The following is a 903752-nucleotide window of genomic DNA, read 5'->3' as shown; positions in this document are numbered from 1 at the left end:
TCATTATGTGCTGTTCGTGACCTATTTTCCGCATCTCATCGCGGGACCGGTATTGCATCACAAACAGATGATGCCCCAGTTCGCCTCGGCTTCCATCTACCGGCCGCAATATTCGAGCATGGGGATAGGGCTGACCCTGTTCACGATCGGTCTGGCCAAGAAAGTTTTGCTGGCCGATTCCTTCGGGGAGTACGCGGATCCCGTGTTCGCCGCGGCAAAGGACGGCTTCGAGCCGAAGTTCATCATGGCCTGGACCGGGGCTTTGGCCTACACGTTCCAACTGTATTTCGATTTTTCAGGATATTCCGACATGGCGGTCGGTCTGTCGCGGATGTTCGGCGTCCAGCTCCCGGTGAACTTCAATTCGCCCTACAAAGCCTGGAATGTCATCGAATTCTGGCGGCGCTGGCACATGACCTTGTCGGCCTTTCTGCGGGATTATTTGTATATTCCGCTGGGGGGTAACCGCCTGGGACCGGCGAGACGCCACGTCAACCTGATGATCACGATGCTGCTGGGCGGACTGTGGCACGGCGCCAATTGGACTTTCGTCGCCTGGGGCGGATTACATGGCTTGTTCCTGGTCGTGAATCATGCCTGGCACGCGTTGCGCCGAAGGTTCGGATTTCCGCCGGGCGAGCCGGCCGGGGCGGCGAGGACGGCAGGGGTTTTGGTCACGTTTTTCTGTGTGGTCATCGCATGGGTAATGTTCCGCGCGGATTCCCTGGCTTCCGGTCTTCTCATAGCCAAGGGCTGCGTGGGTTTATCCGGACTGGCACTGTCGCAAAAACTGGAGGGTGTCGGGGAGATATTGCGGAGCCATGGTGTGAATACCGCAAACGCGCTCGTATTCACGGGGTGGTTCGAAGGCAATGCGGCGCTGAATCTGCTGGGGGGCGTGAAAATCACTTTCCTGGCGCTTACAGGCTTTCTGCTGATATGGGGGTTTCCCAATAGCCAGACTCTGGTACTGCCCGAGTGCAGAAAAGACCATCGTGTTCTATCCCATCCGCGTTTCATGTTCTGGCTCGCGCTCACTTCCGGTTGCATGGCGGCCGTGGCGTTGTCCAGCATCAGCAAAATCAGCGCCTTCTTGTATTACCAATTCTGATCGTCAATGTCATACGATAAACGCTATTTGCTGTGCTTTTTCGGCGCAACGGCGGCGGGGCTGCTCCTCATCTTCGGTGCCGGATTCTATGCCGAGCCACTGAGCGGCGACCTGACGCGCGTCGGCGGATGGACGGAGCGTGAATTCGGCTGGAGGGAGCCTCTGCCGGAAATGCCCATCGATGGCAACTTTCCGGACATTAAAGCTGCCGGAATCCTGGTGCTGGGCGATTCGTTCTCGTTAGCCAACATCTGGCAGACCTTGGTCGGGCGGGAGCGGGGTTTGAACGTCGCATCGCACAACTATGAGCAATTCGTCTGCATCGAGCAGTGGCTGGAAATGCTCGAGTCGAACGGCGTTCTGGATGGCAAAACGGTTATCGTGGAAAGCCTGGAACGCTTTTTCCCCAGCCGCTTCGGGAATATCGGAGCCTGCCGCAAATCGAAGTCTCGAGACAAATCGGTGGTGAAGCCGTTCGAGGCTTTTACTCATGGCGAGATTCCAACCTCCAGGCGAACGGGAGGAGAAATCCCCACCGATGTCGTGTACCTGCTCAAAGTGCTGAAGAACGCCGTTTTGGAAACGATACGAGGTAGTGATGCCACGTTCCCTGGCGTGGCAATCAACGCACCGCTGTCTTCGACCCGGCTTTTTTCCAATCGTCGTTCGGACCGCATTCTTTATTATCACGAAGACGATGCGGAAAGCAGTTGGAGCGATGAACAGATCGGCAAAGCCGTCTTCTCCATATTAGCCATCCAACGCCGTATCGAGGCGGCGGGAGGGCGGTTTCTGTTCGTGATGGTGCCGAACAAGTCGAGTGTTTACTCCCGCTTCATCGTTGGGAGACCGGATGCGGACCGGTATACTCCCATCATCCGGAGGCTGCGTGATGCGGGAGTGGCCGCCGTCGATGTATTGGCGCCGTTCCGCGAGAACGCGGAAAAAGAAGTCGATTTCTATCTGCCGGATGATACTCATGTCAGTACGAAAGGGTATCGGGTCCTGGGCGAAGTCATCTCGGGAGAGATGAAAAAGATGGCAGGCCAGTGAGTGTATCCGATGCTACTTTGCCGCCAGCAATATCCGGTTCCTGAGATATTCGAACAGCGTCGGATGATGCCACAGGCGTGAAGGTAAAACGCCAGGCACGGTCCGTAAGTCGTGTGTACGCACGTCTTCCAGCGCCGATTTCATCAGGGGGATGGCCTTGGCGATCTGGTGTATGGGATAGGTGTTGAAATCGTCCCGCTCGTCGACTGCTATGGCGTCTTGATAGAGGACGCCGCCGGTGTCGATACCGGCATCCACCAGGTGCACCGTCACGCCGCAGTTTTCGCGGTCGTCGTTCGCAATCGCCCAATAGCCGCCGTGCACGCCCCGGTAACGCGGGGTGATGCCCATGTGCGTGTTGAGGAAGGGCGTCTCGATCGCGTCGAGAACCTCCCTCGAAATGATTCGCGTGCCGTTGACGACGACGGCGTCGGGGGCCAATTCGCGGAGCAATACGATCGTCCGGGGCGAGTTGACGGTATCGACCAGGATCGTCAGGTTTTCGGGCAGCGGCGCGTCGTCGAGGCCGTAAGCCGAGACGAGCTCGCGGATTCTCTTGGCGGAAAACCTCGCCAGAAGCTTATTGCAGACGATGAAAAGCAACTGGCCCAATGTCGCCGTCAGCCCCAGTTTTTCCATTCTCCGCCGTACGAGGCGGGTCAATGAAACGGGCTTTTCGACGATGATGGCGGCAACGTCTGCATGGGTCGCCAGGCCGTGATACATGATGCGGGAGTAGCGGCTGTCGGTGCACAGAAATACGATTCTCGTTTTCGCTTCAGGCATTGGCGGATTCCGCTAGCGTGCACAGCTCTCCCATGTTCAGCGAGCGCATTCCATGATGCTCGCGCAGACGGCCGTAATGGCGGGCGATGCGTTCGAGGAACGCCAGGTTCTGCGCCGTGTTCGTCCCGAAATTGTGCGGATGCCACCAGAGGTGGAATATGCGCTTGTGGACCGCGGCATCGTCCATCGCTTTGGTGATGCGTTTGAGGCGCAGTCCGTCCAGGCATGAGAGCATTTTGGAAAAAGGACGCAGGAACCGGCTCGCTGGGAAATTATAGGGCCGAGTGGCGACGGCCGCTTCCATCGCATAGGTGTGGTGTCCGGAAACGTTGAAATAGGCGTCGAGGAGTCTGAGCCCCCGCCTCAGCCGGTTTTGGCCGCAATCGCCGGTGGCCCGGTGAATCCAGCCCGATTCATTGCCGCGATAGGATTTGATCCCCAATTCGTTCAGGGTGGCAAGATAGTCCGGATTCCACTGGTTTCTGGGAAACACCAGGCTCTCGACGGACATCCCTTTGCTCTGCGCTACGGCCTTCGCCCATGCGATATCGGCCTTGAAGTCGCTCACCGATTGGCCGTCCTCCAGACAATAATAGTGCGAGAAGGTATGGGTGGCGATTTCCTGGCCATCGTGGGCGGCGATACGCGCTATCAGTTCCGGGGCGAAGTGATAGCGGGGGTCCAGCATGTCGGCGCCTTCCAGATATCGGTAAGGGCATAGCTCCTTCCGGTGATATTTCGGGAGGGGGGCGGGCAGATTCCGCTTGAGCTGGCCGAGGTTTTCGAAGAACAAAAAGCCCACCGTTGCCCAAGTGGCATGAATCCCATGGGCTGCGAATACCTTGAGCATTTCCCGGACGGCGGTTTCGACGCCGGCCAGATTGTCCCGGTACTGGTCGATACGGAATTTGTCCCTGACTCCCCAGTACAGCTCGAAGTCGAGGGAGACGGTGAATACGCCGTGGTCCAGGTTCATGAACGGTTCCCTCTGCGTCAGCGGCTCGGGGGCGGGCAGGCGGATGCCAGTATCTCCCGCAGCCTGGGGAACTGGCTCTGCAGGGAATAGGCACGCACGATCTTTTCGCGGGCGGCCCTGCCCATGCGCTCGCGCAACGCGGCATCGTTGACCAGTATCGTGATGGCCTCCGTCCATTCGCCGTCGCTGGAGGCGAGAAATCCGTTGACACCGTGTTCGACGATCTCGGCGTTCACTCCCACGGGCGAGGCGATGACGGGCTTGCCGCAGGCCATGTATTGGATCAGCTTGTAGCCGCACTTTCCGCGCTCCCAGGGGAGATCGGCCAGGGGCATGATGCCGACGTCCAGCGTCTCCAGCAATTCGTATTCTCGCTCCTCGGACCAGGCGAGGCGCTCGGCCCCGGACACCCCGGTATCCGTATCGCCCGCGCCGATGAGGACCAGGCGCAGATCCTGCGCGTCGACCACCCGCTGCAACGGGGTCCGCACGGGGCGGAGAAACGGCGCCGTCGAGGGTGTGCCGATCCAGCCGATCCGGACCGGTTCGGACGTGGACCGGGGCCGGCTGAATTTCGGCTCGGGATAGCGGTTGAGATCGATGACGCTGGGAACGATTTCCACCCGTGTCGCGCCCGCCTGCCGCGCCCGCTCCGCGAGATAGGGGTTGCCGGCGACCACGATCCCGGCATTGCGCATCACCTCGTCGATCTTGCGGCCCAGCAGGGCCCGGAACAGCGGGTTCCGGTGCCGGTCGTAGTTGTGGAAAACGGCGTCGTCGTAATCGGCCACGTACGGGACGCCCAGCCGTTTCAGGAAGGTTTCCGCCAGCGCCGGCAGCCAGGGGAACAGTTCCTTTTCGATCCACAGCAGGTCGAAGCGCCGGGCCTTGCAGAGCGCCGACAGGCGCCGGAAATAGGCCGCGGCGATGTGGCTAAGGAGGCGTCCGCGATGTTCGTACAAGGCCACCAGGTAGGCGTTGGACAGGAAGGGGGAAGTTTCGACCTCGATTCCGCCTTCGGCCAGATAGGGCAGGTACTGATAGAAACGCACGCGGCTGCTGGCGCCCAGCGTATCGTAGCGGGTGAGGGCGAGAATCCTCATCGGCGGTTTCCCCCAAGCCGGCAGAGCGAGGCATAAAGCCAGCCGAACGCCTTCCAGGTGTCGGCAAACTCGCCCAGCCTGCCTCGCCCCAAGGCGTAGGCCGAGCGCGCCAGCGGTTCCAGCAGCAAGATGGCGCCGGAGGCCAGAAAGGCTTCGATCCCGGCAAAGTGCTTCCGGACGTACAGCAGTTTGCTGTTCGTGAGGTAGTAGAGGCGGCGCGCGCTGATCTGGCGGGACACGCCGCCGCCCCGGTGGAATATCCTGGCCCCCGCCAGATAGCGGCTGCCCCATCCGGCGCGGCGGGCGCGCAAGGCGAAGTCCAGGTCTTCGTAATAGACGAAGAAGCGTTCGTCGAAACCGCCGAGTTGCTCGAACACGGCGCGCCGCACGAAAAAGAAAGCGCCGATCACCTGGTCGACGTCACGGTCGGTGTCGTGGGGCCACTCGCCGAGGAAATGCGGACGTATCCAGCCCGGAAACAGGCGGTCCAGCCCGAGCGCCTGGCCGATGAGCCGCCAGGCGGTGGGAAAGCGGGCGCAGCAGCGGGCGATGCGGCCGGTCTCGTCCAGGCACTGGACGCCGCAAATGCCCACATTCTTTCCCGCTTCCGACTCCATGAACCCCAGAGGGAGGCTCAGGGCACCGGGATGGAGGCGTGTGTCCGGGTTCAGGAACAGCAGATAGCCGGCGCTTCCTTCGCGCGCACCGAGATTGCTGGCCCGGCCGAAGCCGAGGTTGGCCGGGTTGCGGATCACGCGCAAGGCATAGGACGGCGATGGCAAGCCGTCCGCCGAGCCGTCGGAGGATGCGTTGTCGACGACGGTGACCGTGACAGGGGCGGCTTCGTTCCCGAGATTCTCGATCGACCGCAGGCATTCGCGGAGCTGGGTTCCGGAATTCCAGTTGACGATGACGATGTCGATGCCTTTCATGCTTGTGGCTTCGCACATGGCAGCGGGATTTTTAGAGTCTGTCTTGAAAAAGAAAATGGAGGATCGTAGGGCGGATAAGCGGCAGCGCATCCGCCAAATTCGGCTCCGCCGCTCTTCGAGTCAGCTCCGCCGCTCTTCGAGTCAGCTCCGCCGCTCTTCGAGTCAGCTCCGCCGCTCTTCGAGTCAGCTCCGCCGCTCTTCGAGTCAGCTTCGCTGCTCTTCGAGTCGGCGCGGAGGTGGATGCGCTACGCTTATCCACCCTACCTGAGCGGAGAATTTTCCTGACTTCAACGGATCGACTTTGCTTGAATAGATTTTTCAAGACAGGTTCTTAGAATTTCGGCCGTTCCCAGCTCAGCGAGAAGTCGTAGTTGTCCCAGGCCAGGTTGGGACTGTAGGCCGGGTCGTTGCGCAGAAAGTCGCCCCAGCGCTCGCGCATGTAGGCGCATTCCCGCCGGAACCGTTCGATCTTGTCCGGCGCGGTGTCGTTGCCGCGGCTCAAGGATTCGTGATGGTATAGTTCCGCGGCGGGCGTCCAGACGTTCCGGTAGCCGGCCGCTTTCAGGCGCAGGCAGAGGTCCACGTCGTTGAATGCCACGGCCAGGTCCGGGTCGAAGCCGCCGACGTCCACGAAGCTCGCCTTGCGGATCACCATGCAGGCCGCGGTGACGGCGGAGAACTCCTGCAGCAGCACCGCCCGGTCACAGTAGCCGGGCAATCCGCGCGGCAGGAATTTGTGGGCATGTCCGGCCACCCCGCCGACCAGGATCACGCCGGCATGCTGCAAGCGGTCGTTCGGGTACCACAGGCGCGCGCCCACGGCGCCGATACCGGGCCGGGCCGCGAGGCCGAGCATCTCGCCCAGCCATTCGGGAGTGATCACCTCGATGTCGTTGTTCAGGAAGGCCAGATATTGGCCCCGGGCATGCTCGGCCGCCCGGTTGTTGATGGCCGAAAAATTGAACGGGCTGGGGTCCGGAATCACCCGCACCCCGCGGGACCCGACTTCGCGGAAATAGTCCAGCGTCTGCGCTTCGTCGCTGCCGTTGTCGATGACCAGGATCTCGTAGTGGTCGTATGCCGTGCGCGCTTCGATGCTTTCGATGCAATTGCGCAGAAGGTCGGCCCGATTCCGGGTCGGGATGATGATGGAGACCAGCGGACGGTCCGGAGCCGGCGGGAAGTGGACCGAGAGGCCGCGGGTCGCTTCCCGGCTGCGTTCGATCCTCGCCAGCTCCCCCCGCCGGGCCAGATGGGCCGCGACCGCCTTGCCGTAGATTTCGAGTTCGCCGCCGCAATCCTCTCGGCGGGAATACGGGCGATGGCAGAGGATCGCGGGAATGTGGGCGATGCTTTCGCTGCCGTGGTTTTCGTAGATCGTGAATACGACTTCGGGGAGAGAGCAGGGCTCGGAAAGCGCCGAGAACCCCAGCTTTTCCAAACTGGTGGCACTGAAGAAAACCGGCGTCTGGAGATAAAACCGGGCCAGCGAAAGCTCGTAGTTCCAGTCCGGCTTGAACTCGGCGAAACAGCGATGTTTCCCCTTGATCAGATAGTCGTGGTCGCTATAGATCAGCTTGAATTTCGGATAGCCGTCGATGCACGCCGCGACCCGGCTGATCGCATCGGGGGTCAGCCTGTCTCCCGCCTGCAGGAAACACACGAATTCCGAACCTTCCGGCACGACCTCGTTCGGCTGGAAGGCGAGCGGCGGCAAGGCAGGGTCCATGACGGCGACATGGCTGACGAGCCCTTGGAAATCCTGGGTGCGGATCGACTCCAGCGTCACCTCGACGTCTTCCGGAGACGCCGAACCGGTGGACCCGACGATGAACGCGATGTCGAGCGTGCGCAGGTTGGAGGTCTCCACCTTGGACCGTATCTTCGCCTCTCCCCAGGGATGGCGGACCCAAAGGGCGTAATACACCGTGTAGTTCAAGGTGCCCAGCAACAGCATGGCCGGCTTCTTGATCTCGCCGGCCAGCAGCATGCCAAGCGCGCGCTTCAACGCCCGTCCAAGGGGTTGCCGGTAGATCGGAATGAACGGAAGGCCGAATACCGACAGAGCGGTGTAGCGTAAGGTTTTCACCACGCGCGAGCGCTTCAAGAATCCTGGCAGCAGGGAATGGCGAGGGATCGTCGGGCTGATCCGGAAACGGACGGTACGCATCGAGGGGTTCGAACGAGGGAAATCGGGCTACTTCGTGATAGCCGGGATGGGCTCCCGCATCAGGCAGCGAAAAAACAGCTTGAGTATATAGCTTTTGGGCCCCTTCCAGGCCATGGCCGAGTTCAGATAGGACAACAGCACCTTGAGTCCGTGGTGAGCGGAGCGTCCGCAGGCCGAGTACCACAAGAGAGCGAAATCGCGATGGAGCCGCCCCACCGGGATGCCGCATCTGCCGGACACCGCGCGTGCCAGCGTTTCCAGCCAGCGGCGGGCTTCGGCCAGTTGGTCCGGGGAACCCTGGAAGGCGAGGGAAAAAAGGTCGATGTGGAGCGTCTTTTGGGCAGCGGCAGGCGTCAATCCGAACGACTCCAGATGCTCGAGCCTGACCCTGTCCCTGGTCGCTATCTGTTCCCCCTTGTTGGTGTTGCTGACGTTCTCGGGATGGGACCGGTAACGCACCAGGACCTGGGGCAGGTTGCCGATATGGGTATGCCGGGCGAGCCTTGCCCAGAGCTCGTAGTCTTCCGCATGCCGATAGCCCTCGCTGTAGCGGAGGCCGTGCCGATTTAACACTTCCATGCGCACGATCACCGAACTGTGAAGAAACACGTTGTCGTCGAGCAGCCCGTAAACGATCTCCTCGTGCCGGCACGGCGGCCTGATCGTTTGCCGGACCGATTCGTGAAACAGCTCATAGGCGGTGCCGCACATACCGATGTCCGGATTCTCGTCCAGGAAAGCGATCTGCTTTTCGAGGCGCTCTGGAAGTGCGATGTCGTCGCAATCCATCCGGGCCACGAACTCGGTCTGAACCAGGTCGAGTCCCCGGTTCAGCGTCTTCACCAGCCCCATATTCGCGGGATTCCGCTCCACCTTCACGCGGGGATCGCCGAAGGACTGGGCGATGGCGAGGCTGGAATCGCTCGAGCCGTCGTCGATGACCAGCAGGATGAAGTCTCGAAATGTTTGGCCGAGGATGCTCTCCATAGCGGCGGCGAGGTATTTCTCGCCGTTATAGACCGGCATGAGGATGGTCACGCGCGGGGCGTGGCCGGGAGGGCTGGAAAGATGTGTCATGTCGCGGCGATTGACATGGTAGGTCCACTATGCACTGTGAAACCAGCAGTCAAACAATGTCGTTGGTGTTGGGTGAAGCTAAGGATAACAATTCGGCAGCCCCGTGTCTCACGCGATCTTGACACGTTTCCAGCACCGGTAGGCCAGCTTGAAGGTGTATGCCGGGTTTCCAAAGAGTCCAAAGGGCTGCCGCAGGAACTGAAGAAATACCCTCAAACCGTGATCGGCAAGCCTGCCGCAGGCTGAATACCACAGTCTGTTGAATTCAAGAAAGGTCTTCACGGGATTCTGACGGCAACGCCGGACGCCAATACGATAGAGTTTCGCAAGCCAGACGCCTGCCGCCTTCAGCTCCGGTAAATCGCCCTCGAAACGCATGTCGAACAACTGGCGATGCAATGCGGCATCGCCGGGCTGGGGCTCGAGTCCGAGATTGGTCCGGTGGATATGCCTTATCTTCGCCGCGGCGACCTGCTGCTCCTGCCTGAAGCGGGAACTGGTATTGGCCGGATGAAAGCGGTACCGGACCAGCACGCGTGGCAGGTTGGCGAGACGGCTGTAGCGCGCGAAACGGACCCATAATTCATAATCCTCGGCATAGGCGAATGCCGGATCGTATCTAAGCCGGTGCCGTTCCAAGACGCTGCGCCTGAACATGACGGTATTGTGAGCCATCACGTTGTCGAAAATCAGCGCGTAACTGATGTCTTCATGAGTGGTTGGCGGACACACTACGATGCTTTCGGTATCCGTAAAGCGCTCGTAATACCCACCACATAAACCGACGTCCGGGTGGGCATCCATGAATGCCAATTGCTCCTCCAGTCGATAAGGTGTCGCGATATCGTCGGCGTCCATGCGGGCGATGTATTCGGATTGAACGAGCTCCAGTCCTTCATTCAACGTATTGATCAGCCCTCTGTTCGTAGGGTTGATCTTCACGGAAAGCCGAGGGTCCTTGACGGATCGAAGGATCTCCAAACTGGAATCCGTCGAACCATCATCGATGGCGAGCAGTGAGAAATCACGATAGGTCTGCGTCAGAAGACTCTCCAGCGCTTCGCGTAAATACTGTTCACCGTTATAGACGGGAAATAAAACGGTGACACGTGGTGTGGATGCTGGGGTTGTCACAATTTCAGGGCTGCTAGTCGAGAGCGAACGCTTCAACGAGATGGTATGTTCCGGGGCGCGCTAATCGGGAAGTTCATAGGGGTAACCGAAGTTCAGGAAATCATCCCGATATCTTGCGTAAACTGTCTTCTGGCTCTTCTCGTCGTAGAAGTCATTGAGCTTGCTACGTCCCGCTTCCGTCTTGTTGAGATGCCGAAGCTGTGGGATATCGGTGTCTGGAATGCCCAACTTTTCGAACGTTGCCTTGTAGTCGAGCGCATAGTTTTCAAATCGGCCGATGTGGGTGTATGGAATCATGCCAAATTGGATATTGATGGTCTGGCTCCGCCAGTGCGGATCCATGTCGTGGTCGGTCTGGTCGACTACTGCCTCGATGAATTCAGAAAAACTGGAAGGAACTGCACCATCGGGCATTCGTCGAGCCTGGGGGTTGTCCGTTGTCGCGTTGCTGTCGAATTTATTCAGGTAGCAGGAAAGCAAGCGCTGATAAGGATTTCTCACGAAAGTAACGAATCGATATCCTTTCGCTGCGAGGTTGCTTATGGTTGGATTTGGAAAGATGGGTACGAAAGACTTGAGTGGAGATGAATCATAATGAATGACCTCCGGATTCAATGGGTCGAGATTGCTCTCACTTCCCCGAAGCTCCAATTCGGCCATGGCGGATTTCAGTGAGGTGCAGCCAGTCTTTGGATTGTCTATATATATGTAGCGATAGCGGCGTGAAACATAAATTCCGAAGAGGAAATCCGTGAGCGGGATCACGCGTAAGGCATTGCGGGTTATTGGGCAGGTGAGTCTCGTGATCGTAAGCCTAGCACGTTCAACGCGGGTCAAACTGTTATGGAAAGCCATGCTGTTTTCTGGGCTCGGTGGGAATGGAGGCGGATGCGGAATTCAATTGAATCCGCGGAAAAATTTCTTGTATGTCTTATGGGCGATTTGCCGCATATTCTCTCTCTTTGGTGTGGAGTATTTGGCATCAATATCAAGACGGATTCCATGCTCGCCGAGAGTGCGTACGAAAATATCCAGCCGTTGTTGATAGGTGTCTCGGAACTCCGTGAATGCTTTCTTGGTGAGTAAACGGTCGACCAGATCGTGCGCTCTGGCATCGCCGAGGTCGGCGACAGAAATGTTCGGGAGTGCAAAAAAGTCGGTCAGTTCGCGAGCGCGTTGATCGTTCCAGATAAAGAGGCTTGGTATGCCGGCTTGCATAGCGACAATCCCGCCGTGGAAGCGATCCCCCAGATAGAAATCCGCCTGGGCGCAGAAAACCCGCCACGCGTCGAGATTCTGAAAATACCAGAAATTTTCGAATGGAACCCTGCTGCCCAGAATACGTTCGAATATCGGCCTGCAAAGCTCCGTCCGGACTCTACCAGTTGCATCGTTGTATAACATTTCGTTACCCTTGCAGGCTCGGGCAACAGCGAGGAATTCATCCTGCATTATGTAGTGGCTTTTTGTGTCACGGAACAGAGATATGAGTTTCTGGCTCCTTAGCGAAGGGTTGGTGAGATGTCCAGAAGCGATTGCCGTGGCATTGCTTCCTCCTGAGGGAGGGGAGACAGCGAGCAGGTTCTGTGGATATACATAAAGGCTGGGGCATCCAAGTGCCTTTGCACGGTTCAATCCGACCCTGTGAAGCCAGTTTTCCGTTTCTTTTCCTCGTACACCGAAGATGAGCGCCTTTTTGTCAAACATGTGTAACAATCGCTGCGAACCTTCGGGTAAGGTCGAGAGGGTAGGGGCTAGAGAATCCTGCATGCCGATACCGAAAACCATGAAGTCGGTTTCGAGTGCGCTGACGGCATCGGCAAGGTTGCCCAGGTCGAAATCCGTCCTGATGGCATTTGCCATCAGGAATACAACTAGATCGAAGTGTTTGTGGATTTCATCCCGTATGCGTTCGGCACTCCATCCTAGCGTCAATAGCCGGGTGAGATTCAGATGGCAGGAACGGGGTCGGTCGAGTTCCAGGATTCGACCTAATGACTCGCCGATAAGCATGTTACCGGTATTTTCGGTGAGCGAAACATTTGTTTCTATGTTACGTAAGGATGTTCGGGCCGGGCGTGGCATGCTGTCCGAAAAAGGCAGTTGGCCCTCGAATGGATAGCGAGTGTCTGTCGGAAGGCGTGTAAAAAGAACACGGGGCAATCGCATGGCTATTCGTTAATCTTGTTGATGGCTTTCTGATGCGGGGAGAATTTGAAGTGCAATGGGGGCGTAGCATCCAAGTTTGTCTCCTCTGCGCCTGCTGATATTTTGAATCAGGCGATCGTCCGTGCTGGCCGCAAATAGATCGATGGTACAAATGTTTTCTTGCTCGAAAAGGTGCTCCTCGGAGCCCCATAAGTCTAGTCGGACAAAATAGGTGCCGGGCGTCAGACGGTGGTCACTAATACGGAGTCCAAACCGATGTAATCCATGTTCGAGATCATCCAGTTGAGCTTTAGATGTCAGTACCCGTGCCCCGATAGTGTTTATGAAGCTGATGGTGAATACAAGCCGAAAGGTGCGCTTCGTCGTGGTAAATCCTAGCGCGAAATTCAGCGGCTTATTGAAGCCCGCATCTGTTTCTTCTCGCAGCCATCGGAAGTTTAACCCACTGAGCCAATCAACTTTGGCTTTCAAAGGCAAGGCACCGTCTTCGGCGGCCTCGGCACTTAAATACTTGGTAATGGTTTGGCTGGTATCGGAATCGCAAACTATTCTTCCACGATCGAGCAGCAACGCTCGCTGCGTCAATTGCATGATGGAATTCATATTGTGGCTGACGAACAATAAGGTGCGTCCTTCCTCTCCGATTTCGTGCATTTTTTCTAGGCATTTTTTCTGGAATCGGGCGTCGCCAACAGCGAGGACTTCATCGACGATCAAAATCTCGGGATCGATATGGGCCGCGACGGCAAAACCAAGGCGGACATACATGCCGGACGAGTAATGCTTGACCGGGGCATCGAGGAACTGCTCGACCTCGGCGAACTCGACGATTTCGTCGAACTTTCTGCTGATTTCGGCCTTCGACATGCCCAACACGGCGCCATTGAAGTAGATGTTTTCCCGCCCTGTCAATTCGGGGTGGAAACCGGTGCCAACTTCGAGCAGGCTGGCGATGCGTCCCCGGATTCTGATCCTTCCAGTGGACGGTTCCAGCGTGCGAGAGAGAATTTTGAGGAGGGTCGATTTGCCTGCGCCGTTCCGGCCCAACAGGCCGATCCTTTCACCTGGGCGAATTTGAAATGACACGTCTTTCAAAGCCCAGAACTCTTCGGTGTCGTCGGTTCTAGGTTGCCACGAGCGGTGGATGCGGCGGCCGAGGGCAGATAACGAACTGGCGAGCGCATCCCGCAAACTATCGCTGGGCCGGTTGCTCAAGTGGTGGAGAGTGAATGATTTGCCGACAGATTCGGCGAGGATTGCATAAGGCATGGGCTCAGAGAAGTTCGGCGAAGCGTTTTTCGATACTACGGAAATAGGCGATTCCACTGACAACCGCTACGGCGGCGAATCCAAAGGAGATCGCGAGCTCATGGATGGGCGGTGTGGGGGCGTTGGCAAAGACGGACCAGCGCAATCCCTCAATAATACCCAGGAACGGATTGAGCGCGTACCAGGAGCGCCAAGCTTCGGGTACGATGGCGGCGCTGTATGCGATGGGCGAGATGTAGAGCCCCATCTGCAGGATGAATGGTACGATTTGGCGGAAGTCGCGGAACCGCACGCTCAGTGCCGACACCCAGACGGCGCAGCCAAACGTCAGCAACAGCGTCAGCAGCAGAATGAGGGGGAAAAAAAGAAGATTGGACGTGACCGGGATACGCTGCCATGCGAGCAAAGCCGCCAGCATGGCGAGTCCTATGGCGAGTTCAGCCAAATTGACGATGACACCGCTGATGGGGATGATGATGCGCGGAAAATAGACCTTGGTGATGATGTTTTCCTTGTTGGCGAGACTGAGGCTCGCTTCGTTGACAGCGCTAGCGAAAAACTGCCAGGGAATCATGCCGACCAATACCAGTGTTGAATAGGGTGCGCCGTCCGAAGGAAGCCGAGCCAACCGGCCGAAGATCAGGGTGAATACAATGATTGTGAACAGTGGCCGGACGAGCGCCCAGGCCAAGCCGATCGCCGTTTGTTTGTATCTGATCAGGATGTCGCGCCAAGCCAGGAAATAAAGCAGCTCACGGTAACGCCAGACATCTCGCCAGTAATGGCGTTCGCTTTTTCCGGCCGCAATAAGAATTTCTGGTTGATGTGACACGCTCGGTACTTGATTAAGTAATGAAGTCTGCATTGGTGATTGATGATATGCCTTGCTGAATCATGTTCTGTTGATGGTTTGTGCTAATTCGGGCTGGATGAAGTGGTCAAGTATATTTCCCGCTGTTTTTTCTGAAGCAGAGGTGGCTGTTAATGGGGCAGATGAGCTTGAGCTTCAATGTGTTAGACGCAATGGTTGTGTGCAAACAAATATGATCAGTTTAAATATAAATTAGACACATCTTCGTGTCTCCGGTTCTAGCTAGCTGCGACAGTATTGCTCGACAGTTTCTTATGTTGAGTCAACTACCAAGTTACAACCACTTGGACAAGTTCGGCTTTCTTGGTGGGAATTTCTTCGGCGGGATAAAATATGGATGATCCTATGCCATAGATCCCGGGAAGATGGCAGGTTACATAAAGAGTATCAGAGACTGCGTCATTAACAGTAACTGAGACCTCTCCTGGGGTGATAGTAAGATAGCGCAAGCCGTCTCCCATTGTGCTGGCTTTTGTTCCAGATTCAGGCGTATAGCTATGTTTGCTTGGGGTCACCTTGCTGGCCCAGCACTGTACACTAGCAGTCGGCGAGGCATTGGGCTTAACTAAAATGCGAGGTCGAACTGTCACTGTGCCGGTAAACTCATTCCTGAGTTGAATAGGGCAAACAACATAAATTGGTGTGGTCTTGGGATTGGTAATAGTCGCTGTTTCACCTCTTCGATAAGAGGGGTCGGGTCCGGCAACTGATAAGTCACTGGTGCCGAAACATGATGCGCCTGCTATCGAAATCTGATCCGCGAACGTATTGCTGCCAGAAAAAGCTGCGACGATGATAAAGGCCACTCTAAATTTGCTAAACCGCATCTTTATATCTCCTTATTTCTCTAAATGAAGAGCGAGAGAGCGAGTTGGGTGAATTAGAGTTGTTTCCGATGATAACCGCATGATTACAAAGAAATTTTTAGATTCCAAAGGCCAGCACCAAGCCCGAAAAAGCTATCTATGAATATACTGAGTCGGTTTCTAATGCGATGCATCAAGCAATGAAAGGTCTTCATTCCTCCAATGGAGTGTTCGACGGAGATGCGAGTTCGCGCTTGCTTTTTGTTCTCGCGCCTTTGTTGATCTGCCAACGCGGGATGAGGATTGTTCTTGGAGGCTCTGGGTTTCTTATGAGGCAGGTGAATTCTGGCTTTATTCCCATAATCGGAAGCGGCCCCCAAGAACCCCAAATCCAACCAGACATCGGCACCGTCAAACCATGATAAGGCAGGATCGAACCATCGCTTCATCAGCGCATAATCATGAACACTGCCGGCCACGATATTTCCAACGAACAAAATTTGCCGTGCAAGGGTCGAAATGATTAGGGTTTTAACCGTATGGCGTTTTTTTTACCGCTATAGTGGGCTTTCTGCTGATCGTCATCCTGCGGCCTGACGCAACTGCATTCCACCCCGTCAATGATGATATCTCCATATTTTTCAATCAGCTTCATCATCTCTCCCGGGGTCGTCAGCTCCCGCTCGGGCAGCAGATCAAGTTTCGCCAGGCTGCGCCGTAACACGGGCAGAAGTTGCGCCACATGGCGATGCGCGTGTCCCGAGCTGAAGCCAAAATGAAAGCCCAGGACATCGAAGGTACAGTAGGTCTTGAGGTAATGTAAAATGAAGAACAGCTTCTTATCTATCCGATCGAGATAGCCCACATGACCACCTTTGGGTACCCGTTTTATTTCGCCTTGCTGAACGCGTTCTTGCTGAATCTCCGCATAGGCCTCCTCAAAGATAGGGCAAATCTTGGCGAATTGAGCCTTACTCATTCCGATCAGGGCTCTGACAGTACGCTCACTGGTTTCTTCCATGAACTTTTCAAAAATCATTGGCTGACATCATTCGATTGTTGTTAATCATTTTATATCACAGCAAATCCATTTAGTTCAACGGAAGCAACTCTATTATAAAACCATTGGAGCACCATATTGCTGTGGCGAACCATATGATTTGGATGCGTCTAGTGTTTTTAGTGTAACCATTCCAATTTTTGCTTCTTCACGCCATTAACCAAGTGATCTTGTTGGCGCGATTGGGTGACGTTGGTCTGGCGTCAGATGGGTGTTAATTCTAACAGAAAGAGTCGGCGGTCGTCCAAGAGTTGAATCTATAATTATTAGATAATCTTTTTCTAATAGAAGAGGTGGTGCCAATGGCATCGCTTCAAAGTGAGATAATTGAGTTTATTCTTATTATCGGCACACCATGGTGAGCGACTATTGATGTCGGTTTACTATGGATCAAGAAACTAATCTCACATCCGTCTCCCTTTGGGGATGGGGGGGTTGTTACAAGGCGTTACGTTATTAATTATTAGTAGAAATCGTGATAACTGCTGGGTGAATTATGGGTGTTATGGATTTGGCGGCGAAGTTGATGGTGGCCAAAGGATATCTTCCGGGTCGGATTTATTCTGCGTTACCCATTCGGGGAGTGGAGCGTCCTGTGTTTATTATTGGATGTGGTAGGTCGGGAACTACTATTTTTGGCGAGTCATTGTCGAAACATAGTAAAATTACTTACCTGAATGAATATCGCCATCTATGGAGTTCCTGCTATCCGGAGACGGATATATGGACGTGCATGGCTAATTTGCATAATGGTAAATTATATTTCACTGCTGCGGATGCGGAACATAGGAAAAGCAAGAAGCTGAGCCGACTTTTCCGTTTCGAGACCGTCAAAAGTGGGAGGCCTATTTTGGTCGAGAAGTTGCCTATCAACAACTTTCGTTTGGAGTTTATTCAGCACATCTTTCCAGATGCGCGCTTTATTCATATTTATAGGAGCGGGCTGGAAGTGGCGAGGTCAATTGGCGTGTTGACCGAACAAAATCGTTGGTTTAATGCGAATCCGTATAAATGGGAAAAGCTGGTAGAATATGCATTGAGCAAGGATGATACTAAAGACCTGCCTGATCTTTGTGCGAATCCTTTTGATAAAGGATTGCTCGAATGGAGATTGAGCACTGAGGCTGCTGTGGAATTTTTGAAGCCTCTTGCTAGTGATGTATACCTTGAGATCAAGTATGATGAGTTGGTTGACTGGCCGGTGGAGACGTTGTCAAGGGTTATTCGATTTATCGGTTTGGGCGATGATCCTGAAGTATTTAAATTCGTCTCGAGGAGCGTTCGGCGAAAAACGAGCAATATGGGACGGCGTTTTCTTTCAGATAAAGAAGTCGTTCTGGGGGGGAGGCTATTGCCATTGTCTATGGACGAAGAGATTGGGTTGGCCAAGCGGTAATTTCGTTCTCGGCTCCACCCCCCCCCTTTTTTTTTAACGCGACGCAGTCCACCAAGGCGTCCAGAATGACTCGACGTCGTGTCTGTTCCGTTATGTTTTGTATTCAACCGCGATAGAGCCGCAGACTCCGATAAAACATCAGGGCCGACGGCTTCACGGGGGGCAATCTATGACGATTAGGTCATTGTGGCGAGAGTACGCGAGATTCTCAAATAGGATTTGGCGTCCGGCCATAGCGTCATCCTATGGATGGAAGCTGAGGGACAGCTCGGCGCCAGATATGCATAACAAAAGCGATGGTCTCGCGAATCGGTGCGCCGGTGGTCTCTTTGAAGAACAGCCGCAGCTTTGAAGCATCGGTGGCCGCTAGGCGAAAGCTGCGTCATCTCGGCGGTGGCAGGTGCTGTGCGACCAACTGCAACGAGTAGCGACTGAGCCGCGCGAATACGGTTGCCCAAAAAGCCTTGCCGGGCCTTGGCGAAGACTGGAGCGTTGACGACGCACCAACGTTCAGTGCGGTTATCCAGATGGACCGCGCAAAGACCTTCAACTCGTTATACACGCCGGCGATGGTGCCAGACAGCATGAGCGTGATGAACTTGGCAAACGGCAGCTTGCGTTGATGGTGAAAGGCTGGCCTTTGAGCCCAATCCCAACGACAATTTTCGGATGGAGTTCGAATAAAGCCGCGTCGTTTGCGGATGCCTATCCGTACTCTCAGTTCGTAAACCAGGCCCACCGGCTTTTAGTCGGCGGTTGTTTAGTCAGGACTTCCATAGCTGAGGGGAAACCCTTCGCGAGCGATGATTATTTCCGCGCTGAATTCGTTTGGTGCATATTCGGTTGTGGAAATATCCATGGCTCCCTGCCAAGGAAGTGTATCTGGGAGAACTGTATTTAGCTGTTCTAACGCCCTGCTGCTCGCTGTATAAATGACTAATTTACACATTGTCGTGCGACAGTCCGTGTGAACATTTGCTGGTTCTGAGTGAAAAATGGAATTTGCAAGTTTGGTAATTTCGCTTTCAGCTGAACCGCTCCATTCGTAGTCGCGCTCTTCCACTTCAAACGCGTGGCTCAATCGGGCTTTGCGCTCCATCGTTGCTATCCGCGCTTCCTCGTGTAACTGGGCATAATTGAGTTCTAATATTGGCGGTGAAGTTTCTGTCGTGTTCGGCGTTGCTTTTGATGAGATGGTTTTTTTATCTGTCTTGATCTGAGATATAGAACTAAGAAGAAATTGGTAATCGGATTGGAGTTGCTCTACGACTGTGGTCAAGTCGTCGAGCTTTTTGTTTAGAATTGCTAGTTTGTTGATTAATTCTTCTGTGGGTGCTGTATTATTTGAAGGGACGCGCCCAGCAGTCATGCTGGGCGCTTTCGAGAATACCAAATAACAAAATATTGAAATAAATATTATGGTGGCAAAACGCCTTATATGACTATTGATCATTAACGTTATGGTCGTTTAATGATCACCAGTTAAGAATTACCCTGCTTATGAGAAATCTAGAGCCATTAATGGTGGGGGGAAGGTTGCAACGCACGGCTACCGCACTCGAAGAAAGGTTGTTAGCAGGGACGTCGATGCGCGGCATTGATACGGTCACAGGGCCCTCAACTACTTTTGCGTATTGATTCGATCCCGGACGATACGAAGTACTTCCTGCATCATATGCGAATGTATTGCAACCGGCTACTTTACTTGATGTTACGCCTTTTGGCTGGATTAGCTCCACGGTGGCAGCTACCCACGTTGTTGTTTCGAAGCTGAGGCTAAATGGGCAATATACTAGGAGATAGTTGGTAGAGCTTTTGTTGCCAAAATAGCCGCTGCCTTCTGCTATGGCTCCGTCACTTGAATTGCCAATTGGTTGGCATGCTACGCCGGGAATTGTCATTTGTCCGGCTGATACGCTTAGCGGAATAACCAAAGAAGCCAGTGTCAAAGCATTTGTGATTTTCATTTTCATGAGGCTTGTTCCTAAATAAACAGGGTTTGTATGGTACATGAATGTAGCTGTTGCTGCTCGTCCGTAAGGTAATGACATATAGGGTGATTGTTTAAGTCATTGATATCATCGCCAAATCTTTACCAAAGAAGCGACATCTCTTAGCGGAGAGCAACAAGGTGCCGTCGTTCCGGATGACGACAACTGTAAGAACAATATATAAACACTAACATGTTGTCAATTGTGCTGTGCATTTTTAGGAAGCCAGCTGGCCGTCGATGCGGATAGCACGATTCTGAGTGACGCTCGGGCAACGGATTTGAAGCAATCCGTCAGCCTGCCGGAGGCGAAACTCATGCCAACATAATTCTCGAAAAATGATTGCTTTGGTGGGTGCATGGAATATACGGTGAATCAACGGGTTGGCGAGGTAAATAACAGACGTGGACTGGACGAATTTCTGCTGCTCACTGCGCCGTATGCCGCAGTGGGTAGGGCAAATGCCTGAATTACTGGACGGATCGTCGGCCGGTTGACCGGGCGGAGGGTGATCAAATACTGTACATAAGAACACTATTTGTATGCCGTTCACATCCTTCTCATCTGTGGCTCTGGCGGCTTCATTTCAAAAACAGGATATTGCCCTGATGCTTTACCACCCTGTACCAAAACGAATCGTCCGACGTCCGCAGCCTGCCGGCGCCGGCAATGGGAGCGGCTCCGCCGTGTGTATCGCGGCGGAGCCGCTCCCACAGGCTAAGCCGCCGGACGCTTCGCCCCTGCTCGCCCGCCTCTACGAAAGCCGTTCGATTTTCACGCCGGAAGACTTGGGGCGCTCGCTGAACGAACTCCCGGCGCCCTCGTTGCTGAAACGCATGGATGCCATGACCGCGGAGCTCGAGGCGGCGATCCGTGGGCAGAAGTCGATCATGGTCGTGGCCGATTTCGATGCGGACGGTGCGACGAGTTGCGCGGTGGCGATGCGGGGCTTGCGGGCGCTGGGGGCCGAGCGGGTGTCCTTCATCGTGCCCAATCGGTTCACTTGCGGTTATGGCCTCACGCCGGAGCTGGTCGAACTGATATATCGTGGCAGGGCCACTCCCACAGATGTGCTTCTCACCGTGGATACCGGCATTGCCTGTCATGCCGGCGTGGCGGCGGCCAAGGCGAGGGGCATGAAGGTGCTGGTCACCGATCATCATTTGCCGGGGGAGTCGTTGCCCGCGGCGGATGCCATCGTCAACCCCAATCTGCCCGGCGACGAATTTCCCGGGAAGGCGCTGGCAGGCGTCGGCGTCATTTTCTATGTGCTTTCGGGACTGCGCAGCCGCCTGCGCGAGAGCGGCTGGTTCGATGGCGGCCGGCAGGCGCCGAACTTGGCGGAACTGCTGGATCTGGTGGCCTTGGGGACGGTAGCGGACGTGGTTCCCCTGGACCGGATCAACCGCATTCTGGTGCATCAGGGATTGCAGCGCATTCGCGCAGGCCGCGCCTGCCCCGGCATCCGGGCGCTGCTGGAGGTGGCCGACAGGAATCGCGGCGGAGCCGCTCCAACAGCAGGCGCGCTTGGATTCACGCTGGGGCCGCGGCTGAACGCGGCCGGCAGGCTGGACGACATGAGCTTAGGTATAGCCTGCCTGCTGGCGGACGACATGAGCGCCGCGAAGGAGCTTGCGGAGCTGCTGGATGAGATGAACCGCGAGAGGAAGGCGATCGAGGCCCAGATGCAGGCCGAGGCCTGGGCGATGCTGGAGATCGCGGCGGAGCCGCTCCCACAGCAATCCGATCGTGGGAGCGGCTCCGCCGCGATCATGTTCGATCCCGCTTGGCATCAGGGGGTGATCGGCATTCTGGCCTCGCGGATCAAGGACCGGCTGCATCGGCCGGTGATCGCGTTCGCACGGGGGGAGGACGGCCTGCTCAAGGGTTCGGCGCGGTCGATCGCCGGGGTGCACGTGCGTGACGTCCTGTGCGCCGTCTCGGCCCGCCATCCCGGCCTGATCGTCCGCTTCGGCGGCCACGCGATGGCGGCCGGCCTCACCCTGGAGGAGAGCCGTCTGGCGGCGTTCACGGAGGCGTTCGAGGCGGAAGTGGCGGGTCTGCTCGAAGGGGTGGACCTGGAACATACGGTGGTGACGGATGGGGAGCTGCCGTCTGACCATTTCCATCTCGATACGGCGCGCTGCCTGCGCGATGCCGGCCCCTGGGGCCAGGGGTTCCCGGAGCCCTTGTTCGACGGGGAGTTCGACGTGCTGGGCATGCGGATCGTCGGTGAGAAGCATCTTAGGCTGACGTTCAAGGTGCCGGGTGCGGCGCGTCAGGTGGAAGGGATTGCATTCTTCGTCGCCGATCCGCCGGAATGGCTGGGGTGCCGGAGGCTGCGAGCGGCCTACCGGCTGGACGTCAACGAGTTCCGGGGCGTTTCCAGCCTTCAGCTCGGCATCGAGTACATGGAGCCGGTGTCTTAGCCGTCATGGGGCGTGTTGCCAGTCGAATGTCATTGTTTGGTCACCCTCACCCTGCCCAGGAACCTATCGGGATCGGGCGGATGCCGAAGGCGATCCGCCAACCAATCCCCAAGCCACACGATTTGTGGGCCCGGCTGGCATGCGTGCTGTTTCGGGATGGCGGAACCCGGAAGAGCCGGTTCCGCCCTACGTCGTCCCTGTAGGTTCCGGGGAACGATCAGGTGCGAATATCGCACTTACTTACCCGTTAACACCGCCTGAACGGACTGCGATCTGGCAGATGCTGCCCGCCGCCGGGATTCCAGCCCGCCCGGAGGCTCTGCCAGGTGAACCGCTGGGCCCGCTCGACGGCGGATTCCATCGCGTATCCCAGGGCCAGGTGTCCGGCCACGGAGGCGGCGAGGGTGCACCCGGAGCCGTGATAGCTGTGCGGCAGCCTGGGCCAGCGGTAGTCCTGCCTTCCTTGGGGGGAATAGAGGCGGTTCAAGACGTCGTCCGTGGGGGCATGCGTCCCGGTGATGAGGACGTTGGGGCAGCCCAGGAGGCGGAGGCGTTCCGCGTTTTCCGTTTCGGTCGCGCCACCGCCGAGGCGGGCGGCTTCCGGCACGTTGGGCGTCACGAGGACTGCGCGCGGCAGGAGTTCGGTGCGCACCGCTTCGATCAGCTCTTCCGAGGCCAGATCGGTGCCTCCGCCGGCGGCGAGGACGGGATCGAGCACCACCGGCACCTGGGTGCCGACTCGAAGAGCAGCGGAGCTGAGTTCATCCAGCAGGGCCGCTACGCAGCGGGCGATTCCCGCGCTGCCCAGCAGGCCGATTTTCACCGCGGCGACCGGCAGGTCGCGGATCAGGGCCCGCCCTTGCGCCAGGAAGGCTTCGGGGGCCTGGGGCTGCACGGCGTATACGTTGGAAGTGTCCTGTACGGTCAGCGCGGTGATCACCGTGCACGCCAGGCAACCGGTGGCGCCGATCGCTTCGATGTCGGCCTGGATGCCGGCGCCCCCCGTAGGGTCGTGCCCCGACAGGCTGAGGACGATGGGCGGGAGGGGTTCGCGAGTTGTCATCAAGGTCCGAATGGGATGAGTGTCGCTCCGGTGCGACAGGCGGGGCGGGAGTCTCGGTCTGTCTGTCGGTGTTTGGCGACGTGTTACGCGTCCATGGTCTACCTTTCCCGGAATTGCTGTCTACTCTTAACCGTAACGAGGCGCATCCGATAGCGATTTCGGAATGCAGGGCGATCGATCGGCTCATCGGCACAGGAGTGACAGCTCGAATGAAATGGTGTGCAACTAGCAGCGTGGCTTCTCCGACCTCAGCTCCGGCACAGTTCGCGAAAATCGCCGAGAAGTTCTGCCGGCTGGTGGATGGGTTCGCCCGTTACGAGCCGCTGGACTGGCTCGCGCTCATCGCCCGCGAGCTGGGTCCGCTGGAAACGGCCGTGAAGGGGTTGACGGGCCGGCGGGGCGTCGGCGAATACTCGATGCTGGCGGACATAGAGCAGCGGCATCGCATGTACGTGGAGCTCAAGACGTTTCTCGGCAACATGGACGACTACTGGACCGAGGCCGATCTCGAAGTCGGCGACGGTGTGATGACGGGCAGCCTGTCGGACAACGTCACCGAAATCTATTTCGCATTGAGGCGGGGTCTGGCCCATTGGAACAAAGGACCGGGCGAAGCCGGTGCCGCGGTCGGCGAATGGCTCTCCGGTTTCGAGGTCAACTGGGGCTACCATTTGGCCAACCTGCGGTCCCAGCTTAAGCACAAGGCCACCCTGCACTGATTCCTCATAAGGGCGCCGGGTTCGGCCCGCTTCGCCTTCTTGCGGTAAAATCCTCCGATATCGTAACTGGCGGACATATTGGAGGGGCGTGGGGTGCTGGATATCATCAAGGGCGGCGGGCTGCTGATCTGGCCGATTCTGATCTGCTCCGTCGTCGCTCTCGCCATCATCATCGAGCGCCTGTGGGCTCTGCGCACCAGCCGCATCCTGCCGGCCGAGCTGGCATCGACGGTCTGGACGCTGTGGCGGAACAATCAGCTCGATGCCGCCAGCATCCGCCAGATCGCGCTGAATTCGCCGCTGGGTGCCGTCCTGGCGGCGGGGCTGGCCAACCACAAGCACGGCCGCGAGGTCATGCAGAGCTGCATCGAGCAGGCCGGCCGCCAGGTCGTCCACGCCATGGAGCGCTACCTCAATACCCTGGGCACCATCGCCTCGATTTCTCCTTACCTCGGTCTCCTCGGCAGCGTGCTGGGCATGATCAAGGTGTTCGCCGGCTTTTCCGCGGCGCACGGTGCCGGAAATCCGGCCGTGCTGGCCGGCGGCCTGTCCGAAATCCTCATCGCGACCGCCGCGGGGCTGGCCGTGGCCATTCCCAGCCTGATGTTCTACCGCTATTTCCAGGGCAGGGTGAACGAGCTGTCCATGCGCCTGGAAGAGGAGGCCGTCCGCCTGATCGCCGTCCTGCACGGTGAGCGCGAAGAGTGAGTTCGCCATGAATTTCCGCCCGCAGAACCGGGACGAGCCGGAATTGAATCTGATTCCGATGATCGACGTGCTGATCGTCCTGATGATCTTCTTGGTACTCACCACCACCTTCAGCCGGGAAACCGGGCTCGAACTGCAGTTGCCCAAGGCGCAAAGCTCGATTTCCGAAGAGACCCCCAAGGGAGTGGACGTCGCCGTCGACGCCGCGGGGCGGTTTTCGGTGAACGGCACGCCTCTGTCGCCCGACAGCAATGTCGAAGCCTTGAAGGAGGCGATGAGGGCGGCGGCCGGCGGACAGCAGGACCCGCTGGTGATCGTCCGCGCCGACAGGACGACGCAGCACCAGCACGTCATCACCGTCCTGGACGCCGCCGGCCAACTGGGCTTCGGCCATATCGGCTTCGCCGCCGAGGTCGCACCCGAGAGCAGGCCTTGAGCCGGTCCAAACGGGCGATCGCCGCCTGGCTGCAGCGGCAGTGGTATGCCGACGCGCAGCCGCCGTGGGGTTTGTGCGCGCTGAGCCGCGGGTTCGGCGCCGCCGTCGCGCTCCGCCGGGGGTATTACCGTTCGAACGCGCAAGCCGCTCTCGGCGCGCCCGTCATCGTCGTCGGCAATCTCAGTGTGGGCGGCACCGGCAAGACGCCGCTGGTGATCGCCCTGGTGGAACTGCTGCGGGAGCACGGATGGTCGCCCGGAGTGATCAGCCGCGGCTACGGCAGTTCCGCCCGGATGCCGCGTGAAGTGCGCTGCGACAGCGACCCTGCGGAGGTCGGCGACGAGCCTTTGTTGATCCGGCAGCGCGCCGGCTGTCCGGTCTTCGTTTCGCCGAAACGCCCGGAAGCCGCCCGAGCCGCGATCGAAGCCGGCGCGGACGTCGTCGTTTCCGACGACGGCCTCCAGCATTACGCCCTGCCGCGGGACGTCGAGATCGCCGTGGTCGACGGCATGCGCCGGTTCGGCAACGGCAGGCTGCTGCCGGCGGGGCCGTTGCGGGAGCCGGTCGAGCGGCTGGCAAGCGTGGATTTCGTGATCTGCAACGGCGGCGAGCCGGCGCCCGGTGAATTATCCATGACGCTGGAGGGCGGGATGGCGGTGCGTCTCGCCGACGGCGAGCGGCGCCCCTTGGCCGCCTTCGCGGGACGGAAGAGCGTCGCCATGGCGGGCATAGGCAATCCGGAGCGTTTTTTTTCGCATCTGGCCGCCGCGGGTCTGAACTTCGAGCCCGTGGCATTGCCTGACCATCATGCTTATTCCCCGGACGATTTCCGGTCCGTTCCGGAAGACATGCCGGTGCTGATCACCGAGAAGGACGCCGTGAAATGCCGCCGGCTGGAGGACCCGCGAATCTGGTACATTCCCGTCTCCGCCCGGCTCGACCCGGCCGTCGCTCCCCGATTACTGAACATCCTCGAGAGGATTCGACATGGACAAACAACTGCTTGAGATCCTGGTCTGCCCGGTATGCAAGGGCGAGCTGATCTACCTGCGCGAGCAGCAGGAACTGGTCTGCCTGGCGGACAAGCTGGCCTACCCCATCCGCGACGACATTCCAGTGATGCTGGAGAGCGAGGCGAGGAGGCTCAGCCTCGACGAATACGACGCGCTCCACAAGCGGCGGACGGCGCCGGCGGCCTGATGCCGGCGGAATTCACCATCGTCATTCCGGCGCGCTACGGTTCGACCCGGCTGCCCGGCAAGCCCCTGCTCGAAATCGGCGGCAAGCCGATGATCGCGCATGTCTGCGAGCGGGCGCTCGAAGCCGGCGCGGCGGAGGTCGTGGTCGCGACCGACGACGCGCGCATCGCCCAAGCGGTCGACGCCCTGCCGGTCACCGCGATGCTGACCCGCCCCGAGCATGCCAGCGGCACCGAGCGGCTGGCCGAAGTGGCCGAGCGCCGGGCCTGGGGCGACGAAACCATCGTGGTCAACCTGCAGGGCGACGAGCCCTTCATGGACGCCGCCCTGCTGCGCGCCCTGGCGGAGGCGCTGGAGCGGCGCGAGGACTGCCCGGTGGCGACCCTGGCTGCGCCGATCCACCGGCCCGAGGAAATCTTCGATCCCAATGTGGTCAAGGTGGTCACCGACGGGGAGAGCCGGGCGCTGTATTTCAGCCGGGCCGCCGTGCCGTGGGACCGCGAATCCTTCGCCGAAGGGATGGCGGCGCCGAAGCCGGGGCAGGGTATGCCTTATCGCCGCCATATCGGGGTCTACGCCTACACCGCCGCCTATTTGCGCCGCTACGTCGATCTGGCGCCGTCGCCGCTGGAGCAGATCGAGCGCCTGGAGCAGCTGCGCATCCTCTGGCACGGCGACCGCATCCTGGTGGTGCCGGTGGCGGGCGCGCCTGCGGCAGGGATAGACACCGCCGCCGACCTCGAGCGGGCCGAGCGCCATCTGGCCGGCCGGACGCAGTGACCGCGATGGACGCGTCGGCGGGTTTCTGGGGCTTGTTCGCCAGCGCCTTCGTCTCGGCCACCGTCGCGCCAGGGGGATCGGAGGCGGTGCTGGCCTACCTGGTACATACGGGTTATGCGCTGCCGACCGAACTCGTGGCGGTGGCCAGCGTGGGCAATACGCTGGGAGCGATGACGACCTGGGGGATGGGCTGGCTGTGGGCGCGCCGCCGCCCGCTGGAGGTCGAGGCGATCGAGAATCCGCGCCAGCGCCGCGCGGTCGCATCGCTCAAGCGCTGGGGCAGCGGCCTGCTGCTGATTTCCTGGATACCGGTGCTCGGCGACGGTTTCTGCTTCGCCGCCGGCTGGCTGCGGTTGTCGCTGGTCCTGTCCGTGATCTACATCGCCATCGGCAAGGCCCTGCGCTACGCCGTGGTGGCGTGGCTGGCGAGCTGAACTACCGCCGGTACGGCGGCGAGTACGGTCGGCTGTTCGAGACCTTGAGCGGCCGCGACAGCGACAGGATCTCGTCGGCGATCGTCGCATAGAGTTCCCGCGTCCATTCCGGCTGTCCGGCGGCGGTCTGCTCCAGCGGCCAGGCCCTGGGATCGTGCGGCGCGATCACCACCTTCATGTTTTCCTTGCCGACGTGCGCCGCCAGCACGAACAGCTCCTCGATGGCCTCGTCGCCCATGGCCAGGCATCCCGCCGACACCGCCCGGCCATGGATGAAGATGTCCGACCCCGGATTGGTGCGGCCTTCGAGCTCGGCGTAATACAGGTCGAAGTCGTTCGGGTAGTTCAGCTTCATCGACAAGTGATAGTTGCTGTTCGGATTCAGCCCCACGATCCGGTAGACGCCCTCCGGCACCTGCTTGTCGCCCTGGCGCAGCTTCGGCCCCGCCGAGCCGCTGGCGGCCCGGATGTCGTAGTGGCGGATCAACCGGTATTCGCGGTCGTCGCGCGCCCACAGTTCCAGCTTCTTCTCCTGCTTCAGGCCGACCAGCACCACTTCGCGCGGCGGGTAGGCCACGCCGGCCCGTTCGAAATAGGGTTTCAGCTTCTGGACCGAATAAGGGCCGAAATCGTGCAGCACGTCCGACACCGTGCGCTGGTCGGAGCCGCTGAAGAGAGGCGGCATGTAGGCGGGACGGCGGAATGCGGGTTTCGGAAGATAGGTGCGTTCGGGCGCCGCGGCCGCGAGGCTCTGCTTGCCGGCTTGTTTGTTCGAGCCGGCGCAGGCCGTCAGCAGCAGGGCGACAACGGGAAGGAGCGAGAGAGCAGCTTTCGATGCCATGATCGTTACCTCGGCACGACAGTTTCCGGCAGCGCACATTATGGCGGCGCCGGAAGCATCCCGCCAGTTGCCATGCTGCACATCGGTGGCCTCGTCCCTACCGAGGCCGCCGAAGCTCAGGGGCTCCCTCGAGTCGGAGCTGCCGGAGCCTTTTCCGGGCATACGTCTTGCCTGGATCAGGCGTAAACTTTCGTCGCATACCTTATTCAGGGATCTATCCGCCATGACCAGTTTTTCCCCGAGACGTTCTTTGAATCGCTTCCTGTTTCTGGCGGCGTTGCTTGCCACCTCCCTTGTCCGGGCAGACGACCGCGACAAGGCCAACGACCTCCTGCGCGACGCTACCATCACCTTCAACGAATTCGTGGCCGATCCCAACATGGGCTGGTTCCGCGACAACGTGAAGGATGCCAGGGCCGTGGTGATCGCGCCTCAGGTGCTGAAACTGGGTTTCATTTTCGGCGGTTCCGGCGGCAACGCCGTGGTGCTGGTCAAGGACAAGCAGACCGGCGAATGGGGATACCCTGCGTTCTACACGACCGGGGCCGTGACCGCGGGCCTGCAGATCGGCGGCGAGCTGACCGACGTCATCATGATGGTGATGACGGAAGGCGGCATGAACGCGCTGCTCAGTTCCAAGTTCCAGCTCGGGGCGGATGCCAGCATCGCCGCCGGTCCCGTCGGCACCGGCAGCCAGGTGGCGACCGTGGACATCCTCCAGTTTAGCCGGGCCAAGGGGATTTACGGCGGGCTGACGCTGGAAGGGGCGGTGATCACCCCCCGGCAAGACCTCAATTCCGCCTTTTACGGCCGGATCGTGGACCCGGTGGACATCCTCATCCGCCACACGGTGACTAACCCCCTGGCGGACCGGCTGAGAGCGGCGGTCGCCAAGGCGACTCTTTCCAAACCCGTCCTCCATTGATCCAGCCAGGAGCCTTACGTCATGACGAATCCCTTGTTCCAGCCGTTCCGGCTCGGCCCGCACACCTTGAAAAACCGCATGGTGATGGCACCGCTCACCCGCTCGCGTGCCGGGCAGCCGGGCAACGTGCCCACGGTGCTGAACGCCGAATACTACCGGCAACGCGCCGGCGCCGGGCTGATCATCTCCGAAGCCACCCAGGTTTCCCGCCAGGGCCAGGGTTATGCCTGGACGCCGGGTATCCATTCCGCCGAACAGGTGGAAGGCTGGCGGCTCGTCGCCGATGCCGTCCATGGCGCCGGCGGTCTGATGTTCATGCAGCTCTGGCATGTCGGCCGGGTCTCCCATCCGGCGTTGCAGCCGGGTGGCGCGCTGCCGGTGGCGCCGTCCGCGATCGCGCCGACCGGCATGGCCTTCATCGCCAACGCCGAAGGCCAGGGTGAGCTCGTGCCCTTCGTCGCCCCGCGCGCCTTGGAACTCGACGAGATGCCAGGCATCGTCGGGCAATACCGCGACGGCGCCCGCAATGCCCTGGCCGCCGGCATGGACGGCGTCGAAGTCCACGCCGCCAACGGCTATCTGCTCGATCAATTCCTGAATTCCAGCTCCAACCGGCGGGAGGACGCCTATGGCGGCTCCCCGGAAAACCGAGCGCGTCTCCTGATGGAGGTTCTGGAATCGGTATGTGGGGTCTGGGGCTCGGAGCGGGTGGGCGTGCGGCTGTCGCCGCTGGGCACTTTCAACGACATGGGCGATGCCGACCCGGAAGCGACGTTCGCCTACGTGGCCGAACGCCTGAACGATTTCGGACTCGCCTATCTGCACGTGGTGGAGCCTTCCATGGCCGGAAACGTACCCGCCGCAACGCCGGACCCGCGAGGCGAGGCCATCATGGCGACGATCCGGAAGACCTTCCGCGGGCCGCTGATCGTCTGCGGCGGCTACGACCAGGCCAAGGCCATCGCCTGCCTCGAGGCCGGCCGGGCCGACCTCGTCGCCTTCGGGCGACTGTTCATCGCCAACCCCGACCTGCCCGAGCGCTTCAGGCGGGGCGCTCCTCTGAACGGCTGGAACGAAGCCACCTTCTACGGCGGCGGCGCGGAAGGCTACACCGATTACCCGGCGTTGACGGAAGCCTGACGGCTGCCGCCGGGATCGATCAAATGTCCGAGCCGGCGTGTTCCTGCCTTTTTCCCGGTTCCCTCCGCACCGGTGTGGGCAACGGGGGGCTGGGACACGATGCGCGCCGGCTGCGAACGGTTCATTCCCACAGGGGGCCAAGGAGTAGGAGCGGCTCCGCCGCGAAAGCGACGTCGGTTCATCCCCACGGGCCGGGGAGCGGGCGGGAAGTATTCTCGCCGCCCTCTATGCATCCTTTCCCCTGCCGCGCGATCTGCCGTGCGGCGAATTCGGCATCACCGGCAACCACGACGCCGACGACAAGCCCGATGCCGACACCGCATTCTTCCTGGCCACGGTGCGCTGGCTCGCGGATTCCGGCTACCTGCGCCACACCCGCGAAAACTGCGTCGTGTTCTTCGACGCCGTGCTGACCGCGAAGGGGCTGGAAGCCCTGGTCGCCATGCCGGAATCGCTCACGCCGCGCCGGCCGCTGGGCGAGACGCTGACGGCGGCGGTCGCCGACGGCGGCAAGGCCGCCCTGGCCGACGCGATCAAGGCCGTGCTTGCCGCCGGGCCGCTGGATGTTTTGACCGCCCCGTGTCGCGGCACAGCCGCTCCCACAACCGGGCGGTAGGAGCGGCTGCGCCGCGATGCGACGTGCGGGTCGTTCCTTGTGCTATGCTTTTTGCGGCAAGGAACCCAGGCATTCACGCGGAGTCCGGTCCTCAAGTCGATAGTAGAGCCGGGTGCGCCACCGAGACCGGATGGTGGTGCTCAACGTAAGCCTCGGCCGAGCCAAAGCCGACGCTCCCACAACCGGACGGTAGGAGCGGCTGTGCCGCGATGCGACGTGCGGGTCATTCCTTGTGCTATGCTTTTTGCCATCCGGAAACGGACGCTCATCGCGTGACCACGGAGCTCGCTCCTCAAATCCATAGGCGCGCGGGGCGCTGACGACCGACGGGGAGCGTCGGCATCCTCATCTCCATCGGCGGAGCAGCGTCCGGTCGCGCCTTGACTCCTACCGCCGGGGCATTCGTGGCGGGCCGGCGTCACGGATTCTTTCTCCGATAGACCAGAAAGCCGCCCTGACGGGGCTCGATATATTTCCGAGTCACCGCCGGCGTGCCCTGATCGAGGGAGGACACCGTTCCCCCGGCCCAGTCTCCGTCCCCGCCTCGAAGACCGCCAACCCAGGCTTGGCGTCGTTTTCGGTTCATTCCCACATGCGTGCGGAACGGGCCGATTTTGCCGGTACGGTCCGGCATCGTGACTTGCAGATCGGTCGTGGCGTCATCGAGCCGCGCATAAGCCGAAACCGGCTTCATGACTTCCGCCAAGACACTGTCGCCGAACAGCTTGGCACCGGTCCCGAGCGCCACCAGCCGGGTGGAAACGCGGTCGATGGTCTGACCCAACCGAACGAAACCCGATTGCGCGCGCCCCGTCTCCCGCTCGGATGTAGTGCCGAACTGGCGCAGGGCGCCGCTTGCCAAATCTTTGGCGGAGAGTAGGATGCCGATCTTGAGCATCTTATCCACGGAGCCGCTCCATGTTCAGGGTTGTGCGGTTCACGGTCTTGTCCGCTGGCCTTTGCGCCTGGCTCTTGCTGCTGGTGAAAACCCTGCCCGAAGCCCGGTCACTGGGCGATGCTCTGTTGATTGGCGGCATAGACACGGCGTTGATCGCATTCCTGACCGGAGGCATGGCCTGGGCCGTGGATCTGGCATCGATCGCCGCCGGCATTCATGACCGGGCCGTCCGCCGTCATTCAAACGGCTAGGCGCCGTTGCCGCATGGGTGACTCTTTGCTTCATGAAACCGCCGAACCTGTTTGCCGCGCTCGCCGAGCGGGTCGAGAGCCTCAATCCGGAAACTACCTGGATTCCGTATCTCGCTCTCTTCGGAGCGGTTGCCGTATTCTGGCGCTATACCGGCTCCGCCGGCGCCGCGGTACTGCTGACGCTGTTACTTTCCTGGCTGCTCGGCTATGTGCTCGCCGGAGCCCTGCTCGTCTTGTGGATCATCCTGCGGCTGGCCGACGGCATCACCCGCCTGCTGACCCTGCTTCTTGCCCGACCCGTCCGGCCGTAGGGAACCGGTTTTTTTGCCGCGGTGGGTGACGGCAATCGGTTCATCCCCACCGGCGTGGGGAACGGAAACGGGTGGGAGCGGCTGCGCCGCGAAGCTGCGGTTCATCCCCACAGGCGTGGGGAACGGTCCTCCGCGCGCAGTTCGCGGAGGATATCCTCCGGTTCATCCCCACAGGCGTGGGGAACGGGGCCGCCTTGGCTTCGAGGTCCCGAAGTTCGGCGGTTCATCCCCACAGGCGTGGGGAACGGTGTGCGCCTTCGCCGCTGCCGTGGAACGTCGCCGGTTCATCCCCACAGGCGTGGGGAACGGATCGAGACCCAAAGCTCAAGACGACGCTCGCCCGGTTCATCCCCACAGGCGTGGGGAACGGGGGTGATGCCGTGGATCTCGGCGCGGATCCAGTGGGTTCATCCCCACAGGCGTGGGGAACGGATCGAGACCCAAAGCTCAAGACGACGCTCGCCCGGTTCATCCCCACAGGCGTGGGGAACGGGATCTGGGCGGTGCGCACAATGCGCCAGAGGGCGGTTCATCCCCACAGGCGTGGGGAACGGACGGACGTCCGTGACGGTATCCTTGAATTCGCCGGTTCATCCCCACAGGCGTGGGGAACGGCGGCGCCTCGACGCGGCCCAGATTGATGGCTTCGGTTCATCCCCACAGGCGTGGGGAACGGTTGAGCCAGCACCGCCCATTCGACTTTCTCACCGGTTCATCCCCACAGGCGTGGGGAACGGCTCCTGGCCGTTTTGCAGCCGCACGGTGCTGGCGGTTCATCCCCACAGGCGTGGGGAACGGCGGGGCGTGTGGCACAGGAGAAAGACACATGCCGGTTCATCCCCACAGGCGTGGGGAACGGTTGACCCCGCTCGACAAGGCCCCGGACGGTGTCGGTTCATCCCCACAGGCGTGGGGAACGGGTAATCATGCCGCGTCCTCGCGGATGGTCTGGCGGTTCATCCCCACAGGCGTGGGGAACGGACCGTTGCGTTCGGCGTAGTCGGCCGCCTTGGCGGTTCATCCCCACAGGCGTGGGGAACGGCTTGCCGGGTGATGAGGCGGTCGGCAATCAGGCGGTTCATCCCCACAGGCGTGGGGAACGGACGGCGGCCGAGCACCCGGCGGGCAGCGCCACCGGTTCATCCCCACAGGCGTGGGGAACGGGCCGGCCCCGAATTCGCCGGCGCAGGAGCCGCCGGTTCATCCCCACAGGCGTGGGGAACGGGCCTCCGCCCTGGTCGCTCGGTCCCGCGCCTCCGGTTCATCCCCACAGGCGTGGGGAACGGGAGCTGGCGGAGGCGGCGGGGTAGTGACCGACTGGTTCATCCCCACAGGCGTGGGGAACGGCTCGGTTACCTCCATGCTGGAAATAAAATCGGCGGTTCATCCCCACAGGCGTGGGGAACGGCCCGTTGACTCAAACCACAATCGTGCGGCGGGCGGTTCATCCCCACAGGCGTGGGGAACGGTGAAGGTCAAGCAACACGATAAGCTCAAGGCACGGTTCATCCCCACAGGCGTGGGGAACGGGACTCTGCCCCCAGGCTGCCGCGCGCAATCGCCGGTTCATCCCCACAGGCGTGGGGAACGGGGACCAAACTCGTACCGCCCTGTCAGCGGATTCGGTTCATCCCCACAGGCGTGGGGAACGGGAGCCCACGAAAGGTCTCCGAATAGATGTAAGCGGTTCATCCCCACAGGCGTGGGGAACGGGCAACGATGGGGGCTATTGACCCGGCTCAGTTCGGTTCATCCCCACAGGCGTGGGGAACGGCGTCATCAGCGCCCCCATCCTCGGCGCCAACCGGGTTCATCCCCACAGGCGTGGGGAACGGTTCTCTACCGTCGCCAAAAGATACCCGCTCACCGGTTCATCCCCACAGGCGTGGGGAACGGGGCGTTCGCACCCGTGATCCGAATCTGCTGAACGGTTCATCCCCACAGGCGTGGGGAACGGGGTAGCAAGCAGCGTAGTGCGACTGCCGTTGCTGGTTCATCCCCACAGGCGTGGGGAACGGGGACCAGGTTCTTCCGGTAAACTTCGCTAGCTTGGTTCATCCCCACAGGCGTGGGGAACGGTTCGGGGCTACCCCTGCTGCTGGTAATCCTATCGGTTCATCCCCACAGGCGTGGGGAACGGACCTCATGTGTATGCGAACGTGCGCCGCACGTCCGGTTCATCCCCACAGGCGTGGGGAACGGAGATTTCCGCGCTCCGGGCACGGGAGGCCTTCGGGTTCATCCCCACAGGCGTGGGGAACGGGATCAAGTTCAAGTTGTGGGCCGTGAATTTCGCGGTTCATCCCCACAGGCGTGGGGAACGGTACATAGGTGGCGTCGAGGGTGGGTCTCATGACGGTTCATCCCCACAGGCGTGGGGAACGGGCGTCCAACTTGATGGCAGACGAATTTTCCACCCGGTTCATCCCCACAGGCGTGGGGAACGGTCGCTGTATTCGCAGGCGTAGAGCGGGCCGGACGGTTCATCCCCACAGGCGTGGGGAACGGCTCTTCAACCTGACGATCAAGACGCTCTACAACGGTTCATCCCCACAGGCGTGGGGAACGGCTCCTGTCCACGGCAAACGCACCGGCATCATGCGGTTCATCCCCACAGGCGTGGGGAACGGGCTACAGTGGTCAAACAGGCCGCTGGACAGAACGGTTCATCCCCACAGGCGTGGGGAACGGCGCCTGCTGCACATCCGCGACCGGTTCCAGTTCGGTTCATCCCCACAGGCGTGGGGAACGGCCCGCCAGTCCATTGCCCAGCAAATCGCCGAGCGGTTCATCCCCACAGGCGTGGGGAACGGGGACGGCTTTGACCGCCAGCACCGCCGTGATGACGGTTCATCCCCACAGGCGTGGGGAACGGGCAGCCCGCAATCAGCTGTCATGGCCTGATCCCGGTTCATCCCCACAGGCGTGGGGAACGGTCGGTGGAAAACAAATCGGCCATGGCGCGCTCCGGTTCATCCCCACAGGCGTGGGGAACGGGGCGTGTGGATCATTCGACGCCCGCCTTACGGCGGTTCATCCCCACAGGCGTGGGGAACGGCCCGTCCAGGTCGTTCAGTTCGTCGATGACGCCGGTTCATCCCCACAGGCGTGGGGAACGGCCTGGTCAAGCCATCGCTCGCTGCCGAAAACCCGGTTCATCCCCACAGGCGTGGGGAACGGGCGGTGTAGTCCTGGGAGTTGATACGGATGGCCGGTTCATCCCCACAGGCGTGGGGAACGGGTACTGACCCATCTCATCCTGGAGCGTGCTGACGGTTCATCCCCACAGGCGTGGGGAACGGTACCTTTTGAGTCTCGGCAGACCGGGCCAGGTCGGTTCATCCCCACAGGCGTGGGGAACGGAGAGCGTGTTCATGCGCAAGGGCAAGAAGCGCCGGTTCATCCCCACAGGCGTGGGGAACGGAGGTCGGCGACCGACATCATGATCGAGCGGTACGGTTCATCCCCACAGGCGTGGGGAACGGGAGGTAGGTCATGTCGGCGAGGTCGGGTGACATGGTTCATCCCCACAGGCGTGGGGAACGGCCCCCCGATGGCGACCAGCCAACACCGCCGGTCGGTTCATCCCCACAGGCGTGGGGAACGGTTGCCACGGCAGCCGAGCAGCTTGTGCCGGACCGGTTCATCCCCACAGGCGTGGGGAACGGGTCGTTCACGGTCGCTGACGGGTCCTGCGCGACGGTTCATCCCCACAGGCGTGGGGAACGGTCCCCCATGCGCACCGTGATCGAAACGCCGACCGGTTCATCCCCACAGGCGTGGGGAACGGGGCTATCTCCCCGTTTGGTTCCGCCTGTGTGGCGGTTCATCCCCACAGGCGTGGGGAACGGGGACAGGTCGGTCCGGTAGCGGATTTCGCTGACCGGTTCATCCCCACAGGCGTGGGGAACGGTCCTGCCAAAACATTCCCCAATCGAGCGGGACCGGTTCATCCCCACAGGCGTGGGGAACGGCCTACCTTCCCATTAGAAACGGCCAAGTCGATCGGTTCATCCCCACAGGCGTGGGGAACGGGGCCGGCCGCTCAATCCCGGTTCCCGCATCGACGGTTCATCCCCACAGGCGTGGGGAACGGGCCCTTCGGCGTGGTCAGAATGATGCGGATGGCGGTTCATCCCCACAGGCGTGGGGAACGGCCCTGCCCCTCGCCCCTGGCGGCATCGACGGTCGGTTCATCCCCACAGGCGTGGGGAACGGGTCCATCGTCGGCGCCAGATTGGCGGTTTTGTCCGGTTCATCCCCACAGGCGTGGGGAACGGCATCGCTTCAACGATGGCAGCGTCTATCTCGTGCGGTTCATCCCCACAGGCGTGGGGAACGGGCCAGCGGGTACGGCGACGTGACCGGCTCGGCCGGTTCATCCCCACAGGCGTGGGGAACGGCCTGATGATCAACTCCCCGGATAGCGCTCTATCGGTTCATCCCCACAGGCGTGGGGAACGGCAAGCCAGTCCCATCCGCGTACAAATTCAATGCGGTTCATCCCCACAGGCGTGGGGAACGGTTCGTGGCCTGGGCGGCGGCGTCCTGAATGGCCGGTTCATCCCCACAGGCGTGGGGAACGGGCTTCCTCGGAAAGCGCGGCAAGGAGCCGGAAAGGTTCATCCCCACAGGCGTGGGGAACGGTTGGTGCCGGCCGCCGCCTCCTCCTGGATTTTCGGTTCATCCCCACAGGCGTGGGGAACGGGATGTCGAATCGGACGGAGTTGCCGTTCGAATCGGTTCATCCCCACAGGCGTGGGGAACGGTCATCCGGCCACAGCCTGGCGACCTTGTAGGTCGGTTCATCCCCACAGGCGTGGGGAACGGGAGAGGATATTCCTGGCGCGACGGAGCCATTGCGGTTCATCCCCACAGGCGTGGGGAACGGCAGGGCGATCGCGTCTTCACGCAGAGTCTTGGCGGTTCATCCCCACAGGCGTGGGGAACGGGGCTGGGGGGTTGGCGCATAATCCATCCATCGCGGTTCATCCCCACAGGCGTGGGGAACGGCCGATACGGCGCGGAACGGCGGGCGCTCCAGCCGGTTCATCCCCACAGGCGTGGGGAACGGGGCTCGTTCCGTCCGAGATGTCGCGCAGGAACGGTTCATCCCCACAGGCGTGGGGAACGGGGCACCGCCGCTGAGCTCGCTGAATTCGATGGCGGTTCATCCCCACAGGCGTGGGGAACGGCGGTACCCAGCTCGGCGCGCTTTTCCCTCAAGACGGTTCATCCCCACAGGCGTGGGGAACGGGGCTTCGAGCCAGCGGACCTTGGACTGGATGTCCGGTTCATCCCCACAGGCGTGGGGAACGGGGTATTCCAGCGGAAACCGCCAGCCCTCCCGGCGGTTCATCCCCACAGGCGTGGGGAACGGATCCCCGGCTCGGCAGCTACGGCTGGAAGGCGCGGTTCATCCCCACAGGCGTGGGGAACGGGTGTAGCCCGGCGCCGGGATGAAGCCCAGCAGCGGTTCATCCCCACAGGCGTGGGGAACGGGCCATTCCGGCCTGAGGTCACGCTGGTGATCGAGGTTCATCCCCACAGGCGTGGGGAACGGGGCCTATGTGCCCCGGTTATTGGCCGTGTCGAAGGTTCATCCCCACAGGCGTGGGGAACGGGCCAATCGTTCCGCCAGCCTGGCCGTAGTTGTACGGTTCATCCCCACAGGCGTGGGGAACGGCTGAATTCGCGACATGGCGGCCAGCAAGGATTCGGTTCATCCCCACAGGCGTGGGGAACGGTACCGCCAAGGGGAAATTGGCCGACTACTACGCGGTTCATCCCCACAGGCGTGGGGAACGGTTGCTGCTTCGCCGCCTTTTTATCGGCCTGCGCGGTTCATCCCCACAGGCGTGGGGAACGGCAATTTGGCCGCAGGCAGCGAAAAACTGCTGTCCGGTTCATCCCCACAGGCGTGGGGAACGGGTTTCGGCAGTTCGCGCAGGGGTATCGGGTGGCGGTTCATCCCCACAGGCGTGGGGAACGGTCTTGTGGCGCGGCATCTTCGCTGGTAGCGGGCGGTTCATCCCCACAGGCGTGGGGAACGGTTATGCCTGGCTGATGAATCCGCGGACGGCGCCGGTTCATCCCCACAGGCGTGGGGAACGGTCGAGCATGTGCAGCGCGCCCGCCCGCTCGAACGGTTCATCCCCACAGGCGTGGGGAACGGGTTCGGCAGTCGAATGCGCAGCGTGTCGCCGATCGGTTCATCCCCACAGGCGTGGGGAACGGATTCCCTTCCTCAATCCACACCCGGTTAGCACCGGTTCATCCCCACAGGCGTGGGGAACGGCGGGATGCCCGAGTACGCGACATGGAGGCGGTCGGTTCATCCCCACAGGCGTGGGGAACGGCTCAAGCGACCGTTGAACCCCCGCGTAAGCATCGGTTCATCCCCACAGGCGTGGGGAACGGTTTAGCGTGGAGTACCATATCGGCGTCTGCGGCGGTTCATCCCCACAGGCGTGGGGAACGGTCGCCGCAGCCAGCCTGAGCAAGCCAAGGCAGCGGTTCATCCCCACAGGCGTGGGGAACGGACCATTTCTAACGCGTTGTTAGCAATGGCAAATTTGCGCCCGACAAATTCTACCGAACTGAACGGCTCTCGGGGAGACTGAATTTTCCGAGTTGTCAAAGAGCATTTCCGCCCGCCTGGGTTGCGCCGTTTTCCGGCTCGGGCGGGTGGAACGACACCAGCTTGAGGCCGTCCAGTTCCACCGGCATGCGGCGGTTCTTGCCCAGGGTGAGGAAATCGAAGCCGGACTCGGTGTTGGTGGACCACACCATGACGGCATTGCCTTCTTCGATGCCCTCCGTTACCTGCGTCCAGATCATTTCGCGCACCCGCTTGGACAGGTCGCCCACATAGACTCCGGCGCGCACTTCCACCAGCCATACGGCGAGGCGTCCGCGCAGTCTCGGCGGGGCGTTTTCAAGCACGATGACCAGCATCGCCTAGACTCTCGGGGTTGGGGATCGCGGGGCCGACCGCGTCCTCCGGCGCGGCGGGCGGCTCCACGCCGCCTGCCGCGAGGACGTCTTCGATCAGAGGGATGAGTTTCTTGAGCAAATGGGTTTCGCGGAACACGTCGCGGCAGGCCAGACGCACCTCGCGCTCGGCGTTGCCGGGTTCGCGGGCGGCGATCTTGAAGGCGACCGGTACGACGGTATCGAATTTGACCAAATCGGCGACGTCGTAGACGAAGGACAGGGGCTTGCCGGTATGGATGAAGCCGACCGCCGGCGCATAGCCGGCCGCCAGCACCGCCGCTTCGGTGATGCCGTACAGACAGGCGGTGGCGGAACTGAGGCAGCGATTGGGCAGGTCACCGGCGTCCCATTCCGCGACGTCGTAGTTGCGCTGTTTCCATTTGATGCCGTAACGCTTGGCCAGGAGTTCATACAACTTGCGCACCCTGGCGCCCTCGATCCCGCGCAATTGTTCGACGCTGCGCCGCTCGGGCGGCTTTTCGCCGAAGCGCAGTTCGTACATCTTGCGCACGACCTTGAGGCGGAGATCCGGGTCCAGCGCCAGCTTGGCCTGGTACAGCAGCCGGTCCGAGCGCGCGCCGCCGGGCTGGCCCGAGGCGTACAGCCGCACCCCGGCTTCGCCCACCCACACCAGCAAGGTGCCGACTCGCGCCGCCAGCGCCGCCGCGCGATGCGACACACGGGTGCCCGGTTCCAGCATCATGCAGGCAATGGAGCCGACCGGGATGTGGGTGCGAACGCCGTTCTTGTCGACCACCACGAAGGCGCCGTCGAGCACGTCGATCTCGCCCCGCTCGATGAAGATGAGGGACACGCGTTCTTTCATGGCGATGGGTTTGAGGGGAGGAAGCATAAGTGCGCTACTTCAGCCGGACCATGTCGAGCAGTTCCCCATCCTCCGCATGGAGCAGATATTCGCCCCTCCCCAGATCGACCGCAAAACGGGCCGGATTGCGGAAGCGACGGCCATGCTCGCGGATACATTCCGGTACCTGGGGATCGTCGATATCCAACAATGCTTGCTCTTTGTCGGTATCCATGAGATTGCCCTGGATGTGAGGCTCTGTGACACACCGGCCAGACAGATCATATCCATCATATGCGCCGTACCAGCATCAACCCGCAGCCGAAGGCTTTGGCCGGGCCGATGCCTTTGCATAGCGTCTCAGCAAAGACATCCGGCTCCGTCACCTGCAGCAGACCGGTGAAGTCCAGGGTGCTGAAGCGGATGTTGCGCCTGCGGGTGTCCAGCCGCGCTTGCCGGTAGTTGTCGGCGCGCACCGACAGCAGGCGGAAACCGTTCCGCTCGCCCTGCCGCACCAGCCACTGCTCGCCAGCTTCCTGCGCCAGCTCGGCCAGGGCGGGTACGGCATCCGCGTTGGACTGCCGGTATTGCCATTTGAGATGCATCACCACGTCGTCGCGCTTGCGCTTCTTCTGGTTGGCATCGTCGGTTTTGCGGGTATGAACTGGATTGGCCCGCAGGCTGAACGTCAGGGTTTCGCCGGAGCGAAGTTGCGGCCGGTAGGGTTTGCTCGCCACGCGCAGCAATTCGTCGCTGCCGTCCGGTTCGCGCTGCGAAACCAGATAGAAGACCGGCCAACGCTGGTCTTCGTCGTGGCGAAACAGGAAATCGCGGCTGGTTTCGGGATCGTCGGGAAACAATTTCCAAAGCATTTGATGCAGGGCGTAATCGTTGGCCTTGAGCACCTCCATGACCTTGGCCGGGTCGGTGGGGTTCACACTGATGCGACTGAAGTACATGGCTTACGCTCCTTCGCCCAGAAATACGTGCTCCTCGCGGCTGGCGAATTGCCAGCGGGTGCGGCTCAACGGATCGTCGTAACAGGGTGCGCGCAGGGTCTCGCGCATGCCGCTGTGATCGCAGCTTTCCCAGGCATAACTTGCGAGTTCCGCGCCGCGCACAAGCTTCAGCTCCTTCTTTTCGGCCAGCAGTGGAACCGGATATTCCGCAAAGGCGTCTTTGAGCGTCTCCGCCCGCACCACGCGGGGACTCAGCGGCAAAGCCAGAGGGCAAGACTTGCGGCCCAAGTACAGAGTGAACGCCGGTCGCGCCAAGTGGCCGGCCAAATCGTCCAGCGTATAAGCCGGCTTTTCCCCATCGCTCCAGGCCGCCGCCAGCCACAAGCCGTCCTGGCGGTATTCGCGGCTGGAGAGGATGGTGCCCAGCCGTGTTTTTTCCACCCGCAGTTCGTCGCGGCGCGTATGCCAGTGCTTGGCCTTCTTGTCCTGGGGCGGTACCTGGGTGGTGTGGTAGTCCTTGACCACCGATCCCATAGCGAGGGTTTTCACGCCGAATTTGAGGCTTTCCGCTAAGTGGCACTGGCCAGCTTCGTCGTCACGCCGCAGGCCCAGCGCCGCCGCCATAAGCCCCAGCAGGGCCGAACGGCTCGGCCGGGTGGCGCTGTGGCGCGCCTCGCCCACAGCCTGCTCGCCCCAGGCTGCCAGCGGGCCGTAAAGCTGAAAGATCAGGTAGCCGCGCATGGCTGCTACTCCGTGACGAAGGCGGTGATGTCTTTGAGGCAGCCTGCGCCGGTCGCAGCGTTCATGGCTTGGCTGGCATCGGCACAGGCACCATAGACCTTGTTGAAATTGTCCCTCTGGGTTTCCAGCGCCAGGACGGCGGCAGCCAATTGATCCACTCCCACGACTGGCTTGAGGAAGGCCACGGACAGGGAGCGGGGCTGCTGGCCGCCTTTTTCCGCCAGGATGTAGGAGGTATAAGCACGGGAAGCGAAGCTGTTTTGCTTGCCCGTGGGCGAAACCTTGGCGACGGCTTCGAGCAGGGCCGCCAGGGCCTGATTGGCCAGTGCACGATCGCCTTGCAGGTTGTCCACCAGCAAGTCGCGGTCGACGCACAAATACAGGTAAAACACGCCGGCACCGAAACCGGTTTCGCCGATGTGCGCCGCGCCACCGTCTTCCTGGTATTGGTTCAAGTCGTCCACGGCCGTGAAATAGTCGTCGTCCACCGTGGCCGCGTGCACGGTGAGCGCATGGGCCACCTGGGCGGCGGCCTCCACGTTGAAGGTCGGGTTGGATGCCAGCATGCGGCCGAACAAGGCGATGTCCACCGCCTTGGGCCGGTCCCGCAAAATGGCCAACTCATCCGTTTCCGGCGCGCGTTTTTCGGTTGCCAGGGTAGCGGCCAGCCGGCGGATGCGCTCCCATTCTTCCGGCGCGACGTGGGCCAGCTGCTCGATTTCCAGGGAGTCTTTTTTCAGCTTGCCGAATTGTTCTGCGATGGCGGCGGCCCATGGCTTGGCATCTTGTTCATGCACGCCCCGTTCGGTCAACATCCCCAATGCCTCGAGTCCGACCCGCTTGGTGCGCGTACCTTTCCACTGTCCCAGGGCGCTCTCGAACACTTCCGACGTGCGCCAAGCACGCTTCAGGCTTTGCGACGACACCCGCAGCCGGTTGACGCCGCCCATGACGGCGGTCTTCGGCCGGCCCAGGTCGTCCCGGTTCAGGTTGGACGGCGGATAGGACGTGAGGCAATGCAGTTGGATGAATCGGGACATGGCTTACTCTCCTTGTGCGAGTTTGAGGGTGGGTTGGAAGTAGTCTCTGGCCCAGGTGTAGCGGAAGCGCTGGCTGGGTTGCGCCGCCGTGGCGTCGGCGCGGTCTCTGGCCCAATGCAGGATGCCGTCGGCCAAGCAGTGGATGTCCGCTTTGCGGTCGGCCTGTTGCACGGCGCGGCGCAGGCGCTGGAAAAATTCGCCGTGGTCGTGGGCGGCGAGCAGCTGCTGGAAGCGCAGCTCGCTGAACAACGCCTTGTCGCCGTCTTCCCTGGGAGTGCCCAGCTGACGTGCGAACGAGCCGCCGCCGGCATTTTCCACGTGGGCCAGCACGCCGGCTACGACGGCCAGGGCCAGCAGGTCTTGCTGCTCCCATTGCGGCAAGATGCGGCACAAGCGGTGGAAAGCCTTGGCCGGCAAAACCTCTTCCGGGGTGGCGCAACGCCGCAGTTCGGCCCGTTCGCCCCGGTTGTCCTCCAGGGATTTCCACCAGCCGAACAAGCGCCGATGTTCGGTTTCGTCGTTCAGTACGGCATAGTGCGGCTCTTTGCCGGACGCTGTCGTTTCATCAGCCATATTTGTTCTCCGTCTCAGGCCGCCAATTTTTTCATTTGCTTGCCGCCCTTCAGCCCGCCCAACAAGCGGCCGCGCGCCAGGACCAGGCGTTTCATGTCCCCATCTTCGTTGCTTTCCGACAAGGCCCAGTGATCGAAGATGCCCAAGGCGTGGCGAACCAGGCATCGGCGCCAGGCTTCGCGCAGCCCTTTGTCGGCACCGGTTTGGTCTTCGGCGATTTCTGCCAGCGCACGGTAGAAATCCGCCTCCGTGCTTTGCCAGAACTCCCGGTCCACGAAAGAAAAATCGCCTTTGGCGTCCTTGGGCCGGGAAAACCAGGCTTCCTTGAGACAAGAGCGCATTGTGCCCAAGGCTTCGGCGGCGGCATCCAGCAGGATTTGCACGGCACCTTGAATGGATTCGCGTTTTTCCCAGTCGAAGGGAAAAACCGGCATAGTGGCTTCATACCAGCAGCGGGCCTTCATATTGTCCATGTCGTAACCGAAAGCCCACAGGCGCGGCTGATAGTCGCCTGTCATCAATCCCTGGCGGCTTTTCAAATAAGTATTTACCACCTGCGCCGGATGGCGTTGGCTGTTTTCGCCGCCGTCCAGCACCAGTCCCAGCCAATGGCGGTAGCATACGCCGCCCGGCTGGCCTTTGATGGACAAGGGACCAGTCTTGGGATCGATGGAATAGGGCGTCAAAGGATGCTGCCAGGGGCCGGTGTAGTTGACGCCGTAGTTCTTCGTGACGTAGCCACCGATAAGCCGTTCGGAGTACTTTCCGCTCAGGTCGCAATAGCCCGGCTCGGCATTGGCGAAATCCAGGCGGATACGGCGCGGCATGGCCCAATACATTTGCAGGGGATGGCCGTCGTGCGGCTGGGTTTCAGCGCCCGTTTTCGCCTCGCTGGTGCGGCTGGGCGCCAACCAGGGAAAGATGGCGGCCAATTCGGAGAGTTTTGCATTGCCGGTCTGCAGCGCCAGTTCTTCCTGTGTCAGCACGTTGAGCCACAGCGTGTGCCACAGGCTGGCGGGGCCATCGGTTTCGTCGGGCAGAACCAGTGTGGTCAACGGGCCACCACCGCGCAGGCCGACCCGATGGCCGACGCCGCCGGACGGCGCGTTGATCTGCAAGGTGAACAGAGCCATCACCGCCCACTCGGGTGCCATGCGCTGAACAGTCCCGCCTTTGACGAAATGGTCCAGGTTTTCCCGCAGGGTTTTGCCACCGGGAGCTTCGATGAGCAGGGCGGCTATTTCCTTGGGCTCGCCTTCGGACAAATCGAAATCCTGCATGAAGGCCGGCCCGCTGCCGCCCAGCTCGAAGGCCGGGAGATACGGCTCGAAGGCGGCTTTGAGGATTTCCGGCGCGGGCGGCTTTTCCCACAAGGCGCGCCATGCAATTTCGTCCTCCGGCGCGAATGCGGTCTGCAACAGGCCGATCAAGAACTGGTAGAGCGCGCCTTTGAAGTCGGCCCGCGGCGCGAGCACGTCCAGAATGGGCCGGTTGCCTATTCCCTGGGTGATCTGCCAAGGCTCGACGGCTTCCCGCTCATTCGTCCCGCGCGTGACGGGAAGCCAGTTCCAGTCGCTTAGCAAATTCATCGCCTGCCTCCTTTCGATTGCCGGGCCCAGGGCTCATGCCGCGTGCAACTCTTCGCGCAGCACCTGCCGCAACGTCTCTACAGTCACTGGCGCTGCGCTCGGGTCGATGGCCGCGCGCAGTGCGGCGTTGATGAGGGTTTGGTATCCCTTGCCTTCCGCTTCCGCGCGGGCGCGGAAAGCGGCCAGGATGTCGTCGTCCAGGTAGATGCTGATGCGGGTCTTGCCTTTCGGCTCCACCACCGCACCACGCTTGGCTTCGGAAAAGTCGTATTCAGCTTTCATAGGCTTTCCTTTCATTGCGGGTTGCTTCGCGCACCGAGATTAGGCGGATGGCATCGCCCCTTTGCGTCCATACCACCACGAGCAATCTGCCCAGGGCGCCCAGACCCAGGGTCACAAAGCGCCGTTCGCCGCGGGCATCCTCATCTTCCCGCGTCAACGCCAGTGGATCGTTGAATACCGGCTCGGCTTCGGCAAACGACACGCCGTGTTTCAAACGATTGCGGACGGCTTTATCGGGGTCGAACTCCATGTTCATCATGCATGCCTTGTATGTATTTAGCAAATTCCTTCAACCAACCGCCGGTCTGGCGCCGCCTGCCGCCTCATCGCCCAGCAGCAGCCCCATGCAGGGATCGTAAACCGCCGCGATTTCGCCCTCGGCGACCCAGCAGCGTTCCTGCGGCAGCATCACCAGCACGACCCCGTCTTTAAGCCGTCGCTGCTCCTTCTGCAACGCCTGAATTTCTTCGCTGGGTCTCCAATCCGGTAGCCTTTTGGCCGGCACGTGCAGGCTGCTCAAATCCCAGGGATAACCGCCGTCGGGATGGAAAGGCCGGAGTGCGCCATCTTCCCGCGTGGCCAAGTACACGGTGGAGGAATCGTCGGACAGGCGGGTGGGAATCTTGGCCTCGTTGTCCCAGGCATTGGCGTCCTGGCTGTAGCCGGCTTCCAATTTCAGCGAGTTGAAATCTGCCAGGCAGCCTTGGCTGCGGCGCTCGCCTTCCGCTTCCCGGCTGGCATGCTCCAGCGCCTCGGGGATGTCTTCGCCTTTCTCGCCGTAGACTTGCTCGATCAGAAGCCGGGCGTCTTCCGGCATATTCCAACCCTGGATTTTGGCCAGCACCCGTGCCGTGCGCCACAACCGGCCTGTATCGGCATAGACGGCATTGGCTTTGGGAAACAGGCTTTTGAACCAGTCCCGGGCCGGCTGTTCCACGGCCTCCGGGGTGAAAAGCAGCAGCTCGGGCGCCGGGCGCAAATCCACGGCGCCTGCATCGCGCAAGCGCGTGCCGTCGACGCCGCGCACGTGGCGCTGCAAGCGGCCGGCACGCTGGATGAGCAGGTCGATGGGCGCCAGGTCGCTGACCATCACGTCGAAATCCAAATCCAGCGATTGCTCCACCACCTGGGTGGCGATCAGGATGCGCCCTTTGCGCTGTTCCGGCCCGGAAGTTTCGCCGTAGCGCCGTACGATCTCGCCTTCGATGCGTAGCCGGTCTTGCAGGGTATAGCGGCTATGGAACAGGTCGAGCTTGTCCGCATCCACCCAGCCGAAAGCCGCCAGCTCGGCATAGGCGGTACGGGCATCGTGCACCGTGTTCCTCACCCAGCACACGCAACGCCCCGTTTCCACGGCGCGGCGTATCTCCGCATAAACGGCATCCAGCCCATGCACCTGATGCACGGCCACCCGGCGCCGCACTTCGGTGCGGGTGGCGATGGCCATCTCGGCACAACCGGCGCGGCTGCTGCGGGTGAGCAGGGGATAGTCGAGCGCCGCCAACTGCGGACAAGCCGTTTGCAGGCCGTCGTGGAAGGCTGCCACAAGTTCCCGCCGCATACCGAGCGGCAAGGTCGCGGAGAGCAAAATGGCGCTGCCGCCCAGAGCGGCGTGGAACTTGAGCAGCGCGCACAACAATCGGTGCATATAGGCGTCGCAGGCGTGCACTTCGTCCACCACCAGCACCTTGTTGCGCAAGCCCAAGAGCCGCAGCGACTGGTGGCGCGCCGGCAGGATGCCCAGCAGAGCCTGGTCCACCGTGCCGATGCCGACGTCCGCCAGCAATGCCTTCTTGCGGTGATCGGCCAGCCAGGCGGCGCACTGTACGGAGGCGGTCTCCTCGCTGCCGTCATAGGGAGCATCCTCAGCGATGCCCTCTAGCACGGAGCGGCTGAAGGTTTCAGACAAATGCCGGGCACTGTGGGCCAACACCAGGGACGGATTTTCGCTTTCGGCGAACAGGCGGCGATAGACCTTCGCCATGCGCTCATACATGGCATTGGCCGTGGCCATGGTCGGCAACGCGATGAAAAGGCCTTGCGCCGTATCCTGAACCATGAGGCGGTGAGCCAGCAGCCCGGCTGCTTCCGTCTTGCCGGCACCGGTCACGTCTTCCAGGATGAACAACTGCGGTCCAGGCAAAATGGGCAATTCGCCGGCTAAGCGCTGCAACGGCGTTGCTGTTTCGATCTTGCCGGAAAACAATTGCTGCAGGCTCTGGGGCTGTGCCTTCGCTGCAGGTAATACGCCTGACTTTCGCAGCGCCCGGTCGGCCTGGGGCAAGGCGCAGTTTTCCCAATATTCGCCCAGGGGCATGGGTTCCGTGCGATAGGGGAACATCTCCCTGTCCGAGCCCAGCCAATCGCACAACACGGCCAATCCGGCCAGGGTCCAGGCGCTTTCCCTGAGGGACGTTTTCCATACCTTGCTCCCGAAGCGGGCGATAAGAGCGGATGCGTCCGGTTGGAATAAGCCCAGGGTTTCGCTACAGAACTGCCGAGCGGCGTCCTGGTCGTCGGACTGGAAATGCTCTCGCGCACTGGTTCCGCCGCTTGGCAAGCGGGGCGGCGTGCCGTGGTGGCCGGTGACGGCGGGTAGCCAGAATTGCAGGAAATGGAGATAGAAGTCTTCGTCGCCGAACCATGCTTCGCACTCCAGACGCAACCCGCGGCGAGCGTCGTGCCACAACAGGAAACCCAGCGAATCGTGGCGAGGGTCGTAGTAGTTCATGGCGATCTCGCCCCACCATTGACGGCGAAGCTCAGGCTTGAGCTGCTGAAAACGTTCGGCGAATTTTCCCAGATCATGCCAGGCCAGCAGCGTGTTGATCCAAGTCTGCACAACGGCTTCCGGCAGCGACAGGGCCCCCGCCAGTTTGGTGCGCAAGAAGCCATGCCGTTCCAGCAGCACCGCGCCGACAGCCGCCACGTCCAGACAATGGTAAGGCAGCAAATGATAGGGAGCGCCCGGCTCGCCCTCTTTGCGCGCCTTGCCCCAGTAACGGAAGTAAGCGTGTTCGTTCCGGTCCGCCATGGTTTGCTCCTCGGGCTGTTTCTTGAATATGCCGAACGGTCCCTGTTCAGGGTTATCGACCCACCGGCTCCAGTGGCACGTGTGGCCAATGATACGCACGCCGCTGCCTCACCAGATGAGCCTGTGGTTTCAGGAATCGCGGAATTTTCGTCGCGGCAACTACCGCGACCCGATTGGCGGTGAGGCGGCTTTCGATGCGGTCGGGTTGTCGCCGCAGGGAAGACCGGTCGTGAACGATCTCGGCGACCGGGTGGTGAATGCGCCGTTACCGGATGCCGGCTCGGTGGCGGGAGGCCGGGCGGATCGTCCAGCCTTGAATGCGTCACGAACCCCGCTGCCGCGGGGAGCGGCGTCAAGATCGCAGGCTCAACACGATGCCGGCGATGGGGAGTCCCTTGATCGCGGCCGAAACTTGCCAAGGGGCGCCATAGAAAGCCGCAACCAGAGCGCCGCCGATGGCAAAAATGGAGACGGCGATCCCTGCCATCTGGCCGAATTGGCCCATCCGGTAATATTCGGTCAGTTTTCTCTGTTCCAGGTCCTGGGCAGCCTGGCGGAGGGCGATTTCCGCCTCACGGCTCTTGTGCTCCAGTTCCCGCCGGTGCCTGAGATCCTCTTCCGCCATGCGGACGATGCGTTCGGCCGGGACGCGACACGCCGGCGTCAGCGATCGACCAGGTAGCCGGAGATCGTGGCGTCGACGGAAACCGTCCCGCCATCATCGAGTCCGCGGCTCACCGAAAACCGGATCGGAAGCTCGTCGGGGTCCGCATAGGCCCGTATCGGCTGGCTTGCCGCGTAAACGTCGATGCCGGCTCCGGCGTATTGCTGAGACAAGACCAGGTAGTGCCAGGCCGTCTCGTTACGCTGGAGGGTCGTCCGCAGCGACGCGAAATACTTTTGCCCGGAGGGGCCTTGCACCAGGGCCGAAACGTGCTCGATGACCATGCGCTGCCTGCCGGCGACCGGAATTTCCGCGTATCCCTCTTTTTCCTCGTTGCCGATCGTGAACCGGATCGTCCTTTGAATAGGCTGATGCTCGTCGCGCCGGCCCATCGCTGCCGACGGGGGGAAGGGGCGGTCGGGAAAGGATGGGAATGCCGTTGCGGGCGAAGACGGTAGCGGCGTGGGGTCTGCCAGGGCGGCGGGAACTGCGGACAGCAAGGTTCCGTAGAGGAGGGGCTTCGAAAGACGGTTGAGCATCATGAGCTGGTTCACACTCGGGGACAGTACTGGCTTTCCGGTCGGAGCTTCAGGGCGGCCAAGGTCGTGATTCGGGAGTAGTGGCTCATCCCGGATTGCGATAGAACAGGTTGTAGGCTTCGAACGGGATCATCCGGCCGTCCGGCTGGACGATGTGTACGCAGGACTTCTTGAGAGCCCGCAGGTCCAGGTTGGCCGCATCCATGAATTGTACGACGAGTACGCGGAAGACGTTGCGGTAGTCCAGCGCCGCCGGCCTTTCGACGCGCGGCAGGCAGCACAGCAGGTCGGATAGGCAGCGGGCGCGCTGTTCCGGGCCGTGGGCTGTGGAGAACAGTTGCACCAGGGTGTCCCTGAGCCGCGGATCGCGCTCGAAGGCGATGGTGTTGGACGCGCCGCCGACCAGGAGTTCCCGGTCCAGGTAGCGGGTGAGCGGCAGGGTTTGGCCGTCCAGCTTGAGGGCGTAAGCCATCGCCAAAGTGTCCGGATTGCAGGGGACGGGGACCACGTCTTCCAACGCGAACAGCCCCGATTGTTCGGCGACGGCGCGGCGGATTTCGCTCACCGTGAGCCGGTGGCGGGCGGCATCGAAGCCCTCGTTGCGTCCGGCGTCCTCGATCGGCTGGAAGGTGATGCCGCGTACACAGGGCTGGTTCAAGGCATGGCGGATCAGTGCGCCGATCTCGCCATCGTTCAGTCCTTTGCGCAAGGTGGCGACCAGGCTGGTGGAGACGCCGGCGGTATTCAGCCGCTCCAACGCCCGTTCGTGTATCCGCGCCAGATCGGCGCCGCGCAACCGGCGCAGCACCGCATCATCCAGCGAATCGAACTGGAGATAGACCTCCAGTCCCGGGCCGAACTCGGCCAGCCGCCGGGCGAAATCCGGATCGCGCGCCAGGGCGATGCCGTTGGTGTTGATCATCAGGTGCCGGATCGGGCGTCGGCGCGCCGCCGCGAGAATGTCGAAGAACTGCGGGTGCAGGGTCGGCTCGCCGCCGGAAATCTGCACTACGTCCGGTTCGCCCTCGGCCTCGACGATGGCATCGAGCATCCGGCCGATTTCGTCCAGGCTGCGGTAATTCGGGGTGTTCGGTCCCGAGCCGGCATAGCAGACCGGGCAGCGCAGGTTGCAGTGGCCGGTGACCTCCAGCACGGTGACGCAGGAATGCTGCATGTGATCCGGGCACAAGCCGCAGTCCCAGGGGCAGCCGCGCGCCATGGGCGTGGCAAAACGGCGCGGCAGCTCCGGCGGCTTGATCCATTGCTCGCGGCACTGGCGGTAATAGTCGGCGTCGTCCGCCATCAGCGTGCGCTCGAAGCCGTGCTCCGGGCACCATTTCTCCATGAACACCCGCTCGCCCTTGATGAGGATTTTGGCCTCCACCCGCTGGAGGCAGGCCGAGCAGACCGAGGCGGTGGTGTCGTAGAACAAATAGGGGCGGGTCCTGCGGCTCATGCCAGGCGCCTCCATTGGCGCAGCGTCAGCGGTGCGTAGACCGCGAGCGCCAGGAGGCAGACCCACTGGATGCCCGACAGCCCCAGCGGATAGGCGTAGTGGACGGGCTTCAAGCCGTCGATGCCCAGTCGCCAGAGGAGGTAAGCGCTCAGCATCAGCTTGAACAGCAGGCCCGGCTCGGCGGCGCAGCGGCTTTGCTGCCCGCGCAACGCGGCCCAGAGCAGGGCGGCGAACAGGATTTCGTAGAGCTGGGTCGGATGGCGGGCGATCCCGTCGCCGAAGTCGACGCCCCAGGGGAGCGGGGTAGGGAGGCCGTAGGTGTCATCGTAAAGGCCCGCCAAGAAGCAGCCGAGCCGGCCGATCATGAGTCCCAGCAGGATCGGGAACACGAACAGATCGCCGGTGGACTGCCGCATGCCTGCCAGCGTCTTGACGATCTCCACCCCGATCAGCCCGCCCAGCAGGCCGCCGACCATGGACTGACCACCGTAAAAAAAGCCGGCAATGCCGCCGTGCGCCGCCCAAAGCTGCGGCATGTCCAGCCAGAACACCGCCTTGTTGCCGTTCGCCGCCCCCAGCAGGCAGCCCATGAGCACGGCGTAACCGGGGTTGGACAGGGCGGAGGCCAGGCCGGATTTCCGACGGAGGAAAAAGTAATAGCGTGCGCCGAGCGCCATTCCCAGCGCCTCCAGGGTGGCGTGGACGCCGTGCGCCAGGGCGGCTTCCCGGATCATGGGGTCCTGTCGGGGGACGGACTCAAGGAGCGTTTGAGCTTCCAGGCGAACCAGCCGAACAGCGCCATCAGCGCGAAGCCCGCCAAGGCCAGCGGAAGAATTTCCCAGGACAGGCCTTCGCTGCCGGGATTGCCGACCGCCGCCAGCCCCAGAACGCCGCAGGCGCCCCAGCCGAATGCGATCGCGGCGCAGAACAGCAGGAGCAGGATTTTGACCAACTTGACGAGGAGATTCATGACGAGGGGCGCGGAACGGTTTCGGGTGGATGTCTTTGGATCTTCTGAACAGGACTGGCGCGAGGGATGGGCCATCCGGCCGTGCCGACTCTCGGATAATCCTCAAAAAAACATCCCGGAGATCGGCAGACGCTCATTGACGCCGCCCATCAGCGCCGGGCCGGAGCAATGATAAGCCGCGGCTTGCCCTGGCCGCACCTTATTCTTTGCGAGCAGGAGGCACCGTGCCAGTCGGAGGAAATGGGATTTTTCCTGGGAGTGCACGATGGTCGTCATGAACAGTTGCGGTGCATTGTCTTACTGCCAGGTGCGAAGGATCATAAGACTTGGTGTGTCGGCGGAAGCACGAAACAGTACCGGAGTTGATGGAAACTTGACGTATATCAAGGCGGGATGGGGGGGGATCCCGTACAATGTGTCCCAAGGTTGTCACGGAAGTGGCGAACTGAAGTTACAGCCGATGTTTTCCTCAAGTTTTATCCTCTGGGATGGTGTTTCCGGGCTCGTCTTCGGGCCCGGCTTTTTTTGTCTCCCACTCCTCCCCGCCTTGAAAGCGATGCCCCATTTCGTCGCTTCTGGTGCACAAAAGCGGCGCGGCGGCTTCAATTGTTGCCTCGTTGGTTTTGTGATCTAATACGAAAATCGCTTTGTTTTTCGTGGGTTCAGGGTTCTCCTAAGGATGCGTTGCTGCGCCCGGCCGGGCGGTTCGCGGGGGATGTTTTTCCGCGCGTGAAGGCGTAATCCCTCCATAACAAACACCCTGCACAGTTTCCACGGCTTTCCCCCCGGTGTCTCCACGGATCGTCGACAGGCATGCGAGGGGTTGGCGCGGCCGATTTTTGTCTGGAAAGTGGGCTTCACTATGGTAATCAAACTGAAGAAAGGCTTAGACCTGCCCATAACGGGAGCGCCCGAACAGGTGATCCATGCCGACGGCGGAGCCGTGAAATCCGTGGCCCTGATCGGGCCGGATTTCATCGGTCTCAAGCCGACGATGCAGGTCTCCGAGGGTGATCGCGTCAAACTGGGGAGCGTGCTCTTCACCGACAAGCAGAATCCGGGGGTGAACTTCACGTCTCCCGGTGCCGGCGTGGTGAAGGCGATCAACCGCGGCGAGCGGCGCGTGCTGCAGTCGGTGGTGATCGAACTGGACGGCAGGGACGAGGTGACTTTCGCCTCTTATCAGGCCGCCGAGCTGGCCGGTTTGAGCGATGCTCAGGTGCGGGAGAATCTGCTGGCCTCGGGCCTTTGGACCTTCCTGCGGACCCGTCCGTACAGCAAGGTGCCGAATCCGGAAACCCAGCCGCATTCGATCTTCGTGACGGCGATCGACACCAATCCGCTGGCCGCGCGGCCGGATGTGGTGATCCAGGACCGGGTCGAGGATTTCAAGAATGGCCTCATCGTCGTTTCCAAGCTGACCGAAGGCAAGGTTTATCTCTGCAAGGCGCCGTCGCAGGCCGTGCCGGCCGTCGATGGCGGCAAAGTCGAGGTCGCGGAATTCGACGGTCCGCATCCCGCCGGTCTGGCAGGGACCCACATCCATCATCTGGATCCGGTCGGTCCGTCCAAGTGCGTCTGGCACCTGGACTACCAGTCCGTGATCGCGATCGGCGCGCTGTTCACCACCGGCCGCATCAACGTCGAGCGTATCGTGTCCCTGGCCGGTCCCGGCGTGGCCCGGCCGCGTCTGCTGCGCACCCGGCTCGGCGCCTGCCTGTGCGACCTCACCGCGGGCCAGACGGCGGCGGAGAAGGAGGTGCGGGTGATTTCCGGCTCCGTCCTGTATGGCCGCGAGGCGAGCGACTGGGGCTGCTACCTGGGACGCTACCACAATCAGGTCAGTGTGGTGGAGGAAGGCCGGGCCCGTGAGCTCATGGGCTGGATCCTGCCCAGCGCATCGAAATATTCCTTCCTCAACGTGACGCTGGCGAGCCTGCCGAAGGAGCGCGGCCGCAAGTTCCCTTTCACGACCTCCACCAACGGCAGCCCGCGCGCGATCGTGCCCGTCGGCGTGTACGAGGACGTGATGCCGATGGACATCCTGCCGACCCAGTTGGTGCGCTCCCTCCTGGTGGGCGACACCGACATGGCCCAGGCGCTTGGCTGCCTGGAGCTGGACGAAGAGGACCTGGCGCTGTGCACCTTCGTCGATCCGGGCAAGCACGATTTCGGTCCGGTTCTTCGCTCGAACCTCACCCAGATTGAGAAGGAAGGCTAAGTCTCATGTCAGCAAGGCAATTTCTCGACAAGCTGCACCCGCTCTTCGCCAAGGGCGGGCGTTTGGAAAAACTGTATCCCGTCTACGAGATGGTGGATACCTTCCTGTACACCCCGTCCGATGTGACCCACGGCGCCACCCACGTGCGCGACTCGGTCGACCTCAAGCGGGTGATGACCTACGTCTGGATCGCGGCGCTGCCGTGCATGCTGATGGCGCTGTTCAACACCGGCTACCAGGCCAATCTGGCGATGACGTCCCTCGGGATGGAATCGGCTCCAGGCTGGCGCGGCGCGATCATCAACCTGTTCGGCCACAATCCGTGGAATCCGCTGTCGGACCTGGTCCACGGCGCGCTGTATTTCATCCCGATCTACGTCGTGACCATCGTCGCCGGCGGTCTGTGGGAAGTGCTGTTCGCGGTGGTGCGCAAGCATGACGTCAACGAAGGTTTCTTCGTGTCGTCGATCCTGTTCGCCCTGACCATGCCGCCCAATACCCCGCTGTGGCAGGTGGCCATCGGCATTTCCTTCGGCGTGGTCATGGGCAAGGAAGTGTTCGGCGGGACCGGCAAGAACTTCCTCAATCCGGCGCTGACCGGCCGCGCGTTCCTGTACTTCGCCTATCCGGCTTCGATGTCGGGCGACATGGTGTGGACCGCGGTGGACGGTTTCAGCGGGGCGACGGCACTGGGCCTGGCGGCGCTGGGCGGGGTCGATGCAATCCGCGAGGGTGGCATAGGCTGGTTCCAGAGCTTCTTCGGCTTCGAGCGCGGCTCCATGGGGGAGACGTCGACCCTGGCCTGCCTCATCGGCGCGGCGTTCCTGATCTACACCCGCATCGCGTCGTGGCGGATCATCGCCGGAGTGATGGTGGGCATGATCGCGACCTCGACCCTGTTCAACATCATCGGCAGCGACTCCAACGCCATGTTCGCGATGCCCTGGTATTGGCATCTGACGCTGGGCGGCTTCGCCTTCGGCATGAGCTTCATGGCGACCGATCCGGTCAGCGCGGCGCATACCAACACCGGCCGCTGGATCTTCGGCGCGCTGATCGGCTTCATGACGGTGCTGATCCGCGTGGTCAATCCCGCCTTCCCCGAAGGCATCATGCTGGCCATCCTCTTCTCCAACATCTTCGCTCCGCTCATCGATTACGCGGTCATCAAGGCGAACATCGCAAGAAGGATTAAACGTCATGCCTAACGCAGCAAATTCGACGAATGTGCAGGGCGGTGACAAGTTCGCCGCACTGAAGGAAAAGGCCAGAGTTTACGCCGAGCGCGTGCTGGCGCTGCCGAACGACAGCTTCGAGAAGACCGTCGCCGTCGCGGTGGGGCTGTGCCTGGTAGGGGCCGTGCTGGTGTCCGGTTCCGCCGTGGCTCTCAAGCCGCTGCAGGAGTCCAACAAATCCAGGGACGAGAAGGTCAACATCCTCGAGGTGGCTGGCCTGCTCCAGGACGGCACCAACATCGACGAGGCGTTCAAGAACATCGAACCCAGGATCGTCGAGCTGTCCACGGGAGACTACAGCGACGCGGTGGATCCCAAGACCTACGACCAGCGCAAGGCGGCCAAGGATCCTGCCTTGAGCGAAGCGATTCCTCCGGAGGAGGACATCGCCAGCATCAAACGCAAGCCCAGGTACGCCAAAGTGTATCTGGTGAAGGAGAACGGCCAGCTCAAGTCCGTGATCCTGCCGGTGAGCGGCTACGGCCTGTGGTCGACCATGTACGGTTTCATGGCGCTGGAAGCGGACGGTGAAACCGTGATCGGCCTCAATCTCTACGACCAGGCGGAAACGCCCGGACTCGGCGGCGAAGTGGTGAACCCGAAATGGAAAGCCTTGTGGAAGGGCAAGAAGGTTTACAACTACTCCAAGACCACGGTGCACGAAAGCAACCTGTCCGAGAAGGGTCAGAGCGTCGAAGTCGGCGAAGTGGCGTTGGGCCTGGTCAAAGGGGGCGTAGATCCCAGCAAGCCGGGCGCCGAATACCAGGTGGACGCCCTGGCCGGTGCGACTCTGACCAGCCGCGGCGTCAGCAACCTGATCCGCTATTGGATGGGCAAGGACGGCTTCGGACCGTATTTGGCGAAAGTTAGAGCTGGAAGAGGTTAATTCCCATGAACGAAGAATCGAAGAAAGTTCTCGTCGAACCGCTGGTCGACAACAACCCCATCACCCTCCAGGTGCTGGGCATCTGCTCCGCCCTGGCCGTCACCTCGCAGCTGTCGACGGCGCTGATCATGAGTCTGGCGCTGACCTCGGTCACTGCCTGCTCCAGCGCGGGCATCGCCCTGATCCGTAACCACATCCCGAGCAGCGTGCGCATCATCGCCCAGATGGTGATCATCGCCTCGCTGGTGATCGTGGTCGACCAACTGCTCAAGGCCTTCGCCTACGAGATCAGCAAGCAGCTCTCGGTGTTCGTCGGCCTCATCATCACCAACTGCATCGTGATGGGCCGCGCCGAAGCCTACGCCATGAAGAACCCGCCCTGGGAAAGCTTCCTGGACGGCATCGGCAACGGCTTGGGTTACAGCCTGATCCTCGTCACCGTCGCCACCATCCGAGAGCTGCTGGGTTCGGGCAAGCTGCTGGGGGTCGATGTGCTGCCCCTGGTCAAGGACGGCGGCTGGTACGTGCCGAACGGCCTGCTGCTGTTGCCGCCGAGCGCGTTCTTCCTGATCGGTCTCCTGATCTGGGCGGTCCGCTCCTGGAAGACCCAGCAGGTGGAAAAGGCCGATTTCGTGATCGCCACCGCACACGGGGAGGCACACTGATGGAAGCCTACATCAATCTGTTCATCAAGTCGGTCTTCATCGAGAACATGGCCCTGTCGTTCTTCCTGGGCATGTGTACCTTCATTGCGGTATCGAAGAAGATCGAAACGGCCGTGGGCCTCGGCATCGCCGTGGTCATCGTGCAGACCCTGACGGTGCCGGCCAACAACCTGATCTACAGCTACCTGCTCAAGGAGGGCGCCCTGTCCTGGGCCGGCCTGCGCGACGTCGATCTCAGCTTCATCGCCCTGATGGCCTGCATCGGCGTGATCGCCGCCATGGTGCAGATTCTGGAGATGGTGCTCGACAAGTTCTTCCCGGCGCTCTACAACGCCTTGGGCATCTTCCTGCCGCTCATCACGGTGAACTGCGCCATCCTGGCCGGTTCGCTGTTCATGATCGAACGCGACTACAACTTCTCGGAGAGCGTGGTCTACGGCGTGGGCAGCGGCTTCGGCTGGGCGCTCGCCATCACCGCGATGGCCGGCGTGCGCGAGAAGCTCAAGTACAGTGACGTACCGGCGGGCTTGCGCGGCCTGGGCATCACCTTCATCTCCGCGGGTCTGATGGCGCTGGGTTTCATGGCCTTCTCCGGCATACAGTTATAAGGATGTAGGTGATCCCATGTTGGAAATTATCTTAGGCGTATTTTTCTTCACGGCCATCGTGGTTGCCCTGGTCTTCGTGATCCTGGGCGCCAAGTCGAAGCTGGTGGCCGAGGGCAACGTGGAGGTACTGATCAACGGCGAAAAGACCATCCAGGTCCCGATCGGCTCCAAGCTGCTGACCGCACTGGCCGACAACAACCTGTTCGTCTCTTCGGCCTGCGGTGGCGGCGGTACCTGCGCCCAGTGCCGGGTGCAGGTGCTGGAAGGCGGCGGCGAGATCCTGCCGACCGAACTCTCGCACATCACCAAACGCGAGGCGGCCCAGGGCGACCGGCTGTCCTGCCAGGTGACGGTCAAGCAGAACATGAAGATCCATGTCCATGAGGAGGTGTTCGGCGTCAAGAAATGGGAGTGCACCGTGCGCTCCAACCGCAACGTCGCGACCTTCATCAAGGAGCTGGTGCTGGAATTGCCGGCGGGTGAGAACGTCGACTTCCGCGCCGGCGGCTATATCCAGATCGAATGTCCGCCCTACGACTGCAAGTTCTCGGACTTCGACATCGAGCCGGAATACCGCGAAGATTGGGACAAGTACAACCTCTGGAAGATCGAGTCGCACGTCAAGGCGCCGGCTATCCGCGCCTACTCGATGGCGAACTATCCGGAAGAGAAGGGCCTCATCATGCTCAACGTCCGTATCGCCACGCCGCCTTGGGGCAAGGAAGACCAGTTGCCGCCGGGTGTCATGTCGTCCTACATCTTCAATCTGAAGCCGGGTGACAAGGTCACCATTTCCGGTCCGTTCGGCGAATTCTTCGCCCGCGACACCGACAAGGAGATGGTATTCATCGGCGGCGGTGCCGGCATGGCGCCGATGCGTTCGCACATCTTCGACCAGTTGCGCCGTCTGAAGAGCAAGCGCAAGATGAGCTTCTGGTACGGCGCCCGCAGCCTGCGCGAAGCCTTCTACGTGGAGGAGTTCGACAAGCTGCAGGCGGAGAACCCGAACTTCAAGTGGTTCCTCGGCCTGTCCGACCCGAAGCCGGAAGACAACTGGACCGGCTACACGGGCTTCATCCACAACATCCTGTACGAACAGTACCTCAAGAACCATCCGGCGCCGGAGGACTGCGAATACTACATGTGCGGACCGCCGATGATGAACTCCGCGGTCATCCAGATGCTTCTGGATATAGGGGTCGACCGCGAGAACATCATGCTGGACGATTTTGGCGGCTGATTCGGCGCCGGATCCGTAGGGAACGGGGAGCCTCGCGCTCCTCGTTCTTTTTGGGGCCATGCCGGACAAGGAGCCGCTTGCAGCCGGCTCCACCGGCGTTCTGTTGGAGAAATCGTATATGACTCTATTCCTGATCACTTTCGCCATCATCGGTTTCGTAATCCTGATGATGTCCGTCGGCGTCATTTTCGGGCGGCCGGCGATCAAGGGTACCTGCGGGGGGCTAAACGGGGGCGACTGCATCTGCGCCCAGAAATGCGAGAAGCGCCTCAAGCTGGAAGCCGAGGGCAAGGCCTAAAGCTTAGCCGGAATGGCCGCCACGCCTTCGTTCTACTGGTACGACCTGGAGACTTTCGGGACCGACCCGGCCCGGGACCGCATCGCCCAGTTCGCCGGTCTCCGGACCGATCCGGAATTCAATCCGATCGGACCGCCCGACGTCTTGTACTGCCGGCCGTCGGACGACGTGGTTCCGCATCCCGAGGCCTGTCTCGTCACCGGCATCACCCCGCAGCGCGCCGCCGAACTCGGCGTGCCGGAGAACGCGTTCATCTCCGCCATCCATCGTATCTTCATGCAGCCGGGCACCTGCGTGCTCGGCTACAACACCCTGCGTTTCGACGATGAAATGCTGCGGCATGCTTTCTACCGCAATCTCTACGATCCTTATGCGCGGGAATGGAAAGCGGGCAATTCGCGCTGGGACGTCATCGATCTGGCCCGGCTGGCCCAGGCCCTGCGGCCGGATGGCATCGAATGGCCGCGGGATCCCGAAGGCTTTCCCGTATTCAAGCTGGAACGCCTGGCGGCGGCCAACGGCATCCAACACGAATCGGCGCATGACGCCTTGTCCGACGTGCGGGCGACCGTGGGTTTCGCCAAATTGATCGCCGAACGTCAGCCGCGGCTGTTCAAGTTCGCGCTGGAAAATCGGGCTAGACAGGCGGCCGAACGGCTGCTGGCACTGGGGACCTGGCAGCCCGTATTGCACGTCTCCGAGAAGTTTCCCGCCTCCCGTCAATGCATCGCCTGCGTGCTGCCGCTGTGCCGGCATCCCCGCATCGCGACGCGCGTCATCGTGTTCGATCTCGCCCGCGATCCGGCGCAATTGCTCGATCTGTCGGTGGACGAGATTCGCCAGCGGCTTTTCACGCCGTCTGCGGAGCTGCCGGAAGGTGCCGAGCGGATTCCGCTGAAGGGGGTGCATACCAATCGCTGCCCGGTGGTCGTCCCGACGTCGGCGTTGCGATCGGCTGACGCGGAGCGGCTTGGCATCGACGCCGCCCTCTGCCGGGAACGGGCCCGGTGGGTGCAGGACCACGCGGACGATATCGTCCCCAAGGTTTCAGCGGCGTTCGAGGCGGACTTGCCGTCTGAATCTGGCCTTGATCCGGAGCTGATGCTCTACCGGGGGGGCTTCATTCCGGATGCCGACAGGCGTGCTCTCGATCGGGTGCATCGTTTGGCCCCGGACCAGTTGGCCCGTTACCGCCCCCAATTCGTCGATGGCCGTTTCGGCGAGCTTTTGTTCCGGTTCCGGGCGCGGAATTTTCCGGAGACACTGAATGCCGAGGAACGCGAGCGCTGGGCCGCGTTCCGGCGGGGCCGCCTGGACGGCGAGGGCGGCGGGCTGAGTCTGGCGGAGTTCTTTTCCCGCATCGACCGGCTCCGGAGCCAGGAGTCCGATGCCGGCAGGCGGGCGATCCTGGACGCGCTGGAAGCGTACGGCAGGAACTTATCCGGTTAACCGCGATGAGGTTTGCCCTTATACTTATCGGCTACCTTTCCATCTATCCCTGTTCGGAGGAGTAATGAAGAAGATTCTGCTTGTCGCCACCGGCTTGCTGGTGGCCTGGACCGGTTCGACGTTCGCTCACGGTCCCACCCGTCAGAAGGTCACCGAGACCATCGAGATCAGCGCCGCTCCGGCGGTAGTTTGGGGCATCATCAAGGATTTCGACAAAGGCGAGTGGATGCCTCAGGTGGCCAGCACCACCGGCACGGGCGGCAACGAGAAGGGCGCGACGCGTGAGTTGAAGCTGAAGTCCGGCGGTGTCATCAAGGAAGAGCTCAAGAGCTACGATGCCGAAAAGATGAGCTATTCGTACAAGATCACCGAGGTCGATCCGAAAGACCTGCCGGTCGCCAATTATTCCTCCACCATCAGCGTGACGGCTGCCGGTGCCGGGGCGGTCGTGGAATGGAACGGTGCATTCTACCGCTCCTTCATGAACAACAATCCGCCGCCGGAAGAGAACGACGAGGCTGCGCTGAAGGCGGTTACTTCGATCTACCAAGAGGGCTTGGCCAACCTGAAGGCTCTGGCCGAGAAGAAATGATCGCCTCATGGCTGCGAAGCGATCTGTCTTCTTGAGGGCCAGGGAGGCGGCGGCATTGGCCGCCGCCTTTTTTGCATCCGCCGCCTCGGCGGCACCGTTCGCGTACGTCACCAATCAGAAAGACGACAGCGTCAGCGTCATCGATACCGCCAGCGGAGAGGTCCGAACCACGCTGAAGGTGGGGAAGGAACCGGCCGGCGTCGCCGTCAGCCGGAACGGCAACCGCGTCGTGGTGACCAATGCCGGCGGCAGCAGCCTCACGCTGATCGACGGGCGGAACCAGCAAGTGGTGGGGGAGATTGCCGCCGCCGAGGGCCAGGTCGGCGTGGCGGTCGATGCCGAAGGGCGGTTCGCCTATGTGGCGGACTGGTACGGCGGGACGGTCTCGGTGGTCGATCTGGAGAATCGGGTCGCCGTCCGCCGATTGCCGGCGGGGAACGTCCCGGCGGGACTGGTACTGGCGCCCGGCGGTTCGCGCCTCTACGTCGCCAATCGCGATGACGACGCCATTGCCGAAATGGATCCGGCGAGCGGGGAAACCTTGCGTACGGTCAAGGTGGGGAAGCATCCCTTCGGGATCGCCCTCGATCCCTCGGGTGAGCTCTTGTTTTCGGCCAACGTCGAGAGCGACGACGTTTCCATCGTCGACGTACGGACGCTGTCGGTGATCGCGACGGTGAAAGTCGGTGAGCGTCCCTATGCCGTGGCTTATGTGGCGCCGTACAAACGGCTGTTCGTCACCAACCAGTACGACAACACCGTCTCGGTCATCGACGTCGAGAGACGGACGGTCGTGGATACCATTGCGGTGGGGGAATACCCGGAAGGCATCGCCCTGCACCCCGACGGCATCCACCTCTACGTTGCCAATTGGTTCGACAACACCGTGTCGGTCATCAACGGCTTGTCATTGAAGGTCGAACGGACGATTTCCACCGGCAACGGCAGCCGGGCCTTCGGTGAATTCATCGGCGGCGTCTGAGAAGACATCAGGGCGGCGTGGGGGCCGGCAGTTCCGGTACCGCGCTGTCGGGGCCGCAGGCCACGGTGAACGGTACCTCGTCCTCACCCAGCGGGAGCCGGGATTGCAGTTGCTTTTCCAGGACGCCGAGGTCCGCGTCCGAGGGGTCGGCCCCCGCTCTTTGGCGGGCCAGGATGCGTTGGCGCAGGACCGCTTCCGGCGCCTCCATGGCGACGATGGTGAAAGCCGCGCCGCTTCTGTCGGCGAGCTGTCTGGCATCGTCCCGATATCGTCGTTCGAGGAACGTCGCGTCGAGTACGACGGAGAGCCTTGCGCGCAATGAGGGTGTTGCGAGTTCCAGCAGCTTGTCGTAGGTGGCGCGGGTGAATGCGGGGAGGTACATCTGGGCCGGATCGGCGTGGAGGTGCGACGCCAGCCGTTTGCGTTCGACGTCCGAACGGATCATGATCGCCCCCTCCCGCTCGGCAATCTGCGCCGCCACATGGGTTTTCCCGCTGCCGGAAACGCCGTGCATGACGATGAGCCGGGGCCGCCGGCTGGGCGAAACCGAAAGGGCGTAGTCGACGTAGCGGCGGAAGCTGGCCAGATGCTCTGTTCTCGCGGCTTCCTGCGCGGCGCTCTGCCAGCTCAGTACGGCGATCTTGGCCCGGACTATGGCCCGGTAACGCAGGTAGTAGTGCCAAAGTGCCATGCCGCCGTAATCGCCGGTGACGGCCAAGTACCCGTTCACCAGCCTGGCCGCGAGCCGGCGCAGGCCGCGCGCTTCGAGGTCCATGGCGAGGAATGCGAGCTCGCTGATGACGTCTATCCAGCGCAGTGCCGGATTGAATTCGATGGCGTCGAAGGGAACCGGCTTGCCGCCGATCAAAGCGATGTTGGCGAGATGGAGATCGCCATGGCATTCCCTGACGTAGCCTTCGTGTTTCCGGGAAAGGAATACGCCTTCCAGCGTTTCGTGGTCCCTCTCGGCGGTCTCCTTCAGCACGGCGATACCGGTGTCCATCTGGTTCGGCGGCAACACGGCCTCGATATGGGCGAAATTATCCATCGTCGCGCCGCGGATACGGGACAAGCTGCCGTAGTCGTCCGCGCTGCCCGAGCGTGGAATCGAACCGTGGAATTCGGCGATCAGGCGAGCCAGCGCATCGATGTGGTCCGGTATCAATGTGTTCGCCGCCGCCATGTCCGTGAGCAGCGAACCTTCGGCGAACTGGCGCATCTTCACCGCGTATTCGAACGGCGGGCCGTCGCCGTCGACCCGTGGCGTATGCGGCGAACCGGTGATCGGGCAGACGGCGAGATAGATTTCGGGTGCGAGCCTGCGGTTCAGCCTGATCTCCTCTTCGCAGCATCGCCGCCGCCGATCGAGAGTCGAAAAGTCGAGGAATCCGAAATCAACGGGTTTCTTGATCTTATAGGCGTAGGTTCCCGTCAGGAATACCCAGGAAATATGGGTTTCGATCAGGCGGATGCCGGAAACCGGATGCGGATATGCGTCGGCGGACGTCAGTCCGGCCGGGAATGCGCGCGGCACGCCGACTTCAGTCACGGCCGTTCAGCGTGAGTTCACCGCCCCTCATGCGCAGGATTGCTTTCTCCTCCAGGAAGGCCCGTATGTCGTTTCCCGCCAGGGCGCGCCGCCATCCCTGCAAGACTTTGGCGCTGTCGGGCGACTCCAGCGCCTCCTCGAGGTCCCTGCGGCTGGCGACGACGGCTGGGTTGATGGTGTGCTCGATGCAGCGCAGGCGGACCAGGGCCGACATCGCGTCGAGGACGGCCTCGGTCTGGGCGCTGCGGCGCTGAACGCGGCGAGGTTGCGGCGGCGCGGCCCGGCCGTCGTCGGGAGTCTGGACGAGGGCGATCACCGCATCGCCGTATCGCTGCACCGCGCGCGAGTCGATTCCTCTTAGCGCTTGCAGAGCATCCCGGGTACGGGGTTTTCTCAGTGCGATTTCCAGCAGTGCCTCGTCGCGAAGGATCCAGTTGCGCGGCAGGTCATTCTGCTGGGCGGTGTTTTCCCGCCAGGCCGCGAGGCGCACCGCCAGTGCGAACTGGTCGGGTTTCAGGCGCTCCAGTCCGCCGATGCGCTCCCAGGCGTCCTCGGGCCGGTTCACATAGAGGCCGGGATTCTCCAGGGCGGCGAAATCGTCCGCCAACCAAGAGCAGCGTCCCAGCCGGTCCAACTGCTCCCGAATCTTCGGATACAGGGCCGCGAGATGGATCACGTCGTTGGCCGCGTACTCCTTCTGCGCAGCCGAGAGGGGGGCGCTGAGTCCAGTCGGTGCGGGTGTGCTCCTTGTCCACGGTCACACCCAGAGTGGCCGACACGAGGCTGGCATAGCCGATCTGCTCGGGATGCCCGACCAAGGGAGCGGCCAGCTGCGTGTCGAATATCGGGGCTGGAACGGCTTGGAAGCGGTGGAAGAAGATCTCCAGATCCTGCCTCGCTGCGTGGAACACCTTGGTGATCGCCCGATTGAACAGCAGCGCTTCGACCTCGCGCAGATCCTCGATGGTTAGCGGATCGATGCAGGCCGCCCGGCTGCCGTTGGCGATCTGCAGGAGGCAGAACTTCGGATAGTAGGTCTTGTCGCGCACGAATTCGGTATCGACCGCGATCCAGGGCGAACTGCCGATGGACCGGCAGAATGCCGCGAGCTCGTCGGGCGAATCGATGTAAGTGATGGCCGGGGGCATGGTTGCAGGCATGTGAGGATATGGGGTGACGATTGTAACCCTCCTCCGCTTCGGGGTGAGCCGGAAGCGGCCATTCTTTCGGGATCGTCACGATGCTTGTTGACATGGTGTGTGACTTTCATAATAATACGCCTTCCACAGCGCGCCTGTAGCTCAGTTGGATAGAGTACCTGGCTACGAACTAGGTGGTCGGGAGTTCGAATCTCTCCAGGCGCGCCATTTTGAGACGCGGTGGATTTTCGTGTTACTCATTCCCCTGTAGCTCAGTCGGTAGAGCAGCTGGCTGTTAACCAGCGGGTCGGCGGTTCGAGCCCGTCCGGGGGAGCCAAATTCCAAAAGGCTTGCAGCGATGTAAGCCTTTTTATTTTTTTGTTCTGGCGCTGATGCGCTTGACATGGCGGCTGCCAGTAATTACTCTGAGCGGCTTTAGTCTTTCCCATATCAGTCGCGCAGTTCTGTGCGTGATGCGGGTTGGAATAGTTTCGGAGCTCGGTAATGACCACAATCAACCAACTGGTTAGAAAGCCGCGAGTAAGCAAGAAGGAAAAAAGCAACGTCCCGGCGCTCGAGGGCTGTCCCCAGCGGCGCGGGGTGTGTACCCGTGTTTATACGACGACGCCCAAGAAGCCGAACTCGGCGCTGCGTAAGGTGGCGCGCGTTCGTTTGACGAATGGTGCGGAGGTGACCTCCTACATCGGGGGTGAGGGCCATAACCTGCAGGAACACTCGGTGATCCTGATTCGCGGCGGCCGTGTGAAGGACTTGCCCGGTGTCCGCTATCACGTCGTGCGCGGCAGCCTGGATACGGCGGGCGTTCAGAAGCGTCGCCAAGCCCGTTCGAAGTACGGCGCCAAGCGGCCGAAGAGCTAATTTTAGAGGCTAGGTGATATGTCCAGAAGAAGAAGGAGTGAGCGGCGCGAGGTGATCGCCGATCCGCGTTTCGGGAGCGAGACGCTTGCCCGGTTCGTGAATATGCTCATGGTGAGCGGCAAGAAATCGATCGCGGAAAAGATCGTGTATGGCGCGCTCGATCATATCGAGGCGAAGACGTCGCAGGATTCTCTGGAGGTCCTGACCAAGGCGCTGGAGAACGTGCAGCCCGTCGTCGAGGTGAAGTCCCGGCGCGTGGGTGGCGCGACCTACCAGGTGCCGATCGAGGTGCGTCCCGCCCGGCGCATGGCGCTGGGGATGCGCTGGCTGATCGATGCCGCCCGCAAGCGCGGCGAGAAAGGCATGGTGATGAAGCTGGCCGCGGAGGTTCTGGAGGCGAAGGAAAATCGCGGCTCGGCGGTGAAGAAGCGCGAAGATACTCATCGAATGGCAGAGGCGAACAAGGCGTTTTCGCATTACCGCTGGTAATTCCAGCTAACCCGCTCTTTAAGATAATCAGGTTATTTGGCTGTGGCACGCACGACTCCTATCGAGCGCTATCGGAATATTGGGATCATGGCGCACATCGACGCCGGGAAGACCACTACGACCGAGCGCATCCTGTTCTATACGGGAGTTTCCCACAAGATTGGGGAGGTTCATGACGGTGCTGCCACCATGGACTGGATGGAGCAGGAGCAGGAACGAGGGATCACCATCACGTCCGCGGCCACGACCTGTTTCTGGCGGGGCATGGATGGCTCCTTCCCCGAGCATCGCATCAACATCATCGACACCCCCGGGCATGTCGATTTCACCATCGAAGTCGAGCGCTCGTTGCGGGTTCTCGATGGTGCCTGCGCCGTATTCTGTGCCGTTGGGGGCGTCGAGCCTCAGTCGGAGACCGTTTGGCGCCAAGCCGATAAATACGGTGTTCCCCGCCTGGCGTTCGTAAACAAGATGGATCGCGCCGGCGCCGATTTCCTGCGCGTCGTCGAGCAGATCCGGCGTCGTCTGGGCGCCAATCCGGTGCCGGTCCAATTGCCGATCGGGGCGGAGGACGAATTCAAAGGGGTCGTCGATCTGCTGCGCATGAAGGCGATCTGGTGGGATGACTCTACCCAGGGGACTCGCTTCGAGCTTGGTGAGATCCCGCCCGACATGGTCTCCGCCTGCGCCTCGTGGCGCGAGAAGATGGTCGAGGCTGCCGCGGAATCGTCCGAAGAACTCATGGAGAAGTACCTCGAGGAAGGCGAGCTGTCCGTCGAGGAAATCAAGCAAGGGTTGCGCGCGCGTACGCTGGCCAACGAAATCGTTCCCGTCTTGTGCGGGTCGGCGTTCAAGAACAAGGGCGTCCAGGCCATGCTGGATGCGGTGGTGGAATTTCTGCCTTCGCCAGTCGACACGCCGCCGGTTGTGGGAATTGTCGAAGAAGGGCTCGAAAGTAGCCGCGAGTCGTGCGATAATGCTCCTTTTTCGGCGCTTGCCTTTAAGATCGCGACCGACCCCTACGTCGGGGTGCTGACCTTCATCCGCGTCTATTCCGGTGTGCTCTCTTCAGGAGATACGGTCTACAACCCAGTAAAAGGCCGGCGGGAGCGTATCGGCCGGCTGGTTCAGATGCACGCGAACAACCGGGAAGAAATCAAGGAGGTTCGGGCCGGCGATATCGCGGCGGCGATCGGTCTCAAAGATGTCACGACCGGCGACACGCTGTGTGATCCCAAGGAAATCATCACCCTGGAGCGGATGGAGTTTCCGGAGCCGGTGATTTCGGTCGCCGTGGAGCCGAAAACCAAGGCGGACCAGGAAAAAATGGGCGTCGCGCTGAACAAGCTGGCGCAGGAGGATCCCTCGTTCCGGGTCAGGACCGATGAGGAAACCGGGCAGACGATCATTTCCGGCATGGGCGAGCTTCATCTGGAGATCATCGTCGATCGGATGAAGCGGGAGTTCGGGGTGGACGCCAATGTCGGCGCGCCGCAGGTGGCGTACCGGGAAACCATCCGGAAGGCCGTGGAGCAGGAAGGGAAATATGTCCGGCAGACCGGCGGGCGCGGGCAATACGGCCATGTTTGGCTGAAGCTCGAGCCGATGGAACCAGGGACGGGATACGAATTTGTGAATGCCATCGTCGGTGGCGTGGTTCCCAAGGAATACATTCCGGCGGTGGATAAGGGTATCCAGGAACAGTTACAGAATGGTGTCCTGGCAGGGTTTCCGGTCGTCGACGTGAAGGTGACCCTGTTTGATGGCTCTTATCATGATGTCGATTCGAGCGAAATGGCTTTCAAGATCGCCGGCTCGATGGGGTTCAAGGAGGGTGCCCGAAAAGCCTCGCCGGTGCTCCTGGAGCCGATCATGAAGGTCGAGGTCGTCACGCCGGAGGAATACATGGGGGATGTGGTGGGCGACATCAACCGCCGCAGAGGGATCATCCAGGGCATGGATGATACGCCGGCGGGCAAGATTGTTCGCTGTGAAGTGCCGCTCTCCGAAATGTTCGGATACGCCACCGATCTGCGGTCGGCGACCCAGGGCCGGGCAACCTACAGCATGCATTTCGAGAAATATGTTGAAGCGCCGACGCACGTGGCGGATGCCGTCATCAAGAAATCGGTGTCGTAGTCGTTACACGGGACAGAGCTGAGTTTTGAGAGGAAAAGACAGTGTCCAAAGAGAAATTTACGCGCACGAAACCGCATGTGAATGTGGGAACGATAGGTCACGTGGATCATGGGAAGACGACGCTGACGGCGGCCCTGACCAAGTGCATGGCGGCGAAGTTCGGAGGCGAATTCAAGGCCTACGACCAGATTGACGCGGCGCCGGAAGAGCGTGCGCGCGGCATCACCATCGCCACCGCCCATGTGGAATACGAATCGAACGCGCGTCACTACGCCCACGTCGACTGCCCCGGTCACGCCGACTACGTCAAGAACATGATCACCGGTGCGGCCCAGATGGACGGTGCCATCCTGGTGTGCTCCGCCGCCGACGGCCCGATGCCGCAGACCCGCGAACACATCCTCCTGGCGCGTCAGGTCGGCGTCCCCTACATCGTCGTGTTCCTGAACAAGGCCGACATGGTCGACGATCCCGAGCTGGTGGAGCTGGTCGAAATGGAGCTGCGCGAACTGCTCTCCAAGTACGACTTTCCCGGCGACGACATCCCCATCATCAAGGGCTCCGCCCTGAAGGCGCTGGAAGGCGACACCAGCGAAATCGGCGTGCCGGCGGTCGAAGCCCTGGTGCAGGCGCTGGACGACTATATTCCCGAGCCCGAGCGCGCCATCGACCGGCCGTTCCTCATGCCGATCGAAGACGTCTTCTCGATCTCCGGGCGCGGCACCGTGGTGACCGGGCGCGTCGAGCGCGGCATCATCAAGGTGGGCGAAGAAATCGAAATCGTCGGCATCAAAGCCACGACCAAGACCACCTGCACCGGCGTCGAAATGTTCCGGAAGCTGCTCGACCAGGGCCAGGCCGGCGACAACATCGGCGTCCTGCTGCGCGGCACCAAGCGAGAAGACGTCGAGCGCGGCCAGGTGCTGGCCAAGCCCGGCAGCATCACCCCGCACACGCACTTCGAAGCGGAGATCTACGTTCTGTCCAAGGAAGAAGGCGGTCGACACACCCCGTTCTTCAACGGCTACCGGCCGCAGTTCTACTTCCGGACCACCGACGTCACCGGCGCGGTCACGTTGCCGGAAGGGATCGAAATGGTCATGCCGGGCGACAACGTCAAGATCGAAGTGAAGCTGATCGCGCCGATCGCCATGGACGAAGGCTTGCGGTTTGCAGTACGCGAAGGCGGCCGTACCGTCGGCGCAGGCGTTGTCTCCAAGATCATCGAGTGAGCTCATGGCTAAGCAGAGAATTCGTATCCGTTTGAAGGCGTTTGATCATCGGCTCATCGACCAGTCGGCGTCGGAAATCGTCGAGACCGCAAAACGCACCGGCGCACAGGTGCTGGGCCCGATTCCGCTGCCGACGAAGAAGGAACGGTTCACGGTGTTGGTATCGCCGCACGTGAACAAGGATGCCCGTGATCAATACGAGCTTCGCACCCACAAGCGGCTGATGGACATCATCGAGCCCACGGACAAGACGGTGGACGCACTCATGCGTCTGGATCTGGCTGCGGGCGTCGACGTTCAGATCAAGCTTAACTGATAGAAAGGTATTAGAGCACACGACTCGGGGAAGAGAGATGGCCATAGGTTTAGTCGGCCGCAAGTGCGGAATGACCCATATTTTCACGGACGCCGGTGCAGCCGTTCCGGTAACGGTGATCCACGTCGAGCCCAACCGGGTAGTTCAAGTTAAGACCCTGGAGTCGGACGGCTATCGCGCCATTCAGGTGACCACGGGCGGCAAGAAGCGCTCGCGCCTTACCAAGTCGGGCGCCGGGCACTATGCGAAAGCCGGCGTCGAAGCGGGGCGGGGACTGTGGGAGTTCCGGCTGGAGGATTCCGACCAGGACTACGCGGTCGGCACCGAACTCGGTGTCGATCTGTTCGCGGAAGGCCAGTTCGTCGACGCCCGCTCGCGGAGCATCGGCAAGGGTTTCGCCGGCGTCGTGAAGCGGCATAACTTCCGTACTCAGGACGCGACCCATGGCAATTCGTTGTCCCACCGGGCGCCGGGCTCGATCGGCCAGAATCAGACGCCCGGCCGTGTGTTCAAGGGTAAGAGAATGGCCGGCCACATGGGGGACAAGAACGTCACGGTCCCCAACTTGCGGATCGTCGGCGTCGACGCCGAGCGGTGTCTGCTCCTCGTGAAGGGGGCGGTGCCCGGTGCCAAGGGTGCGGACGTGGTTGTCCGCCCTGCTGCGAAGAAATAGGTAGTTGGTCATGAGCCTCAGTATTCCAAAAATCGAAAACGGATCCGCGGGAAACCTGGAAGTTTCCGATAAGGTATTCGGTCAGGGATTCAACGAATCCCTGGTGCATCAGCTCGTCGTCGGTTATCTCGCCGCTGCGCGTTCGGGAACGAAAGCACAGAAGAGCCGGTCGGATGTATCGGGCGGCGGCAAGAAGCCCTGGAAACAGAAAGGATCCGGGCACGCGCGGGCAGGAACGACGCGTGGCCCCCTGTGGCGTACCGGTGGCGTGACGTTTGCCGCATCCAACCGGAACTACAGGCAGAAGTTGAACAAGAAGATGTACCGGGCGGCTGTCCGGTCCATATTTTCCGAGCTGCTGCGGCAGGGGCGTCTCGTCGTTTCCGACAGTATCGTTCCGGAGTCCGCCAAGACGCGGGAGCTCGCGGCGAAGCTGAAGAGCTTTGGCGAGGGGTATACCGTAATTCTGGCCGAGCAGCTCGATCTGAATCTGGCTCTGTCGTCGCGCAATCTGCCCAACGTCAGCGTCAATACCGCCGACACATTGAGCCCGGTCGACCTGGTGCACGCCGAGCGTGTAATCGCCACCAGCTCGGCGATTCGCAAGCTGGAGGTAAGGCTGTCATGAACCAAATCGAGTTGATGCGTACCCTGCTCGCCCCTGTGGTATCTGAAAAATCTACGGCGGGCGCGGAAAAGGACCGCCAGTTTGTGTTTCGGGTCAAACCGGCTGCAAGCAAGCTTCAGATCAAAAGTGCCGTTGAGCTCATGTTCAGCGTGAAAGTCGAGTCCGTGCGTGTGCTCAACGTCAAGGGTAAATCCAAGCGTTTCGGGCGGTTTATGGGCCAGCGTTCAGACTGGAAGAAAGCTTACGTTAAGCTGAAGCCGGGCTTTGATATTGAGCTGGCGGTAAATTAATTCGATATTCGATTGCTTGAGTAAAGATAAGACCATGGCTCTGATTAAACAAAAACCCACTTCCGCTGGCGCGCGCTTTGTGACGCGGGTGCGCAGCGAGGAACTGCACAAGGGCGAACCGTATGCGAAGCTGCTCGAGAAGCAGACGCGCTCTTCGGGCCGCAATAATCAGGGCCGTGTGACCACCCGGCACAAGGGCGGTGGGCACAAGCAGTTCTACCGTATCGTGGATTTCAAACGGGATAAGCTCGACGTGCCGGCTCGCGTCGAGCGTATCGAATACGACCCGAACCGCACCGCTTACATCGCGCTCGTGCTGTATCGTGACGGAGAGCGTCGCTATATTGTCGCGCCGGCGGGTCTGAGTGCCGGCAATGAGATCGTCGCCGGAGAGTTTGCCCCGATCAAGGTCGGCAACAGCCTGCCGCTGCGCAACATTCCCGTCGGCACCGTCGTGCATTGCGTCGAAGGCAAGCCGGGGAAAGGCGCGCAGTACGCGCGCAGTGCCGGCACCTCGATCCAGTTGGTCGCAAAGGAGGGCGAGTACGCCACCATACGCATGCGTTCCGGCGAGATGCGCAAGGTGCTGGCCGATTGCAAAGCTACGATCGGTGAGGTCTCCAATACCGAACACAACCTGGTTTCGTTGGGGAAGGCTGGTGCGTCGCGCTGGCGGGGCGTTCGCCCAACGGTGCGGGGTGTCGCCATGAATCCCGTGGATCATCCCCATGGCGGCGGCGAAGGTCGGACTTCCGGGGGCAGACATCCCGTTTCGCCCTGGGGCATCCCCACCAAGGGCTACAAGACCCGGAACAACAAGCGAACCGATGGTCTGATCATCCGCAGACGCAAGACGCGATAACGAGTAAGAGGAATAGACCGTGCCACGTTCTATCAAGAAAGGTCCGTTCGTCGACCATCATCTGATGAAGAAGGTCGATGAGGCGAATTCGACCGGCGCCAAGAAGCCTATCAAGACCTGGTCGCGCCGATCCATGGTGTTGCCTGAAATGATCGGGAAGACCATCGCAGTGCATAACGGGAAGCAGCATGTGCCCGTTTTGGTCAGCGACAACATGGTCGGCCATAAGCTGGGCGAGTTCGCACCGACGCGGACTTACAAAGGGCATCAGGCCGACAAGAAGAGCAAGTGAGGCGTGTAGTCGATGGAAGCATTATCGAGACATAAAACGGCGCGCATTTCTCCTCAAAAGTGCCGGCTGGTTGCCGATCAGATTCGCGGGCTCAACGTCGCGGCGGCGCTGGATCTTTTGACATTCAGCAACAAGAAAGCTGCCGGTCTGGTGAAAAAGGTGCTGCAGGCAGCCATCGCCAATGCCGAACACAACGAAGGTGCCGATGTGGACGAGCTGCGCGTAAAGACCGTATTCGTCGACGAGGGCCCTGTTCTCAAGCGGATGAGCGCCCGGGCGAAGGGGCGCGCAAATCGGATACTCAAGCGCACCTCGCACATCACCGTGCTGGTGTCGGATAACTAGACATTAGTAAAGGCATTTCCGTTATGGGGCAGAAAGTCAATCCAACTGGAATTCGTCTGGGATATATCAAGGACTGGACGTCGCGCTGGTTCGCGGACAGCAAGTCGTATCCCGTATTTCTCAACAACGACCTCAAGGTCCGCGAGTTTCTGAAGCGGAAGCTGAAACACGCATCGGTCAGCCGGATCCAGATCAATCGGTTGGCGAACAATGCCCAGATCACGATCCACACCGCGCGGCCGGGAATTGTGATCGGCAAACGCGGTGAGGACATCGACGCGCTCCGGCGCGACGTGTCCCGCTTCATGGGCGTCCCCGTTCAGGTCAGCGTCGAAGAGATCCGCAAGCCCGAACTGGATGCTCAGCTCGTGGCGGAAGGCGTCGCTCAGCAGTTGGAGAAACGCATCATGTTCCGGCGTGCCATGAAGCGCGCGGTACAGAACACGCTGCGCGTCGGTGCCGAAGGCATCAAGATCAGCGTGGCCGGCAGACTCAACGGCGCCGAGATCGCCCGGACGGAATGGTATCGCGAGGGTCGTGTGCCGCTCCACACCTTCCGCGCGGATATCGACTACGGTTTTGCCGAGGCGGTGACCACATATGGGGTTATCGGCGTAAAGGTGTGGATTTTCAAAGGCGAGGTTTTCGAGCCTGTGCATGCGGAGTCGAAGACCCGCAGTGCGGTCGAAGCTTGATGAGGTCGTGCCATGTTGCAGCCAAAAAGAACGAAGTACAGAAAACAGCATAAGGGGCGCAATACCGGCTTGGCCATCGCCGGCAGCAAGGTATCCTTCGGTGAGTATGGCCTTAAGGCCACGACTCGAGGTAGAATAACCGCCCGCCAAATCGAGGCAGCCCGTCGGACCATTTCCCGCCACGTAAAGCGCGGCGGAAAAATCTGGATCCGCGTATTCCCGGATAAGCCTATCAGCAAGAAGCCGTTGGAAGTCCGCATGGGTAGCGGCAAGGGCAGCGTGGAGTACTGGGTGGCCGAGATCAAACCCGGCACCATGTTGTACGAACTCGAGGGCGTCAGCGAAGAACTGGCCCGTGAGGCGTTTCGGCTGGCAGCGGCGAAGCTGCCGGTCCAGACCACCTTTTCCCTGCGTACGGTGATGTGATGAAAGCCAGCGAATTGAGAGCGAAACAGGCTGACGAACTCAAGTCGACGTTGATGGATCTGCATCGGGAGGCGTTCAGCCTGAGGATGCAGCAGGCGACGGGACAGTTGAGCAAGTCCCATCAGATCAGGGCAGTGCGGCGTGATATCGCGCGAGTGAATATGGTTCTGGCAGAAAAAGGCGGTAAGGTATGACGGTGAGCGAAGGTCGCGTGCGGAGCGTAACCGGGCGCGTGGTGTCGAACAAGATGGATCGAACCATCGTAGTCGCCATCGAGCGGCAGGTGTCCCATCCGTTGTATGGCAAGTACATCCGCCGCACGACGAAGGTGCTGGCGCATGATGAAAACAACGAGTGCGGCATCGGCGATCTGGTGACCCTGCATGCGTCCCGGCCGGTTTCGAAGAAAAAAGCCTGGACTCTCGGCGCAGTCGTAGAGCGGGCGGTATGAAGTCGTCCACCAGGGCCTTGAGCAAATATTTGGAGATTTGAACGATGATACAGATGCAGACCTGTCTGGATGTCGCGGACAACAGCGGCGCGCGGCAAGTCATGTGTATTAAGGTCCTTGGTGGGTCCAAGCGGCGGTACGCGAATGTCGGCGACGTCATCAAGGTCAGCGTGAAGGATGCGATCCCCCGGGGGCGCGTCAAGAAGGGCGAGGTCTACAACGCAGTGGTTGTTCGTACCCGTAAGGGCGTGAGGCGTGCCGACGGTTCGCTGATTCGGTTCGATAACAATGCCGCAGTCATCCTGAACAACCAGCATCAGCCCATCGGTACGCGTATTTTCGGGCCGGTCACACGTGAACTTCGCTCTGAGAAGTTCATGAAGATTATCTCCCTGGCGCCGGAAGTGCTTTGACGTAAGAAGGTGTTGCCCCATGCGTAGGATCAAGAAAGGCGATCAAGTCATCGTGATCGCCGGAAAAGACAAAGGAAAAAGAGGCTTGGTGCTGTCGGTGCTGAGCGAGGACAAATTGCTGGTCGAAGGCGTCAACCTCGTCCGGAAGCACCAGCGCCAGAATCCCATGAGAGGCGTGCCCGGCGGTATCGTCGAGAAGGCCATGCCGATCCACAGTTCCAACGTGGCGCTGTTCAACGCCGCCACCAACAAGGGTGATCGCGTCGGATTCCGGCTGCTGGCCGACGGCAGAAAAGTCCGTTTCTACCGGTCCACCAACGAACTGATTGACGCTTGAGTAGCGGATGTGTCATGCCTAGGTTAGAAGACCTTTACAAAGAGAAAGTCGTACCGGAATTGATGGCGCGGTTCGGTTATCAGTCCGTCATGGAGGTTCCGCGCCTGGTGAAGATCACCCTCAATATGGGGGTGGGTGAAGCGGTCGCGGACAAGAAAATCTTGCAGAATGCGGTCGAGCACATGCAGGCGATCGGAGGCCAGAAGCCCATCGTCACGCATGCCCGCAAGTCTATCGCCGGTTTCAAGATCCGCGAGGGGATGCCCGTAGGTTGCAAAGTGACGCTGCGGCGTACGCGCATGTACGAATTTCTGGACCGTCTCATCAGCGTCGCGATTCCCCGTATCCGTGACTTCCGTGGGCTGAACCCGAAGGCGTTCGATGGTCGGGGCAACTACTCCATGGGTGTGAGGGAGCAGATCATTTTCCCGGAAATCGATTATGACAAGATCGATGCCATCCGGGGGATGGATATCACCATCACATCGACAGCGAAATCAGACGCCGAAGCCAAAGCATTGCTCGAGGCGTTCAAATTTCCTTTCCGGACGTAACGAGGGGCGAGTCATGGCAAAGAAATCAATGATCGCACGCGAAGTGAAGCGCCAGAAGCTGAATAATCGCTACGAGAAGAAGAGAGCGGAGCTGAAGGCCATCATTTGCGGCGCGGAAACCCCTGATGAACAGCGGGAGGCGGCGATCATCGCGCTGCAAAAGCTGCCACGCGACAGCGCCGCCACGCGCCAGCGCAACAGGTGCCAACTGACGGGGCGGCCGCACGGCTTCTATCGAAAGTTCGGATTGGGGCGAAACAAATTGCGTGAATGCGTTATGCGCGGCGAAGTGCCGGGCGTGGTCAAGGCGAGCTGGTAAGGCGGACCGCGAAAGTATCGGAGTATATAGTCATGAGTATGTCAGATCCCTTGAGCGATCTCCTTACGCGGATACGCAACGGTCAGGCCGCCGGCAAGGCGGAGATCGTCGTTCCGGCGTCGAAACTCAAGCGCGCCGTGTGCCAGGTTTTGAAGGAGGAAGGCTATATCGCAGGTTTCTCCGACACGTCAGAAGAGGGGAAGCCTAACATCCGCGTAGAGCTTAAGTATTACAACGGCGCGCCGGTCATCGATAAGATCCAGCGGGTTAGCAAGCCGGGTTGCCGGCGCTATCGAGGGCGGGACGAAATGCCGAAAGTCATGGGCGGTTTCGGCATCGCCATAGTCTCCACCTCAAAGGGTGTTATGTCCGACCGGAAAGCCAGAGCGCTGGGTGAGGGCGGCGAAGTTCTCTGTGTCGTTGAATGATGTTTGTACAGGCTGGCCGATATGTCTCGTGTAGCGAATAATCCAATCTCCATTCCCAAGGGTGTGGAAGTAAGCATTGCCGAAGGTGTAGTAACCGCGAAAGGCAAGAACGGAGTTTTGGCGCGTGCAGTCCCTGCGGTTCTCAGCGTTAGCATCGACGGTGGTGCCGTGTCCGTAGACTACGACAAGAACGATCAGAGACAGAATGCTCTAGCCGGGACCACGCGGGCCAACTTGGCCAACATGATCGTTGGCGTCAGCAGCGGGTTCGAACGAAAGCTATCCCTGGTCGGCGTGGGTTATCGCGCGCAGGCCAAGGGCGATGTGCTGAGCCTCAGCCTCGGATATTCCCATCCGGTGGAATTCAAAGTTCCCGCGGGAATTGTGGTCGAGACTCCGTCCCAGACCGACATCGTCGTGAAAGGAGCGGACCGGCAGGTTGTCGGCCAAGTGGCGGCCAACATCCGCGCGTTCCGTTCACCGGAACCTTATAAGGGCAAGGGCGTCCGCTATGCGGACGAGGTCATCATCCGCAAGGAAGCGAAGAAGAAGTAAGGCAAGAGCAATGGATAAAAAACAGGCCCGCCTCAAAAGGGCAGCAAAAACACGGCATGTCATTCGCGCAATGGGAGCGAATCGGCTGACCGTTCATCGTACCCCCAGGCATATTTACGCGCAGGTCATCGGTCCAGACGGTGGGACGGTTCTCGCTTCCGCGTCGACCCTAGAGCCCGCTATTCGCGAAAGGTTGTCGGTTACCGGAAATAGGGATGCCGCCACCGAAGTCGGTCGCCGCATCGCTGAAAAGGCGCTTGCCGCGGGCGTCTCCAGCGTCGCTTTCGACCGGTCGGGATTCAAGTACCACGGGCGGATCAAGGCCCTGGCCGATGCGGCTAGAGAGGCCGGGCTTCAGTTCTAGCGAGGATTATCAATGGCAAACGTGAGTACTCAGGCAAGCGCCGGCGAGGGGCTGCAGGAAAAGCTGGTCGCCGTTCGGCGCGTCTCGAAGGTGGTCAAAGGCGGACGCCAGTTCGGGTTCACCGCGCTGACCGTCGTCGGAGACGGCAATGGCCGTGTCGGCTTCGGCCTCAGCAAGGCGCGAGAGGTGCCGGTCGCGATCCAGAAGTCGATGGAACAGGCGCGCAAGAATATGCGCAAGGTTGCGCTGAACGGCCAGACTTTGCACCATCCGGTAACGGCTGCGGCCGGGGCCGCCAAGGTACACATGCAGCCCGCTTCGGAGGGTACCGGCATTATCGCCGGCGGCGCCATGCGAGCTGTCTTTGAGGTCGTCGGCGTTCATAACGTCCTCGCGAAGTGTATCGGCACCAACAATCCGATCAACGTCGTTCGCGCGACCATCAAAGGGTTGACGGAATTGCGGGATCCCAAATCCGTTGCCGCGAAACGCGGAATGACCGTCGAAGAGCTGCTGGGGTGATGGCGATGACGAATAAGACTTTGCGCGTCACGCAGGTGCGCAGCTCCAACGGACGGCTCGAGTCCCACAAGGCCTGCCTGCGCGGGCTCGGATTGCGCAAACCCCATCACAGTGTTGAAGTTCGGGGCACGCCGGAGATTTTGGGCATGATCTTCAAAGTCTCCTACCTGCTCAAGGTTGAGGAAATCTGACATGTTTTTGAACACTATCGGTGCGCGGGACGGTAGCCGTCCGGCAAAAAAGCGGCTGGGGCGGGGCATCGGTTCGACACTGGGCAAGACCAGCGGTCGAGGGCACAAGGGGCAAAAGGCTCGTGCCGGCGGCTTCCATAAGGTGGGTTTCGAAGGTGGTCAGATGCCGCTGCAGCGTCGCTTGCCGAAAGTGGGCTTCCGGAGCGCGAAGAAGCGCTTTGTCGCCGAGGTGACGCTGACGCAGCTCTCGAAAGTTGCCGGGGGCGTGATCGGGCTGGCGGAGCTGAAGGAGGCGGGGCTCGTTCCGGCCGAGGCGAAGACGGTCAAGATCATCGCAACCGGGGCAGTGTCCGGAGCCGTGAGCATACGCGGTGTGGGCGTGACGCAGGGTGCCCGCGCTGCGATCGAAGCCGCGGGCGGCAAAGTGGAAAGCTGATGAACGCCATCAACCCCCTGATGGCGGACCGCGGCGGCAGGTTTACCGAGCTTCGCCAGCGTTTGCTGTTCGTCGTCGGAGCGCTCATCGTGTTCCGGATCGGCGCGCATATTCCGATACCCGGCGTCGACCCGAAGGCTCTGGCAGCAATGTTCAATCAGCAGGGCAGCTCGATCCTGGACATGGTGAACATGTTTTCGGGTGGCGCCCTGAAGCGGCTGAGTATTTTTGCGCTCGGGATCATGCCCTATATTTCGGCATCGATCATTTTGCAGCTGATGACGATCGTCGTGCCCAAGCTGGAGCAGCTGAAGAAGGAAGGCGAATCCGGGCGGAAAAAGATCAACCAGTACACCCGCTACGCGACGGTCGTGCTCGCCTCGTTCCAGGCCACGGGCGTGGCGATGGCGCTGCAGAATCAGAGCGCAGGGGGCGCGCCGATCGTGATTTCTCCGGGATTTCAGTTCGTCGCCCTCACCGCCATTTCGCTCATGACCGGAACCCTGTTTCTGATGTGGCTCGGTGAGCAGGTGACCGAGCGGGGGCTGGGGAACGGCATATCGATCATCATCTTCGCCGGTATCGTGGCCGGGCTGCCTTCGGCCGTGGGCGGAACGCTCGAGCTCGCGCGCACGGGCGAGTTGAGTGCGTTCAGCGTCGTCGGCATCGCCGCGATCGCGGTGGCGGTGACATGGCTCGTGGTATTCGTCGAGAAAGGACAGCGCCGGATTACGATCAACTATGCCAAGCGTCAGGAAGGGCGCCGCATGTATGCCGCGCAGAAGAGCTTCCTGCCTTTGAAGCTGAACATGTCCGGGGTCATCCCGCCGATTTTCGCTTCCTCGATCATCCTGTTTCCGGCGACCCTGGCGGGTTGGTTCGGCAATTCGGAGAAGCTGATCTGGTTGCAGGATATAGCGAGCACTCTGTCTCCCGGTCAGCCGCTCTATGTTCTCTGCTATGCGGCGGCGATCATGTTTTTCTGCTTTTTTTATGCTGCATTGGTCTTTAATTCCAACGAGACCGCGGAGAACTTGAAGAAGTCCGGTGCCTTCATCCCGGGGATCCGGCCCGGTCAGCAGACGGCGCGGTACGTAGACACCGTCATGACGCGGCTTACCCTAGTGGGCGGCATCTACATCACCGCCGTGTGCCTGTTGCCGGAGTTCTTGATCGTGTATTGGAACGTGCCATTCTATTTCGGCGGTACCTCGTTATTGATTATCGTCGTCGTGGTTATGGATTTCATGGCACAGATACAGACCTACGTGATCTCTCAGCAATACGAAGGGTTGTTGAAGAAAACCAATATCAATATCAGGTGATTTTGTTTGGGATCGCCGAGGAAATAATATGAAAGTTAGAGCATCTGTTAAGCGCATCTGCCGGAACTGCAAGGTCCTGAAGAGGAACGGCATCGTCCGAATCATTTGTAAGGATGCCCGCCACAAGCAGCGGCAGGGTTGATGGTTTTCGTCGTTGTGAGATCGGCAGCGGCCGTGTATAATGGCCGGCTATCGCCCAGCGGCTTAGAGTTGGAGTTTGTTTAAATGGCGCGTATTGCTGGAGTCAACATCCCAGACCACAAGCATGTAGTTATCTCACTGACCGCGATCTACGGCATCGGGCGTACGCGTGCAGCTCTGATTTGCGAAGGCGCGGGGATCGAGACTGACAAGAAAGTCAGAGAGCTGAGCGACGAGCAGGTCGAGCGGCTGCGTGGCGAAGTCGCGAAGTTCGTCGTGGAAGGCGATCTTCGGCGAGAGGTGGCCATGAACATCAAGCGGCTCATGGATCTCGGATCCTATCGCGGCATGAGGCACCGGCGCGGTTTGCCGACGCGCGGACAGCGCACCCGCACCAATGCCCGCACCCGAAAGGGACCGCGTCGCCCGATCAAGAAATAAAGGTACGGTAGAAAAATGGCTACGACAGGTCGCCCCGCTAAAAGAATCAAGAGAGATATCTCGGACGGCATCGCGCACGTCAGCGCGTCCTTCAATAACACCATAATCACCATTACCGACAGAAAGGGTAATGCGCTTTCGTGGGCCAGCGCCGGAGCATCGGGTTTTCGGGGTTCGCGCAAGAGCACACCGTTTGCCGCTCAGGTTGCGGCCGAAAAGGCGGGTTCGGTGGCGAAGGAATATGGAATCAAGAATTTGGACGTTCATGTCACCGGTCCCGGTCCGGGAAGAGAGTCCGCCGTGCGTTCTCTGAACGCTTTGGGTTTTAAGATTGTTAATGTCGTGGACACGACCCCGCTGCCTCATAACGGGTGTCGTCCTCCGAAGAAGCGGCGCGTTTGACTGGAGGTTTATTATGGCTAGATATCTTGGGCCGAAATGTAAGTTGAGCCGCCGCGAGGGGACCGATCTGTTCCTGAAGTCGAGGGGCAAGTCTCTGGAGTCCAAATGCAAGCTGGATCAGCCGCCCGGTCAGCATGGGCAGAAGCGGCCCCGGCTGAGCGACTACGCGGCTCAGCTCAGGGAGAAGCAGAAGCTGCGGCGGATATACGGCGTCATGGAGCGGCAGTTTCGCAATTACTACGCCGAGGCGTCCCGGTTGAAGGGTTCCACGGGCGAAAACCTGCTCGCTCTGCTCGAGTGTCGTCTCGATAACGTCGTTTACCGGATGGGATTCGCGTCCACACGGGCCGAAGCGCGGCAGCTGGTATCCCATAAGGCGATCAATCTGAACGGGCGTACGCTGAACATCCCGTCCTATCAGGTGCGGAGCGGGGATGTCGTCCAGATTCGCGAGAAGGCGAAATCCCAGGGACGCGTCAAGGATGCGCTCCAGGTGACGGAGCAGTACGGTTTTCCGTCCTGGGTCGATGTAGACGTTAAATCGATGAAAGGCACGTTTAAGTCTGCGCCGGAACGGAGCGAGCTGGGCTCGGATATCAACGAGCAGCTGGTCGTCGAGTTGTATTCGAAGTAGCGTGTGACGGGGTATACCTAATATGCACAACTCGCTTGCCGAGCTGATCAAGCCGCGTACGGTAGAAGTGGTTCCTCATGGAACCAATTCCGCACGCGTGGTCATTGAACCGCTGGAGAGAGGGTTCGGCCACACCTTGGGCAACGCCTTGAGGCGTGTGCTTCTTTCCGCCATCCCCGGCGCTGCGGTCACGGACGTCGTAATCGACGGCGTGCTGCACGAATATTCGACCATCGAAGGGGTTCAGGAGGACGTGATCGACGTGCTTTTGAATCTCAAGAATCTTGCCATTCGCCTGAACGGGCCGCACGATGTTTACCTCAACATCGACAAGCAGGGACCCGGGCCGGTTTTGGCGGGCGACATGGAGGTTCCCCATGACGTCGAGGTCTTGAATCCGGATCTGCTGATCGCGCACCTCACCGGGGGCGGTCGCTTGCGTATGACGCTCCATGTGCAGAAAGGGAGGGGCTACCAGCCCGTCGCCAACCGGGCTGTCGAAGGCGATTCGGCTATCGGCACCTTGCATGTGGACGCGAGCTTCAGCCCCATCAAGAAGGTGTCCTACGTCGTCGAGAGCGCCCGCGTCGAGCAGCGTACGGACCTGGATCGGCTGGTGATCGAGCTTCAGACAAACGGAACGGTTCAGCCGGAGGAGGCGGTCAAGCACGCGGCGAACATTCTTAATCAGCACCTCGGTATCCTGGTCGACCTCAAGGGTGAGGACTTGCCGCTTTTCGGTGAAGATGGACCCCAGTTCGATCCGTTGCTGCTGCACCCGGTGGACGACCTCGAGCTTACGGTTCGTTCAGCGAACTGCCTGAAAGCGGAGAACATCTTTTACATCGGAGATCTCATCCAGCGTAGTGAGGCGGATTTGCTCAAGACCCCGAATCTGGGAAAAAAGTCTCTTACGGAGATCAAGGACGTTTTGGCGACGAAGGGTTTGTCGCTGGGCATGCGCCTGGAGAACTGGCCGCCGGAAGGTCTCAAGAAGCTGAATCAATAGCCTTTTAGGGTGTAGAGAAACATGCGTCATCGTAAAGCAGGAAGGAAGTTCAACCTGACCAGCAGTCACCGGGCTGCCTTGTATCGGAATTTGGCGGCCGCGCTCGTGGAGCACGAGATCATTAAGACGACGCTGCCGAAGGCCAAAGAGATCAGGCGTTATGTGGAGCCTCTGATCACGTTGTCGAAAGAGGACAACGTGGCCAGCCGGCGGCTGGCGTTCGCGAGGCTGCGTAACCGGGATGCGGTGACGAAGCTGTTCAACGATCTGGGTCCCCGGTTCAAGACGCGCCCAGGCGGTTACACGCGGATTCTCAAGTGCGGTTTTCGGGCAGGCGACGCAAGTCCCATGGCTTTCGTGGAGCTCGTGGATCGAGCCTGAGCGCACAGTGCCGGGGGTGTGCTAGCGCTTCCCGGCTCCGTCTTTTCGGGGTGTTCCAGCGCCCCGTCACGTCAGCCGGCAGGACATCGTGCCGGAGTTCCCGCCCGGCCTAGTCTTTCCACCGAAGACGTCTGTGGCCTTTCCCAGTAAAACCCAGTTTCCGGATTCCGCGCTCCACGAGTGCGAGCGGATGTTCGAAGAGCGCGGGCAACTGTTCGAAGGTTGTTCAGAGTCCTTTCGCCAGGCCTTGCGCTTCGTCTGCGCATGCAGCCCATTCTTCCTGGGGGTCTTGAAGCGGGACCCTCATCTCATTCCCATGCTCCGCGCTTTGGCCGAGGACCGCCTTTCGGCCAGCGATCCTGAAGCCGATCTGCGGAAACTCGTAGCCGACGCGGCCGATCGTGCGTGCCTGATGCGTGTATTACGTCAGTGGCGCAATCGGGAAATGGCGATCATTGCCTGGCAAGACATTTCCGGCCGGCTCGATGTCGACGAGGTCCTGGCAAGGATATCGGAGACGGCGGAGTCCGCCATCCGAGCGGCTCTGGACTGGCTTTTCGAGGACGCCTGCCGGCGGTGGGGTGTTCCGAGGCGTAAAGACGGATCGGCGCAGAATCTGGTTGTATTAGGCATGGGAAAGCTCGGGGGGGGAGAGCTCAACTTCTCGTCCGATGTCGATCTGGTTTTCGCCTATATCGAGGAAGGTGAACTGCCCGGGCGCCATGGCACGACCTATGCTGAGTTTTACACGCGACTTGCACAGTCGTTCGTTCACGTTCTCGACGCCGTGACGGAAGATGGTTTCGTTTTTCGTGTGGACGTGCGGCTGAGGCCTTTCGGCGAGAGCGGTCCGCTGGTGGTCAGCTTTGATTCATGCGAGCGCTATTACCAGGCCCAGGCGCGCGATTGGGAGCGCTACGCGATGGTGAAGGTCCGCCCCGTGGGCGGGGATCCCGAAGACGGCGCGGAGTTCGAGCGGTTCTTCCACCCTTTCGTATATCGTCGGTACCTCGACTACCGGGTATTCGGTGAACTGAGGTCGCTTAAAGCCAAGATCGTGGCGGAGCTCCGGCGGAAGGACAGGGGCGACAACATCAAGTTGGGTCCCGGCGGCATCCGGGAGATCGAGTTCATCGGACAGGCATTCCAGTTGATCCGCGGCGGCCGAAATGTCGAACTGCAGGATCGGAGCATCCTGACAGTCCTGGAGCGGGCGGGGCAGTTGCGCCTGCTTGAGCACGACACCGCCTCGTTTCTCTGCGGGGCGTATCGGTTCTTGCGCAAAGTCGAGAACCGCCTCCAGCAGTACGAGGACAAGCAGACGCACGATCTCCCGGCATCCGACGAACGGCGCGAGTTGCTGGCGTACTCCATGGGTTTCGATGCCTGGGAGGAGTTTAAGCGGGAGCTCGACGGCGTTCGGAGCAAGGTCCACGGAATTTTCACCGAGGTGATTGCCGAGCCTTCGCAGAGGGCGTCCGCCGAGCTGCTGCTGGATGGCGGCGAGGCGGAACTTTCCCTCGCGCTGACAGGATTCGAAGGCGCCACGGACGCCATGGCCAGCGCTTTGGTCAAGTTCCGTGCCTCGGCGGCCATTCGGCGGCTCGGTGCCGGTGCCATGGCCGAGCTTCAGAGAGTCATCGGAAAGCTGCTGGCGGAACTCGCGGCTTCCCGCGCTTCCGACCCGGCGAGCACATTGGCCAGAGTCCTCAAGTTGCTCGAATCGATCGCTGGCAGGGGGGTTTATTTTTCGCTGCTTGCGGAGAACCCCGGCGCGTTGTCGCAGTTGGTCAGGCTGGCTGCGGCGAGCCCGTGGATCGTACGGCTCATTGCCGGCGCTCCGATTCTGCTCGACGAGTTGCTGGACCCCCGAACCCTGTACAGCCCGCTGACTCGGGAGGCCTTGGGCCGGGAAGCGGACATTCTGGCCGGCAGCCTGGCTCCGGACGACGACGAGCAGTTGATGTTGCGGCTCCGGCAGTTCAAGGCCGCGCATCAGCTGCGAATCGCGGCGGCCGACATAATGAACGTCATTCCGGTCATGGTTGTCAGCGATTACCTGACGGACTTGGCCGAGGTAGTGATCGAGCGCGCGCTGCGGCTGGCCTGGAAGTCCACGGCTGCGCGTCACGGTGCTCCGCCGGTGGAGGCGGGAGCATCCCGGGACTTTCCCGGATTCGGCGTCATCGCCTATGGAAAGCTCGGCGGCATAGAGCTGGGCTACGGGTCCGACCTCGATCTGGTCTTTCTCTACGATGGGGTCGCCAGCGATGCCCTGACCGATGGGCCACGTCCGGTCAGCGCCGCCGAGTTTTATGCCCGTGTGGTTCAGCGGATGGTCGGCCTGCTGACGACCGAGATGCTCGGCGGGGCGCTGTATGAAGTCGATCTCCGCTTGCGGCCCAGCGGGAGTTCCGGTCTCCTCGTCAGCAAAGTCGATGCCTACGAAAATTACCAGCTCCATCAGGCCTGGACCTGGGAGCGCCAGGCGCTGGTGAGAGCACGGTTCGTGGGCGGCGACCCGCGGGTGGGTGCGCGCTTCGATGCGATCCGGCGGACCGTGCTTTGCGCGGGCCGGGATAGTGGGCAGGTGAGACTCGATGTTCAGACAATGCGCGAAAAGATGCGGGAAAGCTTGGCGGACAGGCGGCCCGGCGTGTTCGACTTGAAGCAGGGCTTCGGCGGTATTGCCGATATCGAGTTTATTGTACAATTCGGGGTTCTTGTCAGCGCCGCGAAGCATTGCGAGATCACGCGCTGGACCGATACGGTCCGCCTACTGGAAAGCCTTCGCACCATAAACTTCCTGGAGCCCGAGCAGGCGGATCGGCTTCGATGCGCCTATTGCGATTATCGCGGCAAGGCGCATCGTCTTGCTTTGCAAGAGATGCCGGCGTTGGCATCGTCTTCGGAATTTTCCGAACACCGCGCGGCCGTGCAGGCGGTCTGGAAGCAGATCATCGAGGCGCCGGCGCTTTGAGCCGACTGCGGCCGATGGCAATTTCCCTCTGATTGCAGGAGATCAATTCATGGCAATGGACGATCGGGACGGGCAGATCTGGCTCGATGGAACGTGGCTTCCCTGGCGCGAAGCCAAGGTTCACGTTTTGACCCACACGCTGCACTACGGCTGCGGCGTGTTCGAAGGCCTGCGCGCCTACCGTACGGAACGTGGCCCTTCGGTCTTCAGGCTCCGTGATCACACGGACCGCCTGTTCCGCTCGGCCCATATCATGAAGATGTCGATTCCGTTCGACAAGGACACCCTGGACCAAGCCCAGTTGGAGGCGGTGGCGCGGAACAATCTTGAAAGCGCCTATATCAGGCCGATGTGTTTTCTCGGCGCCGAAGGCATGGGTTTGCATGCTCACGGACTGGCGGTCCATGTGATGGTCGCCGCTTGGCAGTGGGGCAGCTATCTGGGGGCTGAAAACATGGCTCGCGGCATCCGTGTGAGAACCTCCTCGTATGCCAGGAATCATGTCAACAGCGTCATGTGCAAGGCCAAGGCGAATGGAAACTATCTCAATTCGATCCTGGCCGTGCAGGAAGCGATCGAAGCCGGCTGTGACGAGGCGCTATTGCTGGACCACGAAGGCTATGTTGCCGAAGGAAGCGGTGAAAATATCTTCATCGTCCGCAAGGGCAGGCTCTATACGCCGGATCTGACTTCGGCGCTGGAGGGTATCACGCGGGACACCGTGATGATCCTGGCTCAGGAACACGGCTTGCAAGTCGTGGAAAAACGCATCACCCGCGACGAGGTATACGTAGCCGACGAGGCGTTTTTCACCGGGACCGCGGCCGAAGTCACGCCGATCCGCGAGGTGGATGGGCGCGTGATCGGCGAAGGCGGGCGCGGACCGGTGACGGAAAAGCTGCAGGCGCTTTACTTCGACTATGTGCATGGACGCCGTACCGACCATGCCGAATGGCTGAGCTTCGTCTGAAGGCTCTCTTAGCGCAGTCGCACGGCAGGTGGCTGTGTTCCGCCGCTTGCCGCGCAGTCCGTTCGTCCGCGCTCTACTTTAGCATCAGGAAGAAGGAGCCACTGCCCCGCTGAACGCTGAGGAGGAGCTCGGAGCGGCCCTTGGTGGCGCGCTTCAGGTCGTCGAGCGTTTCGATTTCCTCGCGGTTCGCCATCACGATGATGTCCCCGGGGCGCAGGCCGGCCTGAAATGCGTACGATCCCGTGTGGATTTTGTCCACCTGTACGCCGCCATCCTCGTTGTTCTTGAGTATGACTCCGGAAAGTCTGGGATGGATCTTGCCGCCCTCTTCCTGAACCAGTTTGGGAGCGCGGATCGCTACTTCGCGTATCAATCTTTCCCCCTTGTGCATCACCTCGACCCGGACTTCTTCGCCTATGGGCAGGAGGCCGATGGCATTGCGGACGTCCGCGCTGTTCTTGACCGCCCGGTCATTGATGCTGAGAACGACGTCGCCGGCTTCCAGCCCGGCGGAAGCGGCGGGAGAACCCTTTTGGATGCCGGTGATCACGGCACCCTGACTCTGGCTGAGGCCAAAGGCCTGGGCGAGATCCGGCGTCAGGTCCTGGATGGTGATCCCGATCTGCCCGCGGCGGATTTCGCCCTTTTCGACCAGTTGGGTCATGATACTGGAGGCCATGTTGGACGGAATGGCGAAACCGATGCCGACGTTTCCTCCGGTCGGGGCGATGATGGCCGTATTCACGCCGACCAGTTCGCCGCGGAGATTGATCAAGGCGCCTCCCGAATTGCCGGGATTGATCGAAGCGTCGGTCTGGATGAAATCCTCGTAGCCTTCGATGCCGAGCCCGGAACGCCCCAAGGCGCTGACGATGCCGGAGGTTACGGTCTGTCCCAGGCCAAACGGATTGCCGATGGCTACGACGAAATCGCCGACCTCGAGCTGACTCGAGTCGCCGATGGGCAGTTCCGTCAGATTCTTGGGCTCGACCTTGATGACGGCCAGATCGGACTCCGGATCGGCCCCGACCAGCTTGGCGCTCAGTTGACGTCCGTCTCTCAGCGTCACGCTTATCTCGTCCGCCTTGTCGATCACGTGGTTGTTGGTGAGGATATAGCCCCGCCGGGCGTCGACGATGACGCCGGAGCCGAGGCTGGAGCTCTCGCGGCGCCGTGGCTGATTCGGAATCCCGAAGAAATGCCGGAAGAAGGGATCCTGCATCAAGGGGTGTTCGGCGATTTCGATCTGAGTCTTCGTAGAAATGTTCACCACCGCGGGCATGGCCTTTTTCAGCACAGGAGCGAGGCTGGGCAGCGGCTGGCCATTGACGCTGGTGGGCAAAACCGCCCAGGCGGGGGAGCAGATGGACAGGCCGCTTGCGGTGAGTAGCAACAGGGCGCCGATGGATTTCATGCGCATGGAATTACCTCCATCAATTGTTTTTCTGCACGGCGTGGCGTGAGGGTCCGAAGTCTAGCAAAAAGCCCGTTCGAGCTGCGGCGAACGGGACACCGAGAATATGGGATGCCCACGGTGCGATGACAATGTCGAAAAGATGGCCCACTAACGGGGCAGTACCGGTTTGTCCGGGCGCCTTGCGCCGGGATTCGAGGGAAATCAGGCTTTGAGCGCGCTCTGGCCGACGCCGGGAGCGGTGCCGCCCCGCTGCGTTTCGAGCCAGGTCAGCGACTGGCGCGCTGCGGCTGTCCCGTCCTGGAGGCCTTTGGCGATCAGCTGCCGTCCCGGTATGAGCTTGCCCAGCACCAGGGCGCTGAGGACCACGCCGAAGGAAAGGCAGTAGACCGACCCGTAGACCGCCTTGGCGATCAGGCCGGAATTGGCGGGTCCGCGGAAGGCGTCTGCCGGGGCCGCTGGGGGGTCGGAGGGGTACGCGGCCTTTTCTTCTGTCGCCGATACCAAGCTCAGGATGGGTCCGCGCGGCTTGGACGTAATGGGTACGACTTTCTTGGCCATGGGCTTATTCCTCAACTAGTTCACGAACGAGCGCTTTGATTTCCCTGGCTGCCGGGCCCTTGTTGTCGAATTCGAGTACGGAAAGGCCGGAGGCGGCGCTTTCGGCGTAGGCAACCCTTTGATTGACTGCGGTTTCCGCAACCGGGAAAGGGTAGTCCCTGAGCGCCTCGGCCACGTCGCGGCCGATGGCGGTATTCACGATTTTCCGGTTGACGATGAATCTCCCTTTCAGATGTTCCTTGTATATCATAACCTCTTGTATCAACTTGACAATCTCGTCGGCAGCCCAGACGTCGTAAGGGGAGGGCTGGACCGGGATGAGGACGAGGTCGGAGGCCATGATGGCCGACCGGGCGAGTTCGTTGACCCGGGGAGGTCCGTCGATGATGACGTGGTCATAGCTGGAAGCGAGTTCCGGAACGTCCTTGTGCAAAGTCGGTTTGGCCATGCCGACAACGGGAAACAGGGTGTCGCCCTGCCGGGTCGATTGCCAGTCGAGGGCGCTGCCCTGCGGATCGGCATCGATGAGGAGGGTTCGCTTGCCCGACAAGGCCAGGGCGGCAGCTATGTTGACCGACAAGGTGGTCTTGCCGACGCCGCCTTTCTGGTTGAGAACGCCGATGATCATATGGGAGTGCCGTCCCGCGGGAAGTACGGTATGGCTATGTATGCTAGTCGATTCCGGCTGCGCTTGCATCGCCGGCGGTGCCGAACCGTCCGGATGCGCTGGCGGCCTGAAAGGAGGGAGAAGTGCGCGCAGGCCTGGGCTGCGCGCGCATCGATGATGCCGGAGACCGTTATTTGATCTTGGCTTCTTTGTACATGACGTGCTTGCGCACGACCGGATCGAATTTCTTGATCTCCATCTTTTCCGGCATGGTGCGCTTGTTCTTGGTGGTCGTGTAGAAGTGACCGGTGCCGGCGCTGGACACCAACTTGATCTTGTCACGCATGGCTCATGCTCCTGCGGTTAAACCCGTTCGCCGCGCTTGCGGATGTCAGCCAGGATGGCATCGATTCCGCACTTGTCGATGACCCGGAGGCCGTGGCTCGACACTTTGAGGCGGACCCAGCGATTCTCGCTCTCGACCCAGAAACGGCGTTCGTGCAGGTTGGGGTTGAACAGTCTTTTCGTCTTGTTGTTAGCGTGGGAAACGTTATGGCCTACAATACGTCGCTTCCCCGTAACCTGACATACCTTGGACATGGTTTACCTCAATGTCGGCTTGCAGGGTGGAAAAACGTGCTTTATAAGGGTTTGACGGCGTTTAGTCAACAGCGAGAACGGTTCGGGGAAGGCAATGACTTTGAGGCTCGGGATAGTGATGGATCCGATCGGCAAGATCAAGATCGGCAAGGACAGCAGCTTCGCGATGCTGTTGGAGGCTCAGGCGCGGGGCTGGGAGCTGTTCTACATGGAGCTGAACGATCTTTATCTGCGCGACGGGCGTGCCCATGCCCGGGTCAGGCATCTTCAGGTCGAGCGCGATTACGTCCGCTGGTTCGAGTTTCTGGACGAGCGGGACATCGCCTTGGACACGCTCGACGTCATCCTCATGCGGAAGGATCCGCCCTTCGACCAGGAATACATCTATGCGACCTATCTGCTCGAATGCGCCGAGAACCGGGGCGTATACGTCGTCAACCGGCCGCGTTCGCTAAGGGATGCCAACGAGAAGCTGTTCACCGCCTGGTTCCCCCAATGCTGCGCACCGACGCTGGTCGCCCGCGAGGCCGGCCGCATCCGTGAATTCCTCCGCGAACATGGCGAGATCGTGTTGAAGCCGCTCGACGGCATGGGTGGCGCCTCGATTTTCCGGGTCGCCGAAGGCGATCACAACCTGAGCGTCATTCTCGAAACCATGACCCAGCACAACCGGCGTTTCGTCATGGCGCAGCGCTATCTTCCGGAAATCCGGGATGGCGACAAGCGGATACTCGTCGTCGACGGCGAAGCCGTGCCCTACGCCTTGGCGCGCATCCCCGCCCACGGCGAAAGCCGGGGCAATCTGGCGGCGGGCGGGCGGGCGGAAGGGAGGGAACTGACCGAGCGGGACCGCTGGATCGTGTCGCAGGTCGGGCCTACCCTGCGCGAGCGCGGTCTGGTATTCACCGGTCTCGACGTCATCGGTGATTACCTCACCGAGGTCAACGTCACCAGCCCGACCTGCATTCAGGAGCTGGACACGCTGTTCGGGCTGAATATCAGTGCCATGCTCATGGATCACATCGAGTCCGTCGTGTCCGGGGCGGACCGGGCCCGCGATGTCGCTTGAGTCGCACGACCAAAGCCGCCTGCTGCTCGCGCTGCTGATCGCGTTCGCGGTGCATGCGGCGGTGATTCTCGGCCTGAATGCCAAGCCCGCCGCGACAGCGAAAGATACGCCCAGGGCTTTCGACGTGACGCTGCTGCGGCTTCCCGCACCCGAGGCGCCGAAACGGGCGGAACATCTGGCCGCGGAAAACCAGCGTGGCGACGACAAGCCTGAGCGTGTCGAGCCGTTGCCGCGCAGCGGCGTGGAAAAAATGGCGGAACCGGCGCGGGGCAAAGCGTCGCGCCCGGTGGCGGAGCGTCCGCCGAAGCCGGTGCTGAAAAGCCCCCGGGCCGAACGGTCCGTCAAGGCCGAGCCCGAACCCGAAGCCGCTCCGCCCGCTCATATTTCCGCCGAATCCTTGAGCCGGCAGATCGCCGAATTCGGTGCGGCTTACGTGCGGCAGCAGCAGGAGGCGCCGCACCCCCGGATGGTGTACATCAACTCCGTCAATGCCCACAAATACAAGGCGGCGGCCTACGAGCGGGCCTGGCAGGACAAGATCGAGCGCATCGGCAACCTGAATTACCCGGAGGAGGCGCGCCGCAAGAACCTGACGGGCAGCCTGCTGCTGAGCGTAGTCCTGCGGCCCGACGGCAGCGTATACAAGGTGCAGGTGCGGCGCTCCTCCGGGGAGCGGGCGCTGGACGATGCGGCGGTGAGGATCGTCCATCTGGCGGCGCCGTTTGCACCGTTTCCGGTGGAACTGCGAGAGGAAGCCGACATGCTGGTGATCACCCGCACCTGGAAGTTCTTGAACGGCACGCGTCTGGAGACCGCGCCGTAGTTTACCGCTTGCGGCGCCTCTCAAGGAGCGCCGATACTACTGACGATGAACCAGGAAACAGAATCTCTTGCCAACCATTTTCTGATCGCCATGCCTGGCCTGGCCGATCCGCATTTCGCGAAGACCGTGACCCTGCTTTGCCAGCACAATGCGGACGGCGCCCTGGGCATCATCATAAACCGGCCGTCCGAGCTGAGGCTGGGCGACGTCATGCGGCAGATGGAGATTGAAATGAAAGTCGCCGAGGTGGGCGAGCTGCCGGTGTTTTTCGGCGGACCCGTGCATCCGGAGCGCGGCTTCATTCTGCACGAACCGGCAACGGTGTGGGCTTCCACCCTGGTGGTTTCCGACCGCCTGGCATTGACGACCTCCAGGGACATTCTGGAAGCGGTCGGGCGCGGGGAAGGGCCGAGCCGCATGCTGTTGGCCTTGGGATATGCCGGGTGGGGGCAGGGTCAGCTCGAGCGTGAGATCATCGACAATTCATGGCTCAACGCGCCCTCGGACAACGCCGTGATTTTCGAGCACCCGCCCGGGCGGCGCTGGAAAGCCGCGGCCGATCTGGTAGGCGTCGACATTTCGCTCCTGACCAGCCAGGCCGGGCATGGCTGAGGCGCCGTCCGCCGCGCGCGGCGCCACTTATCTCGGTTTCGATTTCGGCGAGAGGAACATCGGAGTTGCGGTGGGGCAATCGGTCACCGGCACCGCGGCGCCGCTTCGAACCCTGCGGGCGCAGCCGTCCGCGCAGTTGTGGGCCGCCATTTCCGAACTCGTCGCGCAGTGGCGGCCCGCGGGTTTGGTCGTAGGCCTTTCCCATCAGCAGGATGGCAGCGAAAATCCGATCACGGCGCCGACCTTGCGCTTCTGCCGGCAACTGGAAGGCCGTTACCGGCTTCCGGTGTACACGGTGGACGAGACGCTCACCACGGCCGAATCGCGCACCCACTTCTACCAGCGCCGCCGCCGCAAATCGGTCGAGTTCGAGCAGGTGAAGGACGAAATGGCGGCGCAACTGATCCTGCAAACCTGGTTTTCGATTGACAAGGCATCACCGAGGTAATACATGAGTCAAGCGGATTTCGAGGTCGAAACGCTGCTGGCGCGTCTGGAAGTGTCGCTGCGCGAGGAACTCGCCAGGCGCCGGCTCGACGACCCGGCCATGATCGGTGTCCATACCGGCGGGGCCTGGATCGCCGAAGTCCTGCATCGGCGTTTGGGGTTCTCCGAGCCGCTGGGCTACCTGGATATTTCGTTCTATCGGGACGATTACCCCCAGTCGGGCATGAATCCGGACGTGCGGGCGAGCAAGCTGCCGTTCCGGGTCGACGGCCGCAACATCGTGCTGATCGACGACGTGCTGTATACCGGACGCACCGTGCGCGCCGCCTTGAACGAGATCTTCGATTACGGCCGGCCCGCGGAAATCGTGCTCGGCGTGCTGATCGACCGCAACGGCAGGCAGATTCCGATCCAGGCCGACTGCATCGGCGGACGGGTGGAGCTGGAGACGGGGCAGCGCATCAAGCTCACCGGACCCGAGCCCCTGCAACTGGCGATTCGCACGGGGGGACGATGAGCGCGACGGCCGCCGCCGACATCCAGCTCGACGCTTCCGGGCGTCTGCGCCATTTTCTGACGGTCGAAGGTCTGAGCCGGGAACTGCTGGTCCGGATCATGGACACCGCCGAGTCCTTCGCCGGCGTGACGGCTCAGAACGTCAAGAAGGTGCCCCTGCTGCGCGGCAAGACCGTGGTGAATCTGTTTTTCGAGAACAGCACCCGTACCCGGACAACCTTCGAGCTCGCCGCCAAGCGTTTGTCCGCCGACGTGCTCAACATCAACATCGCGACTTCCGCGACCTCCAAGGGCGAAAGCCTGCTCGACACCGTCCGCAACCTGGAGGCGATGCACGTCGACATGTTCGTGGTGCGCCATGCCCAGAGCGGGGCCGCCCATTTCATCGCCCGCCACGTCGCGCCGCACATCAGCGTGCTCAACGCGGGCGACGGTCGTCATGCCCACCCGACCCAGGCCATGCTGGACGTGTTCACCATCCGCCGGGCCAAGGGCGGGTTCGCCGGCCTCAAGGTGGCCATCGTCGGCGACATCCTGCATTCCCGCGTGGCGCGTTCCGAAATCTGGGCGCTCAACACCCTGGGGGTGGACGAGGTGCGGGTGGTGGCGCCCAAGACCCTCTTGCCGGCTCATGTCGAAGCCTTGGGCGTGGCGCCCTACCACGATCTGAACGAGGGGCTGCGCGACGTCGACGTGGTCATCATGCTGCGCTTGCAGCTCGAGCGCATGGGGAGCGCGTTCATTCCATCCGAACACGAATATTTCCAACGCTTCGGCCTGACGGAGAAGCGCCTGGAGAAAGCCAGGCCGGACGTCATCGTCATGCATCCGGGGCCGATCAACCGCGGGATCGAGATCGATTCGGCCATCGCCGACGGTCCCCGCTCCGTGATCCTGCAGCAGGTGACCCACGGCATCGCGGTACGCATGGCGGTGATGTCCATGGCCATGCACGCCGGTCCGGACATGGAGGTGTCGGCATGAGCGGCCAACGCATCCTCATCGAGGGCGGGCGCATCGTCGATCCGGCCAGCGGTTTCGACGGGGTGGGTGTCGTGTGCGTCGCGGACGGCGTCATCGTCGGCGTCGGTGCCCGTCCGGACGGGTTCGAGGCGGATCGCCGCATCGATGCCGGCGGCCGGATCGTATGTCCCGGTTTCATCGACCTGTGCGCCCGTCTCCGCGAGCCTGGACAGGAACCCAAGGGCACCATCGCGTCCGAAGGCGCGGCGGCGGCGGCCGGCGGCATCACCACCCTGTGCTGTCCCCCCGATACGGTCCCTGTCATCGATACGCCCGCCGTGGTCAAGCTGGTCACAGAGCGGGCCGAGGAGGCGGGCAAGGTACGGGTGCTGCCGATCGGTGCCTTGACCCGCGGCCTGAACGGAAAGGACCTCAGCGAAATGCACGCGCTGAAGCGCGCCGGCTGCCTGGCTCTGGGCAATGCCGACCGTCCGCTCGCCAATCTGCTGGTGTTGCGGCGGGCGCTGGAATACGCGGCGAGTTTCGAGCTCGTCGTGGTGTTCCGCCCCGAGGACCCGTGGCTGTGCGGCCAGGGGTGTGTGCACGAGGGGGCCGTGAGCAGCCGTCTCGGTCTGCCGGGCATTCCTGAGACGGCGGAGACGGTTGCGGTCGCCCAGGCGCTCCCACTGATCGAGCAGACGGGGGGGCGCGCGCATTTCGGCCAGCTCAGCAGCGGCCGCGCGGTGGAAATGGTCGCCGAGGCCAGGGCGCGGGGTGTGCGCGTCAGCGCGGACGTCGCGGTGCATCATCTGCATCTCACCGAGTCGAGCGTCGATGGTTTCGACGCGCTTTGCCACAGCCGCCCGCCGTTCCGCACGACGTCCGACCGCGACGCGCTGCTCGCTGCCGTGGCGGACGGCCGGATTTCAGCGGTATGCTCGGATCACCAGCCCCACGAGCCGGATGCCAAGCTCGACGTCTTCCCCGAAACCGAGCCCGGCTTGTCTTCATTGCAGACCCTGCTGCCGCTGATGTGTGCACTGGTGGCGGAGGGGAGGCTGTCGCTGTCCGATGCCATCGCCCGCCTGACGGTGGGGCCCGCGGCGATCCTTGGGCTGGAGTCCGGCCGGCTGGCGCCGGGCGCGCCGGCGGATATCTGCGTGTTCGATCCGGCGGCGGAGTGGGTGCCGGCCGAGGGCGGCTGGCTCAGCGCGGGCCGCAACACGCCGTTTTGGGAGCGGACGCTGATGGGACGGGTGACGGCGACCCTGGCGGGGGGGCGGCTGGTTTACGCGCTCTGAAGTCTGCGGTTCATTTCGGTTCCGGCAGGTCGGTTTCCAGCATCCAGCGCTCTTTGTCGTCGTCATAGCGCCACATCTCTTCCTCGACCATGCTGCGTTCGGTGAGTTCGTCCGGGCGCAGGTAGCGGATTTCGACCGTCTGGAACAGCAGGGCGGAGGGTTCTTCGCTGTGCCTGTAGCGCACCTGGTAACCCGTGACCTTGTAGCCGTTCAGGCGGTCGAGGCGCTGCTCGGGACGGGGCCGTCTGACCTGGTAACTCGCGGCTTTTTCCCACAGGCCCCAGCGAATCGCCGATTCGTATCCCGTCAGGGTTTCGTCCTGCCGCATCAGACCGATGTCGTGGCTGCAGCCGGCGAGCGATGCCATTACAAGCGCAAGGGCGCGGAAATTCTTGGGCATGGGGGCGTTTTACGTGTGATTCGGGCGGGTCCGAAATTATATAATGCGACGGTAGGTTTGCTGGGATGGCGGGATTCGTGCCAGCGTCGAGCATCCGGTTCCCCCGTGGGGGAACGAACCATGGAGAAATCATATGAGCCAGTCTGTAGAGCAGAAAGACAGCGGGTTGTCGAGCAAGGCCATGCGCGTTCTCGCCGTCGTGATGGTGGTGCTCGCGGTCATCTATTTCCTCCCGGCATTCATGTCGAGAACCACGGAAATCAATGGGGTGTCCAAGGCGGCAGCGTATAAGTCGGCGATGAAGGTCAAGCGTTACCTGTCGACCAACGATCGCGTGATCTTCGATACGGCCTTCGGCCTCCTGGACAAGATCAAGTCCCAGGAGGGGCCGGATGCCTTCGCCAAGGCGGTGGACGGCATGACGCCCGAAGAGGTCATCGAACTGGCACGGACCGAGGTCAACGCCAGGATCGCGGCGGGCGATCCGGAGTTCAGGCAGTACGCCTCCTGGGACGACATGATCGCTAAGCTGGTGGATACCAGCCTCGGTTCCTCGCGTTCACGCCAGGGCGCAGGCCAGCAGCCGGCGCCGTTGCGCCAGTCGGAGCGTCCCGGCCGTCCGCAGTGAGTTTCGGAGGGACCTTGACCGCGGACGTGGCCGCGCCCGCGCCGGCCGGCGGCCACGACCATCAGGGGTGCATAGACCGTGCCCTGAGCCGCGCCGAAAAACTCTGCAGCGAGCGCGGGGTGCGCTTCACGCCGCTGCGGCGCCAGGTGCTCGCGCTGATCTGGGAAAATCACGAGGCGGTCAAGGCTTACGACCTGCTCGAACTGCTCAAGCCGTTCGATCCGTCCGCCAAGCCCGCAACCGTATACCGGGCGCTGGATTTCCTGCTGGAGCAGGGTTTCATCCACCGCGTCGAGAGCCTCAACGCCTTCATCGGCTGCAGCGACGTCGGACGCCGGCACGAACTCCTGCTGCTGATCTGCGACCGCTGCCACACGGTCGAAGAGCGTGCCGCCTCATCCGTCATGGCCGCCGTGGCCGCGGAAGTCGCCTCGGCCAGTTTTCGCGTTCGCTACAAGGCGCTGGAAATACACGGCATTTGCCCGGCTTGCGCCGCGCAAGAAGAGTCCGTTTGAGTTCTTCCGGAATTCCTCACTGACCGCTGTTACGGTCTGCCGCATCGTCTCGGCCCGTTCCCTCGGGCCGGCTTGCTTTTGTTACTTTATAACATATATAATCTCGCCCGCCGCCAGAGCAGCTCTTCGGGTTGGCTGCGAGTGTTTGCCGGAAGATAGCGGATCGGCTGGCGCGAGACGAGTGACGATATAACATCGGTACGGATCCAAGAGGTTCCGGAAGCATCATGTTCAAACGATTTTCCCTGTCCTTGTGCTCCATTGCGCTGGCTGCGCCGCTCCATGCCGCCGAGCTTCCCGAGCCGGAGGGTAAGCCGGTCCATAACGAAAAGAGCCCGCCGGCATCCGGTGCGGAGCCGGCTCCCGTGGAGCTAGAACCGGTCGTTGTCAGCAGTCCGCTGGAAGAAAAGGTCTCCGAAATGGCGCGTCCCGTGACCGTGCTGGCCGACAAGGAGTTGCGGACGAAGATCGGCACCACCATCGGCGAAACCCTCAAGCAGGAAGCCGGGGTCACCAGCGAATCCTTCGGACCCGGCGTCGGCATTCCGGTGATCCGCGGCCAGACCGGTCCCCGCGTCCAGGTCATGACCAACAGCATCGGCACCGGCGACGTCTCGCAGATCAGCCCGGACCACGCCAACGCCGTGGAGCCGGTGCTGGCCGACCGGGTCGAGGTCCTGCGCGGTCCGGCCACACTGCTGTATGGCAGCGGGGCGATCGGCGGCATCGTCAACGTCCTCGACAACCGTATTCCTTCGCTGGTGCCGGACAAGCTGATGACGGCGACCGGGGAACAGAGGTTCAACTCGGTTTCGGGCCAGACCACGACCAATTTCAAGGTCGAGGGCGGCCAGGACCTGGTGTCCTATCACCTGGACGGTTTCTACCGCGATGGCAACAATCTGCACATCGGCGGCCCGGCGATCGCCGAGACCCAGGCGCGCCAGACCGACCTCGCGCTGCAAGGCAGCCCGATCCAGAATTCCTACGGCGTCATCCCCAACACCGAAAACCGGGCCAAGGGCGGTTCCGCCGGGTTCTCCCTGGTGGGCGAGCCGGGCTTCGCCGGAGTGTCGATCAATTACTTAGGCAACAACTACGGCATTCCACCCGACGGTTCGCCCGGCGCGGGCGACACCCGGATCAACCTCAAGGAGTCGCGCTACGATTTCAAGAGCGAGCTGAACGCCCCGGTGGATTTCGTCGAGACCGTGCGCATGCGCTTCGGCCACATCAATTACACCCACACCGAGCTGGACGACGGCGTGGCGGCCGCCCGTTTCAACAAGACGACCAACGAAGGGCGCCTGGAAGTGGTGCACCAGCCGATCGGCATCGTGAAGGGCGTCGTCGGGGTGCAGATGAGTTCGGCCGATTTCGAGGCGATCGAGATCGGTTCGCCGGACGCGCTGGTACCCAAATCGCAACTCGGCAGCTACGGCGTGTTCGCCGTCGAATCCTTCGAGCTGGGCGCGGGTTTCTACGAGCTTGGGCTGCGCGGGGAATCAGACTCCATCGATCCCCAGGGCGGCCCCAACCGCAGCTACGCGCCGATCAGCGCCTCCGGCTCCGGGCAATGGAAACTCGACGACGAAAATACCGTCAGCTTCGCCGCGACCCGCTCGCAACGGGCGCCCCAAGTGCAGGAGCTGTTCACCGACGGCGTGCACGACGCCACGCACAGCTATGAGCTGGGCGATCCCAATCTCACCGAGGAAACCTCCTACAACTTCGACTGGGGCTACCGCTACAGGGGGCGGGGAATCAGCGCCGAGCTCAACGTGTTCCAGAACTTCGTGAACGATTACATCTACCAGCAGATCACGGATGAGGTGTTCAACGAAGACTCCGAGCAGTTCGAGAAAGTCTGCACCAGTCCGGGCGCCTGTTTCCCGGTGGTGCAGACCACCCAGGCCGGCGCCTACTTCCTGGGCTACGAAGGCAACGTCAAATTTTCGCTGATGGAAAACCGCTACGGGGTGCTGGATCTGACCCTGTTCAGCGATTTCACCCGCGGCCAGTTCGTCAACGGCGGCAACGTGCCGCGCATGCCGCCGCTGCGCTATGGCTTCCAGCTCGACTATGCCTACGACGAGCACTGGAGCAGCAATCTGCGGCTGACTCGCGGCGAGAAGCAGATCTATGCCGGCCAGAACGATGCCATGACCAACGGCTACGTGCTGCTCAACCTGGGCGTGCAGTACGAGGTCAAGGCGTTCAAGGACGCCGACGTGCTGGTCTTCGCCCAGGGCAACAACCTGCTCAACGACAACATACGCAACTCCACCTCCTACCTGCGCTATTTCGCGCCGGAGGCGGGGCGCGGGGCGGAGTTGGGTATACGGATCACCTATTGACCTGTCCAAAGAACATATGCTTGCTCACCGATACGCCATGAACGCCGCCGCCCGCCCGCGTCAAACTCCCGCGGTCCGGACCGCCATCATCTCCGACGTTTTCGCCGATCTGGCGCGCATCTACCAGCCGGATGTCAATCTCTGCCTGATCCGGCGCGCGCCCGAGCCGGCGATCGGGCGCTTCGTGGGCGAACTGCTGAAGCGCGGGGACGCAATCGAATCGTCGCAGGCGTTGTCCTTCGAGCATTTCGATTTTTCCTCGCTGCTGCCCGGGTACCGGGAGCTGGAGGGCCATGATTCGTGGTGGCGGGACATCGCCCGGCTCACCGCCGCCTTCTGCGATCTGTTCGAAACCGGCTCGGTCGGGCTGCGTCTGCGCACGCTGAACCAGGCCATGTGCCCGCGCTTCCATGTCGATTTCGTACCCTGCCGCCTGGTGTGCACCTACGGCGGGCTGGGGACCGAGTGGCTGGCGGACGACGAGGTCGACCGCAGCAAGCTGGGGCTGGCCGGTTCGAAAGGCCTGCCCGACGAGGATTCCGGGCTGATTCTCGGCGACGTGCGCACCATGCCCGCCCATGCCGTCGCCCTGATGAAGGGCGCCACCTGGGAGGGGAGGGACTATCCCGGCGCCGTGCATCGCTCCCCCAGGCCAACGCCAGAACAGCCGCGCCGCTTGCTGTTGACCCTGGACTTGCTCTAATAGCGGAAGGGGTGGAGCGTGCTGACCAGGCTTTCCGGCGCGTCCGTCTACGACCCGGTACAGGGGTGGGCGGGTGAGATCCGCGATCTGTACCTCCGGGATGGGCGCGTCGCCGCCGACCCGGGGCCCGATGCCTCCGTCGACGAGGTGCACGACCTTTCGGGCCATATCCTCATGGCCGGAGCGATCGACATCCACAGCCACATCGCCGGCGGCAACGTGAACACGGCGAGGGTGCTCCTGCCGGAGCAGCATCGGAACTTCATGGCGCGGCGGCTGAACCATCCGCTGCTCACCCCATCCATGGGATTCGCCCCTTCGGGGCCCGCTTTGCGGTCCCAGTTCGCTCCCGGCGAACTTGTCAGCACGGCCAAATGGTCGAGCGCCGACATCGGCTACCGTTATGCCCGGATGGGGTATACCACGGTGGTCGAGCCGGCGGTGCTGCCGGCCAACGCCCTGGATGCCCATTTGCAAATGGCCGACATCCCCATCATCGACACGGCGGGCCTGGCCATTCTGGGCAGCGACGATTTTCTGCTGGGACTGCTGCGCGACCGGGCCAGCCAGGCGCAGGTCAACGACTACGTGGCCTGGACGCTGCATGCCACCCGCTGTCTGGGACTCAAGGTGATCAATGCCGGCGGGGCCGCGGCCTTCAAATGGAACATGCGCCAATTCGATCTGGACGACGTCGTGCCCTACTATGGGGTCAGCTCCCGCCGGATCCTGCAAACGCTGCAGCGGGCCGTGTGCGAGCTGGGCATCCCGCATCCCGTGCACGTCCACTGCAACAACCTCGGCGTCCCCGGCAACGTGGAAACCGCCATCGCCACCATGGAGGCCGCACAGGGTCTGCCCATGCATCTGGCGCACATCCAGTTCTACGGTTACGGGCAGGAAGGCGCCAAGGGCTTTTCCTCGGGCGCGGCGCGCCTAATGGAAGCTTTCCACCGCCACCCCAACATCACCATGGATGTGGGTCAGGTGCTGTTCGGGCAGACGGTCACCGTTTCCGGCGACGTGATCGCGCAGTACAGCCGCCGCGGCGACGCCAGCCCCGGCAAATGGGTGGTGTGGGAGGCCGAGTGCGACGGCGCCGGCGGGGTGGTGCCTTATCGGTACCGGGAGCGGAGTTTCGTCAACACCCTGCAGTGGGCCATCGGTCTCGAGATTTTCCTGCTGGCGGAAGAGCCATGGCGGTTGTTCTTCACCACCGACCATCCCAACGGCGCGCCTTTCACCGCCTATCCGGAACTGATCCGTCTGCTGATGGACGCCGACTACCGTGCATCGGTCATGGCCCGGCTCGATCAGGAAGCGCTGGCCTTGACGCTTTTGCCTCACCTGCGCCGGGAGTTTTCCCTCCACGACATTGCGGTCATGACACGGGCAGCCGCGGCGCGTCTTTTGGGTTTGGAAGACCGCGGCCACCTGTGTCCCGGCGCCATCGCCGATGTCGCGGCCTACCGGCCGCAGGCGGATAAGCGGGCGATGTTCACCGACGCGGCATGGGTATGGAAAGGCGGAAGGCTGGTAGTTCACGAGGGGGCCGTGGTCGATCGGCCGGCGGGTTCGGCGCTGACCATCGAGCCTTGCTACGACAGGCGCATCGAGCGCGACGTCAAAGCCTATTTCGATCGCTTCTACAGCCTGTCGCTGGACCATTTCACCGTGGGCGGCGTGGCCTTCGAGCGGGGCGATGCCGAGCGCTTCCATTCGATTCGGGCGGCATGAGGACCAGACAATGCTTGAGCACGACGTCGAATTAGCCGACGGTAGCCCTATCAGTGCGGAGGAGTTATTGGCGATGCCGGCGGGCGCTTACATGAACGCGAGTCAGACCGCCTTCTTCCGTCACTACTTGGGAGCCCTTCGAGCCGAATTATTGGAACGCGCTTTTTCGGCACGGACCGCATTGGAAGCAGGGGATGTTCTTTCCGATCCCAACGACCGGGCGACGTTGGAAGAAGAACATCTCATCGAACTGCGCCGGCTGGACCGCGAGCGCAAGTACCTGAAGAAGATCGATGCCGCCCTGGCGCGCATCGCCGAGGGAACCTATGGCTATTGCGAAGAAACGGGCGAACCGATCGGCTTGCGGCGTCTGCTTGCCCGGCCCACTACTACGCTTTGCCTGGAAGCCCAGAACCGCCACGAGCGCGCCGAACGGCAGGGAAATCCGTCATGACCTTCCGGGTCCCACAGACCTACAGCGCGTGGCGCCACTGCATCGAGGTGGAATGCGGCATTCCATTGACGGCGGCTTTCCTCCATGCACGGCTTGCCGCCTTGAGGGACGGAGAGGCCGAGGAAGCCGGGCGTTTTCGCCGTCTTTACGGCGACGCCCATTGGCTGCGCGTGTTGGGCTGGTTTGAGCACGCGGCGCAGGAGACTCAGCCGTGATCGACTTGGCCGAAGCCTTGCCGGAAGGTGCCCGCCTGCCATGGCGGGCCGTCATGGATAGCTTGCCTTTCGACGACCGCGGCCTGATTCCCGCCATTGCCCAGCAATATGACACCGGTCAGGTGCTCATGCTCGCGTGGATGAACCGCGCGGCGCTCGTCGAGACGCTGGCCACCGGGCGTGTCTGCTACTGGTCGCGTTCGCGCCAGGCGCTTTGGCGCAAGGGTGAGACTTCGGGGCACCGGCAGTGGCTGAAGGAGCTGCGCCTGGATTGTGACGGCGACACGGTGCTGCTTCTGGTCGATCAACAGGGTCCGGCCTGTCACACCGGACGTTCGAGTTGTTTTTACAACCGCGTCGACGGCGAAGACCTGGTCGTCGATTCGAGGAGTCTGTCTCGTGAGTGAACCCATTCCAGTAACGATTCTCACCGGCTTTTTGGGTGCAGGTAAAACCACGCTCTTGAACCGTATCCTCGGCGAAGCGCATGGTCAGCGTATCGCCGTGATCGAAAACGAGTTCGGTGAGATCGGGGTGGACAACGAGTTGCTGCAGCAGGGCGACGAGCAGATCGTCGAGATGAACAACGGCTGCATTTGCTGCACGGTGCGTGGCGACCTGGTGCGCATCCTGGGCGATCTGGCGGAGCGCCGCCGGCGGGGCGCGGTGAATTTCTGCCGGGTTCTCATCGAAACCACGGGGCTGGCCGATCCGGCGCCGGTGGCGCAGACCTTTTTCGTCGACGAAGGCGTTGCCCGGGATTACCGCCTGGACGCCATCATCACGGTGGTGGACGCCAAACACGCTCCGCGGCAGCTCGACGAGTGCCACGAGGCGCAGGAGCAGGTCGGTTTCGCCGACCGCATTCTGTTGTCCAAGACCGATCTGGTCAGCGAGGAAGCGGTGAACGCTTTGATGGCGCGCCTGCGTGCCATGAATCCGCGGGCGCCCCTGCTGCGAGTCCACTTCGGTCAGGTGGACCTGCGCGAAGTCCTCGACATCCGGGGGTTCGATCTGAGGGAAATCCTTGCCCTGGAGCCGGACTTTCTGGAGGACGTCAGCCACGAACATGATGACGCCGTCGGTTCGTTCGTGTATCGCTCCGACAAACCTTTCGACTTCGCGCGTCTGCTTTGCTTCATGGAAATCATGGTCGGCCGGTTCGGTCAGGAGTTGTTGCGCTACAAAGGCATACTCAACGTAGCCGGCTGCGACCGCCGCATCGTTTTTCAGGGCGTACACATGTTGTTCGGCGACACGGCGGGGCTGCCTTGGGGAGAGGGGGAGGCGCGCGAGTCCCAATTGGTCTTCATCGGGCGCAACCTGCCGCATGAGGAAATCCGGGCTGCGCTGGCTTCCTGCCACACCGATGGTTGAGCTTCCCGGATTGCTCGTCGCCGTCTCCGTCGCGCAAGTATCGGTCCGTTTTCATCGAGGGCGTAGCGGCAATGTCTTCGCAGGGTCCACATTGCAGCCTGTTTCCGTTGGCGGATTCGAATCTTCGCGGCCGCTATACGCTCAGGGTTCAGGTTCAATTTTCGTCTGCGCATTCGCTGCGGGACTACCCCGGCGATTGCCGGCGCTTGCATGGCCATAACTGGAAGGTCGACATCGAGGTGTCTTCCAGGGTCCTCGATGCCCTGGGCATTGCGCTGGATTTCAGGAAGATCAAGGCCGAAGCGCGGGCCATCGCCGACCGCCTCGATCACCGCTATCTCAATGAGATCGAGCCGTTCGACAGGATCAATCCGACCGCGGAAAATCTGGCCGGCTGGTTTTACCGCCGGCTTTCCTCAAAGCTGGATCGGGAGTTCGCCAAGGTGAGTGCGGTGACCGTCTGGGAGACGGATACGTCGTCGGTCCGCTACACCGAGGACGAAGCATGAAAGACGCAGGGCTGGCTATCGACGACGTGCAGGGCCGAGCGGACCTGCGCCGCATAGACATCGACAGGGTCGGGATCAAGGGCATTCGCCACCCGGTGAGGGTCCGGGATCGAAGTCTGGGCGAACAGCGCACCGTCGCCCGTTTCGACATGGCGGTGAGTCTGCCGCATCATTTCAAGGGGACCCACATGTCGCGCTTCGTGGAGATCATCAACGGCCACGACCGCGAGATCAGCATCGCCTCCTTCGAGGCGATGCTGGTGGAAATGGTGGAGCGCCTGGACGCCGAGGCCGGTCACATCGAGATGCGTTTTCCCTACTTCCTGGAGAAACGAGCGCCGGTGACGGGCGTCAGGAGTCTCATGGATTACGAGGTCGCCCTGATCGGTGAAATCGCCGGAGCCGCAACGACGACACGGCTTAGAGTGACCGTGCCGGTCACCAGCCTGTGTCCCTGTTCCAAGGCGATTTCCGAACGCGGCGCCCACAACCAGCGCTCTCATGTCACGGTCGCCGTGTGCATCCGGGATTTCGTGTGGATCGAAGAGTTGATCGAGTGGGTGGAGGCCGAGGCTTCTTCACCGCTTTACGGTCTCCTCAAACGTCCCGACGAAAAATACGTCACCGAATACGCCTATGACCATCCCCGCTTCGTCGAGGACCTGGTGCGAGGCGTGGCCGCCCGTTTGGACGCCGAACCGCGTATCGCCGCCTACGTTGTCGAGGTGGAGAATTTCGAGTCCATCCACAACCATTCGGCCTACGCGCTGATCGAGCGCGACAAGCGGACGGCGGCCGCTTGAGGACCCCGCCTTCTGCCGCTGGCTGCCACGAATTCCCTGGTACGGGAAGCGACGCGATCGAATAGAATGGCGGGCCAAAAATCGCCCGGACCGTTCCATGAACCGATTGCATGCTGCGCTCGCCCAGGATCGCCCCCTGATCATGGGTATCCTCAACGTCACCCCCGACAGTTTTTTCGACGGCGGCCTGTACGACGACGTCGAGCAGGCCGTCCGCCGCGGCGTGTTCATGGCGGGGGAGGGCGCCGACGTGATCGACGTGGGCGGGGAGTCGACCCGGCCGGGGGCGGAACCGGTCGAGGCCGCGGTCCAGCTCGCCCGCGTGGTTCCGGTCATCGAGCGCCTGCGGGTGCTGCTGCCCGAGCGGGTGGGGATCAGCGTCGACACGACGCGGGCGGAAGTGGCCCGTGCGGCCCTGCGGGCCGGCGCCGATCTGATCAACGACGTGTCCGCGGGGCGGGACGATCCCGCCCTGCTGCCGCTGGCGGCGGCCGAGCGCGTGCCGGTCGTGCTGATGCACATGCAGGGTACGCCTGCGACCATGCAGGAGCGGCCGCATTACGAAGACGTGGTCGCCGAAGTGCTGGCGTTCCTGCTGGAGCGGGCGGAGGCGGCCGGGCGCGCCGGGGTCCCGCGCGAATCCATCCTGCTCGATCCCGGCATCGGCTTCGGCAAGCGCCGGGACGACAATCTCAAGCTGATGGCCCATCTGGACCGCTTCGTCGCAACGGGTCACCCGGTGCTGCTGGGCACCAGCCGGAAGCGCTTCATGGGAGCGGTCTGCGGCGAAACCGAGCCGGCGGCCCTGGTGCCGGCGACGGTGGCGACCACCGCGCTGGGCGTGTCAGCCGGGGTGCGGCTGTTTCGTGTTCACGACGTGAAGGAAAACCGGCAGGCGGCGGATGTCGCGGATGCGATCCGCCGCGCGCGTTAGGGCTTCAGGCCGCCTGCACCGGGATGGCGTGGCTGGTCCGGGTGATTTCGTTGTTTTCGTTGACGTAGACGAGGTTCGGCCGGTAGGCGGCCAGTTCGGCCTGGTTCAAGCCGACATAGGCGCAGATGATGACGATGTCGCCCACGGCGGCGAGGCGGGCGGCGGCGCCGTTGACCGAGACGGTGCCGGAGCCGTCGGTGGCGCGGATGGCGTAGGTGGTGAAGCGTTCGCCGTTGTTGACGTTGTAGATCTGGATTTGCTCGTACTCGCGAATGCCGGCACAGTCGAGCAGGGCGCCGTCGATGGCGCAGGAGCCTTCGTATTCGAGCTCCGAATGGGTCACACGCGCTCGGTGCAACTTGGCTTTCAACATCGTGGTTTGCATTGAGCGTACCTGTCAGGTCTGATCAGGGCGTGGGATTATGCCGGATGGACAGGAGCGTAGCAATCCGGCGACTGTGGAGAATCGGAAACAATCCATTTCATCAATGGGTTGGGTCCAGGGAAATCAGGATGTTGTCGATCAGTCTTGCCCTGCCCAGATGCGCTGCCGCCAGGATCACGAGCGCATCGTCCTCTGCCGAAGGCGCAGCGAGGTCCCGCTGTCGCCGGATGCTGACATAATCGACCGAGAAGCCGCCGGCTTCGAGCGCCTCGGCGGCTTCCTGCTCGATGCGCGGGTAATCCCGCTCACCCTCGCGCACGGCTTCGGCGGCACGGTTCAGCGTGCGGAAGATGAGGGAAGCGCGTTCCTTTTCCTCCGGGCTGAGATAACCGTTGCGGGAACTCATGGCCAGGCCGCTGGGCTCGCGCACCGTCGGGACGCCCACGATCGTCACGGGCATGTCGAGGTCGCGCACCATCTTGCGGATGACGGCCAGTTGCTGAAAGTCCTTTTCGCCGAACAGGGCAAGGTCCGGCCGTACCCGGTTCAACAGCTTGCAGACCACGGTGGCGACGCCGCGGAAATGGCCGGGCCGGAATTTTCCGCAGAGCTGCTCCGACAGGCCGGGCACTTCGACGAAGGTCGTCGGCTGGCCATCGTCGGGGTAGACGTCGGCAGCGTCGGGCAGATACAGCAGGTCGGCCTGATGGTCGCGGAGCCGTTCGATGTCCTGCCCGGGCGTGCGGGGATAGGCGGCGAGGTCCTCACCGGGCCCGAACTGGGTCGGGTTGACGAAGATGCTGACGACCACCCGCGCGGCTCGTGTCTTCGCTGTGTCGACCAGGTGGAGGTGGCCGGCGTGCAGGTTGCCCATGGTGGGCACGAAGGCGATGCTGTCACCCGCCGCCCGCCAGGGTGCCAGGGCGGCTTCCAGTTCCGTTTTCGTGCGGACGATTCTCATGGGCCGTCGCGGCCGAAGCTGTGTTCGTCGCCCGGGAAGGTGCCGGCCTTGACCTCTCGCACATAAGCCGAGATCGCCCCTCGAATGTCCGCATGGCCGGCGAGGAAGTCCTTGGAGAAGCGCAGGTGCTGCGCGCTCATGCCCAGCATGTCCTGCCAGACCAAGACCTGGCCGTCGCAATGACGGCCGGCGCCGATGCCGATGGTGGGAATTTCGACGGCGGCGGTGATTTCCTGGGCCAGCTCCCAGGGGATGCATTCGAGCACCAGGAGCATTGCGCCGGCTTCGGCCAGCAGGCAGGCGTCTTCGATCATGCGGCTTGCCGATTCGGCGTCGCGGCCCTGCACCGCGTAACGGCCCAATCGGTGGATGGCTTGCGGCTGCAGGCCCAGATGGCCGCATACCGGAACGTTCTGCTCCGTCAGGAACCTGACGATGCCGAGCCGCTCCCGCCCGCCTTCCAGCTTGACCGCCTGCGCGCCGCCTTCGCGGATCAGCCGGGCGGCGCTATGGGCCGCCTGTTCGGGGGTGCAATAGCTCAGGAAGGGGAGGTCGGTCAGCACCAGGGCGCGCCGCGCCGCCCGCTGCACGCAGGCGGTGTGGTACACCATGTGGTCGAGCGTGACGCTCAGGGTGGTGGGCTGGCCCTGGATGACGTTGCCGAGCGAGTCGCCGACCAGGATGACCTCGATGCCGGCCTCGTCCTGCAGGGACGCGGCGGATGCGTCGTAGGCGGTGAGGGAGGCGATCTTTTCTCCCCGCCGCTTCATGGCGAGCAGGCTGGGCAGAGTCACCGGATCAGTCATGGGCGATGACCGTAAGGCCCCTGCGCGGGCAGTTCCGGACCAGCTCCCGCAAGGGACCCCGGCTGGGAACGTGGAGGTCGGGCGCGATTTCCGCCAGCGGATACAGCACGAACTCCCGTTCGGCGATGCCGGGATGCGGTATCGTCAGGGTTTCCGTGTCGAACACGAGGTCGTCGTAGAGCAGCAGGTCGAGGTCGAGCGTCCTGGGTCCCCAGCGTTCGCCGGTGCGGACGCGGCCGTGGGTCTGCTCGATCCGCTGCAGGGCTTGCAGCAGTTCCGGCGGCGCGAGCGTCGTGGCGACGGCCATGACGGCGTTGACGTAGTCCGGCTGGCCGCTCGGTCCCATCGGAGCACTGCGGTAAAGGCTGGAAAAAGCGAGTTCCCGCACGCCGGGCGCGGTGCCGATCGCCCGCCGGGCCGTCCGCACGGTTTCGGCCGCGTCGCCGAGATTGCCGCCGAGACCGATGTAAGCCTTGCGTTCGCCGCTCATTCCCGGAAAGGGTCAGGCCGCCGCTACCGGCGCGCGCCTGCGCCGTTTCCGGGGCCTGGATTTTCCGCCGGGCCTGCGGCCGGTGCGGGTCATGGCCTTCTGCTCGGCCTCGTCGGCGGACTGGAAGCGGGTCCACCATTCCGCCAGCTCCGGTTCGGCTTCGCCGGTCTCGGCGCGCAGCACCAGGAAGTCGTAGGCGGCACGGAAACGCGGATGGCTGAGGAGGCGGAAAGGACGCCCCCCTTGGGTCTTGTCGAAGCGGGACTGGAGCAGCCAGATTTCCCGCATCGGGATCCCGATCGTCTTGGGGAAAGCCGTGTGGCGGGTCTGGCGGGAGATGACTTCGGACGCCGCCTCCTGATAGGCCACGATGGCGTTTTCGCCCTCGGCGATCCGGGCTTCGGCCCGGCTGCGCACCGGCTCCCACAGCAAGGCGGAGAACAGGAAATAGGGCGCGACCGCCTTGTCTTCCTGGACGCGCTGATCGGTGCGTTCCAGAGCCTTGGCCACGAAGGTAAGCGGGAATCCCCCGCTTTCGCGGGCCAGGCAGCTTTCCGTTTCCGGGAACAGCGAGCCGAACAGCCGGAAATGGCGAAGCTGCTCGAAAGTCTGCACCGCGTAGCCGGCCAGGAACAGCTTCACGATCTCGTCGTAGAGCCGGGCCGCCGGAATGTCGCGCAGCAGGTCCGCCAGACGGTGAATCGGCTCGGCGCAGCTCGGATGCAAGGTGAAGCCGAGCTTCACCGCGAAACGGATCGCCCGCAGCATCCGCACCGGATCCTCGCGGTAGCGCTGTTCGGGGTCGCCGATCAGCCGCAGCGACGCGTTGCGGTGGTCGTCCATGCCCCCGACGTAATCGATCACCGAGAAGTCGCCGATGTTGTAATACAGCGCATTGACCGTGAAATCGCGCCGGAAGGCGTCTTCCTCGATGGTGCCGTAGACGTTGTCGCGCAGAATGCGTCCGTCTTCGGTAACATGCTCGTCGTGCGGCTCGCGGGTCAGGGCGCGGAAGGTGGCGACTTCGATGATCTCCTCGCCGAAATGCACATGGGCAAGGCGGAAGCGGCGCCCGATCAGCCGGCAGTTCCGGAAAACGGCCTTGATTTCCTCGGGGTGGGCATCGGTGACCACGTCGAAATCCTTCGGCTCCCGCCCCAGCAGCAGGTCGCGCACGCAGCCGCCGACCAGGTAGGCCTGATAGCCCGCTTTACGCAGGCGATAGAGCACCTTCAGCGCGTTGTCGCTGATCAGCGTGCGCGAGATCGAATGTTCGGAGCGGGAATAAATCCGCGGGCCGGTGGCAACGGGATCCGGTGCTGCCGCGGCGGCGGGGCGCAACGCACCGGTCAACCGTTTGATGAAGGCGAAGATTTCCAGAGGATTTGTTGGTTGTTTGGTTATAGGAAGTTGTATATGAATCATAACCCAGGTGAAAGACCGGCTCAATCGAGCGACCCATGCGGCTTTTACGCCGTTCGATGAAATCCGTAACTCAATGTCTAAAGACGAAATTTACAGGCAGTCGCAGTCGTTTCTCGACGACTTCGGCTTCGGGGAGAGCGTCGCGACCGTGTTCGACGACATGTTGGAGCGCTCGGTGCCCTTCTATGCCGAACTGCAGCGCATGATCGCCGAAATGGCCGGCGACTTCGCCGCGCCGGACACCCGCATCTACGATTTCGGCTGCTCCACGGGTACCACCTTGATCGGCCTGGACCGGGCGATCGGGCCGCGCGGGCTTATTCTCGTGGGGGTCGACAACTCCGAAGAGATGCTGGCGAAATGCCGCGCCAAGATGGCCGGGCACGTTTTCGCCAACGCCGTCGAGCTGGTCCGTGCCGATCTGAACCAGGGGATCGCCATGGAGAAAGCGTCGATTGCCCTGATGATACTGACCCTGCAGTTCGTCCGCCCGCTCTACCGCGACCGGCTGGTCAAGGCCATACATGATGGGCTGGAAGAAAACGGCGCGCTGGTTCTGGTGGAGAAAGTACTGGGCGAGAGCTCCCTCTTCAATCGTTCCTTCATCAAGTACTACTACGAATTCAAGAAGCGCAACGGCTATACCGAACTGGAGATCGCCCAGAAGCGCGAGGCCCTGGAAAACGTCCTGGTGCCGTACAAGCTGGCGGAGAATCTCGAGATGCTCAAGTTGGCCGGCTTCCGCTACGTCGACGTGTTCTTCAAATGGTACAACTTCGTCGGCATCGTGGCCGTCAAGTGAGGGCATATGGAGATGCATGCGGTTTTGTAGTATTCTTCGCCCTCCTCAAGACGGTTGCGCGGCGTCCGGATGCCTCCGGGGCTGCCAACTCTCCAAATTTGTCCCCATCGTCTAGAGGCCCAGGACACCGCCCTCTCACGGCGGCGACGGGGGTTCGAATCCCCCTGGGGACGCCATGAAATCAACAAGCCGAAAATTGAGGCAGCAACCGTATGCCCGATGACGGATGAGCCCTCGGCTTTTTGGCCGATACCCCATTCTATTTTTCCACCTTCGTGATGTCCTGGTGACCGGCGTCGGCCCAGGGTTGCCGTTCGGTTTCTACCCTGCTCGAAACAGGAACAAAAAACGAGTTCTCGAATGGGCGAAAGTCCCCCCGGTCCAAGACGTTGGATGTCCTGGCACCTGGCGGTCGACGCACCCGGAGCTGCACTCAGCCGCGCCACCTGTTGATAGAATCCATGCCGGCCGATCGCCAACGGTGAAAGGTCCATTTCCTATGCCCATCCACAGACCCAGGTGGAATCATGAATTACAAATATTCAAGCGCGATTTTGGGCTTGGCTGGCGTGCTGTTCGGCACTGTGGTTCAAGCTCGCGGTTTCGGGGGTGCAGTGCAGCAGTCCTCGCAGCAGGCGCAACAGGAACGCCAGCAGAGCGCGGAGCAGATGCAGCAGTCTCGACAGGAAAACCTCCAAAGCATGCAGGAGTCGGCGCAACAGAACCAGAATGCGAACCAGCAAAGCCGTCAACAATATTCGGCGGAAAAGACTTATCAGCGTCAGTTGACGGGGTCGCAGGTCCATAGTCAACGGGCCCAGGCTTACGATAACGCCCAGGAAAATATCCAGCAGACGGAGAAGCGACGGGGAGCTGCGATGTTGTTGGGCGGAGCATTACGCGCAAAGCAAATGCAACAGCAGCAGCCCCAGCAGTAGGACATAGAGAACCGGTAAAAAAGAAGCCCGCAGTCGCGCGAAGCGACTGCGGGACTTTGGAAATCTCCCGCCCATCCCGGCAAGAATGCCACGCCGGCGTGAGCCAGGGGGGTGTCACGCCGTAGCCCGTTTTTGGTCTGGTCCGAACGTGGCGGGCTTCAGTCTGGCGGGGAAGATTTACGGGATGATGTCGCCCGTATGGCGATCACGAGAAGGTCCGGCCGATCAAGCCAAAGTGCCGTCCCGGTAATCTGCCAGTGCCTGCTCGATCTCTTCCCGGGTGTTCATCACGAAGGGGCCGTGCTGGGCGATGGGTTCCCTCAGGGGTCTCCCGGCGAGCAGGAGAAAGCGGGCACCTTGCGGTCCGGCTTCGACGCGGACCGTTTCCCCCTTCGTGAGAAGCCCGGCATCGCGAGGCGGCAGTGCCTGGCGGTCGCCGCCGACGGTCGCCGTGCCGTCGTAAAGGTAGAGGAGTCCATTGTGGCCTGCGGGGACGGGAGCCGTGAAGACGGCGGCGGCCGGAATATGCACGTCGAAATACAGCGGTTCGGTGCTCAAGCCCTGGATCGGACCGGAGACGCGATGCTCGTCCGCAATCAGCGTGCCCGCGATCACACGGACCTCGCCTCCGTTTTCCAGCGCCACGGTCGGTATCTCGCGCGCCGGTATGTCGCGGTAGGCGGCCGGCTTCATTTTTTCCCGGGCCGGGAGGTTGATCCAGAGCTGGAAGCCGCGCATCCGGCCCTCGGTCTGCTGCGGCATCTCGGAATGGATGATCCCGCGCCCGGCGGTCATCCACTGCACGTCGCCGGGACCGAGATCGCCGCGGTGACCGATACTGTCCTCGTGGCGCATATGGCCGTCGAGCATGTAGGTGACGGTCTCGAAGCCTCGGTGCGGATGCGCGGGGAATCCGCGGATGTAATCGTCCGGATCGTCCGAAAAGAATTCGTCCAGCAGCAGGAAGGGATCATGGCGCAGCGCCTGCGAGCTGCCGAGGCTGCGCCGCAGCTTCACCCCGGCACCGTCGGAGGCGGCGACGGAAGGGATGACGCAGTCGAGAGTCCGGGTGGTCATGGGAAGTCCTCCGTCATTTGCTCGGGGTTGCCGGTGCGAGGGCCGCCGTACGCCGGGCGTCCAGGCTCCAGGGACCGGCGCCGTGGACGAACAGCAGCAGGAACCCGCCGCCGATCGCGACGTTCTTCAGAAACAGGATCCTCTGGATTTGATCCTGGAAGTCGGTGTGGAAGATCACGGCCGCCAGAAGACTGAAGCCCGCCAGCGCCAGCGCGGCGGGCCGCGTCCGCCAACCGATGACGACGGCGAGAGCGCCGGCCGTTTCCAGCACGATCACGGCGGGCAGCAGCTCTCCCGGCACGCCGGCGGAAGCCATGTAGCTTAGCGTCCCGGCGTAATGGCCGAGCTTGCCCAAGCCGGAAATCAGGAAGATCGCTGCCAGAAAGCTGCGGCCGAAGAATTCAGCGAATGTATTCAAGGGGTTCATAGAGGCACTCCGCGTAGATGACTCGACAGTCAATCAGGTGACCAAGCGGTCAATCTGAGCATGGGCTTCCGCCAGGGTGGCATGTTGTCGCTCCTGGCCGAGATTCAGTCCCTCCGCGTAGATGAACCGGACGTCGCCGACACCTACGAAGTTGAAAAAGTCTTCGACGTAGACGGTCTGCGTGTCCTTTGCCGCACCGCGGTAAACTCCGCCGCGCGTGGCCAGCACGAAGACCCTCTTGTCGCCCAGGAGGCCAACCGGCCCGTTCCCGGTATAGCGGAAGGTAACACCGGCCCGCGCTACGTGGTCGAAATAGGCCTTGAGCGCCGATGGTACGCCGAAGTTGTACATCGGCAGTCCCAGCACGATGACGTCCGCTTGTTGCAGCTCGTCGATCAATGCATCCGAATAAGCGGCGAGGGCCCGCTGTTCGCCGGTGCGTGCGTCGAGCGGCGTGGCGAAAGCCCGAACCCGCTCCGCCGTGAGGTGGGGCGGAGGGTCTTTCGCCAAGTCGCGCACGATTACGCGGTCTTCCGGGTGCCGCGACCGCCAGGCCCGTACCAACCTGTGCGCCAGGCGCGACGAGTGCCCCTCTTCCGAAAACAGACTGGTGTTGATCTGCAATAGGGTGTTCATAGCGTACCTCCTTTGGGATATCAGGTGACCCTATTGAACAATTGATTGGATCGATAAAAAAGCAGATTATCTCTGTTATATAGATCGATTATATCGATAATTATGACGGCTTTTCCGAAGATTACGCTGGACCAATGGCGGACGCTCATCGCGGTGGTGGAGGCGGGCGGTTACGCGCGCGCCGCGGATCAACTGCACAAGAGCCAGTCGACACTGACCTACGCCGTGCAGAAGCTCGAGCGTCTCCTGGGCGTCAAAGTGTTCGAAATGCAGGGGCGCAAGGCTGTCCTCACCGCCGGCGGGCAGGTACTGTATCGGCGCGGCAAGATGCTGATGGAGGAGGCGTTGCGACTGGAGCGCGTGGCCGCCGGCCTCTCGGCGGGATGGGAGCCGGAACTGCGGCTCGCGGTGGACACGATTTTTCCCACTTGGCTGTTGCTGGAGTGCATCGCGCGCTTTGCGGAAGAGCAGCCGGAAACCCGCGTCGAACTGATCGAATCGGTGCTGAGCGGTACCGATGAGGCCTTGCTGGAGGGCCGCGCCGACCTGGCCATCGGGTCGTCGATGCCGCCCGGATTCGTCGGCGATCCGGTGATGCGGGTGCGCTTCATCGCCGCGGCACACCCGGATCATCCCCTGCACCGGCTCGGCCGGCCGCTGACCCTGGAGGACTTGAGCCAACACCGCCATCTGGTGGTGCGCGATTCCGGCCGCGAACGGAGCCGTACCCCCGGCTGGCTTAACGAACGGCGCTGGACGGTGACCCATAAGGAGACCTCCATACGCGCCGCCTGCATGGGGCTCGGCTACGCATGGTATGCCGAGGATATCATCCGGAAGGAGCTCGAGGCCGGCGAGCTGAAACCGCTGCCGCTTCGTGAGGGCGCGGAGCGTTGGGCGACTCTCTACCTGATCTTCGCCGACCGCGACGCCGCGGGTCCCGGCGCACTGCGGATCGCGGAACTCGTCCGCGCCGGTATTGCGCGGCACTGTCCCAAGAGGAGCGCTTACCAAGTGTGATGTTTCAGCCGAAGGTTTCGAGGGATGACCGGGCCGGTTCGACGGATAGGCAGACAGTATCGCTGTCCAGAGGGGCGATGCGGCGTTCCATGCGCGGCATCGTAGCGCAACCGCGGAACTCGGTGGGCCATGGCCGCCGACAAACCGTCTGCAGGGCTTGGGGATTCGAGGCTTGCGATCGGGCGGTGAACCGGCGGCCGGACGGTTCCGGTCACGGGCGCTTTTGAAGCGCCTGCTCCCAATCGGAAATGTTCATTTCCAGGAGTTTTTCGGGGCCTCCCGGCGGCACGGCGTTCTTCGCGAGAACGATATAAGGAGCGGTGGCCATGGCGTGACCGACCGAACCTTCGGGGACGAATTCGTGTTTGATCCCCACGAATATTTCACGGTACCTCACGCCTTGATTCGCTCCGACGCGTATCACGCTCTTTGCGAGATTCTCGCGTACCAGGCGAAAGTAGCGCTTCCCCGTCGGGTTTCGGCCGGATCGGCCTACACGCTTGCCGCACAGCTCCATGATCGCGTTTGCGTCGGTATCGCGATGCTCGGCGATGGCTATGGCGACGCCGCACCAGACCGTTGCCGGGCCCGGCGCCGTGATCTCCTTGTGGGCGGCGATGACCTGAGCGCCGGGGAGCAAGGGAAATCGCGGGGCATCGCGGGTTCCCAGGAGACGCGATGCCGCGTCCAGGAGCGGATCGGCGGGGTAGACAGGGATGCCGCCCGTCTTCGGTTCCCTTACCTCGAACAGCTTGCGTTCGCCGATCTCCGCTGCCTTGGCAACGTCATACCCCCAGATGGCGCCATTGATTCCGATGAAGGACGAGGCCACGATGAGGTTGATTTGTCCCAGGTAGGCCCCGCTCGCTTCCGCGCGATCGAAAGCCAAGGTTCCGTCCAGGCCTTCTCCGGTCTGTCCGGCTATGGCCAGCGCTCTTCGCGCCTGTCCGGTGTGCAAGGTGATCAAGGCGATGTACCCCAGGCCGCTGGCACCGGGATTGCCGTATCCGTTGGAATGGGAGGGGAAGGGACCGACCGCGCCCTTGACGACCTCCGGCAGCGACAAAGCCGGCGGCGCTCGAGGAATCGCCGCCGCTCCCTGGGTATCGCTTCGGGCCAGAACGCCAGAGGAGAACGGCGTCAGCACATCCAGGACGGCCAGGATCGTTGCGAGGGCCGTCCTCGCGTAAGGGACGGTTCGCGCCGGATTTGCAAGGCTTGTTTCCACTTTGTGTCCCCCTCTGACCCGGCCGCGGTGCGATCGCCCGCGAAGTTGCAGTGAGTTTACCGAAACGAGCCCCTTTTTGCGGTTAACGCCCGCAGGTCTTGGCTTCACGCTGGCGACATTGGCAATACCCTTACCGGCATGGCTTCCGAAAATACCTTCTTGCCTTGATCGCCGGCGTCTCCCCCCGTGCGTCCGGCACCTGGCCGATCAGTGCACCTTTGTGCGCATCTCCCGCAGGATATCCTTGGGCACCGGAGCCAGCCGGCCGTCGGGCTGGACAAAGAGCCGCCCGGTTTCGATCTCGTCGAGTTTCTGTATGCCCGCCCGGCTCAAGCGGCAGATGTCGCCGTTTTGGACGACGCAGGCGTGCGGAACGTGGCAGGCGGCCGCTAGTTCCGCATTGGCGGCGAGATGCCTCGGCGTCCCGTGCACCGGAATCACCGCCGGCGGCTGGACCCACTCATAGAGCCGGCGCAGGTCTTCTTGGGCGGGATGGCCGGATACATGCACCATCGCCTCGGCGTCGGTCACCAGGTGGACACCGGTTTCACGCAGGCGCTGATGAATCCGTGCAACCGCGCGCTCGTTGCCGGGTATCACCCGTGACGAGAAGACGACGGTATCGCCGGCGTCCAGCAACAGGTCGCGATGCAGGTCCTGGGCGAGCCGTGCCAATGCCGACCGGGGTTCGCCCTGGCTGCCGGTGCAGGCAGCGAAGACCTCGCCGCGGGGCAGATGCCCGATGTGGCGGGCTTCCACGAGTTCGGGCAGATCGTCCGGCCAGTGGCCGGTAGCGCGGGCGACGGCCACCATATGTTCCATCGCAGGGCCTACCACGCCGAAGCGCCGTCCCAAGGTCCGGGCGACCCGCGCCAGGGTGACGAGGCGCGCGATGTTGCTGGCGAAGGCCGTCACGACCATGCGTCCCGCCGCCTCCGCTCCCAATGCCAGCAGCGGTTCGTACAAGTCGCCCTCGAAGCCGGTGCGGCCGGGGACCATGGCGTTGGTGGAATCGCAGACCATTGCCAACAACGGTTCGCGCCGAAGGGCGAAAAGCCGGGAGTGGTCGTAGCCGCGTCCCACCACGGGACGGTCGTCCAGTTTCCAGTCGCCGGTATGCAGGACGGCGCCGACGGGTGTGCCGATCAGCAGCGTATTGGGTTCCGGGATGGAATGCGTCATGACGATGTATTCGACCGCGAACGGTCCGATCTGGAACCGTTCTCCAGGGGAGATTTCGACGAGCGGCGCGTCGTCGATTCCGGCGCGCGCGAGCTTGGTTCGCGCCAACGCCGCAGTGAAGGGAGTCGCATAGACCGGACAGCGCAGCCGTTTCCAGAGGTAGGGCAGGGCACCCACGTGGTCTTCATGGCCGTGGGTCAGGACGATGCCTGCGAGACGTTCGCGGCGGGCCGCGATGAACGCCGGGTCGGGCATCATCACGGCATGTTCCGGGAAATCGTCGCCGCCGAAGGTGATGCCCATATCCACCGCGATCCATGCGCCGTCGTGGCCGTACAGCGTCAGGTTCATGCCGATTTCGCCGGTTCCGCCCAGGGGCAGGAAGAGGCACTCGCCGCGGGCGGGGATCATGAGGTACTCAAAGCCGCTCTTATTTGGAGAATCCGCCGGAGCGCGGACCGCTTGAACACGATACAGCTGGGGTGGCCGCCGGCAGCTCCATTCCGCCGCCCGCCGCTCGGAAAGCCCGGCCCGTCAACTGAACAGGCTCACGGGAACATACCGGATTATTCTAGCGCGCCGCAACCGGCGCCGCAGCATGTGACGAGGGCGAGCCGGGAAGATTCGCTTCCTAAATCCCAACCGCCGAAAGCCCAGGATATGAGCTTCGGAGATGTCGTGACTTCGGACCTCAAAAAAAGAATCGGTGGCGTTCACCCGAGGTGAAACCCGCCACCGAGAGTCGAGGAGGAGTGCCGCAAACTAATCGAACCGGTAGACCACCTGGGCCGATACCGAATTCTCGGCCAGCCGGTTGGTGACACTGGTGCCCGGAATCGGCTGGTTCATCGCCGGATAGCCGGGTCCGCCGCTGCTGATGAAAGATCCGGAGACGTCATTCTGGAAGGCGTGGTAATAGGCGAGGTTCAACTCCAGGGCGGGCGTGAAATTGAAGCCCCCACCCAGCGTCAGGTGATGTTGAACGATGGCCGGCGCGAAGACGTTGAAGAACTGCTGGTCCGAAGGAATGGGATTGTCGCTGTAGTTGTACCCTGCCCGCAGGGTGAACCGGGGCGTGATCCTGTATTGCGCCCCGAGCGCGACCGTCCAGATGTTCTCCCAGCCGAAGTCCTGGACGTAGGGGCCGGACGCCGAAGCCGCAAAATTCTTCTTCTCGAAGCCGTTGGTCCCGCTGTAATTGATCCACTTCAAGTCGGCGGCGAGGATCAGGTCCTCGACCGGTTTGTAGCTCAAGCCGCCACCGACGATCATCGGGTAATCGAGCTGGAACTGGAATTTGGCCGGCGTGCCGTTCGGATACTGGGAATTCCAGCCGAAATCGCTGAACCACTGCGGGCTCTTGAAACTCAAGCCCAGTGCCAGATTCGACAGCGCCTGGTAGGTTGCGCCGACGGTGAATCCCTGACCCCAGCTCGTCGCTGCGTGCGAGCCGCTGGGATAGCCCGAGGCATTGGGCGGCGTGGCCGGCCAGGGGTCCACGGCGAGCGAAGCCCAGTCCAGATTGAAACCGACACCTACAGAAAAATCCCGGTTGAGCCGGTAGGCGATCGAAGGCGTGATCTGCATCAGCTGGTAGTTGGAATAGATCGAACCGAACCCGCCGAATTGCTGCGGCACCGCAAGCGGGTTGAAGTTGCCGCTGGCATTGGGCAGGTTCGCCGGGTAATCCACCCCGAAGCCGCCAATCCCCAGCGCGGTGAAGCCGAAGGTCCAGTCCTGGTCGATCTTGTAGGCCAAGCCGACGCTGGGGATCACCGCTTCCCGCGTGCTGCTGTCGACCCTGCCCGATGCGAACGGCGTCGAAGCCGAAAAGCTGCGGTCGGGAATGAACAATTCCGCGCCGAATTCGACCGAATCCTTCTCCAGGAACGAAATCGAAGAGACGTTGTTGTAGTTCGAGCCGATAGCGTCGATGGAGGTCGCGATGCCGGCGCCGCCCATGGCCTGGTTGACCGAACCCACCCCGTGCAGCACGTGGCCGTCCGTCGCCAGGACCGGTACCGACGCCAGCAGGCCCGCCGCGAACCCGATCAATCGCCACGCCGAAGATGATATGCGCTCTCGCATGCTTGTTTTTCCTTTGCAGATAAGGGCTAGACCCGGAAAAAGCCGACAAAAAAGCCAGCGGTTCGCTAGAACGCGCTGGCTTCCGGCGGACCGGTCGGCTCGGCTGTTGGGAGGGCAATGTATCCGAATTCTTAAATTCCTTAAAAGACTAAAAACGAATATTTTTATTCACAAATAACAGTGTCCCAAATACGGCGGTGCGACGCCAACTTCCGTTTCAGCCGGGCTCTCGAAGTCCCGGCGACATCTGCCGCCACAGCGGCAACCCGAACGCACCGTTGCCGTTGCAGCGGCAGCCACGTCCATCAAAGAACCACACGGGTTAATATTTATCAATGAGTTAGACAGTGGCACGAACGCTGCGATATCCCCTGCAAGCGATCTGTGCGCCGGCCGTTTCCGCGAATCGGCGGGAAAGCCGGCGCATCCGAATCAGGACTACTCAAGCAAGGGGAAAACAGCATGCACACGACAAAACGGCTCACAGGGGCGCCCGGAATCTATCTGCTGGCGGCCAACGCGCTGGTTTCGACCTCGGCCTACGCGCTGAATACCGGCACCGACCTCAACCTGAGCATGAAGCCGATCGCCGGCGGCATGGCGGGCGCGGCCTATACCAACCCGCAGGAAGTCTCGGCGGCCCTGTTCGGCAACCCCGCCACCCTGACCCGGTTCAAGAGCGTCCATTTCGAGATCGGTGCCGGCTTGCTGGAACCGAACGTCGACAATACCCAGACAAATAACGGTTACAGCCATACCTCGACCAGCGCCGCCCGCAACTACGTGATACCGGACGTGGCGGTGAGCGGCGAGGTGCTGCCGGGATTCGTGCTGGCGGGCGGCATCGGCGTGGATTCCGGTCTGGGCGCGGACTACCGGACCAGTCCGGTCAATGCCGGCGCAGGGCTGGGATTGGGCGGCGCCGGTGCCGGCGGGGCGGCCACGCTGCCTCTGGTGGTGGAGTTGCTGTCCTTCAGCGGCAATCTCGGCGCGGCCTGGGAAGTCACTCCGGATCTGTCCCTCGGCGCGGCGCTGACCCTGGGCTTCGGCTTGGGCCAGCTCGGCACTACCGGCAGCACCACCGGCCTGCAGGGGCTCTCCGGCAATTTCGGCGGCACCACCTCCAGCGTGCACAACATCTCGCTGCGCGGCGCGCTCGGGGCCACCTACAAGGTCGCGCCGGAATGGACCCTAAGCGCCTCGATCAAGAGCCCGTTGCAATACGACTACCACAGCATCCTGTCGACCACCGTCAACGGCTACGACCAGTATCAGTCGGTGAAGGTGGCGCAGCCGCTCGAAGTCACCTGGGGCGTCGCCACCGACATCGTTCCGAACCTCCTGCTCGAAGTCGACGTGGCCTGGAAGAACTGGTCCAACGCCGCGCTTTACCAGGACATCTATCAGGACCAGTTCCTGACCATGCTGGGCGGACAGTACACGCTGGACGCCTGGCAGTTCCGGGCGGGCTACAGCTATGCCTCCTCGCTGCTCTTGAACAGTCCCAACGGCTCGCTGGGCGGCCTGGACGGCGTCGGCACCCTGCCGCTGAACACCGCCGTACCCGGCGTCCTGGCGCAGAACGACCTGACCAAGGTCGTGCAGACCACGCTGGCGCCGGTCATCTGGCAGAACACCCTGACCGTGGGACTGGGCTATGCCTTCACCCCGCATTTCCGGCTCGACGGTTTCGGTGCCTATGCCTTCAGCGAAAACACCAGCCGCTCCACGCTGGCGCTGGGCAACTATCAGGTCACCGCCAGCGAGTGGGCCATTGGCGCCGGCGCCAATTTCAGCTTCTGACATCTACCGTTCCATCACCCGACAGGTATTTCATGAGTACGTTAAAAACCGTGGTCGTATCCGGCAATCTGGGCTCGCCTTCCAAGACCCTGGCGCTGGCCGGACAGATCGTGGAGGCGATCCGCCGCCATGCCGCGACCGAGGCCGAGATACTGCAACTGGCGGAACTCGCCCCGGTGGTGGGCCCCGCCCGCAATCCCAACGAACTGGGTAGCGTCGGCAAGGCGGCGCTGAACTCCATTGCGGCAGCCGACATCCTCATCGCCGTCACCCCCGTCTACAAGGGGGCCTACACCGGGCTGTTCAAGCATCTGTTCGATCTGCTCGACCCCAAGGCCCTGAACGAAAAGCCGGTCATCCTCGGCGCCACCGGCGGCGGCGACAAGCACGCACTGATCGTCGAACACCAGCTGCGGCCGCTGTTCGGCTTCTTCGGTGCATTCACCGTGCCGTCCGGCGTCTATGCCGCCGAGCAATTGTTCGACGGACAGCGCTTCGCCGACCCGGTGCTCCTGGAGCGCATCGAAGCCGCCGCCCGCCAGGCCGTCGGCATCGCCCTCAATCAAACCCTTCCTGCCACCCAAGCCGCCTGAGAGAAAACCATGTCAGCACACGACTACGACAAAATCCGCAGCGAAATCCGCAGCCTGGTCGACGAGGTCATCCGGCCCAACGCCGAGAAGATCGACCGCGACGGCATTTTCCCCCGCGAAAACCTCAACGCCCTGGGCAAAGCCGGCTGGAACGGCGTCCTGATCCCCAAGGAATACGGCGGCCTGGGGCTGGACCACGTGGCTTTCTCCATCGTCGCCGAAGAAATCGGCCGGGCTTGCGCCTCCACCGGCCTGGTCTACGTCATGCACACCGGCGCGGTGCAGACCATCAACCTGTTCGGAAACCACGACCAGAAGGAACGTTGGCTGAAACCGGCACGGGACGGCCTGCTCGGCACCTACTCGACCAGCGAGAAAGCCTCCGGCGGCCACTGGTGGTTCAACTTCAGCGAAGCCGCGCGGGACGGCGCCGAGTATTACCGCCTCAACGCCGAAAAATCCTTCACCACCAGCGCGGGCCAGGCGGATTACTACCTGTTCCAGACCCGCTCCCCCGGCGCCAAGGGGCCGACCGACATCAGCTTTTTCATCGTCGACTCCAAGCTGGATGGCATTTCCCACGGCGGCTGGGAAGCGCTGGGCGTGCGCGGCAACCACAGCGGCCCGATCAGCTACCGCGACGTCAAAATCCACGCACGCGACCGCCTGGGCGAGGAAGGCCAGGGCAAGGACATCGTCTACCACGGCGTTTCGCCGGTCTATCTGATCGGACTCGGCTCGGTCTGGCACGGCGTGGCACGGGCCGCCCTGGAGAAAGCCTCCGAACATCTCACCGGCACCCATCACCGCGATTTCGACAAGAAGCTGTCGGATTACCAGGTGCTGCGCCAGCAACTGGGCGAGTCGAAGGTGCTGGTGGAGAGCCTCCGGCCCTGGCAGACCGAACTGGCAAGGCGCCTCGACGACTTGCAGGCCGCCGGCCAGCCGCAGGGGCAGATTCTCATCCCGCTCACCGAATTCAAGGTGCACGCGGCCGAGGTCGCCAACATCTCGGCGCGCAACGCCCTCGACGTCAGCGGCGGCTACGGCTACAAGCGCGGCCCGCTGGAGCGCATCTTCCGCGACGCCCGCGCCGGCATCGGCATGGGACCGTCCAACAACATCGCCCGCGAATGGATCGGCAAGACCCTGGTCGGGCTGCCGCTCGAACTGTTCGAGGCGGGCGGCGAATAACCCGGAGGCCGAAATGTCACAGGAAACCCTGAAAGCGGCATTGGGAAACGCCATCGCCGGCTTGCAAAAAAATCCGGCCAGTGCGCGCCTGGTGTTCAGGGCGAAGACGCGATGGCTCGACGGGGTGCGCTGCTCCGCCGAAGTACGCGATTTTCCGCCGCTGATCGTCGATGAGCCGGCCGAACTGGGTGGCGGCGACACCGCCGCCAACCCCGTCGAACTGCTGCTGGCGGCGCTCGGCACCTGCCAGGAGATCGTCTATGCCGCCTACGCCGCGGTCATGGGCATCCCGCTGGAGGCCGTCGAAGTCTCGGCGAAGGGCTACCTCGATCTGCAAGGGCTTTTCGGCCTGAGCGATTCGGTGCCGGCGGGCTACCAGAAGATCGTTTTCGAAACCGTCATCGAGAGCTCCGCAGACCCCGAAACGATCCGGAAGCTGGTGGCGGTCGTGGAAGGGCACTGCCCGGTGCTCGACACCCTGACCCGGCCGGTCGAGGTGGAGGGCGCGGTCACGCTCAATGGCGCGCCATTGAATGTTTCCATCAGCAACGCCGCATGAGGACAACCGATATGAGCCATTCCGTTCAACCCGTCAAATTCGCCTACTGGGTCCCCAACGTCAGCGGTGGCCTGGTCATCAGCAAGATCGAGCAGCGCACGAGCTGGGACATCGATTACAACCGCAAGCTGGCGCAACTGGCCGAGCGCAACGGCTTCGAATACGCCCTCAGCCAGATCCGCTTCACCGCCGGCTACGGCGCCGAGTACCAGCACGAGTCGGTGTCCTTCACCCACGCGTTGCTGGCCGCGACCGAACGCCTGCGGGTGATCGCCGCCGTCCTGCCGGGACCCTGGCATCCAGCCCTGCTCGCCAAACAGGTCGCCACCATCGACCACCTGACCGGCGGCCGCATCGCCGTCAACGTCGTCAGCGGCTGGTTCAGGACCGAATTCACCGCCATCGGCGAGCCCTGGCTGGAACACGACGAACGCTACCGGCGCTCGGAGGAGTTCATCCGGGCGCTCAAGGGCATCTGGACCCAGGACCGGTTCACCTTCCTCGGCGATTTCTACCGCTTCCACGACTATTCGCTGAAGCCCAAACCCCTGCACCAGCCGCACCCGGAAATCTTCCAGGGCGGCAGTTCGCGGGCGGCGCGAGACATGGCGGCGCGGGTGTCGGACTGGTACTTCACCAACGGCAATACCGTCGAAGGCATCAAGGCGCAGGTCGACGACATCCGGGCCAAGGCGGCCCAAGAGGGACGCACGGTGAAGATCGGCGTCAACGCCTTCGTGATCGCCCGCGACACGGAGGCCGAAGCCAAGGCGGTGCTGGCCGAGATCATCGACAAGGCCGACCCGGAGGCGGTCCGGGCCTTCGGCCACGAGGTACGCGAGGCCGGCAAGGCCTCCCCCGAAGGCGAGGGCAACTGGGCCAAGTCCAGCCTCGACGACCTGGTGCAGTACAACGACGGCTTCAAGACCAACCTCATCGGCACTCCGGAACAGATCGCCGCACGCATCCTGGAACTCAAGGCTGTCGGCGTCGACCTGGTGCTGAGCGGTTTCCTCCATTACCACGAGGAGATCGAATATTTCGGCCAAAAAGTCCTGCCTCGGGTGCGCGCGCTGGAAGCCGGAAGCGCCGGCAAGGCCGCGGCCTGAGGTGGGGGCGCCCATGCAGGACAGGGAAACGGTGCGGCGGCTGTTCGACACGGCGGAGGCGCTGGCGGCGGAGTTCGCCGGCACTGCCGTCGAACGCGACAAGGCCGGCGGCACGGCCAAGGCCCAGCGCGACCGGCTGCGGGAAAGCGGCCTGCTCAACCTCATCGTTCCACGCGCCTACGGCGGCCACGGGCTGAACTGGCACGACACCCTGCGCATCGTCCGCCTCGTGTCGCGGGCCGACAGCGCCCTGGGCCATCTGTTCGGTTTCCAGCATTTGCTGCTGGCCACGCTCCGCTTGTTCGGCGACCAGTGGGAACACTATTACGCCGAGACGGTGCGGGGCCGCTGGTTCTGGGGCAATGCGCTGAATCCTCTGGACACCCGCGCCCGCATCGCCGCCGACGGAACAGGAGGCTGGCTCCTGCGGGGGACGAAGAGCTTCTGCTCCGGCGCCATGGACGCCGATCATCTGATCGTGTCGGCACTGGCGGAAGATTCGGGGCCGCTGCTGATCGCGGCGATTCCGGGCGACCGGGCCGGCATCCGCATCAACGCCGACTGGGACAACATGGGCCAGCGCCAGACCGACAGCGGCAGCGTCGAATTCCACGAGGTCCGGGTCCATGAGCACGAGATCCTGCGCAACCCCGGCCCGCTCGGCAACGTCTACGCCACCCTGCGCTCGGTGATCGCGCAACTGGTGCTGACCAACATCTATCTCGGCATCGGCGAAGGCGCTCTGGCGGAAGCCCGCGCCTATACCCTGGGCCAGTCCCGCGCCTGGTTCCTGTCCGGCGTGGACAGCCCCCGGAAAGACCCCTACGTGCTGCAGAAGTACGGCGAGTTCACGGTCGAACTCCAGACCGCCGCCCTGGCCACGGATCATGCGGCACTGCTGCTGGACGCGGCCTGGGCCAAGGAAAACGCGCTGACACCGGAAGAGCGTGCCCATGCCGCGCTGGCAGCGGCCGTCGCCAAGGTCCATACCTCGCGGGCGGCGCTCGATGTCACCCACCGGCTGTTCGAAGTCACCGGCGCGCGGGCGACCGTCGCGAAAGCCGGCTTCGACCGCCACTGGCGCAACCTCCGCACCCACACTTTGCACGACCCGGCGGACTACAAACTGCGCGATCTGGGGGAATGGACCCTCAACGGCACGCCGCCGACCCCGAGCTTCTATTCCTGATACGGGAGTATCCCCATGACCTACGACACGATAGAAACGGCCCTGACCGCGATCCGCAACGGCGGTTTCGTGGTGGTGGCGGACGATGCCTCGCGCGAGAACGAGGGCGATCTGATCCTGGCGGCGGAGAAGATGACGCCCGAGCGCATGGCCTTCCTGGTCCGCCATACCAGCGGCCTGGTCTGCGTGGGGCTGGCGCCGGAGCGGGTGGAGGCCCTGCAGCTGCCGCCGATGGTGGGGAACAACTCCGATCCGTTCCGCACGGCCTTCACGGTGTCGGTGGACCTGGCCCAGGGCACCAGCACCGGGATCTCGGCCGCCGACCGCAGCGCGACCATCCGGGCCCTGGCCGATCCCGAGGCGGGACCGGCGGCGTTCGCCCGGCCGGGCCATGTGTTCCCGCTCAAGGCGAAACCGAACGGGGTGCTGGAGCGGCCGGGCCATACCGAGGCGGCGGTGGACCTGGCCCGCTTGGCGGGGCTGGCGCCGGCGGGGGCCTTGTGCGAGATCGTGAACGACGACGGCCGCATGGTGCGGGGGCCGGAGTTGGTGGCCTTCGCCCGCCGCCACTGGCTGCCGGTGATCCGCATCGCCGATCTGATCGCTTACCGGCGCCGCACCGAGCGGCTGGTGGAGCACGTGGCGGAGGCGAGATTGCCGACGCCGTACGGAACCTTCACCGCCCACGTCTACCGCTCGGTGGTGGACGGCTCCGAACATCTGGCCCTGGTCAAGGGCTGGGTGTACGGGCGGGAGAACGTGCTGGTGCGGGTGCATTCGGAATGCCTGACCGGGGACATCCTGGGTTCGTTGCGCTGCGACTGCGGCAACCAGCTGAAGATGGCGCTGGAGGCGATCGAGCAGGCGGGCAACGGGGTCCTGGTGTATCTGCGCGGCCATGAGGGCCGGGGCATCGGGCTGGCCCACAAGCTGAAGGCCTACCAGCTGCAGGACCGCGGCCGGGACACGGTGGAGGCCAATCTGGACTTAGGCCTGCCGGTGGACGCCCGCAGCTACGACGTGGGGGCGCAGATTCTCACCGACCTGGGCGTGACCACCCTGCGGCTGATGAGCAACAACCCGGCGAAGTTCACCGAGCTGGCCGGCTACCGCCTGAAGATCGTCGAGCGGGTGCCGCTGGAGCCGGCGCCGCACCCGGAGAACCTCGTTTATCTCCGCACCAAGTCGCAGAAGCTCGGCCATCTCCTCAACCTCGACGCCCTGGCCGGGGCCGGCGACGAGTGGATTCATCCGTCGGTCGGGGGATAAGACCATGAAGAAATTGGATTTCGTAAAATGGGCTGAGGTACGAAGCCCATCGGTCGCGACCGATGCGCCTCCTCACGTCGGCACATCCTACGCCCCGGATCGGGGGATAAGACTATGAATAAAGCCCATGCCAGCCTCGCCAGCCTGTTCGCCCTGGCGTTCGTCCTCTATGCCGCTTACAGCTTGCCCGCCAAGAGCGGCGAGACCGGGAACGCCGCGCCGGCCTCGATCCGGATCGGCTACCAGAAATACGGCACGCTGATCCTGGTGAAGGCCCGTGGCGAACTGGACCGCAAGCTCAAAGCAGCCGGCGTGACGGTCGATTGGGCCGAGTTCGCCTTCGGTCCGCCCATGCTGGAAGCCCTGAATGCCGCCCACCTGGACTTCGCTGCCTCGGGGGAGACGCCGCCGGTGTTCGCCCTGGCCGCCAAAGGCTCTGACCTGGTCTATCTGGGCTACGAATCGGCCTCGCCCGAAGGCGAAGCCATCCTGGTCGCCAAGGATTCCGGCATCGCCGGAGTCGCCAGCCTCAAGGGCCGCAAGGTCGCAGTCGCGCGGGGTTCCAACGCGCACTACTTGCTGATCAGGGCGCTGGCTTCCGCCGGCCTGGGCTGGAAGGACATCCAGCCGGTCTACCTCGCCCCCGCCGACGCCCGCGCCGCCTTCGCCAACGGTGCGGTGGACGCCTGGGCGATCTGGGACTTCCATCTGGCCGTGGCTCAGGAGACGGCCGGCGCGCGGATACTCGCCGACGGGCAAAAGCTGGTGCAGAACCACGAAATCTACACCTCGCGCAAGGATTTCATCCGCCAGCATCCGGAACTGGCGAAAACCGTGCTGGAGGAAATCGCCCGGACCGACGAATGGGCGAGGACCCATACCGCGGAAGCGGCGGAACTGCTGGACCGCCAGCTCGGCATCGGCGTCCCGGTCCTGAAGAAAGCCCTCGAGCGCCGGGCCTACGGCCTGCATCCGGTCGACGCCGAACTCGCAAGCTCGCAACAGAACATCGCCGATACGCTGCACGCGCTGGGACTCCTGCCCAAGCCCGTCCAGGTATCGCTCGCATTATCGGCAACGGAGATTCAGCCATGAACGTTTTCTGGTTCCTACCCACCCACGGCGAAGGCCGCTACCTCGGCACGGCGCAGGGCGCGCGCGAAGTCGACTACCCCTATCTGCGCCAGGTCGCCCAGGCGGCGGACAGCCTGGGCTACGGCGGCGTGCTGATTCCCACCGGCCTCACCTGCGAAGACCCGTGGATCGTGGCCTCCTCCCTGATTCCGGTCACCGAGCGGCTGCGCTTCCTGGTCGCGCTCCGGCCCGGCCTGACCGCGCCCACCGTCGCCGCGCGCATGGCTGCCAGCCTGGACCGGCTGTCGAACGGGCGTTTGCTGGTCAACGTGGTGGCCGGCGGCGATCCGGTGGAGCTGGCCGGCGACGGGCTGTTCCTGTCCCATGACGAGCGCTACGACTTGGCCCGGGAATTCCTGAGCGTGTGGAAGGGCCTCATGGCGGGAGAGACGGTCACCTACACGGGCAAACATATCCGGGTCGAAAACGCGAAGCTCGCCTTCCCGCCCGCCCAGACCCCGCACCCGCCGCTGTATTTCGGCGGCTCGTCCCCGGCCGCGCACGGCCTTGCCGCCGAACACGTCGACCTGTACCTGAGCTGGGGCGAGCCGCCGGCGGATGTCGCCCGCAAGATCGCCGACGTGCGGGAACGCGCCGCCGCGCTGGGGCGCACGGTCCGCTTCGGCCTGCGGGTACACGTCATCGTGCGGGAAACCGAAGCCGAGGCCTGGCAGGCCGCCGATACGCTGATCCGCCATCTCGACGATGCGACTATCGCCGCCGCCCAGCGCGCCTTCGCCCGTTCCGATTCCGAAGGGCAGCGGCGCATGGCTCAGCTGCACGGCGGCTCGCGCCAGCATCTGGAAGTCAGCCCCAATCTCTGGGCCGGGGTGGGCCTGGTGCGCGGCGGAGCCGGCACCGCCCTGGTCGGCGATCCCGCCACGGTCGCCGAGCGCTTGCAGGAATATGCCGAGCTAGGTGTCGAGACCTTCGTGCTGTCCGGCTACCCGCATCTGGAGGAAGCCTACCGGGTCGCGGAACTGCTGTTCCCCCTGCTGCCGGTGGAAAAGGTGGAGACGAGAGTCCAGGCCCGCCCGGTTTTCCACCTGAGTCCGGTCGGCGACACGGGCACGCTGGCGGTGGAGGCGCATTGACCGTAGCCGGCCTGCGCCGGATCGCCGCAAACCTCGAGCCCTGGCTGTTGCCCCTGGCGCTGCTGGCCGCTTGGGAGATCGCCTCGCGTTCGGGGCGGCTGGACGGCAAGCTTTTCCCCTCGCCGGAGGAAGTGGTGCTGGCGGCGGTTTCCCTCGTCCGCTCCGGCGAGCTGTTCCAGCACGTCGCCGCCAGTTCGGCCCGCGCCTTCACCGGCTTCGCCATCGGCGGCAGCCTCGGCTTCCTGCTGGGACTCGCCACCGGCTGGAGCCGCCGGGCCGAGCGGCTGCTGGACACTTCGGTGCAGATGCTGCGCAACATCCCTCATCTGGCCCTGGTGCCGCTCTTGATTCTGTGGTTCGGCATCGGCGAGGAAACCAAGGTCCTGCTGGTGGTGCTGGGGGTGTTCTTTCCGGTCTACGTCAACACCCTGCTGGGCCTGCGTAGCGTCGATCCCCGGCTGCTCGAGATCGGACGGGTCTACGGCTTAGGGGGGTTCGACACGTTCCGCCGTATCCTGTTCCCGAGCGCCCTGCCGGCCATTCTGGTCGGCCTACGCTATGCGCTGGGCATCATGTGGATGACCTTGATCGTGGCGGAGACCATCGCGGCCAACGCCGGCATCGGCTATCTGGCGATGAACGCCCGCGAGTTCATGCAGACCGACGTGGTGATCCTGTCGATCCTGCTCTACGCGCTGCTCGGTAAGGCCGCGGACTGGGCTGCTCGCGTCCTGGAACGGCGGCTGCTCGGCTGGCACCCGGGCTATCGGGAGGGGTCTGCATAAATGGAAATATAAAAATAAGTTTTTAATATTTGAAGGCATTAGTCGGCTTGCTTTATGGTGCCCTGTAACCTTGGAGCAAGCCCCGATCATGCCCTTACTTTCCCATCCCAATCCCAACGAACTGGCGCTCTCCATCCGGGCCTCGGCGCTGGTGTTCGAAGACCCGCAATCCCGCGAACTGCTGGCCCGGATCGACTTGGTCGCGCCGACCGACATGACCGTGCTGGTCATCGGCGAAACCGGCACCGGCAAGGAACTGGTCGCCCGCCACATCCACGAGCTGAGTGTCAGGAAGCACCGGCCTTTTTTCGCGGTCAACTGCGGCGCCCTGTCGGAAAACCTGATCGAAAGCGAGCTGTTCGGCCACGAGAAAGGCGCGTTCACCGGCGCCTCCTCCACCAAGCAGGGCTGGTTCGAAGCCGCGAGCGGCGGCACCCTGTTCCTCGACGAGATCGGCGATTTGTCCATGCCGATGCAGGTCAAGCTGCTGCGGGTATTGCAGCAAAAGGAGGTGGTCCGGGTGGGGTCGCACCGGCCCATCCCGATCGACGTCCGTCTGATCGCGGCGACCAACGTCAAGCTGGAAGAAGCCATCCTGGCCGGGCGTTTCCGCGAGGACCTCTACTACCGTCTGAACGTCGCGCCGCTGCGGCTGCTGCCCCTGCGCCAGCGCCCCGGCGACATCCTGCCGCTGGCCGAGCATTTCCTGGCGTTCTACAGCAAGCGGCTGGGCAATCCCGAGACCCGCATTTCGCCGGCGGCGGCGGAAGCGCTGCTCCGCCATTCCTGGCCGGGCAACATACGCGAGTTGGAAAACGTCATCCACCACGCCCTGTTGGTGGCGCGCAACCAGACGATAGCCCCATCGGACCTCAACCTCTCGCCCCTGCCGACGCCGGGCGCGGCTTCCAGGGGCGACGATTTCGAGGCGCTGACCGAGATATTGGAGCGGCTTCTGGAAAGCAACCTGCCCGATATCCATGCCCGGATCGAGGCCGCCGTCGTGAAAGCCGCGCACCGCCTTGCCGGTGGCAACCAGTTGCAGACGGCGCGCCTGCTCGGTCTGAGCCGCCACGTGATCCGCGCCAAGCTGATTCGGTACGGCGTTCTGAAGTCGGCCGCCAAGACGCCGGAAAATTGGACGGATGCTTCCGGAGTCCGCGCCTTCGAAGGCATCCCCCTGCCCGGCTTCCCGCACGGTATGCCGGCCCGGCCGGACGCCCGGCAGTGCGGCTTGGGCGATGCGTCCGAGGAGTGGTGGGGGTATTAGCGGCTTCATCCGAGCGCTGCTCAAGGCGTATCATCCGGGCAGCGCCGTGTCTTGAGGTGAAGGCGGCGATTTTGGATTGAGACCATGAGGCCGCCATGTCCGTACCGAAACTCGCGTTCGTAACCCTGCCGTCGGTGGCCGCCTATCTCGGCCTCGCGGTCCTGGGCCGGGGCGGACCGGCCGCCTTCTTCTCCCATCCGCCCCTGATTGCCGTGGCCATCGTGCTCGTCGCACTGTCCGCCGCCGCGGTCTTCAGCGGCGGAAACCTGAGCCCCGGCGCGCGGGAGGACCGCGCCAACCGCTGGGTGATCGCGGTCCTGATTCCGATCGGCTTCCTGTCCGCCTATCTGCCGGCATACACGGACCGGATCGGGTTCTGGACGTTCGACGGCGATGCCGTCCGCTGGCTGGGCGTAGCGCTCTTCACCGGCGGCGGTTGCTTGAGGCTCTGGCCGGTCTTCGTGCTCGGCCGGCGCTTCAGCGGGCTGGTCGCCATCCAGCCGGGGCATGCCTTGGTCACGACGGGCGTGTATGGCGTCATCCGCCACCCCAGCTATTTGGGCCTGCTCGTAAGTTCGCTGGGATGGGCGCTGGCCTTTCGCGCGGGCGTCGGCCTGCTGCTCGCGGTGCTTATGATTCCGCCGCTGCTCGCGCGCATCCGTGCCGAAGAGAGGCTGCTACGCGAGCATTTCGGCGCCGAATACGAGGCGTATTGCGCCAGAACTTCGCGGCTGATCCCAGACCTTTACTGAGACCAGCCGGCGACGGTGCGGCGGTTCACCGCCCGCGCACCGGCGAATCCGCCTCTTCCAGCGCCGCCAGTTCGGCGTCGGAAAACGCCCGCGACCGCGTCAGGAAACGAAGGCCTTCCGGCCCTTCCAGCGAAAACATGCCGCCCCGGCCCGGCACGACGTCGATCAGCAGCTGCGTGTGCTTCCAGTAGTCGAACTGGGCCGCGGACATGTAGAACGGACATCCTCCGATATCTCCCAGCCGCACGTCCGAGTCGCCCACCAGGAGTTCCCCGAGCGGATAGCACATGGGGGCGCTGCCGTCGCAGCAGCCGCCGGATTGGTGGAACATCAGCGGGCCGTGCCTTGCGGCCAGCCGTTCGATCAAGGCCAGGGCGGCGGGGCTTGCCACTACCCGCGCCGGTGCGTTGGGAGCTTTCAGAACAGGCCCACCGCCTTCGGACTGTAGCTGACCAGCAGGTTCTTCGTCTGCTGGTAATGGGCGAGCATCATCTTGTGGTTCTCGCGGCCGATGCCGGACTGCTTGTAGCCGCCGAACGCGGCGTGCGCCGGATAGAGGTGGTAGCAGTTAACCCAGACGCGCCCCGCATGAATGCCCCGTCCCATCCGGTAGGCCCGGTTGAGGTCGCGGGTCCAGATGCCGGCGCCGAGTCCGTACAGCGTGTCGTTGGCGATCGCCAGCGCCTCTTCGTCATCCTTGAAGGTCGTCACCGACAGCACCGGGCCGAAGATTTCTTCCTGAAACACGCGCATCCGGTTGTGGCCCCGGAATACCGTGGGTTTCACGTAGTAGCCGCCGCGGAGGTCGCCGTCCAACAGGTTGCGTTCGCCGCCGATCAGGCATTCGGCGCCTTCCTGCTTTCCGATCTCGAAGTAGGAGAGGATCTTCTCGACCTGCTCTTCGGACGCCTGGGCGCCGACCATCGTCTCCGCGTCGAGCGGGTTGCCCTGTTTCATGGCCGCGATCCGTTTCAAGGCGTGTTCCATGAAGCGGTCGTAGATGGATTCGTGGATCAGGGCGCGGGAAGGGCAGGTGCAGACTTCACCCTGATTGAGCGCGAACATCGCGAGCCCTTCCACCGCCTTGTCGAAAAAGTCGTCCTCCTCCGCGCAGACGTCGGCAAAGAAGATGTTCGGCGACTTGCCGCCGAGTTCGAGCGTCACCGGGATGATGTTCTGGGAGGCGTATTGCATGATCAGCCGGCCGGTCGTCGTCTCCCCGGTGAAGGCGATCTTGGCGATGCGCCGCGAGGAAGCCAGCGGCTTCCCCGCCTCCAGGCCGAAACCGTTGACGACGTTCAGCACGCCGGGCGGCAACAGGTCGCCGATCAGTTCCAGCAGCACCATGATTCCCAGCGGAGTCTGTTCGGCCGGCTTCAGTACCACGCAGTTGCCGGCGGCCAGGGCGGGGGCGAGCTTCCAGGCCGCCATCAGGATCGGGAAGTTCCAGGGAATGATCTGTCCCACCACTCCGAGCGGCTCGTGGAAGTGGTAGGCGACGGTGTCGGCGTCGAGTTCGCCGATGGAGCCCTCCTGCGCGCGGATGCAGCCGGCGAAGTAGCGGAAATGATCGATCGCCAGCGGGATGTCCGCCGCCCGGGTCTCGCGGATCGGCTTTCCGTTGTCCCAGGTTTCCGCCAGCGCCAGGGTTTCCAGGTGGGCTTCCATGCGGTCGGCGATGCGGTTCAGGAGGTTGGCCCGGACGGTCGCGGAGGTTCGGCCCCAGGCGGTGGCAGCGGCATGGGCGGCATCCAGGGCCAGCTCGACGTCCTCCGCGGTGGAACGGGCGACCTTGCCGAGCGGCCTGCCGGTGACCGGCGTCAGGTTCTCGAAGTATTCCCCCTGGACCGGCGGGACCCAGCGGCCGCCGATGAAATTGTCGTAACAGGGCTTGAACGGCGATTCGGTGTTCATGGCGTGGGTGGATTCCCTCCGGCCTGCGTTTATCTGCCGGCGCGATTCGGACTTGGCGTTGCACATCGGATTGGGCCGGGCGCCGCTCAAACCGGGAAAGAATCGAGCGCCTTGCGCGCTGGGGCCGCGGGCAGGATGCGCGTCGGCCTATTCATTGTCAACAAGGGATTTACAGCCTCTTGCATCGGACGAAATCACGGCGGGTTCGTCGCAGGCCCGTCAGCGGAGCCGGTCCGTCAGCAGGCCGATGATCGTTTCCATGTCCAGCTCGGCTTCGACGGCGTCGGCAACGCGGTCGATGCCGCGTTCGCGTTCCGAACCGACGTCGAACACCCGTGGCTGCGGCATGCCGGCCCAGCGGAGGAGGGCGGTCTGGGCTTCGGGTTCGTCGAACAAGCCATGCACGTAGCTGCCGAGGATCCGCCCGTCATCCGACAGAGCCCCGTCGGGTCCTTGTTCCAGCCAACAGACGGGCCGCTCCAGGGCCGGGCCCAGGCTGACGCCGGCATGGATTTCATAGCCCCTGACCTTCGCGCTTTCCAGAACCAGGGTCCCGGAGACGTTCCTCAACTGCTTGTCCGCTTCGAGCGTCGTTTCGAAATCCAGGAGTCCCAAGCCGGGGCTGGAGCCTGGCGGGCCTTCGAGACCCGACGGATCGTGGATCGCCCGACCGAGCATCTGGAAACCTCCGCAAAGGCCGAGCAGTTTCCCGCCATAGCGCAGATGCCGCAGGATGGCCCCTTCCCACCCCGTCCCGCGCAGCCAGGCGAGATCCGCACGGACGTTCTTGCTTCCGGGGAGGATTACCAAATCGGCGGGCGGAGGAGGCTCCCCCGTACCGGCGAAGCGGAAATCGACCTGCGGATGCATGCGCAAGGCGTCGAAATCGGTGTGGTTGCTGACGCGGGGCAGCCGTGGGGCGATCACCCGCAGCCGAGCGTGGCCGCCGTCCGTGGCGGGCCTTGGCTTCGCCACGGCATCTTCCGCATCCAGGTAGAGGCCGTCCAGGTAGGGCAGCACCCCCAGCACCGGCTTGCCGGTGCGGCGCTCCAGCCACTCGAGGCCCGGCCGCAGCAGGGCGATATCTCCGCGGAACCGGTTGATGACGAAGCCCCGGATGCGCTCGCGTTCGCTGGCCGAAAGCAGTTCGAGCGTGCCGACGAGGTGGGCGAACACACCTCCGCGATCGATGTCGGCGACGAGAAGTACTGGGCAGTCCACGGCCTCGGCGAATCCCATGTTGGCGATGTCTCCCGTCCTCAGGTTGATTTCCGCCGGACTGCCCGCGCCCTCGACGATGACCGCCTGATATTGCCGGGCGAGCCGGGTGTGGGAGGCCAGCACCGCGGCCAGGGCCCTGGGCTTGAACTCATGGTAGCGGCGGGCGTCCATGTTGCCCGCGGCACGGCCATGGACGATGACCTGCGAACCGAGATCGGCATAGGGTTTGAGCAGGACCGGATTCATGTCGGTATGCGGCGGGAGACCGCAGGCCTGCGCCTGGACCGCCTGGGCTCGGCCGATCTCGCCCCCCTCCGGCGTGACGGCGCTGTTGAGGGCCATGTTCTGCGGCTTGAAAGGCGCGACGCGGAAACCCCGGCGATGCAGGGCACGGCACAAGCCGGTCACCAGCGTGCTCTTGCCGGCATCGGACGTCGTGCCCTGAACCATCAGCGTTGCGCCAAGGGGGAGGGAGGGGCGGCGGGACATGTCAGTGGCTGGCGGTTGTGGCGATGCCCTCGGCATCCGGGGCGAAAGCGCGCGCGGAGGCCGGCGAATGGGGGGGCATCGACGTCCCATCCCCGCCTCGCCAACTGCCTTCTCGCCGCACGGATCGCTTCCCGATTTCCCTGCCGGAACAACAGGCCCATGACCGTGCCGCTGTGGGCCACCTGAATGCCGAGTGCGCCATGATGTCTGCCCAGTGCTTCGAGCTCGTCGAGGCGCGGTTTTCGGACGAACCGCTGGTTGAGACGCGCGCTGGCCGTCGCGACGGAACCGATCACGCCGGCATCTCCCTGCGCAACGCCATCCCGCAACTCCCCGAGCAGGGCTTCGCATAGGCTCATTTCCCCGCGGTCGTAACGGCGCGGCGTGCCGCTCAGCGTATCGATTCCGCTGCCGTTGGCCGGGTCCCGGACGCTCAGCAGTTCCATGGGAGGCAGCGGCTTGTCGAATCGTTCCACGACGATCCCTTCGCGCTGCGCGAAAACCAGGGCGGCGCCGTCGAACATCAGCGGATCCGACGCGGCCTCGGCCTGGACGGCCAGGCGTGCGATCCGCTCCGGCGCCAAAGTCCGGCCGCAGGCATGGGCGACAGCCCGAATCGCAGCCGTGACATCGGCGGTGGAGGAACCGAGTCCCTGGCCGCGCGGGATGTTGCCGTTCAGGAACAGCAGGCCGCCGATGCCGGAAAACCCAAGACAGGACAGCGTCAGCAATGCCGCCCGCGCCGCTTTGGGGCGGGGGCCGGGAAGCGTCTGCAAGCGGTTTCCGGCCGCGGGGAAAAAGTGGGCGACGACCCGGTAGCGAAGGCAGGGCAGCGTGACCAGGATGGGTCTCGGAATTCCGCGCGCCGAGGGCACCGCGCCTTGCAGGATTTCTCCGTGGTGCCCGTAGGATTCTCCCCGGCCCATGGGAAGCATGTGAGTCATTTGTCGAATTCGTCCGCCGTTGCGAGGTGAAGCGGAAGGCCGCTCCAAACCGGAACGCAAGATTCTCGCCGTTCGCTCGGGTCTTGCATAGCGGTGGCAGCACCCCGTACGGCCGTGGTCCGGTCAGCACGAATTTTGACGCGATGGGCCAAATCTCTTAGAGTGCGCCCTATCTGCTTTCGGGTGCTCGGCCGGCATTCTGTCCGCGTCCGGGTTAAACGGGAAGCCGGTGCGTTCCCCTCCCTCCCCCGGAAACAGGGGGAGGGGAACAAGGCCGGCACTGCCCCCGCAACGGTAAGCGAGTCAAATCCCATCACGGCGCCACTGCAAGGGCTTGCTCTTGCGGGAAGGCGATGGGTCGATGCCTCCGGTGTCGCTCGCAAGTCCGGAGACCGGCCCGTGGCAGTGGTGCTGACCCGCGGCGGGCGGGCGTGGCCCACTGGCATCGCACTTTTCGGCGACGCCAACGGCGCGTTCACGTCCAGCGGTTTTTTATCCGGATCGCCTTTTGACGGAAAGTTCCCCATGAACGCACGAACGCTGTCCCATTCTTCGCTGATCCATGTCGGTGCCAGAACCGCCGCAATCGCCGCGATGGCGCTCGGTGGTTTTCTGGTGCTCATGGTCGGCTTTTCGCCGACGCCGGCCGTGCACAACGCGGCTCACGACACCCGGCATTCCGCTGCTTTCCCTTGTCACTGACCAATGTTCCGGGCTTTGGGCTTTTCCGCCTTTCTGGCGGGGCTGTCGGCTGCATCCCTGCTGACTCTGACGCAAGCCTTGTGGGTGACTCCGCTGATTCTCCAGGCGGAGGTTTACGAGGAGGTGGCCGCCTCCGGTGCGCCGGAGCCGACGGAAAACCGTGATGGGGGGACGGATGCCTGGCGGCCGGAAACCGGCTGGCCGCGTCTGCTCGCCACGGCGGTCGGGAACGGCATCCTGGGTATAGGCTACGGACTGATGTTGACCGGTTTGTACGCGTGGCGCCGGCCTAAGGGCATGGCGCAAGGCTTGGCATGGGGGCTCGCGGGCTTTGCGGTATTCTTCGCCGCGCCCGGGCTGGGGCTGCCGCCGGAGTTGCCGGGCGATTTTGCCGCCGAGCTCGGCGCTCGGCAGGCCTGGTGGCTGGCTACCGCCCTTTGTACAGCAGGGGGGCTGGGGTTGGTTTGTCTCCAGGAGCATCGCCCGCTGCGGATACTGGGCGGCATGCTGCTGGCCTTGCCGCATCTGATCGGCGCTCCCCACCCCCCTCTGAGCGGCGGGCTGGCGCCGGAAACTCTCCGCGTCCAGTTCAGGCTGGCGACGCTGTTGAGCAATGCCCTGTTCTGGGGGGTGCTGGGGGGAGTCTCCGCCGCGGCTTTCCGGCGCTTCTGTCCCGCAGAATGATGCTCGGCTTTCCATGAGCACGGAAACCTTTGCAGGCGGCAAGGTCTGGTTCGTCGGCGCCGGCCCCGGCGATCCGGAGCTGATCACGGTCAAGGGAAGGAGGCTCGTCGAATCCGCCGACGCCATTCTCTACGCCGGCTCCCTGGTTTCGGAAGCCGCCCTGCGCTGGGCCAAAGCCGGTTGCACGATCGCGGACTCCAAGGACATGACTCTGGAACAGATCGGCGAGTGGCTGATCCGGGAGGCGCGCCGCAACCCTATCGTCGTGCGCCTGCAAACCGGCGATCCTTCCCTGTACGGCGCACTGATCGAGATGGTGCGGCCGCTGGACGAAGCCGGCATCGAGGTGGGCGTGGTGCCCGGCGTCTCCTCGGCCATGGCCTCGGCCGCGGCGGCGGTGGAAAGCCTGACGCTGCCGGAGGTCACCCAGACGGTGATCCTGACCCGCGTCGAGGGACGTACCCCCATGCCCGAGGGCGAATCCCTGCGGGAGCTGGCCCGCCATCGCTGCACTCTGTGCCTGTTCCTCTCGATCACCCTGCTGCGCGAGGTGCGGCAGACCCTGCTCGACGCCGGCTGGTCCGACGAGGCGCCGGTGCTGGTGGTGCACAAGGCGAGCTGGCCGGGCGAGGAAAAAATCGTGCGCGGCACGCTGGCGGACATCCGCGAGCGCTGCAAGGCCGAGCGCATCACCAGCCAGGCCATGATCATCGTGAGTCCGGCCCTGGGCGCGCGCCAGTGGCCGGCCATCCGGCGCTCCAAGCTCTACGACGCCGGTTTTTCCCATCGTTTCCGCCACGCGGACAAGACTGCATGAATCCACAGGACACCGTTTTATTGGTCGGCCACGGTTCCCGGGAAAGCGCCGGCAACCGGGAAATCGAGCAATTCGCCGCAAACTGGCGGGAGCGCCGCCCCGAGTGGCGCATCGAGGTCTGCTTCATCGAATTCGCCGACGTGCTGCTGGACGAGGGGCTGGACCGTGCCGCGCGCCAGGGCGGACGGGTGCTCGTGGCCCCGCTGATCCTCAACGCCGCGGGCCATGTGAAAATGGAGATTCCCGAGGCCATCGAGCACGCCCGCCTGCGCCACCCCCAGGTCGAGTTCGTCTATGCCCGCCATCTCGGTGCCTGCGAGGGAATCCTCGCCATACTCGAGCGCAATCTGCGCAAGGCGATGGGCCGCCTGGACATGCCGGACCCGCGCAACACCGGCATCGTGCTCCTGGGCCGCGGTTCATCCGACCGGGTGGCGAACGGCGACGTGGCGCGCATGGCGCGCTGGCTGTTCGAAGCGGGGGAACACCCGCTGGTGGACATCGCCTTCACCGGCATCACCCATCCCCGGCTGGAATCGGTCGTGCAGCGGCAGGTCCGGCTGGACATGGGGCAGATCGTGATTCTGCCCTATTATCTGTTCACCGGTACCCTCATCGAGCGCATCAAGCGCCAGGTGGCGCGGTTGCAGCAGCAGTATCCGCGCGTCCATTTCGCACTGGGCGATTATTTCGGTTTCGAGGCGGAAATCTACGCCCTTCTGGAGCAGCGCCTCGCCGAAGCCGCCGGCCCGGGCCAGGCCATGATGGAGTGCGACGGCTGCAAGTACCGCGAATTCGCCGCCGAGCATGGCGCCGGCCATCATCATCACGATCATCGCGCAGCATGAGCAACAACATCGTCACCGAACAGCTCACCGAGGCGGGCCGCCGCATCGAGCACGATTCCTTCGCCATCGTCGACGCCGAGGCCGGCGTCCACGCCTACAGCCCCGAGCAATGGCAGGTGGTGCGGCGTATGATCCACGCCACCGCCGATTTCGAATTCAACGGCCTGACCCGCTTCCATCCGGAAGCCATCGCGGCGGGTATCCGGGCGATCCGCGCCGGCGCCCCCCTCGTCGCCGACGTCGAAATGATTTGCGTGGGGCTGTCAAAACCGCGCCTGGACCATTTCGGCATGGCCGCCCACCAGTTCATCGCCGATCCGGACGTGATCGCCGACGCCAAGGCGGAGAACACCACGCGGGCCGTGCAGGCCATGCGCAAGGCCCGGTCGGCGGGGCTGCTGGACAACGGCGTCGTCGCCGTGGGCAACGCGCCCACCGCCCTGCTGGAAGTGGTGCGCATGATCCGCGAGGACGGACTGAAGCCGGCGCTGATCGTCGGCATGCCGGTGGGCTTCGTGGCGGCGGCGGAATCCAAGGCCGAAACGGCCGCGCTGGAAACCGTTCCCTGGATCGTCACCATGGGCCGCAAGGGCGGTTCCACCCTGGTGGTCGCGGCATTGCATGCCTTGCTGGCCCTGGCCGAAGGAGGCCAGTAGCCGGGCGGATGGAAAAGAAACCCAAGGGCACCCGCACCGGCTTTACCACCGGCGCCTGCTCCGCCGCCGCGGCGCGGGCGGCAACCCTGGGGCTGGTGCGGGGCACGGTGCCGGAACGGGTGGACTGCGAACTGCCCAACGGCCAGCGCGTCGTGTTCGCCGTCACCGACGGCCGCTGCGACGGCAAAACGGCCCACGCCGTGGTGATCAAGGACGCCGGGGACGATCCGGACGTGACGGACAAGGCGCGCCTCACCGCCGACGTGACCCTGCTTCCGGAGATGCCCGGCGTCGTGAGCCTGAAGGGCGGCGCCGGCGTGGGCACCGTCACCATGCAGGGCCTGGGGCTCGAGGTCGGCGGACCCGCCATCAATCCGGTGCCGCGCCGCAACATCGAAGCCAACGTGCGCGAGGCGGCGGGGGGCTTGCTGGAGCGGGCCGGGCTGGAAGTCGTCATCTCCGTGCCCGGCGGCGAGGAGATCGCGAAGCGCACGCTGAACTACCGCCTCGGCATCATCGGCGGCCTTTCCATCCTCGGCACCACCGGCATCGTCCACCCTTATTCGACCGCCGCCTTCCGCGCCAGCGTCGTCCAGGCCATCGAGGTCGCCGCCCGCCAGGGTCAGGACACCGTGGTGCTCACCACGGGCGGCCGCACCGAGCGCTTCGTGATGAACGAACTGCCGCGGTTGCCGCCGGCCTGCTTCGTGCAGATGGGCGATTTCCTCAAGTATGCCCTGGACACCGTCGTGCGATACGGTATCCGCCATGTGGTGATCGGCGGCATGGTTGGCAAGCTGACCAAGATCGCCCAAGGCGAAACCATCACCCACGCCAATCGCAACGCGGTGGATACCGACCTCCTGGCGGACATCGCCGCCGACGTGGGCGCGCCCGCCGAAGTCTGCGCGGACATCCGGAGCTCCGCCATGGCCCGCTACGCCAGCGAGCGCATGGAAGAACTGGGCCTGATCACGGCCTTTTACGAAGCACTGGGGCGGCGGGCGATCCGGACCCTGCGCGGGCGCTATCCCGATCAATTTACTTTGCGGATCTTGATGTGCGATTTCGAAGCCAACAAGCTGGCGGAGGTCTCGGAGGAATGGCGGCATGACTGAGCCCTGCCGCATCGTCGGCGTACTGGACAACGGCGCCGAGGGTCTGACGCCAGATGCGCTGGCGAGCCTTCGCGCCGCCGATCTGGTGATCGGCGCCGGGCGCACCCTGTCTTTGTTTGCAGGGCATTTGGCCGAAGGCGCCGAACGGCGCGATCTGGGCGGACGTCTTCCGCAAGTGCCGGACTGGATCGCCGAGGCGCGCCGGAACGGAAAGCGGGTCGCTGTGCTGGCCACCGGCGATCCGCTGTGCCACGGCATCGCCGCCTATCTGGGCGGCAAGCTCGGCCGGGAGGCCTTGGAGATCCTCCCCAACGTCTCCACGATCCAGCTCGCCTGCGCCCGGCTGGGACTGCCCTGGCAGGACATGGCCATCGGCTCGGTGCATAGCCGCGATGCCGGCGAGTGGACGCCGGGCGCCGGGCCCGAACACGGTTTGTACGGGCTGCTGCAAAAGCTGCGGCAGGCCGATCTCATGGGCGTGTTCACCAGCCCGGAAAACGGCCCGGACCGCATCGCCCGGATGTTGCAGGCCGAAGGGCTGGGCGAGGAATTCGAGATGGCCGTCGCTGAGAAGCTTTTGCAGACGGACGAGCGGATCACCGGCTGGCAGGGCATCGCCGAGGCCGCCGGACGGCGCTACGCCGATCCCAACGTGGTGCTGCTGCGCCGCCGGCCATGCGAGCGGGAAGCGCTGTTCGGGCTCCCCGACACCCGTTTCCGGCGGCGCGCCCCGGACAAGGGCCTCATCACCAAGCGCGAGGTGCGCGCCGTGTCCCTGGCCCGGCTGGCGCTGCGCCCGGACAGCCTCGTCTGGGACATCGGCGCGGGTTCCGGCGCGGTCGGCCTGGAAGCGGCGCGCCTGTGCCCCCAGGGCCACGTCTACGCCATCGAGAAGAACGCGGAGGACTTCGCCATCGCCCTGAGCAACCGCGAGAGCCTCCGCGTCACCAACTACACGCTGGTCCAGGCCAAGGCTCCGCAGGAACTGGACGGCTGGCCCGACCCCCACGGCATCTTCATCGGCGGCTCCGGCGGCGAACTGCGCGAGCTGATCCGGCTCTGCCTGCAACGTCTGCGGACGGGGGGCTGGCTGGTGATGAACTTCGCCACCCTGGAAAACCTGGCGGCGGCGGTGGATGCTCTGAAGGCGTCCGGGGCAAGCTGGGATGTCACCCAGCTCCAGGCGGCGCGCAGCCGTCCCATCCTGGACATGCACCGCCTGCAGGCGGAAAACCCGATCTGGATCGTTTGCGCCCAGCGAGGAACCGATGAGTGAAATCAACAAGGGGCGCCTTTACGGCGTGTCGCTCGGCCCCGGCGATCCCGGACTGATCACCCGCCGCGCCTTCGAACTGCTGCAACGGACCGACGCCCATTGGAGCTACCCGGTCCGGAAAAAGGGCGCCGACGGCTTCGCACTGCAAATCGCCCTGGACGCGGGGCTGGCGTTGCCGGCGGAACACACGCCGCTGGTCTTTCCCATGACCCACGACGCGGAAATCCTGGCGGGCTATTGGCTGCGTGCGGCCGAATCCGTGCTGACGCGATTGCGGGAAGACAAGGACGTGCTGTTCCTGGCCGAAGGGGACGTTTCCACTTATTCCACCTTCATCCATCTGGCCCGGACGGTCAGGGCACTCGAGCCCGGCATCGTCGTCGAGGCCGTCGCCGGGGTGCCGTCCTTCAACGCCGCCGCCGCCCGGCTGGAAATGCCGCTGGCCGACACGGACGAGACCGTGGCGATCATTCCCGCCGGCTACGGCATCGGGCTGATCGAGCGGCTGCTGGACGACTTCGACACCCTGGTGCTGCTGAAGGTGAAGCCGCTGCTCGACGACGTCCTGGACCTGCTGGAACGGCGCGGCCTGCTGCCGTACGCCGCTTTCGTCGAGAAGGCCGGCACGCCCGCCGAACGGGCCGAGCACGACGTAGCCCGCCTGCGCGGCGAGAAGGTGAATTACCTGTCGCTGCTGCTGGTGAAAAATCCGGAGCGGCTACGCGGCGAGATGCGGCGCGGCTGCCGCAAAATGAAGTGGTGAGTGGCGAGTGATGAATGGTAAGAAAAAAACCTCGATGCCGAAGAACGCGGGCACACGCTTTCACTCACCACTCACCACTGAAATGACGACACCCCGAATCGCCCTGGTAGGCATCACCAAGCACGGCGTCCAAAAGCTTCTGCAACTGGCCGATAAACTGCCGGAAGCCGAGGTGGTGGTCACGGAGAAATTCGCCGATCTGCCGCCCCTGGCCAACCCCGTCCGGGTTCTGGCCGGCGCCCTGAGCGCCCACATCGGCGAACTGTTCGCCGGCTACGACCAACTGGTGTTCTTCGTGTCCCTGGGTGCGGTGGTGCGCCTGATCGCGCCGCACCTCGTGTCCAAGGACGAAGACCCCGGCGTGCTGGTGGTGGACGACAGCGCCCGGTTCGTGATCCCGGTGCTGTCCGGCCATGTGGGCGGCGCCAACGCCTATGCCGAGCACCTGGCCGCGCTGCTCGGCGCCACGGCCGTGCTGACCACGGCCTCCGATGTCGGCAAGACCATCCCGGTGGACATTCTGGGGCGGGAGCTGGGCTGGCGGGTGGAAGCGCCGAAGCTCAACATCACGAGGGTATCCGCCCATGTGGTGAACGAGGAGCCCATCGCCTTCGTGCAGGAGGCGGGATCGCGGAGCTGGTGGACAAGGTCTACGCCGCTGCCCGCCAACATCCACTGCTTCGAGCGCTTCGAGGACGTCGACCTGGACCGCTATCGCGCCGTGCTCTGGGTGACGCACCGCGAGATCGCGCCCGAACTGTGGGCGAAGCTGGAAGAGCGGCTGGTGGTCTACCGCCCGCCGGAAGAAGCATCATGACGTGGATCATCTTCAATGCTGTTGAAATATGGAACCCTCTCCCTCTGGGAGAGGGCGGGGTGAGGGCAACAGCGCTGAATGTTTCAACTACTTCGTCGCAAGCATTGGGCGCCGAGGCCCTCACCCCAACCGGCTCCGCCCCCCTCGCTGCGCTCTCCCCACAGGGAGAGGGGCTAAATTCAACAACATTGCGGGTCATTCTGGGCCTGGGCTGCGACCGCGGCACGGCGCCGGAGACCCTGCAAACCGCAGTGGAAGAGGCCTTGGCGCTGGCCGGGCTGAGCAGTGGCGCAGTCGTGGGGCTGGCCACCATCGACAAGAAGAACGACGAGGACGCGATCCTGCGACTGGCGGCCCGTCACGGCTGGCCCCTGCGCTTTTACACGGCGGAGGAACTGGCGCGCGTGCCGGTGCCCAACCCCTCGGAAACGGTGCGCCGCTACATGGGCACGCCGGCGGTGGCCGAAGCCGCGGCCCTGCTCGCCGCCCGGGGCGGGATCGACGACTTGCTGCTGGAAAAATACAAATACCGGGGCGCGGATGGCAAGAACGCCACGGTTTCAATCGCAAGGCTGAATGATGAATAAAGGCAAAATCCTGCTGGTGGGCTTCGGCCCCGGCGCCCCCGAGCACATGACCTACCGGGCGCGGGAGGCCATCGCCGAGGCAGACGTGGTGATCGGCTATGCCACCTACATCAAGCTGGTGCAGGAACTCCTGGACGGCAAGGAGGTGGTCCGCAAGGGCATGACCGAGGAAATCGACCGCTGCGTGGAAGCCTACGAGCAGGCGCTCCAGGGCAAGACCGTGGCCCTGATCTCGTCGGGCGACATCGGCATCTACGGCATGGCCGGCCCCACCTTCGAGGTGCTGCTGCAGGCCGGCTGGACTCCCGCGAGCGGCATCGCGGTGGAAGTGATTCCCGGCGCCACGGCGCTGAACGCCTGCGCGGCGCTGGTCGGCGCGCCGCTCACCCACGACTTCTGCTCCATCTCGCTGTCCGATCTGCTCACGCCCTGGCCCGTGATCGCGCGGCGGCTGGAGGCGGCGGCGCGGGGCGATTTCGTGGTGGCCTTGTACAACCCGAAGAGCGGCCGCCGTACCCGCCAGATCGTCGAGGCGCAGCGCATCCTGCTGCGCCACCGCCGGCCGGATACGCCGGTGGCCATCGTCAAGTCCGCCTACCGCCGCCGGCAGAACATCCAGACGACCACGCTGGACACCATGGCCGACTGCGACATCGGCATGCTGTGCACGGTACTGATCGGCAACGGCGGCACAGTCATGCGCGAAGGACTGATGATCACGCCGCGGGGCTATGCCAACAAATACGACGGGCTCACCGGCGCCGCCAAGGACGGCGAGCGGGCCGGACATTCCCTCGGCATGGGCCTGGCCGGCTGGCACGGCTGCGCGCGCCGCTGGCTGCGTGAAGATCCGGACCGCTCCTTTCGCGAGGCGGCCTGCCATTTCGACGCGCCCCTGGGCGAAATCCTCGCCGCCGTGGCGGCGGCCCGGCCGGACGAAGAGGCCGGAACCCATACGGCGACGGCCGTGGCGCGCCGGGACCTCGACGCCCTGCTGGACAGCGCGCGCCAGTGGGGCCGGCTGCGCGCCGTGATACGCAACGAAGGCGGCGCGGTGACCGAACTGCTGTGCGAGGCCCAGGATTTCAGCCGCCGCGGCGATTGGCTCAACCTGGTCAACCCGCACTTCCATCTGCACGCGGACCTGTCCCGGGTCAGGGGCCTCTGGTTCTACAGCCGGGAACACCGCCAGCATGGGGTCTATTTCCTGGACGAAGCCGGGGACGCGGTCTTCTCCTTGCTGCTGATCCAAGCGGACGGGAACTTCGACGCCGCCGCCCTGAGCCGTTTCCACCAGTCCCGTGAACGCTACGGGCAGCCTTTCGTCCCAGCGGACGAAGCACCCGAGCCGGAGACCGAAACCGATGAGTGATATTCAAGACCCGAACAAGCCCAAAATGGGCGCCTACAGGCGCCACCTCCTGGTCTGCACCGGCCCGCGCTGCACCACGAACGGCGAGTCGCAGGCCCTGTTCGACGCCCTGGGCGAGAAGTTCGAGGCCGCCGGCATCGATCGGGGCGAGCTGCGCGTGAAGCGCACCCGCGTCTCCTGTTTCGCCACCTGCAAATCCGGCCCCCTCGTCTGCGTCCAGCCGGACGGCGTCTGGTACTACAACGTCACCGAGGCCAATCTGGACCGCATCATCCGCGAGCATCTGGTCGGCGGCGAACCGGTGGCGGAGCTGATTTACCACCAAGGACCGGGCTGTGGCGCCCTCTGAGGAACGCCACCGCGCCCGCATGGCGCGCAAGCGGGAGGTCGTCGGAGCGAAGGTCGCCCGCGCCACCCGGGACAAGGGTCTCTTGCTGGTGCTCACCGGCATCGGCAAGGGCAAGAGCAGCTCGGCTTTCGGCATGATCGCGCGGGCCTTGGGCCACGGCATGAAAGTGGGAGTCGTGCAGTTCATCAAGGGCGCGTCTTCCACCGGCGAGGAGGCGTTCTTCCGCCGCTTCCCCGCGGAGGTCGATTACCGGGTCATGGGCGAAGGCTTCACCTGGGTCACCCAGGACCGGCAGCGGGACATGCAGGCCGCCGAAGCCGCCTGGGAAACCGCCCGCGCCATGCTGCAGAACCCGGAACTGGCACTGGTCGTGCTGGATGAGCTGAATATCGTGCTCAAGCACGGCTATCTGCCGCTGGAGCGGGTATTGGCCGATCTGAGCCGGCGCGTCGCGGGTCAGCACGTGGTCGTCACCGGTCGGGGCGCCAGGCCCGAGTTGATCGAGGTGGCCGATACCGTCAGCGAAGTCACCAACGTCAAGCATGCCTTCGCCCAGGGCATCCGGGCGCAGAAGGGGATCGAATTTTGAGCGCCGCCTGTCCCGCCCTCCTGATCGCCGGACCCGCATCGGGCCAGGGCAAGACCACGCTGACCGCGGCGCTGGCGCGTTACCACGTCCGCCAGGGGCGGCGGGTGCGGGTGTTCAAGGTCGGCCCCGATTTTCTGGACCCGATGTTGCTGCGGGCGGCCAGCGGCCAGCCGGTCTATCAGCTCGACCTCTGGCTGGTCGGGGAAGCCCAATGCCGAAGCCTTTTGTTCGAGGCCGCCCGATCCGCCGACCTGATCCTCATCGAAGGCGTCATGGGCCTGTTCGACGGCGCGCCGTCCGCCGCCGATCTTGCGCAGACCTTCGGAGTGCCGGTGCTGGCGGTGATCGACGCCTCGGGCATGGCGGAAACCTTCGGCGCGGTCGCGCACGGGCTGGCGACATACCGGCCGGACCTTTCCTTCGCCGGCGTCGTTGCCAACCGGGTCGCTTCGTCCGGCCACGCCGACATGCTGCGCGCCAGCGTGCCCGAGGCCATCCCGTTCCGGGGCGCGTTCTTCCGCCAGCCCGACGCCGGCTTTCCCGACCGGCATCTGGGGCTGGTCCAGGCCCTCGAAGTCGGCGATCTGGACCGGCGGCTGGACACGCTGGCCGATGCCATCGCCGGGACCGGCCTCGCGAATCTGCCGGACAGCGTCCCGTTCGCACCCGAGCCCGCCGCGATCCCGCCGCGCCTGCTGGAAGGCGTCCGCATCGGCATCGCAAGGGACGAAGCCTTTTCCTTCCTCTATCCGGCCAACCTCGACCTGCTCCGGGCCATGGGGGCGAATCTGGTTTTCTTCTCGCCGCTCTGGGATCGAAGCCTGCCGCAGGTGGACAGCGTCTATCTGCCCGGCGGCTATCCCGAACTGCACCTGGATACCCTGTCCGGAAACACCGGGATGAAGGCGTCGCTACGGGAGCATGCCGCCGCCGGCAAGCCGATGCTCGCCGAATGCGGCGGCCTGCTGTACCTCTTGAAGGAACTGGCGGACCACGACGGACAGGCCGGCGCGATGTGCGGCATCCTGCCCGGCCGGGCGCAGATGCAGACGCGGCTGGCGGGGCTGGGCTTGCAGTCGGCCGCCTTCCGGTCCGGAGAATTGCGCGCCCACACCTTCCACTATTCGCGCCTGGAAACGCCGCTGCCGCCGCTGCTCGTGGCGGAGCGGCGCAGGAGCGGCGCCGGCGAAGCGGTCTACCGGCAAGGCCGGCTGACCGCCTCCTATCTGCACTGGTATCTACCGTCCTGTCCGGCAGTCGCGGCGGAGCTGCTGCGGCCATGACGGATCAGGCTTTTTCGCCGGAGGAGACCGCCGCGGTCTACCGCGCCATCTACGAGCGGCGCGACATGCGCCATTTCAGGCCCGATCCGGTCGACCCCACGATGCTGCGGCGCCTGCTGACGGCCGCCCATCAGGCGCCCAGCGTGGGCTTCATGCAGCCCTGGCGCTTCATCCGCATCACCGACCGGAGCTTGCGCGAACGCATCCACGCGCTGGTGGAGACCGAACGCCGGCGCACCGCCGAAGCCTTGGGCGACAGGGTGGACGAGTTCTGGAAGCTCAAAATCGAGGGTATTCTCGAATGCGGCGAGCTCCTGGTGGCGGTGCTGGTCGACGGCCGCGACCGGCACGTCTTCGGGCGCCGTACCCTCCCCGAGATGGACTTGGCCTCGCTCGCCTGCGCCATCCAGAACCTCTGGCTGGCGGCCCGCGCGGAGGGCTTGGGGATGGGCTGGGTGTCGTTCTTCGATCCGGTGGAATTGGCCGGGATGCTGGAGATTCCGCCGGGCGGCAAACCGGTGGCGCTGCTTTGCCTGGGGCATGTCGAGTCCTTCTACCCCCGCCCCATGCTGGAATCGGCGGGCTGGGAACAGCGCCATGACCTCGAGGATATGGTCTTCGAAAACCGCTGGAACCGGCGGGCGTTCGGGACCGGGGAATAGCGCCTGCCGCTAGGCGCCGGGCCATGCCGACAGCGCACGGTCAAGCCGTTCCCAGCCGCTTTCCGTCGCCGGCAGGCCGAAGCGCAGGCTGGGAGGATGCTCGAACCGGCGCGGCAGAATGAGGTGGTGCCTGAGGTGCTCGTCGAGCCGCCCGGCGTCATCGGTCCGCAGCCATTGGAACAGCGGAGTGCCCCCGTCCGGCGTCAGGCCGTGCCGGGTCAGGAGCGCCGCCAGCCTCTGGCCGTCCCGGAGGAGCTTGCGGCGGGCCTCGGCCCGCCAGGCGGAATCGGCCAAGGCCCGTTGCCCGAGCCAGCGCGCCGGTCCCGATACGGCCCACGGGCCGGCGATGTCACGCAAAGCTTCGAGCAATGCGGGCCGGGCGGCGACGAAGCCGAGCCGGGCGCCGGGACAGCCGAAAAACTTGCCGAAGGAACGCAGCACGATCAGCCCCGCCTCCTTCGTCTCGGCGGCCATGCTTCCGTCCGGTGTCGGGTCCATGAAGGCTTCATCCACCACCAGCCAGCCGCTTCGCTCCTGCAGGGCGGCATGCCATCCTTTCAGACGCTCGATGGCGCGGTACTCCCCGGTCGGGTTGTTGGGGTTGACCACCACTACCACGTCGAACCGCTCGATCTGCGCTTCCACGGTGCCGAGCCCCACTTCGTGGACCTCGTGTCCGTACTGCCGCCAGCCATGCGCGTGCTCGGCATAGGCCGGACTCAGCACGGCCACGCGGCCCGGCGGCCGAAGGCGGGGCAGGAGCTGGATGGCGGCTTGCGTGCCGGCCACCGGCAGCAGGTCCGGGGCGCCATAACAGGCCGCAGCCGTTTCAGCCAGGCCATCCTCGTCTTCCGGCAGCCGGGTCCAGCAGTCCGGCGGGATTTCGAGAAGCGGCCAGGGATGGGGGCTGATGCCGGTGGACAAGTCCAGCCAGTCTTCCGGGCGGGTGCCCGTGGCGCGGGCCGCTTTCCGCAAACGTCCGCCGTGCTCAAGCAAGGGCGATTCCTCCGATGACGGCGACCACGAGCCAAAGCGCCAAGGAGCGCCGGACGAGGGAGATGGCGCGCCCGATGTCGCACGTTTCGGCGGGCCGCCCGTAACCCAGCGCGGGCCGGTGTGTCAGGCTGCCGTGGTAGCTGGCCGGGCCTCCGAGCGCGATGCCCAGCGCCCCGCCCCCGGCCGCCATGACCGGGCCGGCGTTGGGGCTTTTCCAGTACCGGCCCTGATGCCGCCAGGCTCGCAAGGCCGTGGGCAGGTGGCCGCACAGCGCATAGCTCACGGCCGTGAGCCGGGCCGGAAAGTAGTTGAGTACGTCATCCAGCCTGGCCGCTGCCCAGCCGAAATCCCGATAGCGTTCGTTGCGGTATCCCCACATGGCGTCCAGGGTGTTGGCCAGGCGGTAGACGACCACCCCCGGCAGCCCGCCGGCCGCATACCAGAACAGTGCACCGAACACCGCATCGCAACCGTTCTCGAGCACCGATTCGACGGTGGCGGCGGCTACCCGTCTTTCGTCCATGGCCAGGACGTCGCGGCTGACGATACGGCCAACCGCCCGCCGCGCGCTTCCCAGATCGTTGCTCAGCAGAGCGTCCCGGACGGCCTCGGCATGCTCGAAAAGGCTCCGGGCGCCCAACGCCAGGTAAAGGCCGGCGACGGCGACGGTGGCTCCGATTGCGCCATCGCCCGCCATCGGGAGGGACACCAGCCAGGCCGGTAACAGCAGACCGGCCACGGCTGCGATTCCCCGCATCCGCCGCGCGTTGGCCGAACAGCGGGGCGGGCCATAGGTGATCGTTTCCATCCGGTTGGCCAGGCGGCCAAATCCCACGAGGGGATGACAATTGCGCGGCTCGCCCAGGAAGTGGTCGATGACGATGGCCACGGGTATGAGGAACAACTCAGCAGCTTTTTCCGGGCTGGATTCCATGGTTCATCGTTCAGGTGGAGCGGTCGGGTTGGAATTCTGAAGAGAAGGTGTTTCCCTATCCGTCCTCCCTCGGGAAGAGGACTGGGGCCAGGGAAATGCCGGGCAGTTTGATTTACCGGCGTCTTCCACGCCTTCCGGGCCGCCAGGATATGCCTTCCCTTACCGGCATCCCGCTGTGTCAGCCGGTCGAAGGCCCGATTTTTTCATTAGCGAGAGCTTTTTCCGTAATTTCCTTGTACAGATGTAGAGCGCTGGCATAGATATCCTGGTACTCCGGGTGCCGGTCGACCATCGGCTTGATTTGTTCCGCGGTTTCGAACACTTCGTGGAGGAACGCCAAATCGCCTTCATCCAGCCGTTCACCCCGGTCGACCTTTTCCTTCAGCGCGAAAGCCCTCGGAAGCCTCTGCGTCCTCAGCCGCTCCAACAGCACCATCGCGATGCCGGTGTCTTTGGATACTTCGGTCATGTCCTCCCTCCTGAATTAGAGAATGGATGCCTGGATCGCCGCGGGCCCATCGGGCGGCAGGCTTCAGGCGCTTCGGTGCGCTCGGATTTTCCGGCGGGCGCGCGCCCGAGGCAAGGCGAATCTCCGACCCGCCGAATCCTGTTTCACGGAGAACGTGGAAACCGGCTTCATCCCAGGTAGCGCGAGAGTTCTTTCACCACGTCGGGGCGGTCGGGGATTTCCCCTTTGGGGATGCGTCCGGGCAGGATGATTCTCCGCGCGCCGGTCGCGGAGAACAGCTCCGTGAGTTGGAGTTCGCCGGCCGCCGGTGGACCCGAATCCGCGAGCTTGATCCCGCGGTAATCCAACCGCAGGGCGACCGGCCGGGTATCGAGCCATTCCTTCGGTCGGCCCAGAACGCCGGCGATGCAGTCGAGGCTTTGGTCGAGGCCGAGGGAGTTCGTCCCGAATTGCCCCAGTTCGGCGTCGATCGACTCGATCTCGGCTTCCAGCACGTCGACGTCCGCTCCGTTGTGTCCGTTGTCGGCCAGGGCGGACCCGAGGCCCCAGTTGCCCGCCCGCAGAGCATCGAGCTTTCGCCGGAGCAGGCAGCGCTGGTGTTCCAATTCCACTCTTTTCCGGGTTTCCTGGGCAAGCCGTTCCAGGGCCCGTTCGATCAGGAAGTCGAAGGCGCGCTTTTTCAGTTCCCACCGGGTCCCCTTTTCGGAGGAGGTCGGGGCGATGTAGCGGTGATGGGAGAAGCTGACCGCCACCTGGACCACGTCCTTGCGGACGGCGTCTCCCTCCAGTTCCATGCCCAGCACCGTGCGCTCCTCCTTCTGCATCACCAGCAGTCCGAAGATTTCGTCGGCCGGTATTTCCGCGCAATGCCGTCGGTACTCCCGGACGTCCTTGAGCTTGCCGAGCACGCCGTGGAGGTGGTCGACCGAGCTGAAGAACGCCCGGATGCGTGGATCGGCGCCGAAGCTCTGCGCGCTGATCTCCGCCGGCGCCGGCATGGCGTCGACCAGGGCGATGACATGATCGACCGCGCGCTCGACGGGCTCGCGCAGCCGCCGCCGGTAGTCGCCCAGGGCACGCAGGCGGCGGTCGGTGCCGTCGACCGCCCGTTCGATGGCAGCATCGATCAAGTCCCGGTCGGGGCTTTCGTCTTCCGCAGCCGTTGGGGTGAACAGGGAACTCAGGAATCGCAGCACGAAAACAGCCTCCTGTAGAATCGGCGATGGCGGTCCGGGTTTTACGCCTGTGGAATCCGAACCCGTTTTCCGCGTATCACCATAATGTAAGCCATGATCATCTATCTGCACGGTTTTTGTTCGTCGCCTCGATCGGAGAAGGCGCGTCTCCTCGGACAGCGCATGGCCGAGCGCGCCATGTCGGACCGGTTCTGGTGCGAACAGCTTCCGGCCGGTCCGCGCCAGGCCATCGAGTTCGTCGAGGGAGTCCTGGCGAAGTGCCCGACGCCTCCCGCTCTCGTGGGAAGTTCGCTGGGCGGCTACTACGCCGCCTATCTGGCCGAGAAGCACGACCTGCGCGCGGTGCTGATCAATCCCGCCGCTTTCGCCTATCAAAGCCTGGCTCCGGCGGTGGGGCCGCAGCGGAATCTCTACACCGGCGAGCCTTTCGAGTTCACCGAATGGCACCTGGCCGAGCTGGCGGAGCTCGAGGTGCCGCGGCTCAGCCGGCCCGAGCGGTTCTGGCTGATGGTGGAAACCGGCGACGAAGTGCTCGATTACCGCGAAGCCGTCGAGAAATACGCGGGTGCCCGCCAGACCGTCATCGAGGGTGGGGACCACAGCTTCCGCCATTTTGCCGACTATCTGGACGCGATCATCGACTTCTCGCTCACGCCTTGAACTCCGCCTTGCCGGGCACCCGGTCGCGCCGACGGCGCCTACCTGGCCTGGGAACCCGCTTGCCCCTCCGCGGGTTCGCCCCGCAGCAGCGATTCGGCGGCGCGGGCTTGCCGATGCGCCTCGTCCCGGCTCCTTGCGAGCGACATGAAATGCACGCCGCTCCCGGTCTCCAGCCCGCCCGGCGTGAGGATGACGATACCCTCGTCGCCTCTGTCGCGGAAAGCGAGCGGCCCTAAGCGATCGAGCGCCGCCGGCAGGTCGCAAGGGGCGTTCCTCAAGTCGGTGCGTTGGATGATCAACAGTGCCCGCCGCTTCCAGTCGCCGAGCAGGCGGTTGGCCAGCGTCATCGGGATCGACGTTCCGCCCCAGCGTCCGTTGCATTCGATCCAGTGCGGCCGGGCCGTGGCCACGGTGTTGCCGGCTACCACGGCGTCGAAGCTGCAGCGCCCGAAGTAGCCCATCTGCTGGAACAGGCACGCGAGCTGCAGCGCCTCGCCGGCCAGGCGGAAGCGCAGGGCATCGGGCAGCTCGCACGGCATGGCGCCGACGAAAGTTCCTTCCTCGTCGCCTATGGCCTGGTCGAATACCCCTTCGACCACGGGGAGCGAATCGTCGCGGGAGGGAATCCATATCTGGACGGAAGGGCTGGCGAGGACCTTGCAATCCCAGGCCCCGACCAGCAGCGGAAAGCCGCCGCTCCAGCCGCGCCGGGCCAGCAGGCGCAACACCCGGCGGCTCAGCGCTTCAGGCGGCAGCCGCCGGATCAGCTCCGAAGGAAAAATCAGATTGCCGGCGCCGCCGGCGCTGTCCGGTATCTTGATCACGATCCGCTCGAAGCGCCGCGCGAGCGCCGCCAAGCGCCCGGAAAGACTGGCCGGCCCGAACGTGCAGTAGCTCGGCGGCAGCGCCTCGGGACCGAGCAGTTCCTTGACGCATTGGGCGAACCAGAGCTTGTCGTTCACCCGGTGCGTGAGAAGCGGCGGCGGCGCGGCAACCCGGACGCGGGCTCCCGTACGCTCCGCGATCAGGCCCGCGAACCGCCATGCCTGGCGGGTGCCGATGTAAGGGATCAGGTTCAACCGGCAGTGCTTCCGCGCCGTGTCGATGATGGGTTCCAGCGCGGCCGGAGTGGCGGCGCAACGTTCGGGGAGGGTGGCAAGGCCTAGGAGTCTGTCGGACTTTCCGGTTCTGGTTCGAACCGGATTGGAGGGGCGGAAGTCCGCTGTTTCCGTTAACATAGCGGCCTATTCCGGATAGATCGCGACAAGGTGAGACCCGATGAGCCGCTTCATCCCCGTCAATCGCCACCAGCAGTATCTGCTACCGCCCTCGGTTGACGAATGGCTGCCAGCCAACCACCTGGCACGGTTCCTCGTCGAGGTCATCGATCAGCTGGATTTAAGTCGACTGACGAGCCGCTACTCGGGGCGCGGGTCGGCGGCGCACCATCCGTCGGTACTACTGGCCCTGCTGGTTTATGGTTATGCCACCGGGGTGTTCTCCAGCCGCAAGATTGAGCGGGCCACCTACGATTCGGTGGCCTTCCGCTTTCTGTCGGCGGAAACCCATCCCGATCATGACACCCTGGCCCACTTTCGCAAGACCTTTCTGGGGGAGCTGGAGGACCTGTTCGTTCAGGTCTTGAGCCTGGCGCAGGCGATGAAGCTGGTGAGGCTCGGGCAGATTTCCCTGGACGGGACCAAGATTAAGGCCAACGCCTCCAAGCACAAGGCCTTGTCTCATGGCCACATCGAGAAGTTGGAAGCGCAGTTGCGGGAGGAGGTGCAGGCCTTGTTGCAGAAGGCGGCGGAGGCCGACGGGGCGGAGGAGCCGGACGGCATCGACCTGCCAGAGGAGTTGGCGCGGCGGCAGGATCGGCTGAAGGCCCTGGCGGAGGCGAAGGCCAAGATCGTGGAGCGGGTCGCGGAGCGCGATGCCCGGGCGCAGCAGGACTATGAAGCCAAGGTAGCCCGTCGCGAAGGCCAGCGGCAGGCGGGCAAGAAGCCACGTGGGCAGGAGCCGAAGCCGCCGGAAACCGGGCCGAAGGCCAGCGACCAGATCAATCTGACCGACGAGGAATCCCGCATCATGCCGAGCCACGCGGGTTTCCTCCAGGGCTATAACAGCCAGGCTGCGGTGGATGTGGAGACGATGTTGATCGTCGCCACCACCGTCAGTCAGCAGACCAACGACAAGCAGCAGGTCGAACCGATGCTGGCCGAGATCGAGAAGCTGCCGGAAGCCTGGGGGAAGCCCGAAGCCCTGCTGGCCGACACGGGCTACTTCAGCGCCGGCAACGTGCACGCCTGCTGCGAACAGCAGATCGAACCGCTGATCGCGATGGGACGGGACAGCCATCACGTGCCGCTGGCGGAACGCCTGGCTCCGGATGCCCCGGAACCGGAAACCACCGATCCCGTGGAGAAGATGGCCTGGAAACTCAAAACGAAGGCAGGGAAGGCCCGCTACGCCAAGCGCAAATCCACGGTGGAGCCGGTGTTCGGCATCATCAAACAGGTCTTGGGATTCCGCCAGTTCTCTCTGCGCGGCTTGGAGGCAGTGGCCGGAGAATGGAAGCTGGTGGCGATGGCGTTCAATCTGAGGCGGATGCACGTGTTGGCGGCAGCGTGACAGGCTTCACGTAAAAACCAAGCGTTACACACCAATAGCGCCGCCATGGGGGAGGCGGGGCACATCTTGGTCTAGTTATCGACGCGAAACGCTGGTGACTACCCCGCCAATGCCCCCGAAAAATTCTCGATTCCAAGAATCCCGACCCGAGTAAATCCATAGTCCGACAGACTCCTAGGGCCGATGACGAGGGAACGCCGAGCACGGTGACGCCGCCGAGTCCCAGCGTGTGGCGGCAATACGCCTCGAAGTCCTCGCTGCGCGGCCCGCTGATGAGGACCATGTCCCCGTCCCCCGCCAGCATCAGTATGCGGTATTGCAGTGCGAGATCTCCTCCTGGCTGGGAGTAGAGGGCGATCTCGGCGTGGTCTTCGAAAAACAGCGCGGGAGCGTCGTCGACGCCGGTGGAGACCTTGTCGCCGAACATCTGGGTCGAGGCCAGCATCGGCTCGTTGGCGAGCATGCGCTTGGCAATGGCTGCAATGCGCTTGCCCTGGGCGGCATCGAGGCCGACGCCGGGGAACTCGACGATCGGCAAGGACGGCCGCGTCGAAGCGGGGCAGGGGCACCTCGTCGTCGCGGCCATCGGGGCAAAGGCTCGGCTTCAGCCGGACGTAGGCAGGCCGGTCCAGCGCGGATGCTTTTCGCGCCAAACCGTCAACTGCCGGTACAGCGCGGCCTGCTTCGCCTCGGAAAGCCGCCCCATCGCCTGGAACATCTCCCCGCACTCGGCGATATGGGCTTCCATGGCCTGGGACAGCCCCATCAGCCTGCGGCGCTCGTCTTCCGGAAGCGGCGCCCCCGGATCGCGCTCCAGCAAGGCCCGGACGGCCGCGAGCCCCTTGCCGTGCTCCGAGTACATGCGGCGCACTTCCGGCGCGCCGAGCATCCGCGCCAAGGCGGGATAGAAGTGTTTTTCCTCGAACGCGATGTGAGCACCGGCAGCCGTGTCGATCCGCTCGGCGGCTTCGCGCGCGCCGGCGGCATCGTTGCCACGGAGGCACTGCGAAAGCTCGTGAAAGCCCCGTCCGAGCACGGCGTGGTCCTCGCGGAACGCGTCGAATAAGTTATGCTCTGGAGGCGACGGACGGTTTTCCATAGGATTTAGAACCTGTCTTGAAAAATCTATTCAAGCGAAGTTAATCGGTTGAAATCAGGAAAATTCTCCGCTCAGGTAGGGTGGATAAGCGAAGCGCATCCACCGCAACGCCGACTCGAAGAGCGGCGGAGCCGAATTTGGCGGATGCGCTTCGCTTATCCGCCCTACTATCCTCCATTTTCTTTTTCAAGGCAGACTCTTAGTCTACGTATCCGTTTCCAAGCAGGCAAACCGCAATATGTGCAGGCTGTACGGCTTCCGTGCCACCGAACCGACCAAGGTCGAATGCGCCCTGGTGCATGCCCAGAACGCGCTGATGGTCCAGAGCCGGCGTGACCGGGAGGGGCTGCGCCACGGCCACGGCTGGGGCGTGGCGACCTACCAGGACCGCCTCCCGCACGTGGAGCGGCAAGCCTGGGCGGCCTACCACAGCGAGCAGTTCCGACGCGCCGCGGCGAGCGTCCGCGCCTCCACCGTCATCGCCCATGTGCGCCACGCCACCGTCGGCCGGCCGCTGCTCGAGAACACCCATCCTTTCACGCACGGCTGCTGGACCTTCGCGCACAACGGGACCATCCCCCGGTTTTCCGAGATCAGAAACCCCATGCTCGAGGCGATGACGGCGGAGCACCGGGCGGCGATCGGCGGCTCCACCGACAGCGAGCACATCTTCCATCTCCTCCTCAGCATGTACGAGGCGGCACCGGCCCGCCCGCTGCTCGAGATCGTGCGCGACGGCGCTCGGCGGATCATGGCCTGGTGCGAGGAGTTCCCCTCCCACCGCGGGCTCGGACTCAACGTCCTGCTCACCGACGGACAACGGCTGGTCGGCACGCGCCTGGGCCGGACGCTCTACTACGTCGAACGCGAAGGCCTGCTCGACTGCGAAATCTGCGGTTTTCCCCACATCGACCACACGCCGGGAAATCCCTACTTCGCCGTGGTCGTCGCTTCCGAGCCGCTTTCGCACGAAGCCTGGAGGGAGATTCCAGAGGGTTCCGTGTATGAGATTACTCCCGATATGCGGGTGCATGTTGAGGATATTGTTGCCTTGGATTAATATGAAGAGAAATCCCAGCGTGGGGTAATGCCAATATTTCAGCTATTGGCAGATACGATCGAGAAGAACCAATATAGTAGGGTCTTGGCGGCGTTTGCTACTGCTGGTTTGCTGATTCGGGGTTGCAATCAGCTCGTGTATCCGTAGCCCCCGTGTTACTTGAATGGGACGCTTACTATTCTTCTGAGCGGGAAGATAAGCAGATCTATTCAATCACTTGTTAAGCCCATTGAATTTCCTATTCTTCGGAGAAGGATCGCATCATGAAACGTAGAATCCTTATGGCGCTCGTTATCGCCGCGGCCTCGAGCGCTGTGCTTACCGCATGTCCAGGCACGGGCACATCGAGTGTTCCAGGCCAGAAGTTGCTAGACCTGATCAACGACAAACGCGTCGCTCACGGCTGTGGGAAGGTGTCCGGCAACGATCAGCTCCGCGTGGCGGCGGACCGGCATGCAGTCGACATCCGTGACCACCCGCAACATTTCGGTCCACCAGGAACCAACCCGCCGTTGGCCGACATCCACACAGGCACCGACGGATCCAACGGCGGGTTGCGCATCGCCGCCGCAGGGTACGCCCCGGTCTCGCGCTGGGGTGAAATCATCTACTGGGCTCCCGGCCCGCCCGGCAACACTGAGCAGGCCACGATCGACTGGTGGATGAACAGCCAGGGTCACCGGGAACAGATCGAAAACTGCGACTACAAGGAAGCCGGTATCGGCCTACTCTATCCCGGCGGTACCCAGTGGATCGCAGTGGTGGATTTCGCCGTCCATTAGGGCCGTGGGTTGGGGTGAGGTACGAACCCCAACATTCTCGGACCGGGGGCATTATGTTTGGGGCCCTTCGTCACCCCAGCCTACGATTTTGTAACCTCAGCCAACAAACTGGCCTAACGAACCGTTCCAGCGCACCCGCGCCACGAAGCAACTTGGTGTTTTCTGGTTTTGCAGGGTGGCGCTGAACGTTGGCGTTGGGCACCAGAATGAACTCGCCGCTTGACCTTGATCCGCAGCTTCATTCAGCGCTCAAGTCAATCTATGAGGAAGTAATGTGGCTTTCGGCGCGCCCCAATGTCACGCCTGGGCGCGCTCGTGCTTGGTATACCCACATCATGGCCGAAGCAGTGAAACGCAAACTGCGGCGATTTTCTGGAAAAGTCTCCGAGAGTGCGGCCAAAGGAAGCGATAGTCCGCTAATGCTTGAGCATTTCAAACGCATTCAAACCACGCTTACCGCGCTTGTTGAGCATCACCGAGCTGAGCAACTGAACGACCCCGGTGCATTTATCAAAACACTCGTCGAGTTCGAGCATGTTCACATAGTCACTCGCGCCGAAAACTACGCCGCCATGCGCGGGAAAGGAAATTATCGTCAAGCCGGGATCGTTCTTCTTCCATGGAAAAAACTTCCTGAGAAGCGCCGCACCGAGTTGTGGCAGCAAATGCTTCGTGGAAAGGTTGCAAACGCCGATGCTTTCAAACCATAGAGCCCTCTGGTGCCCAACTCATCATTCCACCGGAACTGCGCGAAAAGCCGCGCAGGCCGGTGAATTCAAACGTCCTCTCGGAGAAATGTCTATGCGGTCCTGCATCACAGCTTTCATGTTCTTGGCGCTTTCAGCACCGACAAATGCTGCGTTGTTGTCATCCGATCCATCCCAGGTTTGCAATCACCTCAGCAGTATCGGCTTAGCTACGCGGGGATGGAAAAACCAATACGACAACGAGTTCGGCTGCTCCTCGCCCTACAAGGAGCTTGGCGCTGGCGCACGTTTAGCAAACAACCTTGCCTATTACGTCGAGGGTGGTCCTACCACGGTCAATAGAGCGAAGCTCGTCATAAATATCAACAATAAGAGCTCAGCGGCCTTCGCGCACAAAGAACTGTTGAAGGTGGCTGAAACATTGAGTTTCAAGATCACGGGCGTTGAACTTCCGAAAGAAATTGCCACCGCAATCTCAAACGGCACAAAGGCATCAAAAGTTGCCGGGCCCGCAACCATTGAAGTGATCCGCGTAGATTGGCCCACTGGCAAAGGTTATGAGATCAAGGTGCTCTTCAAGTAACGATGGCTACCGTCGCTTCCAACCAACGTCCCTGCCTCTGGGGCTGCGGTCCCCTACAGCAGGGCCACGTCTGAAGCGTGGTGTTAGGCTGTACTGTTGCTACCGATGAGCAAGTCGGAAACGCCCATGACTCGCTGGTACTGGCAACAAGTCGGGGGCACGCTCATTGAAGAATTTTGCGCCGTATCCGGTTCACGATCTTGGGGTACCCGTCTCCTCGACGGTGTTCTCATTAAGGGAGGCGAGCTTCGGATCGCCCGTCAGGCCGAGGTGGAGATCAAGGGTCAGGACATCGTCGTTACTCAGACCAAGATGGGTCGATGGGGAATGTACTTGATGGGGCAAGCGTTCTTCTCGGTCCAGCTCATGCAGCGATTCGAGCCGCGGTCTGTGAAGTCAGTGGCGCTCGTCGGGCGGGACGATGAGGTACTGCGTCCCCTGTTGGAGCAATATCCCGGTATGCACGTGGGTCGTGTGCCCTGCCGAGTTGATGAGGCCCACAAGCCGTTAGAGCGGACACGGGTTACGGAGCGGATTGGGAGACGCGAACCGCCGCGTTTCGGCCCGCGCGGCGGAACAGCAACGTTACGCCAGTTCTAGTGTCTAATTGCATTATTAAGCGACTGTAATATCATGTCTCCGTTACCCACAGGAACGGAGGGAAGGATGGCGCGAGTTGCCATATCGGTGAGTTGTACGGACCAAGACCGGCGTGAGTTGGAGCGTTTGAGCAATAGCCGCACCGAGGAGGCTCGTCTGGTCGAACGCACCAAGATTGTCATGGGCTGTCTGGCGGGCAAGCGCAATGACGAAATTGCTGCTGAACTCGGTATCCGGCCCGGCACGGTCGGTGTCTGGCGCAGGCGCTTTGCGGCTGAAGGATTGAAAGGGCTGGGTGATCGAAAAAGACCGGGCAAGCCTCCGCGGTACCCGCCGTCCGAGTTGCGCAATCGATTGCTTGCGCAGATTGAACAGCCGCCGCCGGCCGGACAGGCGACGTGGGATGGCGGGTCGTTGTCGAAAGCCTTGGGGGTTTCCGATGATGCCGTCTGGCGTCTGTTGCGCAAAGAAGGCATCCAACTCCAGCGGCATCGCTCGTGGTGCGTCAGCACGGACCCTCAGTTTGCCATCAAGTCGGCCGACATTATCGGGCTGTACCTGAATCCGCCGCAAAATGCGTTGGTCATTTCCGTTGATGAAAAGCCTTCCATTCAGGCGCTGGAAAGGGCCAGCGGTTTCGTCTTTACCAGCAGCGGCAAGCTGGTTCGTGGATTGAAAAGCACCTATAAGCGCCATGGCACGATCAATCTTTTTGCGGCCTTGAATGTGGCGACCGGTACCATTCAGTCCAAAACCACCACGACCAAGAAGCGTCCTGACTTTCAGGCCTTTCTCGATGAGGTGGTCGCCGATGTTCCGGCTGATCGGGAAATTCATGTGATTCTCGACAACTATTGCACTCACAAGAAGAACGATGACTGGTTGGCCGCCCATCCCAACGTGCACTTTCACTTCACGCCCACTTCAGCCAGTTGGTTGAACCAAGTGGAAATCTGGTTTGGCATCATGACCCGCAAGGCCTTACGTGGGGCCAGTTTCAACAGCATCGACCAACTGGCGCAGGCGATCAACGACTTCATCGCCGCCTACAACGACAAGGCCGCCCCATTCGTCTGGCGCAAGCGGGAAGTCAAAGGCTCCCAGCTGCGCAATACTATCGCTAATTTACGCAATTAAACACTAGTAACTCAATCCATTGCCCAGTTTCATCGCCGTCGGCACGGCAAAGGGGGTAAGACGGTCTTGGATGGTCCGATGCGGAGGAGACGAAGGTAGTTCGCTGAGCTACCCCGCAACAACCCCCTCTTCCCGCATCAAGTAATTGTTGAGCCAGAACCCGGCGAGTATGAGCGGTGCCATCAGCAGGCTGCCGATCATGACGAATAAGGTGCTGGCCGCGGCGATGACGGCCAGGGCAAAAGGTGCGACTTGCCGCCCCAGATTGCGCAAGAATCCGGACATGATGTCTTCCTCCACATAGTGCGTTGATAAATTCAACATTCCGAGCGCTCGTCCGGGACGCAGCGACGAGGTTGCTCGCTTACCGAATCTTTACACACGCCAGCGATCTTCCCAAGCTTTTCCGGCCTAGACTGGCCCCGTACATGCCGACGCATGTCCGCATTTCTTTTCAATTCACGAGGTCCGTCATGAAAACCGCGATCAAGATCCTTGCATTGGCCATCGCTCTAGCCGCCCAGCCCGCCTTCGCCGAGCGCGATCCCGGTGAACGCCTGGAACACATGAAAAAGGAGCTCAAGCTCAATCCCGAGCAGACCGAGCAGGTGCGCAAGATTCTGGAGGAATTCGAGCCGCAGCGGAAGGCGCTGCACGAGCAGAAGCGGGCGCTGCACGAACAGGTGCGCAGCCGCTTGAAGGCGGTCTTGAGCAAGGAGCAGGGGGAGAAATTGGATAAGATGGCGGAGGAACGCCGGGCGCGCCATCACCGGGGTTGGGAGACGGAGCCGGCCAAGTCTTCGTCTCCCTGATTTCTGTCAGGGCGGCGGTGTAGGATTGGCGCTCGATGTTGTGCTGACCGTCGTCTTCCCTCACCCCGGCCCTCTCCCACAGGGAGAGGGAGCTGCCCTTTCTCCCTATGGGACAAATCTGTCCGGAGCAGATTTGCATTTACCCGAAGGGTGCCGGGCAGGATAGCCCGGTATGACTAGGGTAGGGGATGAGGGTTTGCGGCCTTTCCCCTTCTCAATGGCGCCAGCTTCAAGATAGCCCTACTTCGAACCGGCTCTATGACCCGATTGCTGCTTATCGACGACGACACCGCGCTGTGCGAGCTGCTCAGCGAGTACCTCGCCCTGGAAGGCTATGCGGTGGAATCTGTGCACGACGGCGAGGCTGGTCTGGCGGCGGCGCTCAGCGGCCGGTACCGGCTGGCTCTGCTGGACGTGACTCTGCCGCGCCTCAACGGCTTCGAGGTGCTGAAGCGCATCCGGCAGGAATCGTCCCTGCCGGTGCTGATGCTCACCGCCCGCGGGGACGATTTCGACCGGGTCGTGGGCCTGGAAATCGGCGCGGACGATTACCTTCCCAAGCCGTTCAATCACCGTGAGCTGGTCGCGCGGATCAAGGCGATCCTGCGGCGTACCGATCCGGATTCGCGGCCGGCTTCGGGAACGAGAATTCTCGAAATCGACGACTTGTCGATCAATCCGGCGAACCGGGAAGTCCGGCGCGGCGGCGTGCCGGTGGAATTGACCGCCGCGGAGTTCCTGCTGCTCAAGACGCTGGCGGAGAATCCGGGCACGCTGGTCGGGCGCGACGAGCTGACGCGGATCGTGCTGCACCGGCGCCTGGCGCCTTTCGACCGCGCCATCGACATGCACGTGAGCAATCTGCGCCGCAAGCTGGGCGAGAAGCCGGACGGCAGCCCGCGGATCCGCACGGTGCGCGGCTCCGGCTATTTCTACATCGACACGCCATCGGGCCGTAACGATGTTCCGGCATAACCGGCTGTTCTGGAAAATCTTCTTCTGGTTCTGGCTGAGCATGGTCAGCGTCATGATGTCGCTGACGTTTGCGCTCTCCGTGCTGGTCGATCCGGCCGATATCCTGCCGGAACGCCAGGCGCTGTTCGGCGAGTTGGAGACGGTGGGGCGGGTGCTGGAGCGGTTGCCGGGGGACCGGTTCGAGGCGCTGGACACGCTGACCTCCTGGCATGCGTCCCGCGGTTTTCGCAATACCCTCCACGTTTTCGACGAGGCCGGCCGGGCGCTTGGGGTGCGCGAGCCTCCGGGGAGTCTGCGGGATTTCTTTCGGGAAACCCGCGACGCCACGGAATACCGCATCGCGGTCCGGGACGGGCAGGTCTTGCTGGGGCCGTACCGGCTCGAGCGCGAGGGTGCGGAATACCTGGCCTATCTGGTCAAGTCCAAGCCCACGCACATGCTGCACAAGCTGTGGCGGCTGATTTCACATGAGCCTTCGGTGTTTCTGGTGCTGCTGGCGGTGAGCGGCGCGCTGTGTTTCATCCTGACCGCTTATCTGGTGGCTCCGATCCGGGAGCTGCGGGCCGCGGTCCGGCGTATCAATGAAGGCCAACTGGACACGGCGGTTTCCGCCGTCGTGGTCTCCCGGCGGGACGAGATCGGCCAGTTGGGGCAGGATTTCAACCGGATGGCCGAGCGGCTGAACCGTCTGGTCAGTGCCCAGCAGCGGCTGCTGCGCGATGTGTCCCACGAGCTGCGCTCGCCTTTGACGCGGATGTCCATCGCCCTCGGGCTGGCGCGCCGGAAAGGGGCCGGCGGTGCGGAGGGCGAGCACGAGCGGATCGAACAGGAAATCTCGCGGCTCGATGGGCTGATCGGCCAGATTCTCCAGTGGTCGCGACTGAACGATGGCGCGGCAGGAGCGGGCGCCGGGCCGCTGGAATTGTCGGGGCTGCTCGCGCAGTTGGTGGACGATGCGGATTTCGAGGCGCGCGCCGCTGGTAAGCGGGTGCATCTGGCGCACAGTGAAACCTGCTGGATCGATGCCGCCGAGCCGGTGCTGGCCAGCGCGCTGGAAAACATCGTCCGCAACGGCATACGCCATGCGCCGGCAGCCGGGGAAGTGGAAGTGCGGCAGTGCGTGGCCGGAAGCCGCGCGGTGATCGAGGTGCGCGACCGCGGCCCCGGTGTCCCCGAGGAGCACCTGGCATCGATATTCGAGCCGTTCTTCCGGATTCCGGAAGCTTTGGAATCGGGACGGGCGCCGAACGGAAGCGGGCTGGGGCTGGCCATCGCCAGGCGGGCGGTCGAGATGTGCGGCGGTAGGGTCCGGGCGGAAAACTGCTCTCCGGGTTTGCGGGTCGTCGTGGAGCTGCCTTTGTCGGCTAAAGCATCCGCGCCATGACCAGTCCCGTAGGGCGGATGCCGGCAGGCGATCCGCCGCATCTGGCGGAACCCGAAAAGACGGTTCCGCCCTACCCGCTGGTCGGGCACCCTCGCTCCTCTCCTTCACCCCGGGCTCAGAGGGAGCGGCTAAAGCATCCGCGCCATGACCAGGGCGTCCTCGCGGCCGTTGCGCGCCGGGTAGTAACCCTTGCGGGTGCCGACTTCGTTGAAGTCGAGGCTGCGGTAGAGCTTGATGGCGTTGTGGTTGGTGGGGCGCACTTCCAGGAAGACGACTTCGGCGGCGCGCCTCCTGGCTTCCTCGATCAGGTGTTCGAGCATGACGCGGCCGTAGCCCTTGCCCTGGATGTGCGGGGCGACGCACAGGTTGAGGATGTGCGACTCGCCGGCGCCGGCCGAGACGATGCCGTAGCTGACGATCCGCCCGGCCTTTTCGCCGACGAAGCAGCCGTAGTTCACGTTGAGGCAGTCGCGGAAGGTCGGCGGCTCCCAGGGAAACTCGTAGGCGCTCTTCTCGATGGCGATGACGGTCCCGAGGTCGATCTTCTTCATCGGCCGCAGCAGATATTCCGCCTGTTCTGCCAGGCTGGGGTTGTGCTTGTAGTAGAACTCGGTTTCGGCGTCGTAGCTCATCCACTTCTTGATCTGGTCGAACAGGCTGGCCATGGTTCAGCTCGATAATGGGACTTGTCACTTGTTCAGGGTTTCGAGGGCCAGCAGCAGATCCTGCCAGGCCTTGCGTTTCTCCAGGGGGGCGCGCAGCAGGTAAGCGGGGTGGTAGGTGATGACCAGCGGGATGCCTTCGTACTGGTGCACCCGTCCCCGCAGCTTGCCGATCGCTTCGGTGGTTTTCAGCAGATTCTGCGCGGCGATGCGGCCCGCGGCAAGGATGATGCGGGGCCTGATCAGCGCGATCTGGCGCTTGAGATAGCTTTCGCAGGCAGCGGCCTCTTCCGGCTTGGGGTCACGGTTGCGCGGCGGGCGGCATTTGAGGATGTTGGCGATGTAGACGTCTTCGCGCTTCAAGCCGATGGCCCGCAGCATCTCGTTGAGCAGTTGGCCGGCGCGGCCGACGAAGGGTTCGCCCTGCAGGTCTTCCTGTTCGCCGGGGGCTTCGCCGATCACCATCCAGGTGGCCTGGCGGTTGCCGACGCCGAACACGGTCTGGGTGCGGGTGCAATGCAGTTCGCAACGGGTGCAGGCGGAGACTTCCGCCGCGAGGCTGTCCCAATCGTCCGTTGCCGGAGTTTTGGAAACGGGCGATTCCCGGACCGGCATTTCCCGTTCGCATTCGGTCGCCGCCAGCGGGGGAGCCGACTCCGCGCTCTGCTCGGCCGGCGGGCGCCGCAGCTTCCAGACCGGGATGCCCATGGCGTCCAGGTACTGGAGGCGGAGCCGCTCTTTCAGGTCAGGTTCCTCAGACATCCCCGACTTGCGGGTGGGTGCGCTGGATGGGCGCCAGCAGCTTGTTCACCGCGTTGATATAGGCCTTGGCCGAGGCGATCACGATGTCGGTGTCGGCGCCCTGGCCGTTGACGATGCGCCCGCCTTTCTCGAGTCGCACGGTGACCTCGCCCTGGGCGTCGGTGCCGCTGGTGATGTTGTTGACCGAGTACAGCGTCAGCGCGGTGTTGGTGTGCAGCAGCGATTCGATGGCCTTGAGGCTGGCGTCCACAGCCCCGCCGCCGCTCGATGCGCCGGTGCGCTCCTCGTTGTCGACCTTGATGGTCACCTGGGCGTGGGGAATCTCGCCGGTTTCCGAGCAGACCCGCAACGCGACCAGCTTGACCCGTTCGTCCTCGGCTTCGGTGCCCGCTTCGGTGATGAGGGCCTGGAGGTCCTCGTCGAAGATCTCGTGCTTCTTGTCGGCCAGCACCTTGAAGCGCTGGAACACCGAATTCAGCTCCTCTTCCGAGGCGAATTCGATGCCGAGTTCCTGCATCCGGGTGCGGAACGCGTTGCGGCCGGAGTGCTTGCCCAGCACCATGCGGTTGGCGCTCCAGCCCACGTCCTCGGCGCTCATGATCTCGTAGGTTTCCCGGCTCTTGAGCACGCCGTCCTGGTGGATGCCGGACTCGTGGGCGAAGGCGTTGGCGCCGACGATGGCCTTGTTGGGCTGGATCGGGAAGCCGGTGATGCTGGACACCAGCTTGGAACAGGCGACGATTTCCCGGGTGTCGATGTCGCTGTGGCAGGGGAAGATGTCCTTGCGGGTGCGCACCGCCATGACGATCTCTTCCAGCGCGGCGTTGCCGGCCCGCTCGCCCAGGCCGTTGATGGTGCATTCCACCTGGCGCGCGCCGTGCAGCACGGCGGCCAGCGAATTGGCGACCGCGAGCCCCAGATCGTTGTGGCAATGGACCGAGAACACGGCCTTGTCGGCGTTCGGAATCCGCTCGATCAAGTGGCCGATCATGCGGCCGAACTGCTCGGGGAAAGCATAGCCCACGGTGTCGGGGATGTTCAGCGTGGTCGCGCCGGCTTCGATCACGGCTTCCAGGATACGGCAGAGGAAATCCTCCTCGGAGCGTCCCGCGTCCTCGGGCGAGAATTCCACGTCGTCGGTGTACTGGCGGGCGCGCTTGACGGCCTTCACTGCGTATTCCACCACCTGGTCGGGCGACATCTGCAGCTTGTGCCGCATGTGGATGGGGGAGGTAGCGATGAAGGTGTGGATGCGGGCGCGCTGGGCGTCCTTCAGGGCTTCGCCGGCGCGGTCGATGTCGCGGTCGAGGGCGCGGGCCAGGCCGCACACGCGGCTGTCCTTGATGGTCCGGGCGACGGCCTGGACGGCCTCGAAATCGCCGGGGCTGGCGGCGGGAAAGCCCGCCTCGATGACGTCGACCTTCAGGCGCTCCAGCGCCCGGGCGATGCGGACCTTCTCATCGCGGGTCATGGACGCGCCGGGGCTCTGCTCCCCGTCGCGCAAGGTGGTGTCGAAAATGATCAGTTTGTCGTGCATGGCGAAACTCCGCTCAGGGCCGCCGGTTCGATGCGGACGGCCGGTTTTGTGCGTCCGGAAATATTTGGGGGTATATCGAAAAGGTTCGCGTGTTCTGCCCCTCAGGGCAGGAGCAGGCGGAGAAGACCGAAAGACGACAGGACGGGTGCCTTGGCACCGGCAGCCGGTGCGGCATCGAAGCGGAAGGAGGGCAGGTTCGACATGATGCGTTTCATTGGCTTGGAATATACACAGCCCCGGCCGGCTTGCCAATGGACGCCTTCAGGCGCGCCGCTCGCCGCGCCGCCGTTTCAGCAGGGCCAGCGTCAAGGCGGGGCCCGACAGGGCATAGGCGCCGAAGAACAGGAACAGCACCAGCGGCGGGTTGGAAAACAGCACCGCGAAGATCAGCATCACGAAGATGGCGTTGACGAACGGCACGCGCCCGCGCAGGTCGACGTCCTTGAAACTGTAGTAGCGGAAGTTGCTGACCATCGCCAGCCCCGTGGCGATGGATAGCCCTAAGGCGATGTAGCGCATGGTCTCGCCGCTCAAGCCCTGGTCCACCGAGAACCAGACGAAGCCGGCCAGGATGGCGGCGGCGGAGGGGCTGGGGAGGCCCTGGAAATAGCGCTTGTCGGCGGTGGCGATCTGGGTGTTGAAGCGGGCCAGGCGCAGCGCGCCGCCGGCGGTATGGACGAACGCGGCGACCCAGCCGAGCTTGCCCAGGGTGGACAGCGACCAGATGTAGACCACCAGGGCGGGCGCGGCCCCGAATGAGATCATGTCGGCCATGCTGTCGTATTCCGCCCCGAACGCGCTCTGGGTGTTGGTCATCCGGGCGACCCGGCCGTCCATGCCGTCCAGGATCATGGCGACGAAGATCGAAATCGCGGCCAGCTCGAAGCGCTGGTTGAGCGCCGCAGTGATGGCGTAGAAGCCGGCGAAGAGCGCGGCCGTGGTGAAGAGGTTGGGCAGCAAATAGATGCCGCGCCGACGTTTGGGATTGGGTGAGGAATTGTCTTCCATGGTGGAAAATTGTCGTGCCGGCACGGAAATCCGCGCCGGCACAAAGTATCAGTTCTTGCTCGTGTCCACAATGCGGTTGGCCTTGATCCACGGCATCATGTCGCGCAGCTTGGCGCCGGTGCTTTCGATGAGGTGCTCGCGGCCGAGGCGGCGCTTCGCCTTCAGGGTGGCGGCGCCGGCCTGGTTTTCCAGGATGAATTCGCGCGCGAACTCGCCGGTCTGGATCTCGCGCAGGATCTTCTTCATTTCCTGCTTGGTCTGCTCGGTGACGACGCGCGGACCGCGGGTCAGGTCGCCGTATTCGGCGGTGTTGGAGATCGAATAGCGCATGTTGGCGATGCCGCCTTCGTACATGAGGTCGACGATCAGCTTGAGTTCGTGCAGACACTCGAAATAGGCCATCTCCGGCGCGTAACCGGCTTCGACCAGTGTCTCGAAACCGGCCTGCACCAGCGCGGTGGCACCTCCGCACAGGACCGCCTGTTCGCCGAACAGATCGGTTTCGGTCTCCTCACGGAAGCTGGTCTCGATGATGCCGGCCCGGCCGCCGCCGTTGGCCGAGGCATAGGACAGCGCCAGTTCCTTGGCGCGGCCGCTGGCGTCCTGGTACACCGCGATCAGCGAGGGCACGCCGCCGCCCTGGGTGTAGGTCGAACGCACCAGATGGCCGGGGCCCTTGGGCGCGATCATGATCACGTCGAGGTCGGCGCGCGGGGTGATCTGCTCGAAGTGGATGTTGAAGCCGTGGGCGAAGGCGAGGGCGGCGCCCTGCTTGATGTTCGGTGCGATCTGTTCGTTGTAGAGGCGGGCCTGGTGCTCGTCCGGCGCCAGGATCATGATGACGTCCGCCTGTTTGACCGCATCCTCGACCGACGCGACCGCGAGACCGGCGTTCTCGGCCTTCTTGGCGGAAGCCGAACCCGGACGCAGACCCACCACGACCTGCACCCCGGAATCCTTGAGGTTGTTGGCGTGGGCGTGGCCCTGCGAGCCGTAGCCGATGATGGCGACCTTCTTCCCCTGGATGATGGAAAGGTCGGCGTCTTTGTCGTAGTAAATCTGCATGGAACTTCCTCTCGTTGCGCTTTCTTTAAGGGCAGGTTGCTAGGGGGAAAACCCTGGGGCGGGATCAGACGTGGAGTCCGCGTTCTCCGCGCAGGATGCCGGTGGTGCCGGAACGCACCACCTCGATGATGTCTTCGTCCCGCAGGGCTTGCAGGAAGGCATCCAGCTTGGATTTTTCGCCGGTGACTTCGATCACGTAGCTGGCCGGCGCGACGTCGATGATGTTGCCGCGGAAGATGTCGGCCAGGCGCTTGACCTCTTCGCGGCCGCCGTTGGTCGCGCGTACCTTGACCAGCATCAGCTCGCGCTCGATATGGGCCGATTCCGACAGGTCGATCAGCTTGACCACGTCGATCAGCTTGTTCAGCTGCTTGGTGATCTGTTCGATGATGTCGTCGCTGCCGGAGGTCACGATGGTCATGCGCGACAGCGTCGGGTCCTGGGTCGGCGCCACGGTGAGCGACTCGATGTTGTAGCCGCGGGCGGAGAACAGGCCGGCAACCCGCGACAGCGCGCCCGATTCGTTTTCGAGCAATACGGAAATGATGTGTCGCATGATCAGGCGAGCTCCCTGTCGACCGCGGTGCCGGGCGCCAGGCGCATCTCGTGCTGGGCTTTGCCGGATTCGATCATGGGGTAGACGTTTTCGGTGGGATCGGTCAGGAAATCCATGAACACGGTGCGGTCCTTGAGTTTCAGGGCTTCTTCCAGGGCCGGGCGCACGTCGGCCGGCTTATCGATGCGCATGCCGACGTGGCCGTAGGCTTCGGCCAGTTTGACGAAGTCCGGCAGGGTCTCCAGGTAGGAATGCGAGTAGCGGCTTTCGTAGATGAACTCCTGCCATTGCCGCACCATGCCCATGTAGCCGTTGTTCAGGTTGACGATCTTGACCGGGGTACGGTACTGCAGGGCGGTGGCCAGTTCCTGGATGCACATCTGGATGCTGGCTTCGCCGGTGACGCAGACGACTTCCTCCTCCGGATGCGCCAGCTTGATGCCGATGGCGGCCGGCAGGCCGAAGCCCATCGTGCCGAGGCCGCCGGAATTGACCCAGCGGCGCGGCTTGTCGAACTTGTAGTACTGCGCCGCCCACATCTGGTGCTGGCCGACGTCGGAGGCCACGAAGGCGTCTCCGCGCGTCAGATCCCAAAGCTGTTCGACCACATATTGCGGCTTGATCCTGTCGCTGGTGCGGTCGTAGCGCAGGCAGTCGAGGCTGCGCCACTGGTCGATCCTCGCCCACCAGGCCTTCAGCGCCTCGGCGTCCGGCGCGCGGCCGCTGGCCTTGATCAATTCGATCATGTCGGCCAGCACCGGCGCGACTTCGCCGACGATGGGAACGTCCACCTTGACGGTCTTGGATATCGAGGCCGGGTCGACGTCGATGTGGACGATCTCGGCATCCGGGCAGAATTCGGCGATCTTGCCGGTGACGCGGTCGTCGAAGCGGGCGCCCACGGCGAGCAGCACGTCGCAGTCGTGCATCGCCATGTTGGCTTCGTAGGTGCCGTGCATGCCGAGCATGCCGACGAACTGGCGGTCGGTGGCCGGGTAGCCGCCCAGGCCCATCAGGGTGTTGGTGATGGGGAAATTCAACAGCCGCGTCAGTGCGGTCAGTTCGTCCGCGGCGTTGCCGAGGATGACGCCGCCGCCGCTGTAGATCATCGGACGCCGGGCCGACAGCAGCAGCTCCACCGCCTTTCTGATCTGGACCGGATGGCCTTTCACCGAGGGGTTGTAGGACCTCAGCGAGACGCTGCGCGGATAGTCGTAGGGAATCTTGACGTTTGGATCGGTGACGTCCTTGGGGATGTCGATCACGACGGGGCCCGGGCGGCCCGTGGTCGCGATGTAAAAAGCTTTCTTGAAGGTCTCGGCCAGCTTGTGGATGTCCTTGACCAGGAAGTTGTGCTTCACGCAGGGACGCGTGATGCCGACGATGTCGGCCTCCTGGAAGGCGTCGCTGCCGATGACGGGCAGGGGCACCTGGCCGGTGATGACGACCAGAGGGATCGAGTCCATGTGGGCGGTGGCGATGCCGGTGACGGCATTGGTCGCGCCGGGGCCCGAGGTCACCAGGACCACGCCGGGTTTTCCGGTGGAGCGCGCATAGCCGTCGGCGGCATGGGTCGCGCCCTGTTCGTGGCGTACCAGGATGTGCTTGACATCGTCCTGCTTGAACAGCGCGTCGTAAATATGCAGCACTGCACCGCCCGGATAGCCGAAGATGAATTCCACACCTTCGTCTTTCAGGCACTGGACGACGATTTCCGCACCGCTGAGTTCCACGCTTCGGCCCCTCTTTACTGATCAGGCGCTTGCGAGCGCCCGTTGCAAACCGCTCCGGTGGGGAGCGCGCAAGTGAAAAGTGGAGAACCGTACCCGGAACTACGTGTTACGTCAAGACAGACGGGTTTCGAAACCCCGGGTCACTTCCCTGCGATGCGGCCGCGGGGCCGTCGTCAATGCCTCAGCGCCGCCGGACCCGCGGCAAGCTTTTCCTGCCGCTGAAACCGGGCCAGCGCCGCGTTCAGCGTGCTGCAAAGCCGCAGGAACGCTTCGGGGTGGATGTGCAGGCTCGCATAGCCCACTTTCAGGTGGAAGCAGGCGCAGTCCGGGCAATAATCGACGCGGCAGAGGCCGTCGCCCGCCAGCTTTCTGACGCGACAAGGGGTGTTCTTCATGGCGGTGGTTCCTCGAAGGCTCGTGATGGTGTCACGCCCGTCTATCCCAGCGACTCGACGAGGCGCCAGTAGGTCCGCATGTACAGATAGGTACAGCGCTCCTGCGGCGGTTCATCGAATTGCGGGTGGGAGAGCAGCCGGTCGAGGCAGTTGGCGATGTTGCCGGCGATCGAGGGGGAAGGGGTCCTGGCGTATTGCATCAACAGCGAGCGCAGTATGCCTACCAGGACGTCGGTGGAAATTTGCGGCTCCGCAAGTGTCGAAGGATGGGGATTCATGGGGAGGCTCCTCAAGCTGGGTTGGGACGCATGTTCTCTTCGGGCTCCGCGCCTGAGCGGCGCCCTTGACGTTAATGATAACAATTCTCATTTAAGTGTCAACCGTGGCCGAGCACCGGTTTTCGAATCCGTGATCCCGGGTTCGCAGTCGCCGGGGCTGAGGCATCTTCAGGGAGACGGCGGAGGTTTGCCCTGTTCGTATAGTTCGATTATTATTGAAACATCGAAATCACGGGCGCATTGCCGAACTTAGGACGCCGGTGTACGGAGCCGGGGTGCTCGCACGCGAGCGCTTTCCGGCAGTTGTGACAGTCTTGGATGAACGATCAGGAGAGCCGTATGAAACGTTTGCATGTCCACATTTCGGTTGCCGATATCGAATCGAATATCGGTTTCTACAGCGCCGTGTTCGGCTCCGAGCCGACGGTGCGGAAGCCCGATTACGCCAAGTGGATGCTGGACGACCCGAAGGTCAACTTCGCCATCTCCAGCCGCAGCGGCAAGACCGGGCTGGACCATCTCGGCATCCAGGCCGAAGACGACGCCGAGCTGGCCGAGCTGAAACAGCGTCTCGACCGCGCCGATACGCCGATCGCCGAACAGAAGGGCACCGGTTGCTGCTACGCGGTATCGGACAAATACTGGGTGCTCGATCCGCAGGGCATTCCCTGGGAATCCTTCCATTCGCTGGGCGAGATTCCGGTATTCGGCGAGGCGCCCAAGGCCGAAACGGGCTCCCAGTCGGCTTGCTGCGCTCCGGAGGTGAGTGCAAGCCCGTCCAAGTGTTGCGGGTGACAACATCGAACAATGTTCTGCCCCGAGGTCCGGCAAGCTCTAAGACGCGAAACGGGAACTGACGGAATCCGCGCGCTTGCCGGGCGCGGCTATCCGACGCGTTGTTGAAAGACCTGATCGAACATTTTTCCCGCCTACCGCTGGGCAATCGTAACGTCTGCGCGCCAAGATGGTCGAGCAGGATTGGGTCGAGGCCGTGATCGGCCTCGGACCGAACCTGTTCTACAACTCGCCGATGGAGTCCTGCATCGTCGTCTGCAGACGGCGCAAGCCTGCCGCACGCAAGGGCAAGGTGCTGTTCATCGACGCGGTGAATGAAGTCACCCGCGAGCGCGCGCAGAGCTTCCTCAAGCCTGAACACCAGCAACGCATCCTTCAGGCTTTCCGAGCCTATGTCGCCGAGGAAGGGTTCTCGTCCGTGGCGACGCTCGACCAGATCGCCGGCAATGGCTCCAATCTGTCGATTCCGCTCTATGTCAGACGACTCTCTTCTTCCGCAGGGAGGGCCTGGGATGAGAGAGAAGCCGTCAGCCTGCGATCGGCATGGGAAAAGTGGCAGACCGACAGCCGCGCATTCTGGCAGCAGATGGATGCACTGGTGGAAACGCTCGACGGACTGACTCCGCAGGCGCCGCTGCACCTCGGTGATGTTTCCGTCAGTGCCATCATTCTTGAGGAGCGCGAAACCGGCTATTGACGCCGAAGTCGGCGCGCTTGCGGGTCTTTGACGACCGGCGGATAATTGGACTTACTTTTTGTCTTACTATTCGAGCTTCCTATGTCGATTGCCACCACCACCCTATCCAGCAAGGGGCAAGTCGTCATCCCAAAGGAAATTCGCGACGAGCTGCATTGGGAAGCGGGCACTGAGCTGACACTGATTTCCAGCGCTTCTGGCGTTACGCTCAAGGCCGTGCCGAAAAAAACCGGCCGCAATCTGGCGGATCTGATCGGTATGCTCAAGCACGACGGCCCGCCGCTATCCACCGAAGAGTTATGCAAGCCCGTAGAACTCACCGACGAGGAATGCCAGGAATACAAAAAATGATCGCCTTTGACACCAATCTGTTGGTGCGGGCGCTGGTCGTCGACAATCCCGATCAGGTCGCCGTCATTCGGCAACTGATCGCCAGCGACACCATTTTCATCTCGCGCACGGTGCTGCTGGAAACCGAATGGGTTTTGCGCTCTCGCTACAAGAAAACCCGTCGCCAACTCACGGCGTTTTTCACGGCGCTTCTGGAAATCGATGGTACGGTCGTCGAGGATGCCGAAGCCATCAGCCATGCGCTGGATTGGTATGCCAAGGGCGCCGATTTCGCCGACGCCTTGCATCTGGCAGTCTGCGGTAACGCGGTCCTGCACACCTTTGACCGGGACTTTTGCAAAGCCGCGCGGGAAGCCGGTATCGCGCCGGAGGTGCGGGTTTGGGAGGTTTGAAGCCGGGCTGGAAGGACTGGCGCTTCGAGCAGATCGCAATGGGGCCAATCTGTCCATTCCGCTGTACGTGAAGCGGGCGACGAACGGCAACGGAACCCATGAAGCCGTCAGCCTGCGCGCGGCCTGGGAGCCATGCCAAAGCGACGGACGCGTCTTCTGGCAGCAGATGGATGCCCTGGTGGAAACTCTCGATGGCTTGGGAGAGGGCAGTTATAATTTACCAATTTGGTAAATAGTGATAGGATAGGGGTCGATTTGGATATCCAGTTTCGGAACAAGAAAATCCGCGAGCTGTGTGAGAAACAGGCCGTCGCCGAGAAGAAGCTCGGGGCGGCCTGTGCGCGTAAGCTGCTGTTGCGCCTTCAGCAGATGGAAGCCGCCGCGCGGGTAACTGAGCTGGTCGCCGGCAATCCTCACCCGCTCAAAGGTGACCGTGATGGCCAGTTCGCGCTTGAACTTGCCGGGGGCTGGCGGCTGGTATTTGCCCCGGCAAACGATCCCTGCCCAATCCGGCCAGACGGCGGTGTCGACTGGACCCAGGTCACCATCGTGAGTATTGAATACATTGGGGACTACCATGACTGAACTGAGTGCTCCTTTCGCGCCAGACCGGGTCTTGCCCCCTGGTGAAACCATTCTGGATGTCGCTGAAGAGCGTGGTTGGACGCAAGCCGAACTCGCCCAGCGCCTGGGCTACAGCGAAAAACACATCAGCCAGCTGATCAACGGCAAGGTGCCGGTCACCCTGGATGCCGCGCAACGCCTGGAGCGGGTGCTGGGCAGCACCCTGGACTTCTGGCTGGCACTGGAGGCCAACTACCAGAAGCACCTGGCTCGGCTGGAGGCTGAGCAGCGCCACGCCGACTGGGTGCCCTGGCTGGAGGAGCTGCCGCTGAAGGATCTGATGGCCAACGGCGCCATCGAGAAACAGCGACTGGTGGCCAGGAACAAGCCCGGGCTGGTTCAAGCCTGCCTGCGCTTCTTTGGCGTAGCCTCACCCGACGACTGGCGTGCCCACTACGGCGGCATGGAAATGGCCTTCCGCCGCAGCCGCGAGGAACAGTGCGACGTGGGCGCTATATCCGCCTGGTTGCGTCTGGGCGAACAGCAGGCCGAGCAGCTGGATGGGCCGAAATACCCCAAATACAACAGGGCCCGATTCCAGCAGGCGCTGCAAAGTATTCGCGGCCTCACCTGCTTGCCCCCGCAAGAGTTCGAGCCGCAAATGCGCAAGCTGCTGCATGACGTCGGTGTGCTTCTGGTTTTGGTGCCGGCGATCCCTCGCGCCCATGTCAGTGGCGTGGCGCGCTGGTTGGGTGCTTCCCGCCCGTTGATCCAGCTTTCCCTGTACGGCAAGACCAACGACAAATTCTGGTTCACCTTCTTCCATGAGGCGGCGCATATTCTTCTGCACGCGAACAGCAAGGAAGAGAAAAAATCCATCTTCCTCGATGACCCCAATGCCGCGCATACCGAAGACCCGCGAGAGCATGAGGCGAGTCAGTGGGCAGGGAGTCTTCTGATCCCGGAAGAGTATGCCGAGAGGCTACCGACTCTGACTTCCGAGGCGGCGATTCTCGCATTCGCCAAAGAAATCGACATTCACCCTGGCATTGTCGTGGGTCGCTTGCAGCATGATGGGATCCTGCCGTTTGCCACGGTATTGAACCGACTGAAACAGAGCTTCCAGTTAAGGACGGCTGAGAATGGCTGAAATGGCGTCGCTCAAGCCCGGCTGGAAGGACTGGCGCTTCGAGCAGATCGCAACCAACGTCAATGTCCGTATCGACAATCCATCCGAATCCGGCATGGAGCATTACGTCGGCCTGGAACATCTCGATCCCGATTCGTTGCGCATTCGTCGTTGGGGCGGCCCGGACGATGTGGAAGCCACCAAGCTGGTGTTCAAGAAGGGCGATATCATTTTCGGCCGGCGCCGGGCTTACCAGCGCAAGCTGGGCGTAGCCGAGTTCGACGGCATCTGCTCGGCCCACGCGATGGTGCGTCGCGCCAAGCCCGAAGCCGTGCTGCCGGAGTTCCTGCCCTTCTTCATGCAGAGCGATCTGTTCATGGATCGGGCGGTGGAGATTTCTGTCGGCTCTCTTTCGCCGACGATCAACTGGAAGACGCTCGCGATTCAGGAGGTTGCGCTGCCGCCGCTGGAGGAGCAGGTGCGAATCGTCGATCTGGCTAGCGCCCATCATGCGTGTGTCGAAAGCTGTCGGCAGTTGGTCACTTCGTGGAGTCGCTACTGCTATCGCGCACTCAAGAAATCTTTTCCGGTAACCCGCAAGGCCACGTAGACATCAAGCGCGTCGGAGATATTGCTGACGTTCAGTACGGCCTGGGATGAACAGTTGGCCGTCTGCTATCACCAGAACCACTTGATTCGTGTTCGTTGCCGTGAAAACGCTGTTGCTCGATATGTCCTACATCCGGCAGTATTACCGACCGCATTTCCAATCTTCGGCGTCCAGCGAACGCAGCTTGCACCAGGCGTAGACCGCCGGGATGACCACCAGGGTCAGGACGGTGGAGGAGACCATCCCGCCGACCATGGGCGCAGCGATGCGGCGCATGACTTCGGAGCCGGTGCCGGTGCTCCAGAGGATGGGCAGGAGGCCGGCCATGATCGCCGTCACGGTCATCATCTTCGGCCGCACCCGCTCCACCGCGCCGGCCATGACGGCGCGATAGAGATCCTCCGTCCCGGCCGTGCGGCCTGCCCGGCGGGCTTCCTCGCGCAGTTCCTTCCAGGCGTGGTCGAGATAGATCAGCATGACCACGCCTGTTTCCGCGGCGACGCCGGCCAGGGCGATGAAGCCGATGCCCACGGCGATGCTCAGGTTGTAGTCCAGCAGCCACAGCAGCCACACGCCGCCGACCAGGGCGAACGGCACCGAGGCCATCACGATCAGGGTTTCGGTCAGCCGTCCGAAGTTGAGGTACAGCAGGACGAAGATCACGGCGAGGGTGAGCGGCACCACCAGCAGCAGGCGCTGTTCGGCCCGCTGCAGGTATTCGAACTGCCCGCTCCAGGTGATGAAATAGCCGGGCGGGAGTTTCACCGCCGCCTGCACCGCCCGCCGCGCCTCCTCGACGTATCCGCCGATGTCGCGTCCGCGCAGGTCGACGAACACGTAGGCCGATAGCAGAGCGTTCTCGGTGCGGATGCCGGGGGCGCCCAGCGTGAGCGAGATGTGGGCGAGCTGGCCGAGCGGGACGTTGGCGCCGGAGTCAGCTCCGCTGCTCTTCGAGTCAGTGGGAATCAGGATGTGGCTGCCCAGCCCCACGGGGTCGTCCCGCAATTCGCGCGGATAGCGCACGATCACGCCGAAGCGCTCGCGTCCTTCCACCGTGGTGGTGACGGTTTCGCCGCCCAGCGCGGTGGCGATCACCTCCTGCAGGTCGCCGACGGTCAGGCCGTAGCGCGCCAGCTGGGTGTAATCCGGTTCGATGTTGAGGTAATGGCCGCCGGTGACGCGCTCGGCGTACACGCTGGTCGTGCCCGGCACGGACTTGATGGCCTGTTCGATCTGGCGGGCGATGCGGTCCAGGGTTTCCAGGTCCCGGCCGAACACCTTGACGCCGATGGGGGTGCGGATACCGGTGGAGAGCATGTCGATCCGGTTCTTGATCGGCATGGTCCAGGCGTTGGTGACGCCGGGAATCTGCAGCGCCTGGTCCATCTCGGCGACCAGCTTGTCGATCGTCATGCCCGGCCGCCAGTCCTTTTCCGGTTTCAGGTTGACCAGGGTCTCGGCCATTTCCAGCGGCGCCGGGTCGGTGGCGGTCTGGGCGCGGCCGGCCTTGCCGAACACCGAGGCGACCTCTGGGAAGCGCTTCAGGATGCGGTCCTGGGTCTGCAGCAGTTCCGACGCCTTGGTGATGGAGATGCCGGGGAGGGTGGTCGGCATGAACAGCAGGGTGCCTTCGTTCAGCGTGGGCATGAATTCGCTGCCGAGGCGCGAGGCGGGATAGAGCGTCGCCGCCAGGACGGCGAGGGCGCCGGCGAGGGTCAGGGCCTTGTGGCGCAGCACGCCCCGGATCACGGGGCGGTACATCCCGATGAACAGCCGGTTCACCGGGTTGCGCCGCTCCGGCAGAATGTGGCCGCGCACGAACAGCAGCATCATGACCGGCACCACCGTGACCGACAGCAGAGCGGCGCCGGCCATGGCGAAGGTCTTGGTGTAGGCCAGGGGGTGGAACAGCCGGCCTTCCTGGGCTTCCAGCGCGAATACGGGGAGGAACGACACGGTGATGATCAGCAGGCTGAAGAACAGGGCCGGCCCCACTTCCCGGCAGGCGGCGCGGATCAGCTCGATCCGGGGCCGGCCGGGATCGCGCTCCAGATGCTTGTGGGCGTTCTCGATCATGACGATGGCGGCGTCGACCATGGCTCCGATCGCGATGGCGATGCCGCCCAGGCTCATCAGGTTCGAATTCAGGTCCATGGCGCGCATCACGATGAAGGCGATCAGGATGCCGACCGGCAGCATCAGGATGGCGACCAGGGCGCTGCGCAGATGGAAAAGGAACAGCGCGCAGACCGCGGCGACCACCGCACTTTCCTCCAGCAGGGTTTCGCGCAAGGTGGCGATGGCGCGCAGGATCAGTTCCGAGCGGTCGTACACCGGCACGATGTCGACGCCTTCGGGCAGGCCGGGGGCGATTTCCAGCAGCCTGGCCTTGACGCTGCCGATCACGTCCAGCGCGTTCTGGCCGTAGCGGGCCAGGGCGATGCCGGACACCACCTCGCCTTCGCCGTTCAGTTCGGCGATGCCGCGGCGTTCGTCCGGCACCAGCTCCACCCGTGCCACGTCGCGGATCAGCACCGGGATGCCGCCTGCGGCCTTCACCACCAGTTGCTCCAGGTCGGGAATGCCGTGCAGGTAACCGCGCCCGCGCACCATGTATTCGGTTTCCGCCAGCTCGACCACGCGCCCGCCGACGTCGGTGTTGCTGGCGCGGATCACCTCGATGATCTTCCTCAAGGGCACGCCGTAGGCCTGCAGCTTGTGCGGATCGACGGTGACCTGGTACTGCTGGACGAAGCCGCCGATGCTGGCGACCTCGGCCACGCCCTGCGCCTTGCTGAGCTGATAGCGCAGAAACCAGTCCTGCAGCGTGCGCAGCTCGGCCAGGGTGTGGCCGGCGCCGGTGAGCGCGTACTGGTAAACCCAGCCGACCCCGGTCGCGTCCGGGCCGATGCGCGGGGTGACGTTCTTGGGCAATTTCGCGGCAGCGGCGTTGAGGTATTCCAGCACCCGCGAGCGTGCCCAGTAGATGTCGGTGCCGTCGTCGAAGATGACGTAGACGTAGGAGGCCCCGAAGAACGAGAAGCCCCGCACGACCTTGGAGCGGGGCACGTTCAGCATCGATGTGGTCAAAGGATAGGTGACTTGGTCCTCCACGACCTGTGGCGCCTGGCCCGGGAACTCGGTGTAGACGATGACCTGGGCGTCGGACAGGTCGGGGAGGGCATCCAGCGGGGTGCGAACGACGGCATAGATGCCGGCGGCGACCACGGCGACCGTCGCCAGCAGCACCAGAAATACATTGCGCAGGGACCAGTCGATGACGTGCGCGAGCATCTCAATGGCCTCCGTGCATCGAATGGTCGGGAGCGGCGGTCGGAGCGGGCGAGGGCTGGCCGGTCGAAAAACTGCCGATCGCCGCACGCAGGTTGCTCTCCGAATCGATCAGGAAATTGGCGCGGGTCACCACCTCTTCGCCTTCGCTCAGTCCCCGGCGGATTTCGGTGTACCCCTCCACCCGCTGGCCGGTTTCCACCGGCCGGGGTTCGAAGCTGCCTTCGCCCAGGCGGACCAGCACCAGTTGCCGGGTGCCGCTGTCGAGCACGGCGGAGTCGGGCACCGCCAACACCGGCGCGGTATCCGCAGCGGCTTGCAGTTCGACGTCGCCGTACATCGCCGGCTTGAGCACCTGCTTCGGATTGGCCAGTTCGAAGCGCACGCGCGCCGTGCGCACGGCGTCGGTTACCGTGGGATAGACATAGCTCACCCGGCCATCGAAGCTTCGGTCCGGATAGGCGTTGAAGCCGATGCGGGCGGTCTGCCCAACCCGGACGTGGCCGAGGTCCTGCTCGAAGATCGAGGCGATGACCCAGACCGTCGACAGATCGGCGATGCGGAACAAGGTGTCGCCGGGCAGGAAGCGCATGCCCTGCAGCGCATTCTTCTCCAGCACGATGCCGTTCACCGGCGAAGCGAACGGGACCCGGTGCTGGATTTCGCCGCTGGCCTCGAACCGGCGCAGCCAGGGTTCCGGAACGCTCCAGTTGCGCAGCCGCTGGATCGCGCCTTCGCGCAAGGCCCGGCTGGCCTCGCCGGAGCCGGCGATGCGATATTCCTCCTGGGCCGAGACGAGTTCCGGGCTGTAGGCTTCCAGCAGCACTTCGCCCTGCCGCACCGGCTGGCCGGTGGTGTTGACGCCCAGGCGTTCGATCCAGCCCTCGAAGCGCGGCGCAATCGCGTGGACCCGCCGCTCGTCGATCTCTACCACGCCCAGCGCCCGGATGACGTGGGTCAGGACCCGGCGCTGAGCCGGCTCGGACCGTACCCCCAGCTTCTGGACCTTCTCCGGGCCGAGGCTGACCACCGCTTCGCTGGGGCCGCCTGTCGGCGCCAGGTCTTCGGCGTAGACCGGCACGTAGTCCATGCCCATGTCGTCCTTCGTCGGTACCGGCGAAGTGACCTGCGGGTTCATCGGGTTGCGGTAGAACAAGGGATGCCTCTCGGTCACGGTTTCCGGGGCGAGTGAAGGCGGTGGCGCGGTTTTACGTCCCAGCCAGTAGCCGCCGACGCCGGTGCCGGCCAACGCCAGGAGGAGCAAGATCAGACGTACAGACGGTTTCATAGCGTTTCCTTGCCGAGGGCGGCGGCCAGGCGGGCGAGCGCCTGCTGGGAGGTGGTGAGGGCGTTCCAGTACTGCACCTGGTAATCGAACACTGAGAGCTGGGCGCGCAGCACGTCGGCGAAGGCGATCTTGCCCACCCGGTAGCTGGCGGTCAGGGAATCCAACGTGCCGCGCGCCTGGGGGAGGAGCTCCTTCTCGAACAGGCTCAGGCGCTCGTGGGCATGGTGGTAGGCGGCCAGCGCGGTGGTCACGTCGGCCTGGACGCTGCGTTCGGCATCATGCAGCGCGTAGCGTTCCCGCATCAGTTCGCTCTGCCTCTGGTCGACCTGCTTGGACTGCTTGGTGGCGGCGTACAGCGGCAGGTTCATGCTCAGCCGGAAGTTGGCAAAGTCGCTGCGGAATTCGCCGTTCGGCGCGTTCTGGCGGAAGGCGTAGCCGAAGCCGAGGTTGAGGTCGGGCAGGTACTCCTTTTTCGCCAGATCGAGGCGGTTCTGGGCGGCTTCGATGGCCGCCTGTTTCTGGGCCAGCAGCGGCCGCTGGGCCTGGGCCTGGTCGAGCAGCGCCGGCTCGGCCGACAGTTCGGGAAAACTGAATGCGGCTTCGCTGGGCAGTTCCAGCGCGCTGTCGCTGGAGCGGTCGAGCAGCACGTTGAGACGGGCCGCCTCACCGTGGCGCATGTTGATCAGCTCCAGGGTCTTGTCGCGCAGCTTGGTGAGTTCCAGCCGGGCCAGCAGGCTGTCCGACTGTTCCGCCTGGCCGAGCCGGTAGCGCTGGTCGGCGATGTCCGCCAGCTTGGCCATCCAGTCCCGGCTTTCGGCGAGGATGCCGAGGGTGCGGTCGTAATAGAAAAGCGCCCACCAGCTCAGGCGGATGTCCCGGGCCAGCCGGAGCCGCGCTTCATCGGCATCCTTGGCCGCGCCGATGGCTTCCTGCTGCGCCGCCCGTTCGGCCAGGCCGAGCTTGCCCGGAAAGGGAAGCTGCTGGCTGACGGCGACCTCCATCATGGTCATCTGGTCCTGGTTCAGGCTGAAATCGTTGGTCGGGACGTTCAGCGCGCCGAAGCTCAGGAAAGGATCGGGCAGGCTGCCGGCCTGGGGCGGAACGCTGGCCAGGGCGTCGGCGCGGGCCTTGATTTCGGCCAGCCCCGGATTGCCGGCCAGCGCCTGGTTCAGCGCCTGTTCCAGGGAAAGCGGACCGGCCTGGGCGGGCACGGCCAGGCAGACGATCAGCAGAAGAGCGAAGTCCGATCGTCTGTACGATGGGTGTAGCGAAAACATGGAATGCTCCTTTTTCGGACGCAATCGAGCGGCGATTCCCTCCCGGTCCGGCGCGGACGCGGCAGGCCAATCGCGTTGCGGTCAGCGATGGAAAAGGAGCGCTAATTCAGCAGGACGCAGAAGCGTAGAGCGACGGGAACCTTGGGAAGCGGGGGAGACCGCCGCAGGTAGTGGTGATCCGGCAGCCGCAGGATCGCGGTCCACAGGCCGGCGACAACCAGCAGGCAAAGCGTGAGGAGTTTCACCCCAAGACCGGTGCCCGCCTTGTCGATGGCGATGTCGTCTTCGTCCACGGCCTGCAGGCCGAAACAGGAGGCCTGTTTGGCGCAGCCGTCCGGTGGTGTCGGGGAGGATTCATCGTGCTCCGGCATTCCGGCGCAATGTTCCGCGGCCTGCTCGGCCTGCGGCATGCCTCCCATCAGGCAGACCGTGCCGGCCGAGGACAAAAGCCAGACGCACAGGCTCAGCACCGCGCAGAGGCGGCAGGCGAGCGAGCGGCGGATTTGCGCGGGCGAAGGCATCGACATGGCGACGAATAAAACCATTTTGGTGGCCATCGCGCAACCGCGAATGCGTTTTGGCCTCCCACTTGCCGGTCCAGCGGATACAACTGTGGGAGCGGGCTTTAGCCCGCGATCGGCCTCAGGCATAGTCGCGGGCTAAAGCCCGCTCCCACGGATATTTCACAGCGACTCTTCGGTGAGGGGCATGAGCCCCCGCAGATTGCGGAAACTGCTGGAGCGCACGATGTCCAGGAAATCCCCCATGTAGGCCGACTGCGCCATGTCTTCCGTGGTGGCGGCATACAGCGCGCTCCACAGGCCGGTTTCGCCGATCGGCTTGGCCAGCACGTATTCCCGTTCGAGGTAGCCTTGCACGGTCCAGTTGGGCAGGGCGGCGATGCCGCGGCGGCTGGCGACGAGCTGCAGGATGGCGACGGTGAGTTCGGCGGTGCGCCGCTTGGGCTCGATGCCGCGGGGCTTGAGCACCTTGCGGACGATGTCCAGCATGTCCTCCGGCACCGGATAGCTGAGCAGGGTTTCCTCGGCGAAATCCTCCGGCGCCAGGAAGGCTTTGGGCGCGAGCGGGTGCTGGCGCGACACCAGCCCCACGATCTCGAACCGGAACAGCGGATGGAAGGCGATGCCCTCGCGCGCCTGGGGTTCGGACACCACCACCAGCTCGGCGCGGTCCTCACGCAGCAACCCTAAGGGATCGGCGTGGAAGCCGGAGACCAGGTCCAGCTCGACCTCCGGCCAGTGTTCGCGGAACTGGTCCATCGCCGGCATCAGCCAGTCGAAGCAGGTGTGGCACTCCACTGCGATCCGGAGCTGGCCGCTGTTGCCCTGGGCGATGCGGGCGACGTCGCGTTCGGCTTCCCGCACCGCCTTCATCACCGTCTCGGCCAGGCTGTGCAGGCGCTGGCCCGCGGGCGACAGGCGCAAGGGCTGGGTCTTGCGCTCGAACAGCACCACGCAGTAATGGTCTTCCAACTGCTTGATCTGGTGCGAGATGGCCGACTGGGTGAGGAAGACCCGCGTCGCCGCCTTCGACAGCGTGCCGGTTTCCACCAGGGCCAACAGGGTTTGCAGGTGGCGGAGTTCCAATAGAGATGGCTTCATGAATGAAATCGATAACTACGATGAAAATATTGAGTTTGAATAATAATCACCCTGTCCCGATCATGCCAGCTCTCAATTCGATGAGCACGAGGAGGCAGATATGGCAGTCACACATTCCCTGGGATTTCCCCGCATCGGCGCAGGCCGCGAGCTGAAGCAGGCCGTCGAAGCCTATTGGGCCGGCCGGACCGGCTCGGCGGAACTGGCGCAGACCGGCCGGGAGTTGCGCGAGCGGCATTGGATGATCCAGAGCGGTTCCGGCATCGACCTCGTGCCGGTCGGCGATTTCGCCTGGTACGACCAGATGCTGAACATGACGGCACTGCTTGGTGCGGCCCCCGACCGGTTCGGCTTCCAGGCGGATGTTCTGACGCTGGACCAGTATTTCCAGCTCGCTCGGGGCAATGCCGAACAGCCGGCGATGGAAATGACCAAGTGGTTCGATACCAACTACCACTACATCGTCCCCGAGTTCGACCGGGAAGCCAGCTTCGGTCCGGGTGCCGAATGGCTGTTCGACGAAGTGGAGGAGGCCAAGGCCCTGCGGCTCAACCCCAAGCCAGTGCTGATCGGACCGCTGACCTATCTCTACCTGGGCAAGGAAAAGCAGGCCGGCTTCAGCCGCCTGGAACTCCTGCCGCGGCTGCTGCCGGCCTATGCCTCGATCCTGCGGCGCCTGCATGCCTCCGGCGTGCACTGGGTGCAGATGGACGAGCCGATCCTGGGCCTGGACCTGCCGCCGGAATGGATCGAAGCCTACGCGCCGGCCTACGCCGCCCTGGCGGAAGCCGGCCCCAAGCTGCTGCTGGCGACGTATTTCGCTTCGGTGGCGGAGCACGCGGTATGGCTCAAGTCCTCGGCTGTCGCCGGTCTGCATATCGACGCAGTGCGGGCGCCGGAACAGATCGCGGATTTCATGAAGGATTTCCCGGCGGACAAGGTGCTTTCCCTGGGGCTGATCGACGGCCGCAACGTCTGGCGCACCGACCTCCGTCGCGCGCTGGACCTGGCGGAAAACGCCTGTTCGGTCTTGAGCGATAGACTGTGGCTCGCGCCCAGTTGCTCCCTGCTGCACGTGCCGCAGGACCTGGACCTGGAAACCTCGCTGAATCCCGAGATCAAGGCCTGGCTCGCCTTCGCCGTGCAGAAGCTGGAGGAGCTGGCCGTGATCGACAAAGGTTTGCGGCTGGGGCGGCAGGCCGTCGCCACGGAACTCGCGGAACAGGAGCGCTTGCTGCAGGCTCGGGCGCAATCGCCGCTGACCCATGATCCCGACGTCAAGCGGCGGCTGGAGGGTTTGAGCGATGCCGATTTCCGCCGCTACTCGCCGTTCGCCGAGCGCTCTCCGCTGCAGCGCGAGCGGCTGCGCCTGCCGCCGTTTCCGACCACCACCATCGGCTCCTTTCCCCAGACGCCGGCGATCCGCAAGACGCGGGCTGCCCACCGCAGCGGCGAGCTGAACGAGGGGGCCTATCGGGATGCGATGCGGGCCGCCATCCGCGAAGCCGTCAGCAAGCAGGAAGCCCTGGGGCTGGACCTGCTGGTGCACGGCGAGGCAGAGCGCAACGACATGGTGGAGTATTTCGGCGAGCAACTGGCCGGTTACGCCTTCACCCGGCACGGCTGGGTGCAGAGCTACGGCTCCCGCTGCGTCAAGCCGCCCATCATCTACGGCGACGTGGCGAGACCCGAGCCGATGACGGTGGAATGGATCGGCTACGCCCAGAGCCTGACGAAGAAACCCGTGAAGGGCATGCTGACGGGGCCGGTGACAATGCTGCAATGGTCCTTCGTGCGGGACGACCAGCCGCGCGCGGTGACGGCCCTGCAGATCGCGCTGGCGATCCGGGACGAGGTGGCCGACCTGGAAGCCGCCGGCGTGGCTGCGATCCAGATCGACGAGCCGGCATTCCGCGAGGGGCTGCCGCTCAAGGCCGCCGACCGGGTCGATTATCTGGATTGGGCGGTCAAGGCGTTCCGGCTCGCCTCCTGCGCCGTCGCCGACGATACCCAGATCCACACCCACATGTGTTATTCCGAGTTCGGCGACATCCTGCCGGCCATCGCCGCGCTGGATGCCGACGTCATCACCATCGAAACCTGCCGCTCGGCCATGGACCTGCTGGAAGCCTTCGGCGCCTTCGGCTATCCCAACGACATCGGCCCCGGCGTCTACGACATCCATTCGCCGCGGGTTCCGGCCGGCGCCGAGATGCGGGCGCTGCTGGAAAAGGCGGCCGCGGCGGTCGATCCGGAGCGGCTGTGGGTCAACCCGGACTGCGGCCTGAAAACCCGCCAGTGGCCGGAAGCGGAGCAGGCGCTGGCGAACATGGTCGAGGCGGCCAGGGCCATGCGTGAGGAGAAGTCGCCGGCCAGATCGGCGGCGTAAATGGGGGCTTCGAACCGGACATGAATCTAAACTCTTTTGTTGAGCTCTCCCTGGAAACCGTTCGTCGTGAGCCTTTCGGCACGCTCAGGGAGAACGGAATTTTTGCGAGTTCATATAGAGGAATTTAGGCATTGGAACAAAATAAATCTGCCATATGAATGCTACGGCAGGATCGTATAATTCCATTCGCCATGGAAGGCATGGCGCTGTATTTTGAGGCCGTCCATTTCCGCGTCGGTGACCTTGATCCCTTTGGGATATTCGCTATCGTCCAGTTCGCAATAGACCCGCAAGCCTTTGCGATTGGTCGTCGAGGCAATCAAATTCACCACGACCTCGTGACTGATGAGCGGACGACCGCGCCAATTCATCGTGATAAAGGAAAATAGGCGATGCTCAATCTGGTTCCATTTGCTGGTTCCCGGCGGGAAGTGACACACCGTGATGGCCAGTCCTAACTCGGTGGCTAATGCCTGAAGCTCCCGCTTCCATAAGCGCACACGCGAGCCATTGCTCCCACCGCCATCGGCCGTAATCAACAAGTGCCGTGCCTTCGGATAACACGGTGCGCCCATGGAGTGCCACCAGCGGCGAATACTTTCCACCGCGAATTGCGCGGTGTCGTGATCCGTCCCGACATTGACCCAGCCGATATTCAACGTCGGATCGTAAATGCCATACGGTGCCACCTTCCCCAGTTCGGGGTCTTGAAAATCATACACCCGAACGGCTTCCGGCTGCCCTTCGGGGCGCCATTCCAGGCCCTGTTGCTTGAAATTCCCGACCAGTTCCTTCTTCTTGGTGTCCACCGAGATGACCGGATCGCCCCGCCCTTGGAACTGCTTCACCTGGGTGTAGATATGCTCGAACTGGGCATTGCGATCCGGATGCGAACCGCCCTCCAAGGTTTTTCGATTACCTTGCAGGCTATAGCCCAGCGCGCGGAGCAGTTCGCCCACCATCCGATGGCTGGTTCGGTGCCCCATCTCAGTGAGGGCTTCGGCCAATTGCCGAGTGCTCTTACACGTCCAACGCAACGGGGATTCCGGATCCCCGCGCGTCACCGGATCAATCAATCGCTCCAAATCGGCCTTCAGGGTGGAGTCCTGGTCAACCGTCCGTTTCCGGCCTGCCCCCTTCCGGCGAATACGGCCCTGAGGCAAGGCATTCTGTTGTTCCAACTCTTGGCAGCCTTGACGAATCGCCTCTCGACATAAACCGGTTTCCCGTGACACAGCCGAGATTCCGCCTCGGCCAATCGCCAGCGCCTCCGCCCCGGCAACCAAGCGCCGCAGACGCTCGTCCAGGTACCGATCGAGTTTCTCAAAGCGCTTCTTGATTGCGGCATGTTCCATACCGCAACTTTAAAACAAACCCCTCAGTATTTGGAAGAGTTATTTTGTTCCAATGCCTTAGGATGAATGAAAACGGCGGGTAGGGCGGAACCGTCTTCTCGGGTTCCGCCATTCCGAAACGGCTTTCACACCGGCGAGTTCAGGATTCGGGCGGTTTCGCGAGGTGGTTGGATATCGCGGCGATGTCCGCAGATCATTTCGATCTTGGCGGATCGCCTTCGGCATCCGCCTTACGTGACTTCCATCTTCATGGGGGGCTGGTTGCCACGATCCTCAGGATGAATGAAAACGGCGGAACCGGTTGCCCGGTTCCGCCGTTTTTCCCAGTGTCCTTCCACCTCGAGGCGCCGATACGGGATTGGGCCGAAGCCGCTACCGTTCAGCGTCCCCGCGGTGGAAAGCCGTCCCTGGCGGTTTGGACTGCGTCCTCAATGCCCCGGCGAGCCGATGAAGCTGGTCTCCAGGCTGTGGCAGGTGTCGCAGCCGATCGGCGTGCCGGCGGCCACTTTCACCACCTTGGACTTGAACCCGGCCTTTTTCAGCTTCTTGCCGTCATAGCCCCGGAAGTCGAACACCCGGTCCACCGGCGTCTTGGAAAGACGGGTGCCCTTGTGGTCGCTGCCGTGGCAGGCCGCGCACTGGTCTTCGCCCTTGGCGCCGGACGACTTGGCGTATTGGTTGTGCCAGCCGCCGTAGGTCGTGCCGTCGCTGTTGGCGCTGTCTCCGTTCGCCTGCTTCCACCAGTAGGGGTCGCTGACCGGATGCATGTTGTGCGGCCCGCCCAGGATGCCGGCCTTGGCGTCGCCGCTGTACTGGCCGCCGTCCAGATCCTCCTTCCTGGCGAACGAGTCCGCGGTGTGGCATACGTTGCACTCGTGGATCGTGCCGGTATGGCCCTGGAGCTGCAGCGCGGTCACGTTGTCGTTCGCGTTCGGATCGCGGTTCGGCCAGACGGCATGGGCCGCGCCATGGCAGGCCGCGCAGGCGACGTCGCCGTGGCTGTCCTTGCCGTGCCGGTATACGGGGGCGTCGATCTTCGTGTCGACCATCTTGGTCTGGAACACCATCGAGGTCGGATCGACGGTGTAATAGAACAGCGTCGGGAAAGTCGCCTTGTAGTTCTCCTTGGGCGCGACTGCGAAGCGGACCGAATCCGGATTGGTGCGATCGACAGGGCGGGTCGTCGCCGACAGGTCGGCATCGTCGAAAGCCCGTTTCATGACACCGGCGCTGAAGAAGCCGCCCGAGCCGTCCTTGCCGAGGTTGCCGTCGCCGACGTGGCAGGAGCCGCAGTCGGTTTCGTCGAACCAGGGCACGCGGTAGTCGTCGCGTTCGAGCGAACCCAGCTTGTCCTTGTTGGCGAGATAGTTCTTGGGGAAGGCTTCGCCCACCGCCAGCATGTCCCCGTGGCAGTCGTAGCAGGTGACGCCGGCGGTGTACATGCGGTCCCGGTACAGCTGTTCGCGGTGGCCGGAATGGCACTTCAGGCAGTTTTCCTCCATCGGCAGTTGATTGCCGCCGGCGTCGAGCGTCGGAAACAGCGTCCTGGTGTTGCGGCCCTTGGTTTTCCAGTCCCAGCGCACGTACATGCCCTTGTCGTCGCGGACGATGCCGGTCTTGGCGTCGTTCCACTGCAGCTCGCCGTGGAAGCGGTGCATGGCGATCGAGTAGTTCGGCTCGTAGACCGGATCGTTCACCTTGAAGCCGTCGACGTCCCACCATTCCTGCTTGAAGGGGACGAACAGCATCGCCGTGGCATGGCAGCCGTAGCAGGGGGATGGCCGGTCGGCGATGACCTTGCCGGACTTGTGGTCCTTTACGCCGTGCAGCATCTGATCCAGGAAATAGAGGCCGTCGTAAAATTCATGGATGCTGGAATAGTTGAGGGCGGCGGCGTACTCCTGGTCGAAGATGCTGTTGGGATCGCCGCCGAAGTCCGATACCGAATAATAGGCGGGCTTTTCCTCGCACGGCGGATAAGCCGCCCTGCCCATGCGCTTGCGGCGCTCGTCGGAAATCGCGCCGAAGGGGCTGGAACGGCACGCGGCCTTGGTCTGCGGCGGGTTCTCGGGCGCGGCGATACCGCCCTTGGCATGGCATTCCCGGCAGTGGTGGTCCCTGGAATTGCTGAGCACGGCGTCGGTGGCGGCGAGCGTCCGGCCGTTCCGTTTCGCCTCCACCCGCAGGAGCGGGAAGGGGTTGACCCGGCCCTGGTCGTCGACATCCGTCATCGGGATCGTGGTGGCCGCGAACCGCTGCTCGCCATCCAGGAATTTGGAAAACGCCTGCGGGTCGTTGGCTTGGTACGGCTGGGCGATGCCGGGCATGTAGCGGCCGTGGTCGCTGTTGTTCGGGTCGTTGTCCGGTACGGAACCGTAAACCTTGCCGCCGTCGCTGATGGTCACGGCCTTGTACTTGAAATACCCTTCGTCCGGCTGCGGCTGGCCGCCTTTCTTCCAGGGGTCCATGATCCACGAGCCGTTGATGTATTTGCTCTGGTCGACGTCCGCGAAATCGGTTCGGGTGAAGGTTTCCCACAGGTCGGTCTTTTGCACGGCCGCCTCCATCAAAGACGCCCCAACCGGCCAGTTTTGGCTGGTGGAGTTGATCGAGTTGGCGCCCACCGGATCGCTCGGGTTGGAGGCGGCCGAATAGTCGACTTCCACGGCATCGCCGGCGAGCGGGACCGGCAGCCTCGCCTTCTTGTATACGTAGGCGTTCATCGTGTTGATCAGCGGATTGAACGACACGTAGTCGTTGGGCATCGTCTTGGCGTCGGTGGTGTGCTGCATGGTCCAGTCCTCGAAGGGCAGCACCGCGAGGTCGTCCGGCGTGCCGTCCAGCTCGCCCCCGAGCTTCGGTGCCGCTTGTTCCGGGACCTTGGCGGGCAAGCCGGCCGGCGGCGTGCCCACGACGACTTCGACCGCATCCTCGCAGCGCCGGCCCTTGGCGTCGGTGGCGCTGAAGCGCACCCGGTAACGGCTGTTGTCGCGGATGAAGGTGGGCATGGCCATGAGTTCGGTCGGATGCCCCATCGCCCCGCCGGCAAAATCCCATTCATATTTGAGCGGCTGCGCCGTCGGATCGCTGCTGTTGGCCGTGGCCTCAAAATGCGATTGCACGCCGATCTGGAGCGACGCACCCTCGGCCGGGTTCGTGATCCTGCAGGTGGGAACGCCGGTGCAGGCTTTGGGGGCTCCCTTCACCAGCTTGACCGCCTCGGTGCCGCCCGCCTCGATCCGCACGGCGCAAGGCACGTTGCCGAGGTCCTGACGGCCCAGGGTGAGCGCGAAGCTGGCGTCCTGGCCGCCGCCCAGCCGGCGGCCGTTGATGTCGTAGACGTCGACCGGGCCGCTGTTGCCCTTGGCGCTGCCCTTGACCGTCAGCGTGCCGGCCTTGTCCGACCAGACGGCCTTGGCGATCTTGAGCTTGGCGGCGGCCACGGCGGCCTCGGGGGCCAGCGCGGCGGCCAGCGTCAGCAGGAGGCCGGCGAAAAGCGAGCCGCCACGATGCGATGATGGTGGTGCATGGCTCGTGCTATTCACGGTTCCTCCGTCGTATTTCTTGATTGTTGTTCCGCGGACTGCGAGCCGGGGCTCGCCGATGTGCCGACGCAGTAATCGAGCCAGGGGAAAACTCTATGAGAATCAATGTCAATCGCGCATCAGCGACAAACTATATTGTGTGATATCGCTTTGGTCTGAGCGAAACCACGCATCGCGGCGTCCGGGCGCCGGTCTTTGGATGCGGACGAGGGTTTGGAGCCGCTGCCGGCTCAGTGGGCGCCGGTGTCGCCGGCGTCGTGCCGGACTTTTCTGACCAGCGGCATCAGGAGGAGAGAGGCGAAGAACAGCAGGCCGAGGACGTGGAACAAATCGTTGACGGTCATGATCTGCGCTTCCCGCAGGGCCAGGCCATAGAGCTGCTTGAGCGCGGCGTCGGAGGGATCGGGGAGGTGGAGCAGGGCGGCGTGGCTTTCCAGCCGGGCGAGGAGCGCGTCGGCTTGCGAGGAACCCGAAGTGACCGATTCGCGCAGGGCCGCGTAATGTTCCTTGTTCCAACGGATCATCAGGGTGTTGGCGACGGCGATACCGATGGCGCCGCCCAGATTCCGAGTGAGGTTGTAAAGTCCGCTGGCGTTCTTGACCTGGTTCTCGGGCAGAGTGCCCAGGGCCAGTGAGTTGATCGGCAGGAAAGCGAACATCAGGGCGAAACCTCGCAGGGCCTGGGGCCCGAAAAATTCCCAGTAGCCGGAGTCGTAGCTCAGGCTTCCGTTCAGCCATGAGCCCAGTCCGAAGAGGAAGAGGCCCAGCGCCAGCATCAGGCGCGAGTCCATCCGCTTGGCCAGGGGGCCCGCCACGAATGCCGAAATGAATTGGAACAGGCCGGTGATCATAAGGTATTCGCCGATTTGCAGGCTGTTGAGCCGCTTGACCGATGAAAGATAGACCGGCGTCAGCGCGATCATGGTGTAGAGGCCGATGCCGATGATGAAACTGAACAGGCAGCCGACCGCGAAATTGGCGTTGCGGAACGCCCAGAGATCGACGATGGGCGCATCGATGCGGAGTTCGCGGTAGAACATTGCGCTGCCGGTGATCAGCGTCATGACGCTGAAAAACACGATTTCGCGGCTCTCGAACCAGTTGTTGCGTATGCCTTCCTCGAGCACGAATTGCAGACTGCCGAGAAAAAGTGCGATGTAAAGGATGCCGGCGAAATCGACGCGCCTGAGCAGCGCCCATTCAGGCTGGTCCACCTCCACCGCGAGCCAGGTCGAAAGGCAGACCAGTAGACCCGGCAGCAGATTGACCAGGAACAGGGCCTTCCATGACAGGATCTCGGTCAAATAACCGCCGAGTACGGGGCCGGCCGTGGGCGCCACCGTCACCACCATGCCGACCACGATCACCATCGCGGCTTGCTGGCGGGGTGGGAACAGGGTGTAGATCACGGCGAACAAGGTCGGGATCATGGCGCCGCCGAAGAAGCCCTGCAGGGCGCGGAACGCGATCATGGAGGGTAGGTTCCAGGCCAGCGCGCAGCACAGGCTGGTCAGGGTGAAGCCGCCGCAGGACAGCGTGAACAGGATGCGGGTGGAAAGTGCCCGATTGAGCCAGCCGGACAGCGGAATGACGATGGCTTCGGCGATGAGATAGGCGGTTTGCACCCAGGTGATTTCGTCGTGGGTGGCAGCCAGCCCTGCCTGGATTTGTTCCAGCGAGCTGGCGACGATTTGGATGTCGAGGACCGCCATGAAGACCCCGAACACCATTCCGAAAAAGCCTATCCAGGCGCGGGCGGGGACGCTTTCGTCCGCTGTCATGGCGGTCAACGGACTTTGATTCGCACCTGAACCGACAGGCCGGGTTTGAGCAGGCTGAGATCGGCCCCGGCGGCGAACGAAAGCTTGGCTGATACGCGCCGGACGATCTTGGTGAAGTTTCCGGTGGCGTTTTCCGGCGGGAGAATGCTGAATTCCGATCCGCTGGCGGGCGCCAGGCTGTCGATTACCGCCTCGAGCGGCGCCGCGGGATAGGCGTCCACGACGATGCTCGCCGCCTGCCCTACCCGCATGTGTTCGATCTGGGTTTCCTTGAAATTGGCTTCGACGAACACTCCGTCCGCCGGGATGAGGTAGGCAAGTACGCTACCGGGCTGGAGCAGTTGCCCGATCTGGACGCTGCGATTTCCTACCGTGCCGTCGATGGGAGCGAGGATGCGGGTGTTTTCCAGGTCGATCTGGGCCAGTTCCAGACGGGCCTCGGCCTGTTGGAGCTGGGCCCGTTTTTCAGCGATCGTCGCGTCCAGGGCGATCAGGCGGATTTCGGCCTGATCCCGCGCCGAGTGGTTCTTGTCCAGCAGCGCCTTGGCCTGCTTGCAGTAGGTTTCTGCGGTGTCCAGCGACTGGGCCGAGGCCGCGCCGGCTTCGGCCAGGCGGTCGAGCCGTTTCAGGTCGCGTAGCGACCGTTCATGGTCGGCTGAAGCGGACGCGATATTGGCGTCCTCTTCGCGGACCCTGGCAGCCTGGGTCCGCTTCTCGGACTCCAGGGCCGTGATGCGCGCTGCCGTCGCAGCCACCTCGGCGCTGGCTTCGGCGACGCGCGCCTTGAATTCATGATCGTCTATCACCGCCAGGACGTCCCCTTTCTTCACCCGCTGATTGTCCTGGAGCAACACCTCTTTCACGTAGCCCGTTTCCTTGGAACTGAGCAGGATGAGGTGTGCCTTGAGGTAAGCGTTGTCAGTGGTTTCGTAGGGGCGTACGGCCTCGAGCCAGTACGCTGCGCCGCCCGTACTCAAGGATGCCAGGCCGACGAGGAGGAGCAGATGTCGCGGGGAGGTGGGCAGTCGCATCTCGTGCGTCTACTATTAAACAGGCGGAATAAGAAAAATGAACTGATACGTTCAGTTTAGAATAATCACGAACCGATCCGGCCGCAAGCCGGCGCGATCTTTATGAGAACCGATGAACACCGTCCGATTTTCCAAACGCGAAAGCATCCTGCTGGCTGCCAAGCGAATTTTTCTCCTGCACGGCTACGCCGGCGCCAGCATGGAGGCCATCGCCGAAGCAGCGCCGGTGTCCAAGGCCACCCTGTACAGCCATTTCGAGGGTAAGCAGGATCTGTTCGCCGCGGTGATTTCGCTGCAGTGCGAGGCCCTGCTGAACACCTTGGCCAAGGCGCAGACCGAGGTGCGTGATCCCGTCGCTGCGCTTACCGCCATTGCACGCGCCTTCGTGGATCTGGTTTATTCCGAAGAAGCCGTGACGCTTTACCGGGTGATCATCGGCGAGCAGCAACTCTTCCCCGAACTGGGTGCCCGCGTGTACCGGACCGGGCCCGAGCCGGTGCTCCGGAAGCTGTCGGCCTATCTCGAGGATCTGTCGGCCCAGAAAGTCCTGGCGATTCCGGACGTTGGCGTCTCGGCCCGGCTGTTTCTGGGAATGCTGAAAGGCGACGAGCACTTCCGCTGCCTGCTCGGCCAGAAGGAAGGCCTCAGCGAAGACGAAAAAACTTCACTGGTCGGCGCGGCCGTCGATCTGTTTCTGAGGGGACACGGCTATGCGGATTCGCCTGCGCGCGTGTGAGCCGGCTCTTAACGTGAAAGCGGTAGCAACCTTGCTCACCCTCTCCCTCTGGGAGAGGGCCGGGGTGAGGGGAACGATCATGGCGGGCAGTCGCTTTCATCATCCAGGGCGGCTGGTCGCCATGATCGTAGGCCCAGAGGGGAGGTGAACGGATGGACTGGAAACAAAGCCTGGACCTGCATTTCCGCAAGCTGGCGCTGGAGGCCCAGGGTGCCCGGGCCGCCGAAGCGGAATATGGCAGGGAGTGCGACGCCTATTTTCGCGATGTCGTGGGGCCCGCCCTGGAAACCTTCGCCGGCGCCTTGAGCGAATACGGGCGCATGGGCGCGGTCGACATGCGGCAGCGGTCCGCCGAACTGGCGGTCATCCACGACGGCGCGCCGGAATTCGCGTGGGCGATCGAGTCCCGTGTCGGCGCCGCCGGCTGGATGGTCTATCCGGTGGAGGTCTCCTGTACCAGCGGAAAGGCGCGCCGCAAACCGGGCCGGTTCCGGAATCGGTACCCGGATGCCTCGTTCCTCCTGAACGAGATCACGTCGTCCTATCTCGCCTGCCTCAGCCGCCGGTCGAGTTAGCGTCCGCTTGAGATTCAGGCGTTCGCGCGGTCCCGGAATGAATCGACCAGCAGCATGCCGATGCCGACGGTGATGGCCGAGTCGGCCACGTTGAACGCCGGCCAGTGCCAGTCGCCGTAGAACACGTCGAGAAAGTCGATGACGTAGCCATAGACGACCCGGTCCAGCAGGTTGCCGACCGCGCCGCCCAGCACCAGAGCCCACGCGGCCGCTTCCCAGGTTTTCCGCCGGTCCATGGATTTGAGCCAGTACGTGATCAGCACCGTAGCGCCGACCGACAGCGCGATGAAGAACCAGCGCTGCCAGCCGCCGGCCTGGCTCAGGAAGCTGAACGCCGCGCCCTGGTTGCGCAGGTAGGTGAGCTGGAACACCGGCAGCAGCGGAATCGTCTCGTACAGCCGCATCGAGGCGTCGACGATCTGCTTGCTGAGCTGGTCGAGGGCGAAAACCAGCACCGACAGCCAAAGCCATTTCAACATGGACGACCTCAGCCGAACGAGCGGGATTCGCCGGCGCCAGCGACGTTCTCCACGCAGCGGCCGCACAGTTCCGGGTGGTCCGGGTCTGTGCCGACGTCGTGGCGGTGATGCCAGCAGCGCACGCACTTGGGCTTGTCGGAGGCGGTGAGCTTCAATTCCAGGCCGGGCACTTCGGTCGGCAGGGTGCCGGCGCCGGCTTCCGCCGCCGGTTTGACCGTGGCATAGGAGGTCAGCAGCACGAAGCGCAGGTCCTCGCCCACGCCGTTCAGGCGCTCGAACAAGGCGGCGTCGCAGAACAGCTCGACCTCGGCATCCAGCGAGGAGCCGATTTCGCCGCGGACCCGCAGGATTTCCAACTCCTTGCTGACGGCCTCGCGGATCTTCAAGAGCTGCTCCCAGAACGGCCGATCGAAGCGGCTGTCCGTATCCAGCGCGAACAGGCCGTCGTACCAGGCCGACAGAAACACCGACTCCTCGCGTTGGCCGGGCAGGTACTGCCAGATTTCCTCGGCGGTGAAGCTCAGGATGGGGCTGAGCCAGCGCACCATGGCTTCGGCGATGTGGTACATCGCGGTCTGGCCGGAGCGGCGCGGCAGGCTGTCGGTCTTGCAGGTGTATTGCCGATCCTTGAGTACGTCCAGGTAGAAGCTGCCCAGGTCCACCGAGCAGAAATGGTGGGCCTTCTGGAAGATGGTGTTGAACTGGTAGGTCTCGTAGGCTTCGATCACGTCCCGCTGGATTGCCAGGGCGCGGTCCACCGCCCAGCGGTCCAGCGCCAGCATGTCTTTCGGCTCGACGAGGTGCCGGGCGGGGTCGAAGCCGTCGAGATTGGCCAGCAGGTAGCGGGCGGTGTTGCGCAGGCGCCGGTAGACGTCCGAGATGCGCTTGAGGATCTCGTCGGATACCGTCATCTCGCCGCGGTAGTCGGTCGCCGCCACCCACAGCCGCAGCACGTCGGCGCCCAGGGTCTGCATGACCTTCTGCGGTGCCACCACGTTGCCGCGCGACTTCGACATCTTCTTGCCTTCGGCATCCACCGTGAAGCCGTGGGTCAGCACCGCCTTGTAGGGCGCCTCGCCGCTCATCGCGACCGAGGTCATGAGCGAGGACTGGAACCAGCCGCGATGCTGGTCCGAGCCTTCCAGGTAAAGATCGGCGGGGACAGCCAGGCCGGCGTCTTGTTCTAGCACCGCGTGATGGGTAACGCCGGAATCGAACCAGACGTCCAGGGTGTCGCCGATCTTGCCGTACCGGTCCGCTTCCGCGCCCAGCAGTTCGGCCGGGTCCAGATCGAACCAGGCGTCGATGCCACGGGTCTCGATCTTCTTTGCGACTTCTTCGATCAGCCGGTCGGTGTCGGGATGCAGCGCGCCGGTTTCCTTGTGGACGAACAGCGGGATCGGCACGCCCCAGTTGCGCTGGCGCGAGATGCACCAGTCCGGGCGGTTGCCGACCATGGCCTCGATGCGGGCCTGCCCCCAGTCCGGCACCCATTGCACCTGGCCGATGGCCTCCAGGGCCTGGCGGCGCAGCTCGCCCTTGTCCATGGCAATGAACCACTGCGGCGTGGCGCGGAAGATGACCGGCGTCTTGTGGCGCCAGCAATGCGGATAGCTGTGCTCGATGCGCGCCTCGTGCAGCAGGGCGCCCCGCTCCTTGAGCACCTCGATCACGTGGCCGTTGGCGCTCAGCACGTGTTCGCCGGCGAACAGCTCGGTGTTCGGGAGGAAGCGGCCGTCGTCGCCGACCGGATTGTCCACGGCCAGACCGTAGCGCTGGCCGACGGCGTAGTCCTCCTGGCCATGGCCGGGGGCGGTGTGCACCGCGCCGGTGCCGGCGTCCAGGGTCACGTGGTCGCCCAGGATCACCGGGACGATGCGGTCGTAGAACGGATGCCGGAGTTGCACGCCTTCCAGCTCCGCGCCCTTGCAGTAGCCGATGACGCGGTAATCCTCCACACCGCAGCGCAGCATCACGTCCTTCATCAGCGCATCCGCCAGCACCAGCCGCTCCTTCGTGTCCGTGCGCTGGGCCACCACGTAGTCCAGCTCGGGGTTGAGCGCCACTGCTTGGTTGGCGGGCAGGGTCCAGGGCGTGGTGGTCCAGATCACGAGCGACAGGGGGCCTTCGCCGAGTGCGCCGTCGGCGGTATGGAACCGCGCCATCAGGCCGAATTCGTCGACCACGGCGAAACGCACGTCGATCGCCGGCGAATGCTTGTTCTCGTATTCCACCTCGGCTTCGGCCAGGGCCGAGCCGCAGTCGATGCACCAGTGCACCGGCTTGGCACCCTTGACCAGATGGCCGCGCGAGGAGATCCGGCCGAGCGCCCGGACGATGTTCGCCTCGAAGCGGAAATCCATGGTCAGGTACGGATTTTCCCAGTCGCCCAGCACGCCGAGCCGGACGAATTCGCGGCGCTGGATGTCGACCTGGGCGGCGGCGTATTCCCGGCAGGCTTTGCGGAACTCGGCGGGGCTGACCTTGTGGCCGGCCTTGCCGATCTTCTTCTCGACCATCAGCTCGATGGGCAGGCCGTGGCAGTCCCAGCCCGGCACGTACGGGGCGTCGAAGCCGCTCAGGGTTCTGCTCTTGACGATGAAATCCTTGAGGATCTTGTTGACCGCGTGGCCGATGTGGATTTCGCCGTTGGCGTAGGGCGGGCCGTCGTGCAGGACGAACTTGTCCCGGCCGGCGCGCTGGGACCGCACCTTCTTATAAAGGTCCAGCGTGCGCCAGCGTTCAAGCTGCTCGGGTTCCCGCTGCGCCAGATTGGCTTTCATGGGGAACGGCGTCTGGGGAAGGTTGAGAGTGGTCTTGTAATCCATGGTCGAAAGTCGGCAGTCGTGTATCGGGTCAGCCTGCCGCGAAATAGCCGCGCGCGGCGGCGGCATCGCGGGCAATCTGTTCCTTCAGGTCTTCGAGGCCGGCAAACCGCATCTCGTCGCGAAGCTTGTGGTGCAGATGCACTTCGACCCGGCGCCCATACAGATCGCCGGCAAAATCGAACAAGTGGGTTTCCAGCATGGCCTTGCGGTTGCCGGTCACGGTCGGCCTGATGCCGATGTTGGCCACGCCGGGCCAAGCTTCGGCAGAAATGCCCGACATTGTAACGGCAAATACGCCTTGCACCGGAATGTTTTCGCGGCGCAGTTCGATGTTGGCGGTGGGAAAGCCCAGCCGGCGGCCGAGCTGGTCGCCGTGGACCACGCGTCCGCGCAAGGCATAGGGCCTGCCCAGCAGTCTGGCCGCGCCGGCCATGTCGCCCCGCCAGAGCGCCTCCCGTACCCGGGTGCTGCTGACGCGGCAGCAGTCGACCGTCACCGATTCGGTATCGCTTACCGTGAAGCCTTGGAGCCGGCCCAGGCGGCATAGCAGTTCGTGGTCGCCGCTGCGGCCGCGGCCGAAACGAAAGTCGTCGCCGACGATGAGGTGGTGGACATGCAGCCGCTCGGCCAGTATCCGGCGGACGAAGTCCTCCGGTGCCAGATTGGCGAGTTTCTCATCGAAGCGCAGCAGCAGCACCCAGTCGACCGGCAGATCGGCGAGCCTGGAGAGCTTTTCCGACAGGCGCATCAGGCGGGGAGGGGACTGGCCCGGATCGAAGAATTCGCGCGGCTGCGGTTCGAACAGGACGATCGCGACCGGCAGGCCGAGACGGCGCCCTTCTTCCGCCAGCCGCCGGACCAGCGTCTGGTGTCCCAGGTGGACGCCGTCGAAGTTGCCGATGCTGGCGACGCAGGCGGAAGGGCCTGTCGTGCCGGAGATGCCGTGAATGATGCGCATGACCGGCCTCATGCCCGTTCGGGCAGGAGCAGGTGGCGGGGCCGCAGGCCCGTCAGCAGCAGGCACAGCAGATAGATGGCGATGCCGGCGCCGAGCCACAGAGCGAGATGGACGATGCGATCGGGTGTGGACCAGTCGGCCCAAGGGGAGTCCAGGGCCTGGACCAGCAGCGCGCCCATCGCTGCGTTCGCCACCACCAGGCGGGCCGCGAAGCTGCGCCACGAAGCGCCTGGCCGATAGGCCCGTTCGGCCAGCAGCTTGCCGAGCAGCAGCCATGCGTTGAGAGAGGCCGCCGCCGCGGTCGCCAAGGCCAGGCCCGCATGTCCCCAGCCGTGGGGTGCCAGGAGAAACGCCAGGGCGGGAGCCAGCGCGCAATTGGCGCCGATGGCGTGGAGGCTGTACCGCAGTGGGGTGCGGACATCCTGGCGGGCGCTGAATCCGGAGGCCAGCGCCTTGACGGCGATCGCGCCCGGCAGGCCCGCTGCATAGGTGACGAGGCTGCGGCTCGCCATCTCCACATCGTAAGATGAAAATTCGTTGTGCTCGAACAGGGTGGATACCAGAGGTTTGGCAAGAATCATCAATCCCAGCGTCGCGGGCAGGCCGAGCAAAGCGACCCAGCGCAAGGCCCAGTCCAGCGCACGGGAAAAACCGTCGCGGTCACGGCCGAGATGGTTGGCGGACAGATGGGGCAGGATGGCCGTTCCGATCGCCACGCCCAGAAGCCCCTGCGGCAGCTCCACCAGCCGGTCCGAGTAATATAACCAGGATACGCTGCCGGAGACCAGGAACGAGGCCACCAGCGTGTCGAGCAGCAGGTTGATCTGGGTCGCGGAGACGCCGAGGATAGCCGGCCCCATCAGCTTGAACATGCGCAGGACCTCCCGGTCTCGCCAAGCCGGGCGCGGCAGGGCGATCTGGCGAATGCCCCAGAGCGAGGGAAGCTGAAATACCAGTTGCAGGATGCCGGCTGCGAAAACGCCCCAGGCCAGGGCTTCGACCGGCCGCTCTATCAGCGGCGCCAGCCATAGGGCGGCGGCGATCATCGCCAGGTTGAGCAGGGCAGGGGTCAGGGCTGGTACCGCGAATTGCCCCCAGGTATGCAGGACTCCGCCGGCGAAGGCCGTCAGCGTGACGAAGAAAAGGTAAGGGAAGGTGATGCGCAGCATCTCCACCGCCATTCCGTACTGGATGGGGTGGTCATGAAAGCCCGGCGCGAACAGGAGGGTCAGGATCGGCGCAGCCGCCATGCCCAGCGCGGTGAGCAGAGCGGCGGCGAGCGCCAGCGTTCCGGCCATCCGGCCGAGGGCGCGCCGGGTCGCCGCATCGTCCGTGCTGGCGCGCAGTTCCGACAGGATCGGCACCAGCCCCTGCGAGAAAGCACCTTCGGCGAAAAGCCGGCGCAGGAAATTGGGGATTCTGAAGGCGACGAAGAATGCGTCCGTTGCCGCATCGGCGCCGAAGGTCCGCGCGATGAGCAGGTCGCGGACGAAGCCCAGCAGACGTGAAATCAGTGTCATGGAACCCACCACGGCGGTGGATTTCAGCAAGCGTCGGCTCAGAGTTCGGCTCCGTCGGGAAAAAGGCCCAGTATAATCAATCGGTGGCCGTGATGCCCCGCCGCGTGTGATTTCCAGGTTGACAGTGGTGGTAAAGACAAGGACAATCCTCGCCTTTTCTTACAGTCGCAATCCAGAAGAGGTCGACCTTGGCTAATATCGCTTCCGCGAAAAAGCGCGCTCGGCAGGCGGAAAATAACCGTGCACACAATGCCGCCCTGCGTAGCCGTCTCCGCACGTACATCAAGAAAGTCATCCTGGCGGTAGATTCCGGCGATCTGACGAAGGCGCAGGAAGCGTTCCGGCAGGCCGTGCCCATCATCGACTCTTCGGTGAACAAGGGGCTGATTCATCGCAACAAGGCTGCGCGCAGCAAGAGCCGCCTGAACGCCCGCGTCAAGGCGCTGGCACTGCAGGCTGCTTCCTGAATCTGAATGAGGGGCGGGCCAGGTCGATCCGGCTCGCCGCTTCAAGGTGAAAGTCGCGGCAACCTTGCTCACCCTCTCCCTCTGGGACAAATCTGCCGGGAGCAGATTTGCATTTACCCGAAGGGTGCCGGGCAGGAGAGCCCGGCATGATTGGGCCGGGGTGAGGGGAACGATCATGGCGGACAGCCGCGCTCATGCGATACATCCATGTATCGCACCCTTCGGGCGCAAAGCGTGCACAAATTTGCAGGGAGCAAATTTGAACATGCGGAGCATGGCCCGGAGGGCAGGTCCCAAGGACGGGACCTGTCAATCGGCTTTCCTGCCGATTTGTCATCGTCCAGGGTGGCTGGTCGCCATGATCGTTAGCTCAGTACCAGATTGTCACGGTGGATGAGTTCCGCCTCATCCACGTATCCCAGAATCTCCTCGATGCGCGTACTCGGCTGGCGCATGATGAGGCGGGATTCTTCGGAGCTGTAGTTGGTCAGCCCGCGCGCGATTTCCCGTCCCGCCTGATTCAGGCAGGCCACCAGGTCTCCGCGCCGGAAGTCGCCCTCCACGGCGGTCACGCCGATCGGCAACAGGCTTTTCCCGGCGTCCTGCAGCACCCGTTCGGCGCCTTCGTCGACCACGAAACTCCCTTTCAATTTGAGCTGCCCGGCCATCCAGCGCTTGCGGGCGATCAGGGGGGAGACGTCCGGGATCAGCAGCGTGCCCAGCTTCTCTCCCTCGAGGATGCGCGGCAGCACGCCGCTCTCCCTGCCGCTGGCGATCACCGTGGCCGTTCCCGACCGGGCGGCCAGGCGGGCCGCACGCAGCTTGGTGATCATGCCTCCCCGGCCCAGCCCGCTCAGGCTGTCGCCGACCATGTCATTGAGGCGGGGATCGTTGATGCCGGCTTGTGAGACCAGCGGAGCGGTGGGGTCGAGGGAGGGGTTGCGCTCGAACAGGCCGGCCTGGTCGGTCAGGATGACGAGCAGATCGGCCTCGACCGCGTTTGCCACCAGGGCGCCCAGCGTGTCGTTGTCACCGAAGCGGATTTCTTCCGTGGTGACGGTGTCGTTTTCGTTGATGACCGGGATGACCCCGAGTTCGAGCAGCGTGAGTATGGTGCTGCGCGAGTTGAGGTAGCGCTCCCGGTTCGACAGGTCGTCATGGGTCAGGAGGATCTGCGCGGTCTGCAGGCCGTGCCGCTTGAACAGGCTTTCGTAGGTCTGCACCAGGCCCATCTGGCCGACCGAGGCCGCGGCCTGGAGTTCGTTCAGCCGGTGCGGCCGGGTTTTCCAGCCCAGCCGCGACATGCCTTCGGCGACCGAGCCCGAGGACACCAATACCACCTGGATTCCGCGCCGGCGCAGCTCGGCGATCTGTTGCACCCAGTGGCCGATTGCGGGCTGGTCCAAGCCCTTGCCGCCGGCGGTCAGGAGGGCGCTGCCGATCTTGACGATGACGCGCCGGCTGCCGGGAAGCTCACTCCTCCTCTGCATCCGGCCTCCGCTGCTGTTGCTCGAGGAACTGCATGACGTCGTGGGTCAGACGGTCGAGCCCTTCACCCTTGATGGCGGAGATCCGGTAGACCGGATCGGTCCAGTGCAGGCCGTCGACGATTTCCTGGCAGCGGCTTTCCAAGGTTTCCGGCGCCAGGCGGTCGATCTTGTTCAGCACCAGCCAGCGCGGCTTCTCCTCCAGTCCGTGGCCCCATTTGCACAGCTCGGCGATGACCTTGCGCGCCGCGGTGACGGGATCGAGGCCCGTTTCGTAGGGCTCGACGTCGACCAGGTGCAGCAGCAGATGGGTACGGGCCAGGTGCTTGAGAAACTGTACGCCGAGGCCGGCGCCTTCGGCGGCGCCTTCGATCAGGCCGGGAATGTCGGCCATGACGAAACTGCGCTGATCCCCGACTCGCACTACGCCCAAGTTGGGGTGGAGAGTGGTGAAGGGGTAGTCGGCGACCTTGGGGCGGGCGGCGGAAACCGCGCGGATCAGGCTCGATTTGCCGGCATTGGGCATGCCGAGCAGGCCGACGTCGGCGATCAGCTTGAGTTCGAGGTGCAGGGTGCGACGCTCGCCCGGCGTACCGGGGGTGGCTCGCCGTGGCGCCCGGTTGGTGCTGCTCTTGAAGCGGGTGTTGCCGATGCCGTGGAAGCCGCCTTGGGCGACCAGCAGGCGCTGGCCGGGCCGGGTCAGGTCTCCCAGATGTTCCCCGGTTTCCGCGTCCGTCACGATCGTACCGGTGGGAACCTGGACGACGCAGTCCTCGCCGCCTCTTCCCGTGCAATTGTTGCCGGAGCCGTTCTCGCCGCGCTGGGCGCGGAAATGGGAGTGGAAGCGGAAGTCGGCGAGCGTGTTGAGGTTGTTCGAAGCGACCAGGTAAACGCTGCCGCCGTCGCCGCCGTCGCCGCCGTCGGGGCCGCCGAACGGAATGTACTTTTCGCGCCGGAAACTGATGCAGCCGTTGCCGCCGTCGCCGGCGTCGACCCGAATTTCGGCTTCGTCAACGAATTTCATGGGTATCAACTAAAAGGCCCAGACGAGCTGGGCCTAAGCGGTGTTGCGCGCCGGTGTCGCTCAGGCGGGAACCACCGAGACGTACTTGCGGCCCGCCGGGCCCTTCACCTTGAACTCCACACGGCCTTCGGTCAGCGCGAACAGCGTGTAGTCGCGGCCGCAGCCGACGTTGTCGCCGGGGTGGAAGTGGGTGCCGCGCTGGCGGACGATGATGTTGCCGGCCTGGACGATCTGGCCGCCGAAGCGCTTCACGCCCAGTCGCTTGGATTCGGAGTCGCGGCCGTTGCGGGAGCTGCCGCCTGCTTTCTTATGTGCCATGGATGTCTCTCCGTATGGGGTGATTACGCCGAGATCTCGTTGATCTGGACTTCGGTGTAGTTCTGGCGATGGCCGGCCTGCTTCATGTGATGCTTGCGGCGGCGGAACTTGACGATCCGGATTTTCGGATGGCGTCCGTTGGCGACGACGGTGCCGGTCACCTTGCCGCCCGAGACGAACGGCTGTCCGACCTTGATCCCGTCTTCGGACTGGATCAGCAGGACTTTTTCGAAAGCAACTTCTTGGCCGGCTTCAGCGTCGAGGGACTCGACCTTTACCTTGTCGCCGGGTTGGACGCGGTATTGCTTGCCGCCAGTCTGGATAACAGCGTACATGTTCAGGTGCTCCTGAGAGGGATTCGCGTAAACGCGCCATTCTATAGAGACTGGGCCTCTTTAGTCAATTGGAGCGGCGGCATCGTACAGTCCGCCCAGTGGCCTTCGAGGTGCGTTTCCGGGGCTTGCGTTTTTCGAAAATGTGCTTTATAAAATCAGCCGTGCTAACGGCACCAACAATAAAAGCACAACTCTAACCCTTTGTTAATTGAGGAGGATCTATGAAGAAAGTACTGTGCGCCTTGGGCGTTGTCATGATGTCTCTGGTTGTTGTCGGCTGCGGCAGCTCGCCGGACGGTGACAAGCAGAAGATCTCCAGCACCATCGCTTCCCCGTCTCTGTAAAGTTCGTTAGCCCGATCCCGCTCCAATACCCATAATACGGGTCGGACGCGTACAGAGCGATTTGTCTTTCAAAACCCGGGTGCCGACACCCGGGTTTTTTGTGTCCGTAAGCCGGTCTGCTCCCCCATCGAGTCGTTTTTCTTGACAGGAGATGAAGGCAAGGTAACATTACGGGCCGGTAGCATTCAGACCCAATCTGATATCTATTTCTTTCAAATCATTACACTACAAGGTAGGTACATACATGGGAGCTATACTTGATCTGGTTGAAAAGATGAGATCGCCGACGGGAATCGTCGTCACCATCGCCATCGTCGCGATCGCGTTCTTTTTCGTTCGTTGGGTCTTCAAGGACGAAGATAGCAGCAATCAATAAGAGGTCTCCCCGTGGTGTGGCAAGCTTGGGGCGCGAGCCGGTGTTCCTTTCTTGCCACGCACATAGTCAAGCGTTTTCTGTTTCTCACGTGGTGTGGCGGCGGTCGGGCCATAGCGCGTGATTCTTCCCCGGGGCGCAGCTAGAGTCCCCAAAAATAGGCCGGCGAGGCGTCCATGAGCTCGGGCCTTGCATTTTCGGCAAATGTCCTCCGGCAGGAGGGAGCGTCGATCCAGTGATCGGTTGTGCCGCCATGAGTCCGGCCTGCGAGGGTACGGGACGCGGAGGGCGATGATGCGAATCCTTGTGACAGGCGGTACCGGTTTCATTGGCAGCCAGTTGTGCTAGGAGCTCGGCGGTGGCGGCGCCAGGCTGGTTGTTCTCAGCCGGCGGCCGGACTGCGTTCGAGACCGTTGCGGTTTGGGCGTCGCTGCAATCACCGCATTTTCAGAACTTTCCCCTTCATTGGCGTTCGACGCCGTCATCAACCTCGCGGGCGAACCAGTCGTCGGGCCGCGATGGACGGATGCGCGCAAGAAGCTTCTGTGGGACAGCCGGGTCGAGCTGACCCGGTCCCTGGTCGATTACATCGGCCGTGCCGAGGTCAAACCGAAAGTGCTGATCAGCGGCTCGGCGGTCGGTTTCTATGGCGATCAGGGGGATCGCATTCTGGATGAAACCTCGGCCCACGCCGACGGTTTCGGGCATCGGCTGTGCGAGGCCTGGGAGTCGGCTGCCCTGCGTGCGGCCGATTTCGGCGTTCGTGTCTGCATCGTGCGCGCCGGCGTGGTACTGGGGGCATCGGGCGGTCTTCTTGCGCCTTTGCTGCCGGTGTTCCGCCTTGGGCTCGGGGCCCGCATCGGCAGCGGCGAGCAATGGATGTCCTGGATCCATTTGCGTGACTATATCGCTATCGTCCGGTGGTTGATCGCTGCGCCGGAACTTTCGGGAATTTTCAATGCCACGGCGCCGAATCCGGTGACCAACCGCCAATTTACCGAAATCCTCTCGGGCCTGCTCCGCCGTCCCGCATTCCTCGCCGTTCCGGCCGGCGTCCTTCGTTTGCTGATGGGAAGGGAAATGAGCGGTTTGCTGCTGGGTGGCCAGCGGGTTTTGCCTGCCCGTCTGCTGGAGTCCGGTTTTCGGTTCAGATATCCCGAGCTGGAGATGGCCTTGCGGGATACGCTAACCCGGATGTCGGGTGTCCTGCGCGTGTCGCCGTAGCTGTTCCAGTTCTTCGAGCAGGTCCAGCGCCAAAGCCGCGCCGGCCGCGTTGACCCCAAGGTCGCGCTGGAGACGAAGCGCAAGCTGCAGACGCCTGAGCGCCCTCGCGCTGAACCGCCAGTCTTCCCGGGAAGAGCCTTCCGGTTCGGCAATGCCCTCTTCGATCATCTCGATAATCTCGTTGCGGCCAATGCGGCAGCAGTCGCAAACCTCCAGCAGCGAATATCTCAACTGTTCGTCCAGCAGCAGTTCCTGCGCGATGACAACGGTGCTGTCCGGCATGTCAGATCCCCATGGAGGCCCGCGGGTTGAAGGGTATTGCTTGTGCCAGTTGTTCGTACAGCACTCTGGCCCGTTCGCTCTTGGCGGGCGGTGCAACCACTCGGAGCCTAGCGTACAGGTCGCCGGGAGGATCGCCGCCCAGCCCTTTGCCCTTGAGTCTCAGTTTTTGCCCCGTCTGTGATCCGGGCGGAATGCGCAGCTCCAGTCGTGCGTCGTCCGGTGTTTTGATCGTCACGACCGCCCCGAGAGCGGCTTCCCAAGGCGTGACGGGCAGATCGAGATAGATGTCGTGTCCCTCGGCGCGGAACCAGGGATGGGGCTTGAAGCGGATCTCCAGATAGAGGTCACCGGCAGGCCCTCCGTGCAGGCCGGGCAGTCCGAGCCCGGGCAGGCGTATGTGCTGTCCCTCCCGGACTCCGCGGGGAATCTTGATGTTAAGGGTGCGGTCTTTGTGCGCGATCCGCCCCTGGCCGTCGATTTCCGGCGTGGAAAGCGTGACGGCCTGCATTCCGCCGCGGTAGGCCAGTTCCAGATCGATCTGCAGCCGCAGGTGCCGGTCCTGCCCGGCCATGGGGCGGTCCCACACCGAACGATGCCGGCCGGCGCGTTCCCGCATCGCATCGCCGAACAGCGTTTCGAAAAAATCGCTGAAGACGCCGTGCGCCGCTGCTTCGGGGATGTCGCCGTGGAACTCGAAGTGCCAGTCCGGCGGCGGCTGGAAAGGTTCGCCGGCGCTGCGGCCCGATGCCAGCCGGTCGTAGGCGGCGCGCCGCTCCTTGTCCTGAAGGACTTCGTAGGCCTCGTTGATTTCCTTGAAGCGTTCCTCGGCATCGGGTTCCTTGCTGACGTCGGGGTGGAACTTGCGGGCAAGTTTGCGGTAGGTGCGCTTGATTTCCTCCTGCGAAGCATCCCGGGAGATGCCCATGATCTGGTAGTAGTCCTTGAACTGCATGGTTTGCTGCGCCGGGAACCCGCGATCAGGCCGGGATCATAACAAGCCTGTCACGGGCGCTTCAAACGGATGGGCAAAAAAGAACCCGTCCGGGGACGGGTTTGCACAAGACTTGGCCTCAAGAGGTTGAGACGACTTAGCTCGGGACGGAAGATAGCGGCCTGAAATGACAGAACAATGACAATCTCGTTTCCATCCGGTGAACGGCCGTTCTTCATGATGATCCAGGATTCCGAATCCTGAAACTGTCATCAAATCATGACGGCTCTGTAATACCTGGTAGTTAACTTGTGACCGTTTATCGATCCGGCTGAATGAGGTGGCCTTAATGAGTCTGGATTATAGAACGGTATGGATTTCCGATGTCCATCTGGGCACCCGCGGTTGCAAAGCGGAGTATCTGGCGGATTTTCTCAAAAATGTCCGGTGCGACACGCTCTACCTGGTCGGCGACATCCTCGACCTGTGGAAACTGAAGTCGGGATGGCACTGGCCGCCGATCCACTCCGAAATTCTGCGCACGGTCATGGATCGGGCCAAACGCGGCGTCAGGGTCGTATATGTGCCCGGCAACCACGATGAAATGCTGCGCGATTACACGGACAGCCTGTTCGGGGGTGTGGAGGTCGTCGATCGCGCCGTGCATGAAACGAAAGACGGACGCCGCCTGCTGGTATTGCACGGCGACGAGTTCGATGGTGTAGTCTGCAGCACGAAATGGCTGGCCGTGCTCGGCAGCGAGGCCTATGAAGTGCTGCTGGCATGCAACCGCTGGTTCAATTGGGGCCGCCGTCGGCTAGGTTTTCCGTATTGGTCGCTTTCCGCTTTCATCAAGCACAAGGTCAAGAATGCCGTGAACGTCATCTACCGCTTCGAGGAGGTGCTGATGCACGAAGCGGCGAGCCGGGGGCTGGATGGCGTGGTGTGCGGGCACATCCACCATGCCGCTCTGCGCGAGATAGACGGTCTGACTTATGCCAATTGCGGCGACTGGGTGGAAAGCTGCACGGCACTGGTGGAAACGGCGGTCGGCGAGCTGAAGGTTGTGCGTTGGGTCGAGGAAAGCGCCTTCCTGCTCGAGGATACCAAGAGTGAAACTGGCACTGATAAGCGACGCCTGGCGACCGCAGGTTAACGGCGTCGTCACGACGCTGAGCCGGATCTGCGAGGGGGCCCGGCAGCGAGGTTTCCAGGTCGAGACGTTCACTCCGGACCGCTATCGGAACTGGCCGTGCCCGGGGTATCCGGAGATTCGGCTGGCATTGGGCTGCGGCTCCAAGCTGCCGGCGCAGCTCGACGCCTTCGCACCGGATGCCATCCACATCGCGACCGAAGGTCCGCTGGGAATGGCGGCGCGCCGCTATTGCCTGCGGCGCAGGCTGCCGTTCACGACTTCGTTTCACACCCGTTTCGCCGAATACGTGAATCTGCGGACCAGGCTCCCCTTGAGTTGGGGGTATGCGGCGTTGCGTTGGTTCCACCGTCCCAGCGTGCGGGTGATGGCCCCGACGCCGACTCAGGTCAGCGATCTCGGCGGCAAGGGTTTCCGCAATCTGGTGCTATGGTCTCGGGGCGTCGATACGGAACTTTTCGCGCCGCGCGGCAAGGGGCGGATCGACGACATCCGCCCCGTGTTCATGTACGTGGGACGCCTCGCCGTGGAGAAAGGCCTGGACGACTTCCTCGGGCTCGACCTTCCCGGCGTGAAGTATGTGGTGGGCGACGGCCCCTCCCGGACCGAGCTCCAGAAGCGCTATCCGGAAGTGCGCTTCCTGGGCTATCGCTGCGGTTTGGATTTGGCCCAAACGATCTCGGCGGCGGACGTTTTCGTATTTCCCAGCCGGACCGACACCTTCGGGTTGGTGATGCTGGAAGCCCTGGCCGCAGGCGTCCCGGTCGCCGCCTACCCGGTGCCGGGGCCACAGGATGTCATCACCGATCCCTCCGTGGGGTGTCTCGACCACGATCTGCGCACTGCCGCGTTGCGGGCGCTGGAACTGCGGGGCGAAGACTGCCGGAAGTTCGCGCAGGGCTTCACCTGGGACCGTTGTATCGAACAGTTCCTGGGCTATCTGGCACCGATTTCACGCTGATCCCTTCCGGTCGTCGCTCGTACCCGTTTCCGTTCGTTGCTGGTGTCGAGCCGTTTGTCCGGGCGTCGGCTCTCAAGGATGCGGCAGGCCCGGCAACGGGGGCGGTGCCGGTAGCGCCAGACGCGGGAGTGAAGGGGGTGCCGGAAGCGTGATCGTCGGGACAGGAATCAGCGGGACATGGATTACCGGCACTTCATGCTCGATGTAATGATGGTGATGGTGCCGGTGGAGACCATAGGCATGGCCGTGGCCATGGTGATGGCCGTGATGGTGCTCGTGGCCATGACCATGGTGATGTCCCCCAGCCAAAGCGCCATGGTTTCCGATGAGGGAAACCAGAAGAACGAAGGTCGAGACGACTGCCTTTTTCATGGTGGTACATCCGAGAGTCAAGGGACGTTCTTCTCCACCCATTTTTCGTGCCACGGTTACCGAGAACGGAAACCTTCCCGGATTTTTCCGCCTGAAGCGTGTAAGTATGGGCCAGGCCAGGGGCGATACCGTGGTTTCGTGCTCCTGCGCTTCCGTAAGAGTGTCGCATAGGCGCGACGCCGCGATTCCCCTGTGTCACGGATCGGGCGCTCGTGCCATGTTCGAAGCCGCGATTGGCTTGCCCGGCCGGTGAGTCGTGACCATCGTATCGATCCGGCGACATCCGTTGCCGCTCCGCCGCCGGCTACACTCTTTCGTCCGCGGTCAATCCGGGCTGCTCCCGCCCGGTCACCTTGGCGCCAATCCGATCCTTCCTTCCGGAAGCAAGGCCGTCTCTGAAACGGCGCCGGCTGATATATAGAGGGGCGGTCTTGCACTTGCGCTTTGCGCGGACGTATTCTTGCGAGAACTGTAACACCAGCGGTTTTGTCTTTGCCCTGCTACAGGACCCCGTCTCGCAAATTCGGAATGACCTCCATGAGTCGACCTGTATCCATCCGCATGGGCCTCGTCTTTCTGGCCTGCATTTTGGCCAGCGTTTCCGCGGCCGAAGCGAAAGCGCGCCCCCAGCCCAGGCTTCCGAGCATCGTCTTCATCCTGACCGACGATCTCGACATGCAGGCGTTCCAGGACCAGGGCGTCATCGATTCTCTCCTGGCCAAGGAGGGGACCGTATTTCTCAATCATTTCGTCAACATGTCCGTCTGCTGTCCTTCCCGGGTGACGACTTTGCGGGGGCAGTACGCCCACAACACCAAGATCTACGGCAACAATCTTCCGCTGGGCGGGTTCGACAAGGTATACGCCAGGGGAATGGAAAGCGCGACCATCGCCACCTGGCTGCAGGCGGCCGGGTATCGTACGGCGCTGTTTGGAAAATACCTCAACGGTTATCCGGCAGTCGGCGCCCCCGGCTATGTTCCGCCGGGCTGGTCGTATTGGCTCAGCCCCAACGGCGGCGATCCTTACCAGGAATACGACTATTCGCTGAACGAGAACGGCAAGAGCCGAAAATACGGAAACGCACCTCAGGATTATCTGGTTGACGTCCTGTCGGAAAAGGTCAAGGCGTTCATCAAGGACACGGTCAAGTACTTTCCGCGCCAGCCGTTCTTCATCTATCTCGCTCCCTATATTCCGCACGGGCCGGCTACCCCTCCGGTCCGGTACGAAGAATCCTTCCCCGACGCCCGGATTCCGCGCACAGCGTCCTTCAACGAAAAGGACGTGAGCGACAAGCCGGACTGGGTCGAGAGAAGACCCAAGCTCACCGCGGAACAGATCGCCGACATGGATGCGGCATACCGCAGGCGCTTGCAGTCCATGCAGGCGGTGGAGGACATGGTGAAGAGCCTGATCGATACCCTGCAGGCGCAGGGGCGGTTGGACAACACCTATATCTTCTTTACCTCCGACAACGGTTTTCACATGGGCCAGCACCGGTTGCCGATGGGCAAGAACACCGCATTCGAAGAGGACATCCATGTGCCGCTGGTCGTGCGGGGGCCGGGGGTTCCGGCGGGGCGGACAGTCAAGGCGATGACGGGCAATGTGGATTTTGCGCCGACGTTCGCGGCGATTGCCCGGCTGCCGGCGCCGCCCTACGTGGACGGGCGCTCGCTGATGCCTTTCTTGAACGGTACGCCCCCCAAGCGCTGGCGCCGGGTCTTCCTCCTCCAGCGCAAGCAGGAGAATACGGTCACCGCGGCGGCCCGGAAGGTGCTTGAACCGCCGGACCCTCAAGAAATTCACGCACAGGCGGCGTCCGGGGAAGTTGCGCCCAACTTCGAGGGGCTGCGCACGGCGGAGGGTTTGACCTACGTGGAGTACGAAACCGGGGAGCGCGAACTCTACGACTTGAGGACCGATCCGGAACAGCTCACCAACGCTCATGCCGGTGCGGATCCCGCGTTGACAGCCCGGCTGGCGGTCTGGCTCGAGTCCTTGCGCAAGGCAAAGACGAAGGCGCTGCGCAAGGCGGAAGCCGCGCCGCCGCAATAACGGGCACGTTTCAGCCGCCGCCGGCGCTTTCGTGGCGCAGGGTGATCCGGTCGTGAAGCTGGGCCGGGCGCAGCGATACCACGTAAGTCGTCGGGCTGTCCTGCTGCAGCTCGTAATGCGAGGAGAGCTGTATCTCCCGTGCCGTCTCGACGGCGATCACGTCCAGCCGCTGGGTCGGGCGGAATTCGATGCAGTCCGGTGTCACGGCGGCGATTTCCGCGGTCGCGTATTCGATCTTCACTTCGCCGAAGCGTATGGCCAGCGGCAGCATCACGCCGTCGCGGGCCTGCAGCTCGATTTCGCGTCCGCCGAACAGCGGCTGGCCGTGCTCGTAAAGGCGGAAGCGCTTGTCGAAGCCGTCCAGGTTCAGCAGGTGGATGAAGCGCTCGCCTGCGGCGTTGGCGGTCGAAGTCATGAAGATGCCGTGGTCTTCGCAGTCGTGCCGCAAGGCGGCGGTCGCACCGAGCCGTTCCAGGGCCATGCGGAACAGGGCGATGTCGCAAGGGTAGGCGGTGGTAATGACGATGGCGCGGCCGTTTCCCACCGCCGTTTCGAAGCCGCAGATCTCGCCGGTGTCGCAGACCCGCAGCAGCGCTTCGGCGGAGGGGGCGGCGAAAGTCTGGGCGAAATGGGTGCGCACTTCCGGCCGCGGCGCGGCCCAGCCGTCCGCGGCGAGCGAGAGGAAATAGCGTTCGCTGGCTTGGCGAACACCTGAAATTTCGGCGCCCAAAGCCTCGGCCAGCGCCGTGCAGGGCTCGCCTTCCATCCCGTATCGCGGGACCTCCCCGTACAGCAGCAGCCCCCCGCCGGCGGACAGCCAAGCGGCCAGCTTGCGCTGGACGGCGGCGTCCATGTAGCGGGCCGAGCCCAGCGCCAGCACCGGCGTGGTTTCCGCGTCGAGCACCCGGTTCTGGATGTCGACCGCGCCGAAACGGTAGCCGCCGAGCAGCATCGCCCGCGCCATGGTTTCCCAAGCGCCGGGCCCGCGGTTCGCTTCCAGGTTGCGGACGATCTCGGCCATCGCGGCGCTGGCGGGATGGCGGTATTCGGTCATGAAATAGTCGGGGATGAAGCCGAAGGCCAGCTTGTCGCGCTCCTCCCGCATGGCGGCCAGCTTGTCGGCGACGGCGGCCACGGTGCGGGTCAGGTTCGCCAGGCGCGGATAGCTGTAATTCAACCGGCCTTCGGGATCGACCGGCGCGGCGAAGCCGTGGCGTTCGCCGGTGAAGGCGATGCGATCGTCGCCGTCCCGCGGCGGCGGGTCGAGCTTGTAGTTGCAGCCGCCGGTGAAGAGGTAGTAGTTGATGAGCCGTGTGCCCTGGGCCAGGCACATGCGCGCCTTGAAGTCGGCGGCGGAAGGGTCCAGCCGGTTGCCGTAGGTGTTGCCGTAGTTGCCGTCGCCGCATTCGAACTCCATCGAGGCCAGCGGCTGCTCGGGCCGGTGCACGGCTTCCATGAAGGCGTTGCAGAGATACAGGTCCTGGAAATTGTCGAACGTCAGGTTGCCGAAATAGATGTCCGAGCCCGACAGGTAGCCGGTGTCCTGGGTGTAGGACGGATAGAGCTGGCTGATGCCGATCGGGAAGCCGAAGCCGCGGCCGCCGCCGGTGCCGTGGATGTTGACCACGAACGGAATGCCGCGGATCCCGGCGGTTTCCGCCCAGGCGCGCAGGGTCGCGACGTAGCGGGCGAAACGGTCGCGCATGTAGTGGCCGAGGTCGCGCATGAGTGCCGGGGCGTAGCTCTCGGCGGGCGAGCGGATGCCGTCGCGGCGGGCCTCCGGCGCGTCGGGGTCGAACGGATAGCGCTGGCGCAAGGCCTCAAGGCCGTGACGGGCTTTCAGCCAGGCCGCGAAATCCGCCAACACGTTCTCCGTGAGGTCTGGGCAGTTGCTGACCCAGGACAGCATGCCGATCTCGTTGTCGAGCTGCAGCGCGATCACGTTGCCGCCGCCCGGCTGCAGGCGCGGCGCGATCACGGCCATCACCGCGTCGTACCAGCGCCGCGCCGCCTCCAGGAAGCCTGGTGCCAGGTAGTCGACGGCATGGGTGGTCGCCGGTTTGCCGTCCCACCCGGCCGGCACGATCTCGGGATGCTTTTCGTAGAGCCAGTAGGGCAATCCTTCGTTCTTCATCTCGGCCATCACGAAGGGGCCGGGACGGGCGATGAACCACAGACCGTTGGCCCGGCACAGGTCGATGAAGGCGCCGAGGTCCAGCTCCGGGCGGGTGCGGCCGTCGAGGTCGATCCGGCCCTCGACGGTTTCATGGCAGAGCCAGGGGATGTAGGAGGCGACGGTGTTGCAGCCGGCGGCCTTGAGCTTGTCCAGCCGGTCCTGCCAGTCCTCGCGCCGGAGCCGGAAGTAATGCACCTCGCCGCTCAGCACGAGGCGGGGCCGGCCGTCGATCAGGATGGTTTTGTCACGGAGCTCGATCATGGCGCTTAGGACTCCTCAACACATTCTCAGCACGAGACCTTCATTGGCGAGCAGGCGGAGCCGCCGCAGATCGACCCGGCCGGCGCGCCGCATGCCGGCGCTCAGCAGAATCTCCGCGCCATCGGCGAGTTCGCCCAGGTCCAGTAGATGTTCGCAGCCGGCGAAATCGAGCACGATCAGCAGGCGCTCGGCGCCGGCCGTCCGAGTATAGGCGAAGACGCCGTCGGCTGCCGTTTCCACGCCCTCGTAGTCGCCTTGGTTCAAGGCCGGGTTGCGTTGGCGCAGCGCGGTCAGCGTCCTGAAGAACGTCAGCATGGAGCAGGGATCGTCCGATTGGCGGGCGACATTTCTCGCCGGCCAGTCCTCGCCCAGCGGCAGCCAGGGTTCCGCGCCTTCGGGCGCGAAGCCGGCGTTGGGCGAGGCGTCCCAAGGCAGGGGTGTCCGCGCCGAGTCGCGGTTGAATACGCCCGAAATCGCGGGCTGGTTCAGCGCCTGGGGGTCGCGTACGCGCTCCCTCGGAATCACCGCATTCTCCATCCCCAGCTCGTCGCCGTAATAGCAGGTCGGCGTCCCGCGCAGGGTCAGCAACAGCATCGCGGCGACGCGGGCCTGCTCGGGACCCGCGCGGCTGGCGATGCGGGGCTGGTCATGGTTGCCGAGCACCCAGGCGGGCCAGGCGCCTTGCGGGAGGATCGCTTCGCAGGTTTCGACCAGCCGCCGGATTTCCCGGGCGTTCCAGCGGGCATAGATCAGCCGGAAATTGAAAGGGAGGTGGAATTCGTCCCGCGCCGCGCCGTAGTACTCGACGAGTTCTTCATCCGGCACGTTGGTTTCCCCGATCAAGACCCGCCCGCCGGGATAGCCGTCGACGACCGCGCGCATGGCCCGGACGATGGCGTGCAGCTCGGGCTGGTGCGCCGTGTGGACGTGGAGCAGCCGGCCGTGCGGATCGCTACCGTCCCAGTTCGGGTTTTCCGGCTCGTCGCGGAACTCGGCGTCCTTGATCAGCAGCCAGGGCACGTCGACCCGGAAGCCGTCCACCCCGCGGTCCAGCCAGAACCGCATCGCATCCAGCAGAGCCTCCAGCACGGCCGGGTGGCGCAGGTTCAGCTCCGGCTGCTCCGGAGTGAACTGGTGCAGATAGTACTGTCCGGTGGTCTCGTCGAAGGTCCAGGCGGGGCCGCCGAAAAAGCTGAGCCAGTTGTTGGGCGGCCCGCCCCCCGGTGCCGGATCGCGCCAGAGGTACCAGTCGCGCCTGGGGTTGTCGCGCGAACCCCGGCTTTCCAGGAACCAGGGATGCTGGTCGGACGTATGGTTCGGCACCAGGTCCAGGATCAGCTTCATGTCCCGGCCGTGCAATCCGGCCAGCAGCCGGTCGAAGTCGCTCAGTGTCCCGAACCAAGGGTGGATGGCCGTATAGCCCGCCACGTCGTAGCCGAAATCCCGCATCGGCGAGGGAAAGACGGGCGAGAGCCAGATGGCGGCGACGTTCAGGCCGGCCAGATAGTCGAGCCGGCGGAGAATGCCGGGAAGGTCGCCGATGCCGTCGCCGTCGCTGTCCTGAAAGGAAAGGGGATAGATCTGGTAGATGATGCCGGTCTGCCACCAGGCCAGCGGGCCGTTCCCGTCCGTCATGCCCGTGCCGCCAGCCGCAGCAGGTCGATGAGGTCGAACAATCGGGCAAGGTAATGGTCGTGCACATGGTAACCGTCGTCCTCCCGGCCGGCCAGGACGGGCTCCAGGGCCTCGACGAAGCGTTCCAGCCGCTTCTGGTGAAAGCCGGTCCTGGCCAGCAGCGGATCGACCACGACCGCCGACAGCGCGCCGAGAATGCCCAGGGCGGCCATCGCCGCCCCCGTGCTCGCCGCGATCAGGCCGAACGACGCGCTGGCCGGAAACACCGTGTAATACCACGCGCCCAGGGTGGGGCCGAGCCAGAAATTGGCGATCGCGATCTGCTGGGCGATGGCCGCCGCCGCGGCGCTGCCGGCGGAAACCGCCCCCGGCGTCATCTGGCCGAACGCCGCGTAGCCGCCGGCCAGGGTGGCGATGCTGGCCGCCAGTTCGGTCGCCGCCTGGCGGGTCTTGCCGTACTCCTGCAGCCTGGCCGCCAGCAATATGCGAAATTCCTCGGATCCGGCGTGGGACTGTATCGCTCCGAGATATTCCGCGAGCCGGGCCGACAGTTCGGGATCGCTCAGGATGGCTTCCAGAAGGGCGTCTTTGGTGGATTGGCGGGAGCCGTCGGAATAGGGCAGCTCCAGCAGTTCGACGTGGATCAACCAGTTCAGCTCTTTCTGGAACGCCGTGGGCAGGCCGGAAGGGACTTTGCCGAGCCGGCGGGCGATGGCGGGCGCCCCCAGTTTCCCGGAAACGGCGGCGGCGGAATGGGCCAGAAACGCCGGGAGACTCCACAGCAGATTGATAGGGATACGGTAATAATCGCGGCCCAGAGTTTTCTTGTGCATCTCCCAGGCCCCGCGGAAGGAAAAATAGCGCTCCACGAAGCCCGGGATTTTCGCTTTCCGGCTTTCGATATAGTTGGCGACGCCGCGTGCGGCCGCCCTTTCCAGTAGCTGGTGGATCGCGGCCGCCGAGTCGGGTTTCAATCTGTCCATGTTCATGCCGGTGTCGCACCTCGTCTGGTCCGGGAAGAGCCGGACAGAGTATATAGTCATGCGCGAGGTTCCCGGGAGATGCGGCAACGCCCCCGGAATCCCGTCCCATGCAGACATCGAGGAGGTCCCGTCATGCAGTGTGTCCGGCAACAGCCGTCCGACAGTTCGTCCAGAGCCCCGGAACGCGGAGCGGTCATCAGGCTGCTGCCATTGCTTGCCATGCTGGCCGGTTGTCTGAGCGATGCCGAGTTGCTGGCGGAGAATTCCCGCATCGCATTGCGGACCGCCGAAGCGCGGGCGGCGGGAAAGCTGAATTGCCCGCGGGTCAAGGCCGGGATCCTGACGAAAGAAGAGGTGCCGGGCCAGCCGCTGGGCGAGCTTTACAGCGAATACGGCATCCGGGTGGACGGTTGCGGCCGGACCGTTTTCTACGACGTCGAGTGCCGCGACGGGAAGATCTGTGCGGTGCGGGAAAAACCGATGCCGGAATGAGCGCTGGCGTTCGGGGCATGCCGGGTCCAACCGCGGACTGGTCTTGGCAACCCTTTGGCGCAGGCACCGGAAAGCCGAGGCTTCGAAGAGGACGAGAGTCATGAGCAAGTTTGGGACAGGCTGTTCGCTGGCGGCGATCGCATTGGCTTTATCTTCCGGTGCGGGTGCGGATATGGTGACCAACGATTGGGGCAGTTGGGGGCAGGTCGTGGCGGAAGGCAGTCTGAGTTTCATCGCCCCCGGCCTCGAGAAAGGGCGGTTATGGCTGGAAGGGCAGATGCGCTGGGACGGCGACTGGCGGCACTGGTATCAGGGCGTGGCCCGCGCCGCGCTGGGGTATTCGCTGAGCGACCGCGCCACGGTCTGGATCGGCTATTCCTTCGTGCCCACCCAGAACGTGGGCAAGCCTTACCTAGCCCAGCAGGACGTCTGGCCGGCCTTTCGGTACGTGCTTCCCACGGAGTTCGGGACCATCACGTTCAGGACGATGATGGAGGCCAACTTCATCCGTGGCGATCAGGTCCGCTATCAGCCCCGGCAGCTGTTCCGCTATCTGCGTCCCTTCGATTTCGAACCACGCCTGAGTCTGATCGCCTGGGACGAAATTCTCATGCGTCTGAACAGCACCGCCTGGGGCGGGCCGGCGGGCTTCGGCCAGAACCGGGCATTTCTGGGGGCCGGCTGGAGCTTCGATCCGGCTTTGAGGGTGGAGCTGGGTTACATGAACCAGTACATCGACAGCAGACCGAATCAGACCATGCACAACCTCATCATGGGATCCTTGTTCATCAACTTTTGAAGGCCCCGCTCCGGAAAACTCCGCCAGGATTCTTTGCCATCGCCCCCCCTTCCTGACGGCGTAAGCCGGGGCTTCCATCCCTGAGCGCCGGGGCCCCCAGGCCATGGCTGGCCCGGATTCGCCGGCCGTCACCGGTACCCCGCACCGTCCGGTCCGAAACGCTGTTCTCTCCGCTTACATCGTTTTGTAACAATAATGTCATATTTCTTCATTATCGTTGCGCTGCCGAAGTGCCCCTGTCTGTTGCATTGGGCAGGAAAGAAACGACATCACGAAATGAGTAACGACATGAAATCCAATCTGTTGCGTGTGAGCGTGACGGCTCTGATGGGCGGAGTGCTGGCGCTGCCGGCCCACGCCGCGATCGAGCTGTACATGGACAAGAAGACCAAGCAGATCTACGCGGAGCCCGGTCCGGGCCGGGTAAGAATGGGGACCTTCGAGCAGGTGGACGAGAACAAGGCTTCGTCCCTCGAGCAGAAGCTCGACGAGAAAAAGGTGGAGCTCGAAGCGCTGGAAAAGCGCCTGGACAAGAAGGCTGCCGCCATCAAGGAATCCGAAAAGAAAGTCGCTAAGGCTCCCGCGCCTTCGGGCGAGAAGAAGTGGTTCGACAAGATCAGCATCAAAGGCTATATGCAGACCCGCTATACGCAGCTGCTGAACGGCGATGAAAACTCGCGCAACAACTTGGCGATGCCGAACGACAACTCCATCGGCCAGAACAAGGACTTCCTGCTGCGGCGTGTCCGTCTGGCCCTGACGGCGGACGTCTCCGACCATCTGTTGCTCTATCTCCAGCCGGAATTCGCCGCGAATCTGCCGGCCGTGGATCAGAACAACGCAGGCAACAGCTATCAGTTCGCGCAGATTCGCGATGCTTATTCCGACGTCTTCATCGATTCCGAACGCGAATACCGCTTCCGCGTGGGTCAGTCGAAAGTGCCGTTCGGCTGGGAAAACCTGCAGTCTTCCCAGAACCGTATCGCTTTCGAACGCAACCTGGCGACCGATGCCAACGCCTTGCGCGACGAGCGTGATCTCGGTGTCTTCGCCTACTGGTCGCCGGACGTCGCCCAGGAACGTTTCAAATATCTCCAGAAAAGCGGCCTGCGCGGTTCCGGCGACTACGGCGTGGTGGCTTTCGGCGTCTACAACGGCCAGGGCGCCAACCGCTTCGAGCTGAACGACAACATCCACATCGACGGACGCGTGACCTATCCGTTCGAACTGCCGGGCGACCAGATCCTCGAAGTCGGCGCCTCCGGCTACAACGGCAAGTACGTCGTTCAGATGGCCAACTTCAACGGGCCGGCCGACCCGGTCACCGGCGAAGTGACCCAATACGTCATCGGGAAGAACTTTTTCAACACCGCCGCCGGCGGCCGGAACATGACCCAGGACGGGACGATCACCGGCACCAGCGTCTCCGGGAAAAACGACGGCCAGGGCCAGCAGGACCTGCGCGGCGCGATTCATGCCATCCTGTATCCGAAGCCCTTCGGCCTGCAGACGGAATGGACCTGGGGTATCGCTCCGACGCTGCAGATCGATCCCGCCAAACAGCTCGCATGGATCGAATCCAAGAACGTGTGGGGCGGCTACGTCCAGGCGCACTACAAGATCGACCACTTCTACGGCGGCTGGATGCCCTATGCGCGCTTCGAAACCTATAATGGCGGCAGCAAGTTCGACAACAACTCGCCGAACATCTCCGAACGCCTGTGGGAATTCGGCGTGGAATACCAGCCCTGGCCGGAAGTCGAAGTCACCGCGGCGTACGATCTGATCAATACGACCAACTTCCGTACCACCACGGCGGGAAGCACGGCCGGCTGGAACTCCAAGGAACTGGCCGCGGGTTATGGTCAGGCCGACGGCAACGTGCTGCGCCTGCAGCTTCAGGCCAATTACTAAGCCGGTCCGGCCGAACCGTATTGTCGATCTCATTCAAGGAACGCGGATATGAAAATCAAACTGTCGATACTGGCTGCGCTGCCCCTGCTGACGGCAGGGTGCGCGCTGCACACTCCGATCGATGCGAACACGCCTGAATTGGCGAACGCCCGTTTCGATTATCAGAACGGACGCAACGCCTACGCGACCTATTGTTCGGCCTGCCACGACAACGGTACCAATGGGGCGCTGACCCCTTCGGCCACCGTCATCTGGGGCGAACCCTCCGCGTTGTGGCGGAAGGTCCTGAACAAGCACGTCGATCTCAAATATCTCGAAAACCCGAAGATCATCGTCGGTCCCGGATATTCCGAGAAGAACGTCGCCGATGCGATTTACTACATGGTGACGCAGCCCGGCAATCGCGGCGGCGCCTGGTAGGAAATGGCGGCGCCGGTTCGCGGGAGTTCCCGGGGATGCGGCGCCGCTCTGGTACTAGACAATGCGAAAAACCCTCAACAGTGGAGAAACTCACGTGAAAAAGATCGTCAGCATGGGCTTGGCCGTGTCGGCCACCGTATTCGGCGCCAGCGCATGGGCCGCTGGTGGGCGTGACACCATCAGCATCGTGGGTTCCTCCACGGTGTACCCGTTCGCCACCGTGGTGGCGGAATACTTCGGCAAGGGCGGGAAGTTCAAGACGCCGAAAGTGGAATCCACCGGCACCGGCGGCGGCATCAAGCTGTTTTGCGCCGGTGAAGGCGTTCAGCATCCCGATATCGCCAATGCTTCGCGCCGCATGAAGGACACCGAGTTCCAGCAGTGCAAGAAGAACGGCGTCAAGGAAATCGTCGAAGTCAAGATCGGGTTCGACGGCATCGTGCTGGCGCAGTCCAAGAAGTCCAAGCCGATGGAACTGACCCGCAAGGAAGTCTATCTGGCGCTGGCCAAGCGGATTCCGGACCCGGACTGCGGGGGGTGCGACAACCTGATCGACAATCCCTACAAGACCTGGAGCGAGGTCAATCCCGCACTGCCGGCCACCAAGATCGAAGTGCTGGGCCCGCCGCCGACTTCGGGCACCCGTGACGCCTTCGCGGAACTGGCAATGGAGGGCGGCTGCAAGGAGTTCAAGTGGATCGCCGCCCTGAAAAAGGACAACGAGCCGGAATTCAAGAAGCTCTGCCACACCATCCGCGAAGACGGCGCTTATGTGGAGGCCGGCGAAAACGACAACCTGATCGTGCAGAAACTGGTCGCCAACCCGAATGCCGTGGGGATCTTCGGCTACAGCTTCCTGGAGGAAAACGTCGACAAGGTCGCGGCGGCGAAGATCGAAGGCGTGGATCCCTCGTTCGAATCGATCGCCGACGGCAGCTATTCGATTTCCCGCCCGCTGTACATCTACGTCAAGAAATCCCATATCGGCATGATTCCGGGTATCGCGGAGTACCTCGCGGAATTCACCAGCGAGAAGGCATGGGGTGAGGACGGTTATCTGTCCGAACGCGGACTGGTACCGCTGCCGACCGACGAGCGGAAGGAAATGGCCGAGAACGCCAAGAAACTGAAGCCGCTGTCCTTGTAAAGACCGGTAGCGCTTCACATCGCTCTGCCAAGGCCCGGAGATCTTCGGTCTCCGGGCCTTTTTTCGCGAAAAAGAGTTTGCGCGTCTTCCTGCTTGGCGCGGAGCGAACCGGTTAAAATGGCGCCGGCACGACGCGCTCCCCAAACTCCCTCACTCCGCGGCTTTTTGGATGACTGAACCCTCCCGTTCGTTTCTTGCGCAGATGACGTTTCGCGCGGCCGCCACCGGTCCGCTGGCCGATCTGTCCTTCGCCGTCAAGGATTTGATCGACATCGCGGGCCACGTGACCGGCTGCGCCAATCCCGACTGGGCACAGAGCCATCCGCCCGCGGCCGCTCACGCCGTGTGCGTGGAGCAGTGTCTGCAGGCCGGCGCGGTCTGCGTGGGCAAGACCCATGCGGACGAGCTGGCTTTCGGCCTCAGCGGGGAGAATGCGTTCTACGGCACCCCGCTGAATCCGGCCGCGCCAGACCGGGTGCCGGGCGGTTCATCCAGCGGCTCGGCGACGGCGGTGGCGGCGGGCGAGGCGGACTTTTCCCTGGGCACGGACACGGGCGGCTCCGTCCGGCTGCCCGCCAGCAATTGCGGTATCTGGGGGATGCGGCCCAGCCACGGCAGGATTTCCGTGGCCGGCGTCAATCCACTGGCGCCCGGTTTCGACACCGTCGGAGCCTTCGCCCGCGACGGCGAGGTGTTGCAGCGGGTGATGAGCCTGTTGCTGAACGTCGATCCCCTCCTGGCCGTCTCCGGCAGGTTGTGGCTGCTGCGGGAGGGGTTCGACGAGGCGGAACCGGCGGTCCGCAAGGCTTTCGAACCGGTCCTGAAGCGGCTGGCCGGCAGTTTTCCCAGCCGCGGGATTTCCTTGCGGAGCATCGACGGGGAGACCGGAATTTCCGGCATGGACAATTGGCTCCAGGTCTTTCAGCCCATTCAGTGGGCCGAAATCTGGAGCGCCTTGGGTTCATGGGTCGAGGCGGCCCGGCCGGCCCTGGGCGAGCGCACCCGCCGCAACTTCGAGCTGGCCAAGGGTCTGGACCGCCGCCTGCTGCCGCCTGCCCTGGCGGGCAGGGAGCGCTATCGCGCCGCGCTTGCAGGATTCCTGGGGCCGGAAGACCTGCTCTGCTTTCCTACGGCACACGCGCCGGCGCCTTTGAAGGGCAGCCTCGGGTTGGACCGTACCCAGGGCGATTATTTTCCGCGCGTGCTGGGCCGCATGGCGATCGCGGGGATCGGCCGGCTGCCGCAGATTTCGCTCCCGGCAGTCGAAGTGGAAGGGGCGCCGGTCGGCCTTTCCCTGCTGGCCGCCGAAGGGAACGACGCGTTCCTTCTGTCCGCCGCCCAGGGGGTGGCGGCCGCACTCGATGGCTAACCGCCGAGCCGTCATCCCGGTGAATCCGCCGGTTCCGGCGTAGCCTGATGGAGGAGGGCAGGGATGCGATCCGGTAGCCGGCGTTCAAAGCGAGTGCCCCGGGGGCGGGAGGCCGCCCTCGCGGGACTGCTTCTGTCGGAAGGGATGATCGCCTTGCTGGCCGCCATGCCGGCACGGGGTGTCGAGGCGCGTGCGGCGTCGTCCTCGTCCGGGTCGGCAGCCAGGCATTTCGGCGAGCACACCGCGACCTACCGCGAACACGTCCACAGTACCGAGCCGGACCGGCCGCCGTCGCCGAGCCCCACGGCTTCACCCTCACCCGAGGTGAGCGTTCCGGAGGCGTCGGCGGTGACGATCAGGGAACCCGGTCCCGATCTCGCCAATCTCCCCAACTCGTCCTACACCTTGCCGGAAGGCGGCATTTACTTGGAAATGAGCCCTTTCACGATGCAGGGGGCGAGTTCGGATTCGGTGAAACAGTACAACTGGGAGTTCCTGTTACGTTATGGCCTGACCGACGACGTGGAGCTGCGCCTGTTCACCCAGGGCCTGACGGTGCAGGGACCGCCGCAATCGGCCACCGGCTTTTCGCCGATCACCTTCGACACCAAGGTCCATCTGTACAAGGACGATTTCGAGTATTTCAACTACTCGGTGGGGCTGGAGGCCTACGTGCAGACCACCTGGGGGAGTCCCGTCTTCAACAACGGCACCCAGGGCTCCCTCATGCTCAACGCGGATCATGTTTTGCCATGGGACATTGCCTTCAACTGGAACTTCGGTTTCGCCAGCCTGCAGGATTTCAGGGGCGCCGAGGTCATCCTGCCATCGTTCCAGTGGGCCTTGCAGCGCGACGTCGTCGAGGACTTCGCGCTGTTCGTTCAGGGGTACGTCAATGCCGCCGCCCTGCCGCGCACCCTGCATGCGGGATCGGTAGGCCCGGTCGAAAACCTGCAGGAGCACGCGCTCGGCGTCGGTTTCCAGTGGACCGTGAACGACCGCATCGCGGTGTTCGGCAGCTACAGCGGGGCCCTGGGCGACTATGTGCCGAGTTATCTGGGCACGATGGGCCTGGCCGTCGCGTTCTGACTCAGCCGAACAGTTCCTTGATCCAGGCGCTGCGGCGTTCGCGCTCCAGCAGCTCGGTGCGGGCTCGGACCAGTACGAGAGTGAAGTAGTAGCACTGGAAGGCCAGGGCCATCAGCAGCAGCGGCAGCAGCATGCTGGGGTGGATCGAGGGCTTGTCCAGTTTGGTGACGGTGGGGCCCTGGTGCAGGGTGTTCCACCATTCCACCGAGTAATGGATGATGGGGATGTTGACCACCCCGACCAGGATCAGGAGGCCGCCGGCGCGGGCGGCGGTGCGCTTGTCCTCGATCGCCGAGACCAGGGCGATGTAGCCCAGGTACAGGAACAGCAGGATCAGCTCCGAAGTCAGCCGCGCGTCCCACACCCACCACGTCCCCCACATCGGCTTGCCCCAGAGCGAACCGGTCACCAGCGCCAGGAAGGTGAACGAGGCGCCCATGGCCGCGGAGCTGGAGGCCATCACGTCGGCCAGCTTGATGTTCCAGATCAGATGGATGGCATACAGCACCGCCATGAAGGTGTAGATGAACATGGACATCCAGGCCGCCGGCACGTGGACGAACATGATCCGGTAGCTCTCGCCCTGCTGGTAGTCCGGCGGTGCCTTGAACAGGCCGAAGTAGAGGCCGCAAACGAACAGTACGGCGGTGATCGCCCCCAGCCAGGGGATCAGCTTGCCGCTGATGCGGTAGAAATGCTTGGGGGAGGCGAGCTTATGGAAGAAGGTCCACATGGCGTCAACTCATGCTAATGCGCAGGGCGGCGGCGATGGCGACCGGAGCGAGCGTCAGCGCCAACGCCAGCAGCGCCGCCAGGAAGTACAACTGACCTTCGATCGGCATGCCGGCGCCGGCGGCGGCGACGGCGTTCGTGGCGAAGATCAGCACCGGGATGTAGAGGGGAAGAATCAGCAGGGTGAGCAGGATGCCGCCGCGCTTGAGGCCCACGGTCAGCGCCACCCCGATCGCGCCGATCAGGCTCAGCAGCGGCGTGCCGATGGCGAGCGTCGTTTCCAGCGCCCAGGCCGCCTTGGACGGCATGTCCAGCAGCAGCGCCAGGAGCGGGGCCAAGAGCAGCATGGGCAGGCCGCTGACCAGCCAGTGCGCCAGCACCTTCGCTACCACCAATACCGACAGCGGCTGGGGGCTGAGCAGCATCTGTTCCAGCGAGCCGTCGTCGAAATCGCCGCGGAACAGGTTTTCCAGCGAGAACAGGGCGGCCAAGAGGGCCGCGATCCAGATCACGCCGGGTGCGATCTTCCTCAGCAGTTCGGGGTCCGGACTGACCCCCAGGGGGTAGAGCGTGACGATGATGAGGAAGAACAGCAGCGGATTGGCCAGTTCGCCGCGGTGGCGGAAAGCCAGCATCAGGTCGCGCCGCAGGATGGCGAAGAAGGCGGAGGCGAGTCCGTTCACGTCAGGTTCAGGCTCCGGCAGTCGCCCCGGACTTCCAGGGCGTGGTGCGAAGTCATCAGCGCCATGCCGCCGTTCGCCAGATGGGCTTCCAGCAGTTCGCGCACCAGGGCGATGCCTCGCACGTCCAGGGCGGTGAAAGGTTCGTCGAGAATCCACAGGGGTACCGGGTTAAGGAGCAGGCGGCAAAGCGCCGTGCGCTGCTTCTGGCCCGCGGAAAGCCCCCGCGCCGGAACGTCCTCGAAGCCGCGCAGACCGACCCGGGCCAGCGCCTCTTCGATGCGCGCATCATCGGCCGCTTCATCGCGCAAGGCGGTGGAGATTCTGAGATTTTCCAGCGGTGACAGCTCCGCTTTGAGGCCGGGGGCGTGGCCCATGTAAACCATTTCGGCGAAATAGGACGCGCGGTTGTGCTGGATGTCCAGGCCGCGCCAGCGCACTTCGCCGTCGGCGGGGCGGCTCAGGCCCGCCAATACACGGAGCAGGCTGGTCTTGCCGGCGCCGTTGGCGCCCTCGACCTGCAGCAACTGGCTGGGCGAAAGGTTCAGGTTGAGGCCGGAAAACAGCAGCCGGTCGCCCCGGATGCATTCGAGGCCCGCGGCGCGAAGAGGGGCGTCTGACAAAGGCGTGGATGTCGTAAGGATTGGAGACACGCGCGGGTTGCCGCGCGGGTCACATCTTACCTTCGCCGAAGTTCAGTGCATAGATGGTGATATAGGAACCCCAGCCGGACTGGTAGACCGTCTGCGCCCGCGGCAGTGGCCTGGCCAGGGAGGTGGTGAAGGGCAGCAGCCGCGCCAGGAGCGTTTCGCGGCCTTGCGGCGTGGTGATGCGCCAGGCCCGCACGCCGGCTCCGGGGATCTGCTGGACCAGATAGCTGGCCTGGTCGACGTCCTGCCGTGCCCATTGCTGTACCGACGCGATCTGGCCGTGCATGTCGCCGCCCGGAAAACGGGCGGCCTCGAACGGCAGACGGATGCCGGCAAGTGCCTCCATTTCGCCGAGCCGGGCCAGATCGTCCAGGCACACGAGCATGTAGACCGGACGGTCCGCCGGAAGCTGGGCCTTCATCTCCGTCAGGGCGGTATCGGCGTCCATGCTCAGCCAGCGCGCCAGGCGCCGCGACGATTCCGGGACCGCCGTGAATCCGCCCGCGACTTTTTCCCATACGCTACGCTCGGCGCCGTTCGGGAAGGCGGCGGCGGCCGGCTGGTCGAGCCAGGTGTCGCGGCCGCCGAGGAAACGGATGCGCTGGGCGTCGTCCCACCACGCCAGGAACAGGGCGTTATCGTCCGTATGGCGGACGATGGCCTCCCCCGCGGCCCGCCATGAATCGTGCCGCAGTCGGCCCGCGGGATCGCCGGGGGCCGCGGGAAACAGGGTCGCCCGATAGCTTTGGTTCCGGCCGTCTCGGTAATCGGCCACGGTCAGCGGAACCGAGGCTTCGCCCTGGCGCAGGGTGTAGCGAGTCAGCGCGGTGACAGGGAAAGCGCCGCCGGGTTCCAGGGCGGCCCACTCCGCGGCGGGAACCGTCGCTTCCTCATAACTGAACGCCGGGCTGAACCGGTCGTACAGCAGAATCGCTCCCCCCGAGACCAATAGAACGAGGCCGGCGAAGGTGGCCGGCCGAAACCGCTTCGGCCGGCCGGTCGTATCCGCCATCAGTGCTTGCGCCGGTAGAGCAGCACGGCGATGCCCGCCAGGAGCGCCAGTCCGCCCAGGATATTGCGGAGGTTCGAGCCTTCTTTCTTGGCGGGCGGGTTTGCCGCGGCGCCACCGGCGTTGCCGGCCTTCTCGCGCAGCCGGGTGTTCTCATCCATGATGACGGCATAGTCCCGCATCAGCTCGGACCAGCCTTCGGTGTAGGTGAAGCCGCCGGGGTTGCCGTGGACCAGGCCCTTGTAGAGCTTGATCAGGTCATGTTCCCACATATCGGCATGGACCCGTTCCACATGGCTGGGATTGTTGCCCTTGGCCCAGAACAGTTGGAAGAATCCGCCGGGGGCGTCCTTCTCCGGCGCCGGGGGAGCGGGGCGGTTGGTTTTCTGGCCCGGCAGCAGGCCGTCCTTGAACAGGCCTTCGACGACCCGTTTGGCTTCCTGCTCCACCTTGAGCCCCGCGATGGTGCCTTTGTCGGCGGCTTCCAGATAGCTCTTGGCGAAGCTGGGGCTGTGGCAGTTGGCGCAGGTGGCGTTCCAGCTTTCCTTGCGCCCTTCGAACCAGGGATGCTTCAGGTTGTCGGCGATGGCCGGGGTCGGGTTGAAGCCCCAGCGGACCTTGCGCACGAGATTGTGCGAGAACTCGCCGTTGAACTCGAAATGGCAGTACTGGCAGGTCGGCGCGGTGTAGCCGCCCTTGGTCAGGGCGTCCTTGAGCGGGGCCTCGAAGTTCCAGGTCGACTTGTGGGTCTGGTAGACCGTGCCGTGCTTGGACAGCGTGAAGTTCTCCCACTCGTTGTGATCGACGCCGTTGTGGCAGGTCGCGCAGGCTTCGGGCTGACGGGCCTCGGCGGCCGAGAAAGTGTGGCGGGTGTGGCAGCCGTCGCACTTGTTCTGCTGGTAATGACACATGTCGCAGCCCTGGGCGATTTCGCGCTCGGCCATGCCGGCCCAGATGGCGGTTTCGACATTGGCTTCCCAGTCGACGGCATGGGAGGGATGGCCCTTCCCCCACTGGCCCTGCGGCCACTGCTGCTCCTTCTCGGATTCGGCCTCGGCGAACTCCTGCACGTGGCAGCTGCCGCATTGCGCCCGGTCCGGCATGACTAGGTCCTTGTCGTGGCGGATGGACTGGGCGCCGACCTTGCCGTGGCAGTCGATGCAGCCGACTTCCTTGAGCGGCTCGCCTTCCTTCAGCAGGCCTTGTTTGACCAGGTTTCTTTCGACCTCGGCCAGCTTCTCCTTCTTGTAGAAACGCGCATCCTGGCCGTTGCTGAGGTTGCGGATCGCGTCGAGCCTGGCATGGGCACTGTTTTCCCAGGCGTGGAACGCGCCGGGCGTCAGGCTCTGGTGGCAGGCTACGCACTGGTCACGGCCCACTTCGCCGGAGACCGCCGTCGGCGGCTGGTAAAAATTCCTGGGATTCCAGTATTTCTGGATCGGGATCGGCTCCCAGTACTGCGAGAACTTGCCCTTGCCGGGATGGTCCTTCTCGTACTTGTCCGTGATCTGGGAAAAATCCGTATCGCCCGCCGCGGCGGATGCCGTCAACTGAACGAGCATCAGCAAAGCGGCCAGCAGCCATGTCGTCGTTGTTCTGATCATTGGGGTGTGCTCCTTCGGCAATCCGTCCCGGTTTGTTATCGGCAAAAAGTATCGTGGCAAAACTAAATAGCGTCAATAAGAAGCGTTGTTCGACGCACCGGGGTTTGCCGGAATGCCGGCCCGGCTGATGTCACTCCGAGGTGCTCGGACTCCAGAACGCCTGGCCGACGACGGGATGTTCCTTGAGCTGCTTGAGGATACGCTCCAGGTGGGTTCCGTCGACCGAGGCGGCGGCGAGCGTGGCTTCGATCTCGATTTCCTCGTCGCCGAAGGCATGCACCGCCAGATCGCCGAGCGGATAGCCCGCCTGCTGCAGCACTTGTTCGACCAGCGCCAGCGCATCCTTCCGCCACTGGCGCGGGGCGATGACGTAGACGGTATGGGTGACTTCCACCGCCGGCGTGTCGATCGGCTGGCGGTTGATGCGGTCCACCACGGGGCGCAGCAGGGTATTGGCGGCCAGCACGAAAACGGTGGCGACCAGGGCTTCGAGGATCAGGTCCGCGCCGGCGCAGGCGCCCACCGCCGCCGATCCCCAGAGGGTGGCGGCGGTGTTCAAGCCGCGGACGTTGCCTTGTTCGCGCATGATGACGCCGGCACCCAGGAAGCCGACGCCGGACACGACATAGGCGATGACGTGCACGGCGCCGTCGTGGCCGTGCAGGCGGTTCGCCATGTCGACGAAGATGGCGGCGCCCAGCGCGACGAGGACGTTGGTGCGCAGGCCCGCGGTACGCTGGCGGAATTGCCGTTCGAGCCCGATCGCGGTGCCCAGCACGAAGGCCGCGGTGAGGCTGACGAGCGTGTCCAGCAACGAGGCGACGTTGATGTTCTGGATCGCTTCCATTTCAGGACTCCGGCGTGGCGGCGGCCAGGTCCTCGGCGATACTGGCCAGGGTTGGAGTGGCGATGCCGGCAGCCCTGGCATGGTCCAGAGCCCGCCGCAGCCGTACCGGCGCGGTGCGCCCCGTGCAGATGTGGTTGGGGTCGCCCGCGAAGCCTTCCAGCATGCCCGCCATCAGCCGTTCACGCGGCAGGCGGGTCTGGGTGAGCCATTCCTGGATGTCGAGGATTTCACCTGCCGTCTTCTCCGCCAGTTCTCGGTGCCGTTCCCACAGCTCGCTCACCGTGCCGCCGGTGCGGAGGCCGGCGAGGTTGATGGTGAGGATGTAGAGGTTTTTCCGGACCAGTTCGTACAGCAGTTCCTCGTCGGGAATGGCATGGCAGGGCACCTCGATCGCCTCCAGGGACTGGACGATCAGGCCGGCGCGGGGACCGGCGACCGGCGTGGGCAGCACCGGGACGAAGGGCCGACCTTTCTTCTTGTCGAACCACACCACGATCACGGTGGGATCGGCGATGTCGTGGCGTTGCCAGTCGCGCGGCAGCAGTTCGTTCTGCAAGAGGCCCAGCCGTTCGCGCCATGCCGGCGGCAGCGAGTCCAGCACCGGATGCAGCTCCGTTTCCCCGACCGCGACGAGCACCAGCTCGGGTTCGGGAATCGCCTCCGCCACGCTTTCCGGACGGGTCCCCCGCAGGATGGGGTAGACGGGGTGGCCGCATTTCAAGAAACCCCTGGCGAACAACTCGCCCATTTCGCCCATCCCGATGATGACGACAGGTTTTTTCATGGCACGCATTTCAGCCGGCACACAAGAGGTGCGGCAATTGTGCCATCGACCCGAACACGATGGCACCGGCCTCGGCGAGCGTATCCGGCTCCTCGTCGGCGGCGTAGCCGTACACCGTCATGCCGGCCGCCCGCGCCGCCAGCACGCCGCTGCGCGAGTCTTCGACGACCGCGCAGTGCTCGGGACTGGCGCCCATCTGCCGGGCCGCGTGCAGGAAGAGGTCGGGTGCCGGTTTGGGCCGCGCGACCTGGGCGGCGGAATAGGCGTGCTCGCCGAAATAGGCGCCGAGCCCGGTCACCGTGAGGGACAGCGTCAGGCGGGCCGGCGGCGACTGGGAGGCGACGCACAGCTTGCCACCGCGTGCCGTCAGCAGATCGAGCACCGGGCGTATGCCTTCCACCGGCCGCAAATCGCGCTGGAATCCCTGGGCCGTGGCGATGCCGAGTTCATAGAACCAGTCGGCGTTCAAGGGCGGCCGGGCCGCGGTTTCGGCCCAGCGGGCCACGTCCGCCATGGTCTTGCCCTTGAACATGGCGCGCAGGGCATCGGCCTGGATCGGCAGCCCTCGTTCGCTGAAGAACGCGGCGGTGATGCGGTTCACCAGCCGCTCGCTGTCCACCAGCACGCCGTCGCAGTCGAAGATGATGAGTTCGTACTTCATACGGCCGGGCCGATGAGTTCCACGGCGTTGCCGTCCGGGTCACGGCAGAAGACGGCGCGCCGTCCGGAGCGGCTGGTGGTGTAGGGTATGCCGGCCTGTTCCAGGCGGGCGAGCAGAGTCTCCCAGTCCGCCACCGCCAGCGCCACGTGGCGGTCCCGCCCGCCGTGCTCGGGCCGATCCGCGCCAAGGTCGGGATTGGGCAGCACCATGAGATGGATTTGCTGAGCGCCGAGGTCGTACCAGATGCCTTCGAAATCGAAAGCGGGCCGGGCGTCGCTGGGCGCCAGTTCCAGCACGCCTTCGTAGAAGCGGCGGCTGGCCTCCAGATCGGATACCAGGAGGGAGACGTGGTGCAGATGGCTGATGATGGGCATGTGGGGGTGTCGTACTCCAATCGGGCTATGGCCACGGGGCTCGGATTGTGCCAGAAGCGCGGAGTGGCGAGTAACCGGCGTGATGGTTTGCCTTCCTGATGCCGAGCATCGGCCGTTGGCGGAAACGGCAGGTTGGGTTGATGAGTTGGTTTCTTGGTCTCGGCCATCGTGGCTATGCTTCGTTCTCGGGCGTGTTGACCACCGTGTCCGCAGGCAGTTCGGTTGCACCCATCCAGTAGCACAGCAAGGGCGCCGGGATGCGCATGATCTGGGTTGCAGCATGTGTGGACGTCGGTAGCCCCTGCATCATCCCGAAGTCGTCCAGCGACTTGGTGACCACGTAGCCGCGCGCGATGTGCTTGGCCTGGCAAAGCTCGATCAGGCCCTTGAGCTCGCGCGCACCGGTGTGCTGGGCGCGGTACTTCACCTCGAAGGGGATCAGTTCGCCGCCGACTTCGGCGACGAGGTCGACCCCGTGGTCGCGCTTGCCGCGCCAGTACGAAAAGCGCACGTTCTGCGCGTAGTAGCGGGCGAACAGGTGCTTGAACACCGCCGTCTCTGTGGCCACGCCCAAGGCGGAGGCGTCTTCCAGGATGGCCTTGCCCTTGAGCATCACCGCCGGGGCGATGGCGGCATCGGCGAGATAAATCTTGAAGCGCGCGCGCAGTACGTCCTTGCCGTAGCCGTGGGGCGGAAGGCGGTAAATCAGGTGGGTGGCTTCCAACAGTTCGATGAAGTGCTGTGCCGTGGGGCGTCTGACCTCCAGGTTGGCGCACAGGTCCACCATATCGAGCAGGCCGCCGTCGTGCATGCACAGGTACAGGAAGGTGTGCTCCAGGTCCAGCACGCGGCGCACGCCGAACAGGGCCGTCATGTCGCGCTTCAAGACCTTATCGATGATGTCCTCGCGCAAGAGGCGCTGCGCCTGGGTAATGCTGTCCATCTGCGCGGTTTGGGGGAAGCCGCCGCGCACGAGGTATTCGTGGAAGTGGCCGACGTAGGCAGCGGCGACGTCGGTCGCGCGATAGAAGTCCGCCGGCGCCCAGTCGAGTAGGTCGCGCAGGCTGCGCAGCTTGGGGAGCTCTGGCAGTTGCAGGCGCTTGATCTGCAGGTATTCGTAGAACGACAGCGTGGTCAGCCGTATCGTGTGCCAGCGTCCGACGCCGGACTCCTGATCGGCTTCCACCAGGGGCATGGCCGATCCGGTGAAGATGATGCGCCGGTCTTTGCGGAAATCGACCTGGTGTTTGACCCAGGTTCCCCAGTCCCGGATGAACTGGGCTTCGTCCAGAAGCAGGTATTCAGGCCCGTCGGCGCGGGGTTCGCGCTCGCGCCAGGCGTCGATCACGGCGTCGATGCCGGCCAGTTTCAGGATCGGATGATCAAAGGTCGCGTAGAGCAAGTTGGCGGCGGGCACGCCGGCGCGCAGCAGCGCGTCCGCGGCCTGCAGCAGCAGCGTGGTCTTGCCAATCTGGCGGGCGCCGGACAGCAGCACAGCCCTTGGGGCGGGCGGCGCTGTCATCCAGGTGTACAGCTCACGGAAGGCGGCCCGCCGGAACGACGGCAGGTCGGCGATGGCCTCTCTCCGCCACCAGGGGTTGAACTGGGCGAGGACGGCGACGAGCTCTCTCTTCGAGACCTTCATGGGCGAAATTCTATCTGGGTACGCTGGTTAATTAAATCACACTTTTATTATTTTTGTATATTAGAGATAAAATCGCGGCAACAGGTGGCTTGGCTTCCACCTCGAACGCTCCTGATTCGAGCACCTGCATCATCTACGCCTAAATCTGCATCGGCGGTCGTTTTAGGCTCCAGCCATTGATTGGCAGGAAGACGTCGGTCGCGGCGAACGGCATATGCTTGTTGTCATCGGCGATACGAAGGTTGCCGGTCAGGCGTTGCACGTTACCCAGTCACCGGTAGGCGCCAGGGCGTACCGGGAAATAACGACACCGGTCCAGTGTCAAAGGATTCGCCCGCGGCCGTGATAAGTTATCGAGCCTAAGGCTCAACTCTTCCCGCACCGCCATGAACGACGACACGACGGCTGAATTCTCGACCAACGCCCAGCAGCTTCTCGACTTCATCGACCAGAGTCCCAGCCCCTGGCATGCCGGGAATTCGATCGCGGCCCGGCTGCTGGCGGCTGGCTTCCGGCGCCTGGAGGAGGGCGAGGTCTGGAGTCTGGAGCCCGGCGATCGCGCTTTCGTGGTGCGGGGCGACTCCTCGGTGGTCGCCTTCGCCGTGGGCGAGGGGGCGCTGGCCGAAACCGGCTTCCGTGTCGTCGGCGCGCATACCGACTCGCCGGGCTTGCGGGTCAAGCCGCGGGGAGCGCATGCGGAAAGTTCCATGCTGCGGCTGGGGGTGGAGGTCTATGGCGGGCCGATCCTCGCTACCTTCGCCGACCGGGATCTGAGCCTGGCGGGGCGGGTGGGCGTGCGGACGGAGGCGGGCGTCGATGTCCGCCTGGTCGACTTTCCGGATTCGCTGGTGCGCCTGCCGAACCTGGCCATCCACATGAACCGCGAAGTCAACAAGGACGGGCTGAAGTTCAACAAGCAGACCGAGCTGCCGCTGTTGCTGGCGATGGCGGACGACACACCAGCGGAGGACCGGCTGCGCGCCTTGTTGGCGGAGCGGGCCGGCTGCGAGCCGAAGGATGTCTTGAGCTGGGAGCTGAGCGTGTTCGACACTCAGCCGGGGGCTTTCTGGGGTCCGCAGCGGGAGTTCATTGCCGACAGCCAGTTGGACAATCTCGCCTCCTGCCATGCCGGCCTGAGCGCCTTGCTGCAGGCGTCCGCCTCGGAGGCGGTGGCGGTGGCGGCGTTCTTCGATCACGAGGAAATCGGCAGCGAAAGCCACAAGGGCGCGGACGGGACGCTATTGCCGGATGTGCTGGAACGCATCGCGCTGGCTTTGGGTCTGGACCGCGTCCGGTACAAGCAGGCGCTGGCGCGCAGTTTCCTCGTCAGCGCCGACATGGCGCATGCCTATCAGCCCAATTTTCCGCAGTTTTACGAACCGCAGCACAAGGTCTTCGTCAACGCGGGGCCGGTCGTGAAGACCAATGCCTGCGGCCGTTACGCGACCGATGCGGCGGCGGCGGCGCGGATCATTCGCCTCTGCGAGGAGGCGGGGGTACCGTACCAGCAGTATGTGCACCGCACCGATCTGGGCTGCGGCAGCACCATCGGCCCGATGACCGCCGCCCGCTTGGGCATCCCCGCGGCCGATATCGGCAACCCGATGTGGGCGATGCACAGCGTCCGCGAAAGCGCCGGGGTGCGGGATCACACCCACATGATCCGCTTGCTGCGGAGCTTTTTCTCAGGGGGCGCCTGAGTTCCCGCCGTTCAGCCTGTAGATCAACACATGTTCGCGCGGGCTGGGAGAAAACATTTTGAGAGGTTCGCGGTTCAGCGCGTTTTCCGCCTTCTTGAGGTCGCGCGGCGAGGTCAGGCGCAGCGCCAAGTAGTCGGGCAGGCCGGGCTGGGCCAGCCAGTCCGCGAGCCGATCGACCGGCATGAGCTGGCGGATCTGTTCCTGATTCATGGGGCGGCCGGCGTAGTAGTCGAGCCTCGGATCGTTGGTCGCCAGGCTCGCGCCGGCGGGGAGGTTTTCCCGCATCCAGCGGCCGACGTCGCGCAGGTAGAGCCGGTAGTCGGGAGTCACGACGGCGCTCTCGACGCACAGCGCCGCGACCAGTCCTAGCGCAAGCCGCCTGGCCCACCGTTCGACTCCGCTCACGGCAAGGGGCGATCCCGTTCCGGCGGCGATGCGCTCCAGGTAACCCCCCCCGGCGAGCAGCAGCAGCGCGGACGGCAGCAGCGCATAGCGTTTGTCCGGGACGAGCTGGACGGCCAGGAATATCAGGAGGGTGCCGCTGGCCATGCCGGCCGCCCAGAGCATCAGCCCGAACCGGGGCGGGAGCCGCCCGCCGAACCGGTATACGGCGTAACCGAAAATCCCCAGCAGCACGGGTCCGAGATTGGCGCCGATCAGCCAAAACAGGGTGGCGACGAGTCCCGTTCCCAGGATCAGTTTCGCGTACTCCGCGCTGTAGTCGTTGGGCAGGACCGCGGCCAGCCGATCGGCATGCAGGGAGAAGAACTTCCAGATCAGCGCCGGGTCGTGGTAGCCATAGGCGGTGATTTCCCACAGCTTGCCGGGGGCGAGCCTCCCGGTGGCGAGGAGAGCTGCGCCCAGGATCAGCACCGGCACGATGCCGCTGATCGGCAAAAGGAAATTGCGCGCCCTGGCGCGCCAGGGCAACGGCTCGAAGAGGAAGTAGACGGGGACGGCGAGGATCAGCACCAGGGCCTCGATCCGGAACACGAACGCCGCCGCGATGCCGGCTTGCCAGAGCACGGCATGGCCAAACTTGCCCTGAGGCTCGAAGCGGAATTTGACCAGATGCAGCAGTCCCCAAAGGCTCGCCGCCAGGAAGCCCCAGTCCCGGACGATGTTCAGCCGGTCGCCCAGCGCCGGGAAAGCCAGGATGAGCAGCACCGGCGCCCAGCCGGAAGGCGACTCGCTCTCGCCGCGCAGTGCGAAATGCAGCCGGACGAAGCTGTCGGCGATGGCCAGGAAACAGATGGCATCGAGCAGATGGGCGGAAGTCTCCAGTGGCCAGCCGGTCAGGCGGGACGCCGCAGCGATCAGCACGGAATAGCCGGGCCATCCGTAGACCGCCGCCGCCGCCTTCACCCCCTGGTCGAGGAATGCCGCCGCGGCATCCAGGTACAGCACGCCGTCCTTGTTGATGACGTCGCCTACGGCCACCGAGATGACGAAGAACCAGGTCATGAGGGTGGCCGCGGCGAGACGCGCGCCGGATTCGCCCCGAGGAATGGAGTGACGGAGAGGAGGCATGGCCGGCATCAGGGCGCGTGGGCGAAGGTTCGGACGCCGTCGGGGCGGGCGAAGAGCCGCTCCGCCACCAGTACGGCACCCTTCACCGTGAGATGGTTGCCGTCGAACTGGTAGATCAGGTCGTCTTTGTGATAGGCGTAGCAGTACTGCGCGTCGCACAAGACCGCCGCCGGGTCGAACACCCGGACACTGTCCGGAAAGCGGGCCGCGGCTTCTTCGATCAGACCGCGTGCGAGGGCCTGGTCACGTTCATGGCCGGCCCGCGGCATCTGGCAGCCGGTGTCCGGGCTCCTGGGAAGCAGCGGGCGCAGCAGCGAATAGCAGGCGGTCATGACGGTCCGGTCCATGTCCGGGTTGTCCAGGCTGAGGACGACCTGCTTGTTCGCCCGCACCAGGCGCTCCAGGGTGTCCGAGAGGCCGGTACGGAACAGCTCTGCGGCGGATTTGGTACTGCCGGCTTGCGTGCTTCGCAGCGTCACGCCGCCTTCCAGGTACTGCTTGTAGAACGCCGCGATGACCACCGTGGCGATGTCCGGCGTCTGTGTGATGAAGTCGACCACGTTGCCGACGAAAGGCTGGCAGCCGGCGCTCCTGCCATTTTTCTTGACCGTGTCCAGTCCGACGAAGGGCAGGCAGCTCCCGCGTCCGAGGTTGACGATGGTTTCCGGCCGCGCCGCCGCGGTCGCCAGTCCCTGGTACAGCATGTTGCCGTGGGAGTCGCCGATCACGGCGGTCAGCGGCTGGTCCTTGGGCAAGTCGCCGAGCTGGAAGAAGTCGTCACCCGGCTTGAACTCGCCCTGGAAAAGCGCCTTGGCGATGCCGTTGCCGCGGTAGCCCTCTGCGGCCAGGCGGGGCAGGTCGCGGTCGATCTTCAGGCGGACGCCGGCGAGTGCGGCGCGTTCCGGCAGGCCGTCGAGCCGGAAAACGGCAAAGCCCAGCAGGCCGGCGCAGGCAAGCAGGCTCCACAGCGAGGCCAGCTTGAGCCTCTGCAGCCCGAAAGCGCCGAAACGCAGCGGGCGTTCGACGTAGCGAAAGGTCAGCCAGGCCAGCAGGAAGGCGGCGGCGATGAGGAGCGCGGCACGGTGATGCAGCGGTTCGCCCGAGCGCAGGATCAGCCCGAACGACAGCAGCAGCCAGTGCCAGAGATAGAGGGGGTAGCTGATCACCCCGATGAAGACCATCGGACGGCTGGCGAGCAGCCGGCGGTTGATCCAGGTGCCCTGGCCGGCGCCGATCAGCAGCAGGGCGCCCAGTGTGGGCAGCAGCGCCCAGGCGCCGGGGAAGTCCTTGTCCTTGTCCAGAACGAGGATCGCCGCGGCGATCAGCAGTATTCCGGCAGCGGCTTGCAACTCGTGGCGCAAGCTCGTCGAAGGTTTGGCCGTGGCTCGCCGGAAATGGACGTACGCTAGGGTGCTTCCGCCCAACAGTTCCCAGAAGCGGGTGAAGGGCAGGAAGAAGGCGGAAACCGTGTCGCTATGGACCAGGTAAAGGTTGCCGCCGAAGGAGAGGGCGGCGAGCGCGAGCAGGGCGTGCGCCGGATTGGCCCGGAGGCGCCATATCAGCGCCATGAGCACGGGATAGAGCAGGTAGAACTGTTCTTCGATGCCCAGAGACCACAGGTGCAGCAGGGGCTTGAATTCGGCCGCCGTGTCGAAATAGCCCGATTCGCGCCACAGTACCAGGTTGGAAACGAACCCGGCGCCGGCGGCGACGTGTTTTCCCAGGGCCCGGTATTCGTCGGCCAGCAGCGCGAACCATCCGAACGCGAGGCCGCCCAGCAGCACGGTGATCAGTGCGGGGAATATGCGCTTGGCGCGGCGCGCATAGAAATCGGCCAGGCTGAAACTGCCGGCGTCGAGGTTTCTGAAGATGATGCCGCCGATCAGGTAGCCGGAAATCACGAAGAACACGTCGACGCCGGCGAAACCGCCCGGCAGCGAACGCGGATAGGCGTGAAACACGATGACGGCCAGGATGGCGACGGCGCGCAGACCGTCGATGTCGGGGCGATAGGCGAGATGTCTGTGGGTGCGCATGTCCGGTTCAGCAGGCGCCGGTGAGCGCATCCGGCATGAGCCAGACGCGGGGAATGCCGGCGGCAGGGCGAAAACTGCGGTTTTCCAGGGGCGGGAACGGCGGTCGAAACGACGTATGTGCTTGTCGGCGTTGTAACTGCACCGTGGGTTGGGCATCATTGTAACGATGGCCGCCAGGCATTTCGAGATTTCCCCACCTTATTTCGCATGAAACATTCAGCTACGGAGTCCAAGCCGCTGTCGAGCGGACTGGCCATCTACCGCCGCCTGCTCCGCTATGGATTTCCGTACTGGAAGTCATTCTTCGTCGCCGTGCTGGCGATGATCGCCTATGCCGCCATCACGCCATTTTTCGCCAAGCTGATCCAGCCACTGATCGACGGCAGCTTCATCGACAACGATCCGACGGTGCTGCGCCATGTGTCCCTGATGCTGATCGGCCTTTCGGTCCTGCGCGGCATTGCCGGTTTCCTGAGCGAATACTGCTCCGGCTCGGTCGGGCGGCGCGTGATCGCCGATCTGCGCCGGGACATCTTCGACCAGTTGTTGAATCTGCCCTGTACCTTCTACGACAACGCCTCGGCCGGCCAGCTCCTGTCCAAGCTGCTCTACAACACCGAGCAGGTCTCGGCCTCGCTCCAGCAGGGCATCATCACCTGCATCCGCGAAGGCTTCACCATCATCGGCCTGATGGCGCTGATGGTCTACCAGAACCTGGTGCTGTCCCTGGTCTTCCTGGTGATGGGGCCGGTGCTGGGGCTGAGCGTCCGCTTCGTCAGCAAGCGGTTCCGCCGCCTGAGCATGCGCATCCAGGAATCCATGGGCAAGGTGAGCCACGTGACCCAGGAGGTCATCGATGCCCAGCGCATCGTCAAGGTATTCAACGGCAAGGCCTACGAGGCCGCCAAATTCGCCAGGGAGAACGACCGCAACCAGAAGCGGCAGATGAAGCTGATCGCCACCGATGCCCTGGGAGGAGGGGTGATCCATCTCATCAGCGTCGCCGGCGTGGCGGGAATCCTCTACGTGGTTTCGCTCGATTCCGTGCGGCAGACCATCACGCCGGGCAGCCTCATGGCGTTCATCGCCGCGATGGCGATGATGCTGAGCCCGATCCGCCGGCTCAGCCAAGTGGTCTCGGTCATGCAGCGTGGCATCGCCGCCGGGGACAGCATCTTCGCCATGCTCGACATGCCGAGGGAGCGCGACACCGGACGGATCAGGCTGAAGCGCGCCCGTGGTTCGATCGAGTACCGGCACGTCAGCCTGGTGTACGACGACCGCCACGGCGCCGCGGTCGACGACGTCTCGCTCGTCATCCCGGCCGGCAAAACCGTGGCCCTGGTGGGCCAGTCGGGCAGCGGGAAGACGTCGCTGGTGCGCCTCCTGCCGCGCCTTTACGAAGCGACCGCCGGAGAAATCCTGATCGACGGGCATGACGTCCGCGAACTGACGCTGGAGAGCCTGCGCCGGCAGATCGCCTATGTCGGCCAGGAAGTGACGCTGTTCAACGATACCGTGGCCAGCAACATCGCCTACGGCTGCCTGGACAGTGTGGGCCTCGATGCCGTGCGCGAGGCCGCGCGGGCGGCGAATGCGCTGGATTTCATCGCGGCATTGCCGCAGGGATTCGATACCTTCGTGGGCCAGCAGGGCATCGTTCTGTCGGGCGGTCAGCGCCAGCGTATTGCCATTGCGCGGGCCTTGCTTAAAAATGCCCCTATTCTGATCCTGGACGAGGCGACCTCGGCACTGGACGCCGAATCCGAGCGCTACGTGCAACAGGCGCTGGAAGCCCTGATGCGGAACCGGACGACGCTGGTGATCGCGCACCGGCTTTCCACCATCCAGAATGCGGACCAGATTTGCGTGATGCGCGGTGGGCGTATCATCGAGTGCGGCACCCATGCCCAGCTCATGGCGGCACGGGGCGGTTATGCCGATCTCTACGCGATGCAATTCGGCTATTCGAGCGTGCCGGAAGCGGTGGCGGTGCAAGCTGTCAGCCGATAACAGGGCCGGGCTGACCGGCGTGTGACAAGAACGGGGATTGACCCCGCCAAGCATATCGAGGAGTGGCGTGATGACCGAGCTTCTGTTTGTCTTCACCGTGGTTTTTGTCGGTTATGTGCTTTACGAGGTCTTCAAGACCGTATCCCGGCCGGTGTCGACCGGCGAAACACACTTGGCCTGCGCACCGGAGGTGACCGCGGCGAAGCCTGCGGAAACGCCGGCCGAGGCGGTGGTCGAGCCGGCAGCCGAAGAACCCGCCGTAGCTGCCGCAGTCGGGGAGAAGGCGCCGGCCACGGAGGAGGCAGCGGCCGAAGGTGAAGAAAAGGCGGTGGCGCTGCGCGATCCGGCCACGGGTGAAATCGCCGCGGTTCCCACCAATTACCGCTTCGCCAAGAAATGGATCAAGGAAGCGCTGGTGGCGGAAGGCCTGCTGGACCGCGTCTACAAGAACGCCGAGCTGGAGGGCGATACGGTGCAGAAGGTCAAGGAGGCGCTCGAACGCTTCAAGGGACTGGCCAAGTATCAGGGTTAGATCGGAGGCTCCGCCGGCCGGAGCCCTTCCGTTTCTCGCAGCCGGCGGCGCAGACACGCCACCGGGCTTTTCTCGCGGGGCCGGCGCTTGCGTCGTGATCCCGCTCGTGTGTTTTTTTTAGGTCGATACATGAATCTCCACGAGTACCAATCGAAGCGGCTGCTTGCCGACTACGGCGCGCCCGTGCCGCGCGGCGGCGTCGCTTTTTCTCCCGAGGAGGCCCGCTCCTGTGCTCTCGAGATCGGCGGCGAGCGCTGGGCCGTGAAGGCCCAGGTGCATTCGGGCGGGCGTGGCAAGGCCGGCGGCGTGAAGCTGTGCGGCAGCGAAGATGACGTGGCCGCCGCCGCGCATCAGCTGCTGGGCTCCGAACTGGTCACCTACCAGACCGGCGGCAAGGGGCTGCCCGTGCATGCCGTGCTGGTCGAGGAAGTGCGCGGCATCGCCCGCGAGATCTATCTGAGCGTCCTGGTCGACCGCTCCAGCGCGAGGATCATGTTCCTGGCTTCCGGCGAGGGCGGCATGGACATCGAAACCGTGGCGGCCGAGGCGCCGGAGAAGATACTTTCCTGCCGGGTGCATCCGGCCGCCGGTTTCCAGCCTCATCAGGGACGGGGCATCGGCTATGCCCTGGGGTTGGATACGGCCCAGGTCGGCACGCTGACCCGGCTGATGGCGGCCATGTACCGTCTGTTCGTGGAGAAGGATCTGAGCCAGATCGAGATCAATCCCCTGATCGTCACGGCGGACGGCGAACTGCTGGCGCTGGATGCCAAGATCGGTGTCGACGACAACGCGCTGTTCGCCCATCCCGATCTGGCCGGCCTGCGCGATGCGACCCAGGAGGATGCGCGGGAGCATGCCGCGCGTGAACACGGCCTGAGCTACGTCACCCTGGGCGGCAACATCGGCTGCATGGTCAACGGCGCCGGCCTGGCGATGGCGACCATGGACATGGTCAAGCTGCACGGCGGCGAGCCGGCCAATTTCCTCGACGTCGGCGGCGGCGCCACCGCGGAGAAGGTGGCCGAAGCCTTCAAGCTGATCCTTTCGGATTCGGGGGTGCGTGCCGTGCTGGTCAACATCTTCGGCGGCATCGTCCGCTGCGACCTGATCGCGGAAGGGCTGATCGCCGCGGTGCGCGAGGTGCGGGTCGGTGTGCCGGTGGTGGTCCGGCTGGAAGGCACCAATGCCGGCGAGGGCCGGGCCCTGCTGGATCGCTCGGGTCTTGCCATCATCGCCGCCAACGAACTGGACGAGGCGGCCCGCAAAGCGGTGGAGGCCGCGGCATGAGCATCCTGATCGGCAAGGACACCCGTGTCATCTGCCAGGGCTTCACCGGCAAACAGGCGACCTTCCATTCCCGCCAGTGCCTGGACTACGGCACGCAACTGGTGGGCGGCGTCACCCCCGGCAAGGGGGGCAGCCTGCATCTGGACCTGCCGGTGTTCAACACGGTGCGCGAAGCGGTCGATGCCACCGGCGCGAACGCCAGCATGATCTACGTCCCGCCGCCGTTCGCGGCCGATGCCATCCTCGAAGCCGCCGAGGCCGGGATTTCGGTGATCGTGTGCATCACCGAAGGCATTCCCGTGCTGCACATGCTCAAGGTCAAGGCGGCCCTGGCTTCCTACGGCGCGGTGCTGATCGGCCCGAACTGTCCGGGCGTCATCACCCCCGACGAGTGCAAGATCGGCATCATGCCCGGTTTCATCCACCGCAAGGGCAGCATCGGCATCGTCTCGCGCTCCGGCACCCTGACCTACGAGGCGGTCTACCAGACCACCCGGGCCGGCCTGGGCCAGAGCACCTGCGTCGGCATCGGCGGCGATCCGATCAAGGGGCTGGATTTCATCGAGGTGCTCGGCATGTTCGAGGAGGACCCGTACACCGCCGGCATCATCATGGTGGGCGAGATCGGCGGCAGCGCCGAGGAAGAGGCGGCCGAGTTCATCCACGCCCGCGTCAGCAAGCCGGTGGTCGGCTACATCGCCGGGCTGACCGCTCCACCCGGAAAACGCATGGGCCATGCCGGCGCCATCATCACCGGCGGCATGGGGACCGGAGCCGGCAAGGTGGAGGCGATGCGCCGGGCGGGCGTCGAAATGGTCGATTCGCTGTCCGACATGGGACGGCGCATGCTGGACATCCTGAAAACGGAACGTTGACACGTGGCGAGCGACAACTTGGGCACAGTGGGCGTGGAAGACGCCGAGCAATTTGAGTTCGTGATCGGTCTGGCCGTACGCAACGCTATCGCGACGGATGATCCCGACGGCTTCCAGGACTGGTTCGCGCGGTTTTTGGCGCTGGGCGATTTCTTTCCGAAATTCTCGGAGCGGATGGGAGCGGTCGAGGCGACGCGGTCGATGGCGGCGATGCTGGGCCGTATCATCTGGAACCGCACGCCCCGGCCGGACAACCATTTCCGGCCGTGCCCCCTGCCCAAGCCCGAGCGTAACCAGCCCTGCATTTGCGGCTCGGGCCGCAAGTACAAGCAGTGTTGCGGACCGATTGCTCCGGCCCTGGAGGCGCAATTCGAACACCTCAGTTTGCTGCGCTACGTTCTGGATACGCTCCCGGAGAAGGCGTTCCCGAATCTGCCGTTTGACTACATGTCCAAGGAAGAGCTGGCCTTCGTCGCGCAGGACTGGATCGAAGAGGGGCGCCACAAGCGGGCCGTGCGGCTCCTGGAGCCGCTGTTCGACAAGGTCGAGGCGCTGGATGAACGTGCGGAGAGGGCATTCGATCTGCTCAACGACTGCTACCTCGAATTGGGCAATCCCCGCAAGAAGGAACGGCTGATCGACAAAGTGCTCACTTCGTCGAACCGCACTTTGCGCAGCGCGGCCCTCCACCGGCGCATCCTCGGTCTGTTCGACCGGGGGGATCAGGCCGGCGCCTGGCATCTGTTCCGGGAGGCCCAGCGCTTCGATCCCGACAATCCGGCGCTGGCGCAGCTCGAGATCACGCTGCTGATGTTCAGCGGCGATCTGGAACAGGCCAGGGAGCGTGCGCGTTTCTGGCTGGCCCGAATGGAGCGTGATCGCAGTCGGGACCACAGCGGTTTGACCGGCTGGCTGCGCGGCGTGGTCGGCGATGTCGAGAGCGCCACCCAGGAGGCGTTCGCGGCGGGCGCGCCGTGGCTGGGGACTATGTTCAAACTGGTGGCGGAGCTGCCTCCGCTCGAATGCCATTACCAACTGGAGCCGGAGGGTGACTCGGCCGGCCCGCTGGTCGAAGACGCCGGGCTGCGGAAAATCGGACAGCAGTGGGGACGGCTTTTCCCTGCCGCGAAACCGATGTCGGCTCTGGCAGAGCCGGACGTCTCCGAGGTATGGGAGGATCTGTCCTGGCTCGCTTGGCTGGAACGTAACCCTCTGGCCTGGCAAGACTTCGACGTGCTCGATGATCTGGTCATGGCCCTGGGCGAACTGGAGTACCTACACGAGGAGATGCACACCCGCCTGCGGGAGCGCTTGCTGAATCGTGCCGTCGAGTTATTGCGCCTGGTACTGGCGACGAACCGGGCGGAAGGTTTCAAGCTGGAGTGGGGATTTCCGGAAAACCGTCCGGCGCTCCGCCTGCTGGCGACCCGCATCCTCGACCATCTGGCCGAAGGCCGGCGCGAAGAAGCCGTGGCGTTGATGGAGTGGATGGTCGGCACGCTCAATCCGCATGACAACCACGGTTTCCGTGAGAACCTGGGGCGCGCCTACCTCGAACTGGGAATGCCCGAGAAAGCCGTGGCGCTTTCGGACCGCTACCCCAACGACTTTCCTGCCCTGGGGCTGAATCGTATTCTCGCCTTGTATCAAAGCGGGCGGATCGACGATGCGGAGGCGGAGCTCAGGTCGCTGCATGCGTCCTATCCGGAAATGCTGAGAATGCTGGTGGCGGAAAAACCACGCAAACCCAAGCTCCACGAAGACTATGTGAGCTTGGGCGGTAAAGACGCCGCCTGGTATTACCGCGAGGACTGCCGGCGGCTGTGGGAGCAATCCGGAGCTTTGGGCTGGGCTACAGGTCTCGGCCTGGTTTCTCCACGCAAGGCCCAATAATGGGGTTTGGGTTCGACTCGTGCGGATCGGCGGGACAGCCGTGAGTTTGCGTATCGCCATCGCCCAGCTCGATTTCCTCGTCGGCGACGTCGAGGGGAATGCCGACCGGGTGCTCGCCGCTTCGGTTCGTGCGCGTGACGAGCTGGGAGCCCACGCCGTGGTGTTTCCCGAGCTCGCGCTGGCGGGTTACCCCCCCGACGATCTGATCCTGCGCCCCGACTTCCTGGCCGCCGTGGAAACGGCGCTGACGGCGCTGGCCGATCAGGTGCACGGGATCGACGTGATCGTCGGCTTTCCGGAGCGCCACGACGGTTTGCCCTTCAACAGCGCGGCGGTGCTGCGCGACGGCGGCATCCACAAGGTTTATCGCAAGCAGACCCTGCCCAACTACGGCGTATTCGACGAGAAACGGCATTTTCTGCCGGGCAGCGCGCCTTGCGTGTTCGATCTCCGCGGGGTGCCGGTGGGCCTGACCATCTGCGAGGACGTCTGGTTTCCCGGCCCGGTCGAACAGGTCGCGGCGGCGGGGGCCAGGCTGGTGCTGAACCTGAACGCTTCGCCTTTCCACGCCGGCAAGACGGCGGAGCGCGAGCATGTGGTGCGCGAGCGCGTCGCCGCGGCCGGGGTGCCGCTGGTGTACGGCAATCTGGTGGGCGGGCAGGACGAGCTGGTGTTCGACGGCGCATCGTTCGTGATGGATGCCGCGGGTGAGGTGGCCTACCGGGCGCCGCAGTTCGGCGAAATGGTGGAGGCAGTCGAGTTCGCCGTCGACGAAGGCGCGGTGCGTCCGTTGCCGGCCAGGCTCGCCGAGCCGATGGGGGAGGTCGAGAGCGTTTACGCGGCGCTGGTGACGGGTATCCGCGACTATGTCGGGAAGAACGGATTCCATGGCGCCGTGCTGGGCCTTTCCGGCGGCATCGATTCGGCCCTGACCCTGGCCCTGGCGGTGGATGCGCTGGGCGCCGATCAGGTCGAAGCTGTCCTGATGCCCTCGCGCTATACCGCGGACATGAGCGTCGAAGACGCGCGCCGGGAGGCCGAGGCCTTGGGCGTGGCCTGGCATCTGATCCCGATCGAGCCGGTGTTCCGGAGCTTTCTGGAACTGCTGGCCGGGCCCTTCGCCGGAGCGGCGGCGGACGTCACGGAAGAAAACATCCAGGCGCGCTGCCGCGGCGTCATCCTGATGGCCCTGTCCAACAAGCAGGGCCGGATCCTGCTGACCACCGGCAACAAGAGCGAGATGAGCGTCGGCTATGCCACGCTGTACGGCGACATGGCGGGCGGATTCGCGCCGCTCAAGGACGTGTCCAAACTGCTGGTGTATCGGCTGGCCGGGTACCGCAACGGCATTTCGCCGGTCATTCCGCCCAGGGTGATCGAGCGGCCCCCCTCCGCCGAATTGCGGCCGGACCAGAAGGACGAGGATTCGCTGCCGCCTTACGCCGTGCTCGATCCGATCCTGGCCCTCTACGTCGAGCAGGACCGTTCGATCGCCGAGATCGTGGCCGCGGGCTATCCCGAAGACGTGGTGCGGCGCGTGGTCCGGCTGGTGGACCGCAACGAGTACAAGCGGCGGCAGGCGCCGCCCGGCATCAAGATCACCCGCCGCGCCTTCGGCCGCGAACGGCGTTATCCCATCACCTGCGGTTTCGAGCCTTAGCCGGCGAGTACCTGCTCCACTTCGGCACGGGACGGAATGCCCGGCCGTGCTCCCAGCCTCGTACAGCACAGCGCCCCGGCGGCGCTGGCGTAGCGGAGTAGTTCCGGCCAGTCCATGCCGGTGGCGAGTCCCGCGGCATAGGCGCCGTGGAAGACGTCCCCGGCGCCGGTGGTGTCCACCGCTTCGACCGGAAAAGCCGGCAGTCGGCCGGATTCCGCGCCGCGGCGCCAGATCAGGCCGTGTTCGCCAAGCGTGATGACGACGCAGGGCGAACGCTCCGCCAGCGCGGTCAGCGCCTGTTCCGGATCGTCTTCCCCCAGCCATTGCGCGGCGAATTTTTCCGAGGCGACGAGGTGGCCGACCCGGAACATGAGCCATTCGGTGCCGGCGTGCAGGGAGCCCGCGTCCAGGACGGTGGCGGCTCCGTGCGTCTGTCCCCAGGCCAGGGCCGGTTTCGACAGCTCTGGCTCATGGCCGTCGAACAATATGCATCGGGCTGATGTCGCCGGAGCGAGAAAGGCTTGCGGCGGGAGTGGCCGGGTGTCGCCCTTATAGTTGACCAGGGCGCGCCTGCCGTCCGGTTTGACCAGGACGGCGGAGAGCGGAGTGGGGGAGGTGCCGCGGACGACGGATCGGGTATCGATGCCCGCCTCGGCCAGTTCCTCCAGATGGCGCTCGCCGTAGAGGTCCGTGCCCAGGTACCCGGCGAAGCCGGCTTTCAGCCCCAGGCGCGCCACGGTGACTGCGGCGTTGGCGGCAGGGCCGCCGCCGCAGGCCAGGAGAGCGTCGGCGAAGATCTTCTCGTCCGCGGCCGGATGGTGCGGGACGGTGAAGACGAGATCGAAGGACGCATGGCCGACGCAGAGAACGTCGAGCGGCATCATCGCTATTTGTCGAAGCCGATGAAATCCCAGACCTCTTCCATGACCGTGCGTTCGTAATCCTCGTCCTTGCTGAGGCGGCCTTCGGCGTAGTTCAGGGCATATACGCGGGCGATGTCGTCCGCCATCTGCGGCATGTCGAGCTGGCGGTAGGCGTCCTCCATGATCTTGAGCGCGTGGGGGATGGCCTGGGTGCGCTCGTACTTCTGGACCACTTCCGCGGAACGCCGGATCGCCGCCACATAGGCCCGGCGCCGCATGTAGTAGTCGGCCACGTGGATGTCGTACATCGCCAGGTTGTTGCGCAGGGCAATCGCACGCTGCTTGGCGTCTTCCCGGTAGACGCTGTTCGGAAACTTGTTGAGCAGCGTTTCGAAATCGTTGTAGGCGTCGCGCGCGGAACCGGGATCGCGCTGCGAGGAATCGGTCGGCAGCCAGCGGTCGATGAAGCCGATGCCGCGGTTGTAATTGATGAGGCCCCGGAGGTAATAGGCGTAATCGACATGGGGTTCGGTCGGATTGAGCTTGATGAAGCGGTCGACCGACGCGATCGCCGATTCCGGCTCGTTGTTCTTGTAGTAGCAGAAGGCCACGTCGATCTGAGCCTGGGTGGCGTATTCGCCGAACGGATACCGGGCTTCCAGTTTCTCGTATAATTTGATGGCTTTCTCGTAGGAGCCGTCCATCATCGCGTGTTTGGCTTCGGCGTAGAACTGGGCCGGACCCCAATCGGCATACTCATCCTTGATGTCTGCGTCTTCTTCCTTGCCGGCCGACCAGAACGGGAAGCTGGAACAGGCGGTGAGTCCGGACACCGCGCTTCCCAGCAGGGCGGCGATCAGTACGATGCGGCGGGGGAAACCCATGAGCGGGAAACTACCTCGTGTGTGCGTTTGACGGGCGCGTCAGCCATGCGTAAGGCCCCGCAGTATAACCGTATTCACAGACCTTTTCCTCTTTCCCTACCGTGACCCGAAGCCGAACCCTGACGACCGAAATACCGCACGAACTGGCCGGCCTGAGGCTGGATCAGGCGATGGCGATGCTGTTTCCGGACTTTTCCCGCGCCCGCCTGCAAACCTGGATCAAGGACGGCCATGCGCTGCTGGACGGCGTTCAAGCGGTCCCCCGCCAGAAGCTGCTCGGCGGCGAGCGCATCGAGCTGCATGCGGAGGCCGAAGAAGTGGTCGAGTACGCCGCCGAGGCGATTCCTCTGGTCGTGGTGCATGCCGACGCGTCGATTTTCGTCATAGACAAGCCCGCCGGCCTGGTGGTGCATCCCGCGGCGGGGCATCCCGATGGAACGCTGCAGAACGCCCTTCTGCACCTCGACCCGGCGCTTGCGGCGATCCCGAGAGGCGGCATCGTGCACCGGCTGGACAAGGACACCAGCGGCCTGCTGGTGGTCGCCCGTACGCTCGAAGCGCACAAGTCCCTGGTGGGCCAGCTCAAGGACCGCAGCGTGAGCCGCGAATACCTGGCCCTGGTCCAGGGCACGGTCACGGCCGGAGCGACGGTGGACGAGCCGATCGGGCGGCACCCTTCGGACCGCAAACGTTTCGCGGTGCGCCCGGACGGCAAGGAATCCGTGACTCACTACCGGGTGGAGGAGCGCTTCCCGCACCATACCCTGCTCCGGGTCCGGCTGGAAACCGGGCGTACCCACCAGATCCGGGTCCACATGGCGCATCTGCATCATCCGCTGATCGGCGATCCGGTCTATGGCGGCCGCGCGCGCATTCCCGCCGGCGCCGGTCCGGCGCTGATCGAGGCCTTGCGCGGGTTTCGCCGGCAGGCCCTGCATGCGGCGCGGCTGGGGCTGATCCATCCGAAGACGGGCGGGGAGATGGCTTGGGAATCGCCGCTGCCACCGGATTTCGACGCCTTGCTGCGTCTCCTGCGGGGCCTGACGTGACGCTCTGGCTCGAGCCCGACTGGCCGGCGCCGCCGGCGGTTCGGGCGGCATCGACCCTGCGCCTGGGTGGGGCGAGCGCGGGAGTCTATGCCGGCTTGAATCTCGGAACCCATGTCGGCGACGACCCGGACGCCGTCGCGGCGAACCGCGCATTCCTGCGCCGCAGCCTGGACCTGCCGGCGGAGCCCGCCTGGCTGCGCCAGGTGCACGGGAATGACGCGGTGGAGGCCGGCGCGGAAGCCGAACCCAGGGCGGATGCCAGTTACACCCGGAACGTCGGCGTGGTCTGCGCGGTGATGACGGCCGACTGCCTGCCGGTATTGCTGTGCACCCGCGACGGCGAGGGCGTGGCCGCCGTGCATGCCGGCTGGCGGGGGCTGGCGGGCGGCGTGATCGAGCGCGCGGTCGAGGCCTTGGGCTCGTCCGACCTGCTGGCCTGGCTCGGTCCGGCGATCGGTCCGGAGGCGTTCGAAGTCGGCGACGAAGTGCGCACCGCCTTCCTGACGCAGGACGGGGAAAGTGACGCGGCATTCCGGCCCGGCGATAATGGCCGCTGGCTGGCCGACATTTATCTGCTCGCCCGGCTGCGCCTCCGGCGCCTCGGCATCGGGGACGTCCATGGCGGACGCTGGTGCACCTATAGCGATGAAAGCCGCTTTTTCTCCTACCGGCGCGACGGAGTGACGGGCCGGATGGCCACGCTCGTCTGGCGCGACCGCTAAACACCTTCGAACGTTTCCGCCGATGAGCGTATTACTCTGGATTCTGCTGTTTTCCCTGCTGGGCGGTGTGCTCAGCGTCGTCGCCGCTTCGCTGTTCCTCCTCATTCCGGAAGACCATCATCCGCACCTCCTGCCGCATGGCATCAGTTTCGCCCTGGGCTCCCTGCTCAGCGTGGCGTTCCTGCACCTCATCCCGGAGGCCGCCCACGGCGCCGGCGTCGGCAACGTCGAGATGCTGTTCGCCACGGTGCTGGCAGGCATCCTGGGGTTCTTCATCCTGGAGAAGCTGCTGCTATGGCGCCACTGCCATGCCGGCGACTGTGAGACGCACGGCGAGGGCCATTTTCACCAGCCGGCCGGCACGCTCATCGTCATCGGCGACGCGATCCACAACCTGGTCGACGGCGTGCTGATCGCGGCGGCTTTCCTGACCGACATCCGTCTCGGCATCGTCACCGCCCTGGCCGTCGCGGCCCACGAGATTCCCCAGGAAGTGGGGGACTTCGCCATTCTGCTGCAAAGCGGCTATGGCAGGAGCCGTGCGCTTTGGTACAACCTGATGTCCAGCCTGGGGACGGTGGTGGGCGGCGTGGCCGCCTATTTCGCACTGGAGCGGATGAACGGCATGCTGCCTTACGTGCTGGCGCTGGCCGCGTCCAGCTTCATCTATGTCGCCGTCGCCGACCTGATTCCCTCCCTACACCGCAGGACGCACCTGGCCGCCGCCATCCAGCAGCTCGTCATGATCGCCGCGGGCATCGCGCTGATCGTGACGGTCAATCATTGGGCCGAGGGCATGCATCCGGACCCGCCCAAAAGGGTTCCCCTCATATCGCGATGACGGTGCCGAGTTCCACCACCCGATCCACCGGCAGCTTGAAGTAGCCGGTCGGATTGTAGGCGTTGCGGAACATGGAGATGAACAGCACCTCCTCCCAGCGGTTCAGGCTCCGCTCGGCGGAACGGATCAGCGTTTCCCGGCCCAGGAAGAACGTCGTCTGGTCCAGATCGATGTGCAGCCCGGCGTGGCGGCACAGGTTCAGCATGCGCTGCACGTTGGGCCGCTCCATGAAGCCGAAGCGGGTCGTGATGCGGAAAAAATTGTGCTCCAGGGCCTCGATGGTGATCTTTTCCTTTTCCGCCGCGTAGGGCTTGTCGAGCGTGCTCATGGTGAGCAGGATCACCCGCTGGTGGATCACCTGGTTGTGCTCATAGTTGCGGAGCAGGGCGAAGGGTAGGCTGAGATTGCGCGCCGTCAGGAAAATCGCGGTGCCGGCCGGCCGGAACGGCGGCGGCGCGTCGGTCAGCCGCTGCAGGAACCGGCTCAGGGACTCGGATTCCTGCTGCAGGCGGGCGAAAAGGACGTCGCGGCCTTTTTTCCAGGTGGACATGACGGTGGCCAGGATCAGACCCAGGCTCAGGGGAATCCAGCCGCCGTCGCCGAGCTTGGCCAGATTGGCCGTCAGGAAGGACAGGTCGACGGACAGCAGCACGGCTCCGGTGAGGATCAGCGCCAGGCCCGGCCAGCGCCAAGTGTCGTGGGCGACGACCAGGGCCAGGAGGGTGGTGACCACCATGGTGCCGACCACGGACAGTCCATACGCCGAGGCCAAGCTGGAAGACGAACCGAACACCAGCACCAGGGCCAGTACCGAGATCAGCAGCAGGCGGTTGACAGCCGGCGCATAGATCTGGCCCCGTTCGGATTCCGAGGTGTGGACCATGCGCTGGCGCGGCAGATAATCGAGCTGGATGGCCTGATGGGTCAGGGAGAATGCGCCGGAGATGACGGCCTGCGAGGCGATCACGGTGGCGACCGTGGCCAGCCCGATCATCGGGTAGAGCGCCCATTCCGGGACGAGGAGATAGAACGGATTCTGCACCGCCTCGGGATTGCGGATCAGCAGGGCGCCCTGGCCGAGGTAGTTCAGGATCAGGCCTGGAAACACCACGGCGAACCAGGTGGCGCGGATGGGGGTCTTTCCGAAATGGCCCATGTCGGCATACAGCGCTTCGGCACCGGTGACCGCCAGGACAACCGCTCCCAGCGCGGCGAAGCCCATGCCTTGGTGGGCGATGAGGAATCGGAATCCGTGCAAAGGATTGAGTGCGGCCATGACTTCGGGGGTCTGGCGCAGGCTGTCCAGCCCCAAGGTGCCGATGGCCAGAAACCATGCCAGCATGATGGGGCCGAACAGCCGGCCGACGCGCTCCGTCCCCCGGCGCTGGATCAGGAACAGCGCCAGCAGGATCAGGATCGAACCCGGAACCACGTAGTGCGACAGCGCCGCGGCGGCTACTCCCAAACCCTCCATCGCGCCGAGCACCGAAATGGCGGGTGTGATCATCCCGTCGCCATAGAAAAGCGCCGTGCCGAAAAGTCCCAGGACGATGATCCAGGCCCGCTGCTTGCGCCGGTGCCGCTGCCGGAGGGCGAGGGCGGTCAGGGCCATGATGCCGCCTTCGCCGTGGTTGTCGGCATGCATCACGAACACCACGTATTTCACCGCCACGACCAGCAGCAAGGCCCAGAAGATCAGGGAAAGCGCGCCGAGAATGTTCTCCGGCGTCAGCGGGACGGCATAAGCGCCACCGAAGATTTCCCGCACGGTGTACAGCGGACTGGTGCCGATGTCGCCGTAGACCACGCCCAGGCAGCCGGCGGACAGGGTCAGGAATCCGGAAGGTTTCGATTTGGTTCGGTCCATGGACGTAACGTAGCTCCGGGTCGGAAGGAAACGGCGGCTGCATGTCGCCTCCGCGCGAAGCTTACCCCAGCCGGCTCAGCTTTCCCACTGGCCGGTGCTGATGCGGGCGCTGTTCGGGAACGGCTTCCGTCTCCCGGAGGCGATGGATCTCGGGGGAGTCCGCCGGAAGCCGGAGGGTGTCCTGCGGGTCGGCGCCACGAGCGCCAGCGCGCAGTCCGCAAGGGTACTTTTGGACCGATACCGCTATACTTAGCGGAGTCGGAGCGATCGGCGACAGAGTTCAATCTCCGGGCAAGGCGTCCGGCTTCAGTGTTCTCGACTGTTTTGGAGGTGCATGTCATGACCAAGAAAGAAGAGCATGAGAAAGAATCGACGGGAAAGGAAGTGGAGGCTGCGGAGCCCGTGGCGACCAGAGCCTACCCTAGGAGTCTGTCGGACTATGGATTTACTCGGGTCGGGATTCTTGGAATCGAGAATTTTTCGGGGGCATTGGCGGGGTAGTCACCAGCGTTTCGCGTCGATAACTAGACCAAGATGTGCCCCGCCTCCCCCATGGCGGCGCTATTGGTGTGTAACGCTTGGTTTTTACGTGAAGCCTGTCACGCTGCCGCCAACACGTGCATCCGCCTCAGATTGAACGCCATCGCCACCAGCTTCCATTCTCCGGCCACTGCCTCCAAGCCGCGCAGAGAGAACTGGCGGAATCCCAAGACCTGTTTGATGATGCCGAACACCGGCTCCACCGTGGATTTGCGCTTGGCGTAGCGGGCCTTCCCTGCCTTCGTTTTGAGTTTCCAGGCCATCTTCTCCACGGGATCGGTGGTTTCCGGTTCCGGGGCATCCGGAGCCAGGCGTTCCGCCAGCGGCACGTGATGGCTGTCCCGTCCCATCGCGATCAGCGGTTCGATCTGCTGTTCGCAGCAGGCGTGCACGTTGCCGGCGCTGAAGTAGCCCGTGTCGGCCAGCAGGGCTTCGGGCTTCCCCAGGCTTCCGGCAGCTTCTCGATCTCGGCCAGCATCGGTTCGACCTGCTGCTTGTCGTTGGTCTGCTGACTGACGGTGGTGGCGACGATCAACATCGTCTCCACATCCACCGCAGCCTGGCTGTTATAGCCCTGGAGGAAACCCGCGTGGCTCGGCATGATGCGGGATTCCTCGTCGGTCAGATTGATCTGGTCGCTGGCCTTCGGCCCGGTTTCCGGCGGCTTCGGCTCCTGCCCACGTGGCTTCTTGCCCGCCTGCCGCTGGCCTTCGCGACGGGCTACCTTGGCTTCATAGTCCTGCTGCGCCCGGGCATCGCGCTCCGCGACCCGCTCCACGATCTTGGCCTTCGCCTCCGCCAGGGCCTTCAGCCGATCCTGCCGCCGCGCCAACTCCTCTGGCAGGTCGATGCCGTCCGGCTCCTCCGCCCCGTCGGCCTCCGCCGCCTTCTGCAACAAGGCCTGCACCTCCTCCCGCAACTGCGCTTCCAACTTCTCGATGTGGCCATGAGACAAGGCCTTGTGCTTGGAGGCGTTGGCCTTAATCTTGGTCCCGTCCAGGGAAATCTGCCCGAGCCTCACCAGCTTCATCGCCTGCGCCAGGCTCAAGACCTGAACGAACAGGTCCTCCAGCTCCCCCAGAAAGGTCTTGCGAAAGTGGGCCAGGGTGTCATGATCGGGATGGGTTTCCGCCGACAGAAAGCGGAAGGCCACCGAATCGTAGGTGGCCCGCTCAATCTTGCGGCTGGAGAACACCCCGGTGGCATAACCATAAACCAGCAGGGCCAGTAGTACCGACGGATGGTGCGCCGCCGACCCGCGCCCCGAGTAGCGGCTCGTCAGTCGACTTAAATCCAGCTGATCGATGACCTCGACGAGGAACCGTGCCAGGTGGTTGGCTGGCAGCCATTCGTCAACCGAGGGCGGTAGCAGATACTGCTGGTGGCGATTGACGGGGATGAAGCGGCTCATCGGGTCTCACCTTGTCGCGATCTATCCGGAATAGGCCGCTATGTTAACGGAAACAGCGGACTTCCGCCCCTCCAATCCGGTTCGAACCAGAACCGGAAAGTCCGACAGACTCCTAGCCCCTGGGATGAGATGGAGCGGTGGATGGAGCAGGTGTTCCCGGCGGGATGGCTGGAGCACGAACCCTGGACGATGATGCGGCGGCCGTGGCCGTCCTTGTTCCGGGCCGGCTTGCCCAGCGTCCGCGTGCCGAAAGTCGACGTGATCGACCGCGCGGACGAAGTGGTGGTCAAGGCAGAACTGCCGGGTGTCACCAAGGACAACCTGGAGGTTACCCTGGGCGAGGACATGTTCACGCTGCGGGCTTCCTCGCAGTCCGAAACCAAGGAGGAGAAGGGCCAGTATTTTTACCGCGAAATGAGCCGCGGCGAATTCAGCCGGAGTCTGCGTCTCCCTTGCGCCGTGGATGCGGACAAGGCCAAGGCCTCCTTCAAGGACGGGATACTGGAGGTGGTGATTCCCAAGGCGGCGGGCAGCAAGCGCCAGAGCATCAGGATCGATTGATCGAAGGCGGCGAGGCCGGACCGGAGAACTCCACGTTCGGCCGGTCCGGCCCTTGTTTATCCAAACAGGCAATGACGAGAACGGCGTCCGCCATGCGATTTCCACGATGAGGCCAGGCCCTCCCATGCGCAGTCCTTTTTCCCCCCTGTATTTTCTGTTTTTTGCCGGCTTGCTGCTGTGGCTCATCTTCAGCATCAATTTCCAGATCATTGCGCTGACTTTCGAAAAGCTCGGCCTCGATCCATCGTCCGCCCTCAGTCTGCTCCTGACTTCCCTGCTGGGCAGCGCCATCAACCTGCCGGTGGCCAGCATCGAGGCGGACCGGCCGCCGGCCAGTCCGCCGCACCCCTTCCGCGGACTGTTGCGCCTGCCGGAAGTTCCGTTCACCGGGCGGACGAAAATCGTAGTCAACGTGGGTGGCGGCCTGGTCCCGGTGGCGTTTTCGTTTTACCTGCTCGCCAATAACGGCATTCCGCTGCCGCAACTGGTGCTGGCGACGGCTATCGTCGCGGCGGTGGCGTACGGTTTCAGCCGGCCCATTCCCGGCTTCGGCATCGGCATGCCGATTCTGGTCGCTCCCCTGGCGGCAGCGCTGGTTGCCTTGGTGCTGGGAGGGGAGCACCGGGCGCCGGTCGCCTATATCGCCGGAACGATGGGGGTGCTGATCGGGGCCGATCTGCTGCGTATCCCCGACATCCGCCATCTCGGCGCGCCGGTGGCTTCCATCGGCGGCGCGGGAACCTTCGACGGCATCTTCATGACCGGCCTGGTCGCTGTCCTTCTGACCTGATGAGCGGACCGGCGGACATGGCGACGATCGACGGGCCGCAGAAGGGGGAGGCGGAGCGGGTCTCCGGCCTCCCCCTTCCGGCGGAAGGTCCGCCGGTCGGCATGTGCATTCTGGATCAGCATCCGGACGGCCATGTCGCGATCGTTCATGCCAGCCCCGGGATGGAAGACATCCTCGGATCGGAGCTTGCCCGCCTGCTGGACGCCGCCGGCGTCGACGCGTTGATGAGGCGGGAGGATCTGGCACCGGCAAGACTTCGGCAGGAGACCGCCAGGCGCCATCTGACGCCGCTCAAGACGGAGTTCCGGATCGACCATCCCGCCCGAGGGCCGCGCTGGCTGGAGGCATTCGCCGTGCCCGAGCGGCTGTCGAGTGGTGCGACCCGGTGGCGCGGTTTCCTGACGGACGTTACCGAACGCAAGCGGGCCGAGGTCCAGGCCGGGCTGGCCGGCAAGGCCCTCGATCATCTTGCCGAAATGGTCTCGATCTGCAACGCCGAGGGGTGGTTCGTCTACGCGAACGAGGCTTGGCGAAAGGCTTTGGGCTACGGCAGGGAGGAGTTTCTGAACCTGTCGGTTGCCGACGTCGTCCCCGACCTGGCATCACAGTCCTGGGCCGGCCATTTCCGCCAAGTCAGAGAAAAGGTTTCCATCCGGTGGGAAACCGTCCATCGCACGAGGGACGGACATCGGGTGCCGGTCGTGGTCGACGCCCACTATGTCGAGCACGAAGGCTGCGGCTACCTCCTGTCCTTGGTGCGCGACACCAGCCTCCTCAAGCGGACGGACACGGCATTGCTCCGGCGCGAACGCGAATTCCGCTCGCTCGCCGAGAACTCGCCCGACAGCATCATGCGGTACGACCGGGATTGCCGCATCGTCTATCTCAATCCCAGCCTGGAAAACACGCTGCTGTTTTCCGCCAGCGACATGGTCGGCAGGACGCCCACCGAGCTGCATCCCGGCGACGATCGCTTCGAGGCTTACGAGGACAAGCTCAGAGCGGTCATCGCCACCGGCAAGGCCGACGAAATAGAGCTCCTCCTGCGGGGCACGCACAAAGGCCCCCGCCTGTTGCACATCCGCCTGGTGGCCGAGCGCGATCCGGATGGCGAATGCACCGGCGTGCTGGCCGTCGGTCGGGATATCACCGAGGTCGACGAATACCGGCGGCGCATCCAGCGCCTGGCGTTTTTCGATCCGCTCACCGATCTGCCCAACCGGGCGCTGCTCAACGACCGGATCCGCCAGTGTCTCGCCGATGCCGCCAGCCGGGGCAGCCAGTTCGGTCTGATGCTGCTCGACCTGGACCGCTTCAAGGAAGTGAACGACACGCTCGGGCACAGCGCCGGCGACAGGCTGCTGTGCGAGGCGGCCCAGCGTCTGAATGCCTGCGTCCGCGGCTACGATACCGTGGCGCGGCTGGGCGGAGACGAATTCTCGATCCTGTTGCCGGTGGTGCGCGACCGGGGCGATCTCCGCACCGTCGCCGGCAGGATACTCGAGGCCTTCGGCGAACCCTTCACCATCGAAGGCAAGGAGCTGTTCGTGTCGGTCAGCATCGGCATCGTCCTGCATACGGAGGGCCGTTGTGACGCGGACAAACTGTTCAAGCAGGCGGACTTGGCCATGTACCACGCCAAGAAGCAGGGCCGGAACAACTTCCAGTTCTACGCGGAGGAACTGGCCGTCCGGGTTTCGGACCGCATGGCCATGGAAGGGGCGCTGCGCAGGGCGCTCGGGAATGGCGAACTGGATCTGTACTATCAGCCGCAGGTGGCCTTGCCGGCCGGCCGCATCGTCGGCGCGGAGGCCTTGCTGCGGTGGCGGCATCCGCAGGAAGGAATCGTGACGCCCGACCGCTTCATCCCCATCGCGGAAGAGACGGGGTTCATCCGCGATCTGGGTCACTGGGTGCTGGCGACGGCCTGCCGCCGGGCCGTCCACTGGCACCGAGCCATCGACTCGCCCTTCAAAGTCGCGGTGAACCTCTCCACCCGGCAATTCACCCGCAACGACCTGCCCGGTGAACTGCAACGCATCGTCCAGGACACCGGCTGCCGTCCGGAATGGCTGGAGCTCGAAATCACCGAAAGCCTGCTGCTCGGGAACGATTCCGAAGTCGGCGCGGCATTGGAGGAGCTGCACGACATGGGCTTCGCCATTTCCATAGACGACTTCGGCACCGGCTATTCGGCGCTGAGCTATCTCAACCGTTTTCCGCTGGACCAGATCAAGATCGATCGTTCTTTCATCCACGGCTTCCCCGCGGACAAGGAAAAGGCGGAACTGGTCAAGGCCATCATCTCGATCGCGGGCGCCTTGCAGCTCGAAGTGATCGCGGAAGGCGTGGAAACGCCCCGTCAGGCGGAATATCTTCACGCCCAGGGCTGTCGGCTGGCGCAAGGGCACTTGTTCGGCAGGCCGGTCCCGCAGGACCGGTTCGAGCGGCTTCTGGCCGGCAGCGCCTGATCCCGCCTGTTCCCTGGTCATTCGCGCCGTAAGGCATTGGAACAAAATAAATCTGCCATATGAATGCTACGGCAGGATCGTATAATTCCATTCGCCATGGAAGGCATGGCGCTGTATTTTGAGGCCGTCCATTTCCGCGTCGGTGACCTTGATCCCTTTGGGATATTCGCTATCGTCCAGTTCGCAATAGACCCGCAAGCCTTTGCGATTGGTCGTCGAGGCAATCAAATTCACCACGACCTCGTGACTGATGAGCGGACGACCGCGCCAATTCATCGTGATAAAGGAAAATAGGCGATGCTCAATCTGGTTCCATTTGCTGGTTCCCGGCGGGAAGTGACACACCGTGATGGCCAGTCCTAACTCGGTGGCTAATGCCTGAAGCTCCCGCTTCCATAAGCGCACACGCGAGCCATTGCTCCCACCGCCATCGGCCGTAATCAACAAGTGCCGTGCCTTCGGATAACACGGTGCGCCCATGGAGTGCCACCAGCGGCGAATACTTTCCACCGCGAATTGCGCGGTGTCGTGATCCGTCCCGACATTGACCCAGCCGATATTCAACGTCGGATCGTAAATGCCATACGGTGCCACCTTCCCCAGTTCGGGGTCTTGAAAATCATACACCCGAACGGCTTCCGGCTGCCCTTCGGGGCGCCATTCCAGGCCCTGTTGCTTGAAATTCCCGACCAGTTCCTTCTTCTTGGTGTCCACCGAGATGACCGGATCGCCCCGCCCTTGGAACTGCTTCACCTGGGTGTAGATATGCTCGAACTGGGCATTGCGATCCGGATGCGAACCGCCCTCCAAGGTTTTTCGATTACCTTGCAGGCTATAGCCCAGCGCGCGGAGCAGTTCGCCCACCATCCGATGGCTGGTTCGGTGCCCCATCTCAGTGAGGGCTTCGGCCAATTGCCGCGTGCTCTTACACGTCCAACGCAACGGGGATTCCGGATCCCCGCGCGTCACCGGATCAATCAATCGCGCCAAATCGGCCTTCAGGGTGGAGTCCTGGTCAACCGTCCGTTTCCGGCCTGCCCCCTTCCGGCGAATACGGCCCTGAGGCAAGGCATTCTGTTGTTCCAACTCTTGGCAGCCTTGACGAATCGCCTCTCGACATAAACCGGTTTCCCGTGACACGGCCGAGATTCCGCCTCGGCCAATCGCCAGCGCCTCCGCCCCGGCAACCAAGCGCCGCAGACGCTCGTCCAGGTACCGATCGAGTTTCTCAAAGCGCTTCTTGATTGCGGCATGTTCCATACCGCAACTTTAAAACAAACCCCTCAGTATTTGGAAGGGTTATTTTGTTCCAATGCCTAAGCGTAAAACGGAGGCTGAGTTGAAACGTAGGGGCGCCGTGGCATGGGACAACGTCATGTTCCGGGCGATGATCGAGTGCCTTCAGGATCAGGTGGTGACGGTTCACGACATCGAAGACCGCGCACGCATCATCTACGCGAACGAAGCGGCCTGCCGCCATTTCGGCGCCGATCTCGAAACCTTGCTGACCTGGTGCCCGCTGGATTTCGATCCCACACACGACGAAGAATCCCTGCGCCTCGCCCTCGAACGGCACCGGCAAACGGGGGGAATGACGTTCGAGACGCTCCACAGAGTGGCGGGTGGGACGGAGATTCCCGTCGAAGTGACGGCGAACCTGTTCGAGCAGGACGGAAAGACTCTGGCGGTCTGCATCAGCCGCGACCTGCGTCCCCGCCGCGAAGCCGAGGCGCGCATGAAGGAACTCGAGAGGCTGCAGGCCGAGCGGGAAGGCCTGGACCGTCTTGCCCGCTTTGCCCAGTGCGCGCCGGGGTTCATGTATACCGTGGAGGCGCGCGCCGACGGAAGCCTTGCCATGACTTACGCCAGTTCCGGCGTGGAGGACATTCTCGGGCTGAGCGTGGAAGCGGTCCTGGAAGACATCGGCAATATTTACTCGCGCATCGTTCCGGAAGACCGGGACCGGATTCTGCGGTGTAAGGAGGTTTCGGCCCGCGAACTGCTGCCGTTCGAGGAGGAATACCGCATCCTTCACCCGGTCAAGGGTGAGCGGTGGCTGGAGGCCCGGTCCGTGCCGGAGCGGCAGAAAGACGGCGTCACCCTGTGGCACGGGTTTCTGGTCGACATCACCGAGCGGAAGCGGATGGAGGAAACGTTCCGGTTCATTGCCCAGCGCAGTTGGGCTACGGACGGCGAGGCATTCTTTTCCGCCATTGCACATTACCTCGGCAAGACCCTCGGGGTCGATTACGTCGTCATCGACCGGCTGACCAGGGATTCCGAACTCGCCGAGACCATCGCGTTGTACGCACGGGGCGAGGACCTGCCCAATATCTGCTACAGGCTCGCCGGAACGCCCTGCGAGAACGTCATGGGCCGCAGTCTGTGCTGTTTTCCCCGCCGGGTCCGCACGCTGTTTCCCGAGGACGTCATGCTGCAGGAGATGGGGGTGGAAAGCTATGCCGGCGTGCCCTTGTGGGATTCGGCGGGAACCGCGATCGGCCTGATCGCGGTGATGGATGGCAAGCCCATGGCGGAGGCGGAATCCGTGACCGCCCTCTTGCAGCTCGTGGCGACACGGGTCGCGGCGGCTCTGGAACGGGATCGCTCGGAGCGGCAGCTCAAGGCGCGCGAACAGGAGTTCCGTTCCCTGGTCGAGCACTCGCCCGACACCGTTGCCCGCTATGACCGGGACTGCCGCCGCGTTTACGCCAACCCCCGGTTGGAGGAGGAAGCGGGTGTGCCCCTTTCCGAACTGCTGGGGAAAACGCCGGCCGAGTTCCCCGGCGGCGAGAGCGCCCGTGCTTATCAGGCGAAGATTCGGCAGGTTTTCGAAACCGGTGTGCCGGAAGAGTTCGAACTGAGCTGGAAAACGGCTCAGGGACGCGATTTGGTCTCCCATATCCGGCTGACACCGGAATTCGGTTTTGACGGCGAAGTCATACACACGCTGGCGGTCGGGCGGGACATCACCGAAATCGACGCTTATCGCCGGCGCATTCATCACATGGCTTTTTTCGATACCCTGACGGGATTGCCGAACCGGGAAATGCTCAACAAGCGGATTCGGCAGGCCATGGACGGTACTCCCGGCCCCGGCCGGCAGTTTGCCCTGATGATGCTGGACCTCGACCGCTTCAAGGAAATCAACGACACCCTGGGCCACGGGGTCGGCGACCTGCTGCTGGAAAAAGCCGCCTACCGCCTGCTGGGCGCCGTGCGCAGCGGCGACACCGTGGCGCGGCTGGGCGGCGACGAGTTCGCTGTCCTGGTGCCCGCCCCCGCCGACTGCCAGGAACTCGCGACGCTGGCCGGCAGGATGCTCGGCGCCTTTGCCGAACCCTTCCTGATCGAAGGCCGGGAGCTGTTCGTTTCCGCCAGCCTCGGCATCGCGCTTTACCCCAGGGATTGCGCCGGAATCGATACCTTGTTCCGCTACGCCGATTCCGCGATGTATCACGCCAAGCGGCAAGGGAGGAACAACTTTCAGTTCTATTCGGCCGACCTCACGGCGCGCGCGTCGGAACGCATGCGGATCGAATCCGCCCTGCGCCGGGCACTGGGGCGCAACGAACTGGAGCTGTACTTCCAGCCGCAGATCGACATGGCTTCCGGGACCATCGTCGGCGCCGAGGCGCTGCTGCGATGGAACAGGCTGGGACACGGCATCGTGCTGCCGCGCAAGTTCATCCCGGTAGCCGAGGAAAGCGGCCTGATCGTCGGCATCGGCGAATGGGTGCTGGCCCAGGCCTGCGAGGCCGCCGCCGCCTGGAACGGCCGGCGCGAGCGTCCTCTGTCCGTCGCCGTAAACCTTTCCACCCGGCAGTTCATCCTGAACGATCTCGCCGGCACCGTCCGGCGCATCCTCGACGAGACCGGCTGCCGGCCGGAATGGCTGGAACTTGAAATCACCGAAAGCCTGTTGCTGGAAGACAGCAGGGAAATCCGGTCGACACTCGAAGCCTTCGACCGCATGGGGCTGTCGATCGCCATCGACGACTTCGGCACCGGCTATTCCGCCTTGAGCTATCTGCATCGCTTTCCGGTGAAAAGGATCAAGATAGACCGCTCTTTCGTCCACGGCGTTCCGTCCGACCGCCGCAAATCGGAACTGGTCAAGGCCATGATCTCGATCTCTCAGGCGCTGAGCCTCGAGGTGCTGGCGGAAGGCGTGGAAACCCCGCAACAGGCGGTTTATCTCCAGGCCCACGGCTGCCGCTTGGCGCAGGGTTATTTGTTCGGCGTACCGCAGCCGCTCCCCGGCTTCGAGGCATTGATCGGAGAGGACTGGAGCGCCGTTTCCTGAGACCCCGCCGTTGCGGGCGGGAGAGACCGAAGGCTGCGACACCGGGCTGTCATCTTTCCGTGCTATTCAGGGAAGGATCACTACGAAAAGGAGGGAACGCCAAGATGAACATGCTGCGTCTGTTGTGCTGGGCCGACGCCCTGACCATCGCCAATCTGAGTTGCGGGGTGTCGGCGATATTCGCAGCGATCCAGGGGCATCCGGAAATCGGTGCGGGGCTGATCGCGCTGGCGGTGGTGTGGGACTCGCTGGACGGCAAGGTGGCGGCCTGGACCCACCATAGCGGACGCGAGTTCGGCAAGCAGCTCGACTCCCTCGCCGACCTGGTCTCCTTCGGCGTATCCCCGGCCTGCCTGTTCTTCACCATGAGCGAGCCATCCTGGCTCGCTGTTCCGCCGCTCCTGTTCTTCGTCGCCTGCGGCATGCTCAGGCTGGCGCGGTACAACATCTCCACGGGCAAAGGCTTCGAGGGGGTGCCGATCACGGTCAACGGCGTCCTGTTTCCGCTGCTCTACCTGCTGTCCGTGGCTTTCCCCCCAGCCTCAACGCCTGGCCCGCCGTGTTTCTGGCGATGGGCCTGCTGATGGCTTCCGGCCTCAAGGTGCGCCGGCTGTTCTAACCCGAAGTTCCCCCCCCCCATTACAGCGGCGAGGGACAGCGGAACTTCTGGTCGGCGACGGTCCGCCCTGGCGTCGTCGGGAGACGGAGAAGAGAATGAAGGGAAGCACATGGGCAAGAGGGGCGGAAGCGTGAGCCACCATTAACCCACCGCAGGGGGAGGTAACATAAACGCTCAAATCAGAGGACTATGCGTCGCCAGCGCGGTTTTTGCCCTCATGGCCCTCGCTCAGCTCATGCGGTTGGCTATCCGCCCCGAAATCCTCGTCGCCGGCCATCAAATGCCAATCTGGCCTAGGAGTCTGTCGGACTATGGATTTACTCGGGTCGGGATTCTTGGAATCGAGAATTTTTCGGGGGCATTGGCGGGGTAGTCACCAGCGTTTCGCGTCGATAACTAGACCAAGATGTGCCCCGCCTCCCCCATGGCGGCGCTATTGGTGTGTAACGCTTGGTTTTTACGTGAAGCCTGTCACGCTGCCGCCAACACGTGCATCCGCCTCAGATTGAACGCCATCGCCACCAGCTTCCATTCTCCGGCCACTGCCTCCAAGCCGCGCAGAGAGAACTGGCGGAATCCCAAGACCTGTTTGATGATGCCGAACACCGGCTCCACCGTGGATTTGCGCTTGGCGTAGCGGGCCTTCCCTGCCTTCGTTTTGAGTTTCCAGGCCATCTTCTCCACGGGATCGGTGGTTTCCGGTTCCGGGGCATCCGGAGCCAGGCGTTCCGCCAGCGGCACGTGATGGCTGTCCCGTCCCATCGCGATCAGCGGTTCGATCTGCTGTTCGCAGCAGGCGTGCACGTTGCCGGCGCTGAAGTAGCCCGTGTCGGCCAGCAGGGCTTCGGGCTTCCCCCAGGCTTCCGGCAGCTTCTCGATCTCGGCCAGCATCGGTTCGACCTGCTGCTTGTCGTTGGTCTGCTGACTGACGGTGGTGGCGACGATCAACATCGTCTCCACATCCACCGCAGCCTGGCTGTTATAGCCCTGGAGGAAACCCGCGTGGCTCGGCATGATGCGGGATTCCTCGTCGGTCAGATTGATCTGGTCGCTGGCCTTCGGCCCGGTTTCCGGCGGCTTCGGCTCCTGCCCACGTGGCTTCTTGCCCGCCTGCCGCTGGCCTTCGCGACGGGCTACCTTGGCTTCATAGTCCTGCTGCGCCCGGGCATCGCGCTCCGCGACCCGCTCCACGATCTTGGCCTTCGCCTCCGCCAGGGCCTTCAGCCGATCCTGCCGCCGCGCCAACTCCTCTGGCAGGTCGATGCCGTCCGGCTCCTCCGCCCCGTCGGCCTCCGCCGCCTTCTGCAACAAGGCCTGCACCTCCTCCCGCAACTGCGCTTCCAACTTCTCGATGTGGCCATGAGACAAGGCCTTGTGCTTGGAGGCGTTGGCCTTAATCTTGGTCCCGTCCAGGGAAATCTGCCCGAGCCTCACCAGCTTCATCGCCTGCGCCAGGCTCAAGACCTGAACGAACAGGTCCTCCAGCTCCCCCAGAAAGGTCTTGCGAAAGTGGGCCAGGGTGTCATGATCGGGATGGGTTTCCGCCGACAGAAAGCGGAAGGCCACCGAATCGTAGGTGGCCCGCTCAATCTTGCGGCTGGAGAACACCCCGGTGGCATAACCATAAACCAGCAGGGCCAGTAGTACCGACGGATGGTGCGCCGCCGACCCGCGCCCCGAGTAGCGGCTCGTCAGTCGACTTAAATCCAGCTGATCGATGACCTCGACGAGGAACCGTGCCAGGTGGTTGGCTGGCAGCCATTCGTCAACCGAGGGCGGTAGCAGATACTGCTGGTGGCGATTGACGGGGATGAAGCGGCTCATCGGGTCTCACCTTGTCGCGATCTATCCGGAATAGGCCGCTATGTTAACGGAAACAGCGGACTTCCGCCCCTCCAATCCGGTTCGAACCAGAACCGGAAAGTCCGACAGACTCCTAGCGTTCTGGCCACAGTCATCCTGGGACTGAGCTTCTGGCTCTGGGACCTTTCCCGTACTCCACCCCCGTCAGAAACGCCAATCCCCGCGCGTGAAAAATCCGCTGGGCCATGATCGTTTCACGGGTAAGGTGGAGCTTTTCAAGCTACCGCAGCTTCTTCATCGTTGGAGTTGGCAACGCCCGGCTTTTCAAAAAGATGGGGATGGCTGGCGTGAAGCTGATCCTTCAATGTCGGTTCCAAGTCGATGATGCCGTGGAGCGTCTTCACCGTGCGAAGTTGGCTAATGGTTAGGTTGTTTGCTCCTCGTAAACAGGCGCCTTCGAGTTGGGCTCCGTCGAGGTAGGCCCCGTCGAAGTTGGCGCTCACAGCGGAGGCGTGCGAGAGGTGGGTATGCGTCAGATCGGCTTCCCTCAGGTTGGCTCGCTCCAGGTGGGCTCCTGTGAGATGGGCATTGCTCAGATCGGCTTCCCGCAGATTGGCCCCCTGGAGGTTGGCTCCCGTGAGGTGGGCGTGCGTGAGATCGGCTTCTCTGAGATAGGCATGGGCCAAATCGGCTTTTCGGAGATGGGCTTCACTGAGGTTGGCTTCCCTTAGCTGTGTTTCCGCGAGATGGGCTTCTCGGAGGTGTGCCCCTTCGAGATTGGCGCCTTCCAGGTCCGCGTGGGTAAGGTCGGCTCTCCGAAGGTGGGCGTCCGCCAGGTTTGCTTCGGTGAGGTGGGCTTTTACGAGATGCGCTTCTTTGAGGTTGGCTCCGCAAAGATTGGCTCCTTCGAGGTGAGCACCTTCGAGGTTGGTATCGTGCATTCCCGGATCATAGAAGGTGGCGTTCTTGAGGTTGGCATCTTCAAGGTGTGCGCCCGCTAGGTTGGCTCCTTGAAGCTTGGCGCCCTGGAGATTGGCGCCTTCGAGATAGGCTCTTGCGAGGTTGGCGCCTTGGAGCTGTACTCCGCGGAGGTTGGCTCTTTCGAAGTGGGCTTCCGTAAGGTCGATGTCTACGAAATCTTGGGGGTTGCTTTCTCTCGCTTTATTCCAGGTGTCTGGCCCCTGTTTCAGCAAATCAACAAAGTGTGGATTAGCCATGACTTGTTCCCTCTGTATTCTGTGCTCTCTAAAATATCACTGTCAAAAAGGGTGGCATCAACTGTAAAAATTATATGATTACATGCGAGACCTATCCCTTATTGGCCGAGCATCTTGCTATATGCTCACTTCGTTCCCAACGTGATCCATTACTGCCGAGAATTTCCCTCATGTTCTGGGACTCGGCTTCTTTTATATCATGATCTGCACGGAAGGGGCGGAAATACCTTGCTCGGAATAGGGACAAGGTTCAATCGCCAATTTCGGCATAAGCGCTCATGAGGTTTATAAAATCAAGAACCTACTGGCAGGATAAGGCAATCCGATGCGCTACGGCATCGATCGGAAACAGGAAGCAAGACGGCCGATGGGTGGCTGAGGTTCTTGATTTGGCGGGAGTCGTGGCCCACATCGAGATCGAGGAGGAGTTCATCCGCATCATTTCAGCCCGACGAGCGACCCGAGAGGAGCGCGAACGCTATGATTCCTGAACGCTTAAAGAAACGCCCGGCCAAAGACCGGCCGATGACTTCGATCACGTTGCGGATTCCGGTGGACGTGGTGGAGTCGTTGAAGGAGATCGTGCCACGGAAGGGTTTTTCCGGTTATCAACCATTGCTGAAGCGCTGCATCACCGAGGGTCTGCCGAAAGATGATGCGGAATATCTGTTCGGACACACGGCGCGGCTGATCGAGGCGATGAGGAAACGGGATTTGCCGGAGGGGGTTATCACGGACGCCGAGAAGGAGGTTTTCATTCCATCGGCAGAATCCGCTTGGCAAATGAGGGGGAGTCGCTAACGTGGTACCGGACATGGGCACTCATTCGATTCCAGGTTTTGCTGAACCGGTTAGCTCTTTGACCCATTTGCTGGGAGCCGGCGTGGTTGCTGTGTATGGGTATTTCCTACTCCGAAGGGGGCGGGGAAACACCTCTCGCTTGGTCACGCTGGGCGTATTCGTGTTCTCCTGTATATTCCTCTTGTCCATGAGCGGTGTTTACCATTTGCTTGCGGCTGGGGGAACTGGCCATGCCGTCTTACAACGGCTGGATCATGCCGCGATTTTTTCTCTGATCGCCGGCAGCTTTACCCCGATTCATTGGATTCTATTCACGGGTTGGGGCCGCTGGGCGGTGTTGCTCTTGATCTGGACCTTGGCCATTACCGGCATCACGCTCAAGGCCATTTTCTTCGAGCAAATTCCGGAATGGCTGGGTTTAACGCTCTTCATGGGGCTCGGCTGGATCGGGCTTGCTTCCGGGATAACCCTTGGCCGCCGCTACGGGTTGCATTTCGTCATGCCCTTGGTTTATAGCGGTCTGTTTTACACTGCCGGCGGATTGCTGGAATTTCTCGGCATGCCCGTTCTGATTCCCGGCGTGATCGGTCCGCATGAGTTGCTGCATTTTGGTGTGTTGGCGGGCATCGCCTTCCACTTCCGGTTTCTGGCCGGTGTACTGGACCAGGCGGCGCCAAGGAGGCCGATTCAGGACAACTGAAACGGCCTTTCCAACCTCCTCAGTGTCGTGCGGTTACTCCAGCGGGCAAGCTCAGTAGGGGCGTCGGCCACCAAAGCCACCACGGCCCCCGCCACCGAAACCTCCTCCGCTGTTTCCACCACGACCGCCCCTGCCACCGCCAAAGCCGCCGCTGCCACCAAAGTTGTCGGATCGTTGTTCGCGCGGACGGGCTTCGTTGACGATCAAGGCGCGGCCGTCGAAGTCCTTACCGTGTAAGGCAGCGATGGCAGCCTGCGCCTCCTTGTCATTGCCCATCTCGACGAAACCGAAGCCTTTGGACCGGCCGCTGTCTCGATCTGTAACGAGAGTCGCCGAGGTTACTGCACCATGCGCCGCGAACATCGCTTGAAGATCACGGTCGGTAATGGTGTAACTCAGGTTGCCGACAAACAATTTCTTAGCCATGAAAAAAATCCTCGAAGGGAAACGATACAGAAATGGCTGCGGAGTCGGCCCGATCAGCCGTCGACACTGCCAATTACCTCTGAAGCCGGGACTCGGGTCAGGGAAGTGTTGTGGCGGAGTGCAGTTGAATGTATGAAATCAGGACGTCGTGGAGCGGTGTTCCATCGAGGATGCAACACGGCATGGAAAAAGGCCAATAAAAAGAGCACCATGTCTTCGCATTCAAGCCCGACGTGCCTTGAGAGGTACTCAGCGCCGAACTGAGCCGAGCATCGAAGAAAACAACGGCTGGGCCCGGCGGGCCATACAAGGTGCGGTTGCTGGAGGAGGCGAAATTGGTCTTCAACGGCGACGACCTTCGCTTAGCATACGCCCCTTTTCCTAAAAAACCCAATTTTATTTTTTCACCGATGTAATGGACATTTAAGGGGCGAGAGCGCATTGTGCCTAAATGCAGGACAAGGTGCGGCCAAACGGCTTGGGGGTCTTTCTTTCGGAGGTGCTTGATTCCAGGCTTTTTTGAACCAGGAATCAGCAGCTTCATAAGCCCGCAGGTCTCAGTCAACGACGGCGTCTTTTTGCAGGAGAGCGGTACGAGACTTCCGTGAAAGGCGTTGCCATGATTCGGAAAAGCGGGGTGCGCATGGGCCAGGACAGGCTCGGTGCACTGCCAATGTCGAGGTAACTCGGCCATGTCCGATCACTTCCTTTTTCCGAGGCCTAAAACTCATGCAAGATCCTATCCCTGGCTACTGTTTAACAACGAGCGCCTTTCAGCAAACTTGTGGATATTGTGGTTGTGTCTTCCGTGTGGAGATCACGTGGTCGATCGTGTATGCCCAAAAGGCCTACCAGGGCGCGCAGGCTTATTCCTGCCCAGAGTGCCGCCAGAATTCCCGCATCAGAACGTCGACCGCGCCGCGGCTGACCGTGATCTCAAAGCGCACCGACGGTCGCTTGGGCCTCTGTCCGGGGGCTTAACTGGCCTTCCGGCGGCAACGGGACGGCCTTTGTTTTTAGGCGGCAGTTCCCCCTATCGATGCAGAGCAGGTAAGCAATTGAAATTTTATGACCTGAGCCGGAGCATGTGCGAATGGGATCGTCTGGACGAGTGGCGTACCAAGATGCGCGACGTCATCACCAGGAAAGAAGCAGGGAAGATTCCGCCATTTCATTTGCTGTCAATGCCAGGGATGGAAGCAAGCGAGCAACGATCATGCGCCGATCTGTGGATGCAGGATCGTATCGAGTCGTCGAGGATGCAGAGATCGCATCTGGACTTCGCGTTCTTTCCGACAGCCAAGGCAAAAATACGCCTCGGATATCTATCCTGTGACTTCCACGACCATGCAACGTCGCTGCTATTGGTGGAGTTGTTCGAATTCCACGACCGGGGCCGCTTCGAGGTGTTTGCGTATTCTTATGGTCCGGATGACGGGAAAAACATGCGGGGGCGCCTCAAAAAATGCTTCGACCGCTTCACTGATATTCAGGAATTATCGGACGCCGAAGCTGCGCAGACGATCCACGAGGATCGGATTGACATTCTGGTCGATCTGAAAGGTTATACGAGCAATACTCGCACGATGATTCTCACATTCCGTCCGGCGCCGATTCAGGTGAATTATCTGGGTTATCCCGGCACCTTGGGCGGCGATTTCTGCGACTACATCATCACCGATCCGTTCCTTACACCGCCAGGGAGCGCGGCCGATTACAGCGAGGAGTTCGCGTATCTGCCAGATACGTATCAACCTCATGGCCGCCGCTGCCCAATTGGTGCTCGTCCCACACGATCCGATGCCGGCCTGGCGGAGAAGGGATTTGTGTTCTGCTGCTTCAACCAGGCTTACAAGATTACTCCGGAGGTTTTCGATGTTTGGTGCAAACTGCTCTTCAACATTCCTGGCAGCGTGCTTTGGTTGCTGAAGAGCAGCAGGGCGGAAGGCAATCTCAGGAATGAGGCTTGTAAACGGGGCATCGCTCCCGACCGCCTCGTTTTTGCTGAGGAGAAACCGCAAAGTGAGCACCTGGGGCGGCTGGCATTGGCGGACTTGGTGCTGGATACGTTTCCCTACAACGCTCACACAACGGCCAGCGACGCATTATGGGCTGGTGTTCCCGTCGTGACGCGCGCCGGAGCGACGTTTCCTTCGCGGGTCGCTGGAAGTCTTTTGCAGGCGGTCGGCTTGCCGGAGCTCATTGCCACTGACATCGAAGGTTATTACGACCTGGCTTTTGATCTGGCCTTCTCTCCGGAGCGGTTGTCACAGATCAAAGCAAAGCTTGACACCAACCGGCTGACTACTGCTTTATTCGACATCGGTACTTATACCAAGAATATCGAAAAGTTGTATGAAACCATGTGGCAACGGCATCTCAATGGCCTGCCGCCTTCCATCATACAGACGTGACGCCTGCGAGAATGTGAGGCACGCGTTTCGGCTGGTGGGAAGATTCAGGCCGACAGCCGGGAGCGGCTTTCGCAGTCGCGGGTGGAGCAGTGCGTGGGCGTCTGGAATGCCAGCGGTTGGCGATCTCGAAGAAGACCGATGTGGCTCATCTCACTGACGAGTCGCCCGGAGTCGTGAAGATCGCCGGGCCTTTTTGGTCCGAAAGACGATTTCGAATCGGAGCGAAGACTGCGCTGAATGCAGCCGCGGTGCCCGCAAAAAGGTGGCGACCGGCATTGAGGGGACACGATGCCGGCCGCCGGAGAATGGGAGATGATGAACCATGAATAGTCACCAGCACCTGGGCGTGGCGGCTGATCCACGGTGAATAGTTCAACATGCAGTTGTATCCTGAATGTGTGCGGAATGTCAGTTTTATGTAATCGCCTGCTTACCCGACACCTGGCCGAGCACCGCTACGGCCCGCCGAGCCGGAAGGACTGGAGTCTCCCCGATGCGCCCGTTTCAGGCAGCCTGTGGCGAGAGGCCGATCACCTCGGGTGAGGTCGCATTCCGTCCAGTGCCTTTGACTTCGCCCTTGGCGGTCGTGTAGATTCCGCCCACTTTTTTGCCAACGTCAAAGGTATCGTATGAGCAATTTCCCGCCGTGCCCGCAATGCAATTCTGAATTCACCTATGAGGACGGCGAAATGTTCGTCTGTCCAGAATGCGGGTACGAATGGGCAACGGCCGCGGCTCCCGAGAGCGCGGAAGCCGGCAAAGTGGTGAAAGACGCTTACGGCAACGTTCTGAAAGACGGGGACAGTGTGACGGTGATCAAGGATTTGAAAATCAAAGGCTCATCATCGGTGGTTAAAGTGGGCACCAAAGTCAAGAACATTCGTCTGGTCGACGGCGACCACGACATCGATTGCAAGATCGACGGTATTGGCGCGATGGGCCTGAAATCGGAGTTTGTCAAGAAAGCCTGAATAGGCTTGCGGTGACAAGGATGGTTCTATTCTTCCACCAAACCCATAGGTGCAGATATGAGAGAGAGTCATGTGCGCGATTCATCGATTGTACACAGCCGTCGCGGCTTTCTTATTGCATCCGCGGGAGCTGTTGCCTGGTTGGCAATAGGCGGATTTCCCAGGGCTTCGAAGGCTGCGTCTCCCCATTCCTTGCCGCCGTTGCCTTACGCCGAGAATGCTTTGGCGCCGGTGATTTCAGCCAAGACGGTGGGGTTCCACTATGGGAAACATCACAAGGGTTATGTGGATAATCTGAACAAGCTTGTTGCGGGAACGGAGTATGCCGATGCTCCCTTGGAGAAAATTATTGCCGATACTGCGGGGAAGGCGGACAAGGTTCTGGTTTTCAATAACGCCGCTCAGGTCTGGAACCATACGTTCTATTGGAAAAGCCTGCGGGCTAAAGGCGGCGGCGAGCCGCCGGCGGCACTTAAGCGGAAAATCGAAGCTTCATTCGGGAGCGTCGATGTTTGCAAGAAGGAAATTGCGAATGCGGCGGTTTCACAGTTCGGAAGTGGTTGGGCTTGGCTCGTTCTCAATGGCGACAAGCTAGAGATTATCAAGACGGCCAATGCCGATACTCCATTGGCGTCCGGAACAAAGCCTTTGCTGGCAATCGACGTGTGGGAGCACGCCTATTATCTGGACTATCAGAACCGCCGCGCCGATTATGTGAATGCGGTTCTCGACAAGCTGCTCAATTGGGAGTTTGCTTTGCAAAACGCCGGCTAGAAAGGCGGCGGCGGGAGTCGCCGCAGTGGTACGCTCGATGCAGGGAGCGGCCAGCTTAGGGCGGCTGGCCGCCGGGTCACCGGCTCCGTGGTCAACTGTCGACGTGGGCCAGGGAATGCTTTTCGACCCACGGAGGCAAGTTAATCACGGCGTTGTATCGGGAGTATTTCCCAAATGTTGCGGAGCGGACAGAGTCGCGTCGGGGCGGTTCGACAGCCTGCCGGTTTCGTTCGTTTGGGCTGGTGGCTGGGTACCGTTTTTGCCGGACATCACGGCGGGCGGTAGGCGCCGCGGCCGCATCTATGGCATGATGCCAGGTTTCTTACACCAAAGCGTCGGAGTCATTCATGCGCATCATGCTGCTGGGAAGCCCTGGGTCCGGTAAGGGTACGCAAGCCAAGTACATCACGGAGCGTTTCGGCATCCCTCAGATTTCCACCGGCGACATGCTGCGTGCCGCGGTGCGCGAGGGCACGCCGCTCGGGATGGAGGCGAAGAAGATCATGGATGCCGGGCAACTGGTGTCGGATTCGATCATCCTCGGCCTGATCAAGGAGCGCATCGCCGCGCCGGATTGCGCGAACGGGTTCCTCCTGGATGGCTTCCCCCGCACGATCGCCCAGGCCGACGGCTTGGCCGAGATGGGCGTGGCGCTCGACCATGTGGTGGAGATCGCGGTGGACGACGAGGAGATCGTCAAGCGCATGAGTGGCCGGCGGGTGCATCCGGCTTCCGGCCGTACCTATCATGTGGTGTTCAATCCGCCGAAGGTGGAAGGCAAGGACGACGAGACCGGCGAGCCGCTGATCCAGCGCGAGGACGACAAGGAGGAGACCGTCCGCAAGCGCCTGGAGGTCTACCATGCCCAGACCAAGCCGCTGGTCGATTACTACCGGGACAAAGCGGGGCAGGGCGGGGCTGCATTCCACACGGTGCCGGGCGTAGGCAGCGTCGAGGCCATCCGCGACGCGGTGCTGGCCGTCTTGGCCTGAGGGGCCGCCGGATCCATCTTTCCATCTTGAAGCCATGAGCGGAAAAACCCTTTACGACAAACTGTGGGACGATCACGTCGTGCATGCCGATGCGGACGGATCGTGCCTGATCTATATCGACCGCCATCTGATTCACGAGGTGACCTCGCCCCAGGCTTTCGAGGGGCTGCGGATGGCGGGGCGCGAACCCTGGCGGGTGGATGCCAACCTTGCGGTGGCCGACCACAACGTGCCGACCGCCGATCGCGACCGGGGCATCGCCGATCCGGTATCGCGTCTGCAGGTGGAAACCCTGGACAAGAACTGCGCCGATTTCGGCATCATCGAATTCGCGATGGACGACGTGCGCCAGGGCATCGTGCACGTGATCGGTCCCGAGCAGGGCGCGACCCTGCCGGGCATGACCATCGTTTGCGGCGACTCGCATACGTCGACTCACGGCGCTTTCGGGGCGCTCGCCTTCGGGATCGGCACTTCCGAGGTCGAGCACGTGCTGGCCACACAATGCCTGGTGCAGCGCAAGGCGAAGAACATGCTTGTGCGCGTCGACGGCAAGCTGGCGCCGGGCGTGACGGCGAAAGACCTGGTGCTGGCGGTCATCGGGCGTATCGGAACCGCCGGCGGCACCGGCTATACCATCGAATTCGCCGGCGAGGCCATCCGCGGCTTGTCGATGGAAGGCCGGATGACGGTCTGCAACATGGCGATCGAGGCGGGCGCACGCGCCGGCCTGGTGGCGGTGGACGAGGTGACGTTCGACTACCTCGAGGGCCGGCCGTTCGCTCCGGCGGGCGCGCTGTGGGAGCGCGCGGTCGAGGCTTGGAAGGACCTCCACAGCGATCCCGATGCCGTGTTCGACAAGACCGTCGAGATCGATGCCGCCAGCATCAAGCCGCAGGTGACCTGGGGAACCTCGCCGGAGCAGGTCGTGCCGGTGGATGCCAAGGTGCCCGACCCGGCGGCGGAAACGGATCCGGTGCGGCGCGAAAGCATGGAGCGGGCGCTGCAGTACATGGATCTCCAACCGGGCACGCCGATCGAGGCGATCCGGGTCGACCGGGTGTTCATCGGCTCCTGCACCAATGCGCGGATCGAGGACCTGCGCGCGGCGGCGGAAGTCGCCCGTGGCCATAAGGTCACCGTCAAGCAGGCGCTGGTGGTGCCCGGCTCCGGCCTGGTCAAGCGGCAGGCGGAGCAGGAGGGGCTGGACAAGGTTTTCATCGATGCCGGTTTCGAGTGGCGCGATCCAGGCTGTTCCATGTGCCTGGCGATGAACGCCGACCGGCTGGAACCCGGCGAGCGCTGCGCCTCGACCTCCAACCGGAATTTCGAGGGACGCCAGGGCTACGGCGGGCGCACCCATCTGGTGAGTCCGGCCATGGCGGCCGCGGCGGCCATTCACGGGCATTTCGTCGACATTACCGAAGGAGGGCGTGCATGAAGCCTTTCAAGAAGATCACCTCGAAGGTCGTGCCGCTGGATCGCGCGAACGTCGACACCGACGCCATCATTCCCAAGCAGTTTCTGAAATCCATCCGCCGCAGCGGGTTCGGCCCCTATCTGTTCGACGAATGGCGCTACCTGGACCGTGGCGAGCCGGACATGGATTGCAGCAACCGCCCGCTCAACCCGGAATTCGTGCTCAATCTGCCGTGCTATGTCGGCGCCAGGATATTGCTGGCCCGCAAGAACTTCGGCTGTGGCTCCTCGCGCGAGCACGCGCCCTGGGCGCTGGAGGATTACGGCTTTCGCGCCATCATCGCGCCGAGTTTCGCCGACATCTTCTACAACAACTGCTTCAAGAACGGCATCCTGCCCATCGTGCTCGACGAGACCAAGGTGGACCGCTTGTTCGCGGAAGCCGGTCCCGGTTTCGAGCTGACCGTCGACCTGGAGGCGCAGACCGTGGCGACGCCGTTCGGCGAAACCTTCCATTTCGACGTGGACGCCTCCCGCAAGCATCGCTTGCTCAACGGCCTGGACGACATCGGCCTGACCCTGCAGCATGCCGAGGCCATCCGCGCCTACGAAGCCGCCCGGCGCGAGTCCGCGCCGTGGCTGTTCGCCGTACCCTGACATCGCGTTATTGGGAATACGCTGCAATGACTATCAAAATCGCTGTTTTACCCGGTGACGGCATCGGACCGGAAATCGTCACCGAGGCCTTGAAGGTCTTGGACTGCCTGCGCACCGATTTCGGCCTGGCGGTCGAAACCGAGCACGCGCTGATCGGCGGCGCGGCCTACGATGCGCACGGCACGCCGTTCCCCAAGGAAACCCTGGACCTGTGCCGGGCTGCCGATTCGATCCTGCTCGGCGCGGTCGGCGGACCCAAGTGGGAGCCGCTGGACTATTCGCTGCGGCCGGAGCGGGGCCTCTTGGGTCTGCGTTCCGAACTGGAACTGTTTTCCAATCTGCGCCCGGCGGTGCTCTATCCGCAGCTGGTCTCGGCCTCGACCCTCAAGCCCGAGGTGGTCTCCGGCCTCGACATCATGATCGTGCGCGAGCTGACCGGCGGCATCTATTTCGGCAAGCCGCGCGGCCGCCGCATCAACGAGCAGGGCGAGCGCGAAGGCTACAACACCCTGGTGTACAGCGAATCGGAGATCCGCCGCATCGCCCACAGCGCATTCCGGATCGCCCAGAAACGCAACCAGCGCCTGTGCAGCATCGACAAGGCCAACGTGCTGGAGTGCACCGAGCTGTGGCGCGAGGTGGTGACCGAGGTCGGCAAGGAGTATCCGGACGTCGCCTTGAGCCACATGTACGTCGACAACGCATCCATGCAACTGGTGCGCGCACCTAAGCAGTTCGACGTGATGCTGACCGACAACATGTTCGGCGACATCCTGTCCGACTGCGCCGCCATGCTGACCGGCTCGATCGGCATGCTGCCCTCGGCCTCTCTGGACAAGGACGGCAAGGGCATGTACGAGCCCATCCACGGCTCCGCGCCGGACATCGCCGGCCGCGGCATCGCCAATCCGATCGCCACCATCCTGTCGCTGGCCATGATGCTGCGCTACAGCTTCGACGACGCGGCTTCTGCGGAACGGATAGAGAAGGCGGTGCGGACGGCGCTGGACCAGGGCTGCCGCACCGCCGACATCGCCTCGGCAGGCACCGCCAAGGTCGGCACCGCCGCGATGGGCGATGCGATCGTCGCTGCGTTGCGCGCCGCCTGAATGTTTTCCCTCACCCCATCCCTCTCCCAAAGGGAGAGGGTGAGCCGGATTCGCTACGCGAGTTTCTACTGCATCGAGTTAGAGCCATGAGCAAGACCTTCAATGTCGCCGTGCTGGGGGCCACCGGGGCCGTCGGCGAAACCATGCTGTCCATCCTGGAGCAGCGTAATTTCCCGGTGGGCGAGGTGTACGCCCTGGCCAGCAGCCGTTCCGCCGGCAAGCGCGTGGAGTTCAAGGGCAGCCAGCTCAAGGTGCTGGACGTCGAGGAATTCGACTGGTCCGGGGTCGAAATCGGGCTGTTTTCGCCCGGCGCCTCGGTGTCGGACATCCATGCCCCCAAGGCCGCCGCGGCCGGCTGCGTGGTGATCGACAACACCTCCCGCTTCCGCTACGAGGACGACATCCCGCTGGTGGTGCCGGAGGTCAATCCGGAGAAAATCGCCGATTACCGGAACCGCGGTATCATCGCCAACCCGAACTGTTCCACCATCCAGATGCTGGTGGCGCTGAAGCCGATCTACGATGCGGTCGGCATCGAGCGCATCAACGTCTGCACTTACCAAGCGGTGTCCGGCACCGGCAAGAAAGCCATCGAGGAACTGGCCGGTCAGACCGCGCAGCTGCTCAACGGCCGCTCCTGCGAGGCTTCGGTTTACCCCAAGCAGATCGCCTTCAACGTGCTGCCGCAGATCGATGTCTTCATGGACAACGGCTACACCAAGGAAGAGATGAAGATGGTTTGGGAAACCCGCAAGATCATGGGCGACGACGCCATCCTGGTGAATCCGACCACCGTGCGGGTGCCGGTGTTCTACGGTCATTCGGAGGCGGTGCACATAGAGACCCGCGACAAGATCACGGCGGAGCGGGCGCGGGCGCTGTTGCAGAAGGCGCCGGGCGTGGTGGTGATCGACGAGCATCAGCCCGGCGGCTACCCTACCGCCGTCACCGAGGCGGCCGGGCATGACCCGGTCTACGTCGGCCGCATCCGCGAGGACATTTCGCATCCGCGTGGCCTGAACCTGTGGGTCGTCGCCGACAACATCCGCAAGGGCGCGGCGCTCAACAGCGTGCAGATTGCGGAGGCGCTGATCGGCAACTATCTTTGACTCCGTATTTTTTATTTCCGGCTGAAGACTCGCGGTGTACAGAGCGGAAAGGATCAGATTCGCGCGTCGGACCCTGGCGCTCATCGGCATCTTCATGTCGCCCGGCTCCCACGCCCTGGGGGTCGGGGAGCTCAGGCTGCAGTCCGCCCTCAACCAGACGCTCAAGGCGGAGGTGCCCCTCGTCGTTTCGGACGAGAAACTCGACGACATCAAGGTAATGCTGGCTCCGCCGGAGGTTTTTGCCCAGGCCGGCATCGAGCGTCAGCAGTTCCTGTCGAGCCTGCGGTTTCAGCCGGAGCGGCGCGCGGACGGGAACTGCGTGATCCGGATCAGTTCCCGCGAACCCGTCCGCGATCCGTTCCTGAGTTTTCTCATGGAAGTGAATTGGCCGGATGGGCGGGTCGTCAAGGAATTCACCGTGCTGGTCGATCCGCCGGCCCAGGTCCTTCCCGGCCTGAGTCCTGCCGGCCAGGCGGAGCCCTCTTCCCAATACCGGCGCGCCCCCGCGCCGCGTTCGCCTTATTTCGCGGACAGTCCGCCCTCCCCCGATGCGCGCCGTCCGAAGCCTGCCGAGGACGTCTCGGAATATGGCCCCATAAGGCGCCGCGACACGCTGTCTTCCATTGCCAGGGCCGTCAACGCCGACGGCGACCTCACGCCGGAACAAGTCAAGGTCGGCATCTACCGCGCCAATCCGGATGCATTCATCGGGGGCAACGTCAACGCCCTCAGGCGCGGAGTCACGTTGAACATCCCTCCGCGCGGGGTGCTGGCGGAACGGCAGCCGGCCGAAGCCGCCAGGGAGTGGCGGGAGCTGCGGGCGGCGGCGCGCCGGGGAAGTCCGGAGGAGGCGGCCGGGGTGGCGTCCGAGCGTCCCCCGGCGGCTTCCGCTCCCGTCCCGCTGCCGGAAGGGGGGGAGGCAGCGGCCCGAGGCTCCCGGCTCAAACTTCTCGCTCCCGGCAGCAAGGGGCAGGCCGGCAGAACCGGCGGCAAGGAAGACCTCGCCCTGGAGGTCGCCGAAAGCCTTCGCCAGGAAAATGAAGAAATTCGCGTCCGATTGGGCGCGCTCGAACAGCAGCTTTCGACCCTTCAGAAACTCCTCGAACTGAGGGAGCAGCAGATCGCGGCGATGCAGCCCGTAGCCCCGGCTGCCGGAACGGCCGCCGGCGTTTTACCGGCCGCGGCTTCTCCCGCCGCAAGCGCCATGCCGTCGCCGGAGCCGTCTCCTGTCGCGGAAACCGCTGCCGGCGCGCCGGTGGTGACCGTGGCGATTCAGCCTCCGGCAGAGGCAACCGCGCAGCCGGAGGAAGAGCCTGCGAACGGCGCCTGGCTTTGGGGAGTCGGTTTCGGCGCCATCACGCTCGCGGCGGCGCTGGCCTGGTGGGCGAACCGGAAGCGGCGGCTGTTCACCTTTGGCCTGGGGCTGCCTTCGAGTCTCGATATGCTGATGGCCGGCAAAAAGGAACCGGCCGGGGGGCGGACCGTTCCTTCCGCGGGTGTCCGCAGCCTGGAGTCGTACCGCAACGCGGCCAAAGCCGTGGATTCCGGGGAGCCGGTCGACCCGATCGCCGAGACCGATGCCTTTCTGGCCAACGGAAAACATGCCCAGGCCGAGCAACTGATGCGGGCAGCCGTCGCGGCACATCCCGAACGCGAGGACTTTCACCTGAAACTGCTCGAGATCCTGTACCTGGGCGGGAAATACCAGGCGTTCGAGGAACTGGCGGAAGATGTGTCGGGCTGGCGTGAGACGCGGCCGGAGCTGTGGGGAGAGGTTTCCCGCATGAGTCTGAAGTTGCGGCTGAAATCTCCCGCCCAGGCGGATGCTCCGGACACTCTTCCGGAGGCGGCATCTGCCGCGCCGCCCCCGCTCCAGCAGGTTGTCGGTGAGCCGGCTCCAGAGCTACCGCTGCCGCCTCCGTCCGCTGAGGAGGCCCTCCCGGATTCTCGCGAGGCGGACTCCCTCGGCGGCACCGCACGCCCCGAGATGGCGGAAGTTGCAGCCGAGGAGGTAGCGCCCCTCGAGTTCGAGCTCAGCGGACTGGATACGGCGGCACCGGGCGGGAAGGCGAAGGACGAGCCCGAGGTCGTCCATGACGCCGGCAATCTCATCGCTTACGAACCGGAACCGTATGCCGGTACGGCGGTTCAGTCGGGGGAGTCTCTCGAGTCGCTGCTGGCGGAACTCGAAGGCCTTGGCGACAGTGCCGGGAAACCTCGGGTCGAGGAGAGGTCGGGCCTCGTGTCGGAATCGCCGATCACCATCGAGATCGAAGCGGTCCCAGCCGCGCGGCACGCGGGAACCGCCGGCGAGCCCGGTTTCGGTACACCAGGCCTGATACGGGAAGATACGGATCCGTACGCAGACATCACCGACATGGATCCGCTCGAGACCAAGCTCGACCTGAGCAAGGCATACGTCGACATGGGCGATGCCGATTCGGCACGCGAGCTGCTCGAGGATATCCTCGCCGCGGGGAGCGACCGCCAGAAGGCCGAAGCCCGCGTACTCATGGATCGGGTGACCGGGACGCAGGACCCCGCTGGAACGGTGTCTTGAATTTCGTCCCGGTTCCGGCGCGCCGCCCTGAGTGGCGACGCGGCCGGAGTTTCCAATTCATCTGGCGCAACGCCGATAAATCGGCAGCGGTTCATCTATCGCGGCCTGGTAAGTCACGCTGAATTCGCTGAGCAGGGGCAGTGCGGTTTCCAGGTTCGCATCGTGTGTGAATTCAAAGGCGTTGAATCCCACGCGCCGGAGATAGAACACCTGGTCCGGCATGATGGCCCCGCGCGCCCTGAGTTCGCCCCGGTAGCCGTAGCGCTCCCTTAGCAGCCTGGCGATGGAAAAGCCACGGCCGTCGACCATGCTGGGGAACTCCACCACGACCAGCGGGAACTGGTCGAGTTGCCCGGCGAAATCTTCCACGCGGTCGTCTCCCCCGACCCGCAGCCCCAAGGCGCCGCCATGGGCAGCCAGTTCGTTTTTCTCCCGGTTCCAGCGTGCGAGCGAGACGGTGCAGGGGGCCGCACTCACCGGCTCGTCGTCGGCCAGGTGGTGCCAGGTATCGGTGACGATGGATCCGTCCTTAATGATGGGCATAGACGCGCTCCTGAAACGGGTTGATGCCGAGACGCCGCACGGTGTCGAGGAAGGATTCCCCGTCCTGGCGGAGTTCGATGTAGGCTTGCAGGATGGTTTCCACGGCTTGGGCCACGTTGGCCTTGTCGATGGCGGGGCCGAGGCGCTCGCCGAGGGAGGCGTCGTTGCTGGAACTGCCGCCGAGGGTGAGCTGGTACCACTCTTCGCCTTTCTTGTCGACGCCCAGGATGCCGATGTGGCCGACGCTCTGATGGGCGCAGCCGTTCATGCAGCCGGAGATGTTGATGCGCAGGTCGCCGAGGTCATGCAGATAGTCGATGTCGTCGATGCGCGAATAGATGTCTTCCGCCACCGGGATCGAACTGGCGTTGGCGAGCGAGCAGTAATCCAGGCCGGGGCAGCAGATCATGTCGGTGGCCTTGCCGATGTTGGGCGTGGCCAGCCCAATGGCGTCGAGGCGCTGCCAGAGTTCGTGCAGGTCGTCCTGATTCACGTCCGCGAACACCAGGTTCTGGGTGTGGGTGGCGCGGACCTCGCCGAAGCTGTAGCGGTCGGCGAGGTCGGCCACGGCGTCCAACTGGGCGTCGGTGACATCGCCCGGCGGCACGGCGCGGGCTTTCAGTGAAAGGAACACCGAGCGGTAGCCGGCGACCTTGTGCGGCGCGGTGTTGTTCCTCAGCCAGGCGGCGAAGCGGGGATCGGCGGCGGCTTGAGTGTCCAGTGTTCCGGCACTTGCCGGCCGGTAATCCGGCGCGGCGAAATGCCGTTTGACCCGCTCGACCTCGGCCGTGTCCAGAACCAATTGCCCGCGGATTTGTGCCCACTCGGCTTCGACCTGCCGGGTGAAATCCTCGATGCCGGTTTCCTTGAGCAGAATCTTGATGCGCGCCTTGTATTTGTTGTCGCGCCTGCCGAAACGGTTGTACACGCGCAGGATGGCTTCCAGGTAGGAGAGGAGGTCCGACTTGGCGAGGAAGGGGCGGACGGTCTGGCCGATGATCGGCGTGCGTCCGAGGCCGCCTCCGACCAGGACCTCGAAGCCGGTTTCGCCTGCCTCGTTCCTGACCATCTGCAGGCCGATGTCGTGCACCTGGGTCGCGGCGCGGTCTTTCGCCGCCCCGCTGACGGCGATCTTGAACTTGCGCGGGAGGTAGCTGAACTCCGGATGCAGGGTCGACCACTGCCGGATGATTTCGCAGTACGGGCGCGGGTCCTCGATCTCGTCGGGGCAGACGCCGGCCAGCGGGTCGGAGGTGACGTTGCGGATGCAGGCGCCGCTGGTCTGGATGGCGTGCATCTGGACCGTCGCCAGTTCCGCCAGGATGTCCGGCACGTCTTCCAGGCGCGGCCAGTTGAACTGGATGTTCTGGCGGGTCGTGAAATGGGCGACGGATTTGTCGTAGCGGCGGGCGATCTCGGCCAGCTTGCGCAGTTGCCGGGAGGAGAGCAGGCCGTAAGGGATGGCGACGCGCAGCATCGGGGCGTGGCGCTGGAGGTACAGCCCGTTCATCAGGCGCAGGGGCCGGAACTGGTCTTCGGTCAGCTCGCCCTGGAGGAATCTGCGGGTCTGGTTGCGGAACTGGGCAACCCGTTCGTCGACCAGCCGCTGGTCATATTGGTCGTATTGATACATGGCGTTTTCGCTGTCGGGTGTTCGCTTCGGCGATATCCTGAGTTTTTTACTATGAAATCGACGATAACACCATGGCATGTCGGCGTCGACGCCTGCAGCCGGTGCGTGGTGGTGGGGCTGGGACAGCGTGCGCGCCGCCGGTGCGCATGGCGCCGGGGCCCGGTGGATTCGTCAGTCCGGAGGTTCTTCTTATATAATCGCGGGTCAGATTTGGGAACAGGCGGGCCGCTCATGTAGCGGCCACGTTTTTATTCAATTCATAACAATTCGAGAGGACCTGGCCTTGTTACGCGCATTCGCATTACTGTCGCTCTTCCTCGGGCTGCCCGAACTTGCCCTGGCGGAGGAAACCCGGAATCTTGATCTGACCGCGGCCCACCGCGGATTATACTGTGTTCTGATCTTCATCGTGGCCTATGCTTTCGTGATGACCGAAGAATTCACTCATCTTCGGAAGTCCAAGCCGGTCATCCTCGCCGCCGGCATCATCTGGGCGCAGGTCGCTTACATGGCCAGCACCGCCGGCGTCGCCGCCGAAGAGGTGCACCGGGCGTTCGAGCACGATCTCAAGGAATACGCGGAGTTGATGCTGTTCCTGCTGGTCGCGATGACCTACATCAACGCCATGGCCGAGCGCAACGTGTTCGAGGCGCTGCGTTCCTGGCTGGTGACCCGCAAATTCGGTTACCGCAAGCTGTTCTGGATCACCGGCGTCATCACCTTCTTCCTGTCCTCCGTGGCCGACAACCTGACCTCGGCCCTGCTGGTCGGTGCGGTGGTGATGGCGGTCGGCGCCAAGAGCCCCAAGTTCGTGAGCCTGGGCTTCATCAACCTGGTGATCGCGGCCAATGCGGGCGGCGCCTTCAGTCCGTTCGGCGACATCACGACCCTGATGGTGTGGCAGGCCGGAAAGGCCGAGTTTTTCGACTTCTTCGAGCTGTTCATTCCTTCGGTGGTGAACTTCGTCGTCCCGGCCGCCTTCATGCACTTCGTGATCCCGAACGAGCTGCCGGATTTTCCCGAGGAAGAGGTCGTCACCATGAAGCCCGGCGCTCTGCTGATCTGCGGCCTGTTCGTGCTTACGATCTCGATCGCCGTCAGCTTCAAGCAGTTCCTCCATCTGCCGCCGTTCCTGGGCATGATGGTGGGCCTCTCCATCCTGATGTTCTACGGTTACCGCCTCAAGCTGTACTTCCCCGGCACCAATGGCGACAGGTTCGACGTGTTCGCCAACGTCCGCGACGCCGAATGGGACACGCTGCTGTTTTTCTTCGGCGTGGTGTTCGCGGTCGGCGGCCTGGGCTACATCGGCTATCTGGAGCTGGCTTCGGCCGCCATGTACGACGGTCTCGGCGCGACCACGGCCAACATCATCGTGGGTATCCTGTCGGCCGTGGTCGACAACATCCCGGTGATGTTCGCGGTACTGAACATGAACCCGGAGATGGACATCTACCAGTGGATGCTGGTCACTCTGACCGCGGGCGTGGGCGGCTCCATGCTGTCGGTGGGATCGGCGGCCGGTGTGGCGCTGATGGGTACCTCCCGCGGCATGTACACCTTCTTCAGCCATCTGAAGTGGGCGCCCGCGGTGGCTGCAGGCTATGTCGCCAGCATCGTGACGCACTATTTCATCAACGGCTGACCCAGACCGTTCGGGCCGTCCGAAGAGGCGGTCCGGATGCCGGACAAAAAGCCCGCGGTTTCGTCCGCGGGCTTTTTTTGTGGCCGGCGTCCGCTACGCGCCGCAACAGGCGCGCTGGACCTGTTGCGACGACAGCTTGTCTACGTCGAAGTAGCAGCCGGACAAGGCATCGTGGATTTCGCCCAGCTTGATCTGCAGGTCGTCGATGAAACGGTGCAGCTCGGCGTGCCGGCGGGATTCCTCATCCTGCAACAGGCCGATGGCTTCGGTAAGTTTGTCGCGGACGCAGCCGCCTTGCGGTAGATGGTCGAGTGCATCCTCCATGTCGCGGAGGCAGTAATGGCAGGAACGGGGAAACAGGGTGTCTTCCATGAGGAACTTCACCACCGAGCCGCGTCCGACCGCGGTCTGGCAGTGGCGCCGGTACATGTGGTAGGCCGTCATCGACTTCAGCACGCTCATCCACAGCAGGTTTTCAAAGGGCCTCAGGCTTTCCTTGGCATCGGGCGAGAGATCGCCCCAGCGGACGTCGAGAATACGGGTGGTCATGTCGGTGCGCTCCAGGTCGCAGCCGAGCCGGACGAATTCATAGGCCTCGTCGTGGCTCATGGTGCCGGCAATCAACCCGGCGATACCTTGTACGCTGAGGATGATGTCGTCGAGATAGGCGAAGCGGCATTTCGGCGATTCGCTATCCGGTACGCGTGCCGTGGCCTTGAGATAGAGTTCGTTGATCTGCTCCCAGCCTTCACGCTGGAGGATGTCCCGGATGCTGCGGGCATTCTCGCGGGCGGCGCGCAGTGAGCTGATGATCGAGCCGGGGTTGCGGGCGTCCGAAATCAGGAAACGGGTGATCTGGCTTTCGGCCGGAACCGGATAGAGCGCCTTGAACAAGGTTTCGCTGTCGGTGATGGTAAGCAGCGAATTCCAGCTCGGCCGGATGTCCTTCGGGAGATCCAGCATCATGTTGGCGTTGGCGTTGATCATGCGGGCGGTGTTTTCCGCCCGCTCCAGATAGCGCGACATCCAGTAGAGGCTTTCCGCGACTCGTGACAGCATCGCCATATCAGGCTCCTTTTCCGTCGATGATCCAGGTGTCCTTGCTGCCGCCGCCCTGGGAGGAGTTCACCACGGTCGAGCCTTTCTTGAGGGCGACCCGCGTCAGCCCGCCGTTGGTCACGTAGGTATCCCGGCCGCTCAGGATGAAGGGGCGCAGGTCGAGATGGCGCGGTTCGGCCCGATGGTCGACCAGGGTAGGGGCGGTGGAGAGGGTGAGCATGGGCTGCGCCATGTAGTTGCGGGGATCGCGGCGGATGCGTTCGGCGAACTCCGTGCGCTCCTCCGGGCTGGCCTTGGGGCCGATCAGCATGCCATAGCCGCCCGATTCGTTGGCCGGCTTGACCACCAGACGGTCGAGGTGCTCCAGCACGTAGCGGCATTCCTCCGGATCGACGCAGCGGTACGAGGGCACATTGGGCAGGATGGGCTCCTCGTTCAGGTAATAACGGATGATGTCGGGAACATAGGTGTAGACCACCTTGTCGTCCGCCACACCCGCGCCCGGTGCGTTGGCCAGCGCGACATTGCCTTGCTTCCAGGCCCGCATCAGGCCCGGCACGCCGAGCACCGATTCCGGGTTGAAAGCTTCAGGGTCCAGGAACAGGTCATCGATACGTCTATACACCACGTCGACCCGGTGCAGGCCTTCGATGGTGCGCATATAGACGCAGTCGTCGTCGCCGACCACGAGGTCGCGTCCTTCCACCAGTTCGGCGCCCATCTGCTGGGCAAGATAGGCGTGCTCGAAATAGGCCGAGTTGTAGACGCCCGGCGTCAGCACCACGATCTGCGGATTGGCGACGGGTGCCAGCGATGCCAGGCACTGGCGGAGCTGTGACGGGTAGTCGTCGACCGGGGCAATGGCATAGGATTCGAACAGCTCGGGCAGCACCCGCTTCATCACCAGGCGGTTCTCCAGCATGTAGGAGACGCCGGAGGGCACCCGCAGATTGTCTTCCAGCACATAGAACCGACCATCCCTGTCCTTGACCAGGTCGGTGCCGCAGATATGGGCCCAGACGCCGAGCGGCGGGTCGATGCCCACGCACTCGGGGCGGAAATTCCTGGAATCGGCCAGCAATTCGAGGGGGAACACGCCGTCCCGCACGACGTTCTGGCCATGGTAGACGTCGTCGATGAACAGGTTGAGCGCGCGGGTGCGCTGTTTCAGTCCCCGTTCGACGGTTCGCCATTCGGCGGCGCGGATGAGCCGGGGAATAATGTCGAACGGCCAGGCGCGGTCGATGGAGCCTTCGTTCTCGCAGTACACCGTGAAGGTGATGCCCATGCTCAGGATTTCGGCCTCGGCTGCGGCCTTGCGTTCCTGGATGTCCGTTTCGGAGAAACTGTCGAGATGGTCGAACAGCGCGCGGGCATGGGGCCGGGCGGCGCCGTCATCGTCGATCAACTCATCGAAACATTCCGGGTTGGGGTAGTCTTGCAGGGCTAAGCTCATGATCGTGCTTCGATCCTTGGAGGCGAAAGTATTATGAACGCGGATTGTCCGTCGCGATGCCGGAGGCTCGTGTCCTTCAAAAGGATGCTAGCGATTTCCGGGCCATCCGAAGTACCGTGCCGTCTTTTCCGTGTTTTCCGGAGCCGGACTTTCGGCGGCGTGGGTTCTGGAGCTGGTTTGGGGCAGGCCGGGAACGCAACGCGCCCATTCGGTGCAGGCGCGGAAGCCGGTCGGCTCTTGCGGGACGGCTGCGGCTTGAGATCGAAGGCCGTTTCGAGCTAGAGTCCTGCGGCCCAACCGCGCAGATCACACGTAAGGAAACCCGATGACTTACTGCCTTGCCATCAAGGTCGACGAAGGGCTGGTATTCGCCTCCGATTCCCGTACCCACGCCGGCGTCGATTACGCCAGCGTCTACAGCAAGATGTACCGCTTCGACTTGCACAGCGACCGCATGATGGTCATCCTGGCCGCCGGCAATCTGGCGACGACGCAGGCGCTGATCAATCTCATACGACGCGATCTGGAAAATCCGGGAGCGCTCTACAATCTGAATACGGCGGCCTATTTATACGACGCCGCGTCCTACATAGGCGGAACCAGCGTGCGGGTTCAGGAGCAACACGCCAGCGCGATGCAACGCTGCGGCATTTCCGGCGAGGCCAGTTTCATCCTGGGTGGCCAGATCCAGGGGCAGGCGCCGGAAATCTATCTCATCTATCCTCAGGGCAACTACATCACGGCCTCGCCCGACAATCCCTATCTGCAGGTCGGCGAGACCAAGTACGGCAAGCCGATTCTCGACCGGATGATTGCCCCGGCCACGACGCTCGAAGACGCGGCGCGCTGCGCCCTGGTCTCCATCGATTCGACCATGCGCAGCAACATCTCGGTCGGTCCGCCGGTGGAGGTTGCCATCTACCGGCGGGATTCCTTCGCCATTGGCCATTATCTCCACTTGGATTATTCCAGCCCCCTCTACGCTTCGATCCAGAAACAATGGGCGGAAGGCATACGCAACGCGTTCACCCTGCTGCCGCGGTTCGAGTGGGAATAAATCGGGTTTGCCGGCTCAGAACAGGAGCAGGAGCGCCAGCAGGCCGATAACCGAGCCGATCAGGATGATTTTCAGCCTATTGCGAAGATACCAGGCTTTGGCTTGGTCGACCGTTTCGTACCAGTAATCCTCGATCCGCCGAATGCGCTCCTCCCACCCTCGGGCGATCTTGCCGGCCGCCACGCTTCCCAGCCAGACGAGGGCGCCGACCGCGAGCCAGGCCGTCAGGACCTGGGCGCCGCGCGGCGTGAGGCCGAGCACGGCTTCGAACACGGTGTCCAGCAGCATCTCCAGGGCTTCGAGAAGCAGCTCGGCAGTATGCGAAAGGATTTCCACGACGAGTTCACCTTCTATGGCGATGACGAGCAGAACCACGAAAGTGACGAAGAGATAAAATTTGCCCGCGCGCATGAGTCCGAACTTATGCCGTCTGGTTGGTGGATGGGTGAAAAGTCGGCCGACCGCTCCGTGCCGAAACGAGCAGATCTACAACGCCCGGATTTTAACCGTAAAATGGAATTTTTTCCGTCCAGGTTTACGGGGGGTTCGATGAACCGGCGACCGCATGAGGCTGGTCAGGCAACAAGGGGGGCGGGACATGGCGGCTGTCTTGCCGACGCCATCCGGCCGTTCCACGTCATGGAGATCCTGGCGCGCGCCAGGCAGTTGGAGGCGTCCGGGCGTTCCATCGTCCACCTCGAGATCGGCGAGCCGGATTTCCCGACGCCCGAGGCGGTGAACGCGGCGGCGGTCCGCTTCCTGGCCGGCGGACAGGTACGCTATACCCCCGCCGCCGGATTGCCCGAACTTCGGGAACGCATTGCGGGATACTACGCCGAACGCTACGGTGTGGCGGTCGCGCCGCAGCGGATATTCCTCACCCCCGGCGCGTCGGGCGCGTTTTCCCTGGCGCTGGCCGTTGCCTTGTCACCCGGCCGGCGGGTCATGCTGGCCGATCCCGGCTATCCCTGTTATTCCAATTTCGTGCGGCTGTATTCGGGGGATCCGCACGCCGTGCCGGTGGGGCCGGAGCAGGAGTTCCACCTGAATGCCGCCTCGTGTCGGGCGCATCGCGGTGGAGACGTACCGGTGGCGATCAGCGCCTCACCCTCCAACCCGACCGGTACGGTCATGCGTGCCGCGGTATTGCGGGAACTGGTGGAATGGTTCGAAGCCGAGCAGGGCATCCTGATTTCGGACGAGATTTACCACGGGCTGGAATACGGTGGACGCTCGGCCAGCGCGCTGGAGTTCGGCGAGCATGCGTTCATCGTCAACAGCTTTTCGAAATATTTCGGCATGACCGGCTGGCGCCTGGGTTGGGTCGTCGTGCCGGAGGCTTACGCGGCTGCCGTGGAGCGGGTGGCCCAAAACATCTTCATTTCGGCGCCCACGATATCGCAGTACGCGGCGCTGGCGGCATTCTCGGAAGAGTGCCTCGCCGAATTGGAACGCCGCCGGCGGGCTTTCGAAGCGCGCCGTGATTTCCTTTGGGGGGAGCTGGTGAAGCTGGGGTTCGGGGTGCCCGTTCAGCCGTCCGGCGCATTCTACATCTATGCCGACTGCTCGCCGTTTACCGAGGACAGCGCGGAGTTCGCCTCGTCCCTCCTGGAGCGGGCCGGCGTTGCGGTGACGCCGGGCAAGGACTTCGGCGCCCAGGCACCGGAGCGTTATCTGCGTTTCGCCTACACGGCCGACGTTCCCGTGCTGCGGGAGGCTGTCGAGCGGATTCGCCGTTTCGTCGCCGGCTGAAAGGCCGGTATCAGTGTGCCCGGCTGATCTCCTGCATCTGAGCTTCGATCCAGCGCTCGGCTCGGGCGGTGATTTCCGCCGCGTCGAACTTGGCGGCGTCGATCGGCGGTCCGATGCGTACCTGGATGGTGCCGGGGTACTTCAGGAAGGCGCGGCGGCTCCAGTATTCGCCGGCGTTGTGCGCCACCGGCACCACCGGGCAGCCGGCGCGGTGGGCCAGCATGGCGCCGCTGGCGCCGTAGTGCCCCTTCTTGCCGGGGGCGACGCGGGTGCCTTCCGGGAACACGACCACCCACAGCCCCTCCTTCAGCCGCTTCACCCCGTCGTTCAGCACCTGCTTGAGCGCCGCCGTTTTGTGCGCGCGGTTGATGGCGATGGGCTCGAGCGTCGCCATCGCCCAGCCCCAGATCGGCAGCCTCAGCAGCTCCTGTTTGAGGATGAAGACCAGGGGCGGGAAGATCACCTGCAGGGCGATGGTCTCCCAGGCCGACTGGTGCTTGCAGAGGATGACGCCGGGCTGGACCGGTATGTTTTCCCGTCCCTGGACCTGGAAGTCCAGCCGGCACACGGTCTTCAGCATCCAGAGATTGAACCGGACCCAGCGGTTGGCCAGGGCCCAGCGCACGCCGAACGAGAAGGGACGGGCGGCGATCATGCACGGGCTGATCACGAAGGTGGACAAGGTCATGCCGGCGAAGAACACCGCCGAACGCAGGATGATCTCAAGCTTGGCTGAAAACGATGTGTTGTGCGGCTGCATACAGGTCGGGGAAGGTGGGGACGTCGAGTTCGGGATTCCGCTCCAGCGTGCGCGTGCCCTTGCCGGTTTCGACCAGCATCGGTGTCGCGCCCGCCGCCGCCGCCGCTTCGATGTCGCGCAGCGAGTCGCCGACGGCCGGCACGCCGGCGAGTTCCACGCCGTATTTTTCGGCGAAGGCGCGGAACAGACCGGGCCTGGGTTTGCGGCAGGCGCACATGTCTTCGGGACCGTGCGGGCACAGGAATACGTCGAAGATTTCGCCGCCGGCTTCCCGGACCGCCGTCCGCATCTTGTCGTGGATCGCTTCCAGCATGGCGGGGCTGAACAATCGGCGGGCGATGCCGGACTGATTGGTCAGCACCACCACCCGGAAGCCATGGCGGGTCAAGAGGGCGATGGCGTCGAGGCTGCCGGGAATCGGGCGCCATTCCTCCGGCGACTTGATGTAGTCGTCGGCGTCTTCGTTGATGACGCCGTCCCGGTCCAGGATCACATAGCGCATGTCACTGGGCCGGTTGCAGCGCGGAGATGTCGGCGATGTTCAGGAACAGCCCTTCGACCAGGGCGAGCAGGCCGAGCCGGTTGAGGCGCAGGGATTCGTCCTCGGTCATCACCATCACCTTGTCGAAGAAGGTGTCGACGCTGTCGCGCAGCTGCGCCAGCCGGCACAGCGCCGTGGTGTAGTCGCGGGCGTGCAGCAGCGGCAGGATGTCGGCATGGGCCTGCCGGGCCGCTGCCAGCAGCGCTTTCTCCGAGGGTTCGACCAGGATTTGCTCGTCGGCATTGGCGGCGACGGTTTCGCCGGACTTGCGCAGGATGTTGCGGATGCGCTTGTTGGCCGCCGCGAGGCTCTCGGCGGCGGTGAGACCGCGGAATTCGCGTACCGCGGCGAGCCGGCCCAGGAAATCCACCAGACTGGTCGGCCGTATCGCCAGGACGGCCTCGAACTCGTCGTGGCGGTAGCCCTGCTCGAGGCAGTAGCCGCGCAGGCGCTCGTAGAGGAAGTCCAGCAGCGCCGAGCCGGTCGCTTCCGGATCGAAGCCGTGGGGGAGCAGTTTCAAGGCCTTTTCCAGCAGGACTTCGATATCCAGGTCGAGACGTTTCTCGATCAGGATGCGGATGACGCCCAGCGCGGCACGGCGCAGGGCGTAAGGATCGCGGTCGCCGCTGGGGACCAGGCCGATGCTGAAGATGCCGGCCAGGGCGTCGATCTTTTCCGCCAGCGCCAGGATCTCGCCGGTGCGCGAAGCGGGCAGAGGTCCCCCGGAAACTTTAGGCAGGTACTGTTCCTCGATGGCGAGCGCGACTTCCTCGGGCTCGCCCTCGGCCAGGGCGTAATAGCGGCCCATCAAGCCCTGCAGTTCGGTGAACTCGCCGACCATGTGGGTCAGGAGGTCGGCCTTCGCCAGCAGGGCGGCGCGTTCGGCGAAGCTGGGGTCCACGTTCAGGGATTCGGCGATGAACGCCGCCAGTTGCCGGACCCGCCGGGTCTTGTCGAGTACGGAGCCGAGCTTGTTCTGGAAGGTGACCTGGCCCAGTTCTTCCACTCGCTCTTCCAGGGTGCGCTTGCGGTCCTGGTTCCAGAAGAATTCGGCATCCGCCAGCCGCGGCCGGACCACGCGTTCGTTGCCTTCGCGCACGACTTCGGGCCGGCGGCTGTCGACGTTGCTGAAGGTGATGAAATGGGGCAGCAGCTTGCCGTCCGCATCGACCACCGGGAAGTATTTCTGGTTGTCCTGCATGGTGGTGATCAGGACTTCCGGCGGAAGGGCCAGATAGCGCGCCTCGAAGCCGCCCAGCACCGGCACCGGCCACTCGACCAGGGCGGTGATTTCGTCCAACAGGTCCGGGTCGATCAGCGGCTTGCCGTTCACCGTCGCGGCGGCTTCCACGGCGAGTTGTTCGATGCGGGTGCGGCGTTCGGCGAAGTCCGGCAGCACGTGGCCCTGCGCAGTCAGCAGGCCGGCGTATTCGCCAGGGTTCGTGATCTCGATCGGATCGGGCGCATGGCAGCGGTGGCCGCGGGTGGTCCGGCCGGCGGCGACGCCGAGGATTTCGCACTCGATCACGCCATCGCCGTATATCACCACCACCCAGTGCACCGGGCGGACGAATTCGGCCAAGCCTGCACCCCAGCGCATGCGCTTGGCGATCGGCAGGGCGGTCAGGCTTTGGCGGATGATGTCAGGGATCAGCGCTTCGGTGGGTTTGCCGCGAACCTCCTGTATCAGGCCGACCCATTCGCCCTTGTCGGTCTTCAGCGTGATGAGCTGATCGGTCGTGACGCCGCAGCTCTTGGCGAAGCCCTCGGTGGCCTTGGTCGGTGCGCCATTGGCATCGTAGGCGGCGTTCAGCGCCGGGCCGCGCCGCTCGACGGTCTGGTCAGGTTGGGCGGCGGCGAGGCCTTGGACCAGCAGGGCGAGGCGGCGTGGCGTGGCGTAGGCTTCGATGGAAGCATAGGACAGGCCGGCTTTTTCCAGCCCGGCGTCCATGTTGTCGCGCAACGACTCACTTAGTTTGAGCAGCGACTTCGGCGGCAGCTCCTCGGTGCCCAGCTCGAACAGCAGGTCGCGGGTCTCAGCCATGAGCGTGCTCCTCCTTGGCGTCGAGCATCGGAAACCCCAAGGCTTCCCGGCGCTGGTAATAGGCTTCGGCCACGGCCTTGGCGAGTTCGCGCACCCGCAGGATGAAGCGTTGGCGCTCGGTGACCGAGATGGCTCGGCGGGCGTCGAGCAGGTTGAAGGCGTGCGAGGCCTTCAGCACCATCTCGTAGGCGGGGAGGGGCAGCCCCAGCGCGATGAGCTGGCGGCACTCGCGCTCGTAGGTGTCGAAGGCGCTAAAGAGGAATTCGGTGTTGGCGTGCTCGAAATTGAAGGCGGACATCTCGACTTCGTTTTGGTGGAACACGTCGCCGTAGCGGACGATGCCTTGCGGCCCCCGCGTCCAGACCAGGTCGTAGACGTTCTCCACGCCCTGCACGTACATGGCGATGCGCTCCAGGCCGTAGGTGATCTCGCCGCTGACCGGCCGGCAGTCGAGGCCGCCGACCTGCTGGAAATAGGTGAACTGGGTCACTTCCATGCCGTTCAGCCAGACCTCCCAGCCCAGCCCCCAGGCGCCGAGCGTGGGCGATTCCCAGTTGTCCTCGACGAAGCGGACGTCGTGTTCGAGCAGGTCGAAGCCCAGCAGGCGCAGCGAACCGAGGTAGAGCTCCTGGATGTCGGGCGGCGAAGGTTTCAGCACCACCTGGAACTGATAGTAATGCTGCAGCCGGTTGGGGTTGTCGCCATAGCGGCCGTCGGTGGGGCGGCGAGAAGGCTGAACGTAGGCGGTGTTCCACGGTTCCGGGCCGATGGCGCGGAGGAAGGTCGCGGGATGGAAGGTTCCGGCGCCGACCTCCAGATCCAGCGGCTGGAGGATCACGCAGCCTTGTTCGGCCCAATAGCGTTGAAGGGTCAGGATCAAATCCTGGAAGCTCAAGGTTTCGGCGGCGGGGGAGTTCGATGTAGGCACAAGCGGTCCGGCAGGTTTTCGTGCGGGCGGGAATTATATCTGAAAGTATAGGGTCAGCCCTTGAGGGGCGCGGTCGATTTCAGCCGGAACAGGCCGGAGATGTCGTCCTCGCCGTGGCCCCGGGCCATGAGTTCGGCATAGTCGTCGCGGGTCCGGGCGCTCAGCGGCAGGGAGATTCCCAATCTTTCCGCCATCTCCAGGCAGATGTTCAGGTCCTTGTGGTGCAGGGCCAGCTTGAATCCGGGCTGGAATACGCCGCGGACCATGGTCTTGCCGCGCTTGTCCAGGAACCAGTTGCCGGCGGCGCCGCCGGAGACTACCTCGATGACCTTGTCGAGATCCAGCCCCAGGGCTTGCCCGAAGGCCAGGGCTTCGGTGACGGCCTGATTGACGCCGGCGCACATCACCTGGTTCACCGCCTTGGTCGCCTGCCCGGCGCCGGTGTCGCCCATGTGCATGATGCTATTGCCCATTGCTTCCAGCACCGGCCGGATTTTCTCCACCGTCTCGGTCCTGCCGCCGACCATCAGCGCCAGGGTGCCGCTGCGGGCGCCTTCGACGCCGCCGCTCACCGGGGCGTCGAGGAAATCGCCGCCCGCTTGGCGGACGATCTCGGCGGCGCGGCGGGCGGTGGCTACGCCGACCGTCGAGCAGTCGACGACGACCGCGCCCGGCCGGAGCGCCGGCGCCAACGCCCCCATCACTTCCAGCACGTCGGCGTCGGCCGAGACGCAGGTCACGATCGCGTCGCAGGCCGCGGCCAGGTCGGCGAGGCCGGCGTAGGCAAGGGTGCCGGTCTCGGCGGCGAACGTCCGAGCCTTTTCCGGCGTACGGTTCCAGACGCCGGCCAGCAGGCCCGCCCTGCGCAGGTTGCGGGCCATGCCCAGCCCCATGGCGCCGAGGCCGACGAAGCCGGTCTTCATGCTCATTCCTCCAGGTAGGTGTAGTTGCTGAGCCCGGCGATCAGTTCGCTTTCGTACTGCTTGCGCTGGTGCAAGGGGATATCCGCCTCGATCAGCTTCTTGCGGTAGGAGCGCTCCAGCTCGTCCGGGTCGATGTGGACGTAGCGCAGCAGATCGTCGGCGCCGTCGCCCCGCCGGGTGTGGGTGAAGGTGTAGCCGCCCGAGCCGTCGAGTTCGACGTTCACCGAGTGGGTGTCCCCGAACAGGTTGTGCATGTCGCCCAGGATTTCCTGATAGGCGCCGACCAGGAAGAAGCCGATGAGATAGGGCTCGCCCGGCGCCGGCGCGTGCATCCGCAGGGTGTTCTCGATGCTCTGGCGGTCGATGTAGGCGTTGATCCGGCCGTCGGAATCGCAGGTCATGTCCTGGATCACCGCGCGCCGGGTGGGCTCTTCGCCGAGCCGTTGCAGCGGCATGACCGGAAAGATCTGGTCGATCGCCCAGGCATCGGGAATCGACTGGAAGACCGAGAAATTGCAGAACAGCTTGTCGGCCAGGCGTTCGTTGAGCTCGTCCAGCACGGCCCGGTGGGCCCTCAGGCGGATGTCGAGACGCCGCTGCACTTCGTGGCAGAGCGTGGCATGGAGCCTTTCGGCTTCCGCCAACTGGTCCAGGCCGATCTTGCCCTGGACGTACATGGTCCGGGCTTCGGACAGGTCGAACTCGGCGTCGTGGTAGATGCCCAGCACCGATTCGCTGTCCACCCGGCGGAGCAGGTCTTCCAAGTCTTTCAAGGGCTGGGCCACCGAGGCCGAGACCGGGCTGGCGTCATAGGTGGCCGCTTCGATGTCGACGACGTTGGTTACCAGCACGGCATGGTGCGCGCTCATCGCCCGGCCGGCTTCGGTGATCAGATCGGGCTGGGGCAGTCCCTGTTCGGTACAGAGTTCGGAGAAGGCTCGGACGATGCTGTGAGCGTATTCGTCCACGCTGTAGTTGATCGAGCAGTCGCTGACCGAGTGCGTGCCCTCGTAATCGATGCCGAGGCCGCCGCCGACGTCCACATGGTCCACCGGCGCGCCCAGCCGCCGCAGTTCCGCATAGTAGCGGCCGGCTTCGCGCAGGGCGGTCTTGACGTCGTTGATGTTGGCCACCTGCGACCCCATGTGGAAGTGCATCAGCCGGATCCAGCCGAGTCCGCCGGCATCCTCGAGCCGTTCAAGGAATTTCAGGATTTCGCCCGCATGCAGGCCGAATTTGGACTTCTCGCCGCCGCTGTTCTGCCATTTGCCGGCGCTGATGCTGGAGAGCCGTATGCGGACACCGAGCTGCGGGGCGATGCCGAGCGCTTCGGATTCGCTCAGCACCAGTTCGAGTTCGGAGAGCTTTTCCACCACGATGAAGACGCGCAGCCCCAGGCGGCTGCCGATCAGGGCCAGCCGGATGTAGGCGCGGTCCTTGTAGCCGTTGCAGACGATGGTGCCGGATTCCGCCAGGGCGAGGATGGCGAGCAGCTCCGATTTGCTGCCGGCCTCGAGGCCGACGCCGCCGGCGCGGAGGATGTTCTCGATGACGCTGCGCTGCTGGTTGACCTTGATGGGGTAGACCGGCGTGTAATTCGCCGTGTATTCGTAGGCCGCACGCGCCTTGCCGAAAGCCGACGTCAAGAGGCGTACCCGGTCGTGCAGGATATGGGGAAAGCGCATCAGCACGGGCAGGGACAGTCCCTCGGCACGGACGCCGCGGGCGATGGCCGCGATACTCACGCCTCCCTCGACGTTCCCCCGCAGCGGGCAGACGACGACGTCGCCCTCGGGCGCGATGTTGAAATACCCATCGCTCCAGTGCTCGATAGCGTAAGTGTCGCGCGCTTCGCTCAGCGTCCAGTTCACCGTTGTCATGGGGCCGTCTTTCAAAAACTTCCGATTATGGGGAAAATGCAACATTTTTTCCACGCAGGAGGACTTCCATGCGCGACACACAGGACTGGTTCACCGAATCCTATCCACAGCACGGCAGTGCGCTCTCCCTGAAAATCAAGGCGAAGCTGCACGAGGAGCAGACGCCGTTCCAGCGCATCGAGATCTACGACACCGAATGGTTCGGGAAGCTCATGGTGATCGACGGCTGCACCATGGTGAGCGACCGCGACAACTTCCTCTATCATGAGATGATGACGCATCCCGTGCTGTATACCCACCCCGCGCCGAAGACCGTGTGGATCATCGGCGGCGGAGACTGCGGCAGCCTGCGGGAGGTGTTGAAGCACCCGGAGGTCGAGAAGGCGGTGCAGATCGACATCGACGAGCGGGTGACGCGGCTGGCGGAACGGTATTTCCCCACACTGTGCGAATCCAACGGCGATCCCCGGGCGGAGTTGCTGTTCATCGACGGCATCCAGTGGGTAAAGGATGCGCCGGAGGCATGCGTCGACGTCATCATCGTCGACAGCACCGACCCCGTCGGTCCGGCGGAAGGGCTGTTCAACGAGGCGTTTTTCCGCGAATGCCACCGCTGCCTGCGCGCCGACGGCATTCTGGTGCAGCAGAGCGAATCGCCGCTGTTCCACCTGCCGCTCATCACCTCGATGCACCGGATCATGCGGCAGGCGGGTTTTGCCCAGACGCGCACGCTGTTCTTCCCGCAATTCATCTATCCCTCGGGCTGGTGGAGCGCCACCATGGCGGGCAAAGGGGACTTGAGCCGGTTCCGCGCGGATGCCGCGGCGGCGAAGCTGTTCCCGACGCAGTATTACAACGTGGACATCCACCGGGCCGCGTTCGCCGTGCCGGAATTCTTTCGCGAGGCCTTGCGGGATCTTGGGTGAGCGCATGACAGTCGGCGATTTGTCAAGATACGATCGGTCCGATACTATTTGTCACCATGGAAGCTGATCGCGTATACGACTATCTGGAGCGGATTTCGAACCTGATCCGCATGGATGCGCGCCGGTCCGAAAGCTTCAAAGGGTTGCAGCCGGTGCAGCTCGAAGCCCTCCATTATCTGGCCAGTTGCAACCGTTACAGCAACACGCCGCTGGCAGTTGCCGAATATCTCGGGTTGACCAAGGGGACGGTCTCGCAGACCTTGGCCGTCCTCGAAAACAACGGCTTGATCGTCAAGGAAAGCGATGCCCGCGACCGGCGCGTGGTGCATATGCTGCTGACCGAGGCCGGCAGGCGGCTGCTGGAGGAGTCGATTCCGCCCCGTGTGCTGCGAACCGCGCTGCGCACGATCCCGAAAGACCAGCGTCGGTTGCTGGAATCGGCGCTCGCCAACGTGCTCCAGGCGATGCAGGTCGCCAATCAGCTCAAGACCTTCGGAGCCTGCAAGAGCTGCCGTCATCACATTGTCCTGGAGGACGCCAGCCGCCGATGCGGACTGACCGGCGAACAATTGTTCGAGGAGGATGCCGAGATGATCTGCCGCGAGCATCAGCTGCCCGTCGGGGACTGAGGAGGGGCGGACAGCCGGGGAGGCTGTCCGTGGGCGTCTCGTTTCTGGAGCGGGGGAGCGACTGCGCCGTTACAGCGCCTGGTCGCCGGTCTCCCCGGTGCGGATACGGATCGCCTGGTCGATGGAGGTGATGAAGATCTTGCCGTCACCGATCTTTCCCGTGTTGGCTGCTTTGACGATCGCGTCGACCGCCGTATCCACCAGATTGTCGGCGACCGCGATTTCCAGTTTCACTTTCGGCAAGAAATCCACGACGTATTCGGCTCCACGATAAAGTTCGGTATGGCCTTTTTGCCGCCCAAACCCCTTGACTTCGGTGACCGTCAGTCCACTCACGCCGATATCGGAAAGCGCTTCGCGCACGTCGTCGAGCTTGAAGGGTTTGATGATTGCAGTGATGAGTTTCATGATCGTCTCCGCGGATCGTTGTTCTTTCAGGTGGGTGAATCGTGGCAGCAGCCGCTAGGCCGGTTTGTTCCGGATGATGTCTTCGACGACCGCAGGGTCGGCCAGCGTCGAGGTATCCCCCAGTTGATCCAGGTCGTTGGCGGCGATTTTTCTCAGGATTCGCCGCATGATTTTACCCGATCTCGTCTTCGGCAGGGCCGGTGTCCATTGGATGATGTCAGGGGTCGCGATCGCGCCGATTTCCTGCCTGACCAGTTCGATCAGTTCGCGCTTCAGGTCTTCGCTTGGGGCCGCGTCGGCAACCAGGGTGACATAGGCGTAGATGCCCTGGCCCTTGATGTTGTGCGGGTAGCCGACCACCGCGGCTTCCGCCACGCTGTCGTGCAGCACCAGCGCGCTCTCGATCTCGGCGGTTCCCATCCGGTGCCCCGAGACGTTGATGACGTCGTCCACCCGCCCGGTGATCCAGTAATCGCCGTCCGCGTCCCGGCGCGCGCCGTCGCCGGTGAAGTATTTCCCCGGATAGAGGGCGAAATAAGTCTCGCGGAAACGGTCATGGTTGCGGAAAACGGTGCGCGCCTGCCCCGGCCAGGAAGCGGTGATGGCCAGGACACCCTCGGCCGGGCCGGCCAGCTCGTTGCCTTGGGCGTCCAGGATGGCGGGGACGACACCGAAGAAGGGGCGGGTGGCGGAGCCGGGTTTGAGCGGCGTGGCGCCGGGAAGCGGCGTGATCATGATGCCGCCGGTTTCGGTCTGCCACCAGGTGTCGAGCACAGGGCAGCGCTTTTCGCCGACTTCCCGGTAGTACCACTCCCAGGCTTCCGGATTGATGGGTTCGCCGACCGAGCCCAGTATTCGCAGGCTGTTGCGGTCGGCCTGCTTCACCCAGTCCTCACCCAGCCCCATGAGTGCCCGGATGACGGTGGGCGCCGTGTAGAAGATGCTTACCTTGTATTTGTCGATGACCTGCCAGAGCCGCGCCGGGGTGGGATAGGTCGGAACGCCTTCGAACATCAGGGTGGTCGCACCGTTGCACAAGGGGCCGTAGACCACGTAGCTGTGGCCGGTGATCCAGCCGATGTCCGCGGTGCACCAGTACACTTCGCCGTCGCGGTAGTCGAACACGTATTTGTGCGTGACCGCGGCGTACAGCAGATAGCCGCCGGTCGTGTGGACCACCCCTTTCGGCTTGCCGGTCGAACCGGAGGTGTAGAGGATGAACAACGGGTCTTCCGCGTCCATGTCCTCGGGCGGGCATTCGGGCGATGCGGATTCCACGGCCTCGTGAAACCAGTGGTCGCGCCCTTCGGTCCAGTCCACCGGGCGGGCGGTATGACGCACCACGAGCACGGTTTCGACTTGGGGGCACTCGGTCAGCGCGACGTCGACGTTGTGCTTGAGCGGCACGAATTTGCCGCCCCGCCGGCCCTCGTCGGCGCAGACGACGACGTGGCAGTCGGCGTCCAGGATGCGGTCCTTCAATGCCTCGGAGGAAAATCCGCCGAACACGATCGAGTGTATGGCGCCTATGCGGGCGCAGGCCAGCATGGCCACGGCGGCTTCGGGGATCATCGGCAGATAGATGCAGACCCGGTCGCCTTTGCTTACGCCGCGGGATTTGAGCACATTGGCAAACCGGCATACGCGGTCGTGCAATTCCCTGTAGGTCAGGCTGCGCTGATCGCCGGGTTGGTCGCCTTCCCACAGGATGGCCGTCTGGGCGCCCCGTTCAGCCAGATGGCGGTCCAGGCAGTTGTAAGACACGTTCAGGCGGGCGCCGGAGAACCATTCGATGGCCGGCGTATCGAAGTTCCATCGCGCCACCCGGTTCCAGGGAGCGCTCCAACTGATGAACTCCCGAGCCAACTCGGCCCAGAATCCTTCCGGCTCCTTTATGGACCGGTCGTACATTTCCCGATAGATTCCGTCGGTTATTCTGGCGGATGCCGCGATATCCGCAGGCACGGGGTAGACATGTTCTGTTTTCATTGAATTGTCGCTCGTCCGGTCGGCTCCGAATTGAGAATTCTACTCATGAAACGGCAATCGAATCGGGTGAATTTTAGGACGGCTTCGGCGACAAAGAAACCAGAAGTCCCTGTATCTGACGCATCCCCCCCAGGGGACAAGAGCATAAACACAACCTGCTTGTTTCCGCCGCAAGGATAGGGTTTTTCTGGCCCGGAAAGGTATTCAATTAGGCTCGAGGTTTACGGATGGGGTGTTATTGCGGAAGTTCGCGATAACGGGTGGTGCGAATGCCGCCTCTGGCGGCGTGCCTCTTGAGGATGAAACTGATGTCGTCTGAAGTCGATTTTGAGTTGGACGGGAGCCTACCTGAAGGTTTGGCTTACGTCGATGAGACAGCGGCGATCGAAATAAGCGCCGGTGAGATCGAAGGGGGTGCCATGGGTGGTTGCGGTGCCCGGGTCTGGTGTGATGAAGGCCCTGATGAAGGCGGAGAAGCGGCCGAGCTTGGCTCGGAGCTCGATGCAACACGCATCTACCTGAACCAATTGGGAAAATGGAGGCTCCTGACGGCGGAGGAGGAAAAGCATTTCGGACGTCTCGCCCTCGAAGGCGACGATGATGCCCGCCGTCTCATGATCGAAAGCAATCTGCGCCTTGTCGTCAAGATCGCGCGCCGCTATCTGAACCTGGGTCTGCCTTTGCTCGATCTGATCGAGGAGGGCAATCTCGGTCTGATCCGGGCCGTCGAAAAGTTCGAGCCGGAGCGCGGATTCCGCTTTTCCACCTATGCAACGTGGTGGATAAGGCAGACGATCGAGCGCGCCTTGATGAGCCAGGTCCGGGCCATCCGGCTTCCGGTCCACGTCGCCAAGGAAATGAACGCCGTATTGAAAGCCTATCGGCGCCTTTCCGTCAAAATGCAGGGAACGCCAACGGCCCAGGATGTGGCTCGGCAGCTCGAGAAATCGTCCGAGCGTGTCGAGCAGCTTCTGCGGCTGAGCGAAAAGGATTTGTCGGCCGACGCGCCGATCACCGCCGATTCCTCCAAATCCCTGCTCGACATGGCGCCCGATGAGGGCCAGAGGCCGGTCACGGATACCCTGCTCGCCGAGCGGATGGAGCAGAAAATCGACGAATGGCTGGGCCGGCTGAACCCGCGCCAGCGGGAAGTCCTCCAGCGCCGCTTCGGGCTCGGCGGGCATGAGGTTTCGACGCTCGAGGAGGTGGCCGTGGACATGGGCGTGACACGCGAAAGGGTACGTCAGATTCAACGGGAGGCGCAGCTCAAGCTCCGCTCTATCCTGGAGGCGGAAGGTTACACCGCGGACGCCGTCTTGCTGAATTGAGCCGCCTATCGACGCCCCGTCCGATCCGCGTTAAATTTACCGAAATGCAATGGACTCAAGAGAGAATCATGACGCTTCGTAGACTCGGAATCCTGTGGCTCGTTTCCCAAATGGCGGCGTGCGCTTCGCTGGAGGAGAAGGTTCAGGATACGGAACAGTTGCTGGCGGCCGCCGGATTCAAGATCAACTATGCCCAGACTGCGGAGCAGCAGGCCAATGTCAAGGGGATGACACAGCACAAGCTTGTGGCACATCCCAAAGGCGACAAAGTGATGTACGTCTATGCGGATGCCAGCATCTGTCAGTGCGTTTACGTGGGCGATGCGGATGCCTACGCCCGTTTCCAGAAGCTCGCCGTGGAAAAGGAAATCGCCGACGAGCAGAGGCAGGCAGCGGAGACCAACCTCGACGCCACCATGAACTGGGGCATGTGGGGGCCTGGGTTATGGTGGCCCTGACCGGCTACCCCTTGTAGCGGCCGTTTCCCCGCACTGATTGGTAATACCGAGGCGCCCTTTCCAGGGCGCTTTTGTTTCGGGGCAATTCACTTGCGCCAGAATGCCGGGGTGAAGATGATCAGGGCGGTGAATACCTCGATGCGCCCCAGGAACATGGCTACGGCGCACGTCCAGGTCTGGAAATCGGAAAGGGAGGCGTAATTGCCGGCAGGTCCCACCACGTTGAGACCGGGGCCTGCGTTGTTGATGCAGGCGATGATGGCGGAGAACGCGGACACCATGTCCAGCCCGCTGACCACCAACAGCAATGTCAGGATGACGATACTCATGAAGTAGACGAAGATGAAACCGAGTACCGACAGGATGATGTTCGACGGAATCACCATGTGTCCGATCTTGAGCGGATTGACCGCCGTCGGATGGGTCAGCAGCAGCATCTGCAGTTGACTCTGTTTCATCAGGATCAGGGTGCGCATCATCTTGATCCCGCCGCCGGTCGAACCGGTACACACCAGGACGCTGCTCAGGAACAGCATCCATAGCGGTGCGAACAAAGGCCACTGATTGTAGTCCACCGAGGCGAACCCGCAGTCGGTAGCGATCGACACGAGGTTGAAGCTCGCATGCCGCAGAGCCGTCCAGAAATCCGGGTAACTCTGGTGCGTGACCAGGAACAGGGCGATGGCCACGCAGCTTCCGAGCACCAGAACCAAGTAGGGAATTGCCTCGATGTCGTGCTGATATGCCTTCAGACTCCTGGCGCGGATAGCCAGGAAATGGGTGGCGAAGTTCATTCCAGCGATCAGCATGAAGACCATCAGAATCGCTTCTATCGCCGGCGAGTCGAAATAGCCGACGCTGGCATCATGGGTCGAGAACCCGCCCAGGCTCATGGTGGCGAAAGCATGGCAGACGGCGTCCAGCCAGTTCATACCCGCCATTTTCAAACACAGCGCGCATGCAAGCGTGATATACGCGTAGATCAGCCACAGATTCTTGGCGGTCTCCGTAATCCGCGGTGTCAGCTTGTTTTCCTTCATGGGGCCGGGCGTTTCCGCCATGAACAACTGGCGTCCGCCGATGCCGAGGACGGGAAGAATCGCCACCGCCAATACGATGATTCCCATCCCGCCCAGCCAGTTCAACTCGTGGCGCCAGAGATTGATTGCAGGCGGCAGCTGATCCAGCCCCGCCAGGACCGTGGCTCCTGTTGTCGTCAACCCGGACATGGCTTCGAAATAGGCATCCGTGAACGACAGCCCCTCGACGTACGACATCAGCGGGAACGTAGCGAAGGCCGCCATTCCGGTCCAGGCCAGGACCACGAGGATGAAGCCGTCTTTGGACTTCAGGTCGTAGCGGTACTGCCTGGTCGCGGTCCACAGCAGCGAGCCGGCGCCGACGGTGAACAGCATGTCTTCGATGAACAGGAGCGCGGTGCCGTCGGCCGCGAGGAGGGAAGTCGTGATCGGGAGCAGATAGGTCAGACTGAAGACCACCAGCATCAGTCCGAATACGCGAGCCAGAGACAGTAGGCGCTTCACGGTGCTGCGGGACGCAAACTGGGGCATCGTCAACGGCGGAGGTGGTGGATGCCGGGCATCGAGAGGGACGCTCAAGCTGCCGGCGCGAACCGGTGGCGGCGCCGGATAGCGGGCCGCCATCCGGTATCGGGCCCGCAGCCCCGATTCGCCGACGACGTTGGGATATCCATGGTGTCGCCGCGTTTACCGCGGCAAGTCGGAGCGGCCCATCAGGAACTCGTCGACGGCGCGAGCCGCCTGGCGTCCCTCGCGTATGGCCCAGACGACCAGCGATTGTCCCCGCCTCATGTCTCCGGCCGCGAATATCTTGTCCACCGAAGTCCGGTAGCTCTGGGTATCGGCCTGGACATTGCCGCGCTCGTCCCGCCGGATACCGGCTTCTTGCAGCAGCCCTTCGTGCACCGGGTGTACGAAGCCCATGGCGAGCAGGACCAGGTCCGCCTTGAGCGTGAATTCGCTGCCGGGGATTTCCTCCATGACCCAGCGCCCGCCTTCCTGGTTCCAGCGCACTTCGATGCAATGGATCGCGGTCACCTTGCCGTTTTCACCGCTGAAGCTCTTGGTCGCGACGCTCCAGCGCCGTTCGCAGCCTTCCTCCTGGGACGAGGAGGTGCGCAGCCGGTTGGGCCAGTTCGGCCAGGTGAGGCCCTTGTCTTCCTTGGCCGGAGGCCGGGGCAGGATTTCCAACTGCACCACCGAAGCGGCTCCCTGGCGAATCGAGGTGCCGATGCAATCGGAACCGGTATCGCCACCGCCGATGACGATGACGTGCTTGTCCGTCGCCAGGATGCCTTCCGCTTCGTCGAGCACGTCGCCGGCGACGCGCTTGTTTTGCTGCTTCAGGAATTCCATCGCGAAATGGATGCCGCCCAGTTCGCGCCCGGGGACGGGCAGGTCGCGCGGTTTTTCCGATCCGCCCGCCAGCACGATGGCGTCGAAATCGGCCGTCAGCCGGCTCAGGGGAATATTGGCTCCGATGTGGCAGTTGGGACGGAAGATCACGCCTTCCGCCTGCATCTGTGCGATGCGGCGGTCGATCAGGTGCTTTTCCATCTTGAAGTCGGGAATGCCATAGCGCAGCAGGCCGCCGATGCGGTCGGCCTTCTCATAGACCACCACGCCGTGACCGGCGCGAGCCAGTTGCTGGGCGCAGGCGAGACCGGCCGGCCCGGAGCCGACGACCGCGACCCGCTTGTCAGTGCGCTTGAGCGGAATCTGCGGCCGGATCCGGTTCTCTTCCCAGGCCTTGTCCACGATCGAGCATTCGATGGTCTTGATGGTAACCGGCTCGTCGTTGAGATTCAGCGTGCAGGCCGCCTCGCAAGGAGCCGGGCAGATGCGGCCGGTGAATTCCGGGAAGTTGTTGGTGCTGTGCAACACCTCGATCGCTTCCTCCCAGTTGCCCTGGTACACCAGATCGTTCCAGTCCGGAATGATGTTGTTGATCGGGCAGCCCTGGTGGCAATACGGGATGCCGCAGTCCATGCAGCGGGCGCCCTGGCGGCTGACCTCTTCGTCGCTCAACGGCACGACGAATTCGCGGTAGTGCTGGATCCTGTCGGCGACCAGGGTATAGCGCCGGTCCTGCCGCGCAATCTCCATGAAACCGGTGGGTTTTCCCATCTTTCTCAGTACCTCGTTCTTGTTTTGTGGGCCGGGCTCAATGATGCGCGGCTGCACCGGTTCGGGTTTGCTGCATCTTCTCCAGCGCCTTGCGGTAGTCCACCGGCATGACCTTGACGAACTTGGCCGCGTAAGCGTTCCAGTTGTCCAGGATCAGGCCGGCGCGTCCGCTGCCGGTATAGCGCCGGTGTTTCTCGATCAGGAAACGCAGGCGACGCATGTCGTTGCGGGTCATGTCGTGCATGATGTCGACCATGCCATGTGTCTCGAGATCGCCGCCCTGGTGCTCGAAGTGCTCCAGCGCGTCGTCTTCCGCCGGCACCGGCTCGAGTTCCACCATGGCCAGGTTGCAGCGCTGTTCGAAATCGCCGGATTCGTCCAGCACATAGGCGACGCCGCCTGACATGCCGGCCGCGAAGTTGCGTCCGGTCGCGCCCAGTACCACCACCACGCCGCCCGTCATGTATTCGCAGCCATGATCGCCTACGCCTTCCACCACCGCGATCGCGCCGGAGTTGCGGACCGCGAAGCGCTCTCCGGCCACGCCGCGGAAATAGCATTCGCCGCTGACGGCGCCGTACAGCACGGTGTTGCCGACGATGATGTTCTGCTCCGAGGTGATCGGACAGTCGGCCGGCGGATAGATCGCCAGGCGGCCGCCCGACAGCCCCTTGCCGACGTAGTCGTTGGCCTCCCCTTCCAGTTCCAGCGTCACGCCGGCCGCGAGGAAGGCGCCGAAGCTTTGGCCGGCGGTGCCATGCGCCTTGATGTGGATCGTGTCTTCCGGCAGGCCCGCGTGTCCGTAGCGCTTGGCGACCTCGCCCGAGAGCATGGCGCCCAGGGTCCGGTTGTAGTTGCGGATGTCGACGTCGACGTGGACTGGCTTCCTCTCCTCCAGCGCGGGGCGGGCGAACTCGATCAGCTTGCGGTCCAGCGCCTTGTCCAGGCCGTGGTCCTGCGCTTCGCAATTGAAGATGGCGACGCCGGGGCCGGCTTCGGGCTTGTACAGGATCTTCGAGAGGTCGATGCGGGAGGCTTTCCAGTGGTAGACGGCCTTGCGCATATCCAGCAGATCGGAACGGCCGACCATGTCCTCGTAGCGCCGGAAACCGAGGCGGGCCATGAGCTGGCGCACCTCTTCGGCAACGAAGAAGAAATAGTTCACCACGTGTTCCGGCTGGCCGGTGAAGCGCTTGCGCAGTTCCGGGTCCTGTGTCGCCACCCCGACCGGGCAGGTGTTGAGATGGCATTTACGCATCATGATGCAGCCCTCGACGATCAGCGGGGCGGTGGCGAAGCCGACCTCGTCCGCGCCGAGCAGGGCGGCGATCACGACGTCGCGGCCGGTGCGCATGCCGCCGTCGGCCTGGACGCAGATGCGTCCGCGCAGGCGGTTCAGCACCAGGGTCTGATGGGTTTCGGCCAGGCCGATCTCCCAGGGCAGCCCCGCGTGCTTGATCGAGGTGATGGGGCTGGCGCCGGTGCCGCCGTCGTAGCCGGAAATGGTGACGTGGTCGGCGTGGGCCTTGGCGACGCCCGCCGCCACCGTGCCGACGCCGACTTCCGACACCAGCTTGACGCTGATGCGGGCCGCCGGATTCACGTTCTTGAGGTCGTGGATCAACTGCGCCAGGTCCTCGATCGAGTAGATGTCGTGGTGCGGCGGAGGCGAGATCAGACCGACGCCGGGGGTCGAGTGGCGCACCTTGGCGATGACCGCGTCTACCTTGTGGCCGGGCAACTGGCCGCCTTCGCCCGGCTTGGCGCCTTGCGAGATCTTGATCTGGATGTCGTCGGCATTGACCAGGTATTCGGCGGTGACGCCGAAGCGCCCGGACGCGACCTGCTTGATCGCCGAGCGCAGGGAGTCGCCGTTCGCCAAAGGCACGAAGCGCTCCGGCAGTTCGCCGCCTTCGCCGGTGTTCGACTTGCCACCGATCCGGTTCATGGCGATCGCCAATGTGGTGTGGGCCTCGTACGAGATCGATCCGAACGACATGGCGCCGGTGGCGAAGCGCTTGACGATTGCCTTGGCCGGCTCGACCTCTTCCAGCGGCACGGGAGCGGCCACGAAGCGGAAATCCATCAGCCCGCGCAGGGTGAGGAGGTGCTCGTTTTGCTCGTTGACCAGCCGGGCATACTCGGCGTAGGTCTTGGCGTCATTGGCGCGGGTCGCATGCTGCAGCTTGGAAATGGTTTCCGGCGTCCACATGTGGTCCTCGCCGCGCACCCGGAAGGCGTATTCGCCCCCGACGTCCAGCGCGCTGCGGTACAGCGGCGCGCTGCCGAAAGCCTGGCGGTGGCGGCGCACGGTTTCTTCCGCGACCTCCTGGAGTTCGATGCCGCCCGTGGTGCATTCGGTGCCGTGGAAATAGCGGTCGAGAAAGCTCTCGCCCAGCCCCACGGCGTTGAATATCTGCGCACCGCAATAGGACTGGTAGGTCGAGATGCCCATTTTCGACATGATCTTGAGCAGCGCTTTGCCGATCGCCTTGATATAGCGCTTGTGGGCCTCTTCTTCACTGATCTTTTCCGGCAGTGTGCCGAGCAGGTCGGACAAGGTGTCGAAGGCGAGGTAAGGGTTGACGGCCTCGGCGCCGTAGCCCGCGAGCAGGGCGAAGTGATGCACTTCGCGTGCTTCGCCGGTCTCCACCACCAGTCCCGAATGCGTACGGAGGCCGGCCCGGATCAGGTGGTGATGCACCGCCGAGGTGGCCAAGAGGGCCGGAATGGCGATATGGCCGGCGTCCATGCCCCGGTCCGACAGGATCAGGATGTTGTTGCCTTCCAGCACGGCCTGTTCCGCGCGCTTGCAGACGGCGTCGAGGGCCGGCTCCATGCCCAGTGCGCCGGCGTCGGCCGGGAAGCAGATGCTCAGCGTCTTGGTCTTGAACGCGCCCTGGGTCCGTGCCTCGATGCGGCGGATCTTTTCCAGGTCGCTGTTGCTGAGGATCGGCTGGTGCACCTCGAGCCGCTTGTTGTTGCCGCCATTGTCCAGCGCCAGCAGGTTGGGGCGCGGACCGATGTGCGACACCAGCGACATCACCAACTCCTCGCGGATCGGGTCGATCGCGGGGTTGGTGACCTGGGCGAAGCCCTGCTTGAAGTAGTCGTACAGCATCCGCGGCCGGTTCGACAGTACCGCAAGGGCGGCGTCGGTGCCCATGGAACCCACCGGTTCCTGCCCGCTCAGCGCGATCGGCTTGAAGAAGACCTTGATGTCCTCCTGGGTGTAGCCGAAGGCCTGTTGCCGGTCGAGCAGGGTACCGTGATCCGGCGCCATCGCGGCAACCTCGGGCGGCAGGTTCTCGACGTTGATCTGGGTCTTGTCCAGCCAGTCCTGATAAGGATTGCGGCCGGCCAGTCCGTCCTTGATTTCCTGGTCTTCGATGATCCGTCCCTGTTCGAGATCGATGAGGAACATCTTGCCGGGCTGGAGGCGCCACTTCTTGACGATCTTGTGCTGCGGGACGTTCAGCACACCCATTTCCGAGCCCATGATGACGTAGTCGTCATCGGTGATCAGATAGCGTGCCGGGCGCAGGCCATTACGGTCGAGTGTCGCGCCGATCTGGCGTCCGTCGGTGAAGGCCACGGCGGCGGGGCCGTCCCAGGGCTCCATCAGGGCGGAATAATATTCGTAGAACGCGCGGCGTTTGGTGTCCATCAGCGGGTTGCCGGCCCAGGCTTCCGGGATCAGCAGCATCATGGCGTGAACCAGCGAATAGCCGCCGGCGACCAGCAACTCCAGCGCATTGTCGAAGCAGGCCGAGTCGGACTGGCCCTCGGCGATCAGCGGCCAGATCTTGTCCAGGTCCTCGCCCAATAGTTCGGATTTCATCGACTGGCGGCGTGCCGCCATCCAGTTGATGTTGCCGCGGATGGTGTTGATCTCGCCATTATGGGCGATCATCCGGAACGGGTGGGCCAGATCCCAGGTCGGGAAAGTGTTGGTCGAAAAGCGCTGATGAACCAGTGCCAGGGCGGAAACCAGGCTCTCGTCGCGGAGGTCGAGGTAATAGGAGCCCACCTGGTCGGCCAGCAGCATGCCTTTATACACGATGGTGCGCGAAGACAGCGAAGGCAGGTAGAACATCTCGCCGGCGGCGAGTTTGTCCTCGCGGATGGCGTTTTCGGCCTGCTTGCGGATGATGAACAGCTTGCGCTCGAAGGCATTCTGGTCGGCGCAACCGGCGCCGCGGCCGATGAATACCTGGCGGACGAACGGTTCCACGGCCTTGACCGTCTCGCCGATGCCGGTGTTGTCCACGGGGACGTCGCGCCAGCCGAGTACCGTCTGTCCCTCGGCAGTCACATGGCGGGTCAGGATCTCCTCGCAGCGGCGCCGCTTTTCCGCATCGCGCGGCATGAACAGCATGCCTACCCCATAGTGTCCGGGTTCGGGAAGCGTGATGCCGAGTCCCGCGCACTCTTTGCGCAGGAACGCATCGGGCAGCTGGAGCAGGATGCCGGCGCCGTCGCCCGCCAGAGGATCGGCCCCCACCGCGCCGCGATGCGTGAGGTTTTTCAGTATTTCCAGCCCCTGGAGAACGATGTCGTGGCTTTTCCCGCCCTTGATGTGGGCGATGAAGCCGACGCCGCAGGCGTCGTGTTCGTGACGTGGATCGTACAAACCCTGCTTGTGGGGCAATGTATGGTGGCTCATTGGGGTTACCTCTTGAGGAGCGCGCCGGGTCAACGAGCGAACGCGTCTGGATTGGCGCCCCGCCCGTTCCGATACGTGATTCCGCCCCGTACGGGACGGCCGCGGTCTGCTCGGGCTCGGTGATCGACGGAGGGGGACGAGTTCATCGCACAAGGGCGTCGGTCCGCCCGCAAAAAATGGCTGGACACTATATGGAATCGGACATGCATTTGCAACACGTCCGGCTCGCCATGCGGGAGGGCCGACGGGTCGGGGCGTGCGCCATGTTGTTCGGGGGCGGTGAAAGGGGTATAGTGCACCGTTTTTTGGCGGGGCATCGGCCCCTTCTCCTTGCTTTACCGCGCGGCGGGAAGCTGACTCAAACCGAAAGGAGCATTAGTGTGCGACATTACGAAATAGTGTTCATGGTCCATCCGGACCAGAGCGGACAGGTGCCGGCGATGATCGAACGGTACCGTTCGATCATCGAGGGCGCGGCGGGTAGCATCCATCGCCTCGAGGACTGGGGGCGCCGTCAGCTCGCCTATCCCATCGCCAAGCTGCATAAGGCACATTATGTGTTGATGAACATCGAATGTGATCAGGCGACCCTGGAGGAGCTGGAAAGCGGCTTCCGGTTCAACGACGCGGTCCTGCGCAGCCTGACGATCAAGCGCGACGAGGCGGTGACCGAGCCGTCCGCGCTGGCGAGGTCCGGCGGTGAGGCCGAGACCGAACGCGCGTCGGCGGACGAAGGCGGTGAGGAAGCCGCCGGCGCCGAGCCGAGCAACGAGGCGGAAGCAGGGGCTTGACGCCGCTGCCGGCCAACCAAAAGACATAGTCGCCGATCAGATTTTGGAGTTCATCGATGGTTCGTCAATTCAAACGTAGAAGGTATTGCCGCTTCACCGCGGAAGACGTCAAGGAAATCGATTACAAGGATTTGGACACGCTGCGGGAATACGTCTCGGAGACGGGAAAGATCGTTCCCAGCCGCATCACAGGGACCAGCGCGAAGTATCAGCGCCAGTTGGCCACGGCCATCAAGCGCGCGCGCTTCCTCGCGCTGCTTCCGTTCTGCGACGCGCACGAGCAATAAGCGCAGTCCGGCCGTTCTCGCGGAAGGGCTTAAGGATTCGTGAAGGGGCTCGCGGCTTTCGCCATGAAGGGCCGATGGCAGGCGGTGCTGGTCATCGCCGGCCTCGTTTGCCTTTCGTTCATGATACCGCTGGTCGGTCTGCTGAGCTCCGCCGCTTTGGGGCTCGTCGTGCTGCGGCAGGGTTTGCCGGCCGCATCCACGGTGCTGGTGCCGTCGGCGGTCGTGGTTGCTGTTTTTGGCGGCGTGGTTCTCGGCAGTGTGGCGGCGCCCTTGATATATGCGCTGCTGCTCTGGCTTCCTACGGCCGTCGCGGCGTGGGTGCTGCGGATTTCCCGCCGGATCGACTGGGCGCTGGCCTCCGTCGTCGTGCCCGCGCTGGTGGCGGTGCTGGCGGTTTACGGCCTGGTCGGTGATCCGGCGGAGTTCTGGAGCGAAAAGCTCACGCTGATGGTTCAGCCGCTGCTGGATCAGGCTCCGGCCGGTTTCGACGCGGACGGTGCGCGGTCGGGACTGCGCGTGGTGGCGCATTACGCAACGGGATTCGTGAGCGCGGGTTCCGCCTTGAGCGTTTTCATGACACTGATGTTGGCGCGGTGGTGGCAATCCCTGCTGTACAACCCCGGCGGGTTCCGTGCCGAGTTTCTCGAACTGCGGCCCAGCCCGGCGTTTGCGTATGCAGCGTTGGTCAGCATTGGCGGCGCCATGTCGTTGCCGTGGCCGGCACTGGCCGAATTGATGTGGAACCTCGGGCTCGTGTTTTTCGTGCTGTACCTCATGGTGGGAATTGCCGTGATCCACTCGCTGCTCTCCCGCCGTCCCGCCGGAAAGTTCTGGCTGGCCGGGCTTTATCTGCTGTTGTTCGTGATTCCCCAGGTCGCCATCCCTGTGGTGCTCATGGGGTTTACAGACGTCTGGATGGACTGGCGTCACAGACGTGTGGCGGGTGCCTGAAACACTTGGGCCGGCAATAATTCATTTCTTAAATCAGTTTTTTCGAGGTCTTAGAAGATGGATGTGATTCTTCTTGAGAAGGTGCCGAATCTCGGCAACCTGGGTGACAAGGTTTCGGTGCGTCCGGGGTATGGCCGCAATTTCCTCATTCCGAAAGGGAAGGCGGTTGCCGCGACGGCGGCCAAGCTGGCCGAGTTCGAGCAGCGGCGGGCGGAGCTGGAGAAAAAGGCGTCCGATGAGCTTGCTGCCGCGCAGTCCCGCGCCGAGGCCATTTCGCAACTGAGCGTTTCCATCGCTCAGAAGGCCGGCGAGGAAGGCAAGCTGTACGGCTCGGTCGGCACCAAGGACATCGCCGAAGCGGTGACCGCGGCCGGTGTGGCGGTCGAAAGGCACGAAGTGCGGTTGCCTCACGGCCCGATCCGCCTCGCCGGGGATTATGAAATCACTTTGCACCTGCATAGCGACGTGAACGCGACGCTGAACCTGAAAGTCGTCGCGGAGTAATCAGACCGAGCGCCGGGGGCGGAGCGTGAGGTCCGTTTATACGAGCCTGTTTTACGCGTCCCTCCCTCTGGTGCTGGCGCGCCTCTTGTGGCGCAGCCGGGCAAATCCCGGCTACCGGGAGCGGGTTGCCGAGCGGTTTGCGTTCTATCCCGGCCCGCCAAGACCGGTAGACGTCTGGATTCACGCGGTTTCCGTGGGTGAAGCGGAAGCCGCATTTTCGTTGGTCGCCACCATCCGGCGGCATGCGCCGGCTTCCATTCTCGTCACTACCACCACGCCGACCGGTTCGGCGCGAGTGCGCAAGGTGCTCGGCGACACGGTCGAGCATGTTTTTCTGCCCTACGATCTGCCGGATGGCATCGGCCGTTTTCTGGGCCATTTCTCTCCGCGTATGGCCATCATCATGGAAACGGAGATTTGGCCCAACCTGTTCACCGCCTGCCGGCGGCGGGATATTCCGCTCCTCGTCGCCAACGCCCGCTTGTCGGAGCGCTCGGCCCGCCGGTATGCCCGTGTCCGCGGTACGCTGAGGAACCTCCTGGCCGGCGTCGACATCGCCGCTCAGACGGCGGCCGACGCACAGCGCTTCCTCGCCATCGGCGCGGATCCCTCCGCCATCACCGTCACCGGCAATCTAAAATTCGATACGGAACTGGACACCTCTGTCCGGGCGGGCGGTGAAGCCATCAAGCGGCGCTTGTTTCAGGAGCGACCGGTCTGGCTGGCGGCGAGCACTCATCCGGGAGAGGAAAAGGCGGTGTTGGAGGCTTTCGCCTGCGTCCGGTCGAGGCAGCCCGAATTGTTGCTGGCGATCGCGCCGCGTCATCCCGAGCGTTTCGAAGAGGTCGCGCGCCTGGTGAGAGCGGCCGGCCACCGTCTCGCCCGGCAAACGGAAGCCGGGGAGGCCGCACCCGGGGGATTCGACGTTTTCCTGCTCGACACGCTGGGGGACCTCATGCGTTTCTATGTCGCGAGCGACGTCGCGTTCGTCGGCGGGAGCCTGGTCGACATCGGCGGCCACAACGTAGTGGAGCCCGCTTTGGCGGAGACGGCCATCGTGTTTGGGCCATATACACGGAATTTCAAACAGATATGTGATGATCTCGAGCGTGGGGAGGCTGCTGTTCGGGTCCATGGCATCGAGGAGCTGGCCGCCGCGGTCGATCGGCTGGCGGCGGACGAGGCGATGCGCGGTGACTTGAGGCGGCGGGCCCTTGCCTTCGTGGAACGCAACCGGGGGGCGTCGGAGCTCCATTGGCGACTCCTCGCACCTCACCTTGGGGAATCTTTCCAGTCTCATTGACTTTTTGGAGGCGCGCACCATGGCTAGCGTAACGATCAAGCCGCTCATTCTCTCAGGGGGGGTGGGTTCCCGCCTCTGGCCCCATTCCCGCGAAGCCTATCCCAAGCAGTTTCTTCCTTTGCTGGGCGAGCGCACCTTGTTTCAGGAAACCGCCGACCGCATCGGCGGCATGGCGGAACCGCGCTTCGACATCCGCTCGCCATTGGTCGTATGCAACGAACAGCACCGTTTCCTGGTGGCCGAGCAGCTTCGGCAGGTGGGATATGAAGACGCCGATATCCTCCTCGAGCCGAGCGGCCGCAACACGGCCCCCGCGCTCACGATCGCGGCGCTGCACGTTCGCGAGCGTCTCGGGGAGGAATGCATTCTGGCGGTGATGCCGGCGGATCACCACATCGCCGACGTGGAAGGCTTCCGTGCCGGCTTGGCGCGGGCGCTGGGGGTCGCGGGACGCGGACTGATCGGGACGTTCGGCATCGTGCCGGACAGGCCGGAGACGGGTTACGGCTATATCCGCAAGGGGAGGGCTCTGGAGGACGGCGCGGTTTTCGATCTGGAAGCCTTCGTGGAAAAGCCGGATGCCGAAACCGCCTCGCGTTACCTGAGTTCCGGCGACTACCTCTGGAACAGCGGGCTGTTCGTGCTGCGTGCGAGCGTCTGGCTGGAGCGGATAGGTTTGTATCGGCCCGACATCCTGGAGGCCTGTTCCGCGGCCTACGAAAAATCCTGCAGGGACGGCAATTTCATCCGGGTCGACCGGACCGGTTTCCTGCGTTGCCCGTCCGATTCCATCGACTACGCCGTGATGGAAAAGCTGAATGGCACGGGACAGGCGGCCGTCATACCGCTCGACGTGGGCTGGTGCGACCTGGGTTCCTGGGCATCGCTGTCCGAGGTCAAGCCGCGGGACGATAACGGCAACGTCGTGGAAGGCGACGTCTATGCCCGCGACACGAGCGATTCCCTGCTGTATTCCGACGGCCGGTTCCTCGCGGCCATCGGGGTGCACGACCTGCTGGTGGTGGATACCGCGGATGCGGTGCTGGTCGCCCACAAGTCGAAGGCTCAGGACATCAAGCAGATCGCCGAACATCTCAAAGCGGCGAACCGTACGGAGCACAAGGTCCATCGCCGGGTGCACCGGCCCTGGGGAACCTACGAATCGATCGACACCGGCCAGCGTTACCAGGTCAAACGGATCACGGTGACGCCGGGCTCCGCCCTTTCGCTGCAGATGCACCACCACCGGGCCGAGCACTGGATCGTCGTGCGGGGTACGGCGCGTGTCGTCCGCGGCGAAGAGTCGTTCCTGCTGACCGAGAACCAATCCACTTACATCCCCATCGGGGTTCACCATCGTCTGGAAAATCCAGGAACCATTCCTTTGGAAATCATCGAGGTGCAATCAGGCAGCTACCTCGGCGAGGACGACATCGTCCGCTTCCAGGACCAGTATCACCGTACCGAAGAACGCTAGGAACATTCCCACATGGCATTACACGTCGGCATCGTCGGCTTGCCCAACGTCGGCAAGTCCACGCTTTTCAACGCGCTCACCAAGGCCGCGATCGCGGCCGAGAATTATCCTTTCTGCACCATCGATCCCAACGTGGGCGTGGTCCCCGTTCCCGATCCGCGGCTCGACGTGTTGGCGGGGATCGTGAAACCCGAGCGGGTGGTCCCGACGGCCATCGAATTCGTCGACATCGCGGGGCTGGTGGCCGGTGCGTCGAAAGGAGAGGGACTGGGCAACCAGTTTCTCGCCCACATCCGCGAAACCGACGCGATCGCGCATGTCGTCCGTTGCTTCGAGAACGACGACATCGTGCACGTCGCCGGGAAGGTCGATCCCCTGTCCGACATCGAAGTGATCGGGATGGAGCTCATCCTCGCCGACATGGCGACGGTGGAGAAAGTCCTGCAGCGTGCCCAGAAGGCCGCAAAGTCCGGGAACAAGGAGGAGATCGAGCGGGTTCGCGTGCTGGAACTCGTCATCAAGGGCCTGAATTCGGGGACGCCGGTGCGGGCGATTCCGCTGCCGCCGGAGGACGCGGCCCTGCTGCGGGAGCTGCACCTGCTTACTGCCAAGCCGACGATGTACATCGCCAACGTCCAGGAAGGCGGCTTCGAGAACAACCCGCTATTGGAGCAGGTCGAAGCCTTCGCGCGTGATGAAGGCGCGGTGGTCGTGCCGGTCTGTGCCGCCTTCGAGGCCGAGCTGTCCCAGCTCGAAGACGAAGACAAGGCGGATTTCCTGGCGGAAATCGGCTTCGACGAACCGGGGCTCAACCGGGTGGTGCGGGCGGGATACCGCCTCCTGAACCTCTTCACTTATTTTACCGCCGGCGTCAAGGAAGTCCGGGCCTGGACCATCCCCGCGGGCGCAACCGCTCCCCAGGCGGCCGGCGTCATCCATACCGACTTCGAAAAAGGTTTCATCCGTGCCGAAGTGATCGCTTACGAGGACTTCGTCGCCTGCAACGGCGAGCAAGGTGCGAAAGATGCCGGGAAATGGCGGCTGGAAGGCAAGGATTACGTCATGCGTGACGGAGACGTCGTGCATTTCCGCTTCAACGTCTAAGCGCTTGCCTGCCGGGGATGACCGCTTCGGAAAGGGTTCGTCCGTAAGGCTGCCGTCCGGCCTTATGCATCAAGGCTCGAGCGGTTGCAAGAGGAACGGGGGATGTCGGACCGGAAATTTTTTTAAAGTTTGATCCAGGTCAACTATTGTTTTCCATTATTTTGTAGGGGTAAACTTGCTATCAATGAAGCGGTGCACCACGATCGGTCCCGCTTCAGAGTGCGACAATCAACTATACGATGGGGAGGCGGACAGCCCTGGGGCTCGAAGCGTAATCCCTGCAACATCGGCAACGATAGGAGGATAGAATGGAAAATCAAGAAAAAGACAACTTCTGGTTGTGGATCGGCGCATTGATCGTTGGAACCGTCGTCCTGGTCGTCTTGTTCAAGGCCAGAGAGAACGAAGTGAGCGGCTGGCAGAGCGGTGCCGCTCAAGAGGCAAGTAAGGAAGTCGATGCTCAGATCGCCAAGCAAAAGGGTAAATAATCAGGCGTTTCGTAACTTCCTAAGCTAAAGTCATCGTTACAAAACGGAGCCATTCGCTCCGCGAATGGAAAGCCGAGGCGAATGCCGCCGAAGTGGTGACAGGATAGTCAAGAGCACATGCTCGCTGTTAGTTTTGGTGCGTAGAAAGGATGAGTTCTTGACCTGAAGAACTGAAACCTCATCTTTTCTGCGCATCAAATCCCGCTCGCTAGCAGCTTCCTTCTTCAGGAACGCTGTTCACAAACTCACCTTCCTTGCCTTCTTGGGTATCGTCCCGCCGACGCGGCGTCCCGTGCCCGGTTTCGAGTCTTCAAGCACACGGAAAGCGGTTTCGATTGGGCCGCAGCCACCGATCAGTTCGGGAATCGAGGACCAGGACGATGCGGCTGGAATCAGCCGCTGGCGACGTTTGATCGCTCGAACCGCATAGGCCGCCGCCAAGTGGGCGCGGGAACGGCTTAAGAGGGAACCGCTGTTGGGGAGGCAGCATTCGGGGGTCAGGCTGAAGCCGGCGACAAGGCAGGTGTCCAGGTTGAGGTTTTTCAGCCAGGCAATCAGCCGGGACGGGGTGATGAGGCTGATCTCGGCGCTCTTCAGAAGCATGGGGACACAACGCTGCAGATTCTTCGGATTCCATGGGTTCAGCGCGAGGACGTGAAGCTCTCCTTGCGGCTTGAGAATGCGCTCGCACTCTTTCAATATCCAACACGGTTCCGGCGAAAACTCGAGGACATGGACGAGGCAGACGATGTCGACGCTCTGAGCGCCGAACGGGATTTCGTCCGGTGCGGCAATGAGCGGAACGGGTGCCTGGTTGGCGGTCTTTAGCCCGGTGGTAACCAGGCACGACGTGCCGCGCGGGAAGCTTTCAAGCGGGGGAAGGTCGCCCGGGCAGCCAACTTGTAATGTAATCTGATTGTAAGTAAGCTTTAGCCCACTCGACAAATAATGGAATTCCAATCGCTTGAGTGTCTGCCCCGGCGTCGTGCCTCGATACCATTCAGAGAATATCTCATGAGGGTGTTGAGCAAAGCCTTTATTCGTACTCATAGAGTTGAGCGGCCTGTTGTAGCTAGCCTCAGCCAGCTGCCTAACTGAGGGAGTATTTTATGACGCGATTTCCGCCCCATCCGCGATTGCTTGTCGCCATGTCCCTGGTGGCGCTGCTGCTTCCCGGCTGTGCGAGCAAGCCGAGTAACCTCAAAGCATCGATCCCGGAGCCCCGCCTTGGGGCCGCTTCCGAGAACCCCGGCAAGCCCAAGAAGGGGAAGCAGGCATCGCCGGGTTCCCAGTACGACACGTTGTGGGAGCGGATGTTCTCGCTGTATGCCTTGCCAAAGGTGGAACACCGCTCCGTGGACCGTGAGGTCTCGTGGTTCATCAACCACCCCGATTACCTGAAGCGTGCCCAGAAGCGCGCTGAACCCTTCCTATATACCATCGTTCGGCAGCTCGAGAAACAGAAGATGCCGGGAGAGCTGGCGCTGTTGCCCATCGTCGAGAGCGCATTCCAGCCGCACGCGGTTTCTCCCGCCCGGGCCGCCGGGATATGGCAGTTCATCCCGGAAACGGGGCGCCGGTACGGCTTGAAACGGAGCCGTTCCTACGACGGGCGCCGTGATGTTTACGCCTCGACGCGGGCGGCAATCAAATACTTGAAAAAACTCAACAATGACTTCAATGGCGACTGGCTCCTGGCGATAGCCGCTTACAACTGCGGCGAAGGAGCGGTCGCCAAGGCGATTCAGCGCAACGAGGCACGGAATCTGCCCACTGACTTCTGGTCGCTGGATTTGCCGGAAGAGACGAAGGCCTATGTGCCCCGGTTATTGGCCGTGTCGAAGGTTTTCGCGAATGCCGATAGGTATGCGGTCGACCTGCATTACATTCCGAACGAAGCCATTTTCAAGCCGGTGAAAGTGAGCTCTCAGCTGGACCTCGCGCTGGCGGCGGACGCGGCCGACATGAGCCTGGAACGGATGCTCGAATTGAATCCCGGCTTCAAGCATCAGCGCACCGATATAGAAGGTTCCTACCGTCTTTTCGTGCCTGCGGACAAATCGCGCAAATTCAAGAAGGAGCTGGCCAGGTTGGCCATGGGCGGACAATTCGAGTCACGGCCGGAAGCCTATGGCGAGACAGCAAAACGCGACTTCGGCCGCCAGGATTTGCCCTATGCCGCTACGGAAGATGCGGCCGATCCGGATTCCGGCGGGCTGGGGCGAAAATCGGCGAAACCGGGCCGCGGTTCGGAGTACGCCTATTCGACGAGCTATCCGGGACGCGCTTCGGCGAGCGAGCCGAATTTGGGCGAGCGCCGGCGGGACGTGGAGGAAGGATCGAGCGTGGTTGCTCATCTGCGGGACGGAACCCGTCTTCGGGACTCCTTGGGCAAAGAGCGTGGACATGAAGCCAAGGCAGCAAAGGAGACTCGGGGCCGCGACGAGGAGCGGGGGGGGCTTTCGGCCCGAAAGGGAACGCACGGACGCAAGGATGAGGAACGGACTGGAATGGCGGATTCGTCGTCCCGTTCGCGGGCCGAGGCGGCTCGCGACGGACGGAAGGAAAAGCAGGCCGCAGCAAAAGTGTCCGAGCGGAAGCAAGGGAATGGGATCAAGGCGTCGCAATTCACCCGCCATACCGTGAAACCCGGCGAAACTCTGTTCGCCATTTCCCAGCGGTTCGGCGTCAGCGTCGCGGATCTCCGGAAATGGAACGGCGTGAAGGAAAACAAGCTCGAAGCAGGCAGAAACATCAAGGTTTCGGCCGGGAAAGATTGAGTCAAGAGCGCCAATCTTGGCGGCCGGGGAGTTACGACAGTCTTTGATCTCGCCAACGGTTCTTGCAATTCGGCCCAAGCGGCCTCAAGTCAGGCAACATGGTTGTTCTGATCTTCCGTATTCTCCGGTCCCGAGTGGATCGATCCTGCATTCCCCAATTTTTGCGTTCGCCCGCCCTTCGCACTCGAAGAAAGTTTCTCGGACGACAGGTGTGCGACTTCGTCCAGTCTTAATTCTCAGAAGTTATTTGGAGTTGCCAACTTAGATGCCTATGCATATCGACTCGTTGCTCGAAATCGTCGTGGCCGCGCTGGATGAAGGAAAAGGGCGCGACGTCAAGATCATCGATCTGCGCGGGAAAACGGCGATCGCCGATTTCTTCGTGATCGCGAGCGGAACCTCCGATCGCCATGTCAGGTCACTGGCGGGGAATGTCGAAGCCAGCGCCAAAGCGCATGCGCTTCAGCCCTTCGGGTTGGAGGGCGAAGATTCCGGCGAGTGGGTGGTGGTGGATCTCGGCGACGTAGTCGTGCATGTGATGAAGCCGCCGGTGCGCGAATTTTATCAGCTCGAGAAACTCTGGGCCGAGACATTTCCCGCTGCTGCCTGACGGTTGTGGCGCTGTCCGCCCGCAGAGGTTATTGCGGCTGCGCTTTTTTCTGCTTTTTCTTCGATTGAGTACTGGCCTGGCCCTGCCGATAGCCTTCGGCGTAGGTCTCGGCCTGGTTTTCCTTGTACTTCTGATATAGGTATCCGCCGGCGAGTCCCGCTGCGGCACCGATACCCGCACCCATCGCGGCATTGCCCGCCAGCGCTCCGATGACTGCCCCGCCTCCGGCGCCGATGAGCGTGCCGGATGTCATGCGCTGCTGGGTAGGGGTCATCCCGGCGCATCCGGCCATCCCGAGTGCAACGATCAATGCGCCGAAGATGCGGGTGGCATTGGGCCAAACGGACGATGCGTGAACAGTGGCGTGGCTGGTCATGGCGAACCTCTCCTTTTCTCGTTACCAGGTCATAAGGACGCGTTGCAGTCTACCAAGTTGAGGCACGGGTATCCATGCGTCATGCACCGGCGTAATGAAGTCCTTGGCCCACCCAGCGGTCGATCAACGGGGTAACCAGCTCGGGATGGCGCTCGAGCAAGCGGTCGGCGCTCGCGCCCACCGTTTCGATCAGATCGGCGTCGCGGGCCAGGTCCGCGATCCGGAATCGGGCCGAGCCGGTCTGGCGGATCCCTAGAAACTCGCCCGGTCCCCGCAGTTGGAGGTCTTTCTCCGCGATGACGAAGCCGTCCGAGGATTCCTTCAGGATTTTCAGCCGCTCTCTGCCGATGGCGGAAAGCGGCGGTTGGTAGAGGAGGATGCAATAGGCATCGCCTGGCCCGCGGCCGACCCGTCCCCGAAGCTGATGGAGCTGGGCGAGCCCGAGGCGCTCCGGATTCTCTATGATCATCAGGCCGGCGTTCGGCACGTCGACGCCAACTTCGATTACCGTCGTCGCGACCAGGATGTCGGACTCGCCTGCCTTGAACTCCTGCATGACGGAGTCTTTTTCGGCAGCCGACATGCGTCCATGCAGCAGCCGGACGCGAAGGCCGGGCAGCGCCTGGGCGAGGCTGGAGGCCGTATTCGCGGCTGCTTCGCACTGCAGTGCCTCCGATTCCTCGATCAGTGTGCAGACCCAGTAGGCTTGTCTGCCGCTGCCGATCCAGCCGGCGATCCGGTCGATGATTTCCCCCCGGCGCGTCGAGGGAATCACGCTGGTGACGACGGGTGTTCGTCCCGGCGGAAGCTCGTCGATGATCGAGCAGTCCAGATCGGCGTAGCCGAGAATCGCCAGCGTGCGCGGGATCGGCGTAGCGGTCATCACCAGTTGGTGGGGCAGCGCGGCGTCCGGGTGGGCTTTATCGCGCAAAGCCAGGCGCTGATGGACGCCAAAGCGGTGCTGTTCGTCGATGATGGTCAGGCCCAGCCTGTGAAACTCGACGGTCTCCTGAAATAAGGCGTGGGTGCCGATGACCAGCGCCGTATCGCCACTCGCTATCGCCGCCAAGGCGTCCCTCCGGCCCTGGCCTTTGAGCCTGCCGGTAAGCAGGGTAGTCGTGACGCCGGAGGATTCCAGCCAGCCGCTGAAAGTGTGGAAGTGCTGTTCGGCAAGCAGCTCGGTGGGAGCCATGAGGGCGGCCTGCCAGCCACTGGACGCCGCCGCCAGCGCGGCATGTACGGCGACGACGGTCTTTCCGGAGCCCACATCGCCTTGCAGCAGCCGCATCATGGGGCGGCCGCTGCGCAGGTCCGCTTCGATTTCGCCGATCACCCGCCGCTGGGCCTGAGTCAGGGGGAAAGGCAGTCCGGTCCGGAGAGTCTCCTTGACGGCTTCGTCCGTGCTCAGCATCGGCGCGGACCGCCGGCGGATCTCCTGCCGGAAGCGGGCCAGGCTCAAATGATGCGCGAGCAGCTCCTCGTAGGCCAGGCGGCGGCGGGCACGCTCCAGGGTTTCCGGGCAGGCATCGGTGGGCCGGTGCAGGCTGCGCACGGCGTCCCACCATGACATCGCGTCGAGCTCGGGAGCCAGCCGCGGAGGAAGCCGGACTGCGTCTTCCTGGTCCGGGTTCGCGAGGCGCAGGGCCTGGGCCACGAACCGCCGCAGGCTCTGCTGGCGCAATCCGTCCGTGGTCGGGTAGACCGGCGTCAGGCCCGGTTCCAGGGGAGGGGAGACGGCTCCATTCAGCGCCTCGTATTCCGGGTGGACCATTTCCAGCCCATGCGCGCCGGCGCGTATCTCGCCAAAACAGCGGATCCGCCTAAGGCTGCTCAACGCCCGGAGCTGTTCCGGCCGGAAATGGAAGAAGCGTAGATTGAGGAAGCCGGTTCCGTCACTGATCCGGCAGATCAGCGACCGCCGGGTGGTTCCAGCGACGTCGGCGAGTTCCACGTCGCCTTCCACCAGCGCGGGCTGGCCAAGCTGCAGCGCGCCCAGAGGCGTGAGCCGGGTCCGGTCCTCGTAGCGGATGGGCAGGTGGAGCAGGAGGTCCTGCAGGTTGAAGATGCCGAGTTTGTTGAGGCGGCCTATGGTCTTTTCGCCCGCTCCCTGCAGGTTGTCGAGGGAGACCCGATCCAGCCTCCGCGATTTCGGCATCGCTCTTCGGGGCTATTCCGGCAATATGAGGACCGCGTCCATTTCCACGCCGGCACCGCGGGGGAGGGCGGCGACCCCGACGGCGGCGCGCGCGGGGTAAGGTTCCGGGACGTAGTTCGCCATGATTTCGTTGACCAGCGGAAAGTGGCCGAGATCGGTCAGGAAGACGTTGAGTTTCACGATGTCCGCCAGCGTGCCTCCGGCAGCCTCCGCGACCGCGCTGAGGTTGTCGAAAACCCGCCGGATCTGCACCTCCATGTTGTCGTCGACGAGTGTCATGGTGGCCGGATCGAGCGGGATCTGGCCCGACAGGTAAACGGTGTTCCCGACCCTGATGGCCTGGGAATAGGTGCCGATGGCCTTGGGCGCGTGATCGGTGTGGATGACTTGACGTGTCATGGTTCTTTCTTTCTCAGTTCCGATTTGACTCTGGATATTTTCAAGATGATGCTCAGCTTGCGCAATTCCCGCATCACCCGCGCGAGGTGGACCCGGTCCTTGACTCCGATGGTAATGACGTCGGTGGATATCTGGTCGTCCTGGTTGGTGATCTGGACGTTTTCGATGTCGGCCTCCATCCGCGAAATCGCCGAAGCCACCTGGGCGAGGGTGCCGACACGGTTCATCAGTTCCAGGCGAATCATCGCCGGGAACATCCCGCTCGCCGCGCGATCCCACTCCACATCCAGGCTGTTGATCTGTTTGCGCCGAAGCTCAGCGGCGTTCTTGCAGTCGGTGACGTGTACGACGATGCCCTTGCCCGGGTTGAAGAAGCCGACGATGGGGTCTCCCGGAATCGGCCGGCAGCACTTCGCCAGGTTGACCACGACGCCCTCGGTTCCCTTGATGACGAGCGGCGTTCTGGCGCTTTTTTCGTCGGGCAGAAACGGTGCGCCTTTGTGGATTTCCTGGTCGCCCTGCAGCATTTGCTGCACCACGAGGAAGGGCAGCCGGTTGCCGAGCCCGAGATCCTCCAGCAAAGATTCGAACGAGGACAGCTCCAGCGCGCGGGTAAAGTTTTCCAGGCGGTGATGCGGAATCGCATCCAGATTCAGGCCGTGATTGGCCAGTTCCTTTTCCAGCAGGCGCCGGCCGAGGTTGACCGCCTCCTGCTTCTTGAAATTCCTCAAATGGCTGCGGATCGCGGCCCGGGCCTTGGCCGTCACGACATAATTCAGCCACAGCGGATTCGGCCTGGCCCAGGGCGCGGTGATGATTTCGATGGTCTGGCCGTTTTCGAGCACGCTGTGCAGAGGCGCCAGGATGCGGTTGACGCGGGCCGAGACGCAGGAATTGCCGATGTCGGTATGCACCGCGTAGGCGAAGTCGACGATGGTGGCGCCCCGCGGCAGTTTGATGATGCGGCCCTTGGGCGTGAAGACGTAGCACTCGTGCTGGAACAGGTCGACCTTGAGGTTGTCGAGGAATTCCATGGAGTCGCCAGCACTCTTCTGGATTTCCAGCAGGTCTCGCAGCCATTCCCGGGCCCGCGCCTGGCTGCCGGCGGCGGGGCCGGCTTCCGATTTATACAGCCAATGGGCGGCGATGCCGGATTCCGCCATGTGGTGCATCGCATGGGTGCGTATCTGGATTTCCAGCGGCAGCCCGAAGGGTCCGATCAGGACGGTGTGGAGCGACTGGTAGCCGTTGGCCTTGGGCAGGGCGATGTAGTCCTTGAAGCGGCCGGGGATCGGTTTGTATAGATTGTGCACGGCGCCCAGCGCACGGTAACACTCGTCGGGCGAGTCGACTACGATGCGGAAGGCATAGACGTCATAGACCTGGGCGAAGGGGAGATGCTTGCTGCGCATCTTCTGGTACAGGCTGTACAGATGCTTCTCCCGGCCGATGATCCTGGCGTCCGGCATGCCGCAGTCCTTGAGGCGCGTCTTGATGGTCGATTCGATGGTGACAAGGACTTCCTTGCGGTTGCCTCGCGCTTTCTTGACGCACTGTTCGAGTACCCGGTGCCGCATCGGATACATGGCGGAGAACCCGAGGTTCTCCAGCTCCAGCCTGACTTCGTTCATGCCCAGCCGATGAGCGATGGGGGCGTAGATGTCCAGGGTTTCCTTGGCGATGCGGCAGCGCCGTCCGGGGTTCATCACGTCCAGCGTGCGCATGTTGTGCAGGCGGTCGGCCAGTTTGACCATGATGACGCGCAGGTCTTTGACCATCGCCAGGACCATTTTGCGCACGTTCTCCGCCTGGGCCTCGGCTCGCGATTTGCAGTCGAGCTGGGTCAGCTTGCTGACGCCATCGACCAGTTCCGCCACTTCGGCCCCGAAGCGGGCGCTCAGGTCCTCCTTGGTCAAAGGGGTGTCTTCGATGACATCATGGAGCAGAGCGGCCATGATGCCCTTGGCATCCATCCGCATCTCGGCCAGGATGATGGCGACTGAAAGGGGATGGCAGACGTAGGGCTCGCCGCTGAGGCGTAGCTGCCCGTCATGTGCCTTGGCGGCGACTTCGTAAGCCTGCTGGATTTCCGAGACCTGGGAGGGCTCAAGGTAGCTCGAAGCCAGACTGCCGAGCCGGCGTGCCAGCTTTTCCTGGGGCAGTTCCGCCGGCTCTTGAGGCGGCGGGGCATCGGCGATGGCGTACGGGCTCATTGCGGCTCTTGAGGATTTCTCCGGATGGCCTAGATTTCGTCGTCCAGGTCGGAGAGGTCGTCTCTGGGCGCCGGCATCGGGCGTTCGATCGGGTAACGGTCCGTCTTTACCTTCTCCTTCATGTAGGCCTGGGTAATGTGCCCTTCCGCGATTTCGCGCAGGGCAGCCACCGTCGGTTTGTCGTTGTTCCAGGCCACCTTGGCTTCATCGGGATGGCGGGCAAGCACTCGGGCCCGCTTGCTGGCAAGCAGGACGAGCTGAAAACGGTTTTCGACATTGTCCAGGCAATCTTCGACGGTGATGCGCGCCATTAAAATCCTCAATCGGTAGCTTTGGAAAAACAAATAGTATGTATCGCGATTTGGGCCCGTGTACAGTTCGTTTGACTGCGGAAGCGGCAATTTGTTGCGGGCGAGATACAGTGAGTTTGCGCCGCAGCGGGATTCAGGCCGCGCGGCTCTCCAGCATGGCGACCGCCGGCAGTTGCTTGCCCTCGAGAAATTCCAGGAAGGCTCCGCCGCCGGTGGAGATATAGGAGATGCGGTCGGCGATGCCGTACTTGTCGATGGCTGCCAGCGTGTCGCCGCCGCCGGCGATGGAAAACGCACGGCTCTCGGCGATGGCGAGCCCCAAAGTGCGGGTGCCTTCGCCGAACTGGTCGAATTCGAAGACGCCTACGGGCCCGTTCCAGACCACCGTCCCGGCGCGGCCGACAAACTCGGCGTAGCACTTGGCGGTTGCCGGGCCGATGTCGAAGATCATGTCGTCGTCGGCGACGTCCGCGACGTTCTTGACCACGGCGGGTTCCGCGGCGTCGAAGCGTTTGCCGACTACCACGTCGACCGGCACCGGAATCTCGCCGCCCTTGGCCTTCGCGGCTTCCATCAGACGCCCCGCTTCGGCGACCAGGTCCTCCTCGTACAGCGATTTTCCGATGTTGAACCCGGCGGCCTTGATGAAGGTGTTGGCGATACCGCCGCCGACGATGAGCTGGTCGACCACCTGCGAAAGAGAATCCAGAACCGTCAGCTTGGTCGACACTTTCGAGCCGCCGACGATGGCGACCAGCGGCCGCGCCGGGTCATGGAGCGCTCTGCCCAGCGCATCCAGTTCCGCCGCCAGCAGCAGGCCGGCGCAGGCGACGGGGGCGAATTTGCCCGCGCCGTGCGTGGAGGCCTCGGCGCGATGCGCCGTGCCGAATGCGTCCATCACGTAGACGTCACACAACGCGGCGAGCTTGCGGGCCAAGGCCTCGTCATCCTTCTTCTCGCCCTTGTTGAAACGGACGTTCTCGAACAGCACCACCGAACCGGCCGCCGGATCGGCGCCCCCGAGGTAGTCCTTCACCAGCTCCACCGGACCGCCCAGCAGCTCGGACAGCCGCTCGGCAACGGGCTTCATGGAAAACTCCTCGGCGTACTCCCCTTCGGTGGGGCGGCCGAGATGCGACATCAGCATCACCGCGGCGCCGGCGTCCAGCGCGTGGCGGATGGTCGGGAGGGCGGCGCGGATACGGGCGTCGCTGGCGACCTTGCCGTCCTTGACGGGGACGTTGAAGTCTTCCCGGATCAGGACGCGCTTGCCCGCGAGATCGATGTCGGTCATGCGTTTGAAAGCCATGAGATGCTCCTTAGTTTCTTGGAATTTTGAAATCGCCGTCAGGCATCGCGCCACTTGATCGAACAGCCCATGCTGGGAATCTGCTCGGCTGGGCCCTTGCCGGTCTCGGCCACCTGTATCATGGCCTCGTAGAGGTCGCGGCGGCAGTCGGGCGGGGCGGCTTCCCTGCGGCTGGCATCGAGCCGGCCGCGGTATTGCAGCTCCAGATCGGCGTTGTAGCCGAAGAAATCCGGGGTGCACACAGCGCCGTAGGCCTTGGCGACCGCCTGGGTTTCGTCCAGCAGGTAGGGGAAGGGATAGGCCAGCTCCGCCGCTACCTTCCGCATGTTCTCGAACGAATCCTCTGGATAATCGGTCGGATCGTTGGACATGATCGCCACCACGCCGATGCCCAACGCCTGGAGGTCCTTGGCGTCGCGCACCAGGCGGTCCTGCACCGCCTTGACATAGGGGCAGTGGTTGCAGATGAACATGACCAGGAGGCCTTTCGGGCCACGGCATTCTTCCAGTGTCCAGGTCTTACCGTCGACGCCGGGCAGGGCGAAATCGACGGCCTTTCGACCGAATTCGCACACGGGGGTTTCCGTTCTTACCATGCTTGTACGCTCCAAACGGGGGACTGCCGCATCATAACAGACATCGTGCGGGTGGCTCGCACCGTTTCAGCGCAGGGTCCAGGCATAGGCGAAGAGGCCTACGCCGAGTGCCGCCAGCAGCCAGACCAGCACCGGATGGGCGAAGGCCGTGCTCAGGATGGCGGCGCTCAGGACCAGCGATCCGCCGCCGATGCCGCCCAGGATGCTGCGCTGCCCCCGGCGGACCTCCCGGTTCAGGGCGCGCAGTTCATCCGAGCGGACGCTGAGTTCCAGCCTGCCGTTGACCGCGCGGTCGAGCGCCTGGTAGCCGAGGCCCGGTACTTCCGGCCATTGCTGGGCCCATTCGGGAAGCTTGGCCCCCAGCTTCTTGACCGTCGATTTTGGGCCGCGGTCTTGCCGGAACCAGTTTTCGAGGAAAGGCTTGGCGGTCTGCCAGAGGTCGAGTTCCGGGTAGAGTTCCCGTCCCAAGCCTTCGATGTTGAGCAGGGTCTTCTGCAGCAGCACCAGTTGCGGCTGCACTTCCATGTCGAAGCGCCGCGCCACCTGGAACAGCCGCAGCAGCACCTGGCCGTAGGAGATTTCCTTCAGCGGCTTTTCGAAGATCGGTTCGCTGACGCTGCGGATGGCCGACTCGAACTCCTCGACCCGCGTGGTGCGCGGCACCCAGCCGGATTCCACGTGCATCTCGGCGACCCGGCGGTAGTCCCGGTTGAAGAAGGCCAGGAAATTCTCGGCCACATAATACTGGTCGGCCTTGGAGATGCTGCCGACGATGCCGAAATCGACCGCGATGTAGCGCGCATCCGGGGTGGCAAAGATGTTGCCGGGATGCATGTCGGCGTGGAAGAAGCTGTCGCGGAACACCTGGGTGAAGAAGATTTCCACCCCCCGCTCCGCCAGCAGCTTGAGGTCGACGCCCTCACGCCTGAGCTGGGCGACGTCGCCGATGGGAATGCCGGCGATGCGCTCCATCACCATGACGTCCCGGCGCGTGTAGTCCCAATAGACCTTGGGAATGTAGAGGATCTCGGAAGTTTCGAAACGGCGCCGGATCTCCGCGGCGTTGGCCGCTTCGCGCACCAGGTCCAGTTCGTCGAGAATGGTCTTTTCGAATTCGGCGACCACTTCGGCCGGGCGGAGCCGCCGGGCGTCCGGCCAGAACCGGTGCGCCATGCCGGCCAGCGCGTAGAGCAGTTCGATGTCCGCCTCGATGCGCTTCTGGACGCCGGGCCGCAGCACCTTGACCACGACTTCTTCGCCGCTGTGCAGCCGGGCGGCATGGACCTGGGCGACCGACGCCGAAGCCAGCGGCTCCTCGTCGAAGGAGCGGAACAGCGTCCCGACCGGCTGGCCCAGTGCGGATTCGACCGTCCGGCGGGCCTCGGGGCCGGGAAACGGCGGCACCCGGTCCTGCAGCTTGACCAGTTCCTCGCCGATGTCGTCGGGCAGCAGGTCGCGACGCGTGGAAAGCGTCTGGCCGAACTTGACGAAGATCGGTCCGAGTTCCTCCAGTGCCCGGCGGATGCGGACGGCGCGCGGCGCTTCGACGTCGCGGGCGCGCAGCCCGGCGGGGAACCGGGCGGCGTACCGCAGCGGGCGGTACAGATGGGTGGCTTCGACCAGTTCGTCGAGTCCGTGGCGGACCAGGACCTGCTGGATGTGCAGTAAGCGGCTGACGAGTCGGATCGGGATCACGGCGTTTTCGGCTGAAGGTTGCTGGGAGCGGCGTGCAGCGTTTTCTCGAGACGGCCGAGCCTGGCTTCCAGCCGCGCGATGCCGTCGCGCAGTCGGTCGACCGCCGTGTGCATGGCGTCGGCTTCGGGGCCGGCTGGGACGATCCGGGTTTCTTCCTGCAGCAGTTCGCGGGTGTCCAACCGCAGGGTGGTGCCGACATCGGCGCTCCAGTTGCGGAGCGTCTGGCCGGCGTCGGCGATGTTCCTGGCCGCCGTCGGTCCCAGGTAGCGTCCGAACATCGCTTCCCAGGGGATATCCAGGTCCTTCAGCAGTTCGGAAAACTTCCGCGCGGTTTCCGTGTCGCCTTCCAGCACCAGCGGTCCAGCCGTGCCGGGACCGATCCTGTCCCGGCTCAGCGCCAGCCGCGCCAAGGTGAGCGGGGAGCCCGCGATCACCGCGTCGGGCGTGCCCGTGCTTTCCCGCAATATCTGGACACCGTCGGGGGTAGGGCAGAACAGGATGCCGATGCCGGGCGGCGTCAGCACCAGGGCGATGGTCTTGCCGGCCAGCGCTTCCAGCCGGGCCCGGCTCGAAACGCCCAGAGCGACGTAGCGCGACAGGGCTTGCTCCACGGCGCCGCGCAAGGCGGCCGCCATCAGGAGTTTCAGCATTCCGGCCATGCTCAGAACTTATAGCCCCGGTGCACGGCGACGATGCCCTGCATCAGGTCGAAGTACTCGCAGCGCTCGAAGCCGGCCTCCTGCATCATGGCCTTGAGCTTTTCCTGATTGGGGTGCATGCGGATCGACTCGGCGAGGTAACGGTAGCTCTCGCTGTCGTTGGCGACGAGCTTGCCCAGAAACGGCAGGACCTTGAACGAATAAAGATCATAGGCTTTCTTGAGCAGTTCGTTGTGGACCTCCGAGAACTCCAGCACGATCACCCGGCCGCCCGGCTTGAGGGCCCGGTACATGGACCTCAGCGCTTCGTCTTTGTGGGTGACGTTGCGCAGCCCGAAGCCGATGCTGATGCAGTCGAAGCTGTTGTCCGGGAAAGGCAGCTTTTCCGCATCGATCTGGGCGTAGGCGACCGATTCGGCGATGCCGTCGTCGATGATGCGGTCGCGGCCGCGCTTGAGCATTTCCGCGTTGATGTCGGACAGCACCACGAAGCCTTTGGCGCCGACGCGCTTGCGGAACAGGGCGGTCAGGTCGCCGGTGCCGCCGGCCAGGTCCAGCACCTTCTCGCCGTAGCGGACGTGCGCCAGGTCCACGGCGATCCGCTTCCAGATCCGGTGGACGCCCATCGACATCAGGTCGTTCATGACGTCGTACTTGCCGGCGACGGAATCGAACACGGCGCGGACCATGCTCGCCTTTTCGCCCTCGGGCACGGTGCGGAAGCCGAAGTGGGTGGTGTTTTCGCTCATGGGTGTTCTCGAAAATGGCGGAAGGCGTTAGGTCAGTGGCCGGCTTTGCGGCTGCAGCCCGCCGCCGAAACTTTGCCGAGGTATTCTTGCCAGAGGGCGTCGTAGTGCCGGCCGAGGTCGTACAGCAGCTTCCAGGTGTAGATACCGGTGTCGTGGCCGTCGCTGAAGGTCGGCTTGATGCCGTAGTTGCCGACCGGATCGATGGCCGTGATGGTCACGTCTTCCTTGTCCAGTTGCAGGGTTTCCTGCCCAGGGCCGTGACCGCGCACTTCCGCCGAGGGCGAATACACCCGCAGGTATTCGCAGGGCAGCTCGAAACGGCTGCCGTCGTCGAAGGACACTTCGAGCACGCGGCTTTCCCGGTGCAGGGTGATGGCGACGGGCGTCGGATCGCTCATGGTCACAGGATGTACCGACTGAGGTCTTCGTCCTGGGCCAAAGAACCCAGGTGGGCGTCGACATAGGCTGCGTCGATGGTGATGCTGGTGCCGGAGCGGTCGGCGGCGTCGAATGAGATTTCCTCCAGCAGGCGTTCCAGCACCGTGTGCAGCCGCCGAGCGCCGATGTTCTCGGTGCGTTCGTTCACCTCCCAGCTGATCTGGGCGATGCGCCGGATCGCGCTGTCGGCGAATTCCAGGTTGACACCCTCGGTCGCCAACAGGGCGGCGTACTGTGCGGTCAGCGAGGCGTCCGGTTCGGTGAGGATGCGCACGAAGTCGTCGGCCGAAAGCGGGTTCAGCTCCACCCGGATCGGAAACCGCCCCTGCAGCTCCGGGATCAGGTCGGACGGCTTGGCCAGGTGGAAAGCCCCCGAGGCGATGAACAGGATGTGGTCGGTGCGGATGGTGCCGTATTTGGTGCTGACGGTGCAGCCCTCGACCAGGGGCAAGAGGTCGCGCTGCACGCCTTCGCGGGAAACGTCCGGTCCGCCGTATTCGCCGCGCTTGCAGATCTTGTCCAGCTCGTCGAGGAAGACGATGCCGTTCTGTTCCACCGCCTGGACGGACCGCAGCTTGATCTCCTCCTCGTTGACCATCTTGCCGGCCTCCTCTTCCTTGAGCAGCTTGAGGGCGTCCCCGACCCGCAGCTTGCGGCTCTTGGTCCGTCCCGACTGCATGTTCTGGAACAGGTTCTGCAACTGGCTGCTCATCTCCTCCAGGCCGGGGGGAGCCATGATCTCCACGCCGATCGGGGCGGCGGAGACGTCGATCTCGATCTCCTTGCCGTCCAGCTCGCCGGCCCGCAGCTTTTGCCGGAACTTCTGCCGGGCCGGCGAATCGCCTTCTTCCTCGGAGCTCCAGGTGCTGGCGTGCGGCACCAGCACGTCGAGCACGCGGTCCTCGGCGGCGGCTTCCGCCCGGCTCTGCACCTTGGCCATTTCGGCCTGGCGGGTCAATTTGATCGCCGCGTCGATCAGGTCGCGGATGATCGACTCGACGTCCCGGCCGACATAGCCGACTTCGGTGAACTTGGTCGCCTCGACCTTGATGAACGGCGCGTTGGCCAGCCGGGCCAGGCGGCGGGCGATTTCGGTCTTGCCGACGCCGGTCGGGCCGATCATCAGGATGTTCTTGGGGGTGATCTCGTCGCGCAGCGGAGCGCCGACCTGGGCGCGGCGCCAGCGGTTGCGCAGCGCGATGGCGACGGCGCGCTTGGCGTCGGCCTGACCGACGATGTGTTTGTCCAGCTCGTGGACGATTTCGCGGGGAGTCATCTGGCTCATGCTGGATTACTGGAATTCCGTCCGATCTCGAGTTCTTCGATGGTCAGATTGCGGTTGGTGTAGATGCAGATGTCGGCCGCGATGTTGAGCGAGCGCTCGACGATGTCGCGGGCGCCGAGTTCGGTGTTTTCCAGCAGCGCGCGTGCCGCCGATTGGGCGAAAGGACCGCCGGAACCGATCGCGATCAGGCCGTTCTCCGGCTCGATCACGTCGCCGTTGCCGGAAATGATCAGCGAAGCCTTGTCGTCGGCGATCGCCAGCAGGGCCTCCAGGCGGCGCAGCATGCGGTCGGTGCGCCAGTCCTTGACCAGTTCCACCGCGGCCTTGGTCAGGTTGCCGCGGTGCTTTTCCAACTGGCCCTCGAAGCGCTCGAACAGGGTGAAGGCATCCGCCGTGGCGCCGGCGAAACCGGCCAGCACCCGCCCATTGTAGAGGCGCCGGACCTTGCGGGCATTGCCCTTCATCACCGTGTTGCCGAGCGTGACCTGGCCGTCGCCGCCGATCACCACCCGGTCGCCCCGGCGGACGGAGACGATGGTCGTACCGTGAAAAGTTTCCACAGGATTTCGAAAGTCGTGGCTGAAACGTACGCATTCTATACGAATGCGGGCGGTGCTTACCGGCTTTCCGAACGGCCGCGGAGGAATTCGACAACCCCGTCGATGCCGATCTGCTGGCTGTCGGCGTCCCGGCGGCCCTTGTATTCCAGGGTACCGGCGTCCAGCCCGCGTTCGCTGACGACGATGCGGTGCGGAATGCCGATCAGCTCCATGTCGGCGAACATCACGCCGGGGCGCGCCTTGCGGTCGTCGTACAGCACCTCGAAGCCGGCGGCCGAGAGTTCGGCGTAGAGCCGGTCGGCGGCGGCCTGCACGCGCTCCGAGGTCTGCATGTTGATCGGGCAGAGGGCCACCTGGAACGGCGCCAGGGCTTCCGGCCAGAGGATGCCGCGCTCGTCGTGGTTCTGCTCGATCGCCGCCGCGACCACCCGCGAAACGCCAATGCCGTAGCAGCCCATCACCATGACCTGGCTGCGGCCTTCCTCGTTGAGCACGGTGGCGTTCAGCGCCGCGCTGTACTTGGTGCCGAGTTGGAAGATGTGGCCGACCTCGATGCCGCGGGCGATGCTCAAGAACCCTAAGCCGTCGGGGCTGGGATCGCCTTCCACCACGTTGCGGAGGTCGCGCAGATACTCGTCCTGCGGCAGCGCCAGGTCGCGTTCCCAGTTGACGCCGGTGAAATGGTAGCCGGCCTCGTTGGCGCCGCAGACGAAATCGCTCATCGCGGCGACGGCGCGGTCGGCGTAGACCGGCCCGGCCGCCTCGGCCGGCAGGTTCAGCGGGCCGATGTAGCCGGGACGGCAGCCCATGTGGCGTTCGATCTCATCTTCGCTGGCGAAGCGGAACTTGCCCAGCACCTTGCCCAGCTTGATCTCGTTCAGCTCGTGGTCGCCGCGCAGCAGGACCTTCACGAACACGTCGCGGTCCAGGCCGTCGGCGTCGACGATGGTCTGCATGACCGCGATGGTCTTGAGGATTTTGTCGGCTGGAACACCCAGGAATTCGCTCACCTCGGCGATGGTCTTCTTGCCCGGCGTCTCGACCTTGAGCAGGTCCGCAGTGGCCGCGGAGCGCGCTGCCGTGGGCGCTACCGCCTCGGCCTGCTCGATGTTGGCGGCGTAATCGCTGCCCGTGGAAAAGGCGATGGCGTCCTCGCCGGAATCGGCCAGCACGTGGAACTCGTGCGAATGGCTGCCGCCGATGGCGCCGGTGTCTGCCAGGACCGGGCGGAACTTCAGCCCCAGCCGGCTGAAGATGTTGCTGTAGGCCAGATACATGGCATCGTAGGTCTGGGCCAGCGACTCGTTGTCCAGGTGGAAGGAATAGGCATCCTTCATCAGGAATTCGCGCGCCCGCATCACGCCGAAGCGCGGCCGGATCTCGTCGCGGAACTTGGTCTGGATCTGATAGAAGTTGACCGGGAGCTGCTTGTAGCTCTTCAGTTCGTTGCGGGCCAGGTCGGTGATGATCTCCTCGTGGGTCGGCCCCAGGCAGAAGGCCCGGTCGTGGCGGTCGTTCAAACGCGCCAGCTCCGGTCCGTACTGCTCCCAGCGGCCGGATTCCTGCCACAGCTCGGCCGGCTGTACCACCGGCATCAGTACCTCCAAAGCCCCGGCCCGGTCCATCTCCTCGCGCACCACCCGTTCGACCTTGCGCAGCACCTTCAGGCCCAGCGGCAGCCAAGTGTAGAGGCCCGCCGCCAATTTCCGGATCAGGCCGGCGCGCAGCATCAGCTGATGGCTGACGATCTCGGCGTCGGACGGGGTTTCCTTCAGGGTACTCAGGGGGAACTGGGAGGTGCGCATGGGGAAGTATCTAGCCCGGATATTTCAAGAAAGTGGGCGAATCTCGCTTAACCAATTGATATAATTGGAGTTGCGCCAATAACGCTTCGTACGAAGCCTAAACGAGACCGCCCAATGAGTGATTCTATCCCGACCCAGCTCCGTTTTCCCACCGTCGCCGGCTTCACCGTCCGTGCCGACTTCGAAGGCGGCGCGGTGTCCAGCGACTTCGGCGCCCTCCTCCTGCAGGGCGTGGATCGGCAGACCGGATTGATCGCCCGTCTGGCCTCGGCCATTCAGGATCGCCGGCACCCTTCCTACATCGCCCACAGCTTGGCCGACCTCCTGCGTCAGCGCATCTTCCAGACCGCCTGCGGCTATGCCGACGGCAACGACGCCAACAGCCTGCGCCACGATCCCGTGTTCAAGCTGGCGGCCGAGCGGGCGCCGTTGGATGCCGACAACGCCCTGGCTTCCGGCCCCACCTTCTCGCGCTTGGAGAACGGAGTCTCCCGCAAGGACATCTACCGCCTGGCCCGCGCCTTCGTCGATGCCTTCATCGCCAGCTACACCACCCCGCCCGCGGTCATCGTCTTGGACATGGACCACTCCGAAGACCGCACCCACGGGCAGCAGGAACTGGCCTTCTACAATCACCACTACGGCAGCCACTGCTATCTGCCGCTGTTCTTGTTCGAGGGCCTCTCCGGCAAGTTCATCACCGCCGTGCTGCGGCCCGGCAAACGCCCCACCGGGCGCGAGAACGCCGCCATCCTCCAGCGGGTCGTGCGCCGCCTGCGCCAGGCCTGGCCGGATACCCACCTCGTCCTGCGCGGGGATGGCCATTTCGCCAACCCGGAGTTGATGGCCCTGTGCGAAGCCGATGCACGGATGGATTTCCTCTTCGGCCTGGCCGGCAACCAGGTGCTGACGCCCAAGGCCGAGCCGCTGCTTGCCAAGACGCGCGCCTTGCATGCGCAACGCTGTGATTTCGCTCGCCGCGCCGAACAGCCCGAGCCGGCGGCGACCCGTTTGTATGACGAGGTGGCCTACCAGGCCGGTTCCTGGCCCAAGGCCTATCGGGTGGTGCTCAAGGCCGAGGTCATGGGCCTGGGGGACAACCCGCGCTTCGTCGTGACCTCGCTCGCCGACCCGACGCCGGAGGCGCTGTACCGGGATCTGTACTGCGCACGCGGCCAGGACGAGAACTTCATCAAGGCGGTGAAGAACGATCTGGCCAGTGATCGCACCGCCGACCATGCCTTCCTCGCCAACCACCTGCGCCTGTTCTATGCCTGTGCCGCCTACAGCCTGATCCACAGCCTGCGGGAGCACACCCTGTGCCACACCGAACTGGCCAAGGCGCAGCCCATGACCCTCATCCTGAAGCTGTTCAAGCTGGCGGTGCGGGTGGTGCAGTACAAGGACCGGATCAAGTTGCACTTGCCGAGCGCCTGTCCGGTGAAGGCGCTGTTGCACCGGGTCACCGAGATACTCTATCTCGTCCGACCACCGGCCATGGCCTGAAGCGCGCCGTCACCCTCAACCGAGGAGGATCCGGCAGGACTCGGAGGGTTGATTGCGTCCAGTGTCTGGATTCCGGCCACCACCCCCGCGAAAAGAGGCAGGTCGAGGGGCTGCCCATGCCTCATGGGGGGCGTAGGTCAGTTCGGTGGACTGAAAAAATAGGCAGCTGGCCAAGCTATCGGGCGCAGGGGGCATTTTTATGAAACATCCGGGCTAGGCGGCTGGAAAATTTTTTATTCTATCGATATATGGCGGATCAAGTCAGCAAGATTTTGCCTGGGCGCGCCGGATGCCCAATAGTCGGCAGAGAGTTGGTCCGATATCGCCTCAGAATGGTTTTCGCATTGGTTTCGATGAGAATGCACAGCACGCAAGCCGTAGAGTTCCTGCAATGGGCCTTGCCGCGTCTGGGACTGCGCTGGCCCGGGTTTCGGAAAGTGTGGCGTCAGGTAATCAAGCGTACCATGCGCCGCATCAGGGCGTTGCAGTTGGAGGATATCGACTCCTATCGCAGCTACCTTGAGGCCCAGCAGGAGGAATGGAAACTCCTGGACAGCTTCTGCCGGATAACGATTTCGCGCTTTTATCGGGACCGCCGGATCTTCGATGTCCTTGCAGTGGAAGGATTGCCTGAATTGATAGACCGGTGCCGGACAAGAGGCGACCGTCGGTTGCGTTGTTGGAGCGCCGGCTGCGGCGCGGGCGAGGAGGCTTACACGCTGGTCCTGATCTGGGCGTTGCATCCGGATTTGCGGGCACGGGATATCGCCCTTTCGGTACTCGCCACCGATGCCGACCCGGTTCAGATCGCCAGAGCGCAAACCGGCTGCTATGCCCCGAGCAGCCTGCGGGAACTCCCCGCGCCTTGGCGCGATATTGCCTTTAGGGCAGAAGACGGGCATTACCGGATCGGTCGGGAATATTGCCAGCCGTTGACCTGGGCTGTCATGGATCTGCGCAAAGCGATGCCGGAAGGACTGTTCGATCTGATCCTGTGCCGGAACCTGGCTTTTACCTACTTCTCTACGGATCTGCAAAGTGAAACGCTGCAGCGCCTCGGCGACCGTCTGGCGCCGGGCGGGTTGCTTGTGCTCGGCTCGCATGAAGTTCTGCCCGAGGGCTCCGGCGGGTGGAATCGTTGGCGGCCAGGCTTGCCCATTTACCGCAAGCTGGAATGACCGGACTCACAATGGACGTCGACTGCGCGGGCGGTCCAGCCGCGTCAGGCCCAGACGCCGTGCGATGTCGAGCGCCTCCTGGTATTCGGTTGGCGTGATCGGGCGCGCGAGTTCGGGGTATTCGCCGGCACGGTAGCAGGGGTGATACTGGTCCATCAGGTTGAGATAAGTTTCCGGGGAAATCTCGCGGGCGATGAACGCGAGCACCTTTTCCGTGTTGGCCAAGCCTCCTGGGAGCACCAGATGGCGAACCAACAGCCCGCGATTAGCCAGACCTTCCTGGTCCAACCGGAGGTCGCCCACCTGGCGGTGCATTTCCTGGACCGCTGCACGGTTGACCTCCCAGTAGTCGCGCACATGGGAGTAGCGGTGGGCGGTGGCGGAATCGCCATACTTCATGTCCGGCATGTAGATGTCGATGACGCCGTCCAGCAGGGCCAAAGCCTCGGGGCTGTCGTAGCCGCCGGTGTTGTAGACCAGCGGTAACGTGAGTCCCTGCCGGGCGGCGATCAGGGTGGCCTCGAGAATTTGCGCCACCACGTGGCTGGGGGTCACCAGATTGATGTTGTGGCATCCCTGCGCCTGCAGGTCCAACATCATGGAAGCCAGCTCTTCCGGCGTCGCTTCGCGGCCCTCGCCCTTCTGGCTGATATCCCAGTTCTGGCAGAACACGCAGCGAAGGTTGCACCAGCTGAAGAATACCGTGCCCGAGCCCATCCAGCCGCGCAGGACGTCTTCTTCGCCGTGATGGGCGCCGCAACTGTAGACTATGGCGCGCTCGCCGGTCCGGCATACCGCGCCCTGTGCCGTTTGCAGCCGGTCGACCCGGCAGTAGCGGGCGCACAGGTCGCAGGTTTTAAGATGTTCGCGGCCGAGGGGGACGCGCCGTTCCAATTCACCAGTTTGGAGAAGCGCCAGGTAAGCGGCACGAAAATCCTCTGGCCTGGCAGTCGTCGGTTGCATGGCGGACCTCGTGGGGAAATGCTGCGCCTCGGTTTCCCCGCGGCGCAGAGATCAATGGGTTCGCTGCCAGATCAGTTCGCCGTTGCGGTACACCTCCTTGATGCGATGCAAAGGGATGGTATGCAACTCGCCCAAGTGGTCAACCCATTCAAACGCATTCGGCTGGTCCGGGGGAAACGCCAGTTCCGCAAGCGGTGCCAGCACAACGCGGCGCTCGATACGATCGTAGTAGCCGATGCGGAATTCTGCACGGCCGAACTCCGCATCCCAGCGTATGCGATGGAGCAGATCTTGAATCGGTATCATGGCAGGGAAATTTGTCTTCGACCCGCTCCGAGATCAATGGATCGCCGGTAAGCGAACTTTTTGAGGGGCTGAGGCGTTTTTCGGGGACATGCTCCCAGTCACGCTTCATCTGATCAAGGTACTTTGGCTGTCTCCTCAAGCCTTCGCCATCGCCAGTCGTCCCCTGGAGCCATGTTCGTCAATGAATGTGCATTTCCCGGTTGTTCGATTTGTCGCTTCGTTCCAGCCGATACCGGTCCTGGTCGCCGGGCAGCGGCTTCCCGTCGCTGGCGAGATAGACCAGGGTGCCTTCATCCTTGATGGCCAGCCGGCGCGGCGGGGCATCCTTGTTGGGGGTCAGCAGGACGATGCCGTTCCTGTCGTCCCACTGGTATTTGCCTTTTTCGAAAGACTCCCGGTTTTGCGGCTTCGCGGGCTGGATCACCAGGAGATACCGGTCCTTGTCGTTCAGGGACAAGGTCATCTTCAGTCCGTCGCAATTTTCTTCCTGGCACGGCAGGTAGCCGTAGAAGACGCCGCGGAATTTGCCCGCCGTCTCCTCGGCGGCATGCGCCGAATGGTCCATGCCGCCGTGCTGGCCCAGTTCGCGCGCCTTGAGGGCTTTTTCCTGGAGCTCTTTGTCGCTTTCCGCCCCGGCGGGCGGGATCGCGCCCAGCAGCGCGCCGAAAACGAGGAAGGATGCCTTCTTGATCATTTTTCCGTTCAATGTCTGCATAGGGATTCCTGTGTCGGTTCGATCTGCGGCGGACGCGAAGCCCGCGCAAGGCCAGGCCCCGCACGCCAAGTCCGAATTTTCACACATACTCCTTCCTCTTGGGTAAATGGGCCGGCGCTTGTTCGCATCGCTCTCACTTCCAGCCGGGCAGTTCCAACGCTTGGTGATCTTTCCTGCTCATATCTCCGAAAACGGATTGTGGATGCGCAACCGGCCTTCGATGAGCTGTCCGCCCTGCATGTCCTCGGAATACAAGGTCTCGCATCCGGCGAGGAGTGCCGCCGCCAGGATCATGGCATCGTAAACGCTCAAGCCGTAACGCTCGGCAATCCATCGGCCTCGATCATGGGTGGCGACGGTGATCGGTTCGACCGGGCACAGGGTCCGGATGAGCGTCAGGACCTCGTTGATTTCTTCCCACGGCATGGCCAGCTTCCGGCGCGCCACGCTCGCCATTTCATTCAGCACCTGAACGCTGATCCGTCCTCCGTTCCGGACGATGGCCTCGGCCCGGTCGGCTTTGTCGGTGTCGTCTGACAAAAAATAAAGCAGGACGTTGGTATCGATGAACGCGTTAGTCGCGGGCATTCGCATCATCCCGGTCGAACACGAAGCCGGTCGGCAGCTTGCCTCGAAACCGGCGCAGGCGTTCCAGGAGCGCCTCCTTTCCGGGTTGCTTCGCCAGCGCGAAAACGCGTTCGTCCGCGACCACCACCTGGATGTCGTCACCCTCATGCAGATCGAGGGCTTCGACGACGGATGCCGGGATTCGAATGGCCAGGCTGTTGCCCCATTTTGAGACTTGCATTGGCGGGCTCTCGTGGATATACGTATTGTAAAGTATATCCACGCAGTTTGCCCGAATTCAACTGGCGATGAAGTCTTCGACCGTCATGCGTTCATCCAGATTCTTCATGCGTCCGCAAGCAATGTTTCGACAGGACTCGGCTCGAATGGCTGCACGCATCTTCGGATGCTCTTCCGATCCTGGGCTCGAGTGTTTGAGTCCACAAGGGACTCGATATTGAAAGGAGGGCGCCGACTGTCGATTTGTGCGCCATTTTTCGCATGATTCGCGTCAGGAACCGGTGAGTGTTCCGGGGCATCCAGGGTGTCCATCGGGGTATCCATCTGTTGCCGGAATGCACGGCCGTCGGTTTGCCGGTTCTCCCGGCTGCGCGCAGGCTGAGGGCCTGTTGGGCGTTATTTCCGTTCGCCGCCCATTTAAGGAGGCTCGGAACAAGTCCGATTTTTTGGACGTCGATGCCGCTCAGCCGCGGCTGCGGGCCAAGGCTGAGCGTTTTCCCGCCGGTTTGGAGGCTTGGCTGCCAGTCCCTTGAACAAGCCCCGGTAGCGTACCTGTGCCGGACCAGGTCTTCTTGAGGGTGGCGAGGACGAATAGCTTGGGTTCTTTCTACTGTGTCGGCCCCCATTGAACGATCCGCACGCCTCTCGCCCCCGGGCCACCGTCCCTGCCGCCCAGCGCTGCCCCACCCGCCGCATCCTGGATCTCTATGACCGGTGGGTGGCGCCGCGGCATCTGGGAGTCGGCGTCGGTACAGGCTGCTTTTTCGACCATTGCCGCTTTCCGGCCGCCCGGCCTTTCTCGGCCGGGGAGTGTGCCACAACGCGCTGGGCCGGCGGCTGATGGCGCTTTACAACGGCAAGGGCGTGTTCGGCAGTCGGCACGACAGCGAAGACGATCTGCACCAAGTGCTCGCCGCTCATTTCCCGGCTTATACCCTGGAGGTACAGGGCAGCGTCGTGATGTTCACCGGCCGGGCGTAGTCCCGTTCTGCGGCGGCGTTCGGCGCACCGGGCTCCGGCAGATCGAATGTCGATATCACCGGAAACTTATATACAATGCCGCCAAGGGCATCCCGTCCGCCATGCGTGCGGGAGCCCGTCCACTTCGAGCCTCCCGGCTGGCGGCGCCCGCAGCAGGAGAAGGTTCGCCATAACTAAAGCGACCTCAAGGTCGAAAGGAGGGGGTTATGCCGTCCAGCATCCATGTGTCACGCCGCCGTTTTCTCCGTCAGACCGGTCTGGGTCTGTTCGCTCTCGCCGGGGTGCCGGCCTGGGCGCAGGCCATGACCATGCCGGCCGGTCCGAAGCTCAGCCCGAACAAGGCATCGCCCGCGTTCCAGCCGGACGTGGAAATCGAGCTGGCGGCACGCCAGTCTTCGGTGGCCATCCTGCCCGGCCGGCCGACGCGGGTTCTGCAGTACGCCGCGCGGCTGATGAAAGGCCCGGAAGGCACGTTGACCAGTCTGCCGGGGTCTTATCTGGGCCCGGTCATGCGCCTGCACAAGGGGCAGAAGGTGCGCATCCATTTCCGCAACGAACTGTCCGAGCCGACCATCGCGCACTGGCACGGCATGCACGTCCCGGCGCTGATGGACGGCCACCCGATGTACGCGATGGATCCGGGGGAGACATTCGTCTACGAATTCGAGGTGCTCAACCGGGCGAGTCTGAACATCTATCATCCGCATCCGCACGAGCTGACCGGACCGCAGGTCTATCACGGCCTGGCCGGCGGCATCCTGGTGAACGACGAGGAGGAGGCGGCGCTGAGCTTGCCCGCGGGGGAATACGAGATCCCCGTCGTACTGCAGGACCGGCGCTTCGACGCCGACAACCAGCTCGTCTACGTCCGCCACATGCACGAGCGGATGATGGGGTTCCACGGTGACCGCATCCTGGTCAACGGCCGCCCGGACTTCGCGGTCGAGGTGGCGAGCCGGGCCTACCGGCTGCGGATCATGAACGGCTCGAACGCCCGCATCTACAAGCTGGGCTGGGACGACGGTACGCCCTTGACCGTCATCGGTACCGACGGCGGCCTGCTGGAGGCGCCGGAGGTCAAGTCCTACGTGATGCTCGCGCCGGGTGAGCGCCTGGACGTCTGGGCGGATTTCAGCGGGCGCACCGTCGGTTCGCAGTTGGTCATGCGGAGCCTGCCGTTTTCGGGGGCTCTCCCGAGGATGGCGCGCCGGATGATGGGCGAGATGATGCACAGCTCCTTGCCGCCAGGCAGCGACTACCCGCTGTTCACGGTCCGGGTGACCCGGCGGGTGAGCGAAAGCCCCAGCCTGCCGAGGCGCCTTGCGAAGATTTCCCGCTACACCCTGGCCGATACCGTCAATCCGGACAAACCGGTGCCCCTGGAGATTTCCGAAGGACCGATGTCCATGCTGATCAACCGGCGGCCTTATGCCCATGACGACCTGCAGCCGTTCGAGCGGATTCCGCTGGGAAGTGTTCAACTGCTGGAGATATTCCACGGCCACGGCGGTTCGGGGCATGGCGCAGGAGGAGAGGGCATGGAGCACGGAGGCGGGCCTGGCATGGGCATGCGCGGCGGCATGGGGATGGGCATGATGGGGCATCGCGGCGGCATGGGGATGATGGGAGGACACGGTGGGGGCATGGAGGGCGGCATGGGCATGATGATGTCGATGGCGCACCCCATCCATCTGCACGGCCAGTCCTTCCAGATCGTCAGCCGTACGGTGAGCAATGCAACGATGGACGACTACGCCAGTGTGCGCGAGGGCTTCATCGACAGCGGCTGGAAAGACACCGTGCTGGCCATGCCCGGCGAACGGATCCGCCTGATCAAGCCGTTCCAGGACTTCAAGGGTCTGTTCATGTACCACTGCCACAACCTGGAGCACGAGGACATGGGCATGATGCGCGAGTTTTCCATCGAATGAACGAAGTTCGGACAGGACAAAGGAATGTCCTGTCCGAACTTGCGAGAAGCTTGTTTTTCCTGCGCCCTCACGAGCGCGGGTGAGCGCCAGCCCCCGGTTTTCTCCGTATTGACTCCTCCAGAAGTTCGGTTCGCGCACGCAGGCTCGCAATTGAAAAATCAAATACGAATCGTTATCATTCATATTCGTATAAATTCTGCTCCACCGTTTGGATAGCCGTACTTTTTCCCAATAACAAGACCACGCGAGCCCAACATGAGATTTCACCTCCTTTTTTCACCGTCCTCCTTGAGTTGGTTATGTGCTTTGATTCCGCTATGCCTGGACCCGGCGAATGCGGCGCCGCCGGACCCATTCGACGGTTTTCGCCATCTCTTGGTGGTGAGATTCACCGTCAGAGAGCCTGTCACGGAGACGGAGGACCAATTCCGGGCCGTCCTTCAGCTCATGGACGCCATCGACGCCGAAACGGCGGGCGTGGCCGAGCATCACCCGGCAAAAGACGCGACCTGCGATCAGTGCCACGTCAAGGATTTGATATCCGTGGACCATTACGGCCTGATGATCAATGAAGCGAGTCCGGCCAAGAGCTGCGAAAAAGCCGGCTGCCATAGCCTGACGGTGGCGGGCAAAATGCCGTTCTACGTAAGACCGTTCGCATCGCTGGATGAAACCAAGAGCGCCGGACTGGCGAAGCAGCGCCTCGCGGCGGCGCGGGATCTGCTGCAATACACCGGGTCGCTCAAGAATAGTACGGCGGTGCGGTTGGGCGGATTGCCCAAGATCAGAGATTTTGCGATCGACGTTCGCGCGACGGACAAAAACATCTTCAACCTGACCCGCGATGTGCCGCTGGCGTTCTTCGAACCGAAAAACGCCTTCGAAGTGAAGAAAAACGCGGATCTGCTGCCCCAGTATGCCGCCGCTCTGTCGAACGAGGTGCTGTCCCTGGTGGAGCAGGACATGAGTGTCACTACCCGGCTGGACGGGACGGTGGAAGCCAAGATGGCCAGGGCGGCCGATTTGCACAAGCACCTGTCGCTCGCGGATCGCGAGATGTCCATACGGCATCTGCTGACGAATTCGCAGATCGTGTTGCGTCATCTGGCGACTCTGCCGGCCGATGCCGCCGATTTCGTCTCGTCCCGGCTGGCGGAAGATTTTCCCGCGGCTGTGCTCAAGACTGACGCTACGACTGGCGAGGCCGCGACCGGCCTTCGCCGCACCATCACCTGGGAAATTCCGGCGGCGGCCAACGATGGGGTGAACGCCGCCACGATCGTATTGCAGCGCAACGAGGAAGGCAGCCGGACCCAGCCCTCGACGCAACTGCAGTTCCAGCGGCTGGCCGGCTCCATGCGCGGGACCGCCGTCCGGATGCTCGAACTCTTCCAGGAACAGTATTCCGCGTTCGCCGCCGATCATGCCCGCTTCACGTTGACCTATCAGGCCAGCCAGGAGGCGGACAAGAGTCTGTTGACCACGGCGATCGGGAATTCCAGGGAAGCTGCCGGAGCCGGTGAGATAAGGCGACTCCTGATACATAACGAAAACACGGCCACTGGCACCCTGCCGGCGCCGGGCCAGGTGGGTGCGGCCATCGGCGCCGCCAAAGAGATCGCTGCGGCGAATCCCGCCGCGATCCGCAGGCTCCGCAGCATTATCCGCTTCAAACCCGATCTGACGACCGTGTCCCAAATCTATGGTGAAGCCACTGTCGGCTCGCTTCCGCGCGTCTGGGTGTCGGCTGCCCGGACCGAAATCGCCGAAGGGAGTGGAGACCGAATGGTCTTCACCGTGTCTCGCGAGACGCCGACCGGCAAGCCCTTGACCATTCATCTGACGCTGGGCGGCACCGCTCGGCCGGGCAAGGATTACGTCAAGCCCAAGCTCCGGGTCACCCTTCCAAAGGGCGTCGCCAGCGTGGACGTTTCGGTGAAGCTGCGCAACGACCGCGTCGCCGAAGGGGCGGAAACGGTGAACCTGGCCATTGCGGGAAGGAAGGAATACACCCGCTTGCCGGCCGCGGATGCAACGGTCACCATCGCCGATGATGATTGAGCGCCATCCGGAAAGCCGGAGGCGGTGAAAAAGGGCCGGCGGCTTGGCAATTGGAGGCGGGGGGGCATTAAAATCACCGCCTTCCGGCTTCCTCTCGCCGCCGGTTCCTCCCTACAATCCTTCGGCATTCTCTATATGCGTATCGGAACCCCAAACTCGCACTCCGCCCTCCGGGTGCTGCTCCTGGGCAGCGGTGAACTCGGCAAGGAAGTGGCGATTTCCCTCCAGCGCTACGGCGCCGAGGTGATCGCCGTCGACCGCTATCCCGGTGCACCGGCGCAGCAGGTCGCCCACCGCGCCCATGTCGTCGACATGACGGACGCGGCGGCGATCCGGACGCTCATCGAGCGCGAGCGTCCGCATTTCATCGTGCCGGAGATCGAGGCGATCGCCACGGATGCCTTGGCCGAGATCGAGCGGGCGGGGCTGGCGGAGGTCGTTCCCAACGCCCGCGCCGTGCAACTCACCATGAACCGCGAGGGCATCCGACGGCTGGCGGCGGAAGAACTGGGCCTGCCGACATCGCCCTATGCGTTCGCCGATTCCTGTGAGGCCTTGGCCGAGGCGGCGGGGAAGATCGGCTTTCCCTGTTTCGTCAAGCCCGTCATGTCTTCCTCCGGCAAGGGTCAGTCCATGCTGGAGAGCCCGTCCGGCGTCCAGGCCGCCTGGGAGTACGCGCGGAAGGGCGGCCGGGTCGGGGCAAGCCGCGTCATCGTCGAGGGTCGGATCGACTTCGATTTCGAGATCACCCTGCTGACGGTGCGATCCATCACTCCCACCGGTGACGCCGGGATCGCATTCTGTGAGCCGGTCGGCCACCGGCAGCAGGCCGGGGACTACGTGGAAAGCTGGCAGCCGCAACCTTTGAGTCCCAAAGCCAGGGAACGCGCCGAGGCGATCGCCCGCGCCGTGGTCGAAGCCCTGGGCGGGCGCGGGCTGTTCGGCGTCGAACTGTTCGTCCGCGGGGACGAAGTCTGGTTCAGCGAGGTCAGCCCCCGGCCGCACGATACCGGCATGGTGACCATGGTCAGCCAGGCGCAGAACGAGTTCGAGCTGCATGTCCGCGCGATTCTGGGATTGCCGGTCGATCCCGCCCTGCGGCGCCCCGGTGCCAGCGCCGTGATTTACGGCGGGATGGCCGCGGAAGGCATCGCGTTCGAGGGAGTGGAGCGGGCGCTGTGCGTGCCGGAATCCGAGGTTCGCCTGTTCGGCAAGCCGGAGGCCTATCCCCGGCGGCGCATGGGCGTGGCCCTGGCGGCGGCGGACACGGTGGAAGAGGCGCGAAGCCGGGCGGTTCTGGCTGCATCGGCGGTGCGGCCGGTAAAGATACCGGCTTGAGGCTTGTCCGGCCGAACGGAGCGGTGGTATAAACCCGCTCGTTTTGATTCGAGAAAAAGACGCAAAAACATGTGGATGAAACGACGTCTTTGGATCGCGCTGATGCTGGGGGGGCTGCCGGCGGCGCAGGTCTCGGCGGATGTCTACAAGTTCGTCGACAAGAAAGGCCATGTCTATTACACGGACCGGCCTCAGCACAACGGCTACCGGCTGATCGCCACCACCAAGGTGTCGAGCAGGCTGGGGTCGCCTCCGCCCATGCCCGCGGTGGCGCCGTCCGGCCGGATTTCGGCCCCGATGTCCTTCAAGTCCAGGGCCCTGGAGCGCAACCGCGAAATGCTGGCGCCGCTGATCGCCGAAGCGGCCGAGCGCTACGATCTCGATCCCCTGCTGCTGCATGCCGTGATCCAGGCCGAGTCGGCGTACAACTCGGAAGCGGTTTCGGGCAAGGGAGCGGTAGGGTTGATGCAGCTGATGCCGGACACCGCGGCGCGCTACGGCGTGCGGGACCGGACCGACCCGGTGGAAAACGTCTATGGCGGCGCCCGTTATCTGCGCGATCTGATCGGCATGTTCAACGACGTAAGTTTGGCGGTCGCCGCCTACAATGCCGGCGAGAACAACATCATCAAGTACGGCAACCGGGTTCCGCCTTTTCCCGAAACCCAGGATTACCTGAACCGGGTGATCGAATACTACAATCGCCTGAACTGACGCCGCATCGCGTTGGTGCCGCTCAGACGACGGCCACGCCAAAGCGCTCCAGCAGTTCGGTCAGCAGAATCAGGGGGAGGCCGACCAAGGCGTTCGGATCGTCGCCCTCGATGCGTTCGATCAGGGCTATGCCCAGCCCTTCCGACTTGAAAGCGCCGGCGCAGTCGTAGGGTTCGTCGACGGCGACATAGCGCTCTATCCGGTCCCGGTCGAGGCGCCGGAAATGGACGCGGCACCGGTCCAGGCCGGTATGGCTGGTCCCGCTGGCCGCGTCGTACACGCACAGCCCCGTCAGAAATGTCACGCTACTCCCCGAGGCCCGCAGCAGTTGGGCGACCGCGTTTTCATGGTTGCCGGGTTTGCCCAGTCTCGAATCTCCCAGAACGGCGACCTGATCCGAGCCGATGATCAGATGGTCGGGGTAGGCGGGGGCAAGCGCCCGCGCCTTCTGATACGACAGCCGTAAGGCGAGCTCTTCCGGCGTCTCCCCCGGCAAGGCCGCTTCGTCGATGTCCGGCGACACCGCGGTAAAACCCAAGCCCAGCTTGCGGAGCAATTCGCGGCGGTAGCTCGAACCCGAGGCGAGGAGGAGCGGCCTCGGCTGCGGCAGGGGAGACTGCATGACGGCGTTCCTGGCTTTGACAGAAGTTGGATTTTGCCTGTATTATTGCACGATTATGCCTCCCCACCTGCCTGAATTCGTCGATCCGCTGGATTTCGCGGACAAGCGTCGCCGGGTGGTGGGAGAACTGCCGCTGGCACTGCTCGACCGTATCCAGGAGTTTCTGTTCGAAAGAGCCGGGAACATCAGGGTCGAGCTGGATTTCGGCAAGGACGGCCGATGGTCGGTGGTGACCGGCAGAGTGGAGGCCGATCTCGTACTGCAATGCCAGCTCTGCCTGGACCCGCTGCCGTGGTCGGTGCGCTTGCAAGTCTCGCTGGGCGTCGTGGCGTCGCTGGACGAAGCCGACCGCCTGCCGGAGTCTTACGAGCCGCTGCTGTTCGACGGCGGAGCGCCGATTCGGCTGTCCGACCTGGTTCAGGACGAATTGGTCCTGGCCATCCCGCCGATACCGCAGCATCCGGACTGCAGGGAGGCGGCGCATGCCGGCCCGCGGCCGGCGGTCAGGCAAAGGGAAAACCCGTTTGCCGTGCTGGCGCAATTGAAAAACAACGATAGCAAGTCTTCTTAAGGAGTCATCATGGCTGTTCAACAAAATCGCAAGACCCGTTCGAAGCGCGGCATGCGGCGGTCGCACGACGCATTGAGCGCAAGCGCTCTGTCCATCGAAGCGAACACCGGCGAAACCCATCTGCGCCACCATGTCAGCCCGGACGGTTACTACCGGGGGCGCCGGGTCGTCGAGCCGAAGCGCGGCGACGAGACTGAAGAATAACTCGGACCGCTGAGGTCTTGCAGTTCGGTGTCTTCTATTTGACTCTTGATGGCGGTGCATGCGGCGCGGTGACGGTATGACGACCATCGCTTTGGACGCGATGGGGGGTGACCACGGACCTAAAGTCGTGGTGCCGGCGGCTTTGGACAGTTTGGAGCGAAACCCCTCGCTGCGGCTCGTGCTGGTCGGCGACGAAGCCGTGCTGCGCAGCTACCTCAAGGATGCCCAGATCCGGTTCGGAGAACGCCTGAAGGTGCATCATGCGTCCCAGGTCGTGGAAATGCACGACCAGCCGTCCAAGGCGCTCCGCAACAAGAAGGACTCGTCGATGCGGGTGGCCATCGATCTGGTCAAGCGGGGCGAGGCCGATGCCTGCGTGAGCGCGGGGAATACCGGCGCGCTGATGGCGATCGCCAAGTTCGTTCTCAAGACCATACCCGGCATCGACCGCCCGGCGATCATCGCCGCCGTTCCTTCCATGACGGGACATACCCACGTTCTCGATCTGGGCGCCAACGTCGATTGCACCGCCGAGCATCTTTACCAGTTCGCCGTCATGGGCTATGAGCTGGTCCGGGCAGTGGAGGATCGCGAGCATCCCACGGTCGGTCTCCTCAACATCGGCGAAGAGGAAATCAAGGGGAACGAACAAGTGAAGCGGGCCGCCGAACTGCTCAATGGAGCCCACATCAATTTCGTCGGCTTCGTCGAGGGCAACGACATTTTCAAAGGCGGCGTCGACATCGTCGTCACCGACGGTTTCGTCGGCAACGTCGCGCTGAAAAGCAGCGAAGGGTTGGCAAAAATGATCTCCCATTTCATCAAGCGGGAGTTTTCCAGCAGCTTGCTGACCAAACTGGCCGGCTTGGTGGCCCTGCCTGTACTCAACGCCTTCAAGCGCCGGATCGATCCGCGCCAGTACAACGGCGCCAGCCTCCTCGGCCTGCGTGGCATCGTGATCAAGAGTCACGGCAACGCGGACCGCTTTTCCTTCGCCAACGCCGTTGCGATCGCGGTGAAAGAGGTGGAGAAAGCCGTTCCGCACCGCATTGGCGAGCGGGTGACGGGTGTCTTCGCGGCGAGGAATCTGGCGTGAGCCGCTACTCCCGCATTGCGGGCACCGGCGGCTACCTCCCCCGTGAGGTGGTGACCAACGACGACCTCGCCATGCGGGTCGAGACTTCGGACGAATGGATCGTCGAGCGTACCGGCATCCGCCGCCGGCACATCGCGGCGGCCGACGAAACGGCATCCAGCATGGCCGAAATCGCTTCCCGGCAGGCGCTGGAGGCGGCCGCCATCGATCCGCACGATCTCGATCTGATCATCCTCGCGACGAGTTCGCCGGACCGGGTTTTTCCCAGCACGGCATGCCTGCTTCAGCAGCGTCTAGGCGTGCGCAGTTGCGCGGCGTTCGACGTGCAGGCGGCGTGCTCGGGCTTCATATTCGCATTGAGCATCGCCGATCAGTACATCTCCGCCGGCAATGCCAATCGCGTGCTGGTGGTCGGCACCGAAGTCAATTCCCGATCCGTGGACTGGGACGACCGCTCGACCTGCATTCTGTTCGGCGACGGCGCCGGGGCCGTGGTGCTCGAATCTTCCACCGAGCCCGGTATCATGAGTACCCATATCCATTCCGACGGCCATTACCAGGACTTGCTCTATCTGCCCAATCCCGCCAGCAACGGCGAGGGAAGCGACGAAAGCCGCACCATCCGGATGCAGGGCAGCGAGGTTTTCAAAGTCGCGGTCAACACGCTCGGCCGCATCGTCGATGAAACCCTGGAGCAGAACGGCCTCCAGAAGTCCGACGTGGACTGGCTGGTGCCGCATCAGGCCAACATCCGCATCATCGCGGCGACCGCGAAGAAGCTCCAGTTGCCCATGGAGCGCGTGGTCGTGACGGTGGACGAGCAGGGCAACACTTCTTCCGCCTCGATTCCTCTCGCTTTCGACGAGGCCGTTCGCGACGGCCGCATCAAGCGCGGACAGACCGTGCTGATGGAAGCCTTCGGCGGCGGCTTCGCCTGGGGCTCCGCTCTTCTGCGCTATTAAAGACCTTTGGTAATGCCCAATATCGACAACAGCCTCGCTTTCCTTTTTCCGGGGCAGGGCTCGCAATCCATCGGCATGCTGGCGGACCTTGCCGCGGCGCATCCGGTGGTCGGCGAGACCTTTGCCGAAGCCTCGGAAGTGCTCGGATTCGACCTCTGGCGGCTGGTCCAGGAGGGCCCCGAGGAAGAACTCAACCAGACCATCAACACCCAACCGGCGATGCTGGCGGCGGGAGTCGCGACCTGGCGGATCTGGTGCAAGGCGACCGAGCGGCGCCCCGCCTGGATGGCGGGCCACAGCCTGGGAGAGTATTCGGCGCTGGTCGCCGCCGGTGCGCTCGGCTTCGCCGATGCTGTGAAATTGGTAGCCCTGCGCGGCAGGCTGATGCAGGAGGCGGTCCCTCCCGACGACGGGGCCATGGCCGCGATCCTCGGCCTGGACGATCCGCAGGTCGTCGCGGCTTGCAAGGAGGCGTCCATGCAGGATTCGGTGGTGACGCCGGCCAATTTCAACGCGCCGGGCCAAGTGGTGATCGCCGGCGCGAGCCAGGCGGTCGAACGCGCGATCGCGGCGGCCAAGGCGCTGGGCGCGAAACGGGCGGTACTGCTGCCGGTCAGCGTGCCCTCGCATTGTGCGCTGATGGCGCCGGCCGCCGAAAAATTCGCCGCGGTGCTTTCGGAAACCCCGTTCGATTCGCCCCGTGACCGGATCGGCGTGGTACACAACGTCGACGTCGCCATGCATCCCTCTCCCGAGGTGATCCGGGCGGTGCTGGCTCAGCAGATTTCCCATCCCGTGCGCTGGTCGGAAACCATCCGCTTCCTCAGCGACCAGGGCGTGAGGCGTTTCGTGGAATGCGGGCCGGGCAAGGTTCTGGCCGGCCTCAACAAGCGGATCGTCAGCGGCGAAGCGACGCTCGCCGTGGCGGATCAGGATTCGTTGAATAAAGCCTTGGAGTCGATTCGATGACGGACCAGATAGCCATTGTCACAGGCGCCAGCCGGGGTATCGGCCGGGCCATCGCCCACCGTTTGGCACGGACCGGCCACACGGTCGTCGGCACCGCGACTTCGGAAGGGGGCGCTGCGGCGATTGGGGCCGGCCTGAGCGATGCCGGTCTGAGCGGCTGCGGGTGGGTGCTGGACGTGAGCGATCCCGCGTCGGTCGAGGCGTTCGTGGCCGCCGTCAGCGAGGAATTCGGCGTCCCGACGATCCTGGTCAACAACGCCGGCATCACCCGTGACGGCCTGCTGATGCGCATGAAGGACGAGGACTGGGATGCGATCATCGACACCAATCTGTCGTCCGTCTACCGCATGAGTAAGGCCTGCCTCAAAGGCATGATGAAGGCCCGCACCGGCCGCATCGTCAACATCACCTCCGTCGTCGGGTTGACCGGCAATGCGGGGCAGACCAACTATGCGGCGGCCAAGGCCGGCATCATCGGCTTCACCAAGTCCCTGGCCAAGGAAATCGGCTCGCGCGGCATCACGGTGAATTCGGTCGCGCCGGGCTTCATCGATACCGATATGACCCGCGCCCTGCCGGAGGCCCATAAGACGGCTCTACTGGCGTCGATTCCGCTGGGGCGGCTGGGCCAGTCCGAGGAAATCGCCGCGGCCGTGGCATTCCTTTGCTCGGACGACGCGGCCTACATCACCGGGGAAACCCTCCATGTCAATGGCGGCATGTTCATGCCATGAAATGGTTTTTTATGCCAGAGTGCTTGTGTTCGCGGGAATTCACACTAAAATCTCCGCACCTCTAAACTTGAATAACACTGAGGACAAAAAACGATGAGTGATATAGCAGAACGTGTAAAGAAGATCGTCGCCGAACAGTTGGGCGTGAAGGACGAAATCTCGAACGAGGCTTCCTTCGTGGACGATCTGGGCGCCGATTCTCTGGACACGGTCGAGCTGGTAATGGCGCTCGAAGAAGAATTCGAGTGCGAAATTCCCGACGAGGACGCCGAAAAGATCACCACGGTTCAGCAGGCGATCGATTACATCCAGAGCCACACCTGATCCGCTTTACCGTTCCATCAGCCCCACGGGACGTCGTCATCCGGTGGGGTCTTCTTTCGTTTACCTCCAGGTGTCAGCGTGAGCAAGCGTCGCGTCGTCATCACCGGATTGGGGATGGTCTGTCCGGTGGGCCTCAATGTACCCGAAAGCTGGGATAGCATTCTGAATGGCCGCAGCGGAATCGGCCCGATCGAGCATTTCGATGTGTCCGACTTCGCCACCCGTTTCGGCGGCAGCGTGCGCAACTTCGACGTCACCCGGTATCTGCCCGAAAAAGAAGCCAAGAAGATGGATACCTTCATGCACTACGGCATGGCGGCGGGCAGCCAGGCGTTCGAAGACTCGGGGCTAGAAGTCACCGAGGCCAATGCCGACCGGGTCGGCGTCTGCGTCGGCTCCGGCATCGGCGGGATCACGGGCATCGAGCACGGCTATGGCGTGTTTCTCAAGGGCGGACCCCGCAAGATTTCTCCCTTCTTCGTGCCGGCCAACATCATCAACATGATTTCCGGCAACCTGTCCATCAAGTACGGCTTGAAAGGCCCGAATTACGCGATCGTCACCGCTTGCGCGACGGCGACCCACAGCATCGGCAGCGCGGCCAGGGTCATTCAGTACGGCGATGCCGACGTGATGGTGGCCGGCGGCGCCGAAATGGCGAGTTCACCGACGGCATTGGGCGGGTTCATCTCGGCCCGTGCCCTGTCGCGCCGCAACGACGACCCGGTGCGGGCGAGCCGGCCCTGGGACAAGGACCGCGACGGCTTCGTGCTGGGCGATGGTGCCGGGGTGGTGGTGCTGGAGGAACTGGAGCACGCCAGGAAGCGCGGCGCCCGCATCTATGCGGAGCTGGTCGGCTTCGGCATGTCGGGCGACGCCCACCACATGACCCAGCCGCCGGAGGACGGCGAAGGCGCGGCGCGCTGCATGGCGCATGCGATGCGTGACGCCGGCGTCAATCCGGAAGACATCGATTACATCAATGCCCACGGCACCTCGACGCCTGCCGGCGATCTGGCGGAAACCCGTGCCATGAAAACGGTGCTCGGCCCGCATGCGTACTCGACGGCGATCAGCTCGACCAAGTCCATGACCGGCCATCTGCTCGGCGCGGCGGGCGGAATCGAGGCGATCTTCTCGGTCCTCGCGATCCGGGACCGCGTGGTGCCGCCGACCATCAATCTGGATACGCCCGATCCGGAATGCGATTTGGACTATGTGCCCCACACCGCCAGGGAAAAGGATCTCGAAGTGGTCATGTCCAATTCCTTCGGGTTCGGCGGTACCAACGCGACCCTGATTTTCAAGAAATTCGCTTAGGCGCCGGAAGCCTCCTCGGGCTTCCGCACCTCGCTCCACCTCTGCCGGATTCCGCCGATGAGAGTCCTGGTCAACGGCCGCCCCTCGGAATGTGTCGATGTGCGAGACCGGGGGTTTCAATACGGCGACGGCGTATTCACCACCCTGCGCGTGAGCGGCGGGAAGGCGATGCTGTGGTCCCGGCATCTCGGCCGTCTCGCCGACGCCTGTTCCCGGCTCGGCATCCGCTACCCAGGGGACGAGGCGCTGGCCGCCGACCTGCGGCTGCTTGGATCGGAAGCGGCCGAGGGGGTCATCAAGATTCAGATCACACGAGGCATCGGAGGCCGCGGCTACCGGCCTGTGGCGGACGGCGAGCCGACACGCGTGGTGTCGCTCCATCCCGCTCCCGAGTTTCCGCGGGCATATTACCGGTCCGGGGTGAGCGTGACTCGCTGCCGTACGCCGCTCGGCATCAATACGGCGCTGGCCGGGATCAAGCATACGAACCGCTTGGAGCAGGTGCTCGGGCGGGGGGAGTGGACCGATGAGTTCCAGGAAGGTTTGATGTGCGACACCGAGGGCTTCCTCGTGGAGGGCACCATGAGCAACGTTTTCCTGGTGAAGGCCGGGCGGCTCGAAACTCCCCTGATCGACCGCTGCGGCGTGAATGGCGTGATGCGGCGCCTGGTCCTGGAAATCGCCCGGTCCCAAGGGGTCGAGGTGCGTGAAAGGCGCGTCCGGCTGGAAGAGCTGGCGTCCGCCGATGAGGTCTTTTTGACCAACTGCGTCATCGGCATCTGGCCGGTGGCACGGCTGGCTGACAGGAGTTACGCGGTGGGGGAGGTGACGCGCATGCTGAGTGCGCGGGTGGACGACCGTCAGCGACGTGTGCTGCCCGAATGAAGCGTGCCGCCGCCATGTTGCTGATTCTTGCGGCAGCGGTATTCATCGCTGCGGTGAACGATTTTCTCAAGTCGATCGAACGGCCGGTCGCCAACGCGGAGCCGGTCGTGTTCGAGATCGCGCGGGGGCAGGGCCTGAAGGACGTCGCCCTCGCATTGAAGGAGGCGGGCGTGATCGACGAGCCCTGGTGGTTCGTGCTGCTGGCGTGGGAGGAAGGCTTGGCGCGCAAGCTGAAGTCGGGGGAATACGAGATTCCGCCGGACATGGACCGACGCCGGCTGCTGGCGCTGTTCGCTTCCGGCAAGGTTCGACAGCATGCCGTGACCCTGGTCGAAGGCTGGACCTTCCGGCAGATGCTGGCGGCCCTGCGGGCCCAGCCGGCCCTCGAGCACCTCGTCGCGGCGGAGAGCGACGGCGCCGTGCTGATGCGGATGCTGGGAAGGCCGGGCGAGGAGCCGGAAGGGCGGTTTTTCCCCGATACCTATTTCTTCACCAAGGGCACGCCGGACATCGAGATTTTGAAGCGCGCCTACAGGAGGATGGCGGAGGTCCTCGCCGCGGAATGGGCGCGACGGGCGCCGGAGCTCCCCTACCGGACGCCGGACGATGCACTCATCATGGCCTCGATCATCGAGAAAGAAACCGCCCAGCCCGGCGAAAAAGCCGAAGTGGCCGGCGTGCTGGTCAGGCGGCTGCGTACCGGCATGCCTCTGCAGGTCGATCCGACCGTGATCTACGGCCTGGGCGAACGCTACGACGGCAATCTGCGGCGCGAAGACCTCAAGGCGGACACGCCCTACAACACCTATCTTCACCGCGGCCTGCCGCCGGCGCCGATCGCCGCGCCGGGGCTGGCTTCGCTGCGGGCCGCGCTGAACCCGGCGCCGGGCGAGAGCCTGTACTACGTCGCGCGCGGGGACGGCGGCCACCGCTTCTCGCGGACCTGGGACGAACACCGGCAGGCGGTCGATCTTTACCAAAAGGCCAGGCAGCCATGACACCGGGCAAATTCATCACGCTGGAGGGCTGCGAGGGCGTCGGCAAGACCACCAATCTCGATTTCATCGTGAGCCGGCTGCGCGACCGGGGGCTGGAGGTCGTCGCGACCCGGGAGCCGGGTGGTACCGCTTTCGGCGAAGCGGTACGGGAAATTTTCCTGCATCAGGAAGAAGTGAGGCCGGAAGCCGAGTTGCTGCTGCTGTTCGCGGCTCGCGTCCATCACCTTCGGGAAGTGGTCGAGCCGGCCTTGCGCCGGGGCGCCTGGGTGGTCTGCGACCGGTTCACCGACGCCAGCTATGCCTATCAGGGCGCGGGGCGCGGTATCGACCGGTCGGTCATCGATTTCCTCCGGGACTGGATTCAGGCCGGGCTGAGGCCCGATCTGACCCTGCTGCTGGACGCGCCGGTGGACACCGGCTTGATGCGGGCGCACCGGCGCAGCGGCCCGGACCGGCTGGAAAGGGAAAATATGGCTTTTTTTGCGCGGGTGCGGGAGGGCTATCTGGCGCTGGCGCAGGCCGAGCCCGGTCGGATACGGGTGATCGACGCCGCCCGGCCACTGGCCGTGGTGCAGGCGGCGATCGCTTCGCAATTGGATTCGCTGTTGTCCGGTCATGTCTGATCCGGTCGGTCGCTATCCTTGGCTGGAGCCGGCCCGCCGCCGGCTGGCGGCGTATCTGGCCGCCGGACGGTTGCCGCAGGGCTTGTTGATTTCGGGCGCCGCGGGCGTGGGGAAGGGAGCGCTGGCCGACGATTTCGCCCGCCGTCTGCTGTGCGCCAGCCCGTCGGCCGAAGGGGCGTGCGGTACCTGCCCGGCCTGTCGCCTGGCGGCGGCGGGCAACCATCCGGACTACCTTCGTATCGAACCTGAGGAAGCCGGCAAACGCATCACCGTCGATCTGGTCCGCCGCCTGATCGACAGGCTTTCACTCAAGCCGCAATACGGTGCTTCCCGGGTCGTGGTCATCCGTCCGGCGCATGCCATGAACACGGCGGCCGCGAACAGCCTCCTCAAGACGCTGGAGGAGCCCGACCCGCAGACCCTGTTCATCCTCGTCAGCGAGCGCCCCACGCAACTGCCGGCGACGGTGCTGAGCCGCTGCCAGCGGCTGGATGTGAGGCTGCCGGCGCGGGAAGAGGCGCTGCGCTGGCTGCGCGGACAGGGGCTTGGGGAGGAGGCCGAAGCTCTGCTGGCGATGGCCGGCGGCGCACCGGTCCGCGCGGCCGAACTGCACGGGGGCGATCTGGCCCAGCGCAGAAGGAAGCTCTTCGATGACTGGCTGGCCGTGCTGAGGGACGAGACCGATCCGCTTGCGGTCGCCGAGCAGTGGGCCAAGGAAGACGGCGAGACCGTCACGACATGGTTGCGCGGCTGGATCGCGGACCTCATCCGTATCGGCAGCGGTGAGACCCCGGCAGCGTTGCGCTTGGCCAATGCCGATCTGGAGCAGGGATTGCGGAAAGCGGCGGCGGGCCTGGATCTCCGCACCCTGTTCGCCCGGCTCGACGACGTCGATGCCGCCCGCCGCAATCTGGAAGGCCAGGCCAACCGGCAGCTGATCATGGAAGATATCCTGATAAACTGGAGCCGGCTGAGACCACGGGGAGCACGGCATTGAGCGAAGAGCAGGCGGGCGCCCGCCAGGGTATCCTGGCGTTGACCATCAAGGACAAGAATGCGCTTTACGCCGCGTACATGCCGACCGTCAAGAACGGCGGCCTCTTCATTCCGACGACTCGCGGTTACCACTTGGGTGACGAGGTCTTCATGCTGCTGCAACTGATGGACGAGCCGGAGCGGATCCCGATCTCGGGGCGGGTCGTCTGGATCACCCCGAAGGGTGCCGCCGGTTTCCGTTCCGCCGGCATAGGCGTACAGTTCAACGAAGAGGACGCCGGCGTCACCAAGGCCCTGATCGAGAGTTATCTGTCGGGCCACCTTGAATCGGACCAGCCGACCCATACCATGTAAGCTTTGCGGGCAGAACCCGCCCTGTTGCGCCCAATCCGATGTTCATCGACTCCCATGCCCACCTCGACCGGCTCGACCTGAAACCGTTCGGCGGCGATTTTTCCCGCTTCATGGAGGAGGCCGGTGCCGAAGGCGTCGACCGCATGCTGTGCGTATCGATCAATCTGGAAGACTATCCCGCCATGCGCCGGCTCATCGAGCCCTATCCCAACGTCTCCGTCTCGGTCGGTGTGCACCCCAACGAAACCGATACCGAGGAGCCGAGCGCCGAACGTCTGGCCGAGCTGGCGGATGACGACCGCGTCGTCGCCATCGGCGAAACCGGCCTGGATTATTTCCGCAGCGAGGGGGACCTCGCCTGGCAGCACGAGCGCTTCCGCACCCACATCCGTGCCGCCAGGCTCGCCGGCAAGCCGCTGATCGTCCATACCCGCGATTCCCGCGCCGACACCCTGCGCATCCTCGAGGAAGAAGAGGCGAGCGAGGTGGGCGGCGTGTTCCATTGCTTCACCGAAGACTGGGACACGGCGCGGCGCGCGCTCGATCTGAATTTCTCGATATCCTTTTCGGGAATCGTCACGTTCCGCACCGCCGAAACCATTCAGGACGTCGCCCGTCGAGTGCCGGACGAGCGCTATCTGATCGAGACCGATTCGCCCTATCTGGCACCGGTGCCGCTGCGGGGCAAACCGAACTATCCCCATCACGTCCGCCATGTCGCCGGCACGATCGCCGAACTTCGGGGCGTCCCGCTGGCCGAGGTGGCGGACCGGACGACGCGGAACTATTACGCGCTGTTCGGGAACGGATAGGTTTACGGAACGGATTATTGTCGGCCCGTTGGGCTTCTCCTACACCCGGTTTTCCCATGAATTCGTACGCTAATTCAAGGCGTTTCAATGCGCTGCCCTGCCGATGGGTGGCGGTGGCCCTCTGCCTGGCCGTTTCAGCGGGATGTGCCCAACGGAAGGCGGTCCGGCCGCCTGCTCCGAGCGTTCGTCCGGCCCCCACGGCATCGCCGGCGCCCAGCCCCAAGCCGAAAGCGGCGGTCCAGCCCGCCAAGCCGGCTCCGGGAACCTCCGGAGGGGCGAAGAAGCAGCCGGCACCGACGCCCGCCGTGGCCGCACTGATGTCCGACGCCGACAAGGCGCAGGCTTCCGGTCAGCTCGACAACGCCGCTGCCACCTTGGAGCGCGCCATCCGCATGCAGCCGCGCAATCCCGAGTTGTGGTACCGTCTGGCGACCGTCCGCATGGCGCAGCAGCAGCCGCGCCTCGCGCTCGATCTGGCGCGCAAGTGCAAGGTGCTGGCCAAGGGCAATCCGGATCTGGTCCAGAAAAGCCAGACGCTGATCGAAGAAGCGGGTCGGCTCACGGGCGCCGCGGAAAAATAGGGTGAGCGGCGTCGACGAGGCCTTTGCGGAGGACGGCCCGCTGGCGCGTGCGCTGCCGGGCTTCCGGCCGCGCGAGGCCCAATCCGGCATGGCGCGGGCGGTGGAACAGGCCATCCGCGATGGCCGTTGTCTGATCGCCGAGGCCGGAACCGGCACCGGCAAGACCTTCGCCTATCTGGTGCCGGCCCTGCTGAGCGGCAAGCGGGTGCTGGTGTCCACCGGCACCCGTAACCTGCAGGACCAGCTGTTCCAGAAAGACCTGCCCCTGCTGCGGCAGGCGCTGACGGCGCCGGTGCATACCGCCCTGCTCAAAGGCCGGTCGAATTACCTCTGTCCCTACCGGCTGGAAAACGTCGTCGATTTCGGCTTTCGCGCCGGCTTCAGCGCCGAGGAGGCCGATCAGCTCGAACGCATCCGCCGCTGGGCGAAGACGACCCGCAGCGGCGACGTCGCCGAGGTGAGCGATGTGCCGGAGGCTTCGCCGCTGTGGCGCTCGGTGACCTCGACCGCCGAAAACTGCTTGGGGCAAGACTGTCCGGCCTACGAAGACTGTCATGTGGTGCGGGCCAGAAAGGCCGCCCAGGAGGCGCGGATCACCGTCATCAACCACCATCTGCTGTGGGCCGACTGGGCGGTCAAGACCGACGGTTTCGGCGAACTGTTGCCGGAGGCCGACGTCATCGTCGTCGACGAGGCCCACCAGTTCGCCGAAACCGCCACACAGTTCTTAGGGATCAGCCTGAGCACCCGCCAGCTCGGCGAACTGGCGGACGACACCCTGATCGAGCGGGCCAAGGACGCGCCGGACATGGGCGGGCTGGCCGATGCCGCGACCCTGCTCAAGGCCGAGCTGACGGCCATGCGCGCCGCGCTGGGCGAGGAATTGCGGCGGGACGCCTGGCACGCCGTCGCCGGAAAGGAGGACGTGAGCGCCGGGCTCAAGCGCATGGAGGAGGCCTTGCTGGCACTGGCCGCCCAGCTCAAGCTTGCGGCGGTGCGGGGAAAAGGGCTGGAATCCTGCTGGAAGCGCTGCGACGAGCTCATCCAGCGGCTGGAGGCTTTCCTGGCCGAAGACACCGAAGAATCGGTGCGCTGGTTCGAGACCCACCGGCGCGGTTTTTCCCTGAGCCGGACGCCGCTGGACATCGCCGGCGAGTTCGCGCGCTTCCGCAAGGCGCGGCAGGCGACCTGGATCTTCACGTCGGCGACTTTGAGCGTGTCCGGGCGCTTCGAGCATTTCTCGCGCCAGCTCGGCATTGCCGATGCCGATTGCCGGCGCTGGGAGAGCCCCTTCGATTACCGCCGCCAGAGCCTCATGTACCTGCCGGCGGGCTTGCCCGAGCCGGGGGGCCGCGAATATACCCGGGCCGTGCTGCGGGCGGCCTGGCCGGTGTTGAAAGCGAGCCGGGGCCGGGCCTTCCTGCTGTTCACCAGCCATCAGGCCCTGGCCGAAGCGGCGTCGATCCTGGAAGGCAAGACCGAATTTCCGCTGTTCGTCCAGGGTACCCGGCCCAAGGTCAGGCTGCTGGAGGCCTTCCGCGCCTCGGGCAACGGCCTGTTGCTCGGGACCGCCAGCTTCTGGGAGGGCGTCGACGTCCGCGGCGAGGCGCTGTCCTGCGTGGTGATCGACAAGTTGCCATTCGCATCGCCAGGAGACCCGGTCGTCAGCGCCCGGCTGGAGGCGATCCGTAAGCGCGGTCACAGCCCTTTCGGCGTGTTCCAGCTCCCGGCCGCGGTCATCACCCTCAAGCAGGGCGCCGGGAGGCTGATCCGGGATGTGGACGACCGCGGCGTGCTGGTGCTGGCCGATCCCCGGCTCACGTCCAAGAGTTATGGGAAAGTGTTCCTGGACAGCTTGCCGCCGATGCGCATCACCCGAGACCCCAACGCGGTCCGGGCGTTTTTTGCCGATCCGCCGCAGCGAGTCCCCGCCTGAGTTTTTTCCAGCGGCGTTTCGTCGCGCCCGTCCGCGCGGCGATTTGGCCTACAATAAACAGTTTTCCTTCCGCAAGCCTGTTCCATGTCCGATCTTGAATTCGAAATCGAGCGGCGGCGAACCTTCGCCATCATCTCCCACCCCGACGCCGGCAAGACCACGCTGACCGAAAAGCTGCTGCTGTTCGGCGGCGCGATCCAGTTGGCGGGCTCGGTCAAGGGCCGCAAGGCGGCGCGGCATGCGACTTCGGACTGGATGGAGATGGAGAAGCAGCGCGGCATCTCGGTGACGACCTCGGTGATGCAATTCGAGCACCGCGACCGCATCTTCAACCTGCTCGACACGCCGGGCCACGAGGACTTCTCCGAAGACACCTACCGCACTCTGACGGCGGTGGACTCCGCCCTCATGGTGATCGACAGCGCCAAGGGCGTGGAGGAACGGACCATCAAACTGATGGAGGTGTGCCGGCTGCGCGACACGCCCATCCTGACCTTCATCAACAAGCTGGACCGCGAGGGCCGGGAGCCGGTGGAGCTGCTCGATGAGGTCGAGCGCATCCTGAACATCCAGTGCGCGCCCGTCACCTGGCCGATCGGCATGGGCAAGCGTTTCAAGGGCGTTTACCACTTGTACGAGGACGCGATCCATTTGTTCAGCGCCTCGCACGGCGACCGCATCGTCAAGGGGGAGGTCATCGAGGGCTTGAACAGCCCGAAGCTGGACGAACTCTTGGGCGATATGGCTGACGAACTGCGCATGGAGATCGAACTGGTGCGCGGGGCGAGCCACGAGTTCGACCTGGAGGCCTATCGTGCCGGGCGCCAGACGCCGGTGTTCTTCGGCTCCGCGATCAACAACTTCGGCATCCTCGAACTGCTGGACGCCTTCGCCGAGTATGCGCCGCCGCCGCATGCTCGCCAGGCCCGGGAGCGCCCGGTGGCGCCGGAAGAGGAAAAATTCTCCGGCTTCGTGTTCAAGATCCAGGCGAACATGGACCCGGCCCACCGCGACCGCATCGCCTTCCTGCGCGTGTGTTCCGGCCAGTACACCAAGGGCATGCGGCTGTTCCACGTGCGCTCGGGCAAGGCCATGCAGGTGGCCAACGCCATCACCTTCCAGGCCGACAGCCGCGAGAACGTGGAGGAGGCCTATCCCGGCGACATCATCGGCCTGCACAACCACGGCACCATCCAGGTCGGCGACACTTTCACCCAGGGCGAGAACCTGAAATTCGAGGGCATTCCGTACTTCGCGCCCGAACTGTTCCGCCGCGTGGTGCTGAAGGATCCGCTGCGCTCCAAGGCTTTGCAGCGCGGCCTGCAGCAGTTGAGTGAGGAGGGGGCGACCCAGTTGTTCAAACCGCTGCGCAACAACGATCTGATCCTCGGCGCGGTGGGTGTGCTGCAGTTCGACGTGACGGCGTTCCGGCTCAAGTCCGAATACAACGTGGACTGCGTCTACGACGCGGTGCCGGTGACCACGGCGCGCTGGGTGACGTGCAGCGATTCAAAAAAGCTGGAGGAATTCAAGCGCAAGGTCCACGACAATCTGGCCGAGGACGGCAGCGGCTATCTGGTCTATCTCGCCACCAGCCGGGTGAACCTTGCGCTCACCGAGGAACGCTGGCCGGACATCCGCTTCAGCGCGACCCGGGAGCTGTAGTCACTCGATCAAGGCTTCCTGCGATTCGGTCTTGCCGAGGTTGTCGGTCCAGCTCACCCGGATGCGGTCCCCCGGCCGGCCGCCGCGGAATTGCAGGGAGAAATACGGATCCTTGGACACTGCGGTGCTGAGCCGGCAACGCGCCACCGGTTTGCATTCGTGCTCGAGGGTCAGTTCCTCGATGTAATGGGCCGGCACGACCGCTCCGCTGGCTTCGTCCCGGCGGCGCCCGGTCTCCATCGGATGGGTGATCAGCAAACGGACGGTAGTGATGCCGTCGACGGTCTTGGTGCGGATTTTCATGCGGAGAAGGGGCGGGGCTTGGCTGGGGACTTAAGGTAGCGATAAGCTGCGGCACCGACAAGCTAGGCTCATGCGACATGAACGAATCCGCTTCCCGCCGCCGTTTTCTCCTCGCCCTTCTGCGCGGCGCAGCCGTATTCGGGTTCGTTCGGGCCGTAGCTCGTGCGGAAGACGCGGAATCGGCGTCCTACGATGCCGCCCTGCGCACCATCACCGGCGGCCGAACGCCGGAAGCAAGCGGTGCGCTCGTGCTGGACGTGCCGGACAGCGCGGAAAACGGCGCCATCGTGCCGGTGACGCTGGAGAGCCGCCTCGACCGGACGGCGGCGCTGCACCTCCTGGTGGCGCGCAATCCCCGGCCGCTGGCGGCGTCGTTCGATTTTCTGGATGGCGCGGTGCCCTCGGTCTCGCTCCGCATCAAGATGAACGGGAGCAGCGAAGTGGTGGCGCTGGCCGAGGCCGGCGGCCGGTATTACTGGACCCGCAAACGGGTCAAGGTGGCGGTCGGCGGCTGCGGCTGATCCGGGTCAGGCGGATTCGGCGAAGCGGGTCAGCAGCGCGACGAAGTCGGCCATGCCGCGTGCGAGATGGCGTTCGATCTCGGCCATGGTGATCTCCCCTTCGCTCTTGCCGGCGGCCCAGTTGGCCACGATGGCGCAGGCCGCGTAGGGCAGCTCCAACTCGCGTGCCAGCGCCGCTTCCGGCATGCCGGTCATGCCGACGAGGTCGCAGCCGTCACGTTCCATCCGTGCGATCTCCGCCGCCGTCTCCAGCCGTGGTCCCTGGGTGCAGCCGTAGACGCCGCCGTCGACGACGGAAAGGCTCGCGGCACGGGCCGAGGCGATGAGCTTTTGGCGCAGGTCTTCGCTGTAGGGGGCGGTGAAATCGATGTGGGTGACGTGGTCCAACTCGTCCTCGAAGAAGGTGCCGGCCCGCCCCCAGGTGTAGTCGATGATCTGGTGCGGGATGGCTAGTCGGCCGGGGTCCATGTCGAGCCCGATGCCGCCGACCGCGGCAGCGGCGATGACGGACTCGGCGCCGGCCTGTTCCAGCGCCCAGAGGTTGGCGCGGTAGTTGATCCGGTGCGGCGGGATGGTGTGCGGGTCGCCGTGGCGCGCCAGGAATACGAAATCGCGACCGGCGAGCCGGCCGAAGGTCAGGGCCGAGGAGGGGGTGCCATAGGGTGTGGTCAAGGTCTCACGGCGGAGGATCTCGAGTCGCTCCAGCCGGGTCAGGCCGGTGCCGCCGATGATTGCGGTGAGGCTCATGTCAGGTTCCTTGGGGTTCGGTGGCGGTGCAGGCATAGATGCCGGCGGCGTTGCGCAGATAGCCTTTGTAATCCAGGCCGTAGCCGAACAAATAGCGGTTTTCGGTCACGAGGCCGACGAAATCGGCCCGGCAGGGCTTCTCCCGGCCCAGGTCCTTGTCGACCAGGACGGCGATCAGGACGCGCTCCGCCCCCAGTTCGAGGCAGTGTTTGCGCACCTCGGCCAGAGTGATGCCTTCGTCGAGGATGTCGTCGACCAGCAGCACGGTGCGGCCCTGCAGGGATAGGCCGGGTTCCAGCCGCCAATGGGTCTCGCCGCCTTCGGTCCGGCCGCGGTAGCGGGTGGCGCCGATGGCGTCGAGCTCCAGCGGAAACCGGAGATGGGTGAGCAGTTTGCCGGCGAACACGATGCCGCCGGTGAGGATGGTCATGACGACCGGATTGCTGTCCGCGATGGCTTCGCCGATCTCCGCGGCCAGGCGGACGATGGCGCGTTCGACATCGGCTTCGGAATGCAGCAGTTCGGCGGACGTCTCGACCCGCCGTATTTCTTCGAGTCTGTTCATTGGGCAGGGCCGGTGAGGGACTGGATACGGCTGACGGCGTCGCGCCATTCGGCGCTCGCCAGCAGCTCGCCGCGGTCGATCGGAAAGCGGCCGCGCATGGCGGCAAGACGGCGGGCGCTGCCGGCGGAAGCAGTGCGGTGTTCCAGCGCTTGCAGGATGGCTGCCGTTGCGTCGGGGGTGTTGCAGACCACCAGCATGTCGCAGCCCGCCTCGAGCGCCGCCAGGGCGCGGTTGGCGTAGCCGCCGGCCGGGGCCGCGCCCGCCATGGAGAGGTCGTCCGAGAAGATCGCGCCGTCGAAATTCATCCGTTCGCGCAGGATCGTCTGCAGCCAGAAATTAGAAAAGCACGGTGTCTGGGGGTCGATGCGGGAATACAGCACATGCGCCGGCATGATGCCTTCCAGGTCTTCGTGTATCAGCGCCGAGAAGGGCAGCAGGTCGCGGGCGAGCAGGTCCTCGAGTTCGCGCCGGTCCTCAGGGAGAGTGAGGTGCGAATCGCCGGCCACGCCGCCATGGCCGGGGAAATGCTTGCCCACCGCCGCCATGCCCGCCCGACGCATGCCGGCGGCGAAGGCGCGGGCGGCGGCGGTGACTTCATCCGGCGTGCGGGCGAAGGCGCGGTCGCCGATGATGGCGCTGATACCGGTGTCGACGTCGAGCACCGGCGCGAAGCTGAAGTCCACGCCCACGGCGCGCAGCTCCGCCGCCATCAGCCAGCCAGCCGTCCCGGCCGCCGCCAGCCCGGCTTCGCCGTCCGCCTCCAGGTAGGCGGATGCCGGCGGCAGCCGGGTAAAGCCCGCGCGGAAACGCTGGACCCGGCCGCCCTCGTGATCCACGGCGATGAGAATGTCGGGCCGCAGGCCGCGGACCTCCGACACCAGCGTCATCAGCTGGTCCGGCGACTCGTAGTTGCGGCTGAAGAGGATCAGCCCCCCGGCTGCGGGGTGGCGCAGGAATTCACGCTCGCCGTCGGATATCCTGGTCCCGGCAAGGTCGAACATCACGCAACGCGGGGGCGGAATTGGGTGCATAGGACTCTCTTCGGTTTGGGGCGGGCATTGTAAACCATAGAACCCAGGTCGGACGGCGGCGTTTTCCGTTGAATTGTAAAAGGGGCGCCTCGGGTCGGTGATGAGGCAATCGTGAAGGGAACAGGTCCTGTCGCCGCATGAAAATTTTACGGGAAGGCTTGAATTGCAAACGGTTTGTCTCAAGATTGTGCAGATGGCTATGCCGGTGCAATTCTGTTAATTTGTTCCAAGTCTTGGATGGGAAGGTAATCCAATCCAAAAACAACAAGGAGAAAGAGGATGTCGAAGGGCCAAAATCTGCAAGATCCATTCCTGAATGCACTCCGGAAGGAACACGTTCCGGTTTCGATCTATCTCGTCAACGGAATCAAGCTGCAAGGAAAGGTGGATTCGTTCGACCAGTATGTGATCATGCTGAAGAACACCGTCAGCCAGATGGTGTACAAACACGCGATTTCGACCATCGTGCCCGGCCGCCCGGTGCGCGTGCCGCATGCGGGTGAAGGTGGCGACGAGGATGCCGAGTGAGGCAGCGAAAGACGTGCCTCATAGAGCCGCAGTCTTGAGGGAATCGGTTGTTCGATAGGCCGGGTACCGGATCACGCGCGGTACTGGTGCACATGCCGTTGGCCGGCCCGGATCAGGAAGATCTGGACGAACTGCGGCTCCTGGCTCTGTCCGCAGGGGCAGAGCCCGTGGCCACGGTCACGGGCCGGCTGCGCGCGATCGATCCCCGCTATTACATCGGTCAGGGCAAGCTGGAAGAACTGGCCGAGACGGTCAAGGCGCACGACGCGGAGCTGGTACTCTTCAATCATGCGCTCACGCCGAGCCAAGAGCGCAATCTCGAAAAAGCGTTGAATGTCCGGGTGGTCGACCGCAGCGGCCTCATCCTGGACATTTTCGCCCAACGTGCGCGCTCCTTCGAGGGGCGGCTCCAGGTCGAACTGGCTCAGTTGAAACATCTCTCCACCCGGCTGGTACGGGGCTGGACTCACCTCGAGCGCCAGAAGGGCGGGATCGGCCTGCGCGGTCCCGGCGAAACCCAGCTCGAGACCGACAAGCGTCTGCTCGCCAACCGGATCCGCCAGATCCAGAAGCGGCTTCAGCAGGTGGAAGTGCAGCGCGATCAGGGGCGGCAGGCGCGCCGCCGGGCGGAAGTGCCGGTGGTCGGCCTGGTCGGCTATACCAACGCCGGCAAGTCGACCTTGTTCAATGCCTTGACACAGGCGGAAGTCTATTCGGCGGACCAATTGTTCGCGACTCTCGATCCGACTCTGCGGCGCCTGAGCAGTGGCGGTCTGAACATGGTGCTGGCGGATACCGTGGGTTTCATACGCCATCTGCCGCATGAACTCGTCGCGGCGTTCCGGTCCACCCTGCAGGAATCGGCCGAAGCGGATCTTCTGCTGCACGTCGTCGACGCCAGCGACGAGCGGATGGACGAAACCATCGCCGAGGTGCGGCAGGTGCTGGCGGAGATCGGCGCCGACCGGATTCCGTGCATCGAGGTGTACAACAAGATCGACCGCCTGGAAGGCGTGGTTCCGCACGTCGAGCGCGATGCGTCGGGCCGGCCGGCCCGGGTCTGGATCTCGGCCCGGAGCGGTGGCGGCCTGGAGTTGCTCAAGGGGCTTCTGGAGGAGGTCCTGGGCGGCGGCGTCGAGCGCCGTATCCTGACCCTATCGGCGGGCCAGGGCGAACTCAGGGCGCGTCTCTATCGCGAGGCAAGGGTGATGTCGGACGAGCCTGACGGGGAAGGCGGCTGGCGTCTGTCCGTGGAATTTCCGGCCACGGCCCGCGGTTTGCGCCGTGCCATCGGGGACAGCCCCGCGCGGGCGGAATGCGACGATCCGCTCGGTGTGAGCCACTGACGATTCCACTCGGGATTTTTGTATGTTTGAAGGATTTCCGGGATAATCCGGGCAATGCTGCAACTCGAAAGCAATGGCTATAGATCGTCACAGGAGTGTTCACATGGCTTGGAATGAACCGGGCGGTGGAAAGAAGGACCCGTGGAGCGGGCGCGACCAGCAGGATACCCCTCCGGATCTGGACGAGGTTCTCCGCAATCTGCAGGACCGTATCAACAAGCTGTTCGGGCGCAGGCCCGACGGTGGCGGTGGCGGTGGGAACGCGGCCAGGCTTGCCGGCATGATCGGCGCGGCGGCCGTGGCGGTATGGGGCCTGACCGGCATTTACATCGTCGACGAGGGCAGCCGCGGCGTGGTGACGCGTTTCGGCAAATACGTCGAAACCACCCAGCCCGGCCCGCACTGGCACTGGCCGTCCCCAGTCGAGGCCGTGACGGTGGTCAACGTCGAACAGCAGCGCTTCGTCGAAGTCGGCTACCGTTCGGGCGGTCGCCAGCAGGCGGTCGGCTCGCTGGGCTCGGTGCCGCGCGAAGCCCTGATGCTGACGAAGGACGAAAACATCGTCGACGTCCGTCTGGCCGTGCAATACCAGATCAAGGACGCGAAGGAATATCTGTTCAACGTGCTGGATCCCGAGGGTACTTTGAAGCAGGTCACCGAAAGCGCTGAACGTTCGGTGATCGGCAACAGCACCATGGATTTCGTCCTGACCGAGGGACGCAGCGGTGTTGCCGCCGACATCAAGGCCGAGATCCAGGAAATGCTCGATCAATATCGTGCCGGTATTCGGGTGATCACGGTCAATCTGGTCGATGCCCAGCCGCCGGAAGAGGTGCAGGCTTCTTTCGAGGATGCCATCAAAGCTCGCGAGGACGAGCAGAGACTCAAGAACGAGGCCGAGGCCTACGCGAACGAGGTCGTTCCCAAGGCGCGAGGAGCGGCGTCGCGGCTGATTCAAGAATCGGACGGCTACAAGGAAAAGGTCATCGCCAGGGCGCGGGGCGAAGCGGGCCGATTCGAGCGGCTGCTGGCTGAATACGAGAAGGCTCCGGATGTGATGCGTGAGCGTCTTTACATCGAATCGATGCAGGAAGTGGTGGGGCGTGCCAATACCCTGCTGCTCGACGTCAAGAGCGGGAACAACGTGGTCTACCTCCCGCTGGACAAGATCAGGTCGGGCCGGGGTGCCGCCGATACCGCGGCTTCGGAGACGGAAGCCGGGAGCGTGTCCATTCCGGCGCAGATGGATAGCCAGGACGGCGGAGCCAAGACCGGCGGCGGGCGTGCGTCGAGCCGCGGCAGAGACGGGAGGGGACAATAATGGCACAGGCTAAGGCAATCATCGCGGTGGCCGGCGCGGCGGCCGTTTTGGCCTCGCTGTCGGTATTCACGGTCTCCGAAACCCAGAAGGTGATCAGGTTCCGGCTGGGCGAAATCGTGCAATCGGACTATACGCCAGGGATTTATTTCCAGGTGCCGTTCATCAACAACGTCAAGAAGTTCGACGGGCGGATTCTGACCCTCGAGTCCAAGCCGGAGCGCTTCCTGACCTCCGAGAAGAAGAACGTCATCGTCGATTCCTTCGTCAAGTGGCGGGTCAAGGACGTTGCCAAATATTACACGACGGTGGCGGGCGACGTGGTTCAGGCGAACATCCGCCTGGATCAGATCATCAAGGACGCAATGCGCAGCGAATTCAGCAAGCGCACGATCCGCGAACTGGTATCGTCCGAACGCTCGCAGATCCGCGACGTGCTGAGCGGCGCCGCGAGCCCCGTGGCGGAACAGCTTGGCATCCAGATATTGGACGTCCGCGTCATGCGCATCGATCTTCCGAGCGAGGTCAGTTCCTCGGTATATCGGCGGATGGAGGCCGAGCGGGCCCGGGTGGCTCGCGATTTCCGCTCGCGTGGCGCCGAGGCGGCGGAGCGCATTCGCGCGGATGCCGACCGTCAGCGTGAGGTGATTCTGGCCGACGCCTACCGGGATGCGGAGCTCAAGCGCGGCGAGGGAGAGGCAACCGCGGCGGATATATACGCCCAGGCCTATGGCAAGAACAAGGAGTTCTTCAGCCTCTATCGCAGCCTGTCGGCTTACCGCAGTGCGATCCGCGAAGACGACACCCTGGTGCTCGAGCCTGATTCCGAGTTCTTCAGGTATTTCAAGAAATCCACCGGCAAGTGACGCTGCGGTGTGCCCATCACCGAGGGGCACACCGGACGATTCCTCCGCTATAATTCGATACCAACGTCTTTCGCCCAACGGTGTTCCGGGGAGGGCCGGCTGGTCGCGGCCCAATCCACACGATTCCTTATGTTCCCTTTTTCCTATCCAGCCGATGACCGCTGGCTGCTGCCGGAAGGCATCGAAGAACTCTTGCCCGAGGAAGCCGAGCGGCTGGAACTGCTTCGGCGAAGGGTGCTCGACCGCTTTGCCGCCTGGGGCTACCGGCTGGTGATGCCGCCCCTGATCGAATTCATCGATTCGCTGCTGACAGGGGCCGGCCATGACCTGGACATCCAGACTTTCAAGCTGATCGATCAGGCCAGTGGCCGCCTCCTCGGCATCCGCGCCGACATGACGCCCCAGGTCGCCCGGATCGATGCCCGCACCCATGTCGGCGACATGCCGGGCCGGTTTTGCTATCTGGGCTCCGTGCTGCATACCCAGGCCGATCGCCTGGAAAAATCGCGCAGCCCCATCCAGTTCGGCGCGGAGCTTTATGGTCATGGCGGGGGAGCGAGCGATCTCGAAATCATTCGCCTGATGCTGGAAGTTCTGGCGACGGCCGGCGTCGGGCAGGTCCATCTGGATTTGGGACATGTCGGCATATTCCGCGGTTTGGCGCGCCAGGCCGGTCTGACGGGGGAGCAGGAAGGCGAGCTGTTTACCTTGCTGCAGCAGAAGGCGCGCCCCGAACTCACCGCGGCCGTCGCGGGCATGGGAATGGCTCCGCAAACGGCGCGCATGTTTACGGATCTGGTCGACCTCAACGGCCGGCACGGTGTCATCGAGCGGGCCCGGGAATACCTGTCCGAAGCCGACGCCGCAGTGCATCTAGCCCTGGAGGAGCTGGCCATGCTGGCGGAGCGGCTCGGCAGCTGCTGCTCCGAGGTTCCCGTCAATTTCGATCTGGCCGAGCTGCGGGGGTACCGCTATCAGACCGGTGTGGTTTTTTCCGCTTTCGTGCCGGGCTATGGGAGGGAGATTGCTCGCGGCGGACGGTATGACGACATAGGGAAAGTATTCGGGCGGGCGCGCCCGGCGACGGGATTCAGTGCCGATCTCAAGGTCGTTCTCAGATTGTCCGGGCTCGGCGAGTCTTTTTCCGGCAGCGGAGCGGCCATATTCGCCCCGGCCGCCGCTGAGCCCGCATTGACCGCGGCCATCCGCGAACTGCGCGACTCTGGGCGTACCGTCGTGGAGGCTCTTCCCGGCCAGCAAGGCGATGCCGCGGAGCACGGTTTCCGTAGCGAGCTGCGGTTCGACGGCGAGCGCTGGCGTGTTTGTCCTGTTGCGGCCAAGGACGCGTGACACCAGTTTCCGGCCGTGCCGTCCCGCAGGCGGCAAAGGCTAAACGACACAGCAACGGAATCATCATTCAATGGCAAAAAACATAGTCGTCATCGGAACCCAGTGGGGGGACGAGGGTAAGGGCAAGCTGGTCGATCTCCTGACCGAACACGCTAACGCCGTCGTCCGTTTCCAAGGGGGCCATAATGCGGGGCACACCCTGGTCATCGACGGCCGCAAGACGGTGCTCCACCTCATCCCCTCGGGCATTCTCCGGGACAGCGTCACCTGTCTCATCGGAAACGGCGTCGTACTTTCACCGGAAGCCTTGATGCAGGAGATCGGGGTGCTGGAGAGCGTGGGACTGTCGATCCGCGACCGGCTGATCATCAGCGAGGCCTGCGCTTTGATCCTGCCGGTGCATGTCGCCCTGGATAACGCCCGGGAGGCTGCGCGGGGCGGCAAGGCCATTGGCACGACCGGGCGCGGCATCGGGCCTGCCTACGAAGACAAGGTGGCGCGGCGGGGGCTGCGGGCGGGCGATCTCCGCGATACGGTGGGCTTGCCCGAACGCCTGCGCGAACTGCTCGACTACCACAATTTCATACTGACCCGCTATTACGGTGCGCAGGGCGTGGATTTCCAGGAAACCTTGGACAACCTGCTGGATCTCGGAGCGAAAATCTGCCCCATGCTGGGGGACGTGGCGGGCATCCTGCACCGCTATCGGGCCGCGGGCGAGAACGTTCTGTTCGAGGGCGCCCAAGGCGCGATGCTGGACATCGACCACGGCACCTATCCCTACGTCACCTCGTCCAATACCACGGCGGGCGGCGCTTCCTGCGGCACCGGCGTAGGCCTTCTGAATTTCGACTACGTCCTGGGAATCACCAAGGCCTACGCCACCCGGGTGGGCAACGGGCCGTTTCCGACCGAATTGCTCGATGCCACGGGGGAGATTTTGACCCAGAAGGGCGCCGAATTCGGCGCGACGACCGGGCGCCGCCGGCGCTGTGGCTGGTTCGATGCCGTACTCATGCGCCGATCGGCCAAACTGAACGGCCTGAGCGGCATCTGCCTGACCAAGCTGGACGTACTCGACGGCCTGCCCAAGATCGGAATTTGCATCGGCTATCGCTACGATGGACAGGAAATCGACACCGTACCGATCGGTGCGGACAATTACGCCCGCTGCGAGCCGATCATCGAAGAAATGCCGGGCTGGGAGGAGTCAACCGCGGGTATCCGTACCCTGGACGATCTGTCGGCCAATGCGCGCGCATACATCAAGCGCTTGGAAGAGACCATCGGCGTCAATGTCGACATCATCTCGACAGGACCCGACCGGCAGGACACGATCGTGATACAGAATCCCTTCGCGGCGGGCTAAAAGGTCCGGGGACGCGGGTTTCCTCCGGCGAGGAGGCCCGCATACGGGAAAAATAGCATGATGCGCCAAACCCGGCGCGGCCGCCATCAGAAAAAAATCGGGGTTTTCTTAAACTTGGACGGGGCGCTCGAATCGAGCGTGCGGGAAGCTTTGGTGCCGAGGAGAGGACTTGAACCTCCACGAGTCGCCTCACATGTACCTGAAACATGCGTGTCTACCAATTTCACCACCTCGGCAAGATGATGAGGCCCGAAAGCCTTGCGAGAGCTGGTATGATAGCCAGCTCCACCATCACTGTCAATAACGAAGCACTCGAGAGAACACATTGAGCATCAAGGATCAGGAAAGCGATTTGAACACGTCTTCGGCCGATGCCGTCAGCAGGGAGCGGGAATTCCGCCATAAGGATCCGTACGCGGAAAGGGAGGCGAAGAAGTACGAACGCCCGATCCCCAGCAGGGAACTGATTCTCAAGGTGCTGCAGGACATCGGCGCGCCGGCCAACCTCGAGGAGGTCGCCGATGCGCTCGGCGTGGACGACGCGGACGACCGTGAGTCGCTGCGGCGCCGGCTCAATGCCATGGAGCGCGACGGGCAACTGCTGCGCAACCGCCGCGACCGCTTCTGCGTGGTCAATGCCAAGGATCTGATCGCCGGCCGGGTCATCGGCCATCCTGATGGATTCGGTTTTCTCCATCCCGACGACGGCAGCGCCGACCTGTTCATCTCGCCGAAGGACATGCGCGCCCTCATCCACGACGACCGGGTGGTCGTCAGCGTGCGCGGCATCGACCGCCGGGGGCGGCGGGAAGCCGCGCTGGTCCAGATTCTGGAGCGCAATACCCGCAGCACCGTCGGCCGGCTCTACATCGAGAACGACATCGCCTACGTCGTTCCGGACAACAAACGCATCCCCCTCGAAATCCTGGTGCCGGAAAATGCCCTCGCCGGTGCCGTGCACGGCCAGATCGTCGTGGTCGAGATCGTCGAGCAGCCGACCGCACGGCGCGAACCCATCGGCCGGATCGTGGAGATCCTGGGCGACCACATGGCGCCCGGCATGGAGATCGAGGTTGCGATACGCAATTACGACCTGCCGAACCAGTGGCCGGAAGAGGTCGAAGCCATGATCGCCGGTCTGGCCCCGGAGGTGCCGGAAGAGGCCAAGGCCGGCCGGACCGATCTGCGGGATCTCCCGCTGGTGACCATCGACGGCGAAGACGCGCGCGATTTCGACGACGCCGTGTATTGCCGCCGCACCCCCAAGGGCTGGAAGCTGTACGTCGCGATCGCCGACGTTTCGCATTACGTCAAGCCGGGCACGGTCCTGGACCAGGAGGCCCACACCCGCGGGACCTCGGTGTATTTCCCCGAGCGGGTGATCCCAATGCTGCCGGAGGTGCTGTCCAACGGGCTGTGTTCCCTCAATCCTGAGGAAGACCGCTTGTGCATGGTCTGCGAGATGGTCCTCGACGAGGAAGGCAATGTCGGCCGTGCCAAGTTCTACGAGGCCGTGATGCGATCCCACGCCCGTCTGACCTACACTCAAGTCGCGCGCATGCTGGTCGACGGCGACAAGGCGCTCCGGCGGCACTACCAGCCGCTGGTGCCGCACCTGGAAAACCTCTATTCGGTCTATCGGCTTCTGCGGCGGGCGCGCGACGAGCGCGGCGCCATCGACTTCGAGACCCAGGAGTCCAGGATCGTGTTCGGCGCCGGGCGCAAGATCGATACCATCGTGCCGGTCGTCCGGAACGATGCCCACCGCCTCATCGAGGAGTGCATGATCGCCGCCAACATGGCGACGGCCCGCTTCCTCGCAAAGACCAAGGTGCCGCACCTGCTGCGCATCCATGAGGGCCCCACCGCGGAGCGCCTCACCGATCTGCGCACCTTCCTGGGCGAGGTCGGCCTGAGCCTGGGCGGCGGCGACGAACCGGAGCCCAGACACTACGCCGAGCTGATCGAAGCCATCCATGGCCGGCCGGACGAGCACCTGGTACAGACCGTGCTTCTGCGGTCGCTGGCACAGGCCGTCTACAGCCCTGACAAGAAAGGGCATTTCGGCCTGGCTTCCGATGCCTATACCCATTTCACTTCGCCGATCCGGCGCTACCCCGACCTCCTGATACACCGTGCCATCAAGCACGCATTGAGCAAAGCCAAGCCCAGCGAATTCGACTATTCCCACAACGATCTGGTGCTGGCCGGCGAACATTGCTCAACCTGCGAGCGCCGTGCGGACGAGGCCACCCGCGACGTGGTGAGCTGGCTCAAGTGCGAATTCATGCTGGACAAGCTGGGCGAAGAATTCGACGCCGTCATCTCGGCCGTCACCTCGTTCGGCTTCTTCGCGGAACTGCGCGAAATCTTCGTCGAGGGGCTGGTGCACATCTCCAATCTCGACAAGGATTTCTTCCACTATGATCCCATCGGCCATCGCCTCACCGGCGAGCGCAGCGGCGTGCGCTATCGGCTGGGCGATACCGTGCGGGTAAAAGTCGCGCGGGTCGATCTCGACGAACGCAAGATCGACCTCGATCTGGTCAAGAAGACGGCCGAGGCCCCTGAGCCGCAACAGAAGCGCAGAAAGCGCAGCCGGAAGCGGAGCAAGAAATGAGCGATGCGCGCCGGGTCTGGGGCATTCACGCCGCCGAGGCGGCTCTGGAGTACTCGCCCGACAAGATAATCAAGGCCTGGCTGGACGATCATCGCGTGCAGAACCGCCTCCAGGCCGTGGCCTCGCGGCTGGACGATCTGGGGGTGGAGATCGTCCGTGCGGACCGAAAACAGCTCGACCGCCTGGCCGATCCGCGCAAGCACCAGGGCATTCTGCTGGAGCTGGATTTGCCGCAGGAAAGAGGCGAGGCCGATCTGCTCGATGCACTGGATGCCGCCGACGGGCATCCGCTCTATCTCGTGCTCGACCATGTGCAGGACCCCCACAATCTCGGGGCTTGCCTGCGCACCTGCGACGCCGCGGGTGTGAAGGGGCTGGTGGTCACCAAGGACCAGTCGGTCGGGCTGACGCCCACGGCGGCGAAGGTCGCCTCGGGGGCCGCGGAGACCGTACCGCTCTACCGGGTGACGAACCTCGCCCGCAGCCTGGATCAATTCAAGCAGCGCGGCTACTGGGTGGCCGGGGCGGCGGGCGAGGCGGAAAAGACGCTGTACGAGCTGGATCTCCGCCTCCCGCTGGTGATCGTGATGGGCGCCGAAGGGGCAGGGCTGCGGCGCCTGACCCGCGAGCGCTGCGACTTCCTTTTGCGGATACCGATGCTGGGCGGGGTGGAGAGCCTCAATCTTTCGGTGGCGACCGGCATAGTCCTGTACGAAGTGCTGAGGCAAAGGACACAGGCGGCACCTTGAACCGTCCGTCGGCGTCCATGGCCAATCGTGCCGTCAGCCCGTAAAATCCGCTCTTTGTGCCGCTCGCCGGCAGCCGTAGAACCGCTCCAGGGCTTCCTTACCGTGTCAGGACATTCATTTTCCGCAGTTTCCGCCGTCCAGGCCCTGAAATGGTCGGACCGCGGCCTGGAGGTGCTCGACCAGCGCCTGTTGCCGGCCGATATGGTTTACCAGACTTTCGACACTGCGGAGGGCGTCGCGGAAGCGATCGCCTGCATGCGGGTCCGCGGGGCTCCGGCCATTGGCATCGCCGCGGCGTATGGCGTGGTCCTCGGCGCGCGCGCCGCCTACGCCCGCGATCCTTTGGGCTGGAAACGGGCGATCGGGGACGACTTCACCGCGTTGGCGCGGTCCCGGCCGACCGCCGTGAACCTGTTCTGGGCGCTGGACCGCATGCGCGAGGCGATCGCCGGTATCGAAGGCGATCCAGCACCGGCGCTCCTGGCCGTGGCACGCAGGATTCACGAAGACGATCTCGCCGCCAACCTGGCGATGGGCGAGCTCGGCGCCGATATTCTGGCCGGATGTAAAGGGGTGCTGACGCATTGCAACACCGGCGCGCTGGCGACGGGCGGATACGGCACCGCGCTGGGGGTGATCCGCAGCACTTGGCGCCGTGGCGCGCTGGAAAGGGTCTATGCCACCGAAACCCGGCCCTGGTCCCAGGGCGCGAGGCTCACGGTCTGGGAACTCGATCAGGACCGGATCCCGGCGACCCTGCTGGCCGATTCCGCCGCCGCCTGGCTGATGAAATCGGGCGCCGTGCAATGGGTGGTCGTCGGCGCCGACCGGATCGCCGCCAACGGCGATGTCGCGAACAAGATCGGCACCTATTCGCTGGCGGTGCTGGCCAGACATCACGGGGTGAAGCTGATGATGGTGGCGCCGACCTCGACGGTGGACTGGGCGACGGCCACCGGTCAGGACATCGTGGTGGAGGAGCGCGATCCGCGTGAATTGCTGCATCCGGCCTTTCTCGGCGGCGACAGCGTGATCGACGCCTGGAATCCGGTGTTCGACGTGACGCCGGCGGCGCTGATCGACGCCATCGTCACCGAGGCCGGCGTGGTGGCGAATCCCTCGTCCGATGCCATGGCGGCTCTGCGCGGGAAAGCGCCATGAATCTGTCTCTGGTCGCGATCGCCCTGGGTGGAGCCGCCGGGGCGCTGGCGCGCTTCTGGATTTCCAACGGCCTGTATGGCTGGCTGGGACGGGATTTTCCGCATGGAACCCTGTTCATCAATGTCAGCGGCTCGTTTCTCATGGGATTTCTGGCGGTACTGATGGTCCAGCGTTTCGCCCTGGCGGCGGAATACCGGGCCGCCGTGCTGGTCGGCTTCCTCGGCGCCTACACGACGTTTTCGACGTTCTCCCTCGAAACGCTGGCGCTGTTCGAGGAGGGAAGCCTGCTCAAGGCTGCGCTCAACGTGCTGCTGAGCGTCGTTCTGTGCCTCGCGGCGGTCTGGGTCGGCACGGTGCTGGCACGCCGGCTGGCCGTCGGAGAGATCGCCGCGCTTGCCGGTGGGCCGGGGCTGCGGGTATTCGGGGCGGCTTGCGCGGCGGCCTTCCTGGCCGGTTTCGCCGCGGCCCATGCGTTCGCGCGGGCCGGATTCGGTCCGCAGCTCGAATCGCTGGTGCTGGTGGCCCTGACCGGTCTCGTCGTCATGGGCACGCTGGCCGCCCTGGTCCTGACGGGCACCGAGTTGCGGGGGCCGGTCGAGCTGTGGGGCGCCTTCACTCTGTCGGCGTTCGCCGCCGTGGTATTTCTCAGCCTGGGGCTGGCATTGGCAAGGGGAACGGGATGAGCGGAGAAGTGACTTTCGTCCGGATATATCTTCGGGAGGGCGAGCATGTCATGCGCGAGCTGGTGAAGCACTTGCAGGTCACGCATGAAATAGCCGGCCTCACGGTGTTTCAGGGCACGGCCGGCATCGGTTCCGACGGGAAGCTGCGTACCGCGAGCCTGGTGGACTTGTCGCTGGACCTGCCGCTGGTCGTCGAATTTTTCGATACGCCGGAGCGGGTCGAGGCGGCGCTCGCCGACGTCGTCGAAAAATACCAATTGCGTCATGTGGTGACCTGGCCGGCCAAGGTCCATGGCGCCACGAATCCCAACGAAGGAGAATGAGCGATACATGTTGGACCCACGCTTAGTCCGTACCCAACTGGAGCAGACCGCGCAGCAGCTCGGCCGCCGCGGATTTTCCCTGGACGTCGAGGCTTTCAGCGCCCTCGAAGAGCGCCGCAAGGCCGTGCAGGTGGAAACCCAGAACCTGCAGAACGAACGCAACAGCCGTTCCAAGTCCATCGGCCAGGCCAAGGCGCGGGGCGAGGACATCGAACCGTTGCTGGCGGCCGTGCAGGGGCTGGGGGATCAACTGAAGGAAAAGGAGGCCGAACTGTCGTCGATCCAGGAGCGCATGGAGACATTGCTGCTCGGCGTGCCCAACATCCTGGATGCCGACGTGCCCGAAGGCCGCAGCGAGGCGGACAACGTCGAGATCCGGCGCTGGGGCGAGCCGCCGCAATTCGGCTTCGAACCCCAGGACCACGTCGATCTCGCCATCGGCCTGGGCTGCGCGGATTTCGAAGCGGCCGCCAAACTGACCGGTTCGCGCTTCGTGGTCCTGACCGGACCCCTGGCGCGGCTGCAGCGCGCCCTGACTCAGTTCATGCTCGATACCCATGCCGGCGAGCATGGCTACGTCGAAACCTACGTGCCGTTCCTGGTCAACGCCGACAGCCTGCGCGGCACCGGCCAGCTTCCGAAGTTCGAGGAAGACCTGTTCAAGGTGGAGCACGATCCGGCGTTCTATCTGATTCCGACCGCCGAGGTTCCGGTGACCAATCTGGTGCGTGACGAGATCTTGGAGGCCGAACGCCTGCCGCTGAAATACGTCTGCCATACGCCGTGTTTCCGCAGCGAAGCCGGGTCCTATGGCCGCGATGTGCGGGGGCTGATCCGGCAGCACCAGTTCGAGAAGGTGGAACTGGTCCAGATCGTCCGTCCGGAAGACTCGGGCGAGGCCCACGAGGCGCTGACCCGTCATGCCGAAGTCGTCCTGGAGCGGCTCGGCCTGCCGTACCGGCGCGTTTTGCTGTGCGCGGGAGACACCGGCTTTTCCTCGGCCAAGACCTATGACCTGGAGGTCTGGCTGCCGGGCCAGCAAGCCTACCGGGAAATCTCGTCCTGCAGCAATTTCCGCGACTTCCAGGCGCGCCGGTTGCAGGCGCGCTGGCGCAATCCGGAAACGGGCAAACCGGAGCTGCTCCATACGCTCAACGGTTCGGGACTCGCCGTGGGGCGCACCCTGGTGGCCGTCCTGGAGAACTGCCAGGACGAGGCGGGGCGGATCCGGGTGCCGGAGGTCCTGGTGCCGTACATGGGCGGTGTGAACCTCATCGGGCCCGCCGCATGACCGGCTCGGCGACGGAAAGACTGCTTGCCGCGGCAGGTGCGGTCCTGGGGGAAGAGGAATTCCGTGTGTCCGGTGACCCGGAATCCGTCGAGTCGCCCGGTTCCCGTGCTCTGGCGCGCACCGCCCATCGGGAAGCGAAGCGCCAGCGCAACATCGAGCGCATCCTGGAGCTGGCGCTCGCCGGGCCGACCGAAACCGAATCGGAGCTGCCGCTGCGCCCGGATTGGATGGATCTGTTTTTCCGGCTGGCGCAGGACGTCGGGGAGGCGGAAGCCCAGGCGTTCTGGGCTCGCGTGCTCGCGAAAGAAACGTCCGCGCCCGGATTCTATTCGCGCCGCTCGCTGGTCGCCCTCAGCCAGATGGACGAATGGGAACTGGCCGGCTTTTCGGAATACTGCGCCTTCGTTTTCGCCTTCGAATCCGGCTGGCGGTTCCTGTTCGACGAGTCCCTGACGCGGCAGGAGATGTGGAGCTACGTGCGCGGCAACGACCTGACCCAGCATTTCATCGGCATCGGGCTGCTGGCGCCGGAGCCCGGGGTTTTGAGCGGAAGTTCGCGCGGTCTTCGGGTGAACTATTTCGACCGGGTTTATGAAATCGCCGCCACGGAGGCGGAAAATCCGGGCGCCGTCGGTTACCGCAAGTTTTCGCCCACCGGCCAGCAGCTCGCCGCGGCCGTGCGGGTCAAGCCGTTCAACGGCTATGCCCGCAACCTGATCAAGCGGGTCAGGGAGGAGTGCGGCGTCGCGCTGGAGGCCGTCGAGGTTCAACCCTCCTGATGGGCTTGATTGGAAAAGGTTTTTCGGCGGCGCGGGAGCGGTTCGAGTTGACTGAATCCGCCCCAGTCCCGACAATACACGCCTTTTTTGCGTTCCGAACAGACGATACGACGCGCGTAGCGGCCCAATGACCTTCCAGCCTTCGGACACCCCGGCGCTCGTTTCCATCCGCGGCCTGAGCTTTTCCCGCAGTGGTCGCAAGATCTTCGACAAGATCGATCTCGACATTCCCCGCGGCAAGATCACCGCGATCATGGGACCCAGCGGCACCGGCAAGACCACGCTGCTCAAGCTCATCGGCGGCCAGCTCCGCCCCGACGGCGGCACCGTCCGGGTGGATGGGATCGACGTCCACCGGCTCGGGCTGGATGAGCTTTATGCCCTGCGCAAGCGCATGGGCATGCTGTTCCAGAGCGGGGCGCTGTTGACCGATCTTTCGGTCTACGAGAACGTCGCCTTTCCCTTGCGCGAGCACACCCGTCTGCCGGAGTCCATGATCCGCACCCTGGTGCTGATGAAGCTCGAGGCCGTGGGCTTGCGCGGCGCCCGCGACCTGATGCCGGCCCAACTGTCGGGCGGCATGGCCAGGCGCGTCGCGCTGGCGCGGGCCATCGTGCTCGACCCCATGATGATCATGTACGACGAGCCGTTCACCGGCCAGGACCCCATTTCCATGGGGGTGCTGGTGCAGCTGATCCACGATCTCAACCACGGCCTGGGCCTGACCAGCATCGTGGTGTCGCACGACGTGCAGGAGACCGCCTCCATCGCGGATTACGTTTACCTGATCTCCGGCGGCAAAGTGGTCGGGCGGGGCACGCCGGCGGAAGTGGCACAGTCGGATTCGCCCTGGATCCGGCAGTTCATGGACGGGCTGCCGGACGGCCCGGTCCATTTCCATTATCCTTCCAAGGATTACGCGAGCGATCTGCTGGGTTTCGTGGCGAGCCGATGAATACCGTGTTGAAGCCGTTCCAGCTTCTCGGCCAGTCTGCGCTGGTCAGCGTCCGCAAGCTGGGGCGGGCCCATCTGTTCATCCTGCATGTGCTGACGGGATTGCCAGGGCTGGTCGCGCGGCTGCACCTGCTCATCGTTCAGATGTATTCGGTCGGCGTGCTGAGCATCCTTCTGATCATGATCTCGGGGCTGTTCGTCGGCATGGTGCTCGGCCTGCAGGGCTACTACGTCCTCTCGGATTTCGGCGCGGAAGAGAGCCTGGGCGTGATGGTGGCCGCATCGCTGGTGCGCGAGCTCGGGCCCGTCGTGACGGCGCTCCTGTTCGCGGGTCGGGCCGGCTCCGCCCTGACGGCGGAGATCGGCCTCATGAAGGCGACCGAGCAGCTTTCCGGCATGGAAATGATGGCCGTCGATCCGGTGAAACGGATCATCGCCCCGCGCTATTTCGCCGGCGTGGTGTCGATGCCGCTGCTGGCGGCGCTGTTCAGCATCATCGGCGTGCTCGGCGGCTATTTCGTCGGCGTTGGCCTCTTGGGCGTGGACGAAGGCGCGTTCCGGTCGCAGATGCAGGCCAAGATCGATTTCGACGAGGACATCGTCAATGGCGTCATCAAGAGCCTGGTGTTCGGCGCGGTCGTCACCTGGATCGCGGTATTCGAGGGCTATGATGCCGTGCCGACCTCGGAAGGCGTCAGCCGGGCGACGACGCGGTCGGTGGTCTATTCGGCGTTCGCAGTGCTGGGCTGCGACTTCGTGCTCACAGCCCTGATGTTTGGAAAGGATTGAGGCGTGCATTCGAAAACGATCGAAATCTGGGTGGGGATATTCGTCGCCCTGGGGCTGGCATCGCTGTTCCTGCTCGCCATGAAGGTGAGCAATCTCAGCGAGTTCGAGACTGGCGCGGAAGGCTATAGGATCATCGCGCGGTTCGAGAACGTCGGCAGCCTCCGGCCTCGCGCGGCCGTGTCGATGGGGGGGGTCAGGATCGGACGGGTGACGGCGGTCTCATTCGACAAGGGTTCGTACGAAGCGGTGGTGGAAATGCGCATCGACCGGCAATACGACACCCTCCCCAGCGATACCAGCGCCAGCATCCTGACCGCGGGCCTCCTGGGAGAACAGTACGTCGGCCTCACGCCGGGCGGGAGCGACGACTATCTGGGCGAAGGCGGGCAGATCGAGTTGACCCAGTCGGCTCTCGTCCTGGAGGAGGTCATCAGCCGTTTCCTGTTCAACAAGGCGGAAGGCGAGGGCAAGTCCGAGGACAAATCGGGCAAAGGGAAATAGCCATGCGTCCGCCCGCGGGCCCGAAACGCGTTTTCGCCTTGCAGGAGGAGGCCCAAGGGCGGTACTCGGTGAGCGGCGAACTCACTTATGCGACCGCTCCGGCGGCGCTCAAGCGGACCCTCGGGCTGTTTCGCGGGCAGACGAGCGTGGCGATCGATTTGCGCAAGGTGGCGCGCGCCGACAGTGCCGGCATCGCCCTGCTGATCGAATGGGTGAGGCTGGCGCGGAAGAGCGGAGCGTCGCTGCGCCTGGAAAACATGCCGGCCCAGGTCGAGAATCTGGTTCGCGTGTCCGGAACCGGTGTTTTGCTGGCGCCTTGTTCCGGATCGGCATCTCAAACTATGGATACAGAACTACATGGATAAACTTCTCATCGGAGGCGGGCGGCCGCTTTCCGGCGAACTGCGGATATCGGGCGCCAAGAATGCCGCCCTGCCGGTTCTCGCGGCAACCCTGCTGTCGGATGGCCCCGTGACCGTGGGCAATGTGCCCCATCTCCACGACATCACGACCACCATGGAGCTGCTCGGCCGCATGGGTTTGAACCTTCTGGTCGACGAAAAGCTGAACATCGAGGTCGATCCGAGTACGATCCAGAATTTTTTCGCGCCATACGAACTGGTCCGTACGATGCGGGCTTCGATTCTGGTGCTGGGGCCGCTGCTGGCCCGTTTCGGCCGGGCGGAGGTGTCGCTGCCGGGCGGCTGCGCCATCGGCACCCGGCCGGTCAATCTCCACCTGGAAGGGCTGGCAGCCATGGGGGCCGACATCAGCGTCCGCAACGGCTACATCTACGCCGAGGCCAAACGCTTGAAAGGCTGCCGGCTGGTGCTGGACCAAGTGACAGTGACGGGTACCGAGAACCTGATGATGGCGGCGGCGCTCGCCGACGGCGTGACCATCATCGAGAACGCGGCGAGGGAGCCGGAGGTGGTCGATCTCGCCAATTTCATCAATGCCATGGGCGGCAAGGTGAGCGGGGCAGGGACGGACGTCCTGCAGATCGAGGGGGTCGATTCGCTGAACGGCGAGGGGTTGAACTACCGCATCCTGCCGGACCGCATCGAAACGGGGACCTACCTGGTCGCCACCGCGATGACCGGCGGCCGCGTCAAGCTCAAGGGAACCCGCCCCGACCTGCTGGACGCGGTCCTCGCCAAGCTGGAGGAGGCCGGCGCGGAAATCGCCTTGGGCGAGGACTGGATCGAACTGGACATGAAAGGGCGGAGGCCGCAGGCGGTGTCGCTGCACACAGCGCCCTACCCGGCGTTTCCCACCGACATGCAGGCCCAGTTCACCGCGATGAACAGCGTTGCCGAGGGTGTGGGCGTCATCACCGAGACGGTATTCGAAAACCGCTTCATGCACGTCCAGGAAATGCAGCGCATGGGGGCCGACATCAAGCTGGAGTCCAACACCGCCATCGTCAAGGGCGTGTCCCGCCTGACCGGCGCACCGGTCATGGCGACCGATCTGCGCGCATCGGCCAGCCTGGTGCTGGCGGGCCTGGTGGCCGAAGGGCAGACCAAGGTCGACCGCATCTACCATATCGACCGCGGCTACGAGTGCATCGAGGAAAAGCTGGCCCAGCTCGGCGCCGAGATCCGCCGGGTGCCGAACTAGACGCCATGCTGACCATCGCCGTTTCCAAGGGCCGCATTTACGAAGAAGCCCTGCCGCTCCTGGCCGCGGCCGGCATCGTGCCAACGGTGGACCCGGAGAAGAGCCGCAAGCTGATCCTTCCCACCAGCCGGGACGACGTGCAACTGGTCATCATCCGGGCGGCGGACGTGCCCACCTACGTCGAATACGGCGCGGCCGATCTCGGCATCGCCGGCAAGGACGTGCTGGTGGAATATGAAGGCGAGGGGCTCTACGAGCCGCTGGATTTGGGGATAGCGCGCTGCCGGCTGATGACGGCGGGGCCGCGGGAGATGCCGGCTGCCAGCCGCCGCCTGCGGGTTGCCACCAAGTATGTGAACACCGCCAAGCGCTTTTTCGCCCGGCGGGGCGTGCAGGCCGAGGTCATCAAGCTGTACGGCTCGATGGAGCTGGCGCCGCTGGTGGGACTGGCCGATTGCATCGTCGACCTGGTCGACACCGGCAACACCTTGCGTGCGAACGGCCTGGAGCCGTTGGAACTGATCATGGACATCAGCAGCCGCCTGGTGGTGAACAAGGCGGCCATGAAGATGAAGCACGGAGCCATCACGGAACTCGTAGGCCATCTGGCGCGGATCGTTTCGGAACGGGCCGCTCGGGAGGGGTAAGTTTATGACAGAAGTGAGAATCAAACGGCTGGATACCGCGGATGCGGATTTCGCATCGCAACTGGACCGGCTGCTGGCCTGGAGCGAGAGCGAGGACGCCGAGATCCATCAGCGCGTGATCGAGATCATCGGCCGCATCCGCCGCGAAGGCGATGCGGCCCTGGTGGAGCTTACGGCGCGTTTCGACAATTTCGTCGTGGACGACGCCGGGGCGCTCGAGCTGCCGCGCGATGCGCTGGAAGCGGCCTGGCAGGCGCTGCCCGCCGAACAGGCCAAGGCCCTGCGGGAGGCGGCGGAGCGCATCCGGGCCTATGCCGAGCGGCAAAAGCTCGAGTCCTGGGACTACCGTGAAGCCGACGGCACTCTGCTGGGCCAGCAGATCACGCCGCTCGACCGGGTCGGCCTGTACGTCCCCGGCGGCAAGGCCGCGTATCCTTCCTCGGTGCTGATGAATGCGGTTCCGGCCAAGGTGGCCGGGGTGCCGGAACTCGTCATGGTCGTGCCCGCGCCGCGGGGAGAGTTGAACGCCCTGGTGCTGGCGGCCGCCTACATTTCCGGCGTGGACCGGGTTTTCCGCATCGGCGGTGCGCAGGCGGTCGCCGCCCTGGCCTACGGGACGGAGACGGTGCCCAGGGTCGACAAGATCGTCGGTCCCGGCAACATCTATGTGGCGACCGCCAAGAAGCTGGTGTTCGGCCAGGTGGGAATCGACATGGTCGCGGGCCCTTCGGAGATCCTGGTGATTTCGGACGGACGGACCGATCCGGACTGGATCGCCATGGATCTGTTTTCGCAGGCCGAGCACGACGAGGACGCCCAGGCGATCCTGATCAGCCCGGACGCGGCGCATCTGGAGGCGGTACAAGCGAGCATCGAGCGGCTGCTGCCCGACATGGAGCGGGCCGGGGTCATCCGCACCTCGCTGGAGCGGCGCGGCGGCATGATCCTGGTCGACGATCTGGAGCAGGCGGCGGCGGTCGCCAACCGTATCGCGCCGGAGCATCTGGAGCTTTCGGTGGAGAGCCCGGAAATCCTGGTACGCTCGATCCGCAATGCCGGAGCCATCTTCATGGGGCGTTACACCGCGGAAGCGCTAGGCGATTACTGCGCCGGCCCCAACCACGTCCTGCCGACCTCGGGTACCGCGCGCTTCTCGTCCCCGCTGGGCGTCTACGATTTTCAGAAGCGTTCCAGCCTGATCTACTGTTCGGCGGACGGCGCCGATTCGCTGGGGCGCACCGCTTCGCTGCTGGCGTGGGGCGAGGGGCTGGGAGCGCATGCCCGTTCGGCCGAATATCGGATCAGGCACCGCTGAGCGCGCGGCGCCGTTTTTTTTTTTCCGGTCCGCCGGTGTTTCGGCAACGGACCCCGCACCGACCTGGCCGTGGATCGGCCCCGGAGGCTGGGAGCCCCGTGCGTGTTACAATTAAACAGTCTGGCTTGACCGAATTGTCCACTATGCAACACAATCGGCGGCCAAACAATAAGGAGGGTTTCGAAATGGATTGTTTCCAAAGGGGGGTAAGAACGCTCCCGTCCACCGCTGGAGAATTTTCACCATGACAGAAGGCGTCGATTCAGAGAAGCGCCGGTTCCTGACACAAGCCGCAACCATGATCGGTGCCGTCAGCGCCGGCATGGTCGCCGTCCCGTTCGTGGGCTCCATGCAGCCCAGCGCCAAGGCTCAGGCCGCCGGCGCCCCGGTCGACGTCGATATCGGCAAGCTAGAACCGGGCCAGCTCATCCGTGTGCTCTGGCGCGGCAAGCCGGTGTGGATTCTACGCCGGACGCAGCAGGAACTCGACCGTCTGGCAACGCTTGGCGAAGACGTTCTGCGCGATCCCTTGTCCAAGGAATCGGAACAGCCGAAGGCGGCGGCAAATCCCGTGCGTGCGCTCAAGCCCGAGATTTTCGTGGCTGTCGGCGTCTGCACCCATCTGGGCTGTGCCCCGACGTTCCGTCCGGAAGTGGCTCCGGCCGATCTCGGGCCCGACTGGCCCGGCGGCTTTTTCTGCCCTTGCCACGGTTCCCGCTTCGATCTTGCCGGCCGCGTGTTCAAAGGGGTACCGGCGCCCAAGAATCTGGACATCCCACCCTACAAATATCTGAGCGACACCCGGATCCTGGTCGGGGTCGCCGGCGAGGAGGAGGCCTGATGCCCAACGAGAGAATGAAAGCCGTGATGGACTGGGTGGACCAGCGCCTCCCGGTGAGCGCGTTCGTCCGCGATCACCTGACTCAGTACTATGCGCCGAAGAATTTCAATCTGCTTTATTTCTTCGGCTCGCTCGCCTTGTTCGTGCTGGTCAATCAGATCGTCACCGGTATCTTCCTGGCGATGCACTACAAGCCGGACGCCGGCCTCGCCTTCGATTCGATCGAATACATCATGCGCGACGTCAAATGGGGCTGGCTGCTGCGCTACATGCATTCGACGGGGGCTTCGGCGTTCTTCATCGTGATCTATCTGCACATGTTCCGGGCGCTGTTCTACGGGTCGTTCAAGAAGCCCCGGGAACTGCTCTGGCTGTTCGGCATGGTGATCTTCCTGCTGCTGATGGCCGAAGCCTTCATGGGCTATCTGCTTCCGTGGGGACAGATGTCCTACTGGGGCGCGCAGGTGATCATTTCGCTGTTCGGCGCCATACCGGTGATCGGCGAGGATCTCGCCACCTGGGTGCGGGGGGACTACGTGGTGGCCGACGCCACGCTGACCCGCTTTTTCGCCCTGCACGTCGTGGCGATTCCGCTGGCCATCGTAATGCTGGTGGTGCTGCATCTGGCCGCGCTGCATACTTCGGGATCGGGCAACCCGGACGGCATCGAGATCAAGGAGAAGAAGGATGCCGATGGCGTTCCGCTGGACGGCATTCCGCTCCATCCGTACTACACGGTAAAGGACCTTTATGCCATGGCGGTGTTCGTGGTCCTGTTCGCCCTGGTCGTGTTCTACGCGCCGGAGATGGGAGGCTATTTCTTGGAGCATCCCAACTTCGAGCCGGCCGACCCGATGAAGACGCCGGAGCACATCGCGCCGGTGTGGTACTTCACGCCGTTCTATTCGATCCTGCGGTCGGTGCCGGACAAGCTCGGCGGCGTCATCGCCATGGGGGCATCGATCGTGTTGCTGTTCGGGCTGCCGTGGCTGGACCGTTGCCAGGTCCGCTCGATCCGGTACCGGGGCGCCTATTACAAGACCGCCCTGACCCTGTTCGTCCTGAGTTTCATCGGACTCGGCATCCTGGGCACCAAGCCGGTGACGCCTACCACGACGTTCCTGGCCCGGTTTTTCTCGCTCAACTACTTCGCCTTTTTCCTGCTGATGCCCTGGTACAGCCTGAAGGACAGGACCAAGCCCTTGCCGGAACGCTTGACCGAGGCGGTGATTCCGCTGGAAAAGCGGGAGGGCATCGTTTGGGAAGGGGTGCGGCGGGGCATCGCCGCGGCGGAGAATTCCGAATGGTACAGAAGGGCTGGCGCGCAAATCGCCGCTTGCTTGGAGAAAGCCAGGGCATTTAGCGGAATCAAAAAATGAGACGAATCGCCGGACTTTTTCTGACTTTGGTGGCCGGCAGCGCGTTTGCCGTGGAAAGCGTCATGCCGCTGGAGGACGTCGACGTCGACGTCTTCGACAAGGAGTCGCTCAGGCGAGGGGCCGTGACGTACGCGAACTACTGCCAGGGCTGCCATTCCCTCAAGCATCTGCGCTATTCGCGCATGGCGCACGATCTGAAGCTCGAGGACGGTGTGCTGGAGCGTGATTTCCTGAGGGGCCAGGCGAAGCCGCAGGACAGCATGCTCAGCGCAATGCGTGCCGCTGATGCGGAGGGCTGGTTCGGGGTTGCTCCGCCCGATCTGTCGCTGATCGCCCGCTCCCGTCATCCCGACTGGATCTACAGCTATCTCCGTGGCTTCTACCTGGACCCGTCACGGCCGACTGGCGTGGACAACGCTTTCTTTCGGCAGGTCGCCATGCCGAACGTATTCGCCTCACTGCAGGGCGCCCAGCGGCCGGTGGTCAAGAAAGGCGGCGGGGTGGAAGCCATCGTCGGTTTGAAACATGTCAATCAGGGGGCGTTGCCGTCCGAGGAATTCGACGAGATGGTGGCCGATCTGGTCAATTTCCTGGTTTATGCCGCCGAACCCGCACAGTTGGACCGGCTGCGCATCGGCAAATATGTGGTCGCGGTGCTGATCGTTCTGGCGGTCGTTCTCTACCGGCTCAAGCGGGAATACTGGAAAGACATCGCCTGAAACGATCATGATACAATCCGGATGGGTTGCGGTGCGCCAAGGTCCCGATCCGTCCGGCTCAACGCACGGGTTCGTTGCAACTGGGCGAGCGTCCCAGGGGCCTTCCAGGGTGGGGGCTTCCCCCGAGGGGCGGCTTTCTCGAGAGTTCCGCCGCTTCCCTGGGGATGGGCCCGCCGATTCGCGGCTGGACATGATAAGGAAGGGGATTCCGGGCGTGATCACGACATGAAAGAGGTGTGATACGTGGCAACAGCGGCCAGCCGAAAATCCGTGATGACTCTGTTTTGTTCCCCGACCTGCGCGTACAGTCATCGTACGCGGATCGTGCTGCATGAAAAAGGAATTTCCGCGGACATCGAATATGTCGACATGGGCGATCCCCCCGAGGATCTGGTCGAGCTGAATCCCTATGGCACCATGCCGACGCTCGTCGACCGGGACTTGGTGCTCTACGACTCCCGCATCATCATGGAGTACCTCGACGAGCGTTTTCCCCATCCCCCGCTGCATCCGATGGACCCGGTCTCGCGGGCCAGGGCGCGCTTGCTCGTCCATCGGGTCGAGCGGGACTGGTACAGTCTTCTCGAGGAAATCGAAAATGCGCCCGAGGGCAGAAGCCAGAAGGCCAGGAAGCAGTTGCGGGAAAGCCTGCTCGCAGCGGCGCCCATATTCGCCGCCAAGCCCTATTTCCTGAGTGACGAATTCTGCCTGGTCGACTGTTCGCTGGCACCGTTGCTGTGGCGGCTGCCCATGCTGGGCATCGATCTGCCTCGCCAGGCCGAGCCGATCAAGGCTTATGCGGCCCGGCTGTTCGAACGCCATTCGTTTCAGGCGAGCCTGAGCGAAGAGGAGCGGGAGTTCGCCGCGCCGGCCCACGTGATCCCGGAAGACGCATGATCCCTCTCAAGCCCTATCTCATACGGGCTGTTTACGAGTGGCTGATCGACAACGATTTCACGCCTTATCTGCTCGTCGACGCCGAAGCGCCCTCGGTGGACGTGCCGCGCCAATACGTGCAGGAAGGGCGCATCGTGCTCAATCTCCGCCCGCAAGCCGTGCAGCATCTGGACATGAACAACCACGAAGTGACGTTCAGCGCCCGTTTCAGCGGCGCGCCCACCAGCGTCTACATCCCGGTGTCGGCCGTCATGGCGCTGTATGCCCGCGAAAATGGCCAGGGCATGGTGTTCGACCAGGAAGAGGGGCCCGGCGGCGAACCTCCGCCGCCACCCGAACCGCAGGAGCCGGCGCAGAAAAAGCGGCCGGCACTGCGGGTGGTGAAATAGGGCGTCCCGCTAATAGGTCAGGGTGAGGCCGCCGTAAGCCGCGGCGCCAGTGGCACCGTAACCGTAGACTTCCTCGTACCATTTGTTGAGCGCGTTATCCACCCGGGTCCACAGCGACAGCCGGTCGCTGACTTCGTAGGATCCCGCGAGGTTGAGCACGACATAGCCGGGCACCATGCGGTTGCCGATGCTGAGCCGCTGGCCAACCATCACGATGTTCGCGTGTACGTTGGCGCCGCTGTCGAAACGGTAATTGGCGTCGAATGCTCCTTTGTCCCGGGCTCTCTGGTACAGAGGGTTTCCGGTATCCTTGTCCCGGCTGTCCATGTAGGTATACGTTGCCCGCAGGTCCAGGCCGCTCAGCGGATTCAGTTCGACATAGGTTTCCAGGCCCTCGGCTGTGGCATTGTTGATGTTTTCCATGCGGAACGCGACGGGATCGAACTGGATCAAGTCGTTGAAACGGTTGTTGAAGTACACGATGCCGGCATTGCCTCTCGCTGCTCCCCAGAACGGCTGTTCGATGCCGACGTCCCAGTTGGCGCTGGTTTCCGGCCGGAGGTCAGGGTTCCCCGTGTTGTACAGGGGATCGTAGAGCTGGGCGAGTGCGGGCACCTTGAAGCCGGTCCCGTAGTTGGCCTTCAACCGGGTTTCTATATGCGGAGCGGTCCAGACCTGGCTGACCCGCCAGGTCGTCCTGCCGCCGACGAAGTTGTTGTGGTCATGCCGCACGTTCGCCGTGGTGGACCACCAGTCGAAGGGATTGATCTGGTCTTCGAGAAAATATCCCAGCGTGTTGTAGCTCTTGACGAACTGCGAGGGCTCCATGATGGTCATGGTGTCCTCCTCGTCATCGATGCCGAACGAGATTGTGTTGGTTTCGTGCGGGCGCAGCGTATTGAGCCAGTTGCCCTTGATCTTTTCGCCCAGGTAGGCCGCGCGGAACGGGAAGGGATCGCCCGGGTTGGCGGCGTTGTCGTACTGGCGGTCCACGCGGGTGTAGGCCATCCCGGCCGTCTGCTCCCACAGGTTGTCGAACAGCTTGAGGGTGCCGAAGCCGCGGGTATAGAGCTCGTTGGTGTTGCCGGTGAAGTTGGGGTCGTCGACGGGGCGCCGGAGCAGGAAGTCGTAGTTGTCCAGCTTGGTGAAGGCGTCGTCGTAGCGCAGGCTCCAGCCCAGTTCCAGGTTGTCGGCGGGCTTGCCGCCGACGCGGGCGCTGACGGTGGTATTGCGATAACCGTCGCGCTCGGTGGCACCGAAGTGCTGGTCGGCGGCGGAAAAGCCGCGGACTTCGCGGTGGCTGGCGGTGAGGCTGTAGTTGAGGCCGGGATCGCCGCCGGCGATGTCGCCCATGACCCGCCAGGTGTCGTAGCCGCCGCCGTCGACGCTGACTTTCAGCCTCGGTTTGCCGGTGCCCTTCTTGGTGATGATGTTGATCACCCCGCCGATGGCCTCCGATCCGTATACCGAACTGGCCGCGCCACGCAGGATTTCGATGCGCTCGATGTTGTCGACGGTCAGGTTGGCGAAGTCGAACCCGGCGTTGGCCGAGGAGGGATCGTTCATTTCGGTCCAGTCGATCAGGACGATGGTCTGGCCGGAGTTGGCGCCGCGCAGGAACACCGAGGTCTCCCGTCCGGGACCGCCGCTCTGGGCCACGTCGAGGCCGGGAACGATACGCAGGATCTGGTCGACCGAATAGATGCCTCGCTCTTTGATGTCCTCGGCGGTCAGGACGGTGACGGAGCTGCCGACCTGCCGGCTCGGCGTTTCGGTGCGGGTGGCCGTAACCACCACGGTGTCGAGTTCCTCGGGATCGCTGTCGATGGCCGATGTGTCGAAGGAAAGGGCGGCGCCGAGCGCCGAGAGGGAAAGGCGGAAAAGCCGGGATTTCACGATGGACCTCTGCATGTGATGGCCATGCACACCCGCATGGCGTTAACGGTTCCGCGGAGGTCGAAAGGCCGGCCCGCGCCGCATCGCCCGGGTGAAGGGGCTTGCGGTAAAGCGGGGCGCGACCCTCGCCCTCCGCGGGGTCTTCATGTCATCGCAGGCCGGTCTCCGGGCTGATGAGAGGCGTGTCCGCCGGGCGGTTTTCTGCCTTCCCGCGCATTCGCGCAGTGGCGTCAAGAATCCGCCTCGGAACGTTTGATACGTTCCGGCTCAATCACCGTTGCGGGGGCAGCGCCGGATTGGGATAAGGTATCCGCACCGGCTTCCCGTTTCACCGACCGGCGTTTCCCGCCGGCCGACACCTGTGAAGGGCGCGGATTGTAGCGTATGGAAGCGGGAGCGCCAATGTTTAATAATTGATTTTTTTGAGAGATTTCGACGGGGATACGGGTATGGGCTGGGACTGGAAAAGCTTCAGGAAGCCGACGGAGGAAGAGATCAAAGGCCGGCTGAGCGAGGAACAGTATGCGATCTGCAGGGAAAACGGCACCGAACGGCCGTTCGACAATCCGTACTGGGACAACCACCGGGAAGGCATCTATGTGGACGTCGTGTCGGGTGAACCGCTGTTCAGCTCGCGCGACAAATTCGATTCGGGGACGGGATGGCCGAGCTTCACCCGGCCGCTGGAGCCCGATCACGTCGTCACGTCGACCGACCGGTCCCACTCGATGGTCCGGACCGAAGTGCGCAGCAGGCATGCCGATTCCCATTTGGGGCACGTTTTCGACGACGGCCCGGCGCCGACCGGCAAGCGCTATTGCATCAATTCCGGCGCATTGCGCTTCATTCCCAAGGAGGAACTGGCGGAGGCCGGCTATGAGGAGTATCTGAAACTGTTCGATTGATGGAGACCGTGGAAGGCGAGAGAAAGAAGAAGGAGGGAGGAAGTTTGGTCATCAGCAAAGTCAAGGGCATCAGCAAGTCGACGCGTATCATGCTGGCCGAGCACGGGATTTTTTCGGTCGAGGAGCTCGCCGATGCCGACGTCGGCCGGCTCACCAAGATTCCCGGCCTGAACCGTCAGAAAGCCCAGCGCATGGTCAGAGCGGCCAAGTTCATGGTCGGCGACATGGAAAAAGGGCGCGAGGAAGCGGCAGCCTCCGCCGGTACGGCCGAAGCGGCGGAGGCTGCTTCGGAGGACGTAGGCCTGGACGATTCGCGGTGCTTCCTGAACCGTGAACTCAGCCTGCTGGAGTTCAACCGCCGGGTGTTGGACCAGGCCAAGGATGCCCGGACGCCGCTGCTGGAGCGGCTCAATTTCCTGAGCATCGCCTGTTCCAACATGGACGAGTTCTTCGAAATCAGGGTCGCCGGGCTGCTGCAAAAATCCGAACTCGGCGCGGCGCAGACCGAGCCGGACAGCATGACGCCGCAGGAAGTCCTTTCCGCCATCAGCGAACGCGTCCACGAACTGGTCGCCGAGCAGTACCGCGTGCTCAATCAGGAGCTGCTGCCTGCGCTGGAAGCCGAGGGCATCCGCTTCATCCGCCGTTCCGACTGGACCGATGCCCAGCACAAATGGCTGCGGCGGTATTTCGAGGAAGAACTGGCGCCGATACTCAGCCCGATCGGGCTGGATCCGACCCATCCGTTTCCGCGCCCGCTCAACAAGGCCCTCAACTTCATCATCTCCCTCGCCGGGAGGGATGCCTTCGGCCGCAACATCCATCTCGCCATCCTGCAGGCGCCGCGGGCGCTGCCGCGCATCATCCAGTTGCCGAAGAGCGTTACCGGCGGGAGGCTGCACGACTTCGTGTTCCTCTCGTCCATCATCCACGCCTTCGTCGACGACCTCTTTCACGGCATGAAGGTGAAAGGGTGCTACCAGTTCCGGGTGACCCGCAACAGCGACCTGTTCCTGGACGAGGAGGAAATCGACGATCTGCTGCAGGCGGTCGAAGGCGAACTGGCGAGCCGCAACTACGGCGACGAGGTGCGGTTGGAAGTGGCCGACAACTGCCCGGACGCGGTGATCGAGTTTCTGTTGAGCCAGTTCGGCCTCGGCGAAGACCGCCTATACCGGGTGGACGGTCCGGTCAACCTGAGCCGGACCCGCGAAATCTACGACCTGGTCGACCGGCCGGACCTCAAATATCCGCCCTTCACGCCGGGCTGGCCGGCGCAGCTCACGGGGCACCAGGACTTCTTCGAGGTCCTGCGCCGGCAGGACATTCTGCTGCACCATCCCTACGAGTCTTTCATCCCGGTCATCGACCTGATCCGCCAGGCCGCCGACGATCCGCAGGTGGTCGCCATCAAGCAGACGCTCTACCGCACCGGACCGGATTCGCCCATCGTCGATGCGCTGGCGCGCGCCGCGCGGGCCGGCAAGGAAGTGACCGTCGTGGTGGAGCTCCTGGCACGGTTCGACGAGCGTGCCAACATTTCACTCGCCACCCGCCTGCAGGAAGCCGGGGTGCAGGTGGTCTACGGCATCGTCGGCTACAAGACCCACGCCAAGATCCTGCTGATCCTGCGCCGGGAGGGGCGGACGCTGCGGTACTACACCCACCTGGGCACCGGCAACTACCATCCCCGCACCGCCCGCGTGTACACCGACTACGGCCTGATGACTTCCGACAAGGCGCTGGGCGAGGACGTGCAGCGGGTTTTCGTCCAGCTCACCAGCCTGGGCAAGATGGGCAAGCTGCACAAGCTGCTGCAGTCGCCGTTCACCCTCCACAAGACGCTGATCCGCAAGATCGAGCGGGAAATCGAGCATGCGAAGGAGGGAAGGCCGGCGCGGATCGTCATCAAGATCAATTCCCTGGTCGAGCCCAAGCTGATTCGCGCGCTTTACCGCGCATCGTGCGCCGGGGTGCCGGTCAGGCTGATCGTGCGCGGCATCTGCTGCTTGAGGCCCGGCATTCCCGGCGTCTCGGATAACGTCGAGGTGCGTTCCATCGTCGGACGGTTCCTCGAACACAGCCGTGTCTACTGCTTCGAGAACGGCGGGGAGCCCGAGATTTACGCGGCCAGCGCGGATTTCATGGCGCGCAACATGTTCCGCCGGGTGGAAACCTGCTTCCCGATCGAGAACAAGAAGCTGGCCGAGCGGATACGCAACGATCTCGAGCTTTATCTGAAAGACGATTGCCAGGCCTGGCAACTGCGTTCGGACGGAAGCTACGAGCGGCTGCCCGACGTCCGCCACTGCGATGCCCAGGCGGAATTACTGGAGGCGCTCAAAAAAACCGTCTGACCGGCTGGCGGTTCAGACCTCGAGCATCAGCCGGACCGGATCTTCGAGCAATTCCTTGATGGTGAAAAGGAAAGATACGGCGTCACGGCCGTCGATGAGGCGGTGGTCGTAGGACAGCGCCAGATAGATCATGGGCCGGATCACGATCTGGCCGTCCTCCACCACCGGCCGTTCCTTGATGGCGTGCATGCCGAGGATGGCGCTCTGCGGCGGGTTGAGGATCGGCGTCGACAGCATGGAGCCGAAGATGCCGCCGTTGGTGATGGTGAAGGTACCGCCACTGAGCTCGTCGAGGCTCAGCTTGCCGCTGCGGGCCTTCTGGCCGAATTCGGCGATTGCTTTCTCGATCTCGGCGAAACCGGCCTTGTCGGCATCGCGCAGGATCGGCACGACCAGCCCGCGGTCCGTGGAGACGGCGATGCCGATGTCGTAATAGTCGTGGTAGACGATCTCCTCGCCTTCGAGCGAGGCGTTGGCGATGGGGAATCGGCGCAGCGCCTCCACCGAGGCCTTGACGAAGAACGACATGAAGCCGAGCTTGGTGCCGTGCTGCTGCTCGAATCGGGTCTTGTGCGCGTTGCGGATGTCGAACACCTTCTGCAGATTCACCTCGTTGAAGGTGGTCAGGGTTGCCGTCCGGTGCTGGGCTTCCAGCATGCGCTCGGCGATCCTGGCCCGCAGCCGGCTCATGGGTACCCGGCGTTCGGCCCGGCTCTGGGGGGGAAGGCTTGCCGTCTCCGCGGCGGGTCTGGTTTCCAGGAAGTCCAGCACGTCATGCTTGGTCAGCCGTCCCTCGCGTCCGCTGGCCGGGATCAGCGCCGGATCGAGGGCGTGTTCGGCGACCAGGCGGCGCACCGCCGGGCTCAGCACCGGCGCCGGTTTTTCCGCCGCCACGGCGACTGCTGGCGCGGCGGGCCGAATCGCCGTGTCGATCACGGCGATCGGCTGTCCGCTGACCACGATGTCGCCCTTGCCGCCGCGCAGTTCCGCCACCACCCCGTCCTCGGGCGCCGGAACTTCCAGCACGACCTTGTCGGTTTCGAGGTCGACCAGGTTTTCGCCTTTGCCGACCGCCTCGCCGATCTTCTTGTGCCAGTCCAGCAGCGTCGCGTCGCTGACCGACTCAGGCAGAGGAGGTACGCTGATCTCGATGCGCATGGGCAATTTCCGTAGTGGCGGTGGGATTGACGGGAAGAACGAGGGCACGTTCCACCAGCATTTTCTGCTGTTCGATATGCTGGCGGAAGTGGCCGACCGCCGGCGAGGCGGACATCGGCGGACCGGCATAGCCGATATTGAAGGAACGGCCCGGAATGCCGGGGAAGCGGTGCTTGATCTGGTGCCAGGCGCCCTGGTTTTCCGGTTCTTCCTGGCACCAGATCAGTTCCTGCAGGTTGGGATAGCGCTCCAGCATCGCCAGAAAATCCTCCCGCGGGAACGGATAGAGCTGCTCGATGCGGACCAGGGCGACATGATTCAGCTTATCCCGCCGCCGGGTTTCCAGCAGATCGTAATAGACCTTGCCCGCGCACAGCACCAGGCGGGTGATCCGGGCCGGTTCATGCGGGTCGGTTTCGTCGATCAGGCAGCGAAAGCCTCCTTGGGCGAACTCGGCGAGGCAGGAGGTGGCCAGCTTGTGGCGCAGGAGGCTCTTGGGCGTCAGCACGATCAGCGGCCTGCGGTACGGACGCAGCAACTGGCGCCGCACGAGATGGAAAATCTGAGCCGGCGTGGTCGGCACGCAGACCTGGATGTTGTCGCCGGCGCAGAGCTGGAGATAGCGCTCCAGACGGGCGGACGAATGCTCGGGGCCTTGTCCCTCGTAGCCGTGCGGCAGCAGCAGGGTCAACCCGCTCAGGCGTCCCCACTTGGTTTCGCCGGAGGAGATGAACTGGTCGATCACCACCTGGGCGTTGTTGGCGAAGTCGCCGAACTGGGCTTCCCAGATCACCAGGGTTTCGGGTTCCGAGCTGCTGTAGCCGTATTCAAAGCCCAGCACGCCCTCCTCGGACAGCAGCGAATCGTAGATGTCGAACCTGCCCTGGCCGGCTTTCAGGTGCTGGAGCGGGGCGCAGACCTCTCCGGTCCGCTGGTCGTGGACGATGGCATGGCGATGGAAGAAAGTGCCGCGCCCGACGTCCTGGCCCGTCAGCCGGATGTTGTGGCCGTGCCATAGCAGGGAGGCGTAAGCGAGGGTCTCGGCGAAGCCCCAGTCCGCGGGAAGTTCTCCCGCCGCCATGCGCCGGCGCGCCGTATGGATCGCTTCGACCCTGGCGTGCGCTTCGAAGCCGGCGGGCAGCGCCGTCATCCGTTCCGCCATGGCGGCGAGGTCCGCCATCGGCAGGCCGGTCTCCGCCGGCGTCGTCCAGTCCGCGCCGCGGTAGCGGTCCCACCGGGTCTTGACGTAGCCGGCGGAGTCGCCCAGCAGCGGTCTGGACACCGATTCGCCTCTGGCAAGAGCCTCCTGGTAGTCGTGGTCCATGCGCGCGGGGTCGTTCGGGGAGACGATGCCTTCCGCGATCAGCCGTTCGGCGTACAAGGCTCTGACCGGCGGATGCCGGCGGATGAAGCGGTACATCAACGGCTGGGTGACGGCCGGCTCGTCCGCCTCGTTGTGGCCGTGGCGGCGGTAGCAAAGCAGGTCGATCACCACGTCGCGGCGGAATTTCATGCGGTAGTCGACGGCCAGCCGGGTGATGTACAGCACCGCTTCCGGATCGTCGCCGTTCACGTGGAACACCGGCGCCTGGACCATGTTGGCGACGTCGGTGCAGTACAGGGTGGAGCGTGCGTCGAAGGGATTGCTGGTGGTGAAGCCGATCTGGTTGTTGATGACGATGTGTATCGTGCCGCCGGTGGTATACGCCCGGGTTTCCGCCATGTTGAGGGTTTCCATGACCACGCCCTGGCCGGCGAAGGCGGCGTCGCCATGAATGAGCACGGGAACCACGGCGGCCTCGGCATCGCCCGTAAGCCGATCCTGGCGCGCCCGCACCGACCCCTCGACCACGGGGTCGATGATTTCCAGGTGCGAGGGGTTGAACGCCAGGGTCAGATGGACCGGACCGCCGGGACTCTCCACGTCGGAGGAGAACCCCAGGTGATACTTGACGTCGCCGGACCCGCCGTCCCGGCTCTCGGTGCCCTCGAATTCGCGGAACAGCAGTTCGGGTTTCTTGCCGAGGATGTTGACCAGGACGTTGAGGCGGCCGCGGTGCGCCATGCCGAGCACGACTTCCCGCGTGCCCTTGGCGCCGCAGCGCTGGATCAGTTCGTCGAGCAGGGGAATCAGGCTTTCCGCGCCTTCCAGCGAGAACCGCTTCTGCCCCACGTATTTGCGGTGCAGGTATTTTTCGATGCCCTCGGCGGCGGTGAGCAGGCGCAGCAGCTCCCGCCTTTGATCCGGGCCGAAACGGCCTTGGGCGCGCGACCCTTCGAGTTTCTGCCGGAGCCACTCCCTGATCTCGGAGTCCATGATGTGCATGTACTCGACGCCCACATGCCGGCAGTAGGTCGCCCGCAGGGTGTCCAGGATGTCTCTCAGCGGCAGTTTCTCGTCGCTGTGCAGAACATCCAGGTAGAAGGCGGCTTCCATGTCCCTGGCGTCGAGCCCGTAGCGGGCCGGGTCCAGGTCGCGCGAAGGCGAAGCCGGCTTGAGCGGGTTGTTGTCCGCCGACAGATGGCCGTGCGTGCGGTATTGGTCGATCAGCCGGTCCACTGCCGCCTGTTTGCGCACGGCGCGGTCGGCGTCCCCGGTTCGGAGGGGAACGGCCGGTTCGGCCGTCTTGCCTTCGCGAAAGGCGCGGAATTTCTCGCGCCAGTCCGGCGCCACGGCTTCCGGATCGCGCAGGAACTGTTCGTACAGCGCTTCGACGAAACCGGCGTTGTCTTCGGAAAATGCTGTGGTGTTCGGAAATAGTCCGGGTTTGCTGCTCATCTCACGCGTTCCTTGCCAAAGACACGGACGGCTCGGAGGGATACTCGGGAATTGTGGGGGTCAAGGCGGTGGGCTTTCAAGACCTGAAACATTGGGGAAATCCGTTCGAGGCGGCCCGGCATCACTTCTGGACCGTGAAGACCGCGTCACTGATGTCGCAAATGGCCGGGGTTTTCTTCGTCTTGGGCAGGCAGACCCGGATGAGCGCCCGGGACGTCGCCTGGCCCTTCCTGACCTTCCAGTTCCAACTGCCGGTATTCCGGGCGCCGGACTTCAAGGCGCTCCATTTCGCCCCGCCGTTCTTGGACAAGGCGACGTTCACTTTCGCCTTGGAGCCGTAGCCGGTCAGTCGCCATTGGATCGGCACGGTTTGTCCCGCCGCGAAGGTTTCGCCGCCGGCGGGATGGACGACGGTCATGGAGGCCGAGTCAACGGAGCTCGTGCAAGTCTGATAGCCGAAGCTGCCACTGAGGGTGCCTTCCAGGCACGCGCGGACCTCGGCGACCGATGCGCAGTTCACGGCGCTGTCGATCTGATAGGCGGTGACGCTCTGGCCGTCTTCCAGGGTGCCGCCCCAGGGGAGGGTACAGGCTGCGCCCGGGACGTGGGTGCAAGTTTCGTAAGTGTAACTTCCGCTGAGATTGCCGTCGGTGCAGGTCCGAACTTCGGACACGGAAGCGCACTTGCTGGCGGTTTCTCTCTGGTATGCGGTGACGCTCTGGCCGCCCGGAATGCTGCCTCCCCAGGGCGGTGCGCAGGACGTGAGCCAGGGCTTGATCTGCTCGTAATAGCCGGCGAAATGGCTGTAATCGCTGTCCTGGTAGTCCTCCGCTGAGCCGCCGAAGAGCGAGCCCTTCCAATAGGCGGTGCCGCCGGAGACGGCGAACAGGCCGGAACCGCTGCTGCCGCCTTCGGTGCCGCCGTGGACGTATCGCACTTGGTCCAGCAAATGGGTCCCGCCGCTGGCGGTGATCGTCTCCTTGAGGGCAGTGACCTTCCCCTTGCTGACCATGGTGTGGTCTCCGCGCGGATGATGTACACCCCACACGGCATCGCCGACCTTGATGGCCGTGTTCCACCCGGAAAAATAGACATTGGCCGGCGGGGGATTTCTGAGTCTTAGAAATGATGGCTCGCGATGGAAGTCGGTCCAGAGCAGTTGCGCCCCGCCAAATGTCTGACTGTAGCGCGAATCGGTGTAGTAGGCGTTGCAGTCGGTCGCCTGCCAGAACCATTCGAAGGATGCCGTATCGGCGATGGTCTGGTCCGGCAGGCAGTGGTTGGCCGTGGCGAACCAGGGCGTGTTGGTGCCACCCTTGTCATTCAGCAGGGTGCCGCTGCAGAGGTAAGAAGCGCCCTTTCTTAAGTAATTGATATTGGCGGTGGCGGCTGCCGCGATCTGCAGCGCAGGATACGCCGGATCGTTCGACCAGCAGGCGAGGTCGTATTGCCGATGTTCGGCGTATCCCACACTTTGGGCGGAGAAGCCAGAAGTGGCCGGGTTGCTGGCATCCACCAGGATGAGGTTGATCTTGTCGAGCCTCAAATCGAGCGCCTCCGGCGATGTGGTACCGCCCACGAAGATCTCGAGATCGGCTCTGTTTCCCAGAGTGAGGGGCAGCCAAAGCGCATTGCCGTGAATCGCCGAATTGTCGATCGGCGCCGGCAGGGTCGCGTCCTCGTTGCCCTGGAGGCGCAATTCGAGGGGCGGCAGGGTACTACCGAAAACCAGGTGCAGCCGGAGCCGCACCGCATTGGCGGACGACACCCGGATACGGGCCGCGTAGCCGCCTGGGACCGCTTCCCAGCGCAACACCGACGGCGTGACGGGGATGGGCAGTGAGTACACCGTGCCGGTCTTAAACTCGCCGGGGTTTTCCGGAGTGAGGTCTGCCACCACCGCGGGCAGTTCCAGCTCGAAAGGCTGGTCGCCGCCGAGGAAGCCGCTCGCCGAGACGCTTGCCGCGCTCAGCGGAACAGCGGGCCGATACTGCGCCGGTTCGGCCTGGTCGGCGTGGGCGGAGGAGGAGCTTGCAATGGCAATGGCCAGTGACAGGGAGCGCATCTTCATCGGGGCGTCCATATTGAGAAAGTCGCGACACCCTATAGTAGTCCATGTATCGACGACTTTTTCAGACCGGACGCAGGGTCGAAAGGTTCCCGCCTTTACTCGCCGCGCAAAGCGTTCTAAGGTGATTTTCGAACCTTGTCTTTTGGAGCTTGTCGTGATGAAGAATGGGAATGCCGACGTCGGACTCATCGGCCTGGCCGTGATGGGCCAGAATCTGGCGCTCAACATCGCCGATCATGGTTATACGATCGCGGTTTACAACCGCAACTACGAGCGTACCCGGGAATTCATGGCCCACTGCGAACGCGCCGAGCCGTCCCGGGCACGCATTCTTCCCTGCGCCGGATTGGCGGAGTTCGTGCAGGCCATTCAAAGGCCGCGGCGCATCGTTCTCCTGGTGAAAGCCGGCGCGGGAACCGACGCCGTGATCGGGCAGCTCCTGCCGCTGCTGGATCCGGGCGACCTCGTCGTCGACGGTGGCAACGCCCACTGGCTGGACACGATCCGGCGGGAGCGGGAACTGGACGCCGCCGGGTTCCGCTTCATCGGTTCCGGCGTCTCCGGCGGAGAAATCGGCGCCCGCTTCGGGCCCTCCTTGATGCCGGGCGGAAGCGCGGAAAGCTGGCGTTTGCTGGAGCCGGTATGGCGGGCGATCGCCGCCAAGGTCGATCCGGCCACCGGGCAGCCGCTGGAGGGGGCGGAGCCCGGCCGCCCCGTTGCCGGTGGCGAGCCTTGCACGGCCCTGATCGGCCCGAACGGCGCCGGCCACTACGTCAAGATGGTGCACAACGGCATCGAATACATCGACATGCAGCTGATCTCGGAAAGCTACTGGCTGCTGAAGCATCTGGGCGGCCTGGAAGCCGGCGCCATCGCGTCCATTTTCCGGGATTGGAACCAGGGCGAGCTTTCGAGCTATCTCATCGAAATCACCAGCGACATCCTGCAGCAAAAGGACCCTTCCGGCGACGGTTTCCTGGTCGACAAGGTCCTGGATGCGGCGGGGCAGAAAGGCACCGGGCAATGGACCGCGGCCAGCGCGCTGGAGCAGGGCATACCGGCCAACGCCATCGCCGAGGCGGTGTTCGCCCGGGCGCTTTCCGCCCTCAAGGAGGAGCGGGTGGCCGCAAGCGCGATTCTGCAGGGTCCGGAGGTCCGGCGAGAGGCCGATACCGCGCACCTGGTCGAGGCGGTCCGGGATGCCCTGTACTGCGCCAAGATCTGCGCCTATGCCCAAGGTTTCCAGCTCATGGCCGAAGCCCAGAAGACCTACGGCTGGCAACTGGACTTTGCGACCATCGCCCGCATCTGGCGGGGCGGCTGCATCATCCGCGCCCGTTTCCTGCAAAAGATCACCGACGCGTACACTCTGGATGCCGCGCTGTCGAACCTGATGCTCGACCCCTATTTCCGCAACGCCCTCCATCGGGGCCAGGACCACTGGCGCGAAATCGTGGCGCTCGCCGTCCAAAACGGGCTGCCGGTCCCGGCTTTCGGCTCGGCCTTGGCGTATTTCGACGGTTACCGCAGCGCCAGCCTGCCCGCCAACCTGCTGCAGGCCCAGCGCGACTATTTCGGCGCCCATACCTACGAACGCACCGACCGGCCGCGCGGCCGTTTCTTCCATCTCGACTGGCCGGCGCCGGACCGACCCGAGGCGGAGGCCGGCGGCTGAAAGTGCGTCCGCGGGAACGCGAATCCTCCCTTCGCGGGCATCGGTCCGTTACCGGAGCTTTCACGGCGCGGTCAACGATGGGAAAATACGCGGCATGACAGTCTCGCTCGTTCCCATGGCCAGCACTTCCGCGCCAGTCCCCGGTCTGACCGACCGTTTCGGCCGCCGCGTCAGCTATCTGCGCATCTCCATCACCGACCGCTGCGATCTGCGCTGCGTGTACTGCATGAGCGAGGAGATGGATTTCCTGCCGCGCGCGCAGATTCTCACGCTGGAGGAAATTCACACCATCGCCGCCGCGTTCGTGGGGCTGGGGGTGGAAAAGATTCGCATCACCGGCGGTGAACCGCTGGTGCGCAAGGGCGCCGTGGATCTGCTGCGGGGGCTCGGACGGCTCGAGGGGCTGCGCGAACTGGTGGTGACCACCAATGGCATGCGGCTTGAGGGGACCGCCGCCGAGCTCGAGGCCTGCGGGGTGCGCCGCATCAACATCAGCCTGGATTCGCTCCGGCCCGAGCGGTTCCGGGCGCTGACGCGGGTGGGCGATCTCGCCGCGGTATTGCGCGGGATCGACGCCGCGGTGACGGCCGGTTTCGAGCGGCTCAAGCTCAATGCAGTGATCCTGAAGAACCGCAATCACGACGAGGTGGCCGATCTGGTCGGCTTCGCCGTGGACAAGGGCGTCGACATCAGCTTCATCGAGGAGATGCCGCTGGGATGGGTCGACGGCCACGACCGCCTGGAAGGCTATTATTCGAGCGACGCGATCCGGAACGATCTGGAGGCGCGCTTCAGCCTGCTGCCGACCCCGGAAACCACCGGCGGGCCGTCGCGCTATTTCCGGGTCGCCGGCACCGATACCCGGGTGGGTTTCATCTCCCCCCATTCGCACAATTTCTGCGGCAGTTGCAACCGGGTGCGGCTCACAGCGGAAGGGCGGCTGCTGCTCTGCCTGGGCAACGAGCATTCCGTGGACCTCAAGCGGGTCGTGCGGGCCCATCCCGGCGACACGGAGCGCCTGAAAACGGCGATCGCGGAGGCCATGAGCCGGAAGCCGGAACGCCACGATTTCGATCTGGCCGCCCGGCCGGTAATCCTGCGTCACATGAACGTCACGGGTGGTTGATAGGGAAGATGGCGGCGCGGCGTTTCCGTATTCCGGCGGATCGGTTCGGCTGGTGGCCGGTCATTTCCTTGATTTTGGTGTGCTTTGCGGGCTGTGCCGGCAAACCGCCGGCACAGCCCGCGCCTGGGCCCTCATCCGCAAAGCCGGCTAAGCCGGTCGTGCCGAAACGGCCGGAGCCTCCTCCCAGCGACCGCCGGGAGTTCTCTCCGGTGCCCGGGGTTCCGCTGTGGCGGTGGGAATCCTGGGATCAGCATGGCAAGATACATCTGGTGTCCAAACCGGAAAAATACACCCTGCAACTGCTCGCCAACGGCTGGCTCAGGTTTTCGGCCGAATGCCTCAAAGGCGAGGGCATCTATGAAACCCACGGCGACCGGATCGTGATCGCAGTCACCCGGTCCGATGCCGGGCGCTGCCGGCCGGGGCCGGTAGCCGAGCATTTCATTCAGTCGCTGGAGGCGGCGTCGCATTATCATCAGACCGGCGGCCGCCTCTTCCTGGATCTCGGGCGCAACGGCGGAGGCCTGAGCTTTTCCCGGTCAAAGGACCAGTAGAGCGTTCCATAAAAACGTATGCAAACTGGCGAATCCCGATGTTGAAATACCGCCTCGTCATTCCGCCAGGGATTGGCGGAATCCAGGCGCAGGGATGTGAACCGACGCCACCTTCCTTGGCCCTGGATTCCGGCATCCCTTCCGGAACGGCGCGCTGCTTTTGATAAAGCTGTCGTAATCGATATTCGGGTGCGTGAGAGTCTGGTATGCCGCGTCCGACTGCCAATGGGGGGGGCGGTACCCTAGGGGTTCGGCATATGGGTGAGGTACCATTCCAGCAGCCGGATCAATCCCACCACCGCGCCGACCGAGCCGACCACCCAGAGCGTCTGGCGATGGATGGCTTGTGTCAATCGTACCTCCACCTCGCGGATTTCCAGCCGGGTCTTTTCGATCTCCAGCCGGAGAGTCGCCTCCACCTCCTTGATCTCTTTTTGCAGCCTGGCGTCAATCTCCTTCATATCAAGCCGGATCGACTCGATTTCCGTCCGCAATCTAGCTTCGACCTCCTTGATCTCCTTCTGCAGTCGCAATTCGGTTTCGCGCACCTGTCCCTGGGTCGCCACGTCCTTCAACTGGGGATAGCGGTCCTCCAGATGCTCGAAGGCTTCCGCGATCAGTTTGGCGCGCGTCTTATCCTCGCCCGCCTCGGTCAGTTGTTCGTAAAGTCTCAGCGCTACGCTCATGGTCGTGCCAGGGAAGTCTTCAAGCCGCAGTTTAGCATGGGGCAGGTACACCGCTGAACGGCCGATGCGCCCGGACAGCGCCGGCTCGCCGGTTCCGGTAAAGCGGGATTGGGAGTGAGAGGAAAACAAAACGCCCGTCTGACATCGCGGGCGGGCGTTTCGTCGGGAGAGAGGGTATCAAGCCATCCGTTCTGGAAAATCAGTGATAAACGTCCAGCTTCAGGGCCAGGGCAATTCTGATCCAATCCTTGGGCGGGAACAAATCGATGTTCTCATCGAGCAGATTGAGATAATAGTCGTCGAAATTGGCGTCATATACCCACAGCTTGGTGACCTTCGGGTTAGGGCGCGGTCCGGCCGCGCCGTATTCGGGATTGACGGCAATTGCCTTGCGGGCGATGGCGTTTGCGGTCCGCTCAGTCCCAGCAGACGTTCCTTATCTGAATCATTCCCCCATCCACCCGGACGGGAAAGCAGGTGAGGTCTTCGTAGGCGGGAGGCGAGAGGACCTTGCCGGTCTTGAGGCAGAAGCGGGCGCCATGCCGGGGGCAGACGATTTCGGCGCCGTCCAGCCGGCCGCTGGCGATCTCGGCGCCGTCGTGGGTGCAGGCGTCCTCGATGGCGTAGAACTCGCCGCCCAAGTTGAATACGGCGACGGGAATGCCGTCGAGATCGGCAACGACATGCCCGCCTTCGGGCAGGCAGTCCACCGGCGCCACGTCGGTCCAGTCGTTCATCGGCGGCGAATCCTCACTCCGTGGTGACGGTCGTTTCCTTGTTTTCCAGCGCGGCTTCCAGCGAGTGCCAGGCCAGGGTGGCGCATTTGACCCGTGCCGGATAGGCGCGTACGCCGGCGAGCACGGCCAGCTTGCCCAGTTCTTCCAGATTCACGGTTTCGTCCTTGCCGGTTGCGATGCGGTGGAAGGTTTGGAATAGCGCGTGAGCCTCGCTTTCGTGCATCCCCCGCACGATCTCGGTCATGAGCGAGGCCGAGGCGGTGGAGATGGCGCAGCCCGAGCCCCGGAAACTGACGTCCCGGATGACGCCGTCGCCGTCGATCTTGACGTACAGGGTGATACGGTCGCCGCACAGCGGGTTGAAGCCCTCGACGGTGCGGTTGGCGTCTTCCATGACCCGGAAGTTGCGCGGATTGCGGTTGTGGTCGAACACCACCTCCTGGTAGAGATCCCGAATCTGGTCCAGCATCAGCCGAACACCTCGATGACCTTGTGGATGCCTGCGATCAACGCGTCTACCTCTTCGAAAGTGTTGTAAAGCCCGAACGACGCCCGCGCCGTCGCGGGAACGCCGAAAAAGTCCATCACCGGCATGGCGCAGTGGTGCCCGGCGCGGATGGCGATGCCGAGGTGGTCGAGAATCGTGCCGATGTCGTGCGGGTGGATGCGGTGCAGGGTGAACGACAGGATGGCGCCCTTGTCGGCGGCTTGGCCGAACAGCTCTAAGCCCGGGATTCGCAGCGCCTGTTCGGTGGCGTAGGCCAGCAGCCGGTGTTCGTGCCCGGCGATGGTTTCGATGCCGATGCTGTTCACATAGTCGATCGCCGCGCCCAGGGCGATGGCGTCGACGATGCTTGGCGTGCCGGCTTCGAACTTGTAGGGCAGGGCGTTGTATTCGGTCTTCTCGAAGGTCACGCGGCGGATCATGTCGCCGCCGCCCTGGTAGGGCGGCATCTCGTTGAGCAGCTCCTCTTTGCCGTAGAGGATTCCGATGCCGGCGGGGCCATACAGCTTGTGGCCGGAGAAGGCGTAGAAATCGCAGTCCAGCGCCTGCACGTCCACCGCCATGTGCGGAATCGCCTGGGCGCCGTCGACCAGGACCGGCACGCCGCGGCGATGGGCCTGTTCGATCAGCTTTTCGACCGGGTTGATCGTGCCCAGCGCGTTCGACATGTGCGCCACCGCCAGCAGGCGGGTGCGGTTCGACAGCAGGGCCTCGAACTGGTCCAGCACCAGGGTGCCGGTGCGGTCGATGGGGACGACCTTCAGGACCGCGCCGGTCTGTTCGCACAGCATCTGCCAGGGCACGATGTTGGAATGGTGCTCCATGGCCGTGATGAGGATCTCGTCCCCCGCCTTGAAGCGCGGCCGTCCGTAGGACTGGGCGACCAGGTTGATCGCCTCGGTGGTACCGCGGGTGAAGACGATCTCGTGCGGGTGGCGGGCGTTGAGGTGGCGCTGCACCTTTTCGCGTGCCCCCTCGAACAACTCCGTGGCGCGCTGGCTCAGGGTGTGCACGCCGCGGTGGACGTTGGCGTAGTCCTCCGTGTACACCTTGGCGATGCAGTCCAGCACCGCCTTGGGTTTCTGGGCGGTGGCGGCGTTGTCCAGGTAGACCAGCGGCTTGCCGTGAACCTGCTGTCCGAGAATCGGGAAGTCCTTCCTGATCCGGGCGGCGTCGAAAATCGGGACGGCGGCGGGGGCGGTGCTCATGGCGACTCCTTGGCTCACTTTGCGTTCGGGAAACGGGCCAGCAGCATGCCGCGCAGCAGCTCGTGGAACGGGCCGGGGCGCATCCGTTCGACGATTTCCACCGCGAAGGCGAAGGTCAGCATCTCGCGGGCCGCGGCTGCGTCGATGCCGCGCGATTCCAGGTAGAACACCGAGTCCGGATCGAGCCGGCCGATCGTGACGCCGTGGGCGCATTTCACGTCGTCGGCATGGATCTCGAGCTGCGGCTTGGTGTCGATCTCGGCGTCATCGGACAGCAGCAGGTTGCGGTTGTTCATTTCCGCGTCGGTCTTCTGGGCGTCCGCGTGCACTACGATCCGGCCCTGGAACACGCCGCGCGAGCGGTCCTTGAGGATGCCGCGGTAGGTCACGCGGCTGCTGCCGTGCGGCTCGTCGTGGTCCACCCGGACGTGGTTGTCGACGTGCTGGCGATTCTCGCTCAGGAACAACCCGTTCATCTCGGTCTGGGCCGCGCGGGCGAGGCGGGCATGCGTTTCGTTGCGGACCAGCAGCCCTCCCAGCGACAACAAGTGATGGCCGAACCGCCCGTCGCGGGCGACGCGGGCGTAGCTGCCGCCGAAGTGGTAGGCCCTGCCGCCGTCGAGCTGGAGCTTGTAATGGTTCAGGCCGCCGTTGTCCCCGATCTCGATCTGGTTGACCACGGCGCCAAGATAGCCGGTCTCCGCCGCGCCGACGTGGGTTTCGACGACGCGCGCCTCGGCATGCCTGCCGATCCGGATCAGGTTGCGCAGCGTGGCCCGGCCCTCGCTGCGGGTCGAGACGAAGAACAGATGGACCGGCTTTTCCAGCACGACACCCTCGTCCACGCGCAGCACGGCGCCGTCGGTGAAGAAGGCGGTGTTGAAGTCGAGGAAGCCGTGATTGTCCGGATTGCCGATATGGCCCAGCCAGTCTTCCAGCCCATCGCCATCAGTTTCGAGCAGCGAGGCCAGGCTTTCCAGCGTCACGCCAGCGGGCAGGCCGTTGCGCTCCGACAGTTCGGGCGCGAACAGGCCGTCGACGAACACCAGCGACCACGCATCCGCGATACGGCAGCTTTCGATCAGGGCTGCGGCAGCGGCGACGTCGGCGGGGCCGCTCGCCGCGGCGAACAGCTTGCGTTCGATCGGCGCGACGTTGGTGTAGCGCCATTCCTCGTCGCGCGGGGAGGGAAAGCCGGACGTTTCGAAGCGGGCCAGAGCCTGCTGGCGGAGCCGGCTCAGCCAAGCGGGCTCGTTGGCGGCCGGTTCGCGGTAGGCCTCGACGTAGAGGCGGTGGGACGGCTCGCTCATATCAGGCTCCCGCCGCAGCCGTTTCGATCCAGCCGTAGCCCTTCTGTTCGAGTTCGTGCGCCAGCCCGGCGTCTCCGGACCTGACGATGCGCCCGTGCGCCAGCACGTGGACGTGGTCGGGTTTGACGTAATCGAGCAGGCGCTGGTAATGAGTGACCAGGATGAAGGCCCGCTCCGGGGAGCGCAGCGCGTTGACGCCGTTCGCCACCACTTTGAGCGCGTCGATGTCCAGGCCCGAATCGGTCTCGTCGAGGATGCACAAGGTGGGTTCGAGGATCGCCATCTGCAGGATCTCGTTGCGCTTTTTCTCGCCGCCCGAGAAGCCTTCGTTGACGCCGCGGTACAGGAACTGCTCGTCCAGATCGACGATCTTGGTTTTTTCCTTGACCAGCTTCAGGAAGTCCAGCGCGTCGACTTCGTTGAGGCCGCGATGGCGCCGCACGGCATTGTAGGCCGCTTTCAGCAGGTAGATGTTGCTGACCCCGGGAATCTCCACCGGGTACTGGAAGGCCAGGAACACGCCTTCGCGGGCGCGCTGTTCCGGCGGCAGCTCCAGCAGGTTCCGGTCGCGGTAGCTCACCGTGCCTTCGGTCACTTCATAGCCGGCGCGGCCGGCCAGGACGTTGGACAGGGTGCTCTTGCCCGAGCCGTTCGGGCCCATGATGGCGTGGACCTCACCGGGTTTGATCGTCAGGTCGATGCCCTTGAGGATCGGCTTGCCGTCGACGCGGGCGTGGAGGTTTTCGATGCGGAGCAGGGTGTTCATTTAACTAAGAGTCTGTCTTGAAAAAGAAAATGGAGGATCGTAGGGCGGATAAGCGGCAGCGCATCCGCCAAATTCGGCTCCGCCGCTCTTCGAGTCAGCTTCGCTGCTCTCCGAGTCAGCTTCGCTGCTCTTCGAGTCGGCTCCGCCGCTCTTCGAGTCGGCGCGGAGGTGGATGCGCTACGCTTATCCACCCTACCTGAGCAGAGAATTTTCCTGATTTCAACTGATTGACTTCGCTTGAATAGATTTTTCAAGACAGGTTCTAAAGGCTTGTCTAGAGTTCGTTCTGTATCAACCGACGCTGCCTTCCAGGCTGATGCCCAGCAGCGCCTGGGCTTCCACCGCGAATTCCATGGGCAGTTCCTTGAAGACCTGCTTGCAGAAGCCGTTCACGATCATGGAGACCGCATCCTCCGCCGACAAGCCGCGCTGCTGGCAGAAGAACAGCTGGTCTTCGCTGATCTTGGAGGTCGTCGCCTCGTGCTCGACCTGGGCGGAGGGCTGCTTCACCTCGATGTAGGGGAAGGTGTGCGCCCCGCAGCGTTCGCCGATCAAGAGCGAATCGCACTGGGTGTAGTTGCGGGCGTTCTCGGCGCTCTTGAGTATCTTCACCAGGCCCCGGTAGCTGTTCTGGGCACGGCCGGCGGAAACGCCCTTGGAGATGATGGTGCTCTTGGTGTTCTTGCCGATGTGGATCATCTTGGTGCCGGTATCGGCCTGCTGGCGGTGGTTGGTGACCGCCACCGAGTAGAACTCGCCGACCGAATCGTCGCCGCGCAGGAGGCAGCTGGGGTATTTCCAGGTGATGGCCGATCCGGTTTCCACCTGGGTCCAGGAAATCTTCGAGCGCGCGCCACGGCAGTCCCCGCGCTTGGTGACGAAGTTGTAGATGCCGCCGCGGCCTTCCTCGTCGCCGGGATACCAGTTCTGCACGGTCGAGTACTTGATCTGGGCGCCTTCCAGCGCGACGAGTTCGACCACCGCCGCGTGCAACTGGTTCTCGTCGCGCATCGGTGCGGTGCAGCCTTCCAGGTAGCTGACGTAGCTGCCCTCGTCGGCGATGATCAGGGTGCGCTCGAACTGGCCGGTCTTGGCCGCATTGATGCGGAAATAGGTCGACAGCTCCATCGGGCAGCGCACGTCCTTGGGGATGTAGACGAAGGAGCCGTCCGAGAACACCGCCGAGTTGAGCGCCGCGAAGAAATTGTCCCCCGCCGGTACCACGCTGCCCAGATATTGCCGAACCAGTTCGGGATGCTTCTCGATTGCCTCCGACATGGAACAGAAGATCACGCCGGCCTCGGCCAGTTTGTCCTTGAAGGTGGTCGCCACCGATACGGAATCGAACACCGCGTCCACCGCGACGCCCGCCAGCTTTTCCTGCTCGTACAGCGGGATGCCCAGCTTGTTGTAGGTCTCCAGCAGTTTGGGGTCGACCTCGTCCAGGGATTTCGGGTGGTCCGTGGTTTTCGGCGCCGAGTAGTAGCTGATGGACTGGTAGTCCACCGGCTCGTATTCGACGAAGGCCCAGCGCGGTTCCCGCATCGTCAGCCAGTGGCGGTAGGCGCTCAAGCGCCATTCCAGCATGAATTCCGGCTCGTTTTTCTTCTGCGAAATGGCCCGGATGACGTCCTCGTTCAGGCCGGGCGGAAGCGTGTCGGTTTCCAACTCGGTGACGAAGCCGGGCTTGTATTCCTGTTTGATCAGGCGGTCCAGGGTTTCTGCCGTGGCGGACATGGCGGTGCTCGAGAGGTTTATCGGGGTTGGGGCTGCAGCCGGGCCAGCGAAATCGGCACTTCGGCCGTCGAGGCGGACACCGGGCGGATCATGTCCGCCAGGCTGACCGATTCCAGCGCGGTCTGCACCGCCCGGTTGATCACGTTCCAGTGGCTGCGGACATCGCAGGACGAGGACTGCTGGCAAAGCGCCTGCTCGGCGCTGCATTCGGTGAGGGCGATCGGCCCTTCGAGGGCGCCGATGATGCGGGCGACGCTGGTGTGTTCCGGCTTCTGTGCCAGGGCATAACCGCCGCGGGAGCCGCGGGTCGAGGTCACGATTCCGGCACGGGCCAGCGCCTTGAGGATCTTGCTCGCGGTCGGCATGGCGATCGAGGTCTGATCCGCCAGTTCGGCCGCCGCGAAGGTCTGCTCGTCCGAGCGGGCCATCTGGCCCAGGATGATGATCGCGTAGTCGGTCAGTTTGCTTATTCGCAGCATCGCGGCACCTGCTCAAATTCCGGACCATTTTAGTCCTGATTAATTTCCAAGTAAACAACTCGGGTTAACCGGCACAAAATCCTGAATTGCTCCGATTTCCCGCCCCATTTTTCAGAGCGCCGCTCCCGTCACCGTCCTGCAAACAAATCCCTCTAGCATCCCCGGCTCGGCAAATTTTTCGACAAACCGGAGGGCATCATGAAACACCTGCAGGATTTTCAATCGGCTCACCCGACAACGCGCAGACTGGGTGCGGGGGCATTGTCCCTGCCGCTGCTGGCGGCCGCCGCCATGGCTTCGCCGAACGTTTCCGCCGACGGTCTGGGCCGTGGCTATCCCTATGCCATCGGGCTCTGGGGCGATCTGCCGTATTCCACGGCTCAGGCGGCCGGTGTAAACAATCTGATCGAGGACATGAACGCTCAGTTCCTGGCCTTCACCGTCCACGACGGCGATCTGAAATCGGGCGGCAGCGAGTGCACCGACGCGGTTTACACCGCGGCGCTCGGCTATTTCAATGCGCTGAAGGCGCCCGCCATGTTCACGCCCGGCGACAACGACTGGACCGATTGCGACCGCAACCCCAATTACAACTCCCTGGTTCAGCTCGACAAGGAACGGAAGCTGTTCTTCTCTACGCCGTTCTCCCTGGGGCAGCGCCGCATGCGCCAGGAAGTCCAGACCAGTCCGCTTTGCCTCGGCGCGGACGGTTCCTACGTCGCTTGCGTCGAGAACCGCCGTTGGAGCGTCGGCCGGGTGATCTACGCCACCATGAACGTCCAGGGCTCCTGCAACAACCTCTGCGACGTCAAGCCCGATCCGGTGGAATATGCCGCGCGCAACGCGGCCAACATCGCCTGGATGAAGGAAACCTTCGAGCTGGCCAAGACCCGCAAGGCCGCAGCCGTCATGTTCATCTCGCAGGCCAATCCCGGCTGGGACCTCAACGATCCGGAGCGGGCGCCGCTGCGCGATCCGAAGACGCTCGCGGAAACCGATGGCTACCCCGATGGATTCCAGGAGTTCCTCAGCGCGTTGCGTGATGAGGTCATCGCATTCCGCCGGCCGGTCGCCTACGTGCACGGCGATTCCCATTATTTCCGCGTCGACAGGCCGTTCCTGGACGCCCGGGGACGCCGGCTCGAAAACTTCACCCGCGTCGAAACCTTCGGCGACAATCAAGGCAACGGCACCAACGACGTGCAATGGCTGAAGGTGCTGGTCGATCCGGGCAGCCGCGAAGTGTTTTCCTACCAGCCGCAGATCGTGCCGGTCAACCGCGTGGCGGTCCCCGCACCGTAAGCGGGATGAAACCTGTGGGACCGGACTGCACTCGGGCGTGGTCCGCGTCCCACTCTAGCCGTCTTCGCGGGTCAATGGCGTCATCCGCACGGGTGCCACGATCCCACGGTATTCCTATTTTTCATCGGCCTTGATACTGTGCCTCAGGCCGACAAGCTGCCTGTGGGAGGAGGGGATGAGTACGGCTGATCCTGTCACTATCGGACGATATCTGCTCGCCTGCCTTTACCAGGCGGGTGTCGAGCACATCTTCGGCGTTCCCGGCGATTATGTGCTTGGCTTCTACGGCTTGATGGCCAAAGGTCCCGTCCGGCATATCGGCACCACGCGGGAGGACACCGCCGCCTTCGCCGCCGACGGCTATGCCCGCTGCCGGGGCATGGGCGCGCTGGCGGTGACTTACGGGGTTGGCGCCTTGAACACCGTCAACGCCGTCGCCGGCGCCTATGCGGAATCCTCGCCGGTGGTGGTCATCAGCGGTGCGCCGGGCGTGCGCGAGCAAAGGGAAGACCCGTTGATCCACCACCGCTTCGGGCCGTTCCGGTTTCAGCGCGAGATATTCGAACGGATCACCTGCGCCGCCGTGGTGCTGGACGATCCGGTGATCGCCTTCCGGCAGGTGGAGCGTGCGCTCGCGGCCGCCCGCCAGCATTGCAAGCCGGTGTACATCGAGATTCCCGCCGACCAAGTGATGGCGCCGGGATATCCGATTCCGCAGGAAACCCCGGAAGCGCCTTCCAGCGACGATTCGGCCTTGGCTGAGGCGGTCGCGGAGGCCGCGGAGCTTCTGGGACATGCGGCGTCGCCGGTGGTCCTTGCGGGCGTCGAGCTGCACCGGCGAGGGCTCCAGGACGCCCTCGTCGGGCTCGTCGAGCAGGCGCACCTGCCGGTGGCGGCGACCTTGACCGGCAAGTCGGTGTTCGCCGAGCGCCATCCCGCCTATCTGGGGGTTTACGAGGGCGCGATGAGCACGGAAAACGCACGCTACATGGTCGAGCAGTCCGACCTCCTGCTGATGCTCGGGGTCACGCTGAACGACGTGGACACGGGCATCTACACGGCGCGCCTCGATCCGCAGCGCATCGTCCGCGCCGCCCAGAACGAGGTCGTGATTCGCCATCACCGCTATCCCCGCGTCCTGCTCGCGGACTTCGTCACGGCCCTGGCGCGGTCCGCCGGGGCCCGGGGCGAGGCGTTTCCGGCGCCGGCGGGTCCGGAGCCGTGGGACTTTCCCGCGCCGGACCGGCCGATGACGATCGCCCGGCTGGTGGAGCGGCTCGACCGCGCGCTGACCCCCGACATGATCGTGGTGTGCGACGTCGGCGACTGCCTGTTCGCCGCCGCCGACCTGCATGTGCACGAGCGCAGCGAATTCCTGGCGTCCGCTTTCTATACCTCGATGGGTTTTGCGGTGCCCGCCGCGCTCGGGGCCCAGGTCGCCCGTCCCGATCACCGGGCGCTGATCCTGGTCGGCGACGGTGCCTTCCAGATGACCGGAACGGAGCTGTCGACCCATGCCCGTCTCGGCCTGGCACCGATCGTCGTGGTGCTCAACAATCGCGGCTATAGCACCGAACGCTTCATCCTCGACGGGGCCTTCAACGACATCGCCGATTGGCGCTTCCACCGGCTGGGCGAGGTGTTCGGCCCCCTACAGGGCTACGACGCGCCCGACGAAGCGGCGTTTGAAAGTGCGCTCTGCGAAGCGCTGGCCAACCGAAGCATGCCGAGCCTCATCAACGTCCGTCTTCCCCCCGGCGATGCTTCGATAGCCATGAAGCGTCTCGCCGTGCATCTGCAGTCCAGGGTCAAGGGCGAGGGCTGAATGGGCTGTCCGTCCGCCGGGTCGCCCAGGCCTCGCGGCTCAGCCGGCGTCACCGCTGGCTCGAGGAAAGCCGCGACGGTTCCGCCTGGGCGGCGATGGCCCGTGGGGATACGGCATAGATGCCGATGTCTCCGGAGGCGAAAACCCGCGGATAGCGCTGCTCGAAAACACCTCCGTCGAGCTTGAACTTGTCCCGCTCGTAGCTGCTGAAATAGACGTAGTCGACCTGGTATTTGGCGCGCAGTTCCGGAAAGGCTCCGGGATCGGTGTACATCCTTTCCAGCTCGGACCAGCGCGCGTCATAGCCGATGCCGTGGAAGAACAGGTAGATGGGGGTGCCGACCAGGATGTTCCGTCCGGCCAGGGCGGCCACGGGGTTGTTGTGGTTGTCCGAGGTGATGAACAGCGCGTCCTTCGGCGTATGGGCCCGGATGAATTCGGCGGCCAAGACCTGGTGGCGGTCGAAGAGCTGGTAGTCGGATACGACCTCCCTGCCGATCGAGAGGATCGCGGAGAAGCTCGCGACGAACAGGATCAGGGCCGAAGCGATCCAGCGGCCGCGCAGTCCTTCGAGGCGCCCGTGCAGATCGCGCAGGAAGCCGCCGACCAGGATACAGCTCAGGAGGTACCAGACGTAGAACAGCTTGTTGTTGTCGTATTCGTTGGGCTGGAACAGCACCAAGTCGGCCAGTAGGAAGATGCCGACGGCGCCGGAATACATGGCCAGCATGCGCCGGTTCGCCGCCCAAAGCGCCGCGGGCAGCAGCACGAACACCAGCCCTACGTTCTTCACCCAGAACCAGGGCCAGATGTCGCCGTGGTTGGCCCAGTCGAGATGGAATTTCAGGAAACCGCCTTCGTCGGCCTGCTGGAAGGTCCAGGCGAAAAGCTGCGGCGTCGCCAGGCCGACCGCGATCGCCCCGTAGAGTATCCAATTCCGCAGATGAGGCTTGATCGTCCTCCGGTTCTGCCGCGCCATGAACACCCACAACCAGATGGCGGAGACGATGCCCAGCCCGAGGAAGGAATGGGTATGGATCATCGGCAACAGGCCCGCGCCGATTCCCGCGGCGATGAAATACTTGCGCCGATGGCGGGTGAGGCCGACATACAGCAGCCAGAGGTAAAGCATGAGGAAGCACCAGCCGGCCAGGGTGGTGCGCTGGGGCACGAGCATGTCGCAAATGACGTTCGACCAGCGGATGTTTTCTTCCACCAGGTTGGTGGGCGTCTGGTAGAAGCCGGTGAAGATGCGGAAGAAGTTTTCCGGATTCTTGGTGGCGCCTTCCAGGAAATAGGCAAAGCCGAAACCGCCGTTGAGAAAGAACAGGGCCTGCGCCCACAGCACGGCCGATCGGTTTTGCAGGATTTCCCTTGCCAGGCTGGTGAAGCCGGCGACCACGCAGAAGGCCATGACGAAGCTGGGCAGGAGAACGGCCCAGCGCAGCGGCGTGCCGAGCAGGTAGAGGCTGGCGGAGAGCGAATTCACCAGGAACGGATAGTTCAGCCGGTGGCCGGGAAAGATCGAATAGTCGGGCGGGAATTCGCCCTGTTCCGCGATGCTGGTGACGATCCCCAGGTGCAGGGCCAGGTCGCCGTAGGTCGACTGGCCCACGCTGAGCCCGCCGTCCGCATCGGGGTAGATCACGTGGGTGTAGAGCAGCAGACAGATCAGCAGGGTGAACAGCGCCACCATGCCGATCTCCGCCCGGCTCGGCCTGTCCGCGGGGGTGGGCATTTGAACCGGCGCGGCGGCGAAGCGCAGCGTCAGCAGGGTGATGACACCCATCATGCCGGCCGCGATCCACTGGCAGCGCGGCGTGAAGCCGGTCAGCAGGGCGGTGGCGGCCGGCAGCCAGATGAGCCCCAACAGCCCGCCGGCCAGCCCCGCCCAGGCACGCACCCAGGGGCTGTGTTCGGCGAACAGCCGGCGGGACATCGCCAGTCCGCAGCCCAGAAAGAAGACGAATAGAGCGATGCCCATGGGCGAATAACGTGGCCGGTGAATAGTCAGGAAGACGGTTTGTCCCAAATTCCTCAACCCGCAAAAATTCCGTTCACCCTGAGCTTGTCGAAGGGTGAACGGAATTTTTTTCCTTCGCCCATCGGGTGAGTTCCTGGAAACCGTTCATGGTTCGACAAGCTCACCACGAACGGTTTCCAGGGAGAGCTCAACAAAGGAATATAGGTTTATCGGTACGCCTCCACCTGCAGCCGAACCATGGCGACGTGCACCCGTCCCGAAGCATCCGGCGGGTACGCCGCCAGATAGCGTTCGGCCGCGGCGTCGATGAAGCGGTCCCGGCGATCCGACGGAACCCGCGAAGTATACGGATGCCAGGCGGTCCGCAGCCAGCCGGCGAAGGCCTCGCGGCCGGTGTGGACCATGTCCCTGGGGATCGATTCCACCCTGACCGGATGCAGGCCCGCTTCGCCGAGCCAGCGGCGATAGCTCTCCGCATCATGGAAACCGTAGCTGGATTCGAAGTCCGTGAAATGCCCGCGCCATTCGTCCTCTTCCGCAAGGGTCTCGAAAGCGGCGATCACCCCGGCCCCGCTGCCGTGGCCGCCCATCTCCATCAGGCAGCGTCCGCCCGGCTTCAGGGCGCGGGCGGTGCCGGCCAATACCGGCCGGTGGTCCTTGATCCAGTGCAGGGCGGCATTGGAGAAGACGACCGTGAATCCGGCATCGAACGGCAGGGTCTGGGCGTCAATCCGCCTGAATGAAAGATTGGGGCGGTGATGGTGCGCCCGGGCATGGCCGATCATGTCGGGCGACAAATCCACGCCGACGACCCAGCCTTTCGGCACCTGGTCGGCGATGGCGGCGGTGATGCGCCCGTCGCCGCAGCCGATGTCGAGCACCGCGTCGTCCGGACGCAGCTTCAATCCGGCCAACAGGTCACGTGCCCAGGCTTCCTGGCCGGCGGAGTTTCGGGCGTAGTCTTCGGGGTTCCAGCGGTACATGGCTTGCTCCTGAGGTTGAACATTCGGAGGCAGGATGCCGCAGGCGGGAGGGCGGGAAAATTGATCGCTGGCGAAGCCGCCATCGCCGTTGGCGATGGCCGGTCAGGACGGCAGGCCGGCGAGATGGTCCAGCAGCAGCCGGGAGGCGGCGGACAGGCTTTCCGGGGAGCGCAGGCAGATGTGCAGGCGGCGCTTGCTCCAGGCGTCTTCCAGCGCGACCGGCACCAGCCCAAGCGATGCCATGTAGGCCGCGGCGGCGGCCCGCGGCACCACGCCGAGCCCCAAGCCCGCCGCCACCATGGCGCAGACGGCATCGAAGCTGGTGACCTGGATCTTGAGCTTGAGCGGCCGTCCGGCCTCGGCGGCGGCGCGGAGCATCAGGTAGTGCAGGGCGCCGTCCGTGTGCAGTCCGACGAAGTCCGAATCCAACGCATCGCCGAAGGAAACGCTGCCCCGTGCCGCCAGCGGATGGTCCGGCCGGACCAGCAGCACCAGTTCGTCCTCGCGAAAGGGTATTGCCGCAAGCGTGCTGCCGGCGGGCAGCTCGCTCAGTATTCCCAAATCGGCGCGGTTTTCGGCGACGGCCTCCGCGATCTCGGTGCTCACCCGTTCTTCCAGCTCCACCTCGATTTCGGGATGGACGGCGAGAAACGACGCGAGCGCCGAGGGCAGGAATTCCACGATGGCCGAGATGTTGGCGAACACCCGCACCCGTCCGCGCAGCCCTTTCGAATAGCCGCGCAGCTCGTGCTCCAGCTGGCCGGCCTGGTGCAGCACGGCGCGGGCGCGACCGAGCAGGGCGAGACCGGCGGCCGTCGGCGCGATGCCCTTGCTGCTGCGTAGCAGGAGCGCCGTGCCGTAGGCGGCTTCCAGGTCGGACAGCCGTTTGCTGACGGCGGAGGCCACGGTATGGCAGCGCTCGGCCGCCTTGGCGATGCTGCCGGCTTCGGTCGCGGCGACGAACAGTTCCAGGTCTTTCAGATCGAAACGCACGGCGGGATGATGTCGGGTACGAAGGGCAGGGCTTTGAAGGATTCGAGCATACCGGTTCTGTTGCCGGGAGCGAAGACGAGGGGAGGGTACCTTGCGACAAAAAGAGAGGCTGCTGCTGGTCCTGGCGGCTTTGGCCGTGACCGGTGCCTTGTTCGTACCCGCCATTCCGCAGGACCCCGCCTATCACCGGTTCGCGGACGGGATCGCCCGCTTCGGCATTCCCAATTTCTGGAACGTCGTCAGCAATCTGCCGTTCCTCGCGATCGGCCTGGCCGGGGTGCTGGAAGTGTACCGGGGAAGGCCGGCCATCCTGGCGGAGTTCCGCATCGCCTATTTGATCTTCTTCGCCGCCGTCGCCCTCGTGGGAGTGGGGTCGGCGTACTACCACCTGAATCCGAACAACGCTACCCTGGTCTGGGACCGGCTGCCCATGACCGCCGCCTTCATGGCCTTGTTTTCCATCGTCCTCGCCGAGTACGTGTCGGTTGCACTGGGGCGGCGCCTGTTGTGGCCGCTGCTCGCGATCGGCGTCGTCTCGGTGTTCTACTGGGATTTCAGTGAAGCGCAGGGCCACGGCGACCTCCGCCTCTACGGCCTGGTCCAGTTTCTGCCGATGCTGCTGATTCCGCTGATCCTCCTCCTGTTCCGGTCGAGGTTCGGCGGCACGGCCTATCTGTGGGCGGTGCTCGGCGCCTATGCCGCCGCCAAGGCCGCGGAACTCCTGGACGAGCCCGTCTTCCGGATGCTCCCTCCCTTGAGTGGACATGCCCTCAAGCATCTGCTGGCAGCCTTGGGGGTGTATATTTTCCTGGCCGCCATCCGGCGGCGAAGCACGGTTCCACCGTCCCCCGTCTGCCGTCACGAAAAGGAAACCCCATGAGCCTGACTCTGGTCATCGGCAACAAGAACTATTCGTCCTGGTCCCTGCGTCCCTGGCTGTATCTGAAGCACCACGGCCTGGCCTTCGAGGAGATCCGGATTCCGCTGTACCGGGAAGACTCGAAGCCGAAGATTCTGGCGCACTCCCCGGCGGGGAAGGTGCCGGTGCTGATCGACGGCGATCTCGCGGTGTGGGATTCCCTGGCGATCCTGGAATACCTGGCGGAGCGTTTTCCCGAAACCGCCGGTTGGCCGCGGCTGCCTTCGGACAGGGCACGTGCCCGTTCGCTCGCGGCGGAAATGCACTCCGGCTTTCTGGCGCTGCGGACGCACTGCGGCATGAATTGCCGCCGGCCTCCCGCCGTCAAGGCGGTGCCGGAGGCCGTGTACCAGGATGTTGCCCGCATCGGCCAGATCTGGCGGGACTGCCGGGAGCGGTTTGCCGGCGAGGGCCCCTGGCTGTTCGGCCGCTTCACCATCGCCGACGCGATGTACGCGCCCGTCGCGCTGCGGTTTGCGACCTACCGGCTCGAGGCCGGTCCGGTAGCGGCCGAGTACGTGAGCACAGTGCTCGGCCATCCGGCGATGTGGGAATGGATGGAAGCCGGTCGGGCCGAGATTGAGGTGATCCCGGCGTTCGAGGACTGACGGGACGCCCGCATCGCCTCGCGTATGGCTGAGATTACCGCCTCGGGCTTTTCCAAGGGAATGACATGCCCGCTATCGACCCATATTTGCTTGGAGCCGGGATAAAGCCGGGCGATGTCTTTGCGTTTTGCGTTGGCATCGTCCGCCAACGGCGATTTTTCTTTCATCGGCTCGGATGCGCTTAGAACGAACACCGGTTTATTCGACAAGGGCGGGAAGCCAAGCACTTGCCCGCCGGTTTGAGGCAGCAGGTCGAGTTCCTCCCTGGCCGTACCCGTCACCAAAATGCCGAGTAAACCCCGAATCAAGAATGGCAGCTTATCCAGAGAGCCTTCGCCCTCGAACTGTTTTGGATGAGTGGAGTCGACGAGAATAAGCGCGCTCACCTCGTCCGGGTAGCGTCGGGCAAAAAGCTGCATATACAAACCGCCGAGCGAGTGGCCCACCAGAACGTAGGGCGGGTTCATACCTTTGCTTCGGAGCAGCACGCGCAGCTCATCCACGATGTGCAACCCGTCTCGGGGTGTCGATACGGGATCGCTATCCCCGTAACCAGGACGGTTGTATGCGAATGTTGTGGTATCTGTTGAGATATCGGCAATTACCTTTTCCCACAACTCCATTCTTCCGCCCAGTCCGTTTTCGAAAACAACGGGGACGGTATCGCGCCGAGTCAATGCGAACTCGGTGCGGCGATCATCGATTTTCTCTGTAGTCGAATGGGGCAGCGATGCGCAACCGGTCAGCAAGGCTGCCAGCAGGACGGTAACGCCTTTTGATGGCGGCATCTTCAACACTGGCCGGCAGCTCTTAATAGGTCGTTGCAAGCGGGAGCGGGCTTGCTTTTCGACGCATTTCCTTCCATTTGCGCGCAAACCGCATCGGAAGTGCCTGACATTCCAAAAGTCACGACCTTGGTAAGGCAACCCGAATCCACGATGTAACACTTGTAAAATGCGCCATCCTTGGTGCGGGCATCGTAGGTCGTTTTCGATGTGGCTGCCCCGCCTTCATTGACCACATTCGATACGCTGAATTGTCCGATTTCCCGGCCAATAGAGAACGAAGTTTTTTTGTCGATATCTTCTGGCTTGAGTTTGACGCCGGTGCAGCCACAAGCCAGTACCATGGGTATCAATAATAGTTTTTTCATGAGTATCCTTGAACGAATGACGAAAACAAAAACTAAAATCCATCGGTAAGATCAAGTTGACCCAGTCTTGGGTCAGTCTGTGCACTACATGCCGCCTATACCCTCAGCAAAGCCGGGGCCATGAATTGTAATGGCAAGTGATGGAGTCGCTTTGTCCGTTTCTGCCAACCGGCCGACGGCGGCTGCGGACGGCAAAAAATTCTGCGAATGGCGATTTTTTCCGGACGAACGGCACTTTGCCAGCGCCTCCGGCGGGGAGATAATGTTCCGATGGACAAGACCGCCGACATTGCCACCACCACCGCCGACGAATCCTGCAGCGTCATGCAGGCTACGCTTCGCCTCAATCTGCTGTATTGGCTCTGCATGTTCGCGGCCGACAGCCTGTTGGGTTATTTCATCAATATCGATCCGATTGAATCCGCCTCGCTGAAAGTCGTGTTATTCGGGTTCAGTGCGCTGATGACCTATGCGATGGCGAGATTATTGTTTCGCCTGCGTCACAGGCTGTCGTTTTTGCAAAAAGCCTTCCTCTGTTTCCTGATGGCGGCAGTCGCCGCGCCGGTCTACACCGCGATAGATTTTGTCAACTACACCCTCTGTCAATATCCAAAACCCGTCACACTTGATCCGGTGTATTCCGGTTATACCCTGATTGAAGGTGCCTCCATGCTGTTCGGATGGAGTTGTCTATTCGTCGCGGTGCTGGATAACTTTGAAGTGCTGGAGCGTGAACGACTGCTGGCCGTCGCGCGCAAAGAAGCGCTGGCCGCTCAAATGCAGGCGCTCCGCTACCAGATCAATCCGCATTTTCTGTTCAACACACTCAACTCCATCGCCGGACTGATTGAAGAGGGCGCCACCACGCGCGCCGAACGCATGGTGCTGTCGCTTTCCACATTCATGCGCACCACGCTATCGCTCGACCCCATGCACGATGTGCCGCTCGCCGACGAAATCGCCTTACAGGAAGAATATCTGGAGATCGAGCGCGAGCGATTTTCCGACCGCATGAGCTTCAAAATCGACATGCCGGACGAAGTATGCAACGCACGGGTGCCCAGCCTCATCCTGCAGCCATTGATCGAAAACGCAATCAAGCACGGCGTCGGCGCCGCCGCCGGGCCCGTTGAAATCGCGCTCAGCGCTCGCCGCGCGGCCGACCGGTTGCACATCGCCGTGGAAAACGACATGCCGCGCGACGATGCGGCGGAATACCGCCCTCCGGGCATGGGCGTCGGGCTGCGTAACGTCGAGGAGCGTTTACGCGCCAGTTTTCAAGGCGATGCGCACTTTTCATCCGGCCGCGCTTCTTCCGGCCGCTACCGCGTCGCCTTGGATCTGCCCTGGAGGCAGGCATGACGGGGTTCACCGTTCTCATAGCGGATGACGAACCGCTCGCCCGCCGCAGGCTGGCTCGCCTGCTGGGCAAACTGGACTGGGTTGGCCGTATCGAACAAGCCGCGGATGTGGCGGAAGCCTGCCGTAAGACATCGGAATTGCGGCCGGACATCCTGCTCCTGGACATCCAGATGCCCGGTGGCAGCGGTTTCGACGTGTTGGAACAAGCCGGCCCGGAGCCGCCCGTTGTCGTATTCGTCACCGCGTTCGACCACCACGCGCTGCGCGCATTCGAAGCCAATGCCGTCGACTACCTCACCAAACCCATCGAACCCGGACGCTTCGGCCTGGCGATGGAGCGGGCAAAATCCGCTGTGGCGGGACGCCACCAGACCGACCATATCGCCGAATTGCAGGAAACCGTCGCCGCCCTCAAACGCGCCCTGCGCGAGCGACCCAGGTACAAACACGAATTCTGGGTCAAGGTTCGGGGAGAACACATTCGCATCGCGCAAGACAGCATCATCCGGTTCCAGGCTGAACGCGACTATGTGCGCATCCATGTCGCGGGGGCGGAATACCTCTACCACGAAACGCTGACAGCCCTCGAACAACGCCTGGACCCCGAAGAGTTCATCCGTATCCATCGCAGCGCCATCGTGCGCTGCAGCGCCATTGCCCGCCTCAAATCCGCTCCCTTCTCCGCATTGATTGCGGTGCTTGAAGATGGCTCGGAAATTCGTGTTGGCAGAACCTATGCCCCTGGCGTTCGCGGCAGGCTTATTCAAAGTTAAGCGCCTAGTTCCGACCTTAAGAAGCGGCGCGATGCTGCCCGGCGGCGGCAGAATGAATCAAGCCGCCAATGCCGGAATCGAGGTGATCCCGCATTGGAGAGGATTGACGGACTGGACGTCAGCCGGCCTTGATGGTGGACCGGAGGACGATCACGGCGGCTCGGCCGAAGCCGTAGCTCGTGAGGGTCACGCTGGCGATGGCGTACAGTCCGAAAGCCGCCTGCGCCAAGTTGCCCGGGGCGGGTGGCGCATCCAGCGCGGGAAAGATCGCCTGCAGCAGGAATAAGCTGGAATTGGTGAAGGCGCCGATCACCATGGCCCAGCAGACCGGGCGGGGCAGGGATATCTTCGCGGCATGGAAGCCGAACAGCAGGGCGCTCATCAGCAGCAGATCCAGATGCGCCTGCACCAGACGGGTGAATTTGCCCGCGAAAACCGCAGGCAGCACGGGCAGGCCGAAGTTCAGCCCGACCAGGCACCAGGCCAAACCGAGAGCTACGAGCAGCCACAGGGCGGCGCCTTTGAGCAACAGGGGGTTTTCTGGAGAGCGGGACATCGTCATCCTCTGGTTTTCGTAAAAATATGCCCGTCGAGTATGGATGGTTTCTTGCTCATCCGCTGGACTGAAACGGAACCGGCGCTTGGCTGAAACGGAGGCGCGGTGATTTTTTTCGGTAACGCCCGAATCTACGATCCGCCTTCAATCAAATTACCGGAGCGGGAGCCATGGCCCACCCCATCCCCATCCTTCTATTCGAGCTAATTTGTAATGATCGAATCGTAATTGCTCTGAACGATGCGGGCCGGATCACCCAACACCAAACAACGCGCAGGAATATCCTGCGTCACCACCGCGCCAGCGCCGATAGTTGCCTCGTCACCAATCGTCACCGCCGCACAAATCTTGGCATGTGCACCAATATAAACGCTATTACCAATCACAAGTTGCTGCTCACCGGCATTTTCAGTTCCCAGCTTAACCTGTTGCTGAATGTTGCAGCGCTGGCCAATTCGGCAATGCCTGACTACCACACCGCCAAAATGATTGATGTAAAAACCGGGAGCAATGTCGGCAGTTTGTGCCAAATCAATGCCATAGGCTTTACGCACCAACAGCGCGGACAACCAGAACAGCGGATAGCCCAGACCTGCCGCTATCCAGCCCCAAGGCTGTTGAGATAAGTTGTGCAGCCAACGCCCAAAGCGATAAATGACCAGAGCCTGCAAACCGTAATTCATCCACAGCGCGTAGAGAAAATCCCCCAACCCCAAGCAGTCAGTGTTTCGATGCGCCCGATGTACCCGCATCGCATCGGCACAAATATTGTCGAACACTCAACTGCTCCGCTGTTGGTTGACCAAGCTAACCGCATCAATATCGGCTTGCAACCTAAGTTCAGTGTTATCAAAATTCCGCACCAGCAAACGCGCCGGATTGCCCTGCATGACAACACCGGGCGGAATCGTCTTGGTCAGCACGGTACCCGGCAGCAAGGTGGCACCGTCGCCGATACTGACAGTGCCGTACACCACGCAATCAGAGCCGATCCAGACATTACGGCCAATTTCCGGCCGGCCCTTGTCAGCATGACTCATACCTACCGTCACTCGCGTACCGATCACTGAGCCAGAGCCGACTTTTCTCGCCCCAAAAATGATATTGCCCTGATCGGAAAAAATAACGCCCCCTTCGATTTCGCAGTCGTTGCCAATCTCGCTTTTGCTGTATAGCTTGATCACCAGTTTGATCAAGCCGGAAACAATCACCAGCGGCAGCCAGAGCCACTTGACTCCGTCAGGCGCTTGGCGTTTACCCAGCAACCAATGATCAAGACGATGGCTGCACAATAACTTCAAACCGGAGGAACCGGCAATTGACCATAACCGCAATGGCAAATTGAGCGGTCGCCCAGCACCATGCTGTTGATAGAAAAACTCGATATCTCTGGTCAACAAACTCATAGGATTATTCGACGGCCACTCTCCCTGAAACCAACTCGTAGCCTTGAATAATGGTCTCACTTCCAGTCCTATTTAGCCGAAAACGAGCTGACAAAATTTAGAAACGCACTGGCCATCATGGCTTGGCCCCGCTCATTTAGATGGCCGCCATCATCCGTGAATTCAGGACACAAGGCTTCAACCACCTGCCCATCTACCGACACCGTGCATGAGCTGGCGGATGCCTGGCTTTCCAGGCGAGCCAAGTCAAATAAACGCCCGCTGCTCTGATATTTGTCGCGCAGCATGGCATTGAATTCTGCGCGGCGAACATTATCCAGATAGCCGCTAGGTTGCCGACCAAGGAAACGTTTAATCCAGGCTTTTGGCCCAGTTTGCGCTGCCATCAACGGCGCAGTGACCGCGACAAAGGCGGTTTGCGGATGACGTTTGGCAAGCGCTTCAAGGCTATCAATATAATTTGTCGCCAGTTGACGGCCATCGCTAGTGGCATTAGAGTTGCTTCCGTTGAAATAAATGGATTTGTTGTGGTATAAAACAATTAACAACAATCGAATGATGTCAGCCAATGATTTTTGAAAAGTTCATGGAAGAAACCAGTGAGCGTACCGTCAGAGCCCTGATCGGAATGAGTAAGGCGCAATTCGCCAAGCTTTGCCCTATCTTTGAGGAGGCTCATGCGGAGATTCAGCAAGAACGCGTTCAGCAAGGCGAAATAAAACGGGTACCCAAAGGTGGCCATGTGGGCTATCTCGATCGGATAGATAAGAAGCTGTTCTTCATTTTGCATTACCTCAAGACCTACTGTACCTTCGATGTCCTGGGCTTTCATTTTGGCTTCAGCTCGGGACACGCGCATCGCCATGTGGCGCAACTTCTGCCCGTGTTACGGCGCAGCCTGGCGAAACTTGATCTGCTGCCCGAGCGGGAGCTGACGACCCCGGGAGAGATGATGAAGCTGATTGAAAAACATGGAGATATCATCATTGACGGGGTGGAATGCAGTTGCGTCAGGCCGCAGGATGACGATCAGCAGAAAGCCCACTATAGCGGTAAAAAAAACGCCATACGGTTAAAACCCTAGTCATTTCGACCCTGGCACGGCAAATTTTGTTCGTTGGAAGTATCGTGGCCGGCAGTGTTCATGATTATGCGCTGATGAAGCGATGGTTCGATCCTGCCTTATCATGGTTTGACGGTGCCGATGTCTGGTTGGATTTGGGGTTCTTGGGGGCCGCTTCCGATTATGGGAATAAAGCCAGAATTCACCTGCCTCATAAGAAACCCAGAGCCTCCAAGAACAATCCTCATCCCGCGTTGGCAGATCAACAAAGGCGCGAGAACAAAAAGCAAGCGCGAACTCGCATCTCCGTCGAACACTCCATTGGAGGAATGAAGACCTTTCATTGCTTGATGCATCGCATTAGAAACCGACTCAGTCTATTCATAGATAGCTTTTTCGGGCTTGGCGCTGGCCTTTGGAATCTAAAAATTTCTTTGTAATCATGCGGTTATCATCGGAAACAACTCTATTACCTTTTGTCCATATGATCGTCCGGGATTCGACACTTAACGGCTTCAAGCTGTCGACCGCGGACGTGGCGCCCGGCGAGAGATATGGCTGGCTCATGGAAGTGATCAGGCGCGAGTACGTCAAGGTGGAAGTCCGGCCCCCTGGAGACGGGGAGCTGTACAACGAGATGACGATTTATCCGTGGAAGGATAGTCGCCTGTCCGTGATCCGCTCCCGCCCGATAGGCATCGAACGGCTCCCCGGTGAACCGCATCGGGCGGATCAGGACGCCTACTTTGCCGTAGTGTTGCTTGCCGGCCGCTATTCACTGGAACAGCAGGGGAAAAGCGTAATCCTCCGGCCGGGCGACCTGACGCTCTACGATGCCACGCGGCCGCACCGCATCGAATGTCCGGCGAATTTCGCAAAGCTCATCGTTTCCATCCCACGGACCATCCTCGGACGACGGGTTCCTGGGATCGAGCGTTGCACCGCCTTACGCGTCCCGGGTGATCGAGGATTGGGTGCGGTGGCGTCGAGTTTCATCCGCGCGGCAGCGTCTCAGGCCGGGCAGTTGAAGCCTGATGAATTCCAACAACTTTCGGGACATACGCTCGATCTGCTGGCGGCGGCATTCGCGTCGTTACTTTCCGGAACACCCGGCGTCGCGCGGGAGCGGTCCGTTTCGCTTGCCCTCGCGAAGGATTTCATCGAGCGGCATCTGGCCGATCCGGATCTGAATGCCGCCGGCATAGCCTGCGGTGTGGGTTTGTCAGCCCGTTACATCCGCGAGCTTTTTCTGGAGGAAGGTACCTCTCCCATGCGCCATGTGTGGCGCCGCCGGTTGGAGAATTGCCGTAGAGACTTGCTCGATGCGAGACATGCCGGGCGCCATGTGTCAGAAATTGCGTTTCGTTGGGGATTCAACGACGCCTCGCATTTCAGCCGTACATTCAAGAGGCACTTTGGCTGTTCGCCTCGTGAATACCGGGGGTATTAAGCATCCGGGGCGCGAATCCTGCGGAGGGAGCCGCGGTGTCCTGTGGCGGCTCTTCCGGCGCCCTGAAAGTTGGCGGCACCGCCTATTTCTCAGCCATTGGCGGTAACGGGAACGCGCCGCTCCCCTGTGACGAAGGCGATGTTCGCGTAGCGCCCGTCGCCTTCGCGGCCCTGGAACAGACTCACGGCGATCAGCCATACGCGTACGATGTTGCCCGGCAGCGGGCCGCCGATGTAGTCCTGATAGTCCTGGTAGACATTCCGCTCCTCGTCGAGCCACTGGCCCAGGCCTTCGCTGCCGGAGCGGATCACCACATGGGTTTCGCGCGCAGTCCAGGTGGGGATCGGGCAGCGGTAGCCGGTGCCGACCGGGAGCTCTGCACTCCAGTAATAGGTGATGTCCTGGCCGTTGTCGAATTCCACGGCGATGCTGAGATAGTCGTGGGTCGGCAGGGTGTCTTCGCGGACCGCCGAAGGCAGGCGGTCCATCCGCCAAGCCCAGTGCAGGCGGGTGTCCGGCGAAAGGGGGAGCGCGATGTCCTTTTGCAGCAATCCCACGTCGCGGTGGGTATGGCAGCAAATGGCGGGCTTTTCCTCCGGCGTCCGGCAGGGCCGGTAGATTTCGGCCGGTCCCACGAACCACAGGTAGTTCCAGCCCGGCGGCGTCTCCGCCGGATGGGTCAGGCGGTCGATTTCGGAGGCGACCAGTCCTTCCACGTCGCCGATTTCCGCCAGTTTGTTCAGCCCTCCGAGCGGCGCCTTTCGCCAGCGCAGGATCAGCACGGCCAGGGTTCCCGAGGCTTGCAGATAAGCTTCGTCCGGGGTGGCCAGCCCGCCGGTCCGGGTCGACCATTCGCCGGGGAAGTAGCTGGCCAGATAAAGCCGGCCGGCCTGCTCGGCCGTGAAGGTGTGGCTCGATCGGGTGCCGCGGAAGACTTCGCCGTCCGCGCCGATGCGGAACCACAACTGGAAGTCCGCGCCGAACCAGAAATCCGCGCCCTGCAGCTGCGTCTTGCCCACGGCGAAACTGGTGACGGATTCGCCCTCGGCCAGATCGATGCCGGTGTCCAGCCAGGGTTTGCGGTCGCACGGCACGTCGACGAAGCTGTGTTCGGCCAGTTCCTCCTTCGGCAGCCGCTCGAGCAAGGTTTCGAAGCGGCTGCGGAAGTCGGTTTGGTTCAGCGCATGGATGTCGTTCATGGAGATCCTCCGGGCAGTGGTTTGCAAGACGAGGTCTCGGCGTCATCATGTCGGCGCCGGCTGACCAGCGCCGGGGATTTTATGGGCCTTTCTCCGACAAGACTTGCACAAACCGGCTATGCGCAAGCTTTATCCCGCACATTCGCAGCTTTACCTGGGGCCGGGGCGGGCGCTGTATTGCGGCCCGATCCAGCGCCTCGAGACTCACGTCTACGGAGCCACCGTCCTCCATGTCGGCATCTACCGCCCGTTCCGCATCCGTCTCGCCGGCGGCGCATGGCGCGCGGCGTCCTGCGCCATCGTGCCCGCGGGGATCAGCCATGCCTTGGACTTGGCGGGCGGGGTGCACGGCAAGCTGTTCGTGGAAAAGGACGGCGCGGATGCGCCGGGGTTGTGCCGCCGGTTCCCTCATCCGGAGACGGCGGCGAGTTTTTTTGAGGATAAGGAAGCGATCGATTGTTTCCGCCGGATTTACGAGGAGGACCCCGGCCGGGGCGCCGTCGAGGAGTGGCTGGACCGGTTGCTACTGTGCCCGGAGCGGCAGCCCTGGATGCCGGATGCCCGCATCCGCCGGGTGGTCGAACTGATCGGGCGGGAGCCGGACCGGAATTTTTCCCAGGAGGAACTGGCGGCCCGGATCGGCTTGTCACCCTCGCGGTTCCTGCATTTGTTCCGCCAGCAGACCGGTTTGCCCTACCGCCGGTTCCGCCAGTGGAAGCGCATGATGTCCGCCTTCGCTCTGCTGCATGCCACCGACAGCCTGACCCGCGCTGCCCTGGACGCCGGCTACGCAGACGCGACCCATTTCAGCCACAGCTTCCGCGCCACCTTCGGTGTCAATCCGGCGCCGGTGTTCCGCACGCTGGGCCGGTTCGAGATGGGGTCGTGAGGCGTGGGGCAGATACATTGCCCCTGTCGGCTGCGCGCTGTCGCACGAACAAATTGCCCGATCGATCGGTCTTGTTTCCCCGACGGTATAATCGCAAGTCAGGAGCACGATCCCATGTGCGTGGTTATTTTCCCGCTCGCAGTGGGTGCGGAGCGCAACGGTACGCCTGTCCTGATTTGAACGTCAAACCTTATTCCGCTTCATTGATGCCGCAGCCGACCAAACACATCCTTGTCGTCGAAGACGACCCAGACATCGCCGGCTTGCTCGATTTGACGCTCCGAGACGAAGGCTTCGACGTCCAGGTGGCGGCCAACGGGGCCGAAGCCATGGCTCTCATCGGGCGTACCCGTTTCGACCTCCTGTTGCTGGATGTGATGCTTCCCGGAATGAACGGCCTCGACATCTGTCGAAAGGTGCGCGAGGGTTCGGATTACACGCCCATCGTCATCCTCAGTTCCCGCTCGGCGGAGAGCCAGAGAATCGTGGGGCTCGAACTCGGGGCCGACGACTACGTGACCAAGCCTTTCTCGGTGCTGGAACTGGTATCTCGGATTCGGGCGCTGTTCCGGCGGGTGGAGGCGCTATCCCGTTCCGAACCGGCCCGCAATGAACGGCTGGTCAGTGGCGGCCTGGTATTGGATCCCGTGGCTCGGGAAGCCTCGCTGGAGGGTATGCCCCTGACCTTAACCGCCAAGGAGTTCGATCTGTTGTTGTTCTTTGCCAGAAATCCGGGGCGGGTGTTTTCCCGGCTGCAATTGCTCGATCAAGTCTGGGGTTACGCCCACGAGGGCTACGAACACACGGTCAATTCCCACATCAACCGTTTACGGGCGAAGCTCGAACCGGACTCTGCCAACCCGCGGTTCATTCAGACGGTCTGGGGGGTGGGTTACAAGTTTTCCGAACCTCCGGCCCGTGGGGACTAAGATGACGAGCAGGGGGACGCCTCTGGTGCCGGCGGCGGCGGTTTCCATCCGGATTGGCCGATGCCGGCCCTAGACGCGGCGCCAGCCGATGGCCAGGACCTCTACCTTTTCCGGCCGCGCTCGTACTTGCTTCAAACTTCTGGCGGCAGCTCACCTAGCCGTGGCGCCGCCGCTTCCGGCCACGGAACCGGATGCTGGGGAATTCCCGGAATTCGAGGTGCGGGGTTTGGCTGACCTCCGCTTTCTCCATCCCAGCGCTGGAGTCAGCTGGCTGGATCGGAACTTGGGCAAGTTCCGTTATCTGGGGGAAGGCGACAGCAATCTGTTGCGAGTAAACGAAGGCGCCATCACCGTGAAATCCCGTCTGAATTGGGACTGGTCGGCGGCGGTGACGGCGAAATACGCCGCTTGGCAGAAGGTCGCGGTGGACATCACCGAGTCGTTCCTGCTGTTCCGGCCGGCAGAGTCGCCGCTTCGCTTCAGTGGCCGGTTGGGGATGTTCTTTCCGCCGGTCTCCATGGAAAACGAGGGCACGGCCTGGAGCAGCCCTTACACGCTTACCTCCTCAGCCATCAACACCTGGATCGGAGAAGAGCTGCGGGTCTTCGGCGGCGAGGCCCAAGCGAGCTATCGCTTCGATGGGGGCGATCGGCTGGGCGTCTTCGCCGCCGGTTATGGCAACAACGACACGGCGGGCGCGCTTCTGGCCTGGCGCGGTTTCAGCCTCCATGATTACGAAGCGGTCCTCAATGACCGCCTGCCGCTGCCGGCCGGTGTGGGAATTCAGAAAATATTTCCGCTGCAATCCCCCAACACCGAGCCTTTCGTGGAGGTGGACGGCACGCCCGGCTTTTATGTTGGGGCCACGCTGGAGCGGCCCGCCCTCGGCAAGTTACGAGCGGTCTATTACGACAACCGCGGTCGCACCACCGCCATCGAAAACGGCCAGTACGCCTGGCATACGCGTTTCGGGAGCGTCGGACTTCGTTTGGAACTGCCCTGGAACAGCCTGTTGATCGGCCAGGGTTTGGTCGGCGACACCCGGATGGGAGCGCCGGAGGGCGGCGTTTTCCCCGTGAACGTCAACTTCTGGGCCTGTTCGTTTCTGCTGACCAAGGCCCTTAACGCCCATCGTCTGAGCGTCCGCCACGACCGCTTCGGAACGAGCGACGACGATCTGTTTCCGGAGGACCTCAACCGGGAAACCGGTCATGCTTGGACCGTCAACTACAACTACCTATTCGAGCGTTCCCACCAGTTGAACCTGGAGGTCTCTGTCATCAACAGCGACCGCGACGCCCGGCTGCTGCTGGGCGAAGATCCTCGGCAGGACCAGACCCTGTGGCAAGTGGCTTACCGATTTTTTTTCTGAGAGTCCTCGGGCTGCCGGTAGCGCTCGCGGCATCGATCGAGGCAGGAGCGGCAGTCGTGCAGGGCGAGGTGCGGGACACAGACGGGATCCCGGTGGCCGATGTTGTCATTACCCTGGTCCCGACCAGCGCTGATCCATCCGTCAGCGCCGCCGGGCGAAAAACCGCCGTCGTGGATCAGAAAGGCCGGGAGTTCCTCCCCCATGTACTGGCGGTCGGCGTCGGGACGGACGTGAAGTTTCCCAACAGCGACCGTATCCACCATCATGTCTACTCGTTTTCCCCTGCCAAGCGCTTCGAGATCAAGCTCTACAAGGGCACGCCGGCCGAGCCGGTCCGTTTCGACCGGACCGGTGTCGTAGTTCTGGGCTGCAACATCCACGACTGGATGGTTGGCTATGTTTTTGTCACGGCAGCCCCTCATTTCGCCATCGCCGACGCCGCCGGGGTCTGGTCCATGGAGGTGCCGGCCGGCGACTACACCCTGGATCTTTGGCACCCGGACCTGGAGCGCATTCAGGAACCCTTCGCCCGCTCGGTCGTTGTCTCCGAGGGTCGGCCTCTGAACCTCCATCACACGCTAGTCTTGAAGCGCCTGCGCCGGTCCGGAAAGCCACCGGCATCGCGGCAAGAGGAGGATTACCTGGGTGAGCCTTAGCTTCCGCTCCCGGATCGTGCTGGTGTTCTCGGCCTTGTTCCTTGGAGTGCAAGCGGTCACGCTGGCATCGGTCTACTGGTTCTCGAGGGAAAACGTCATTGCCCAGTTGGGCCAAAACCTGGCCTATGCCGAGACGACCTTCACCCGCATGCTCATGGACCGAGGCGAGCGCACCGCCGGAGAAGCTCGTATCCTGGTGGCCGACTTCGGCTTCCGGAGCACGGCCAGCCAGGCCGACCCGGAAACGGTTGCCTCGGCGCTGGAGAATCTCGTTTACCGAATCCGCGCCCGGCGGGCCTTCTATGTCGATCTGGAAGGCCGGATCCTTGCCGACACCGCAGGCACGAAACAGGGCCGGCCTTTCCCGTTTCCCGAAGTGCTGAAATCAGCCGAGGACGAAGGGCGGACCGTGGTGTTTGGCGTTCTGGACGGAAGACTTTCAGAACTGGCTGTGGTGCCGGTGTTGGCGCCATTGCCGATCGGCTGGGTTGGGATCGCCATGGACGTGGACCGCGGCTTCACCGACCAGTTCAAACGCCTGTCACCGCCCGGTCTGGACCTTGCCTTGGGCGAACGGTCCGCGACCGGCTTTCGGGTCCTGGCGAGTTCGCTGGGGGCGGAGCACCGGACGGAGGTCGCCGACTGGGTCGAGAGAGGGATGCTCAGCCCCGGAGCGCCCCCGATCGCGGTCACAACGCATCGCGGCAGCATCATCGCGGTCCTGCGCGACCTGCCGGCTGCGCGCGGCGATCAAGCGTTAAGCGCAGTCTTCCAGGTTGACATGGTCGCCGCCCTCGTTCCCTATCGCACACTGATGTACACGGCGTTCGGTCTCTCGGTGGCAGGGGTTGCCGTGACCCTCTTCGGCAGCCTGCTGCTTGCCGAAAAGTTGGCGCGGCCGGTACGGCAACTGGCCGCGGATACCGAACATCTGCTGGCGGGGCCGTCGGAAGAACCCCCCCCGCCGCATGGAAAGGACGAACTCGTCCGCCTCGCGGAGATTCTCGAAAGAGCAGGCCACATGGCGGCGGACATGGCGGAGTTGCAGCAGCGGGACCGGCGCCGGCGGGAACTCGTGGCGGATGTTTCCCACGACCTCCGCACCCCTTTATCGGCCCTGCATGGTTACCTGGAAACCTTGAAGGTCAAGGCGGATACGCTGCCGCCCGAGGAGAGCCGGCGGTTCGTCGATGTCGCCATGCGGCAGAGCGAGAAACTGGGCCGGCTGGCCCAGGAGCTTTTCGAACTGGCCCGCCTGGAGTGCGAGGAGAGCCTGCCCCAATGGGAGGACTTCTCCATCGCCGAACTGGTCCAGGACATCCTGCAGAAGTTCCAGTCCCAGTCCCGCGCCCGCGGGGTCGACCTCCGGGCGGAGGTGGCGGCAGGACTCCCACAGGTGTCCGCCGATATCGGCATGATCGAGCGGGTCCTGGCCAACCTTCTCGACAATGCGCTCCGCCATACCCCGGCGGGGGGCTCGGTGCGCATCGGCCTGTCCCGCTCGGACGGCCGGATCGTGGTCACCGTCGCCGATACCGGCGCCGGCATCCCGGAGGAATTCCTGCCGACGCTGTTCGAGCGGGATTCTCCCCTCAGCCGCCGTAGCCACTCTCCGGGAGGCCTCGGCCTCATTCTGGTGGGGAAGATGTTGAGCCTGCACGGCTGCTCCATCACGGTCGATAGCACAGTGGGGCAGGGTTCGATCTTCCGCTTCGAGTTGCCTATCGCCACTCCCGCAGGCTGATCGAAAGCCCATTGGCGTCGGCGGCTGGCCTGAAAGTCTCCGTCACTGTGATTGTGCCGCCGACCGGTTTCATTGCCCTTCGGGACCTCGGTCCCGGTTTTCCTCTCTTCGCAGAATACGACCGCCGTTTCGCACCGGCCTGTGCTTCATGCCTCTGTTCATCGGGCGGTACGTGGTCTGGCCACCAAAAAATTGAATCTTCCGTGAGGATTTCGTGATGAGCAGCCCCTGAGAATACCGCCCAAGCAGCCCGATCAAAGGCTCGATGGGTTCCCCGAAAGCCAAGACTCGGTTGCTTCTTCATCACTATCACTCTGGAGAAATCACATGCGCAAAGCGATTTACACCGCCTTGGCCACTCTGGCCTTCAGCAATCCGGTCCTGGCCATGGATCGGGAATACGAAGTCACCGTCACGAACCTTACTCGCGGCCAGTCTTTCACACCGGTTTTCGCGGCCACCCACAGGCCGGGTCCTCACTTATTCGAAGTGGGAGCCAAAGCTTCGGATGATCTGGCGGCATTGGCAGAGGGCGGCGACACCGCCCCGCTAGTGGCCACGTTCGGTGCGGATCCCGCCGTTTCCGAAGCCAAGGCCGCTACCAACAGCCTTCTGGGGCCCGGTCAGACTGTCAAGTTCACCGTAATGGCTAAGAGGGGCAACAATTATCTGCTTAGCCTGGCCGCCATGCTGATTCCCACCAATGACGCTTTCGTCGCGGTCAAGGAACTCCGATTGCCGTCTTCGGGTGAAACCATGGTCATGGTTCCCGCCTACGACGCCGGCAGTGAACCGAACGATGAGCTTTGCGCCAACATCCCCGGGCCGGTCTGCGGCGGCGTAGGACTTTCCACCGGCGTCGACGGCGAAGGCTTTGTCCACATTCACGCCGGCATCCACGGCTCGGGCGAGTTGATTGCCGCCGACTACGATTGGCGCAATCCGGTGGCAAAAATCACCGTGAAACGCATGCGCTGACCTCCTATCCGCTCAGACGCAACGTCCCGCCAATATTGCCGGCCCCTGTGGCCGGCATTTTTGAACTAGCGTTTCGACGTTCAAAAAATGACGGTGAACGAGATCGCCCAAGAGTTTGAGGTGTATCCGATCCAAGTTGGAGAGTGGAAGGGAATTGTTGGCGCAGGCGGCGCGGTCATTCGGTCGCGGAGTCAGTAGGGCGTGCCGTCCTTGTGCCGGAACTCGTAGCTTCCCCTGATCGCCCTGGCCTCCAAGTCCTCTTCGGGATAATGCGCCCGGTCCCCCGGCATGCGGTCGCCGACTTCCAGGTAGACCGCGACGCGGCCGCTCCGGTTGACCAGTTGATGCCCGTCCGCCCGGCCGGCGGGGAAGCCGGCGCAGGTGCCCGCCGCCAGGCATTGCTCGCCGGCCTCGGTGATCAGGGTGAGCTCGCCTTCCAGCACGTAGACGAATTCGTCCTGCCGGCTGTGCCAGTGCCGGAAGGCGGAGATCGCGCCGGGCTCCAGCCTGACGAGGTTGACGCCGAAGTTCTGCAATCCCAGGGCATCGCCCAAGGGCTGCTTGCTGCGGCCATGGATCCGTTGGCGTTGCTCCTCCGTCGGATAGATGGAGGAGGTCCGGGCCGGCACGGCCGCGGGTTCGAGGGCAGGTAAATCGAGTGGCGTTTTCATGGCGTTACGGTCTGCGGTTGCCGAAGAATGCTTCCAGCGCCTGGGCCCGGTCCGCCGCGACCTTTTGCGCGGCGGGGCGGGCCGTCACAACCGCCAGATAGTCGGCCAGAGCCGGAACCTGGGCGGCGACCAGGTCTTCACCGTAGATGCGGCTGGTGGCGAGGCCGATCAAGGTCAAATGCGGCCAGGCGGCGCAGTCGGCGGCGCCGAAGTTCTCGGAGCACACATAGGGGCTGAACTGTGCCAGCCGCATCAGGCCTTTCAGTCCCGCTTCGACCTTCGGTCTGACCTCGGCCTTGGTTTCCTCGGAGACCTTGCCGCCGAAAAAGGCTTCCAGGTACAGCCGGCGGGCGATGAGTTCGACGTTCAGTTCGAGGTGCTGGATCAGCTCGCGGCATTTGGCGCGGGCGTAAGGATCGGCGGGGTAGAGCGGTTTTTCCGGGCAGGCGTCTTCCAGGTATTCCAGGATGGCCTGGGATTCCGACAGGCAACCGCGCTCCGTTTCGATGAACGGGATCTTTCCGAGCGGCGACTTCGTCAGGATGGCGGCGTCCTGGGAGGGAATCGTCAGTTCCTCGCGGAATTCGACGCCCTTTTCGAGCAGGGCCAGCTTGACCTTGTTGTAGTAGTTGCTGATGGCGGAACCGTAAAGGGTGATCATCGGTGATGCCTGGAGATGGTTAACGGAGCGCCGATTGTAAGCCGATCGAGGCGGAAGCGTGCCGATGCCGCACCCTTGCGCGGTTATACTGTTGCGAATGGGCAACGGTTCGGTCGGAGTACGATGAAAAACGGGCGGGAAAGGAACACGGGCGGCTTCCCACGGGGCTGGTTGATCGCCATGGTGCTGGCATTTCCGGTGAGCGCCGATGCCGTGGGCGCCGCACCGGATGCTCCGGCGGCGCACATCGATGGACTGGTCGCGTCGGGCGTCCATCCCCGGTTGCGCTGGGGGCGTTTTTCGGATTTCCAGGAACCGTTGCGTGCCTTGTACCTTGCCCAGGGTTCGCGGCCTTTGTGGCTGGAGGAGGGCAGGCCGGTGAAGCAGTCGTCCGCCGTTCTCGAGTGTCTCCGCATGGCCGACGACCAGGGCTTGAACGGCAGCGACTATGACGCCGATCTCCTGGACGGCTGGATCGGGAAGCTCAACGACGGCAGGGCGGTCAGCGCGGAGGAGACGGCGCAGTTCGAGGTGGCGATGAGCCTCGCTCTGATGCGCTACGGCTCGAATCTCGCCCTCGGCCGGGTCAGTCCGCGCGCCGCCGATTTCGCCCTGGACGTTGCGCCGAAGCGGCTCGACCTGCCGGCGCTGGTGCAGCGCCTCGCCCATGATTCCCGGCCTTGCGAGGCGCTCGCCCAATTGGAGCCGAAGCTGCCCCTGTACCGGAACCTCAAGGCCGCATTGCCGCGCTACCGGGATTTGGCCGGGAGCTACGATGCTTCGGCGCTTGCCCTCCCGCCCAAGCTCAGTCCGGGCGACCGCCACAAGGAGGTTCCCGCCTTGCGCCAGCGTCTGGCCGCCTTGGGTTTCCTGTCGCAGGAGTCTCCCGCCAGGGACCCGGAAGCCTATGCCGGCGATCTGGTCGATGCGGTCGAGCGATTCCAGGAGCGCCATGGTCTGGCGCCGGACGGGGTGATCGGCAAGGGCACGCTGGCGGCGCTCAACGTGTCGCCGGCCGCGCGGCTCACGCAGATCCGGCTGGGGCTCGAGCGGCTACGCTGGCTGCCGGAGCAGTTCGACGGACCTTTCATCCTGGTGAACATCCCGTCGTTCCACCTCTACGGCTACGGCGAGGATCACGAGCGGCCGGCAGTGTCGATGAACGTGGTGGTGGGCCGGTCGTCCGGGGGGCACAACACACCGGTGTTCCATTCCGACATGACCTACGTGGTCTTCCGCCCCTACTGGAACCTGCCGCGCGCCATCACGGTCAAGGAGATGCTGCCCGGCATTCTGCGCGACCCGAGCTACCTGGCCCGCCACAACCTGGAGATGGTGCCCAGCTTCGGCAACGGCTCGCCGGTCTACGAGCCCAGCCTGGAAAGCCTGGAGATGCTGTCGGCCGGCTCGCTCAAGCTGCGTCAGCGGCCGGGGCCGAAGAATGCGCTGGGGCTGGTCAAGTTCGCGTTTCCCAACAACGACAACATCTACCTGCACAGCACGCCCAGCGTGAACCTGTTCCAGCGGGCGCGGCGGGATTTCAGCCACGGCTGCATCCGGGTCCAGGACCCCGTGGGTCTGGCGGAGTTCGTCCTGAAGCGCCAGGACGAGCCTTGGACTCCCGAGCGGATCGAGGAGGCGATGAACGGCGCACAGTCGCGCACGGTCACGCTGAAGCAGGCGCTGCCGGTCTACATCTACTACTCGACGGCACTGGCCGAACCGGACGGTACCGTGCGGTTCTTCGAGGACATCTACGGACTCGACCGGGTTTTGGAGCAGTTGTTGGAAAAGGGGTTCCCTTATCCCTCTTGAACTACTGAAACGTTGTGAAGCCTCCCTTGACTACTTGGGTTTGACGCCACCCCTACGCCCCAAAACAAACCCAACACCCACGCTGCTGGCCGAACGCCGGAAACGCCTTGTGGGCGTACTCGAAGAATATTGGCACCTCGCTGCCGCCGACGACAAAGCCCCGGCACGGCAGCGAGCCGAGGAAGGTATAGATGCAGAAGAAGCAACAGGACCAAAGCCAGATCAAGTGGATTTCCGACTTCATCTGGAACATCGCCGACGACCGCCTGCGCGACGTCTACGTGCGCGGCAAGTACCGCGACGTCATCCTGCCCTTCACCGTACTGCGGCGGCTCGACGCCGTGCTGGAGGCGACCAAAGGGGCGGTGCTCGAGCGCAAGAAGTTCCTCGACACCCACAAGGTGGCGGAGCAGGACGGCGCGCTGCGCATGGCGGCAGGCCAAGCCTTCTACAACGTCTCCGAGTTCACGCTGGTCAAGTTGAAGGCCAGCGCAGCGGGGCAGCGCCTGCGCGATGACTTCATTGCGTACCTGGACGGCTTCTCCCCCAACGTGCAGGAAATCCTCACCAAGTTCAACTTCCGCAACCAGATCCAGAAGCTGGTGGATTCCCATGTCTTGGCTACCTGATCGACGACTTCCTCGACCCCGAGGTCAATCTCGCGCCGCTGCCAGTGAAGGATGCCGACGGCCGCATCAAGCTGCCCGCCCTGGACAACCACGGCATGGGCACGGTGTTTGAGGAGCTGATCCGCCGCTTCAACGAAGACAACAACGAAGAGGCAGGCGAGCACTTCACCCCGCGCGACGTGGTGCAGCTCATGGCCAAGCTGCTGTTCCTGCCGGTGGCCGACCGGATCGAATCCAGCACCTATTCGCTCTACGACGGCTCCTGCGGCACCGGCGGCATGCTCACCGTGGCAGAGGAAGCACTGCACGAACTGGCCGAGCAGCACGGCAAGGAAGTGTCGATTCACCTGTTCGGGCAGGAGATCAGCGACGAAACCTACGCCATCTGCAAGGCCGACCTGCTCTTGAAGGGCGAAGGCGCGGAGGCCGAGAACATCGTCGGTGGCGCGGACAAATCCACCCTGTCTGCCGACCAATTCCGCAGCCGCGAATTCGATTTCATGATCTCCAACCCGCCCTACGGCAAGAGTTGGAAGACCGATCTGGAGCGCATGGGCGGCAAGAAGGAATTCAACGACCCGCGTTTCATTGTCAGCCACGCGGGCAACAACGAGTTCAAGCTCCTCACCCGCTCCAGCGACGGGCAGCTCATGTTCCAGGTGAACAAGCTGCAGAAGATGAAGCACAACACGCCGCTGGGCAGCCGCATTGCGCTGGTGCATAACGGCTCGGCGCTGTTTACCGGCGACGCGGGCCAGGGCGAGAGCAACATCCGCCGCTGGGTGCTGGAGAACGACTGGCTCGAAGCCATCATCGCCCTGCCGTTGAACATCTTCTACAACACCGGCATCGCCACCTACATCTGGGTACTGGCCAACAAGAAGGCCGAGTACCGCAAAGGCCGAGTGCAGTTGATCGACGCCAGCAAGTGGTTTCAGCCGCTGCGCCGCAACCTCGGCAAGAAAAACTGCGAGCTTTCCGATGCGGACATCCAGCGTATCCTGGACCTCTATCTCCCCTCTCCCGCAGGCGGGAGAGGGGCCGGGGGTGAGGGGGCCTTTCAGGACACCCCCGAATGCAAGTGGTTCGACACCGCCGACTTCGGTTACTGGAAGATCACCGTCGAACGCCCGCTGCGCCTCAAGAGCCGGTTGACGCACGCCGCCATCGAAACCCTGCGGTTTGCCAGTGGCGACGAAACCCTGCGCGCCGAAATCTACGCCAAGTACGGCGAGAAACTCTATGACGAGTTCTCCAAGCTCAAGCCGGAAATCGAGGCGTGGTTAAAAGGTGAAGACGAGAACGAGGAAGATGACGACAGCGAAGAGGATGAGGGCGAAAGCAAAACAGCCAAGAAGGCTGTACCGGTAAAGCGCCGGAAGAAGTTGCTGGACTCGGCGACCTGGGCGCGCGACAAGGGGCTGATCGATCTGGCCTTGCTGGCGCAAAAGGAACTCGGCGAAGACCTGTTCGACGACCACAACGAGTTCCGCGCCCGCTTCGAGGCCGCGATGAAGTCGCACGGCAAGAAGCTAGGCACACCCGAGAAGAAGGCAATCTACAAGGCGGTGAGCTGGCGCGATGAAACCGCGCCCCCCGTCATTGCCAAACGCACCAAGCTGAAGGCCGGCGAGTACTTCGAGCCCGGCTACGACGGCGCGTACCTGGAAACCGTGGGCAAGGATCGTTTCATGGTGGAGTACGAAGCGGACTCCGATCTGCGGGATACCGAGCAGGTGCCGCTGAAGGAGCCGGGCGGCATCGAGGCGTTCTTTGCTCGGGAGGTTGCGTATTCCGGCCCAACGTGACCGCCGATTCCGTTTGATCGTGACCGCCCATGCCGGGTGAACGTGACCGGCGATTCCGTTTGATCGTGACCGATTTTGGCCTTCCGGCCGGAATCGGTGGTCACGATGCCGGAAATCGCGGTCACGTTCCCGGAATCACCTCAGCCGCGCTGGAATTTCTCAACCCCAACAGGCATAGAGCCGCCCTTTTACTTTCGAAGGGGGCGACATGCCGGCAAAGAGGAGTTCCATGCGACACATCACCGAGATTCTGCGCCTCAAGCACGAGGCGAAGCTCAGCCACGAGAAGATCGCCCGGGCGCTGGGCGTCTCCAAGGGCGTGGTCAGCAAGTACGTGAGCCTCGCCCAGGCGAAGGGCGTTGCTTGGCCGCTGCCCGGGGCGATGGACGAGGCGGCCCTGGAGCGGTTGCTGTTCCCCGCCCCCACGGCCCCGGCGCGCTTCGTGGAGCCGGACCTGCCGCGCCTTCACCACGAGCTCAAGCGCAAGGGGGTGACCCTGCAGCTGCTGTGGGCCGAGTACGTGGCGACCCACGGCGAGGCCGCTTACCGTTACAGCCAGTTCTGCCACCGTTACCGGCTCTGGCAGGGCCAGCAGCGGCGCAGCATGCGCCAGGTTCACCACGCCGGCGAGAAGCTCTTTCTCGACTACTGCGGCCCCACCGTTCCGGTGATCGACCCCGCCACCGGCGAGCTGCGCCAGGCGCAGGTGTTCGTCGCCGTGCTCGGCGCCTCCAGCTACACCTACGCCGAGGCCACCTGGACCCAGGCGCTGCCGGACTGGATCGCCTCCCATCAGCGCGCCCTGCGCTACTTCGGCGGCACCCCCGCGCTGTGGGTGCCGGACAACCTGCGCGCGGCGGTGAGCCAGCCCTGCCGCTACGCCCCCGAGCCCAACGCCACCTACGCCGAGCTGGCCCGCCACTACGGCGCCGCCATCCTGCCGGCGCGCCCTTACCAGCCGAAGGACAAGGCCAAGGTGGAGGTGGCCGTGCAAGTCGTGGAACGGTGGATTCTGGCCCGGCTGCGCCATCGCACCTTCCACTCCCTGGCGGCCCTCAACCAGGCCATACACGAGCTGCTGGAGTCACTCAACGGCCGCCCCTTCCAGCGCCAGCCCGACAGCCGCCGCGACCTGTTCGAGTCCCTCGACCGGCCGGCCCTCAAACCCCTGCCGCTGGTGCCTTACGAGTACGCCGAGTGGAAACAGGTCAAGCCCGGCATCGACTACCACGTCGAGTTCGGCGGTCGCCTCTACAGCGTGCCCCATGCGCTGGTCGGCCAGGTGCTGGAGCTGCGCGCCACCGCCACCAGCATCGAGGTGCTGCACCGGGGACACCGCGTCGCCGCGCACCCGCGCCAGGGCGCCGGCCGCTTCTCCACCCTCCCCGAGCACATGCCCAAGTCCCACCGCGAGCACCGCCAGTGGTCACCGGGGCGCTTCATGAACTGGGCCAAAGACATCGGCGTAGCGACGCTGCACGTGGTCGAACACCAGCTCAACAACCGGCCCCATCCCGAGCACGGCTACCGCGCCTGCCTGGGCCTGCTCAATCTCGCTCGGCGCTACAGCCGAGCGCGGCTGGAGGCGGCCTGTGCGCGGGCCTTGGCCATCCAATCACCGTCCTATCGCTCCGTCAGCTCCATCCTCGACAAGGGGCTCGACCGCCAGCCGCATGAGGCCCATGACGAGACCGCCGCGGCGCTGCCGGCCCACGGCAACGTGCGCGGTCCCGACTACTACAACTGAAACCCGTTACAACAGGAGACAAAACCATGCTCACCCAGCAAACCCTGGACAAGCTCCACACCCTGCGCCTCACCGGCATGCGCGAGGCCTTCGAACAACAGCTCGAACAGCCCGCCACCCACGATCTCTCCTTCGACGAGCGCTTCGCGCTGCTCGTCGACCGGGAGCTGCTCTACCGCGACAACCGCCGCCTCAGCCGTTTGCTCAAGGACGCCAAGCTGCGCCTTGCCGCCTGCATCGAGGATATCGACTATCGCCACCCCCGCGGCCTGCATCGTCCCCCAATGGCCGCGCTCGCCGAAGGCTCTTGGCTGCGCGCCCATCACAATCTCTGCCTCACCGGCCCCACCGGCACCGGCAAGACCTATCTCGCCTGCGCCCTCGGCAATCAGGCCTGCCGCCAGGGACTAGCCGTCCGTTACCTGCGCCTGCCTCGGCTGCTCGAACAGCTCGCCGTCGCCCGCGGCGACGGCTCCTATTCCCGGCTCATGAACCAGCTCGCCCGCACCGACCTGCTCATCCTCGACGACTGGGGCATCCAGCCGCTCACCGCCTCTCAGCGCAACGACCTCATGGAGTTGATCGAAGACCGCCACGGCCTGCGCTCCACCCTCATCGCCAGCCAGCTGCCGGTCGAGCACTGGCACGACTACCTCGGCGAGCCCACCCTCGCCGATGCCATCCTCGACCGCCTCCTGCACAACGCCCACCGGCTACCCCTGACCGGCGAGTCGATGCGCAAAACCACCGCCGGCTTGACCCAACGTGACCGGTCCAAGTAAAAAACCAACCTCCAGCGCGGCATGAGATCCCCGGCGGTCACGATCACCGGAATCAACGGTCACGTTCGCCGGAATGCGCAGGAGGTGCTGCCGCACGCACCGGACGCCTGGATTGCGACCGACAAGACCCAGATCGGCTACGAGATTTCGTTTGCCCGCTACTTCTACAAGCCGACCCCGCTGCGCACGCTGGAGGAAATCCGCGCCGACATCCTGGCGCTGGAGCAGCAGACCGAGGGCTTGCTGCATCGGATCGTGGGGGGCGCGTGATGCACCAATTTCCTCGGCACACGCAATACAAGGATTCCGGTCTGGCGTGGGTTGGCGAGATTCCCGCGCACTGGCAGACGCGCCGCAATCGTTTCCTGTTCAGGGAAGTTGATCGTCGCTCCACGCATGGCAAGGAAACGCACCTCTCGATGAGCCAGGTTCACGGTCTTGTCCCAAGTAATGACCTGGGCCGTAAGAGTCTTCAGTCGGAGAACTATGCGGGTGGCAAGCTCGTGGAGGAACACGATCTGGTGCTCAATCGCCTAAAGGCGCATCTCGGCGTTTTCGCGCGCGCCAAGCAAGCTGGTGTCGTCAGTCCGGACTACACCGTTCTACGGCCAAAGGGTGGCGTATCCGTCCGGTATTGCGAATCGCTTTTCAAGACGCCCATGTATGTGGGGGAGTTCAGGAGACGAACGAAAGGCATCGTCGAAGGCTTTTGGCGCCTCTATACGGACGACTTCTACAACGTCTCGGCGCTGTTGCCCCCACCGGAAGAGCAAGACCAGATCGTCGCCTACCTGCGCGGGCAGGACGCGCACATCGCCCGCTTCATCAAGGCCAAGCGCGACCTCATCGCGCTGCTGGCTGAACAAAAGCAAACCGTCATCGAAGGCGCGGTTACGAAGGGTCTTGATGCCGCCGCCGCTAAGCGCGACTCAGGTATCGACTGGATTCCGCTCATCCCTGCGCATTGGGAAACGTGCAAGCTCAAGCACATTGCCGTGTTCAATCCATCGCGATCAGAGAGCGCAGCGCTTCGTCTGAGCGATGAAGCGGTGTCTTTTCTGCCGATGGAGTGCATTACGACGGACGGGAAACTACAGAACGTCGAGACCAGAAGGACCACGGAGGTTTGGGAGGGTTACACCTATTTTCGTCGCAACGACGTGGTGATGGCAAAGATCACGCCGTGCTTCGAGAACGGAAAGGGCGGGCTGCTGGACGCGCTACCGACTGAGATTGGCTTTGGTACAACGGAGTTCATAGTGCTTAGGGCGGCGGCTCGGCGAGTCCGGCCGGCATTCTTGGCAAAACTCCTATCAATCAAGACCTTCAGAATCCTGGGAGCTGAAGCCATGACCGGAGCAGCAGGCCAGCAGCGTGTGCCACTTGATTTTGTTAAGAACTTCCGTGTCGCTCTTCCTCCGCTGGACGAGCAAGATCAAATCCTGAGCACGCTCCAAACCGCGACGGCAGAACAAGATGCCGCCATCGAACGAATCAGGAGCGAAATCGCCCTCATCCGTGAATACCGCGACCGCCTGATCACCGATGTCGTCACCGGACAGGTGGATGTACGTGGCTGGCAGCCCGGCCCGGACGATGTGGCCAGCGACGAGGAGCTGACCGCCCTGGGCGACGATGAAGCCGACACCGCCGACGAGGAGGAAGCCGATGGCGACGAATAAGCCCGGTTCACCGAAACAGGCCGACACCCTGCTGGCGGAACTGCGCGGACTGATCGATGCCGCCCGCCTACATGTGGCGCAGACGGCCAATGCCACGCTGACCATGCTCTATTGGCGCGTCGGGCAGCGTATCCGGCACGAGGTGCTGAAAGACCTCCGCGCCGGGTACGGCGAGCAGATTGTGTCGACGCTGTCGGCAAAATTGGTGCGGGAGTACGGCCAAGGCTTCGGAGTCAAGAACCTGGCGCGCATGATCCAGTTCGCCGAGGTTTTTCCTGACGAGGAAATTGTCGTATCACTGTCGCGACAATTGAGCTGGTCGCACTTTATCGCGCTGATACCGCTCAAGCAGCCGCTGGAGCGGGAGTTCTACGCCGAAATGTGCTGCGTCGAACGTTGGAGCGTGCGTACCCTGCGCGAGCGCATCGGCAGCCAGTTGTACCTGCGCACGGCCATCGCCAGGAAGCCCGAAAGCGTGGTGAAAGCGGAAATCAGCCACCTGCGCGCGGGCGGGCAGATGACGCCCGATCTCGTGTTCCGCGATCCCTACATGCTGGATTTTCTGGGTCTGCCGCACGATTACAGCGAACGCGATCTGGAAGACGCCATACTGCGCGAGATGGAGCGGTTTCTGCTGGAGCTGGGCGTGGGGTTTACCTTCGTGGCGCGGCAAAAGCGCATCTCGGTGGACGACAAGGATTTCTACCTTGACTTGCTCTTTTACCACCGCCACCTGAAGCGGCTGGTCGCGGTGGAACTGAAGCTGGAGGAATTTCAACCCTCGCACAAAGGGCAGATGGAATTGTACCTGCGCTGGTTGAACAAGCACGACCGCCCCGCAGGTGAGGAGCCGCCCATCGGCCTCATTCTGTGCGCAAGCGCCGGAGCCGAGCAAGTGGAATTGATGGACCTGGGTGCTTCTCATATCCGCGTGGCGGAGTATCTGGCCCACATCCCGGACATGAACCTGTTGCAGGCGCAGTTGCATCGCGCTGTCGAACTGGCACGCGAGCGCGCGGCGCGGGCAGTTTTGCCGGAAACGGTTTCGTCGGCAGTCATCCGAAAATCCCAGATATCCGCCGGCGCCGAAAAGCCCAAACGGTCACGCAAGAAAAAGGGGAACGACGCATGAAACCCACCGACACCAGCGAACAAGGCCTGGAGCAGTTGATCGTGCGCCATCTGGCGGGCATCGGCGAACACCCGGCAAGCAGCGGACAGGCCGCAGGCGAGGAAACTGCCGTGTACGCCCCGGGCGGCTATGTGCTGGGCCGGGCCTCGGACTACAACCGCGACGTGGCGCTGGACGTCGCGCAGTTGCTCGCCTTCCTGCAGGCTACCCAGCCCAAGGCGGTGGAAGCGCTGGAACTGGCGCTTGATGGCATCCAGCGCACCCAGTTCCTGCACCGCTTGCAGGGCGAGATCACCAAGCGCGGCGTGGTGGATGTGTTGCGCAAGGGCGTGAGCCACGGGCCGGTCCACGTCGATCTCTACAAACTGCTGCCCTCGCCGGGCAACGCCAGCGCCGCCGAAGCCTTCGGCAAGAACATCTTCAGCGTCACCCGGCAGGTACGCTACGGCAACGATTCCGGCAACGCGCTGGATCTGGTGATCTTCATCAATGGCCTGCCGGTGCTGACTTTCGAGCTGAAGAACTCGCTGACCAAGCAGACCCTGGCCGACGCCATCGTTCAGTACCAGACCACGCGCGATCCGAAGGAGCTGCTGTTCCAATTGGGCCGCTGCATGGCCCACATCGCGGTCGATGACGCCGAGGCGGCCTTCTGCACCGAGCTGAAGGGCAAGGCGTCGTGGTTCCTGCCGTTCGATCAGGGCTGGAACAGCGGCGCGGGCAATCCGCCCAATCCGGATGGTTTGAAGACCGACTATTTGTGGAAGTCGGTTTTGACCCGCGGGTCGCTGGCCAACATCATCGAGAGCTTCGCTCAGGTCGTGGTGGAGGAAGAAGAAGCCGGCGCCAACGGCAAGAAACGCAAGAGGCGTAAGCAGATCTTTCCCCGCTTCCACCAGTTGCGCACCGTCCGCGCCCTGCTGCGCCGTGCCCGCGAGGACGGGGTGGGCAAGCGTTACCTGATCCAGCACTCGGCGGGCAGCGGCAAGAGCAACACCATCGCATGGCTGGCGCACCAGTTGGTGGAACTGCGCAGCGCAGCCGATCCGCTGACGGCGCAATTCGACTCGATCATCGTCATCACCGACCGGCGCGCGCTGGACGCGCAGATCGCCCGCACCATCAAGGGCTACGACCACGTGGCGTCCATCTTCGGCCACTCCGACCACGCCCAGGAGCTGCGCGACTACCTGCGCCGAGGCAAGAAGATCATCGTCACCACGGTGCAGAAGTTCCCGTTCATTCTCGACGAGCTGGGCGACCTCTCCGGCAAGAAGTTCGCGCTGCTGATCGACGAGGCGCATTCGAGCCAAGGCGGCAAGACCACGGCGCGGATGCACGAGGCTCTGGGCGGCAAAGCCGCCGGCGAATCAATCTGTGGGAAAGCCGATGAGGAAGCTTTCGAAGAGGACGCCACGCAGGACGCGGTGAACGCGGAAATCGAAAAGCGCATCCAGTCGCGGCGACTGCTGTCCAACGCCAGCTATTTCGCCTTCACCGCCACGCCCAAGGACAAGACGCTGGAGTTGTTCGGCGAGAAGATCGCCGTCGGCGACAAGGTGCAATTCCGCTCGCCGGAGGAGTTGACCTACACCACCAAGCAGGCCAGTTCATCCTCGACGTGGTAGCCCACTACACGCCGGTGGCCAGCTACTACCACGTGGCCAAGACGGTCGAAGACGATCCGGATTTCGAAAAGGTCAAGGCGCTGAAGAAGATCCGCCATTACGTCGAATCGCACGACAAGGCCATTCGCCGCAAGGCCGAGATCATGGTCGATCACTTCATCTCGCAGGTGGCGGGCAAGCAGAAGATCGGCGGCAAGGCGCGGGCGATGATCGTGTGCAACGGCATCGCGCGGGCCATCGACTACTTCCGCGAGGTGTCGGACTACCTTGAGGAGATCAAGAGTCCGTACAAGGCTATCGTGGCATACTCGGGTGACTTCGAGGTTGCCGGCGAGAAGAAGACCGAGGCCGACCTGAACGGCTTTCCGAGCAAGGACATTCCGGCCAATCTCAAGCAAGACCCGTATCGCTTCCTGATCGTGGCCAACAAGTTCGTCACCGGCTTTGATGAGCCGCTGCTGCACACGATGTACGTGGACAAGCCCCTGGCGGGCGTGCTGGCGGTGCAGACGCTGTCACGCCTCAACCGGGCGCATCCGCAGAAGCACGACACCTTCGTGCTCGACTTCGCCGACAATGCCGAGGCCGTGAAGGCGGCGTTCCAGGACTACTACCGCGCGACGATCCAGACCGGCGAAACGGACGCCAACAAGCTGCACGACCTGAAGGCCGAACTCGATGGCCAACAGGTGTATAGCGCTAGCCAAGTGGAAGATTTGGTGGCGCTTTACCTCGGTGGCGCGGACCGGGACAAGCTCGACCCGATCCTCGACGCTTGCGTGGAGGAATACCAGGAGAACCTGGACGAAGACGGCCAGGTGAAATTCAAAGGCAAGGCCAAGGCTTATCAGCGCAGCTACGGCTTCCTTGCTGCGATCCTCGGCTACGGCCACCCGGCTTGGGAGAAGCTGTCGATCTTCCTGAACTTCCTCATTCCGAAGTTGCCCGCGCCAAAGGAGGAAGACCTCTCCAAGGGCGTGCTGGAGTCCATCGATATGGACAGCTACCGCGTGGAAGCTCTGGCGGCCCTCAAGATGGCGATGGATGACGCCGACGCCACGGTCGAGCCGGTTCCGCCGGGCGGTGGCGGCGGCAAGGGCGAGCCGGACATCGACAAGCTGTCCAACATCATCAAGACCTTCAACGACCTGTTCGGAAACATCGAATGGAAGGACGCCGACAAGATCGGCAAGGTCATCGCCGAGGAAATTCCGGCGCGCGTGGCCCAGGACAAGGCCTACCAGAACGCGCAGGCGAACTCCGACCGCCAGAACGCAAAGCTGGAGCACGACAAGGCGCTCAACCGCGTGGTGCTGGAACTGTTGTCCGACCACACCGAACTGTTCAAGCAGTTCAGCGACAACACCGACTTCAAGCGCTGGCTGACGAATATGGTTTTCGATGCGACCTATCACCCGGGCGTGACGGCGCCGAAGGCGCCTCCGCAGGTCGGGGTGTGAGGGCAACGGCAGGAAGGGATTTGGATGGGCGTCGGTGAGTGGCAGTCTTGGTGCTGGCCGTTCCCTCTCCAAGAACCAATGGAAGTGCGCCGCAATGTACGGTCTCACGGCCCGCTACTCAATGACTTTGCGGTAATGTCGGGTAGCGGGGTTTAACCCCGGCGCAGGAATCCCGCCAGCTTGATCCGCTCCGTCCCCAGGAACACGGCCGCGGCCACTGCTCCGGCAACGGCCAGATCGCCCAGGGAGAGCGCGGTGGTATGGAAGGCGGCTTGCAATGGCGGCAGGTAGACGATGGCGAGCTGCAACAACACCGTGGCGGCGACGGCGCCGAGCAGCGCCGGATTCGATCCCCAGCCGAGCTGCCCGACCGGCCGGCTGCGGCTGCGCAAGGCCAGGGCGACGGCCATCTGGCTGAACACCAGCACCGTGAGCAGCATGGTCTGCCAGGCGCCGCTCCCTCCCAGCCAGTAGGCCAAGCCCACGCCCAGACTCAGTTCGGTGATCAGCGCGCCTACCGCCAGCATCAGGTTCAGGCCTCGCCTGCCGAAGATCAACTCGCTGGCGGACAGCGACGGCCGCTCCATCAGGCAATCTTCCGGCGGCTCCATCCCCAGGGCTAGCGCCGGCAGGCCGTCGGTGACCAGGTTCATCCAGAGTATCTGCAGCGGCAGCAGCGGCAGCGGCATCCCCAGGAAGGGCGCGAAGGTGACCACGGCGATTTCGCTGAGGTTGCAGCTCAGCAGGTAGACGATGAACTTGATCAGGTTGTCGTAGATCGCCCGGCCCTGGCGCACGGCGGCGGTGATGGTCGCGAAATTGTCGTCCAGCAGGACGATCTGGGCGGCTTCCTTGGCGACGTCGGTACCGATCCGGCCCATGGCGATGCCGATGTCGGCCTTCTTGAGGGCCGGCGCGTCGTTGACGCCGTCGCCCGTCATCGCCACGCTCCAGCCCTCGCTCTGGTAGGCTTCGATCAGCCTCAGCTTGTCCTCCGGCGCGACCCGGGCGAACACGGCGCAGCGTTTCACCGCATTCCGCAGTTTGGCGGGCGTCATGGCGGCGATCTCGCTGCCGCCGATCACGCCGCCCGAGGTGTCGATGCCGACTTCCTCCGCGATGTGGCGGGCGGTCAAGGGGTGATCGCCGGTGATCATCACCGCCTTGATGCCGGCCTGACGGCATTCGGCGATGGCTTGCATGACGGCGGGGCGCGGCGGATCGTAGATGCCGATCAGGCCGATGAAGCTCAAGCCGCTTTCCAGCGTCGCCTTGGCTGCCGCCGGCGGGGGGGCGTCCAGGCGGCGCGCACCCAGGGCCAGCACCCGCATGCCTTTTTCGGCCAAGGTGTCGTGCGCCTGCACGATCCGTTCGTGCCAGGCGGCGTCAAGGGGCTGCTCGTCGCCATCGACCCAGAGGGTGTCGGCGCGCGGGAGGACGGCTTCCACCGCGCCCTTGGTCAGGCCGAGGAACCGGCCGCCGGCGAGATACCGTACGACGACGCCGGGGCAGGCGCCGTCCGCCGCCGGGCCGTGGACGGTCGTCATGAGTTTGCGGCCGGCGTCGAAGGGGATTTCCCCGGTCCGGGGCAAGGCGGCTTCCAGTTCCGTCTTGAGCCGTCCTCCCCGGGCCGCGGCCAGCACCAGCGCCGCTTCGGTGGGCTCTCCCAGGACCCGGTAGGCGCCATGCGGGTCTTCCGGGTTCTCGATCAAGCCGTCGTTGCACAGCGCGCCGCCGATCAGCAGCAGATCGATGGCCGGATGGCCGGCGATTTCCGCTGCCAGTCCCTCCGCGTCCGGTTCGCCGAGCTTGAGTTCCAGCCGGTGTTCGGCGACGTCCAGCACGGAGACGGTCATGCGGTTTTCGGTCATCGTGCCGGTCTTGTCGGCGCAAATCACCTTGACCGAACCCAGCGCTTCGACCGCCGGCAGGCGGCGGATCAGGGCGCCCTGCTTCAGCATCTTCTGGGCGCCGAGAGCGAGGGTGATGGCGACCAGCGCGGTGAGGGACTCGGGCACGGCCGCCACGGCGAGGCTGACGGCGGTGAGGATCATGGTGCGGAAGCTCTCGCCCCCGGCGATTCCGAGCAGCAGGACCACGATGGTGACGCCGGCCACGCCGTAGGCGAGCGTGCGGGCGAAACCGTCGAGCTGCTTCTGCAGCGGGGTGGGTTCGGCGGTCACCGATTCCAGCAATCGGGCCGTGGCGCCCAGGGCGGTGGACGGTCCGGTCTCGGTCACGATGAAGCTGCCGCGGCCATAAACCACCTGGGTGCCGAGGTGGACCCTGTTGGTCCGGTCGGCGAGCGCGGTGGCGGGTTCCAGCACGGCGGCGGCGTCCTTGCGGACGGGGACCGATTCGCCGGTCAGCGCCGATTCCTGAACGCTGAGGTCGATGCTTTCGAGCAGCCGGCCGTCGGCGGGCGCGCCGTCGCCGGTCTGCAGCAGCACGATGTCGCCCGGCACCAGCCGGTCTGCGGGGATTTCACAGATACGGCCGCCGCGCCGTACGGTGGCCCGGCCGACCGCCATGCGGCGGAGCGCCTCGAGGGCTTTTTCCGCCCTGGATTCCTGCAGGAAACCCAGGACGGCGTTGAGCAGGACGATCGCCAGGATCACGCCGGCTTCCAGGGCTTCGCCGATGGTCAGGGCGAAGACGGCGGCGGCGACCAGGATCTGGACCAGCATGCCGGAGAACTGTTCGGTGAAGATGCGCCAGGGCGCCCGCGCGCCGGCGCTGGGGATTGCATTCGGGCCGGACGAAGCGAGCCGGTTGTCGGCTTCGGTCTCGCTCAGTCCGTGCCGGAGATCTACGTCCAGGCGGCTTGCCACTTCCTCGGATGTCAACGAATGCCAGGCTTGGTTCATGGTCGCGGCTCCTATCCGTGCAAGCCGCCATGATGGCCCGAAGCGCGGCGCTTGCCTAGAGCGGAGACTGTCACACGGCGGCAATGAGTGTGGCTTATGGTCTTGGCCGGTCGGCCGGATAGCCCGTGCCCGATATCGTATCGCTCTCCCTCAGGACAGGTGCTTATGACACAGAATGCTTGCGAAGCGGTTGCGGAGCCCATCGTGGCGGCGGTCGAGAAACCAAACCTGGAAACCCGTGCCGGACCGGTCGGGTCGATCGTATTCATGGGCCTTCTTGGCGTCGGCGCCACCTTCGCGGCCTACGGCCTGCAAAGCGACGTGGCCGGTGCCGGCACGGCGCTGGCCTTGGCGCCTTTGCTGCTGCTCGGGCTGTCGCTCCTGATCGCCCTGGGCTTCGAGTTCGTGAACGGCTTCCACGATACGGCGAATGCCGTCGCCACGGTGATCTACACCCATTCGCTGCCGCCGACGGTTGCGGTGGTCTGGTCGGGCGTCTGGAATTTCGTCGGCGTGCTGGTGTCCTCCGGGGCCGTCGCTTTCGGCATCATTTCGCTCCTGCCGGTCGAACTGATTCTCCAGGTGGGGAGCGACGCGGGTTTCGCCATGGTGTTCTCGCTGCTGATCGCAGCCATCTTGTGGAATCTCGGGACCTGGTATTTCGGCCTGCCGGCCTCCAGCTCGCACACCCTGATCGGCTCGATCATCGGCGTCGGCCTCGCCAACGAACTGATGCACCGGGGCGAATCCGCCACCTCGGGGGTGGACTGGTCACAGGCGGCGAAAGTGGGCCAGTCGCTCTTGATGTCGCCGCTCGTCGGGGCCGTCGCCGCCGGGTTGCTGCTGATCGTACTCAAGTTCGCCGTCACCAATCCCAAGCTCTACCGCGCGCCGGAAGGCTTGCGTCCGCCGCCGTGGTGGATTCGCAGCGTCCTGGTGCTGACCTGCACCGGCGTGTCGTTCGCGCACGGCTCGAACGATGGGCAGAAAGGGATGGGGCTGATCATGCTGATCCTGATCGGCATCGTGCCGACCGCCTATGCCTTGAACCGGGCGGTGCCGGACTCCTACGTGCCGGAATTCCTGGCCCTGTCGCGCGTCGTCGAGCAGGCGCTGGTGGAAAAGTCGGAAGGCCTGAAAGCCTTCGACGGCGATCCCAGGCCCGCGGTGACCGGCTTCATCCGGACCCGGCAACTGGGGCCGGACACGCTGGCGGCAACCGCGAAGCTGGTCGGGGAGATCGCCGCCACCATCGGAAAGAACGGTTCGCTCGCGCACATTCCCGTGACCAAGACCCAGAACGTGCGCAATGACATGTACGTCGTCGACGAGGCGATGCGGCGGTTGGAACAATTGGGTCAGCCGGCTTTCGACGAGCGCACTCAAAAGGAGATTGGCGGCTACCGCAAGGCTCTGGGGAATGCCACCCGGTTCATTCCCACCTGGGTGAAGGTCGCCGTCGCCATCGCTCTGGGCCTGGGCACGATGGTCGGCTGGCGGCGCATCGTGGTGACCGTCGGCGAAAAAATCGGCAAGCAGCATCTGACCTACGGCCAAGGTGCGTCGGCGGAACTGGTGGCCATGAGCACCATCGCGGCGGCGGACATGTATGGCCTGCCCGTGTCGACGACCCATGTGCTGTCGTCGGGTGTGGCCGGGACGATGGCTGCCAATGGCTCAGGCCTGCAATGGTCCACGGTCCGCAATCTGGCCATGGCATGGGTGCTGACCTTGCCCGCGGCCATCCTGCTTTCCGGGAGCCTCTTCTTCCTGTTTCACCAGATGATCGCCCATTGACTCCGGTCTGCGATTGCCGTTGCCGGCTCAGGGCGGGTTTTGTAGCAGTCGTCGCAGGTCTTCTTCGATCCGGTTGAGCATCTGCCCGTGGGTTTCGGTCTCGCCCGCCCGCAAGGGGCCGCCGAAGCGCACGTTCACTGGCGCTGCGGCGCGCGGCACGATCCTGCCCGGCGGCATGACCTTTTCGGTGCCTTCGATCGCCATGGGCGCGACCGGCACGCCCATGTCGACCGCGATGGTGCCGGCGCCCCGGCGGAGCGGCTGGATACCCCGTCCGCTCCGGTTCATCTGGCCTTCCGGGAAGATCAGCACGTTCCAGCCATCGTCCAGGAGGCGGCCGATGAGTTCGAGGCCGGGACGGATGTTCTCGTCGGGCTCGCTGGGGAGCGGGAACGCGTTGAGCGAGAGTTCGCCGATCGGCACGGCCCAGCGGTAGCGGGTGTACAGCACGCCGGTGGCGGCGGCGATGGCGAGGCGGTAGCGGAAGCGGTCGGGCAGGGCGAAGCTGGCGATGGCGGAATCCAGGTAGCTGCGATGGTTGGCCATGAAGATCACCGGGCCTTCCAGCGCCGCCAGGTGTTCGAAGCCCGAGACCCGGAGCCGGCAGAACGGCGCGATCCACCATTGCAGAAAGACTTTCTGAGCCAGGGGGCGCAGCTTCGAAGCCCAGGGCGACAGCGACCAGCGGGGATAGGCGGCGAGTTTCGGCATCCGGCCCTGGCGCCGTTCCAGCAAGGCTTCGAGGTCGGCCACCGTGGTCTGCGGGCCGATGTCGGTTTCGTCCAGGCAGACGCCGAGATCCTCTTCTATGCGCGCCACGGTTTCGATGCGGAGCAGGGAGTCGAGCCCCAAGTCGGCGACCACGCGGGTGTCGCCGCTCAAGGCGCCGGCCTCGGCTCCGGCCACCTGGGCCAGGAGAAGCCGAAGCGGTGTCGTCCGTCCGGAGGGGTGGGCTTGAGCCGCCGGCTCCCGGCGTAGCCGGCGCAGGACTTCCTCCTTCTTGACCTTGCGGGTGACCGAGCGGGGGAAGTCCGGCTCCGGCCATACCGACCAGCTCATGATGTGTTGGTGCGGCGCCAGGTGGCGGTTGGCTTCCGCGACGATCTCGGCGGCCCGTGCCTCGTCGCCCAGCAGCACGGCGTGGATGAGGGTGCGTCCCCCGCTTTCCAGCCCGACGACGGCACTGTCCGTGACGCCGGCTATGCGGTTGAGCACCGCTTCGATGTCCTCGGGAAAGACGTTTTCCCCTCCCGGCCCCAGGATCATGTAGCGCTTCCTGCCGTGGACGTACAGGAAGCCGTCGGCATCGAGGCGGCCGGCGTCGTCGGTCTTCAGCCAGCCGTCGGCGAAAGCCGCTTCGGTGCGTGCCGGATCGCGGAAATAGCCGGCCATGACCATGGGGCCCTTCACCAGGATCTCGCCGTCGGAGGCGATGCGCAGTTCGGCTTCTTCCAGCGGCTTGCCGACCGAGCCGATGCGGTGGGCCTTGGGGGTGTTGGCGGCGATTACCGGGCTGGTTTCGGTCAGGCCGTATCCCTGCAGCACTTCGAAGCCCAGCGCCCACCATTTTTCCTCGACGATCGGATCGAGCGGAGCGCCGCCACAGACGATGGTCCGTAGGGACTTTGAAATCCGCGCCCTGATCCTGCCTCTCAACAGTGGCCGCAGGAAGCCGGGAATCCTGCCGATGCGCGCTTCCAGCCGGTCCATCATGGTCTTGAGGACTTCCGGCACCGCGACCAGGTGGGTGGCGGGCGTGTGCGCCAAGGCCTCGAGCACACTGCGGGTGGTCGGCGCGGCGAGGTAGCTGACCGGACAGCCCGCGGCGAGCGGGCAGAACAGGCTGGTCATCTGGCCGTAAACGTGGAAAAGCGGGACCAGGCTCAGCACATGGTCGCCCGGTTCCAGCGGGACGGCACGGGCAACCGCCTCCAGGTCGGACAGCAGGTTGGCGTGGGTGAGCATGACGCCCTTGGGGGCGCCCGTGGTGCCGGAGGTATAGATGATCTCGGCCAGTTGCGCGGGATCGGCGGGGCCGGCCGGCCGATCGGATGGCGCCGTGCCGGGACGTTCGAGGTCGATGACGGGCAACGGGGCGCCTTCCCAGCGGCAGCGGGGCGAAGCCAGTACCAGACTCGGTCCGGCCGATCGAGCCAGGTTGTCGAGCTGTTCCGGCGGGCTTTTGGGATTGAGCGGCACCACGACCGCGCCGCGTGCGGCGATGGCGAAGAAGGCCGCCACCCAGTAAGGCGAATTCTCGGCGAAAAGAAAAACCCGGTCGCCGCTGCCGACGCCATGTTCGGCCAGCAACGACGCCAGGTTCCCGACACGGGTTCCGAGCTCGAGGTAGCTCCAGCGAAGCGTGCGGTAGCGCGGACGATACTGCATGGCGAGCCGGGGACCGTAACGGCCGACCACGCCGTCCAGAAATTTGGGAAATGATGCGACCGTTTCCATTCGTTTGGCCTCGAGGTTGCGGCGGGGGTGCCTCTTTAAGGATACTGCGATTCCTGGCGCCGTCCGCCCGTTTCGCCATCTGAAACCGGGCGGACGAATGTCGTGAACCCTCGAGTTTTCTCCCGAACGACTTTCCTCATGAATGACAAGGCCAAGGATGCGGCATTTCGTGCCTGGACCGACCGGCTCAAATATCGGATCGCCTTCCGCACCAGGGTTCGCATTCTGTTCGGCATCATCCTGCTGCTCGGCCTGGCCGGTGCGGCCGCCGATCTTCGGCCGGGAACCTGGCTCAAGTATTTCGATCTCGACCGGGAATACACCGTGCCCGCGCTGTTTTCGGGCGGTCTGCTGCTGGCGGCGGCGTGGGAGTCCTTTACCGCGGCATCTTCGAAGCGGCTCGGCGCCTGGTCGTTCGCGCTCGCGGCCTTGTTTCTCGAGATGGGATTCGACGAGCTCCTGATGATACATGAGCGCATCGAGCAGGCCGCCGGTGTCGACTGGCAGATTCTTTACCTGCCGCTCATGGCCTTTGCGGGCATCGCCTGGCTCTTGGTCTTCACGCAGCTGCGGGATCGGCGGCAACGGCTATTATGGATCGCCGGCGCCGTCGCCTGGGCCGCATCCCAATTGTTCGAGGCCGCCGAATGGGGATGGGGGGCGGAAACCAAGATTCCTCTGCCCGGATACCTCTATCTGGTGCATGTCGAGGAGTTGCTGGAAATGTCGGGCTCTTCTTGTTTCCTGCTGACGCTGTTGCTCTTGAACGGTGGCCCTTCGATTTCACGGAAATGACACGGAACGATAACGTTCCGTTGGAGGAAGCCGGAAATTCATCATGGTAGTTTGTGACGGATATCTCCCGCGTACCGCCATTCCGCCCGCCATGCTGAAATCGACATGAATTTCGATCACGCCGACCGTTCGCTCAAGAAAATATTCCAGGACCATCTGAGCTGTTGCGTCGAGTGCGGCCAGGCGTTGGAGCAGCTGTTCGCCGAGCTCGATGCTGCCGAAACGCACATCGGTTTGATCCGGCAGCTCGAGGAAAAGGGCGACGCGCTGATGCGCGAAGCCTACGACGCGCTGGAGACCGCACCTTATTCCGAACTGGTGCCGCTGATCCAGCAGTTCGCCAGGCATGTCGATGACATTCTCGACGGCCTGAACGATACCGCCCGGGTGATCGACATCTTCACGCCGCAGCAGGCGGAAGCCGCCGCCCTCGATCTTCTCGAGATTACCCTTTCGATGGTCCGGCGGCTGTCGGCGGAAATGGACCACTATCCGGAAAACGCACCCGCGGGCATCAAGCAATGCCGAGAGGAGCTCAAGGCGTCGGAGGCGAGCGCGGACCTGGTGTATCACGAGTGGCGGAAGTCCCACCGGCGTTACAGCACCCTGTCGCTCCTGGCCGAATGGGACTGGACCGAGATTCTGGGAATCCTGGAAAAAACCACGGATTCCTGCTACCACGCGGCGCTCGTGCTCGAGCGCATCACCAAATACCGGTTGAGACAGGCTTCCTGAGGCGCCACCGCCGGCCTTCCGCGGGGCGGGCGGCCGGCGGTGGGTTCGGCCCGGGAGCCGGAACGGCGCCTTCCGTGCTCAGTAGCGCCTGCCGCCGCCCCGTTTCGCGTCGCCACCGGTGCCGCCGCGCCTCTCCGGCGGACGGGCTTCGTTGACCATCAGGTTGCGCCCGTCCACTTCCTTGCCGTTGAGTCCGGCAATGGCGGCTTGAGCCTCCTGGTCGCTGCCCATTTCCACGAACCCGAATCCCCTGGAGCGGCCGGTGGCGCGGTCCATGACCACCTGTGCCGATTTTACGGTGCCGTACGCTGCGAAAGTCCGTTCCAGATCGGCATCGCCGACGCGATAGTTCAAGTTGCCTACATATAGCTTGCTGCCCACGAAAGACCCCCCGTCGAGGTTCATGAAAACCCGCAATCCACAATAAAACAAAAATGCCTCATTCGACAGGGGCGGGGCGAAAAAATATTTCCGGGCGCCTTCGCCGCCGGGACGGGCGCGCATGGGCCGGGGAGGCGACGGGCGCTGCAAAAAATCATAGGCAGCTCCTGCTGTGTGGGGATGATTTGCTTAAGTAATTGACAACTAAGCAAAGATTTAGGCTGCAACTGGGGTTGGCGAAGAGAAACTCGCCGGGGCGGAATTTTCCGGGCTCTCCGACGGGGTTTTTCGGGTGACATTCGGGGGCGAGCCCCTTATACTCCTAATTCGGCACGTTCAACCAATCATCGCGCCGTCTCCTTTTTGTTCCTCCCGATCCCTTGAATCGTCTGCCTCGATTGGTGCCGCCTTGCTTACGATGCGGCAGGCCGTCGCAGGACACTTACCTTAATATGTCATCAGAATTGAATTCTGCCGGCCCGGCATTTGCCGATTTGGGGCTGGCTCAACCCCTTTTGCGCGCGGTTTCCGAAGCCGGTTACGTCAATCCCACGCCGATTCAGGCCCAGGCAATCCCGCTTCTGCTCGCCGGCGGCGATCTGCTGGCCGCGGCCCAGACCGGGACCGGCAAGACCGCCGGCTTCACCTTGCCGATCCTGCACAGGCTGCTGGAGAAGCAGGCACCGCGCCGGCCGCGGCGTCCGCGCTGCCTCATCCTTACGCCCACCCGCGAATTGGCGGCCCAGGTCCAGGAGTCGGTCCAGACCTACGGCAAGCATGTGCCGCTGAAATCCACGGTCATGTTCGGCGGTGTGGGGCTCAACCCCCAGGTTCGCGCCCTCCAGGCCGGCGTCGATATCCTGGTCGCTACGCCGGGCCGGCTGCTCGACCATTGCGGACAGAAGACGGTGGACCTTTCCGGCGTGGAAATCTTCGTGCTCGACGAGGCGGACCGCATGCTGGACATGGGGTTCATCCGCGACATCCGCCGGATTCTGGGATTGCTGCCGAAGCAGCGGCAGAACATGCTGTTTTCGGCCACGTTCTCGGATGAAATCCGGGCGCTCGCCGACGGCCTGCTGAACAATCCCGGCTACGTCGAAGTGGCGCGCCGCAACGCGGCTTCCGATCTGGTGGACCAGACAGTTCACCTCGTCGCCCAGGAGCACAAGCGCGATCTGCTCGCCCACTTGATCCGCCAACACGACTGGCGCCAGGTGTTGGTATTCACCCGGACCAAGCACGGCGCGAACCGGCTGGCGGAGAAGCTGGCCGAGGACGGCATTCCGGCGGCGGCGATTCACGGCAACAAGAGCCAGTCGGCGCGCACCAAGGCGCTGGCGGATTTCAAGGACGGCAGGGTGCCCGTCCTGGTGGCGACGGACATCGCGGCACGCGGCCTGGATATCGACCAGCTGCCGCATGTGGTGAATTTCGAGTTGCCGAACGTGCCGGAGGACTATGTCCATCGGATCGGCCGCACCGGGCGGGCCGGCAACGCCGGCTCCGCCGTGTCGCTGGTGGCGAAGGAGGAGCTGAAACTGCTGAGCGGCATCGAGCGTCTGATCAAACGCCCGATCCAGCGGGGGACGGTGGAAGGCTTCAGTCCGCCGCCCCGCCCGCAGATCGAGCGCAGGGAAGACCGGCCGCGGCGTCCGCAGGAGATGCGCGAAACCGGCGGGAGGCAGTCTCCCGCAAGCCAGCCGAAGGCGCGGGCCGGCCTGGGGCCCCGCAACGCCGCCCGGCATTCGCCGAAGCCGCAACAGCGGCAGGGAGGCAGCCGCTTGCGCAGCCAGGGGGGCGGCAAGCGCGGTTGACGGTGCGCCGCGAGCCGGCGGGCGCTCCGCCTTGCCGGTTCCGGCTGAGCCGCCGTTCTTTTCGCTCAACAGTTTGTCACCCCGCGCTTTGTTGCTGGCGCCGCCCGCAGCGGATAGTCTGAACCCGGCCTTGGATAAGCCGTAGCGGCGCGGAGGGGATTCCAATCGTTCCTCCCGTATTGAGCGGAGCCGTCCCCGCCGTGGGCTGCCAAGGCGTCTTTCAGACAGCATTCGTGCGGAGGAAAGATCATGATCCTGAGCAATCTGACGTCGCACCTGAAGTTCCCCGGCATCGACCGTCTGTGGCCGGATGTGGCCGTCGAGGACGCGCTGTCGGCGGCGATTCTGCTGACGTTCGCCTGCCTGATGGCGATCGAGGTCCGCCACCGCCGGGGCGTGCGCACCAACCCCCTGGTGCGGAAATCGTACCGGACGAACCTATCCCTGTTCCTGTTCAACGACCTGCTGATGTCCGCGCTGTCGGTGTCCTCCCTGCTGGTGTTGGCGGAGCATCATGCCGGCGGGGGGCTCCTGGCCGGTGTGAGCAATCCCTGGCTCCGCGGGGCGCTGGCTCTGATTCTGCTGGATCTGGTACTGTACCTGTGGCACTGGGTCAACCACCGCCTGCCCTGGCTGTGGCTGTTCCACAAGGTGCACCACAGCGACCGTTCGATGAACGTGACGACCGGTTTCCGGCTGCATTTCGCCGAGGTGTTGTTGACGGTGCTGGTCAAGGCGGGCTTCATCGTGGTCACAGGTGTGCACGCCGCTCAGTTATTGCTCAGCGAGGCGCTGATCACCCTGGCCGTGTTGTTCCATCATGCCGATATTTCGTTCCGGGGCGAGCACAAATTGGGCCGTCTCTTCGTCGTGCCGAGCCTGCACCGTGTGCATCACTCGACGCTGCGCGGCGAGCACGATCGCAATTACGGTGCGCTGTTTTCCATCTGGGATCGGTTTTTCGGCACACTGCTGGAAGCCCGGCCGGCACAGATCGGACTGCGCGAGGTGGAGGCCCTGGGTTTTGCCGAAACCTTGAAATTCGGCTTCACCTATGCCTACGGGCCGGCGCCACGTCCCCTTCGGCTTCGCTCAGGGCGGGCATTGGAGCCGATGATCGCAGAAGCCGCCTATTTCCGGGCCGAAAAGCGCGGGTTCGTTCCGGGGTTCGAAATGTTCGACTGGCTGGCCGCGGAGCGGGAAATCGAGGAGCGGATGAAACGCGGCCGCTAGTGGGCCGTCCCCGACGCGACTTTTTTAGAACCTGTCTTGAAAAACAAAACGTAGTAAAGTCAATGGTCCCTGGACCTGACGAGCGAAGCCATTGAGTTATCCGAGTGATTTGAAAGAGCACGAATGGGCGCGGATAGAGCGCTACTTTCAGCCCAATGATCGGCGAGGCAGCGGGTGTAAGCATTCGCGAAAACGCATCGTCGATGCCATTCTGTACTTGGTGAAAACGGGTGCCCAGTGGCGGCAGTTGCCCAACGACTTTCCTCCGTGGAAAACGGTGTACGACCATTTCAGCCGCTGGAACAAAAACGGCGTTTGGGAACGCGCGCTGGACGACTTGAATCGGCAACGGCGAAAAAAAACGGCAGAGCGCCCTGTCCCCGCTACGGCATCATTGATTCGCAAAGCGTCAAAACCCAGTACGACAGCGAAGAGCGTGGCATCGACGGCGGCAAAAAAGTGAAAGGCCGCAAACGCCATATCGTGGTCGATGTCTTGGGCAATCTGTTGCACGTCCAGGTTCATGCCGCCAACCTTCACGATACGGTGGGGGCTTGCGAGGTGCTGCGTCGAGCCGCGGAAAAGCATCCCGGTCTACAGGCCTTTTCCGGCGACGCCGGGTATCGCGGCACCGCCGTTCGGTTTGTCGACGAGACCTTGGGGTTGACGCTGCATATTTCCGAGAAGATCAAAGATGGCTTCGCAGTCCTGCCCAAGCGCTGGGTGGTCGAGCGCACCTTCGCTTGGCTCGGGTCGTTCCGCCGACTCGCCAAGGATGTCGAAATCCTCACCGCCACTGCCGAAAACATGATTCGCATCGCCATGCTCAAGCTGACTCTTGCTAAATGTGCTTAAACTTTTACCAGACAGGTTCTTACTTTCTGGGGGGGCGATTTGGATGGGCAAGGGATTCAGCGAAGAGCCGCTACCGCGACGGGGATTTTGAGTCGGGTCTCCGCGCCCTGCTTGAAACGGCATCGGACCGGGGCGGACGGGACAACATCACCGTCGTGAACGTGGCCACGGCCGCGCCGAATCCGGCCTGAATCGGCCTGCCCACAGAGGGTCATCATGGAACGCTTTTTCAATATCGCCGGACCGAACAAGCCCGAACTCAACTTTACGTTGGACCCATTGCGGCGCATCCATCTGGAAGAAGTGCTTGGCCTGATCGAACAGCAGCGCTATTTCATTCTGCACGCACCGCGCCAGACCGGTAAGACGACCGCCTTGCTGGCGCTGATGGCCCATCTCAACGCCGGAGAGCGCTATCGAGCGTTGTACGTCAATGTAGAGACGGCCCAGACCGCCCGGAACGACGTGAAGGAAGGGATTTCCGCGATAGTGCGCAATCTTGTGGAAATGGCGCGGTTCTACCTGGGTGACGAACAGCCGGACCAGCTATTGCGCGATGTGGTAAGAGCCGAAAGTCCCCACGACTGGCTGCGCTTGCTGCTGCAGCGCTGGTCCGCCGCCGATCGGGCGCGTCCGGTCGTTTTGCTGATCGATGAAATCGATGCCCTGGTGGGCGATGTGCTGATCTCAGTCCTGCGGCAACTGCGTTCCGGCTACGCCCAGCGTCCGGCCGGATTTCCCCAGACCGTCATTCTTTGTGGCGTTCGGGACGTGCGGGACTATCGCATCCGTACCTCCGCCAACGAAATCATCACCGGCGGTTCGGCCTTCAATATCAAAACCGAGTCGATAAGAGTGGGCAACTTCTCCCAGGCCGACGTCTCTGAGCTTTATGCCCAATATAGCGCCGAAACCGGCCAAGGATGGACAGAGGGCGCAATGGATCGGGTATGGGATCTGACTCAAGGCCAGCCTTGGCTGGTCAACGCCGTTGCACGGGAGGTGACGGAAAAAATCAGGCCCGACCGCTCCGGCCCTATCACCGAAGCCCATATCCTCGAAGCGAAAGAGCGGCTGATCCTCGCAAGGGCCACCCATCTCGACCAGTTGGCGGACAAACTGCGGGAGCCGCGGGTCCGGAGCGTCATCGAGCCGGTGCTGGCCGGGACGGCGGAAAGCGTCGATCTGCCCGACGACGACCTGCAATACGTCTACGATCTCGGTCTGATCGTACTCAAACCCCAGGTAAGCATTGCCAACGAACTCTATCGAGAGGTCATCCCCCGGCAACTGACCTGGAGCACCCAGCACATGCTCGCCCAGGATACCGCCTGGTATGTCCGGCCGGACGGCGGGCTGGACCTCGCCAAGCTCCTGACCGCGTTTCAAGACTTCTTCCGCCAGCATTCCGAGCACTGGGTCGAACGTTTCGACTACAAGGAAGCCGGTCCCCAGTTGCTGCTGCAGGCCTTCCTGCAGCGCGTCGTCAACGGCGGTGGACGGATCGAACGGGAATACGGCCTGGGGCGCGGCCGCACCGACTTGTATCTTGAATGGTACTACGGCAAGACCCTGCTCACCGCCGAGCGCACCCAACGGGTAGTGCTGGAACTCAAACTACAGCACCATGCCCGCGAAACCGTAATCGCCGAAGGACTGGCGCAGACCGCCGCCTATGCCGAGCGTTGCGGCGCGGACGATGCCCACCTGTTGATTTTCGACCGCCGGCCGGCAGTGGCCTGGGACGACAAGATTTTCAGAGAAACTCAGGAGTATCAGGGGCGACGCATCGCCGTCTGGGGCATGTGACGCATTGGTACGGCGAAGCTGGCCGAGCTGGGGAGCGGATTTGCAAGTTATACGGCTTGCCTTGTTGGAGAAATGGAATCATATGATCCGTAATTACCGCATCAATTGATCCTTTTTGAGGTTCAGCAATGGTTTTCGTCCCTCCAGAAAAGATCGCCGCAGTGATGGCGCTCACTCCTCTTCCTCATTCGTTTGCCGAACTCGACGCCTTGGTAGCGCAGGGATTGCCCAAAGGCGCCCTGAGATCGAGCGTAGAGCGGGTGTGCAAAAGCGCGGAGGACCGCAAGCGTTTGCTGCACCGCATCATCCCCGAGGCGACCTACAAACGCCGCCGGGACAGGTTGACGGCGGAAGAATCGGAACGGGCCGAACGCTTGGCGCGCGTGTATGCGACTGCCCAATACGTTTGGAATTCGGACGACGACGCGAGGGCGTTTCTGCAAACCCCCCATCCCATGTTGAACGGGCGAACCCCGCTTGACGTATCCTTGACGGAACTCGGTGCTCGCCGCGTTGAAGAGCTGCTCTGGAAGCTGTATTACGGCATTGCCGCGTGATGCGAATCTTCCGGATAGCTGACGGGCGCCATCCCATCTGGGATGGCACCGGAGCGGCACTGCTTGGCGGACGCTGGAATAGCCCTGGGAAGCAGGTGATTTATGGCGCGTTGAGCTATTCCTGCGCCATGCTCGAGATACTCGCGCACGCGGGGATTGGCCGTGTCCCCACGTCGCATCGCTTCGTCGTAGTGGATGTTCCGGACTCAGAACCTGTCTTGAAAAACAAAACGTAGTAAAGTCAATGGTCCCTGGACCTGACGAGCGAAGCCATTGAGTTATCCGAGTGATTTGAAAGAGCACGAATGGGCGCGGATAGAGCGCTACTTTCAGCCCAATGATCGGCGAGGCAGCGGGTGTAAGCATTCGCGAAAACGCATCGTCGATGCCATTCTGTACTTGGTGAAAACGGGTGCCCAGTGGCGGCAGTTGCCCAACGACTTTCCTCCGTGGAAAACGGTGTACGACCATTTCAGCCGCTGGAACAAAAACGGCGTTTGGGAACGCGCGCTGGACGACTTGAATCGGCAACGGCGAAAAAAAACGGCAGAGCGCCCTGTCCCCGCTACGGCATCATTGATTCGCAAAGCGTCAAAACCCAGTACGACAGCGAAGAGCGTGGCATCGACGGCGGCAAAAAAGTGAAAGGCCGCAAACGCCATATCGTGGTCGATGTCTTGGGCAATCTGTTGCACGTCCAGGTTCATGCCGCCAACCTTCACGATACGGTGGGGGCTTGCGAGGTGCTGCGTCGAGCCGCGGAAAAGCATCCCGGTCTACAGGCCTTTTCCGGCGACGCCGGGTATCGCGGCACCGCCGTTCGGTTTGTCGACGAGACCTTGGGGTTGACGCTGCATATTTCCGAGAAGATCAAAGATGGCTTCGCAGTCCTGCCCAAGCGCTGGGTGGTCGAGCGCACCTTCGCTTGGCTCGGGTCGTTCCGCCGACTCGCCAAGGATGTCGAAATCCTCACCGCCACTGCCGAAAACATGATTCGCATCGCCATGCTCAAGCTGACTCTTGCTAAATGTGCTTAAACTTTTACCAGACAGGTTCTCAATATCGATCGAGCGTTTCGACGTAGCTGCCTTGCCCAAAGGTTGGGATGCCGAAGACAGCGCTTCCGCCAAAGCCTTTGGCGACAGGTGGCTAGACGAAGGCAGGAGCGCGATATTGGGCGTTCCTTCCGTCGTTGCCAGGCTGGATTGGAACGACTTGGTGAACCCTCGTCATCCCGACGCCCGGCTGTTGCGTCCGTCCGACCCGAAACCAGTGATTTGGGACAGGAGGCTGTTTGAACGAGGGCTATGGCGGGATGATGGTGGTTAGTCATCTCTTATTGGTAGGCAGTTGCCGGCCGTCGAGTCTGGGCTACGGGGCGCGACACGTACGTGTAATGTTCCGTTTTCTTGCCCGCCCAATTAGACTATGAGCGAAAAGCATCACCGAGAAGTGCTTTTTTAATGTCTGCGCCTTGTCGGCACTCGACCGGGCGGAGGTAACGCGGCGCCGTTCCGCAAGCCTTGTAGCCAATCGCTTCGAGTGAACATTCCCCAACTGGCCGCCAATGTGGCCGAACGCTTCGCCCGCAGGCCGTGGCGGGTCCTGGTCGTCGCCATTGCACTCTCGGTGCTGTCTCTCTGGGCGGTTTTCCAACTGCCGGTCTATACCTCCCGCCAGGCCCTGCTGCCGCACGACAACGCCGTCGCCCAGCGTTTCGACGCTTTCCTGAAGAAATTCGGCGCCGCTTCCGACCTGATCGTCGTCCTGGAAGGGCCGCCTCCGGATGAACTGAAGACATTCGCCGACGAATTGGCGACCGCTCTCGCTGCCGAGCCCGAAATCGCTCAGGCGACGGCCAGGGTCGATCTGCGTTTTCTGCTGGAGCATGCCTACCTGGCGGTGGCCGAGGACCGGCTGAAGGCACTGGTCGGCATGCTGGAAAGGTTCGGGGCGGGCGCCATCCCCGGCGATTCCCCGCAGGTCGACGCCGCTCTGGACCGCCTTCGGGAGCGGCTCGAAGGGGCGCCCGCCGCGCCCGATGCCGGCATCGACATTCCCACCGCCGAGGCCGGGCTGAAACTGCTGGGGGCGCTGCTCGACGAGTGGCACCGCTGGCTTACCGCGGGGGAGGTGCCGGCGGCGCTCGACTGGAATCGGCTGCTGGCCGGCCAAGGCGGGAGCGAGATCGCCAACGATGGCTATTTCGTCTCGCGCGATGGGCGGATGTACTTCCTGTTCGTACACCCGGCGAGCGCTTCGGAGGACTTCGCCACCACCGGGCCGTTCATCGAAAAGGTGAGAGCCGTGGCGGCAGCTCAAGCGGCCAAGGCTCGCGCGGCCGGCCGCGCCGCGCCGAAGGTGGGCCTGACCGGGTTGCCGGCCATCGAGTACGAAGAGCACGTCAGCATCCGTCATGACATCGTTCTCGTCATCGGTTCCTCCGCCGGGCTGATCGTCCTCCTGATCCTGGCGGTGGTGCGGAGCTGGCGCTGGGCGCTGGTCATCTTCGTCCCCATGGGCCTCGGCGTGCTGTGGAGCCTGGGCCTGGCGCTGGTCACCGTCGGCCATCTCACCCTCATCACCGCCAGCTTCATCGCGATCCTGTTCGGCCTGGGCGCGGATTACGGCATCTTCACCTCGGCGCGCATTGCCGAGGAGCGGCGCCGCGGCAGGCCGCCGATCGATGCGATCGGCGCGGGGATCGGCGCTTCCTTCAAAGCGGTGTTTACCGCCGGCGGCGCCTCGGTGGTGATTTTCGGCGCGTTGGCCACGGTGGACTTCCCCGGTTTCTCCGAGCTTGGGCTGGTGGCGGCCAAGGGCGTATTGCTGATCCTGGTCAGTACCTGGATGGTCCAGCCGGCGCTATATGCCTTGCTGCCGCCGAAACTCAAGCCGTTGCCGGCTGCGGCGTCTGTCGGGGAGGGCGAGCCGGGCCGTCTGCCTTTCCGGGGAAGCGTTGCCGTTGTCGTGGTCGCGGGGTCGTTGGCTGCGGCGGCATTCGGCATCGGACGCGGCTACGAGCTTCCCTTCGATTACGACGTGCTTTCGCTGTTGCCGAAAGATTCCGAAGCGGCTTACTACCAGAACCGTATGGTCGCGGAGAGCGACTACCAGGCGGAAGTGGTCATCTTTGCCGCGCGTGATGTCGAAGAGGCCCGACGCATCGCGACGGACGCGGCCAAGCTGGACAGCGTGGCCAAGGTGCAGTCGCTCACGGACCTGTTTCCGCCGGACGCCGATGCGCGCGCCCTCGAGGCCCGGCGCATCGGCGAGCTTGCCGCGGGCGGCGGCTATGCGGCCAAGTTGGCCGGGCTCGCCGGCATCGGCCTGCCGGACCGGACTTTCGGACGCGTGCGGGCGGTTCTGGAAAAGGGTGGCGAGTTCGTCGACCAGTCGCAGGAACTGGCATTTTCGGCCGGGCATTCCGGGCTGGTGGCGGAGCTGGAAGACCTACGGGGACGTCTGGACGCGGTCCGGTCCGGCATCGAGGCCGATCCCGCCCAGGCCCGGGAGCGCAGCGAGCGGTTCTTCCGTGCGCTGCTGTCGGCGGCGGAGCGCGGTGTGGCGCTGCTGGCGGACTGGCGCAAGGCACGGCCCATCACTCCGGACCAGCTTCCGCCGGCCCTGCGGGACCGGTTTTTCGCCGCCGACGGGACGGTCGCCGTGTACGCTTTTCCCGCAAAAACTGTGTATGATCCCGCCAACCTCGACAGGCTGATGCAGGAGATTTATGGAGTCTCGCCCGAAGCGACCGGATTCCCGGCCACCCATCAGGTATTCTCCAAGTCCGTGGTGGAAAGCTTCACCCATGGAACCCGGGCGGCGGTGGCCGTCTGCCTGCTGTGGCTGGCGCTGGTCCTGCGCAACTGGCGCGGTTTCGCCCTGGCTTCCATGCCTTTGCTGATCGGCGGCGGCTGGATGCTGGGGCTGATGGCCCTCGGCGGCATCCGCTACAACTACGCCAACATCATCGCGCTGCCTCTGGTGATAGCCCTGGCGGTGGATTACGGCGTATGGTTCTCCCAGCGCTGGTTCGAGCTTAAGGACCGTTCGCTGACGCAGATCAACCGGGTGGCGGGGCGCGTGATCGGGCTCGCCGCCGGGACCGAGCTGGCCGGACTCGGGGCGATCACCCTTGCGAACTACCGCGGCGTGTCCGCCCTGGGCGTCAACATCACCATCGGCCTCCTCTGCTGCCTGTCCGCGACCCTGTGGGTAGCGCCGGCGATCGGACAGCTTCTCGATTCAAGAAGGAAACCATGACATACAAGATTTCGCGCACTTTCCTCCTGGCGGCCCTGCTGGCTCCCCTCGTTCCGGCGCTGGCAGGCGACCCCGCCCCGGTGGTGGTCTGCTACCCGGGGGGACCCGTGAACGAGCACGACGCCGATCAGGCGATGGATGCGATGCTCCGGGTGGTGGAGCGGGTAGGACAGTGGCCCGAGAAGAGTTTCAGCAGCGTGTTTACCGCGAAGGCGGCGGATTGCGGAAAACTCATGGCGGAAAAGAAGCCCGCCTTCGCGATCACCTCGCTCGGGCTCTACTTGGACATGCGCGGCCAATACGATCTGGTGCCGGTGGTTCAACCCCGGATCGACGGGCGTACCAGTGAGCGTTACCGGGTCGTGGCGCAGAAGGGCAGGTTCCACGGCATGGAGGAGCTCAAGGGCGGGACGCTGGGCGGCACCGTGCTGGACGAACCGGCCTTCATCGGCAAGATCGTGTTCGCGGGCAAGTACGACCCGGAAAAGGATTTCGCCCTCCAGCCTTCGCGCCAGGCGATCCGGGCCCTGCGCTCCCTGGACAAGGGCGAGCTGGATGCGGTGGTACTCAATGAACAGCAGTTCGCGGGCCTGAGCGCGCTGCAGTTGGCGAACCCGGTGGAGACGGTCTTCACTTCCGCGGAGATTCCGCTGATGGGCGTGGTGGCCAATGCCAGGCTGGCTCCGGCGCAGGATCGGGCGCGGTTCGCCAAGGCGCTGGAAACGATGTGCGCCGATCCCGACGGCAAGAGGCTGTGCGATCTGTTCGGCATCCAGTCTTTCGTGGCGGTGGATCCTGCCGTGTTCGATCCCATGGCCAAGCTCTGGCTGGCCCGGAACTGACGCTTTGCGTACCGTTGGTCTGCTCGCGGCCGGCATTCTGCCGGTGGTCCTGGCCGGTTGCGGCGGCCTTCACCGGGATGGCGTTCCGGCAGGCCAGCCTGTGGGCTGTCCCCGGTTGACGGCCGCTGCCTTGAGCGCCAGCCAGGACTCGCTCGGCCCTTCCAGCGAAACGCCGGAGCTGGAGTGCGCCCTGGATTTCCTGCGCGGTTCGGACGACCCCGCGTTGCGCCGCAGCTCCCTGGGCAGCCGGCTCTGCCTGCATCTCGCCGAGCGCAATTCCGATCCGTCGGAGCGCGAGCGCTTTGCCTGGGAGGGCGTGAAGCTCGCCGAAGCCGCGCTGGCGCAAGGCGGAAAGGACGACGGTGCGGTCCATTATTATCTGGCCGCGAACCTGGGGCTGGCCGTCCGCGACGATATGACGGCGGCGATGGCCAATCTGCACCGGCTGGAAGACGAGTTCAAGGCGGCGGTGAAATTGAGCCCCGATTTCGATGACGGGGGCCCCCAGCGTCTGCTGGGCATGCTGTACCTCAAGGCACCGGCCTGGCCCGCGGGGATCGGCGACGGCGACAAGGCACTGGACCTGCTCGGACAAGCGGTGGAAAAGCATCCCGGGCACCCCCTCAACCATCTGTTCTATGCCCAGGCTCTGTGGGAAGTGAACGGCGAGAGCGAAGGCGGGCGCGTCAAGGAAGAGATGGCTGCCGGGTGGAAGTTGCTGGAGTCCGGAAGCTGGGGATACAACAAGAAACCCTGGAAACAGGAGTTCGCCGATCTGCGCGAGGAGATCGGGGAGCCCGCCAAGTAGAATTCTCCCTCGCTCTTCCCAAGGCGCCGACAATGAGCCGATCGACCGAAAATCAGGATGTCCCCGAACTGCCCCGCCGCCGGCAGGTCCGCACCGCCGGCTTGAGCGGCAATTACTGGTATGTGGTCGAGATCGACGGCAGGCTCAAGCCCCGGCAAGTCAAGCGGGTGCGTTTCTGGGGACAGGACATCGCGCTGTTCCGCGACTCCGGTGGCCGGCTGCACGCCGTGGAAGACCGCTGCCCGCATCGGCAACTCGCGCTGTCCCAGGGCTTCGTCGAGGACGAAAATCTGGTCTGCACCTATCATGGCTGGAAATTCGACGGCTGCGGCAGATGCACCGAAATCCACCATGAGCTCGGGAAAGGCCGCACCAAACTGCCCAAGATCCACATCAGGACCTACCCCGTCAAGGCGCAGTGGGGGCTCATCTGGCTGTTTCCGGGCGATCCCGCCCTGGCGGATGGTACTCCGCTGCCGACGATTCCGCAGCTCGAAGGGGAGCGGCCCTGGCCGTTCTTCCCGATCGACGTGACGATCAAATCGCACTTTTCGATGATCGTGGAGAACGTCTGCGACTTCAACCACGAATACCTGCACCGGCACAAGCGCCCCTTCCTGCAGCCGATCCTGCGGGAGTGGAAGCAGGACGCCGACAGCGTTCGGGTCTACTACGACACCCGCTTCGACGGCAGCCCCGTCGCCAAGCTCTTCATGGAAGGCGGCGCGCGCGACCTCAACGAGATCGAGATCTGGTACCAGTACCCTTATCAGGGTTCCGACATCGGCGGCAAGTATATCCACTGGCTGTTCATGCTGCCGGAGGACGAGCGCACCACCCGCTGTTTCTTCGTCTTCCTGTTCGGGCCGATCCACATCCCGATCCTGAACTGGAAGATGCCCGAATTCCTGCGCAAGCCCATCCTCTGGTTCACCAACAAGTGGTACATCGAGCCCCTCCTGGGCGAGGACAAATGGGCGTTGGAACTGGAGCAGGAAGGTTTCGAGCGCTATCCCGATGCGCCGCAGATCGAGCTCAATCCTGCCATCGGTTCATTCCAGAAGCTGTCGCTGGAGAAATGGAAAGCCTACCAGCAGTCCATGGAGAAAGGCGGGCCAAAGCCGGCGGCAGACCCGGCATGACCACGCTAGTCACCGGCGCCACCGGCCACCTGGGCGCCAACCTGGTGCGGGCGCTGCTGGCCCGCGGCGAGACGGTACGCGCCTTCATCCGCAGGCAAAGCGATGTCGCGGCGTTGGAGGGCCTGGCGGTCGAACGGGCCTACGGCGATCTGCGCGACCGCCGCTCGATCCGGGAAGCGCTGGAAGGCGTGGAGCGGCTGTACCACACCGCGGCTTTCGTCAGCATCCGCGACGGCGACCGCCAGGAGCTGTTCGACGTCAACGTCGTCGGCACCCGCATGCTGATGCAGGAGGCGCGGCGAGCCGGCGTGCGGCGGGTGGTGCATACCAGCTCCTTCGGGGCGGTCGGTATCAACCCCGAAGGCGCGTCGAACGAACACTGGACGGTCAGCCCGTTCGAACTGGGCACCGACTACGAACGGACCAAGGCGGTGTCGGAACACGACGTGATTCTCGAAGCCGTGCGCGGCCTCGACGTGACCCTCGTCAACCCGGCCGCGATCGTCGGTCCCTGGGATTTCCGGCCCAGCCTGGTCGGCCGCACCATCCTCGACTTCGCCCATGGCCGGATGAAGGCGTTCGTTCCCGGCGCCTTCGACTTCGTCCCGATGCGCGACGTGGTGGCCGCGGAGCTGCTGGCCATGGACAAGGGTATCCGCGGTGAGCGCTACCTCGTCACCGGCGAGCACCGCGGTATCGGCGAGATCCTGCAATGGCTGGAGGAACTGACCGGGCGTCCGCGCCCGAGGCTCGCCGTGCCGCCGCGCCTCATGCAGGGCATCGCGCTGCTGAAGGATCCGCTGGAGCGCCGTTTTTTCCCCCGCAAAGCGCCGCGCTTCAATTACCACTCCATCCGCCTGCTCAATTCGGGCAAGCGCGGCGACTCCTCGCGCATCCGGCGCGAACTGGGTCTGATCCCGACTTCCACCCTCGAGGCTTTCGCCGATGCGGTGGCGTGGTTCAGGGAGAGGGGGATGATTTGAGGCCGGGCTGGTCGCGCTGCTGTTCGTCCAGCGCGATGCGCGTGGAGGCGGGTGGCGGAGGCGAGTGCATGACCGTCACCGGCACCCCGAGCGAGGCCCATTGATACAGCCAGCCGGCGTCCTCCGGCGCCTTGGGCCAGCGCACGTTGTGCTTCTGGGTCGACATGTTGACGCAGCCGTGGCTGGCCGGATGGCCGAAGCCGTTGTGCCACCAGGCGCCGTGGAATGCGTAGTCGGAATGGAAATACTGCGCGTAGGGGACGTTCTCCACGATGTAATGGCCCTTTTCCCCTTTTTTCGCCCTGCTTTTCATGGTCTTCGTGGGGAAGCGCGCGTAGATGTAGAACGAGCCTGTGACCGTCGGCGTCTTCGGTTTGCCGGTACTGACCTTGAAGGTTCGCACGGTTTGGCCGTTCTCCACTGCAGTCATCGTCTGGGTATCGAGGTAGACGAAGATTTTCCGGTCGGTTCCGGTCGAAAAGCTCAAATCCAGCGGGGGTTCGAGATAGCCTCCCTGGGCGCCGCGGAAAGCGCCGGGTTCCGCGTCGACCCGTATCACGCTGGAGGGCGGCCAGCCGTTGAGGGGGGTGAATTGCAGCCGGGCTTTACCGATCCAACCCCATCTCCCGGCGACTTCCTTTCCGTCCTGGGTCCGGATCCGGACCTGCCGGCCCGCGTTTTCCCGTTCGGCCAAGGGTTCGCTGAAGGTGATCTGCAAAGGCATCGCCGTGCCGAGATTGTCCGCACCGCGCAGGTTGACTTCCGCGGACACCGGCGGCGGTGTAGAAATGCGCAGCTCGAACGGTGGCAGCGGCACGCCGGTGGTCGTTTCCCAGCGAATCTGCGTCGGGTAGGTGCTGCCCTGGGCGTAGTCTGTCGCGGAAAGCCTGAAGGCGGTGCGGGCCTCGTCCGGCTGGACGGCAAGGTTCAACTCACCGACGGGCTCGAGTCTGCCCACCGGCTGATCGAATTCGAGCGTCAGCGAGGCATCCGGGGCCAGGCTGCGGTCCGCCGGTCCTTCCAGGGCGGGAATGCCCACGGTCGTGAATTCCAGCACTTCGGTCCGCCTCTCGTCGGACCAGGCGCGCTCCACCGTCGCGGTGAGGGTGTAGTGCTTGCCGAAGGCAAGCGGGGTGTCGAACTCGAAACGCTCCAATTCCTTGGCAGCCGTCACTATCGTTCCGTCGTCTTCGCGCAGTTCCACGGCCGCGATCCGGGTACCCACGCCGACGGGTTCCACAGTGACGGCCTGGCGCGGATCGGCCATTGCGGCGCCGTTCGCCGGATGGGTCACCATGCCGAAAGGGGCGAGGCGGGCTCGCAGTTCCAAAGCTATCAGGGCGGTAGCCGCGACCGCTAGCACGCCGACCGTCATTCGGCCGGTCGGCGTCCTGATGACGCGCGCGGTTGCGATGTCGTTCACGCTGATTCTCCCTTTCTTCGGCCCCGAGCCGGAAGTCTGATTTTATCCGGATCGGGCGCCGTTGACTCGCTTTTCACATTAGCTTCGTACATTGGGCCTCGCTGGGCATCGTGTGCCCAATTCACATCTCAACTGTCAGAAGGAAGCTAAGTATGGAACCGCACCGTTATCGCCCCATCGCCGCAGCCCTCATCGCGACGCTGATCGCGCCACAGATGACCTGGGCAGCCGTTCCGACCCAAAGCCCCGGAGACCTCCTTACTCGTTCTCCGATTCGCCACCTAATCGTCGTTTCCGGAGAAAATCGGGGATTCGACCATGTTTTCGCGACTTATACGCCGCCTGATCCGAAGCAAAAAATTTGGAACCTGCTCTCGCGGGGTATCGTGACGAGCGCCGGAACTCCCGGCCCCAATTTTCGAGTTGCCGAGCAGCAGCAGGCTCAGAGTTCGGTCACGTTCGAGCTGAGTCCGCCGAAGACCGGGCCTTTCGGTGGCCTGCCGCAACCGAATACGACCCTGAACGCTCTCCCCGCCGGGCCTTGCATCTTGTCCGAACTCATTTATAGCAGCGACATATTTTGCAGCGATCCCGGGATAGCTCCTGAATTTTATTATTTGCTGCAAATCGGCGGGAGCGGGCAGCATTTTTATTATCCGTCGCTCGGGGTGTTGCCCGTGCCGGACTGCCGCTACCCTTCTTCGTTGCCGAACGGTCCTTATTCGATCGTAGGTGCATCGGCATTGAACAACTGCGGTACACCCTTCCTTGAACCCGAGATCACGCCCGTCGATTTCAGCAGCCACACTGGTGATCCCGTGCACCGGTTCTACCAGATGTGGCAGCAGTCCGACTGCTCGGCGGACCACATCACCTTCCACAATCCGAGTGGCTGCAAGGGCGACCTGCATACCTGGGTCGCAACGTCGGTAGGGTGGGACATCACGAAACCTCCGGTCACGGACCAGGACACTTATCAAGGCGGCGTTGCCATGGGATTCTACAACATGGCGCAAGGCGACTGGCCCTATTTCCAGGAGTTGGCGGAGCATTACGCCATCAGCGACAACTATCACCAGCCCGTCATGGGCGGAACGGGCGTCAGCTCGCAGTTCATGCTGACCGGCGACGTCTATTATTACACCGACGCAAACGGTCGCCCGGCCAAGCCGGCCGCCGATCTGATCGAGAATCCCGATCCGATTGCGGGTACCAACAATTTCTACACCAACGACGCTTTCGGCAAGGAGGACGGAGGGAATACCGGTGTGGGATTCACCAACTGCTCCGACATGACCCAGCCGGGTGTGAAGGCCATCATGGACTACCTGCATTCGCTGCCTTACAAGCCGTTCAACGGCGGCAACTGTGCGCCGGGAGTCTGGTATCAGGTCAACAACGAATATCCGTATTACAACACCAAGGGGGACGTCATCAGCGATGCCGACAAGAATGAGTTTCCGGGTGGACCGGCCTATGCCGTCGGTCCTCAGACGATTCCCACGATCGGCGATGCGCTTTCCCGCCGGCGGGTGTCCTGGAAATACTATGGGGAAGGTATGGGTGTCGCCGATCAGGCGCCGCCGAAAAACACGCTTTACTGCGCCATATGCAACGGCTTCCAGTACTCACGATCGATCATGACCTCCCAGTTGCGGAACAATCTGGTCGATCTGGATCGGCTATATGCCGACATCGGCGCGAACACGCTTCCGGCCGTATCTTTCGTTAAGCCCAACATCCTGCTCGACGGCCATCCGGGCACTTCGACCCCGCCGCTGTTCGAAGCGTTTATCCGGAAACTGGTGGAAGCCGTCCAGGCCAACGACCGGCTCTGGCGGGACACGGCCATTCTGATCACCTTCGACGAAGGCGGCGGCTATTATGATTCGGGGTATATCCAGCCGATCGATTTCTTCGGCGACGGGCCGCGTACGGTCATGATCGCTGTCTCCCGTTTCGCAAAGGCATTGGAACAAAATAAATCTGCCATATGAATGCTACGGCAGGATCGTATAATTCCATTCGCCATGGAAGGCATGGCGCTGTATTTTGAGGCCGTCCATTTCCGCGTCGGTGACCTTGATCCCTTTGGGATATTCGCTATCGTCCAGTTCGCAATAGACCCGCAAGCCTTTGCGATTGGTCGTCGAGGCAATCAAATTCACCACGACCTCGTGACTGATGAGCGGACGACCGCGCCAATTCATCGTGATAAAGGAAAATAGGCGATGCTCAATCTGGTTCCATTTGCTGGTTCCCGGCGGGAAGTGACACACCGTGATGGCCAGTCCTAACTCGGTGGCTAATGCCTGAAGCTCCCGCTTCCATAAGCGCACACGCGAGCCATTGCTCCCACCGCCATCGGCCGTAATCAACAAGTGCCGTGCCTTCGGATAACACGGTGCGCCCATGGAGTGCCACCAGCGGCGAATACTTTCCACCGCGAATTGCGCGGTGTCGTGATCCGTCCCGACATTGACCCAGCCGATATTCAACGTCGGATCGTAAATGCCATACGGTGCCACCTTCCCCAGTTCGGGGTCTTGAAAATCATACACCCGAACGGCTTCCGGCTGCCCTTCGGGGCGCCATTCCAGGCCCTGTTGCTTGAAATTCCCGACCAGTTCCTTCTTCTTGGTGTCCACCGAGATGACCGGATCGCCCCGCCCTTGGAACTGCTTCACCTGGGTGTAGATATGCTCGAACTGGGCATTGCGATCCGGATGCGAACCGCCCTCCAAGGTTTTTCGATTACCTTGCAGGCTATAGCCCAGCGCGCGGAGCAGTTCGCCCACCATCCGATGGCTGGTTCGGTGCCCCATCTCAGTGAGGGCTTCGGCCAATTGCCGCGTGCTCTTACACGTCCAACGCAACGGGGATTCCGGATCCCCGCGCGTCACCGGATCAATCAATCGCGCCAAATCGGCCTTCAGGGTGGAGTCCTGGTCAACCGTCCGTTTCCGGCCTGCCCCCTTCCGGCGAATACGGCCCTGAGGCAAGGCATTCTGTTGTTCCAACTCTTGGCAGCCTTGACGAATCGCCTCTCGACATAAACCGGTTTCCCGTGACACAGCCGAGATTCCGCCTCGGCCAATCGCCAGCGCCTCCGCCCCGGCAACCAAGCGCCGCAGACGCTCGTCCAGGTACCGATCGAGTTTCTCAAAGCGCTTCTTGATTGCGGCATGTTCCATACCGCAACTTTAAAACAAACCCCTCAGTATTTGGAAGAGTTATTTTGTTCCAATGCCAAAGCGGGGGCATGTGGACCACACCTATGCCGATCATGCTTCCATCCTGAAGTTCATCGAGTGGAACTGGTTCCTGAGGCCGCTTTCCAAGCGAAGCCGCGATAACCTGCCCAACCCCCTCGCTTTGCCCATCGCCCCGTATTTCCCTCTCAATAGTCCGGCGGTGGGCGACCTTCGGACCATGTTCGACTTTCGTAATCCCAGGACCCACTGAGTCCATCTGAGCTGACGCCGCCCGGATGCGCGCATCCGGGCGGGGGAGCGTCGACTTGTAGGCCCGGAACACGTAAAGTGTCGCGGTTTCGAACTATCGGCACCGTGCGATCCGGTTCCGCCAACACAGAAGCCATGACCAACTATTCCGAAAATCTCGAAAGGCATCTCACCCAGGAAAATCCAGTGCTGCTGGGCGCGGCGCGGAGCTTCGAGGAGCTGGACAACATCGCCCGCGAACTGGGTCTGATCGATCCGGAATACGCCAGTGCCGGCCAGATTTCCTGGTGGCCGGTGATTTCGGTGCTGGGGACTTTTTCCGCCGGCAAGTCGACCTTCATCAACCACCTGCTGCAGACCAAAATCCAGCGCACCGGCAATCAGGCCGTGGACGACAAGTTCACGGTGCTGAGCTATTCCGACGACACCGAATCCAGGACCCTGCCCGGCATCGCCCTGGACGCCGATCCCCGCTTTCCTTTCTTTCAGATCAGCAAGGAAATCGACCAGGTCCTGCAGGGCGAGGGTGACCGCATCAACGCCTACCTCCAGCTCAAGACCTGCGGCAGTCCCTTTCTCAAGGGGAAGATCATCATCGATTCGCCCGGATTCGACGCCGATCCGCAACGCGACACCGTGCTGGCGATCACCAAGCACATCATCGACATCTCGGACCTGGTGCTGGTGTTCTTCGACGCCCGCCATCCCGAACCGGGCGCGATGAAGGACACCTTGCGCTATCTGGTGACGGAGACCATCAAGCGCTACGACTCCAACAAGTTCCTGTTCATCCTCAACCAGATGGACACGACGGCGCGGGAGGACAATCCGGAGGAGGTGGTGGCGGCCTGGCACCGGGCCCTGGCGGAATCGGGACTGGTCACCGGGCGGTTCTACACTATCTTTTCACCCGATGTCTCCGTGCCCATCGCCGATGAGACCCTGCGCCAGCGCTATCTCCAACGGCGCGACCGCGACTGGGCGGAGATCAACGCGCGCATCCAGCAGCTCGAAATCGAGCGCTCCTACCGCATCCTCGGCACCCTGGAACGCCTGGTCGAGGAGTTCCAGGACGTGGCGCTGCCCGAGATCGAGGAAGTGTTCAAAACCTACCGCAAGCGCCTGATCCGGACCGACTGCGCGACTTTCCTGCCGGTGCTGGGAGCTGCGGGCTACGGGATGGTGGAATTCGTCCCGCTGGAACCGAATCTCCTGGTGATGGCGGGATCGGGCGTGCTGGCGGGGCTGCTGCTGGTGTGGTCGCGGGTCCACATCGTGCTGAGCAAGATTTTTGCGGCGTTCGGCGTGCGGGCGCTCAAGAAACGCCAGAAGACGCTCAACATCCGCTGGGACATGGTTCGCGGTTTCCGGGCCAACGCCGTGCCCTGGCCGTTTTTCCGCAAGCCGGGTCTGATGGGCTGGAGCCGGCGCTGCGAGATTCAGTTGTCCGCGATACGCCAGCGCTGCAAGGAATCGATCCAGTCCCTGAACGACTTGTACACGAACCCTTCGGGCCGGCCCGAAACGGTGCGGCTGGTGGAGGCGGTTCCGCCGCCGGACGCCGAGCCTCCGGCCGGGCCGGTCCCGCCGGTCCAGGAACACGAGGAGCCAGGGCTGGCGCCGCAGGAGCTGTCCGTCAAGCCGGAGCAGGAATCTCCCCAATGCCGTTGAGTCAAGCCGGCGACATGCTGGATTCGGTAGAGCTTAACTTACCGGCTCGTCGTCCCGAAGGGACGAAAAGTGTCATACTCCTGCGATAGGCTTGTTGCGGTTCGGCGCCCGCCGGACTGGCGGATTCGACGGGAGGTTTGAGATGCGTTTGGGAATGATCGGTTTGGGCCGAATGGGGGCCAACATGGTTCGGCGGCTGCTGCGCGCCGGCCATGAGTGTGTGGTGTTCGATCTCGACCGGGCAGCGGTCGAAGCCCTGGCGGCGGAGGGTGCGGTCGGCGCATATTCGCTCGAGGAGTTGGCGGCGGCGCTCGCCCCGCCGCGGCCGGTATGGCTGATGTTGCCGGCCGCCGTGGTGGACCGCATGGCGGAGCGGCTCGCCGGCGTGCTCGAAGCCGGCGACATCCTGATCGACGGCGGCAATTCCAATTACGTCGACGACATCCGCCGCGCGGAAAGCCTGGCCGGGCGCGGTCTGCGCTACCTGGACGTGGGGACCAGCGGCGGCGTCTGGGGCCTCGAGCGCGGCTATTGTTTGATGATCGGCGGCGAGCCGGAACCCGTGGCGCATCTCGATCCCATCTTCCAGGCCCTGGCGCCGAGCAAGGGTGAAATCGCCGAGACCGCCAGCCGCAGGGACAGCCGGAGCACCGCCGAGCAGGGCTATCTCCATTGCGGGCCGGCCGGCGCGGGGCATTTCGTCAAGATGGTCCACAACGGCATCGAGTACGGCCTGATGGCGGCCTATTCCGAAGGCTTCAACATCCTCAGCCGCGCCAACATCGGCAAAGCCGGCAAGGCCCAGGATGCCGAAACCGCGCCTCTGCGCCATCCCGAGCATTACCGCTACGACCTGCCGGTCGCCGACATCGCCGAGCTGTGGCGGCGCGGCAGCGTGGTGTCATCCTGGCTGCTCGACCTCACCGCCGAGGCGCTGGGCCGCGATCCCGATCTGGCGAAGTTCGGCGGCCGGGTCTCCGATTCCGGCGAGGGCCGCTGGACGGTGGCGACCGCCATCGATCAGGGCACCCCGGCGCCGGTGCTCAGCGCGGCGCTGTATCAGCGCTTCTCCTCCCAGGGCGAGGATGAATTCGCCCGCAAGATCCTGTCGGCGATGCGTTTCGCTTTCGGTGGGCATGAGGAAAAGACATGAGCATCGAAACCGCGCCGGTACGTATCGGCGATTCCTGCGTCATGGTCATCTTCGGGGCCACCGGCGACTTGACCAAGCGCAAGCTGGTTCCGGCCTTGTACAACCTCGCCAAGGCGGGGCTGCTCGCGAAGAAGTTCGCGGTGATCGGCGCGGCCTTCGACGACATGGACACGGAGGGTTTCCGCCGGCATCTTTCCGACGCGATCCACGAGTTCGCAGCCATCGAGCTGGACGATGCGCTGTGGACCGGACTGGAGGAACGCATTTTCTTCGCCCAGGGCGATTTCCGCGACGCCGATTACTACCGCCGCCTGAAGGACCTGTGCGAGCGGGTCCGGGGCGAACTCGGCATCGACGACAACCATTTCTATTACTTGGCGACCGCGCCGGCCTTCTTCGGCGAAATCGTGCAGCAGCTCGGCGGGGCCGGCATGGCGCAGGAGCCTGCCGGCCACTGGCGGCGGGTCATCATCGAGAAGCCCTTCGGCCACGATCTGGACTCGGCCAGGGCGCTGAACGCCGAGATCCGGCAGGTGCTGCACGAGCGCCAGATCTACCGGATCGACCACTATCTCGGCAAGGAAACCGTGCAGAACATCATGGTGTTCCGCTTCGCCAACAGCATCTTCGAGCCGATCTGGAACCGCCGCTACATCGACCACGTGCAGATCACCGCCGCCGAGACCGTCGGCGTGGAAAGGCGCGGCGGATACTACGAGAACGCCGGCTGCATGCGTGACATGGTGCCCAACCATTTGTTCCAACTGCTCTCGCTGACGGCCATGGAACCGCCGATCTCGTTCGAGGCCGATGCGGTGCGCGACGAACAGACCAAGGTGCTGCGCGCCATCCAGGCGCCGACGCCGGAGGAGGTGCTGAGCAGGATGGCCCGCGGCCAGTACCGGGAAGGTTCGGTGGACGGCGAGCCGGTACCGGCCTACCGCGCCGAGCCGAACGTGGCGCCGGATTCGCATACCGAGACCTTCGTGGCTTTGAAGTTGAACCTGGACAACTGGCGCTGGGCCGGGGTGCCGTTCTATCTGCGCACCGGCAAGCGCATGCCCAAGCGGGTGACGGAGATCGCGATCCAGTTCCGGCGCGCCCCCCTGGTCCTGTTCCGGAACACCCAGATCGAGCAGTTGCAGACCAACCGGCTGGTCATCCATCTGCAGCCGAACGAAGGCATCTCGCTCCAGTTCGGCGCCAAGGAACCCGGCCCGGTCATGAGGCTGGGCGCGGTCAAGATGGATTTCGACTACGAGGACTATTTCGGCGCCAGCTCCAGCACCGGCTACGAACGGCTGCTGCACGACTGCATGACGGGCGACGCCACGCTGTTTCAGCGCGCCGACATGGTCGAGGCCGGCTGGAGCGTCATCCAGCCCATCCTCGACGTCTGGAAGGCGCTGCCGGCGCGCTCGTTCCCCAACTATGCCGCCGGGACCTGGGGACCGAAGGAAGCCGACGAGTTGCTGGAAGAGGACGGCCGGCACTGGGCCAACGCCGTGTAGTCCAGTGCCGAAGCGCATCGGGCTGATTGCCGACACCCACGGCCTGCTGCGTCCGGAGGCTGTCGCGCTGCTGGCGGGCAGCGATCTCATCGTCCATGCCGGCGATATCGGCCATCCCGTGATTCTCGATGGCCTGCGCGAACTGGCGCCGGTGGTGGCCGTGCGCGGCAACAACGACCGCGGCGCCTGGGCCGAGAGCCTTGCCGAAACCGCGGTGGTCGAATGCCCAGGCCTTGCCTGTTACGTGCTGCACGACCTGCAGACGCTGGCGATCGATCCGGTGGCCGAGGGTTTCGGCGCCGTGGTCTGCGGCCATTCCCATCGCGCGGCGATCCGCGAAAGCGGCGGGGTGCTCTATCTCAATCCGGGCAGCGCCGGCCCGCGGCGTTTCAAGCTGCCGGTCAGTGTGGCCCTGCTCGACATCGCCGACGGCGCGCCGTCGGCCCGGATCGAATGGATCGCCGTTTGATGCCGGGTTTTCACAGCGCGCCGGCGATGCGCTCCAGCGCCTCGGCGATGATCCTCCGCGGCGCGCCGATGTTGAGGCGCATGAAACCGCTGCCGGCTTCGCCGAACGTGATTCCCGGATTCATGCCGACCCGGGCCCGGCGCACGAAGAACTGCTTCAGCTCCGCATCGCTCATGCCCAGTTCGCGACAATCCAGCCAGACCAGATAGGTTCCCTCCGTCGGGACCGGCCTGATGGCCGGTGCGTGGCGGCCGAGGAAATCGGCCACGAAGTCCCGGGTCTCGGCGAGATAGGAGAGCAAGCGTTCCAGCCAGCTTTCGCCCTCGCGGTAAGCGGCTTCGAAGGCGGTGAGGGCGAACGGCGTCGAGGCGCCGATGTGGAACAGTTCGAATACCTCGCGCAGCGCCTTGCGCCGGCCGGCGTCCGGCACGATGAGGGCGGACAGCCCCAGCCCCGGCACATTGAAGGTCTTGGATGGAGCGACCGCGGTCAGGACATGGGGAGGATTGTCCCCCAGCGCGGCCAGTGGCATGTGCCGGAAGCCCGGATAGACCAGGTCGTGATGGATTTCGTCGGACAGCACGGTCACGCCGTAGCGGTCGGCGATGCGCAGCACTTCTGCCAGCTCGTCCCGCGACCATACCCGCCCCACCGGATTGTGCGGCGAGCACAGGATCAGGAGCCGGGCGCCCTCGGCGCACAGGCGCTCCAGACCCTCGTAATCCATCCGGTACCGCCCCTGCTCGAGCCGCAGCGGATTCAGCGCCAGCCGGCGGCCGGGAACGGTGACCGCCGTAAAGAACGGATGGTACACGGGCGGCTGGATCACCACGGGGTCGCCGGGTTGGGTGAAGGCCATCACCGCGGCGTGGAGCGAGGGCACGACACCGGGAGAGAGGAGTATCCATTCCTGCCGGATGTCCCAGCCGTGGCGCCGCTTCATCCAGCCGATCAGCGCTTCGTACAGGCTGTCCGGGCACAAGGTATAACCGTAGATCGGATGGGCCGCGCGTTCCGTCAAGGCCCGCGTGACGGCGGGCGGCGCGGCGAAGTCCATGTCGGCGATCCACAGCGGAATCACGTCGTCGCTGCCGAAATAGGCGCCGCGCCCCTCGTATTTTACGGATGCCGTGCCCGCGCGCGGGATTTCGAAGTCGAATTCCGAAGCCACCCGGTTGTTCTCCTGGAGTCGTTCAAAGATTTTCAAGTTTAACGGATGGCGCCGCCATGGGGCGGTGACGCGGCGCTTCGCAAAAGAAATAACCCACTTGCCTTCTGGGGATATAGAATGCCGCGACGAGCGGCGCACGCTCCGCTCAAGATCTCATTATCCTTGGAATCTTTCGAGTGCCAGACCCATGAAAATCGCCAACAGCGTCACCGATCTCATCGGCAATACCCCCTTGGTGCGAATCCGCCGGCTCAGCGCGGTCTGCGGGGCGGAGGTCGTCGCCAAGCTCGAATTCTTCAATCCGGCCCACAGCGTCAAGGACCGCATCGGCGCGGCGATGATCGACGCCGCCGAGCAGGCCGGCCTGATCGGCCCGGACACCGTCATCGTCGAACCCACCAGCGGCAACACCGGCATCGCCCTGGCCATGGTCTGCGCCGCGCGCGGCTACCGTTGTGTCTTGACCATGCCCGAAACCATGAGCAAGGAGCGCCGCATGCTGCTGAGGGCCTACGGGGCCGAGCTGATCCTGACGCCGGGCCCGGAAGGCATGGGCGGGGCGATCCGCAAGGCCGAGGAACTGGCGGCGTCCGATCCGAAATATTTCATGCCGCAGCAGTTCAAGAACGCCGCCAATCCGGAAATCCACCGCAAGACCACGGCGGAGGAAATCTGGCGCGATACCGACGGCAAGGTCGATATCGTCGTGGCCGGCGTCGGCACCGGCGGCACGGTCACCGGGATCGGCGAGGTGCTGAAATCGCGCAAGCCTACCCTCCAGTGTGTCGCGGTGGAGCCGGATGCCTCGCCGGTGCTGTCCGGCGGCGAGAAGGGGCCGCATCCGATTCAGGGCATCGGCGCCGGCTTCGTGCCGCCGATCCTGAACACCTCGATCTACGACGAGGTCATCCGGGTGAAGAGCGACGACGCCTTCGAGTTCGCCCGGCGCGCCGCCCGCGAAGAAGGTCTTCTGGTCGGCATTTCTTCCGGTGCGGCGCTGTGGGCGGCGCTGGAACTGGCGCGCCGTCCGGAGAATGCCGGGAAGCTGATCGTGACGATCATCCCCTCCTTCGGCGAGCGTTACCTCAGCACCGCCCTGTTCGCGGATCTGGCGGACTGAAGGCTCGGGTAGCGGCGTGAACCGGGGCCGCGAGTCCTGTATCTTATCGGTCGGGTGGGGCTAACGAGCATGGCGACCAGCTGCCCTGGATGATGAAAGCGACTGTTAGCCATGATCGGGCACCCTCGCTACGCTCACCCTCACCCTCACCCCGCCCCTCTCCCAGAGGGAGAGGGTGAGTAAGGTTGCTGCGACTTTCACGTTAAGGCCCGTGTCGAAATAAGAAAACTATGGAGGAGAAATTATGATCGGCGGCATAGTCGCAATTCTGATTGCGATCTGGTTCTACCGTTCGGCGGAAGGTCGCGGGTTGCCCGCGGTGCAATGGGCGTTTGCCGGCCTGCTGGCCTATTACGTACCGAATTTCGTCTGGAGCCTGGTCGTGGCCAAACCCCTGATGGCCGAGTTCCATGCCAGGTCGGCCGTCATGATGGCGGGGCTGGTCGGGCATTCCTCGGTGGTGGTGGGGGCGGTGGTGGCGATAGCCGTTCGCCACTATTTCCTGCTGCGGGCTCCGACCAACGGATAAGCCAAAAAGCGCGGGGGAGGCCGGCTCCGCCCGCGCTTTCGTTTGAACCGTGCGCCGCCGGGGTTACAGCTTGTCGGCGTTCTGGCTCAGATAGGCGGCGACGCCTTCCGGGTCGGCCTTCATGCCGCTCTGGCCCTTGTTCCAGCCCGCCGGGCAGACTTCGCCATGCTCCTCGTGGAACTGCAGGGCGTCCACCATGCGGATCAGTTCGTCCATGTTGCGGCCCAGCGGCAGGTCGTTGACGACCTGGTGACGCACGGTGCCGGACTTGTCGATCAGGAAGGTGCCGCGATAGGCCACGGCCGCGCCTTCGACTTCGACATCGTAAGCCTTGGCGATGGCGTGGCTGACATCGGCGACCAGGGTGTATTTGACCGGTCCGATGCCGCCCTTGTCGACCGGGGTGTTGCGCCATGCGTTGTGGGTGAACTGGGAGTCCACCGAAACGCCGATCACTTCCACGCCGCGCTTCTTGAGCTCATCGACGCGGTGATCCAGCGCGATCAGCTCCGACGGGCAGACGAAAGTGAAATCCAGCGGGTAGAACACGATGGCGGCGTACTTGCCTTTCGTTTCCTTCGAAAACCAGTAGCTGTCGACGATGGTGCCGCAGCCGAGGACCGCCGCCGCCTTGAAATCCGGGGCCGGTTTGCCAACGAGAACGCTCATACAGATCTCCTTTGAATGAATGGACGGTGTTGAATCGCGGTGCCGGGCGAAACCTCGGGGCCTGCCCGGCGACCCTCTAAATATTGAGAGAGAGCCAGAAATCGGCAACCGGATTGTACACAAAAATACTCAGAAATAGACCAGCGCCGGCGTTCACAACGTGGAGTGCGAGAAGGCGTCCATCAGGTCCTGCCATACCGCGCCGATCACGGGATCCGGGAGGCCGCAGATGCGCGTGATGAGGCCGCCGTCGCGGTGATAGAGCTCGACCGCGGCTCCGGATTGGCCGTCGTCGTCCTGCTCCGCCAGGTAAATCTGTCCGATCATCCGTTCTTCCAACCCAAGGCTGAACTGATCGCTTTCGATCACGAAGCGTCCCTTTTCCCTCATGCATTGACGCAAGGGGCCCATGAACAGCTGCCCCACTCCCGGGCCGCTCAAATAAACCATGCAGGGCAGACCGATGTTGGCCAGGAGGCCGAGGCGTTCGCAGAAAGCTTCCAGGCCGAGCGGCACCCCTGGCTTGACCCCGGATACGCTGGGCGGCGAAACGTGCGGCGGGTGCAGATGTCCCGGATTCAGGCCGGTGGAGGGTTCAGACATATGCGGCTCCGTTTTCGTTCAGCGGGAGTGGCAGGATGACCTGCGTTCGAGATTCCATTCAGCAAATAGAGTGCCACGGTCGTTTCCGGTTTCTTCGAACCGCTCGAGACCGCTTGATTCGGCGATCAGGATAGCTTTCCGAATTTAACGGAGTATGACGCCGGCTGTGTGGACTCACCCAGGAGCGCGGGAAATCGCGCTGGTTTCCGTCGCGCCGCCCACCTTCAGGGCGCCCGCGGATAGCGCCGCTCCAGGTCGGTGAGGAACCGGTCGATCTGCCGTAGTCCCCCGTAAAGGAGCTTGGGCGCGCGCCGGTGCATCCAGCGTTCCATGCGGTGGCCCATCCGCGGCCAGAGAATGAGCATGCCGGCGACCCAGAAAGGTGTTCCGATGACGCCCGGTGCCACTTCGGCGACGATGCCGGCGGTCACCAGCAGCCAGCCGACATCGCGCGGCAGGCTTTCGAGATAACGGACGGCCGCTCCCGGCTCGGAGTGATCGATGCGCGCCGGCAGGCGGGATTCGCCGGCGGGGTTCTGCTGGCGTTCTGCAATTGCCTTTTCTTTTGGTATCGCCACGGATGGTTGCCGCATAACGAGAACCTGGGGCTTTGCAGTTTGCGCTCCCGCCGTTACAGAACGATGAAATCTTTTTGGGTGCCGATGGCTTGCCTTGGCGCCGCCATCAGGGGGCGGAAAAAACTATCCCCGCAGGGTGCGGGGATAGCGAAGAACGGCGTCTGGTGCGGAGGGGGGGGTCAGGTCGTCGCCACGCCTTCCTCGGAAGCAGGGATCGATGCCTGTTCCTCCTTACGTTTAGTAAACGCCTTGACCGCGGAGTCCGCTCCGTCGCACACGCCTTTGGCTATGGCGCTGTTCTTGGGAATCAGGCTGCCGATCATCAGGCCGCCGAACACCACGCCGTAGGTAATGCCGTAAGAGCCCGTGTAGACGACCTTGGAGACGGTACGGCCCAGGGCGGGAATGAATTCGCCCGCGGCCTTGCGCGCCTGACTGGCGCCTTCCTTCAGGCCTTCCACGGCCACTGCGACCGCCGTGAGCGCGGTGGACTTGGAGGCTTCGGTTTCGGAGGCTGATTCCACCGAAGTTTCCGTCGCGGAAAACTCGGTCGAGGTTTCAACGGTGCTCTCTACTTCGGTATCCTGAGAAGCTCGGGATGAAGGTCTCTTAGCCATCAATACTTTCTCCTGCCAACACAGTTGAGCCGATTTTTCCGCCGCCGCGCTCGGCGGAGGTCGGCGGCGGAAAATCCTGGTTTTCGTCATGGGAAAACCCTGAAAACCAATATAACAAGATTTTGTTCTTGCGTCGTACACGTCATTGTGACGGTCCGGGGGGCTCAGTCTTGAGAGGGTGTGCGGCGGCGCTGCCGTTCCGCCCAGAGCGCCAGCATTCTGCGGAACAGGACGGACGCGACATGAGCGAAATGCGCCGCCACAGCGCGGGCGAGAGCCGACAGCAGGCCCTTCAGCTCGGGCCAATGGCGGCGCCAAAGCCGGACCCATTCGGGGGGCAGGCGGGGACAATAGCGGACCACGTCGATCCGTCGCTTGTGCAGCCAGTGGACCATGCCGGTCAGGTAGAGTGCGAGGGGAACGAAACCGGCCAGGAATCCCAGGATGCGGCCGGTCACGCCGAGCAGGCTGCCGTTGTGCAAGGGGCGGATGGCGTCGACGAAGCGCTGTCCCCGGCTGAAGTTGGCGGAGTTGCGGCTTTGGCGGATCTGGCCGCTGTAGGGGTCCACCCAGACGGCGGTGAGCGCGTGATGCTCTCCGGGCCTGCGGAAGTCCACCCGGTACATGCCGTTGCTTGCGCGCGGCGTGGTCACGCTGTCGACGATGGCGTTCGGAAACAAGCCGCGGGCCATCAATATGGCCTGGGCCAGGTTCAGCGGCGTGTCGGAAACGGCGGATGAAGCGGCGATTTCTTCCGCATCGGGCGCTTCGTGGTGCCCGAAGTCCGAGGTACCGGTCACGGTCGTCAATAGCGAGGGAAAGGCGAGATGCAGCCCGGTGAGGACCGCGGTCATCAGTATCGGCAGGCCGTAAATCCCGGCGACCCGGTGCAGATCGAAAATCCTGCGCTTGAAGCCGGCCCTGGGTTTGACGGTCAGCGCCCGGCGCAGGCGGCGTCTGGCCGGCAGCCATAGCCGCAAGCCGGTCACGAGGCTGGCCAAGAGCGCCAGGCCGGTCAGGCCGACGAGCGTCCGGCCGAATCCGCCGAGCAGCCACTGGGAATGCAGGCGGTAGACCCAGCTTGCAAACGTATGTCCCCAGAACCGGTTCGCCAGTATTTCCCCCGTGTAGGGATCGATGGCCACCATGAGCGGGGCGTACGGTTCCTCGCTGGTTTCGATCGGTTTGTCGTACCAGGCGATCGCCGGGCTGGCGGGCGATTCCGGGAATTGCAGCCGCCAGGCGCCGAAGCGTCGGGGATGGGCGGATTTCACGGATGCCATCAACTGGTCCGGCGACAACCCGGCGCCGGGGCGGGGGACCAGCGTGAGCTCCGGATTGAGCCAACGGTCGAGTTCGGGCCCGATCAAGTTCAGGCTGCCGGTGAATCCTGTGAGGACGAACAGAAGCCCGACGCTCAAGGCGAGGATCGAATGAATCCTGAGCCAGTGCTGGCGACGGCGCCGCCGGTTCGTAATCATCCCGTTTTCCTCATGGTTCCGCGGCGGATGAGGCCGGGGTTTGCCGGCGATGCTTTGAAGAAAACCGTCCGGGCAACCGGGCCACTTCCGGCAGTCCCCAGGGTTCCGGCGCTATTTCCGCTTCCAGGCGTTCTTCCGCGGCGTCTTCGAGTTCGTGGAAAAAATCCAGGCCGGACAGGGTCTCGACCGTATCGACGCTGGCCAGGAAACGGTCCAGCGGTGTGTTTCCGGGAGCGTCCTGCGGCACCACGAAGGCCAGGAGGCGCGGTTCGCTCGACGCGCCCGGAGCGGCATAGATGCGGAAGAAGGCATCGGGAATTTCGACCCGGAAAGCCGACTTCAGCCGCTCCGTCCGGGCGTCGAACAGGGGGCCCGTGACGACCCAGACCGGATCGAACAGGCGGGTGAAATGGTCGAACTCGGCTTCCTCCAGGCGCTCCCAAAGCTTGCGGTTCAGTTCCGGCTTTTGCGGAACGACGTTGGTCATCAGGAAGCTGTCGAGCTGCCCCGGACGGCCGAACAGCAGGTCCATCGCATGGTTGGGCGCCATGTGTCCCCGGTCGTAGCCGCTGCGGGTATAGTCTTCGGGGCTTATCCGCGTCAGGTTGCGCCAGTCCGTACTGAAATGGCCGGGGCGGCGGTGAGTTGCTCCGGCGTGAGCGACCGGCCGCAGAGCGAAGGTGACCCAAAGCGGATTGCCGCGCAGCTCCGAATAGCCGAGCATGAAGCCGCGGTTGCGGAGCACGTGAGTCCAGGTCTGCGGCCGTTTCCAGTCGACCGCGCGGGGAACGCCCAGGTAGGCCATGCGGGGTCTGGCATGGAAGACCTCGTAGCCATACAAGGCCGATGCGGCGATCAGTGCCAGCCCCAATACCGAGGCGTGAAGACGGCTGGGCAGGCGTGCCGCAGGGAATGCGAGTCGGCGCCGGTGTTTTCCGGCGCCGGTTCGGCGGCCGGGGAAGGGAAGGAAGGGCGGCAAGCGGATCGGGTTATCGCTGATTGGAGAAACGGAAAAAGCCGCCGAACCGGTGTTGACCGGTCGGGCGGCCTGCCGGGCGCCGGAAGCGCCGATCGTTCAGTGCTGCATGGGTTGCGCGTCCGGAGCGGGAGTGGCTGCCGAGTGCGTGCCGTGGCCGCCTTCGCTCGCGCCATGTCCGCCGTGGCCGCCGCGGCCGGTGCCGCCGCCGCTCTGGCCCGGACCCGCGCCGCCGCCACCGGCTCCGGCGCTGACCCCCGCGCTCTGACGCAATCCGATGGCTCCGCCCGAGGCTTTCGCGATGTTCTCGGCGGTCAGGCCACCCAGGGCGATGGCAGAATCGACCACGATGGTCGAAACGGCGGTGACGTCCTGACGGTCGGCGAGGTCGCTGGTCACCACGGCCTTTACCGGCGCCGTGGACGCGGCGTTCGGGTCGGTGGGCGTCACGGTGATGACGATGGGATAGGCCGTGCCGGCGGGAATGGCCAGTTCGAAATGGTTGGTGCCTTTCAGGTCGAACGAAGTGACGACCGCGCCGTTCTTGTCGGTGACCTGCAGGCGTCCTTCGTTGATCGGGCCGGTCTGGTCGCTGACGTTGCCGCTGATGCGGGCTTCCGAGCTCGACGCCGCGGGGATGGAGCCGCCGTTGTCGCCGCAGCCTGCGATCATGCCGGCGAGGACCAGGGAAAGGGCGCCGGCTTTCATAAGATGAAGCGCGTTCTTTGAATTCTGCATCGCCATGTTTGTGTAACCACTTTCCGTCTGGAACAGGGATTGATGGTCTGTTCGTCAGAACAGCGTAATGTCCGTATGGTATGCTCGCGATAAGCGCGACGGATCGCGTGGCTTTATAGCACAAGCGCGAACACAGTGTACACTGGGTGACCTCCCGGCGACGCGGCAGGGAACGGGGTTCAGCCGGCCCCTTGGTTTGCGGAAAGGCCGCTCCAGCGGCGGTAGCCCATGGCTTTGACGATCGGCTTCGTCGCAAGCAAGGTCGCCGCCTGGCGTGGCAGGCTGCCGTCGGTTTCGACCGACTGTAGAACTTTCTCCGTGTTGCGGCGGATTTTTTCCTTGATGACGCTCAGGACCTGAGCCTTGTTGGCGCCACGGTATTCCATTGCCGCTCCGATCAGGCCGCCGGCGTTGGCGATGAAGTCCGGGACGCAGATGACGCCTTTTTCATGGAGATGGCGCTCAGCCGAGGGTGAAAGAGCAGCATCGGCGGCTTCGACCACCAGCCGGGCCTTGAGCCGGGCGACGTTGTCCTGGGTGATGGTGTCGGCGCCGGCAGCCGGTATCCAGATATCGCAGTCCAGATCGATCGTTGCCTCCCGCTCGAGGCGTTCGCCCTCGGTCGAATCCACGACGCTGCCGCCGTTCTTCTTGATGGCGACCAGTTCTCCGATGTCGAGTCCCCGGGGATGGTAGAGCGTCCCTCCACTGTCGGATACGCCCACCACGACGGCGCCGTTTTCCGCGAGGTAGCGGGCGGTGTTCTGTCCGACCGTGCCGAATCCGTGGATGACGACCCTGGCATCTTCGAGTTTGAAGCCGCAATACAGCAGCGCCACCTCGGTGGCATGGTAGAGTCCCCAGCCGGCAGCGCCGATCCGGCTCAAAGCGATGCCGCCCAGTTCGCGCGGCAGACCGACGGCCCTCGCATTTTCGTCCCGGATCCAGGCCATGGCGGTTTCGTCGGATCCCATGTCGGGCGCGAAGATGAACTGGTCTTCGCTGCGAAGCGTCACGGCCAGCGCCCTCACCAGATGCCGTCTGCGGGCGGTTTGGGTCTTTTCGGGAGCCTGGTGGAGCACCGCGATGCCCCCGCCATGGGGAAGGTCGGCCGCCGCGCTCTTGAGGGTCATGGTGCGGGCGAGGCGGCAGCAGTCGCCGGGGGACGCCGCGGAAGCGACGCGCAGTCCGCCGATCGCCGGTCCCAAGGCGTTGTTGTCGATGATGACGGTCGCCTTCAGTTCGATCGAAGGCTCCCAGACATGGATGATGCGGGCGGGGCCGAACTCGTCGGCGGGGTCGAATATGTCCCTCATGCAAGACTCCTGTAGGCAGGACTGATCGTCGTCAAGCCCAGCAGGCTAACCCGCCCGTATTACAGTTGGGGGTCGGTCTGGCGGAAAGGGGACGGATTTTCGAGGGGACCCGCCGCGGCGCGGCGGGTCCTCGGAGATTCAGATCGCTTGGGGCGCCTGATGGTTTTTTACTTCGCCGCGCTGGATGCGGACATGTTCCTCGAGCTGGCGTTTGACCGCATCGAAAGCGTCGCGCACCGCGACGTAGACGTCCTCGTGGGCCTGCTTGTCGTGATGTTCCCGGCTGACCACCAGATGCTTGTTCGGAACGGCCAGGTCGATGCGCACGTGGTAGAGATTACCCTGGTGCTGGTGATGGTGCTCGGCTTCCACGGCAACCCGGCAACTGATGATGTGGTCGCAGAACTGCTCCAGTTTGCCCGCTTTTTCGCGAATCCTGGTCTCCACCGCGTCGGAGTGCGGAATGCCACGAAACGTAATCTCCAGAGGTACTTGCATAATCGATCCCGATGACTTTTCGAATGAGTGTGAGCTTGGGAAGAGGCATCGAGCCGGCGGCCTTCGTCTTTTTGGCGTTCATGTCGAGCCGGCCCGCTCTTCCCGGTCGCGAGGCGCGCATTAAATTGCGGCACAATTGCGTATTATTGCATTGCTTTAGGGCGGTGTCGAACGGGTCTTGCCCGGATTCGTCGCTGCTCCGGCTGTGTCGCAAGGAGCGGGACTGCTAAAATCCGAGCCCTTTCACTGGCTCACTTAAGGATCCAAGACGATGGATGTGATCGCTCGTATCGCGCAGGAACTCGGTGTCCAGGCACGCCAGGTACAAGCGGCGGCGGCGCTGTTGGACGAAGGCGCCACCGTGCCCTTCATCGCGCGCTACCGCAAGGAAGCGACCGGTGGCCTGGACGATACCCAACTGCGCACGCTGGAGGTCCGGCTTACCTATCTGCGAGAGCTGAACGACCGGCGCGAAGCCATCCTGGCCAGCATCGCCGAACAGGGCAAGCTGACGCCGGAGCTGGAGCAGGCCATCCGCGAGGCCGACACCAAGACGGTGCTCGAAGACCTGTATCTTCCCTACAAGCCGAAGCGGCGAACCAAGGCCCAGATCGCCCGTGAGGCGGGCTTGGAGCCGCTGGCCGATGCGCTGCTGGCCGAGCCGGGGCTCGAACCGCTGGCTGTGGCGGCCGGTTATGTCGATGCCGGCAAGGGCGTGGCCGATGCCGTGGCGGCCCTGGACGGCGCCCGCCAGATCCTGATGGAGCGTTTCGCCGAGGATGCCTCCCTGGCGGGCGAATTGCGCGAAAAGGTGTGGAGCGAAGGGTTCCTGGTTTCCTCCCTCGCCGCCGGCAAGGAGCAGGAGGGTGCGAAGTTCAAGGACTACTTCGAATACGAGGAGGCGCTGGCCAGGATTCCCTCGCACCGCGCCCTGGCGCTGCTGCGCGGGCGCAACGAAGACGTCCTGCTGCTGGATCTGCGGGTGGCCAAGGACGAGGAAGCCGGCCGCCGTTTCGCCGAGCATCGCATCGCCTGCGCTTTCGGCATCGCCGACCGCGGCCGTCCGGCCGACTCCTGGTTGTTGGAAACCGTGCGGTTGGCTTGGAAGGTGAAGCTCCTGACCCGCATCGAACTCGATCTGATGCAACGCCTGCGCGAGGCGGCGGAGGCCGAGGCCATCCGGGTGTTCGCCAGCAACCTGAAGGATCTGCTGCTGGCCGCGCCGGCCGGGCAGCGCGCCACCATGGGACTGGATCCGGGGCTGCGTACCGGGGTCAAGGTCGCCGTCGTCGACGGCACCGGCAAACTGGTGGCGACGGATACGATCTATCCGCACGCCCCCAGGAACCAGTGGGATCAGTCCATCGCGGCACTGGCCGTCTTGATCGCCCGCCATGGCGTCAGCCTGGTCAGCATCGGCAACGGCACCGCCTCGCGCGAGACCGACCAGTTGGTGGCCGATCTGATGCAGCGCCATCCGGAACTGGGCGTGACCCGGGTGGTGGTGTCGGAGGCCGGTGCTTCGGTGTATTCGGCCTCGGAGCTGGCGGCGCGCGAATTTCCCGAGCTGGACGTGTCGCTGCGCGGCGCGGTGTCCATCGCCCGCCGTTTGCAGGACCCGCTGGCGGAGCTGGTCAAGATCGATCCCAAGTCGATCGGCGTCGGCCAGTACCAGCACGACGTCAACCAGACCCAACTCGGCCGCAGCCTCGATGCGGTGGTGGAGGACTGCGTGAACGCCGTGGGGGTGGACGTCAACACCGCTTCGGTATCGCTGCTGCGCTACGTCTCCGGCCTGTCGCAGAGCCTGGGCCAGAACATCGTGGAATACCGCAACCAGAATGGGCCGTTCGCCAATCGGGAGCAACTGAAGAAAGTCTCGCGGCTCGGCCCCAAGGCCTTCGAGCAGGCCGCGGGCTTCCTGCGCATCGCCAATGGCGAGAATCCGCTGGATGCTTCCGCCGTGCATCCGGAAGCCTATCCGGTGGTGGAGAAGATCGTCCAGCGCACCGGCAAGGATATCCGCGATCTGATCGGCAACGCGGCCTTCCTGCGCAGTGTGAACGCCGAGCAGTTCACGGACGGGCGTTTCGGCCTGCCCACCGTCACCGACATCTTCCGCGAACTGGAGAAACCCGGCCGCGATCCCCGCCCGGAGTTCAAGACCGCCCGATTCAAGGAAGGCGTGACCGAGCTCAAGGATCTCGAGCCGGGCATGCGGCTGGAAGGGGTGGTGACCAACGTCACCAACTTCGGCGCCTTCGTCGACATCGGCGTGCATCAGGACGGCCTCGTCCACATCTCCCATCTGGCGGACAAGTTCGTGCGCGACCCGCGCGAAGTGGTCAAGGCCGGGGACGTGGTCAAGGTGAAGGTGGTAGAAGTGGACATTCCGCGCAAGCGGATCGCCCTGTCCATGCGCAGCGACGCGGCGAAGGGCGAAGCGGAGCCGCAGCGCCGGGAGGCGAGAGGGCCGGCCGGCCAGCCGCGCAGCAAAGCCGCTCCGCAGCCGGCGCCGCAAGGCGCGATGGCCGAGGCGTTGGCGCTGGCTTCGAAGCGCGGGCGCTGAGTTTACGGTTTCAGGTGCCGTCCGCTGCCGGAAGCCCTTCGGCGGCCTGGCGCTCCGCCCCGGACGGCAGCGGCGCCGCCGGTGCCGTGACCCAGGCAGCGATGTCGCGCCAGGGCGTCTCGGCCTGGAGGTCGCGCAGCAGCAGGTGGTAACCCCGCCGGTAATAGGCGAAGCGGGTGCCGGGCGGAAGCTTGTCCAGCAGGGCCATGACCGGCGGCCTCGGAATGATCTCGTCGCGTTCGCCATAGAGCACGAGGGTCGGTGTCTTCAGCGAAGCGACGCGTTCCTGGGCGGCGTCCATCAAGTCCGCCAGGCCGTGGATCGCGTCGACCCGGGTGGCCTTGATGACGTTGGGATCCCGCCCCAGGCCGCGGAGCATCTCGATGTTGTCCGATGCCATCACCCCCAGCCCTTCGCCGGTGAGGCGGAGCCAGGGCAGGGTATGCGAGCTCAGGGCCAGCAGAGAGCTTTGGTACCACGGCATGGTGTCGCGCGACCACACCGCCGGCGCGGACAGGATGAGGCCATCGGCCCGCGGAGGCCGGGCGGAGGTCATGGCGACGATGGCCACGGCGCCGCCCATGCTTTCCCCCAGCAGATAGACCGGTACGCCCGGATGCCGGGCCCGCACCTGTCCGACGAAGGTCTCGAGATCCTCGGCGTAGGTATCGACCCCCGCCCAGAGCCCGCGCCCCGGTGCGAGGCCGAAGCCGCGCTGGTCGTAGGCGTAGCAGCCGACGCCGCGGCTTTCCAGATAACTGCCCAAGGGCTCGAAAGCGTGGCTGTAGTCGTTGAAGCCGTGGACGGCGACGATGACGGCCTTGGGCCGTGTCCCGGTCGGCAGCCAGCGCCGGACCGGCAGCACCGCGCCGTCGGCGGCAACGAAATGGGCGGCGTGCAGTTGCGGCAACGCCACGGCCGGGCCGGGACGATTGACCAGAGGGGCGCAGGCCGTCTGTATCATGAGCAGTGCCAGGCAAACCAGGGCATGCCCGGGTGCGAGGACAAAACGACGGTCCATGGCGGACGTAGCGGTGAGGGGATGAGCGGCGGATTATACCGCCGGAAGCCAAGCCTTCTTAAACCAAAAAATCAACCGGGGACGAGCAGTCGATTGAGAAGACGTGAGTGCAAGACTTGGGAGAGGAGAATGCGGTTCTCGCGAAGAAGAAGTGTGTCGGTCCCCGGCGTACCACAGATAAAGGCAAGGTGTTCGGTAAAGAGGTAACAACATCCGTGCCAGTCGTTCGACAAGCCATGTCGTCCGGGATCGGCGTTCATCCGCTCGGTGGAATCGGGCCGGCGCTGCGGCAATCGCCCCGGTTCCTGCGGGATATGACCTGATTTGTCCACGCTGAGCGCGGTCATGGCCTCCCCCACGAAATGCACGCCATCCGGGAAGTTCGGCGGAACCCTCGTCCACTTCGCGCGCGACGATTACGGTTCGATCGAGGTGGTCGACGCGTTCGGCGTGAGGACCCTGCATTTCGGTACACCGGCGAGGCAGAGTTCCATGTGTCTGCAGGAGCCGGACAGGGTGGAGCTGCCTTATGTGCGGGCCATGCTGAGCGCCTTGCTGTTTCATCCCGAGCCTTCCGACGTTCTGCTGCTCGGCCTCGGCGGCGGTTCGCTGGCGAAAGCCTTGTTCCAGCACGTTCCGGCCTGCCGGATCGATGTGGTGGAGCAGCGCGGGGTGGTCGTCGAGGCCGCACACCGGTTCTTCGGGCTGCCCGAGCACCCGCGCTTGTCCGTCACGGTCGGCGATGCCGGGGAGTTCGTCAAAGAGGCGGCGGGGCGGCTTCCCTCGTACGACCTCATTCTCGCCGATCTGTTCGACGGGGACGGCATGGCGCCGCCGGTGGCGGAGGAGCCGTTCTATCTCGACTGCGCCGGTGCGCTACGGAAGGACGGGGTGTTCGGCATCAATCTCTGGGGTTCGCAGACCGCGGCTTGCAGCCGGATCCTGGAAATGATGAGGAAGTCCTTCGCCGGGCCCGCATTCCGGTTGGCGGTTCCGGGCCGGGGAAACCTGATCGGGTTTTCGCTCGCGTCCGAACCGAAGCGGGCTGCCACGGGCGCGATGGAGCAGCGGGCCCGGCGGCTCGAAGCCAAGCTGGGCATCGAATTCAGCCGTTTTCTGCGCGCCTTGAAACAGTCGAACCGGGCGCTTCCCGGATCGGAGTCCGGGACAGGGTTCGGCTGACTCAGTCCATCGCCGCGCCAGCGAGGCGCAGGCCGTCTTCGTCGAAATCCAATACGGTCAGTTCGCCGTCGGCGTCGGTGATTTCCGCGCGCTTGAGCTCGCCGTTCCGGTGATAGGCGTAGCGGTGTTCCATCTCGACTTCGCCGTAAACCATCTTCTGCAGGCCGACCAGGCGGTCCTGGTCGTCGAAATACCCCTGAAAATAGGTATTCCTGTGGCCGATCTGTTCCGGTTCCAGTTCGGTCATCAGCTTGAGAGGGAGGTTCACACCGCTGTAGGTCAGGAAAAATCGGGGCGTGCCGGCGATGGCTTCGGGCATGGTTTCACCAGGGGCTGTATTCGTGGAGCGGCGATGATGGCATAAGTCCGGGATGGCGTGGAATGCCTTGCCGGGGCTGTGTGAAAAGCCTTTACCGTTTCCGGATTTTGACCTGCCGCCCGCGGAGCGGGACCGGTCCGCGGCCCGCAAACCCGGGAAATTCCCGGACTGCCGGGATTGGCACTTCCGTTGCATGATATCTGGCGCATAACCTCACTTTGTCTGGCGGTAGAGTGTTTTTGAACGGAGATCTGCGCATGGACGCGCCGCTTGCCGCCAGCTTTTTTTGTGGGCGTTCAGATCGGTTCCAGGTTGGCGTAAGCCAGCATCAGCCATTTGGCGCCGGCATCCGCAAAATTGACGTGGACCCGAGCCTGGGCCCCGTCGCCTTCCTGCTGCAGAATCACGCCTTCGCCGAACTTGCCGTGGCGGACCCGCTGGCCCAGTCTTAGCGCTCCGGGAGCGTTGGCGGCCGGCTGAGTCGACGGCGCTGCGACGGGCCGGCTGACCCCGCCCTTCATCCGGATTTCTTCCAGACAGTCCGGCGGCAATTCGCGCAGGAATCGGGACGGCCGCGGGTAAGTCTCCTTGCCGTAGAGCCGCCTGCATTCGGCGTGGGTGATGCAGAGTTTGTGCCGCGCCCGGGTGATGCCGACGTAGCAGAGCCGGCGTTCCTCTTCGAGGCGGGCCGGGTCTTCCAGCGACTGCAGGCTGGGAAATAAGCCTTCCTCCAGCCCGACCAGGAATACCAGGTCGAATTCCAGGCCTTTGGCCGTATGCAGGGTCATGAGCTGGACACAGTCCTCGAAGCTTTCGCCCTGGTTCTCGCCGGCTTCCAGCGCCGCGTGGGCGAGGAATTGGTCGAGGCCACCCAGTTCGGGATCGATCAGCGGTTCCATCTCGAACTGGCGGGCGGCGCCGACCAGTTCCTCCAGGTTTTCCACCCGGGCTTCCGCCTGTTCGCCTTTTTCCTTGCGGTAATGTTCCAAGAGACCCGAGCTGTCGACCGCGAGCTGCACTTGTTCCCACAGCGCCCGTCCCTGTGCGGCCGTGGCCATGGCTTCGACGAGCTGCAGGAACCCGGCGAGGGCGGCCGTTGCCCGGGCCGGGAGCACGTTGTCTCCGACCAGCTTCTGTGCCGCGCTCCATAGCGAGAGCCGTTCGAAGCGCGCCAGTTCGCGGACGAGGTCGAGGGTCTTGGCGCCGATGCCGCGGGTCGGCGTGTTGATGACGCGCTCGAAGCCAGGGTCGTCGTGGCGGTTGGCCATCAGCCTTAGGTAGGCGAGGGCGTCCTTGATCTCGGCGCGCTCGAAGAAGCGCAGGCCGCCATAGACCCGGTAGGGGATGCCGAGGGCCAGCAACTTTTCCTCGAACTGGCGCGACTGGGCGTTGGAGCGGTAGAGGATGGCCGTATCGCTCCGCCTTCCGCCTTCTTCCACCCAGCGGCGGATGCGCTCGACGACGAAACAGGCTTCTTCCTGCTCGTTGAAGGCGGCGTAGACCGAGATCGGTTCGCCCCTGCCGCCTTCGGTCCACAGATTCTTGCCGAGCCTGCCTTCGTTTTTCGCGATCAGGGCGTTCGCGGCGCCGAGGATATTGCCGGAGGAGCGGTAGTTCTGTTCCAGCCGGACCATCCGGTGGTGCGGATAGTCCCGGCGGAAACGGTGCAGATTTTCGATCTTGGCGCCGCGCCAGCCGTAAATGGACTGGTCGTCGTCGCCCACCACGCTGAGGTTGTCGCGCTCCCCCGTCAGCAGCCGCAGCCAGGCATACTGCACGCTGTTGGTGTCCTGGAATTCGTCGACCAGCACGTGCTGGAAGCGCTCCTGGTAGTGCGCGAGGACATCGGCGTTGTCGCGCAGGAATTCATGGGTGCGCAGCAGCAGTTCGGCGAAATCCACCAGGCCGGAACGTTCGCACAGTTCCTCGTAGGCGAGATAGGTCCGCCGCATCTGCTTTTCGAACGGGTCGTAGGAGTCGGGCAGGTTCCTGGCCCGGCGGCCTTCGTCCTTCTGGGCGTTGATGTACCACTGGATCTGGCGCGGCGGCCAGCGCGCCTCGTCCAGTTCCAGGGTCTTGAGCAGCCGGCGGATCAACCGGTACTGGTCGTCGGAATCGAGGATCTGGAAGCCCTCGGGCAGTCCGGCCTCGGCCGCGTGGCGGCGCAGGAAGCGGTGCGCCAGGCCGTGGAAAGTGCCGACCCACAGGCCCTGGGTCCGCAGGTTGAGCAGGGCTTCGATTCGCGCCTTCATCTCGTTCGCCGCCTTGTTGGTGAAGGTCACGGCGAGGATGGCGTGCGGCGACACGCCTTCGGCGCGAAGCAGCCAGGCGATGCGGTGCACCAGCACGCGGGTCTTGCCGCTGCCTGCCCCGGCCAGCACCAGCAGGGAGCGGTCCGGGGCGGTGACGGCCTCGCGCTGGGCCTCGTTCAGGGGGGCGATGATGTCGGTGATGTCCATGACGGGCATTTTACACCCGTCTTGCGCAATACCTGGGGAGCCTGCACAATCGAGAAGCTTTACCTCACGGACGTGGCCACATGCGCCATGCCCGTTTTCCTCGCTCCGCCCTCCACCCGCAGAGGGTGGGGTTTCCGTTACGAATGCACGTTCAAGAGGAGGTTATGACATGGCTTTTGATTATAAGAAAATGCTAAAGCGTGAGCTCAACGTCGGCCTGAAAGATCGCCAGTACCGCATGATAGGCGGCGCCGCGGCGCTGCTGCTATCGGTGTTCATGGGAAACATCTTCCTGCTGCTGATCGGCATCGTCCTCGTGGCCACCGCATTCATGCGCTGGTGTCCGGTGTATTCCGGACTCTCCAAGAGCACCGTGGATCCGAATGAACCGGCGCCCAGCAGCAGTTCCCATTCCGACACCGAATCCCACTAAAGGACAGCGGTTTTCCTGGCGCAAGGAGGCGCCCCGCCTAATCCTCGCGCCGGAACTGGCCTTCGATGGTGCGGGACCCGGAATCGGGCGGAGCCGGCGGCTGGAAACCCTGGAGCACGTGATCGACGAGATAGCCCGCAATCCGGCGGCGCGATGCCGGCAGCAGCAGGACAAGGCTCGCCCCGTCGGAAATGAAGCCGGGGATGAGTAGAAGGATGCCGGCAGCCAGGATCAGACCGCCCTCGATCATGTCCTGTGCGGGGAGGCGCCCGGCTTCCAGGCTTTGCTGGATGCGGGCGAAGGTTTTCAGTCCCTGGGTTTGCAGCAGATAGGTTCCGGCCAGTGCTGCCGAGCCGAGCAGCAGAATGGTCGGCAGGAAGCCGAGCACGCCCCCGACGTGGATCAGGACGTAAATTTCGGCGATCGGCAGCAGCAGTAGCACCAGGACGGCAAGTTTCAGCGGATTCATCGACACATATTTCTGCAATCTATTTAGAGTGGCGCACTTTTTGCCATGACATCGGTCTACTGTCTAGTTGTCTGTAGCTGTCCGGACGAGGAAACCGCCGACGTTTTGGCGGAAGGGCTGGTCGAAGGGAGGCTGGTCGCCTGCGTGAACGTCGTTTCCGGGGTGCGGTCGGTTTATCGGTGGCGGGGAGCCCTCGAGAAATCGGCGGAATGCCTTCTTCTCGCCAAGACCCTGTCATCCCGCCTGCCGGAACTGCAAGCCTGGCTGAGGGCGCGGCACCCTTATGAACTTCCCGAAATCATCGCGATCCCCATCCAAAGCGGATTGCCGGAATATCTCGAATGGGTCGGAACATGTGTAACGCCGCCGTGAGGCGGATTTGCCTGCTGCTGGTTTTTTGGCTGGCCGGGGCGCCTGCGCTCGCCGTCGACAGCCGCGACCTTCTGCCGCCGGAGCGGGCGTTCCCGGTGGCAGCCAGGCAGGCCGGCGCCGACATGGCCTCGCTGTCCTGGGACATCGCGGACGGATATTACCTCTACCGGAGCAAATTCAAGTTCGCATCGCGCACGCCCGGCGTCCGCCTGGGTGAGCCGGTCTTTCCGGAAGGCCACAAGAAGCAGGACGAATTTTTCGGCGAAGTCGAAACCTACCGGGGACACATCGAGGTCCAGCTGCCTCTCGTTGCGGAATCCGCACTGCCGGAGTCGCTGAAACTGGAGGTGACGGTGCAGGGCTGTGCCGATGCCGGTGTCTGCTTCCCGCCGTACCAGAGACTGGTCGAAGTGAAAACCGCTGTGACAAGCGGCGCGTTCACGCGCCTGGCCGGCGCGCTTCGGGGGATCGGAACCGGGCCTGTGACTGGCGATCTGCTGCCGGCGGACCAGGCGTTCCGCTTTTTCGCCGAGGCGCCGAGCGGGGACACCCTCCGGCTCAGCTGGCAGATCGCGCCCGGCTATTACCTCTACCGCGAAAAATTCCGCATCGCCTTGCGCGACAGCGAGGGCGTCGCCCTGGGCGGCTATGCCTTCCCGCGCGGCGAGCCGAAGATCGACGAAGAGTTCGGCGCGGTGGAAGTCTTCCACGGCGAGGTCGCCGTTGACATTCCCTTGGTCAGGACCGACGGCGGTCCTCGCACCATCACCCTGGAGGCCGGGTTCCAAGGGTGCGCCGAGCGGGGCGTCTGCTACCCGCCGATGGCGAAGACGGTCGAGCTCGCCCTGCCGCCGGCCGCCGCGGAAGGAGAGGGCGTCTCCGCGATCGCCGGAGCGACCGTCATCACCGAGCAGGACCGCATCGCCGACGGACTCTGGCGCGGCTCGCTCTGGCTCAACATGCTCAGTTTTCTGGGTTTCGGCATCCTGCTCGCCTTCACCCCCTGCATTTTCCCGATGATCCCGATTCTTTCCGGCGTCATCGTCGGCCACGGTCATGCCATCACCACGCGCCGGGCGTTTTCGCTGTCGCTGGCCTATGTGCTCGCCCATGCCTTGGCTTACACCGGCTTCGGGGTGCTGGCCGCCCTGTTCGGTGCGAACCTCCAGGCCGCATTGCAGAACCCCTGGGCGATCGGAGCTTTCAGCGTCCTGTTCGTGGTGCTGGCGCTGTCCATGTTCGGCTTCTACCAGCTTCAGCTCCCGACCGCCCTGCAGTCGCGGATCGCGGCGCTCAGTTCGCGGCAGCAGGCCGGCAGCCTGGCCGGCGCGGCCGTGATGGGGCTGCTGTCGGCAGGGCTGGTGGGGCCCTGCGTGGCGGCGCCGCTGGCGGGGGCGCTGATCTACATCGGTCGGAGCGGCGATGCGCTGCTCGGCGGGCTCGCGCTGTTTTCCCTGGGACTGGGCATGGGGCTGCCGCTGCTGGCGATCGGCACCTCGGCGGGCAAGCTGCTGCCCAAGGCCGGCATGTGGATGAATGCGGTCAAGTCGGTGTTCGGCGTGGCCATGCTGGCGGTGGCCGTGTCGATGCTGGAGCGGATCGTCCCCCTGTCCGTCGCCATGCTGATGTGGGCGCTGCTGCTCATCGTGCCGGCCGTGTACATGGGGGCGCTCGATGCGCTGCCCGCGGGGGCTTCGGGCTGGCGCAAGCTGTGGAAAGGGTTGGGAGTGGCGATGGCCGCCTATGGCGTATTCATGCTGCTGGGGGTGGCGGCCGGCAGCCGCGATCCGTTACAGCCCTTGCGGGGTGTGGCCGGCTCCCCCGGTGCCGTCGCCGATGCCGGGCCGCCGCCTTTCGCCAAGGTCGCGAGCGTGGAGGAGCTGGAGGCTCGCCTCGACGAGGCGGCTGCCGCCGGACGCTGGGCGATGCTGGATTTCTACGCGGACTGGTGTGTGTCGTGCAAGGAGATGGACCGGTACACCTTCAGCGATCCCGCGGTCAAGGCGAAACTGAAAGACATCGTGTTGCTCAAGGCCGACGTCACCGAAAACGGCGACGAAGATCAGGCGCTGCTGGGCCGCTTCGGCCTGGTCGGTCCGCCGGCGACCCTGTTTTTCGGCCCCGACCGGAGCGAGCGGAAACCATTCCGGCTAGTGGGATTCACCGAGTCGGAAAAGTTCGTCCATCACCTCGACCGGATGTTTGACGGTGTCCGATAGGTTCGTCCTGATCGTGGTCGCCGTGCTGGCCATCGTGGCGGGGGCGGTGGCGCAGCGCTGGCTGTCGGCCGGTGCCGCGGACTGGCAGGGGCCGGAATCCGTATTTCCCGACCTTTCCGGGAGCCCCGTGCGGCTGTCGGATGAGCGTTCCGAAGTACTGCTGCTGAATTTCTGGGCAAGCTGGTGCGAGCCATGCCGGGAGGAAATGCCGGTGCTGGACGGGCTGCATGCGGAATTCGGGCCGCGCGGGCTCAAGATCGTGGGTCTGGCGCTGGAGGATCGGGATGCGATCGCCGCGTTTCTGCGGCAGTTGCCGGTGGGCTATCGCATCCTGGTCGGCGAGCGCGGCGGCGACGCGTTGGCGGCGCGCCTCGGGAATGCCGGCGGGGGATTGCCTTTCACCGTGGCTTTCGACTCCCGCGGGCGGGTGCTCGCGACTTACCTGGGGCCCCAGACGCGGAGCGGCTTCCTGGCTGCCATCGAGCCGCGGCTCGCGCCGTCCAGATGAATGCCGCAAACCGGGCTTCTTGCTGCATTTGTGGACAAAATACCGCCATTTCGGCAGAATACCGCCGCCTATTTGGGCGATTTCATCGATATTTAAGAGCTGGCACGCGCAATGGCGGGTATCTTGGTGCTGAACGGGCCTAACCTCAATCTGCTAGGGGTGCGTGAGCCCGGCATCTATGGCAGCGACACGCTTCCGGATATCGAATCGCGCCTGGGGGCGCAGGCCGGGGCGGCGGGCATGCCGATCGATTTCTTCCAGAGCAATGCCGAACATGCTCTGATCGAACGCATTCACCAGGCGTTCCGCGATGCGGTCGACATGATCATCATCAATCCCGGGGCGTTCACCCATACCAGCGTCGCTCTGCGCGACGCGCTGCTGGCCACCGCCGTGCCTTTCATTGAAGTACACATTTCGAACGTGCATGCGCGCGAGCCGTTCCGCCGCCATTCCTATCTTTCCGATATTGCCAAGGGGGTCATCTGCGGATTGGGCCCCGTGGGCTACGAACTGGCGCTGCAGGCCGCCCTGCAAATGACACATAGGTCGTTATAGATGGATATTAGAAAAATAAAAAAGCTAATCGAAATCATCGAGGAATCGGGTATCGCGGAAATCGAGATTCGCGAGGGGGAGGAGTCCGTCCGCATCAGCCGCTACGCATCCAGTGTGGCGGCTCCCGTCGCCGTGGCGGCGCCGGTGATGCCCGCGGCGGTGTCCCCGGTCGCCGCCGGGCAGCCGGCGACGCCTCCCGCCGAAATGGCCAAGGAAATCACCGGCCATGAGGTGCGCTCCCCCATGGTGGGCACTTTCTATCGGGCGCCCTCGCCCGGTTCCAAGGCGTTCGTGGAAGTGGGCCAGCGGGTCGAGGTCGGCGATACGCTCTGTATCATCGAAGCGATGAAAATCCTCAATCAGATCGAAGCCGACAAGGCCGGTATAGTGAGCAGGATCCTGGTGGAGAACGGCCAGCCCGTGGAGTACAACCAGCCGCTGTTCGTGATCGAATGACCTTCGGCCCGTTCCGGCTCAACAGTCTCCAAGGTGCTCACTATGCTAGGTAAAGTCGTCATCGCCAATCGCGGCGAAATCGCTTTGCGTATCCTCCGGGCCTGCCGCGAACTTGGCATCAAGGCCGTCGCCGTGCATTCCGAGGCGGACCGCGATCTGAAACACGTGCGCCTGGCCGACGAGTCGGTCTGCATCGGACCGGCCGCGTCCCGCGACAGCTATCTGAATGTTCCCGCCATCATCAGCGCCGCCGAGGTCACCGATTCTCTCGCGATCCACCCCGGCTACGGCTTCTTGTCCGAAAACGCCGACTTCGCCGAGAAGGTGATCCAGAGCGGATTCATCTTCATCGGTCCGAGGCCGGAAACCATCCGCCTCATGGGCGACAAGGTCTGTGCCATCGAAGCGATGAAAAAGGCCGGGATCCCCACTCTGCCGGGCTCGGACGGTCCGCTCGGCAGCGGCGAAGAAGAGAATCTGGCGATCGCCAGGCGGATAGGTTTTCCCATCATCATCAAGGCCTCCGGCGGCGGCGGGGGGCGCGGAATGCGGGTCGTGCACAGCGAGGCCAATCTTGCCGCCGCCATCGATCTGACCCGGAGCGAGGCCGGCGCGGCGTTCGGGAACGACATGGTTTACATGGAGAAGTTCCTGGAGAATCCGCGCCACATCGAGTTTCAGGTGATCGCGGATTCGCACGGCAACGTGGTTCATCTGGGCGAGCGCGACTGCTCGACCCAGCGCCGCCATCAGAAGGTCGTGGAAGAAGCGCCGGCGCCCGGCATCACTCAGGCGCAGCGGGACGAGATGGGCATGCGTTGCGTGCAGGCCTGCAAGGAGATCGGGTATCTCGGCGCCGGCACCTTCGAATTCCTCTACCAGGACGGCCAGTTCTATTTCATCGAAATGAACACCCGGGTCCAGGTCGAGCATCCCGTGACCGAAATGGTCACCGGCTTCGACATCGTCAAGGAGCAGCTGCGGATCGCCGCCGGCGAGCCGCTTTCGATCCGTCAGGCGGAGGTGGAGATGCGCGGGCACGCCATCGAATGCCGCATCAACGCGGAGGACCCGGCCAACTTCATGCCGTCGCCGGGGTTGATCGAGCAGTTCCATATGCCGGGCGGGCCGGGTATCCGTGTCGAGACCCACATCTACAACGGCTATCGCGTGCCGCCGTATTACGACTCGATGATCGGCAAGCTGATCGCCCATGGCGAAACCCGCGCCGGAGCGATCGCCCGGATGCGCACGGCCTTGAACGAGATGGTGATCGGCGGAATCAAGTGCAACATTCCGCTGCTGCTCGATATCGTCAACGATGGTGCCTTCGAGGCGGGCGGACAGAACATCCATTACCTGGAGCAGAAGCTGGGGCTCAAGCACTAAAGCCATGTGGCAGCAGTTGATGGTGACCGTCGACGAGGATCTGGCCGAGGAGGTATCGGATGCGCTGATGGACGCGGGCGCGCTGTCCGTCAGTTTCCTGGACGCCGGCGACCAGGCGCTGTTCGAGCCTCCGCTCGGGACGACCCCGGTGTGGGCGCAAACCCGGGTGGTGGGCCTGTTCGAGGAGGGCGGCGATTTGGCGGCGACCCGCTCGGCGCTCGGCCGGCGGTTCGGCGAGGTAAGGCTTCGGGACTGGAGCGAGGAAGCGCTGGCCGACCAGGCCTGGGAGCGGGCCTGGCTCGAACATTTCCGCCCCCTGCGTTTCGGCAGCCGGTTGTGGGTCTGCCCGACCGGATTCACGGTCGAGGAAACCGATGCGGTGGTGATGCTGCTGGATCCGGGACTGGCTTTCGGCACCGGGACCCACCCGACCACCGCTTTGTGCCTGGAATGGCTGGACGCGGCGGATTTGCACGGCGCGACCGTGGTGGACTACGGCTGCGGGTCCGGCATCCTGGGCATCGCCGCGGCACTGCTGGGCGCCTCCTCCGTCCATGCCGTCGACATCGATCCGCAGGCGCTGGCGGCTACCGTCGACAATGCGCGGAAGAACGCCGTCGAGGACAAGATCGAGACTTCCCTGCCGGACCGGCTGTCCTCTTTCGAGAGCGACATCGTATTGGCGAACATACTGGCCAATCCGTTGATGGAACTGGCCGCTGAATTGCGGTCGCGGGTACGCCCCGGCGGCCGGATCGTGCTCTCGGGCATTCTGGCGGAGCAGGCGGACGCCGTGGCCTCCGCTTATGTGCGAAAAGGCTTCGAAATGGAGCCCGCCGTGCTCAGCGAAGGCTGGGCCCGGCTCGCCGGGGTAAGACGGACCTGAAGGTGTTTACCCGCTGTCCATCCTGCGGTACGGCCTACGGCATCTCGGTGCGTCAGCTACGGGAAGGGCGGGGCGTCATGCTCTGCGACCACTGCGGTCGTGTTTTCAATGCCCTGCCGGGATTGGAAGAGAGCGTCCCCGATCCGTACTCGCTACCGCCGAAGGGCGGGTCGGGGCGCTGGTTCCGGCGATGGACGAGGGGATACGACGAGCCGGCCCGCCCGGGGTTTTTCTTGCGGCTGGCCTGGGGCATCGGCAGTATCGCCTTGGCGATCGCCCTGCTCGGCCAGGTGGCGTATTTCGGCAGCACCCGTTTTGCCCAGGATGAGGCCATGCGGCCGTGGCTGGTGATGCTGTGCGATGCCGTGGGCTGCCAGGTGCCGCCCTACAGCGACGTCGAATCGATCCAGATCGTGGAGCGGACGCTGCGGCCGGTGCCCGCCACCGGGGGCTATGAATTCCGCCTGGTCATGGCCAATCAGTCCACGGCGGCCCAGGTGTTTCCTTCGATCGTCCTGCGGGTGGTCGACCGGCAGGGGAAGCCGGCGGCGGGCAGGGTGTTTTCGCCGGTGGAGTATCTTCCCAAGGGAACCGGCATGTCCATGATGCCGGTCGGCAAGTCTCTGGAAGTCCGCCTGGATCTGGCAAAGCCCGATCGGGACATCAGCGGTTTCACCTTCGAATTGATCTGACCCTTTATCCAGGCGTTTCCCGGTCGGGAACCGCCTTTTCCTTTTTCAAGCACCGGTGACGCTTGGGTTGGCGACTGTATGTCTGAATTGTCGGTATTGCGGCTGAAGAAGAACGAGGAGCGCCGTTTGCGGGCGGGGCACCTGTGGGTCTTCAGCAACGAGGTGGATGGCGAAAAGACGCCGCTCAAGCGTTTCGCGCCCGGTGAATACGTGGTGGTGGAGGACTCTCGCCAACAGCCGCTGGGCTTGGCTTACGTCAACCCGGAATCGCTGATCTGCGCGCGGCTCCTGAGCCGCGACCACCGCGTGGCGATCGACCATGCCTTCCTGCTGAAGCGGTTGAGCCGGGCTTTGCATCTGCGCGAGATGCTTTTCGCCAAGCCTTATTACCGCTTGCTGTATGGCGAAAGCGACGGCCTGCCCGGCCTGGTGATCGACCGCCTGGGCGACGTGCTGGCGCTGCAGGCCAGCACGTTCGGCGCGGAGCAGCTCCAGGAGCCGGTGATGGAGGTGCTCGACAAGCTGCTTTCACCCCGCACCATGGTGCTGAAGAACACTTCGAGCCTGCGCCAGTTCGAGAAGCTCGAGAATTACGTACGGGTGCTGGGCAAGCCGCTCGAAGGTCCGGTACCGATCGAGGAGAACGGCGCCCGCTTCCTGGTCGATCCCGTGGGAGGGCAGAAGACCGGCTGGTTCTTCGACCATCGCCAGAACCGGGCCGTGGTGGCGCAATTGGCCAAATGCCAGCGCGTGCTCGACCTGTTCTCCTATACCGGAGGCTGGGGCGTGCAGGCGGCTTTGGGAGGGGCGGAATCCGTGGATTGCGTGGACAGCTCCGAGTCAGCGCTTGCGCTCGCCGCGGAAAACGCCAGGCTCAACGGCGTGGCGGATCGGATGGGTTTCATCCGGCAGGATGTTTTCGAGTTCCTGAAGCAGCTTCGGCACAAGCGCCAGCGCTACGATTTGATCGTGGTGGACCCTCCCGCCCTCATCAAGCGCAAGAAGGACATCAAGGCGGGCGTGGAGGCCTACCACCGCCTCAACCAGGCGGCCATGCAAGTGCTGAACCCCGGCGGAGTCCTGGTTTCGGCGTCCTGCTCATTCAACCTGCCGCGCTCCACCCTGCACGACATACTGCGTACCAGCAGCCGGCATCTGGACCGGCATCTGGTCATCCTGGGTCAGGGTTGCCAGGGGCCGGACCATCCGGTCCATCCCGCGATTCCGGAAACGGAATACCTGAAGACCTTCTTCTGCCACCTGTCGATGCCGCTCTAGGCGGCCTTCACTCCTCGGGGGCCCGCCTTGCCGCGGTGACGCGTTCGTGGCCCTGCAGATCGCGATACCGGCGGACGTCGCGGTAGTCCAGTTTGCCGAGGATCGCGGCGACCGCGTCGGCCTGGTCGAAGCCGTGCTCGAACATCAGCCCGCCGCCGGGGGGCAACCACGGGCCGGCGTTTCCGGCGATCAGGGCGATGTCTTGCAGGCCGTCCTCCGCGGATACCAGGGCTTGGCGGGGTTCGTAGCGGACATCGCCGCGCAGCAGGTGCGGGTCGGTTGGGCTGACATAAGGAGGGTTGCTGACGATCAGGTCGAAGCGGATACCCGCCGGCAGCGGGGCGAGCCAGCTGCCCTGCAGGAACCGGATCGTTTTGGCGCCGAGTTCGTCCGCATTGCGGCGGGCGAGTGCGAGCGCGGATTCGCTGATATCCACCGCCCAGACTTCGGCGTCCGGACACTCCAGAGCCAGGGTCACGGCAATGGCGCCGCTTCCGGTGCCCAGATCGAGGATGCGGGGACGGTTTTTGCAGCGGGCCGCCTCGATGGCAAGCTCCACCAGCAGCTCCGTTTCCGGCCGGGGAATCAGCACCTCGGGGGATACGTTAAAGGATCGGGACCAGAACTCCCGTGCTCCCGTCAGATAGGCGACAGGGACACCACGCGCGCGCTCCGCGAGGTACGCCAGAAAGCGCCGTTCTTCTTCGGCTTGCAGCAGACGCTCGGGCCACGCCCTGAGATAGGCGCGGTTTTTCCCGATTGCATGGGCCAGCAGCACCTCGGCATCGAGTCGGGCCGTTTCGCTGATGGAGCCGAGTTCGCGGGTGGCGGCGTCCAGCGCTTCCAGGAGGTTGGTGGGCACGTCTTCAGCTTTCGGCCAGGCTGGCCAGCATGTCGGCCTGATGCTCCTGCACCAGGGGATCGATCACCGGGTCGAGGTCGCCCTCCATGATGGCGTCCAGCCGGTAGAGCGTGAGGTTGATGCGGTGGTCGGTCAGCCGCCCCTGCGGGAAGTTGTAGGTCCGGATGCGTTCGGAGCGGTCGCCGCTGCCCACTTGCAGTTTTCGCGACGCGGCGATCTCGGAATTCTGCTTCTCCTGGGCGGCGGCCAGGATGCGGGCCTGCAGCAGCGACATGGCGCGCGCCCGGTTCTTGTGCTGGGAACGCTCGTCCTGGCATTCCACCACGGTGCCGGTCGGAATGTGGGTGATGCGTATGGCCGAATCGGTCCGGTTCACGTGCTGGCCGCCGGCCCCCGAGGCGCGGAAGGTGTCGACGCGCAGGTCGGCCGGGTTGATGTCGATCTCGACTTCGTCGATTTCCGGGAGGATCGCCACGGTGCAGGCCGAGGTATGGATGCGGCCTTGAGCTTCGGTGGCGGGCACCCGCTGGACGCGGTGGGTGCCGGCTTCGAACTTGAGCCGGGAATAGACGCTCTGACCGCTGATGCGCATCACGACCTCCTTGTAGCCGCCGTGCTCGCCCTCGCTCTCGCCGACGATCTCGGTCCTCCAGCCCTGCCGTTCAGCGTAGCGGCTGTACATGCGCAGCAGGTCGCCGGCGAAGATCGCCGCTTCCGCGCCGCCGGTGCCGGCCCGGATTTCGAGGAACACGTTGCGCTCGTCGTTGGGATCGCGCGGCAGCAGCAGGATCTGCAGCTCCTGCTCCAGCGCTTCGCAGCGCTCGCGTCCGGCTTCGAGTTCCTCCCGCGCCAGGCTGCGGACTTCGGGGTCCTGATCCTGCAGCAGCGCTTGCGCGTACTCGATGCCGTCCAGTGTTTCCCGGTAGCGCCGGAAACAGGCGACACAGGGTTCGAGCTGGGCGTATTCCCGGCTCAGGGCCTTGAACCGGTTTTGATCGTTCTGGACTTCCGGGGTGGCCAGGAGGCCGGTGATTTCTTCGAAGCGATGGGACAGGTTCTCGAGTTTCTGCTGAACGGAAGGATTCACGTATCGGGGTCTTTGAGTTGAAAGAGTTCGCGCGCCGCGGCGACGATGTCGGCGCGTTCGTTCACGCCCGCTTGCCAGATTTGCGAGCTGGGCGCATGAATGATCTTGTTGGTCAGGGTGTCCGCCAGCCAGCGCAGGGTGTCTTCGGCGCTCTTGCCGCGGCGCAGTTCCCGCAGTGCCCGCTCCAGAGCCGCGTCGCGGTGCCGTTCGGCCAGGCTCCGGACGTCGCGGATCGTTTCGGTCGCGGCCTGGGCCCTGAGCCAGGCCAGGAAATGCTCGACTTCCAGATCGATGATTTCTTCCGCCTGCAGAGCGGCCTCCTGACGGGTCTTGAGGTTCTCCTCGACGGTGTGCTGCAGGTCGTCGACGGTGTACAGATAGACGTCCTGGAGCTGCTCGACCTCGGGCTCGATGTCCCGCGGCACCGCCAGGTCCACGATGAACATCGGCTTGTGGCGGCGGCTCCGCAGCGCGCTCTCGATGCTGCCCTTGCCGAGAATGGGCAGGGGGCTGCCGGTGGAGGCGACGATGATGTCGGCCTTGGCCAGATGCTTGGGCAGCTCTTCCAGCGAAATGGCGAAGCCGCCGAACTGGTTGGCCAGGGTATGCGCGCGGTCGAAGGTCCGATTGGCGATGATGATGTGTCCGATCCGGTTTTCGCTCAAGTGCCGCGCGGTCAGCTCGATGGTTTCGCCTGCGCCGATGAGGATGGCGGTCAGATCGCCCAAATCGTCGAAAATGCGCTGGGCCAGCCGGATGGCGGCGAAGGCGACGGATACGGGGCTGCACCCGATCGCCGTGTCGGTGCGGACCTTCTTGGCGGCGGCGAAGGTGTGGTGGAACAGCTTGGTCAGAACCTTGCCCGCGGTGCCGGCGTCGCGCGCCGCCTGATAGGCGGTCTTCATCTGGCCGAGGATCTGCGGTTCGCCCAGGATCATCGAGTCCAGCCCGCAGGCGACGCGGAACATGTGCCGGATCGTGCCGGCGTCGACGTGGGAGTAAAGGTATTGGGCGATGTCCTGGCCGTCGAGTTGCCGCTGCCCGCGCATCCAGTCGACGATGGGCCGCTGGTCGCGGCCTTCGAGCTCGCAATACACCTCGGTACGGTTGCAGGTCGACAGGATCGCTGCCTCACCCACCTGCGGCAGGCCGATCAGCTCCCGCAGCGCGGATTGCAGATGCTCGGTGGGAAAGGCAAGACGTTCCCTGATCGAAACCGGTGCGGTGGTGTGATTGACGCCTAGAGTCAGGATCGCCATTGTGGGCAGGTGGCTGAAACAGACGCCGATTTTAATGAAAATGTGCCCCTAATCCAATTTCGAGGAAGCACAAGTCTTGCCGGTTTATCGGGAAACGGTACAATTTCGCTCGGGAAAATCGGTTCTGGCCCGCGTCGCAAGCAATATCGGCAATCCCTCGTTCTCCTCAAAATATCCCAGAATATCGGCGCTGGCGGGATGCAGGGAAAGCTTTAGCCCGTCCGGTTGCTCCTTTCTCAAGCCTTTGAATTCCTACGCGCAACTCGCGGGACGATAGTGCCTAAAATTCGGATACGAAAATTCTGGCCCGGCGGTGCAGGTACTTTGCCGGGCTTGCTGTTGATTGCCCTGGCATTCGGGTGCGTGGGCCATAAAGCCAAGTTTGCGGATGAACCATTCTGGAGCGACGAGGCCGGCATCGGCGCGACGGTCAAGCCGCTGACGCCCAAATCCCAGCTCGTCTACCTGGTGCTGGCGGGAGAGTTGGCCGGCCAGCGGGGCCAGTACGAGGTTGCGCTCGAGAATTATCTCCAGGCCGCGCGCCTGTCGCGGGATGCGCGTCTCGCCGAACGGGCGACTCAGATCGCCTTGTTCGTGAAAAAATATCCCGAAGCGATCGAAGGGGTATCTCTCTGGCTGCAAGCCGAGCCCCGCAATGCGGTGGCCCGCCGCATGGCGGCCTTGCTCTACCTGAAGGAGGGAAGGCGCGACGAGGCGGTGGCGCAGATGAAGGTGCTGCTGACGCTGCCGGATGCCGATCTGGAAGACACACTCATCGAATTGGTGAAGGTGCTCGGCGGTGAGGTGCCGAAACAGGATGCGGCGGAATTCATGAACGCCTTGCTCCGGGCGTCCCCCGGTATGGCGGAGCTTCATCTCGCAGCCGCGCTTCTCGCCGCCAACCAGGGTGAGTTCCAGCGGGCATTGAACGAAACCGAGGAAGCCCTGAAGTTGCATCCGGACTGGAGCCGGGCCCGGGTGCTGCAGGCGCAGGTCATGGCGCAAATGGGCGATTCGGCCGCGGCCGGGGACATGATTCGGCGAGCGCTCAAGCGCGATCCGGACAACGCCAGATTGCGTCTGATCTATTCGCAATTTCTCATCAAGTCCGGCGACATCGAAGGCGCGCGGCGCGAGCTGGCGCGTATCGTAGCCAAGGAGCCCGGCAATCAGGACGCCCGGTTCGGGCTCGGACTGGCGCTCATCGATCTGGACCAGCTCGATGCGGCCCGGCGCGAGTTCGTGGGGCTGGCTACGTCGGGAAAATGGCGGGTTCAGGCCTACTTTTATCTGGGGCTGATCGATGCCCGCAAGGGCAGACTGGCCGAGGCGTTGGGCTGGTTCGACCGCGTCACGACCGGTCCGACCGAGTTCGATGCGCGGGTGAACGGCATCACCGCCTTGATCAGCCTGGGCCGGCTGACGGAGGCGCGAAGCCGGCTCGCCGACGTCCGCAAGCGTTTTCCGAACGAGTCGGTTCGGCTGTACCTTCTGGAAGCCGAGCTGCTTTCCAAGAACAGGGACTATGAAGAAGCCTTCAACCTGTTGACCGACGCGCTCGGCGAAATCCCGGGGCAGAGCGATCTGCTTTACGCCCGTGCCCTGGTGGCGGAGAATCTCGGGCGGTTCGACGTGCTGGAGGCGGACTTGCGCCAGGTGCTGGAAAAGAACCCCGATGATCCCAATGCATTGAATGCCCTGGGCTACACGCTCGTCGAGCGGGGCGAGCGGTTGGACGAGGCCAAGGGCTATCTCGACCGGGCGATCCGGCTCAAGCCCGACGATCCGGCGATACTCGACAGTTACGGCTGGCTGCAGTACCGGCTGCGCAATTACGCCGAAGCCGCCGAATACCTGCGCCGGGCTTACGAAAAGGTTCAAGACCCTGAGATCGCATCGCATCTGGGCGAGGTGCTGCTGGAGTCCGGCAGGCGCCAGGAAGCCAGGAAAATCCTGCGCGAGGCCTGGAAAAAGGCGCCCGAGCACAAGGATATGCAGCGGATCAAGGCGCGCTATCCGGATCTGCTGGCGCCGTGATGCGTGATCGGATCCGGCTCGCCGCGGCCTCGCTGATCGTGTTGTCGACGGCAGCCGGCTTGCAGGGCTGCGCCCCCATGCAGGCCCGGCCCGCTGTGCCGGACGTGGCGCGCTTGGCCAGCCTCGAACGCTGGCGGCTGGAAGGTCGTGTTGCGGTGCAGACCGCGGACGACGCCTGGCAAGCCAGCCTGTCCTGGGACCACGACGGCCGCCAGGATCGCCTGCGGCTCTCCGGTCCCTTGAATCAAGGAACGGTTTCCATCGTGCTCCAGGACGATTTGATTCTCGTCAACGAAGGCAACGGGAACGAGAGGATTTCCCGGGATCCCGAAGGCCTGCTGAAAGAAAAACTGGGCTTTTCCATTCCGCTGCGGAGCCTGCGCTACTGGGTCTTGGGGGTGTCGGCGCCGGGCGAGGCCAGCGAGGAGACGGAACTGTATCCGGACGGGCGCCTGAAGCATTTCAGGCAGGCGGAATGGTCGCTCGATTACGAGCGGTATCGCAGCTGGGGCCAGTTCACGTTGCCGCAGAAAGTGCTGATCCAGGGGCGTTCGCTCAAACTGAAACTGTTTGCGGACGAGTGGACCGTCGGGAACCCTCCGGCATGAAGTCGCCCTTTCTGCGCTTGCCGGCGCCGGCCAAGCTCAATCTCACCCTTCGTATCACGGGCCGCCGCCCCGACGGGTACCATAATCTGCAAACGGTCTTCCAGTTCGTGGATTTGTGCGACTGGCTCGAATTCCGGCCCAATGCCTCCGGCGAAATCAGGTTGCAGGCGTCGCTGGCGGGCGTGCCGGCCGAGCAGAACCTGATCGTCCGTGCCGCCCGGTTGCTGAAGGATCACGCTGGCGTGACTGCCGGGGCCGACATCGCCATGGAGAAAAATTTGCCGATGGGCGGCGGCCTGGGCGGCGGAAGCTCGGACGCGGCGACCACGCTGGTGGCGCTGAACCGCTTGTGGGGGCTGGGTCTGGACCGGGAAACTCTGATGAATCTCGGTCTCCGGCTGGGGGCGGACGTACCGATTTTCGTGTTCGGCCGGAGCGCATGGGCGGAAGGCGTCGGCGAAAGGCTGCAGGTCGTGGAACTGCCCGAGCCTTGGTACGTCATCGTCGTGCCGCCGTGCCATGTCTCGACCGCCGAGATATTCGGTGCCCCTGATTTGACAAGAGATAACGACCCAATCAAAATATCCGACTTCCTTGCGGGAAGCCATGAGAATCATTGCCTGGACGCCGTCGTGCGTCGTTACCCGGTGGTGGGCGAGGCGATGCGCGTGCTGGGGAGATATTCCCGGGATGTCCGGCTGACGGGCACGGGCGCCTGCGTATATTCGGTCCATGGCAGCGAGGAAGAAGCCACGGCCGCATGTGAGGGCTTGTCCCGCGACTGGACCGCCATGGTGGCGTCCGGCCGCAACCTGTCGCCTCTGTACGAGGCGCTGGACGAACTATAGATTTTCTGCATTTATTTTGGGGCGTAGCCAAGCGGTAAGGCACCGGGTTTTGATCCCGGCATTCCCAGGTTCGAATCCTGGCGCCCCAGCCAACTCCCTGTCTGCGTCGATATCTGGAGTGCACGATGACCGACACCTCCTTCATGGTGTTTTCGGGTAATGCAAATCTCCCCCTTGCCGAAGGCGTTGTGCGCAAGCTCAACATGCGCCTGGGCATGGCGACGGTAGGGCGGTTCAGCGACGGCGAGATCGCGGTCGAGATCGAGGAGCACGTGCGCGGGCGCGAGGTGTTCGTCATCCAGCCCACTTCGCAGCCCATCAACGAGAACCTCATGGAGCTTCTCGTCATGATCGACGCTTTGCGCAGGTCGTCCGCGTCGGTCATCACCGCGGTCATCCCGTATTTCGGCTATGCCCGGCAGGACCGGCGCATCCGTTCGGCGCGGGTGCCGATCACCGCCAAACTGGTGGCCAAGATGATCTGCGCCGCCGGCGCCGACCGGGTCCTGACCGTCGACCTGCATGCCGATCAGATCCAGGGGTTTTTCGACGTCCCGGTGGACAATGTCTATGCCTCGCCGATCCTGCTCGGCGACGTCTGGCGACAGAAATACCCCGATCTCATGGTGGTATCGCCCGACGTCGGCGGGGTGGTCAGGGCCAGGGCGCTGGCCAAGCGGCTCGACGACGCCGATCTCGCCATCATCGACAAGCGCCGTCCGCGCGCGAACGAGGCGAAGGTCATGAACATCATCGGCGACGTCCGGGGGCGGACCTGCGTCATGGTCGACGACCTCGTCGACACCGCGGGCACCTTGTGCAAGGCCGCCGGTGCCCTGAAGGAGCACGGCGCCGAAAGGGTGGTGGCGTACTGTACCCATCCGGTGCTTTCCGGTCCCGCGGTCGACAACATCGAGGCGTCGCTGCTGGACGAACTGGTGGTGACCGACACGATTCCCTTGCAGGAGCGTGCGCGGGCCTGTAACAGAATCCGGCAATTGACCATTGCCGAAATGCTGGCGGAAACGATCCGCCGGATCGCCATGGGGGAATCGGTCAGTTCGCTGTACGTGGATTGACCGGGGCCCTCGTTTTTCAACATCTGCTAAGAGTATTTTGGAGAAAGAGATGGTAGGCAATTTCGTATTTGAAGCCGAATTGCGCGATCAATTGGGCAAGGGCGCGTCCCGTCGCCTGCGCCATGCCGGCAAGGTTCCGGCCGTGCTTTATGGGGGTGGTGGTGAACCGGTGTCGCTGTTGCTGGAGCATCACAAAGTTGTCAAAAGCCTGGAAAACGAGGCGACGTATTCGCACGTGCTGACGATCCGTTTCGACGGTCGCGAGGAAAACGCCATTCTGAAGGCCGTGCAGCGCCATCCCGCCAAGCCCATCGTGATGCACATGGATTTTCAGCGCGTCAGCGCGGCGGACAAGATCCGCGTCCACGTGCCCCTGCACTTCGTCAACCAGGAATCCTCGGTAGGCGTCAAGAAAGGCGGAGTGGTATCCCATAGCATGGTGGACGTGGAGGTCGATTGCTTTTCCAAGGATCTGCCCGAGTACATCGAGGTCGATCTTGGCCAGGTCGACATCGGTGACATCATCCACCTGTCGGACCTCAAGCTTCCGGCGGGCGTCGAAATCCACGCACTCGCACAGGGTGCCGGCCATGACCTGCCGGTGGCTTCCGTGCACGCGCCGCGTACTGCGGAAGGCGGCGAGGGCGGAGCGGGCTGACCGGGCCGGGCGGCATGGTCAAGCTGATCGTCGGCCTCGGCAACCCGGGGCCGGCTTATGACCGAACCCGGCACAATGCCGGGTTCTGGTTCATGGGTAGGCTGGCGGCCGCGCACGCCTGCGTATTGCGGGAGGAGTCCCGTTTCCATGGCCGCGTCGGAACGATCAAGGTGGCCGAGCCCATTCATCTCCTGGAGCCTCTGACCTTCATGAACCGAAGCGGGCTCGCGGTGGCGGCGATAGCCAAGTTTTACAAGATCGCACCCGAGCACATCCTCGTGGTTCACGACGAGCTCGACTTCGGGCCGGGGCTCGTTCGTGTCAAACGGGACGGCGGCCATGGCGGGCACAACGGCCTCCGCGACATCATGGCGCAACTGGGAAGTGGCGGATTTCTGCGTCTGAGGATCGGAATCGGACGGCCGGTCGGGTCCATGGCGGTGGCGGATTACGTGTTGGCCGCGCCCTCGTCCGTCGATCGCCAAGCCATTTTCGGGGCGATAGACAAAGCCTTGGATTGTCTGCCCGAACTGCTGGCCGGCAATGTCGAGCAGGCGATGAACCGCTTGCACGTTTGAATGGCCGCGCCGGACGAAGATGACTTGCGGTTGCTTGACACGGTCATAAGACTCTGGAAAAATGCACGCTTTCCGCTTTGGAGGGGTTCCCGAGCGGTCAAAGGGATCAGACTGTAAATCTGACGGCTCAGCCTTCGAAGGTTCGAATCCTTCCCCCTCCACCAATTGGATTTTGTGGTACGCGGGTGTAGTTCAATGGTAGAACCTCAGCCTTCCAAGCTGATGGTGTGGGTTCGATTCCCATCACCCGCTCCAGTGTTGTGATGGTGTGCTAAAGATTGAATTGCCCATATAGCTCAGTCGGTAGAGCACTTCCTTGGTAAGGAAGAGGTCACCGGTTCAAGTCCGGTTATGGGCTCCATCGTATATCTGTAAACCGTTTTTGACTGAATTGAAATAGCCGAATCAGGGGTGTTGGCGGATGTCCAAAGAGAAATTTACGCGCACGAAACCGCATGTGAATGTGGGAACGATAGGTCACGTGGATCATGGGAAGACGACGCTGACGGCGGCCCTGACCAAGTGCATGGCGGCGAAGTTCGGAGGCGAATTCAAGGCCTACGACCAGATTGACGCGGCGCCGGAAGAGCGTGCGCGCGGCATCACCATCGCCACCGCCCATGTGGAATACGAATCGAACGCGCGTCACTACGCCCACGTCGACTGCCCCGGTCACGCCGACTACGTCAAGAACATGATCACCGGTGCGGCCCAGATGGACGGTGCCATCCTGGTGTGCTCCGCCGCCGACGGCCCGATGCCGCAGACCCGCGAACACATCCTCCTGGCGCGTCAGGTCGGCGTCCCCTACATCGTCGTGTTCCTGAACAAGGCCGACATGGTCGACGATCCCGAGCTGGTGGAGCTGGTCGAAATGGAGCTGCGCGAACTGCTCTCCAAGTACGACTTTCCCGGCGACGACATCCCCATCATCAAGGGCTCCGCCCTGAAGGCGCTGGAAGGCGACACCAGCGAAATCGGCGTGCCGGCGGTCGAAGCCCTGGTGCAGGCGCTGGACGACTATATTCCCGAGCCCGAGCGCGCCATCGACCGGCCGTTCCTCATGCCGATCGAAGACGTCTTCTCGATCTCCGGGCGCGGCACCGTGGTGACCGGGCGCGTCGAGCGCGGCATCATCAAGGTGGGCGAAGAAATCGAAATCGTCGGCATCAAAGCCACGACCAAGACCACCTGCACCGGCGTCGAAATGTTCCGGAAGCTGCTCGACCAGGGCCAGGCCGGCGACAACATCGGCGTCCTGCTGCGCGGCACCAAGCGAGAAGACGTCGAGCGCGGCCAGGTGCTGGCCAAGCCCGGCAGCATCACCCCGCACACGCACTTCGAAGCGGAGATCTACGTTCTGTCCAAGGAAGAAGGCGGTCGACACACCCCGTTCTTCAACGGCTACCGGCCGCAGTTCTACTTCCGGACCACCGACGTCACCGGCGCGGTCACGTTGCCGGAAGGGATCGAAATGGTCATGCCGGGCGACAACGTCAAGATCGAAGTGAAGCTGATCGCGCCGATCGCCATGGACGAAGGCTTGCGGTTTGCAGTACGCGAAGGCGGCCGTACCGTCGGCGCAGGCGTTGTCTCCAAGATCATCGAGTAAGGGGCTAGGGGCGGACCCGACAGGTTCGCCCATTTCCGAATACCTAGGTCAGTAGCTCAATTGGTAGAGCAGCGGTCTCCAAAACCGCAGGTTGGGGGTTCGAGCCCCTCCTGGCCTGCCACTACATGATGCGGGCGCCCGTTGACGGGCGCCCTCTCGTATTTTCATAACGATCCGGCGCATGTCTACTCAAACTACTTCGGAGTCCGGTGCTTCCGGTCTGGATACCGTCAAGCTTGCTCTTGCGCTGGTATTTCTAATCGCTGGCATCGTCGCATACTATTATTTCGGCGATTATTCCGTCGTCTACCGTACGCTTGGAGTCGTCGGCGCTGTCATTGTGGCGGCCGCGCTGGTGTCAGCGACGGCCAAGGGGCGGTCGCTGCTCGGATTTTTCCGCGAGTCGCGCATCGAGGTTCGAAAAGTGATCTGGCCGACGCGGCAGGAGGCAGCGCAAGCCACGTTGATGGTGGTCGCGCTGGTTTTCTTCGTCGGAATTTTTCTCTGGCTGCTCGACATGCTTCTGTTTTGGGCAATCACCTCGATCACCGGGTAATAGGGGGCGATCGTGGCGCTACGCTGGTACGTAATCCAGGCTTATTCCAATTTCGAAAACCGCGTAAAGCGTTCTCTGGAGGAGCGAGTGGCCCGGGCCGGGCTTGAGCGTTATTTCGGCAAGATCCTGGTGCCGACCGAGGAGGTGCTGGAAATGCGGCAGGGCCAGCAGCGCAAAGGCGAGCGGAAATTCTTTCCGGGGTATGTCCTGGTCCAGATGGAGTTGAATGACGATACCTGGCATCTGGTGCGCGACGTTCCGCGGGTGCTGGGGTTTGTCGGCGGGACGCCGGACCATCCCGCCCCGATCACCGATGCGGAAGCGGAAGCGATCCTGGCGCGCGTGGAGGAAGGGGTCAAGAAGCCCAAGCACAAGGTACTTTACGAAGTTGGCGAAGTCGTCCGCGTCATCGACGGTCCATTCAAGGATTTCAACGGCGTCGTCGAGGAAGTCAATTACGAAAAGAGCAAGCTCAGAGTTTCCGTCCTGATTTTTGGACGATCCACGCCTGTCGAGCTCGAATTCGGACAGGTCGAGAAAGGCTAGGCGAGGCGGTTGCAAGCAGGGGCCGTGGCTGCCGTCGCGAGCCCTTTTTTATTTAGGGGAGCCCAAGAGGCGTTCGTACCCATAGGAGTCAGAAAATGGCAAAGAAAATCACTGGTTACATCAAGCTTCAGGTCAAGGCCGGCGAGGCCAATCCGAGCCCGCCGGTCGGTCCGGCGCTCGGTCAGCGCGGCGTCAACATCATGGAGTTCTGCAAGGCATTCAACGCCCAGACCCAGAACGTCGAGAAAGGCCTGCCGCTTCCGGTCGTCATTACGGTGTATGCGGACCGCAGTTTTACCTTCATCACCAAGACTCCGCCGGCTTCGGTGCTGTTGAAGAAGGCACTCGGACTGAAGTCCGGAAGCTCCAAGCCGAACACCGACAAGGTCGGGACGGTTACGCGGGCCCAGTTGGAAGAAATCGCCAAGATGAAAATGCCGGATTTGACGGCGGCGGATATGGACGCAGCCGTGCGCACCATTGCAGGTAGCGCGACCAGCATGGGTTTGATTGTGGAGGGTGTGTGATGGCTCGTTTGACCAAAAGGCTCAAGTCGATCAAGGACAAGGTTCAGCCCGGTAAGGTGTATGCGATCGACGAGGCGTTCGATGTGCTGAAATCGGTCAGCTCCGTCAAGTTCGTCGAGTCGGTGGACGTGGCGGTGAATCTCGGCGTCGATCCCCGCAAGTCCGATCAGGCCGTACGCGGTGCGACCGTCCTTCCCCACGGGACCGGCAAGTCGGTCCGAGTGGCGGTGTTCGCCCAGGGGGCGAATGCCGAGGCCGCCCTGGCGGCAGGGGCGGACATCGTCGGCATGGACGACCTTGGCGCGCAGGTGAAGGCCGGCGAGCTGAATTTCGACGTCGTCATCGCGGCCCCGGATGCCATGCGCGTGGTCGGCCAATTGGGCCAGATTCTCGGTCCGCGCGGCCTGATGCCGAACCCCAAGACCGGTACCGTCACCCCGGACGTCGCCACGGCCGTCAAGAACGCAAAGGCCGGTCAGGTCCGTTACCGTACCGACAAGAAGGGCATCATTCATTGCACGATCGGCAAGATCAGCTTCGAGCCGTCGGCGCTGAAGGAGAACCTGGAAGCCTTGCTGGTGGATCTGAAGAAGCTCAAGCCGAGCACCTCGAAGGGCGTGTATGTCAAGAAGGTCACTGTATCTTCGACCATGGGGCCGGGCTTGGCCGTGGACCAGAACACGCTGACCGCCTGATTCCGCAACGAATTATCTGACTTTGGGTTGCCGGATTTCCGGTAACCGTCAAAGACCGCAGGCGTGCCTCGAGCACTTAATCCACCCAGCCTGCGCAGACGGTGACTGAAGCCGAATATCGGCGAAAGGAGCCGTTACAAGAGTCCCCGGCTTCGGCCGGGGTGACATGGCTCTGAATGGTTTCCCAAACTATTCAGTTTTTCTGGAGGTAACGAGTGGCACTGAGACTCGATGACAAGAAAGCAGTCGTCGCCGAGGTTGCAGCCGTTGCCGCCCAAGCGCACTCCGCAGTTGCGGCGGAATACCGGGGACTGAGCGTCTCCGCTCTGACGCAGCTCCGCAAGGAGGCGCGCGAGTCCGGGGTTTACCTGCGCGTCGTCAAGAATACCTTGGCGCGCAAGGCCGTTGAAGGCACGAGTTTCGAGTGCATGCAGGACGGCTTGGTGGGACCCTTGATTCTCGCGTTTTCCCTTGAGGATCCGGGCTCCGCGGCCCGCGTAGTCAGCGCATTCGCCAAGACCAACGACAAGCTCGTCGTGAAGTTGGTGGCGGTTGGCGGCAAACAATACGGCCCGTCCGAGCTCGAGCGTTTGGCTTCGCTGCCGAACCGCGAGCAGGCGATCAGCATGTTGATGGGCACGATGAAGGCGCCGATCGAGAAGTTCGTCCGCACCCTGGCGGAACCGCACGCGAAATTCGTGCGCACCGTGGCGGCGGTTCGGGATCAGAAGCAGGCCGCGTAACCCGCAGGTCCGGCAGAAAGAAATTTCGGAGAAATGACAATGGCAGTTTCCAAAGAAGATATCCTTGAGACTATTTCCAACATGACCGTCATGGAGATCGTGGATCTCATTTCGGCAATGGAAGAGAAGTTCGGCGTGTCCGCGGCGGCGGCAGTCGCGGTGGCTCCTGCAGCGGCAGGCGCAGCGGCTCCGGCGGTTGAAGAAAAGACCGAGTTCGACGTCGTCATGACCAGCTTCGGCGCCAACAAGGTCAATGTGATCAAGGCGATCCGCGAGATCACCGGCCTGGGGCTGAAGGAAGCGAAAGACCTGGTCGAGGGCGTGCCCTCCACCGTCAAGGAAGGCGTTGCCAAGCAGGAAGCCGACGACATCAAGAAGAAGCTGGAAGAAGCCGGCGCCGCTGTCGACGTTAAGTAACGAAACGTTGCGCACCCGCTTCTTTTAAGGAAGAGCTTCGATTCAGGCTGGCAGCGTTGCGCTGCCGGCCTTTCGGCGTTTGCGGATTGTTACGGAATCGGTTACCTTGTGGACTCCGATCTTCCGTCCATGCCGCCCTCCGTATCACACGTGGCAACCCGATAACGAGCCAAGGCATATCCCCGATACTGCCGGCACAGCCTCTCGAAGGCTTTAGGCTCACGATATTTCAAGCAAACCAAACTCAGGTCAGGAACCAACATGGCTTACTCGTTTACCGAGAAAAAACGAATTCGCAAGAGTTTCGGAAAGCGCCAGGACGTGCTGGAGGTCCCCTATCTTCTGGCGACACAGGTTGACTCGTACCGGCGGTTTTTGCAACTCGAGAAGCAGCCCTCCGGCAGGAGCGACGAAGGCTTGCACGCGGCGTTGAAGTCGGTTTTCCCGATCAAGAGCCATTCCGGCAACATCGTGCTCGAATATGTGAGCTATCGTCTGGGCGATCCGGTGTTCGACGTCAAGGAATGCCAGCAGCGCGGGACCACCTATGCGGCGCCGCTGCGCGTGCTCGTACGCCTGGTGGTCTACGACAAGGAGGCGCCGGCGAACGCCAAGGTCGTCAAGGACATCAAGGAGCAGGAGATCTACATGGGCGAAATTCCGCTCATGACCGACAACGGCACCTTCGTCATCAACGGTACGGAGCGGGTGATCGTTTCCCAGCTGCACCGTTCGCCCGGCGTGTTCTTCGACCACGACCGGGGCAAGACCCATTCCTCGGGAAAGCTGCTGTTCAATGCCAGAATCATCCCGTACCGCGGGTCCTGGCTGGATTTCGAATTCGACCACAAGGATTGCGTTTACGTCCGCATCGACCGTCGCCGCAAGCTGCCGGCCACGGTGCTGCTGCGCGCCTTGGGCTATGACAACGAACAGATCATCGCCGAGTTTTTCGACACCAATCGTTTCCTGCTTTCGTCCGGCGGCATTCAGCTGGAACTGATTCCCGAGCGTCTGCGTGGCGATATCGCGAGCTTCGACATTCGGCTTGGCGATCAGATCGTGGTCGAGAAGGACCACCGGATCACCGCACGCCACATCCGGATGCTGCAGAAAGAGAACGTGAGCCTCCTCGATGTTCCGAAGGATTACCTGTACGGCAAGGTGCTCGCGCACAACGTCGTGGATACTTCGACGGGCGAGCTCATCGCCAAGGTGAATCAGGAGATCACCGAGGATGTCTATGGACGTCTCATGGGCGCGGGCATCGCCGAAGTTCGCACCCTGTACGTGAACGATCTCGACCGCGGGCCTTACGTCTCCAACACCATGCGCATCGACCTGACCGAGACGCAGCTGGATGCCCTGGTGGAAATCTACCGCATGATGCGTCCGGGCGAACCGCCCACCAAGGAGGCCGCACAGACCCTGTTCGAGAATCTGTTCTTCTCGTCCGAGCGCTATGATCTGTCCGCCGTCGGCCGGATGAAATTCAACCGGCGCCTGGGGCGGGCCGATCCGACCGGCCCCGGCGTGCTGGAAAACGACGACATCATCGCGGTGCTGAAGGAGCTGATCAACATCCGTAACGGCAGTGGCACGGTCGATGACATCGACCATCTCGGCAACCGCCGCGTCCGGTCCGTGGGCGAGATGGTGGAGAACCAGTTCCGGCTCGGCCTGGTCCGGGTCGAACGGGCGGTGAAGGAGCGCCTGTCGCTGCCTGACGCCGACGGCCTGATGCCGCAGGAAATCATCAACGCCAAGCCGGTGGCGGCTTCGATCAAGGAGTTCTTCGGTTCGAGCCAGCTCTCGCAGTTCATGGACCAGAACAATCCGCTGTCCGAGGTCACTCACAAGCGTCGCGTGTCGGCCCTGGGACCGGGCGGTCTGGCGCGTGAGCGCGCCGGCTTCGAAGTGCGCGACGTGCATACCACGCACTACGGCCGCGTCTGCCCGATCGAAACGCCTGAAGGCCCGAACATCGGCCTGATCAACTCGCTCGCCGTCTATTCGCGCACCAACGAATACGGCTTTCTGGAGACTCCGTACCGAAAGGTGATCGACGGTCGGGTGACCGATGAGATCGAATACCTGTCGGCCATCGAGGAGGGCCAGTACTACATCGCACAGGCCAGCGCCTCGGTGGACGAAAACGGGCTGCTCAAGGACGATCTGGTTTCTTGCCGCCACAAGGATGAATTCACGCTGGGTTCGCGGGAAAACATCAACTACATGGACGTATCGTCCAAGCAGATCGTGTCGGTCGCGGCTTCGCTGATCCCGTTCCTCGAACACGACGACGCCAACCGCGCCTTGATGGGCTCGAACATGCAGCGCCAGGCGGTACCGACGCTGCGCACGGAAAAGCCTTTGGTAGGTACCGGCATGGAGCGCATCGTCGCCCGCGATTCCGGCGTGGCGGTCGTCGCCAAGCGCGGTGGAACGGTCGAGTTCGTGGATGCCGGCCGCATCGTGGTCCGGGTCAACGACGATGAAACCGAGGCGGGCGTTCCGGGTGTCGACATCTACAACCTGACCAAATACACCCGTTCCAACCAGAACACCTGCATCAACCAGAAGCCGCTGGTGAAACCGGGAGACGTGGTGGCCCGCAACGACGTGCTGGCCGATGGTCCGTCGACCGACATGGGTGAGCTGGCGCTGGGCCAGAACCTGCTGGTCGCGTTCATGCCCTGGAACGGCTACAACTTCGAAGATTCGATCCTGATCTCGGAACGGGTGGTGCAGGACGACCGCTTCACCACCATCCATATCGAGGAAAAGACCTGCGTCGCGCGCGATACCAAGCTCGGGCCGGAGGAAATCACGGCCGACATCCCGAACGTCGGGGAGGCCGCGCTGGCCAAGCTGGACGAGTCGGGCATCGTCTACATCGGCGCGGAAGTCAAGGCCGGCGACATCCTGGTGGGCAAGGTGACGCCCAAGGGCGAAACCCAGCTCACGCCCGAAGAAAAACTGTTGAGGGCGATCTTCGGCGAGAAGGCTTCGGACGTGAAGGACACTTCGCTACGCGTGCCTTCGGGCATGGACGGCACGGTCATCGACGTGCAGGTCTTCACCCGCGACGGTGTGAAAAAGGATGAACGCGCCCGCCAGATCGAGGAGGCCGAGATCGAAAAGGTCCGCAAGGACCTGAACGACCAGCTCCGCATCATCGAGAAGGATTTCTACCAGCGTGCCGAGCAGATGGTGCTGGGCAAGGTGGCCGACATGGGGCCGGCCGGCCTGAAGCGCGGCGCCACCGTAACCCGGGAATACCTGGATTCGATCAAGCCCGCGCAATGGCTGGAGATCCGGCTGCAGGAAGAAGACGTCAATCTGCAGATCGAAGCGATCGCGGAGCAGATCGCCCAGCAGCGCGAGGAGATCGCCAAGCGCCTCGAAGAGAAGCGCCGCAAGATCACCATGGGTGACGATCTCGCTCCGGGCGTGCTCAAGATGGTGAAGGTGTACCTGGCGGTCAAGCGCCGCATTCAGCCGGGTGACAAGATGGCCGGCCGCCACGGGAACAAAGGCGTGATTTCGCGCATCGTACCTGTGGAAGACATGCCGTATTCGGCTGACGGTACGCCGGTCGACATCGTGCTGAATCCGCTGGGCGTGCCTTCGCGCATGAACGTCGGCCAGGTGCTCGAGACCCATCTCGGCTGGGCGGCCAAAGGCGTGGGCCTGAAGATCGGCCGGATGCTGGAAGCCAAGGCCAGGATCGAGGAGCTCAGGTCTTTCCTCACCCAGGTGTACAACGTCAGCGGCCGACGGGAGGACATCGCCAGTCTGAGCGACGCCGAGGTCATGGAGCTCGCCGGCAACCTGCAGGGCGGTGTGCCGATGGCGACCCCGGTGTTCGACGGTGCCACCGAGGAAGACATCAAGGCCATGCTGAGGCTGGCCGACCTTCCCGAAAGCGGCCAGGCGACTTTGTTCGACGGACGCACCGGCGACGTTTTCGACCGTCCGGTGACCGTCGGTTACATGTACATGCTGAAGCTCAATCATCTGGTCGACGACAAGATGCATGCGCGCTCCACCGGTCCGTACAGCCTGGTGACCCAGCAGCCGCTGGGCGGCAAGGCGCAGTTCGGCGGGCAGCGTTTCGGCGAAATGGAAGTGTGGGCGCTGGAAGCCTACGGTGCCGCCTGCACCCTGCAGGAGATGCTGACGGTGAAATCCGACGATGTGAACGGCAGGACCAAGATGTACAAGAACATCGTCGACGGCGATCACCGGATGGAGGCCGCCATGCCGGAGTCCTTCAACGTCTTGATCAAGGAAATCCGTTCGCTCGGTATCAACATCGAGCTCGAGCAGGACTGATCGCCACCGCGCGCAGCAGGCAGCCGTTCGCGGCTGCCCTTCCGAATTGATGACTGGGAGATTTACGTGAAAGATTTGATCAATTTTCTGAAGCGCCAGACGCAAAGCGAAGAGTTCGATGCGATTCGCATCAGTCTGGCTTCGCCCGACATGATCCGTTCCTGGTCCTACGGTGAGGTGAAGAAGCCCGAGACCATCAACTACCGCACCTTCAAGCCGGAGCGCGACGGCCTGTTCTGCGCCAAGATCTTCGGGCCGGTGAGCGATTACGAATGCCTGTGCGGCAAGTACAAGCGACTGAAGCACCGGGGCGTGATCTGCGAAAAATGCGGTGTGGAAGTCACCTTGTCCAAGGTGCGCCGGGAGCGCATGGGGCACATCGAGCTGGCGAGTCCCGTCGCCCATATCTGGTTCCTCAAGTCGCTGCCTTCGCGCATCGCGCTGCTGCTCGACATGCAGTTGCGCGAAATCGAGCGGGTGCTCTACTTCGAATCCTATGTCGTCATCGATCCGGGCATGACGCCGCTCAACCGGGGACAGCTCCTCGGCGAAGAGGAATATCAGAAGCTGGTCGAACAGTACGACGACGAGTTCACCGCCAAGATGGGTGCCGAAGCCATCCGCGAATTGCTGCGCACCATGGATCTCCAGGCCGAGGTCGTGCAGTTGCGGGAGGAAATCAACGGTACCAACTCCGAGACCAAGATCAAGAAGTACACCAAGCGGTTGAAGGCGATCGAGTCGATGCTGGCCTCCAACAACCGGCCGGAGTGGATGATCCTCACCGTGCTGCCGGTGCTGCCGCCGGACCTGCGTCCGCTGGTGCCGCTGGATGGCGGCCGCTTCGCCACCAGCGATCTCAATGACCTGTACCGCCGCGTCATCAACCGCAACAACCGCCTCAAGCGACTGCTGGATCTCAACGCGCCCGACATCATCGTGCGCAACGAGAAGCGCATGCTGCAGGAATCGGTCGATGCGCTGCTGGACAACGGCCGCCGCGGCCGCGCGATCACCGGCTCGAACAAGCGTCCGCTGAAGTCTTTGGCCGACATGATCAAGGGCAAGCAAGGGCGTTTCCGCCAGAACCTCCTGGGCAAGCGCGTGGACTACTCCGGCCGCTCCGTGATCGTGGTGGGCCCGACCTTGCGCCTGCACCAGTGCGGCCTTCCCAAGAAGATGGCGCTGGAGCTGTTCAAGCCGTTCATCTTCAGCAAGCTGCAGTTCCGCGGCCTCGCCACCACCATCAAGGCGGCCAAGAAAATGGTGGAGCGGGAGGCGCCCGAGGTCTGGGACATCCTGGACGAAGTGATCCGCGAACATCCGGTCATGCTGAACCGTGCGCCGACCCTGCACCGGCTCGGTATCCAGGCGTTCGAACCGACTCTGATCGAAGGCAAGGCGATCCAGCTGCACCCCCTGGTGTGCACCGCATTCAACGCCGACTTCGACGGCGACCAGATGGCCGTGCACGTGCCGCTTTCGCTGGAGGCACAGCTCGAAGCCCGTTCCCTGATGATGGCGACCAACAACATCCTGTCGCCGGCCAACGGGGAGCCCATCATCAATCCGACCCAGGACGTCGTCATGGGTCTGTATTACATGAGCCGGGAGCGCTCCTTCGCCAAAGGCGAGGGCATGATCTTCGCCAGCATCGACGAGGCCGAGCAGGCGTTCCTCAACGGCGCCGTCGACTTGCACGCCAAGGTGACGGTCAGGCTGCGCGAGGTCGTGCTGGGCGAGGGCGGAGAGCGCACCGAGGCGACGAAGCGGGTCCAGACCACGGTGGGGCGCGCGCTGATCTGGAACATCGTGCCGGAGGGCATACCGTTCGAAATGGTCAACGTCGATATGACCAAGAAGGCCATCTCCCGTCTGATCAACCACGCCTACCGCACCCTGGGCATCAAGGCCAGCGTCATTTTCGCCGACCAGTTGATGTATCTCGGTTTCTCGCACGCGACGAGGGCCGGCGTGTCGTTCGGCGTGGAGGACATGGAGATCCCCGCCCGCAAGGACGAGATCATCCAGGCCGCCGAGCGCGAGGTGAAGGAAATCCAGAACCAGTTCGCCTCGGGTCTCGTGACCGACGGCGAACGCTACAACAAGGTCGTCGACATCTGGTCGCATGCCAACGACCAGGTGGCCAAGGTGATGATGGAGGGCCTCGGCGTGGACGAGGTCACCGGCGAGAACGGCGAGACCACCAAGCAGAAGTCGTTCAACTCGATCTTCATGATGGCCGATTCCGGCGCCCGCGGTTCGGCGGCGCAGATCCGCCAGCTGGCCGGCATGCGCGGCCTGATGGCCAAGCCGGACGGCTCCATCATCGAGACGCCGATCACGGCGAACTTCCGGGAAGGTCTGACGGTGTTGCAATACTTCATTTCGACCCACGGTGCCCGCAAGGGTCTCGCCGATACCGCGCTCAAGACGGCCAACTCCGGATACCTGACGCGCCGGCTGGTGGATGTCGCCCAGGATCTCGTCATCACGGAAGTCGATTGCGGCACGACGGATGGTCTGCAAATGGCTCCGTTGATCGAAGGCGGGGACGTGGTCGAGCCGCTGGCGGAACGGGTGCTGGGACGGGTGCTGGCCGAGCATGCGGCCGATCCTGCGAGCGGAGAGGTGCTGCTCGAAGCCGGTTCGATGCTGGACGAGGGGGCGGTGCAGTTGCTCGAGCAGCACGGCGTCGACAACGTTCGTGTACGCTCCGTCATTACCTGCAAGACCCGATACGGTGTGTGCGCGTCCTGCTATGGACGCGACCTTGGCCGGGGCCACAAGGTCAACATCGGCGAAGCGATCGGAGTGATCGCGGCGCAGTCGATCGGCGAACCCGGCACGCAGCTCACCATGCGCACCTTCCACATCGGCGGCGCGGCCTCGCGGTCGGCGGCGATCAGCAACGTCGAGGTGAAGTCGAGCGGACAGATCCGGTTGACCAACCTCAAGACCGTGGTGAACCGGGACAATGCGCTCGTCGCGGTGTCGCGTTCCGGCGAAATCAGCGTGATCGACGAGCATGGCCGCGAGCGCGAGCGCTACAAGATCCCCTACGGGGCGGTCCTGTCGGTGCGGGAAGGCGGGGCGGTCAAGGCCGGCCAGATCGTGGTGAACTGGGATCCGCATACCCACCCGGTCGTTTCCGAGGTGAGGGGCCGCGCCAAGTTGATCGACTTCGTCGAGGGCGTGACCGTCCGCGAACAGTCCGACGAAATGACCGGCTTGAGTTCGATGGTGGTCATCGATCCCAAGCAGCGCGGCGGTGCGGGCAAGGAACTGCGGCCGCTGGTCAAGCTGGTGGACGAGGAGGGCAACGACATCTTCATCCCCTCGACCGAAATCACCGCGCAGTACTTCCTGCCCGCCGGCGCCATCATCGGCATCCGCGACGGCGACCTGGTCGAAGTTGGCGACGTCCTGGCGAGGATTCCACAGGAGTCCAGTAAGACGCGCGACATCACCGGCGGTCTGCCGCGCGTCGCGGACCTGTTCGAAGCGCGCAAGACCAAGGATCCCGCCATCCTGGCCGAGGCGACCGGCACGGTTTCGTTCGGCAAGGAAACCAAGGGCAAGCGCCGCCTCGTCATCACCGATGCGAGCGGCGAGCAGCACGAGGTCATGGTGCCGAAGTGGCGCAACATCACGGTGTTCGAAGGCGAGCACGTGGAACAGGGCGAAACCATCGCCGAGGGCGAACTGACGCCGCACGACATCCTGCGGCTGCGCGGTACTGCAGAGCTGGCTTCCTATTTGGTCAAGGAAATCCAGGACGTCTATCGGCTGCAGGGTGTGAAGATCAACGACAAGCACATCGAGGTGATCATCCGCCAGATGCTGCGCAAGGTCGAAATCACCGATCCGGGCGATTCCAGCTTCCTGCGCGGCGAACAGGCGGACCGGTCGCGGCTGCTGGAGGAGAACGACCGGCTGGAGGAGGAGGGCAAGATGCCCGCGTGTTACGAGCCGGTGCTGCTGGGTATTACCAAGGCTTCCCTGAGCACCGAGTCCTTCATCTCCGCGGCGTCGTTCCAGGAAACCACGCGCGTGCTGACCGAAGCGGCGATCCGGGGGTCCACCGACCGTTTGCAGGGCCTGAAGGAGAACGTGATCGTGGGACGTCTGATCCCGGCGGGAACCGGTCTGGCCTATCATGCGGAGCGCAAGGAACGGGCGAAGCTCGGCGAGGTCGCGGAGCCCGAAACCCCGACTATCGATACGGCGGAAGTGGAAGAGGCTTTGAAACAGGCATTCAGCCTCTGACCGAAGCTGCCGGGACCGGGAGGATGCAGGCGCATCCTCCCGGTTTCCGCGGTTGTCAAATTCCCGGAAACCGGTACCATACGCCGACTTGCCGGGGCGGGCGCACGTCACTCGCGTGTCTGGGAGTTGCCCGGCGTTCGGATCGATTAGTCACTGGGGAGTATTCAGCATCATGAAAAACCATATCCTGTGGAGGGTTGCGGTTGCCGGACTGGCCGGAATGGTCGGCAGCGGGACGGTATCGGCGGAAGGAGACCGCATGTCGGGGAAGGAGAAGTTCTACACTTGTGCCGGCTGTCATGGCATCGAGGGCTACTCCAACACTTACCCGACCTATCACGTGCCCAAGCTGGCAGGGCAGCACGACGATTACGTGGTATCCTCGCTCAAGGCCTACGCCTCGGGGGCGCGGCAGCACGGAAGCATGGAAGGCAACGCGGTGTCGCTTTCCGACAAGGATCTGCGGGATATCGCCGCTTACGTCGCAGGTTTTCGGGCCATCAACGTCAAGAACGCCGTGACCGGTAACGTAGCCAACGGCAAGAGGAAGGCGGAAGCCAGCGGCTGCGGTGGTTGCCACGGAGAGGACGGCAACGGTGAGAGCCCCAACCCCCGTCTGGCCGGCCAGTATGAAAACTACCTGATGAAGGCACTCGAAGACTACAAGAGCGGCGTTCGCAAGAATGCCATCATGAACGGTCTGGCCGGTGCGCTTTCCAAGGACGACATCCACGATCTGGCCGCTTACTACGCGAGCCAGGCTCGCGGACTGTCGGTCGTTCAGGACGACTGACCGGTTCTTCCGCCAATTCGGACGACGGCTCACCGGGGAGACTGGTGGGCCGTTTTTCGTCGATAGCCAGGGAGGCGGGAAACATCCTCAGACTTCGAACCCGCTGTGTTGCGGGACGGGTTCCGTCATGAAACTTCGTCGTACTGCGATCGCATTTTCGTTGGGGCTGCTCAGTGCCGTTGCTCATGCCGGCGACGCGCCGAAGCCGAAAGACAAGGTCGTCATGGGCTGGCTGGAGTCCGTTTTTCTGCTGCCGTGGAATCTCCGCCTGACGGCCAAGCTGGATACCGGCGCGAAGACTTCGGCGCTGCATTCGGACAATATCCAGCGATTCAACCGGGACGGCCGCGAATGGGTCAGGTTCACCCTGGAAAGCGAGGATGACGAAAAAACCGTCGTCGTCGAAAGGCCCCTGGAACGGACCGTTTACATCAAAGAGCGCCACAAAGGGGCATCGAAGCGGGAGGTGGTCACCTTGGCGCTGTGCAAGAACGGACGGGAATACCAGACCGAATTCACCCTCGTGGATCGTAGCAATTTCAACTATCCCCTGCTGCTCGGCCGCAGTTTTCTGAGCAATGTCGCCGTGGTCGATGCCGGAGAGACGTTTGTTTTCAAGGCGGAAGCTGACCCTTGCAACCAGCGGGGCAAGGGCGCCGCCACGCCAGCCCCTTCGCCCGCGAATGGCAGGCACTGAGGGCAGATGACGGAGTTCCGTCCGGCATGAGCAAGCTTCACGTGCGCCTCCTCGCCGCCGTATTGACCGCGGTGGGCTTGGCGTTGTGCTATTACAAGGTCGAGATTCTGGGACTGCCATTGCTGCCGACCGAACAGGCCGAGGTATGGACGGTCGAGGCGCGCATCGAGTTCAAGGCCAGGCGGGATACCGCCGTCAAGGTGCAGTTCGCCATTCCGCGGGCGCCGCAAGGCTACACCGTCCTCGACGAAAACTTCGTCGCCAGCGACTATGGCTTGACGACCGACGACAATGGCCTCCGGCGGCAGGCGCGCTGGGCCATACGCGAAACCCACGGCTGGCAGGTCCTTTATTACCGCATCCACCTCGCCAAGGATCCGGCTGCCGAGGCCGCGCCCCAGCCGGCGGGAGTGGCCGTGCCGGTCGATCCGCAGAGCCTGCCCGAACCGATGCAGGCAGCCGCACGCGGCCTTCTCAACGAGGTCCGGAGCAAATCGGCGGACGACGTGACGTTCGCCCAAGCCCTCCTGCAGCGTCTCAACGCCGCCGATCCGGACAGCAACGTAAGCCTGTTGCGCCAGGACATAGCCGGCCCGGACGATTGGGCGCGCCGGGTCGTGGCCATCCTGCGCGAGGCCGACGTTTCCGCCCGCACTCTCTACCTGGCGACGTTGAAGGACAACGCCAGCCGGGGTTCGTTGACACCTTGGGTCGAGGTGTTCGACGGCGAGTCCTGGATCGACCTGAATCCCGCGACCGGCGAGACGGGTTTGCCCGGGGATGCGATCGTGTGGACGGTCGGCAGCGAGCCGTTGCTGGAGATCGCGGGGGGGAAGAACGGCCGGGTCGAATATTCGGTGCGCCGGCACTCGCAGGAAATGACCCAGATCGCCGAGCAGCGCGCGCGGAAGATGGGATCGCGGGTCATGGAATTTTCCCTGTTCAGCCTGCCGGTCAAGACGCAGAACGTCTATCGGGTGCTGTTGCTGGTCCCGATCGGGGCGTTCCTCATCGTATTTCTGCGCAACGTCGTGGGGTTGCAGACTTTCGGAACCTTCATGCCGATCCTGATCGCGGCGGCTTTCCGGGAAACCCAGTTGCTATGGGGGGTCGCGATGTTCTGCCTCCTCGTCGCCCTGGGGTTGCTGCTGCGCTTCTATCTGGAGTCGTTGAAACTCCTTCTGGTTCCAAGGCTTGCGGCGGTCCTCATCATCGTGATCCTGCTCATGGCGACGGTGAGCGTAATGACCTACAAACTCGGTCTGGACCGGGGGGTGTCCGTCGCTTTGTTCCCGATGGTGATCATGGCCATGACCATCGAGCGGATGTCCATGGTCTGGGAGGAGTTCGGGCCGGGCGAGGCTCTGAAACAAGGGTTCGGCAGTCTTGCCGTCGCCATCCTCGGCTACCTGAGCATGAGCAGCGACTATCTCGGACACCTCGTTTTCGTGTTTCCGGAACTCCTGCTGGTGGTCCTGGCATTCACACTGCTCCTCGGCCGTTACACGGGGTATCGTCTGCTGGAACTGTGGCGTTTCCGTGGAGCGCTCAAGGGATGACGTCCGGAGGCTGGAAGGACCGGATGTTCCCCTGGCGGCGCCTGCGCAAGCTCGGCATCCTGGGGATGAACGAGCGGAACGCCGACTTTGTGTTGCCATACAATCCTCGCTCGCTCTACCAGCTCGTCGACGACAAACGCAGGACCAAGGCGCTCGCGATCGAATTCGGCATTCCGGTGCCCCGGCTTTACGCGGTGGTGGAAATCGAACACCAGATCGAAAATCTCCCCCGCTTGCTCGCTCCCTACGACGAATTCGTCGTCAAGCCGGCGCACGGCAGCGGGGGGGAGGGCATCCTGGTGGTGGAGTCGCGCAGCGACGGCCGCTATCGCCGGACCAGCGGTCTGATCCTGACCGAGGAGGATCTGGGGCACCACATTTCGAACATTCTCAGCGGCATGTACAGCCTCGGGGGAATTCCGGACTGCGCGCTCATCGAATACCGGGTCAATTTCAATCCGCTCTTCGCCGAAGTGAGCTATCTCGGTGTTCCGGACATCAGGATCGTCGTGTTTCGCGGTGTTCCGGTGATGGCGATGATACGCGCGCCCACCCGCCTTTCCGACGGAAAAGCCAATCTGCATCAAGGCGCCGTCGGAGTGGGTGTCGATATGATCACGGGCCGGACCTACAATGGCATCTGGCGCGAATGCCGGGTCGAAGAGCATCCCGATACGGGCGGCGAACTCGCCGGCATATGCGTGCCCCATTGGGACGACATCCTCACGATGGCCGCCCGCTGCAACGACATGGTCGGCATGGGATATATCGGGGTGGACATCGTGCTGGATCGCGACCTCGGACCCCTGATGCTGGAGCTGAATGCGCGGCCCGGCCTCAGCATCCAGCTTGCGGCCCGGACCGGGCTCTTGCCGCGCCTGCGCTATCTGGAGGGGATGCGCCATATTCCGCGCGATGTGCCCGAGCGCGTGGCCTTGGCGAAAACCGTCGCGAACCGCTGCTAGAGCGTTGACGTCGTGGGCGGCGGGCAGGCCGAGGTTCCAGTGAAATACCCTTGTAATATTGTCGGGTTAAAAAGACTTCCTACTCAGTCTCTGCTTCTTCCCGGATGTGGCATGGCCTCTTGCGGCCGAATTTCCACCGGATTCGGCGGAGTGGCGCCGGCGCCCTTTCGGCAGAATAGGGATGGTGTCCGCCCCGGCTGGAATCGTAAGGAAAGCGTGCCAGGGTATTCCGGTCCGCGCTCTTGTGATGTCCAATGCTCCGCTGCGTCCGTAAATTGCCAGGCGGTCCGATTTTTGTGGCCAGAAATTACCGATGACCAAATCAACGTTGTTTTTCGTCCTTGTGCTGTTGTGCCTCGTCGCTTACCACTTCGGCCGCCGTCGCTCCCTGCAGGTCGCTTCCGGCACAATCAGGAACCTCCACTCCCTTCCTGGTTACTACGGATTTTTCGTTGCCCTTTGGTGTGGTGTGCCAGCCTTGATGCTGCTGGTTTGCTGGCTGACGGTCGAGGGATCCGTCATCAACCACCTCGTCATTTCCAGCCTGCCGGATGAGCTCCGTAAGCAGTCTCCCGAGCAACTGGGGCTCATCATCAACGACATCCGGAACGTGGTGGGCGGAAAAGAGACATCCGCTACCAATCCGGCGATACAGGCGGCCGCCGGGGAGTACATCCGCCTGCGCTCTTTGAGTGACGCCCTGCTGGCCGCGGTCGTGCTGTCCGTCGCCGCGACCGGTGGTCTGGTCGCGGGGCAGCGCATCCGGCCGATGCTGCGAGCGCGGAATAAGGTGGAAGGGGCGTTGATGCTTTTTCTCATCGCCTGTTCCCTGGTGGCGATTTTCACCACCGTCGGCATCGTGCTTTCGGTGTTGTTCGAGTCGATACGGTTTTTCCAACTGGTTCCGATCACCGAGTTCTTGTTCGGCACCGACTGGAGTCCGCAGATGGCGATCCGTTCGGATCAGGTCGGCTCTTCCGGCGCATTCGGAGCGGTGCCTTTGTTCACCGGCACCTTGCTGATTTCGGCGATCGCGATGGCGGTCGCCGTTCCCATCGGCTTGTTGTCGGCCATTTATCTGGCGGAATACGCCACCCCCCGGGTCCGCGCGATCGGAAAGCCTTTGCTCGAAATCCTGGCAGGCGTGCCCACCGTCGTCTACGGCTTCTTCGCCGCTCTGACGGTCGCTCCCTTCGTCCGGGACGCGGCGCAAGCCCTGGGGCTCGCGGCTTCCTCCGAAAGCGCCCTGGCCGCGGGGCTGGTCATGGGGGTCATGATCATTCCGTTCGTGTCTTCGCTCTCCGACGATTTCATCAACGCGGTGCCGCAGTCGCTCCGCGACGGCGCCTATGCGCTCGGCGCCACCCAGTCGGAAACGATCCGCAACGTCGTCATCCCTGCGGCTCTGCCCGGCATCGTCGGCGGAATCCTGCTCGCGGTGTCTAGGGCGATCGGCGAAACCATGATCGTCGTCATGGCGGCAGGGCTCGCGGCGAATCTGACCGGAAATCCCCTGCAGGCGGTCACCACCGTTACCACCCAGATCGTCACCCTGCTGGTGGGCGACCAGGAATTCGACAGTCCGAAGACGCTGGCGGCTTTCGCCCTCGGCCTGGTGCTGTTCCTGGCGACGCTCGCTCTCAACGTCATTGCCATGCACATCGTCCGGAAGTATCGGGAACAATATGAATAGCGAAGCCACGCAAGTCCTTTCGCGGCGCACTGCTGACGTCGTCAACGCCTCCCTCAGGCGACGGCATGCCGCCGAAAGGCGTTTTCGCCTCTACGGCCTCATCTCCATCGGTGCAGGCATCCTGATGCTGGTGATCCTGCTGGTCAGCATTTTCGGCAAGGGCTACCGGGCGTTCTCGCAGACCTACGTGGGCCTTGACGTTACTTTCGACCCGGCCGTGGTCGATCCCGACGGTCGGCGCTCGCAGGACGCTCTCGCCTCGGCCGACTATGGCGCACTGTTGAAGCGCAGTCTGGGCGAGCTGTTTCCCGAAGTCACCGAGCGTTTGGAGAAGCGCGCCCTGCATCGGTTGATCAGCGCGGGCGCTTCGTATGCGGTTCGCGACGAAGTGCTTGCTCATCCGGAACTCGTGGGCGGTTCGGCACGCATCTGGGTGGCCGCGGGAGCGGACGTGGACATGCTCGAAAAGGGCTATGTCGACCGCGATGCCGGCGAAGCCGAGCGGCGCATGAAGGATCGCGAGCTGGCATGGGTCGACAAGCTGAAGGCGGAAGGGCGCCTGGAGCGGCGATTCAACGTGAAGTTCTTCACCGCCGGCGATTCGCGCAATCCGGAACAGGCCGGGATATGGGGGGCGTTGATGGGCTCCCTCTACACCGTCCTGGTCACCCTGGTGCTGTCCCTGCCCATCGGCGTCGCGGCCGCCATCTACCTCGAAGAGTTCGCACCGCGAAATCACTGGGTCGACTTCATCGAGGTCAACATCAACAATCTCGCGGCAGTGCCGTCGATCGTTTTCGGCCTGCTCGGCCTCGCCGTGTTCATCAATTTTTTCGGCGTACCGCGCTCCTCGCCGATGGTCGGCGGGCTGGTGCTCACGCTCATGACCTTGCCCGTCATCATCATCGCCGGCCGGTCGGCTCTGAAGGCGGTGCCGCCCTCGATACGCGAGGCGGCCATGGGGGTGGGGGCCTCGCCGGTGCAGACCGTGTTCCATCACGTCGTGCCCCTGGCCATGCCGGGAATGCTGACCGGCGCCATCATCGGGATGTCGCGCGCCCTTGGTGAAAGCGCGCCATTGCTGATGATCGGCATGGTCGCCTTCATCGTCGACATTCCCCGCGGCATTTCCGATCCGGCGACCGTGCTGCCCGTCCAGATCTATCTTTGGGCGGACAGCCCGGAGCGGGGATTCGTCGAGCGCACCTCCGCGGCCATTCTCGTTCTCCTCGCATTCCTGATCCTGATGAACGGTACCGCGGTCTATCTGCGCCGGCGCTTCGAGCGGCGCTGGTGATCCGTCCGCGGGGCCTGCGGGTTAAACTACGAAAAGCTCGAGGGAGCGCATGAATACAGTCGCAGAGAGTGAAACGGTTCCAAGCAGAGAGAGCGCAAAAATGAGAAGCCCGGAAAAGGAGGCTTTGATTGCCGTCCATCAGAGGGAGTTCACCGGGACGATCGGCGAGATCAATTCGCCGAACCCCAGGATCATATGCCGGGACGTCAATGTTTATTACGGCGAAAAGCATGCGATCCAGAACGTCAGCCTGGACGTCGGCCGTAACGAGGTCATCGCCCTGATCGGTCCTTCCGGCTGCGGCAAGTCGACTTTTCTGCGCTGCCTCAACCGCATGAACGATACCATCGTGGGCTGCCGGGTGACCGGATCGATCCATCTCGACGGCCAGGACATCTACGACGGTGGGCTGGACGTGGTGCCGCTGCGGGCACAGGTCGGCATGGTGTTCCAAAAGCCCAATCCGTTTCCGAAGAGCATCTACGAAAACGTCGCCTACGGTCCCAAGATCCACGGTCTGGCGAACACCAAGGCCGAGCTGGAGGAAATCGTGGAGTCGTCGCTCCGGCGGGCCGGCTTGTGGGACGAGGTCAAGGACGACCTGGCCAAACCCGGCACCAGCTTGTCGGGCGGACAGCAGCAGCGCCTCTGCATCGCCCGGACCATCGCGGTCAGTCCCGAGGTGATCCTGATGGACGAGCCCTGTTCGGCGCTCGATCCTATCGCCACGGCCAAGATCGAACAGCTCATCGACGAGTTGCGGGAGCTTTATACCATCGCCATCGTGACGCATTCCATGCAGCAGGCGGCCCGCGTCTCACAGCGCACGGCCTATTTCCATCTCGGCCGATTGATCGAGGTGGGGGACACGGCGCAGGTCTTCACCAATCCGCGCCATCCGCTCACCGAAGACTACATCACCGGCCGATTCGGCTAACCTGGGAGATCGCTCGCCATGAATCAGATTACGGAAGGACACAGCATCCGCCGCTATGACGGCGAACTGCGGGAATTGCACTACAAGGTACTGGAAATGGGTACCCTGGTGTTGATGCAGTTCAAGGAAGCCGTGCGGTCCTTGAGGACGGGAGACGTGGGCCTGGCCGGGAGAGTCATCGAGGGGGACGATCGGATCGACGATCTCGAAGTCGAAGCCGATACCGAAGTCGTCACGCTTTTCGCCCGCCGTTGCCCCAAGGGCAGCGATCTGCGCCTGGTGATGGCGCTGTCGAAAGCCATTACCGACCTCGAACGGGTGGGCGATGAAGCGGTGAAAATCGCCTCGTGCGTGGAAAGGCTGTATGCCGACCCGGACGAATATCCCTCCGAGGTGTCGCACAACCAGGTCCTCGTGCTTGCCGACATCGTGGTCCGGCGGTTCGAGAGCGCATTGCGCATCGTCGATTCGTGGGAGGCCGAGGAGGCGCAGCAGTTCATCGCGAGCCAACGCGAAGTCGCCGACAGGTTCCACCAGTCGCTCGGCGGCTTGATGGACAACGGCGGTTCCGGCGCCGGCGGCGCCAACCGCGCGGTGAATCTGGTGCTGGTCCTCAAAGCGCTGGAGCGCGTCGCCTGCCACGCGGAGAACTTGGCGGAATACGTGATCTACCAGGCCATGGGCCTGGTGATCCGGCACCATGCGGTCTGAACGCATCCTCCGAGCACTATATCCCGGCGCGAACGGGGCCCCCCACCGGCTCCGTTCGCGCTTGCCGACGTGACTATCCCCAAACGCCGCGCCAAGCTAAAATAATCCGCTTTCCCGGCGTCTGCGCTAAACGATGAGGCCCGGCCGCAGGGTCTTCGAATTGTCGATCAGAGAGATTTGCGGCCATGCCCAGCGTGTACAACACCGACGATCTTCGCATCTGCGAGATCAAGGAAGTCATTCCGCCCGTCCAGGTTCATGAGGAGTTCCCGATCACGGACCGGGCCGCGCTCACGACGCTGACCGCCCGCCGCGGGATTCACGGCATCCTCTCCAACGACGACGATCGCCTGCTGGTGGTGATCGGGCCTTGTTCGATCCATGACCCCAAGGCAGCGCTCGAATATGGTGAGCGGCTGCTGCCCCTCCGACAGAAACTGGCGAAGAATCTGGAAATCGTGATGCGGGTCTATTTCGAGAAGCCGCGGACGACCGTCGGCTGGAAAGGCCTGATCAACGATCCCGATCTGGACGAGAGCTTCAACATCAACAAGGGCCTGCGCCTCGCGCGCAAGCTGCTGCTCGACCTGAACGAAATGGGCGTGCCGGCGGCCACCGAGTATCTCGACCTCATCACGCCGCAGTACGTTTCCGACCTGATCGCCTGGGGTGCCATCGGCGCCCGTACCACGGAGAGCCAGTCGCACCGCGAGTTGGCCTCGGGGCTGTCGTGTCCGGTCGGATTCAAGAACGCAACGGACGGCACGATCAAGGTGGCCATCGACGCCATAGGCGCGGCGCGGCGGCCGCATCACTTCCTCTCGCTGACCAAGGCCGGCCATTCGGCGATCTTCTCCACGACCGGCAACGCCGACTGCCACATCATCCTCCGCGGCGGTTCCAGGCCGAATTACGACGCGGCCAGCGTCGAAGCCGCGGCCAGGGCGCTGGAAGCCGCCGATCTGCCGCCCAACATCATGGTCGATTGCAGCCATGCCAACAGCATGAAGGATTACCTGAAGCAGCTCCGGGTGGCCGAGGATGTGGCCGAACAGATCGGCGGCGGCGACCGGCGGATCATCGGCTTGATGGTCGAGAGCCATCTCAAGCCGGGAAACCAGAAACTGCACAGGGGGACGGTGCCCGAATACGGTGTCAGCATCACCGATGCCTGCATCGGCTGGGGCGACAGCGTGGCCGTGCTCGAGTGCCTCGCCGCCGCGGTGGAGTGCCGGCGCGGCCAGCCGGCCGGCCTTCGGAATGTGCGGGGAGGCTGAGCGCATGCGTATTTTCGTCAACGGCGAAGAGCGTGCGGTGCCGGCAGGCGCGACCCTCGAAGATCTGATCGCCGCTATGGACCTTGCGGGGAAGCGTGTGGCGGTCGAACTGAACCTCGAAATCGTCCCGCACGGCAGCTACGGTTCCCGGGTTCTCGAGCCTGACGACCGGGTCGAAATCGTCCACGCCATAGGGGGCGGGGAGGGCGATCCGCTAGTGATCGCCGGAAAGGTCTACACGTCGCGCCTGTTGGTCGGTACCGGGAAGTACAAGGACTTGGCGGAGACGGGGGCCGCGGTCGAAATGTCCGGTGCGGAAATCGTCACGGTGGCGATCCGCCGCACCAACATCGGCCAGGACCCCGGCCAGCCCAACCTGCTGGACGTCATCCCGCCCGAGCGCTACACCCTCCTGCCCAACACCGCCGGCTGCTATACCGTCGAAGACGCCGTACGCACCTGCCGCCTGGCCCGTGAGCTGCTGGGCGGGCACCGGCTGGTCAAGCTCGAGGTGCTGGGCGACCCGACGACCCTGTTCCCGGACGTGACCGCGACCCTGGAGGCGGCGGAGATCCTGGTGCGCGATGGATTCGATGTCATGGTGTACACCAACGACGATCCGATCATCGCCAAGCGCCTGGAAGACATCGGCTGCGTCGCCGTGATGCCCCTGGCCGCCCCCATCGGATCGGGGCTCGGGATACGCAATCCCTACAACATCCTGACCATCGTGGAAAACGCAAAGGTTCCGGTACTGGTCGACGCCGGGGTGGGTACGGCCTCCGACGCCGCAGTGGCGATGGAGCTCGGCTGCGATGGCGTGCTCATGAACACGGCCATTGCCGAGGCGAGGAATCCGGTGCTGATGGCCTCGGCGATGAAGAAGGCGATCGAAGCCGGGCGCGAAGCCTTCCTGGCGGGCAGGATGCCGCGGCGCCGGTTCGCTTCGGCCTCGTCGCCGCTGGCGGGGCTGTTCTTCGATTGATCTGGCGCGCGGGCCGGCGTGGCGCCCGGCCCGCGCGAATGGCGCAGTACCCTGGCCTCAGGGCGCGGCTTTCAGGTGGGTGACGGCTTCCTCGGCCGATTTCTTGGCGATATCGGCATGACCCATTTTCCCGTGCTCGATGGCGCTGTTCAGGCTCGTGATCGCGGCGTCGTAATGGGGACTTCCCCCTTCCGCATTTGCGGCGGCGGCGTGGGTCTTCGCGGCTTCCGCATGTTCCGCTACGCCCGCCGCATTGCCAGCCGTGCCGGCGGCGACCGCCGCTTCGGCGTGCTTCAACGCCTCGGCCTTGTGGTCTTCGGCTGCCTGCGCTGCGCTCAGGCTGAATATCGCGGCGAATGCCGCGATCAGCAGCCCCTTGATGATGCCTCTGTTCAGAACGTTCATTGTGCTTCCCTCCTCTCATTGGGTGGTAAGGCTTTATTGTCGTCGGACGCATTGCACTCTGTATGCCCGACGGAAGCACGGATACCACAGTCGCTTTTCGGCGTCCACAGGAAATTTCCAGCCGCCGTTGGGGGCCGGTCTGTCATCCGCCTTTAACGTCGCGCCAATAAAATCGACCGCTCATCCGGACGGTACGGGCCGTCCGGTACAAAGATCGTCTTATTTCGAGGAGCTCGAAGATGCTGAAAAAAAGATTTCTGGCCACGGCGGTCGGCATGGCGCTGGCGGGTGCGGCGGCATCCCCCGTCATGGCCGCCGTCAAAGGCACGATTCCGGTGAAGTCGGTGGAATTCATCGGGATGGCTGCGCCCGAAACCGCGGAGGAACGGGCCGCCGCCTACACTACCGCCAAGGTGAAGGTCACTTTCAAGAGCGGGGGGAGCCGGGTTTACGATCTCAATTACAACGTGCTCTTCCATAACACCGACACCATCGGCGGCGTGACGGCCGGGGCGATATACGACGTAACCGGCACCCCGTTGCTGGATTCGAACGGCAATCCGATGATCGCCGAAACGCCGGACGCAAACAGTCTGATCCGCATCCCGGCCAGGGGCGGCGACAAGCTTTTTCTGGTCACTCACTTCGAATACGACTGGCTGGATACCGCCGGCGCCGACCAGTACGGCAAGCAGCCGATGACCATGAGCCTCGCGAACATCGAGCAGGACGGCAAGAGCGGGAAGCTCTCGGCCACGGCTCTCAGGAACATCGACATGTCGGCCATCGACGGCTTGTGGATCCCCTGCGCCGGTTCTCTTTCCCCCTGGAACACCCATCTCGGCAGCGAGGAGTATGAGCCGGACGCCCGCTGCCAGGTGGAGGGCTCCTGCGCGAGCGGAGCCATCGGTCTCGAAGCGATGGAGCGTTACCTCGCCGGGACCAAGACACCCAACGTATACAACTACGGCGTCGTCCCTGAAGTGACGGTCGGCAAGAACGGAGAGACCCGGGTCGTCGGCCATCGAACCCTGGGCCGGGTTTCCCGCGAGCTGGTTCAGGTGCTGCCCGATGAACGCACGGCGATCCAGGGCGACGACGGTACCTACAACGTGCTGACCATGTTCGTGGCGGACAGGAAGCGTGATCTGTCGGCGGGAACGCTGTATGCCGCGAAATGGATTCAGACCAGCGCCGGGAATGGCGGCGAAGCCGATCTGGCCTGGGTCCGGCTCGGCCATTCCAGCAATGCCGAACTGGAAGCGCTGGTGGCGAGCGGCCTGACCTTTGCCGACATCTTCGAAACCGCGCCGGTGAACAAGCTGGCCGACGGTTCGTATGAAGCGCCTCCGGCAGGCTTCAAGCAGATCATCGCCGGCCATAACAAGGGGCTGGTGGAAAATCTGAAGCTGAAACCCGGGATGGAAACCGCGGCGGCGTTCCTGGAGACGCGCCGCTACGCCGCGTATGTGGGGGCCACCTCGGAATTCGAAAAATTCGAAGGCGTGACGGTGAATGCCCGTGACAGGAAAGTCTATCTGGCGATGACGCGCATGAGCAGCGGCATGGAGGACAGGCCGAAGGATCCTGCCAACCACATCCGCATCCCCAAGCTGCTGGCCGGAGCGGTCTACCAGATGGATCTCGCCACCTGGAAACTGGACAGCGATGGGCACAGGATCGACAGCAGGTACGTCGGGACTCACATGAAGGCCCTGGTGCTGGGCCAGGATATCGCGAAGGATGCCGCGGGAAACACCGCTGCGGTCGACAAGATCGCCAATCCCGACAATCTGAAATATTCGGAAAAGATGCGCACCCTGTTCATCGGGGAGGACAGCAGCACGCTCCACATCAACAACTTCCTGTGGGCCTACAACGTGGACACCGGCAAGCTCTCCCGCATCCTCTCCCTGCCGGCGGGGGCCGAGAGCACGGGGCTCCAGGCCATCGACTCCCTCGGTGGCTATTCCTACATCATGAGCAACTACCAGCATGCGGGCGATTTTTCCTCCAACATCGACCCGGCCCTGAAAGGCCAGCTCGAGCCGCTGATCGACAAGTCCAAGGCGGCGGTCGGCTATCTGGGAGGCATGCCGGCTTTCAAGTGAGCGGCGTCAGCCTCGATCCACAAAAAAACGCCGGGGTGACCCGGCGTTTTTTCATTTTGCGATGGTGATGCTGGGCGTCCCGAAAGTCGGCAGATCGGTCACCGTCATCTGGTAAAGCTGGTAAAGGAGGCGGAAGGCTTCCAGATTCCATTGATGGCCGGATTCAGGGCGCAACGAGTAGTAACGGCCGTCGAATTCCACGGCGAGTCCCGCGGCCGACGGGCGCGAATCCGTCTCCACGATGCCGACGGTTGACACGGGATTCTCCTTGACCGGCGGTGTTCTGGGGTCCGGGGCGACGTCGTACTCCGGTTCTTCCGCAATGGAGTTGCCGATGAAGCCGAGAATGCTGTGGAAGCTGCGCAGCCGGAACGTGCCGTGGACCGGGAATTCGCCGCCGGGGTAGTCCTTGCGGATATCCACCGCGATTTCGTTGGGCGGGCCGGTTTCGGCCTCCCGGTTCAGCCGGATGCGCTCCGCCTCGGGCAGGTTGTTCGGATCGTAGTTGGTAATCATCAGGCGGCCGGTGACCTTTTTCGACAGGACGTAGCTGTTCGTGTCCGGATCGAACCGGACCCCATAGTCTTTCTCCAGTCCCGCGAACCCTTCCGGAGTCATTGTAGAGGCCGGGAGCGTCCAGGACTGGGTGAAGAACAGCGGTTCCACGTACAGCCGGTTGCGGTCCTGGATGGAGGACAGGTGCAGGACGAGGCGCCGGAAGAATGAATAGCCGGCCCGGTCGGAGGGTTTATTGACATAGGCGACTTCTTCGCCTTCGCGGAACATCCTGAATTCCTGCGCCATGAGGCGCAGGGCCATGTCGACATCCATGCCCTGGCGCAGCAGCAGAGTCAGCTTGCTTTCCTGCAGCGGGGCCAGCATGCGCTTGGTAAAGGCTTCACCCTCGACGGGGACGATGCTTACGGTCGGATTTTCGGCGACGGAGCCGCCGAACACCGGCATCATCAGTCCGCCCGAGTTGCCTGTCAGGGCCGGCGTGGCGCCCGCATTGAAAGTGAAGTTATAAGTCGCCGCGATGCTGGACAGGGCAGTGAAATGAATGGGCTGGTGGCGGGCGGCGCGGGCGATGTTCAGCAATATCTGCTTGTCGACGATATCGGCCGCGGCTTCGTTATAGGCCAGGACCGCATGGTCGAGCGCCATTGGCGCCAGGCATCCGGGAAGACTGGCGGATGCCAGTCCCAGGATCCCGGCGCGCGGGAGGGAGGAAGCGGGTGTCTTCATTTCATCGATGGCCGTTTTTCGCAAGGTCGCCGCATGGCGGTTTGATTTCCCTCGACCTTGCCGGGAAGGAAGGGGGCCAAAAATTATAGTCCAAGCCATGTGACGGATCGTGCGATTCCGCCCGTGAGGCAAGGGTATCGGCAAACGTCGCGGTGGCGTCATGAAATCGTCACAGCAACCTGATAGCTTAGGAACGTTTGTAAATACACTCATGCGGATGCGCCATGGATCCGCGTTTCCCCTATTCAAAATGCCAATATGCGTTCAGGTAAATCAAAGCGCGTGATCCCTTTCGCGCTGGCTCCGGAGGATCGCCGGGCCTTGCAGCGGGCATTCGATCACCTTGAATACCCCAGCTTCGCGGCGAGACTGTCCAGCGTGGTCGGGACTCCCATCGAAATGGCGGTGAAGCTGTTGCCGCGTTCGTGGTACGCGGCGCTGCATCGCGGCGTCGAAGCTGCCGTTGCCAGGGCACTCGACGTGGCGATCAGCAGCTTGAACGGCTCGGCCCGGCCGCTGGCCGACCGCCGTTACCGGATGCTGGGCGTGGTGTCCGGCGCAGTCGGCGGCTTCTTCGGCGGGCCGGCGCTGCTGCTGGAAATGCCGCTGACGACGGTCATCATGCTTCGGGCCATCGCGGACATCGCCAGGCAGGAAGGAGAGGACATGGAGTCACTCGAGGGCCAGCTCGCCTGCCTCGAAGTCTTCGCGATGGGCGGGCGCTCCAGCGAGGACGATGCGGCCGATACCGGCTATTACGGCCTGCGCCTTGCCTTGGAGGCGCCGGTTTCCAGCGCGGCCCGGCATATCGCGCGGCGCGGCCTGGATCGCAGGAGCGCGCCGGCGCTGGTCAATCTGATCGGCCGTATTTCCGAACGTTTCGGCGTGGTGCTTTCGGAACGGGCCGCCGCGAAACTCATTCCCGTTGTCGGCGCCCTGGGCGGCGCATTTATCAACAACGTGTTCATTCAACACTTTCAGGAGACCGCGCGCAGCCACTTTACTATTCGTCGATTAGAGCGAAAATACTCGAGATCGCTTATCGAAGCGGAATACAAGAAGTTGAAACGCCGGCCCGGAAAAGCCTCCGTCCGGTATACTGCGTTGGCTGCCTGAGGAATTTGCCATGCCCCAGATCAAAGAGCTTTTCGACCAATTGCCGCCCGTCAACGAGGTTCTGAACAACGACATCGTCAAGGGCGTCGCGATCGGTGCTGGCGTCGTGGCCTTGGCCGGTTTGGCGCTCCCCGCCGCGGCGCGGGCTGCGCGGCCCATGGCGCGGTCGACCGTCAAAGCCGCCATTCTTTTCTCGGAAAAGGGCCGGGAAATCCTGGCTGAAGCCGCCGAGAACCTCGAAGACATCGTCGCGGAAGTCAAGGCGGAACTCGCGGCCGGTGCCGCCGCTGGCGCGGCTGCCGGCGAAGCCGCGGCGGAGGCAAAAGGAGCCGAGGCTGCCGACTGATGTTGAGGGCGGAGATCGTTCACTGCCTTCCCGGCAGACTGCGGCTGCGCGTTGCCGAAAAACGCGGCGATGAGGCAGCGTTACGGGAGTTGGCGAGCAGTTTGGCCGCGCATCCCGATGTGGTATCGGTGGACGTCCGTTCCCCCACCGGCGGTCTGCTGGTGGTCCATAACCTGGGTGAGGCGTGGCAGCCGATAGCCCGTTACGCTGTCGACCGCAACATGTTTGCCGTCGCCGCGTCCGCGGCGCCGGTTCCTCCTCCTTCCATCGCGGAAACTACTGCGGCCGGCTTCAAGGTCATCAATCGGCGGTTTCGCCGGGCGACCGGCGGGGCGATCGATTTCCAATCCGCGATGTTTCTGACTTTCGTCGGCTTCGCGGTTCATCAAGCCAGACAAGGCCATATGCTGGGTCCGGTGTCGACCCTGCTGATCAATGCCTACGGCTTTCTAAAAGAGAAGGGCCGCTGATCCGGCTTATCCGAGTGATGGGGCGGCCCGTTGCCGAGGCAAGCGCCGGCAAGCTTCTGCCAGATAGGGATATGTCGTTCATTTCATGAAGTTTCTTCTGGTCTTTATCCCCCTGGCCGTCATTTTCGAGCATTGGACTTCGGTTCCGGCGGGTTTCCGGTTCGCCGCCGCCGCTCTTGCTATCATTCCGCTGGCCGCGGCGATGGTGGACGCCACCGAACGGGTATCCCATCGGACGGGCCCGACCATAGGCGGTTTGCTCAATGCCACTTTCGGCAACGCTCCGGAATTGATCATCTCGCTCATGGCTTTGCGCGCGGGGCTGATCGAAGTCGTCAAGGCTTCGATCGTCGGCGTCATTCTCAGCAATCTCCTGTTCGTGCTCGGGCTGGCGTTCCTGCTGGGAGGATTGCGGTTCCATGTCCAGAAGTTCAATCGGCATGGCGCCCGGATCCAGCGGGCGGTGTTGATGGTTGCAGCCATCAGCATCGTGGTGCCCAGCGTATTCGACAATTTCATACCGCCGGAGATGATCGACCGCGAGGACGGCCTCAATGTCTGCGTAGCGCTGGTGCTGCTGGCGACCTATGCTTTGCTTCTGGTTTTCATGCTGAAGACTCACCCCGATTACTTCGTGTCGGAAGACGCCGCCTCGGATGCCGATTTCCAGCCGGGCCGCACGGACACCAAATTGGCCGTGGCGCATCTGGCGATCTCCTCGGCAATACTCGCGATGATGAGCGAGATACTGGTCGGATCGATCGAGGAAACCGCGGCCAGCCTCGGTATGTCGAAGGCATTCATCGGCGTGATCATTCTTGCCTTGATCGGCGGCGCTCCGGAAAGTGTGGCGGCGGTGACGGTGGCGCGCAGGAACAAGCTGGATCTCACCATGGGCATCGCCGTCGGCAGCAGTGTGCAGATCGCGCTGTTCGTCGCCCCGCTGCTCGTGCTGGCGAGTTATTTCATGGCGCCCCGGCCGTTGAACCTGATGGTCGGTAATGCCGGCATCATGATCATCATGCTCCCGGTTCTGTTGCTGTCCATGCTGGTCGGAGACGGCAGGTCGAACTGGTTCAAGGGGGTGCAGCTGTTGAGCGTGTACCTCCTCATCGCGCTTTTTTGCTATTTCCTCCCCGATACTCCGGGCACGTCTTTCTCCAGCCCTTGACGCAGCGGACAAAAAAAGCGGTCCGGGGACCGCTTCTTTTGGGTGAAGGGGAGATTCCCCGTCAATGGCTGTGCTGTCCGGTTATCGCCATGGTCTTGTCGTTGCCCGTGGCCGAGTCGTGGACGTTGACGTACAAGGTGCCGGCATCGGCGCCGAAATAGATGCCCGTACCCACCGCCTCGGCATCCTTCAGCGAGGCGAAAAGCTTCACGCCGCTGCTCAGGCCGCCGGCTTCCGTATGGGTATCCGCCACCCAGATGTCGCTCGGCTGAGTGTCCTCCGTGATCCAGAGTTTCCCGTCGGGTCCCGCCGCGAGGGTTTCCGGACGGAAGAAGCCGGTGATTCCGGCTGCCGCATTCTGGACGGGAACGTTCTTACCGACCTCGACGAAATAGGCCACTTTGGGCTTGTTGCCCAGCGTGACGGACAGGATCACCCCAGGGCCGTCGATGCCGTCGATGCGGGGTTCGCACTTCACCGCCACGTACAATTTCTGGCCGATCAGTTCGATGTCCTCCGGATTGCAGTAGGGTGTCGCATTGGCTGCGAGCGCCGCCTCGTGCGCATCGATCCGGGCCTGGTTCATGTTGAGCGGAACCCATTTCGCGCTGCCGGTCTGGCCACCGTTCTTGACGCGCAGCGCGTATAGTTTGCCTTTGCTCAGGTTACCGCGCTTTTTCGGCACGAACTTATAGATGTAACTGTCCCGGTTCGAGCTGGACAGGTAGACATTGCCTTTGTGGTCGAACTCGACCGCTTCGTGGCGGACGGCTCCCAGCGAGGGCAGGGCCGTTACCGACTGGGCCACGGTGGGGTCGTCCTTGTTCAGCTTCAGCTCGTAAACGAGACCCCGTTTGGCATCGGGATAATCCGGATCGGGGTATTGTGGCTCGTCGGTTTCCTCTGCGAACAGCAAGGAACCCCAGGGCGTCCAGGTCAAGCCGTCCAGTACCTCCCAGTCGGCGCGGGTCGCCAGCAGCCGGGTGGCGCCGGTTTCCAGGTCGACCACCGAAAGCGCCCCGCCGGATCTCCCGTCCAGATGGGCGTCCTTGCCCGGATAGGTTTCATGGGTGCGGTAGAGGTAGCGGCCTGCCAGCGGGCCGGTTTCGTTCGTGACGATGAAGGCCGGCCGGTCGTTGAGCTGGTAGATGTCCAGATCGGTTTCGTCCGAGACGATGCGCTGGGAATAGCCATCCGGAATGAGCCAGGGCACGGTGTCGAGGATCGTCTTGTCGGTCGTGGCTTCCGCGTAAGCCGAGGCGGGAATCGGGTCGAAGTCCATCGCTTCGGCTCCCGCTGCGCCGAGGTAGCCACATAATGCGGAAGCCGCGACGGTGGTAAGCATGTTTCGCATCGAATATCTCCGGTGTTGTTTTTCTTGGCAGCCTTCCGTTGTTCCCAAAATGGAAAACGCGTTACGGTAAGAAGGAATGGCTGATACGAAGGGATTAGAGTGGGTATTCCGGGAAACGTTCCGCTGTGGTGCACGCGGTCGGAGTGCGGTCTGGGACCCGCGAGGATGCGACGCCGAACCGGCCGCTCACCCTGGGTTGATGTGGAGCGGGTGAAGGGAACAGCACCCGGTCGCTAACTCGTTTATTACGAACGTCTTTTCCGATCCAAGCGTCACGGAATGGACTCGATTGTGGACTCAAGTCTTCGGCTTTGTCAACGCAGGCCGTTGCGGGTGATCCAAAGCGAGCCAAGCACATCCATCGACAGCCAGAGCATCGGATTCATTCTGAAGTTTATCTGTCTTCTGGCACACCACGCTACAGGTCGCAACGGACAGGCGAGCTGCCGTCCTCAAAGGACTGGCTCATCATCGACCGGCGCAGCCCCGTCTTTCACCCGCTCGATGAACCGCTTCATGGGCTCGGAGGGGTCGCCATGGCGGCGCAGCAGGTAGGTAGAGAGCATCGGTGGGGTGCCGGCCAGGGGACGAATGGAGATGTCCGGGCGCTGTAGCGTCTGCACCTGCGAGGCGATGGCGAAACCGATGCCGTAGCCCGCGCCGACCAGGGTCAGCATCACGCCCAGGCTGGTCACTTCATCGACCAGCTTGAGCGGCGTGCCCGCGTCCTGCAGCATCGTTTGAATCTGATGGCGGCAGCCCGATCCCGATTCGGGATGGCACAGGACCAGCGGGAACTTCAAGGCTTCGGCCAGCGGCACCTGCACGTGTGCCAGCAAGGGATGGCGTGTGGGCACGATCACCGACAGCGGATCGGTCCACACCGGCTCGGCGACGAGGCCATCATGCACCGCGTTTGACAACGCAAAGCCGATGTCCAGCAGATCGTTGTGCAGCATCTTGAGCTGCTGCGCGAACGGCAGCTCGAAGACGCGAATCTCCAGCTCGGGCTCATCCTCGCGGCTGCGTGCCAGCAAGGTGGCGATACGGGGCTGCGCCAGGCTGTCGCAGATTGCGATGCGCAGATGGCCCTGGTAGCCCTGTGCCGCCGCCTTGGCGCTCTTGACTGCCTGCTCCACGGTGGCCTGCACACGCCGGCATTCGACGAGGAACACCTGGCCGGCCCAGGTCAGCCGCGTCAGGCGTGTGCTCCGGTCGAACAACTGCACGCCAAGCTGGCTCTCCAGGTTGCGCATCGCACGCGAAAGCGGTGACTGCTCGATGTTCAGCCGCTCGGCGGCGCGGCCGAAGTGCAATTCCTCGGCCACCGCCACGAAGTAACGCAATAGTCTCAGCTCCATGGCGGCCTCTCTGTTCCTGTTGTTGTCGGCCGGTCGACGCGTTCCAGTGATCCATCTCTACATTGCGCTCATTAAGTGAATTGATGGAAATCAGGCTCCCCACCCTCAGACGACAAGAGCCAGTGGCCAAGCACGGCCTGCAGCTCCGTTGGCTCCACCGGTTTGCGCAGCACGAGATAGCCTTGCTCTTCCGCCTCCGCCAATTCCGGGGAATCCAGTTCGCCGCTGATCATGGCCCCGCTCGCATCGGGCAGGCGTTCAAGCAATTCGCACAACAGCTCGAAACCGCTCTCGCCCGAGCGCAGCCGCTGGTCGCAGAACACGACATCCGGTTTGAAGCCGGATTCGAGGAGGCGCAAAGCCTGCCCGCCCGATTCGGCGCAGGCGACCTGCAGACCCCAGGATTGCATCAAGGTTTGCCAGGCGCTGCGCACCAAAGGATCGTCATCGACCACGAGGCAAGCGCCCGACCAATGCGGCACCGCCTGGGGCAAGGTCGAGGCGGTCAGCCCAGCGAGGGCGGGATGCCCCACTTTCTTCGCCGCATCGAGACGAATCCAGAAACACGAACCCTTGCCCTCGCGGGAGCGGAATCCGTGCTTCGCGCCCATCATGGCGCAGCAGCGGGCGACGACGGCCAGCCCCAGCCCGTGGCCGGCACTGTCGATATCCCAGGCGTGCTCGTTGCGGAAAAAGGGCGAAAAGATGTCGGCACCGTCGCGCGTGGCGATTCCGATACCGGTATCCCAGACTTCGCATCGCCAGCCGCCGCCCCGTCGACGAACGGCCAGCAGGATGCCTCCTTGGCGCGTGTAGCGCAGGGCGTTGTGCAGCAGGTTGCTCAGCGACTGGCGCAGCAGCGTCCCATCGGCGACGGCCATCGCCCCCTCCGCCGGCAGATGCACGCGCAATTCCAGGCCGCGATTGCGCGCCTCCTCGCGAAAGATGGTCGCGACGTTGGCGATCACCGCGGCCAGATCGACGGCTTCGGTCTTGATCTGCACCCGGCCGCTCTCGATCCGGGACAGGTCGAGCAGGGCGTTGAACATCTGCGTGGCCGAACGCACGCTTTCCCGCAGGTCCGCCAGGGCGGCGTCGAGCGCCGGGTCGCGATTGCTTCGCGAAATCGATTCGACCAGGAAGCCCATGGCATGCACCGGCTGGCGCAGGTCGTGGCTGGCCGTGGTCAGGAACAGGTTCTTGTCATACAGCGCCTTTTCCGCCTCTTCCTTGGCCCGGCGGAAGTTCTCGGCCAGTCGCGCGCCTTCTTCCTTCAGCGCGATGTTTTGCACGAAGAAGCGATGCGAGATCGCCGAATGCTTGAGCATCGTGCGGATATAGATCAGGGTCAGCGGCATCACGTAATACCAGTAACCCGGAAAGCTGTATGGCACCAGCAGCGTCACGCTTCCCCAGCCGGTCAGGAAAAAGCAGCGGAACACCGACAGCACCGGCGATGAATGCACGGAATTGCCAGCGACGATGGCCGCGATCGTCACCAGATAGAGCAGTTGAAATTCGAACGTGGCGTGGTGGGCCGTCAGTAACGGCGGAACGGCCATGCTGCTGCCGTAAACCAGCGCCATGCCGTGAATCCGCGGCGACCAGCGGCGCAGGATCGCCGCGGGCTCGCCTTCGGCGCGCTCGCGGTGGTAGCGCCGATACTGCCAGCGAACCACCAGCAGCCCGACGAAATACCAGGCCGCCCACAACACAAGCCCGAGTGGGTTCTGACCGAGGTGGATATACCAGGCGATGAAGGGCAGGCTGACAACGACCATCGCCCCGAAGCCGTAGTTGATCCGGGCGAAAGCCACGTCAAACAGCCCCACCCGGCCGGCCGGGCTGATGTCGGCGTAGCCGAGCTCCTTGCCTGCTTCGGCCGGCCGCTCCTCGACCCGCTCAGACATCGATCCGCTTTCCCCGCAGCCGCGTGATCAACTCGACGCGACTGCGTGCTCCCAGCCGTTCCAGGATACCGCTCACATGCTCCTTGACGGTTTGTTCGGTCAGCGAGAGCTGTTGCGCAACCCGCTTGTTGGGCAGGCCCTTGAGCATCAGGGCGAGGACCTCCCCCTGGCGTGGCGTCAAGCCCAACTCGGCGGGGCTCAAAGGCAGACTGCGCGCTTCGTCGGTCGCCTGGGCGACAACCGAAGTGTCGTCGAACCATGCATCGCCGCGCAGTACCGCAGCGACGGCCAGCACAAAAACTGCGGGGTCGGCGTGCTTCAGCACAAAACCATCGACGGCCAACCGGCGTACCTTGTGACGGATCACAGGATCGCCGTCCCCGCTGATTACCAGCAGTCGAGTTGCTGGATATTCGTCCCGAAACCGTGCCAGCATCGGCAACGCCGTACCCTCCGGCAGCCAGAAATCGATCATAGCCAGTGTCGGCGCTCCGAATTGCCCGATGTGCGCCCAGAGGTCGTCAGCCCGGCAAATCGCATCAGTGCGCGCAAACCCGCCATGCGTGCGCAGAAAGTCCGCGATGCCGCGCGCGACCAGTGGATGGTCATCCACAACCACGGCGGAATGTTCACTGGGCGGCATCATCGCAATGGTCAGAATCGTAAATGCCTTTTGTCATCGAAGGACTTACCAGCCAAACACTGCTTCAGTTCATCGCGTGCCTTGAGTCCGTCGTGCCACTCAATGTCGGCAATCGACTTGCCCTCGTAGACGACCTCAAAACGCCAGGTGTCTTCCATGCCGCCCATCAGCGCCTCGATGCTCGGCACGGCAAAGACGATCAGCGGCGGCGCGGTAGGGCTCACTTCCATGTAGATCGCATTTAGCGTCACCGGGGCCACATCGCCTTGTTTCAAGGTGACCTTGACCGGCTGCCGGTTCTTCAATTTCGGGAAGGCGTGGTCCTTGCCCAGTGGCGAGAACCCGAGCAGCGCGCCTCGATAATTCCCCCCGGGGCCGAACAGGGTGACCGCCATGCCGTCGGAAAAGCCGTCCTCGCGCTCGCCTTTGGCGCGCTTGGCGAGTTTGGCGCGCAGAAACGTCGCCGCGCAGTACTCGCCCGGCTTGGCTTTCGAGTTGACCTGCATGAATTCCCACCACCCGGCGATGACCTTTTCGCGGTATCGGATCGCCTCTTCCTTGTTGGAAGTCATGATGTTCGCTGCATTGATTTCCTTCACGTTGGTCTCCATCACGGAGCCCAACACATCGAAAGATTCCCCCTGGGCTTCAGTCTTAGCGTGGCAGGGGACGGTCGCAACCATGAGCGTGGTGGCCAAAATCACTGTTTTCATCATTTTCCAGTTGCCTTTTATTGTTCGAAACTGCAGTGACAAGCAAGGATGGTCACTGCATCCGGTATCGCATGGTGTTGGGTTGTATCAGCGCTTGGGCCTGATGGCGTCGTCGCAAACGAGCCGGATTTCGCGCGACCCCGTTCCCTCGTAGTCTCCACGGACGACGATATCGTCCACCCGCCATTCGCCACTGGCGTCGGGCCGCACGCTGAATTCGGCGAAGCATTCGGCATAACCGCCTGGGTCCCCGCCGATGACGCCCTGCGCACCGTAAACCGTGACACCCTGCTGTTCCCACCAGGCGCTGTAGCGCAGGAAGCGCGCGTCGGCGGTCTGGTTGAAATCATCGGGGTTGCCCATGATGTCGACGACTTTCTGTTCGGGCTGGCCGATAAAGACCGCCGCCAGTTTGGCCTCGTGCTTGTTCATTTTCGAGCCATCCGGATGTTTGCCGGCGTTCTTGGCGACTTCGAGATCGGCCTTCATTTCCGCATTGGTCTTCTTGATGCTCTCCAGCAGACCGGCTCGAATCGATGCAGTGCCGGACTCCAGTTCCTGCTGTTTCCGCTTGAGCTTTTCGATCGCCGCCTGCCTGTCGGCTTCAGAAAGCGTCTGAGCCCATTTACCGCTCGGGTCGGGACGTTTCTTGGCAAGAACCTTGTCCCACCAGAAGCTATCCCAGGCGAAGTCCAGGAATTCAGACGGCAAAGTTGCGCCGATGAGCAGCATATCTTCCGGCAGACCCAGCTTGCCGATGCGCTTGCCAAAGCCCTCGAAATCGAAGGTGCCGCCCTTGATGGCGGCGTGCAAGGCCTTATCGAATTCGATGTCGTTGCAGGCAATCGTCCCGGCTTTCGAGAGCATCGGCGCGCTGGAGGTTTTCCAGTCGCTGGCAGCCACGGCTTCGGTTTTCAGATCGGAACGCCTTAGCTTGTAACTGCCCGGTCCGATGCGAAAGGTAACGACATTATCAGGCCGGACCTTGTTCTTGTTTTCGGTGATCTTGCGGCTGGCCATGTCCATCGAAAAGGCGTTCGAACACTGGAACTGCAATTTCATATGCACGAACTCAGGCTTGTTTGCGTTCTCATATACGGCCGTAACAGCGATTTCCCTGATTTCTGTCGGGCCCATGACCTGATCTGGCGGCGTCCGATTCAAAATCGTTCTGACATCGGCAAAGTAAGCAACCCGGTCATCGACCTCGCCTTCGTATTGCAGAACCACGCCAAAGGCAAAAGCCTCTCCAGGCAACAGGAGTGCCCCGGCAAAAAGCATCGGCAACCAGCGTGGCGTAATCATGCGGGCAGCCCAACTCTATATTCCATATCGATGCTACTCATGGCTCACTAAACCGATAGATGAAGATCAGCGTGTACGAGACGCGCTACCGGGCCGTACTGCGATCCGGTTCGCGGGCGCCCACCAGCAGAAGCCACAAACAGGTGCCGATCTCGCCGATGGCGGCGGGCAGGCCCGCATAGTTCGAAACCAGCGTCAGGGTGTAGTTCGGAACGAGAAGTTCCCCGAATACGTTGACCATGTAGCCAAGGAAACCCAGCATCAGGAATACGCCAAGGAGCTTCGGCAGGAAGCCGGACTTCACGACCAGGTAGCCTAACGGGAGCAGCCAGAGTCCCCAGAACAGCTTGGTGATGAGCAGGCCCGTGCCGTAAGCACCGAGAGACGCCTTCGCGGCGGCCTGCAAGGGCGCGGGCGCGAGGGCCTGGCCGAAATAGGGATTGGTCAGCAGCGACAGCGCGTCGAGCCGGTTCGCCAGGCTGGCCAGTCCGATCGGCACGCTCACGACCGCGAAGGTCACCATGAGCGCTGCCGCGGAGCGGTCGACATCACGAAAGAGTTGAAAGAGCGCCAGCGGCAACAACAGAAAGGCGACCTGCATGACCATGAAACTGGCAATGCCATAACGGAACAACGGTTCGGACGAAACGATGTTGCGCGCCGTTGCCTGGAAATCGTCCGCGACATTGATCTGCGAAGGGACATAAGCAAGGCTGAACATGCCCGTGACAACCACGACGAGGTACAACAGGCCGGCCAATCTGCTGATCTTGCGATGGGTCATCATGCGACTCTCGTCCGTGTTGATGAAATGCCCGCGAGGAAATGGATCTTGCTGCAATCTGCGATTCGCGCCCGGCGACGGCCGCCTGCAGCGGCGCATCAGGCCGATGGCTCCGGCGTGCGCGGCCAACGCCACGCATATCCGACCACGAGCAAGGTGAGCGCAATCTCGATCGCGGCAAAGAGCATGTAGAAAGCCCAAGCGCCGCCGAGAAGGATCAGCAGCATGATGGCGGCATAGAACAGGCCGGCACCAATGTTGAGCCAGCGGGCGGCCATGGCCGGCAAGACGAGCGAGAGAAAGATCATGAGGCCGGGCACGGCCATCAGGCTCGCCGTGCCGAACAGCATTCCCTGCGTGACGGTCCCCAGCGCCATCTTGCCCTCCAGCATCTCCTGCAGCTTGCCGGGAACATAGAGTTCGAAGTAGTCGCCGTACACGTAGCAGAACATCACGCTCGCCCAGAGAGCGGACAACTTGCTGCGGGTGGGCATTCGCTCGTCAGCCAGAGCATGCGAACGCATTCTGTTTCCCCCATGTCTTCTTTCGAATGATGAGCCATTGTCAAATCTGGTGTTCAGGAAGTTGATCAAGCGGCGGCCCGATCGTCTGTGTTCACCTCGATAGCATCTTTGAATCTGACCCCGGTAGTCACCTTGGCCACGTCACTGAAGCCGCGCTGGCGGCGCCAGTTCTTCTGTGCACATTCTCCCAACTTGAAGATCAGAAATTATGGAGTATCGACTCCATCGAGCGAAACCCTACCGCGGTAGGGTTGAATGATCACAGCAGCTCTGGGACATTCCTCGTGCATATCAACAACCCTGAAAAAGGGACTCTCCCATGAAGAAGACTCTTGCGCTGGCCTCGGTGGCCGCATTCGTTGTCCTGTCCTCTGGCTGCGCCTCGTTTGCGGTCAGCGATGACGCCATCGAGCGAAACACTGCCCAGGCCCTCGGCTTGGCCAAAGGCTCGTTCACCATCGCTGATCGCGTAGATGACGGTGTAAAAGCGAGCTACACGGTCAAGACGAACACCGGCAAGCAATACTCCTGCTACGTCACTGGCTCGGTGTCACTGCTCGGACGCGCCGTGTCCGATGCGATCTGCTCCGAGGTCGGTAAGGGCAGCAATCCTGCGGCTGGTAGGTCGTGCAATGCGCTGCTGAAGGCAGCGGGCAAGTGTTGATGACGTGCCCAGCGCTTCATAGACCTTCGGCGGCTTAAAGCCCCCTCGATTGCCCGTACTATTCAGGGTTTTGGAATTGTGACGTTCCCCCGGAAACCTGACAGTTCCAAACTACAGGTAGAAGTCTGCACGGCAGAACGCACCTCCTTCGATTGAATCGCGTCGAAGCACTCATGTCTGTCGGGAGAAGGCCCGTCGCCGACACGCGCGGAGCTGGCCGGCGCACACAGCCGGACACTGAATGCTGATGGCCAGTGTTTGCTGCTGCCATGCCAGGGCGGGCGGCCAAGCAATATGACGCAGGCGTTCCTGCGAACCAGGGCCGCGAAGACGATGCTGCGTCCGCAAGGCTGGTAAATCAGCCGGTGTGCCGAGCACATGAACTTACGCCATCTTCGCTGCTTCATCGCCGTGGCTGAGGAGTTGCACTTTGGCCGGGCGGCGCGACGACTGCATGTGGAGCAGTCACCCTTGTCGCGCACGATCCGCCAACTGGAGGCGGACCTGGGCGTGACGCTGCTGGAGCGCACGCCCGGGGTGCGCCTGACCCCGGCCGGGCAGGTGTTCCTAGAGGAGGCCCGGCGCGTGCTGCTGACTTTTGAGCAAGCCCAGACCAAGGCGCGGGCGGTGGCGGCGGGACACCGGGACACCCTGCGCATCGCCCTGGCCGGCTGCGTCGGGCGGGCCCGGCTGTCGGCGCTGCTCGCGCTGTGCCGGGAGGAGGCGCCGGAAGTGGGCATCCGGCTGTTCGAGGCGCCGCTGTCGCAGGTGGTGGGCGGGCTGGGCGACGACCTGTACGACGCGGCCTTTGCGATGGCCGGCGAGATGGGCGCCAGGCTGGTCGCCACGCCGGTGTGGCAAGACCCGCTGGTGGTGGCCATACCCGCGCGGCACCCCTTGCTGGCGCACAAACGGGTGCCGCTGGAAGAGGTGATGAGCTACCCGCTGGTGCTGTGCCACCCGCAGATGTGTGAGGAGTGCAGCCGGCAATGCGAGCGCCTGCTGCGCCGGGTGGAGACACCGCCGGTCGTGGCCGAGTACGTGACGACCCACTCGCTGATGCTGGCCCTGGTGGCGGCCGGCTATGGCGTGGGATTTTCCAGCGCGGCGCATGTGGCGGCACGCCGGCAGGCGGACGTGATCGTCCGGCCGCTGGATGAAGACTCGGCAGCGCTGACGACCTACCTGCTACATCCCGAGGCCGCGATGGCAGAGCCGCTGCGCCACTTCATCGACCGTGCGCAGCGTGTCGGCCATATGCCGTTGGATACGCAACGGCTCGCATGAGGCTGCTTCAGGCGGGTTGGCCGATTCCATTTTGGTCAAAGCGCCAGACCTGTTTTGTCATAGCGGGATTCCATTGCCGCGGTGCACTCAGGCGTTGCCCGCGCTTGCGGTTGGCATCCTGCGCTGAAATTCGCATGCCCATCGTGGCGCGTCACAGCGAAGACGCGCGGCGCAACATTGCTTGCCGTATGCGCATCGGCTCTGGCGTGTTGAGCTGATCGCGCTTTACCGGGCCTTTTCCCCTGCAAAGACTTTGGCCTGGGTATCCGGGTCAGGCATGGCGCCCGCGAATGGTGCTGGTGTCAGCATGTTTCGCGGCTTGCGAACTGTGAGTGATGGCGCCATGCGCGGCAAGGCGCACATCTCGCACCGGAACCGGTGGCATCACCGATGCCACGGTCTTCGCCGCTTCGCCACCTGCCCGTTTCGCCCAGAGATTCCTGGCCAGCCACGCACGCCGCCGGTACGGCGGGCGCGCGTGCTTGGACTCGGTGCGATGACGAATGGAGGCGCGCGATATGCCGAAGTCGAGCAGCCTGGCCGATGGTGCCAAGACCTACTACCGCCCGATCGAGGCGGCAATCCGCTGGAGCGGATTGCTGCGCTTCGAGCGGCGCATCCTGGCGACCTTGGAACAGCGGCCTCTGCCGGAGGCAACGGAGTTTCCGCGCTGGCCGATGCTGCGGTTGAACGCCGAAAGGATCTTCGATGCGCTGGCTCACGGCGAGATGCGGTATGGCAAGGATGGCTTGGTGCGGGACACGCAGAGCCTCGCGATGGACGACCCGTCGCTGACGGTGCGGCACGTCGATCTGAAAGCCTGGATGGCGCACCACTACCCCGGCGAGAGACCGGCGTTTCTGTTCGATGAGATCGAGCGTGCGCTTCATCCGGCGATCAGCCTGGACACAGTGGGCGCACTGCTGGCCGAGCGGGAAGCGATCAAGGCGCGGCTGGCGGAACACTTGGGCGTGCACGAGACGCTGCGCGCCGAGCATGAGGCGCTGCTCAGAACGCACGCCGCCTGCGCGGCCGACGCGGAGCGTGCGAACACGCCGGGGCCGCGCAGCGAATCGACCTACCTGAACATCGTTGGCGGGTTACTGACGCTGCTGCTGGGCAAGTCGCCCAGCGGCATGCCGTATTCCAGCTTCCTGACGCAGGAGGCCATCATCAGCGCGATGGTGGCGCACCACGGCAACGCGATGGGCATCACCGAGCGCACCCTGCAGGCCAAGTTCGCACTGGCTCGGCGCAATCTGCAGAGCACAACTTCCTGAGCGATGCCAGACCGTATCTGCGGTCGCGGACACCGCATTTGCGGTGTCTTTCTTCAACGCGGCGTTCTTAATTCGAGTCACGCCAATCAGCGCCACTGAGCGTTAAGGAGTGACCCTCATGTCTTCGCAGACCACCGCCACGGCGGCACCGACCGAGCACCGCATCCTGCGCCGCGCCGAGGTCGAAGCCAAGACCGGCTTCAAGCGCGCGCACATCTACAGCCTGATCAAGGAAGGCAAGTTCCCCAAGGCGCTGCGCCTGGGCGTGCGCGCGGTGGGCTGGGACTCGGTGGAGATCGAACAGTGGATCGCCGATCGCCTCAAAGAACGCGCCTGACGCTTCTTCTCGGTTCATGCCATTCGACGAGGAGAAGCTCATGCAGGTGGTGTCCATCATTTCGACCAAGGGCGGCGTGGGCAAGACCACGACGGCGGCCAACCTGGGCGGCTTCATCGCCGATGCCGGGCTGCGCGTGCTGCTACTGGACCTGGACGTGCAGCCCACGCTGTCGAGCTACTTCACGCTGGACGTTCGCGCGCCCGGCGGCATCTACGAGATGCTGGCCTTCAACGAGCGGCGCATCGAGCAACTGGTGTCGCGCACCGCGATCGCGGGCCTGGACCTGGTGCTCTCCAACGACGACCGCGGCGAACTGAACACGCTGCTGCTGCACGCTCCGGATGGGCGCCTGCGACTGCGCCATTTGCTTCCCGTCTTCCGCACGCACTACGACTTGCTGCTGATCGACACCCAGGGCGCGCGCAGCGTGCTGCTGGAGATGGCGGTGCTGGCGTCCGACCTGGCGCTGTCGCCCGTGACGCCGGAAATCCTCGCGGCGCGCGAGCTGCGGCGCGGCACGCTGCAACTGATCGAGGACATCGCGCCGTATCGGCACCTGGGCATCGAGCCGCCACCGCTGCGCCTGCTCATCAACCGTGTGCATCCGGTGTCGTCGAACGCGCGGCTGGTCCAGCAGGCGCTGCGACAGGTGTTCCAGGAACAGGCCGGCGTGCAGGTGTTGGGCACCGACGTGCCGGCCATCGAAGCCTATCCGCGCGCTGCGACACGAGGATTGCCGGTGCACCGGGTGGAGTACCGGCAGCCGACTGGGCGCACGGCGCCCGCGGCGCTGGAGACCATGCGCACGCTGGCCGGTGAGCTGTTCCCCGCGTGGCGGGAGCGCTTCGCGCTGGTCACCGGCCGGGCCGATGCGGGAGGGGGCGGCCATGGCGAGCGCGCATGAACTGGCGCGCGGCCGTGAACGGCTGCGCGCGCTGATCGAGTTCGCGCTGGGCGAAGGCTGGCGCGTGGTGCGCACGTCCGGTGGGCACCTGAAATTCACGAAACCAGGCTGCGCGTCGATCTACACCAGCTCGACTGCGAGCGACCACCGTGCCGACCGCAATGCCCGCGCGCAGCTTCGCCGCGCCGACCGGGAAGCGCAGGAGAACGGCCGTGGCTGAGCTGACGCCGCAGGACATGGCTGCCAAGCTGCTGGCCACCGGCTTCGAGCGCAGCGGCCCTTCGGCCGCGACCTTGAGCGACCCCATCGCCGACACGCCGATGGTGGTGACGCTGGACCAGTTGCGGCCCTACGACCACGACCCGCGCGTAACGCGCAACCCGGCCTATGCGGAGATCAAGGCGTCCATCCGCGAACGCGGGCTGGACGCGCCCCCCGCGATCACGCGCAGGCCGGGCGAGGCGCACTACATCATTCGCAACGGCGGCAACACGCGGCTGGCGATCCTGCGCGAGTTGTGGAGCGAGACCAAGGAGGAACGCTTCTTCCGCATTGCGTGCCTGTTCCGCCCGTGGCCGGCGCGCGGCGAAATCGTGGCGCTGACCGGGCATCTGGCCGAGAACGAGCTGCGCGGCGGGCTGACCTTCATCGAGCGGGCCTTGGGCATCGAGAAGGCGCGCGAGTTCTACGAGCAGGAAAGCGGCCAGGCACTGTCGCAGAGCGAACTCGCGCGGCGGCTGACTGCCGACGGTTATCCGGTGCCGCAGTCGCACATCAGCCGCATGAACGATGCGGTGCGCTACCTGCTGCCGGCGATCCCGACGCTGTTGTACGGCGGACTGGGCCGGCATCAGGTGGACCGGCTCGCGGTGCTGCGCAAGGCGTGCGAGCGCACCTGGGAGCGGCGTGCGCTGGGCCGCACCGTGGCCGTGGACTTCGCCACCTTGTTTCAGGACGTGCTGACGCAGTTCGACACACAACCGGACGACTTCTCGCCACAGCGGGTGCAGGACGAACTGGTGGGCCAGATGGCCGAGCTGCTGGAGGCGGACTACGACACGCTGGCGCTGGAGATCGACGACAGCGAAAGCCGCCAGCGTGCGCTGACCAGCGAACCGGCGCCTGTCGTGCCTGCTGCTCCTTCCGCACCGGTCTCCGCGCCTCAGCAGCCACCCGTGTCGTCCGGTCCGCGCGACACCACGCCGGTCTCGCCTGCGGCGTCAGCAGCGCCACCGCCTGCATCGCCCGAAGCGCCGCAGGACCAGCACGGACAACGCGACGAGCGCCTGCAAGGGCACATCGTGACACCGGCACCGACCACCGAGCGCCTGCAGTCCATCCAGCGGATGGTCGCCGACCAGCTCGGCGACAAGCTGCCCGACTTCGAGGCCGATGCGCTGCGTGCGATCCCCGTGCAGGCGGGCGGGCTCTATCCCATCTCGGACGTCTGGTACATCGAGCCGAGCTTGGACGTGCCGGATCGCCTGCGTGTGCACATCGCGCAGTTCGCGCGCGAAATCGGCGAGGAAGCGGCGGTCGCCGACCACATCGAGGCCAGCGTCGGCGGCATCGGCTTCGTCTGCGCGGCGCCGGTTGTGGGCCAGGCGAAGGCGCTGCCGGCGTTCGCGCGGGCGGTGCTGACCCTGCTGCATGTGCTGAGTGCGGCGCCGCCCTCCGCGAACGGAGTGGACCGCGCGCGGCTGGCCGACGAGCTGGCTGCGCTGCTGCATGGCCATGGCGGCTCGGCCACACGCCTGAGCGATGCTGCGCTGGTGAAGCTGTTCCGTCTGCTGCGCCTGGCGCGCCGGCTGCTGGATCTGGAAGCCGGCGTAGCGAGCCAGGATTCCTGAGCGCAGGAGGCTTCCGCATGTCGGCACCGCACCCACTCAACCAAGCCGTGATCGCTCAGGCCCTGCATGACTTGCGCAACGGCCAGTTGCGCCGCTGCAAGGCCATGGGCTTCGGCGAGGAAGAGCTGGATGCGCTGAAGCACCCCGAACTCGTGAGCATGCTGGTGAATGCCACGGTATCGTGGTGTTCGGTGTCGGTGAACCGGGATGTGTTGAAGCGGCTGCTGAGCCAGATGCACGACGTGGAGCGGGAGATCGCCACGGTGGACCGCATGCTGCGCCTGGGAGCGAGCACGGAGATGGTCAGCAAGTTCTACGGCCTCACGCATCAGGAAGTGGCGCTGCGCCGCGACATCCTTGGGCTGCCCAAGCGCAAGGGCCGGCATCCGGTGCTCGACGAGGCACAGGACGTGACCTTGTGGGAGCGCTGGAAGGCCGGCGTCACCGAGCGCCATATCGCCCTGTCCGACGACATGGCGATGCTGGCGCTGACCATGGACCTGGCCGAGGCGTTGAGCCTGCCGATGTCGGTGGTGTGGGCGGCGATACGGAACTGGATCGACCAGGGGCTGGTGTAGGCCATGACCACGGGCGGCGCACCACGGCGCGAAGGCCCCGTTGCGCTGTCCGCGCTCTTCGACGAGGCCCTGCAGCACCTGCAGCCAGCGCAGGGAACGGCGCCGGCCGCCGACGGTTTCCTCTACAGCGGCAACCGCCATGAGAGCGTGCCGCGCAGGCTGTTCCTCGACCGGCGCCTGACGCCGCTGGAGCGCAACGCCTGGCAGGTGTTCCGCCTGCAGCTCAACGAAGACGGCGTGACCGCCTTTCCCACCTACGACCAATTGCGCCCTTACCTGGCCTCGATGCCCTGTGCAGCGCAGGCCTCGCACGAGACCGTGGCGCGCGCCTTGACGCTGCTGCGGCTGACGCGCTGGCTCAGCCTGGTGCGGCGGCGGCGCGATCCGAAGACCGGCCGCATTCAAGGCAATCTCTACGTGCTGCACGACGAACCGCTGTCACCTTTCGAGGCGATGCAGCTCGATGCCGACTACCTCGGCCTGGTCAGCCAGGCGCTGACCCATGCCGCCAAGGCGGTGCAGATCGTGGGCATGAACACGCTCAAGGAGATTGCCGAAGACCCGCTGCTCAGCGGCCGCACGCTGCCGACCCGCTTGCAGGTGCTCGCGCAGCGCATGGCGCGGCATGGCTGGACGACGCTAGGTTATCCACAGGAGGGTGCGGACCACGAATCCGAAGAAGGCCAGGAAGCCCTGCTTCGGAATGGCGCACGCCCGTCTTCGGAATCCGAAGCAGGGCCGAAACCCGCGCCGGACGGCTCTCTTCGGATTCCGAAGGAGGACCGTACAGTACGTAATGATCGTATAAATGAAGTACGTACAGTACCGCGCGCGAGGGCCTTGCAGAACCTGCGGCTGCCCGAGCGTTTCCTGCGCTTGAAGGACGAGCAGCAGGCCGGCGCGCTCGTGGCGCTGCAGCAGGTGGACGAGGCGCAGCGGCAGGCCGTTCTCGACGAGTGGGCGGCACGCTGCCGCAACAGCGCGGTACGCAACCCGGCCGGCTACCTGTTCGGCATCATCCAGAAGGCGATCCGCGGGGAGTTCAAGGCCTGGGCCGGAGAAGGTGCATCGACGCCGCCAGCGCCCCCGTCACCTGCGCCATCGTCACCGCCGGCATCCCGTGCCACAGACCCCGAGGTGGCACGTGCCTACCTGGCAGAGCTCCGAGAAGCCTTGCGTGATCGCTGATGTTGACTATCCCCAGGGGATAGCTGGAACAAACACCCTTCCGCCGTGTTCGATTGCCGCCCGCCGAACCACCGGCGAAACTGTCGCCTGTGAATCAGATGAGGACAGCCACGCACGAGCCCGGCCGACGATGGACATGACGACTTCCCCCGCCACAAACGCACTGCAACCACTGCAGCGAGACGTTCAGCGCTTGCTGGGCAGATGCCTGTTGCGCCTCCAACAATACGAGCGCCTCATGAAAGCCATCGTGGCGCACCACGAGATTTCGGGCCCGGCGCATTCGCTGGAGGCCGTTCGCGCAGCGCGGATCGAAGATGCCGCGACCAAGACCCTGGGCACGTTGGTCGGACAACTGTTTGGCTCGTATGTCGTCACCGATGGAAATGGTGGCGAGGAACACGACGACGATCTCCCCGGCGACGTGATTTCCTTTCGCACGCGCGTGCAACTGAGCCTGTCTGCGCAGGGCTACGCCAAGACCCAGGCCGACCTCAAAGACCTGGTATCGCTGCGCAACACCCTGGTGCACCACTTCATCGACCAGCACGATCTATGGACCGTGGACGGGTGCCGCGCTGCACAGGACGAACTCGGTTCCGCCTACACGCGCATCGATCAACACTTCGAGCAGCTGCGCGGCTGGGCTGAGCACATGGATCAGGCGCGGCGCCTGGCAGCGGAGTTCGTCCAGTCGGATGTGTTCCACGACCTGGTGGTCAATGGCATCGCGCCGGACGGCACGGTGGACTGGCCGGCCGCCGGCATCGTCCGCGCGCTGCGCGAGGCCGCCGCGCAGTTGGCCGTCGAGGGCTGGACACCCATCGCCGCCGCTGGCCGCTGGATCGCGGACCGGCATCCCGAGCAGCTTCCAGCCAAGTAGTCGCCCCTGATTTATTCGTAAGCCATTGATTTTGCTGTATATTTTCTTCATTCCGGCGTATAATTTCTCCCGTTCTGATAGCGCATCCGCCTTGATTTCTGGGAGTTTCGTGCCGTGATGTTCACCTGCCCCGCCACCGACGATTTCTTCCGCTCGCGCATCGACCAGATGATCGATCTGCGCCATCCGCTGGCGGTGCTGTCTTCGCGCATGCCCTGGCAGGAGATCGAGGCGCGGGTGGCCCACCTGCTGGTGCGCAAGGCCCACGCCGGGCAGGCCATGCCCGATCTGGATTTGTTCGGCGAGAAGCCCCAGCGCCAGGCTGCGGCCAGCAAGGCCGGGCGCCCGCGCGTGGCGCTGCGCATCATGGTCTCGCTGCTGTACCTCAAGCACGCGTTCAACGAGTCCGATGAAGGTGTCGTTGAGCGCTGGGGCGAGACGCCGACCTGGCAGTTCTTCTCAGGCCAGGCGTACTTTGAACACCAGCGTCCCTGCGACGCCACCACCCTGGTCAAGTTCCGCCAGTTGCTCGGCGAAGAAGGCGTGGAAGAACTTCTGGCACAGACGATCAACGTGGCGCTTGAGATCAAGCTGATCAAGCCGCAGGAGCTGACCCGCGTGATCGTGGACAGCACGGTGCAGCACAAGGCGATTGCGCACCCCACCGACAGCCGCCTGCTGGAGACAGCCAGGGTCAAGCTGGTCGAAGCAGCCAAGGGTGCCGGCATCGACTTGAAGCAGACCTTTGCCAAGGAAGGCAAGGAGCTGGGCCGCAAGGCCGGGCGCTATGCCCACGCGCGCCAGTTCAAGCGCATGCGCCGCGCCATCAAGCGCCAGCGCACCATCGTCGGGCGGCTGCAGCGCGAGATCGAGAGGAAGATCGCCACTGGGGCCAGCGCCATCGGGCAAGCCGTGCGCCAAGCGCTCGCCCAGACATTGAGCAAGGCCGCGCGCATCGTGGCCCAGAGCGGCCAGCGCAAGGCGGTGGATGGACAGCCCAAGCTGTACGCCTGGCATGCCCCGGAGGTGGACTGCATCAGCAAAGGCAAGGCCAAGCAGCCCTACGAGTTCGGCGTGAAGGTGGGCATTGCCAGCACGCTCAAAGGCAACCTGATCGTGGGCGCCCGGGCCTTCCACGGCAACCCGTACGATGGTCACACCCTCACAGAGCAACTGGAGCAGGCCACGATCCTGATGCAGGACAGCGATGCAAAACCAGCGACAGCGTTCGTTGATCTGGGCTACCGGGGGGTGGATGCGGACAACCCGGATGTGCACATCGTGCACCGGGGCAAGGCCAAGCGGATCAGTGAGCAGGAAAGAAAGCTGCTCAGGCGGCGCCAGGCTATTGAACCCATCATCGGGCACCTCAAGGCCGATCACCGCATGGGTCGCTGCCACCTCAAGGGCGAACAGGGCGACCGCCTGCACGCGGTGCTGTGCGCGGCCGGCTACAACATCAAGTGGCTGCTGCGCATGATCGCCAGGAAGGGGGTTACCTTCCTCACAACCATTTTGTTGTGCCTGCAGCAGGCCAGCACGCAGGGGCGTTCTTGGCTGGCCGCTGTGATGGGCATGCGCTCTTGGGCTGCTGATGGCCGATCAACCCTGGCCAACCGGCTGACCTTTGGCGCTGGCAGGCTCTCTCAGGCTTGAAATGAATATTTCAGGGCCGACCAAGTACGGCTGCAGCAGTTGGCGGCAGGTGGTGCATGAGTGCCGCCTGTTCGAGCTTCGCTACCGTGAGGTGGAGGGGCAACGGGCCGCCTGGTACAGACCTCGCGAAGCATAGCCCCGCAACGCGGTCTCACCTCCGCGCGAGCCGCGAACACATCCGCCGAGCTATCCCCAGGGGATAGCCGGCACACACAGCCTTCCGCGCGGAACAAACCGGGCGCGCATGGGCTGCGGTTTGTTGACTGACAGCCTTCCGGCCGATGCCGATGCTGGCGACTCGCCAATTCACCGCGAGTCGCTCCCATGGCCAACGAACGCACAGAACCCCTGCAACTGAATCTCGGATCGCTGCGCAGCGCGATGTCGCTGACGCTGCACACGCACCACGCCTCGCGCATCTGGCACGGCCGTGCACCGACCGAGGGGCGTCCCGGCATCATCGGTCTCAACGGTTTCATCGGCGCCATGAACAAGATGAAGCGCGGCGCGGAGCAGGACGACCCGTACTCGGACTGGTGGATGTTGCGGATCGAGGACAAGCTCGCCGACACCAAGACCCGCCTGGAGACCCTGCGCGAACAGGTGGATCAGGCCCTGGCCGACGTGCCACCGGCGCTGTCGCTGGGCGAGAACATGAATGTGCAGCCGGTGAAGCTGCCGCTGTTCGTGAATGCACAGCTCGGCTTCATGGCGGTGTATCTGCTGGCCGACTACGACGACTTGGCACGCAAGCTCATCCTGGCGCACCACACGGCGCTGATCGACCGCAGCACCTTGGAGCGCTGGCTCAATGAGGGCGCACACGCGCTGCGCAGCCTGTTCTCGCTGGCCCAGCAGTACCGCTACTCGGGCACGACGCGCGACGACTTCGCGGCGAAGAACGCGGCGGCGCGCGCGGCGCTGGAGAAGTTCGGCGAGTTGCCGCAGGACGTGCTGGAAGGCACGCGCCGCTCGCGCTTCGCGCCACCCATCGCGCGGCGGACGAACAAGCCCGGCACGCCGCCTGCTGCGCCTGCCATCGTGCCCGATGCGCAGGCTTCCACGGGTGGCGCAGCCGATGGTGCGGCGGGCGATGAGGGTGCTGGCGCATGACAGCATCGCCCCCTATCAGCCACTCCACGCGCTTCGTGGCGCTGGAACAGGCGGACTTCCAGCGGCTGGAACACGCAGGCTACCTAAAAGGCCTTTTACAGCCTTTTAAGGGTAAGGGGAGTCTGGAGACCTGGGCCAGCCAGTGCGCAGCGCTGCGCGACGACGTGATTGGCCTGGCGCAGCGGCGCGTGCTGCCCCAGGCGCGCGCCTATCCATTCAGTCTGCTCGACGTGCAACTGGCCCAGCAGGCCACTGGCGCAGGGACGACCTTCCTGCGCTGGCGCAACCTCGACCGTTCCTCCATGGGCGTGGCGTTGTGGGAGGCCCTGCTGGCCAACCCCGCGACGCCGGCCTCGCTGATCGACGAGCTGTACGCGATCGAACTGCAGCGCATCGTGCTGAACATGCAGATCAGTCTGACCCACAGCATCGCTCGCCAAGCCCTGGAATGCGCCAACAAGGCCGCGCAGGCCGAAGCGGCTTACCTGCGGCGCGTCCACGGGCATACCGCGTCCGTTCCACCCACCACCAAGGAGTCACCATGAGCACGCACTTCGTCGGCGAGGGCAACATCGGTTCTGCGCCGGACTACCGCGAATTTCCGAACGGCAACGACGAGCCGCGCCGGCTGCTTCGCCTGAACGTCTACTTCGACAACCCGATCCCGAAGAAGGACGGCGAGTACGAAGATCGCGGCGGCTTCTGGGCGCCCGTGGAGCTGTGGCACCGCGACGCCGAGCACTGGAAGACGCTGTACCAGAAAGGTATGCGGGTGCTGGTCGAGGGCCGCACCGTGCGCGACGAATGGGAGGACGCCGACGAGAACGAGCGCGTGACGTTCAAGGTCGAGGCGCGGCGCGTGGGCATCCTGCCGTACCGCATCGAGTCGGTGGCGCTCAGCGCCAAGCCGGCCGGCGGACAGTAATTCGCCCATCGCCGTTCCCCCGAGGGCGGCTGTAGCAACCGTCATACGCCCGCGATGCACCAGCGAGCTATCCCCAGGGGATAGCTCCAAGGTCGTCCACGGAGTTCCAGCCGCCCTCCCGAAACGACGCTCTTGCTGTGCCAGCTCCTACGATCTATGCACACCGCTGCGGCAACGAACCGCCTGCCGATCACAAAGCGGTGTCTGCGCCAATCGGCTTCCTTGCTGCCGGCATCTCCTGACCACGCCAAGCTGACGCCCATCCGATGAACCGCACATTTCCAAGGAGGCTTCATGCGCGTGTTCCTGTGCGAGAAGCCGTCCCAGGGCAAGGACATCGCCCGTGTGCTGGGTGCCAGTCAACGCGGTAATGGCTGCTACAGCGGCGCGGGTGTCGTCGTGACCTGGTGCATCGGTCATCTGGTGGAGGCGGTTCCACCCGAAGGCTACGGTGAGCAATACAAGCGCTGGGTCATCGAGCAACTGCCCATTCTTCCTGAGCGTTGGCGTGTCGAGCCCAAGGCGGCGACCGCGGCGCAATTCAAGGTCGTGCAGCAGCTCGTCGCCAAGGCGGGCGAGCTGGTGATTGCGACCGACGCCGACCGCGAGGGCGAGATGATCGCCCGTGAGATCATCGAGCTATGCGGCTACTGCGGGCCGATTCAGCGTCTGTGGCTGTCGGCGCTCAACGATGCGTCCATCCGCAAGGCGCTGGGTGCGCTCAAGCCGTCCGCCGAGACGCTGCCGCTGTACTACTCGGCCCTGGCCCGCTCGCGTGCCGACTGGCTGATCGGCATGAACCTGAGCCGGCTGTTTACGCTTCTAGGTCGGCAGGCCGGCTACACCGGCGTGCTGTCGGTGGGGCGCGTGCAGACGCCGACGCTGAAGTTGGTGGTGGACCGTGATCGCGAGATCGCGCGCTTCGTCTCTGTGCCGTATTGGGCCGTGGACGTGCTGCTATCCCATGCCGGTCGGTCCTTCACCGCGAGCTGGATACCGCCCGAAGGCAGCACGGATGCAGCGGGTCGCTGCCTTCAGCAGCCGGTGGCGCAGCAGGCTGCGGATTGCATTCGCGCCGCACGCGATGCGCAGGTCGTGTCAGTGGACACCGAGCGCGTGCGCGAGGCACCGCCGCTGCCGTTCGACCTGGGCACGCTGCAGGAGGTGTGCTCCAAGCAGTTGGGCCTCGACGTGCAGGAGACGCTGGACATTGCCCAGGCGCTGTACGAGACGCACAAGGCGACAACGTACCCGCGCTCCGATTCGGGCTACCTGCCCGAGAGCATGCTGGCCGAGGTGCCGACCGTACTCGACAGCCTGGTCAAGACCGACCCCAGCCTGCGGCCGCTGATCGAGCGCCTGGATCGCCAACAGCGTTCGCGTGCGTGGAGCGACGGCAAGGTATCGGCTCACCACGGCATCATCCCGACGCTGGAGCCCGCCAACCTGTCGGCCATGAACGAGAAGGAACTGGCCGTCTACCGGCTGATCCGCGACCATTACCTCGCGCAGTTCCTCCCGCACCATGAGTTCGACCGGACGGTGGCGCGGTTCTCGTGCGGCAGTCAGTCGCTGGCGGCCGTGGGCAAGCAGATCGCCGTCACCGGCTGGCGTGAGGTGCTGGCGACGCCGGGGCCGGACGATGCCGATGGCGAGGATGCGCAGCGCAGCCAGGTGCTGCCCGCCCTGCATGCGGGCCTGTCCTGCCCGGTCGGAAAGGTGGATCTCAAGGCGCTGAAGACGCTGCCGCCCAAACCCTACACGCAGGGCGAGCTGATCAAGGCCATGAAGACCGTCGCCAAGCTCGTGACCGACCCGCGGCTGAAACAGAAGCTGCGAGATACCACCGGCATCGGCACCGAGGCGACACGCGCCAACATCATCAACGGTCTGATCGGTCGCGGCTACCTGGTCAAGAAAGGCCGCGCCGTCCGCTCTTCCGACGCGGCATTCACGCTCATCGACGCGGTGCCCTCGGCCATCGCCGACCCCGGCACCACGGCGGTGTGGGAGCAGGCGCTCGACATGATCGAGGCCGGCCAGATGGCGCTGGACACCTTCATCGAGAAGCAGTCCGTGTGGATCGGCCAGCTCGTGCAGCAGTACCGCGGCGCAACGCACTCGCTCAAGCTGCCGCCGGCGCCGGCCTGCCCGCAGTGCGGCGCACCGATGCAGCAGCGCACGGGCAAAAGCGGCGCGTTCTGGTCCTGCTCGCGCTACCCGGACTGCAAGGGCACGTTGCCGATCGAGTCCCCGACGGGCCGGCGCAGCGCACCGCGCAAGCGGCGCGCTGCCTCCAAGGCGTCCTGATCCTCGCTTCCCCCTGCCGCGCTGGCCCTTCACTGGCGGCGAGGCAAACGTCCCGCACCGCGCGGGACTCCAAAGCGCGCGTCTCCTTCTGCAACGGTGCGCGCGCCCCGTCTGCCCACCATCGGGCGACGGGGCGAGAAGGTCATTGCTCCACGAATCGCGCCCGCCGCCATTCCCTTGATCGGTGTGCCTTGCCTCGGCCACGAGGGGCTTCCTGACGCCTTGCCGCCGCGCGAGCCGTGAGGAGGCCCCTTGGGCCGAGGGTATTCCGTGCCGGTGCCCGCCGGCGGAACAACGGGCTCCCTTTGTGTGTGGATGCACGCCAGAGGTTTCCGGCCCCAGCCACGAAACGGGCCGGGTGCGATTGCTGACGCAGCGAACGGCTTTGACGACGGCCTGCGCTGACGCAGCCCACAGGTGGTTCTCCTTCCTCTCCAGCCGAAGGCCCGCGTGGCCTTCGGCGCCCTGGTCCTTGCCTTGTCCCGTGACGCGGGCCTGCCCTAAAGCGGGCCGTCCGCGATTCGGTTTTCCCTGCGACGGCAGCCATGCCTCGCGCCCATCCTCACGCCATGCGTTGCTGACAGTCGTCAGCGGCATGCCCTGGCAGTCTCGGTCTTCAAGACTGCAACGTGGTTCGCCGCGTTGACCGATCCAGTCCGCTTCGCATCGCCCACCGCGGACGCTCGCCGGCCTGGTGTCAAGCGACACGAAGATTTAACCCCCTGACGACATCTGGAATTGACCCCCTGGGTTAATCAACTCTCCGACGTGATCGGGGTGGGGGCAGCGGCCTTCTGCAGAAGGCCGCTGCGGCGCTTTTCGCGCAGCCGGTAACTGTCGCCCCGTATCGTGATGACCTGGCTGTGATGCAGCAGCCGATCGAGGATGGCGGCGGCGGCGACGGCGTCGCCGAACACCTGCCCCCACTCGCCAACCGGCCGGTTGCTGGTGATCAGCATGCTGGCCCGCTCGTAGCGTCGCGACACGAGCTGGAAGAACAGATGCGCCGCCGCTGGCTCGAGGGGCAGGTACCCGAGCTCGTCGATGATCAGCAGCTTGGGCTTCGAGAGCTGCAGCAGCTTCTCCTCGAGCCGCCCGTCGGCGTGCGCCTTCGTGAGCCCGGCCATCAGTGCCGCCGCCGACGTGAAGAGCACCGTATAGCCGCGATCCACCGCTTCGCGCCCGAGTGCGACCGCCAGGTGCGTCTTGCCCACGCCGGGCGGACCGAGCAGCAGCAGGGCCTGGCCGTGGCCGATCCAGCGACAGGTGGACAGATCCCGGATCTGTCCCGGATCGATCGAGGGCTGTGCGTCGAAGTCGAAGCCTTCGAGCGTGCGCACGCACGGGAAGCGGGCGAGCTTCATGCCCATCTGGATGCGCCGGGTGTCGCGCCGGGCGACCTCGCGCTCGGCCAGGAATAGCAGCGCTTCGCGCAGCGTCATCTGCGCCCGGCTGGCTTCGTCGAGCAGACTGTCGAGCTGGTCGCGGATCGCCGTGAGCCGCAGCCGGGTGAGCAGTTCGTCGAGTCGTTCGGGTTCGAGCATCACCAGCCTCCTCCGACGAGTGCTTCGTACTCGGCCAGCGGGCGCAGCAACGCATCGGCGGGCGGCGGCGCCTCGATCTCGGCCGGCGGCGGCGATCCACCCAGCAGATGGCGGCGCTCGATGCTGCGCCCCCGACTGCCCGAGAGCTCCGCGTGGCGAGCCACTTCCTCGCCGGCGTACTCGACCGCCACGGTGTCGGCGCTGACGACGACCGTGACGGTCTCGCCAATCAAGCGCCACGGCACGCTGTAGGCGTTGGTGTCGAGCTCGATGCAGCCCTCGGCATTGACCCGGCGCACGAGTTCGCGCACCTGCAGGAAGGGAGCGATCCCGTCGACCGGACGCAGGTGATCGCGCTCCAGATCGAAGCGATCAGCGGGCGTGACGCCCGTCGTGCCGTGGATGCGCACATCGGCCACCTCGCGCTGCCAGCGCGCCAGGTGCGCCTCCATCGCCGCCCAGCTCTCGAAGGCATGACCGGCGATGGCGTTCTTCTTCACGTAGCCCACGCCGTTCTCGGTCTTGCCCTTGGTGCGGGCGCGAAACGGTGCGCACGCCCGGGCAACGATGTCCCAGTGCCGGCAGAACGCCTCGAAGCGGCTGTTGAGCCGAACCTGGCGCGTCTGTGTGTCGTGCTTGTCGACCAGCGCCTTGGCGTTGTCGATGAGCAGCGTCTGCGGCCGTCCGCCGAAATGCGCAAACGCCGCCTCGATCCCGGCGAACCACGCGCTCTGGCGCTCGTGCCGGAACGCGCACGCAAATCCCCGGCGCGAGTAACCCAGCGTCGCCACGAACAGGAACACCCGCACCGGCTCGCCGCCGATCAGCACCCGCGTCTGGCCGAAGTCGATCTGCATCTGCTCGCCCGGCGCGGTCTCGAAGCGGATCGTCGCGCGGCGACTGGCTTCAAGCTCCTGGCGGAACCCACGGCACGCGCGCTCGACCGTGCGCAGGCTCGTGTCGATCCCGAGCTCCTTGCTCAACTGCTGACGCACCACGTCGCAGTTGCCCCGGTGCTGCAGGAAACGCTCCCGCAGCCACGCCTCATGACCGCCCAGCACGCTGTCGCGCTGCGGCTGGCAGTAGGGCACCGGCCCGCCCGCGTTCAGATAGCGCCGCACCGTGTTGCGTGCGATGCCCAACGTCCTCGCGATCCGCTTCGCGCCCCAGCCCGATTGCCCCAACCGAACGATCGTCGTGACCGCCTCCGGCTCCAACATCTCCCGCACTCCGCAAACCAGACGGCGTACAGGATTCACCTCGATGTGCTTCGTTTCCAACGATGGCCTCCTTGCGAACGAGGGGGGTTAATTCCTCGTGTCGCTAGGGGGTCAATTTACGGTGTCGCCTGACAGGTGCTCACTGACATGCACCTGTCGCGATCATTCAATACAGGGGATGAAGCCTGGCCCAGAATCCATTTCTCCATCTAACTTGGAGAGCTGAGATGATTTTCAGATACACGATTCTCTACGTCGAAGACGTGGCCGCCTCGCTGGCCTTTTACGAACGTGCTTTTGCCATGGAGCGGGGTTTTCTGCACGAGTCGGGGGACTATGGTGAACTCGTCACGGGGGCAACCAAGCTGGCTTTTTCTTCCGTCAAATTGATGCGAACTCTGGGCAAGACACCCGGCAAGCCCGCACCCGAAACCCCGGTATTCGAGATCGCCTTTGAAACGGAAGACGTATATGCGGCCTATACGCGTGCCGTAGCCGCCGGCGCACAACCTGTGCAGGAGGTTAGAAGTGAACCTTGGGGGCAGACGACGTGTTACGTCACCGATATCAACGGTTATCTGGTGGAGATTTGTTCGCCCGCCCAGTTGCCCAGCCCGGGTTGACGCAGGCGCTCAAGGACGTCGGCTTGCCTGCGCAACTGCGCCGGAGAATGGCCGAACCAGCGGACAAGTTCGCGGGTCATGTGGGCTTGGTCGCTGAAGCCACATATGCTGGCTATTTCGGCAAGAGGTTCACCCGACGAAAGCAGTCCGGTTGCCCGGCGCGCTCGTCCCAAGAGCCGCCAGTAGTCCGGCGGTGGGAGTCTTCTGCCCAGAAAGACTCTTTGCATCGTTCGGATGGAAATGCCAATGCTGCGGCAGGCGGCGCCAACCGTTGCACCCGGAAAACTGAGCGCCAGGATGGCCTCGTCCAGATGCGTCCAGGCTTCGCACTGCTCGTCGAGAATTTCCCCGATTCGATCATGGTCTGCGGCAATCGCCTGCATGGCAGGCGCGCTCACGCCCGCGCCCGGGCGCAACCTATAGCCTGTGATAGTGGTGCCGGGGAGCAGATCGACCAGCCGAGGCCGAACATCAAACCCGGTTGACACGATCTGAACCAAGCCATCCGCATGGCGGATGCACAGTACGTCTCGGCATCCGTCGGGCAGCACCAGATAGCGCTCGGCCCTGTTCACCGGGTGAACCCAGCGGTGGAAGCTGGCAATGTCTTGCATGTCGGGAAATTCACTCCAGGAACCGCCGAACGATCCGATATTCATGGTTTGCCGGATTGATTGGCATGATGGCCTTTGAGCCACTCGATGACATCGTCGGCATTCCGGTCCGGCGGGAACACCGGATAGAACACATGCTCGATCACGCCATCGTGCGCAATCAGGGTCAGCCGCTTGAGCAGCGCCAGGCCTTGCACCTCGAAGACCGGCAGACTGAGCGCGGTTGCGAATGAAAGACGATGGTCGGACAGCAACGGGAAAGGCAGGTGCAGGCGCGCCACCGCCTCGCATTGGTACGTGGTGTCCTGCGTGGACACGCCGAACAACTGGGCGACGCCCAAGGACTTCAGTTCGGCGAAATGATCCCTGAAGGCACAGGATTGCGGGGTGCAGCCCCGTGCTCCTGGAATCTCGTCCCAGCCTGGAGGCAGTGCGACATCTGGCCGGCCCGTCATCGGGAAGAGATAAAGCACCGTGCGTCCGCGCAGGCGCGAAGGATCGACACGGCCACCATCCGTCGATGCCAGTTCAAGCGTGGGCAGGCGCATGCCCGCGAGGTGGCGGGCGCCGCCATCGTCCTCCGGCTGCGGAAGACGCGACCAATCGACCTGCTGCAGGTTGTTCATGGCTTTACCACCGCTCGCTACCGGCCAGCCAAAGCACGTAGCTCTTCCAGCCGGCGGGTTCGGCGAAGCGCGCATAGGCCCGGATGGCATCGGGGTTGTCCTCGGGGACCAGCCAGCGCAGATGGATCCAGGCGCGCGATCGACCGGTATCGGCGATGGCCGCGATGAGCCGCTGAGCGAGTCGTTTCCCGCGCGCGGCGGGCAGGACGTACAGGTCGTCGAGCTGGCCCGACCGCCCTCCGGAGATCGCCTCGGGCAGATCGAAGAACACTGCGAAGGCGACGAGTTCGCCGCCGAGAAAGCCACCCAGCACTTCCGCGACCGGATCGGCGATCAAGGCATTGGCACGGGCCAGTGCATTCGCCCCGGCGCCTTGCCCGTGGCGCATCTCGTCGCCATAGGCGGCCAGCAGGGAGGCAAGTGCAACGGCGTCATGGACAACGAGCCGTCGAAGCGTCACATCGTCATCCGGCGGTGCTTTCTGGTCTTTTGGATATGCGTTACTCATACGTGTCTATGCTGTCCGCGCTTCTGGGTTCCGAGTTCCGCTTTCCGACTGACATTGCTCGCGCAGCCAGCCGCGCAGGTTATCCAGCCGTCGATCTTCGGATAGCGCCTCGGGATAGACGAGCCAGAAGCCGACGCCCGCGCTCACAGGGTGGTCGAAGACCGAGGCCAGGCGTCCGAGCCGGACGGCACTCTCGGCCAGTTCGCAGACGGCGATCGACACGCCGGCCCCATCGGCGGCCGCCTGCATCGTCAGGCCGCCCGAGTCCACGCGGGTTACGACAGCCGGCTCGAACGGTCCACCGGGCAGGCTGTCCATCCAGCGCCGCCAGCTGAGGCAATGCCGCGACACGAACAGGTTGGCGCGCGCGACCTGCTTGAGGCGTTCCCGGCGCGAGCCGGTGGCAAAGCCCGGGCGCGCGTACAGATCGATGGTGGCCTCGAACAACAGGTCGGCCTGCAGGCCGGCCCACTGGCCGTCGCCATACCAGATGCCGGCATCGGCCACGCCGGCGGCCAGATCCACGTCGTCCTGCGTGGTGGAGATGTCCAGCGAGAAGCCGCGCCGCTCGAACGGATACAGGCTCAGGCGGGGCGACAGCCAGTTGGTCGCGAAGGTCGGCAGCATGTTCACGCGCAGGGGCCCGTCGCGCCGCTCCTCGCGCAAGCTGCTCACGCCCTCGGCGATCAGGGCGAAACCCTCGTTGAGGCTAGGTGCCAGCCGGCGGCCGGCGCTGGTCAATTCCAGCCGCGTACCGATGCGGCGCAGCAGTTCGACGCCGAGCATGTCCTCCAGCGTGCGCAACTGGTGGCTGACCGCCGAGGGGGTGACCGCCAGTTCCAGGGCCGCGTCCTTGATCGAGAGATGGCGCGCCGCAGCCTCGAAGGCGCGCAAGGCATTCAACGGGACAGGGATGCGCATGGGGGATTCACCCTCCTGGAAGTCATTGGTCGTTCATGGACTCATTAAACCGGAAATCGTCGTCTCCACGCTCGCCGACACGAGGACCAAAACTCAGCATCGTCTGAGATTTGCTCACTCGTGCCGACGGCGAACCGGCCGCACACTGACGCCATCCACAACCTGTACAGCGGTGCGCACCATGCTCAATTCCCTTGACGATCGCGATGGCCTGATCTGGCTCGATGGCGAGCTGCTGCCCTGGCGCGAGGCGCGCCTGCACGTGCTCACGCATGCGCTGCATATGGGCGGGGCCGTCTTCGAGGGCATGCGCGCCTATGGCGGTCATGTCTTCCTCAATGCGCCTCACCTGGAACGCTTCCAGCAGTCCGCCGCGCTGCTGGACTACCACCTGCCGTGGTCGCAAGGCGAACTGACACAGGCCATCGAGGCGGTGCTGTGGGCCAACCAGCTCGACGACGCCTACATCCGCCCGGTGGCCTGGCGCGGCGCGGAGAGTGTTTCCATCGCTTCGCCGCGCGCCCGCATCCACGTGGCGATCGCGGCCTGGGACTGGCCCACGGCGGCGTCCCAGGGCCGCGCCGAGGAAGGCATCCGGCTGCAGCTGGCGAGTTGGCGGCGTCCCCGTCCTGACACCGCACCCACCGCGGCCAAGTGCTCGGGGCTGTACATGATCGGTACCCTTGCGCGCCATGCCGCCGCAGCGGCGGGCTGCGACGACGCACTGCTGCTCGACAGCGAAGGCCGGGTCGCCGAGACCACGGCAACCAACCTGTTGATGGTCCATGACGGGGTGCTGGTGACCCCATTGCCGACCTGCTTCCTCGACGGCATCACCAAGCGGCACGTGATGGGACTGGCGCGCCAGCGCGGGCTGCGGGTCGAGGAGCGGACCGTGACGCTGGACGAACTGCGCGCCGCCTCCGAGGTATTCACCGCCGGCACCTCGGTCGAACTGCAGCCGGTGGTGGCGCTGGTCGAGGATGCGGCGACCACCGAATGGCCCGTGGGGCCGGTGACGCGACAACTGATCCGGGACTTTCGCGCGTCCGTGACCGAGGCGAGCCAGGTCGGCCGGACGCTGCGGGAACGGGAGACCGGCTTGTTGGAACGGCGCCCGTGGCCCGCTCGCGTCGCCTCCGCCTTGCAGGCGCCGTAGCGCGCCATGGACCGGTACGCAGACGGACCCGCGAGAGGACAGGCACGATGCCATGCAGACTGGCTTCATACACGCCCCAGACAGTCGCGCAGTTGCGCGGCAAAGCGCGCCGCGTCCCCGGGTTCGAGCGTCGAGACCGTGACTCGCAGCGCGGGGGCCGCGGGCGCGATCGCGAAGGCATCGCCGGTTCGCACGGCCCAGCCGCAGCGTGCGAGGCTTTGCGCGGTGCGGTGAACGTCACGGTCTTCCGGCAACGGAATCCACACATTGAACCCGTCGCAGGGCTGCCTGGCGGCGATGCCCACGGCGCCGAGTGCATCGATCAGGGCCTTGCGACGCATGGCGTAGGCGGTCTTGGCCGCATGCAGGCGCGCCGTGGCCGCGTCGGATCCGAGCAGGCCGCGCACGGCCGCCTGCAGCAGGTGGCTGACCCAGGTCGTGCCGGGAGCCAGTCGCATGCCGAGCCTTGCGGCGGTCCCCGCATCGGTAGCGATGAAGGCCAGCCGCAGGTCCGGGCCGAAGCCCTTGGACACGGAGCGCACCAGCGCCCGCCGCGTGGTGGCCGCGGGCGCGATAGAGAAGTACGGCGTCTCGGCCAGCAAGGCGAAGTGGTCGTCCTCGATCACCAGCACGTGCGGATGGCGGGCGAGCACGCGGCGCAGTTCGCGGGCGCGCTGCTCGCTCAGGCCGCAGCCGGTGGGGTTTTGCGCCCTTGGTGTGCACAGCACCGCCTGGGCGCCATTGGCCAGCGCCGCTTCCAGCGCCTGCGGGCGCATGCCGTGCGCATCCATGGCCACGGGCACCGCTGCCAGGCCCGTGCTGTGCAGGATGTTGAGGCTGCCGAGGAAGCACGGGTCCTCCACCGCCACCTTGTCGCCGGCGACGAGGTAGGCAGCCAACAGACGCTCGATCGCATCGACCGCACCATGCGCCAGCACCAGACCGTCACCCTCCCGGAGATCCGCTCCGAACCACTGCCGCGCCAGCCGTTCGAGTGCTGGGTCGAGTACAGGCTGGCCATACAGCGCGGGCCGGTAGCCGCTGGCTGCCAGCGCCTGCAATGGATCGGGCAGCCAGGCCGGGTCCGGATTGCCGCTGGCCAGATCCGCCAGCGCCGAGCCGGGCTGCAGGCCCTCCTGCTCACCGAGACGCGCCGCTGGCCGGATCACCGTTCCGTTGCGCCCCAGCGTCTCGGCAATGCCTGCGGCCACCAGCTTCCGGTACGCGGCGGCGACCGTGTTGCGGTTGACGCCCAGTTGATCGGCCATCTCGCGCACGGACGGCAGTGTCTGGCCCGCGGCAAGCTGGCCCGCATGTGCCTCGCGGCGAATGCGCTCAAAGATGTCCGATGCGGTCTTTTCTGCCATTCCCGTTTGTCCCGTGACAATGTATATTTTGTCCTATGACAATGTTAGCAGCACGGAGAACCCCTTGTCCATGAACGCGCAGACGCATCCCTGGCCCACCGCACACAGCGTCGAGGACTTTCGGCGCAATCTGGCGGCGGTGCATCGGCGCATCGCCGATGCCTGCTCCCGCGCGGGACGCGATCCGTCCGATGTGCGCCTGCTGCCGGTCAGCAAGACCGTGCCGGAGGAGCGCATCCGTCTGGCTTACGCCGCCGGCTGCCGCGACCTGGGTGAGAACAAGGTGCAGGAGGCGCAGCGCAAGGCCGAAGCGATGGTGGATCTCGCCGACCTGCGCTGGTCGGTCATCGGCCACCTGCAGACCAACAAGGCCAAGGTCGTGGCACGCTTCGCCAGCGAGTTCCAGGCCCTGGACAGCCTGCGTGTGGCGGAGGCGCTGGACCGTCGCCTGCAAGCCGAAGGGCGCGCACTGGATGTGTTCGTGCAGGTCAACACCTCGGGCGAGGCCAGCAAGTTCGGCTTGCCGCCTTCCGAGGTGGCCGGCTTCGTCCGGGCGCTGCCGGGCTTCTCCACCCTGCGCGTGCGAGGCCTGATGACACTGGCGCTGCTGTCGGCCGATCCGGCGCGGGTCCGTCCCTGCTTCGTGCTGTTGCGCGAACTGCGTGATCGGCTGCGCCAGGAGGCGCCGGCGGGCATCGGCATGGACGAACTGTCGATGGGGATGTCCGGCGACTTCGAGCTGGCCATCGAGGAAGGCGCCACCGTCGTGCGCGTCGGCCAGGCCATCTTTGGCGCTCGCGCGACGCCGGACAGCCATTACTGGCCCGACGACGACCGGGCTGCGACATCGACCGCATCGGAGCAGACCGCATGAAGACCGCCCTGGCCCTGCGCCACATCCATTTCGAAGACCTCGGCACGCTCGAACCGCTGCTGCGCGAGCGTGGATTCGACGTGCGCTACCTCGACCCCACGACGGACGACCTGGCCGGTGAGGAGGCCGCGGCAAGCGATCTTCTCATTGCACTGGGTGGGCCGATCGGCGCCTTCGACGAGCGGGCCTATCCCTTTCTTGCCGACGAACTGCGTCTGCTCGAACGGCGCTTGGCCAGCGGCCGGCCGCTGCTCGGCATTTGTTTGGGCGCGCAATTGATCGCGCGCCTGCTCGGCGCCGCCGTCGCCCCCATGGGCTTCAAGGAGATCGGCTTCGGCGCGCTGACGCTGACGGATGCGGGCCGCCGCTCGGTGCTGGCACCGCTGGCCGGCGTGCCGGTGCTGCATTGGCACGGCGACCGCTTCGAGCTGCCTGAGGGCAGTGAACTGCTGGCGAGCACCGAAAGCTGCGTGCAGCAGGCCTACGCGGTCGGCAACCGGGTGCTGGGTCTGCAGTTCCACCTGGAAGCCGATGCCAGCCGAATCGAACGCTGGCTGGTCGGCCATTGCTGCGAGCTGGGCCAGGCCGGCGTCGATCCGCGCACGCTGCGCGCGGATGCCGAGCGGCATGGGGCAACGCTGAAGGCTGCGGCCCACCGCACGATCGGCGCGTGGCTGGACCGGCAGCAGGACACGGGGGGGCGTCCTGAATGACGGTGACCCAACCTGTGCCCATCGATGTCATCAGCATCCAGTCCCAGGTGGTCTACGGGCGGGTCGGCAACAACGCGGCGATTCCCGCGTTGGAAGCCTGCGGGCTGCTTACGACCGCGGTGCCGACCGCGCTGCTCAGCAACACCCCGCACTATCCCTCGGTCCATGGCGGTGCGGTGCCCGACGCGTGGTTCGCTGGCTGGTTGGATGACCTGGAGGCGCGCGGCATCCCCGCGTGCGCTCGCGTTGTGCAGGTCGGCTTCCTCGGCGCGCCGTCGCAGGCACGGATCCTCGCATCCTGGTGGTCGACGATGCGCGAGCGCCACCCGCAACTGCGCCTGCACCTGGATCCGGTCATTGGCGACTACGACCAAGGCGTGTATGCGGCGGCTGGCATGGCCGAGGCCTGGCGCACGCTGCTGATTCCAGAAGCCCACGGCCTCGTCCCCAATCGGTTCGAGCTGGAACAGGTCACCGGCAGAACGCTGCAGGGTCTGGCGGATTGCCGCGAGGCTGCCCGTGCGCTGTTGCGCGGCCCCACCCAATGGGTGGTGGTGACCAGTGTCCAGGATGATCCTGAAAGCGCCGTCGTCCAGACGCTGCTGGAGACGCGAGAGGGGGTATCGCGCCTCTTCGAGCATCCCCGCGTGCCCTGCGTGGTGAAAGGGGCCGGCGACTACTTCGCCGCGCGCCTGACCGGCCATTGCCTGCTTGGCATAGAGATGCCTCAGGCCGTCGAGCGCGCCTGCGGCGAAACCGCCGAGCAACTGACCCGCACCCGGCGCCTGGGCTGGGAGGAAATGGCCATCCACGCTATGGCCGGGAGCGTCCGGCCATGAATGCCTACCGCCTCGTGATTTCCCGGCATAGCCGGCTGCTGGGTCAGTTCGACAGCGAAACGCCCTGGGCGGGCGACGCGATCCGCGACCTGCTACAGCGACTTCCCGAATGCGATGGCTATCGCACCGAACTGTTCGTCGCGCGCGAAGAGCGCCGATTGCTCGAAAGCGGTCCTGGCGGCCTGAAGGTCCTCGGCCGCGAGCTCTTGTTCCAACCCTTGCCGATCACGGCGCTGCTGTCTGGCACGGCGCCCGAGGAGCCGCTCGCGTGAATCAAGCTCCCGGCCTCATGTACGCGTAGGTGGCGCGATGGAGCTGCGACACCTGCGCTGTTTCGTGGCAGTGGCCGAGGAACTGCACTTCACGCGTGCGGCGGTGCGGCTCCATATCGAGCAGTCTCCGCTGTCGCGCACCATCCGGGAGCTGGAGTCTGACCTCGGCGCCACGCTGTTCGAGCGCAATCGGCGCGGCACCCAGCTCACCTGGGCGGGCCAGGTCCTGCTGGAAGATGCCCGCCGCGTGTTCGCGGTGCTGGAACAGGCACGAACCAACGTCCGGGCCGCCGCCACGGGCTATCGCGGCATGCTGCGCCTCGCGCTGTCGGACGGTATCGCGCAGACACGCCTCGCGGCACTCCTGGCCCTGTGCCGGGAGGAGGAGCCCGATGTGGAAATCCGCCTGTTCGAGACGCCGCTCGCATCGCAAGTGCGCGGGTTGCGCGACGACACTTTCGATGCCGGGTTTGCGCAGTCTGACGAGGCTGGAGAGGGCATCCTGTGCGAGGCGGTCTGGTCCGATCCCATCCTGGTGGCCATTCCGACGCGCCATCCTTTGCTGGCCTTCAGGCAGGTCCCTCTGGATGAACTGCTGCGCTATCCCCTGATCAAGTGCCACCCGGAAACCTGCGAGGGTGCGTACCGGCAGATCAAACGGCTGCTCCGGACGGCCGCCATCCAGCCCCGGATCGCAGAGCGGGTCGCGACACTGGAATTGATGCTGACGCTGGTGGCCGCGGGCTACGGACTGGGTTTCGCCACGGCGGCGCAGATTTCGGTCTGCCGTCATCCCGAGGTCATTGCGCGGCCCCTGTCGGACCCGTCGGCATGCATGACCACCTACTTGTTGCGGCCGGACAGTGAGCCCTCGGAACCGCTGCAGCACTTCATCGAACGCGCCATGCTCTCGCGCGACGACAGTCCCGCCGTCGATCCGATCTAGGAGTCTGTCGGACTTTCCGGTTCTGGTTCGAACCGGATTGGAGGGGCGGAAGTCCGCTGTTTCCGTTAACATAGCGGCCTATTCCGGATAGATCGCGACAAGGTGAGACCCGATGAGCCGCTTCATCCCCGTCAATCGCCACCAGCAGTATCTGCTACCGCCCTCGGTTGACGAATGGCTGCCAGCCAACCACCTGGCACGGTTCCTCGTCGAGGTCATCGATCAGCTGGATTTAAGTCGACTGACGAGCCGCTACTCGGGGCGCGGGTCGGCGGCGCACCATCCGTCGGTACTACTGGCCCTGCTGGTTTATGGTTATGCCACCGGGGTGTTCTCCAGCCGCAAGATTGAGCGGGCCACCTACGATTCGGTGGCCTTCCGCTTTCTGTCGGCGGAAACCCATCCCGATCATGACACCCTGGCCCACTTTCGCAAGACCTTTCTGGGGGAGCTGGAGGACCTGTTCGTTCAGGTCTTGAGCCTGGCGCAGGCGATGAAGCTGGTGAGGCTCGGGCAGATTTCCCTGGACGGGACCAAGATTAAGGCCAACGCCTCCAAGCACAAGGCCTTGTCTCATGGCCACATCGAGAAGTTGGAAGCGCAGTTGCGGGAGGAGGTGCAGGCCTTGTTGCAGAAGGCGGCGGAGGCCGACGGGGCGGAGGAGCCGGACGGCATCGACCTGCCAGAGGAGTTGGCGCGGCGGCAGGATCGGCTGAAGGCCCTGGCGGAGGCGAAGGCCAAGATCGTGGAGCGGGTCGCGGAGCGCGATGCCCGGGCGCAGCAGGACTATGAAGCCAAGGTAGCCCGTCGCGAAGGCCAGCGGCAGGCGGGCAAGAAGCCACGTGGGCAGGAGCCGAAGCCGCCGGAAACCGGGCCGAAGGCCAGCGACCAGATCAATCTGACCGACGAGGAATCCCGCATCATGCCGAGCCACGCGGGTTTCCTCCAGGGCTATAACAGCCAGGCTGCGGTGGATGTGGAGACGATGTTGATCGTCGCCACCACCGTCAGTCAGCAGACCAACGACAAGCAGCAGGTCGAACCGATGCTGGCCGAGATCGAGAAGCTGCCGGAAGCCTGGGGAAGCCCGAAGCCCTGCTGGCCGACACGGGCTACTTCAGCGCCGGCAACGTGCACGCCTGCTGCGAACAGCAGATCGAACCGCTGATCGCGATGGGACGGGACAGCCATCACGTGCCGCTGGCGGAACGCCTGGCTCCGGATGCCCCGGAACCGGAAACCACCGATCCCGTGGAGAAGATGGCCTGGAAACTCAAAACGAAGGCAGGGAAGGCCCGCTACGCCAAGCGCAAATCCACGGTGGAGCCGGTGTTCGGCATCATCAAACAGGTCTTGGGATTCCGCCAGTTCTCTCTGCGCGGCTTGGAGGCAGTGGCCGGAGAATGGAAGCTGGTGGCGATGGCGTTCAATCTGAGGCGGATGCACGTGTTGGCGGCAGCGTGACAGGCTTCACGTAAAAACCAAGCGTTACACACCAATAGCGCCGCCATGGGGGAGGCGGGGCACATCTTGGTCTAGTTATCGACGCGAAACGCTGGTGACTACCCCGCCAATGCCCCCGAAAAATTCTCGATTCCAAGAATCCCGACCCGAGTAAATCCATAGTCCGACAGACTCCTAGCCCTGGGCAACCGCGTTCCTCGCAGCGCAGACCTTCGTCGGGGACGCCGCGCAGGTGCCATGGCAAGCCATGGGCGACCGAGCGGCTGAACGTGCCGCCGCGTCTACAGATGCAGGGTGCCGCTGGCGACGGTCACGGCCTGGCCACCGACGCGCACCGTCAATTCGTCGCCGTTTCGGGTCCATTCGACGTGGATCAGGCCATCGCGTCCCATCTCGATGCCTTGCTCCGCAAGGTAGCCACCCTGGAGAGCCGATGCGTGCCGGTGCCTTGCCAGGAATGCCGCGACACACCCGTTTCCAGACCCGCAGACGGGGTCCTCGGCCACGCCTTCGCCTGGCGCAAACGTGCGCAGGCGCAAGCGTACCGGCGCGTCGGCCTCGTGCTCGGCAAAGACGGTCACGCCGACGGCACCCGATGCGCGGCAGCGTTCGGCGATGCGAGGCAGGTTGGGACGCAGCGACGCCAGGGCGGCGACGCTGCGCAGCTCGGCGATCAGCCACGGGATGCCGGTGGAGACGACTTCTACCGGCATCGCGGCCAGCATGTTCGCATCGCAGCCCAGCAGGGCCGACATTTCCCCAGGACCGATGGCCGTGTTGCGGAACTGCGGGCTGGCCTGGGTCATCCAGTAGATCGGCGAGCCCTCGGTCGGAACGACTTCGACAGGCACGATGCCGATGCCGCAGGCCTGCCGCAGCAGACTTGCATCGACCAGATCGCCACGGTGCGCACGCACCGCGCTCGCAGTGGCGATGGTGGGGTGCCCCGCGAACGGCAGCTCGCTGGAGGGCGTGAAGATGCGCACCCGATAGTCGGTGTCGGGCGATTCCGGGGCCAGCACGAAGACCGTCTCGGACAGGTTCATCTCGCGCGCGATCCGCTGCATGGTCCGCGCATCGAGGTCGTCGGCATCGAACACGACGGCAGCCGGGTTGCCCCTGAGCGGCTGGCTCGTGAACACATCGACTTGCAGGAAGGATTTGTTCATCGCTTCTCCAGGTTCGGTCGCACCGCCTGTGCTCGGTTGCGTGCGCGTGGCCGGGAATGAATCACGCGGCCAGGGCCTTGGCGCCGCTCGACGGTCTCCACAAAAGAATCCATGCGGCGAATCCGAGGAAGCCGATGCCCGCCAAGCGCGTGCAGCGCTGGCGCCAGACGGAAGTGCCCAATGCTCCCCGCACCCGGCTTGCAATGGCGGCATAGCCGGTCAAGGTGGCGCCGCTGAGGATCACGAAGATCGCGGTCAGGCCCATGAACTGAGGGATGAGCGCCTGGTCGGCCCGGATGAACTGGGGGAAGAAGGCGGTGAAGAAGAGGATCGACTTCGGATTGGATGTCGCCACCAGGAATCCTTCCTTCGCCAGCGCGAAGGCCTGCACCGGCCCTGCGTCATGGGCACCGGCGTCCGGCGGCCGTGTGTGTCTGCCCTGCACAAGCAGGCGAAGACCGAGGTACGCCAGGTAGGCGGCGCCGGCCAGCCGCAGTGCGGTCATCGCGTGGGCGGATGCAAGCAGGAACAGGCCGACGCCCCACGCGGCCGCCGCGGAAACCACGAGCAACCCCAACATGTTGCCCAGCGTCGACCACAGGCTCGCGACCACGCCCTGGCGAGCGCCATTGCGCATCGCCAGCAGGATGGCCGGGCCGGGCGTAAGGATGGACAGCCAGGCCGCCAGGACGTAGGAAATCAGGAGCGGGATATCGGACATGGCGAACTCGGGGGGCTTCTTCGTCGGTTGTGAAGGAAGTGCACTTCGACGATAGCCAAGGCCATTCCAGCTGACCATTGAGCTTTTCTCGACGCTTGCTGAGACCTTCTCACTCGGCAATTCGACGCATCGGTCTTAAGGTTTCCAGCCAGACAACCTCACCCCGGATATCCGCGCACGCCACCATGAGCCACCTTCAGACCGTTCGCCTCTTGATGCTTCCCGGTATCGGCAATTCCGGGCCGGAGCATTGGCAGACGCGCTGGGCGTCGCGCCAGGAGCATGGCCGGCGATTCCAGCCTGCCGACTGGGACAGGCCGGACCTGGCCGACTGGCTGCAGGCACTCGATGCGGCTATCGACGAGTGCGGTGCGCCCGTCGTCTTGGTCGCACACAGCCTTTCGTGCCTGCTCGTCGCGCACTGGGCATCGCGGCCGGGAATCGGAGAAGACATCCAGCATCGGATCGCCCAGGTCCGGGGCGCCTTCCTGGTTGCCGTCCCTGACCCCGGCGCACCGGCGTTTCCAGGCGAGGCGAGCGAGTTCGGCCCGCCACCGACCGAACCCCTGCCGTTTCCCGCACTGGTGGTCGCCAGCAGCGACGACCCCTATGGCTCGCCGGAGCACGCCCGGCGCATGGCCATGGGTTGGGCAGCGGGATGCTTGGAAGTCGGCGCCCTCGGGCATATCAATGCCGCCAGCGGCGTGGGCGACTGGGACACCGGCTGGCATCTGCTGCAGGCATTCGGAGCGGGGCTGCGCGTCCAGATGCCGGCATCGAATCGACGGGGAGCATGAGCATGCGCGCGTACCGCTACCTGACCGGCATCGACGACGCGGCGTTCTGCCACCGCGTCACCGCGGCCCTGAACAGCGGCTGGGAGCTGTATGGCGCGCCGAGCCTGACCTACGACGCGGCGCGTGGCGCAGTGATCTGCGGCCAGGCCATCGTCAAGACCATCGAATCGACGACGTACAGCGAGTCACTGGACTTGTCTGTGCTCTGACGGAGATCCCCCAATGGATGCATCGACTGCGATCCTGGGCTTCACGCTGACGGCGCTGCTGCTCACCTTGACCCCCGGCCTGGACACGGCGCTGGTACTTCGCACGGCCGCTGTGGAAGGGGGGCGCAAGGCGATGAGGGCGGGCGGCGGCATCGTGACCGGCGTGCTGATCTGGGGGCTGATCGCGGCCCTCGGGCTCGGCGCGGTGCTCGCGGTCTCCCGACTCGCCTACACCCTGCTGCAGATCGCGGGCGCGGCCTATCTGCTCTGGCTCGGCTGGAAGCTGATCTCTGGCGCGCTCAAGAGCCGGCCGACGCTGCCCGCAGACGATCCGCCGCTCGTGCGTGGCGAGCGCTGGTTCCTGCGCGGTCTGCTGACGAATCTGCTCAATCCCAAGGTCGGGGTGTTCTACGTGAGCCTCCTGCCACAGTTCGTTCCCGCCGATGTGCCGGTGGTCGCGTTCAGCGTGCTGTTGGCCGGCATCCACGCCGCGATGGGACTGCTCTGGTTCGCCGCACTGGTGCTGGCCACGCGGCCCCTGGCACGCTGGCTGCGCCGGCCCACGGTGATGCGCTCGCTCGATGCGCTCACCGGCCTGGCACTGATGGGGTTTGGCCTGCGTCTGGCCCTGTCCAGGCCGACGAGCTGAGGTGCGAGCGGCATGGACATCGGAACCTTCCTGCTGCTGGCCGGTGCCGGCATGATCGGCGGCATCTGCAATGCGGTGGCCGGCGGCGGCACATTCTTCACCTTTCCCGCGCTGCTGGCTGCCGGCGTACCACCCGTGGCGGCCAACGCCACCAGCGCGGTGTCGATCTGGCCGGGGCATGCGAGCAGTCTGCTCGGCTATCGCAGCGAACTCGGGCGCCACCGCGCCGCGTTGCGGCGCAGCCTGCCCGTGGTCGGTGCCGGTTCGCTGGTGGGCGCCGCACTGTTGGTGTTCACCGGAGATGCACAGTTCAGCCGTCTGGTGCCGTGGCTGATCCTCGTCGCGACCGTTCTGTTCGCCCTGGGGCCCTGGCTGCGCCAGGCCATCGAGCGGCATGCTCGCGGTCAGGTGCCGCACCTGGTGGCGGCGGGGGCGGAGTTCCTGACCGCACTCTATGGCGGCTACTTCGGCGCCGGCCTGGGCATCATGCTGATGGCGATCCTGACCTTGCTGGGTGTGCGCGATGTCCAGGAGGCCAACGCCGTCAAAAATGCGATGGCTACCGTCGTGACCAGTGCCGCGGTGATGCTCTTCGTCGCCACCGGGTCCATCGCCTGGACGCAAGGCAGTGCGGTCCTGCTGGGCGCGATCGTGGGGGGCTATACCGGCGCGCGGTTGGCGCGCTGGATTCCGCCGCTGGCGCTGCGTTGGACGATCGTGGCGACCGGCCTGGCGCTCTCTGCGTACTTCGGGCTGAAGGCGGGCGCATGATGGATCGCTTGCAGCGGGCGCGCGACGCCCACGCCTGTGCGAATACGGCGCTCCCCGGCATCGCCAATGGCGCGCGATGCTGCTTTCCGCGGTCCGCTGCGTTTGCGGACAACGTGGCACCGACCCTGCCACCCGCCTGGATCTGCCAACTCGACTCGACCAACGAGGCGCCGTGTCGATTCAGTTGGCGAACTTTCTGTGAGGAGTCCATACGATGAATCCACTCGATGCACTGACCGCGCTCTGGTCGCTGGGCGGGCTGCCGCCGCAGGCGCTGGCCGGGATCGCGCTGACGGGCAGCGACCCGGTGTTTCCCTCGTCCTTCGCCGTTGGCACCGCCGCGCAGGCCAGCATTGCCGCGGCCGCGCTCGCCGCCTGCGAACTGGGCCATGAGTGGGGTGTTCCGCGCCAGCGTGTCGCCGTGGACATGGCCCACGCCGCCGCCGAATGCACCGGCTGGTTCACGCTCGACGGCCAGGAGCCCGAGCTGTGGGACCCGTTCGCCGGCCTGTACCGCTGCGCCGATGGCTACGTGCGTGTCCACACCAACTTCCCGCACCACCGCGATGGCGCGCTGCGCCTGCTGGGCCTGGACCCAGCAACTGCCACACGCGCCGACGCAGAGCAGGCCCTGCTGGGTTGGAAGGCGCTGGACTTCGAGCAGGCCGCGGCCGACCACGCACTGGTGGCCACGGCGTTGCGCAGCTTCGCCGAGTGGGATGCCACGCCCCAGGGTCGGGCGGTGGCCTCGCAACCCTTGATGACCATCACCCGAATCGCCGATGCGCCACCGCGCGCACTGCCGCCCCTGGCGACCGATAAGCGGCCGCTCGCCGGCCTGCGCGTGCTCGACCTCACGCGCATCCTGGCCGGCCCCGTCGGTGGGCGGGCGATGGCGTCGTTCGGCGCGGACGTGATGCTGATCAACTCACCGAACCTCCCCAACATCGCCGCTATTGCCGAAACCAGCCGCGGCAAGCGCTCGGCGCACATCGACCTGCGCAGCGAGACCGGGCGCGAAGCGCTGTGGCGGCTCGTGGAAGACGCCCACGTGTTCTCGCAGGGGTACCGGCCTGGCGGCCTGGCAGCGCTCGGCTTCTCGCCCGAGGCCCTGGCCGCGCGCCGGCCCGGCATCGTCGCAGTGTCGCTGACCGCCTACGGCACGCAAGGGCCCTGGGCCGACCGGCGCGGTTTCGATTCGCTGGTGCAGACGGCAATGGGCTTCAACCACGCCGAGGGCGAAGCGGCGGGCGACGGCAAGCCGCGCGCGCTGCCGATGCAGATCCTCGACCAGGCCAGCGGCTTCCTGATGGCTTTCGGCGCCGCCGCCGCGCTGTGGCGACAGTCGCGCGAAGGGGGAAGCTGGCACGTGCAGGTGTCGCTGGCGCAGACCGGGCACTGGCTGCGCGGTCTGGGGCGCATCGAAGACGGCCTGCGGGCCGGCAGGCCGGACCTCAGCCCTTGGCTCGCCGACGAAGTCTCCGGCTTCGGCCAGCTGCGCGCCGTGCGCCCCAGCGCGCAACTGGCGCGAACACCGGCCGGCTATGCGCGACCGTCAGTGCCGCCGGGAACGGATCGCCCGAACTGGTGAGCGCTTGTCCGCAAGCCGAGAGTTGATAGGGCCAGACACCTTGAATGAGCAATATCCCAGGTCACCCCGGCGATGCATCGCGTGCCGCACCGATGCCTGCCACGTCAGCCTTGCCCTCCCATCTGCTGTGGACCATTGCCCTGGCGGCGGGCGCATCCGTGGCCAACAGCTACTACAACCAGCCGCTTCTCGGCGAATTGAGCCGGGAGTTCGCGCTCTCTGCGGGGACCGTGACCTGGCTGCCCGTGCTCACCCAGGCGGGCAATGCCCTGGGCGTGCTGTTCCTGGCACCACTGGGTGACCGGCTGGAGCGCAAGTCTCTCATCTTGCGAACGCTGGCGGCGCTGGTGCTCTCCTTGGTGCTGGCAGCCGCGTCCTCCGGCTTCGTTCAATTGGCACTGGCGAGCCTCGCCGTGGGCTTGTGCGCCACCGTGGCGCAACAACTGGTTCCCTTGGCCATCCACCTGGCGCTCTCCAGCCGAAAGGGGCAGGTGCTCGGCGTGGTGACGGGCGGCATCCTGATCGGCATCCTGCTAGCCCGTGTGGTGAGCGGCTGGATGACCGAGCTTTGGGGCTGGCGGTCCGTCTTCGGTTTTTCTGCGGCACTGATGCTGGTACTGGGCTTTCGGCTGGCATGGACGCTGCCGGTGGTGCCGCCGTCCTCCGATCTCGGCTATGGACGATTGCTGCTGTCGATGTGGCATTTGGTGCGCAAGCACGCTTCCTTGCGCCAGGCTGTGGCCGTCCAGTTCCTGCTGTTTGCCAGCATGATCGGCTTCTGGGCAACGTTCGCGCTCTGGCTGGAGCGGCCGCCACTGCAGCTCGGCGCGGTATCCGCCGGCCTGTTCGCGCTGGTCGGCGTGTGCGGCGCGTTGGCTGCACCGGCGGCTGGCCGTTTTGCCGACCGACGCGGACACGGCGCAGTCGTTCGTGCAGGCGCGGTGGGAACCGCAACGGCATTTGCCGTGCTGTACCTGGGACGCTCATCGATCCCCGCACTCGTCCTCGGCATCTTCTTGCTCGACGTGGCCGTGCAGTCGGCTCAGGTGGCGAACCAGACCATGGTCTATGCATTGGATGCGGGTGCGCGCAGCCGGCTGAACACCGTGTTCATGGGCACGATGCTGCTTGGCGGGGCCTTCGGCGCTGCTGCATGCGGGTGGGCCTTCACTGCCCATGGATGGGCCGGGGTCTGCGCCTTTGGCATGCTCAGCACCACCATTGCGTGGGGTCTGTCTCTTCGGCTAAACCAATGATGACAAGTGAATTGACAAACCGTCTGCTGGTCGAAGCAAGCCCTGACATGACGCCGATGCCACCTCAGGTGGTCATATCGGGGTGCTCCGGCGGCGGCAAGTCGACCCTGCTCGGGGAACTGCGGCGGCGTGGTCATGCGACCGTCGCCGAACCCGGGCGGAGGATCATCGCCGAGCAGATTCGACAGGGCGGCAACGCCCTGCCATGGACCGACATGGCGGCCTTTCTGCGCGAGGCGCTGCGCGTCGCCGCCATTGATCTCGAAGGCGCGGCACGGGACGCTGGTCCGGTTTTCTTCGACCGTGGGCTAATCGACGCCGCCGCAGCGCTTCAGCGACTGTTCGGTGTACCTCTGTCGGAAAGCCTGGGCGAATCCCGCCCCTATGGGCGGCTCGTGTTCCTCGCTCCGCCCTGGCCGGACATCTATTGCGCCGACGAGGCGCGGCGGCACGGCTTTCCCGAGGCTGAGGCGGAATACGCCCACCTGGATGCAACCTACTGGGCACTCGGTTACGAAGTCAGGTTGCTTCCGCGCGCCAGTGTGGCCGAACGGGCCGACTTCGTTCTCCAAGCGATTCATCGCTGCTGAAGGCGAGACCGACTTGTGGCGGCCGTCTTGGCTGTCGATCCGAACACGTCCTTGTCGCAGGCGCACTCGCAGGCACCGTTTGGGGTGATCACGCGATGACAGGGATGGCGAAAACGGGATGAGGCGGTCTCCGGATTGTTTGTCGTGTCGAAGCCGGATTTCGGTTCGACTGTCACCGGATTGGCTTCCCTCCGGTGTTGTCTCATGGACTCTTGCGCTGTTCCTCATGCCACTCGCACCCGCCCAGCATGGCTTGCTGCGGGCATTGCCATCCTGACGTTGGCCACCCGCGCCGCCGCAGCGGAAGTATGGGTCGTTACCGACTCGCATCATCCGGTCCTTGGCCAGGCTGACCGACACCTCATCTTGGACGCGGCCGCGGTGCTCGAAGCGGAGCTGGCCGACAACCTGCCCACCGATCCTGAGCGCGCCAGCGCCATCGTCCAGCAACGCCTGAAGCTGGGCGGTACAGACCTGCAGCGAAGGATCGGCACCGCCTACCAGGGCGTTGCCGATGCCTGGAGCCTTGGCGTCGCCAAGGTTCCGGCCATCGTGGTGGATCGCCGATACGTGGTCTATGGCGAGAAGGACGTGGCCCGTGCGGTTTCCCGCATCGACCAATACCGGAGGACGCAGCCATGACGAGGCGTCCGTTCGCACCATCCCGGCGCCAGCGGTTGGCCATCGCAGCGCTGTTGCTGGGGTGTTCCGCATCGTCCTTTGCACTGAACACCGCCACCATCGTGGCCTCCACCCTGTCGCCGGATTGCCTGGAGTACCGCGTCACCGGCATCTGCTACTGGCTCTATTGCACCTGGACGGGATGCACCGTGCGCACCTCGGTCAAGGTGCGCCACTACATCCCGGATGCCGTGGTGTCGAGCTACTCGAACACCGGCGAGAACCCTTGGGTCGAGGTGCGGGCGATGAGCCTGCCGAACCCGACCGCGAAGGCCGGCGGCGACGGCACCACCAACGAGGATCACGAGAACAACCTGGCGAAGTTCAAGAACGCCGACGTCATCGGCCATCCCGGTGGCCATGTGTTCAGCCAGTTCGCCAGCGCGTCCGGCTACACCTGCGAGGGCGCAGGCACCGCCTTCATGCCCTATCTACTGAGCACGCTCGACACGCTGGCATGGCGCTACAACATCCCCGAGGCGCTGTATCCGGAAGCACTGATTCCCGGCCGGCGCGAGATCGGCACGCGCACGGCCATGAATCTCTGGGGCAACGTCTATCCGCGTGGCGGCTTCCTGCACCAGGTGGATGACCACAAGGCCGCAGCCGTGGTCGCCCAGCGCGCGGGTGACATCGTGACGCGCCGCAACCAGATCCACGTCTACCAACCGCTGCTCGCCAGTTCGCGCGATGGCTACTGGCCGGCCGGCGCCCTGATGGAAACCGATGCCGCCACGGGCAAGTGGCAGGAGCTGACCCCCACGCTGTCCAGCAGTTGCGCGGTATTCCCCCACGGCAATGCCAAGGTGCAGGCCCGGCAAGGCGACTACGCCTGGGCATTGTGGCGTCCTTATAGCTGCTGCCAGCGCCGCGGCCAGGTGTTCCTCGGCAGCGTCGATTTCCTGTGAGACCCGATGCCATGACGACTTCATTTCCGAGCGCCCGTCGATTTCTGTACGTCGCATTGGCCGTTGTCGCAGCGTTGTGCTACTCCAGCGCCGGGGCGCAGACCAGCGTCAACGAGTACGGCGTCCAGCATCAAGGCAGCGTGATAGGCGACGACGTGCTCTACAGCATTGGGGGCGGCCGCGCGGTGTCCATGAGCGGTGCGGCCAACATGCACTCCATCGGCGTTGGCGTCGGCTGGAACAGCAACCTGATCTGTGGCGACATGAGCATCACCACCACGCTGCAGAACCAGTTGAACGGCATCACCAATGGCTTCCAGGCCATCATGTCCTCGGTGATCCAGAACGCCACCGCTGCCGTGGCGTCGCTGCCCGCCTTGATCATCCAGCGCGCCGATCCAGGGCTGTACAACCTGTTGACCAATGGGGTGCTGCAAGCCAGGCTGGATTTCGATCGCAGCAAGCTGACCTGCCGTGCCATCGCCAATCGCATGGCCGACATGGCGGGTGGGCAGCTCGGCTGGGACCAGCTCGCCGAAGGCATGGCGCTGAAGCAGGCCGTCGCGAGCACCGATGCGGTCTCAGCGATCGACGACGCCGAGGCGAACCGTGGCAACAATGGCGTGCCGTGGGTCGGCGGAGACAACGCTGGCGGCGCGGGCCAACGTCCGGTGCGTGTGGTCGGCGACGTGACCCGCGCCGGCTACAACCTGCTCAATGGCCGTGGCGTCGGCGATGCCAGTTCGATTCCGCAAGCCAGTTGCAGCGGCAACCTGGCATGCCAGACCTGGAGTTCGCCCGATGCCGCCGCAGCCTGGGCCATTCGCGTGCTGGGCGAGCAGGAGCAGCGCACCTGCGATGCATGCACCAAGACCGTCACCACGCCGGGCGTTGGCCTGACCCCGCTGATTCAGGAGGAATACGAGGACAAGCTGCAGGCCCTGCAGGAGCTGGTCGCCGGCAGCCGTCCGACCACGGCGCAGAACCTGCAGGCTGCGAGTAGCGCGTCGCTGCCCATCACCCGTGGCGTGATCGAGGCGCTGCGCGACGAGACGGACCAGGACATCCTGGCTCGGCGCCTGGCCTCGGAGGTTGCGCTGGCCAGCGTGCTGGAGAAGGCGCTGCTGCTGCAACGCACGCTGCTGACCGGGCGCAAGGAGCCCAACGTGGCCGCCAACGAACTGGCCCAGAAGGCCGTCACCCACGAAAGCGACATCCTCGATCGCGAGATTCACAACCTGAAAGCAGAGCTGGAGCTGCGCCGCGAACTGGCCAGCAATTCGCCGATGGCGATCATCCAGCGCCACAGCACCCGCGCCGCCGGTGCGCGTGGCATCTACGAGGGTGACCCGGTGCGCAATCGGGTCGATGAACTGCAGCGGCCGCCGTCTGGCGGAAGCCATCCATGAATACCGTGGGGCGGTGCCTGCGCTGGCTGTCCAGCCGGCGTGCCATTCTGGTGCTGGTGTGGGCGGTGTCGCTGCTGATCGCCGCGACCGCCGTCAATGTGGTCGGCATCCGCATCGCGGGCGGCATCGAGGGCTGGCAGCGCTGGATGGCGGCGCAATCCGGGGCCTTCCTGGCCTGGCGGTTGTTGCTCTACGCCGCCACCGCCTGGGGTTGGCTCTGGATGCGACGTCGCCTGCGCGCGCGGGAACCGGAGCGCGCTGCCGGGCAACGGCTGCTGCGCGCGGAGGTTGCGGCCATCGTCGCCGTGATCGTGCTGGAAGCCAGCCTGCTGATGCAGGCACGGTAGCGCGAGGTTCGCCATGACGCTGTACACCACCGACTACCTGGAGTACTACCTGACGCTGGTGTCCTGGGTGGTCCACAACGGCATCTGGTCGGTGCTGGTCGCCAGCGGCGTGTTCGCCGTCCCGTTCCTGGCGATCGTCATCCAGGAATGGTTGAAGGCCCGCGCGGAAGGCGCGGACGAAGGCAACAAGGGCGTGCTGTCCTCGGCTCGCATCGAGAACCGCGTCTTCGTCGCCATCGTGGTGATCATGTTCGCGGGCATTCCCTTCATCGACGTCGATTTCAACACCATCAAGTACGACCGTTCGCGTTCGACCCAATGCCAAGTAAATGTCCCAGAGCCGACCGATACGGGCTGGTCGCAATCGTTTAGCACGATCAACAACCAGTCGGCCAAGGTGCCGGTGTGGTGGTTCGCCATGCACGCGATCTCGCGCGCGATCACCGGCGCTTCGGTCGCGGCCATTCCTTGCGGCACCGACCTGCGGCAGATCCGCATGGACATCGACGCGACCCGCATCGACGACCCGGTGCTGGCCCAGGAGATCAGCGACTTCACCCGCGACTGCTACGGCCCCGCCCGCGCCAAGCTGTTCATGACCCGGCCCAGCCTGAGCGAGGAGCAGATGCACGACGTCACCTGGATCGGCTCCAGCTACTTCGTCGGCACCGCCGGCTTCTACGACAGCTACCGCTCCAGGACTCCGCGCGATGCCTGGCCGTTCGACGCCACGCGCGACGCCGGCCTGGCCCAGGTGCCCGGCGGGGGCGGCTACCCGACCTGCCGGCAGTGGTGGTCCGACGGCGACCACGGCCTGCGGGCACGACTGCTGGCCCAGGTCGATCCCAGCCTGCTGACGCGACTGGTCGGCTGGGCGGGCTTCCTGAGCCAGTCCGAGGTCAACGACTCGGTGATCCGCGCCGTCGCAAGCCCTCGCCAGCAGAAGCTCAACCAGGGGGCGGTCTACACGGACTACGGTGGCCAGATCGACATGACGCTGCCCAATATCGTCACCCGCGCCGCCAGCGACGTGGGGCTGACCGTCGGATCACTGGGCTATTTCCCGGCGATGGACGTGGTGCGGCAGGCGCTGCCGATGGTGCTGTCCCTGCTCAAGATGGCGCTGGTCATCTGCATCCCGCTGGTGATGCTGACCGGCACCTATGACCTCAAGACCGTGGTCACGGTGAGCGTGGTGCAGTTCGCGCTGTTCTTCACCGAATTCTGGTTTCAGCTCGCCCGCTGGATCGACTCGACGATCCTCGATGCACTCTACGGCTGGGGGTGGGGCTGGAACCGGCCGCACACGAACTTCGATCCGCTGGTGGGCCTCAACAACACCTTCGGAGACATGCTGCTGAACTTCGTGATGGCCACGATGTTTTTGATCTTGCCCACGTTCTGGGTGGCGGCATTGGCCTGGGCTGGTATCCGTGCAGGCAACGTGCTTCAAGGATTGAGTACTGGCACGCGGGATGCCGGACAAGCCGGTGGCAGGGGCGGCGGCTTGATGATCGGTGCGGCCAAGCAGAAATAGCTCCAACCGCCGGTTCAATCGTCTTCGAATCGTGGATCTGGGTCATCGCTGTAGTTGATGGGGTCGTAGGCAAGGCTTTCGCGATGATCCAGCTCTTCGGCCTTGCGTCCGAGGAAATCATCGTCACCTTGCGGCGCTTGCTCCGCCATCCTGGCTGCCACAAAGAGAGCGACCAGCAACAGCGCCGCCCAGACCGTGACGTACAGCAACACCCCAAGGGTCGCCAGCTTGACCACCCAGATCAGCACCCTTGCACCGCCTGCCGGCAGTCCCTGTGCCATCAGCCACCGATGCGCCCGACGCTCCGCGCGGAGGCAAACGCCCCATACACCGCCCAGCCAGCGGCCGAGTCGCGCTGCGGTGGTCATGCGTGCGGTGTGCTTCATGGTTGGCTACCTCATGGTCGTTCCACGGTCGTTGGGCAAGGCCGTGCCTGTTTCCTTCATGCCTGCCGCGCCGCGAATGCTTCGGCGGTCATGATCAAGCCGGGAAAGTCCTCTCGCATGGCGAGAATATCCGCATCCCCCGTGATCAACGCATCCGCCTTGCCGACATGCGCGAGCACCAGGAACACCTGGTCCTTCTTGTCGCGGCAGACCGGCAGGTCTGGCCATGGCGCAGGCAGTTCCACCACATCGGCGTAGGGCAGAAAGTCCGCCAGCAACTCCTGCTGTTCCGAGGTCGACAGCTTGAACTTGGGATAGGCCAGGACGCGCAGGAGTTCACTGGCCGTCTCCCGGCAGACCAGCGGCTGCAACTGCTGGTGCTGCCAGGCGTGGCGTATCCAGGCCAGGCGTCCGGCACTGAAGATCAGCGCCGACAGCACGATGTTGGTGTCGAGGACGACCCTGCGCATCACTGCCGTGCCCAGGCCACGGCATCCTCAACGTCCTGCTCGGTAATCCCGAGTTGCTCCAGCTTCTCGCGCACAGCCTGTGCCTTCTGGACGCGCACGGGGGTCAGGACGATCCGACCGCCCTCGACGGTGACGTCGAAGTACTCCGCCGCATCCACGCCGGACACGGCCGCCTTGGGCAGCGTGATCTGATTTTTCGATGTGAGCTTGGCAAGCATGGGAGGCCTCCATAAGTTTCAAAGGAAATCTTACTTCCTTACTTCATTCTCGACAAGCATGCCTTCGGGCGCAGGGGTTTCAGGGCCTGCTGCGCTTTCAGGGCCTGCTGCGCTTTCAGCGCCGGTTGAAACGGACTGATCTGGTGAAAACACAGTGCCTGTTCCGCTCGATCCTGGAGCGCACCGGCTCCGCATTGATTGCGGCACACGAAGCCGACTGCCCCTATATCAAAGGGCTTGTCGAAGGCCAAAGGGCTGGGGATGGAGCAAGGGAATGGCCTCAAGGGGAAAGGCCTTACCCGAAAAGGCCAAAAGGCTCCTCCGGCCAGCCCATCACCAGGATGTCGCCATGCTTTCGCTGTTCCAGCGCAAACGGGTGCCGCTGGCCACCGCCGCCGCGCCACCTCCTGCCGAGCCTGCCAAAGGGCTGACGCCACCGCAGTCGGCCGCAGCGCTGCTGGCGGAGCCGCGCCGGCAGCGGCTGCTGGAACACATCTGGCAGCGCACCTCGCTGTCGCGTCGGCAGTTCCGCTCGCTGTACCTCGCGCCGCTGGAGCGCTACGCCGAGCTGGTCCAGCAGTTCCCGGCCTCGGAGGCGTATCACCATGCATGGCCGGGCGGCATGCTGGACCACGGCCTGGAGATCGTGGCCTACGCGCTCAAACTGAGGCAGTCCCACTTGCTTCCGGCCGGCGCCTCGCCCGAGGCCCAGGCCGCGCAAGCCGAGGCCTGGGCCGCCGGGACCGCCTACGCCGCGTTGCTGCACGACATTGGCAAGATCGCGGTCGACCTGCACGTCGAGCAGGCCGATGGCCTGGTCTGGCACCCCTGGCACGGGCCGCTGCGGCAGCCGTACCGCTTTCGTTACCGGACGGATCGCGAGTACCGGCTGCATGGCGCCGCCACGGGACTGCTCTACACCCGTGTGCTCGATGCCGGCATCCTCGACTGGCTGAGCGACTACCAGGACCTGTGGTCGGCGCTGCTGTACGTGCTGGCGGGCCAGTACGAGCATGCCGGCACGCTTGGAGAGCTGGTCGTCAAGGCTGACCAGGCATCGGTGGCCCTGGCGCTCGGCGGTGATCCGGCCAGGGCGATGGCGGCGCCGAAGCATGCGTTGCAGCGCAAGCTGCTGGATGGCCTGCGCTACCTGCTGCGCGAGGAATTCAAGCTGAACCAGCCTGGCGGCCCGTCGGATGGATGGCTGACCCCGGAGGCACTCTGGCTCGTCAGCAAGACGGTCAGCGACAAGCTGCGCGCGCACCTCCTATCGCAGGGCATCGAAGGCATTCCATCGAACAACACCGCCGTCTTCACGGTGCTCCAGGACCATGGGATCGTGCAGCCCGCCCCGGATGGGAAGGCGATCTGGCGGGCCACCGTTACGAGCGGCACCGGCTGGTCGCACAGCTTTACCTTCCTGCGCCTGTCGCCGGCCTTGATCTGGGAGTCCGGCGAGCGTCCCCCACCGTTCGCCGGCACGGTCACGACGGAAGAGGCCCTCCCTGGCGATGAGGCAGCGCCGGCCTCCGCCGGCATCCCGGCCACCTCACCGTCCCCTGGGGTGGCGGATTCCCCGGCCGGGATCGCGGACCCGGTCTCCGATCTGCTGTCGATGCTTGATGCGTCCGACGCAGCCACCACCAGTGCATCGTCCGCCAGCGCGGAACCGCCATCATCATCCGCCGCCGCAACTGCGGCAGTGACTCATTTGTCGCCGACCAGTCCTGCCACCATGCCGGCTCCCACCAAGGCCACGCCGTCCGGGGAAGACTTCATTGCCTGGCTCAAGCAAGGCATCGAATCGCGCAAGCTCATCATCAACGATGCGAACGCACTGGTGCATACCGTCGATGGCACGGCGTACCTGGTCAGCCCCGGCGTTTTCCAGCGCTACGTGCAGGAACATCCGGAGATCCAGGTGCTGGCCCGGCAGGACAATCTGCACGACTGGCAATGGGTGCAGAAGCGCTTCGAGAAGCTGGGACTGCACCGCAAACAGGACAGCGGCCTGAACATCTGGACCTGCGAAGTCACCGGGCCGCGCAAGTCGCGGCGGTTGCACGGCTATCTGTTGGCGACGCCTTCGACATTGTTCGCGGAAGTCCCGCCGGACAACCCCTACCTGTCCCTGACGCGGAGCTAGGAGTCTGTCGGACTTTCCGGTTCTGGTTCGAACCGGATTGGAGGGGCGGAAGTCCGCTGTTTCCGTTAACATAGCGGCCTATTCCGGATAGATCGCGACAAGGTGAGACCCGATGAGCCGCTTCATCCCCGTCAATCGCCACCAGCAGTATCTGCTACCGCCCTCGGTTGACGAATGGCTGCCAGCCAACCACCTGGCACGGTTCCTCGTCGAGGTCATCGATCAGCTGGATTTAAGTCGACTGACGAGCCGCTACTCGGGGCGCGGGTCGGCGGCGCACCATCCGTCGGTACTACTGGCCCTGCTGGTTTATGGTTATGCCACCGGGGTGTTCTCCAGCCGCAAGATTGAGCGGGCCACCTACGATTCGGTGGCCTTCCGCTTTCTGTCGGCGGAAACCCATCCCGATCATGACACCCTGGCCCACTTTCGCAAGACCTTTCTGGGGGAGCTGGAGGACCTGTTCGTTCAGGTCTTGAGCCTGGCGCAGGCGATGAAGCTGGTGAGGCTCGGGCAGATTTCCCTGGACGGGACCAAGATTAAGGCCAACGCCTCCAAGCACAAGGCCTTGTCTCATGGCCACATCGAGAAGTTGGAAGCGCAGTTGCGGGAGGAGGTGCAGGCCTTGTTGCAGAAGGCGGCGGAGGCCGACGGGGCGGAGGAGCCGGACGGCATCGACCTGCCAGAGGAGTTGGCGCGGCGGCAGGATCGGCTGAAGGCCCTGGCGGAGGCGAAGGCCAAGATCGTGGAGCGGGTCGCGGAGCGCGATGCCCGGGCGCAGCAGGACTATGAAGCCAAGGTAGCCCGTCGCGAAGGCCAGCGGCAGGCGGGCAAGAAGCCACGTGGGCAGGAGCCGAAGCCGCCGGAAACCGGGCCGAAGGCCAGCGACCAGATCAATCTGACCGACGAGGAATCCCGCATCATGCCGAGCCACGCGGGTTTCCTCCAGGGCTATAACAGCCAGGCTGCGGTGGATGTGGAGACGATGTTGATCGTCGCCACTACCGTCAGTCAGCAGACCAACGACAAGCAGCAGGTCGAACCGATGCTGGCCGAGATCGAGAAGCTGCCGGAAGCCTGGGGAAGCCCGAAGCCCTGCTGGCCGACACGGGCTACTTCAGCGCCGGCAACGTGCACGCCTGCTGCGAACAGCAGATCGAACCGCTGATCGCGATGGGACGGGACAGCCATCACGTGCCGCTGGCGGAACGCCTGGCTCCGGATGCCCCGGAACCGGAAACCACCGATCCCGTGGAGAAGATGGCCTGGAAACTCAAAACGAAGGCAGGGAAGGCCCGCTACGCCAAGCGCAAATCCACGGTGGAGCCGGTGTTCGGCATCATCAAACAGGTCTTGGGATTCCGCCAGTTCTCTCTGCGCGGCTTGGAGGCAGTGGCCGGAGAATGGAAGCTGGTGGCGATGGCGTTCAATCTGAGGCGGATGCACGTGTTGGCGGCAGCGTGACAGGCTTCACGTAAAAACCAAGCGTTACACACCAATAGCGCCGCCATGGGGGAGGCGGGGCACATCTTGGTCTAGTTATCGACGCGAAACGCTGGTGACTACCCCGCCAATGCCCCCGAAAAATTCTCGATTCCAAGAATCCCGACCCGAGTAAATCCATAGTCCGACAGACTCCTAGCAGCACGAAAGGCGCCAGCGCGCCTCATGGTGATCGGCGACACAGCGCACGCAGCACGCTTGCCAGCTTCTTGACAGCGATCTCCAGTTCATGGGGTGCATGGGCAGCAAATCCCATGAGGAAACCGGCCCCATCCCTGCCCGATGCATGGCGGCGCGATGCATGCAGCGCGGTCAGCCCCAGCAGGTCGATGCCGACCCGCCGTGCCGATTCCACCGCCTCGCGCTCGGGAATGTCGCGGATGAACACGCAAGGCATCTGCATCCCGCCAGCGGGCACCCTGGGCTCCACGAAGTCGGCCAGGTGCTGGCGCACCAGCTGCGCCAGCACATCGCGGCGTTCCGCATAGACGGCCCGCATGGTTCGCACATGGGCTCCGAAATGCCCACCCTCGATGAAGCGAGCCAGGGTGAGCTGCGGGATCGGTGCGCTGTGCCCATCCAGCAGGGTGCGGGCCACGGTCATGGGCGACACCAGAGCCTCCGGCAGCACCATGTAGCCGATGCGCAGGCCGGGGAACAGCGACTTGGTGAAGGTGCCGATGTAGATCGTGCGGCCGTGGGGGTCGAGCCCCTGTACGCATGCGGTGGGCTTGCCTTCGTAGTGGAATTCGCTGTCGTAGTCGTCCTCGATGATCCAAGCCTGGTGCTGGCGGGCCCATTCGATGACGGCCAGGCGCCGGTCCAACGCCAGCGTAGCCCCGGTTGGGAACTGATGCGAGGGCGTCAGGAACACCGCCCGGGCGGCATTGCAAGGGGTCTGCGCCTTTGCCAGCAGGTGCGCTATCTGCATGCCTTGGTCATCCATCGGCACGGGCACGCAATCCAACCCGGCGGCGTCAAATGCCTTGCGCGCCCCGTGGTACACGGGGTCTTCGATGAAGATGCGCTCGCCAGCATCGAGCAGCACGGTGGCGCACAGGGTCATGGCCTGTTGGGAACTGGTCAGCACCAGCACGCGCTCGGGTGTGGCCTGCGCGCCTCGTTCGAGGTTGACGTAGGCGGCAATGGCGCGTCGCAACGGCTCCATGCCCTGCGGTGGGCTGTGCAGCAGCGCCAGGGTGCCGTACTCCTTCAACACCTGCCGCTGCAAGCGCTCCCAGGTTGGCAGCGGAAAGCTGCGCGTCTCCGGCACGCCGGGCGCGAAGGGGCGCGACATCAGGAAGTCGCGCACGCCGCCGCCCTGGAGCATGGCATCGCCGCGCCGGCTCAGGCGCAGGGGTGCCTTGCGATCCACGCTCGTGCGCCGTGGTCTGCCGCGCCCGGGCAGCCACCGGGCCTGCTCGGACACGAAGCTGCCACTGCCGACCCGCCGCTCAATGAAACCTTCGGCGTGCAACTGGCCATAGGCCGACTCCACCGTGTCGCGGGACACCCCCAGCGACTTCGCCAACGCGCGCGACGCGGGCAGGGGGCGGCCTACATCGAGCGCGCCATCCAGGATCAACTGGCGAATGGCCCGCTGTACCCGTGCATGCAGGGGCAAGGCGCCGTGCGCGGGGTCGCCGAGCCAGGCTTTGACGGATTCAAGTTGGGCATGCTTGAACAATTGGTAGGTACTTCATCTGGAAATTGGTAGGGAACATCATGCCATTACAAGTCTATCGTCTCATGGTCATTTCATCCCCATGCCAGGAGCCCAATTCAGATCATGCCGTCGGATCCTTCAGCTTCGCCCGTTCGTTGGAACGATCTCACCCATCCCGTCGTGGCCGGACTGATTTCGGTCATCGTCAACTATGGCGGCACTTTCATCCTGGTGTTCCAGGCAGCCAAGGTCGCGGGCCTGAGCCCGGAGCTGACGGCCTCGTGGGTGTGGTCGATTTCCATTGGCGTGGGCGTGACAGGCATCATTTTGAGCTGGGTATCCCGCGAACCGATCATCACCGCCTGGTCCACGCCGGCAGCGGCGTTTCTGGTCACAGCACTGGCAACCACACCTTATGCCGAGGCCGTCGGGGCATACCTGATCTCGGCTGCCGCCTTTGTGCTGCTGGGCCTGTCGGGTTGGTTCGAGCGCGTTATCCGTTTGATACCGCCAGGCGTGGCTGCCGGGCTGCTGGCCGGCATCCTGCTGCAATTCGGCACTGGCGCCTTCGGCGGCTTGAGCGTCGATCCGCTGCTGGCGGGACTGCTGATCGCCGCCTATCTGGTGTTCAAGCGCTTTTCCGCGCGCTATGCGGTGGTGGGCATCCTGGTGCTGGGATTGGTATTCCTGCTGGCGCAGGGCCGCGTCGATCTGTCGGGACTGAGCCTGAAACTGGCCGCGCCGGTGTTCACCATGCCCGCGTTCTCGCTCAACGCCTTGTTGAGCGTGGCGTTGCCGCTGTTCCTCATTACCCTGACCGGGCAGTACATGCCGGGCATGCTGGTATTGCGCAATGACGGCTTCAAGACCAGCGCCAACCCCATCGTGACCATCACGGGCCTGGGTTCGCTGCTGATGGCGCCGTTCGGTTCGCACGCCTTCAACATCGCGGCGATCACCGCCGCCATCTGCACGGGCCGGGAGGCACACGAAGACCCGTCCAGGCGTTGGATCGCGGGGATGGCCGCTGGGGTGTTCTACGTTCTGATCGGCGTGTTCGGGGTGACGTTGGCCGCGGTCTTCATGGCCTTCCCGGCGACCTTCATCACCACGCTGGCGGGCCTGGCCCTGCTGGGGACGATCGGCGGCAGCCTAGCCACCGCCATGTCCGATGCCAGGACCCGGGAAGCCTCACTGATCACGTTTCTGGCGGCCGCCGCCAACATCACCCTGCTGGGCATTGGCGGGGCGTTCTGGGGGTTGGTGCTAGGGCTGGCGGCGCATGCTGTGCTCAACGGGCGGGTGCTGCTGCGGGTACGTACATCGGTCATTACGCCTACGCCTGCAAACGAGAGGGTGAAGTGATGACCGAGGCTTTCAACACACGGACTGACGGTTACGCCAACCGTGCCGAATTCGAGGAATCTCCCATGCAGACGACCGCCCCTCACCTGATGCGCGCCTACGCCCGCCAACCTGTCTCTTTCGTGCGCGGTAACGGCGCGCGGCTCTGGGACGATCAGGGTGTGGAGTACCTAGATGCCATTGCCGGTGTCGCGGTTACCAGCCTGGGTCATGCCCACCCGGAAATCGCGGCCGTCATCGCCGAACAGGCCGGGGCGCTGCTGCACACTTCCAACGTGTTCCGCATCGACTGGCAGGAGCAGTTGGGGGAACGCCTGTGTGCGCTGACCGGGATGGAAAGCGCCTTCTTCTGCAACTCGGGTGCGGAAGCCAACGAAACCGCCCTCAAGTTGGCCAGGCTGCATGCCCATCGCAGGCAGGTGGCACGACCGCAGATCCTAGTCATGGGCAACGCCTTCCATGGCCGCACGCTGGCCACGCTCGCCGCCACAGACAACGCGGCCAACCAGCAGGGTTTCGGGCCGTTGCTGCCTGGCTTTCTCCGTGCTCCCTACGGTGATATCAGCGCGGTACGCCAGGCGGCAGAACAATCCCCGGACATCGTGGCGGTGTTGATCGAATCTGTACAGGGCGAGGGTGGCATTCGGGTGGCCAGTGCCGAATACTTGCGCGAACTGCGCGCTTTGTGCGACCAGAGGGACTGGTTGCTGATGCTCGACGAGATCCAGGCCGGCATGGGGCGCACCGGCGCGTGGTTCGGATACGCGCACGCGGGCATCTCACCGGATGTGGTGACCCTGGCGAAAGCGCTGGGCAATGGCTTTCCCATCGGCGCGTGCCTGGCGCGCGGTATTGCGGCAGACCTGTTCTCGCCGGGCCAGCACGGCTCGACCTTCGGCGGCAATCCGCTGGCTTGCCGGGTGGCCTGCACCGTCCTCGACATCATGGCCCGTGACAGGATGCCCGAGCGCGCCATGGTGCTGGGCGCTCGCTTGCTGGTGGGCCTGCGCAAGGCGCTGGCAGGTCACCCGCACGTCCTCGCCATTCGCGGCCTGGGACTGATGGTGGGTATCGAACTGGACCGGCCCTGCAAGGAACTAGTTGGGCGCGCGCTGGCTGAGCAGCGCCTGCTCATCACCGTGACCCGAGACACCGTGATCAGGCTATTGCCACCATTCGTTTGCGACGAGCGTCAGATTGACGACATCGTGGTGCGTGTAGCGCGCCTGCTTTCATCGGACCTGGTTGATTGCGAGGTTTGGTCTGTTCCGGCTCAGCCGATGGACATCACCGTATGACGTCCAACCCCAACCGCTATCCGCCCGACCAGGACGCACACCATGTATGACACTTCTGTTGCCCTCGCCGATTTCGACCCGGAACTTGCCCTGGCAGTCCACCACGAAGCGCGCCGTCAGGAGGATCATGTCGAACTGATCGCCTCCGAGAACTACGCGAGCCCTTTGGTGATGGCCATCCAGAATTCGGTGTTCACCAACAAGTACGCCGAGGGTTACCCAGGCAAGCGCTACTACAGCGGCTGCGAGCATGTGGACGTGGCCGAACGCTTAGCCATCGAGCGGCTCAAGGTGCTATTCGACTGTGATTGGGCCAACGTCCAGCCCCATGCCGGCGCCCAGGCCAACGCAGCCGTGTTTCTGGCGCTGGCCAATCCCGGCGATACCGTGATGGGCATGAACTTGGCTCAGGGTGGCCACCTGACCCACGGTAACCCATCCAACTTCTCCGGCCGCCATTACAAGATCGTGCCTTATGGACTCGACCCCCTAACCGGGCTGATTGACTACGACGAGATGGAGCGCATCGCGATGCAGGCACGGCCGAAACTGCTGATCGGCGGCTTCTCCGCCTATTCGCGGCACAAGGACTGGGCACGCATGCGCGCCATCGCCGACAGGGCGGGTGCCATCTTCTGGGTGGACATGGCCCATGTCGCCGGCCTGGTGGCGGCAGGCGAGTATCCTGACCCGTTGCCCCACGCTCACGTGGTCACCAGCACCACCCATAAGACCCTGCGCGGCCCGCGTGGCGGTATCATTCTCTCGAAAGGGCAGGACGAGGGCCTTTACAGAAAGCTCGACTCCGCCGTATTCCCCGGCGTCCAGGGCGGGCCGCTGATGCATGTTATCGCCGCCAAGGCGGTGGCGTTCAAGGAGGCGCTGCAACCTGCATTCAAGGCCTACCAGCGCCAGGTGGTGGCGAACGCTCGCGCCATGGCCGCCGTGATCCAGCAGCGCGGCCACAAAATCGTTTCGGGCGGTACCGACAATCACCTGATGCTGATCGACCTGTCCGCCAGGCCCTACACCGGTAAGGATGCGGACGCGGCGCTGGCCGATGCCTGGATCACCACCAACAAGAACAGCGTGCCGGGCGACCCGCGTTCGCCGTTTGTGACCTCTGGCGTGCGCATCGGCACGCCCGCCGTGACCACGCGCGGCTTCGGCGTGGCCGAGTGCGAGGAACTGGCCGGCTGGTTGTGCGACGTGCTGGATGCATTGGAAACCGGTGGTGTTGGATTAATTGCCGTGCGGGATCGAGTAAGACAGCAGGTGGCGGATCTGTGCCGTCGCCATCCCGTCTATCGATAGGTAATCACTGACGGCAATGCGGCGCCTGCGTACTACCTCGTTGTAGGTGAGAGACGCAACGCCGACCTAGACAGCGTCTTCCTGTTTTTCGGACAGTTGCGCCTCGGTCGCAGCCACCAGTGCCGCGGCCGAGCAACCCAGCCCCTTCGCGATCCGCAGGATCAACACTAGCGTGGGCATGTGCTCGCCGCGCTCGATCTTGCCCATGTGCGATCGCGCGATACCCGCCTGTTCCGCCAGCACCTCCTGCGCCAGCGCCTTCGCGGACCGTGCCTCGCGCACGGCAACGCCGAAAGCGCGCGCTGGCTCGCTTTCATAGGTTCTTGTTCCCGCAGGTCTCCCGCGTTGCACTGATCGCTTCTGCATCAACTGAAGCGTCACGTTTCACGCGAATTTAAACCACGTTAAACTTATCTCATTGAACGATGGCACGCGTTTTTTTCCAGTGTCGGCGTTGTGCGGGTGACACGATGATCGCTTCCGATCCTTTGAACATTGCCCTGTCGGACTGCCTGGCCTATCCCAGGTTGTCGGTACCGATGGCGGTACACCGTCGGCGCTATCCGGACAACCCGATTCGTCTTCACGAAGAGCGCTTGGAGGATCAGCATCGAGGACTGCTCGCGGGGGCTTTCGAGGCAGGCCTCTGCCAATCGCCCGCAGCCCCTGAAGGCATCGATGTCCGACCCGTCTGGCGCGATGCGCTGGCATTGGCCGTGTCGGCCCATCACCCCTTGCTGGCCTTTGCGTCAGTGTCCCTGGAGCAGGCGGCCGACCACCATTGGATCGCCCTGGATGGGCGCGACTGTGTTGGCTACTGTGGGCAAATCGACTCACTGCTGACGGCAGCCGGCGTCGTCCCCTCGGCCGTCACGACGGCCACATCGTTCGGGTTGATGATGACCTTGGTGGCCGCCGGCTACGGTGTCTGCCTGGCACCCGCCGCCCGCATTGAGGGCCATCGTTCCCTTGGCGTTGTCCAGCGTCCCTTGCAAGAGGGCGCGCTGACGCTCACCACGTACTTCCTGAGCCGTCGAGATACGGGCAGCGCCCGCCTGGAGCCGTTCTTCCACGCGCTCCAGGCAAGCGCCTGACCGAACTTCGGCGCGCCCCTGGCTTGATCAGTCTCCGGGCGCCACTTCGGCGGCATCGGCAGCGACGGCTTCGCGCACCAGCCGCTGCACGCTTTGCCGGACCTGCTCAGGGAACTCTGTCGTCACGACTGGCTCGCTCGCCTGCATGCACTGTGCGGCCACCAGCCGCGCGGCAAGGTGCAGGTTCGTTGGGTTGACGGCTTCGATGGCCGGCCGTGTCCCGAGAGCCTCGTACGAGCGCAGGAGTGCGTGGTAGATGTCCCAGGTGTCGACGACCCGTGGCAGTTGCTTCAGGACAGACTGGACCAGCCTGCGCTTGAGCGGATCGAGCTGCCAGTCCGGCACTCGCTGCCCGCGGTGCCCCATGTGGATCGACAGCAGGTTGCCGGCCTGGATCTCGTAGGTGATCCAGCGGCGCGACTTGCCCGCGAGCTTGGCGTAGTCCGCCACCGAGAGGTTGTGCGGCGCCTCGAAGGTCTCCAGCACCTGCAGGCGTCCGCGCTGCACCTCCGACAGGCGCGGCCGCGCGTACTCGGGCATGCGCACGGCCGACAGCCGCTGCACCGATGCCGGCGCTTCGGGTTGGTTGGACGTCGGCGCGGTCACGATCAGCTGCGGCGCGGTCAGGTCGACCACCGGCGGCTGCACGGCCGCCTGGCCGGCGATGGTCGGCAGGCCCTGGAGCGTGATGGTCAGATGCCGGCTGGCAACCTCGACCTGGTTCTGCTCGAACAGGTCCAGGCGATCAGCCCAGTCCTGCATCATGACGCGGCGTTGCTCGACGTATTCGGCATGGTTGTAGGTCGCGCTGATCTTGTCTGGATCGGCATGCGATAGCTGGGCATCCACCCATTTCTTCGGGTAGCCGAGTTCGTTCAGCGCCGTCGAGATCGTCGCCCGGATGCCATGCCCCGTGAGCTGGTCCTCGTAGCCCATGCGCTTGAGCGCGGCGTTGAGCGTGTTCTCGCTGATCGGGTTCTTCAGGCACCAGTCGCCTGGGATGAGATGGACCTGGGCAGGCTTGCATTGGTCCAACAGGTGGCGAACGATCTCCTGCGCCTGCACCGACAGCGGCACGATGTAGGGCGGGATGTCGATGAGACGCTTGCGCTTCTTCTTGGTCAGCAGCGCGCGCTGCTTGAGCCTGGCCACCGGGATGACCCACAGGCCCCGGTCGAGGTCGAACTGATCGGGCGTGGCGAAGCGAAGCTCGCCGGTGCGCACACCAGTGAGCATCAGCAGCCGGATGCCCAACTGCGTGTTCAGGCGCCCGCGGTACTTGCGCAGTGTCTGCAGCATAACCGGCAGCTCGTGCATGCGCAGGAACGGGTTGTGTTCGACAGGCGGCAACGGCAGCGCGACCACTTCCAGGTCCCTGGACGGGTTATCGCCCATGTTGGGAATCGCCACCGTGGCGTAGGTGAACAACTGGGTGAACCAGGTCCTCAGCTTCTCGGCCACGGACAGCGAGCCGCGCTTCTCCACCTTGCCGATGATGTCCAGCAGGTGCGCGCGGGTGATTTCGTAGATGGTCAGGTGCCGTAGCGAGGGGAACACATCTTTCTTGAAGACGCGCCCGATCTGTTCCAGGCTGGTCTGCCGTCCTTCCTCCAGCGAGAGCCGGCGATGGGCCAGCCATTGCTCGTAGACGGCCATGAAGGTGTGCTCGCCGGCCAGGACGATCGCGTGCCGCTTGCGCTTGCGTTCGCTGTGGGGATTGACGCCCTTGGCGAGCAGCGATCGGGCTTCATCGCGAAGTGCACGGGCGTCCTTCAGGGAAAGCGCCGGATAGTTGCCTAGGGTGATGCGCTCACGCTTGCCAAACCACGAATAGCGGAAGTGCCAAGCCTTGGTGCCGATGGCGGAAACGTAGAGATAGAGGCCGTCGAAGTCGGCCAGTGCGTATGGCTTGCCGGTGGACTTGGCCTGCCGGGCCATGAGGTCTGAAAGCATGATCCCAACTCCATGAAAGCGAGTTGAGTGCCATGTTTCCCATCGGACCTCGGCTCCTCCAGCAACAATGCGGCAGGGGAAGTTCGCGCATTGTTTGGGCCACTTTTTGTACCAGTTTGGGCCGGCCGTCAGTGGATTTCGCTGGACGTCACTGGAACGGCTTTTCTGGAAAAGCCGAACCGTGACAATGACTTGCAACACTCCATGGACGTCCTTGGAACACCATGGAAAGCTGAAGTGGAGCGGGTGATGGGAATCGAACCCACGCTATCTGCTTGGGAAGCAGAAGTTCTACCATTGAACTACACCCGCCCTCCTACGGGACGCAACGGTAGCATTGTCGGGCGTTCCTGGCAATCTTGCGCCGTTCATGCCGCGGGAGTCGCCAGCGCCCGGCGCAGAAAGTCCAGGGCCAGCGCTGCGCTCAGGGCTCGCCGGTATGCGGAGTTTCCGTCGAGGCGGCGCCGCACCGTCACGGTCCCGTCCGCCGCGGCCACCGCGATGACCAGTTCGGACGGATTCCGAGGCGATTCCATGCAAGCGAGGGCGTGGGAGGTCCCCTCCCGCCGGCGCAGGTGTGTGGCGATCGCTGCCGCATCCGGCGGACCGTCGGACAGGCCGTTGCCGGGGGACAGTCCGAGGTGTTCCACTGCGGGCCGGCCGTCGGGGATGACCAGCCCGTAGGTCCACCAGGAGAAGGCGCCGCAGAGTTGCGCCAGATGGCCACGGCTTACGGTTTCCAGGGTCGCCAGGTCGGCATCCCTATGGCGCATCAGCCGGTCGACGCATTCGATCAATGCGCCGCCTGGCTGCTCCGGCGTGTCGATGCTGAAGACCGCAGGCCCGATGGCGCGCCGTATTTCCTCGATCAGGAAATCGCGTTCCGGGACCGGGAACGACGCCGGAAACAGCAGCTTGACGTGGTTTTCCGGCGGAACGGTGCGAAAGCCCAATTTGATCCCCGGAGGCAAGGTGATGAGATCGAGCCGCTGCTGAAGGGTGGATTCGCCGACACCGAGCACCCGCAGGGTCACCCGTTGCGCCGGCCGGGCGGGGAAGCTCGACTGGATGTCCGCCCTTACGGCGTGTTCGAACATGAATTCCATTTCATGGGGAACGCCGGGCAGAAAGAAAAACCGGCAGCCGCCATGGTCCACTGCGAAACCGGGCGCGGTGCCTCGGAGGTTGTCCAGTCGCCGTGATCCGTCCGGCAGCAGCGCCTGCTTGCGGTTCGCTTCGGGCATCGGGTAAGTTCGACCGGCGAACCAGGCCCGGATCTGCCGGAGGGCTTCCGGGTCTTCCTTCAGGGGGCGGGCGAAGGCGCGGGCCGCCGCCTCGGCCGTCAGGTCGTCGACAGTCGGGCCCAGGCCGCCCGTGCAGACGCAAAGCTCTGCGCGTGCCGCGATTTCGTGGAGAACCGCGGCCAAGGCGTCGAGCTCGTCTCCCACGGCGGTGTGCCGCGTGACCGAAAATCCGAGCTCCGTCAGCCGCTCAGACAGCCAGGCGGCATTCGTGTCGGCGATCTGGCCCGTCAGCAGCTCGTCGCCCTGGGAAAGGATTTCGGCCCGGGGCGGCGTCACGCCGGGTCTCCGCCGAAGGTTTCGAGCATCAGGTGCCAAAGCGGCAGAGAGGCGAGGGCGAGCACAGTGGTCGTCGTGGCGAGCATCGCATACAGCCCCGTATCCAGGCGGTAGCGGTCGCAGTAGACGATCCCCAGCAGCATGCTGGGCATGCCCGCTTCGAGCACCAGCGCGGCGCGTGTGTCTCCGGAAATTTCGAGACCATGAGTCAGGCTCAGGCCGAACAGGGGCAGAGCGACCAGCTTCAGTCCCGATGCCAGGGCCACCAGCCGTGTGTTCTCCTTGCGCCAGGCGTTCCACCGCAGGCCGAGTCCCAGGGCCAGCAGCATGAGGGGCGCGACGGACGAGGCTGCGGTTTCCAGGGGAGGTTCGAGGGCGGCCGGCCGTGGAATGCCGTACTCACCGAGCATCAGTGCGACGAATGCCGCCCAAAGCGGGGGGTTGAGCAGCAGTGCCCGCAGCGCCGCGGAAAGATTCCCCGGCGCTTCTCCGTAGCGGGAGGCGATGTACACGCCCAGTGTGAAGACCAGCGGGGCCGTCGAAAACAGATCGATCTGGATGACGATGGGGCGTGCGAGCTCCGGGCCGAAGAGCCGTTCCAGCACCGGCAGCCCCAGAAAGGTGACGTTGGAGAAGGAAATGCCGAGCATGGCCGCGCCCAGTTGCCGCCGGTCCAGGCGCAATATCCGGTCGAGGCAAAGCGTCGCGGCGACGCCGAACAGGACGATCGCCGCCCCGAACAGGGATATCCTCCACCCCTGGGGATGCGCGCCGCCGCCCCAAAGCGCGGACAATACGAGCGCGGGAAGCAGGGCGTTGAATACGAGGCCGGTGACGGCTCGACGCGCCCGCTCGGGGTCGATGCCGCAGGGCCGAAGCCGGCGCAGGATCACGCCGCAGAGAATCAAGGCGCTCATTTGCGCCAGTACGCCCGCCATGAGATGTCGTTCGTGAACCAAATGACGCCCATTTTATCGGCAATTGCCGTCATCGAGGGCGCGAAGTCCTATGCAAAGCCGGCCGTTGGCTCCATAATTTCCGGCGACGGCGCGTAGGCGCCGTTTTTCTTGACTTCCTCACTGAACCAGACATGCCGAATTTCGTTTCGAACAAGCCCATTCCCGTGGCCGATCGCCTGATCATGGCGTTGGACCTCCCGGACATTTCCGAAGCCAAGACATTGGTGGAACGCCTCGGCGACGCCGTGAGCTTCTACAAGGTGGGGCTGGAACTGTTCATGTCCGGTGACTGTTTCGGCCTGATCGACTGGCTCAAGGCACGGGACAAGAAGGTGTTCGTCGACCTCAAGTTCTTCGATGTGCCGGAGACCGTGGGACGGGCGGTGAAGGCGCTCAGTCGCCGCGGAGTGGATTTCGCGACCGTGCACGGCAACGACGCGATCATGGAGGCGGCGGCGCGCAACAAGGGCGAACTCGGCATTCTGGCGGTCACGGTACTGACCAGCCTGGACCAGGGCGATTTGCGCGACCTCGGCTTCCAGTGCGATGTCCAGGCCCTGGTCCTGTCCCGTGCCCGGCGCGCGCTGGCGCTGGGTTGCGACGGCGTGGTGTCTTCCGGGCTCGAGGTTCCGCTGTTGCGCGATGAAATCGACCACAAGCTGATGGTCGTGTCGCCCGGCATCCGGCCGGTCGAGAACCGGCCGGAGGATGACCAGAAGCGGGTCGTGACGGTGGATCAGGCGTTCCGCAACGGCGCCGATTACATCGTGGTGGGGCGGCCGATCCGTGATGCGGCGGATCCCCGCGAGGCTGCGCTGCGGACGCAGGCGCAGATCCGCGAAGTGTTCGCGGCCGGCTGAACTCCGTGGCCGGGATGTTCCCGCCTGTCGGCGTCCCGGCATTTCTGGTATCGTTTCGCTCCCATGCACCATATCGAACAAGCTTTTAGCACGTCCTATCTTGTCGCCCTGCTGATGGGGCTGTTCAGCGCGCTGCACTGCCTGAGCATGTGCGGTTCCATCATCGGATCGCTCACGCTGAGCCTGCGACGGGAAATCCGTGACAACAAAGGACTGTTGATGCCCTTCGTGCTGAGCTACAACATGGGGCGGATTACCAGTTACGCGATCGGCGGTTTGATCGCCGGCCTCTTGGAGCATGTCCTGTCCATCCCCTTGGGTGAAGGGCACGGGCACCGGGTGCTGCAGATTCTCTCGGCACTGGTGATGCTTGGGGCCGGCCTGCATATCGGAGGCTGGTTTCCGCGTTTCGCTTATATCGAAAAAGGTGGCGCTCTGTTCTGGAAGCGGCTCGAACCGTATGGGCGTCGCCTGATCCCGGTGGAAACCTTGCCGCAGGCTTTCTTCTTCGGCATGGTCTGGGGCTGGCTGCCGTGCGGACTGGTCTACACCGCTTTGGCTCTGGCGGCCACAACGGGTGATGTGGTGCGGAGCACGTTCACCATGTTGTCGTTCGGCATCGGGACTTTGCCGGCGGTGGTCGGTGTCGGTATAATGACCAGCCTGCTGGTGCGGTTATCCCGTATGCAGAAGTTCCGTCAGATCGCGGGGATCACGCTCATCGTACTGGCAGTGCTGGCCGCGTTCCCGGGCCTCAATCCGCTGGTATTGCACCAGCTCGAATATTAAGAAAGTTGGGTGAGGTTATGTTTGATACGCTGATTGGACAATCACCGAGCTTCGAAGCGCTCACGAGAAGCGCCAAACTGGTCGCGGCGACCGATGTCACCGTCCTCATCGTCGGCGAGACCGGAACCGGAAAGGAGGTTCTGGCCAACGCCCTCCAAATGCACAGTCCCCGAGCGGACAAGTCGTTCGTCACGCTGAATTGCGCCGCATTGCCCGAGGCGATCGCGGAATCCGAGCTGTTCGGCCATCGCCGCGGTTCCTTCACCGGCGCGGTCAGCAACCAGACCGGCCGTCTGCCTGCCGCCGATGGCGGTACGCTGTTCCTGGACGAAGTGGATTCGCTGTCCCTGCCTCTGCAGGCCAAGCTGTTGCGCTTCCTCGAAACCGGCGAAATCCAGCCGGTCGGCGAGACCCAGACCTACAACGTGGACGTGCGCATCGTCGCCGCCACCAATGCCAATCTCCACGCCAGGATCGAGCGTGGCGAGTTCCGTAAGGACCTTTATTACCGCCTGAATGTGGTTCCGCTGGAAATCCCGCCGCTGCGGGACCGCATGGGCGACATCGTCCTGCTGCTCCAGCATTACATGGAGCGGTTCGCCCGCGAGCACGGCCTGGCTCCCGCGACCTTCAGCAAGGCGGCGCTGAACCGCCTATGCAATTACGGCTGGCCGGGCAACGTCCGCGAACTGCGCAACGTCTGCGAGCGGCTGTCGATCCTGCTGGCGGGGCGGGTGATCGAAGAAAGCAATCTGCCTCTCGAAATCACCTACCGGGCGTCCACGACCAAGGGTTTGTTCGCCTTGCCCGACATGGGCATCGAACTGGAACAGGTGGAAATGGACCTGATCCGCCAGGCCTTGAACCGGACCAACGGCAACCGTAGCCGTTCCGCCCGCCTGCTCGGCATTTCGCGCGATACGCTGCTCTACCGGATGCAGAAGTACGGCATCAATTGACAGTCGGCTCCATGACGAAAAAGCCCGCTCCGCGCGGGCTTTTTCGTCTGGGCGTTCATCAGAACCCGAACAGGCGGGCGCCCTGGTAGAACGCGAAGCTCGCGAGCCAGGCCAGCAGCAGCGACCAGAGGATGGAGCCGAGCATGAACGCGCGGCTTTTCGACTCGCTGCGCAGCGTAGCCACGGTCGACAGGCATGGCAGGTAGATCAGGGTGAACAGCATGAAACTGTAGGCCTGGACCCAGTCGAGCTTTTGCGCCATCAAGCCCATCAAGGCGTCGCCCTCCAGCCCGTAGATGGCGGCAAGCGAGCCGACCACGATTTCCTTGGCGACGAAGCCGAAGATCAGGGCGAGGCTCAACTGGGCGTCGATGCCGATGGGGGACAGCACCGGTGCCAGCCAGGCGGCGATATGGCCCGCCAGCGTGTCCACGCCGCCGGCCGGGACGTCGGTCGGGATATGGGTAAGCAGCCAGACCGCCACCACACCGGCCGTGATGAACTTGGACGCGCGCTTCAAAAAGTGCCGGACCTCATGCCAGCCGCGCAGAAGGATCTGGCGCCAGGTCGGCAGGCGGTAGGGCGGAAGCTCGATGACGAAGGGTTCGTTGCTGACGAAGCGGTTCTTGAACGCGACGGCGGTCAGCAGTGCGGTCGCGAAGCTCAGGAGATATAGGCTGAACAATACCGCGGGCGCCGTTTCGACGGTGAACAACGCCGCCGTGATGAACAGGAACACCTGCAGCCGCGCGGAACACAGCGAAAACGGGATCACCAGCATGGTGAGCAGGCGCAGATCGCGCGAGCGCATGACCCGCGTACCCATCAGCGCCGGCACATTGCAGCCGAATCCCATGAGCAGCATGACGAAACTGCGTCCGTCCAGTCCCAGCCGTGCCATCAGGGCGTCCATCAGGAAGGCGACGCGCGACAGATAGCCGCTGTCTTCGACCAGGGTCATCACCAGGAAGAACAGGATGATGATGGGCACGAAGGCGGCCACGGTACCGACGCCGCTGTAGATGCCGTCCAGCAGCAGCCCGCTGGCGAAGACCGGGAGGCCGGCCATCAGCGGTTCCAGCCAGAGCGTCCGCAGCTCGGTCAATGCCCAGGCCACCCCGTCCTGCATCGGCTTGCCCAGTGTGAAGATGAACTGGAACAGCAGGAACATGAACAGGAAGAACAGAGGGAGTCCTGCCCAAGGGTGGAGGAGGACGCGATCGATGCGCGCCGTGGCGTTTTCCGGCAACTGTCTGGGAACGCGGACCGTGGCGCTCATGACGTCCGCGGCCGCCGCTTCGATCTGATGCTCCTCGGAGAAGGTCTGCTCCACTTCCGCCGGCGCGCGGCCTGTACCCGAGTTGAGTGCCCGTGTCAGAGTCTGGGTGACGCTCTGGAAACCGCTACCGTATTTTGCGCTGAGAAGGATCACCGGTATGCGCAGGATTTCGGCCATCCTCCGGGCATCGATGCTGATCCCCAAATGGCGCGCCTCGTCGGCCATGTTGAGCAGGAGGACGGTGGGCAGCCCGAGCCGGACGACCTGGAGCGCGAACGGGAGCTGGCGGTCGATCTGGGTGGCGCTGAGCACGATGGCGACCAGGTCGACCGGGTTGTTTTCTAGGAAATCCCGGACCACCTTCTCGTCTTCGGAGAAGCCATGGAAGCTGTAGATGCCGGGGAGGTCGACCACTTGGGCGACCGTGCTGCCGAGGATGATCTTGGCGCTTAGCAGGTCGACCGTGATGCCGGGCCAGTTGCCGACCCGGGCGGATGCCCCGGTCAAGCGGTTGAAGAACGTGGATTTGCCGGTATTCGGCATGCCGACCAGGGCGATTCTCTTCATCAGGCTGTCTTGGCGATGACTCGGATTCTTTCGGCGTCGCTGCGCCGCATGATGATGTCGGTATTTCCGATCCGAACCTGCAGGGGGCCTTTGAAGCGGCCGTGACGGACGACGGCGATGGCCTTGCCGACCCGGAAACCGAGGCCGACCAGGCGATGGTAGAGGGCGCCTTCCGCGCTGATGGCGCGGATGATCGCCGATTCGCCCTCTTTGAGGCTGTTCAGGTTGGAATCCATAGGCAAACCCCGCAAATGATAATTATTCTTGAATATATCATATCCACGGGATTTGGCGAGGGTGGCATGTCGTCGTGGCCGCGACGCCGTGTTTCCCGGCGCGGTGCGCCACGCCGGGAGCCGCGTCTTATGGTTATACGAAGCTCGCGCCCTTACGGCCGGCGATGCGTAGGCGCAGGGCGTTGAGTTTGATGAAGCCTTCCGCATCCTTCTGGTCGTAGGCGCCGCGGTCGTCCTCGAAGGTGGCGATGTTCATGTCGAACAGGCTGTTGGATTCTGACTTGCGGCCGACGACGCCGACGTTGCCTTTGTACAGTTTCACCCGCACCACCCCGTTCACCGGCGCCTGGGAGGCGTCGATCATCTGCTGCAGCATCCGGCGTTCCGGGCTCCACCAATAGCCGGTGTAGATGAGGCTGGCATAGCGCGGCATCAGCTCGTCCTTGAGATGGGCGACCTCGCGGTCCAGGGTGAGGGATTCGATGGCGCGGTGCGCCTTCAGCAGGATGGTGCCGCCGGGGGTCTCGTAGCAGCCGCGCGATTTCATGCCGACGTAGCGGTTCTCGACGATGTCGAGCCGGCCGATGCCGTTGGCGCCGCCCAACTGGTTCAGCCTGGCCAGCACCGCCGCGGGCGTCATCCGTTCGCCGTCGATGGCGACGACGTCGCCGCGCTCGTAGGTCAATTCAACGTAGGTCGGCTGGTCGGGGGCATTTTCGGGCGAGACCGACCAGCGCCACATGTCATCCTCCGGCTCGGCCCAGGGGTCTTCCAGGATGCCGCCTTCGTAGGAGATGTGCAGCAGGTTGGCGTCCATGGAATAGGGCGAAGCCTTGCCGCGCTTCATCTCGATGGGAATGCCGTGCTTCTCGGCGTAGGCCAGCAGGGTTTCGCGCGAGGTCAGATCCCACTCCCGCCAGGGGGCGATGACGCGGATGTCCGGCCGCAGGGCGTAGGCGCCCAGTTCGAACCGGACCTGGTCGTTGCCCTTGCCGGTGGCGCCGTGGGCGATGGCATCGGCGCCGGTTTCGTTGGCGATCTCGATCAGGCGCTTGGCGATGAGGGGGCGGGCGATGGAGGTGCCCAGCAGATATTCGCCCTCGTAGATGGCGTTGGCGCGGAACATGGGAAAGACGAAGTCGCGGGCGAATTCCTCCCTGAGATCGTCGATGTAGATTTCCTTGACGCCCATGGCCTGAGCCTTGGCGCGCGCCGGTTCGACTTCTTCGCCCTGGCCGAGATCGGCGGTGAAGGTCACGACTTCGCAGCCGTAGGTTTCTTCCAGCCATTTCAGGATGACGGAAGTGTCGAGGCCGCCGGAATAGGCCAGTGCGACTTTCTTGACGTTTGAGCTTGACATGATGGGGCGAACCGCAGGGTTACAGGACGAAAGCCGGGAATTATAGCGCGAACGGCGCCGTGGATCGTCCGGCACGTTCCGCGTTTCCCGGTGCGGTTTCGGGGTGAGGCAATTCACCTGCCGGTTTGAGTGAAATCACGCGGTCCCGCCGGGCGGGAAGGTGATGACCAGGTGGGAAGGCCGTGATTCATGCGATATCCGGGGCGAGGTTTTCGGCTGGTCCGATACCTGCGTCTCGGCTTCCGGCCACATTGGCCGGTAATGTCATACCCAACCAAATATGGAAAGTTATAACGATGACTAAAATTATAAACTCACGGAGTCTGTCGCTGGCGGCCCTGACGATGGGCGCCGCCGTCTATGCCTCTTCCAGCGCCGCCATGATGGGCGGCGGCTGCATGATGGGCTGCACGTCCACCACCGTCATCGACCCGCCCCGCGGAGCGGCGTTCGCCGATCCGGTGGAGCTACCCAATCTGTCGACGACCCCGGGCGTCGTCGAAGTCAACCTGGAAGCGAAAATCGCACCCGTCAACATCAACGGGACGACGGCGAACCTGCAGACTTACAACGGCCACTTCCCCGGCCCCACCATCAAGGTGAAGAAAGGCGACATCCTGAAAGTCCATTTCAAGAATTCGCTGCCCTACACCGGGGTCAACGACATGGGGATGCCCCGCGACATGACCAATCTGCACACCCACGGCCTGCACGTCTCGCCCGCCGGGAATGCCGACAACGTCCTGGTGCATTTCCTGTCCGGCGAGACCTTCGACTACGAGTACGATCTCTCGCTCCACCGCGGCGGCAACCTCAATTTCTATCACCCGCACGTCCACGGTAACGTCGCGGAGCAGGTCTGGGCGGGGCAGGCGGGGGCCTTGGAGGTGGCGGACGAGAGCACGGTGCTCTCGGGCTACGAAACGCATACCCTGGTCCTGAAGGACATCACCCTCAGCGGCGGAGCGCCCGCGGCCCACACTTCTTCGGACTTCATGGACGGCAAGGAGGGCGACACGATGATGGTGAACGGCCAGGTCAATCCGGTGCTGGCGATGCGGCCGGGGCAGGTGCAGCGCTGGAAGATCGTCAACGCCAGCAACGCGCGGTTCTACAAGCTCAGCCTGGCCAGCCATTCGCTGCGGGTGGTGGGCACGGACGGCGGCCTGCTGGACAAGCCCTATGCGCAGAGCACCGTGCTGCTGTCGCCGGGCGAACGGGTGGACGTCCTGGTGAAGGCTTCGAGCACCAAGGGTTACTACAAGTTGCAGGCCTTGCCATACAACCGGGGGGCGGGTGAGTCGGCCAACCAGCAGATCACCCTGATGACCGTGAACGTCACCGGCTCCTCGCTGAGCCAGAGTCTGCCGGCGACGGTCGATTCCGGCGCGACTCGGCTGAGCGTGCCGGCCAACGCGGTCACGCGGCAGATCACCCTGAGCATGGGGATGGGCATGATGGGCGGCGGCTCGGCCACCATCAACGGCATCGCCTTTTCGGACACCGAGGCCTACACCATCACCTCGGGACGCGAAACCTACGAGGTCTGGGAAATCTATAACCACAGCATGATGGACCATCCCTTCCATCAACACGTCAACCCGGCGCAGGTGATCTCCATCAGCGGTGGCGATTCGGCCTACAAGTCGCTGTACACCACGACGCCGGCCTGGAAGGACACCGTCATCGTGCCGGCCATGGGGAGCGTCAAACTGCTGGTGCCGGTGAAGGATTACGGGGGGACCACGGTATTCCATTGCCACATCCTCGAGCATGAGGACATGGGCATGATGGGCCTCTGGGACATCCAGTAGGGAATCCAGAATCCGGGGCAGGGATGCCCCTTCCGTCACACGCCCAGCTTCTTTCGTTTGCGCCACAGCGTCGCCCGGCTCATCTTCAGCAGCCGGGCGGCCTGGTCGATGCGTCCGCCGGATTGCCGCAACGCCGTGCGGATCCGCTCGGCCTCGTCCGGCACAGGTTCCGCAGGCTCTTGCGGCACGGCATGCTCTTCGCGGAACTCGGGCGGCAGATCGTCGAGTTCCAGCACCTCTCCCCGCCCCACGGCGAAGGCATATTCCACCACGTTCTGCAATTCGCGCACGTTGCCCGGCCAGGGATGGTCGAGCAGGCGGCGCATGGCGTCCGGGTCGATGCGGAAGACTCGGCGCAGGCCGCGGCCGTTGTGCCGCTCGATGAAATGCCACAGCAGCAGGCCGACGTCTCGTCGGCGCTCGCGCAAGGGCGGCAGGAAGATGGGAACCACCCGCAGACGGTACATCAGGTCCTCGCGGAAGCGGCCCTTGCGCGCCGCTTCGCGCAGCGAGCGGTGGGTCGCCGCCACGATGCGCACATCCACGCTGAGCGTGCGGTCGCCGCCGACTGGGACGAAGCTCTGTTCCTGAAGCACGCGCAGCAGCTTGGCCTGCAGTTCCAGCGGCAGTTCCGCGACTTCATCCAGGAACAGGGTGCCGCCGTCGGCGCGCTGGAACAGCCCGGCATGACCGCGCACCGCCCCGGTGAAGGCGCCGCGGACGTGCCCGAACAACTCGCTTTCCAGGAGGGAAGGCGCCAACGCGGCGCAGTTGACCGCGAGAAAGGGCCCCTTGGCGCGGTGACTCTCGGCGTGCACGGCGCGGGCGATCAGTTCCTTGCCCGTGCCCGATTCGCCGCGCACCAATACCGTGGCGTCGGTTTCCGCGACATTGCGGACGATGCGGAACACCTGTTTCATCGCCGGTTCGCGGGTGATCAATCCATGCAGGATTTCGACGTCGGCTTCGGCCAAAGGGGTGCCGACGGTTTCGATCGCGGTGAGCACCTCCAGCCGGCCCCGGGCGCTCCCGCCCCGGTCCCGCAGGGGCTGGAACCGGCGCCGCGCCAGCAGCGCCGAGCCATCCGCCCGCTCGACCCGAATTTCGTCCTCGCCCATCCCGGGGGCTTCGTCTGCGGCAGGACGGCCATAGCCGGGCAGCAGCCGGGCGATGGGTTTGCCGGCCGCAAAATCGGCCGTGTGGCCCGTCAGGCGCTCGGCGCCCGAGCTCCAGTAGCTCACGCGTCCCTCCTCGTCCAGGAGATAGAGGGCGCCCGCGCATTCGAGTCCGGCCAGCGCATCGAGCAGGCAGCGTGCGTCGAGAGGGAGGCCTGGGAGGGTATCGCTTCGAGGTTTCATGAGGTTTCACGGATCGTAGCAAGTGTTTCATGAGTGGATCATAAGATGAAACACTCCTGGCTGCGCGATGCCGCTGGATTTGTCGGGAGCGTCTATGAATCAAGTGATTAGCCTGGTGGCACGGGTTTTGATCCCGTGATTGCATGAGACAAGACTTTTTGAAGGAGGGCCGGATGATTTTCAGACAACTGTTCGAGACCGATACTTCGACCTACACCTATCTGCTGGGCTGCGAACGCACCCGGCGCGCGGTGCTGATCGATCCGGTGGACACTCAGGTCGCGTGCTATGAAGAGCTGCTGCGCGGGCTGGGGCTCAGGCTGGTCTACACTTTGGAAACCCATGTGCATGCCGATCACGTCACCGGAGCTTCGCTCCTGCGGGAGCGCCTGAACAGCAAGAGCGTGGTGCACAGAGACGCGGGGGCCGGATGCGCCGACCTCATGGTGACAGACGGCGTGCCGCTGCAGGTGGGCGATCTGGAGTTCGAGGTGCGCCACACGCCGGGCCACACCGCCGGCTGCGTGAGCTATGTCATGAGCGACCGGGTTTTCACCGGCGATGCCCTGTTCATCGACGGCTGCGGCCGCACCGATTTCCAACAGGGCGACGCCGGGCAGCTCTACGACAGCATCCAGCACCGGCTTTTTTCTCTTCCGCCGGACACGCTGGTCTATCCGGGGCACGACTACCACGGCAACACGGTGAGCACGATCGGCCGCGAGATGGCCCGGAACCCTCGTCTGGGCGGCGGCAGGAGCCGGGAGGAATTCATATCGCTCATGAGCGGCCTGGAGCTGGATTATCCGAAATACATCGACCGGGCACTGCCTGCCAACCAGGCTTGCGGCCGGCTGCCCGCGGCGGAGCCTCACGGGTGATCCACCGATGACCTTGGCGCTCGTATTGGCTCTGGGGATCGGTCTCCTCCTGGGACTGCTGGGAGGCGGCGGATCGGTGCTGATGGTGCCGATGCTGGTCTATGTCGCCGGATTTTCTCCCAAGGAGGCGATCACGACGTCGCTGGTCGTGGTCGGTTTAACCAGCCTGACGGCGCTGATCGGCCACGTCCGGGGCGGCCGGGTCTGCTGGAAGATTGGGGCGGTGTTCGGCCTGGCGGGAATGGCCGGCGCCTACGGCGGCGGCCGGGCCGCGGCGGCGCTGCCGGGCGGAATCCTGCTGATCCTGTTCGGCCTGGTGATGCTGGCGACCTCGGTGGCCATGCTGCGAGGGCGCCGCGGCGTCGATGCTCCTTCAGGCAGGGCAACGATGTGCCCATTGAGGCTGCCGCTCTTTGCCGTCCTGTTCGACGGCGGGATGGTCGGAGCCTTGACGGGACTGGTCGGTGCGGGCGGCGGCTTCATGGTCGTGCCGGCGCTCAACCTGCTCGGCCGCTTGCCCATGCATGCGGCCGCGGCGACCTCGCTCCTGGTGGTCGCCATGAATTCGCTGGCGGCCTTGCTGGGCTATGCCGGGCATGTCCAAATACGCTATGACCTCGCCGGTCCGATTGCGGGAGCGGCGGTGGCCGGGAGTCTCGCAGGCGGATTGCTGGCCGCGCGGTTGGGCGGAAAGATCTTGCGCCGGATGTTCGGCGGATTCGTTGCGGTGGTCGCGGTCTTTCTGCTGTATCGCGAGCTCACGCCGGAACGGCTGGACGAGATCGGCGAGCTCGTGTCAGCTCACCCGGACTTTTTCCGCGGCGCCGCGGCGGTGCTGGCGGTGATGCTGCTGTCCCGGCTGCGCGGCTGGCTCCATGCGCGCTACTTCGGCGCCGGCAGTGCGGTCCATTAGAAGCGGGTCGGGCCGATGTCGAAAAAGCATGCGGTCTGTGTGGTGAAAATCCCGAAAAGGTGTACGATTGACGCATTCGCGCCTGCCGGCCACGGTCCGCGGCCTGATTCCGACGGAATGCGAGGGATTTCATGAAGCCATACGATGGGTTTCGTTCTGTCTCGGCTGCCGCGCAGCAGGCCGGTACGACCGCGTTTCGGCGCCTGGCCGCACTTGGCCTGCGTTCTCCGCTGGCGCGGGAACTCACGCTGGCGTTGCTGTTCAAGATGATCGTGCTGTCGGGCCTGTGGGCGCTGTTCTTCCGCTCACATCCGGATGCCCGGGAACCTCCGCGTCCGGCGATTCTGCTCGGCTCCAGTCCCCTTTCCTCTCCCAACCAGGAGGCGCTCAAGCCATGATCGGTGAAGACATCGTCAACCTTTCCAGGCTGCAATTCGGCCTGACCGCGCTCTACCACTTTCTGTTCGTGCCCTTGACCCTGGGGTTGGCTTTCCTGCTGGCCATCATGGAATCGGTCTACGTGATGACCGGCAAGGAAGTGTACAAGGACATGACGCGGTTCTGGGGCAAGCTGTTCGGCATCAACTTCGCCATGGGGGTGACGACCGGCATTACCCTGGAGTTCCAGTTCGGCACCAACTGGTCCTATTACTCGCATTACGTCGGCGATATCTTCGGCCCCATCCTGGCCAGCGAGGGCCTGGTGTCGTTCTTCCTCGAATCGACCTTCGTCGGCCTGTTCTTCTTCGGCTGGGACCGCATGAGCCGGGTCCAGCATCTGTCCGTCACCTGGCTGCTGGCGCTGGGCACCAACACCTCGGCGTTGTGGATTCTGATCGCCAACGCCTGGATGCAGCATCCGGTGGGCACGGAGTTCAACTACGAGACCCTGCGCATGGAGCTGACCAGCTTCGCCGACGTGTTCTTCAATCCCGTGGCCCAGGTCAAGTTCGTGCACACCGTCGCGGCCGGCTATGTCACCGGGGCGATGTTCGTCCTCGGCATATCCTCCTGGTATCTGCTGAAGGGGAGGGACATAGGCTTTGCCCGTCGTTCCTTCTCGATCGCTGCGGCGTTCGGGCTGGCGTCGGTTCTCTCCGTCATCGTGCTGGGCGACGAGAGCGGCTACACCGACGGCGAGGTGCAGAAGGTGAAGCTGGCGGCGATCGAGGGGGCCTGGGAAACCGAGAAGCCGCCGGCAGCGTTCACGGTCGTCGGATTCCCTGATCAGGACCGGCAGGAAACCCGCTATGCGCTCAGGATACCGTATGTGCTCGGCCTGATCGCCACGCGCTCCATCGACGAAGAGGTCAAGGGGCTGAAGGAACTGCGGGAGGCCAGCCTGGCCCACATCCGCAGCGGCCAGATCGCCTACGGGGCGCTGGAGCGGATGAGGGGGGGCGACGCCAGCCCGGCGGTGAAAGCCGATTTCGAAGAACACAAGGCGGACCTGGGCTTCGCCCTGCTGCTTGCCAAGTACACGGAAGGGATCGCCGGGGCGGGCGAAGACCTGGTGCAGAAGGCCGCGACGGACACCATACCCCACGTCGGCCCGTTGTTTTGGACGTTCCGCATCATGGTGGCCTGCGGTTTCACCATGCTGTTCATCTTCGTGATGGCCTTCTATTACTGCGCGATACGGGTGGCGGACCGAAAGCGCTGGCTGCTGAAGCTGGCGGTCTGGTCCATCCCCTTGCCCTGGATCGCGGCGGAAACCGGGTGGTTCGTCGCCGAATACGGCCGCCAGCCCTGGACCATTTCCGGCGTGCTCCCCACGCATCTGAGCACCTCCTCGCTCAGTACGGGGGATCTCTGGTTCAGCATCGCGGGTTTCGCCTTCTTCTACACGGCGCTCCTGGTGATCGAGCTTTACCTGATGCTCAAGTACGTCAAGCTCGGCCCGAGCAGCCTGCACACGGGGCGATACCATTTCGAGCGGCCGGCGGCGGCGCTCTCCAGTTCAGCAGCCTGACAGGCATCGGGAGGTCCACATGTTCGACTATGAAACCATGCGGGTGATCTGGTGGGTGATCACGGGCGCGGTGACGACGGGGTTCGTGCTCACCGTGGGATTCGATTTCGGCATCGGCGCCTTGCTGCCCTTCATCGGCCGCAACGACGTCGAGCGGCGGGTGGTGATCAACACCATCGGTCCGACCTGGGACGGCAACCAGGTCTGGCTGATCCTGCTCGGCGGCGCCATTTTCGCGGTGTGGCCGGCGGTTTATGCGACGCTGTTCTCGGGGCTCTACATCGCGATGCTGCTGGTGCTGTATACCCTGTTTTTCCGGCCGGTCGGCTTCGACTACCGCAGCAAGCTGGAGTCTCCCCAGTGGCGCAACGCCTGGGACTGGGGGCTGTTCATCGGCGGCGCGGTGCCGCCGATCCTCATGGGCGTTCTGGTGGGCAATCTGCTGGTCGGCCTGCCGTTCCATCTCGACGGGAGCCTCCGCGCGTTCTATGACGGCAGCTTCTTCGGTCTGCTGATGCCGTTTCCCCTGCTCTGCGGCGTGATCGGCCTGCTGGCCTGCGTGTTTCACGGCGCGGTTTACCTGAGCTGCCGGACCGAAGGGGCCATCGAGCAGCGTGCCCGGCGCGTCGCCGCGATCGGCGGTGCGGTCCTGGTCGTGCTGATCGTGCTCGCCGCCGCTTGGGTGATCCTCGGCGTTCCGCGTCCGGAAATCCTGACCATGGCCGGGCCCAATGCGCCGTCCAACCCGATGGCGAAAACGGTCGATTTTTCCGGAAGCTGGCTGGCGAACTTCCAGGCGCATCCGCGCATGTTCGTCGCTCCCGCGCTGGCGGTGCTGGGGGTGCCCGCGGCGGCGGCGCTTGTCGGCACCGGCCGCGCCGCCGCCGCTTTCGCCGCCAGTGCGGTGGGCATTGGCGGCCTGCTCTGGACGGTAGGATTCGGCCTGTTCCCTTTCATGCTGATCTCCACCGCCGATCCCCGCAGCAGCCTGACGATCTGGGACGCCAGCGCGAGCCATCTGAATCTGCAATGGTCTCTGGCGATTACCCTGGTGTTTCTGCCCATCGTATTGCTCTACACCCAATGGGCCTATCGGGTGATCTGGGGAAAGGTCACGGCCGCGGACATCGCTAAGGGCGAACACACGCTTTATTGACGGTTTGATGAAACGATCGGGGAGGTGTGAGATGTGGTATTTCGCATGGATACTCGGGGTGGGTTTCGCCTGCGCATTCGGCGTCATCAACGCCATGTGGCTGGAATCCGTCTGTGACATCGACGATCAGGGTGCGAGCGGCGCCGACAATTGATGGACACCGCCAGTCGTCCGGAACCCGCCGGGCGTCCGGCCTGTCGAACGGACTCCAACGGGTAAATTTTTCCAGGAGTTGCATCATGAAGCGGAATATCTCAAGTGTCCTGGTCTTTGCCGGTGCGCTGGCGCTGTCGGCCGGTGTCACGGCCGGTGAAGACTTGGCCGAGCAGCAGGTGCCGAAAGCGGTGCTGGACGCCTTCAAGGCGGTTTATCCGAACGCGACGGACGTCGAGTACGAGAAGAAAGTGAAACACGGCGAGACCGTCTACGAAATCGAGTTCAAGGACCAGGGCGTGGAGCGCGAGATCGTGTACAGCGCCGACGGGAAGGTGTTGAAGGCCGAATTGGACGATTAGGGACGATCGGCCGCGGCGGCGGAACTTGAACACGGCTGTGGACGATTCCACGGGTGCCGTTCGATGAAGGCTGAGAGGGCACACTGTCCACCACCGTGCGGCTGATCGCCGAAGACGGCGAGCTCGATCTGGTCGAGGGATTCCTCACGGGGGACGAGCGCGCGGCCCTCGGTTCACGCCTGCTCGGCGAACTGGCTTGGCATGGCGAGGAAATCGCGCTGTTCGGACGGCGGGTGGCGGTGCCGCGCCTCTTGTGCTGGTATGGCGATCCGGGTGCGGTCTATCGCTATTCCGGCGTCTCCCACGAACCCTTGCCCTGGCACGAGGTGCTCGCCGATTTGCGGACCCGCATCGAGGCGTTCAGCGGGCATGCTTTCAACGCCGTCCTTTGCAACCGCTACCGTACGGGCCGGGACTCGATGGGCTGGCACGCCGACGACGAGCCCGAGCTCGGCGAACGCCCGTTCATCGCCTCGTTGAGCCTGGGAGCGGAACGGTCGTTCCGGATTCGCCATCGCCGCACCGGCCGGACCCTGGATGTGCCGCTGCGGGATGGGGACCTGCTGCTGATGGGCGGGGAGCTGCAGTCCCATTGGAGGCACTGCATTCCCAAGACCGCCAAGCCCTGCGGCGAACGCATCAACCTCACGTTCCGCCGCATCGTGCCGCGTTCCTGAAGGGCGCGGGCTCAGGACGGGTGGTACTGGTACAGCCAGGTTTCGGACATCACCTCATCCTTGTAGCGCAAGTAGCAGCGGATTTCGACCGGGTCCGGCCCAGTCACCGCCAGGTCGAAATGGGTGCGCCAATGGCCCGGCACGTCATCCGGCACGGCTTCGATTTCGATTCGCGACAGCTCACCGCGAGAGGCTGTGATGACGGGTTCCGGTTCCTCGCTAAAAGGAAGCTTCGCCAGCGGCTTGCCGAGGAATTCGACCATGAATTTGCGCACGCCCTTGGGACGCGGCTTGCCGGGCTGGCCGCCGTTGCCGAGCCGGGTCGCCACGCAGCGCGCCAGCGTGCTGGAGAAAGGCTCGTCCGCCAGCCAGTGGATGCGGTAGCGCAGGTCGTAGGTTTTGCCCGCCGCGGCGGGCTCCTTCGGCACCCACATCGCCACGATGTTGTCATGGATCTCGTCGTCGGTGGGGATTTCGGTCAGCTGCACCGCGCCCTCGCCCCAGTCGCCGAGCGGTTCCACCCAGGCTGAGGGGCGCAGGTGATAGCGCACGCCGTCCTGGTAGTGGTCGAGCACCCGGTCTCGCTGACCGAGGCCGAAGCCTTTGGGTGATTTGTCGGCAAAGCTGGACACCTGGATGCGGGCCGGATTGTTGAGCGGCCGCCAGATATGTTCGCCGACGCCGGTCCACAACGCCAGGCCGTCGGAGTCGTGCACCTCGGGCCGCCAGTCGGCCGAGGTGGGCTTGGCGGTCTCGGAAAACCAGTACATCGAAGTCAGCGGCGCGATGCCTAAACGCTCGATGTCCTTGCGCAGGAACAGCGCGGCCTCGATTTCCATGATCACGCCTTTGCTCCGCTTGAGCGAGAACTTGTAGGCGCCGGTCAGGCTGGGGCCGTCCAGCAGGGCATGCACGATCAAGGGGTCTTCGGTCTTGGCCGCGGCTTCGAACCAGAACGAGACGAAATCCGGGAACTCCTCCGGGTTGGAAGTACCGGGACTCAGCGCGATGCCGCGCGCCGACAGGCCGACCTGACCCAATTCGCCGATGGCACGGAAATACGAGGCGCCGAGGAAAGTGACCCAGGGTTCGCGCTTCTTCCAGTCGGAACCCTTGCGGCTCTCGTGCACCCAGAAGCCGGCGAAGGCGGAGGGATTGGCCGGAAGGTCTTTGGCCACATGGTCCGGTCCCATGGTGAAGAGTTTGGGATCGTACAGGATCTCCCGGGACGTGCCTTTCTCGACGACGTTCATCGTCACCGTCTTGGGGAAGAACATGCCGACGTGCTGGAACGAGATGGGATAGACGCTGCCGGTTTCGGCCCACAAGGCGGCTTCCTTGCGGTACTGCAGCTTGCCGTGGGCGTCGTAATCGATTTGCTTGACGACCTCCGGGTTCGGCTGGGGAGGCGGCGTGTAACCGCGGCCGGCCCGTTCGCGCGCCAGCGCCTTAAGGGTCTCGAAGGAGAACGGGGTGGGCGCCCCGAATTTGAGTCCGGTTTCAGGTTCGGCATGAACCGTTCCGGCTTTGAACAGCGAAAGCGCATTCACCGCGACGGCGAGTTGAAGGAAATTGCGGCGGCTGAGACTCATGGGATCGAATCGTCCTGCAGGATCGTTGTTGAGGAAGGCGGCGAGGCGTCGAGCTCCCCCGCCGGAGCGGCGCATATTCTAAGGCCGCGCCGGCAGTACTCAAGAGAGGGCGGTCAGAGTACGAACTTGCAGCCGATCAGCAGGAGGAGCGAGGCGAGTGCCGGCCGCAGCAGCCATTCCGGAATCCTGGCGCTCAGGTGGCTGCCCAGGTAGATGCCGGGGAGCGAGCCCACCAGGAGGCTGCCGAGGAGAGCGAAATCGACGTTGCCCATGTGCAGATGGCCCAGGCCGGCGACGGCGGTCAGCGGGATCGCGTGCGCCAGGTCGGTTCCCACGACGCGGACCGTCGCCAGGCGGGGGTACAGGAACAGCAGTGCGACGGTGCCCAAGGCGCCGGCGCCGACCGAGGAAAGGGTGACCAGTACGCCCAGAATGACGCCGACCAGCACTGTCAGCGCACCCTGCCAGCGTCCGAAACGTTCCGTATGGGTCAGGCGCTGAACCGGTGATTTTTGCGAAAGCCGTTTGCGCAGCAGCAAGGACAGGCCGGTAAAGATCAGGGCGACGCCGAGCGTCGTGGTAATGATCGCGGTGACCGCCTCGTCCTTCTTGAATACGGTTTCCAGCAGATAGACGACGGCCAAGGCCGCCGGAATGCTGCCCAGCGCCAGTTGCAACACGACTTTCCATTCGACCGACCGGTGGGTGCGGTGATGGACGAGGACGCCGCCGCCCTTGGTGATCGCGGCGAACAGGAGATCGGTCCCCACGGCCGTTTTGGGGGCGAATCCGAACAGGAAGACCAGCAGGGGGGTCATCAGCGAGCCGCCGCCGACACCGGTCAAGCCGACCAGGAACCCCACCAGCAGTCCCGACATTGCGTATGCAGTAGTCATGACCTTTTCCGGCAAAAGGCCCGCAGTCTATAGGAGGAGCAATATATTAGGCAGAACTTTTTCGTTATAGAATTATAACTATCTGGAATAAATGGGCCGGGAAAGTCACACAACTCCCGGCGGCAAGGCCGGATCTGCCGGGGCGATGCCCGGTCCCTGGCGCCAAGACTATCTTTTCAACCGGTTTTCCTGGAAACTAACCGCCAGTAAACAAGCACTTGGAGACATGGATAAAGCAACACGTACATCCGGACGGCTTCGGATCGCCGGCATCACGCTGCTGGTGCTGGCGGGAGCGGTCCCCCTGCTTCTTGCGGCACCGCTCAAGGTCTGGCTGGCATATCTCAGGGACGCGCGCGCCTGGTTCGACGGCATCGGACTGCTGGCGCCGCCCGTCTTCATCCTGGTTTCCGCGCTGTTGACGGCCATGGGCTTTCCCCGCCTGGTCTTCTGCGTACTGGGGGGGCTGCTTTTCGGTGTCGCCTGGGGAGCGCTCTGGAGCGAGCTGGGCACCGTGCTCGGCGCGTACGGCACGTTCCTGTTCGCGCGCTGGTCGGCCCGTGAACTCGTGCTGAGGCGCTATCCCAAACTGCAAGCCCTTGCCGCCCGGGTCCAGGGCCGGAAAGGCTGGTGGTCGGTCGTTCTGATCCGGCAGATCCCGGTCGCGGGGCTCTACAACGACATTCTGCTGGGCGTCAGCGCGATCGGCCATCGCGATTTCTGGATCGGCACCGGCCTGGGTTTTCTTCCCCAGGGCATTGCGGCGACCCTGGTCGGCGCCGGGATGGTGCAGACGGATTTCGTCGACGTCGGCCAATATCTTGCCGTCGCGGCAACCGCTCTCCTCGTTTTGACGCTGGCCTGGAACCGCCTCGTCGCCCAGGCCGGCAAGCAGCACGCCACCTAAGCGGCCGCTTTTCCCGCCACCAGATCGGTCAAGGCATCGAGGAGGATCTGGCATTCCTCCTCCGTGCCCACGGTGATCCGGAGGAACTGGTCGATCCTCGGCAGCTTGAAGTGGCGGACGATGATGTGCCTTTCACGCAAGGCCGCCGCGAGTTCGCCGCCATCGTGCATAGGATGGCGGGCGAACACGAAATTGGCGGCCGACGGCAGCACTTCGAAGCCCAGATCGGCGAGTGCCTGGCTGACCCATTGCCGGGTCCACATGATGGCCTGCCGGGACCATTCGAAGTGGTCGCGGTCGTCGAAGGCCGCGACTCCTCCCACGATCGCCAGGCGATCGAGCGGATAGGAATTGAAGCTGCCTTTGACCCGCTCCAGCGCCTCGATCAATCCCGGATCGCCGAACGCGAAGCCGATGCGGAGGCCGGCAAGCGACCTGGATTTCGACAGTGTCTGTATCACCAGGAGATTGGGGAACCGGTTGAGCAGCGCCGCCGCCGATTCGCCACCGAAGTCGATATAAGCCTCGTCCACGATCACGACCGAGTCGCGGTTCCGGGAAAGCAGCGTTTCGATGTCCGCGAGGGGCAGCACACGCCCCGTCGGCGCATTGGGATTCGGAAAGACGATGCCGCCGTTGGGTCTCAGGTAGTCATCGATCCGGATCTCGAAGCTTTCGGTCAGCGGTACGGTCTCGTACGCGATGTCATACAGCCCGGAATAGACGGGGTAAAAGCTGTAGGTGATATCGGGGAACAGGATGGGCCGCGGGTGTTTCAGCAAGGCCTGAAACGCGTGCGCCAGAACTTCGTCCGAGCCGTTTCCCACGAAGACCCGGTTCGTACCGATGCCCTGGTATTGAGCGACCGCGTGTTTTAGCTGTTCGGCGTTCGGATCGGGATAGAGCCTGAGCGAGGCACCGAGTTCGCCGCGGATGGCGTCCAACACTTTGGGCGAAGGCGGATACGGATTCTCGTTGGTGTTCAGTTTGACCAGATTGCTCAACTTGGGCTGTTCGCCGGGTACGTAGGGCTTCAGGTCCCGGACCAGCGCACTCCAAAAGGGATTCATAAACTTCTCGAAACGTAGCGGAAGCGCAAAAGATAGCCGACAGGAGCCGCGCGGTCCATGTCGGCGGTTTGGCGACTGCGGGGTACGGCGTCAAGGCGCTCGATTTCCGCCGCTACGAACGGTGCGGCTTGACATTGGTCCCGCGCTCGTGGAAAGGTAATCGCTCTGCGCTGCAAAATGCGAACGGCCGCAAGGGCGTGCGCCGCGGGCCCTCGTCAAGAATCGTCTCATGATCTGTAGCATAATCCCTCTCCGCGCCGGACCCCGGCTGCGGGCATTGACCACTCTTCACAATCCCCATCGATGACCGAGGCAGTATTGAGAAAGACGGAGGCGGAACCGCTTATACCCGCCGAGTTGTTGCAGTATCCGGACGGTTACACCCGATTCGCCGATGCCCTGCTTCGTCGCGGCAAGGTCCGTGAAATGGATCTGGCGAGGGCGAAGCGCCTCGCGGCGCAGGCGGACGACATGCGTCTTCCCGCCTTGCTGGTCAAGCTCGGCGTGGTCTCGGAGCGCGACGTGGCCGAGACCCTTGCCGAGGCCAGTGGTCTTCCCCTGGTCGGTCCCCCCGACTATCCCGATGTGTCGCCCTTGCCGGAAGGCGTCGCGGCCCGGTTCCTCAAGGATCGCCACGCCGTCGGCGTCGCGGCCAGGGACGGAGGCTTCGTGGTGGCGGTGGAGGATCCCTTCGATGCCGAGCTGATCCATGCGCTCGGGCTGGCTTGCGGTCAGCCGGTCCATCCGGTCGTCGGCCTGGCCTCGGAGATCGACCGGGCGCTGGAGCAGCAGATCGGCTCGGGCCGTTCGGTGATGGGCCAGATCGTCGAAAACCTGGGCGGCGACGAGGACGCCGACGAGGCCGACGTCGAGCACCTGAAGGACCTCGCCAGCGAAGCGCCGGTGATCCGCATGGTGAACCTGATCATGCAGCGCGCGGTGGAGTCGCGGGCCTCGGACATCCACGTCGAGCCTTTCGAACAGGCGCTCAAGGTGCGGTTCCGCATCGACGGCGTGTTGCGCGACGTGGAAGCGCCGCCGGTACGCTCCACCGCCGCGGTGATCTCGCGCATCAAGATCATGGCCAAGCTCAACATCGCCGAGCGGCGCCTGCCGCAGGACGGACGAATCAAGCTGCAGGTACAGGGGAAGGAGCTGGATCTCCGTGTTTCCACGGTGCCTACGATGTACGGCGAGAGCGTGGTGATCCGGCTTCTGCACAAGGAAAGCATCACGTTCGACTTCGGCACGCTGGGGTTCGAAGGCGCGGTGCTCCGGCGCTTCCTCGAAATCCTCGAACTGCCCCACGGCATCATCCTCATCACGGGTCCGACCGGCAGCGGCAAGAGCACCACCCTGTATACCGCGCTGCACAAGATCAACACGCCTTCGCGCAAGATCATCACGGTCGAAGACCCGGTGGAATACCAGCTGGAGGGCGTCAACCAGATCCAGGTCAAGCCCCAGATCGGGCTGAATTTCGCGAGCGCCCTGCGCTCCATCATGCGTCAGGACCCGGACGTGATCATGATCGGCGAAATGCGCGATCTGGAGACCGCCCGCATCGCCGTGCAATCGGCGCTGACCGGCCACATGGTGCTGTCCACCCTGCATACCAACGACGCCGCCGGCGGCGTGACCCGATTGATGGACATGGGGCTGGAGGACTATCTCATCACGTCCACCGTGAACGGTATTCTCGGCCAGCGCCTGGTGCGGCGGCTGTGTCAGCATTGCCGCGAACCGCATCCGGCGCTGGAGGAAATCGCGGAGGAAATGGGGCTGCGGCGGTTCCAGCGCGACGGCGAGGTGGTTCTGTACCGGCCGGTCGGCTGCGAACAATGTGGAGGCACCGGTTTTCGCGGACGGCTCGCGATCCTCGAGTTCCTGGTCATGTCCGACGAGGTGCGGCGGCTGGTGATGAGCCATGCCCAGGCCCGGCAGATCGAGGAAGTCGCCTTGCGCGAGGGCATGCATACCATGTATGACGATGGCGTCCGCAAGGCCTTGATGGGGCTTACCACCGTCGAAGAGGTCCTGCGCGTCACCTCGGATTCCTGAAGGCCGCGATGACTCTTCGGCCCTCCGCCCCTGCTCTGATCCCAAGGTAACTCAGGTGCCGCTATATTTTTACAAGGCCGTGAACCGCGACGGCGAATCGGTGGAATCGGAGCGGGAAGCCTCCGACGAGATGAGCCTGGTCCTGGCGCTCCAGGGCGAAGGCCTGATCCCGATCCGGGTGGCGCCCGCCGGTGCGCGTCCGTTTGCCTGGCTCAGCCTGTCGCGGCGCCGCAACCGGATTTCGCAGAAGCACATCGGCATCTTCACGCGGGAGCTGCTGACGCTGCTGCAGGCCGGGCTGCCCCTGGACCGGGCGCTGTTCGTGCTGGAAGACCTGACCCGCGAGGACGTCGCGCTCAATGGCATGATCGGGCGCGTCATCGAACTGGTGAAGGGCGGCTCGCAGCTTTCGGCGGCCCTGGAGCGGCAGGAAGGCGTGTTCTCGCGCTTCTACCTGAACCTGATCCGGGCGGGGGAGGCCGGCGGCGCGCTGGAGGACGTGCTGGAGCGGCTGACGGACTATCTGGAGCGTTCCAAGGAACTGAGGGATACGGTTTCGACCGCGATGATCTACCCCGCGATTCTGCTGACCATGTCCGTCGGCTCCTTGCTGCTGCTGCTCACCTTCGTGGTGCCCCAGTTCGAGGAGATGTTCGAGACCGCCGGCAAGGAGCTGCCGATACCGACCCAGATCGTGGTCGGTGTGGCCAACATCCTCAAGAGTTACTGGTGGGCGCTCCTTGGCGCGGTGCTGGTGCTGGTGGCGTGGGGACGCTATGAACTCGCGGAGCCCTCGCGCCGGCTGGTATGGGACCGGCGCTTTCTCGGCTGGCCCTTGTTCGGCGATCTGGTGCGGAAGGTCGAGGTGGCCAATTTCGCCCGGACGCTGGCAACCCTGCTCGGAAACGGCGTGCCGCTGCTCGGCGGTCTTTCGATCGTCAAGGAAACGCTGGGGAACCGGGCGGTGGCCGAACGTGTCGATACCGCCATGGACAATCTGAAGGAAGGGGGCGCCCTGTCCGGCCCCCTGACCGACGCCGGGGTTTTTCCCACGCTGGCGCTGCAGATGATCAAGCTCGGCGAGGAGTCCGGGCATCTGACCGAGATGCTGGAACGGGTCGCGGTCACTTACGACAAGGAGATCAAGATCACGGTCCAGCGCATTCTCGCGCTGCTGGAACCGGCGCTGATCGTGGGGCTCGGTATCATGATCGGCGGCATCATCGTTTCCATCCTGATGGCGATCGTCAGCGTAAACGATCTGGCCTTCTAATCCCCCAACCCCCTTTCTCTTGCTCGAGGTTTTCGTATGAAGCATAGGCGTTCCATCCGTAGTCGCAGCGGTTTCACCCTGATCGAACTGCTGGTCGTGCTGGCCATCATCGGCCTGCTCGCCGGGCTGGTCGGTCCCCAGGTCATGAAGCATCTGGGCGAGTCCAAGTCCAAGACCGCCCGTCTTCAGATCGAAGAGCTGGCCTCGTCGCTGGACATGTACAAGCTGGACGTGGGTCGTTACCCCACCACCGACGAAGGGCTGAACGCCCTGATCGAACAGCCCAGTACGGCGCGCGTCTGGAACGGGCCGTACCTGCGCAAGAAGAAGGTCCCCCAGGACCCCTGGAACAACCCGTTCCATTACGTCGCGCCGGGACAGCACGGCAAGTTCGACCTGTGGTCGCTCGGCCAGGACAACGCCGAGGGCGGCGAAGGCGAGGATGCCGATATCCTCGGCTGGGAGTAGGGGTGCACCGGGGATGCGCGATCGTGGCTTCACCCTGCTGGAAATGCTGCTGGTGCTGGGCATCGGCGCAATCCTCATGGCGGTCGCGGTCCCCAATGTCATGCCTGCCATCGAAGCCGCCCAACTCAGCTCCGCCGCCCGCGACGTGGCTTCGGGGCTGAGGTTCGCCCGCGGCCAGGCCCTGAGCCGGCGCCAGGAGGTGCGGTTCACGCTCGACGTGCCGGGGCACCGCTACCGGGTCAGTACCCGCCCCAAAATTTTCGGCCTGCCCTCCGGCGTCGGGCTGAAGCTGTTCACCGCTTCCGGCGAGGTCGAGGGCGAAGGGGTCGGCAGCATCCTGTTCTTTCCGGACGGTTCTTCGACCGGGGGGCGGGTGACGCTGGAGGCCGGCGGGCGGAAACGGCTGATCGACGTCAATTGGCTCACCGGCAGGATTTCGTCCAGTGCGGAAGAATCGGACAACACCTGAGTTCCGGACCCAGTCCGGCTTCTCGCTGCTCGAGATGCTGGCGGCTTTTTCCATCATGGCCATCGCGCTGGGCGTGCTGATGCGGGTTTTCGGCGGTGCGACCCGTTCGGCTCGGATTGCCGAGGAGTATTCCCGCGCCGTGATCGCCGCGGAGTCGGTGCTCGACGACGTCGGCGTGGAAACGCCGCTGGCGCCCGGCGTGACCGAAGGCCGTTTCGGCGAGGAATTCCGCTGGATTCTACGGATCGCGCCCATGCCCATCCCGGTCCAGCAGCAGATAGGGCCCAACAACGAGCCCGCCCCGGGCTCTCCGCTGGCCGGCCTCAAGCTGTTCGCCGTGGATGCCAGCGTTGTGTGGGGCGAGGGCGAGGAGCCGCGGGAGGTCACCTTGAGTACCCTGCGGCTGTTCAACGAGAACCCGGCGGGCGGCCCCGGCCGCCTGCCGGGCGGTCCTTTCGGCCCGCGCATGTAACCATGGCGTCCCGCGGTTTTACCCTGATCGAGGTGCTGATCGCGACCAGCCTCCTGGCGGTGATGTCGCTGATCCTGACGGCGAGCCTGCGCATGGCGGCCGCTTCGTGGGAAAAGGGCGAGGTTTCGGTGGAGCGGGCCAGCCGCGCCCTGGTGGTGCAGGAGTTTCTTCGCGCCCGTCTGGCAACGGCGTTTCCGATCCGCGAACCCGGCGAGATGAACCGGTTGGTCCTGGCGTTTCGCGGCGGTCCGCAAACGCTGACTTTCGTGTCCACCTTGCCGGCTTACGTGCGGGGCGGCCTCCACCGGTTCCGGCTGTATCTGGCGCAGCGGGAGGACGGCACGGACCTTAGGGTCGCCGTCCTCCCATTGACCAACAGTCCCCAGGACCCCGTCACGCCCATCGACGACGTGCTCGTCCTGGAAGGCGTGGAGCAGTTCCGCCTGTCCTATCTGGGACAGAACGAACGGACCGACGACCTGATCTGGGTCGAGGAATGGAACGAACCGGTCATGCCGCGGATGGTCCGCGTCGCGATCCAGCCGGAAGGCGAGGATCCTTGGCCGCCGCTGATGGTGGCGCCCCGCCTCGACATGGCGCGGTGAACGCGGCCGGGATACCAATCCGCTACCACGCGAACACACTCCTGATACAAAACCATGGTTAACTCTTGTCCGTGGCTGAAGGTTCCCAGCCATATGAAGGTAGCTTGTTCATGCGTCTTCATCTCTCTCCCTTGACGGAGTGGCCGGCTCTCCCCCCTATGCACCCCCCTTGCCGCCGGCCACTTCGCTTTTTTTCGCCCGTTCCCGGAAAGGGACCGGATCCTCGCCGGAGCGGACGGTGATGGCACGGGCCTGCGGCCAGAAAGGCTTGGCGCTCGTGCTAGTCCTGTGGATGTTGACGCTCATGACGATCATGGCCGGAAGTTTCTCCCTCACCTTGCACCGCGAATCGGAACTGGTCAGCAGCGTCCGCGGTACGGCCCAGGCGCGCGCGTTGGCCGAAGGCGGCATCTACTACGCCATGCCCATGCTGGTCGAAAGAGACCCCACCAAGCGCTGGAAAACCGACGGGACGCCTTATCCGGTCTCGCTGGGCACGGGCCGCCTGACGATTCGCGTCCTGGACGAAGAGGGCAAGCTGGACATGAACACCGCGTCGGACGCCGCGCTGCGGGAGCTCTTCCTGCAGGTCACGGGAGACGAGGGTCTGGCTCAGCGCCTGTCGGATGCCATCGTGGACTGGCGCGATCCCGATGACCTCAAACGGCCCAGCGGCGCCGAGCGCAGCGAATATGAAGCGATGGGGAAAACGGGGCCGCGCAACCGGCCGTTCCAGGTTGCCGACGAACTGATGGAGGTTCTCGGCCTGACCCGCGTGGTTTACCAGCGTATCGAGCCGCTGATCACGGTGTACACCGGGCGCGACGGCATCAATCCGGTCAAGGCCGGACCGGAGATGCTGCGCATCGTGTTCAAGGGCGACGAAGCAGCGGTCGCCGAATATATCGCGCAGCGCTCCGTCGCCATCGGAAACGCCCCGCCGCCGATCCCAGCCAACCGTGCCAACAGCCCGATCAAACTGACGACGGGGGGCGATACCGCGTACGGTGTGTGGGTCGAAGCGGTGCTTCCCGACGGCGACAGAGCCGCCGTGGAGGCGGTGCTGAAACGCCAGCAGAACGCCCAGCATTTGCCGTTTTCCATATTAAATTGGAAAATTCCACGTTTACATGAACCTTCCGGCGGTTTTCCCGCCATTGCCGGATATTGATGCGGGACCGTAGCGACGGGTAGGGACACCGACTTTTCAGCACATGGTGGATTTCAGTAAACCGATAGACCTGGATGTCCAGGCTTTCCTGCGATGGTGGGCGGGCGAACTGGCTTTTCTGGTTCCAGATCGCCTCCGGCGCCTGTTGGGAGGGCGGACATCCTGGATATTTCTGACGTGGCGGGCGGATACGCTGGAGGCGGTTCACCGGACCGCGAACGGAACCCGCCCGCTCGGCTCGTTCACGCTGGACGACGCCGGCCGCGAGGCTTGGCGCCGGCTGCTGGAGGCGGAGCTCGAACTGGCCGAAATCCGGACGGTCTTCCGGCTTCTGCCCGATCAATGCATGACACGCGTGGTCAAGCTGCCTCTGGCGACGGAAGAAAACCTTCAGCAGGTCATCGCATTCGAACTCGACCGCCTCACGCCGTTCAAGCCCGACCAGGTCTATTTCGGCGCGCGGGTGATCGAACGGCTCAAGGCGGCGGGGCAGATCCGGGTGGATCTCGCCGTGGTGCCGAAAGAACGGCTGGATCTGATGCTGGAATCCATGATCGCGTCCGGCTGGCAGCCGGACTACGTGGACGTGAGCGAGGATCCCTTCAAGCGGTCGCACCAGTTGTTGCCCGAACGGTTCATCGTGAAAAAAAGCCGGTGGAACCGCTGGCTCAATTTCGGCTTGGCCGGGCTGGCGGTGGGGCTGGTCCTGGCGCTTCTGATCGTGCCGGTCTGGAAAAAGAGCCAGTGGGTCGACCAGCTCGAGGCCGAGGTGCGCAAAGCGGGCAAGGCGGCCAAGGAAGTGGAGGCCCTGCGGCAGGAGGCTGAGCAGATGGCGCACGAGATGGGGTATCTGGCGCAGAAGAAGCGCAAGGATCCGATCGTGCTGGACGTGCTCAACGAGCTGAGCAAGGTCATGCCGGACGACACCTGGCTGAACGGCTTCCAGTACAAGGACGGGCACCTCGTCGTCCAGGGGCAGTCGCCGTCGGCATCCAGCCTCATCGCCCGGATGGAGACCTCGGAGGAATTCAAGAACACCAGTTTCGTGTCGCCTGTCACCAAGGATGTATCGAATGGCCTGGAGCGGTTCCAGATTGCGTCGGATGCGGTCAATTGGAGGTCTTCTGAAGCGCCTGCTCAACCTGAAAATCCAGGTCAGTAAGTCCAGGGCCGCGGCCCTGGGTTTGCTGGCGCTGGTTATCCTGGCCCTGTACGGATTGATCATGGCGCCGCTGTGGGCCCTGTCCTCCGGCTACGACGAGTCGATCGAGAGTCTGCTGTTCCGGCTGAAGCGCTTTCAGACGGTGGCGGCCGAAAGGTCTTACTGGGAAAGCCGCCTGGAGGAAATCCGCAGCGAAGGCGAACAGGCGAAGAACCTGTTTTCCCAGGCCACGCCCGCTCTGGCCGCCGCGGATCTGCAGTCGCGCATCAAGGATACCGTGACCTCCGCGGGAGGCGAACTGATCAGCACCCAGGTGATCCCCGAGCGCAAGGAAGACCAGTTCACCCGCATCGCGGTGAAAGTGCGTTTGAACGGCAGCACCGAAGTGTTACGGCAAGTGCTGTACGACATCGAATCGGAGCAGCCGGTGCTGTTCGTGGAAAACCTCAACCTCCGCCCCATCCGGGTCCCCCCCCGGCCCGGCCAGAAGCAGGCGGCGCCGCCGGACAAGCTGAGCATCGACTTCGATGCGGTCGGCTATATGTCGCAGAAAGCGCCATGAACATGAGAGTGGACATGGGAAACCTGAGCTCCGAACTCAGGCTGTCGCTGCTGCTCGCAGCGGTCTGCGCGGGGCTGGGGCTGCTGCTGGTGGGCGAGTGGTACAGCGTGGACCGGATGCACCGCATTCCGCAGGTTTCAAAGGCCGCGGACAAGGCCGCGGCGGACGAGCCGGAGCTCGCTCCTTTCGAATTTCCGGACCTCGGCGAGTTCGAGGAACTGGTCGAGCGCCCCCTGTTCGTGGAAGGGCGCAGGCCGCCGCCGGAGGTCGTGGAGGAACCGCCGCCGCCGGTCGCCCGCACTCCGCTGGACCTCAAGCTGATGGGAATGATTTTTTCGCCCAGCGGGAGAACCGCCTTGCTGGTCGATCCTAAGGGCAAGTACAAGCGCGTCAAGGAAGGCGGTGTCGTCGGCGGCTGGGTACTCAAGGAGCTGAAGACGGATCGCGTGGTCATGCAGCAGGATGGGGAGATCAAGGAGCTCCCGCTCCTGAAGACCAAGCCGAAAGCCGCGGCGGGAGGCGCGCCGCAGCCCCCCGCGGAAGCGAAGCCCGGAAAGAAGCCGCCCGCCGGTCTTCAGCCTCCGGACGGCGAGACGCTGGATGAAGAAGATGGCGAAATGGGCGAACCCGATGAGGATATCGAAAGCGACGGTGCCGAGGATACAGAGGATCAAAGCGATGAGTAACCCGTTCAACGAATTGCAATCGACAGTGCATGCCTAAGTTCATTCAAAGAATCGCCGCCGTCTCGGTATCGGCGGCCCTCGGCCTGAGCGGCTGCGAGTCGCTGCTGCCCGAGTATTACAAAAAGCCCGTATCGCCGGATAGCCTAAAAGTCGAGAAGGAGTCGCCGGAGCCCTCGCCCTCGCCGTTGGCGGAAGCCCAGACTGATATGCTCAAAAAGACGGAGTACTACCCGCGGAAAGGCTCGGTGGTCAATCCGCCGTCCTCGAGCGGCGGCTACCCCGGTTCCGGCACGTCCGTTGGCGGCGGTGTGACCGGGAAGCGGGGCGGCCGGGCGGCGGCGCGGAAGGAGGGCAAATACACCCTCAATTTCGACGATGCCGACCTGTCGGAAGTCACCAAGGTCATCCTCGGCGATACGCTGAAGGTGAACTACGTCCTGAGTCCCAAGGTCTCCGGCAAGGTGAGCCTGCAGACCACCCGGCCGCTGACCGAGGACGAGATGATCCCGACGCTGGAAACGCTGCTGCGCATGAACGGGGCGGCGCTGATCCGCGACGGCGGCATGTACAAGATCGAGCCCGACGCCCAGGCCGCGATCAGCGCCTCCGGCCCCGGTGTCGGCCGAGGGGTGATGGAGCCGGGCTACCAGTTGCGGGTCATTCCTCTGCGCTTCATCAGCGCCACGGAAATGCAGAAGGTCCTCGAACCCATCATGCCGCCCAAAGCGGTGCTGCGGATGGATGAGACCCGCAATTTGGTCATGGTCGCCGGTACGGCGGAGGAGCTGGGCGGCGTCATGGAGGCGGTGCAGATTTTCGACGTCGACTATATGCGGGGTATGTCGGTAGCCCTGTATCCGGTCAGGAACGCCGACGTGCCGACCATCGCGGACGAACTGACCAAGGTCCTGGGGCTGGGCGGCAAGGGCGCCATGGGCAACGTACTGCGCATCCTCCCCATCGAGCGCCTCAACGCCATCCTCGCGGTCGCGCCGGAGATGCATCTTCTGCAGGAGGTGCAGGACTGGATCGAGCGACTCGACCGCTACAACACCACGCGTACCGGTAACGTCCACGTCTACCGCTGCCAGCATGTGGATGCGACCGAACTTGCCCGTACACTGGGCGGAATCTTCGGAGGAGGAGCGGGAAGACAGGGTCCGTCGCTGGCGCCGGGACTGACCGGAATGGATGTGGGGAGTGGAACCGCCAGCGGCTTCGGTTCGGCTTCTGCAGCGGCAGGTGGTTTTGGCGGGTTGTCGTCCGGCTATGGGGGGGCGGGCGGTTCTTTCGGCGGCTCGGGGAGTTCGTTAGGAGGCTCGGGGACCAGTGGCACCGGCAGCGGGTCCAGCTTGGGTGGAACTAGCGGCAGTACGGGAACCTCCGGAAGCGGGGGCGGGCTTGGCCGGTCGGGCGGTGGCTTGGGCGGTGGTGGCCTCGGCACCAGCGGCGGCAGCTTCGGTGGAGGAAGGCAGGGTGTGGGTGGTCAGGGAGCGACGATGATGCAACTTGGCGCTAATGCGCGAGTCGTCGCCGATCCTTCGAATAATGCGTTGATCGTCATCGCTAAGAATCAGGATTGGAAGGAAATAGAAGCGGTAATCAGGGAGCTTGATGTATTGCCTTTACAGGTGCTTATCGATGCAACCATAGTCGAAATTACCCTCACGAACGAACTTCAATACGGGTTGAAATGGTTGATCAGTAGTGGTACCAGTACAGAGGCGCTTGGCAGTCCGCTGTTAAGCGCTAACCCGATCAAGGATTTTCTCACCACAACCGGGGGCGCGGCAGCGGGGGGGTTTAGCTATGCGCTAATTGCCAATGGTGGCAACGTTAAGGTGTTGCTCAATATGTTGGCAAAAGAAAATCTGATCAATGTGATTTCCTCGCCTTCGTTGATGGTGTTGAATAATCAACAGGCAAAGATTAACGTGGGTGATCAGGTGCCGGTTCTAACGGGCACGACCGCAAGTGCGACTATCGGCACTACCCAGTTCAATCAATTCCAGCAGCAACAGTCTGGCGTTACTCTCCAAATACGCCCTCGCGTCAATGCCGGCGGTTTGGTTTCTCTGGAAATCTTCCAAGCAATTTCTACGCCCTCTCAAGTCAAAGTCGGCAGCGATCAAATTACCTACCAGTTTGCCAACCGGGAGATACAGAGCATGGTGGCTGTGCCTAATGGCGAGACGCTGGCTTTGGGTGGCCTTATCTCCGATAAGCGCTCCGAGACCCAGACTGGTCTGCCGTACCTGAACCAAATTCCGATGATCGGCTGGATGTTCGGTTCCACCGAGATAAAGCCCGAGCGCACCGAATTGGTGGTGCTCATCACGCCGCGGGTCGTGGAAAAGAAAGGCGACATTATTTCGATCAGCAACGAGTTCCGCCGCAAGCTGACCAATCTTTACAAAGGCGAGCCGGATGCCCAGCCGGCGCCGGTGGAGCCCACCAGCCCCTAAAGAAGGGAATCGTGGCGCGGCTCACGCCCGCGCCACGGCCCAGACGTCGATCCGTGCGACGCCCGTCTGCCGCAAGGTTCGCGCCAGCTCGCTGACAGTCGCCCCCGTGGTGACAACGTCGTCGAGGACGACCACATGGCGCGCGTTGATTTCACGTTCCAGCCGGAAAGCGCCGCGGATGTTCTTCGTCCGCTCTTTGGCCGACAGCTCGGCTTGCGGCCGGCTGGTGCGCCTGCGGGCACAGGCATGGAACTCCAGCGGGATGCGCAGGTTCCGGCTCAGGTGCCGGGCGATTTCCAGCGACTGGTTGAAGCCGCGTTCGCGGTAGCGGGAGGGGTGCAGCGGAACCGGGATAATCACGTCGGGCGGCTCGGCGTGTTCGCGGAAATAGCAGGCGGTCAGTTCTCCCAGGGTACGGGCGCAGGCGTGGCGGTGGCCGAATTTGAGCCCGTGGATCAGATGCCGGATGGGCTCTTCGTAGCGGAACGCCGCGAGGCAGTTGTCGAACGGCGGCGGCTGCCGCAGGCAGCGGCCGCAGGGGCTGGGTGCACCGTCGGGCAGGGCTTCGCCGCAGCGCAGGCACGCGGTGCCGGTCCTTGGAAGGTAGCGCTCGCATGCCCCGCACAGATCCAGCCCCCTTTCCCCGCTGTCTCCGCACAACAGGCAGGTGGGCGGATAGATCCAGTCCTGTATAATATTCAGCCAGCCGTTTACAGTTTTCATGTTCATGCGTTGACAGAGGCTGTCGGTGTGTTCGTGTTCTGATTTTCTACTCCGGCCGTGTGTGAAAGGTGAATGCCTTTGCCCTCTCTTCGGAGACGGCGCCGTTAAGTTAAGAGACATCCCGTCGCTCCGGCATGGATTCGCATATGCGCTCTGGCGAGTGCCGGAGCCCAGGGGCCATGGAGGGCTCGTGCTCAGCACATCCCTGTGTCATGGATGCCGGCATTCCCTGCCGGCATGACGGCTTAACTTCCTACACCGCCGGTTCGCGGGTAGTCCACTGGAGATCGAGTGTAATGCATGCGGAAGTTGCGGTAACGACGAACCAGGAGCGGATTGGGGAACCCGTCTTGCGCCACGATTGGACCCAGGGCGAGGTCGAGGCCTTGTTCGCGCTGCCGTTCAACGAGCTTTTGTACCAGGCCCAGACCGTGCATCGCCGCCATTTCGACCCCAACGAAGTCCAGGTCAGCAGCCTGCTCAGCGTCAAGACCGGCGCCTGTTCGGAGGACTGCGCCTATTGTCCGCAGAGCGCGCATTACGAAACGGGCCTCAAGCGCGAGTCGCTGATGCCCTTGGAGGAGGTACTGGACGCTGCCCGCCGGGCCAAGTCCGAAGGCGCCACGCGGTTCTGCATGGGCGCGGCCTGGCGCAGTCCGCGCGACGGCGATCTGGAAGCCATCGCGGCGATGGTCGAGGGCGTCAAGGCGCTGGGGATGGAAACCTGCGTCACTGCGGGGATGCTGAGCGATGAACAGACCCGGCGGCTCAAGGAAGCGGGGCTGGATTACTACAACCACAACCTGGACACCTCGGAAAGCTATTACGGCGAGATCGTCACCACCCGGACCTACCAGGACCGGCTGGATACGCTGCAACGGGTGCGCGACGCCGGCATGCACGTATGCTGCGGCGGCATCGTCGGCATGGGGGAATCCGCCGCCGACCGCGCCGGCCTGCTGATCGGTCTGGCCAATCTGCCGCGTCACCCGGAGAGCGTGCCGATCAATCTGCTGGTGAAGGTGGAGGGCACGCCGCTGGCCGATACGGCCGCGCTCGATCCCCTCGACTTCATGCGCACCGTCGCCGTGGCGCGGATCATGATGCCGACATCCCGGGTGCGGCTGTCCGCCGGCCGTTCGGACATGAGCGACGAGATGCAGGCCCTGTGTTTCCTGGCCGGGGCCAATTCCATTTTCTACGGCGAAAAGCTGCTGACGACGGAGAACCCCCAGGCCCAGCGCGACCGGCAGTTGTTTGCGCGTTTGGGGCTGCGCATGGCGGGTCTGGGCTGCTGAGTTCCATGGCGTTCGACCCGGCCGCGGCCTTGCAGGCGATCGAGGCGCGCGATGCCTACCGGCGGCGGCGTATCGTCGAAGGTCCTCAGGACGTGCAGGTCGCCGTCGACGGCCGCTCCATGGTCAATTTCTGCAGCAACGATTACCTGGGGCTGGCGAACCACCCCGCCGTGGCGGAGGCCTTCCGGCGCGGCGTCGACCGCTGGGGCGTCGGCTCCGGTGCTTCCCACCTGGTCTGCGGCCACTCGGCGGCGCACCATGCGCTGGAAGAAGAGCTGGCCGAATTCACCGGCCGTCCGCGGGCCTTGCTGTTCTCCACCGGCTACATGGCCAATCTCGGCGTCGTTTCCGCCCTGGCCGGACGGGGCGATGCGGTGTTCGAGGACCGGCTGAACCATGCCTCGCTGCTGGACGGCGGCCTCTTGTCCGGCGCCCGCTTCCAGCGCTATCCCCATGCCGATGCTCGTGCCCTCGAAGCCGCCCTGGCCCAGTCCCGCGCCCAAACCCGGCTGGTCGTGACCGACGGCGTGTTCAGCATGGACGGCGATCTGGCGCCCTTGCCGGAGCTGGCCCGCGTCGCCCGGAACGGCAGGGCGTGGCTGATGGTCGACGATGCGCACGGCTTGGGCGTCCTGGGCGCCGAAGGGCGCGGAATCCTGGAGCATTTCGGCCTGGGCGAGACCGAGGTTCCCGTGCTGGTCGGCACCCTGGGCAAGGCGCTGGGCACTTTCGGCGCCTTCGCGGCGGGTTCGGAGGACATGATCGACTATCTGATCCAGCGTGCCCGTACTTATGTTTACACCACCGCGCTGCCGCCGGCGGTCGCCGAGGCGACCCGCGCCAGCCTGCGCCTCGTGCGCGAGGAGCCCGAGCGGCGCGAGCGGCTCCACCGCAACGTGCGGCGTTTCCGTGCCGGCGCCGCGAGCCTGGGGTTCGAGCTCGGCGACCTGGCCGGCCCGATCCAGCCCATCGTGATCGGCGCCAATGCCGACGCGCTGGAAGCCAGCCGTCGCCTGGGCGAGCGGGGCTTCCTGGTGAGCGCCATCCGTCCGCCTACGGTGCCGGAAGGTACCGCCCGGCTGCGGATCACCTTGTCCGCGTCGCACACCGACGAGCAGGTCGACGGCCTGCTCGAGGCGCTGGCCGCGGCCGTTCCCCAGGAGGCTTGAATGGGGCCGTTCGTCGAGACCTCGGGCTGTGGGCCCGATGTCGTCCTGATCCACGGCTGGGGCATGCACGGCGGCATCTGGTCCGATTTCGTGCCGCTGCTGACCGACCGTTACCGGGTCACGCGCATCGACCTGCCGGGACACGGCAACAGCCCGATGCTGGCGGACTGGTCGCTCGAAACCGTAACGGCGGCCGTTCTGGAGGTTGCGCCCCAGCCGGCGCACTGGGTCGGCTGGTCGCTCGGCGCGATGGTGGCGCTGGAGGCCGCCCGCACGGCGCCGGAGGCCGTGGCCTCGCTCACTCTGCTGTGCGGCACCCCTCGCTTCGTCGCCGAACCCGGCTGGCCGGGAATGGATGCGGCCACGCTGACGCGCTTCGCCGACGGCTTTCTGGCCGACTATGAGGATGCCTGCCGGCGCTTTATGGCCTTGCAGGTGTGGGGCATGCCGGGCGAGCGGGAGCTGCTGCGCGAGGTCCGCAGCCACTTGGCCGGGCGGCCGCAGCCGGAGCGGACGGCGCTCCTGGCCGGGCTGGACGTGCTGCGGCATGCCGATCTGCGCCCGGTATTGCGTGAGCTTCGGCAGCCGGTGCAGGCCCTGCTCGGCAGGCGCGACAAGCTGGTGCCGGCCGGTCTCGGGGCTGCGCTCGCCGAGCTGAAACCCGGCTTGACCAGTCACCGTATCGACAACGCGCCCCATGTTCCATTTCTGACCCACGGCGACCGGACGGCCCGCCTGATCGATGAATTCATTTCCTTGCCGTAAACCCGGGCCGTTTGCGCCGGCCGCGGCTACTCCCGAAAAGCGCTGGGTCGGCGCCTCCTTCGGTTCGGCGGCCGCCGGCTACGACGGCGTCGCGGAATTGCAGCGGGAGGTGGGCGAGTCGCTGCTGGCACGCGTTCGCCATCTCGGTCCTAGGCCGGTGCGCGTGCTCGATCTCGGCGCGGGCACCGGCCATTTCTCCGGCTTGCTGGCTTCGGCTTTCCCCGCTGCGGAGTGTCTGGCGGTGGACATCGCCGAAGGCATGCTCCGGTTCCTGCGCTCGCATCGGCCCGCCGCCGCCGGCATCGGCCTCGTCGTGGGCGACGCGGAGGCGCTGCCGCTGGCGAACGAATCCGTCGACCTGGTCTTCTCCAACATGGCGTTCCAATGGTGCGAACGCCTGGATGTCGCGCTTGCAGAATGCCGCCGGGTGCTCCGGCCGGGTGGCAGGCTGGCGTTCAGCACCTTCGGCGAGGACACACTGGGCGAATTGCGGACGGCATGGCGTGCGGTCGACGGCTACAGCCACGTCAGTGCCTTCGCGACACGCCGCGCGGTGGAGCAGAGCCTGCGGGCCCATGGATTCTCGAAAATCCGCGTAGACGCAAAAACCATCGGGCGCGGCTATCCTTCCGTCCTGGCGCTGATGAAAGAGCTGAAGGCGCTGGGAGCGCGCAATCTGACCCGGAACCGGCCCCGCCATCTGCTCGGCCGGCGCACGCTGGAACGGGTGAGCGAGGCGTACGGGCGGTTGCCGGGTATGGCGTCCGGTGTGACCGCCAGCTTTGAAGTATTGACCGCGCTGGTCGAAAAATGAGGATGCATCGTGGCACAAGGCTTTTTCATTACGGGTACGGGCACCGGGGTCGGCAAGACCCGGGTTTCCCTGGCGCTGATACGCGAGCTGCGCCGCCGGGGATTCCGGGTCGCCGCCATGAAGCCGGTGGCAACCGGCGCGGTGTGGAGGAATGGCAGCCTGCGCCACGAGGACGCCGAACTTCTGCTGGCGGCGGCGAGCGTCCAGGTCTCCTACGACGAGGTCAACGCTTTCGCCTACGAGGCGCCGACATCGCCCCACATCGCCGCCCGGAGGGAGGACCGGCCCGTCGACATCGATGCGATCGTCACCCAGAACGAGGCGCTGGCGAGCCGGGCCGATTGGGTGATCGTGGAAGGCGTTGGCGGATGGGAAGTGCCGTTGAACGATCACGCGAGGGTATCCGATCTCGCCGAGGCCCTGCGCTGGCCGGTGGTGCTGGTCGTGGACCTGCGGCTGGGCTGCCTCAACCATGCGCTGCTCAGCGCCGCGGCGATCGGCCGCTCCTGCGTGCGTCCGGCCGGGTGGATCGGCAACGTGATCGATCCCGAGTTCCCTTATCTGGACGAATATCTCCGCACCCTGGACGAGTCGTTGCCGGAGCCCCGCTTGGCGCTGTTGCCATGGTGTCCTGGAGACGGCCGCTCGGGGGCGTCGGAACTGGTCCTTTCGGCGGCATTCGAACAGTGGGCGGGTTGACTCCTGGCGGCTTTTCCTCGGGGCTGGTCAGCCGGCCGGTTCGGTGATACCGTCCGCCGTGCTGGAATTCCCCAGCGCACCAGACAATGTAAGGAGTCGCAAGATGCGTAAGCCGATTGAAAAACTGATCCTGGTTTGGGTCGCGGTTGTAGGCCTCGCCGGCCCGGTCTGCGCGGAGGAGCCGACTGCAAACCAAAAGCCCCAGGCGTCCGGCGGAATGGGCGGCATGATGGGGGGCGGCGGCATGATGAGCGAGGAGCAGATGGATCAGCGCGTCAAGATGATGCAGGATCACATGCTGCAGATGCACGAGATCATGGACAAAATCCAGGCGACGACCGACCCCGCGGAAAAGGAGAAGCTCAAGCAGCAGCAGCGCGACATGATCAAGCAGCACATGAAGGCGCACCATCAGATGATGATGCAGATGCAGCATCAGGGCGGAATGAGCCACGGGGGAGGCGCGGGAGCGGCGGGCAAGCCCTGATTCCCCATGGAACTGGGGTTCTTCGGTGCCACCGGGACGGTCACGGGTTCCAAGTATCTGGTGACCGAGGGGCAGAGCCGCGTCCTGGTGGACTGCGGGCTGTTCCAGGGGTTCAAGCAGCTCCGGCTACGGAATCGCGAGCCTTTCCCGGTGGCGCCGGACAGTCTCGATGCGCTGGTCCTGACCCACGCGCATATCGACCACAGCGGCTACATTCCGCTGCTGGCGCGCGACGGTTTCGCCGGACGCATCCATTGCACGCCGGCAACCTTCGACCTGTGCCGGATACTGCTGCCCGACAGCGGCCACCTGCAGGAGGAGGAGGCCGAATACGCCAACCGGCGTGGATTCTCGCGCCATCACCCGGCCTTGCCGCTGTACACGCGGGAGGATGCCGAACGTTGCCTCGATCTGTTCGAGCCGGTCGATTACGGCCGGGAGGTCCGGGTGGGCGGCGAATTCCGGTTCCGCTTCCAGCCGGCGGGACATATCCTCGGGGCGGCTTCGGTGGTGCTCCGGGGCCGGCGTTCCTCCCTCGCTTTCTCGGGCGACCTGGGACGGCCCCAAGATCCGACCATGCGCAGCCCGGCGCCTTGTCCGGCGGCCGATTTCCTCGTGGTCGAATCCACCTATGGCAACCGCCGCCACGGCGCGGAAGACCCGGTGGAAACGTTCGGCGACTACATCGGACGGACCTTTCGCCGCGGCGGCGTCGTGCTTGTCCCGGCCTTTGCCGTCGGCCGTGCCCAGGCCGTGTTGCACTGCATCCACCGTTTGAAGGCCGCCGGGAAAATGCCGGATATTCCCGTCTACCTCGACAGTCCGATGGCCGTCGACGCCACCGAACTGTTCCGCCGCTACCGCTCGGAGCACCGGCTTTCCGCCGAGGAGGCCGAGGCGGTGTGCCGGACCGCACGCTACGTCAATACCGCCGAGGATTCCAAGAGGCTGAGCGCCCGCAAGACGCCGATGATCCTGATCTCGGCGAGCGGCATGGCGACCGGCGGACGCGTGCTGCACCATCTCAAGGCCTTTGCGCCGGACCACCGCAATACCGTCCTGTTCACGGGCTTCCAGGCGCCGGGGACGCGCGGCGCGGCGATCCTGGGCGGCGCCGAGGCGGTCAAGATCCACGGCGAATACGTTCCGGTCCGGGCCGAGGTGGGGCTGGTCGAAAATCTGTCGGCCCATGCCGACTACGGTGAAATTCTCGACTGGCTGCGTCAGTGTCCCAAACCGCCGCTCAAGACGTTCGTCACCCACGGCGAGCCCGAGGCTGCGGACGCGCTCCGTTTCCGGATCGAGCACGAACTGGGCTGGGACTGCCGGGTCCCCGAATACCGCGAAACGGTCGGTTTGGGTTAACGAGTTCAGGCCGGGTTGGCGCTTGGAACGAACAGGCACTCGATTTCCAGGTCGCGTCCGATCCGTTCCATCAGGGCCTGAATGCCGAACCGTTCGGTGGCGTTGTGTCCGCCGGCATACATGTGTATTCCAGCTTCCTGTGCCTCGTGCCAGTCGTGTTCGCTCATTTCTCCGGTGATGTAGGCGTCCAGGCCCGCCTTCGCCGCCTCGGCCCAGCCGCCGTTGGCGCCGCCGGTGATGATCCCGACCCTGCGGACCGGCGCCGTCGCGTCCGGCGTGGCCAGCAGCACTGGATGTTCGAGGACCTCCGCCAGCCGCTCGCGCAGCGCCGAAGCCTGCAACGGCACCCGCAGCGTACCCTGGACACCGGTCGGGCAACCCTGATGGTCCCCGAACGGCGCCTGTTCGCCCAGGCCGATCCTGTGTCCCAGCACCGCCGCATTGCCGATTTCCGGGTGGGCGTCGAGTGGCAAGTGGTAGGCGAACAGATTGATGGCATTGCGGACCAGCGGAAACACCCGCCCCGCGAACGGTCCGACCAGCGGTCGTGCACCGTGGAATCTCCAGAACAGGCCGTGATGCACGATCAGAGCGTCGGCCCGCCAGTCGACGGCCGCAGCGACGGAATGGGCCGTCGCGGACACCGCGAAGGCGATCCGCCGGATTTCCTCGCGTCCCTCGATCTGCAGGCCATTCGGGCCATAATCGGTGAACGCGCCGGGATTCAGCAGCGCAGCGAGGAATTGTTCGAGAGCGGAGCGGGTGATTGCCATGGAGCGTGTTGCAAGCCGTGTTGGAACCTTCGATTATCCCTCAAGTCACAGTGGTTCTATCATCTTCAATCTCCCGACCTTGAGACCAGCCCATGACCGTTCCCCTTTTCGCCGATCAGCAGATGCGGTTTCTGGATCGCTCCCTCGAGGATTTGATGGCCGAGCGATTGGCCTGCGATCCCGGCGCTGCCGCGCTGTCGCTGTTCCTGCGCGCGGCGGCGGAAGTGCCGGCGTACCAGTCTTTTCTGGCGACCCACGGGATTCGTCCGGACGCCGTGCGGACCCTCGCCGACTTCGCCCGCCTGCCTCTGACCGACAAACCCTCCTACATGCAGGCCTATCCTCTGCCCGAGCGGTGCTGGGGCGGTCGCCTGGCGGCCTGCGACAGGGTCGCGGTGTCTTCCGGTTCGACCGGCAAGCCGACCTTCTGGCCGAGGGCATTGCACCACGAACTCGACGTTGCATTGCGGTTCGAGCAGGTGTTCCGGGATGCCTTCCAGACCCACGCCCGCAGCACCCTGGCGGTAGTCTGTTTCGCCCTGGGAAACTGGGTCGGCGGCATTTACACCACCTCCTGCCTGTGGCATCTCGCCCGCAAGGGGTATCCGGTCACGGTGGCGACGCCCGGTAACCGCCCCGATGAAATTTTCCGGGTGATCGGTGAGCTGGCGCCGCATTTCGAGCAGACGGTGCTGCTGGGTTATCCGCCGTTCGTGAAAGACGTGATCGATAGCGGAGCGGCCGCGGGGATTTCCTGGGAACGCCATGCGGTGAAGCTGGTGTTCGCTGGCGAGGTGTTCAGCGAGGAATGGCGCTCCCTCGTCTGCGCCCGGATCGGGTCCGACTCGCCCTGCTACGACACCGCATCGCTCTACGGCACCGCCGATGGGGGCGTCCTGGGCAACGAAACGCCTTTGAGCATCGCCATACGCCGTTTTTTCGCGGCCCACCCCGAGGCCGCCCGCGAGCTGTTCGGCGAGTCCAGGCTGCCGACGCTGGTGCAATACGATCCCCTGAGCCGCTATTTCGAACTGCACGACGGTACGCTGGTGGTGACCGGCGACAACGGCGTGCCCCTGATCCGCTACCACATCGCCGACCGGGGCGGGCTGGTCGGCTACGCCGAGATGCGGGACTTCTTGCGCGACTGGGACGCGCGCGATCTCTCCGAATACGGATTCGATCCGGCCTGGGGCGAGCGGCCTTTGCCTTTCCTCTTCCTGTTCGGGCGGGCCGACTTCACCGTCTCGTATTACGGGGCCAACATCTATCCGGAAAACGTGACGGTGGGCTTGGAACGGCCTGGCATCGTCGACTGGGTCAGCGGCAAGTTCGTGCTGGAGGCGCCGGAAGATGCGGCGGGGGACCGCGAGCTCCTGCTGACGGTGGAACTGTTGCCCGGTGTGGAAGCCGACGAGGCCAAGGCGGCGAGAATCGCCGAGTCGGTGCGGACGGAGCTCTTGCGCCTGAACAGCGAGTTCGCCCATTACACGCCGGAGGCTCGGCAGACTCCCCATGTGGTGCTGCGTCCTTTCGCCGATCCGGAGTACTTTCCCGCCGGCGTGAAGCACCGCTATACGCGGCGTTAAGCCGCGTACTCGACGTCTTTCGAGTACATTTCGTAGGCGGCGCCATATTCCATCACCCGCGCGACCTCGCGGATGAAGTCCTCACCGTAGCCGGCCCTACGCAGCAGATGGAATCCGATTTCCATGCCGGAGCTGATTCCGCCGCCGGTGACGATGCGGCCGGCGTCGACGACGCGCGCCCGGCTGATGCGGCAGTTTGGGGCGATCTCCGCCAGGCGGTCGATCGGCGTCTTGCCGTGGCCCGATTGCTCCACCCGGTCGGGTTCTTTGCGGTTGGTGGCGGCTTTGCCGTCGAGCAGGCCCATCCGGCCGTAGATCCAGGAGCCGGTGCAGACCGAGACCAGCAGGGTGGATTCTGGCAGGGCGCGGATGAAGTCGTGCAGCCTGCCGTTGTTGATCTCCTGGCGGGTGCCGAATCCCCCGGGAATCAGGAAGGCGTCCATCGCCGGACGGTCGTTGAATGCGTAGTTCGGCAGCACGGTGAAGCCTGCCTGGGCCTGAACCGGCCGCAGCGATTCGGCCACGAAGAAGGCGTCCAGCTCGGGGTCGAAACGGCGAGCGACCGAGAACACGCCGTAGGGCGCGGCGAAGTCGACGATTTCGAGATCCTTGCAGACATAGATTCCCAGGCGGAATCCGGGTTTGACGGCCATGGCGGTTCTCCGGAGGATGGGCGGTGACTGGAATGATACAGACCTGTCTCCATCATTGACGAGACAGACCCGTCTGTCAAGATGGATGCCATGAGAACCGAAAACCCTGGCACGGCGCGCGAACGCATTCTGGAAACCGCCCTGCGGCTGTTTTATCAGCAAGGCATACGCGCCACCGGCGTGGACAAGATCATTGCCGAATCGGGCGTGGCCAAGATGTCGTTCTACCGGAATTTTCCGTCGAAGAAGGATCTCGTGCTTGCGTTCCTGGACCGGCGCCATGCGTTCTGGATGGACTGGTTCAAGGCGCATATCGAAGCGCAGAGCGAGCGGGAAGGGCGGTTCCGGCTGGGCTTTATCGCCGGGTTTCTGAGGGAATGGTTCGAGTCGCCCGACTTCCGCGGCTGCGCCTTCATCAATACCGCCACGGAGACCGCGGATCTTTCGGCGGAGGAACGCCGGCGGGTGCTGGACCACAAGCAGGACCTGATCGACTACCTCGCCGATCGGCTCGATGCGGCCGGGAGGGGCGAATCCAGGCGAGTGGCCGCTCTGGCGTTACTGATCATCGACGGTGCCATCGTGCGTGCCCAAATGACGGGCGATCCGCGGATCGCCGACGAGGCACAGAGCCTCCTGGACATGCTGGACCGGGAGGTCGCCTCCGGGCGGAGACCCGCAGCGCCGGCGGGCGTCGGTCAATAGTGCCGGAGCCGCTGTTCGCGGTAGCGGTCGATGCCGTCCGATGTGGGGTTGACCTCGATGGGCAACTCGGCCGCCTTCGGCAGGCAGTGCCGGACCGACAGGGCATTGAGACTCTCGGGTACCGGCAGAGGCCGAGCGGCGGGATCGGCTTGGTCCAGGCGGCATCCGTAAGTCGTCAGCCGGTAATGCGCCACGAAAATCCCGATGAATCCCATGGCCAGCCAGAAGTCGGGCACACCCAGATGGTGGGCTATTACGCCGATTCCGCCGAGCATCCCATTGATGCCTACCAGCAGCCACGAGGTTTGCCCGGGCGTCAGGTTTTTCCGCAGGAGGATGTGGTGGAGATGCTCGCGGTCGGCCACGAAGGGGTTGCCGCCCCGCAGTCCCCGCTGAAGCATCAGTCTGACCGTGTCGATGACAGGCAGCGCCAGCACCACCATGATCAGGGCAGTCTCGTGGAAATACCGAGAAGATCCGGCAGGTCGGCAATGGAATCGATGATCCGGTCGGGCCGCACGGAGCCGGTTTCCAGTTGGGAAGGCCGGAACTTGCCGGTTCTGACCAGGATGCCGTAAAGCCCCGCGGATTGACCGCCGCCGATGTCCGCTTCGATGTCGTCTCCGACGATGGCGGTGCGCTCGGGCGGCAGTCCCATGTCCCGGAGGGCGACGGCGAAAAAATCCGCCGATGGTTTGCCCATGACCAATGCCCGCACGCCGGCGCAGTATTCGAGCGCGGCCACCAGTCCGCCGATGTCCATGCGCAGGCCCCGTCCGGTTTGCCAGAAACGGTTCTTGTGCACGGCGATCAACTGCGCTCCCCGCATGATGGCGTTGAACATCCGGTCGAGGCAGTCATGGGTCCAGACGGCGCCGGTATCGCCGAGCACCAGGGCGTCGGCATCCTCCATCGATGCCTGGGGGACCCCGGCGAAATCGGCCCTCACGTCGTCCTCCAGCAGCAGGTGGGCCCGCATGCCCGTGGTTTGCAGATGGCGCAGCACGGCTTGTGGGGCGCTGAGGATTTCGCTTCGTTCCACGGGAAAACCCAGCGCTATGATCTTTCGCTCCAGCGCGGCCAGGGACAGTGTGCTGGTGTTGGTGACGAAACGGCAGCTCACACCGCTGGCCTTGATCTTCGCGACGGCCTCCACGGCGCCGGGGATGGGTTGCGAGTCCACATAAAGCACGCCGTCCAGGTCGAACAGTACGCCATGAATGTTCCGATCGTTCTCGTCCATGCTTCTCCTTATTGGGCAACTGGCAGGAAGATCCGGCCCGGAATGTTCCGTGATGGCGGCTTTACAGACAAGAGCCCGAGGGGGGAGTCCAGCGGTCGGCTGGAATCCCCAAGCGCCGAGGGTGGATTTCCCCCATCAAGGTGGAGAAATTCTAACGGTCCTCATGTAAGTCAATGTTTTTGCGCATGGTTGAGCTGGCACGAACCGTGTTTTCCCTTATCCGGAACCACCGCTCGTCCTTCGCCGATGCCATGAACTCGACCGATCTCTCCCGCAACGAAGCAGCCACGATCCATCTGCTGGCTTATGCCAGTCCCAGAACCCAAGCGCTCGACTCGGTCCGCCAGGCGCACTCGGTGATCGCCAGTCTCGGCCGCAAGGCCGGCAACTGGATCGAACTCGATTTTTCCGGGGTGGAGAGCGTAAGTGCTGCATTCATCGAAGAACTGTTCGGTTTCATCGAGCGGGAAATGTCGGACATCTGGCTGGTGCCGACGCACTACAACGAGAGCATCAGGCCGCTGCTCAACCGCCACCTCAGCCTCTTGCAGCATCGGCGGGACCAGGCCTGGTGCCTGGCCTCGATCGCCACGGAATTCGGAAGCCGCGCCGCCTTTGCCGGCCACTCCCAAACGCGGCGTTGAAGCTGTGGTTCTCTACCGCGAGATCAGGGATAGGAGGCCGCGGACCAGATCCTCCGGCGTCGGCGGGCAGCCGGGGATCACGGCGTCCACCGCGAGCACGTTGCCCACCGCTCCGCAACTCGCGTAGTTCACGCCGAATTCGCCGCCGCCGGCGGCGCAGGTTCCAACCGCCACCACCCATTTGGGTTCCGGCGTCGCTTCCCAGGTCGCCCGCAGCGCCGCCTGCATGTGGCGGGAAACCGGCCCCGTCACCATCAGCACGTCGGCATGGCGGGGCGAGGCGACGAAATGGACGCCGTAGCGCTCGACGTCGTAGAAGGGATTTCCCAGCGCGGCGATCTCCAGCTCGCAGGCGTTGCAGGAACCGGCGTCGACTTGCCGGATCGCGAGGCTCCCGGCGAAGCGCCCGTCGATCGTGGCCTTGAGTTCCGCACCCAGGCGGTCCAGCTCGGGGTCGGTCAGCGGCTTGAAGGTTTCGGTGACGATGCCTGTGCGGGCAATCTTGCTCAAAATCTTGTTCATGGCGGCGGCTATTTAGAGGTCGTGGCCGGAATAGGACCCGTTGACCGACTTGTTGCACAGAGGGAAGTCCGGAACGATATTGCCGAGGATCAGTTTCTCCAGGGCCGGCCAGTTGAAGACGCTGGGGTCGCGGGGGAAGAAGCGGGCGATGCGCCCGGCGCCGTCGAAACGCACGTAGGTGGCGATTTCGCCGCGCCATCCCTCCACCAGGCCCAGTCCTTCGGCATGTTCCGAAGGGTTGCGCCAGTCCGTCCGCAGCGGCCCCGGTTCGATCCGCCGCAGGCATTCCTCGAGGATGTCCAGCGAAGCGTGCAGTTCCCCGTACCGGACGTAAAGGCGGGCGGCGACGTCGCCGTCGCCGCGGACGACGGCTTTGACCCCCAGCCGATCGTAGGGCGCGTGCGGCGCCCGCTCCCGCACGTCGCGGCCGATGCCGCAGGCCCGGGCCACGTAGCCCAGACAGCCCAGTTCCCGGGCGATGCGTTCCGGCAGCACGCCCGCTCCGACCACGCGGTCCTGAAAGATCGTGCCTTCGTCCAATATCGGCTTCAGTTCGTCCAGCTCTCTTCGCAAGGCAGCGATGGCGGCCTGCATCCCGCTGGCGGCCTCTTCCGGCAGGTCCACGGCGACGCCGCCCGGCACGACCCGGTCCATCAACAGGCGATGGCCGAACCAGCGCAGGTTGTCGCGGAGCCAGAGTTCGCGCAGGCGGCTGAACTGGTAGTAACCGAAGGCGAAGGCCGTGTCGTTGCAGATCGCGCCGATGTCGTTGAGATGATTGGCGACCCGCTCCCGTTCGGCGAAGATGGCCCGCAGCCACAGGGCGCGCTCCGGCGGCTCGACGCCGGCCGCGCGTTCCATGGCCTGGCACGCGGCCCAGGCGTGGCCCACCGCGGTGTCACCGGATACCCGCCCGGCCAGCTGCGCCAGGCTTTCGGGATCGCGGCCCTCGGCCAGTTTTTCGATCCCCTTGTGCACGTATCCGAGGCGTTCTTCCAGGTTCAGCACCGTTTCCCCCACCGCAAGGAATCTGAAATGCCCCGGTTCGATGATGCCGGCATGGACGGGGCCGACCGGGATTTCGTTCACCTCGGGGCCGTGGGCGGAGGCGAACCCATAGCCCCGGTCCGGCGCCGTGACGGCCGGTGGACAGCCGGCCAGGGGAAAATCCGGCCGCAGCGGGAATTCGCGTTCACCCCAGGCCTGATGGCGCACCCAGCGCCGGCCATCGGGGTGGCCGGTAAAATCCAGGCCCAGCAGGTCCCGGGTATGACGTTCGGGGCGAGCCGCGCCGGGGAAGAGAGGCGTCTGCGAGGGCAGGTCGTTCCGGCCCGGTGGGAGCACCGTTCTGAGCAGCAGATAGTCGCCGGATTTTTCCAGCAAGGCGTTGACGACCCAGCTTTCGCCCTGTGAATCTCCCCAGCCCGCCGCCCAGCGGCAGCCTTGGGCAGCGGCGGCTTCCGCGGCAAGGGCCCAGTCGTCGGGGCCGATGGGGCACAGCAGCGCGGGGCCGACGCTGCCGGCTTCGGATTCCTCCGGACGGAATGCCGGCGTGCCGAGGCTCTGCAACTTTCTCGTCAGCCTGTCGGTGACCACGAATCTTTCCTCGTCGACGGCGGTTCGGATGGCGCTCATAGCGGCGCGCTCCCGGCAATCAGCCGCGTGGCCTGGCTGAACCAATCGGCCAGTACGCCCGGGATCGAGAGCCCCAGCCACAGGACGATGGCGAGATGGGCCATCACTGGCCAGAGATTGGCCTGCACCGGCGCCTGTCCCGCCGGTTGCGGTCCGTAGGCCATGGGGTGCAGGTGGCGGAACAGCCCAGCGAAGGCGATGGCGATCCCCAGCAGCAGGAGCGGCGTCAGCCAGGGAAATTCCTGCATGGTGGCGGTGAGCACCAGGAATTCGCTGGTGAAGACGCCGAACGGCGGCATCCCCGCGATCGCCACCACGCCCAGCACCAGTCCCCAGCCCACCATGGGCTGGGTCCGCATCAGGCCGCGGATGTGCTCGATCCGCTGGGTCCGGGCGATCTGCGCGGCATGGCCGACGGTGACGAAGATCGCCGACTTGGTGAGCGAATGCACGGTCATGTGCATCAGGGCCGCGAAAGTCGCCAGCGGGCCGCCTAAGCCGAAGGCGAAGGTCATGATGCCCATGTGTTCGATCGAGGAATAGCTGAACAGCCGCTTCACGTCGCGCTGGCGGTGCAGGAACAGCGCCGCGACCAGGAACGACAGCAGGCCGAAGCCCATCATCAGGTGGCCGGCGAGCGGACTTTGCAGCGAGCCGTCCACCAGCATCTTGGAGCGCACCACCGCATACAGCGCGTCGTTCAGCAGCAGGCCGGAGAGGATGGCCGACATCGGCGTCGGGCCTTCGGAATGGGCGTCCGGCAGCCAGTTGTGCAGAGGCACCAGCCCGATCTTGGTGCCGTATCCGACCAGCAGGAACACGAAGGCGATGCTCATGACCGTGGGATTGAGTTCGGCGGCGTGGGCGTAGAGCACCGACCATTGCAGTCCGTGCTCGCCCATCCCTTCCACCTGGCCCGCGGCGAAGTAGAGCAGCACGGTGCCGAACAGCGCCTGGGCGATGCCGACGCCGCACAGGATGAAGTATTTCCAGGCCGCTTCGATCGATTCCGGGGAGCGGTACAGGCTGACCAGCAGCACCGTGGCCAGGGTCGCGCCTTCCATCGCCACCCACATCAGCCCCAGGTTGTTGGTGGTCAGCACCAGGTACATGGTCAGCATGAAGCCCTGGTACATGGCATGGTAGAGCCGCATGCGCGCGGCGTTCACCCGCCCGTGTTCACGCTCGTTGGCCATGTAGGGCGCCGAGAACATCGCCGTCGTCGTTCCGACGAACGCGGTCAGCACGACCAGGTAGACATTGAAGGCATCGACGCGGAACTGCAGGTCAGCCAGCTCGATGGTGCCCTGGCGCAATACCTCGACCGCCAGCACCAGCGAAGCCAGGAAGACCAGGCCGCACAAGCGGGTGTTGAGCCGGCCGGCCTGGGGCGCATCGCCGCGCCAAGCCTGATAGAGCATCCCGGCGAAGGGGATGCCCAGAATCCAGTAGACTGCGCTCACGGTTCCACCTCGCTCAGACGGTTCAGCCGGTCCACGTCCAGCGAGTCGATGCTGGAACGGATATGGAAGAAGAACACGCCGAAGATGACGGCGGCGACCAGCACGTCGAAAGCGATGCCGAGTTCGACCACCATCGGCATGCCCTGGGTCGAGGCCACGGCGGCGAAGAACAGGCCGTTTTCGATCGCCATGAAGCCGATCACGTGGGTGACGACCTGGCGGCGGGTGATCATCAGCAGCATTCCCAGCAGTACCACCGCCAGACTCACCGCCATGGCGTTGCGGGTCGCCAGCGTGGAGAGGTGTTCGATCGGCTCCACCACGTAGTAGCTGAACATCACCAGCGCGGCCGCGGCCATCATGACGTAGCCGTACAGGTAGAGCGGCTCGGCGTCGCGGTGCATGGCCAGGTGGACGATCAGCCGGTGGAGCATCGCCGGTATCAGGATGACTTTCAGCGCCACGATGATGAGGGCGGAAATGTAGAGGTGCGGATAGGGCAGGGTGTAGGCGGCAAGCGCGGTGGTGGCGGCCAGCAGGGCGCCCTGGGCCGCGAACAGATGGATCATGCCGGACAGGCGCTTCTGGCCCAGCATCAGGAACGAAGTGAAGACCACCAGGGCGGCGATGAACAGGATCGCCTGTTCGTAGATCGAGTAAGCCGGAGCGGGCATGACGCCTAGACCTCCAGGATGATGTGGCTCAGCATGCCGAGCAGGCTGAGCAGGTAGGCGAACCCCAGGAACTCCTGGACCCGGAACAGCCGCATCTTCGCCACCGAGGTTTCGGCCAGGGCGAGGACGATCGCCAGCACCCCGAGCTTGGCCGCGATGGCCGCGGCCCCGATGCCCAGCGCCTCGGGCGTGAATTCGCGGGCCAGTCCCCAGGGCAGGAAGATGTTGGCGATGAGCACGCCGTACAGCATCAGTCGGATCTGGCCGGCCCATTCGATCAGCGCCAGATGGCGGCCGCTGTATTCGAGGATCATGGCTTCATGGATCATGGTCAACTCGAGATGGGTCGCCGGGTTGTCGATGGGGATGCGGCCGGTTTCCGCCACCGCCACCAGCAGCAGCCCCCCCAGCGCGAACAGGAAGGAAGGCCGCAGCGCCAGGCCGGTGTCCAGCAGATAATCGATGGCGACGGAAATGTTGGTGGTGGAGGCGGTCAGGGCCAGGGTGAAGGTGGCCATGAGCATGGCCGGCTCCGCCAGCGAGGCGATGGTCATCTCCCGCGACGAGCCCATGCCGCCGAAGGCGGTGCCGACGTCCATCCCCGCCAGGGCCAGGAAGAACCGGCCCAGGGCGAAGAAGCCCACCAGCACGATCATGTCGGCGATGGCCGCCGTCGGCAGGTCGACGGCGAAGAATGGCACGATGGCGCCGGACAAGGCCGCCGCGCAGAAGACGACGTAGGGCGTAACCGGAAACAGCCAGGACGCCGTCTCGGCGACCACCGGGCGCTTGCCGAACAGCTTGCGCAGGTCGCGGTAGGGCTGCCACAGTGGCGGCGGGCGGCGGTTCTGCAGCAGGCACTTGACCCATTTGAGCCAGCCCGAAAACAGCGGCGCCAGCAGCATGAACAGCACGGCCTGGATCAGAGCGAGCAACCAGTCCATCAGCTTACGACTCCCAAGAGAACGATCAGCGTCACGAAGGAATACGCGATGTAGATCCGCACCTGCCCGGTCTGGATCCGCGTGGTCCGTCGGGCGAGGTCTTCGACCACACGGGTCAGCGGCAGGTACAGCCAGCGCCAGGAGCGGTCCCCGATCTCCAGCCGGTAGCGCAGGGCGGTGACCTGCAAGGGATGGGCGGCTGCCGTTTCCGGGGCCGAGGTTTCGACGGTATCCCACACCGGCGCGAAGATACGCCGGACCGGCTGAGCGAAGGCGGCGGCGGTGTACTGCATCCGGGGGCTCAGGCCCCCGAAGCCGCAATCCCAGGCCGGTGCGCGCCGGACGGCGGCCTCCGGGCCGCGATGCTCGAGCCTGCGCAGAAACCACCAGGCCAGCGTCATCGCCAGCAGCACCAGCGGCGCCGAGTACGAGGCCGTGCTGACGCCGCCCGGAGTCAGCCACAGCCAGCCCTGGGCGGAGGCGCTGGTCAGGGTTTCCCCGAGCAACTGGCGGGTGATGGGGCGCATGGCGTCGAGCGCCCAGGTCGGCAGCACTCCCAGCAGCAGGCAGAGGCCGGCCAGCATGCCCGGCGCCCACAGCATGCCGGAATGCGACACCTCACGGGCGTGGGCCGAGCGCCGCTCGCGCGGCTGGCCCAGGAACGCGACGCCGTAGAGCTTGACGAAGCAGGCCGCGGCCACCGCGGCGGTAAACGCCAGGATCGCCGCCGCCACCGAGACCATGCCGCGCAGGATGCCGTTGTCGACGACCGACGCCGCCTGCAGGGCCGCCTGAAAGGTCAGCCACTCCGAGACGAAGCCATTCAGCGGCGGCAGGCCGGCAATCGCCACGGAGCCCATCAGGAACAGCCCGGCGGTGACCGGCATGCGCTTGATCAGGCCGCCCATGCGTTCCAGATCGTGCTGATGGGTCTGGTGGACCACCGAGCCCGCCGCCAGGAACAGCAGGTTCTTGAACAGAGAATGGTTGAGGACGTGATACAGCGCGGCGGCTAGGCCGGTCAGCCCGAGCTGCACGTGTCCCTTGCCGATGAAGACCATGGAAAGGCCCAGCCCCATGAACACGATCCCCATGTTCTCGATCGACGAGTAGGCCAGCAGGCGCTTCAAATCGCTCTGTACCACCGCGTACAGAATGCCGAGCACCGCCGAGCCGGTTCCGAGGCCCAGCACGATCGCGCCCCAGTACCATTGCACGTCGCCCAACAGGTCGAACGCGAAACGCAGCAGTCCGTAGACTGCGATCTTCAGCATCACGCCGCTCATCAGGCCGGAAATGTGGGCCGGCGCGGCGGGGTGGGCTTCCGGCAGCCAGGCGTGAAGCGGCACCAGTCCCGCTTTCATCCCGAACCCGGCCAGGGCCAGCAGGAAGGCGGCGGTTCCCCAGGCCGGCGTGACGTGGGCGTCCCGCCAGGCGTCGAAAGCGAAGCTGTGCGAAACCGCGGCCAGGACGCCGAACGCCAGGATGATGGCGATGGCGCCCACCTCGCCCATCAGCAGGTAGAGGAAAGCCGCTCGCCGGTGCGAGGCATGCTCATGCTGGTAGGCCACCAGGAAATAGCTCGAGACCGTCATCGCTTCCCAGGCGATCACGAAAAAATACGCATCGTCGGCGAGCAGGACGCCTTCCATGCCGGCCACGAACAAACCGGTGAAGAGCCCGAGCGCCCCGAACGAGTACTGGCCGGCGAACTGGCGGCTGTAGCCCGGACCGTAAACGCCCGCGGCGATGACGCCCAGGCCGAGTACCACCAGAAAGAAGGCCGACAAGGTATCGAACCGCACATGCCATTGCAGCCAGGGCAGCCCGAAAGGCAGTTGGCCGGGAACCGCCGTGCCGGCATGGAGCTGCAGGCCGCCCGCCGCCAGAGCCAGCACGCCGGACGCGGTCAGCAGCGCGAATACGAGGCGCCGCCAAGCGTGTGGCAAGCGCCCGGGATGGTTAGCCGCCTGCGCAAGGTTTGCGGGAATCGGGGGCCGGACAAGGCCGGCGGCCCGCCGTGCCGTGCCCGCCCATGCCGCCCGATGTTCCCCCAGCAGCGCCAGCAGACCCGAAGATAGCGCGGCCACGACGGAGGCATAGGCCAAAAGCAGTGTCATGGAGATTCCTGGGGAAAGGCGAGAGGGATGTCATCGCAAAGCGAATTTCGTGCCAATGGGGCAGATGCTTGAAACGACAGGGAGTCGCGATAGCTGCCAAACCTTCGCCGAGGTGCGTGGGGTTGCTATGAACCGATGGATACGGGGTATTTGAACGGCAAGGCGCGGGAAACCGGCGAGCGCATTGCGCCGCCGGAGCGGAGCCGGCACACTGTGCGCTGCCTTCAATCGGAGGAACGATAGCCATGGGACAAGCACAAGCCGTTGCCGCACCGACGCCTTATGAGCGTCTGATGGCGCTGCCCGACAATCTGGTCGGCGAGATCGTCGACGGCGAACTCTACACCCAGCCGCGGCCGGCCGGCCCGCATGCTCTCGCCGAAATCGGTCTTTCCCTTGAACTGGGAGGGGCTTTCGGAAAAGGCCGGGGCGGCCCTGGCGGCTGGTGGATTTTGCCGGAACCGGAACTGCACTTCGTCCGCGACGTCGAAGTCGTCGTGCCCGACCTTGCCGGCTGGCGCCGTGAACGCATGCCCGCGGTGCCCGAGGATCACCGTTTCGAAGTCGTGCCCGACTGGGTCTGCGAAATCCTCTCGCCCCATACGGCCAAAAAAGACCGGGCCATCAAGCTGCCGCTGTATGCCCGCCGCGGCGTGGCCCATGCCTGGCTGGTCGATCCGCAGGCGCGCACCCTGGAAGGATTCGAGCTGCGCGACGGTTCCTGGTTGTTGCTCGGCACCTACAAGGATGACGATCCGATCTGTCTGGCGCCTTTCGATGCCGTGACTTTTTCGCTTTCAGAGTTGTGGACTTGAAATGTGTATCCCAAATTTAGAGCGGCTTTCGATGTTGCCGCTTCTGGCAGCCTTGCTCGGATGTGCTGCATCGAATGAAAAAGTCGAAACGGTGGAGGAACTTCTTGCTGCCGCCGGGTTCAAGATTTTTTACGCCCAGTCGTCCCAGGAACAGGCCAATCTCGATGCGATTCCCCAGCGCCAGTTGGTCTCCCACCGGGTCAAAGACACTCTGACCTATCTCTACGCCGACAACGAACAATGCGATTGCGTCTATGTCGGCGATCAGGCGGCCCAGGATCGTCTCCGCCAACTCGCGGCCGAAAAGATGCAGGCGGACTGGCAGGTCGAAGCCTCCGAGCTCAGACTCGACTGGACCATGAACCCGGCGGTGTGGGGTGGCATGTATCCCTGACCCGTCGGCCTTGGTTCGAGGTTGTTTTTTTGCTCGCCCATTGGGAATTGACGCAGCCGGTTGCGCCGCTTCAGTCCCACTCTTAATGAAACCGGATTAGCAAGAGTGTTCAGCCGTCATTCCGGCGGGGAAGCCGGAATCCAGGCCAGGGATGGTAGGTCGCCACCCCAGGCGCGCTTCGTCGAAGTTCGCGAGACTACCAGCCTAACATCCTTGTTGCTGGATTCCGGCTTCCCTGCCGGAATGACGGAGTTTTTCGAGGTTGGCTGAAGACTCTTGCTAATCAGGTAATGAAAAGCGGGTTCACTCCTTCGTTGACGTACCCGGTTTCGCTGCTAAGCTCCGTTCAATGCCTGAACGGATGATACGCCGAACCCATGACCCCGCGTGAACAAGCCCAATTGCGGATACTCAAGAATCTCGAAGATTCTCCGGGTATCAGCCAGCGGGTGCTCGCCGAGCGGCTCGGCATCAGCCTGGGAAAGACCAACTACCTCCTCAAGGCGCTGCTGGAAAAAGGTCTCATCAAGGCCGGCAACTTCCGCCGCAACGACAGCAAGCTGGGCTATCTTTACTTGCTGACTCCGCAAGGCATCGAGCAGAAGCTCCGCCTCACCCGCGCCTATCTGGCGCGCAAGGAGGCGGAATACGAAGCGCTGCGTGCCGAGATCGCCGCGTTGCAGCTCGAGTTGTCGACTTCCGCAGATTCGAACGCAACCCGTAATAATTCCCTCCAAACACCTCCAAACCCGATAATCGATCCATGACCCGAAAAATCGCTCTCATCACCGGCGTTACCGGCCAGGACGGCGCCTACCTTTCCGAATTCCTGCTCGACAAGGGCTACGAAGTCCACGGCATCAAGCGCCGGACTTCGCTCTTCAACACCGATCGCATCGACCACCTCTACCAGGACCCGCATGTGAAGGACCGCCGGTTCATCCTGCATCACGGCGACCTGACCGATTCCACCAGCCTGGTCCGTATCATCCAAAAGGTACAGCCGGACGAAATCTACAATTTGGCCGCCCAGTCCCACGTGGCGGTGAGTTTCGAGGAGCCGGAATACACCGCCAATGCGGACGGCATCGGTGCGCTGCGCATTCTGGAGGCCATCCGGATCCTCGGGATGGAAAAGAAAACCCGCTATTACCAGGCGTCCACCTCGGAACTTTACGGTCTCGTGCAGGAAGTCCCGCAGAAGGAAACCACGCCGTTCTATCCCCGCAGCCCCTATGCCGTCGCCAAGCTTTACGCCTACTGGATCACGGTCAATTACCGGGAGGCCTATGGCATCTACGCCTGCAACGGCATCCTGTTCAACCACGAAAGTCCGGTTCGCGGCGAGACCTTCGTGACCCGCAAGATCACCCGCGCCATGGCCCGCATCGCCCTGGGACTGCAAGACTGCCTCTACCTCGGCAACCTGTCGGCGTTGCGCGACTGGGGCCACGCCCGCGACTACGTGGAGATGCAGTGGCTGATGCTCCAGCAGGACCAGCCCGACGACTTCGTGATCGCGACCGGCGTCCAATACAGCGTCCGCCAGTTCGTCGATTTCGCCGCCGAGGAGTTGGGGATATCCGTGGCCTGGGAGGGCGAGGGCGAACGTGAAACCGGCAGGGTGGTTGCGGTATCCAGCAAGGATCTAAAAGTGAAGGCGGGCGACGTCATCGTCCGCGTCGATCCTCGCTATTTCCGCCCCACCGAAGTCGAAACCCTGCTCGGCGACGCCAGCAAGGCAAGGGAAAAACTCGGCTGGACGCCCCAGATCAGCCTGCGGGAACTGGTCAAGGAAATGGTCCAGAGCGACTACACCGCCGCCAAGCGCGATGCCCTCGTCAAGATGGCTGGTTTCACCGCCTACGACTATCACGAGTAAGCCGGAATGGAAGCCAGCCCCCGCATCTACGTCGCCGGCCACCGCGGCATGGTCGGCAGCGCCATCGTCCGACTGCTGCAGCGGCGCGGCCACACCGGTATCCTGACCCGTAGCCACTCCGAGTTGGACCTCACGGACCAAGCCGCCGTCCGCGCTTTTTTCCAGGCCGAAAAACCGGACCAGGTCTACGTCGCCGCCGCCAAGGTCGGTGGCATCCATGCCAACAATACCTATCCGGCCGAGTTCATCTACCAGAATCTGATGATCGAGGCCAACCTCATTCACGAGGCCTGGCGCGCGGGCGTGCAAAAGCTGCTGTTTCTGGGCTCCAGTTGCATCTACCCCAAATTCGCGCCGCAACCGATGGGTGAGGACGCGCTGCTCACCGGCACGCTGGAGCCCACCAACGAGCCCTACGCCATCGCCAAGATCGCCGGCATCAAGCTCTGCGAGTCCTACAACCGCCAGTACGGCACCGACTACCGCAGCGCCATGCCGACCAATCTCTACGGACCCGGCGACAACTACCACCCGGAAAACAGCCACGTCATCCCCGCGCTCCTGCGGCGTTTTCACGAAGCCAAGGCAAGCGGGGCGCGTAGCGTCGTGATCTGGGGCAGCGGTACCCCACGGCGGGAGTTTCTCCACGTGGACGACCTGGCCGAAGCCTGCCTCCACATCATGGGTCTCGACAAGGCGGCCTATGATAGTTGCACTGAACCCATGCAAAGCCATCTCAACGTCGGTACCGGAGAGGACATCACCATCCGGGAACTGGCCGAGCTCATCGGCCAAGTCACCGGTTTTGCGGGAGAAATCGCGTTCGATACCACCAAGCCCGATGGCACGCCGCGCAAGTTGTTGAACGTTCAACGACTGGCCGCCCGCGGATGGCGGGCCCGGATTCCCTTGCGCGAAGGACTCGAACAAACCTACAAGGCATTCCTGGACGAGACCGGCCAGTCTTCGGCAGGGGCTACCCCGTCACGTGGCTGATGACCATTGAATCCGATATCCTAGTGTTTAATTGCGTAAATTAGCGATAGTATTGCGCAGCTGGGAGCCTTTGACTTCCCGCTTGCGCCAGACGAATGGGGCGGCCTTGTCGTTGTAGGCGGCGATGAAATCGTTGATCGCCTGCGCCAGTTGGTCGATGCTGTTGAAACTGGCCCCACGTAAGGCCTTGCGGGTCATGATGCCAAACCAGATTTCCACTTGGTTCAACCAACTGGCTGAAGTGGGCGTGAAGTGAAAGTGCACGTTGGGATGGGCGGCCAACCAGTCATCGTTCTTCTTGTGAGTGCAATAGTTGTCGAGAATCACATGAATTTCCCGATCAGCCGGAACATCGGCGACCACCTCATCGAGAAAGGCCTGAAAGTCAGGACGCTTCTTGGTCGTGGTGGTTTTGGACTGAATGGTACCGGTCGCCACATTCAAGGCCGCAAAAAGATTGATCGTGCCATGGCGCTTATAGGTGCTTTTCAATCCACGAACCAGCTTGCCGCTGCTGGTAAAGACGAAACCGCTGGCCCTTTCCAGCGCCTGAATGGAAGGCTTTTCATCAACGGAAATGACCAACGCATTTTGCGGCGGATTCAGGTACAGCCCGATAATGTCGGCCGACTTGATGGCAAACTGAGGGTCCGTGCTGACGCACCACGAGCGATGCCGCTGGAGTTGGATGCCTTCTTTGCGCAACAGGCGCCAGACGGCATCATCGGAAACCCCCAAGGCTTTCGACAACGACCCGCCATCCCACGTCGCCTGTCCGGCCGGCGGCGGCTGTTCAATCTGTGCAAGCAATCGATTGCGCAACTCGGACGGCGGGTACCGCGGAGGCTTGCCAGGCCTTTTTCGATCACCCAGCCCTTTCAATCCTTCAGCCGCAAAGCGCCTGCGCCAGACACCGACCGTGCCGGGCCGGATACCGAGTTCAGCAGCAATTTCGTCATTGCGCTTGCCCGCCAGACAGCCCATGACAATCTTGGCGCGTTCGACCAGACGAGCCTCCTCGGTGCGGCTATTGCTCAAACGCTCCAACTCACGCCGGTCTTGGTCCGTACAACTCACCGATATGGCAACTCGCGCCATCCTTCCCTCCGTTCCTGTGGGTAACGGAGACATGATATTACAGTCGCTTAATAATGCAATTAGACACTAGGTCGAGGCGGGGTTTTCCCAGAACTTCCGGATTGACGTCATGAATGTCGCCTTGAGGTTGTACGGGCAACTTACGGAAACCCCCGATGAAAAATCGCGGGCGCGAGCCATCGCGGAGGCGCAGGAACAGCTCGAGGATCGCGACCCGCAGATCAGGGATGTCGCCACTGCGCCCCGGCTTCGGGAAACGGAGCTGCGCCTTCAGAATGAGATCGAAAAAATCCGGCTGGAGATCAAGGAAACCGAACTGCGATTGCAGAAGGAAATCGAGCAGGTGCGGCTTGAAATCCGGGAAGTCGAAAGCCGGTTGCAGAAAGATTTCCGGCAGCTTGAGTCAAGATCGAGAAAACCCGTTCGGACCTGGTGCGTTGGGTGGTCGGCGTGGGACTATTGCAGTCGAGCCTGATCATTGGTGTGCTGCTGAAAATTGCCCACCTGTTTTGATCGGATGCAGCCTCGCCGCTCCCCCGGAGCCAGCGAAGAGAATCGCAAGCCAGCTTTCCTGCCCACCCATGCGCTTAACCGACGTCCAGACCGCAATTCTCAAGCGCGTAGCCGCCGAAGTATTCGGCCCCCAAGCGCGGCTTTATCTCTTCGGCTCGCGTACCGACGACAGCCTGCGCGGTGGAGATATCGACCTGTATGTGACGGGGTTAAGCGGAACGCTGGACGAACTTCTGAATGCAAAGCTGCATTTCCTGGTCAAGGCGAAGCGGCAACTCGGCGATCGGCGGATCGATCTCGTCTTCGCACCGGCGCCGGGCCAGGCGCCTCTACCCATTCAGCGGCGAGCCGCGCAGACCGGAATTCCGCTGTGAACGCCAGGGAGATCATCGAATTCAAGCTGCGCCCGGCCTTGCGGGAATGCGAGCAGCACCGGGCACGCTTGCATTCGGCCTGGCTCGAGGCGGTCTCTTATCCGGGACTGGCGGAGGGTTCCACAGGGGAATTTACCGAACCGCAGGTTCGCACCCTGGATCAACTGCTCTTCCGCTTCGGAAAGCTGCAGGATGCGATAGGCATACGCCTGTTGCCCGCCCTGTTGCGGCTGGTGCAGGAATGGCGGGACGACGAACCCTTCCTGGACAAGCTGAATCGGGCGGAAAAGCTTGGCATGTTGCCTTCGGTGGAACAGTGGCAGTTGCTGCGGGAAATGCGCAACCAAACTGCCCACGAATACCCGGACCAACCGGAAATCATGCTTGCGAACCTTCGGCGCCTGGTTGCCCATGTTCCCATGCTGGAAGCGGCGCACGGACAGTTGGCGAACATAGCCGAGCAGCGATGCGCAAGGTGGAGTAGAGAACGCTGATGCCGACTCGGGGCGCTTGTCGGTCTCTTAGGCGTTGGAACAAAATAACCCTTCCAAATGCTGAGGGGTTTGTTCTAAAGTTGCGGTATGGAACATGCCGCAATCAAGAAGCGCTTTGGGAAACTCGATCGGTACCTGGACGAGCGTCTGCGGCGCTTGGTTGCCGGGGCGGAGGCGCTGGCGATTGGCCGAGGCGGAATCTCGGCTGTGTCACGGGAAACCGGTTTATGTCGAGAGGCGATTCGTCAAGGCTGCCAAGAGTTGGAGCAACAGAATGCCTTGCCTCAGGGCCGTATTCGCCGGAAGGGGGCAGGCCGGAAACGGACGGTTGACCAGGACTCCACCCTGAAGGCCGATTTGGAGCGATTGATTGATCCGGTGACGCGCGGGGATCCGGAATCCCCGTTGCGTTGGACGTGTAAGAGCACGCGGCAATTGGCCGAAGCCCTCACTGAGATGGGGCACCGAACCAGCCATCGGATGGTGGGCGAACTGCTCCGCGCGCTGGGCTATAGCCTGCAAGGTAATCGAAAAACCTTGGAGGGCGGTTCGCATCCGGATCGCAATGCCCAGTTCGAGCATATCTACACCCAGGTGAAGCAGTTCCAAGGGCGGGGCGATCCGGTCATCTCGGTGGACACCAAGAAGAAGGAACTGGTCGGGAATTTCAAGCAACAGGGCCTGGAATGGCGCCCCGAAGGGCAGCCGGAAGCCGTTCGGGTGTATGATTTTCAAGACCCCGAACTGGGGAAGGTGGCACCGTATGGCATTTACGATCCGACGTTGAATATCGGCTGGGTCAATGTCGGGACGGATCACGACACCGCGCAATTCGCGGTGGAAAGTATTCGCCGCTGGTGGCACTCCATGGGCGCACCGTGTTATCCGAAGGCACGGCACTTGTTGATTACGGCCGATGGCGGTGGGAGCAATGGCTCGCGTGTGCGCTTATGGAAGCGGGAGCTTCAGGCATTAGCCACCGAGTTAGGACTGGCCATCACGGTGTGTCACTTCCCGCCGGGAACCAGCAAATGGAACCAGATTGAGCATCGCCTATTTTCCTTTATCACGATGAATTGGCGCGGTCGTCCGCTCATCAGTCACGAGGTCGTGGTGAATTTGATTGCCTCGACGACCAATCGCAAAGGCTTGCGGGTCTATTGCGAACTGGACGATAGCGAATATCCCAAAGGGATCAAGGTCACCGACGCGGAAATGGACGGCCTCAAAATACAGCGCCATGCCTTCCATGGCGAATGGAATTATACGATCCTGCCGTAGCATTCATATGGCAGATTTATTTTGTTCCAATGCCTTAGTCGGAAGAAGGTGGCCAGAAGGGCTGGATGAGGGCGTGCGGTCAATCCAATTTCTCCACCACCGGATTTAGGCTAAGAACCTGTCTTGAAAAATCTATTCAAGCAAAGTCAATCAGTTGAAATCAGGAAAATTCTCCGCTCAGGTAGGGTGGATAAGCGTAGCGCATCCACCTCCGCGCCGACTCGAAGAGCAGCGAAGCTGAATTTGGCGGATGCGCTGCCGCTTATCCGCCCTACGATCCTCCATCTTCTTTTTCAAAACAGACTCTAAGACTTCCGTCGAAGCTTCTGCAAAACGATGCGACTCACCCAAGACCAGATTCATACCATCCGCAAACTTGTCCGCCAAACGGCTGGCGAGACGGCCCGCGTGAGGCTTTTCGGCTCCAGGCTGGATGATGGCGCCAAGGGCGGAGACGTCGATCTGATGCTCGAATTGCCCGAGCCGGCCGACAATCCCGCGTTGCTGGCCGCGCAGTTGTCGGCCCGGATTTCCCGGGCCATGTCTGGACGCAAAGTGGACGTACTGATCAGCGCACCCAACCTCATGCGCCTGCCCATCCACGAAATCGCGCTCCAGGAAGGGGTGCTGCTATGACCTTGAAGCCAACGACCCAAGCGCGTCTGCAATTCCTGGCCCGCGTGGTGCGCAAGGAATGCCGGCACCTGGCCGTCACCGACCAGCGGCTGTTCCATGCTCCCTTTACCGCGGAGCGAGCCGCACAGATGGAAAATGACGTGGAACTCGCAGAGCGGGTCGAGGCTTTCGCTGGCCGCTTAGCCAGGCTGCAGGACACGGTGGGCGATAGGTTGCTGCCTCGGCTCTTACGCGTCTTGTGAGAAAAGACGTCTTACATTTTCAGGAGAGAAGGCTCAAGGCAAGTTACGTTCAGGCACGAGGCAAGGCTTTGTCATGAACAGCAGATTTTACTGATTCCACATATGTCCTCGCCGTCTTCAATGTGGTTAAGTCAAGAAGAGCGCGTCGTTCCGGCAGGGAATGCCGGAACCCAGAGGCCATGGATGGCGAAAGCCCTTCCCGCCCATGTGGTCGGATACCTGCACTCGCCAGAGCGCGTAGCAAATCCCGGCCGGCATGACGGATTTACTAAGCGTAAAGAAAAGAATGTCAGGTCGTCATGCCGGATGGGACTCCGGCATCCAGTCGCAAGGACGTGAAAGCCTCGCCGTCCCCCGGATCGAGTCCGGGGCAGGCTCTGGACGCTGGATTCCAGGTTCCCACCCGGAATGACGGAAGGTAGTGGCATTACTTTCTTTACGCTTAGTAAATTGAAGGCTTAGCCCCGCCCGCGTCGACAATCGAGAACTGTGAAAACCGACAGCCTTTTTTACCGGATATTCCAACGCTGGCCCGAGCTGGTGCTCGAACTCGCCGAAATCGAAACCAGCCAGGCTTCTCGTTATGTGTTCCGCTCCGAGGAAATCAAGCAGACGGCCTTTCGGATCGACGGCATCCTGGCCCCGCCGGAAGACAGCGACGCTCCCTGGGTCTTCGTCGAAATCCAGTTCCAACCCGATGACGGTCTCTACCGTCGCTTGTTTGCCGAAGTGTTCCTGTTTCTGCACCGCTCGGATCCACCTCGCGCTTGGCGAGCGGTGGTGCTGTACCCCGACCAGAGCATCGAGAGAATTCCCGTCGGCTACACCAGTCTGCTCTCGCTGCCGGAGATACGCCGGGTAGACCTCAGCGCCCTGTCCGGGCAAGATGGAAAATCCTTGGGCTGGGAGATCCTGCGCATCCTGATCGCTGAAGACTCCCAGGCTGCGATTCAGAGGGCGCGCCGTCTCACCCGCCCCGAATATCGGGCACAATTGCCCGAGGCCATAGATTGGCCGGAACTGCTGGATTTCGTCGAAACCGTAATGGTCTACAAATTGCCACGGAGCAGCCGTGAGGAGATACAAGCCATGCTGGGACTGACCGACATCGATCTCAAGCAAACCCGTTTTTACAAAGACGTGCTGGCCGAAGGGCGACAGGAAGGGCGTGGGGAAGGTCGCCGGGAAGAGGCTGTCCGCCTGCTTAAACGCTTGACACAGCGCCGTTTTGGCCCCCTGCCGCCTACGGCGGAGGCGGCGATCGACGGCGCCGATCTCGCGGCCCTGGAAGGCTGGCTCGATCGTGTCGTGGACGCCCCAAGCCTCGACGCCATTCTCAAGAATGACGAGTGTTGATCATGCTGGGACGGACCGACGCCGATCACAGATCAGCCCGAGCCCTCGGCCGCCCCGCCGGCCCGGACGGCTTGGCCGATTGCGAAGTCTCCGTCGTCACCGTACCGTCACCCGGAAGGAGATCGCGGCATAGCCGCTCCCACCATGGCGGATGGACTGTGGGAGCGGCTCCGCCGCGAAGCCCCTCGCTTGGCGAGGCATTGGGACGAGAGCCAATCCGATCACAAGAGATCGATACCATGCTCGCAGAACGCGTCGTCGAATGGACCGAAAAGTGGAAGCAGCAAGGACTTCAGCAAGGACTTCAGCAAGGGCTTCAAGAAGGGCTTGAAAAAGGTCTTCAACAAGGAATAGCCCAAGGAGAAATTACGCTGTTGCGCCGGCAATTGACCCGACGTTTCGGGCCTCTGCCGGAGTGGGTCGAACAGCGCATCCAGCAGGCGCCGCCCGAACAACTGGAAACCTGGGCCGAGCGCCTGCTGGACGCGGAAAGCCTGCCAGCGGTATTCGAGACCTGAAAGCATGCTCCCCTCAGCGACCAACCCCGCCCACGGTGCCGAACCGAGCTATCCGGCATGACCATGTATGACGGGTCCTACAAGCACATATTCTCCCACGCCCAAATCGTGGAAGACCTGCTGCGCGGGTTCGTGCATGAAGACTGGGTGCCCCAGATCGACTACGGCAGCCTGGAGAAGATGGGTGGCAGCTACGTCACCGACGACCTGCGCGAGCGGGAGGACGACATCATCTGGCGGGTGAGGTTCAAGCCTACCCTGAGCGGAGTCGAAGGGGGTGAATGGCTGTATGTCTACCTGCTCATCGAATTCCAAAGCCGCATCGATCCATGGATGGCGCTGCGCATCCTGGTGTATACAGGATTACTGTATCAAGACCTGGTGAAAAGCGGCCAGATCGTGGCGCCAAACAAGCTGCCCCCGATCTTTCCCGTAGTGGTTTACAACGGCGAAAGCCCCTGGCGTTCCGCCTGCGAAGTGGCTGAATTGATCGAGCCGGCAGGACTCAGCGCCTGGCGACCCAGTCAGCGCTACTTCCTGCTGGACGAGGGGCGGGTGAGCGAACCCGAATTGGCAGAAGCGGACAACTCGCTGGCCGACATCATCCGGCTGGAATCCAGCCCGGAACCTGAAGTCATGCGGCAAATCATCGGCCGGCTGACCCAACGGCTGAGAGAACCCCGTTATGATAGCCTCCGGCGGGCGTTAGTCGTCTGGATCAACCGAGTGGTCCTCAAACGGCTCGTGCCCGCTGAAAGAATTCCCGAAGCCACTGAACTACAGGAGATCGATACCATGCTCGCAGAACGCGTCGTCGAATGGACCGAAAAGTGGAAGCAGCAAGGACTTCAGCAAGGACTTCAGCAAGGACGTCAGCAAGGGCGTCAGGAAGGGCGTCAGGAAGGGCGTCAGGAGGGGATTCAGGAAGGACTTCAACAAGGCATAGCCCTAGGCGAAATCACCCTGCTGCGCCGGCAGTTGATCCGCCGCTTCGGACCTCTGCCGGACTGGGCCGAAGCCCGTTTGGCGCGAGCCAGCACCGAAGAGTGCGAAACCTGGGCGGATCGGCTGCTGGAAGGCGGTAGTCTGGAAGCCGTGCTGGGATCGCCCGAATGAATCGATTGGAGGTCAAAATCTCCGGAATCTTCGGAAGGAGATCGCGGCATAGCCGCTCCCACGGATGGACTGTGGGAGCGGCTCCGCCGCGAAGCCCCTCGCTTGGCGAGGCATTGGGACGAGAGCCAATCCGATCACAGGAGATCGATACCATGCTCGCAGAACGCGTCGTCGAATGGACCGAAAAGTGGAAGCAGCAAGGACTTCAGCAAGGACTTCAGGAAGGGCGTCAGCAAGGACGTCAGCAAGGACGTCAGGAAGGGCGTCAGGAAGGGCGTCAGGAGGGGATTCAGGAAGGACTTCAACAAGGCATAGCCCTAGGCGAAATCACCCTGCTGCGCCGGCAATTGACTCGCCGTTTCGGCCCCCTGCCGGCATGGGCCGAAGCCCGTTTGGCGCGGGCCAGCACCGAAGAGTGCGAAACCTGGGCGGATCGGCTGCTGGAAGGCGGTAGTCTGGAAGCCGTGCTGGGATCGTCCGAATGAATCGATTGGAGGTCAAAATCTCCGGAATCTTCGGAAGGAGATCGCGGCATAGCCGCTCCCACCATGGCGGATGGACTGTGGGAGCAGATGGACTGTGGGAGCGGCTCCGCCGCGAAGCCCCTCGCCCCTCGCTTGGCGAGGCATTGGGACGAGAGCTAATCCGATCACAGGAGATCGATACCATGCTCGCAGAACGCGTCGTCGAATGGACCGAAAAGTGGAAGCAGCAAGGACTTCAGCAGGGAATAGCCCAAGGCGAAATCGCCTTGCTGCGCCGGCAGTTGATCCGCCGCTTCGGCCCTTTGCCGGACTGGGTCGAACAACGCATCCAGCAGGCGCCGCCCGAACAACTGGAAACCTGGGCCGAGCGCCTGCTGGACGCGGAAAGCCTACCGGCGGTATTCGAGGCTTGAAGCATGCTCCTGCCGCAAAGTTGAAACCGTACTGGTCTACGAACTACCGCGCGTCCCCGTAGGAGCGGCTCAGCCGCGAAACCCCACTTTTCGCCCTGCTACGCTTAGTCTTAAAGTGTTGAACACCCGGCGAGGCGCCATGCTTTCGACTATTCCAGCCAACAGACTTCCGGCTCGGCCGGCGGCTCCTTCTCCCGCTGAACCAGCCCACCGATTCGTGCAAGAAGCACCCGCCTCGTTCGAACGATCGCGGAATCACCACCCCATCCAAGTTCCTCCCATCCGTTTCGCGACCGCCAACTGAACCACCCAATGAATCCTGACAACGTCCGCATCGCCATCATCGGGTTTGGCTACGTTGGTCTGCCGCTCGCCGTGGAGTTCGGCAAGCATTTCCCCACCATTGGCTTCGACCTCAAGCAGGGCCCGCATCGAAGAGCTTCGCGCCGGCCAGGACAGCACGCTCGAAACGACGGCGACAAGGAACACCGGCTCACCACCATCAAAAAGATCACCAGCGGTTCCACATCCGAAGCCGCCGCCTTCGTCGATACTCTCTACCGCCGCATCATCGAGCCGGCACCCGCCCGGCCACCAGTATCCGCGTTGCCGAAGCCGCCAAGGTCATCGAAAACACCCAGCGCGACGTGAACATTGCCCTGATCAACGAACTCGCCTTGCTGTTTCAAAAGCTCGGCATCGACACCAGCGAAGTGCTCGTCGCCGGCAGCAAATGGAACTTCCTGCCGTTCCGCCCCGGCCTGGGGGGCGGGCACTGCATCGGCGTCCTCGAACAGCCCCGTCCCGGCGCCGTGCTCTCCGATGTCAAACACCTGTTTCCGGCACATCTGGTCGATGGATGGTTGTGAAAACCGACACTCTGTTTCACGAACTCTTTCGGCAATGGCCGGCCTTGGCGCTCGATCTGGCCGGGCTCGACCCCGCCGCGGCGGATCGCTACCGCTTCCGTTCCGAGGAACTCAAACAAGCGGCCTTCCGGCTCGACGGCGTGCTGGCGCCGATCGAGGACAGCGACGACCCCTATGTCTTCATCGAAGTCCAGTTCCAGCCCGACGAGACCTTGTATCGCCGCCTTTTCGCCGAAATCTTCCTTTACCTGCAACGAGCGCCGCAAGCCTGCGACTGGCGCGCTCTGGTGCTGTACCCCAGTGCCGTTACCGAGCGCATCCCCCGTGGTTACGCCAGTCTACTGAGTTTGCCGGAAGTTCAGCGAGTAGACCTCAGCGCTCTCAGCGGGCAAGATAGTGACACTCCAGGCTGGGAACTGCTGCGGCTGATCGTCGACGAGACCGATGCCGCGCTGGCCCGTGCCGCCCGGATGATCCAGTGCCAAGCCGAGGACCTGGAACTGCTCAACTTCATTGAAACCGTACTGGTCTACAAACTACCGCGCAGCAGCCGCGAGGAGATACAAGCCATGCTGGGCATTACCGACATCGACCTGAAGCAAACCCGTTTTTACCAGGAAGTTCTCGCCGAGGGACGCCTGGAAGGGCATCAGAAGGGACACCAGGAAGGACGCCAGGAAGGACGCCAGGAAGGACGCCAGCTCGGCGAGGCCCTGGTTTTGCGCCGGTTACTCACCCACCGCTTCGGCCCTTTGCCGGACTGGGTCGAACAGCGCATCCAGCAGGCGCCGCCCGAGCAACTGGAAACCTGGGCCGAGCGCCTGCTGGACGCGGAAAGCCTGCCAGCGGTATTCGAGGCTTGAAGCATGCTCCTGCCGCAAAGTTGAAACCGTACTGGTCTACGAACTACCGCGCATCCCCGTAGGAGCGGCTCAGCCGCGAGACCCCACGCATCCCCGTAGGAGCGGCTCAGCCGCGAAACCCCGCGCGTCCCGTAGAAGCGGCTCAGCCGCGAAACCCACATCCCCCGGCAACCCACCCACCCGAGAAATTTTTCCAGAGCACCCTTGCCATCCCATTTCGCCCTGCTACGCTTAGTGTTCAAATGTTGAACACCCGGCGAGGCGCCATGCTTTCGACTATTCCAGCCAACAGACTTCCGGCTCGGCCAGTGGCTCCTTCTCCCGCTGAACCAGCCCACCGATTCGTGCAAGAAGCACCCGCCTCGTTCGAACGATCGCGGAATCACCACCCCACCCAAGTTCCTCTCATCTGTTTCGCGACCGCCAACTGAGCCACCCAATGAATCCTGACAACGTCCGCATCGCCATCATCGGGCTTGGCTACGTCGGTCTGCCGCTCGCCGTGGAATTCGGCAAGCATTTCCCCACCATTGGCTTCGACCTCAAACAGGCTCGCATCGACGAGCTTCGCGCCGGCCAGGACAGCACGCTCGAAACGACGGCGACAAGGAACACCGGCTCACCACCATCAAAAAGATCACCAGCGGTTCCACATCCGAAGCCGCCGCCTTCGTCGATACTCTCTACCGCCGCATCATCGAGCCGGCACCCGCCCGGCCACCAGTATCCGCGTTGCCGAAGCCGCCAAGGTCATCGAAAACACCCAGCGCGACGTGAACATTGCCCTGATCAACGAACTCGCCTTGCTGTTTCAAAAGCTCGGCATCGACACCAGCGAAGTGCTCGTCGCCGGCAGCAAATGGAACTTCCTGCCGTTCCGCCCCGCTTTGGTGGGCGGACACTGCATCGGTGTCGACCCCTACTACCTGACCCACAAGGCGCAGGAAATCGGCTCCCACCCGGAAATGATCCTCGCCGGCCGCCGTACGAACGACCAGATGGGGCAATACGTCGCCACCCAAGTCGCCAAGCTCATGATGCAGCGCCAGATCGCGGTCAGCGGCTCGAAGAGACTCTTCTCGGCCTTACTTTAAGGAAAACTGTCCGGACCTGCGCGATGCACCCATAACACGACATGAAAACCACTCAAGCCATGAAAGCGGTTATCCTGGCCGGCGGCTACGGCACCCGGATCAGCGAAGAATCACACCTAAAACCGAAGCCGATGATTGAAATCGGCGGCCGCCCGATTCTATGGCATATACTCAAGATCTATTCCCACTACGGCATTAACGATTTCGTCATTTGTCTGGGATACAAAGGCTATGTCATCAAGGAATATTTCGCCAATTACTTCCTGCATATGTCTGACGTTACCTTCGACATGGCACGAAATCAGATGGAAGTACACCAACGCAATGCCGAACCCTGGAGGGTAACTTTGGTCGATACCGGCGTGGAAACCATGACCGGAGGGCGTCTCAAGCGCGTACGCGACTACCTCGGTGACGGTACCTTCTGTTTTACCTATGGGGACGGGGTCTGTGACGTTCCCGTCGATCGGCTCATTGCCTGGCATCGAGAACACGGCAAATATGCCACCTTGACTGCCATTCAGCCCCCCGGGCGCTTCGGTGCCCTGCATATCGAAGGGGCCAGCGTCCGGCATTTCCATGAAAAACCGGACGGCGACGGCGCTTGGGTCAACGGCGGCTTCTTTGTTCTCGAACCCGAGGTTTTCGACTACATCGACAGTGATGCCGCCATCTGGGAGCAAGCACCGATGCAACGGTTGGCTCAGGCAGGGCAACTGCAAGCCTATCAGCATCGCGGATTCTGGCAGCCGATGGATACACTGCGCGACAAAAACACCCTGGAAGAACTGTGGAGCACTGCCAAGGCGCCATGGAAGGTCTGGGAATGAATACGGAGTTCTGGGCTGGAAAGCGTGTTTTCCTGACTGGCCACACGGGCTTCAAGGGCGGCTGGCTCTCTCTGTGGCTGCAAAGCCTCGGCGCCGAAGTGACGGGTTATGCCTTGGCGCCTTGCACCGAACCCAGTTTGTACGACCTGGCACGAGTGGGGGAGGGCATGACCAGCCATATCTCCGATATCCGTGACCTCTCCGGGCTTACCGCGGCGGTGCAAGCGGCCAGACCTGAAATCGTCTTTCACCTCGCAGCCCAACCTTTGGTGCGTGAGTCCTACCGGAGCCCAGTCGAGACCTATGCCACCAACGTGCTCGGCACGGTTCACCTATTGGAAGCAATACGTCAAACCCCTGGCATTCGCGCCGTCGTCAATATCACGAGCGACAAATGCTACGAAAACCGCGAATGGCACTGGGGCTACCGGGAAGATGAAGCCATGGGCGGCCACGATCCCTATAGCAGCAGCAAAGGCTGCGCGGAACTGGTGACAGCAGCCTGGCGCCGCTCCTACTTCGATCCAGCCCAACAGGCGCGCCATGGCGTCGCCTTGGCCTCTGCCCGTGCAGGCAACGTCATCGGTGGCGGGGACTGGGCGGAAGACCGGCTGATTCCCGATTTACTGCGCGCGTTTCAAAAAGGCGAGCCCGCCGTTATCCGCAATCCAAACGCCGTCCGCCCGTGGCAACATGTGCTAGAACCCCTCTCCGGCTATTTGCTTCTGGCGGAAAAACTCTGTGAAGACGGTCCATCTTATGCACAAGGCTGGAACTTCGGCCCGTCGGACGATGATGCCCGCCCGGTGCATTGGATTGCCGACCGACTAGCACAAAACTGGGGCGACGGTGCCCGCTGGGTTCACGAAAGGGGAGATCACCCTCACGAAGCCCATTGGCTCAAGCTGGACTGTGCAAAAGCCAGGGCGCGGCTACACTGGAAGCCACGCTGGTCATTGGCCCAAACCCTCGAACGCATCGTCCAATGGCATCGCCGCCACCAAGCAGGGGCCGACCTTCGCGCATTGACCTTGCAACAGATCCAGGAATATTCCAATCACCAAGCACCATGAATGCAGGGATGAGTAGCTCACTGTGGGAGCAGCTATGTCGCGATGTTCAGCGGTTGGCGGGGCCTTGGCATGAGGGCCAACCCGGACGACAATCGCGCTCCCACCTTGTAGAGCGGCTCCGCCGCGAAAAACCTCATCGTAACCCAATCTCCCACCTTGTAGGAGCGGCTCCGCCGCGATTGTCGTAACCCAATCAAAAACCACCATGAAACAAGCTGTGCTGATAGAAGACCTGCAAATTGATGAAAGCCATCAATTGCATATCAAGGTGCCTTCCGATATGGGCCGTCAATTTAGAGTCATCGTTTTGCCGATGGATCGGCCAATTCAGCCTGACATCACCCAGGACGAGGCTTTCATGCTTAGCGCCTACTCCTCGGTGACAGAAGACGATCCGCAAGAAGACGCCGTCTGGGAGAAGTACGTCCGTGACTAAGCCCTATCGGCCTGGAAGCATTCACATCTACAAAGTGCCTTTTGTGGACGCTCAGGGGGCCAAACCGCGCCCGGTTCTGATTACCTCCTTACCGAACAGTAAGGGCGATGTGCTCGGGATACCGGGGAGCTCGCGTATCGAGCAATGGGATGAAGCAGACCGGATCGTCGTTCGGCCCGAAGACCTGTGTAGCGGTACGTTGGACAGGCCTACGGTGTTCCCGGTCAGCAAACAGATGGTGTTTTCCCCACGCTTTTTTCGAGGGGAAGTCGGCATCGTCAACACTCAGATGCTTGAATTAACCCAGCGTAAAATCGTCGGTTATCAAGTGGTGCAGTTTCAATCATCGGTTCGGCAGCCCCAACCCTTCAACCCCGGTACCACGCCCGTTCCCCCATCGGGCAAAGTCATCGGCGCCCCCGAAATTCAGCACATGGTCGAAGCGGCATTGGACGGCTGGCTCACCACGGGACGCTTCAACGACGCATTCGAAAAACGTCTGGCCGAGTTTCTCGGCGTCAAGTACGTGTTGACCACCAATTCCGGCTCGTCGGCTAATTTGCTGGCGTTGGCAACGCTGACATCGCCTAAACTCGGAGACAGGGCCTTGAAGCCGGGAGACGAAATTATCACGGTGGCGGCCGGTTTCCCCACCACGGTGAATCCGGCGCTGCAATACGGACTGGTGCCCGTATTCGTCGATGTGCATATCCCCACCTACAACATCGATCCCGCCCAGATCGAAGCGGCGGTGAGCGAAAAGACCCGCGCCATCATGATCGCCCACACGCTCGGTAACCCGTTCAACCTGGATGAAGTCATGCGTGTGGCCCGGAAACACGATCTTTGGGTGATCGAAGACTGCTGCGATGCCCTGGGTTCCGCCTACACTCCCACGGCCGACATCAGCAACGGCCGGCGGGAAACCATACCCGCGGCTGTGCCCCGGCTGGTGGGGACTTTCGGCGACATTGCCACTCTCAGTTTCTATCCCGCCCATCACATCACCATGGGCGAGGGTGGCGCAGTATTCATCAACAGCGGCAAGCTCAAACCGATCATCGAATCCTTCCGGGACTGGGGACGGGACTGCTATTGCGCGCCGGGCAAGGACAACACCTGCAACAAGCGCTTCGATTGGCAACTGGGCGAACTGCCGCAGGGCTACGACCACAAATACATCTATTCCCACGTCGGCTACAACCTCAAGATCACCGACATGCAGGCGGCGGTGGGATTGGCGCAGATGGAGCGGCTGCCCGGCTTCATTGAAACGCGCAAAGCCAATTTCGCTTACCTGAAGAACTGGCTGACGAGCTGCGAAGAGTTTCTGATCCTCCCCGAAGCGACGGCGAACAGCGATCCGTCGTGGTTCGGCTTTCCGCTAACCCTGCGTCCGGAAGCCGGGCTGAAGCGGGTGGATTTGCTCAGATACCTGGACCAGCAAAGGATCGGCACCCGCCTGCTGTTCGCCGGCAACCTGACCCGCCAGCCCTACCTGGCGGGACGGCAATACCGGGTCGCCGGAACCCTGGAAAATACCGACCGGGTGATGAACGACACTTTTTGGATCGGTGTTTATCCTGGACTGGACGAAGCGAAACTCGACTTCGTGGCCTCAGCCTTGGAGCGCTTTCTGAGCCCCAAGGAGCGCCCGAGAATGTTGAGAGGAACTGGATATTGAAAACCGATAGTCTTTTCTACTAGTAGAACGTTCCATAAAAACCCATACAAATTGGCGAATCCCGATGTTGAAATACAGCCTCGTCATTCCGCCATGGATTCATGCCGGGCTATCCTGCCTGGCACCCTTCGGGTCAGTGCCAATCCGCTTCCGGCGGCTTGGTCCGGCATTCCCTACCGGAATGACGTTCGGCTTTAGGGAAGTGACCTCGTCCTGCGCCTGCTCCAGCGCCGGCCGGGACCCCTGGACGCCTGGCTGAAAAGCTTCCCCAGGGGGAAGAACATACTGGGGGGCTTTACACCCTTCTCCCTGCGGGAGAAGGGTCGGGGATGAGGGGAACAATCATGGCGGGCAGTCGCTTTCATCATCCAGGGTGGCTGGTCGCCATGATCGTTACCGTGAAAGCTGCAGATGTGTCAGTGAGGATCGATCAGTGCGCGCGGGCGATAGCCATGCCAAAACGATCGCATTTCGCCTGCTATCACTCCGGGAAGGATCGCGGTCAAAGCGACCGTTTGTGATCTCGGGGCAAAAGTGAGAGGAGGAAACGATGATCGTCGATTCAACCCCCCTTTGGGAGAGATCGATGTGCGCAATGCGCACCGGATTGTTCCCCGGAACCTGTAGGGCGGATGCCGAAGGCGATCCGCCAACCAATCCCCCAAGCCACACGATTTGTGGGCCCGGCTGGCATGCGTGCTGTTTCGGGATGGCGGAACCCGAAAGAGCCGGTTCCGCCCTACGTCGTCCCTGTAGTCCCTGTAGGGTGGATAAGCGAAGCGCATCCACCCCCACCACGCTGACTCGGAGAGCGGCGGAGCCGACTCGAAGAGCAGCGGAGCTGAATTTGGCGGATACGCTGCCGCTTATCCGCTCTACGATCCCGATAGGTTCCTGGGTAGGGCAGGGGTGAGGGGAGATGAAGCAAACTCATGGTATGAAAGTCCTGATCACCGGCGCCACCGGATTCCTTGGCAGCCACCTCGTCCGCGCGTGGGTGCCAGCCGGCCACACCGTGGCGATCCTCGAGCGGCGCGGCTTGCATGTACGGTCGAGCGGCGGCGAAGGGGTAAAGGTTTTCTCGTTTTGGGGGCAAGTATGCGGCTGACGGCAAACCAGGTGGATGCCATTCGGGCCGCGGCCGATGAGGTTTTTGGCCCTGGCGTTGAAGTATGGCTGTTCGGCTCCCGGACCGATGATCATCGGCGAGGCGGAGATATCGACCTTCTCATCCGTCCCGCGGGGGCGCCTCCCAAGGCGTCGGTGGTCGAAAAGCTTCGTTTTCTTGGGCTGCTGGAGCGGCGGATCGGCGAGCGCAAGGTGGACGTCGTCATCGAAACCCGGGACGATCCGCGGCCCATCGTCCGGGTGGCGCACGACACCGGAATACGGTTATGAGAAATACCCCGGAGTGGTTGGCGTTTCGGCAAGCCTATGCCGCCTGCCAAGCCCATGAGGCGGCCTTGCGTGATGCTTTGGGAGACCTCCTGCAACGCCGGCTCACGGCATCGGACCTGGAAAATCCGGACAAGGGCGACCGTCGTTTGCTGGACCAGTTCGCCTATCGCTACACCCGCCTGCGGGACGACCGGGGCGCCCGCTTGATACCCGCTATATTGCGTCTTTTGGGAGAAGAAATCGCCTCGCTGCCGATGCTGGATCGTTTGGCCAGGATGGAGCAACTGGGCTGGCTGCCCAATGCCGAGGAGTGGTCCGATATGCGGCGTATTCGCAACGAATTTACCCATGGCTACCCCGAAACGCCGGACGAGCGTTTCGAGCGATTGCACCTGGCGCTGGCTGCCGCACAAAGGGTATTGAACATATTTCAAATCCTGCAACAAAAAGCCTTGGACCGTTTTTCGGAGCTTCGATCATGATGCGCATGGCGACGGACGTGACGCTGATTGGGCTGAGCAATCGGTGCCTGAAGAGGCATATACCCAGGAACCCCATGTCGAGGCGATCAGAACGCCATAGGGGGTCAAACCGTTCCCGTCTGTTACTAAGCGTAAAGAAAGTAATACCACTACCTTCCGTCATTCCGGCTGGGAATCCGGAATCCAGCGTCCAAAGCCTGCCCCGGCCTCGATCCGGGGGATGGCGAGGCTTTCCCGTCCTTGCGACTGGATGCTGGAGTCCCATCCGGCATGACGATCTGACATTCTTTTCTTTACGCATAGTATGTAGCCCATGCCAGGCAATCGCATGAAAGTCCTGATCACCGGCGCCACCGGATTCCTCGGCAGCCACCTGGCTCACGCGTGGGTGCAGGCCGGTCACACCGTGGCGGTCCTCAAGCGGCGCGGCTCCAGGACGGACCGCATCGCGGCGTACCTGGACCGAATCCGCTGCTTCGACATAGAGGACGGCCTCGAACGTCCCTTCGAAGCATGCGGCGGGTTCGACGCCCTGGTCCACACCGCGACCTGTTACGGCCGCCACCGTGAATCCACCATCGAGGTGTTCGAAGCCAACACCGCCTTTCCCCTCCGGCTGTTGGAAACCGCCACGTTCTTCAACACCGACACGTTCTTCAACACCGACACGATTCTTTACAAATATCTGAATGCCTACGCCCTCTCCAAGAATCATTTCGCCGAATGGGGGCAAACCTATGGGGAAGCCGGCAGGATCCGCTTTCTCAACATCCGCCTGGAGCACATGTACGGCGCCGGCGACGACGCCAGCAAATTTACCACCCACGTCATCCGGAGCTGCCTGGCGAACGTGCCGGAACTCAAGCTGACACCTGGCGAGCAGAAGCGGGACTTCATCTATATCGACGACGTGGTGAGCGCCTATACTTTGTTACTGGAAAAGCATCAGACCCTGGGCAGGGCCTTCCTGCCTTTCGGGTTGGGTTCGGGGCAGGCGGTGAGCATTCGCGAGTTCGTCGAACTGGCGCACCGGTATGCCCACAGCCGAACCGAACTGAAATTCGGTGCGCTGCCCTATCGGGAAGGGGAGATCATGGAATCGGTGGCCGATATTGAGGCGTTGCAGGTCTTGGGTTGGCGGCCTGGTCTGAGCCTGAGCGAAGGAATTCAGGAAACGATCCGACAGGAGCAAAGAAAACTTTTATGAAACTATTGATTACTGGTGGCTGTGGTTTTCTCGGCAGCAATCTTGCAGCCCACGCACTCGAACGAGGGGACGAATTGGTTGTCTTCGATAACCTGTACCGCAATGGCTCCGTCGATAATCTGCAGTGGCTGCGCTCGCTCGGTTCTTTTCAGTTTATCCACGGCGATATACGTAATCCTAATGACGTGCGCCGTGTTGTGCGTAGCCTCAGACCAGAAGCTGTTTTTCATCTGGCTGGCCAAGTTGCGATGACCACCTCCATTGACAATCCCCGCATGGATTTCGAGGTCAATGCGCTGGGCACCTTCAATCTACTTGAAGCAATCCGGGACTATTCTCCAGAAGCGGGCGTCATCTACTCCTCCACTAACAAGGTTTACGGCGACCTGGAGCAATATACCTATCGCGAAACCGACACCCGCTACGAGTGCATCGACAAACCCAGGGGATTCGATGAAATGACTCCGCTGGATTTCCACTCGCCTTACGGCTGCTCCAAAGGGGCGGCCGATCAATACATGCTCGACTTCGCCCGTATTTTCGACTTAAATACAGTCGTGTTCAGGCATTCTTCGATGTATGGTGGAAGGCAATATGCCACTGTGGATCAAGGATGGGTCGGCTGGTTTTGTCAGATGGCCGTAGAAATAAAAAAGGGTCTGCGGAAGGAGCCTTTCACCATATCCGGTAACGGCAAGCAGGTGCGCGATGTGCTGCATGCGAAAGACATGATTTCGCTGTATTTCAAGGCCGCCGCCGAAGCGGGCGGGATACGAGGGCAGGCATTCAATGTCGGCGGCGGTATCGCCAATAGCTTATCGTTGTTGGAACTTTTCAGAATGCTGGAAGATATTCTCAATATAAAGATGGATTACAGAAACCTTTCTCCTCGGGAGAGTGATCAGCGAATTTTTGTGGCGGATATTGCAAAAATATCTACAGCCTTGAAGTGGCGTCCCAAGATTTCAGCCAAAGAAGGGGTTGCCTCTATGATAAGCTGGGTAAGTATTGCTTATCGTTAATTACTAATGATAAAGAAAGTAATGTCACATGCCTCCCTCCCTCAGGGAGAGGGCTGGGATGAGGGTGGCTCGTATACGGCATTACTTTCTTAGCCCTTAGTAAAAGACTTTTCTTTAGGCAAAATCTTGCTAAGAATATGATTGACATATTAATACCAAGCTACAATAGGGCAGAGTTTCTGGTGAAAAATATACGACTAATAAACGAATTAGCGACTTCGGAGAGCTGCGTAGAAAGCTTTAGGATTATTGTTTCGGATAACCATTCAAGTGATACAACTCTGGTAGATTTGCAACAACTAAAGAACGAGGTATCTGTTGAAATTATCGTGTTTTCACAGAGTGAAAATATTGGTCTAGAACGAAATGCCGTCTTTGTTTTATCGCAAGCAACTAATGACTTCATACTGTTTTTGGGTGATGACGATTACTTGCCGCCAGGTTATCTGTCCTATATTTTAGAAAAAATTGAAACAGAGCCTGAGCTATCATCGATTATTCCAGGCTTTTCTGCTTTATATTTCGATGGATCGATTCGAAGCGCCAGATATGCCAAATTTGAAGAAAAAAAATATACGCCATCATTCTATGCGTTACTAGCTCTATCAAGTTATGGGCATCAACTCAGCGGGTTGCTACTCAGGCGGCCTTATTTGCTGGAAGCTTACACAAAACAAGAACACCTTAGAAATATTTATCCGTTCATTTTCTTTGTATCATTTAACTGCTTACGTGGTGTTTCATATTACGTCCCCAAGTTTCAAGTTCTTGTAAGTCAAAACAATCAGAAACACTGGTCGTACGATGGCTGTGGGCTATTAACGGAAGTTATGAAAAATTACCGCATCCTATATCCTTCATCGCCTTCGCGGCGCTTAGGTTTGAATGCAACATTTTGCTTGAAGCAGTATTGGCGGCTTGGCATCAAAAGTCCTTTAAATGCAATCAGAGCATACATTAATCTAATGTCATCGAAGTTCTGTGATACTAATTTTAAATTGATCTTGCCTTTAATTTATATGTTGGCGTATTGTGTGGCAATTTCTGCATACCTAAAAAAACTATGTTCGCGTTAAATCCAATGATTCCACCTCCCAAGTTAGCAGTCGCGATCCCGACTTACAATCGTGCAGCGATCCTCGATGATCTTCTCTGGAACATCGGCCCGCAGATACAGAGGAGTTATCCAAAATCTGTGTGTTACATATTCGACAATGACTCCAATGACACAACGGCCGACATCGTCCGAAAGCATTCAGAACTTTGGCCAGGGATTATTTATAGGAAGAATACGACGAACATCGGCTTGATCCGGAACATCGCAACTTCAGTAAATAAGTCGAACGCTGAATGGGTTTGGCTAATGGGGGATGATGACATTCCTATGCCATGGGGAGTGAAGGATTTATTGGATGATATTGAGACCATCGAATCCAGAAATGACGATGTAGTATTTTTCTTCATGAATGGGGGAAAAGTGGATGAGCGGAAACAACTCTGTATAAGGCATTGGTATTCTGTCGGAAAACCGGACGGAAATCTGACCATCTACCCAAATGGAGCCGAGATAATCGAGCACGGAATCCATGCTCTCGCTTGGTTAAGCAGGTTGGCCGTCAATCGGCGTTACTGGGATCAGGAACGCTTCGACCAGGTTTTTTGTGATACCGATCTGTATACTTTTGTTACAGTTCTGCTTGAGGTGGCTGGCAGGGCTAAGTCAGCCTACACCAATAAGCTCTATGTGATGGCGACCGATCGTGGTTCTAGGGCCTATTATTTTTCAAAGATCGCGGTATCCAGGGTTTCCGAATTTCCGCGTATCGAGCGCATGATCGTAGAACTCTTCGGAATGCAGAAAGCGAAGAAGCTCCTAGAAACAGAGAGAAGAAATTGGATTCGCACGCGGGGCTCGTTTGCGCTTAAAATTGGCGTGTTCGAAGAGGAATATAAAGGCCAGCTAAGGTACCTACACGAACCGATTTCTCGGTTTTGGCAGGAGCGGTTCCTTCTTAAGGCGATTTATTTCGTCACTCGGGTACGCTTTATCAAACGCGCTTTGAAAAAACTCTATTTCAAATCGCGAACAAACGCTGATGAGCATCTTTACCGTATCAATGATATCGTTTAGAGCCGACATTGAATGTCACAAAACCTTCGTCAAAAAGTTATCAGAGCTTTGCAGGCCAATGTCTTTGGCCAGTGCGTGAACATTATCATTCAACTCCTTTCGGTGCCCTTATTTTTGAAGTTTTGGGGTGCGGAACGGTACGGAGAGTGGTTGATATTGTCGGCTATCCCCTCTTATCTTGCGCTATCGGACCTCGGGTTCACGACTGTGGCAGCCAACGAAATGACCATGTCGAACGCTCGGGGCGATCGTGCGCAGACATTGGCAACTTATCAAAGTACCTGGGTACTTCTCACACTGGTTTCGGTAGCCATTATGGTTGCTTTTCCGCTTCTGGTGTATTCGGTACCTCTGGGTCATTGGCTGGGTGTTCATACGCTTGCTCGGGATGACATGCTGTTGGCGGTAATTCTTCTTGGTGCAGGAGTGTGCGTCACGCTACAGAGCGGGCTGGTGAGCGCGCTCTTCCGATGCGAGGAACGATATGGAAAAGGTATTGCATACTTCAACCTCCTGCGACTACTGGAGTTTGGCGGAACTGCAGTGGCCTTGCTTCACGACGGGGGAGTCGTGATGGTGGCGGCCATGATATTGGCTATTCGCATCTCCGGGGTAGCGATGATATACGCCATTGCCCATTCCTTCGCATCATGGGCGAAACCAGGGTTTCGTCACGCGAGCAGTCGAACGATCAAAACCATGGTAGGACCGGCGCTTGCGTTTTTGGCTTTTCCGCTAAGCAATGCGCTCAATCAGCAAGGCTTTTTGATGGTCATCGGCGCCCAATTAGGCCCCACGGCGGTAGTGACGTTCTCCACTTTGAGGACGATTGTCCGGGTGGTAATGCAGGCAGCAAATGTGATCAACAGCTCCATTTGGCCGGAAGTGTCAAGCGCCTTCGCTCGCAATGATCTGCGAACTTTTCGTGAATTGCATCGACGCGCATGTCAGGCCTCGCTATGGATAGCGTTGATGTGTCTTGGGGCGCTCGCCGGTATTGGTCCCTGGCTTTTGCGGGTTTGGACAAGTGGGGCTGTCGCCATGCAGTACGAATGCTATCTCATTTTGCTACTAGGCATGGCGGTTGGTGTCTTTTGGCTTTCAAGCTCCATGTTGCAATTGGCCATCAACCAACATAAAAAAATGGCGCTGGTTTTTGTGCTCGCATCCGTAATGGGAGTCCTGCTCAGCACGAGGCTTACCTCCACCCTCGGTCTCACCGGGGCCGCGGTGGCTGCCTTGGGTTTCGAGGTGGCTGTGGCACTGTTTGTGCTCCCACGATCACTCGCACTTTCCCGTGACAATGCGAGGAATTTCTGGCATGCAATGGTGGTTTGGCCGTCTTATGTGTGGAGCACCAAAAATGAATAGGGTTACTGTGGGAACAATTGCCTTCTCATGCGGCTACGGCGAGAGTATGGGTGCTGCTGCGGGCCTCAGAAGCGGCGAACCGTTAGCCAGAAGCTTTTTCGGGATACTCTCCGCGGTGGGTTATGTCGATAGCCATTAATCGGTTGCTCTCGGATTACCAGGTTGCGGGCGAATCGCGCCGGTTGGAGGCTTTACGATGCCGCATGGTGCGGCTAATTTTCCTGATTTACTGGCTTTTAATTCTTGAGGGCGCCTTAAGGAAGTGGGGCTTTCCAGAATTAAAGAACCTGTTTTTTTTCATCCGGATTCCGATAGCGCTAGTCCTTTATTGGCTGGCTATTTCCAGAAAACAATGGCCAAAGGCGTACTGGCCTCTGTGCAGCGCTTATGCGTTCGCGAGTATTGCGCTTTCGCTTATACCATTTCAAGTCCTGCTCGGTGGCTATGATAGTCGCTACTTACTTATCGCTGGATATGGCTGGATCAATTACTTCTTCTATATACCGATGGCTTTCATTATTATGGAGCAATTCGAAGCCGGTGATTTACGAAGATTCATACGTCATTCGTTCTGGATGGCATTGGCTTCAGTTCCGCTCGTGATACTGCAATTTGAATCCTCTCCCACCGACGTTATCAATCTTGGGTCTGGGCTTGATGAGAGTACACAATTCCAGAACCTTGGATCCGCAATGGGCTATGTACGCCCGACGGGATTCTTTTCCTCGACATTAGGCCAGTCGGACTTTGTAGCCAGCATAGCGGCATTAGCCTTGTCCGCCTGGCTCATGCCGCGACGCGATCGGGCAACGGGCGCGTTTCTGTTTTTTTTTGGTATGCTTGCGGTACTGATTATGACGGCATTCAGTCAAAGCAGAACTTTGTTTTTTATGGAAGGGTTGATTCTTCTATCAGGGGTTGCTGCTGGAATTGTTTCACAGAGAAGACAAGTGATTATTAATTCGGGTGTGATCCCAGCGGTTGTGCTCATTATGTTATTTACTTTGTGGCCACTATTTTTTCAGACCACGTATGAAGTGTTTATGGAGCGATGGATTATGGCTCAGGAAAACGAGGTGAGCAAGTTTGAATTTGGCGTTTTTGGTCGTGCGTTTCGGGAGTTCTATGGATTTATTGATTATCTTGGAGACGCACCGCTAGTAGGTTATTTGTTGGGTATTGGAGGAAATGCCGCATGGCAGTTGGACTGGGTCGTTTTTCCATCTTCTGCATATTCGTGGACCGGCTACGGTGGGTGGGGAGAGGATGCGTGGTCGAGACATATTATCGAGTTGGGGCCATTGCTTGGATTAATGTTTATCATTTACCGTATCGCTGTAACTGTTTGGCTTTGGTTATTGGCTGTGCGTGGCACTCGTGATAGCGGAAACCCTCTGCCGATGCTGCTTTTTGGTTTTATTGGTCCGCTAGTTCTTATTGCCCAGTTTACTGGGCATGGTACTGTGAACGGCTATGCGTGGATATTTACCGGTTTGCTTCTGGCTTCTGTGAAGATATGCAGCCAAGGATATCTAAAGCCACGTTTGAAACGTAATAAGGTTGTCGAATGATACGCAATTCTGACGCTTTGGTGATTAATTTTACCGCTCCAGAGATCAATCACCTTGCTGCCGCACTTGCGCAATCGGGCCGTCTTTACCGTTATGTGCGACCTTACGCCAATTTGGGCAGATTTTGGGAGCGTGGAGTCCAACAAATTCCAGCATTAAATGGATTATACCAGAGATCCTTTGGCCGTCGAGTGATGCCAACAGGGTTGAACAGTGGTCTTATTGTCGAAAGTGCAGTTGTTCATGACTTTCTTAATGCTCTAGCGAAGAGAATTGGAAATAAGAGGATAGCAGATTGGTCGCATTGGAATATTCAAAAATGTGTCGCCACAGTTGGAGCAGATTTTGCTGGTCATGCAAATATTGTCGTCGGCAGTTATTGTGTCGCCCTTCCAGCATTCCAAAAGACCTCTGGCATTAAAATACTTAACTATCCTATCGCGCATCACAAGTATATTCAGGAGTTTGTAGCGGAGGAAGCCGAGCGGGAACCGGAGTTGGCATCAACACTACCGGATTGGAGCGTTGTTCCTGCTTGGGTAGAGTCTCAAATGGATGCAGAGTGCGCTTTGGCCGACAGGATTCTAGTAGGGTCGAATTTCGTTCGAGACTCATTTATCTCAGCGGGAGTTGCCGCCGAGAAGCTGTGTGTGATTCCCTATGGGGCAAACTGCCGTCGTTTTACACCGGCGGTGGAGAAGCCCTCTTCGCGTGATACGTTTAACATGCTCTTCGTTGGTCAAATAGGCCAACGCAAAGGAATTTCGTACTTGCTCCGCGCGTATCGAACGTTTCGCCGTACTGGCACGAGCCTTACATTGGTTGGAAATTACGTCGGTGACAAGGGTGCTTTGGCCCGCTTCAGTGGTAGCTTTGAGCATATACCTCATGTTTCGCATGCGGAGCTTGCGGAAATTTATCGTCGGGCCGATGTATTTGTCTTTCCAACGTTAATAGAGGGCATGCCGCTTGTTGTATTGGAGGCCATGGCTAGTGGGTTGCCGATCATCACTACGCCTAATGGTCCAGGCGATATTGTCAGGGATGGAATAGATGGGTTTGTCGTGCCTATTCGCGATGTCGATGCCATTGTGGAGAAATTGGAATACTTGCGCGCAAACCCGCAAGAGCGATTGCGCATGGGCTATAATGCCAGGGAACGGGCATTGACATTTACGTGGCAAAATTATCAGCAACGTATTATTGACCTTCTCAGTTACTATGATGAATTGTTATAATTGCCATTTTTTAGAGTTCGTACAATAACTTAATTGGCATAATGCAATCTCAGCTGCGGCGCGGTCTATCGGACCACGGGCGGTTTTTCCTCCATGTGGGCGGTAATCAGTGGTACAAAAAATCGACTGGGACTAGTGCGCATTTTTCAGCGATTGGCTGCGTGGCCGAGTTTTGAGGGGCATCATCTCATCATGGCCGGCAAGCCGTGGACACAGGACTTGCGGTCACTCGCGCAGCAATCCGGGCTGGCGAAGCGCATTCATGAACCTGAATCCGTGTTCCCCTCGGCTTACACCTTCCCATCGGGCCTGAACGCATGAATTTCGAGCGCTCTCCCTTGGGATTTGCCCTCGCTACCGGCGATCCGGGGAACATTCGACCGGGGTTTCGGGGCCAATCTGCTTGGCGTGCGCTTATCGTCAGCTCATTTTCCGCTCCCTGCGCGAGACTGTCCCTTCCGGGGTTCCGGAATCAGGGATTCGAGGCGTGCGGCAGGCATTTCCCGTCATCCGGACGCCGCCGCCCACAGCCGATTCTGAAGCATCACGAACACGGCTACGTTTGCCGCCACGCCACGACCGAAATCGAGGATCAGCCGGCGGGCATGGGCGACGAACTTCGCCGCCCGGTACCTGATCTCCTGCAGCACGGTCCGGATGCGGCGGCGCTTGGCCGGATGACGGATCGGCGCAATCTCGCCAGTCAGGCCGATCTGTCCCAAGAGACGCAGGCAGTTGTAGGCGAAGGCCGCCAGATGCAGGATCACGTCGTGGGTGTCGAACTTGCCCGAGGGCAGCCGTTCCAGGTCGAGGTCGGTCTTGACAAGCCCGAAGGGCGCAGGACGCCACGCAGTGGCGGTCCTGAGCGAAGCGAAGGATTCGGCGGAGCCGAACAACTCGGAGTGGAACTGCTCATGCATGCCGTGGTGCTGGTAGAGTTCGATCACTTCCTCGGCGGAACAGGAGAGCGTCGTCCACCCGCCTTCCAGTTCGACCTCCGGGGCCAGCAGGTGTTGGCCCTTCTTGTCGATGGTGCGCTCGACGACCCTGGCGACCAGGCGGAAGGAGCGCTTCTCCTTGTGCCAGGCGCGCTCGATGTCCAGCGACAGGAGGGCCTCGCGCTTACCGGGGCGAGTCTCGACCCAGGCCTTCGCCTCCTCGGCGCGCTTGACCCAGGCCGCCTTGTCCTGCTTGCGGGGGTTCCACTTGCAGATGAAGTCGAGGCTTCGCCCCAGCGCGGCTTGCCGGTCTCGCTCCGCGGCCTTGGCGAACAGGAGCTGTGCGCCGTCGAAACCGCTGTCCTCGCGCAGCAGCACGGGCTGATCCGGTTTGACCAGGCGTTCGATGCGCGGAAACAGCCGCTCGTAGAAGTAGTGCGTCTCGAACGCCGAGTGGCGGGACCCTGGCCTCAGTTCCAGCCCGGTGTTCCAGCCTTCGTTGCCGAGATAGGCGGCAATCGGCGTGTAACCGTCGAAGCCCTGATAGGTGCGCGACACCGCTTCCTTCTTCGTGCCACTATTGTCCATGGCGAAGGTATCAATGTCGCAGCAGACATAGCCCTTGTGCGGCGTGATCGGCGCCTCGGCTCGCTCCAGCAGCCTCAGGGAAAGCTCATCGGCCAGATCGCGGATGGCTTCCGCCTTGGCATTCAGACGCTGGCGCAGCCACACGGCTCCGGGCACCTTCGTCAGCCCCAGCGACTCCTTGAAGAAGCGGTCCTCCCGAAACGGCTCGATGGCTTCGAAGTCGCTCTTGCCCAGACTCAACAACCCGACCACGCTCTTGACGATGTCCGAGGTGCGCATGCCTTGCGACACCGGAATCTTCGGATCAATGACCGCCTCCACCTGCGCCGCCTGGCAGCACTGGCCAATCAGCGCCAGGCCGGAATACGAGGTCAGTTGCAGCTTGCTGGATTGCTTGACTTCAAAGCGCGGCATGATCAAATGGGTGACATCGAAAATGGGCTAATTATACAATGGATTCAATATGTTATGAATTATTTAGAGGGTGGGAGCACGGATTCAGGATGAAGTGACGGATGTTGTCAACGAAGATCTTCGCGCACTTTACTCTCTGGCTGATACGCTGATTTTTCCATCTTTGCAGGAGGGTTTCGGCTGGCCCATTATCGAAGCGCAGGCATGCGGGTGTCCGGTTGTAACGTCCAACATCGCGCCGATGACGGAGGTGGGGGGTAACGGCGCAGTATATATAAATCCTAGGGAGGAAACGTCCGCAGCTTCAATTATCGCGGAAATGCAAGGACGCCGTGAGCTTCTAAAACAAGCTGGCTTTGCCAATGCGGCACGGTTTTCTATGGAAAGCATGACCAGTGGTTATCTTGGTGCTTATAGTGCTGTTTTAAACATGTTAAAATAAGGAGTTATATCGAGTTGATGGGGTAATTCCTGGAGATATATTCTGGTTTTGTTTTACGTTTGGTAATTCCTACCCATTAGGACATCATATGACGACTGCTATTGGCCGCCTTCTGAGGGAGATTTTCAACCTCTACAGGACCACAAATATGGGTACCTGCTCGGAATATTTGTGGAATGTTCTGCTCAAAGCGCCAAAGATTCTTCTGGAGCGGAGCCTGGTATCTGTGGACCAGTCTATGGATAAGCCGGCATATCGTTTCCTTGTTGGCGACAAAGCCATTTTGTTGCCTGGCAAGGGTTTCGGGCTCGCACGGGAAATTATTGGCCGAAGGATTTATGAACTGGATGAGCGGTTCGATATTCGGAGCGGTGATTGTGTTATTGATCTTGGAGCGAATGTGGGAGTTTTCAGTTTATTCGCGGCAGCGCAGGGGGCGCAAGTCATTGCGATTGATGCGCAGTCCGGGTTTGTCGCAGAAATCCTCGAAAATTCGAAGATGAACGGGGTGGACACGGTTCGTCCTATCCATGGCATCGTTGCTCCAGAGTGCGGGGTCTTTGCGTCACAAGAGGCCCGAAGTTCGGCTTCGCACTGGCAGGTGGAGCCTCCAAAGATCGACATGAACGAGGTGCTTCGTGAAGCAGGTTGGAGTGCTGTCGATTTTTTGAAAGCGGATGTCGAAGGTGCGGAGTTCGAGCTATTCACGACCGGCGATGAATGGGTGAATAAAGTAAGGCGTATCGCGATGGAGGTTCATCCGAAGTATGGAAATGTTGGTCAACTTTTGGCGCATCTCCAGGAAAGAGGATTCGAAGTCATTCTGACCGATCTTGATAAAAGGCCGGCCCATGATCTTCATGGAAAAATGGGATATGTCTACGCGATCCGCCAGTGACTATCCGATATTCCGAAGTGTTGAGCTTCGGGCATTTAAAATATGCGAGGACTAGATATTGGAACTGCGAGAAGCCCGTCTCACCGTAGTTATTCTGACGAGGAACGAAGAAAGAAATATTCGCGGATGTTTGCAGGCTGTTCCACCGGGTTATCCGGTGGTGGTGCTTGATTCGGGCAGTACGGATCGGACTCTTTCGATTGCGAAGGAGCTTAATGCAATCATTCATGAAAGTCCTTGGAAAGGATTTGCGGTACAGCGAAACCATGCGTTAACACGGTGCGGAATCTCATCTTCGTGGGTTCTCTTCGTGGATGCGGACGAACGGTATAGCCCGGAGTTCTTCCATCTCTTCGAAAACTCGCTGGCAAGCCGGTCGGATTTCGATGTCGGCATGTTGCCCTCACTGCTGGTGTTCAAGGGAAAAGTGCTGCTCCATGCTCCCGGATATCCGATTTATCACCCGCGGCTGGTGAGGACCAGTGCCGCCCGATTCAAGCCAAACCATGAGGGGCATGGGGAAGCGGCGGACGTGCCGCCAAATCGTATTGCGTATTTTCCGGACGCGCCGCCTTATCTGCATTACTTCTATGAAGGGGATATCGAACGTTGGCTACACAAACATGTCAGCCTTGGTAAGGCAGGTACTCTGCACGCACTGGACAGGAGCGAAAATGCGCTAGCGACCGCCCGTGGGCGGTTGAGCCGTTGGGTGAGTGGTTCATTCTGGGCAGGGCCGTTGCGATTTCTGTATCACTATGTGCTGAAGGCCGGTTTTCTCGATGGCCGGGCCGGACTCGAATACTCGCTGATGTATGGCTGGTATGAGTACACGAAATGGCTGTTGAAGGTATGCCAGTCCGGCCAAGCCCAAGAGGACGGGGAATGGTGAAAATCGCCATCATCACCACACACATTTGGCCCGCCCAAGGCTATGGCGGCGTGGCGGCCAGCGCGAGCCGGTTGGTTCACGCGTGGCTGCAGTCCGGAATCCAACCCGTCGTCTGTGCCTCGGACGCTTCGGAAGGCTCGTCGCTTCTCGCAGCGGAGGTGTCCGCTCGTTACCCTGGAGCTTCAGTGAGGCTCTACCGTGCCTGGCGGTTCAGGCGCTGGGGGTTCGGATGGGGTGCGCCCTTGCGAATTTGGCAGACCTGTTCGGAAGCGGACGTCGTTTATGTCAACGGCATCGGGACGTGGCCCTGTACCTTGGGAGCGATTTTCTCCGTGTTTTTGAAAAAACCTTTTGTTACGGCCGTCCGTGGAGGACTGATGCCGGCGCATGTCGAAGCCATCCGACGGTACAAGCCGCACAAGTGGCTCTATTATCGGCTGCTGACCTTCCCTACGCTCCGCAGGGCCAACGCGGTGCATGTGTGCAGCCCAAGGGAAGGCGATGCGGTGCGGGCCATCCTTCCTTCCGTCAGAACGGTGACGATCGCAAACGGTATTTCTCTTCCTGAAAAGGTGGAAAATCCAGAACGCGGCCCGTTGCGGATTTGCTATATTGGTCGAATATCGAAAGAAAAGGGTATAAATGCCTTCGCGCGCGAATGGTCAAACATTAGGCAAGACGGCGAACAGCTTTGGGTCGCCGGTGGCGGGACGGGGCCTTACTTCGACGAATTTCGCCGTCTGGCGGAATGGGGCGGTGAGGCGATCCGCTATCTCGGTGAGATTCCCCCCGCGGAGGTCCACAAAGTTATCGCTCGCAGCCATTTCCTCGTCCTGCCATCGGGTCTGGATGGGGGCGGAGAGCGGGAGAATTTCGGCAATGCCGTCGCGGAGGCATTGGCAGTCGGAAGGCCGGTGTTGGTGACACGCGGGCTGGCATGGGATCACCTCGAGGAGCAGGGAATCGGCATGACCTTTGCGTGTTCGGTGGAGTCGATTCGCGCGGCCGTCGACGCCGCGCGCGTTATGGTGGGTACCGAGCGATATACCGAAGCCTGCTTGGCCGCGCGTAGCTTTGCGGAGCAATATTTGAGTATTGAACGGACGACCGATGAATTATTTCGGCTTTGCCGGAGGGCCGCCGAGGCCGGCCCTGGAGTGGCAGTGGGGGAGCAGAGTGAATAAGTTACGAAAATTAGCGAAGATCATTATTAATTCTGGTTTTCGCGGAACTTTGGCTAAAACCCGCGTTGCTGCCGGTGTGGAGCACATACCGGTACTGTTCGCTTTGGATACTTGCCGTACTGTGGTGGATATCGGTGCCAACCGCGGCCAGTTCGCACTGGTGGCAAGGCATTGCCTGCCGCAAGCGCGGATTTTTTCTTTCGAACCGCTACCGGAACCGGCGGCCAAGTTCCGGACCGTGTTTAGCGACGATCCGAGCGTGACGCTGTATCAGTCCGCCATCGGCCCCGTGCGGGGCGAGGCGATCATCCATCTGTCAGCGCGGGATGATTCCTCGTCCCTGCTGCCCATCACGGCGATGCAGAATACCCTGTTTCCGGGCACGGGCGAGGCCGGTACGGCTACCATTTCGGTGGGTCCGCTCGCGGACCACCTGCCGCCGCAGGCCATTGAGCCGTCGGCCTTGCTGAAGCTGGATGTGCAGGGTTTCGAGCTTCAGGCTTTGCAGGGTTGCGAAGTGCTGTTGGAGCGCTTTTCCCATGTTTACGTGGAATGCTCTTTCGTGGAGCTCTACGCGGGCCAAGCCCTGGCCGACGAGGTGATCGCCTGGTTGCGGGAGCGCGGATTCGGGTTGCGCGGTGTGTATAACGTCGCCCATGATCGGCAAGGCCGGGCCATTCAGGCGGATTTTCTTTTCGGCAACGGAGGCGTTTTGAGTCACACCGACTCCTTTCCCCCGCGATCCGATAGCCAGGGAAAAGGATAATACTCACTTGCCATGAAGGTTCTCATCTACAGTATCAATTTTGCGCCGGAACTCACCGGGCCGGGAAAGTACACGGGCGAGTTGGCCGAATGGTTGGCAGCGCGCGGGCACGAAGTGCGCGTGGTGACGGCGCCGCCTTATTATCCGGAATGGCATGTGAAGAATGGATATTCGGGCTGGTGGTATCGGCAAGAACTCGTTGCCGCACCTTCATCTCAGCCTTCTTCCTCAGAGGAGGTGGGTGGGAGGCGTTCGTTGCGGCATCGTGGGGGGGTGAGGGTCTGGCGCTGTCCGTTGTGGGTTCCCGGGCATCCGTCGGGGCCGAAACGACTGCTGCATCTGGCGAGCTTTGCGGCGAGCAGCTTCCCGTTGATGTTGAGGCAGGTGCGGTGGCGCCCGGAAGTGGTGTGGGCGGTTGAGCCGCCGCTGTTCTGTGCGCCCGCGGCCTGGATTGTCGGGCGGCTTTGCGGCGGAAAGTCCTGGCTGCACGTGCAGGATTTCGAAGTGGATGCCGCCTTCGACCTCGGTTTGTTGCGTTCTCGCTTTTGGCGGCATGTGGTCATGAAAATCGAATGTTGGTTGATGCGTCGCTTCGATTGTGTTTCGACCATTTCGGACAAAATGATCCGGCGTTTGAGCGACAAGGGCATCGCGGAGGGCGTATTGTTTCCCAACTGGGTGGATACGGATCGCATCTTTCCTCTTTCGGTTTCCAGTCCTTTCCGGCGCGAGCTCGGAATCGCAGACGCCGATGTGGTGGCGCTCTACTCAGGAAACATGGGTCGTAAACAGGGGTTGGAGCTGTTGGGGGAGGCGGCGCGATTGCTCGAGGCTGGGTCGTTCTCCTCTCCGCTCCATACCAATGGGGGAGGGCAAGGGGAGGAGGCCGGGAAGATGGCTTCGAGCGGGGAGAAGGAAGTTCGGCCTTTGCTGTTCGTGTTCTGCGGTAATGGCCCCGGGCGCGGTGAATTGGAAGCAGCGTGCGTGGGACTGTCGAATGTGCGCTTTCTCGATTTGCAACCCGTGGAGCGTTTGAACGACCTGTTGAACCTGGCCGACATTCACCTCCTGCCGCAGCGGGCGGATGTGGCCGATTTGGTCATGCCTTCAAAACTGACGGGTATGTTGGCGAGCGGCCGTCCTGTGGTGGCCACTGCGAACCCGGGAACGCAGTTGGCTCGAGTGGTCGAGGGCAGAGGCATCGTCGTGGATCCCGGTGACGCCGCCGCCTTGTCGCGTGCGGTTGGCACGTTGGCCGGTGACATGCACCTGCGGCAACGGCTGGGGGAGGCGGCGCGAAGCTATGCCCTGGCCCATCTTGGGAAGGAAGCCTTGCTGACGGCGTTCGAAAACTCCCTTTCTGAACTCGTCGGTCAATAGGCGCCGCGCTGGTTCAGGACGACGTTGATGGTCTTGAACAGGACGGCAATGTCGTACCAGATCGACCAGTTCTGCACATACCAAGCATCGAGACTCACCCGTTCGTTGTAGCTGGTATCGTTTCTCCCGCTGACTTGCCATAGGCCCGTGATCCCCGGCAATACTTGTAAGTACAGCCTGGCGTAGTCGCCATAACGCTCGAGTTCGGCGCTTACCACGGGGCGTGGACCGACCAGGCTCATCTCGCCTTTGATGACGTTGATGAGTTGCGGAAGTTCGTCCAGACTGGTTTTGCGCAGGAAGCGGCCGACCGGGGTGATCCGAGGGTCGTTTTTCAATTTGAAATCTTTTTCCCATTCGGCCCTGGCCCCGGTATCTCTTGCAAGAAGCTCTTGGAGTACTTTGTCGGCGTCCATTCGCATGGACCTGAACTTCAGGCATTGGAAAGGTTTGCCGTTGCGGCCGATGCGGGTGTGGCCATAGAAGGCGTTGCTGCCGTCGCGCCGGATCAGAAACGACAGCAGTAAGAAGAGGGGGAAGAGCAATATGAGCAGCAGGCAGGCTACGACGATGTCGAATGATCGCTTGAACCAGGCGTAGCCGGGCTGCGCAAGGTTGTTCCTTACTGTGAGGAATATCACTTCATGGCTGAAGAAGTGCGATATCTTGGTGCCGAACAAAGGCAAACCCCGAATGGCGGGAACAATATGAAGGTTGATCTGTGTGGCCAGGAGATGATTGATCAGCTTTTGATTCCCTGGTTCAACCAATGAATCCATGGCGACGATGACATAGGGATTGCCGAGTTCCGCGATCAGTGTATCGATTCGCTTGCGGGCGGCAAAAATGGGAAAAGACTCGTTTCCAACCTTGACGGAGGGGGGGCGTTTTGAGTTCCTGGCCATGGGGCGGTCATGGCCGACTCGTTGCCCGACTGCGTCATGGATTCGTATGCTTCAGGTGCCTGGGGGGCGCAAGTCCTGTCGTTGCATTCCGTTTCCACAAATCCGAGCACGCGATAGCCTAGGCTCCGTTCGTCCTTAATCGCCAGATAGGCTTCGCGGGCATTCTGTCCCGCGCCGAGAATGATAGCGGAGCGTTGCCACAAGTTGAGGTGATCGAGCAGCCATCGGGTACCGGCCCGCCCAATCGGAATCAAAAGGAAATTGGCGCTCCATACGAGGAGATAGAGACTGCGGCCATGGGAGAGGCCGGTGATGAAGTTGCTTGCGCCTGCAAGCAGGGTCATGATGAAAACGACTCGTACGATTTCACGCAGTTCGTCCCAAAAAGGCCGGCGGTGTCTGTAGTGTTCGAGCAGCCAGAACCACACGAGGGTGATTGTTATCATCAAGCTGTAGCATGCGAATGGGGCGGGGTACGATGCCACGCCGGGGGGCGCATTCTGGTTCGCGAGCCATGCTATGGCGAGAAAGGTTCCGTGCAGAAGCAAGATGTCCGTCCCCGCGAGAACAAAGCCTGCTACTTGGTAGGACGAGGGGAGTCTAGGGATGTCGGGCGCATCCGCCACTGGGGTTTTCAATATTCGCCGCTGGCGAAGATGAGTGACGGCAACGATACTGCCCAAGTAAGTCGCGAACGCACCGATCAAAATGAGGATTATGGCGTATTTGTTATTAAATGATTCGTGAGCGTTCTGGAAATCTATTGCGAATCCAAGTGCCGATTTGATTCTCTCGTTGATTGTATTGAATGGCAAAGAAAAATTTGTCTCGGATAGAACGGACAGGTCAACAAAAATAAGGGAAATTAGAAAAAAGAAATATATAAAAGTGAAAAAATAACCGACGTTGTCCACGAATCTTTTTCGTGGGGAGGTCTGGACGTTAATCGTTAGTGCTGGGGAATGCATATCTTAAGCTGCGACGAAAAAAAACTGGTGCCTTCCGGCTGTTCTGCTGGCCCCTGTAGGCGAGTACAAAGTCGCTCCCGCCGGCTGTGTGACGGACGGAGACAGGCGGGCATGCGACGTTGTGTTCGAGAGGCACTTGGTTGAGTGTAGACGCTATCTCGGCCGTTTCAAGTTGGTTTTTCGCGGCGGAGCCGCTCCTACCGCCGGGTGTGGGGGCGGGATGTGGGAGCGGCTCCGCCGCGACAGATCGCGAGTGATCTGGGGGAAGGATTTGGAGGGCGTGCCGCTGAGCGCATTGTCGAGGTCTCGGCGGCTTTGCGGTGAGCTGGAGTTTTACGTCGCCGTAGCATGGTTTGCTGGCGGTACGCTGTGATCAAGTCTCAGGTGGGCCGTGCTAAACTGCGGAGCACTTTTAGGGGTATATCATGAGCGTAGCGCTGCGACTTTACGAGCAATTGACCGAGGCGGGGGAGGATAAGACCCGCGCCAAGCTGATTGCCGAGGCGTTCGAGCATCTGGAAGACCGGTATCCGCAGTTGAAGGACGTTGCAACCCAGGGCCAGGTTCGCGAAACCGAATTGCGGTTGCAGAAGGACATCGAGTCTGTTCGGCTTGAGATCAAAGAGGTTGAAGGCAAGTTACAGCGACAGATCGAGTCTGTTCGGCTTGAGATCAAAGAGGTTGAGGGCAAGTTGCAGCGAGAGATCGAGTCTGTCCGGCTTGAAATCAAAGAGGTTGAGGCCAAACTGCGGCTTGAGATCGAGAAAACGCGTCTGGAAATCAAGCAAGTCGAGGTTCGTCTGACCCGTGCGATTCATCGCCAGACGCTTTGGACGGTGGGGTCTGTTGGCACGGTGATCGGGTTGATCCGCTTGCTGGAATGGTTGCTGGCCCATGTGCCCACTCATGGTTGATCTTCTTCGGCATTTCCCTGTTCTGGCCGGTGAAGGGATTCTTGTTTGCCCTTCGATCATGTCGAAGTTTTTTACGACAGTGATGAACATCTACGAGCATTCTGCTCTTGGTGTAGGAGGTATGCCCCGCGCGAGGTGTTGCTGATTCTCTGCACCAGCATCGTTCCGGTCGGTCTGTTTGGTTTTTCGCGGTTTTTCGCGGCGGAGCCGCTCCTACATCTGGGCGAGGGGGGATGTGGGAGCGGCTCCGCCGCGACAGATCTCGACTGTTGCAGGTAATGCCGCGGTTTGGCTCGATGTGGTGTTAGAAGATTGTAAGATCAGCGCATGATCCCAAGACAGGCGCAAGCAGCGGGCCTGAAGCTCCTGCGCGGTTGTTGTTCGAAGTGGGGCAGCGATTGCAGAGTGTTGAGATCAGGTCCGGCGCGACTTTCATCGGTGATTGGCTCGATGCCCTGAGGAAGAGAGCTTTTCTTTTCGCGGCGGAGCCGCTCCCACAGTGGGGGCTCCTGCAGCGGGGAGCTCCTGCAGTGGGGGCCTACAGTGGGGGCTCCCACAGCGGGGAGCTCCTGCAGTGGGAGCTCCCACAGGGGGGAGGCTCCTACAGTGGGAGCGGCTCCGCCGCGACGATACCAGACCATCACATGAAACAATCCCCTCACTCCCGCGACTTGCGCCGTGGCCGATTCTCCGAATCGGGACGGCCTTATTTGGTGACGACCGTCACTCATCAGAGAACGCCCCGATTCTTAGCTTTCGGCGCGTGCCGGTGCGTGGTGCAGGAACTGCGCAATGCGGATGCGCGAGGTGACTCCCGGACGTTGGCCTGGGTGTTGATGCCGGACCACCTGCATTGGTTGTTCGAGTTGCAGGCTGTCTCTCTGTCCACGGTTGTGGGGCGGTTCAAGCAGGCCTCGGCCCGGAATGTGAACGGTTTGCTTGAGTGCAAGGGGCAGCGCTTTTGGCAGCCAGGATTCCATGACCGGGCGGTCCGGAAAGAGGAGGATATTCGCGCCATCGCCCGGTACATTGTCGCAAATCCGTTGCGGGTGGGGCTTGTGAGGCGTTTGGGTGATTATCCTCATTGGGATGCCGTGTGGCTTTAGCGGATTGGTATTCGCGGCGGAGCCGCTCCTACAGCCCTCCTACAGCGGGGGCGGCTGTGGGAGCGGCTCCGCCGCGAATTCGGGATGAGAAAAAATGCCCCTCCGGCCATTGAATCTTTGTCTTGCTCTTCTATACTACTTGACGTAACCGTTTTTCCACACTCATGTACCACTTTTTGGGGGGACCCTGTCATGAAGGTTGCGTTCACTCGACTCACGATGATTTTTTCCTTGCTGATCCCGCTGCTGATGCCGTCGATGGGGGCCGCCGCGCCGTCCAATGCTTCGCTGTCGGATGCGGACAAGCAGTTGGTCCAAGATGCCCGGCAGGCCGTCAGGGAGCAGACGGCAAGCCGCATCCAGGCGCTTTGGGCCGATTTCAGGGCGGGCAAGATTTCGAAGCGGGAATACAAGTCCCAGGTTCGGGAAATTCAGTCCAACCAGAACGGCTTGCTGAGCTCCCTGAGCAGCAGGGCCAACCAAAGAGAGCTGACCGGCCTGCTGGGCGAGCTCAGGGCACACCCCGAATCCGCGGAAGACATTTTGGCCACTCGGGGTAGCGGTAACCACGGGAACGGCTGGAACTACAAATGGCTCGTAAGCTGGATTAACTGGCTGCGCGAATACGCTAGCAACGGCCGGATCCTCTGATTCCGGACGGATAGGATTTGGACTCGCTGGATCCACCCGATCCGGCGAGTTTTTTGCGCGCGGAATGCAGACGGCTTGTGGCTGCGATATTTGACAAGGGTTTGTTTTCTGTCCTGTTGGCCTTGATCCTATGGCTGCCACTGCCTTGGGGCAGCAACTGGGAAGGGGCAGTTTATTTTTTTTCCAGCGTCGTATTCGCGCTCGGGGCCGCCTGTTGCCTGCTGCATGCCCACGGCGGGCTTCCGCTCACGACATCGTTTCGCAAGGCATGGCCTGCCTTGCTTCTGATCGGCGCGAGTGTCATCTGGATAGCTTTTCAAGGTTCACCCTGGTTTTCTGATCTGGCGGAAAAGTTGCTTCCTCGGGCCGCGCTGGTCTATCCGGATGCTCGCCAGATCGATCCCAACCTCTTATCCTCGTTCAGTACCGATCCGTATTACACCCGCCTAGCAGCATTCAGGGGGGCGGCGTATCTGGCCATGTTCGCGCTCATTCTGTTGCTTACCCGCGATCAGCAGAGAGTCCGGTGGCTGGCCTATGCGATGGTGGCATGCGGGGTATTCGAAGCCTTGTACGGCTCGGCCAAGTCATTGACTGGGCTGGAGTTTGGTTTTTTCGGCAAGGAAGTGCGCAAATCCGTCGCGACCGGTACCTTCGTCCACCGCAATCACCTTGCCGGCCTGCTGGAGATGACGCTGGCGGTGGGGGTCGGGTTGCTGATCGCCGGCAAGTTTTCCTCTCCGGGGGGCAACTGGCGCGACTGGCTGCGGGGAGCGGCGACTTTCCTGCTCAGCGAGAAGGCGCCGCTTCGCATCGCCGTCGTGATCATGGCGATCGGTCTGGTGCTCACCCGGTCTCGCATGGGAAACGTGGGGTTCGCGGCTTCCTTGAGCATCGCCGGTGCCGTTTACCTGCTGCTGGCGCCGTCGTCCAGGTTCTCCAGCGGCCTCGTGTTGGCCATCTTGTCGAGCATCGTGCTCGTCGATCTCGTGGTCATCGGCAGTTATTTCGGAATCGAGGAAGTGGCGCGGCGTCTGGAGCAAACCACGGTAGAGGAGGCGTCGAACCGGGTCGATCTGTTCGACTACGCGGTGCCGTATGTGTTGGACTACCTGCCGTTCGGCGCGGGAGCCGGTTCGTTCGTGGCGTCTTTTCTGCCTTATGGGGGGGCGGAGGTGGTCACTCCCTACGATCACGCCCATAATGACTATCTGGAGTTTCTCGGCGAATGGGGTATCGTAGGTGTTCTGCCCATGGCGCTTGCGGTGGCGTTGAGTCTGCTAGTCGCTTTGTTTGCGCTGCGTCAGCGGCATGACGCCTTGCTGAGGGCTATGGGTTTTGCCTCTTTCATGGGTATCCTGGCGCTATTGATACATTCATTCGTTGACTTCAATTTGCAGATACCGGCAAACGCGGGCTTCTTTGTTGTGCTCATGGCGCTGGCCTGGATTTCGGCTTTCTGTCATCAGCATCGTAATGGCGCCAGAACATCGCCGATTCTAGATGCCGAGGATGAAAATAGACCGCCCCGAAGGAGACATAAGTGAGTATGAACCGAGTGTATGTCTTCTGCCGTCTGATCCTGTTGTTCGGGATATTTGCGTCGGCACCTATTGCAAGTGTGGCTGCGGAAGGTGTGGGGTCGAGCACTTCAAGCGGCTATGCTTCATACACTTCCCCCTTGGTGTCGGGGGGCGGGGATAGTCCTTATCTGCGCACCCGTCCCATCCTGGATACCGGCGAAGCGCCGACCGAGGGTGCTGGCTGGCTGGAAGGATTCCGGCTGCCGTTATTGACGCGAATTCGGGTGGGTGAGTACTACGACGATAATGTTTTCTATAACAATCTGAATCGCCGGTCTTCTTTCGTGACCGTCGTGAACCCGCAATTCCTGGTTCCGATGCGTTTAGGCAAACAGAATTTGGGATTGGCTTATTCATTCCGTGGCAGCATCTACGAAAATGCCTCGCAGAATAACTATGTCGACAATTATGTTAATGCTTTTGGGGACTTGGAGTTCAACCACCGTGCCAGGCTGATGTTGAGCGGAAGTCTGGTTTTTGCCCATGACCCGATCGGTACGATGTTCAGTCAGGGTAATGTGGTCAATTTACTAAACGAGCCGAACGAATGGCATGAAGGGACTTTTGGAGCCCAGTTCCGTTATGGGGCGGACAAGGCAAAAGGCCGTTTTGACCTTTACTTCAATTTTGTGAGCAGAACCTACGACAACCACCCTTTGCTCACCAAGCGCAGAGACGTCAATGGCTATACGCTCGGCGGTACGTTTTACTACCGGGTGATGCCCAAGACTTCGCTATTGGTCCAAGTGGATCAGATTTTGTCAGACTACCAGTACACTCCACCGGGTGCACCATCATTGGATAGCCTTCAAGGTCGTTACCTGGCAGGTGTGTTGTGGGAACCGACCGCAAAAACCGCCGGTTCGATCCGTGTGGGGTACTTGACCAAGGATTTCAGTGATTCATCGCTGGGCTCTTTCGGGCTGCCGACTTACGAAGCTGCGGTTTCGTGGGCACCCCAGACCTATTCGACGTTTCGGCTTGCTGCATCGAAAGTCGCCAACGAATCGGTTTATGCGGGAGCGACATTCAGCGATAGTCAATATTACGCTCTGGCCTGGAACCATGTGTGGCTGAAACGCTTCAGCAGCCGGCTTGAAGTCAACGCTCGGGAAGACAAATTTCAGAATTCCGATATCAATAATAGAGGATACGGCGTGTTTGCGGGTTTTTATTACAAGCCTCAGCACTGGCTGACGACGGGGCTTAATTATTTCTACAATCAGAGGCATTCGACCCGGGACGAGTTAGACTATGATCGTAACATGATAGAATTGAGTCTTCAGATGAATATGTAAGTGTTTGGAATGGGTATCGGTCTGGTCGGGCCTTCCTCGCTGCCGGGCCAGCGATATGTTGAATCTGGGCTGGACGGAAGAAAGCCGATATGCAACGGATTATATATTTTGGTTGTTTTTTGTTTGCGCTGATCTCGTTCTGTTGCCATGGCGAGGAACGTCCCGCGGTGTCCGACTACCGCTTGGGTTCGGGTGATCTGATCAAGATCTACGTTCTCAATGAGGAAAACCTCAGTATGGAGGTCCGCCTGAGCGATGCCGGGACGATTTCATATCCATTTCTAGGGGAAATTCATGCCTTGGGGCGTACCGTAAGCGAGCTCGCGGCCGAAATCACTCGTGGTCTGAAGGGGCCTTATTTGGTCGATCCTAAGGTTAGCGTGAGCGTGATCGAGTACCGGAAGTTTTTCATCGGAGGCGAGGTAAAAGCCCCGGGTGGTTATCCATTTCAGCCTGGCCTTACGATACAGAAGGCGGTCGCTTTGGCGGGAGGCTTCACGGAAAGGGCCTCGAGTGACATTGTGGTGATCCATGAAGATGATCCAATGCAAACGCCGGTCGAGGCAAATGTGATGACGCCGGTGCGGCCAGGGGATGTCATCACCATCAAAGAAAGCTTTTTCTGATTTACTTCACGGGTTGCATCACTTCCGATTTCGTCACTCGTCATGAATGACAAGAATATCTATTCGCCGATAGTTCAGAGCAACATTCCCCAGGTAGTCAATGTGCCTTATGATGGCGGGGTATATCAGCCAGACGAAGAACAATTCGATCTGAGGCGATACTGGAGCGTTATTCGCCGCCATCTTTGGGGTATTCTGGGTCTCGCGGGATCGGTGTCGGTGTTGACATTCCTGATTCTGCTGTCAATGACGCCGATTTATCGGGCCACCGCGACCTTGATCGTCGAACCGACAGAGCAGAAAGTTGTTTCTGTGGAAGAGCTCTACGGGGTCGATACGAAGAGTAAGGAGTATTACCTCACTCAGGTGGAGATATTGAAATCCCGCGCTATTGCAAGAAGGGTGGTTGAAACCTTGCAGTTGGTGTCAAATCCGGAGTTCATCAACAAAGAAGAGAATGTCGCGGATTCACCTGAAGAAATAGGGCCGGTGGGGCCGTACGGTCCTCAAATTCCGACCCAGGTGGCCTTCGGAAGGGCCTCGACATCGCCGGAGGAAGACGACGCGGACGCCGATTCCGGAGGATGGGAATCCTGGTTGGACTGGCGGGCGTGGTCGCCGTTCGGTGCGTTTCAGTCTAGCGCTTCGGCCGATGCGAAGGGGGATCCGCTCGACGCCGTAACCGACAAATTCCTGAAGCGTCTGAGTGTAAATCAGATCCGGAATACCCGCCTGGTGCAAATATCGTTCGATGCTGCGAGCCCGGAGCTTGCGATGCAGGTCGCGAACGCGGTGTGTGACGCTTATATCGATATCAACCTGGACGCTCGTTCGGAAGGGACCCAATTGGCGTCGAAGTGGCTTGCCACGCGCCTCGAGGGGCTGCGCCAGAAATTGGCGGAATCTGAGCGCCGTTTACAGGCTTATCTTGAAACCCAGAATCTGGTCGATCTTCATGGCAGGGCATTCTCCGGTGGTTCGTCAGCAGACGGATCGTCCTCGGGCGTTTCTTCGCTGAGCGCCAGCCAATTGAACGATCTGAACGCGAGATACATCGATGCGCGGAAGTCACGTTTGGAGGCCGAAACGCTCTACGGCCAGATTGCCAACCTCGGGGGCGTGGTGCCGGAGAATATCGAAAGCATGCCGGCCATCTACGGCGATGAGACCGTGCGCAATCTCAAACAACAGGAACATGAGGCGCTGACCCGCGTGAATGAGCTTGCCAGCCGCTACGGCGCCCAGCATCCGGAGCGAGTGACGGCGGAGACGCATCTCGAGTCGATACGCACGGCGTTGAAGAAGCAGATTGCCAGCGTGGCCGGCCGGTTGAAGCAGCAGATCGCCGCGGCTTATGCCAATGAGAATGCCTTGGCGGGGCAGATTGATTCGATCAAGAATGAATTGCAGGGGATTGCCCGGAAGGAAAGCGTATATCGCGAATTGCAGCGTGAGGTGCAGTCCAACCGCGAGCTTTACGAGATGTTTTTCAAACGCTTGAAGGAGACCTCCGAAGCGGGCGATCTACAGCCCTCCAACGCACGTGTCATGGACGCGGCGGTTTTGCCTAAATTTCCCGTCAAGCCGAACAAGAGACTGGGCGTGGCCATCGCTTTCCTCCTTTCCCTGATGGCCGGAATCGGCTTGGCCTTCCTGCTCGATTTCATGGACAAGTCGTTCAGGAGTTCGGAGGAAGTGGAGCAGAAGCTGGGGCTCCCCTTGCTGGGCCTGGTGCCGCTGGTGATCCAGAAGCAGAAGCGTGGAGTCAAGGACGATGTTTCCAAGGTTTTCCTGGAGGATCCGAGGGGGACGTTCGCGGAATCGGTGCGTACCATCCGCACCGGCATCATGCTGTCGTCGCTGGATGACCCGCGCATGAGCATCCTGGTGACGTCCTCTGTCCCGGGCGAAGGGAAGTCGTCGATTTCGATGAGCCTGGCCTATGCGCTGGCTCAGCTCAATTCCAGGGTGCTGGTCGTGGAGGCGGACCTGAGGCGGCCCAACCTGGCGAAGCGTTGCGGCTTGTCCGCGAAGATGCCGGGACTGTCGAACCTGGTGGCGCAGACGGCGACGCTCGAGGAATGCATCCATCATTACGAGGCGGGTAATATCGATCTGATGCCGGCCGGTATCGTGCCGCCGAATCCGCTGGAGCTGCTGTCTTCGCACCGCTTCGCGGAAGCGATGACGGAGCTCGAGAGCGAGTACGACGCGATCATCCTCGACGCGCCGCCGATGCAGCCGGTGAGCGATGCGCTGGCTTTGTCCCGGCTGGTCCGGTCGGTGATCTACGTGGTTCAGGCGGAAAAAACGCCGGTGCACATGGCGCGCTCGGGCATCGACCGGCTGCGCAAGGTCCGCGCGCCGCTGACCGGTGTGGTCTTGAGCCAGTTGAACATGGAAAAAAGCCGGCGCGGCTACAGCAGCTATTACTACAGCGACTACTATTATGGGAGTTACCAACAGGAAGGTGCCCACGAGTGAGAAACGTGTACTAACGGTTAAGAAAGCAGTGTCACACAACATGTCCTCTCCCTCTGGGAGAGATCGATGTGCGCAATGCGCACCGGATTGTTCCCCGGAACCTGTAGGGCGGATGCCGAAGGCGATCCGCCAACCAATCCTGGCATGCGTGCTGTTTCGGGATGGCGGAACCCGAAAGAGCCGGTTCCGCCCTACGTCGTCCCTGTAGGGTGGATAAGCGTAGCGCATCCACCTCCGTGCCGACTACTCGAAGAGCAGCGGAGCTGAATTTGGCGGATGCGCTGCCGCTTATCCGGCCTACGATTCTGGCATGCGTGCTGTTTCGGGATGGCGGAACCCGAAAGAGCCGGTTCCGCCCTACGTCGTCCCTGTAGGGTGGATAAGCGTAGCGCATCCACCTCCGTGCCGACTCGAAGAGCGGCGGAGCTGACTCGGAGAGCGGCGGAGCCGAATTTGACGGATGCGCTGCCGCTTATCCGCCCTACGATCCTGGCATGCGTGCTGTTTCGGGATGGCGGAACCCGAAAGAGCCGGTTCCGCCCTACGTCGTCCCTGTAGGGTGGATAAGCGTAGCGCATCCACCTCCGTGCCGACTCGAAGAGCGGCGGAGCTGACTCGAAGAGCAGCGAAGCTGAATTTGGCGGATGCGCTGCCGCTTATCCGCCCTACGATTCTGGCATGCGTGCTGTTTCGGGATGGCGGAACCCGAAAGAGCCGGTTCCGCCCTACGATCCCGATGGGTTCCTGGGTAGGGTGAGGGCGATCGAACAATGACATTGCTTTCTTAACGACTAATAACCTGGTCGTACCCTAAGCAAGACAGCCTTTTTGGAGCTTTGAATTCCCATGATCGACCTTCATTGCCATCTGTTGCCGGCCATCGACGACGGTCCGGAGAATTTGGCCCAGGCCCTGGAACTGGCCCGGCTCGCGGCGGAAAGCGGGATTCGGCGATCGGTGGTGACGCCGCATATCCAGCCGGGGTGCTGGGACAACGACCAGGCCGGTATCGAGCGCGTCTTCCGGGCGTTTCAGGCGGAGCTGGAACGCGAAGGGATTCCGCTCGAAGTCGGAATGGCGGCGGAAGTCCGTGTGTGTGCCGAGATCATGAGCCTGCTGGCGCAGGACCGGATTCCCTTCCTCGGCGAATACCGGGGCAAGCGGGTGATGCTGCTCGAATTCCCCCATGAGCAGATTCCCGCCGGTACCGACGCGCTGGTGCGCTGGCTGATGAAGCGCGATATCCTGCCCATGATCGCCCATCCGGAGCGAAACAAGGCCGTGATCCGCGATTTCAGCAAGATCTTCCCTTATGTCGAAATGGAGTGCCTGTTCCAGGTTACCGCCGGTTCGCTATCCGGGCAGTTCGGCGAGCGCTGTGAAGAAAGGGCGCTCCAGTTCCTGGAGGAAGGCTGGATCACGGTGGTGGCGTCCGATGCGCACAACGTGAAGCATCGCCCTCCCAATCTGGAGGAGGGGCGGCAGGTGGTCGAGCGTGTGGCCGGGCCGGAAGTGGCGAGGAGGCTGGTCGTCGACAACCCGAGCGAAATTCTCGGATTGCGCATTCAATAACGTCTGAATCCGCATGTCCGCCGCCCTGCGCATCCTGGTGTGCTACCTGCTGGCAGGGGGCTTGTTTTTCCTCAGTTGGACTTGCCTGAAGCGGGCCAAGGCCGGCCTCCATGAGGTCCAGGTGGGCTGGCTGTTCAAGGCGTGGACGGCGAAACCGGACAAGCCCCCGTCCGAGGCCGAGCTGAACCGCATCGAGCGCGTGCTGCGTGGCGCCGTCGTCCTGGATCCCGACAATCCCGTCCTCCACGAACAATTGTGCCAGTTGTACATATGGCAGCTCGCGCTCGCCCGCAGCAATCCCGACGCGGAGGCCAAGCTGAGCGCCAAGGCCACCGCCGAGGCCCGCCGGGGGGTGTCGCTGAGGCCGGCCTGGCCGATGGCCTGGGCGCGTTTGCTCGGCTTGAAGGCGACTTTCGACATCCCCGACGATGAATTCAGGCTCGCGTTGAGGCGCGCCACCACCCTGGGGCCTTGGGATTTCCAAACCAGCGTGGCGGTGGCGGCCGCGGTGCTCCCGATCTGGGACGAAGTGTCCCCTGAGGATCGGGAGGTGGCAGTGAACGCGGCGATCCGGGGTTTCCAGCAGAAACCGAAGGACATGCTGCCGGTCGTGCAGGAATCCGGCCGGCTGGTCGAAGTCTGTGCGGCCATGGCCACCCAGCCCGAGCTTCACCAGCAAGTCTGTTCAGACGTGATCGAATAGATGGCCGGATCGTCCGGCAATCCATGCGGGAACGAGTGCGTCCGTGAGGACGCTCTGTTAGACGTGAACTGAAGCCGTCGGTGCGGTGATGGCTGGCGACGCCGGCGAATCCGCGTCTGGATGTTTGCGATCCGGAAAGAACCGCCGGGCACGGTGCGGGCTTACCCTACCGGGGGACAAGCGAAAACGAGCGGGGCCCGGGTCTTGATGAACAGTGTCTGCTATCGTGGGCGGCATGTATTTGGGGCTGCGCTGGCGTACGCCGCCCTGTTCGCAGGCTGCGCCCGACACCAGGCCCTTCGGCAACCCGATGCCGCAGCCGAATTCCGCTCGGCGTCGGTCGTGGGTTATCTGCCGTTTCAAACCCTCCCCAACAGTCGCGCCCTGGTTCCTCCGCCTCCCGCGGAGGGATCGGAAGCGCTTGCGCTCGACCTGGATTACAGCCGCAGGAGCCTGGCGTTGCGCGATTCCGCAGCCTGGACGCTGGCGATTTCCGACGCCTATCTGATGTTCCCGCATGCGGCGGGTACTTTTTCCTGTGCGCTGAATGCGCCGGTCACGGCGGAAGACACGCCACATCTTTATGTGCTGCTGCGGCGATCACTGATCGACGCCGGGCTTTCGACCTATGCCGCCAAGAATTACTACCAGCGGCCAAGGCCGTTCCTGTCGAACAAGGAGCCGATCTGCACACCGGCGGCGCAGGGCAGGCTGGAGGAGAACGGGTCGTACCCTTCGGCGCACGGCGCGATCGGCATGGCTTGGGCGATCATTCTCGCCGAACTTTCGCCGGAGCACGCCGCTGAAATCCTCGTTCGGGGCCAGGCGTTCGGGTTGAGCCGCGTCGTATGCAATGCGCATTGGTACAGCGACGTGATTCAGGGACGCAACATGGCTTCGGCCACGGTGGCCAAGCTGCGTGCCAGCCCGGCGTTTCTCGCGGACTTCAGGGCCGCAAAGGCCGAACTCGCCGCGGTGCGTCGTAAGGACCTTAAACCCCTGCGCGCCTGCAGGAGCGAAGCCGCGGCTGTCGCGCTGCAGCGGTCGTTGGCGCGGTGAATGGTTATGCCGGCTTAAGGTGTGTTCCCGGGAGCGGCCTTCTCGTGGACGACCTTGCGGAGCGTGGTCTCCATCGCGGCTATCGATTTTTGCATGGCGGCTAACGTCGATTTCATTTCGTCTTGCGTCGCCGCGTCCCTGCTGTGAAATGACATGGCTTCCCGAAGGGTCGCGTTGATCAGGGTCTGGTAGCCGCGCCCGCCCGCTTGCTGCTTGAACCATTCCACGACGTCCGAGTCGAGCGCGATGTTGATCTTCTTTTTTTTCTTCAATACGGCGGAAAAAGCGGCGCGGCCCGCCGTTGCGCTCACCGCGGAGTCACCTATTTTCCAGGTTGCGCGGGCCAGGTCGGCGTCACTCAGCTCCGGGATGTCGTCATACTCCTCTTGGGTGATGACGTGTGCATCGACCTTATCCAAGTCGCTCGAATATTTTCTTGATTTCGCGTTCATTGGCTTTTCTCATCGAGATAATGCGGCGGCACTCCGATTGTTCTACGTAGACTACGGATACCAGCCGATCGCCCAACAGGCCGAAACAAATCATCCTCTGCTCACCGTAGTCCCGTCGCGTATCTTCAAATTCAAAGACGGGGCCCGAAAATACGATAGACGCGTCAGCGAAATCGAGCCCCCGGCTTTGCAGGGTGATCAGCCGCTTGTTTTCGTCCCACTCGAGGTCCATGTGCTGGATGGTAGAGATAATTTTCTACACCATCAAGTCTGCGATGAACGCCGCCTCCATCGTCAGAACAACCCGCTGATCCGGCCACTGCCGTCGACGTCGATGTGCTCGGCCGCCGGGATTTTGGGGAGGCCGGGCATGGTCATCATGTCGCCGGCGATGGCGACGATGAAGCCGGCGCCGTTGGCCAGGCGGACTTCGCGGATGGCGACGGTGTGGCCGGTCGGCGCGCCCTTGGCGTCGGGGTCGGTGGAGAAGGACATCTGGGTCTTGGCCATGCACACCGGGTAATGCCCGTAGTCGGCGTTCCAGGCGTCGAGCTGGGCCTTGACCTTGGCGTCGGCGTTGATGCCGGCGGCGCCATAGATCTTGGTGGCGATGGTTTCGATCTTGTTCCACAGCGGGGCTTCGTCGCCGTAGACGAAGGTATGCCGGCCCGGCTGGTGGTCGACGATGCCGGCAACCGTCCGGGCCAGCGCTTCCGCGCCCTTGCCGCCCTCGGCCCAATGCCGGGCGAGGACCGCCTTCACGCCCAACGCCTCGCATTTCTTCATCAGCCACGCGATTTCGGCTTCGGTGTCGAAACTGAAATGGTTGATCGAGACCACGCAGGGCAGGCCGTAGTGTTCGCGGATGTTGTGGACGTGCCTTTCCAGGTTGGCGAAACCGGCTTCCAGTGCGGCGAGGTTTTCCTGGTTCAAGTCTTCCTTTTTCACGCCGCCGTGGAATTTCAGGGCGCGGACGGTGGCGACCAGCACTACCGCGGCGGGGTTGAGCCCGGCCATGCGGCACTTGATGTCGATGAACTTCTCGGCGCCCAGGTCGGCGCCGAAGCCGGCTTCGGTCACCACGTAGTCGGCCAGCTTCAACGCCGTTTTGGTGGCGGTTACGGTGTTGCAGCCGTGGGCGATGTTGGCGAACGGTCCGCCATGGATGATGGCGATGTTGTTCTCCAGGGTCTGCACCAGGTTGGGCTTGATGGCGTCCTTCAGCAGGGCGGCCATGGCGCCGTGGGCCTTGAGGTCGCGGGCGTAGATCGGGGTTTTGCCGTCGCTCTTGTAGCCGACGATGATGCGGCCTAAGCGCTCCTTCAGGTCCGCCATGCTGGTGGCCAGGCACAGGATGGCCATGACTTCGGAGGCCACCACGATGTCGAAGCCGTCTTCGCGCAGATAGCCGTTGGCGGTGCCGCCCATTCCCACCACGATCTTGCGCAGGGCGCGGTCGTTCATGTCGACCACGCGCTTCCACTGGATGCGGCGGGGGTCCAGTCCCAGCGCGTTGCCATGGTTGACGTGGTTGTCGATCAGGGCCGAGAGCAGGTTGTGGGCGACGCCGACGGCATGGAAGTCGCCGGTGAAATGCAGGTTGATGTCCTCCATCGGCACCACCTGGGCATAGCCGCCGCCGGCCGCGCCGCCTTTGACGCCGAAGCAGGGGCCGAGCGAGGGTTCGCGCAGGCACATCACGGTCTTCTTGCCGATCCGGTTCAGCGCGTCGCCCAGGCCAACGGTGGTCGTGGTCTTGCCTTCGCCCGCCGGGGTCGGGCTGATGGCGGTGACCAGGATCAGCTTGCCGTCCGGCCGGTCCTTCAGGCCGTCGATGTAATCCAGCGCCACCTTGGCCTTGTAATGGCCGTAAGGGTCGAGGCTGGCGGCGGGGATGCCCAGCTTTTCGCGGGCCAGGTCGATGATGGGCAGCATCCGGGCGCGCTGCGCGATTTCGATATCGGACATCGGGATTCCTCTTGTTCGTGTTCGGGGCAGGGCGCCGCGTTCGGGCCTGAATCGGGGCGCCATATTATCAAGTTGGTGCGGGGGAGGCAGCCGTGCCGGCACTGAGGGGGCGGTTCAGGTATGCCTGACTATATCCATACGTTCGTGCGGGATTCGGGATACGTAAATCGCGCGTTCGCCAACTCGGTAGACGATGATGTGTCGTCCGGCGGGGTAGATCCGGTGCGCGGAAGACAGTTCGGGCAGTTTGCGGCCGATGTCCGGGTGCTGTTGGAGTGTCTGGAGCGCGTTGTCCAGGATCTCACGATAGGTGAGCACCTGTGCCTCACCCCGTTAGTTTTCCACGGTGTAACGAAGAATGTCGGCAAAGTCGTCCTCGGCCTGAGGCGAGAGGATCAGCGCCGGATCAGGGTGTGGCATCGCCGCCGGGCTTCTCGCCGCTACGCCCCTCGCAAAAACTTCGTCCGTGATCTTGTCCAGGCGTTCCGGCGTGTACGCGATTCCTTCGCCCCGCTCCAGCTGTTCGTCGCCCACCCGAACGGCGGCCCGCAATGCTTCCAGCTTTTCGTCTTCCGCCCGCATGCGGCGAATGGCGTCACGCACGACTTCGGAGGCATTGCTGTAGAAGCCGGTGCCGACCTTGGTTTGGAGATATTTCTCCATCTCGGGAGACAGATTGATATGCATGGGTGCGCTCTCATCGATACATAGGGTGTACATCATATAGACATCTCTGGATTTTGGAACGGCGAGCCGGCCGGCGGAGCGGCTCTGTAGCTTCACAGGCAACGGGCTGCCGTCGAGCAGGGAGGCATGGGGCTCACAGTCCGGCCGGATCGAGATCTTTCAGCGCCTTGAGAACCGAAGCGTAGACTTCGGGCGAGACGCCCATTTCCCCCCGGAAAGGATTGTCCAGGGCGGCGATGAGGAATATCACGAATCCCAGAAACAGGGAGAAAATCCCCGTGAGAAATAGATGGGTCTTCAGGGAGGGCAGGTGGAACATGTACGTCAGCATGATGGACAGGACCGCGCCGGCCAGGATCACGAACCAGAACACCGAAGGTATGCCGGCGTTCACGGCATCCATGCGCATGCGGCTGGCCTCGACCACCTTGTTGAACGCGGAGAAGGTTTCCGACAGCATGATTTGCTGGTTGGCCGTGGCTGGCTGATAAGCGGTCAGGATTCCCTGGAAATCCGAAAGGATGCGGGTGCCGCCATTCGGCACTCCTCCCCGGCGGTGCGCGGGAAAGGCTACGTCGATGACATATCGCAGATATTGTTCCAGACGGTCTTGGAGCTTGTGCCGTTCAGTTTCGGGAAATGCGCAGATGTCCCGGTACAGTGCAGCGGCCAGTTCAGCTTCCTTGCTGGCGGTCGCATTGGCGGCATCATTGTTTTGCCACGCGGACACGGCGACCAGGCCCAGCAGCAGGCTGTACATCACCCCGACGGCCGCGAAGAAGCCGTTCACTGCGCCATTGGTTCCCTCGGACAGACGAAAGATCCGGCCGGTCCACCGTCTCGACACGATGAGGCCCAAGAAGGCTACGAGCACGAACGTGGAAATGGTGATGAAGCCGAATAACCCGTTGGGAATGTCGTATATCCAATACATGCGGCGAATTTTCCGGCTGGTTTTGACGAATTACAAGCCTTCCGGCACGGGCGGATTCGCAGCCGTCTCACAGCCCCGGCGGCGTCTTTTCCCAGCGATACCCCTTCGAAGCCAGGTCGTAACCGGCCTGGAACAGCTTCCGCATGTATTCGGAATCGAAATCTTCCTTGTGCGGGGCGTAAAAGGTTTTCGGGATGTAGGCGAGGTTGTAGTCGATGCCGTCGCGCTGGGCGGTGGCGTAAATCTTGTACAAGTCGCCGATGCCTTGGGTCTGGATCAGCGAGGTGATGGCGCGGCCGGCGATGCTCAGGGTCTGCCGTTGGACTTCGGCCCAATCGGGGTCCAACCGGGCGTTGCGGATGATGCAAAGATGGCGCTCGCGGGTGATTCCCTCCTTGTTGGCCGCCTCGGCCACGTGGAGCGAAGGCGGGTAGACGAACACCTGTGCCATGGTGCCGCCGTCGACGTGCATTTCCTGATAGCGTTTGCCGCCGGCTTCCACGTCGATCATCGCCGGCGGGAAGGCGCCGGGGATGGCCGCCGAGGCGAGCATGATCTTGTGGAACAGCTTGAGGGCCTCGGGCTTGCCGCTGGCGGCGATCCTGGTCATGTTCCAGATCACCGCCTGGCGCGAGTCCAGGTTGGTGGTGGCCATCAGCAGCAGGCGCCCTTTCGCATACTCCGCGGCGATCTCGTTCAGCATGTCCTGAGTGACGTACTTTTCCGCCAGCCTCCCCAGCGGGGCATTGTCGGCCAGGGCATCGTCGAACAAGGCCGCCGTCACTCCGCGCGCCTCCAAAATGTCTTTGGGCGCCGTTTGGGTGTAGACCGCCCGCAAGGCTTCGTCATACTTGGGCCCGAGAAAGGCGAAGGGCGCGATCAGGGCGCCGGTGCTGATGCCGGTGACCATCTTGAATTCCGGGCGGTTGCCGGCGGCGGTCCAGCCGCACAGGAGGCCGGCGCCGAACGCCCCGTCATCCCCGCCGCCGGACAGGGCGAGGAAATTGGCGGGGGGCAGGTGGTTGACGTCGGTCCGCCCCTGCTGTGCGAGGTAAGCCTGTTCCTTCTTGACGCTGGCGATGCCTTCCTGAAGCGCATCCGGCATCGTGGCCCGGACGACGTAGCGCACGCCGGGCAGGCCGACGACCTCCGCCTTGTCGGAAAGCGCTTGCGGCACCGCCGGTTGGCGGGTGGGAAGGGAGCAGCCCTGAAGCAGCAGGCTGATCCCGAGCACGAAGTAAACGGAGAGTCGGCGTAAGGTGGTGGCTTGGTTCATCATAGGGTCCTCTAATCGAGTGAAATCTGGTCCGATTTGTTCACTTGGCGCTATTCCCTTGTGAGTTCAAAGGTTCCGGCGGGCGCGCCGGCTCGGGCAGGGTTTCGACGTGGAGGGTCTGAGTGGGGAAGGCGAAACTTACTTCCCGTACCTCTGCCAAGCGCAGGATATCCAGGAGAATCTCCTGCCGCCGCGCGAGCTCGTCCAGCCTGGTCGGCGCCTTCAGCAGAAACTTGAGCCAGATGTTCAGGCTGTACGGTCCAAAGTCGTTGAATGCGACCTGGATGTTGTCCTTGCGGACATCCGGCCGGGCGGCGAGGAGTTGCCGGATGCCGGCCGCGAAACCCTCGATTTTTTCGGCCGGCGTATCGTAGGTGAGGTTAAGCACGGTTTTCACTTCCCGGTGCTCACGCAGTTCCAGGTTGTCGATGGTGCTGTTCACCAGTTGGCTGCTCGGAACGGTCACCAGCGAATCGTAAAAGGTCCGAATCCGCGTGCTGCGGAACCCCACGTCCTCGACCACGCCCTCCAGGTCGTTTACCTTGATCCAGTGGCCAACGCCGAAAGGCTTCTCGAACATGATGATGAGGGAGCCGAGCAGGTTGGCGAGGGTTTGCTGCGCCGCCAGCGCGACGGCCAGGCCGCCGACGCCGAGTCCGGCGAGAACCGAGTAGGCGGGCAGGCCGATGCGGTCGGCTCCAACCACGAGGATGGCGATCGCCACGACGGTGGTCACCAGCCGCAGCACGAGCCGGATAAGCTGGCTGTCGATGCTGCTCTCGCGCAGCTTTTCCAGAACGATCACGCTTTCCGCGATCGCGCCGCCGGCCACCCAGACGCCCCACGTCAGCGCCAGAAAAAACACCGTCCATAGTGAGAGCGTGACCGCTTCGTAGACAGTGCCGGAAATCCGCAGCACCTCGGCCAGAATGAAGGCGGCGACAGGCGTCACGAACACCAGGCTGGCCGGCCGCAGCAACGCCGCCCAGGGGCCGGTCGAGCCTTCCCGACCCGCCAAGTAGCGGCTGATGCGAAAGCACAGCAGGACGAAGCTAAGTCCGAGGCCGATCACCGCGGCAAAGCTGAACCAGCGCCAGAGCGGCTGGTCGAGGATCGTGGCCCGGGTCCAGCCCGGCGTATCGAGCACCCATCGGGGCGGCACGATCCGGCGCAGCGCCATGGCAACCCCGGTCGGGCTGATGGACGACAAGTCGTACCAGCCGACGGAAGCGCCGTCCTTGTACGGCAGGTCCTTGACCTTGGCGTAGAAATCCGGCAGCCGCTTCAGGGTATCTGGCGCGAAAAGGTATTCTCCCGTGCGGTCCCCGCTTTCGACCCGCGCGATCTGGATCTCGGTGTCGGGGATGGTCCAGCGTTTGAATTCAGCCGCGGCCATGGCCTTCGCGTCCGGAACGGATTCGATCGGCGGCAGCTCGATGCGATCAAGCACCTCTTTGAGTTGGATGGCGAGCCGGCGCGAGGACTCGCGGACCATGGCGGGCGGCAGGCCGCTCAAGTCCATTGCCCGTTCGGCCGACGCCAGACGGCCGAGCGAGCCGTATACAGTGCGGACCTGGTCGGGCTCGAGGTAAAGCTCGGTGGAGGCCAGATACCCCTGCATGAGACCGGCGCCCATCGCATAGCTTTCGTTCATGAAGTCCATGAATCCCCGCAGCGTAGCCTGGGGGCTCGAGGTGTCGACCGGCTGGAGCGGCTTCTGTTCGGCGGCGCCGGCGGGCGCCGGCCAAGATGCCAAGCCACCCGCGGCGCAGAGAGAGGCGAGGAGCCAAAGCATCGGGCCGGTCGGCAAACGCGTGAGAGAGAAAGACATGTTGCGCGTAACCTCCTGAACGGTGGGCCGTGCGGCTCAACGCACGGGTATGGTCAGCATCGGCCCGGTCGATTTCGTGGCTCCCGCTTGCAGTCTGAACAACTGGGAAAGCAGCATGAACGTCGACTTCGATTCAAGGTCGTCGTCCGCCAGATAGAACCATTGGCCGCGGTAAGGAATGGCGAGGAACGCCATGTCGGGGTGACTGGTGCTTTGACGGAGATGGAACAGCTTGCCGCCCGGGGTGTCGCCCCAGTCGAACTCGGAGCCGTCTTTGTTGCGTGTCGTCGTCACCAGTCCGGCCGCCTTGTGCGCTTCCGGCGTATCCACGCGGTGCGACATGTAAAAGAAGATGCCCATGAGTGTCCGCGTGCGGATTGTCACGGTGTCTGGGCTGTGTGTAAGAAAATCACCGGCGATGCGATAGCTCTGGAGGTCCTGGTCGAGTCCGAGCATGTCTTTGATTTTCCTTACGGTCTCCGCATGTTCCGGAGCCGGTCTGAATTCCAGCAGGACTTCCTTCGTCTCCGGATTGACGCGCGGAGCGATGAGGTTTTCGCCGGCGATATCCTCGATGAGCTGCAGCAGTTCCTCAAAGCGCCGGGAACGATCCGGGGATTTCTCCGGCGTCGGCCCCGAGGCGCTCGGCGCGTTCTCGATTCCGTTGATGCGTTCCACGCAGAGGCTGAACACCCGCCGCGCGCTCCATCCGGAACCGGCCAGCGCGAAGACGGCCTCGATCGGGATGGGGCTGAGAACGCTCTTGACGAAATTCTCGCCCTGCAGCGGCGAATAGGTGATGGTGGGGTAGTTCGAATAGGCGGCGCCGGCGCTGAATTTGAGGATGTTGTTGGCGCTGGCGGCGCCGTTCAAGCCGAGCGTCGTTTGGTCCAGGCCGCCGCTCAAGTCCAGCTTCATGGTGGACGCGACGCTGGCGACGTCCAGGAAGAAGGTCGGATCCCGGTAGTGCAGCCGGACGATGTTCTGCAGAAACTGTTCGTTCACGCTGCCCACGATGGCTTCATTGTAGAGGGAGTGGGTGCCGCGAAGGCCGTCGGGTCCGAACGAGTAACAACCGGTGATCGCCGCTGCGGCGGCCACGAGCCATATTGCTCTGGAACCGCGGGAACGAACGCCATCGAGAAAAAATTTCCGGGATAGATGAAGGGATTCCGTTGGCCCCGCCAATACTGTTTTCACTTTCTAGCTGCCAAGGCCTGCCGACGCATAGTAAAATCCAATACCGAACATGACATAAACCAGGATAAGAAACAGGCCGGCCCCAATCCGAACCGATCCCGCTTGCAAGATATTGATGACTGCGTAGACGGTCAAAACGATGGCAACCAGTTCGAACCTGGAAAACAGCAAGTTCATGTTTTGGCCGATGGCGGCTCCAAAAAACACCAGTAAAGGGACGACCATGAGTGCCGTTTGCGCGCTGCTGCCGACCGTGATTCCCAGGGAAAGGCTTATCTGATTGGACCGGGCGAAATGGACGGAATTGATCAGCTCCGCGGTGTTGCCGACCAATGCAAGCAGGAAGATGCCTGCGAACAGGGGTGTGAAGCCCATCGAGCGGGCGGCGGGAGCGATCGCATCGGTCATGATCTCACTCATCGCCGCGAGGCCCAAGGTCGCCCCCCCGAGCACTGCCAAAGCCAGGTTGCGGCTCCAGTCCGCTCCGGTGGCCTCCGAATCTTCCGAGGCGACATTCAAGTTGCCTGCATTGCCTTGGGTTAGAACGAGACCGACACTGATCAGATAGCCCACGAACAGGATCGCAGCGATATGCAGGCTGATTTCACGGTCCGAATTCGTGCTGAAATTGAACACCGCCGGGATGATCAAGGCGATGGTCGCCAGCATCATCAGGCCCGCATATATGCGGGCAGTATCGATTTCAAAGACGATCTTTTCTGCCGGCCGCTTCAGGCCGCCGGCCACGATGGACACTCCGAGTCCGAACAACAGGTTGCCCAGGATCGTGCCGGTGATCGAGGCCTTCACCATTTCCACCAATCCATGCTTCAAAGCGAAGAAGCCGATGATGATCTCCGGGGCGTTGCCCATGGTGGCGTTCAGCAATGCGCCGGGAGTGGGACCGAGGAAACGGGACAAAGCCTCGGTGGCGTTCCCCATCAGACCCGCCAGCGGCACTACGGACAGAGCCGAAACGATGAATACCAGGGTGGGGCTGGCCTCGAAGTAGTGCAGGGCGATGCCGATGGGAATGCAGGTCAGTAGCCAGCGCAGATTCATGTAGTTCTATTCTCCAGCGGGTCGGAGGGAAGGGGCGGACCCTCGTCACCTGTCACAGGGGGCCAGCGGGTCCAGGACGTGTCATGCGGCCTTACGGTTTATAGCTGCATGCCGTTTCGAAGCAGGCGTCGTAGGTGTTTTCCAGATCGTCCTGAACGATACGCGCAACGCCCTTCACGGCGCGAATCGTCAAGTCCTGGTCCAGAATCCTGGTCCGGTATCGCCAGCCGGACGGCAGCTTGAGCCGGTGGCCGAGCGCTTGGAGATCGGCGTATTTCAGGTTCGGATCCACGGTGAGCGAATAACTCTTCATCACCCACGGCATCCCGTCGGGGTCCTGAAGGATGAACACGGCTTTGCCTTTTTCGAATCCCATTTCCGAGTTGCGCGCGACCGTGGTCGGTTTATAGGCGGTGCTGCCTTTCCTGCCGACCTCGATGTCGCGAGGCAAGCTGACCTCGGTGACCCATCGCGCCTTCAGGCCGTTGAAGGATTGCTCGGCTCCGATCGGGGTGTAGACCCAGTCGTTGGTCCAGTAGCGGGGGCCATTCTTGAATATCCCCAGCACATCGTATTGCCTCTTCAGGGACTCTGGGTCGACCTTGACCCATGCGGCGTCCGGACAGGAGTCCTTGGGATCGTTCAGGAAGCTCGTGTTATAGACCGCACCCTGGAGATTCCGGGTGACCGGATTTCCTCCGATCAGGAAGATTTCGCAGTAGCGCAGGTCGCGCAGATCGTCCCAGCGTTGCGGTGCAGCGGCCGCCCCATCGTTGGGAACCGGCGTGACGCAGCCCGTCAGCACCGAACCCGACAAGAGCACCGATCCCAGTGCTTTCAGGGCCGAATGAACAGAAGCTATCTTTCCAGGGAATGTCCTAGAGATTTCCATACATGATGGCGAGAGCCCGAACGCGTTCGGGCTTCGGTGATGGACAGGGGGCGTCCGGAGCCTGGCTGGCGACACCTCGGTCCGGATCAGATCCAGCCCTGCTCCTTGAATTTCTTTTGCAGCTCCTTGGCAATTTCCTTGGCCGTGTCCTCGGCCCGGCCTTCGACCGTGCTGCTGCCGCTGGCTTCTCCGTGTGCCTTGGCTACGCTGCTGACGATGAGGCCGGCGGGATTGGCGGTTGCGATGGCGCCGGCTACGGCCACTGCGGTACCGGGAGACTTGCTTCCGCCTGCGTCCTGGGTTCCGGAACCGAGTTTTTTGAGCCCGTGATCGGTCATCAGGAACCCTTCGACCGTGGTTTTCAGTTCGGAAGCGCCGGAACCGAAGCCTATGCCCACGCGTTTCGCCGCGCTGCCTTCATCCATGGAAACGATGTAGCCGCGGATCACGAGGTCGCCGACTTGCGGCGTCGTTCGATCAGAGGCGCGTTCCGCCGGCAGTCCCATCCCACGGATTTCTTCGACCAGAACCTGCGCAATCTTGGCGCCGACCTGACGTTCGGTCGCGCTCTGCTCAGCCGGCATATTGCGCGATTCTGGAGCGAAGTCGTAGATGTAGATTTGTCCGGGCCGGGCAACCTTCCCACCCTTGTACTCCTGGCGGGCGACGACATTGGTGGAGGCGCAGCCGGCCAGCAGGGTGAGGACAAATGAAGCAAGAATGATGCGTCCGAGTAGTTTCATGAAAGGATCCTCGACGGAAAATCAAAAAATGGCTGGTAAATGCAAACCAGCCCCAGCCCCAGCCCCAGCCCCAGCCCGCAGGCTGAGGCTGGTTTTCGGCTTGAGCGGGCTGTTCCATGTCCGCTGGGCCATTCTCAATAGCCCGGCGGCGGAGGTACGGGCACATACATGGCGCCGCTGTTTCCATAGGCCTGGTTGTACCAGTTGGAACCGCACTGGTAATAGGTGACGCCCCTGGCGACGACCGTATTGGGATTGCAGGGAAGGCCTGGGGAACCTGCAGGCGGCGTGGTGTAGACGACCGTGGAGGACGGGGCGGTCGACGCTGCCTGCGATGAAGACTTGCTCGCCGCGGCGCCCGCCATGGCGCCCACGGCCGCGGCTCCGACCGCGACCGCCGCGACTTCGCCGCTGTCCCAGTTGTTGCCGCTGTTGTAGTAATAGCCGGACGGCGGCGGAGGCGGATAGTAGCCGCCTCCGTAATACGCACCGCTCGCAGCCCGCATTTGCGTCCGTGAGGACGCCTGGTATTGGCGAGTACCTGTCCGGCTCGAGGCGCCCTGCTGCCGGGTTTCGACGTTCTCGTTCTGCGCCTGCTGGCGCTGGGCCTGATTCTGGGAGGAGGCCGATTGCCGCTGGGCCTGGTTCTCGGTCGAAGTCGACTGCCAATTTTGCTGCTGCTGCGAACGCGACTGCTGCATGGACTGTTGCTGCGTTTGGCGGCTCGAAGCTCGTGCCTGTTGGCTGGCGGAAGCCGATTGCTGGGTCTGCGGGAATTGCCCCGACCGTTGTGACGCAGCCGAGCCCCCAGCACTTCCCGAGCCATAGTGGGACGCGGCGGCAGCCCCGCCGGACGAGAAGCTGCCGCTGGAGGCGGGACCACCGCGCGAGAAACCTCCACCGGAAAACCCGCCGCCACCGCCACGGGAAAAACCGCCGCCCCCTGCACCGCCGCCGCCGCCACCACCGCCACCGCCGAATCCGCGGGCGGCGGAGTCATTCACGGTTCCCAGCAGGAGGACCAAAGCGCTGGCCCCTGCGGTCAAGGCCATCGAGAATTTGTTTTTCATTTCCGACCTCCGGTTTTCTTTGAAGCAATCGCACCCTGAGGCAGGACCTGGGGTACTTCCGCGAGGAAAGCGATCTTCCGCGCACCGTCGGGCGGAGTGAACGTGAATTGAGCGTCCTCGATGACGGGCGAAAGATTCCAGTCGCTGAGCTGTGCCCGGAACTGGGGCTGGCCCTCGGCGTTCCGGTAGGTCAGCACCACGCGGAGCGGCAAGGGCCGGGCCCCCTGGGCGATCCAGACCTGGTAGTCCACCGATTCGGTGCGTCCGGCCAGGTGATGGGCCGGGGTGCCCCGGATCTCGGTCTTTTCCACGTAGTCGAGCGCCTGGGTCCTGTTTTCGATTTCTTCGGGAAAACGGCTGACCAGGAGCACGGCGAGCGGCAGTTTCATCTTGAGGTCTTTGAGGAAAAACATTATCGCCTCGTCGATGCCGCCGGGTTTGGAGGCCTGAGCGTAGACGCCCTGCGAAGGCGTGAATGCCGTGATGTCCTTGCCGTCGTACAGCACCATGTGTTGATCGCCGTCGCTTTGCTTTGCCTCGACGCGCAACTGATTCGGCCGGTTCGCGGTGATCTTCAAATTCTCGCCGAACTCGATCTTTTCGCCGGATTCCTGGAGCACGTCGTAGCCGGCGCCGACGGTTACGCTGAACCGCGCGTTCTGGCCAGGAAGTTGGCCATGCGCAGAAGGATGTCTTTGGGTTCGACCGGCTCGGCTTCCGCTTGGAGCGCCGGCGCTTGAACCGGCGGCTCTGCCGTGAGGGGCGCTGCCGGTTTCGCCGCACAGCCCGCCGTTGCCGCCAGGATCGCCGCGTATAGCGCGCTGCGCGCTGCCGGGCGCCATGGTTTTGTCTTCATAGGTCTGCCTCCTTCGATGATACGGGGTCGAAATTTACCGGTACGCGCCATCGTTGACCGGTGGCCCATTCTCACACTTTCTTGTTTATGTGGAACCTTGCGTCCATGCCTCGCAGGCGAGCCCCGGTGAGCCGACTTCCGAGCCGTCCAAGGACGGCCGATGGATATGGGGTGGCATGTCGCGGGACAGTGTGCTTGCGGTGTTCCTTGCCGGACTCTATCCCGGCAGAGTCGAAAACGAAATTGGACTTTGGTCCAATCCGGCTGACGTTTCCGGCCAGAGCAATGAGGCGCGAGCGCCGTTCAGCGATCGGGTGCGGTGGCCGCTCCGGCACGCACCGCTATCCGGACCAACTCCGCTACAGAGCTGGCCCGGAGTTTCTGCATGATCCGGGCGCGATGCACCTTGACGGTTTTCTCGACCGTGCCAAGATCGGCGGCGATCTGCTTGTTGAGCCTGCCGGCCACCACATGGCCCAGCACCTCCAGCTCGCGAGGGGTGAGGGTCGCCAGACGGCTGCGCAGGTCCGCCATTTCCGTGTCTTTCGCGCGGGCGCCAAGGTCGCGGGCGATGGCTTGGCGGACGGCTTCCAACAGGTCGGCATCGTTCACCGGCTTGGTGAGGAAATCCACGGCCCCCTGCTTCATGGCCCGGACGCTGGCTGGAATATCGCCGTGTCCGCTGAGAAAGACGGTGGGCCTCGCCTCGCCCCGCTCCGCCAGCGCGCGCTGCAAGGCCAGGCCATCGAGGTCGGGCATGGAAAGGTCCAGCACGAGGCAGCCGGGAACTCCGGGGTCGTGGCAATCGAGGAATTCGCGGGGCGAGCGGAACGCCGCCACTTCCAGCCCCTCGGCGCGCAGCAGCCGCTCTACGGCCTTGAGCACGGCGGCATCGTCGTCCACCACGAAGACGGTGCTGTCAGCCCGCAGCATCGTCGGTTCGCTCCGGCAAGCGCGGCAGCGTCACTTGGAAACAGGCGCCGCGCCCGAAGTCGCTGGTGGCCAGGATCGTGCCGCCGTGGGCCGTGACGATCGTGCGGCATACCGAAAGCCCCAGACCCAGCCCTTGGCTCTTGGTCGTGACGAAGGGTTCGAACACGCGTTCCAGATCCTCCGCCGGAATGCCGTGTCCCCGGTCGGAGATCGAAAGCCGGACGCCGCGATCCGTAGCCGCCTCCGTCGCGATCCGGATTTGGCGTTCGGCGGAATCCAGGCCGGCCGTGGCGTCGCAGGCGTTGACCACCAGGTTGAGCAACACCTGCTGCAACTGCACCTTGTCGCCCAACACCGTCGGCTGCGCCGGCGCCAGCTCAACGTCCACACCGATACCCTGGTTCACCAAGTCGCTGCGAACCAGCTTCAGCACGTCAGCCACCAGGGCGTTGACGTCCAGCGGGACGTACTGGAGTTCGCCTTTCTTGAACAGCAGGCGCAGGCGGTGGATCACCTCGCCCGCGCGTTTGTCCTCTTCGACGATGTCTCCCAGAATTTCCCGCAATTCCGCGATGTCGATGGGCTCCCGCTCGAGGAAGCGCTGGGCGGCTTGAGCATTGGCGAGAATGGCCGTCAACGGCTGGTTCAGCTCATGGGCCAGCGATCCGGAGAGCTCGCCCAGCATGGTGACGCGGGACAGATGCGCCAGTTCGGAGCGCTGCTTCTGGACTTCCTGCTCCGCCAGCTTGCGCCGGGTGATGTCGATGGAGACGCCGCGCATCCGCAGCGGATTGCCGCGGCCGTCGAGTTCCACCCGCCCGCGGGCCGCGAGCCAGCGTGCCTTTCCGTCAGGCAGCAGGATGCGGTATTCGCTTTCGTATTCGCCACCGCTGTCCAAGGCCTTGGCGATGGCGGCCCGCACCGGCTCCCGGTCCTCTTCGTGGACTGCGGCGATAAAGCGGGCAAAATCGATCGGCTTCGCCGGAGGGATGCCGTACAGGGCTCGGCCTTGCTCCATGCTCCAGATCCGATCGCGTACGATGTCCCACACCCAAAGCCCGAGGTTGGCTGCGCCCGCCGCCAGATGCATGCGTTCCTGGGTTTCGCGCAGTTCGGATTCGCTGATTTCCAGCCGCCGGGCGAGCTGCGCGGCCCGCAGAATGTCCGCACTCAATTCGTAGGCCATGGCCAGTACCACGAGCATGAATGGCAGGCTGATCAGATAAGGTGTGTGGACGATGCCGGCATGGTTCAGGCTGGAGCTTCCGGCCCCAATCAGGACGAAGCAGGTGAAGCTCCCGCCCAGCAGGGCGGCGCGGCGGCGATCATCGCGTCCGCCCCTGCGCCAGAGCGTGAGCGTTGCGTCGACGACGAATGCGAGGGTCAGCAGCAGGCTCAGATCGCCGAGCGCGGCCCAGGGACTTCGCACGCCCACCGCAACCGCGACGGGTTCTCCTCCGGGCAGCGGAATGTACCGTAAGGCTGTGATTTCCCGGTAGTTCAGGTTCGGCGTCAGCACGAAGTTCACCGCCGCGACCAAGCCGCGCGACCCGCAGACGGCATACGCCAGCCACGTCCTGCCGGCATCGAAATGCAGGCGCACGAAGCCGACGAGCGAACAGATCAGAACCAGCGCCACCGGGTGCGCCGACCAGATGATCTCGCCGAATTGCCACGGGGTTTCCGCCCGCATTGCCGAAAATTCCAAACCGGCCATGCCCGCCACCGATGCGGCGAGGAGGGAAAACAGCAGGCAGGCAGGTCGGTCCCGCTGCTTGAGCCACACGATGAAATACATGGCCGCAAGCATCAGGCAAGCTGAGCCCGCCATGGACCATATCACTGTTATCCAGCTGATCGGATGCGCTTGTGCCATGAAGGAGGGATAGGAGTACGCGCTCAACAACGGCCGCCAATGATTGACGCCGGATAGTTTATCCGCAAGAACGTTCCTGCCGCAGGCGTCAGGACGGTTGATTCGGAGATGCGGAGCGGCTTCCGGGTCCGCGTCCCGTCAGAATGGCCTCGGGGTATTGGCGTCGTTGCTGCCGGACTTTACGGCCGGGCAGCCGGAAACCGTCAGGGCCAACAGGCTGAAAGGGACTCTTTGCGCCGTGCTGTGCATGTGGGCGATACCTATTATTGGGACCGTAAATCGCACTGGCGCGGGTTCACGTTGTCGCGCGCCGATCCCTGTTTTTCAGGAATGTGAGGGCGTCCAGTAGCGTCCGGTCGTCCACGGGCTTGCGCAGGTACGCGACGGCGCCGGAGGCCAGCGCCCGTGCGCCGGCGTCGTCCGTATCGTTGCCGGTCACAACGATAGCCGGGACCGGCACGCCTTCAGACGCCAGCCGGTTGAGCACGTCAAAGCCGTTGGTGCCCGGCATGTGAAGATCGAGAATGACGCAGTGCGGCAAGCGTGTCCGGAGGGAATCGAGAAAATCCGCGCCGGAATTGAACGTTTCCGCCGCGAAGCCGGCAGACCGCATCAGCCTTTGCAATGCCTTGCATACGGCCTCTTCGTCGTCGACGATCGCAATGAGGGCAGGGCGGGTTTCGCTCATGGCGCAAGACAGTAGCGGGAATTCCAGTTGGGCGATATTGGACTTTGGTCTAACGCTGCTGCCGCTGGAGGGATTCCGGCTTCGATGGGCTAATTGCCGCGACTGCCGCCTTGCGAACCCGCTCGCATCGGCTTTTTATGTCCCCTTTACGTTTCGCCCGACCATCTTTAGGGCATCTTTATTCTTAAGTCGCTAGGCTTTCTCGTCTGAAATTCAATGTGCAGGGGATCAGGGCTATGGACGTTTTCTATCTCGCCGTCTTGGCCGGCGTGTTCATCGTGACGATCGGTTTGGTTTATGGCCTCGAGAATTTGAGGGGGAAGGAATGAGCTGGATTCATCTGCTGGGCGCGGCGCTCGCGCTGGGAATCTTCGTGTATCTCGTGTTCGCCCTCCTTTATCCGGAGAAATTCTGATGACGGCTAACGGTTTACTGCAAATCTGCGTGTACCTCGGCGTGCTGCTGGCGCTGGCCAAGCCTCTCGGCGGTTACATGGCGGCGGTGTACGAGGGGCGGTCCGCGGCAGGGCGCGTGCTGGCGCCGGTCGAGCGCTTCATCTACCGCGTCACCGGCGTCGACCCTCAAGCGGAAATGCGCTGGACCGGCTATGCCTTCGCCTTCCTGCTGTTCAACCTGCTGGGCGCAGTGGCGGTCTATGCGCTCCAGCGGTGCCAGGGGTTCCTGCCTTTGAACCCCCAGGGTTTGGCAGCCGTCGCGCCGGATTCGGCCTTCAACACCGCGGTCAGCTTCGCCACCAACACCAACTGGCAGGGTTACGGCGGTGAGACGACCATGAGCTACCTCACCCAGATGCTGGGCCTGACGGTGCAGAACTTCGTGTCGGCCGCCAGCGGCATGGCGGTGCTGGTGGCGCTGATCCGGGGTTTCGTCCGGAAGAACGCCGACACCATCGGCAATTTCTGGGTCGATATGAGCCGCGGCACGCTGTATATCCTGCTGCCCTTGTCTTTCGTCCTGGCTTTGCTGCTGATCGGGCAGGGCGTGGTGCAGACCTTCGGTCCCTATCGGAGCGTTCCGCTGGTCGAGGCCACCGGCTACGAGCAGCCGAAGCAGGATGAAAGCGGCAATCCGGTGACCGGGAAAATCACCGTGAGCGAGCAGACGCTGGCTTTGGGACCGGCGGCATCGCAGATCGCCATCAAGCAGCTCGGCACCAACGGCGGCGGGTTCTTCGGCGTCAATTCGTCCCATCCGTTCGAGAACCCGACGCCCTTTTCCAACTTTCTGGAAATGCTGGCGATCCTGCTGATATCCGGAGCGCTTTGCTACACCTTCGGGGTGATGGTCGGCGATACCCGCCAGGGCTGGGCGATCCTCGCCGCCATGACGCTCATCTTCGTTCCCTTGGTTCTAGTCGCAGTGCTCGGCGAACAGAGCGGCAATCCCGCCTTCGCCGCTTTAGGTCTGGATCCCGCCGGCGGCAACATGGAAGGCAAGGAAACCCGCTTCGGCATCGTCAACTCAGCCCTGTGGGCGACGGCGACGACGGCGGCGTCCAACGGCTCGGTCAACGCCATGCACGACTCGTTCACGCCGCTCGGGGGTCTCGTCCCGATGTGGCTGATGCAGCTCGGCGAGGTCGTGTTCGGCGGCGTCGGTTCCGGCCTGTACGGGATGATCGTGTTCGCCATCGTCGCGGTGTTCGTCGCCGGCCTCATGATCGGCCGTACCCCGGAATACCTGGGCAAGAAGATCGAAGCCTACGAGATGAAGATGGCCGCCATCGTCATCCTGGTGCCGCCCCTGGTGGTTCTCGGGGGCACGGCCGCCGCAGTGATGGTCGACGTGGGCAAGGCCTCGGTGGCCAACCCTGGCGCTCATGGTTTCAGCGAGATCCTTTACGCCTTCTCGTCCGCGGGCAACAACAACGGCAGTGCCTTCGGCGGGCTGTCGGCCAACACGCCTTTCTATAACACCCTGCTCGGCCTGGCGATGTGGCTCTCGCGCTACTGGCTGGCGGTACCGACCCTGGCGATCGCGGGCGCCTTGGCCGCCAAGAAATACGTGCCGCCGAGTGCGGGTACCTTGCCGACCCATACGTCCATGTTCGTCGGTCTGCTGATCGGCGTGGTCATCATCGTCGGCGCCTTGACCTTCATTCCGGCACTGGCTCTTGGCCCCATCGTCGAACATCTCACGATGATCGGCGCCAAATGAGAGGAATCGTTCATGACTCATCAAACCGCGAAACAAGGCCTGTTCGACCGCAGGATACTGGCGGAGGCTTTGCTGGATTCGTTCCGGAAGCTGTCACCGCGGACGCAGTTGAAGAACCCGGTGATGTTCGTCGTCTACGTCGGCAGCCTCCTGACCACGGTGTTGTACTTCCAGTCTCTGGCGGGCCGGGGCGAGGCGTCTTCGGGATTCATCCTGGCGATTACCCTCTGGCTCTGGTTCACCGTCCTGTTCGCCAATTTCGCCGAGGCGGTGGCGGAAGGGCGGGCCAAGGCCCAGGCCGCATCCCTGCGCAGCGCCAAGCGCGACGTCATGGCGAAGAAGCTGGACGAGCCGCGCTATGGCGCCAACTACAGCAAGGTGACGGGATCGAGCCTGCGCCGCGGCGACGTGGTGCTGATCGAGGCCGGCGATTTCATCCCCGCCGACGGCGAGGTGATCGAAGGCGTGGCCTCGGTCAACGAAAGCGCAATCACGGGTGAGAGCGCGCCGGTGATCCGCGAATCCGGGGGCGATTTCAGTTCGGTGACCGGTGGCACACGGGTGCTGTCGGACTGGCTGGTGGTGCGGATCACGGTCAATCCGGGCGAGGCGTTCCTCGACCGCATGATCGCCATGGTCGAAGGCGCCAAGCGGCAGAAGACGCCGAACGAGATCGCTCTGACCATCCTGCTGGTGGCGCTCACCCTGATCTTCCTGATGGCGACCGTGACCCTGCTGCCGTTTTCGATCTACGGCGTGGAAACGGCCGGGGAGGGGCAGCCGATCACGATCACCGTAATGGTGGCTCTCCTGGTGTGCCTGATTCCCACCACCATCGGCGGCCTGTTGTCCGCGATCGGCGTGGCCGGCATCGGCCGGATGATGCGCAAGAACGTGATCGCCACCTCCGGCCGGGCGGTGGAGGCGGCGGGGGACGTGGACGTGCTGCTGCTCGACAAGACCGGCACGATCACCTTGGGTAACCGCCAGGCCTCGGCGTTTCTGCCGCTGCAGGGGATAAGCCAGCGGGATCTGGCGGACGCCGCGCAACTGGCGTCCCTGGCGGACGAAACCCCCGAAGGCCGCAGCGTGGTGGTGCTGGCCAAGCAGAAGTATGGGCTCAGGGAACGCGACGTGCACTCCCTGGGCGCCACCTTCGTCCACTTCAGCGCCCAGACCCGGATGAGCGGCGTAAATCTCCCCTCTCCCCTTGGGAGAGGGGTCGGGGGTGAGGGTATTCGACAGATCCGGAAGGGCGCGACCGACGCCATCCGCGCCTATGTGGAGGAGCAGGGCGGTCAGTTTCCGGAGGCGGCGCAAAAGCTGGTCCATGACGTGGCGCGCCGCGGCAGCACGCCGCTGGTGGTGGCCGAGAGCGGCCGTGCGCTGGGCGTGATCGAGCTCAAGGACATCGTCAAGGGCGGGATCAAGGAGCGCTTCGTCGAGCTGCGCCGGATGGGCATCAAGACCGTCATGATCACCGGCGACAACCCGCTGACCGCGGCGGCCATCGCCGCCGAGGCGGGCGTGGACGATTTCCTGGCGGAAGCGACGCCGGAAGCCAAGCTCAAGCTGATCCGAGGCTACCAGGCCGAAGGCCGGCTGGTGGCGATGACGGGCGATGGCACCAACGACGCTCCGGCGCTGGCCCAGGCCGACGTCGCGGTGGCCATGAACAGCGGCACCCAGGCCGCGAAGGAAGCCGGCAACATGGTGGACCTGGATTCCAATCCCACCAAGCTCATCGAGATCGTGGAAACCGGCAAACAGATGCTGATGACCCGCGGCGCGCTGACCACCTTCAGCATCGCCAACGACGTGGCGAAGTACTTCGCCATCATTCCGGCGGCGTTCGCGACCACCCACCCGGCGCTCAACGCGCTCAACGTCATGGGGCTCGCGACGCACGCCAGCGCCATTCTGTCCGCGGTGATCTTCAACGCCCTGATCATCGTCGCGCTCATCCCGCTGGCGCTGACAGGCGTGGCGTACAGGCCGGTGGGCGCTTCGGTATTGCTGCGGAACAACCTGCTGGTCTACGGCGTCGGTGGGCTGATCGTGCCCTTCATCGGCATCAAGCTGATCGACATGCTGCTCGTCGCCCTGGATCTCGTCTGAAGGAAAGCCAATCCATGACTACGCATTTCAAACCCGCTCTGCTCATGCTGCTGGTGTGGACCGTGATCACCGGCGTTCTCTACCCGGCGGTGGTCACCCATCTGGGACAGTTGCTGTTTCCCCACCAGGCCAACGGCAGCCTGATCGAAAAGGACGGAAAACCGCTGGGCTCGGAACTCATCGGCCAGCCGTTCGGCGATCCGAAATATTTCTGGAGCCGTCCCTCGGCGACCGCGCCGTATGCCTACAATGCCGGCGCGTCCAGCGGTTCCAATCAGGGGCCGACCAATCCGGCGCTGGCCGAAGCCATCAAGGAAAGGGTCCAGGCCCTGCGGGACGCCGATCCCGGCAACCCGGCGCCCGTGCCGGTCGATCTGGTCACCGCCTCCGGCAGCGGCCTGGACCCGCACATCAGCCCGGCGGCTGCGGCTTACCAGGTGGCACGCGTGGCCCGGCTGCGAAACCTATCGGAATCGGTGGTCAAGGAACTGGTGGCGCGGCACACCGAAGGCCGCCAGTTCGGGTTTCTGGGCGAGCCGCGGGTGAACGTGTTGATGCTCAACCTGGCGCTGGATGCGGCACGGTGATGAGTGTCGAAAGGCCGGTCATGGCTTCGTGCCTTTCTCCTCTTGGCTGGTTGGCGCTACCGCCCATTTGGGAACATGCATCCGATACGCGACGGTCCGTCCGACTGCGGTCGGGATCATCCGGCGGCGCCGGCTTCGATCGAGGCGATGTACCGCAACACGTCTTCCGTTCGTCCCTCCGACACCAGTTGCTCGGCGGTCTTGTAGCCGAAAGGCGAGAGCGGCTCGTTGCGATACCAGAACAACGTCCGATTCACGTCTCCGGAAATGTCGGTACTGGCCTTGATGACTCTCAAAGCTTCGCGCAGAAACCGCTGCACCCCCTGTGACGTGGGCGCGCGGCTGATGGTGTTGCGGTGGACATGCGCTTGATCCGCCAGCGTTTGAAGGTCTATGTTCAGGGCTTGGCTGAAGCGTTTCGGCGACAGAGCCGGACCGGGCATGTCCAGGTCGCGCAGCGATTCGACTAAGTGATCGTAATTTTTTCCTGAGGCTTGCGGCGCCTCGGCGGCAGGGGAAGCGGTCATGAGTGAACCTCAAGTGTAGAATGCACGAATCTTACACTAAATATGCACTCTATTTGCCTACTGCCTTTACCCATCCCGCTACCGCCGCAGGACACGTTCGCTGATCCGGAAGAACCCGGCCCTTCGACGGCTACCCTCATCTCTTCTTCCGGCAGGGCCATCTACGGACCATCGCCGTTCCGCTACCGAAGCGACTGACCGTAGGCTGACGACGACCCACGATCATCCACCCCCTCCAGGCCGGCGAATTTTCACGCCCCGCACGTTCACCCGGCGCCGTCTGCGGAATACGATCCATTAAATCAAAGCAGGTTGCTCCCGCTCTAGAGCCCAGGCGTGGGAACGGCATAGTCCGACAGACATTTATCCGTCATGCGCCCAGGGCCGAATCTAAAGTCCAGGATACCCACGGTTGCGTACGACGGATAAATGTTTAGACGTTGGCTGGAAAGGAAATAACTGTGCGGAAAGTTTTCGGAATTGTAGAGTTTGAAGAGACGCTTTATTGTGCTGCTGATTCGCTAGGTCAGACAGTCAATATTTCGTTAGCCGATCATCAAGGAACATTGACTCTCCCTTCACTTCCAGTATGGGGTGAAGACGAGAGTGACCCTTTGGGTATGCCCCTGTTGGGTCCAGCATCCGCCAGAACCTGGATGCAGGTTGCCCTTGGCGTCGGGCATCATAGGTATAAGGCAACGCTATGATCTAAGCGTTTTCAAAATCCGGGCGATCCAATCAGCGCAAAATTTACAGATTTTTTACCTCGGTTTCGGCTATTTTTACGCCGGTCTTAGAAGCGATGGGTTAAGGTGTCGCTCTTTCCAACCACCCGTAAAGCTCATGTCAGACCGAAGTTATCTCGGGATCGTCGCTACCGAAAACAACGAATGGATCGTCGTCAACCAGGTGCAGGGGGAAATGCGTTGGTCCGCGAGGTTCGACAACACCTCCGAAGGCCTTGAATCTCTGGCAAAATTCATCAGCGATCGCTGTCCGAGGCCGAAAATATGCGTGAAGTCGACGAACTCTCTGTGGCTGCACCTGATTCTGCATATCAGCTCTGTCACGGACATCGAGGTGTTGCTGATGTCGGAGGCGGGTTTGCGGGTCCATCAGCGGTGGCTGCCGGACCTGCCGGCGAGGACGGCTACGCCGCAGGCCGAGATTCTGGCGCGTTGCGCGGAGCGTTTGATCTGAGTTCGGAGGCCGAGTCCGCGGCGACGGTGGTGAATTGCATCGCCTATAAGCAGGGGCGGCGGGTCGGTGAGATCGCCATCGACGACATCAGCGAGATCCTGAAACAGGATGACACCTTCATCTGGCTGGGCCTGCGCGAGCCGGACATGGGCATGCTGGGAAAAATCCAGCAGGAATTCGGACTGCACGAGCTGGCAATAGAGGACGCATGCTCGGCGCACCAGCGCCCGAAACTGGAAGAGTATGGCGATTCGCTGTTCCTGGTGCTGCAAACCGCTCAATTGGTGGACGACGCCGTCCAGTTCGGCGAAACCCATTTGTTCATCGGCCCGCGTTTCCTGGTTTCGATTCGGCATGGTTCGCCGTTCAGTTATCAGAAGGTCCGGGAACGCTGCGAGAATCTGCCCCGCTCGCTTGCCACAGGGCCGGGTTTTGCGGTGTACGCCATCATGGATTTCATCGTGGACGGCTACGGCCCGGTCGTGGACGGACTGCAGGAACGGTTCGAACGTCTGGAGGGCGACGTCTTCAACCACCAGTTCAGCCGCCGGACCCAGGAGCAGCTCTATACGCTGAAACGGGAGCTGCTCCTGGTTCGGGGCGCCGCCGAACCGCTGCTCGACATCTGCAGCCAGTTGACGCATTTCCATGCGGACCTGTTTCCCAAGGAAATGCGGTTCTATTTCCGGGACATTTCCGACCACGTCAAGCGCATCGATCAGGCCGCCGACCGGATGCGGGAGATGCTGACATCGGCCATGCAGGTCCACCTGACCTTGGTCACCGTGAGGCAGAACGAAGTGGTCAAACGCCTGGCCGGCTGGGGCGCCATCCTGGCGGTCCCAACCATGGTGTTCAGCCTCTACGGGGTCAATTTCAAATATATGCCCGAGCTGGAGTGGGAATACAGCTATCCCGCCATGCTGGCCATCGTGACCGTAGGTTGTGCGATTCTTTACCGGAGGCTGAAGCATGCGGGCTGGTTGTGACGTTGCAGGGTGGAATTGCGGCGGGCATATGGGGATGAGGGCGGTGTCGGGCATGCCCGGAATGCGTGCCGCCGACGGTTGCGGGCGGTAGCGTCGCCGATGGCCGCGGAGCGCCCGGATCCCGATGCCCTGCTCGCCAGGGTCGAGCGTGAGCAGGCCAGGGCGCGGCGGGGCCGGCTCAAGATTTTCTTCGGCGCCGCGGCGGGGGTAGGCAAGACCTATTCGATGCTGCAGGCGGCACGGGAGCGGCGCGCCGAGGGTGTCGACGTCGTGGTCGGACTGGTGGAGACCCACGGCCGCAAGGAGACCGCGGCACTCCTCGAAGGGCTGGAGGTGCTGCCGGTACGGACGGTCGAATACCGCGGCACGGTGGTCGGCGAGTTCGATCTCGACGGCGCTCTCAAACGCCGGCCTTCGGTGATTCTGGTCGACGAACTGGCGCATACCAACGCCGCCGGTTCGCGCCACCCCAAGCGCTGGCAGGACGTGGAAGAGCTGCTGCGCGCCGGCATCGACGTCTATACCACCCTCAACGTCCAGCATCTGGAGAGTCTCAACGACGACGTCGGCCAAATCTCGGGCATCCGGGTGTGGGAAACCGTGCCGGACACGGTGTTCGAAGCCGCGGATGAAGTCGAGCTGATCGACTTGCCGCCGGACGAACTGCTGGTCCGTCTCAAGGAAGGCAAGGTCTACATACCCCAGCAGGCGGAGCTGGCGGCGGAGAATTTCTTCCGCAAGGGCAACCTCATCGCGCTGCGCGAACTGGCCTTGCGCCAGACCGCCGACCGGGTCGACGCCCAGATGCGGGACTACCGCGAGGACCATACCATCCGGGAGGTCTGGCAGGTCGGCGAGCGCATCCTGGTCTGTATCGGCCCCAACCCGATGGCGGAACGGCTGATCCGCGCCGGCAAGCGGCTGGCGACCAGTCTGCGAGCGGAATGGCTCGTGGCCTACGTGGAGACCCCGCCCCTGCAGCGCCTTCCGGCGGAGCGGCGCGACGCGGTGCTGCGCATGCTGCGTCTGGCGGAGCAGCTCGGCGCCGAGACCGTCACCCTGAGCGCGCCGGACATGAGCGAGGCCGTCATCGATTTCGCCAAGGAACGCAACGTCACCAAGATCGTCATGGGCAAGCCGCAGCGGCGCGGCTGGCGGCGCTGGCTGCTGGGTTCGGTGGTGGACACGATCGTTGCCGAGGCTCACAACATCAACGTCTATCTGCTGGGCAGCCCGCAGGGGGAGGACCGTGGACGCGGGCCTCTGCCGGCGCCGCTGCCGGGGCTGAGCGTCAAACCCGAGCGCGGACGCGCGGCGGCATACCGGGGTTACCTGGGCGCGGCGGCGGCGACGCTCCTGTGCACGCTGATGGCGAAGGCGATGTTCGGCCGGTTCGAGCTGACCAACCTGGTGATGGTGTATCTGCTCGGCGTCATCTTCGTGGCGACCCGTTATGGGCGCGGGCCGTCCATCCTGGCTTCCGTACTCGGCGTCCTCGCCTTCGATTTCTTCTTCGTGGTGCCTTACCATACCTTTTCGGTCGCCGACACCCAGTATTTGTTCACCTTCGCCGTGATGCTCAGTGTCGCCCTGGTGATCGCCAACCTGATGGCGAACGTCCGCTCCCAGGCCAAGGTCGCTTCCCACCGGGAACGCCGGGCGACCGTCCTGTACGCCATGAGCAAGGAACTGGCGGCGAGTCGGAGCGAGGCCGAGATCGTTCAGATCGCGGTACGCCAGATCGGGATCGAATTCGGCGGGCGCAGCGTGCTGCTGTTCCCTGACGAAAACGGTAGGATCGGCTACCCGGTCTCCCCGCTCGCCGAGGAATCCTTGCCGGGCATCGACATGAGCGTGGCCCAATGGGTGTTCGACCACAACGAAATGGCCGGGCAGGGCACCAACACGCTGCCGGGCGCCAGCGGCGTCTACATCCCTTTGACCGGCGCCGAAAAGACCATCGGCGTGCTGGTCTTGGCGCCGGCCAACCTGCGCCGGGTTTTCCTGCCGGAGCAGCAAAAGCTCCTGCAAACCTTCGTCAACCTGATCGTGCAGGCGATCGAGCGGGTCCGGCTCGCCGAACAGGCCCGCGTCAACCAGGTGCAGATGGAATCCGAACGCCTGCGCAATTCCTTGCTCAGCTCGATCTCCCACGATCTGCGCACCCCGCTCGCGACGATCGTGGGCTCGGCGAGCACCCTGGTCGAAGGCGACTACGCCCTGGAGCCGGAGGACCGGCGGGAGCTCAGCCGGGCGATCTACGACGAGGCCCGCCGCATGGCCAGCCTGGTGAACAATATCCTGGACATGGCCTGGTTCGACGCCGGGGTGGTCAAGCTCCATCTGCAGTGGCACATCCTGGAGGAAATCGTCGGCACCGTGCTGACGCGCCTGCAGAAGCAGCTCGAACAGCGTTCGGTGACGGTGCGCCTGCCGCCGGAAACGCCGTTCGTCTACGTGGATTCGGTGATGCTGGAGCAGGTGCTGGCCAACCTGCTGGAAAACGCCATCCGCTACACGCCGGAAAACAGTCCCATCGAGATTGCCGCCGAGGCCACGCCGTTCACGATGACGATCACGGTTGCCGACCGCGGGCCCGGAATTCCCAAAGGCCAGGAGGAGCTGATCTTCGAAAAATTCTACCGGGTCCACCACGAAGGGCCGCAAAGCGGTGTCGGCCTGGGACTCGCCATCTGCCGGGCGATCGTGGAAGCGCATGGCGGCTACATCCGCGCCAGGAACCGGGCCGGGGGCGGGGCGGTATTCACGATCGTCCTGCCCCTGCGGGAGTCGCCGCCCCGGATCGAACCGGAAGCCGAGCCGGCGGAGTAGCCCGTGTCCGGACCGAATCCCGTCGTCGTGGTCATCGAGGACGATCCGCAGATGCGGCGGTTCCTGCGTACCAGCCTGCGCAGCCACGGTTTTCAGGTGTTCGAAGCCGATACCGGCAACCGCGGCATCATCGAGGCCGGGATGCGCAAGCCGGAAGTCGTCATTCTCGACCTCGGATTGCCGGACATGGATGGTGTCGAGGTCGTCAAGGCGCTGCGGGAGTGGACGATGCTGCCGATCATCGTGCTTTCGGCCCGCAGTACGGAAGAGCACAAGATCGAAGCCCTGGATGCCGGCGCCGACGACTACCTGACCAAGCCGTTCGGCATCGGCGAACTCATTGCCAGAATACGTGTGGCCCTCCGGCATTCGGCAACCGGCGCCGCGAATTCCCCGGACCACGGATATGCCAGCGGCGGATTGCGGATCGACCTGCTTCGGCGCACCGTGACTGTCGGCGAGCGGGAGATACGCCTGACCCCCACCGAATACCGTCTGCTCGCCGCGCTGGCGCGCCACGCGGGCAAGGTGCTGACCCACCGCCAGTTGCTGGTGGAGGTCTGGGGGCCGTCGCATGTCGAGGATTCGCATTACCTCCGTATCTACATGAGCCAGCTTCGGCAAAAACTCGAAACCGATCCGGCCAAGCCGGAGTATCTGATCACGGAGTCGGGGGTGGGATACCGCCTGAAAATTTGAAAATACCGGGGGTAGAAGTCTAAAACAGCTCCAGTTGCCGCTGTCCCGGCGGCGTGAAAAGGCCACCGACCAGGCCGGGCAGTTCGGCAGCCAGACCATGGCGTTTCAGGGCCAGGCGGTAGCGGCGGGCGAGGAGACCCGCGTATTCGCCGCTGCCGACCTGGCGCCGGCCGAAGCCGGAATCATAAATCTTGCCGCCGTGGGCGAGTGCGACCAGGCTGAGGGTGTGGGCGGCTTTCAGCGGGTAATGGGCGTCCAGCCATTCCGCGAACAGGGATTCGACTTCCCGCGGCAGCCGCAGCAGGATGTAGCCGGCGGACACCGCTCCCTGCTCCGCCGCCTTCTCCACGATCCGCTCCATCTCGCTATCCGTGAGCCACGGGATGATCGGGGCGATCATCACCTTCACCGGCACCCCGGCTGCGGCCAGGCGCGCGACCGTCACCAGCCGCCGGTGCGGGGCCGAGGCGCGGGGTTCGAGTTTCAGCGCCAGGGTCTTGTCCAACGTGGTGATGGAGACCTGCACGTTGGCCAGCCCCGCCGCCGCCATCTCGCCGAGGATGTCCAGGTCGCGCTCGATCAGGGCGGATTTGGTGGTGATCGTCACCGGGTGGCGGGCGCGCTGCAGGACTTCCAGAACCTGCCGGGTGATCCGCCATTCGCGCTCGATCGGCTGGTAGGGATCGGTGTTGGCGCCCAGGGCGAGGGGCGAGCACCGGTACCCGGGATGGGCCAGCTCCTTCTCGAGCAGGGTCGGCGCGTCGGGCTTGGCGAACAGCCGGGTTTCGAAGTCCAGCCCCGGCGACAGCCCCACATAGGCATGGCTGGGCCGGGCATAGCAATAGATGCAGCCATGCTCGCAGCCGCGGTAGGGGTTCAGCGACTGTTCGAAAGGGATGTCGGGCGACTGGTTGCGGGCGATGATGGAACGCGAGTGTTCCGTGCTGACCTGAGTCGCCAGCGCCGAGGGCTCTTCCGGAAACCAGCCGTCGTCCACCGCTTCCCGGGTCGTCGCAGAGAAACGGGAAGTCTCGTTGCTGACGGCGCCGCGGCCGTGGCGCGGAGTGCCGGGTTTCACGAGCCGGGCGCTCCCGTACGGCTCACCGCTGGCCGCAGGTCGGGCAGGAAGGATTCCGCCCCAGCCCGACTTCGTGCCATTCCAGCCGCAGTGCGTCGAACACGACGAGGCGGTTGCTGCGGACGGTGGGAAGACCCAAAAGCAGTTTGATGGCTTCCAGGGCCTGCATGCTGCCGATGACGCCGGGCAGGGCCGCGACGACGCCGTTGCGGGCGCAGCTTCCGTCCAGCTCGCCGCCCTGGGGATAGAGGCAGTTGTAGCAAGGGTTCACGCCATCGCCCGGCGTGAATACGGCGAGCTGCCCCTCGAAGCGGATCGCGGCGCCCGATACCAGGGGGGTGCGGGTCGCCACGCAGGCCGCGTTGACAGCGAACCGTGTCGCGAAATTGTCCGAGCAGTCCAGAACCACGTCGACCGCGCCGGCCCATTCCTCGAGGGCCGATGCGGAAAGGCGTTCGGAAACCGGCTCGATCCGCACGTCCGGGTTCATCCGCCGCAGCCGGCCGGTGCAGGCTTCGGCCTTGCCCCGGCCGATGTCCGCGGTATCGAAAGCGATCTGGCGCTGGAGGTTGGAGAGATCGACGGTGTCGAAATCGCTCACGACCAGCTTGCCCACGCCGGCTGCGGCCAGGTACATCGCCGCCGGCGAGCCCAGTCCGCCCAGTCCCACGATGAGCGCGCTGGCGCCGAGCAGCCGGTCCTGGCCTTCGGCGTCGACCTCGGGAAGCATGATCTGGCGGCTGTAGCGAAGGAGTTGAGCGTCGTCCATCGGGAGAGTTCGGGCTGTCGCGGATTCGCGATTATAGCGGCTGCGGCGCCTTGCGGTGTCGTCCAGGTTCGTTCGGGCCTGGTCGTGCCGGTGGGTTAAACTGGCCGGTCGCCACCGCAGAAAAGTCAAAGTATCAGAGCCATGATCGTACTCGCCATCGAAACCGCGACCGAAGCCTGCTCGGCTGCGCTTTACCAGGACGGCGCCATCCTGGAGCGCTACCAGGTGGCGCCCAGGGAGCACAACCGGCTGATCCTGCCCATGCTGGAATCGCTGCTCGCGGAAGCCGGCATCGCGCTGGGGCAGGTGGATGCCGTGGCTTTCGGGCGCGGGCCGGGTTCGTTCACGGGGGTCCGCATCGCCGCGGGGGTGGCGCAGGGCATCGCCTTCGCGCTGGATCTTCCGGTCGCGCCGGTCTCGACCCTGGCCGCCCTGGCGGACGAGGCGATGGCCGAGAAGGGCTGCGAGTACGCGTTTCCGTGTATCGACGCGCGGATGGCGGAGGTCTATTTCGCCGTCTACCGCCGGGATGTGGAAGGCTACCCCGAGTTGCGAGGGCAGGAGCGTGTCCTGCCGCCCGGCCAGGCGGATTTTTCGCCGGCGGACGGTGCTGGCATTGGAACCGGCAGCGGCTGGGCCACCTACCAGGCCTGCCTGAGCGGCCTGGCCGGCAGGCGCCTGGCCTCGGTCTCGAGCGGCCGCTTCCCCCGCGCCGCGGCGGTCGCACGCCTGGGCGCCAGGATTCACGCCGTGGGGGGGGGCGTCCCGGCGGAGCAGGCGCTGCCGGTTTACCTCCGGGACGATGTCGCCAGGAAGTCGAAGCCGTGAGTTGGGGCGGGGTTCGAGGCCCGCTGGCCGCGTATCGGCTGCCGCGGCTCCTGTAGTACACTAGCGGCATGGCGCAATATTTCGAGGTGCATCCCCAGACGCCGCAGCAGCGGTTGATCCGCCGGGCCGCGGAGATCGTCCGCCAGGGGGGGCTGATCGTCTATCCGACCGATTCGTCTTACGCCTTCGGCTGCCAACTGGACTGCAAGGATGCCCTGGAGCGCATCCGCAACATCCGCCAATTGGATGAAGAACACAACTTCACCCTGATCTGCCGCGATCTTTCGCAGGTTTCGGCTTTCGCCAGGATCAACAACGAAGCTTTCCGTCTGATCAAGACCTTGACGCCGGGGCCCTATACCTTCCTGCTGCAGGCCACGCGCGAGGTGCCGCGCCGCCTCCAGCATCCCAAGCGCAAGACCATCGGGATCCGCTTGCCCGACAACGCCGTTTCGCAGTTGCTGGTGGCCGAACTGGACGAACCCTTGTTCAGCTCGACCCTGATCCTGCCCGGCGAAACCGAAGGCCTCGGCGATCCCGAGGACATCCGGGACCAGGTGGGTTCGCGGGTAGAACTGATCCTTGCCGCCGGAGTCATACCCTTCGCGGAAACCACGATCGTCGATCTGACCGGCGAGTTCCCGGTCGTCGTTCGCCAGGGCAAGGGCAGCGTCGGCTTCCTGCGCGCCTAGCCTTTTTCGTCCCTTCTTCACTTTCGGGCCTAATCACACGATGGATGATCTTACTTTGGTTCAGCGTTTCAGTGTCTGGCTGTTGCCGGTGCTGTTCGCGATCACCCTCCACGAGGTAGCGCACGGCTGGGCCGCCAGCAGGCTGGGCGACAATACCGCCAAGAGCCTCGGCCGCCTTTCGCTGAATCCGCTGCGGCACATCGACCCGGTCGGGACCATCCTGGTGCCGGGTCTCCTGCTGGCTTTCGGCGGCTTCATCTTCGGCTGGGCCAAGCCGGTGCCGGTGGACTGGGGACGGCTGCGCCATCCTCGGCGGGACATGGCCCTGGTGGCGGTGGCCGGACCCGGGGCCAACCTGGTGATGGCCCTGGGATGGGCGATCCTGCTGCGGCTGGCCATGGAGCTGCCCGAGAGCCTGGACTACGTGGCTCTGCCCCTGGGGCTGATGGGGAAGGCCGGAATCGCCATCAACAGCGTGCTGATGGTGCTGAATCTGTTGCCGATTCCGCCGCTGGACGGCAGCCGGGTCGTCTCGACCCTCCTGCCGCTGCGGGCGGCGATCCAGTACAGCCGGATCGAGCCCTACGGCTTCTGGATACTGCTGATCCTGATCTATACGAACATTTTGGGGCGCATCATGGTCGGGCCGCTGCTGCTGGTACAGCATCTGATCTACACCGTCGTCGGCCTGGCCGGAGGCGCATGACCGGGACGGCGCCCGTTTCGGAAGCCATGGAACCGGTCGCGCTGGTCAGGGGCGCGCCGGTCAGCCAGTTGCCGGAGGATCTGTACATTCCGCCGGACGCGCTGGAAATCTTTCTCGAATCCTTCGAGGGTCCGCTCGATCTGCTGTTGTATCTGATCCGCAAGCAGAATTTCGACATCCTCGACATCCCGATCGCCGAGATCACCCGCCAGTACATCGGCTACATCGAGATGATGGACATCATGCGGATGGAGCTGGCGGCGGAGTACCTGCTGATGGCCGCGATCCTGGCCGAGATCAAGTCCCGGGTGCTGCTGCCCCGGCCGAAGGAGACGGAAGCCGAGGAGGAGGACCCGCGCGCCGAACTCGTGCGGCGCCTGCAGGAATACGAGCGTTTCAAGGCCGCGGCGGAACGGCTGGACCAGTTTCCCCGCCTGGAGCGCGACCTGTTCGAAACCGGGGCGGCGAGCGATGACATTCCGGTGCCTAAGGTCTATCCGAGCATCGCCATGAACGATCTGCTGTCGGCGTTCCAGGACGTCCTGAAACGCCTGAACCACACCAGCCATCATCACATCCGCCGGGAAGCGCTGTCGGTGCGCGAGCGCATGAGCCTGATTCTCGAACGCCTGGCCGGCGATGCGACGCTGGCTTTCGAAGCCCTGTTCCCGCAGCACGAAGGGCGGCCGGGCGCGGTGGTGTCGCTGCTGGCCGTGCTGGAGCTGAGCAAGGAGCGGCTGATCGAAATCATCCAGGACGAGCCCCTCGGCGCCGTGCGGGTGCGCTCCCTGGTCGTCGCCGGCGGTGACTGAGTTGGACCTCAAAGCCATCGTCGAGGCTGCGCTGTTCGCGGCGCAAAGGCCGCTCTCTCTGGCCGAGCTGGAGGCTCTGTTCGGCGAGGGCGAGCGTCCCGCCGCGGAGGACATCCGGCAGGCGCTGGAGACCCTGGCGGAGGAATACTCGGAGCGGCCGCTGGAGCTTCGCAAGGTGGCCAGCGGCTACCGGTTCCAGGTCCGCGCCGCCTATGCGCCGTGGATTTCCAGGCTGTTCGAGGAGCGGCCCGGCCGCTATTCCCGCGCCCTGCTGGAGACCCTGGCGATCATCGCCTACCGGCAACCGGTGACGCGCGGCCAGATCGAAGAGATTCGGGGCGTCGCGGTCAGCTCCGGCATCATCCGGACGCTCACCGAGCGGGAGTGGGTGACCGTGGTCGGCCATCGCGACGTTCCCGGCCGCCCGGCGCTGTTTGCCACCACGCCCCAGTTTCTCGATTATTTCAATCTCGAATCCCTGGCGGATTTGCCGGCCCTGCCGGAATTCGCCGCATCACCGGAGTTAGAAAATGTCCTTGCCGCCGCGCAAACCGACCAAACCCATCCGCCCGAGGAACCGCCCGGCCCAGTCGGCGCCGACGCATGAGACGGCCGAGGCCGGCGAGGGCGAGCGCATCCAGAAGGCACTGGCGCACGCCGGTTTCGGGTCCCGGCGGGAGATCGAAGGCTGGATCCGCGAGGGCAAGGTCTTCATCAACCGCCGTCCCGCGCATCTGGGCGACCGCTACCGCAGGGGCGATCAGGTCATGCTGAACGGCCATCTGGTCAATCTCGAAAAGCGCCTGCAGGTGGCCACGCGGGTGCTGCTGTACCACAAGCCGGTGGGCGAACTGGTCAGCCGGCGCGATCCGGAAGGCCGTCCGGTGATCTTCTCGCAATTGCCGCGCCTGGAGCTGGGGCGCTGGGTCGCTGTCGGACGTCTGGACGTCAACACCCAGGGACTGATCCTCGTGACCAACAACGGCGAACTGGCCCATCGTCTGATGCACCCTTCCCGCGAAGTCGAGCGCGAGTACGCCGTGCGCATCCTGGGGACGGTCAGCGAGGCCGTCATCGAAAGGCTGATCAACGGGGTGCAGCTCGAAGACGGTCCGGCGCGCTTCGAATCGGTCGCCGAGGCGGGGGGCGAGGGCGCGAACCGCTGGTTCCACGTGGTGGTCCGGGAGGGGCGCAACCGGCTGGTGCGGCGCCTGTGGGAGTCGCAGAACCTGGTGGTGAGCCGCCTCATCCGGGTGCGCTACGGCGACATCGTCCTGCCGCCGCGGCTGCGCGCCGGCGCCTCCGTGGAGCTGGAAGGGGAGGCTCTGGACGGCCTGCTGCGTTCCGTGGGACTGCCGCCGGTGACACCGGAAACGCCGCCGAAGCGCCGCTTCGGCGGCGAAGCGCGGGGCCGGGAAGGTGGGCCGCGCAACCGCCGGCGCCAGCTTTCTGGGAGGCGGTGAAGCAGGTATGATGCGGCCCCAGCGCTGCCGAGGCGGCGAGGAGAGCATTCCGGATCCGGGAGAAGGACGTATTCGATGAACACCCATATCGTTTGGCATCAATCCACCGTGGTCCGCGGCCAGCGCGAACGGCAGAACGGCCACAAGAGCTTCATCCTCTGGTTCACCGGGCTGTCCGGCGCCGGCAAATCAACCCTGGCTCACCGGGTCGAGCAGCTTCTGTTCGAGCAGGGCTGCAAGACTTATGTCTTCGACGGTGACAACGTCCGCCACGGCTTGTGCTCGGATCTGGGGTTCAGCGCCGAGGACAGGTGCGAGAACATCCGCCGCATCGGCGAAATGAGCAAGCTGTTCGTCGATGCCGGCGTGATCGCCCTGACCGCCTTCATCTCGCCCTTCCGCCGCGACCGCGACCTGGTCCGGGCGCTGGTCGAACCCGGCGACTTCGTCGAAATCTTCTGCGATACACCGCTCGAAGTCTGCGAGCAGCGCGACGTCAAGGGGCTGTACCGCAAGGCCAGGAGCGGTGAGATTCCGGAGTTCACCGGGATTTCGTCACCCTACGAAGCGCCGTTGCAGCCGGAGATCACGGTGCGGACGGGCGAGCACGGCCTGGACGACTGCGCCGGGCAAATCCTCGAATATCTCGAGACGAACGGAAAGATCAATCTGAAAACGACAAGGTAGGACATCATGGCAAAAGTCATCAGAAAAGCCGTTTTCCCGGTCGCGGGGCTGGGGACCCGCTTTCTGCCCGCCACCAAGGCCAGCCCGAAGGAAATGCTGCCGGTGGTGGACAAGCCGTTGATCCAATACGCGGTCGAAGAAGCCGTGGCGGCCGGCATCGACGAGATGGTCTTCATCACCGGCCGCAGCAAGAATGCGATCATGGACCATTTCGACAAGGCCTATGAGCTCGAGACCGAACTGGCGGCGCGCAACAAGGACGACATCCTGAACATCGTCCGGAACATCATCCCGCCGCACGTCACCTGCATCTACATCCGCCAAGCCGAAGCATTGGGCCTGGGGCATGCCGTCGCCTGCGCCAAGGCGGTCATCGGCAACCAGCCGTTCGCGGTGCTGCTCGCCGACGATCTGATCGACGGCGACAACCACGGCGGCTGCTTGTCACAGATGGTCAGGGTGTTCGACAAATGGCAATGCTCGGTGCTGGGCATCGAGCGCATCGATCCCAGCGAAACCCACAGCTACGGCATCGTGAAGACCAGTCCGATCGAGGCCGGGCTGGACAAGGTCGAAGCGATCGTGGAAAAGCCGAGGCCCGAGAACGCGCCGTCGAACCAGGCCGTGGTGGGGCGCTACATCCTCACGCCGGCGATCTTCGACAAGCTGGCCAATGTCTCGCGCGGCGCGGGCGGCGAAATCCAGCTCACCGACGCCATCGCCATGCTGCTGAACGAACAGACGGTGCTGGCCTACGAATTCAACGGCAAGCGCTACGACTGCGGATCGAAGCTCGGCTATCTCATCGCCACGGTGGAGCAGGGCCTGCAGCATGCCGAGTTGCGGGCAGGCTTCGAGGCCTATCTGCGGAGCCTGCAGCTCTAAAGACGCGAGGCAGGGCATTGCCGGGGAAGGCCCCGGCAATGCCTCTCGTTCATTTGGACAGGGTGGCCGCCAGGCGTTCCATCGCCTTTTCCAGATTGGCCATGCTGGTGGCGATGGACAGGCGGATGTGGCCCGGTGCGCCGAAGGCAGAGCCCGGTACCACGGCCACGCCGCCCTGTTCGATCAGGTATTCGGACAGCGCCAGGTCGTCCGCCAGATTCAGGCTTGCCATCGCCGCTTCGACATTCGGCAGCACATAGAACGTGCCGTGGGTTTTCAGGCAGTCGACGCCGGGAATGGCGTTCAGCCTGCCGATCACGAAGTCGTGCCTTTCCTTGAACGCCTTGACCATGGCGGCGATGAAGCCCTGCTCGCCGTTGAGCGCGGTTTCGGCCGCGACCTGCGAGATCGAGGTGGGATTGGACGTGCTCTGCGACTGGATGTTGGTCATGGCTTCGATCAGCCGCTCGGGTCCCGCCGCGTAGCCGATGCGCCAGCCGGTCATCGAGTAGGCTTTGGATACGCCGTTCAGCACCACGGTCCGGTCGTAGAGCTCCGGGCAGACGTTAAGGATGTTGCTGAATTCGCCTTCCCAGAGGATATGCTCGTACATGTCGTCGGTGGCGATGACGACCTCGGGGAACCGCCGCAGCACTTCGCCGAGGCCAGCCAGCTCGTCCGCGGTGTAGGCCATGCCGGTGGGGTTGGACGGACTGTTGATCACGAACAGCCGGGTCCTGGCCGTCAGCGAGGCTTCCAGTTGCGCCGGGGTGATCTTGAATGCCTGATCTTGCCCCGCCTCGACGATCACCGGGACGGCGCCGGCCAGCAGCACCATGTCCGGATAGGACACCCAGTAAGGCGCCGGGATGACGACCTCGTCGCCGGGGTTGAGCAGGGCCTGGGCCAGATTGTAGAAACTCTGCTTGCCGCCGCAGGACACCAGAATCTGCTTGAGCGCGTAATCCAGCCCGTTTTCGCGTTTGAATTTCGCCTGGATCGCCTGTTTGAGGCCGGGCGTTCCATCGACCGCCGTATATTTGGTGAAGCCCTTTTCGATGGCCTGGATGGCCGCCTGCTTGATATGGTCCGGCGTGTCGAAATCCGGTTCGCCGGCGCCCAGTCCGACGATGTCCTTGCCGGCGGCGCGCATCGCCGCGGCGCGGGCGGTGACGGCGAGGGTCGGGGACGGCTTGATGGACTGGACGCGGTCGGAAAGTTGTATGCTCATCAGTTTCGCGAATTGGCTGGAAAAATCGAGGCGTTATGTTACCGGTTAGCCGGCTTTCCTTGAACTCTCCACGGGCCGAAAATTTGTCATTACCGATAGGGTGTCGGTTCCCGCCGCGCCGGGTTCGGATATCCTTGAAAACTCTCCTTTCAGTGACTTTCCTCCCGGAGGTTTGAATACGCCATGTTGCCTGGAAGCGGTCATTGCCTCGCCCAGCCGGCCGAGGAAAGCTCGAAACTGCCGCGCGGACAGAAATCGAAACCGTTCACGCTGCGGAGCGGATATGCGCCGTCCGGCGATCAGCCGGAGGCCATCCGGCGCCTGGTCGAGGGGTTGAACGACGGCGAGCTGCACCAGACCCTGCTCGGCGTGACCGGCTCGGGCAAGACTTTCACCATCGCCAACGTGATTTCCCAGGTTCAGCGCCCGACCCTGATTCTGGCGCCCAACAAGACGCTGGCGGCGCAGCTTTACGGCGAGATGAAGGAATTCTTCCCCGAGAATTCGGTGGAATACTTCGTTTCCTATTACGACTATTACCAGCCGGAGGCCTATGTGCCCGCCTCCGACACCTACATCGAAAAGGACTCCTCGCTGAACGAGCACATCGAGCAGATGCGGCTGTCGGCGACCAAGGCGCTGATCGAGCGGCACGACACCATCATCGTCGCCACGGTGTCCTCGATCTACGGTCTGGGCGAGCCGGCTTCGTATTTCGAGATGGTGCTGCACCTGGTGCGCGGCGACATGATCGACCAGCGCAGCCTGATCCGGCGGCTGGCCGAGCTCCAGTACACCCGCAACGAAGCCGAGCTGCGGCGCGGCACCTACCGGGTCCGGGGCGACGTGATCGACATCTACCCGGCCGAGTCGGAGCGGGAGGCGCTGCGGGTCGAGCTGTTCGACGACGAGATCGAGCGGCTCTCGCTGTTCGATCCGCTGACCGGGGAAATCCTCTCCCGCATCGCCCGCTACACCGTCTATCCCAAGACCCATTACGTCACGCCGCGGGAAAAGCTGCTGCAGGCGGTGGAAGAGATCAAGGTGGAACTGAAAGACCGGCTCGAGCATCTCCGCAGCCAGCACAAGCTGGTGGAAGCCCAGCGCCTGGAGCAGCGGACCCTGTTCGACATCGAGATCATCCTGGAAGTCGGCTATTGCTCGGGCATCGAAAACTACTCGCGTTTCCTGTCGGGCCGGGCGCCGGGAGAACCGCCGCCGACCCTGTTCGATTACTTGCCGGACGATGCACTGGTCGTCATCGACGAAAGCCATGTCACCATCCCGCAACTGGGCGCGATGTACCGGGGCGACCGATCCCGCAAGGAAACGCTGGTGGAGTACGGCTTCCGCCTGCCTTCGGCGCTCGACAACCGGCCGTTGAAATTCGAGGAATTCGAGCTGCGGGCGCCGCAGCGCATCTACGTGTCCGCGACGCCGGGCCCCTATGAGCGCGCCCACGCCGGCGCGGCGGTGGAGCAGGTCGTGCGCCCCACCGGCCTGGTCGATCCGGAAGTCGAGGTCCGGCCGGCGTCGACCCAGGTCGACGATCTGCTGTCGGAGATCCGGCTCCGGGTACAAAAGGGCGAGCGCGTGCTGGTGACCACGCTGACCAAGCGCATGGCCGAGGACCTCACCGAATACCTGATGGAACACGACGTCGCCGTGCGCTACCTGCATTCCGACGTGGACACGGTGGAGCGGGTGGAGATCATCCGCGATCTCCGGCTCGGCAAATTCGACGTGCTGGTGGGCATCAACCTGCTGCGCGAAGGTCTCGACATTCCGGAGGTGTCGCTGGTGGCCATCCTCGACGCCGACAAGGAAGGGTTCCTGCGCTCGGTGGTGTCGCTGATCCAGACCATCGGCCGGGCCGCCCGCAACCTGCACGGCAAGGCGATCCTGTATGCCGACAAGGTGACGCAGTCGATGCAGCAGGCCATCGGCGAGACCGAGCGCCGCCGTGCCAAACAGATCGCCTACAATGAAAGGCATGGCCTGACCCCCAGGGGCATCACCAAGTCCGTGACGGACATCCTGGAGGTGCCCATTCCGGGCGGCGGCGCCGTGGGGTCGCGAAAGCAGGCGGCCCGCGCCGCCGAACCCGGCTCCGAGTACAAGGTGGCCAAGCCGGCGGAAGCGGCCTGGCTCATCAAGCAGCTCGAAGAGAAAATGTACGCACATGCCCGCGACCTGGAGTTCGAGGAAGCGGCCAGGCTGCGCGACGAGATTCAGCGGATCCGGGAGAGTGCGCTGATGGCGTGATGGTTGTTACGCCTCCGTTCATCCGGGACGCGGAATCGCCGACCGGGAAACGGCCGGGATCGGAACCGAACGGGAAGACGGCATAACGCATCGTCGTCCGGAACTCGACAGCGAAACCGACCCACGCGTTCGACGCCGAGAGCCGCGAGCAGGTCGCCACACTCACCTGGACGCCCAAGGCCGAAGATGCGGGCAAGACCTATGACCTGGGCTTCCAGGCGGTCCCCTGGATCATACGGGCCACGAGTGCGAGTCCTCCGATCCGCGGTGGACCAACGTGACCGTGCAGGCAATCCCCATCGACGTGCCCGCTGTCGATTCGATCCGGGCGCTGGTCATCCAGAAGGCGCAATGGCTGGCCGATCAGGGCGAACTCATCCTGTCGGGACGCATCAAGTTCGACGGACAGTTGAGCAAGTCCGAACGCGAAGCGCTGGTTGCCGATCCCATCACGCTGGCGGATGGTGCGACGGACGCAGCGATCGCCGAGGTGTTCGCCGACGTGCGCGGCCAATGGCTGGCGAAGGTCCCCTTGGCCGACGGGGCGGTACCCTGCACGGTGGAAGTCCAGGGCCAGACGGCGGTCCGTTCGGTGAAGCGAGTCCCGCAGTGCAAATAGCGGTCGCTGGCGATAATCGGGGTTGAATCGCCTTGTCGGCCCACCCCGGCGCCGGGGTGGGCCGTTCCAGCTTCCGCATGCCGGCACTCAAGACGCTTCGGGTGTTGCCGCAAAGCCTCCTTGGGAACTTCCCGAACCCGGGTATCTGTGCGACCTTAACGAGTATGCCCAAAGCAAGTCTGCTGAAAAAATTCTTCCGTTTCGTGTTCGTGGGCGGTCTGGCCACCGCTTTGCAATATGCGATGCTCGTCGCGCTGGTCAGCCTCTGGCAGTGGCAGGTGACCTTCGCCTCTTCGCTGGGTTTCACGGCGAGTGCCCTTGTAAACTACTGGCTGAATTACAAACTGACGTTCAGGGCCAAGAACAGCCACCGAGTCGCGGCGCTCCGGTTTTCCGTCACGGCCGGCATGGGGTTGCTGTTGAACGGAGCCATCGTTCACCTCGGAATCACTTATACGCCTTTCCCTTATCTCTGGTCCCAGATTGCGGCGACCGTCGCCGTACTGTTCTGGAATTTCGTCGGCAGCCTCAAGTGGACGTATGCGCCGCCGGTCCGAAAATCCGCCTGACATGACAAAATGGATTCGCTATGCGCACACTCGGTATCGTCGTGCCCTGCTTCAATGAAGAAGAAGCGTTGCCTGAAACCGCAAGACGGCTGGCCGTCCTGCTGGAGGACCTCCAAGACAAAGGAAAAATCGGCCCGGATTCGCGGGTGTATTTCGTCGATGACGGCAGCCGGGATGCAAGCTGGCAGACCATTCGCGGCCTGGCGGAGACCTATGGTTTCGTGCGGGGGATGAAGCTGTCCCGAAACCAGGGGCATCAAAGCGCGCTGCTCGCCGGCTTGATGCATGCGAGAGGGGATTGCCTCATAAGCATCGACGCCGATCTGCAGGACGATCTGGCCGCCATCGAGTCCATGCTCGACGCCCACGCCGCCGGGGCCGACATCGTCTACGGGGTTCGCAAGAGCCGGAAGTCGGATTCGTTATTCAAGCGCTGGGCCGCCGAATGGTATTACCGAATCCTGGCGCTGATGGGGGTGGAGGTGGTGTTCAATCACGCCGACTATCGCTTGATGAGCCGGCGCGCCATCGATGCCCTCAGGGAGTTCGGCGAGGTCAATCTGTTCCTGCGCGGGATCATACCGAAGCTCGGATTCAACACCGCGACCGTCTATTACGATCGGGCGGAGCGCATCGCCGGGGAGTCCAAATATCCTTTGCGGAAAATGCTGGGTCTCGCCCTTCAGGGCGTCACGTCGTTTTCGGTATTTCCGCTGCGAGTCATTACCTTCCTGGGCTTTCTCATTTCCGCCGTCAGCTTCCTGGTGGTTTGCTGGGTGCTGTGGGTCCGGTTCGTCGCCGGCGAGGCCGTGCCCGGCTGGTCGTCGATCCTGTTGCCGATGAGCCTGCTTGGCGGCATTCAACTGCTGAGCCTCGGCGTCATCGGCGAATACCTCGGCAAGATCTACCTGGAAACCAAGCGCAGGCCTCGCTATTTCATCCAGGAGGTCGTCGCGCGCGACGACCAGGAACCGGTCGGCTGACCCTGTCCTTTTAGTTTTTCCATCCCGGAACCAAAAAGTATACGGCGTCGGCAAAACCCTGCGGAACGTGTATGGCGGTGTTGTCGGGATAGAACACGACGAACCACAGAAATGCCGCCGCCAGGATGAGTTTCGCCGTGATTCGGTCGGTTTTGTCCCGGGCGGCCAGATTGCCGCCGAGCCAGCGGGCGAGAATGATGCACAGTATCGGCACCGCCGGCGCATAGTGATAGAAAAACATGATCCTGGGCGAAATGGTCCACGGCAGCCAGAGCATGAAATAGACCAGAATCATGAACGCCACGGGCCAGCTCCGGTACCATTCCTTCTTGAGGATCGCGGCGGCAACGGCGTAAAGCCCGCCATAGAAAATCACCGAGTTTCCCAGGTTGTAAATGTTGGCGATTTTTCCGGGCACCGAATAATCGACGTACATCCATACCGGACGGAGATTGAGGATCCACTGCCAGGGCTGCGAATGGGCGGCATGGGTGGCTTTCAGTCCGGTATGGTAGAACCACATCTGGCGGAACAGTTCGAGGAATTCCGGCCAGCGGTAGCCCAGAGCGAAATACTGCAGGTAGGACGACAGATAGATCGCGATGGGCAGGAGGCCCAGCGCGACGGGCATGTTGAGGCAGGCCGCCAGGGGAGGGAGGCGCCGGTCACGGATCGCCGTTACACCCAGATCGACGGCCAGGACCAGGAATACGTAGAGCGTGGTCCATTTGGTCGCGAGCGCAAGGCCAAGTGCCGTTCCGGTGAAATACAGCCAGCGGATCGAGGTTTCGTTGCCTTTCCAGCGGACGTAGCCGATCAAGGCCGTCAGCATGAAAAAGATGAAGTAAATATCGTTCATCGCGATGCGGGACTGGCTGAGGAGGAGGCCGTCGAGGCTCATCAGCGCAGCGGTCAGGACGGCGACGGGAAGGGAGCCGAACAGCTCGAAAGCCAGCGCGGCGGCGGCAATGGTGGCGAAGGTGCCGAAAATGACCGAGCCGACGCGCCAGCCGAAGGCGTCCTCGCCGAAAACCGACATCATTCCGGCCATGATCAGCTTGGACAAGGGCGGGTGCGTCCATTCATACGCCTTGCCCGGCGGCGGTTTCGCCCAGGGGTCGTAGGCGCTCCGGTCGCCGTGCAGGACGACGGTCGCGGTGAATCCGTGGTATACCTCGTCGAAATAAAAGTCCCGCGGGTATTCGAGGCGGGCGATTTTCGTGAAAAATCCGAACAGGAGGATGGCGGCGAACAAGGTGAGAATCTTTTTGTCCGCCAGGAAGCTGCCGAAAAAACCGGTGTCCTTGTTTACTTGACCCAATGAAGTGGAATTCCCTGCGAATGCGGTCGTCATTGCGCTGCTGTTCATCGATGGTGGTTGTCTGGGGTTATGGGTGCGGCGGGATCAGAGATCCCAGCGGTACCCCACGTTGACATAATAGAGTTGTTTCCGATGATAACCGCATGATTACAAAGAAATTTTTAGATTCCAAAGGCCAGCGCCAAGCCCGAAAAAGCTATCTATGAATAGACTGAGTCGGTTTCTAATGCGATGCATCAAGCAATGAAAGGTCTTCATTCCTCCAATGGAGTGTTCGACGGAGATGCGAGTTCGCGCTTGCTTTTTGTTCTCGCGCCTTTGTTGATCTGCCAACGCGGGATGAGGATTGTTCTTGGAGGCTCTGGGTTTCTTATGAGGCAGGTGAATTCTGGCTTTATTCCCATAATCGGAAGCGGCCCCCAAGAACCCCAAATCCAACCAGACATCGGCACCGTCAAACCATGATAAGGCAGGATCGAACCATCGCTTCATCAGCGCATAATCATGAACACTGCCGGCCACGATACTTCCAACGAACAAAATTTGCCGTGCCAGGGTCGAAATGACTAGGGTTTTAACCGTATGGCGTTTTTTTTACCGCTATAGTGGGCTTTCTGCTGATCGTCATCCTGCGGCCTGACGCAACTGCATTCCACCCCGTCAATGATGATATCTCCATGTTTTTCAATCAGCTTCATCATCTCTCCCGGGGTCGTCAGCTCCCGCTCGGGCAGCAGATCAAGTTTCGCCAGGCTGCGCCGTAACACGGGCAGAAGTTGCGCCACATGGCGATGCGCGTGTCCCGAGCTGAAGCCAAAATGAAAGCCCAGGACATCGAAGGTACAGTAGGTCTTGAGGTAATGCAAAATGAAGAACAGCTTCTTATCTATCCGATCGAGATAGCCCACATGGCCACCTTTGGGTACCCGTTTTATTTCGCCTTGCTGAACGCGTTCTTGCTGAATCTCCGCATGAGCCTCCTCAAAGATAGGGCAAAGCTTGGCGAATTGCGCCTTACTCATTCCGATCAGGGCTCTGACGGTACGCTCACTGGTTTCTTCCATGAACTTTTCAAAAATCATTGGCTGACATCATTCGATTGTTGTTAATTGTTTTATACCACAACAAATCCATTTATTTCAACGGAAGCAACTCTAATACCTTTTGGTATCGCGTTCGTTGAGCACCACGGGTTTGGTCATATATTCGACCCCGCCCTCCAGTTCGAAATAAAGGCCGTCGACCGCGCGGTGGTCGAAGCGCGTGCCGGGACGAACCCGGACAGGATATCGTCGATCTGTTGCGTCATGTTCCGATTCCCGATCAACCAGAATGAACCGGCTCATACGACCCTTTCCTACTACTCATTCAGTAAAAGCTTATTTTACCGATCGACGGGCTGAAAGTCCGACAGACTCCTAGAGGCGGGTGATGCGTGCGCAAGCGGTCGGGCGGACGCCGCCGGCCTTGTCCGCTCGTCATGCGCAAGGCCGCGGACGGCGCCGTTTTTCGGGGAATCGCCACCGAACCGTCACGGGAACGTCACACCAACATAACTTTCATTCCCTAGGCTCCCGTCGCTGGAAGGGTGCCCGATGCAATGCGCGTGTCGGCATCCGTGTCTGAATTTCCCGATTCGGTGGAGCATGAAAAATCTCGAAGACCGGCCCAGGCCGGCGCAATGCGGCGTTCTGCTGCTCTTGGCCTTGGTGGCCGGATGTGCGAGCCAGCCTGCGAACGACGCATCGCGCGCTGCGGCATCCGCTCCGCAAGCCGTTCCGGCCGCCGAGCTGCGGCTGTCCGAGTTCTTCAAGCTGCCCGTAGGACCGCGGGGACTCGAGCCTACGGACAAGCTCCGCGGGCTCGCGGGCAAGCGGGTTCGCGTCCAAGGCTACCTCGTCAAGGAGGAAGAGCCTTTTCCGGGCCTCGTCATGCTGACGCCTGTCCCCGTCACCCTGGCCGAATTGGCGGATGGTCCGGCCGATTATCTGCCGCCGGCCACGCTGTTCGCGCACGCCGACGGCGAGAACGCGAACAAGATACTGGCTTACCGTCCCGGCGCCTGGACGTTGACGGGGACGCTGGAACTGGGCAGCCGCGAGGAGCGGAACGGGCGCGTTTCTTACGCGCGCCTGAATCTTGACGGCGCCGGCTCGATCAAGGCACCCGGCAACACGGTGCCGGTCTTCCTGGAGCCGGGCGCCGTGGAGCATGCCCATCACCACTGAAGGGCGCGTGCTTGGCTCGAGAGCAGCGGGGCCTGAACGGAATCGGGCTCCGGCGTGTGTGCAGCAAAGACCCTGAAAAACCTCCCTTACTACCGGAGTTCCCCCAATGAGACTTGGTAAATCCTTGAGCCGTATATCGTTGACCGCTCTCGCGGTAGCCTCGGCGATTTCCGCCAACGCCTACGCAGCCCCCGCGATATCGCGTCTTACGCCGCCCAGTGAATTGTTCAGGACGGGCAGCGTCGACCCTGTCGTTTCGCGCTTCATCGTCGGGCAGAAATTCGACCTGCAGGCCACCGTCCGTCCCGACGCCGGCCAGACCATCACCTCGGTCGTATTCAAGGTCGACGGCAAGACCGTGGCCACGGTGACGCCCTCCGCCGGTGGCAAGACCAGCATGGTTCCAGCCACTGCCATCACCGCGACGAGCCCGAACGCCGTGGCCGCCTCGGTACGCGGCTACTCGAATTTCAAGGCCGGTATCCGCACGCTGACCGTGACCGCCACCCAAAGCGACAAGCAGACGGTGACCGCCACCGGGAATTTCGAAATCGTCCCCATCACGTGGGGCGGTGTGAAGGTCAAGAACGTCATCATCATGCTCGGCGATGGCATGGGCTCGGGCCACCGCACCGCGGCCCGCATCATGCAGTACGGCGTGGCGCAGGGTAAGGTCAAGGGCAAGCTGGCGATGGACACCTTTCCGGTCACTGCCAATATCATGACCCCATCCCTCAATTCCATCGTGACCGACTCGGCCCCCGGCATGCAGAACTACGTGACCGGCAACAAGGCCAACAACAATCAGGAAGGCGTCTTCCCGGACGACACCACGGCGAATTTCGACAACCCGCGGGTCGAATACCTGTCCGAGTTCCTGGCCCGCGCCCAGGGCAAGAAACTGGGCATCGTCACCACGGCGGACGTATTCGACGCCACGCCGGCGTCCATGGCGGTCCACACCCAGAACCGTGGGGCCGGCACCGGCATCGTCGATCAGTTCTTCGACGACAGGGCGAACACCGGCCTGACCGTGCTGATGGGGGGCGGCCGCAAGTGGTTCCTGCCCAATCCGACCGCCTGCAACGGCGGCGAAGCCGGCTGCGGCGACGCGGGCGGTGTGGCGAGCTTCAACGGCTCCGCCCGCAGCAACAGCAGCGATTACGAACTGCCCGCCGACATCGTCGCCGGCTGGGGTTCGGCGCCGGGGGCCCTGGATGCGGGCCGCGATCTGATTGGCGACTTCCAGGCCGCCGGCTGGAACTATGCGTACGACACCGGGAGCCTCAGTGCCGCGGGCGCGAATCAGCCGCTGCTGGGCCTGTTCTCGCTGTCCAACATGAACGTGGCCCTCGACAAGCTGGGCAAGCGTCGCGGCACTTCCACCGTGGTGGATGACTACGGCTTCCCGGATCAGCCGATGCTGGAAGAAATGACCGAAAAGGCGCTGCAAGTGCTCGACGCCAACAGCCCGAAGGGCTTCGTGCTGATGGTGGAGGCGGCGTCTATCGACAAACAGGCCCATAACATGGACACCGAGCGCTTCATTCTCGATACGATCGAGTTCGACAAAGCCATCGGCGTGGCCAAGGAGTACGCCCGGACCCATCCCGGCACCCTGGTTCTGGTCACCGCCGACCACGAGTGCGCCGGGGTGGCGGTCATCGGCGGCTCGCGCGTCACCGACGATGAACTGCAGACCCGGATTGCGACGGGTGGGGGGGCTGCCCAGGTCCGGAACGGAGTCGTCGGCACTTACGAGGCGGCGGGTTTTCCGCACTATCCCATTTCCGGAACCGACGGCTACCCCAGCGACACCGATCCGGACAAGAAGATGCTGATCGGCTACGCGGCCAACGCCGACCGTTACGAGGACTGGCGCACGAATGCGCAGCCGTTGCGCGACAGCCAGCAGCCGGGCAATGGCGTGGCTCCCTTGAGTGCCTATCCGGGGAGCCCGATGGAGCGCGATACCGCCGGCAATTTCCTGGTCACCGGGCAGATTCCGGATGCCGTTGCGGCCCACACCGGCAACGACATCCCGCTTTCGGCCTGCGGCCGCGGCGCAGCGTTGATGGGCGGCACCATGGACAATACCGACGTGTTCTTCCAATTGGCGCAGGCCACGGTGGGCGGCGTCGGTCCCGGTTCCGCAGCGGCGACCAACTGCAAATAGCCGGGACAGGGGCTTAAGCCCACGGATGCCGGGGGACGGGTTCCCCCGGGGCCGTTTCAAAACGAGCCGGCGGTCCGTACCGGCGTTATAATAGGCGCGGAGTCGGCCAGACAGCCGCTGTTCCCTCAAGGGGATGGAGGAAAGTCCGGGCTCCACAGGGCAGGGTGCCAGGTAACGCCTGGGGGGCGCGAGCCTACGGAAAGTGCCACAGAAAATATACCGCCCCGGTTCGTCCGGGGTAAGGGTGAAATGGTGCGGTAAGAGCGCACCGCGCTTGCGGTAACGCCAAGCGGCAGGGTAAACCCCATCCGGAGCAAGACCAAATAGGGGGGCATTGGGTTCGCCCAGACGTGCGGCCCGCACGGCTCCCGGGTAGGTCGCTCGAGGCGTGCGGTGACGTACGTCCCAGATGAATGGCTGTCCACGACAGAACCCGGCTTATCGGCCGACTCCTTTTTTTCTCCTAGTCGATCCGTCGAAGGATCGCATCCAAGGCGCGCGTGGAAAGCACGCGTTTCAATGTTGCGAACAGATAGGTCGGAAAAGTCACGCAATAACGGGCTTTCGGCCTTCTGCTTTCGAGCGCGTGGATCACGCGCTTCAGCACCGCTTCCGGCCCTTCGGTGAACGGGGCCGCTGCGCCCTTTTTCTCCAGCCTCGCTTCCATGGCCCGGTAGCGTTCCCGGTGCATGCTGGCTTCAGCGTCGATGTTGCGCTTGTACAGATCGTAGGCGTTGGCCCGGAATTCACTCAGGATCGGTCCGGGTTCGATCAGGCAGACATGGATGCCGCTGTCCGCCAGTTCCATCCGCAGCGTATCGGTGAGTCCTTCCAGCGCGAACTTGCTGGCGTTATAGGCCCCGCGCCAGGGCATGGCGGCAAAGCCCAGCACCGAGCTGTTCTGGAGGATACGTCCCTCGCCCTGGCGGCGCATGACCGGGATGACGAGGCGGGTCAGTTCGTGGGTGCCGAACAGGTTGGTTTCGAACTGGGCGCGCAGCGCCTCCCGGCTGAGGTCCTCCACCGCGCCGGGCTGGCCGAAAGCGCCGTTGTTGAACAGTCCGTAAAGCTTGCCGTCCGTCTTTCGCAGGACTTCTTCGAGCGCCGAGCGGATGGACGCGGAACACGCCAGGTCGAGCCGCACGGCTTCCAGCCCTTTCGATTGCAGCATCGCCACGTCTGCGGCCTTGCGGGCGCTGGCGAACACCCGGTAGCCGCGCGCCTTGAGGCCGAGAGCGGTGCACAGGCCGATGCCGGATGAGCAGCCGGTGATGAGGATGGCGCGGGAAGATCGGGAGCTGTCTTGCATAAAGTGGATTCTATCGCGTATCCGCCGCCGGAATGACGCCTTCCGCGTCTTGTAGGCGTGGGGGGTGTGGGCTAGACTCGGCCTGGATGGAACCTTTATCCGGAAGACCCATGAAGACCGCCGCCGCCGTGTTTTCGCCGATCGTCCTGCCGATTCTCCTCGCAGGCTGCGCCAAGGATGCATCTCCGCCGGAAGCGCCGCCCCTGGCGAACTACAAGCCCGACTATCGCCAGGGCATGTACACCTACAGCATGTACTGCTCGCGCTGCCACGATACGGGGGCGGGAGGGGCGCCGATGCTGGACGACGTCGACGAGTGGGAGTCCCGCGGCATCCTCTGGCCCTCTCTCATGCAGGACCATGTCCGCGATGGCTTTCTCCACATGCCGTCCATGGGGCAGGCCGGGTTGTCGGAGCAGAACATCGCGGATGCGATTTACTTCATGACGGTCAAGATCGAGGCCGGCAAGTAGGCGGCGGCGAGCCGCCCGGGAGCTGTGCGGCAGACCAGGGGGCCGAGAATGATGAAAAAACTCGAATGTCGGCCGGTGTTCCACGCCGGAGCGGGGCTGGGGCTGGCCTTGCTCGTCGGGCTGGTGTCGGGATGCGCTTCCAGTCCGGTTCCCGAATCGCTGCGCAAGCGGGCGGTCTTACAGCCGAGCAGTTTCGTCGAACTCAAGTCGCACGCCTCGCAGTATCGGGACCGAATGGTTATCCTGGGCGGTGACATCGTGCAGACCCGCCATCTCGGCAAAACCTCCGAAATCGAGGTCGTCCAGAAGTCGCTCGACAGCGCAGACCGGCCGGAGCGGAGCGACAGCTCCGGCGGCCGGTTTCTGGCCGAGTGCCCCTATTTCGTCGATCCGACCATTTACGAAAAAGACCGCGAACTGACGGTGGCCGGGAAAGTGCTCGGCGAACGCACCCAGAAGCTCGACGAGGCCGAATACGACTACCTGGTGGTCGGCTGCGATTACCTGCACCTGTGGCCCGAGCGGCAGCCCCCCGGCTATTACCCGTATCCCTACGCCTGGTACGGCTGGGGATGGCCGTATTACTACTACCCCTACTCGTTCTACTACCCGTACTATCCGGGGCCGATGCGCGCTCCGGTCAAGCGCCGGTGAGGATCACTCGCCGATGATCTTGACCAGGGCGCGCTTGCGGCGACGGCCATCGAACTCGCCGTAGAAAATCTGTTCCCAGGGGCCGAAATCGAGCCTGCCCTCGGTGATGGCGACTACCACTTCGCGTCCCATGACCTGCCGCTTCATGTGGGCGTCGGCGTTGTCCTCGCCGGTATCGTTGTGGCGGTACTGGCGGATCGGCTCGTGCGGCGCGAGCTTTTCCAGCCACTGGGTGTAGTCGTGGTGCAGGCCCGATTCGTCGTCGTTGATGAACACGCTGGCGGTGATGTGCATGGCGTTGACCAGCACCAGGCCTTCGCGCACCCCGCTTTCGCGCAGGCATTCTTCGACCTGCCGGGTGATGTTCACGAAGCCGACACGGTTCGGCACGTTGAACCAGAGTTCCTTGCGGTAGCTTTTCATGCGGTCTCCTCGAGGTTTTCGTCAAGAGCCGAATCTTAACCGTTTCCCCGCCGTGCAGGCGATATCATGCGGTTTTGGCCACCTCAAGGGGAGAGGACTCATGGAGCTGAAAAGCGTCTGTGTCTATTGCGGATCGAGCGCCGGCGAGCGGCCGGAATACTTCGACGAGGCCCACCGGTTCGGGCGGCTGCTGGCGGCGCGCGGCATCCGCCTGGTCTACGGCGGTGCCAGTGTGGGCCTCATGGGTGCGGTCGCCGACGCGGCGCTCGCCGCCGGCGGGGAGGTGGTCGGGGTGATTCCGCACGCGCTGGTCGCCAAGGAAATCGCCCATGCCGGACTGACGGACCTGGTGGTGACCGGATCCATGCACGAGCGCAAGGCCCGGATGGCGGAGCTGTCGGACGGCTTCGTCGCCCTGCCCGGCGGCATCGGCACTTTCGAGGAATTGTTCGAGGCCTGGACCTGGGCCCAGCTCGGCATACACCACAAGCCGTGCGCGCTGCTGAACGTCGCCGGCTACTACGATCGGCTGGTGGCGTTCCTGGAGCACGCGGCGGGTGAGGGCTTCATGCGGCGACTGCACCGCTCCATGCTGCTGGTCGCGCGGCAGCCGGAAGAGCTGCTCGAAGCCTTCGCGGCCTATCGTCCGCCCGAGGTCGAAACCTGGGTGCGGGCCGACGAGACCTGAAGGGCACTGTCCATTGGATCAGCGTATCGAATCATCAACAATTCGACTTTCCCCAACCGAGGAGCCGCCCGCATGAACACCCGAATCGTCCTGGCCGCCTGCGTACTGCTGACGGCGTCCGCCGTATTCGCCGGAGAACCTTCCGCCCCGGTCACGGGCAACAAACTCGATGCCGAACACGGCGGGAAGGTCTACCGCTCGGCCTGCGCCGGCTGCCACGACAAGGGAAAGGAAGGGGCGCCGAGGTTGGACCAGCCGGGGAGCTGGAAAAGCCGTTCGTTCGAATCCTTTTCCGTCATGGAGAACCACGCCCGCGGCGGATTTCTCAAGATGCCGCCGAAGGGCGGCAGACCGCTGCTTTCCGACCGCGACGTCGCCGATGCGGTGTTCTATATGACGCAGCGGCTCGAGGGCGGGAAAACGGCCATACCGGCCTCTATGGAGGAGGCGAACGCGCAGCGGCTGGATGAGGTGGCGAAGCGCGGCGCGCGGGTCATGCCCTTCGATCTGGACAAGACCACCCACGTTTTCAGCAAGACGGCGCAAGGCGGCGTCCAGCAGGTCGTGGCGAAGAAAGGGGCGGACGCCGAGCAGATCCGCCTGATCCGCCAGCATCTCGCCGAGATCGCCGGCAAGTTCGCCCACGGTGATTTTTCCGCGCCCGCGCGTATTCACGGCGAAGCCATGCCGGGCCTCGCCGAGCTGAAGCGTGCCGCTCCCGGAAGCCTCAAGGTCAAGTACAGCGTCCTGGAGCGCGGGGCGCAGATCGAATATTCGGCGGACGATCCCGCCCTGGTCGATGCCATCCACCGCTGGTTCGACGCCCAGTTGAGCGATCACGCCAGGCACGCGACCGAGGGCCACGGCGGGCATCACCCCCACTGAAACAGCCGCGCGATTCGATATGCCGCCACTTGGCGGACCGGGCTGTTCCTGGCGTAACGTCCCCGACTACGCCTTAGTAATCGACGTTCGGGTGCCAGGAAGTCCCGTTTGCCGCGCTCGGGGGCTCTCGCGGCAGTCGGGCGGCCTTTTCTTTGGTTACGCTGTTTTGCGGCTTTCCTGCCGCAAACCCTTCGGGCGCACTCCGTGCGACCCAGTTTGCTCCCGGCAAACTGGTCTTTGGCCGAGCAAAGACAAATTCGCCAGGAGCGAATTTGGACAGCTGAAAGCTGGCCCGAAGGGCAAAACCCATGGATGGGTTTTGCAGTGTAACCCGCCTTCGGGTGCGGAAACCCGATTCAAATCATCGTCGCGATAGCGACTCTTCGCTGATCTTCTTGCCCCTGCAAATCGCCACCGCTCATAAGGCAAAGAAATGGTAGGTCGTTACACTAGAAGCTGATGGTGATGCTCCCGCGTAGCATGCGGGGCTCCACCGGGTGGATGGTCTTGCCTTCCACGCCTTCCAGCGGCTGGTTCTGCAGGCGGTACTGGTAGTAATAGGCGATGTCGTTGGCCCTGGAATCGAAGATGTTGAAGAGGTCCAGCGTCAGCTTGATGTTCTCCTCCTGCCAGCCCAGGCCGAAGTTGACCAGGGTGGTGTCGCCCAGAAACACCGTTCCCGCCTCGTTGAGCGGCACGTTGCTGAAGTGGCGCAGCCTTAGGGTGGACCAGAAGCCGTAGGGCATCTGCACCGTGGCGCCGCTGGTGATGACGTTGCCGACCGAGTTGGGAATGCGGTTTTCGCCGCTGGGCAGATCCGTGTAGTACGACTTGGTGAAGGCCAGGTCGGCGTCCAGGGTCAGCCAGTCGGTCGGCTGGTAATAGTTGGCCCATTCCACGCCGTAGCGGTTGCCGGGGCCGGTCGGTTCGGTGGTGCCGGCATCGCCCGTGAACACGAGTTCGGAAGCGGTGTGCAGGAACCAGAAGGCCAGGGTGCTGTTGAGCCCCGGGATGTACTGGGTGCGCGCGCCGATCTCAGCGCCTTTGGAGCGTACCATCGGAGTCACGGCATGGGCCGGATCGCCGTTGTTGGGATTCACGCTCTCCACCGTGCCGCGGGCATCGTTGGAATGGAAGCCGTAGCCCAGGTTGACGAAGAACTCGGTGTCCGCCCAGGGCCCGAACACCACGCTGAGCTTGGGGCTGACCATGCTGGCGTTGCGGTTGCCCGAGTTCAGGGGTGTCAACTGGCTGTCCACGTTGAAGACGAAGATGTCGTTGCGCAGGCCGGCGATGGTCTTGAACTTCTCCATCCAGAAGGTTTCGTTCTTGAAGTACATGCCGATGCTGGTTTCGGACACGTTGTCGCGGCTGACGATGTTGAACACCTCGCGCCACTGGGTATTGGCCAGCTCCAGCCCGCCGATCTGGTCATGGCGGATCTGCAGGCCCACGCTGTTCTCCATGTTGGTGCCGAACAGGTTGTTGAACCAGGTCTGCGAGGCGGTGCCGCCGTAATACCACCGGTGCTCGCCTTGCAGGATCTGGTCGCCCCGCTGCGGATGCTCCAGAAAATAGGTGAAGTCCGAGTACAGGTCCAGGTCGTAGTAGGCGAGGTATAGGTTGACCTCGCTCTTGGACGATTCGCCCCGGCTCCAGAGGTTGGTGGACAGGCTGTAGCGGTTGGTGTTGCCGCCGTCGCTGCGGTTCATGGTGCCGTAGAGGTCGAGCTGATTCTCCAGCACCAGTGCTTCGGGAATCTGGTTGGTGGCGTACCAGCGCGAGTTGTAGCCTTTGGCGATCACCGACAGGCCCCAGTCCTCTTTGTCGATGGTGTAGCGCAGCATGCCGTTGAACTGGTTCAGATCCATCGGGCGCTGCCAGGGGCCGTCGTAGAAGTTGACCGACGCGGCATAGAGCAGATCGCCCGGTCCCAGCTCGTTGGAATTGGCCGCGACCGTGCGGTAGTAGTTGTATTCGCCGCCGGTGAAGTTGACGAAGCCCTGCGGCAGCCGATGCTTGGTGTGCATGTAGGCATAGCCGGCCGCGGAAAAATCGCCCATCTCCGCGTAATACGGTCCCTTGCCGTATTCCACCCGGTCCACCAGCTCCGGGATGATGCTGTTGAGGTCCATGTAGCCCTGGCCGTGGGCGTTGGTCGGCAGGTTCATGGGCACACCGTCGACCCAGGTGGCGAAATCGGTGCCGTGGTCCAGGTTGAAGCCGCGCAGGAAATACTGGTTGGCCTTGCCCGTGCCGCTGTGCTGCGTGGCCAGCATGCCGGGCACGACCTCGACCAGTTCGCCGACGCGCAGCAGGGGCCGGTACTTGAACTGGTTCTGGCCCACTACGCCTTGGGAGGCCGATTGCGTCAGGCCGATCAGGTCGGTTTCGCGCCCCACCACCTCCACCGTTTCGAGGCTGGCCGGCTCCTCGATGAGCTGTGGGTCATTCTCGTCGTCGTCTTTTTTCGATCTCGGTCTTGCCCTGGGTTTGGCTTTTCCCTTCGAGTCGGTCGGAGTCGCCGTCTGTGCCCGGGTTTCAGCTTCGCTGCTCTTCGAGTCAGCTTCGCTGCTCTTCGAGTCAGCTTCGCTGCTCTTCGAGTCGGCCGCTGTTTCCGATTCCGGCTGCGCTTCGGCGGGAGGTTGCGGCTGCGGATGGGCGAAACCGACGTCGGGACAAGTGGCGCCCAGCGTGCACAGGATCGCCCAGACCTTGCGGCTGTCCTGCAATGCGCTCCGGAAATACCGGACGTCCCCGCCTGCAGAGGATTCCGACGCGCGGTGCGGCGTGATGATTTTTCTTGCTTGCATGGTGTCTTGTCGTATCTGTCGACTTGTTCTTATCTCGGACGCATCCTGCGCGGAACGCGGGAAGTTCCGGTATCCCCCGGAGCAGGCGCGAAGAGTATGACGCGGCAGCCCGCCCCTTGATGAGTCGGCGGGGGCGGGACTTCGGAGTTACTTCTGCGGGGCAGTGCCGGGTTGCGCCGGCGTCTCTTCCTTCGACTTCATCCATTCCGGCTTCTTGGGCCCCGGGGTATTCCCGAACGGACCTTCCTTGCCGCAACCGGACAACAAGGCGGCTCCAAGGAGGATGATCGCGATTTTCCTGTAGGGTGTCATGGGTGACTCGGATCGGTAAGGAAATGGGGCGAGGCGTACGCCGCCTCGCCGCCTTTGGGGGCGAAGCGGCGCATGTCATCGGTTATTGGGATTTTTTAGAGCTTCCCTTCCTTCTTGTAGTAGTCGACTTCGTCGCCCACTTCTTTCACCACTTCTTCCAGCGGCGCTACCGTTTCCGCGACCTGACCGGCCTCGAGCGAGCCGATCACCGATTTCAACCGGCTGCTGGAAAGCTGCATGGGCATGGTGCTCTTTTCCTTGTAGGAATCGATTGCCAGTTTTCTCGCCTTTTTGGCGTTCTCCAGGCACAAATCCTTGTTGGATTGCTTTGCAGCCTCCAGTGCCGCCTTGCTGGCGTTGAGAACTTCGACGAGATTCGGCGGCGGGTCGGCATAGCGCCCGCCGGCGAAGCTGACGCCGGCTGCCAGTCCCAGGAATGAAGCGAGCAGGACGCGGCGAAGGCCATAATTGTTCATTCAAGACTCCTTACTGTATTTATTTGTGAGGGATTACGGATGCCGCCCGGTTTTCAGGTACCAGCCGGGCGCATGCTTTTGGTGGAGCGAATCTTCATGGGCGCGCAAAAAGGCCCGCCGCGAGCGGCGGGTATCGGAATGCGTCCATGTCCCTAGGATTTCTCCGCGTCAATCCGCCAGGCATGCGTCAAAAATCGCCACCTGGCGGCTGTGCTTCAAATCCCGAACCGGGCGCCCTAGGAGATTCAGCATATAAATAACAGCAAGACCCGTGCCCATATGGATGCGGCTTGACCGGAATATCGTGGAGTGAGTTTGGAGCTGCGGCAGGGATTATGGCTCGGCGATTTTCCATATAAGAATCATCCATTGAAATCAGTGTGATATGCCATGGCTGCCGGGATGGCGTTCTCCCGCATCGATAGGTGACGGAAAAATCGAAGAGAGCTCGATCACGAGTATTCGTGGCGATTCCTGCGCCCGGTTCGCCAGTCACCGACGTCCGGGTTCCGCCGACTGCGTTAAATCCCTCGATGGATATATCAAATCACATAGCCGTTCCGGGCCTGGAATCGTATCGTCCAGGACGTCCGTTCGCCTGCGCGACGCGGCACGAATGCTATGGAGAAATGACTGCGCGAAGGGGGCTTCCGTATCAGGGAGCGTAATCCGGAAACAGGATGGCTCAGAGCCTGTCGCCGGAAAAACGTAACAGCATCATCAGTCCGAGATAGGCCAGAGCCGTCAGCGCCGAGGAAATGGTCAGGCTGGTCCAGAAGCCCAGGCCGTGTTTCAGCAGCAAAGGCAGGAGAAGGAACAGGAGCAGCGAGGGCAGCACCAGCCAGAAAATGCGGGAGGAAAGTTCCGCGATCTGGCCCGGAGGCGCGCCGTCGCAATGCAGCCAGATGAAGGCAAGCAGGGAGGTGAGGGGGAGGGATGCGACCAGGGCCGCGAAAACGGTGCTGCGTTTTGCGATTTCGGTAATCGCCATCAGGGCCAGGAGCGATACCGCCAGCTTCACCGCGTAATACAGCATGGGCCTCTCATCGGCGCTGGAAGGATGTCTTCAGATTCTCGATGTTCTGTCTCATGACGGCAAGAAAACTCCCGGATTCCGGCCGGTTGGCGCAAGGGTCGAAAACCGCGCTGGCGATGCCCCTGGCACTCAGCTCCTCCGCGACCGCGGCGGCCGGCCGGCCCTCCCACAGCATGGTCTTCGCCGGGTGGCGGGCCAGGGTCTTGTCCAGCCCGGTCCATTCCGTTTCCGGCGGCATTTCGCCCGGCTCCCAGTGGACGCTTTTCAGATTCAGGCCGTAGCGGCGGGCGAGGTACTGGTAAACCGGATGCGATGCCATCAGGGGCAGGCCCGGTTTGGCGGCGGTGATCCGCTTGAGTTCGCCGTCCAGCGCGGCCAGGTCCGCATGCAGCGTCTTTAACCCGTCGAGGACGGCCGTCTTGAGTTCGGGCCGTTTGGTAATCAGCGCCTTGGCGACCGCCTCGGCCTGCTGCGCCGCCTGATCGAAGTCCAGCCAGGTGGTGAAGGCGGTGCCTTCGTGCGAATGCTGGCCGGCGGGGCCGTGGCTGTGTACCACCGCGCTCTCGATGCGGATGAAGCGGTCGCGGAAGCCGGCCGAGGTGTCCACCAGTTTCAGGCGGGGCAGGGCGACGTGCGCCAGCCATTTTTCGTAGTCCGCGCCGTTGAGCAGAATCAGGTCGGCCTTCTGCATGGCGCCGACCGCTTTCGCATCCGGCCGCCAGTAGGCCGGGTCGACGTCCGCCGGCGCCGGGAGGGTGACCGTGGCCCAAGGGCCCGCCAGCCGTTCGGCGAAGTAGGCCAGAGGATAGTTCGAGGCGACGATTCTGAGCTTGTGCTCGCCGACGGCGCTCGCGCCCCAGGCGGAGGCGGCGGCGAGCAGGACGAGGACGAAGGAAAGGATCCGGAATGTCGGCATGGCGGTTTTCAACTCAGGATGAAATGGCGGGCAAGATCGGAGGCATAGGGGGCGGCGGCGGCCAGCACGGCGGCGCAGACCGCGCCCGCGAACAGCGCGATGAGCAGAATCTCCGCGAACAGCAGGCGCAGCACGGCGAGCCGGGCGCAGCCGAGCAGGTAGATCGTTTCGATTTCCCGTTGCCGGAGGCGCAGTGACAGCGCGAACACCAGGGCGACGAGCAGGAAGGCGATGGCGCCCACCAGCAGCAGGATGCCGTCGAACAGCGCACCCACACGGAAGATGTTCTGCAGCAGGCCGCGGGTCACATCCAGCGGGCGGACGATCTCGGTCTCCGATTTTTCATCCAGGTAGCGCCCCCGCAGTAGGGTCGCCGACCGGACGTCGTGAGGCAGGGCGATCACGGCGCTGATCGGGTAGGTGGCCGGATCGCCGTGGAAGTGGAACGAACCCAGGTTCTCGGGGGTGATCTCGGTGTAGGTCAGGAGGCCCGCATCGGCACGGCGGACGGTCGCGGGGCCGAAAGGGGAATCGGGTTGGGCGGCGGCCATCTGGGTTTCCGCATGGCCGTGGCCGAGGCCGTCGATGACCCAGGCGGTCTGGAGATCGACGAAGACGACATGGTCGTCCGGCGAACGCGCCTTCGCCAGCACGCCGGTGACATGAAGTTTGAGCGGATAGGTGCCGGCGAGGTCGAAGGCGTTTTCCGAAGTGGATGCCAGGGTGTCGCCCGGTCCGAGCCCGAGGCGCTCGGCGGCGTCGGCGCCGAGGACGCAGTCTCCCAGAATCGCGGGCAGTTCGCCCTGCGCCGGTACGAGTCCCCGGAAGTCGAAGTAGTCCAGGGTGACGCCGACCAGCGGCTGGCCCTGCACGCGGTAGCGGGCATAGAGGGGCAGCGGGTCGGCCCAGCCGGTGGCGGCGATGCGGTCGGCCTCCTGCATGCGGATGGCCGGCACGCCGGCCTCGCTGAAATACAGCGCGCCGAGCGTGAGGTCCACCGAGCTGCCGCGGGCGCCGACCAGCAGCGGCGTGGCCTCGGCGCGGCGGGTCATCCAGTATTCGCCCGCGTCCAGGACCCGGTGCAGGCCCAACGGAAGTGCGGCGATCAGGCTCAGGCACAGCACCAGGATCAGCGTCCGCGTCCGGTGGTGGCGCAGGTAGCGCCAGGCCAGGTAGAAATCGTGCCTCATTATTCTGCTTGCTGGACCTGGGGTTGGCGGATGTCGATGACGCGGTCGAACAGCGGCAGCAGTTCGTGGTCGTGGGTGACGGCCAGCAGGGTGGCCCGCTTGCGCTCCGCGGCCCGGATCAGCAGTTCGATGATCCTGAGCTTGTTGGCCGGATCGAGGTTGCCGGTCGCCTCGTCGGCCAGCACCAGGCCCGGCTCGGTCAGCAGCGCACGGCAAACCGCCGTCCTTTGCCGCTCGCCCTGGGACAGCTCCCGCGCCAGCGCGGCGAGCTTGTCCGCCAGGCCGGTCTGTTCCGCCAGCTCGCGGGCTCTGTCCCGCACCCGCCGGTCCAGCTTCAGCACCCGGTTGATCCGGTAGGGATGCACGATGTTGTCGAACACGCTGAGGTAGTCGAGCAGTTCGAGTTCCTGAAACACGAAGCCGACGCGGGAAATCCGGAAATTCCGCCGCGCGCCGTCATCCAGTGCACTGACGGTGACGCCGTCCACGCGGACGGTCCCGGTGTCTGGAGCCAGAATGCCGGCGATGAGTTTCAGCAGGGTGGTTTTCCCCGCCCCGCTGGGTCCGATGATGGCGACCCTGGCGCCGCGTTCGATGCGCAAGGCGGGCAAGGCGACGCCAAAGCCGCTGCCGGGATAGCGGAAACTCAGGTTTTCGATGTCGATCATGAACGGGCGGAGGGTGCCGAGGGGCGACCTTCGAGAAGGTCCATCGCGGTGATTTTCCAGGTGCCGTCTTCGGCGATGTTCAGCACCATGCGGGCGGCATACAGCGTGTGGCGGTCATGGGAATGGCCCCAGTGGGAGACCGTGCCGTGGGCGATCCACCGCCCCGTCACCTCGAAGCGGGAAGGCCCGAGCTTCCGGGTGGCGAGTCCGTCTCCCAGCACTTCGATGCGGCTGACCCGCCCTTCGCCGCCCAGTCCCTGATTGCGGGCCAGGACCGCCCGCCGCTGGCGGAGATAGACGTCTTCCAGCAGCGGGCCGTCCAGGCTCATCGCCAGGCGGTCGTAGCTCGCTTCTTCGCTACGCAGGGCATAGGCGCGGTAGACGTTGTGCAGCAGGGCTTCCAAACGGGTCTGGACTTGCGGGCGCGGGAAAGCCTCGGTCCTGGCTGCCGGCTGTCCGATCAGGCCAAGGGTCTGCGGAAACAGCATCGCGGCGGCGGCGGCCAAGCCGGTACCGGCCAGGACAGGATGCTTGCGCCGGGCGAGCCATGCCGCGGCCAGGAAGGCCACGGCCGCGGCCTGGAGGGGGATGGCCGGTAGGCTGCGCTCGTCATCGGCGGCCAGCGCCGTTGCCGGTTGTTCGACTTCGGGCGTCAGCCCCAAGGCTTCTTCCGACGACCAGCGGAACAGCGGATCGCGCGGGGTGGCCTCGAATTCGAAGGATTCCTTGCCGAAAAACAGCGTCACGGGCCGCCGCTCGAGGCCGGGGTCGAACAGTTCCCATTGCAGGTCGACCGTTTCGGCGGGCGCTTCGGTGAGGTAGACCAGGATTGCGCCGACCAGCGCCGAGGCGGGGTAGAGAGGCTCGGAGTCGCCGGCTTTCCGCATGCCCTGGCGGCCGAAGCACAGGAATTCCACCCGGTCGATCTGGGGTTCCACGGCGGCGCCGTTGATCCGGACCGGGTTGCGCGTCCGCAGGAAATCGCCAGCCCCCTGCTTTAAGAATTCGCGTTCGCTTGCGCTGAGATTTTGCGGGTCCTTGGGTTTGAAGCGCAGATACGGCGCCAGGTCGTCGAGCCGCAGCAGCACTTCGTGCCGGACCTCGTAGGGTTCGACGTAGAGGAAGGAACGGGGGGCGCTGTGGCGCCTGATGCGGCCGGGAGCGTCGAAGCGCGAGCGCCAGGGGTCGTTCCAGTCCAGCGTCAGCCGGGCGGGCGCCTCGAGCGCGCCGAGGTCGGCCAGGGGCACGCCGCGGTGGCTGACCACGACGCCGAGCTTCTGGCCGGGCTGCGGCGCGGGGACCAGGGTCAGGGTGTCGGGTTTCCCGCCGACGTCGAAATGCACCCTGGCTTCGAAATAGGGGGCATCCGCCTTGCCCTGGACGGCGCCGGCTCCGTTGAATGATTCCATCCTGCCTTCGACGATGTGCCCGTTCTCGTCCTTCAGCCGCAGCAGTCCGGGGACGAGCGAGCCGCCACCGGTTTCGGCCGGATTCGTGAACACGCTTTCCTTGATGCGGATGTCCATGTCGACCGCGCCCGGCTCGATCGAAATTTCCGCCACCGCGCCGTATTGGGCGAACCCTGCCCAATCCGCGAACGCGGTCCTTTCGGCTGCCAGAGCAAGCAACAGACACAGCGCGTAGCCTTGACGGGTGCGGCGATGGTCCATCATCGGAGGGACTGGGTTCAGATCGGGAAGCGGCGCGGCGCTTTCTCAGTGCCGGCGGCAACGGCGTTGGTGGGCCGGCGCAGGCCGAGATTGCGGTAGGCGACATAGCAGAGCGTGGCGAGCACGATGCCGCCGATCAGCGCCGCCAGCGCGCCGGGCCAGCGGTTGGGCTGGGCGGGAGAGGGGATGCCGACGCTGAAGGGAACCCGCAGGCGGTCGTCCTCGGTCACGACCCCGTCGCCGATGACGGCGATCAGCGCATAGTGCCCCGGCTGGGTGATGTTGGCGTAGGTTTCCACCGTGCCATTCTTGTAGATTTTGGCCGGCACTTCCGCCAGCGTGCTTTTCTCCTTCGGCAGTTGGCCGCCTTCACCCAGGTCTTCCTCGACCACCCGCAGGGCGACCGGGGCGTTTCGTACGTCCCGGTCCAGCAGGTCGATGCTCAGATAGGTCTTACCGGTGCCCGGAATCTCCTGACAGTATTTCGTGAATTCATGTCTTTCGTTCTCGTAGCGGCCTTCCTGCATGGCGGTGAAATGCACGGCGTAGAAGTCGTTGGCCACCAGGCAGTTCATCGAAGCGCCCTGGTACATCTGCCGGCCATTGCTGGTGTCGCGGGGGGCGCCCGCGCCGAAGGCCGCTCCGGCGGTCAGGGACAGGCCGATCAGGACCGCGGCGGCGCGGCAGAGAAATGCGGAACGATGCGTCATGGGAGCGGTCCTCCTTCAGCGGTTCTGGACTTGAAAGAAATATTTGCCGCTGACCACATGGCCATCGGCGGAGAGCACCCGGTAGCGAACCATGTAGCGGCCGGGGTTGAGCTTGGAAACCGAGGTCCGCAGCTTGGAGCGGTCGGTGAAATCGAGCCTGGCGTCGTGGTTGTCGACGCGCTTGCCTTCGCCGTCGACCACGGCCAGGGCGAGGAAGTCGTTGCCCACGCCTTCGTTGAAGGTCAAAAGGACCTCCTCGGGCACGTCGGTGACCGTGGCGTCCCGGTCCGGTATCGCCTTGACCAGGATGGCGTGGGCCAGATGGACGGGCGTGTCCACCGTCCGGGCAAGGAAAGGATTGGCGGCGGCCAGCGCGCCGTCTTCCGCGGCGTTCGCGGCTCCCGCCGCGTCGGCCAAGGCCAGGCCGGCGAGGATCGCGGCCAGGGATGGGATGGGTTTTCTCATGAATCTCGTCGTGTTTTGGTTTCGGTTTTCGGGGCCGCGACGGCCCAGGTTTTCCGCCCATCGGGGCGGGTTTCGGTCCAGAACACCCGGAATCCGAAAGGCGTGGCCAGGATTCTCGGGTGCCGGGCCTTGGCGGGCTCGGCGCTGAGGAGAGTGGGCTCCGACCAGTGAACGCCGTCGTCGCCGGACTGCATGAGCTGGACGGCGGTGCCGGCCGCCGTGCTGCGGGTGAAGGCGATGGCCAGCGTTCCCTGGTCGAGTGCCGCGATGTCGCCGTCGCGGCTTTGGCCGTCGCCGACTTTCCGGGGTGCGGACCAGTTCCTGCCGGCGTCCGCCGACTTCAGATAGAACAGGCCGGCCGAGTCTTCCTTGCCCGTCCAGACCACGCTGTGCAGCGTCGCCCGGCCGTTCCCGGCCTTGCTGCCGGCCAGTCCGCCGCCGCAGTGGGGGCAGCCGGTGAAATGCCAGCCGAAGGCGCCGACCGGCCCGGCGGGCCGCCAGCCTCCGGCTTGGCCAGGGCGCAGGAAAAGCTTCATGTCGCGCGGATCGGCGTCGCGGTACAGCACGGACAGCGTGCCGTCCGGCAGAACCGCGAGCCGGCTCCAGCAGCAGGTGCAGACCGCCGGGTCCAGGGTGGCTTCGGGGCTCCAGTGCAATCCGCCGTCTTTCGAACTGGCGTAGCGCAGCCCCTGGGTATCCCCGGTTTCCTCGCGGTCGTCCAGCCAAGCCAGATGGAACGCTCCGTCCGGATCGGCCACCAGGGACAGGTAGGCCTGGTTTTTCAGGGTGTCTCCGGTCGCGGGATTGCCGCCCCGCGTCCAGGTCTTGCCGCCGTCGCGCGAGCCGACGATGTGCATCGGGCCGGTGCCCGGCAGTTCCCCTTGCGTCTGCCAGGCGGCCACGATGTCTTTCCCCTTGACGGCGAGCCGCGCGTCGTTGCCAGGCCGGGCGATGACCGGCGGGTCGTCCGGGCGGTTCAGGAAATTCGGCGGCGTCCAGGTTTGCCCGCCGTCCTCCGAATGCACGTGGACCACGCGGGAGCGGCCGCCGTCCGCCGGCTTCTCCACCAGCAGGGCGTGGATGGACCGGCCGTCGACCGCGACATCCAGGCCTTGAATCTCGTTCAGTCCGGCGATGATGGGGTAGGTCACGGCATACGGGGCGTCCGGCTGCTGCGCGTATGAAGTGGGCTCGAAAAGGAACCCGGCCCACGCCGCCGCGAGGGCGATGAAGGGCCGGGTCGTTGAAGAGGACGTGCGCATATCGGAGCTTGAAGATGAAGCCTGCCGGTCTTTGGAAATCGGTGTCTCCGAGCCGGTGCCCCTGACTGCCTGGCGGTCTTCACGTCCGCGGGAAAGAGGGCACCGCTACGGTTGTTGACTCTTCAAGCATCTCGCGTGCCAAACACTTTTGTTTTTATTAACAAGGTGTTGGGTGGCTCTGATGGCGGTGGTGGTAAGTGAAATCACCAAGCGGCTGAGGTAAATGCCTTGTTGGCCAGAGAGAGGGGAGGGCAAGAAAAGGCAACCGGTGCCCCTGGGGTGCCGGTTGCCGAGCGTCGATGAGGGAGATTGCGGTTTTCAGGAACGCATGGCGCGTTCTGCGAGGGGGGAGCTTAGATCAGGGTTGCGCTCGGATTGAACGCAAAGAAGCCCAGAGCCAGATAGCAAGTGACCGCCAGGCCTACGTGGGCCACCAGCACGGCGCGCGGTACCCGTTTGCCTTTCTTGGCGGTCAGCCCCATCAGGAGCCCTAAGCCGATGATCACGACGGCCATGCCGATGTTGAGGTAAAGGCGGGTGTCGCCTGCCAGGGCGGCCACGATGACGAGAGCGGAACCGACCAGCGAGGCCACGCCGTGCACGATGGGATAGGCGGGGCCCACGGGGCGGCCGGCCCAGACGTCGCAGATCATGGCCAGCCCCATCAGGGCGACGAGTGTGAATACAGCGAGAGCACCTACGAGCATGATGAATACCTCCGATTTCGTGTGTGATTAGGGAAAATGCTCCTGGGAGCATGAAAACATTATGCCAACATCATTGCCGGGGTATGAAAGCTTTGGTGCGTGCATGGAGTAAATGCTGAATCAACGCGATGGCTGTATGACTTTCCCGCCGGCTGCGGCGTATGCCGCAATGAGCGGGGCAATAGCCTGAACGCCGGGGTGGACCGCCGGCCGGTTGACGGGACGGGGTCTGATCGAATACTGTTCATAAAAACAGTATTCGTATGCCGAGCATGAAGCCCCTGACTGTCCGCCAGCGCGAAATCCTGGACTGCATCCGCCGCAGCGTGGAAGACGAAGGTTTCCCCCCCACCATCGCCGAGATCGCCCGCGCCATCGGGGTCAATTCGCCCCACGGGGTGCGCGAGCAGTTGCGCGCGCTGGAGCGCAAGGGCGTGATCGAGCTGATCCCTTCCGCCTCGCGCGGCATCCGCCTGCTCGCCAAGGCCGAGGAGCCCGGCTTGCCCCTGATCGGCAAGGTCGCGGCGGGACGGCCGCTGATGACCGAGGCCCAGGTCGAGCGCCACTGCCGGCTGGGGCCGGAGCTGTTCGAGCACAAGGGCGATTATCTGCTGCGGGTCCAGGGCATGAGCATGCGCGACGCCGGCATCATCGACGGCGACCTGCTGGTGGTGCAGCAGGCGCAGGAAGCCCGCTCCGGCCAGATCGTGGTGGCGCGCCTCCACGACGAGGTGACCGTGAAGCGCCTGCGGCTGGAAGGCGCCGTGGGCTATCTGGAGCCCGCCAATCCCGAGTTTTCCGTCATCGCCGTCGATCTGGAACGCCAGCCGCTTTGCATCGAGGGCATCGTGGTCGGCGTGATCCGCACCCGGGTGGACTGATGGCCGGGAAGGCGGAGGCACTGGCCGAGCTGCTGGACCGCGACCCGCGGGTCTGGCGCGGGCGCCGGCCGGCAGCCTGGCGGGCGCCGGTCATCCCCAGCGGTCATGCGGCGCTGGATGCGGCACTGCCGGGCGGCGGCTGGCCGGCGGGTGCCCTGACCGAGATCGTCGCGCCGCTCCAGGGCATCGGCGAACTGCGGCTGCTGCTGCCGCTGATGCGGCGCATCGCCGGGGACGGCCGCCGGCTGGTGTGGGTCGCGCCGCCGTTCGAGCCTTATGCGCCGGCGCTGGTCCAGGCCGGGGTCGAGATCGGGCGGATGCTGGTGGTGTCGGTCGCGGACCGCAGGCGAGATTTGGGCTGGGCGCTGGAACTGCTGCTGCGCCATCCCGAGACCGGTCTGGTGCTGGCCTGGCCCCGGACGCTGCCGCCATCCGCCTGGCGCCGTCTGCAGTTGGCGGCGGCGGAAAGCGGCGCGCTCGGCATGCTGTTCTCCGACGGCGCTGCCGGCGGCACGGCGGCGGCACTGCGTCTGAGCCTCGAGGTCTGCGAAGCCGGGCTGGAACTGCGGATACTCAAGGCCCGCGGCGGCTTCGGCGGGGCGCGTGTCCGCTTGATGCTGTGAGGGCGCCATGGCCCTGGCGCGCGCTTATCATTTCCCCTCTCTCCCGGCGGAACCACCATGCGAGGCCCCCGCGGCCGAGGCCGCGCCGCTCTGGCTGGCGCTGCATTTCCCCGCGCTTGCGTTGGAGGCTTTGGGGGTCGCGGCGCCCGAACCGCTCGCCGTCACCGAAGCCGGTGGCGGCCGGCTCCGGGTTCACAGTGCTTCGGCGGCAGCCGAAGCGCAAGGTGTCGCCCCCGGCATGGCCTTGGCCGAAGCCCAGGCGCTCTGTCCCGGGCTGACGCCAGTGAACCGTGACCCGGAGGCCGAGCAGCGTACCCTTTCCCGGCTGGCGGAACGCTGCCTGCGATTCACCCCCTGGATCAGCCTGGACTTCCCGGCTACCCTGCAATTGGAGGTACGCGGCAGCCTGCGGCTGTTCGGCGGGCCGGAGGCGCTGGCCGAAAAAGCGTGCCAAACCAGCGCGGCGGAGGGCCACGCGGTGCAATGCGGTCTGGCACCGACGCCCGCGGCGGCTTGGCTGCTGGCGCGGGCAGGGTTCCCGGCGCCGGTGCTCGAGGCCGGGGCGTTGCGTTCCGCGCTGGGCGACCTGCCCGTCGCCGCGCTGGGCATCGACGATAAGCTCACCGGCCGCCTGGCCCGTGCCGGACTGCGGGTGCTGCGCGATCTCTGGCGCATGCCGCGGGATGGCCTGGCGCGCCGCTACGGCCGCGATCTGCTGCGGCGGCTGGACGAGGCCGCGGGCAGCCGGCCGCAGCCGCTGCGGCAGTTCCATGCCCCACCCCGGTTCCGCGCCGAGCGCGAACTGGCGATGGAAACCGAAGACCTGACCCAGGTTTTCCCGCTGGTCGAAGCCCTGCTGGCGGAATTCGAGGCTTTCCTGAGGAGCCGCGATGCCGTCGCCGCCGGGCTGGAACTCGAACTGCGGCATGCCCGCGCCGCGCCGATGCGGGTTTGCTTAAGGCCACGCCGGGCGGGACGGGAGGCCCGGCAATTCGCAGCCCTGCTGCGCGAGCGGCTGGACCGGCTGGCGCTGGCCGCCCCCGTTCGTGGCTTGCTGCTGCGAAGCGCCGGCCTCCAGCCGTTCACGCTGCCGATGGTGGATCTGTTCGCGCCCGAGGCGGCCAGCGGGGAGGCTTGGGACGAACTGCTCGACCGCCTCCAGGCCAGGCTGGGACCGCAGGCCTTGCGCCAGCCCGTGCTCCGCGCCGATCACCGGCCGGAGCGGACGGAATCCGGCGACGCGCCCCGCAGCGGCGAGGCGGCGCGATCGCCCCGGCCGCTGTGGCTGCTGCCTCGGCCTCGGCTTTTATCCAAGCGGGACATCCGCATCCTGCCCGAGTGCGAGCGGATCGAAACCGGCTGGTGGGACGGCGGGCCGGTGCGGCGCGATTATCACGTGGCGGTCGACGAGGCCGGGGCGCGGCTGTGGGTCTACCGCGACGCCGGCACGGCGGGTCCCTGGCATTTGCACGGCCTGTTCGGCTGAGTCCGATGTTCGCCGAGCTGCATGCCTTGAGCAACTTCAGCTTCCTGCGCGGCGCCTCGCATCCCAAGGAACTGGTCGCCGAAGCGGCCCGGTTGGGCTATGCGGCGCTGGCGCTCACCGACGAATGCTCGCTGGCCGGCGCGGTGCGCGCCCATGCCGAGGCCAAGACGCTCGGCTTCAAGCTCATCATCGGCGCCGAATTCCGTCTGGGGGACGGCCCCAAGCTGGTGCTGCTGGCGATGGACCGCCGCGGCTACGGCCAGCTCGCGGCCTTCATCACCCTGGGCCGGCGGGCGGCGGAGAAAGGGGAATACCGGCTGCTCCGCCATCAGTTAGAAACCCACGGGCTCGACCATTGCCTCGCGCTCTGGCTGCCGGAAGACGCGCCGGATGCCGAAACCGGCGCCTGGCTGGCACGGCTGTTCCCGGCCCGCTGCTGGATCGGCGTCGAGCTGTTCCTGGGCGGAGAAGACAGACGCCGCCTCTCCACCCTGCAGGCGCTGGGCGAGCGGCTGGGGCTGCCCCTGGTTGCCTGCAACGACGTCCACATGCATGCCCGCGAGCGCCAGCCGCTGCAGGACACCCTGACCGCCATCCGTCTCGGCCAGCCGCTGGCGGAACTCGGCTACGAACTGTTTCCGAACGGCGAGCGCCATCTGCGCCCCGTCGAATCCCTGGCGCGGATTTATCCGCGGGCACTCCTCGAAGAATCGCTGCGCATCGCCGAACGCTGCCGGTTTTCGCTGGACGAGCTGCGCTACGAATACCCGGCCGAGCTGGTGCCGGACGGCTACACGGCCATCGTCTGGCTGCGCGAACTGACCCGGCAAGGCATGGCGCGGCGCTGGCCGGAAGGCGCGCCCGACAAGGTGCGGCGGCAGGTCGAGCACGAGTTGGAACTGATCGGCGCCATGGCTTACGAGCCGTTCTTCCTGACCGTGCACGACGTGGTCGAGTTCGCCCGCAGCCGCGGCATCCTGTGCCAGGGCAGGGGATCGGCGGCCAATTCGGCGGTGTGCTATTGCCTCGGGATCACCGAGGTCGACCCGGCCCGGCTCGACCTGTTGTTCGAGCGCTTCATCTCCAAGGAGCGCAACGAGCCCCCCGACATCGACGTGGATTTCGAGCACGAGCGGCGCGAGGAGGTCATCCAGTACATCTACCGCAAGTACGGCCGCCACCGGGCGGCGCTGGCGGCCAGCCTCGTCACCTACCGCATCAGGAGCGCGGTGCGCGACGTCGCCCGCGCCCTGGGCTTTTCGCCGTCGCGGATCGATGCCGTGGCGCGGGTGCTCGACCGCCACGGCGTCGCGGAGACGCTGCCCGAGCGCCTGGCCGAAGCCGGGTTCGCGCCCGAAAACCCGGCGGTGCGGCGTCTGCTGGCCCTGGTACAGACGCTGGTGGGTTTTCCCCGCCATCTGTCCCAGCACGTGGGCGGCTTCGTCATCGCCGCCGAGGATCTGTCGCACTGGGTGCCGGTGGAGAACGCCGCCATGCCCGAACGCACCGTGATCCAGTGGGACAAGGACGACCTGGAATCCTTAGGCCTCCTCAAGGTCGACGTCCTCTCCTTGGGCATGCTGACCGCGATCCGCAAGGCGCTGGGCTACGTGGGCAAGGGCCTGGGCCGACCGTTAGCGCTGGCCGACATCCCGCCGGAAGACCCGGCGGTGTATGAGATGCTGCAGCGGGCCGACAGCATCGGCGTATTCCAGGTGGAATCGCGGGCGCAGATGAGCATGCTGCCGAGGCTGCGGCCCAAGAGCTACTACGACCTGGTGATCCAGATCGCCATCGTCCGGCCCGGACCGATCCAGGGCGACATGGTGCATCCCTACCTGACCCGGCGGGCTGGGCTGGAGCCGGTGTCCTATCCCAGCCCCGACGTGGAGAAGGTGCTGAAGCGGACGCTGGGTGTGCCGATCTTCCAGGAGCAGGTGATGCAACTGGCCATGGTCGCCGCCGGATTCACGCCGGGCGAGGCCGACCAACTGCGCCGCGCCATGGCCGCCTGGCACCGCAAAGGGGGGCTGGAGCCGTTCGAAAAGAAGCTGATGGACGGGATGCGCGAACGCGGCTACGAGGAGCGCTTCGCCCGCCAGATCTACCGCCAGATCCAGGGCTTTGGCGAATACGGCTTTCCCGAGTCGCATTCCGCCAGCTTCGCCCTCCTGGCCTACGTCTCGGCCTGGCTCAAGTGCCACCATCCCGCCGCCTTCGCCTGCGCCCTCCTCAACAGCCAGCCGATGGGCTTCTACGGCCCCTCCCAGCTCATCCAGGACGCCCGCCGCCACGGCGTCGCAGTGCGCCCGATCGACGTCAACCACAGCGACTGGGATTGTGCGCTGGAGCCGGGTGACTCGCCCGTTCCGGCCCTTCGGCTGGGTCTGCGCCTGGTCAACGGATTTTCGTCCGCTGCGGCACGACGCCTGAGCGAAGCCCGCCGGCAGGGACCGTTCCAAAGCGTCCAGGACCTCGCCAGCCGCGCCCGCCTCGAGCGCCGCGAGCTGGAGGCACTGGCCGCCGCCGACGCCCTGCGCGGGCTCGGCGGCCACCGCCACCGCGCCTTCTGGGAAGCCGCCGGCGTAGAGACGCCGACCCCGCTCCATGCCGAACCGCAATTCGCCGAAGCCGCGCCCCTGCTGAGGAAACCGGGCGAAGCCGAGGACGTCATCGCCGACTACGCCGCCGCCGGCGCCAGCCTGCGCCGCCACCCCTTGAGTCTCCTACGGGAACGGCTGGACCGCCACGGCTTCCGCACCGCCGAAGCGCTATGGCAGGTGAGGAATGGCGCCATCGCCCGCGTCGCCGGCATCGTGGTCTGCCGCCAGCGCCCCATGACCGCCAACGGCACCACCTTCGTCACCATCGAAGACGAAACCGGCCAGATCAACCTCATCGTCTGGCCCGCCACCGCCCAGGCCCAACGCCGTGCACTGCTGCGCGCCCACCTCCTCGCGGTATCCGGCACCGTGCAGCAGGAAGAAGGCGTATTGCATCTCGTCGCCGGGAGGCTGGAAGATATCGGAAAATGGCTGGACGGGTTGGTGGTAAAGTCCAGGGATTTTCAGTGATGGTCAGAAATGGAAGGTAACATGCCCAAGCACCCTGCCGTTATTTCTGTGGACTGTTCTCGATGTTAGATGTCCGTTAGGCATGGCCACGGGCTCTGGGAATTGGCCATTGCCGGTGACGGTTTATACAAAAACGCACCGTTTACAAACCGGGTGCGGACGGAAATTGGCCCACCCATTCATGACCCCGAGCTCGAGGTAGCGGTAGGGACCGTATGCGCCGTTTCAGCTCTCCGCCTCGTGTATGGCCTCGTCCTGATCCTTCGCCAGGTCCGCGTCGAGAAAAGCCCCGCATTCGGGTACCGCCATCCGGAATTGGGAAGTGACGTCGATGTCGACTTCCGCCTCGCGCATGATGAAGTCCAGCACGTGGCCGCCGACGGTTTCGGCCTTGTCCAGGAAATGCACGTGGTAGCCGGCGACGTTGACGCCCTGGGTGTAGTCGGGGAAGCGGAAGCCCACCAGGGTGCCTTCGAGGTTTTCGTATTCGAACTCCGGCTGCCGGCGGGCGACTTCGACCAGGGGCGGGTAGGGCTTGTGCTGGCGGGGCACGGTCCGGACCCGGATGTGATCGAAATGCGCCCGTACCCGGATCGCATAGAAGATGTTCTTGCTGGGCGCGGCCTTGTCGACGGCGGCCTGGAATTGCTTCCAGTCGATCGGATCGGGCCAGGCCACCTGCACGGTCGGGTCGAACAGCGTCACCACCGCAAACGGCGTCTTGGCCGTGGGCGGCACCGGATACGCCTTGCCGTCCGACTTGATCTGGAAGAACCGTCCGTCGAGGGCGATCATCTCGCCATCCAGCGCGTTGAAGGTGCCCAGGCCGAAATCGCCGCGCCCGGCCAGTTCGCCGTAGGTCGTATCGCCGTCGTAGACGCCTTCCATCAGCGCACCGATGGTGGAGGCCTGGAACACCTCATTGTCCTCGCGGCCTAGCGGGTGGAACAAATCGCCTTTCTGCTGGTGGCTGCGGAAGGCTTGGATGAAGATGTCGTCGATGGCCATGGGGTCTCCTCGAGTTCAGTGTTGGGCAGAGGCGTTGATCGCATCGACCAGGTCGGCGTTGTCGCTGTAGTCGATGGGGACTTCGATCAGCACCGGGGTGTCGGCTACGAGTGCCTGTTTCAGCACCGGGACGACGTCGTCCGCGGATTCGATCCGGTAGCCGGTCGCGCCAAAAGCTTCCGCCAGCTTGACGAAATCGGTGGGGCCGAATTCGGCGCCGAAGCTGCGCCCGTAGTCGCGCATCTGCAGGCTGTGGATCAGGTTGTAGCCGCCGTCTTTCCAGACAACGTGCACGATCGGTAGTTTCAGCCGCACCGCGGTTTCCAGTTCCATGCAGGTCATGAGGAAAGAGCCGTCGCCGGAGACCGAAACGACCTTCTTACCGGGCCGGGCCAGGGCCGCGCCGATGGCCCAGGGCAGGGCGACGCCCATGGTCTGGTGGCCCATGCTGAACAGCAGGTGGCGCGGAGCGTAGCAGAAGAAATAGCGGGCCATCCAGATTTCGTGGGCGCCAACGTCGCAGGTCACCGTCACCTCGTCGTCCAGCGTGGCCCGCAGGTCGTGGATGAAGCGCAAAGGGTGGATCGGCGCCCCGGCAAGCGCGGCGCCGCGGCCTTGTTCCTCCAGCAGGCGCCGCCGCGCCTCGGTCACGGCGGGGCGTTCGGCAGGCGCTCTGATCTGGAGGTGGCTGCCGAGCGCGTCCAGGTTGTCTGCGATGTCGCCGAGCAGTTCGGCCGCCGGGCGATAGGCCCGGTCGAGAGTGGCGGGCAGGGCGTCCAGGTGGATCACCTGTGACCGGGGCGAAACCCAGGCGGAGGGCTCGTATTCGATCGGGTCGTAGCCGATGGCGAGCACCCGGTCGGCCTGGCGCAGCACGTCGTCGCCCGGTTGGTTGAGCACGTAGCCGACCCGGCCGACGAAGTGTTCCACCAGGTCGCGGGAGAGGGTCCCGGCGGCCTCGAAGGTCATGGCCACGGGCAGCGGATGGCGGCTGAGAAACCTGCGCACCGCGTCGGCCACGGGGGGCGTGCCGGCACGTACGCCGAGCAGGATGGCTGGGTCCTCGGCCGTGTCAAGCAGGGCCGCGGCGCGTTCGATGACGTTGTCCGGAGCCGTTCCCCAGCAGGCGGAGTCGGGTGGAGCCAGGGCTTGGACGGAGACCGGCGCGGTGAGCATGTCGTTAGGCACCGAGACGTGGACTGCGCCGCAGCGCGGCGCCTGTGCGACGCGAAAGGCGTTGACCAGGATTTCCGACACCGTGTTTGGTTCCTCGACCTCGACGCTCCACTTGGTGATCGGCGCGAACAGGCCCACCGAGTCCAGATTCATGTGGCTTTGCTTGAACTGCACGGCCCGCGGCACCTGGCCGGTAATGACCACCAGCGGATCGCGGTCCTCGGTGGCGGTCGCGACGCCGCAGACGGCGTTGATGAGGCCGGGACCCGAGGTGGTCAGCACCACGCCGGGCTGGCCGGTGATCCGGCCCCAAGCCTGGGCCATGAAGGCCGCGCCGGTCTCGTCCCGGCAGACGATGAAGCGGGGGCCGCGTTCGGCCAGCACGTTCAAGATCGGGAGTATCGCGCCGCCGGGCACGCCGAAGACGTATTGGACATCTAGCGCTTGGAGGGAGTCGACCAGCAGGTCGGCGCCGGTGCGGGGCATTGATGTTTCAGTCATGGCTGGGTTCTCTGAATGCGTCGGTCGTTAAGGGAGCAAACGGGGTCGCACGGAGTGCGCCCGTAGGGTTTGCGGCAGGAAAGCCGCAAAACAGCGTAACCAAAGAAAATCCGCCCGACAGCCGCGAAAGCACTTGCGCTTCTACGAAAACCATCCATGGTTTTCGCCCTACGGGCCAGCCTACGGCTGTTCAGCTTTGCTCCTGGCAAAGTTGTCGCTTACCAAGAGGGGTCGACAGAAGGGGCTTCCATGCCCCTCTGTCGACGCGCCGCCTCCTTGCGGCGCCCCTGCGGGCTGATCCGCTTGGTAAGCTGCGATGCTCGGCGCGGCTGAACGGGATTCAAGATCAAAAGCGGCAACGGCCATGCTTCGTATGAATTACTCAGCGTTACTCCCAGTCAGCCGGGCATAAGCCGGGGTCCACATCCGTTCGTCCACCAGACGTTCCAGATCGGCATCGCTGGAGGGCGCTGCGATGCCGGCGGCGATGGCCTCCTTGGCGACGGCCAGCGCGATCCGGCGCGACACACTGCGGATGGCTGTCAGGGGTGGAAGCAGTGGCGCATCCGGGTCGGCTGCTGCGGGGGAGGCGTCGGCCAGCGCCTGGGCCGCGGCCATGAACATGCCGGGGGTGACCCGGCGCGCGTCGGCGGCCAGGATGCCGAGCCCGAGTCCCGGAAAAACATAGGCGTTGTTGCATTGGGGGATGGGGAAACTGCGTCCTCCCCAGGCAACGTCGGCGAAAGGGCTGCCGGTGGCGACCAGCGCACGGCCTTCGGTCCAGGCCAGGATCCGTGCCGGCAGCGCTTCGCAGCGGGAGGTGGGGTTCGACAGCGGCAGGATGATGGGGCGGAGCACCTGGCCGGCCATCGTTTTGACGATCGTTTCGGTGAAGGCGCCGGCCACGCCGGACACGCCGATCAAGATGGTGGGTTTCGCGTTGCTCACCACCTCGGCCAGGCCGATGCAGTCAGGCCGGTCCAGCCGCCAGCCGGCGAGTGCGGAAGACGGCTGCACGAAGGCCCGCTGGAACGGCGGCAGGCCGGAAAGCCCTTCGCGCAGCAGGCCGGGCCGGTCGACCAGGAAGAAGCGTGAGCGCGCCTCGGTTTCGGACAACCCCTCCCGGACCATGGCCGCGCACAACTGCTCGCTGATGCCGCAGCCGGCGGAACCCGCGCCGAACACTACGATCACCTGGTCCCGCAGCCGAGCTCCCGTGGCCTTGACCGCCGCCAGCACGGTGCCGGTGGCGACCGCCGCCGTGCCCTGGATGTCGTCGTTGAAGGTGCACAGCCGGTCGCGGTAGCGCTCCAGCAGCGGACCCGCATTGGCCTGGGCGAAGTCTTCCCATTGCAGCAGTACGTTCGGGTAGTGCCGCGTCACCGCCTGCACGAAGCGCTCGACGAAGGCGTCGTATTCGGTGCCGCGCACCCGCGGGTGGCGCCAGCCCATGTACAGCGGGTCGTTCAGCAGGTCCGGGTTGTCGGTGCCGACGTCCAGCAGCACCGGCAGGGTGCGGGCGGGGTGGATGCCGCCGCAGAGGGTATACAGCGCCAGCTTGCCGATCGGGATGCCCATGCCGCCCGCGCCCTGGTCGCCCAGGCCGAGGATGCGCTCGCCGTCCGTCACCACGATCACGTCCACGTCGCGCTGCGGGGTGTTGGCCAGCAGTTCGTCTATGCGCTCGCGCTCGGGGTAGGCGATGAACAGTCCACGCGGATGCCGGTAGATGTGGCTGAACCGCTGGCAGGCTTCGCCCACCGTCGGCGTGTAGACGACGGGCATCGTCTCGCCGATGTAGTCCTGCATCAGCCGGTAGAACAGCACCTCGTTCTCGTCCTGCAGAGCGCGCAGATAGATGTGGCGCTCCAGCTCGGTCGGTTTGCTGCGGAACGCCTCGTAGGCCCGTTCGACCTGGGTGTCGAGAGTGTCGACATGCGGCGGCAACAGGCCGAGCAGGCCCAGTTCGCGGCGTTCCTGTTCGGGGAAGGCCGTACCCTTGTTGAACAACGGGTAATTCAACAGCAGGGGGCCCCTCAGCGGGACCCTCCAGATTTCCTCGCCGGTCTGCGGATCGCGGGTGATTTTGAAGTCGATCATCGAAGCGTCCTTAACGTGGGCCAATCCGGAGGCTCGCGATTCCGAGATAGATTTCCACCAGGAAGACGAGCAGCGCCACCATCAGCGCCGCCATGGCCGCGATGAACAGCAGCGCGATCGCCGCGCCCAGTTGCGCATCGGAAATGCCGCCGACGAACAGGATGCCGACGACGGTGCAGATCAGCAGCGCACTGATCGTGCAAAGCGTGAGCGCGGCGCCGATCAGCCGGGCGCGCCGCCACAGAATCCTGAGTTCCACATGGGCGTACGGGCGCATCTTCTGGTCGAGATTTTCCAGGTTGTCCTCGAGTTGGCGCGCCCGGTCGATGCAGCGGGAGAGGCGGATCGTCATCACCGACAGCACGGCGCCGATGCTGGTCAGCAGGAACACCGGCGCGACGGCGAGCTGGATGACGTGGGCGACATCCTCGATGTTGATCAGGAACCGCATCGGCTATCCCCTAGTCCCGGTATTCGAGTCCGAGCCCGGGCCGTTCTGTGACCCGGAGCCGGCCGTCCTTGAGGATGAAGCCGCCTTCGGCGACGTCGCGGGCCAGGTCGAAGCTGCCGTCCAGGTCCAGGTAGCGGGTGGCCGGGCAGGCGAGGGCGGCGTGCAGGGCGGCGGCGATGCTGATGCGGCTCTCGTCCATGCAGCCCCACATCAGCGCGATGCCCGCCGTTTCGGCGATCACGGCGATGCGCAGCGCCGGGGCCAGCCCTCCGCACTTCATGAGCTTGATGTTGAAGATGCCGCAGGCGGCGGGCGGTGCGGCCAGGGCGAAGGCGTCGGCGGGGCTCAGCAGGGATTCGTCGGCGGCGACACGGCGGCGCACCGCTTCCGGCAACGCCCGCAACCAGTCGGTCCGCTTCGCCGGGAACGGCTGTTCGACGAATTCGACGCCGAGTTCCTGCCCCAGCCGGTCCAGACGGAGCAGGCCGTCGAGATCGTAGCTCTGGTTGGGGTCGACCCGCACGATGGCCCGCCCGGTCAGCGTTTCGTGCAGCCGCCGCAGGCGTTCGAAGTCTTCCTCCTCGTCGCCGCAAAGCTTGACCTTGAGCATCCGGAAGCCGAGGCCGAGGTATTCGCGCGCCTCGGCCAGCGTTTCCTCGACCGGCTTGATGCCGATCGTGACCGAGGTCGGCAGACTGTCGTGGGTGCGCCCCAGGACTTCGACCAGGGGCAGGCCGAGCCCCTGGGCCAACAGATCGTGCAGCGCCATGTCCAGGGCGGCGCGGGCGGCCGGCGCGGCGGGCAGGCGTTCGCCCAGCTCCCGGCAGAGCCTGGGCAGAGTCCGGATGTCCCGGCCGATCAGCCAGCCGAGTCGGTCCACGCTCAAGGCGGCACGGCAGGCTTCCAGGGTTTCGCCGGTGACGTGGTGTTCGGGGGAGGCGGCGCCCAATCCGAGCAAGCCGTCCGCGGTGTGGATTTCGACGATGAGATTGTCGACTTCGTCGACCGAGCGGAAGGCGATGCGGTAGGGACGCGTCAGTGGAAAATGTTCGGTCCGCACCCGGATGTCGGCGATCTTCATGCGACTTCCTTCCGGTCCAGCAACGCCCTCAGCGGCGGCAGCAGCTCGGTTACACCATCTTCCAGCGGGCAGACGACCGGGATGTCCAGGGTCCGGGCCAGTCTGCGCTGCGCTTCCCGCAATGCTTCCGGGCTGGAATCCCGTCCGTTCAGGCTGACGCCCAGCACCGGCACACCATAGTGTTCGATCAGCCGGATTTCGTCTTCCACGGGAGGAATCCGGAAACGGGGGCCCTCGAAGCCGTCGTAGCAGCGCCGGCCGGGCGCGTGCTGCAGGATGACGCCCGCCGCGGCTCCGGACAGCAGCAGCTCCGCCCCGCAAGGCCCGCTCGGGTTGCGCAGGGCGGACTGTCCTTCCAGGAGGATGAGATCGGGCCTGGCTTCGCGGTAGCAGCTCAGGATGGCGTGCTCCAGCTCGCCGCTGACGAAATCGTTGGGGATGGCGTCCAGGATGAGCCCGTGCCGACCGCCCTGCATCCAGCCGGTCTGGCCGGTGTAGATCATCTCGGCCCGGACGCCGTCCGCGTTCAGAGCCTGGGTCAGCAGGCGCGCGGTGGTGCGCTTCCCCAGGGCGCAATCGGTGCCGAGCACCGCGATCCGCGGTGCGACGACGCCATGGATCTGGCCGGTCCAGAAGCGCAGTTCGGCGACCGGTTTGGGCCTGCGCAGGTCGAGGATTCTGGCGCCGTGGCGGACCGTTTCCGCCGCGATTTCCGGATCGTCGCCGGCGAGGTCGTGCAGGCCGTTGACCAGCGACAGGCCGGCTGCCGCGGCTTCGAGCAAGGCTGCGCGCAGGGTTTCGGTGAAGCGACCGCCGTGGGTCGCCATGCCGACGATGGCGACAGCGGGGCGTCTTCGCCCCCGAGCCAGCGCGGCTTCGATCGAGGCGAACACAGGGATGTTCCGCGGCCGTCCGTCGAGCAGGGTGCCGGCGTCGTGGCCGGCGCAGGCCGGATCGATCACGGCGACGATGTCGAAGCGGTCCGTGCCGCGGACCAGGCCATGGGCCACTTTGCCGTGGACGTCCCCGAAACAGCCGTGTGCCAATATGAGGGCGGGCGACCTCTCCAAACTCGAACTCCTCCAATGAGCATGACGAAAGATGCCCATCATATACCGGGACATGGCACGAATCGGTGAAATCTTGCCCCAGGACCGGCCCCGGAATGCTTGTCATGAATCCTACAAATTCCGCCTAATACAGAAGGGATGTGCGCTGCCGGCACCAAGGCGTTGGGCGCAATGTATTGAATTCACTGAGGATGTCTTGCTTCCCGATGATGGCATATCGGTTGCTTGATGTTTCTTCGAGAGTTTTCCATGCGTCCCTATGTAAGGAGGTGTTCCATGATCGGCTACGGATTCATCGACCAGGACTATTGCAAATCGGTCATCCCCAGCGTCCCCGCGAAGGAGCAGGAGACAGCGGCGAAAGACCAGGAGGAATACCCCTTCTACATCATCCCGGCGCCGCCGGTTCCGGGGCGGACCTCGTGGAGCGTGGTTCCGTGGTAGGAGGCGAAGCCGCCAACCCGTCCCTCGCGGAGCTTCTGCGCGAGGACGTCGGCTGCGTGTTCGAGCGCGATCCCGCGGCCCGCAGCCGGCTGGAAGTCATGCTGACCTATCCCGGCGTCCACGCCGTGCTGCTGCACCGGCTCGCCCACCGCCTGTGGCGCGCAGGACATCGGCTGAGCGCACGGCTGTTGTCGGCGTTCGCCCGCTGGCTGACCAACGTCGACATCCATCCCGGCGCGACCATCGGCCGGCGCTTCTTCATCGACCACGGCGCCGGCGTGGTGATCGGCGAGACCGCCGAGATCGGCGACGACGTGACCCTCTATCACGGCGTCACCCTCGGCGGCACCTCGTGGAACAAGGTCAAGCGCCATCCCACCCTGGGCAACGGGGTGCTGATCGGTGCGGGCGCCAAGATTCTGGGACCCATCGTTCTGGGCGATCAGGTCCGCGTCGGCGCGAATTCGGTCGTCATCAAGGATGTGCCGGCCTACTGCACGGTGGTCGGCATTCCCGGCAAGATCGTGCAGCCCAAGAGTTCGCGCAAGGCCGACCCGCATGGCATCGACCTGGACCATCATCTGATCCCCGACCCGGTCGGCAAGGCGGTGCAATGCCTGCTGGACCGGATCGAGACCCTGGAAGACGAACTGGTGAAACGGCGTGTCGAAGCGGCCCACGAATGCAGGCAGTGCGAAGGCGAGGCGGTGTGCAGGGAACCCGCGGAAGCCGAATCTTGAATCAGGAATATTTTTGAGGAGGACGGCATGAGCAGCGACACGCCGGCAAAGACCCAGCACTGTTCCTTTTGCGGCATCGAACAAGGCAGGGACACCCCGCTCATCGCGGGCATCGAGGGCCAGATCTGCGAAGCCTGCGTACGGCTGGCCGAACAGGTCGTGACCAACTGGGGCCGCAAGCGCTCGATGGCGGAGCTGCACGGCAACGTCCCCAAGCCGGAGGACATCAAGCGCCATCTCGACCAGTACGTGATCGGCCAGGAGCTGTCCAAGGAAATCCTCTCCGTCGCCGTCTACAACCACTACAAGCGCCTCCGCCACGAGAGCCGCGAGATTCTCGGGCTGGCCGGGGACGACGCCGAGGTCCAGGTCGGCAAGTCCAACATCCTGATGATCGGGCCGACCGGCACCGGCAAGACCCTGCTGGCCAGCACCTTGGCGCGCATCGTCGGCGTGCCCTTCGTGGTGGCCGATGCGACCACGCTCACCCAGGCCGGTTATGTCGGCGACGACGTCGAGAACATCCTGGTCCGCCTGCTGGAGGCCGCCGACGGGAGCGTCGAACGGGCCGAGTGGGGCATCGTGTACATCGATGAAGTCGACAAGCTGGCGAAGAGCCCGGAAATGGCGATCAACACCCGTGACATTTCCGGCGAAGGCGTGCAACAGGCGCTGCTCCGCTTCGTCGAGGGCAGCCAGGTGAAAGTGGCGGCCCGCGGCCGGCGGCGCGAAGGCAGCGGAGGCGGGGAAGAGGTCACGATCGACACCCGCAACATCCTGTTCATCGCGGGCGGCGCGTTTCCGGGGTTGGAAAAGCACGTGGAGAAGCGCATCGGCCCGCCGCGCGGCGAGATCGGTTTCCACGCGCCCATGCAGGACGCCAAAAGGCCACCCCTGGAGGAATTGCTGGCGGAAATCCAGCCCGAAGACCTGCGGCGTTTCGGCCTGATCCCCGAGTTCATCGGCCGTTTCCCCGTCATCGCTCCCCTGGAGCCGCTGGACGAAGCGGCCTTCGTCCGCATTCTCACCGAACCCCGCGACGCTTTGGTACGGCAGTACCAGAAGCTGTTCGCCTACGAAGGCGTCGAGCTGGTGTTCACCGAGACCGCGATCCGCCGCATCGCCGCGCGCACCATCGAGCGCGACACCGGCGCGCGCGGCCTGCGCAGCATCATCGAGCACATCCTCCGACGGCCGATGTTCGAGATTCCCTCGCAGCCCGACGTACGCCAGTGCGTCGTCGACGCCGACACAGTGGATGGGAAGGGTCCCGTTACGCTGGTCAGGGCAAATGAGGAGCCGGGGGAAGCGCGGTTGGCGGCAGGCGAAGTCTGATCCTTTTGCGGCGCCAGGGGGCGTTCGGCCGCCCATTCCGGTGATACCCTAAGGCGCCATGGCCGGCCCGCTTTCCGCATCCGAAGAAAGTCATCTTTCCCGTAACGTTGCCCTCGCGGGGCACAGCACCAATCTCGTCGGCATTCCCACGGGACTGCTCGCAAGTCCGGATTTCAACCAGCATCCCCTGCCACTGCGCATCCATGGTACGCGCGAGGCCAACAGCGGCCTGTTCGCCAGGCTGGGCGACTGCGGGAGCCTTGCGGAAGCGGGGGACGTGTTCCAGGACTACATGAGCGTGGTGTTCGGTTTCGAGGAGGAGCAGCGCCTCGGCGAAGACCGGCAGGGGCGGCGGCGGTTCCGGGGCAGTTATCTGCGCCTGCTGCAGGACTGGGGCTTCAATTCCAACAATCCGCAAGGGGCGGTGCTGAAGGGCTGGGTCGAGAGCCGCTTCGGCTTGTTCCCCACTTTCCACAAACAGCCGCTGACCGGTTTCGCCACCCCGGCCTGGATGAGCTATGTCGAAGAGAAAATGGCGAGCCGCTTCCACAACAACTGCATCTATCTGCAGCTCGACCTGCTTTTCGAGTTTTGCCAATGGGCGATCGCAAAGTTCAAGGCGCCGGCGCGCCGCCACATCAGGCTCTATCGCGGAGTCGACAGCGTCGGCGAATTCTGCACCCTCGGTGCCGGCAACGGACGGGAAGTCCTGGTGTGCCTCAACAACATCGTCTCTTTCTCCAGTGACCGGACGCATGCGGGGCAGTTCGGCGCCTATATCCTCGAAACCGAGGTGCCGGTCGTGAAACTCCTGTTCTTCAACGACCTGCTGCCGCGCCATCCCTTGCGCGGAGAAGCCGAGTATCTGGTGATAGGCGGGAATTACCGAGTTAGGCTTACGGTATGACGCAGATAAGCCGGTGCATTTGGATAAAGGCTGGCTTATGATAGGAAAAAACCTCACGATGCCGGGAGCGGCCCCTTCCATGAATAAGACCATTCCTTCGGTGGTATTGGCGTTTTCCCTGGTGTATCCCGGCATCGATGCCCACGCCGCGAAAGAGCCGGCGCCCTCGATCGCCCCGGCGGCGCGGCCTGCCGAACAGGACGAGCTGGCTCTGTTCCGCGCCAGTATCCGGATGGAAAAACGGGAGTTCGTTGCCGATGCGATGGACCTGGACGAGGCCCAGGGCAAGAAATTCTGGTCGATCTATCATCAATATGAAGCCGATCTGATGAAATTGAACGAGGCCCGCTACGCCTTGATCAATGACTATGCGGCCAATTTCGATACCATCAGCGAAGCCAAGGCCGACGAACTGGTCAGGGCGGCCCTGAATTTCCGCAAATCGCGGACGGCTTTATTGGAAAAGTATTACGGCAAGCTGGCGAAAGCCCTTTCGAAAAAGATCGGCGCGCGCTTTCTGCAGGTGGAGAACGTTCTGCAGGGCGCGGAGGACGTGGAAATCGGCGCCTCTTTGCCGTTGATGCCGAAATCGCGCTAGGGAATAAAGGGGGCCGGCGAAACATCGCCGCGGCAGTTGTCGCCCCAGGGTAACGGACTACAATAGAGCCACCGATCCAAGCCGACGGCTTCGGGCGATACCGGCTGCGGTACGTGACCGAGGGGGAGGGCGCCGGCTCATGTCAAAGGGGGACACGCTCATGTTCAAGCAATTCGCTCGAGGGTTCGTCTGCATCGTTCCGGCTTTGCTGCTGGCCGCCTGCTCTTCGCGCACCGTGGCGCCGAGGAAGGACGCGCCGGTTCAGGCCGTCCCTTCCGCCGAATCGGCCACGTCCCAGGATTTGGATTTCCTGCCGAAGAGCCGGCCACGGGCGGAGTACATGACCCGTTATCTCGGCGGCCTGTTTCCGCGGTACCCCGCGCTCGAGCCCCAGGTAGCCTTCTGGCGCAAAGTCTATGCGGAGTGGGGCCGGTCCCAGGTCGCCCTGCACGACAACCGCCACATGGGCCTGGTTTACGAGGTCGTCGACCTGCCGGGGGAGGCCAGTGGCGGCTTCACGCCCAGCCAGAAAGCGTTGGTGCAGGAGCGGTTCGATTACTGGAAATACCGCTTGCGGAGTCTGGAGGACAAGCTGGCATCGCGGGCGCCGCTGGATGCCACCGACCGGCAGCTGGCCCGGCAGATCGGCGAGCAGGCGGACGTCCGGACGGCTATCCGGGGTGCTGCCGAGCGTCTTCGCTATCAGCGCGGTCTGCGGGAGCGCTTCAAGCGCGGGTTGGAAATCAGCGGGCGCTACGACGAGCATTTCCGCCGCATTTTCCGCAACGCCGGCCTGCCCGAGGAACTTGCGTTCCTGCCCCACGTGGAATCCTCGTTCCAGGCCAATGCGAGGTCCTCCGCGGGTGCGGTCGGCATCTGGCAGTTCACCGCCGGGGCCGCCAAGACCTTCATGAACGGGCAGGACAGCGTTGCCGCGCGTCTGGACCCGATCGCCTCGGCCCACGGCGCGGCGAGTTATCTCAGCCACGCCTACGGCAAGCTGGGGAGCTGGCCGCTGGCCGTGACTTCCTACAATCACGGCATCGGCGGAATGCAGAAGGCGAAGAACACCTACGGGCACAACTTCGAACGCATCGTCCAGGATTACGACCATCCGTTGTTCGGTTTCGCCTCCCGCAACTACTACGCGGAGTTTCTGGCCGCGGCGGAGATCGCCGGCGATCCGGAGCGGTTCTTCCCGGAAGGGGTGGATTACGAAAGTCCGCTGGATCACGCGCCCAGCCCGTTCAGCGTGGCGGGCGGTCCTCCGGCGCGGCCTTCTCGGCAGGTTTCGCACAAGGCGCCGGCCAAACCGGCGAAAGCGAGCCATGTCCATTACGCCAAGTTCTCCAAGCCCTTGCACGGCAAGGCCGGACGTCCGCCCTTGGCCGTGAGTACCCGTCAGGCTGCAAAAACCAAGACCGCGCGTCCTGCCGCCGCAACGGCCAGGAGCGGAGAAAAACTGCGTCTTGCGCGTTCACGCTGAGCCTTGGCGGCGAGTTTCGAGGGCATGCCAGGGCTTGGGATGGCAAGTCCATCCCCGATCCTTTAGGATGCGGCGTCTAGACAAGACGCGGAGTGCATCATGGCATTTTTTGGCAGCTGGCCGGTTTCGGGCGGCAGCGGATTTCTCACACCTGCGGTACACGGCGCGGACGATGCGGCGGGCGCGGGCTGGGTCGGGCTGCTGGAGAGCGCGCTCGATTCGACTACCCGTTTTTTCGACGGCGGCGGTACGTTCGAATTCCTGCCGGGGCTTTCGGCTCTCGCTCCCAACATCCATCCCCTCCTGGTGCATTTCCCGATCGCCTTCCTGAACGCGTTTTTCCTGCTCGACCTGATTGCCGTGGCGTTGCGCAAGAAAGAACTGCGCGTGGTCGCGAGCTGGATGCTGTACCTGGGAACTCTGGGCGCCGTCTCGGCGGCTGCGGCGGGGCTGTTCGCGGCGGCTTTCGTCCCCCACGGCGAAGCGGTGCACGAGATCATGGAATGGCATAAGCGGCTGGGTTTGACGGTCACCGGTCTTGCCCTCGTCCTCTCGCTCTGGAGGCTGATCGCCCGCTACCGGTTCTCCGGCATGGCCAACGCGTTTCATCTGTTTCTGGCGGGTCTCATGGCGACGGCGATGTTCTTCGGTGCCGACCTGGGTGGATTGATGGTATACGAGCACGGCGTGGGCGTGAAAAACCTGCAGTCCGGGGAGGCTGCGCACCACCACGAACACGGCGGCGCCGAGCCCTAGGAGTCAGGTACCGCGGCTGCTCAGGAACGGCAGCAGCACGCCGCAAAGCAAGACCAGGGCGCAGCCGGCGAGTGCCGTCCCGTCCGGAACCTTGGCGAACCATAGCCAGCCGAAGGCCAGATTGAACACCGGCGTGGCGTAGCTCACGGCGCCGACCAGGGCCGCGGGGGATGCCTGATAGGCCCGTGTCATCAGGACCTGCGCCCCGCTCGCCGCCAGGCCGCAAACGAGGAGCAAGGCCCAGGCTTCCCCTTCCCGCGGCGGCGTAAATCCCACGAGTCCGAACCAGGCCAGATGCATCGGTATGGCGACCGCGCAGAAATAGAACACGACCGTGCCGGGCGGATTGCTGCGTCCGGCGCGTGCGACCATCAGATAGGCGAGGGCGCTGAGGAGGCCCGAGCCCAGTGCCATCAGCCTGCCCAGCTCGTCGGAGACGCCCGCGCGCGGCATCAGCAGGAGGTACAGGCCGGCCAGCGAACCGGCCAGCGCGGCCCAGATCCAGCCGTTGTTCCTCTGGGCGAGCACTTTCGGGCCGAGCAAGGCCACGAACACCCCGCTGCTGGCGCCGAGAAATGCCGCCTCCCCCGGTCCGATCCGCTGGATCGAGATGAAGGAAAGAATCAACGCCAGGGAGCCGAACAGGCCTCGCAGCCACAAGGATAGGCGCATGTCGCCGAGCAGCGAAGGCACCCGCGAGCGGATGAGCGCGGGAAGCAAGAGGATGGCGAGGTTGACGACGATCCGGAAGAAACTCACCGTCATCGCCGGCAGTTCGGGATGCCTGACCCCGAGCGCGTAGACCGAGACGCTCATCAAGGAAAACAGCAGGGAGGCGAACAGCATGGCCCAAAGCCCCCGGACGTTCCGCGGCTTCGACGAAAGCATCCGCGGGTTCAACCTCGGCGAAACAAGCCGTCGCGGGCCCCGGATTGAATCCCTCGAGAATTAACACTATATTTCCGCGGGTTTTTCAATCGGGCCGATCCAACGGCCGCATCGCGTTTTTGACGACAGGACTCGACAAGAACAATAAACATGACGATCGACAAGAGAAAACTGATCCGTTACGGACTTCCCGCCATCCTTCTGATCTCGGCCGTTTTTGCCGGCGAACTGATGCTCGAGGGCCTGATCGAATTCGCCGATCTGTTGCTCGAGCTGTCCCAGCACGTCCTGACCAGCTTCTACTCGAAGGTGTTCGAGCTCGATCATCTGGAAGCCCAGCACAAAGCGGCCTGGACCAGCATGATCACCTTCATCATCGTGCTCATCCTGACCATCCGGAAACTGGCGCCGAAAGTCGCCCGCAAAATCGAGGAAGGAAAGGACTGGTACAAGAACCGCCGCGAAGCCGTCCGCGCCTGGTGGCGCGGCCTGGGTTGGTTCAAGAAGGCCACGTACCTGGGTGGCGGCGTGGCGGCACTGGCCGGTCTCGCGATGATTCTTTGATCCTAAATTTCTCTGTTGAACCCGCAAAAATTCCGTTCGCCCTGAGCTTGTCGAAGGGTGAACGGAATTTTTACCCTCACCCGTCGGGTGAGTCTCCGGATACCGTTCATGGTTCGACAAGCTCACCACGAACGGTTTCCAGTGAGCGCTCAACAGAGGAATATAGGTTGATTTTCGCCTACTTGACCAGTTCGAACTGGGCCGGCCAGTCGCGGTAATTGAAGACCTGGCCGGTTTCGCGGACGCGGGCGATGGAGCCGAGGTCGATTTCGGCATAGACCCATTGCGGCCGGTTCAGCTCGCCGATCGCGAGGATGCCGTCGTCGGGATAGCCGTAATCCACCGGCGTATAGATCGCTGCCGCTCCGACGTTGACGTCCACGGCCTCGGACCAGGGTGCCGATCCCACGGTCGGCGACTGCACGACATAGCACTGGTTTTCCAGTGCCCGCGCCTGACAGCCGATGCGCACCCGGTGATAACCTGCCACGGTATCGGTGCAGCTCGGCACCAGTATCAGGTTCGCGCCCATTTCCACCTGCCTGCGGGCGATCATGGGGAATTCGCTGTCGTAGCAGATGTTGATGCCGATCCGGCCGAATTCGGTGTCGAAAGTGCGGATTTCCTTGCCCGGCGAGATCAGCCACTGTTCGTTCTCGAACCGGGTCATCTGCAGTTTGTCCTGGAATTCCGGCGTGCCGTCCGGGCAGAAAAGGAAGGCGCGGTTGCGGTAGCCGCCGTCCGGCTGGCGCACCGGGAAGGAGCCGGCCAGGATGTAGATGCCATGCTGCTCCGCCAGATCGGCATAGAGCATCATGAAATCGGGCAGGACCGATTGCATTTCCGCCAACTGGCCCGACAGGCTGCGGTAGACCGCCTCCGGGAACAGCGAGGCCAGCTCCATGCTGAAGTATTCCGGGAACACCAGCATCCGGGCGCCGTTGCCGGCGGCCTCTCCTACCCAGCGCCCGGCCTTTTCCTGATAGGCCGCCCAGTCGCCGAGGAAGCCGATGTCGTACTGGGCCGCGGCGAGAAATAACGGCTTCATCGGGCGGAATCCTCCTCTAACGTAAAAGTCGCAGCAGCCTTAATCGCCCTTTGGGACAAATCTGCCGGGAGCAGATTTGCATTTACCCGAAGGGTGCCGGGCAGGAGAGCCCGGCATGATTGGGACGGGGTGAGGGAACGATCATGGCGAGCAGTCGCGCTCATGCGATACATCCCTGTATCGCACCCTTCGGGCGCTACGCGTGCAAATGGGCCTTCCTGCCGATTTGTCATCGTTCAGTGGGGCTGGTCGCCTTGATCGTTAGCGGCTTGAGCCAGAACACCATGGGCTTCTCCGTCTCCTCGGCCTGATCGACGTCCTTCCAGGCATAGGTGGTGACGAGTTCGGGGTGTTTGACGTAGCCGAACCGCGTCCAGATGGCATCGAGCGGCACGTAGTCGGCGGGCCTCAAGGGATGATCGTCCGGCCGCTGCACGCAACAGAAGCTGCAATAGTCGAACCTTCCCAGGCGGCGGGCGTGGCCTTCGCGGCCTTCGAAGAACCGCTTGTAGATGCCGCGGCCGCGGTATTCCTTCAGGAGCACCGATTCGGCGCAGTAGAAGATCCTGGCCGGATCGTAGCCGTGCTCGAGGAAGGGGCGCTTGAATTCCGGCGTTTCGTCCTCCATCGGCAGACCGGTGGAGGCGCCGATGGCGCGTTCGCCGTCCAGGGCCAGCACCACCACGCTCTCCGGCGACTCCACATAGGTCTGCAGGTAGCGTTCCTCGTACTCCGTGGTGCCGTCGTACAGGTAGGGGAAATCGCGGAATACCTCGATGCGCAGCCGGGCCAGATCGGGAATGTACTTCCCGATTTCGGGTCCGGACAGGGTCTTGACGGTGATCGCTTCGCTCATGGCGCCTAAGCCTTTTCGACCTGCTCGATCCAGTCCTGCAGGTTGTAGTAGTTGGTGATGCGGGCGACCTTGCCGTCGCGGATCTCGAAGAATGCGCCGGCCGGCAGGCGGTATTTCTGGCCCTTGGCGGGCGGCAGCCCTTCGTCGGTCACCAGGTACTCGCCGAGGACCACGAACTCGGCGGCGGCGCGGCTACCGTCCTCGTTGGTCATGATGGCCATGTCGACCAACTGTTCCTTGTAATTGCGGTTCATCCGGTCCATGAAGGCGCGGAACGCGTCCTTGCCGATCTCGCGGGAGCCCTGGTTGATGTCGTGGATCACGTCGTCGGTGAGGAGGCCCAGAAAGGTCTCCATGTCGCCCGCGTTGAAGGCGGCGTAATAGTTTTCGATGAGAGCTTTGGCGTTCTGATGCATGGCGCTGAAATTCCGGTACTTGGGTAAAGAGTTTCCGGAGCACTTGGGAAGGGACGTCCCCGGAACTCAAAAAGGGCGTAATTTTAATGAGGGGAACCTTGGCCTGTCGAGACCGGGTGACAGGCCAAGGCGGTGTGCCGGATCATTCCGTGTAGATCGGCACGAGATCGATGTCGATGCGGCGGTTCTGGGCCTTGCCTTCGGCGGTCGCGTTCGACGCCACCGGCTGGTACTCGCCATGGCCGGCGGCGGTCATGCGGGCCGGATCGACTCCCTTGGACTGGAGATATTTGACCACTTCGCAGGCGCGGCCGGCGGACAGCTCCCAGTTGCTGGAGAAGCGGTGGGCCAGATGTTTGCCGATCGGCACGTTGTCGGTATGGCCCTCGACCTCGATGCGGTGATTGGTGGCGCTCTGCAGGGTGGGAACGATCTTGTCGATCGATGCCTTGCCTTCCTTGCTGAGCTGGTATCCGCCTTCGGGGAAGAGCAATTCGTCCTCCATGGTGACCCGGAGGCGGTCCCGCAGCTGCTGGATCTTGGCCTCGTCGGCTTCCACTTCCGTGCGCAGCTGTTCGTTGAGCTGCCTTTCATAGCCCACGTCACGGTCGTAAGTGCTTTGCATCACGCATCCGCTCAGCGCCCCGGCTGTAAGCACGGTCGTCGCGAATTTTCTTACCATCGTTTGCTCCTTCCTGTTGGCGGTTGGTTGATGAGGGCCTCAGCGGCCTCGCCGCGATTTTCCCGGAAAAGCCGCCGGATCGCCAGGTTCGGCCTTTTCCACGCGGCTGAGGAGCGAACCCTCGGCCAGGCGGGTATAGAGCATCTCCCCCGGCTGGATGTCCTGCCAGCCGTGGATGATGGCGCCGTCCGCGGCCCGCAGGGCGATCGAATAGCCGCGGGCCAGCGTGGCGAGCGGGCTGATGGTATCCAGCCGCTGGCCCAGCGCCACGAGCCGTTCGTTTCTGCGTTCCAGCGTGAGCGATGCCGAGCGCCGCAGGCGGGAATCGAGCGAATCGAGCTTCCCGCCAAGGTTCATCACCCGCTGGGCGGGATCGTGGCGGACCAGCCTCAGCTCCAGGCCTTGCAGCCGCTGGCGCTGAAGATTCAAACGGATGGCGGTGTTTCGCGCCAGCCGGTGTCGCAGCTCCGCCAGGCGCTGGGTCTGGCGTTCCAGCCTTTGCCTGGGATGGCATTGCTGCAGCCGTCGCTCGACGAAGTCCAGCCGCTGCTGGACCCGCTCCAGCCGTCCCAGGAAACTCCGGCGGAGTTGGGATTCGAGGCGTTGCAGGCGATTGCCGAGGTCGATCCGGTCGGGTGTGACCGCTTCGGCGGCCGCGGAAGGCGTAGGCGCGCGCAGGTCGGCGGCGAAGTCGGCAATGGTGAAATCCACCTCGTGGCCGATGCCGGTGACCACCGGCGTCCGGCAGGCCACGATGGCCCGCGCCAGGCTTTCGTCGTTGAAGGCCCAGAGGTCTTCCAGCGAACCGCCGCCGCGCGCCAAAAGCAGGATGTCGCACCAGCCGCTCGCATCGGCCCGCTGCAAGGCACGGACGAGTTCCGCCGGCGCCTCGCTGCCCTGGACCATGGCGGGAAACACGATCACGGAAGCCGCCGGGTAGCGCCGCGCCAGCACGGTGAGGATGTCGCGGATCGCGGCGCCCGTGGGCGAGGTGACGACGCCGATGCAGGCGGGAAAGCGGGGAATGGGCCGCTTGCGGGACGGATCGAACAGCCCCTCGGCATCCAGCCGTTTCTTCAGCGCCTCGAAGGCGCGCTGGAGGGCGCCGTCGCCGGCTTCCTCAAGCAGGTCCACGACCAACTGGTAGTCGCCGCGGGGTTCGTACAGCCCCACCTGGGCGCGGGCCAGGACGTGATCGCCGTTGGCCGGCTTGAAGCCGAGCAGGCGCCCGGAGCCGCGGAACATGGCGCAGCGGACCTGGGCCTCGGCGTCCTTCAGCGTGAAATACAGGTGGCCCGAGGCCGGCGTAGCCAGATTGGACACTTCGCCCTCCACCCAGATCGTGCCGAAATGGGCGGACAGGGTGATGCGGGCTTCGCGGTTGAGGCGCGATACGGTGTAGACGAATTCGGGCCGGGTATTCGGGGCGGAGCGCAGGTTCACGCCGGCTTTCAGTCCAGGGATTGCTTGAAGCGGTGGATCAGGCGGCGGTCTTTCTTGGAGGGGCGGTGCGCGGGTTCATCCGCGAATTGCCGCTCATCCCGCCGCCGGGCGGCCTCGGCCTCCCGCCGTGCCAGGCTTTCCGGGGTTTCGCGATAGAGCAGCACCGCCTCCCTGGCGGGCCGGCGCTGGGTGTTCAGGGCTTCGACGACGACCTCCCAGGCATCCTGCTCGCGCGTGATCTCCAGCCGCGCGCCGACGCCGATTTCCTTGCCGGGCTTGGCACGCTGGCCGTTCAGATGGACCTTGCCGCCGTTGATGGCCTCGATGGCGAGCTGCCGGGTCTTGAAGAAACGGGCGGCCCAGAGCCATTTGTCCAGCCTGACCTTCTCTCCATCCTCCGCAGCAGGGGAGGGATGCGCACCCGGTCCTGCCATGGGGTCAGCCCGAGACCGGCAGACCGCCCTCGCTCCAGGCCTTGAAGCCGCCCGCCATGCTCACGGCCCCGCTCCAGCCGAGCTGTTGCAGGATGTCGGCGGCCAGCGCCGAACGGCCGCCGCTCTGGCAGTAGACGATGATGGCTGCGTCCTTTTTTCCCTGGAATGCGGGATGGGTCTCGATGCGGAATTCCACCACGCCGCGCGGAATGTTGATGGCGCCGGGCAGGTGTCCCGCCGCGTACTCTTCCGGCTCGCGGACGTCGAGAATCAAGGTATCGCCGAGCGCTGCCTGGACCTCGCTCGTGCCGACTTCACGAATCCGCTGTTTTGCGGCGGCCACCAGATCCATGGGGGTGAGAGCCATGGTCACTTCTCCTTAGGAGCCTAGCAGAAATAACTTGAACAGTGAGCGGTCTGTGTCTACGCTTTGTGCATGGACGCCACCAAGGTGATTGAGGAAAAATTTCTGGCGCTTTCCGGCCGTCTGGACGAAGCAACGCTGCGGTTGTGGGCAGCGGTTGAGGCGCTTACCCTCGGCCATGGGGGCGTCAGTACCGTAGCGAGCGCGGTGGGTTTGTCGCGCACGACGATCTATGCCGGTCTGCGCGAGCTCGCTATGGCGCCATCCGGTGGCGAGCCAGTCACGGCGAGGATGGGCCGTGTTCGGGCCAAGGGTGGTGGGCGCAAGAAGCTGACGGCCAAAGACCCAACGCTGTTGCGCGACCTGGATGCGTTGGTCGAACCGACGACGCGTGGGGACCCGCAGTCGCCGTTGCGTTGGACCTGCAAGAGTACGCCGCGTTTGGCCAAGGAATTGGTGGCCCAAGGTCATCAGGTGAGCCAGCGCACCGTGTGTGATTTGCTGGCGCAGTTGGACTACAGTCTGCAAGCGACCCGGAAGATTCACGAAGGGGGTCAGCAGGCCGATCGTGATGCGCAGTTCAGCCACATTGCCGCGACGGCGGCGCAGTATCAGGCGGCGGGCGATCCGGTGGTCTCGGTTGATACCAAAAAGAAAGAACTGGTCGGGGACTTCAAGAATGGCGGGCGCGAATGGCAGCCGAAAGGTCGTCCGGAGGGCGTACGCGTCTACGACTTCATCGATCCGCAACTGGGTAAAGTCGCGCCCTATGGCGTGTATGACGTGGGCGCCAACCAGGGCTGGGTCAGTGTTGGGATCACCCACGACACGGCGGCATTTGCGGTTGAGAGTATCCGCCGGTGGTGGCGCGAGATGGGCCAGCCACTCTATCCGGCCGCGCGTCGCCTGCTGATCACCGCCGACTGCGGCGGCAGTAACGGCTATCGTGTGCGGCTCTGGAAGGTTGAGCTGCAGCAACTGGCCGACGAACTGGGGATGGTGATCCAGGTCTGTCACTTTCCGCCCGGCACTAGCAAGTGGAACAAAATCGAGCACCGGATGTTCTGTCACATCACCCAGAACTGGCGTGGTCGTCCTTTGGTCAGTCGGGAGGTTGTCGTGAACCTGATTGGCAACACGACGACCACCGAAGGGCTGCGCATCCAGGCACAACTCGACGACCGGGATTATCCGGCAGGAGTTAAAGTCTCCGACCAGGAACTCGCGGAACTGGCCATTGAACGCGACGAGTTCCATGGCGAGTGGAACTATCGGCTCAAGCCTCGCGATCTCGGCGGCTAAAAGGCTATTGTTCAAGTTATTTCTGCTAGGTTACTTAGCTGAACGTTGAGATTTGCCGGCTCAGGCACTGAGCCGGCGCAGTTCCTTGGGCAGGGAAAACACCACCTTTTCCTCGATGCCCTGGGTCTCGGTGGCGGTGCGCCCGCCCCATTCCTTGAGCTGGGCGATGACCTCCTGCACCAGGATCTCGGGGGCCGAGGCCCCGGCGGTGACGCCGATGCGTTCGGCGCCGGCGACCATGTCGCGGGTCAACTGGGCGGCGTTGTCGATCAGGAAGGCCTTGCGGCCGAGCTTGTCCGCGATTTCGCGCAGGCGGTTGGAGTTGGAGCTGTTGGGCGATCCGACCACCAGGATGGTGTCGCACTGGGCCGCCAGTTTCTTCACGGCATCCTGGCGGTTCTGGGTCGCATAGCAAATATCGTCCTTGCGCGGCCCCAGGATGTTGGGAAAACGCGCTTTCAGCGCTTCCACCACGGCGCCGGTATCGTCGATGGAAAGCGTGGTCTGGGTCACGTAGGCCAGATTGTCCGGATTCTTCACCTGAAGCTTTTCGACGTCCTCCGGCGACTCCACCAGATAGATGCCGCCGGCCGGGTTGTCGTACTGCCCCATCGTGCCTTCCACTTCCGGGTGTCCGGCATGGCCGATGAACACGATCTCGCGGCCCTCGTTGGCATGCTGGTGCACTTCGATGTGGACCTTGGTGACCAGCGGGCAGGTGGCGTCGAAGACCTGAAGGCCGCGTTCCCTGGCTTCTTCCTGGATCTGTTTGGAGACGCCGTGGGCGCTGAAGATCACCGTCGAATTTTCCGGCACCTCGGACAGCTCCTCGACGAACACCGCGCCGCGCTCCCGGAGCCCGTCGACCACGTAGCGGTTGTGGACGACCTCATGGCGCACATAGATCGGTGCGCCGAAAACCTCGATGGCGCGGTCGACGATCTCGATGGCGCGGTCGACCCCGGCGCAGAAGCCGCGGGGATTGGCGAGGATGATTTCCATGTGTCTGTTACCAGGCTAATTTCTTACTTGGGGGGTGGGGCATTGTGGCATGGCGGTACCGCGGAATCAACGCGAGGCAGGGGCGGTTCGCGGTCACGGCTCCAGGTCGGCTCGCGATGGCCCCCCATGCGGGCCAGCGCCCGGGCGACCACGAACAGGAAGTCCGACAGCCGGTTCAGATAGGCCAGCGATTCCGGGTTGACGGACTCGGCGCGGGCCAGGGCCACCAGCCGCCGTTCCGCCCGCCGGCAGACCGTCCGCGCGACGTGGCAATAGGCCGCCGGCAGGCTGCCGCCGGGCAGCACGAAATCCTTGAGCGGCGGCAGCTGACCGTTGAAATGGTTCAGCCAGGTTTCCAGCCATTCGGTCTGCCGGCGCTGAATCAGGGTCTGGCCGGGCAGACTCAGTTCGCCGCCCAGATCGAACAGGGTCTGCTGGACTTCGATCAGACAGGCGCGCAGTTCCTCTGAAGTGGCCTGGGTCAGCACCAGGCCGATCGCGCTGTTCAACTCGTCGACCGCACCGCAGGCTTCGATGCGCAGGCTGTCCTTGCCGGTGCGGCCACCATTGCCGAGGCCGGTGGTGCCGTCGTCGCCGGTTCGGGTGTAGATTCGGGTCAGGCGGTTTCCCATCAGATCAGCTTCTCCTCGGAGACGACGATGCCGTCTTCGTCCGCGTAGAGATAATGATCGCTGCGGAAGTTCACGCTGGCGAAGGTGATCAGGCAATCGCGGTCGCCACCGCCCCGCTTGTGGCTCTTGAGGGGGTGGGTGTGGAGCGCGCGGATGCCGATGGGGACCGCGCCGAGTTCCACCGAATCCCGTACGCAGCCGTACACGATGATGCCTTGCCAGCCATTGTCGGCGGCGAGCCGCGCCAGGTTTCCGCCCAGCAGCGCGCAGCGGTGGGAGGCGCCGCCGTCGATGACCAGGACGCGGCCTTCCGCCTTCTGTTCCAGGGTTTCCCGGATCAGCACGTTGTCTTCGAATACCTTGAGGGTCGTGATCCGTCCTTGAAACCGCGATACCGCACCGAAGGGGTGGAACAGCGGTTCCGCGATCTGGAGCGGCTGGGTGCCGTGGAACCGGTCGCAGAGGTCGGCGGTGGTGAAATCCATGGTCGGAAACTCCGGTGATGACATTAGAGGTAGCGTGACAGCAAGGCAGTATCGCCGCAGGGCGCGGGCAGGGGAATCCTGACTTCCCATCCGCCGCCGGGAGCTTCCTGCATGGCGTTGCCCTGGGAGTCCTCCATGCCGGCCAGGACGAAATCGAGGTTGCCTTCGGGGCGGATCAGCTCCAGCCGGTCGCCCACGCCGAACTTGTTCTTGACCGTCACTTCGGCCACGCCGGCGTCGAATCCGGTGACTTCGGCGACGAACTGTTGGCGGTGGCTTTCGGAGTATCCCCGCACGTAGTTCTGGTAATCCTGGGTATGGTGGCGCTGGTAGAACCCGTCCGTGTAGCCGCGCTGCGCCAGGTTTTCCAGCACGCCGAGCAGGTTCCAGTCGAATTTCCGCCCCGCCAGCGCGTCGTCGATGGCCCGGCGGTAGACCTGGGCGGTGCGGGCCACATAGTAATGGGACTTGGTGCGGCCCTCGATCTTCAGGCTGTCGACCCCGATCTCCACCAGCCGCCGCACGTGTTCGACCGCGCGCAGGTCCTTGGAATTCATGATGTAGGTGCCGTGTTCGTCCTCCATCACCGGCATCAGCTCGCCGGGGCGGTTTTCCTCTTCCAGGAAATACACCTCGTCGGCCAGCGGGTGGCGTTCGGCGGAGCCGCAGTCCGCCAGGTTTCCGTTCAGCTCCGCCAGGTTCAGCCGCAGCGTTCCCGGAACATAGTCTCCCTCGGCGTTCTCCCGCGCCGGGGCGACGTCGTACTTCCAGCGGCAGGCGTTGGTGCAGGTGCCCTGGTTGGGGTCGCGGTGATTGAAATAACCGGAGAGCAGGCAGCGGCCGGAGTAGGCGATGCACAGCGCGCCATGGACGAAGACCTCGAGCTCCGTGTCCGGGCAATGCTGGCGGATTTCGGCGATCTCGTCGAGCGAGAGCTCGCGCGAGAGGATGATCCGGGCGATGCCGACGGACTGCCAGAATTTCACCGCGGCGAAATTCACGGTGTTGGCCTGCACCGACAGATGAATCGGCATCTCCGGCCAAGCCTCGCGCGCCATCAGGATGAGGCCGGGATCGGCCATGATCAACGCATCCGGCCCCATCGCGACCACGGGCGCCATGTCCTTGATGAAAGTCTTGATCTTCGCGTTGTGGGGCAGCACGTTGGCGGCGAGATAGAACTTCTTGCCCAGGCGGTGGGCCTCGGCGATGCCCAGTGCCAGGTTTTTCTCCAGGAAGTCGTTGTTGCGGACCCGCAGCGAGTACCGCGGCTGGCCGGCATAGACGGCGTCGGCGCCATAGGCGAAGGCGTAACGCAGGTTCTTCAGGGTGCCGGCGGGGGAGAGCAGTTCGACAGGGCGCATCTGGAGCAGAGATGTCTAAGGTATGGTGCAGCTTCCGGCACTATACCAGAACCCGGCGCCGCTTGACGCCGCCGCCGCCAGGGCCTATTCATTGGCGCCAACATCCACGATCATGATCGGCCGCATGCGCATATTGTTGGTGGAAGACGACGCCATGATCGGCAAGAGCGTCCAGCTCGGGCTGAAGCGGGAAGGCTACGCGGTCGACTGGGTGAGGGACGGGGTGGCTGCGGAGCTGGCGCTCGCGAGCGGCGTGCACGAGCTGCTGATCCTGGATCTCGGCATCCCGCGCAAATCCGGTCTGGAAGTGCTCGAGGCGCTCCGGGCGGGTCGGAATCCCATGCCGGCCTTGATCATCACGGCACGCGATTCGGTCGCGGACCGGGTCGCGGGGCTGGACTCGGGGGCCGACGATTACCTGGTCAAGCCGTTCGATCTGGAAGAACTCTCCGCCCGCGTACGCGCCTTGGCGCGCCGCCGGGTAGGGCGGCCGACGCCGCTGATCGAGCACGACGGGCTCAAGGTGAATCCGATGACCCGGGAGGTGTGGCTGAACGGGGTGCCGGTCCAGCTTTCGGGGCGCGAATATGCCCTGCTCACCGCTCTGCTCGAACATCCGGGCATGCCCTTGTCGCGGGCTCAGCTCGAAGAGCGAATCTACGGCTGGGGTGAAGAGGTGGAAAGCAACACGATCGAGGTCTACGTCCATTCACTCCGCCGCAAGCTCGGCGCTCGGCGGATCGTCAACGTGCGCGGGGTCGGCTATCTCATGCCGAGGCAGTCATGAGGTCCATCCGGCGAAGGCTGATCGCGGCGCTGCTCGCGACCATCGCCGGGGCTGTCGGCGCCGGAGCCTACGCGACTTATTCCGCGGCCAGGTTCGAGGTGGACGCTCTGCTGGATTACCAGCTGCGCCAATTCGCACTGTCCCTGGGGGATCAAGCCTATCCGCCTCCCGTACGCCGGGGCCGCGACGATCTGGACTTCGTCATCCAGGTCTGGAGCCCAGAGGGCGTTCAGCTCTATTTCTCCCATCCGCACCGCTCACTGCCGGGCCTCGTCGGCAACGGTTACGCCACCATCGAGACCCGCGAGGGCGCCTGGCGGGTGTTCGCCTTGCCGCTGGGCCGGCAGGTGATCCAGGTCGCGCAGCCCATGAGCGTGCGCAACAAGCTGGCGCTGGAGGCCGCGTCCCGGGTGCTGGCGCCGTTCGTCGTGCTGCTGCCGGTGTTGAGCCTGGCGATCTGGTTCATCGTGGGGCGGGGGCTGGCGCCACTGCGGCGGCTGGCGCGGGCGGTGGCGGCGCGCACTCCGCAATCCCTGACGCCCCTGCCCGAAACGCGCATCCCCGAAGAAGCGCTGCCGCTGGTCCATTCCCTGAACGACCTGCTTGCGCGCTTGTCGGAAGCTTTGGCCGCGCAAAGAGCGTTCATCGCCGACGCGGCGCACGAGCTGCGCACCCCGATCGCCGCCATGCAGCTCCAGGCGGACCTGGCCGAGCATGCGGGAACCGCGGACGAGCGCGCCGCGGCGATGGAGGATCTCAAGGCCGGCGTCCGGCGCGCGGCCCGGGCGGTGCAGCAGCTCTTGACGCTGGCCCGCCAGGAGCCCGACGCCGTTTCGGTGCCGTTGACCCGTGTGGTGCTGGCGGACATCGCCCGGCAGGTGGTGGCGGAACACGCGGGCCTGGCGGCCCGGAAATCGATCGATTTCGGCTTCGCGGAAGTCGATGCCGATCTGAGCGTCACCGGCGATCCAGGCGCCTTGCATACCCTGCTGGCGAATCTGGTCGACAACGCCGTGCATTACACCCCCCAGGGCGGGGTCGTGGACGTCTCGGTGCGGCGAGGCGAGGACGGCCGGCCCTGCCTCGAGGTCGCGGATACCGGCCCCGGCATTCCCGCCGCCGAGCGCAGCCGGGTCTTCGACCGTTTCTACCGCGGCGCGGAAACCACGGAAGCCGGGACGGGGCTGGGTCTTGCCATCGTCCGCGCGATTGCCGACCGTCACGGCGCCACTGTCACGCTTGCCGAGAGGGTGGAAAAGGGGCTTTGCGTACGCGTTCTCTTCCCCGCGCAAGATCTGCTCGAGCTCGGCCGGACCTGAGGGGCAGGCCGTTCCCCTGCCTTGGGGGAGGGATGGCGCCCGGTCGCCGTTTTCACGGTCCGCAATAGGCGGACGCGGCGCTTGACTTCGCACCGCCTGTCCGGTAATTTCCGTTCAAACAACCGTTTTAATCGCCTGAATGAATCGGCTCGATCCCTCTCTTTGCCAGGACGCCACCCGCGAGCGGCTGCTGCAGGCCGCGCTGGACGTGTTTGCCGACAAAGGATTCCACGATGCCACGGTGCGGGACATCTGCGCCAGGGCGGAGGTGAACGCGGCTTCCGTGAACTACCATTTCCGCAGCAAGGAGGCGCTGTATTCGGAAGTCCTCGCGGCCGCATTCCGCGAAACTCACGAACGCTACCCCGACACATTGGCCCGCGATCCGAGTCTGCCGCCCGAGACTCGGCTGCGCCAATTCATCGCCAACTTCCTGGCCCGCATGCTGGACGAGACGCATCTCGGCCGCCATGGAAAGCTGATCGCCCGCGAGATCGCCGACCCCACCGCCGCGCTCGACCAGGTCATCGAGACCACGATGAAACCGCGCTGCGCGCTTCTGCAAGGCATCATCGCCGAACTGGTCGGCCCCGGTGTCAGCGAGGCGGAAATGCACCGGCTGGGTTTGAGTATCGTCGGCCAGTGCCTGATGTACCGGCACTCGCGCTCGCTGATCGACCGGCTCTGTCCGGAGATCATCGCCACTCCCGAGGAGATCGAGAAAACCGCCGGGCACATCGCCTGCTTCTCGGTGGCCGCGCTCAGGCATCTGTCCGCCGGGGAGGCCGGACCGTGAACTACATCGCCTTGAAGATGCTCATGGGCGACCGCGGCAAGTACCTCGGCATCGTCATGGGCCTGACCTTCGCGTCGCTGATCATGACGCAGCAGCCGGCCATCTTCGTCGGGCTGATGATGCGCTCGTACAGCTTCGTCACGGACGTCGGACTGCCCGACGTCTGGGTGATGGATCCCAAGGTGCAGTTCGTCGACGACATCAAGCCGTTGCAGGACACCCGGCTGTTCCGGGTGCGCGGCGTCAGCGGGGTGGACTGGGCGACGCCCATGTACAAGGGGCTCATCAAGGCGCGCCTGGCGGACGGGACGTTCCAGACCTGCAACGTGATCGGCCTGGACGACGCCACCCTCATCGGCGGACCGCCGGTCATGCTGGAAGGACGGCTGGAGGACCTGCGGCGGGCCGATTCGGTCATCGTCGACATCGACGGCGCCCGCGACAAGCTGGCCAAACCGCCGAAGGAGCCGGGCGGCAAACCGGTGCCGCTGAAAGTGGGCGACACGCTGGAACTCAACGACCGCCGTGCCGTGGTGGTCGGCATCGCCAGGACGACCCGGACCTTCCAGTCCCAGCCGGTGGTGTACACGACCTACTCGCGGGCCACGCTGTACGCCCCCAGGGAACGCAAGCTCCTGTCCTTCGTGCTGGTCAAGGCCAAGCCGGGTCAGGACGTCCATGCGCTGACCCGACGCATCCGCGAAACCACCGGGCTGGCGGCCTATACCCAGGCCGAGTTCGAGGCGCTGACCGTCAATTACTTTCTCAAGAACACCGGCATCCCGATCAACTTCGGCATGTCGGTCACCCTGGGCTTCATCGTCGGCGCGGCCATCGCCGGCCAGACCTTCTACAACTTCACCCTGGAAAACATCCGTCAGTTCGGCGTGCTGAAAGCCATGGGCGCCGGCAATGGCACGCTGTTAGGCATGATCCTGCTGCAGGCGACCCTGGTGGGCGCGATCGGCTACGGGCTGGGGGTCGGCCTGACCTCGCTGTTCGGCTGGTCCATGCGCAACACCATTCTGGCTTTCAAGTTTCCCTGGCAGTTGCTGGTGTTCAGCGGACTGGGGGTGACGCTGATCTGCGTGTTCGCGGCCCTCCTGAGCATCCGCAAGGTGATCAAGCTCGAGCCTGCCATCGTGTTCAAGGGCTGAGGAAACCATGAGCGCATCGACATTGGCGGTGCAATGCCAAGGAGTCAGGAAAACCTACGACGGCAGCGGGCAGCAGGTCGTCGCGTTGCGCGGCATCGACCTCGACATCCACGCCGGCGAGCTGATGATGCTGGTCGGCCCCTCCGGCTGCGGCAAGACCACCCTGATATCGGTGATCGCCGGCATCCTCGACCAGGACGAAGGGCGCTGCGAAGTATTCGGCCACGATCTGCTGCACATGAAGGACAAGGACAAGCTCAGGTTCCGCGCCGCCAACATCGGCTTCGTATTCCAGGCCTACAACCTGCTGCCCAGTCTGACGGCGGCGGAAAACGTGTCGATTCCGATGATCCTCAACGGAACCAAGCGGCAGCAGGCGAAGCGCCGCGCCGTGGAAGTGCTGGAACGGGTGGGGCTGGCCGACCGCTCCGAGTCCCTGCCTTCACAGCTCTCCGGCGGCCAGCAGCAGCGCGTGGCGATCGCCCGGGCTCTGGTGCACGGACCCAGGCTGATCGTCTGCGACGAGCCTACGAGTGCGCTGGACCATGAAACCGGGCATCGCGTCATGGATTTGCTGAAACAGGTTGCGCTGGACCAGGACCGGGCGCTGGTGATCGTCACTCACGACGCCCGCATTTTCGAATTCGCGGACCGCATCGCGCAGATGGACGACGGGCTGGTGGTGAAAGTCACCCGATCGTCCGAGCCGTCGTGAACTCCCGTCCCATCATCGCGGAGACAGAATGTTACCCAAAGCCACCTTGCCGGTGCTGGCCGTCGCCGGATTCCTGTTCGGGGTCTATTCGGTGGTCACCGGCAACCAGCCGCCGCCGGTCGCGCCGGCCGTCGTCGAGCCCTCCCGTCCGCCGTTCAACTCGTACATCGCGGGCGCCGGGATCGTCGAAGCCAGGAGCAGGAACATCGGCATCGGCACGCCCTTGCCGGGACTGGTCAAGAACGTCGAAGTCAAGGTCGGCGACCGGGTCGAGGCCGGTACCGTCCTGTTCCGCCTGGATGACCGCGAGCCGCTGGCGGAGCTGGAGGTGCGCCGGGCCGATCTGCTCAAGGCCCAGGCCGGAGTGGTGGAAGCCGAAGCTTCGCTGACCGACGTGAACACCCTCCTGGCGCTGGCCGAAGCCGTGACCGACGAGCGGGCCATCAGCGCCGAGGACATCAAGCGCCGCCGCAACGCCGTGCTGATCGCGAAAGCCCGGCTGGAAACGGCCCATGCGCAAGTCAGGCAGGCCGAGGCGCAACTGGCTTCGGTCCAGACCACCCTCGACCGGATGGTGGTGCGGGCGCCGATCCGGGGGGAAATCCTCCAGGTCAACGTCCGCATCGGCGAATACGCCACCACCGGTTTCCTCAGCACGCCTCTGGTGATCATGGGCGACATGGACCGGCTCCACATCCGGGTCGACATCGACGAAAACGACGCCTGGCGCTTTCGCAAGGACGGCAAGGCCTACGGTTATCTGCGCGGCAACAGCCGGCTCGGCACCGGACTGACGCTGGCCTACGTCGAGCCTTACGTCGTGCCCAAGCACTCCCTGACCGGCGACAGCACCGAGCGGGTGGATACCCGCGTGCTGCAGGTGCTCTACAGCTTCGATCCGGAGGCCCTGCCGGTGTTCGTCGGCCAGCAGATGGATGTGTTCATCGAAGCGCCGGAATACACGGGTTCGGCGCCGAATCCGAATCCGCAAGCCGGGGACCCGGACGGTTCGGCGGATCTCCGCTGAGCCTGGCCGCGGCGGGCGAATGGTTCGCGAAAGTTCCGCTGTCCCCCGGTTTTGTGTATATAAGGCGGCTTCAGTCCAGCGCACGAGCCTCATGTCCATGCCTGAACGATATTTCACCCGGTCCCTTTGCGTCGTTCACGCGATCGTCCTGTCGGCACTTGCGGGCTGCGGAATGGACCCCTCCATGCCGGAGCCGCCCGATCCGGAGGAGGCCAGGTCGAAGATCGATGAGTTCGAAGCCAAGGGAAGCTATGCGCCGGAACGCAGCTACGCCGCCACTGAGATCCGCGAGTCCTGGAAGCACGGGCGTACCGAGCTGGACATCACCTTCATGGCGCCCACCGGAGGCGGGCGTTTCCCGCTCGTCGTCTATCTGCCCGGCCTGGGCGAAGACGCCACCGCGGGGGCATTCTGGCGCCGCAGCTGGGCGGCGGCAGGCTACGCCGTGTTCACCGTGCAGCCGGCGGCCCTGGGCAAGGTGTTCTGGGCCTCGGACAAGCTCGACGCCGGTGAGCTGCGGGCGACAGGGCGGACCTACTTCTCTTCGGCCTCTCTGGAAAGCCGGCTGAGTCATTTGGCCTGGGCGTTGGGCGAACTGCGCCAGCGCGCCGCGATGCCGGGCAACCCTTATGCCGCCGCCGATCCGGCCAAAGCGGCGGTGGCAGGGTTCGATCTCGGCGCCCAGGCCGCTTCCGCCCTGGCGGGGGAGGCGGTCAAGGCGGCGCTCCCGGCGAACGCCGAATTCAAATTCGCCGGCGCCATCGTCCTCAGTCCGCACGTCACGCTGGCCGAAGGCAAGCTGGACGAGCGGGCCGCGGGAATGGCGATGCCCCTGCTCGCCGTGACCGGCACCGACGACCAGGACCCCTATGGGCTCAGCGCGACTTCCCTGCGTTCGGCCTTGTGGCAGTCCATGCCGCCCGGTGGCAAATATCTGCTGGTGCTGCAGGGCGGTACGCACGACGCGCTTGCCGGGGTTGAGCCGGGGCAGAAATGGAAAGGGCCGCCGTCGCGGCCGGCATCGGGTGGAGGCTCGGACGGGAGCGGATGGATGCCCTGGTCCCGCGAAGACCTCACATTGCAGGTCGGTCAGCGCTCCGGTAGCGGGGGCGCCCGCAACGGTTCCGCCAGCGGTTCGTCCGGGGGGGCAATGGGGCCTGCCGACCGGTCGATGCGAAAGCGTGGGCCAGACGTCCGACATTGGGCCGAGGTGGCCGGCGTCGGCACGGCGTTCCTCGATCTCGTCCTGAAAGGGCGCGAGCGGGCCAGCGTGTGGCTGAACCGGGATGCGGTGCGATGGATGGGGACGTCGGCGGAACTCCGGCATAAGTAGCGCGGCTCACCGGACCGCCGACGCGCGGAGCCGGGCGACGAACCGTGCCAGCGCCTCGCCGATTTCGTGGGGCGAATCTTCCTGCAGGTAATGGATGCCCGGTACGGTGATTTCGGTCTGGTTCGGCCATCGCCGGCAGAAAAGGCGTGCGCGCGGTCCCAGCAATGCGCCCGGCTCGGCGTTGATGAACAGCTTAGGGATTTCGCAGGCCGCAAGCCAGGCGCCGTAGGCTTCGACCGCTTCGGCGACGTCCCGCGGTTCACCATCGATGGGCAGCTCGCGGGCCCAGGCCAGCGTCGGCAGCCGGGATTCGGGCGTGCGGAACGGGCTTCGGTAGGCGTCCATTTCTTCCTCGGTCAAACCCCGCAGGATGCTCTTCGGCAGCACGGTCTCGACGAAGAAGTTTTCCTCCGCGATCATCCTGGCGCCTTCTTCCGCGCGGAGGCGGCGGAAGATCTGCTCCCTCGGCGGAGGAAAGTCGGCCCAAAGTCTCGGCTGCACGAGGGCTTCCATATAGGCGATGCCCTGCACCCGTTCCGGATGGCGGCGGCCCCAGTGGAAGCCCAGGGCCGAGCCCCAGTCGTGGACCACCAGGATCACGTCACCGCCGATGCCCACCGCCTCGAACCAGGCATCGAGATATCCGGCGTGATCGAAGTATCGATAAGCCGATGCGGGCGCACCGCCCGACTGTCCCATCCCCACCAGATCCGGGGCCAGGCAGCGGCCGAGGGTCCGGACGTAGGGAATGATGTTGCGCCACAGGTAGGACCAGGTCGGGTTGCCGTGCAGGAAGACGATGGGCGCGCCTTCGCCCACATCGACGTAGCTCATCTCGGCATCCAGTACCGGCACGCGCTTCCTGGGGTGGTGATCGACAGCGGAAATCCCGGATGGGAACATGGAAATCCGCGGCAGTTGGGGATTGCCCGCGGCCGAGGGGATGAACGGTTCGGTAGTCAACATGGGATGCTCCTTTGCCGGATAGTGAGGGAAGGTGCTGGCACAATAGGGCGGCGAGCGATCACGGAAAAGGACCACACATGGCAGAAATCATGGAGCCACTTTTCGAACTGCCCATCACCTTGCCGCCCAAGGGTTCCCGGGCGCTGCTGCGTTCCGTGTACGGACAGCTGCGGAATGCGATCCTAGACGGGCGGCTCCAGCCCGATACGCGGCTGCCTTCGACACGGGCCTTCGCCGCCGCCGTCGGTGTGTCCCGCAACACCGCACTGGCGGCATACGAGTTGCTGTTGAGCGAGGGCTATCTGGCCGTTCGGCCGGGTTCCGGAACCTACGTGGCGGCCATCTCGCCGCGCTCGGCTCGCCGTCCGCCCGGCGAGTCCGGCACGGACAGCCGGTTGAATGAGGCATGGCGCCGGTTGCCGGCGCTTCCCGGGGTGGACGATGAGTCCTTCCCCTTCGACTTCAGGCTCGGCCTCCCTGACAAATCGGCGTTTCCCTTTCCGGTCTGGCGGCGCCTCTCCGCCAGGGCCCTGAGAGCCTGGTCGAAAACACCGGCGGTCTACGGCCAGCCACAGGGCCGGCAGGCGCTGCGGGCGGCGATCGCCAAGCACGTTTCCTTCGCCCGGGCGGTTTCCTGTTCGCCGGAACACATCGTCGTCACGGCTGGCGCCCAGCAGGCTTTCGACCTGCTGGCCCGCATCCTGGTCACGCCCGGCCGGACGGTGGTCGCGGTCGAAGACCCCGGCTACCCGCCGCTGCGGGACGCCTTCACCGCCGCCGGCGCCAGAATTGCCGCCATCCCGGTCGATGAGGAAGGGCTGAGGGTCGATCGCCTGCCCGCCGAGGCCGGGGTGATCTGCGTCACTCCTTCCCACCAGTTTCCCCTGGGCGTCACCCTGTCCGCGAAGCGCCGGGTCGCCCTGCTCGAATTCGCGCAGGAACGGGGGGCTGTGGTGGTGGAGGACGATTACGACGGCGAGTTTCGCCTCGGAAGCCGCCCCTTGGACGCGCTGCAGACGCTGGATCGGACCGGCTCGGTCTGCTACGTCGGAACCTTCTCCAAGAGCCTGTTTCCGGAGCTGCGCCTGGGGTTCGTGGTGGCGCCGCTCTGGGCGCTGGAGGCACTCGTCGCCGCCAAGGCGTGCGCCGACTGGCATTGCCAGACGCCGTCTCAGGACACCCTGGCCGCCTTCATCGGCGAGGGCCATCTGGCCCGCCATGTGCGCAAGATGGGCAGGGTGTACGCCGAGCGGCGCGCGGCCCTGCTCCAGGCCTTGTCGCGGCATGGCGGCGACTGGATGCGTCCCGTGGGGGATGCGGTGGGCCTCCACCTGGCGGTGATGCTGAGCCGAGAGATTCCGGCCAGCGAATTGGTATCGTCGGCGGCGGTGGCCGGCATCCGCCTTCATGCCCTCGAGCGATACGCGGACGAAAAGCCGGCGCCCAACGGCGTGGCCCTGGGCTACGGAATGATCCGCTCAGACCGGATCGGTACCGCAATTGAGCGACTGGCAAAGATCGTGACTCGTCTCGCATGACGGCTTCCGGCCGACGAGGGTCATGAAACGACGGGTCAGCGCAGCAGTAACAGCGGTTTGTGAGTGTGTGTCAGCATCTTGGCGGTAAAGCTGCCCAGCAGCAGGTCGTGAATTCGGGTGTGGCTGAAGGCCCCCATCACCGTCAGGTCGATCGCCTGCCGTTCCTGGTAGTCGCAGAGAACCTGTTCGGGCTTGCCCGACAATTTCTGTGCGATCAGCTCTCCGAAGCCGGATTGTGCCAGCTTATGGGCCGCCGCCTCGAACCGCTGTTCCGTTACGGCATCGTCTTTGCCGGCACAGACCAGATGGCAAACGAGGCCTTTGAAGGCCGGACTGGTCGACACCATCTCGACGGCCTTTTCCGCCGCGTAACTGCCGTCATAGGCGATCATGACGCGTTGCGGTGCTTTGAATTCGGCGTTGACCACCAGAATCGGCTTGTGCATGGAGCGGATGATGGATTCCAGCTTGGCGCCGATCTTGTTGGGCTGTTTTTCGTGGACCTTGCCGCGTACACCGACAACCAGCACACGAATGTCCTCTTCCAGTTCGATCAGCGCCTCCACCAGACTGCCGTGACGCTGGTTGGTGAGCGGATCGGAGATGCCGGCTTGGATGACGCGCTCTTTGGCGGCTTGCAGGAGTGCCTTGCCCTGCTGCAGACGGAGCTTGCTACGCTGCTGTTCGATCTGGCTCAGTTCCTCGAGCAGATGATCACGGCTGTCGACTCCGATGTTTCCCGACAGGTCGGCGGTGAGGGCGGTCTCCGGATGGTGGTCGATGGTGTGCAGCAGTTTCAGCGGCGCCTGGACCCGGTTGGCGATCCAGGCGGCGTAGTCGCACACCGCCGGCGTCAGGGCGGAGCCGTCGATGCAGGCCAATACGCGATGGGTGTTTGCGTTCATCAGTGTCCCCCCAGGACCTTCTCGATTTCTTCCGGTTTGTCGTGAATGCCGAAGCGGTCGACGATGGTGGTGGTCGCTTCGTTCATGCCGATCAGTTCGACTTCGGCGCCTTCGCGGCGGAACTTGATGACGACCTTGTCCAGCGCGGAAACCGAGGTGATGTCCCAGAAATGGGCGCGGTGCAGATCGATGACGACCTTCTCCACGGCCTCCTTGAAATCGAAGGCGGCGACGAATCGATCCGCCGAGTTGAAGAAGACCTGGCCGACCACCTTATAGGTGCGGATGCCACCGTCCTGGTCCAGTTTCGATTCCACGTACATGAAGTGGCTGATCTTGTTGGCAAAGAACAAGGAGGCCAGCAAGACGCCGACAAAGACGCCCAGCGCCAGGTTATGAGTCCAGACCACCACCACCACGGTGGACAGCATGACGGCGTTGGTGGACAAAGGATGCTGCTTCAGGTTGAGGATGGAGCGCCAACTGAAAGTGCCGATGGAGACCATGATCATCACCGCCACCAGCGCGGCCATCGGGATTCGCGAGATCCATTCGCCCAGGAACACCACCATGACCAAGAGGAGGGTGCCGGCGGTGAAGGTCGACAAGCGTCCGCGGCCGCCGGATTTGATGTTGATCACCGACTGGCCGATCATCGCGCAGCCGGCCATGCCGCCGAGCAGCCCCGCGCCGATGTTGGCCAGGCCCTGGCCCTTGCATTCACGGTTCTTGTCGCTCGTGGTATCGGTCAGGTCGTCGACGATGGTCGCGGTCATCAAAGACTCCAGCAGTCCGACGACCGCCAGCGGCACCGAATACGGCAGGATGATTTTCAGGGTTTCCATAGTGAGGGGTACCTCCGGCCACAGGAACATCGGCAGCGTATCCGGCAACTGGCCCATGTCGCCGACGGTATGGATATCCAGGTGCAGATACACGGCTACACCGGTCAAGGTGATGATGCAGACCAAGGGCGATGGGAGGGACTTACCGATCAGCGGCACATAGGGAAATAGATAGATGATCGCAAGACCCGCCGCGGTCATCGCATAAACCTGCCAGGAAACGCCAGTCAATTCCGGCAGCTGCGCCATGAAGATCAGGATGGCCAACGCATTGACGAAGCCGGTCACTACCGAGCGCGACACGAAACTCATCAGGCTGCCGAGCTTCAGATAGCCGGCGATGATCTGCAAAACGCCGGTCAGCAGCGTCGCCGCCAGCAGATACTGCAGACCGTGATCCTTGACCAGCGTCACCATCAGCAAGGCCATGGCGCCGGTGGCTGCGGAGATCATGCCGGGGCGGCCGCCGACGAAGGCCGTGACGACGGCGATGCAGAACGAGGCATACAGTCCGACTTTCGGATCGACCCCGGCGATGATGGAAAAGGCGATGGCTTCGGGAATCAAGGCTAGCGCGACGACCGTACCGGCCAGCACGTCACTTCGGACATTGCCGAGCCAATCCTGTTTTTTCGATGAGAAGAGCATGAATTTCCTGATGGGTACGAAGGCGCGATTATCGGGGAGACGCCGCGCCGGAGTGACACGAAGCGGGAGAAACGCGCTGCCAAACCTGCGGCGGCGCATCGGTGAATCGTGTGAGACTAAGGTGGACTAATCATCGGGCCGGCTGTCGTCCGGAGGCAAAGCGGCGTTGATGCGGCGTTTGACGCGCTCCAGCAGTGCGATGAGCGTTTCTTGTTCCCGGGCCGACAGGGCGCTAAGCACCTGCGCCTCCACCCCATCGGCGATGGACCAGAGCTCCTGCATGACGCGATGGGCCTTGGGCAACAGTTCCAGCCGATAAGCGCGCCGGTCTTCGGCATCTTTGTTGCGTCGAACCAAACCCGCCTCCTCCAGCAGGTCGATCTGCCGGGCCAGGGTAATGGGCTTGATTTCCAGGATCTCGGCCAGATCGATCTGGCGGCAATTTTCGTGCTTGGATAAATGCACCAAGGCTCGCCACTGGGCATGGCTCAGACCGATGCCTTCGGCTGCCTTGTTGAAGCGCTGGCGGATGCAATGGCTGATTTCGTAGCTCAGAAAGCCGAATTTGGAATGCATGATCCATTATATCGTAAGCGACGGATATAATATCAAAAGTTATTAACTATTGCTCTCGTCAGGAATGAGCGTCAGTGGGCGCGAGACCGGCTGAACCGGGTGCCGCCCAGTGGATGGGATCATCCGCGGTTCTCAGGCACAGGCGGGCGGTTCACCGAACCGGCAGTCAGCCGGTTTCGGCGCGGCTGACCAGCAGTCCCGAGGCTTTCAGCGCTTCGAGCTCCGCTTCCAGCTCGAGCTGGATGAGTTCCAGGTGGGTGAGGCGTATTTCCGTTCTGGAGCGCGTGGAATCCAGCAGTTCCAGCAAACTGCCTTTGCCGAGCCGGTAAGCCGCTTCGCCCATCTCCTTGAGGGCGGACAGCTTGGCGACGACGTCCCGCTCGAATTTGACCCGTGTTTCGCGCCTGCGCGCGAGGAGGCCGGTTGCGCGATCGAGCGCGACGTGGATTTGGGAGGTCACCAGTTCGCGTTCGAGGATGGCGGCCTGTTTTTCCGCCGCCGCCCTGGCCATGCCGCCCTGATTGCGGTCGAACAGGGGAATCTCGACGGAGACGCCGCCGAAGAAGGCGTGCCCGTACGGCTGTTCCGTGAACGCCGAACCGAACTGGATCGAGGGAACCGGCCAGCGCTCGGCCTTGGCTTTTTCCAGGCGGGCATCGGCCGCGATCTCTCCCCGGCGGACGGCCTCGATCTCGGGGTTGATCCGCTCGGCGTCCGCCCAGGATTTTTTCGGATCGGCCGGGACTCCCAGCGGCGCGAGGTTTCCCAATGCCTGCGGTTTCCAGTCCGGCAGGCCGAGCATCAACCCCAGTTCCTCCACGGTTCCCTGCAGGTCGTTGCGGGCCGTTTCCAGCTTCGCCCGGACGTCCTTGGCTTCGATTTCCATGCGCAGGGTGTCGTAGCGGCTGGCGCTGCCGGACTCCTCCCGCCCGGCGACGAGCGCGGCGAGATGCTCCATGTTCGCGCTGGTTTCTTCCAATACGGCGATGCGCTGCTGGCCTGCCAGCAGTTTGATGAACGTGCGCCACAGCTCGTGCACCAGGCCGGCGAATTCGGCCTGGACGGCGGCTTCAGTGGTTTGCACCTGCTTTTCCGCGGCCTCGACCCTGGCGCTGTGCTGACCGGTGATGAGCACGGGGACTTCCAGTACGACTTCGCGTTGCACCTTGCCGTCGTACATCGTGTTGTTGGCGCTCAGGAGGCTGTAGTTCCCGAAATTGACTCTTGGATTCGGCAGCACGTCCGCCGCCGCGATTTCGGCCTTGGAAAGCTCGACCGCTTGCCTCAAAGCCGCGTAACGGGGGCTGTGTTGTCTCGCGACTTCCAGCAGCTGCCTGATGGTGACGGCCTGCGGCAGAGATTCCGCTGTCGTTCCGGCAAGCGCAGTGCCGTCGAGATTCAGTGCGAGGAATAACGGGAGCAGGCATTTGAATGCCCGGAAAACACGGGCGTGACGGTTTTCCTGGATCATCGTTCGAGCAGTTCGTCGGCCGTTTCGGGCGACAGCAGCAGTTTGGGCGTGATGAAGGAGTAGAGCACCGGCAGAACGAACATCGCCACGAAAAACGTCGTGAACATGCCGCCGACGATGACCATGGCGAAGGGGCGCTGGGTTTCACTGCCGATGCCGGTGGACAGCGCCATGGGAAGCAGGCCGAGCAGCGCCAGCAGCGATGCCATCAGCACCGGACGAAGCCGCTCCACCGCTCCCTCCCGGATGGCGTCGAACAGACGCATGCCCTGGCGACGACACTGTTCGGCGGCGCTCAGGACCAGGAGTCCCATCAGCGAAACCTGGCCCAGCAAGGCGATGAAGCCGATGGCGGCGCTCACCGACAGGGGTATTCCGCTCCATAGCAGGATGAATACGCCGCCGACCAAGGCGAAAGGCACGCATGCCAGGATGGCGAGGGCGCTACGGGCGGATTGCAAGGCGCCGTAGAGAAGCGCGAAGACGACCAGAACCGCCACGGGGACGGCGACGGCCAAGCGCGTCATCGCCCGCTGCTGATTCTCGAATTCGCCGCCCCAGACCAGGAAGTGGCCTTCCGGCACGTCGACGGCGGTTTCGACCGCGAGCGACGCGTCGCGCACCACCGATCCGAGGTCGCGACCTTCGATATTGAATTTGAGCGCGAGGAACCGCCGGTTCGCCTCCCTTTCGATGGAGGTCCGGCCGCGCTCGATGCGCAGGTCGGCGACCTCCCGCAGCGGAATCCGTGCGCCTCCGGGGGTGGGCAGCATCAGGTTCGCGATGCGCTCCATGTCGCCGCGTTCGGTGCCGGGGAGGATCACCCGCACCGGCACGGGGCGTTCACCCTCCCAGAGTTCGGTGACGATCTTGCCCGCCAGGCCGGTTTCGATGGCGTTCTGGGCCGCGTCGACGTCGATTCCATGCCGGGCCAGAGCCGGCCGGTCCAGCTTCAACTGGAGCTGCGGCACCACCGACTCCCGGTAAAGGTCCAGGTCGATGACCCCGGGGATGTCTTTCAGCACCGCCTTCGCCTGTTCCAGGGTGACGCGCATCTTTTCCAGGTCGGCGCCGTAGATCTTGAGCACGACCTTCCCGCGGACGCCGCTGACGGCCTCCTCGACGTTGTCCTTGATGGGTTGGGAGAAATTGAAGCGGACGCCGGGGATCGCGGCGAGGGAGTCTCGCATCTCATCGACCAGCCGGGCTTTCTCCAGCCCTGGGCGCCATTCCGCCCGAGGCTTCAGGTGGACGAAGGTTTCGCTCATGTTCACGCCCTCGTTGTCGGTGCCATCCTCGGAACGGCCCTGCTGGCTGAGAATGCTCTTGACCTCGGGAAACCCGAGCAGGCGCTCGCGCATGTCGAGCAAGACCTCCTGTCCCTTGGCCAGGGCGATGCTCGCCGGCATCTCGATGAACAAGTGGACGTCGCCTTCGTCCAGCTCGGGCAGGAATTCGCTTCCGAGCCGGGTCCCAGCAGCGCCGCCGGCGAATAGCAGCAGGAACGCCACGGCCAGGGTTCCGCCACGCCGCTCCAGTGCCAGCTTCAAGACGTGTCCGTAAACCCGGCGCAGGGATGCCAGGAACGCCGGTTCCTCGATCACGGCGTGCCGGGGCCGGATGAAGGCGGCGCACAGCGCCGGCACCAGGGTCAGCGCGAACACCAGGCCGCCGGCGAGAGCGAAGCTGTACGTGAAGGCCAGCGGGCGGAATATGCGGCCTTCCACACGCTCCAGGGTATATACCGGGATGAGCGCGGCGATGATGATCAGCATCGCGAAGAATGTCGGTTTGGCCACTTCGAGCGCCGCGGCGATGATCAGGCGCAGCATCTCGCGGCGGCTTTCCGGACGGCGGCAGGTGGCAAGGTGAATCACGTTTTCCACCAGGACCACGGCGCCGTCGAGGATGATTCCGAAATCGATCGCCCCCATGGAAATGAGATTGGCCGGGAGGCCGAGCTGATAGAGCCCGGAGAAAGCCGCGAGGAGGGACAACGGGATGACCAGGGCGACGATCAGAGAGCCGCGGATGCTGCGCAGAAACAGCCAGACCACCGCCACCACCAGCAGAAATCCGTGCAGCAGGTTGTCGTAGACCGTGTGCAGGGTGTTGTCGACCAGTTCGGTCCGGTCGAGAAAGGGTTCTATCCTCATTCCGGCGGGGAGGATCCGGCTGTTCAGCTCCTCGACCTTGCTGTGGACGGCTTCCAGCACTTTCGAGGGGTTCTGTCCCCGCCGCAGCAGCACGATGCCCTCCACGGCCTCTTTCCGGTGGTCCAGGCCCACGGCCCCCTGGCGGGGCGTGTAGGCCTGGACCAGACGCGCGACGTCGCCGACGGTGACCGGCGTGCCGCCGGCGCTCTTGAGCACGATCCGTTTCACGTCCTCGGCCGAGGCGAGGTTGCCCACGCCTCTCACCAGCATCTGCTGGTCGCCATGACGCAAGAATCCCGCGCCTACGTTCCGGTTGGACCGGGCGATCGCCTGGTTGACGTCCTCCAGGGTCAGACCGAAGGATTCGAGCCGCACCGGATCGGTTTCGACCTGGAATTCCTTGTAATAGCCCCCGAAGGTCAGTACGTCGGCGACGCCCTGGACCTGGCGCAGCGCGCGGGACACGTTCCATTCCATTTCGGACCGCAGGTCGTAGAGCGTATGGCGGTCGCTCACCATCACGAACTTGTAGATTTCCCCCAGAGGCGTGTAGTCCGGGGCGAGCACGGGCGTGACGCCTTCCGGCACCTCGGCGCCGGCCATCCGCTCGGAAATCAGCGTTCTCGACCGGAAACTGTCGACGTCATCCTGGAAGGTGATGGTGATCAGGGAGAGACCGAACAGGCTCTGGCTGCGCATTTGCAGCATGTCGGGCGTGCCGTTCAGCACCCGCTCCAGCGGGATGGTGACCTGCCGCTCCACTTCTTCCGGCCCATATCCGGGCATCAGGCTGATGACGGTAACCTGGGTGTTGGTGACGTCGGGGTACGCTTCGATCGGGGTATCGAGGTAGGCGCGAACCCCGTACACGGCGATCGCCGCGGTGACCGCGATGGCCGCGAAACGCCGGTGCACGCAATGCTCGATCAGCAGCTTCAGCATGATCGCATCCTTACAAGAGCATGGCGGCTTCGCCGTCCAGGAGCAGGGCGCCCTTCACCACCACGCGTTCGCCCCCGGAGAGCCCCTCGAGGATGGGCGTCATGCCGGCCCGCGACTGCCCCGCCCGCACCGGGCGGGCTTCGAAGATCCCCGGTTCCTTCTCCACGTAGACGAAGGTTTCCCGCCCGTCTTTTATCAGCACGGCCGAGGTGGGCAGGACGATCCGGCCGGGCTCCGACACGGTGATCGATACTCTCGCGTACATGCCGGGCCGCAGCGGAACCGCGGGGTCGTCCGGCTCGATGAACACCGAGGCGCGCCGGAGTTCATTCTGGATGGCGGCGCTCTCGGCCACCACATGGCCGGAAATGGCGTTCGGCAGCGAGGCGAGTTCGATCGAAGCCTTGGCGCCGACCTCCACCAGCAGCAGGTCGTTTTCGAACACGTCGGCCACGATCCAAGCGGCGGAAGGCTCGCCGAGGTCGAACAGGGGCGACCCCGGCCCCACCGCGGCGCCCACGGAGACATGGGCCTTCAGAACCACGCTGTCCATTGGCGCCCGGACGACGACCTCGCCCCCGCGGCCATCCCCGATGAGGTGGAGGAGGTCGCGGCTGCGCTCGTATTCGGTGCGGGCCTGGCGGTACTCCGTCTCGGCTTCCATCCGTTCGACCTCCAGGCCGACGCCGCGGCGGGCCATTTCCGCCTGGCGCCGGCGCCTGTCTTCGGCACGGCTCAACTCGGCCTCGGCGCGGGAGAAATCCGAGCGCATCTGGGCCGCGTCGGCGCTGACCAGCGTGGCCAGCGGCGCACCGGCCCTGATACGTTCGCCGATCTGCGCATGCACCTTGGTGACCCGTCCGGGGACGATCGTGCCCGCGGCCGAAACGGCTTTGGTGCGGAAGTCGACTTTGGCGGGAGCCGAAATCGAGGCGTCGAACGCTTCCGGATGGATCTCCTGGATGACGAGATAGGGCAGGGACTCCGGCCTCAGCGAAACCGTGGCCGGCCCGTGGCTTTTCCGGGTGTCCGCCGACGATGACGGACTCGGCCGGGGACGATCGATCGGCTCGATACCGTTTTGTTCACAGGCGGAAAGGCACAGGAAACCGAACAATGCGAGCCGGGATGGAAAAGACATGGGACGACTTGGGAAGCGCTGGGGTTGCCCATGCTATGCGCGGAAGCTTTCAGATACCTTTCAGCGACGGCCCAGGTCTTCCTCCGGTCGCCGCCCGAAAGCGACTTCGATGCGTGTGCCGCTGTCGAAACCTGAGCGGGAGATATGCAGCCGGGCGCCGTGCAGGTCGGCGATTTCCTTGACGATCGCAAGGCCCAGGCCGCATCCGTCGCCGGGGCTTCCGGGTATGCGGTAAAACCGCTCGATCACCTTGCCCGCTTCGGTCGGCTGAATGCCGGGGCCGTCGTCGTCGACGATCAGAGCCGTCCTTGGGGGGCCGTCGAGTTTCACGGCGACCTGGCCGCCGGATCTCCCGTAGCGGAGGGCGTTGTCCAGCAGGTTGTTGAGGAGTTCGCGCAGGAGAAGCGCGTTGCCGCCGATGAAGATGGGCTCCTCCGGCGCCCGGAGTTCCAGTTCCATGTTCCGGTCCAGCGCCTTGGGTACCCAGTCCATGCAGCATTCGCGCACCAGCGCGCACAAGTCCACCGGCGTGAATTCCCGGTGGTCCTGCATCATCGCCTCCGAGCGGGCCAGTACCAGCAATTGGGTGCTGAGATGGGCTACCCGGTCGGCGGAGTTCTTGATGTGGATCAGTGCCGGCCTCATCGTTTCGGGGTCTTGCGCGCGCAGTGCCCGCTCCGCCTGGATCTTGAGGCCGGCCAAAGGGGTGCGAAGCTGGTGCGCGGCGTTTTCGATGAAACGCCGCTGGGTCGCCATCGACGCCGCCAGGCGTTGCAGGAGTTCGTTGATGGTGTGGGTGAGGGAGCGCACCTCGAGCGGAACATCCGTGTCCGGGATGGGATCGAGGTCCCGGGCGGACCGGCCGGCGATGATGCGTGCCAGGTTGCGCAGCGGGTGGAGCCCCCGGTTGACGCCCGTCCAGATGTGAACGCCGGTGACCAGCACCAGCAGGATTTGGGGCAGCACCACCGCGAAGAGAATCTCGCTCATCATGCCGCGGCGCTTGTTCAGCGTCTCCGCCACGGAAACCAGCACTTCCCCGGATGCCGCCGTGGGAGCCGTCAGCACCGACACGATCCTGATCGGCTTGCCCCCGATTTCGCCGTCGGAAAAATACGGACGGTCCCGTTCCTCCGGCGGTATCGAGGGGCTGGAGAGGGCTTTGTCACCCGCCATGAATCCCCCGTCGAGCGACTCGACCTTGAAAAAGGTCTTGTCCATGTCGTCCCAGCGGAACATTTCGACAGCGATGGGAGGAAGCTCGAAAGTGATTTTGTCCTTCTGTCCCTTGACCTGCTGGGCGAGCGAGCGGGCGGAGTCCAGGAGCCAGCGGTCGTAGGCCATGTCCGCGTAGTGCAGGGCGACGAAATACGATACCGCCGCGTCGAGCATCACGACGAAAGCCAGGGGCAGCGTCAACCGCAGCAGCAGCTGGGTCCGCAGGCTGTGCGGCTTAGTCATCGGCGGGCCGCTCCAGCAGGTAGCCGAGGCCGCGCACCGTCCTGATGCGAATGCCGAGATCGTCGAGGCGGCGGCGCAGGCGGTGCACGTAGACTTCGATGGCGTTGTCCGCCAGCTCGTCCCCGCCGCTCGCCAGACGCAGGGCGATCCGGTCCTTGCTGACCACCCGGCCCGCCTGCAGCAGCAGAGCCTCCAGCACGCCATATTCGCGGGAAGGCAGCAGCAGCGGTTCGCCATTCACATGGACCTGGCGGTCGAGCGTATTGAGAACGAGCGGGCCGCACACGATGTCGTGACCGAAGCCCCCATGGCTGCGCCGGATCAGCGCCCGCACCCGCGCTTCGAGTTCCCGCAGCTCGAAAGGCTTGGTCATGTAATCGTCGGCGCCCAGCTCCAGACCGCCGATCCGGTCGTCCAGCCTGTCCCGGGCCGTCAGGATGAGGACCGGCACCGGCGACTTCCTGGCCCGCAGCAGTCTGAGGACTTCTCTTCCGTCGATGTCGGGCAGGCCGAGGTCGAGGATGACCAGATCGTAGTCCTGGGTGCGAAGGGCGCTGTCGGCATAGGTTCCCGTCGTGGCGACGGTGAGGTCGAAGCCGTCCTCGGCCAGGCTGCGCGACAGGCCGTCGGCCAGGGTTTCATCGTCCTCGACGAGCAGAATCCTCATCGGTTTTCACCGGGGTATGAAAGGTTCATGAAAGCTTTCTTCTCTAGACTTCAGCGGTTAACGGCAAGCTTGGCGCTGCGAAGGGCGAATAGTCCGGATGCCGCAGTCTGCACGATATTTCCTCGAACCGGCAATCCGTGCCGTCAGAGGCCGGAATCCACCGGGGCAACGCCGAATGGGGTCAATCATGGGAACGCCGAATTCCACCGCGCCTTCGCGCAACGTCCGGCTCGACTTTTTCCGGGGCGTGGCGCTGATGATCATTTTCGTCAACCACATTCCCTTCAACCCGCTGTATTTCTACACCCCCTCCCGGTTCGGATTCAGCGACGCCGCGGAAATCTTCGTCTTTCTCTCCGGATTCGCCGCCGCCCTGGCCTATGGGCGATGTTTCGAGAGGGCGGGAATGTGGCTCGGAACGCTGCGCATCCTGCACCGCTGCGGCCAGATTTACGTCTCGCACCTCGCGCTGTTTTTTGCCCTGGCGGCGATCTGCGCATTCGGCAACCGGTGGCTGGGCGGGGAGGATTACATCCACCGCCTGTACCTGCGGTATTTTTTCGAGAGCACGCCCGACGCGATCGCCGCGCTGTTCAGTCTCCGCTACGTTCCCAATTTCTTCGACATCCTGCCGATGTACTTCGTGATCCTGCTCTGGGTGCCTCTGGCATGGAGCCTGTCGCGGATGCATGCCGCCCTGGCGCTGGGTGTTTCCCTGCTCGTGTACCTGGGTGCCTGGCACTTCGGGTGGGAGCTGCCGGCCGAGCCTGCCGGCGACCGTCCCTGGTTCTTCAATCCCTTCGCCTGGCAATTGCTGTTTTTCACCGGCTTCGGGCTCGGCGCCGGATGGCTTCGGGTGCCGCGCGCCGGCGGCGGACTGACCACGCTGTGCCTGGTCTTCGTGCTGGTTTCCATTCCGCTCGGTCATGAGCCGACCTATCAAAGCGTCGCCTTCCTGGGCGCCGTGCGCGCCCACCTGGAGCCCTGGGTGGACAAGAGCCATCTGGGATTGCTGCGTGTTACGCATTTCCTGGCGCTGGCCTATTTGATGAACCGGTTCGTGTCCTGGAGACCCCATTGGCTGGAATGGTCCCTGCCGCGCTGGATCGCGCGGATGGGCCGGCAGTCGCTGCCGGTGTTCCTGTTCTCCATGGCGCTTTCCTACCTCGCGGGGATGGCGCTCGACTGGACCGGGCGGGAAGCGTTCGATATCGCCTGGGTGAACCTCGCCGGCTTGGGATTGATGCTCGGCGTGGCCGGCGTACTGGAGTGGCTGGATTCCAAACCCTGGAAGGTCGTGGCCGCCGTGCCGGCCCCGGTCCGGTTCCCGCCGCGCCCGACGCGGATCGCCTGGCGGAACGTCTGGGCCGGCCAGGTGGCTTTGGTCTTCCTGGCGGCATCGCCTTTGCTGATTTCCTTCTCCAATAGCGGGGATTCGACGAGGGTGCCGCTGGTCGCCAGCGCAGGGCAGCCCGGCGAGCTCGTTTACCAGTCGAACGGAGAAGAACGGATCGAGTGGCAGGACGGAATCTGAGGGGGAGTTCGCATGGTTTGCCGGCCGCTTGTGGCCGGGACATATCGGGAGGCACGCGATGACGAGACGGGAATGGCTGGAACACTTGCTCGCCGCTGGGACGTTGGGCATCCTCGGTTCTGGCTGGCTGAGGCCGGCGAGCGGCGCGTCGATGACCCTGCCGTTCAGCAAGGCTTGGCTCAGGGAGGAGGCCAGGCGTCTGTCGCGAGAGCCCTATCAAGGTCCCGCAGACGACATGCCGGATTGGCTGGCCGGGCTGGATTGGGACGCGTATCAATCGATTCGATTCAGGAAAGAGCACTCGCTCTGGGGGACGAAGGGCCTGCCGTTCCAGGTGCAGATGTTTCACCTTGGGCTGTTCTTCAAGCATCCGGTGCAAATCCACGAAGTCGTCCACGGTGTCGCCGTACCCGTGGCGTACAGCCGCGATCTTTTCGAATACGGTGCGGCCGTCGACCCGCCCCGCCGAATGGGCGACATCGGCTTTGCCGGTTTTCGCGTCTATGCGCAGCCGGATTTCGAGCGGGACATGTTTTCGTTCCTGGGGGCGAGCTATTTCCGCGCGGTGGGGGGAACCCGCCAGTACGGCTTGTCGGCGCGGGGGTTGGCGGTCGATACCGGATTGCCGCGTCCGGAGGAGTTTCCGGAGTTTCGCAGCTTCTGGCTCGAGCGGCCTTCGCCCCGCTCCGCATTCCTTTCTCTCCATGCGTTGCTCGACAGTCCGAGCGTCGCCGGTGCGTACAGCTTCCGTGTGCGCCCCGGCGAGACGACGGTCATGGAAGTCGAGGCATGGCTGTATCCGCGCGAGAGCATCGAGCGGGTCGGCATCGCGCCGTTGACTTCGATGTTCCAGCATGGGGAGAACGACCGCCGCGTCTCTGACGATTTTCGCCCGGAGATTCACGACTCCGACGGCCTCGCGATCTGGACCGGCGCCGGCGAGCGCATCTGGCGCCCGCTCGTCAACTCCCCCGTGGTTCGGGTCAATTCGTTCGTGGACGACAACCCAAAGGGCTTCGGGCTGCTGCAACGCGACCGCGATTTCGACCATTACCAGGACGACGGAGCCGATTACCATCTGCGTCCCTCCGCCTGGGTGGAGCCCCTGGAGGCCTGGGGCCGGGGTGCCGTTCAACTGGTGGAAATTCCCACCCCCGACGAGACCTTCGACAACATCGTCGCGTATTGGAATCCCGAACGCCCTTTCGAACGGGGGCAAGAGCGCGTTTTCAGGTACCGTCTGCATTGGGGCTCCCGGCCGCCGCAAGGGGGAGACGACGCCGAGGTGGTCGCCACCCGGACCGGCGTCGGCGGCATTCCTGGACAGAAAAACCGGACGCCCTCGCGTAAATTCGTCATCGACTTCCGGGGCGGGCGGTTGCAAGGTCTGGCGCCCGATGCCGGAGTCGAGCCGGTCGTTTCCGCCTCGAGAGGGAGGGTCGAGCGGGCTGCTGCCCGTCCGGTCAAAGGAACGGCGACCTGGCGCTGCAACTTCGACCTGATCAGCGATGGGAGCGAGCCCGTGGACTTGCGCTGTTTCCTGCGTGACGGTTTCGGCGCTTTGACGGAGACCTGGCTTTATCAGTGGACGCCCCCCGCCTGAAGGCTTCCAACGCCGCCGCGGTTTGCAGGTTGGCCGATTCCCTGTAATGTCGGGGCGGCACGCTTCGCCGATGCCGCGAGAGCCGCGGGTGCCGGCGGCGAATATGAGGAGGCGTTCATGGCGAACGAAGCGGTACATCAGTTCTTTTTCCAATTGATGGTCATCCTCCTGACCGCTCGCCTGTTTGCCGAGCTGTTCGCGCGCCTGAACAGTCCGCCGGTGGTGGGCGAACTCCTGGCCGGGGTGTTGCTTGGCCCCAGCCTGCTCGGGTGGCTGGAACCCAGTCAGGTGATCGGGCTCCTGGCGGAGATCGGCATCATCCTGCTGCTGTTCGAGGTCGGGCTGGAAACCGACATCCGGCAGCTCGCCAGGACGGGAGGGCGAGCCTTGTTCGTCGCGGTCAGCGGCTTCGTCCTTCCTTTCGCCTTCGGCACCGCCGTGGGCTACCTCGCGTTCGGTTTCAGCCAGTTGGAGGCGCTTTTCGTCGGCGGTACGTTGACGGCGACCAGCATCGGCATCACCGTCCGGGTGCTGACCGACCTGCAGCGCCGGCATGGCAGGGAGGCCCAGGTGGTACTGGGCGCGGCCGTGATCGACGACATTCTGGGCGTGATCCTGCTGGCGCTGCTCTACGAGTTTTCGCTGGCCGGCACCGTCGATCCGGCCAACGCGGTGCGGGTCATGGGATTCATCGGCGTGTTCTTTCTGCTGGCGCCCCTGTTCGCCAGGCTGATTTCGCTGGCGATCCGCCAGTTCGCCCGGGTCAGCCGGACCGACGGCCTGATCCCGACGCTGATCGTCTCACTGGTCCTGTTCTTCGCCTGGCTGGCGCATTCCATGGGAGCTCCGGAGCTCCTGGGCGGTTTCGCCGCGGGGCTGGCCTTGTCGCGGCGCTTCTTCCTTCCCTTCGGCCTGGCGCTGCATCGCGATCCGGATTTCGCCGGCCGGATCGAGAATCAGATGCGGCCCGTCATCCATCTGTTCGTGCCGATCTTCTTCGTCATGGTCGGCCTGTCGCTGAACCTTCGCGCGGTGGATTGGGGTTCGCCGTTCATCTGGTCGCTGTCCCTCAGCCTGTTCGCCGCGGCGATATCGGGGAAGCTCCTGGGCGCCCTGTTGCTCAAGGGGCCATGGAGGGAGCGCTTTGTCATAGGCATCGCCATGATTCCCCGGGGCGAGGTCGGCCTCATCTTCGCGGAACTCGGGCGCACCTCGGGCATCCTGGACAACCAAACCTACGCCGCCCTGATCATCGTCATCGCGCTTACGACGCTGCTCGCGCCGATCTTGCTCAAAGATCTCTACCGCCGGTATCTTCCGCTTGAAAATTGACTAACATACGTGGTTTTTGCGCGGTATGTCGCCGCAAGTGGAGACTGCATGAATTCATCGAGGATGATTCCGTTTCGAGCCCTGGCCGCGGCGGGGCTGGCCGTGATGCCGCTGGCGGCATCGGCTGAGCCCGGCCTGTCCCGCTCGCTGGACCTGAGCGGCCATTTCGTCGGCTATCTGGCGTTGGCGCTGTTCGGTGTCGCCTATGTCTTCGTGGTGCTCGAGGAGGTGCTGGAATTACGCAAGTCCAAGCCCATGATGCTGGCGGCGGCGCTGATATGGGTGGCCATCGCGGCCGTTTACAAAGGGGAGGGCATGTCGGAGGTGGCCGAAGCGGCCATCCGCCACGACGTGCTGGATTACGGCGAGCTCCTGCTGTTCTTGATCGTTTCGATCGCCTACATCAACGCCATGGAGGAACGGCGGGTGTTCGACAGCCTGCGGTCCTGGCTGGTCAACCGGGGTTTCGGCTACCGCCAACTGTTCTGGGTGACCGGCGCGCTGGCTTTCTTCATTTCCTCCGTCTCCAACAACATGACCACGGCCATGCTGATGTGCGCGGTGGTCATGGCGGTGGGCAAGGACAATCCGAAATTCGTGGGTCTTTCCTGCGTCAATACGGTCGTGGCGGCCAATGCCGGCGGCGCTTTCTGTCCGTTCGGCGACATCACCACCCTGATGGTGTGGCAGAAGGGCATCGTCGAGTTCTGGACCTTCTTCAAGCTGTTCGTCCCTTCGGTGGTGAATTTCGTCATTCCTGCCGGGCTGATGCATTTCGCCGTGCCGAAGGGGCGCCCGGCGCCGCTCGTGGCCAAGATCACCATGCGCCGCGGCGCCAAGCGGATCGTGCTGCTGTTCCTGCTGACCGTGCTGACCGCCGTCGGTTTTCAGAACGGGCTGCAACTGCCGGCCGCGGTCGGCATGATGGCGGGACTGACCTATCTGCAGTTGTTCGGTTATTTCCTCCACGTGACCCACAGCGATGAACCGGAAGTCGGCATCGATCCGATGTCGGGCGAGGCCGTCACGGCGGAGGAGCCGGAAAGCACGTTCCGCTTCGACGTCTTCCATCATCTCGCCCGCATGGAGTGGGACACCTTGCTGTTTTTCTACGGGGTGGTCCTGTGCGTGGGCGGCCTGAATTTCATCGGCTATCTCCATCATCTGTCCGATTTCCTGTACGGCGATCTCGGAGCGACCTCGGCGAATACGCTCGTCGGGGTCATTTCCGCGCTGGTCGACAACATCCCGGTGATGTTCGCGATCCTCTCCATGCATCCGGAGATGTCCACGGGCCAGTGGCTGCTGGTGACGCTCACCGCCGGTGTCGGCGGCAGCCTGCTTTCCGTCGGTTCCGCGGCGGGCGTGGCCCTGATGGGGCAGGCCAAGGGCGTCTACACTTTCGTCACGCACCTGAAATGGGCGCCGGCCATCGTTCTGGGCTATCTGGCGAGCATCGGGGCCCATTTCCTGATCAACGCCGAAATGTTCTGACAGGACTCGCCCGCCCCCCGACCGATTCCGCGTTCGGACCGTAGTCCGCCAACCGCCCATGAGGATCGCATAGCATGTTCCGGAACGTTCCCCCCTCCTCGGGCCGGATTCCCCCCAGCAACTGGCACGCCATGGAGCCGGCGGAAGCCCTGGAGATGCTGGATGGCAATCTGGCACAAGGTCTGACCGAAGAAGAGGCCGCGAGGCGGCTCGAACGCTACGGACCCAACCGTTTGGCCCCGAGAAAAGGCAAGCCGGCCTGGCTGCTTTTCCTGTCGCAGTTCAATCAGCCATTGGTTTATATCCTCCTGGCGGCCGGGGCGGTGACGGCATCGTTGCAGGAATGGGTGGATTCCGGCGTCATCTTCGGTGTCGTCGCAGTCAACGCGGTGATGGGCTTCCTCCAGGAAGCCAATGCCCTGAAAGCCATCGATGCCCTCGCTCGCAACCTGAGCGTCCACGCCACCGTGATCCGGGGTGGGACGAAGCGCACCGTGCCGGCGACGGATCTGGTGCCGGGGGACGTCGTCTCGTTGCTTTCGGGCGACAAGGTGCCGGCGGACATCCGCCTGATGCGCACGAGAGAGCTGCAGATCGACGAATCCGCTCTTACGGGGGAATCCGTGCCGGTCGAGAAGCGGACCGGCGCCCTTCCGGCCGACACCCTCCTGGCCGATCGCGGCAACATGGCGTATTCCACCACGCTCGTGACCTATGGCAGCGGTCTTGCTCTGGTCGTGGAAACCGGCGACCGCACGGAAATCGGCCGGATCAACCAGATGATCGCAACGGCCCGTATCCTCGAAACGCCGCTGACGCAAAAGATTTCCCATTTCAGCAAACTCTTGATGTGGGTCATTCTGGGTTTCGCCGCGGTCACGTTCCTGGTCGGCTGGCTGCGGGGCGAATCCGCGCTCGATATGTTCATGGCCTCGGTGGCTCTGGCCGTGGGCGCGATTCCCGAGGGCTTGCCGGCGGCTCTGACCATCACCCTGGCCATCGGCGTTTCCCGGATGGCGAAGCGCAACGCCATCATTCGCAAACTGCCCGCCGTGGAAACCCTCGGCAGCACCACCGTGATCTGCTCGGACAAGACCGGTACCCTGACTCAGAACCAGATGACGGTCGTAGCGGTGTACGCGGACGGCGAGCATTTCGAAGTCACCGGCAGCGGTTATGCGCCGGAGGGCGAGTTCCGGCAGGCGGGCACGGCGATCGACCCCCGCGGCCATTGGGCCTTGATGGAGTGTCTTCGGGCCGGCCTGCTGTGCAACGATGCCCGCCTGATCGAAGGCGTCGAGGGGTGGAGCGTCGAGGGCGATCCCACCGAAGGGGCGCTGCTGGTTTCGGCGCGCAAGGCCGGACTGCACGAGCTTCACGCCAGCGAGTCCCACCCGCGGCTCGATACGCTGCCTTTCGAGTCCCAGCATCAGTTCATGGCGACCCTGCATCACAATCGGGCGGAGGACGCCCGCCACGTCTATTTGAAAGGATCGGCGGAAAGCATCCTGAGCCGTTGCGACGCCGCATTCGACCGTCACATGGGGGTTATGCCCCTCAACGCGACCGCCATTCATGCCCAAGTGGAAGCGATGGCCGCGCAAGGGCTGCGCGTCCTGGCCTTCGCTCGCGGAGACCGGCTCGTGGACGAGGACAGGATGGTCCACCATACGCTGCAGGGCGGTCTGACCTTCCTCGGCCTGCAAGGCATGATCGACCCGCCCCGGCCGGAAGCGGTGGAGGCGATCGCTGCCTGTCAGCGGGCGGGGATTCGGGTCAAGATGATCACCGGCGACCACCCCGGTACGGCGCGCGCCATCGCGCGCCAGCTCGGCTTGGTGCGCGAGGGAAGATTGCACCGGCTGTTCGGCATCGCCCCCCGGGGGCGGGTGCTCACAGGGGCGGAACTGCAGGGGCTCGATGAGGAAGCTTACCGCCGAGTGGTGGAGCACTGCGACATATACGCCCGCGTCGCGCCGGAGCAGAAGCTCAACCTGGTGCAGGCCTTACAGGCACAGGGGAATGTAGTCGCCATGACCGGCGACGGCGTCAACGATGCTCCGGCCTTGCGGCAGGCGGACATCGGCGTAGCGATGGGCAGGGCCGGCACCGAGGTGGCCAAGGAGGCCGCCGCGATGGTGCTGACCGACGACAACTTCGCCACCATCGAGGCGGCGGTGGAGGAGGGGCGTGGCGTTTTCGACAATCTGATGAAGTTCATCATTTGGACACTGCCCACCAACGTCGGCGAAGGTCTGGTGATTACGGTGGCGGTGCTCAGCGGGGTCCCATTGCCCGTCCTGCCGGTGCAGATACTCTGGATAAACATGAGCACGGCGGTGCTGCTCGGCCTGATGCTGGCCTTCGAGGCCAAGGAGCCCGGGATCATGCACCGCCGTCCGCGCGACCCGCGACAGCCGATTTTGACCCGTACCTTGACCTTTCGAATCTTCGTGGTGGGTCTATTGCTGCTGGCGGGGGCGTTCGGCTTGTTCGAATGGGCGCTGGGGCGAGGTGAGAGCCTCGAGAATGCCCGCACCACCGCCGTCGCCGTATTCGTGTTCGGCGAGATGTTCTACCTGTTCAACTGCCGGTCGCTGGAATACTCGATGTTCCATGTGGGGGTGTTTTCCAATCCGCGGCTGCTTGTCGGCGTGCTCGCGATGGCGGCTTTGCAGCTTCTCTTCACCTACTGGCCTCCGATGAATCTTGCGTTTGCCAGCGCCCCCATCGGAGCGGTCGCGTGGGTCTTGGTCCTGGCCGTGAGCCTTACGATCCATGCCGCGGTTGGGATGGAAAAATGGATAGGCCGCCGATACCTGAAACGATGAGTTCCTGTGGCATCGTGCGGGGCGGCAAGCGGGAATACCGTCAGGGCGGCGACACCTATCGTGGAGGCGCCGCGAATGGCCGGATCTTTGCCATCAACTGGTCCGCCGTGACCGGCTCGAACCAGCCCATCGGATAACCCGCCGCGGCGAGCGCGCCGGCCAGCCAGCCGTTGCAGGTGTGGAAAATGTGGAATTTGCCGTTCGCCGGGTAGAACCGGCTGCCGCCATGGTGTCCCGGTCCGACGGGCGGCGCCCGCGGGGAGCCGTTTCTGGCGAAGCTGCGGTCGACGTAGCCGGCCAGTCCGGCGAACGGCTGCGGCGCCAGGTCGAGCCGTATCAATTCGTAACCGGCGTAACGCGCCGCGATGTTCCCCTCGATGCCGGCCACATGCAGCACGCTGGCCGTCGGCCAGAAGGCCGCTTTCAGGGTCAGCCACAGCCCGGGATCACCCGACTGGTAATAGTCCCAGTCGCCCCAGCCCAGCTCCAGGTAGTCCGCCGCGGGGAAATCGGAGCTCTCCGGAATGAACCCGGCGGGAATGTCCGCTTTCCGCAGGATGAGGCCGGCATGTTTGCCCGCGTTGACGACGTAGATCGAGGCGTGGGGTTCGCCACGTGCAAGCGCCGGGCTTGGGGTTCCCGGCCCCGCACAGGCGGAGCACAGCCACAGCAGGCAGAGCAGCAGCCGGACGAGCGGAGTCATCGCGCCAGAAAATCGGCGACCGCCTGAAAGCGGCGCCGCCGGACCGCGGGATCGATGTCCTGCAGCGGATGAGCGAATTCGGGGGACTTCAGGACGAAACCACCGCGTTGCCCGATGAGCCTGGCCAGTTCCTCGATTTCCCAAGGCATCACGATCCGGTCGCGCAGGCCGACGATGAGCATGAGCTTCGATCCGTCCCGCGGGAGCTTGCGCACCGGATCGTAGTCCTCCGGGCAGCCCAGGCGGGAAATCCGGCTGGGAGAGGAGTCCACCACCAGCGCATCGTAGTCGCCGCCCGCGCCGGCGGCATTGGCCAGGACCACCCCGCCCATGGACATGCCATACAGGTAGCGGCGGGCATAACCCTTCGCATTCAGCGCCGCGACGATCTCGCGGTAATCGGACACGATGGCCTTGAGCCGGCTCTTTCCCTCGGAAAGCCCGTATCCGCGGTAATCGTATACGTAAACATCGAGTCCCAAGTCGCGGAAGAACGCCAGCGCGCCCATGATCTGATCTGCCAGCATGGCGTTGCCCTGCGCCACCAGCAGATAGCCCCTGGGATCGGCCGCATGCAGTCGGTAGCCGCCCAGCACGCGGCCGTCGCCGGTGGTGAAGGAAAGCCGCTCGATGCCCCGGATCGACCGGACGCGGCCGGCGTCCGGGGCTCCGGCGGCCCGCCGGAACTGCCAGAACGCCAGGGGTTCCCGTACGATGCCGCAGACTGGGGTTTCCAGGTCGGATGGAGGCTTGCCGTAGACCATGGGGACAGCTCCGCTCGAAAGTGCCATGGACATGAGCCAGGCAGGGACACGGGAAGAGGGGCGGGTCATGAGGGTACGGTTCCTACACCAACACCCGCTCGATCCCTCCCTTGACCGCCCGCTCCATATAATCCTTCATCCAGTTCTCACCCAGTACATGCCGTGCAAGCTCAACCACGACGTAATCGGCGTCGAGCTTGTCGACATCCTCACGGTAGCGTTGCAGGCCTTGCAGGCAGGAAGGGCAGGAGGTCAGCACCTTCACCGGGCCGTCGAAGCCGTCCGCCCTTGCCCTGGCCGCATCGGCTTTCAGTTCGGCCTCCTTGCGGAAGCGGACCTGGGTGGAGATGTCCGGGCGGGCGATGGCGAGAGTGCCGGACTCGCCGCAGCAGCGCTCGGATTTGGCGATCCGGCTGCCGTCGGCGGTGGCGATCAGGGCGTTGACGGTCTTGAGCGGGTCCTGCTGCTTCATCGGGCTGTGGCAGGGATCGTGGTACAGGTAGCGGGTGCCGTTCACGCCTTCGAGTTTCACGCCTTTCTCCAGCAGGTATTCGTGGATGTCGAGCATTCGGCTGCCGGGGAAGATGCGGTCGAATTCGTAGGAGGCGAGCTGGTCCAGGCAGGTGCCGCAGCTCACGACCACCGTCTTGATGTCGAGGTAGTTGAGGGTGTTGGCGACGCGGTGGAACAGCACCCGGTTGTCGGTGGTGATCTTTTCGGCTTTGTCGAACTGGCCGGCGGCGCGCTGCGGGAAGCCGCAGCACAGATAGCCGGGCGGCAGCACGGTCTGCACGCCGATCTCGTACAGCATGGCCTGGGTGGCGAGGCCCACTTGTGAGAACAGCCGCTCCGAGCCGCAGCCGGGAAAATAGAACACGGCTTCGGAATCCACCGCGGTCTTGCGCGGGTCGCGGATCACCGGCACGACCTGGTTGTCCTCGATGTCGAGCAGGGCGCGGGCGGTCTTGGCTGGCAGTTGGCCCGGCATTTTCTTGTTGATGAAGTGGACCACCTGTTCGGCGACTTTCGGTTTGCCCAGCGAGGCCGGCGGCCGGCGGGTCTGGGCCTGACCCCAGGGTCTGAGCAGCAGATGGCCCAAGCGCTGGCCGCGGTAGCCCCATTCGATCATGCTGGTACGCATGGCCTTGATCGCATTGGGGCGGGTGACGTTGAGAAAGGCCAGCGCCGCGGTCTTGGCCGGATTGAAGCTCTGCTTGCCCATCTTGCGCAGCAGGTTGCGCATGTTCATCGACACCTGGCCGAAATCGATGTCGACCGGGCAGGGGTTGTAGCACTTGTGGCAGACGGTGCAGTGGTCGGCGACGTCCTCGAATTCCTTCCAGTGGGTGATGGAAATGCCGCGGCGGGTCTGCTCCTCGTACAGAAAGGCCTCGATCAGGAGCGAGGTGGCGAGGATCTTGTTGCGCGGCGAGTACGGCAGATTGGCCTGTGGCACGTGGGTGGAGCAGACCGGCTTGCACTTGCCGCAGCGCAGGCAGTCCTTCACCGAATCGGCGATGGCGCCGATGTCGCTCTGCTGCATGATGAGCGACTCGAAACCCATCAGGCTGAAAGACGGCGTGTAGGCGGCGCGGAGGTCGGCGCCCGGCATCAGCTTGCCCTGGTTGAAGCGGCCCTCGGGATCGACCTGGACCTTGTAGGCATGGAACGGCGCCACTTCCTCGGGCGTCAGGAATTCGTATTTGGTGATGCCGATGCCGTGCTCGCCGGAGATCACTCCGCCCAGCGAACGCGCCAGCGCCATGATGCGGACGACGGCGGCGTTGGCCTCCTGCAGCATCTCGTAGTGGTCGGAGTTGACCGGCAGGTTGGTGTGGACGTTGCCGTCCCCGGCGTGCATGTGCAGGGCGACGAATACCCGGCCGCGCAGGACGGCCTTGTGCACCGCCTCGATCCGCTCGACGACCGGACGGAAGTTGTCGCCCTCGAAGATGCTCTTGAGGCGTGGCAGCAGTTCGTTCTTCCAGGAGACGCGCACCGAATGGTCCTGAACCCGATGAAACAGCGTCGGCTCCTCGGCGCGGTTGGTCAGCGCGCCGGCTTCGATGCCCAGATCGGCAAACCGGGCTTCGGCCTGCTCCAGCGGCAGATCCAGGTGATGCAGTATCCATTGCCAGCGTTCCCGCACCGAGAGGACGGCATCCAGCGCCAGCGCCCGCCGCTCGCCGATCAGCTCGGTCTTGTCGACGCCCTCCTCGTAGGCGCGCAGCGGCAGATCGCCGCCGAGGAATTCCGCCAGGGCGTCGCACAGCTTGAGCTTGTTGCGCAGCGACAGCTCGATGTTGATGCGCTCGATGCCGTCGCAGTAATCGCCCATGCGCGGCAGCGGGATCACCACATCTTCGTTGATCTTGAAGGCGTTGGTGTGCTTGGAGATCGCCGCGGTGCGGGCGCGGTCCAGCCAGAACTTGCGGCGGGCCTCCGGGCTGACGGCGATGAAGCCTTCCGCCCCCCGGGCATTGCATAGCCGCACCACTTGGGACGCGGCCTGCGCCACCGCGTCGTCGTCGTCGCCGACGATGTCCCCGAACAGCACCATCTTCGGGCGGCCGTGGCGGCGGGCCTTGGTGGCATAGCCCACGGCCTTGACGTAGCGTTCGTCCAGGTGCTCCAGCCCCGCCAGCATGACGCGGGCGCCGCCGCTCTTGGGCAGGCTTCCGAGGTAGTCCTGGATTTCGACGATGGCCGGCACGGCTTCGCGCACCTGGCCGAAGAACTCCAGGCAGAAGGTGCGGGTGTACGGCGGCATCTCGTGCAGAATCCAGCGCGCCGAGGTGATGATGCCGTCGCAGCCTTCTTTTTGAATGCCGGGCAGGCCGCCGAGGAATTTGTCGGTCACGTCCTTGCCCAGGCCGGTCTTGCGGAAGCGGTGGCCGGGGAGGGTGAGGATTTCCTCGCTCAGGGCTTGTCCCGAGGCGTCGTAGCGCTTGAGCCGGAACCACACCTCGTCCTGATCGTGGATCTTGCCGAGGTTGTGGTTCAGCCGCTCGACCTCCAGCCAGTTGCCGTCCGGCGTGACCATGCGCCAGGAGGCCAGGTTGTCCAGCGCCGTACCCCACAGCACCGCCTTCTTGCCGCCGGCGTTCATGGCGACGTTGCCGCCGATGCAGGAGGCGTCCGCCGAGGTCGGGTCGCAGGCGAACACCAGGTCCGCCTGTTCCGCCACATCCATCACCCGCCGCGTCACCACGCCGGCGCCGGTGAAGATCGTGGCGTAGGGCTGATCCACGCCGGGCAGCCGGGTATCGCGTTCGACCGGCCCCAGCTCCAGCAGCTTCTCGGTGTTGATGACGGCGGACAAGGGTGTCAGCGGCACCGCGCCGCCGGTGTAGCCGGTGCCGCCGCCGCGGGGGACGATGGTCAGCCCCAGTTCGATGCAGTCGCGCACCAGGTGGCCGACTTCCTCCTCGCTGCAGGGGTAGAGCACGACGAACGGGTATTCCACGCGCCAGTCGGTCGCGTCGGTCACGTGGGTGACGCGGGCGTAGCCGTCGAAGCAGATGTTGTCCTTGCGGGTGTGGCGCGACAGCAGGGTCAGCGCCCGCCGGCGCAGTTCCCGGGTATGCTCGAATTGCGCTTCGAAAGCGTCGACCGCCTGCTGCGCCGCCTGGATCAGCAGGGCAACCTTGGCCGCGCGCCCGGCACTGCCGGCCTCGACCTCGGCGCGGCGCTGGTCTATCTGGCGCAGGCGGTGGCGCAGCGCCTCCAGCAAGGCCCGGCGTCGGCCCCTGTTGTCGAGCAGGTCGTCTTCCAGGTAGGGATTGCGCTGGACCGCCCAGATGTCGCCGAGCACCTCGTACAGCATGCGCGCCGAGCGGCCGGTGACGCGCTCGGCGCGCAAGTCCTCCAGCACTTGCCACATGTCCTCGCCGAGCAGGCGGATCACGATCTCGCGGTCGGAAAACGAGGTGTAGTTGTAAGGAATCTCGCGCAGGCGGACGGGGCCTGGGTCGGTGTTGGGGGGTAAGGCTTCCGGGGCCGCAGCCATGCCGTGGTTTCTCTTGAGCAATAAAGGTTCGATTCTATCGCGCGGGCAGGGCCGGAAATACGGCCGGGCGCGCAACAGTGATGATCGGTTTGCGAACCCGTTCAGCCGGATGGACCCATCCCGCCCAGGCAGAGGTATTTCAGCTCCAGGTATTCGTCCATGCCGTGGCGCGAACCTTCTCGGCCGATGCCGGACTGCTTGACCCCGCCGAAAGGCGCGACGTCGTAGGACAACATGCCGGTGTTGACGCCGACCATGCCGTATTCCAGCGCTTCGCCGACGCGGAAAGCGCGGGCCAGGTCGCGGGTGTAGAAGTAGGCGGCGAGGCCGTACTCGGTGGCGTTGGCGATCGCTATGGCTTCGTCTTCGGAACCGAAGCGCAGCAATGGCGCCACCGGCCCGAAGGTCTCCTCGCGAGTGCACAGCATCTCCGGCGTGACTTCCGCGAGCACCGTGGGCTGGAAAAACCGTCCGCCCAAGGGGTGCCGCCCGCCTCCGGCCAGTACGCGGGCGCCTTTAGCCCTTGCATCGGCGATGTGGCGCTCCACCTTGGCGAGCGCCTGCTCGTCGATGAGCGGGCCCTGGACGACACCTTCGTCCAGGCCGTTGCCGACCTTGAGCGTGCGTACTTTGGCCGCGAGGCGTTCGGCGAAGGTGTCGTAGATCGAGTCGTGGATCAGGAAACGGTTGGTGCAGACGCAGGTCTGGCCGGTGTTGCGATATTTCGACAGCGATGCGCCCTCGACAGCCGCGTCCAGATCGGCGTCCTCGAATACGATGAAGGGCGCATTGCCGCCCAGCTCCAGCGAGACCTTCTTCACCGTCGCGGCGCATTGCGCCATCAACAGGCGTCCCACCTCGGTCGAGCCGGTGAAGGAGAGCTTGCGGACTCGGGGGTTGGAGGTCAGTTCGCCGCCGATCGCTTCCGGCCTTCCGGTCACGACGTTGACCACGCCCGGCGGGAAGCCCGCCCGCACCGCCAGCTCCGCCAGGGCGAGGGCGGTCAGCGGCGTCTGCTCGGCGGGCTTGACCACCACGGTGCAGCCGGCGGCCAGGGCCGGCGCGATCTTGCGAGTGATCATCGCCGCCGGGAAATTCCACGGCGTGATGGCCGCGCACACGCCGATGGGCTGGCGGATGGCCAGCAGCCGTTTGTCCGGGACGGGCGAGGGGATGGTTTCGCCGTAGGCGCGCCTGGCCTCCTCCGCGAACCATTCGACGAAGCCGGCGGCATAGACGATCTCGTTGCGGGCCTCGGCCAGCGGCTTGCCCTGCTCGGCGGTGAGGATGCGGGCGAGGTCCTCGGTGTGGTTCAGGATCAGCTCGTACCAGCGGCGCAGGACCGCCGCGCGCTCCTTGGCGGTCTTGCCGCGCCAGCCGGCCCAGGCGCATTCTGCGGCGGCGATCGCCCGCGCGGTTTCGGCGGCGCCCATGTCGGGCACGCGGGCCAGAATCTCGCCCGTGGCCGGGTTGGTCACGGGAAAAGTCTTTGAGCTGTCGGCGCCAACCCATTGGCCGTCGATCAGGCACTGCGTACGCAGCAGGCCGGGCTGGGCGAGGCGGAGTTCATGGCTCATCGGCGGACTCCCAAAAAAGGATGTGCCCGTGTCGTGTACGGCATTTCGCACATTTTCGGCGCGGTAGTACCATGATGCACCATGAGGCCGCAGGAGTCTTGATCGCATCACAACGAAAGTCGAAAGAGGAGAATCGTGCATGAACGTACAAAAGAACGGATCGGACGGGATGGCGTCCCGGCTTAAACTCGCGGCGGCGATGCTGTTGATGTTCGGATGGGGCAGCGGCCAGGCGGAACCCGAACCGGCGCAGCCGCAGACCTTTTCACCGGACACGGCCTCGATTTCGCCGGCGGTGAAGCAGAAGGTTCTCGAGCACATGAAACAGACCAACCTCGAGCGGCTGAAAGGCTGGCCGGGAATCATTTTCTACTGTCCGGTGGAAGAGGCGGAAAATCCGGCGGTCAAGGCCATCTGTACCGCCGTGAACGCCGATGTCGGCAAGCTGATGGTCGAACACAAGGTTCCGTTCCAGATCGCCAAGAGCTCGTTCGACACGCATTTTCTGCCGCACATGTCGGGCCGGCTGCTGCTCGTCGTCGATTTTGCGGCGACGCCGCCCGGCGCCCAGCCCGCGGCGATCTCGGCCGAAGTCCAGGGGCTGGCCCACTATGCCCACGCGGTGAACTGGTCGTCCGAGCTCTATCCCGAGTCCGGCGGCAAGGACAAAAGCCCGCTGGAAGTGCCCCAGCACGTCGATGCGCTGCTGTGGGAGAGCAACTTCATCGTGGCCACACCGGGCGATCAGTCCACCCTGGTGGAGCAGGCGATCGCCGCGATCGAAGAAAGGGTCAGGAACTTCCTCGCCGAGTTCGACCGGGTCAACCACAAGCGCTGAAGCGGGACTCCGCCAGCGGGAGAGCAAAATCAAATGTCAGAACGATACGATATCGCCATCGTAGGCGGCGGGATGGTGGGCGCGACGCTGGCCTGCGCGCTGGAAGGAACCGGGTTGCGCGTCGCCCTGATCGAGGGGGCGCTGCCGCCCGCCTTCTCCCCGGAGCAGCCGCACGACCTGCGGGTCTCCGCGGTCAGTATCGCCTCGGTCAGCATCCTCAACTCGGTCGGCGCCTGGGCCGGTGTCGTTTCCCGCCGCTGCTGCCCGTTCCGGCGGATGCGGGTGTGGGAAGACCGCGGCGACGTGCTGTTCGCGAGCGAAGACATCCACGAGGAAGTGCTCGGCTACATCGTCGAGAACCGCGTGCTCCAGCTCGCGCTGATCGACCGGCTGCCGGGTCTCTCCGGCGTCGATTTCCTGTGTCCGGCCAAGACCCGCAAGATCGACTATGGCTCGCACGGCTCGCGCCTCGAACTGGAGGACGGGCGCGTGATCGAAGCGCGGCTGCTGGTCGCGGCGGACGGCGGCCAGTCTCAGGCCCGGCAGGCCGCCGGCATGGGGATCAGCAGTTGGGACTACGAGCATCATGCCCTGGTACTCACCGTCGAGACCGCCTATCCGCAGCAGGACATCACCTGGCAGCGCTTCACCCCGCACGGGCCCCAGGCCTTCCTGCCCCTCGACGGGCGCAACGCCTCATTGGTGTGGTATGAGGCGCCGGAACGGGTGAAATGGCTGCTCTCCCTCCCCGACGAAGCCCTGCTGGGCGAATTGGGCCGGGAATTCCCCGCCGAACTGGGCGAGATCAAGAGCATCGTCAGCCGCGGCTTCTTCCCGCTCCGCCGCCAGCACGCCTTGCGCTACTACAAGGAAGGCGCGGTCCTGGTGGGCGACGCCGCCCACACCATCCATCCGCTGGCGGGCCAAGGCGTCAACATCGGCCTGCTCGACGCCGCCGCCCTCGCCGAAGTGCTCGCCAAGGCCAAGCGCGCCGGCCGCGACATCGGGTCCAGCGCCATGCTGCGCGAATACGAAGGCATGCGCCGCAACAGCAACCTACTGATGATGACCGCCATGGACTTCTTCTACCGCGCCTTCGGCAACGCCAACGTCCCGCTGCGCTTCGTCCGCAATCTCGGCCTCGGCTTGGCCGAACGGATCACTCCCGCCAAGAAGCTGGTAATGCGGTATGCGATGGGATTGGATGGGAGTTTGCCGAAGCTGGCGAGAGGAGAGGGGCTAAGGGGGTGAACGGCTGTCCCGGCGCGCCCACGCCGGCCGATGGCGGAAATCGGTCGCCAGGAATAAGTGATTGATGGCGGGTGTAGTTCGTCTATGCATCAGGGCGTTCCTAAATGTAAGAGGACTTGCGCCATGAGGATTGATATCAACCTATTGAAAATTAGACACCTGGAAAGCGCAAGAAAAAGTGCCTCTTGGGGTGTCCCTTTGTAGTTAAGCGTATGTCTACCTTTAGCCAATCCCCTTGTAGGTGGCCTATGATTGGTTGAAGTTAATTGCTGCATAAATAAGGAGGCGCCTTGAGGATGTGGTCAATACCAATTTTGCTTCCCTTTTTGTTAGTGTGCAATCCGGCCGTCGGGTACGGTCAGAGTAAATTTACAGGAAGATTTATGGCGGATTTCAGGCCGGAAGGAATGATGTATCTAATATTAGCTCAAACGCAAGATGTGGTAACTGGCTCTTTGATGATGGTTACCCCGGATGCCAAAGGTGGCACAAAAAGTCGGACATTATCTTTACAGGGTGTGACGGATAGAAGTACTATTACATTAAGAGCCAAGCAGCTCTTTGAAGACATAACTATAAGTGGACGAAAGCAGGATGAGCAGATTTTACTCATGTTTCCAAACGACTCCGGCATTATTTCGACTGTTACTTTCGTTCCTGCTTTAGAAAGCGAATTCAATATGGTTTTGAAGAATTGGCGCCAGCTACTCGCCAATACGCATGAAGCAGATCAACAAATCCAAAGACAAAAACAGCAAGAGGAAGAAAAGTTAAGAAAACTGGCCAGAATGCTTTACGATGACCTGAATCCGTGCTCCCACCCTCTAAATAATTCATAACATATTGAATCCATTGTATAATTAGCCCATTTTCGATGTCACCCATTTGATCATGCCGCGCTTTGAAGTCAAGCAATCCAGCAAGCTGCAACTGACCTCGTATTCCGGCCTGGCGCTGATTGGCCAGTGCTGCCAGGCGGCGCAGGTGGAGGCGGTCATTGATCCGAAGATTCCGGTGTCGCAAGGCATGCGCACCTCGGACATCGTCAAGAGCGTGGTCGGGTTGTTGAGTCTGGGCAAGAGCGACTTCGAAGCCATCGAGCCGTTTCGGGAGGACCGCTTCTTCAAGGAGTCGCTGGGGCTGACGAAGGTGCCCGGAGCCGTGTGGCTGCGCCAGCGTCTGAATGCCAAGGCGGAAGCCATCCGCGATCTGGCCGATGAGCTTTCCCTGAGGCTGCTGGAGCGAGCCGAGGCGCCGATCACGCCGCACAAGGGCTATGTCTGCTGCGACATTGATACCTTCGCCATGGACAATAGTGGCACGAAGAAGGAAGCGGTGTCGCGCACCTATCAGGGCTTCGACGGTTACACGCCGATTGCCGCCTATCTCGGCAACGAAGGCTGGAACACCGGGCTGGAACTGAGGCCAGGGTCCCGCCACTCGGCGTTCGAGACGCACTACTTCTACGAGCGGCTGTTTCCGCGCATCGAACGCCTGGTCAAACCGGATCAGCCCGTGCTGCTGCGCGAGGACAGCGGTTTCGACGGCGCACAGCTCCTGTTCGCCAAGGCCGCGGAGCGAGACCGGCAAGCCGCGCTGGGGCGAAGCCTCGACTTCATCTGCAAGTGGAACCCCCGCAAGCAGGACAAGGCGGCCTGGGTGGCGCGCGCCGAGGACGCGGGCGCCTTTGCCGAGACTCGCCCCGGTAAGCGCGAGGCCCTCCTGTCGCTGGACATCGAGCGCGCCTGGCACAAGGAGAAGCGCTCCTTCCGCCTGGTCGCCAGGGTCGTCGAGCGCACCATCGACAAGAAGGGCCAACACCTGCTGGCCCCGGAGGTCGAACTGGAAGGCTGGTGGACGACGCTCTCCTGTTCCGCCGAGGAAGTGATCGAACTCTACCAGCACCACGGCATGCATGAGCAGTTCCACTCCGAGTTGTTCGGCTCCGCCGAATCCTTCGCTTCGCTCAGGACCGCCACTGCGTGGCGTCCTGCGCCCTTCGGGCTTGTCAAGACCGACCTCGACCTGGAACGGCTGCCCTCGGGCAAGTTCGACACCCACGACGTGATCCTGCATCTGGCGGCCTTCGCCTACAACTGCCTGCGTCTCTTGGGACAGATCGGCCTGACTGGCGAGATTGCGCCGATCCGTCATCCGGCCAAGCGCCGCCGCATCCGGACCGTGCTGCAGGAGATCATGTACCGGGCGGCGAAGTTCGTCGCCCATGCCCGCCGGCTGATCCTCGATTTCGGCCGTGGCGTGGCGGCAAACGTAGCCGTGTTCGTGATGCTTCAGAATCGGCTGTGGGCGGCGGCGTCCGGATGACGGGAAATGCCTGCCGCACGCCTCGAATCCCTGATTCCGGAACCCCGGAAGGGACAGTCTCGCGCAGGGAGCGGAAAATGAGCTGACGATAAGCGCACGCCAAGCAGATTGGCCCCGAAACCCCGGTCGAACGTTCCCCGGATCGCCGGTAGCGAGGGCAAATCCCAAGGGAGAGCGCTCGAAATTCATGCGTTCAGGCCCGATGGGAAGGTGTAAGCCGAGGGGAACACGGATTCAGGAAACTGCATGTCCGGGTAGTAACCGTTCAGTTCCCTGGGAGCGCGGGCGTCCCGCCCGCTGAAAAAGCGGCCAGGATGGCCGCGTTTTCAGCAAAAAAGTGGGGGGCTGAACGGATACCACCCTAATTGGGTAACCAGGGGTTCTAGTCCCCAGCTCGCGATTGGGTCGAGGTAATGGGATTGCGCCAGCTACCTCGACCCGATCGTGCACTATGGACTATAGGCTCGCTATGGGTTTGCAATCGCAGCAATCTACTGGAGGGTCCTAATGGACGGAAGGTACAGTTTCACAGGCGATGTCAGGAATGGGATGGCGGTCTTGGTTTTTTCGCTATTGCTCGGTTGTGCCGAACAGCCACAGAAATCCGAAATGGACATACAGGCGGCCAATGCTTTGAAAGAGCGAGAAACCCAGGCCTTTCTAAACTCACATCCTTGCCCGGCTACGGGACAAATATCGGCCAACGGTGTATGTGACGGCTTTACCATCGGCATGGTCGTGCCGGAGCGATGTGGCGGCAAAATGAAGGCTTCCAACCTGTATTGGCAAAACAAGGAACTTGCCAAAGAGGCGGAACTGGCGGAAAAAGCGAACTGCGGCAAACCCACACCGGACGAAGAACAAGACGCATTGATAAGGACTCAAATGCGCCGAACTCTCGATCAGAGCATCTATAACGCGATGCCCCGTTGAGGCTGGCGGTGTAAGCCAATCTGCGTTCTATTCGGCTGAACCCTACGCCGATTGCGCTTCGCCATAATCGGACCTGCGCGGTAGAAGCAAGAACCCGCCGGGCGAGTAAGGCGGGTTCTACTCAGGCGGGGTTGAGTGCCGGTCAATTGCGGCAGGTCTTGACCTTGCCGTCAGGGCTATACGCCACCGAAGCGCCGCTGGCGAATTGCACATATTCGACGCCATCGATACATTGCGTGCTGTGTCCGGTGACTGCGGTGTTGATTCTTTCTCCGACGGAGCACGCCGATAAAACACTCGTTGCCGCTATCAGTATCAGCCGTATCATCAGGTTCCTCCCCTTAAGTTAATAAACGATGAAAATAGTATCACGGTCCCCGCGTGCCGGTGTCAACTCCTCGATATCGTTCTGCGCCGATACTCGCCGTGATGCGGGGATAAGCGCTCGCCGGGAATATACCGGCTGAGCGAATACCCGTGCCAGGAGACCGGCAGATTTCGATCCATAAGTCCGTCTGACGTTTCCCCGGCCTTAACGGTTCATGGTGTTCCACCGATCACCAGCGCCTTATTCGGCAGTTCCCCGAACATCTCCGGCGCATACATGGCTTCGACTCGCGTGGGCGGCAGTTCGAAGCTGCCGGGGTTGTTGTAGCGCACGGTATATTCGACGCTCCAGCGCCCTTTCGGCACATAGTCGTAATAGGCGCGGTAGGCGTCGAAGCGGCGCTCCTCGTAGATAGGCCAGGCCCAGCCGGTCTGCTGTTCGCCTTGGGTCAGCAGGGCGGAGTCGCGTCCCAGGCCGCCGCCTAGGATGCTGGCGCCGGCGGGGATGGGGTCGTCGACGACGACCCAGCTCATGTCGGACTGGGCGTCGAGTTCCAGCGTGACTCGGGCCACGTCGCCGCGGTTCCAGGCGCCGGGCTGCTTCTGTTCGACCGGGGTGACCGTTCGCTTGATCGAGAAGCCGGTGAACAGCGGTTCTTTCAGCGGGATCGCGGCGCGGCTCTGGACGATGGCCCAGGGTTTGCCCGTGCCCTGATGGCGTACCTCCAGTGTGCTCGGGCCTTCGGGCCAGGGCAGGTTCAAGGCGCTGCGCCGGGTTTCCTCGGTCCACTGCATTCCCTTTTTCACAGCGCCGAGACTCGCTTCGGTGTAGCCGGTGACGGGCGCCGATTCGTAAGCCTCGCTGAACTTCTCCATCGCCAGCCGACCCCAGGCGTTGGCGGTGGTGGTGTTCCAGCGGCCCTTGGTCTGCCGGCCCAGCGCGCCGGTGACCAGCCGCGGTATGTCTTCGCGCCAGCCCGGCAGCTCCATCACGTCCAGCACCGCCCGTACGGCGTTGAGGTCGGGCGAGATCATCAGCCACCACAGGGCGTCGGATTTCTCGCTGGAGAAGTTCAGGGTGGTGCCCTGGAAGTTCAGGCGGGTTCGGAGCGTCTGTTCCGCCTCCTTGAGCTTTGCGTCGTGCCCCGGAATCGCTTCGACACGCTGTAGCACCGACAGCCAGTCGAGCACCGCCGAAGTGGGCCAGAGCCTGGGTTCGATGCGGATGCTGCCCAGCAGCTCGGGTGCGGCTGCATCGTAGCGCGCCAGCGCTTCGACGGCCGCCAGCTTGCGGATCGACAGATCGGCGGTGGGCAGGGCGGAGTCGCGCAGCACTCGGCCCTCGATGAAGCCCTTCAGCGCCTCCTTGGCACGGTCCTGGGTGTTTTCGGGAAGCTCCCAGCCGGCTTCCTCGGCGATCGCCAGGACATAGGCGGTGAGCACGTCGCTGCCGTGGATGTTGTCGCTCGGGAAATAGCGGAACAGGCCGTCCCTGTCCTGGTAGGCGGGCAGGTCGGCGACGATCCGGTTCCACATACTCTCGTCCCGCAGCGCGACGGCCTTGGAAACCTTCTGCTCCAGGCAGGAATAGGGGTACCGCGTCATGTAGTCGATCACCCCGCCGAGTCCGTCGCCCAGTTGGGCGCGCAGCGAGACGCGCACGCCGCCGCGCCCCGGTACGGCGTCCTCGGGCCGTTGCACCGCAAGCGAGAGCGGCTTGTCGATGCGGGTCAACGTCGCCTGGAACACCTGGACAGGCACCGCCGGCTGGACCTGTTGCGAGGTCTTCAGCCGGTCGGTGGCCGTTCCGCCGTTCTCCGCTGCGGTGATTTCCCAGTCCAGCCCGGCGACGTCGACTGGGACGCCGACTTCCCAGGAGAAATCGCCCGCCGTTCCGGCCTCGAGTTCGAAGGGCTGGGGCGGAAGGTCCTGGCCGGCCGTCGCGCCTTTCGGCGTCAGCTTCGCATTGAGCTGGCCGGAGATTTTCCGGTCGGTGGCGTTGCGTGCGTTGAAGATGGCGCGGAAGCGGTCGCCTTCGCGCACCATCGGCGGCAGGCCGGAATAGAGCATCAGATCCTGCGTGGTCCGGATCGAGGTCCTGCCGCTGCCGAACAGGCCGCTGCCCGCGTTGGCGACGGCCACCAGCCGGAAGGCGGTGAGCGAGTCGTTGAGCGGCACCTCGATTTCGGCTTCGCCCTTGACGTCCAGCGGCACCCGGCCTTTCCACAGCAGCAGGGTGTCGAACAGTTCGCGCGCCGCCTGGCGCCCGCCGCCGCCGCCGTGCGGCACGGCCTTGCGGCCGTAGTGGCGCTTGCCGATGACCTGCATCTGAGCAGTGGAGGTGAGCACCTCGATGCCGCGCCGGCCCATCATCGCGTCCAGCAGGTTCCAACTGTCGTTGGGTTTGAGTTCGAGCAGGCCCTCGTCGACGGCCGCCAGGGCGATCTCGGCTTCGGCGGGGACGCCGCCGGTGGCGCGCTGCACCGCCACCTTCACCTTGGCGGTTTCCCGCACCTTGTAGGTGTCCCGGTCGGCCTGCACCTTCACATCGAGCCGGTTGGGCTCCCAGCCCACGTCGATCTGGGCGAGTCCCATGCGGTAGGCCGGCTTGCTCAGGTCGACCATCGCCGTGGCCTTGCCGCCGTCGGGCTGCCACGGCAGCTTGAATTTGCGGGCCATGTCCGCGATCCAGGTCTGCGCCGGCCCCACCCGGCCGCGCACTGCCAGCACGGAGACGAACACGTTGGGTGCATAAGCCTCCTTGATGGGCACTTCGACCACCGGCGAGCGGCTGGACAGACGGGTGATGAAGCTGTCGACGACGCCCTCGCGCTCGACCGTGACCAGGGCCGTGGCTTCGCGGAACGGCATGCGCACCTGGAAGCGGGCCTTGTCACCCAGCTCGTAGGCGCGCTTTTCGGGGATCACGTCCATCCGGTCGCTGGGGCCGTTCTCGAACCACCATTCGTCTTCACTGGCGACCCAGATCGAAGCCGTGCTCAGTGCCTGGTTGCCGGCGCCGTCGCCGGCCGTGGCCTTGAGCAGGATTTCGCCGGACACGCCGGGGGCGAGGACGCAGAGCAGGAGGCCCTGGTCATTGGTCCTGCCGTTGCAGTCGGCGCCGAGGTGCTTGACCTCGGTCTTGTCGTCGTAGGCGTAGAAGCCGCCGATGAGGCGCTTGCGGTGCGAGTAGGTGGTACGCGAGTACAGGTCGACCCGGATGTCCCGGCCGGCGGCGGGTTTCCCGGTCAGATCCAGCGCCAGCACCTGGAACCGAAGCTGGTCCTTGGTCGCCACCCAGCCCTCGGTCTTTATCCCCAGGCTGAGCCTGGCCGACCACAGCGGGATCCGGCGGGCCACGGTCAGCAGTTCGCCGTTGGCGTCCTGGTATTCGAGTTCGGCCACCAGATCCTGCGGCGTGTTCCGGCGGGGCAGGTTGGGAACCGTCACCCGTGCCGCGCCGCCCTTGTCCAGCGACAGCGGCAGCACCTGGGCGGGGCCGCCCGCTCCCGGCGTTTCCTCTGTCCTGAGCGTAGTCGAAGGGTCGGCCTCCTCGCTGTAACGGCTGTCGCGCAGCCCTTCCTCGATGGGCTGCGCCTCGAAGTCGAAATCCGGATAGCCGGGGAAGGACACCGCGCGCGGCTCGACCATCGTGCGGACCTTGACCGGCGCATTGGCCGCGCCGCCGCCGGAGAGATAGCTGACGTGGAGGTCGAGGATGGCCTCCTTGGCGTTGACCAGGGCGTCGGACTGGGGCTGGATGTCGGCGCGCATGGTCGGCACTCGGAACTGCTCGATGCGGAATTCGGCCGAGGTGGCGGATTCGCTGCCGTCTGCGTAGACGAATACGATCTCATAACCGCCGAGCTTGGCGTCGGCCGGGATCGCCCAGGTGTTTTCGGCGATCCCGCGCGCGTCGAACCCCGCCGGCAGTTCGTATTCCTGGCCGCTGCCGGCGTGGCGGACCTTGATCTTCTCGGGACGCCTGTCCGGCAAGCCGAAGCCGCTGGCCGTGCGCAGGCGCTGGAAGTGCTTCATGGACACGGTTTCGCCGGCCCGGAACAGGCTGCGGTCCAGCACCGTGTGGACGACTTCCGGGTTCCCATAGAAATCGACCGGCAGGCTGAAGTTCTGCGGCGAGATGCCGTTGGCCCAACTGCTCAGGGTGAAACTCATGTCGCCCTCGGTCCGGGCGCTCACCATGAGGGGACCGTCGCCCCAGTCGCAGCTCTCGCCGGAATCCGAAGGCTTGGGCAGGGCCTGGCCCTGGATCAGCGCCACGCCGTTGGCGTCGGTCCGGCCCTGCCATAACGTTTCGTCCTTGCAGTAGCGGCTGATGCGGACGTCGGCGTTCGGCACCGGCTGGGCCGAATCCAAGCTCGTCACCCAGACCAGCGAGGATTCCCGGCCCCATTTGAAATGCACCGACAGATTGGTGACCAGTGCGGAAGTCGCCACGTAGCGGGGCCTTTCCTCGCCCAGCAGTGCCGCGCCCAGGCGAGGGCTGGCCAGTTCGATCACGTAGAAACCGGCGGTTTCCAGCGGGATGCCGAGCACTTCGAATTCTTTTTGCGCCTCGGCGCGCGGCAGTTCGAAGGCATCCGCTTGGGCTCCTGCGAACACCGATTCGGTGCCGGTGAGTTCCTTCCATTCGGTTTCGCCGTTGGGTAACTGGATCGATTCGCCCCGCCGTTCGGCGGCTTTGCGGACCTTGCGTATCCAGGCGGCGATGTCCTGGTCGCTCAAGGCGACGCGTTTCATCTTGCCGGTGATGGCCGGGCCGCCGGAGGCCAGGCGCTGGCCGGGAACGGGGTTCTCGATGTGGCGCACGGTGACGGGCAGGACGCCGCCCTCCCTCAGCTCCAGGATGCCGAACTCGCCGGGGAACTTTGCCAGCGGCGGATATTCGTCGGTCTTGACCTCAAGCGGATAGCGGCCGGCGTTTTCCAGCGGACGCCCGGCATCGTCGGCGAATCCGGACGGCAATTCGATATGGAAAGTCGTATTTTCGGGGAAGGGGCCCTTCCATCTCAATTCCTCGACGAAAGGCTTCTGGCTTGGATCGAGTCCGACGGCCGGATAAGTCCTGCCGGCGGCATCGACCAGACGCACGGCGGCGGCCTTGTCGGCGGGGACGGGCGAACCGAAGCGCAGGGCCATCGGCAGGAGCGGAATGCAGTCTGCGTCGGCATTGATGCGTTCACAACTGAAACGGGCGGTGAAGCTCGGGCGGGACTTGAAGCTCAGTTCCTGGTCTTCGGCCGTCGCGATGCCGCTTGCCGCGGCGATGCCCTTGCCCCAGAAGATACCGACCTTCGTCTCCGGCGGTATGGCCCGGCGGCATTGCAGCAGCACCAGCCTGGCTTCGTCGGCCTCGATTTCCTCCGGCTTGAGCGACTCGAAATCGCCATCCGGCCACAACAGGTCGGTGTAGCCCCAGCCGAATTTCCGGCGCTGCGCCAACACCGCATCGCGCCGTTCACCGGTCAGGACGTCGACGCCGATCTCCTCCCCGACGCCTTCGATCCGGCAGCGGGCATGGGCGGCGACGCTTTCCGGCGTGGCCGGCGCAGCGGCGGCCAGCAGGAAGACCTGGTTTTCGTCGACGCTCTCGCTGCCTTCGCTGGGGTAGGAACCCGTCACCACCGGACCGCCGGTGTCGAAGCCGTATTCCTTGGCGAGTTCGACGGCGGCTCCGCTCAGTGCCTTCAACTGCGGCTTCGGTCTGAATCGGCAGGACAGGCCGGCGGGCAGGTCGGCTTCGAAGTCGTAGACCCAGGTGCGGGGTTCCGCCCAGCGTCCGCGCCCCTTGGCCGGGCAATCCACCGTGAACGGGTCGGCGAGTCGGGGGTCGCCGAACGCAACCATGGGCTCGGAGAACCGGACCGTCACCTGGCGCACGTCCTTGGCCGTTCCCTCCGGCGAAAACAGCTCCAGCCGGGCGGCGCCGGCCGCCTGAATCCAGAACAACGTCACAACCCAGAACACTGCGCGCATGCTCATCTGCTTCCTCGTCGCGGATCGGATTCGCTTGGCCTCGGGGCCGGAGCGGGTTATCGGATGTATCGTTCCAAAGGCGGCAATGGTCTCATCCTCGCAGGATGAGTTGAAGCTCCCCGCTGTCCCGCAGATGCTTGACCAGGTTATGGCCGCCAAGCTCGCGTTCGGTGACGCGGACATTGCCGAACGGCTCGAGGTTTCTTGCATGGATGACGTCCAGCCCATCCAGCGATGAGACGAAGATGTCGATCCGGTTGTCGCCACTGGATTTTTCCAATACGCGCTGGAGATCGAAGAACTTGGGCTTGAACAGTGCCGCGCCGTAGGTCCGGAGCACCTTGGAGCGCCACCGCCCGTCTCCCGATGCCCGCCTCTTGGACGGGGAGATGAAGGTCTGCGGCGAAAAACTGACGGCCCTGCCGCGGCCGATCAGCGTGGAAAACAGGATCGCGGCGTACCCGCCCATGGAATTGCCGATGAAGACGATTTCCTCCGCCGAGGACTTGTCGATGATGTGCTCTATGTATCGGGCGGTTTCGGGGATGTTCGAGCTGATGCCGGCCAGGCCGGCGTGGTACCAGGTCTGCGACAGGTCGCGGAAGAACACCCGGCTTTCGTTCAGGATGCGGGAGCTTTTATAGAACTCGAAGGGCGGGATGCCCAGAGCTCCTTGCAGCCCGCCGAAAGTCAGGTACAGCTTGCGCGAGCCTGGAATCAGCTCTTCCAGAACGGGTAAGGCATCGGTATCCATGGATCTGCCGGGTCGGGAGGGGATGGTTTGAAGATTCGTTCCGTTGAATGTCACATCACTGCAACAATGCCGGCGGAGACTCCACCGGCGTCCCATTATCCTGGAGACGACGTTGAAAGATAAACGAGAACCGGCAAAGGCGGCCCATGTTTCGGCGCCGGGGGAACCCGACGAAAGTTCCCGCGCCGGCGCCGCCCTCATGCCGCCGAGCCGGAAAGACGCTTTGAGCCGGATCGAGAAGCTGCCGCGGGATGTCGGCTGGATGCTGCTGGCGGGCGGACTCATGAGTGAAGTCGTCATGGGACTGCCGCCGTTCTGGGTTATCGGCATCCTGATTCTCTATCCCCAAATCGGGGCTCCTCTCACCGGTTTCCTCGAGCGCAAGGCTCCGGGGGCACTCTCCGGCAGCCTGGACTTCGTGGACCGCTATCTCGAGGATCTGGAACGCCGTTATCCGCGGCGCTAGCCCGCGGGTCTATTTCCTTTACGGTTTGTGATACCCTATGAAACTTTATACGATGCTTCGCTTCGACGATGAAAGCGCGAATCAAGTGGGTCGATAACATGGCGTTTCTGGGCGAGTCCGGCAGCGGCCATGCCGTTCTGATGGACGGACCGCCCGAGAGCGGGGGCCGGAACCTGGGGGTGCGTCCCATGGAAATGCTGTTGCTGGGCATGGGCGGCTGCACCGCTTTCGACGTCGTCCATATCCTGAAGAAAGGCCGGCACGATGTGCGCGACTGCGAGGTCCATCTCGAAGCCGAACGGGCCGAGACCGATCCGAAGGTCTTCACGCGGATTCATGCCCATTTCGTGGTCAAGGGAAGGGCGCTGCGGGAAGAGGCGGTGAAGCGGGCGATCGAGCTTTCGGCGGAAAAATACTGTTCGGCGTCGATCATGCTGGGTAAGACGGCGGAAATCACCCACGATTACGAAATCGCCGAAGTATAGGCTGGCAAGGGCATCGCAGAGTATTTTCGGCGGGCGCGAGCGCCCGTTAATTTTTTGTGGCAGATATTCCTGGCGGGGTCATATCGAAAATTGATGGACAACAAGCTGCAATTACACGGGTTCAACAACCTGACCAAATCGCTGAGCTTCAACATCTACGACATTTGCTACGCGAAGTCGGAATCGGGCCAGCGCCGCTACATCGAGTACATCGACGAAGCCTACAGCGCCAAGCGCCTGACTCAGATACTCACCGACGTCAACGCGATCATCGGTGCCGAGATTCTGAACATCGCGCGCCAGGATTACGAGCCGCAGGGCGCCAGCGTGACGATGCTGATCTCGGAAGGGCATGAGGCTCCCGCTGCGATCACCAATTCCGAGTCGCCCGGCCCGATGCCGGAAGCCGTCGTGGCGCATCTGAACAAAAGCCACATCACGGTACACACTTATCCGGAGAGCCACCCGCATGCCGGCATCAGCACTTTCCGCGCCGACATCGACGTCTCCACCTGCGGCCGCATTTCGCCGCTGAAGGCACTGAACTACCTGATCCACAGCTTCGAGTCGGACATCGTGATCATGGACTACCGGGTGCGCGGCTTCACCCGTGACATCAGCGGCCAAAAGCATTACATCGACCATGACATCACCTCGATCCAGAACTACATCTCCGACGCCACGGCGGACCGGTATCAGATGATCGACGTGAACGTCTATCAGGAAAAGATATTCCACACCAAGATGATCCTGAAGGACTTCAATCTCGACAACTACCTGTTCGAGACCGACAAGGACCAGCTGATTCCGGAGGAGCGCACCCATGTGCAGAAGCAGCTCCAGCGGGAGATGGCGGAAATCTTCTACGGCCGCAATTACAAGCTGCGGCGCTGAGGCTGGGCAAGAACGGCTTGGAAAAACGGGCGCCATTCGGCGCCCGTTGCGTTTTCGCGGGGATCAAGCGCGCTGGAGCCGCGCCAGCAGTTGGACCGGGTGGACCACGGGGATATCCGCCCGGCCTTGCAATCCGGCGCGCAGATGCAGGGCGCAGCCGATGTTGGAGGTCACCAGGTAATCCGGAGACTCCGCCAGGATGGCTTCCACCGTTTCGGCGCGGATGGCCTCGGCCATGCGGCGGTGTTCGACCATGTAGCTGCCGGCGGCGCCGCAGCAGCGCCCCTTGTCGGGCAGGATCTTCACTTCGGCGCCGGGAATCCTGCGCAACAGCGCATCCACGCTGCTTTCGGTCTTGCAGACGTTGCGCAGTGAGCAGGGAGTGTGAACCAGAATCTTGGCCTCCAGCGGCGCGAGATCCCAGCGTTCGGGGGGAATGCGATCGGCCAGGAAGCGGCTGACGTCCTGGACTTTTGCCGAAAGGGTTTCCGCCGCCGGGGTATCGGAATGGTGGCGGTATTCCAACAGGGTCGCGCTGCAGCCGCTGGCGAATCCGATCACCGCATCCAGAGGTGGCTTGGCGAATGCCTCGATGTTGCGGGACATCAGCGCATGCGCGGCCGCCGCATCCCCGGCATGCAGGTCCATCGCCCCGCAGCAGGCCTGGTTTCCCGGTACGGTGACGCTGACGCCCAGTCTCGGCAGCAGTTCGAGTATCGCCGTCACCGTGGCCGCATCGGCCACCGCCGCCGTGCAGCCCAGGAACAGTCCGGCATGGGCGATGGGCTCTCCGGCGGCCGGATGTTCGCCGTACCAGTCTTCCGGGTTTCCGGCGGGCGGCAGAGCTTTCCAGGCGGAGCCGCCGGGCAGCCGGGCAGCGGCATCGAGTGCCCGCCGTCCCAGGTTCGCCAGCAACGGATGGCGCAGCCCTTCACGCACCGCGGACGACAAGGCGCGGGCCGCCAAGGACTTGCGGTCTTGCCCCGTCTCGGCTCGGAACCGGTCCATGAGCCGGGCGTAGGGAACCTTGGCCGGACAGACGGCTTCGCAATTCCGGCACAGCAGGCAGTCGTCCAGCGGCTTGCGCAAGGCCGCCGTCAAAGGCAGCCGGCCCGAGGCCCAGCCCTGGATCAGGGCGATGCGGCCGCGGGGGGACTCGTTCTCGTCGGCGGTCTGCCGGTAAGTGGGGCAATGCGGCGAGCAAAGGCCGCATTTGACGCACAGGTCGGCGTCGGCCAGCAGCGATTCCAGCGACGGGTTCACGCGCTTCTAGTGGCGGAAGTGGCGGATGCCGGTGAAGACCATGGCCATGCCGTGTTCGTCCGCGGCGGCGATCACCTCGGGGTCCCTGATCGAGCCGCCCGGATGGATCACCGCGGTGACCCCGGCTTCGGCGGCGGCGTCGATGCCGTCCCGGAACGGGAAGTAGGCATCGGAGGCGACGACCGAGCCCGCCACGCTCAAGCCTTCGTCCTGCGCCTTGATCGCGGCGATGCGGGCGGAGTACACGCGGCTCATCTGGCCGGCGCCGATGCCGACCGTGCGGCGGTCCTTGCAATAGACGATGGCATTGGACTTGACGAACTTGGCCACCCGCCAGGCGAACTGGAGGTCGCTCAGCTCCCGTTCGGTTGGCGCGCGCTGGCTCACGACCCGGAAACGCTCGCCGGTCACCCGTTCGATGTCCTTGTCCTGAACGAGCAGGCCGCCGCCGACGCGCTTGAAATCCAGCTCCGGGGCGGGATCGGCGGGCCAGTCACCGGTGCGCAGCACACGCACGTTGGGCTTTGCGGCCAGAATGGGCAGGGCGTCTTCGGCGACGGCGGGCGCGATGATGACCTCGACGAACTGGCGCTCGACGATGGCGCGCGCGGTTTCGGCGTCCAGCGTCCGGTTGAACGCGATGATGCCGCCGAAGGCGGAGGTCGGGTCGGTGGCATAGGCCAGGTCGTAGGCTTGCGACAGGGTGCCGCCTTCGGCCACGCCGCACGGATTGGCGTGCTTGACGATCACGCAGGCGGGAAGCTCGCCGAAGCCTTTGACGCATTCGAGCGCGGCATCGGCGTCCGCGATGTTGTTGTACGACAGCGCCTTGCCCTGCAGCTGGCGGGCCGAAGCGATGCAGCCGGCGGAGACGCCGGGCTCGACGTAGAACGCCGCGCGCTGGTGCGGATTCTCGCCGTAGCGCATCGGCTGGGCACGGCGGAAGCGCAGCAGCAGCGGGTCGGCGAAGCCCTCATCCCCTTTGCGGCGGTCAAGGTAGTCGGCAATCGCCGAATCGTACCAGGCGGTGTGGCGGAAGGCCTTGGCCGCCAGGGCGAAGCGGGTGGCGTGCGACAGGCCGCCGCCGGAGGCTTCCAGCTCGGCTGACACCGCAGCGTAGTCCGAGGGATCGACCACCACCGCAACCGACGCGTGGTTCTTCGACGCCGCGCGGATCAGCGCCGGGCCGCCGATGTCGATGTTCTCGATGGCGGTCTCCAGGTCGCAACCGGGCTTGGCGACGGCCTGTTCGAACGGATAGAGGTTGACCACGACCAGGTCGATCGGACGGATGCCGTGTTCGGCCATGACCGCCTCGTCGATGCCGCGCCGGCCGAGGATGCCGCCATGGACCTTGGGGTGCAGGGTCTTGACCCGGCCGTCCATCATTTCCGGAAAGCCGGTGTAGTCGCTGACTTCGATGGCCGGGATGCCGTGTTCGGCCAGCAGCCTCGCGGTGCCGCCGGACGAGACGATCTCGACGCCGGCGGCGGCGAGGCGCCGGCAGAATTCCACGCAGCCGGTCTTGTCGGAAACGCTGACCAGGGCGCGGGCGATAGGATTGCTCATTGGGACTCTTGGGTCGGAAAGGCTGAGAAAATGCTTATTCGATGCCGTGCTGCTGCATCTTCTTGCGCAGCGTGCTGCGGCTGAGGCCCAGCAACTGGGCCGCGCGGGTCTGGTTGTGACAGCAATGCTCGAGCACGGTGCGGATGAGCGGCCGTTCGACTTCGCCCATGACGAGGGTATACATGTCGGTCACGCTGATGCCGTCCAGCTGTGACAAATAATTGACCAGGGCTGCGCGTACCTGCTCGCTGAGCACCACGGGCGTGTGGGAAGGATCCTTGGCCGGAGATTCGAAAGATTCAAGCAATCGATTGTCCTGTCTCATGCAGCGGTCTTCTCGAACTGAAACTTCAACAGGGCGTCCACAGCGGAGAGCTGCTGGGGGGCGTTGTCGAGGGAAAAAATCCCCCGTACCGGCCGATCGTCCAAACCCGGGATGCGGGCGGCGTACCAGCCGATATGTTTGCGTGCGATGCGCACCCCCTGCACCTCCCCATAGAAGGAATACAGCGCCTCGAGGTGGCCGAGCACGGTGCGGCGTATCTCGTCGAGCGTAGGGGGCAAGGGCTGGCGGCCGTCCTTGAGCCGCGCGGCGATTTCCCGCAGCAGCCAGGGTCGTCCCCAGGCGCCACGGCCGATCATCACGGCGTCCGCGCCGGTCGATCGGAGCACGGCCTCGGCTTTTCCGGGAGAGTCGACGTCGCCGTTGGCGATGACCGGAATGCCGATGGCATTCTTAACCTCGGCAATTGTAGAGTATTCGGCTGCCCCCGCAAACCCGCAGGCGCGGGTGCGGCCGTGGACCGTGAGCGCCCGGATTCCGGCGCTTTCCGCGATTTTGCCTATGGTGACCGCGTTACGGGACGCCGAATCCCAGCCGGTCCTGATCTTCAGGGTGACCGGAACCGGCACGGCCTGGACCACCGCTTCGAGTATGCTCGCCACCAACTTTTCGTCGCGCAGCAGAGCCGAACCGGCGGCGACGTTGCAGACCTTTTTTGCGGGGCAGCCCATGTTGATGTCGATGATATCGGCGCCGAGACCGGCGTTGCGGCGAGCCGCCTCGGCCATTTCCCGCGGATCGGCGCCGACGATCTGTACGCTGATCGGGCCCGGCTCACCGCGGTGGTCTCGCCGCAGCATGGACTTGCGCGTGGCCTGCAAGGCCGGCTTGGCGGCCATCATCTCCGAGACCGCGAGCCCCGCGCCGAATTGCCGGCAGAGTCTGCGAAAGGGGAGGTCGGTGACGCCCGCCATGGGCGCGAGGATGACCGGGCTGCTGAGGCGGTAGGGTCCGATTTCCATAGCGGCGGAAAAAAAGCGGGCGAGTTTACCGGGAAGCGCCATCGGTGCCAAGCACTGGTGCCGCCGGCGCCGGCATGGTATGGACGGCCTAGCCCAGCTCGTAAGTGGTGATGCCGAACGTGCGCTCCAGCGGCAGGGAGGGCGCCCGGGGGGTATACATGCGGGCGGTCTCGAACACCCGCCGCATGCCGTGGCGCGCGGCCAGCTGCAAGGCGGCGGTATTGGGCTCCGGCACGTCGATGAAGATGGAGCCGGTCCCGGCGTGACAGCGGAAGACCTGCAGCAGGCTCGCCGCGATGCGGGGCGTGTCGGCGAACAACGGACCGAGCTTGTGGCCCGTGCGGCAAGGGCGGAGCAGCCCGTATCCCGCGATGTCGCCGTCGTCGGAGCGGTAGATCAGGCCGGTGCACCCTGGCTGCCCGGTCCAGGCGCGCAGGAATTCGTCCCGGCCCCCCGGGAACAGCGCGGCATCGTAGGCCAGGAGTTCCCCGAAGTCGGACGGCTCCAGCCCGCGTACGGCGGGGTCCGCTTCCAAGGCGGCGGGACCGGTCCATTCGAAACGGATGTTGCGGTGGGCGGTCACGAAGCCCGAACGGGCGTAGCTGGACTGCCGTTCGATCACGCCGTCCAGGCCGACGGTACGCTCTCCCAGATGCTCCACCGCGGTATGCCAGAGCTTGAGGCCGAAGCCCTTGCCGCGGTGCTCGGGCCGGACGATGTAGAGCCCGATGAAGCCGAAATCGCCGGGATAGGACACCGCGCTGATGCTCCCCACCGGCTCGTCGCCCAGAAATCCCATGAAAAATCCGCCCGGATCCGCGGCGAAGAAACTCGCCGCATCGTGCAGGCCGGGGTTCCAGCCTTCCGCCGCCGCCCAATCCAGCGCCAGCTCCAGCCGCTCCCGATCCATTCGTTCGATGTGAAATTTCTGCTGCATGACGAATACCTCCGCACACCCCTGGGATGATGATAGCGAACGCAGCGGAAGGGGAATATCCCCCCCGGAGGGGATCAGCCGGGCGGACAGCGCAGGAGGAAGGTCACGGGGCCGTCATTGACGAGGGAAACCTGCATGTCGGCGCCGAAGCGCCCGGTTGCGACGGGGGAATGGCGGCGCCGGGCGGCATCCGCCAGGGCGTCGAACAGCCGGCGGCCGGTTTCGGGGTCCGCCGCCGGGGTAAAGCTCGGGCGCATGCCCTTCGCGGTGTCGGCGGCCAGGGTGAACTGCGAAACCAGCAGCAGGCCGCCGCCGGTCTCGGACAGGCTCAGGTTCATGCGGTCTCCTGTGTCCGGGAACATCCGGTAGCCGAGCAGGCGCTCGGCCATGCGCGACACCTGGGCTTCGCCGTCGCCGCGCTCGACGGCCACCAAGGCCAGGATGCCCCGGCCTATGGCGCCGACGGTTTCGCCGCCGACGTAGACGCTGGCCTCAGTCACCCGCTGGATGAGGGCGATCATCTCAATAGCGGGGCACGGCGGGATCCACTTCCCGCGCCCAGGCGTCGATGCCGCCGGAAAGATTGACGACCTGCCCGAAGCCCTGGGTCTCGAGGAACTGGGCAACCTGAAAGCTGCGCATACCGTGGTGGCAGACCACGACGGTGGTCCGGTCGGGATCGAGCTCGCTCAGCCTCGATACGATCTCGCCCATGGGGATGTGCAGGCTGTCCTCGATGCGGCAATAGGCGAATTCGTTGGATTCGCGTACGTCCAGCAGCAATGGGGCGGCCTCGGGCTTGTCGAGGAGTGCTTTGACTTGATGGGGGTCCAGTTGTCGCATGGCGGGGAAGGGCGGAGGGGTCCGCGGCGCACCGCCAAGGACCCCGGTTCGTTGGTTTCGGGAACCCGGCATCAGAATTTGATCCCGCGCTCCTGCGCGGCGCGCAGCACGGTCTGGCCGATCTGCGCCGGATTCCGGGCGACGTACAGCCCCAAGGCTTCCATGGCGTCCATCTTGGCGCCGGCGGTATCGGCCTCGCTGGAGATGATGGCGCCGGCATGGCCCATACGGCGGCCCGCCGGCGCGGCGAGGCCGGCGACGAAGCCGATGACGGGCTTGTTCATGTTTTCCTTGGCCCAGCGGGCGGCGGCGACCTCCTGGGGCCCTCCGATTTCGCCGATCATGACGACGATCTCGGTTTCCGGGTCGGCCTCGAAGGCGCGCAATACGGTGACGAAGTCGGTGCCGTTGATGGGGTCGCCGCCGATGCCGACCGAGGTGGTGATGCCCAGTCCCACCGCCGCCATCTGTTCGGTCGCCTCGTAATTGAGGGTGCCGGAGCGCGACACGATGCCGACCTTGCCCTTCTTGTAGATGTGCGAAGGCATGATGCCCACCTTGCATTCGCCCGGCGTGATGATGCCCGGGGTGTTCGGTCCGATCACGATGGAGTCCTTGCCCACGCGGTAGCGCTGCAACCGGATCATGTCGTGCACCGGGATGCCGTCGGCGATGGTCACGGCGACCCGGATGCCCGCGTCGATGGCTTCCATCAGCGCATCGGCGTTGAACGGGGGCGGCACGAACACCGCGGAGACGTCGGCGCCGGTGGCGGCCACGGCTTCGGCCACGGTGTCGAATACCGGTAGGTGGGCGAGGTCGGGGTCGGGATGGCGGGTGCCGCCTTTGCCGGGAGTGACTCCGCCGACCACCTGGGTGCCCACCCGCATGGCGTCCTTGGCGTGGAAGGTGGCGTGCTCGCCGGTGAAGCCCTGGAAGATGACCTTGGAGTGCTTGTTAACGAATACGCTCATGGCTGTTATCCCTTGACGATGGCGACGGCCTTGGCCGCCGCGTCGTCCAGATTTTCCGCGGTGATGAAGGAAAGGCCCGATTCGGCCAGGATCTTGCGGCCCTCGTCGACGTTGGTGCCGGCCAGGCGCACGATCAGCGGCACCTTGATCTGCAGGCTGTCGCAGGCCTGAATCAGGCCCTTGGCGATCCAGTCGCAGCGGTTGATGCCGGCGAAGATGTTGACCAGGATGCACCGTACATTGGGGTCTTCCAGCACGATGCGGCAGGCGTTGGTCACCTTTTCCGGCGAGGCGCCGCCGCCCACGTCGAGGAAGTTGGCCGGCCGGCCGCCGTGCAGGGTGATGGCGTCGAGGGACGCCATGGCGAGGCCGGCGCCGTTGACGATGCAGCCGATGTCGCCGTCGAGCGCGATGTAGTTGAGGCCGTGGCCGGAGGCTTCGACCTCTTTCGGATCTTCCTCGGCCAGGTCGCGCATCTCGGTGATGACGCGCTGGCGGTAGAGGGCGTTGTCGTCGAAATTGAACTTGGCATCCAGGACCATCAGCGATTCCTCGCTTTCACCGACCACCGCCAGCGGGTTGATCTCGGCCTGCAGCGCATCCTTGTCGCGCATGCAGCGGTAGATGGCTTTCATCAGCCGGACGGCCTGGGGCATCAGTTTGCCCTTCAGTCCGATCGCCGTGGCGACCTTGCGGCACTGGAAATCCAGGAGGCCGATGGCCGGATCCACGACTTCCTTGACGATTTTCTCCGGCGTTTCCTTGGCGACCTCCTCGATTTCCATGCCGCCCTCGCTGGAGGCGATCAGGGTGATGCGCTGATTGCCCCGGTCGATCACGAAGCCCAGGTAGTATTCCTTCTTGATATGGCTGGCCTGTTCCACCCACAGGCGCTGGACCAGCGAGCCTTCCGGGCCGGTCTGGTGGGTGACGAGGTGGCTGCCGAGCATGGCGTCGGCGTATTGGCGGACTTCCTCGATGGAGTTGGCAACCTTGACGCCCCCGGCCTTGCCGCGGCCGCCGGCATGGATCTGCGCCTTGACCACCCAGCGGCTGCCGCCGATCTCCTCGGCAACGCTGGCGGCCTGGGCGTCGGAATAGGCGACGGCGCCGTTGGGCACGGGCACGCCATAGGTCTTGAGCAGCTCCTTGGCCTGGTACTCATGGATATTCACGGACGATCTCCTCGTTCAATTCAAAGTGTGCATCGCGCGACACGCTGGGGATTTCTCGCTCCTACCGGCGCGACTCGATCTGTTTCATCTGGCGAACCACGTTCTCCGCCATCCGGATCGAAGCGGCGTCGATCAGGCGCCCATCCAGGGATACCGCGCCTTTACCCTCCTTTGCCGCCAGCTCCATGGCTTCCAGGATGCGGTAGGCTCGGGTGACTTCCTTCTCCGTGGGCGTGAAGATTTCGTTGCACAGCGGAATCTGGGAGGGGTGGATCGCCCACTTCCCTTCGCAGCCCAGGGCCGCGGCGCGGCGGGCCGCGGCGCGGAAGCCTTCGGGATCGCTGAAGTCGCCGAAGGGGCCGTCGATGGGGCGAAGGCCGTAGGCGCGGCAGGCCGCGACCATGCGGGAAATGCCGAAATGCCATTGGTCGCCCCAGTGATAGGCGCGGGCGCCGGTCTCGTCGGGATCGGTCAGCATGCCGTAATCCGGATTGGCGCCGCCGATGTTGGTGGTGCGGGCGCGCACCGACGCCGCGTAGTCGGCCACGCCGAACACCATGGCCTCCATGCGCTCCGGGCAGGTGCGGGCGATTTCTTCCACGTTGGCCATGCCCATGGCCGTTTCGATCAGCACGTGGATGTTGATCGGCTTGAAGCCTTTATATGCTTCGATCTGGGAAAGCAGGGTCGCGACGAACCAGACATCCGAGGCGCAGCCCACTTTCGGAATCAGAATGGTGTCGAGCTTGTCGCCGCAGGATTCGACGATTTCAATGAGGTCGCGGTAGGCGTAATGGGTGTCGAGGCCGTTGATGCGGATGGACACCGCGCATTTGGACCAATCGTAGGTATTGAGCGCCGAGACGATGTTTCTGCGCGCTTGTTCCTTGTCGTCCGGCGCAACCGCGTCTTCCAGGTCCAGAAAAACGATGTCGGCGCCGGCTTCCGGCGCCTTCTCGAGCATGCGCGGATTGCTGCCCGGCACCGCGAGTTCGCTGCGGTGGAGACGGTTCTTGACAGCCATGTGACCTCTTGAATTCTTGATTGTATTAGGGGGTTGTATCTTGTGCGTAGTTCGTGTGCAACACCGCTTCGTGAGCGTGCGCCGCCGCTGAAGGAGCCGCGTAACGGCGGCCGGGAGGCACGGGATCGCGCATCTTCCGACGTTCGTTCGGGTTGTTTTAAGTCCGTACGCGGCAAATTTCGCATTATAAACCAGGCCATTGGGATTCACTAATATGGTGTTCCGGTAGCGATGTTCTATACTGCTTGCTGCACTAACCGCGCTGGAAATTGGGGAATGCCGGGCGGGGATGCGGCCGGGTTTTCCGGTAATTCTCGCGCCGGGACGGCTGTGGCGGAGGGGCGATGCTGATTTGTGTCAACAAAATCGCACAAGGAGAATTGTTACCATCCTGGATTTTTGCTAGCATCCTCTCGGCAAGCAACTAACTGTTGCTCCGGAACAACGCTTTATCCAACTAACAATACTTTGTCGAGGGGACTTTCATGAATAAGGTCAAAAAATCGGGCGGCATGACCACGCTGCTCACCGCTTCGATCGCCGCCGCTCTCGCGCCCCAAGCTTCCATGGCTGCCAGCAAGCATCATGCCTCCTACCAGTCTTCGCTCGAGCGCCGGCTGGAAGTGATGGAACAGGAAATGCAGGCGCTGCGTGCCGAACTGGAAGCGTCGCGCGCAAAGACCGAAGCCGAAACCGCGGAAGCGAAGTCCGAAGCCAACCGGGCAGCCCAGCAAGTGCAGGCTCAGCAGGCCAAGGTGGATCAGAGCGCTGCCGAGCTGGCCAAGCATGAAGCCAAGAAAGACGACATGGTCTTCTTCCGCGGCGGTTGGGCGGCTATGAACCATGCCCGCACCAGCGAACTGCTGGTCAACAACAATCTCCTTTCGTCGAACAACTTCGGTTCCGACAAGGCCGGCTGGTATGTCGGCGCGGGTCTGGATCACCGTCTGACCGACGACACCTTCGGCATCTCCGACGATCTGGCGCTCGATGCCGAAATCATGTTCGACTATAAGAACTACGGCAGCGTCAACAACTCCTTCGTCAGCAGCGTGACGGGCACCCGGATGCAGGCGCAGGTCACCATGTTCTCGCTGTATGCGTCTCCGAAGCTGAAATACACCGGCATCGAAGGATTCCGTCCCTGGATCGTGCCGTTCGGCCTCAGCATCAACGTCATCAGCCCGCCGTCCAGCGGCGTGACCGTGTTGAACCCCGGCCTGATGCTCGGCACGGGTCTGGAGTACAACATCTTCAAGAACCTGTGGGTGGGTGCCGATTTCCGTTACAACTTCACCGGCGGCGACCTGAATTACAGCGTCAGGACGAACAACGGCAAGACCATCCTGAACAGCACCGATACGGACAACTACACCGCCGGTGCCTACGTCGGTATCGGCTTCTGATGGGCGTGACAGCCCGTCAGGCCTGAAGCCGGCCGAAAGGGGGGATCTTAGATCCCCCTTTTTCTTTTCCGGCCGCCATACTTTCTGCGGCCTGCTTGCAGATACGCAATGAAACCGCTTTACCCCCCGATCGAACCCTACGCTTTCCACCGCTTCGGCGTCGGGAGCGGACATGAGATCTATGTGGAGGAATGCGGCAACCCCTTAGGTATTCCCGCGGTGTTTCTGCACGGGGGGCCGGGTTCCGGCTGCAGAAGCCATCATCGCTCGTTTTTCGACCCGGAACGTTATCGCGTGATACTCGTCGATCAACGGGGCTGCGGGCGGTCGATTCCGCATGGCGCACTTCGGAACAACACGACTCGGCATCTGCTCCGCGACCTCGACTCGATCCGGACGCGCCTGAATGTCCCGAAATGGCTGCTTTTCGGCGGCTCCTGGGGAGCGGCTCTGGCGTTGCTGTATGCGCAAGCGTTCCCGGAACGGGTCAGCGGGCTGGTTCTGCGGGGCAGTTTCCTGGCGCGTAAGCGCGATGTGGACTGGTTCGTGCGCGATGGCGCCAGCCGGTTCCATCCCGAAGCCTGGCAACGGTTCATCGACAATTTCGATTCCAAGGAGTGCGCCGATCCGGTTCGGGCCATCCACCGTCGCGTCAACGGCGCCGACGAGTTGGAACAGCGGCGAATGGCAAAGGAATGGTGGCTATGGAGCAGCCGCGTCACGCTGGGTCACGCGTTCACTCCGGCGGATGATGATTCCCTCCCCGTCGGGGCCCTGGCGCAGTGCCGTATCGAACTGCATTATGCGGCGGCCCGCTATTTCATCAGGAAAGGGCAGATTCTCGAAGACTGCCCGAAGATTTCCCATCTTCCCGCGATCATCGTTCATGGCCAGCAGGACCTGGTCTGTCCACCCGAGGCGGCCTGGTTGCTGCATCGGGCGTTGCCGCGATCCGAGCTCACGATCCTGCCGAACTCGGGCCATCTCGCCCAGGGCGAGGAAATGATCGATGCGCTGGTGAGATCGCTGGATAGCATGGCGGAAAGGCTGGGGAGCTGATTTCCCCCCCCCCCGATCGCGCGCGGCGCATCCCGGTGTGCCGCTATGGTATTCTAGGCGCCTTTCTTGTTCTCCCCATCCAATGATCCTCCCCGACTTCAGCCTCGCCCGCGTATTGGTTGTCGGAGACCTCATGCTCGACCGCTACTGGTTCGGCGGAGCTTCCCGCATTTCGCCGGAGGCGCCGGTGCCGGTCGTGCGGGTGGAAAACTCACAGGAGCGGATAGGCGGTGCCGGGAACGTGGCGCTCAATCTGGCGGCGTTGGGGGGCGCGGTCGATCTGCTGGGCTACGCGGGCGAGGACGAGGCGGCCGACGCGTTGGAGAGGCTCCTCGCCGCGGCGGGCATCCGCAGCCACATCGAGCGTTGTCCCGCGGTCGCCACGGTCACCAAGCTGCGCGTCGTCAGCCGGCAGCAGCAGCTCATTCGGCTGGATTTCGAGGACGGCTTCGGCCATCTCGATCCGGCTCCCCTGGTCACGCGGTTCCGTGCGCTGCTGGACGGGACCGGTGTGGTCGTGCTTTCCGACTATGCCAAGGGAACTCTGGCTTCCGTGCAGGAGTTCATCGCGGCCTCGCGGCGGGTTGGCAAGCCGGTTCTGGTCGACCCCAAGGGGCGGGATTTCGAGCGCTATCGGGGCGCGACGCTGTTGACCCCCAACCTTTCCGAATTCGAGGCCGTGGTCGGCGCGTGCAGCGACGATGCGGAAATCGAACGCAAAGGCCTGGAATTGATAGCGCGGCTGGATCTCGAAGCCCTGCTGGTGACCCGGGGCGAGCACGGCATGAGCCTGCTGAGGCCGGCGGCGGGAGCGCTGCACCTTCCAGCGCATGGCAAGGAGGTATACGACGTGACCGGCGCGGGCGACACGGTCATCTCGGTGCTCGCCGCTGCCCTCGCCGTCGGCAGGCCGCTGGCCGATGCGGTGGCTCTGGCGAACCTGGCCGCCGGCATCGTGGTCGGCAAGCTTGGAACGGCGTCGGTTTCGCCCGAGGAACTGGCCATTGCGATTCACGGCCAGCGGGCGCCCCGGCGGGGAGCGATCACCCTGGCGGAGCTGCTGGATGTGCTCGATCCCTTGCGGAGCGCCGGCGAGCGGATCGTGGTCACGAACGGTTGTTTCGACCTGCTGCATCCCGGTCATGTGCATTATCTGGAACAGGCCCGTGCCCTGGGCGACCGCCTGGTCGTGCTGGTCAACGGCGACGGCTCGGTGCGCAGGCTGAAAGGGACGGGCCGCCCGGTCAATCCGCTGGCGCATCGGATGGCCATGCTGGCTGCGCTGGAGAGCGTCGACTGGGTCGTGGCATTCGACGGGGATACACCGCGCGATGAAATCTGCGCCATCCGTCCCGACGTCCTGGTCAAGGGCGGCGACTACGCCGATATCACCGCGATCGCCGGCCATGATTGCGTCCTGGCTGCCGGGGGCGAGGTGAGGACACTCGGCTTCGTCGAAGGCCATTCGACCACCCGCCTCATCGAAACCATCCGCAATGCCTGATTGAACTCAAGATGTCCGATTACGCCCGATCGATCGACAAGCGCGTGGAAGCGCTCAAGGTACCGCCCCACTCGATCCAGGCCGAACAGGCGGTGCTGGGCGGCCTGCTGCTCGACAACCAGACCTGGGACGTCGTCGCCGATCGCATCGTCGAAGAGGACTTTTACCGGCGTGACCATCGCCTGATTTTCCGGGCGATCCGCCAGCTTTCCGAGCGGCAGGCGCCGTTCGACGTCGTCACGCTGTCGGAAGTGCTGGAGAAAACGGGTGAGTTGGAGGAGGCCGGCGGTCTGGCCTATCTCGCCGTCCTGGCGCGGGAAACCCCGAGCGCCGCCAACATCTCCGCCTATGCCGACATCGTGCGCGAGCGCGCCGTGCTGCGCCAGCTCATCCACGTCGGCACCGAAATCGCCGATTCGGCCTATCAGCCCGAAGGGCGCGGCATGAGCGACCTGCTCGAACATGCCGAGCAGCGCGTGTTCCAGATCGCCGACCAGCGCCAACGCGGCAGCGCCGGTTTCAAGCCGATCAAGAGCTTGCTGGTTGCAGCTGTCGACCGCATCGAGATGCTGTTCCAGAAGGAGGGGCACATCACCGGCGCGAGCACGGGATTCGCCGATTTCGACGACATGACCTCGGGCTTGCAGCAGTCGGACCTCATCATCATCGCCGGCCGGCCGTCCATGGGCAAAACCACGTTTGCGATGAACATCGCCGAAAACGTCGCGATCAAGGAAGGCCTGCCGGTTGCGGTGTTCAGCATGGAAATGCCCGGCGAGCAGCTGGCCATGCGCATGATGTCCTCACTTGGCCGCATCGACCAGCACCGGGTCCGCACCGGCAAGCTGGAGGACGACGAATGGCCGCGCATGACCTCGGCCATCAACATCCTGGCGGAGACCAAACTCTTCATCGACGACACGGCGGCTTTGTCTCCCACCGAGGTCCGTGCCCGCTGCCGCCGGCTGGCGCGCGAGAACGGCCAGCTCGGGCTGGTGGTGCTGGACTACCTGCAGCTCATGCAATGCTCGGGCGGCGAGAACCGGGTGGCCGAAATTTCCGAGATCTCCCGCTCGCTCAAGGCCCTGGCCAAGGAGCTGAACGTGCCGGTGATCGCCCTGTCCCAGCTCAACCGCAATCTGGAGCAGCGTCCCAACAAGCGGCCGGTGCCGTCGGATCTGCGTGAATCGGGCTCGATCGAGCAGGACGCCGACATCATCGTGTTCATCTACCGCGACGAGGTCTACCATCCCGACAGCGCCGACAAGGGCACGGCGGAAATCATCATCGCCAAGCAGCGCAACGGCCCGATCGGCACGGTGCGGATGACCTTCCTGGGCCAGTACACGCGTTTCGAGAACTTCATCGCCGATCCCTATTCCAGCGAGGGGTACTGAAGGCATGGTGCCCGCAGCCCGCGCCGTCCTGGACATGGCGGCCTTCGCCCACAATTTCGCCTGGATTCGCGCCGCCGTGCCGGATTCGAAAATCATGGCCGTCGTCAAAGCCAACGCCTACGGGCACGGCCTGGTCCGGGCCGCAAGAGCGCTGCCGGTAGCGGACGCGTTCGCCGTGGCGCGGGTGGAGGAGGGCGTCGTCCTGCGCCAGGCGGGCATCAATCAACGCATCGCCGTGCTGCAGGGTTACACCGACGAGGAAGGGTTGAGGCTGAGCGCCCGCCACGGTCTCGAACCGGTGATCCATTCCGGCTTTCAGCTCGATCTCTTGGAGCGGCTGGATATCTCCGCCGCGATCGGCGTGTGGCTCAAGGCGGACAGCGGGATGCATCGGCTGGGTTTGGGCGAAGAGGAGTTCGGCCGTGCGCGGACGCGGCTGGCGCGGATGCCGCAGGTGCGCCAGCCGGTGCCCGTCATGACCCATCTGGCCAACGCCGACGTCACCGATGACCCGGCCACCGAAATCCAGCTCCGCTGCTTCGGCCGGATGGCGGGCGATCACGGCGAATTCAGCATAGCCAACTCGGCGGGTCTCATGGCCTGGGAAGCGGCCCGCAGCGCCTGGGTCCGGCCCGGCATCCTGCTTTACGGCGTGTCTCCGTTTCCCGGCCGGACCGGGCCGGAAGAAGGCTTGAGGCCGGTCATGACCCTGCAGAGCCGGCTGATTGCGATCAAGCACCTGAAAACCGGCGATGCGGTCGGCTATGGCGGCGATTTCATCTGCCACCGCCCGACCCGCATGGGTATCGCGGCCATAGGCTATGGCGATGGCTATCCCCGCCGCGCGGCCACCGGCACACCGGTGCTGGTCCGGGGCAGGCGCGTGCCGCTGATTGGGCGGGTCTCCATGGACATGATATCGATCGATCTGACCGACTGTCCGGCGGCGGAAATCGGCGACACGGTGACGCTATGGGGACGGGGGCTGCCGGTGGAGGAAATCGCGCTTCAAGCCGACACCATTCCCTACGTGCTGCTGTGCAACGTCACGCAACGGGTGAACATGGTGGAGACCGCCGCCTGAAGCGCCGGGCCGGCTATTGTTTCTTGGCGATGGCGAAAACCAGCGTGGCGCCCCCCTGGTCGGCCGAAGTGCTGGTGCCTTCGCGCCGGGTGAACATGAATTCCTTGCCGCCGTTCACCAGCACGAAAAACGTCTGAAAGGATTTCCCGCCCAGCACCGCATCGACCTTCCCGGTGCCGTCGAGATAGACCTCGTAGGTGCAATCGGACGTATCCTGGGTGACCGCCGCCTCGAGGCCGGCCTTGTTGGCCATGCTGTGGATGCTGCAATGGCCATCGCCGTCGAATCGGAACACACCTACGCGGATGGCGATCGCGCCGGTGGTCAGCTTGGAGGCTGCGTCGAAATCGGCGCCGAAATAGCCTTGCGCCGCGAAGCCGTAACTGCCTTTCAGCCGTTTGTTCGCGAGAGTTTTTCCTTCGTCGTTGTATTCGAAGGCGGCTGCCGGGCGGATGCCGAGCGCGAACAGAGCGGTTGCGGTCAAGAGGACGGTGGAGAGGAATTTCAAAAAGCCGGGTATTGGAGTTTTCGTGATCATCGAATGCGCGAACGGAGCGAAGTTGGTTGTCGACCCCTTGAAGATGCAAGTTCGCTGCCACGAAAAACCACACGCCTATCAAGGGATAGGCGCCGCGGGTGACCGTTGGTTGTGTGAAACAGCTCTGTGACTGTGTGAAATCACGCATTCCATCGTCCGTGGGCCGGCTGCCTCCCCGTGGCTATTGCGGCTTCGCGCGGTGAAGCTGAACGGGTGGTTGCGCCCGATCTTTCCGCGTGGAGATCACCTTCACACTACCAGGTACACCGGCTGCTTCGCCCTCGGGACGCTGCGTCAGCGCCTACTCATCGTTGCAGTTTAATGTGGCCCGCTCCTGCAGCGCCCGATTCGGATGGCTTGAGCTTCATCGCTGCTTGCGGGAGCCGAAAACTCTGCGGCACCGCGTCGGCCCCCGAAGGCTCACCGGACCGGAATCTCGACACTCTTGGGCAGCGCGGCCGAAGCCTTGGGCAGTTCGATCTTGAGTACGCCGTTGCGGTAGGAGGCCTGCACCCCGTCGGCGACCACCTCCGCCGGCAGCGGAATGACCCTGTGGAAGTGCCCATAGGCGCACTGCAAGACCCGGTAGCGGCCCTCGCTGGTTTCCCGCTCGAGGCGCTTTTCGCCTTGCACGATCAGCCTATCGCCGCGTAACTCGAGGTTGAAGTCCTCCTTCTCCATCCCGGGCACTTCGAGGCGGATGACCACCTTGCGGTCATCTTCGTACACGTCTCCGGCCAGCAAAGCCCAGGCGGGGGAGGCCAGGTAGAAATCTTCTTGGCGTTTGGGTACGGCGGGCACCGCCCCGCCGGGTTTGAACCGGGTCAGCGCGCCCGCGGCCCGTTCGCGGAGGCGGTGCCAGCCTTCCGATAGCGACTCCCAGGCCTCTTCCAGGCCGTGCTTGAGTTCGTTCAATGTATTCATGACCCCTCTCGTAACGATGGGTGGCAAAGGCCGGCCGCGGCCCGTTTGCCGGGCCACGCCAGCCATCCAGACAGAATCAGTCCACGCTGACCGTGATTTTGCGTGGCTGGGCGTGCTCGGCCTTGGGGATCCGCAGCCGCAACACGCCATCCTTGAACTGGGCGTCGATCTTGGAAGGGTCGAGGTCCCGGCTCAGACTGAAACTCCTGCGGTAGGCAGGGGACCGGACTTCGACGTAGCTGGCTTCCATCCCCTCCGGCGTTTCCAGGGCGATTTCGCCTTCGATCGAGAGGCTTTGGCCGTCCATGCGCACCGTCAGTTTCTCCTTGGGCACGCCGGGAAGATCGGCGGTGAGGCTGATGCCGGCGTCGTCCTCGAAAATATCCACCGCCGGCACCAGAGCCGGGGCCGGTCGTACGTCTTCACGTTTGACGATGTCTTGTTTACTGTCGCTCATGATGACTCACCTCCGGTCGCTTATTTGACTTCGATACGTTTGGGTTGCGCTGCCTCGCTGCGCGGCACCGATATGCGTAGCACGCCGTCCCGGTAATGGGCCTGGATGCCCGAGGGGTCCACGTCTTCCGGCAGGCTCACTACCCGCTTGAAGCTGCCCGAAAAACGTTCGTCCGCGTAGACACTGACCTTTCCATCCCCCTCGGACAATTCGCTCGGCCGTTCTCCCGCGATGGTCAGGAGTCCGCGGTCCATACTGACTTCCAGTCTGGATGGATCGATGCCGGGAGCGAAAGCGTAAACCTCGATGGACTTGGGCGTGGTGCCGATGTTGACGGCGGGAAAGCCCCGCGCCACCGCCCGGATGCTGGTGGGCATGCCCAACGCTCCGAACATCTGTTCCATCTCCCGTTGCATCCGGTCGAATTCTGAGAAGAGATCGGTTGGAAACCGTAACAGGGATTCGTACATGGTTGACCTCCTAAAAATGCGTTGAAGGAATCGCCCATTCGACCGCTCCTCGACCTCGAGCCGTGGTCGCGAAAGGGGCATCATAAACTATAGCTCACCGCCATGGCGTCTATAATGGCGATGCCCGTCTGAACCCGTGATTTTCGTTTGGTTGTTGCTGGATTTTCGGAGCCGTCATGTCTGAGACGAAAGAAGCGATCGCTTTACGGAATGCCCGAGACCGGGTGACCGACGCGAACTTCGAGCGTGTGGAGGCGCAGCGTTCGGCGATCAGAGAAAAAAATCGCCGGGATTCCGTTGTTGCGGGACATCTGGGAACAGGTCGAGCTGCTCAGGGACCTGGTGCGGGACTATTGGTCGGGCCGATATCGGGACATTCCCCGCTGGGTGATCGGCGCATTGAGCTTCGCACTGCTTTATTTCATCAATCCCATCGAACTGATCCCGGAATTCGTTCCGGTGATCGGCTACCTGGACGACATCGCCCTCCTGCTTCTGGTCCTGCGCCTGACCCGCGAGCACGTGGAAAAATACAAGCTCTGGCGGAGTCAGGGCGCATGACGGGGGACGGGATCGCCGGTTTCCCGTCGTTCGCCGAATGGGGCCCGATCGGGCAATCCTTCGGCGCCGGCCTGGTGTCCTGGAGCGGCACGGCACTGGGCGCTTCTTTGGTCTTCTTTACCGCCCGGGTCTATCAAGGTTTTTTGGATGTGGTGCTGGGTTTCGCGGGAGGTGTCATGCTGGCGGCCAGCTTCTGGTCGCTCCTGCACCCGGCCATCGAGCTGTCCGCCGACTATGGACCGTGGCGCTGGCTGCCCGCGAGCGCGGGCATGCTGTTGGGGATCGTCTTTCTCCATATCACCGACCCGCTGCTGCCGAGACTACAGCTTGCCGCTCCGGGCAAGGAAGCCAAGGGACTGAGCTGCCACTGGCGGCGGACCACACTGCTGATTCTGGCGATCGCGCTCCACAACATCCCGGAAGGGCTTGCCCTGGGCGTCGTATTCGGCGCCATCGGCGATAGCGCCAGCCCGGTCAGCCTGGCAGCCGCGGTGTGCAACCTCTGGCGGCCGTCGTCGGCGCCGCCGCGGCCCTCACGGCCGAAGCGGTGTTACCCTATGCCATGGGATTCGCCGCCAGCGCCATGTTGTACGTCGTGGTGCGGGAAGTGATCCCGGAAACCCAGTGTAGCGGTCATCCGGTCGCGGCCACCCTGGGGATCATGCTGGGGTTCACGCTCATGATGGCGTTGAGCGTGAGCCTCGAATGAAGCGCTACCGTCAACTCCGACTCGATCATCTGAACGGCTGATACCGTGGAATTCAAGGATTACTACAAGATACTCGGGGTCGAGCGCCCGGCTACCGACGACGAGATCAAGAAGGCTTACCGTAAGCTGGCCCGCAAATATCACCCCGACGTCAGCAAGGAGAAGGGGGCGGAGGCCCAGATGAAGGAAATCAACGAAGCCTACGAGGTATTGCGCGATCCGGAAAAGCGGGCGGCTTACGATCGCCTGGGAGCCAACTACAGCAGCGGCCAGGAATTCCGGCCGCCGCCGGATTGGGATGCCGGCTTCGAGTTTGCTCGCGGCCCCTTTGGTTATGGCGCGGACTTCAGCGATTTCTTCAACAGCCTGTTCGGAGGTTTCGGCCGGCGTGCCGGGGGCGCCCGCGTGCGCGGCGAGGATCACCACGCCAAGATTTTCATCGATCTCGACGACGCCTTTCACGGCGCCAGCCGCACCCTTAGCCTACGTGTGCCGCAGCTCGACGAGGAGGGGCGTCTGGTGACGCGCGAACGTACGCTCCAGGTGCAGATCCCCAAGGGCATCCGCGAGGGTCAGCTCATCCGTCTCGCTCACCAGGGCGCCCCCGGCCTGGGCGGCGGCCCCTCGGGCGACCTTTACCTGGAGGTGCATTTCAAGCCGCACCGGCTCTACCGGGTCGATGACCGCGATGTCTATGTCACCCTGCCGGTGGCCCCGTGGGAAGCGGCTCTGGGCGCGACGGTCAAGGCGCCGACGCCGGCCGGCGCCGTGGAAGTGCGCATTCCTGCCCACTCACAGAACGGCCGTAAGCTGCGCCTCAAGGGACGAGGCATTCCCGGTGATCCGCCCGGAGACCTTTATCTGGTGCTGGACGTCGTGCTGCCCCCGGCCGACACCGAACAGGCGCGGGAACTCTATTGGAACATGGCGCGGCAGATGGCCTTCGATCCGCGCCGTGCCTTGGGGGTTTAAGCCATGAGCAATAGTATCATCGCATCGGGCGTCGGTGTCTGGATCGGGGACGAGGGGGTGTTGTCTCTGGAAGAGCTGGCCTTGGCTTGCGGAGCGGAGGTCGATTGCATCGCCGAGCTGGTGGACCTGGGGGTATTGACGCCCCAGGGGGCCGACGCGACCGCCTGGCGCTTCGCGGCCGCCGACGTCCAGCGATCCCGCCGCCTGCTACGCCTGATGCGCGATTTCGAAACCAGTCTGGATGTGGCGGCTCTCATCCTCGACCTGCTGGGGAAACCGAGAGGCTTCGGTCCCGCTTGCGGCGGGCCGGGCTGACGGATTGACGATGGGACATGTTGAATCTGGCGTATCGGCCTCGCCATGCCTGGCTCAATCGCCTGCAATCGGTGCTGCGGATGGCGTTCAGGACGTCCGTCCTGGCTCTCCTCGGACTTCCAGTATGGGGCGCGCCGGGGTTGTTCATGCTGTTTCTGCGCGTGCTGGTGTTGCGGCTCCTCGGCCCGGTCGTTTCGCCCTGGCTGGTGCCGCGCCCGTATCGGGCCAGCCCCCTGCATTCAGCCGAGCTGCCGGCGCTTTACGACATGCTGGCCGAGATCGCGCCGCGCCGAACTGCCGGCTGTACCTGTCTATGGGACGGTTCTGGAATCGCAGTTCATCTGTCTAAACCTCAGTGAGTCTTTTTGAAGCAAGGGAGGAGCCGATCGTGGATGAGTCAGAAATCCCCCAGATGGGAAGACGTCCGAGCATTTCGGAAGAATGGCGTTTGATGAACCTCTATGAACGTTTCGAGCAGGTGGTTGCGATCATTCTGGCGAACGTGATCGCGGTGGTCATCGTCATCTCGCTCTATCAGCTCATTCGCACCGTCGCCGTGTTGATCACCAGCCGGGTTCTCGATTCGCTCGATCATGGGGTGTTTCAAGAACTGTTCGGTATGATCATGACCTTGTTGATCTCGATGGAATTCAAGCACTCCATCCTACGGGCGGCCTTGCGCCGCGGCAGCGTCATTCAAGTCAAGACCGTGGTATTGATCGCCTTGATCGCTCTGTCGCGCAAGTTCGTCATCCTCGATCCGAATGTCGGCGCCGGAACCATCGGCGCCTTGTCCGCGGCCTTGCTGGCCTTGGGTGCAGTATATTGGCTGCTCAGCGCCTGCGAGAAACCGTAGTCCCATTTCCCTCAGTTTCGGAGAGTTCCCGTGAAACCAAATCATAAGCCCGACTTTCGTCGTCAGCGTTGGACTGCGGCCGCCGCGTTGCTCTTGGGGTTTGGTATTGCCGCATGCGGTCTCCAGACCACTTCGGCGGCGCAGGACGTCGCACCCCGCCCGGTCAGTGCGCGCGGAGAACTTTCGCAGGAAGAGAAATCCACCGTCGAGCTGTTTGAAAAATCGAAAAATTCGGTGGTGTATATCTCGACCCTGCAACAGGTCATGGATCCTTGGACGCGCAACGTGTTCAGCATTCCCCGGGGGACCGGCTCCGGCTTTATCTGGGACGAAGCCGGCCATGTGGTGACCAATTATCACGTCGTGGAAGGGGCAAGCGGGGCCACCGTGAAGCTTGCCGACGGACGCGACTACAAGGCCGCCCTGGTCGGCGCGAGCAAGGCCCATGATCTGGCCGTGCTGAGAATCGACGTCGGTGTCGGTGCGTTGATCCCCGTGCCCATCGGCGTCAGCCACGATCTCAAGGTGGGGCAGAAGGTGTTCGCCATCGGCAACCCCTTCGGCCTGGACTGGTCGCTCACTACCGGTATCGTCTCGGCCCTGGATCGTTCCCTGACCGAGGAAACCGGCGTCACCATCGAACATCTGATCCAAACCGACGCCGCCATCAACCCCGGCAATTCCGGCGGACCGCTATTGGACTCGGCCGGCCGGCTGGTCGGCATCAATACCGCCATCTACAGCCCTTCCGGAGCATTTTCGGGGGTGGGTTTCGCCGTGCCGGTGGACACCGTCAACCGCGTGGTGCCGCAGCTCATCGGCCGCGGCCAATACATCCGGCCGGCCTTGGGCATCGCCGTGGATGAAGGGCTCAACCAGAGGGCCGTTCAGCGACTGGGCATAACCGGGGTTTTGGTATTGAAGGTGAATCCTGGTTCCGCTGCCGAAGCGGCCGGACTCAGGGGCGCCACGTTGCTGTCGGATGGCCGCTTGATTCCGGGCGACATCATCCTCGCCGTGGAGGGCAGACCGGTTGACAGTGTGGGCAAACTCTCGGCCTTGCTGGATGACTATCAGATCGGCCAGAAGGTGCGCCTCTCGGTGCGTCGCGGCGAGACGGAGATGGATGTAGCCGTGCAGTTGCAGGCCGGCAGTTGAGTGACGAGGTTCCCAGTGAAGTGTCCCCTCTAACCGGACAGCAGCACCATGACCCTGGCCCAGGTCGCCGTATTGTTGTTTCTGATCACCGACCCTTTCGGCAATTTGCCCCTGCTGTTGACCGTGCTGCGACGGCTCGGGCACGCGGCCTATCTGCGTGCAGTGCTGCGCGAAACGGCGGTCGCCTTCGTGGTGCTAGTCGTGTTCGCTTGGAAGGGCGATCTTCTGCTGGGTTACCTCAACGTGACCCAGCCGTCTTTGAGCATTGCGGGCGGGGTGATCCTGGCCATCATTTCCCTGAAGATGATTTTCGGCCAGACTCAGGAAACCTTCGACGACCATTACGCAAACGATCCGCTGGTCGTGCCCATCGCCATACCCGCCATTGCCGGTCCTGCTGCGTTGACCACCGTGATGCTGCTGAGCAAGCAGCACGGGATCCCTTTCCAGACGCTGCTTGGCGCCTTGACACTGGTTTTCCTGGCGAACCTGACCACCTTTCTGCTCGGTCGACCGCTCGGAGAATGGCTGGGGCCACGGGGTTTGAGTGCCCTGGAGCGGCTCATGGGCCTCCTGCTCAACCTGGTCGCGGTGGACATGACTATGGCGGGTATCAAGCGTTTCTTCACCTGAACTCGCGCCATCCGCGGATCCCATAGGCATATCCATCCGCTGTCAGCGCAGCTTTCCCATCTGGTAATCCAGCTCGGCGCAGCGCATCTGATATTCGATGCGGGCTTCGATTTCGTCGATGGCGCCGCGCGTGAAATTTAGCTGGGCCTGAGTCAGCTCGACGATGGAGCTCAATCCCATCTGATAGCGCGACTGGGCCAATTGGAACGATTTGGTGGTTTCCAGAAACTGCTGGTGAGCGGGCGGAATCCGTTCGAACGCGGTTTTCGCCGCCATCCAGGCCACCCGGACATCGCGCAGGATGTTGTTTTCCGCATCGGTTAGTCCGTGGGCTGCGGCTTGGTATTCTTTTCTCGCCTTGTTTTCGCGAGCCTCCAGGGCAAAGCCTTCGAAAACCGGGACATCGATGAGGAGGCCGCCGATGACATTGAATTTCGGATACTTGCCCGCCTCGATGTTGACCCAGGGCATGTAGTTGATGTCGCCCACCAGCTCGATCTTCGGGCGGGCCGCGGCTTTTTCCGCTTCTGCGAGCTTTTCCGCCGCCTGAAACTCATTGAGATAAGCCTCCGGCTTTGCCGGGGGACTCACGGGGTTTGACCTGTGCAGCGGTCGTTTTGAATCTGAAATCTCGACCAAGAGATAGAGGTCCACGATGAAAGAGTACCAGAGTCTTTCCCAGACGCTGCTTCATGCAAAGCCTGGGAACGCTCGCCTTGACGCTTTCAGTCAGGAGTCCTCACTCTGCCGCCGGGCCACCGACGGAGACAGCGAGAATCACGCCCCTCAGATCCAGTTGTCGTCGCTGCTGCTGTCGTCGTCGGAAAAGTCGTAGCCGGTGTCGAGGAAGGAATCATCCTGGCCGGACCAGCCGGTCTGTTCGTCCGAGGCGGGAGCCTGATCGGAGCCGTAATAGTTGTTGATGGTGGTGTTTTCGGTTACGCGTTCGCCCGCCGATGCTCCCCAGGGAGCGTGCTGGCCCCCGTGCATCAGGCTCTCGATGCCTTGGAACAGGAACGAGCCCGCGACTACGCCGGCGGCGGTCGAAGCCATGTTGCCGAGGAAGCTCGGCGCGCCGGATTGCGGCGGCGCGGCGGGCTGGCGGTAACCCGGCGGGGTGGCATCCCAGGTGCGGCCGGTCGGTGCCGCGGGCCGAGCCCAGGGGTCGCCGCCCAGGAAACTGCCGCCGCCGCGGTTGACCGGCGCGGGTTGGCGCTGGAGTTCTTCGATGCGGGCCTTGGCGTTTTCCAGTGCCTTCTCCAGCAGCAGGTTGCGCTGGATCAGCAGATAGGCGGCATCGGGCTGGCGAGCCACGGCGCCCTGGATCAGCCGGTCGGCCTCCGGATTCTTGTCGATCCCCTTGATGTCGGTCAGCCGTGAGAGAAAGCGTTCGAGTACCTGGCGTTCTTCAGTGTTCATGGGTTGAAGTTCGATAGCGGGCGCGAGTCCCAACACCGCACATTGTCGGGACGGATCTTAGGGATTTCAATGAGGTGGCGGCGCGGCTCCATCCGGTCCTCAAAGCATGTGGCGGATGGCCGGATAATCGTCGGCCAGTTGGGCGCGGAAGGTTTCCACCCAGGCGCCGGTGCGGGCGGCACGGGGTTCGGTGACGTCGATTTCCTGCCGGATGCTCATGGGGTGGGCGTTGAGGAACACCAGCCGGTCGGCCAGCGCGATGGCCTCGCGAACGTCGTGGGTCACGAACAGCACGGTGTGCGGACGTTCCCGCCAGACGGCGAGCAGCAGTTCGCGGATACGCCGGCTGGTCGCGGCGTCGAGCGAGACGAACGGCTCGTCCATCAGCAGCAGGGCCGGACGGACGGCGAAGGCCCGAGCCAGTGCGGCGCGGCGGCTCATTCCCAGGGACAGACGCTCGGGGTACTGGTGCTGGGCGTGGCTGAGCCCCAGGACCTCCAGCAGGTGGTCGATGTGTTCGCGGTCGATCTTGCCCTTGGGCTGGGCCAGCTCGACGTTCTGGCGGACGCTGCGCCATGGCAGCAGCCGCGGCTCCTGGAAGACGTAAGCCGTGTGGGGCCGGTCGCCGGCATCCGCGCCGAAGTCGATGCATCCGTCGAATGCCCGGTCCAGTCCCGCGACTATGTTGAGCAGGGTGGTTTTGCCGCAGCCGGAGGGACCGACCAGGCAGACGAATTCGCCATGGCCGAGATCCAGCGCCAGGTTTTCGATCACGGCCGGGTTTTCCCGCGATGTCGGCACGGCGTACCGTTTGCGCTCGATCCGTATGCGTATCATCGCCGCCACCGCTTTGCCCGAGTTTCCAGCGGCTTGAAGACCCCCCATTCGATGAGCTGGATCACGCCCACGAAGGCGATCGTGTAGGCCAGGATTCCCGCCACGTCGAACATCTGGAAGAAGAGGTGCAGCTGATAACCCATGCCGTCGCTGCGGCCCAGGATCTCGACCACCAGGATGATTTTCCAGATCAGGGCCACGCCGTTGCGGGCGGCAGCCACGAAGAACGGAAAGAGCTGTGGCGCGATGACGTGGCGCAAGGTCTTGATGCGGCCGAACCGGTACGATTCGGCCATCTCCAGCAGGTTGCGGTCGAGCGCGCGAGTGCCCTCGCGCAGGGTGACGACGACGTTGGGCAGCTTGTTCACGACCACTGCCGTGATGGCCGCCGCTTCGCCCAGTCCGAACCAGACGTAGCACAGGATGATGATGACCAGGGCCGGCACGTTGAGGAACAACATCACCCAAACGTCGAAGAACAGATCCAGGCGCGGGTGCCGCCCCAGCAGCACGCCGAGCGCGCTCCCGAGGCTCGTCGCCAGCACGAAACTCGCCGCCAGCCGTGACAGGGTGGCGCCCAGATGATGGAGCAGGTTGCCGGAGCGGATTTCCCCGGCGAGCACGCTCAGGACCTCGGACGGGCCGGGCAGGGTGGCCGACGCCGTCGCGTTCGCTGCGATCTGCCAGAGCCCCACCAGCGCCAGTAGAGAGAGTGCGGGGTAACACCGGTAAAGGCTGGAGCGTAGGGAGAGCACGCCGGGGGAAGGGATCGTGGGGCTTCAAAGGCGTGATATTGTACGGGGCGGAAAGGGCTTTGTCCTGGCGCCGCCGGGGATTTTCGATTCGAGGAGGGATTGCCGACCGATGTCCGACGAAGAGCCAATCAAGACCCGGCTGAAGCTCCGGGCGGTGGCCGTCGATACCTACCGGGAAAACGTGGCCTACCTGCACCGGGAATGTTCGGTGTACCGGGCGGAGGGCTTCCAGGCGCTGGCCAAGATCCGGGTCGGCTGCAACGGCAAGCAGATCGAAGCGGTGCTGAACGTGGTGGACGATACCCGCATCGTAGCCCCGGATGAGCTGGGTCTGTCCGAGCAGGCGTTCCAGCGTTTCGGCGAACCGGCGGGGCAGCCGGTCAACGTGGCCCAGGCTGAGCCGCCGCTGTCCATGGACGGGGTCCGGCGCAAGATCGGCGGCGAGCGGCTGGATTACGGCGACTATCAGGCCATTACCAGCGACATCGCCAAAGGGCGCTATTCCAAGATGGAAATGGCCGCGTTCCTGGTGGCGACCGGACAGAACGGACTGGATCGCGACGAAGTGCTGTCGCTGACAAGGGCGATGCTGGAAACCGGTGTGCGGCTGAGCTGGAACGAGCCGCTGGTGGCCGACAAGCACTGCATCGGTGGTATTCCGGGCAATCGGACCTCGCTGCTGATCGTTCCCATCGTGGCGGCGCACGGCATGCTGATCCCCAAGACTTCCAGCCGGGCGATCACCTCGCCCGCCGGGACGGCGGACACCATGGAAGTACTTGCCCGCACCGACCTGGTGCCGGAGACCCTCGACCGGCTGGTGCGGATGGAGCGGGGCTGCCTGGCGTGGGGCGGCACCACTCGCCTGGCTCCGGTCGACGACATGCTGATATCCGTGGAGCGCCCGCTCGGCATCGACTCCCAAGGCCAGATGGTCGCTTCGATCCTGTCGAAGAAGCTGGCGGCCGGTGCCACCCATCTGCTGTTGGACATCCCGGTCGGTCCCAGCGCCAAGGTGCGGCAGATGCGCGATGCCATGAGCCTCAGGAAGCTGTTCGAATACGTCGGCGACCGCGTCGGCCTGCACTTGGAAGCCGTCATCACCGACGGCGGCCAGCCGATCGGCCGGGGCATCGGCCCGGTGCTCGAGGTGCGGGACGTCATGCAGGTGCTGGAAAACGATCCGAAAGCGCCAGTCGACCTGCGCGAAAAGTCCCTGCGCCTGGCCGGGCGTATCATCGAGTTCGATCCCGACGTCCGGGGCGGTTTCGGCTATTCGATCGCCCGCGACATCCTGGAATCGGGTCGGGCGCTCGCCAAGATGCACAGGATCATCGACGCCCAGGGCCGGCAGGAGCGGCGGCTGGAGCCCGGAGGGCTGGTCTTCGAGGTGTTGGCGGAGCGGGCCGGAATGGTGGTCGGAATCGACAATTTCTTCCTGGCGCAGACCGCCCGTCTGGCCGGCGCGCCCATGAGCAGAGGCGCGGGTGTGGATCTGCTGAACAAGCTAGGCGATAGGGTGGAGGAGGGGCAACCGCTCTACCGGGTCTACGCGGAATTCCCCGCCAACTTCGAATTCGCCCGTGAGTTCACCCGCACGAGGAGCGGCTACCGCATCGGGGACGCAGCCTCCTTGAGCAGGCCGCACATGGAGTTCTGACCGTGGTCGTCATGGGTTTCGAGGAAACCCGAGCCCAGTCCCGGCAGCTTGCCGGATCGCTGGACTGTCCCTGGCGCGAGATCGAGGTCCACCGGTTCCCGGACGGCGAAAGCCGAGTGACCGTTCCGCCGGACGTGCGGGGGACCGGGGTCGTGCACCGCAGCCTGGACCGCCCCAACGACAAACTGGTGGAGCTGGTGCTGGCCGCCGAGACCTTGCGCCGGCAGGGCTGCGACCGGCTGGTCCTGGTGGCGCCTTATCTCTGCTACATGCGCCAGGACATCGCGTTTCACCCCGGCGAAGCGGTGGCGCAGAGGGTCGTCGGGAACCTGTTGGCACGTTATTTCGATGCGCTCATCACCGTCGACCCCCATTTGCACCGGATCGACCGTCTGGACCAGGCGGTGCCGCTGAAACAGGTCCTGAGTCTGTCCTCGGCGACGCTCATCAGTCGCTATCTGGCGACAGGTGAAAGGAAACGGCTATTATTGGGGCCGGATCAGGAATCCCGGCAATGGGTGGAGGCGATCGCCGCGCAGGCGGGCCTGCCGTGCGCCGTCGCCTCGAAGCGTCGCATGGGGGACAGGGAGGTTGGCATTGCGCTCCCGCGGGAGACCGGGGCGTTCGAGGCCGTGGTGCTGGTGGACGACGTCGCGAGCACCGGAACCACCTTGGCGGAAACGGCGCGGCTACTCGCCCAGGGCGGGGTAACCAGAATCGATGTGGTCGTGACTCATGCCCTGTTCGCCGGCGATGCCTGGAACCGGCTCAAGCAGGCGGGGGTCGGGGAGGTAGTCTCGACCGACAGCATCAGCCATCCCACCAATCGGATGTGTCTCGCACCTCTGCTGGCCGATGCGGTGCGAAGATGCGCGTTTTGAGCGGCCCTAAGCAGCAGGAACCTTTCGTTGTACAAATTCCGTTTTTCTTCACTGTCGGTGAGCAAGCTGGTGCTCGGCGGCTTCGTCCTGGCGGCTTTACCGCTGCTGGTCGCCATCGGCTCGACCGTCGGCGCCGTGGACGATCTTGCCGCGCAGTCCCGAAAAACGGTTTATTCCGTCGCCCAGCTCAGCCAGAAAAGCTTCATGCTCATGGAGCGCCTGAGCGACCTGGAGCGGAAGGGAAAGCAGCTCCTGGTATTCGATGACGCGGACATGCGCGGCGCCTTCAAGGCCATGCACGAACGGGTGCAGGACATCGTGCTGGACCTGCGGGTCCGGACCGAAGACGAGTCGCTGACCGCCCAGCTCGATCAGTTCGGTTCGGACGAGGCGGCCGCCTATGAAAGCGTGGTGGAGGTGTACGAAAGCCGCAAGGCGAAAACGCAAGGGGCGGCGCAGCGGCGCGGTTCGCAGGGCCCTTCGGCGGCCCTGGAGAAGTTCGACGGCGTGTTCCAGGCACTGGGGATGCGGGCCAGGGCTTTGTCGCAGGCTTATACGGTGCTGATCGACAAGGAGGTCGCGCTGCTCGACGGGCATTCCAAAACCGTCCAGGACCGCATCCTGGTGCGCTCGGCGGTGCTGGTTCCCGGAGCAGCCTGTCTCGTCGCCCTCTTCACCGTCCTCATCACCCGTCCGATCCGCCAGTTGGAATACGCGATCCGCCAACTGGGGAGCGGCGATTACCACCAGCCGGTCAGCGTCACCGGGCCGTCCGACCTGACATTCCTGGGCGAGCGCCTGGAATGGCTCAGAGGCCGGCTGAACGCGCTGGAGGAGGCCAAGCAGCAATTCATGCGCCACGTTTCGCACGAAGTCAAGACGCCGCTCGCGACCATCCATGAAGGCACGGGACTGCTGGCGGACGAAGTGGTGGGCGAGCTGAATCCGGAGCAGAAGGAGATCACCCAGATACTGGTCAGCAACACTCAGCGGCTCGAGCGGCTGATCACCGCGCTGATCAATTTCAGCCAGGCCAATGCCGATCCGGGTGCGCTCCGGCGCGAACCGGTCGACATGCATGCGCTGGTGGGTGAGGTCCTGGAGGAGTATCAGTTGCGTCTCCGGGCGAACGAACTCCGGGTCGAGTCGCATCTGGCGAAGGTCGAAATCGAAGGCAACCGCGAACAACTCCGCACCGTGATCGACAATCTCCTGTCCAACGCCGTCAAGTATTCCCCGACCGGCGGCCTGATTTCGCTGCGGCTCGGCGCCCTGGACCACTACCTGGAACTCGAAGTCGGCGACGAGGGGCCGGGGATAGCGCCGGAAGAGCGGCAGCAGGTGTTCGAGCCCTTCTTCCAGGGCAGCAAGGGGCGGGAACTGGGCATCCCGGGCACGGGGCTCGGCTTGGCCATCGTCCGCGAGAGCGTCATGAGCCACCATGGCAGCGTCGAGCTGCTGGATGCGCCGACCGGCAGGGGCACCCTGGTCAGGGTCAGAATCCCCTGGTGTGAAGAATCGGCGCCCCGGTTGCGTGTGCGAATATCGCTTCCTCGACAAGGAGAACCAGCCAATGTTTAAGGCACATGTATTGCTTATTTTGCTTGCGGGCCTGTTGGCCGGGTGCCAGCTATGGCAGCCCGCCAAGCCTCCGGAGCAGCCGGTTGCGGCGCCTCCCCGCGATTATGCGGCGACGGATCTGGACGCGCTGGTCCGCTACAGCGAAGACCTCGCCAAGATGACGCCGGCCGAGCGTCTGCCGGAGTGCCAGCAGGCCGACCGCATGCAGGCATCCAATCCGCGTATGGGATACCGGCTTCACCTGCTGCTGGCGCAGATGGTCACGACGGGCTGCGGCGACGCTTCGGTGACGCTGGGGAACATCAGGGTGGTGATCAACGAAATCGAGGACGCGCGCGTGCGCGGCTGGCTGGCCTACCTGGGTGAGCTGGTGTCCAGGTCTCAGAAGGAGGCGGCCGAAAAGGCCGAGCTGGACAAGCAGCTCAAGGAGGCGCAGAGCGGCAAACACAAGGTGCGCAAGGACGCAAAGGCCAAGGACAGCAAGATCCAGAGCCTGGAAAGCGAAGTCGAGGAATTGCGCAGCAAATTGAACACGCTCAAATCGATTGAGCAGAAACTGTAGTGATCGGGATTTTCAAACGATGAGTGAAACGCGCAAGCGAGTGTTGCTGGTAGACGACGACCCGGACCTGTTGCGGCTGATCGGGTTGCGCCTGACGGCGGCGGGGTTCGACGTGGCCAAGGCGGCGAACGGCCAAGCCGCGCTGTCCCAGGTGGCGGTATTCCGGCCCCACGTCGTCGTGACCGATCTCAGGATGGACGGAATGGACGGCATGGCATTGTTCGACGCTTTGAATGAACGCCATCCCACCTTGCCCGTGATCATCATGACGGCGCACGGCACCATCAACGACGCCGTCGCCGCGACCCGCCGGGGGGTATTCGGGTTCGTCACCAAGCCGGTGGACAAGAACGACCTGATCGAGCACATTTCCGAAGCGATCCGCATCAACGGAAACACCGCCGTCGTTCCCGACAAGGAGGAGTGGCGCGCACGGATCGTCACTCAGAGCCCCCTGATGGAGGAAGTCCTGGGGCAGGCCCAGCGGGTGGCCCAGAACCGCGCCAGCGTGTTCATCGGCGGCGAGAGCGGCACCGGCAAGGAACTCCTGGCTCGGGCCATCCACGACCTGAGCCCTCGCGCCAAGGCGCCGTTCGTGGCCGTCAACTGCAGCGCCATCCCGGAAAATCTGCTCGAGTCCGAGCTGTTCGGCTACCGCAAGGGAGCGTTCACCGGCGCGACGCGAGACCACCAGGGCCTGTTCAAGGCTGCCGACGGCGGCACCCTGTTCCTGGATGAGGTCGGCGACATGCCGAGGTCCTTCCAGGTGAAGCTGCTGCGCGCCCTTCAGGAGATGAAGGTACGTCCGGTCGGAGCGACCCATGACGAGCCGGTCGATGTCCGCGTGATCTCCGCTACCCACGTCGATCTCGAACAGGCGATGGCGGAGGGGAACTTCCGCGAGGACCTGTATTACCGCCTCAACGTGGTGACCCTGCTGTTGCCGCCTCTGGTAAAGCGTCCCGAGGACATTCCCTTGCTGGCTCTGCATTTCCTGCGGGATCTCGCGAGTTCGTACGGCGATCAGGTCAAAGGATTCTCTCCGGAAGCGATGGAGGCGCTGGTGAATTTCCAGTGGCCCGGCAACGTCCGGCAACTGCGCAACGTGGTAGAGCAGTGCATGGCGCTGTCGACCACGCCGCTGATTCCCGTGACGCTGGTGCAGCGCGCCTTGCGGGAGGCTCCGTCGGCCTTCCCCTCGCTGCAGGAAGCCAGGGACCAGTTCGAACTCAATTATCTCATCCGCCTGTTGCAGATGACCCGGGGCAACGTGACCCAGGCCGCCCGCCTGGCCAAGCGCAACCGCACCGAATTTTACCGGCTTCTGAGCCGGCACGGGATGAATCCGGCGATGTTCAAGGCGGGCGGCGAGCCGGCCGGCGATGCGCAGCCGCCTTCGTGATATTCTCAGCGTCCGGTTAATTCCCCGATTTCCTCATGAGCAATCCCATTTCGCAGGTCGCGGCGGCCGATTTCCGCCGCCTGAATTCGCCCGGGACGGCGTTCCGCTGCCTGGTCACTGGCTTGACCTGGCTGGCCAAGCCCGGTATCCGGCGCTATGTCTGGATTCCCCTGGCGGTCAACCTGATCCTCTACAGCGTGGGGCTGTGGCTGGGGATCCGCTATTTTTCCGCTTTCCTGAACTGGATGCTGCCGGGATGGCTGGATTTCCTGCGCTGGCTGCTGTGGCCTGTGTTCGCCGTCGGTTTCTTCACGGTGATGTATTTCACCTTCTCGGTGCTGGCCAACATCATCGGCTCGCCGTTCTATGGCGCCCTGGCTGAACGCACGACGGAACTGGCGACGGGGCGCCGGATCAGGCCAGCGGGAGTGCCGGGCGAGGCCGGCGTGTGGTCCAGCTTGCGAAGCGAGTTCCGGCGCCTGGCCTATTTGGGGCTGCGCATCGTGCCCCTGGCCGTCCTGTTCCTGATTCCGGTCGTCAATCTCGCCGCCCCGGTGTTATGGATGGTCTTCAATGCCTGGTTCATGGCGCTGGAATACACGGCCTATCCGCTGGAAGCGCGCGGCTGCGACTTCGACCGCCAGCGTGAACTGCTGGGCCGGTTCCGGCTCGGTGCCGCGACGTTCGGCGGGACGGTCCTGCTGGCGCAGACGATTCCTCTCCTGAACGTTCTCGCCGCACCGGCGGCGGTCATCGGTGCTACCTTGTATCTGCTGGAGCTGCCGGCGGAAGAGTAGCCGGCCCGCACCAGAGGAATTCGCCGGAGGCGTCCACCTCCGAGAGACGGACTGGCGTAATCCGGTTGGATAGCCCGGTTTCCGGGGTCTGCATGGCGACGCGGAGATAGTTCGGCGTGTAGCCGCGATCGGCGCCGTCCCTCCGGTTTTCCCACAGCACCGGCATTTCCCTCCCGGCAAAACGCTCCAGCAGAGCCCGCTTTTGTGCCAGGGCCAGCTCATGCAGCGCCCGGCTGCGTTCCTTCTTGACCTCGGCAGGGACCTGTCCGCCCATTGCCGCGGCTTTCGTGCCCTCGCGGACGGAATAGGTGAAGACGTGGATATCGCCGAAGCCCATGGTTTCGACGAACTGCAGGCTTTCCTCCCATTCGTGCTCGGTTTCCCCCGGAAAACCGACGATGATGTCGGTGGTAATATTGATGTCCGGTACCTGCTGCCGGGCTTGGGCCACCAATCGGGCGAATTCTTCCGACTTGCATCGCCTCGCCATGCGTTTGAGCACCGCGTCGCTGCCGCTCTGCAGCGGCAGGTGCAGATGCGGCATGAAACGGGGGTTCTCGAACAGCTCGAAAAAGCCTGATGGCAGGTCCCAGGGTTCCAGTGAGCCCAGCCGCAGGCGCGGAATTCCGGTCTCTTGCAGGATCGAGCGGATCAACGCATCCAGCGGCAGCCCCAGATCGCCGCCGTAGCCGCCGAGATGCACGCCCGTCAGCACCACCTCCTGTACGCCTTCTGCCTGCAACTGCCGGATCTCCCGGACGACTTCCGCGAGGGGGCGGCTGCGCTCTTCGCCCCGCGCCACGGTGACGATGCAGAACGTGCAGCGGTAACGGCAGCCATCCTGTACCTTGACGAACGCGCGCTGCCGGCCCAGAGCGAACAAGGCTGCCTCGCCGGGCTCGGTGGAAAATTCCGGCATGGCTTCCAGCGCGAGTTCCCGCGCGGCGATTTCGACCAGGCGCGATTTGTCCGCATTGCCGACGACGAGGTCGACGCCGAGCGCCGCTGCTTCTTCACGATGCAGAGTGGCGTAGCATCCACTGAGCACGAGGCGCGCGCGGGGACTCTGGCGCTGACTGCGGCGGATCGTCTGTCTCGACTTGCGTACGGCTTCCGCGGTCACGGCGCAGGAATTCAGCACGATGATGTCGGCATCGCCCGCTTCATCGACGAGGCGGTGGCCGCCGGCTTGAAATTCCCGGGCCCAGCTTTCCAGTTCCGCCTCGTTCAGACGGCAGCCCAGACTCTGAAGATTGATTCGCATGATGAATGGATGTTGCGGGACCGCCGCTCAGTCGTCGTCGGCGCGGGCGGCCTGTTTGGCCGGCAGAAAATTGCGGTAATCGATGGACAGCTTGAGTCCGATGAATTTTCCGGTGAATTTCCGCAAGGTCTTGCTGGCCGGATCGAACCAGAACCTGGCCAGCGCAATGCGGCGATTTCCTTCGTCGTCCTCGATATGAGGAGTGTTGACCCGGTAGCGGTAGACCCAAAGCCGACCGTCTTCATGGTCCAGCTCCAGCGCCGGCGCCCCCAAGCCTTCCTTTACGCGAGCCTGGTTGGGAAATTCCGCGTCGATTTGCGGCAGGTCCTTCGGATCGACCTTGAGTTGGCGCTGATCCTGGAAAATTTCGCCTTTGCCCAGCGACCGTAAGGAGGCTTCAAGAAACTGCGGAGGCGCTGCGGCCAGGAAAGGCGGCGGAAAGTCCCAGACCGCCAGCCGCGATTTCGAGTTGAAACTGAGTACAAATTCCAGATCCTGGTGGCCCGGATCCGGTTTGCCGTTCATGTCGATCTTCTCGAACAGCACATGCCAGCGGCTGCCTTTAGGCAGGGTTTCGATACGGGTCGGCTCCATCCGCGTCAATTCGCGAAAATCGTCGGCGTAAAGGACCGGGTGCAGGAATTCGAGCAGGAAGTGGTCGGTCGAGACCACCTTGAAGTGATCGTCGAAATCGTCGAGCTGATTCTTGACTTCGAGCAGCCGGAGCCAGACACACCCGAAGAGCGTGAGCGTCACGGCCAGCATGGAGCAACGCAGAAGATGTCGCATTATGCGGAAATCGAAGCAAAGGCCGAATTATTGTCCGCCGCCAAGCGCAGCGGGTCAATGCGAATACGGGCAGCGCGCGCACCAACTGACTTGCTTCATGCATGCCTCATCCATATAATTGCCAGCTCCGGGCCGTTAGCTCAGTCGGTAGAGCATTGCACTTTTAATGCAGTGGTCATTGGTTCGAATCCAATACGGCCCACAGATAAAACAAAGGGTTAGGCGAAAGCTTAACCCTTTT

The 903752-nt window shown here is 63.6% G+C and carries 887 protein-coding genes, 11 tRNA genes, 1 other RNA gene, 9 pseudogenes, 1 CRISPR repeat array and 2 riboswitches (2 of these 911 cut by a window edge); of the genes and pseudogenes, 553 read left to right on the top strand and 355 right to left on the bottom strand.

The window, feature by feature from the left end; translation table 11 throughout:
• Positions 1-1111: the 3' portion of an MBOAT family O-acyltransferase gene (locus ABZN20_RS09005; protein WP_218807562.1), read on the top strand. It extends 446 nt beyond the left edge of the window; 1111 of the gene's 1557 nt are visible here — the last part of the coding sequence; its start codon lies beyond the left edge, outside the window; its stop codon occupies positions 1109-1111.
• A 6-nt stretch (positions 1112-1117) separates the two neighbouring features.
• Positions 1118-2164, top strand: a complete 1047-nt coding sequence (locus ABZN20_RS09000; protein ID WP_367027409.1) for an alginate O-acetyltransferase AlgX-related protein — start codon at positions 1118-1120, stop codon at positions 2162-2164.
• A gap of 12 nt (positions 2165-2176) precedes the next feature.
• On the opposite strand, the gene ABZN20_RS08995 is transcribed toward ABZN20_RS09000, so the two are convergent.
• The 14 genes from ABZN20_RS08995 to ABZN20_RS08930 all read right to left on the bottom strand — a co-directional run bounded on the left by ABZN20_RS08995 (position 2177) and on the right by ABZN20_RS08930 (position 16496).
• On the bottom strand, positions 2177-2950 hold the full coding sequence (locus ABZN20_RS08995) for a formyl transferase (RefSeq protein WP_218807561.1): 774 nt from the start codon (positions 2948-2950) through the stop codon (positions 2177-2179).
• Positions 2943-3926 (bottom strand): polysaccharide deacetylase family protein, encoded by a 984-nt coding sequence (locus ABZN20_RS08990; protein WP_367027408.1) that lies wholly within the window; start codon positions 3924-3926, stop codon positions 2943-2945. Before ABZN20_RS08990 ends, ABZN20_RS08995 begins: the two co-directional genes overlap by 8 nt.
• Positions 3927-3943: 17 nt before the next feature.
• The gene (locus tag ABZN20_RS08985; RefSeq protein WP_367027407.1) at positions 3944-5029 is read right to left on the bottom strand and encodes a glycosyltransferase family 4 protein; all 1086 of its coding nucleotides are present in this window, start codon (positions 5027-5029) and stop codon (positions 3944-3946) included.
• Complete coding sequence (locus ABZN20_RS08980) at positions 5026-5961, bottom strand: glycosyltransferase family 2 protein (RefSeq protein ID WP_367027406.1); 936 nt, start codon at positions 5959-5961, stop codon at positions 5026-5028. Before ABZN20_RS08980 ends, ABZN20_RS08985 begins: the two co-directional genes overlap by 4 nt.
• 331 nt (positions 5962-6292) lie before the next feature.
• Positions 6293-8131 (bottom strand): glycosyltransferase family 2 protein, encoded by a 1839-nt coding sequence (locus ABZN20_RS08975; protein WP_367027405.1) that lies wholly within the window; start codon positions 8129-8131, stop codon positions 6293-6295.
• A gap of 27 nt (positions 8132-8158) precedes the next feature.
• Positions 8159-9208, bottom strand: coding sequence for a glycosyltransferase family 2 protein (locus ABZN20_RS08970; RefSeq protein WP_218807557.1), 1050 nt, complete (start codon positions 9206-9208; stop codon positions 8159-8161).
• Positions 9209-9316: 108 nt separating this feature from the next.
• Complete coding sequence (locus ABZN20_RS08965) at positions 9317-10378, bottom strand: glycosyltransferase family 2 protein (RefSeq protein ID WP_367027404.1); 1062 nt, start codon at positions 10376-10378, stop codon at positions 9317-9319.
• Positions 10379-10402: 24 nt separating this feature from the next.
• Positions 10403-11197, bottom strand: coding sequence for a sulfotransferase family protein (locus ABZN20_RS08960; RefSeq protein ID WP_367027403.1), 795 nt, complete (start codon positions 11195-11197; stop codon positions 10403-10405).
• Positions 11198-11239: 42 nt separating this feature from the next.
• Positions 11240-12511 (bottom strand): polysaccharide pyruvyl transferase family protein, encoded by a 1272-nt coding sequence (locus ABZN20_RS08955; protein WP_367027402.1) that lies wholly within the window; start codon positions 12509-12511, stop codon positions 11240-11242.
• 9 nt (positions 12512-12520) lie between these two features.
• Positions 12521-13780 (bottom strand): ABC transporter ATP-binding protein, encoded by a 1260-nt coding sequence (locus ABZN20_RS08950; RefSeq protein ID WP_367027401.1) that lies wholly within the window; start codon positions 13778-13780, stop codon positions 12521-12523.
• Positions 13781-13784: 4 nt separating this feature from the next.
• Positions 13785-14645: an ABC transporter permease gene (locus tag ABZN20_RS08945; protein WP_367027400.1), complete on the bottom strand. Its 861-nt coding sequence runs from the start codon at positions 14643-14645 to the stop codon at positions 13785-13787.
• Between the two features lie 272 nt (positions 14646-14917).
• Positions 14918-15478: a hypothetical protein gene (locus ABZN20_RS08940; RefSeq protein ID WP_367027399.1), complete on the bottom strand. Its 561-nt coding sequence runs from the start codon at positions 15476-15478 to the stop codon at positions 14918-14920.
• A gap of 83 nt (positions 15479-15561) precedes the next feature.
• A complete protein-coding gene (locus ABZN20_RS08935) occupies positions 15562-15954 on the bottom strand; it encodes a transposase family protein (protein ID WP_367026088.1) in 393 nt (130 codons plus the stop codon).
• 26 nt (positions 15955-15980) lie between these two features.
• A complete protein-coding gene (locus tag ABZN20_RS08930; RefSeq protein WP_367027398.1) occupies positions 15981-16496 on the bottom strand; it encodes a helix-turn-helix domain-containing protein in 516 nt (171 codons plus the stop codon).
• Between the two features lie 517 nt (positions 16497-17013).
• Between ABZN20_RS08930 and ABZN20_RS08925 the strand changes: the two genes are divergently transcribed.
• Entirely contained in the window at positions 17014-17913 is a 900-nt protein-coding gene (locus ABZN20_RS08925) for a sulfotransferase family protein (protein WP_367027397.1), read from the top strand.
• A gap of 760 nt (positions 17914-18673) precedes the next feature.
• On the opposite strand, the gene ABZN20_RS08920 is transcribed toward ABZN20_RS08925, so the two are convergent.
• Together ABZN20_RS08920 and ABZN20_RS08915 are read right to left on the bottom strand one after the other, a co-directional pair.
• Positions 18674-19366: a hypothetical protein gene (locus ABZN20_RS08920; RefSeq protein WP_367027396.1), complete on the bottom strand. Its 693-nt coding sequence runs from the start codon at positions 19364-19366 to the stop codon at positions 18674-18676.
• 22 nt (positions 19367-19388) lie between these two features.
• On the bottom strand, positions 19389-19886 hold the full coding sequence (locus ABZN20_RS08915) for a hypothetical protein (RefSeq protein WP_367027395.1): 498 nt from the start codon (positions 19884-19886) through the stop codon (positions 19389-19391).
• 626 nt (positions 19887-20512) lie between these two features.
• Between ABZN20_RS08915 and recJ the strand changes: the two genes are divergently transcribed.
• Positions 20513-22333: a single-stranded-DNA-specific exonuclease RecJ gene (gene recJ / locus ABZN20_RS08910; RefSeq protein WP_367027394.1), complete on the top strand. Its 1821-nt coding sequence runs from the start codon at positions 20513-20515 to the stop codon at positions 22331-22333.
• Positions 22334-22580: 247 nt separating this feature from the next.
• Here recJ and thiD read toward each other — a convergent pair whose 3' ends face one another.
• On the bottom strand, positions 22581-23396 hold the full coding sequence (gene thiD / locus ABZN20_RS08905; protein ID WP_367027393.1) for a bifunctional hydroxymethylpyrimidine kinase/phosphomethylpyrimidine kinase: 816 nt from the start codon (positions 23394-23396) through the stop codon (positions 22581-22583).
• A gap of 209 nt (positions 23397-23605) precedes the next feature.
• On the opposite strand from thiD, the gene ABZN20_RS08900 reads away from it, so the two are divergent.
• The 7 genes from ABZN20_RS08900 (at position 23606) to ABZN20_RS08870 (ending at position 27672) form a co-directional block, all read left to right on the top strand.
• Positions 23606-24115: a DUF5063 domain-containing protein gene (locus ABZN20_RS08900; protein ID WP_367027392.1), complete on the top strand. Its 510-nt coding sequence runs from the start codon at positions 23606-23608 to the stop codon at positions 24113-24115.
• Between the two features lie 93 nt (positions 24116-24208).
• On the top strand, positions 24209-24823 hold the full coding sequence (locus ABZN20_RS08895; protein WP_218807550.1) for a MotA/TolQ/ExbB proton channel family protein: 615 nt from the start codon (positions 24209-24211) through the stop codon (positions 24821-24823).
• A gap of 7 nt (positions 24824-24830) precedes the next feature.
• Positions 24831-25259: an ExbD/TolR family protein gene (locus ABZN20_RS08890; RefSeq protein WP_367027391.1), complete on the top strand. Its 429-nt coding sequence runs from the start codon at positions 24831-24833 to the stop codon at positions 25257-25259.
• Positions 25256-26266 (top strand): tetraacyldisaccharide 4'-kinase, encoded by a 1011-nt coding sequence (gene lpxK / locus ABZN20_RS08885; RefSeq protein WP_367027390.1) that lies wholly within the window; start codon positions 25256-25258, stop codon positions 26264-26266. Before ABZN20_RS08890 ends, lpxK begins: the two co-directional genes overlap by 4 nt.
• The gene (locus ABZN20_RS08880) at positions 26247-26459 is read left to right on the top strand and encodes a Trm112 family protein (protein WP_218807548.1); all 213 of its coding nucleotides are present in this window, start codon (positions 26247-26249) and stop codon (positions 26457-26459) included. The genes lpxK and ABZN20_RS08880 overlap by 20 nt, the downstream gene beginning before the upstream one ends.
• Positions 26459-27238 carry a 3-deoxy-manno-octulosonate cytidylyltransferase gene (gene kdsB / locus ABZN20_RS08875; RefSeq protein WP_218807547.1) on the top strand — a complete coding sequence of 260 codons (780 nt, stop codon included), beginning with the start codon at positions 26459-26461 and terminating at the stop codon, positions 27236-27238. Before ABZN20_RS08880 ends, kdsB begins: the two co-directional genes overlap by 1 nt.
• Positions 27239-27243: 5 nt before the next feature.
• Positions 27244-27672 carry a YqaA family protein gene (locus tag ABZN20_RS08870; protein WP_218808943.1) on the top strand — a complete coding sequence of 143 codons (429 nt, stop codon included), beginning with the start codon at positions 27244-27246 and terminating at the stop codon, positions 27670-27672.
• A 1-nt stretch (position 27673) separates the two neighbouring features.
• Here ABZN20_RS08870 and ABZN20_RS08865 read toward each other — a convergent pair whose 3' ends face one another.
• Positions 27674-28513, bottom strand: coding sequence for a L,D-transpeptidase family protein (locus ABZN20_RS08865; protein ID WP_255556551.1), 840 nt, complete (start codon positions 28511-28513; stop codon positions 27674-27676).
• A 250-nt stretch (positions 28514-28763) separates the two neighbouring features.
• On the opposite strand from ABZN20_RS08865, the gene ABZN20_RS08860 reads away from it, so the two are divergent.
• The 3 genes from ABZN20_RS08860 to ABZN20_RS08850 all read left to right on the top strand — a co-directional run bounded on the left by ABZN20_RS08860 (position 28764) and on the right by ABZN20_RS08850 (position 31194).
• Positions 28764-29438 (top strand): lipid-binding SYLF domain-containing protein, encoded by a 675-nt coding sequence (locus ABZN20_RS08860; protein ID WP_218807546.1) that lies wholly within the window; start codon positions 28764-28766, stop codon positions 29436-29438.
• A 21-nt stretch (positions 29439-29459) separates the two neighbouring features.
• Entirely contained in the window at positions 29460-30578 is a 1119-nt protein-coding gene (locus tag ABZN20_RS08855; RefSeq protein ID WP_367027389.1) for an alkene reductase, read from the top strand.
• A gap of 337 nt (positions 30579-30915) precedes the next feature.
• Entirely contained in the window at positions 30916-31194 is a 279-nt protein-coding gene (locus ABZN20_RS08850) for a hypothetical protein (RefSeq protein WP_367027388.1), read from the top strand.
• A gap of 418 nt (positions 31195-31612) precedes the next feature.
• On the opposite strand, the gene ABZN20_RS08845 is transcribed toward ABZN20_RS08850, so the two are convergent.
• Positions 31613-32092, bottom strand: coding sequence for a hypothetical protein (locus ABZN20_RS08845; protein WP_218807543.1), 480 nt, complete (start codon positions 32090-32092; stop codon positions 31613-31615).
• A gap of 20 nt (positions 32093-32112) precedes the next feature.
• On the opposite strand from ABZN20_RS08845, the gene ABZN20_RS08840 reads away from it, so the two are divergent.
• Both ABZN20_RS08840 and ABZN20_RS08835 read left to right on the top strand, forming a co-directional pair.
• A complete protein-coding gene (locus tag ABZN20_RS08840) occupies positions 32113-32343 on the top strand; it encodes a hypothetical protein (RefSeq protein WP_218807542.1) in 231 nt (76 codons plus the stop codon).
• Between the two features lie 32 nt (positions 32344-32375).
• Positions 32376-32654, top strand: a complete 279-nt coding sequence (locus ABZN20_RS08835; RefSeq protein ID WP_367027386.1) for a hypothetical protein — start codon at positions 32376-32378, stop codon at positions 32652-32654.
• Between the two features lie 36 nt (positions 32655-32690).
• Positions 32691-39196: direct repeats of the CRISPR family, unit length 29 nt; unit sequence CGGTTCATCCCCACAGGCGTGGGGAACGG.
• 94 nt (positions 39197-39290) lie between these two features.
• On the opposite strand, the gene cas2e is transcribed toward ABZN20_RS08835, so the two are convergent.
• From cas2e to ABZN20_RS08755, 16 genes are all read right to left on the bottom strand, one after another.
• The gene (cas2e, locus tag ABZN20_RS08830) at positions 39291-39611 is read right to left on the bottom strand and encodes a type I-E CRISPR-associated endoribonuclease Cas2e (protein ID WP_367027385.1); all 321 of its coding nucleotides are present in this window, start codon (positions 39609-39611) and stop codon (positions 39291-39293) included.
• Entirely contained in the window at positions 39592-40503 is a 912-nt protein-coding gene (gene cas1e / locus ABZN20_RS08825) for a type I-E CRISPR-associated endonuclease Cas1e (protein ID WP_367027384.1), read from the bottom strand. The genes cas2e and cas1e overlap by 20 nt, the downstream gene beginning before the upstream one ends.
• A 7-nt stretch (positions 40504-40510) precedes the next feature.
• Positions 40511-40690, bottom strand: coding sequence for a hypothetical protein (locus ABZN20_RS08820; RefSeq protein ID WP_367027383.1), 180 nt, complete (start codon positions 40688-40690; stop codon positions 40511-40513).
• Between the two features lie 55 nt (positions 40691-40745).
• Complete coding sequence (gene cas6e, locus ABZN20_RS08815) at positions 40746-41414, bottom strand: type I-E CRISPR-associated protein Cas6/Cse3/CasE (protein ID WP_367027382.1); 669 nt, start codon at positions 41412-41414, stop codon at positions 40746-40748.
• Between the two features lie 3 nt (positions 41415-41417).
• Complete coding sequence (gene cas5e, locus ABZN20_RS08810; protein WP_367027381.1) at positions 41418-42155, bottom strand: type I-E CRISPR-associated protein Cas5/CasD; 738 nt, start codon at positions 42153-42155, stop codon at positions 41418-41420.
• Between the two features lie 5 nt (positions 42156-42160).
• Positions 42161-43195 (bottom strand): type I-E CRISPR-associated protein Cas7/Cse4/CasC, encoded by a 1035-nt coding sequence (gene cas7e, locus ABZN20_RS08805; protein ID WP_367027380.1) that lies wholly within the window; start codon positions 43193-43195, stop codon positions 42161-42163.
• Positions 43196-43198: 3 nt separating this feature from the next.
• Positions 43199-43768, bottom strand: coding sequence for a type I-E CRISPR-associated protein Cse2/CasB (gene casB / locus ABZN20_RS08800; RefSeq protein WP_367027379.1), 570 nt, complete (start codon positions 43766-43768; stop codon positions 43199-43201).
• Between the two features lie 14 nt (positions 43769-43782).
• Positions 43783-45357 carry a type I-E CRISPR-associated protein Cse1/CasA gene (gene casA / locus ABZN20_RS08795; RefSeq protein WP_367027378.1) on the bottom strand — a complete coding sequence of 525 codons (1575 nt, stop codon included), beginning with the start codon at positions 45355-45357 and terminating at the stop codon, positions 43783-43785.
• A gap of 33 nt (positions 45358-45390) precedes the next feature.
• The gene (locus ABZN20_RS08790; protein WP_367027377.1) at positions 45391-45639 is read right to left on the bottom strand and encodes a BrnA antitoxin family protein; all 249 of its coding nucleotides are present in this window, start codon (positions 45637-45639) and stop codon (positions 45391-45393) included.
• Complete coding sequence (locus tag ABZN20_RS08785; RefSeq protein WP_367027376.1) at positions 45629-45898, bottom strand: BrnT family toxin; 270 nt, start codon at positions 45896-45898, stop codon at positions 45629-45631. Before ABZN20_RS08785 ends, ABZN20_RS08790 begins: the two co-directional genes overlap by 11 nt.
• 30 nt (positions 45899-45928) lie before the next feature.
• On the bottom strand, positions 45929-48673 hold the full coding sequence (gene cas3, locus ABZN20_RS08780) for a CRISPR-associated helicase Cas3' (protein ID WP_367027375.1): 2745 nt from the start codon (positions 48671-48673) through the stop codon (positions 45929-45931).
• Between the two features lie 352 nt (positions 48674-49025).
• Entirely contained in the window at positions 49026-49298 is a 273-nt protein-coding gene (locus ABZN20_RS08775) for a hypothetical protein (protein ID WP_367027374.1), read from the bottom strand.
• 38 nt (positions 49299-49336) lie between these two features.
• Positions 49337-49879 (bottom strand): hypothetical protein, encoded by a 543-nt coding sequence (locus ABZN20_RS08770; protein WP_367027373.1) that lies wholly within the window; start codon positions 49877-49879, stop codon positions 49337-49339.
• An 82-nt stretch (positions 49880-49961) separates the two neighbouring features.
• Positions 49962-51332, bottom strand: coding sequence for a radical SAM protein (locus ABZN20_RS08765; protein ID WP_367027372.1), 1371 nt, complete (start codon positions 51330-51332; stop codon positions 49962-49964).
• Positions 51329-52066 carry a prolipoprotein diacylglyceryl transferase family protein gene (locus tag ABZN20_RS08760; protein WP_367027371.1) on the bottom strand — a complete coding sequence of 246 codons (738 nt, stop codon included), beginning with the start codon at positions 52064-52066 and terminating at the stop codon, positions 51329-51331. The genes ABZN20_RS08765 and ABZN20_RS08760 overlap by 4 nt, the downstream gene beginning before the upstream one ends.
• Positions 52063-52302, bottom strand: coding sequence for a hypothetical protein (locus tag ABZN20_RS08755; RefSeq protein ID WP_218807527.1), 240 nt, complete (start codon positions 52300-52302; stop codon positions 52063-52065). The genes ABZN20_RS08760 and ABZN20_RS08755 overlap by 4 nt, the downstream gene beginning before the upstream one ends.
• Positions 52303-53164: 862 nt before the next feature.
• Here ABZN20_RS08755 and ABZN20_RS08750 point away from each other — a divergent pair.
• The 10 genes from ABZN20_RS08750 (at position 53165) to ABZN20_RS08705 (ending at position 62478) form a co-directional block, all read left to right on the top strand.
• Positions 53165-54523, top strand: coding sequence for a Na(+)-translocating NADH-quinone reductase subunit A (locus ABZN20_RS08750; protein ID WP_218807526.1), 1359 nt, complete (start codon positions 53165-53167; stop codon positions 54521-54523).
• Between the two features lie 5 nt (positions 54524-54528).
• The gene (locus ABZN20_RS08745; protein ID WP_218807525.1) at positions 54529-55731 is read left to right on the top strand and encodes an NADH:ubiquinone reductase (Na(+)-transporting) subunit B; all 1203 of its coding nucleotides are present in this window, start codon (positions 54529-54531) and stop codon (positions 55729-55731) included.
• Positions 55724-56644 (top strand): Na(+)-translocating NADH-quinone reductase subunit C, encoded by a 921-nt coding sequence (locus ABZN20_RS08740; protein WP_218807524.1) that lies wholly within the window; start codon positions 55724-55726, stop codon positions 56642-56644. Before ABZN20_RS08745 ends, ABZN20_RS08740 begins: the two co-directional genes overlap by 8 nt.
• A gap of 5 nt (positions 56645-56649) precedes the next feature.
• Complete coding sequence (locus ABZN20_RS08735) at positions 56650-57309, top strand: NADH:ubiquinone reductase (Na(+)-transporting) subunit D (RefSeq protein WP_218807523.1); 660 nt, start codon at positions 56650-56652, stop codon at positions 57307-57309.
• Positions 57309-57917: an NADH:ubiquinone reductase (Na(+)-transporting) subunit E gene (gene nqrE, locus ABZN20_RS08730; RefSeq protein ID WP_218807522.1), complete on the top strand. Its 609-nt coding sequence runs from the start codon at positions 57309-57311 to the stop codon at positions 57915-57917. The genes ABZN20_RS08735 and nqrE overlap by 1 nt, the downstream gene beginning before the upstream one ends.
• A 16-nt stretch (positions 57918-57933) precedes the next feature.
• Positions 57934-59157, top strand: a complete 1224-nt coding sequence (nqrF, locus tag ABZN20_RS08725) for an NADH:ubiquinone reductase (Na(+)-transporting) subunit F (RefSeq protein ID WP_367027370.1) — start codon at positions 57934-57936, stop codon at positions 59155-59157.
• A gap of 118 nt (positions 59158-59275) precedes the next feature.
• Complete coding sequence (locus tag ABZN20_RS08720) at positions 59276-59455, top strand: DUF539 domain-containing protein (RefSeq protein WP_367027369.1); 180 nt, start codon at positions 59276-59278, stop codon at positions 59453-59455.
• 12 nt (positions 59456-59467) lie between these two features.
• A complete protein-coding gene (gene sbcB, locus ABZN20_RS08715) occupies positions 59468-60904 on the top strand; it encodes an exodeoxyribonuclease I (RefSeq protein ID WP_367027368.1) in 1437 nt (478 codons plus the stop codon).
• Positions 60905-60968: 64 nt separating this feature from the next.
• Complete coding sequence (locus ABZN20_RS08710) at positions 60969-61496, top strand: SRPBCC family protein (protein WP_218807518.1); 528 nt, start codon at positions 60969-60971, stop codon at positions 61494-61496.
• Between the two features lie 7 nt (positions 61497-61503).
• Positions 61504-62478: a beta-propeller fold lactonase family protein gene (locus ABZN20_RS08705; RefSeq protein WP_218807517.1), complete on the top strand. Its 975-nt coding sequence runs from the start codon at positions 61504-61506 to the stop codon at positions 62476-62478.
• 7 nt (positions 62479-62485) lie between these two features.
• On the opposite strand, the gene ABZN20_RS08700 is transcribed toward ABZN20_RS08705, so the two are convergent.
• From ABZN20_RS08700 to ABZN20_RS08690, 3 genes and pseudogenes are all read right to left on the bottom strand, one after another.
• A complete protein-coding gene (locus ABZN20_RS08700) occupies positions 62486-64027 on the bottom strand; it encodes an AAA family ATPase (protein ID WP_367027367.1) in 1542 nt (513 codons plus the stop codon).
• Positions 64020-64703 carry an HRDC domain-containing protein gene (locus tag ABZN20_RS08695; protein WP_367027366.1) on the bottom strand — a complete coding sequence of 228 codons (684 nt, stop codon included), beginning with the start codon at positions 64701-64703 and terminating at the stop codon, positions 64020-64022. Before ABZN20_RS08695 ends, ABZN20_RS08700 begins: the two co-directional genes overlap by 8 nt.
• An 88-nt stretch (positions 64704-64791) precedes the next feature.
• A pseudogene (locus tag ABZN20_RS08690) lies at positions 64792-65175 on the bottom strand (ribonuclease D); the annotation flags it as partial.
• Positions 65176-65317: 142 nt separating this feature from the next.
• Here ABZN20_RS08690 and ABZN20_RS08685 point away from each other — a divergent pair.
• The 36 genes from ABZN20_RS08685 to ABZN20_RS08510 all read left to right on the top strand — a co-directional run bounded on the left by ABZN20_RS08685 (position 65318) and on the right by ABZN20_RS08510 (position 87285).
• Positions 65318-65394, top strand: a tRNA-Arg gene (locus ABZN20_RS08685).
• Positions 65395-65427: 33 nt separating this feature from the next.
• Positions 65428-65503 (top strand) — tRNA-Asn (locus ABZN20_RS08680).
• Positions 65504-65670: 167 nt separating this feature from the next.
• On the top strand, positions 65671-66045 hold the full coding sequence (gene rpsL / locus ABZN20_RS08675) for a 30S ribosomal protein S12 (protein WP_169604340.1): 375 nt from the start codon (positions 65671-65673) through the stop codon (positions 66043-66045).
• Between the two features lie 18 nt (positions 66046-66063).
• Positions 66064-66534 carry a 30S ribosomal protein S7 gene (gene rpsG, locus ABZN20_RS08670; protein WP_218807514.1) on the top strand — a complete coding sequence of 157 codons (471 nt, stop codon included), beginning with the start codon at positions 66064-66066 and terminating at the stop codon, positions 66532-66534.
• Between the two features lie 42 nt (positions 66535-66576).
• Positions 66577-68673 (top strand): elongation factor G, encoded by a 2097-nt coding sequence (fusA, locus tag ABZN20_RS08665; protein WP_218807513.1) that lies wholly within the window; start codon positions 66577-66579, stop codon positions 68671-68673.
• A 41-nt stretch (positions 68674-68714) separates the two neighbouring features.
• A complete protein-coding gene (tuf, locus tag ABZN20_RS08660; protein WP_218807114.1) occupies positions 68715-69905 on the top strand; it encodes an elongation factor Tu in 1191 nt (396 codons plus the stop codon).
• Between the two features lie 4 nt (positions 69906-69909).
• Positions 69910-70221: a 30S ribosomal protein S10 gene (gene rpsJ, locus ABZN20_RS08655; protein WP_010961601.1), complete on the top strand. Its 312-nt coding sequence runs from the start codon at positions 69910-69912 to the stop codon at positions 70219-70221.
• Positions 70222-70258: 37 nt separating this feature from the next.
• Positions 70259-70894 (top strand): 50S ribosomal protein L3, encoded by a 636-nt coding sequence (gene rplC / locus ABZN20_RS08650; protein WP_218807512.1) that lies wholly within the window; start codon positions 70259-70261, stop codon positions 70892-70894.
• A 10-nt stretch (positions 70895-70904) separates the two neighbouring features.
• Positions 70905-71522: a 50S ribosomal protein L4 gene (gene rplD, locus ABZN20_RS08645; protein WP_218808940.1), complete on the top strand. Its 618-nt coding sequence runs from the start codon at positions 70905-70907 to the stop codon at positions 71520-71522.
• Positions 71519-71812 (top strand): 50S ribosomal protein L23, encoded by a 294-nt coding sequence (rplW, locus tag ABZN20_RS08640; RefSeq protein WP_218807511.1) that lies wholly within the window; start codon positions 71519-71521, stop codon positions 71810-71812. The genes rplD and rplW overlap by 4 nt, the downstream gene beginning before the upstream one ends.
• A gap of 34 nt (positions 71813-71846) precedes the next feature.
• Complete coding sequence (rplB, locus tag ABZN20_RS08635; protein ID WP_218807510.1) at positions 71847-72674, top strand: 50S ribosomal protein L2; 828 nt, start codon at positions 71847-71849, stop codon at positions 72672-72674.
• A gap of 19 nt (positions 72675-72693) precedes the next feature.
• Complete coding sequence (gene rpsS / locus ABZN20_RS08630; protein WP_218807509.1) at positions 72694-72966, top strand: 30S ribosomal protein S19; 273 nt, start codon at positions 72694-72696, stop codon at positions 72964-72966.
• A 12-nt stretch (positions 72967-72978) separates the two neighbouring features.
• Positions 72979-73311, top strand: a complete 333-nt coding sequence (gene rplV, locus ABZN20_RS08625) for a 50S ribosomal protein L22 (protein WP_218807508.1) — start codon at positions 72979-72981, stop codon at positions 73309-73311.
• Between the two features lie 23 nt (positions 73312-73334).
• On the top strand, positions 73335-74006 hold the full coding sequence (gene rpsC / locus ABZN20_RS08620) for a 30S ribosomal protein S3 (RefSeq protein WP_218807507.1): 672 nt from the start codon (positions 73335-73337) through the stop codon (positions 74004-74006).
• A 12-nt stretch (positions 74007-74018) separates the two neighbouring features.
• Positions 74019-74432 carry a 50S ribosomal protein L16 gene (gene rplP, locus ABZN20_RS08615; RefSeq protein WP_169604330.1) on the top strand — a complete coding sequence of 138 codons (414 nt, stop codon included), beginning with the start codon at positions 74019-74021 and terminating at the stop codon, positions 74430-74432.
• A complete protein-coding gene (gene rpmC / locus ABZN20_RS08610; RefSeq protein ID WP_218807506.1) occupies positions 74432-74626 on the top strand; it encodes a 50S ribosomal protein L29 in 195 nt (64 codons plus the stop codon). The genes rplP and rpmC overlap by 1 nt, the downstream gene beginning before the upstream one ends.
• On the top strand, positions 74623-74883 hold the full coding sequence (rpsQ, locus tag ABZN20_RS08605) for a 30S ribosomal protein S17 (RefSeq protein ID WP_169604328.1): 261 nt from the start codon (positions 74623-74625) through the stop codon (positions 74881-74883). Before rpmC ends, rpsQ begins: the two co-directional genes overlap by 4 nt.
• Positions 74884-74927: 44 nt before the next feature.
• A complete protein-coding gene (gene rplN, locus ABZN20_RS08600) occupies positions 74928-75296 on the top strand; it encodes a 50S ribosomal protein L14 (protein ID WP_198323948.1) in 369 nt (122 codons plus the stop codon).
• A gap of 19 nt (positions 75297-75315) precedes the next feature.
• Complete coding sequence (rplX, locus tag ABZN20_RS08595) at positions 75316-75633, top strand: 50S ribosomal protein L24 (RefSeq protein WP_218807505.1); 318 nt, start codon at positions 75316-75318, stop codon at positions 75631-75633.
• Positions 75634-75647: 14 nt separating this feature from the next.
• The gene (gene rplE / locus ABZN20_RS08590; protein ID WP_218807504.1) at positions 75648-76187 is read left to right on the top strand and encodes a 50S ribosomal protein L5; all 540 of its coding nucleotides are present in this window, start codon (positions 75648-75650) and stop codon (positions 76185-76187) included.
• A gap of 13 nt (positions 76188-76200) precedes the next feature.
• On the top strand, positions 76201-76506 hold the full coding sequence (gene rpsN, locus ABZN20_RS08585) for a 30S ribosomal protein S14 (RefSeq protein WP_218807503.1): 306 nt from the start codon (positions 76201-76203) through the stop codon (positions 76504-76506).
• A gap of 32 nt (positions 76507-76538) precedes the next feature.
• Positions 76539-76934, top strand: a complete 396-nt coding sequence (gene rpsH, locus ABZN20_RS08580; RefSeq protein ID WP_218807502.1) for a 30S ribosomal protein S8 — start codon at positions 76539-76541, stop codon at positions 76932-76934.
• A 21-nt stretch (positions 76935-76955) separates the two neighbouring features.
• The gene (gene rplF, locus ABZN20_RS08575) at positions 76956-77489 is read left to right on the top strand and encodes a 50S ribosomal protein L6 (protein WP_367027550.1); all 534 of its coding nucleotides are present in this window, start codon (positions 76956-76958) and stop codon (positions 77487-77489) included.
• A gap of 10 nt (positions 77490-77499) precedes the next feature.
• Positions 77500-77853 carry a 50S ribosomal protein L18 gene (gene rplR / locus ABZN20_RS08570; RefSeq protein ID WP_218807501.1) on the top strand — a complete coding sequence of 118 codons (354 nt, stop codon included), beginning with the start codon at positions 77500-77502 and terminating at the stop codon, positions 77851-77853.
• A 12-nt stretch (positions 77854-77865) separates the two neighbouring features.
• Positions 77866-78375: a 30S ribosomal protein S5 gene (gene rpsE, locus ABZN20_RS08565; RefSeq protein WP_218807500.1), complete on the top strand. Its 510-nt coding sequence runs from the start codon at positions 77866-77868 to the stop codon at positions 78373-78375.
• Positions 78376-78380: 5 nt separating this feature from the next.
• Positions 78381-78566, top strand: coding sequence for a 50S ribosomal protein L30 (gene rpmD / locus ABZN20_RS08560; RefSeq protein WP_218808938.1), 186 nt, complete (start codon positions 78381-78383; stop codon positions 78564-78566).
• A 1-nt stretch (position 78567) separates the two neighbouring features.
• The gene (gene rplO, locus ABZN20_RS08555) at positions 78568-79002 is read left to right on the top strand and encodes a 50S ribosomal protein L15 (protein ID WP_218807499.1); all 435 of its coding nucleotides are present in this window, start codon (positions 78568-78570) and stop codon (positions 79000-79002) included.
• Entirely contained in the window at positions 79002-80327 is a 1326-nt protein-coding gene (gene secY / locus ABZN20_RS08550) for a preprotein translocase subunit SecY (RefSeq protein WP_367027365.1), read from the top strand. Before rplO ends, secY begins: the two co-directional genes overlap by 1 nt.
• Before the next feature lie 28 nt (positions 80328-80355).
• On the top strand, positions 80356-80469 hold the full coding sequence (gene rpmJ, locus ABZN20_RS08545) for a 50S ribosomal protein L36 (protein WP_010961579.1): 114 nt from the start codon (positions 80356-80358) through the stop codon (positions 80467-80469).
• Between the two features lie 83 nt (positions 80470-80552).
• On the top strand, positions 80553-80909 hold the full coding sequence (rpsM, locus tag ABZN20_RS08540) for a 30S ribosomal protein S13 (protein ID WP_218807497.1): 357 nt from the start codon (positions 80553-80555) through the stop codon (positions 80907-80909).
• A gap of 15 nt (positions 80910-80924) precedes the next feature.
• Entirely contained in the window at positions 80925-81311 is a 387-nt protein-coding gene (gene rpsK / locus ABZN20_RS08535; RefSeq protein WP_218807496.1) for a 30S ribosomal protein S11, read from the top strand.
• 13 nt (positions 81312-81324) lie between these two features.
• Complete coding sequence (gene rpsD / locus ABZN20_RS08530; protein ID WP_218807495.1) at positions 81325-81945, top strand: 30S ribosomal protein S4; 621 nt, start codon at positions 81325-81327, stop codon at positions 81943-81945.
• A 22-nt stretch (positions 81946-81967) separates the two neighbouring features.
• Positions 81968-82954, top strand: coding sequence for a DNA-directed RNA polymerase subunit alpha (locus ABZN20_RS08525; protein ID WP_218807494.1), 987 nt, complete (start codon positions 81968-81970; stop codon positions 82952-82954).
• 21 nt (positions 82955-82975) lie between these two features.
• Complete coding sequence (gene rplQ, locus ABZN20_RS08520) at positions 82976-83335, top strand: 50S ribosomal protein L17 (protein WP_367027364.1); 360 nt, start codon at positions 82976-82978, stop codon at positions 83333-83335.
• A gap of 190 nt (positions 83336-83525) precedes the next feature.
• Positions 83526-86315: a bifunctional [glutamate--ammonia ligase]-adenylyl-L-tyrosine phosphorylase/[glutamate--ammonia-ligase] adenylyltransferase gene (gene glnE, locus ABZN20_RS08515; protein WP_218807492.1), complete on the top strand. Its 2790-nt coding sequence runs from the start codon at positions 83526-83528 to the stop codon at positions 86313-86315.
• 49 nt (positions 86316-86364) lie between these two features.
• A complete protein-coding gene (locus tag ABZN20_RS08510) occupies positions 86365-87285 on the top strand; it encodes a branched-chain amino acid transaminase (RefSeq protein WP_367027363.1) in 921 nt (306 codons plus the stop codon).
• A gap of 73 nt (positions 87286-87358) precedes the next feature.
• On the opposite strand, the gene ABZN20_RS08505 is transcribed toward ABZN20_RS08510, so the two are convergent.
• From ABZN20_RS08505 to rpmB, 5 genes are all read right to left on the bottom strand, one after another.
• Positions 87359-88705: a DegQ family serine endoprotease gene (locus tag ABZN20_RS08505; protein WP_367027362.1), complete on the bottom strand. Its 1347-nt coding sequence runs from the start codon at positions 88703-88705 to the stop codon at positions 87359-87361.
• 198 nt (positions 88706-88903) lie between these two features.
• Positions 88904-89260: a hypothetical protein gene (locus ABZN20_RS08500; protein WP_367027361.1), complete on the bottom strand. Its 357-nt coding sequence runs from the start codon at positions 89258-89260 to the stop codon at positions 88904-88906.
• A 4-nt stretch (positions 89261-89264) separates the two neighbouring features.
• Complete coding sequence (gene parA / locus ABZN20_RS08495) at positions 89265-89888, bottom strand: ParA family partition ATPase (RefSeq protein ID WP_218807488.1); 624 nt, start codon at positions 89886-89888, stop codon at positions 89265-89267.
• A gap of 169 nt (positions 89889-90057) precedes the next feature.
• Positions 90058-90213 (bottom strand): 50S ribosomal protein L33, encoded by a 156-nt coding sequence (gene rpmG / locus ABZN20_RS08490; RefSeq protein ID WP_169604309.1) that lies wholly within the window; start codon positions 90211-90213, stop codon positions 90058-90060.
• Between the two features lie 17 nt (positions 90214-90230).
• Complete coding sequence (rpmB, locus tag ABZN20_RS08485; protein WP_367027360.1) at positions 90231-90467, bottom strand: 50S ribosomal protein L28; 237 nt, start codon at positions 90465-90467, stop codon at positions 90231-90233.
• A 94-nt stretch (positions 90468-90561) separates the two neighbouring features.
• Between rpmB and gshB the strand changes: the two genes are divergently transcribed.
• From gshB to ABZN20_RS08450, 7 genes are read left to right on the top strand one after another with little or no spacing between them, the layout of a single operon-like run.
• A complete protein-coding gene (gene gshB, locus ABZN20_RS08480; RefSeq protein WP_367027359.1) occupies positions 90562-91536 on the top strand; it encodes a glutathione synthase in 975 nt (324 codons plus the stop codon).
• Positions 91526-92359, top strand: coding sequence for an energy transducer TonB (locus tag ABZN20_RS08475; RefSeq protein ID WP_218807486.1), 834 nt, complete (start codon positions 91526-91528; stop codon positions 92357-92359). The genes gshB and ABZN20_RS08475 overlap by 11 nt, the downstream gene beginning before the upstream one ends.
• Positions 92360-92404: 45 nt before the next feature.
• A complete protein-coding gene (locus tag ABZN20_RS08470) occupies positions 92405-92971 on the top strand; it encodes a YqgE/AlgH family protein (protein WP_367027358.1) in 567 nt (188 codons plus the stop codon).
• Positions 92964-93419, top strand: coding sequence for a Holliday junction resolvase RuvX (ruvX, locus tag ABZN20_RS08465; protein WP_367027357.1), 456 nt, complete (start codon positions 92964-92966; stop codon positions 93417-93419). Before ABZN20_RS08470 ends, ruvX begins: the two co-directional genes overlap by 8 nt.
• Positions 93420-93422: 3 nt before the next feature.
• Positions 93423-93935 carry a bifunctional pyr operon transcriptional regulator/uracil phosphoribosyltransferase PyrR gene (gene pyrR, locus ABZN20_RS08460; protein WP_218807483.1) on the top strand — a complete coding sequence of 171 codons (513 nt, stop codon included), beginning with the start codon at positions 93423-93425 and terminating at the stop codon, positions 93933-93935.
• Positions 93932-94918: an aspartate carbamoyltransferase catalytic subunit gene (locus ABZN20_RS08455; protein WP_367027356.1), complete on the top strand. Its 987-nt coding sequence runs from the start codon at positions 93932-93934 to the stop codon at positions 94916-94918. Before pyrR ends, ABZN20_RS08455 begins: the two co-directional genes overlap by 4 nt.
• Positions 94915-96198: a dihydroorotase gene (locus ABZN20_RS08450; RefSeq protein ID WP_367027355.1), complete on the top strand. Its 1284-nt coding sequence runs from the start codon at positions 94915-94917 to the stop codon at positions 96196-96198. The genes ABZN20_RS08455 and ABZN20_RS08450 overlap by 4 nt, the downstream gene beginning before the upstream one ends.
• Before the next feature lie 10 nt (positions 96199-96208).
• Here ABZN20_RS08450 and ABZN20_RS08445 read toward each other — a convergent pair whose 3' ends face one another.
• Positions 96209-96565, bottom strand: a complete 357-nt coding sequence (locus ABZN20_RS08445; protein ID WP_367027354.1) for a hypothetical protein — start codon at positions 96563-96565, stop codon at positions 96209-96211.
• 166 nt (positions 96566-96731) lie between these two features.
• Here ABZN20_RS08445 and ABZN20_RS08440 point away from each other — a divergent pair, with 166 nt between their 5' ends.
• From ABZN20_RS08440 to folP, 12 genes are all read left to right on the top strand, one after another.
• Complete coding sequence (locus tag ABZN20_RS08440; protein WP_218807479.1) at positions 96732-97226, top strand: hypothetical protein; 495 nt, start codon at positions 96732-96734, stop codon at positions 97224-97226.
• 14 nt (positions 97227-97240) lie between these two features.
• Complete coding sequence (locus tag ABZN20_RS08435; RefSeq protein WP_218807478.1) at positions 97241-97741, top strand: transcriptional repressor; 501 nt, start codon at positions 97241-97243, stop codon at positions 97739-97741.
• A gap of 227 nt (positions 97742-97968) precedes the next feature.
• Complete coding sequence (locus tag ABZN20_RS08430) at positions 97969-100098, top strand: TonB-dependent receptor (protein WP_367027353.1); 2130 nt, start codon at positions 97969-97971, stop codon at positions 100096-100098.
• Between the two features lie 37 nt (positions 100099-100135).
• Positions 100136-100801, top strand: a complete 666-nt coding sequence (locus ABZN20_RS08425; protein ID WP_367027352.1) for a DUF1826 domain-containing protein — start codon at positions 100136-100138, stop codon at positions 100799-100801.
• A gap of 18 nt (positions 100802-100819) precedes the next feature.
• Positions 100820-102538 (top strand): formylmethanofuran dehydrogenase subunit A, encoded by a 1719-nt coding sequence (locus ABZN20_RS08420; protein WP_367027351.1) that lies wholly within the window; start codon positions 100820-100822, stop codon positions 102536-102538.
• 73 nt (positions 102539-102611) lie between these two features.
• Positions 102612-102992, top strand: a complete 381-nt coding sequence (gene dksA, locus ABZN20_RS08415; RefSeq protein WP_423246444.1) for an RNA polymerase-binding protein DksA — start codon at positions 102612-102614, stop codon at positions 102990-102992.
• Positions 102989-103207, top strand: coding sequence for a hypothetical protein (locus ABZN20_RS08410; protein ID WP_218807474.1), 219 nt, complete (start codon positions 102989-102991; stop codon positions 103205-103207). The genes dksA and ABZN20_RS08410 overlap by 4 nt, the downstream gene beginning before the upstream one ends.
• Before the next feature lie 53 nt (positions 103208-103260).
• Entirely contained in the window at positions 103261-103614 is a 354-nt protein-coding gene (hisI, locus tag ABZN20_RS08405; RefSeq protein WP_218808936.1) for a phosphoribosyl-AMP cyclohydrolase, read from the top strand.
• Complete coding sequence (locus ABZN20_RS08400) at positions 103607-104584, top strand: CobW family GTP-binding protein (RefSeq protein ID WP_255556547.1); 978 nt, start codon at positions 103607-103609, stop codon at positions 104582-104584. The genes hisI and ABZN20_RS08400 overlap by 8 nt, the downstream gene beginning before the upstream one ends.
• A gap of 71 nt (positions 104585-104655) precedes the next feature.
• Positions 104656-105093 (top strand): 6-carboxytetrahydropterin synthase QueD, encoded by a 438-nt coding sequence (queD, locus tag ABZN20_RS08395; protein WP_218807473.1) that lies wholly within the window; start codon positions 104656-104658, stop codon positions 105091-105093.
• Positions 105090-105896 (top strand): GTP cyclohydrolase FolE2, encoded by an 807-nt coding sequence (gene folE2, locus ABZN20_RS08390; protein ID WP_367027349.1) that lies wholly within the window; start codon positions 105090-105092, stop codon positions 105894-105896. The genes queD and folE2 overlap by 4 nt, the downstream gene beginning before the upstream one ends.
• A gap of 97 nt (positions 105897-105993) precedes the next feature.
• Positions 105994-106830: a dihydropteroate synthase gene (gene folP / locus ABZN20_RS08385; RefSeq protein WP_367027348.1), complete on the top strand. Its 837-nt coding sequence runs from the start codon at positions 105994-105996 to the stop codon at positions 106828-106830.
• Positions 106831-106834: 4 nt separating this feature from the next.
• On the opposite strand, the gene panD is transcribed toward folP, so the two are convergent.
• The 5 genes from panD to pcnB all read right to left on the bottom strand — a co-directional run bounded on the left by panD (position 106835) and on the right by pcnB (position 110897).
• Positions 106835-107215 (bottom strand): aspartate 1-decarboxylase, encoded by a 381-nt coding sequence (gene panD, locus ABZN20_RS08380; RefSeq protein WP_218807470.1) that lies wholly within the window; start codon positions 107213-107215, stop codon positions 106835-106837.
• Between the two features lie 100 nt (positions 107216-107315).
• Complete coding sequence (gene panC, locus ABZN20_RS08375; protein ID WP_218807469.1) at positions 107316-108176, bottom strand: pantoate--beta-alanine ligase; 861 nt, start codon at positions 108174-108176, stop codon at positions 107316-107318.
• A complete protein-coding gene (gene panB, locus ABZN20_RS08370; protein WP_218807468.1) occupies positions 108173-108982 on the bottom strand; it encodes a 3-methyl-2-oxobutanoate hydroxymethyltransferase in 810 nt (269 codons plus the stop codon). The genes panC and panB overlap by 4 nt, the downstream gene beginning before the upstream one ends.
• On the bottom strand, positions 108975-109472 hold the full coding sequence (gene folK / locus ABZN20_RS08365) for a 2-amino-4-hydroxy-6-hydroxymethyldihydropteridine diphosphokinase (RefSeq protein ID WP_367027347.1): 498 nt from the start codon (positions 109470-109472) through the stop codon (positions 108975-108977). Before folK ends, panB begins: the two co-directional genes overlap by 8 nt.
• 12 nt (positions 109473-109484) lie before the next feature.
• Positions 109485-110897 (bottom strand): polynucleotide adenylyltransferase PcnB, encoded by a 1413-nt coding sequence (gene pcnB / locus ABZN20_RS08360; RefSeq protein WP_218807466.1) that lies wholly within the window; start codon positions 110895-110897, stop codon positions 109485-109487.
• 73 nt (positions 110898-110970) lie between these two features.
• Here pcnB and cmoA point away from each other — a divergent pair, with 73 nt between their 5' ends.
• From cmoA to ABZN20_RS08345, 3 genes are all read left to right on the top strand, one after another.
• Positions 110971-111699: a carboxy-S-adenosyl-L-methionine synthase CmoA gene (cmoA, locus tag ABZN20_RS08355; protein ID WP_218807465.1), complete on the top strand. Its 729-nt coding sequence runs from the start codon at positions 110971-110973 to the stop codon at positions 111697-111699.
• Between the two features lie 100 nt (positions 111700-111799).
• A tRNA-Glu gene (locus ABZN20_RS08350) sits at positions 111800-111875 on the top strand.
• 351 nt (positions 111876-112226) lie between these two features.
• Positions 112227-112637, top strand: coding sequence for a hypothetical protein (locus ABZN20_RS08345; protein ID WP_218807464.1), 411 nt, complete (start codon positions 112227-112229; stop codon positions 112635-112637).
• A 225-nt stretch (positions 112638-112862) separates the two neighbouring features.
• On the opposite strand, the gene ABZN20_RS08340 is transcribed toward ABZN20_RS08345, so the two are convergent.
• From ABZN20_RS08340 to ABZN20_RS08330, 3 genes are read right to left on the bottom strand one after another with little or no spacing between them, the layout of a single operon-like run.
• Positions 112863-113714: a pirin family protein gene (locus ABZN20_RS08340; protein WP_218807463.1), complete on the bottom strand. Its 852-nt coding sequence runs from the start codon at positions 113712-113714 to the stop codon at positions 112863-112865.
• Between the two features lie 13 nt (positions 113715-113727).
• Positions 113728-114141: a DoxX family protein gene (locus tag ABZN20_RS08335; protein ID WP_218807462.1), complete on the bottom strand. Its 414-nt coding sequence runs from the start codon at positions 114139-114141 to the stop codon at positions 113728-113730.
• 33 nt (positions 114142-114174) lie between these two features.
• Positions 114175-114777 (bottom strand): FMN-dependent NADH-azoreductase, encoded by a 603-nt coding sequence (locus tag ABZN20_RS08330; RefSeq protein ID WP_218807461.1) that lies wholly within the window; start codon positions 114775-114777, stop codon positions 114175-114177.
• Between the two features lie 102 nt (positions 114778-114879).
• Between ABZN20_RS08330 and ABZN20_RS08325 the strand changes: the two genes are divergently transcribed.
• Positions 114880-115797, top strand: a complete 918-nt coding sequence (locus ABZN20_RS08325) for a LysR family transcriptional regulator (RefSeq protein WP_367027346.1) — start codon at positions 114880-114882, stop codon at positions 115795-115797.
• Between the two features lie 211 nt (positions 115798-116008).
• On the opposite strand, the gene ABZN20_RS08320 is transcribed toward ABZN20_RS08325, so the two are convergent.
• The 3 genes from ABZN20_RS08320 to ABZN20_RS08310 all read right to left on the bottom strand — a co-directional run bounded on the left by ABZN20_RS08320 (position 116009) and on the right by ABZN20_RS08310 (position 120295).
• Complete coding sequence (locus ABZN20_RS08320; RefSeq protein WP_255556546.1) at positions 116009-117025, bottom strand: histidine decarboxylase, pyruvoyl type; 1017 nt, start codon at positions 117023-117025, stop codon at positions 116009-116011.
• 207 nt (positions 117026-117232) lie between these two features.
• On the bottom strand, positions 117233-118618 hold the full coding sequence (locus ABZN20_RS08315) for a ribonuclease J (RefSeq protein ID WP_367027345.1): 1386 nt from the start codon (positions 118616-118618) through the stop codon (positions 117233-117235).
• A gap of 351 nt (positions 118619-118969) precedes the next feature.
• Positions 118970-120295 carry an OmpP1/FadL family transporter gene (locus ABZN20_RS08310; protein WP_367027344.1) on the bottom strand — a complete coding sequence of 442 codons (1326 nt, stop codon included), beginning with the start codon at positions 120293-120295 and terminating at the stop codon, positions 118970-118972.
• Positions 120296-120757: 462 nt separating this feature from the next.
• Here ABZN20_RS08310 and ABZN20_RS08305 point away from each other — a divergent pair, with 462 nt between their 5' ends.
• From ABZN20_RS08305 to ABZN20_RS08250, 12 genes are all read left to right on the top strand, one after another.
• Positions 120758-122098, top strand: a complete 1341-nt coding sequence (locus ABZN20_RS08305) for an OmpP1/FadL family transporter (protein ID WP_282213228.1) — start codon at positions 120758-120760, stop codon at positions 122096-122098.
• A gap of 32 nt (positions 122099-122130) precedes the next feature.
• Positions 122131-122691 (top strand): NAD(P)H-dependent oxidoreductase, encoded by a 561-nt coding sequence (locus tag ABZN20_RS08300; protein ID WP_282213229.1) that lies wholly within the window; start codon positions 122131-122133, stop codon positions 122689-122691.
• Positions 122692-122700: 9 nt separating this feature from the next.
• Positions 122701-123885: an acyl-CoA dehydrogenase family protein gene (locus ABZN20_RS08295; RefSeq protein WP_266021881.1), complete on the top strand. Its 1185-nt coding sequence runs from the start codon at positions 122701-122703 to the stop codon at positions 123883-123885.
• 13 nt (positions 123886-123898) lie between these two features.
• On the top strand, positions 123899-124444 hold the full coding sequence (locus tag ABZN20_RS08290; protein ID WP_282213230.1) for an OsmC family protein: 546 nt from the start codon (positions 123899-123901) through the stop codon (positions 124442-124444).
• A gap of 11 nt (positions 124445-124455) precedes the next feature.
• Positions 124456-125553: a dimethylsulfone monooxygenase SfnG gene (gene sfnG, locus ABZN20_RS08285; RefSeq protein ID WP_282213231.1), complete on the top strand. Its 1098-nt coding sequence runs from the start codon at positions 124456-124458 to the stop codon at positions 125551-125553.
• A gap of 13 nt (positions 125554-125566) precedes the next feature.
• Positions 125567-126742 (top strand): acyl-CoA dehydrogenase family protein, encoded by a 1176-nt coding sequence (locus ABZN20_RS08280; protein ID WP_282213232.1) that lies wholly within the window; start codon positions 125567-125569, stop codon positions 126740-126742.
• Between the two features lie 15 nt (positions 126743-126757).
• Positions 126758-128011, top strand: coding sequence for a bifunctional 3,4-dihydroxy-2-butanone-4-phosphate synthase/GTP cyclohydrolase II (locus ABZN20_RS08275; protein ID WP_266023128.1), 1254 nt, complete (start codon positions 126758-126760; stop codon positions 128009-128011).
• Between the two features lie 114 nt (positions 128012-128125).
• Positions 128126-129106, top strand: a complete 981-nt coding sequence (locus ABZN20_RS08270; RefSeq protein ID WP_282213233.1) for an aliphatic sulfonate ABC transporter substrate-binding protein — start codon at positions 128126-128128, stop codon at positions 129104-129106.
• Positions 129103-130239 carry an FMNH2-dependent alkanesulfonate monooxygenase gene (gene ssuD, locus ABZN20_RS08265; protein WP_282213234.1) on the top strand — a complete coding sequence of 379 codons (1137 nt, stop codon included), beginning with the start codon at positions 129103-129105 and terminating at the stop codon, positions 130237-130239. The genes ABZN20_RS08270 and ssuD overlap by 4 nt, the downstream gene beginning before the upstream one ends.
• Entirely contained in the window at positions 130236-131024 is a 789-nt protein-coding gene (locus ABZN20_RS08260; protein WP_282213235.1) for an ABC transporter permease subunit, read from the top strand. Before ssuD ends, ABZN20_RS08260 begins: the two co-directional genes overlap by 4 nt.
• An 88-nt stretch (positions 131025-131112) precedes the next feature.
• Positions 131113-132294: a sigma-54 interaction domain-containing protein gene (locus ABZN20_RS08255; protein WP_282213236.1), complete on the top strand. Its 1182-nt coding sequence runs from the start codon at positions 131113-131115 to the stop codon at positions 132292-132294.
• A 95-nt stretch (positions 132295-132389) separates the two neighbouring features.
• Positions 132390-133046: a methyltransferase family protein gene (locus tag ABZN20_RS08250; RefSeq protein ID WP_218807446.1), complete on the top strand. Its 657-nt coding sequence runs from the start codon at positions 132390-132392 to the stop codon at positions 133044-133046.
• Between the two features lie 25 nt (positions 133047-133071).
• On the opposite strand, the gene ABZN20_RS08245 is transcribed toward ABZN20_RS08250, so the two are convergent.
• From ABZN20_RS08245 to ABZN20_RS08230, 4 genes are all read right to left on the bottom strand, one after another.
• Entirely contained in the window at positions 133072-133437 is a 366-nt protein-coding gene (locus ABZN20_RS08245) for a DUF779 domain-containing protein (RefSeq protein ID WP_218807445.1), read from the bottom strand.
• Positions 133438-133463: 26 nt separating this feature from the next.
• Positions 133464-134960, bottom strand: a complete 1497-nt coding sequence (adh, locus tag ABZN20_RS08240) for an aldehyde dehydrogenase (RefSeq protein ID WP_345774369.1) — start codon at positions 134958-134960, stop codon at positions 133464-133466.
• 219 nt (positions 134961-135179) lie between these two features.
• The gene (locus ABZN20_RS08235; protein ID WP_282213237.1) at positions 135180-136631 is read right to left on the bottom strand and encodes a cobyric acid synthase; all 1452 of its coding nucleotides are present in this window, start codon (positions 136629-136631) and stop codon (positions 135180-135182) included.
• Positions 136631-137614 (bottom strand): hypothetical protein, encoded by a 984-nt coding sequence (locus ABZN20_RS08230; protein ID WP_282213238.1) that lies wholly within the window; start codon positions 137612-137614, stop codon positions 136631-136633. The genes ABZN20_RS08235 and ABZN20_RS08230 overlap by 1 nt, the downstream gene beginning before the upstream one ends.
• 164 nt (positions 137615-137778) lie before the next feature.
• A riboswitch (cobalamin riboswitch) is annotated at positions 137779-138029 on the top strand.
• On the opposite strand from ABZN20_RS08230, the gene ABZN20_RS08225 reads away from it, so the two are divergent.
• The 15 genes from ABZN20_RS08225 (at position 138014) to bluB (ending at position 150137) form a co-directional block, all read left to right on the top strand.
• Entirely contained in the window at positions 138014-138316 is a 303-nt protein-coding gene (locus ABZN20_RS08225; RefSeq protein WP_282213239.1) for a CbtB domain-containing protein, read from the top strand. It overlaps the preceding riboswitch by 16 nt.
• Positions 138317-138319: 3 nt before the next feature.
• Positions 138320-139000, top strand: a complete 681-nt coding sequence (locus ABZN20_RS08220) for a CbtA family protein (protein WP_282213240.1) — start codon at positions 138320-138322, stop codon at positions 138998-139000.
• 13 nt (positions 139001-139013) lie between these two features.
• Positions 139014-139817, top strand: a complete 804-nt coding sequence (gene cobM, locus ABZN20_RS08215; protein WP_282213241.1) for a precorrin-4 C(11)-methyltransferase — start codon at positions 139014-139016, stop codon at positions 139815-139817.
• The gene (locus ABZN20_RS08210) at positions 139814-140665 is read left to right on the top strand and encodes a sirohydrochlorin chelatase (protein ID WP_367027343.1); all 852 of its coding nucleotides are present in this window, start codon (positions 139814-139816) and stop codon (positions 140663-140665) included. Before cobM ends, ABZN20_RS08210 begins: the two co-directional genes overlap by 4 nt.
• The gene (locus ABZN20_RS08205; RefSeq protein WP_367027342.1) at positions 140662-141321 is read left to right on the top strand and encodes a precorrin-8X methylmutase; all 660 of its coding nucleotides are present in this window, start codon (positions 140662-140664) and stop codon (positions 141319-141321) included. The genes ABZN20_RS08210 and ABZN20_RS08205 overlap by 4 nt, the downstream gene beginning before the upstream one ends.
• A gap of 8 nt (positions 141322-141329) precedes the next feature.
• Positions 141330-142439 (top strand): cobalt-precorrin-5B (C(1))-methyltransferase, encoded by a 1110-nt coding sequence (locus ABZN20_RS08200; protein WP_367027341.1) that lies wholly within the window; start codon positions 141330-141332, stop codon positions 142437-142439.
• Complete coding sequence (gene cbiE / locus ABZN20_RS08195) at positions 142432-143715, top strand: precorrin-6y C5,15-methyltransferase (decarboxylating) subunit CbiE (RefSeq protein ID WP_367027340.1); 1284 nt, start codon at positions 142432-142434, stop codon at positions 143713-143715. The genes ABZN20_RS08200 and cbiE overlap by 8 nt, the downstream gene beginning before the upstream one ends.
• Positions 143708-144478 carry a precorrin-2 C(20)-methyltransferase gene (gene cobI / locus ABZN20_RS08190; protein ID WP_367027339.1) on the top strand — a complete coding sequence of 257 codons (771 nt, stop codon included), beginning with the start codon at positions 143708-143710 and terminating at the stop codon, positions 144476-144478. The genes cbiE and cobI overlap by 8 nt, the downstream gene beginning before the upstream one ends.
• Before the next feature lie 82 nt (positions 144479-144560).
• Entirely contained in the window at positions 144561-145295 is a 735-nt protein-coding gene (locus tag ABZN20_RS08185) for a cobalamin biosynthesis central domain-containing protein (protein ID WP_367027338.1), read from the top strand.
• 188 nt (positions 145296-145483) lie between these two features.
• Complete coding sequence (locus ABZN20_RS08180) at positions 145484-145882, top strand: cobalamin biosynthesis protein (RefSeq protein ID WP_367027337.1); 399 nt, start codon at positions 145484-145486, stop codon at positions 145880-145882.
• The gene (gene cobJ, locus ABZN20_RS08175) at positions 145872-147254 is read left to right on the top strand and encodes a precorrin-3B C(17)-methyltransferase (RefSeq protein ID WP_367027336.1); all 1383 of its coding nucleotides are present in this window, start codon (positions 145872-145874) and stop codon (positions 147252-147254) included. The genes ABZN20_RS08180 and cobJ overlap by 11 nt, the downstream gene beginning before the upstream one ends.
• Complete coding sequence (locus tag ABZN20_RS08170) at positions 147247-147603, top strand: (2Fe-2S) ferredoxin domain-containing protein (RefSeq protein WP_367027335.1); 357 nt, start codon at positions 147247-147249, stop codon at positions 147601-147603. Before cobJ ends, ABZN20_RS08170 begins: the two co-directional genes overlap by 8 nt.
• A complete protein-coding gene (gene cobO / locus ABZN20_RS08165) occupies positions 147590-148192 on the top strand; it encodes a cob(I)yrinic acid a,c-diamide adenosyltransferase (protein ID WP_367027334.1) in 603 nt (200 codons plus the stop codon). Before ABZN20_RS08170 ends, cobO begins: the two co-directional genes overlap by 14 nt.
• The gene (locus tag ABZN20_RS08160; RefSeq protein WP_367027333.1) at positions 148189-149475 is read left to right on the top strand and encodes a cobyrinate a,c-diamide synthase; all 1287 of its coding nucleotides are present in this window, start codon (positions 148189-148191) and stop codon (positions 149473-149475) included. The genes cobO and ABZN20_RS08160 overlap by 4 nt, the downstream gene beginning before the upstream one ends.
• Positions 149472-150137 (top strand): 5,6-dimethylbenzimidazole synthase, encoded by a 666-nt coding sequence (bluB, locus tag ABZN20_RS08155; protein ID WP_367027332.1) that lies wholly within the window; start codon positions 149472-149474, stop codon positions 150135-150137. The genes ABZN20_RS08160 and bluB overlap by 4 nt, the downstream gene beginning before the upstream one ends.
• A gap of 9 nt (positions 150138-150146) precedes the next feature.
• On the opposite strand, the gene cobD is transcribed toward bluB, so the two are convergent.
• The 4 genes from cobD to ABZN20_RS08135 form a co-directional block, all read right to left on the bottom strand.
• Positions 150147-151133 (bottom strand): threonine-phosphate decarboxylase CobD, encoded by a 987-nt coding sequence (cobD, locus tag ABZN20_RS08150; RefSeq protein ID WP_218807427.1) that lies wholly within the window; start codon positions 151131-151133, stop codon positions 150147-150149.
• Complete coding sequence (gene cbiB / locus ABZN20_RS08145) at positions 151126-152067, bottom strand: adenosylcobinamide-phosphate synthase CbiB (RefSeq protein ID WP_367027331.1); 942 nt, start codon at positions 152065-152067, stop codon at positions 151126-151128. The genes cobD and cbiB overlap by 8 nt, the downstream gene beginning before the upstream one ends.
• 178 nt (positions 152068-152245) lie before the next feature.
• Positions 152246-152536 carry a hypothetical protein gene (locus tag ABZN20_RS08140; protein ID WP_367027330.1) on the bottom strand — a complete coding sequence of 97 codons (291 nt, stop codon included), beginning with the start codon at positions 152534-152536 and terminating at the stop codon, positions 152246-152248.
• 167 nt (positions 152537-152703) lie between these two features.
• The gene (locus ABZN20_RS08135) at positions 152704-153732 is read right to left on the bottom strand and encodes a hypothetical protein (RefSeq protein ID WP_367027329.1); all 1029 of its coding nucleotides are present in this window, start codon (positions 153730-153732) and stop codon (positions 152704-152706) included.
• A 93-nt stretch (positions 153733-153825) separates the two neighbouring features.
• Here ABZN20_RS08135 and ABZN20_RS08130 point away from each other — a divergent pair, with 93 nt between their 5' ends.
• The gene (locus tag ABZN20_RS08130) at positions 153826-154392 is read left to right on the top strand and encodes a YqiA/YcfP family alpha/beta fold hydrolase (RefSeq protein WP_218807424.1); all 567 of its coding nucleotides are present in this window, start codon (positions 153826-153828) and stop codon (positions 154390-154392) included.
• Between the two features lie 38 nt (positions 154393-154430).
• Here the strand turns inward: ABZN20_RS08130 and ABZN20_RS08125 are convergent, their stop codons facing one another.
• Positions 154431-155630 (bottom strand): hypothetical protein, encoded by a 1200-nt coding sequence (locus tag ABZN20_RS08125; protein ID WP_367027328.1) that lies wholly within the window; start codon positions 155628-155630, stop codon positions 154431-154433.
• A gap of 40 nt (positions 155631-155670) precedes the next feature.
• On the opposite strand from ABZN20_RS08125, the gene ABZN20_RS08120 reads away from it, so the two are divergent.
• Positions 155671-157023, top strand: coding sequence for an IS1182 family transposase (locus ABZN20_RS08120; protein ID WP_218806980.1), 1353 nt, complete (start codon positions 155671-155673; stop codon positions 157021-157023).
• On the opposite strand, the gene ABZN20_RS08115 is transcribed toward ABZN20_RS08120, so the two are convergent.
• Both ABZN20_RS08115 and ABZN20_RS08110 read right to left on the bottom strand, forming a co-directional pair.
• Entirely contained in the window at positions 156986-157561 is a 576-nt protein-coding gene (locus ABZN20_RS08115; RefSeq protein WP_367027327.1) for a hypothetical protein, read from the bottom strand. The two genes, ABZN20_RS08120 and ABZN20_RS08115, sit on opposite strands and share 38 nt — an antisense overlap.
• 66 nt (positions 157562-157627) lie before the next feature.
• Complete coding sequence (locus tag ABZN20_RS08110; protein WP_423246437.1) at positions 157628-158122, bottom strand: hemerythrin domain-containing protein; 495 nt, start codon at positions 158120-158122, stop codon at positions 157628-157630.
• A gap of 238 nt (positions 158123-158360) precedes the next feature.
• Between ABZN20_RS08110 and ABZN20_RS08105 the strand changes: the two genes are divergently transcribed.
• The 5 genes from ABZN20_RS08105 (at position 158361) to ABZN20_RS08085 (ending at position 162991) form a co-directional block, all read left to right on the top strand.
• Positions 158361-159182, top strand: a complete 822-nt coding sequence (locus ABZN20_RS08105; RefSeq protein ID WP_367027325.1) for a class II glutamine amidotransferase — start codon at positions 158361-158363, stop codon at positions 159180-159182.
• 263 nt (positions 159183-159445) lie between these two features.
• The gene (locus ABZN20_RS08100) at positions 159446-159964 is read left to right on the top strand and encodes a CAP domain-containing protein (RefSeq protein WP_367027324.1); all 519 of its coding nucleotides are present in this window, start codon (positions 159446-159448) and stop codon (positions 159962-159964) included.
• Between the two features lie 206 nt (positions 159965-160170).
• Entirely contained in the window at positions 160171-160674 is a 504-nt protein-coding gene (locus ABZN20_RS08095; protein ID WP_367027323.1) for a hypothetical protein, read from the top strand.
• 91 nt (positions 160675-160765) lie between these two features.
• Positions 160766-161254, top strand: coding sequence for a DUF6030 family protein (locus tag ABZN20_RS08090; protein WP_367027322.1), 489 nt, complete (start codon positions 160766-160768; stop codon positions 161252-161254).
• Between the two features lie 666 nt (positions 161255-161920).
• Positions 161921-162991 (top strand): IS630 family transposase, encoded by a 1071-nt coding sequence (locus ABZN20_RS08085; RefSeq protein ID WP_367027321.1) that lies wholly within the window; start codon positions 161921-161923, stop codon positions 162989-162991.
• Positions 162992-163099: 108 nt separating this feature from the next.
• Here ABZN20_RS08085 and ABZN20_RS08080 read toward each other — a convergent pair whose 3' ends face one another.
• Positions 163100-163315 (bottom strand): hypothetical protein, encoded by a 216-nt coding sequence (locus ABZN20_RS08080; protein ID WP_367027320.1) that lies wholly within the window; start codon positions 163313-163315, stop codon positions 163100-163102.
• Between the two features lie 149 nt (positions 163316-163464).
• On the opposite strand from ABZN20_RS08080, the gene ABZN20_RS08075 reads away from it, so the two are divergent.
• The 3 genes from ABZN20_RS08075 to ABZN20_RS08065 all read left to right on the top strand — a co-directional run bounded on the left by ABZN20_RS08075 (position 163465) and on the right by ABZN20_RS08065 (position 166162).
• Positions 163465-163803 carry a Spy/CpxP family protein refolding chaperone gene (locus tag ABZN20_RS08075; RefSeq protein WP_367027319.1) on the top strand — a complete coding sequence of 113 codons (339 nt, stop codon included), beginning with the start codon at positions 163465-163467 and terminating at the stop codon, positions 163801-163803.
• A 258-nt stretch (positions 163804-164061) separates the two neighbouring features.
• Positions 164062-164778, top strand: coding sequence for a response regulator (locus tag ABZN20_RS08070; protein ID WP_367027318.1), 717 nt, complete (start codon positions 164062-164064; stop codon positions 164776-164778).
• Positions 164765-166162, top strand: a complete 1398-nt coding sequence (locus tag ABZN20_RS08065) for an ATP-binding protein (RefSeq protein ID WP_367027316.1) — start codon at positions 164765-164767, stop codon at positions 166160-166162. The genes ABZN20_RS08070 and ABZN20_RS08065 overlap by 14 nt, the downstream gene beginning before the upstream one ends.
• 128 nt (positions 166163-166290) lie before the next feature.
• Here the strand turns inward: ABZN20_RS08065 and rimI are convergent, their stop codons facing one another.
• The 9 genes from rimI to ABZN20_RS08020 form a co-directional block, all read right to left on the bottom strand.
• Positions 166291-166827, bottom strand: a complete 537-nt coding sequence (gene rimI, locus ABZN20_RS08060) for a ribosomal protein S18-alanine N-acetyltransferase (RefSeq protein WP_218807416.1) — start codon at positions 166825-166827, stop codon at positions 166291-166293.
• A gap of 24 nt (positions 166828-166851) precedes the next feature.
• Complete coding sequence (locus ABZN20_RS08055; RefSeq protein ID WP_218807415.1) at positions 166852-167586, bottom strand: uracil-DNA glycosylase; 735 nt, start codon at positions 167584-167586, stop codon at positions 166852-166854.
• Positions 167579-169123, bottom strand: a complete 1545-nt coding sequence (locus ABZN20_RS08050; protein WP_367027315.1) for a 2-isopropylmalate synthase — start codon at positions 169121-169123, stop codon at positions 167579-167581. The genes ABZN20_RS08055 and ABZN20_RS08050 overlap by 8 nt, the downstream gene beginning before the upstream one ends.
• 261 nt (positions 169124-169384) lie before the next feature.
• On the bottom strand, positions 169385-170131 hold the full coding sequence (gene pssA, locus ABZN20_RS08045) for a CDP-diacylglycerol--serine O-phosphatidyltransferase (protein WP_367027314.1): 747 nt from the start codon (positions 170129-170131) through the stop codon (positions 169385-169387).
• Between the two features lie 48 nt (positions 170132-170179).
• On the bottom strand, positions 170180-171196 hold the full coding sequence (gene ilvC, locus ABZN20_RS08040) for a ketol-acid reductoisomerase (protein ID WP_218807412.1): 1017 nt from the start codon (positions 171194-171196) through the stop codon (positions 170180-170182).
• A gap of 64 nt (positions 171197-171260) precedes the next feature.
• Entirely contained in the window at positions 171261-171752 is a 492-nt protein-coding gene (gene ilvN / locus ABZN20_RS08035; RefSeq protein WP_367027313.1) for an acetolactate synthase small subunit, read from the bottom strand.
• 2 nt (positions 171753-171754) lie between these two features.
• Complete coding sequence (locus tag ABZN20_RS08030; protein ID WP_367027312.1) at positions 171755-173485, bottom strand: acetolactate synthase 3 large subunit; 1731 nt, start codon at positions 173483-173485, stop codon at positions 171755-171757.
• A 173-nt stretch (positions 173486-173658) separates the two neighbouring features.
• Positions 173659-173880 carry a hypothetical protein gene (locus ABZN20_RS08025; RefSeq protein WP_367027311.1) on the bottom strand — a complete coding sequence of 74 codons (222 nt, stop codon included), beginning with the start codon at positions 173878-173880 and terminating at the stop codon, positions 173659-173661.
• 41 nt (positions 173881-173921) lie between these two features.
• Positions 173922-174158, bottom strand: coding sequence for a hypothetical protein (locus ABZN20_RS08020; RefSeq protein WP_367027310.1), 237 nt, complete (start codon positions 174156-174158; stop codon positions 173922-173924).
• 339 nt (positions 174159-174497) lie between these two features.
• Between ABZN20_RS08020 and ABZN20_RS08015 the strand changes: the two genes are divergently transcribed.
• From ABZN20_RS08015 to ABZN20_RS07985, 7 genes are all read left to right on the top strand, one after another.
• A complete protein-coding gene (locus ABZN20_RS08015; RefSeq protein ID WP_218807408.1) occupies positions 174498-174953 on the top strand; it encodes an ArsI/CadI family heavy metal resistance metalloenzyme in 456 nt (151 codons plus the stop codon).
• A 169-nt stretch (positions 174954-175122) separates the two neighbouring features.
• Positions 175123-175650 (top strand): N-6 DNA methylase, encoded by a 528-nt coding sequence (locus ABZN20_RS08010; protein WP_367027309.1) that lies wholly within the window; start codon positions 175123-175125, stop codon positions 175648-175650.
• 81 nt (positions 175651-175731) lie between these two features.
• A complete protein-coding gene (locus ABZN20_RS08005) occupies positions 175732-176001 on the top strand; it encodes an AbrB/MazE/SpoVT family DNA-binding domain-containing protein (RefSeq protein WP_218807406.1) in 270 nt (89 codons plus the stop codon).
• Positions 175998-176393: a type II toxin-antitoxin system VapC family toxin gene (locus tag ABZN20_RS08000; RefSeq protein ID WP_367027308.1), complete on the top strand. Its 396-nt coding sequence runs from the start codon at positions 175998-176000 to the stop codon at positions 176391-176393. The genes ABZN20_RS08005 and ABZN20_RS08000 overlap by 4 nt, the downstream gene beginning before the upstream one ends.
• A 255-nt stretch (positions 176394-176648) precedes the next feature.
• Positions 176649-176978, top strand: a complete 330-nt coding sequence (locus ABZN20_RS07995; RefSeq protein ID WP_255556541.1) for a type II toxin-antitoxin system RelE/ParE family toxin — start codon at positions 176649-176651, stop codon at positions 176976-176978.
• Positions 176971-178107: a helix-turn-helix domain-containing protein gene (locus ABZN20_RS07990; RefSeq protein WP_218807403.1), complete on the top strand. Its 1137-nt coding sequence runs from the start codon at positions 176971-176973 to the stop codon at positions 178105-178107. The genes ABZN20_RS07995 and ABZN20_RS07990 overlap by 8 nt, the downstream gene beginning before the upstream one ends.
• Positions 178100-178696 carry a restriction endonuclease subunit S gene (locus ABZN20_RS07985; protein ID WP_218807402.1) on the top strand — a complete coding sequence of 199 codons (597 nt, stop codon included), beginning with the start codon at positions 178100-178102 and terminating at the stop codon, positions 178694-178696. Before ABZN20_RS07990 ends, ABZN20_RS07985 begins: the two co-directional genes overlap by 8 nt.
• 141 nt (positions 178697-178837) lie before the next feature.
• Here ABZN20_RS07985 and ABZN20_RS07980 read toward each other — a convergent pair whose 3' ends face one another.
• From ABZN20_RS07980 to ABZN20_RS07960, 5 genes are all read right to left on the bottom strand, one after another.
• A complete protein-coding gene (locus ABZN20_RS07980; RefSeq protein ID WP_367027307.1) occupies positions 178838-181990 on the bottom strand; it encodes an efflux RND transporter permease subunit in 3153 nt (1050 codons plus the stop codon).
• A 1-nt stretch (position 181991) separates the two neighbouring features.
• A complete protein-coding gene (locus tag ABZN20_RS07975; protein ID WP_367027306.1) occupies positions 181992-183275 on the bottom strand; it encodes an efflux RND transporter periplasmic adaptor subunit in 1284 nt (427 codons plus the stop codon).
• Positions 183272-184552 carry a TolC family protein gene (locus tag ABZN20_RS07970; protein ID WP_367027305.1) on the bottom strand — a complete coding sequence of 427 codons (1281 nt, stop codon included), beginning with the start codon at positions 184550-184552 and terminating at the stop codon, positions 183272-183274. The genes ABZN20_RS07975 and ABZN20_RS07970 overlap by 4 nt, the downstream gene beginning before the upstream one ends.
• A gap of 101 nt (positions 184553-184653) precedes the next feature.
• Positions 184654-185097: a hypothetical protein gene (locus tag ABZN20_RS07965; RefSeq protein WP_367027304.1), complete on the bottom strand. Its 444-nt coding sequence runs from the start codon at positions 185095-185097 to the stop codon at positions 184654-184656.
• A gap of 138 nt (positions 185098-185235) precedes the next feature.
• Positions 185236-186174: a LysR family transcriptional regulator gene (locus ABZN20_RS07960; protein WP_367027303.1), complete on the bottom strand. Its 939-nt coding sequence runs from the start codon at positions 186172-186174 to the stop codon at positions 185236-185238.
• A 100-nt stretch (positions 186175-186274) separates the two neighbouring features.
• On the opposite strand from ABZN20_RS07960, the gene metE reads away from it, so the two are divergent.
• Entirely contained in the window at positions 186275-188563 is a 2289-nt protein-coding gene (gene metE / locus ABZN20_RS07955; protein ID WP_367027302.1) for a 5-methyltetrahydropteroyltriglutamate--homocysteine S-methyltransferase, read from the top strand.
• A gap of 161 nt (positions 188564-188724) precedes the next feature.
• Here metE and ABZN20_RS07950 read toward each other — a convergent pair whose 3' ends face one another.
• The 4 genes from ABZN20_RS07950 to ABZN20_RS07935 form a co-directional block, all read right to left on the bottom strand.
• Complete coding sequence (locus ABZN20_RS07950; RefSeq protein WP_367025483.1) at positions 188725-189918, bottom strand: ISAzo13 family transposase; 1194 nt, start codon at positions 189916-189918, stop codon at positions 188725-188727.
• Positions 189919-190346: 428 nt separating this feature from the next.
• A complete protein-coding gene (locus tag ABZN20_RS07945) occupies positions 190347-193463 on the bottom strand; it encodes a cytochrome C (protein ID WP_367027301.1) in 3117 nt (1038 codons plus the stop codon).
• Positions 193464-193693: 230 nt separating this feature from the next.
• On the bottom strand, positions 193694-195244 hold the full coding sequence (locus tag ABZN20_RS07940; protein ID WP_367027300.1) for a DHA2 family efflux MFS transporter permease subunit: 1551 nt from the start codon (positions 195242-195244) through the stop codon (positions 193694-193696).
• 5 nt (positions 195245-195249) lie between these two features.
• The gene (locus tag ABZN20_RS07935) at positions 195250-196275 is read right to left on the bottom strand and encodes an HlyD family secretion protein (RefSeq protein ID WP_367027299.1); all 1026 of its coding nucleotides are present in this window, start codon (positions 196273-196275) and stop codon (positions 195250-195252) included.
• A gap of 112 nt (positions 196276-196387) precedes the next feature.
• Between ABZN20_RS07935 and ABZN20_RS07930 the strand changes: the two genes are divergently transcribed.
• A complete protein-coding gene (locus ABZN20_RS07930) occupies positions 196388-197011 on the top strand; it encodes a TetR/AcrR family transcriptional regulator (protein ID WP_367027298.1) in 624 nt (207 codons plus the stop codon).
• Between the two features lie 152 nt (positions 197012-197163).
• Complete coding sequence (locus tag ABZN20_RS07925) at positions 197164-197586, top strand: hypothetical protein (protein ID WP_367027297.1); 423 nt, start codon at positions 197164-197166, stop codon at positions 197584-197586.
• Between the two features lie 14 nt (positions 197587-197600).
• On the opposite strand, the gene lspA is transcribed toward ABZN20_RS07925, so the two are convergent.
• The 4 genes from lspA to murJ are packed head-to-tail and all read right to left on the bottom strand — an operon-like array spanning position 197601 to position 203401.
• Positions 197601-198065: a signal peptidase II gene (gene lspA / locus ABZN20_RS07920; RefSeq protein WP_367027296.1), complete on the bottom strand. Its 465-nt coding sequence runs from the start codon at positions 198063-198065 to the stop codon at positions 197601-197603.
• 8 nt (positions 198066-198073) lie between these two features.
• Complete coding sequence (ileS, locus tag ABZN20_RS07915) at positions 198074-200893, bottom strand: isoleucine--tRNA ligase (RefSeq protein WP_367027295.1); 2820 nt, start codon at positions 200891-200893, stop codon at positions 198074-198076.
• 28 nt (positions 200894-200921) lie between these two features.
• Positions 200922-201851 carry a bifunctional riboflavin kinase/FAD synthetase gene (gene ribF, locus ABZN20_RS07910; RefSeq protein ID WP_367027294.1) on the bottom strand — a complete coding sequence of 310 codons (930 nt, stop codon included), beginning with the start codon at positions 201849-201851 and terminating at the stop codon, positions 200922-200924.
• 8 nt (positions 201852-201859) lie between these two features.
• Positions 201860-203401 carry a murein biosynthesis integral membrane protein MurJ gene (murJ, locus tag ABZN20_RS07905; RefSeq protein ID WP_423246436.1) on the bottom strand — a complete coding sequence of 514 codons (1542 nt, stop codon included), beginning with the start codon at positions 203399-203401 and terminating at the stop codon, positions 201860-201862.
• Positions 203402-203559: 158 nt separating this feature from the next.
• Here murJ and rpsT point away from each other — a divergent pair, with 158 nt between their 5' ends.
• Positions 203560-203838: a 30S ribosomal protein S20 gene (rpsT, locus tag ABZN20_RS07900; RefSeq protein ID WP_010961480.1), complete on the top strand. Its 279-nt coding sequence runs from the start codon at positions 203560-203562 to the stop codon at positions 203836-203838.
• Positions 203839-204203: 365 nt separating this feature from the next.
• On the opposite strand, the gene proB is transcribed toward rpsT, so the two are convergent.
• The 4 genes from proB to rplU are packed head-to-tail and all read right to left on the bottom strand — an operon-like array spanning position 204204 to position 207002.
• On the bottom strand, positions 204204-205328 hold the full coding sequence (gene proB, locus ABZN20_RS07895) for a glutamate 5-kinase (RefSeq protein WP_218807385.1): 1125 nt from the start codon (positions 205326-205328) through the stop codon (positions 204204-204206).
• A complete protein-coding gene (gene cgtA / locus ABZN20_RS07890; protein ID WP_218807384.1) occupies positions 205312-206349 on the bottom strand; it encodes an Obg family GTPase CgtA in 1038 nt (345 codons plus the stop codon). Before cgtA ends, proB begins: the two co-directional genes overlap by 17 nt.
• A gap of 60 nt (positions 206350-206409) precedes the next feature.
• On the bottom strand, positions 206410-206667 hold the full coding sequence (gene rpmA / locus ABZN20_RS07885) for a 50S ribosomal protein L27 (protein ID WP_218807383.1): 258 nt from the start codon (positions 206665-206667) through the stop codon (positions 206410-206412).
• Between the two features lie 23 nt (positions 206668-206690).
• Positions 206691-207002 carry a 50S ribosomal protein L21 gene (rplU, locus tag ABZN20_RS07880; protein ID WP_367027292.1) on the bottom strand — a complete coding sequence of 104 codons (312 nt, stop codon included), beginning with the start codon at positions 207000-207002 and terminating at the stop codon, positions 206691-206693.
• Between the two features lie 221 nt (positions 207003-207223).
• Between rplU and ABZN20_RS07875 the strand changes: the two genes are divergently transcribed.
• Positions 207224-207346: a hypothetical protein gene (locus ABZN20_RS07875; RefSeq protein WP_256996521.1), complete on the top strand. Its 123-nt coding sequence runs from the start codon at positions 207224-207226 to the stop codon at positions 207344-207346.
• Positions 207347-208091: 745 nt separating this feature from the next.
• A complete protein-coding gene (locus tag ABZN20_RS07870; protein ID WP_423246443.1) occupies positions 208092-208943 on the top strand; it encodes a TIGR01777 family oxidoreductase in 852 nt (283 codons plus the stop codon).
• Here the strand turns inward: ABZN20_RS07870 and ABZN20_RS07865 are convergent.
• Positions 208905-209225: a chaperone modulator CbpM gene (locus ABZN20_RS07865; RefSeq protein WP_218807381.1), complete on the bottom strand. Its 321-nt coding sequence runs from the start codon at positions 209223-209225 to the stop codon at positions 208905-208907. The genes ABZN20_RS07870 and ABZN20_RS07865 overlap by 39 nt on opposite strands.
• Position 209226: 1 nt before the next feature.
• On the bottom strand, positions 209227-210177 hold the full coding sequence (locus ABZN20_RS07860) for a DnaJ C-terminal domain-containing protein (RefSeq protein WP_367027290.1): 951 nt from the start codon (positions 210175-210177) through the stop codon (positions 209227-209229).
• 328 nt (positions 210178-210505) lie between these two features.
• Here ABZN20_RS07860 and ABZN20_RS07855 point away from each other — a divergent pair, with 328 nt between their 5' ends.
• The 4 genes from ABZN20_RS07855 to ABZN20_RS07840 all read left to right on the top strand — a co-directional run bounded on the left by ABZN20_RS07855 (position 210506) and on the right by ABZN20_RS07840 (position 214703).
• Entirely contained in the window at positions 210506-211312 is an 807-nt protein-coding gene (locus ABZN20_RS07855; protein ID WP_218807379.1) for a UDP-2,3-diacylglucosamine diphosphatase, read from the top strand.
• Positions 211269-212270, top strand: coding sequence for a glycosyltransferase family 4 protein (locus ABZN20_RS07850; protein ID WP_367027289.1), 1002 nt, complete (start codon positions 211269-211271; stop codon positions 212268-212270). Before ABZN20_RS07855 ends, ABZN20_RS07850 begins: the two co-directional genes overlap by 44 nt.
• A gap of 177 nt (positions 212271-212447) precedes the next feature.
• A complete protein-coding gene (locus tag ABZN20_RS07845; protein ID WP_367027288.1) occupies positions 212448-212813 on the top strand; it encodes a hypothetical protein in 366 nt (121 codons plus the stop codon).
• A gap of 366 nt (positions 212814-213179) precedes the next feature.
• Complete coding sequence (locus tag ABZN20_RS07840; protein ID WP_367027287.1) at positions 213180-214703, top strand: sulfatase family protein; 1524 nt, start codon at positions 213180-213182, stop codon at positions 214701-214703.
• Positions 214704-214713: 10 nt separating this feature from the next.
• Here the strand turns inward: ABZN20_RS07840 and ABZN20_RS07835 are convergent, their stop codons facing one another.
• From ABZN20_RS07835 to ABZN20_RS07825, 3 genes are read right to left on the bottom strand one after another with little or no spacing between them, the layout of a single operon-like run.
• The gene (locus ABZN20_RS07835) at positions 214714-217140 is read right to left on the bottom strand and encodes a beta-galactosidase (RefSeq protein ID WP_367027286.1); all 2427 of its coding nucleotides are present in this window, start codon (positions 217138-217140) and stop codon (positions 214714-214716) included.
• Positions 217141-217155: 15 nt separating this feature from the next.
• Complete coding sequence (locus ABZN20_RS07830; protein ID WP_367027285.1) at positions 217156-218775, bottom strand: alpha-amylase family glycosyl hydrolase; 1620 nt, start codon at positions 218773-218775, stop codon at positions 217156-217158.
• Positions 218772-219758, bottom strand: a complete 987-nt coding sequence (locus ABZN20_RS07825; protein WP_367027284.1) for a DUF6635 family protein — start codon at positions 219756-219758, stop codon at positions 218772-218774. The genes ABZN20_RS07830 and ABZN20_RS07825 overlap by 4 nt, the downstream gene beginning before the upstream one ends.
• A gap of 132 nt (positions 219759-219890) precedes the next feature.
• On the opposite strand from ABZN20_RS07825, the gene ABZN20_RS07820 reads away from it, so the two are divergent.
• The 7 genes from ABZN20_RS07820 to ABZN20_RS07790 all read left to right on the top strand — a co-directional run bounded on the left by ABZN20_RS07820 (position 219891) and on the right by ABZN20_RS07790 (position 226988).
• Positions 219891-220250: a hypothetical protein gene (locus ABZN20_RS07820; RefSeq protein ID WP_367027283.1), complete on the top strand. Its 360-nt coding sequence runs from the start codon at positions 219891-219893 to the stop codon at positions 220248-220250.
• Between the two features lie 100 nt (positions 220251-220350).
• A complete protein-coding gene (locus tag ABZN20_RS07815) occupies positions 220351-221049 on the top strand; it encodes a DUF2490 domain-containing protein (RefSeq protein ID WP_367027282.1) in 699 nt (232 codons plus the stop codon).
• A gap of 288 nt (positions 221050-221337) precedes the next feature.
• Entirely contained in the window at positions 221338-222963 is a 1626-nt protein-coding gene (locus ABZN20_RS07810; RefSeq protein ID WP_367027281.1) for a porin, read from the top strand.
• A gap of 48 nt (positions 222964-223011) precedes the next feature.
• Positions 223012-223383, top strand: a complete 372-nt coding sequence (locus tag ABZN20_RS07805) for a c-type cytochrome (protein WP_367027280.1) — start codon at positions 223012-223014, stop codon at positions 223381-223383.
• 94 nt (positions 223384-223477) lie between these two features.
• Complete coding sequence (locus ABZN20_RS07800) at positions 223478-224530, top strand: PstS family phosphate ABC transporter substrate-binding protein (protein WP_367027279.1); 1053 nt, start codon at positions 223478-223480, stop codon at positions 224528-224530.
• Between the two features lie 169 nt (positions 224531-224699).
• Complete coding sequence (locus tag ABZN20_RS07795; RefSeq protein WP_367027278.1) at positions 224700-225899, top strand: amidase; 1200 nt, start codon at positions 224700-224702, stop codon at positions 225897-225899.
• Between the two features lie 63 nt (positions 225900-225962).
• Positions 225963-226988 carry a transporter gene (locus ABZN20_RS07790; protein WP_367027277.1) on the top strand — a complete coding sequence of 342 codons (1026 nt, stop codon included), beginning with the start codon at positions 225963-225965 and terminating at the stop codon, positions 226986-226988.
• Between the two features lies 1 nt (position 226989).
• On the opposite strand, the gene ABZN20_RS07785 is transcribed toward ABZN20_RS07790, so the two are convergent.
• From ABZN20_RS07785 to ABZN20_RS07735, 11 genes are all read right to left on the bottom strand, one after another.
• Complete coding sequence (locus ABZN20_RS07785; protein WP_367027276.1) at positions 226990-227721, bottom strand: heme ABC transporter permease; 732 nt, start codon at positions 227719-227721, stop codon at positions 226990-226992.
• Positions 227722-227725: 4 nt separating this feature from the next.
• Positions 227726-228403, bottom strand: a complete 678-nt coding sequence (ccmB, locus tag ABZN20_RS07780) for a heme exporter protein CcmB (protein ID WP_423246435.1) — start codon at positions 228401-228403, stop codon at positions 227726-227728.
• Positions 228400-229023, bottom strand: a complete 624-nt coding sequence (gene ccmA / locus ABZN20_RS07775; RefSeq protein ID WP_367027275.1) for a cytochrome c biogenesis heme-transporting ATPase CcmA — start codon at positions 229021-229023, stop codon at positions 228400-228402. Before ccmA ends, ccmB begins: the two co-directional genes overlap by 4 nt.
• Positions 229024-229072: 49 nt before the next feature.
• A complete protein-coding gene (gene haoB, locus ABZN20_RS07770; RefSeq protein WP_367027274.1) occupies positions 229073-230062 on the bottom strand; it encodes a hydroxylamine oxidation protein HaoB in 990 nt (329 codons plus the stop codon).
• The gene (locus ABZN20_RS07765; RefSeq protein ID WP_367027273.1) at positions 230062-231663 is read right to left on the bottom strand and encodes a multiheme c-type cytochrome; all 1602 of its coding nucleotides are present in this window, start codon (positions 231661-231663) and stop codon (positions 230062-230064) included. Before ABZN20_RS07765 ends, haoB begins: the two co-directional genes overlap by 1 nt.
• Before the next feature lie 130 nt (positions 231664-231793).
• Positions 231794-232510, bottom strand: a complete 717-nt coding sequence (locus ABZN20_RS07760) for an MgtC/SapB family protein (RefSeq protein ID WP_367027272.1) — start codon at positions 232508-232510, stop codon at positions 231794-231796.
• Between the two features lies 1 nt (position 232511).
• Positions 232512-233294, bottom strand: coding sequence for a hypothetical protein (locus ABZN20_RS07755; RefSeq protein WP_367027271.1), 783 nt, complete (start codon positions 233292-233294; stop codon positions 232512-232514).
• Positions 233295-233304: 10 nt separating this feature from the next.
• On the bottom strand, positions 233305-233955 hold the full coding sequence (locus tag ABZN20_RS07750) for an HAD family hydrolase (RefSeq protein WP_218807352.1): 651 nt from the start codon (positions 233953-233955) through the stop codon (positions 233305-233307).
• Positions 233952-234329, bottom strand: a complete 378-nt coding sequence (locus ABZN20_RS07745) for a VOC family protein (RefSeq protein WP_367027270.1) — start codon at positions 234327-234329, stop codon at positions 233952-233954. Before ABZN20_RS07745 ends, ABZN20_RS07750 begins: the two co-directional genes overlap by 4 nt.
• A 172-nt stretch (positions 234330-234501) precedes the next feature.
• Positions 234502-235974 (bottom strand): ATP-binding protein, encoded by a 1473-nt coding sequence (locus ABZN20_RS07740; protein ID WP_367027269.1) that lies wholly within the window; start codon positions 235972-235974, stop codon positions 234502-234504.
• A gap of 139 nt (positions 235975-236113) precedes the next feature.
• The gene (locus ABZN20_RS07735; RefSeq protein WP_367027268.1) at positions 236114-236236 is read right to left on the bottom strand and encodes a hypothetical protein; all 123 of its coding nucleotides are present in this window, start codon (positions 236234-236236) and stop codon (positions 236114-236116) included.
• Positions 236237-236360: 124 nt separating this feature from the next.
• Here ABZN20_RS07735 and ABZN20_RS07730 point away from each other — a divergent pair, with 124 nt between their 5' ends.
• Positions 236361-237674, top strand: coding sequence for a M18 family aminopeptidase (locus tag ABZN20_RS07730; RefSeq protein ID WP_367027267.1), 1314 nt, complete (start codon positions 236361-236363; stop codon positions 237672-237674).
• On the opposite strand, the gene ABZN20_RS07725 is transcribed toward ABZN20_RS07730, so the two are convergent.
• Complete coding sequence (locus tag ABZN20_RS07725) at positions 237660-239204, bottom strand: hypothetical protein (protein WP_367027266.1); 1545 nt, start codon at positions 239202-239204, stop codon at positions 237660-237662. The two genes, ABZN20_RS07730 and ABZN20_RS07725, sit on opposite strands and share 15 nt — an antisense overlap.
• An 8-nt stretch (positions 239205-239212) precedes the next feature.
• The gene (locus ABZN20_RS07720) at positions 239213-241240 is read right to left on the bottom strand and encodes an acyltransferase family protein (RefSeq protein WP_367027265.1); all 2028 of its coding nucleotides are present in this window, start codon (positions 241238-241240) and stop codon (positions 239213-239215) included.
• Between the two features lie 207 nt (positions 241241-241447).
• Here ABZN20_RS07720 and msbA point away from each other — a divergent pair, with 207 nt between their 5' ends.
• The 6 genes from msbA to ABZN20_RS07690 all read left to right on the top strand — a co-directional run bounded on the left by msbA (position 241448) and on the right by ABZN20_RS07690 (position 249503).
• Complete coding sequence (msbA, locus tag ABZN20_RS07715) at positions 241448-243253, top strand: lipid A export permease/ATP-binding protein MsbA (RefSeq protein WP_367027264.1); 1806 nt, start codon at positions 241448-241450, stop codon at positions 243251-243253.
• 70 nt (positions 243254-243323) lie between these two features.
• On the top strand, positions 243324-243785 hold the full coding sequence (locus tag ABZN20_RS07710; RefSeq protein WP_367027263.1) for a hypothetical protein: 462 nt from the start codon (positions 243324-243326) through the stop codon (positions 243783-243785).
• 129 nt (positions 243786-243914) lie between these two features.
• Positions 243915-245075: an ADP-forming succinate--CoA ligase subunit beta gene (gene sucC / locus ABZN20_RS07705; RefSeq protein ID WP_367027262.1), complete on the top strand. Its 1161-nt coding sequence runs from the start codon at positions 243915-243917 to the stop codon at positions 245073-245075.
• Positions 245072-245950: a succinate--CoA ligase subunit alpha gene (gene sucD / locus ABZN20_RS07700; RefSeq protein ID WP_218807343.1), complete on the top strand. Its 879-nt coding sequence runs from the start codon at positions 245072-245074 to the stop codon at positions 245948-245950. The genes sucC (ABZN20_RS07705) and sucD (ABZN20_RS07700) overlap by 4 nt, the downstream gene beginning before the upstream one ends.
• Before the next feature lie 3 nt (positions 245951-245953).
• The gene (locus ABZN20_RS07695; RefSeq protein WP_218807342.1) at positions 245954-247843 is read left to right on the top strand and encodes an SEC-C domain-containing protein; all 1890 of its coding nucleotides are present in this window, start codon (positions 245954-245956) and stop codon (positions 247841-247843) included.
• A 40-nt stretch (positions 247844-247883) separates the two neighbouring features.
• Entirely contained in the window at positions 247884-249503 is a 1620-nt protein-coding gene (locus tag ABZN20_RS07690) for an NAD+ synthase (RefSeq protein WP_367027261.1), read from the top strand.
• On the opposite strand, the gene ABZN20_RS07685 is transcribed toward ABZN20_RS07690, so the two are convergent.
• A complete protein-coding gene (locus ABZN20_RS07685) occupies positions 249500-250387 on the bottom strand; it encodes a carbohydrate kinase family protein (RefSeq protein ID WP_367027260.1) in 888 nt (295 codons plus the stop codon). The two genes, ABZN20_RS07690 and ABZN20_RS07685, sit on opposite strands and share 4 nt — an antisense overlap.
• A gap of 2 nt (positions 250388-250389) precedes the next feature.
• Positions 250390-251250, bottom strand: coding sequence for an outer membrane protein assembly factor BamD (locus ABZN20_RS07680; protein WP_218807340.1), 861 nt, complete (start codon positions 251248-251250; stop codon positions 250390-250392).
• 170 nt (positions 251251-251420) lie between these two features.
• Here ABZN20_RS07680 and rluD point away from each other — a divergent pair, with 170 nt between their 5' ends.
• The 3 genes from rluD to ABZN20_RS07665 are packed head-to-tail and all read left to right on the top strand — an operon-like array spanning position 251421 to position 253862.
• Positions 251421-252299, top strand: a complete 879-nt coding sequence (gene rluD / locus ABZN20_RS07675; RefSeq protein ID WP_305080267.1) for a 23S rRNA pseudouridine(1911/1915/1917) synthase RluD — start codon at positions 251421-251423, stop codon at positions 252297-252299.
• Positions 252296-253021, top strand: coding sequence for a peptidoglycan editing factor PgeF (pgeF, locus tag ABZN20_RS07670; protein WP_367027259.1), 726 nt, complete (start codon positions 252296-252298; stop codon positions 253019-253021). The genes rluD and pgeF overlap by 4 nt, the downstream gene beginning before the upstream one ends.
• Positions 253022-253043: 22 nt before the next feature.
• The gene (locus ABZN20_RS07665; protein WP_218807337.1) at positions 253044-253862 is read left to right on the top strand and encodes a ZIP family metal transporter; all 819 of its coding nucleotides are present in this window, start codon (positions 253044-253046) and stop codon (positions 253860-253862) included.
• Here ABZN20_RS07665 and ABZN20_RS07660 read toward each other — a convergent pair.
• Positions 253849-255729 (bottom strand): potassium transporter Kup, encoded by a 1881-nt coding sequence (locus tag ABZN20_RS07660; RefSeq protein WP_218807336.1) that lies wholly within the window; start codon positions 255727-255729, stop codon positions 253849-253851. The genes ABZN20_RS07665 and ABZN20_RS07660 overlap by 14 nt on opposite strands.
• 339 nt (positions 255730-256068) lie before the next feature.
• Between ABZN20_RS07660 and ABZN20_RS07655 the strand changes: the two genes are divergently transcribed.
• Complete coding sequence (locus ABZN20_RS07655; RefSeq protein ID WP_367027258.1) at positions 256069-256230, top strand: hypothetical protein; 162 nt, start codon at positions 256069-256071, stop codon at positions 256228-256230.
• Between the two features lie 98 nt (positions 256231-256328).
• Here the strand turns inward: ABZN20_RS07655 and ABZN20_RS07650 are convergent.
• Together ABZN20_RS07650 and ABZN20_RS07645 are read right to left on the bottom strand one after the other, a co-directional pair.
• A pseudogene (locus tag ABZN20_RS07650) lies at positions 256329-256724 on the bottom strand (transposase); the annotation flags it as partial.
• Complete coding sequence (locus ABZN20_RS07645) at positions 256625-257680, bottom strand: transposase (protein ID WP_367025156.1); 1056 nt, start codon at positions 257678-257680, stop codon at positions 256625-256627. The pseudogene ABZN20_RS07650 and the gene ABZN20_RS07645, both read right to left, overlap by 100 nt.
• Before the next feature lie 141 nt (positions 257681-257821).
• Here ABZN20_RS07645 and ABZN20_RS07640 point away from each other — a divergent pair, with 141 nt between their 5' ends.
• The 3 genes from ABZN20_RS07640 (at position 257822) to ABZN20_RS07630 (ending at position 261502) form a co-directional block, all read left to right on the top strand.
• Positions 257822-258241 carry an Hsp20/alpha crystallin family protein gene (locus ABZN20_RS07640; protein ID WP_367027257.1) on the top strand — a complete coding sequence of 140 codons (420 nt, stop codon included), beginning with the start codon at positions 257822-257824 and terminating at the stop codon, positions 258239-258241.
• Between the two features lie 124 nt (positions 258242-258365).
• The gene (locus ABZN20_RS07635; protein ID WP_218807334.1) at positions 258366-259031 is read left to right on the top strand and encodes a DUF1614 domain-containing protein; all 666 of its coding nucleotides are present in this window, start codon (positions 258366-258368) and stop codon (positions 259029-259031) included.
• 17 nt (positions 259032-259048) lie between these two features.
• Positions 259049-261502, top strand: a complete 2454-nt coding sequence (locus tag ABZN20_RS07630) for a sensor domain-containing protein (RefSeq protein ID WP_218807333.1) — start codon at positions 259049-259051, stop codon at positions 261500-261502.
• A gap of 66 nt (positions 261503-261568) precedes the next feature.
• On the opposite strand, the gene ABZN20_RS07625 is transcribed toward ABZN20_RS07630, so the two are convergent.
• Positions 261569-262762, bottom strand: a complete 1194-nt coding sequence (locus ABZN20_RS07625) for an ISAzo13 family transposase (protein WP_367027153.1) — start codon at positions 262760-262762, stop codon at positions 261569-261571.
• A 79-nt stretch (positions 262763-262841) separates the two neighbouring features.
• On the opposite strand from ABZN20_RS07625, the gene ABZN20_RS07620 reads away from it, so the two are divergent.
• Positions 262842-265808 carry a bifunctional diguanylate cyclase/phosphodiesterase gene (locus ABZN20_RS07620; RefSeq protein WP_367027256.1) on the top strand — a complete coding sequence of 989 codons (2967 nt, stop codon included), beginning with the start codon at positions 262842-262844 and terminating at the stop codon, positions 265806-265808.
• 104 nt (positions 265809-265912) lie between these two features.
• Entirely contained in the window at positions 265913-266392 is a 480-nt protein-coding gene (gene pssA / locus ABZN20_RS07615; protein WP_367027255.1) for a CDP-diacylglycerol--serine O-phosphatidyltransferase, read from the top strand.
• A 506-nt stretch (positions 266393-266898) separates the two neighbouring features.
• On the opposite strand, the gene ABZN20_RS07610 is transcribed toward pssA (ABZN20_RS07615), so the two are convergent.
• Positions 266899-268251, bottom strand: a complete 1353-nt coding sequence (locus ABZN20_RS07610; protein ID WP_218806980.1) for an IS1182 family transposase — start codon at positions 268249-268251, stop codon at positions 266899-266901.
• A 254-nt stretch (positions 268252-268505) separates the two neighbouring features.
• Positions 268506-269447 carry a pentapeptide repeat-containing protein gene (locus ABZN20_RS07605; RefSeq protein ID WP_218807331.1) on the bottom strand — a complete coding sequence of 314 codons (942 nt, stop codon included), beginning with the start codon at positions 269445-269447 and terminating at the stop codon, positions 268506-268508.
• A gap of 480 nt (positions 269448-269927) precedes the next feature.
• On the opposite strand from ABZN20_RS07605, the gene ABZN20_RS07600 reads away from it, so the two are divergent.
• Together ABZN20_RS07600 and trhA are read left to right on the top strand one after the other, a co-directional pair.
• Positions 269928-270248, top strand: coding sequence for a hypothetical protein (locus ABZN20_RS07600; protein WP_218807330.1), 321 nt, complete (start codon positions 269928-269930; stop codon positions 270246-270248).
• Between the two features lie 13 nt (positions 270249-270261).
• Positions 270262-270948: a PAQR family membrane homeostasis protein TrhA gene (gene trhA / locus ABZN20_RS07595; RefSeq protein WP_218807329.1), complete on the top strand. Its 687-nt coding sequence runs from the start codon at positions 270262-270264 to the stop codon at positions 270946-270948.
• Positions 270949-270999: 51 nt separating this feature from the next.
• Here the strand turns inward: trhA and ABZN20_RS07590 are convergent, their stop codons facing one another.
• Together ABZN20_RS07590 and ABZN20_RS07585 are read right to left on the bottom strand one after the other, a co-directional pair.
• Positions 271000-271374, bottom strand: coding sequence for an RNA recognition motif domain-containing protein (locus tag ABZN20_RS07590; protein ID WP_218807328.1), 375 nt, complete (start codon positions 271372-271374; stop codon positions 271000-271002).
• Positions 271375-271471: 97 nt separating this feature from the next.
• Positions 271472-272068, bottom strand: coding sequence for a hypothetical protein (locus tag ABZN20_RS07585; protein WP_367027254.1), 597 nt, complete (start codon positions 272066-272068; stop codon positions 271472-271474).
• Between the two features lie 430 nt (positions 272069-272498).
• Between ABZN20_RS07585 and ABZN20_RS07580 the strand changes: the two genes are divergently transcribed.
• The 9 genes from ABZN20_RS07580 (at position 272499) to ABZN20_RS07540 (ending at position 283379) form a co-directional block, all read left to right on the top strand.
• Positions 272499-273788: a UDP-N-acetylglucosamine-peptide N-acetylglucosaminyltransferase gene (locus ABZN20_RS07580; protein WP_367027253.1), complete on the top strand. Its 1290-nt coding sequence runs from the start codon at positions 272499-272501 to the stop codon at positions 273786-273788.
• Positions 273789-274417: 629 nt separating this feature from the next.
• A complete protein-coding gene (locus ABZN20_RS07575) occupies positions 274418-274759 on the top strand; it encodes a zinc ribbon domain-containing protein YjdM (protein ID WP_367027252.1) in 342 nt (113 codons plus the stop codon).
• A gap of 192 nt (positions 274760-274951) precedes the next feature.
• The gene (locus tag ABZN20_RS07570) at positions 274952-275533 is read left to right on the top strand and encodes a superoxide dismutase (RefSeq protein WP_367027548.1); all 582 of its coding nucleotides are present in this window, start codon (positions 274952-274954) and stop codon (positions 275531-275533) included.
• Positions 275534-275880: 347 nt separating this feature from the next.
• On the top strand, positions 275881-276525 hold the full coding sequence (gene adk, locus ABZN20_RS07565) for an adenylate kinase (RefSeq protein ID WP_218807323.1): 645 nt from the start codon (positions 275881-275883) through the stop codon (positions 276523-276525).
• A 34-nt stretch (positions 276526-276559) separates the two neighbouring features.
• Positions 276560-277966, top strand: coding sequence for a 3-isopropylmalate dehydratase large subunit (gene leuC, locus ABZN20_RS07560; RefSeq protein ID WP_218807322.1), 1407 nt, complete (start codon positions 276560-276562; stop codon positions 277964-277966).
• Entirely contained in the window at positions 277963-278601 is a 639-nt protein-coding gene (leuD, locus tag ABZN20_RS07555) for a 3-isopropylmalate dehydratase small subunit (protein WP_218807321.1), read from the top strand. Before leuC ends, leuD begins: the two co-directional genes overlap by 4 nt.
• 26 nt (positions 278602-278627) lie before the next feature.
• Positions 278628-279710 carry a 3-isopropylmalate dehydrogenase gene (gene leuB / locus ABZN20_RS07550; RefSeq protein ID WP_367027251.1) on the top strand — a complete coding sequence of 361 codons (1083 nt, stop codon included), beginning with the start codon at positions 278628-278630 and terminating at the stop codon, positions 279708-279710.
• Between the two features lie 86 nt (positions 279711-279796).
• On the top strand, positions 279797-280819 hold the full coding sequence (locus ABZN20_RS07545) for an aspartate-semialdehyde dehydrogenase (RefSeq protein WP_218807319.1): 1023 nt from the start codon (positions 279797-279799) through the stop codon (positions 280817-280819).
• Positions 280820-280853: 34 nt separating this feature from the next.
• Positions 280854-283379, top strand: a complete 2526-nt coding sequence (locus ABZN20_RS07540; protein WP_367027250.1) for a FimV/HubP family polar landmark protein — start codon at positions 280854-280856, stop codon at positions 283377-283379.
• 57 nt (positions 283380-283436) lie between these two features.
• Here ABZN20_RS07540 and ABZN20_RS07535 read toward each other — a convergent pair whose 3' ends face one another.
• Positions 283437-283922 carry a DUF934 domain-containing protein gene (locus ABZN20_RS07535; protein ID WP_367027249.1) on the bottom strand — a complete coding sequence of 162 codons (486 nt, stop codon included), beginning with the start codon at positions 283920-283922 and terminating at the stop codon, positions 283437-283439.
• On the bottom strand, positions 283909-285555 hold the full coding sequence (locus tag ABZN20_RS07530; RefSeq protein ID WP_367027248.1) for a nitrite/sulfite reductase: 1647 nt from the start codon (positions 285553-285555) through the stop codon (positions 283909-283911). Before ABZN20_RS07530 ends, ABZN20_RS07535 begins: the two co-directional genes overlap by 14 nt.
• 283 nt (positions 285556-285838) lie before the next feature.
• Between ABZN20_RS07530 and nhaD (ABZN20_RS07525) the strand changes: the two genes are divergently transcribed.
• Positions 285839-287200 carry a sodium:proton antiporter NhaD gene (gene nhaD, locus ABZN20_RS07525; RefSeq protein WP_218807316.1) on the top strand — a complete coding sequence of 454 codons (1362 nt, stop codon included), beginning with the start codon at positions 285839-285841 and terminating at the stop codon, positions 287198-287200.
• Between the two features lie 93 nt (positions 287201-287293).
• Here nhaD (ABZN20_RS07525) and ABZN20_RS07520 read toward each other — a convergent pair whose 3' ends face one another.
• Together ABZN20_RS07520 and ABZN20_RS07515 are read right to left on the bottom strand one after the other, a co-directional pair.
• Positions 287294-288265, bottom strand: a complete 972-nt coding sequence (locus ABZN20_RS07520; RefSeq protein WP_218807315.1) for an alpha-E domain-containing protein — start codon at positions 288263-288265, stop codon at positions 287294-287296.
• Between the two features lies 1 nt (position 288266).
• Positions 288267-289715, bottom strand: a complete 1449-nt coding sequence (locus ABZN20_RS07515) for a circularly permuted type 2 ATP-grasp protein (protein WP_367027247.1) — start codon at positions 289713-289715, stop codon at positions 288267-288269.
• A 325-nt stretch (positions 289716-290040) separates the two neighbouring features.
• On the opposite strand from ABZN20_RS07515, the gene ABZN20_RS07510 reads away from it, so the two are divergent.
• Positions 290041-290772 (top strand): proteasome-type protease, encoded by a 732-nt coding sequence (locus ABZN20_RS07510; protein WP_218807313.1) that lies wholly within the window; start codon positions 290041-290043, stop codon positions 290770-290772.
• Between the two features lie 15 nt (positions 290773-290787).
• On the opposite strand, the gene ABZN20_RS07505 is transcribed toward ABZN20_RS07510, so the two are convergent.
• Positions 290788-291183, bottom strand: a complete 396-nt coding sequence (locus ABZN20_RS07505; RefSeq protein ID WP_367027246.1) for a hypothetical protein — start codon at positions 291181-291183, stop codon at positions 290788-290790.
• 138 nt (positions 291184-291321) lie between these two features.
• Here ABZN20_RS07505 and ABZN20_RS07500 point away from each other — a divergent pair, with 138 nt between their 5' ends.
• The gene (locus ABZN20_RS07500; RefSeq protein WP_367027245.1) at positions 291322-292524 is read left to right on the top strand and encodes an aminotransferase class I/II-fold pyridoxal phosphate-dependent enzyme; all 1203 of its coding nucleotides are present in this window, start codon (positions 291322-291324) and stop codon (positions 292522-292524) included.
• Between the two features lie 10 nt (positions 292525-292534).
• On the opposite strand, the gene ABZN20_RS07495 is transcribed toward ABZN20_RS07500, so the two are convergent.
• From ABZN20_RS07495 to speA, 6 genes are read right to left on the bottom strand one after another with little or no spacing between them, the layout of a single operon-like run.
• A complete protein-coding gene (locus ABZN20_RS07495; RefSeq protein ID WP_218807310.1) occupies positions 292535-293284 on the bottom strand; it encodes a lysophospholipid acyltransferase family protein in 750 nt (249 codons plus the stop codon).
• Positions 293247-293786 (bottom strand): D-glycero-beta-D-manno-heptose 1,7-bisphosphate 7-phosphatase, encoded by a 540-nt coding sequence (gene gmhB / locus ABZN20_RS07490; protein WP_218807309.1) that lies wholly within the window; start codon positions 293784-293786, stop codon positions 293247-293249. Before gmhB ends, ABZN20_RS07495 begins: the two co-directional genes overlap by 38 nt.
• A 1-nt stretch (position 293787) precedes the next feature.
• Complete coding sequence (glyS, locus tag ABZN20_RS07485; protein WP_367027244.1) at positions 293788-295869, bottom strand: glycine--tRNA ligase subunit beta; 2082 nt, start codon at positions 295867-295869, stop codon at positions 293788-293790.
• Positions 295862-296797, bottom strand: coding sequence for a glycine--tRNA ligase subunit alpha (gene glyQ, locus ABZN20_RS07480; RefSeq protein ID WP_255556525.1), 936 nt, complete (start codon positions 296795-296797; stop codon positions 295862-295864). Before glyQ ends, glyS begins: the two co-directional genes overlap by 8 nt.
• A 53-nt stretch (positions 296798-296850) precedes the next feature.
• Complete coding sequence (locus ABZN20_RS07475; protein ID WP_367027243.1) at positions 296851-297720, bottom strand: NAD(P)-dependent oxidoreductase; 870 nt, start codon at positions 297718-297720, stop codon at positions 296851-296853.
• A 2-nt stretch (positions 297721-297722) separates the two neighbouring features.
• The gene (gene speA / locus ABZN20_RS07470; protein WP_218807306.1) at positions 297723-299600 is read right to left on the bottom strand and encodes a biosynthetic arginine decarboxylase; all 1878 of its coding nucleotides are present in this window, start codon (positions 299598-299600) and stop codon (positions 297723-297725) included.
• Between the two features lie 68 nt (positions 299601-299668).
• Between speA and speE the strand changes: the two genes are divergently transcribed.
• Positions 299669-300526 carry a polyamine aminopropyltransferase gene (speE, locus tag ABZN20_RS07465; protein WP_367027242.1) on the top strand — a complete coding sequence of 286 codons (858 nt, stop codon included), beginning with the start codon at positions 299669-299671 and terminating at the stop codon, positions 300524-300526.
• A gap of 56 nt (positions 300527-300582) precedes the next feature.
• Positions 300583-301155 carry a MarR family winged helix-turn-helix transcriptional regulator gene (locus tag ABZN20_RS07460; protein WP_218807304.1) on the top strand — a complete coding sequence of 191 codons (573 nt, stop codon included), beginning with the start codon at positions 300583-300585 and terminating at the stop codon, positions 301153-301155.
• Positions 301156-301224: 69 nt separating this feature from the next.
• Here the strand turns inward: ABZN20_RS07460 and glnK are convergent, their stop codons facing one another.
• The gene (gene glnK, locus ABZN20_RS07455; RefSeq protein WP_218807303.1) at positions 301225-301563 is read right to left on the bottom strand and encodes a P-II family nitrogen regulator; all 339 of its coding nucleotides are present in this window, start codon (positions 301561-301563) and stop codon (positions 301225-301227) included.
• 54 nt (positions 301564-301617) lie between these two features.
• Complete coding sequence (gene acs, locus ABZN20_RS07450) at positions 301618-303552, bottom strand: acetate--CoA ligase (protein ID WP_367027241.1); 1935 nt, start codon at positions 303550-303552, stop codon at positions 301618-301620.
• 308 nt (positions 303553-303860) lie between these two features.
• On the opposite strand from acs, the gene rpoS reads away from it, so the two are divergent.
• Both rpoS and ABZN20_RS07440 read left to right on the top strand, forming a co-directional pair.
• Entirely contained in the window at positions 303861-304880 is a 1020-nt protein-coding gene (gene rpoS / locus ABZN20_RS07445) for an RNA polymerase sigma factor RpoS (RefSeq protein WP_218807301.1), read from the top strand.
• A 68-nt stretch (positions 304881-304948) separates the two neighbouring features.
• A complete protein-coding gene (locus ABZN20_RS07440) occupies positions 304949-305338 on the top strand; it encodes a hypothetical protein (RefSeq protein WP_218807300.1) in 390 nt (129 codons plus the stop codon).
• An 86-nt stretch (positions 305339-305424) separates the two neighbouring features.
• On the opposite strand, the gene ABZN20_RS07435 is transcribed toward ABZN20_RS07440, so the two are convergent.
• From ABZN20_RS07435 to gltB, 3 genes are all read right to left on the bottom strand, one after another.
• Complete coding sequence (locus tag ABZN20_RS07435) at positions 305425-306882, bottom strand: TrkH family potassium uptake protein (protein WP_218808917.1); 1458 nt, start codon at positions 306880-306882, stop codon at positions 305425-305427.
• Positions 306883-307065: 183 nt separating this feature from the next.
• The gene (locus ABZN20_RS07430) at positions 307066-308505 is read right to left on the bottom strand and encodes a glutamate synthase subunit beta (protein ID WP_367027240.1); all 1440 of its coding nucleotides are present in this window, start codon (positions 308503-308505) and stop codon (positions 307066-307068) included.
• Positions 308506-308542: 37 nt separating this feature from the next.
• Positions 308543-313171, bottom strand: a complete 4629-nt coding sequence (gene gltB / locus ABZN20_RS07425; RefSeq protein ID WP_367027239.1) for a glutamate synthase large subunit — start codon at positions 313169-313171, stop codon at positions 308543-308545.
• 380 nt (positions 313172-313551) lie between these two features.
• On the opposite strand from gltB, the gene rpsF reads away from it, so the two are divergent.
• The 8 genes from rpsF (at position 313552) to ABZN20_RS07385 (ending at position 320076) form a co-directional block, all read left to right on the top strand.
• Entirely contained in the window at positions 313552-313962 is a 411-nt protein-coding gene (rpsF, locus tag ABZN20_RS07420; protein WP_218807297.1) for a 30S ribosomal protein S6, read from the top strand.
• A 56-nt stretch (positions 313963-314018) separates the two neighbouring features.
• Positions 314019-314249, top strand: coding sequence for a 30S ribosomal protein S18 (gene rpsR / locus ABZN20_RS07415; protein ID WP_010961282.1), 231 nt, complete (start codon positions 314019-314021; stop codon positions 314247-314249).
• Between the two features lie 63 nt (positions 314250-314312).
• Positions 314313-315200, top strand: coding sequence for a hypothetical protein (locus tag ABZN20_RS07410; protein WP_367027238.1), 888 nt, complete (start codon positions 314313-314315; stop codon positions 315198-315200).
• A gap of 57 nt (positions 315201-315257) precedes the next feature.
• Entirely contained in the window at positions 315258-315704 is a 447-nt protein-coding gene (gene rplI / locus ABZN20_RS07405) for a 50S ribosomal protein L9 (RefSeq protein WP_367027237.1), read from the top strand.
• Between the two features lie 25 nt (positions 315705-315729).
• Positions 315730-317007 (top strand): lipid IV(A) 3-deoxy-D-manno-octulosonic acid transferase, encoded by a 1278-nt coding sequence (gene waaA, locus ABZN20_RS07400; RefSeq protein WP_367027236.1) that lies wholly within the window; start codon positions 315730-315732, stop codon positions 317005-317007.
• A 19-nt stretch (positions 317008-317026) separates the two neighbouring features.
• Complete coding sequence (locus ABZN20_RS07395) at positions 317027-318484, top strand: mannose-1-phosphate guanylyltransferase/mannose-6-phosphate isomerase (protein ID WP_367027235.1); 1458 nt, start codon at positions 317027-317029, stop codon at positions 318482-318484.
• Between the two features lie 12 nt (positions 318485-318496).
• Complete coding sequence (gene ychF / locus ABZN20_RS07390; RefSeq protein ID WP_218807292.1) at positions 318497-319588, top strand: redox-regulated ATPase YchF; 1092 nt, start codon at positions 318497-318499, stop codon at positions 319586-319588.
• Positions 319589-319896: 308 nt separating this feature from the next.
• Positions 319897-320076 (top strand): hypothetical protein, encoded by a 180-nt coding sequence (locus ABZN20_RS07385; RefSeq protein ID WP_218807291.1) that lies wholly within the window; start codon positions 319897-319899, stop codon positions 320074-320076.
• A gap of 237 nt (positions 320077-320313) precedes the next feature.
• Here the strand turns inward: ABZN20_RS07385 and ABZN20_RS07380 are convergent, their stop codons facing one another.
• Positions 320314-321126 (bottom strand): class I SAM-dependent methyltransferase, encoded by an 813-nt coding sequence (locus tag ABZN20_RS07380; protein ID WP_218807290.1) that lies wholly within the window; start codon positions 321124-321126, stop codon positions 320314-320316.
• A 59-nt stretch (positions 321127-321185) separates the two neighbouring features.
• On the opposite strand from ABZN20_RS07380, the gene ABZN20_RS07375 reads away from it, so the two are divergent.
• A complete protein-coding gene (locus ABZN20_RS07375) occupies positions 321186-322856 on the top strand; it encodes a lytic transglycosylase (RefSeq protein WP_367027234.1) in 1671 nt (556 codons plus the stop codon).
• Between the two features lie 286 nt (positions 322857-323142).
• A complete protein-coding gene (rsfS, locus tag ABZN20_RS07370) occupies positions 323143-323466 on the top strand; it encodes a ribosome silencing factor (RefSeq protein ID WP_255556524.1) in 324 nt (107 codons plus the stop codon).
• 28 nt (positions 323467-323494) lie between these two features.
• Here rsfS and ABZN20_RS07365 read toward each other — a convergent pair whose 3' ends face one another.
• From ABZN20_RS07365 to ABZN20_RS07300, 14 genes are all read right to left on the bottom strand, one after another.
• Positions 323495-323842, bottom strand: coding sequence for a YMGG-like glycine zipper-containing protein (locus ABZN20_RS07365; protein WP_367027233.1), 348 nt, complete (start codon positions 323840-323842; stop codon positions 323495-323497).
• Positions 323843-323921: 79 nt separating this feature from the next.
• Positions 323922-325997 (bottom strand): ATP-dependent DNA helicase RecG, encoded by a 2076-nt coding sequence (gene recG / locus ABZN20_RS07360; protein WP_367027232.1) that lies wholly within the window; start codon positions 325995-325997, stop codon positions 323922-323924.
• Positions 325998-326009: 12 nt separating this feature from the next.
• Positions 326010-326396: a RidA family protein gene (locus ABZN20_RS07355; RefSeq protein WP_218807286.1), complete on the bottom strand. Its 387-nt coding sequence runs from the start codon at positions 326394-326396 to the stop codon at positions 326010-326012.
• The gene (locus ABZN20_RS07350; protein WP_367027231.1) at positions 326393-328609 is read right to left on the bottom strand and encodes a RelA/SpoT family protein; all 2217 of its coding nucleotides are present in this window, start codon (positions 328607-328609) and stop codon (positions 326393-326395) included. Before ABZN20_RS07350 ends, ABZN20_RS07355 begins: the two co-directional genes overlap by 4 nt.
• Before the next feature lie 29 nt (positions 328610-328638).
• Positions 328639-328920, bottom strand: coding sequence for a DNA-directed RNA polymerase subunit omega (rpoZ, locus tag ABZN20_RS07345; protein WP_218807284.1), 282 nt, complete (start codon positions 328918-328920; stop codon positions 328639-328641).
• A 133-nt stretch (positions 328921-329053) separates the two neighbouring features.
• The gene (locus tag ABZN20_RS07340) at positions 329054-330229 is read right to left on the bottom strand and encodes a phosphoglycerate kinase (protein ID WP_367027230.1); all 1176 of its coding nucleotides are present in this window, start codon (positions 330227-330229) and stop codon (positions 329054-329056) included.
• Positions 330230-330267: 38 nt separating this feature from the next.
• The gene (locus ABZN20_RS07335) at positions 330268-330825 is read right to left on the bottom strand and encodes a thioredoxin family protein (protein ID WP_218807282.1); all 558 of its coding nucleotides are present in this window, start codon (positions 330823-330825) and stop codon (positions 330268-330270) included.
• Between the two features lie 66 nt (positions 330826-330891).
• Positions 330892-332520 carry a ubiquinone biosynthesis regulatory protein kinase UbiB gene (gene ubiB, locus ABZN20_RS07330; RefSeq protein ID WP_367027229.1) on the bottom strand — a complete coding sequence of 543 codons (1629 nt, stop codon included), beginning with the start codon at positions 332518-332520 and terminating at the stop codon, positions 330892-330894.
• A complete protein-coding gene (locus ABZN20_RS07325; RefSeq protein ID WP_367027228.1) occupies positions 332517-333170 on the bottom strand; it encodes a ubiquinone biosynthesis accessory factor UbiJ in 654 nt (217 codons plus the stop codon). The genes ubiB and ABZN20_RS07325 overlap by 4 nt, the downstream gene beginning before the upstream one ends.
• A gap of 11 nt (positions 333171-333181) precedes the next feature.
• The gene (ubiE, locus tag ABZN20_RS07320; RefSeq protein ID WP_218807279.1) at positions 333182-333928 is read right to left on the bottom strand and encodes a bifunctional demethylmenaquinone methyltransferase/2-methoxy-6-polyprenyl-1,4-benzoquinol methylase UbiE; all 747 of its coding nucleotides are present in this window, start codon (positions 333926-333928) and stop codon (positions 333182-333184) included.
• Positions 333929-333960: 32 nt separating this feature from the next.
• Positions 333961-334326 (bottom strand): gamma-butyrobetaine hydroxylase-like domain-containing protein, encoded by a 366-nt coding sequence (locus tag ABZN20_RS07315; RefSeq protein WP_218807278.1) that lies wholly within the window; start codon positions 334324-334326, stop codon positions 333961-333963.
• A gap of 2 nt (positions 334327-334328) precedes the next feature.
• Positions 334329-335651 carry an ATP-dependent protease ATPase subunit HslU gene (gene hslU, locus ABZN20_RS07310; RefSeq protein WP_218807277.1) on the bottom strand — a complete coding sequence of 441 codons (1323 nt, stop codon included), beginning with the start codon at positions 335649-335651 and terminating at the stop codon, positions 334329-334331.
• Positions 335648-336211 (bottom strand): ATP-dependent protease subunit HslV, encoded by a 564-nt coding sequence (gene hslV / locus ABZN20_RS07305; protein ID WP_367027227.1) that lies wholly within the window; start codon positions 336209-336211, stop codon positions 335648-335650. The genes hslU and hslV overlap by 4 nt, the downstream gene beginning before the upstream one ends.
• A gap of 56 nt (positions 336212-336267) precedes the next feature.
• Positions 336268-338016, bottom strand: coding sequence for a proline--tRNA ligase (locus ABZN20_RS07300; protein ID WP_367027226.1), 1749 nt, complete (start codon positions 338014-338016; stop codon positions 336268-336270).
• Between the two features lie 114 nt (positions 338017-338130).
• Between ABZN20_RS07300 and ABZN20_RS07295 the strand changes: the two genes are divergently transcribed.
• Together ABZN20_RS07295 and ABZN20_RS07290 are read left to right on the top strand one after the other, a co-directional pair.
• Positions 338131-339522 (top strand): IS1380 family transposase, encoded by a 1392-nt coding sequence (locus ABZN20_RS07295; RefSeq protein WP_367025178.1) that lies wholly within the window; start codon positions 338131-338133, stop codon positions 339520-339522.
• 332 nt (positions 339523-339854) lie between these two features.
• Entirely contained in the window at positions 339855-340700 is an 846-nt protein-coding gene (locus tag ABZN20_RS07290) for a CheR family methyltransferase (RefSeq protein ID WP_367027225.1), read from the top strand.
• A gap of 6 nt (positions 340701-340706) precedes the next feature.
• Here ABZN20_RS07290 and ABZN20_RS07285 read toward each other — a convergent pair whose 3' ends face one another.
• From ABZN20_RS07285 to ABZN20_RS07265, 5 genes are all read right to left on the bottom strand, one after another.
• The gene (locus ABZN20_RS07285; RefSeq protein ID WP_218807273.1) at positions 340707-341663 is read right to left on the bottom strand and encodes a radical SAM protein; all 957 of its coding nucleotides are present in this window, start codon (positions 341661-341663) and stop codon (positions 340707-340709) included.
• Between the two features lie 51 nt (positions 341664-341714).
• Complete coding sequence (locus tag ABZN20_RS07280; protein ID WP_218807272.1) at positions 341715-341969, bottom strand: DUF504 domain-containing protein; 255 nt, start codon at positions 341967-341969, stop codon at positions 341715-341717.
• A gap of 178 nt (positions 341970-342147) precedes the next feature.
• Positions 342148-342684 (bottom strand): copper resistance protein NlpE, encoded by a 537-nt coding sequence (locus tag ABZN20_RS07275; RefSeq protein ID WP_218807271.1) that lies wholly within the window; start codon positions 342682-342684, stop codon positions 342148-342150.
• 177 nt (positions 342685-342861) lie between these two features.
• Positions 342862-343272 carry a PIN domain-containing protein gene (locus tag ABZN20_RS07270; protein ID WP_218807270.1) on the bottom strand — a complete coding sequence of 137 codons (411 nt, stop codon included), beginning with the start codon at positions 343270-343272 and terminating at the stop codon, positions 342862-342864.
• Positions 343259-343492, bottom strand: a complete 234-nt coding sequence (locus tag ABZN20_RS07265) for an AbrB/MazE/SpoVT family DNA-binding domain-containing protein (RefSeq protein ID WP_218807269.1) — start codon at positions 343490-343492, stop codon at positions 343259-343261. The genes ABZN20_RS07270 and ABZN20_RS07265 overlap by 14 nt, the downstream gene beginning before the upstream one ends.
• Before the next feature lie 770 nt (positions 343493-344262).
• Between ABZN20_RS07265 and ABZN20_RS07260 the strand changes: the two genes are divergently transcribed.
• From ABZN20_RS07260 to ABZN20_RS07240, 5 genes are all read left to right on the top strand, one after another.
• Positions 344263-344472 (top strand): hypothetical protein, encoded by a 210-nt coding sequence (locus ABZN20_RS07260; protein ID WP_218807268.1) that lies wholly within the window; start codon positions 344263-344265, stop codon positions 344470-344472.
• 206 nt (positions 344473-344678) lie between these two features.
• Positions 344679-346403 (top strand): multicopper oxidase family protein, encoded by a 1725-nt coding sequence (locus ABZN20_RS07255; RefSeq protein WP_367027224.1) that lies wholly within the window; start codon positions 344679-344681, stop codon positions 346401-346403.
• A 255-nt stretch (positions 346404-346658) separates the two neighbouring features.
• A complete protein-coding gene (locus tag ABZN20_RS07250; RefSeq protein WP_367027223.1) occupies positions 346659-348464 on the top strand; it encodes a Calx-beta domain-containing protein in 1806 nt (601 codons plus the stop codon).
• A 135-nt stretch (positions 348465-348599) separates the two neighbouring features.
• Positions 348600-349802: a formate-dependent phosphoribosylglycinamide formyltransferase gene (gene purT / locus ABZN20_RS07245; RefSeq protein WP_218807266.1), complete on the top strand. Its 1203-nt coding sequence runs from the start codon at positions 348600-348602 to the stop codon at positions 349800-349802.
• Positions 349803-349871: 69 nt separating this feature from the next.
• On the top strand, positions 349872-350516 hold the full coding sequence (locus ABZN20_RS07240) for a lytic transglycosylase domain-containing protein (RefSeq protein WP_367027222.1): 645 nt from the start codon (positions 349872-349874) through the stop codon (positions 350514-350516).
• 22 nt (positions 350517-350538) lie between these two features.
• Here ABZN20_RS07240 and ABZN20_RS07235 read toward each other — a convergent pair whose 3' ends face one another.
• Positions 350539-351138, bottom strand: coding sequence for a Maf family protein (locus tag ABZN20_RS07235; RefSeq protein WP_367027221.1), 600 nt, complete (start codon positions 351136-351138; stop codon positions 350539-350541).
• 55 nt (positions 351139-351193) lie between these two features.
• On the opposite strand from ABZN20_RS07235, the gene ABZN20_RS07230 reads away from it, so the two are divergent.
• The 17 genes from ABZN20_RS07230 (at position 351194) to ABZN20_RS07150 (ending at position 366168) form a co-directional block, all read left to right on the top strand.
• The gene (locus tag ABZN20_RS07230) at positions 351194-351709 is read left to right on the top strand and encodes a YceD family protein (RefSeq protein ID WP_218807263.1); all 516 of its coding nucleotides are present in this window, start codon (positions 351194-351196) and stop codon (positions 351707-351709) included.
• 9 nt (positions 351710-351718) lie between these two features.
• Entirely contained in the window at positions 351719-351913 is a 195-nt protein-coding gene (gene rpmF, locus ABZN20_RS07225; RefSeq protein WP_218807262.1) for a 50S ribosomal protein L32, read from the top strand.
• 76 nt (positions 351914-351989) lie between these two features.
• Positions 351990-353009, top strand: a complete 1020-nt coding sequence (gene plsX / locus ABZN20_RS07220) for a phosphate acyltransferase PlsX (protein ID WP_367027220.1) — start codon at positions 351990-351992, stop codon at positions 353007-353009.
• On the top strand, positions 353006-353971 hold the full coding sequence (locus tag ABZN20_RS07215) for a beta-ketoacyl-ACP synthase III (RefSeq protein ID WP_218807260.1): 966 nt from the start codon (positions 353006-353008) through the stop codon (positions 353969-353971). The genes plsX and ABZN20_RS07215 overlap by 4 nt, the downstream gene beginning before the upstream one ends.
• A gap of 12 nt (positions 353972-353983) precedes the next feature.
• Positions 353984-354940, top strand: coding sequence for an ACP S-malonyltransferase (gene fabD / locus ABZN20_RS07210; RefSeq protein ID WP_367027219.1), 957 nt, complete (start codon positions 353984-353986; stop codon positions 354938-354940).
• On the top strand, positions 354937-355674 hold the full coding sequence (fabG, locus tag ABZN20_RS07205) for a 3-oxoacyl-ACP reductase FabG (protein ID WP_218807258.1): 738 nt from the start codon (positions 354937-354939) through the stop codon (positions 355672-355674). Before fabD ends, fabG begins: the two co-directional genes overlap by 4 nt.
• A gap of 93 nt (positions 355675-355767) precedes the next feature.
• Positions 355768-355998, top strand: coding sequence for an acyl carrier protein (acpP, locus tag ABZN20_RS07200; RefSeq protein ID WP_010961245.1), 231 nt, complete (start codon positions 355768-355770; stop codon positions 355996-355998).
• A 78-nt stretch (positions 355999-356076) separates the two neighbouring features.
• A complete protein-coding gene (gene fabF, locus ABZN20_RS07195; protein WP_218807257.1) occupies positions 356077-357318 on the top strand; it encodes a beta-ketoacyl-ACP synthase II in 1242 nt (413 codons plus the stop codon).
• A gap of 57 nt (positions 357319-357375) precedes the next feature.
• Positions 357376-358203, top strand: coding sequence for an aminodeoxychorismate lyase (pabC, locus tag ABZN20_RS07190; RefSeq protein WP_367027218.1), 828 nt, complete (start codon positions 357376-357378; stop codon positions 358201-358203).
• Complete coding sequence (gene mltG / locus ABZN20_RS07185) at positions 358200-359201, top strand: endolytic transglycosylase MltG (RefSeq protein ID WP_367027217.1); 1002 nt, start codon at positions 358200-358202, stop codon at positions 359199-359201. Before pabC ends, mltG begins: the two co-directional genes overlap by 4 nt.
• Positions 359198-359824 carry a dTMP kinase gene (gene tmk / locus ABZN20_RS07180; protein ID WP_218807254.1) on the top strand — a complete coding sequence of 209 codons (627 nt, stop codon included), beginning with the start codon at positions 359198-359200 and terminating at the stop codon, positions 359822-359824. The genes mltG and tmk overlap by 4 nt, the downstream gene beginning before the upstream one ends.
• The gene (locus ABZN20_RS07175) at positions 359817-360821 is read left to right on the top strand and encodes a DNA polymerase III subunit delta' (RefSeq protein WP_367027216.1); all 1005 of its coding nucleotides are present in this window, start codon (positions 359817-359819) and stop codon (positions 360819-360821) included. The genes tmk and ABZN20_RS07175 overlap by 8 nt, the downstream gene beginning before the upstream one ends.
• The gene (locus ABZN20_RS07170; RefSeq protein WP_218807252.1) at positions 360818-361174 is read left to right on the top strand and encodes a PilZ domain-containing protein; all 357 of its coding nucleotides are present in this window, start codon (positions 360818-360820) and stop codon (positions 361172-361174) included. The genes ABZN20_RS07175 and ABZN20_RS07170 overlap by 4 nt, the downstream gene beginning before the upstream one ends.
• Before the next feature lie 38 nt (positions 361175-361212).
• Positions 361213-361986 carry a TatD family hydrolase gene (locus tag ABZN20_RS07165; RefSeq protein WP_367027215.1) on the top strand — a complete coding sequence of 258 codons (774 nt, stop codon included), beginning with the start codon at positions 361213-361215 and terminating at the stop codon, positions 361984-361986.
• A gap of 56 nt (positions 361987-362042) precedes the next feature.
• Positions 362043-362567, top strand: a complete 525-nt coding sequence (locus ABZN20_RS07160; RefSeq protein WP_218807250.1) for a tetratricopeptide repeat protein — start codon at positions 362043-362045, stop codon at positions 362565-362567.
• A 1-nt stretch (position 362568) separates the two neighbouring features.
• Entirely contained in the window at positions 362569-364503 is a 1935-nt protein-coding gene (locus ABZN20_RS07155) for an ATP-dependent DNA helicase (RefSeq protein WP_367027214.1), read from the top strand.
• An 84-nt stretch (positions 364504-364587) separates the two neighbouring features.
• A complete protein-coding gene (locus ABZN20_RS07150) occupies positions 364588-366168 on the top strand; it encodes a peptide chain release factor 3 (RefSeq protein WP_218807248.1) in 1581 nt (526 codons plus the stop codon).
• Here the strand turns inward: ABZN20_RS07150 and soxZ are convergent, their stop codons facing one another.
• Entirely contained in the window at positions 366169-366471 is a 303-nt protein-coding gene (gene soxZ, locus ABZN20_RS07145) for a thiosulfate oxidation carrier complex protein SoxZ (protein ID WP_367027213.1), read from the bottom strand.
• Positions 366472-366548: 77 nt separating this feature from the next.
• Between soxZ and ABZN20_RS07140 the strand changes: the two genes are divergently transcribed.
• Complete coding sequence (locus ABZN20_RS07140) at positions 366549-366992, top strand: thiosulfate oxidation carrier protein SoxY (RefSeq protein WP_367027212.1); 444 nt, start codon at positions 366549-366551, stop codon at positions 366990-366992.
• Positions 366993-366998: 6 nt separating this feature from the next.
• On the opposite strand, the gene ABZN20_RS07135 is transcribed toward ABZN20_RS07140, so the two are convergent.
• Genes ABZN20_RS07135 through nagZ form a run of 3 tightly spaced genes read right to left on the bottom strand, consistent with a single transcriptional unit; the run spans position 366999 to position 369335 of the window.
• Entirely contained in the window at positions 366999-367739 is a 741-nt protein-coding gene (locus ABZN20_RS07135) for an S-methyl-5'-thioinosine phosphorylase (protein WP_367027211.1), read from the bottom strand.
• 1 nt (position 367740) lies between these two features.
• The gene (locus ABZN20_RS07130) at positions 367741-368304 is read right to left on the bottom strand and encodes a hypoxanthine-guanine phosphoribosyltransferase (protein WP_367027210.1); all 564 of its coding nucleotides are present in this window, start codon (positions 368302-368304) and stop codon (positions 367741-367743) included.
• Positions 368301-369335, bottom strand: a complete 1035-nt coding sequence (gene nagZ, locus ABZN20_RS07125; RefSeq protein WP_367027209.1) for a beta-N-acetylhexosaminidase — start codon at positions 369333-369335, stop codon at positions 368301-368303. The genes ABZN20_RS07130 and nagZ overlap by 4 nt, the downstream gene beginning before the upstream one ends.
• Before the next feature lie 279 nt (positions 369336-369614).
• Between nagZ and hfq the strand changes: the two genes are divergently transcribed.
• The 6 genes from hfq to ABZN20_RS07095 all read left to right on the top strand — a co-directional run bounded on the left by hfq (position 369615) and on the right by ABZN20_RS07095 (position 376112).
• Positions 369615-369863, top strand: a complete 249-nt coding sequence (gene hfq, locus ABZN20_RS07120) for an RNA chaperone Hfq (protein ID WP_218807242.1) — start codon at positions 369615-369617, stop codon at positions 369861-369863.
• A 47-nt stretch (positions 369864-369910) separates the two neighbouring features.
• Positions 369911-371209 (top strand): ribosome rescue GTPase HflX, encoded by a 1299-nt coding sequence (gene hflX, locus ABZN20_RS07115; RefSeq protein WP_367027208.1) that lies wholly within the window; start codon positions 369911-369913, stop codon positions 371207-371209.
• 103 nt (positions 371210-371312) lie between these two features.
• Positions 371313-372530 (top strand): FtsH protease activity modulator HflK, encoded by a 1218-nt coding sequence (hflK, locus tag ABZN20_RS07110; RefSeq protein WP_218807240.1) that lies wholly within the window; start codon positions 371313-371315, stop codon positions 372528-372530.
• Positions 372530-373393 carry a protease modulator HflC gene (gene hflC / locus ABZN20_RS07105; protein WP_218807239.1) on the top strand — a complete coding sequence of 288 codons (864 nt, stop codon included), beginning with the start codon at positions 372530-372532 and terminating at the stop codon, positions 373391-373393. The genes hflK and hflC overlap by 1 nt, the downstream gene beginning before the upstream one ends.
• A gap of 129 nt (positions 373394-373522) precedes the next feature.
• On the top strand, positions 373523-374743 hold the full coding sequence (locus ABZN20_RS07100) for an ATP phosphoribosyltransferase regulatory subunit (RefSeq protein ID WP_367027207.1): 1221 nt from the start codon (positions 373523-373525) through the stop codon (positions 374741-374743).
• Positions 374744-374813: 70 nt separating this feature from the next.
• Positions 374814-376112, top strand: coding sequence for an adenylosuccinate synthase (locus tag ABZN20_RS07095; protein ID WP_367027206.1), 1299 nt, complete (start codon positions 374814-374816; stop codon positions 376110-376112).
• Between the two features lie 151 nt (positions 376113-376263).
• Here ABZN20_RS07095 and ABZN20_RS07090 read toward each other — a convergent pair.
• Positions 376264-376348: transfer RNA gene (locus ABZN20_RS07090), tRNA-Leu, on the bottom strand.
• Positions 376349-376464: 116 nt separating this feature from the next.
• Between ABZN20_RS07090 and rnr the strand changes: the two genes are divergently transcribed.
• From rnr to ABZN20_RS06995, 19 genes are all read left to right on the top strand, one after another.
• Positions 376465-378732 (top strand): ribonuclease R, encoded by a 2268-nt coding sequence (gene rnr / locus ABZN20_RS07085; protein ID WP_218808914.1) that lies wholly within the window; start codon positions 376465-376467, stop codon positions 378730-378732.
• Positions 378729-379481 (top strand): 23S rRNA (guanosine(2251)-2'-O)-methyltransferase RlmB, encoded by a 753-nt coding sequence (rlmB, locus tag ABZN20_RS07080; protein WP_367027205.1) that lies wholly within the window; start codon positions 378729-378731, stop codon positions 379479-379481. Before rnr ends, rlmB begins: the two co-directional genes overlap by 4 nt.
• 102 nt (positions 379482-379583) lie before the next feature.
• Entirely contained in the window at positions 379584-380642 is a 1059-nt protein-coding gene (gene mtnA / locus ABZN20_RS07075; protein WP_367027204.1) for an S-methyl-5-thioribose-1-phosphate isomerase, read from the top strand.
• Positions 380639-381325 carry a fluoride efflux transporter CrcB gene (crcB, locus tag ABZN20_RS07070; RefSeq protein ID WP_367027203.1) on the top strand — a complete coding sequence of 229 codons (687 nt, stop codon included), beginning with the start codon at positions 380639-380641 and terminating at the stop codon, positions 381323-381325. The genes mtnA and crcB overlap by 4 nt, the downstream gene beginning before the upstream one ends.
• A complete protein-coding gene (locus ABZN20_RS07065; RefSeq protein WP_218807233.1) occupies positions 381322-381648 on the top strand; it encodes a DUF190 domain-containing protein in 327 nt (108 codons plus the stop codon). The genes crcB and ABZN20_RS07065 overlap by 4 nt, the downstream gene beginning before the upstream one ends.
• A gap of 7 nt (positions 381649-381655) precedes the next feature.
• On the top strand, positions 381656-382939 hold the full coding sequence (serS, locus tag ABZN20_RS07060; RefSeq protein WP_367027202.1) for a serine--tRNA ligase: 1284 nt from the start codon (positions 381656-381658) through the stop codon (positions 382937-382939).
• Positions 382936-383718, top strand: a complete 783-nt coding sequence (locus ABZN20_RS07055) for a DUF2806 domain-containing protein (protein ID WP_367027201.1) — start codon at positions 382936-382938, stop codon at positions 383716-383718. Before serS ends, ABZN20_RS07055 begins: the two co-directional genes overlap by 4 nt.
• Positions 383719-383845: 127 nt before the next feature.
• Positions 383846-384673 (top strand): ABC transporter ATP-binding protein, encoded by an 828-nt coding sequence (locus ABZN20_RS07050; protein ID WP_218807230.1) that lies wholly within the window; start codon positions 383846-383848, stop codon positions 384671-384673.
• Positions 384670-385461, top strand: a complete 792-nt coding sequence (gene mlaE, locus ABZN20_RS07045; RefSeq protein ID WP_367027200.1) for a lipid asymmetry maintenance ABC transporter permease subunit MlaE — start codon at positions 384670-384672, stop codon at positions 385459-385461. The genes ABZN20_RS07050 and mlaE overlap by 4 nt, the downstream gene beginning before the upstream one ends.
• 3 nt (positions 385462-385464) lie before the next feature.
• Positions 385465-385962 (top strand): outer membrane lipid asymmetry maintenance protein MlaD, encoded by a 498-nt coding sequence (gene mlaD, locus ABZN20_RS07040; protein ID WP_218807228.1) that lies wholly within the window; start codon positions 385465-385467, stop codon positions 385960-385962.
• A 2-nt stretch (positions 385963-385964) separates the two neighbouring features.
• Positions 385965-386327 carry an STAS domain-containing protein gene (locus ABZN20_RS07035; protein WP_218807227.1) on the top strand — a complete coding sequence of 121 codons (363 nt, stop codon included), beginning with the start codon at positions 385965-385967 and terminating at the stop codon, positions 386325-386327.
• Positions 386320-387585, top strand: a complete 1266-nt coding sequence (murA, locus tag ABZN20_RS07030; RefSeq protein WP_218807226.1) for a UDP-N-acetylglucosamine 1-carboxyvinyltransferase — start codon at positions 386320-386322, stop codon at positions 387583-387585. Before ABZN20_RS07035 ends, murA begins: the two co-directional genes overlap by 8 nt.
• A gap of 5 nt (positions 387586-387590) precedes the next feature.
• Complete coding sequence (gene hisG, locus ABZN20_RS07025; protein WP_367027199.1) at positions 387591-388232, top strand: ATP phosphoribosyltransferase; 642 nt, start codon at positions 387591-387593, stop codon at positions 388230-388232.
• A 4-nt stretch (positions 388233-388236) separates the two neighbouring features.
• A complete protein-coding gene (hisD, locus tag ABZN20_RS07020) occupies positions 388237-389547 on the top strand; it encodes a histidinol dehydrogenase (protein ID WP_218807224.1) in 1311 nt (436 codons plus the stop codon).
• 244 nt (positions 389548-389791) lie between these two features.
• Positions 389792-390388, top strand: coding sequence for a ubiquinol-cytochrome c reductase iron-sulfur subunit (petA, locus tag ABZN20_RS07015; RefSeq protein WP_218807223.1), 597 nt, complete (start codon positions 389792-389794; stop codon positions 390386-390388).
• Entirely contained in the window at positions 390388-391767 is a 1380-nt protein-coding gene (locus ABZN20_RS07010; RefSeq protein WP_218807222.1) for a cytochrome b, read from the top strand. Before petA ends, ABZN20_RS07010 begins: the two co-directional genes overlap by 1 nt.
• Positions 391764-392486: a cytochrome c1 gene (locus ABZN20_RS07005; RefSeq protein WP_218807221.1), complete on the top strand. Its 723-nt coding sequence runs from the start codon at positions 391764-391766 to the stop codon at positions 392484-392486. The genes ABZN20_RS07010 and ABZN20_RS07005 overlap by 4 nt, the downstream gene beginning before the upstream one ends.
• Before the next feature lie 273 nt (positions 392487-392759).
• On the top strand, positions 392760-393383 hold the full coding sequence (locus tag ABZN20_RS07000) for a glutathione S-transferase N-terminal domain-containing protein (protein WP_305080249.1): 624 nt from the start codon (positions 392760-392762) through the stop codon (positions 393381-393383).
• Entirely contained in the window at positions 393380-393772 is a 393-nt protein-coding gene (locus ABZN20_RS06995) for a ClpXP protease specificity-enhancing factor (RefSeq protein WP_367027198.1), read from the top strand. Before ABZN20_RS07000 ends, ABZN20_RS06995 begins: the two co-directional genes overlap by 4 nt.
• A 9-nt stretch (positions 393773-393781) precedes the next feature.
• Here the strand turns inward: ABZN20_RS06995 and ABZN20_RS06990 are convergent, their stop codons facing one another.
• Entirely contained in the window at positions 393782-395668 is a 1887-nt protein-coding gene (locus ABZN20_RS06990; protein ID WP_367027197.1) for a TonB-dependent receptor plug domain-containing protein, read from the bottom strand.
• Positions 395669-395807: 139 nt separating this feature from the next.
• Positions 395808-396046: riboswitch (cobalamin riboswitch) on the bottom strand.
• A 71-nt stretch (positions 396047-396117) separates the two neighbouring features.
• On the opposite strand from ABZN20_RS06990, the gene msrB reads away from it, so the two are divergent.
• Both msrB and ppk1 read left to right on the top strand, forming a co-directional pair.
• On the top strand, positions 396118-396573 hold the full coding sequence (gene msrB, locus ABZN20_RS06985) for a peptide-methionine (R)-S-oxide reductase MsrB (protein WP_367027196.1): 456 nt from the start codon (positions 396118-396120) through the stop codon (positions 396571-396573).
• A 44-nt stretch (positions 396574-396617) separates the two neighbouring features.
• The gene (gene ppk1 / locus ABZN20_RS06980; RefSeq protein WP_218807216.1) at positions 396618-398930 is read left to right on the top strand and encodes a polyphosphate kinase 1; all 2313 of its coding nucleotides are present in this window, start codon (positions 396618-396620) and stop codon (positions 398928-398930) included.
• Positions 398931-398942: 12 nt separating this feature from the next.
• Here ppk1 and odhB read toward each other — a convergent pair whose 3' ends face one another.
• The 3 genes from odhB to ABZN20_RS06965 all read right to left on the bottom strand — a co-directional run bounded on the left by odhB (position 398943) and on the right by ABZN20_RS06965 (position 404938).
• Entirely contained in the window at positions 398943-400088 is a 1146-nt protein-coding gene (gene odhB / locus ABZN20_RS06975; protein ID WP_367027195.1) for a 2-oxoglutarate dehydrogenase complex dihydrolipoyllysine-residue succinyltransferase, read from the bottom strand.
• Complete coding sequence (locus ABZN20_RS06970; protein ID WP_218807214.1) at positions 400054-402867, bottom strand: 2-oxoglutarate dehydrogenase E1 component; 2814 nt, start codon at positions 402865-402867, stop codon at positions 400054-400056. The genes odhB and ABZN20_RS06970 overlap by 35 nt, the downstream gene beginning before the upstream one ends.
• Positions 402868-402988: 121 nt before the next feature.
• Positions 402989-404938 carry a trypsin-like peptidase domain-containing protein gene (locus tag ABZN20_RS06965; RefSeq protein WP_218807213.1) on the bottom strand — a complete coding sequence of 650 codons (1950 nt, stop codon included), beginning with the start codon at positions 404936-404938 and terminating at the stop codon, positions 402989-402991.
• Positions 404939-405095: 157 nt separating this feature from the next.
• Between ABZN20_RS06965 and gndA the strand changes: the two genes are divergently transcribed.
• From gndA to ABZN20_RS06950, 3 genes are all read left to right on the top strand, one after another.
• Entirely contained in the window at positions 405096-406613 is a 1518-nt protein-coding gene (gndA, locus tag ABZN20_RS06960) for an NADP-dependent phosphogluconate dehydrogenase (protein ID WP_218807212.1), read from the top strand.
• Positions 406614-406707: 94 nt separating this feature from the next.
• Positions 406708-407739 (top strand): GTP 3',8-cyclase MoaA, encoded by a 1032-nt coding sequence (gene moaA / locus ABZN20_RS06955; protein WP_218807211.1) that lies wholly within the window; start codon positions 406708-406710, stop codon positions 407737-407739.
• Between the two features lie 269 nt (positions 407740-408008).
• On the top strand, positions 408009-408293 hold the full coding sequence (locus ABZN20_RS06950; protein ID WP_367027194.1) for a hypothetical protein: 285 nt from the start codon (positions 408009-408011) through the stop codon (positions 408291-408293).
• 242 nt (positions 408294-408535) lie between these two features.
• On the opposite strand, the gene ABZN20_RS06945 is transcribed toward ABZN20_RS06950, so the two are convergent.
• The 8 genes from ABZN20_RS06945 to ABZN20_RS06910 all read right to left on the bottom strand — a co-directional run bounded on the left by ABZN20_RS06945 (position 408536) and on the right by ABZN20_RS06910 (position 415721).
• On the bottom strand, positions 408536-408979 hold the full coding sequence (locus ABZN20_RS06945) for a hypothetical protein (RefSeq protein WP_367027193.1): 444 nt from the start codon (positions 408977-408979) through the stop codon (positions 408536-408538).
• Positions 408980-409395: 416 nt separating this feature from the next.
• On the bottom strand, positions 409396-409716 hold the full coding sequence (locus tag ABZN20_RS06940) for a non-heme iron oxygenase ferredoxin subunit (RefSeq protein WP_218807208.1): 321 nt from the start codon (positions 409714-409716) through the stop codon (positions 409396-409398).
• 13 nt (positions 409717-409729) lie between these two features.
• The gene (gene sufU, locus ABZN20_RS06935; RefSeq protein ID WP_367027192.1) at positions 409730-410185 is read right to left on the bottom strand and encodes a Fe-S cluster assembly sulfur transfer protein SufU; all 456 of its coding nucleotides are present in this window, start codon (positions 410183-410185) and stop codon (positions 409730-409732) included.
• Complete coding sequence (locus ABZN20_RS06930) at positions 410185-411429, bottom strand: cysteine desulfurase (protein WP_218807206.1); 1245 nt, start codon at positions 411427-411429, stop codon at positions 410185-410187. The genes sufU and ABZN20_RS06930 overlap by 1 nt, the downstream gene beginning before the upstream one ends.
• 14 nt (positions 411430-411443) lie before the next feature.
• Positions 411444-412739, bottom strand: a complete 1296-nt coding sequence (gene sufD, locus ABZN20_RS06925) for a Fe-S cluster assembly protein SufD (RefSeq protein ID WP_367027191.1) — start codon at positions 412737-412739, stop codon at positions 411444-411446.
• 1 nt (position 412740) lies between these two features.
• Complete coding sequence (gene sufC / locus ABZN20_RS06920; protein WP_367027547.1) at positions 412741-413496, bottom strand: Fe-S cluster assembly ATPase SufC; 756 nt, start codon at positions 413494-413496, stop codon at positions 412741-412743.
• Positions 413497-413796: 300 nt separating this feature from the next.
• Positions 413797-415242 (bottom strand): Fe-S cluster assembly protein SufB, encoded by a 1446-nt coding sequence (gene sufB / locus ABZN20_RS06915; protein WP_218807203.1) that lies wholly within the window; start codon positions 415240-415242, stop codon positions 413797-413799.
• A 17-nt stretch (positions 415243-415259) separates the two neighbouring features.
• Complete coding sequence (locus tag ABZN20_RS06910) at positions 415260-415721, bottom strand: SUF system Fe-S cluster assembly regulator (RefSeq protein ID WP_218807202.1); 462 nt, start codon at positions 415719-415721, stop codon at positions 415260-415262.
• Between the two features lie 198 nt (positions 415722-415919).
• Between ABZN20_RS06910 and ABZN20_RS06905 the strand changes: the two genes are divergently transcribed.
• The gene (locus ABZN20_RS06905; RefSeq protein WP_367027190.1) at positions 415920-417023 is read left to right on the top strand and encodes a hypothetical protein; all 1104 of its coding nucleotides are present in this window, start codon (positions 415920-415922) and stop codon (positions 417021-417023) included.
• 175 nt (positions 417024-417198) lie between these two features.
• Complete coding sequence (locus ABZN20_RS06900) at positions 417199-418848, top strand: alpha-keto acid decarboxylase family protein (protein ID WP_218807201.1); 1650 nt, start codon at positions 417199-417201, stop codon at positions 418846-418848.
• A 49-nt stretch (positions 418849-418897) separates the two neighbouring features.
• On the opposite strand, the gene ABZN20_RS06895 is transcribed toward ABZN20_RS06900, so the two are convergent.
• From ABZN20_RS06895 to ABZN20_RS06885, 3 genes are all read right to left on the bottom strand, one after another.
• A complete protein-coding gene (locus ABZN20_RS06895; RefSeq protein ID WP_367027188.1) occupies positions 418898-420832 on the bottom strand; it encodes a hypothetical protein in 1935 nt (644 codons plus the stop codon).
• Positions 420833-421038: 206 nt separating this feature from the next.
• Positions 421039-421815, bottom strand: coding sequence for a class I SAM-dependent methyltransferase (locus ABZN20_RS06890; RefSeq protein WP_367027187.1), 777 nt, complete (start codon positions 421813-421815; stop codon positions 421039-421041).
• A 102-nt stretch (positions 421816-421917) separates the two neighbouring features.
• Positions 421918-422808 carry a LysR family transcriptional regulator gene (locus ABZN20_RS06885; RefSeq protein ID WP_218807198.1) on the bottom strand — a complete coding sequence of 297 codons (891 nt, stop codon included), beginning with the start codon at positions 422806-422808 and terminating at the stop codon, positions 421918-421920.
• 91 nt (positions 422809-422899) lie between these two features.
• Here ABZN20_RS06885 and ABZN20_RS06880 point away from each other — a divergent pair, with 91 nt between their 5' ends.
• Positions 422900-423688 carry a ceramidase domain-containing protein gene (locus tag ABZN20_RS06880; protein ID WP_367027186.1) on the top strand — a complete coding sequence of 263 codons (789 nt, stop codon included), beginning with the start codon at positions 422900-422902 and terminating at the stop codon, positions 423686-423688.
• Entirely contained in the window at positions 423685-424335 is a 651-nt protein-coding gene (locus ABZN20_RS06875; RefSeq protein ID WP_367027185.1) for a glutathione S-transferase family protein, read from the top strand. Before ABZN20_RS06880 ends, ABZN20_RS06875 begins: the two co-directional genes overlap by 4 nt.
• Before the next feature lie 44 nt (positions 424336-424379).
• Here ABZN20_RS06875 and ABZN20_RS06870 read toward each other — a convergent pair.
• Positions 424380-425123, bottom strand: a pseudogene (locus ABZN20_RS06870) (alpha/beta fold hydrolase); the annotation flags it as partial.
• Between the two features lie 2 nt (positions 425124-425125).
• Positions 425126-425488: a hypothetical protein gene (locus ABZN20_RS06865; RefSeq protein ID WP_367027184.1), complete on the bottom strand. Its 363-nt coding sequence runs from the start codon at positions 425486-425488 to the stop codon at positions 425126-425128.
• A 270-nt stretch (positions 425489-425758) separates the two neighbouring features.
• Here ABZN20_RS06865 and ABZN20_RS06860 point away from each other — a divergent pair, with 270 nt between their 5' ends.
• Positions 425759-426850: a sensor histidine kinase gene (locus ABZN20_RS06860; protein ID WP_367027183.1), complete on the top strand. Its 1092-nt coding sequence runs from the start codon at positions 425759-425761 to the stop codon at positions 426848-426850.
• Positions 426847-427623, top strand: coding sequence for a LytR/AlgR family response regulator transcription factor (locus ABZN20_RS06855; RefSeq protein WP_367027182.1), 777 nt, complete (start codon positions 426847-426849; stop codon positions 427621-427623). The genes ABZN20_RS06860 and ABZN20_RS06855 overlap by 4 nt, the downstream gene beginning before the upstream one ends.
• A 118-nt stretch (positions 427624-427741) precedes the next feature.
• Here the strand turns inward: ABZN20_RS06855 and ABZN20_RS06850 are convergent, their stop codons facing one another.
• From ABZN20_RS06850 to ABZN20_RS06835, 4 genes are all read right to left on the bottom strand, one after another.
• The gene (locus ABZN20_RS06850) at positions 427742-428179 is read right to left on the bottom strand and encodes a hypothetical protein (RefSeq protein ID WP_255556514.1); all 438 of its coding nucleotides are present in this window, start codon (positions 428177-428179) and stop codon (positions 427742-427744) included.
• Between the two features lie 203 nt (positions 428180-428382).
• The gene (locus tag ABZN20_RS06845) at positions 428383-428958 is read right to left on the bottom strand and encodes a serine O-acetyltransferase (protein ID WP_218807191.1); all 576 of its coding nucleotides are present in this window, start codon (positions 428956-428958) and stop codon (positions 428383-428385) included.
• The gene (locus ABZN20_RS06840) at positions 428959-429585 is read right to left on the bottom strand and encodes an acyltransferase (protein ID WP_218807190.1); all 627 of its coding nucleotides are present in this window, start codon (positions 429583-429585) and stop codon (positions 428959-428961) included.
• Positions 429586-429653: 68 nt separating this feature from the next.
• A complete protein-coding gene (locus tag ABZN20_RS06835) occupies positions 429654-430154 on the bottom strand; it encodes a hypothetical protein (protein ID WP_367027181.1) in 501 nt (166 codons plus the stop codon).
• Between ABZN20_RS06835 and ABZN20_RS06830 the strand changes: the two genes are divergently transcribed.
• The 3 genes from ABZN20_RS06830 to ABZN20_RS06820 are packed head-to-tail and all read left to right on the top strand — an operon-like array spanning position 430154 to position 432098.
• Positions 430154-430669, top strand: a complete 516-nt coding sequence (locus tag ABZN20_RS06830) for a helix-turn-helix domain-containing protein (protein ID WP_367025613.1) — start codon at positions 430154-430156, stop codon at positions 430667-430669. The genes ABZN20_RS06835 and ABZN20_RS06830 overlap by 1 nt on opposite strands.
• Positions 430670-430695: 26 nt before the next feature.
• Positions 430696-431088 carry a transposase family protein gene (locus ABZN20_RS06825; RefSeq protein ID WP_367025614.1) on the top strand — a complete coding sequence of 131 codons (393 nt, stop codon included), beginning with the start codon at positions 430696-430698 and terminating at the stop codon, positions 431086-431088.
• A complete protein-coding gene (locus ABZN20_RS06820; protein ID WP_367027180.1) occupies positions 431064-432098 on the top strand; it encodes a helix-turn-helix domain-containing protein in 1035 nt (344 codons plus the stop codon). Before ABZN20_RS06825 ends, ABZN20_RS06820 begins: the two co-directional genes overlap by 25 nt.
• Before the next feature lie 89 nt (positions 432099-432187).
• On the opposite strand, the gene ABZN20_RS06815 is transcribed toward ABZN20_RS06820, so the two are convergent.
• Positions 432188-433297, bottom strand: a complete 1110-nt coding sequence (locus ABZN20_RS06815; protein WP_367027179.1) for a DUF3047 domain-containing protein — start codon at positions 433295-433297, stop codon at positions 432188-432190.
• 103 nt (positions 433298-433400) lie between these two features.
• On the opposite strand from ABZN20_RS06815, the gene ABZN20_RS06810 reads away from it, so the two are divergent.
• The 6 genes from ABZN20_RS06810 to ABZN20_RS06785 all read left to right on the top strand — a co-directional run bounded on the left by ABZN20_RS06810 (position 433401) and on the right by ABZN20_RS06785 (position 439865).
• Entirely contained in the window at positions 433401-434186 is a 786-nt protein-coding gene (locus ABZN20_RS06810; RefSeq protein WP_367027178.1) for a helix-turn-helix domain-containing protein, read from the top strand.
• A gap of 206 nt (positions 434187-434392) precedes the next feature.
• Entirely contained in the window at positions 434393-435115 is a 723-nt protein-coding gene (locus tag ABZN20_RS06805; RefSeq protein ID WP_218807178.1) for a response regulator transcription factor, read from the top strand.
• Between the two features lie 226 nt (positions 435116-435341).
• Positions 435342-436487, top strand: a complete 1146-nt coding sequence (locus ABZN20_RS06800) for a hypothetical protein (RefSeq protein WP_367027177.1) — start codon at positions 435342-435344, stop codon at positions 436485-436487.
• Between the two features lie 56 nt (positions 436488-436543).
• On the top strand, positions 436544-437143 hold the full coding sequence (locus ABZN20_RS06795) for a methylamine utilization protein (protein ID WP_367027176.1): 600 nt from the start codon (positions 436544-436546) through the stop codon (positions 437141-437143).
• Positions 437133-438887 carry a sensor histidine kinase gene (locus ABZN20_RS06790; RefSeq protein WP_367027175.1) on the top strand — a complete coding sequence of 585 codons (1755 nt, stop codon included), beginning with the start codon at positions 437133-437135 and terminating at the stop codon, positions 438885-438887. Before ABZN20_RS06795 ends, ABZN20_RS06790 begins: the two co-directional genes overlap by 11 nt.
• Positions 438888-439214: 327 nt before the next feature.
• The gene (locus ABZN20_RS06785) at positions 439215-439865 is read left to right on the top strand and encodes a spondin domain-containing protein (protein WP_367027174.1); all 651 of its coding nucleotides are present in this window, start codon (positions 439215-439217) and stop codon (positions 439863-439865) included.
• Positions 439866-440056: 191 nt separating this feature from the next.
• Here the strand turns inward: ABZN20_RS06785 and ABZN20_RS06780 are convergent, their stop codons facing one another.
• Both ABZN20_RS06780 and ABZN20_RS06775 read right to left on the bottom strand, forming a co-directional pair.
• Positions 440057-440536, bottom strand: a complete 480-nt coding sequence (locus ABZN20_RS06780) for a cupin domain-containing protein (protein WP_218807173.1) — start codon at positions 440534-440536, stop codon at positions 440057-440059.
• A 4-nt stretch (positions 440537-440540) separates the two neighbouring features.
• Positions 440541-441197: a glutathione S-transferase gene (locus ABZN20_RS06775; RefSeq protein WP_367027173.1), complete on the bottom strand. Its 657-nt coding sequence runs from the start codon at positions 441195-441197 to the stop codon at positions 440541-440543.
• A 123-nt stretch (positions 441198-441320) separates the two neighbouring features.
• Between ABZN20_RS06775 and ABZN20_RS06770 the strand changes: the two genes are divergently transcribed.
• The 10 genes from ABZN20_RS06770 (at position 441321) to ABZN20_RS06725 (ending at position 453880) form a co-directional block, all read left to right on the top strand.
• Complete coding sequence (locus tag ABZN20_RS06770; RefSeq protein WP_367027172.1) at positions 441321-443012, top strand: L,D-transpeptidase family protein; 1692 nt, start codon at positions 441321-441323, stop codon at positions 443010-443012.
• A 191-nt stretch (positions 443013-443203) separates the two neighbouring features.
• Positions 443204-443641, top strand: a complete 438-nt coding sequence (locus ABZN20_RS06765; protein ID WP_367027171.1) for a type I restriction-modification system subunit M N-terminal domain-containing protein — start codon at positions 443204-443206, stop codon at positions 443639-443641.
• Positions 443642-443685: 44 nt separating this feature from the next.
• On the top strand, positions 443686-445449 hold the full coding sequence (locus tag ABZN20_RS06760) for an HsdM family class I SAM-dependent methyltransferase (RefSeq protein WP_367027170.1): 1764 nt from the start codon (positions 443686-443688) through the stop codon (positions 445447-445449).
• A gap of 208 nt (positions 445450-445657) precedes the next feature.
• Positions 445658-447196, top strand: a complete 1539-nt coding sequence (gene istA / locus ABZN20_RS06755) for an IS21 family transposase (protein WP_367025277.1) — start codon at positions 445658-445660, stop codon at positions 447194-447196.
• 26 nt (positions 447197-447222) lie between these two features.
• Complete coding sequence (istB, locus tag ABZN20_RS06750; RefSeq protein ID WP_367025276.1) at positions 447223-447978, top strand: IS21-like element helper ATPase IstB; 756 nt, start codon at positions 447223-447225, stop codon at positions 447976-447978.
• A 21-nt stretch (positions 447979-447999) separates the two neighbouring features.
• Positions 448000-448248: a hypothetical protein gene (locus ABZN20_RS06745; protein ID WP_367027169.1), complete on the top strand. Its 249-nt coding sequence runs from the start codon at positions 448000-448002 to the stop codon at positions 448246-448248.
• Entirely contained in the window at positions 448248-449660 is a 1413-nt protein-coding gene (locus tag ABZN20_RS06740) for a restriction endonuclease subunit S (RefSeq protein ID WP_367027546.1), read from the top strand. The genes ABZN20_RS06745 and ABZN20_RS06740 overlap by 1 nt, the downstream gene beginning before the upstream one ends.
• A complete protein-coding gene (locus ABZN20_RS06735) occupies positions 449647-450792 on the top strand; it encodes a PDDEXK nuclease domain-containing protein (protein ID WP_367027545.1) in 1146 nt (381 codons plus the stop codon). The genes ABZN20_RS06740 and ABZN20_RS06735 overlap by 14 nt, the downstream gene beginning before the upstream one ends.
• Positions 450789-452420, top strand: coding sequence for a type I restriction endonuclease (locus tag ABZN20_RS06730; RefSeq protein WP_367027168.1), 1632 nt, complete (start codon positions 450789-450791; stop codon positions 452418-452420). Before ABZN20_RS06735 ends, ABZN20_RS06730 begins: the two co-directional genes overlap by 4 nt.
• Positions 452414-453880, top strand: coding sequence for a type I restriction enzyme subunit R domain-containing protein (locus ABZN20_RS06725; RefSeq protein WP_367027167.1), 1467 nt, complete (start codon positions 452414-452416; stop codon positions 453878-453880). Before ABZN20_RS06730 ends, ABZN20_RS06725 begins: the two co-directional genes overlap by 7 nt.
• 152 nt (positions 453881-454032) lie before the next feature.
• Here the strand turns inward: ABZN20_RS06725 and ABZN20_RS06720 are convergent, their stop codons facing one another.
• Entirely contained in the window at positions 454033-456747 is a 2715-nt protein-coding gene (locus tag ABZN20_RS06720) for a cation-translocating P-type ATPase (protein WP_367027166.1), read from the bottom strand.
• Positions 456748-456912: 165 nt separating this feature from the next.
• Here ABZN20_RS06720 and ABZN20_RS06715 point away from each other — a divergent pair, with 165 nt between their 5' ends.
• The gene (locus ABZN20_RS06715; RefSeq protein WP_367027165.1) at positions 456913-458544 is read left to right on the top strand and encodes an inorganic phosphate transporter; all 1632 of its coding nucleotides are present in this window, start codon (positions 456913-456915) and stop codon (positions 458542-458544) included.
• Positions 458545-458571: 27 nt separating this feature from the next.
• Here ABZN20_RS06715 and ABZN20_RS06710 read toward each other — a convergent pair whose 3' ends face one another.
• A complete protein-coding gene (locus ABZN20_RS06710; protein WP_367027164.1) occupies positions 458572-461001 on the bottom strand; it encodes an AMP-binding protein in 2430 nt (809 codons plus the stop codon).
• Between the two features lie 138 nt (positions 461002-461139).
• On the opposite strand from ABZN20_RS06710, the gene ABZN20_RS06705 reads away from it, so the two are divergent.
• Positions 461140-461796 (top strand): hypothetical protein, encoded by a 657-nt coding sequence (locus ABZN20_RS06705; protein ID WP_218807164.1) that lies wholly within the window; start codon positions 461140-461142, stop codon positions 461794-461796.
• 105 nt (positions 461797-461901) lie between these two features.
• A complete protein-coding gene (locus ABZN20_RS06700) occupies positions 461902-462531 on the top strand; it encodes a DUF47 domain-containing protein (protein WP_367027163.1) in 630 nt (209 codons plus the stop codon).
• A 78-nt stretch (positions 462532-462609) separates the two neighbouring features.
• Here ABZN20_RS06700 and ABZN20_RS06695 read toward each other — a convergent pair whose 3' ends face one another.
• Positions 462610-462936, bottom strand: coding sequence for an RNA recognition motif domain-containing protein (locus tag ABZN20_RS06695; RefSeq protein WP_255556512.1), 327 nt, complete (start codon positions 462934-462936; stop codon positions 462610-462612).
• A 428-nt stretch (positions 462937-463364) separates the two neighbouring features.
• Between ABZN20_RS06695 and ABZN20_RS06690 the strand changes: the two genes are divergently transcribed.
• From ABZN20_RS06690 to ABZN20_RS06620, 15 genes and pseudogenes are all read left to right on the top strand, one after another.
• Positions 463365-464729 carry a DEAD/DEAH box helicase gene (locus ABZN20_RS06690; protein WP_218807162.1) on the top strand — a complete coding sequence of 455 codons (1365 nt, stop codon included), beginning with the start codon at positions 463365-463367 and terminating at the stop codon, positions 464727-464729.
• 249 nt (positions 464730-464978) lie between these two features.
• The gene (locus tag ABZN20_RS06685; protein WP_367027162.1) at positions 464979-465962 is read left to right on the top strand and encodes a sterol desaturase family protein; all 984 of its coding nucleotides are present in this window, start codon (positions 464979-464981) and stop codon (positions 465960-465962) included.
• 91 nt (positions 465963-466053) lie between these two features.
• Positions 466054-466230: pseudogene (locus ABZN20_RS06680) on the top strand (transposase); the annotation flags it as partial.
• Positions 466230-466817 (top strand): IS5 family transposase, encoded by a 588-nt coding sequence (locus ABZN20_RS06675; RefSeq protein WP_367025145.1) that lies wholly within the window; start codon positions 466230-466232, stop codon positions 466815-466817. The pseudogene ABZN20_RS06680 and the gene ABZN20_RS06675, both read left to right, overlap by 1 nt.
• Before the next feature lie 216 nt (positions 466818-467033).
• The gene (locus tag ABZN20_RS06670; RefSeq protein WP_218807160.1) at positions 467034-468626 is read left to right on the top strand and encodes an ATP-binding protein; all 1593 of its coding nucleotides are present in this window, start codon (positions 467034-467036) and stop codon (positions 468624-468626) included.
• 128 nt (positions 468627-468754) lie between these two features.
• Entirely contained in the window at positions 468755-469183 is a 429-nt protein-coding gene (locus tag ABZN20_RS06665) for an antitoxin Xre/MbcA/ParS toxin-binding domain-containing protein (protein ID WP_218807159.1), read from the top strand.
• Positions 469183-469419: an RES family NAD+ phosphorylase gene (locus ABZN20_RS06660; RefSeq protein ID WP_367027544.1), complete on the top strand. Its 237-nt coding sequence runs from the start codon at positions 469183-469185 to the stop codon at positions 469417-469419. Before ABZN20_RS06665 ends, ABZN20_RS06660 begins: the two co-directional genes overlap by 1 nt.
• A gap of 37 nt (positions 469420-469456) precedes the next feature.
• Positions 469457-469633: pseudogene (locus tag ABZN20_RS06655) on the top strand (transposase); the annotation flags it as partial.
• The gene (locus ABZN20_RS06650) at positions 469633-470220 is read left to right on the top strand and encodes an IS5 family transposase (RefSeq protein ID WP_367025145.1); all 588 of its coding nucleotides are present in this window, start codon (positions 469633-469635) and stop codon (positions 470218-470220) included. The pseudogene ABZN20_RS06655 and the gene ABZN20_RS06650, both read left to right, overlap by 1 nt.
• Positions 470213-470512, top strand: a complete 300-nt coding sequence (locus tag ABZN20_RS06645) for an RES family NAD+ phosphorylase (protein ID WP_367027161.1) — start codon at positions 470213-470215, stop codon at positions 470510-470512. Before ABZN20_RS06650 ends, ABZN20_RS06645 begins: the two co-directional genes overlap by 8 nt.
• 213 nt (positions 470513-470725) lie before the next feature.
• Positions 470726-473449, top strand: a complete 2724-nt coding sequence (gene bstA, locus ABZN20_RS06640; RefSeq protein ID WP_367027160.1) for a sterol transporter cytoplasmic membrane protein BstA — start codon at positions 470726-470728, stop codon at positions 473447-473449.
• A complete protein-coding gene (gene bstB, locus ABZN20_RS06635) occupies positions 473446-474291 on the top strand; it encodes a sterol transporter periplasmic substrate-binding protein BstB (RefSeq protein ID WP_367027159.1) in 846 nt (281 codons plus the stop codon). The genes bstA and bstB overlap by 4 nt, the downstream gene beginning before the upstream one ends.
• Before the next feature lie 4 nt (positions 474292-474295).
• Positions 474296-475099, top strand: coding sequence for a sterol transporter outer membrane protein BstC (gene bstC, locus ABZN20_RS06630; protein WP_367027158.1), 804 nt, complete (start codon positions 474296-474298; stop codon positions 475097-475099).
• A 32-nt stretch (positions 475100-475131) separates the two neighbouring features.
• Positions 475132-476241: an aromatic ring-hydroxylating dioxygenase subunit alpha gene (locus ABZN20_RS06625; RefSeq protein ID WP_367027157.1), complete on the top strand. Its 1110-nt coding sequence runs from the start codon at positions 475132-475134 to the stop codon at positions 476239-476241.
• Positions 476238-477224 carry an SDR family oxidoreductase gene (locus ABZN20_RS06620; protein ID WP_367027156.1) on the top strand — a complete coding sequence of 329 codons (987 nt, stop codon included), beginning with the start codon at positions 476238-476240 and terminating at the stop codon, positions 477222-477224. The genes ABZN20_RS06625 and ABZN20_RS06620 overlap by 4 nt, the downstream gene beginning before the upstream one ends.
• Here the strand turns inward: ABZN20_RS06620 and ABZN20_RS06615 are convergent.
• A complete protein-coding gene (locus ABZN20_RS06615) occupies positions 477202-478647 on the bottom strand; it encodes a L,D-transpeptidase (protein WP_367027155.1) in 1446 nt (481 codons plus the stop codon). The genes ABZN20_RS06620 and ABZN20_RS06615 overlap by 23 nt on opposite strands.
• A gap of 152 nt (positions 478648-478799) precedes the next feature.
• Here ABZN20_RS06615 and ABZN20_RS06610 point away from each other — a divergent pair, with 152 nt between their 5' ends.
• Complete coding sequence (locus ABZN20_RS06610; protein WP_367027154.1) at positions 478800-480644, top strand: alkaline phosphatase family protein; 1845 nt, start codon at positions 478800-478802, stop codon at positions 480642-480644.
• A 3-nt stretch (positions 480645-480647) separates the two neighbouring features.
• On the opposite strand, the gene ABZN20_RS06605 is transcribed toward ABZN20_RS06610, so the two are convergent.
• Positions 480648-481841, bottom strand: coding sequence for an ISAzo13 family transposase (locus ABZN20_RS06605; protein WP_367027153.1), 1194 nt, complete (start codon positions 481839-481841; stop codon positions 480648-480650).
• Between the two features lie 52 nt (positions 481842-481893).
• Here ABZN20_RS06605 and ABZN20_RS06600 point away from each other — a divergent pair, with 52 nt between their 5' ends.
• The 5 genes from ABZN20_RS06600 (at position 481894) to ABZN20_RS06580 (ending at position 486915) form a co-directional block, all read left to right on the top strand.
• Positions 481894-482112 carry a hypothetical protein gene (locus tag ABZN20_RS06600; protein ID WP_367027152.1) on the top strand — a complete coding sequence of 73 codons (219 nt, stop codon included), beginning with the start codon at positions 481894-481896 and terminating at the stop codon, positions 482110-482112.
• A 134-nt stretch (positions 482113-482246) separates the two neighbouring features.
• On the top strand, positions 482247-483782 hold the full coding sequence (locus tag ABZN20_RS06595) for a dynamin family protein (protein ID WP_255556509.1): 1536 nt from the start codon (positions 482247-482249) through the stop codon (positions 483780-483782).
• Between the two features lie 142 nt (positions 483783-483924).
• A complete protein-coding gene (gene gnd / locus ABZN20_RS06590; protein WP_423246434.1) occupies positions 483925-484935 on the top strand; it encodes a phosphogluconate dehydrogenase (NAD(+)-dependent, decarboxylating) in 1011 nt (336 codons plus the stop codon).
• On the top strand, positions 484932-486446 hold the full coding sequence (gene zwf / locus ABZN20_RS06585; protein ID WP_218807151.1) for a glucose-6-phosphate dehydrogenase: 1515 nt from the start codon (positions 484932-484934) through the stop codon (positions 486444-486446). Before gnd ends, zwf begins: the two co-directional genes overlap by 4 nt.
• Before the next feature lie 4 nt (positions 486447-486450).
• Positions 486451-486915, top strand: a complete 465-nt coding sequence (locus ABZN20_RS06580; RefSeq protein WP_367027150.1) for a metallophosphoesterase family protein — start codon at positions 486451-486453, stop codon at positions 486913-486915.
• A gap of 10 nt (positions 486916-486925) precedes the next feature.
• Here the strand turns inward: ABZN20_RS06580 and ABZN20_RS06575 are convergent, their stop codons facing one another.
• Entirely contained in the window at positions 486926-488086 is a 1161-nt protein-coding gene (locus tag ABZN20_RS06575; RefSeq protein ID WP_367027149.1) for a MalY/PatB family protein, read from the bottom strand.
• A 187-nt stretch (positions 488087-488273) separates the two neighbouring features.
• Here ABZN20_RS06575 and cysK point away from each other — a divergent pair, with 187 nt between their 5' ends.
• Positions 488274-489206, top strand: a complete 933-nt coding sequence (cysK, locus tag ABZN20_RS06570; protein WP_367027148.1) for a cysteine synthase A — start codon at positions 488274-488276, stop codon at positions 489204-489206.
• A 244-nt stretch (positions 489207-489450) separates the two neighbouring features.
• Positions 489451-489735 (top strand): hypothetical protein, encoded by a 285-nt coding sequence (locus tag ABZN20_RS06565; protein ID WP_218807148.1) that lies wholly within the window; start codon positions 489451-489453, stop codon positions 489733-489735.
• A 63-nt stretch (positions 489736-489798) separates the two neighbouring features.
• Here the strand turns inward: ABZN20_RS06565 and ABZN20_RS06560 are convergent, their stop codons facing one another.
• The 9 genes from ABZN20_RS06560 to ABZN20_RS06520 form a co-directional block, all read right to left on the bottom strand.
• Positions 489799-490404, bottom strand: a complete 606-nt coding sequence (locus ABZN20_RS06560) for a peroxiredoxin (RefSeq protein WP_218807147.1) — start codon at positions 490402-490404, stop codon at positions 489799-489801.
• Positions 490405-490557: 153 nt separating this feature from the next.
• The gene (locus tag ABZN20_RS06555) at positions 490558-491007 is read right to left on the bottom strand and encodes a hypothetical protein (RefSeq protein WP_367027147.1); all 450 of its coding nucleotides are present in this window, start codon (positions 491005-491007) and stop codon (positions 490558-490560) included.
• Positions 491008-491231: 224 nt separating this feature from the next.
• Positions 491232-491585 carry a hypothetical protein gene (locus ABZN20_RS06550; RefSeq protein ID WP_255556506.1) on the bottom strand — a complete coding sequence of 118 codons (354 nt, stop codon included), beginning with the start codon at positions 491583-491585 and terminating at the stop codon, positions 491232-491234.
• Between the two features lie 179 nt (positions 491586-491764).
• Positions 491765-492109: a hypothetical protein gene (locus ABZN20_RS06545; RefSeq protein WP_218807145.1), complete on the bottom strand. Its 345-nt coding sequence runs from the start codon at positions 492107-492109 to the stop codon at positions 491765-491767.
• Between the two features lie 257 nt (positions 492110-492366).
• Complete coding sequence (locus ABZN20_RS06540; RefSeq protein ID WP_367027146.1) at positions 492367-493683, bottom strand: PepSY-associated TM helix domain-containing protein; 1317 nt, start codon at positions 493681-493683, stop codon at positions 492367-492369.
• A gap of 10 nt (positions 493684-493693) precedes the next feature.
• On the bottom strand, positions 493694-494662 hold the full coding sequence (locus tag ABZN20_RS06535) for a DNA/RNA non-specific endonuclease (protein WP_367027145.1): 969 nt from the start codon (positions 494660-494662) through the stop codon (positions 493694-493696).
• A gap of 96 nt (positions 494663-494758) precedes the next feature.
• Complete coding sequence (locus ABZN20_RS06530) at positions 494759-495367, bottom strand: hypothetical protein (protein ID WP_255556505.1); 609 nt, start codon at positions 495365-495367, stop codon at positions 494759-494761.
• A gap of 209 nt (positions 495368-495576) precedes the next feature.
• Positions 495577-496713: a glutamate dehydrogenase gene (locus ABZN20_RS06525; RefSeq protein ID WP_218807141.1), complete on the bottom strand. Its 1137-nt coding sequence runs from the start codon at positions 496711-496713 to the stop codon at positions 495577-495579.
• Between the two features lie 138 nt (positions 496714-496851).
• Entirely contained in the window at positions 496852-497211 is a 360-nt protein-coding gene (locus ABZN20_RS06520) for an HPF/RaiA family ribosome-associated protein (protein ID WP_218807140.1), read from the bottom strand.
• Positions 497212-497482: 271 nt separating this feature from the next.
• On the opposite strand from ABZN20_RS06520, the gene ABZN20_RS06515 reads away from it, so the two are divergent.
• Positions 497483-499780, top strand: a complete 2298-nt coding sequence (locus ABZN20_RS06515) for a Tex family protein (RefSeq protein ID WP_367027144.1) — start codon at positions 497483-497485, stop codon at positions 499778-499780.
• Between the two features lie 10 nt (positions 499781-499790).
• On the opposite strand, the gene ABZN20_RS06510 is transcribed toward ABZN20_RS06515, so the two are convergent.
• Together ABZN20_RS06510 and ABZN20_RS06505 are read right to left on the bottom strand one after the other, a co-directional pair.
• Positions 499791-500801 carry an alpha/beta hydrolase gene (locus ABZN20_RS06510; RefSeq protein ID WP_367027143.1) on the bottom strand — a complete coding sequence of 337 codons (1011 nt, stop codon included), beginning with the start codon at positions 500799-500801 and terminating at the stop codon, positions 499791-499793.
• A 71-nt stretch (positions 500802-500872) separates the two neighbouring features.
• Positions 500873-501148: a hypothetical protein gene (locus ABZN20_RS06505; RefSeq protein ID WP_367027142.1), complete on the bottom strand. Its 276-nt coding sequence runs from the start codon at positions 501146-501148 to the stop codon at positions 500873-500875.
• Here ABZN20_RS06505 and ABZN20_RS06500 point away from each other — a divergent pair.
• Positions 501147-501983 (top strand): hypothetical protein, encoded by an 837-nt coding sequence (locus ABZN20_RS06500; protein WP_367027141.1) that lies wholly within the window; start codon positions 501147-501149, stop codon positions 501981-501983. The two genes, ABZN20_RS06505 and ABZN20_RS06500, sit on opposite strands and share 2 nt — an antisense overlap.
• A 1-nt stretch (position 501984) precedes the next feature.
• Here the strand turns inward: ABZN20_RS06500 and ABZN20_RS06495 are convergent, their stop codons facing one another.
• A complete protein-coding gene (locus ABZN20_RS06495; protein ID WP_218807135.1) occupies positions 501985-502302 on the bottom strand; it encodes a DUF6156 family protein in 318 nt (105 codons plus the stop codon).
• Positions 502303-502598: 296 nt separating this feature from the next.
• A complete protein-coding gene (gene uvrD, locus ABZN20_RS06490) occupies positions 502599-504761 on the bottom strand; it encodes a DNA helicase II (RefSeq protein ID WP_367027543.1) in 2163 nt (720 codons plus the stop codon).
• A gap of 169 nt (positions 504762-504930) precedes the next feature.
• Between uvrD and ABZN20_RS06485 the strand changes: the two genes are divergently transcribed.
• Positions 504931-505194: a YgaP family membrane protein gene (locus ABZN20_RS06485; RefSeq protein WP_218807134.1), complete on the top strand. Its 264-nt coding sequence runs from the start codon at positions 504931-504933 to the stop codon at positions 505192-505194.
• Positions 505195-505231: 37 nt separating this feature from the next.
• On the opposite strand, the gene ABZN20_RS06480 is transcribed toward ABZN20_RS06485, so the two are convergent.
• Entirely contained in the window at positions 505232-505663 is a 432-nt protein-coding gene (locus tag ABZN20_RS06480) for an FxsA family protein (protein WP_367027140.1), read from the bottom strand.
• 45 nt (positions 505664-505708) lie between these two features.
• On the opposite strand from ABZN20_RS06480, the gene cutA reads away from it, so the two are divergent.
• From cutA to ABZN20_RS06435, 9 genes are all read left to right on the top strand, one after another.
• Positions 505709-506035 carry a divalent-cation tolerance protein CutA gene (cutA, locus tag ABZN20_RS06475; RefSeq protein WP_367027139.1) on the top strand — a complete coding sequence of 109 codons (327 nt, stop codon included), beginning with the start codon at positions 505709-505711 and terminating at the stop codon, positions 506033-506035.
• Positions 506017-508254: a protein-disulfide reductase DsbD gene (gene dsbD / locus ABZN20_RS06470; RefSeq protein ID WP_367027138.1), complete on the top strand. Its 2238-nt coding sequence runs from the start codon at positions 506017-506019 to the stop codon at positions 508252-508254. The genes cutA and dsbD overlap by 19 nt, the downstream gene beginning before the upstream one ends.
• Complete coding sequence (locus tag ABZN20_RS06465) at positions 508244-508762, top strand: TlpA family protein disulfide reductase (protein ID WP_367027137.1); 519 nt, start codon at positions 508244-508246, stop codon at positions 508760-508762. Before dsbD ends, ABZN20_RS06465 begins: the two co-directional genes overlap by 11 nt.
• A gap of 111 nt (positions 508763-508873) precedes the next feature.
• Complete coding sequence (gene aroQ, locus ABZN20_RS06460; RefSeq protein ID WP_218807129.1) at positions 508874-509320, top strand: type II 3-dehydroquinate dehydratase; 447 nt, start codon at positions 508874-508876, stop codon at positions 509318-509320.
• Positions 509321-509776: an acetyl-CoA carboxylase biotin carboxyl carrier protein gene (accB, locus tag ABZN20_RS06455; protein WP_367027136.1), complete on the top strand. Its 456-nt coding sequence runs from the start codon at positions 509321-509323 to the stop codon at positions 509774-509776.
• A 42-nt stretch (positions 509777-509818) separates the two neighbouring features.
• A complete protein-coding gene (gene accC / locus ABZN20_RS06450; protein WP_218807127.1) occupies positions 509819-511165 on the top strand; it encodes an acetyl-CoA carboxylase biotin carboxylase subunit in 1347 nt (448 codons plus the stop codon).
• 4 nt (positions 511166-511169) lie between these two features.
• Positions 511170-512051, top strand: coding sequence for a 50S ribosomal protein L11 methyltransferase (prmA, locus tag ABZN20_RS06445; RefSeq protein ID WP_367027135.1), 882 nt, complete (start codon positions 511170-511172; stop codon positions 512049-512051).
• A gap of 2 nt (positions 512052-512053) precedes the next feature.
• Entirely contained in the window at positions 512054-512743 is a 690-nt protein-coding gene (locus ABZN20_RS06440; protein ID WP_367027134.1) for a DUF3426 domain-containing protein, read from the top strand.
• Between the two features lie 78 nt (positions 512744-512821).
• The gene (locus ABZN20_RS06435; protein WP_218807124.1) at positions 512822-514021 is read left to right on the top strand and encodes a class I SAM-dependent rRNA methyltransferase; all 1200 of its coding nucleotides are present in this window, start codon (positions 512822-512824) and stop codon (positions 514019-514021) included.
• Positions 514022-514028: 7 nt separating this feature from the next.
• On the opposite strand, the gene prmC is transcribed toward ABZN20_RS06435, so the two are convergent.
• The 3 genes from prmC to hemA are packed head-to-tail and all read right to left on the bottom strand — an operon-like array spanning position 514029 to position 517229.
• On the bottom strand, positions 514029-514883 hold the full coding sequence (prmC, locus tag ABZN20_RS06430; protein WP_367027133.1) for a peptide chain release factor N(5)-glutamine methyltransferase: 855 nt from the start codon (positions 514881-514883) through the stop codon (positions 514029-514031).
• A 4-nt stretch (positions 514884-514887) separates the two neighbouring features.
• Complete coding sequence (gene prfA, locus ABZN20_RS06425) at positions 514888-515970, bottom strand: peptide chain release factor 1 (RefSeq protein WP_218807122.1); 1083 nt, start codon at positions 515968-515970, stop codon at positions 514888-514890.
• The gene (gene hemA / locus ABZN20_RS06420) at positions 515967-517229 is read right to left on the bottom strand and encodes a glutamyl-tRNA reductase (protein ID WP_218807121.1); all 1263 of its coding nucleotides are present in this window, start codon (positions 517227-517229) and stop codon (positions 515967-515969) included. Before hemA ends, prfA begins: the two co-directional genes overlap by 4 nt.
• Before the next feature lie 363 nt (positions 517230-517592).
• On the opposite strand from hemA, the gene ABZN20_RS06415 reads away from it, so the two are divergent.
• The 30 genes from ABZN20_RS06415 to thiS all read left to right on the top strand — a co-directional run bounded on the left by ABZN20_RS06415 (position 517593) and on the right by thiS (position 547654).
• A complete protein-coding gene (locus ABZN20_RS06415) occupies positions 517593-519266 on the top strand; it encodes a tetratricopeptide repeat protein (protein ID WP_367027132.1) in 1674 nt (557 codons plus the stop codon).
• A complete protein-coding gene (gene lolB / locus ABZN20_RS06410; protein WP_367027131.1) occupies positions 519266-519874 on the top strand; it encodes a lipoprotein insertase outer membrane protein LolB in 609 nt (202 codons plus the stop codon). Before ABZN20_RS06415 ends, lolB begins: the two co-directional genes overlap by 1 nt.
• Positions 519871-520722 (top strand): 4-(cytidine 5'-diphospho)-2-C-methyl-D-erythritol kinase, encoded by an 852-nt coding sequence (gene ispE, locus ABZN20_RS06405; RefSeq protein ID WP_367027130.1) that lies wholly within the window; start codon positions 519871-519873, stop codon positions 520720-520722. Before lolB ends, ispE begins: the two co-directional genes overlap by 4 nt.
• A gap of 17 nt (positions 520723-520739) precedes the next feature.
• Positions 520740-520814, top strand: a tRNA-Gln gene (locus ABZN20_RS06400).
• A 33-nt stretch (positions 520815-520847) separates the two neighbouring features.
• A complete protein-coding gene (locus ABZN20_RS06395; RefSeq protein ID WP_218807117.1) occupies positions 520848-521801 on the top strand; it encodes a ribose-phosphate diphosphokinase in 954 nt (317 codons plus the stop codon).
• Positions 521802-521850: 49 nt separating this feature from the next.
• Positions 521851-522459: a 50S ribosomal protein L25/general stress protein Ctc gene (locus tag ABZN20_RS06390; protein WP_367027129.1), complete on the top strand. Its 609-nt coding sequence runs from the start codon at positions 521851-521853 to the stop codon at positions 522457-522459.
• A 14-nt stretch (positions 522460-522473) separates the two neighbouring features.
• Complete coding sequence (gene pth / locus ABZN20_RS06385) at positions 522474-523037, top strand: aminoacyl-tRNA hydrolase (protein WP_367027128.1); 564 nt, start codon at positions 522474-522476, stop codon at positions 523035-523037.
• 79 nt (positions 523038-523116) lie between these two features.
• Positions 523117-523201, top strand: a tRNA-Tyr gene (locus tag ABZN20_RS06380).
• 17 nt (positions 523202-523218) lie between these two features.
• Positions 523219-523292 (top strand) — tRNA-Gly (locus ABZN20_RS06375).
• A 30-nt stretch (positions 523293-523322) separates the two neighbouring features.
• Positions 523323-523398: transfer RNA gene (locus tag ABZN20_RS06370), tRNA-Thr, on the top strand.
• Between the two features lie 60 nt (positions 523399-523458).
• Positions 523459-524649, top strand: a complete 1191-nt coding sequence (gene tuf / locus ABZN20_RS06365) for an elongation factor Tu (protein WP_218807114.1) — start codon at positions 523459-523461, stop codon at positions 524647-524649.
• Between the two features lie 45 nt (positions 524650-524694).
• Positions 524695-524770 (top strand) — tRNA-Trp (locus ABZN20_RS06360).
• Between the two features lie 60 nt (positions 524771-524830).
• On the top strand, positions 524831-525205 hold the full coding sequence (gene secE / locus ABZN20_RS06355) for a preprotein translocase subunit SecE (protein ID WP_218807113.1): 375 nt from the start codon (positions 524831-524833) through the stop codon (positions 525203-525205).
• A gap of 12 nt (positions 525206-525217) precedes the next feature.
• Positions 525218-525751 carry a transcription termination/antitermination protein NusG gene (gene nusG / locus ABZN20_RS06350; RefSeq protein WP_218807112.1) on the top strand — a complete coding sequence of 178 codons (534 nt, stop codon included), beginning with the start codon at positions 525218-525220 and terminating at the stop codon, positions 525749-525751.
• Positions 525752-525846: 95 nt separating this feature from the next.
• On the top strand, positions 525847-526278 hold the full coding sequence (gene rplK / locus ABZN20_RS06345; RefSeq protein ID WP_010960362.1) for a 50S ribosomal protein L11: 432 nt from the start codon (positions 525847-525849) through the stop codon (positions 526276-526278).
• Positions 526278-526973 carry a 50S ribosomal protein L1 gene (gene rplA / locus ABZN20_RS06340; RefSeq protein ID WP_218807111.1) on the top strand — a complete coding sequence of 232 codons (696 nt, stop codon included), beginning with the start codon at positions 526278-526280 and terminating at the stop codon, positions 526971-526973. Before rplK ends, rplA begins: the two co-directional genes overlap by 1 nt.
• A gap of 215 nt (positions 526974-527188) precedes the next feature.
• Positions 527189-527716 (top strand): 50S ribosomal protein L10, encoded by a 528-nt coding sequence (gene rplJ / locus ABZN20_RS06335; RefSeq protein WP_218807110.1) that lies wholly within the window; start codon positions 527189-527191, stop codon positions 527714-527716.
• A gap of 39 nt (positions 527717-527755) precedes the next feature.
• Complete coding sequence (rplL, locus tag ABZN20_RS06330) at positions 527756-528133, top strand: 50S ribosomal protein L7/L12 (RefSeq protein WP_218807109.1); 378 nt, start codon at positions 527756-527758, stop codon at positions 528131-528133.
• Between the two features lie 261 nt (positions 528134-528394).
• Positions 528395-532471: a DNA-directed RNA polymerase subunit beta gene (gene rpoB / locus ABZN20_RS06325; RefSeq protein ID WP_367027127.1), complete on the top strand. Its 4077-nt coding sequence runs from the start codon at positions 528395-528397 to the stop codon at positions 532469-532471.
• A 66-nt stretch (positions 532472-532537) separates the two neighbouring features.
• On the top strand, positions 532538-536740 hold the full coding sequence (gene rpoC, locus ABZN20_RS06320; RefSeq protein ID WP_305080248.1) for a DNA-directed RNA polymerase subunit beta': 4203 nt from the start codon (positions 532538-532540) through the stop codon (positions 536738-536740).
• 172 nt (positions 536741-536912) lie between these two features.
• Entirely contained in the window at positions 536913-537533 is a 621-nt protein-coding gene (locus ABZN20_RS06315) for a c-type cytochrome (protein ID WP_218807107.1), read from the top strand.
• 127 nt (positions 537534-537660) lie between these two features.
• The gene (locus tag ABZN20_RS06310) at positions 537661-538230 is read left to right on the top strand and encodes an ATP-dependent zinc protease (RefSeq protein ID WP_218807106.1); all 570 of its coding nucleotides are present in this window, start codon (positions 537661-537663) and stop codon (positions 538228-538230) included.
• Between the two features lie 26 nt (positions 538231-538256).
• Complete coding sequence (locus ABZN20_RS06305) at positions 538257-539789, top strand: inactive transglutaminase family protein (RefSeq protein WP_218807105.1); 1533 nt, start codon at positions 538257-538259, stop codon at positions 539787-539789.
• The gene (locus ABZN20_RS06300) at positions 539786-540754 is read left to right on the top strand and encodes an alpha-L-glutamate ligase-like protein (protein WP_367027126.1); all 969 of its coding nucleotides are present in this window, start codon (positions 539786-539788) and stop codon (positions 540752-540754) included. The genes ABZN20_RS06305 and ABZN20_RS06300 overlap by 4 nt, the downstream gene beginning before the upstream one ends.
• A 313-nt stretch (positions 540755-541067) precedes the next feature.
• Positions 541068-542447, top strand: coding sequence for a phosphate ABC transporter permease subunit PstC (gene pstC, locus ABZN20_RS06295; protein ID WP_218807103.1), 1380 nt, complete (start codon positions 541068-541070; stop codon positions 542445-542447).
• A complete protein-coding gene (pstA, locus tag ABZN20_RS06290) occupies positions 542440-543744 on the top strand; it encodes a phosphate ABC transporter permease PstA (protein WP_218807102.1) in 1305 nt (434 codons plus the stop codon). Before pstC ends, pstA begins: the two co-directional genes overlap by 8 nt.
• 100 nt (positions 543745-543844) lie before the next feature.
• A complete protein-coding gene (pstB, locus tag ABZN20_RS06285) occupies positions 543845-544681 on the top strand; it encodes a phosphate ABC transporter ATP-binding protein PstB (protein WP_255556502.1) in 837 nt (278 codons plus the stop codon).
• Between the two features lie 18 nt (positions 544682-544699).
• Complete coding sequence (gene phoU / locus ABZN20_RS06280; RefSeq protein ID WP_218807101.1) at positions 544700-545392, top strand: phosphate signaling complex protein PhoU; 693 nt, start codon at positions 544700-544702, stop codon at positions 545390-545392.
• A 185-nt stretch (positions 545393-545577) separates the two neighbouring features.
• Positions 545578-546669: a 3-deoxy-7-phosphoheptulonate synthase AroG gene (aroG, locus tag ABZN20_RS06275; protein ID WP_367027125.1), complete on the top strand. Its 1092-nt coding sequence runs from the start codon at positions 545578-545580 to the stop codon at positions 546667-546669.
• 4 nt (positions 546670-546673) lie between these two features.
• On the top strand, positions 546674-547654 hold the full coding sequence (thiS, locus tag ABZN20_RS06270; protein WP_367027124.1) for a sulfur carrier protein ThiS: 981 nt from the start codon (positions 546674-546676) through the stop codon (positions 547652-547654).
• Positions 547655-547711: 57 nt separating this feature from the next.
• Here the strand turns inward: thiS and smbP are convergent, their stop codons facing one another.
• Positions 547712-548059 (bottom strand): small metal-binding protein SmbP, encoded by a 348-nt coding sequence (gene smbP / locus ABZN20_RS06265; RefSeq protein WP_367027123.1) that lies wholly within the window; start codon positions 548057-548059, stop codon positions 547712-547714.
• Positions 548060-548298: 239 nt separating this feature from the next.
• Between smbP and ABZN20_RS06260 the strand changes: the two genes are divergently transcribed.
• On the top strand, positions 548299-550170 hold the full coding sequence (locus tag ABZN20_RS06260; protein ID WP_367027122.1) for a PhoX family protein: 1872 nt from the start codon (positions 548299-548301) through the stop codon (positions 550168-550170).
• Between the two features lie 51 nt (positions 550171-550221).
• On the opposite strand, the gene ABZN20_RS06255 is transcribed toward ABZN20_RS06260, so the two are convergent.
• Positions 550222-551415: a hypothetical protein gene (locus tag ABZN20_RS06255; RefSeq protein WP_367027121.1), complete on the bottom strand. Its 1194-nt coding sequence runs from the start codon at positions 551413-551415 to the stop codon at positions 550222-550224.
• 282 nt (positions 551416-551697) lie between these two features.
• Here ABZN20_RS06255 and ABZN20_RS06250 point away from each other — a divergent pair, with 282 nt between their 5' ends.
• From ABZN20_RS06250 to cax (ABZN20_RS06235), 4 genes are all read left to right on the top strand, one after another.
• Positions 551698-552531, top strand: coding sequence for an EcsC family protein (locus ABZN20_RS06250; RefSeq protein WP_218807093.1), 834 nt, complete (start codon positions 551698-551700; stop codon positions 552529-552531).
• 10 nt (positions 552532-552541) lie between these two features.
• Positions 552542-552877: a DUF5132 domain-containing protein gene (locus ABZN20_RS06245; protein WP_218807092.1), complete on the top strand. Its 336-nt coding sequence runs from the start codon at positions 552542-552544 to the stop codon at positions 552875-552877.
• A complete protein-coding gene (locus ABZN20_RS06240) occupies positions 552877-553347 on the top strand; it encodes an HMA2 domain-containing protein (RefSeq protein WP_218807091.1) in 471 nt (156 codons plus the stop codon). Before ABZN20_RS06245 ends, ABZN20_RS06240 begins: the two co-directional genes overlap by 1 nt.
• Before the next feature lie 85 nt (positions 553348-553432).
• Entirely contained in the window at positions 553433-554518 is a 1086-nt protein-coding gene (gene cax, locus ABZN20_RS06235; protein WP_367027120.1) for a calcium/proton exchanger, read from the top strand.
• Positions 554519-554579: 61 nt separating this feature from the next.
• Here cax (ABZN20_RS06235) and ABZN20_RS06230 read toward each other — a convergent pair whose 3' ends face one another.
• The 8 genes from ABZN20_RS06230 to ABZN20_RS06195 form a co-directional block, all read right to left on the bottom strand.
• Positions 554580-555872 carry an alkaline phosphatase PhoX gene (locus tag ABZN20_RS06230; RefSeq protein ID WP_367027119.1) on the bottom strand — a complete coding sequence of 431 codons (1293 nt, stop codon included), beginning with the start codon at positions 555870-555872 and terminating at the stop codon, positions 554580-554582.
• Positions 555873-556324: 452 nt separating this feature from the next.
• Positions 556325-557233, bottom strand: coding sequence for a LysR family transcriptional regulator (locus tag ABZN20_RS06225; protein ID WP_367027118.1), 909 nt, complete (start codon positions 557231-557233; stop codon positions 556325-556327).
• A gap of 71 nt (positions 557234-557304) precedes the next feature.
• Positions 557305-559143 carry an ATP-binding response regulator gene (locus ABZN20_RS06220; RefSeq protein ID WP_367027117.1) on the bottom strand — a complete coding sequence of 613 codons (1839 nt, stop codon included), beginning with the start codon at positions 559141-559143 and terminating at the stop codon, positions 557305-557307.
• Entirely contained in the window at positions 559136-559789 is a 654-nt protein-coding gene (locus ABZN20_RS06215) for a response regulator transcription factor (RefSeq protein ID WP_367027116.1), read from the bottom strand. The genes ABZN20_RS06220 and ABZN20_RS06215 overlap by 8 nt, the downstream gene beginning before the upstream one ends.
• An 8-nt stretch (positions 559790-559797) precedes the next feature.
• Positions 559798-560502, bottom strand: a complete 705-nt coding sequence (locus ABZN20_RS06210; RefSeq protein ID WP_367027115.1) for a hypothetical protein — start codon at positions 560500-560502, stop codon at positions 559798-559800.
• 84 nt (positions 560503-560586) lie between these two features.
• A complete protein-coding gene (locus ABZN20_RS06205; RefSeq protein ID WP_367027114.1) occupies positions 560587-561804 on the bottom strand; it encodes a hypothetical protein in 1218 nt (405 codons plus the stop codon).
• An 85-nt stretch (positions 561805-561889) separates the two neighbouring features.
• The gene (locus ABZN20_RS06200) at positions 561890-562591 is read right to left on the bottom strand and encodes a DUF4386 domain-containing protein (protein ID WP_136258746.1); all 702 of its coding nucleotides are present in this window, start codon (positions 562589-562591) and stop codon (positions 561890-561892) included.
• A 95-nt stretch (positions 562592-562686) separates the two neighbouring features.
• The gene (locus ABZN20_RS06195; RefSeq protein WP_367027113.1) at positions 562687-563082 is read right to left on the bottom strand and encodes a DUF6326 family protein; all 396 of its coding nucleotides are present in this window, start codon (positions 563080-563082) and stop codon (positions 562687-562689) included.
• A 349-nt stretch (positions 563083-563431) separates the two neighbouring features.
• Between ABZN20_RS06195 and ABZN20_RS06190 the strand changes: the two genes are divergently transcribed.
• From ABZN20_RS06190 to ABZN20_RS06120, 15 genes and pseudogenes are all read left to right on the top strand, one after another.
• Positions 563432-563776 (top strand): hypothetical protein, encoded by a 345-nt coding sequence (locus ABZN20_RS06190; protein WP_367027112.1) that lies wholly within the window; start codon positions 563432-563434, stop codon positions 563774-563776.
• 378 nt (positions 563777-564154) lie between these two features.
• Entirely contained in the window at positions 564155-565063 is a 909-nt protein-coding gene (locus ABZN20_RS06185; protein WP_367027111.1) for a LysR family transcriptional regulator, read from the top strand.
• Positions 565064-565581: 518 nt separating this feature from the next.
• Complete coding sequence (locus ABZN20_RS06180; protein ID WP_367027110.1) at positions 565582-566343, top strand: ATP-binding protein; 762 nt, start codon at positions 565582-565584, stop codon at positions 566341-566343.
• Positions 566344-566461: 118 nt separating this feature from the next.
• Complete coding sequence (locus ABZN20_RS06175; RefSeq protein WP_174217327.1) at positions 566462-566680, top strand: AlpA family transcriptional regulator; 219 nt, start codon at positions 566462-566464, stop codon at positions 566678-566680.
• Positions 566681-566720: 40 nt separating this feature from the next.
• Complete coding sequence (locus tag ABZN20_RS06170; RefSeq protein WP_367027542.1) at positions 566721-567587, top strand: ParA family protein; 867 nt, start codon at positions 566721-566723, stop codon at positions 567585-567587.
• Entirely contained in the window at positions 567571-567807 is a 237-nt protein-coding gene (locus ABZN20_RS06165) for a type II toxin-antitoxin system HicA family toxin (RefSeq protein ID WP_367027109.1), read from the top strand. The genes ABZN20_RS06170 and ABZN20_RS06165 overlap by 17 nt, the downstream gene beginning before the upstream one ends.
• Positions 567800-569437 carry a ParB family protein gene (locus ABZN20_RS06160; protein ID WP_367027108.1) on the top strand — a complete coding sequence of 546 codons (1638 nt, stop codon included), beginning with the start codon at positions 567800-567802 and terminating at the stop codon, positions 569435-569437. The genes ABZN20_RS06165 and ABZN20_RS06160 overlap by 8 nt, the downstream gene beginning before the upstream one ends.
• Before the next feature lie 17 nt (positions 569438-569454).
• Complete coding sequence (locus tag ABZN20_RS06155) at positions 569455-570015, top strand: DUF2857 domain-containing protein (protein ID WP_029578160.1); 561 nt, start codon at positions 569455-569457, stop codon at positions 570013-570015.
• A 3-nt stretch (positions 570016-570018) separates the two neighbouring features.
• Positions 570019-571203: an STY4528 family pathogenicity island replication protein gene (locus ABZN20_RS06150; protein WP_367027107.1), complete on the top strand. Its 1185-nt coding sequence runs from the start codon at positions 570019-570021 to the stop codon at positions 571201-571203.
• A gap of 238 nt (positions 571204-571441) precedes the next feature.
• Positions 571442-572086 carry a hypothetical protein gene (locus ABZN20_RS06145; protein ID WP_367027106.1) on the top strand — a complete coding sequence of 215 codons (645 nt, stop codon included), beginning with the start codon at positions 571442-571444 and terminating at the stop codon, positions 572084-572086.
• A 117-nt stretch (positions 572087-572203) separates the two neighbouring features.
• A pseudogene (locus tag ABZN20_RS06140) lies at positions 572204-573604 on the top strand (IS5 family transposase); the annotation flags it as partial.
• 462 nt (positions 573605-574066) lie between these two features.
• Entirely contained in the window at positions 574067-574855 is a 789-nt protein-coding gene (locus ABZN20_RS06135) for a PFL_4669 family integrating conjugative element protein (RefSeq protein WP_367027105.1), read from the top strand.
• Positions 574852-575400 (top strand): DUF3158 family protein, encoded by a 549-nt coding sequence (locus tag ABZN20_RS06130; RefSeq protein ID WP_004362273.1) that lies wholly within the window; start codon positions 574852-574854, stop codon positions 575398-575400. Before ABZN20_RS06135 ends, ABZN20_RS06130 begins: the two co-directional genes overlap by 4 nt.
• Positions 575397-575780 carry a single-stranded DNA-binding protein gene (locus ABZN20_RS06125; protein WP_004362284.1) on the top strand — a complete coding sequence of 128 codons (384 nt, stop codon included), beginning with the start codon at positions 575397-575399 and terminating at the stop codon, positions 575778-575780. Before ABZN20_RS06130 ends, ABZN20_RS06125 begins: the two co-directional genes overlap by 4 nt.
• 294 nt (positions 575781-576074) lie before the next feature.
• Entirely contained in the window at positions 576075-578090 is a 2016-nt protein-coding gene (locus ABZN20_RS06120) for a DNA topoisomerase III (protein WP_367027104.1), read from the top strand.
• Between the two features lie 755 nt (positions 578091-578845).
• Here ABZN20_RS06120 and istB (ABZN20_RS06115) read toward each other — a convergent pair.
• Positions 578846-579634: an IS21-like element helper ATPase IstB gene (istB, locus tag ABZN20_RS06115; RefSeq protein ID WP_367027103.1), complete on the bottom strand. Its 789-nt coding sequence runs from the start codon at positions 579632-579634 to the stop codon at positions 578846-578848.
• Complete coding sequence (gene istA / locus ABZN20_RS06110; RefSeq protein ID WP_367027541.1) at positions 579634-580854, bottom strand: IS21 family transposase; 1221 nt, start codon at positions 580852-580854, stop codon at positions 579634-579636. The genes istB (ABZN20_RS06115) and istA (ABZN20_RS06110) overlap by 1 nt, the downstream gene beginning before the upstream one ends.
• 227 nt (positions 580855-581081) lie before the next feature.
• On the opposite strand from istA (ABZN20_RS06110), the gene ABZN20_RS06105 reads away from it, so the two are divergent.
• Positions 581082-581477 (top strand): VOC family protein, encoded by a 396-nt coding sequence (locus tag ABZN20_RS06105; RefSeq protein ID WP_031209962.1) that lies wholly within the window; start codon positions 581082-581084, stop codon positions 581475-581477.
• On the opposite strand, the gene ABZN20_RS06100 is transcribed toward ABZN20_RS06105, so the two are convergent.
• Genes ABZN20_RS06100 through ABZN20_RS06080 form a run of 5 tightly spaced genes read right to left on the bottom strand, consistent with a single transcriptional unit; the run spans position 581429 to position 584420 of the window.
• Positions 581429-582136 carry an AraC family transcriptional regulator gene (locus ABZN20_RS06100; RefSeq protein WP_023008466.1) on the bottom strand — a complete coding sequence of 236 codons (708 nt, stop codon included), beginning with the start codon at positions 582134-582136 and terminating at the stop codon, positions 581429-581431. The two genes, ABZN20_RS06105 and ABZN20_RS06100, sit on opposite strands and share 49 nt — an antisense overlap.
• Positions 582133-582717, bottom strand: coding sequence for a peroxiredoxin (locus ABZN20_RS06095; RefSeq protein WP_367027102.1), 585 nt, complete (start codon positions 582715-582717; stop codon positions 582133-582135). Before ABZN20_RS06095 ends, ABZN20_RS06100 begins: the two co-directional genes overlap by 4 nt.
• A gap of 4 nt (positions 582718-582721) precedes the next feature.
• The gene (locus ABZN20_RS06090) at positions 582722-583225 is read right to left on the bottom strand and encodes a GNAT family N-acetyltransferase (RefSeq protein WP_367027101.1); all 504 of its coding nucleotides are present in this window, start codon (positions 583223-583225) and stop codon (positions 582722-582724) included.
• Positions 583226-583231: 6 nt separating this feature from the next.
• The gene (locus tag ABZN20_RS06085; RefSeq protein ID WP_144735406.1) at positions 583232-584146 is read right to left on the bottom strand and encodes a LysR substrate-binding domain-containing protein; all 915 of its coding nucleotides are present in this window, start codon (positions 584144-584146) and stop codon (positions 583232-583234) included.
• A 22-nt stretch (positions 584147-584168) separates the two neighbouring features.
• Positions 584169-584420 (bottom strand): hypothetical protein, encoded by a 252-nt coding sequence (locus tag ABZN20_RS06080; RefSeq protein WP_367027604.1) that lies wholly within the window; start codon positions 584418-584420, stop codon positions 584169-584171.
• Between ABZN20_RS06080 and ilvE the strand changes: the two genes are divergently transcribed.
• Positions 584328-585305: a branched-chain-amino-acid transaminase gene (gene ilvE / locus ABZN20_RS06075; protein ID WP_009463302.1), complete on the top strand. Its 978-nt coding sequence runs from the start codon at positions 584328-584330 to the stop codon at positions 585303-585305. The genes ABZN20_RS06080 and ilvE overlap by 93 nt on opposite strands.
• 65 nt (positions 585306-585370) lie before the next feature.
• On the opposite strand, the gene ptsJ is transcribed toward ilvE, so the two are convergent.
• The gene (ptsJ, locus tag ABZN20_RS06070; protein ID WP_029578116.1) at positions 585371-586672 is read right to left on the bottom strand and encodes a transcriptional regulator PtsJ; all 1302 of its coding nucleotides are present in this window, start codon (positions 586670-586672) and stop codon (positions 585371-585373) included.
• Between the two features lie 70 nt (positions 586673-586742).
• Here ptsJ and ABZN20_RS06065 point away from each other — a divergent pair, with 70 nt between their 5' ends.
• From ABZN20_RS06065 to ABZN20_RS06035, 7 genes and pseudogenes are all read left to right on the top strand, one after another.
• Complete coding sequence (locus ABZN20_RS06065; RefSeq protein ID WP_021205431.1) at positions 586743-587546, top strand: YggS family pyridoxal phosphate-dependent enzyme; 804 nt, start codon at positions 586743-586745, stop codon at positions 587544-587546.
• The gene (locus ABZN20_RS06060) at positions 587543-588259 is read left to right on the top strand and encodes a glutamine amidotransferase (RefSeq protein WP_270173792.1); all 717 of its coding nucleotides are present in this window, start codon (positions 587543-587545) and stop codon (positions 588257-588259) included. The genes ABZN20_RS06065 and ABZN20_RS06060 overlap by 4 nt, the downstream gene beginning before the upstream one ends.
• On the top strand, positions 588256-589098 hold the full coding sequence (locus ABZN20_RS06055; protein ID WP_024889576.1) for a PfkB family carbohydrate kinase: 843 nt from the start codon (positions 588256-588258) through the stop codon (positions 589096-589098). The genes ABZN20_RS06060 and ABZN20_RS06055 overlap by 4 nt, the downstream gene beginning before the upstream one ends.
• On the top strand, positions 589095-589370 hold the full coding sequence (locus tag ABZN20_RS06050) for a hypothetical protein (protein WP_024889575.1): 276 nt from the start codon (positions 589095-589097) through the stop codon (positions 589368-589370). Before ABZN20_RS06055 ends, ABZN20_RS06050 begins: the two co-directional genes overlap by 4 nt.
• Positions 589371-589407: 37 nt before the next feature.
• Entirely contained in the window at positions 589408-590316 is a 909-nt protein-coding gene (locus ABZN20_RS06045) for a LysR family transcriptional regulator (RefSeq protein WP_029578113.1), read from the top strand.
• A gap of 112 nt (positions 590317-590428) precedes the next feature.
• Positions 590429-591484: a transposase gene (locus ABZN20_RS06040; protein ID WP_367025156.1), complete on the top strand. Its 1056-nt coding sequence runs from the start codon at positions 590429-590431 to the stop codon at positions 591482-591484.
• Positions 591385-591780, top strand: a pseudogene (locus tag ABZN20_RS06035) (transposase); the annotation flags it as partial. The gene ABZN20_RS06040 and the pseudogene ABZN20_RS06035, both read left to right, overlap by 100 nt.
• 281 nt (positions 591781-592061) lie before the next feature.
• Here the strand turns inward: ABZN20_RS06035 and ABZN20_RS06030 are convergent.
• Both ABZN20_RS06030 and ABZN20_RS06025 read right to left on the bottom strand, forming a co-directional pair.
• Complete coding sequence (locus ABZN20_RS06030; protein WP_134552533.1) at positions 592062-592949, bottom strand: PhzF family phenazine biosynthesis protein; 888 nt, start codon at positions 592947-592949, stop codon at positions 592062-592064.
• A gap of 61 nt (positions 592950-593010) precedes the next feature.
• Positions 593011-593670, bottom strand: coding sequence for a LysE family translocator (locus ABZN20_RS06025; protein ID WP_020649383.1), 660 nt, complete (start codon positions 593668-593670; stop codon positions 593011-593013).
• 185 nt (positions 593671-593855) lie between these two features.
• Here ABZN20_RS06025 and ABZN20_RS06020 point away from each other — a divergent pair, with 185 nt between their 5' ends.
• The 12 genes from ABZN20_RS06020 to ABZN20_RS05965 all read left to right on the top strand — a co-directional run bounded on the left by ABZN20_RS06020 (position 593856) and on the right by ABZN20_RS05965 (position 604415).
• Positions 593856-594467, top strand: a complete 612-nt coding sequence (locus ABZN20_RS06020) for an RBBP9/YdeN family alpha/beta hydrolase (RefSeq protein ID WP_134552537.1) — start codon at positions 593856-593858, stop codon at positions 594465-594467.
• Positions 594464-594676 (top strand): DUF1737 domain-containing protein, encoded by a 213-nt coding sequence (locus ABZN20_RS06015; protein WP_221886791.1) that lies wholly within the window; start codon positions 594464-594466, stop codon positions 594674-594676. The genes ABZN20_RS06020 and ABZN20_RS06015 overlap by 4 nt, the downstream gene beginning before the upstream one ends.
• A gap of 13 nt (positions 594677-594689) precedes the next feature.
• Entirely contained in the window at positions 594690-595325 is a 636-nt protein-coding gene (locus ABZN20_RS06010; RefSeq protein ID WP_024889569.1) for a LysE family translocator, read from the top strand.
• Between the two features lie 12 nt (positions 595326-595337).
• Complete coding sequence (locus tag ABZN20_RS06005) at positions 595338-596096, top strand: sulfite exporter TauE/SafE family protein (RefSeq protein ID WP_134552539.1); 759 nt, start codon at positions 595338-595340, stop codon at positions 596094-596096.
• 214 nt (positions 596097-596310) lie between these two features.
• Positions 596311-597687: a CoA transferase gene (locus tag ABZN20_RS06000; protein WP_367027100.1), complete on the top strand. Its 1377-nt coding sequence runs from the start codon at positions 596311-596313 to the stop codon at positions 597685-597687.
• A gap of 44 nt (positions 597688-597731) precedes the next feature.
• Positions 597732-598943 (top strand): MFS transporter, encoded by a 1212-nt coding sequence (locus ABZN20_RS05995; protein ID WP_367027099.1) that lies wholly within the window; start codon positions 597732-597734, stop codon positions 598941-598943.
• 47 nt (positions 598944-598990) lie between these two features.
• Positions 598991-599533 carry an AAA family ATPase gene (locus ABZN20_RS05990; protein ID WP_367027098.1) on the top strand — a complete coding sequence of 181 codons (543 nt, stop codon included), beginning with the start codon at positions 598991-598993 and terminating at the stop codon, positions 599531-599533.
• A gap of 204 nt (positions 599534-599737) precedes the next feature.
• A complete protein-coding gene (locus ABZN20_RS05985) occupies positions 599738-600175 on the top strand; it encodes a TIGR03757 family integrating conjugative element protein (protein ID WP_279833803.1) in 438 nt (145 codons plus the stop codon).
• On the top strand, positions 600172-601122 hold the full coding sequence (locus tag ABZN20_RS05980; protein ID WP_031635008.1) for a TIGR03756 family integrating conjugative element protein: 951 nt from the start codon (positions 600172-600174) through the stop codon (positions 601120-601122). Before ABZN20_RS05985 ends, ABZN20_RS05980 begins: the two co-directional genes overlap by 4 nt.
• An 11-nt stretch (positions 601123-601133) precedes the next feature.
• On the top strand, positions 601134-602531 hold the full coding sequence (locus ABZN20_RS05975) for an integrating conjugative element protein (protein WP_009618111.1): 1398 nt from the start codon (positions 601134-601136) through the stop codon (positions 602529-602531).
• A complete protein-coding gene (locus tag ABZN20_RS05970) occupies positions 602528-602878 on the top strand; it encodes a hypothetical protein (protein ID WP_009618109.1) in 351 nt (116 codons plus the stop codon). Before ABZN20_RS05975 ends, ABZN20_RS05970 begins: the two co-directional genes overlap by 4 nt.
• A gap of 13 nt (positions 602879-602891) precedes the next feature.
• A complete protein-coding gene (locus ABZN20_RS05965; RefSeq protein WP_024889562.1) occupies positions 602892-604415 on the top strand; it encodes a conjugal transfer protein TraG N-terminal domain-containing protein in 1524 nt (507 codons plus the stop codon).
• Between the two features lie 14 nt (positions 604416-604429).
• Here ABZN20_RS05965 and ABZN20_RS05960 read toward each other — a convergent pair whose 3' ends face one another.
• The 3 genes from ABZN20_RS05960 to ABZN20_RS05950 are packed head-to-tail and all read right to left on the bottom strand — an operon-like array spanning position 604430 to position 605489.
• Positions 604430-604801, bottom strand: a complete 372-nt coding sequence (locus ABZN20_RS05960; RefSeq protein WP_031635003.1) for a DUF3742 family protein — start codon at positions 604799-604801, stop codon at positions 604430-604432.
• 56 nt (positions 604802-604857) lie between these two features.
• A complete protein-coding gene (locus ABZN20_RS05955) occupies positions 604858-605271 on the bottom strand; it encodes a putative toxin-antitoxin system toxin component, PIN family (RefSeq protein ID WP_020649368.1) in 414 nt (137 codons plus the stop codon).
• Positions 605271-605489 carry an AbrB/MazE/SpoVT family DNA-binding domain-containing protein gene (locus tag ABZN20_RS05950; RefSeq protein ID WP_021205410.1) on the bottom strand — a complete coding sequence of 73 codons (219 nt, stop codon included), beginning with the start codon at positions 605487-605489 and terminating at the stop codon, positions 605271-605273. The genes ABZN20_RS05955 and ABZN20_RS05950 overlap by 1 nt, the downstream gene beginning before the upstream one ends.
• 349 nt (positions 605490-605838) lie before the next feature.
• Here ABZN20_RS05950 and mobH point away from each other — a divergent pair, with 349 nt between their 5' ends.
• From mobH to ABZN20_RS05935, 3 genes and pseudogenes are all read left to right on the top strand, one after another.
• Positions 605839-607635, top strand: coding sequence for a MobH family relaxase (gene mobH / locus ABZN20_RS05945; protein ID WP_367027097.1), 1797 nt, complete (start codon positions 605839-605841; stop codon positions 607633-607635).
• A 112-nt stretch (positions 607636-607747) separates the two neighbouring features.
• Positions 607748-608803: a transposase gene (locus ABZN20_RS05940; protein WP_367025156.1), complete on the top strand. Its 1056-nt coding sequence runs from the start codon at positions 607748-607750 to the stop codon at positions 608801-608803.
• Positions 608710-609099 (top strand): annotated as a pseudogene (locus tag ABZN20_RS05935) (transposase); the annotation flags it as partial. The gene ABZN20_RS05940 and the pseudogene ABZN20_RS05935, both read left to right, overlap by 94 nt.
• 202 nt (positions 609100-609301) lie before the next feature.
• Here ABZN20_RS05935 and ABZN20_RS05930 read toward each other — a convergent pair.
• A complete protein-coding gene (locus ABZN20_RS05930; protein ID WP_124086451.1) occupies positions 609302-610825 on the bottom strand; it encodes a PLP-dependent aminotransferase family protein in 1524 nt (507 codons plus the stop codon).
• A gap of 102 nt (positions 610826-610927) precedes the next feature.
• Between ABZN20_RS05930 and ABZN20_RS05925 the strand changes: the two genes are divergently transcribed.
• The 3 genes from ABZN20_RS05925 (at position 610928) to glyA (ending at position 614781) form a co-directional block, all read left to right on the top strand.
• On the top strand, positions 610928-612169 hold the full coding sequence (locus ABZN20_RS05925) for a benzoate/H(+) symporter BenE family transporter (RefSeq protein ID WP_024889558.1): 1242 nt from the start codon (positions 610928-610930) through the stop codon (positions 612167-612169).
• Between the two features lie 65 nt (positions 612170-612234).
• A complete protein-coding gene (locus ABZN20_RS05920) occupies positions 612235-613467 on the top strand; it encodes an aspartate aminotransferase family protein (RefSeq protein ID WP_029578096.1) in 1233 nt (410 codons plus the stop codon).
• A gap of 42 nt (positions 613468-613509) precedes the next feature.
• On the top strand, positions 613510-614781 hold the full coding sequence (glyA, locus tag ABZN20_RS05915; protein WP_217980086.1) for a serine hydroxymethyltransferase: 1272 nt from the start codon (positions 613510-613512) through the stop codon (positions 614779-614781).
• Positions 614782-614847: 66 nt separating this feature from the next.
• Here glyA and ABZN20_RS05910 read toward each other — a convergent pair whose 3' ends face one another.
• Positions 614848-615147, bottom strand: coding sequence for a helix-turn-helix domain-containing protein (locus ABZN20_RS05910; protein ID WP_367027096.1), 300 nt, complete (start codon positions 615145-615147; stop codon positions 614848-614850).
• A 104-nt stretch (positions 615148-615251) separates the two neighbouring features.
• On the opposite strand from ABZN20_RS05910, the gene ABZN20_RS05905 reads away from it, so the two are divergent.
• Positions 615252-615875: a LysR family substrate-binding domain-containing protein gene (locus ABZN20_RS05905; protein ID WP_367027095.1), complete on the top strand. Its 624-nt coding sequence runs from the start codon at positions 615252-615254 to the stop codon at positions 615873-615875.
• Positions 615876-615902: 27 nt separating this feature from the next.
• Here ABZN20_RS05905 and ABZN20_RS05900 read toward each other — a convergent pair whose 3' ends face one another.
• From ABZN20_RS05900 to ABZN20_RS05885, 4 genes are all read right to left on the bottom strand, one after another.
• Positions 615903-617828, bottom strand: coding sequence for a tyrosine-type recombinase/integrase (locus ABZN20_RS05900; protein ID WP_367027094.1), 1926 nt, complete (start codon positions 617826-617828; stop codon positions 615903-615905).
• Between the two features lie 238 nt (positions 617829-618066).
• Positions 618067-618140, bottom strand: a tRNA-Gly gene (locus ABZN20_RS05895).
• Positions 618141-618196: 56 nt separating this feature from the next.
• Positions 618197-619408, bottom strand: a complete 1212-nt coding sequence (locus ABZN20_RS05890; protein ID WP_367027093.1) for a molybdopterin-binding protein — start codon at positions 619406-619408, stop codon at positions 618197-618199.
• Positions 619405-620346, bottom strand: coding sequence for an AEC family transporter (locus ABZN20_RS05885; RefSeq protein WP_367027092.1), 942 nt, complete (start codon positions 620344-620346; stop codon positions 619405-619407). Before ABZN20_RS05885 ends, ABZN20_RS05890 begins: the two co-directional genes overlap by 4 nt.
• Before the next feature lie 152 nt (positions 620347-620498).
• Between ABZN20_RS05885 and pyrF the strand changes: the two genes are divergently transcribed.
• From pyrF to ABZN20_RS05870, 3 genes are all read left to right on the top strand, one after another.
• Positions 620499-621227, top strand: a complete 729-nt coding sequence (gene pyrF / locus ABZN20_RS05880) for an orotidine-5'-phosphate decarboxylase (protein ID WP_367027091.1) — start codon at positions 620499-620501, stop codon at positions 621225-621227.
• 63 nt (positions 621228-621290) lie between these two features.
• Positions 621291-622016, top strand: coding sequence for a sulfite exporter TauE/SafE family protein (locus tag ABZN20_RS05875; RefSeq protein ID WP_367027090.1), 726 nt, complete (start codon positions 621291-621293; stop codon positions 622014-622016).
• 17 nt (positions 622017-622033) lie between these two features.
• Positions 622034-622975: a sigma-54 interaction domain-containing protein gene (locus ABZN20_RS05870; RefSeq protein ID WP_367027089.1), complete on the top strand. Its 942-nt coding sequence runs from the start codon at positions 622034-622036 to the stop codon at positions 622973-622975.
• 58 nt (positions 622976-623033) lie between these two features.
• Here ABZN20_RS05870 and feoB read toward each other — a convergent pair whose 3' ends face one another.
• The 3 genes from feoB to ABZN20_RS05855 all read right to left on the bottom strand — a co-directional run bounded on the left by feoB (position 623034) and on the right by ABZN20_RS05855 (position 626417).
• Positions 623034-624821, bottom strand: a complete 1788-nt coding sequence (feoB, locus tag ABZN20_RS05865; RefSeq protein WP_367027088.1) for a ferrous iron transport protein B — start codon at positions 624819-624821, stop codon at positions 623034-623036.
• Positions 624821-625057: a FeoA family protein gene (locus tag ABZN20_RS05860; protein ID WP_218807084.1), complete on the bottom strand. Its 237-nt coding sequence runs from the start codon at positions 625055-625057 to the stop codon at positions 624821-624823. The genes feoB and ABZN20_RS05860 overlap by 1 nt, the downstream gene beginning before the upstream one ends.
• A gap of 133 nt (positions 625058-625190) precedes the next feature.
• On the bottom strand, positions 625191-626417 hold the full coding sequence (locus ABZN20_RS05855; protein ID WP_367027087.1) for an argininosuccinate synthase: 1227 nt from the start codon (positions 626415-626417) through the stop codon (positions 625191-625193).
• 296 nt (positions 626418-626713) lie between these two features.
• On the opposite strand from ABZN20_RS05855, the gene ABZN20_RS05850 reads away from it, so the two are divergent.
• On the top strand, positions 626714-628231 hold the full coding sequence (locus tag ABZN20_RS05850; protein ID WP_255556497.1) for a multicopper oxidase family protein: 1518 nt from the start codon (positions 626714-626716) through the stop codon (positions 628229-628231).
• A gap of 35 nt (positions 628232-628266) precedes the next feature.
• Here the strand turns inward: ABZN20_RS05850 and ABZN20_RS05845 are convergent, their stop codons facing one another.
• Positions 628267-629589 carry a sigma-54 interaction domain-containing protein gene (locus ABZN20_RS05845; protein ID WP_367027086.1) on the bottom strand — a complete coding sequence of 441 codons (1323 nt, stop codon included), beginning with the start codon at positions 629587-629589 and terminating at the stop codon, positions 628267-628269.
• A gap of 173 nt (positions 629590-629762) precedes the next feature.
• Here ABZN20_RS05845 and ABZN20_RS05840 point away from each other — a divergent pair, with 173 nt between their 5' ends.
• From ABZN20_RS05840 to ABZN20_RS05805, 8 genes are all read left to right on the top strand, one after another.
• The gene (locus ABZN20_RS05840) at positions 629763-630470 is read left to right on the top strand and encodes an MBL fold metallo-hydrolase (protein WP_218807081.1); all 708 of its coding nucleotides are present in this window, start codon (positions 629763-629765) and stop codon (positions 630468-630470) included.
• Positions 630471-630477: 7 nt separating this feature from the next.
• Positions 630478-631383 carry a sulfite exporter TauE/SafE family protein gene (locus tag ABZN20_RS05835; protein ID WP_367027085.1) on the top strand — a complete coding sequence of 302 codons (906 nt, stop codon included), beginning with the start codon at positions 630478-630480 and terminating at the stop codon, positions 631381-631383.
• A 131-nt stretch (positions 631384-631514) separates the two neighbouring features.
• On the top strand, positions 631515-631781 hold the full coding sequence (cydP, locus tag ABZN20_RS05830) for a cytochrome oxidase putative small subunit CydP (protein WP_218807079.1): 267 nt from the start codon (positions 631515-631517) through the stop codon (positions 631779-631781).
• The gene (locus ABZN20_RS05825; RefSeq protein ID WP_218807078.1) at positions 631778-633355 is read left to right on the top strand and encodes a cytochrome ubiquinol oxidase subunit I; all 1578 of its coding nucleotides are present in this window, start codon (positions 631778-631780) and stop codon (positions 633353-633355) included. The genes cydP and ABZN20_RS05825 overlap by 4 nt, the downstream gene beginning before the upstream one ends.
• A 19-nt stretch (positions 633356-633374) precedes the next feature.
• Positions 633375-634511 (top strand): cytochrome d ubiquinol oxidase subunit II, encoded by a 1137-nt coding sequence (gene cydB / locus ABZN20_RS05820; protein WP_218807077.1) that lies wholly within the window; start codon positions 633375-633377, stop codon positions 634509-634511.
• A 31-nt stretch (positions 634512-634542) separates the two neighbouring features.
• Positions 634543-634665, top strand: coding sequence for a cytochrome bd-I oxidase subunit CydX (gene cydX / locus ABZN20_RS05815; protein ID WP_218807076.1), 123 nt, complete (start codon positions 634543-634545; stop codon positions 634663-634665).
• An 85-nt stretch (positions 634666-634750) separates the two neighbouring features.
• Positions 634751-635026 carry a PepSY domain-containing protein gene (locus ABZN20_RS05810; RefSeq protein WP_218807075.1) on the top strand — a complete coding sequence of 92 codons (276 nt, stop codon included), beginning with the start codon at positions 634751-634753 and terminating at the stop codon, positions 635024-635026.
• A 95-nt stretch (positions 635027-635121) separates the two neighbouring features.
• A complete protein-coding gene (locus ABZN20_RS05805) occupies positions 635122-635703 on the top strand; it encodes an alpha-ketoglutarate-dependent dioxygenase AlkB family protein (protein ID WP_218807074.1) in 582 nt (193 codons plus the stop codon).
• 11 nt (positions 635704-635714) lie between these two features.
• Here the strand turns inward: ABZN20_RS05805 and ABZN20_RS05800 are convergent, their stop codons facing one another.
• Positions 635715-637295, bottom strand: a complete 1581-nt coding sequence (locus tag ABZN20_RS05800; protein WP_367027084.1) for a glucan biosynthesis protein — start codon at positions 637293-637295, stop codon at positions 635715-635717.
• A 113-nt stretch (positions 637296-637408) separates the two neighbouring features.
• Positions 637409-638191: a sulfite exporter TauE/SafE family protein gene (locus ABZN20_RS05795; protein WP_218807072.1), complete on the bottom strand. Its 783-nt coding sequence runs from the start codon at positions 638189-638191 to the stop codon at positions 637409-637411.
• Between the two features lie 226 nt (positions 638192-638417).
• On the opposite strand from ABZN20_RS05795, the gene ABZN20_RS05790 reads away from it, so the two are divergent.
• Positions 638418-639098: a TVP38/TMEM64 family protein gene (locus ABZN20_RS05790; RefSeq protein WP_218807071.1), complete on the top strand. Its 681-nt coding sequence runs from the start codon at positions 638418-638420 to the stop codon at positions 639096-639098.
• Here the strand turns inward: ABZN20_RS05790 and hisC are convergent.
• Positions 639095-640168: a histidinol-phosphate transaminase gene (hisC, locus tag ABZN20_RS05785; protein WP_367027083.1), complete on the bottom strand. Its 1074-nt coding sequence runs from the start codon at positions 640166-640168 to the stop codon at positions 639095-639097. The genes ABZN20_RS05790 and hisC overlap by 4 nt on opposite strands.
• A gap of 303 nt (positions 640169-640471) precedes the next feature.
• On the opposite strand from hisC, the gene gspE reads away from it, so the two are divergent.
• From gspE to gspD, 11 genes are all read left to right on the top strand, one after another.
• Positions 640472-642229 carry a type II secretion system ATPase GspE gene (gene gspE, locus ABZN20_RS05780; protein WP_367027082.1) on the top strand — a complete coding sequence of 586 codons (1758 nt, stop codon included), beginning with the start codon at positions 640472-640474 and terminating at the stop codon, positions 642227-642229.
• Positions 642230-642284: 55 nt separating this feature from the next.
• A complete protein-coding gene (locus ABZN20_RS05775) occupies positions 642285-643502 on the top strand; it encodes a type II secretion system F family protein (protein WP_218807068.1) in 1218 nt (405 codons plus the stop codon).
• Between the two features lie 36 nt (positions 643503-643538).
• Positions 643539-643970, top strand: coding sequence for a type II secretion system major pseudopilin GspG (gene gspG, locus ABZN20_RS05770; protein WP_218807067.1), 432 nt, complete (start codon positions 643539-643541; stop codon positions 643968-643970).
• A 13-nt stretch (positions 643971-643983) separates the two neighbouring features.
• Positions 643984-644439 carry a GspH/FimT family pseudopilin gene (locus ABZN20_RS05765; protein ID WP_218807066.1) on the top strand — a complete coding sequence of 152 codons (456 nt, stop codon included), beginning with the start codon at positions 643984-643986 and terminating at the stop codon, positions 644437-644439.
• Complete coding sequence (locus ABZN20_RS05760) at positions 644414-644911, top strand: type IV pilus modification PilV family protein (RefSeq protein ID WP_367027081.1); 498 nt, start codon at positions 644414-644416, stop codon at positions 644909-644911. Before ABZN20_RS05765 ends, ABZN20_RS05760 begins: the two co-directional genes overlap by 26 nt.
• Before the next feature lie 2 nt (positions 644912-644913).
• Entirely contained in the window at positions 644914-645516 is a 603-nt protein-coding gene (locus tag ABZN20_RS05755) for a prepilin-type N-terminal cleavage/methylation domain-containing protein (RefSeq protein ID WP_218807064.1), read from the top strand.
• A gap of 241 nt (positions 645517-645757) precedes the next feature.
• Positions 645758-646687, top strand: a complete 930-nt coding sequence (locus ABZN20_RS05750) for a general secretion pathway protein GspK (RefSeq protein ID WP_218807063.1) — start codon at positions 645758-645760, stop codon at positions 646685-646687.
• 43 nt (positions 646688-646730) lie between these two features.
• Positions 646731-647849, top strand: a complete 1119-nt coding sequence (locus ABZN20_RS05745) for a PilN domain-containing protein (RefSeq protein WP_367027080.1) — start codon at positions 646731-646733, stop codon at positions 647847-647849.
• Positions 647791-648411 carry a type II secretion system protein GspM gene (gene gspM / locus ABZN20_RS05740; RefSeq protein ID WP_367027079.1) on the top strand — a complete coding sequence of 207 codons (621 nt, stop codon included), beginning with the start codon at positions 647791-647793 and terminating at the stop codon, positions 648409-648411. The genes ABZN20_RS05745 and gspM overlap by 59 nt, the downstream gene beginning before the upstream one ends.
• Positions 648412-648425: 14 nt before the next feature.
• Positions 648426-649097: a hypothetical protein gene (locus ABZN20_RS05735; protein WP_367027078.1), complete on the top strand. Its 672-nt coding sequence runs from the start codon at positions 648426-648428 to the stop codon at positions 649095-649097.
• A 29-nt stretch (positions 649098-649126) separates the two neighbouring features.
• Positions 649127-651562, top strand: coding sequence for a type II secretion system secretin GspD (gene gspD, locus ABZN20_RS05730; RefSeq protein ID WP_367027077.1), 2436 nt, complete (start codon positions 649127-649129; stop codon positions 651560-651562).
• A 21-nt stretch (positions 651563-651583) separates the two neighbouring features.
• Here the strand turns inward: gspD and ABZN20_RS05725 are convergent, their stop codons facing one another.
• Positions 651584-652285 (bottom strand): ComF family protein, encoded by a 702-nt coding sequence (locus ABZN20_RS05725; protein ID WP_367027076.1) that lies wholly within the window; start codon positions 652283-652285, stop codon positions 651584-651586.
• Positions 652286-652581: 296 nt separating this feature from the next.
• Here ABZN20_RS05725 and bioB point away from each other — a divergent pair, with 296 nt between their 5' ends.
• From bioB to ABZN20_RS05690, 7 genes are all read left to right on the top strand, one after another.
• Positions 652582-653583 carry a biotin synthase BioB gene (gene bioB, locus ABZN20_RS05720; protein WP_367027075.1) on the top strand — a complete coding sequence of 334 codons (1002 nt, stop codon included), beginning with the start codon at positions 652582-652584 and terminating at the stop codon, positions 653581-653583.
• A 5-nt stretch (positions 653584-653588) separates the two neighbouring features.
• Positions 653589-654752, top strand: coding sequence for an 8-amino-7-oxononanoate synthase (bioF, locus tag ABZN20_RS05715; protein ID WP_367027074.1), 1164 nt, complete (start codon positions 653589-653591; stop codon positions 654750-654752).
• Entirely contained in the window at positions 654753-655517 is a 765-nt protein-coding gene (gene bioH, locus ABZN20_RS05710) for a pimeloyl-ACP methyl ester esterase BioH (RefSeq protein ID WP_367027073.1), read from the top strand.
• On the top strand, positions 655495-656331 hold the full coding sequence (bioC, locus tag ABZN20_RS05705) for a malonyl-ACP O-methyltransferase BioC (protein ID WP_367027072.1): 837 nt from the start codon (positions 655495-655497) through the stop codon (positions 656329-656331). The genes bioH and bioC overlap by 23 nt, the downstream gene beginning before the upstream one ends.
• A 9-nt stretch (positions 656332-656340) precedes the next feature.
• A complete protein-coding gene (bioD, locus tag ABZN20_RS05700) occupies positions 656341-657030 on the top strand; it encodes a dethiobiotin synthase (RefSeq protein WP_367027071.1) in 690 nt (229 codons plus the stop codon).
• A gap of 103 nt (positions 657031-657133) precedes the next feature.
• Positions 657134-657517 carry a hypothetical protein gene (locus ABZN20_RS05695; RefSeq protein WP_367027070.1) on the top strand — a complete coding sequence of 128 codons (384 nt, stop codon included), beginning with the start codon at positions 657134-657136 and terminating at the stop codon, positions 657515-657517.
• 6 nt (positions 657518-657523) lie between these two features.
• Entirely contained in the window at positions 657524-658882 is a 1359-nt protein-coding gene (locus ABZN20_RS05690; RefSeq protein WP_367027069.1) for an MBL fold metallo-hydrolase, read from the top strand.
• A 5-nt stretch (positions 658883-658887) separates the two neighbouring features.
• On the opposite strand, the gene ABZN20_RS05685 is transcribed toward ABZN20_RS05690, so the two are convergent.
• Positions 658888-659655 carry a Nif3-like dinuclear metal center hexameric protein gene (locus tag ABZN20_RS05685; protein ID WP_367027068.1) on the bottom strand — a complete coding sequence of 256 codons (768 nt, stop codon included), beginning with the start codon at positions 659653-659655 and terminating at the stop codon, positions 658888-658890.
• Positions 659656-659747: 92 nt separating this feature from the next.
• Between ABZN20_RS05685 and ABZN20_RS05680 the strand changes: the two genes are divergently transcribed.
• Positions 659748-661244, top strand: coding sequence for a phenylacetate--CoA ligase family protein (locus ABZN20_RS05680; RefSeq protein WP_367027067.1), 1497 nt, complete (start codon positions 659748-659750; stop codon positions 661242-661244).
• Here ABZN20_RS05680 and ABZN20_RS05675 read toward each other — a convergent pair.
• Complete coding sequence (locus ABZN20_RS05675; RefSeq protein ID WP_367027066.1) at positions 661241-661897, bottom strand: DJ-1/PfpI family protein; 657 nt, start codon at positions 661895-661897, stop codon at positions 661241-661243. The two genes, ABZN20_RS05680 and ABZN20_RS05675, sit on opposite strands and share 4 nt — an antisense overlap.
• Positions 661898-661987: 90 nt before the next feature.
• Here ABZN20_RS05675 and ABZN20_RS05670 point away from each other — a divergent pair, with 90 nt between their 5' ends.
• Positions 661988-662602, top strand: coding sequence for a TetR/AcrR family transcriptional regulator (locus ABZN20_RS05670; RefSeq protein ID WP_367027065.1), 615 nt, complete (start codon positions 661988-661990; stop codon positions 662600-662602).
• Here ABZN20_RS05670 and ABZN20_RS05665 read toward each other — a convergent pair.
• Together ABZN20_RS05665 and ABZN20_RS05660 are read right to left on the bottom strand one after the other, a co-directional pair.
• Positions 662596-663045, bottom strand: coding sequence for a hypothetical protein (locus ABZN20_RS05665; RefSeq protein ID WP_367027064.1), 450 nt, complete (start codon positions 663043-663045; stop codon positions 662596-662598). The two genes, ABZN20_RS05670 and ABZN20_RS05665, sit on opposite strands and share 7 nt — an antisense overlap.
• 2 nt (positions 663046-663047) lie before the next feature.
• The gene (locus tag ABZN20_RS05660) at positions 663048-663845 is read right to left on the bottom strand and encodes a TIGR01458 family HAD-type hydrolase (protein WP_367027063.1); all 798 of its coding nucleotides are present in this window, start codon (positions 663843-663845) and stop codon (positions 663048-663050) included.
• A 206-nt stretch (positions 663846-664051) separates the two neighbouring features.
• Between ABZN20_RS05660 and ABZN20_RS05655 the strand changes: the two genes are divergently transcribed.
• Complete coding sequence (locus ABZN20_RS05655; protein WP_367027062.1) at positions 664052-664489, top strand: STAS-like domain-containing protein; 438 nt, start codon at positions 664052-664054, stop codon at positions 664487-664489.
• 12 nt (positions 664490-664501) lie between these two features.
• Here the strand turns inward: ABZN20_RS05655 and ABZN20_RS05650 are convergent, their stop codons facing one another.
• Genes ABZN20_RS05650 through hyfB form a run of 6 tightly spaced genes read right to left on the bottom strand, consistent with a single transcriptional unit; the run spans position 664502 to position 671847 of the window.
• Complete coding sequence (locus tag ABZN20_RS05650; protein ID WP_367027061.1) at positions 664502-665011, bottom strand: NADH-quinone oxidoreductase subunit B family protein; 510 nt, start codon at positions 665009-665011, stop codon at positions 664502-664504.
• A 12-nt stretch (positions 665012-665023) separates the two neighbouring features.
• Positions 665024-666646, bottom strand: a complete 1623-nt coding sequence (locus tag ABZN20_RS05645) for an NADH-quinone oxidoreductase subunit C (RefSeq protein ID WP_367027060.1) — start codon at positions 666644-666646, stop codon at positions 665024-665026.
• Complete coding sequence (locus tag ABZN20_RS05640) at positions 666643-668109, bottom strand: hydrogenase 4 subunit F (RefSeq protein WP_367027059.1); 1467 nt, start codon at positions 668107-668109, stop codon at positions 666643-666645. The genes ABZN20_RS05645 and ABZN20_RS05640 overlap by 4 nt, the downstream gene beginning before the upstream one ends.
• On the bottom strand, positions 668106-668783 hold the full coding sequence (locus ABZN20_RS05635; RefSeq protein ID WP_367027058.1) for a formate hydrogenlyase: 678 nt from the start codon (positions 668781-668783) through the stop codon (positions 668106-668108). The genes ABZN20_RS05640 and ABZN20_RS05635 overlap by 4 nt, the downstream gene beginning before the upstream one ends.
• Before the next feature lie 5 nt (positions 668784-668788).
• Positions 668789-669727, bottom strand: a complete 939-nt coding sequence (locus ABZN20_RS05630) for a respiratory chain complex I subunit 1 family protein (RefSeq protein WP_367027057.1) — start codon at positions 669725-669727, stop codon at positions 668789-668791.
• Positions 669727-671847: a hydrogenase 4 subunit B gene (gene hyfB, locus ABZN20_RS05625; protein WP_367027056.1), complete on the bottom strand. Its 2121-nt coding sequence runs from the start codon at positions 671845-671847 to the stop codon at positions 669727-669729. Before hyfB ends, ABZN20_RS05630 begins: the two co-directional genes overlap by 1 nt.
• 245 nt (positions 671848-672092) lie before the next feature.
• Here hyfB and ABZN20_RS05620 point away from each other — a divergent pair, with 245 nt between their 5' ends.
• The 5 genes from ABZN20_RS05620 (at position 672093) to fcl (ending at position 675934) form a co-directional block, all read left to right on the top strand.
• The gene (locus ABZN20_RS05620) at positions 672093-672662 is read left to right on the top strand and encodes a Uma2 family endonuclease (RefSeq protein ID WP_367027055.1); all 570 of its coding nucleotides are present in this window, start codon (positions 672093-672095) and stop codon (positions 672660-672662) included.
• Between the two features lie 31 nt (positions 672663-672693).
• Positions 672694-673056 carry a hypothetical protein gene (locus ABZN20_RS05615; RefSeq protein ID WP_367027054.1) on the top strand — a complete coding sequence of 121 codons (363 nt, stop codon included), beginning with the start codon at positions 672694-672696 and terminating at the stop codon, positions 673054-673056.
• Positions 673057-673433: 377 nt separating this feature from the next.
• Positions 673434-673823 (top strand): MarR family EPS-associated transcriptional regulator, encoded by a 390-nt coding sequence (locus tag ABZN20_RS05610; protein WP_367027053.1) that lies wholly within the window; start codon positions 673434-673436, stop codon positions 673821-673823.
• Positions 673820-674938, top strand: a complete 1119-nt coding sequence (gene gmd, locus ABZN20_RS05605) for a GDP-mannose 4,6-dehydratase (RefSeq protein WP_367027052.1) — start codon at positions 673820-673822, stop codon at positions 674936-674938. The genes ABZN20_RS05610 and gmd overlap by 4 nt, the downstream gene beginning before the upstream one ends.
• Positions 674939-674944: 6 nt before the next feature.
• Entirely contained in the window at positions 674945-675934 is a 990-nt protein-coding gene (fcl, locus tag ABZN20_RS05600) for a GDP-L-fucose synthase (RefSeq protein ID WP_367027051.1), read from the top strand.
• Between the two features lie 27 nt (positions 675935-675961).
• Here fcl and ABZN20_RS05595 read toward each other — a convergent pair whose 3' ends face one another.
• Positions 675962-677032: an IS630 family transposase gene (locus ABZN20_RS05595; RefSeq protein ID WP_367026407.1), complete on the bottom strand. Its 1071-nt coding sequence runs from the start codon at positions 677030-677032 to the stop codon at positions 675962-675964.
• A gap of 109 nt (positions 677033-677141) precedes the next feature.
• Between ABZN20_RS05595 and ABZN20_RS05590 the strand changes: the two genes are divergently transcribed.
• The 23 genes and pseudogenes from ABZN20_RS05590 (at position 677142) to ABZN20_RS05480 (ending at position 693189) form a co-directional block, all read left to right on the top strand.
• Positions 677142-677507, top strand: a complete 366-nt coding sequence (locus tag ABZN20_RS05590) for a hypothetical protein (RefSeq protein WP_367027050.1) — start codon at positions 677142-677144, stop codon at positions 677505-677507.
• A 106-nt stretch (positions 677508-677613) separates the two neighbouring features.
• Positions 677614-677919 (top strand): nucleotidyltransferase domain-containing protein, encoded by a 306-nt coding sequence (locus tag ABZN20_RS05585; protein ID WP_367027049.1) that lies wholly within the window; start codon positions 677614-677616, stop codon positions 677917-677919.
• Positions 677916-678413 (top strand): hypothetical protein, encoded by a 498-nt coding sequence (locus ABZN20_RS05580; RefSeq protein WP_367027048.1) that lies wholly within the window; start codon positions 677916-677918, stop codon positions 678411-678413. The genes ABZN20_RS05585 and ABZN20_RS05580 overlap by 4 nt, the downstream gene beginning before the upstream one ends.
• Before the next feature lie 87 nt (positions 678414-678500).
• Positions 678501-679694, top strand: coding sequence for an ISAzo13 family transposase (locus tag ABZN20_RS05575; RefSeq protein WP_367027047.1), 1194 nt, complete (start codon positions 678501-678503; stop codon positions 679692-679694).
• Positions 679695-680030: 336 nt separating this feature from the next.
• Entirely contained in the window at positions 680031-680330 is a 300-nt protein-coding gene (locus ABZN20_RS05570; RefSeq protein ID WP_367027046.1) for a nucleotidyltransferase domain-containing protein, read from the top strand.
• Positions 680327-680572 (top strand): hypothetical protein, encoded by a 246-nt coding sequence (locus ABZN20_RS05565; protein WP_367027045.1) that lies wholly within the window; start codon positions 680327-680329, stop codon positions 680570-680572. The genes ABZN20_RS05570 and ABZN20_RS05565 overlap by 4 nt, the downstream gene beginning before the upstream one ends.
• A gap of 489 nt (positions 680573-681061) precedes the next feature.
• A complete protein-coding gene (locus ABZN20_RS05560) occupies positions 681062-681928 on the top strand; it encodes an Rpn family recombination-promoting nuclease/putative transposase (protein ID WP_423246433.1) in 867 nt (288 codons plus the stop codon).
• A 239-nt stretch (positions 681929-682167) separates the two neighbouring features.
• Complete coding sequence (locus ABZN20_RS05555; protein ID WP_367027043.1) at positions 682168-682446, top strand: DUF4351 domain-containing protein; 279 nt, start codon at positions 682168-682170, stop codon at positions 682444-682446.
• 57 nt (positions 682447-682503) lie between these two features.
• A complete protein-coding gene (locus tag ABZN20_RS05550; protein WP_367027042.1) occupies positions 682504-683562 on the top strand; it encodes an Rpn family recombination-promoting nuclease/putative transposase in 1059 nt (352 codons plus the stop codon).
• Between the two features lie 152 nt (positions 683563-683714).
• A complete protein-coding gene (locus ABZN20_RS05545; RefSeq protein ID WP_367027041.1) occupies positions 683715-684047 on the top strand; it encodes a hypothetical protein in 333 nt (110 codons plus the stop codon).
• 182 nt (positions 684048-684229) lie between these two features.
• Positions 684230-684460 (top strand): DUF4351 domain-containing protein, encoded by a 231-nt coding sequence (locus ABZN20_RS05540; RefSeq protein ID WP_367027040.1) that lies wholly within the window; start codon positions 684230-684232, stop codon positions 684458-684460.
• Between the two features lie 312 nt (positions 684461-684772).
• Positions 684773-685111, top strand: a complete 339-nt coding sequence (locus tag ABZN20_RS05535; protein ID WP_367027039.1) for a hypothetical protein — start codon at positions 684773-684775, stop codon at positions 685109-685111.
• Entirely contained in the window at positions 685108-685329 is a 222-nt protein-coding gene (locus tag ABZN20_RS05530) for a hypothetical protein (RefSeq protein ID WP_367027038.1), read from the top strand. The genes ABZN20_RS05535 and ABZN20_RS05530 overlap by 4 nt, the downstream gene beginning before the upstream one ends.
• Positions 685326-686192: an Rpn family recombination-promoting nuclease/putative transposase gene (locus tag ABZN20_RS05525; protein ID WP_367027037.1), complete on the top strand. Its 867-nt coding sequence runs from the start codon at positions 685326-685328 to the stop codon at positions 686190-686192. The genes ABZN20_RS05530 and ABZN20_RS05525 overlap by 4 nt, the downstream gene beginning before the upstream one ends.
• Before the next feature lie 439 nt (positions 686193-686631).
• Positions 686632-686727: pseudogene (locus ABZN20_RS05520) on the top strand (hypothetical protein); the annotation flags it as partial.
• A 238-nt stretch (positions 686728-686965) separates the two neighbouring features.
• Complete coding sequence (locus tag ABZN20_RS05515; protein WP_367027540.1) at positions 686966-687286, top strand: hypothetical protein; 321 nt, start codon at positions 686966-686968, stop codon at positions 687284-687286.
• A 41-nt stretch (positions 687287-687327) separates the two neighbouring features.
• Entirely contained in the window at positions 687328-688116 is a 789-nt protein-coding gene (gene rfbF, locus ABZN20_RS05510; RefSeq protein ID WP_423246432.1) for a glucose-1-phosphate cytidylyltransferase, read from the top strand.
• Positions 688113-689189, top strand: coding sequence for a CDP-glucose 4,6-dehydratase (gene rfbG / locus ABZN20_RS05505; RefSeq protein WP_367027036.1), 1077 nt, complete (start codon positions 688113-688115; stop codon positions 689187-689189). The genes rfbF and rfbG overlap by 4 nt, the downstream gene beginning before the upstream one ends.
• 205 nt (positions 689190-689394) lie before the next feature.
• Positions 689395-689625, top strand: a complete 231-nt coding sequence (locus ABZN20_RS05500) for a hypothetical protein (protein WP_367027035.1) — start codon at positions 689395-689397, stop codon at positions 689623-689625.
• Positions 689626-689914: 289 nt separating this feature from the next.
• On the top strand, positions 689915-691309 hold the full coding sequence (gene rfbH / locus ABZN20_RS05495; protein ID WP_367027034.1) for a lipopolysaccharide biosynthesis protein RfbH: 1395 nt from the start codon (positions 689915-689917) through the stop codon (positions 691307-691309).
• A 937-nt stretch (positions 691310-692246) separates the two neighbouring features.
• Positions 692247-692417: an NAD-dependent epimerase/dehydratase family protein gene (locus tag ABZN20_RS05490; protein WP_367027033.1), complete on the top strand. Its 171-nt coding sequence runs from the start codon at positions 692247-692249 to the stop codon at positions 692415-692417.
• On the top strand, positions 692408-692707 hold the full coding sequence (locus ABZN20_RS05485) for a nucleotidyltransferase domain-containing protein (RefSeq protein WP_367027032.1): 300 nt from the start codon (positions 692408-692410) through the stop codon (positions 692705-692707). Before ABZN20_RS05490 ends, ABZN20_RS05485 begins: the two co-directional genes overlap by 10 nt.
• Entirely contained in the window at positions 692704-693189 is a 486-nt protein-coding gene (locus ABZN20_RS05480; protein WP_367027031.1) for a hypothetical protein, read from the top strand. The genes ABZN20_RS05485 and ABZN20_RS05480 overlap by 4 nt, the downstream gene beginning before the upstream one ends.
• Positions 693190-693348: 159 nt before the next feature.
• Here the strand turns inward: ABZN20_RS05480 and ABZN20_RS05475 are convergent, their stop codons facing one another.
• Positions 693349-693474 (bottom strand): hypothetical protein, encoded by a 126-nt coding sequence (locus ABZN20_RS05475; RefSeq protein ID WP_367027030.1) that lies wholly within the window; start codon positions 693472-693474, stop codon positions 693349-693351.
• Between the two features lie 43 nt (positions 693475-693517).
• Between ABZN20_RS05475 and ABZN20_RS05470 the strand changes: the two genes are divergently transcribed.
• The 7 genes from ABZN20_RS05470 to ABZN20_RS05440 all read left to right on the top strand — a co-directional run bounded on the left by ABZN20_RS05470 (position 693518) and on the right by ABZN20_RS05440 (position 701729).
• A complete protein-coding gene (locus tag ABZN20_RS05470) occupies positions 693518-694396 on the top strand; it encodes an NAD-dependent epimerase/dehydratase family protein (protein ID WP_367027029.1) in 879 nt (292 codons plus the stop codon).
• Positions 694393-695418 carry an NAD-dependent epimerase/dehydratase family protein gene (locus ABZN20_RS05465; protein WP_367027028.1) on the top strand — a complete coding sequence of 342 codons (1026 nt, stop codon included), beginning with the start codon at positions 694393-694395 and terminating at the stop codon, positions 695416-695418. Before ABZN20_RS05470 ends, ABZN20_RS05465 begins: the two co-directional genes overlap by 4 nt.
• 137 nt (positions 695419-695555) lie before the next feature.
• Entirely contained in the window at positions 695556-696494 is a 939-nt protein-coding gene (locus tag ABZN20_RS05460) for a glycosyltransferase family 2 protein (protein ID WP_423246431.1), read from the top strand.
• 5 nt (positions 696495-696499) lie between these two features.
• Complete coding sequence (locus ABZN20_RS05455) at positions 696500-697549, top strand: glycosyltransferase family 2 protein (protein ID WP_367027026.1); 1050 nt, start codon at positions 696500-696502, stop codon at positions 697547-697549.
• Between the two features lie 12 nt (positions 697550-697561).
• Positions 697562-698920, top strand: coding sequence for a lipopolysaccharide biosynthesis protein (locus ABZN20_RS05450; protein WP_367027025.1), 1359 nt, complete (start codon positions 697562-697564; stop codon positions 698918-698920).
• 203 nt (positions 698921-699123) lie between these two features.
• The gene (locus ABZN20_RS05445) at positions 699124-700491 is read left to right on the top strand and encodes a hypothetical protein (RefSeq protein ID WP_367027024.1); all 1368 of its coding nucleotides are present in this window, start codon (positions 699124-699126) and stop codon (positions 700489-700491) included.
• Positions 700488-701729: a glycosyltransferase family 4 protein gene (locus ABZN20_RS05440; RefSeq protein WP_367027023.1), complete on the top strand. Its 1242-nt coding sequence runs from the start codon at positions 700488-700490 to the stop codon at positions 701727-701729. Before ABZN20_RS05445 ends, ABZN20_RS05440 begins: the two co-directional genes overlap by 4 nt.
• Positions 701730-702235: 506 nt before the next feature.
• Here ABZN20_RS05440 and ABZN20_RS05435 read toward each other — a convergent pair.
• Positions 702236-703669, bottom strand: a complete 1434-nt coding sequence (locus ABZN20_RS05435) for an IS1380 family transposase (protein WP_367027022.1) — start codon at positions 703667-703669, stop codon at positions 702236-702238.
• A 94-nt stretch (positions 703670-703763) separates the two neighbouring features.
• Between ABZN20_RS05435 and ABZN20_RS05430 the strand changes: the two genes are divergently transcribed.
• The 6 genes from ABZN20_RS05430 to ABZN20_RS05405 all read left to right on the top strand — a co-directional run bounded on the left by ABZN20_RS05430 (position 703764) and on the right by ABZN20_RS05405 (position 709231).
• On the top strand, positions 703764-704111 hold the full coding sequence (locus tag ABZN20_RS05430) for a glycosyltransferase (RefSeq protein WP_367027021.1): 348 nt from the start codon (positions 703764-703766) through the stop codon (positions 704109-704111).
• Positions 704112-704199: 88 nt separating this feature from the next.
• The gene (locus ABZN20_RS05425; protein WP_367027020.1) at positions 704200-705009 is read left to right on the top strand and encodes an FkbM family methyltransferase; all 810 of its coding nucleotides are present in this window, start codon (positions 704200-704202) and stop codon (positions 705007-705009) included.
• A 58-nt stretch (positions 705010-705067) separates the two neighbouring features.
• Positions 705068-705901 carry a glycosyltransferase family 2 protein gene (locus tag ABZN20_RS05420; RefSeq protein WP_367027019.1) on the top strand — a complete coding sequence of 278 codons (834 nt, stop codon included), beginning with the start codon at positions 705068-705070 and terminating at the stop codon, positions 705899-705901.
• Positions 705895-707085, top strand: coding sequence for a glycosyltransferase family 4 protein (locus tag ABZN20_RS05415; protein ID WP_367027018.1), 1191 nt, complete (start codon positions 705895-705897; stop codon positions 707083-707085). Before ABZN20_RS05420 ends, ABZN20_RS05415 begins: the two co-directional genes overlap by 7 nt.
• Positions 707078-707851: an FkbM family methyltransferase gene (locus tag ABZN20_RS05410; protein WP_367027017.1), complete on the top strand. Its 774-nt coding sequence runs from the start codon at positions 707078-707080 to the stop codon at positions 707849-707851. Before ABZN20_RS05415 ends, ABZN20_RS05410 begins: the two co-directional genes overlap by 8 nt.
• 12 nt (positions 707852-707863) lie before the next feature.
• On the top strand, positions 707864-709231 hold the full coding sequence (locus ABZN20_RS05405; protein ID WP_367027016.1) for a glycosyltransferase WbuB: 1368 nt from the start codon (positions 707864-707866) through the stop codon (positions 709229-709231).
• Here ABZN20_RS05405 and wbaP read toward each other — a convergent pair.
• Both wbaP and ABZN20_RS05395 read right to left on the bottom strand, forming a co-directional pair.
• Positions 709225-710136 (bottom strand): undecaprenyl-phosphate galactose phosphotransferase WbaP, encoded by a 912-nt coding sequence (wbaP, locus tag ABZN20_RS05400; protein ID WP_367027015.1) that lies wholly within the window; start codon positions 710134-710136, stop codon positions 709225-709227. The two genes, ABZN20_RS05405 and wbaP, sit on opposite strands and share 7 nt — an antisense overlap.
• Positions 710046-711050 (bottom strand): hypothetical protein, encoded by a 1005-nt coding sequence (locus ABZN20_RS05395; RefSeq protein WP_367027014.1) that lies wholly within the window; start codon positions 711048-711050, stop codon positions 710046-710048. Before ABZN20_RS05395 ends, wbaP begins: the two co-directional genes overlap by 91 nt.
• A 479-nt stretch (positions 711051-711529) precedes the next feature.
• Between ABZN20_RS05395 and ABZN20_RS05390 the strand changes: the two genes are divergently transcribed.
• From ABZN20_RS05390 to ABZN20_RS05345, 10 genes are all read left to right on the top strand, one after another.
• Positions 711530-712018: a hypothetical protein gene (locus tag ABZN20_RS05390; protein ID WP_367027013.1), complete on the top strand. Its 489-nt coding sequence runs from the start codon at positions 711530-711532 to the stop codon at positions 712016-712018.
• Between the two features lie 644 nt (positions 712019-712662).
• Positions 712663-713124 carry an REP-associated tyrosine transposase gene (locus ABZN20_RS05385; RefSeq protein ID WP_367027012.1) on the top strand — a complete coding sequence of 154 codons (462 nt, stop codon included), beginning with the start codon at positions 712663-712665 and terminating at the stop codon, positions 713122-713124.
• Between the two features lie 219 nt (positions 713125-713343).
• On the top strand, positions 713344-713775 hold the full coding sequence (locus tag ABZN20_RS05380; RefSeq protein ID WP_367027011.1) for a hypothetical protein: 432 nt from the start codon (positions 713344-713346) through the stop codon (positions 713773-713775).
• 17 nt (positions 713776-713792) lie between these two features.
• Positions 713793-715322, top strand: a complete 1530-nt coding sequence (locus tag ABZN20_RS05375; protein WP_367027010.1) for an O-antigen ligase family protein — start codon at positions 713793-713795, stop codon at positions 715320-715322.
• Positions 715323-715324: 2 nt separating this feature from the next.
• Positions 715325-716656: an outer membrane beta-barrel protein gene (locus ABZN20_RS05370; RefSeq protein ID WP_367027009.1), complete on the top strand. Its 1332-nt coding sequence runs from the start codon at positions 715325-715327 to the stop codon at positions 716654-716656.
• A gap of 89 nt (positions 716657-716745) precedes the next feature.
• Entirely contained in the window at positions 716746-717282 is a 537-nt protein-coding gene (locus tag ABZN20_RS05365; protein WP_218809121.1) for a polysaccharide biosynthesis/export family protein, read from the top strand.
• A 42-nt stretch (positions 717283-717324) separates the two neighbouring features.
• On the top strand, positions 717325-719766 hold the full coding sequence (locus tag ABZN20_RS05360; RefSeq protein WP_367027008.1) for a GumC family protein: 2442 nt from the start codon (positions 717325-717327) through the stop codon (positions 719764-719766).
• A gap of 846 nt (positions 719767-720612) precedes the next feature.
• Entirely contained in the window at positions 720613-721338 is a 726-nt protein-coding gene (locus tag ABZN20_RS05355; protein ID WP_367027007.1) for a tyrosine-protein phosphatase, read from the top strand.
• A 13-nt stretch (positions 721339-721351) separates the two neighbouring features.
• The gene (locus tag ABZN20_RS05350) at positions 721352-722041 is read left to right on the top strand and encodes a hypothetical protein (RefSeq protein WP_218806623.1); all 690 of its coding nucleotides are present in this window, start codon (positions 721352-721354) and stop codon (positions 722039-722041) included.
• A 207-nt stretch (positions 722042-722248) separates the two neighbouring features.
• Positions 722249-723100: an acid phosphatase gene (locus tag ABZN20_RS05345; protein WP_367027538.1), complete on the top strand. Its 852-nt coding sequence runs from the start codon at positions 722249-722251 to the stop codon at positions 723098-723100.
• 14 nt (positions 723101-723114) lie between these two features.
• On the opposite strand, the gene ABZN20_RS05340 is transcribed toward ABZN20_RS05345, so the two are convergent.
• From ABZN20_RS05340 to ABZN20_RS05255, 18 genes are all read right to left on the bottom strand, one after another.
• Positions 723115-723552, bottom strand: a complete 438-nt coding sequence (locus tag ABZN20_RS05340; RefSeq protein WP_367027006.1) for a BrnA antitoxin family protein — start codon at positions 723550-723552, stop codon at positions 723115-723117.
• Entirely contained in the window at positions 723512-723784 is a 273-nt protein-coding gene (locus ABZN20_RS05335) for a BrnT family toxin (RefSeq protein ID WP_218806626.1), read from the bottom strand. The genes ABZN20_RS05340 and ABZN20_RS05335 overlap by 41 nt, the downstream gene beginning before the upstream one ends.
• Before the next feature lie 62 nt (positions 723785-723846).
• Entirely contained in the window at positions 723847-725520 is a 1674-nt protein-coding gene (locus tag ABZN20_RS05330) for a formate--tetrahydrofolate ligase (protein WP_367027005.1), read from the bottom strand.
• A gap of 114 nt (positions 725521-725634) precedes the next feature.
• Complete coding sequence (locus ABZN20_RS05325; protein WP_218806628.1) at positions 725635-725838, bottom strand: type II toxin-antitoxin system RelE/ParE family toxin; 204 nt, start codon at positions 725836-725838, stop codon at positions 725635-725637.
• Between the two features lie 15 nt (positions 725839-725853).
• Positions 725854-726207, bottom strand: a complete 354-nt coding sequence (locus ABZN20_RS05320; RefSeq protein ID WP_367027004.1) for a type II toxin-antitoxin system ParD family antitoxin — start codon at positions 726205-726207, stop codon at positions 725854-725856.
• Positions 726208-726340: 133 nt separating this feature from the next.
• Positions 726341-727141, bottom strand: a complete 801-nt coding sequence (locus tag ABZN20_RS05315; protein WP_367027003.1) for a hypothetical protein — start codon at positions 727139-727141, stop codon at positions 726341-726343.
• A 67-nt stretch (positions 727142-727208) separates the two neighbouring features.
• Complete coding sequence (locus tag ABZN20_RS05310; protein ID WP_367027002.1) at positions 727209-728420, bottom strand: patatin-like phospholipase family protein; 1212 nt, start codon at positions 728418-728420, stop codon at positions 727209-727211.
• Between the two features lie 37 nt (positions 728421-728457).
• Positions 728458-730248, bottom strand: coding sequence for a mechanosensitive ion channel family protein (locus ABZN20_RS05305; RefSeq protein WP_367027001.1), 1791 nt, complete (start codon positions 730246-730248; stop codon positions 728458-728460).
• Between the two features lie 36 nt (positions 730249-730284).
• Positions 730285-731349 (bottom strand): hypothetical protein, encoded by a 1065-nt coding sequence (locus ABZN20_RS05300; protein ID WP_367027000.1) that lies wholly within the window; start codon positions 731347-731349, stop codon positions 730285-730287.
• A gap of 102 nt (positions 731350-731451) precedes the next feature.
• Complete coding sequence (gene cax, locus ABZN20_RS05295) at positions 731452-732510, bottom strand: calcium/proton exchanger (RefSeq protein WP_367026999.1); 1059 nt, start codon at positions 732508-732510, stop codon at positions 731452-731454.
• 91 nt (positions 732511-732601) lie between these two features.
• A complete protein-coding gene (locus tag ABZN20_RS05290; protein WP_367026998.1) occupies positions 732602-733333 on the bottom strand; it encodes a hypothetical protein in 732 nt (243 codons plus the stop codon).
• A 155-nt stretch (positions 733334-733488) separates the two neighbouring features.
• Entirely contained in the window at positions 733489-734145 is a 657-nt protein-coding gene (locus ABZN20_RS05285; protein WP_367026997.1) for a DUF4410 domain-containing protein, read from the bottom strand.
• 134 nt (positions 734146-734279) lie between these two features.
• Positions 734280-735215: a hypothetical protein gene (locus ABZN20_RS05280; RefSeq protein ID WP_367026996.1), complete on the bottom strand. Its 936-nt coding sequence runs from the start codon at positions 735213-735215 to the stop codon at positions 734280-734282.
• Complete coding sequence (locus ABZN20_RS05275) at positions 735212-735835, bottom strand: DUF2092 domain-containing protein (RefSeq protein ID WP_367026995.1); 624 nt, start codon at positions 735833-735835, stop codon at positions 735212-735214. Before ABZN20_RS05275 ends, ABZN20_RS05280 begins: the two co-directional genes overlap by 4 nt.
• A 20-nt stretch (positions 735836-735855) precedes the next feature.
• A complete protein-coding gene (locus tag ABZN20_RS05270) occupies positions 735856-736071 on the bottom strand; it encodes a hypothetical protein (RefSeq protein ID WP_367026994.1) in 216 nt (71 codons plus the stop codon).
• Between the two features lie 303 nt (positions 736072-736374).
• Positions 736375-737004, bottom strand: a complete 630-nt coding sequence (locus ABZN20_RS05265; protein WP_367026993.1) for a response regulator transcription factor — start codon at positions 737002-737004, stop codon at positions 736375-736377.
• On the bottom strand, positions 736991-738835 hold the full coding sequence (locus tag ABZN20_RS05260) for a sensor histidine kinase (RefSeq protein ID WP_367026992.1): 1845 nt from the start codon (positions 738833-738835) through the stop codon (positions 736991-736993). Before ABZN20_RS05260 ends, ABZN20_RS05265 begins: the two co-directional genes overlap by 14 nt.
• A gap of 340 nt (positions 738836-739175) precedes the next feature.
• The gene (locus ABZN20_RS05255; RefSeq protein ID WP_367026991.1) at positions 739176-739568 is read right to left on the bottom strand and encodes a response regulator transcription factor; all 393 of its coding nucleotides are present in this window, start codon (positions 739566-739568) and stop codon (positions 739176-739178) included.
• Between the two features lie 325 nt (positions 739569-739893).
• Here ABZN20_RS05255 and kdpF point away from each other — a divergent pair, with 325 nt between their 5' ends.
• From kdpF to kdpC, 4 genes are read left to right on the top strand one after another with little or no spacing between them, the layout of a single operon-like run.
• Entirely contained in the window at positions 739894-739983 is a 90-nt protein-coding gene (gene kdpF / locus ABZN20_RS05250) for a K(+)-transporting ATPase subunit F (RefSeq protein WP_266022355.1), read from the top strand.
• A complete protein-coding gene (kdpA, locus tag ABZN20_RS05245; protein WP_367026990.1) occupies positions 739983-741746 on the top strand; it encodes a potassium-transporting ATPase subunit KdpA in 1764 nt (587 codons plus the stop codon). Before kdpF ends, kdpA begins: the two co-directional genes overlap by 1 nt.
• Positions 741747-741758: 12 nt before the next feature.
• Positions 741759-743864 carry a potassium-transporting ATPase subunit KdpB gene (gene kdpB / locus ABZN20_RS05240; RefSeq protein ID WP_367026989.1) on the top strand — a complete coding sequence of 702 codons (2106 nt, stop codon included), beginning with the start codon at positions 741759-741761 and terminating at the stop codon, positions 743862-743864.
• 14 nt (positions 743865-743878) lie between these two features.
• Positions 743879-744451 (top strand): potassium-transporting ATPase subunit KdpC, encoded by a 573-nt coding sequence (gene kdpC, locus ABZN20_RS05235; protein WP_367026988.1) that lies wholly within the window; start codon positions 743879-743881, stop codon positions 744449-744451.
• Positions 744452-744567: 116 nt separating this feature from the next.
• Here kdpC and ABZN20_RS05230 read toward each other — a convergent pair whose 3' ends face one another.
• Positions 744568-744978, bottom strand: a complete 411-nt coding sequence (locus ABZN20_RS05230; protein ID WP_367026987.1) for a hypothetical protein — start codon at positions 744976-744978, stop codon at positions 744568-744570.
• 1014 nt (positions 744979-745992) lie between these two features.
• On the opposite strand from ABZN20_RS05230, the gene ABZN20_RS05225 reads away from it, so the two are divergent.
• From ABZN20_RS05225 to ABZN20_RS05210, 4 genes are all read left to right on the top strand, one after another.
• On the top strand, positions 745993-746178 hold the full coding sequence (locus ABZN20_RS05225; protein ID WP_367026986.1) for a hypothetical protein: 186 nt from the start codon (positions 745993-745995) through the stop codon (positions 746176-746178).
• Entirely contained in the window at positions 746157-747167 is a 1011-nt protein-coding gene (locus tag ABZN20_RS05220; RefSeq protein ID WP_255556410.1) for a magnesium and cobalt transport protein CorA, read from the top strand. Before ABZN20_RS05225 ends, ABZN20_RS05220 begins: the two co-directional genes overlap by 22 nt.
• A gap of 99 nt (positions 747168-747266) precedes the next feature.
• A complete protein-coding gene (locus tag ABZN20_RS05215; RefSeq protein WP_367026985.1) occupies positions 747267-749999 on the top strand; it encodes a sensor histidine kinase KdpD in 2733 nt (910 codons plus the stop codon).
• Positions 750000-750002: 3 nt separating this feature from the next.
• Positions 750003-750698: a response regulator gene (locus ABZN20_RS05210; RefSeq protein ID WP_367026984.1), complete on the top strand. Its 696-nt coding sequence runs from the start codon at positions 750003-750005 to the stop codon at positions 750696-750698.
• A gap of 19 nt (positions 750699-750717) precedes the next feature.
• Here the strand turns inward: ABZN20_RS05210 and ABZN20_RS05205 are convergent, their stop codons facing one another.
• Together ABZN20_RS05205 and ABZN20_RS05200 are read right to left on the bottom strand one after the other, a co-directional pair.
• Positions 750718-751776: a PA0069 family radical SAM protein gene (locus ABZN20_RS05205; protein ID WP_367026983.1), complete on the bottom strand. Its 1059-nt coding sequence runs from the start codon at positions 751774-751776 to the stop codon at positions 750718-750720.
• Between the two features lie 22 nt (positions 751777-751798).
• The gene (locus tag ABZN20_RS05200; protein ID WP_367026982.1) at positions 751799-752545 is read right to left on the bottom strand and encodes a HesA/MoeB/ThiF family protein; all 747 of its coding nucleotides are present in this window, start codon (positions 752543-752545) and stop codon (positions 751799-751801) included.
• Positions 752546-752686: 141 nt separating this feature from the next.
• Between ABZN20_RS05200 and tsaB the strand changes: the two genes are divergently transcribed.
• The 8 genes from tsaB (at position 752687) to galU (ending at position 758618) form a co-directional block, all read left to right on the top strand.
• The gene (gene tsaB, locus ABZN20_RS05195; RefSeq protein WP_367026981.1) at positions 752687-753373 is read left to right on the top strand and encodes a tRNA (adenosine(37)-N6)-threonylcarbamoyltransferase complex dimerization subunit type 1 TsaB; all 687 of its coding nucleotides are present in this window, start codon (positions 752687-752689) and stop codon (positions 753371-753373) included.
• Positions 753374-753441: 68 nt separating this feature from the next.
• Positions 753442-754065, top strand: coding sequence for an L-threonylcarbamoyladenylate synthase (locus tag ABZN20_RS05190; protein WP_218806649.1), 624 nt, complete (start codon positions 753442-753444; stop codon positions 754063-754065).
• Between the two features lie 40 nt (positions 754066-754105).
• Positions 754106-754771, top strand: coding sequence for a site-2 protease family protein (locus tag ABZN20_RS05185; protein ID WP_367026980.1), 666 nt, complete (start codon positions 754106-754108; stop codon positions 754769-754771).
• Positions 754768-755583 (top strand): segregation and condensation protein A, encoded by an 816-nt coding sequence (locus ABZN20_RS05180; RefSeq protein ID WP_367026979.1) that lies wholly within the window; start codon positions 754768-754770, stop codon positions 755581-755583. The genes ABZN20_RS05185 and ABZN20_RS05180 overlap by 4 nt, the downstream gene beginning before the upstream one ends.
• 1 nt (position 755584) lies before the next feature.
• Positions 755585-756190 carry an SMC-Scp complex subunit ScpB gene (gene scpB / locus ABZN20_RS05175; RefSeq protein WP_367027537.1) on the top strand — a complete coding sequence of 202 codons (606 nt, stop codon included), beginning with the start codon at positions 755585-755587 and terminating at the stop codon, positions 756188-756190.
• Positions 756114-757046, top strand: a complete 933-nt coding sequence (gene rluB, locus ABZN20_RS05170; RefSeq protein ID WP_367026978.1) for a 23S rRNA pseudouridine(2605) synthase RluB — start codon at positions 756114-756116, stop codon at positions 757044-757046. The genes scpB and rluB overlap by 77 nt, the downstream gene beginning before the upstream one ends.
• 75 nt (positions 757047-757121) lie before the next feature.
• Positions 757122-757733, top strand: a complete 612-nt coding sequence (gene cysC / locus ABZN20_RS05165) for an adenylyl-sulfate kinase (RefSeq protein ID WP_218806653.1) — start codon at positions 757122-757124, stop codon at positions 757731-757733.
• 6 nt (positions 757734-757739) lie between these two features.
• Positions 757740-758618 (top strand): UTP--glucose-1-phosphate uridylyltransferase GalU, encoded by an 879-nt coding sequence (gene galU / locus ABZN20_RS05160; protein ID WP_367026977.1) that lies wholly within the window; start codon positions 757740-757742, stop codon positions 758616-758618.
• A 49-nt stretch (positions 758619-758667) separates the two neighbouring features.
• On the opposite strand, the gene ABZN20_RS05155 is transcribed toward galU, so the two are convergent.
• Complete coding sequence (locus tag ABZN20_RS05155) at positions 758668-759849, bottom strand: pyridoxal phosphate-dependent aminotransferase (protein WP_218806655.1); 1182 nt, start codon at positions 759847-759849, stop codon at positions 758668-758670.
• Positions 759850-760032: 183 nt separating this feature from the next.
• Here ABZN20_RS05155 and uvrB point away from each other — a divergent pair, with 183 nt between their 5' ends.
• From uvrB to ABZN20_RS05135, 4 genes are all read left to right on the top strand, one after another.
• Positions 760033-762114 carry an excinuclease ABC subunit UvrB gene (gene uvrB / locus ABZN20_RS05150; protein WP_367026976.1) on the top strand — a complete coding sequence of 694 codons (2082 nt, stop codon included), beginning with the start codon at positions 760033-760035 and terminating at the stop codon, positions 762112-762114.
• A 277-nt stretch (positions 762115-762391) separates the two neighbouring features.
• Positions 762392-762733, top strand: coding sequence for a hypothetical protein (locus ABZN20_RS05145; protein WP_367026975.1), 342 nt, complete (start codon positions 762392-762394; stop codon positions 762731-762733).
• A gap of 77 nt (positions 762734-762810) precedes the next feature.
• Complete coding sequence (locus ABZN20_RS05140) at positions 762811-763302, top strand: GtrA family protein (RefSeq protein WP_367026974.1); 492 nt, start codon at positions 762811-762813, stop codon at positions 763300-763302.
• Positions 763303-763322: 20 nt separating this feature from the next.
• On the top strand, positions 763323-764285 hold the full coding sequence (locus tag ABZN20_RS05135) for a glycosyltransferase family 2 protein (protein WP_367026973.1): 963 nt from the start codon (positions 763323-763325) through the stop codon (positions 764283-764285).
• A gap of 10 nt (positions 764286-764295) precedes the next feature.
• Here ABZN20_RS05135 and ABZN20_RS05130 read toward each other — a convergent pair whose 3' ends face one another.
• The 4 genes from ABZN20_RS05130 to ABZN20_RS05115 all read right to left on the bottom strand — a co-directional run bounded on the left by ABZN20_RS05130 (position 764296) and on the right by ABZN20_RS05115 (position 766952).
• On the bottom strand, positions 764296-765639 hold the full coding sequence (locus ABZN20_RS05130) for a phospholipid carrier-dependent glycosyltransferase (protein WP_367026972.1): 1344 nt from the start codon (positions 765637-765639) through the stop codon (positions 764296-764298).
• 114 nt (positions 765640-765753) lie between these two features.
• Positions 765754-766146, bottom strand: coding sequence for a transposase family protein (locus tag ABZN20_RS05125; protein ID WP_367025614.1), 393 nt, complete (start codon positions 766144-766146; stop codon positions 765754-765756).
• A gap of 26 nt (positions 766147-766172) precedes the next feature.
• The gene (locus ABZN20_RS05120) at positions 766173-766688 is read right to left on the bottom strand and encodes a helix-turn-helix domain-containing protein (protein ID WP_367025613.1); all 516 of its coding nucleotides are present in this window, start codon (positions 766686-766688) and stop codon (positions 766173-766175) included.
• 72 nt (positions 766689-766760) lie between these two features.
• Positions 766761-766952 carry a hypothetical protein gene (locus tag ABZN20_RS05115; RefSeq protein ID WP_367026971.1) on the bottom strand — a complete coding sequence of 64 codons (192 nt, stop codon included), beginning with the start codon at positions 766950-766952 and terminating at the stop codon, positions 766761-766763.
• Between the two features lie 300 nt (positions 766953-767252).
• Between ABZN20_RS05115 and ABZN20_RS05110 the strand changes: the two genes are divergently transcribed.
• From ABZN20_RS05110 to rnpB, 3 genes are all read left to right on the top strand, one after another.
• The gene (locus ABZN20_RS05110) at positions 767253-767834 is read left to right on the top strand and encodes a hypothetical protein (protein ID WP_367026970.1); all 582 of its coding nucleotides are present in this window, start codon (positions 767253-767255) and stop codon (positions 767832-767834) included.
• Between the two features lie 124 nt (positions 767835-767958).
• Positions 767959-770010: an alkaline phosphatase gene (locus tag ABZN20_RS05105; protein WP_255556418.1), complete on the top strand. Its 2052-nt coding sequence runs from the start codon at positions 767959-767961 to the stop codon at positions 770008-770010.
• 98 nt (positions 770011-770108) lie between these two features.
• Positions 770109-770467, top strand: an RNA gene (gene rnpB / locus ABZN20_RS05100) — RNase P RNA component class A.
• Positions 770468-770473: 6 nt separating this feature from the next.
• Here the strand turns inward: rnpB and ABZN20_RS05095 are convergent.
• Positions 770474-771319, bottom strand: coding sequence for an SDR family oxidoreductase (locus ABZN20_RS05095; RefSeq protein WP_367026969.1), 846 nt, complete (start codon positions 771317-771319; stop codon positions 770474-770476).
• 110 nt (positions 771320-771429) lie between these two features.
• Between ABZN20_RS05095 and ABZN20_RS05090 the strand changes: the two genes are divergently transcribed.
• Together ABZN20_RS05090 and ABZN20_RS05085 are read left to right on the top strand one after the other, a co-directional pair.
• Positions 771430-771792, top strand: coding sequence for a c-type cytochrome (locus tag ABZN20_RS05090; protein ID WP_255556420.1), 363 nt, complete (start codon positions 771430-771432; stop codon positions 771790-771792).
• Between the two features lie 48 nt (positions 771793-771840).
• Complete coding sequence (locus tag ABZN20_RS05085; RefSeq protein WP_218806663.1) at positions 771841-772446, top strand: Slp family lipoprotein; 606 nt, start codon at positions 771841-771843, stop codon at positions 772444-772446.
• A gap of 3 nt (positions 772447-772449) precedes the next feature.
• Here ABZN20_RS05085 and ABZN20_RS05080 read toward each other — a convergent pair whose 3' ends face one another.
• Positions 772450-772869: a secondary thiamine-phosphate synthase enzyme YjbQ gene (locus ABZN20_RS05080; protein WP_218806664.1), complete on the bottom strand. Its 420-nt coding sequence runs from the start codon at positions 772867-772869 to the stop codon at positions 772450-772452.
• Between the two features lie 100 nt (positions 772870-772969).
• Between ABZN20_RS05080 and ABZN20_RS05075 the strand changes: the two genes are divergently transcribed.
• Positions 772970-773557: a TIGR00730 family Rossman fold protein gene (locus ABZN20_RS05075; protein ID WP_218806665.1), complete on the top strand. Its 588-nt coding sequence runs from the start codon at positions 772970-772972 to the stop codon at positions 773555-773557.
• A 72-nt stretch (positions 773558-773629) separates the two neighbouring features.
• Positions 773630-774442 carry a c-type cytochrome gene (locus ABZN20_RS05070; RefSeq protein WP_218806666.1) on the top strand — a complete coding sequence of 271 codons (813 nt, stop codon included), beginning with the start codon at positions 773630-773632 and terminating at the stop codon, positions 774440-774442.
• A gap of 449 nt (positions 774443-774891) precedes the next feature.
• Here ABZN20_RS05070 and ABZN20_RS05065 read toward each other — a convergent pair whose 3' ends face one another.
• The 11 genes from ABZN20_RS05065 to ABZN20_RS05015 form a co-directional block, all read right to left on the bottom strand.
• Positions 774892-777255: a TonB-dependent receptor gene (locus tag ABZN20_RS05065; RefSeq protein WP_367026968.1), complete on the bottom strand. Its 2364-nt coding sequence runs from the start codon at positions 777253-777255 to the stop codon at positions 774892-774894.
• A 407-nt stretch (positions 777256-777662) separates the two neighbouring features.
• The gene (locus tag ABZN20_RS05060) at positions 777663-778043 is read right to left on the bottom strand and encodes a hypothetical protein (protein ID WP_218806667.1); all 381 of its coding nucleotides are present in this window, start codon (positions 778041-778043) and stop codon (positions 777663-777665) included.
• 685 nt (positions 778044-778728) lie between these two features.
• A complete protein-coding gene (locus tag ABZN20_RS05055; protein ID WP_367026967.1) occupies positions 778729-779079 on the bottom strand; it encodes a DUF3147 family protein in 351 nt (116 codons plus the stop codon).
• A gap of 7 nt (positions 779080-779086) precedes the next feature.
• Entirely contained in the window at positions 779087-779995 is a 909-nt protein-coding gene (locus tag ABZN20_RS05050; RefSeq protein WP_367026966.1) for a metal ABC transporter substrate-binding protein, read from the bottom strand.
• Between the two features lie 8 nt (positions 779996-780003).
• Positions 780004-781185 carry an ABC transporter permease gene (locus ABZN20_RS05045; protein WP_367026965.1) on the bottom strand — a complete coding sequence of 394 codons (1182 nt, stop codon included), beginning with the start codon at positions 781183-781185 and terminating at the stop codon, positions 780004-780006.
• The gene (locus tag ABZN20_RS05040; protein ID WP_367026964.1) at positions 781185-781853 is read right to left on the bottom strand and encodes an ABC transporter ATP-binding protein; all 669 of its coding nucleotides are present in this window, start codon (positions 781851-781853) and stop codon (positions 781185-781187) included. The genes ABZN20_RS05045 and ABZN20_RS05040 overlap by 1 nt, the downstream gene beginning before the upstream one ends.
• Positions 781850-783526, bottom strand: a complete 1677-nt coding sequence (locus tag ABZN20_RS05035) for a hypothetical protein (RefSeq protein ID WP_367026963.1) — start codon at positions 783524-783526, stop codon at positions 781850-781852. Before ABZN20_RS05035 ends, ABZN20_RS05040 begins: the two co-directional genes overlap by 4 nt.
• Before the next feature lie 14 nt (positions 783527-783540).
• A complete protein-coding gene (locus ABZN20_RS05030; protein ID WP_367026962.1) occupies positions 783541-784233 on the bottom strand; it encodes a hypothetical protein in 693 nt (230 codons plus the stop codon).
• Positions 784234-784248: 15 nt separating this feature from the next.
• Positions 784249-784698: a copper resistance CopC family protein gene (locus ABZN20_RS05025; RefSeq protein WP_367026961.1), complete on the bottom strand. Its 450-nt coding sequence runs from the start codon at positions 784696-784698 to the stop codon at positions 784249-784251.
• On the bottom strand, positions 784695-785849 hold the full coding sequence (locus ABZN20_RS05020) for a sialidase family protein (protein WP_255556430.1): 1155 nt from the start codon (positions 785847-785849) through the stop codon (positions 784695-784697). The genes ABZN20_RS05025 and ABZN20_RS05020 overlap by 4 nt, the downstream gene beginning before the upstream one ends.
• A 464-nt stretch (positions 785850-786313) precedes the next feature.
• Positions 786314-786667: a hypothetical protein gene (locus ABZN20_RS05015; protein WP_367026960.1), complete on the bottom strand. Its 354-nt coding sequence runs from the start codon at positions 786665-786667 to the stop codon at positions 786314-786316.
• A gap of 272 nt (positions 786668-786939) precedes the next feature.
• Here ABZN20_RS05015 and lexA point away from each other — a divergent pair, with 272 nt between their 5' ends.
• From lexA to ABZN20_RS04995, 4 genes are read left to right on the top strand one after another with little or no spacing between them, the layout of a single operon-like run.
• On the top strand, positions 786940-787548 hold the full coding sequence (gene lexA, locus ABZN20_RS05010; RefSeq protein ID WP_367026959.1) for a transcriptional repressor LexA: 609 nt from the start codon (positions 786940-786942) through the stop codon (positions 787546-787548).
• Complete coding sequence (gene imuA / locus ABZN20_RS05005) at positions 787548-788171, top strand: translesion DNA synthesis-associated protein ImuA (protein WP_367026958.1); 624 nt, start codon at positions 787548-787550, stop codon at positions 788169-788171. Before lexA ends, imuA begins: the two co-directional genes overlap by 1 nt.
• Before the next feature lie 7 nt (positions 788172-788178).
• Complete coding sequence (locus ABZN20_RS05000; protein WP_367026957.1) at positions 788179-789657, top strand: Y-family DNA polymerase; 1479 nt, start codon at positions 788179-788181, stop codon at positions 789655-789657.
• A gap of 5 nt (positions 789658-789662) precedes the next feature.
• Positions 789663-792731 (top strand): error-prone DNA polymerase, encoded by a 3069-nt coding sequence (locus ABZN20_RS04995; protein ID WP_367026956.1) that lies wholly within the window; start codon positions 789663-789665, stop codon positions 792729-792731.
• A gap of 225 nt (positions 792732-792956) precedes the next feature.
• Here the strand turns inward: ABZN20_RS04995 and budA are convergent, their stop codons facing one another.
• The 6 genes from budA to ABZN20_RS04965 all read right to left on the bottom strand — a co-directional run bounded on the left by budA (position 792957) and on the right by ABZN20_RS04965 (position 800118).
• Entirely contained in the window at positions 792957-793739 is a 783-nt protein-coding gene (gene budA / locus ABZN20_RS04990; RefSeq protein ID WP_367026955.1) for an acetolactate decarboxylase, read from the bottom strand.
• Positions 793740-793754: 15 nt separating this feature from the next.
• Positions 793755-795416 carry an acetolactate synthase AlsS gene (gene alsS, locus ABZN20_RS04985; RefSeq protein WP_367026954.1) on the bottom strand — a complete coding sequence of 554 codons (1662 nt, stop codon included), beginning with the start codon at positions 795414-795416 and terminating at the stop codon, positions 793755-793757.
• Between the two features lie 378 nt (positions 795417-795794).
• A complete protein-coding gene (locus tag ABZN20_RS04980) occupies positions 795795-797516 on the bottom strand; it encodes an NAD-dependent malic enzyme (RefSeq protein ID WP_367026953.1) in 1722 nt (573 codons plus the stop codon).
• Positions 797517-797526: 10 nt separating this feature from the next.
• Positions 797527-797967 carry a DUF2721 domain-containing protein gene (locus ABZN20_RS04975; RefSeq protein ID WP_218806683.1) on the bottom strand — a complete coding sequence of 147 codons (441 nt, stop codon included), beginning with the start codon at positions 797965-797967 and terminating at the stop codon, positions 797527-797529.
• Between the two features lie 10 nt (positions 797968-797977).
• Complete coding sequence (locus ABZN20_RS04970; RefSeq protein WP_367026952.1) at positions 797978-799048, bottom strand: dipeptide epimerase; 1071 nt, start codon at positions 799046-799048, stop codon at positions 797978-797980.
• On the bottom strand, positions 799045-800118 hold the full coding sequence (locus ABZN20_RS04965) for a DUF1611 domain-containing protein (RefSeq protein ID WP_367026951.1): 1074 nt from the start codon (positions 800116-800118) through the stop codon (positions 799045-799047). The genes ABZN20_RS04970 and ABZN20_RS04965 overlap by 4 nt, the downstream gene beginning before the upstream one ends.
• A 276-nt stretch (positions 800119-800394) precedes the next feature.
• Between ABZN20_RS04965 and ABZN20_RS04960 the strand changes: the two genes are divergently transcribed.
• The 7 genes from ABZN20_RS04960 to ABZN20_RS04930 all read left to right on the top strand — a co-directional run bounded on the left by ABZN20_RS04960 (position 800395) and on the right by ABZN20_RS04930 (position 806384).
• A complete protein-coding gene (locus ABZN20_RS04960; RefSeq protein ID WP_218806685.1) occupies positions 800395-800562 on the top strand; it encodes a hypothetical protein in 168 nt (55 codons plus the stop codon).
• Entirely contained in the window at positions 800556-801302 is a 747-nt protein-coding gene (gene cysE, locus ABZN20_RS04955) for a serine O-acetyltransferase (protein WP_367026950.1), read from the top strand. Before ABZN20_RS04960 ends, cysE begins: the two co-directional genes overlap by 7 nt.
• A gap of 27 nt (positions 801303-801329) precedes the next feature.
• Entirely contained in the window at positions 801330-802637 is a 1308-nt protein-coding gene (clpX, locus tag ABZN20_RS04950) for an ATP-dependent Clp protease ATP-binding subunit ClpX (RefSeq protein ID WP_367026949.1), read from the top strand.
• A gap of 58 nt (positions 802638-802695) precedes the next feature.
• Positions 802696-803544, top strand: a complete 849-nt coding sequence (locus ABZN20_RS04945; protein WP_367026948.1) for an NAD(+)--dinitrogen-reductase ADP-D-ribosyltransferase — start codon at positions 802696-802698, stop codon at positions 803542-803544.
• Positions 803545-803623: 79 nt separating this feature from the next.
• Complete coding sequence (locus tag ABZN20_RS04940) at positions 803624-804142, top strand: hypothetical protein (RefSeq protein WP_218806689.1); 519 nt, start codon at positions 803624-803626, stop codon at positions 804140-804142.
• A 160-nt stretch (positions 804143-804302) separates the two neighbouring features.
• Positions 804303-805628: a lytic transglycosylase domain-containing protein gene (locus ABZN20_RS04935; protein WP_367026947.1), complete on the top strand. Its 1326-nt coding sequence runs from the start codon at positions 804303-804305 to the stop codon at positions 805626-805628.
• A gap of 99 nt (positions 805629-805727) precedes the next feature.
• Entirely contained in the window at positions 805728-806384 is a 657-nt protein-coding gene (locus ABZN20_RS04930) for a DUF2231 domain-containing protein (protein WP_218806691.1), read from the top strand.
• A gap of 3 nt (positions 806385-806387) precedes the next feature.
• On the opposite strand, the gene ABZN20_RS04925 is transcribed toward ABZN20_RS04930, so the two are convergent.
• Positions 806388-807272, bottom strand: a complete 885-nt coding sequence (locus ABZN20_RS04925; RefSeq protein WP_367026946.1) for a DMT family transporter — start codon at positions 807270-807272, stop codon at positions 806388-806390.
• Positions 807273-807422: 150 nt separating this feature from the next.
• Between ABZN20_RS04925 and ABZN20_RS04920 the strand changes: the two genes are divergently transcribed.
• Positions 807423-807836 (top strand): hypothetical protein, encoded by a 414-nt coding sequence (locus ABZN20_RS04920; RefSeq protein ID WP_367026945.1) that lies wholly within the window; start codon positions 807423-807425, stop codon positions 807834-807836.
• A 178-nt stretch (positions 807837-808014) separates the two neighbouring features.
• Here the strand turns inward: ABZN20_RS04920 and ABZN20_RS04915 are convergent, their stop codons facing one another.
• The 7 genes from ABZN20_RS04915 to ABZN20_RS04885 all read right to left on the bottom strand — a co-directional run bounded on the left by ABZN20_RS04915 (position 808015) and on the right by ABZN20_RS04885 (position 813082).
• Positions 808015-808884, bottom strand: a complete 870-nt coding sequence (locus ABZN20_RS04915; RefSeq protein ID WP_367026944.1) for a carbon-nitrogen hydrolase family protein — start codon at positions 808882-808884, stop codon at positions 808015-808017.
• A 229-nt stretch (positions 808885-809113) separates the two neighbouring features.
• On the bottom strand, positions 809114-809740 hold the full coding sequence (locus ABZN20_RS04910; RefSeq protein WP_367026943.1) for a GNAT family N-acetyltransferase: 627 nt from the start codon (positions 809738-809740) through the stop codon (positions 809114-809116).
• Between the two features lie 5 nt (positions 809741-809745).
• Positions 809746-810156, bottom strand: a complete 411-nt coding sequence (locus tag ABZN20_RS04905) for a ketosteroid isomerase-related protein (protein ID WP_218806696.1) — start codon at positions 810154-810156, stop codon at positions 809746-809748.
• A gap of 142 nt (positions 810157-810298) precedes the next feature.
• Positions 810299-810838 carry an OmpA/MotB family protein gene (locus ABZN20_RS04900; protein WP_218806697.1) on the bottom strand — a complete coding sequence of 180 codons (540 nt, stop codon included), beginning with the start codon at positions 810836-810838 and terminating at the stop codon, positions 810299-810301.
• Between the two features lie 39 nt (positions 810839-810877).
• On the bottom strand, positions 810878-812281 hold the full coding sequence (gene xseA / locus ABZN20_RS04895) for an exodeoxyribonuclease VII large subunit (protein WP_367026942.1): 1404 nt from the start codon (positions 812279-812281) through the stop codon (positions 810878-810880).
• 8 nt (positions 812282-812289) lie between these two features.
• Positions 812290-812715 (bottom strand): RNA-binding S4 domain-containing protein, encoded by a 426-nt coding sequence (locus tag ABZN20_RS04890; protein WP_218806699.1) that lies wholly within the window; start codon positions 812713-812715, stop codon positions 812290-812292.
• A gap of 4 nt (positions 812716-812719) precedes the next feature.
• The gene (locus tag ABZN20_RS04885) at positions 812720-813082 is read right to left on the bottom strand and encodes a rhodanese-like domain-containing protein (RefSeq protein WP_218806700.1); all 363 of its coding nucleotides are present in this window, start codon (positions 813080-813082) and stop codon (positions 812720-812722) included.
• Between the two features lie 69 nt (positions 813083-813151).
• Here ABZN20_RS04885 and ABZN20_RS04880 point away from each other — a divergent pair, with 69 nt between their 5' ends.
• On the top strand, positions 813152-814381 hold the full coding sequence (locus tag ABZN20_RS04880; protein ID WP_367025221.1) for an ISAzo13 family transposase: 1230 nt from the start codon (positions 813152-813154) through the stop codon (positions 814379-814381).
• Positions 814382-814441: 60 nt separating this feature from the next.
• On the opposite strand, the gene ispH is transcribed toward ABZN20_RS04880, so the two are convergent.
• The 4 genes from ispH to yegQ are packed head-to-tail and all read right to left on the bottom strand — an operon-like array spanning position 814442 to position 817864.
• Positions 814442-815383 carry a 4-hydroxy-3-methylbut-2-enyl diphosphate reductase gene (gene ispH / locus ABZN20_RS04875; RefSeq protein WP_367026941.1) on the bottom strand — a complete coding sequence of 314 codons (942 nt, stop codon included), beginning with the start codon at positions 815381-815383 and terminating at the stop codon, positions 814442-814444.
• Between the two features lie 23 nt (positions 815384-815406).
• Entirely contained in the window at positions 815407-816015 is a 609-nt protein-coding gene (locus ABZN20_RS04870; RefSeq protein ID WP_218806702.1) for a cob(I)yrinic acid a,c-diamide adenosyltransferase, read from the bottom strand.
• Positions 816015-816500 (bottom strand): ribonuclease E activity regulator RraA, encoded by a 486-nt coding sequence (gene rraA / locus ABZN20_RS04865; RefSeq protein ID WP_218806703.1) that lies wholly within the window; start codon positions 816498-816500, stop codon positions 816015-816017. The genes ABZN20_RS04870 and rraA overlap by 1 nt, the downstream gene beginning before the upstream one ends.
• Positions 816501-816523: 23 nt before the next feature.
• Positions 816524-817864 (bottom strand): tRNA 5-hydroxyuridine modification protein YegQ, encoded by a 1341-nt coding sequence (yegQ, locus tag ABZN20_RS04860; RefSeq protein WP_367026940.1) that lies wholly within the window; start codon positions 817862-817864, stop codon positions 816524-816526.
• Between the two features lie 124 nt (positions 817865-817988).
• On the opposite strand from yegQ, the gene ABZN20_RS04855 reads away from it, so the two are divergent.
• The 7 genes from ABZN20_RS04855 to ABZN20_RS04825 all read left to right on the top strand — a co-directional run bounded on the left by ABZN20_RS04855 (position 817989) and on the right by ABZN20_RS04825 (position 824998).
• A complete protein-coding gene (locus ABZN20_RS04855) occupies positions 817989-818651 on the top strand; it encodes a response regulator (RefSeq protein WP_218806705.1) in 663 nt (220 codons plus the stop codon).
• The gene (locus ABZN20_RS04850) at positions 818648-819970 is read left to right on the top strand and encodes an ATP-binding protein (protein WP_218806706.1); all 1323 of its coding nucleotides are present in this window, start codon (positions 818648-818650) and stop codon (positions 819968-819970) included. The genes ABZN20_RS04855 and ABZN20_RS04850 overlap by 4 nt, the downstream gene beginning before the upstream one ends.
• Before the next feature lie 139 nt (positions 819971-820109).
• Positions 820110-820766, top strand: a complete 657-nt coding sequence (locus ABZN20_RS04845) for a CerR family C-terminal domain-containing protein (RefSeq protein WP_367026939.1) — start codon at positions 820110-820112, stop codon at positions 820764-820766.
• Complete coding sequence (locus tag ABZN20_RS04840) at positions 820763-821923, top strand: ABC transporter permease (protein WP_218806708.1); 1161 nt, start codon at positions 820763-820765, stop codon at positions 821921-821923. The genes ABZN20_RS04845 and ABZN20_RS04840 overlap by 4 nt, the downstream gene beginning before the upstream one ends.
• A gap of 7 nt (positions 821924-821930) precedes the next feature.
• Positions 821931-822638, top strand: a complete 708-nt coding sequence (locus ABZN20_RS04835) for an ABC transporter ATP-binding protein (RefSeq protein ID WP_367026938.1) — start codon at positions 821931-821933, stop codon at positions 822636-822638.
• A gap of 28 nt (positions 822639-822666) precedes the next feature.
• On the top strand, positions 822667-823665 hold the full coding sequence (locus tag ABZN20_RS04830; protein ID WP_367026937.1) for an efflux RND transporter periplasmic adaptor subunit: 999 nt from the start codon (positions 822667-822669) through the stop codon (positions 823663-823665).
• 97 nt (positions 823666-823762) lie between these two features.
• The gene (locus tag ABZN20_RS04825; RefSeq protein ID WP_367026936.1) at positions 823763-824998 is read left to right on the top strand and encodes a hypothetical protein; all 1236 of its coding nucleotides are present in this window, start codon (positions 823763-823765) and stop codon (positions 824996-824998) included.
• 6 nt (positions 824999-825004) lie between these two features.
• On the opposite strand, the gene ABZN20_RS04820 is transcribed toward ABZN20_RS04825, so the two are convergent.
• A complete protein-coding gene (locus ABZN20_RS04820; protein ID WP_367026935.1) occupies positions 825005-825964 on the bottom strand; it encodes a haloalkane dehalogenase in 960 nt (319 codons plus the stop codon).
• Positions 825965-826041: 77 nt separating this feature from the next.
• On the opposite strand from ABZN20_RS04820, the gene ABZN20_RS04815 reads away from it, so the two are divergent.
• A complete protein-coding gene (locus ABZN20_RS04815) occupies positions 826042-827502 on the top strand; it encodes a PLP-dependent aminotransferase family protein (protein ID WP_367026934.1) in 1461 nt (486 codons plus the stop codon).
• A gap of 35 nt (positions 827503-827537) precedes the next feature.
• On the opposite strand, the gene ABZN20_RS04810 is transcribed toward ABZN20_RS04815, so the two are convergent.
• The 8 genes from ABZN20_RS04810 to ABZN20_RS04775 all read right to left on the bottom strand — a co-directional run bounded on the left by ABZN20_RS04810 (position 827538) and on the right by ABZN20_RS04775 (position 838314).
• Entirely contained in the window at positions 827538-828407 is an 870-nt protein-coding gene (locus tag ABZN20_RS04810; RefSeq protein WP_367026933.1) for a universal stress protein, read from the bottom strand.
• Positions 828407-829900 (bottom strand): SulP family inorganic anion transporter, encoded by a 1494-nt coding sequence (locus ABZN20_RS04805; protein ID WP_218806714.1) that lies wholly within the window; start codon positions 829898-829900, stop codon positions 828407-828409. The genes ABZN20_RS04810 and ABZN20_RS04805 overlap by 1 nt, the downstream gene beginning before the upstream one ends.
• A 126-nt stretch (positions 829901-830026) precedes the next feature.
• On the bottom strand, positions 830027-830476 hold the full coding sequence (locus ABZN20_RS04800; RefSeq protein ID WP_218806715.1) for a MarR family winged helix-turn-helix transcriptional regulator: 450 nt from the start codon (positions 830474-830476) through the stop codon (positions 830027-830029).
• 166 nt (positions 830477-830642) lie between these two features.
• Positions 830643-831947 (bottom strand): TolC family protein, encoded by a 1305-nt coding sequence (locus ABZN20_RS04795; RefSeq protein ID WP_367026932.1) that lies wholly within the window; start codon positions 831945-831947, stop codon positions 830643-830645.
• A complete protein-coding gene (locus ABZN20_RS04790) occupies positions 831944-835045 on the bottom strand; it encodes an efflux RND transporter permease subunit (protein ID WP_367026931.1) in 3102 nt (1033 codons plus the stop codon). The genes ABZN20_RS04795 and ABZN20_RS04790 overlap by 4 nt, the downstream gene beginning before the upstream one ends.
• 10 nt (positions 835046-835055) lie before the next feature.
• Positions 835056-836186 (bottom strand): efflux RND transporter periplasmic adaptor subunit, encoded by a 1131-nt coding sequence (locus tag ABZN20_RS04785; protein ID WP_367026930.1) that lies wholly within the window; start codon positions 836184-836186, stop codon positions 835056-835058.
• A gap of 60 nt (positions 836187-836246) precedes the next feature.
• On the bottom strand, positions 836247-837647 hold the full coding sequence (locus ABZN20_RS04780; RefSeq protein ID WP_367026929.1) for a sensor histidine kinase: 1401 nt from the start codon (positions 837645-837647) through the stop codon (positions 836247-836249).
• Positions 837640-838314: a response regulator transcription factor gene (locus ABZN20_RS04775; RefSeq protein ID WP_367026928.1), complete on the bottom strand. Its 675-nt coding sequence runs from the start codon at positions 838312-838314 to the stop codon at positions 837640-837642. The genes ABZN20_RS04780 and ABZN20_RS04775 overlap by 8 nt, the downstream gene beginning before the upstream one ends.
• 187 nt (positions 838315-838501) lie before the next feature.
• Here ABZN20_RS04775 and ABZN20_RS04770 point away from each other — a divergent pair, with 187 nt between their 5' ends.
• From ABZN20_RS04770 to ABZN20_RS04750, 5 genes are all read left to right on the top strand, one after another.
• Positions 838502-839848, top strand: coding sequence for an OpgC family protein (locus ABZN20_RS04770; RefSeq protein WP_367026927.1), 1347 nt, complete (start codon positions 838502-838504; stop codon positions 839846-839848).
• Positions 839849-839906: 58 nt separating this feature from the next.
• A complete protein-coding gene (locus ABZN20_RS04765) occupies positions 839907-841451 on the top strand; it encodes a glucan biosynthesis protein (RefSeq protein WP_367026926.1) in 1545 nt (514 codons plus the stop codon).
• A gap of 117 nt (positions 841452-841568) precedes the next feature.
• Positions 841569-842783 carry a cation:proton antiporter gene (locus ABZN20_RS04760; protein WP_218806723.1) on the top strand — a complete coding sequence of 405 codons (1215 nt, stop codon included), beginning with the start codon at positions 841569-841571 and terminating at the stop codon, positions 842781-842783.
• Positions 842784-842831: 48 nt separating this feature from the next.
• Positions 842832-844277, top strand: coding sequence for a sodium:proton antiporter NhaD (gene nhaD / locus ABZN20_RS04755; RefSeq protein ID WP_367026925.1), 1446 nt, complete (start codon positions 842832-842834; stop codon positions 844275-844277).
• 74 nt (positions 844278-844351) lie between these two features.
• Positions 844352-847108 carry a cation-transporting P-type ATPase gene (locus tag ABZN20_RS04750; RefSeq protein WP_367026924.1) on the top strand — a complete coding sequence of 919 codons (2757 nt, stop codon included), beginning with the start codon at positions 844352-844354 and terminating at the stop codon, positions 847106-847108.
• 55 nt (positions 847109-847163) lie between these two features.
• Here ABZN20_RS04750 and ABZN20_RS04745 read toward each other — a convergent pair whose 3' ends face one another.
• The 4 genes from ABZN20_RS04745 to ABZN20_RS04730 all read right to left on the bottom strand — a co-directional run bounded on the left by ABZN20_RS04745 (position 847164) and on the right by ABZN20_RS04730 (position 854161).
• Positions 847164-847811: a DUF2459 domain-containing protein gene (locus ABZN20_RS04745; RefSeq protein ID WP_218806726.1), complete on the bottom strand. Its 648-nt coding sequence runs from the start codon at positions 847809-847811 to the stop codon at positions 847164-847166.
• Positions 847808-848602 carry an alpha/beta hydrolase gene (locus ABZN20_RS04740; protein ID WP_367026923.1) on the bottom strand — a complete coding sequence of 265 codons (795 nt, stop codon included), beginning with the start codon at positions 848600-848602 and terminating at the stop codon, positions 847808-847810. Before ABZN20_RS04740 ends, ABZN20_RS04745 begins: the two co-directional genes overlap by 4 nt.
• A 55-nt stretch (positions 848603-848657) precedes the next feature.
• Positions 848658-852584 (bottom strand): FAD/FMN-binding oxidoreductase, encoded by a 3927-nt coding sequence (locus ABZN20_RS04735; protein ID WP_367026922.1) that lies wholly within the window; start codon positions 852582-852584, stop codon positions 848658-848660.
• Between the two features lie 101 nt (positions 852585-852685).
• Positions 852686-854161, bottom strand: a complete 1476-nt coding sequence (locus ABZN20_RS04730; protein ID WP_367026921.1) for an NAD-dependent succinate-semialdehyde dehydrogenase — start codon at positions 854159-854161, stop codon at positions 852686-852688.
• Between the two features lie 139 nt (positions 854162-854300).
• Between ABZN20_RS04730 and ABZN20_RS04725 the strand changes: the two genes are divergently transcribed.
• The 5 genes from ABZN20_RS04725 (at position 854301) to ABZN20_RS04705 (ending at position 859508) form a co-directional block, all read left to right on the top strand.
• Entirely contained in the window at positions 854301-854999 is a 699-nt protein-coding gene (locus ABZN20_RS04725) for a hypothetical protein (RefSeq protein WP_367026920.1), read from the top strand.
• 33 nt (positions 855000-855032) lie between these two features.
• Positions 855033-856250, top strand: a complete 1218-nt coding sequence (locus ABZN20_RS04720; RefSeq protein WP_367026919.1) for a UbiH/UbiF/VisC/COQ6 family ubiquinone biosynthesis hydroxylase — start codon at positions 855033-855035, stop codon at positions 856248-856250.
• Between the two features lie 383 nt (positions 856251-856633).
• On the top strand, positions 856634-857089 hold the full coding sequence (locus tag ABZN20_RS04715) for a hypothetical protein (RefSeq protein WP_367026918.1): 456 nt from the start codon (positions 856634-856636) through the stop codon (positions 857087-857089).
• A 52-nt stretch (positions 857090-857141) separates the two neighbouring features.
• Entirely contained in the window at positions 857142-858575 is a 1434-nt protein-coding gene (locus tag ABZN20_RS04710; RefSeq protein WP_367026175.1) for an IS1380 family transposase, read from the top strand.
• Between the two features lie 549 nt (positions 858576-859124).
• Entirely contained in the window at positions 859125-859508 is a 384-nt protein-coding gene (locus ABZN20_RS04705) for a hypothetical protein (protein WP_255556449.1), read from the top strand.
• 540 nt (positions 859509-860048) lie between these two features.
• On the opposite strand, the gene ABZN20_RS04700 is transcribed toward ABZN20_RS04705, so the two are convergent.
• Entirely contained in the window at positions 860049-865838 is a 5790-nt protein-coding gene (locus ABZN20_RS04700; protein WP_367026917.1) for an alpha-2-macroglobulin family protein, read from the bottom strand.
• An 85-nt stretch (positions 865839-865923) separates the two neighbouring features.
• Positions 865924-866586: a hypothetical protein gene (locus ABZN20_RS04695; protein ID WP_218806736.1), complete on the bottom strand. Its 663-nt coding sequence runs from the start codon at positions 866584-866586 to the stop codon at positions 865924-865926.
• A 112-nt stretch (positions 866587-866698) separates the two neighbouring features.
• Between ABZN20_RS04695 and ABZN20_RS04690 the strand changes: the two genes are divergently transcribed.
• From ABZN20_RS04690 to speD, 3 genes are all read left to right on the top strand, one after another.
• Positions 866699-867052, top strand: coding sequence for a hypothetical protein (locus tag ABZN20_RS04690; protein WP_218806737.1), 354 nt, complete (start codon positions 866699-866701; stop codon positions 867050-867052).
• A gap of 68 nt (positions 867053-867120) precedes the next feature.
• Positions 867121-867537, top strand: coding sequence for an OsmC family protein (locus ABZN20_RS04685; protein WP_367026916.1), 417 nt, complete (start codon positions 867121-867123; stop codon positions 867535-867537).
• A gap of 93 nt (positions 867538-867630) precedes the next feature.
• The gene (speD, locus tag ABZN20_RS04680; RefSeq protein WP_218806739.1) at positions 867631-868431 is read left to right on the top strand and encodes an adenosylmethionine decarboxylase; all 801 of its coding nucleotides are present in this window, start codon (positions 867631-867633) and stop codon (positions 868429-868431) included.
• A 63-nt stretch (positions 868432-868494) separates the two neighbouring features.
• On the opposite strand, the gene ABZN20_RS04675 is transcribed toward speD, so the two are convergent.
• The 10 genes from ABZN20_RS04675 to ABZN20_RS04630 all read right to left on the bottom strand — a co-directional run bounded on the left by ABZN20_RS04675 (position 868495) and on the right by ABZN20_RS04630 (position 877521).
• Positions 868495-869694, bottom strand: coding sequence for a (Fe-S)-binding protein (locus ABZN20_RS04675; RefSeq protein WP_367026915.1), 1200 nt, complete (start codon positions 869692-869694; stop codon positions 868495-868497).
• Between the two features lie 6 nt (positions 869695-869700).
• Positions 869701-871263, bottom strand: a complete 1563-nt coding sequence (gene purH / locus ABZN20_RS04670; RefSeq protein ID WP_367026914.1) for a bifunctional phosphoribosylaminoimidazolecarboxamide formyltransferase/IMP cyclohydrolase — start codon at positions 871261-871263, stop codon at positions 869701-869703.
• A 34-nt stretch (positions 871264-871297) separates the two neighbouring features.
• Positions 871298-871570, bottom strand: coding sequence for a helix-turn-helix domain-containing protein (locus tag ABZN20_RS04665; RefSeq protein WP_255556450.1), 273 nt, complete (start codon positions 871568-871570; stop codon positions 871298-871300).
• A 14-nt stretch (positions 871571-871584) separates the two neighbouring features.
• Positions 871585-872568: a tRNA dihydrouridine synthase DusB gene (gene dusB / locus ABZN20_RS04660; protein WP_367027536.1), complete on the bottom strand. Its 984-nt coding sequence runs from the start codon at positions 872566-872568 to the stop codon at positions 871585-871587.
• A gap of 88 nt (positions 872569-872656) precedes the next feature.
• Positions 872657-873505 carry a GNAT family N-acetyltransferase gene (locus ABZN20_RS04655; protein ID WP_367026913.1) on the bottom strand — a complete coding sequence of 283 codons (849 nt, stop codon included), beginning with the start codon at positions 873503-873505 and terminating at the stop codon, positions 872657-872659.
• Positions 873506-873579: 74 nt separating this feature from the next.
• Positions 873580-874026 carry a D-aminoacyl-tRNA deacylase gene (gene dtd / locus ABZN20_RS04650; protein ID WP_218806745.1) on the bottom strand — a complete coding sequence of 149 codons (447 nt, stop codon included), beginning with the start codon at positions 874024-874026 and terminating at the stop codon, positions 873580-873582.
• A gap of 1 nt (position 874027) precedes the next feature.
• On the bottom strand, positions 874028-874348 hold the full coding sequence (locus ABZN20_RS04645) for a rhodanese-like domain-containing protein (protein ID WP_367026912.1): 321 nt from the start codon (positions 874346-874348) through the stop codon (positions 874028-874030).
• Between the two features lie 71 nt (positions 874349-874419).
• Complete coding sequence (gene sucD / locus ABZN20_RS04640; RefSeq protein ID WP_367026911.1) at positions 874420-875322, bottom strand: succinate--CoA ligase subunit alpha; 903 nt, start codon at positions 875320-875322, stop codon at positions 874420-874422.
• A 5-nt stretch (positions 875323-875327) separates the two neighbouring features.
• Positions 875328-876497 (bottom strand): ADP-forming succinate--CoA ligase subunit beta, encoded by a 1170-nt coding sequence (gene sucC, locus ABZN20_RS04635; protein WP_218806748.1) that lies wholly within the window; start codon positions 876495-876497, stop codon positions 875328-875330.
• Between the two features lie 61 nt (positions 876498-876558).
• On the bottom strand, positions 876559-877521 hold the full coding sequence (locus ABZN20_RS04630; RefSeq protein ID WP_367026910.1) for an HpcH/HpaI aldolase/citrate lyase family protein: 963 nt from the start codon (positions 877519-877521) through the stop codon (positions 876559-876561).
• Between the two features lie 485 nt (positions 877522-878006).
• Here ABZN20_RS04630 and ABZN20_RS04625 point away from each other — a divergent pair, with 485 nt between their 5' ends.
• From ABZN20_RS04625 to alr, 5 genes are all read left to right on the top strand, one after another.
• Positions 878007-878927 (top strand): hypothetical protein, encoded by a 921-nt coding sequence (locus ABZN20_RS04625; protein WP_367026909.1) that lies wholly within the window; start codon positions 878007-878009, stop codon positions 878925-878927.
• Positions 878928-879035: 108 nt separating this feature from the next.
• A complete protein-coding gene (gene pip / locus ABZN20_RS04620) occupies positions 879036-879986 on the top strand; it encodes a prolyl aminopeptidase (protein ID WP_367026908.1) in 951 nt (316 codons plus the stop codon).
• Between the two features lie 82 nt (positions 879987-880068).
• Entirely contained in the window at positions 880069-881490 is a 1422-nt protein-coding gene (gene hldE / locus ABZN20_RS04615) for a bifunctional D-glycero-beta-D-manno-heptose-7-phosphate kinase/D-glycero-beta-D-manno-heptose 1-phosphate adenylyltransferase HldE (protein WP_367026907.1), read from the top strand.
• 11 nt (positions 881491-881501) lie between these two features.
• Positions 881502-882887: a replicative DNA helicase gene (gene dnaB, locus ABZN20_RS04610; protein WP_266023469.1), complete on the top strand. Its 1386-nt coding sequence runs from the start codon at positions 881502-881504 to the stop codon at positions 882885-882887.
• Positions 882888-882891: 4 nt separating this feature from the next.
• Entirely contained in the window at positions 882892-883971 is a 1080-nt protein-coding gene (alr, locus tag ABZN20_RS04605) for an alanine racemase (RefSeq protein ID WP_367026906.1), read from the top strand.
• 13 nt (positions 883972-883984) lie between these two features.
• Here the strand turns inward: alr and ABZN20_RS04600 are convergent, their stop codons facing one another.
• The 4 genes from ABZN20_RS04600 to ABZN20_RS04585 form a co-directional block, all read right to left on the bottom strand.
• Positions 883985-884455, bottom strand: coding sequence for a hypothetical protein (locus ABZN20_RS04600; protein ID WP_367026905.1), 471 nt, complete (start codon positions 884453-884455; stop codon positions 883985-883987).
• A 474-nt stretch (positions 884456-884929) separates the two neighbouring features.
• On the bottom strand, positions 884930-885433 hold the full coding sequence (locus tag ABZN20_RS04595) for an Hsp20/alpha crystallin family protein (RefSeq protein WP_367026904.1): 504 nt from the start codon (positions 885431-885433) through the stop codon (positions 884930-884932).
• A 76-nt stretch (positions 885434-885509) separates the two neighbouring features.
• Positions 885510-885890: an Hsp20/alpha crystallin family protein gene (locus ABZN20_RS04590; RefSeq protein WP_367026903.1), complete on the bottom strand. Its 381-nt coding sequence runs from the start codon at positions 885888-885890 to the stop codon at positions 885510-885512.
• Positions 885891-885910: 20 nt separating this feature from the next.
• Positions 885911-886360 (bottom strand): Hsp20/alpha crystallin family protein, encoded by a 450-nt coding sequence (locus tag ABZN20_RS04585; protein ID WP_367026902.1) that lies wholly within the window; start codon positions 886358-886360, stop codon positions 885911-885913.
• A 300-nt stretch (positions 886361-886660) separates the two neighbouring features.
• Between ABZN20_RS04585 and ABZN20_RS20070 the strand changes: the two genes are divergently transcribed.
• Genes ABZN20_RS20070 through ABZN20_RS04540 form a run of 9 tightly spaced genes read left to right on the top strand, consistent with a single transcriptional unit; the run spans position 886661 to position 891564 of the window.
• Positions 886661-886921 (top strand): YkvA family protein, encoded by a 261-nt coding sequence (locus ABZN20_RS20070; RefSeq protein WP_423246430.1) that lies wholly within the window; start codon positions 886661-886663, stop codon positions 886919-886921.
• The gene (locus ABZN20_RS04575; RefSeq protein WP_367026901.1) at positions 886918-887532 is read left to right on the top strand and encodes a ZIP family metal transporter; all 615 of its coding nucleotides are present in this window, start codon (positions 886918-886920) and stop codon (positions 887530-887532) included. Before ABZN20_RS20070 ends, ABZN20_RS04575 begins: the two co-directional genes overlap by 4 nt.
• Positions 887505-887630 carry a hypothetical protein gene (locus tag ABZN20_RS04570; RefSeq protein ID WP_367026900.1) on the top strand — a complete coding sequence of 42 codons (126 nt, stop codon included), beginning with the start codon at positions 887505-887507 and terminating at the stop codon, positions 887628-887630. The genes ABZN20_RS04575 and ABZN20_RS04570 overlap by 28 nt, the downstream gene beginning before the upstream one ends.
• Before the next feature lie 45 nt (positions 887631-887675).
• On the top strand, positions 887676-888602 hold the full coding sequence (locus ABZN20_RS04565; protein ID WP_367026899.1) for a DnaJ C-terminal domain-containing protein: 927 nt from the start codon (positions 887676-887678) through the stop codon (positions 888600-888602).
• A gap of 3 nt (positions 888603-888605) precedes the next feature.
• On the top strand, positions 888606-888917 hold the full coding sequence (locus ABZN20_RS04560; protein WP_367026898.1) for a chaperone modulator CbpM: 312 nt from the start codon (positions 888606-888608) through the stop codon (positions 888915-888917).
• A 17-nt stretch (positions 888918-888934) separates the two neighbouring features.
• Positions 888935-889276 carry a hypothetical protein gene (locus ABZN20_RS04555; protein ID WP_367026897.1) on the top strand — a complete coding sequence of 114 codons (342 nt, stop codon included), beginning with the start codon at positions 888935-888937 and terminating at the stop codon, positions 889274-889276.
• A 53-nt stretch (positions 889277-889329) separates the two neighbouring features.
• Positions 889330-889773, top strand: a complete 444-nt coding sequence (locus tag ABZN20_RS04550; RefSeq protein ID WP_367027535.1) for a phosphate-starvation-inducible PsiE family protein — start codon at positions 889330-889332, stop codon at positions 889771-889773.
• Between the two features lie 30 nt (positions 889774-889803).
• The gene (locus tag ABZN20_RS04545) at positions 889804-890931 is read left to right on the top strand and encodes a S1C family serine protease (RefSeq protein WP_423246429.1); all 1128 of its coding nucleotides are present in this window, start codon (positions 889804-889806) and stop codon (positions 890929-890931) included.
• Between the two features lie 48 nt (positions 890932-890979).
• On the top strand, positions 890980-891564 hold the full coding sequence (locus ABZN20_RS04540; protein WP_367026896.1) for a MarC family protein: 585 nt from the start codon (positions 890980-890982) through the stop codon (positions 891562-891564).
• Between the two features lie 42 nt (positions 891565-891606).
• Here the strand turns inward: ABZN20_RS04540 and ABZN20_RS04535 are convergent, their stop codons facing one another.
• The 4 genes from ABZN20_RS04535 to ABZN20_RS04520 all read right to left on the bottom strand — a co-directional run bounded on the left by ABZN20_RS04535 (position 891607) and on the right by ABZN20_RS04520 (position 894575).
• Entirely contained in the window at positions 891607-892155 is a 549-nt protein-coding gene (locus ABZN20_RS04535; RefSeq protein WP_367026895.1) for a TolC family protein, read from the bottom strand.
• 195 nt (positions 892156-892350) lie between these two features.
• Positions 892351-892983: a DUF2076 domain-containing protein gene (locus ABZN20_RS04530; protein ID WP_367026894.1), complete on the bottom strand. Its 633-nt coding sequence runs from the start codon at positions 892981-892983 to the stop codon at positions 892351-892353.
• Between the two features lie 99 nt (positions 892984-893082).
• Positions 893083-893820, bottom strand: coding sequence for an ABC transporter ATP-binding protein (locus tag ABZN20_RS04525; protein ID WP_367026893.1), 738 nt, complete (start codon positions 893818-893820; stop codon positions 893083-893085).
• The gene (locus ABZN20_RS04520; protein WP_367026892.1) at positions 893817-894575 is read right to left on the bottom strand and encodes an ABC transporter permease; all 759 of its coding nucleotides are present in this window, start codon (positions 894573-894575) and stop codon (positions 893817-893819) included. The genes ABZN20_RS04525 and ABZN20_RS04520 overlap by 4 nt, the downstream gene beginning before the upstream one ends.
• Positions 894576-894684: 109 nt before the next feature.
• Between ABZN20_RS04520 and ABZN20_RS04515 the strand changes: the two genes are divergently transcribed.
• Genes ABZN20_RS04515 through cysZ form a run of 6 tightly spaced genes read left to right on the top strand, consistent with a single transcriptional unit; the run spans position 894685 to position 901458 of the window.
• The gene (locus ABZN20_RS04515; protein WP_367026891.1) at positions 894685-896235 is read left to right on the top strand and encodes a thymidine phosphorylase family protein; all 1551 of its coding nucleotides are present in this window, start codon (positions 894685-894687) and stop codon (positions 896233-896235) included.
• A gap of 11 nt (positions 896236-896246) precedes the next feature.
• Complete coding sequence (locus tag ABZN20_RS04510; protein WP_367027533.1) at positions 896247-897116, top strand: ribose-phosphate pyrophosphokinase; 870 nt, start codon at positions 896247-896249, stop codon at positions 897114-897116.
• 27 nt (positions 897117-897143) lie between these two features.
• Positions 897144-898697 carry a sensor histidine kinase gene (locus ABZN20_RS04505; RefSeq protein WP_367026890.1) on the top strand — a complete coding sequence of 518 codons (1554 nt, stop codon included), beginning with the start codon at positions 897144-897146 and terminating at the stop codon, positions 898695-898697.
• Entirely contained in the window at positions 898690-899259 is a 570-nt protein-coding gene (locus ABZN20_RS04500; RefSeq protein ID WP_218806764.1) for a surface-like protein, read from the top strand. The genes ABZN20_RS04505 and ABZN20_RS04500 overlap by 8 nt, the downstream gene beginning before the upstream one ends.
• Before the next feature lie 19 nt (positions 899260-899278).
• Positions 899279-900661 (top strand): sigma 54-interacting transcriptional regulator, encoded by a 1383-nt coding sequence (locus ABZN20_RS04495; protein ID WP_218806765.1) that lies wholly within the window; start codon positions 899279-899281, stop codon positions 900659-900661.
• Positions 900662-900696: 35 nt separating this feature from the next.
• Complete coding sequence (gene cysZ, locus ABZN20_RS04490; protein WP_218806766.1) at positions 900697-901458, top strand: sulfate transporter CysZ; 762 nt, start codon at positions 900697-900699, stop codon at positions 901456-901458.
• Here cysZ and mtaB read toward each other — a convergent pair.
• Positions 901421-902722 carry a tRNA (N(6)-L-threonylcarbamoyladenosine(37)-C(2))-methylthiotransferase MtaB gene (gene mtaB / locus ABZN20_RS04485; RefSeq protein ID WP_367026889.1) on the bottom strand — a complete coding sequence of 434 codons (1302 nt, stop codon included), beginning with the start codon at positions 902720-902722 and terminating at the stop codon, positions 901421-901423. The two genes, cysZ and mtaB, sit on opposite strands and share 38 nt — an antisense overlap.
• Positions 902723-902749: 27 nt before the next feature.
• On the bottom strand, positions 902750-903511 hold the full coding sequence (locus ABZN20_RS04480) for a hypothetical protein (RefSeq protein WP_218806768.1): 762 nt from the start codon (positions 903509-903511) through the stop codon (positions 902750-902752).
• 129 nt (positions 903512-903640) lie between these two features.
• Here ABZN20_RS04480 and ABZN20_RS04475 point away from each other — a divergent pair.
• Positions 903641-903713, top strand: a tRNA-Lys gene (locus ABZN20_RS04475).
• Between the two features lie 28 nt (positions 903714-903741).
• Here the strand turns inward: ABZN20_RS04475 and ABZN20_RS04470 are convergent.
• A protein-coding gene (locus ABZN20_RS04470) for a tyrosine-type recombinase/integrase (protein ID WP_367027532.1) crosses the window boundary here: on the bottom strand, positions 903742-903752 show its 3' portion. The gene runs 328 nt beyond the window's last position; only the last 11 of its 339 coding nucleotides appear in the window; the start codon falls outside the window, past its right edge; it ends in the stop codon at positions 903742-903744.

This window comes from Methylococcus sp. ANG, from assembly GCF_040730495.1.
GTDB lineage: Bacteria > Pseudomonadota > Gammaproteobacteria > Methylococcales > Methylococcaceae > Methylococcus.
The sequence above is the reverse complement of the archived record's forward strand: the minus strand, read 5'-3'. Positions and strand labels throughout refer to the sequence as shown.

Bases quoted from the DNA above. Each gene is read 5' to 3' on its own strand.
- ABZN20_RS09000 (WP_367027409.1), top strand. From the start codon at position 1,118: ATGTCATACGATAAACGCTATTTGCTGTGCTTTTTCGGCGCAACGGCG.
- ABZN20_RS08995 (WP_218807561.1), bottom strand. From the start codon at position 2,950: ATGCCTGAAGCGAAAACGAGAATCGTATTTCTGTGCACCGACAGCCGC.
- ABZN20_RS08990 (WP_367027408.1), bottom strand. From the start codon at position 3,926: ATGAACCTGGACCACGGCGTATTCACCGTCTCCCTCGACTTCGAGCTG.
- ABZN20_RS08985 (WP_367027407.1), bottom strand. From the start codon at position 5,029: ATGAGGATTCTCGCCCTCACCCGCTACGATACGCTGGGCGCCAGCAGC.
- ABZN20_RS08980 (WP_367027406.1), bottom strand. From the start codon at position 5,961: ATGAAAGGCATCGACATCGTCATCGTCAACTGGAATTCCGGAACCCAG.
- ABZN20_RS08975 (WP_367027405.1), bottom strand. From the start codon at position 8,131: ATGCGTACCGTCCGTTTCCGGATCAGCCCGACGATCCCTCGCCATTCC.
- ABZN20_RS08970 (WP_218807557.1), bottom strand. From the start codon at position 9,208: ATGACACATCTTTCCAGCCCTCCCGGCCACGCCCCGCGCGTGACCATC.
- ABZN20_RS08960 (WP_367027403.1), bottom strand. From the start codon at position 11,197: ATGGCTTTCCATAACAGTTTGACCCGCGTTGAACGTGCTAGGCTTACG.
- ABZN20_RS08955 (WP_367027402.1), bottom strand. From the start codon at position 12,511: ATGCGATTGCCCCGTGTTCTTTTTACACGCCTTCCGACAGACACTCGC.
- ABZN20_RS08950 (WP_367027401.1), bottom strand. From the start codon at position 13,780: ATGCCTTATGCAATCCTCGCCGAATCTGTCGGCAAATCATTCACTCTC.
- ABZN20_RS08945 (WP_367027400.1), bottom strand. From the start codon at position 14,645: ATGCAGACTTCATTACTTAATCAAGTACCGAGCGTGTCACATCAACCA.
- ABZN20_RS08940 (WP_367027399.1), bottom strand. From the start codon at position 15,478: ATGCGGTTTAGCAAATTTAGAGTGGCCTTTATCATCGTCGCAGCTTTT.
- ABZN20_RS08930 (WP_367027398.1), bottom strand. From the start codon at position 16,496: ATGATTTTTGAAAAGTTCATGGAAGAAACCAGTGAGCGTACTGTCAGA.
- ABZN20_RS08925 (WP_367027397.1), top strand. From the start codon at position 17,014: ATGGGTGTTATGGATTTGGCGGCGAAGTTGATGGTGGCCAAAGGATAT.
- ABZN20_RS08920 (WP_367027396.1), bottom strand. From the start codon at position 19,366: ATGATCAATAGTCATATAAGGCGTTTTGCCACCATAATATTTATTTCA.
- ABZN20_RS08915 (WP_367027395.1), bottom strand. From the start codon at position 19,886: ATGAAAATGAAAATCACAAATGCTTTGACACTGGCTTCTTTGGTTATT.
- recJ (WP_367027394.1), top strand. From the start codon at position 20,513: ATGCTTTACCACCCTGTACCAAAACGAATCGTCCGACGTCCGCAGCCT.
- thiD (WP_367027393.1), bottom strand. From the start codon at position 23,396: ATGACAACTCGCGAACCCCTCCCGCCCATCGTCCTCAGCCTGTCGGGG.
- ABZN20_RS08900 (WP_367027392.1), top strand. From the start codon at position 23,606: ATGAAATGGTGTGCAACTAGCAGCGTGGCTTCTCCGACCTCAGCTCCG.
- ABZN20_RS08890 (WP_367027391.1), top strand. From the start codon at position 24,831: ATGAATTTCCGCCCGCAGAACCGGGACGAGCCGGAATTGAATCTGATT.
- ABZN20_RS08880 (WP_218807548.1), top strand. From the start codon at position 26,247: ATGGACAAACAACTGCTTGAGATCCTGGTCTGCCCGGTATGCAAGGGC.
- kdsB (WP_218807547.1), top strand. From the start codon at position 26,459: ATGCCGGCGGAATTCACCATCGTCATTCCGGCGCGCTACGGTTCGACC.
- ABZN20_RS08870 (WP_218808943.1), top strand. From the start codon at position 27,244: ATGGACGCGTCGGCGGGTTTCTGGGGCTTGTTCGCCAGCGCCTTCGTC.
- ABZN20_RS08865 (WP_255556551.1), bottom strand. From the start codon at position 28,513: ATGGCATCGAAAGCTGCTCTCTCGCTCCTTCCCGTTGTCGCCCTGCTG.
- ABZN20_RS08855 (WP_367027389.1), top strand. From the start codon at position 29,460: ATGACGAATCCCTTGTTCCAGCCGTTCCGGCTCGGCCCGCACACCTTG.
- ABZN20_RS08845 (WP_218807543.1), bottom strand. From the start codon at position 32,092: ATGCTCAAGATCGGCATCCTACTCTCCGCCAAAGATTTGGCAAGCGGC.
- ABZN20_RS08840 (WP_218807542.1), top strand. From the start codon at position 32,113: ATGTTCAGGGTTGTGCGGTTCACGGTCTTGTCCGCTGGCCTTTGCGCC.
- ABZN20_RS08835 (WP_367027386.1), top strand. From the start codon at position 32,376: ATGAAACCGCCGAACCTGTTTGCCGCGCTCGCCGAGCGGGTCGAGAGC.
- cas2e (WP_367027385.1), bottom strand. From the start codon at position 39,611: ATGCTGGTCATCGTGCTTGAAAACGCCCCGCCGAGACTGCGCGGACGC.
- cas1e (WP_367027384.1), bottom strand. From the start codon at position 40,503: ATGCTTCCTCCCCTCAAACCCATCGCCATGAAAGAACGCGTGTCCCTC.
- ABZN20_RS08820 (WP_367027383.1), bottom strand. From the start codon at position 40,690: ATGGATACCGACAAAGAGCAAGCATTGTTGGATATCGACGATCCCCAG.
- cas6e (WP_367027382.1), bottom strand. From the start codon at position 41,414: ATGTACTTCAGTCGCATCAGTGTGAACCCCACCGACCCGGCCAAGGTC.
- cas5e (WP_367027381.1), bottom strand. From the start codon at position 42,155: ATGCGCGGCTACCTGATCTTTCAGCTTTACGGCCCGCTGGCAGCCTGG.
- cas7e (WP_367027380.1), bottom strand. From the start codon at position 43,195: ATGTCCCGATTCATCCAACTGCATTGCCTCACGTCCTATCCGCCGTCC.
- casB (WP_367027379.1), bottom strand. From the start codon at position 43,768: ATGGCTGATGAAACGACAGCGTCCGGCAAAGAGCCGCACTATGCCGTA.
- casA (WP_367027378.1), bottom strand. From the start codon at position 45,357: ATGAATTTGCTAAGCGACTGGAACTGGCTTCCCGTCACGCGCGGGACG.
- ABZN20_RS08790 (WP_367027377.1), bottom strand. From the start codon at position 45,639: ATGAAAGCTGAATACGACTTTTCCGAAGCCAAGCGTGGTGCGGTGGTG.
- ABZN20_RS08785 (WP_367027376.1), bottom strand. From the start codon at position 45,898: ATGATGAACATGGAGTTCGACCCCGATAAAGCCGTCCGCAATCGTTTG.
- cas3 (WP_367027375.1), bottom strand. From the start codon at position 48,673: ATGGCGGACCGGAACGAACACGCTTACTTCCGTTACTGGGGCAAGGCG.
- ABZN20_RS08775 (WP_367027374.1), bottom strand. From the start codon at position 49,298: ATGGCGGAAGAGGATCTCAGGCACCGGCGGGAACTGGAGCACAAGAGC.
- ABZN20_RS08770 (WP_367027373.1), bottom strand. From the start codon at position 49,879: ATGATGCTCAACCGTCTTTCGAAGCCCCTCCTCTACGGAACCTTGCTG.
- ABZN20_RS08765 (WP_367027372.1), bottom strand. From the start codon at position 51,332: ATGAGCCGCAGGACCCGCCCCTATTTGTTCTACGACACCACCGCCTCG.
- ABZN20_RS08760 (WP_367027371.1), bottom strand. From the start codon at position 52,066: ATGATCCGGGAAGCCGCCCTGGCGCACGGCGTCCACGCCACCCTGGAG.
- ABZN20_RS08755 (WP_218807527.1), bottom strand. From the start codon at position 52,302: ATGAATCTCCTCGTCAAGTTGGTCAAAATCCTGCTCCTGCTGTTCTGC.
- ABZN20_RS08750 (WP_218807526.1), top strand. From the start codon at position 53,165: ATGGTAATCAAACTGAAGAAAGGCTTAGACCTGCCCATAACGGGAGCG.
- ABZN20_RS08745 (WP_218807525.1), top strand. From the start codon at position 54,529: ATGTCAGCAAGGCAATTTCTCGACAAGCTGCACCCGCTCTTCGCCAAG.
- ABZN20_RS08740 (WP_218807524.1), top strand. From the start codon at position 55,724: ATGCCTAACGCAGCAAATTCGACGAATGTGCAGGGCGGTGACAAGTTC.
- ABZN20_RS08735 (WP_218807523.1), top strand. From the start codon at position 56,650: ATGAACGAAGAATCGAAGAAAGTTCTCGTCGAACCGCTGGTCGACAAC.
- nqrE (WP_218807522.1), top strand. From the start codon at position 57,309: ATGGAAGCCTACATCAATCTGTTCATCAAGTCGGTCTTCATCGAGAAC.
- nqrF (WP_367027370.1), top strand. From the start codon at position 57,934: ATGTTGGAAATTATCTTAGGCGTATTTTTCTTCACGGCCATCGTGGTT.
- ABZN20_RS08720 (WP_367027369.1), top strand. From the start codon at position 59,276: ATGACTCTATTCCTGATCACTTTCGCCATCATCGGTTTCGTAATCCTG.
- sbcB (WP_367027368.1), top strand. From the start codon at position 59,468: ATGGCCGCCACGCCTTCGTTCTACTGGTACGACCTGGAGACTTTCGGG.
- ABZN20_RS08710 (WP_218807518.1), top strand. From the start codon at position 60,969: ATGAAGAAGATTCTGCTTGTCGCCACCGGCTTGCTGGTGGCCTGGACC.
- ABZN20_RS08705 (WP_218807517.1), top strand. From the start codon at position 61,504: ATGGCTGCGAAGCGATCTGTCTTCTTGAGGGCCAGGGAGGCGGCGGCA.
- rpsL (WP_169604340.1), top strand. From the start codon at position 65,671: ATGACCACAATCAACCAACTGGTTAGAAAGCCGCGAGTAAGCAAGAAG.
- rpsG (WP_218807514.1), top strand. From the start codon at position 66,064: ATGTCCAGAAGAAGAAGGAGTGAGCGGCGCGAGGTGATCGCCGATCCG.
- rpsJ (WP_010961601.1), top strand. From the start codon at position 69,910: ATGGCTAAGCAGAGAATTCGTATCCGTTTGAAGGCGTTTGATCATCGG.
- rplC (WP_218807512.1), top strand. From the start codon at position 70,259: ATGGCCATAGGTTTAGTCGGCCGCAAGTGCGGAATGACCCATATTTTC.
- rplD (WP_218808940.1), top strand. From the start codon at position 70,905: ATGAGCCTCAGTATTCCAAAAATCGAAAACGGATCCGCGGGAAACCTG.
- rplW (WP_218807511.1), top strand. From the start codon at position 71,519: ATGAACCAAATCGAGTTGATGCGTACCCTGCTCGCCCCTGTGGTATCT.
- rplB (WP_218807510.1), top strand. From the start codon at position 71,847: ATGGCTCTGATTAAACAAAAACCCACTTCCGCTGGCGCGCGCTTTGTG.
- rplV (WP_218807508.1), top strand. From the start codon at position 72,979: ATGGAAGCATTATCGAGACATAAAACGGCGCGCATTTCTCCTCAAAAG.
- rpsC (WP_218807507.1), top strand. From the start codon at position 73,335: ATGGGGCAGAAAGTCAATCCAACTGGAATTCGTCTGGGATATATCAAG.
- rplP (WP_169604330.1), top strand. From the start codon at position 74,019: ATGTTGCAGCCAAAAAGAACGAAGTACAGAAAACAGCATAAGGGGCGC.
- rpmC (WP_218807506.1), top strand. From the start codon at position 74,432: ATGAAAGCCAGCGAATTGAGAGCGAAACAGGCTGACGAACTCAAGTCG.
- rpsQ (WP_169604328.1), top strand. From the start codon at position 74,623: ATGACGGTGAGCGAAGGTCGCGTGCGGAGCGTAACCGGGCGCGTGGTG.
- rplN (WP_198323948.1), top strand. From the start codon at position 74,928: ATGATACAGATGCAGACCTGTCTGGATGTCGCGGACAACAGCGGCGCG.
- rplX (WP_218807505.1), top strand. From the start codon at position 75,316: ATGCGTAGGATCAAGAAAGGCGATCAAGTCATCGTGATCGCCGGAAAA.
- rplE (WP_218807504.1), top strand. From the start codon at position 75,648: ATGCCTAGGTTAGAAGACCTTTACAAAGAGAAAGTCGTACCGGAATTG.
- rpsN (WP_218807503.1), top strand. From the start codon at position 76,201: ATGGCAAAGAAATCAATGATCGCACGCGAAGTGAAGCGCCAGAAGCTG.
- rpsH (WP_218807502.1), top strand. From the start codon at position 76,539: ATGAGTATGTCAGATCCCTTGAGCGATCTCCTTACGCGGATACGCAAC.
- rplF (WP_367027550.1), top strand. From the start codon at position 76,956: ATGTCTCGTGTAGCGAATAATCCAATCTCCATTCCCAAGGGTGTGGAA.
- rplR (WP_218807501.1), top strand. From the start codon at position 77,500: ATGGATAAAAAACAGGCCCGCCTCAAAAGGGCAGCAAAAACACGGCAT.
- rpsE (WP_218807500.1), top strand. From the start codon at position 77,866: ATGGCAAACGTGAGTACTCAGGCAAGCGCCGGCGAGGGGCTGCAGGAA.
- rpmD (WP_218808938.1), top strand. From the start codon at position 78,381: ATGACGAATAAGACTTTGCGCGTCACGCAGGTGCGCAGCTCCAACGGA.
- rplO (WP_218807499.1), top strand. From the start codon at position 78,568: ATGTTTTTGAACACTATCGGTGCGCGGGACGGTAGCCGTCCGGCAAAA.
- secY (WP_367027365.1), top strand. From the start codon at position 79,002: ATGAACGCCATCAACCCCCTGATGGCGGACCGCGGCGGCAGGTTTACC.
- rpmJ (WP_010961579.1), top strand. From the start codon at position 80,356: ATGAAAGTTAGAGCATCTGTTAAGCGCATCTGCCGGAACTGCAAGGTC.
- rpsM (WP_218807497.1), top strand. From the start codon at position 80,553: ATGGCGCGTATTGCTGGAGTCAACATCCCAGACCACAAGCATGTAGTT.
- rpsK (WP_218807496.1), top strand. From the start codon at position 80,925: ATGGCTACGACAGGTCGCCCCGCTAAAAGAATCAAGAGAGATATCTCG.
- rpsD (WP_218807495.1), top strand. From the start codon at position 81,325: ATGGCTAGATATCTTGGGCCGAAATGTAAGTTGAGCCGCCGCGAGGGG.
- ABZN20_RS08525 (WP_218807494.1), top strand. From the start codon at position 81,968: ATGCACAACTCGCTTGCCGAGCTGATCAAGCCGCGTACGGTAGAAGTG.
- rplQ (WP_367027364.1), top strand. From the start codon at position 82,976: ATGCGTCATCGTAAAGCAGGAAGGAAGTTCAACCTGACCAGCAGTCAC.
- glnE (WP_218807492.1), top strand. From the start codon at position 83,526: ATGTTCGAAGAGCGCGGGCAACTGTTCGAAGGTTGTTCAGAGTCCTTT.
- ABZN20_RS08510 (WP_367027363.1), top strand. From the start codon at position 86,365: ATGGCAATGGACGATCGGGACGGGCAGATCTGGCTCGATGGAACGTGG.
- ABZN20_RS08505 (WP_367027362.1), bottom strand. From the start codon at position 88,705: ATGCGCATGAAATCCATCGGCGCCCTGTTGCTACTCACCGCAAGCGGC.
- ABZN20_RS08500 (WP_367027361.1), bottom strand. From the start codon at position 89,260: ATGGCCAAGAAAGTCGTACCCATTACGTCCAAGCCGCGCGGACCCATC.
- parA (WP_218807488.1), bottom strand. From the start codon at position 89,888: ATGATCATCGGCGTTCTCAACCAGAAAGGCGGCGTCGGCAAGACCACC.
- rpmG (WP_169604309.1), bottom strand. From the start codon at position 90,213: ATGCGTGACAAGATCAAGTTGGTGTCCAGCGCCGGCACCGGTCACTTC.
- rpmB (WP_367027360.1), bottom strand. From the start codon at position 90,467: ATGTCCAAGGTATGTCAGGTTACGGGGAAGCGACGTATTGTAGGCCAT.
- gshB (WP_367027359.1), top strand. From the start codon at position 90,562: ATGACTTTGAGGCTCGGGATAGTGATGGATCCGATCGGCAAGATCAAG.
- ABZN20_RS08475 (WP_218807486.1), top strand. From the start codon at position 91,526: ATGTCGCTTGAGTCGCACGACCAAAGCCGCCTGCTGCTCGCGCTGCTG.
- ABZN20_RS08470 (WP_367027358.1), top strand. From the start codon at position 92,405: ATGAACCAGGAAACAGAATCTCTTGCCAACCATTTTCTGATCGCCATG.
- ruvX (WP_367027357.1), top strand. From the start codon at position 92,964: ATGGCTGAGGCGCCGTCCGCCGCGCGCGGCGCCACTTATCTCGGTTTC.
- pyrR (WP_218807483.1), top strand. From the start codon at position 93,423: ATGAGTCAAGCGGATTTCGAGGTCGAAACGCTGCTGGCGCGTCTGGAA.
- ABZN20_RS08455 (WP_367027356.1), top strand. From the start codon at position 93,932: ATGAGCGCGACGGCCGCCGCCGACATCCAGCTCGACGCTTCCGGGCGT.
- ABZN20_RS08450 (WP_367027355.1), top strand. From the start codon at position 94,915: ATGAGCGGCCAACGCATCCTCATCGAGGGCGGGCGCATCGTCGATCCG.
- ABZN20_RS08445 (WP_367027354.1), bottom strand. From the start codon at position 96,565: ATGGCATCGCTCGCCGGCTGCAGCCACGACATCGGTCTGATGCGGCAG.
- ABZN20_RS08440 (WP_218807479.1), top strand. From the start codon at position 96,732: ATGAGCCAGTCTGTAGAGCAGAAAGACAGCGGGTTGTCGAGCAAGGCC.
- ABZN20_RS08430 (WP_367027353.1), top strand. From the start codon at position 97,969: ATGTTCAAACGATTTTCCCTGTCCTTGTGCTCCATTGCGCTGGCTGCG.
- ABZN20_RS08425 (WP_367027352.1), top strand. From the start codon at position 100,136: ATGAACGCCGCCGCCCGCCCGCGTCAAACTCCCGCGGTCCGGACCGCC.
- dksA (WP_423246444.1), top strand. From the start codon at position 102,612: ATGCCGGCGGGCGCTTACATGAACGCGAGTCAGACCGCCTTCTTCCGT.
- ABZN20_RS08410 (WP_218807474.1), top strand. From the start codon at position 102,989: ATGACCTTCCGGGTCCCACAGACCTACAGCGCGTGGCGCCACTGCATC.
- hisI (WP_218808936.1), top strand. From the start codon at position 103,261: ATGGATAGCTTGCCTTTCGACGACCGCGGCCTGATTCCCGCCATTGCC.
- queD (WP_218807473.1), top strand. From the start codon at position 104,656: ATGTCTTCGCAGGGTCCACATTGCAGCCTGTTTCCGTTGGCGGATTCG.
- folE2 (WP_367027349.1), top strand. From the start codon at position 105,090: ATGAAAGACGCAGGGCTGGCTATCGACGACGTGCAGGGCCGAGCGGAC.
- folP (WP_367027348.1), top strand. From the start codon at position 105,994: ATGAACCGATTGCATGCTGCGCTCGCCCAGGATCGCCCCCTGATCATG.
- panD (WP_218807470.1), bottom strand. From the start codon at position 107,215: ATGCAAACCACGATGTTGAAAGCCAAGTTGCACCGAGCGCGTGTGACC.
- panC (WP_218807469.1), bottom strand. From the start codon at position 108,176: ATGAGAATCGTCCGCACGAAAACGGAACTGGAAGCCGCCCTGGCACCC.
- panB (WP_218807468.1), bottom strand. From the start codon at position 108,982: ATGACTGATCCGGTGACTCTGCCCAGCCTGCTCGCCATGAAGCGGCGG.
- folK (WP_367027347.1), bottom strand. From the start codon at position 109,472: ATGAGCGGCGAACGCAAGGCTTACATCGGTCTCGGCGGCAATCTCGGC.
- pcnB (WP_218807466.1), bottom strand. From the start codon at position 110,897: ATGATTCATATACAACTTCCTATAACCAAACAACCAACAAATCCTCTG.
- cmoA (WP_218807465.1), top strand. From the start codon at position 110,971: ATGTCTAAAGACGAAATTTACAGGCAGTCGCAGTCGTTTCTCGACGAC.
- ABZN20_RS08345 (WP_218807464.1), top strand. From the start codon at position 112,227: ATGAATTACAAATATTCAAGCGCGATTTTGGGCTTGGCTGGCGTGCTG.
- ABZN20_RS08340 (WP_218807463.1), bottom strand. From the start codon at position 113,714: ATGACCACCCGGACTCTCGACTGCGTCATCCCTTCCGTCGCCGCCTCC.
- ABZN20_RS08335 (WP_218807462.1), bottom strand. From the start codon at position 114,141: ATGAACCCCTTGAATACATTCGCTGAATTCTTCGGCCGCAGCTTTCTG.
- ABZN20_RS08330 (WP_218807461.1), bottom strand. From the start codon at position 114,777: ATGAACACCCTATTGCAGATCAACACCAGTCTGTTTTCGGAAGAGGGG.
- ABZN20_RS08325 (WP_367027346.1), top strand. From the start codon at position 114,880: ATGACGGCTTTTCCGAAGATTACGCTGGACCAATGGCGGACGCTCATC.
- ABZN20_RS08315 (WP_367027345.1), bottom strand. From the start codon at position 118,618: ATGATCCCCGCCCGCGGCGAGTGCCTCTTCCTGCCCCTGGGCGGAACC.
- ABZN20_RS08310 (WP_367027344.1), bottom strand. From the start codon at position 120,295: ATGCGAGAGCGCATATCATCTTCGGCGTGGCGATTGATCGGGTTCGCG.
- ABZN20_RS08305 (WP_282213228.1), top strand. From the start codon at position 120,758: ATGCACACGACAAAACGGCTCACAGGGGCGCCCGGAATCTATCTGCTG.
- ABZN20_RS08300 (WP_282213229.1), top strand. From the start codon at position 122,131: ATGAGTACGTTAAAAACCGTGGTCGTATCCGGCAATCTGGGCTCGCCT.
- ABZN20_RS08295 (WP_266021881.1), top strand. From the start codon at position 122,701: ATGTCAGCACACGACTACGACAAAATCCGCAGCGAAATCCGCAGCCTG.
- ABZN20_RS08290 (WP_282213230.1), top strand. From the start codon at position 123,899: ATGTCACAGGAAACCCTGAAAGCGGCATTGGGAAACGCCATCGCCGGC.
- sfnG (WP_282213231.1), top strand. From the start codon at position 124,456: ATGAGCCATTCCGTTCAACCCGTCAAATTCGCCTACTGGGTCCCCAAC.
- ABZN20_RS08280 (WP_282213232.1), top strand. From the start codon at position 125,567: ATGCAGGACAGGGAAACGGTGCGGCGGCTGTTCGACACGGCGGAGGCG.
- ABZN20_RS08275 (WP_266023128.1), top strand. From the start codon at position 126,758: ATGACCTACGACACGATAGAAACGGCCCTGACCGCGATCCGCAACGGC.
- ABZN20_RS08270 (WP_282213233.1), top strand. From the start codon at position 128,126: ATGAATAAAGCCCATGCCAGCCTCGCCAGCCTGTTCGCCCTGGCGTTC.
- ssuD (WP_282213234.1), top strand. From the start codon at position 129,103: ATGAACGTTTTCTGGTTCCTACCCACCCACGGCGAAGGCCGCTACCTC.
- ABZN20_RS08255 (WP_282213236.1), top strand. From the start codon at position 131,113: ATGCCCTTACTTTCCCATCCCAATCCCAACGAACTGGCGCTCTCCATC.
- ABZN20_RS08250 (WP_218807446.1), top strand. From the start codon at position 132,390: ATGTCCGTACCGAAACTCGCGTTCGTAACCCTGCCGTCGGTGGCCGCC.
- adh (WP_345774369.1), bottom strand. From the start codon at position 134,960: ATGAACACCGAATCGCCGTTCAAGCCCTGTTACGACAATTTCATCGGC.
- ABZN20_RS08235 (WP_282213237.1), bottom strand. From the start codon at position 136,631: ATGGTTCAGGGCACGACGTCCGATGCCGGCAAGAGCACGCTGGTGACC.
- ABZN20_RS08230 (WP_282213238.1), bottom strand. From the start codon at position 137,614: ATGACTCACATGCTTCCCATGGGCCGGGGAGAATCCTACGGGCACCAC.
- ABZN20_RS08220 (WP_282213240.1), top strand. From the start codon at position 138,320: ATGTTCCGGGCTTTGGGCTTTTCCGCCTTTCTGGCGGGGCTGTCGGCT.
- cobM (WP_282213241.1), top strand. From the start codon at position 139,014: ATGAGCACGGAAACCTTTGCAGGCGGCAAGGTCTGGTTCGTCGGCGCC.
- ABZN20_RS08210 (WP_367027343.1), top strand. From the start codon at position 139,814: ATGAATCCACAGGACACCGTTTTATTGGTCGGCCACGGTTCCCGGGAA.
- ABZN20_RS08205 (WP_367027342.1), top strand. From the start codon at position 140,662: ATGAGCAACAACATCGTCACCGAACAGCTCACCGAGGCGGGCCGCCGC.
- ABZN20_RS08200 (WP_367027341.1), top strand. From the start codon at position 141,330: ATGGAAAAGAAACCCAAGGGCACCCGCACCGGCTTTACCACCGGCGCC.
- cbiE (WP_367027340.1), top strand. From the start codon at position 142,432: ATGACTGAGCCCTGCCGCATCGTCGGCGTACTGGACAACGGCGCCGAG.
- cobI (WP_367027339.1), top strand. From the start codon at position 143,708: ATGAGTGAAATCAACAAGGGGCGCCTTTACGGCGTGTCGCTCGGCCCC.
- ABZN20_RS08185 (WP_367027338.1), top strand. From the start codon at position 144,561: ATGACGACACCCCGAATCGCCCTGGTAGGCATCACCAAGCACGGCGTC.
- cobJ (WP_367027336.1), top strand. From the start codon at position 145,872: ATGATGAATAAAGGCAAAATCCTGCTGGTGGGCTTCGGCCCCGGCGCC.
- ABZN20_RS08170 (WP_367027335.1), top strand. From the start codon at position 147,247: ATGAGTGATATTCAAGACCCGAACAAGCCCAAAATGGGCGCCTACAGG.
- bluB (WP_367027332.1), top strand. From the start codon at position 149,472: ATGACGGATCAGGCTTTTTCGCCGGAGGAGACCGCCGCGGTCTACCGC.
- cbiB (WP_367027331.1), bottom strand. From the start codon at position 152,067: ATGGAATCCAGCCCGGAAAAAGCTGCTGAGTTGTTCCTCATACCCGTG.
- ABZN20_RS08140 (WP_367027330.1), bottom strand. From the start codon at position 152,536: ATGACCGAAGTATCCAAAGACACCGGCATCGCGATGGTGCTGTTGGAG.
- ABZN20_RS08130 (WP_218807424.1), top strand. From the start codon at position 153,826: ATGATCATCTATCTGCACGGTTTTTGTTCGTCGCCTCGATCGGAGAAG.
- ABZN20_RS08125 (WP_367027328.1), bottom strand. From the start codon at position 155,630: ATGTTAACGGAAACAGCGGACTTCCGCCCCTCCAATCCGGTTCGAACC.
- ABZN20_RS08120 (WP_218806980.1), top strand. From the start codon at position 155,671: ATGAGCCGCTTCATCCCCGTCAATCGCCACCAGCAGTATCTGCTACCG.
- ABZN20_RS08110 (WP_423246437.1), bottom strand. From the start codon at position 158,122: ATGGAAAACCGTCCGTCGCCTCCAGAGCATAACTTATTCGACGCGTTC.
- ABZN20_RS08105 (WP_367027325.1), top strand. From the start codon at position 158,361: ATGTGCAGGCTGTACGGCTTCCGTGCCACCGAACCGACCAAGGTCGAA.
- ABZN20_RS08100 (WP_367027324.1), top strand. From the start codon at position 159,446: ATGAAACGTAGAATCCTTATGGCGCTCGTTATCGCCGCGGCCTCGAGC.
- ABZN20_RS08095 (WP_367027323.1), top strand. From the start codon at position 160,171: ATGAACTCGCCGCTTGACCTTGATCCGCAGCTTCATTCAGCGCTCAAG.
- ABZN20_RS08090 (WP_367027322.1), top strand. From the start codon at position 160,766: ATGCGGTCCTGCATCACAGCTTTCATGTTCTTGGCGCTTTCAGCACCG.
- ABZN20_RS08085 (WP_367027321.1), top strand. From the start codon at position 161,921: ATGGCGCGAGTTGCCATATCGGTGAGTTGTACGGACCAAGACCGGCGT.
- ABZN20_RS08080 (WP_367027320.1), bottom strand. From the start codon at position 163,315: ATGTTGAATTTATCAACGCACTATGTGGAGGAAGACATCATGTCCGGA.
- ABZN20_RS08075 (WP_367027319.1), top strand. From the start codon at position 163,465: ATGAAAACCGCGATCAAGATCCTTGCATTGGCCATCGCTCTAGCCGCC.
- ABZN20_RS08070 (WP_367027318.1), top strand. From the start codon at position 164,062: ATGACCCGATTGCTGCTTATCGACGACGACACCGCGCTGTGCGAGCTG.
- ABZN20_RS08065 (WP_367027316.1), top strand. From the start codon at position 164,765: ATGTTCCGGCATAACCGGCTGTTCTGGAAAATCTTCTTCTGGTTCTGG.
- rimI (WP_218807416.1), bottom strand. From the start codon at position 166,827: ATGGCCAGCCTGTTCGACCAGATCAAGAAGTGGATGAGCTACGACGCC.
- ABZN20_RS08055 (WP_218807415.1), bottom strand. From the start codon at position 167,586: ATGTCTGAGGAACCTGACCTGAAAGAGCGGCTCCGCCTCCAGTACCTG.
- ABZN20_RS08050 (WP_367027315.1), bottom strand. From the start codon at position 169,123: ATGCACGACAAACTGATCATTTTCGACACCACCTTGCGCGACGGGGAG.
- pssA (WP_367027314.1), bottom strand. From the start codon at position 170,131: ATGGAAGACAATTCCTCACCCAATCCCAAACGTCGGCGCGGCATCTAT.
- ilvC (WP_218807412.1), bottom strand. From the start codon at position 171,196: ATGCAGATTTACTACGACAAAGACGCCGACCTTTCCATCATCCAGGGG.
- ilvN (WP_367027313.1), bottom strand. From the start codon at position 171,752: ATGCGACACATCATTTCCGTATTGCTCGAAAACGAATCGGGCGCGCTG.
- ABZN20_RS08025 (WP_367027311.1), bottom strand. From the start codon at position 173,880: ATGAAGAACACCCCTTGTCGCGTCAGAAAGCTGGCGGGCGACGGCCTC.
- ABZN20_RS08020 (WP_367027310.1), bottom strand. From the start codon at position 174,158: ATGAATCCCCATCCTTCGACACTTGCGGAGCCGCAAATTTCCACCGAC.
- ABZN20_RS08015 (WP_218807408.1), top strand. From the start codon at position 174,498: ATGAAACGTTTGCATGTCCACATTTCGGTTGCCGATATCGAATCGAAT.
- ABZN20_RS08010 (WP_367027309.1), top strand. From the start codon at position 175,123: ATGGTCGAGCAGGATTGGGTCGAGGCCGTGATCGGCCTCGGACCGAAC.
- ABZN20_RS08005 (WP_218807406.1), top strand. From the start codon at position 175,732: ATGTCGATTGCCACCACCACCCTATCCAGCAAGGGGCAAGTCGTCATC.
- ABZN20_RS08000 (WP_367027308.1), top strand. From the start codon at position 175,998: ATGATCGCCTTTGACACCAATCTGTTGGTGCGGGCGCTGGTCGTCGAC.
- ABZN20_RS07990 (WP_218807403.1), top strand. From the start codon at position 176,971: ATGACTGAACTGAGTGCTCCTTTCGCGCCAGACCGGGTCTTGCCCCCT.
- ABZN20_RS07985 (WP_218807402.1), top strand. From the start codon at position 178,100: ATGGCTGAAATGGCGTCGCTCAAGCCCGGCTGGAAGGACTGGCGCTTC.
- ABZN20_RS07980 (WP_367027307.1), bottom strand. From the start codon at position 181,990: ATGCTCGCGCACGTCATCGACTGGTCCCTGCGCAATGTATTTCTGGTG.
- ABZN20_RS07975 (WP_367027306.1), bottom strand. From the start codon at position 183,275: ATGAAACCGTCTGTACGTCTGATCTTGCTCCTCCTGGCGTTGGCCGGC.
- ABZN20_RS07970 (WP_367027305.1), bottom strand. From the start codon at position 184,552: ATGTTTTCGCTACACCCATCGTACAGACGATCGGACTTCGCTCTTCTG.
- ABZN20_RS07965 (WP_367027304.1), bottom strand. From the start codon at position 185,097: ATGGTTTTATTCGTCGCCATGTCGATGCCTTCGCCCGCGCAAATCCGC.
- ABZN20_RS07960 (WP_367027303.1), bottom strand. From the start codon at position 186,174: ATGAAGCCATCTCTATTGGAACTCCGCCACCTGCAAACCCTGTTGGCC.
- metE (WP_367027302.1), top strand. From the start codon at position 186,275: ATGGCAGTCACACATTCCCTGGGATTTCCCCGCATCGGCGCAGGCCGC.
- ABZN20_RS07950 (WP_367025483.1), bottom strand. From the start codon at position 189,918: ATGGAACATGCCGCAATCAAGAAGCGCTTTGAGAAACTCGATCGGTAC.
- ABZN20_RS07940 (WP_367027300.1), bottom strand. From the start codon at position 195,244: ATGACAGCGGACGAAAGCGTCCCCGCCCGCGCCTGGATAGGCTTTTTC.
- ABZN20_RS07935 (WP_367027299.1), bottom strand. From the start codon at position 196,275: ATGCGACTGCCCACCTCCCCGCGACATCTGCTCCTCCTCGTCGGCCTG.
- ABZN20_RS07930 (WP_367027298.1), top strand. From the start codon at position 196,388: ATGAACACCGTCCGATTTTCCAAACGCGAAAGCATCCTGCTGGCTGCC.
- ABZN20_RS07925 (WP_367027297.1), top strand. From the start codon at position 197,164: ATGGACTGGAAACAAAGCCTGGACCTGCATTTCCGCAAGCTGGCGCTG.
- lspA (WP_367027296.1), bottom strand. From the start codon at position 198,065: ATGTTGAAATGGCTTTGGCTGTCGGTGCTGGTTTTCGCCCTCGACCAG.
- ileS (WP_367027295.1), bottom strand. From the start codon at position 200,893: ATGGATTACAAGACCACTCTCAACCTTCCCCAGACGCCGTTCCCCATG.
- ribF (WP_367027294.1), bottom strand. From the start codon at position 201,851: ATGCGCATCATTCACGGCATCTCCGGCACGACAGGCCCTTCCGCCTGC.
- proB (WP_218807385.1), bottom strand. From the start codon at position 205,328: ATGCAGAGGAGGAGTGAGCTTCCCGGCAGCCGGCGCGTCATCGTCAAG.
- cgtA (WP_218807384.1), bottom strand. From the start codon at position 206,349: ATGAAATTCGTTGACGAAGCCGAAATTCGGGTCGACGCCGGCGACGGC.
- rpmA (WP_218807383.1), bottom strand. From the start codon at position 206,667: ATGGCACATAAGAAAGCAGGCGGCAGCTCCCGCAACGGCCGCGACTCC.
- rplU (WP_367027292.1), bottom strand. From the start codon at position 207,002: ATGTACGCTGTTATCCAGACTGGCGGCAAGCAATACCGCGTCCAACCC.
- ABZN20_RS07875 (WP_256996521.1), top strand. From the start codon at position 207,224: ATGAAGAAAGTACTGTGCGCCTTGGGCGTTGTCATGATGTCTCTGGTT.
- ABZN20_RS07865 (WP_218807381.1), bottom strand. From the start codon at position 209,225: ATGCCGGACAGCACCGTTGTCATCGCGCAGGAACTGCTGCTGGACGAA.
- ABZN20_RS07860 (WP_367027290.1), bottom strand. From the start codon at position 210,177: ATGCAGTTCAAGGACTACTACCAGATCATGGGCATCTCCCGGGATGCT.
- ABZN20_RS07855 (WP_218807379.1), top strand. From the start codon at position 210,506: ATGAGTCTGGATTATAGAACGGTATGGATTTCCGATGTCCATCTGGGC.
- ABZN20_RS07845 (WP_367027288.1), top strand. From the start codon at position 212,448: ATGGATTACCGGCACTTCATGCTCGATGTAATGATGGTGATGGTGCCG.
- ABZN20_RS07840 (WP_367027287.1), top strand. From the start codon at position 213,180: ATGAGTCGACCTGTATCCATCCGCATGGGCCTCGTCTTTCTGGCCTGC.
- ABZN20_RS07835 (WP_367027286.1), bottom strand. From the start codon at position 217,140: ATGATCGAGCTCCGTGACAAAACCATCCTGATCGACGGCCGGCCCCGC.
- ABZN20_RS07830 (WP_367027285.1), bottom strand. From the start codon at position 218,775: ATGACGGACGGGAACGGCCCGCTGGCCTGGTGGCAGACCGGCATCATC.
- ABZN20_RS07825 (WP_367027284.1), bottom strand. From the start codon at position 219,758: ATGGACAGATTGAAACCCGACTCGGCGGCCGCGATCCACCAGCTACTG.
- ABZN20_RS07820 (WP_367027283.1), top strand. From the start codon at position 219,891: ATGCAGTGTGTCCGGCAACAGCCGTCCGACAGTTCGTCCAGAGCCCCG.
- ABZN20_RS07815 (WP_367027282.1), top strand. From the start codon at position 220,351: ATGAGCAAGTTTGGGACAGGCTGTTCGCTGGCGGCGATCGCATTGGCT.
- ABZN20_RS07810 (WP_367027281.1), top strand. From the start codon at position 221,338: ATGAAATCCAATCTGTTGCGTGTGAGCGTGACGGCTCTGATGGGCGGA.
- ABZN20_RS07805 (WP_367027280.1), top strand. From the start codon at position 223,012: ATGAAAATCAAACTGTCGATACTGGCTGCGCTGCCCCTGCTGACGGCA.
- ABZN20_RS07795 (WP_367027278.1), top strand. From the start codon at position 224,700: ATGACTGAACCCTCCCGTTCGTTTCTTGCGCAGATGACGTTTCGCGCG.
- ABZN20_RS07790 (WP_367027277.1), top strand. From the start codon at position 225,963: ATGCGATCCGGTAGCCGGCGTTCAAAGCGAGTGCCCCGGGGGCGGGAG.
- ABZN20_RS07785 (WP_367027276.1), bottom strand. From the start codon at position 227,721: ATGTGGACCTTCTTCCATAAGCTCGCCTCCCCCAAGCATTTCTACCGC.
- haoB (WP_367027274.1), bottom strand. From the start codon at position 230,062: ATGGCGGATACGACCGGCCGGCCGAAGCGGTTTCGGCCGGCCACCTTC.
- ABZN20_RS07765 (WP_367027273.1), bottom strand. From the start codon at position 231,663: ATGATCAGAACAACGACGACATGGCTGCTGGCCGCTTTGCTGATGCTC.
- ABZN20_RS07760 (WP_367027272.1), bottom strand. From the start codon at position 232,510: ATGGAAGCGATCCAGAACATCAACGTCGCCTCGTTGCTGGACACGCTC.
- ABZN20_RS07755 (WP_367027271.1), bottom strand. From the start codon at position 233,294: ATGAAAAAACCTGTCGTCATCATCGGGATGGGCGAAATGGGCGAGTTG.
- ABZN20_RS07750 (WP_218807352.1), bottom strand. From the start codon at position 233,955: ATGAAGTACGAACTCATCATCTTCGACTGCGACGGCGTGCTGGTGGAC.
- ABZN20_RS07745 (WP_367027270.1), bottom strand. From the start codon at position 234,329: ATGCCCATCATCAGCCATCTGCACCACGTCTCCCTCCTGGTATCCGAT.
- ABZN20_RS07740 (WP_367027269.1), bottom strand. From the start codon at position 235,974: ATGAAGGTCTCGAAGAGAGAGCTCGTCGCCGTCCTCGCCCAGTTCAAC.
- ABZN20_RS07730 (WP_367027267.1), top strand. From the start codon at position 236,361: ATGAACGACGACACGACGGCTGAATTCTCGACCAACGCCCAGCAGCTT.
- ABZN20_RS07725 (WP_367027266.1), bottom strand. From the start codon at position 239,204: ATGCCTCCTCTCCGTCACTCCATTCCTCGGGGCGAATCCGGCGCGCGT.
- ABZN20_RS07720 (WP_367027265.1), bottom strand. From the start codon at position 241,240: ATGCGCACCCACAGACATCTCGCCTATCGCCCCGACATCGACGGTCTG.
- msbA (WP_367027264.1), top strand. From the start codon at position 241,448: ATGAAACATTCAGCTACGGAGTCCAAGCCGCTGTCGAGCGGACTGGCC.
- ABZN20_RS07710 (WP_367027263.1), top strand. From the start codon at position 243,324: ATGACCGAGCTTCTGTTTGTCTTCACCGTGGTTTTTGTCGGTTATGTG.
- sucC (WP_367027262.1), top strand. From the start codon at position 243,915: ATGAATCTCCACGAGTACCAATCGAAGCGGCTGCTTGCCGACTACGGC.
- sucD (WP_218807343.1), top strand. From the start codon at position 245,072: ATGAGCATCCTGATCGGCAAGGACACCCGTGTCATCTGCCAGGGCTTC.
- ABZN20_RS07685 (WP_367027260.1), bottom strand. From the start codon at position 250,387: ATGATGCCGCTCGACGTTCTCTGCGTCGGCCATGCGTCCTTCGATCTC.
- ABZN20_RS07680 (WP_218807340.1), bottom strand. From the start codon at position 251,250: ATGGGTTTCCCCCGCCGCATCGTACTGATCGCCGCCCTGCTGGGAAGC.
- rluD (WP_305080267.1), top strand. From the start codon at position 251,421: ATGGCGATGCTGTTTCCGGACTTTTCCCGCGCCCGCCTGCAAACCTGG.
- ABZN20_RS07665 (WP_218807337.1), top strand. From the start codon at position 253,044: ATGAGCGTATTACTCTGGATTCTGCTGTTTTCCCTGCTGGGCGGTGTG.
- ABZN20_RS07660 (WP_218807336.1), bottom strand. From the start codon at position 255,729: ATGGACCGAACCAAATCGAAACCTTCCGGATTCCTGACCCTGTCCGCC.
- ABZN20_RS07655 (WP_367027258.1), top strand. From the start codon at position 256,069: ATGACCAAGAAAGAAGAGCATGAGAAAGAATCGACGGGAAAGGAAGTG.
- ABZN20_RS07645 (WP_367025156.1), bottom strand. From the start codon at position 257,680: ATGAGCCGCTTCATCCCCGTCAATCGCCACCAGCAGTATCTGCTACCG.
- ABZN20_RS07640 (WP_367027257.1), top strand. From the start codon at position 257,822: ATGGAGCAGGTGTTCCCGGCGGGATGGCTGGAGCACGAACCCTGGACG.
- ABZN20_RS07635 (WP_218807334.1), top strand. From the start codon at position 258,366: ATGCGCAGTCCTTTTTCCCCCCTGTATTTTCTGTTTTTTGCCGGCTTG.
- ABZN20_RS07630 (WP_218807333.1), top strand. From the start codon at position 259,049: ATGGCGACGATCGACGGGCCGCAGAAGGGGGAGGCGGAGCGGGTCTCC.
- ABZN20_RS07625 (WP_367027153.1), bottom strand. From the start codon at position 262,762: ATGGAACATGCCGCAATCAAGAAGCGCTTTGAGAAACTCGATCGGTAC.
- pssA (WP_367027255.1), top strand. From the start codon at position 265,913: ATGAACATGCTGCGTCTGTTGTGCTGGGCCGACGCCCTGACCATCGCC.
- ABZN20_RS07610 (WP_218806980.1), bottom strand. From the start codon at position 268,251: ATGAGCCGCTTCATCCCCGTCAATCGCCACCAGCAGTATCTGCTACCG.
- ABZN20_RS07605 (WP_218807331.1), bottom strand. From the start codon at position 269,447: ATGGCTAATCCACACTTTGTTGATTTGCTGAAACAGGGGCCAGACACC.
- ABZN20_RS07600 (WP_218807330.1), top strand. From the start codon at position 269,928: ATGATTCCTGAACGCTTAAAGAAACGCCCGGCCAAAGACCGGCCGATG.
- trhA (WP_218807329.1), top strand. From the start codon at position 270,262: ATGGGCACTCATTCGATTCCAGGTTTTGCTGAACCGGTTAGCTCTTTG.
- ABZN20_RS07590 (WP_218807328.1), bottom strand. From the start codon at position 271,374: ATGGCTAAGAAATTGTTTGTCGGCAACCTGAGTTACACCATTACCGAC.
- ABZN20_RS07585 (WP_367027254.1), bottom strand. From the start codon at position 272,068: ATGGCCGAGTTACCTCGACATTGGCAGTGCACCGAGCCTGTCCTGGCC.
- ABZN20_RS07580 (WP_367027253.1), top strand. From the start codon at position 272,499: ATGCGCGACGTCATCACCAGGAAAGAAGCAGGGAAGATTCCGCCATTT.
- ABZN20_RS07575 (WP_367027252.1), top strand. From the start codon at position 274,418: ATGAGCAATTTCCCGCCGTGCCCGCAATGCAATTCTGAATTCACCTAT.
- adk (WP_218807323.1), top strand. From the start codon at position 275,881: ATGCGCATCATGCTGCTGGGAAGCCCTGGGTCCGGTAAGGGTACGCAA.
- leuC (WP_218807322.1), top strand. From the start codon at position 276,560: ATGAGCGGAAAAACCCTTTACGACAAACTGTGGGACGATCACGTCGTG.
- leuD (WP_218807321.1), top strand. From the start codon at position 277,963: ATGAAGCCTTTCAAGAAGATCACCTCGAAGGTCGTGCCGCTGGATCGC.
- leuB (WP_367027251.1), top strand. From the start codon at position 278,628: ATGACTATCAAAATCGCTGTTTTACCCGGTGACGGCATCGGACCGGAA.
- ABZN20_RS07545 (WP_218807319.1), top strand. From the start codon at position 279,797: ATGAGCAAGACCTTCAATGTCGCCGTGCTGGGGGCCACCGGGGCCGTC.
- ABZN20_RS07535 (WP_367027249.1), bottom strand. From the start codon at position 283,922: ATGCCCATCATTAAGGACGGATCCATCGTCACCGATACCTGGCACCAC.
- ABZN20_RS07530 (WP_367027248.1), bottom strand. From the start codon at position 285,555: ATGTATCAATACGACCAATATGACCAGCGGCTGGTCGACGAACGGGTT.
- ABZN20_RS07520 (WP_218807315.1), bottom strand. From the start codon at position 288,265: ATGGCGATGCTGTCACGAGTCGCGGAAAGCCTCTACTGGATGTCGCGC.
- ABZN20_RS07515 (WP_367027247.1), bottom strand. From the start codon at position 289,715: ATGAGCTTAGCCCTGCAAGACTACCCCAACCCGGAATGTTTCGATGAG.
- ABZN20_RS07510 (WP_218807313.1), top strand. From the start codon at position 290,041: ATGACTTACTGCCTTGCCATCAAGGTCGACGAAGGGCTGGTATTCGCC.
- ABZN20_RS07505 (WP_367027246.1), bottom strand. From the start codon at position 291,183: ATGCGCGCGGGCAAATTTTATCTCTTCGTCACTTTCGTGGTTCTGCTC.
- ABZN20_RS07500 (WP_367027245.1), top strand. From the start codon at position 291,322: ATGAACCGGCGACCGCATGAGGCTGGTCAGGCAACAAGGGGGGCGGGA.
- ABZN20_RS07495 (WP_218807310.1), bottom strand. From the start codon at position 293,284: ATGCAGCCGCACAACACATCGTTTTCAGCCAAGCTTGAGATCATCCTG.
- gmhB (WP_218807309.1), bottom strand. From the start codon at position 293,786: ATGCGCTATGTGATCCTGGACCGGGACGGCGTCATCAACGAAGACGCC.
- glyS (WP_367027244.1), bottom strand. From the start codon at position 295,869: ATGGCTGAGACCCGCGACCTGCTGTTCGAGCTGGGCACCGAGGAGCTG.
- ABZN20_RS07475 (WP_367027243.1), bottom strand. From the start codon at position 297,720: ATGAAGACCGGCTTCGTCGGCCTCGGCGCCATGGGGCTGGGCATGGCC.
- speA (WP_218807306.1), bottom strand. From the start codon at position 299,600: ATGACAACGGTGAACTGGACGCTGAGCGAAGCGCGCGACACTTACGCT.
- speE (WP_367027242.1), top strand. From the start codon at position 299,669: ATGCGCGACACACAGGACTGGTTCACCGAATCCTATCCACAGCACGGC.
- ABZN20_RS07460 (WP_218807304.1), top strand. From the start codon at position 300,583: ATGGAAGCTGATCGCGTATACGACTATCTGGAGCGGATTTCGAACCTG.
- glnK (WP_218807303.1), bottom strand. From the start codon at position 301,563: ATGAAACTCATCACTGCAATCATCAAACCCTTCAAGCTCGACGACGTG.
- acs (WP_367027241.1), bottom strand. From the start codon at position 303,552: ATGAAAACAGAACATGTCTACCCCGTGCCTGCGGATATCGCGGCATCC.
- rpoS (WP_218807301.1), top strand. From the start codon at position 303,861: ATGTCGTCTGAAGTCGATTTTGAGTTGGACGGGAGCCTACCTGAAGGT.
- ABZN20_RS07440 (WP_218807300.1), top strand. From the start codon at position 304,949: ATGACGCTTCGTAGACTCGGAATCCTGTGGCTCGTTTCCCAAATGGCG.
- ABZN20_RS07430 (WP_367027240.1), bottom strand. From the start codon at position 308,505: ATGGGAAAACCCACCGGTTTCATGGAGATTGCGCGGCAGGACCGGCGC.
- gltB (WP_367027239.1), bottom strand. From the start codon at position 313,171: ATGAGCCACCATACATTGCCCCACAAGCAGGGTTTGTACGATCCACGT.
- rpsR (WP_010961282.1), top strand. From the start codon at position 314,019: ATGGTTCGTCAATTCAAACGTAGAAGGTATTGCCGCTTCACCGCGGAA.
- ABZN20_RS07410 (WP_367027238.1), top strand. From the start codon at position 314,313: ATGAAGGGCCGATGGCAGGCGGTGCTGGTCATCGCCGGCCTCGTTTGC.
- rplI (WP_367027237.1), top strand. From the start codon at position 315,258: ATGGATGTGATTCTTCTTGAGAAGGTGCCGAATCTCGGCAACCTGGGT.
- ABZN20_RS07395 (WP_367027235.1), top strand. From the start codon at position 317,027: ATGGCTAGCGTAACGATCAAGCCGCTCATTCTCTCAGGGGGGGTGGGT.
- ychF (WP_218807292.1), top strand. From the start codon at position 318,497: ATGGCATTACACGTCGGCATCGTCGGCTTGCCCAACGTCGGCAAGTCC.
- ABZN20_RS07385 (WP_218807291.1), top strand. From the start codon at position 319,897: ATGGAAAATCAAGAAAAAGACAACTTCTGGTTGTGGATCGGCGCATTG.
- ABZN20_RS07380 (WP_218807290.1), bottom strand. From the start codon at position 321,126: ATGAGTACGAATAAAGGCTTTGCTCAACACCCTCATGAGATATTCTCT.
- ABZN20_RS07375 (WP_367027234.1), top strand. From the start codon at position 321,186: ATGACGCGATTTCCGCCCCATCCGCGATTGCTTGTCGCCATGTCCCTG.
- ABZN20_RS07365 (WP_367027233.1), bottom strand. From the start codon at position 323,842: ATGACCAGCCACGCCACTGTTCACGCATCGTCCGTTTGGCCCAATGCC.
- recG (WP_367027232.1), bottom strand. From the start codon at position 325,997: ATGCCGAAATCGCGGAGGCTGGATCGGGTCTCCCTCGACAACCTGCAG.
- ABZN20_RS07355 (WP_218807286.1), bottom strand. From the start codon at position 326,396: ATGACACGTCAAGTCATCCACACCGATCACGCGCCCAAGGCCATCGGC.
- ABZN20_RS07350 (WP_367027231.1), bottom strand. From the start codon at position 328,609: ATGAGCCCGTACGCCATCGCCGATGCCCCGCCGCCTCAAGAGCCGGCG.
- rpoZ (WP_218807284.1), bottom strand. From the start codon at position 328,920: ATGGCGCGCATCACCGTCGAAGATTGCCTGGACAATGTCGAAAACCGT.
- ABZN20_RS07340 (WP_367027230.1), bottom strand. From the start codon at position 330,229: ATGGCTTTCAAACGCATGACCGACATCGATCTCGCGGGCAAGCGCGTC.
- ABZN20_RS07335 (WP_218807282.1), bottom strand. From the start codon at position 330,825: ATGGTAAGAACGGAAACCCCCGTGTGCGAATTCGGTCGAAAGGCCGTC.
- ABZN20_RS07325 (WP_367027228.1), bottom strand. From the start codon at position 333,170: ATGCTGAAACTCCTGATGGCGGCCGCCTTGCGCGGCGCCGTGGAGCAA.
- ubiE (WP_218807279.1), bottom strand. From the start codon at position 333,928: ATGAGCGAAAACACCACCCACTTCGGCTTCCGCACCGTGCCCGAGGGC.
- ABZN20_RS07315 (WP_218807278.1), bottom strand. From the start codon at position 334,326: ATGAGCGATCCGACGCCCGTCGCCATCACCCTGCACCGGGAAAGCCGC.
- hslU (WP_218807277.1), bottom strand. From the start codon at position 335,651: ATGAGCCAGATGACTCCCCGCGAAATCGTCCACGAGCTGGACAAACAC.
- ABZN20_RS07300 (WP_367027226.1), bottom strand. From the start codon at position 338,016: ATGCGCACCTCCCAGTTCCCCCTGAGTACCCTGAAGGAAACCCCGTCC.
- ABZN20_RS07295 (WP_367025178.1), top strand. From the start codon at position 338,131: ATGAGTGATTCTATCCCGACCCAGCTCCGTTTTCCCACCGTCGCCGGC.
- ABZN20_RS07290 (WP_367027225.1), top strand. From the start codon at position 339,855: ATGGTTTTCGCATTGGTTTCGATGAGAATGCACAGCACGCAAGCCGTA.
- ABZN20_RS07285 (WP_218807273.1), bottom strand. From the start codon at position 341,663: ATGCAACCGACGACTGCCAGGCCAGAGGATTTTCGTGCCGCTTACCTG.
- ABZN20_RS07280 (WP_218807272.1), bottom strand. From the start codon at position 341,969: ATGATACCGATTCAAGATCTGCTCCATCGCATACGCTGGGATGCGGAG.
- ABZN20_RS07275 (WP_218807271.1), bottom strand. From the start codon at position 342,684: ATGCAGACATTGAACGGAAAAATGATCAAGAAGGCATCCTTCCTCGTT.
- ABZN20_RS07270 (WP_218807270.1), bottom strand. From the start codon at position 343,272: ATGCCCGCGACTAACGCGTTCATCGATACCAACGTCCTGCTTTATTTT.
- ABZN20_RS07265 (WP_218807269.1), bottom strand. From the start codon at position 343,492: ATGCAAGTCTCAAAATGGGGCAACAGCCTGGCCATTCGAATCCCGGCA.
- ABZN20_RS07255 (WP_367027224.1), top strand. From the start codon at position 344,679: ATGCCGTCCAGCATCCATGTGTCACGCCGCCGTTTTCTCCGTCAGACC.
- ABZN20_RS07250 (WP_367027223.1), top strand. From the start codon at position 346,659: ATGAGATTTCACCTCCTTTTTTCACCGTCCTCCTTGAGTTGGTTATGT.
- purT (WP_218807266.1), top strand. From the start codon at position 348,600: ATGCGTATCGGAACCCCAAACTCGCACTCCGCCCTCCGGGTGCTGCTC.
- ABZN20_RS07240 (WP_367027222.1), top strand. From the start codon at position 349,872: ATGTGGATGAAACGACGTCTTTGGATCGCGCTGATGCTGGGGGGGCTG.
- ABZN20_RS07235 (WP_367027221.1), bottom strand. From the start codon at position 351,138: ATGCAGTCTCCCCTGCCGCAGCCGAGGCCGCTCCTCCTCGCCTCGGGT.
- ABZN20_RS07230 (WP_218807263.1), top strand. From the start codon at position 351,194: ATGCCTCCCCACCTGCCTGAATTCGTCGATCCGCTGGATTTCGCGGAC.
- rpmF (WP_218807262.1), top strand. From the start codon at position 351,719: ATGGCTGTTCAACAAAATCGCAAGACCCGTTCGAAGCGCGGCATGCGG.
- plsX (WP_367027220.1), top strand. From the start codon at position 351,990: ATGACGACCATCGCTTTGGACGCGATGGGGGGTGACCACGGACCTAAA.
- fabD (WP_367027219.1), top strand. From the start codon at position 353,984: ATGCCCAATATCGACAACAGCCTCGCTTTCCTTTTTCCGGGGCAGGGC.
- fabG (WP_218807258.1), top strand. From the start codon at position 354,937: ATGACGGACCAGATAGCCATTGTCACAGGCGCCAGCCGGGGTATCGGC.
- acpP (WP_010961245.1), top strand. From the start codon at position 355,768: ATGAGTGATATAGCAGAACGTGTAAAGAAGATCGTCGCCGAACAGTTG.
- pabC (WP_367027218.1), top strand. From the start codon at position 357,376: ATGAGAGTCCTGGTCAACGGCCGCCCCTCGGAATGTGTCGATGTGCGA.
- mltG (WP_367027217.1), top strand. From the start codon at position 358,200: ATGAAGCGTGCCGCCGCCATGTTGCTGATTCTTGCGGCAGCGGTATTC.
- tmk (WP_218807254.1), top strand. From the start codon at position 359,198: ATGACACCGGGCAAATTCATCACGCTGGAGGGCTGCGAGGGCGTCGGC.
- ABZN20_RS07175 (WP_367027216.1), top strand. From the start codon at position 359,817: ATGTCTGATCCGGTCGGTCGCTATCCTTGGCTGGAGCCGGCCCGCCGC.
- ABZN20_RS07165 (WP_367027215.1), top strand. From the start codon at position 361,213: ATGTTCATCGACTCCCATGCCCACCTCGACCGGCTCGACCTGAAACCG.
- ABZN20_RS07160 (WP_218807250.1), top strand. From the start codon at position 362,043: ATGAATTCGTACGCTAATTCAAGGCGTTTCAATGCGCTGCCCTGCCGA.
- ABZN20_RS07150 (WP_218807248.1), top strand. From the start codon at position 364,588: ATGTCCGATCTTGAATTCGAAATCGAGCGGCGGCGAACCTTCGCCATC.
- soxZ (WP_367027213.1), bottom strand. From the start codon at position 366,471: ATGAAAATCCGCACCAAGACCGTCGACGGCATCACTACCGTCCGTTTG.
- ABZN20_RS07140 (WP_367027212.1), top strand. From the start codon at position 366,549: ATGAACGAATCCGCTTCCCGCCGCCGTTTTCTCCTCGCCCTTCTGCGC.
- ABZN20_RS07135 (WP_367027211.1), bottom strand. From the start codon at position 367,739: ATGAGCCTCACCGCAATCATCGGCGGCACCGGCCTGACCCGGCTGGAG.
- ABZN20_RS07130 (WP_367027210.1), bottom strand. From the start codon at position 368,304: ATGAACAGACTCGAAGAAATACGGCGGGTCGAGACGTCCGCCGAACTG.
- nagZ (WP_367027209.1), bottom strand. From the start codon at position 369,335: ATGCACCCAATTCCGCCCCCGCGTTGCGTGATGTTCGACCTTGCCGGG.
- hfq (WP_218807242.1), top strand. From the start codon at position 369,615: ATGTCGAAGGGCCAAAATCTGCAAGATCCATTCCTGAATGCACTCCGG.
- hflK (WP_218807240.1), top strand. From the start codon at position 371,313: ATGGCTTGGAATGAACCGGGCGGTGGAAAGAAGGACCCGTGGAGCGGG.
- hflC (WP_218807239.1), top strand. From the start codon at position 372,530: ATGGCACAGGCTAAGGCAATCATCGCGGTGGCCGGCGCGGCGGCCGTT.
- ABZN20_RS07100 (WP_367027207.1), top strand. From the start codon at position 373,523: ATGTTCCCTTTTTCCTATCCAGCCGATGACCGCTGGCTGCTGCCGGAA.
- ABZN20_RS07095 (WP_367027206.1), top strand. From the start codon at position 374,814: ATGGCAAAAAACATAGTCGTCATCGGAACCCAGTGGGGGGACGAGGGT.
- rlmB (WP_367027205.1), top strand. From the start codon at position 378,729: ATGAGCGATGCGCGCCGGGTCTGGGGCATTCACGCCGCCGAGGCGGCT.
- crcB (WP_367027203.1), top strand. From the start codon at position 380,639: ATGAATCTGTCTCTGGTCGCGATCGCCCTGGGTGGAGCCGCCGGGGCG.
- ABZN20_RS07065 (WP_218807233.1), top strand. From the start codon at position 381,322: ATGAGCGGAGAAGTGACTTTCGTCCGGATATATCTTCGGGAGGGCGAG.
- serS (WP_367027202.1), top strand. From the start codon at position 381,656: ATGTTGGACCCACGCTTAGTCCGTACCCAACTGGAGCAGACCGCGCAG.
- ABZN20_RS07055 (WP_367027201.1), top strand. From the start codon at position 382,936: ATGACCGGCTCGGCGACGGAAAGACTGCTTGCCGCGGCAGGTGCGGTC.
- ABZN20_RS07050 (WP_218807230.1), top strand. From the start codon at position 383,846: ATGACCTTCCAGCCTTCGGACACCCCGGCGCTCGTTTCCATCCGCGGC.
- mlaE (WP_367027200.1), top strand. From the start codon at position 384,670: ATGAATACCGTGTTGAAGCCGTTCCAGCTTCTCGGCCAGTCTGCGCTG.
- ABZN20_RS07035 (WP_218807227.1), top strand. From the start codon at position 385,965: ATGCGTCCGCCCGCGGGCCCGAAACGCGTTTTCGCCTTGCAGGAGGAG.
- murA (WP_218807226.1), top strand. From the start codon at position 386,320: ATGGATAAACTTCTCATCGGAGGCGGGCGGCCGCTTTCCGGCGAACTG.
- hisG (WP_367027199.1), top strand. From the start codon at position 387,591: ATGCTGACCATCGCCGTTTCCAAGGGCCGCATTTACGAAGAAGCCCTG.
- hisD (WP_218807224.1), top strand. From the start codon at position 388,237: ATGACAGAAGTGAGAATCAAACGGCTGGATACCGCGGATGCGGATTTC.
- petA (WP_218807223.1), top strand. From the start codon at position 389,792: ATGACAGAAGGCGTCGATTCAGAGAAGCGCCGGTTCCTGACACAAGCC.
- ABZN20_RS07010 (WP_218807222.1), top strand. From the start codon at position 390,388: ATGCCCAACGAGAGAATGAAAGCCGTGATGGACTGGGTGGACCAGCGC.
- ABZN20_RS07005 (WP_218807221.1), top strand. From the start codon at position 391,764: ATGAGACGAATCGCCGGACTTTTTCTGACTTTGGTGGCCGGCAGCGCG.
- ABZN20_RS07000 (WP_305080249.1), top strand. From the start codon at position 392,760: ATGACTCTGTTTTGTTCCCCGACCTGCGCGTACAGTCATCGTACGCGG.
- ABZN20_RS06995 (WP_367027198.1), top strand. From the start codon at position 393,380: ATGATCCCTCTCAAGCCCTATCTCATACGGGCTGTTTACGAGTGGCTG.
- msrB (WP_367027196.1), top strand. From the start codon at position 396,118: ATGGGCTGGGACTGGAAAAGCTTCAGGAAGCCGACGGAGGAAGAGATC.
- odhB (WP_367027195.1), bottom strand. From the start codon at position 400,088: ATGCGCATCGAGATCAGCGTACCTCCTCTGCCTGAGTCGGTCAGCGAC.
- ABZN20_RS06970 (WP_218807214.1), bottom strand. From the start codon at position 402,867: ATGAGCAGCAAACCCGGACTATTTCCGAACACCACAGCATTTTCCGAA.
- ABZN20_RS06965 (WP_218807213.1), bottom strand. From the start codon at position 404,938: ATGAAGATGCGCTCCCTGTCACTGGCCATTGCCATTGCAAGCTCCTCC.
- gndA (WP_218807212.1), top strand. From the start codon at position 405,096: ATGAAGAATGGGAATGCCGACGTCGGACTCATCGGCCTGGCCGTGATG.
- moaA (WP_218807211.1), top strand. From the start codon at position 406,708: ATGACAGTCTCGCTCGTTCCCATGGCCAGCACTTCCGCGCCAGTCCCC.
- ABZN20_RS06945 (WP_367027193.1), bottom strand. From the start codon at position 408,979: ATGAGCGTAGCGCTGAGACTTTACGAACAACTGACCGAGGCGGGCGAG.
- ABZN20_RS06940 (WP_218807208.1), bottom strand. From the start codon at position 409,716: ATGAACGACTGGACCGACGTGGCGCCGGTGGACTGCCTGCCCGAAGGC.
- sufU (WP_367027192.1), bottom strand. From the start codon at position 410,185: ATGCTGGACCAGATTCGGGATCTCTACCAGGAGGTGGTGTTCGACCAC.
- ABZN20_RS06930 (WP_218807206.1), bottom strand. From the start codon at position 411,429: ATGAGCACCGCCCCCGCCGCCGTCCCGATTTTCGACGCCGCCCGGATC.
- sufD (WP_367027191.1), bottom strand. From the start codon at position 412,739: ATGAGCGAGCCGTCCCACCGCCTCTACGTCGAGGCCTACCGCGAACCG.
- sufB (WP_218807203.1), bottom strand. From the start codon at position 415,242: ATGTCCGCCACGGCAGAAACCCTGGACCGCCTGATCAAACAGGAATAC.
- ABZN20_RS06910 (WP_218807202.1), bottom strand. From the start codon at position 415,721: ATGCTGCGAATAAGCAAACTGACCGACTACGCGATCATCATCCTGGGC.
- ABZN20_RS06905 (WP_367027190.1), top strand. From the start codon at position 415,920: ATGAAACACCTGCAGGATTTTCAATCGGCTCACCCGACAACGCGCAGA.
- ABZN20_RS06900 (WP_218807201.1), top strand. From the start codon at position 417,199: ATGAGTACGGCTGATCCTGTCACTATCGGACGATATCTGCTCGCCTGC.
- ABZN20_RS06895 (WP_367027188.1), bottom strand. From the start codon at position 420,832: ATGGGCATCGCTCTATTCGTCTTCTTTCTGGGCTGCGGACTGGCGATG.
- ABZN20_RS06890 (WP_367027187.1), bottom strand. From the start codon at position 421,815: ATGTACCGCTGGAACCCCGAAGACTACGCCCGAAACTCCGCCGGCCAG.
- ABZN20_RS06875 (WP_367027185.1), top strand. From the start codon at position 423,685: ATGAGCCTGACTCTGGTCATCGGCAACAAGAACTATTCGTCCTGGTCC.
- ABZN20_RS06865 (WP_367027184.1), bottom strand. From the start codon at position 425,488: ATGAAAAAACTATTATTGATACCCATGGTACTGGCTTGTGGCTGCACC.
- ABZN20_RS06860 (WP_367027183.1), top strand. From the start codon at position 425,759: ATGGACAAGACCGCCGACATTGCCACCACCACCGCCGACGAATCCTGC.
- ABZN20_RS06855 (WP_367027182.1), top strand. From the start codon at position 426,847: ATGACGGGGTTCACCGTTCTCATAGCGGATGACGAACCGCTCGCCCGC.
- ABZN20_RS06850 (WP_255556514.1), bottom strand. From the start codon at position 428,179: ATGTCCCGCTCTCCAGAAAACCCCCTGTTGCTCAAAGGCGCCGCCCTG.
- ABZN20_RS06840 (WP_218807190.1), bottom strand. From the start codon at position 429,585: ATGAGTTTGTTGACCAGAGATATCGAGTTTTTCTATCAACAGCATGGT.
- ABZN20_RS06830 (WP_367025613.1), top strand. From the start codon at position 430,154: ATGATTTTTGAAAAGTTCATGGAAGAAACCAGTGAGCGTACCGTCAGA.
- ABZN20_RS06815 (WP_367027179.1), bottom strand. From the start codon at position 433,297: ATGAACGACATCCATGCGCTGAACCAAACCGACTTCCGCAGCCGCTTC.
- ABZN20_RS06805 (WP_218807178.1), top strand. From the start codon at position 434,393: ATGCCGCAGCCGACCAAACACATCCTTGTCGTCGAAGACGACCCAGAC.
- ABZN20_RS06785 (WP_367027174.1), top strand. From the start codon at position 439,215: ATGCGCAAAGCGATTTACACCGCCTTGGCCACTCTGGCCTTCAGCAAT.
- ABZN20_RS06780 (WP_218807173.1), bottom strand. From the start codon at position 440,536: ATGAAAACGCCACTCGATTTACCTGCCCTCGAACCCGCGGCCGTGCCG.
- ABZN20_RS06775 (WP_367027173.1), bottom strand. From the start codon at position 441,197: ATGATCACCCTTTACGGTTCCGCCATCAGCAACTACTACAACAAGGTC.
- ABZN20_RS06770 (WP_367027172.1), top strand. From the start codon at position 441,321: ATGAAAAACGGGCGGGAAAGGAACACGGGCGGCTTCCCACGGGGCTGG.
- ABZN20_RS06765 (WP_367027171.1), top strand. From the start codon at position 443,204: ATGCAGAAGAAGCAACAGGACCAAAGCCAGATCAAGTGGATTTCCGAC.
- istA (WP_367025277.1), top strand. From the start codon at position 445,658: ATGCCGGCAAAGAGGAGTTCCATGCGACACATCACCGAGATTCTGCGC.
- istB (WP_367025276.1), top strand. From the start codon at position 447,223: ATGCTCACCCAGCAAACCCTGGACAAGCTCCACACCCTGCGCCTCACC.
- ABZN20_RS06745 (WP_367027169.1), top strand. From the start codon at position 448,000: ATGAGATCCCCGGCGGTCACGATCACCGGAATCAACGGTCACGTTCGC.
- ABZN20_RS06740 (WP_367027546.1), top strand. From the start codon at position 448,248: ATGCACCAATTTCCTCGGCACACGCAATACAAGGATTCCGGTCTGGCG.
- ABZN20_RS06735 (WP_367027545.1), top strand. From the start codon at position 449,647: ATGGCGACGAATAAGCCCGGTTCACCGAAACAGGCCGACACCCTGCTG.
- ABZN20_RS06730 (WP_367027168.1), top strand. From the start codon at position 450,789: ATGAAACCCACCGACACCAGCGAACAAGGCCTGGAGCAGTTGATCGTG.
- ABZN20_RS06720 (WP_367027166.1), bottom strand. From the start codon at position 456,747: ATGAACCAAGCCTGGCATTCGTTGACATCCGAGGAAGTGGCAAGCCGC.
- ABZN20_RS06715 (WP_367027165.1), top strand. From the start codon at position 456,913: ATGACACAGAATGCTTGCGAAGCGGTTGCGGAGCCCATCGTGGCGGCG.
- ABZN20_RS06710 (WP_367027164.1), bottom strand. From the start codon at position 461,001: ATGGAAACGGTCGCATCATTTCCCAAATTTCTGGACGGCGTGGTCGGC.
- ABZN20_RS06705 (WP_218807164.1), top strand. From the start codon at position 461,140: ATGAATGACAAGGCCAAGGATGCGGCATTTCGTGCCTGGACCGACCGG.
- ABZN20_RS06700 (WP_367027163.1), top strand. From the start codon at position 461,902: ATGAATTTCGATCACGCCGACCGTTCGCTCAAGAAAATATTCCAGGAC.
- ABZN20_RS06695 (WP_255556512.1), bottom strand. From the start codon at position 462,936: ATGAACCTCGACGGGGGGTCTTTCGTGGGCAGCAAGCTATATGTAGGC.
- ABZN20_RS06690 (WP_218807162.1), top strand. From the start codon at position 463,365: ATGTCATCAGAATTGAATTCTGCCGGCCCGGCATTTGCCGATTTGGGG.
- ABZN20_RS06685 (WP_367027162.1), top strand. From the start codon at position 464,979: ATGATCCTGAGCAATCTGACGTCGCACCTGAAGTTCCCCGGCATCGAC.
- ABZN20_RS06670 (WP_218807160.1), top strand. From the start codon at position 467,034: ATGGAACGCTTTTTCAATATCGCCGGACCGAACAAGCCCGAACTCAAC.
- ABZN20_RS06665 (WP_218807159.1), top strand. From the start codon at position 468,755: ATGGTTTTCGTCCCTCCAGAAAAGATCGCCGCAGTGATGGCGCTCACT.
- ABZN20_RS06660 (WP_367027544.1), top strand. From the start codon at position 469,183: ATGCGAATCTTCCGGATAGCTGACGGGCGCCATCCCATCTGGGATGGC.
- bstB (WP_367027159.1), top strand. From the start codon at position 473,446: ATGACATACAAGATTTCGCGCACTTTCCTCCTGGCGGCCCTGCTGGCT.
- ABZN20_RS06625 (WP_367027157.1), top strand. From the start codon at position 475,132: ATGAGCCGATCGACCGAAAATCAGGATGTCCCCGAACTGCCCCGCCGC.
- ABZN20_RS06620 (WP_367027156.1), top strand. From the start codon at position 476,238: ATGACCACGCTAGTCACCGGCGCCACCGGCCACCTGGGCGCCAACCTG.
- ABZN20_RS06610 (WP_367027154.1), top strand. From the start codon at position 478,800: ATGGAACCGCACCGTTATCGCCCCATCGCCGCAGCCCTCATCGCGACG.
- ABZN20_RS06605 (WP_367027153.1), bottom strand. From the start codon at position 481,841: ATGGAACATGCCGCAATCAAGAAGCGCTTTGAGAAACTCGATCGGTAC.
- ABZN20_RS06600 (WP_367027152.1), top strand. From the start codon at position 481,894: ATGCCAAAGCGGGGGCATGTGGACCACACCTATGCCGATCATGCTTCC.
- ABZN20_RS06595 (WP_255556509.1), top strand. From the start codon at position 482,247: ATGACCAACTATTCCGAAAATCTCGAAAGGCATCTCACCCAGGAAAAT.
- gnd (WP_423246434.1), top strand. From the start codon at position 483,925: ATGCGTTTGGGAATGATCGGTTTGGGCCGAATGGGGGCCAACATGGTT.
- zwf (WP_218807151.1), top strand. From the start codon at position 484,932: ATGAGCATCGAAACCGCGCCGGTACGTATCGGCGATTCCTGCGTCATG.
- cysK (WP_367027148.1), top strand. From the start codon at position 488,274: ATGAAAATCGCCAACAGCGTCACCGATCTCATCGGCAATACCCCCTTG.
- ABZN20_RS06565 (WP_218807148.1), top strand. From the start codon at position 489,451: ATGATCGGCGGCATAGTCGCAATTCTGATTGCGATCTGGTTCTACCGT.
- ABZN20_RS06560 (WP_218807147.1), bottom strand. From the start codon at position 490,404: ATGAGCGTTCTCGTTGGCAAACCGGCCCCGGATTTCAAGGCGGCGGCG.
- ABZN20_RS06555 (WP_367027147.1), bottom strand. From the start codon at position 491,007: ATGTCTGAACCCTCCACCGGCCTGAATCCGGGACATCTGCACCCGCCG.
- ABZN20_RS06540 (WP_367027146.1), bottom strand. From the start codon at position 493,683: ATGATTACGAACCGGCGGCGCCGTCGCCAGCACTGGCTCAGGATTCAT.
- ABZN20_RS06530 (WP_255556505.1), bottom strand. From the start codon at position 495,367: ATGAAAGCCGGCGCCCTTTCCCTGGTCCTCGCCGGCATGATCGCAGGC.
- ABZN20_RS06525 (WP_218807141.1), bottom strand. From the start codon at position 496,713: ATGAGGGACATATTCGACCCCGCCGACGAGTTCGGCCCCGCCCGCATC.
- ABZN20_RS06520 (WP_218807140.1), bottom strand. From the start codon at position 497,211: ATGCAAGTACCTCTGGAGATTACGTTTCGTGGCATTCCGCACTCCGAC.
- ABZN20_RS06515 (WP_367027144.1), top strand. From the start codon at position 497,483: ATGGATGTGATCGCTCGTATCGCGCAGGAACTCGGTGTCCAGGCACGC.
- ABZN20_RS06510 (WP_367027143.1), bottom strand. From the start codon at position 500,801: ATGGACCGTCGTTTTGTCCTCGCACCCGGGCATGCCCTGGTTTGCCTG.
- ABZN20_RS06500 (WP_367027141.1), top strand. From the start codon at position 501,147: ATGGCCTCCCCCACGAAATGCACGCCATCCGGGAAGTTCGGCGGAACC.
- ABZN20_RS06505 (WP_367027142.1), bottom strand. From the start codon at position 501,148: ATGACCGCGCTCAGCGTGGACAAATCAGGTCATATCCCGCAGGAACCG.
- ABZN20_RS06495 (WP_218807135.1), bottom strand. From the start codon at position 502,302: ATGCCCGAAGCCATCGCCGGCACGCCCCGATTTTTCCTGACCTACAGC.
- uvrD (WP_367027543.1), bottom strand. From the start codon at position 504,761: ATGGACATCACCGACATCATCGCCCCCCTGAACGAGGCCCAGCGCGAG.
- ABZN20_RS06485 (WP_218807134.1), top strand. From the start codon at position 504,931: ATGGCTTTTGATTATAAGAAAATGCTAAAGCGTGAGCTCAACGTCGGC.
- ABZN20_RS06480 (WP_367027140.1), bottom strand. From the start codon at position 505,663: ATGAATCCGCTGAAACTTGCCGTCCTGGTGCTACTGCTGCTGCCGATC.
- cutA (WP_367027139.1), top strand. From the start codon at position 505,709: ATGACATCGGTCTACTGTCTAGTTGTCTGTAGCTGTCCGGACGAGGAA.
- dsbD (WP_367027138.1), top strand. From the start codon at position 506,017: ATGTGTAACGCCGCCGTGAGGCGGATTTGCCTGCTGCTGGTTTTTTGG.
- aroQ (WP_218807129.1), top strand. From the start codon at position 508,874: ATGGCGGGTATCTTGGTGCTGAACGGGCCTAACCTCAATCTGCTAGGG.
- accB (WP_367027136.1), top strand. From the start codon at position 509,321: ATGGATATTAGAAAAATAAAAAAGCTAATCGAAATCATCGAGGAATCG.
- accC (WP_218807127.1), top strand. From the start codon at position 509,819: ATGCTAGGTAAAGTCGTCATCGCCAATCGCGGCGAAATCGCTTTGCGT.
- prmA (WP_367027135.1), top strand. From the start codon at position 511,170: ATGTGGCAGCAGTTGATGGTGACCGTCGACGAGGATCTGGCCGAGGAG.
- ABZN20_RS06435 (WP_218807124.1), top strand. From the start codon at position 512,822: ATGTCTGAATTGTCGGTATTGCGGCTGAAGAAGAACGAGGAGCGCCGT.
- hemA (WP_218807121.1), bottom strand. From the start codon at position 517,229: ATGGCGATCCTGACTCTAGGCGTCAATCACACCACCGCACCGGTTTCG.
- lolB (WP_367027131.1), top strand. From the start codon at position 519,266: ATGCGTGATCGGATCCGGCTCGCCGCGGCCTCGCTGATCGTGTTGTCG.
- ispE (WP_367027130.1), top strand. From the start codon at position 519,871: ATGAAGTCGCCCTTTCTGCGCTTGCCGGCGCCGGCCAAGCTCAATCTC.
- ABZN20_RS06395 (WP_218807117.1), top strand. From the start codon at position 520,848: ATGACCGACACCTCCTTCATGGTGTTTTCGGGTAATGCAAATCTCCCC.
- ABZN20_RS06390 (WP_367027129.1), top strand. From the start codon at position 521,851: ATGGTAGGCAATTTCGTATTTGAAGCCGAATTGCGCGATCAATTGGGC.
- pth (WP_367027128.1), top strand. From the start codon at position 522,474: ATGGTCAAGCTGATCGTCGGCCTCGGCAACCCGGGGCCGGCTTATGAC.
- tuf (WP_218807114.1), top strand. From the start codon at position 523,459: ATGTCCAAAGAGAAATTTACGCGCACGAAACCGCATGTGAATGTGGGA.
- secE (WP_218807113.1), top strand. From the start codon at position 524,831: ATGTCTACTCAAACTACTTCGGAGTCCGGTGCTTCCGGTCTGGATACC.
- rplK (WP_010960362.1), top strand. From the start codon at position 525,847: ATGGCAAAGAAAATCACTGGTTACATCAAGCTTCAGGTCAAGGCCGGC.
- rplA (WP_218807111.1), top strand. From the start codon at position 526,278: ATGGCTCGTTTGACCAAAAGGCTCAAGTCGATCAAGGACAAGGTTCAG.
- rplL (WP_218807109.1), top strand. From the start codon at position 527,756: ATGGCAGTTTCCAAAGAAGATATCCTTGAGACTATTTCCAACATGACC.
- rpoB (WP_367027127.1), top strand. From the start codon at position 528,395: ATGGCTTACTCGTTTACCGAGAAAAAACGAATTCGCAAGAGTTTCGGA.
- ABZN20_RS06315 (WP_218807107.1), top strand. From the start codon at position 536,913: ATGAAAAACCATATCCTGTGGAGGGTTGCGGTTGCCGGACTGGCCGGA.
- ABZN20_RS06310 (WP_218807106.1), top strand. From the start codon at position 537,661: ATGAAACTTCGTCGTACTGCGATCGCATTTTCGTTGGGGCTGCTCAGT.
- ABZN20_RS06305 (WP_218807105.1), top strand. From the start codon at position 538,257: ATGAGCAAGCTTCACGTGCGCCTCCTCGCCGCCGTATTGACCGCGGTG.
- ABZN20_RS06300 (WP_367027126.1), top strand. From the start codon at position 539,786: ATGACGTCCGGAGGCTGGAAGGACCGGATGTTCCCCTGGCGGCGCCTG.
- pstC (WP_218807103.1), top strand. From the start codon at position 541,068: ATGACCAAATCAACGTTGTTTTTCGTCCTTGTGCTGTTGTGCCTCGTC.
- pstA (WP_218807102.1), top strand. From the start codon at position 542,440: ATGAATAGCGAAGCCACGCAAGTCCTTTCGCGGCGCACTGCTGACGTC.
- pstB (WP_255556502.1), top strand. From the start codon at position 543,845: ATGAGAAGCCCGGAAAAGGAGGCTTTGATTGCCGTCCATCAGAGGGAG.
- phoU (WP_218807101.1), top strand. From the start codon at position 544,700: ATGAATCAGATTACGGAAGGACACAGCATCCGCCGCTATGACGGCGAA.
- aroG (WP_367027125.1), top strand. From the start codon at position 545,578: ATGCCCAGCGTGTACAACACCGACGATCTTCGCATCTGCGAGATCAAG.
- thiS (WP_367027124.1), top strand. From the start codon at position 546,674: ATGCGTATTTTCGTCAACGGCGAAGAGCGTGCGGTGCCGGCAGGCGCG.
- smbP (WP_367027123.1), bottom strand. From the start codon at position 548,059: ATGAACGTTCTGAACAGAGGCATCATCAAGGGGCTGCTGATCGCGGCA.
- ABZN20_RS06260 (WP_367027122.1), top strand. From the start codon at position 548,299: ATGCTGAAAAAAAGATTTCTGGCCACGGCGGTCGGCATGGCGCTGGCG.
- ABZN20_RS06255 (WP_367027121.1), bottom strand. From the start codon at position 551,415: ATGAAGACACCCGCTTCCTCCCTCCCGCGCGCCGGGATCCTGGGACTG.
- ABZN20_RS06245 (WP_218807092.1), top strand. From the start codon at position 552,542: ATGCCCCAGATCAAAGAGCTTTTCGACCAATTGCCGCCCGTCAACGAG.
- ABZN20_RS06240 (WP_218807091.1), top strand. From the start codon at position 552,877: ATGTTGAGGGCGGAGATCGTTCACTGCCTTCCCGGCAGACTGCGGCTG.
- cax (WP_367027120.1), top strand. From the start codon at position 553,433: ATGAAGTTTCTTCTGGTCTTTATCCCCCTGGCCGTCATTTTCGAGCAT.
- ABZN20_RS06230 (WP_367027119.1), bottom strand. From the start codon at position 555,872: ATGCGAAACATGCTTACCACCGTCGCGGCTTCCGCATTATGTGGCTAC.
- ABZN20_RS06225 (WP_367027118.1), bottom strand. From the start codon at position 557,233: ATGGAGCTGAGACTATTGCGTTACTTCGTGGCGGTGGCCGAGGAATTG.
- ABZN20_RS06220 (WP_367027117.1), bottom strand. From the start codon at position 559,143: ATGTCTGAGCGGGTCGAGGAGCGGCCGGCCGAAGCAGGCAAGGAGCTC.
- ABZN20_RS06215 (WP_367027116.1), bottom strand. From the start codon at position 559,789: ATGATGCCGCCCAGTGAACATTCCGCCGTGGTTGTGGATGACCATCCA.
- ABZN20_RS06210 (WP_367027115.1), bottom strand. From the start codon at position 560,502: ATGATGAAAACAGTGATTTTGGCCACCACGCTCATGGTTGCGACCGTC.
- ABZN20_RS06205 (WP_367027114.1), bottom strand. From the start codon at position 561,804: ATGATTACGCCACGCTGGTTGCCGATGCTTTTTGCCGGGGCACTCCTG.
- ABZN20_RS06200 (WP_136258746.1), bottom strand. From the start codon at position 562,591: ATGATGACCCATCGCAAGATCAGCAGATTGGCCGGCCTGTTGTACCTC.
- ABZN20_RS06195 (WP_367027113.1), bottom strand. From the start codon at position 563,082: ATGCCCACCCGCAGCAAGTTGTCCGCTCTCTGGGCGAGCGTGATGTTC.
- ABZN20_RS06190 (WP_367027112.1), top strand. From the start codon at position 563,432: ATGAAGAAGACTCTTGCGCTGGCCTCGGTGGCCGCATTCGTTGTCCTG.
- ABZN20_RS06185 (WP_367027111.1), top strand. From the start codon at position 564,155: ATGAACTTACGCCATCTTCGCTGCTTCATCGCCGTGGCTGAGGAGTTG.
- ABZN20_RS06180 (WP_367027110.1), top strand. From the start codon at position 565,582: ATGCCGAAGTCGAGCAGCCTGGCCGATGGTGCCAAGACCTACTACCGC.
- ABZN20_RS06175 (WP_174217327.1), top strand. From the start codon at position 566,462: ATGTCTTCGCAGACCACCGCCACGGCGGCACCGACCGAGCACCGCATC.
- ABZN20_RS06170 (WP_367027542.1), top strand. From the start codon at position 566,721: ATGCAGGTGGTGTCCATCATTTCGACCAAGGGCGGCGTGGGCAAGACC.
- ABZN20_RS06165 (WP_367027109.1), top strand. From the start codon at position 567,571: ATGGCGAGCGCGCATGAACTGGCGCGCGGCCGTGAACGGCTGCGCGCG.
- ABZN20_RS06155 (WP_029578160.1), top strand. From the start codon at position 569,455: ATGTCGGCACCGCACCCACTCAACCAAGCCGTGATCGCTCAGGCCCTG.
- ABZN20_RS06150 (WP_367027107.1), top strand. From the start codon at position 570,019: ATGACCACGGGCGGCGCACCACGGCGCGAAGGCCCCGTTGCGCTGTCC.
- ABZN20_RS06145 (WP_367027106.1), top strand. From the start codon at position 571,442: ATGAAAGCCATCGTGGCGCACCACGAGATTTCGGGCCCGGCGCATTCG.
- ABZN20_RS06135 (WP_367027105.1), top strand. From the start codon at position 574,067: ATGGCCAACGAACGCACAGAACCCCTGCAACTGAATCTCGGATCGCTG.
- ABZN20_RS06130 (WP_004362273.1), top strand. From the start codon at position 574,852: ATGACAGCATCGCCCCCTATCAGCCACTCCACGCGCTTCGTGGCGCTG.
- ABZN20_RS06125 (WP_004362284.1), top strand. From the start codon at position 575,397: ATGAGCACGCACTTCGTCGGCGAGGGCAACATCGGTTCTGCGCCGGAC.
- ABZN20_RS06120 (WP_367027104.1), top strand. From the start codon at position 576,075: ATGCGCGTGTTCCTGTGCGAGAAGCCGTCCCAGGGCAAGGACATCGCC.
- istB (WP_367027103.1), bottom strand. From the start codon at position 579,634: ATGCTCGAACCCGAACGACTCGACGAACTGCTCACCCGGCTGCGGCTC.
- istA (WP_367027541.1), bottom strand. From the start codon at position 580,854: ATGTTGGAGCCGGAGGCGGTCACGACGATCGTTCGGTTGGGGCAATCG.
- ABZN20_RS06105 (WP_031209962.1), top strand. From the start codon at position 581,082: ATGATTTTCAGATACACGATTCTCTACGTCGAAGACGTGGCCGCCTCG.
- ABZN20_RS06100 (WP_023008466.1), bottom strand. From the start codon at position 582,136: ATGAATATCGGATCGTTCGGCGGTTCCTGGAGTGAATTTCCCGACATG.
- ABZN20_RS06095 (WP_367027102.1), bottom strand. From the start codon at position 582,717: ATGAACAACCTGCAGCAGGTCGATTGGTCGCGTCTTCCGCAGCCGGAG.
- ABZN20_RS06090 (WP_367027101.1), bottom strand. From the start codon at position 583,225: ATGAGTAACGCATATCCAAAAGACCAGAAAGCACCGCCGGATGACGAT.
- ABZN20_RS06085 (WP_144735406.1), bottom strand. From the start codon at position 584,146: ATGCGCATCCCTGTCCCGTTGAATGCCTTGCGCGCCTTCGAGGCTGCG.
- ilvE (WP_009463302.1), top strand. From the start codon at position 584,328: ATGCTCAATTCCCTTGACGATCGCGATGGCCTGATCTGGCTCGATGGC.
- ABZN20_RS06080 (WP_367027604.1), bottom strand. From the start codon at position 584,420: ATGCGTGAGCACGTGCAGGCGCGCCTCGCGCCAGGGCAGCAGCTCGCC.
- ptsJ (WP_029578116.1), bottom strand. From the start codon at position 586,672: ATGGCAGAAAAGACCGCATCGGACATCTTTGAGCGCATTCGCCGCGAG.
- ABZN20_RS06065 (WP_021205431.1), top strand. From the start codon at position 586,743: ATGAACGCGCAGACGCATCCCTGGCCCACCGCACACAGCGTCGAGGAC.
- ABZN20_RS06060 (WP_270173792.1), top strand. From the start codon at position 587,543: ATGAAGACCGCCCTGGCCCTGCGCCACATCCATTTCGAAGACCTCGGC.
- ABZN20_RS06055 (WP_024889576.1), top strand. From the start codon at position 588,256: ATGACGGTGACCCAACCTGTGCCCATCGATGTCATCAGCATCCAGTCC.
- ABZN20_RS06050 (WP_024889575.1), top strand. From the start codon at position 589,095: ATGAATGCCTACCGCCTCGTGATTTCCCGGCATAGCCGGCTGCTGGGT.
- ABZN20_RS06045 (WP_029578113.1), top strand. From the start codon at position 589,408: ATGGAGCTGCGACACCTGCGCTGTTTCGTGGCAGTGGCCGAGGAACTG.
- ABZN20_RS06040 (WP_367025156.1), top strand. From the start codon at position 590,429: ATGAGCCGCTTCATCCCCGTCAATCGCCACCAGCAGTATCTGCTACCG.
- ABZN20_RS06030 (WP_134552533.1), bottom strand. From the start codon at position 592,949: ATGAACAAATCCTTCCTGCAAGTCGATGTGTTCACGAGCCAGCCGCTC.
- ABZN20_RS06025 (WP_020649383.1), bottom strand. From the start codon at position 593,670: ATGTCCGATATCCCGCTCCTGATTTCCTACGTCCTGGCGGCCTGGCTG.
- ABZN20_RS06020 (WP_134552537.1), top strand. From the start codon at position 593,856: ATGAGCCACCTTCAGACCGTTCGCCTCTTGATGCTTCCCGGTATCGGC.
- ABZN20_RS06015 (WP_221886791.1), top strand. From the start codon at position 594,464: ATGAGCATGCGCGCGTACCGCTACCTGACCGGCATCGACGACGCGGCG.
- ABZN20_RS06010 (WP_024889569.1), top strand. From the start codon at position 594,690: ATGGATGCATCGACTGCGATCCTGGGCTTCACGCTGACGGCGCTGCTG.
- ABZN20_RS06005 (WP_134552539.1), top strand. From the start codon at position 595,338: ATGGACATCGGAACCTTCCTGCTGCTGGCCGGTGCCGGCATGATCGGC.
- ABZN20_RS06000 (WP_367027100.1), top strand. From the start codon at position 596,311: ATGAATCCACTCGATGCACTGACCGCGCTCTGGTCGCTGGGCGGGCTG.
- ABZN20_RS05995 (WP_367027099.1), top strand. From the start codon at position 597,732: ATGAGCAATATCCCAGGTCACCCCGGCGATGCATCGCGTGCCGCACCG.
- ABZN20_RS05990 (WP_367027098.1), top strand. From the start codon at position 598,991: ATGACGCCGATGCCACCTCAGGTGGTCATATCGGGGTGCTCCGGCGGC.
- ABZN20_RS05985 (WP_279833803.1), top strand. From the start codon at position 599,738: ATGGACTCTTGCGCTGTTCCTCATGCCACTCGCACCCGCCCAGCATGG.
- ABZN20_RS05980 (WP_031635008.1), top strand. From the start codon at position 600,172: ATGACGAGGCGTCCGTTCGCACCATCCCGGCGCCAGCGGTTGGCCATC.
- ABZN20_RS05975 (WP_009618111.1), top strand. From the start codon at position 601,134: ATGACGACTTCATTTCCGAGCGCCCGTCGATTTCTGTACGTCGCATTG.
- ABZN20_RS05970 (WP_009618109.1), top strand. From the start codon at position 602,528: ATGAATACCGTGGGGCGGTGCCTGCGCTGGCTGTCCAGCCGGCGTGCC.
- ABZN20_RS05965 (WP_024889562.1), top strand. From the start codon at position 602,892: ATGACGCTGTACACCACCGACTACCTGGAGTACTACCTGACGCTGGTG.
- ABZN20_RS05960 (WP_031635003.1), bottom strand. From the start codon at position 604,801: ATGAAGCACACCGCACGCATGACCACCGCAGCGCGACTCGGCCGCTGG.
- ABZN20_RS05955 (WP_020649368.1), bottom strand. From the start codon at position 605,271: ATGCGCAGGGTCGTCCTCGACACCAACATCGTGCTGTCGGCGCTGATC.
- ABZN20_RS05950 (WP_021205410.1), bottom strand. From the start codon at position 605,489: ATGCTTGCCAAGCTCACATCGAAAAATCAGATCACGCTGCCCAAGGCG.
- mobH (WP_367027097.1), top strand. From the start codon at position 605,839: ATGCTTTCGCTGTTCCAGCGCAAACGGGTGCCGCTGGCCACCGCCGCC.
- ABZN20_RS05940 (WP_367025156.1), top strand. From the start codon at position 607,748: ATGAGCCGCTTCATCCCCGTCAATCGCCACCAGCAGTATCTGCTACCG.
- ABZN20_RS05925 (WP_024889558.1), top strand. From the start codon at position 610,928: ATGCCGTCGGATCCTTCAGCTTCGCCCGTTCGTTGGAACGATCTCACC.
- ABZN20_RS05920 (WP_029578096.1), top strand. From the start codon at position 612,235: ATGCAGACGACCGCCCCTCACCTGATGCGCGCCTACGCCCGCCAACCT.
- glyA (WP_217980086.1), top strand. From the start codon at position 613,510: ATGTATGACACTTCTGTTGCCCTCGCCGATTTCGACCCGGAACTTGCC.
- ABZN20_RS05910 (WP_367027096.1), bottom strand. From the start codon at position 615,147: ATGCAGAAGCGATCAGTGCAACGCGGGAGACCTGCGGGAACAAGAACC.
- ABZN20_RS05905 (WP_367027095.1), top strand. From the start codon at position 615,252: ATGATCGCTTCCGATCCTTTGAACATTGCCCTGTCGGACTGCCTGGCC.
- ABZN20_RS05900 (WP_367027094.1), bottom strand. From the start codon at position 617,828: ATGCTTTCAGACCTCATGGCCCGGCAGGCCAAGTCCACCGGCAAGCCA.
- ABZN20_RS05885 (WP_367027092.1), bottom strand. From the start codon at position 620,346: ATGGCGGGCGTACTGGCGCAAATGAGCGCCTTGATTCTCTGCGGCGTG.
- pyrF (WP_367027091.1), top strand. From the start codon at position 620,499: ATGCCGAATTTCGTTTCGAACAAGCCCATTCCCGTGGCCGATCGCCTG.
- ABZN20_RS05875 (WP_367027090.1), top strand. From the start codon at position 621,291: ATGCACCATATCGAACAAGCTTTTAGCACGTCCTATCTTGTCGCCCTG.
- ABZN20_RS05870 (WP_367027089.1), top strand. From the start codon at position 622,034: ATGTTTGATACGCTGATTGGACAATCACCGAGCTTCGAAGCGCTCACG.
- feoB (WP_367027088.1), bottom strand. From the start codon at position 624,821: ATGAAGAGAATCGCCCTGGTCGGCATGCCGAATACCGGCAAATCCACG.
- ABZN20_RS05860 (WP_218807084.1), bottom strand. From the start codon at position 625,057: ATGGATTCCAACCTGAACAGCCTCAAAGAGGGCGAATCGGCGATCATC.
- ABZN20_RS05855 (WP_367027087.1), bottom strand. From the start codon at position 626,417: ATGTCAAGCTCAAACGTCAAGAAAGTCGCACTGGCCTATTCCGGCGGC.
- ABZN20_RS05850 (WP_255556497.1), top strand. From the start codon at position 626,714: ATGACTAAAATTATAAACTCACGGAGTCTGTCGCTGGCGGCCCTGACG.
- ABZN20_RS05845 (WP_367027086.1), bottom strand. From the start codon at position 629,589: ATGAAACCTCGAAGCGATACCCTCCCAGGCCTCCCTCTCGACGCACGC.
- ABZN20_RS05840 (WP_218807081.1), top strand. From the start codon at position 629,763: ATGATTTTCAGACAACTGTTCGAGACCGATACTTCGACCTACACCTAT.
- ABZN20_RS05835 (WP_367027085.1), top strand. From the start codon at position 630,478: ATGACCTTGGCGCTCGTATTGGCTCTGGGGATCGGTCTCCTCCTGGGA.
- cydP (WP_218807079.1), top strand. From the start codon at position 631,515: ATGAAGCCATACGATGGGTTTCGTTCTGTCTCGGCTGCCGCGCAGCAG.
- ABZN20_RS05825 (WP_218807078.1), top strand. From the start codon at position 631,778: ATGATCGGTGAAGACATCGTCAACCTTTCCAGGCTGCAATTCGGCCTG.
- cydB (WP_218807077.1), top strand. From the start codon at position 633,375: ATGTTCGACTATGAAACCATGCGGGTGATCTGGTGGGTGATCACGGGC.
- cydX (WP_218807076.1), top strand. From the start codon at position 634,543: ATGTGGTATTTCGCATGGATACTCGGGGTGGGTTTCGCCTGCGCATTC.
- ABZN20_RS05810 (WP_218807075.1), top strand. From the start codon at position 634,751: ATGAAGCGGAATATCTCAAGTGTCCTGGTCTTTGCCGGTGCGCTGGCG.
- ABZN20_RS05800 (WP_367027084.1), bottom strand. From the start codon at position 637,295: ATGAGTCTCAGCCGCCGCAATTTCCTTCAACTCGCCGTCGCGGTGAAT.
- ABZN20_RS05795 (WP_218807072.1), bottom strand. From the start codon at position 638,191: ATGACTACTGCATACGCAATGTCGGGACTGCTGGTGGGGTTCCTGGTC.
- ABZN20_RS05790 (WP_218807071.1), top strand. From the start codon at position 638,418: ATGGATAAAGCAACACGTACATCCGGACGGCTTCGGATCGCCGGCATC.
- hisC (WP_367027083.1), bottom strand. From the start codon at position 640,168: ATGAATCCCTTTTGGAGTGCGCTGGTCCGGGACCTGAAGCCCTACGTA.
- gspE (WP_367027082.1), top strand. From the start codon at position 640,472: ATGACCGAGGCAGTATTGAGAAAGACGGAGGCGGAACCGCTTATACCC.
- gspG (WP_218807067.1), top strand. From the start codon at position 643,539: ATGAAGCATAGGCGTTCCATCCGTAGTCGCAGCGGTTTCACCCTGATC.
- ABZN20_RS05765 (WP_218807066.1), top strand. From the start codon at position 643,984: ATGCGCGATCGTGGCTTCACCCTGCTGGAAATGCTGCTGGTGCTGGGC.
- ABZN20_RS05755 (WP_218807064.1), top strand. From the start codon at position 644,914: ATGGCGTCCCGCGGTTTTACCCTGATCGAGGTGCTGATCGCGACCAGC.
- ABZN20_RS05750 (WP_218807063.1), top strand. From the start codon at position 645,758: ATGGCACGGGCCTGCGGCCAGAAAGGCTTGGCGCTCGTGCTAGTCCTG.
- ABZN20_RS05745 (WP_367027080.1), top strand. From the start codon at position 646,731: ATGGTGGATTTCAGTAAACCGATAGACCTGGATGTCCAGGCTTTCCTG.
- gspM (WP_367027079.1), top strand. From the start codon at position 647,791: ATGCGGTCAATTGGAGGTCTTCTGAAGCGCCTGCTCAACCTGAAAATC.
- ABZN20_RS05735 (WP_367027078.1), top strand. From the start codon at position 648,426: ATGGGAAACCTGAGCTCCGAACTCAGGCTGTCGCTGCTGCTCGCAGCG.
- gspD (WP_367027077.1), top strand. From the start codon at position 649,127: ATGCCTAAGTTCATTCAAAGAATCGCCGCCGTCTCGGTATCGGCGGCC.
- ABZN20_RS05725 (WP_367027076.1), bottom strand. From the start codon at position 652,285: ATGAAAACTGTAAACGGCTGGCTGAATATTATACAGGACTGGATCTAT.
- bioB (WP_367027075.1), top strand. From the start codon at position 652,582: ATGCATGCGGAAGTTGCGGTAACGACGAACCAGGAGCGGATTGGGGAA.
- bioF (WP_367027074.1), top strand. From the start codon at position 653,589: ATGGCGTTCGACCCGGCCGCGGCCTTGCAGGCGATCGAGGCGCGCGAT.
- bioH (WP_367027073.1), top strand. From the start codon at position 654,753: ATGGGGCCGTTCGTCGAGACCTCGGGCTGTGGGCCCGATGTCGTCCTG.
- bioC (WP_367027072.1), top strand. From the start codon at position 655,495: ATGAATTCATTTCCTTGCCGTAAACCCGGGCCGTTTGCGCCGGCCGCG.
- ABZN20_RS05695 (WP_367027070.1), top strand. From the start codon at position 657,134: ATGCGTAAGCCGATTGAAAAACTGATCCTGGTTTGGGTCGCGGTTGTA.
- ABZN20_RS05690 (WP_367027069.1), top strand. From the start codon at position 657,524: ATGGAACTGGGGTTCTTCGGTGCCACCGGGACGGTCACGGGTTCCAAG.
- ABZN20_RS05685 (WP_367027068.1), bottom strand. From the start codon at position 659,655: ATGGCAATCACCCGCTCCGCTCTCGAACAATTCCTCGCTGCGCTGCTG.
- ABZN20_RS05680 (WP_367027067.1), top strand. From the start codon at position 659,748: ATGACCGTTCCCCTTTTCGCCGATCAGCAGATGCGGTTTCTGGATCGC.
- ABZN20_RS05675 (WP_367027066.1), bottom strand. From the start codon at position 661,897: ATGGCCGTCAAACCCGGATTCCGCCTGGGAATCTATGTCTGCAAGGAT.
- ABZN20_RS05670 (WP_367027065.1), top strand. From the start codon at position 661,988: ATGAGAACCGAAAACCCTGGCACGGCGCGCGAACGCATTCTGGAAACC.
- ABZN20_RS05665 (WP_367027064.1), bottom strand. From the start codon at position 663,045: ATGGTGGTGCTGGCGCTGCCTGTCATCGACACGGTCAGACTGATGCTT.
- ABZN20_RS05660 (WP_367027063.1), bottom strand. From the start codon at position 663,845: ATGGACGAGAACGATCGGAACATTCATGGCGTACTGTTCGACCTGGAC.
- ABZN20_RS05650 (WP_367027061.1), bottom strand. From the start codon at position 665,011: ATGAACAAGATTTTGAGCAAGATTGCCCGCACAGGCATCGTCACCGAA.
- ABZN20_RS05645 (WP_367027060.1), bottom strand. From the start codon at position 666,646: ATGAGCGCCATCCGAACCGCCGTCGACGAGGAAAGATTCGTGGTCACC.
- ABZN20_RS05635 (WP_367027058.1), bottom strand. From the start codon at position 668,783: ATGCCCGCTCCGGCTTACTCGATCTACGAACAGGCGATCCTGTTCATC.
- ABZN20_RS05630 (WP_367027057.1), bottom strand. From the start codon at position 669,727: ATGGACTGGTTGCTCGCTCTGATCCAGGCCGTGCTGTTCATGCTGCTG.
- hyfB (WP_367027056.1), bottom strand. From the start codon at position 671,847: ATGACACTGCTTTTGGCCTATGCCTCCGTCGTGGCCGCGCTATCTTCG.
- ABZN20_RS05620 (WP_367027055.1), top strand. From the start codon at position 672,093: ATGGGACAAGCACAAGCCGTTGCCGCACCGACGCCTTATGAGCGTCTG.
- ABZN20_RS05615 (WP_367027054.1), top strand. From the start codon at position 672,694: ATGTTGCCGCTTCTGGCAGCCTTGCTCGGATGTGCTGCATCGAATGAA.
- ABZN20_RS05610 (WP_367027053.1), top strand. From the start codon at position 673,434: ATGACCCCGCGTGAACAAGCCCAATTGCGGATACTCAAGAATCTCGAA.
- gmd (WP_367027052.1), top strand. From the start codon at position 673,820: ATGACCCGAAAAATCGCTCTCATCACCGGCGTTACCGGCCAGGACGGC.
- fcl (WP_367027051.1), top strand. From the start codon at position 674,945: ATGGAAGCCAGCCCCCGCATCTACGTCGCCGGCCACCGCGGCATGGTC.
- ABZN20_RS05595 (WP_367026407.1), bottom strand. From the start codon at position 677,032: ATGGCGCGAGTTGCCATATCGGTGAGTTGTACGGACCAAGACCGGCGT.
- ABZN20_RS05590 (WP_367027050.1), top strand. From the start codon at position 677,142: ATGAATGTCGCCTTGAGGTTGTACGGGCAACTTACGGAAACCCCCGAT.
- ABZN20_RS05585 (WP_367027049.1), top strand. From the start codon at position 677,614: ATGCGCTTAACCGACGTCCAGACCGCAATTCTCAAGCGCGTAGCCGCC.
- ABZN20_RS05575 (WP_367027047.1), top strand. From the start codon at position 678,501: ATGGAACATGCCGCAATCAAGAAGCGCTTTGGGAAACTCGATCGGTAC.
- ABZN20_RS05570 (WP_367027046.1), top strand. From the start codon at position 680,031: ATGCGACTCACCCAAGACCAGATTCATACCATCCGCAAACTTGTCCGC.
- ABZN20_RS05565 (WP_367027045.1), top strand. From the start codon at position 680,327: ATGACCTTGAAGCCAACGACCCAAGCGCGTCTGCAATTCCTGGCCCGC.
- ABZN20_RS05555 (WP_367027043.1), top strand. From the start codon at position 682,168: ATGCTCGCAGAACGCGTCGTCGAATGGACCGAAAAGTGGAAGCAGCAA.
- ABZN20_RS05550 (WP_367027042.1), top strand. From the start codon at position 682,504: ATGACCATGTATGACGGGTCCTACAAGCACATATTCTCCCACGCCCAA.
- ABZN20_RS05545 (WP_367027041.1), top strand. From the start codon at position 683,715: ATGCTCGCAGAACGCGTCGTCGAATGGACCGAAAAGTGGAAGCAGCAA.
- ABZN20_RS05540 (WP_367027040.1), top strand. From the start codon at position 684,230: ATGCTCGCAGAACGCGTCGTCGAATGGACCGAAAAGTGGAAGCAGCAA.
- ABZN20_RS05535 (WP_367027039.1), top strand. From the start codon at position 684,773: ATGAATCCTGACAACGTCCGCATCGCCATCATCGGGTTTGGCTACGTT.
- rfbF (WP_423246432.1), top strand. From the start codon at position 687,328: ATGAAAACCACTCAAGCCATGAAAGCGGTTATCCTGGCCGGCGGCTAC.
- rfbG (WP_367027036.1), top strand. From the start codon at position 688,113: ATGAATACGGAGTTCTGGGCTGGAAAGCGTGTTTTCCTGACTGGCCAC.
- ABZN20_RS05500 (WP_367027035.1), top strand. From the start codon at position 689,395: ATGAAACAAGCTGTGCTGATAGAAGACCTGCAAATTGATGAAAGCCAT.
- rfbH (WP_367027034.1), top strand. From the start codon at position 689,915: ATGCTTGAATTAACCCAGCGTAAAATCGTCGGTTATCAAGTGGTGCAG.
- ABZN20_RS05490 (WP_367027033.1), top strand. From the start codon at position 692,247: ATGAAAGTCCTGATCACCGGCGCCACCGGATTCCTTGGCAGCCACCTC.
- ABZN20_RS05485 (WP_367027032.1), top strand. From the start codon at position 692,408: ATGCGGCTGACGGCAAACCAGGTGGATGCCATTCGGGCCGCGGCCGAT.
- ABZN20_RS05480 (WP_367027031.1), top strand. From the start codon at position 692,704: ATGAGAAATACCCCGGAGTGGTTGGCGTTTCGGCAAGCCTATGCCGCC.
- ABZN20_RS05475 (WP_367027030.1), bottom strand. From the start codon at position 693,474: ATGTCAGATCGTCATGCCGGATGGGACTCCAGCATCCAGTCGCAAGGA.
- ABZN20_RS05470 (WP_367027029.1), top strand. From the start codon at position 693,518: ATGAAAGTCCTGATCACCGGCGCCACCGGATTCCTCGGCAGCCACCTG.
- ABZN20_RS05465 (WP_367027028.1), top strand. From the start codon at position 694,393: ATGAAACTATTGATTACTGGTGGCTGTGGTTTTCTCGGCAGCAATCTT.
- ABZN20_RS05460 (WP_423246431.1), top strand. From the start codon at position 695,556: ATGATTGACATATTAATACCAAGCTACAATAGGGCAGAGTTTCTGGTG.
- ABZN20_RS05455 (WP_367027026.1), top strand. From the start codon at position 696,500: ATGATTCCACCTCCCAAGTTAGCAGTCGCGATCCCGACTTACAATCGT.
- ABZN20_RS05450 (WP_367027025.1), top strand. From the start codon at position 697,562: ATGTCACAAAACCTTCGTCAAAAAGTTATCAGAGCTTTGCAGGCCAAT.
- ABZN20_RS05445 (WP_367027024.1), top strand. From the start codon at position 699,124: ATGGTGCGGCTAATTTTCCTGATTTACTGGCTTTTAATTCTTGAGGGC.
- ABZN20_RS05440 (WP_367027023.1), top strand. From the start codon at position 700,488: ATGATACGCAATTCTGACGCTTTGGTGATTAATTTTACCGCTCCAGAG.
- ABZN20_RS05435 (WP_367027022.1), bottom strand. From the start codon at position 703,669: ATGCCGCGCTTTGAAGTCAAGCAATCCAGCAAGCTGCAACTGACCTCG.
- ABZN20_RS05425 (WP_367027020.1), top strand. From the start codon at position 704,200: ATGACGACTGCTATTGGCCGCCTTCTGAGGGAGATTTTCAACCTCTAC.
- ABZN20_RS05415 (WP_367027018.1), top strand. From the start codon at position 705,895: ATGGTGAAAATCGCCATCATCACCACACACATTTGGCCCGCCCAAGGC.
- ABZN20_RS05405 (WP_367027016.1), top strand. From the start codon at position 707,864: ATGAAGGTTCTCATCTACAGTATCAATTTTGCGCCGGAACTCACCGGG.
- wbaP (WP_367027015.1), bottom strand. From the start codon at position 710,136: ATGGCCAGGAACTCAAAACGCCCCCCCTCCGTCAAGGTTGGAAACGAG.
- ABZN20_RS05390 (WP_367027013.1), top strand. From the start codon at position 711,530: ATGAGCGTAGCGCTGCGACTTTACGAGCAATTGACCGAGGCGGGGGAG.
- ABZN20_RS05385 (WP_367027012.1), top strand. From the start codon at position 712,663: ATGAAACAATCCCCTCACTCCCGCGACTTGCGCCGTGGCCGATTCTCC.
- ABZN20_RS05380 (WP_367027011.1), top strand. From the start codon at position 713,344: ATGATTTTTTCCTTGCTGATCCCGCTGCTGATGCCGTCGATGGGGGCC.
- ABZN20_RS05370 (WP_367027009.1), top strand. From the start codon at position 715,325: ATGAACCGAGTGTATGTCTTCTGCCGTCTGATCCTGTTGTTCGGGATA.
- ABZN20_RS05365 (WP_218809121.1), top strand. From the start codon at position 716,746: ATGCAACGGATTATATATTTTGGTTGTTTTTTGTTTGCGCTGATCTCG.
- ABZN20_RS05360 (WP_367027008.1), top strand. From the start codon at position 717,325: ATGAATGACAAGAATATCTATTCGCCGATAGTTCAGAGCAACATTCCC.
- ABZN20_RS05355 (WP_367027007.1), top strand. From the start codon at position 720,613: ATGATCGACCTTCATTGCCATCTGTTGCCGGCCATCGACGACGGTCCG.
- ABZN20_RS05350 (WP_218806623.1), top strand. From the start codon at position 721,352: ATGTCCGCCGCCCTGCGCATCCTGGTGTGCTACCTGCTGGCAGGGGGC.
- ABZN20_RS05345 (WP_367027538.1), top strand. From the start codon at position 722,249: ATGAACAGTGTCTGCTATCGTGGGCGGCATGTATTTGGGGCTGCGCTG.
- ABZN20_RS05340 (WP_367027006.1), bottom strand. From the start codon at position 723,552: ATGAACGCGAAATCAAGAAAATATTCGAGCGACTTGGATAAGGTCGAT.
- ABZN20_RS05335 (WP_218806626.1), bottom strand. From the start codon at position 723,784: ATGGACCTCGAGTGGGACGAAAACAAGCGGCTGATCACCCTGCAAAGC.
- ABZN20_RS05330 (WP_367027005.1), bottom strand. From the start codon at position 725,520: ATGTCCGATATCGAAATCGCGCAGCGCGCCCGGATGCTGCCCATCATC.
- ABZN20_RS05320 (WP_367027004.1), bottom strand. From the start codon at position 726,207: ATGCATATCAATCTGTCTCCCGAGATGGAGAAATATCTCCAAACCAAG.
- ABZN20_RS05315 (WP_367027003.1), bottom strand. From the start codon at position 727,141: ATGTATTGGATATACGACATTCCCAACGGGTTATTCGGCTTCATCACC.
- ABZN20_RS05310 (WP_367027002.1), bottom strand. From the start codon at position 728,420: ATGATGAACCAAGCCACCACCTTACGCCGACTCTCCGTTTACTTCGTG.
- ABZN20_RS05305 (WP_367027001.1), bottom strand. From the start codon at position 730,248: ATGTCTTTCTCTCTCACGCGTTTGCCGACCGGCCCGATGCTTTGGCTC.
- cax (WP_367026999.1), bottom strand. From the start codon at position 732,510: ATGAATCTGCGCTGGCTACTGACCTGCATTCCCATCGGCATCGCCCTG.
- ABZN20_RS05285 (WP_367026997.1), bottom strand. From the start codon at position 734,145: ATGAAACTACTCGGACGCATCATTCTTGCTTCATTTGTCCTCACCCTG.
- ABZN20_RS05280 (WP_367026996.1), bottom strand. From the start codon at position 735,215: ATGAAAAACAAATTCTCGATGGCCTTGACCGCAGGGGCCAGCGCTTTG.
- ABZN20_RS05270 (WP_367026994.1), bottom strand. From the start codon at position 736,071: ATGAAGACAAAACCATGGCGCCCGGCAGCGCGCAGCGCGCTATACGCG.
- ABZN20_RS05265 (WP_367026993.1), bottom strand. From the start codon at position 737,004: ATGCTGCGGGCTGACAGCACCGTCTTCGTGGTGGACGACGATGCCGCC.
- ABZN20_RS05260 (WP_367026992.1), bottom strand. From the start codon at position 738,835: ATGGCGGGCTCAGCTTGCCTGATGCTTGCGGCCATGTATTTCATCGTG.
- ABZN20_RS05255 (WP_367026991.1), bottom strand. From the start codon at position 739,568: ATGAGCGAAACCCGCCCTGCCCTCATTGCGATCGTCGACGACGAAGAG.
- kdpF (WP_266022355.1), top strand. From the start codon at position 739,894: ATGAGCTGGATTCATCTGCTGGGCGCGGCGCTCGCGCTGGGAATCTTC.
- kdpA (WP_367026990.1), top strand. From the start codon at position 739,983: ATGACGGCTAACGGTTTACTGCAAATCTGCGTGTACCTCGGCGTGCTG.
- kdpB (WP_367026989.1), top strand. From the start codon at position 741,759: ATGACTCATCAAACCGCGAAACAAGGCCTGTTCGACCGCAGGATACTG.
- kdpC (WP_367026988.1), top strand. From the start codon at position 743,879: ATGACTACGCATTTCAAACCCGCTCTGCTCATGCTGCTGGTGTGGACC.
- ABZN20_RS05230 (WP_367026987.1), bottom strand. From the start codon at position 744,978: ATGACCGCTTCCCCTGCCGCCGAGGCGCCGCAAGCCTCAGGAAAAAAT.
- ABZN20_RS05215 (WP_367026985.1), top strand. From the start codon at position 747,267: ATGGCCGCGGAGCGCCCGGATCCCGATGCCCTGCTCGCCAGGGTCGAG.
- ABZN20_RS05200 (WP_367026982.1), bottom strand. From the start codon at position 752,545: ATGGACGACGCTCAACTCCTTCGCTACAGCCGCCAGATCATGCTTCCC.
- tsaB (WP_367026981.1), top strand. From the start codon at position 752,687: ATGATCGTACTCGCCATCGAAACCGCGACCGAAGCCTGCTCGGCTGCG.
- ABZN20_RS05190 (WP_218806649.1), top strand. From the start codon at position 753,442: ATGGCGCAATATTTCGAGGTGCATCCCCAGACGCCGCAGCAGCGGTTG.
- ABZN20_RS05185 (WP_367026980.1), top strand. From the start codon at position 754,106: ATGGATGATCTTACTTTGGTTCAGCGTTTCAGTGTCTGGCTGTTGCCG.
- ABZN20_RS05180 (WP_367026979.1), top strand. From the start codon at position 754,768: ATGACCGGGACGGCGCCCGTTTCGGAAGCCATGGAACCGGTCGCGCTG.
- rluB (WP_367026978.1), top strand. From the start codon at position 756,114: ATGTCCTTGCCGCCGCGCAAACCGACCAAACCCATCCGCCCGAGGAAC.
- cysC (WP_218806653.1), top strand. From the start codon at position 757,122: ATGAACACCCATATCGTTTGGCATCAATCCACCGTGGTCCGCGGCCAG.
- galU (WP_367026977.1), top strand. From the start codon at position 757,740: ATGGCAAAAGTCATCAGAAAAGCCGTTTTCCCGGTCGCGGGGCTGGGG.
- ABZN20_RS05155 (WP_218806655.1), bottom strand. From the start codon at position 759,849: ATGAGCATACAACTTTCCGACCGCGTCCAGTCCATCAAGCCGTCCCCG.
- uvrB (WP_367026976.1), top strand. From the start codon at position 760,033: ATGTTGCCTGGAAGCGGTCATTGCCTCGCCCAGCCGGCCGAGGAAAGC.
- ABZN20_RS05140 (WP_367026974.1), top strand. From the start codon at position 762,811: ATGCCGGCACTCAAGACGCTTCGGGTGTTGCCGCAAAGCCTCCTTGGG.
- ABZN20_RS05135 (WP_367026973.1), top strand. From the start codon at position 763,323: ATGCGCACACTCGGTATCGTCGTGCCCTGCTTCAATGAAGAAGAAGCG.
- ABZN20_RS05130 (WP_367026972.1), bottom strand. From the start codon at position 765,639: ATGACGACCGCATTCGCAGGGAATTCCACTTCATTGGGTCAAGTAAAC.
- ABZN20_RS05120 (WP_367025613.1), bottom strand. From the start codon at position 766,688: ATGATTTTTGAAAAGTTCATGGAAGAAACCAGTGAGCGTACCGTCAGA.
- ABZN20_RS05115 (WP_367026971.1), bottom strand. From the start codon at position 766,952: ATGAGCCGGTTCATTCTGGTTGATCGGGAATCGGAACATGACGCAACA.
- ABZN20_RS05110 (WP_367026970.1), top strand. From the start codon at position 767,253: ATGAAAAATCTCGAAGACCGGCCCAGGCCGGCGCAATGCGGCGTTCTG.
- ABZN20_RS05095 (WP_367026969.1), bottom strand. From the start codon at position 771,319: ATGCAAGACAGCTCCCGATCTTCCCGCGCCATCCTCATCACCGGCTGC.
- ABZN20_RS05090 (WP_255556420.1), top strand. From the start codon at position 771,430: ATGAAGACCGCCGCCGCCGTGTTTTCGCCGATCGTCCTGCCGATTCTC.
- ABZN20_RS05085 (WP_218806663.1), top strand. From the start codon at position 771,841: ATGATGAAAAAACTCGAATGTCGGCCGGTGTTCCACGCCGGAGCGGGG.
- ABZN20_RS05080 (WP_218806664.1), bottom strand. From the start codon at position 772,869: ATGAAAAGCTACCGCAAGGAACTCTGGTTCAACGTGCCGAACCGTGTC.
- ABZN20_RS05075 (WP_218806665.1), top strand. From the start codon at position 772,970: ATGGAGCTGAAAAGCGTCTGTGTCTATTGCGGATCGAGCGCCGGCGAG.
- ABZN20_RS05070 (WP_218806666.1), top strand. From the start codon at position 773,630: ATGAACACCCGAATCGTCCTGGCCGCCTGCGTACTGCTGACGGCGTCC.
- ABZN20_RS05065 (WP_367026968.1), bottom strand. From the start codon at position 777,255: ATGCAAGCAAGAAAAATCATCACGCCGCACCGCGCGTCGGAATCCTCT.
- ABZN20_RS05060 (WP_218806667.1), bottom strand. From the start codon at position 778,043: ATGAACAATTATGGCCTTCGCCGCGTCCTGCTCGCTTCATTCCTGGGA.
- ABZN20_RS05055 (WP_367026967.1), bottom strand. From the start codon at position 779,079: ATGCTGTATTACGCGGTGAAGCTGGCGGTATCGCTCCTGGCCCTGATG.
- ABZN20_RS05050 (WP_367026966.1), bottom strand. From the start codon at position 779,995: ATGCCGACATTCCGGATCCTTTCCTTCGTCCTCGTCCTGCTCGCCGCC.
- ABZN20_RS05045 (WP_367026965.1), bottom strand. From the start codon at position 781,185: ATGAGGCACGATTTCTACCTGGCCTGGCGCTACCTGCGCCACCACCGG.
- ABZN20_RS05040 (WP_367026964.1), bottom strand. From the start codon at position 781,853: ATGATCGACATCGAAAACCTGAGTTTCCGCTATCCCGGCAGCGGCTTT.
- ABZN20_RS05035 (WP_367026963.1), bottom strand. From the start codon at position 783,526: ATGATGGACCATCGCCGCACCCGTCAAGGCTACGCGCTGTGTCTGTTG.
- ABZN20_RS05030 (WP_367026962.1), bottom strand. From the start codon at position 784,233: ATGACGCATCGTTCCGCATTTCTCTGCCGCGCCGCCGCGGTCCTGATC.
- ABZN20_RS05025 (WP_367026961.1), bottom strand. From the start codon at position 784,698: ATGAGAAAACCCATCCCATCCCTGGCCGCGATCCTCGCCGGCCTGGCC.
- ABZN20_RS05015 (WP_367026960.1), bottom strand. From the start codon at position 786,667: ATGCTCGTAGGTGCTCTCGCTGTATTCACACTCGTCGCCCTGATGGGG.
- lexA (WP_367026959.1), top strand. From the start codon at position 786,940: ATGAAGCCCCTGACTGTCCGCCAGCGCGAAATCCTGGACTGCATCCGC.
- imuA (WP_367026958.1), top strand. From the start codon at position 787,548: ATGGCCGGGAAGGCGGAGGCACTGGCCGAGCTGCTGGACCGCGACCCG.
- ABZN20_RS05000 (WP_367026957.1), top strand. From the start codon at position 788,179: ATGGCCCTGGCGCGCGCTTATCATTTCCCCTCTCTCCCGGCGGAACCA.
- ABZN20_RS04995 (WP_367026956.1), top strand. From the start codon at position 789,663: ATGTTCGCCGAGCTGCATGCCTTGAGCAACTTCAGCTTCCTGCGCGGC.
- budA (WP_367026955.1), bottom strand. From the start codon at position 793,739: ATGGCCATCGACGACATCTTCATCCAAGCCTTCCGCAGCCACCAGCAG.
- alsS (WP_367026954.1), bottom strand. From the start codon at position 795,416: ATGACTGAAACATCAATGCCCCGCACCGGCGCCGACCTGCTGGTCGAC.
- ABZN20_RS04980 (WP_367026953.1), bottom strand. From the start codon at position 797,516: ATGATCGACTTCAAAATCACCCGCGATCCGCAGACCGGCGAGGAAATC.
- ABZN20_RS04975 (WP_218806683.1), bottom strand. From the start codon at position 797,967: ATGCGGTTCCTGATCAACATCGAGGATGTCGCCCACGTCATCCAGCTC.
- ABZN20_RS04970 (WP_367026952.1), bottom strand. From the start codon at position 799,048: ATGAAGATCGCCGACATCCGGGTGCGGACCGAACATTTTCCACTGACG.
- ABZN20_RS04960 (WP_218806685.1), top strand. From the start codon at position 800,395: ATGATCGGCTACGGATTCATCGACCAGGACTATTGCAAATCGGTCATC.
- clpX (WP_367026949.1), top strand. From the start codon at position 801,330: ATGAGCAGCGACACGCCGGCAAAGACCCAGCACTGTTCCTTTTGCGGC.
- ABZN20_RS04945 (WP_367026948.1), top strand. From the start codon at position 802,696: ATGGCCGGCCCGCTTTCCGCATCCGAAGAAAGTCATCTTTCCCGTAAC.
- ABZN20_RS04940 (WP_218806689.1), top strand. From the start codon at position 803,624: ATGAATAAGACCATTCCTTCGGTGGTATTGGCGTTTTCCCTGGTGTAT.
- ABZN20_RS04935 (WP_367026947.1), top strand. From the start codon at position 804,303: ATGTTCAAGCAATTCGCTCGAGGGTTCGTCTGCATCGTTCCGGCTTTG.
- ABZN20_RS04930 (WP_218806691.1), top strand. From the start codon at position 805,728: ATGGCATTTTTTGGCAGCTGGCCGGTTTCGGGCGGCAGCGGATTTCTC.
- ABZN20_RS04925 (WP_367026946.1), bottom strand. From the start codon at position 807,272: ATGCTTTCGTCGAAGCCGCGGAACGTCCGGGGGCTTTGGGCCATGCTG.
- ABZN20_RS04920 (WP_367026945.1), top strand. From the start codon at position 807,423: ATGACGATCGACAAGAGAAAACTGATCCGTTACGGACTTCCCGCCATC.
- ABZN20_RS04915 (WP_367026944.1), bottom strand. From the start codon at position 808,884: ATGAAGCCGTTATTTCTCGCCGCGGCCCAGTACGACATCGGCTTCCTC.
- ABZN20_RS04910 (WP_367026943.1), bottom strand. From the start codon at position 809,740: ATGAGCGAAGCGATCACCGTCAAGACCCTGTCCGGACCCGAAATCGGG.
- ABZN20_RS04905 (WP_218806696.1), bottom strand. From the start codon at position 810,156: ATGCATCAGAACGCCAAAGCTCTCATCGAAAACTATTACGCCGCCTTC.
- ABZN20_RS04900 (WP_218806697.1), bottom strand. From the start codon at position 810,838: ATGGTAAGAAAATTCGCGACGACCGTGCTTACAGCCGGGGCGCTGAGC.
- ABZN20_RS04890 (WP_218806699.1), bottom strand. From the start codon at position 812,715: ATGGCAGGACCGGGTGCGCATCCCTCCCCTGCTGCGGAGGATGGAGAG.
- ABZN20_RS04885 (WP_218806700.1), bottom strand. From the start codon at position 813,082: ATGGCTCTCACCCCCATGGATCTGGTGGCCGCCGCAAAACAGCGGATT.
- ABZN20_RS04880 (WP_367025221.1), top strand. From the start codon at position 813,152: ATGGACGCCACCAAGGTGATTGAGGAAAAATTTCTGGCGCTTTCCGGC.
- ispH (WP_367026941.1), bottom strand. From the start codon at position 815,383: ATGGAAATCATCCTCGCCAATCCCCGCGGCTTCTGCGCCGGGGTCGAC.
- ABZN20_RS04870 (WP_218806702.1), bottom strand. From the start codon at position 816,015: ATGGGAAACCGCCTGACCCGAATCTACACCCGAACCGGCGACGACGGC.
- rraA (WP_218806703.1), bottom strand. From the start codon at position 816,500: ATGGATTTCACCACCGCCGACCTCTGCGACCGGTTCCACGGCACCCAG.
- yegQ (WP_367026940.1), bottom strand. From the start codon at position 817,864: ATGCGCCCTGTCGAACTGCTCTCCCCCGCCGGCACCCTGAAGAACCTG.
- ABZN20_RS04855 (WP_218806705.1), top strand. From the start codon at position 817,989: ATGCGCATATTGTTGGTGGAAGACGACGCCATGATCGGCAAGAGCGTC.
- ABZN20_RS04850 (WP_218806706.1), top strand. From the start codon at position 818,648: ATGAGGTCCATCCGGCGAAGGCTGATCGCGGCGCTGCTCGCGACCATC.
- ABZN20_RS04845 (WP_367026939.1), top strand. From the start codon at position 820,110: ATGAATCGGCTCGATCCCTCTCTTTGCCAGGACGCCACCCGCGAGCGG.
- ABZN20_RS04835 (WP_367026938.1), top strand. From the start codon at position 821,931: ATGAGCGCATCGACATTGGCGGTGCAATGCCAAGGAGTCAGGAAAACC.
- ABZN20_RS04830 (WP_367026937.1), top strand. From the start codon at position 822,667: ATGTTACCCAAAGCCACCTTGCCGGTGCTGGCCGTCGCCGGATTCCTG.
- ABZN20_RS04825 (WP_367026936.1), top strand. From the start codon at position 823,763: ATGCCTGAACGATATTTCACCCGGTCCCTTTGCGTCGTTCACGCGATC.
- ABZN20_RS04820 (WP_367026935.1), bottom strand. From the start codon at position 825,964: ATGTTGACTACCGAACCGTTCATCCCCTCGGCCGCGGGCAATCCCCAA.
- ABZN20_RS04815 (WP_367026934.1), top strand. From the start codon at position 826,042: ATGGCAGAAATCATGGAGCCACTTTTCGAACTGCCCATCACCTTGCCG.
- ABZN20_RS04810 (WP_367026933.1), bottom strand. From the start codon at position 828,407: ATGAACGCAAACACCCATCGCGTATTGGCCTGCATCGACGGCTCCGCC.
- ABZN20_RS04805 (WP_218806714.1), bottom strand. From the start codon at position 829,900: ATGCTCTTCTCATCGAAAAAACAGGATTGGCTCGGCAATGTCCGAAGT.
- ABZN20_RS04800 (WP_218806715.1), bottom strand. From the start codon at position 830,476: ATGCATTCCAAATTCGGCTTTCTGAGCTACGAAATCAGCCATTGCATC.
- ABZN20_RS04795 (WP_367026932.1), bottom strand. From the start codon at position 831,947: ATGATCCAGGAAAACCGTCACGCCCGTGTTTTCCGGGCATTCAAATGC.
- ABZN20_RS04790 (WP_367026931.1), bottom strand. From the start codon at position 835,045: ATGCTGAAGCTGCTGATCGAGCATTGCGTGCACCGGCGTTTCGCGGCC.
- ABZN20_RS04785 (WP_367026930.1), bottom strand. From the start codon at position 836,186: ATGTCTTTTCCATCCCGGCTCGCATTGTTCGGTTTCCTGTGCCTTTCC.
- ABZN20_RS04780 (WP_367026929.1), bottom strand. From the start codon at position 837,647: ATGACTAAGCCGCACAGCCTGCGGACCCAGCTGCTGCTGCGGTTGACG.
- ABZN20_RS04775 (WP_367026928.1), bottom strand. From the start codon at position 838,314: ATGAGGATTCTGCTCGTCGAGGACGATGAAACCCTGGCCGACGGCCTG.
- ABZN20_RS04770 (WP_367026927.1), top strand. From the start codon at position 838,502: ATGGGAACGCCGAATTCCACCGCGCCTTCGCGCAACGTCCGGCTCGAC.
- ABZN20_RS04765 (WP_367026926.1), top strand. From the start codon at position 839,907: ATGACGAGACGGGAATGGCTGGAACACTTGCTCGCCGCTGGGACGTTG.
- ABZN20_RS04760 (WP_218806723.1), top strand. From the start codon at position 841,569: ATGGCGAACGAAGCGGTACATCAGTTCTTTTTCCAATTGATGGTCATC.
- nhaD (WP_367026925.1), top strand. From the start codon at position 842,832: ATGAATTCATCGAGGATGATTCCGTTTCGAGCCCTGGCCGCGGCGGGG.
- ABZN20_RS04750 (WP_367026924.1), top strand. From the start codon at position 844,352: ATGTTCCGGAACGTTCCCCCCTCCTCGGGCCGGATTCCCCCCAGCAAC.
- ABZN20_RS04745 (WP_218806726.1), bottom strand. From the start codon at position 847,811: ATGACTCCGCTCGTCCGGCTGCTGCTCTGCCTGCTGTGGCTGTGCTCC.
- ABZN20_RS04740 (WP_367026923.1), bottom strand. From the start codon at position 848,602: ATGGCACTTTCGAGCGGAGCTGTCCCCATGGTCTACGGCAAGCCTCCA.
- ABZN20_RS04735 (WP_367026922.1), bottom strand. From the start codon at position 852,584: ATGGCTGCGGCCCCGGAAGCCTTACCCCCCAACACCGACCCAGGCCCC.
- ABZN20_RS04730 (WP_367026921.1), bottom strand. From the start codon at position 854,161: ATGAGCCATGAACTCCGCCTCGCCCAGCCCGGCCTGCTGCGTACGCAG.
- ABZN20_RS04725 (WP_367026920.1), top strand. From the start codon at position 854,301: ATGAACGTACAAAAGAACGGATCGGACGGGATGGCGTCCCGGCTTAAA.
- ABZN20_RS04720 (WP_367026919.1), top strand. From the start codon at position 855,033: ATGTCAGAACGATACGATATCGCCATCGTAGGCGGCGGGATGGTGGGC.
- ABZN20_RS04715 (WP_367026918.1), top strand. From the start codon at position 856,634: ATGGCGGATTTCAGGCCGGAAGGAATGATGTATCTAATATTAGCTCAA.
- ABZN20_RS04710 (WP_367026175.1), top strand. From the start codon at position 857,142: ATGCCGCGCTTTGAAGTCAAGCAATCCAGCAAGCTGCAACTGACCTCG.
- ABZN20_RS04705 (WP_255556449.1), top strand. From the start codon at position 859,125: ATGGCGGTCTTGGTTTTTTCGCTATTGCTCGGTTGTGCCGAACAGCCA.
- ABZN20_RS04700 (WP_367026917.1), bottom strand. From the start codon at position 865,838: ATGAGCATGCGCGCAGTGTTCTGGGTTGTGACGTTGTTCTGGATTCAG.
- ABZN20_RS04695 (WP_218806736.1), bottom strand. From the start codon at position 866,586: ATGGATACCGATGCCTTACCCGTTCTGGAAGAGCTGATTCCAGGCTCG.
- ABZN20_RS04685 (WP_367026916.1), top strand. From the start codon at position 867,121: ATGAAAGCGCGAATCAAGTGGGTCGATAACATGGCGTTTCTGGGCGAG.
- speD (WP_218806739.1), top strand. From the start codon at position 867,631: ATGGACAACAAGCTGCAATTACACGGGTTCAACAACCTGACCAAATCG.
- purH (WP_367026914.1), bottom strand. From the start codon at position 871,263: ATGAGCAATCCTATCGCCCGCGCCCTGGTCAGCGTTTCCGACAAGACC.
- dusB (WP_367027536.1), bottom strand. From the start codon at position 872,568: ATGGAAATCGGACCCTACCGCCTCAGCAGCCCGGTCATCCTCGCGCCC.
- ABZN20_RS04655 (WP_367026913.1), bottom strand. From the start codon at position 873,505: ATGCAGCAGAAATTTCACATCGAACGAATGGATCGGGAGCGGCTGGAG.
- dtd (WP_218806745.1), bottom strand. From the start codon at position 874,026: ATGATCGCCCTCATCCAGCGGGTGACTGAGGCCAGCGTCTACGTCGGC.
- ABZN20_RS04645 (WP_367026912.1), bottom strand. From the start codon at position 874,348: ATGCGACAACTGGACCCCCATCAAGTCAAAGCACTCCTCGACAAGCCC.
- sucD (WP_367026911.1), bottom strand. From the start codon at position 875,322: ATGAGCGTATTCGTTAACAAGCACTCCAAGGTCATCTTCCAGGGCTTC.
- ABZN20_RS04630 (WP_367026910.1), bottom strand. From the start codon at position 877,521: ATGGCTGTCAAGAACCGTCTCCACCGCAGCGAACTCGCGGTGCCGGGC.
- ABZN20_RS04625 (WP_367026909.1), top strand. From the start codon at position 878,007: ATGAATAAGGTCAAAAAATCGGGCGGCATGACCACGCTGCTCACCGCT.
- pip (WP_367026908.1), top strand. From the start codon at position 879,036: ATGAAACCGCTTTACCCCCCGATCGAACCCTACGCTTTCCACCGCTTC.
- hldE (WP_367026907.1), top strand. From the start codon at position 880,069: ATGATCCTCCCCGACTTCAGCCTCGCCCGCGTATTGGTTGTCGGAGAC.
- dnaB (WP_266023469.1), top strand. From the start codon at position 881,502: ATGTCCGATTACGCCCGATCGATCGACAAGCGCGTGGAAGCGCTCAAG.
- alr (WP_367026906.1), top strand. From the start codon at position 882,892: ATGGTGCCCGCAGCCCGCGCCGTCCTGGACATGGCGGCCTTCGCCCAC.
- ABZN20_RS04595 (WP_367026904.1), bottom strand. From the start codon at position 885,433: ATGAATACATTGAACGAACTCAAGCACGGCCTGGAAGAGGCCTGGGAG.
- ABZN20_RS04590 (WP_367026903.1), bottom strand. From the start codon at position 885,890: ATGAGCGACAGTAAACAAGACATCGTCAAACGTGAAGACGTACGACCG.
- ABZN20_RS04585 (WP_367026902.1), bottom strand. From the start codon at position 886,360: ATGTACGAATCCCTGTTACGGTTTCCAACCGATCTCTTCTCAGAATTC.
- ABZN20_RS04575 (WP_367026901.1), top strand. From the start codon at position 886,918: ATGACGGGGGACGGGATCGCCGGTTTCCCGTCGTTCGCCGAATGGGGC.
- ABZN20_RS04570 (WP_367026900.1), top strand. From the start codon at position 887,505: ATGTTGTACGTCGTGGTGCGGGAAGTGATCCCGGAAACCCAGTGTAGC.
- ABZN20_RS04560 (WP_367026898.1), top strand. From the start codon at position 888,606: ATGAGCAATAGTATCATCGCATCGGGCGTCGGTGTCTGGATCGGGGAC.
- ABZN20_RS04555 (WP_367026897.1), top strand. From the start codon at position 888,935: ATGTTGAATCTGGCGTATCGGCCTCGCCATGCCTGGCTCAATCGCCTG.
- ABZN20_RS04550 (WP_367027535.1), top strand. From the start codon at position 889,330: ATGGGAAGACGTCCGAGCATTTCGGAAGAATGGCGTTTGATGAACCTC.
- ABZN20_RS04540 (WP_367026896.1), top strand. From the start codon at position 890,980: ATGACCCTGGCCCAGGTCGCCGTATTGTTGTTTCTGATCACCGACCCT.
- ABZN20_RS04530 (WP_367026894.1), bottom strand. From the start codon at position 892,983: ATGAACACTGAAGAACGCCAGGTACTCGAACGCTTTCTCTCACGGCTG.
- ABZN20_RS04525 (WP_367026893.1), bottom strand. From the start codon at position 893,820: ATGATACGCATACGGATCGAGCGCAAACGGTACGCCGTGCCGACATCG.
- ABZN20_RS04515 (WP_367026891.1), top strand. From the start codon at position 894,685: ATGTCCGACGAAGAGCCAATCAAGACCCGGCTGAAGCTCCGGGCGGTG.
- ABZN20_RS04510 (WP_367027533.1), top strand. From the start codon at position 896,247: ATGGGTTTCGAGGAAACCCGAGCCCAGTCCCGGCAGCTTGCCGGATCG.
- ABZN20_RS04500 (WP_218806764.1), top strand. From the start codon at position 898,690: ATGTTTAAGGCACATGTATTGCTTATTTTGCTTGCGGGCCTGTTGGCC.
- ABZN20_RS04495 (WP_218806765.1), top strand. From the start codon at position 899,279: ATGAGTGAAACGCGCAAGCGAGTGTTGCTGGTAGACGACGACCCGGAC.
- cysZ (WP_218806766.1), top strand. From the start codon at position 900,697: ATGAGCAATCCCATTTCGCAGGTCGCGGCGGCCGATTTCCGCCGCCTG.
- mtaB (WP_367026889.1), bottom strand. From the start codon at position 902,722: ATGCGAATCAATCTTCAGAGTCTGGGCTGCCGTCTGAACGAGGCGGAA.
- ABZN20_RS04480 (WP_218806768.1), bottom strand. From the start codon at position 903,511: ATGCGACATCTTCTGCGTTGCTCCATGCTGGCCGTGACGCTCACGCTC.